This is a genomic window from Vibrio owensii (genome assembly GCF_002021755.1).
GTDB classification, from domain to species: Bacteria; Pseudomonadota; Gammaproteobacteria; order Enterobacterales; family Vibrionaceae; genus Vibrio; species Vibrio owensii.
This window is the reverse complement of the sequence record NZ_CP019959.1, coordinates 692,057-1,614,802: the sequence shown is the minus strand read 5'-3', so window position 1 is coordinate 1,614,802 and position 922,746 is coordinate 692,057. Positions and strand designations below refer to the sequence as shown.

The window sequence follows — 922,746 nt, the reverse complement described above, 5'->3', positions numbered from 1 at the left end:
AAAGCCTGGAAATACGGGCATTCAAAGGATCTTAAAAGCCAGCGTCTATTCACTTCAAGGTTTGAAGGCTGCAGTGAAACATGAAGCCGCGGTTCGACAAGAATTAGCTTTGCTGATGGCCGCTGTGTTGCTGCTCTGCTGGTTAGACGTTTCGCAAATACAACGTATCGTGATGCTCGGTACTGTTGTTTTGGTGTTGATTGTTGAACTGATTAATTCTGCGATTGAGGCGGTTGTGGATAGGATTGGTGTGGAAAAACACGAATTAAGCGGTCGAGCAAAAGATATTGGTTCTGCTGCTGTTTTTGTAGCATTACTATTTGCTGCCTTTACATGGTCTTATATTCTCTTTTTCTGAGGGGCGTGATGAAGCACTATCAAGAAAACAATACGCATTTATGGTACGACGAAAGCTTGATCACTGAGCCCATAGAGAGTTTGTTTGATATCAACTACTGGCGGAGTTGTAATGCCATCGTTGGCAGCGCTAGTGGGCGAGGCACTACGTGGTTTATCAAGCTTCAAAGTACGATTGCAGCGCTACGACACTACCACCGAGGTGGCTTGTTCGGAAAGATCGTCCGAGACCAATATTTGTTCCTAGGCTTAGAAAGAACTCGCAGTTACGCCGAGTTCACTCTGCTTCAAAAATTACGTGGCGCTGGCGTTAATGTTCCTCGTCCTATTGCCGCTAAAGTAGAACAAACAGGCTTGTTTTATCGAGCAGACTTATTGAGTGAAAAAATATCAGAGGCAAGCGATCTTGTTGATAAGCTACAGGTGGAACACTTATCTAATGAAGACTACAAAAAAATCGGCCTAGAAATCCGTAAAATGCACGATGTTGGTGTTAATCATACCGATCTGAATATTCATAACATCCTTTTAGATAGTGAAGGTAAGGTCTGGATTATCGATTTTGACAAGTGCAAGCAACAATCGGGTCAACAGTGGAAAGAAAGCAATTTGAACAGGCTCTTAAGGTCTTTTAATAAAGAGAAACTGAGAAATAACATCTACTGGAGTGAAGAAGAGTTTACTGCTCTTTTGAATGGATATTACGGTCATGAGTAAATCAAGGTAGTGCACATGGGATTAAAGAGAAAAATCAAAAAATGGCTTTATAAAAGGGCATTAAGAAAAGTTGGGAGTGTCGGAGATAATGTATTTGTGAATGGAAAATCTGCATTCACTAAAACTAGTCATATTGGATCAAATTGCCATTTTAATGGAATGATGATTCGAGGTAAGGGGAAAGTTGTGATTGGGGATAACTTTCACTCTGGTGTTGGTTGCCATATTATTTCTGAGATTCATAACTACCACGGAACCAACCTTCCATACGATGATACTTATATTGAAAAGCCAGTTTTTATAGGGAAAAACGTCTGGCTAGGGATTAATGTCATTGTGTTAGGTGGTGTGAGGATCGGCGATGGCGCTATCATTCAGGCAGGAAGTGTTGTTGTAAGTGATATCCCTCCAATGGCTATTGCTGGTGGCCACCCTGCAAAGGTTTTTTCATATAGAGATAAGGAGCACTATGACCGACTTGCTAATAATATATAAGACTTTGCTATGAATAGTTGAAGTCGTTAGCTTTCAACTATTCATACGCTTTATTATGGTTTAATTAGATCTATACCGCTTTGTTGATAAAAATTATATATGGTATGAGCTCTCTCGCGAGTCGTACCTTCTTTCATCTTGCTAAGAATATTGAAAGAAATGACACTTTCTAGTTCATATGCTTTTCCTATACTGTATATAACAGTACTCCAGCAGGCTGCAATATGGCTCGGAATTTTTTCTGTGTTACTAAAATATGTTTCAGCAGGGACACCAAGATCTTTTATTTTTATGTTTAAGTCTCTTATTATAGAAAGCTTTTCTTTGGATTCGTCTCTGTGTGGAATGTAAAAGAAATCAATATTTTTGTGTTGGTAATATTCATTTATTCGGCGTAAAGATTCTATTTCGTCTTCAAGAAGCATTATTCGGGATTCTGAGTACTTAGAGCCGAAGAAGAAGCAAGTGTTGTTGAGTTTTTCTTTGCTGATAAGTGGTTTGGGCTTTCTTAAGTTTTTTTGGCCAAGTCTCAGTAACCCCTCTCCTGCGAAAAACGAATACAAATTAGGGCACTTTAGCTCAGAATATTTGAAATTGAAAACAAAGTCATAAAAACGTTGGAATACCTTCTGACGTTTACTTCTTAGCTTTGGAGCATAAATCCCTTTTTGTATATAGTCCAGTTGGGTGACAATCGTAGCCGCACCATCGTCCATATAAACGCGCTCTTTGGCTCGATTAGCTAGAAACAAATTACAAGCAACTTTGCTACGGAAGTCACCAATAATAAATCGTTTTGATATCGGCATTCTTCTCATTTTTATCATAAAGAAAAATGAATATATATCGCTGATTAGAGAGTTTCTAAAGTGTTTGTACACTAGCTTTCTATTAGCTGGGATTTTCTCTAAAAGATTGAGCATTTGCTCTTTATTCTTGACTCTTTTTTTGTTGCCAAAGTTAACGATAAAAATAGGCTTTTCTTTGTATTCATTACAGTATTCAAGTGCAGATAAGATCTGTAATGGAGATTCAACATATATAATACTTTGATCAAAAGGTATGGTCATGATGCAAGGAGTCCTATCACTTTTTCTAAGCTGCCTTTACTTTGAAAGTTGCTTTTTTTATCTTCAGGCTTGGTCGGAGATTTGTAGTACTTTCGAATGTGTTCAGCAAGCTCTATACCGTCATTGACAACTGTGAGTTGAGAGCTGCCAATAAGTTCATGTGCAATCTCCTCGAAGTTAAAGTAGCTCGGACCAGTAATGGTTGGAACATCCAAAGCCGCTGGCTCCAAAACATTGTGCCCACCAACTTTATCACCAACTAAACTACCGCCCATAAAGCAGATATCCGCAGCGCCCATCAAGACCAACATTTCACCCATGGTGTCTCCAAGGTAAACTTGGGTCGACTCCGTTACTTCTGTTTGACTTGTGCGTCGAGCGGCTTCAAAACCTAGCTTTTGACATAGCTCAAATACATTATCGAATCGCTCCGGGTGGCGTGGAACAAGGATTAAAAGTGCGTTCGGGTGAGATTCTAAGATTTTCTTATGAGCTTCTAACACTTGCTCATCCTCACCTTTATGAGTACTGGCAGCAATCCAAATTGGTCGCTTTATCCCAAGTTCAGTCCGTAGCGCTTTTCCTTTCTCTTTTACTTCCTCGGATATCTGAATATCAAACTTTATCGAGCCAGTAACAAAAAGCTTTTTCTTTTCAATGCCTAAGCGTTCGAAACGTTCCGCATCAGACTCCGTCTGACAAAGTACTTTATCCAAGCAAGGAGCTAATAGGTCAAATAGAAGCTGCACTTTTGCGTAGTTCTTACATGACTTTTCAGAAAGGCGAGCGTTAACAATAGTAATCGGTATTTCTGAGTCATGGACAGTACGAAGAGTGTTTGGCCAAAGCTCAGTTTCTATGACCAACATTTGCTTTGGTCGTATTGCTTTAAGAAAGCCTTTCACCGCAAAGCCAAAATCGATAGGCATATAGCGGTGTTCAACTAACCCGCCTAACTTAGCAATTTGTTCCGCACCAGTGCTGGTTGTGGTGGTGACCAAAATAGGTAGAGCTGGGTTTTGCTTTTTCAACTCTTTAATTAGGGGGGTAGCGGCGATGCTTTCGCCTACTGAAACCGCATGAATCCAAATGGGGCGCTCAGTTGCCTCTAGCTTTGGTGTAACACCAAAATGCTCTCTCCATCGTTGACCAAACTTGGGCTTGTTTGGTTTGCTTTTATACAAACCAAACAATAGGAAAGGGGACGCAAGAGCGAGTAATAAAGTATAAAGAATACGAATTAGCATGAGTTTACAGTGATTGCTTCAAGTTTTTGAATGCTGTCTAGCACTTGCTTTGGGGATAGTTCAGTTAAACACTTGAGGTGCTTAAATTGACATTCACGTTTAAAGCAAGGGCGGCAGTCAATATCGGTGTGAACAATTTCTACCTTTTCCGCAAGCGGTGGTGTGTATTTTGGTGAGGTTGAACCGTAGACTGCAACAACATTGCAGCCAACAGATGCCGCTACGTGCATAAGACCAGAGTCATTGGCTACGACAGTTTGGCAGGCTGCCAGTAGATCTACTGCTTCAATCAAGCTGGTTTGACCTGCGAGAACGTGAATTCTCTGTTGAAGCTCAGCCGGCACGAGCTGCTTAATGTTATTACAGGTATCAAGGTCCTTCTGAGAACCAAATAGCCAGACTTGATGGCCGCCAGTCGCCATTTGAATAGCGACTTCTGCGTAATGTGTTTCTGGCCACTTTTTAGCAGGGCCAAATTCGGCACCTGGACACAGGCCCGTGACAGGAAGTGTTTGCTTGAGTGAGAATTTGTTAAGCGCCTCTTGTTGAGCCTTTTTATCGATAGACAAGCTAGGTCTAGGAAGTGTCTCTAAGCCTCCCAAGGAGGACGAATCCAACATTTCAACCTTTGGGTTGGCTAAAGCGACATAACGCTCTACCATGTATTGAAAAGACTTTTTGTTAGGGCGAAGGTCATTGAGTAGCCCATAACGCATTTCTCCTTTCCAGCCCGTACGCTGTGGGATGTTTGCAAACCAAGGTATCAAAGCAGACTTAGCTGAGTTTGGCAGTACGTAAGCATGATCGTATTGCTTTTCACGCAGTGACTTACCAATCTCTCTTCGGCCAAGAAGATTGAACTCACCATGGCCAAGAGGCATCTCAATTGCTTGATGGATTTCAGGCATACGCTCGAGGATCGGTTTACACCAGCCTGGAGCAATCACATCAATTTGGCTTTCTGGATGTTGTTGCTTTAAAACGATGTACAGTGATTGTGACATCACCATATCGCCAACCCAAGATGGGCCGATAATTAAGATCTTTTTCATTTTTCTACTTGCCAGTCAGTGTCATATCTCGGCTTGAAGATATTGTAATAGTTATTGCCATCTTCTTGAGAGTGTAATAGCTGTAACACCCACATATATTGCTCAGGCTTAGTGGAAACAAAGTACTCAATCGCTTCATTCGAAGTGCGTGCATCTTGCTCTTCACCTTTGTCTAGCTCAAATGCTGGCAAAATTTCGATATCGAACGACCCATCTTCTGTATTCATAGAAGCAAACATAGGGAGCACTTTAGAGCGTGATAGTTTTGCAATTTTTCCAAGGCCGGGAAGGGTTGCTTTTCGGGTGGCAAAAAAGTCCACGAACACACTGTGCTCTGGGCCGTGGTCTTGGTCTGGTAAGTAGTAACCAATATAGCCATCTCGAATAGACTTTAAGAAAGGCTTTATACCACCAGAGCGTTCATAAACTCGACCGCCATACTGAACTCTCTGCTTGTGCATCAACCAATCGCCGACTTCATTTTTCTGCTTTTTAGCCATTGCAGAAACCGGCATTCCCATAGAGGCCAACAAAATAGCTGGAATGTCGATCGCCCATGAGTGCGGTACCATCAAAATGACTTTTTCATCATTTTCGATATGCTTCTGCAAAATATCTAAACCGCGAATTTGGCAGCGTTGCTGCAACCACTTTGGAGGACGTAAGGTAAGTAGGCTAAAGCGGAAAAAGAATAAAGCGGCTGTGTAAAGCGTTTGTTCGATGAGCGCTTCACGCTCTTCAAAGGTTTTGTCTGGGAAACACAGCTCAAAGTTAACGCGAGCTCGGTGGGCTGGGCCTTTGTGTGATTTAGCCAATTTTTTTGCAATTGCTTTGGCTAGCCATTTTTGCACTCCTAGTGGAAGCAGTGCCAACGGCATCGATAGTAGAGCACCGAGCCAAGTTCCCCAATATTTAGGCGCAAGAAAGTGACGCTCAAATTCAGGGTTATAAGCTTTTGGGTCGAAATCATCACGTTGAACAGTCATGCGGTTGTAAGCACCTATTTTCGGAAGAGATAACTGGAGATGTTTAGAAATGATTCTCGTAAACGTATCAGAGTAAAGGTGGCAGAGACTTCACTACCACCTTTGACAGGTATTAACGATTCTGAATCGCAAGGTATTCAGCAACCCCCTCTGCTACCGTCTTGAATTCTACATCGCAGCCAGCAGCACGAAGCTTAGTAAGGTCAGCTTGAGTGAACTCTTGGTAAGCACCTTTTAGGTGTTCAGGAAATGGAATGGTTTGGATTTCCCCTTTGCTGTGATGTTTGATCACTGCTTTTGCCACTTCTTCGAATGATTCCGCATTGCCGGTGCCACAGTTAAAAATGCCTGAAACACCACTTTCTAAGAACCATAGGTTCACTTTGCTCACGTCACCAACGTAGATAAAGTCACGCTTGAAAGATTCACTACCAGCAAACAATTTAGGGTTTTCGCCAGCGTTGATCTGGTTGTTCAAATGAAACGCTACTGAAGCCATGCTGCCTTTATGGTCTTCGCGCGGGCCGTAAACATTGAAGTAACGGAAACCTGTGATCTGAGAAAGCTGTTCACCATGTTCTTCAGCGTCTTGCCATAGACGGCGTACATAGTTATCAAACTGCTGTTTTGAATAACCGTATACGTTTAGTGCTCCTTCGTATTCACGCTCTTCAACAAACGTTTCTGTCTCACCGTATGTCGCAGCTGATGACGCGTAAAGGAATGGAATTTCACGATCTAGACAGTAATGAAGTAATTCTTTTGAATACTCATAGTTATTTAGCATCATGTACTTGCCATCCCATTCAGTCGTAGCAGAACAAGCACCTTCATGGAAGATAGCTTCGATAGGGCCGAAGTCATCACCCGCCATGATTTGGGTCAGAAAGTCATCACGATCCATGTAGTCTGTGATATCAAGATCAACTAAGTTTTTAAACTTCTTGCCATTTTTTAGGTTGTCGACAACCAGAATATCGTTAATACCTGCTTCGTTCAGAGCTTTAACAATGTTGCTGCCGATCATGCCAGCACCACCAGTTACGATGATCATAAGACTTCCACCATAGATTAAAATGTTCTCGGGAAGTTTAGCAGAGTTAAGCGTTTAGGTGCTAGGGGGATAAGATATATAAAAAGGAGGCATGAGGCCTCCTTATCAATACGTTATTTTACCCCACTTGGGCGTTGGAACCAAGGGTAACGCCCATCGGTAACGCCAAATAAGTTGTATTTGCGATCTAATGTTTGTCCACCATCTCGTGTTAGTGGTTGCCAGCCAATAACAGCGTGGCTAGTGCTAGGCTTGACCGTCATGATGTCAAATGGTATCGAAATATAGAAACCTTTATTGTAGCTGCCTTCACCGTACTCTTCAGGAGTGAGATCTGTAAATGTGGCGTATGCACCAACCGTTACACCGGATTTGAATTGTTTTGCAAACTCAAATCTAGCACCAATATCGCCCGCTAAGAATTTACCTGCACTTACTTTGAGCAAAGAACCAGGTAGCCAATCCCACTCGGGCATGTAGTAGCCTGTCACTTGGCCTGTTGTGCCCTTATCTAACACGTAGGCTTGGCAAGATACTTTGCCTGGATTGCAGTTCGTAGAGTCGTAACCATCATAATAGAAGAACTCATCATCATAAGTTGCAAACCAGCTATCAGGATCCCTTTGACTAATCAAATTGAAGTCTGCCCCGATAGCCCAGTTGGAGCCAGTTGGTCTATACAGAACCTCAGAACCAACACCCGCGAACATCATTTCTAAGTAACCACCATATACTTGAGTGTATACGTCATTGAATGGTTGCTCGAACCAAGTTAATTGCAAATTATTCATACGCACAGGGTTGTCATGAATGTACGCACGGACCATGGTTCTAACGCGAGGTACTGCAAAGTTATTCACGTGTGGATCTTTCTCGATATAGTTAAACTTGTCGTAATTATCTGCAATATTGAAATAAATAGAGCCGCTTGCTTCTAAGTTGTTTGTCAACCAGTAATTTGCATGAGCACTTACACCAAAGTTAAAGAAGTAAAATGACTCTGGTCCACCGAGAGATTGTTTTAGCTCAGGAGCTAGACCGTAACGCAATCTATCATCTGATTCGGCAAGAGTCTTGCCACTCTCTTTTGACAGCGACTGCGCTGATAGTGCGTCAGTAACATCAGCACCAATGTATTCATTATTGGTTACCTTGATATACTTCTCCCTATCAATAACAGTTTCTGTAATGGGAACTCCTTTGAGTGTTTCTACAACTTTAAACTCGTTAATGTCATTTGGTGTGTTGTTGTTTAAGATTGCTGCCGTTCTGTCTAGCGCCTCTTCTCGATCTCTATATTTAGTTTGTTCACCTTGTACAATCAACACATCATTATTTACTGTGATCGAGTTTCTCTTATAGCCGGCGTTAGATTTCAGATCTTCTGACACTGAACTCCAGTCCGTATCATCAAGTTCTTTTGACGTCGGGCGATTGATAGGAGTTTGTTTAGGTTCGTCGCGCCATGTCGCCTTTAGCTCATTGAAGTTTGTATATAAGTTCATACCAAAGGTTAGCGTATCGCCTCTTTGGTAACTTAGTTTTAGGTCTCCCCAATTACCTAATTGATATAGTACACCGAAGTTCCATGGTGTATGTTGTGTCATATCCTTAGGGTTGGGGACTTTGGGGCTATCAGATGCAGGAAAGTCTTCACTGTAATCATTTGCATCGTACTCTAACTTTAGTCTTAAAGGTTGATAAGGAGTTTGATATTCGATGCCACCATACAACGCTGCAGGGCCTTTGAACCAACGCTCAAAATCAACCGCACCGCCTTCTCCCTTCCGAGGAGGTTCGCCATCTTCGTAATCGCCATAACGATCGCAAAACTTATCACTCACCTTGCAGAATGGGTTCGAAATGTTTCCGCTTTGTCCTATGTAACCCCAGCCAATACCAAGTGTGAGGTCAAAATTACCAAAGTTCTTTGTTGCTGCTAAAAATTCACCATCGAACTTACCACTGCCACCAAAATCGCGTATGCCGACAGAGGTTTCTGGTAGCCAGTAGCTCTCTTCAAGTAATCGAATTTTAAAATCGATGCCTTTGTCGGTATAAACGTTGTCGTTGCTGTAGTCAGGGTTGTCACTAAAAATAGTATCTGGCATACGGGTATAGCGAATAGTGGTTTCAAACCATGGTAATAGCTGTAAAGACGTGTAGTAATGATGGTATTCATTATTGATATTTACGCCAATGTTAAACTCTCCCTCAGGCGCCATGCGAGCAGTTGGCATTTGCATTAATCCAACTCCTCCGAAATCAGACTGGGAAGGGCGTAACGTAACAACTTGAAACTCTTCAGGAGATGCTGTAGCAGAAAAACTAAACGTGACCGAGCTAAGCGCCAACAAGGTGTAATTGATTGGTCGAATCTTACTATTCATATTTAACCTTTCTTAGAAATTAGCAAGGTTATAATTGCTTGCTCTAGCTTTATTGAATTTTCATTATCATCATCCAAACCGACGAAAATCGTTGAGCCAGGAGGAACTGTTGTATGCTCATTATTCCAGTAAGCGAAACCACTTTTTTTCACCTTGCCATCTGGGAAGATAACCCATGCAAAACTATTGTTACCTCCTTCACTGATCTTTGTTTGCTGTAGGTAATCAGATACTTCATAGAAAGGAGAGTGAAGAACATCAATCGGTTCAGTGACCAAACCCACTACAGATACTTTCGTAGGGCGTTTTGTTGCCACGATCTCAAATTTACCCTCAAGAAGGGGGTTGTTCTTGATATCTAGCCTGACTAAGTCTATGTCCAACGTATTCAATATACGAGTTTGATAGTGCAGCTCTTCTATCATGGTGATAAGTGTTTTGATATTCCCTAGATCACCGTTGATACTCTTTGATTTATTCAACTGAGCAATAACTTGTTCTTTTAACTTGTCTAAATTGCCATTGCCATTACGGTATAATTTTATCGTTAGAGGAGTGCTCTCTTTGGGAAGATAAATTGATGAGTCTGATAATACTTGCTGGAGACGCGTAGGCTCGTCATAGGTTAAATTAAAATTATCAACTAACACTTCTAGTTTATTTGACGCATGTAATTGAATAGAAATAAGAAAAAGGGGAAGTAATAAGATTACTCTCGAGAACAAAGACTTAGTCACAAGGGTTACTCCGAGAAAAATTTCAAGAATTGTATTTCTACTTTGGTCATATCTGGCCCAATGTACTGTATAGATTTGATTACTTGACCAGAATCGTTGACCCAAAATGTATTGTTGATGGCAGAGTTAATGCCGTCAAACTTTACATTTTCTTGCCAAATCGTCGTATGTTGATGCCATATTGGCGTTGTAATGGTTTCAGTACCAACTGCTTCAATGACGCCGTTAGCTTGAAACCCATAACGGTATTGTTCCTGCCAGTCATAGGTGGCTTGCCAAACACTAGGCATAAATCTTGGAAGCGTGTCAGCTTCAAAATTAACAGAAGCTAAGTTAGCCTCCGGTAGGTTAAGGGTTTTTACAACTCGTCCATTTATGGTGGCAATCATCGCATTGTCTGCAGAGATCCACTTCAATACAGGTTGTTTAAAAGAAGATTGATCCGCATAACCTAAAACCATAAAAATCTGCTGTCCGTCATTTATTCTTACATATGCGCTGGCATAGGGCAGGCGTTTGATTTCTTCTTTGCTCAGATTAACATCTTCAAACCCCCATATCGCTTCTTCTAGGGTGGCATTAATATTTTGGAAGCTTTGGGTGCAAGCCGTTGTTACCATAGTAAGCAAGAAAACTAGAGCATTTTTCATCATGAGAGTTTGGATTTCTTTGATAGGAAAAAATAACCCTTGGCATTAATGCCAAGGGTTATTATGTGGTTGCTGACAATTATTCAGCTGAACCAGAACCAGAACCACCAGTACCTGTAGAGCCAGTACCAGCATCGCTGTCGCTAGCTGCTACAGCTACTACTGTTACTGCTGCTGCTGCACCAACAGCTACCGCTGTAGTTGATGCTGTACCTGCTGCTGCGCCTGACGCGTTTGCACCGGCTTCAGCACCAGTATCTGCTGCAAATGCAGTTGATGCACTTAGAGCCATAAGAATAGCTAGAGCTGTGTTCTTCATTATTAATCCTTGTATTAACTAGTTAAAAACATCGATGTTTGAAACTCTATTTTAGGGTTTCAGCTCATATTCTAGTTAAAAGTTAGGCAGACTGTAAATAGTTTCTTATAAAGAGAGGTTTTGTTTCACTTTTGAAATTGTTGGTTTTTTTACAAAAAAATCACGTGTGCTTAATCAATTGGGAAATTTCAATTGTGTTACATCGAGTCTACTTCATCTGCAGGTGCAGACTTGCCTAAAGTGCGAGTTATCTTGTACCCTAGTACGCACAAAAAGGGGGGATTCACTTGATGGGAAAGGGCTTATAGTCTACCCAACACATAGAGTGCCCAAAGCATCTTATTTGCCAAGAATATATACGTGTTATGGATAACGTGTTTAACCATAGGGCGGTAGCGTGCATAAAATGAAAAAACATCTACTTTTCAGACATAAACATATTTTTATCTCTCTAGTATCTATTACAGTACTAAGTGCATGTGCAAGTGAACCTCGTCGCGTTAAGGCTGATCTTCCACTCGTTACGCAAGAGTCCTCTTCGATTGAAATGATGGAGGAAGTTCCTGAACAATATTGGGAGGATTTGAACAGACCCGAAGTGGTTTCCATATCGCATCCAAATTATTATGTTGCTGTTGGGCCGATTTACTTCTCTGCGTTAGGCCTATACTGTCGAGAAGTCAACATTGACTCCACTTCTAATGTAGTGTGCTCGATAAAGTCAGATAAGAGCAATACAAAAAATGTTTGGTATTGGGTCAATGGGCTTGTTAAAGATAAACTAGAGAAAAAGCTTTAAAAAATGATGAAGATGACAAATAAAGCAGCTCAATGGCTAGTTGCTGTTACGAGTTTTGCTTGTATCAATTCAGCTTTCGCACTTGATCGTAAGACTTTAGACCTCAATGCAGTTAATCCTCCATTTCCCTCCAATGGAACTTTAAACCAATCCCAAACACCTCCCAACGAAAAACTCTCTGCTGGTTCATTTAATAAAGAGAACAGAAATAACCTTCTTTTGCCTGGTGAAGTGGATGTAAGGCAGCTACTTCCTTCTTCTGGAGAAGAGTTACCTCCTCCTTATGCGGCAAATATTTTTGCTGGTGGATATGAGACAGAAAGAACAGATGGCTTGAGTGAAAATTACTTAATTGCAGCCGGAGATAAAATTAATATTTGGTTATGGGGCGCTGTGAGTTATTCAAATGTAGTAACAGTGGATAACCAAGGGAACATCTTCATACCAGAAGTTGGGCCTATTAACGTCTTAGGAGTTAAAGCTAGTCAGATCAATCAGCTTGTGACAAAAAAGATTAAGCAGGTATATACTGCCAACGTCAATGTGTACGTAAACCTTCTTACGGCTACTCCTGTGAGCGTATTTTTAAGTGGGCCTGTTATTCGACCTGGCCAATATGCAGGAATGGCTTCCGACTCTATTCTGTACTTTCTCAAACGTGCAGGAGGTATTGACTCTGAACGTGGCAGTTATCGTGAAATTCAAGTTCTTCGCAATGGTAAAACCATAGCGAACGTTGACCTTTATGATTTTATGCAATCCGGAGTTATGCCGAAGATTAGCTTTAAAGACGGTGATGTAATTTTAGTAGCACCACAAAAAGCCGCTATTACAGTTTCTGGCGGCGCTCGCAATCCATTTCGTTTCGAGTTAGAGAATTCCAGTGAGTTTGGAGAACAATTAGCAGCGTATGCAAAACCACTTGCTAAAGTATCTCATGTTGGAATTGTAGGGAATCGAGCTGACGGTCCTTTCTCTCGTTATATCACATATCAAGAATTTCAGAAGTTTGAGTTGCAAGATGGGGACAAAGTTATCTTTAATGATGACTTGCATGCGCAAGTTATAGATGTTCAGGTCTCCGGTAGTTACTTAGGTCCGTCTTATTTTGCTGTAACAAAAAGCACGAAATTACATGATCTGTTAAATAACATTCCAATCGATCCATTACTTGCTGATTATCAGTCAATTTATGTATTGCGAGATAGCGTAGCTAAGAAGCAAAAAGAAATGATTGACGAATCACTTGATCGCCTAGAGCGGAGTATTTTTACTGCACCCGCATCGTCAGATGGTGAGGCAGCGATAAGAGCAAAAGAAGCAGAAATGGTTCTCCAATTTACGGAAAGAGCTCGTAAAATTCAGCCTCTTGGTAAGGTTATTGTTTCTGACGACGGTCGAGTTGCAAATATCTTATTGGAGCAGGGAGATGAAGTCGTTATTCCAAATAAAACAGACTTGATCCAAATTGGTGGTGAAGTATTAATGCCGCAAGCTGTAGTTTACAATCCAAATGCAACGATTGATGATTATGTCGCCTGGGCTGGTGGATTTACAGACAGGGCTGAAGATGAACGTATTGCTATTGTTAGGGCAAATGGTTTAGTCGAATTTGATAGTTCAAAACCGATCCGAAAAGGGGACCAAATTTTGGTGCTGCCGAAAGTTGACACGAAAACCATGCAAGCAGTAAAAGATATTACACAAATCATCTACCAAATCGCTGTGGCAGCTAACGTAGTGATAGACTAAATGGAAAAAAGATATAACCTTTTATCCTTGGATCCAATGTACTCGCCACTTCACGAGAAAGTGGCGAGTCTCGTCGCAAGAAGGAAGTTTGCGATAACTTCGTGTTTATCGAAAAAAGTGTATTTACCCACCTTTAAGCTGAGTCTGGCAACATCTTTAATTGCATCTATCAAAGAGCCAATTGATAACGACTTGATCATGAAAATTAAGTCACTTTCCACCTATCACCACGCTTATGCAAAGAAGGTGGAGTTGAGAAGCTTGTCATTATCAGAACTTGAATACATGGCTAAGTTCTATATCGGGTTAAAGGGGTTTATCGCAGAAAAGAATATAGACCTAGTAATTTTGCACAATGATACCCGTTGGTATCATGCTATCGCGATACTGCTTTGTAATGAATTGAAAATACCTTACCTTGTGACAGAGCAAGGGCTATTGAGACCTTTTACTACAGTAATAGATAATAAAGGTGTAAATGCGAAAGCGAATATTAATTTGCTTAATAAAGAAATCGACACTGCCGACAATAATTCATTCTTGCCTAGAAATACCCATGATTCTTTGGTATCTATGATGTTTTTTGCCGTTTTTATTCTTTCTTTTTCGTTAGAAAGATGGTTTGGACGAAGAACAGTACTCCGTTATATGCATAACGGATATAGTGTGAGAAAGTACTATAAACGCTTGGTTAGAAAACTAAAAAATAATAATCAAAATAATAAAGCCATTGAGCGCCTTGAAGAAAATAGCGCATTGTTTCTACTACAACTTGAGCATGACTCACAATTTTTGATGTACAGTGATTTTTATTCAAATCAAGACGTAATTGATCGGGCTTGTGAAAAATGTCGCGAACTTGGGTTGAAACTTGCTATTAAAAAGCATCCCTTAGACTTTAATGATTATCTGCTCGGGAATAGTGCTTATTTTGTTGATGGTAATCTTGTTGACTTAATCAATGAGTCAAAATTAGTAATAACTATTAACTCTAGTGCAATCGTAACAGTCTTAAAATCTCAGACACCACTTTTCGTTATTGGTGAATCAATGTACAAATTTGGACTGGCTCTAGAAAATTGCCAAATAGAAATGATAAATCTTGAAAAAAAACAGTGTGATATTGAGCGTCAAAATTATTTAAAAAAGTTAAAAGATAACTACTTATTAATTGGTGCAGGTTATGACTATTGCCCATTATTGTTAAAAAATAAACTAAAGCAGTTGTTAGATTAATTATGGCATTAGTAAAAAAACGATCTACTTTATCTGTTTGGAAAGATGTAATATTTGCCATTTTTTTAAGGGAAATTCGTAGTAAATTTAACGACAAGCTTGGAATTAGTTGGTCAGTGGCGTCACCTCTTGCGTTTATTATGATATTGACACTAATGCGTAACAACGTTGATGGTGGTACAACTCACACAATGCCAACCTTTTTCTTTATGGTCTATGGTATACTGTTGACTCAGTTCTTTATTACTACAGTAAGCTCAGTAGCCGGTGCTATAAAAAGCAATAAAGCACTATTTGCTTTTCGTCAGGTTCAGCCAATAAGTGCAATTATCGCTGTTGCTGGTTTTGAGTTATTATCACGTTTCTTTGTTGCGATAGTGATTATAATCATTGCATATTTTATGAGGGTTGATTTAGCTGTACATAATCCCATCGGTATCTTGTTCACCTTTTTTCAAGTTTGGTTGTTAGGGACAAGTATAGGTATGTTATTTGCAATAACACGCTGTTATATCCCTGAGGTCGATAAGGTCAGAACCTTAGCTCTTAGGCCTCTGTTATTTATATCTGGTGCGTTTTTTAGTTTAAGAGACATTCCCCAAGAGGCGTGGAAGTATATGATATGGAATCCTCTTCTCCATGCTGTTGAATACACTAGGTATTATGCTTATCCAACTTACGGGACCGTAGGAGTTAATATTAACTACTTAGATATTTCTACTTTAGTAATTTTCTTCTTTTCACTTTGCTGTTATCACGCCTTGTGGAAATCAGCAATAAGTCGATAATAAAATGAAAGAACTGTTAAATAAAATAAAATCGAACCTATTCATTTCACTAGTCGTATTACCTGCGCTTATATTCTCTTTTTATCAAATAATCCTGGCTTCTCCCAGATATGAAAGCAAAACACAACTGATTGTGCAGCAACCCGATGGTATGGCTACTATGGATGCAAGCATGGCTTTGTTGAGTGGCTTAGGAGTTCCGACGGGAAATCAAGACACTCAATTAGTCAAAGCCTACATATTCTCAAATGACATGCTGACATATTTAGAGAAGAAGTTGTCCATTAAAGAGCACTATTCGAGCGCTAAGTACGATTTTTTCAGCCGACTTGCAAAAGATGCGTCTAATGAAGAGTTTCTCCGCTACTACAACAGTATGTTAAGGGTAGAAATCGATGAAAAATCTTCCGTCATTAGTGTTTTTGTTCAAGCGTATACTCCTCAAGCATCTTATGAAATTACACGCGCTATCGCTGAAAAAGCAGAGTGGTTCATTAATAATATAGGACATCAACTCGCGGAAGCTCAGTTAGATTTTATAAAAAAAGAACATAAAAGTGCTGAATTACGCTTGCAGAATACAAAAGCGAAGTTAATTGATTTTCAAACTAAACATCGTCTGTTAGACCCCGAAAAAGAAGGTTCGGCTTTGAGTCAAATTGCATATGGTATTGAAGGGCAAATCGCAATTAAAAATGCTGAATTGAAGGCTATGTTAGCTACGATGACCTCAGATGCCCCACAAGTATTAATGCTGAATAACGAAATTCAGGCATTAAAGTCACAGCTAGCGTTAGAAAAATCGAGATTAACAAATGGCACTGAGAGCAATTCAATAAATGAGGTATTGAGTCAATTTTCAGATTTAAAGATAGAGTTAGAAATGGCGCTATCTGCTTACACCTCTTCAACGATATCTTTAGAAAAATCAAGGATAGAAGCATATCGAAAACTTAAGTTTTTAGTTGTAGTCGAAGAGGTTAAACGACCTCAAGAAAGCAAGTATCCAGAAGTTTTCTACAACATATCTTTGTTCTCCTTATTGTTGGTGATTTTCTTTGGTATTATGAGAATCATCATTGCAACCGTACATGAACTTAAATAAAGAGATTTAATAATGAGCAACCCAGTATTTGAAATTGCCGGTCGTAAAGTAGGCTTAGATTACGATCCACTAGTTATTGCAGAAATCGGTATTAACCACGAAGGGTCATTAAAAGTCGCATTTGAAATGGTTGATGCAGCTATTGAAGGTGGCGCTGAAGTCATCAAGCATCAAACTCACGTAGTAGAAGACGAAATGAGTGGTGAAGCGAAAAATGTAATTCCTGGTAATGCAGATGTCTCGATTTATGAAATTATGGAGCGTTGCTCACTAAACGAAGAAGATGAAACTAAGCTTAAAGAGTACGTGGAGTCTAAAGGTGCCATCTTCATTAGTACGCCTTTTTCTCGTGCTGCTGCAGAACGTCTTGAGAGAATGAATGTGCCAGCTTACAAAATTGGCTCTGGTGAATGTAACAATTACCCTCTTCTTGATCTAATTGCAAGCTACGGAAAGCCTGTTATTCTGAGCACTGGTATGAATGACATTCCATCTATTCAAAAAGCCGTAGATATCTTCAGAAAGCATCAAACACCGTTCTGTTTGCTTCACACGACTAACCTATATCCTACACCAGATCACTTAATCCGCATTGGTGCAATGGAGCAGCTTCAGGAAGCTTTCTCTGATGCCGTTGTTGGTTTGTCTGACCACAGTATTGATAACCTAGCATGCTTAGGTGCTGTCGCCGCGGGTGCTTCTGTACTAGAGCGTCACTTCACAGATAGTAAAGATCGCCCTGGCCCAGATATCGTCTGTTCAATGGATGCAGCGGAGTGCGCGGAACTTATCGCTCAGTCTAAACGCATGGCAAAAATGCGTGGTGGTAAGAAAGAACCTGCAAAAGAAGAGCAAGTAACGATCGACTTCGCGTATGCGAGTGTTGTTACAATTGCAGAGATTGAAGCTGGAGAAGAATTCACTCGTGACAACCTTTGGGTTAAGCGTCCGGGAACAGGTGATTTTCTAGCCGATGATTATGAAAGCCTTCTTGGAAAGAAAGCTAAAGTAGATATTGTTGCAGATATCCAACTTAAAAAGTCGGATGTTCAATAATGAAGAAGATAGTTTTCTTAACAGGTACACGGGCAGATTACGGCAAACTCAAGTCTCTCATTACTATGGTAGAAACAGCGCCTGATTTTCAGGCGCATATTTTTGTTACCGGTATGCACATGCTTCATAAGTACGGCTTTACAGTACAAGAAGTTGAGAAATCGGGTTACAAAAATGTCTACAAATACATCAACCAGCACGCTGCGGACACCATGGACGTAATACTAGCGAAGACAATCACAGGACTGTCAGATTACGTTAAAGAAGTGCAGCCTGACATGATTGTTGTTCACGGTGATCGTGTCGAAGCCATGGCTGGTGCGATTGTAGGTAGTTTGAATAATATACTTGTTTCACATATCGAAGGTGGTGAAGTTTCTGGGACTATCGATGAGCTTATTCGCCATGCGGTAAGCAAGATGGCTCATTTACACTATGTTTCCAATGAAACAGCCAAGAAGCGGCTTCTTCAATTAGGTGAGACAGATAAGTCAATTAATGTAATTGGCTCTCCAGACTTAGACATTATGTCTTCGGGAAGTTTACCAACGTTGGAAGAAGCTTTGGATCGTTATGAGATCCCATTTAATGACTTTGGTGTTTTGATGTATCACCCTGTTACAACAGAATTAGATGCATTAGCTGAAAACATAAAATGTGTAGTCGATGCAGTCATAGCATCGAATAGAAATTTTGTGGTGATCTACCCGAACAACGATCACGGAACAGATGTCATTATTAATGAATATAAGCGTCTTGACGGGCGTGATAATATTCGAATTTTTCCAAGTGTACGTTTTGAGTGCTTCTTAACGCTCTTGAAATATTCAAAGGTTGTAATTGGTAACTCCAGTGCTGGTGTAAGAGAAGCTCCATTTTATGGAATACCATCATTGGATATAGGAACTAGGCAAAAAAACCGTGCAACTGCACGTTCGATTACTAACTTGCCAAATAATGCGGATGAGATACTTTCTTGCTTAAATAAGGAGTATGGCAAAAAATATGATGCATTCCATGAGTTTGGGAGCGGCGAAAGTGATAGCCTTTTCACTGCTTCACTATGCGATGATGCATTATGGGAAACTGAAAAGCAGAAAGTTTTTGTAGATTTTGAGAAGTAATAAATATGAAAAATGTTGTCGTATTGACTGGTAACCAATTAAGGCACCAGTATTTTAGAATTAAACTTGCTCAGATGCCTAATATTAATATTCTGTCTACTATTTGTGAGGATAATAACGTCCTTCAAAATAAAGTTACTTTAACAGGCTCAGACATAGAACAAGCACACTTAAAGTTCAGAGAACAAAGTGAAAAAGATTTTTTTGAAGATCTTGTGAATTATTCTGAAGACAAGAGCAACGCAGAGTTTGTAGAAAAAGGAGAAGTGAACTCCGAAAGAGTGATAAGCAAGATAATTGCTCTGAATCCTGATTGCATAGTCTCCTATGGTTCTTCAATCATCAAAGAACCTTTAATCAATGCATTCAAAGGAAGGTTTATTAATATTCATTTGGGACTTTCTCCTTATTACAAGGGGAGTGGAACAAACTTCTGGCCATTTATTAATAATGAGCCAGATTTATGTGGTGTCACTTTTATGCATATTGACACAGGTATCGATACGGGAAAAGTGATACACCAAATGCGAGCTTCTCATTTTGATGTAGATCACCCAGTTGTGGTCGGTAATCGACTTATTAAAAATATGGTACCAGTGTTAGCCAACATCGTATTAAAACTAGATTCTCTGGAAGAATTGGAACAAATCCCTTCTTCTCCTCAAGATTTAGTGTATAAAAACAAAGATTTCACGCACGAATCTACAATTGAATATTACAGAATGTTTACTAAAAGGATTGAGCACTTTATTGAGAATCCTCAAAACAACAATAGATGTCACTCTGATGATAAACCTATACTGGAGCAAAAGGGAATCTCATGAAATCAATAATGTATCACTATGTCAGAGATAAAAGTCCTAAGTTAAAAATTAGAAACTATTTAGATTTTGATGTCTTCTGTAAACAATTAGACTTCTTTGAAAAAGAGTATGGAATTTTCCGTATGGAAGACTTCCAAGAGCTTGCTTTGGGTAAGAAGCCTACTAAAAACAAAGTCATTTTAACGTTCGATGATGGCTTATCTGATCATTATGATTTTGTTCTTCCAGAATTGGTGAAAAGAAAGATTACAGGTATCTTTTATATATCATCTTACCCGTATGAACAAAAAAGACTTATTGATGTTCATCGAGTACATTACTTAATCGCAAATTTTGATTCTAAACTGTTGCTTGATGATATAATTAATCTGTGTGGCGGTATGAATATCAATGAAAATCATTTCTTAGATAAAACGTATTTAAAGCAAAATAATGACAGTAACATTACAGAAATAAAAAGAATTCTTAATTATTATATGTCTCCTATCGAGAAGACTGTATTATTAGACCGAATTTTCTCTCATTATTGTATTGATGAAAAAGAACTACTTTGGGATTTTTATATAAAAGAAGAGAACTTGAAAGAATTTATTGAAAGCGGACAGATCATCGGGAATCATACATTTTCTCACCAAGTTCTCTCTTCTCTAAGCGAGAGTTCTCAAACCGAAGAGATTTGTAAAACTCACCAATTTATTAGGTCATTAGGTAAGCAGGAGATTAATACATTCTGCTACCCTTATGGGGGAGATCATGTATTTAATGATTTTACACATAGGATTCTAAATGATATTGACACTGATTTTTCTTTTAGTGTCGAAAGTAGAGATATAACACAGAACGATCTTGATTGTAAGCGACTATCTTTACCTAGATATGACTGTAATGAGTTTATGAATATTTGAGTTTTATATGACATCACTTTTTTTTGTTACTACGTTAGGGCAAGCTCGTACTGCTGTGAGCGTAAGTTTAGTAAATAATTTAAATATCGAAATAGTAGTTTTATATTCAAGTAATGTTAAAGTTAGGGATGCAATACAAGACTACTTGACTGATAATAATATGAATTACTCTTTAGTTCAGCTTCCAAATCGAGTTACAATTCCCTCACCTAGAACCATTCGAAAGATGAAAAAGGTGTATAGTGGAATTCTTGAATCAAAAGAGTATGTGAAAGATGTTTGGGTTTCCAATCGAAATACACATTATCGATTATTAATAGACTTGTGTTACGAGAAAAATCTTCCTGTTTGTTTTTTCGAAGAGGGGGTTGGTACATATAAGTCAGAGTCTAATTTCTCTTGGCAATCTAATATTGTTAGCTTAAAAAATATATACAAACTAACTGATAAGTTCATTAACAATAGAAAGAAGAAGTTTAAGATATTTTATCTTGTTCAATGGATTTTAAATATTGTTATTTTCCCATTCCTTAGTGCTTACGGATTGTTTCTTTTATTTAAAAATACATATGTAGTTTTCTCAAATCAAGTTTTTTGTTCTACAATGTGGAAAAAATTTGGTGGAAAACTAAATAAACAAGTATCAAAGTATTATGATAACCACCAAGATTTTTCTGGTGCAGCTTTATCATTTCCAGAAAAAGTGCCTAACTTGGAATATAAAGATAGCTATAAGTTAGATTTATCTTGTACATTAAATGATAACTCGATAGAAAAATGTTTGTCGCTACTTTCTGACGTTAAGGCTACAGCAATTTTTGCTTCTCAAAAGTATTCAAAAGGCTCAGATTTATATTATGAATCAGTTGCCAGTTCTTTGATTTCATGGTGTGAAGATAATGGAAATGATGTCATAGCTATAAAGTTTCATCCTAAAGAAAGCCCTTCAAATATAGAGAAATTAATTTCATGCATTGAGATTAACTCGAATATTAATGTAGAAGTTTTTCGTGATGAAATTAATTCTTTTACGCTAGAAGAAGTTATAGCTACAAACAAGTTTAACAAGATTATAAGTATAACCAGTACCTCTTTAATATATGCAAGAATGTTTTCTTCATCAATTGATGTTATTAGTATATTTGACTCTATTAGTAACCGTATGGGTAGTAAACTTGATAGTAATATGGTAGCTGACTCTAAAGTTATTTCTAACTTTGAGCATGTTCGAGTTCTATAATGAAAACTAAGCCAAAACTAGACTCATACTCTCATGCAATATCTAGGTTAAAGTTATATGATAATAATGTGTTGAGTTTTGGAGGAAGGAGTCTCGTAAAAGAGTGTTTCACATCCCCTTTTCACTATAGCGCTATCTTTCCCGGCATCTTTTTTAAGGATGCCGTTCTATGTCTGCTATCTCGGAGTAATGCTAAGCGAATATATGTTTACAACAGATATTCATATCTTAAGTGTAAAGAAGTGTTAGACCTTTTTAACATAAAGAAAGAGATTGTGTTGTGTCCCTACCTTCTGAGTGAGTTTGGAACTGAAGCTGAACTTGAAAATAATGATCTTTCAGTTTTTTTTGAGCAATCTATTGTTCCATATGAAGAGATTGAAAGGCTCGATGTGATCAATAAGCTTGTTAAGTTTGCAAGAGAAAATCCCGAAAGGGAGATAGTTGTATGCTTGCGAGACTATAAAAATAGTCCACATAAGCCCAAAGCTACTTTTCAATATATTATAGAAAAGCATTGTATCTCTATTCCTAACAACATGAAGGTTGTCGTTGGTCGATCGGAATATTGGTTGCCGCGAGCAAAACATGTAATATCTATTACTTCTAGTGTTTTGTTGGATGCAATATATAACAATAAGGATATATCAATCTTAAAAATTCCCAAAAGTGATTTCTATGGTCAAGCTATTTTTGAAGGCTCCGGTGTGATCTGCGCTGACATTAAATTTCCGACAAATGAAGTTGATGCCAATTGGAAAGCTCTTCACATTAACCCTGAATATGAAAAAGAGTTTATTAATACTAATGGTAATGACTTTTTTGACTTTAAACTAGATGTCGGAAATATTAGTAGGATATTAAAAGCCAATTACATACATTTTGGCAGAATAAATAAAGATTTTATTCGCTATTCGATTAAAAACATGGTTTTCTTTCATAGGTATCATAAAATATACTTGGAACAACAGAGAAGTAACAACCGATGAACATCGCATTAATTACGGCACGAGGCGGATCTAAAGGTCTTCCTGGAAAAAATATTTACCCTTTATCTGGCAAACCGTTGATAGCTTGGAGTATTGATGCAGCAAAAGAAAGTGGATTATTTGAAGATGTTTACGTTTCTACTGACTGCTCTGACATAGCAAGTATTGCCGAAAAGTTTGGAGCAAAAGTCATTAAACGTCCTGCAGAACTTGCAACGGATAATGCCTCTTCCCATGTTGTAATATCACATGCAATTAAAGTTCTTAGTTTAGTAAGCACCGATAGTGTGATGTTATTACAACCAACGTCTCCACTCAGAAATGCCGCTGATATAGAGAAGTCGTTCGAAGTTTATGAACAAAATGATGCATGTAGCTGCGTTATTTCTGTGTATGAGCCGGACAACACTCCTGCAAAAGCTTATAAGATTTTAGAAAGTGGTGAGATTACAGGTTTAGTCAGTGCAGATGCTCCGTACACGCGTAGACAAGATTTACCGCGTTGCTTTCAGCCTAATGGGGCGATTTACCTATTTTCTGTCGAAGGTTTTACTCAGAGTCAATGTATTCCAAAATTTGGAGTATTTCCCTACGTGATGGAAGAAGAGCGCTCACTTGATGTTGATACATTAGCTGATATACAAAAAATCGAAGCCTATCTCAAACAGTAGTTATGAATAACATAGAGAAGACGCAAGTTAAGTGCTTTTCCAGAGGAATTAGGAAAATTCCGCACCTCGCTGCATTCATTCCTGAGCTTGGTATTGTATCTTCCTCAGAAGAAGCAGTTATTGGGTGGGGTTTTAAGGCGACAGCGAAGAAAGCTCGGGAGTATGCAAGTAAAAACAAGCTGCCATATATAGCACTAGAAGACGGTTTTCTACGTTCTGTAGGCCTTGGTGTTGAGGGAGCGAACGCTGCAAGTCTTGTTGTTGATACCTCAGGGATCTATTACGACTCTCGACAACCTTCAGACCTTGAGAAGCTGATTCTCAAAGCAAACCAGCTTACTGCCGAACAATTAACTCGCGCTCGAGCTTGTATTGGAGCGATTAAAGAAAAGCGCTTATCGAAGTACAATGTCAACCAATCCTCTAAGTTTGGAGCATCACCCAAGGTTGTAGTGATAGACCAAACTAAAGGAGACGCTTCTGTAGAAGGGGCAATGGCAGACGAAGCAAGATTCGTCACCATGTTAAAACAAGCTTTAGACGATCATCCGGATGACACTATCTGGCTGAAAGTGCATCCTGACGTATTATCGGGTAAAAAACAGGGCTTTTTATTCCCGTTGCCGGTCCAAAATGAACGAATCAAAATATGCTCAGATGCTGCAAATCCATGGGACTTTTTAGAGTCAGTCTCTGATCTTTATACTGTTTCTAGCCTCATGGGCTACGAAGGGTTAATGGGAGGGGTTAATGTCCATTGTTTTGGAATGCCATTTTATGCCGGGTGGGGGCTGACTCAAGATTATCTAGAATGTTCTCGTCGAAATGTCTCGCGTAGTTTAGAGCAAGTCTTTTACGCTGCTTATATACAATATGCACGATATGTTGACCCAATACTCGGTGAGAGCTGCGAGATTGAAGATATTATAAATTACTTCTCTGATATCTTGAGACAAAGCAACACAGAATTGCTACAGATTGACCTTTCTCAATTATCGAAAACACGAAAATATTTACTTTTCCATTATTTTCGAGCTTGGAAGTTCTCTCATAGAAAGCACGCTTCAGTGGCCGCGTTATGGGGACGAAAACAATCTATCCCTAAAACAATGTGGCGTATAGAAGACGGGTTTATTCGCTCGGTTGGTTTGGGAGTGCAACTCTCTAAACCTGCATCGTTGGTGCTCGATAAAACAGGTATCTATTTTGACGCTACCACCGAAAGCGACCTCGAAAAAAATTATCGCGAATTACTTTTGAGTGATTGGGATAAAGCGCGCACTCAAGCACTGATTGCTAGATTACAAAAAGCCAAAGTGACCAAGTACAATGTCGGAAAGAGTGAGGAGTTAACGCTGCCTTCTAATCAGCGAGTGATTCTTGTGCCTGGGCAAGTTGAAACTGATGCTTCCATACAGTTTGGCTCAGCAGAGCTCAAAACCAATAAGTCTTTGTTACAAGTTGTAAGGCGAAGGCACCCTCGGGCCTTCATCATCTATAAACCTCATCCAGATGTACTTGCTGGTGAGCGAGACCTAGGGTTAAACCCAGACGATGAATACCCAGAAGCAAATGTCATCGTAAAAGACATCAGTATGGATAGCCTGCTAGAGCGTGTTGATGAGGTGCACACCATGACATCCTTGACGGGCTTTGAGGCACTATTGAGAGGTAAAACGGTTTATACGTACGGAATGCCGTTCTATTCTGGTTGGGGCCTGACCACTGACCTCTTAACTTGTAGTCGCAGGAAACGTCGTTTAAGTTTACAGGAGCTGGTCTACGGAGCCTTGATACTATATCCGACCTATATTGACACCGAAACCAATCAGCTATGTACCGTAGAACAGAGCATTCAGCGCATAACTCAGCAAAAAGAAGGGCGTCTTAAAGGGAAGTTCAACTTAGCTTTGTTTACTTTGCTGCAAGCGAGGCGCATAAGAGATCGAGTTACATTATGATCAGATTAGAAAACCTAACAAAGTTCTATCCATCAAAGTTGGGTAATCAATACATATTTCAGGACATTAACTTTACCATTCCTGAAGGTCATAATATCGCCATATTGGGTTCGAACGGCGCAGGTAAGTCGACCCTTTTTCGTATACTGGCAGGTAGTGAATATCCAAACAAAGGAAAAGTCGTTACCGATAGAGAAATCTCTTGGCCGGTCGCGCTGGCTACTGGTATTCATCCTCAGATGACAGGTAGAGAGAATACACGCTTCATTGGGCGGGTAAATGGCGTAGCTGACCTTAAAGCGTACGAGGAAAAAGTAAAAAACTTTGCTGAGTTGGGGGTGAAATACGATTTACCAGTAAAAAGCTACTCGAGCGGTATGCGTTCCCGATTAGCGTTTGGTTGTTGTGTTGCGATTGACTTTGATATTTATCTTATTGACGAAGCAACGTCTGTCGGCGATCAAAAGTTCCGCAAAAAGGCGAAGGAAGCTCTCTTGGAGAAAAGCAAAGTGGCAAGTGTGATCATGGTCAGCCACGATATGAAAGAAATTCAAGAATTTTGTGACAGCGCCATTATTCTTCACAAAGGCGAACTTAAGTTTTATCCAGATCTAGAGCAAGCTCTTGAAGTTTATAAAAACCTTTAGTTATAAAACCCTATTGCCGGCTCAAAGCAAGTACACATGTACTTGCTTTTTTTTGCATAAAATCTAATTTAAGCTAACTTAATTGATATACAATTAGGGAGCGAGCATAGTCAATGCAGGGAGCGAGATTGACTATACCAAAACTAAAGTGCGAGCAAACCTACACTGGGTGTTGCTTAGCGCTCGCGTCATAACAATACACCTTATAACTATACTTATCATAACGGAATGTAGTTTGATTTCTCTCGTTTTACTAACAGTCAGTGTGTCTTTTATTAGCTTGTTTGCGTTCAGAAAGCTTGCGCTTATCCATGATTTTGTTGATAGGCCATCATGTCGTAAGAAACACACCGGAAACGTACCCGTGATAGGTGGACTTTCTCTGTTTGTTACTATTGCTATGGCAAGTATGTTTGAAGGGCAGCTATTACCAAACCAACAAGACTTTCTTGCATGTGGTTTGATTCTTACCATTATTGGCACAATCGATGATAAGTTAGACATTAGTGCATCCTTCCGCTTGTGTGTCATCATTGCCATATCTGTTTGGCTTACCATTAGTGAAGGAATTGCACTAACACAGCTGGGCAACTTATTTGGATTTGGGGTTCTCAACGTAGGTAGTGGGGATGTGCTGCTAACAACGTTCGCTATTATTGGTTGTATCACTGCATTCAATATGGTTGATGGTATTGACGGCTTGTTGGGTTCTCTAGCATCAGTCACATTCGCAGCCCTCGCCTTTATGTTTTATTATGTTGGTGACATTGAGCTTACGATATTCTGCTTTATTTTTGTTCTGGCCATGTTGCCCTACATATTATGCAACCTTGAACTTATACCAAAACGTTCATTTAAAGTCTTCATGGGGGACTCCGGTAGCTTTTTGATTGGTTTTACAATCGTTTGGCTTCTAATACACAGTTCGCAAAGTATTACGGACGAAGTGCAAACGGCCTTAATGAAACCAGTCACTGCCTTGTGGGTTATTGCTGTCCCTCTGATGGATATGGCGATGGTAATGCTTCGTCGTATGAGAAAAAAACAGTCTCCTTTCAAAGCTGACCGCTTGCACCTTCATCATATATGTATGCGATTGGGTTTATCTTCAAGACAAACCTTGGCGTTTATCACTTTCTGGGCGATGCTTTTTGCAACGCTTGGTATCCTAGGGCAAGTACTCGAGGTTCATGAACATATAATGCTGATGCTATTCCTATTTGTATTTACTTGTTATGTATTCATCATTAGCTATATTTGGCGCATTACCTGTTGGCTGAGGAAGCTATTTCGGATTGGTAAGACGCATGTGAAGGTCAATAGTTAATTGGTCGCCAAAGCTTATTTAACGATGGTGCCCACCTTAGTCTTTAAATTGGTATAAAGCTCCTTTTTTGCTTCCGTCTCGCCATGAATCAAATGGACTTCTTTAGGGGGAGGTATTATCCCTCCCACAAAATGAATCAGGTCAGTCTTGTCTGCATGAGCAGAATAACCTGACATCGTATGTACCTGAGCTTGCACAGTAATTCTCTCATCATCAATCACCACTTTTTTAGCTCCGCTCTGTATATCTCGACCTAACGTGCCGTCTGCTTGATAGCCTGCAAACAACACATCATTACGTTTATCTGGTAGCAAAGCTTTGAGGTAATTAACCACTCGGCCACCTTCACACATCCCAGAAGCTGCAACTACAATAGCCGGTTCCGAAGTACTGGCGAGGCGATTTACTAAGTGCAAATGTTCACTATGATTCTCAATAGTAATACATTGTTCAAACGCCAAAGGATGACGATGGTTATCCAAGCGCTGTTTTGCTTCTTTCCCCCAAAGCTTCTTAAATCGACGATAGGTCTTAGTGACCTTCTTTGCTAAAGGAGAGTCGAGAATAATCGGAAGTGAATCTTGTAAATCGTGCTGATGAATAAGCTGTTCAATATCAAACAGCAGCTCTTGCGTTCGACCTACGCTAAACGCCGGAATTATAATGACACCGCCATCTTTAAGGGCATGATGGATAATCGCCAGCAACCTTTGGCTTCTGCTTTCCACGCTTTCATGCTTTTTGTTACCGTAAGTGGATTCGATAAACAGATAATCTGCACGGGTAGGAGAGATAGGGTCTGGAAGAAGCGGCGTATTACTTGGCCCTAAGTCACCAGAAAACACCACCACCTCATTATTAGGAAGTTTAAACTCTACATAGGCAGAACCAAGAATGTGTCCCGCAGGCTGAAAGCGGAGATAGGCAAGTTCCTTAAGCGGTAACCACGTCTTGTAATCACAGGGTATTAAACGCTGTTTAATCACGTTGAGAACTTGTTCTCTTTGTATCTTGTTTAGCCCTAATTGAAGCTTCAACCCATCTTCCAGCATAAGCGGCACAAGCTCTGCCGTTGCATGAGTGCAGTAGATCTTGCCTTTATAACCCGCCGCCAATAACCAAGGTAAACGGCCAATATGATCGATATGAGCGTGAGTAAGCACCAAGGCCTTTATTCTGTGTACGGAAAACTCGATCTCTAATGATCGATTTCGCCCGCTGGTTAATGCATCCTTTCCTTGAAAAAGCCCACAATCAATCAAAACGCTGCCTTTAGGTAGCCTGAGTTCATGGCACGAGCCTGTGACAGTCTCTTTTCCTCCGTGGTGAATTACTTCCAATGTCTATCTCCCTAAACATTCTGCTTCAGCTGGCTTTTATATATGCAAAAGATATGAAACTAGATTTGCCAAATTGAGTACCTTTACAGCTCTGAAATTTGCGCCTCATAACGTAAGAGATCTTATCGATTTGTTAAACAGAAAAGAGTGAGATTGATACGATGGAGTTAGAGGTGTGTCATAAAATTGACATATAGAGCTTACAATATAATGAAATAAAACTCATATTTATGCACTTGTGTGCGCTTTGAAGTTTTGGCTCAATCTCACGTAATTGATTGCCTTTAGATATAATAAGTTGGTTGATTTATAATATTGACAGTTATTTATCTAGGATTTGTGGAAATTTGATTATCATTGTCAAAAAAAAGCCAATTTAGAGTAAAATTGCAGCTTTTCGTTGCAACTGGTTTGCTATACAATTTAGCGCGTTGGTTTTTAGAACAAAACCATAGACATTTTGGATGGGATGATTGCCTTTAGGAGCCAGACCTAAGGGCGGTAGCGTACAAAAATCGTCATCAAGTTGTGCGAGAAGCCCTAAAGCGACTCAAGCAAGGCGGAAAGTATAAATAATAATAAGCACCCAGGTGCACTTCTGGCAAGAAGATTCTTGAAAAAACGAGAACGATTACAAAATTGTGTATCCCCAGTCGTCGTGGGGGGGAACTCGACGCTGCCAAAGTGAAGAGTTTTAGTTGGTTAGGCATTGGTACAAATATCTGTTCACTAACTGAGAACTTAACATAGCTATTGAAGCATCCACGCACCAATAAATATGATTAGGGAATCAGCTCGCCTATAAACACAGGTTTACTGCATCAAGTTGGTAAACTTCGTGGTCACCATACTTCTATCTTTATTTCAGCAATTGCTGATGTGACATCGCATACATGTGATGTGGTTTTGTCACGCCCAAAATTTACCTGCTTACAGACCATCTTATGCGGTAAGGCTTAAACGTCGCGGTTTGTTAAGTACTCTCTAACCTGTGATGCAATACAGCCCAGTAGGGAAAGCGGTCGGATGCGTTATAGATTAACTTCAAATTAGTGAATAACACAGTTGGCTAACATGAATAGTGCATATCTATTTGTCTTTATCTTATCTTTTGTCTTGCTCTTTATCTTACGTAAAGTCGCAAAGCGTGTTGGTTTAGTGGATAAACCTAATGCGCGTAAGCTCCACCAAGGTGTCGTACCATTGGTTGGAGGTATTTCAATTTACCTTACCTTACTCGTCGGGTTTATTTTCTTTATCCCGATGAACGATAACCTGGCGCTTTACCTTGTGTGTTCAGCGATATTGATTGTATTGGGAGCCTTGGATGACTATTACGACGTCAGCTTCAAAATTCGTCTAGCCATTCAAGCGGGCATTTCTCTCGCGATGATCCACATTGGTGGCCATAGTTTGCATGATCTTGGCTATTTAATGGGAAGTGAGACCATCGCCCTTAGTGAATTCGCCGGTACCGTGATTACCGTTATTGCAGTGATTGGTGCAATTAACGCTTTTAACATGGTTGATGGTATTGACGGATTACTCGGCGGGCTTGCCTCTGTCACCTTTACTGCGCTTGGAATAGTATTCGCGTACAGTGGTAACGAATACCTAGCTACCATTTGCTTGCTCATCGTAACGGCGATGGTGCCATACATCCTTCTTAACCTTGGCTTCCCGCTTGGCCGCCGCTTCAAAATTTTTATGGGTGATGCGGGCAGTATGTTTATCGGCTTCTCAGTGGTGTGGATGCTTATTCGCGGAACGCAAGAGCCAGAAACCGTCGCCTTCAAACCAGTGACAGCGCTTTGGTTGATTGCAATCCCTTTAATGGACATGGCGACCATCATGATCCGCCGTATTCGCAAGGGCCAATCACCTTTCCAACCAGACAGAGAGCATTTGCATCATATTTGTCAGCGCTTGGGGCTATCTTCCCATTCCACTTTGATTGTAATTTGCTCTTTGGCTGCGACTAGTGCTGCTTTTGGTGTGGTTGCAGATCTATATAACGTACGCGAATCAGTAATGTTTATTACTTTTCTAGCTACATTTGCCATTTATTTCACCTTGATTAGCCATATCTGGAGGGTCTCTTCATGGTTGAAACGCTGGTTCAAGCAGGAAAATATAACAACAGAACGAATTTAAATTAAAGATTACTTTTATTTTGGCTAGGAAAAATTAACAGTGACTAAAAAAATACTGGCGGTTTTTGGCACTCGTCCAGAAGCAATTAAAATGGCGCCTCTTGTTCATGCATTAGCCGCTGATGAGAGATTCGAATCAAAATGTTGTGTAACCGCGCAACACCGTGAAATGTTAGATCAAGTTCTTGAACTGTTTGAAATCACGCCAGACTATGATTTAAATCTCATGAAAGCAGGCCAAACACTGAATGATGTAACGGCGCGCATTGTTCAAGAGCTTAAGCCTGTACTACAAGAGTTCAAACCTGATGTGGTATTAGTCCATGGCGATACCGCGACAACTTTTGCGGCTAGCTTGGCTGCCTACTATGAGCAAATAGAGGTTGGTCATGTTGAAGCGGGTCTGCGTACAGGTGACATATATTCACCATGGCCAGAGGAGGCGAACCGCCGACTCACTGGTGTCCTTACTACGTATCACTTTGCACCGACAGAAACATCTAAAGAAAATCTACTACGTGAAAACTTCGATCCAGCAGATATTTCCGTCACCGGTAATACAGTCATTGATGCATTACTCATGGTAAAGGAAAAGATCGAGTCAAATAGCGATTTGAACGCAACACTTGCCTCCTTATTCCCTTTCCTAGACGATGAAAAGAGACTCATTCTAGTTACGGGACACAGACGAGAGAGCTTTGGTGGTGGGTTTGAACGAATTTGTGAAGCTCTGGCGATAACGGCAAAAGCGCATCCTGATACACAAATTCTTTACCCAATGCATCTAAATCCAAATGTACGTGAGCCCGTCAATCGTATTTTATCAGGTATGGATAACATTCACTTAATAGAGCCTCAACAATACCTACCATTTATTTATTTGATGAGCCGTGCGCACATTATTCTTACTGATTCTGGTGGTATTCAAGAGGAAGCGCCTTCATTAGGTAAGCCAGTGCTAGTGATGCGTGATACCACAGAAAGGCCAGAGGCGGTTGAGGCGCGTACGGTCAAATTAGTAGGCACTGATGTAGATATGATTACTCAGAATTTAAATCATCTACTGACGGATGAAAGTGCGTATCAAGCGATGAGTTTTGCACACAACCCATATGGTGATGGTAAAGCTTGTCAAAGAATTTTAGACACGTTAGCAAAATAAAATTTAATATCGGAATAAATTATGTCTTTTGAAACAATTTCAGTCATCGGCCTAGGCTACATTGGACTACCGACAGCGGCGATGTTTGCATCACGCAAGAAGAAAGTGATTGGTGTGGATGTTAACCAGCATGCAGTGGATACCATTAACCGTGGTGAAATCCATATCGTTGAACCAGATCTAGATATGTTAGTAAGCGCGGCGGTGCAGCAAGAGTATTTGAAAGCAGTGACGACGCCTGAACCTGCAGATGCTTTCTTAATTGCGGTCCCTACACCTTTTAAAGCGTGCGAATCTGGAGATATACCAGAGCCTGACTTGACTTATATCGAGTCTGCAGCAAAAGCTATTGCCCCGGTCTTGAAGAAAGGTGATTTAGTTATTCTAGAGTCTACTTCTCCAGTTGGTGCTACGGAACAGCTTTCGGCATGGCTTGCAGAAGCTCGCCATGATTTAACCTTTCCGCAAACAGCCGGAGAATTTGCAGATATAAATGTAGCACACTGTCCCGAACGTGTATTGCCGGGTAAAGTGGTCACGGAGTTGGTTCAAAATGACCGAGTAATTGGTGGAATGAGCAAGCGTTGTTCTGAGCGCTGCGTTGAACTGTATAAGACGTTTGTGATGGGAGAGTGTGTTGTAACTAATGCTCGAACAGCGGAAATGGCTAAGCTAACAGAAAACTCTTCACGTGACGTCCAAATTGCTTTTGCTAACGAGCTTTCTATTATCTGTGATGAATTAGATATTAATGTATGGGAATTAATCGCACTAGCTAACCGCCATCCTCGCGTTAATATTTTACAACCAGGTCCTGGTGTTGGTGGGCATTGTATAGCGGTTGATCCGTGGTTTATTGTTTCGAAAACTCCTAAACGAGCTCAAATCATTCACACCGCTCGTAAAGTAAATGATTACAAACCAGAGTGGGTTATTGAAAAAGTGAAAATTGCGATTGCTGATTTTTTACAAGCTAATCCGAATAAGACTGCGAAAGATGTAACTATTACTTGCTATGGTTTAGCATTTAAACCAGATATTGATGATTTGCGTGAAAGCCCAGCATTATCTATCGCGAGGACGATTGCAATTCAGCATTCTACCGAAGTGCTAGCGGTTGAACCAAATATAAAACATTTAAACGAAGAAAACATACGTTTAGTTACAATTGATGAATCACTGACTAAAACGGATATCCACGTGATGTTAGTCGACCATCAACAATTCAAGAAAATTAAAATTAATGATGCTTTTATTATTGATACCAAAGGCATCTGGAAGAGCTAAATCATCATGAAGTTAACATTTATGAGAAATAAGGAAATAAAATCTTTATTTTTTGTGATGACATATAGATATAGCTACGCATTAATAAATGCCATTTTTTTTGTTCTCGTTACAAGATTTCTAGATTTAAATGATGTAGGGGTGCTAACTTACTCTCAAGCATTAGTGGCAATATTTAGTGTATTCGCATTACAATCATTTTCACCTAGAGTTATTGCGCAGTATCAGATAAAAAAAGATAGAGAGATATTGTGGGACTTTTTTATGGCTAGGTTATTGATGGCCACGATGATGTCTCTTGCAATATTCTTAATCCTATATATTAAATTTTCTTTCATAGTAGCATTAATAGCTAGTTCTTTAATAATTTTTTTAACTTATGATTCATTGTATATATACTTTGACTCCAGAGGGGAGCAGTATAACTATGCTAGAACACTACTTCCTTTAATATTGTTTACTACGGCAATGAAGATTTTAATCTTGCTTAAATTCAAAAGCCTAAACTTAGTATTGTTATCTATGGCAGTTGAACTATTTGCAATGTTGTTTATGATGTTAATTATTTTGAAGCTTCATGCTGGACCTATAATAATTAGTATTATAAGAGGTTGTCACTTCATAAGAGAAAATATTAAAGAAGCATTCCCCATTATTCTATCTGGCTTGATCTTCGTATTTTTCACAAAGTCAGATATTTTCATATTGGAAAAAATAGAAGGAACAGAGGCTGTTGCGCAGTTAGCATCTGCAACTAGAATATTTGAAGGATTAGCGTTGTCAACGTCTGTTTTGATAAATGTATTTTATTCAAAACTATCTTGTTCTTATACAAGTAAAATAGACTACAAAAAAGAAAAGAAGAAATTTTATATTAAGAATATAACAATTAGTACGTTAATATCGGTGTTGATGTTTGTTTTCTCAGATGTCATCAGTGAAATGTTATATAGCAATGAATATACTGACACAGCGATACTGCTAAAGATATATGCGTTTGTTTTGATTGGCTATTCAATAGCGCTTGCTATTGGACGAGTTTTTATCCTAGAAGGAAGGATTAAAGCTCTTCTTTATAGGAATGTATGCGCACTTTTGATAAATATTTCTCTTTGTATCTATCTGATAACTACTCATGGCGTGATAGGGGCCGGATATGCAGTGGCTATCTCTTGGTTTGCATCTACTGCAATAATGGTTTTTTTAGAGGTTTTCAAAAATAATGGAAAAAGTATCAATATTTGACGCCAGTGTACTCACTTTAAATGTTGGAGATGAGATAATTTATGACTCAGTAAGTCATGAGCTAAAAAATATTTTTTCAATGAGCCAGTTTTTTAAAGTCCCACTACATGATTATCCAAACAAGTATGGATTAAAAAGGCTTAAAGAGTCAGAGTTAGCCTTTGTTGGAGGAACAAACCTACTAACTAGTGATATTGTTAGAAAGAGACAGTGGAAATACACACGTCTTCATCACATACTTTCACACAACCCAGAATTGATCTTGTTAGGAACTGGCTGGCAAGATTATCAAAGTGCACCTAATTTATTAACTAGTATTTTTTATAGAAGTGTTCTATCTAAAAAATTTGTTCATTCGGTGAGAGATGAATATAGCAAAGATAAACTAAAATCCATTGGCGTTGAAAATGTTATAAATACTGGTTGTCCAACAACTTGGCGATTGACTCGGGAACATTGCTGTGCGATAACGCCAAAAAAAGCGAATAAAGTTGTATTTACATTGACTGATTACCGTCCTGATAAGGTTAAAGATGTAGAGTTTATTAATGTTCTTCTTAAAGAATATGAATCTGTAATATTTTGGCCGCAGGGTTCTAAAGATCTGGAATATATTAATAGTTTGAATGTGGATATATCATCTATCGAGACCATTGGCTCTAATCTAAGCAGTTTTGATGATGTGTTAAAAAGTAATAATATTGATTTTGTTGGGACAAGGCTTCATGCTGGAATTCGAGCATTGCAGCATAAAAAGCGAACGTTAATTATCGGTGTGGACAATAGAGCGATTGAAAAAAAGAAGGATCTTAATATACCAGTATTAGATCGAAGCGGATTGAGCTCTTTAGCCTCACTTTTGAACTCTAACCTTGTAATGGATATCACAATAAAAAGTGAACAGATCGAGCAGTGGAAGAGGCAATTCTGCTAATGCATGTTTGCCAAATCATACCTACTCTGTCCGCAGGCGGAGCAGAGAAACTATCAATAAATTTATCTAATGAATTAGCGAAGTCAAACATTAAGACAACATTAATTGTACTATATAAGTATCCCGGTAGTGATAAGCTTTTAAATATGGTTTCTAGTAGTGTTAATATAATACAACTGAACTATCCGTTAAATGAAAAGCTTAAAATGATGTTTTCATTAACTAAGAACATAATCAAGCTTAAACCTAATGTTGTACACTGTCATTTAAGAAGCATTTTCTTTGTTGCACCTTTTATTTTATTAAAGAATAGATTCAAACTATTCTTTACACTTCACTCCCGTGATGTAAATTATGAGTTTAATAAGTGGCAACGAAGGTACATTAAAATTCTTATTAATCAAGCTGGATTAAAAACGGTATTGATTAATAATTATCAAACACATAGTTTTATTAGATACTTTAATGAAAAATTCAAGATAATTAAAAATGCAATACCGTTAAGTTGCCAGTCCTACGACAATCACAGTAACTTATTTGACGGTATAAAAGTCGCACACGTTGGAAGATTAGACCCAGTAAAGAATCAAGTGGCGTTGATTAAAGCAGCTAAGTCTAAGAATATTTCATTAACATTGATTTGCCCGGAAAATCAAGAGTTTTATGAATATTCAAGAGAAGTAAAAAACGAAATCGATACAGATATTAAATTCATTTCTTTTTCAAATGATGTAATAAAAGACATTTCTAGTTGCGACTTCTTCTGTTTGTCGTCTTACAAAGAAGGTTTACCATTAAGTTTATTAGAATCAATGTCTATAGGTCTAATACCTATATTAACTCCTTTCGATGGACATGACACCATTCTAGACGGGCTTGAGTCGAAGTATATTACAGAGGGATTCAGCGCTAAAGATATCGAAAATGTTTTCAACGAAATTAAAAAAGTAAAAAAAGGAGATGTTGAAAGAATGAAGGCTGATGTCATTTCGTTCTTTAGACATAACTATTCTATGGAGAAGTGTATTGAAGAGCATATTTCATACTATAGAAGTTAATAAAGATATAGTAGATAGTCCAGTTAGAGTTGTTTTAATTCTCTATTGTTTGACTTTTTTGATATCGTTTAATTCACTTTTCGAACAGTTTTTTATAGTAGAGTGGGGTTTGTTAACTATAATATGTTTCTTTTTATTAAGTGTTCTTCCTATATTAGTGTTGGATGTTTCTTTTGTTTTTTTGGCGGCTATATTTGTAATTAAGTTGACTTATTTACCAGATATATATGAGCCATTTGTACTTCCGGATAGCGTGAAATATTTGAGGGAGTACGACAGATTTCATGATAATTTAGGGTTTGAAAAAAAAAGTGACAGTAGTTTAATAAGCTATATTGTAGAATCGACCTCTTATATATATATGCTAGTAACCAAGGCGTTTTATCCAATGGGGAGTAAATTTATGCTTGGTGCTAGTTATACACTATATTTTTATGCGATTTATTTCTTTTCACTACTTCTCGGCAAGAATTTTAAATTAAGGTTTGTTTTTTCAATATTATTGGCTTTATCTCCTCTTGTCTCACAATTTTCAACATGGATTTTAAAAGAGGTTCCCTATCTTTTTCTGTTATCTTTACAATTGCTTTTTATAACAAAGTATATAAGAAATAAAGGCAGTGTATGTCTTGTCTTATTGGTTTTATTTTCCTTAATTGGTACATTGGTAAGACCATATAATATTCTTCTACTATCATGTTACATTATTGTTTTGTCGAATGTTAGTTATCGAGTCGTTTTTATATTCATGACTTTATTGTTTGGTTGTTTGCTAACAAAATTGGGAGTGGGTAATGTAGTAATGCTTATAAAAAACTCTATCTTATCTACGGCGGCTCTTTTCTTTGCTCCTAATTTTCTTAGAGTTTCTAACTGGCAGAACATACCGTTTTTGACATTAGAGTCGATAGTTCTTTTCTTTGGTCTGGTTTCATTTTTCTTGGTCTCAAGTGATAATGAAATGAAAAAGCGACTTGTATGTGCATTTATCATATTTGGCTTGATCTTGGGCTATGTATCTTCTAGTCGAACATTACTTGCTTTTGATTTAGATTCAATAAGATTAGGGTCTTTGATAAATGAGGATGTAAGTAGAAAAATCATACCTTTATACCCTATGCTTATAAGTGTAGGTGTTATCGGGTATTTTAATTTAATGAAAAAATACTTATTAATTAAGAGAGTGGTATGAGTAGAAAATTAATTAAGATACTTCTTCATTTGAATAAGATCATTTGGCTTTTATCTCATAAAAAATATATGAAGATTCAGGTTTTTTTATTGGCAAAGTATGGCGTTCTCATACAAGGAAAACCGAAGTATATAGCAGCTACATCTACTTTTGATATAACTAGAAGATCATGTGTCACTATTGGAGATGAAGTTGTTATTTCTGGGGATGTTCGTATTTTGACTCATGATTTTTCTATATCAAGGGCTCTTATAGCTGAAGGAGTTTTGAAAGTAGAAGATGAGGAAATATGTACATTTAGAAATGTTACAGTTGAAGAGAACTGTTTTATTGGCGCAAGAACGACAATCCTTCCAGGGAGTTATATTGAAAAAAACTGTATTGTCGGTGCCGGAAGTGTCGTTAGGGGAAGGTTAGAATCTGGAGGTATATATATTGGCAATCCTGCAGTCCGAGTATCCTCTGTCAGTGAATATGTAGAAAAGTATAGGAGACAAAATGTTATTGTTTAATGCTAGTAATGTCTCCGTGGGAGGCGGAATTCAAGTTGCCTTATCCCTTGCCAATGAAATGTCAAAATTTTCGGAATCTATTTTCTTTTTGCTACCCAAAAAACTACAGGGTGAGGTTAAAGAGTCTACTGTACATACTTACAAGTATTTAGAGTATAATAACATTTTTGACCGTGCATCAAAGTTAACTAAAATAGTCAAAGATAATAATATTACTCATGTTTTTAGTGTTTTTGGTCCTATATATTGGATTCCACCTAAAAATGTGTTTCATCTTGAAGGTTTTGCACTTCCTTGGATCATATACACGGATTCTCCAATATATTCTAAGCTATCTGTGATTGAGCGGTTGAAGAAGAAGGTTTTTAACTGGTTGAGATTGATGGTGATTTCTGTAGAAAGTGACGCTATTTGGGTTGAAACTGAAGATGCTAAAAATCGCTTAGCAGATTACATTTGTAAGAATATATATGTGGCTTCAAATACTATATCTAGTTCATTTATTAATGGAGTTGATAAAGTTAAATTTCGAAAGGGAGACTTTAGATACGTACTATTTCTCTCTAATTGGTATCACCATAAAAACTTTGAACTGTTGTTTAATACGGATTTTGAAACCATAGGAAATATAAGATACATAGTCACATTGTCAGATAGTCAATATGAAAATATTCCAAATGAAATTAAGCACTATTTTATTAACATAGGTGTTCTTTCTCCGAGTGAATGTAAATACGCTTATGAAATTAGTGATATTGTAGTTCAGCCAAGCTTTCTTGAATGTTTTAGTGCTAACTACGTCGAAGCAATGTATTGTAAGAAGCCAATTATGTGTTCTAATCTTAGCTTCGCAAAAATTACATGCGATGATGTCGCGTTTTATTTTGATCCCGTTTCTTCTGATAGTTACAATGAGTGCTTGAAATCTGTTTTAGCTATGTCTCCAACGGAGTTGGCTAAAAAAACTGATAAAATGAAAAGTCAATTAGATACTTTTATGACAGCTAAAGAACGTGCGGACTTTTTATATTATTTGGCTTACCGTAGATGAATTAAAATAATTTTCTCATGTATATATTTTGTTCCTCTAGATTGTATCATTTTTTGAGTGATTTCTAATAGGCGTGAGTCAATTGATTTTTAAAATTCATCTCTAATATATGGTCGTTCCAGTTTTCACAAACGATTATTAAATGTGGTCGAATGTTTTACACTTACTCAAATGTGTTTCCTAGTCAAACGGTTTTCAGTAAAATTAATTTTAATTTATTTAATTATAAAACCAAAGGTAGGTTTATAGATGTTAGAGAGTATATACCTAAAGATGCCCACAAGCGTGCAGAATGAAATGCTAAGTTTTAAGGGGCATCTAATTAATAGGGAGCGATATTCTGAGTTATTTCAAGCAGCTCTTGCCGAATTAAAATCTAATTCTTTTAGTGATTTGGAATCTTTAAAGTCATATCAAGAAAAAAAATTCACTGGTTTACTTAACGCCGTAGCCAACAATACTTTGGGAAGAAAACGTTTTGAGCACTTATATGGTTCACTAGATAAATTTAGTACATTATCTGATCTTTCCGTTTTAGGTATTACAACCAAAGAAGATATTAAAGAAGCAATAAGGTTATATCCAGTTGAAAAGTGTAGCGGCCAGTTGATAAGCCATACTAGTGGCACCACAGGAAGCGGAATGATTTATTCTGTATCGAAACTTGCAGATGCTTATCAGTGGTCTGTTTGGTGGCGATATAGAATGTCACATGGAATCGATTTTGATACAAAATGCGGATACTTTGGGGGAAGGTCTATAGTCCCCCTGCGAGAAAAACGAGTTTTTTACCGATATAATAGAGCGGCTAAGCAAGTGATGTTTAGTGCTTATCACCTGAATAATAGTAGTGTGAATAATTATGCGAATGGAATAAAGAGTCACGGTATTCGATGGCTTCACGGTTATCCTTCTATTTTAAGTTGTTTTGCCTCGCTTTGTCTGGATGAAGGAATAGATTTATCAAGTCAAATTGATATTGTTACGATAGGTGCTGAGTCATTATTGCCCAATCAGAAATCCATTATTGAAAAAGCATTCTCCTGTAAAGTTGTTCAGCACTACGGACTTTCAGAAGGTGTGGTTAATATATCAGAAGATATCAGTCAGAACTTAGTTGTAGACGAAGATTTTTCACTGGTTGATTTTGTAGATGTTGGTGGTGGTTCGTATAAAGTTTTAGGTAGCAGCTTTTTTAACTCTGCTACGCCATTTATTAAGTACGACACTGGAGATATTGTTACAAAAAGCGATACACTTTCGGGCGCGTTTCGTGTTGTAAAAGATATTGATGGTAGGAAAGAAGACTTTATAACTTTAAAGAATGGCACTAAGTTAGGACGTCTGGATCATATATTTAAAGATATCTATCAAGTAAAAGAAGTTCAGTTAGTTCAGAATGATATAGATTCGCTAACCGTAAATTTGGTAAAGGGGTTTGATTTTACAAAAGATGTAGAGACTAAAATAGAAGAAGAGTTTTTTAAAAGAATTGGTAACCAAATAAATATTAAGTTTGAATATGTAAATTTTATTCCAAGGACAAAATCCGGAAAGCTGAGATTCGTAATTTCTAATTTAGAGCGCTAACATGAAACAAGTATTGCAAAATATATCTAATGGCGAAACTTCACTTGTTGAAGTGCCTTGTCCACAAGTTAAAAATGGTAACTTACTAATATCCACCTCTAAGACCCTTGTATCAGCAGGTACTGAACGTATGTTAATTGACTTTGGGAAAGCGAATTTTATAGATAAAGCACGGCAGCAACCTGATAAAGTCAAGATGGTTCTCGGGAAGATCAAAACAGATGGTTTGATGCCAACGATTGATGCGGTGCGCTCCAAGCTTGATCAGCCTCTTCCATTAGGTTATTGCAATGTCGGCACGGTGCTTGATAGCGGTGGAACAAAATTTGATGTGGGCACTCGTGTAGTTTCCAATGGAAATCATGCAGAAGTGGTTCGTGTACCTAAAAATCTGTGCGCTAAAGTGCCTGATAATGTGGATGATGAATCAGCAGCGTTTACGGTTTTAGGTGCTATCGGCCTTCAAGGCGTTCGCCTCATTAACCCTACCTTAGGTGAATGCGTAGTTGTCACTGGTCTCGGTTTAATTGGCCTTATTACCATTCAACTACTTCGAGCCAATGGTTGTCGTGTTTTAGGTATCGATTTTGACTCTTCCAAGTGTGAGCTTGCACGTCAACTTGGCGCCGATACTGTTGATCTTTCTAAAGGTGAAGATCCAATTAAGGCATCAGCGGCATTTTCAAGAGGACGTGGCGTTGATGGTGTTATCATCACCGCCTCTACAAAAAGTAGCGAGCCATTAAGTCAAGCTGCAACTATGTGTAGACAACGCGGCCGTATCGTTCTTGTTGGTGTTATCGGACAAGAAATTTCACGAGCAGACTTCTTTGCTAAAGAACTTACATTCCAAGTCTCTTGTTCTTATGGTCCAGGACGTTATGACACTGAATACGAAGAAAAAGGGAATGATTATCCTGTAGGTTTCGTTCGCTGGACTGAACAACGAAATTTTGAAGCTATCCTAGATATGATGGCTTCCGGCGCACTCAATGTTAAACCGCTCATTACTCATCGCTACACGATTGATGATGCGTTAGAAGCATACAAGTGCCTAGACGATAAATCATCTTTGGGTATCGTTCTTGATTATCCAAATAATGACACAGCAGTTTTAACCTCTCGTTCTGTTGCTTTACATTCTGAAATTGCTTCAGTGCCATCTTCTGCGTCTTGTGCATTCGTTGGTGCAGGGAATTATGCGTCACGTGTTTTGATGCCCGCTTTTAAAAATGCAGGTGCGGGATTAAATACAGTGGTGACTAGCGCAGGTATGAGCGCGGTTCATCATGGTAAAAAGCAAGGCTTTGCTAAAGCGTCAACTGACTACGCAGACGTTTTGGTAGATAAAGCTATCGACACAGTTGTTATTGCAACACAACATAATCTACATGCTCAGCAAACAATTGATGCAATTGTTGCTGAGAAGCATGTATTTGTTGAAAAGCCACTAGCGCTGCTTGCATCGGAAGTTGATCTCATCGAAACCGCCTATAACGAGAGTCAAACTAAGCCTAAAGTCATGGTCGGTTATAATCGTCGCTTTGCGCCTCATGTAGTGAAAATGAAAACGCTCTTGTCTTCTGTTAAAGGGCCTAAAACTTTTATCATGACAATGAACGCTGGTGATATTCCTTCTGATCACTGGACCCAAGATCCTTCAGTAGGTGGTGGACGAATTATCGGTGAGGCATGTCATTATATCGACCTAATGCGTCATTTAGCTGGATGCAAAATTACCGGCTTTAATGCGATGTGTATAGGCGATGCTCCCGGCGTTGCAATTCGTGAAGATAAAGCGAGCATCACATTGTCATTTGAAGACGGTTCAATCGGCACTATCCATTACTTTGCGAATGGCGGTAAAGAGTTCCCGAAAGAACGTATTGAAGTGTTCGCTAATGATGCCGTTCTGCAACTCGATAATTTCAGAAAACTCACTGGTTTTGGTTGGAAAGGTTTCAGCAGCATGAGATTGTCGAGCCAAGATAAAGGGCAGAATGATTGTTCTAAAGCCTTTATTGATAGTATCAAGCAAGGCTCTGCATCACCGATTAGCTTTGATGAAATCATCGAAGTTGCGCGGGTTTCATGCCAAGTGGCAGAGCAACTTAGAAAGTAAATCACCAGTAAAGGGTAGTAAGGGGCTAAGGCCCCTTTTTTGCGATATGCATAAAATTTTAAAGCTTTACCACACCCTCAAGTACTTAAAGCCAATTCAATTCAGTAACCGAATATCGAGACGATTCACTAAGGTGACATTTGCAAAACCAGAAGTCACCTTAGATGTGGTATTTGCAGTTGAGTGGCAAACATTTCCGATTTTAAAATCATGCTATAAAGGCAATGGTCAGTTCCAGTTTTTGAATGTTGTCGATACGGTTAGCGATTGGAATGATAAGAATAAAGCTAAACTTTGGCTTTATAATTTGCATTACTTTGATGATTTAAACCAGTCTGGGTGGAAAGACAGAATTGAAATTCATCATAGTCTTATTAATACCTGGATAGAACAAAATCCGAAGATGATGGGTAACGGATGGGAGCCTTATACCATCTCACTCAGATCAGTAAACTGGATCAAGTGGTTCTTGTCTGGTAATGAGCCCAAAGAAGAATGGTTGGCCAGTTTATCATTACAAGTTCAAGCGTTAGAACAGCAGTTAGAATATCATTTATTAGGCAATCATCTATTTACAAATGCGAAGGCTTTATTATTTTCAGGCTGCTACTTTAAGGGGGAGTTGGCTGATAAATGGTTAAAGCGCGGGTTTACAATTTTAGAAAAAGAAATCCCTGAGCAAATTCTGGCTGATGGTGGCAACTTTGAACTTACGCCGATGTATCACAATACCATCCTTGCCGACATGCTTGATTTGTATCAGTTAAGCCTTGTTTATCCAAATAAGATACCGAAAATCACAAGCCAATATTGGCGCGAACTCATTGGACGAATGTTGTCATGGGCAGAACACATGCAGCACCCCGATGGTGAAGTGTCCTTTTTTAACGACTCAGCAATGGGGATTGCTCCCAAACTATCCGATCTGCAACGCTATGCTGAAGGGATTGGGATAAAGGTACCTGATACCAATAAAGATCAAGTTACCCATCTAAAAGAAAGTGGTTATATCGTTATTCAGGACGATATTAATAAACTCTTGATTGATGTTGCTAAAGTGGGCCCCGATTACATCCCCGGTCATGCTCACGCCGATACGCTCTCATTTGAATTGAGCATTAATGGACAACGAGTATTTGTAAACAGTGGAACATCGGTTTATGGCCTAGGTGAAGAAAGACTAAGGCAGCGTAAAACCGAAACTCATAATACCGTGCTGGTCGATGGTATGGATTCATCTGAAGTGTGGAGTGGGTTCCGTGTAGCAAGGCGCGCGTACCCTAGCCCTCCCGTCATCACTGAACGTGAAGGCCATGTGAGTGTTGAATGTGCTCATGATGGTTATATGCGTTTGCCAGGTAAAGTGACGCATACTCGAAAGTGGATGGTCGAGCAAGGCAACTTGATTGTTTGTGACAGACTAACGGGTACCTATAACCACGCAGAAGCTCACTATCATCTTCATCCCGATGTTGTGGTTGATGAACTCAAAACTGGCAGTACAGTGGTGCTTCACTTGCCTTGTGGCTTTCAATATATGGTGAACGCTGAAGGCGCGGATATTAAGGTTATTGATACGACATGGCACCCAGAGTTTGGGTTAGCTGTAGCCAATAAAAAATTGGTACTAAATTTTAAACAGAATGAAGTGAAATTCATTCTAAAGCGAGCTTAGCAATGAATATTCTTTTTCTTACAGATAACTTTCCACCAGAGGGTAACGCGCCCGCAACACGTACCTATGAACATGCGATTCGTTGGGTGAGTAAAGGGCATAAAGTGACGGTGATTACATGTGCTCCTAACTTCCCTGAAGGTAAGGTATTCGATGGCTTTAAAAACAAGCTTTACGATGTATCTGAACTTGATGGAATACGTGTGGTTCGTGTAAAGACTTATATTACGGCTAACGAAGGATTTGTTAAACGAATTTTGGATTATATGTCTTTCATGGTAGCCGGTTTTTTTGCTGGCTTATTTCAAAAAAAAACTGACGTTATTGTGGCGACTTCTCCTCAATTTTTCTGTGCATGTGCAGGGTGGGCATTATCTGCGGTTAGAAGAAAACCATTTGTTTTTGAATTAAGAGATATTTGGCCAGCTTCTATTACTGCAGTGGGGGCAATGAAAGAAAACTTTGCCATCCGCATGCTCGAAAAAATAGAAATGTTTTTATATCGACGAGCAGATTCTATTGTTGCAGTGACGAATGCATTTAAGAAAGAGCTTGTTGAAAGAGGAGTTGATCCTCATAAAATTGATGTTGTTAGAAATGGTGTTGATTTAACAAAATATGAGCCAACAAACACCAAAGATGCGGAACTCGCAAAACAATATGGTCTAACCGGAAAATTTGTAGCGGGCTATGTTGGCACGCATGGTATGGCTCATGGTCTTGAGCGCATCGTTCAAGTTGCAGAAAAACTCAAACATAATGACAATATTAGATTTGTGTTTGCAGGTGGAGGTGCTGCAAGGCAAAAAGTGGTTGATTTGGTTAAGGAGAAGGATCTTTCCAACGTGATTCTTATTGATAGACAGCCGAAAGAAATGATGCCAAAGATTTGGTCTTTGTGCGATGTTTCGTTAGTTCCTTTAGTGAATAGTGAACTGTTTAGAACGGTTATTCCATCAAAAATTTTTGAATGCATGGGAATGGGTATCCCTACAATCATGAGTGTGCCTGAAGGTGAAGCAACGCAAATTATTAGAGAAACCAAGTCAGGTATTGTTGTAGAAAGTGAGAGTGTAGAGCAGATAACCCAAGCGATCGAACGTTTGCATACTGATGCCAAGTTGTACTCGGATATTCGATTTTCAAGTATATCTTCAGCACCTAGTTTCAGCCGCGATTTAATGGCCGTTAAAATGAGTCAAGTTTTCCTATCTCACGCTCCACAAAATGTGAAGAAAGAAGTTATTAACGATCAGTAGTGTTTTAAACCTAATTGTTAAGCCTCTTGAAGGTGACCCTTTTTTGTCGCTCATTTTTAATAAGCGGACGATAAATTGCGTTCATTCATGAATTATTTTTAGATACTAAATTAAACCTTGGTCGTAATGGGGCGACTCAGAGTATCAACACCAACAATGAGCAACTCACCTTTATTTTTAAAACTTCTAGATATTATCAGCCAAAAAGAGAAGAGTTAGACTTTTCTATTCCTCCTAGTGTAGATGTATTAAAAAATACTAACAATCTTACCATTGAGAGTGGCTTTGGTAAAAGAGTTAGGTTGGGAGCATGAAAACGTTTCTTTTGTTGCTATTTATATGGAAGCATCATATGAAGGTTTTGCTTACTTTGGGAAGATATCACCCACATTTAAATGAAACTTGGTGTATTTTTAAGTAAATGAAAATTTATCATTTAATAAATATGATAAAGTGCCTTATTTCGAATTTGAAACATCAGCAGTGGCATGACTAATGATAAAAACGATAAAAACGATAAAAACGGTAACTACGGGGGCCGTGGTTTGTTCATTGCCTTTTTATGTCGAGGCTACAAACGCAACTGAACAGTTAAAGCGCTTACCCTCTAATCAGAGTTTTACTGGCTTAATGTTTACCCCAAATGCTCAGTCATTAGAGTATGGTGACTTTTCATTCACTTTTGCACAGGGTTTACCTTGGCGTGAGCGGATCCAAGCTTTAGATTCACTTAAGTTCTCTTTTGGATTGTTAGAAGGTCTAGAGGCTACGGGGAGAGTTGTTACAGAAGATTACCACTCCAATTTGTTTGAAACGAGAGATGGTAGGATTCGCGATCTGTCGATGTCGTTCAAATATCAGTTACCAAACTTTTGGGGAAATGAGGCATTCAACGTTGCGATTGGTGCGCAAGATCTAGGAGGCGCGCTACAGCACTTTAGTACAAACTATGCTGTAGCGGATTACACTTTTGATTCGGTTCCTGTGCGAGTCTCGGCCGGTTATGGGCAATCAGACATTCCCCTCGGTGTGATGGACGGACCATTTGGTGGTATTGAATACCAACCGTTTGATTTTGTTCAGCTCATTGGTGAATACGATGCTGTCGAGTTTAACTCATCAGTGAAAGTGTTCACGCCTGAGGAACTGCTCCCTTACGACATGACGGCTTCTTTGAGTTACCAAATTTACTCTGGCCATGAAACGGATGAGCAGAATATGTGGAATGCTGCGCTATCCATCCCGCTCATTACTGATTACACCCGTTCTCGTGAGTATGCTCGTAGCAATGTGTCATTGATGGAAAAGCTCTCTCTAGAGCAAAGCAAAGCTAATAATGCGTCAATCTCTGCCTTGGTAAGCGCACTGCGCAACGAAGGTTTTGTCAATATTCAAGTTGGCACCTTAAACCAGTCGGTTGTCGTAGCTCTAGAGAACCGCCGTTACAATCACAACCAGATGGATGGTTTGGGTGTGGCGATGGGGATCATTTCAAGTCACTTCGGAGCGAACTCAGCACAAGAAGTGGGTTTAAGCTCTGATCGTGTAGAGTTAATGCTATTGGCAAACCAAAAACCGGTAGTGAGCGTGCAAACGGATGCGACTTGTTACCAGAGTTTTGTGAAGGGTTCTGCAGCATGTGATGACATTCAGTTCAGTACCAAAAATCTATCTGACAAGCTTGAGTTAGTCGAGTGGAAAACAGAGCGCGTAAATAGCGGAGCTTTAGACTCACAATTGGTGTTATCGCCAATGGTACGCCATGGTGTTGCGACTGAGTTTGGTGTTTATGATTACTCGTTTGCGATGTCGAGTAACCTATATACCTTCTTGTGGTCTGGTGCAGCTGTTGATATTCGCCATATCCTGCCATTAGCGGAAAGCGATGACTTTGAAGAGGGCGGTTACTTTGAAGATAGCGCCTACGAAAACGAAATTGACCGCGCCATGGTACATCAATTCTTCCGCTTGCCATATGTCGATGTTGTTAACCAAGTGTCGTTAGGTTTGGTGAAAACCGATTATGTCGGTGCTCGCAGTGAATCTGCTTGGTTCTCTCCATCTGGTGCTCATGCTCTTGGGCTAGAGATGAGTTATTTCCAGCACATGGATGAGAAAGACAACAATGGTTACGCGAACCCGGATCGCCAAACGTTTCTAACCCGTTATACCTTTAGTATGCCGGAATGGGATTGGCAGTTTAATGCGACCGCGGGTGAGTTTTGGAAAGGGGATGTCGGCGCGAAGTTCACTACCTCACATTGGTTTGAGGACATTGAAGTTTCTGCGAGCTACCAAGTGACGAAGTTTAATGATACCGATGAAGAGCAGTTCGTTACTGTTGCGGTGAAACTACCTCTGACACCTTGGCGTGATATGTCTCCAGGCTTACTTCAAGTTCGAGGTAATGAAGCATACGACTTTAATGTCTCGACGCGAGTTGGTAATGATGCGAACTACTTAAGCACAGGACAAGGTGATGAACTGGTGATGGATAACAGCATGCTACGCCGTTACTTTAACCGTGGCCGTTACGGTAGTGATTACTTCGAAGAGAACAAAATCCGTATGCGTAATGCTTACTTACGTTACTTAACGACTCAAATTGATTAGCCGCCCCTCTCTTAACTATCGCTCAGAAAGTTGATCTGGTAGTAAATGAGAGATTGAGTTCAGCGAGCGATGTATTCTGAAATAGTAAAAAGCGGTCGAAAAGCCGCTTTTTTGTTTTCTGTCATTCTATAAGATTAGATTGCAGAGTATTAAGCTATCTTGAATCTGAAACTATTGATATCCTACTATTAGAAATAAAACTCAGGGCATTAGAATGAAAATAGCGGTTGCCGGTACAGGTTATGTAGGGCTTTCTAACGCAATGTTATTAGCTCAAAACCACCAAGTTGTTGCACTAGATATTGTTGCTGAAAAGGTTGAATTGCTGAATAACAAGCAATCACCGATTGTGGATCGTGAAATAGAAGACTTTCTAGCGAATAAGACGCTGGATTTTGTTGCGACAACAGATAAGGTGTTGGCTTACGAAAACGCAGAGTTTGTCGTTATTGCAACGCCGACAGATTATGATCCAGTAACGAATTACTTCAACACGTCTTCCGTTGAGGCAGTTATTAGAGATGTGATGAGCATTAACCAAAATGCGGTGATGATCATCAAATCGACGGTACCTGTCGGTTATACCGCTCGCATCAAAGAGGAAATGAACTGTGAAAACATCATCTTCTCTCCAGAGTTTCTTCGTGAAGGTAAAGCGCTGTATGACAACCTTTATCCTTCTCGCATCATTGTTGGTGAGCAAAGTGAACGTGCGAAGGTGTTTGCTGATTTGCTAGTTGAGGGCGCTGAGAAGGAAAACATCGAAGTTCTTTTCACGGACTCAACGGAAGCAGAAGCAGTAAAGCTGTTCTCTAATACCTATCTTGCTATGCGCGTTGCTTACTTTAATGAGCTTGATTCTTACGCGGAAGCACATGGCCTTAACTCTCGCCAGATCATTGAGGGTGTTGGTTTAGACCCTCGTATTGGTAATCACTATAACAACCCTTCGTTTGGTTACGGTGGTTACTGTTTGCCAAAAGATACTAAGCAGCTACGCGCGAACTACCAAGATGTACCGAACGACATCATTGGTGCAATTGTAGAAGCAAACCGTACGCGCAAAGACTTTGTCGCGGAATCAGTCTTGAAGCGTGAACCTAAAGTTGTTGGTATCTATCGCCTTATCATGAAAGCGGGGTCTGATAACTTCCGTGCTTCTTCTATCCAAGGCATCATGAAGCGCATCAAAGCGAAAGGCGTTGAAGTTGTGGTTTATGAACCGGTGCTGCAAGAGGATGAGTTCTTCAACTCCCGTGTTCTTCGTGACTTAGAAGAGTTCAAACAAGTCTCTGATGTAATTGTGTCGAACCGCATGGTTGAAGACTTAGAAGACGTGGTTGATAAGGTTTACACTCGCGACTTGTTTGGTAGCGATTAAGCAATAGATATTCGTAAATGGGCTCCTTTTTAGGGGCCTTTTTTGACCGGGTGTTTGGTGAGTTTGGCTATGAGTGCGTAGTAACAAATTTCTGATGTCGCTTAGGCTCCTCGGAATGACAAGACTCATTAGATCGCAGGCAAACAAAAAGGGATGCGTGATGCATCCCTTTGTTATTTCTGCTTAATAAAAAGCGATATTAAGCTTTAGCTGCTGCCGCTGCTTTAGCGATAGCTACGAAGCTCTTAGCGTCTAGAGAAGCGCCGCCAACTAGAGCACCGTCGATGTCTGGTTGTGAGAAGTAAGCTTCTGCGTTTTCTGGTTTAACAGAACCGCCGTATTGGATGATTACTTGTGCTGCAACTGCTTCGTCTTTCGTTGCGATTAGTGCGCGGATAGAAGCGTGGATGCGTTGTGCATCTTCAGCTGTTGCTGCTTTACCAGTACCGATAGCCCAGATTGGTTCGTAAGCGATGATTGCGCCGCTCAGAGCTTCAACACCGTAAGTGTCGATAACTGCGTTGATTTGACGTGCACACACTGCTTCAGTTTCGCCAGCTTCGTTTTGAGCTTCAGATTCACCGATACAGAAAACAGGAGTTAGACCGTTTTCTTTTAGGAAGTTGAATTTCTTCGCGATGAACTCGTCAGATTCGTTGTGGTATTCACGACGCTCTGAGTGACCGATGATGATGTGAGAAGCACCGAAGTCTTTCAGCATTTCTGGAGACATGTCGCCAGTGAAAGCACCGCTGTTGTTTAGGTCAGTGTTTTGTGCACCTAGGATAACTTTGTTACCGCCTTCAGCGATTACGCGCTCTGCTAGATCGATGTAAAGAGCTGGTGGAGCTACTGCTACGTCTACACCTTCAACGCCTTCAAGCTCAGCGTTAATACCTGTTAGCAGCTCAGTTACCATTGCTTTGCTACCGTTTAGTTTCCAGTTACCCATCACTACAGGACGACGCATAGGAATATCTCCCTTATCTTTAATGTAAATAGTCTATTAATGTAAAAAATCTACGTAGGAATATAACAGAATAATGTGAACAGATCATGATTGGCGTCATGTCTTATTCGGCTTTCTTCATCTGGTCGGTGCTGCATTTGTTCTGTTATTTTTGTCAAAAGCAATCGATTGGTGATCGCGTAGACAGAATGATAGTCCATTCCTCGGAAATTGCCGCTTAGATTGGTATTACTACAGGTTAAAAGTTAGCCGTAATAAGAAAGGAATCAAAATGCCAAACTTAGTTTTAGAATATTCCAACTCAGTTGATGAGCGTGTGAATGTTCAAGGCCTATTAGAAGACTTACACAAAGTGACTTTAGACAGTGGTTTATTCGAGCTTGCTTCCGTCAAATCACGCGCACTTCGCTGCCACAATTGGCTGGTCGGGGAAGAGGGCGATAGTGTGGACTTTATTCACATCAACTTTGATTTGCTCGCAGGAAGAAGCCCTGAACAGAAGCGGGAATTATCAAGAGCACTTATGGTAGTACTGCAAGAACAAGCGAGCCATGTTCGCAGTTTGACCGTGAATGTTCGAGATATGGATATTGATTGCTTCCAGAAGGTGGTTAATTAATTGCTTGGCTTTTTTCTTTTACTGGATAAAGACAGAGTTCTTTCCGCACCTAGAGAGTTTTAGTTCTGCTAATCTATAGCAACAGCAGTATCTCCAAGGTCAAACCATGAAAATTTTGATAACAGGCGGTGCTGGGTTTATCGGCTCCGCTGTCATTCGTCATATCTTACTTAACACTTCAGATTCAATCGTAAATGTTGATGCATTAACTTATGCCGGTAACTTAGAGTCATTAGCGGATGTGCAAAATCATTCACGTTATAGTTTTGAGCATGTCGATATTTGCAGTTCATCTGAACTACAGCGAGTGTTTACTCAATATCAACCGGATGCGGTTATGCACTTAGCCGCGGAATCCCACGTAGACCGATCTATTGATGGCCCCGCAGCTTTCATCCAAACGAACTTGGTCGGTACTTTCAATCTATTGGAAGCCGTTCGGGAGTATTGGCTGACTCTAGATAACGATAAGAAAATGAATTTTCGTTTTCATCATATTTCAACAGACGAAGTATATGGAGATCTTGACGGCTCAGCTGCTCTCTTTACTGAGGAAAGCTTATATCAGCCAAGTAGTCCATATTCAGCAAGCAAAGCAGGGGCCGACCATCTAGTACGAGCTTGGGGGCGAACGTATGGTCTTCCGATCCTCGTAACTAATTGCTCAAACAACTATGGACCTTACCAGTTTCCAGAGAAGCTGATCCCTCATGTCATTCTCAAAGCGTTAGCTGGCAAAACGATTCCTATTTATGGTGATGGCAAACAAATACGTGATTGGCTGTATGTCGAAGATCACGCCATTGCTTTATATGACGTCATCACAAAGGGCTGTGTTGGGGAAACGTATAATGTAGGCGGTCAAAATGAAGTTCAGAATATAGATGTGGTCTTATCTATATGTGGTTTACTTGAAGAATTAGTACCTGATAAACCTAGAGGAGTGAGTCATTATCAGGACCTGATCACTTATGTCGCAAATCGTCCTGGGCACGATATACGTTATGCCATTGATGCATCAAAGATAGAGCGAACTATTGGTTGGAAACCAAAAGAGAGTTTCGAGTCCGGGTTGAGGAAAACGGTAGTTTGGTATTTACAGAATAAAACTTGGTGGCAGCGTGTACTGTCGAGAGATTACCAGTTAACAAGATTAGGTCGCGCTGAGTAGCTTCTAAGGTATTGGTGTCGCCACAAAGAGTTTGATATGTGGCTAATTGCCTTACTTTGTTGCTATTAACTTATTGGTTAAAGGGGGTAAAATGACCTTTTATATTTGGGATGATCAACGCGATGTCGATTAAAGAATTACTGTTTTCTTTCCAAGGTCGTATAGGCCGTAAAACTTACTGGATGTGGAATATCATCTACTACATCATGATCTTGGGCTTCGGTGCTGGCATCAGTAAGTTGTTCCCTGCGTTTTCTTATATTCTTCTACCTATCTTCTTGTTGATTCTTCTTATCCCAGACTTAGCGATCACCACTAAGCGCTGGCATGACCGTAATAAGTCGATTTACTGGTTGGCGTTAAATATCCCGTTGATCATTGGTCGAGTCGCAACACCGATGACGAATCCAGCAGCACAAGACCCATCAACACCGCAAATGATGATCGCTTCGATTTCTCTTATTTGTGGCCTATGGATTCTGGTGGAATGCGGTTTCTTGAAAGGTACGGCAGGCCAGAACAACTACGGCCCTGAGCCGAAGTAAGGTCCTTGGGTACCGAACTCGTTGGACGTAGATTCTTAGTCTCGCTGAGGCTCGCTAGAATGACGGATTTCTTTTATTTAATAGTAAGTTAAATTAACCGTCATTCTGAACAGCGAGGGACGAGCGTGATTCAGAATCTACTCACCGAGTGCTCCGAGTTTGAAGTAAGCTAACTTTGCTGGTGGGTCACAATAGGAAACTAACAATAAGTCATTAAGGAAAATGAACCATCGACAAAACACCTTGCGTTTACATCTTAACTTCAAAAAATAACTCTGTTCTCTATATTGGTGTTACCAGCCAACTAGCCCAAAGAATATGGCAGCATAAAAATGGCGTAGTCGAGGGCTTTACCAAGAAGTATCACGTTCATAAGCTCGTTTACTTTGAACTGTTCGAAGACATGGTTTTAGCCATAAACCGAGAAAAGCAGCTGAAACAATGGAAGCGTGAATGGAAGTTAGATTTAGTGAGAAAAACGAATCCTGACTTTCTCGATTTATCCAATGAGTTTTAGTAAAAATCATCCCTACCTTTAAACGCTCTCAACTCAACTACATCGGCTTTTTGAGTTGGTGTTGACTCCCCTTGTAATGCCTCTCTGAATTTCACGACCTGTTTTTGTAGCTCATTCATCAACACAACATTGGTGTGGTTGGGGTTTTTGCAGTTGTGGATGACTCTATCTATGTGGCTTTGCTGTGCCCATAACCTTGGTTGCATCTGCTCTGAGGCTCCTTCAATCATCTCTTTCGCCATATCATGACGAAACTGTTCAAAGGCTTCGGGATCGCGTTCCGCCATTTTTACCATTTCATCGAATGAGGGCAAAACTTGTGGTTTGTGGATGCTTGGCATGGCTATCTCCAAATCCATTGGATGTTGCTCCTAATTAATAAAAGCTTAATCCATCCAGAAACGGAGATAGAAAGAATTACAACATCGTCTCATTAATAAGAGCGTATGTTCATAATGAAGTGGAAGAGATTCGAGATATTAGGCTTGAATGCGGTACACGCAGCGACGTTGACCACTGATAATGTGCTCAGCTCGTTCTATTTTGGCGTCACTACCGAGAAGTGACTGGAAGACGTTGAGCTCAGATTGGCACAAACTTGGGCAGCGAGTCGCGGCTTTACAGATAGGGCAGTGGTTTTCGATGAGAATAAACCCATGCTCATCTTTCTCTAATTCTGCCATGTAGCCTTCTTGCTCACGCAGAGTAACCAGTGTCTTTAGTTTGCTCTCTAGAGAGTCACACTGCTCAAGATGTTGCTGGTAGTTTTGTAAGGTGAGTTTCTCACGCTCGGACGTGACTTTCTCCAATCCGTCTTTACCGAAGATGTGCTCTACCGCTTCAATAAACTGGATGGTCAGTTCGCCGTGACGATCTGCAAATTGCTCATGACCTTTTTGTGTCAGAGACCAATGACGAGTTGGGCGACCAACTTTGACTTTTACATCATGAATCGACAGGACGCCGTCATCTTCCAAACCTTGTAGATGCTGACGCGCACCCATGGTTGTCATACCCAGTTCAGAAGAGAGTTGTTTCGCGGTGACAGAGCCATCACGCTTAACGATTTGCAAAATCCTATCTACGGTTTTCATATACCCACCATTTATACGTCAGTACATATTATGCGCGATAGGGTTAGTAAAGAAAAGTGTTGACTTAATTTGTGTGTGGATTTGTTGAATCACAAACAAAAAGGGTTGGCACTTAGCCAACCCTTGCGAATCAATCTACGTCGAGATTAAAGAATAATATCGCGTACTTCAGGGTCTTTACGCTCTAGGTAGTGCGTAGACTTGATGCGACGAATAGTACGACAACGGCCACGGATCAACAGAGTTTCTGTTGTTGCGATATTGCCTTGGCGAGAGATGCCTTCTAGCAGGTCGCCTTTAGTGATGCCTGTTGCTGAGAAGACAACGTTGTCGCTGCGCGCCATGTCTTCCATCTTCAATACAACATTCGCTTTTACGCCCATCTCTTCACAGCGTTGTAGTTCAGCTGCGCCGTAGATGCGGTTTTCTTCCGTATCACCTTTTACTTCGTGACGAGGAAGAAGACGACCATGCATGTCACCGTCTAGTGCGCGAATCACCGCTGCTGATACTACGCCTTCTGGTGCGCCGCCGATGCAGTACATCATATCTACTTCGCTATCTGGCATACAAGTTAGGATTGAAGCAGCTACATCACCGTCTGGCACAGCGAATACGCGAACGCCCATTGCTTGCATCTCTGCGATCACTTTATCGTGACGAGGCTTCGCAAGAGTAATAACGACTAGCGTATCAAGAGGCTTGTTTAGTGCTTTTGCTACGTTTTCTAGGTTTTCTTTAAGTGGCTTACCTAGGTCGATAACGCCTTTTGCACCTGGACCAACAACCAGTTTTTCCATGTACATGTCTGGCGCTTTAAGGAAGCTGCCTTTCTCACCCGCTGCCAATACTGCTAGGGCGTTAGATTGGCCCATTGCGGTCATGCGTGTGCCTTCGATTGGGTCTACCGCGATATCGACTTCGTCGCCACCAATACCCACTTGCTCACCGATATACAGCATTGGTGCATCATCGATTTCACCTTCACCAATAACGATTTCACCACTGATGTCTGTTTTGTTCAGCAGGGTGCGCATCACTTCAACTGCAGCGCCGTCCGCTGCGTTTTTGTCGCCACGGCCAAGCCATTTGTAACCAGCCAAAGCGGCACCTTCAGTAACACGGGAAAATGCCATTGCTAAATCGCGTTTCATGATGTCTCCAAGTAACAAGAGGGAAGAATAATTTGCGCGGCGATTTTATCACATCGTCAGTTAAACGTTTGCCTTTTTGCTGAGCTTTTACTTTAACTAAGTTGAATTTGATCAATACTTGGGTGAGTTTATGGGGTAGTGATGGGAAAATACATTGCTCAAAAATGCTTCGAGGATAAGAAAAGTCAGCGTTTAGTGAGATTGCGCTGATTTTTTAACCGAATGATGCAAAATATCGAATATAGTAAGTGTTTCTCATCGCTACGCTGAGTAGAATGAACCTCATAGGTAAGGTGCAAGCGAACGCTCGCGCATCGTCCCACGGAATAACAATAGGTAGGCCAAGATGTCTTTTGAAGTACTAGAACAACTAGAAGCGAAAATTCAAACTGCAGTTGACACAATCACTCTTCTTCAGATGGAAGTTGAAGAGCTGAAAGAAGACAAAGTGAAATTAGAAGCTGAAGCTAACGAAATGCGTTCTCAACGTGAAGAGCTTGAGCAAAAATCTCAGCAAGCTCAACAAGAGCATGCTCAGTGGCAAGAGCGCATCCGTGCACTACTTGGCAAGATGGACGAAGTGGAGTAATCCACTTAAGTATCCAGAATCAAAAACACCCGCTTCGGCGGGTGTTTGCGTATTTGGCGATGTTTTTTTAGCGCTGGAGTTAGTCGCTACTCATGGAGTAAGGTTAGTTTAAACCTTCCTCACCGTCGTCGTCTTCTTCATCGAGCTCTAAGTCGACATTCAATGGCTCAGGAGAGAGAATGATGCCAGTGCTGTCTGCATAGATGTAATCTTCGGGTAGGAAGCTAACACCGCCGAAGTTAACCGGGACGTCGATTTCACCGATACCTTGGTTTGCTGCCCCTACAGGGATAGACGCGAGTGCTTGAATGCCAAGGTTCATGTCTTCTAGTTCGTCCACTTCACGGACGCACCCGTAAACGACAATTCCTTCCCATTCGTTTTCTTCTGCAAGCGTTGCGATTTCTGCATCGATTAAGGCTCTGCGTAGGGAACCGCCACCATCAATCAACAATACTCGTCCGATACCATCTTGTTCTAACGTTTCGCGGATCAGTGCGTTGTCTTCAAAGCACTTAACTGTCGTCACTTGCCCGGCAAACGACGCTCGACCGCCAAAGTTACTGAACATTGGTTCAACTACATCTACCTGATCAAGATAGATATCACAGAGTGCTGAGGTATTGTATTCCATAGCGTACCTTTCTAAACAGAAACTGTTGTCTTTGAGTATATCTAGGCATTAAGTCAATGCAATGACAATTCTTTTTTAACTCATCAGAGTTTGAGCTACCACAATTGTTGCAAATAAAACGTTAGTGACCAGTGAGCACTTCACAACAACTGGCATCATAGGTGCGATTTGCGCTGGCTTCTCGGTATCCCAAACCGCTTTACCGTGATGAGCCACCACGTAAATGCTGATCAAGAAGGGCAGGCTAATCCACACTGGCTTGTCTTGAATAAGCAGGTAAGCCGCGAAAGCCAATAGGGCACCACCAAGTAAAATGAAGTGGTATTGCTTTGCTTTGCGTTGGCCAAGTCGAACAGCCATGGTGCGCTTACCACATTCGCTGTCGTTCTCGATATCACGCATGTTGTTGATGTTCAGCACTGCTACCGCTAGCAAGCCACAGCCCAATGCAGGTAAGAACAATGTCGCATCCACATGACCGGTGTGCAGGAAGTAGGTACCAGACACACCAAGTAAACCAAAGAAGATGAAAACGGACAGGTCGCCTAAGCCGACGTAACCGTATGGCTTGCTACCCATGGTGTAAGCAATCGCCGCGATAATGGCAAGTATGCCTAAGCCGATAAAGGTAATGATGCTTTCAAAAGAACTCAGTGCGTAAAACACCAGGGTTAAGCCAGCAATTGCCGTCAGAATGATGTTGAAGATGATCGCGACTTTCATTTGCTGTGCTGTGACTGCGCCAGACTGCATTACGCGCTGAGGGCCTAAACGATTGTCGTTGTCCGTGCCTTGCACTGCATCGCCGTAGTCGTTCGCAAGGTTCGACAAAATTTGCAGTAGGGTCGCCGTGATAAACGCCATAATGGCAATCGTCAGCGAGAAGTGTCCCGCAGAGTAGGCGAGTACGCTACCGGTCAAAATAGACACCAGTGCGAGGGGTAATGTTTTTGGGCGAGCGGCTTCAAGCCAGATCTGCAATGATTGTTTCATGGATATTTCGTGCTAGTAACCAATGTGCCCAGTATAAGCACAAAGCGCTCAATACGCTATTGACCTGAAGCAAGTCAATTAAGAGTCAAAGGGTTACGGAGAAGGAACACAGTTTCCATATTTGAGGCAATAAAAAGGTGCTTTTTGGGGAAGGGTACGGCGCACGTTGTTATTAGATCCTTAGTCTCGCCTGAGCTCGCTAGGATGACGAACCCTTTCGACTTAGAGCTTCTAAAAGTCAACGTCATTCTGAACAACGAGGGACGAGGCGATTCAGAATCTATTGTCCGTTTGTGCAGTGGTTTAAGGTGAGTGGGGAAGAACTGGGGTTTGCTGTTATTAGATCCATAGTCTCGCTTGGGCTCGCTAGGATGACGAACTCTTTTGGTTTAGAACTTCTTAAAGTAAACCGTCATTCTGAACAACAAGGGACGAGGTGATTCAGAATCTATTGTCCGTTTGCGCTTTGATTTAAGGTCAATGCTGAAGAGTTGGAGTGCGTTGTTATTAGATCCTTAGTCTCGCTTGGGCTCGCTAGGATGACGAACTCTTTTGATTTAGAACTTCTTAAAGTCACCGTTATTCTGCACGAAAAAGCCCAGAAGCATCGTTCTGGGCTTTGGACTCTATAGAGCGTTATTAAAGAATAAAGCGGCTTAGATCTTCATCTTCAATCGTATCGCCTAGGCGGTCTTTCACGTATGCCGCGTTAATGACGAACTTCTCACCGGCTTTTTCAGTCGCGTCGTAAGAAATCTCATCCATCAGACGCTCCATCACTGTGTGTAGTCGACGCGCACCAATGTTTTCAGTGGTTTCGTTTACTGTCCATGCCGCTTCCGCGATTTGTGTGATGCCATCTTCAGTGAATTCTACATCTACGCTCTCTGTTTTCATCAGCGCAATGTACTGTTCTGTCAGAGACGCTTTTGGCTCGGTTAGGATGCGTTTGAAATCGTTGCTGCTCAGCGCTTCAAGTTCTACACGGATTGGTAGACGACCTTGTAGTTCTGGGATCAGATCAGAAGGTTTCGCTACTTGGAATGCGCCAGATGCCACAAATAGGATGTGGTCAGTTTTCACCATGCCGTGCTTCGTTGATACCGTGCTACCTTCGATTAGAGGTAGTAGGTCACGCTGAACACCTTCACGAGATACGTCTGGACCAGAGCTTTCACCACGCTTACAAATCTTGTCGATTTCGTCGATGAATACGATGCCGTTGTTCTCTACGTTGAAGATTGCAGACTCTTTCAGCTCTTCTTGGTTAACTAGTTTCGCAGCTTCTTCTTCTGCCAACGCTTTCATTGCGTCTTTGATTTTCAGCTTACGTTTCTTCTTGGTGTCACCGGCTAGGTTTTGGAACATGCCTTGTAGCTGGTTGGTCATTTCTTCCATACCAGGAGGCGCCATGATCTCAACACCCATTTGCGGTGCAGCTACATCGATCTCGATTTCTTTGTCGTCTAGCTGGCCTTCACGCAGTTTCTTGCGGAAGATTTGACGCGTGTTCGATGTATCTTCTTTTTGCTCAGATTGACCCCAAGCATCACGAGCTGGTGGCAGTAGGGCATCAAGAATACGTTCTTCCGCTTGTTCTTCAGCGCGGAATTTTACTTTTTCCATCGCTTGTTGGTGTGTCATCTTCACTGCAACGTCGGTAAGGTCGCGGATGATGGTTTCCACTTCTTTACCCACATAACCCACTTCCGTGAATTTGGTTGCTTCTACTTTAATGAATGGCGCGTTTGCCAGTTTAGCAAGACGACGTGCGATCTCAGTTTTACCTACGCCAGTAGGACCAATCATTAGAATGTTCTTTGGTGTGACTTCAACACGCAAGCTTTCTTCAAGCTGCATGCGACGCCAGCGGTTACGTAATGCAATCGCAACCGAACGTTTTGCTTTGTCTTGACCAATGATGTGGCGGTTCAGTTCATGAACGATTTCGCGAGGAGTCATTTCAGACATATTCTTTCCTTACTTCGTTACGATTGCTTTTAAGCCGTTGGCTTAGGAAGCTCTACTGTAGATTCTAGTTCTTCTACAGTATGGTGATGGTTGGTGAATACACAGATGTCGCCAGCAATGTTCAATGCTTTTTCCGCAATTTCACGCGCGTCTAGGTCTGTGTTTTCTAATAGGGCTGTTGCTGCAGCTTGTGCGTACGCGCCGCCAGAGCCAATAGCGATCAGATCGTTTTCTGGCTGCACCACATCACCGTTACCTGTGATGATCAAAGAAGCGGTTTCATCTGCTACTGCTAGTAGGGCTTCGAGTTTGCGAAGTGCGCGGTCGCTACGCCAATCTTTTGCCAGCTCCACCGCTGCCTTTGTTAAATGGCCTTGGTGCATTTGCAGCTTGCTTTCGAAGCGCTCGAATAAGGTGAAGGCATCTGCTGTACCGCCAGCGAAGCCTGCAAGGACTTGGTTGTTGTATAGGCGGCGAACTTTGCGCGCGTTGCCTTTCATTACGGTATTGCCTAGCGATACTTGGCCATCACCCGCGATGACGACTTTATTGTTTCGACGTACAGATACAATGGTAGTCACAGTCGACCTCTTAATTATTTCTCTTTGGATTTAATTAAGTATATGGGGCAAATGAATTGTGGATTCAAGGGGAAGTTGTTTTTCGATGATAGACAGAGTGTTTTGTCTTTCTGAACAAGAATGAGAGCGATGGCGTTGGGGGAGATAAGGTGTGCTGGTGACGTGTTATCTGTGTCACTCCCTACAGTGAAGCTAAACGAGTAGGGGATCTCGCTTTTCTGCCCTTTAGCTAAAAGAAAAGACCAATCGATCGCTCGGTTGGTCTCCGTATTTCATCGAACTGTGAGAATTATAGATTCTCTTTCCAAATAGCACATGGCTCGATCTTCGCGCGTTGCAGTTTGTGACGATCTTTTTCTGCATCTCGTTTGAACTTGTATGGACCAAGAACAACGCGATACCAAGAGCTGCCTTCTTTCTTAATGACTCGGCTCGTCATGCCTTGGAAGGCAATTGCTAGCTTACGCTCTTCGGCTTGGCTTTGCTTTTTGTAAGCGCCACACTGCATCACGTAAGGTACTTTGGATACTTGAATTTCTTTCGCAACGACTTCCACTTCACGCTGCGGTAAAGATTCCACGTACTCCCACTTTTCTTCTGGTGGAGGTGGGATGTCTTTCTTCGCCTTTGGTTTGCTGGTGGTGTTCGTTACGGGCTTTTCAACCACAACAGTTTGCTCAGGTTCTGGATCTGAGCTTAACAAATACAGTCCATAGCCAAAGCCGCCCACGAGCAAGATTGCCAGTAGACCACTACGCCAAGGTTTTTTTCTTGAAGGTTGTTTTTTTGTAGACTTTTTCGGAGCGCCGCGTCCGCGTCTTACATAATCTCTATTTGCCACGGTTACTTCAGGTCATCAAGGATTCTGGCAAATATGTTAATCCAGAACGCAATGAGAAAACACCCTATTCGAACATTCTTGTTAGCTACGTACAGGAAAGTAGGCATAAAAAAGCGATGCCGGAAGCATCGCTTTCATGTTTATTTACCGATTAACGCAATGGCGGTGGCGCAGCGCTGCCACGAACAACTAACTTAGTCTCTAGCAAGCGAGAGCCGGAATGAACGTCATGGCCTTTCAATAGTTCAAGCATCATCAACATTGCTTGACGACCGATCTCATAACGAGGTTGGGAGATAGTCGTTAACGGTGGATCGCAGTATTGTGCGAACTGAATGTCATCAAAGCCCACGATCGATAAATCTTGAGGAATACGTAAACCTAAACGTTTCGCTTCTTGAATCGCACCAATCGCCATGGTGTCACAGTGGCAGAAGAGTGCGGTTGGCGGTTCCGGTAATTCAAGGAGTTTACGGACTGCTTGCACGCCGCCTTCAAAAGAGAAGTCAGCGATTACGCTATATTGTTCTTCTTTATTAATGCCTGCGCGACGAAGTGCTTGCTGGTAACCCTGTTGGCGGAACTGACAAAGTACCGCAGTGTCTGGGCCAGAGATTTGAGCAATACGCTTATGGCCAAGTTGAGTCAGGTAATTTACAGCCTCGAACGCAGAAGTAAGGTTATCAATGTGTACCGTTGGCAATTCAAGTTCTGGTGCGAACTCACACGCCATCACCATAGGTGGTAGGTTTTTCTGTTCCGGTTTGCTGACATCAAAAGGCAGGTCGGTTCCGAGAAGCAGCATGCCATCAGCTTGCTTGGTGAAAACCAAGTTTACAAATGAGCTTTCACGCTTTTTCTGCTGACCGCTATCACCAAGTAGAACAAGGTAGCCGTGTTCCATTGCTGCGTCTTCAATGCCGCGAATAATCTCAGAGAAGTACGGGTCGCAAATGTCTGGGACGATAGTGACAATGGTCTTTGATTCATTTCTGCGTAAGTTACGAGCTAATGAATTCGGTGAATAACCAGCTTCTAGTACGGCATCTTCCACTCTCTTTCTTGTCGATGAAGAGACTTTTTCTGGATTCATCAATGCTCGCGATACCGTAGCAGTAGATACCCCTGCAAGCTGGGCAACATCCTTCATTGTCGCCATAGTTTTTACCCTCTTAAAATAATTGCCAAGATGACGTTCATCATTTTTCTAATTGAAGTCTATGTGACTGATCCACTTTAGACTTTACTAATTTGAATAGTCTATTCATTTCTAAAGGGAAAGTTACGGTCTGTTTAACAAAAATTGCAATCCTAATGAGAACTCCATCACATTAAAAGGTAATTCATTACATAGTTAAACGTTTGCTAGCTGAGATCCTGTGGTTCTATGTCTAAATTCCAGCGGACTTTCTTGGCATTTGGCAACAACTCAATAGCAGGTTTGGCACTGGTTAATAACTTTTGCATCAATGAGCGATGTTGAGTTTGCAGTAAAAGCTGCCAACGATACTTACCGGCACGTTTAGCCAAAGGTGATGGTGTTGGGCCTAATACCATACAAGAGTCATCGAATAACGGATGTGATTCCAGAGTAAAACGAACCTGACGCAAAAAGTCTTCAACTACTTCGCTTTGGTTGGCTTCCGCCTTAAACAAGGTTAAGAAACTATAGGGTGGAAGCTGAGCCAGTTTGCGCTCTTCCAACGCTGTCATAGCAAAGTGACGATAGTCTTTCTGAAGCAGGGCTTGCAGTAAGCTGTGTTCAGGGTGGTGAGTTTGAAGAATCACTTCGCCAGGCTTGCTTGCACGGCCTGCACGCCCCGCAACTTGAATAAATAGCTGAGCGAGCCTTTCGGAGGCGCGGAAGTCGCTACTATATAGAGAGCCATCGACATCCAATAGTGCAACAAGGGTGACATTAGGGAAGTGGTGGCCTTTCGCCAACATCTGGGTCCCTATCAGAATTTGGTATTCACCTTTACGAATGGACTCGAGCGCATCTTCCAAGCTGCCTTTACGGCGAGTGCTGTCTCTATCAATACGAATTGCTTTGTATTCAGGGAACAGATCTGCCAATTGCATTTCAAGCTGTTCAGTACCTACGCCAACCGTCACTAGCTGAGTAGAACCGCAGCCCTGACATTGATGAATTACCGGTTGTTGTGAGCCACAGTGATGGCAGCGAATCTCATTGCTGTATTGATGAAACGTATAATAAGCATCGCAACGCTTACATTCTGCAATCCAACCACACTCATGGCACATTAAGGCAGGGGAGAAGCCGCGACGGTTTAGGAACAACATCACTTGGTTGCCAGCTTTAAGGTGTCTACGCATTTCAGCAATCAAAGGCGCGGACAAACCACTGTCTAAATAAAGCCCTTTAACATCGAGTACTTTGTTGGTGGTAGGTACCGCAGAGCCAGCACGTTGAGTCAACGTTAAGTGATGGTATTTGCCCGAGAGCGCATTATGCAGCGTTTCTAAAGCTGGGGTCGCTGAGCCAAGAACAATAGGCACTTGTTCCTTGTGCGCGCGCATGACTGCGACATCACGGGCGTGGTAGCGCAAACTGTCTTGCTGCTTATATGAGGAGTCGTGTTCTTCATCGACAATAATAATGCCCAGCTCCGCAAAGGGAGTGAGTAGGGCAGAGCGGGTACCAATAATAATACCAGCTGCTTTATCTCGTGCTGATAGCCAAGCGTTTAGGCGCTCGGTGTCATTTAACCCAGAGTGGATGACATCAACAGGCACATTAAATCGATGTTTAAAGCGGTTGATGGTTTGTGGAGTTAAGCCAATTTCGGGTACTAAAACCAAAGCTTGTTTACCTTGCTCAAGAACTGGCTTGATTAGGTTCAAGTAAACTTCTGTTTTACCTGAACCTGTTACACCTTCTAATAAATAGCAGGCAAAACCTGTTTGGCTGTTTACGCTCGCAATAGCAAGCGCTTGCTCATGGTTGAGTTTTGGTTTTTCGACGTCACGTTCAACCTGAGTGTTCCACTTAGTTACCGTTGGCTTTTTCTCTATTCGTTCAACCCAGCCTTTCTCTTCCAAAGACTTAAGCACCGCAGAGCCTATCTCTGTATCAATAAACTCTTGGTGTGGGACGGCACCGTTGACCAACATCTGCAAAGCTCGTTGTTGTTTGACCGCACGCCCAAGTCCCTGCATTAGCTTGTCTTTACCTGATGTGGTGATTTGCCACTCTTGTAATGTGGCGAAATCCGCGGGCTTACCCTTTCGCAGAGCTGCCGGCATAGCATTGTGCAAAGTGTCCCCAAGAGGGTACTGATAAAATTGGCTACACCATATTAATAAAGAATAAAGTTTCTCTGGCCAAACCGGTTGTGCATCCAAGACGGCTTTAATTGGCTTCAGTTGTTCTTTAGGAAAATCTGAATGATTGACCATCGCTGTGACCACACCAACCAAGGTTTGTCGGCCGAAAGGAACAGAAACACGCCCTCCAATCACCGGAAACAGGTGCCCAGGAATGACATAGTCAAACTGCTTGTCTAGAGGGACCGGTAGTGCCACTCGGGCGATGGATGGACGCATAGAATCTTTACTATATAAAAGAGGGAAGAGAGGTATAGTCTATTAAAACGCAGTGAAGAATTCGAGAGCTATGCATTTTTGGGGAAGTGATCGCTCTCAGTACTAAAGTACTGGTGAAAAAAGTGGCGAAAAAGTTGCCAAATGTGTTGATCCCAGCTTAGCGATTCATTAGTATACTGCGCCTTGAGATATGGCTTCGGCAAATGGTCGATGCGGTATCGCATTTTATTATTAATTACGTGTGGTGTGCGGCTTAGATTCGTATAGCGACACGGCCTACAATTGAGGTTATCCCATGAAAGCTGGTATCCACCCAGAATACAAAGCAGTAACTGCTACTTGTTCTTGCGGCAACTCTTTCGAGTTCAACTCTACTCTAGGTAAAGATTCTATCCACCTAGACGTATGTGACAAGTGTCACCCATTCTACACTGGTAAGCAACGTATCGTTGATACAGGCGGCCGTGTTGATCGCTTCAACAAGCGTTTCGGTGCACTATCAAGCGGTAAGAAATAATAGCAGACGCTATTACGATTACAGTTTAAAAAAGGACGCTTCGGCGTCCTTTTTGTTTATGGCTCAATGAAGAATTCGCATGATTATTTTTGTTCGATTATTTTTCATCCAGGTCTTGCATCCTAAAGTGTGATCTGTATAATGCAGCGCACTGGTTAAGCCAGTTGTGAACCAATGAGCAGTGAGGAGCGAGTAAATCTTCGGATTTGCGAGGTAATGTAGACTCAGCTTATGTTCGCGGTTAATACAATTAGCTATCTTTTCTTCGGAAAAACTATCCCCAGACGTGACTCTGGCATATAGGGATAGTTAATCGAAAATTAACTGACAATGTGTCCTAATCTTGGACGCTACGGTTTCACATAAATCAATCGGCATTCTCTCGTCTTGACGAGTCTGAGTGGCGATATTGTTTGTGTAATTTTTAATATTGGAGCTCTGTCTCATGCAGAACCAACGTATCCGTATCCGCCTAAAAGCTTTCGATTACAAACTAATCGATGCTTCTACAGCGGAAATCGTTGAAACAGCTAAGCGCACTGGCGCACAGGTTCGTGGTCCAATCCCACTACCTACTCGTAAAGAGCGTTTCACAGTTCTTATCTCTCCACACGTTAACAAGAAAGCACGTGACCAGTACGAAATTCGTACTCACAAGCGTCTAATCGACATCGTTGAGCCAACAGACAAAACTGTTGATGCTCTAATGCGTCTAGACCTTGCTGCGGGCGTTGACGTTCAAATTAGCCTAGGTTAAGGGAGATTAGAAGAATGATTGGTCTAATCGGTCGTAAAGTGGGCATGACCCGCGTATTTACTGAAGACGGCGTTTCTATCCCAGTAACAGTTGTTGAAGTTGAAGCAAACCGTGTATCTCAAGTTAAAACTCTTGAGACAGATGGCTACGCTGCAATCCAGGTAACTGCTGGTTCTAAGAAAGCTAACCGCGTAAACAAAGCTGAAGCAGGTCACTTTGCTAAAGCTGGCGTTGAAGCTGGTCGTGGTCTTTGGGAATTCCGTTTGGAAAACGGTGAAGAGTTTGCAGTTGGCGCTGAGCTAACAGTTGAACTATTCAACGAAACTAAGAAAGTAGACGTTACTGGTACATCTAAAGGTAAAGGTTTCCAAGGCGCTGTTAAGCGTTGGAACTTCCGTACTCAAGATATGACTCACGGTAACTCATTGTCTCACCGTGCACCGGGTTCAATTGGCCAATGTCAAACTCCAGGTCGCGTATTTAAAGGCAAGAAAATGGCAGGTCACATGGGTGCTGAGCGTGTAACGACTCAAAACCTAGAGATCGTACGTGTTGACGCTGAGCGCAATCTGCTTCTTATCAAAGGTGCAGTACCAGGCTCAACAGGTGGCAACGTGATCGTTAAACCAGCTGTTAAAGCATAACGTCTCAGGAGTAAGTAATGGAACTAATGGTTAAAGGTGCTGATGCACTAACTGTTTCCGAAACTACTTTCGGACGTGAGTTTAACGAAGCTCTTGTACACCAAGTAGTTGTTGCATTTGCAGCAGGTGCTCGTCAAGGTACTCGTGCTCAAAAAACACGTTCAGAAGTTTCTGGCGGTGGCGCTAAGCCATGGCGTCAAAAAGGTACTGGCCGTGCGCGTGCTGGTACAATCCGTAGCCCAATCTGGCGTACAGGTGGTGTTACTTTTGCTGCGAAACCACAAGATCACAGCCAAAAAGTAAACAAAAAAATGTACCGCGGTGCTATGAAGAGCATTCTTTCTGAGCTAGTTCGTCAAGAGCGTCTAATCGTTGTTGATAACTTCTCAGTTGAAGCGCCAAAGACTAAAGAGCTAGTTGCTAAGCTTAAAGAGCTTGAGCTAACTGACGCTCTAATCGTGACTAGCGAAGTAGATGAGAATCTATTCCTAGCTGCTCGTAACCTATACAAAGTTGACGCACGTGACGTTGCTGGTATCGATCCAGTTTCACTAATCGCGTTCGACAAAGTTGTAATGACTGCAGAAGCAGTTAAGCAAGTTGAGGAGATGCTAGCATGATCACTGAAGAGCGTATCCTAAAAGTTCTACGTGCTCCGCATATCTCTGAAAAAGCAACTATGGCAGCTGAGAAAGCGAACACTATCGTTTTCAAAGTAGCTAAAGATGCAACTAAAAAAGAGATCAAAGCAGCTGTAGAAAAGCTTTTTGAAGTTGAAGTTAAGTCTGTAAATACTCTTATCACTAAGGGTAAGACCAAACGTCAAGGTCTACGCCAAGGTCGCCGCAGCGACGTTAAGAAAGCGTACGTTACTTTGAAAGAAGGTCAAGATCTTGACTTCGTTGGCGGCGCGGAATAACAGGAGTAGTTAAGAATGGCTATTGTTAAATGTAAGCCGACTTCCCCTGGTCGTCGTCACGTTGTTAAAGTTGTTAACGCTGACCTACACAAGGGCAAGCCATACGCACCTCTTCTAGAGAAAAACTCTAAGAACGGTGGTCGTAACAACAACGGTCGTATCACAGTACGTCACATCGGCGGTGGTCACAAGCACCACTACCGTGTAGTTGACTTCAAACGTACTAAAGATGGCATCCCAGCGAAAGTTGAGCGTCTAGAATACGATCCAAACCGTAGCGCAAACATTGCTCTAGTTCTTTACAAAGACGGTGAGCGTCGCTACATCCTAGCACCTAAAGGTGTTAACGCAGGTGATGTTATCCAATCTGGTGTTGATGCACCGATTAAAGCGGGTAACACTCTACCAATGCGTAACATCCCAGTAGGTTCAACTGTACACAACGTTGAACTAAAACCTGGTAAAGGTGGTCAGCTAGCTCGTTCGGCTGGTGCTTACGCTCAAATCGTTGCTCGCGACGGTGCGTACGTAACTATCCGTCTACGTTCTGGCGAAATGCGCAAAGTTCTTTCTGAAGGCCGTGCAACAATCGGTGAAGTTGGTAACTCTGAGCACATGCTACGTGAACTTGGTAAAGCTGGTGCTTCACGCTGGCGCGGCGTACGTCCAACCGTACGTGGTGTAGTAATGAACCCGGTTGACCACCCACACGGTGGTGGTGAAGGTCGTACTTCTGGTGGCCGTCACCCAGTATCTCCTTGGGGTATGCCTACTAAAGGCTTCAAGACTCGTAAGAACAAACGCACTGACAAGTACATCGTACGTCGTCGTAACAAGTAATCTATATAAAGAGGAATCGCCATGCCACGTTCTCTCAAGAAAGGTCCTTTTATTGACCTACACTTGCTGAAGAAGGTAGAGAAAGCGGTGGAAAGCGGAGACAAAAAGCCTATTAAGACTTGGTCCCGTCGTTCAATGATCATCCCTACGATGATCGGTTTGACCATCGCTGTCCATAATGGTCGTCAGCACGTACCAGTTTTCGTTACCGAAGAAATGATCGGTCACAAACTAGGTGAATTCGCACCAACACGTACTTACCGCGGTCACGCTGCGGATAAGAAAGCTAAGAAGCGTTAAGGAGTAAATAATGGAAGCTATTGCTAAACATAACTTTGCTCGCATTTCGCCTCAGAAAGCTCGCTTAGTTGCGGATCTAATTCGTGGTAAATCTGTTGACCAAGCTCTAGAAATTCTAACGTTCAGCAACAAAAAAGCTGCTGCTCTAGTTAAGAAAGTTCTAGAGTCTGCTATCGCTAACGCGGAGCACAACGAAGGTGCAGATATTGACGATCTGAATGTCGCAAAAATCTTTGTAGATGAAGGCCCAACCATGAAGCGTATTATGCCTCGTGCTAAAGGTCGTGCGGATCGTATCTTGAAGCGTTCAAGCCACATCACTGTTGTTGTAGCAGATCGCTAGAGACTAGGAGAGTAAGCAATGGGTCAAAAAGTACATCCTAATGGTATTCGTCTTGGCATCGTTAAGCCTTGGAATGCTACATGGTTTGCTAACACCAAAGATTTCGCTGACAACCTAGACGGCGACTTCAAGGTACGTCAGTTCCTAACGAAGGAACTACAAAAAGCATCTCTTTCACGTATCGTTATCGAGCGTCCTGCTAAGAGCATCCGTGTGACTATTCACACTGCTCGTCCAGGCGTTGTAATCGGTAAGAAAGGTGAAGACGTTGAGAAACTACGTGCAGCTGTAGCTAAAATTGCAGGTGTACCAGCTCAAATTAACATCGCTGAAGTACGCAAGCCTGAGCTTGATGCACAGCTTGTTGGTGACAGCATCGCGTCTCAACTAGAGCGTCGTGTTATGTTCCGTCGTGCTATGAAGCGCGCGGTACAAAACGCAATGCGTCTAGGTGCTAAAGGCATCAAAGTGGAAGTAAGCGGTCGTCTAGGCGGCGCTGAAATCGCACGTTCTGAGTGGTACCGTGAAGGTCGTGTACCTCTACACACTCTACGTGCAGACATTGATTACGCAACTTCTTCGGCTCACACTCAATACGGTGTGATCGGCATTAAAACTTGGATCTTCAAAGGTGAGATCCTAGGTGGTATGCCAGCAGCTAACGCTGTAGAGCCTAAAGGCGACAAGCCTAAGAAGCAGCGTAAAGGCCGTAAGTAAGGAGTCGACAGATGCTACAACCTAAACGTACTAAGTTCCGTAAGGTTCAGACAGGTCGTAACCGTGGTCTAGCTAAAGGTACTGATGTAAGCTTCGGCGAATTCGGTCTTAAAGCTGTTGGCCGTGGTCGTCTAACTGCTCGTCAAATTGAAGCGGCACGTCGTGCAATGACACGTCACGTTAAGCGTCAAGGTAAAATCTGGATCCGTGTGTTCCCAGACAAACCAATCACAGAAAAACCACTTGAAGTTCGTCAAGGTAAGGGTAAAGGTAACGTTGAGTACTGGGTAGCCCAAATCCAACCTGGTAAGGTTATGTACGAAATGGGTGGTGTACCTGAAGAATTGGCTCGTGAAGCGTTCCGCCTAGCGGCTCGTAAACTGCCATTCAAAACTACATTTGTAACTAAGCAGGTGATGTGATGAAAGCACAAGATCTACGCGAGAAAAGCGTTGAAGAGCTTAACGCTGAGCTATTGAATTTGCTACGCGAACAGTTCAACTTGCGCATGCAAGCTGCAACTGGTCAGCTACAGCAAACTCATACTCTGAAAGCTGTACGCCGTGATATCGCACGTGTGAAAACTGTTTTGACTGAGAAGGCAGGCGCATAATGAGCGAAGTAAAACGTACTCAACAAGGTCGTGTTGTTAGCGACAAGATGGACAAGTCTATCGTAGTTGCTATCGAGCGCATGGTTAAACACCCAATTTACGGTAAATTCGTAAAGCGCACGACTAAAGTACACGCACATGACGAGAACAACGAGTGTGGCCTAGGCGACACAGTTGAAATCGCTGAGTGTCGTCCACTGTCTAAGACTAAGTCTTGGACATTGGTAAAAGTCCTAGAAAAAGCGAAGATCTAATCTTCTCTATTCTATGATTAAAAACGGCTCCAAAAATAATTTTTGGAGCCGTTTATTTTTTGACTACCCAATCTGAAAAAAGGGTGGTACAATTCGCGTCCCTTTTAAAGAGGCAGCCCGACCCGAGAGGGTCTAGTTTTTTTATTATTTAGCGGAGCACTAACATGATCCAAATGCAAAGTATGCTGGACGCAGCTGATAACTCAGGCGCACGCAGCGTAATGTGTATTAAGGTTCTGGGTGGCTCTCACCGCCGTTATGCACATATCGGTGACGTTATCAAAGTTACTGTTAAGGAAGCAATTCCTCGCGGTAAAGTTAAAAAAGGTGACGTTCTGAAGGCGGTGGTAGTGCGCACCCGTAAAGGCGTACGTCGTCCTGACGGTTCTGTCATTCGCTTCGACCGAAATGCTTGTGTATTGTTGAACGACAACACTGAGCAACCAATCGGTACACGTATCTTTGGTCCTGTGACACGCGAACTTCGTGGCGATAAGTTCATGAAGATCGTTTCACTGGCTCCAGAAGTTCTGTAAGGAGCACGTAGAAATGGCAGCTAAAATCCGTCGTAATGACGAAGTAATCGTTCTTGCTGGTAAAGACAAAGGCAAGAAAGGTAAAGTAACTAAGGTCCTAGCAACTGGTAAAGTTATCGTTGAAGGTATCAACCTTGTTAAGAAACACCAGAAACCTGTTCCTGCACTAGGTATCCAAGGCGGTATCGTAGAGCAAGAAGCAGCTATCGATGTTTCTAACGTGGCGATCTTTAACGCAGCTACTGGTAAAGCTGACCGTATCGGTTTCCGTTTTGAAGATGGTAAGAAAGTTCGTTTCTTTAAGTCTAACAACGAAATCGTTTCTAACTAATAGAAGTAATTTGGAGTTCTACTATGGCGAAACTGCATGATTACTACAAGTCGTCTGTAGTCGCTGAACTGACCAAACAGTTTAGCTACACAAGCGTCATGCAAGTCCCTAGAATCGAGAAAATCACCCTAAACATGGGTGTTGGTGAAGCAATCAACGATAAGAAACTGCTAGAAAACGCAGCTGCTGATATGGCAACGATCTCTGGTCAAAAGCCACTTATCACTAAAGCTCGTAAATCTGTTGCAGGTTTCAAAATCCGTGAAGGCTACCCTATCGGTTGTAAAGTAACCTTGCGTGGCGAACGTATGTGGGATTTTCTTGAGCGTTTGATTAACATCGCTCTTCCACGAGTACGTGACTTCCGTGGTGTTAGCGCTAAGTCTTTTGACGGTCGCGGTAACTACAGCATGGGCGTTCGCGAGCAAATCATCTTCCCGGAAATCGACTTTGATAAAGTTGATCGAGTACGCGGTCTAGACATCACTATTACGACGTCTGCTGGTACTGATGAGGAAGGCCGTGCTCTGCTGGCTGCCTTTAACTTCCCATTCCGTAAGTAAGGTGAAGGGTTACTGTTATGGCTAAAAATTCAATGAAAGCACGTGAAGCAAAGCGTGCGAAGCTAGTAGCTAAGTTCGCTGAAAAGCGTGCAGCGCTAAAAGCTATCATCAGCGATGTAAACGCATCTGAAGAAGATCGTTGGAATGCGGTTCTTACACTGCAATCTCTTCCACGTGATTCAAGTGCATCACGTCAGCGCAACCGTTGTAACCAAACTGGTCGTCCACACGGTTACCTACGTAAGTTCGGTCTAAGCCGTATTAAGGTTCGTGAAGCTTGCATGAAAGGCGAGATTCCGGGTCTTCGTAAGGCTAGCTGGTAATTGCCACTTAATCATTTGGAGTAAATCATATGAGCATGCAAGATCCGATTTCGGATATGCTGACCCGTGTTCGTAACGGTCAGGCAGCAAACAAAGTTGCTGTTAAAATGCCTTCTTCAAAGCTTAAAGTTGCAATTGCTGCACTACTAAAAGCTGAAGGTTACATCGTTGACTTCGCTGTTGAAGGCGAAGCAAAACCTGAGCTAGAAGTTACACTTAAGTACTTCCAAGCTAAACCAGTAATCGAGCAACTTAAACGTGTTTCTCGTCCAGGTCTACGCGTTTACAAGAAGAAAGATGATCTTCCTTCTGTAATGGGTGGTCTTGGTATTGCTATCGTTTCTACTTCCAAGGGTCTTATGTCAGACCGCGCTGCACGTAAAGCAGGTCTTGGTGGTGAAATCATCTGCTACGTAGCTTAATAGGAGTAGAATATGTCTCGTGTTGCTAAAGCACCTGTCGCTATTCCAGCTGGCGTAGAGGTGAAACTAAACGGCCAAGAAATCACTGTAAAAGGTGCTAAGGGCGAACTATCACGCGTTCTTAACAGCGCTGTGGTTATCGCTCAGGAAGAAAACAACCTAACCTTCGGTCCTAAAGAAGGTGCTGCTAACGCATGGGCACAAGCTGGTACAGCTCGCGCTCTAGTTAACAACATGGTTGTTGGTGTTACTGAAGGCTTTACTAAGAAGCTAACTCTTAAAGGTGTTGGTTACCGTGCTGCTATCAAAGGCAACGCTGTAGGTCTAACACTAGGCTTCTCTCACCCAGTTGAGCACGAGTTGCCAGCGGGTATTAAAGCTGAATGTCCAAGCCAAACTGAAATCATCATCACTGGTTGTGATAAGCAACTAGTTGGTCAAGTTGCGGCTGACATTCGTTCTTACCGTCAACCTGAGCCTTACAAAGGTAAAGGTGTTCGTTACGCAGATGAAAATGTGCGTACTAAAGAAGCTAAGAAGAAGTAAGGTAACACTATGGATAAGAAAGCATCTCGCATCCGTCGTGCTACACGCGCACGTCGTAAGATTGCAGAACTGGGTGCGACTCGCCTAGTTGTACACCGTACTCCTCGTCACGTGTACGCACAGGTTATCGCGGCTAATGGCTCTGAGGTTATCGCAGCAGCTTCTACTGTAGAAAAAGCGATCCGTGAGCAAGTGAAATACACTGGTAACGTTGATGCAGCTAAAGCAGTAGGTAAAGCTGTTGCTGAGCGCGCTCTTGAAAAAGGCGTAACTGCAGTTGCATTTGATCGTTCTGGTTTCCAATACCACGGTCGAGTAGCGGCGCTAGCAGAATCTGCTCGCGAAGCTGGTCTGAAATTCTAAGGTAGGGTTGGAAGATGGCTAAAGAACAACAAGTTCAAGCGAATGATTTGCAAGAAAAGCTAATCGCAGTTAACCGTGTTTCTAAAACGGTTAAAGGCGGTCGAATCATGAGCTTCACTGCACTAACAGTAGTTGGTGACGGTAACGGTCGTGTAGGTTTCGGTTACGGCAAAGCTCGTGAAGTACCTGCAGCGATTCAAAAAGCAATGGAAAAAGCGCGTCGTAACATGACTACTATCGCGCTAAACGAAGGCACTCTTCACCACCCAGTGAAAGGTCGCCATTCGGGCTCTAAAGTTTACATGCAGCCTGCTGCAGAAGGTACTGGTGTTATCGCAGGTGGTGCGATGCGTGCAGTACTAGAAGTTGCTGGCGTACACAACGTACTATCTAAAGCATACGGTTCTACGAACCCTATCAACATCGTTCGTGCAACGATCGATGCACTAGGTAGCATGAAGTCGCCAGAAATGGTTGCTGCTAAACGTGGTCTAACTGTTGAAGCTATTTCGGAGTAAGAACACCATGGCAACTATTAAAGTAACTCAAACTAAAAGCTCAATTGGCCGCCTACCAAAGCATAAAGCTACTTTGCGTGGTCTAGGTCTTCGTAAAATCAACCACACAGTAGAACTTGAAGATACTCCGTGCGTACGCGGTATGATCAACAAGGTTTACTACATGGTTAAAGTTGAGGAGTAATCAGAAATGCGTTTGAATACTCTTGCACCGGCTGCTGGCTCTAAGCATGCTCCTAAGCGTGTAGGTCGTGGTATCGGTTCTGGCCTAGGTAAAACTGGTGGCCGTGGTCACAAAGGTCAAAAATCACGTTCTGGCGGTAAAGTTCGTCCAGGTTTCGAAGGCGGTCAGATGCCTCTGAAACAACGTCTACCAAAATTCGGTTTCACTTCTCGTAAGAGCCTAGTGTCTGCTGAAGTTCGTCTAGGTGAACTAGCGAAAGTTTCTGGTGACGTGGTTGATCTAAACAGCCTTAAAGCTGCTAACATCATCACTAAGAACATCGAATTCGTAAAAGTTGTTCTATCTGGTGAAATCGATAAAGCAGTGACTGTTAAAGGTCTACGTGTGACTAAAGGCGCTAAAGCTGCAATCGAAGCTGCAGGCGGTAAAATCGAGGAATAATCTCGAGGAACGAGGTACAGATGGCTAAGAAACCAGGACAAGATTTTCGTAGTGCTCAGAGCGGCTTAAGTGAACTAAAGTCGCGCTTGTTATTCGTAATTGGTGCACTTTTAGTATTCCGAGCCGGCTCATTTGTGCCGATTCCTGGTATTGACGCTGCTGTACTTGCCGATTTGTTCGAACAGCAAAAAGGTACCATCGTTGAAATGTTTAACATGTTCTCCGGTGGTGCTCTTGAGCGTGCATCTATATTAGCATTGGGCATCATGCCGTATATTTCGGCATCTATTGTTGTCCAATTGCTAACTGTAGTTCATCCAGCGTTAGCGGAACTCAAGAAAGAGGGTGAAGCAGGCCGTCGTAAGATCAGCCAATATACACGCTACGGCACGCTTGTACTTGCAACATTCCAAGCTATTGGTATTGCAACTGGCTTACCAAACATGGTCGACAATCTGGTTGTAATGAACCAAACCATGTTTACGCTAATTGCTACCGTAAGTTTAGTAACCGGTACCATGTTCCTAATGTGGTTAGGTGAACAAATTACAGAGCGAGGAATCGGTAATGGTATTTCCATTCTGATTTTTGCAGGTATTGTTGCTGGATTGCCTTCTGCAATCGGTCAAACAATCGAGCAAGCGCGTCAAGGTGAATTGCATGTACTTCTTCTGCTGTTAATCGCGGTATTAGCTTTCGCAGTAATTTACTTCGTTGTTTTCATGGAACGTGGTCAACGCCGAATCGTCGTTAACTACGCTAAGCGTCAACAAGGTCGTAAAGTATTTGCTGCACAAAGCTCGCATCTGCCACTTAAAATTAATATGGCAGGTGTTATTCCAGCGATTTTTGCATCAAGTATTATCCTGTTCCCAGGAACACTGGCTCAGTGGTTTGGTCAGAACGGTGAGAGCAGCGCGTTCGGTTGGTTAACTGACGTGTCTTTGGCTCTTAGCCCAGGTCAGCCTCTGTATGTAATGCTTTATGCAGCAGCGATTATCTTCTTCTGTTTCTTTTACACGGCGTTGGTTTTCAACCCGCGTGAAACAGCGGATAACTTGAAGAAGTCCGGTGCATTCGTACCCGGTATCCGCCCAGGTGAGCAGACAGCGAAGTACATCGATAAAGTAATGACACGTTTAACCCTTGCGGGCGCACTGTACATTACCTTTATCTGTCTGATTCCCGAGTTCATGATGGTCGCGTGGAACGTACGTTTCTACTTCGGCGGTACATCACTACTTATCGTAGTTGTTGTTATCATGGACTTTATGGCACAGGTACAGACTCATCTGATGTCTCAACAGTATGATTCTGTGTTGAAGAAAGCGAATCTGAAAGGCTACGGTCGTTAATACGGCGGTAGACTCAGTTTCAATTACGGAGTTTAGCAATGAAAGTTCGTGCTTCCGTTAAAAAAATCTGCCGTAACTGTAAAGTAATCAAGCGTAACGGTGTCGTTCGCGTGATTTGCAGTGAGCCAAAGCACAAACAGCGCCAAGGCTAATTAGCAGAAATTTTTACTTGAAAACGAAGGTTAGGTCGAGTATATTCCTCGGCCTACCTTTTGCGTGCAAAAGAAGTAGTACTCCGCAGCGTATCCATAACGGGCTTTGCTGCGGCTAATTCTTTTATAGAAACACTTAGGAGTGAATAATGGCCCGTATAGCAGGCATTAACATTCCTGATCAAAAACATGCTGTGATTGCACTTACGTCAATCTACGGCATCGGTAAAACTCGCTCTCAAGCTATCCTAGCTGAAGTGGGTATTGCTGAAGATGTTAAGATCAGTGAACTAACTGAAGAGCAGATCGATCAACTGCGTGATGGTGTAGCTAAGTACACTGTAGAAGGTGATCTACGTCGTGAAGTATCTATGAACATCAAGCGTCTTATGGACCTTGGCTGTTACCGTGGTCTTCGTCATCGTCGCAGTCTACCACTACGTGGACAGCGTACTAAAACCAATGCTCGCACCCGTAAGGGTCCGCGTAAGCCGATCAAGAAATAATCGGGAAGGTAGAGTACAATGGCTAAACAACCAACTCGCGCTCGTAAGCGCGTACGCAAGCAAGTTGCAGATGGCGTTGCGCACATCCATGCTTCTTTCAATAACACAATCGTAACCATTACTGACCGTCAAGGTAATGCTCTAGCTTGGGCTACTGCAGGTGGTTCTGGTTTCCGTGGTTCTCGTAAGTCTACTCCGTTCGCTGCACAGGTTGCTGCTGAGCGTTGTGCTGAAATGGCTAAAGAATACGGTCTAAAGAACTTGGAAGTTATGGTTAAGGGTCCAGGTCCAGGTCGTGAATCTACTGTTCGCGCACTGAACGCTGCTGGTTTCCGCATCACAAACATCGTTGATGCTACACCAATCCCTCATAACGGTTGTCGTCCACCTAAGAAACGTCGCGTATAACGTTTTTTAGATTACTGGAGAAAGATCATGGCAAGATATTTGGGTCCTAAGCTGAAGCTTAGCCGTCGTGAAGGCACTGACTTATTCCTTAAGTCTGGTGTTCGCGCGATCGATACCAAGTGTAAAATTGATAACGCACCAGGTGTACACGGCGCTCGTCGCGGTCGTCTATCTGAGTATGGCGTTCAGCTTCGTGAGAAGCAAAAAGTTCGTCGTATGTACGGCGTTCTAGAAAAACAATTCCGTAACTACTACAAAGAAGCTGCACGTCTTAAAGGCAACACAGGTGAGAACCTGCTTCAGCTTCTTGAAGGTCGTCTTGATAACGTAGTTTACCGCATGGGCTTTGGCGCAACTCGCGCAGAAGCACGTCAGCTAGTTAGCCACAAAGCTATCCTAGTTAACGGTAAAGTTGTAAACGTTCCTTCTTTCAAAGTAGCGGCTAATGACGTTGTTTCTATCCGCGAGAAAGCTAAACAGCAAGCTCGTATCAAAGCAGCTCTAGAAGTTGCTGAACAACGTGAAAAACCAACTTGGATTGAAGTAGATGGTGGCAAGATGGAAGGTACATTCAAGCGTATGCCTGAGCGTTCTGATCTATCAGCTGACATCAACGAACAATTGATCGTCGAGCTTTACTCTAAGTAAGGTTTAAACTAAAGAGAGGACACAATGCAGGGTTCTGTAACAGAATTTCTTAAGCCACGTCTAGTTGACATCGAACAAATCAGCTCGACTCACGCAAAAGTAACTCTTGAGCCATTAGAGCGTGGCTTTGGTCATACTCTGGGTAATGCACTTCGCCGCATCCTTCTATCTTCTATGCCAGGTTGTGCTGTAACAGAAGTAGAAATTGAAGGCGTACTTCATGAGTACAGCACGAAAGAAGGCGTTCAAGAAGATATTCTTGAGATTCTTCTAAACCTTAAAGGTTTGGCTGTGCGCGTTGCCGAAGGCAAAGATGAAGTGTTCATTACTTTGAACAAATCAGGCTCGGGCCCTGTGGTTGCAGGTGACATCACCCATGATGGTGATGTAGAGATCGCTAACCCTGAACACGTAATTTGTCACCTAACGGATGACAACGCTGAGATCGCAATGCGTATCAAAGTTGAACGTGGTCGTGGTTATGTTCCAGCTTCTGCGCGTATCCATAACGAAGAAGACGAGCGTCCAATCGGTCGCCTACTAGTAGATGCTACTTACAGCCCTGTAGACAAAATTGCCTACGCTGTAGAAGCCGCTCGTGTAGAACAGCGCACCGATCTAGACAAGCTTGTTATCGATATGGAAACAAACGGTACTCTAGAACCTGAGGAAGCAATCCGTCGTGCAGCTACTATCCTAGCTGAGCAATTGGATGCGTTCGTAGATCTTCGTGATGTACGTGTACCTGAGGAGAAGGAAGAGAAGCCAGAATTCGATCCGATCCTACTGCGTCCTGTAGACGATCTTGAACTAACAGTTCGCTCTGCTAACTGTCTGAAAGCAGAAGCGATTCACTACATCGGTGATCTAGTACAACGTACTGAGGTTGAGCTACTTAAAACGCCTAACCTTGGTAAAAAATCTCTTACTGAGATTAAAGACGTACTTGCGTCACGTGGTCTGTCTCTGGGCATGCGCCTAGAAAACTGGCCACCTGCATCAATCGCTGAAGATTAATCGATACTAGTTAGAAGGATTAGGTCATGCGCCATCGTAAGAGTGGTCGTCAACTCAACCGCAACAGCTCACATCGTAAAGCGATGTTCAGCAACATGGCTAGCTCTCTAGTACGTCATGAAGTTATCAAGACTACTTTGCCAAAAGCAAAAGAGCTACGTCGCGTAGTTGAGCCTTTGATTACACTAGCTAAGACTGACAGTGTTGCTAACCGTCGTCTAGCATTTGCACGTACTCGTGATAACGAAGTAGTTGCAAAACTGTTTAACGAACTAGGTCCACGTTTTGCTGCTCGTCAGGGCGGTTACACTCGTATCCTAAAAGCTGGCTTCCGTGCTGGTGATAAAGCTCCAATGGCTTACATTGAGCTTGTAGATCGCCCAGCTGCTGAAGAAGCTGCTGAGTAATCTCAGTTCGTAAGAACAAAAAAAGCCGAGCATTAGCTCGGCTTTTTTTGTGCCTGTTGTATTTGAAAGGGAAAACACATTCAGTTTTCCGTCTCCCCTCTCAAAGCTAATCTTCGATAATCGAATGTTGAGCCTTAATTTATGTTTAGGCGAAACGTCTAGCTGCCTGAGCCCCACAATCCGCTTAACGAATTCAGCAAGCCTTCACTTGCGCCTTGGTCACCTAGATAACCAAGTATCACCGGCGCAAACTGACTGATCATCGATGGGTCTAGTCCTAATTTATCAAAAGTACTTTGTACTGCACTTAAACTTTCAATATTACCTAATAAGCTTTGCGCACCATCTAGACTCGACATGCCTGGAATTAGTGATTTCAGCTCGCTGCTGTTTTGGTCTGATAACTGACTTTGTGCAAGTGCTAACAAGGCACCCGTACCACCTGCTGCTTGCTCGGTTGACACGGGCAATTGGCTAGTGAGTAAATCGGTGAGCGGAGATGATTCCGCCTTCATGCCTTGGCTGACCATGTCCATTAGACCTTCTTGGCTTTCTTTATCAGTTACAGCATCAAGAAAAGCGTGGGCTGTACCAATGCTCATTGAAAGCAGCGCTAAGGTGAGGAGTGTTTTACGCATAATACCTCCGTGTGGCTTGCGATTATTATTGTTTATTCACTACTTAAGATAACAGAGACATTAAGGTTGTTGAGCTTAAGCCTGTTTATTTTAGACAAAAAAAGCGGCGCTAGTGAGCGCCGCTTCGAATTTGTATTGAGGAGAGTCTCAATTACAGGATGTCTAGTAGTTCTACTTCGAATACTAGAGCAGCAAATGGAGGGATAGCAGCACCTGCGCCACGCTCACCGTATGCTAGATCTTGTGGGATGTATAGCTTCCACTTAGAACCAACAGGCATTAGTTGAAGAGCTTCAACCCAACCTTTGATTACGCCAGTTACTGGGAACTCAGCAGGTTGACCGCGAGATACAGAGCTGTCGAATACAGTGCCGTCAGTTAGCTCACCGTGGTAGTGAACACGTACTTGAGATGCTGCAGTTGGGATTTCACCAGTACCTTCAGTGATGATTTCGTACTGAAGACCAGATTCAAGAACGTTTACTTCTGGACGTAGAGCGTTGTCTTTTAGGAACGCTTCGCCGTCAGCCGCTGCAGCTTTAGCTGCTTCTTGACGAACTGCTTCTGCACGAGTGTGTAGCTCTTGCAGTGCGTTGTTGATTTCGTCGATTTCGATAGAAGGCATGTCACCAGTTAGTGCCGTTGCAATACCAGCAGCGATAGCGTCAACGCTAAGACCTTCTAGACCAGAACCAGCAAGTTGCTGACCCATTTGCAGACCAATACCGTAGCTTGCTTTTTGTTCTGCAGTTTCAAATTTAATTTCAGACATGAATGTCGCTCTTATTAGGAGTGATAAAGGCACAGGATATCAGGTTCGAGGCTAGGTTTAAATGATTGCGCTCGAATGTCTCTATGAGGAGTAGAGGGTGTGACTTATCTCTTACTCCAAGTGAAATTTCTGCTAATTTACGCCAAATTACATTTTACTTTGGTGAAAAACATATACTCTCCGCGTTGGTATTTTTATACTGACATCAGAAGTATTAAGGGACTCATCAGAATGAATCGTCGCAGAAAGAAAAAGCAGCAAGTCGACCATGTCGAATTGATGAAACAAAAGTTCGCTGCTATCGATTGGAAGCAGCCATTCAATAAAGAGAAGTGGCAGGAAAGATTACAGCCTGTGACTCAGTTTTGGCATCGTCTTCCAAAACTACATCAACGTGCACTGATGGTATTGGTACCAGTGGTGTTGGTGCTTTTGATCATCCCAGTACCAAAAGATACAGAAGTACTGCTTGAAGACACTCAAGTAGAGAATCAACGTGTTGCGATTCAGTTGAACGCGCAAAGCTTAAGTGAGCAGCGCTCTGCACAAAACTCAGAGCCTAAGTCTGAGCAGTGGAAAGAATACACGGTGAAGAATGGCGATACCTTGGCTCAAGTATTCCGCAGTAACCAACTACCGATGGCAGACTTAAACGCCCTAGTTAAAATTGAAGGTAGCGACAAGCCTTTGAGTCGAATTAAGCAAGGTCAATTGGTACGCTTTAAGCTTGCTGACGATGGCAAATTAGATATGCTTCAGCTAGAGAAAAGTGGTGAGTCGGTGATGTTCTTCCGTCTATCTGATGGCACATTTGGTCGCAATAAATAACGTTAAATAACCATTATTCTTAAGGCGCGATGATCCGCGCCTTTTTTATGGCTGTTGATCTGTTAACGTCTAATTTGTTTTCCTGCGAGTGGTTTTCTTTTATTCCATGGTAAGAGCGGTAATACGATCATTATTATCCCGATAGCAGTCAGCCAATCTGGAATTTCATCAAACCACCATATCCCAAAGAGCGTGACAAACACTAAGCCTGAGTATTCAGCTAAGGCTATCTCTCCCGCCGGCGCTTTTTGATAAGCCAATACTGCCAAACCGTTATAACTTAAGATGCAAACCGCACTCGCAACAACCAATGCCAGTTCTTGCCACGTTATAGGTTGCCAGTAAAACCCAGCCAGTACTGCAGAGATTGGTAACGAGAACAGCGTAGTCCACCAAAGTGTGGTAACGACAGATTGTTCGCTCGGTAGTTTTCTAACCAATATATTGAACATCGCCAGTGTGGTCGCCGTGCCGAGTGCAAATAGTGCTGCCCAATGAAAGTGATCCGGCCGTAATACCACTAAGACACCAAGGAACCCGAAGCAAGTTAGTAGAATTTTGCTCAGAGGTGGGTGCTCGTTAAGAAACAATATCGATAGTGGTAGCATTAGAATAGGGGCGGCGTAAAAAACCGCGTTGGCAGTTGCCAGAGGGAGGTGAGTCACCGCAACCATCATACAACCACTGCCAATCAATATCAGGTGCGCACGTAAAATCGTTATAGGCGCTTGCTTCAGGCTACGGTTATCCGGTTTTTGCTTGAGGTAAAAAGGTAAGATGAGCAGCAGTGAAGCCAGTTGGCGAACAAACATATATTGGAACGGGCTAATACCACCTTCAATCAGTTTAACGGCGACATCGGAGAGTGATGCCGCCAAATTTCCGATCACCAGTAAGAATAGTGCCAGGTGGTGAGGCGACATTTAGCTTACTCGGCGCATATCGACATGAGGGATGCCATCTTCAAGGTAGCTTTCAGAAATGACTTCAAAGCCATGGCTCGCATAGAAAGCCATCAGGTGTTCTTGTGCTCCGATATCGATCGTTTGGCCTGTCCAAAACTGTTGGCAATGTTGTAAAGCTTGCTCAAGCAGTTCATGCCCAAGACCACCACCGCGAGCGCTTTGTTTGGTTACCACACGACCGATGCTCACATTGTCGTAAGTGGTTCCAGCAGGCAATAATCGTGCGCAGGCAATCAGCTCATCGCCTTGATAGCCCAATAGGTGATACACGCCTTCTAGCGTATCTTTGCCGTCTAGCTCTGGATATGGACAGGTTTGTTCCACCACAAATACATCAACGCGCAGGCGCAGCATCTCGTAGAGTTGTGTTGTTGTCAGTTGAGAGAAAGGTAGGGCAGTCCAGTTGATCATTTCCAATATCCATTAATAAGCGAATGCAGCTGACTTTACGTCGTTTTCTGCTATTACTCATTAACAATGGTTAATTTTCACTGGTCTTCGTGAGAAATCTGGCGATAATGTGCCCTCTTTTTCATCCCACCTGAGGATATTTCCCTGTGAGCAAACAAACTTTTGACCAAGTAGGGCTTACTCCAGCGCTACTAGAGACGCTTGAATCATTGAACTATACCCATATGACGCCAATTCAAGCGTTGAGCTTACCTGCGATTTTGAATCAGCGTGATGTGATTGGTCAGGGTAAAACCGGCTCAGGTAAAACAGCAGCGTTTGGTCTTGGCGTACTATCCAACTTGAACGTAAAGCGCTTTCGCGTGCAATCTTTGGTGCTTTGTCCGACGCGTGAACTGGCTGATCAGGTGGCAAAAGAAATTCGTACTTTGGGCCGTAGTATTCACAACATTAAAGTACTGACATTGTGTGGTGGTATGCCAATGGGACCGCAAATCGGTTCACTAGAACATGGCGCTCACATTCTTGTTGGTACGCCAGGTCGTATCCTTGATCACCTAGAGAAAGGTCGCATTAACTTAGAAGAGCTAAACACACTAGTTCTGGATGAAGCGGACCGTATGCTAGATATGGGCTTCCAAGATGCACTCGATGCGATCATTGAAGCTGCACCAAAGCAGCGTCAAACTTTACTATTTAGTGCAACGTTCCCTGAAAAGATCGAACAGATTGCTCAACGTATTATGCAATCGCCAGAGATGATCAAAGTAGAATCCACTCACGATACGTCGAGCATTGCGCAGTACTTTTACAACGTAGAAGGTTCAGAAGCACGAGATGAAGCTCTGGCTAACCTACTACTGACACATCAACCAGAATCGGCTGTGGTGTTCTGTAATACGAAGAAAGAAGTACAGAATGTAGCAGATGAACTGCATCACAAAGGATTCAGTGTTATCGATCTTCATGGTGATCTAGAGCAACGCGAACGTGATCAAGCCTTGGTTCAGTTTGCTAACAAGAGTGTGTCAATCCTTGTTGCAACAGATGTGGCGGCACGCGGTTTGGACGTTGACAACCTAGATGCGGTATTTAACTTCGAATTGTCTCGAGACCCAGAGGTCCACGTTCACCGTATTGGTCGTACCGGTCGTGCTGGCAGCAAAGGCTTAGCATTTAGCTTCTTTGGTGAAAAAGACGGCCTACGTGTGGCTCGTATCGAAGAGTATTTAGATATGGACGTAGTACCGGCAACACTGCCAGCGAAATCAAATCAGCAGCCATATCAAGCGAAGATGGTGACGATTAACATTGATGGCGGTAAGAAGCAGAAAGTGCGCGCAGGCGACATTCTGGGTTGCTTAACGGGTAAAAATGGCATCACAGGCACGCAAGTGGGTAAGATTCACCTGTTCCCAATGCGTGCTTATGTTGCGGTAGAAAAGTCAGTGGCGAAGAAAGCGCTACAAACTATCAGTAACGGCAAGATGAAAGGTCGTCAGTTCCGTGCCCGTTTATTGAAGTAATATCAGCAATACAGCAAAAAACGGCTAACGATTTAGCCGTTTTTTTGTTTTTGTACACCGCTATAGCTTTAAGCCTTCCATAACAGCTGCAGGTAGCTGCTGTTTGAAGTCGTCGATCAGTGCGACTTTATCTTCTGATAGTTCGAGCAGTTCGCCACGAAGGTGGAACATGCAGGCGCTAAATTTCTCATTAAAGTTTGGCAGCATTGAGGTCACGCCTGACGAAGCCGCTTGAAGTGCAACGAGCGTCGGCTCAATCACTTGGCTCTGGTAGGTCTCATCTTCCATGATAACTGCCGGAGAGTAGCCTTGGATTTCTTCCATTACGGGTTCTACGTGTGTCGTTATGAGTGTTGCTGCTTTATTGTTTGCGGCATCACCAGCGGCGGCTTTCAGTTTTCCAAACATAATCTTTTCCCTTAACTCATGATGAAACACTCGCCCACAATGTGAGGCGAGTGATATGAAATTTGGCTATGCAGGGTGTGGTATATCCTTATGCATATCCAGATGGGATTTGAGATTTTTGCTTATACTTCAAACAAATAGCGTTAATTAATAATAAGAGTGTGACTACTGAAAGTGATTGTTTTTTGTCAATATTATTTTAGTTTTACTTTTCGTGATGCTGCTTCAAACGGGTTTTTATTCGACTTAAACTGATCGCGGTAATCCCCAAGTAAGCGGCAATCTGGCTATCGGTAATACGCTGTTCTAAGTCTGGGTAATACTGACAAAATAGTTGGTAACGCTCTTCTGGTGAGTAGAGCAACATAAAGCGTTCTTTGTTTTCTTTATGCATTAATTGCGCTTCGAGCAGCTTTAAGTAGATAGGATGCTTTTCTTCACGCCATTGGTGTAGTACTTCAATCGGCAAGCAAAACAGATGACAAGGTGTCAGCGTTTCTAATAAGTACGGCGAGGGCTGATTCTTAATAAGCCCTTCAAAGCCAATCACCCAATCCTTTTCCCAGTAGAACTCTTTACTGAACTCCTTCCCTTTATCGGTCAGATAACTGGCATGGCATAAACCTTCTAACACAAAGTAGATGTGCGAGCTGGATTCACCTTGATGATTGAGAATATGGCGTGTCGGCAACTCTAGCTGTTGCCCATGTTCAATTAGCTGATTCGCTTCATCTTCGAGGAAGCCATGATTGATTAAGTCAGAAAAAAGATCGCTGTGCATGTGATAACTCAGAAACGGTTTTTCTCATTCTAACGGTTTTTACTGACAACAAAAAAGCGGCTCATGAGAGCCGCTTGAAATCATTGCCAAACTTGTCTTACTTATTCAGGTCAATTTGGTAAATCGCGAAACCAACTTCGTCAGTTGCGACACGTTTCATCGGGTACTGTCCTTTCTCTTTGATGAACTGCGCAGCTTTATCACTTGGTGAGGTTTCAAAACGAACATCAAGTTTGTTATCCGATTTGATTGGTGCGAAAGACCAGTTGTTATCCGCGCTTGGTGTCACTTCGCCTTGTTCTTTGCTGATGCGAGAGATGTAAGCGGCAACTACTGAGCGGTTCTCATCTGGAGCATCAAACGCGATGAAGTCCGGACCAGTACCTGGGAAGGTTGCGCTGTAAGCACGGTAGTTGTTAGTAGCGATGATGAAGTCTTGTTTTGGATCAACTGGCTTACCGTTGTAAGTCAGGTTCACGATGCGCTGTGAATCTGGGTTGATCACTTTACAATCCGCATCGTACTTCGGTGGTTGAGTAACATCGATTTGGTAGTTCACACCATCAATCACGTCGAAATTGTAAGTACGGAAGCTATCCCAGTTGATCAAAGACTGAGGTTTGGTGCTGTTAACATCAATATGATTGAACTGACCTGCACTACACTCTAGCCATTCATGAACTTCTTTGCCCTTAACCTTCATCGCGACAAGCGTATTCGGGTATAGGTAAAGGTCTGCGGCATTACGGAAAGTCAGCTGACCTGATTCTACTTCGGTGAAACCATTTGGATCGTCTTTACGTCCGCCCACTTTAAATGGTGCAGCAGCGCTTAATACTGGAATGCCTTCAAGATCTGGGTCGCCTTGGATAAAGCGTTCCACGTAATCTTTCTGCGCTAGGTTTACGATTTGAATCGTTGGATCATCTTGTACAAGCGCTAGGAAGCTGTACATCACGTCATTTGCTTTGCCAATTGGTTGGTTGACGAACTCACGTGTGCCTTTATGGTCATCAACAAGCGCATCCACGATGCCTTTATCAGCTTCGGCCAAAGACTTCTTATTTGCTTTATCGAAGATAGGGCGCGCTTCAGATTGACCTTCAACCACTTGCCACTTGCCGTCTTTTTCTTTCAGCATTAAGTCCATTACGCCAACGTGGCTACCCCAACGCCCCGGCATCACTGCGGTTACACCATTAATTGTACCTTTTGCGTTGTCGACACCTTGCAGCTTGGCAAAGTCTTTACCCGGGAAAACAGCGTGAGAGTGACCAAATGCAATCGCATCAATACCTTCAACTTCTGTGAGGTAGTAAACCGAGTTTTCAGCGCCGAGCTTGTATGGATCAGTGGAAATGCCCGAGTGTGGAATCGCCACAATCACGTCTGCGCCTTCTTTCTTCATCTGAGGAACCAGCTTCTTCGCAGTCTCAGTGATGTCTTCAGCGAAGACTTTTCCTTCTAGATTCTTCTTATCCCATACCATGATTTGTGGCGGGACGAAGCCGATGTAACCCACTTTGATTTCGTGGCTTTGACCATCAGTGTCTTTGAACGTGTGCGTTTTAATTAGATAAGGTTTGAAGTAGTGCTCGCCTGTCTTCTTGTCGAAAACGTTAGCACTAACATAAGGGAAGTTCGCACCGTCGAGAGAGTTTTTCAGGAACTCAAGGCCGTAGTTGAATTCGTGGTTACCAATGTTACCCACATCGTAATCCAACTGGTTCATCGCTTTGTATACCGGGTGGATTTCGCCAGCGTTAATCCCTTTCGCTGCCATGTAATCGCCCATCGGGCTGCCTTGAATCAAGTCGCCATTGTCGACCAAAACACTGTTCACTGCTTCTTCACGAGCTTGCTTAACCAGTGTCGCCGCACGGCTAAGACCGATTTGCTGAGAAGGCTGATCTTTGTAGTAGTCGTAATCCATCACATTGGTGTGAATGTCGGTGGTTTCGATAATACGTAGCTTGATGGTGTCCGCCATCGCTGGGCCAGCAAGCGTCAACATACCGCTTAAAACTGCGACGGATACGGGATTAACTGCCATTTTCATGAGGTGCTCCAATTAAATGGGAAGAGGGGTCGTACAGCGTAATGTAACAAATATTAGTGCAAGCTCAGGCCAAGATGCAGAAAACTGTGAACATTAGGCAATTAAATGCGGAGGAAAGTGTCAAAGTGATGCCTTTTTCACCATTTTGAATGAGACCTAACAAAAGCTTCTTAGCAGTTTTTTGAATAAAAAATGAAATTTTAGAATTTCCGGTAATATAAACCCACCGCCATAATGCCATCCATAACGATATCAATGGATGATGAGCAAGCACATGGCAGTTAACGATTCAGTAACGAATTTCCCAATCAACAAGCCTCGGCTGGTTTCGGATAACCAAGCTGCCGATCTTCCACGTTTCAGCAAGCAGTCCCTTCAACCGGGGGAAGTCGCCCTTGTTGGTGCTGGTCCGGGTGACCCTGAGCTATTAACGCTGAAAGCACTCAACTGCCTACAACAAGCTGACGTCGTGCTTTACGACTACCTAGTGGCTGACGAGATCATGGCGTTAATCCCAAGCGAAACCATTTTGGTGTGCGTGGGTAAACGTGCCGGGCACCACAGTGTACCGCAAGAGAAGACCAACCAATTGCTGGTGGACTTTGCTAAGCAAGGTTACAAAGTGGTGCGTATTAAAGGTGGCGATCCATTTGTGTTTGGCCGCGGTGGTGAAGAACTGGAAGTTTTGGCTGATGCTGGTGTGCGTTTCCAAGTGGTTCCGGGTATCACAGCTGCTGCGGGGGCGACCGCTTATGCAGGTATCCCGCTGACGCACCGAGATTACGCGCAGTCAGCACTGTTTGTTACGGGTCATCTGAAAGAAGAAAGTGACGACATGGACTGGTCGACGCTCGCGCGTGGGAATCAGACTTTAGTGATCTACATGGGACTGATGAAATCACACTATATTCAGAATCAGCTCATCAAACATGGTAGGGCAGCCTCAACCCCTATCGCCATCATCGAGCGCGGTACGCAAATCCAGCAAAAAGTTTTCACCGGAGAACTTTCTCAACTATCTGAATTATCTAAAGAAGCTCAAGCTCCGTCTTTGATTGTTGTCGGCGAAGTTGTGCGTCTGTCTCAAAAGTTGGACTGGTTTTTGTCTAGTACTGAATTCAACAAAAGTGCTATTGCCAGCTCCATATAATTTCAGACCAAAGATTAGGGACGTAATGAGCCTTCAAGCTTAAAAAGGAAAGACAAAACATGGACCAACAACGTTTAACTCACCTTAAACAACTCGAAGCGGAGAGTATTCATATCATCCGCGAAGTTGCTGCTGAGTTCGATAACCCAGTCATGATGTATTCGATTGGTAAAGATTCATCAGTCATGTTGCATCTTGCGCGCAAAGCCTTCTACCCAGGCAAAATTCCATTCCCACTACTGCACGTAGACACGGATTGGAAATTCCGCGAGATGATCGAGTTTCGTGATCGTACCGCTGAGAAATACGGCTTTGAGCTTTTGGTTCATAAGAACCCAGAAGGTCTAGCAATGGGTTGTAGCCCATTTGTGCACGGCTCTTCAAAGCATACTGACATCATGAAGACTCAAGGTTTGAAGCAGGCTCTGAACAAGTACGGTTTTGATGCGGCATTCGGTGGTGCGCGTCGTGATGAAGAGAAGTCACGTGCAAAAGAGCGCGTTTACTCATTCCGCGATAAGAACCATACCTGGGATCCGAAAAACCAACGTCCGGAGCTTTGGAAAACATACAACGGTCAAGTAAACAAAGGGGAGAGCATTCGTGTGTTCCCACTTTCAAACTGGACTGAGCTGGATATCTGGCAATACATCTACCTAGAAAACATCGAGATCGTGCCTCTGTACCTTGCAGACAAGCGACCTGTTGTTGAGCGTGATGGCATGCTGATCATGGTAGATGACGACCGCATGAAGCTAGAACCAGGTGAAATGATTGAAGAGAAGAGTGTGCGTTTCCGTACTTTGGGTTGTTACCCGCTGACTGGCGCGATTGAGTCTGAAGCAAACACGCTAACAGGCATCATCGAAGAAATGCTGGTGGCAACCTCAAGTGAGCGCCAAGGTCGTGCGATCGACCACGATCAGTCAGGATCGATGGAACTTAAGAAACGTCAAGGTTACTTCTAAAGGATCTAAGGAAAGATAATGAACAGTGCAGTTGAAGCTCAATTAGCCGAGCTTGGTATTGAAGGCTATTTAAAACAACACCAGTACAAGTCGTTACTTAGATTCCTGACTTGTGGCTCGGTAGATGACGGTAAAAGTACCCTAATCGGTCGCTTGCTCCACGACTCAAAACAAATTTATGAAGATCAGCTAGCAGCAGTTCACTCGGATAGCCAACGCGTAGGCACCACGGGTGAAAAGCCAGATTTGGCATTGCTGGTAGATGGTCTACAAGCAGAACGCGAGCAAGGCATCACCATTGATGTGGCTTACCGTTACTTCTCGACGCAGAAACGTAAGTTCATCATTGCTGATACGCCAGGGCATGAGCAGTACACGCGTAACATGGCAACAGGTGCATCGACCTGTGATTTAGCTGTGATTTTGGTTGATGCACGTAAAGGTGTGTTGGACCAAACCCGTCGTCACTCATTCATTTCTAACCTATTGGGATTGAAACACTTCGTTGTTGCTATCAACAAAATGGACTTGGTGGATTACTCACAAGAACGTTTTGAAGAGATTCGCGATGAGTACCTGCAGTTCTCAGAAAACCTAGCGGGTGAGACGGATATCCAAATCATCCCGTTGTCAGCGCTAGAGGGCGACAACGTAGTAGAGAAAGGACAGAACCTAAGCTGGTTCGAGGGTCCATCTTTGCTTGAGCTACTTGAGACTGTGGATATTGACCATGAGAAAGGCGAAGGCGACTTCCGTTTCCCTGTTCAGTATGTAAACCGTCCTAACCTCGACTTCCGCGGCTTTGCTGGCACGATTTCATCGGGCTCGGTGAAAGTAGGCGATGCGATCAAGGCGCTGCCATCAGGCAAAACTTCAACCGTTGCACGTATCGTGACTTTTGATGGTGATGTACAGGAAGCACAAGCAGGTCTGGCTGTGACGCTGACATTGAATGATGAAATCGACATCAGTCGTGGTGATTTGCTGGTGCTGGAAAATGCACAAGTAGAGTCAACTAACCACTTGTTGGCTGACGTAGTGTGGATGACAGAGCAACCGCTACAACCGGGTCGTGATTACGACATTAAGATTGCTGGTAAGAAGACGGTTGGTCATGTTGAAGCCATTCGTCACCAATACGACATCAACAATCTTTCGACTCACGGTGCAGCCGAATTGCCGCTCAACGGCATTGGTTTGTGTGAGTGGTCGCTGAACGAATCTGTCGCGTTGGATAACTACCAAGATTGTGCCGATACCGGCGGCTTTATCATCATCGATCGTCTAACCAATGTAACGGTTGGTGCGGGCATGGTGAAAGAAAGCCTAGCGGCTGTTGAGCGTGGTCTTGCGGATGTTTCAGCGTTCGAGCTTGAACTCAATGCTTTGGTTCGTAAGCACTTCCCGCATTGGGAAGCTAAAGACCTGAGCCAGTTATTGAAGAAGTAATTGGTTCACCTAGCCTGACTGGATTGCGAAACCCGTCAGGCTGATTTCCCCCGAATCCAGAATGCTCCGGAAGCCCAAGAAACCGAGCATTCTGGCGTTCTTTTTCGCTTGCTTTGCTTTTTTGTCTGGTTACTCGTTTGTCACTCCGTGCAGCTAAGTTTGCACGAGTCGTTGTTGTGCCCGTATCGGGTTTATTGGTAAGGATTGGCTATGTGGGAACAAGGATTTGTATTAGCGATTTTGCTTGGCATTATCACTTGTTTACTCGTAACCAAAATTAAACCAAGTTACGTATTTGCTGGAGCTGCTTTCATCGCCTTTATGGCGGGCATGATTGAGCTCAATACCATTGCGGCAAACTTTACTAATTCTTCACTTCTGACCCTAGTGCTGCTGATCCTCGCATCGAGCGCATTAGAAAAAACCTTATTGATCAGCTGGGTCAGTCGCAGTATTTCTGAAGGCCATCTTGGTAGTGTGATTGCCAAGTTGGGCTTTTCTACCGCTTTACTTTCCTCTTTCACGAACAACACGGCGGTTGTGGTGTCGTTAATTGGCGCGATTAAACGCAACCAACAACATGCACCATCTAAGCTTTTGATTCCACTTTCTTATGCGGCGATTTTTGGTGGCACGTTGACGTTGATTGGTACCTCGACCAACTTAATCATCAACAGTTTTGTTGAAGATGCCGGCTTACCAAGCTTGAGCTTCTTTACTCCGACCATGATTGGCTTAGCGGTGTTGGTGGGCGGTGTGCTTATTCTCATCCCGCTGAGCTATCTATTACCTAATTACGATGACCAAAACCAAGAGGACTTACCTTACTTCTTAGAGTCTCGTGTTGAGCCCGGTTCACCTTTGGTCGGTCGTACCATTACCGAAAATAACCTACGTGCCCTGAGAAAATTGTTCCTTGCTGAAGTGATTCGCGATGGTGTGACGGTTTCTTCTGTTGGTCCTGATTTTGTTCTGAATGCTAAAGACCGATTGCTGTTTTGTGGTGATGTAGAAAGCGTGGCGACATTACAAGAGATTCCCGGGTTAACGCTGTTTGGTCATCAACATCTCAATGGTCAGAATTTCATTGAAGTGGTAGTCAGTTCATCAGCGACCTTCTGTCATAAAACCCTTAAAGAAAGCCGTTTCCGTGACCGATTTGATGCGGTAGTCGTAGCGATTCGTCGTGGTCATGAACGCCTTGAAGGTGGCTTAGGCAATATCACTTTAGCGGCGGGTGATACATTGGTTTTGGTTCCCGGCAAACGATTTGAGGCAGAGCGACGTGCGCACCGCAAAGAGTTTGTTTTAGTCAACGATCTGGATTCCAGCGCGCGCTTGGACTCGAATAAATCCGCTTTAGTGCTGTTTGGCTTTGCCGCTGTGATTGGCTGTGCGTTACTAGAGTTTGTCCCTATTATCAAAGGTCTGGCAGCTTATCTGATTGCGCTACTTGCTTTTGGCGTGATTCAGCTGTCTGAGCTTCGTCGTCGTTTCCCAATTGATATCGTGGTGATTGTCGGCTCAGCATTATCTATTGCACAGCTGATGATTTCATCCGGTTTATCGGTACGAATGGGCGATATGTTTATTGAGGCATTTAACGGGTGGGGTGTGTTTGGTGCGTTGGTTGCCACTTACATCATGACTCTGGTGTTAACCGAGCTTGTCACTAACAACGCTGCGGCAGCGCTGTCTTTCCCTATTGGCTATAGCATGGCGGTAGGTTATGGCGTTGATCCAATGCCTTTCATTATGGCGGTGCTGTTTGGCGCTAGCGCCAGTTTTATTTCTCCTTACGGGTACCAAACCAACCTATTGGTATACAGCGTAGGGAATTACAAATTGACCGATTATGTGCGAATTGGCGTGCCGATTTCTATCGTGTATTCAGTGCTAGTACTGACGCTGATTCCGGTCTTCTTTCCGTTTTAATCTGTAAATTTACAAGGATACGTTATGACTGCCGAAACTCCGGTAAAAGATGAAAACATCGTTTGGCATCAGCACTCGGTTGATAAACAGTTTCGTGCTGGATTAAAAAAACAGAAGCCTGCAGTACTTTGGTTTACTGGGCTGTCTGGCGCGGGCAAATCAACGGTGGCTGGTGCATTGGAAAATCGCTTAGCAGAACTGGGTTACCACACTTATTTGCTCGATGGCGACAATGTGCGTCATGGCTTGTGCAGCGACTTAGGCTTTTCTGAGCAAGACCGTCGCGAGAACATTCGTCGCATTGGTGAACTGGCGAAGCTGATGGCAGACGCGGGTTTGATTGTTCTGTCGGCATTTATTTCTCCTCATCGCGCAGAGCGTCAATTGGTGCGTGATCTACTGCCTGAGGGGGAGTTTATTGAAGTGTTCGTAAATGCGTCTTTAGAAGTGTGTGAAAACCGTGACCCGAAAGGCTTGTACAAGAAAGCACGCGCAGGAGAAATCCCGAATTTCACCGGTATTGACTCTGAATACCAAGCTCCAGCAAACCCAGAAATTGATTTGCCAGCGGGCGAAAAGAGTGTCGAAGAGCTGGTGGAGTTGTGTTTAATCGACCTTAAACAACGTGGTGTGATCCGATAAAAAAGCACTTGGATCATGGGTGGCCAAAAAGTCACTGAGCAGTTAAAAGAGCTTTTGGATCATAGGTGACCAAAAGCTCTTTTTTATGTACTAAACGGTGTGGTTTACTGTGGTTTTTGCTTCACTATGAACGCTAAACCTTTGATTTAGAAGCGCTAGCATCTGGTCATAGTATTGATTGTTAGGCTTGTTACCAAGCAGCTTACACAACTCATTACCTGTCGGAGTAAAGCGGTAGTAAAGCAGACGCACACCTTTTGTATTCACCTGTAAGGACAAATTCTTACCTTGGTAGCTGAGCATCAGAGGCGTTTCAATACCAATTTCGCCAGACTCTAATTCAGTACTGTGTAGCAGCCCCAATTCAATCAACACTAACAAACTTGAATAAGGAAGTTGGAAGCTACCCATGTTGAGATTGCTGGTGGTATCACGTTTGCCAAAACTGAATATTCCGCCATGCGCTTTGTAGCCAATCAACAGTTTTCTACTTGAATCACCACCAAAACTGCACGCTAACGTCGCGGCACGTTGCAGAGTTTGGGCTTCTCTCGGCGACATGTCTTTCAGTACTTTAAGTGCTTTCATCGAAGTTGAACCGGGGTTGGTGACTTCACGCTTCATGACTTGAGCCCAGAGTTTTTGCATCGAGCTGTTGTGGATGTCCTGAGCCATATCGAAAAAGCGATACAACCAGTCTTGATCAGGTTCACCAGCGGTCTCATCTCGACATGAACTGTGCGCCAGTTTGAGGATTTGCTCTAAGTTCTTTTGTCTTTGTTCTTGGCGACGTTGTTCTCTTAATTGAGCTCGCTCAAGTGCGGTTTTAGCTGGAGGATCACTTTGCAACAATGCGTCTAACCCGTAGATTTGGGCAATGCTTTGAACACGGCTCGCACTGTCTTTAATGTAACCAGACTTCTTTTCATGGTGAGTATGTTTTTGTTGTGTGGGTCCGTGTTCGATAACAACAGGTTGCTTTGTTGGTTCTGCCATTTCATTTCCTACCAAGACTGGCGATTAGCGCTTGCTTAAATTTACACCTTTCCTGTTTTCTCGACCAGAGAGGCATGTCTTGAAATTGACAGAATAAAGGCTATTCAAAATGATAATGAGTTGTTAAAATTGTTATCGTTATTTTGGAGGGGTGATGAAATATTCAGACGTAAGCAAACTGAGAAAGCACCTGTCGATAGCGCTACTTTTGGTTTTATATGTTGGTGTATTAGCGTATTTGTCGCGCTACATTGTTTAACTAACAGAAAGAAAAAAGGCGCCGAATCGACGCCTTGGTGTATTTACTTAATCAGCTATACGAGCTCATTGAGCTACAAACTACATGTCATCGTAGGCTTCAATTGCTGAGCCATCAATCACGTAGGCCGTTTCTGCCAGTTCATGTTCTATGGTCTCGGTCTTTAATGTCCCCACGACATAAATGACATCCCACAACTCTTGTACTGGCGCTCCTTTCGGAAACTTCACGTAGATGATCTGGTTTGGCGGCGGTGGTGGAACGTGGATACAAGCGCCAAAATATGGCACCAGCAAAAATTCCGTCACTGTATTCGCATCACCTTCTAATGGGATCACAAAGCCAGGGATTTTTACCTTGCTACCGTTCAGTTCTGGACGAACATTACCAATCTTTGACTGTAATGCCGCGCCACCGGTGTGGTCAGTCGCAGGCATGCCTACGCTGTCGAACATCTTGCGCTCATTCTCAGGGACTAGATCAATCCAGTCGAGTTTCAACGGTTCATCACTTGCCAATACTGGCGCAGTGAACGAAATCAGTAGCAAGCAGCTAGCGAGTATCTTTTTCCACATCTTTACTAAATCCTAATTGTCATTCCATCACTGAGCGATTGTCGGTAAGCACGGAATGCAGGGATGAAGCCAATCACAATGCCTGCGCACTGCACAAAGCCAAGCAACATCCATTCATACGGCGACAGTGCCGTTAATGTTAGGTGTATACCATAACTTTGTTGGATTATCGGTTGCAAGAGGGCAAGCATAGAATACAAACCCGCGACCCCAACAATTATACCTGCAAATGTCAGTAAGCTTGCTTCGCTGATCAGCAAAGAGAACACGTGTTTTGGTCTTGCCCCCATTGCTCGTAGGATGGCCATTTCTCGGCGACGTTCTTGTAAGCTAGTGAGTAGACTGCTCAGCATCCCCAATAAACCTGCGACCACGACAAACCCTGATACCGCCATTAGCGCTTGCTCAGCAATAGACATCATTCCCCACAATTCGTGTAGGGCGACACCCGGCATGATGGCGCTAAGCGGCTCTTGCGGATAGGTGTTGATTTGTCGTTGTAAGGCGAAGGTTTGAATGCGCGATTTCAAGCCGATCAACATCGCAGTAATTTGCTTAGGCTGGAAGTCTCTTGCCTTGAGCTCTTCTGCGCTCGGTGTTGGACCAAGACGAGCGCCACTTTCCCAACCGACATGTATCGCTTCAATTGCTTCTAATGAGACGTGGACGGTTTTGTCGACGGGTGTGCCTGTTGGTGCAAGAATACCGACGACTTTAAACGGCAAATTGTCATGGCGGCTAAAGCCAACATCGCTGATGCCATGGGCAATGATGATCTCACTACCGATTTTATAGCCCAGCTTTTTGGCGACATCAGAACCTAGAACCGTTTCGAATAAACCGTTGAATTCTCGACCTTCTGAGAAGGTTAGTGGTTGCTTACTTCCGTACTTGTAATGTTCGAAATAGCTGTGATTGGTCCCCATGACTCGGAAGCCTTTATGGGAATCACCCAATGAAATAGGAATCGCCCAGTCAACTGCTCGGTGATTGGCAAATTCTTCATAGCTTTTCCAGTCAATGTTGTTGGTTGCGTTGCCGATTCTGAAAACCGAGTACAGCAGCAGGTTTACCTGCCCTGAACGCCCGCCGACAATTAAATCAGTACCAGAAATGGTGTTGGCAAAACTGTCTTTGGCTTGAGTGCGAATTCGCTCTACGCCTAACAGAAGGACAACAGAAATCGCGACGGTCATGATGGTAAGAATCGCCGTCGCTTTGCGGTTCATCAGGCTTTTCCAAGCGAGCTTTACTACGGCACTCATGATGCGGCTCCTAGGGTTTGCGCTTGATTGATTTCAGGCAAGTTGAGTGTTCTGTGGAAGAGAGATTCCAGAGTTGGATCATGGCTAACAAAAACCAATGTAGCGTTGGCAAGATTGGCTTGTTCCATCAATAACTCAATAAACGCTTTGCGGTTGTCATGATCCAAGGCTGAAGTTGGCTCGTCAGCGATAACCAGTTCAGGTTGGCCGATCAGTGCGCGGGCAGCTGCAACGCGTTGTTGCTGGCCAATGCTCAGCTCAGAGACAGGCTTATGGTGCAGTGCTTTCGGAAGATGCAAACGTTCTAGCAGTGATGTTGCTTGCTCTTCAAGCGTTGCAGTCGAAGCGTTTGGTGCAACGCGATCTCGGCGAATTTTGCTGAATTGGCATGGGATTAGGACGTTTTCGATCACATTCAAGTAAGGCAACAAATTGAATTGTTGGAAGATATAGCCAATGTGATCGGCACGAAATTTGTCTCTTTGACTTGCTCTTAAGCTAGCAAGATCGGTATCAAGTACAGACAGAGAACCCGATGTAAGAGTATTGATTCCAGTCAGTAGGGCAAGCAGAGTCGATTTACCACAGCCGCTAGGGCCTTTGATAAAGACATGTTCACCTTGAGCGATGTGTAAGTGTGGAATATTAATGGTCGCGTTTTCAGAGCCGGGCCAGACAAACTGGGCATTAGCAAGCTCAACAACGTTTGACGTGGTTTCAGTCATAATAAATTACCAAAGCAATGGCGTGTGAGTAAGTACTCACACGCCATGTGAGTTATTTAATTGCGATCTTTGTGTTGCCTTTGTTCAACGTTGTCGCTGACTGAGTAGTGTCAGTGAATAGATTTGCGCTGATTGATTCTGTCGCTGGGAACTGCTTGAACCAAGTTGTATCAATGCTGTTTAGGTCTGCGACTGAATCACAGTGGTAACGGTATTCAACAGTAAACTCACCGTGGCCGCCGTGTTCATGATCGTGGCCTTCATGGTCGTGACCTTCGTGATCGTGGTGCTCATGGCCGTCATGGTCATCATGTGCATGCTCATCATGACCTTTGTGCTCGTGATCATGGTCGTGCTCATGTTTGTCATGATCGTGACCTTCGTGGTCATGCTTATCGTGGTCGTGGCCTTCATGATCATGGTGGTCATGACCTTCGTGAGAATCTTGGCCTAGCGTGTGAGATACATGAACATCTTCAATCACACATTTTGCTTGTTGGTTGATAGCAAATAGCTTGTCTGTATCTTTTAGCGCAGCAATCGCTTGTTTAAGTGCTTGCTCTTGCTCCGCATTTTCTGGTGCGTGTTCAAAGCCCACTACGTCAGCGCCTGGAGAAGTGATTTCAATCAATAGGTCTTTACCGTCTTGAGCAATATTGAATTCTACGTGACCGTGAACGTGCGCTTCGTGCTGACGATATTCTTCTGCGTGAGCAGTTGCTGTTAGTGATAGGCCGATAACAAGAGCTAGAGCGTGTTTAGATGGCATTTTCTTTTTCCTAATTTGCTTAATTATTTTGCTGTGGTTGCTGAATTAAATCATGAGGTTAGCAACCAGTTTTGTTTCTAGTATGGGGACTTCTTAAGTTTAAGCAAATATCGGCGGCGCACGTGCTGTGTAGCGCACATCACTGACATTTAAGTGCTTTTCGATAACGTCAGAATGCGTTGAACGTTGATACGTTGGAGCGAGAATTTCTGGTCGAGCCTTAACCAGACCATGATGAGCTCCTGCAAACATTTGGCAGTGATGGTGGCTGTGATGTTCTGGAATTAGGTCAAGTTCATGGGCAATGGTAGCGAAATTCCATACGATCAGTAACGCAACACTGAGCAAGACAACAGTGCGACGCCAATGATGTGTGGTTGCTAGCCAGCGATAGTGCATCTTAAAGCCCGAAATGATACTTGGTGTTATAATATAACATCCATTTTCGCTAAAAGTTCACTCTTTTGTTAGTGCAGAGCAAATTATCTTTGGTGAAAGAAGTGCTTATGAGAAGAGTAATCTGGGAGAGATAAGGAAGTCGCTCCCTGCCAAGTGTGGCAAGGAGCGTAAAACAGCTAGATGTTTTGTTTGATAAGTCCAAGTACTTGCGTGATTTCATCAGGAGTCAGTGCGCCTTCTTTGATGAACAACACTTTACCTTGTTTATCTTGCACAATTATTGCAGAGCTTTCTTCTTTTAGGGCCCAAGAGCTTGCTACTACACCGTTTTCATCCAGAACCATAGAAGACCAAGGAAATTCTTGTTTGCTGTCTTGTGCTGAAGACTTCACAAACGAGCCTGTTCCCCAAACTGCATCATCTTGATTGATGATGGTTGTGGTTTGGTAAGCGTCTGCTGGGAATTTTGCGTCAGTAAGTGCGACCATCAATGGTGCATTCATTTCTTTTGAGCTGCTGCGTCCTGCAATAGCCTGAATAACTCGGACCTTACCTAGCATCTGTTGAGTTGCCCAAGGTTGGTAAGCCACACCTTCACCTTGCAGTACGATTTCACCGTAAGCATCAACTTTTGCTGCGGGTACACTCTCTCCAAGAGACAGGTTGTGAGCAAGCGCTAGACCCGGAGTAAGAGCAAGGAAAAGAGGGAGGAGAGTCTTAGTTTTCATATTGTTATGTTCCATATGGGTTGTGAGACTTCCCAAGTATATACTTACAGTGCATAAAAATGTAGAACCGTTTATAACAATTCTTTAACGTATGATGTCTAATATTGTTGCGTTAACGTTGAAATTTGATAGAATGAACCACGTCGCAAATTGCGCATAAAAGGTTGCCAAGGAAAGAGCAATCAGTGTTTTCTCAAAAGGATGTTGAGGTTGGTTATGCTACGTGAGTTTGCTGTTTACCGTCCACGTCAGGTGGCGCGTTTCGTAAAGACTTTATTCAAAGGTCAGTTTTCAATTGCAGGTGTGGGTGAGTTCCGTTTTGATAACGGCAAAGTACTATTACCTGACGTTAAAAATCCCAAACAACTCTCTGTATTTAGAGAAGTAAACCAAGCGATATTATCGCTCCCGGTATAATGACAAGATTTGTAAAAGAGCGACTTTCGTCGCTCTTTTTCGTTTCGGATTAACCTTGAAGGCTCGGTGGGAAGCAAACGCCTGTGCCGCCCAATCCACAATAACCGTTTGGGTTTTTTGCTAGATATTGCTGGTGGTAGGTTTCTGCAAAGTAGTAAGGGCCCGCAGCTTGGATTTCTGTCGTGATTGCCGCTCGCTGATCTTCTTGCAACGCTTGTTGATATTGGATTTTTGATTTTTCTGCCACATCTTGTTGTTCTGGCGAGTAGGTATAAATCGCAGAACGGTACTGAGTTCCTAAATCGTTACCTTGGCGCATCCCTTGCGTAGGGTCGTGTCTTTCCCAAAACGTTGCCAGTAATTGCTCCAGAGAAATTATGCGCTCGTCGAATACGACGCGAACCACTTCGGTATGGCCAGTTTTGCCTGTACAAACTTCATCGTAAGTGGGATTTTGCGTGTAACCACCTGCGTAACCGACGGATGTTGATACGACGCCTTCAAGTTGCCAAAACAGGCGTTCAGCGCCCCAAAAGCAGCCCATTCCGAATAAAATTTGTTGTTGGTGAGATTGAGGCTGAGCCGTTAAACTCGATTGATTTACAAAATGAGTGTCATCGATTTGCATTGATGCCTCTCGACCAGGCAGTGCATCTTCTATACTGATCATTGTCTGTTTGTTGAGCATGGTATTTGTCCTTCAATACGTGTCTTAATTTTGCGAATTATTTTATTCAGTCTGAATATGATGTTGTGATGACATAGACCGTAGTAAACCTATTAATATTACAGACTTAGCCTTTAATTGGCGTTATTATTGTTTACGTTTATTTAACCTCGTCCAGCTAAAAAGCATGATAAGAAAAGCTACCCCGATAATTGCTAGCCTCCTTGCCTTTTCTCATAGCGCTTACGCCGATGTTTCCCTGACGATTAAGGGCATCGATGGCGCGCTAGAAGATAATGTGAACGCTTATTTGTCTTCAATTCCCGAAGACGACTACTCTACGTCTTTGCGCTTTCAGGCGCGATTGGAACAAAGTATCACTGAAGCGTTGAATGCGCTCGGCTATTATCATGCGAAAATTTCATACACTATTACGAAAGATAATGATGAACTGATCGTCAACGTCAAACCTGGCGAGCCGGTCAGAATAAAAAAGATGGACGTGGTGATTTCGGGTGAAGCCGAGAAAGATGAAGAGTTCACGAATCTCATCAATAAATCACGATTGAAAGAAGGTCGTATCCTCAATCAAGGGGAATATGACGCTTTGAAATCGGGAATTCGCAACTTAGCGCTGCAACGCGGTTACTTTAATGGCGACTTTAAACTGAGTCGTCTAGAAATTGTACCAGAGCTAAACGAAGCGAATGTCCGTCTGCACTATGACAGTGGTATTCGCTATCACTTTGGTACGGTTGAAATTCTGGGCAGTCAGATCTGGGAAGATCGCGTAGACTCTCTGCGTCCATTTAAAACTGGTGAGCCTTACTTGGTTTCCGAAGTTGGCGAATACAACCAAAATTTATCTAACACCGATTGGTTCTCTTCGGTGTTTGTCGAGCCGGACCTGAGTAAGTTGGATGATGGTCGTGACTTGCCGATCAAAGTCTCTCTTGCTCCTGCAGCGAAAAACCAATTAGAAACGGGTATTGGTTACTCTACCGATACCGGTGTGCGCGGTACGCTGAAATGGAAAAAGCCATGGGTAAGCGCTCGTGGCCACAGTTTTGATACCGCGCTTTCGCTATCGAAACCAGAACAAACCATTACCGCGGGCTACAAAATCCCACTCGATGATGTACTGCATGAGTACTACCAACTTCAGTTTGGTTTGAAGCACCTTGATAACCGCGATACGGAGAGTTTGGAATCGAATCTTGCGGTAGAGCGTCACTGGATCACCGATGGTGGTTGGCACAAGACTTTGTACGTTCGTCACTTGTACGAAAACTTCTCGCAAGGTTTGCAAGAAGATGGTGTGCAATTTGTTCTGCCGGGGGCGTCGTTCTCTCGTACACGAACTCGTGGCGGCAACATGCCAATGTGGGGTGATAAGCAGAGTGTGACCGTTGAATACGGCGACCCTGCATTGTTGTCTGAAACGCGCGTTCTTCGTCTTCTTGGACGTACGTCTTGGATTCGTGGGATTGGTCAGAACCATCGTGGCTTATTCCGCCTAGAAGGTGGTGCCAACATCACTGATGAATTTGAAAAGCTATCGCCATCGCTGCGTTTCTTCGCCGGTGGTGACAACAACATTCGTGGTTATGGTTATGAGTCTATCTCGCCAACAGATGCCAGTGGGGCATTGACTGGTGCGAAGTACATGGTGACCAGTACGCTCGAGTATCAATATCGCGTACATGGTAACTGGTGGGGCGCAGTCTTCTACGATATCGGTGACGCATTTAATGAAACCCCAGTCTGGAAATCAGGCGCGGGTGTGGGCATTCGCTGGGCATCTCCAGTTGGTCCGGTCAGCTTTGACTTCGCTTGGGGTCTAGACTCTGAGCCAGATCCAGAATTCCGCATCCACTTCTCATTGGGGCCTGAGCTATGATGAAAACAACCTTGAAGTGGACGAAATGGTTCTCAATCGGTCTGCTGAGTCTAATTCTTTTGCTGGCGATCTTCGTCGGCACCATTCTATTTACGCATCCAGGTTTAAAGCTGGCGCTTTGGGGCGCAGAGAAAGCTTTACCACAACTTAAAGTTGAGCAAATTCAAGGTTCATTGTTCCCTCGATTTGCTTTACGCAACGTCAGCTTTGTTGACGAGTCGCTAAATGTTGATGCAAAGGTTGAGAGCTTAACGCTCGCGATCAACTTCCGTTGTTTCTTTGATCCGAAAGTGTGTGTGGATGAGTTAGCTCTGCAAGGTGTGAACTTCCAAATGCCGGAACTGCCTCCTGCAAGTGAAGAGCCGGAAGAAGAAACCCCGCCGCTGCGTTCCATCAGCACTCCAGTGCCGATCTTCGTTAATAAAGTCAGCTTTAACGACATCAACCTCAACATCTTAGGAAACAAAATTGACTGGCAAGATTTCTCAACGGCGTTGTCGATGCAGGGTGATCGTTTAGTCATTGCACCAACGGCATTGAAAGCCATCAATGTGGCTCTTGCACCAAGCGAAGAGGCGACAGAAGAGCAATCTACACAAGCACCAGAGGCCAAAGCTGCAGACGAGAAAGGCGAGTCACAAACCAAGGTGGCTCAACAGTCAGCAAATACAGCATCTGAAGCGACAGAAAAAACGCAACCATCAGAACAAGCCTCAACTCAAGAGGTTGCTGCAAAACAACAAGATAAGGCACAGCCTCAAGCAACGGCAGAAGCTGAGCCTGAAGGTATTGTTTTACCAGAGGTATGGATTCCACTGACCATCGACGCGCAGCGTCTTGATATTCATGACTTTAAATTATCTGGTGACACGCCGGTTATCGTTCATCACTTAGGACTCGAAGCAACGGCGGGCGGTGATAAAGTCGATGTTAAAACGCTTGAGCTTGATATGCCGGAAGTAGAAGGTCAGCTAAGTACGCAAGTGACATTATCGGCTGATTACCCAATTCAAGCGCAGATTGATGCCTTGGTTAAACAAGCGGACGTGAAAGGCCAGAAGTTATCGTTATCTGCGTCTGGCTCTGTGGGTGATTTGTCATTACAAGCAACGCTTTCTGATCTGGTTAAAGCCAAGATTGAAGGTCAAGTACAACCGCTTAAACCTGAGTTGCCATTTGATATCAAACTGAAAGATGTCGAAGCACAATGGCCATTAAGTGGAAAAAGTGACTATCAAGTCTCTGTGCCGAGTTTAGAAACAAAAGGCTCACTAGATGGCTACACCGTTGCGCTAGAAACGAAGGCATCGGGTAAAGATATCCCAGCAGTCGATGTGGCGCTGAACGGCAAAGGTACGCTTGAACAGATTGATTTAGGCAGCATTGTAATCAAAACGCTAGGTGGTGAGTTAGCGGGTAAGGTCATGGCTAACTGGGCGGCGCCAATCAACTGGCAAGCCGATCTGAACCTGAAGAACATTCAACCAGGTTTACAGTGGCCAGAAGCCGAAGGATATATCAGCGGTAGTCTATCGACTTCAGGCTCATTAACCGATCAAGGTGGCTGGCAAGTGAGTCTGCCTAAACTGGACATCGACGGTATTCTACGTGGCTACCCATTAAATATTGAAGGCCAATTAGATGCCGCGGACAAGAATGGTAAAGGCGAAGACATTCAACTGAACACTCAAGGTTTAGCCTTGTCTCATGGCCCTAACTCATTGCGAGCGAAAGGTAAGATCGACAAGCAAATCTTAATGGATGTTGAGGTTAACTTCCCTGATTTCGCGAAAAGCGTGCCGGATCTTGGCGGTAATATGAATGGTAATATCGCACTTCGCGGTAGCCTGAAACAGCCAGATATCAACTTAGATCTCGCGCTTAACCAAGTGAATTGGCAACAACAAGCGAAGGTCGAGACGATTACCCTGAAGGGTGATGTGACACCTCTGCCTGCACCGAAAGCTGATGTGAGTTTGATTGCGAAAAACATCACTTACGATGACATCAAAATCGACAGCGCAGATCTTGAAGTGACGGGTGATGAGAAACTGCATCAACTGACATTGGATGTGGTATCAGACATCGTTTCAAGCAGCTTAGAAATTGAAGGTACGTTTAAGCAGAAACCAGAAATGATCTGGGATGGTGCATTGCGCCGACTCACGCTAAGCACACCACAAGGACCTTGGGCACTGCAGAAATCGACGGCAGTGAAAGTTAACATCGACAAACAAGTAGCTGATGTACAAGCGCACTGTTGGTTACAGTCTAAGTCGAGCGTGTGTTTGAGTGAGGACATCAGCGTTGGTAAGAGCGGCGAAGCGAAGTTAGCCATCACCAACTTTGACTTTGACCAAATCAAACAATTCTTACCGCCAGAAACCAAACTGCAAGGTTCGGTGAATGCGAACGCGTTTGCGAAATGGGCACCAGACATGAAACCGGAAGTCACGGTAAATGTGGATATGCCAAAAGGTCAGGTTGAGCAAACGCTAGAGCAACCAATCAAGGTCGGTTGGGAAAGCGTGAGCCTCAAAGCAAAATTAGCTCAGGATAAGTTAGATGCTGAGTGGCTACTTGACATCACAGACAACGGTGATTTATCCGGTAAGGTAGCGTTGAATGACGTTTCTTCAGAAAAGCCAACTATCGACGGTAAAGTGTCACTATCGACGTTCCATCTCGATTTCTTAGCCCCGCTGATTGGTGAATACAGCTTGTTCAAAGCGAACATGAATACGGATCTGGCTCTGTCGGGTGATGTGATGCACCCGAAGGTCAACGGCCAATTCTTGATTGACCAAATGAAGCTGCAGGGTGAAGTGACGCCAATCGATATCAACTCTGGCCAAGTCGCGATTAACTTTAAAGGTCACCAAGCGGATTTAGACGCTGGCATTATTACGCCGGATGGCAAGTTGGAGATTAACGGTGATGCAGATTGGCGCGATCTAGAAAACTGGCACACCAAAGCTCGTGTGTTTGCTAAAGAGCTGAAAGTCGATATGCCGCCAATGGTGCGAATCAAGGTCGAGCCAGATATGACCATTGATGTCACACCGAAACTTGCCAAGGTAGAAGGTAATATCAATTTACCGTGGGGACGTATCTTGGTGGATGAATTGCCGCCAAGCGCAGTTGGTGTCTCGAGCGATACTGTTATTTTGAACAAAGACATGCAGCCGGTCGATGGTGAGCCAGCGCTGCCGTTTAATGTCGAAACCGACATCAACATTAAGATTGGCGATGACTTCCAGTTATCTGCATTTGGCCTAAAAGGCGACTTGCAAGGTAACTTGAACGTGACGCAAAAAGACAAAGGTCCATTCATTGTCGGTGAAGTGAATATCGTCGACGGTTCTTACCGTTCATTCGGCCAAGACTTGGTGATTGAAGAAGGTAAGATCATGATGAATGGTCCAGCGGATCAGCCTTACGTATCGATTAAAGCGATTCGTAACCCAGACAACACGCAAGATGATGTGACGGCAGGTGTTCGAGTGACGGGCCCTGCGAGTGACCCAACAGTAGAAATCTTCTCGGATCCTGCTATGCCACAAGCAAACGCGCTGTCTTACCTATTGCGTGGTCAAGATATCGATGCGGAGTCGGGCGGTAACGCGATGACCACAACCTTGATCGGTCTCAGCTTGGCGAAGAGCGGTAAAGTCGTGGGTGAAATCGGTGAAGCCTTTGGTGTACAAGACCTGCAATTGGATACGGCAGGCTCTGGTGATGATTCTCAGGTGACGGTGAGTGGTTACATTCTGCCGGGTCTTCAAGTGAAATACGGCGTGGGTATCTTTACCTCTTTAGGCGAATTCACTGTTCGTTACCGTTTGATGAAAGATTTGTACTTAGAAGCGGTATCCGGTGTTGATAGTGCGGTTGATCTGCTTTACCAATTTGAATTCAACTAAGCTTAGCTTTTAAACATAACTAAGGAGTGGTTATGCAGCATTTGGTTTTTGTGTATGGCACCTTGCGCAAAGGAGAGCACAACCATCACTTTTTGAGTACTGCCGAATTTCTTGGGCATCATCAAACCGATGCCCAGTTCGCGCTTTATGACTTGGGGCCTTACCCCGCTTTGTCGATGGGGCAGCAAGTCATACAAGGCGAAGTGTACTTGATTGATAATGACACCTTGGTTGAGCTAGATAAGCTGGAAGATGTGCCGGTTGAGTATCGAAGAGAAATCATTGCGACGCCATTTGGCCAAGCTTGGATCTACTTATATCAAGACACAGAACAACTTACGGAAGAGATAGCATCTGGCGATTGGTGCCAACGCGTGTGAACTATACTTAGACCAGTAACGTATGCATTGACGATATATACAACAAAGACTTGGGAGGTCTGCGATGAAATATCTTTCACCAATCATACTGCTGCTACTGGTCGGTTGTTCAAATACCGCGCCACCTAGTGGCAACGACAGCATGGAATGGAAACAATATGGTATGCAGCGTGCAGAAGCGGGCGATACCAAACTGTCTATGCAAGAGTTCAATAAAGGCGATGAGCTATACATGGCTTACAGTAATGGTTACGAAAGTGGTCGAGCTAATTACTGCGCTCAAGACGCTTTTACACTCGGTGAAAGTAGGCGTTACTACCGTGGTATTTGTGATGACCTAGACGACCGATTCCGTCGTGAATACGAGTTGGGTCGCACAGCGAAGGGCAGTAAACGTTACTAGCAAGCAATCAGTAAGGAGTGATTATGAGATTATTCGTGGTCGGCGCTATGTTACTTTTCCTCAACGCTTGTGCTCAGACAACGTTACCAACCTCTGTGAGCGTGACAAACTGGCAGGCTTTCGGTAAGCAATCAGCGTTAGACGGAGCGATTGAATTATCGGAAGAGCGCATCGCCAAGTTAGATGACACTAATCGTGCTACTCCTGAACTCATCACGGCATACAAAACTGGCTATCAAGAAGGTAAACAAGAATACTGCGAGCAAAGTGCTTACATTCTTGGCGTACAGGGCGCGCCTTACTTTGGTATCTGCGATGACGTTGATCCATTTTTTCAAAACGATTATGAATCAGGTAGGCTATCGACGGCTGGTGGTTACTAACGATATATCGTGAAAACAAAAAAGAGCTGCCTGTGTGCAGCTCTTTCTCTTTTTAACGTTCGCGGTTATTTGCTTTGCGCACGCTCGTAAGATTCTAGGATTTCTGCTTTCGCTGCAGCCACATCTGCCCAGCCATCCACTTTCACCCATTTACCTGCTTCAAGCTCTTTGTAACGCTCAAAAAACTGTGTGATTTGGGCTTTGAGTAGTTCTGGAATATCGTCCACATCTTGAATGCCTTCGTACTCTTTCGAGATTTTAGAATGCGGCACAGCGAAGACTTTCGCATCTTCACCCGATTCATCCGTCATCTTCAATACGCCAACTGGGCGACAACGAATCACAGAACCTGGCATCAATGGGTAAGGAGTAGGAACCAGTACGTCAACTGGGTCACCATCTAGAGAAAGGGTCTCGTTCACGTAGCCGTAGTTACATGGGTAGAACATTGGCGCAGACATGAAACGGTCGACAAATACAGCACCAGTGTCTTTATCTACTTCGTATTTGATTGGATCCGCGTTAGCAGGGATTTCGATAACGACATAGATATCGTCAGGCAGTGATTTACCTGCTGGTACGTTGTTTAAGCTCATTTGAATATTCCTTTTCATTGAGGATTAAGCGTTTAGAGGCTTAATCTGGCTAACATTTACGCAGTTCACTTTAACGACAAAAACGCGGCAGGTAAACACCTGCCGCGTTGGACAAAGGTCTGAAATTAGTCTTCTTCGCGATTCAGCTCAAGAAACTCTTCGACTTTGTTGACCATGTTCTTTGAACCCACAAAGAAAGGCACACGCTGGTGCAGTTCGGTCGGTTTCAAATCCATAATGCGGTTTACACCGTCAGACGCCAGACCGCCAGCTTGCTCAATTAAGAATGCCATTGGGTTGCACTCGTACAACAGACGTAGTTTGCCTTGAGGGTGGCTTTGCGTGCTTGGGTACAAGTAAATGCCGCCTTTCAGCAGGTTACGATGGAAGTCCGCAACCAGTGAGCCGATGTAGCGAGAAGTGTATGGGCGACCATCTTCAGGCACATTCTCCTGACAGTACTTGATGTACTTCTTCACGCCTTGCGGGAAGCGGATGTAGTTACCTTCGTTGATCGAGTAGATTTTGCCGTCTTCTGGGATCATCATGTTTTCATGAGAAAGACAGAAGCTGCCAATCGATGGGTCGTAAGTGAAGCCGTTTACGCCATTACCCGTGGTGTAAACCAGCATAGTAGATGAGCCGTAAATCACGTAGCCAGCCGCCACTTGTTTGTGACCAGGCTGTAGGAAGTCTTCTTCTGTTGGCGGGGTACCAATAGGAGAAACTCGACGGTAAATAGAGAAAATCGTACCGACTGATACGTTCACATCGATGTTTGATGAGCCATCGAGTGGGTCCATTAGTACAACGTACTTTGCGTTTTGGTTGAGTTCTTTGTTGAACGCAACCGCTTCATCTTCTTCTTCACTTGCAACGCCACACACTTGGTCACGTGCTTCAAGTGCTGCTTTGAACTTGTCGTTCGCGTATACATCAAGCTTTTGCTGATCTTCGCCTTGTACGTTTTCCGTACCTACAGCGCCGGTGATATCACCAAGACCTGCCGCGTTGATTTCGCGGTTAACAATTTTGGCAGCTAAACGAATGGAAGCTAAGAGAGATGAAAGATCACCGCTAGCGTGGGGGAAATCCGCTTGTTTCTCAACAATGAATTCGCCTAGGGTGCGCAGTCCTGACATGGTTTATCCTTACATTTTTCATTTCGTTGGGGGTGTCGCGCAATGGGTCATCTCTTTATGGATGTTAAACGATTGCGCTAGATGTAAGTTTATGACGCGGATCTTATTAATGGTAATGAAGTAACCGACTGAGATCTCAATTTATTTGTCTTATTGCATAAGAAGTCTGTCACTTGGTTAATGCTTGGTCAGTCAGTACTAAGCCCTGTCAGATTTGTGAAAGAGACTGCACGAACAGGGCGAAAGGCACTCGCTTTTCTGGTGGTTATCACGATAATGAAAGGATTAAAGAAAGCATTACAAGGTTAAGTTTATGCACATTCATATCTTGGGTATCTGCGGCACGTTTATGGGCGGTGCGGCAATTTTAGCGCGTCAGCTAGGTCATAAAGTGACGGGTTCGGATGCCAACGTTTATCCACCAATGAGCACCCTGCTGGAGTCTCAAGGTATTGAAATTATTGAAGGCTTTGACCCTTCTCAGCTTGACCCTCAACCTGATCTTGTGGTGATTGGTAACGCAATGAGCCGTGGTAACCCATGTGTTGAGCATGTGTTGAATACCAATATGCGTTACACCTCTGGCCCACAATGGTTACAAGAGTTCTTATTGCACGATCGCTGGGTTCTGGCGGTATCGGGTACCCATGGCAAAACCACTACTTCAAGCATGCTGGCTTGGATCTTAGAAGACTGTGGCTACCAGCCGGGTTTCCTTGTCGGTGGTGTGTTGGGTAACTTTGGTGTGTCGGCACGCTTGGGTGAAAGTATGTTTTTCGTCGTTGAAGCGGACGAATACGACAGTGCTTTTTTCGATAAACGATCTAAGTTTGTTCACTACCACCCACGCACATTGATCATGAACAACCTTGAGTTTGATCATGCAGACATCTTCGACGATCTTGAAGCGATTAAACGTCAATTCCACCACTTAGTGCGCACTGTTTCGGGGAACGGTTTGATCCTTGCACCGAAGCAAGATCAGTCGTTGCAAGACGTGATCGAGCGCGGTTGTTGGACTGAAAAGCAGTTCTCTGGTGTGGATGGTGATTGGCAAGCACACAAACTGGTTGTTGATGGTTCTAAATTTGAAGTGTCACTGCAAGGTGAGAAATTGGGGGTCGTAGATTGGGACCTTGTTGGTGACCACAACGTGGATAACGCTCTTATGGCCATTGCAGCTGCACGTCATGTTGGTGTTGCGCCGGAACTGGCTTGTCAGGCTCTCGGTCGTTTTATCAATACCAAACGCCGCTTAGAGCTGAAAGGTGAAGAGCAGGGCGTGACGGTTTACGACGATTTTGCTCATCATCCAACGGCTATTGAACTGACATTGGGCGGTTTACGTAACAAAGTTGGCGAAAAACGTATTCTTGCCGTTTTGGAGCCACGCTCAGCGACGATGAAGCGCGGTGTTCATAAGAATACTTTAGCGGCTTCTCTGCACAGTGCTGATGAGGTGTTCCTCTTCCAACCAGACAACATTGATTGGTCGGTACAAGAGATTGCCGACCAGTGTAAACAACCTGCTTTTGTGGATGCAGAGATGGACAGCTTTGTCGCAAAAATCGTAGAACAAGCACAGCCGGGTGACCAAATCCTCGTAATGAGTAATGGTGGCTTTGGTGGTATCCACGGCAAGCTTCTAGAACAACTGAAACAAAAAGCTTAATGACATCTATGCAGCAAAAAGTAACCCCTAAAAAAGCCATCACATTAGCACTAACGGGCGCCTCTGGTGCCCCGTATGGGCTCCGTCTTCTTGAATGCTTGGTTGCCGCGAACTACCACGTGTATGTGCTGATCTCTTCGGCTGCGCGAGTGGTAATGGCGACCGAACATGACCTGAAACTACCAAGCGGCCCTGAAGCGGCGCAAAAGGCGTTAGTTGAGCATCTCAACTGTAATCCAGATAACATCACCGTTTGTGGTAAAGACGACTGGTTCTCGCCAGTGGCGTCTGGCTCAGCTGCACCAAAACAAATGGTGGTGTGTCCATGTTCCGCGGGCAGTGTCGCAGCCATTGCACATGGCATGTCAGATAACCTAATTGAACGTGCAGCAGACGTGGTGATGAAAGAACGCGGACAGTTATTACTTGTGGTGCGTGAAACGCCTTTCTCTACGCTGCATCTGGAAAACATGCACAAGCTCTCGCAAATGGGCGTCACCATTATGCCGGCAGCGCCAGGCTTCTATCATCAGCCTAAGAGCATTGAAGACTTGGTTGACTTTATGGTGGCAAGAATTCTCGATCACCTCGGTATTGAGCAAGGCTTGGTGCCACGTTGGGGTTATGACCAACGTTGATTGTGTAATCAATAAAAGACCTTTACAATCCATCCAACTCATCGGGGAGCAAACCCATCAGGTATTGATCTTATCAATACCAAGGGGCGCTGAGACCTAATTGTTTAACATTGTTGAGCAGACAGGGACCCGTATTACCTGAACCAGATAATGCTGGCGTAGGAATTGAGTCTGGATATTGGAAGTCCTAAATACCGCCTCAACCCTGTGCCGCTCAACTCATGTTAATAATGCAAATGGAGAGCGAGCAGTGAAAACCACTCTTAGTCTGATTGCCCTTGCAACCATCACTTCTACTTCAGCGTTTGCTGCTGAAAACACCCTAACAGTCTACACTTACGACTCTTTCGCTGCCGATTGGGGACCGGGTCCTAAAGTTGAAAAAGCGTTCGAAGCCAAATGCGGTTGCGACGTTAATTTCGTTGCTCTGGATGACGGTGTTTCAATCCTTAACCGCCTTCGCTTGGAAGGAAGCAACAGCAAAGCGGATATCGTGTTAGGTTTGGATAATAACCTGATGGCGGAAGCGAAAAAGACTGGGCTTCTGGCTGAGCACAACGTTGATACCTCAAAGACGACCTTGCCTAACGGTTGGAAAGACAAAACCTTCGTACCGTACGATTACGGCTACTTCGCGTTTGTGTACAACAAGGAGAAGTTGGCGAATCCTCCAAAGAGCATGAAAGAGCTGGTGGAAGAGCGTGATGATCTAAAAGTGATTTATCAAGACCCTCGCACTTCGACGCCGGGACAAGGTTTGATGTTGTGGATGAAGTCCATCTACGGCGATGATGTGACCCAAGCGTGGAAGCGACTGGCGACTAAAACCGTTACGGTTACAAAAGGTTGGTCAGAAGCTTACTCGATGTTCTTGAACGGTGAGTCAGATTTAGTGCTGTCTTACACGACCTCTCCCGCGTACCATTTGATTGCAGAAGATGACGCGAAATACGCAAGTGCAGATTTTGCCGAAGGGCACTACATGCAAGTGGAGGTGGCGGCTAAGGTGAAAGACTCAAAGAATGCGGAACTTGCGGATGAGTTTATGAATTTCATCTTGAGTGATGAGTTCCAATCGGCAATGCCAACAGGTAACTGGATGTACCCAGTGACTGACGTTGAATTACCAAAAGGCTTTGAAACTCTGAGCGTACCAAGCAAACCACTTAGCTTTAGTGCAGACGAAGTCGCGAAAATGCGCAAGACTTGGATTCGCGAGTGGCAAAGCGCATTGACGTTCTAATATAGGTTCTACTTTTGAATTCTGTTCCGAAAATAGGGTTAGGGGTCGCGATGATTATCGCGACCTTTGTTGTTTCTGCCTTAGGTGCTTTGATTGTTCAAGCGCCTTCACTCGATGTGTCTATGGTGTGGGGAGACCCATACTATCAACACGTCACCCAGTTCAGTTTCTACCAAGCTTTTCTTTCGACACTATTGAGTGTTGGCGTTGCTATTCCTGTTGCTCACGCACTTTCTCGACGTGAGTTCTTGGGGAAGTCTCTATTACTCAAGTTGTTTGCGTCTACCTTAGTTCTACCTGTGCTGGTCGGTGTATTTGGCTTATTGGCGATTTACGGTAACAGCGGCTTATTAGCGCAGTGGCTGAAAAGTATCGACGCTGAGCTGCCGTTTTCCATCTATGGCCTGAACGGTATTTTACTTGCGCACGTGTTCTTCAATATGCCTTATGCAGCGCGACTCCTTTTGCAGGCATTAGAATCGATCCCAGCAGAGCAACATAAACTGTGCGCACACCTTGGAATGAGCCATTGGGACAAGTTTCGTTGGGTGGAATGGCCACGCCTAAGGCAGCAATTGCCACACGTAAGCGGCTTGGTGTTTATGCTTTGCTTTACCAGTTTTGCCACCGTGATGGCATTAGGCGGCGGACCGAAATCGACCACCATTGAACTCGCCATTTATCAGGCTATTAAGTTCGATTTTGATCTGCAAGCTGGGGCGCTTTTGGCACTGTGGCAAATGCTACTATGTGGCTTGTTAGCAATTGGCGTACAGAAGTTGACGAGGCCAGTTTCAGTAAGCGCTGGCAGTACATCGGTACAGCAATATTTAACGAAGGATCATGGGTGGTCAAAAGCTTGGGATAGCTTTTGGATCATAGGTGCCTTTTTACTAGTCATACCGCCGCTTGTGATGGTGGTGTTCAGTGGTATCAATCAGCAAGTTTGGTCGGTACTGACCGATGAACGTTTTTGGTCAGCACTGCTTTATTCACTCAAAGTTGCGGTACTGGCGAGCTCTCTTGCCGTTGCAGCAGGCGTATCGATTTTGCTGACCAGTCGACGTTGGCGATTGCAGTATAAAAATACTCGCGCCGATCAAATTGAGCTTATCGGAACCATCATTTTAGTGACACCAGGTTTGGTGATTAGCACAGGACTGTTTTTACTGCTGCGTTCGTTTACTGATGTATTCAGCTTAGCGTTTTTTGTCGTGATTTTGGTTAATGGCTTGATGGCATTGCCTTACGTCATCAAGACTTTATCTCAACCTATGTTGCACATTGAGCAGCAATATCAGTACGTGTGTGCCAGCTTGGGCATGCGTGGTTGGCAACGATTTAAAGTCGTGGAGTGGCAAGCACTGCGTAAGCCGTTTGCACATGCTTTTGCTATTAGCTTTATGTTTGCGATTGGTGACTTAAGTGCGATCGCCTTATTTGGCGGACAAGAATTTAGAACCTTGCCGTTGTACCTATTCCAACTGCTCGGCAGTTATCAGATGGATGCAGCAGCGGTTGTATCGGTTACCTTGCTGTTACTCAGCGTAGGCTGTTTTGCTGTGATTGAAAAAGTATTAAAAACAAAGGGGAAAGCATAATGTTAGTGTTGGATGATGTTCATTACACCTATCAACGTGAGCTATTTCGCTTTAATTTAGAGATTAAGCGCGGACAAATCGTGTCGCTGATGGGACCGAGCGGTGCAGGTAAATCAACGTTGCTCGCTTTGGTCGCTGGATTCATTAATCCTGACCTAGGCGATATCTTGGTTGATGGCACATCTATCGTGAGTAAAGAGCCGTACCAGCGCCCGTTTTCAATGCTGTTCCAAGAACACAATCTGTTTGCCCATCTGTCAGTAAGGGACAACATTGGTTTAGGGTTGCATCCGGGGTTAAAGCTTACTGCAGACCAAAAGCTTCTTGTCGAGCAAGCAGCCAAGCAAGTCGGCGTTGCTGAGTATTTAGATCGCTTACCTGAACACCTTTCTGGTGGTCAGCGCCAGCGTGTGGCACTCGCACGTTGCTTTGTTCAGCCGCATCCGATGTGGCTACTCGATGAGCCTTTCTCTGCACTTGATCCCGTGCTGCGCGAAGAGATGCTGACACTGGTGAAACAGCTTGCGACTGATCGTGGTATTACCGTGTTAATGGTGACGCACCACTTGAGTGATGCAAGAGCGATTGCGAGTCATTTTGCTTTTGTCGCTGGTGGTCAGGTCGAAGCGTCAGGTGACATTGATGAATTGGCAGTATCGCACTCTAGCGATGTTTTAGCAGCGTTTGTGCGAGCGGCAGGGTAGAGCGCCGTTTATCTTGGATGAATAAGGCGAGAGAAAAACAAAAGGTTGATGCGAGCATCAACCTTTTTTAGTTTTGGGAGTTTGAATGAGTACGTTAGCCTTGTGGCTTCACTACCATCACATTGATTGGTGAGTTCTCTACCACTTTGCTCGCTACAGAGCCCAACATCACTTTGTTGATCTTTGAGCGTTTGTGGCTTGGCATTATGATAAGATCGGCACCTAAGCGCTCAGCGTAATCAAGGATGGTTGCATACGCTTTGCCTTCTGCAACGTGTACTTTGTAAATCACTTCATCATCGATGTGCTGGTCAGCAAACGTTTTGAGTTGTTGCTTCACGTCTTGCTTCATCTTCGCAGCCGCATCTTTTGGGAAGTAAGTTGCGACCATCGACATATGAATGCCAGGCAGTACAGTCAGTAAGTGAACTTCCGCGTTGGCTTGTTTTGCTTGCCAAACAGCCAGCTCAACAGCTCGGTCAGAGAAGCCTTGGTCATTTAGATCAACCGGAACAAGAATTTGTTTATACATTCAGTGTCTCTCATCATGGCCCCTTTGTCCTCGGGGCCTAATCGGTTATGCGCTCAACTGTTCCCTACGAGCACGACGTTTTTGGTTCATGGCAAGTACCAGCAAGATCATTAAGCAAGGCACAAATACCCATTCTTTCATTGGGCGCTCTGCGTCTTGAACAATCCATTTGATCTCCCAGTCGAAGTCGACGCCAGACGATTCTGCCGGACTACCAAACTCGACCATGTCTACGATCATTTTGCCGTCGTTCTCGGTTAGCATTAGGCCCATAGAAGAGATGCGCTCTTCTGCAGTTTTTGCTTTATCTTCGAACGGAAGACGTACCGTTTTCTCTACGTAGTCACCTTCTAGGTTTTCACCTGCGACTCGTAGCTCAATGGATTCTCCTACATTTAGCCCTTCCGTGATTTGAGCTATCTCAACCCCAGGGGAAAGAACTTTTGCAGGGTAGATCATGTCCCACCAGAATCCTGGACGGAAGAAAGAGAACGTCAGTACAAGCAACAAGATGGTTTCCCACCACTTGTTACGTGTAAACCACCAACCTTGCGTCGCTGCTGAGAAGATCAACATCGCAATGATTGAGGAGATTACGGTGAGAGCAAGGTGCCACCAAGTGTCGATACCCATCAACAAGAGTTGAGTGTTGAAGACGAACATGAATGGCAGAATTGCGGTTCGAATATCGTAGGTAAAGCCTTGAATACCCGTTCGAATCGGGTCGGACTTAGCAATAGCTGCCGCCGCAAAGGCTGCCAAACCTACCGGAGGCGTATCATCAGCTAGAATACCGAAATAGAATACGAACAAGTGCACCGCAATCAATGGGATGATCAAGCCATGAGCTGCACCCAGAGTTACGATAACGGGAGCCATCAGAGTTGATACCACGATGTAGTTTGCCGTCGTTGGCAGACCCATACCAAGGATCAAGCTGATCACTGCAGTAAACAACAACATTAGGATGATGCTGCCACCAGAGATGAACTCGACGAAGTCTGTCATCACCAGCCCAATACCGGTTAGTGTTACTACACCAACTACCGTACCGGCAGCAGCCGTTGCCACACCGATGCCGATCATGTTGCGCGCACCAGATACCAAGCTCTCTGCTAGGTCGACAAAGCCATCTTTCGTTTGCTCAACCAAGTCACCTTGTTTGGATAGCAAAGCAATCAATGGGCGTTGCGTCAGCAAGATAAAGATCATGAACACGGTTGCCCAGAATGCTGATAGGCCCGGAGAGAAGCGCTCTACGGTTAAACACCAAACCAGCACAACGATTGGTAGCAGATAGTGCAGGCCAGATTTAATCGTCGGACCTGGATCTGGAACCTCTGTGAGTTCTGCATCAATTTCAATTGCGCCATCTTTGGCGTGGTTTGCTGAGATTTTCACCAGTCCGATGTAAGCAATGAGTAGTGCTACGGTTACGATAGGTGTTGCTGCATCGCCGAAGACATCTTTCGTCCAACCCACACCGTAGTAAACCAAAGCACTAATCACGCACAAGCCGAGGATGGTGCCAGTGAATGACAACAGGCTTTGTAACATGGTTGGGTTATGGCGACGAGGAAGACCAGTCATACCTGCTTTACATGCTTCAAGGTGAACGATGTAAATCAGAGCGATGTATGAGATAAGTGCAGGAAGCAGGGCTGCTTTAATTACCTCTACGTAAGAGATACCAACGTATTCCACCATTAGGAAGGCCGCTGCACCCATAATAGGTGGTGTAAGCTGACCGTTAGTTGAGGCTGCAACTTCTACCGCACCGGCTTTTGTGCCAGGGAAACCAACTCGCTTCATCAGCGGAATCGTAAAGGTACCTGTAGTTACTACGTTGGCAATCGATGAGCCAGAAACCAAACCCGATAGACCAGACGCAACAACTGCGGCTTTTGCAGGGCCACCCTTCATATGACCAAGTAATGAGAAGGCTACTTTGATGAAGTAAGCGCCAGCGCCGGCACGTTCAAGCATCGCACCGAAGAGTACGAACAAGAATACGAAAGACGTAGATACGCCAAGTGCAACACCAAATACACCCTCAGTCGTTAACCATAGATGCGACATCGCTTTGTTTAAGCTAGCGCCTTTATGGGCAATGACGTCTGGCATGTATGGGCCAGCAAAGGTGTAAGTTAAGAATACCGCTGCAACCACCATGAGCGGTGGACCTAATGCACGGCGGGTTGCTTCAAGTAGCAAGACCATACCAGTAACCGAAACGACGATATCTACTGTTGTAGGTGCTCCGGAACGTCCTGCTAACTCGGTATAGAAAATATAAATGTAAGCCGCAGCAAAGCTACCCGCGAGTGCTAATACCCAGTCGATGAGTGGGATACGATCACGCGGAGAGTTCTTCATTGCTGGGTAAGCAGTGAAAGCGAGAAAAGTGGCAAAAGTTAGATGAATTGCTCGCGCTTCAGTGTCGTTGAGTACGCCAAAATTAAAAATAAATGGTAGCGGAGAGGCATACCATAATTGAAATAGCGACCAGCACAGCGGAACGAACCATAAGATTCGACCTTGCATGCCCATTGGGCTACGCGCACCTGTATCTGCCTGAGCCACCATCTCTTGCACATCTTGTGACGGAGTGTTGTTCGTCGCCATGTACTTTTTCCTTATTATTGATGGTCCTGTCTGTATTGCGTATCGAGAACCGCCTTCGCTATAACAGTGTAGTGAATAGAGCGAAGTTTGCTTTCGAGTGAATCGCTACAATCCTTCAACCCATTGATTCATAGGTATGGAAAAGTGCGTTTTCTTTTTCTTAGGTGTGTGAGCGCGACTTCCGGGAGAAATCGGCAAAATTGAACAAAGTATGCTGGTTGAAGGTGCTCGACCAGCATACTCAATCAGACAGAAAACCATCCTTTTCTGTCTGAGCTTGAAGTTAGTAGTTGCTTACTTAAGCAGGCCTACTTCTTTGTAGTATTTCTCTGCACCTGGGTGAAGAGGGATTGAAAGGCCAGCTTTCACCATGTCTTCTTTCTTCAGGTTTGCAAATGCAGGGTGTAGACGCTTGAACGTATCGAAGTTTTCGAATACCGCTTTTGCAACGTTGTAAGCTACGTCATCTGAAACATCAGAAGTCGTTACCATTGTTGCCGCAACACCAAAGCTGTTTACGTCTTTGTCTGTACCACGGTACATACCAGCAGGCACTGTGCTGAACGCGTAGTAAGGGTTATCAGCAACGATCTTCTCGATTTCTGGACCAGTTGCTGGAACTAGCTTCGCATCACAAGAGGTTGTTGCTTCTTTGATTGAACCGTTCGGGTGACCAACCATGTAGATAAACGCGTCGATCTTGTTATCACATAGTGCTTGAGAACGTTCTGAACCTTTTAGTTCTGATGCAAGTTTAAAGCTGTCGTTAGTCCAGCCCATTGCATCCATCACTACGCCCATTGTCGCGCGGTCACCAGAACCAGGGTTACCGATGTTTACACGCTTACCTTTAAGGTCTTGAACGTTTTCGATGCCAGAATCTGCACGTGCGATGATGTTAAAAGGTTCGGTATGAAGAGAGAACATTGCACGTAGTTTTTTGTACGGGCCTTGTTCAGCAAACTTACTCGTACCGTTGTAGCCATGGTACTGCCAATCCGATTGCACGATACCAAAGTCTAGCTCGCCAGCACGGATTGTGTTGACGTTGTAAATTGAGCCACCAGTCGATTCTACTGAACAACGGATGTTGTGATCTTTACGACCTTTGTTCACCAATTTACAAATAGCACCACCAGTAGGGTAGTAAACACCTGTAACAGAGCCAGTACCGATAGTAATAAACTCTTGAGCGTTAACTGCGCCTGCGCCCATAACTGCTGCAGCGATAGCGCCTACTTTAAGAAGTTTGTTAAATGCCATGAATTTCCCTTCCTTATATTCATTATTAACCCGGAAATAACCAAAAATTACTTCAGGAGTTTCCTATTTGGAAACGGCATCTTTTCCAATCCAATCGTTTGAAAAAGCGAGCGAATCATAACAAAAAATTGGCAGAAAATTATCCGATTGTTAAAAACTATAGCGAATAAGTCTAAAGTGTGCGTTGGTATGTGGGGATAAATTCGTAGACTAATTCCTTTTAGAACAATTACTTATCTTGCATGTTGGCGAGGGTATTAAAAAAACCAATAGCGTGATGTAAATCACAAATAGGATGGGTAAAAAATAAGCTAAAAAATCAAAAAATTTACATTTTTCATGGGCTACAAAACTCAACTAATTTCATAGCCCACAAACAGTTACTTAGCCTGTGTACTCGAAAAGCTCACACACTGATTTGAACAATTGTTCTGTAGAAACTGGCATTGTCGGGGTAATGAAGATGGTGTCATCACCAGCAACCACACCTAAGATGCCTTCTGATTTGCCTAGTGAGTCCAGTAGGCGAGCAATCAATTGAGCGGCACCTGGGCCAGTGTGGATAACGACAAGAGCTGCGTTATGGTCGATATCTAACACCAGTTCACGCAAAGAGCTGCTCACTGTTGGTACGCCTAACTCTGCTGGTAGGCAGTAAACCATTTCCATTTTTGCGTTACGTGTACGTACGGCACCAAACTTAGTCAACATGCGAGAAACTTTGGATTGGTTGATACTTTCAAAACCTTGTTGTTTTAGTGCATCAACGATCTCACCCTGTGAGCCAAAGCTCTCTTCTTTTAATAAGGCTTTAAAAGCGCGAACTAAGTTATCTTGTTTTTCTGAATTGCGCATAGTCGTTATGATTCTCTTATCAAGGGTCAGCAATTTTGCATATTCTCGCATAGATATTCATGCAGTGCCAAAAAGTCACGACATTATGTTAATTCCATCACTGTAAACCCTAAACAGGATAGGGTTCTTTAAGTATGAAATTGTTGACCTATTTATTGCACTGAATTTCTTGTCATTTCAACAGAATAAACGAATAATCAAGCCTTTGTTTGTAGCACGGTAACAGCGAGTTGCGCGAGGTCGCAAAGCTGGCGTTAATTGATTGTAATCAAGTTGTGATTCCGATAGCTTTATTTCAGCTGGTTACAAAATACCCTACGAATACGTTTATAAGAGAAATACTCTCAAGGAGAACTACATGAAAGTAGCCGTTATTGGTGCCGCTGGCGGCATCGGTCAAGCTCTGGCCCTTCTACTTAAGAACCGTCTTCCTGCAGGTTCAGATTTAGCCCTATACGATATTGCTCCAGTAACTCCTGGTGTGGCTGCAGATCTAAGCCACATCCCAACTCCGGTTTCTATTAAAGGTTACGCTGGCGAAGATCCAACACCTGCACTTGAAGGTGCGGATGTTGTTCTAATTTCAGCTGGTGTAGCTCGTAAACCTGGTATGGATCGCGCGGATCTGTTCAACGTAAACGCTGGCATCGTTAAGTCGCTAGCAGAAAAGATCGCAGTTGTATGTCCAACAGCATGTGTTGGTATCATCACTAACCCAGTGAATACAACTGTGCCAATCGCTGCTGAAGTGTTGAAAAAAGCAGGCGTTTACGACAAGCGCAAACTGTTTGGTGTTACAACGCTAGATGTTATCCGCTCAGAAACCTTCGTGGCTGAACTAAAAGACAAAGATCCAGGTGACGTTCGCGTTCCTGTTATCGGTGGTCACTCTGGTGTGACTATTCTTCCTCTTCTATCTCAAGTAGAAGGTGTTGAGTTTACTGCTGAAGAAGTTGAAGCGCTAACGAAACGTATCCAGAATGCGGGTACAGAAGTAGTAGAAGCGAAAGCGGGTGGCGGTAGTGCAACTCTGTCTATGGGCCAAGCTGCATGTCGCTTTGGCTTAGCGCTAGTACGTGCTCTTCAAGGTGAAGAAGGCGTAGTGGAGTGTGCTTATGTAGACGGTGGCAGCGAACATGCACCATACTTCGCACAGCCTGTGAAGCTAGGTAAAGACGGCGTAGAAGAAGTTCTAAGCTACGGTGCGCTAAGCGACTACGAGAAGTCAGCATTAGATGGCATGCTAGAAACACTAAATGGCGATATCAACATTGGTGTTGAATTTGCGAAATAAGCGTCTTTTTATACTCGTTATATAAAGAAGACAATTTAAATGAAAAGCCGATCTGATGATCGGCTTTTTTGATCCTTTCACCTTATCTCGCGTAACAGAGTCTGAATCAGGTAACTTTGTGAAGGAGAGGGTGATGGAAGCAAGTCGAATCCGTAAAGGTATGGTCGTTGAGTGTCAGCAAGGTGTTGGTACGATTTTAGTCATCGACCAAGAGGCAGAAACAGTGCTGCTCGCTAAGCAAGGTTCAGAAGAGCAACTTGCAGTTAGCTTCGATGAAATAGAAGACAATCCACAGCTTCACGACAGTTGTGACCGTTATTACTAACGACATATCGCTTGAGCGCCAAACATAATGAAAAGGAAGAGTATTACTCTTCCTTTTTTCATCAGGGTCTTTCGTTACTAGCTGGTACGCTTAACCGCCATGTGGGCTAGAGTAATCAGCGCTTGCTTGTAATCAGATTCAGGAAGGATTGCGAGTTCTGCAATTGCTTTATCTGCTTCATCCATCGCTTTTTGCGTGGTGTATTCCAGCGAGCCAGCTTCCTGCATTACCGCTAGAATGTCTTCTAGTCGATCCATGCCATTGGCCTTCTCAATCGCTTCACGAATCATCTGCGCATTCTCTGGCGTGGTATTGCGCATTGCATGAAGTAGAGGAAGCGTTGGTTTGCCTTCAGCCAAATCATCACCAACATTCTTACCCATATCCTCACCGTCAGACGTGTAATCCATCACGTCGTCGATCAGTTGGAATGCTGTGCCCAAATATTTACCGTAGTTCTGGAATGCCATTTCTACTTCTTCCGGCGCATCGTTAAGAATCGCACCAATCTGCGTAGCGGATTCAAACAAACGTGCGGTCTTAGAGTAGATGACCTGCATGTAGCTTTCTTCTGTCGTGTCAGGATCATTACAGTTCATCAACTGCTGAACCTCACCCTCTGCGATCACATTAACTGCGTCGCTCATCAGTTTAAGGATCTTCATTGATCCTAGCTCAGTCATCATTTGGAATGAGCGAGTATAAATAAAGTCCCCAACTAACACGCTAGCGGCATTACCAAACGCAGCGTTTGCTGTCGCTTTACCACGGCGCATGTCTGATTCGTCTACCACATCATCGTGCAACAAGGTTGCCGTATGGATGAACTCAATAAACGCAGCTGCCATTGTATGGCCGTTACCTTGGTAACCAAGAGCACGTGCTGACAATATCGCCAGAAGTGGTCTTAAGCGTTTGCCTCCACCACTCACGATATAGAAACCGAGTTGGTTGATTAAAGAGACATCAGAATTTAGTTGGGCTTGAATTGTTTCATTCACTTTTGCCATGTCATCGGCAGTAAGCGCTTGGATAGTTTTAAAATCCATCGTATATCCGGCTGAAGTTAGACCCTGCAAGGCTTATTCGATTTATATAATTGTCGAATAATACACTAAAAAACGTTGATTAATACATTACTAAAGGGCATGATTGCCGCACTTTTCTTTGGCGATTAGCTTTTCGCCAATTTTTTCAAAATATGGCTTGTCATAGGGGCATCTCTTCTGTAGAATCTGCGCCCTATTGATGATTAGTTTAGCGCACACCCTCATGAAAAGGCTGTGCGGAAAAAGCGGAGTAAAATATGTACGCTGTTTTCCAATCTGGTGGTAAACAACACCGTGTAAGCGAAGGTCAAACTCTTCGTTTAGAGAAATTAGACGTTGAAACGGGCGCAACTGTTGAATTTGATAAAGTTCTTCTTGTTGCTAACGGCGAAGAAATCCAAGTTGGCGCTCCTCTTGTAGAGGGCGGCAAAGTTGTTGCTGAAGTAGTACAACACGGTCGTGGCGATAAAGTTAAAATCGTTAAGTTCCGTCGTCGTAAGCACTCTCGTAAGCAACAGGGTCACCGTCAGTGGTTCACTGAAGTGAAGATCACTGGTATCAACGCTTAATCTATTAGGAGAGTTTAACAATGGCACACAAAAAAGCTGGTGGTTCTACTCGTAACGGCCGCGATTCAGAAAGCAAACGTCTAGGTGTTAAACGTTTCGGTGGTGAATCTGTTCTTGCAGGTAACATCATCGTTCGTCAACGTGGTACTAAGTTCCACGCTGGTAACAACGTAGGTATCGGTAAAGACCACACTCTATTCGCTCTTACTGAAGGTAAGGTGAAGTTCGAGGTTAAAGGTCCTAAGAACCGTAAGTTTGTAAGCATCGAAGCTGAGTAATTTTACCTTTTAGGTTAATTACTAAAGCTTTATAGCTGAATTCAAAAGCCCTGCCGATTCGGCGGGGTTTTTTATTTGTAGCAGTCGACATATTCAAGTTTCTCGTTTTATCCCTGAGCGGTTGGAATCTGGGAGCTTAGATCTGTCATCTGCTAAAATTGTTTGATGGCAAATCAGATTTAATCCACGCACGAAGTAGTCGGAGTAAAAGATGAAGTTCGTAGATGAAGCGGTAGTTAAAGTTCAGGCTGGTGACGGCGGTAGCGGCGTTGTAAGTTTCTGGCGTGAAAAATTCATCACTAAAGGTGGCCCAGATGGTGGCGACGGTGGTGATGGTGGTGATGTATACATCCAAGCCGATGAAAACCTAAATACCCTGATCGATTACCGTTTCCAACGCTTTTACGAAGCAGAACGCGGTGAAAACGGTCGCGGCGGTAACTGTACTGGTAAACGTGGTAAAGACATCACACTTCGCGTACCAGTAGGTACTCGCGCGGTTGATATCCACACTAACGAAATCGTTGCAGAAGTAGCAGAACACGGTAAGAAAGTGATGGTCGCGAAAGGCGGCTGGCACGGTCTTGGTAACACGCGTTTTAAATCTTCAGTAAACCGTGCGCCTCGTCAGAGAACGCTAGGTACTAAAGGTGAAATCCGTGAAATCCGTCTAGAGCTATTGCTATTGGCTGACGTTGGTATGCTTGGTCTACCTAACGCAGGTAAATCAACCTTTATCCGCGCAGTATCAGCAGCAAAACCAAAAGTAGCAGATTACCCATTTACAACGCTAATCCCAAGCTTGGGTGTGGTGAGTGTGGTTCCTGAGAAGAGCTTTGTGGTTGCAGACATCCCTGGTCTAATCGAAGGCGCAGCTGACGGTGCTGGTCTAGGTATTCGCTTCCTTAAGCACCTAGAGCGTTGCCGCGTACTGCTACACATGATTGATATCATGCCTATCGATCAGTCAGATCCAATTCAAAATGCCTTAACCATCATTGATGAACTAGAGCAGTACAGTGAGAAACTAGCAGGCAAACCTCGTTGGCTAGTCTTCAACAAAACGGATCTGATGCCAGAAGAAGAAGCGAATGAAAAGATCCAAGAGATCTTGGACGCGCTAGGTTGGGAAGACGAGTTCTTTAAGATCTCAGCGATCAACCGTAACGGTACAAAAGAGCTTTGCTACAAGCTAGCTGACTTTATGGAAAACCTACCTCGCGAAGAGGAAGAAGTTGCTGAAGAAGATAAAGTAAACTTCATGTGGGATGATTACCATAAAGACGCAATCGCTGGTAAAGACGTTATCACTGAAGAAGATGATGACGATTGGGATGATTGGGACGATGAAGAAGACGACGGTCACGTTGTTTACGTCCGCGACTAATCGCTAGCTAATTCATTAAGCCGCAATGTTTATTGCGGCTTTTTTTGTATCTAAATCATGTTTAGACGATGTGATTTGCGGCACAATAATGAGCTTAACGGATTTAGGAAGTATTTATGACATCGGAAGTTATACCGTCTTGTGCAACGACGGCATCCAACCAAAGGGCCATTTCTCGGCTCGTTGCCCAAGCAGGGCAAATGCTCTTAGCCCACGGGGCAGAGAGTACGCTTGTGAGTGACATCATGCAGCGCATCGGTATTGCCTGTGGTGTCAGCGAAGTGGCAGTGGCATTATCTGCGAATGCTTTGGTTGTCACGACAGTCAAAGACGATCATTGCATTACAACGACCAGAAGTTGTGCCGACCGCGGGATCAACATGCGAGTGATCACCCAGATCCAACGAATTTGTATCATGATGGAGCGGGGCTTGCTCGATGTGAGAATGGCGCAGAAGAAACTCAACACCATTAGTCCTGAGCGCTATAACCGTTGGTTGGTGGTGTTCATGATCGGCCTTTCTTGTGCGGCCTTCAGCCATTTAGCGGGTGGAGACTTAGGTGTATTTGTCATGACGTTTCTTGCTTCTGCTGGCGGCATGACCGTTCGACAAGAAATTGGCCACCGCCACTTTAATCCTCTTCTCAACTTCGCTGTCACGGCGTTTGTGACTACACTAATCTCTGCTCAAGCGGTGATTTTTGACATTGGTAATCTACCAACCGTTGCGATGGCATCATCGGTATTGATGCTAGTTCCCGGCTTCCCACTGATTAACTCGGTTGCCGATATGCTGAAAGGCCATATCAACATGGGCATTGCACGATTTACCATGGCGAGTTTATTAACCTTAGCGACTTGTCTCGGTATTGTTGCGGCAATGGAAGTAACGGGGATTTGGGGGTGGATGAGCTAATGAGCGTATTTGAACTCATCTTAGGGCTGTTGAACGATATGTTCTTCGCCGCTATTCCTGCCGTTGGTTTTGCTATGGTGTTTAATGTGCCGCAAAAAGCACTCAAGTACTGCGCGGTAGGTGGTGCGATTGGTCATGGCAGTCGCTACCTAATGATGCATTTTGGCTTGCCAATTGAATGGGCAACATTTTTTGCAGCGACGTTAGTCGGTTTGATCGGAGTGCATTGGTCCCATCGTTTTCTTGCTCACCCTAAAGTCTTCACTGTGGCTGCTTTGATTCCTATGGTTCCGGGTGTATTCGCATATAAGGCTATGATCGCCATGGTAGAGATAAACCACTTAGGTTACTCACCTGAGCTTATTGCGACGTGCATGGAAAACTTCCTTAAGGCGATGTTTATTATTGCTGGCTTAGCAGTTGGCTTGGCGGTTCCGGGGCTGTTATTCTATCGCCGCAGACCCATAGTATAAGGACCCAATATGATCATCAGCATGATTGCCGCGATGGCAGACAACCGAATCATCGGTAAAGACAACCAGATGCCTTGGCACCTTCCTGCCGATTTTGCATGGTTTAAGCGTTGCACCATGGGCAAGCCAGTTGTTATGGGGCGTAAGACCTATGAGTCTATTGGGCGTCCATTACCTGGTCGTTTGAACATTGTCATCAGCCGTGATGCTTCACTTTCCATTGAAGGTGTTACAACGGTCACGTCAATTGAGCAAGCACTTGAGGTTGCTGGTGAAGTGGAAGAAGTCATGATTATTGGTGGCGGAGCGATTTATGCCGCGTGCCTCCCCATGGCTAACAAGCTGTATGTTACTCATATTGAAGCTGAAATTGATGGAGATACTCAGTTCCCCGATTGGGGAACTGAGTTCAAAGAAACGTACTCTGAAGCGTACCAAGCGGATGAGAAAAACGCTTATAACATGCGTTTTACTGTCCTAGAGAAGTAATCGGATAGAATGAGAAAAGCACCGCAAATGCGGTGCTTTTTGTTTTCTCGTCAGGCAATCAGAGCCGTTAACTGAGTGCTTCTTGAGTGAAGACTTGCTTGTCTTCCCAACGAATCATGGTGAGTGAACCACCCCAAACGCAGCCAGTATCAAGACCAATGATGCTTTCATCTATATGACCTTGTAGTGCTGCCCAGTGCCCAAATAGCACTGCTTTTTCTAGCGGCACTCGCTGTGGAAGCTTAAACCAAGGCACGAGTTCATCTTCAGACACTTCTTGCGGTGGTAGTTTGCAATCCATATCCAAGCGACCATCAGTAAAGCAAAAACGCATGCGAGTAAACGCATTGATGGTGTAGCGATAAAGATCGAGACCCGACAAGGATTCATTCCAAAGATCGGGTTGGTTGCTGTACATGTTTTCTAGCAACCAAGGTAGCTTTTCACTTTGAATGATGCTTTCAACTTCACGTGCACACGCTCTTGCAGTATCAAGATCCCACAAGGGAGAGATACCAGCGTGACACATAACGAACTCGTCATGCTCGGCCATAAGAGGTTGCTGAGCCAACCAAGTAAGCAGCTCTTGTTTATCCGGAGCGGAAAAAATAGGTGCAGTCTTATCCTTGTCTTTGACTTTTTTCAGTCCGTGCGACACCGCCATTAGGTGTAGGTCATGATTACCAAGTACCACTTTGGCACTGTCACCCAGAGACTTAACAAAACGTAATGTTTCTAGAGATTTAGGTCCGCGAGCGACGAGATCTCCCGCTAGCCAAAGCTGGTCGTGTTGTGAAGAGAAACTAACCTGTTCCAGTAGCTGCTGAAGCTCATCAAAACAGCCCTGAATATCACCAACAATATAAGTCGCCACTGAATCTCCTGATTAATTTAAGACGTTTGGAACCGCTAAACGGAATGGATCAATCTCGGTGATAAATTGCTGTCCTTTTTCATCCAACAACATGTAGTGTCCTTGCATAACACCAACCGGTGTTTCAAGCGCTGTTCCGCTGCTGTAAGTGTATTCGTCGTTACCCGGAATAAAAGGCTGTTGACCAACAACGCCTTCACCTTCGACCGTCATTTGTTTACCGTTTGAATCGGTGATTAACCAGCGACGGCTAACTAATTGAACAGTTTGTTGGCTGAGGTTTTTTATTGTGATGATATAAGCGAAGACGTATCGCTGCAGTTCTGGGTTGGACTGTTCTTCAATGTATTTGGTATGAACTTGGATTTTGATGCAAGGTTGAATGACGTCCATGTGCACTCCTCGAGAAACGTTGTATCCCAATAATAATAAGCCAAACCGGCAAGGGTTTGGCTTATCGTTTGAGTTCTTATTGCTGCGGGTTGTCCGCGAGCCAGTTCGCCATGGCGACGAATTGTTGTAGTGTTAGGTTCTCTGGACGCATGCTAGGGTTGATACCCAGTTCTTCAAGTACTTCAGTACTTAGTAGCGACTTGTAGCAGTTACGTACAGTCTTACGGCGTTGGTTAAAACCTTCGCGACATACACGCTCCAACAAACGTAGGTCTTTTGCTGGGTGTGGCAGCTCTTCGTAAGGAACCAAGCGTACTACGGCTGAGTCTACTTTCGGTGGCGGAACAAATGCTGTTGGCGGTACTTCTAGTACTGGTACCACTTTACAGTAGTACTGTGCCATTACGGTTAGACGACCGTATGCTTTGCTACCAGGTCCTGCCGCTAAGCGATTTACCACTTCTTTTTGAAGCATAAAGTGCATGTCTTGAATGTCTTTATGGAATTCAAATAGGTGGAACATCAATGGTGTAGAGATGTTGTATGGCAAGTTACCGAAGATACGTAGCTTGTTGTTTGGCTTCACTAACTGCGTGAAGTCAAAGCGCATTGCATCGCCTTCATGAATCGTAAGTTTGTCTGCCAATTCAGGGTGGTTACGTAGACGTTCTGCTAGGTCACGGTCCAATTCGATAACCGTGAACTTGTCGACTTCGCGACCAACAGGTTCGGTGATTGCACCTAGACCAGGGCCGATTTCAACCAGGTTTTGCCCTGGTCTTGGGTTAATTGCTGATACGATGCCATCAATAATGTATGGGTCGTTCAGGAAGTTTTGACCAAAACGTTTACGCGCTTTGTGTCCTAAATGGACATCATTTCTCATTGTTTCTTCTCTACCAATTCTATCGCATGCGTGAGCGCTGTTCGGAAGCTCCCTGTATCCGCTTGACCTGTCCCTGCCAGTTCTAATGCAGTACCGTGATCCACCGATGTTCTAATAAAAGGTAGACCAAGAGTAATGTTTACTGAACGACCAAAGCCTTTGTATTTTAAAACTGGCAATACTTGATCGTGGTACATGCCTAAAACAGCATCAGCATCGTTTAAATACTTTTCATTGAAAATGGTGTCTGCCGGTAATGGACCGATCAGATTGATTCCTTTTTCTTGTCGAATCTTTTCCAATGTTGGAGTGATGGTCTCGATCTCTTCGCGACCCAAACAGCCATCTTCTCCCGCATGTGGATTTAGCCCGCAAACATAGATGTTTGGTTGGGAGATGGCAAATTTTTCTACAAGATCTTTATGAAGAATATCGATGATTTTTTCTAATCGCTCTTCCGTGACGGCTTTAGATACGTAAGCCAAAGGAATATGCGTTGTTACTAGAGCAACTCGCAGCCCTTCGGTGGCTAGCATCATCACGACCAACGGTGTGTTGGACTTCTCGGCGAAGAATTCAGTATGCCCACTGAACGCAACACCAGAGCGATTGATCACCCCCTTATGTACAGGGCCGGTGACAATAGCATCAAATTCATCATTCATACAGCCCAAAGCGGCTCTTTCTAGTGTTTTTAACACGTAGTGGCCGTTGGCTTCATTGAGTTGACCCGCGATGACATTTTCTGCCATTTCGATATGGTCAACGATCAAGGTGCCTGCTTTTTGTGCCTTTGGCGCTTCTTCTGGATTGTAATCAGTCAGTTGAACATCAATGCCAAGCAAGTTGGCACGTTCCAACAGCATATTTTTGTCTGCGCAGACAACGATTTGATGAGCCCAGTCTTCCTTAGACAGAGCCAGTACCAAATCCGGGCCGATACCCGCAGGTTCCCCTGCGGTCACGACGATTCTGCGAATCGAATTAGTTGCCATCATTGTCATCCACGATTTCAACGAATGCGCTTGCGCGTAGCTCTTGCATCCATGCGCCAGCTTCTTCATTAAACTTACGGTTAAATAGAATTCGGTAAGCTTTGTTCTTCATTGCTGAGTCTGTACGGTCAACTTGGCGACGGTCTAGAACTTCAACAATGTGCCAACCGTGTACCGTTTTGAAAGGTTCACTGATTGAGCCTACAGGTAGTGTTTCTACTTGGTGCTTAAATTCTGGTACGTATAAATCAGGTGTTTGGTAACCTAGCTCACCATTTTGAGCCGCTGAACCTGGATCTTGGCTGTACTGTGTTGCCAGTTGAGCAAAGGTTGCTTCACCTGCTTTGATGCGACGAATGAACTCGTTTAGCTCTTTCTGTGCACCTTCGTCACTCAAGATAACGGTTGGTTTGATCAGAATGTGGCGAGCATTTACCTCTGTTACTGCTACGGTCTCAAGACCTTTCACATCCTCTACTTTTAGGATGTGGAAGCCGATGCCGCTGCGGAATGGGCCAATAATGCTGCCTTTGTTTTGCATCTTGATTTGGTCTGCAAAGATGGTTGGCATTTCTTCTTTACGCATCCAACCCCAATCACCACCTTGTAGTGCTTTAGGACCTTTTGAGTAGGTGTATGCCATTTCAGAGAAGTCTGCACCGTCTTTTAGTTTCTTAACCAATGCATTGGCTTCTGCTTCGACTTCTGACTTGTCTTTATCGTCAGAGAAACGAAGTTGGATGTGGCCAATCTTGTATTGAACTGTAGCGTTAGTTTCGGTCGCTAATTGGTCGGCAAGGCTATCGACTTCAGCTGGCAAAATGTTGATACGACGACGAACCAGTGCATTACGAGCTTCAGATGCAGCAATCTCTTTACGAATCTGCTCACGGAATTCTGGGTAGCTGAGACCTTCTGCTTGAACAGACGCAGCTAACTGTTCCACGCTTTGATTGTTGTTGCGAGCAATTTCAGCGATCGCTTGGTTCAGGCGGTTGTCATCAATACGAACACCGATACGCTCCGCCTCTTGGCCTTGCAATGTGTCGATGATCAGCTTCTCTACCACTTGGTCTTTCAGCACACTTGCCGAAGGGAGGCTCTTGCCACTTTGGCGAGCATTAGCTTGCAGCGTTTTCATCGCGGTATTGATGTCGCTTTGTAGAATCACACCATCGTTAACGATGACTGCAACCTTATCAAGCTCTACTGGCGCTGCTGTTACACCACAAGATAGTAGGGTGGTGAATAAGAGTGATTTCCAAATTTTCATTAAAAATTCCGTCAGTAATGGTGTTTAAGCGTCTTGTTATAGGTAAGACGCTTAATTCAATTAATTGTTCAAATAGAATGGACGACCGTATTTAATCGCGTTGTCTGAGCCATCAAGTTCTTTCGCGGCCGAATCTGCGCGTTGGTTGGTTGCAAAGCCTTGAATACCGAAGTTCACACTGATGTTGTTTTCGTATTCTGGTGATGCACCATCACTGCCGATTGCTCTGTCATCCCAACCAAGTAGTTGGTTCGAGTAAGTCAGACCAAAGTACCAACAATCTGATTGGTAACGAACGCTAGCAAGCCATTCCATATCAATGTTTTCATTCAGATCGTAGTAGTACTGGCCACTTGCAGACCAGTTCGGGTTGAACTCGTATGCCGCCACGATACCTGCTTGTGAAATACCTTTACGAGTGATCGTATCTAGGTTTTCGACAATGATCGTATCTTCAATGTATTCACGCGTTACATAACGGTAGTTACCTTGAATAAAGCCACCATTAAATTGGTATTCCAACGTGCTGTTTGCAAGCTGCATCGAGCTCAAGTCGATGTCGTACTGGATACCACCGTGGTAGAACAGGTAATCGTTGTAGTTGAAGTCAGTCTCAACCGCCCAAGATGAGTAGTTTGATGTTTCATCTGGCAAGCTTGGGTTGTTGCTGATCTTAGTCTTCTTATCAAAGTAATAGATCTGACCAAACGAGACGTTCAAGCGCTCTTTGTAGTCATCATCGAAAAAGCGAGTACTTGCACCGTAGCTTAACTGGTTTGCTGAAGCAATTTTGTCGATGCCACTGTATTTGCGACTGCGGAATAGACCGTAATAGTCGGTTTGAAGCAAGGTGGTGTCGTAGTTGTAAATGTTGCTCTGATCTTCATCAGGTACATACAAGTACTGTAGTTGTGGCTCTAACGTCTGTGTGTAACCTTCGATCCAGCTAGTATCACGCTCTAAGTACATGCGAGCGTGCGTGCGGAACTCTGGGATCACACGTGACACGTTTTCATCCAGTGTGTTGCGCAATTCGGTATCAGTTAGCCCAGTAAGATCTTGAGAGTAGTAAGTCGATAATATACGTGCTTCAGTTGTCCAATCTGCCCACGAGTTTGACAGCGGGATGGTAATACCTGGCTCAACGTGAACACGAGTTGCGTTTGGTTTGGCTGCGTCATCGGTGTCGAAGCGGCTCACTTGGCTCTTCACATCGAAGTTAACGTAGTTACCCCAAAGCGGCGTGTAGTAGTTAAGGTCGAGCTGAGGAAGCAAGCGATATGGTTGGTTGTCTTCTTGGAGTAGGATTTGGAAATCACGTACTCGCAGTGACGCATCCCAGAAGTCAGAACGGTATTGAACTTCACCTTCTTGTAGCAATTGACCATCTTCGCGGTTACCAATATCAGAGTCGAGATCTCGGAAGTAGTCGATGTCACTTACCTTGGAGTAATCAAGGCTGACCACCCATTGTTTATTGATAATACCATCGTGTTTGAATTGGTAACCCCAGCGCGATTCGTCTTGGTAACGTTTATCGCTGCCCATGTATTCGCCTTTGACCTCACCGTCACCCCAGCCATTGGTTAGGTAGCGGAAGTCAGTATCTAGCTTAGTACCACGCTTTTGCATGTACAGAGGCGTAATTGTCATGTCGTATTGAGGGGCAATGTTCCAATAGAACGGAATTTCAACTTCCAGACCATCGCTTGAACCGTACGACATAGAGGGGAAGAGGAAACCTGTCTTACGTGTATCGCCGATTGGCATCGTCAAATAAGGCACGTAGAACACTGGTACATCCAACACCTCAAAACGAGGGTGGTGCAGGGTTGCGGTTTCTTCGTCTTGATCAACATCGATTCCTGATGCCACTAATCGCCAAGAGTTATCGCCTTGTGGGCAAGAGGTAATTGAACCATCTTCTAGTTCATAAACAGATTGGCCCGTGCGTGCAATGTACGCAGCTGTACCGCGACCTTGTTGGCAGAGGAATTGGTAATCGGTGTTTTCTAGCGAGAAAGTATCTTGATTAATGTCGTTGGTGACGCGATCTGAGCGTGCTTTTACTTTGCCATCGTTGAAGGTTACGTTACCTTCAGCGACAACGACATTGTCTTGTTGGTGAAGCGTTACGCTATCCGCGGTGATTTTCTTCGGACCTTGCGTGACTTCTACGTTGCCAGAGTACTGAGCTTTGTCACCATTGATGGCTTGTAAGCGGTCTGCTTGTACTACGACTTCGGAGTTAAGCGCGTCCTCCTCACCACTTGTTTCGACCAAACATTGATCTGTGGTGGGCATTTCCTGCACACTATCATTGATATTCGCTTCAGCTTGAGTGGTGGGTACAAACAAGGCGGTGCTGATAGAGGCCGCTAAACATGTGCGGGAGAAATGTTGCATTGAATTGAACTTTCCTGTGTCACTACTACTCGATGGCTATAGGGCTTGTTGTACCCTCGCTTTATAGCCAAATGAATCAACTATAGTTTGCAATTATCCCAGAGCATGGATTCGCTGTGGCATAATGCCGATATAAAATAGCTGCAAAGATAAGCAGGCGAAATAGCCTGATCATAAAAAAACTAATTCCATTATCATAAAGGAAATCGTTGCGTCCGGCACTATAAGACCGCCGTCGTCGATAAAAATTCATTGATAGAGAACACATAATGCATATTTTTGGCAAAATTTTGGGTGCCTTTTTTGGCTTGTTACTCGGTGGTCCATTCGGTTTGTTGTTTGGCCTATTTATCGGTCACCAATTCGATAAAGCACGTCGTTTAAGCCAAGCGGGGTTTTCTACCGGAGGCTTTGGTAAAGGTCCAAGCCAAGCCCAGCGCCAAGAAGAATTTTTTAAGGCTGCATTCGCAGTTATGGGACATGTGGCAAAAGCCAAAGGTCAAGTGACCAAAGAAGAGATTCAACTTGCGTCTGCAATGATGGACCGCATGAGTTTGCATGGCGATCAACGTCGTGCAGCACAAGAAGCGTTCCGTGATGGTAAAGAGAGTGATTTCCCACTTGAAGATGTATTGGTTCGTGTGAAAATCTCTTCAGCAGGGCGTTTTGACTTGTTGCAGTTCTTCTTGGAACTACAAATCTCAGCGGCGTTTGCTGATGGCTCAATCCACCCAAGTGAACGCAGTGTATTGCACAAAATTGCCCGTGGTTTAGGGTTCTCTTCGGAGCAATTAGAACGTCGCCTGAACATGCAAGAAGCCGCGTTTCGTTTTCAAAGCCAAGGTGGTTTCCATGGTCAGCAACAAGGGCAATATCAATCTTCAGGGGCAGGTTGGCAGCAAGCTTCGCAAGCGGATCAATTGGCGGATGCCTACAAAATCCTTGATGTCTCTTCAGATGCGGATGGCAAAACGGTCAAACGTGCTTACCGTAAATTGATGAATGAACATCACCCAGATAAATTGATGGCAAAAGGTTTGCCACCAGAGATGATGAACGTCGCGAAAGAGAAATCTCAAGAGATTCAAAATGCTTACGATCTGATTAAGAAAGTCAAAGGCTTTAAGTAGTCGGACGTTTTCTATCAAGTATTGGATTTAAAAAGGGCACTGAGTGCCCTTTTTTCATATCTTAGTCTTTGAGTTGCCGGTGTCTTTAGCTTTTGGCCTATCATGATCCTAATGCTAATTGACCTCAAATCCCCCAGTTTAATTGGCCTGATTCAAGTCCCAATCGTATTCGTATTTCACTTTGCCAGAGAAATTTTTGTATTGCGGTGCGTACTTTACGATGTGGTTGAAGATTTGTTTTTCTCCACCAAAGTCCGTTGCAAACCAATCATAAATAGAAGACAGCTGTGCCGTGTTACCTTGGATAGATACGCCTTTGCTGCTGTTAATAAATGTTTTAGCTGCACTATCCAGTAGAGCTTGTGTGTTGTCAGCAGTGAATGCTTGAGACTGCAGATTAGGGCATCCTAGGCTGGCACAGTTAACTGCGTAATGTGTTCTCGGGTCATTCCAAATTGGACGTAAAATGCGATGTTCAATATCGTTTAAAGTCAGATCTTTCCCGTTGACTACGACCACATCATCCCCCCAAGGGCCAAAGCTGAATAGCCCACCAAGTTTGGTAATCGATTCGACAGGATAGTTATCTAGGATTAAGTCTACAGTGATGGCGTTGTAAAGGTTTACCCAATAGGCGTATTGCTCCGCTCGGTTGTATTGTCGAGGGTCGAGTTTTGCCAAACGTTGGATGTATTGTTTCAGCTTAGTTTTATCGGCTGAGGTGACTTGGCTGTAACGAAACAAGGTATTCTCGCCTTGTTCAACTAAATAAGCATCGAGCAATTGCTGCCAATCTTGATGAGAGATTTGACTTTGATTAGCTTGATTCGATTGTTTCCAATACGGCCATAAGTCGGGTTTAGGTGCGGCAAATGTCGAGAAAGAAACGAGCGCACACAAGAGTAATAACAGACGCTTCATAGAGATACCTTTGGGTTAAACCTTATTGATATTGTAGACCTGCATAAGGCGAAGTTTCTTTCTTGAGGCAATGAAAATAAAAGAAAAAAGGCTGGCATAAGCCAACCTTTTATTTGTTTAAATTGCGATTTTAATTAGCTTAAGAAGCTTGGGATATTCGCCTCGTACTCGGCAATCTTATCTTCGTGTTGAAGGGTAAGACCGATATTGTCCAAACCGTTTAGCAGGCAGTGACGACGGAATGAGTCGATTTCAAAGCTGTACTCTTTGCCGTTGGCGCGAACCACATTCGCTTCTAGGTCGACCTCGATTTCTGCGCCTTCATTCGCCTCAACAAACTGGAAGATTTCATCCACTTCTTGCTCAGTCAAACGAACTGGCACCATTTGGTTGTTGATCGAGTTACCGTAAAAAATATCGGCAAAGCTTGGTGCGATCATCGCTTTGATGCCGTAATCCGCTAGTGCCCACGGTGCGTGCTCACGAGAAGAACCACAACCGAAGTTTTCACGCGCTAGCAGTATAGATGCACCTTGGTAGCGAGGAGCGTTCATCACGAACTCTGGGTTCGGTTGTTCGCCAGCATCATCTAGGAAGCGCCAGTCATGGAATAGGTGCTTACCAAACCCTAGGCGAGAGACCTTTTGTAGGAACTGCTTTGGAATGATGGCATCAGTATCTACGTTCGCTGCATCTAGAGGAACAACTAAGCCTGTGTGTTGTTTAAAGCCTGACATTGGTTTGCTCCTTAGTCCAGTTCACGAATATCTACAAAGTGACCAGCAATTGCTGCCGCCGCTGCCATCGCAGGGCTCACTAGGTGGGTACGGCCATCACGACCTTGGCGGCCTTCAAAGTTACGGTTTGAAGTAGACGCACAGCGCTCATGAGGACCCAAACGGTCGTTGTTCATTGCTAGACACATCGAACAACCTGGTAGGCGCCACTCAAAGCCCGCTTCTTTAAAGATAACGTCCAAACCTTCCGCTTCTGCCTGCGCTTTTACTTGCTCAGAGCCAGGAACGATTAGCGCTTGAACGTGAGACGCGACTTTGCGACCTTTCGCTACTTCAGCGGCTGCGCGCATGTCTTCGATACGTGAGTTAGTACAAGAACCAACGAAGACTTTATCGACGTTGTAATCAGAAAGTGCTTTGCCTGCTTCTAGACCCATGTAAGCCAACGCTTTTTCAGCAGAAGCTTTTTCTACTGGATCGGCAAAGCTTTCTGGTGCTGGGATCGGCTGGTCTACTGCGATAACTTGGCCTGGGTTAGTACCCCAAGTGACTTGTGGTTTAATGTCTGCTGCGTTTAGCGTCACAACCGCATCAAACTGAGCGTCATCGTCAGTTTTTAATGTCTTCCAGTATTCTACTGCTGCATCAAAATCGGCACCTTGAGGTGAGAATTTACGGCCTTTGATGTATTCGAATGTGGTTTCATCTGGTGCAATCAAACCGGCTTTCGCACCTAGCTCAATTGCCATGTTACATACGGTCATACGGCCTTCCATTGAAAGGTCGGTGATCGCCTCACCACAGAATTCAACCACGTAGCCTGTACCGCCAGCTGCTGTAGTTTCACCGATGATCGCTAGCACGATATCTTTCGCTGTGATCCCCGGCGCCACTTTGCCTTTCACTTCGATCTTCATCGTTTTAGCGCGCGCTTGTTTTAGCGTTTGAGTCGCTAATACGTGCTCAACTTCTGATGTACCAATACCAAAAGCTAGAGAGCCGAATGCGCCGTGTGTAGCCGTGTGCGAGTCACCACAAACGATGGTCATACCCGGTAGGGTAATACCAAGCTCTGGGCCCATAACGTGCACAATACCTTGGTATTTATGGTTGATGTCGTAAAGCGTAACGCCAAACTCTTCACAGTTTTTCGATAGCGTCTCCATCTGGATACGAGCCATCTCACCGGATGCGTTGATGTCTTTGGTGGTTGTCGAAACGTTGTGGTCCATGGTGGCAAAAGTTTTGCTGACCTGACGCACTTTGCGACCTTTTTCACGCAAGCCGTCAAATGCTTGCGGAGATGTCACTTCATGTACCAAGTGACGGTCGATGTACAAGATTGGGTTTTCCCCTTCTGCTGCGACGGCAACGTGTGCGTCGTAGACTTTTTCGTATAGTGTTTTGCCCATTGTTTGCTATCTCGTGTATAGCTCCCGACAACGGCTTATCAGGAGCAAATAATTATTATCAATTCGTGCGGTATTAAGAGTTTAAAATGTACGCAGCGATCTTATCGCCCATCTCAGACGTCGAAAGTGCTGGGTTGTCACCAGCAAGGTCACCCGTTAGCTCACCCGCTGATAGTGCTTTTGAAACTGCCGTTTCGATGTCTTGTGCCGCCGTTTCTTCACCTAGGCTGTAACGCAACATCAGTGCAGCAGATAAGATTTGTGCCACTGGGTTAGCGATGTTTTTACCTGCGATATCTGGTGCACTGCCGCCTGCTGGCTCGTACAGACCGAATTTGCTTTCGTTTAGGCTCGCTGAAGGCAGCATACCCATAGAGCCAGTGATCATCGCGCACTCATCAGAAATGATGTCGCCGAAGATGTTTGAACAAAGCATCACGTCGAACTGTGCTGGGTCTTTGATAAGCTGCATGGTTGCGTTATCAATGTACATGTGTGACAGCTCGACATCTGGGTAGTCTTTTGCGATTTCTTCGACCACTTCACGCCATAGGATAGAGCTTTGTAGAACGTTCGCTTTGTCGATAGAGCACACTTTCTTACGACGTAGGCGAGCAGACTCAAAAGCGATTTTTGCAATACGTTCGATTTCGTAACGGTGGTACACCTCAGTGTCGAACGCTTTCTCTGTTGGACCTTCACCTTCACGACCTTTTGGTTGGCCGAAGTAGATGCCGCCCGTCAGTTCACGAACAACAACGATATCAAAACCGCGACCTGAGATGTCTGCGCGTAGTGGTGAGAAAGCTTCAAGACCTGAGTGAATTTGTGCTGGGCGTAGATTACAGAACAGTTGGAAGTGCTTGCGTAGTGGTAGTAGGGCACCGCGTTCAGGTTGGTCATTTGGTGGCAAGTGTTCCCACTTAGGGCCGCCAACTGAACCGAATAGGACTGCATCAGACTCTTCACACGCTTTCACGGTGCTTTCTGGAAGTGGGCAACCGTGATTATCAATCGCAATGCCGCCCACATCATGCTCGTCACGCTCAAACGCAATGCCGTGTTTCTTCTCGATTGCATCTAGCACCTTGTGTGCTTGCGCCATTACTTCTGGGCCGATGCCGTCGCCTGGTAAAACGGCGATTTTGTATGATTTGTCTGTCATGGTAATCCTTTAAGTTTTCTAAATTTTTGAGCTTGTCTAAAACGAATTTGGTTGGAGCCTAAGTTGTGAGGCTCAAGCTCCATGAATTAATGATTAAACCGTCGCAATTCTCTTTTGCTTCATCTCTTCAATCTTATCGGCACGATGAATGCTGTTGATAACGTGTAATAGCGCTTGGCCAGATGCTTCTACGATATCGGTAGAAACGCCGGTACCGTGGTACTTACGGCCTTTATAGTTAGCGATGATGTCTGCTTGACCAAGGCCGTCTTCACCTTCGCCTTTTGCGGTTAGGTCAAACTTATCTAGGACGATCTCGTAACCTGTCACGCGGTAGATACATTGGTATAGCGCATCAACTGGACCATTACCGACAGCAGCTTCACACATTTCTTCATCGCCACATTGCATTTTGACGCTGGTGGTTGCCATTACGCTGCCAGATTGAACGCTTAGGTAGTTCAACTTGTAGAAGTCGTCTTCTTCGCGCAAGTTAGAGAAGTGCATTAGCGCTTCTAGATCGTAGTCGAACACCTGACCTTTGCGATCAGCAAGTTTCAAGAAGTCTTCGTACAACGCATCTAGGTTGTACTCTTCTTCTTTGTAGCCCATTGCGTCCATGTGGCTCTTAACCGCAGCACGGCCACTGCGACTGGTTAGGTTCAATGCTTGGTTCTTAAGACCAATCGACTCAGGCGTCATGATCTCGTAAGTGTTTTTGTTCTTTAGCATGCCATCTTGGTGAATACCTGAAGAGTGGCTGAACGCGTTAGCACCAACGATAGCTTTGTTGCTCTGGATTGGCATGTTACAAAGCTGGCTGACCAACTTGCTGGTACGGTGGATTTCGTCGTGTTTTAGACCGGTATGCACACCCATGAACTCTTGGCGTGTTTTTAGGATCATCGCGATTTCTTCAAGAGAACAGTTACCCGCACGCTCACCGATACCGTTGATGGTGCCTTCTACTTGTCGAGCGCCTGCTTGAACCGCTGCGATAGAGTTCGCAACAGACATGCCCAAGTCATCGTGACAGTGAACAGAGATGATCGCTTTGTCGATGTTTGGTACACGATTGAATAGGGTTTCAATGATGCCACCAAACTCGCTTGGTACGGTGTAGCCAACGGTGTCTGGAATATTGATGGTGCTTGCGCCAGCATCGATGGCCGCTTCAACCATGCGACATAGGTTGTCGATTGGCGTGCGACCAGCGTCTTCACAAGAAAACTCAACGTCGTCCGTGTAATTACGTGCGTGTCTTACGGCTTTCACGCCCATTTCTACAACATCGTCGTAGCTACGGCGCAATTTGTCTTGAACGTGGACGGTAGAGGTAGAAATGAAGGTGTGGATTCGGAATGCGTCTGCGACTTTTAGCGCTTCAGCTGCAGCATCGATATCTTTCGCAACGGCACGCGAAAGGGCACAAACTCGGCTGTTTTTAATGTGTTTTGCAATAGTTTGTACGGACTCGAAATCACCAGGAGAAGAAACCGGAAAACCCGCTTCTATAACATCAACGCCTAGCCTTTCCAGCGCATAGGCAATTTGCAGTTTTTCTTTAACCGTCAAGCTTGCTGACAACGCTTGTTCGCCATCACGCAATGTGGTGTCGAATATAATGACCTGATCGTTCATGTTTGCTTCCTTCATGATTTCTGCACTTTTCGTGCAATTTAATCGTTTACTTCCGGTATTTAGATATAAAAAAACCCGCATTTGCATGCGGGTTTCTTAGAAATTGGTGTGGTTATTTTTCTTCCACAGCCTACCCGCGCGAATTGGTCACGATCAGGAGGAGGCTAAGCAGGATAGAAAAACGTGCTGACATAGTTGTTAAGCATTCCACAAAATTAAGTTAACAAATTAGTACCGCACTCAATGGAACACGTCAACCCTAAAGTCGATTTTTTATTCATATCGGATGAGTGGATTTCTGTTAATGGCTTTTAGGGTGACACAGGCGTTGGCGGTTATTCGCAGCGTGAATCGTTTTTAGTTTGCTCAGTGGATGTGATTTCTCAGTCTCATAATAGCTTTTAAATGCAGGTGTTTATTGCGCTTTGATACTAAATGTAACCGTTTGTTTTGCTGCGTTTTAGTTACGGAATATTTCTTAATTGTTTTCGATCGATCTCTTGTTATTAGTTGGGTGAATGCCTTACGGCTAGCGGAGAGATATTTAAAATGGAGGGAAAATTAATCAAGGATGGTGAGTTATGTTTTATAAATCCCGAGTTGCATTGGCGATCAGTAGTGCTTTGGTTCTTTCTGCCTGTGGCGGTGACGATTCCAATCAGCCAACGGTTACCGACAATGTGTTAACCGTTAAGGTGATAGATGGCTACATTCAAAATGCAAAAGTATGGTTAGAAAGAAAAGACAGCGTTAACTACATTTTGGAAGACGGAGAGCTAAGTGGTACCACTGATGAAACTGGTGCGGTTTCTCTGGATTTGACTCAAATCGATGACATCAACGACTACCAACTCATCACCTTTGCTGAAGCAGGTATCGCGATCGACTTAGATCATGGTAAACCCATTGCTGAAGATCTGTTGATGGTCGCTTATCAGGGCAAGGTTGTTACGCCATTAACGACATTGGTTGAAGCTAAAATGCGCATGGGCGTTACCAATACTAGTGAAGCGGATGCTTATCAGCAGGCAGTAAGCGAGGTTGCACAAGCACTTGGGGTAAGTGAAGCGTCGGTGGTCTCTGACTATATTGCATCCCAAACAGAAGAGGCGAAGAAAGTACAAAAAAGTGCGGTCTCTTTAGTGGCTTCTGGCGCTATGCCTGCCTCCGTTCAAGAGCTTGAACAAGCCCAAAATATTATCGCAGATTCTGAGCAAGTGAACCTTTTGGTCGAGAATGCTAGTGATGATCATATCGTGATTAAAGATCCTGAAACGAATGAGCTGATGCTGGTTTCTACTCATGACAGCGATGGCGATCTTATTATTGATGCGCTTGATGCCTTCCCTAATGATGATACTGAATGGTACGACACCGACGGTGATAAAGTTGGGGATAATCAAGACGTTTTCCCTCTCGACCCAAGTGAGAGCAAAGATACGGATAAAGACGCTGTTGGCGATAATGCTGATGCTTTCCCTAACGATCCATCAGAAATGACAGACAGTGATAAAGATGGTGTCGGTGATAACAGCGATGCCTTCCCAAATGATGCCTCAGAGTCTAAAGACAGTGACACGGATGGTATTGGTGACAATAACGATGCGTTTCCAAATGATCCATTAGAGTCTAAAGACAGCGATAAAGATGGTGTTGGCGACAACAGTGATGTCTTCCCAAGTGATGCTACAGAGTCTAAAGACAGCGATAAAGACGGTGTAGGCAACAATAGTGATGCTTTCCCAACTGATGCATCAGAATCTAAAGACAGCGATAAAGACGGTGTAGGCAACAATAGTGATGCTTTCCCAACTGATGCATCAGAATCGAAAGACAGCGATAAAGATGGTGTTGGTGACAATAGCGATGTTTTCCCAGCTGATGCGACAGAATCAAAAGACAGCGATAAAGATGGCGTTGGCGACAACAGCGATGCTTTCCCAAATGATGCATCAGAATCGAAAGACAGTGATAAAGATGGTGTAGGCGACAATGCTGATGCTTTGCCAAACGACCCGACGGAAACACTCGATACCGATGGGGATGGAATAGGCAACAATGCTGACAGCGATGATGATGGTGACGGTTACTTAGATGCTGAAGATAACCAACCACTTGAAGCCCTGAACATACCGGATACGTTAGCGCAATGTGTTGCTTCTTTACCTGAGAATCAGTTCTCTACAGTAGGGATTGATGAAAGGCGAGACAGTAAGCTTTATTCCATTACGCGAGAAATGAACAATGGCGACACCCAACAGTTTTCTCAAACCGAAATCTTACTTGGTCAGCAATCAGGGTTACCTAATGGATTACTGTCGGAGCGAACTTTCCATGTTACCCAAGTGACACCAGATTTTGGTGGTGCTGTCAGCGAATGGGATCCGATTGCAGAGTTAGAGTATACCGACGCGGTAAGCGGTATGTATTACGGCTTCCATGATACCTACTACCGCTGGTGGGGTTTTGTCCCTACGATTCAGCAAGAGCATGACGTGGTACTCAATACTCCACTAGTTGTTGATTACACTCGCATCCATAAATGGAACACCGATGCCGAGTCTCCAACCTTTAATCAAGATGCCACCACTTTGTTCTACAAAGGAAAAGATATTTTAAATGTGGATGGCACTCTAGTTGAAGTGTGTATTTCAGGACATGAGGGCAACTATGCCTTTATAGACAACGATGGCAGCAACGAGCCTGCGCCAGTATATATTTTAGAGACAACGACAAACTACACCGCTGGCCAAAATCTTGTGGTGAAAAGTGAACGTTCATACATGGAGTATGCAGACGAGGAAAAAGTGACGCCTGTCTGGGGATGGAGTAACTACGTCAAGCAATTGGAAGGCTTTACCATCAATAATCAAGCTTATGGTAAAGACCCGATACTCTCTAAAGTCCCAGAAGGTGAGTTCGCGACTTTCGAGCAATGTTTGGCATCTCTAGAAGAGGGTGAATATGTCGCAGAGGTTGGCGATATCAACACCTACCGAATGCAGCGCTCTCGCTTCAATGAGTTTGATGAGTATGTTGAGCAGGAGGCGAATTACGAGTGGCACCTGTTAGTGAATGAAAACTATCAGTGGAATGACATGAATGTTCGTCTGGAGCAATTGTTTGCGACGTTACTCGATAGTTCTGCTTGGTTTAAAGAGCACTATCACACTAGTCAAAACGGAGATTGGCTGGGCGTAGAAGGGTATGAGCCGAATAGTGACGTTGATATTAAATGGGGCTCTCGAACGACTAAGCAATTAGCGTGGGGTGAAAATGCTTATTATCGAATTCCTAATGTCACGTACAGTCAATTCTCAATCCATGATCCTTCAACTCAGTATGGCGGCGATAGTGATGACGACCAGCTCGTCGATTGGCGCACTGGTACCGTGATGTACAGCCAAACCTACGCGGGCAAGAAAACGATTAATTACGATGTGGACGGCCAGCAATATCAGGCTGAGGTATGCCAACAGTTTAGCTACAGCACATCGGAATACTTCGATGAATCAGGCACAAAGTTAAACGATATGACCGAGTGGCAACGTCAGACCGATAGCTACGATAGCAAGGGTATCGTACAGCGAGAGCGAAGCAATAACATCTGGTCAACAGAAGTGTGGAATCGAACATCCACCAACCATTAATAAGTCTGAATGCGGTTACTTCGGTAGCCGCTTTTTTATAGAACGAGTTGTTTCTTGGGTGAACAAGAAAGCGGAACATGGGTGAGATGACTTTTTATACCGCACGCTTTGCGAGGTATCACACAAAGGGGTCAATTGGTTGGCATAATTCCATCAGAGCGTTTTATAGTAGAGCGGATGCATTTATAGAGTTTCAAAGTAAATAGGTCAGGGATTAATGGATTTAGCAAAACAATTTGGACGTTCTGCGCTGGCAATCGCTGTGGTTTCTTTATCTGGGTGCCAACTGTTGCAGTTTGGTTCTCAGCCCCATACGGTTTCTTCTGTGATGATGAATGATCATGCTGAAAGCGTTATGGTGATCAATCAACAGATGGATCAGTACCTGAGTGAAGATGGGCGAGCTTCATTTCTGAATCAGATGCTGGTGGCGTTGGAGTCTGACAACCGTAACAAGTTCAAAGGCAAAGACCCCGATACATATTCATGGTGGAAGATTCGAGTTCAGCCTAACCAATGGAAAGAGGCGGAAGTAAGTCGCCCAATCGTCGACGGAGTGGACACTTCCAAAACACTAGAGTTTATGGATGTGTCATACCGCTCTAAAGCCAACCTGAATTTACGCTCAAAGCCAAGCTTAGACGGAGAAAAGCTTGGGGAGCTAAATAAGGATGAAGAGTTTAATGCGATTGCAAAAGTTGAGGGTGAGCCTTGGCTGTTAGTCGAGCAAAAGGGCATGGTTCGAGGTTATGTTCATAAGGACTATGCGCGTATCAACGAGGTCAATCACGATATTCTCTCTATTAAGCCAAACCCTTTGTTATGTGGTGATGAGCCTGCGCCAGTAGAGCCGGCCGAAAGTGAGCTGTTCGGTAACTACACTTGCCGTGATTTGAGTTATGAGCTGACGAAAGACGGTCATATAACTGCGGGCTCACTCAGAGCGTGCCGTAAAAAAAGAAAAGTCTGGTATATCGATGTTCCGATGGCGAGCTCGAACCAATCTTAAGTCACCACCCCTCTCAATGATAAAGCTCGGTTGATAATGTATTTATCACCGAGCTTTTTAGTACCGTCTAATCATTGTTTATTTCTCTCTTTCTCCTAAGCCATCACGTGTCATTAATTGTCCAAATTCTCGTCATGTAGCTGTCACTTTCTGCGCCTACTTTTCATACAAGGGCGTTGTCAAAGTATAGGGAAGTCACATGCGATCTTTAGAGACAATTTCACAGCCAATGGCAAGCATCGCTAAATTTGATTTGGCGTTTTCTAGTGTGTGCTTACAGCACCGCTTTAACCAACAAGTCGCAAATATCAGTAAAGGCGTTTCCCACAGTGGGGATGGGCACCTTTACTTGGTGTTAGGTTTACTGGCCTGGTTCCTCGATAAGCAGCATGGGCAATGGTTTTTGCTCGCAGGGCTTACCGCATTTGCGTTTGAACTGCCGATCTATTGGATGCTTAAAAACAGTTTTAAGCGTCGTCGTCCTGAGGAATTGAGTGCACTTCTACCTGCATTTATCACGCCGTCTGATCGCTATAGCTTACCCTCTGGTCACACCGCTGCCGGTTTTGTTATGGCGACCATCATCAATCACTTTTACCCAGAGCTTGGAACTTTCGCCTTTGTATGGGCGAGCTTAATTGGCACGTCACGAATTTTACTCGGCGTGCATTTCTTTACGGACATCATTATTGGCGCCTTGTTGGGTAGCCTTTGTGGTTCTTTAGCAATTGCTATAGTAGGAGGCTAGTGGATGAAAATCCTTTACGGTGTTCAAGGTACGGGGAATGGTCACATCGCTCGGGCAAGAGCGATGAGTCAAGCATTCAAAGAGCACGATGTGCAGGTCGATTTTCTTTTTTCAGGACGTGAGCCAGAAAAGTACTTTTCTATGGAAGCATTTGGGGACTACCAAACGCGTCGCGGGTTCACCTTTGTGACGGAAAAAGGATCGGTGAACTACACCAAAACCGCTTTGAACAATAATCTCATTCAGTTTTTCAAAGAAGTGAAGCAGCTTGATCTTTCTTCTTATGATTTAGTTATCAATGACTTTGAACCCGTTTCGGCTTGGGCGGCTCGTAAGCAAAACAAACCTTGTATTGGTATCAGTCATCAAAATGCATTTCGCTATCCGGTTCCATTGAAAGGAGCGAGTTGGTTTGATAAATCGGTGATTGAACACTTTGCTCCTTCGCGACATCACCTAGGCTTGCATTGGTACCACTTTGATCAGCCCATCCTTCCTCCTATTGTTCATACACTTGACCATGCCTCAGGCAGTGAAGATTTTGTTCTGGTGTACCTGCCGTTTGAGTCCATTGAAGACATCAGTGATTTGCTGTTTCATCTTAATCAACAATCTTTCGTCTGCTACCACCCAAACGTGATTGAGTGTGAGCGTATCGAAAACATTGAATTGCGTCCGTTGTGTCACACCAATTTCCAATATCATTTGCAGCGTTGTAGTGGTGTGATTGCCAACGGTGGGTTTGAACTCCCTTCAGAGGCTCTGTCGCTTGGTAAGAAGTTACTGCTTAAACCACTTGCTGGACAATTTGAGCAACAGAGTAATGTCGCTACGTTAGAAGATCTTGGCTTGGCGACTTCTATGGATAATCTGGATATTTCGATCGTACGTCAATGGTTGAAGGAGCAACACGCCGAAAGCGTAAAGTATCCAGATGTAGCCAAAGCCATCGCAAGTTGGGTATTACAGGGTGCATGGGACGCGCCGGAGAAGCTTTCTGAACAACTTTGGGAACAAGTGGATTTTCCAAGTTATGTAGCCAATATTTAACTCTCACCCCATATTTATCTTGCAGTCATTCATGACCTGATTGGCTGCATTTTTATGCCCTCAAAATCATTTCTATTCACTGCGATTTTGCTGCCTCTTTAACTGATTTGTGTGTTTTGTGAACGGAACTATTGATGCTGGTTTTTGAAGTGAAATGGAAACAATAATTCCCGCAAATGGATTGTATAACCCCTGTAGATTGTCATTAACGTGCTAAATAGGTTGTCAGAAATCTCTGATTTAGTTGTTTTATACTTTTTTATGTTTTTCTTAACATTATGATAAATATCGATTAAATACCTAATTGGCTAAAATTTAATGATTAAATATCAATCTAGTTGCGAAACCTTGATTGATTAGTTGATAGTACAGTTCAAGCCGGAAACATCCGGACGATAAATATAATACAAATTCGGTTTTCTATTCCTTCAAAAATGATTTGAATCCAGCCACGGTCGTTTGTGCGCAAAGGGATTCTATTCGTTAAGAATTCATTGAACCAAGTTGACGATTACATAAGAGGCGCACTCCATGTTAGATAAAAAAGACGCGATGAGCGCAATTGCTAGCTACCGTATGGAAAGCACATTGCGTGGTGTAGATTTAAACCTATTGACTGTATTTGATGCTGTGATGCAAGAGCAAAATATCACTCGTGCAGCACACAACCTGGGCATGTCTCAACCAGCGGTAAGTAACGCGGTTGCTCGCCTAAAAGTAATGTTTAATGATGAGCTATTCATGCGTCAGGGTCGTGGTATTCAACCAACTCAACGCGCTCGTCAACTGTTTGGCCCAATCCGCCAAGCACTACAGCTTATTCGCAACGAACTACCAAGCTCAGTATTCCAACCTGAGTCTTCAACTCGTCTATTTAAGCTAGCGATTTGTAGCCCATGTGACATGCGTTTTGCACCTCGCATCATGGCTAACGTCAATGAGCAAGCGCCAAGCGTACAGCTTCACCTAGATGCGGAATTTGATCGTCTTCTTTCTGAGCGCATGCGCTACCAAGAAATCGACTTCGTAATCGACTACGCTCGTTTCGATGACCAAGGTTTCTCAAGCACTGAAATCTTCAAAGATGAGCTAGTTGTGATTGCATCTAAGACACACCCTCGCATCCAAGGTGGTGTATCTGCAGAGCAACTGATCAACGAGAAACACGCGAAACTATCACGTGTACATGGTCAACGTAGCTTCTCTGAGCAAGCTTACCGTGAACTTGATTGCCAAGCGGCATACGAAGGTTCAAGCCTAAGCAACCTACTATACGTAGTAAGCCAGTCTGAGCTTGTGACTATCGCACCACGTTGGATGGCTGAAAACGCAGTAAACAGCGATCAGCTACAAATTCTAGATTTCCCATTTGAAAACAAAGAAATCAGCGGTTACCTAAGCTGGCACGAATCAAGTGAGAAAGACAAAGGCCACATCTGGCTACGTGATCAACTAATGATCACTTGTGGTGAAGTTGTAGCGCTTAAATAAGCCTAACTTTTAGCCTGACTAACTGGTCAGACTGGATTTGTAATCATCAATTTTTACAATTCCTTGGCCCCGAGAGATTGCCGTCTCTCGGGGTCTTTTTATATCCGCTAAATAACAGCTGAAACAGCGACTTAAGTTGATTAAACCTTCATCAGTTAAACATGAGCTATGCTCTCATTAGTGATAGTGCTCTCTTAATAATGATAAGTTTGATAATGGTCAGTTGCGTTTTTAAGCGTCGAGGTTACACTTGTGCGCTCAAATAGCTTACGCCTGTAAGCCAAAAGGTAATGTAAAGAATGGCCAAGTTAGATTTTCATATCGTTAAACGTATTCGTGAACAAATTGCGAAGGGTGGTACTCGTGTTGCGCTTAAACATAAAGTAGGCGACGCATGGCAAGGTATTACTTGGGAGCAATTTGGTCAGCAAGTGGATGCTTTGTCGCTTGCACTTTTGGCTCAAGGATTGGGCGTTCAAGATAAGATCGGTATTTTCTCAAACAACATGCCGCAGTGGACTATCGCTGACTTTGCAGCGTTGCAGTTACGTGGTGTAACCGTTCCGATCTACCCAACCAATACAGCAGCACAGTCTGCTTACATCATCGATAATGCAGACGTAAAAGTGCTGTTTGTCGGTGAGCAACCTCAATTTGACGCAGCCGTTAGCATTTTTGACGAATGCCAGCAGCTAGAACTGATCGTTGCGATGTCCGATGACATTGAACTCGGCGAACACGCGTTTGCAATGAAGTGGGATGATTTCATTGCCAAAGGTGATGATAGTCAGCAGCTCGAGTTAACTTCTCGTTTAGATCAAGCGCAAGAAGAAGACCTTCTCACGTTGATTTATACCTCTGGTACAACTGGGCAGCCAAAAGGCGTTATGTTGGATTACGCGAACATTTCGGCTCAGCTTGAAGGCCACGATGAGCGTTTAAGTTTGACTGAAGATGACGTGTCTTTGTGTTTCCTTCCGTTATCACATGTGTTTGAGCGTGCTTGGACGTTCTACGTGCTCTACAAAGGCGCAACGAACTGCTATCTACAAGACACCATGCAAGTGCGTGATGCTCTGAGCGAAGTACGCCCTACGGTCATGAGTGCGGTCCCTCGTTTCTACGAGAAAATCTTCTCAGCAATTCATGAGAAAGTATCACGAGCACCTGTTCATCGTAAGATCATGTTCACTTGGGCCGTTAACATGGGCGCGAAGATGGCGGCTTGTCATCAAGAAGGTCGCAAACCATCGTTGATGCTGCGTAAGTCATACGCTCTAGCGGATAAGCTGGTTCTAAGCAAGCTACGTGCATTGCTGGGTGGCCGCATTAACTTCATGCCATGTGGTGGTGCGAAGTTGGATGAGACCATTGGTCGTTTCTTTCATGCGATTGGCATCAACGTGAAGCTTGGTTATGGCATGACGGAGACCACGGCAACGGTTTCTTGTTGGGATGACCAGTGTTTTGACCCAAGCTCTATCGGTATGGCGATGCCAGGTGCACAAGTTAAGATCGGCGAAAACAACGAGATCTTGGTGCGTGGCCCAATGGTGATGCGTGGCTACTACAAAATGCCAGAAGAAACCGAGAAGACATTCGACGAGCACGGCTTCTTGAAGACGGGCGATGCCGGTTACATTGATGAAAATGGCAACTTGTTCATTACTGACCGTATTAAAGAGCTGATGAAGACCTCAAACGGTAAGTACATTGCGCCTCAAGTTGTCGAAGGTGCGATCGGTAAAGACCATTTCATCGAGCAAATCGCGGTTATTGCCGATACTCGTAAGTTTGTATCAGCGCTTATTGTTCCGTGTTATGACTCGCTAGAAGAGTACGCGAAAGAGCTGAACATCAAGTATCACGATCGTGTGGAATTGATCAAACACCACCAAATCGTTGAGATGCTTGAAAAGCGCGTTAATGACCTGCAAAAAGAACTGGCTAAGTTTGAACAAGTTAAGAAATTCAAACTGTTACCAAAAGCGTTCTCGATGGATGATGGTGAGTTGACCCCAACGCAAAAACTTCGTCGTAAAGTCATTAATGACAAATACCAAGATGAAATCGAAGAAATGTACAACGAAAAGTCAGATAAAAAGTAACTTAAGCTGACTTAGATTTCAGATTGATGAAATTATCCCCAGTTGCCTAATATTGTGCTGCTGGGGATTTTTTATGACTGTCTTTCACACTTCTTTCCCCTTGATAAAGAGAAATAATCACTCGAAGTGGCTATTTTGAGTGAAATTATTCACTTTATTTTCTTCTTCTTTCTTTTATTGATTCCAAATTGAACGCGCTTGATAGCGTCAAACCCTACCTTTGTTCTGATTTACAGCATCTTGTTTAAAATTTGATTCAACTCTCATTAGACCCGTTGATAATAAAACGTTACATTTGTTGTGTTACCTTGCGTTTTGTTATGACAGACGCAAGACATAGCTGAAAAAGTGGAAGTATTTCTATTAGGCTACGAATAAGACCTAGACTATGTAAAACCAGACCAAACCGTTGGCCTTACGGTGAGGAAAACTGGTAAGGAGAGCAATTATGACAGCAATGTTGTCAGGCGCAGAGATGGTTGTGCAATCTCTGATCGAAGAGAGCGTAGAACAAATCTTTGGTTACCCAGGTGGTTCCGTTTTAGATATCTACGATGCCCTGCACGCCAAAACAGACCAAATCAAACACGTATTAGTAAGACACGAGCAAGCTGCTACGCATATGGCAGATGGTTATGCTCGAGCAACGGGTAAGCCGGGTGTAGTACTAGTATGTTCGGGTCCTGGTGCAACCAACACCATCACAGGTATTGCTACGGCGTACATGGACTCAATCCCAATGATCGTTATCTCTGGTAACGTACCAAACAATCTCATTGGTAATGATGCATTCCAAGAGTGTGACATCGTGGGTGTATCTCGCCCAGTGGTGAAACACAGCTTCTTAGTTAAGAAAGCGGAAGACATTCCAGAGACGATCAAAAAAGCGTTTTATATCTCAACGACTGGCCGACCAGGTCCGGTTGTGATTGATTTGCCAAAGGATATCCTTAACCCGCAAATCAAGCTCCCTTACGAGTATCCGGAAAGCATCTCCATGCGTTCCTACAAGCCAACCACGTCTGGCCACAAAGGCCAAATCAAGAAAGCACTTAAAGCCTTGCTTGAGGCGAAGAAGCCTGTTTTGTACATCGGTGGCGGTGCCGTTATTTCTGGTGCCCACGAGCATATTCAAGCATTGTCAGACGAATTGAATCTACCCGTTGTGAGCACTTTGATGGGCTTGGGGGCATTCCCGGGCACACACAAAAACTCTCTAGGTATGCTCGGGATGCACGGTACATATGAAGCCAATATGGCAATGCATGAAGCTGACCTTATCTTCGGTATTGGTGTTCGTTTTGATGACCGTACAACCAACAACCTTGAGAAGTACTGTCCTAACGCGAAAGTCATGCACATCGACATCGATCCATCTTCAATCTCTAAAAACGTGAAAGTGGATCTGCCTATTGTAGGTTCTGCCGATAAAGTGCTAGCGACCATGGTTGGCTTGCTGAACGAGCAGGGCAGCAACAATGACCAAGAAGCAATTGGTCAATGGTGGGATGAGATTCAAGTTTGGCGTGAACGTAACTGTCTTGCATACGAAACGTCGCCTGAACGTATCAAGCCTCAACAGGTTATTGAGACACTGCATAAACTGACTAACGGTGATGCTTATGTGGCGTCGGATGTAGGCCAGCATCAAATGTTCGCTGCGCTTTACTACCCATTTAATAAGCCACGCCGTTGGATTAACTCTGGTGGTCTAGGCACGATGGGCTTTGGTCTGCCTGCTGGTATGGGCGTGAAGTTCGCGATGCCAGAAGAAGAAGTGGTGGTTGTAACTGGTGACGGCAGTATTCAGATGAACATCCAAGAACTGTCGACAGCAATGCAATACGACATTCCAGTGAAGATCATCAACTTGAACAACCGATTCCTAGGCATGGTAAAACAATGGCAAGACATTATTTACCAAGGCCGTCACTCTAACTCATACATGAGTTCTGTTCCTGATTTTGCAGCGATTGCAGAAGCTTATGGTCACGTCGGTATTCGTATTGAAACGCCAGACCAGCTTGAAGCGGGTCTACAAAAAGCGTTAGACATGAAAGATCGTCTGGTGTTTGTTGACATCAATGTAGACGAAACCGAACACGTATACCCAATGCAGATCAAAGGCGAGGGTATGGACAAGATGTGGCTAAGCAAAACGGAGCGTACTTAATATGAGACACATTATTTCTTTGTTAATGGAAAACCAACCTGGTGCGTTGTCTCGAGTTGTTGGTCTGTTTTCTCAGCGTGGTTACAACATCGAGTCTCTGAATGTTTCACCAACCGATGATGAGACGCTATCGCGCTTAAACATCACGACGAACTCGGATGAAATGCAGCTTGAGCAGATCCAAAAGCAACTGCATAAACTGATTGATGTACTTAAAGTGCAAGAAGTGACAGAGTTTGATCACATCGAACGTGAGTTGATGATGGTGAAGGTTAAAGCGAGCGGTTTTGCGCGTGCAGAAGTAAAACGCACGGCGGATATCTTCCGTGGCCAGATTGTTGATGTCACGGCTGCTCAATATACGGTTCAACTTGCAGGTACGAGTGAAAAGCTGGATGCGTTTATCCAAGCTATCTCTGAAGTTACCGAAGTGGTCGAAGTCGCTCGAAGTGGTGTGGTCGGTGTGGCACGCGGAGAGCGTTGCCTCAAACCGTAATTACACTGAATGCATTTAAGAAAAGCCATCGTTCATCGATGGCTTTTTGTTTAGAAAATAACAATTAATGATATAATTGCTGCTTTCGTAAACAAATTGGGTAGTAGAACGCGTGAAAGTAAGGAAGTTGGTCAGCGCTTTGCTGGCAACCACGCTATTTTTTAGCGCGCTCATCTCTATCTACTACTACCAGAAATACCAGACTCTGTTAGCGGCTAATGTAGAAAATACGGCGAAAGAAGCCCTTCATCAACTGGCTTACTCAGAGCGTGAATACAATAACGTTCAAGACCAAATATCTTCCATCAGTGATCTGCTCGGCCATAGCCAAAGCCTTTACGACTACCTGCGCCACCCAAATCCCAAGAATCTCGCCATTTTAGAAGAGGTGTGGAGTTCTGTTGCGGTTAACCAGAAATGGTATCGACAGATTCGCTTCCTTAACGTCAATGGGCAAGAGAATGTCAGAATCAACTACGACTTCAAAACTGGCACTGCAGCTGCCGCTCGTACTCTGCAAGACAAATCTGATCGCGAGTATTTCCAATATGCTCAGAATTTAAAAAATGACCAAATAGGTTCTTGGGGAATTGAACTCGAGCAAGAGAACGGTAATCTCGTTTATCCGTACAGTCCTTCTGTTCGCATTATGATGCCAGTGGCTATGAATGACATTCGTGAAGGCTATTTGATCCTCAATATCGACGTAAAATACCTTTCTTCTCGTTTGAATTATTCCCCAGTCAGAGATTTCAACATCGAGCTGATAAACCAATCGGGTTATTACGCAGCAAGCTCTCACAGCGACAAGCTGTACGGCGATATTATCCCAGATCGTGCTCGATTTAACTTTGGTTTGCTCCATCCTGATATCTGGCAAAACATAGGCTCACAGAAGATGGGCTATAAGTATGATGGTAAACACCTGATTGCCTTCAATACGATTGAATTTGTGCCGGGTGAACCTCTTCACTTGCTCATTGACCTCTCTCAAGAGCAATTGTTGGAGCGAGCTGACCGAGATATCGATGACTTAGTCCAAGAAGCCTTCTTCGTGCTGAGTTTAATGTTGGTGTTTGCTCTGCCTATTACTTCGCTGGCACTGCATTATCGTCGTCATAGCATTGAATCTAAACTTGCCCGCGCCGCATTGGATGGCATGACGGCTGTGATGATTTCGGACACGTCACATCGAATCATGATGGTGAACCAAGAGTTTGAAAACATGATGGGCTATAGCTCTTCGCGATTGCGTGGTTGGAATGCACACAACCTAATCTTCATTCCTGAAGACATCGAAGAGATTCTGGCGATTTGGAATAAGCTTGGTATCGAGCAAGTGTGGGAAGGGGAAGTACGTTGTCGCACTAAGCTCAACCACGTGTTCACCGCTATCATGCGCATTCAGGCCATCATGGCGAAGTCTGGCAAAGTTAGCTACTACATTACTTCGCTGGTGGATATTTCTGAGCGTAAAGAGCTAGAAGAGAAACTGCGTAACTTGAGTGAGAAAGACGGCTTAACCAGCTTATGGAATCGTCGTAAGTTTGAAGAGCAGCTCGCGCAATATGCCAACATGGTTGAACGTTATCCGGATACGCCAACGACTTGCCTTGCGCTGTTTGATATCGACCATTTCAAACGTATCAATGACGAAATGGGCCATGATGAAGGTGATAAAGTGATTTGTGGTGTGGCAGATACGTTGTCGAATGGGGTAAGAAATACCGACTTTGTTGCTCGTGTCGGCGGAGAAGAATTTGCTGTGATCATGCCACATACGACGACGCAAGAAGCGGAAGTGGTATTGAATCGACTTCGAGTTGCCGTAGAGTTAAACAGTGAAAAAGCAGTGACGGTGAGTGTGGGTTACAGTGATCTCACTGGAGACCGAACACGCAGCTATAAGTGTGCGGATATCGCCCTGTACGAATCAAAGAGTGCAGGGCGTAACCGAGTGTCGATTTGTCACAGTTTCGATGACATTGCTTAGAAGCTGTTGTGGTAAACAGATAGGCAGAAGCTTTTCTACAAAACAAAAAATCGGGATAACCCCGATTTTTTTCTATTCGCTGCTGAACCGAATTAAGCGGTTTCTAGCTCTAACGCTGTTTCGATGCGTTGCATTGAGCTCAACAAGTGTTTATCAAGTAAGTCCATTGCTTCTTCGCTGTTCTTCGCAAGAACAAGCTTCATGATCATCTCATGCTCATCAATGTTGAACAGTGCGTCTTGTTCTGAGTTTAACGTTTGCATTGCAAAGTAACGGTAACGCTTGATCTGGTTAATCAGGTCACTAAAGAACTCAAACATGTTCTTTGAATCCGCGCCTTCAAGCAGAGAAACATGGAACTGGTGATGACGCTCTTCCCACTCTTGCCAGCAGAAAGTTTCATCAAAGTTCAGACGAGATAGCTTGTGGTAAGAAGTCAGTACATCCAACTCCCAGCTTTCATCACCCGCCAAGATTGCTTTCTTAAGCAATACAGAAGAAACCACACGAAGGCTTTCGTATAGATCGTTCAACTCTTTTTTGCACACGGGTGCAACCCAACAGCCTTTTTGTGGCTCAAGCTTTACATACTTGCTCCAAGACAGTTGCACAAGGGCTTCGCGGATAGGTGATGCACCAACGTTGTATTTCTCTTTCAGGTCAGCAACCACAAGCTTTTGGCCTGGTTTTAGAGCACCTGTCAGGATGTCCTGGCAGATCATTTTTGCAACTTTATCGGTTAGGGTAGGACTAGACACAAGCAACCTCATGAAATTTTATTATCGTGACGACAACTAAACAGTACGTAGTTCGGTTGTGGTTGATAATACAGCGTACTGATTATGAGGGCAAGATAAAATATATAAAAAAAGAGGGCCGAAGCCCTCTTTTTTATTGAACTGATGATTGAATACGTCAGTCTTATAGAACGTGTACAGAAGCAGTGTTCGTTGTACCTGAAGCTACTAGAGCACCAGAAACCATAACAACGATGTCGCCTTTGTTACCTAGACCAGATTCTAGAGCAAGTTCTTTACCTGCTACGTAGAACGCGTCTGTGTTCGCGATAGAGTCAACAACTACTGGAGTAACACCTTTAGTTAGAACTAGCTGTGCAGCAGTCTTAGTGTTAGTAGTTAGTGCTAGGATGTTTGCAGTTGGGAAGTACTTACGTACTGAACGTGCAGACTTACCACCTTCAGTTGCAACAACGATAAGTGGAGCAGCTAGTTTCTCAGCTGTGTCTACTGCGCCTTTACATACTGCTTCAGTGATGCGTAGACGTGGGCTGTCTAGACGAGAACCTAGCTCAGCTTTTAGAGCTGAATCAGTGCGGTTCGCGATTTGAGCCATGATAGTTACCGCTTCAACTGGGTACTTACCTTTAGCAGTTTCACCAGAAAGCATTACTGCGTCAGTACCGTCCATTACCGCGTTAGCAACGTCGCCTGCTTCCGCACGAGTAGGACGTGGGTTGTTGATCATAGAATCAAGCATTTGAGTTGCGGTGATAACCATCTTACGTGCACGGTTACACTTCTCGATCATCATTTTCTGAGCGAAGATTACTTCTTCAGCTGGGATTTCAACACCTAGGTCACCACGAGCAACCATGATGCCGTCAGAAAGCTCTAGGATCTCGTCGAAGTTATCAACACCTTCTTGGTTTTCGATCTTAGAGATGATGTGGATGTTCTCGCCGCCGTTTGCAGCAAGTACTTCACGGATTTCTTGAACGTCAGAAGCTTTACGGATGAAAGAAGCAGCTACGAAGTCAACGCCTTGCTCACAACCGAATTTAAGGTCGTTCTTATCTTTTTCAGATAGTGCAGGTAGGTTTACAGAAACGCCAGGAAGGTTAACACCTTTGTTTTCGCCTAGAGCACCGTTGTTAAGAACTTTACACTTAACTTCAGTTTCAGAAGTTGCAAGAACTTCCATTTCGATTAGACCGTCGTCTACTAGGATAGTGTCACCAACGTTTAGGTCGTTAGCAAAACCAGCGTAAGTTACTGCAACTTTGTCTTTGTTACCTACAACTGAGATGTCAGTTGTGAAAGTGAATTCTTGACCAGCTACTAGATCAACGTCGTTGCCGTCTTCTAGTTTGATAGTGCGGATTTCTGGACCTTTAGTGTCTAGAAGGATTGCAAGTTGTTTGCCTGTAGCTTCCATTACTTGGCGGAAGTTCGCGATACGAGTGCCGTGCTCTGCGTAGTCACCGTGAGAGAAGTTAAGACGCATAACGTTCATGCCAGCGTTTACTAGTTCAGTTAGCTTCTCTACAGATTCAGTTTTAGGGCCAATCGTACATACGATTTTGGTCTTTTTCATGGAAGATACTCTCCGGTAAGTATAGTTACAATTTGAAAGTCGGTTGTTTACTCTGAAGTTAGGGCGCTTTGATGACATTTAGTGCCTGCCACCCACCGATTTTCCGCCACATTATTGGAACTTCAGATTCTGAAAGTCTTTCACCAAGTTTAGTCATTTTATGACTAAAAGATCGGCGATTATGGTTACCTTTTTGTGACTAATCCCACTTTATATGCAGAAAGTTGCAAAAAAATAACCGTCAATTCTGTAATTTTTTTTCTTTTCGGTGGCGAATTCTACCACCGAATGAATCCAATATCACTGTTTAAGAATTGTCTTAGGACAAGGTTTTATCGAGAAATATTAATTTTTTGGATCGAAATAAATGGACTTAAAAGTTTCGTTTTGACTATAATAAATTTCAAACCGAAACTTAAAATCAAAATTTAAATGTCGAAACGAAACACTCAACTAAGAAGACACGCCATTTCTAACCTAGTAAATGAGCTTGGGGAAGTTAGCGTAGATGAGCTAGCACAGAAATTTGAAACCTCAGAGGTCACGATTAGAAAGGATTTAGCTTCTTTAGAGAAAAACGGACAACTTTTGCGCCGTTACGGTGGTGCAATTGCGATTCCAACGGAAGTTATCCATGAAGAAATGAGTCCGAATGTTTCGAGTCGAAAGTTAAGTCTGGCAAAAGCAGCGGCATCACTGATCCGAGAACATAACCGAATTGTGATCGACAGTGGCAGTACAACGGCTGCGCTGATTCAGCAATTAAACGACAAACGAGGCTTGGTTGTTATGACCAACTCGTTGCATGTCGCCAATGCACTTAACGAATTAGAGAGCGAACCAACCCTGTTAATGACAGGTGGAACCTGGGATACGCACTCAGAATCCTTCCAAGGCAAAGTAGCCGAATCTGTATTAAGAGCTTACGACTTTGACCAGCTATTTATCGGTGCCGATGGTATCGATCTAGAGCGCGGAACCACAACGTTTAATGAATTGGTTGGCTTAAGTAAAGTCATGGCGGAGGTGTCTCGTGAAGTCATCGTCATGATCGAGTCTGAGAAAGTGGGGCGCAAGATCCCGAACTTAGAACTCGCTTGGGACCAAATTAATGTGTTGGTTACTGATGCAGAGTTACAGCCAGAACACAAAATACAGATTGAACAACATGGCGTTAAAGTCATTTGCGCCTAATCTAATAATGTAAACAGTTTCATATTTCACTTCCCTCTGGATAAAGGCCTTTGCTTGCTGCCTCTATTTGAAATCATGGTCAGGGAAGAACAAAACTACAAACGGAGATAAACACATGTGTGGAATCGTAGGTGCAGTAGCACAACGAGATGTTGCAGAAATTTTAGTTGAAGGCCTACGTCGCTTGGAATACCGCGGTTACGACTCTGCGGGCGTTGCGATTGTTGATGGTGAGACAAACCTAACGCGTATTCGTCGTTTAGGTAAGGTACAAGAGCTGGCAGACGCAGTAGACGAAGCAAAGGTGATCGGTGGTACTGGTATTGCGCACACTCGTTGGGCAACACACGGTGAACCTTCAGAAGTGAACGCACACCCACACATGTCTGGTGACATCGCAGTGGTACACAATGGCATCATTGAAAACCACGAAGAGCTACGTGAACTGCTTCAATCTCGTGGTTACGTATTTGAATCTCAAACGGATACTGAAGTTATCGCTCACATGGTTGAGTGGGAACTTCGCACTTCAGAAACGCTACTAGAGGCGGTACAGAAGACAGCAAAACAACTGGATGGCGCATACGGCACGGTAGCGCTGGATCGTAAAGATCCTTCACGCATCGTCGTAGCACGCTCAGGCAGCCCAATCGTCATTGGTTTTGGTGTGGGGGAAAACTTCCTTGCTTCTGACCAACTTGCGCTGCTTAACGTGACACGTCGTTTCATGTACCTAGAAGAAGGTGACGTGGCAGAAATCACTCGTCGTGATGTGACGGTATTTGATGCAACAGGTGAGCGCGTAGAACGTGAAATCACAGAATCAAACGCGGAACACGACGCAGGCGATAAAGGCCAATACCGTCACTTCATGCAGAAAGAAATTTACGAGCAACCAACTGCGCTGATCAACACAATGGAAGGTCGTATCACGGCTGATTCTGTTGTCACTGAAGCAATCGGTGTAAACGCGGCAGAAATCCTAAGCAAAGTTGAGCACGTACAGATCGTTGCATGTGGTACGTCTTACAACGCAGGTATGACAGCACGTTACTGGTTCGAAGATATTGCTGGCGTAAGCTGTGACGTAGAAATCGCTTCTGAATTCCGTTACCGCAAGTTTGTGACGCGTCCAAACAGCCTATTGATCACGCTTTCTCAATCTGGTGAAACCGCCGATACGCTAGCAGCACTTCGCCTAGCAAAAGAGAAAGGTTACATGGCGGCAATGACCATCTGTAACGTAGCGGGTTCTTCTTTGGTTCGTGAGTCTGACTTTGCATTTATGACCCGTGCTGGTGTGGAAATTGGTGTTGCATCAACTAAAGCGTTCACGACTCAGCTTTCAGCACTACTGATGCTGGTAACTGCTCTTGGTAAGCAACAAAACCGCATCAGCAAAGAGAAAGAAAAAGAGATCGTAGAAGCGCTTCACGCTCTACCGAAGCAAATCAACGCAGCGCTGTCTTTCGAAAAAGAAATCGAAGCACTAGCACCAGACTTTGCTGATAAGCACCACACTCTATTCCTAGGTCGTGGCGAGTTCTACCCAATCGCGATGGAAGCGTCTCTAAAACTGAAAGAGATCTCTTACATTCACGCAGAAGCGTACGCAGCGGGTGAGCTGAAACACGGTCCTCTAGCGTTGATCGATGCAGATATGCCAGTTGTAGTTGTTGCACCAAGCAACGATCTTCTAGAGAAACTGAAATCAAACGTTGAAGAAGTACGTGCTCGTGGTGGTCTGCTTTACGTATTCGCAGATGCTGACGCAGGTTTCGAAGGCGATGAGACCATGAAGATCATCACTATGCCACACGTTAGTGAAATCACGGCGGCGATCTACTACACCATCCCAATGCAGCTACTGTCTTACTACGTAGCGTTGATCAAAGGTACGGACGTAGACCAACCTCGTAACCTAGCGAAAGCGGTAACGGTAGAGTAAGCAACGCAAGGTGTGATTAAGATTACACTTGTTTATGTTGCGCTATGTAAGTAGCGAGAACCTAAAGCGAAGTCACATGACTTCGCTTTTTTTATGTCTGTAGACATGGTTATGATGCGCAATACGTTGACATTCAATTGTTTACTTTCTGACACGCCGAGCGGTGAGCATCACTATCGTAAGCCCAACGGATGTGGTTTCCATTGAACTGAAAAGGTCATTATGAAAATCAAACTCTTGGCTTTATGTATCGCGTCCTCGCTTTACCATCCATCAGTGATGGCAGAGGAAGAAACACAAACAGAAGAGCGCAAAAGCCAAACAGTGTTCATCGATGAAAGCGATGACTGGTTACAACTCAAATCTGGTGAAGTGATCAAAGGGGAGCTGACTGGCACGATCAAGGAAGAAACCAACTCGTTCGATCAAGAAGTTGAATTCGATAGTGATGATCTTGGTGATCAAGAGATCGAACTGGAAGATATTGCGGTGCTAGAGACAGCAAGTTTCTTTACCATCCGAACTTCCAGTGGCGATATCTACGATGGCTATTTGTCGATCCGTGAAGACAAGTTATATCTCAGCAATAATGGTGAAGAGATCGCATTCCCCGTGACAGAGGTTGTGTCGATCTATCGTGGTTCAGAGACAGACTCAGACCACTGGACGACTGAGATCTTTTTGGGATTAGATATCAGCAAAGGCAACACTGATGAGTTCTCACTCCTTGGTGAAGTAGAAGCGGAAAGGAATACCGTTGGCTCGCGCACCAAGTTAAAAGCCAAACACGAAAACTCCAAGACCAATGATGAGACCACAGCGAACAACAGTTCGTTTGATGGCTCCTACGACATTTACCTAAGTAACCGACTCTTCTTTAGGCCACTTAAGCTCTCGCTGCTCAGGGATGAGTTCCAAAACATTGATTATCAAGTTAATGCCTCGATGCAGATGGGTTATTTCATCATTGCTAATTCACAGACAGAATGGGATGTCTCCATCGGTCCCGGTTACCAGTACACCGATTTTAAAACGGTAGAAGAAGGGGAATCTGGCGATGCGACCAGTAACACCTTAACCTTCGAATCCAACTTTGAGTATGAACTGACCGATGACATCGATTTCAGTCATACCTATAACCTCAACTGGGCGAGCAACGATGCTGGTGGTACTCGGCATACCAACGAGCTCGGTTTTGATATCGATCTTGTCGATGATCTTGATCTAAGCATTAAAGCGATTTGGGATCATGTTTCGGATACCAAAGCCGATGCGGAAGGTGTGGTGCCAGAGAAAGACGACTATAAGTTCCATTTTGGTCTGACTTACGAGCTGTAGTTTGAGCATTTATAGTTAATCAATCACTATTTTGGTTTATGACAAAAATGTCATCTTCGAGATAGGTTGGTGTCAGGTGTGTTGTTGAATAATGAAGCCATTGAAAACAAACACACTCAAAGGTCATCAACATGAAAGTACTGAAAACCGCTCTCCTTGTAACAACAATGGCAATCACTAGCGCATCAGCATTCGCTCAACCGACTTTCACTGGTGGAAAATACATTAGCCGTGAAGAAATGAAGACCATTTCTGTTGAGCCAACGGCAACCTCGGATGCGGCTTATCAACAAGCGTTAGCTGAACTAAACTCCTTAAAAGACATGTCGTCTCATGAGCTTAATAAAGAGTTGAACATCGTGACTTTCGATGTCGCGAGAAACAGCACGCACCTGCAGGACGGCGGTTTTGTTACGGTACAAGAGCGCATGAACGAACAGGGACAGTTGGAATATCTGGGTACTGTGAACGTGAAAGTGAACTACGCACAGCGCGACAGTAATCGATAAAAACATTGAATGAAAAGAGTATGATGCAATTTGTGTCGTACTCTTTTTGCGATCGTCAATGCTGAGCATATCCCGTTGAGATAGAGGGCTGAAATTGAAACTACTGATTGTAGAAGATGAAGTAAAAGCAGGGGAATACTTGCAAAAAGGGCTGGTGGAATCGGGCTACGTTGTTGATTGGGTTCGCGACGGTGTCGATGGCTTATATCACGCAACCAGTGAACCTTATGATCTTATTCTTCTCGATATCATGCTGCCCAAACTCGACGGTTGGCAAGTGCTCAACACGCTGCGCAGTAGTGACATTCACACCCCAGTTATCATGCTCACTGCCAAAGAACAGATAGAAGATCGCGTGCGTGGCTTTGAGTTAGGAGCCAACGACTACGTGGTAAAACCTTATGCGTTTGCTGAGTTGCTGGCACGTATCCAGAATGTCTTTCGTCATCATACTTCTTCTCGTGTACAGACCTCCTCTCAGACGCTGCAAATTGCTGATCTAGAGCTCGACATGATGAAGCGAGTGGCAACGCGAGGCGGGCAAAGTATTACGCTAACGGCAAAGGAGTACGCGCTGCTTGAGCTTTTGATGCGCAAAGAAGGTCAAGTGTTATCAAGGACCACCATTGCGTCATTGGTGTGGGACATGAACTTTGATAGCGATACGAACGTGATTGATGTCGCCATCAAACGACTGCGCAATAAAGTCGACAAGCCATTTGAAACGCCTCTGATTCATACCATTAGAGGGATGGGGTATAAGCTGGAAGCACCAAATGTTTAAACGCCCAGCCAACCTGTCTATGCAAAACAAACTCGTGCTGATGTTTGTCGGCACGACGCTGGTGGTGTACCTCTCTTTAGCCTTTATTCTCTATTACACCATCGAGCGCCATTTCTTTACTCAAGACTATAACGAAATGGTCAGCAAATATAATGCGATAGAGAAGACCATGATGGTTTCTCCTGAGTCGGCTTATCTGCTTATCGACAACAGCTCCGCTTACATGTGGGCGTTTGAGGAGGGAGAACAGACCTACAAAAACTCAACGCTTTCTATTCCTAACAAACTGTCTCTCACGCTGAGTTCGCCGCAGATTTTGAATCAAAACAACGCAATTGAGTGGCATGAAGATTCTTTGGATATTCGAGCCTTCGCCTTTAAAGCCAAAGATGTCACTGTGGTGATAGGCACCAGCATTAACCACCATATACTGTTCCTCAATAAACTGGGGTGGATTCTATTCTGGTCGTTGGGCTTTGCGTTTTTAGCTTCTGCTCTATATAGCCGAACCATTGTAAATCGAGGTTTGAGGCCGATTCTTACCTTAAACAAACACATCCAACATATTACCCCTGAACAATTAGATATTCGTATTGACCCTGAGACGTTGCCGATCGAGCTAAGAGAGTTAGCGATAAAGCACAATGCGATGTTGGATCGATTACAAACCGGCTTTCATCGTTTGAGTGAGTTCTCCTCTGATATTGCACATGAGCTTAAAACGCCGCTGACTAACATCACCACTCAAAACCAAGTAATCCTTGGTGCTGCACGCAGTTCTGAGGAGTATCAAGAAGCGATTGCTTCTACTTTGGAAGAGCTTGAACGGATAACCAAAACCATCAATGACTTACTGTATATCGCCAAAGCAGAGAACAAACTGATTCACCGACACAACGAGCGCTTCGCGGCTCATGAGCAAGTGGCTCATTTGATCGAGTACTTCGAAATACTGGCGGAAGATTCAGCGCTGGCCATTACCACTTCAGGTGAGGCGATGCTGTATATGGACCGAAACATGTTTGAGCGCGCAATCAGTAACTTATTGTCCAATGCGATTCGCCATGCGTATGACGAGACGACGATTTCGGTTGATATTGAGCAGGTTGGTGAACTTGTGAAGATAACCGTCAGCAACGTTGGTGAGGCGATCCCCAAGCAAAATCTGCCGTATTTGTTTGACCGCTTTTATCGGGTCGACAAGTCTCGTCAGCACTCGGGTAGTGTGGGAGCAGGGCTGGGTTTGTCGATCACGCAGTCGATTGTTCACGCCTATGATGGAAGCATTAGCGTTACTTCAGAAGATGGCCAAACCCAGTTTTGTTTGATACTACCAGCGGCTAAAGCTGACTCAGCAGTGGAATCACTTCCTCAAGAGACGCTTTAATGATGACTTTGTCTTCGAGCTCTGGCAGAGGTGGAAGTAAATCCGGAATCATTACAGCTTGGCATTTCGCAGCGAGTGCGGCTTTGATGCCGTTGTTCGAATCTTCCAATACTAAGCACTGCTTGGCGTCCACACCTAAGTGGCGATAAGCCATTTGATAGCAATCAGGGTTTGGTTTGCCACGTTCTACATCTTCGGCGGTAATCACTAAATCGAACTGTGCAAGGTACTTGCTGCCTGCGAAATTGTGCTTCACCTCTGGAAGGTGAGAAGAAGTGACAATCGCGGTTAATAAGCCATGTTGTTTGATGGCATAAAACAGTGCGTCGAATCCGGGGTTGAGCGCAATGCCTTGATTTCTTAGATTATGGAAGTGTTCATCTCGCACAGCTGTATAGCGCGGCATATCGATGGCGTCTTGAAAATGCTCAGAGAGTATTCTTTCACATTCAGGGTCTTGGACACCGATAAACTGTTGGTAGAAATCATCGGTGATGGTTAAGCCTTGCTCGGTAGCGGCGTATTGCCAACTTTGCTTGTAGATGGATTCGGTATCGAAAATCAGTCCATCCATATCAAAAAGTACAGCTTTTAACATTGGGTAGGGCTCCTACGTTTTTGGGTGTAGAGCGGCTGACATTGTTATTTTGTTATACCTAAGCAACCTCGAATCCTTTTGAAGGTAGCTTGGGTATAAAATGTGGCGTTAGAATGGGCTCTCTTTGCCGAGTTCATTGCAGATCTCGACAATCGCAAGCGAGAGCCCTGACTTAATGATTTGTTGTTGACGTTGCAGTTGTAGCTGATAAAACTCAAGGTCGATGTCGTCATCTGGTTCGTTGACTTCCAGTTGCACCATGCCCATCTTCTTCACCAAATGCAGCTTTTTGATTGGATCTAGAATATTAGGGTCCGTGAACTCGTAGTCAGAAGCGTCGCTATTGAGATGGTTTTTGAGCTTAATGATGTCTTCGATGTCGTGGTAAATATCATCGGGAAGCACACCCAAGCCAAACAATAACTTCAAACGAACAGACAGATCGCCCAGCGGCCCCGAGTCTTGTAACAGCGGACCGACAACCGATTGAACAGCGAAGTTATCTTTACGAAAAATTCGTTGCACTAACCCGTCGATCGAATCGTTAAAAACGTCGACTGCTGCAATGAAAAAGCCTCGTACCGATGGTGCGCTGTTTAATCGCTCAATGATCTCGGTTTCGTTGATGTTATCTGCCATATACTGAATACATTTCTAATTATTAGCTATCCCAACTCTTCAATGGAGATGGATATAGAAGGGGAGCCAAGCTCCCCTAGGTAAATCAAAGTTGGTTGTAAAGTGTCTCGATTTGAGTCACTTCAGCACTGTTTTCTGCAAGACCTGTGTATGTCGCTAGCGTCTTCTTCACACCCACTTCTTTTAATGAGTTTTGTAGCTCTACGGCTTGTGGGTCAGTGTCGTTAGTGTACTTCAACGCAGCGGCAATGCCTTTCAAAAGTGTTTTATTTTCAGTGCCATACTCAATTGTACCGAGTAAAGGCTTCACTAATCTATCGTTTGCACCTAATTTACGAATTGGTTGACGACCTACGCGATCAACCTCATCCACTAAGTATGGGTTGGCAAAGCGTCCTAGAATCTTCTCGATGTAAGCATTGTGCATGTCACGGTCGAAACCGTAACGTTTGATCAGCACTTCACCACTCTCTTGCATCGCCTGTTTTACTTCAGCATGAATGCTTGGGTCTTCAATCGCTTCACGAATGGTGCGATGGCCTTTCAAGCAACCTAGGTAAGCGGTAATGCAGTGACCTGTATTGAGAGTGAACAGCTTGCGTTCTACAAATGCCATTAGGTTGTTGGTTTTTTCCATGCCTGCGATATCAGGGATTTCGCCCTTGAATTGCTGTTCATCCACAATCCATTCGCTAAAGCTTTCTACCGTCACTTCTAGTGGGTCATCGTTCGCCGCTTCTGCTGGTGGCACGATGCGGTCTACCGCTGAATCGACAAAGCCAACCAACTCGTTTGCTTTTGAATGCAATGATTCATCTAAGTGTTTGTACACCTCACCTTTTAGGTGTGTGGTGCCACGAACCATGTTTTCACACGCGATGATGTTCAATGGTTTATCGTTACCTGCTGCAAAGCGTTTAGCAATGCCGGTGGCGATGGTTTTTGCAATGATGTCCAGTACGTTAGGGCCCACTGCTGTTGTTACCAAGTCGGTTTTTACAATGCGGTCGATGACATCTTCACTGGCTGAGTTAACCGCGGTAACGTGAGTTACTGTGTCGATTTGGCATTCAGTACCCACCACTTTTACTTTGTATTCTTGCTTGTGGCTCAGCTGATCGACGAGTGGTGCATCAACGTCTGCAAATGTCACCTCGACTTCTGCGTCTGCTAATAGTTTACCGATGAAGCCACGACCAATGTTACCTGCGCCAAAATGAACTGCGTTTTTCATAATTCTTACCTACCAATGTCTGAAATGTTGACTAAACGAATTTAGGGTGAGGCCAACCGCATAAGGGGTGACAGCTGACCTCGGTTTGCTCAGGAGCAAATAAAAGGGAGTGTTTAAGCCGCTTGCTGGCCGCCAAGGATGTTCAGAATCTCTTCCACATCGTTGGTGCTAGTTAGCTTCTCAATTGCCTCCGGCTCATCGAGCGCGTTTGTAATGGTGGTAATCACCTGGATGTGCTCATCGTTCTTAGCGGCAATGCCGATAACCAGTTTCGCTACATCATCGTCGTCTTCAGTAAATTGGATACCCGATGGGTATTGGCAGATTACAATGCCGGTTTTCTTCACGCGGTCTTTCGCTTCTACCGTACCGTGAGGTACTGCGATAGATTCGCCTAGGTAAGTTGGAACCAACGCTTCACGTTCAAACATCGCGTCTACGTATTCTGGTTCTGCGTAGCCAAGTTCAACCAATTTGTTGCCTGCAAAGCGAATGGCTTCTTCTTTGTTGGCTGCTTTCAAACCTAGGTGAATGTTCTCACGCTGGATTTGGAATACAGATGGCTGTTGTGGCTCAAAGCTGTCGTCGTTCGCCGCCATGACGGACACTTTTACCATCTGGTCGTCATTGGCTGCGGATTGGTTTTGTGCTGCTAGTAGTTTGGTGACTAGCTGGTTGTACATTTCGCTGTCTAGGAAGTTAGTCAATGAAATGTGGTGTGCGTTTGGAGCATGCTTACGTGCACGATCCGTTAAGTCTTTATGAGTAATCACGATATCTGCACTCTCTGGTAAGCTGTTAATGGCAAGGTTGGTTACGTGGATGTTCAGACCTGCGTCTTGAACCTTTTTGCGTAGCATGCTCGCGCCCATTGCACTCGAGCCCATGCCCGCATCACAAGCGACAATGATGCTTTGTACTGTCGCTAGGTCTACGTCACCTTTGCTTTGGCTGTTTACCACCGCATCGTTTTTAGATGCAGATTTCATGTCTTTCATTTGTGATGTTGCTTTCTCTAGTGCTGCTTCATCACCGTCTTCTTCTGTTGACGTTTGTGTCTTCATTAGCAGTGCTGCTACGGCGAATGACACGCCTGTTGCTGCAGCGATAGACGCTAGTACACCAACGATTGAGCCTTTCTGAGTCATCAACAAGATTGCAAAGATTGAACCTGGCGATGCTGGAGAAACGATACCTGCGTTAAAGATAGTTAGAACGAATACGCCAGTCATACCACCTGCGATAGCCGCTAGGATTAGGCGAGGGTTCATTAGGATGTATGGGAAGTAAATCTCGTGGATACCGCCGAAGAAGTGGATGATTGATGCACCACCTGCAGTTTGACGAGCCGTACCTTTACCAAACACCATGTAAGCCAGCAGGATACCTAGACCAGGACCTGGGTTTGCTTCGATTAGGAAGAAGATCGATTGACCTGTCTCAGACGCTTGTTGGATACCCAGTGGAGAGAAGATACCGTGGTTGATCGCGTTGTTTAGGAACAGGATCTTCGCAGGTTCAACGAAGATTGAAGTCAGTGGTAGTAGGTGAGCAGAAACTAGGAAGTTAACGCCTGCCGCCAAGCCACCAGAAAGAATTTTTACGAATGGGCCGATAAAGATGAAAGCAAGGATCGCACATAGCATGCCGATGATGCCCGCAGAGAAGTTGTTAACCAACATCTCGAAGCCACTTTTTACTTTACCATCGATGTAGTTATCGAATTTCTTGATAGCCCAGCCGCCCATTGGGCCGACCATCATTGCACCCATAAACATTGGGATGTCTGTGCCGACAATCACACCCATTGTTGTGATTGCACCGACTACCGCACCACGATCGCCACCAACTAATTTACCACCGGTGTAACCGATAAGTAGTGGCAGCAAGTAGGTAATCATTGGGCCAACCATAGAGGCTAACGTTTCGTTTGGTAGCCATCCAGTTGGGATAAATAGAGCAGTGATAAAGCCCCACGCGATAAACGCGCCGATGTTTGGCATTACCATGTTTGACAGAAAACGACCAAAATTTTGTATCTTGATCTTGGCATCTGGTGATATCATAACAATTCCCCGTTCGATGTTCTGATGAATCTTGTTGTAGTAAACGGTTCGCCAAAACCGTTTGTTTGATTGCTTAGTACCCAATCAATTTACCACACATTTTCCAATTGGAACTGACAACGGGTTTTTCGTGATCTACGCCCGCATTTCTTAGGCTGAGAAACGGTTTTTAAGTGACCAAGTTCAATTTATTAACTTGTAACTTAATAACAAAAAGCCACTTTCAAATCTGTCAATAAAAATCTTAGTGATCAATTCGATCTTCTGACAAATTTAAAATCAAAATACTTTGTGACTTTGATCACTTTTGATTTCTTTTGAAATTCAAATTAAATACCAGTAATGATCAATGTCACATTTTGTGTTGGTTTGGTCTGGATATAAAGTGTGATCTGAGTCGTTTTTGGTGTTTTGTGAAAGTTTGCGACGGGATTGGTGTGATCAATGTCATTGCGACTCTTCGATAGAATGTATTTATAAGAGTCTTTTCGGCGTGCTTCACGAAGTGCTCTTATCTAATTGATAGAAAAGTAAAAGAGAGTCGCTACACTGCTTTTTATTGACTCACAACTCCCTTCTTACTCACTGCCCTTACTTATGGTTGCTATTAGCATGGTAGGTGAGGTATTCATGAGTTTGCTCGCGTCCCATATACCTTGCCAACGTCTTTTCTTGAACATCGCGCAAATCCACCGTAATCAACCCATCTAGCGCGTTATTGAATGCAGGATCGACATTAAAGCACACCAGTTTGCCATTGAGGCTTAAGTACTGACGCAGTAAAACGGGGACACCTTTTCCTTCATCGATTCTGGCAATTACGCGTGATAGTAACTGTAAATCTCCCAGAGCAGTAAGCATGCTGGTGTTCCAGTCACGGTGGTGCTCGGGAAGTGGGTTAGAAGGCGTGACGTACTCTGCGCAATTGTTGTCGTAGTGGTGCAGTGTCATTGATTGAGCCAGCAATTGGCGTGCAGTATCGCTATAGTCGTTGCTAATGCTTACCGGACCAAATAGGTGAGTGTAATCTGGGTTTTGATGCACGAAGGTTGCGATGCCTTTCCACAGCAGCAGCAGCGCGCTCATGCTCTTTTGATATTGCTGCGCAATCACTGAGCGCCCCATTTCGATGGATTTACCCATTTGGTCGATAAAGCGTTGGTCATAGTTAAACAACGTTCGTGAATACAGACCTGCTACACCCCGCTTTTCAATCAGTTGATCAACCAGACCTAAACGATACGCGCCCACCAAGCATTGGTTTTCTCTGTCCCACACAAACAGATGCAGGTAATCATGATCGAAATGGTCAATGTCTATTGCTAGTCCCGTCCCTTCACCAACCTGTCGAAAATTGAGCTCACGTAGGCGACCAATTTCATGCAGTAGGGAAGGGATATTCTGCGACTTCGTGCAGTAGACATCGAACTCACCACTTGTTAGCAGCTTGGACTCTTTTGGTAAGCTGTTCAGCTCTTCAAGCAATTCGCCCACGGGTAACCCTGCCGCTATTGGAGAGAGCCGTTCTGATGAGGAAGAGGGCTTCACCGATTGGATTTCACGATTGAGTAAGTAAGTGTTGAGCCGCAAATAGTTCACCACTTGATCATCGCTAAGTGTGCTGAGCTCTTTGAATTTAATCGCTTGGCCAAAAGATAAATCGATGGTTTGCGCCTGTTTGTTCAGTAGCTCCCGCCCGAGCATTATGGTGCGCAGAAGTGGATGGATTTTCCCTGCCATATAGAAGCGTTTCGAGTTCTGACCACTGATGAACACTGGAACTGTCGTTGCTTTGTTTTTTCGGATTAGGCTGCTTACGCTTCGACTCCACGCTTTATCTTCCAAGCGTTGCTGTTTGGCATCGACTAACTGGGAAACCTCACCGGCAGGAAAGACAAGCAATAAGCCGCCACTTGCGAGGTGTTTATTGGCCGCTCTGAGCGCTTTCATATTCGATTTGACGGCGTCTTTACCTTCAAACACATCAACACCAATAAAGAGCTGATCTAACTCCGGCACGGTTTTAAGGTATTGATTGGCTAGGATTTGGATATCGTCTCTGACCATCAATAGCAGTTCAGCCAAGATCACGCCTTCCACACAACCAAGCGGGTGGTTCGCCACAATGACGGTAGCACCTTGTTTAGGTACTGAGTCGAGTGAACCATGAGCAATGCGATAGTCGATACCTAAGATATCCAGCGTGAAGCGGAGAAAAGTTTTGGTATCGGCATTAACAGGGCGTTGGGCGTAGAACTTATCAAGTTGGTTTAAACCGGTTGCCCATTCAGCAACGTTTTCACCAATGCCAAACGGCGTTTTACGTGGGAGACGAAAAGGGGTCGAACTATCCATATTTACCTCAGCGTACAAGTTGCTGATTGGATAGTAGAAATTACAGATGACAGTTAAGAGGCAAAAGCATGAGCCTTTGGTGACAAACCAATGAAGCTTTATTGACCAAAGGCGTTGAGGCGAGAGTTACTAATGGTAGCGTTAGGTTTTATCCCCTGCGAACATTAAGAAACTCAGCGAGTTCAGTGTTTCACCCAGGCTTTCGAGAGAGCTCAATACCTGTTTGGTTGGCTCGTTGTCTAACAGAATACGCCCATCAAAGCCCTTGCCTTCGCAATGCTCCTCAGTACAAGCAATCGCTGACTCGTCTAGAGCTGCGTTTTCGACAACTTGTTCTTCACTCATCTCTTCAGAGGCAATCTCGTCAGCACTCAAACAAGACGCGGAGACGAGTAGGCCACTGAGCAACACCATCAACTTTGTTTTTAACATGGTAATGAAACTCGAAAATAAAACACTGTTCGATTTTATGCTATTGCGCTTATCATTTCGAGCGATATGACAAAAACTTAGCTTTCAGTCGCTATTTTCCTGCGGTATCTGGGCTATGTTATCTAGATAACAAATTGATTGGTTTAACGAAATTAGGAGGATGAATGGAGCGGATTTCCAATAAGTCATCACTGTGGCTAGGGCTGTGCTTAATCATTGGGTTAGGTGTGTTGGGCTTTTTCATTCAACAGACCGCGGTAAAATACAAAGCCTATGAACGCGTCGTGACGGTAAAAGGCTTATCTGAGCGTGAGTACCCAGCGGATACGGTGATTTGGCCAATTCAGTTTACTGTTGCGAGTAATGATATGCCGACGATGTTTGATGAGATTGATCTGCAAACCAAATTGGTGCTCGACTTTCTGGCTGCTAAAGGGTTGGATGAATCAAACTTTTCTCTTTCCTCTCCTGCTGTAACAGACCGCAAAGCGCAGCAATACGGCAATGAACAGGACATTGAGTATCGTTACTTAGCCAATCGAACGGTGACGGTTTATAGCCAGAATATTGATGTCGTCAGAGCGGCGATCAATGAAATTGGTGAGCTAGGTAAACAGGGCGTTTTGCTTAACCAAGACCCTTATGCTAATCGTGTTGAGTACAGCTTTACTAAGCTCAATGACATCAAGCCAGATATGATTGAGGAAGCGACCAAGAACGCTCGTGAAGTGGCAGAGAAGTTCGCCAAAGATTCGCAAAGCTCGCTTGGTAAAATCAAGCGTGCGACACAAGGCCAGTTCTCTATTTACGATCGTGATAGCAACACGCCATATATTAAGAAAGTACGTGTTGTTTCAACCGTTCAGTATTACTTGTCAGATTAACTCTATTTATTGCTAACCCTGAATAACAGTAGAAGCCAGTCATTTGACTGGCTTTTTTAATGTTCAATTAATTGCATTTTAATTGCCGCTCTTTTTCTGATTTGTGCAAGTGATCTTTTATAAAACTAAGTTCTTATTTGTTTGGCGATGAAGTTGATAAAAGTCAATTCAGAGAAGGAGTTAGAGGCGTAATTTTGACCGCACTGATTAGCTAGAAGGAATTACTAGAATGGCATTTAAACATTACCTCAGAGAGTTACTGGGCTTGACCATCGTGGTCTCTGTGGTGTTCGGGGTTTTGAGTATCTTATTGGATTTCTGCGCCCTTGCGGCACTGTGCGAGCATCAAGAAAATATCGCGCATATCTTCTTCCACGAATCGTTTTACTTCGTCGCGTTTCTGATCCCGCCTTATTTCTTGTGGAAAGTCATTAATCGCCCTGACTTAGTCGCAGCGACAGAGGATTACCAAGTCAGCAAGCTTGAGTTAGAGCGCCCTTAGCTCTAAACAAACCTCAGTTCTAAACTACCTCTAAAGTTAGTGTTGAGTCGTATTGGATGGAATCTCTGTCTTCCAGATACAACAAAGGCCCGTAGATTTCTCTACGAGCCTTCTGAATTTGGTGGCCCCTCCCAGACTTGAACTGGGGACCAATCGATTATGAGTCGACTGCTCTAACCACTGAGCTAAGGGGCCTTAATAGGTCAACGATTATAGGGGAAGCGTTGCAAGGTGTCTAGCCACTAGGTAGGGCAATTGCGCTTAGTTTTTATTCACTTAGCTTCACGGATAATAAAAAAGGTGACCGTTGGTCACCTTTTTTGATTTTAATCGCTTCGATTACTCGTCTAGGAAGCTGCGCAGTGTTTCTGAGCGGCTTGGGTGACGTAGTTTACGTAGTGCTTTCGCTTCGATCTGACGGATACGTTCACGGGTAACGTCGAACTGCTTACCAACTTCTTCTAGAGTGTGGTCAGTGTTCATGTCGATACCAAAGCGCATACGAAGAACTTTTGCTTCACGTGGCGTTAGGCCTGCAAGTACGTCTTTTGTTGCCATTTTCAGGCTTGTCGCAGTTGCAGAATCTAGCGGTAGTTCTAGCGTAGTATCTTCGATGAAATCACCTAGATGCGAATCTTCGTCGTCACCGATTGGTGTCTCCATAGAGATTGGCTCTTTAGCGATTTTCAGTACTTTACGAATCTTGTCTTCTGGCATCTGCATGCGCTCTGCCAGTTCTTCCGGTAGCGGCTCACGACCCATCTCTTGCAGCATTTGGCGAGAGATACGGTTTAGCTTGTTGATCGTTTCGATCATGTGTACCGGAATACGAATTGTACGTGCTTGGTCCGCGATTGAACGAGTGATTGCCTGACGGATCCACCACGTTGCGTAAGTCGAGAACTTGTAACCACGACGGTATTCGAACTTATCTACCGCTTTCATCAGACCGATGTTACCTTCTTGGATTAGATCCAAGAACTGTAGACCACGGTTGGTGTATTTCTTCGCGATAGAAATTACTAGACGTAAGTTCGCTTCAACCATCTCTTTCTTCGCACGGCGAGCTTTTGCTTCACCGATAGACATGCGACGGCTGATGTCTTTAATGTTTTGAACGTTTAGAGAAGTCTCTTCTTCAATCATTTTTAGTTTAGTGATTGAACGACGGATTTCTTCTTCGCTACGTTTGATTTTTTCAGCGTATGGCTTGTCAGATGATAGGATTTCATCCAACCATGCTTCGCTTGATTCGTTGCCTGTGAACAGTGCAATGAATGATTTCTTCGGCATTTTGCCGTATTCAACAGCAGCTTTCATGATCAAACGTTCTTGAGTACGAACGCGATCCATCGCCGTGCGCAGTTCATTCACTAGGTGATCAAACTGTTTTGGCGTTAGACGGAATTCTTTGAATACGTCTAGCATCAACTCGTTAGCTACTGTTGCTTTCGGGCTCTCGTAACCGTGCTCGTTGATTGCAAGCTGAAGGTTTTGGTACGTGCTGCGTAGCTGGTTGAATTTCTCAAGCGCTAGCTCTGGGTCGATACCAACATCTTCTTCAGCATCATCTGAATCGTCATCGCTTTCTTCGTCTTCATCAACGTCTTCTTCGTCTTCTTCTTCTAGCTGAGATTCAGTCAGTTCAGAACCGATGTGCGTTGCTGTTGGTGCAGCTGTGTCGTCTGCATCAGGGTCAACAAATCCAGAGATTAGGTCTGTTAGACGAAGTTCTTCTGCTTGAACTTTGTCAAATTGCTCAAGAATGTATGGGATAGTGCCAGGGTATTCAGCAACAGACGATTGAACTTGGTTAATACCTTCTTCAATACGTTTTGCGATGTCGATTTCGCCTTCGCGAGTCAGCAGCTCTACAGTACCCATTTCACGCATGTACATACGTACTGGGTCTGTTGTACGACCAATTTCACTTTCTACGCTAGAAAGTGCTGCTGCTGCAGCTTCTGCTGCATCTTCATCGGTAATGTTTGTGTCATCGTTCAGTGCTAGATCATCGGCATCAGGGGCAGTTTCTACTACCTTGATACCCATATCGTTGATCATCTGAATGATGTCTTCTACCTGTTCTGAATCTACGATTTCAGCAGGCAGGTGGTCATTTACTTCGGCGTAGGTCAGATAGCCTTGTTCCTTGCCTTTGATAACAAGTAACTTTAGCTGTGACTGCGGATTTTGATCCATAGACGGTATCCAACTTCGTAATCTGGTGAAGGAATTAGTATGCGAAATGCAAACCACTTACTATAGCAAATTTAATTGTTGCTGACTAATTAATCAGGGTTACGCTTTTAAATCTAGCATTAAAGCTAGCAGCTCCCTTTTCTCTTCGGCTGATAAACCGACACTTCTTGCTTTGGCCTGCAGGTTTTCAATTTGCTTTTCTACGCACTGGGCAATAATTTTATCCAGTGAGTCTAAAAATATTTCTTCTAGGTTGTCTTCTACGAGGGGAATATCCCAGCTCGCTAGACGAGACAGAAGGGTCTCATTTTGGCTATTTCGCCAATGCTCTAATAATTGGCCTGTGTTGATATGGGGATGTGCCTGACATTTATCAAGTACATCAACAAATAAACTTAGTCCTGGTATTGATAAATCTCTTACCGAAGACAAATCAGGTACCATTTGAGCATAGCTCGGATTTTGAATAAGTAGAGCGATTACCTCGCGCATTGGAGTTCGTTTGATCTCTTTGTGCGGCTGAGGTCGAGTTTCGCTCGTCTTCTTACGCGGCTGGCGTAAGCGGTTATCAAAGCCCGTGCGTTCATCAAGCAGCTTTTCGAGTAACTCCTGAAAGTAGGGATCAGGTATTTTGTCGATTAAGGCACTCGCGTAGGCACGCAGTGCGGATTTACCTTCATTGTTGCCCAAGTTGATTTGGTGCAATTCAATCAGGTTATCGAAAAGATAGCTCGAAAGCGGTGTCGCTTGTTCAATTTGTTGTTCGAAGGCTTGTTTGCCGTATTTACGAACGTAGCTGTCCGGGTCTTCACCATCAGGCAAGAACAGGAACTTCAATGTGTTACCTGTTTTTAGGTATTGAAGTGCGTTCTCTAATGCGCGCCATGCGGCTTCTTTACCTGCTCGGTCGCCATCATAACAACACACTACGGTGTTGGTTTGTCGGAACAGCATTTGAATGTGGTCACCGGTCGTTGACGTGCCCAATGAAGCGACAGAGTAATCTACGCCATATTGCGCCAAAGCCACCACATCCATGTAACCTTCAACCACTAAAATTCGTGGTGGTTCACGATATGCTTGTAAAACTTCATAAAGGCCGTAAAGCTCTTTACCCTTATGGAAGATAGGCGTTTCTGGTGAGTTTAAGTATTTCGGAGTGCCGTCGCCAAGAACGCGACCACCAAATCCAATCACTCGACCACGACGATCACGAATCGGAAACATGATACGACCACGGAAGCGGTCATAGCGGTTACCTTTGTCGTTCTCGATCAACATGCCACCAGTTACAAGCATGTCTTGGTTGTCTTTGTTCTGGCCGAAGTTCTTACGGACTAAATCCCATTCATCTGCCACATAGCCAATGCCAAACTTCTGTACGATTTCGCCAGATAGACCGCGATCTTTCAGGTACTCAATCGCCACTTTGCTTGCTGGCTGCTTGAGTTGGTTACGATAGAACTGAGCAATGCTGCCCATCAAATCGTAAAGACTGCGTTTTTCACTGCTGCTTGCTTGAGGGCCAGATTTAAACTGACCACCGCCACCACTGCGCTGTTCGCGTGGAACATCCAAACCAAGGTAAGACGCCAGTTCTTCAATCGCTTCGACAAACTCTAAACGTTCGAACTCCATAATGAAGTCGATGGCATTGCCGTGCGCGCCACAACCAAAGCAGTGATAAAACTGTTTTTCTTGGCTAACACTGAAAGAAGGGGTCTTTTCGTTATGGAAAGGGCAGCAAGCACCGTAGTTTTTGCCTTTTTTCTTAAGTTTTACGCGCGCGTCGATGATATCGACAATATCGAGTCGAGCTAGGAGGTCATCAATAAAACTGCGAGGGATGTGTCCAGCCATAAAACCTAACAAAAAAAGAAAATCATGATTGGTGTGAATGGGTTACAGAGAAAAGCATGTGTACGGCTTTTTGTTATTCCATTCTGCCAGATACAAACAAGCCGTGCGTTCCAAAGGATAGCACGGCTTGCTGCAATTGGGTGGGGTATTAAGCCAATTTAGCGCGAACTAGACCGCTTACTTTACCCATATCTGCACGCCCTTGAATTTGCGGTTTCAGAACGCCCATTACTTTGCCCATGTCTTGCATGCCAGCTGCACCAGATTCCGCAATTGCATTCTCGATAAGAGTAGCAACTTCTTCGTCTGTCAGTGGTTGAGGCATAAAGTCCTCAAGAACCGTAATTTCAGCTTGTTCCGCATCAGCTAGATCTTGACGACCCGCTGCTTCAAATTGCGTTACAGAGTCGCGACGTTGTTTAACCATCTTAGTCAATACAGCAAGAATGTCGTCGTCGCCCAGAGTAATCTGTTCGTCAACTTCACGTTGCTTAATTGCTGATAGAGCTAAACGAATAGTACCAAGGCGCAATTTGTCCTTGGCTTTCATCGCTAATTTTTGCTCTTCTTTGAGTTTATCAATCAGAGCCATAACTAAATTCCTTTCCGGAGCTCAGTTATTAGTACAGGCGAACGCGACGAGCGTTTTCGCGAGCAAGCTTCTTAGCGTGACGCTTTTGAGCTGCTGCTTTAGCGCGTTTGCGAACTGTAGTTGGTTTTTCGTAGTGCTCACGACGACGCACTTCAGAAAGGATACCTGCTTTTTCGCAAGAGCGCTTGAAACGACGTAGAGCAACGTCGAACGGTTCGTTTTCACGTACTTTAACTACTGGCATATGCCTTTCACCTCAGGGGTTATTCGTTAACGCTGGATTTCAGTAAACCAAATCACAATTGTTTGGTCTATTACCAGCTTGATCAAAAATGGTGCGGAATTTTAATCCGATCACATAAGCTTTGTAAAGCCTTTTATCGCTTATTGTCTGTACAAAATTTGTTTGAAGCACCAAGGCAAGGTAATATGACGCCCAAATTTCCTCTATATAGAAAGCCCACTGAGAAAACCATGCGCATTATCGGTATTGAAACCTCATGTGACGAGACTGGCATCGCGATTTACGACGATGAAAAAGGTCTGCTATCACACCAGCTTTACAGCCAAGTAAAACTTCACGCGGATTACGGTGGCGTGGTGCCTGAGTTGGCTTCACGTGACCACGTTAAGAAAACCATTCCTCTCATTAAAGAGGCGTTAAAGGAAGCAAACCTAACCCCAAAAGACATTGATGGTGTGGCGTACACGGCAGGCCCTGGTCTTGTTGGTGCTTTGCTTGTTGGTGCAACGATTGGTCGCAGTATCGCTTACGCTTGGGGCGTACCTGCGGTACCTGTTCACCATATGGAAGGTCATCTTCTTGCGCCTATGTTGGAAGATAATCCACCACCGTTCCCGTTTGTTGCGGTATTGGTATCAGGTGGTCACTCAATGATGGTGGAAGTGAAAGGCATCGGCGAGTACAAAATCCTAGGCGAATCGATTGATGACGCAGCGGGTGAAGCGTTCGATAAAACCGCCAAGCTAATGGGCTTGGATTACCCAGGTGGTCCACTGCTGTCTAAACTGGCAGAAAAAGGCACACCGGGTCGCTTTAAGTTCCCACGTCCAATGACCAACGTGCCAGGTTTGGACATGAGCTTCTCTGGTCTAAAGACTTTTACTGCTAATACTATTGCGGCAAACGGTGATGACGAGCAAACACGTGCGGACATCGCTTTAGCATTCGAAGAAGCCGTGTGTGCAACACTCGCAATCAAATGTAAGCGTGCACTAGAGCAAACAGGCATGAAGCGCATCGTTATTGCTGGCGGTGTAAGTGCTAACCGTCGTCTGCGTGCTGAGCTTGAGAAGCTGGCGAAGAAAGTCGGTGGTGAAGTTTACTACCCACGCACGGAATTTTGTACCGACAACGGTGCGATGATCGCCTACGCTGGTATGCAGCGCCTGAAGAATGGCGAAGTGTCAGACATGGCCGTGGAAGCGCGCCCACGTTGGCCAATCGACCAACTGACGCCAATCGCGTAAGCAAACTTCTGCTGAAGGTTTGAAATAGATTCACGACAATAAAGGTCTCTGCTCATCAGAGGCCTTTATTTTTAGCTAACGAATTGAAAGGCTTCGTGTAATTAATGTGAAAGTCTGACTGATGCGAGCAGTTCTATATTGTTTTGGTGATAGGATGATGCGCAAGAATAAGAAATGGATATAACAATGAATAAGTTTGAAATTGAAGGCCAAGAACTTGCTTACTTAGATAAGGGCGAAGGTCCTGTGCTTCTGTTTGGTCACAGCTACCTTTGGGATTGCCAAATGTGGGCTCCACAAATTGAAGTGTTGAGCCAATCGTACCGTTGTATTGTGCCAGACCTTTGGGGGCATGGTGAGTCAGGTTCTGCGCCAGCTTCAACCCGTTCTTTGGTGGATTACGCTCAGCACATGCTGGCATTGATGGATCATTTGGAGATCGAACAATTCTCTATTGTTGGTTTGTCGGTCGGTGGCATGTGGGGGGCAGAGCTGACTTCTCAAGCGCCACAGCGTGTGAAGTCATTGGTGTTGATGGATACCTTCATTGGGCTCGAGCCTGAAGTGACGCACAAGAAGTACTTTGCGATGTTAGATACCATCAGCCAAGTGCAAGCCGTGCCCGCGCCAATTGTTGAGGCCGTCACTCCGCTGTTTTTTGCCAATAATGCTGAGCAAGTAAACCCTGAGTTAGTCGCTTCATTCAAACAAAGTCTGGAAGCTCTACAAGGTGAGCGTGCAGTCGAAGTTGCTCGCATTGGACGCATGGTGTTTGGCCGTCGTGATGTGATTGAAGATTCTGAGATGTTCGCACTGCCAACGTTGATTGCGGTTGGTCGTGAGGATAAGCCACGTCCAGTGTTTGAATCTTACTTAATGAATGATTGCATTACGGGCAGTGAGTTAGTTGAGATTCCTGAAGCGGGACATATCAGCTCTTTAGAACAGCCAGAGTTCGTTAACCAAATGCTGTTGAATTTCCTCAATAAAGCACATGCATAAAATCTTGTACAGCATGATTCAAATACAAAAAACTCGGCATCAAGCCGAGTTTTTTTCTATCAGTTTCTTCTCGCCAATCTTAGGCTCTTCACCAGACAGTAAGCGGCGGATGTTTTGATGGTGCTTAAATACGATTAAACAACACAACATGGCTACAGGCAGAGTGTATTGGGGTTTGAACATCCAAGTATAAAAAGGAGTAACTAGGACCGTCACCAATGCAGCCAAGGAAGAGTAGCGGAATAAAGCCGCAACAGAGAGCCAAGTGAGCATCACCAGTCCAGTTAAATCCAAACCAATAGGTGCAATTGCGCCCAGTGCCGTTGCAACACCTTTGCCACCTTTAAAGTGAAAGAAGATCGGATACATATGCCCAAGACAGGCCGCGATGGCGATAACACCAAGGATTATTGGGTCGATACCAAGGAAGTAGCCACCCCAAACTGGAATGGTGCCTTTGAGCATATCGCAAAGCAATACGGCAATCGCAGCCCCTTTACCACCAATACGTAATACATTGGTGGCGCCTGGATTATTCGAGCCAACTTTGCGTGGATCTGGCAATCTCAGCAAACGACAAATTAGAACCGCACTGGAGATCGAACCCAGCAAATAGGCGGCCATTGTCATTATTAGTGCCAGTGCGTCCATAGAAGTCCTTGATGGATTGGAATTTAATGCTCAGTTCCTGAGTAATTGCTATCATACCGCGATTCGGCTGTGAGCAAAAATACTCTCTGCGATAGAGCTTGCATTATGGGATTTCTTGTATATAAAGAGTCTTCGCAGTTTATACCCAAGCGACTTTTTGCCACCAATTGACGTGGTTAAAGGCCGTAGCAGGTTGCTTGGGTATAGAATAGTACGATCAAAATGCCCAAATCGGGTATCCGACCTCTGTAATAGAAGGACATAAGATGGCTCTGGATAAAGTTTTTATTGAACAGTTAGAAGTGATCACCACCATCGGCGTTTACGATTGGGAACAGCAAATCAAGCAGAAGCTGGTTCTGGACATCGAAATGGCGCACGACAACAAGCCGGCGGGCAAGAGTGATGATGTTCAAGATGCGTTGGATTACTCACAAGTGAGCGAAGCGGTGTTGAATCACATCGAAAATGGTCGCTTCTTGTTGGTCGAACGCGTGGCAGAAGAAGTCGCAGAGCTTATCATGCAACGTTTCTCTGTTCCTTGGGTGAAGATCCGTTTAGCAAAACCAGGTGCTGTACCTCAAGCACGCGCTGTTGGCGTTGTGATTGAGCGAGGTCAGGCATGATCAAAACGTATATCGGTGTAGGGACCAATATTGATCGAGAACATCACGCACTTGTGGCTTATCAAGAGCTGCAAAAGCTTGGATGTGATCTGAGTGTTTCGCCGATATACGAATGCGAGCCAATCGGCTTTAGCAGTCAAAACTTCTACAACTTCGTGATTAGTTTTTCCACGGAGTTATCACTCGAAGAGTTGAGTCACCGCTTACGCGAGATTGAATTTCAGTGGGGGCGTGAAGAAAACGCGCAGAAGTATCAGGATCGAACTTTAGATCTCGATATAGTCTTGTTTGGTGAGTGTATTTCGCAGCAAAAACCTGAGCTACCTCGCAGTGATATCTACAAATATCCTTTTGTAACAAAGCCCCTGTATGATCTCGAACCTCAATTGGTGATCCCCGGCGATGGAAGAACAATCGCAGATATTTGGCAGGTGATGCAGCCTGTCGATTCACTCAAACCAGTTTCTTTTTCACTTTGATCTGAGTTGTTTACATGAGTTACTTTGAAGCCTTTATTTTGGCTCTGATTCAGGGTCTGACAGAGTTTTTACCAATTTCCAGCTCTGCGCACTTGATCCTGCCTTCTGCCATTCTTGGTTGGGAAGACCAAGGTTTGGCCTTTGATGTTGCCGTTCACGTTGGTACGTTGATGGCGGTGGTGATCTACTTCCGTCAAGAAGTGATCACGCTTTTCCAAGCACTGTTTGCTTCGATCTTTAAAGGTGATCGCAGCAAAGAAGCCAAACTGGCATGGATGATCGTCATTGCAACGATCCCTGCCTGTGTGTTTGGCTTGTTGATGAAAGACATCATCGAGGTTTACCTACGTAGTGCCTACGTGATTGCAACCACAACTATCATTTTCGGCTTACTGCTTTGGTGGGTAGATAAAAATGCAGAGCTAGTGGCAGATGAATACCAAACGGGCTGGAAGAAGGCTCTGTTTATCGGTATTGCTCAAGCACTCGCGATGATTCCTGGTACTTCACGCTCTGGTGCGACAATCACGGCGGCACTTTACCTTGGCTTCACTCGTGAAGCGGCGGCACGTTTCTCATTCCTAATGTCTATCCCAATCATTACTTTGGCGGGTGGTTACCTAGGTATGAAGTTGGTGACAAGCGGTGAACCAGTACACGTTGGCTTCCTACTAACGGGTATTGTGACTTCGTTTATCAGTGCGTACATCTGTATTCACTTCTTCTTGAAGATGATTTCACGCATGGGCATGACACCATTCGTTATCTACCGTCTGATTCTAGGTTTTGGCTTGTTTGCTTTCTTGCTGACTGCTTAAACTCAATCCGAATGAAAACGCCCGCTTTCTACAGCGGGCGTTTTTGTTTGTCTGTTATGTACTTATCGGTTTATTTTCCTAGCGTGACTCTTACCGCTTCAACGCGACGCTTCTCTTGTTCATCGCGAATTGCTGGGCCTTTGAAGCCGTCTTTAATGATCGCTTGTACATCGACAGATGCCGCAGCTTGGTAAGCTTGCATAAACAGCTCTGCTTGCGGGTAAGGTTGGTCTTCTAGCCCCTTTCGACCAGCATGATCGGCTTGGCAACAGATTAAAATATCTTGTAAACGTTCTGATTTACGCCACACATCAAACTTGTTGAGGATCTTGATGATGGTTTGAGGCTTAAGCTCAGCTGCTCGATGGATGTTAGAGTGCTGCTCGCACACCATTAGTGCTAAGTCACGAAACTCATTTGGTACGCGTACACGGTCGCACAGTTTTTTAATCAGTTTTAATCCTGTATGACAGTGCATTTTATGACTTGGCCATTCGCTTTTTGGCGTGACGCCTTTCCCTAAATCATGTACTTGCGCAGCAAATCGAACGGGCAGTGAATCACTCAGCTTCGCAGCCTGCTGTGACACCATTAAGGTGTGAATGCCTGTGTCGATTTCCGGATGCCATTTTTCTGGTTGAGGTACACCAAACAGCGCGTCAATTTCTGGCAAGACAACGGCTAATGCTCCGCAATCTCTTAAAACGGATAAAAACACGTCAGGGCGGGAGGTAGAAAGCGACTTATGCCATTCCTGCCAAACACGTTCTGGCGTTAGCGTACTTAGCTCGCCTGATTCTGCCATATCGCGCATCAGCAGCATGGTTTCCTCTGCGACACTAAAACCCAAGTGCGCTAACTTAGCCGCGAAGCGAGCAACACGTAAAACACGCAAAGGGTCTTCAACAAAAGCCTGCGAGACATGACGAAGTACTTTTGCATCGATATCTTTTTGGCCGCCATATGGGTCATACAAGTTGCCATCTTCATCCATCGCCATAGCGTTGATAGTGAGGTCGCGACGGATGAGGTCTTCTTCTAGTGTGACGCTTTGATCAAAGAAACACTCAAAGCCAGTGTAACCCGCGCCAGATTTTCTTTCGGTTCGTGCAAGGGCGTGCTCTTCTTTAGTCTTGGGATGAAGAAACACAGGGAAGTCTTTTCCGACAGCCGTGTAGCCTTGGCTTTGCATCATTTCTGGTGTCGAGCCGACGACCACCCAATCTTTGTCATAACTGTCGATTCCGAGCAAATGATCTCGAACTGCACCACCAACTAAATAAACTTGCACGGATTACCTCTTAATTTATGGATATGACGTTGGACATTGTAGCAAGCAATGGTACTTTTCTTCACATCTAAAAGAACTTAGCGCTTTGTTTAAGTCTAATAAGGAATATCCCGATTTGATTGCGGGTGGGTTTTAGCTGGAGATCCTAATGTATAAGGACTTTTTCGGGTTTGTTGAACTGCCATTTTCGATTGTTCCAAACTCGCGTTATCTGTATCTGAGCCAACGTCATAAAGAGGCGATTACGCATCTTCAGGCGGGGTTAGGCGATGGTGGTGGTTTTGCCATGCTGACAGGCGAGGTAGGGACAGGTAAAACCACGGTCGCAAAAGCCATGTTGGCGAACTTAGATGAGAACACCAAAGCGGGGTTGATCCTCAATCCAACGTTCTCAAGTCGAGATTTGCTCGAAGCCGTTTGCGATGAATTCAAAGTTACCTATCCGCAAGATGCGACGCTAAAGCAGCTTAACCAAGTGATTCATGAATACTTATTGAATAACCACAAGTCAGGTTGGACAACCTTGTTGGTTATTGATGAAGCTCAGCACTTGGCAGCCGATGTGCTTGAGCAATTACGTCTGTTAACCAACTTAGAAACGGATACGCGTAAACTGCTTAAAGTGCTTTTGGTGGGGCAACCAGAATTACAGCGCTTGTTGCAAACTACGCAACTGCGTCAACTTGCTCAGCGCATTACTGGCCGTTATCACTTACTGCCATTGGATGAGAAAGAAACCGCAGATTACATCACGTTCCGTTTGCATACCGCTGGTGGTGATAAGCAGTTGTTTGACCGCAGTTCTACCAAATTTATTGCTAAATACAGTCACGGTATTCCGCGTCTGATTAACTTGATTTGCGATAAATCCCTGAACATGAGCTATTACAAAGGCAATGTGGTCGTGGATAAGCAAACTGTTCATCAAGCGTGTGAAGAGGTAATGCAGTTCCAAGCAGAGATTTATCAGCAAGACAAACCCATTCGCCGCAGTTTTGAGTGGCCGACATGGGGCTCGGCTGCTATCGGTGTTTGCGCTGCTGTCGGTATTGGTTGGGCTGTGATGCAGCAAATGCCTTTAAAGTCGACGGTAAGCACTGCGCCTGTTCAAGTCGTTCAAGCGACAGTCCCTCAAATTGCTGCGCCTGTGGTTAATGAGCAATTGACCAATGAGCAACGCAACATGTTGCTAGAACAAAAACAATCGAATCTAGCGGTGAATGAACTGTATAAGCTTTGGGGTTATCGTGCTTCGGTACGTGATAATTTATGTTTATCAGAGCCTCAGTCCACCATGCGATGCGAGCGTAAAATGGCGACATGGCCGTTGTTGGTGCAGCAAAATCGTCCGGTTATCTTAGAGCTCAACTATCAAGGCCAAGTCGGTTATGTTGTTTTGTATGCCATTGGTGATGACAAGGTCGAAGTGCTCAACGGCAGTCAGCGTTTGCGGCTCCCCGTTTCTTGGCTTAAACCATTGTGGCAAGGCAACATCATTGAGTTGTGGCAAGCGCCGCTCAAGGATACGTTGCGCTTAGATATGGAAGGACCAGCGATTGATGTTCTTGACCAACTCTTGGCACAGGCTGTGAATGAGCAACCGCTAGGTTCTGATATCTATGACGGCGCACTAAAAGAGCGTGTGGAGTTGTTCCAACGTTGGCAAGGCATTGGTGTTGATGGTATCGCAGGGCAACGTACATTGGAGCGATTGCAGCAGAGCGTACAAATGGATGCACCACAGCTAAAGCAAATTGATGAGGAGGACGCATAATGTCAGTCATGAAGCATGTTGGACTCTTTCTATTGCCAGTGAGCATTACGGCGGTTGGCGCGGCGTGGTATTTGGATCTCTTTGCCCAAGATGCCCCAGAGCCTGTTGTGGTTGAAAAAGCGCAGCCGATCGTTGAGCCAGTCAAACCAGTGATTAAGCCTAAGTTCGAAAGTTTGAGTTACCCCGAGGAGCCACAGCTGGCACAGTTGCAACGAGATTGGCCGACTGCCGAACTGTCACAAGAGTTTGGGACGTTCGTTGATCAAGGGTATGCCAATAATGATTCGGTTCCGGGTGAGCAAGACTTGTTAGAAGTGCCTCAGAAAACCGCGCCGACTAGTCCGAAAATGCAAAGCCATGATGATCTCGGCTTGTCACTTGATGATCTTGATTTGTCTTCTTTATCTCCAGACTTAGCATTGAAAGTAGAGAACGCGTTAGCAAATAATGATCAACCATCAGCGGATAATGCATCATCGGCTGATGATCTTGAGCGTGACGCTCGGCAATGGCATGGACGATTGCCTGCTATGAACTTGCAAACGCACATGTATTCGAGTGACGTGAATCGTCGTTGGGTGAAGATCAATAACGTTGAGTACCATCAAGGTGATGTGGTTGATGGGCAGATCACTTTGAAAGAGATCCAACCGCAAGCGGTGATCGTCGAATTCCAAGGAGAGAAAATCCGTATCCCAGCTCTCTATGAATGGAAAGGCTAAGCTTCAAACTAAAGCCGTCTTTTCTTTCAAATCAAATCTAGCCAGTGAGCTTTTGCTGCTGGCTTTTTTTACCTCTGTAGAGCGGTTCGTTTATCCATTTTAGTGATGCCAACTCAGGGTTCAAAGAAACAAAATATACCTTATGCCTGTCGTTTAAATGACTCCAATACGGCGTATTTATTGATAGGTATTTCCCAGTCAGTGTTGTGTAAAAAAACGCCATATTGACGAACTTCGCAATAAGCATTGAGTCCAACGTTAGACATCTTATAAATACAGGAGTCTATCCGGAACGTATGCGTATTCTTACTTTTTCTTTGAGCTTGATTGCCGCGGTGAGCCATGCCGCAAAGCCAGAACCTTTCCCAATTACGCCAGATAATACTGGTGAACATTTTATGGTGAGTGCAACCAACCCTTACGTCAGTAGTACGGGCTATTCCGTATTGAAGCAAGGTGGCAATGCGGTCGATGCCATGGTTGCGATGCAAATGGTGATGTCCGTTGTAGAGCCTGACATGACAGGTATCGGTGGCGGCACGTTCGCTCTGTTCTATCAGCACGATAAACAAAAGTTTCTCGCCTTGGATGGACGAGATGAAGCACCTTCTAGTGCAAACCCAGAGATGTTTGTGGAAAACGGAGAAGTGCTTAGCCGCAATGAGATACTTGGCCCTCGCTCTATTGCCGTGCCGGGAACGCTGCGCTTGCTTTACACCACTCACGAGCAATACGGAAAGCTGCCATGGTCAGAGCTCATTAAGCCTGCCATTGAACTGGCGAGCGAAGGATACGCGATGAACAGCTACACCTACGACATTGTTGTACGAGAACAAAGCCGGCTTGAGCAAGACCCGGAAGTCAAAGCCTTGTATTGGCAAGGAGACGAAATCAAGCCGACGGGAACTTTGATGAAGAATCCGAAGATGGCTGAGACATTGAGAAACATTGCTCAACAAGGTGATAGCTATTTGTATGGTGGTGAGTTTGGTAAGCATATCGTAGACACGGTCAATAGCCGCATTGATGACCAACATGAGAAGTTGTCACTAGACGACTTCAAAAACTATCAAGTAAAGCAACGTGAGGTTATTGAGAGCGATTACCGTGGGAATAAAATCGTTTCGTTCGGTTACCCTGCATCTGGTGGTCTGATGGTCTCTCAAAGCCTTGAGTTACTTGAGCCTTATGAACTCTCACAAATGGCGAAGACGGATGTTGAACCTTGGCGCTTAATGACTGAGGCGATGCGTATTGCTAAAGCTGACCGTATCGCGTATGCCGGCGACCCAGATTTTGTCGAAGCGCCAACGGGTGAATTGCTGTCCAAAGAGTACTTAGATGAGCGTCGTGGACTTATTCCAAGTAAAGGGGTAGCAAAAGAGAATCCAAAAGCAGGGCACGTCACCGCAACACAATATGCGCAGTACCAAGGTTTTGAGAGTAAAGATACCGGACACATCTCTATCGTCGATAGGGAAGGGAATGCTATTGCCATGACGAGCACAGTAGGCACCGGTATGGGTTCTGGCGTGATGGTTGATGGCGTTATTTTGAATGCGCAGATGGCCAACTTCTCACCTCAGCCAACGGTCAACGGTAAACCAACTCAGAACTCGATTGAAGCGGGCAAACGTCCACGTTCCGCCATTACGCCATTAATGGTGATGGACAGTGACGACAACCTGCGTTTGGTGGTTGGCTCTCCGGGCAGTTCGCAAATCCCGGGTTATGTGTTGAAAACCGTCGTTGGGGTGCTGGATTGGAACTTATCTGCGCAAGAGGCTATCGATCTGCCGAACATTCAGTACGGGACCAAAATAGACCGTACTAAGCCTTATGACCCAACAGGTTTGCTGGTGGAGAAGAAAACGTTCGCTGAAATGCTGGTACCGGAGTTTATGGAGCTTGGCTACCCAGTACACGTGATTCCAGTTGTGAGTGGTTTGAACGCCATTGAGCTAAAAGATGGCAAGATTTACGGGGCAACGGACAGACGCCGAGCATCCAGTTCAATGGGTGAGTAACAAGAATCCTACTTAACAAGCCAACAAAAATGTATGGTCCGCCCCGTTATTGCAACTACAATTAAGTCATAACGGAGTTGGTTTGCGCTAATGTATTCGGAGTCCTTGTTGGGAGCACTAGCTTCCCAGCTCCACGATGATATCTGCGCCAGATTATCCTTAAAAAGCCAAAAGCATTTAACGCTATTTTTTGTGTCAGGTTCTTAATCTGGTCGATTGACCGTTTTTGTCATCATTTTCATTGGCGTTGCAAACTTGGTTATAGCTATACAACCTTAAAAGCTTGGCGGTGGTACAACACCGCCCAAGCTATTCTTGCTAGCTTGTTGGCAAGTGCTACGACCACAACATTAAATGGCTTCGTCGCCCGAAGTTTGATGAGCCACTCACCAAACACTTTCCCTGTCGTTTCTAGCCTTGAGAGAACGGCTCTTGCTCCATGGATAAACAGAGTTCTGAGATGTTTATTGCCTCGTTTACTTATGCCAAGTAGCTTGGTCTTTCCTCCCGTAGAGAATTGTCTCGGTACAAGCCCTAACCAAGCTGCCATTTCCCGACCATTGGTGAAATTGTTTGGGGAGCTTACGTCAGCAACGCACAACGTTGAGGTAAGGTCTCCAACTCCAGGGATAGTTTTCAGCAATTGTGCACTTTCATTATTATTAACAATAACTTGAAGCTTACTGTCTTGAGCTTTGACCTTTTCATTAAGGTATTTGTAGTGTTCGTGGATAGACACTAATTCACACAGCAAGCTCTCCGGCAGTGCCATTTTTTGTGCTGCTAACCATTGGAAGAGAGACTTCATCTTTGCATGCCCCTTTGGAAAACTCAGGCCGAACTCAAGCAAGATAGCCCCAATTCGAGACATAGCCGCGGTTCTCTCCTTGATATAGCCATCTCTGACACGATGAATCGCTGCAATGACTTGGGCTTCTTCACTTTTTACCGCGACAAACCTCATTGTTGGTCGACCAGCCGCTTCTGCAATTGCTGATGCATCTATGAAATCATTTTTGTTGCCTTTGACATAAGGCTTAACGTACTGGGGAGGAATGAGTCGAACTTGATGGCCGTATTCACCACACTTACGAGCGAGCCAATGAGCACCGCCACAAGCTTCGAAAGCAATGGTTGTTGGTTCGATTTTACAAAGAAAATGTTGGAGTTGGTTTCGATTAAACTTACGACGCAATACTTCCGCACCAGAACGGTTATGAGCGATAGCGTGGAAACAGTGCTTGCCTAGGTCGATACCTAAAATGTGAATAGAAGACATATGGTTCACCTCATTCTGAGAGCCTACTCTAAGCTTAAGGGCTTGGAGAGTGGGGCGGACCATATAATTAAGCCAGTCGAGTACGACTGGCTTTTCTTTATCCATTCAGCTGAAGGCAATTATGCCCAACCTGCTGGCGATTTCTTTCTGCGAGGAATCAGGTGTGGCAGCACCAAACCAAATAGCAGACCAAGACCTGCAACACCACCACCGTAAGTGAAGTACTTCAGTAGCATGTCGTCTTTTTGTGTGTCTAGCTTAGCGCGAAGTTCGCGGTTTTCTGTTTCAACAGAAGTAAGCTGGTCGCTGATTTCAGAGTATTTCTTCTCTAGATCAGAAATCTGTTGGTTGCGTGTTTCTAGTGATGTCACTAGGCCCGCTTTTTCTGTGTCTGAGTTTTGGCGTGCGTTTGCAAGTTGAGATTTCACTTCTTTCAGCTCTTTCTCAATGCGAGGCATACGAATAGCCATGCTCTCTTGGTTTGTTACGAATTTGCTTTGCACCCAACCAGTACGGCCGCGTGAGTCACGAATCTGTGTGTAACCTGTGTCTTTGTTTGCTTGCAGCAGTTGTACTTTAGAGCCTGCGTTAACACTACCCATAATACGGTAAGTGTTGTTTGGACCAGAGTGCATAAAAGTGAATAGGTCATCAGAAATATAACGGTCTGCCGCTAGTGCCGCTGGCGCTGCTAGCAAAGTAAACAAAACCGTGATGAATAGTTTTTTCACAATAAATCCCTTAACGATTTTCTTGGATACAGCTTTGGCACCGAATGATTGGAGCCGGAAATAGACGAATATTATGCAGTTTCAAACTTCGGTGCAACAAAGAAGGGAGGCAAAGCCTCCCTTTCTGTGCGTTTGAGTCAATAATGACAAAGCGCTTACAATCTATTGACGGTCTGTCTTACGAGAACATCGCTTGGATGCCGTAGAAGAATACTACTGCCAATAGTGCGCCTGCTGGTAGCGTAACGATCCAAGATGCAACGATGTTACGAACCACGCCTAGGTTAAGTGCTGCGATACCGCGAGCGAAACCTACACCTAGAACCGCACCTACTAGAGTTTGAGTAGTAGAGATAGGTAGACCAGTACCTGATGCTAGAACTACTGTACATGCTGTTGCTAGCTGAGCTGCAAAGCCACGGCTTGGTGTTAGTTCAGTAATACCAGTACCAACGGTAGCCATAACTTTATGACCTAGCGTTGCTAGACCAACTACGATACCAAAACCACCTAGAGGAAGAATCCACCATGCGATTGTGCTTTTCGCTGTAACTTCACCCATGTGTTCAACCGTTGAAACAACGGCAGACAGTGGACCGATCGCGTTAGCTACGTCGTTTGAACCGTGTGCGAATGCCATTGCACACGCTGTGATAACCATTAGTACGCTGAAGATGCCTTCTACGCCAGCAAAGCTGCGGTCTTCTTCGCGGTTCGCGAATTTCTTCTGAATGTAGAAGTAACCACCTGCCATTACTGCAGCAGAGACGATTGCTGCCCACATCCACGCTTCACCATTACTTAGGTGAAGGCCAACGTGTTTCAGACCTTTCTTAATCGTTACAAGCGCAATCACCATAGTCGTGATGAACATGTACACTGGAACGAAACGTTTCGCGTTGAATAGTGGGTTCTCAGTATCAAAGATCAGACGCTGTGCGCTGACAAAGATAACGTAAGCAAAGAAGCCTGAGATAACCGGAGTAATAATCCAGCTACCGACAATCCCTTGAACACTGCTCCAGTCAACTGCTTCTGTACCTACAGACACACACGCAAAACCGATGATTGCACCGATGATTGAGTGAGTCGTTGATACAGGCCAGCCCATGTAAGAAGCAAGTAGAAGCCAAGTACCAGCCGCAAGAAGCGCTGACATCATGCCGTAGACAAGAATGTCAGGTTGGCTAGCGAATAGAGATGTTTCGATAACACCTTTACGGATAGTGTCGGTTACTTCACCGCCTGCAAGATATGCACCCGCAAATTCAAAGATCATTGCAATAATGATCGCTTGTTTAACGGTAAGCGCTTTTGAGCCAACAGATGTACCCATAGCATTAGCAACGTCGTTCGCGCCAATACCAATCGCCATCATGAAACCAAAAATCGCTGCAACAATAATCAGGACAGTGCCGTAGTTCGCAAGGATATCCATCGTAATACCTAGTTGTTTTATAACAAGCGGAGCAAAATTTTGCGCGCGTCAGCCCATAAGACGGTGAAAATAGTCATCGTCCATCTGACACGCGTTAGTAATGCTCTTCGTTATGTCGTTAACTTATGTTTTAAGATCGAGATAGCATGACTTCCAAACGAGCACCTACGCGCTGCGCTTGGTCGGCAATACCACCTACCCATTCAAGAATCTTGTACAAGAACATGACATCGATAGGATTCATGTCAGCTTCAATCGCCATTAGTTGTTGGCGAAGTTCAATCTGCATTGCATCGGTATCATCTTCAATAACGTCCAACTGATGAATCATTTCAGCAACGAGCGTTACTTCACGGCCTTTGAAGCCGGTCTCTAGAAGTTCATCAAGTTCGTTGATAACTTTTTGCGCCTGATCAGCCGCATCAAGACAACGTTGAACGTATGCGAGGAAGTTTGGTTGGAGAGCCTCAGGAATGACAAGTTGTCGACCATATACACGGCCAGCAATGTCTTTTGCCAGGTTAGCAAGTTTGTCTTGTTGAGTTAGAAGCTCAAGCATGTCAGTACGATCGACTGGCATAAACAAACCGCGAGGCAGTTTTAGACGGATTTCACGTTTCAGCACGTCCGCTTCTTTCTCTAGGTGAGAAATCTGAGCACGAATTTCAGCTGCTTTTTCCCAGTCACCCTTTGAAGAAACTTCAAAGAACTTAACCAGGTGTGAACAACATTCGTTGACACACACAACGTGGCGCTGCAAAGGCTTAATTGGGGACTTTGCAAATAACCCCATAATTGTATTTACTGGCATGGTCATTCAACCTAATAACTATAACCTTAAAAAAACATACACCATTTCTTGGCGAAATGTTGAACGATGGCTATAAAGGCGCGCATGTTAACGCATTAAATCGCTCATTAAAACTGTTTTAGATCATCATTCGGGTGATATTTCTTTCTTGCCGTGTGAGAAATTAGGCAATATCCTGTTTCTATCTGCTTTGAAAGGTATAGCTATGGAAACCGAGATAGAACTGAAGTTTTTTGTTTCTCCTGAATTTTCAGAAACTTTAAGAGCTAAAATTTCCGAAACAAAAGTACTTCAGCACAGTAGTCGTGACTTAGGTAACACCTACTTTGATACCGCTGATAAATGGTTAAGAAAGCACGACATTGGTTTAAGAATTCGCCGTTTTGATGATGTTTTTGTCCAGACTGTAAAAACAGCAGGACGCGTTGTTGCAGGCCTTCATCAAAGACCAGAATACAATGCCGAGCACACCAGTAATGAGCCGGACCTCACGCTTCATCCTTCTGATATCTGGCCAGCAGGTAAAGATATCGCAACACTGCAAGCGGAGCTGACGCCTCTATTCTCTACTAACTTCACTCGTGAACAGTGGCTGATTGGTATGCCTGATGGCAGCCAAATCGAAGTCGCGTTTGACCAAGGTGCCGTGATTGCCCAAGGTGAAGACGGAGACGAAAAACAAGACCCTATCTGTGAAGTGGAACTTGAACTCAAGTCTGGTCAAACAGATGCGCTATTTACCCTTGCTCGCAGCCTATGTGAAGCGGGCGGTATGCGTCTAGGAAACTTAAGCAAAGCGGCCAAAGGCTACCGTTTGGCAAGTGGCTACACGGGTGATGAAGTGAAACCGCTGGCATTGGTCGACAGCAGCAAAAACGACACCGTGGAATACTGCCTAATTAACTCATTAGAGCATGCATTAGCACACTGGCATTACCATGAGCAAATTTACGCAGAGCGTGATTGTGTCGAATCACTAAGAGAAATCGTCAACGCCATTCGCTTTATCCGCCAAACTTTCACTATCTTTGGCAGCATGGTACCGCGTCGAGCAAGCGCGATTCTGCGCCAAGAAATGAAATGGTTGGAAGAAGAGCTTGAGTGGCTCGATGAGCACGCGCATTTAGAAGAGCTACTGGACGATAAAGGCAACGTACTGCGCAAACTTGACGCACGTAAATTCCTTGTTTCTGAGCTAACTCAACAACTGGGCGAGCTACCAAGCCGTGAAGAAGTGTTAGAGCTGCTAAGTTCTGCTCGCTACACCGGTCTGCTATTGGATTTGAGCCGTTGGATCTTAACGCGTGGCTGGCAGCCATTCCTTGATGACAAAGCGCGTGAAAAGATGTCGAGTAACATCCAACCGTTCTCGGTGAAGCAACTGGATCGCACTTGGGCTGAGTTGATGGAAGCTTTCCCGGCTGAGCGTGATTTGTCAGCACAAGAATATGTCGATCAACGTTACCGTCTGTTGCGTAACCTCTACACTGGCATTGGCTTCGCGAGCTTGTATGATGCAGAAGAGCGTACCAGCTTCCGTCTACCTTGGGCGGACTTGGTACACGGCATTGACGACCTGCTCATGCTCAACCATTTGCTGCCATTAGTTGGCATGCTAGAAGGGGAAGAGCAAGAACAGTTAGAGCGTTGGCTGCACCGTCAAGAGCGCTCCATCTTGCACGCGATGGATCAGACTCGCGCTATCAGCGTGGAAGTAGAACCCTACTGGCAAGAATAAGATGACTACAAAGAATAGGACCTTCAAGGTCCTATTTTTTTGTCTGTTGTTTCTGTTTATTGAGTTCGTCTTCGATGGATTGGAGTCTATCTAGGATCTGTTCCTGCCTATCCAATACTTGTTCCAACAGCTTCTCTTTATTCTTCGAACGGTTATCTTGCTGACGAGTGGGAGCGGTCAGGAACGAGGTGATTAAACCTGAAATCATACCGAAGATACCAACACCGCAAATGATAATCAGCACAGCAAGCAGCTTGCCACCTGTCGTCACTGGATAATGGTCACCGTAGCCAACGGTCGAAATAGTAACAAAGGCCCACCACAATGCGTCTGTTCCTGTCTGAATGTTGGCATCAGGGTTTTGCCCTTCAATAAACAGCATCGCACTAGAACCTAAAGTAATCAGTACCACCATTAACAACAGAATGGACGCTAATGTGGTTTCACGACGGTTTTGCTTGAGCTGGAAAAGAATGAATTTGGAAGAGCGCAGTACCAGAATGACGCGCAAGATATGGAATAAGCGAGCGAAGCGCAAAGGCTCAATCATTGGGATGCTCGCCACAAAATCGATCCAGTGGTGCTTAAGAAACAACTTGCGATCTGTGGCTCGGATCAAATCTATAGTGAGCTGCAGTATAAAAATACTACAGATTATAAAATCCAGACCGATAAAGACTTGACGGGTTTCGTGATCAAGCGGGAAAAACAACAGGCCAGAGATCACAAATAGCGCCATGAAGGACAAGATTAGTGATAGCAACCCCATCGGTTTAGTGCTGTCTTTGATATCATAGTTTTTCATACGAAGCTCGAAATAAATCGCGCAACCAGAATCAAGCGCGAGCATAACTATAAGTAAGATAAAGACTATATAAGACTCGGTGGAGAACTGACAATGGAAAAGCTGGCATTTAAGCCGTGGGAAAGGGTGATATCCGACATCAAGCTCGTTCCGAAAATGGTCATGTTGATGGTATTCAGTACCATCCTGATTGTGGCAAAACAATTATGGGACGCGAGCACGTTCTATAACTCATTATTAGCGGCAACACAGAACGAGCAAGTTGCCCAACAACATTACGAAGCCTACCTAACGCAAGTGGCGTGGCAAACAGCGATACTCATTGCTGTGTTTGTGGTGCTATTGCTCGCCGCAGCTCGTGTCATGCTGCGTCAAACACAGTACTTGAATGATGCGATCAAGTTGATGGCAAGCAAAAATTTGTCGGTGCCATTTGGTATGGATTGTAAAGATGAATATGGTGATGTCGCGCGTGAGCTAGAGAAAACGCGTCGTCAGCTGCATGATGTGATTCAAATGCAGATCAATGCTTCTGATGAGCTTTCTACTCTGACCGAAGTGATGACGCTCAGCATGTCAGAAACCAAAGAATCAGCACAAGAAGAGTTCAACGAGATTGATCAGCTAGCAACCGCAATGAGCGAGATGTCATCTACGGTGCAAACGGTAGCAGAGCACGCTCAAACGGCATCTTCTCTTACCGAGCAAGCGTCGACTCAAGCTGTGACTGGTCAGCAGTTCTTACAGAAAACCGTGTCTAAGATGAGCGAACTGTCTTCTGATATCGCTTCTTCAGCAAGCGCGGTAAACCAAGTGGAAGAGCGTGTTGACGCAATCGGCAGCGTGGTTGGTACCATCCAAGGTATTTCTGAGCAAACCAACTTACTTGCTCTGAATGCGGCAATTGAAGCGGCGCGTGCGGGTGAAGCGGGTCGTGGCTTTGCAGTAGTAGCCGATGAAGTTCGTAACCTTGCTCAACGCACGCAGCAAGCAACGGTAGAAATCCAAGAGATGATCACTCAGCTTCAAGCGAGCGCAACCTCAGCGGTAGAGTTGATGGAGAAGAGTGTGGTTGAGGCGGCAGAAGGTGTTGAGCTGGTTTCAAATGCTGGCACTGAGCTTGACGGCATTGTTGGTCAAGTCACGCAAATTAACGACATGAACTTCCAGATTGCAACGGCATCAGGTCAGCAAAGCAGCGTCGCAGAAGAAATGAGCCAGAACTTAACCAATGTTCGTGAGCTTGTGGAAGCATCGGTCGTGGTGGTCAGCGAGTTGCTAGAGACCTCAGAGATGATGCAAAACAACGCAGAAGAGCTCGACAAGAAGATTAAATCTTTCGAAGTCTAGTTTCAGCAAGCTTTGATAAAGCGCCCACAAACCTTTTGTGGGCGTTTTTATTTGTGCCAACTCTGGTATAAAAGAGTGTATACCTCTCAAACCACAGTGCTTTTCACACAAGGAAGAAAAATGCAGCTGCCTTCGTCACTGATTTCTGTCGCGGATTCTGCGGTTCAAAACGCCGAGCAAGCGGGATACTTTCAACAATGGCCAACTGAGATTGCTGAGCAATTTCGTTTTGTGTCTGGGTTAAGTAAGTTCATAACCGAAGCGATTCATCGTGATGAGACACTCGCACAAAACTTACCAAGCATGCTGGCAGAAAGCAGTCGACAACAAGCTTATCGTGCACGCCTCGCCGATCTCTTAGCTGAATGCCAAGATGAAATGGCAGGCCACCGTGTGCTGCGTCAGTTCCGTAATCGCGAAATGGTCTATATTGCGTGGAAAGACTTTACCCACACTTGGACACTAGAAGAGTCGCTCAGCCATTTGTCTCAATTGGCCGAAGCGATGATCTTCGAAACCTATCAATGGCAATACAAGATTTGCTGCAATGAGTGGGGCACGCCAACCAATGCCGAGGGTGAAGCGCAACCTATGCTGATCATCGGCATGGGTAAGCTTGGCGGTGGTGAGCTTAACTTCTCTTCTGACATCGACTTGATTTTCACTTACCCAGAAAACGGTGAGACGCAAGGCGCGCGCCGCAGTATTGCTAACGCGCAATTCTTTACTCGTTTGGGTCAACGCATCATCAAGGCTCTCGACCAACAAACCTTTGATGGCTTCTGTTATCGCGTGGATATGCGTTTACGTCCATTTGGTGAAAGTGGTCCGTTGGTGATGAGCTATGCCGCGCTCGAAGATTACTACCAAGAACAAGGGCGGGATTGGGAACGCTACGCAATGATCAAAGCGCGCGTGATGGGCAGTGAAATGTATCCGCAATATCAAGAGTTGCGCCAGATGCTGCGTCCGTTTGTTTTCCGCCGTTATATCGACTTCAGTGCGATTCAATCTCTGCGCCGGATGAAATCCATGATCAGCAGTGAAGTGCGCCGTCGTGGTTTGAGCAATAACATCAAGTTGGGTGCGGGCGGCATTCGTGAGATTGAGTTTATCGCTCAAGTGTTCCAGTTAATCCGTGGTGGTCGTGAACCTTCTTTACGTGGTCGTGGTCTGCTAGAAACCTTGAATGCCATTGGTGAGCTAGGTCAGCTTACGCAACCAGAGGTCGATAACCTTGAAGCGGCTTATAAGTACCTGCGCCAGTTAGAAAACCTACTACAAGCGATGGCGGACAAGCAAACGCAAACCTTACCAGATTGCGAAGACGAGCAGCTAAAACTTGCTACTGCGATGCGCTTTGATAGTTGGGCTACGCTCATTGGTCAAACCCAGCAGCACATGGCAAATGTCCACAAGGTGTTTGAAAGTTTGATTGGTGATGATGAAGAGGACGAAGCGGAAGCCGTCGCTCGTCATTTCCACGAGTTGTGGGACATGGCGACCAAGCAAGACGTGCTCGAACACGTTCTACAAGAGGACATCAAAGCCGAGAATCCAGAACAGCTGGCGAAAACCATTATGCAGTTCAAAGCGGACTTGGCGAAGAAGACGCTTGGACCTCGTGGTCGAGAAGTGCTGACCAAGCTAATGCCTAAAGTGTTTGATGCGGTGTTTGCTCATCCGGATGCGCAGTTTGGCTTGCCGCGAGTTTTGCATTTACTCCATAACATCTGTACACGAACAACGTACCTTGAGCTGTTGGATGAGCATCCAGCGGCTTTAATACAATTGGTTCGCCTGTGTACCGCTAGCCCAATGATTTCTGAGCAGCTATCGCGTTATCCAATTTTGCTTGATGAGTTGATCGATCCTCAGCATCTGTACAACCCAATTCCACTTGATAGCTACCGAACAGAGCTACGTGATTTCCTTGCCCGCATCCCAGAAGATGATATGGAGCAACAGATGGAAGCGCTGCGCCAGTTCAAGCAGATCTGCATCTTGCGTATTGCCGCCGCGGACATTGCTGGTGTCCTTCCTGTGATGAAAGTGAGTGACCACTTAACCTACTTGGCAGAAGCAATTGTGGAAGCGGTAGTGAACCAAGCTTGGTTACAAGTGTCGGAAAAATATGGCGAACCAACGCATGTGAAAGATCGTGAAGGTAAAGGTTTCGCCGTGATTGGTTACGGCAAAGTTGGCGGTTGGGAGCTGGGTTATAACTCAGACCTTGATATCGTGTTCATGCACGATTGCCCAGTGAACGTCTACACCGATGGTAAGAAAGAAATCGATGGTCGCCAGTTCTATCTTCGTTTAGCGCAGCGCATCATCCATATTTTCTCGACCCGCACTGCATCAGGCATTCTGTACGAAGTGGATACTCGCTTACGTCCATCTGGCGCTTCGGGGTTATTGGTTAGTCCAACCGATGCTTTTGATGACTATCAACACAAAGACGCATGGACATGGGAGCATCAAGCCCTTGTTCGTGCGCGTATGATTTATGGTGATGAGCCTCTGGCTATCGCCTTCCACAACACCCGTCATGATGTGTTGTGTAAACAGCGTGACCAAGACGCGCTGAAGAAAGACGTGGTCTATATGCGTGAGAAAATGCGAGACCACTTGGGTGGGAAAAAATCGGGTCGTTTTATGCTTAAGCAAGACAACGGCGGTATTACCGATATTGAATTTCTCGCTCAATACCTTGTGCTCAACTACAGTCACAGTAAGCCGAAGCTGATTCGCTGGTGCGATAACGTGCGTATTTTTGAAACCCTGATTGCACAAGGTGTCATGGAAGAAGATCAAGCGATGCAACTGACGCGCGCATACACATCAATGCGCGATGAGATTCATCGTCGAAACTTGCTCAACTTGGATGCCGATGTGGCAGAAGAGAAATTTGATGCAGAGCGAGAGTGGGTGAAGCAAGCATGGAATCAATGGTTTGCCTAAGCAGAAGTAGTGCACAAGGTTCAGCCTAGAAAAAGGCTGTGTTAAACTCACCACGATTTAATTTTTGGAGACCAATAATGAAACCAATTCTACCTGATTACAACAGCGCTGGTGTGCTAATCATCGGTGATGTCATGCTAGATCGTTACTGGTATGGCCCGACTGGACGTATCTCTCCTGAAGCGCCAGTACCTGTTGTGAAAGTAGAAAACAATGAAGAGCGTCCGGGTGGTGCTGCGAATGTGGCAATGAACATTGCTTCACTTGGCGGTCACGCTCACATTGTTGGTCTAACGGGTATGGATGAGCCAGCGAAAGTACTGACGGAAACGCTGAACTCGCTAAAAGTGAAATGCGACTTTGTGGCGCTGCCAGAGTACCCAACCATCACCAAGCTTCGTGTGATGAGCCGTGGTCAGCAATTGATTCGTCTGGACTTCGAAGACAAGTTCGAGAACACAGACGCAGAACCTGTGCTGTCTCGTATGGAAACTGCGCTACCAAGTGTGAAAGCAGTGATCATGTCTGACTACGCGAAAGGCTCTCTAGAACACGTGCAGGCATACATCCAGAAAGCACGTGCAGCAAACATCCCTGTCTTCATTGACCCGAAAGGTGCGGATTTTGAACGCTACCGCGGCGCAACACTGCTTACTCCAAACATGAAAGAGTTTGAAGACGTAGTGGGCAAAGTGAAATCTGACCAAGAGTTAGTCGAGAAAGCGCTGGCTTTGGTTGAAGAGTTCGAATTTGAAGCGTTGTTGGTAACACGCAGCGAAAACGGTATGACCTTGATTCGCCGTGGCCAAGAGCCGTTCCATTTGCCGACCCAAGCGAAAGAAGTGTACGACGTGACAGGCGCTGGCGACACGGTTATCTCTGTTCTTGCGGCATCTGTTGCTGCGGGCAAATCATTTGAAGAAGCGTGTGCACTGGCAAACGCAGCAGCAGGTGTTGTAGTTGGTAAACTGGGTACATCAACGCTTTCTGAGATTGAGTTGGCAGAAGCGATTCACGGTAGCCAAGACACAGACTACGGTGTGATTTCAGAACAAGCACTGATTGAAGCAGTGAAGAAAGCACGTGCGAAAGGCGAGAAGGTTGTGATGACGAATGGTTGTTTTGACATTCTACACGCAGGCCATGTGTCTTACCTAAACCACGCTGCTGAGCTAGGCGATCGCCTAATCGTTGCCGTAAATACTGATGACTCCGTTAAGCGCCTAAAAGGCCCTGGCCGTCCAGTAAACCCAACCGATCGTCGTATGGCGGTATTGGCAGGTCTTGGCGCGGTAGATTGGGTAGTACCTTTCAGTGAAGACACTCCGCAACGTTTGATCTCTGAAGTGTTGCCAAGCTTGCTAGTAAAAGGTGGTGACTACAAACCAGAAGAGATCGCTGGTGGTAAAGAAGTGATTGCTGCAGGCGGTGAAGTTCGCGTACTGAACTTTGAAGACGGTTGTTCAACCAGCGAAATCATCAACGCTATCAAAGGTGGTAAAGGTTAATTCCTTTCTCACCAAACTGACTATTAAAGGCCGCTTTTGAGCGGCCTTTGTTGTTTTTGGAGGAGTGAGTCTAACCACAAACGCATTCCAGTTCTTCCCCTTTTCAAGGGGGAGTTAGAGGGGGTTAATGCTCGGTCTAATTGAAAACCAATGTAGTCAATTAGATCGAGAAGCAACCCCTCCCTTAGAAAGGTGAGGGGAGCTAAAGCGCACTTGGCTTGGTTATTGACCCCAACAAAAAAACGCCAGCTGAAAAATCAGCTGGCGTCTTATGTGTTACTTATCTATCGATGTTTATTTTACTGGCTTAAGGCCTGCATCAACATCTAGGATATCTTGCTCGCTCAGTGTACCTACCGCTTGACGTAGCTGAAGGCCAGCAAGAATGTAGTTGTAACGAGCGTCTGATAAGTTCTTGTTCGCATCGTATAGACGACGAGTTGCGTCTAGTACGTCAACGATAGTACGAGTACCTACATCGAAACCAGCTTCTGTTGCTTCAAGTGCAGACTGTGCTGACACTACAGATTGCTCGTACGCTTTTAGTGCGCCGATAGAAGCGTTGATGTTGTTGTTCTGTGCACGCACTTCTTTCACAACACTACGGTATTCTGCTTCTAGATCTTCACTCGCAGATACGTAACCGAATTCCGCTTGTTTCACTTCAGACGTTGTACGACCACCAGTGTATAGAGGCACTGCTAGGTTCACACCAACATTGAAGCCATCTGTCGTGTTATCCGCTGTGCTCTCTGCTGTGTCAGAGTAGTTGTAACCACCGTCAAGAGATAGCGTTGGTAGGTGACCAGAGCTTGCTAGCGAGATGTTGTCGCGAGCGATGTCTTGTGCGATACGTGCAGACAGTAGGCTCAGGTTAGTTGTTTTCGCTTCTTCAATCAGAACTTCTGCTGGCTCAGAAGAGCGGCTTGCAGAGAAACGAGCAGTGTCTAGAACGTTCAGGTTCTTGTGCTCTTGGCCTGTGATTTCACGTAGTGATTCGTAGCTGTTGATCAGATCGTTTTCCGCCAATACTTCATCGGCTAGTACTGCATCGTACTGTGCTTGTGCATCATGTACGTCAGTGATTGCCGATAGACCTACTTCAAAACGTTGCTTAGTTTGTTCTAGCTGACGGCCAACGGCTGCTTTTTCTGCACGAACGAACACAAGGTTGTCTTGTGCACGCAGTACTTCAAAGTAAGCTTGAGAAACACGAAGGATCAAACCTTGTTGTGTTGCTGCGTACGTTGCGTCTGCACGACGAGCTGTTTTCTCAGCCGTGTCTAGTGTGATCCATGATGCACGGTTGTACAACTCTTGCGAGAAGCCAACACCTGCAGACAACACGTTTTGGTCGTTATCACGATCTCGCAACGTTGCGGTGTTCTCGTTGTAGTCAGTCTCACCACGAGCGATGTCGTAACCCGCTGTTAGGTTGATTTGTGGTAGTAGGGCACTGCGGCTAGAGTTGATTGCTTCAAAAGCTTGATCACGCTGCGCTGCTACACTGAGCAATTGAGGGTCGTTTTGTTTTGCTAAGTCATAGATTTCAGCAAGAGAGTCTGCCCATGCAGATGTGCTCATACTGCCTAGCGCTGCACTGATAAATAGTGGAAGCAGTTTTTTCATTTTCCATTCCCGCGGTATATAGATTGGTTAATTCTCAGTAGTTTAACTCAATTTGGACGATATTTACTCGAAACTTTGCACTTTTTTACACGTAATTATCCACTTGTGCAATAAATAATTGGGAAACGTTTAAAATAATTTATAACTATTGTACAAAAAGTTGAGCCAAGTCCTTTGAGCAAGCGAATAACAATGAGTAAACTACAAGATTCACTCAGAGAGGTGTTGAATGCAACAGTGTGACAAGCAACAAAATGATTTTACTCCCCAAGATGTGGAAATAATCTCAAAAGAAACCGTGTTTAAAGGCTTCTTTAAAATGGTGAAATACCGTTTTAAGCATAGATTATTCGCAGGCGGATGGAGTGGGATTGTCGAACGAGAAATGTTCGAACGTGGTCATGCTGCTGCCATGCTCCCGTATGATCCTGTGACTGATCAGGTAGTGATCATTGAACAGATCCGCGTTGGCGCATTAGAACATTCGCATCCTTGGCAGCTAGAAATTGTCGCTGGCATGATTGATCGTGACGAATCATCAGAAGAAGTGATTCGTCGAGAAGCGGAAGAAGAAGCGGGTATCCAAGTCGGACGTGTGGCTTCGGTTACCTCTTATTATCCTTCTTCTGGTGGCTGTTCTGAAAAGCTTGATGTGTTCATCGGTGAAGTCGATGCCACTAAAGCGCATGGCATTCATGGTTTAGACTATGAAAATGAAGATATTCGAGTTCATGTGATCAGCCGTGAAACTGCGTACAAATGGGTGAAGGATGGAAAATTCGAAAATGGTGCCTCAATCATTGCACTTCAATGGTTACAATTGAATCACCAAGAATTGACATCACAATGGGGACAAACCTCAAAGGTGGAGAAATAATGATGGCGCAAGTAGCTGAAAAACAGCGATACCATGTTGACTTAGCGGGTCTGATGAGAACTTATGAGACCAACTACGCCAAGCTGAACGCTTTGCTGCCTGTCTCTGCCGAAGTTGGTGATGTTCGTTGCTATCAAGCGGCGAACATGGTTTACCAACTGACCGTGAATGAAATCACAAAATACACCACAGTTGTTGAGATATGTCAGAGTGATGAAACACCAGTGTTTCCTTTACCTACGATGTCTGTCAGGCTTTATCATGATGCGAGAGTCGCCGAAGTATGCTCAAGCGGAGAGTTTTCTCGCATCAAAGCTAAATATGATTATCCCAACGACCAGTTGATGCAGAAAGATGAAAAGCATCAGCTTAATACGTTCCTTGGTGAATGGCTGACGTTCTGTTTACGAAGTGGCATTAGTAGAACGCCACTTGCCTTCAATTGATTGTCACGTCGCTAAGGGAAAATAACAAAAAAACAATATAGTGGACGAATCAGGTTTTCATTTTGCAATCATCTAGTGACAGCATAAAGCTATTACAAATCACGGATACTCATCTGTTTGAAGCAGATGAGGGCAGCTTGCTGAGCGTAAGAACCGCCGACAGCTTTGCTGCTGTGATACAAGAGGTTCTTCATCGTCAGGTGCAGTTTGAATACATTTTGGCAACTGGCGATATTTCACAGGACCACAGTGCAGAGTCTTATCAGCGTTTTGCTGAAGGCATCGCGCCGCTGAAAAAAGATTGTTTCTGGCTTCCGGGTAACCACGACTACAAGCCAAACATGGGCAGTGTACTGCCATCTCCTCAAATTCAAGCCGTTGAGCATCTAATGCTTGGCGAGCATTGGCAGTTGATTCTATTGGATTCACAAGTGGTAGGCGTACCTCACGGGCGCTTAAGTGATCAGCAATTGTCTCTGTTGGAAGAAAAGCTAGCGGAAAACCCGCAAAGACACACTTTGGTGCTTTTACACCACCACCCGCTTTTAGTTGGTAGTGCGTGGCTTGACCAACACACGCTGAAAGATGCAGAAGCATTTTGGCAAGTCGTGGACCGTTTTGAGAACGTAAAAGGCATTTTATGTGGTCATGTGCACCAAGACATGAATGTTCTTTATAATGGCATCCGTGTGATGGCAACGCCGTCAACTTGTGTGCAGTTCAAACCGAATTCCGATGACTTCGCCTTGGATACTGAATCTCCAGGTTGGCGAGAACTTGAGTTGCACAGTAATGGCGACATTACGACTGAGGTCAACCGTTTACCAGATGGCCAATTCCAGCCAGACTTTACCTCAAACGGATACTAATCATTATCACGCCCGAACCTTATGTTCGGGCTTACTTTTTTAACTTGAGGTGATCATGAGTAAACCTTCTTTGTTGCTTTATATCCATGGCTTTAACAGTTCGCCGCTTTCGATGAAGGCGAATTTAATGAAAGCGTTCTGTGAGCAGCAACGACCGGACATCAAGGTTATCGTGCCTCAATTGCCGTGTTTCCCTCAATTGGCTGCTCAATGCCTATTGGATATCGTTGAGCAATACAAAGACGACTACAACATTGGTTTAGTGGGGAGTTCTTTGGGGGGCTACATGTCGACTTGGCTTAATGCAAAGTTTGGCTTTCCTGCTGTAGTTGTTAACCCAGCAGTGAAGCCTTATGAATTGCTGGTGGATTACCTCGGTGAACAAACTAACCCATATACGCACGAAACCTATACACTTGAGGCCTGTCATATTGACGAGCTAAAAGCACTTGATGTACAAAGCATCGCGTCGCCTGAGAGCTTCTGGCTTTTACAGCAAACGGAAGACGAGGTTTTAGACTACCGCCAAGCCGTAGAAAAGTTCGTAAACGCGAAACAAACGGTAGAAGAAGGCGGTGATCACAGTTTTGTAGGCTTTGAGCGTTATCCTGCTCAAATCATTGAATTCCTAAAACTGTAATACTAACGAGACGATTGGAATAGGCTCATAGTTTTCATTGCTATATCCAACCGTTTCTTGACATAGTTGGCAGGCTTTCCGACTATGTTTTGCCAAAAAGATCTTAAGGGTATGAAGCCCTGACTACTTTGTTATGCGTGACCTTATCTTTGATAAGCATGCAGACGAGGTAGCTTTTTCGTTTCTCGAGTATGGCTCGCACAATTGCGAGGCTCGGGTTACAAGTAAACTTTGAGAACAATTCCGTATTATGACTGAACAATATAATGCTGGTGCCATTGAAGTACTGAATGGCTTAGAGCCAGTACGTCGCCGACCAGGGATGTATACGGATACAGCGCGCCCAAACCACTTGGGCCAAGAAGTTATCGATAACAGTGTCGATGAAGCGCTAGCCGGACATGCCTCAAAAGTACAAGTCATCCTACATGCTGACCAATCACTAGAAGTGATCGATGATGGTCGAGGCATGCCTGTTGATATCCACCCAGAAGAAAAGGTATCAGGTGTTGAACTGATCCTATGTAAGCTTCACGCAGGTGGTAAATTCTCTAATAAGAACTACCAATTCTCTGGTGGTCTGCACGGTGTAGGTATCTCTGTTGTAAACGCGCTGTCTAAGCGTGTTGAAGTGACCGTTCGTCGTGATGGTCAGGTGTATGAGATTGCTTTTGAACACGGTGATAAAGTTTCTGACCTAACGGTTGTCGGCACATGTGGTCGTCGTAACCGTGGTACCAGTGTGCACTTCTGGCCAGACGCGAAGTACTTTGATTCTGCAAACTTCTCAGTAACTCGTCTGGTGAATAACCTACGAGCGAAAGCAGTTCTTTGTCCTGGCCTAGAAATTACTTTCACAGATAAAGTAAACAACAAAGACTACAAGTGGTTCTACGAAGATGGTTTGAAAGACTATCTAGCGGAAGGTGTAAAAGGTTATACCGTTCTGCCAGAAGAACCATTTACTGGTGAATTCTCAGCGGAAACCGAAGCGGCTAACTGGGCGGTGATCTGGCAACCAGAAGGCGGTGAGATGATCACGGAAAGTTACGTGAACCTTATCCCAACCGCACAGGGTGGTACGCACGTTAATGGCCTGCGCCAAGGTTTGCTCGATGCTATGCGTGAGTTCTGTGAATTCCGTAACTTGCTGCCTCGTGGCGTTAAGCTAACCGGTGATGACGTTTTCGACCGTTGTTCATACGTGCTATCGGTTAAGATTCAAGACCCTCAGTTTGCGGGTCAGACCAAAGAGCGTCTCTCTTCTCGTCAAACCGCTGCGTTTGTATCAGGTGTTGTGAAAGACTCATTCAGCCTTTGGTTGAACGAAAAACCACAACTTGCAGAGCAACTTGCCGAAGTTTGTATCGCGAATGCCCATCGCCGTATGCGTGCGAGCAAAAAGGTTGTGCGTAAGAAGGTGGCCTCAGGCCCAGCACTGCCGGGTAAGCTGACAGACTGTTCTGTGCAAGACCTTAACCGCACCGAAATCTTCTTCGTGGAGGGGGACTCGGCGGGCGGTTCAGCTAAACAAGCACGTGATCGTGAGTTCCAAGCGGTAATGCCACTGCGCGGTAAGATCCTAAACACGTGGGAAGTCTCTGCAGACCAAGTTTTGGCTTCTCAAGAAGTGCACGATATCTCAGTTGCTTTGGGTATCGACCCAGACAGCGACAACCTAGACAGCCTGCGTTACGGTAAGATCTGTATCCTTGCCGATGCGGACTCGGATGGTCTGCACATCGCAACGCTATTGTGTGCACTGTTCACACGTCACTTCCGTGCGCTGGTTGAAGCTGGTCATATCTACGTAGCGATGCCGCCTCTGTATCGTATCGACTGTGGTAAAGAAGTATTCTATGCCCTAGACGATGATGAAAAAGATGGCGTATTAGAGCGCTTGTCGAAGAAGAAAGCCAAAATCAATGTGCAACGATTCAAAGGTCTGGGTGAGATGAACCCACTTCAGTTGCGCGAAACAACCATGGATCCAAATACGCGTCGTCTGGTTCAGTTAACCATTGATGACTCAGCGGCGACCATGGAAATGATGGACATGTTGCTTGGTAAGAAACGAGCAGATGACCGTCGTTCTTGGCTACAAAGCAACGGCGATATGGCAGAGGTTTAACGGATGTCTACAGAAATTACTTATGATGGCGTTGAACAGTTGCCAATGCGCAAGTTCACTGAAGACGCTTATCTGAACTACTCGATGTACGTAATCATGGACCGCGCATTGCCATACATTGGCGATGGTTTGAAGCCGGTTCAACGACGCATCATTTACGCAATGTCGGAGCTTGGTCTTTCGGCATCAGCGAAATACAAAAAATCAGCACGTACCGTTGGTGACGTACTGGGTAAATACCACCCGCATGGTGACTCTGCGTGTTACGAAGCGATGGTACTCATGGCTCAGCCATTCTCTTACCGTTACCCATTGGTAGATGGTCAAGGTAACTGGGGTGCGCCAGATGATCCGAAATCATTCGCGGCAATGCGCTATACCGAAGCGAAACTGTCTAAGTTTGCTGAAGTACTGCTAGGTGAACTGGGTCAAGGCACGGTTGAATGGCAACCTAACTTTGATGGCACGATGAAAGAGCCACAAATGTTGCCTGCACGCCTGCCTCACATCCTGCTAAACGGTGTAACTGGTATCGCGGTTGGTATGGCGACGGATATTCCGCCTCACAACGTTCGTGAAGTGGCGGATGCAACCATCCACTTAATCGACAACCCGAAAGCAGAACTGCCTGATGTGATGCAGTTTGTGAAAGGTCCAGATTACCCAACAGAAGCTGAAATTACTTCACCACAAGCAGATATCGAGAAGATTTACCGTAACGGTCGCGGCAGCATCAAGATGCGTGCGGTATGGCACAAAGAAGGTTCTGACATCGTCATTACCTCTCTGCCACACCAAGTCTCGGGTGCGAAGTTACTAGAGCAAATCGCGAACCAAATGCGCGCGAAGAAACTACCAATGGTAGACGACCTTCGTGACGAATCGGATCACGAAAACCCAACACGTATCGTAGTGGTGCCAAAGTCAAACCGCGTTGACTGTGATTTGTTGATGAATCACTTGTTCGCTTCAACCGATCTTGAGCGTAGCTACCGTGTTAACTTGAACATGATTGGTTTGGATAACCGTCCTCAAGTTAAAGGTCTGGTACAAATTCTGTCTGAGTGGATTGAATTCCGTCGTACTACTGTACGCCGTCGTCTACAACACCGCCTAGACAAAGTAATGGCTCGTCTACACATCTTGGAAGGTTTGTTAGTTGCTTACCTAAACCTAGATGAAGTGATTGAGATCATTCGTACTGAAGACGATCCAAAAGCAGTGCTGATGGAGCGTTTTGGTATTACCGATATCCAAGCGGATGCAATTCTAGATACCAAACTTCGTCACCTAGCAAAACTAGAAGAGATGAAGATTCGTGGTGAACAAGACGAACTAGAAAAAGAACGTGAGAAGCTAGAGCAGCTATTGGGTTCTGAGCGTCGTCTAAACACACTACTAAAGAAAGAAATCAAAGCAGACGCAGAGAAATACGGTGATGACCGTCGTTCTCCATTGGTTGAGCGTGCAGAAGCAAAAGCGCTAACAGAACGCGACCTAGTACCAAGTGAGCCAATCACAGTGGTACTTTCAGAGAAAGGCTGGATTCGCCATGCGAAAGGTCACGATGTAGACGCAGAAGGCTTAAGCTATAAATCTGGTGATAACTACCTAGCGCATGCGCGTGGTAAGAGTAACCAGCAAGCGGTGTTCTTCGGTAGCGATGGTCGAAGCTACTCATTAGAGTCACATTCATTGCCGTCCGCTCGAAGCCAAGGCGAACCGATTACAGGTCGCTTGAATATCACAGCGGGTAGCAGCATTCGCCAAGTGATCATGGGTGAAGATGAGCAACTGTGGCTAGTTGGCTCTGACGCGGGTTACGGCTTTGTATGTAAAGGCTCTGAGCTACTGTCTAAGAACCGAAGCGGTAAAGCCTTGGTGACTCTACCGGCCAACTCTGAGGTGATGACACCGAAGACGATTGCTGATTTGGATTCTGATGAAATTCTCGCGATTACCAACCAAGGCCGCATGTTGTTGTTCCCAATTAAAGACCTGCCGCAATTGGCGAAAGGTAAGGGTAACAAGATCATCAACATTCCTGCAGCGAAAGCGAAAGAGCGTGAAGAGGTTCTGTCTCACTTGATGGCATTGCCACAAGGTGCTTCTCTAACGCTTTATGCGGGTAAGCGTAAGCTAGGTTTGAAACCAGCAGACTTAGAAAACTTCCGTGGTGAACGTGGACGTCGAGGTAGCTTACTACCACGCGGTCTACAGCGCGTAACACGAATTGAAATCGAGATGGGCGGAAGCTCAGAAGTTTCAGAAGAACCAAGCGACAGCGAATAACGCACAAACAAAAATCCCAGCCAATGGCTGGGATTTTTTTATGCTTCTTGCTTGTCTTCGGCGATGGTGACTTTTAAATTCATTTCTTTACCCTTGCGGATAATGCCAACATCGACGGAGGTGCCCGGACGTAGGTCAGTGACTATGTCCATCACGCTTTGGCGTCCTTGAACTTTAGTGCCGTTAATACTGATGATGATGTCTTGTTTCTCAAAACCAGCCGCACTTGCGGGACCATTTGGATCAATACCAAGAACCACAATACCACCAATGTGCTCGTTACCTAGCAAGCGAGCAGTTACCGCATTAATATCTTGTCCATCAATACCGATATAACCACGGATCACGCGACCATCAGCGATGATCTTCTGCATGATTTTGTTTGCTAGCGGTGCTGGAATTGCAAATGAGATACCGTAGGTCTCAAGATCTGTCGCTTGTTGGAATGACGCGGTATTGATACCGACCAGTTCACCTTGAGTATTCACCAATGCGCCACCGGAGTTACCTTCATTGATAGCGGCATCGGTTTGGATAAAGGCTTGGCGACCATCACTGATGGACGAGCGGCCTGTCGCAGAGATAATGCCGAAGGTAGTCGTCTGGCCTAAGTTGTATGGGTTACCAATGGCAAGCACCACATCACCCACTTGAGGTTTGTAGTCAGCATTTAATGGGATAACAGGCAGATTAGAGCCTTCAACACGTAAGATCGCAATGTCTGTACGCTTGTCTGTACCTACCAATTGAGCAGCAGCAACACGGCCATCTTGCAAGGCAACGACGATTTGGTCAGCTTGAGCGACAACGTGATAGTTGGTAATGATGTAACCTTTTTCGCTCACGATAACCCCAGAACCTAGTCCTTGAGTCGATAGCTTGCTGCGATCATTTTCCACATATTTGCGGCTGTAGATATTCACCACTGCAGGTGCTGCCTTTCTTACCGCTTGGTTAAAAGACACTTCTAGCGATGCGATATTGCTCGGTTGCGGGTCAACAAGGGCGGTTGGGATAACATTGCTGCGCAAAGATGGAACGGCGAGTAATACGATAACGGCAGTTGCTAAGCCTAAAAAGACAGAACGTAACAAAAAGCTAAGCATAACCTCTCCATGATTGAGCGCCCAATTGGCATAGAAAACTGAAGGATAGCATTACATTGAAAAATAACAAAAGGGCAAGACGCGATCGTCTTGCCCTTTTAAAAAACCATGACATAAGAAGGAAAGTATTTGAGCGCTATCACTGATAAATATGTTGCTAGCGCTCGTTTGCTTTCTGCTATGTGATTGTTGAATGATGTCTATTAACGGATAACTAAGTAAACCGTCCGATCACCACGTTGAACGTTTATCGCGAGTACACCTTTGTGTTTTTCAACAATCGCGCGCAGTTCTGCTAAATTCTTCACACGCTTACGGTTAACACCAATAATGATATCGTCTTGCTCAAGTTGGTATTGTGCCGCAGGAGAGTTTTCAGCCACACTGGTCACCTTAACACCTTGGATTTTATCGCTTGGCGTGGTGTTGCTGAGTTCTGCACCTTTAAGGCCTTCGTGAAGCGTTTCCGCTTTCGCTTTCACATTGGTCGATTCACCTAACGTCACATCGAAGGATTTCTTCTTACCATCACGAATCACACCCAATGTGATCTCTTTGCCCGCACCGAGCGTTGCGACTTTTGCGCGTAACTCGGAGAAGGTATCAATCGACTTACCGTTTACGGAAGTAATCACATCACCGGCTTTCAGGCCTGCTTTATCTGCAGCGCTATCAGGCACTACTTGGCTAACAAACGCACCTTTACTCGATTCATAACCTAATGCTTCTGCCAGTTCTGAAGTGACCTCGCCACCTTGTACGCCGAGCATGCCGCGTTTCACTTCACCAAACTCTAGAATTTGGTCAGTTAAGTTTTTCATCATGTTAGATGGAATCGCAAAACCGATACCAACATTACCGCCATTCGGACCAAGAATTGCTGTATTGATACCGATCAGTTCACCATTGAGGTTAACTAAAGCACCGCCTGAGTTACCGCTGTTGATGGCCGCATCTGTTTGGATGAAGTTCTCGAAGTTCTCCACATTCAAGCCGCTTCGACCCAGTGCCGAGACGATACCCGAAGTGACGGTTTGACCAAGGCCAAACGGGTTACCAATCGCAACCGTGAAATCACCAACGCGTAGCTTGTCTGAATCGGCGACTTTAATCTGAGTCAGATCTTTTGCTTTCTCTAGTTTGAGTAGAGCAATGTCTGACATTTCATCTCCACCCACTAATTCTGCATCGTACTCTCGACCATCGTACAAACGGACACGGATGTCATCAGCGCCTTTAATTACATGGTAGTTTGTGACGATTTGCCCTTTGTCGGCGTTAATAATAACGCCAGAGCCTAAGCCTCGGAATGGACGTTCGCGAGTTTGCTCTGTTGGAAACTCAGGCCCAAAGAAGAACTGAAACTGCTCTGGGATACGGCTGGTTTGAACTTGTTTACCTTCAACCGCAATACTCACAACCGCAGGGGTCACTTTTTCGAGCATCGGGGCAAGGCTAGGTAACTGCTCCCCATCCACACTTAACGGCAGCGCCGCAGTCGCAGTAATTGGGGTGATGATTGAACCCAAGCTTAAAGATAGAACGGTTAGCGCAAGCAATGGTTTTTTCATCCAATAACTCCTCTTGAAACAGGTCTGTCAAAAAGAAATATCCGAACCGTTAGTTCTATACGGTTATTTAGTTATATAGGGATTAATTCGGATAATCAAAAGGTGGCGACAGCACACAGGTTGTTAGAGATGAGTTGCTTAAGAAAAGTTCAAAAAGGGTCAATACAAATTGATAAGAAATGTGTATGTATTGACCCAGTTAGGTAGGAAAGGAGGGGTTAAGACGCTTTAGCAGTGACAGCTTCTGGTGCGTCGATGATTTCTTTTTCCTGATCCTTTAAAAGACCCGTTGCGCCGTTGGCGTAGTCTTTTGGTTGTTCGTTGACGTTAGATTGGTCTTCTTCAATCTGTTCAGTCGACATGGCAGTCTTCTTATCGAACGGATTGTCTTGCTCAGGCAAGTTAGGCAGAAGTTCTGAAGACGTCTTCGCCATGTGTTGGTACAGCTTGGTGTAGTCTTTACCTAAGGTATCCAACATTTCTGCAGTTTGTGCAAAGTGATCGACGAGCTCTTGACGTTGTTGCTCTAGCTCAAACTTGGCTGCTTCCAGCTCTTTTTGCACAGACTTTTGTTTTTTGTATTCGGGGGTGGTTAGTCTACTAATGACTACGCCTACGATTGTACCGACCAGCAAACCCACAATGGCATAAATCCAAGGCATAACTGCTCCTTATAGTTGTTTTAACAAGTCTTTTACTACTTAGTTACACGCGGTGCTAGTCCATGTTACTATGGCTTGAACAGCCGATAAAGAAAAATAGCGGTAAGTCTTCGGGGACTGATATCCATATCTCTCTATTCTAAAAGCTGACCCCGAGGTGACAATTTTTTCTGGACCTCTGATACGACTCAACGCCATGACACCATTACAACGATACCAACAAGACATAGCAGAGCATGGATTCCAGCGTGACGAAGCACAACATAATGCTGTCGTTGCTTTAGACAACCTTTACCATGCGATTGCAGAATTCCAGTCTGCGCCTATTCCTCAGCTTAGCACTTGGCAGAAATTACTGGGTAAAAAGCCTGAAATGCCAGAACCACCAAAAGGCCTGTACTTTTGGGGAGGAGTAGGGCGGGGCAAAACTTACCTCATGGATGCGTTTTTTGACGCCTTGCCGACAGAAAGAAAGATGCGCGTGCATTTTCACCGTTTTATGTATCGTGTGCATGATGAGCTCAAGCGTTTAGGTGAAGTGGAAAACCCGCTGTCAAAAGTGGCTGATTTATTCAAGAAAGAAGCGGATGTGGTCTGTTTTGATGAATTCTTCGTTTCCGATATCACAGATGCGATGATCTTAGCGACCTTGTTGCAAGAGATGTTTAAGCGACAAATGATTTTGGTCGCGACATCGAATATTGAGCCTGAGAACTTGTATCGTAATGGTTTACAACGGGCGCGCTTTTTACCAGCGATAGACATGATCATTCAGCGCTGTGATGTGCTTAATGTCGACAGTGGCGTGGATTACCGCCTAAGAACGCTGCAACAAGCCGAAATCTATCATTATCCGTTGGATGAGCAGGCGTCTATCAATCTTAATACGTATTACCAACAGTTGATTGGTGAAAGAAAAGTTGCGGCGCACAGCATTGAAATCAACCATCGAGAAGTGACGGTAATAGAAGCCAGTGATGGCGTGCTACATGCTTCTTTTGAACAACTGTGTCAAACTCCACGCAGTCAAAACGATTACATTGAATTATCGCGCATCTACCATACTGTCTTGCTGGCGGACGTGAAGCAAATGGATAGCAAGATAGATGATGCAGCGAGACGCTTTATTGCATTGGTCGATGAATTCTACGAACGTAACGTTAAGTTGATTATTTCTGCTGAAGTTGCAATGGAGTTCCTTTACACACAAGGACAGTTAGAGTTCGAATTTAAACGTTGCTTGTCTCGACTGACAGAAATGCAGAGTCACGAATACCTTGCTAGAGAGCATCTGGCGTAAAAAACAGCAACTCATCTTAAAAAAGTGAAGAAAAAATTAGTGATTTGGCGCAAAAAAAGGTGATTTTTTCTTCGCTCTTCTCTATAATCCTGCGACCCACCGTTACTGCAGACCTGAATATCGAAGTTATTTCGGCATAGAGGGTCGAGAGTACCAACGACTCGAAGGGGTGATGACTGGGCTCTTAGACAGTGTGGGAACACAATACTGTGTTCCTTTAAAGTTTAAAATTTAATTAACGGGTTATTATTAGCATGAAAACTTTCGTTGCTAAACCAGAAACTGTAAAACGCGACTGGTATGTTGTAGACGCAGAGGGTAAAACTCTTGGCCGTCTAGCAAGTGAAATTGCATCTCGCCTACGTGGCAAACATAAAGCTGAATACACTCCTCACGTTGACACTGGTGATTACATCATCGTTATCAACGCTGAGAAAGTTGCTGTAACTGGCAACAAAGCTAAAGGCAAAGTGTACTACCGTCACTCTGAATTCCCAGGTGGTCTAAAATCTATCACTTTTGAAAAGTTGATCGATCGTAAACCTGAGATGGTTCTTGAGCTAGCAGTTAAAGGCATGCTTCCACGTGGTCCTCTAGGCCGTGCTATGTACCGTAAGCTTAAAGTTTACGCGGGCGCTGAGCACAACCATGTTGCTCAACAACCACAAGTACTAGACATCTAATTGGGGATTTCGAAAATGGCAGAGAATCAATACTACGGCACTGGCCGTCGCAAAAGCTCAGCTGCACGTGTTTTCATCAAACCAGGCAGCGGCAACATCGTAATCAACAAGCGTAGCCTTGATGAGTACTTCGGTCGTCCAACTTCTCGCATGGTTGTTAAACAACCTCTTGAGCTAGTTGAACTAACTGAGAAGCTAGACCTATACGTTACTGTTAAAGGTGGCGGTATTTCTGGTCAAGCTGGTGCTATCCGTCACGGTATCACTCGCGCTCTTATGGAGTACGATGAGTCTCTACGTCCTACTCTACGTGCAGCTGGTTACGTTACTCGTGACGCTCGTTGCGTTGAACGTAAGAAAGTTGGTCTACGTAAAGCACGTCGTCGTCCACAGTTCTCTAAGCGTTAATTTCCTCTTATCGGAAATTTATGCTGTTCCAGAGTTACTTTGGAAACTGTGCATCAAAGCTCGGCTATATGCCGAGCTTTTTGTTTTTCTAAAGCCTGAAAAAGTCCGTTTTTCCTTTCGCATTTGTTTTCACATTCTTGCTTAATATCCTCGCAACATTTGATCGTTTTATCTGCAAGTTTTTTGGTTTTCTTCGTGCTACAAAGCTGAGATAACAAAAGTGGAGGACTCCTTCACATTCTTGAAAGATCTTTCTATCTAATTGGCTGAAAACAGCCGAAATACAAGGCTTTTTATCTCGTTTCTAGCCATTCTTCGTTTCGCTTTCTTGTTACAAATCACATCTATTTTTTATAATTTTGCCGCTTTTGTGACGGCGTGAGCGATTTGCCTCACAATTGTTACAAAAAGGTAGCTTTATCTTGTCAAAAAGTAGGGTTTTCTTTATCATTTCCCCCCAATAAATAGAACTAAATTCATTATTTGTTAGCCATGCTCTTATAAGCGGAATAATAACGATCCAAAGGGAGCAAATGGGAGAATGTTTGGATGAGCAACGCGCCTTTAAATAACGGTCGCAGGCGTTTTCTAACCGCTACAACGGCAGTTGTTGGTGGATTAGGGGCAGCTGCCGTCGCCGTGCCTTTTATCAAATCATGGAATCCGAGCGCCAAAGCAAAAGCTGCTGGTGCACCGGTGGAAGTGGATATCAGTAAAATCGAAGCCGGTCAGATGGTTCGTGTTGAGTGGCAAGGTAAGCCTGTATGGGTTGTACGTCGTACTCAAGAAGTGGTGGATAACCTAAAGAACATCGACGGACAGCTTCGTGACCCACAATCAGAAATGGAACAACAGCCAGTTTATGCTCAGAATGCGCATCGTTCGATCAAGCCTGAGTATTTCGTGGCAGTTGGCTTCTGTACTCACTTAGGTTGTTCACCGACCTATCTACCAGACACGTTCTCAGAGCAAGTCCAAGGCGTTAAGTCTGGCTTCTTCTGTCCATGTCATGGTTCTAAATTCGATATGGCTGGTCGAGTGTTCCAAGGTGTTCCTGCACCTCTGAACCTTGTGGTTCCTAAGCACATGTATTTGAGTGATACGAAGCTCATGATCGGTGTTGATGAGGGAGACGCATAATGCAAGCACTACTAGACTGGGTTGAAAAACGAATTCCCGCGATGAATGCTTATAAAAAGCATTTGTCTGAATACCCAATGCCTAAGAACTTCAACTTTTGGTACCTTTTCGGTTCTCTGGCAATGTTGGTACTGGTTAACCAAATCCTAACGGGTATCTGGTTAACAATGAACTACGTTCCATCTGGTGATGGTGCGTTTGCTTCTATCGAATACATCATGCGTGACGTTGATTACGGCTGGTTGCTGCGCTACATGCACTCAACTGGCGCATCAGCGTTTTTCGTTGTTGTTTACCTGCACATGTTCCGTGGTCTGATTTACGGTTCATACCAAAAACCTCGTGAGCTACTTTGGATCTTCGGTATGTTGATCTTCTTGGTTCTAATGGCAGAAGCCTTCATGGGCTACCTATTACCATGGGGTCAGATGTCATACTGGGGTGCTCAGGTAATCATTTCTCTGTTTGGTGCGATTCCTGTCATCGGTGACGATTTAACACTTTGGATCCGTGGTGACTACATCATCTCTGGTGCAACGCTGAACCGTTTCTTCGCACTACACGTTATTGCACTACCTATTGTTCTGCTTCTTCTTGTTGTATTGCACGTATTGGCACTGCACGAAGTTGGCTCTAACAACCCGGATGGTATCGAGACTAAGCTACCAAAAGGCTCAATGGGCGACGATTACGAAACACAGTTCAAGTTCCACGATTACTACACGAAGAAATACGACATCATCGATTCGATTCCTTTCCACCCGTACGGTACGGTTAAGGACTTGGTTGGTGTCGCTGGTTTCTTGTTCTTCTTCTGTTACGTGCTGTTCTTCAACCCAGAGATGGGTGGATACTTCCTTGAGCCGCCTAACTTTGAAGCTGCAAACCCACTGAAGACACCTGAGCACATCGCTCCTGTATGGTACTTCACTCCGTTCTACGCAATCTTGCGTGCGGTTCCAGACAAACTATTGGGTGTAATCCTAATGGGTGCGTCAATTGCAGTACTGTTTGTTCTACCTTGGTTGGACCGTTGTAAAGTTCGTTCATACCGTTACCGTAGCAAACTGCACCTGTTGAATATTGTTCAGTTCACTATCGCCTTTATCGCTCTGGGTATTTTGGGTGCACTGCCGGCAACGCCGCTGTACACAATTCTGTCTCAGATCTTTAGCTTGTGTTACTTCATGTTCTTTGTACTGCTGTTCTTCTACAGCAAAAATGAAGCAACCAAACCATTACCAGAGAGGGTGACATTCAAATGAAGAAGTGGATTGTAATTCTATTTGCTATGTTGCCATCTCTTGCGATGGCAGCGGGTGCCAACGTACCGCTAGACAAGGCGAACGTGGACCTATCGGATAAAGCTTCGCTGCAAAACGGCGCGAAGCTATTCATGAACTACTGTTTTGCTTGTCACTCAACGCAATACCAGCGTTACGAGCGAGTAGCGACAGACTTGGATATTCCTGCTGATCTAATGAAGGAAAACCTGATTTTTGATCCTGAAGCGAAAATCGGTGACCTAATGGTTAATGCGATGCCTGCGAAGCAAGCGGGTGACTGGTTTGGTGCGCCGCCACCGGATCTAACACTTGTTGCTCGAGTTCGTGGTGCAGACTGGCTGTACACTTACCTGCGCTCTTTCTATGTTGACCCATCTCGTCCATTCGGCGTGAACAACATTGTTTTCCCAAGTGTTGGTATGCCGCACGTTCTTGAAGAGCTTCAAGGTATCCCGACGCCAGTTTACGGCACAAAAGTTGTGGACGGTGAAGAAGTACAAGTGGTTGTTGGTACTGAAACTAACGGAACGGGTGAGCTAAGCTCTGGCGAGTATGATAAAGCAGTTGGCGACCTAGTGAACTTCCTAGTTTACTCTGGTGACCCAGTTCAGCTAGAGCGTCATGCGCTTGGTTGGTGGGTAATGGGCTTCCTAGTTCTACTAACAATTGTTGTCGTGATGCTCAAGAAAGAGTATTGGCGTGATGTGCATTAATTGTGCTATCATACCGTGCTAATTCCCAATTTTAATTGACGAATAATGGAGGCTTAGCCTCCATTATTTTTATTTGTAAGTGTGCTGGAGGGCTCCATGGCTGTAGCTGCCAATAAACGTTCTGTGATGACTCTTTTCTCAAGTGCATCAGATTTGTATAGCCATCAGGTTCGCATCGTATTAGCTGAAAAAGGCGTAAGTGTTGAAGTTGAGCTTGTTGATGAAGCTAACCTTCCTGCTGAGCTTGTGGAACTGAACCCATACAAGTCAGTACCAACTCTTGTGGACCGTGAGCTAGCTCTTTACGATTCAAAAATCATCATGGAGTACTTGGACGAGCGTTTCCCTCATCCACCTCTAATGCCTGTTTACCCAGTTGCTCGTGGTAACAGCCGTCTGATGATGTACCGTATTGAACGCAACTGGTACTCACTAGCTGAAAAGGTTGTTAAAGGTAACGCGGAAGAATCAGAAAAAGCACGTACTAAACTACGTAACGATCTTCTGACTCTTGCACCAATCTTTGCAGAATACGAATACTTCATGAGTGAAGAGTTCAGCCTAATCGATTGTTACCTGGCTCCACTATTGTGGCGTCTACCTCAACTAGGTATCGACCTTGTAGGCCCTGGTTCTAAAGAGATCAAAGTTTACATGAACCGCGTATTTGAACGTGATTCATTCCTTGCTTCTCTAACTGAAGCTGAACGTGAAATGCGTCTAGTTCGCTAAGCGATTTAGATAACACGTTATGGATATTGCAAAAATGACTGCTCGCCGTCCGTACATGCTTCGCGCATTCTACGAGTGGCTAGTAGACAATGACTTAACTCCACACTTGGTGGTTGATGCAACCATGCCAGGTGTACGTGTACCAGTTGAGTTTGTTCAAGATGGTCAAATCATCTTGAACATTGCTCCACGTGCTGTTGGTCAACTTGAGTTGGGTAATGATGCGATTACCTTCCACGCTCGTTTTAGTGGTCGTCCGCATTCGGTTATCGTGCCTGTTTACGCTGTACAAGCGATTTACGCACGTGAGAATGGTGCTGGCACCATGTTTGAACCAGAAGAAGCATACACCCATATTGAAGAGGAAGGGATTGTCGAAGAAGAGCAGTCTCCAACCTTCACCACGGTGAATGATAAACCTGAAATCGTGGACTCTGAGTCTGAAGAGGAAGAAACACCTCGCCCGAAAGGCAGACCAAGCTTACGAGTTATCAAATAAAAAAAGCAGCGTCGATACGCTGCTTTTTTCTTATCTAATTCAGCCTTTTTGATAACAGGCTTCGTAACTTATCCAAGCTCGTTTACCGGCGTCTCTTTTTCTGTCTCTGCCGGCACTGTGTTTGCCGCTTCTGGCTCTTCAACTTCTAGTGGTTTTTCATCACCATATTGGAAGCCTTTGATTACTTGTTTTACGCCTGAGATATTGCGTGTGATCTCTGTTGCTCTCTCACTTTGTTCTGGCGTTACATAACCAAATAAGAATACATCACTGTCTTCGGTGATGACTTTCACTTTCACGCCATTAAGCTCACTGTCGGTAAGCAGTGCTGATTTCACTTTAGTCGTGATCCAGCTGTCGTTACTGATTTGTGTCACGCTCAGAGGCTCTTTTTGCTTAATTTGGTTATGGATGTTCTTCACACCATTTACTTCACGAGCTTTGCTTTCAAACTCGTTGATGAGTTCTTGAGTTGGGGCTTGGCCCATTAATACGACAGTACCGTTGTATGAGCTTGCAACGACGCGTGCTTTGCCTTTGAAAGGGGCTTTATTGCCAATCGCAGCGACTTCGAATTCGATGTTGTTGTCTTGCCAAATTTCTTTGGTCGTGCGCGTATCTGTAACGAGATTGGCAGTGGTCGCTGCCCCTGCAATAAACAAACCTGCACAGCCGCTCATGCTCAGCGCTGCGCACAAAATGACAAGACTACGTATCATAATTCTAAACTCTCAATTCGGTTATTCTTCGTGAGCTGGGAAAAGTACTTGGTCGATTAGATCACACAGACAGTGAAGTGTCACCATGTGCACTTCATGAATGCGCGCTGTACGATGTGATGGGATGCGGATTTCAACATCATTCTCACCAAGCAGGCCTGCCATTTCACCACCGTCTTTACCCGTTAGGGCGATGATGGTCATATCGCGTGTTACAGCTGCTTCCATCGCTTTAAGTACGTTTTTGCTGTTACCACTGGTAGAAATGGCTAATAAAATGTCGCCAGGCTGACCAAAGGCGCGTACTTGCTTAGAGAAGATCTCTTGGTAGTGGTAATCGTTCGCTACAGCAGTCAATGTTGTGTTATCTGCAGTTAAAGCCATTGCTGGAAGGCTAGGGCGCTCAGTTTCGAATCGGTTCAAAAGGCAAGAGACAAACTGTTGCGAGTTCGATGCACTGCCACCGTTGCCACAGCATAGGATTTTGTTGCCATTAAGCAGGCTCGACACCATAGCTTGAGCGGCGTGAGTAATGGCATCTGGCAACGCTTCTGCTGCCGCAATTTGAATTTGAATACTTTCTGTAAAACTGTCTTTAATGCTGTCTAGCATCGTTTATCCTTCAGAGATTGCATTTTGTATCCAGTTAATGTCTCGACCATTGTCGTGAATGGCGACCACATCAAACCGATAATCGATATTGTACGCCGAGCGTTTTTGCTGGCTTAGCCAAATTTGGGCTGTTTTGACTAGTTTACGCATTTTTGCGCGGGTGACCATTTCTGCTGCTGAGCCAAAGCTATCATTCTTACGATATTTGACCTCAACAAAGACGATAGTTTCACCTTGTTGGAAGATTAAATCAATTTCACCGACTTTAGTCAGAAAATTTTGATCTAAAAAGCGCAAACCCTGGCGCTGCAAATACTGCTTCGCCAGGGTTTCATATTGGTTGCCGATTTGTCTCTTACTAAAGAGCCCCACGCTCAGCCCAGTCTAGCTCACGTTCTACAACACAGTTGTTGTCGATGCTAAGCACGCCCGTCTGACCGCTTACCGAGTAACCCGGCAGAAGCTTCATTTGTGGCAATTCGCCAATCAGTTTGTACGCGTCCATACCTAGCGCTTCCAAGCGTTTTTCCATGTTAGATTGATCTGCCCATAGCTCATTCATCTCTGCTTCGATGGTTGGATCTGGATTGATCAGCATTGGAATGTCACTGTAAGCCACGCCTGATAGATCTTCGTATGTCGCACCACCGCTGTTACTGCGTGAGTTTGAGAACAACTTAGGTGGTTTAGCGTCTGGGTTAATCGCCACTTCAATAAATGGCTTAATAAGAGTAAGTTCAGAGCTGCGAGCAACAATGTACACCGCGTCCACATCACGACGGCTGCGTGGTGGGCTCTCTAAAGAAATACGCATTAGAGACTGCATTTGTGCGATACGTTGTTGGCTTTCTTGTAGGCCAAATACGTTGTTAATGTTCTTCTGAAGCTGACGCTTGTCGCCAAAGTAGCTCGAAGCCACTTTATTTGAGCTGTACTTGCGCCATTCTTCATTAAACGCTTCAACCACACGCTGACCGTAAGCGCCATTCGGTGCCAAGATCATTGGGAATTGGTAACCTTGATTGAACAAGTATTTTGCCGCTTGCGCCACTTCTTGCTCCGGAGACAGTGCTAGGTAACACATGTCTGTACCTGGTTGAACATCTTCTGGAATGTTCAATGCTAGAGCTGGGATCTTCACGCCAGTTTCTGAACCATCCAAAGTAGCCTGAAGTTTCTCAACGTTTTCTTTTTGCAAAGGACCAACAACAAAGTCGATGTTCTCGTTGATTAGACGCTGTTTGATTTGATCCGCCGAATAAGCGTGAGTATCGATCACAGTTAGTGTCGCGCTTGGATCGCGCATGTCATCGTTCATCATTGCAAAGATGAAACCATCACGAATCAGCTGTGCTTGCGGAGCAAACTTGCCTGTAAGAGGCAGCAGTAGAGCCGTGTTGTTTGGCTTAACGATTTCTAAAGACAGAATGTTTTGAATTTCAACTGGTGTGTAAACCGCTGCTGGATGAGATGGGTTTTCACTTAGCCAACGTTCAAGCGTGTTCTTTAGTTGTGGAATGTTGCTTGAAAGGGTCTTTGAGTAGATTGCTAGTTGCAACCAGCCATCAAGTACATCTTCATTCGGTGCCGTTTGCAGTGCCGTTAGTTCACTTTCTGAATAGCTGGCAAAGTTCATCCAAATACGGCTAGAGATCTCACGTTGTTCTGCTGATGAAGCATATTGACCCTGCGCAACCAACTGGCGGTTTGCTTCGAACGGTTGATTCATGCTTTGGTAAGCATCTGCACGTAGTTCGTAGTAGTCTTTCCACTGCTCACTTGGCAGTTTCCAGTTAGGTTGGAAGTTCAGCGTTTGCAGCAATTGTGGGTAATTGCCTTTCTTTTGCTGTATGGTCGCACGGGCTAATTGCCACTCTGCTTGTTGAACTTCGGTCAATTGCTGACGAGAAAGACGCTTGATCAGCAACTCCGCTTGATCCAATTCGTTCGCTTGAATCGCCGCTTTGGTTGCCATGATCAACCAGTCGTTTTGTAAGCTACCTTCGGTGCTATCCGCTTGAATCATGTAGTTCTGAACAGACTGTGTCGGCTCAAGTGTAATATCAACGCTATCTGGTTGGCGCGGGCCTGAAGAACAGGCGGCGAGCGTAATTGCCAGTGCAACAGGAGTAAGTAAGCGTGGTACACTGAGTCTCTTATGGTTCATCATTGCCGTGAGTTCTCTATAATTTTGTACAAAATTGTCTCTATATTAATCGTTGAAGTGATGGTAAACAAATGACAGATAAAAATAAGTTGCCGAATGAGGGGCCAACTCTCTACATCGTACCGACTCCAATCGGAAATTTAGCGGATATCACACAACGTGCTATCGAAGTTCTGTCGAATGTGGACATCATTGCCGCTGAGGATACTCGACATACGGGCAAATTACTGTCTCACTTCAATATCCAAACCAAAACTTTCGCGTTGCACGATCATAACGAGCAGCAAAAAGCGCAAGTATTGGTTGAAAAGCTATTATCAGGTCAATCTATCGCATTGGTGTCTGATGCTGGTACGCCGCTAATAAGCGATCCAGGATACCATTTGGTGACAAAATGTCGTCAAGCGGGCGTTAGAGTTGTGCCTCTTCCTGGTGCGTGTGCGGTCATCACTGCGTTAAGTGCGTCGGGCTTGCCTTCTGATCGCTTTAGTTTCGAAGGCTTTCTACCACCGAAAAGCAAAGGCCGTAAAGACAAGTTCTTGGAAATTGCGTCAGTGGAACGCACTTGTATCTTCTATGAATCGCCGCATCGCATTTTAGACTCTCTACAAGATATGTTAGACGTTCTTGGCCCAGAACGAGAAGTTGTCTTGGCGCGAGAGTTAACTAAAACCTTTGAAACCATTCAAGGAATGCCTCTGGGTGAACTGATTGAGTGGGTAAAAAGCGACGATAACCAACAGCGCGGTGAGATGGTTCTGCTTATCCACGGACACCGTGACTCCACAGAAGACACTCTGCCAGATGAAGCAACCCGCACGCTGGGTATTTTGACTAAAGAGCTTCCATTGAAGAAAGCCGCGGCACTTGCTGCAGAAATCTACAGCCTAAAGAAAAACGCATTGTATAAGTGGGGCTTGGAGAATCTGGGCTAGAAGTTTGTAGAGCGCTGACGCTTCGGGAACGCTTCGCTTCGAGATGCGGGAATCGAGAAGTGCGCCTTGGTCGTTTAGTGCAAGAGCCGTTAGTTTACAGAGCTATTTAGATAAGACTAAGAAGGGGAGTCGTTAACGCGGCTCCCTTTTTGTTTGATGAGCTCTCGCGCTTTTAGAATGCTTCGCTTCGAGAGGTGCGCGTTGGTAGTTTCCTGTGTAAGGGCGGTTAGCTTTTAGATTTAAGATTTACATAGACATGGTTAAGAGAGTGCGTTGTTAATATGGCTGTGAATTTATTTTACAACTTTACTTTCAAAGCCTCTCTCAGAGCATAACGTTCTCGACTCTCGTCTCCCGAAGCGCAGCGTTCCTTTTTATCGCTGCCTTTTTGACCACTTAACCAACCGTTTTCAGCATTTCTGTGATCTCACTAGACTCTGGGAGGATAACTCTATACAATCCGCCCTCGGAGCTGACTGGGTAGTCGCTGCTTTGTTGATGTCCTTCGGGAGACTGACGTCGAAGTCCCTTTGGGAGACTGACGTTGACGTCCTTCGGGAGACTGACAAAGGGGAGGAAAGTCCGGGCTTCATAGAGCAAGGTGCCAGGTAACGCCTGGGGGGCGCAAGCCTACGACAAGTGCAGCAGAGAGAAGACCGCCGATGGCCCTAGGGCACAGGTAAGGGTGAAAGGGTGCGGTAAGAGCGCACCGGACGACTAGTAATAGTTCGTAGCAGGGTAAACTCCACCTGAAGCAAGACCAAATAGGCCTCCACATTGCGTTGCTCGCGTAAGGAGGCGGGTAGGTTGCTCGAGCCAGTGAGTGATTGCTGGCCTAGACGAATGGCTACCGCCGCGCAAGCGGAACAGAACCCGGCTTATGTGTCGGCTCCACCTATTCGAGACCCATCTCTACTTCGGTAGTGATGGGTTTTTTGCATTTAATTGACGCAAACTATGTCATTACCAATAAACTTGGCGCTGAATCACGTCTAACTTTAGACTTGAGGTGGCGATGATGTGGGAAATCAGTACACTAAAGAATCGCTTCAAGATCATTCAACGAGACAGCTATGACCGAAACATTTCAACATATCTCCGTGTTATTAAATGAATCCATTGATGGCTTGGCTATCAAACCCGATGGTATCTATATCGATGGAACATTTGGCCGTGGCGGTCACAGCCGAACTATCTTGTCGAAACTCGGTGAAAACGGCCGACTTTACAGCATCGACCGTGACCCACAGGCTATCGCAGAAGCCGCGAAAATCGACGATCCTCGCTTCACCATCATCCATGGCCCATTCTCAGGCATGGCGCAGTACGCAGAAGATTATGGTCTTGTTGGTAAAGTTGATGGTGTCTTGCTAGACCTTGGTGTGTCGTCTCCGCAACTTGATGACGCTGAACGTGGTTTTAGTTTTATGAAAGACGGCCCACTAGACATGCGTATGGACCCAACATCTGGTATCCCTGTGTCTCAATGGCTAATGGAAGCAGATCTTGATGATATCACTTGGGTGATTCGTGAGTTTGGTGAAGATAAGCATGCTCGCCGTATCGCAAAAGCTATTGTCGCTTATCGCGAAGATGAAGAAAATGAGCCTATGGTTCGTACTGGTCAACTAGCAAAACTGATCTCAGATGCGGCACCAAAGAGCTTTAAAGAGAAAAAACACCCAGCAACCCGTGCTTTTCAGGCTTTTCGCATTTACATCAACAGTGAATTAGAAGAAATTGATACAGCACTAAAAGGCGCGGCAAGCATTTTGGCTCCTGAAGGACGATTGTCTGTGATCAGTTTCCACTCGTTGGAAGATCGCATGGTGAAACGCTTCATTCGTAAAGAGAGCAAAGGCCCAGAAGTGCCACACGGTATTCCGATGACGGAAGAACAAATCCGAGCGCTTGGCAGTGCGAACATGAAGCCGATTGGTAAAGCGAACAAACCAACGAAACAAGAAATTGACATAAACCCGCGTTCTCGAAGCTCAGTGCTAAGAATTGCAGAAAAGCTTTAATTATTATGACGAAAACCACTCCTAATCTTGCTAAGTTGATTGCGACGGACTTGATTACCGTCGGTCGCTGGTCGTTATTGTTGATGATATTGATCTTCGCAACTGCAATGGGAGTGGTGTTTGCCACTCATCATGCGCGTCAAGCGATCACTGAAAAAGATCATACATTGGTTGAGCGAGAGCGATTGGACAGCGAATGGCGCAACCTAATGTTGGAAGAAACAGCCCTCGCGGAACACAGTCGCGTTCAAGACTTGGCAAAGAAGGACCTTGAAATGAAACGACCAGATGGCGATAAAGAAGTGGTTATCACGTTAAAATGATTGGAAAAAAAGCCAAATCTAAACAAGGAAATACGCGCAAGCCTGCTGCGAAAGAAAAAAAAGTAGCTGCGGCAAAACCGCAACCCACCAAAGAACCTAAAGAAGCAGAAGTCGTTGAAGAGCCCGAGTCGTTTTTGATTCGCTGGCGCTTTCAGTTACTGCTGTTTTTTGTCTTCTGTGCCTTTGCTCTTCTCGTTGGGCGAGTGGCCTATATTCAAATTATCGAGCCTGATAACCTGATCAAGCAAGGTGACCTTCGTTCTGTCCGCGTTAAAGCCATTCCTTCGGCGCGCGGTATTATCTCTGATCGTAACGGCGAGCCTCTCGCGGTGAGTGTTCCTGTTGAGGCTGTTTGGGCTGATCCTAAGACCATCTTCAAAGAAGGCGCTTTGCAGCAAACTAAGAGCTGGTACGCACTCGCTGATGTACTTGGTTTGGATCGTCAAGGCCTGATCAACAAAATCAAGAAAAACGAAAAGCGCCGCTTTATCTATCTACAACGCCAAGTTAGCCCAGCGATGGCGAACTACATTCGTGAACTCAAACTACCTGGTGTTGGCTTGAAGTCGGAATCTCGTCGTTATTACCCGGCCGGTGAGGTTAGTGCTCACTTAGTTGGTGTAACTGGCATTGATGGCCACGGCCTAGAAGGCGTGGAACGAAGCTACGACGAATGGTTAACGGGGGCAGCGGGCAAGAAAACCATCCGTAAAGACCGTTATGGGCGCGTGGTAGAAAACATTGCTCTTGAAGAGAAACAAGAAGGTAAACCACTGCAACTGACAATTGATCAGCGCATTCAAGCGGTGGCGTATCGTGCTATCAAGCAGGCTGTAGCCGATCACCGTGCAACATCTGGATCGGTTGTGATTCTTGATGTGAAAACGGGTGCGGTTCTCGCGATGGTGAATGCACCTTCTTACAACCCGAATAACCGCAGTGATTGGCAAAGTTACAAAATGCGTAACCGTGTGATTACTGACTCATTGGAACCTGGCTCAACCATTAAGCCTTTTGTTGTTTTGGCCGCATTAGAAAATGGGGTGGCAGACAAAGATACGATCGTTGATACGGGTAACGGTATTCTTCAACTCGGTGGTAGCCGCGTTCGTGATGCGCCAAAAGTCGGCAAAGCGAGCCTAACTACCATTCTAAAGAAATCGAGTAACATCGGTGTGACCAAGCTGGCGATGCAAATGCCGGTTGAAGCTTTACTTGGATTGTACAGTTCTGTTGGTCTTGGCGAGTTGTCAGGTTTGAACTTGGTTGGTGAAGTAGTTGGTATTTTCCCGAGCCGCTCGCGTTGGTCTCCAATTGAGCGCGCAACCATCTCGTTTGGTTATGGTTTGTCAGTTACGCCAATCCAGTTAGCGCATGCCTATGCGACGTTGGGTAACTTGGGTAAATATGAGCCGATTCATATCATCGAAAGTAACGACAATGATATGGCACGCCAAGTCGTGAGCAAAGAGAATGCTCGTCTCGTCTTAGACATGCTTGAAACGGTAACGCAAAAAGGCGGCTCTGCTCGTCGTGCTGCGGTTCCTGGTTACCGAGTCGGTGCCAAAACAGGTACTGCGCGTAAGGCAAGTGCAGGTGGCTATAGTGATGAGTACATCAACTATACGGCAGGTGTTGCGCCAGTAAGTGACCCACGTTTAGCGCTTGTGGTTGTGGTTAATGAACCACAAGGTGACGACTACTACGGTGGTTCGGTAGCCTCGCCGGTTTTCTCTGAAATCATGAAAGGCGCACTGCAAATTCTGAACGTTGCCCCTGACGAAAATAAATTCCAACAGTAGGCTTATTAGCGTACTGAGAAACAAAATGAAGAAAGCTGAGCTAATGCTCGGAGAATAAATATGACTAAAGCCATCAGTATGGACACGCTGCTTTCCACTTGGGTCGATTGCCCGAACTTGTCGTCCATTCTTGTTTCTGAATTAGAGCTCGACAGCCGACGAGTTCAGTCTGGAACAACCTTTGTAGCTATCATTGGCCATGTTGTGGATGGACGTAAATTTATCCCAACCGCGATTCAGCAAGGTGCGAATGCGGTGATTGCTCAAGCTTGTGAGCAAAAAGCGCATGGCACAATTGAGATTGTTGATGATGTTCCAGTGATTTACCTTGATGCACTGGATAAGTGCCTATCTGAAATTGCGGGTCATTTGTATACCTACCCGACGATGGATTTGATTGGTGTCACTGGTACCAACGGCAAAACCACCATCACTCAGCTTATTGCTCAATGGATTGATTTGGTCGGTTCAAAAGCAGCGGTCATGGGTACGACAGGGAATGGCTTTCTAGATAATCTACAAGAAGCCGCGAATACCACGGGTAATGCGGTTGAAATCCAAAAAACACTGTCTTCGCTCGCTGAGCAAAAAGCGCAATACACAGCACTTGAAGTGTCTTCTCATGGTTTGATTCAAGGTCGTGTTAAAGCGCTGTCTTTTGCCGCTGGCGTGTTCACGAACCTGAGCCGTGATCATCTTGATTACCATGGCACGATGGAAGAGTATGCCAACGCTAAGTTAACCCTGTTTACTGAGCATCAATGTGGTCACGCTGTTATCAATGTCGATGATACGGTGGGAGCATCGTGGGCCAAACAACTGACTAACGCGCTTGCTGTATCTCTCAAACCAAACACTGAATTTCCTCAAAGCGTATATGCAAACCACATCGCTTATGCTGAATCTGGTATCACGATTGAGTTTGATGGCAAGTTTGGTGAAGGTACTTTGCATGCGCCACTTATCGGTGAGTTCAATGCCGCGAACCTGATGTTGGCATTCACAACGTTACTTAGTCTAGGTTTCAGCAAGCAAGATTTGCTGACAACGGCAGGTCAATTGCAACCCGTTCTTGGTCGTATGGAGCTGTTCCAAGCTGACGACAATGCCAAAGTAGTGGTGGATTACGCTCACACGCCTGACGCGCTAGAAAAAGCCCTGCAAGCATTGCGTGTGCATTGCCAAGGTGAGCTTTGGGCTATTTTCGGTTGTGGTGGTGATCGTGATGCTGGTAAGCGTCCAATGATGGCGGAAATTGCCGAGCGTTTGGGTGACAAAGTGGTACTTACCGACGATAACCCTCGTAGCGAAGATCCAGCGCTGATCATGAAAGACATGTTGGCAGGTCTAACGAAACCAGCTGAGGCGATTGTGCAACATGACCGTTTTAAAGCGCTGTCTTACGCACTTGAGCATGCCTCTTCACAAGACATTATTCTTCTGGCGGGCAAAGGCCATGAGGACTACCAAATTTTAAATTCTGGAACCATCCATTACTCTGACCGCGAGTCAGCCATGACACTATTGGGGCTTTCATCATGATCACAGTAACGCTTTCTCAAATTGCCGATATCACTGGCGGTGAACTGGTTGGCAATGACCTCTCTATTGAATCTGTTTCGACCGACACTCGAGCAATCGAACAAGGTGCTCTGTTTGTTGCTTTGGTTGGAGAGCGTTTTGATGCTCACGATTTCTGCCAACAAGCGGTTGAGTCGGGAGCGGGTGCTTTATTGGTACAAAAAACGCTTAATGTGAATGTGCCTCAAGTCGTTGTTGCCGATAGTAAGGTAGCATTAGGTCAAGTGGCAGCTTGGATTCACCAAGCATGTCAAACGCCAACGGTCGCGATCACAGGTAGCTGCGGTAAAACCACCGTGAAAGAGATGGTTGCCAGTATTTTGCAGCTAAAAGGCAAAGTGCTATTTACTGCAGGTAACTTCAACAATGACATCGGCGTGCCACTGACGTTGCTGCGCTCCCAACAAGACGATGACTACGCAGTGATTGAGCTGGGTGCGAACCATGTTGGTGAAATTGAATACACGACTCAACTGGTTAAGCCTGACATCGCGATGGTAAACAACGTGGCGGCAGCGCACCTAGAAGGGTTTGGTTCTATTGATGGCGTTAAACAAGCTAAAGGTGAAATCTACCAAGGGCTAGCTGCTGGTGGCATTGCGATTGTTAACTTAGACAGCAATGGTGAAGCCAAGTGGGACCGAGTGTTAGCAGATAAGAAAGTCATTACTTTTTCACAAAATAATACTGACGCAGATTTCTACGCTTCTAACATCGTGTTGAACGCTGCAGGCGAAGCAAGCTTTGACTTACATATCGCAGCAACTTCACAAGAAATTGAACTGTCTCTGGGTATTATTGGTCAACACAACGTGGCGAATGCGATTGCTGCTTCTATCATCGCGTTGCAATTTGGCGCAACCTTAGAAGAAGTTCGAACGGGTCTGAAGCACCTAAACAAGGTCAAGGGCCGTGTTGAAGTGGAAGAGCTTAGCGATAACGTCAAATTGATTGATGATAGCTACAACGCGAGCGTTCCAGCAATGAAAGCGGCAGTAGATCTATTGTCGGCTTTTCAGGGACAGCGTTGGTTGATTTTAGGCAATATGGCGGAGTTGGGTGAGGAAAGTCTTGCACTTCATCGTCAAGTCGGGGAACATGCTGCCCCACAAAAATTTGAACATGTTCTCACGTATGGTGCAGATGCGAAGGTCATTAGCGAGCTTTGCGATGGCATCCATTTCGAGACACATCAAGAGATGATTGACTACATCAAGCAGCATCTAGACCAAGCGGGTCCTGAACACCACACAATGCTGGTGAAAGGCGCGAACGGTGCACGTATGTTTGAAGTCGCTGCTGCTTTGAAGGAGTATTATTAATGATTATTTGGCTTGCCGAGCTGCTACAGCCATACCTATCTTTTTTCCGATTGTTTGAATACCTGTCTTTTCGAGCAATCCTCAGCGTACTTACCGCTCTAGGTCTCTCTCTATGGATGGGACCTATCATGATCAAGCGTCTACAGATGCTCCAAATTGGTCAGGTTGTTCGTAACGAAGGTCCAGAATCCCACTTTAGCAAACGTGGTACCCCAACAATGGGCGGTATCATGATTTTGGCTGCTATCTCTATCACTATTCTTTTATGGACTGACCTATCGAACCCATACGTATGGGCGGTACTGACGGTGCTGCTTGGTTATGGTGCTATCGGCTTTGTCGATGACTATCGTAAGGTCGTGCGTAAGAACACTGACGGTCTGATTGCTCGTTGGAAGTATTTTTGGCAATCGTTAATTGCGTTTGTAGTGGCGTTTGCGTTGTACGCTTACGGCAAAGACACTGCCGCAACTCAACTTGTCGTGCCGTTCTTTAAAGACATCATGCCGCAACTTGGTTTGATGTACATTATCCTGACTTACTTTGTAATTGTGGGTACCAGCAACGCGGTAAACCTGACCGATGGTCTAGATGGTTTGGCAATCATGCCAACGGTTCTCGTTGCGGCTGGTTTTGCTGTGATTGCATGGGCGACGGGTAACGTTAACTTTTCTGAATACCTTCACATTCCTTACCTACCGCACGCTTCTGAGTTGGTTGTGGTATGTACAGCAATTGTTGGTGCAGGTCTTGGTTTCTTGTGGTTTAACACTTACCCAGCACAAGTGTTCATGGGCGATGTGGGCTCACTAGCACTTGGCGGTGCGCTTGGAACAATCGCAGTATTGGTTCGTCAAGAGCTAGTACTCGTGATTATGGGCGGTGTATTTGTAATGGAAACGCTATCGGTAATTCTACAGGTAGGTTCTTACAAACTGCGCGGTCAGCGTATTTTCCGCATGGCTCCGATTCACCACCACTACGAATTAAAAGGTTGGCCAGAGCCTCGCGTAATCGTGCGCTTCTGGATTATTTCTATGGTTCTTGTTCTGATTGGTCTAGCGACACTGAAAGTGCGTTAATCGCACTTTCCAAGAACAAGACAAATTGCGTGATCAAATATGGAACGTTGGCAAAACATACATAAGGTCGTCGTTGTAGGGCTCGGTATTACCGGGCTCTCTGTCGTTAAACACCTTGCAAAAAATCAGCCGCAACTGGCGGTTAAAGTCATCGATACGCGTGCGAATCCACCGGGTGCGGAGCGTTTACCTGAGCAGGTAGAGTTGCACAGCGGGAGTTGGAATACACAGTGGTTGGCAGATGCTGACCTAGTGGTGACTAACCCTGGCATCGCACTGGCAACGCCAGAGATTCAAACCATCATTGCTAAAGGTACACCCGTCGTAGGTGATATCGAACTTTTCGCGTGGGCCGTCGATAAGCCAGTTATTGCGATTACCGGATCTAATGGTAAAAGCACGGTCACAGACCTAACAGGCGTGCTAGCAAAAGCTGCCGGGTTAACGGTTGGTGTTGGTGGCAACATCGGGGTTCCTGCTCTCGATTTGCTAGAGCAAGACGCAGATTTGTATGTCCTTGAACTGTCTAGCTTCCAACTAGAAACCACATCAAGTTTGAAGCTTAAAGCCGCGGCGTTTCTAAACCTATCGGAAGACCACATGGACCGTTATGAGGGTATGGCGGACTACCGACAAGCTAAGCTGCGCATTTTTGATAACGCAGAACTGGCAGTGGTTAACCGTGATGACCGAGAAACCTTCCCTGAGACTGAAACACCGTTGGTGACGTTTGGTAGTGATGAACAAGCATACGGCCTTGAAGTTGACGGTAACCGTACTTGGCTGCTTGATCATGGCCAGCGTGTGATTGCCAGTGATGAATTGAAGTTGGTTGGTAAGCACAACCTTGCTAACGCACTTGTGGTGCTTGCTTTGCTTAAAGCGGCGGGTGTGGATTATCACAAATCATTGAATGCACTGAAAACTTACACGGGTTTGACACATCGATGCCAAGTGGTTGCGGATAATCGTGGCGTAAAATGGGTGAATGACTCAAAAGCAACCAATATTGCGAGCACTATGGCTGCGCTCTCTGGCCTTGAATCAACGGGTAAACTTTACTTACTCGTTGGTGGTGTCGGCAAAGGTGCGGACTTCACTCCATTAAAACCGATTTTTGCAACGCTGAACCTACAATTGTGCTGCTTCGGTGCAGATGGCGATGAATTTATGCCACTGCATGAATCAGCAACTCGTTTCGACACCATGGAAGATGTGATTCAACAGATATCTTCGCAGTTAAAAACGGGCGATATGGTGATGCTATCTCCGGCATGTGCTAGCTTTGATCAATTCGACAACTTTATGGCAAGAGGTGACGCATTTGCAGCTCTTGCTGAGAAATACGCATAATTAAAGGTCACACACTTCGTGGGTTTAGGTAACGTTAAACGCAGCATTGGCACTTGGCTTAAGCATCCTGCACCAGAGGCGCTCTTTGATCGTCAACTTGTCTGGATTGCGCTGGGTTTGATGTTAACTGGCTTGGTGATGGTGACGTCGGCATCATTCCCGATCAGCTCACGTTTAACGGATCAACCGTTTCACTTCATGTTCCGCCACGCCACTTTCTTGGTGCTGGCGATTGGTGTTTCCTCCGTTATCCTCCAAGTACCTCTAGAGCAATGGTTTAAGAGAAGTCACTACCTTCTATGGATAGCTTTTGGATTGCTCATCATCGTATTGGTGGCAGGTAAATCGGTAAACGGTGCATCCCGCTGGATACCGCTTGGCCTTTTCAACTTGCAGCCTGCCGAGGTGGCGAAGCTCTCCTTGTTTGTCTTTATGTCCGGTTATCTGGTGCGTAAGCAAGATGAAGTGCGTCAAACCTTCTTCGGCGGTTTCATGAAGCCGATTATGGTGTTCGCCTTCTTCGCCGTGTTGCTGCTAGGGCAGCCCGATTTAGGTACCGTCGTCGTAATGTTGGTGACCTTGTTCGGTATGCTATTCATCGCCGGCGCTAAACTGACGCAATTCTTAGCTCTGATGATTGCCGGTATCGGTGCCGTAGTTGGCCTCATCTTGGTAGAGCCATATCGTATTCGCCGTGTGACGTCATTCTTAGACCCTTGGGAAGACCCATTCGGCAGCGGTTATCAGCTCACTCAGTCACTCATGGCGTTTGGTCGAGGTGAGTGGTTTGGTCAAGGTCTCGGTAACTCAATTCAAAAACTCGAATATCTACCAGAAGCACACACTGACTTCGTATTTGCGGTGTTAGCAGAAGAGCTTGGCTTTGTAGGCGTAGTATTGGTGTTGATGCTGATCTTCAGCTTGGTACTTAAAGCCGTTTACATCGGCAAGCGCGCTTTTGATGAAGGCGAAATGTTTGGTGGTTACCTCGCATTTGGTATCGGCATTTGGTTTGCTTTTCAGACTTTGGTTAACGTCGGCGCGGCTGCTGGTATTGTTCCAACCAAAGGTCTTACTCTACCGCTGATCAGTTACGGTGGTTCGAGTCTTATTATCATGTCCGTGGCAGTATCTATCTTGCTGCGAATCGATCACGAGTGCCGCTTAAAGCGCGGTCAGAAAGAATCAGAACAACAAATCGATGAAGAAAAATAAACGTTTGATGGTGATGGCTGGTGGTACTGGCGGTCACGTGTTCCCAGGTCTTGCGGTAGCGAAACAGCTACAAGAGCAAGGTTGGGAGATTCGCTGGTTAGGCACCGCGGATAGAATGGAAGCTGATTTGGTGCCAAAACACGGTATTGAAATCGACTTTATCAAAGTAAAAGGTCTACGAGGTCAAGGCGTTAAGCGTCTTCTTGCGGCACCATTTCAAATTATCAATGCCATCATGCAGGCTCGTGCGCACATGAAACGCTGGCAGCCAGACGCAGTGCTTGGCATGGGCGGTTATGTGAGTGGCCCTGGTGGTATTGCCGCTTGGATGAGTGGCATTCCTGTAGTGCTGCACGAGCAAAATGCAGTAGCAGGTTTAACGAACCAATGGCTATCAAAAATCGCTAAGAAGGTTTTTCAGGCTTTCCCGGGCGCTTTTCCAAATGCTGAAGTGGTTGGTAACCCAGTTCGTGAAGACGTGACTCAATTAGCTGCGCCAAGCGAGCGTATGCAAGAACGCCAAGGTCCAATTCGCATTTTGGTGATGGGTGGCAGCCAAGGCGCACGTATTCTTAACCAAACTCTGCCAGAAGTGATGGCGAAATTGGGCGAAGATTACTGTATTCGTCATCAAGCGGGCAAAGGTGCCGCCGAAGAAGTGAACGCAGCATACCAAGCTAATGGTGTGGTAAATGCAGAAGTAACGGAGTTCATTGATGACGTGGCAGAAGCTTACGCATGGGCTGACCTTTTAGTTTGTCGCTCTGGAGCGTTAACCGTTTCTGAAGTATCAGCAGCAGGTGTAGGCGCTATTTTTGTTCCGTTTATGCATAAAGACCGCCAGCAGGCACTGAACGCTGACCACTTGGTGGATTGCGGCGCGGCGCAAATGATTGAACAACCAGATTTAACCGTTGAGTCACTGACTCAGCAGATCCAACAATTGGATCGACAAGCTTTACTTACAATGGCTGAGCAAGCGCGTGGCGCTGCAAAATTGAATGCTGACCGAGTTGTCGCACAAGCCATTGTCGCTTTGACCGAAAAGCGTTAACGAATTATTGAGAATAGAATTGATGACAATCCAACATACACAAGACTTAGCTCAGATTCGCGCAATGGTGCCAGAGATGCGCCGCGTGAAATCCATCCACTTCATCGGTATTGGTGGTGCGGGCATGAGCGGCATTGCAGAAGTGCTGTTGAACGAAGGCTACCAAATCACAGGTTCTGACCTATCAGAGAACCCAGTGACAGAGCGTTTGGTATCAAAAGGTGCAACCGTATTTATCGGCCACCAAGCGAGCAATGTAGAAAAAGCCAGTGTGGTTGTTGTGTCAACGGCGATCAACGAAGAAAACCCAGAAGTGATGGCGGCACGTGAATTACGTATCCCTATCGTACGCCGCGCAGAGATGTTGGCTGAATTGATGCGATTCCGTCACGGTATTGCTGTCGCAGGTACACACGGCAAAACGACGACGACCGCTCTTGTCACTCAGATCTATTCTGAAGCAGGCCTTGATCCAACGTTTGTAAACGGTGGTCTGGTAAAGAGCGCGGGTACAAATGCGCGCCTAGGTTCTAGCCGAATTTTGATTGCTGAAGCAGACGAAAGTGATGCTTCATTCTTGCACCTGCAACCTATGGTGAGCATCGTAACAAACATCGAAGCTGACCACATGGATACTTACGGTGGTGACTTTGAAACCTTGAAGCAAACCTTCATCGATTTCCTTCACAACCTACCGTTTTATGGTCAAGCGATTGTATGCATCGACGATCCTGTGATTCGTGAGCTGATTCCGCGTATTAGCCGCCAAGTGATTACTTACGGCTTCTCTGAGGATGCCGACGTACGTATCGAGAATTACCATCAAGAAGGCCAGCAAGGCAAATTCACCGTGGTACGCGAAGGTCGTGCGAATCTGGATATCACACTAAACATCCCTGGTCGTCACAATGCACTCAATGCATCAGCAGCGATTGCCGTAGCGACAGAAGACGACATCAGTGATGAAGCAATCCTAAAAGCAATGGCAGGTACTCAAGGTACAGGTCGTCGCTTTGATCATTTAGGCGAGTTTGATACTGGCAACGGCAATGCAATGCTTGTTGATGACTACGGTCACCACCCAACAGAAGTGGACGTAACAATTAATGCTGCGCGCAGTGGATGGCAAGACAAGCGTTTGGTGATGATTTTCCAACCGCACCGTTATAGCCGAACTCGTGATTTATACGATGACTTTGCGAATGTACTTGAGCAGGTTGACGTTCTCATCATGTTGGACGTTTACGCGGCTGGTGAAAAGCCAATTGCAGGTGCTGATGGCCGTGCTTTATGCCGAACTATCCGCAGTCGTGGGAAGGTGGATCCAATTTTTGTTCCTGAAATAGAGCAATTGCCTTCAGTTTTAGCTAACGTTATACAAGACGGCGACCTGATTTTGACGCAAGGCGCGGGTGATGTCGGTAAAGTAGCGAAGCAACTTGCAGCACTTGAATTAAACATTAACAAGATGCTCGGCTAACAGCGACGATTGACGCAAAGCACAGAGAAAGACCTAGATCTCGATTTTGCGTCAAGAACGTTGTGATTTATCGCTATCAGTGTTTGATAGTTTACAAGAGCTCAGTATAATCCCAAGGTTAAAGTCAATACTTTTGCCGATGTTAGCTAAATCGGTGAAAAGTACAGGACAAAAGTCAGGAAACGAAGACGTTGTTGAATATTGCACTGAATGAAGAGCGACTTAACACGGATAACAATCGTGGTCGCCAAGATAAAATTTTAGGTGCGCTATTTTTCGTTGTCGTGGTGACCTTAATTAGTTCTGTTTTGTACTCAGCGATCAGTTGGATGTGGGATGACCAAAGGTTACCTCTCTCCAAAATTGTGCTTCAAGGTAAATTGGAGTACGTCACTGCAGACGATGTTCAAGCGGCGTTTAGCCAGATTGATCATATCGGCACCTTCATGTCGCAAGACATTGATGTGCTGCAGCATAGTGTAGAAGCCATTCCTTGGGTTGCGCATGCCGCAATTCGCAAGCAGTGGCCGGACACGGTAAAAGTATTTTTGACAGAACATCGCCCTGTAGCCATCTGGAATGGCAACGAACTGTTAGACAATAATGGTTTGGTATTCGAAGGCGATGTCGGCCTGCTAAAGGAAGAGAAAGTTAAGTTATATGGACCCAATGAAACCGGGCCGGAAGTCTTGCAAACCTATCGCGAACTCCGACCTAAGTTCCAAACACTGGGTCTAGCTATATCGTCTCTAGTATTAAACGAGCGACGAGCTTGGCAAATCATCCTTGATAACGGTATTCGACTAGAGCTCGGTAAAGAGTCTCTGGATGAGCGTATAGAGCGTTTTTTCTCGCTTTATAACAAGCTTGGCAGTGATACTCAAAGAATCAGTTATATCGATCTTAGGTACGATACTGGAGCCGCCGTTGGGTGGTTTCCTGAACATGAGTTAGAACAAGAGAGTACGAATGACTAAGGCCGCTGATGACAACATTATTGTTGGTCTTGATATAGGCACTGCAACCGTATCAGCTCTAGTGGGTGAGATTCTACCGGATGGCCAAATAAATATTATTGGTGCGGGTAGCAGCCCTTCACGTGGCATGGATAAAGGCGGCGTGAATGATTTGGAGTCGGTTGTAAAATCAGTACAACGCGCAGTTGATCAAGCTGAGTTAATGGCGGAATGCCAAATCAGCCGAGTATTCATTTCGTTGTCTGGTAAGCATATCGCAAGCCGAATTGAAAAAGGCATGGGCACTATATCGGACGAGGAAGTTTCTCAAGAAGATATGGATCGCGCTATCCATACTGCAAAATCGATTAAAATCGGTGATGAACAGCGAATCCTTCACGTGATTCCGCAAGAGTTCACCATCGACTACCAAGAGGGCATTAAAAACCCGCTTGGTTTATCAGGAGTGAGAATGGAAGTGAGTGTCCATTTGATCTCATGCCATAATGATATGGCACGCAATATTATTAAGGCAGTAGAACGCTGCGGCCTTAAGGTAGAGCAACTTGTGTTTTCTGGGCTTGCTGCAAGTAATGCGGTAATTACCGAGGACGAAAGAGAGCTTGGGGTTTGTGTGGTCGATATCGGCGCTGGTACGATGGATGTTTCTATCTGGACCGGTGGTGCGTTACGTCACACTGAAGTATTTTCTTACGCAGGAAATGCGGTAACTAGCGATATTGCCTTTGCTTTTGGTACGCCAGTGAGCGATGCTGAAGAAATAAAAGTCAAATATGGCTGTGCCTTGAGTGAACTAGTCAGTAAGGATGACACGGTTAACGTTCCAAGCGTGGGTGGCCGACCTTCACGTAGTCTGCAACGTCAGACTTTGTCAGAAGTGATTGAGCCGCGATACTCAGAGCTTATGGGACTGGTTAACCAAACTATCGACTCTGTACAAGCGAAATTGCGCGAAGAGGGCATCAAGCACCATCTCGCCGCGGGTGTAGTTCTCACCGGCGGTGCTGCGCAAATCGAAGGAGTGGTAGAATGTGCGGAACGCGTATTCCGCAACCAAGTAAGGGTCGGCAAACCGCTCGAAGTCAGCGGCTTAACTGACTATGTAAAAGAGCCGTACCATTCTACGGCAGTTGGATTACTTCATTACGCAAGAGACATGCAGTCTAGCGACGATAGCGATTATAATGAACCTAAGCGCTCATCTGTTACTGGCTTTTTCGGTAAATTGCGTAATTGGATACAAAAAGAGTTTTAACCTGAGTTGCAGGATAAACGGAGACAACACATGTTTGAACCGATGATGGAAATGTCTGACGATGCAGTAATCAAGGTCGTTGGAGTTGGTGGCGGCGGTGGTAACGCTGTTGAACACATGGTGCGTGAATCCATCGAAGGTGTGGAATTCATCAGCGTCAACACTGATGCGCAAGCACTTCGTAAGACAAGCGTTGGCAATGTCATTCAGATTGGTGGTGATATCACTAAAGGTCTGGGTGCAGGTGCGAATCCACAGGTCGGCCGTGAGGCAGCTCTCGAAGACAGAGATCGAATTAAAGATTCCCTAACTGGTGCCGATATGGTGTTTATCGCAGCTGGTATGGGTGGCGGTACAGGTACTGGTGCAGCACCTGTTATTGCTGAAGTAGCTAAAGAGCTTGGCATTCTTACTGTTGCGGTAGTAACAAAACCGTTCAGCTTTGAAGGCAAAAAACGTTTGGCATTTGCTGAGCAAGGTATCGATGAGCTGTCTAAGCACGTTGACTCTTTGATCACGATTCCAAACGAGAAGCTACTTAAAGTACTTGGTCGTGGTGTAACGCTGCTAGAAGCATTTGCAAGCGCGAACGACGTTCTTAAGAACGCGGTTCAAGGTATTGCAGAGCTAATCACTCGTCCTGGCATGATCAACGTCGACTTCGCAGACGTACGTACTGTGATGTCAGAGATGGGTCATGCAATGATGGGTAGCGGCATCGCGAAAGGCGAAGATCGTGCGGAAGAAGCAGCAGAAATGGCAATTTCTAGCCCGCTTCTAGAAGATATCGATCTAGCAGGCGCTCGTGGTGTTCTTGTTAACATCACTGCTGGTTTGGATATGCGTCTGGACGAGTTTGAGACAGTGGGTAACACAGTGAAAGCATTTGCTTCTGACAATGCGACAGTGGTTATCGGTACTTCTCTAGACCCAGATATGACTGACGAAATCCGTGTAACAGTTGTTGCTACGGGTATCGGCAACGAGAAAAAACCAGACATCACGCTAGTTGCGGGTGGCAAAGCGAAAGTAGCTCCAACAGCTGCTCCGCAAACTCAACCACAACAGCAAGCTGCAGCGCCACAAGCTGAAGAGAAACCGGCACAGACCTTGCAAACTACTCCAGTGCAAGAGAAGCCACAGGTAACTCCTCAGCCGACAAACACAGTTTCATCTCCTGCTTCTTCTGCGAGCCAAAGCTCTGCAGCACCAAAGCAAGAGAAAGAAAGCGGTTATTTAGATATACCGGCATTTTTGCGTCGTCAGGCTGATTAATCTTTAACCCATAAATTTGACATAGCTCAAAATTATGGTAGCATTCACGGTCGACGTTACAGACGGCCGTGTTTTGTAGCATATTTTAGAGAGGCAAGCAGATGATCAGACAACGTACTCTGAAAGAAATAGTGAAAACAACTGGTGTGGGTCTCCACTCTGGTCGTAAAGTCACACTTACTCTGCGCCCAGCTGCTGCTAATACAGGTATCATTTACCGTCGTACAGATGTAAACCCACCTGTAGATTTCCCAGCTGATCCTGCGTCTGTTCGTGACACTATGCTATGTACAGCACTAGTGAACGACGAAGGCGTGCGTATTTCAACTGTTGAACACTTGAACGCGGCACTTGCTGGTATGGGCATCGACAACATTATTGTTGAAGTTGACGCACCTGAAATTCCAATCATGGATGGTAGCGCTAGCCCATTCGTATACTTGCTACAACAAGCAGGTATCGAAACGCAAAATGCACCTAAGCGTTTTATCCGTATTAAGAAACCAGTTCGTTTTGAAGATGGCGATAAGTGGGCAGAGTTTGTTCCATTTAACGGCTTCCGTATGGACTTCGAAATTGAATTCAACCACCCTGCGATCGAATCAGACGAGCAACGTCTTCTGTTTGATTTCTCATCTCAAGGTTTCGTTCGCGAGATCTCTCGTGCACGTACGTTTGGTTTCATGCGTGATATCGAATATCTACAATCCCAGAACCTAGTTCTTGGTGGTAGCTTCGATAACGCAATCGTACTGGATGATTACCGTATTCTTAATGAAGAAGGTCTACGCTTTGATAATGAGTTTGTTACTCATAAAGTATTGGACGCGATTGGTGACCTTTACATGTGTGGTCACGCAATTATCGGTGAATTCCGTGCGTTCAAATCAGGCCATGGTCTAAACAACCAACTTCTACGTGCTGTTCTTGCAGATCAAGAAGCATGGGAATGGACAACATTCGAAGAAGAAGAAGGTTCACCAGTTGCTTTTGCACAACCAAACATGGTTCTAGCGTAAAATACGCCAACGCAAACAAATTAATAAAGCCAGGCAATGCCTGGCTTTTTAGTATCTGAAGCTTTGTTATCTATTTTTCGCTATTCTTTTCTGCCATATCGGCAAGGCGTTTCAAACGTTCTTGGATCTTTGGTGGTGCCATATCCGCAATGATTAACAACGAGTTTGCCGCCGATTCAGTTAATGGTGGACGCTTAGGTTTGTTCTCTTGCTCAAACCGATTACGATATAAAGACGGATTAATCCGAACTTCCACACTCATCAATTTGGCAAAACCTTGCGTTCGCAATTTATTTAGGATCATTAGGCGATCGTAGTCGATCTTCATTTTGATCGCAGCACTCGATACATCAATCAATAAATGACCATTACGCACATTCGCTACTCGGCAATGATCTGCTGTTCCTTTTGGTAAGATCTCTTGAACTGCTTGATTCAGCTGTAGGATCTCTCCAGCATGTTCTTGAATCTGTTTAAACTGTGATTCAGCAATAAGATCGTCTGTTGAGGTTGGGCGATGATCACGCATAGGTAAAATCTAATTTTGTTGAGATATTGGTATTCTAGAGCAGCTTTCTGCTTAGGTATAGTTTACATTATGGCCTTTATTTTCAGTTCAGCCTGACAATTTGGGTTTAGCAAGTTAGGGCGGATTGTTTTGAAAATGCTGACTTTACGTCTTGAGCCTTATGCAATACTGGCTAATCCGCCATCAGTTTGTCTAAAAACTTACGAGTGCTTCAAACAAATACGTCTATTTATGGTTGTATCGATGAAAAATCCTTACACTAAGCCACATTGATTCAAAATTTAGCCTTGAAATATGGATGTTTGAACTCAATATCTTTGATAAATGATTTATCTCAGTATTCTTAGTTCCAAACTGGCAGAGACTGAAGGCATTACGAGTAGATCGGGAACGGTCTGATTAAAGAGAGATTCACGAAAAATGATAGCTAAGCTACTGACAAAAGTAATTGGCAGTCGCAACGACCGAACACTGCGCCGCCTTAGAAAAATTGTAAAAGAGATCAATAACTACGAACCAACGTTCGAAGCACTTTCAGATGAAGAGCTAAAAGCTAAAACTGTTGAGTTCCGTGAACGCCTAGAGCAAGGCGAAACTCTTGATAAGCTACTTCCAGAAGCTTTTGCTACTGTTCGTGAAGCATCTAAGCGTGTTTACGGTATGCGTCACTTCGACGTTCAGCTTATCGGTGGTATGGTACTGAACGGCGGCCAAATCGCGGAAATGCGTACTGGTGAAGGTAAAACTCTAACTGCAACCCTTCCAGCTTACCTAAACGCACTTCCAGGTAAAGGTGTACACGTAGTAACGGTGAACGATTACCTAGCAACACGTGATGCTGAGACAAACCGTCCACTATTTGAATTCTTAGGTATGACCGTTGGCGTGAACGTGCCAAACATGCCTCCTCAAGCGAAAAAAGAAGCGTACCAAGCTGATATCCTATACGGAACAAACAACGAGTTTGGCTTTGACTACTTGCGTGACAACATGGCTTTCCGCAATGAAGACCGTGTTCAACGTGAGCGTTTCTTCGCTGTAGTCGATGAGGTGGACTCAATCCTTATCGATGAAGCTCGTACTCCACTGATTATCTCTGGTCCTGCTGAAGACAGTTCAGAACTATATACTCGTATCAACCTACTTATTCCACATCTGCAAAAGCAAGATAAAGAAGACTCTGAAGAGTACCGCGGCGACGGTCACTACACAGTTGATGAGAAATCTAAGCAAGTTCACCTAACAGAAACGGGTCAAGAATTCGTTGAAGAACTAATGGTGAAAAATGGTCTGATGGAAGAGGGTGATACACTTTACTCTCCAACTAACATCAGCCTGCTGCACCACGTGAACGCAGCACTTCGTGCACACGTATTGTTCGAGCGCAACGTAGATTACATCGTCAATGATGACGGTGAAGTGGTTATCGTTGATGAACATACCGGTCGTACAATGGCTGGTCGTCGTTGGTCTGAAGGTCTTCACCAAGCGGTTGAAGCGAAAGAAGGCGTTAAGATTCAAAACGAAAACCAAACGCTGGCTTCGATTACTTTCCAGAACTACTTCCGTCTATACGAAAAACTGTCAGGCATGACAGGTACAGCAGATACAGAAGCATTCGAATTCCAATCGATTTACGGTCTAGAGACAGTGGTTATCCCAACCAACAAACCTATGATCCGTAACGATATGCCAGATGTGGTTTACCGTACTGAAGCTGAGAAATTTGCTGCAATCATCGAAGACATCAAAGAGCGCGTAGAGAAAGGTCAACCATCTCTAGTGGGTACGGTTTCTATCGAGAAATCAGAGCTTCTTTCTAATGCACTTAAGAAAGCAAAGATTAAGCACAACGTACTAAACGCTAAGTTCCACGAACGCGAAGCAGAGATCGTTGCAGAAGCAGGTACACCTGGTGCGGTAACCATCGCAACTAACATGGCTGGTCGTGGTACCGATATCGTGTTGGGTGGTAGCTGGCAAGCGAAAGTAGAAGCGCTTCAAGATCCAACCAAAGAACAGATCGATGCTATCAAAGCTGAGTGGAAACAAGTTCACGATCAAGTACTAGAAGCTGGTGGTCTACACATCATCGGTACTGAGCGTCACGAATCTCGTCGTATCGATAACCAGCTACGTGGTCGTTCTGGTCGTCAAGGTGACGCAGGTTCATCTCGTTTCTACCTATCAATGGAAGATTCACTACTGCGTATCTTTACTTCGGACCGTATGGCTAGCCTTATCCAAAGCGGTATGGAAGAAGGTGAAGCGATCGAATCTAAGATGCTGTCTCGTTCAATCGAAAAAGCACAGCGTAAAGTGGAAGGTCGTAACTTCGATATCCGTAAACAGCTTCTTGAATACGATGACGTAGCGAACGATCAACGTAAAGTGGTTTACGAATTGCGTGATGAGCTAATGAGTGTTGACGACATTAGCGACATGATCGAGCAAAACCGTGAAGATGTTGTTACTGCGATCATCGACGAATACATTCCACCACAATCTCTAGAAGATATGTGGGATGTAGAAGGTCTTCAAGAGCGCTTGAAAGCAGACTTCGATCTAGATGCGCCTATCAAGCAATGGCTTGAGGAAGACGACAAGCTATACGAAGAAGCGTTACGTGAGAAGATCATCAACCTAGCAGTTGAAGTCTACAAAGCGAAAGAAGAAGTTGTGGGTGCACAAGTGCTTCGTAACTTTGAGAAGTCAGTTATGCTTCAAACGCTAGACACACTTTGGAAAGAGCACCTAGCGGCAATGGATCACCTACGTCAAGGTATCCACCTACGTGGTTACGCGCAGAAGAACCCGAAACAAGAGTACAAGCGTGAATCGTTTGAACTGTTTGAAGGTTTACTAGAAGCGCTGAAAACAGACGTTATCACTGTTCTATCTCGTGTTCGAGTTCAACAACAAGAAGAAGTTGAGCGTATGGAAGAGCAACGTCGTGCACAAGCTGAAGAAGCAGCTCGTCGTGCACAAGCTCAACACGCGGCAGCACAGAACCCACTTTCGGAAGGTGAAGAATCGGAAGAAGGCTCTAACCAACCAATGGTTCGTGAAGAGCGTAAAGTGGGTCGTAATGAGCCTTGCCCATGTGGTAGCGGCAAAAAGTACAAACAATGCCACGGTAAAATTGACTAATACAGTCTGAAAACATAAATAAAGAGTCGCTTAGGCGGCTCTTTTTGTATCGATAGATCTAGGAACGAATCTAATGAAAAGAATTCACATTGTTGCGGCGATCATCTTTAACCAAGACAAGTCGCAAATCTTCATCACCAAACGCCCAAGCGACAAACACAAAGGTGGTTTTTGGGAATTCCCTGGCGGCAAAGTTGAGCAAGGTGAAAGTGTTGAGCAAGCGATGATTCGTGAGCTTGAGGAAGAGATTGGTATTACCGTCACTGAACAAGCTTTGTTTGAGCACTTGGAGTATGACTATCCAGACAAGTCTTTGAAGTTTGATTTTATGACCGTTTCACAATTCAAGAACCAACCGTATGGCCGTGAAGGTCAAGAAGGACGTTGGGTTGATATCAGTGCTCTGCCTGAATACGCCTTTCCTGAGGCGAACGTGCCGATTCTGGAGCGTGTGGTTAAAGAGTTTTCTTAACCTGCATCTAACTGTCTTGTGGTTAACACGGGATATTGTTAGTTTAAAAAGATACAGCGAAACGAGAGAAGGCGAGGTAAGCCTCGTTTATCCAGAGAAGGAGAGAAAGCGCAATGGTTCGTATTGCAATCGCAGGAGCTGCCGGCCGTATGGGTCGCAACCTAGTTAAAGCATCACATATCAATCCAGAAGCATCCGTTACTGCTGGTTCTGAACGTCCAGAATCGTCTCTAGTTGGTGTTGATGTAGGTGAACTGTGTGGTGAAGGTAAGTTTGATGTCTTTCTGACGGATGATTTAGCCAAGGAAGTCGACAACTTTGACGTTGTAATCGATTTTACTGCTCCAGTGAGCACGTTAGCGAATCTAGAGCTGTGTAAACAACATGGTAAGAGCATTGTCATCGGTACTACGGGCTTTAGTGAAGAAGAACGTGACCTGATTGATGAAGCCGCAAAGCAAATTCCTGTTGTTATGGCTCCGAACTACTCTGTAGGTGTGAACCTAGTCTTTAAGCTTCTTGAAAAAGCAGCCAAAGTGATGGGCGATTACTGTGATATAGAAATCGTAGAAGCGCATCACCGTCATAAAGTTGATGCTCCGTCTGGTACCGCGATTGGTATGGGTGAAGCCATTGCTGGCGCGATGGGTAACAAACTGAGTGACGTTGCGGTATATGCACGTGAAGGTATCACGGGCGAACGTACGAAAGATGAGATCGGTTTTGCGACTATTCGCGCTGGTGATATTGTCGGTGAGCATACTGCAATGTTTGCTGATATCGGTGAGCGTGTCGAAATTACCCACAAAGCAACGGATCGTATGACCTTTGCTAATGGTGCTGTAAAGGCCGCAGTTTGGTTACATTCTAAACCAGCTGGCTTCTACACCATGACCGATGTCCTCGGGCTAAATGAGCTTTAAATACATAATTATTCGCCGGCGTAAGCCGGCTTTTTTGTATTTGAAGGAGATTATGTAAATAAAATGAGCATGTCATAGGGAGTTAACATCGACACTTTGTTTGTTATTTTAGGTCTTTGGTGTGCTTATTTTGTTGTAACGCTCAAAAGTTAAGGTTGAATCTGCCGGATGAACGTTTGCGCAAAAATCTCGCAAAATTTTGTGATCTGCAATAAGTTCAAATTTGTAAAATTCACAAAAAGGTCATGGTAAGTGGCATGTCGATAGGTAAAACTTACTTTTTTAGGGCTTTTTCTGTTGAAATGCCCTTACTCGCTAGAAAGTAATAATTTATTTTTCAATGTGTGTTGACAGTTTCCAAGTCCGTCTTTAGAATACCGCCAATTTGTCAAAAATACCTGTTTATGTAAATAATCAAGGTAAAGGAAGGCAAATTTGCAGCTTAATTTATTTTTTATGCATTTTTATTCTGGAGGTTGTCTTGGGTAAATTAGCACTGTTAGTCCTAGAAGATGGGACAGTGTTCCGCGGTGTTTCCATTGGAGCAGATGGTATTTCCGTTGGTGAAGTTGTTTTTAATACCTCGATGACGGGGTACCAAGAAATTCTCACTGATCCTTCCTATTCTCAACAAATCGTTACTCTTACTTATCCTCACATTGGCAATACCGGAACCAATTCCGAAGACGAAGAATCTTCTTCAATCCACGCACAAGGCCTTGTGATTCGCGATCTCCCTCTTATCGCTTCTAACTTCCGTAATGAACAATCCCTTTCTGATTACCTCAAGTCGCAAAACATCGTCGGCATTGCAGATATCGACACGCGTAAGCTAACTCGTATCCTGCGTGAAAAAGGTGCTCAAAACGGTTGTATCGTAGCTGGTAACAACCTAGACGAAGCTTTGGCACTAGCGAAAGCAAAAGAATTCCCTGGTTTGAAAGGAATGGATCTTGCGAAAGAGGTTACAACAAAAGAAGCGTATCAATGGAAACAAGGTTCGTGGACGCTTGAGGGTGGACTTCCAGAAGCGAAAGACGACAGCGAATTGCCATATCACGTTGTTGCCTACGACTTCGGCGCAAAACGTAACATCCTGCGCATGTTGGTTGACCGAGGCTGCCGCCTAACGGTTGTTCCTGCTGAAACTTCAGCCGAAGAAGTTCTGGCTCTAAACCCAGATGGCGTTTTCCTATCAAACGGCCCTGGTGACCCAGAACCATGTACTTACGCGATTGAAGCGACAAAAGTATTCCTAGAAAAAGGCCTACCAATCTTTGGTATCTGTCTAGGCCACCAAATCCTTGCGCTAGCATCGGGTGCACAAACAGTGAAAATGAAGTTTGGTCACCACGGCGCAAACCACCCAGTAAAAGATTTGGAGCGTAATGTTGTGATGATTACGTCGCAGAACCACGGTTTTGCAGCAGACGAAGCAACACTACCTGAAAATCTACGTGCTACTCACGTATCGCTATTTGATGGCTCTCTACAAGGTATTCACCGCACAGACAAGCCAGCATTTAGCTTCCAAGGTCACCCTGAAGCGAGCCCAGGTCCACACGACGCGGCACCGCTATTTGACCACTTTATCGAACTAATCAAAAAACACAGCGCTTAATTCGGAGTAGTAGATAATGCCAAAACGTACTGACATTCAAAGTATTCTTATTCTTGGTGCTGGTCCGATTGTTATCGGTCAGGCATGTGAGTTTGACTACTCTGGCGCACAAGCGTGTAAAGCACTGCGTGAAGAGGGTTACCGAGTTATCCTAGTGAACTCTAACCCTGCAACCATCATGACTGACCCAGACATGGCGGATGCAACTTACATCGAGCCAATCCAATGGGAAGTGGTTCGCAACATCATCGCGAAAGAAAAGCCGGATGCAGTACTACCTACAATGGGTGGTCAAACTGCATTGAACTGTGCACTAGACCTAGAGAAGTACGGTGTTCTGGAAGAGTTCGGCGTGGAGATGATTGGTGCGACTGCTGACGCAATCGACAAAGCAGAAGACCGTTCTCGTTTCGATAAGGCGATGAAGTCTATCGGCCTTGAGTGTCCACGTGCTGATACTGCAAAAACGATGGAAGAAGCTTACGCTGTACTCGATATGGTTGGCTTCCCTTGTATCATCCGCCCATCATTCACTATGGGTGGTACTGGCGGTGGTATCGCGTACAACAAAGAAGAGTTCGAAGAGATCTGTCGTCGCGGTCTAGACCTGTCGCCAACTAACGAGCTTCTTATCGATGAATCGCTTATCGGTTGGAAAGAGTACGAGATGGAAGTGGTTCGTGACAAAGCGGACAACTGTATCATCGTATGTGCGATTGAAAACTTTGACCCAATGGGCATCCACACGGGTGACTCAATCACGGTTGCACCAGCGCAAACACTAACAGACAAAGAATACCAGCTAATGCGTAACGCATCTCTAGCAGTACTGCGTGAGATCGGCGTTGAAACTGGTGGTTCAAACGTACAGTTTGGTATCAACCCGAAAGATGGCCGTATGGTTATCATCGAGATGAACCCACGTGTATCTCGCTCTTCTGCTCTAGCTTCAAAAGCAACAGGTTTCCCAATCGCTAAGATTGCAGCGAAACTTGCAGTTGGCTTCACGCTAGACGAACTGATGAACGACATCACTGGCGGCGCTACACCAGCATCATTCGAACCAACCATCGACTACGTAGTAACTAAGATTCCTCGCTTTAACTTCGAGAAATTTGCAGGTGCTAACGACCGTCTAACGACGCAAATGAAGTCAGTTGGTGAGGTTATGGCAATTGGTCGTAACCAACAAGAGTCACTACAAAAAGCACTTCGCGGTCTAGAAGTTGGCGCGACAGGCTTTGACGAGATGGTTGACCTAGATGCACCAGACGCACTGACGAAAATCCGTCATGAGCTGAAAGAAGCAGGCGCAGAGCGTATTTGGTACATTGCGGATGCATTCCGTGCGGGTATGTCAGTAGATGGCGTATTCAACCTAACGCAAATCGACCGCTGGTTCCTAGTTCAAATCGAAGACATCGTGAAGCTTGAGCAAGAGCTAAAAGCAAAAGGTTTCGCTGGTCTAAACAAAGAAGAACTTAACAAGCTGAAGCGTAAAGGTTTTGCTGATGCGCGCCTATCTAAGATTCTAGGTGTTGCGGAAAGCGAAATCCGTCGTCTACGTGACCAGTACGACATTCACCCAGTGTACAAGCGCGTTGATACGTGTGCGGCTGAATTCTCTTCTGATACAGCTTACATGTACTCATCTTACGATGACGAGTGTGAAGCGAGCCCAACAGACAAAGACAAGATCATGATTCTAGGCGGCGGTCCAAACCGTATCGGCCAAGGTATCGAATTTGACTACTGTTGTGTACACGCATCGCTAGCACTGCGTGAAGATGGCTACGAAACTATCATGGTTAACTGTAACCCTGAGACTGTTTCTACGGACTACGACACGTCTGACCGTCTGTACTTCGAACCAGTAACACTGGAAGACGTACTAGCAATCGCTCGTGTTGAGAAGCCAAAAGGCGTTATCGTTCAATACGGTGGTCAAACACCACTGAAACTGGCTCGCGCACTTGAAGCGGCTGGCGTGCCAATCATCGGTACTAGCCCAGATGCAATCGACCGTGCAGAAGACCGTGAGCGTTTCCAAGTTGCTGTTGACCGCCTAGGTCTTCTACAGCCAGAAAACGCGACAGTAACGACGATGGAGCAAGCGGTAGAGAAATCTCGTGAAATCGGTTACCCACTGGTTGTACGTCCTTCTTACGTACTTGGTGGTCGTGCGATGGAAATCGTATACGATGAGCAAGACCTACGTCGCTACTTCAACGAAGCAGTAAGCGTATCAAACGAATCTCCAGTTCTACTAGATAGCTTCCTAGACGACGCAGTTGAAGTGGATATCGATGCTATCTGTGACGGTGAGCGTGTGGTTATCGGCGGTATCATGGAGCACATCGAACAAGCGGGTGTTCACTCAGGTGACTCAGCATGTTCTCTTCCTGCATACACGCTAAGCCAAGAAATCCAAGACGTAATGCGCGAGCAAGTTGAAAAGCTAGCGTTTGAGTTGGGTGTTCGTGGTCTGATGAACACGCAGTTTGCGGTTAAGAACAACCAAGTATACCTAATCGAGGTGAACCCTCGTGCAGCGCGTACAGTACCGTTCGTATCTAAAGCAACGGGTGCACCAATCGCTAAGATTGCTGCGCGTGTAATGGCGGGTCAATCGCTTGAAGCTCAAGGCTTTACGAAAGAAATCATTCCACCTTACTACTCAGTGAAAGAAGTTGTACTTCCATTCAACAAGTTCCCTGGTGTTGACCCACTGTTAGGTCCAGAAATGCGCTCTACTGGTGAGGTTATGGGTGTTGGTGCTACGTTTGCAGAAGCTTACGCGAAAGCAGAGTTGGGTTGTGGCAACATTTACCCAGAAGGTGGTCGTGCACTACTGTCTGTTCGTGCTGGTGACAAAGAGCGCGTTGTGGACCTAGCGTCTAAGCTGACAAAACTTGGTTACCAGTTGGATGCAACACACGGTACAGCTGTCATTCTTGGTGAAGCGGGTATTAACCCACGTCTAGTAAACAAAGTACACGAAGGTCGTCCTCACATTCTTGACCGTATCAAGAACAACGAGTACACCTACATCGTGAACACTGCAGCTGGCCGTCAAGCGATTGAAGACTCTAAAGTTCTGCGTCGCGGTGCACTGGCTGAGAAAGTGAACTACACGACAACGCTAAACGCTGCATTCGCAACTTGTATGGCACACACTGCAGACGCGAAGAGCACAGTAACTTCGGTTCAAGAGCTACACGCAAAAGTGAAAGCTAGCCTAGAAGCGTAATAGATAAAAATCAGTAAGCCTGAAAAATAGGGCTTATATGACAACCTCATTGCCCGCTCATTTGAGCGGGCTTTTTTGTTTAATTAAGCAACTTGTTCTACTTGTTGATATTTTTCATTAGTCTTCGGTGCTCTCTACTACTCTGAGCTAGTTCATAGTAAAAGGTCATGAAGCATTTGTAGGAAGGAGTATTCATCAAATAAAGAGCGAGAATAGGGAGAGCAAGGGCTACCAACCAGAATAGGTCTCCTAATTTTGCTTCTGAAACTCCAAAACATATCGCAATGAAAATCTGTATCGTGGCATTGAAAATATTGATTGGATTTAAGAACTTTAAACCATGAATAATGATCATCCCAAATGGAATCGTTACCAAAAGTGCACCAATACCCATCATTACTACCCAAAAGTAGAATGGACCGTAAGTGGTTGAAATATCGATTAGTTGATCCAGAAAGAAAATATTTAACCCTCCCCCCATTGTTAAAAGCATTATTGCACTTAAAGCTGTAGCGATGCTTTTAGCGGACGGAACGAAGGCTTCTTTTTCTTTACTATTCACAGGCACCTTTTAGTTGCAATTAGGTTATGCATATGACCGATAAAAATGTGTTGAACCTCTATATCAGGGTACTCTTAGAGCCTTCGTGCTTTTTGTAACTCGTAGTAAAACTCTACAAAATTTAAGTAAGCGTTTGTTTTTAAGAGAATGAAAGCTACTAATGGTAGTGTAAGTGCCATCAATGCTAGAGGCTCGTTAAAAGCTGTATTTATAATGCAGTAGCAAAGTGCTATTGATACTTGAAGTAATGCATTACAAGTATTTACTTTAGATAGGGACTTTGAGCCACGTATCGCAATCATTGTAAAGGGAAACCAAGTCAAAAGTGTTGCGATGCCAATCATTACAATCCAAAAGTAAAAGCTTCCATATCGACCAGATATATCGATCATTTGATCTAAGAAAAAAGAATTTAACCCGCCACCCGCGATTAAAGCCATTACTATAAAAAGGGCTGTAGTGAGACTTCTTACGCCAAGAACTAATGCTTCGCTTTGATGCTTACTCAAATTGCATTTCCTCGTATATGCCGATAGCAATAGATCTAACATTCCCAGATATAGCACTTCCTGTAAAACTCAATGTAGCGCCAATTGCATCTTTTAATTGAATCCTAATTGCATGATTGATTTCCGTTGGTGAATAACGTCTTTTAGCTTGCCCACTTTTAATTAGCCTTTTGTAGGCTTTTGAAGAGAGGTTTGGAATGTTTTGACGTGATATTTCTTTAGTTAGCCTTGCTCTTTCGTGACGATTCAACGTTTTCAATGCATCAATCGTACTTTTACCTGAGATTTTTTTTAAGTTTGAAAGTGCCTTTATAGTTGTCGAACCTGCCGCCCCAACACCAGCTAAAGATATGTAATCCAGTGCTTTGGAGGTTGTTTGGTACCATTCATTTGAATCGAATTCATCTAGTTTTTCTGGCGCGTATATTTCTGTGCCCACCCGTGCCAAACCTATACCACATTGAGCTGAAGACGCGAGTGCTGCAGAGGTTCCGAGGTATGTTACTGCAGCACTTGTTCCCCCAGAGAGGGGGATTGCAGCGGCGCCTCCAAATACAACTAGCCAGCCAAGTACGGCGGATGCACAGCTTAGAGTCATCCCGATAATCTCGCCAACTACCTTAGATTCTCTATGCGAAGACTTCAGTTCTTTAGCGTAGCTATCAGCAGACATAGGAGACGTCGGCTCTTTTAAAATAATGCTGATAGGGTTGACGCGACAACTGGAGTTGAACTTTCGAAGAGAGATTATCGTTGAATCACCCGCGATATAAATAACTCCAGCGCCCGAAGTTTCAGGCCTAGAATCTATGACTTTGAAAAGCTGTTTTAGATTTACGGTCTGTTCGATACGAGAGCGTAGCTGTTGCTCTTTTATTGATGGGCGAATCCCTAAAGCATCCATTGTTTTCACTTTCTATGAGATTGAATTTACCAAATTAGGCCAGTGTTTTTCTTTCCCATCAAAAAATTGAAATGCTCTTGAGAGTCAATTCTATTGGAAATGTAATTGATACATTTAACGTATCATTTCTTAGAACTTTCTAATTGATGAAAATATGGAATAGGTTGGTGTCTTGAGTTTCCTTTTGTGCGTTTGCGTGGCAGTGCTATCGTTGTTCCATCTTGGTTACAAATATTTACAAGGGCGCACAAGTGGAAGTTACGTTCGAAATCTTAATTGCATTGTTTTTTGTCGCATCCGCTGCGGGATTTATTGATGCTATGGCTGGTGGCGGTGGTCTCTTGACTCTACCTGCTTTGTTGGCTGCGGGGCTAAGCCCGACTCAAGCATTAGCGACCAACAAACTCCAAAGCTCTTTCGGAAGCTTTTCTGCCAGTTGGTACTTTGTGCGTAATGGCATTGTTAGCCTTAAAGAGATGCGCCTAGCGATTCTATGTACCTTTATTGGTTCTGCCATTGGTGCTGAGGCCGTACAGTTTATCGATGCCGGTGTACTCACCAGCCTTATCCCTGTATTGCTTATCGCGATTTCACTCTATTTTTTGCTCTCTTCAACTAATAAAACAGCTGAAGGAGAGCCAAAGCTCTCTGAAGCGATGTTTGCTTTATGTGTTGGTGGTGGCGTGGGCTTTTACGATGGCTTTTTTGGTCCAGGTACCGGCTCTATCTTTGCGCTTTGCTTTGTCGCACTTGGTCACTTCTCTTTGGTTGATGCGACCGCTCGTACTAAGATTCTCAACTTCACCTCAAATATCGCGGCTCTGCTGTTCTTTATTCTTGCCGGTTTGCCTGTGTGGGAAATCGGTCTGACCATGGCGGTAGGTGGCTTTATTGGTGCTCAACTTGGTGCCAAAGTTGTTGTCACTAAAGGTCAAAAATGGATTCGACCTTTAGTGATTACCATGTCTATGCTGATGGCGACAAAACTTCTTTGGCAACAACATCACCAATGGTTTCTATCACTGTTTTAACTCTTGGTGACTGGTACACGTTTTGCCTAACGCAGATATGAATCGGTCGAATTAAAGAGGTCAGTTGTTCGAACATAAAGCAGTTATGGTCAGGGATCTTTAACGCTCTAACGATCGATAACGGGATTAATGCTGGCGCAGCCCCTCCAAGTGCAAGTTGTGCAGCTGCAGTATAGGCATCCATTTCCATCAATGGTTTGATGCCGATTTTCTCTAATGCAGGCAGTTGGTAGCTATTTGAGGGGTTGGTTAAATCATTTGTGATGACTTTTTTCGGTAGTTCATTCAGTGGCTGATCACTAACGAGGAAAAAAGGTTCATCACATAAGTGGAAAGCCATCAAGCCATGATGTGGTGGCAATAGCCCAGCACAAAGCCCAATGGTCGCTTTACCGGATTGAACTCGCTCAACGATTCTAGGGCTGTGGTTGGTGGTTATGGTTAAGTACTGATCTTGCTTGAGGTAATCACCAATGGTTTTTCCAAGATAACCCGCAATAAGAGACTTTGAGCTATCGAGGGTGATTAATGATGTGTCCTCTAGCTCCTGCTGTTCATAGATAAGGCCACGTAACTCGTTAAAAGAGGGGCCAATATTCTCGATCAAAGCCATGCCATCAGGTGTGAGTCTAATGGTTCTCCCTGACGGTTCTACTAGCTTCTTTCCCAGTTTTTTCTCTAGGTTCGCGATACGTTTACTCACCGCAGATTGGCTGATATACAGTAAACTCCCAGTGCGACTCATCGTTTTCGCTTTACTTAAAACTAATAGTGTTTCGATGCCTTCCAGTAACATGTCTATCCATGAATGTTGGGAATAATAGGCCTAATATAGCCAAGCTTGAGATGAGAAGCGACAGGTGATTTTACAAACAAAAAGAGCCGACGTTTCAGTCAGCTCTTTTGCGTAAATTGATTCGTATCGATCAACGATTGATAGCAAAGGTTGGCAGTGACAAGTGCCAGCGAATCGCACCAAGGCGAATAATCAAAGTTGAGATGACACCTGCGAGTAGGGCGACTGAATGGTCGTGTCCCATACTCAATGCAGTTGTATGGAAAATTCCGCCAATGATACATGCGGTCGCATAGACTTCACTTCGCAGTACCATGGGTACCTCGCGAGCCAGCACATCACGGATAATGCCGCCACCGCAGCCAGTGATAACGCCCATGATCACCGCAACCATGCCCGAAGCATTGTAGGCGAGAGCTTTCTCGACACCGATACCGACGAATACCGCCAAACCAATGGCGTCACAGACAGGTAGAACCCACCAAGGCAAGCGCTTAGGGCGACGAATGAGAATCATCGTGAGTAAACAAGTGATGAAAATTACCCAAAGATAAGTGGTGTCAGTGATCCAGAAGACCGGGGTTGCGCCAAGCGCCATATCACGAATAGTGCCGCCGCCAATAGCTGTCACACTACCGAGTACGATCACACCGAAGGGATCCATCTTTAATCGGCCTGCGAGTAAAACGCCAGAAACCGCAAAGACAGCAGTACCGAATAAATCGATCATATAAAGCAGCATGGAGTCCATGTTACTTGGTACCTTTTAAACAAATTGTGGGGGAACAGAAATGGGACGGAAATTGTACGGGATTTCCAACGAAAACGTTAGCGTTTTTGCCGAACGGTTTCAAAGTGTTCACACACCTCTGTGATCGCGTTTAAGGTTCTTGGGGTTGGGCGGTTGATCCAATCGGAATTGAGTGACCAAACGTGGTCGTTTTTTAACGCAGGGATGTCGTTTTTCCACTCTGACCACATGCCATCATTACTCATGGCATGGCGAGAGGTAAACAGGACTTCGGGTTGGCGAGTAATCACTTGCTCGATGCTAACTTGTGGGTAGGGGGCACTGCCTTTGGCAAAGATATTCTCACCACCACAGAAGGTGAAGACTTCACTTGGCCAGTTCTTGCCCGCAACGGTGATGATCGGCTTCTCACTCAATTGATAGAAGTAACTGACTTTATCCTCGGTATTGTATTTCTCTTTTAATGCTTCTAACTGCGCGCGGAATTCTGCGGCAGCTTTTTGCCCAACTTCTGGCTTCTCACTGTACTGGCTAAGTTGCTCAATGTTCGTAGCGATGTCTTCTAACGTTCCAGTAGTTGAGTAGTAGATAGGAATGCCAAACTGCTTGAGCTTTTCAAGTTCTTTGGCTGGATTACCTGCCGGCCAAGCGATAACCAAATCGGGTTGAAGGGCAATGATGCGCTCTAACTTGATGCCTTGATAGTTTGATACTTTCTCTAAATCTTTAGCTTGCTCTGGGTAGTCACTCATCTCGCTGACCGCAATCAGTTTGTCACCAAGACCTGCAGCATAGGCGATTTCTGTTGAGTGTGGTGCCAGGCTGATGACGCGTTGAGCTGGTTCATTGGCAAAAGAAGCGGCAGAGAAGATAAGAGGAAGAGCAAAGCAAAGTTTGTTCATCATAGTCCTTGATAAATGAGTCCGAGAATCAGGCTTTGGATAACGATCCAAGCAAAAATACGCCATACAATGAGGGTTTGGATTTGTGCTAAATGAATAGCAGATGGTGCTATACGACCACCAATTTTCGCTCGTTCAGCTCTTTGACCTTGGTACAGCGCTGGGCCGCCAAGTGACAATTGAAGCTTGTTACCAATCGAGCACAACAACCAAGCTGGCCCTGGAAGTGGCCAAGACTTCGCTTGTTGAAACATGGCAGTCGAAACACTCGATAGGTTTTTACCCATGCTAATGAACACGGCAAACAAGCGTAAAGGAACAATCTCCAATGCAGCCGTTAGCTGAACAGCAGGCTTACCAAAAGGTGAATACTGACGGCGACTTGGGGACCAAGCACGAGCGAGCTCTGCCGTTAGGCGATACATTAACGCGCCAATTCCACCAGTCAATCCATACCAGAACAACACGCACACAACGTTACGTCCGTAACCCATGATGATGGTCTCTGCACCTGCTTTACCAATGCCAAGCAGTGACAAGCTCTCGGTATCTCGATTAAGGTAAGGCTTGAGTAACGCTCGGCACTGCACTTTGTTCTCATTCGACATCGCGGTGACGAGTTGTTTCGCAAGTGACTCGTTGTTTCGCCAGTCAAGAGCAATAAGCAGTAATGCCAGCTCAAATAAGGGCGCTTGCCAAACTAAAGGTTTCATCGCGAGCAGTAATATCAAGCAAGGTACAAGCATAAGAAGCAGTGCGAGCCCGCCAGAGAGAATGCTTTGTGAGTAGGCATGGTTGTTATTAACTTTGTTCGCCAGTTGTTCTGCGAATTTATGCCACAAAGTCACAGGATGAGCAGTGTGAGGAATAGGGATTAATAAGTGGAATAGTAATGCGCCCCACATGACGAGGAGCGCACCATTGGCATAGAGCTGTTGAAATATTTCTTCCATGAAATTCTGGGGACTTACTTAGTCAGTTCCAACATTTTGCATACCATTTCTGAAGAGCTTTTCGCTGCTAGCGGTAGGAACTCTTCGAAGCTCATTGGTGATTCTTTGTCTGCTACGTCAGAGATAGCACGAACAACAACAAACGGTGTGTTGAATTGGTGGCAAGTTTGAGCGATAGCAGATGCTTCCATTTCTACAGCGATAACTGAAGGGAAGTGTTTACGGATAAACTCTTGGCGTTCTGCTGTGCAAACAAAAGCATCACCAGTACAGATCAGGCCGCGAACGGCGTGAGTGTTTTCCATCTGATCCAGAGCTTTTTCAGCAAGGTCCATTAACTTCTCATCCGCTTTGAATGCCGCTGGTTGGCCTGCCATTTGACCCATTTCGTAGCCAAACGCAGTTACGTCTGCATCGTGGTGACGAACTTCTGTTGAGATTACAACGTCGCCTAGGTTTAGGCTTGAATCGAAGCCACCCGCAGAGCCAGTGTTGATAACCACATCTGGTTGGTACTCGTCTAGCAGAATAGTTGTACCTACTGCAGCCGCTACTTTACCGATGCCAGATTGAAGCAGTACCACATCAACGTCGTTAATCTGACCAGAGAAAAACGTACAACCTGCTTTGCTTACTGTTTGGCAGTTTGTCATTGCTTCTTTCAGGATGGTGACTTCTTGTTCCATCGCACCGATGATACCAACTTTCATAACACTCTCTTTCGATAAAAATTTAAGTTGGCGAGAGTATACCACTCTGCACCAATATGTGGTCGTTATTTGATTAACTCAGCATTCGCCAACAGTGAACGTAATTGTTCAGCACGCTTACGGTTCACGCCAAAGTCTGAATAGCCAACGCGAGATTCTGAACGAACAATAAGCTGGTCGCCTTCGATCTTAAGTTCTAAATCGTCCACAAAGCGCATTATTTTAGATGTGCATTCGATACGTAGGTAATTGCCTTCTTTGACGGCAGTCTTCGCGCCTGGCAGTTCAAGCGCCACTTGCTCAATTGCATCGATGTTGGTGGATTCGGTTAGGGTGAATGGTGTTAGGTTGTATTCTTCACGCGTGTCTTGGGTGGAGACACAGTTTGGTTTGTCACCACAAGGTGATTGAGAACGATCAGTCATGGTTGTGACTCCTTGGCTACAAGCGGTTAAGCCGAGCAAAGTAATGGAAAGGAGAGCGGCTTTTTTCATTGGTTTTATCCCTTATCTTAGGAATTTAATTATATGTAATAAAAGAAAAAAGGATCCAATAGTAGGATCCTTTTTGAGACGTTAACAGTGATTAAACTTCAAGGTAATCGAGAATACCTTCTGCGGCTTTTCGACCTTCATCAATCGCGGTCACGACCAGATCTGAGCCTCGTACCGCATCGCCACCAGCGAAGATCTTTTTGTTGCTGGTCTGGAATTGGAACTCTTGTTTCGCAGGAGCTTTGATACGACCCCATTGATCCAACTCGACATCAAACGGAGTTAGCCAGTCCATTTTGTGTGGCTGGAAACCAAACGCCATGATCACAACGTCTGCTGGTAGAACGTGCTCGCTGCCTTCTACTGGTTCTGGACGTCGGCGGCCTGCTTCATCAGGCTCACCAAGAGCAGTTTTCACCACTTTGACCCCTGAGACTTTGCCTGACGCATCGACTTCAATTCCTAAAGGCTGAAGGTTGAACATGAACTTCACGCCTTCTTCCTTGGCGTTTTTCACCTCACGGCGTGAGCCGGGCATATTGGCTTCATCACGACGGTAAGCACATACCACGTTTGATGCGCCTTGGCGGATAGAGGTACGAACACAGTCCATCGCGGTATCACCACCACCGAGTACCACTACGCGCTGCTTTGCCATGTCGATAAAAGGTTTGTCGTGCTCCAAGCCCATGACCTTGTAAGTATTTGAAATCAAGAATGGCAGAGCATCGTAAACGCCCGGCGCACCTTCATTTTCTAGTCCTGCACGCATGTACTTGTAAGTACCAACACCCAAAAAGACGGCATCGTACTCATCAAGTAGTTCTTGCATCTGCACATCTTTACCTACTTCGACATTCATCTGGAACTCTACGCCCATCTCGGTGAAGACGCGGCGGCGGTTTTCCATCACGCCTTTTTCAAGCTTGAATGAAGGGATACCGAAGGTCAGTAGGCCTCCAATTTCAGGATAGCGGTCAAATACCACAGGTTTCACGCCATTGCGTACTAGGATATCGGCAGCAGCCAAGCCTGCTGGACCTGCACCAATGATGGCAACCTTTTTATCGGTCCACTCCACCTTAGACATGTCAGGCTTCCAGCCCATTTCGAAGGCTTTGTCGGTAATGTATTTTTCAACGTTACCTATAGTGACAGCACCAAAGTCCTCATTGAGAGTACAAGAGCCCTCACATAGACGATCTTGTGGACATACTCGGCCACAAACTTCAGGCAAGCTGTTAGTTTGGTGCGACAATTCAACAGCTTCAAGGATACGACCTTCATTGGCTAACTTTAGCCATTGCGGGATGTAGTTGTGGACTGGGCACTTCCATTCACAATATGGGTTACCACAATCTAAGCAGCGATCCGCCTGCGCAGTCGCTTGTTGTTTGGTAAACGGTTCATAGATTTCAACGAACTCGATCTTACGAACTTTGATAGGCTTCTTCGCAGGATCTACGCGTTGAACATCGATAAATTGATAAACGTTCTGACTCATGATTCAAACATCCTCCATGATTACTGGGCTTGAACGCGCAGTTCTGCGGCACTGCGACTCTGGTGACCAAGTAGCGTGCGTAAGTCCGCCGCTTGTGGTTTAACCAAGTAGAACTTTGGAATCCATTCATCAAAGTTCGCCAAGATATCTTCTGCGTGGCTGGAGCCGGTTTCTTCAAGATGTTCGGCAATCAGACCACGTAAGTGCTCTTGATGGATGTAGAGATCCGACAGAGAAATCGCTTCAACAGACTCATTGTTCACGCGACCTTGGAAGTCTTGGTTCTCATCCAATACGTAAGCAAAACCGCCAGTCATGCCGGCGCCAAAGTTCACGCCTGTTGCGCCAAGAATGGCAACAATACCACCGGTCATGTACTCACAAGCGTTATCGCCAGCACCTTCAATAACGGCAATCGTACCTGAGTTACGTACGCCGAAACGCTCACCTGCTTTACCTGCCGCAAACAGCTTACCGCCGGTCGCGCCGTACAAACAGGTGTTACCAATGATGGTCGCTTCATTACACTTAAATGCAGTGCCAAGGTGAGGTTTGATAACCACCTTACCGCCAGCCATGCCTTTACCTACGTAGTCGTTGGCATCACCAGTGAGGTAAAGCTCTACGCCCCCCGCGTTCCAAACGCCAAATGACTGGCCTGCAGTGCCATCCAAGTGCAGTTTGATTGGCGTTGCCGCCATGCCTTGGTTGCCGTAACGCTGAGCGATTTCACCAGATAGGCGAGCACCCACAGAGCGGTCGGTGTTGATCACGTTGTAGAAGAAGCTGGCAGATTGACGTTTTTCAACCGCTTGCAGTGCGTCTTCGATGATCTTGTTGTTTAGCTCTGCTTTATCAAATGGTGTATTTGGCTGTGTCCAGTAAAGAGGGTGTCCTTCTGGAGAGACTGGTGCCTCGAGAATATTCGACAAATCCAGCTTGGTTTGTTTTGCTGTCATACCTTCAACGGTTTCCAATAAATCGGTACGACCAATCAAATCAGTCAGTTTTTCAACACCAAGTTCAGAGAGTAATCCGCGCACTTCGTCCGCCAGACCAATGAAGTAGTTCATCACCATTTCCGGTAGGCCTTTGAAGTACTCTTTACGCAATGTCTCGTCTTGAGTTGCAACCCCTGTGGCACAGTTGTTGAGGTGACAAATACGTAGGAACTTACAACCCATTGCCACCATTGGCGCAGTACCAAAACCGAAGCTTTCCGCACCGAGAATCGCCGCTTTCACCACGTCTAGACCAGTTTTTAGACCACCATCTACTTGCAGACGGATCTTATGGCGTAGACCATTGGCAACCAATGCTTGTTGTGTCTCTGCCAGTCCCAATTCCCAAGGGCTACCTGCGTATTTCACTGAGGTTAGCGGGCTTGCCGCGGTACCGCCGTCGTAACCCGAAATGGTAATGAGATCAGCGTAAGCTTTTGCGACACCTGTTGCGATGGTGCCGACACCAGGCTCAGATACTAATTTCACCGAAACTAGCGCATTTGGGTTGACCTGTTTTAGGTCGAAGATCAGCTGGGCTAAATCTTCAATCGAATAAATATCGTGGTGCGGAGGAGGGGAGATCAGAGTCACACCCTGTACCGAATAACGCAGTTTTGCGATTTCTGCGGTAACTTTGTGTCCCGGTAACTGACCACCTTCACCCGGCTTCGCACCCTGTGCGACTTTGATCTGCAGTACGTCTGCATTGGTTAGGTAGTGAGGCGTGACACCAAATCGCCCAGAAGCAATCTGTTTGATACGCGAGTTACGCTCGGTACCGAAGCGACGTGGATCTTCACCACCTTCACCCGAGTTGGAGTAACCACCAAGACGGTTCATCGCTGTTGCAAGTGCTTCGTGCGCTTCTGGGCTAAGTGCACCAATGGACATCGCTGCAGAATCAAAGCGTTTGAACAGTTCTGTACTTGGCTCGATTTGCTCAAGTGGTAGTGGAGAGTCTATTTTTTTCAGCGTCATTAAGTCACGCAGCATGGCAACAGGGCGTTGGTTTACTTGTTTAGCAAAGCTCTGATAATCGTTGCTTTCGCCTGATTTAACTGCAGTTTGCAGTGTGCCAACTACATCTGGGTTGTAGGCGTGATATTCACCACCGTGGACGTATTTCAATAAGCCGCCATGTTCGATAGCTTTACGTTTCGCCCAGGCTTTACGAGCAAGGTTGTACAAATCTTGTTGGAAGTCGTCGAAGTTCGCGCCTTCAATACGAGTCGTCACGCCTTTAAAGCACAAATCGACCACTTCTTGGCTCAAGCCAACCGCTTCAAACAGTTGCGAGCAACGGTAAGAGGCGATGGTAGAAATCCCCATTTTCGACATGATCTTGTACAGACCCTTGTTGATGCCGTATTGGTAGTTTTGCATCACATCGCGATAGTCTTTTTCTAGCGCTTTATCATCAATCAGCTTACCTAGTGCTTCATAAGCAAGGTATGGATAAACCGCAGTAGCACCAAAGCCAAGCAAGACAGCAAATTGGTGTGGGTCACGAGCTGTTGCGGTCTCAACAACAATGTTGGCATCACAACGTAAGTTGGCATCGATCAAGCGAGTTTGAACCGCACCGACCGCCATTGCTGCAGGAATTGGCAGCTTGCCTTTGACTAAAGCGCGATCTGAAAGCACGACTAGAACCGTGCCTTCACGTACGACCTGTTCTGCTTGTTCACACAGATCATCAATGGCTTGTTTGAGATCTTTCTGTTGTGGATCGTAGTTGATATCGAGAATGGTATTACGGTAGTGATCGTCACCAAGCTCAAGCAATTGCTGCATGTCTGAGTAAAGTAATACTGGCGAATCAAAGGTCACTCGGTAGGCGTGGCCATCGGTTTCACAGAAGACGTTCATCTCCTGACCGATACTGGTCGCCAGTGACATTACGTGTTTCTCACGCAATGGATCGATTGGCGGGTTGGTTACCTGAGCGAACTTCTGACGGAAGTAATCAGTCACCAAGCGCTCTTTCGACGAGAGAACGGCCATTGGGGTGTCATCACCCATAGAGCCGACCGCTTCTTGGCCCATATCGCCAAGAACACGCAGTACTTGATCTACCTCTTCATTGCTCATGGCAAATTGCTTTTGATAAGTCTTGAGTAAGTCTTCATCAAAGCTGCGCTCACCCACTTGATCTTCAGGTAGCTGAGCAAAAGGAGTGAGTTTGCGAACGTTGTTTTCCATCCATTCGCGGTAAGGGTGGCGGGATTTCAGATCGTTATCGATCTCGCTAGACTGCCAAAGCTTCCCTTTACGAGTATCGACAACCAGCAGTTCACCCGGACCAACACGGCCTTTCTCGGCAACTTCATCGGGAGCGTAATCCCAAATCCCTACCTCTGATGCTAGGGTGATAAATTTGTCTTTAGTAATCACATAACGTGCAGGGCGCAGACCATTTCGGTCTAGGTTACAGGCAGCGTAACGGCCGTCGGACAATACGATACCTGCCGGACCATCCCATGGCTCCATGTGCTTGGAGTTGAAGTCGTAAAACGCTCGCAGATCCGGGTCCATGTCTGGGTGGTTTTGCCATGCTGGTGGCACAAGCATGCGCATGGCACGGAAGATATCCATACCGCCAGAAAGGAATAGATCCAACATATTATCTAAGCTGGAAGAATCTGAACCTGTCTCGTTCACAAACGGTGCTGCGGTTTGTAGGTCTGGCAGCAGTGGTGACGAGAACTTGTAAGCTCGCGCTCGTGCCCATTGGCGGTTACCTTCAATGGTGTTGATCTCACCATTATGAGCAAGGTAACGGAACGGTTGAGCTAATGGCCAACGCGGTTGAGTGTTGGTAGAAAAACGCTGGTGGAAAAGGCAGATAGCAGATTCCATGCGTAGATCAGCAAGATCAAGATAGAAGCGCGGTAAGTCCGCAGGCATGCATAAGCCTTTATACACCAAAACTTGTGTCGACAAGCTACAGATGTAGAAATCAGGATCTTCGGTGATTTGTTTCTCGATACGACGGCGTGCGATGTAGAGACGACGCTCAATGTCACGCTCGCGCCAACCTGCCGGAGCAGAGATAAAGACTTGTTGAATGTCTGGAAGTGAATCGGCGGCGATTGGGCCGAGTACTTCTGAATTGGTTGGTACTTCACGCCACCCTGCTACCGTCAAAGTCTCTTGTGCGAGCTCTTTGTTGATGATGTCTTTGGCGAGTTGAGCTTTCACCGGGTCTTGGTTGAAGAAAATCATCCCTACGGCGTATTGCTTGCCAAGGTTGAAGCCATTTTCTTCAGCGATAAGGCGTAAATAGGAATCGGGCTTTTGTAGAAGAAGACCACAACCATCACCGGTTTTACCATCGGCGGCGATACCACCACGGTGGGTCATGCGGTCAAGTGCAGAAATTGCTGTACGTACCAGCTTGTGACTTTGCTCGCCTTCCATGTGCGCGATCAAGCCAAATCCACAGTTGTCTTTCTCAAGACTTGGATCATAAAGAGCCATTGCAATTCTCCCTTTGCTTATCTGTCATCCCGACAGATATATCAACACTGCTCAAGTTGATAATGATGACTAACTATGCGTCACTTTCTAAGTTTTATGTATATCTATTCAATAAAATTCGTCAAATATATTAACAAAAATTGTGTGTTTTATTTTCACCAACTTCACAAGCTATAGCTTATTGTAAAAAAGGTCAAGTTATTAGTGAATCATCGCGTGAATATGCGATTTACCATTTAATTGGCTGAAATAGTTCAATGAAAACAGTGAGATAGAAAAATGATTGTTACAAAAAAGTAACATTTGATTCTGGCGGGAATAAAAAAGACCAGCACAAAATGCTGGTCAAAATAAAAAGATTGGAAGGAACTGTTTTCTTTCCTGACGACCAGCCATCGATAGTACTGATGACTGGGTTTATGCCTCGAAAAGAGGAAGTGAGCGCACTCCCTTTAAGCAGAAAGCATCAGTGAATCTGCTTTTGCTTCTAGGTTTGTGCCACCCATTAGGTAATCATCGATAGCACGGGCACATTCGCGGCCTTCATTGATACAACGAACCACCAAAGATTGGCCTGTTCGCATATCACCAGCAGCAAATACACCTTCTTGGTTAGTAGCAAAACCTTGAGTTGCTACGTTACCGCGATCATCTAGTGCAATATCCAGTTGAGCAAGCACACCTGTTGGTTCTGGGTGCAGGAAGCCCATCGCTAAGAATGCCATATCACATGGAATCACACGTTCGCTGCCTTCTACTTCTTTGAAGCTTGGACGCTCGCCTGGTTTCGCATCTTGCCAAACGATATCAGCTAAACGAAGGCCTGTAACTTCACCTTTGTCATTGCCGATGAACTCTTTGGTTAGGATGTTCCAGTGACGATCAACACCTTCTTCATGAGACGTCGAAGTACGCAGGATCATTGGGTACTGTGGCCATGGCATATTGGCAGGGCGTTTCTCTGGTGGAATCGGCATGATTTCAACCTGAGTGATGCTTGCTGCGCCATGTCGGTTTGAGGTACCTACACAGTCAGAACCCGTATCACCACCACCGATAACGACAACATGTTTACCTGCGGCGTGAAGTTCTTCACCCTTAAGATCCATGTCGTTGGCTCGGCGGTTGTTTTGACCTAGGAATTCCATTGCGAAGTGAACGCCTTTTAGTTCACGACCCGGAACTGGCAAATCACGAGGAACGGTTGAACCACCCGTTAGTAGAACCACATCGAATTCTTGACGCAACTGCTGAGCATTCACATCAACACCAACGTGTTGGTTAACTTTGAATTCAATACCCGCTTCTGCCATCAGGTTGATCTTACGATCAATCACGTCCATACCCAGTTTGAAATCTGGGATACCAAAACGCAGCAGACCGCCTACTTTCTCGTCTCGCTCGAATACCGTCACAGTATGACCGGCACTGTTTAGCTGCTCAGCAGCCGCAAGGCCAGCAGGACCTGAACCGATGATCGCAACGGTTTTGCCAGTGCGAGAACGTGGTGTTTTTGGTTTGGCGTACCCTTCACGATACGCTGTTTCTACGATGGTTTTCTCGATATTACAGATAGTGATTGGGTCTTGGTTGATGCCAAGTACACAAGCACTTTCACACGGAGCAGGACAAACTCGACCAGTAAACTCAGGGAAGTTATTCGTCGAGCTTAGAATGTTCCATGCTTCTTCCCAGCTATCACGATAAACCGCATCGTTAAACTCTGGGATGATGTTACCGATAGGGCAGCCGTTATGACAAAACGGCACACCACAATCCATACAACGAGAAGCTTGAGTATTGATCTTGTCACCAAACTCCTCGTTCAGAACGAACTCTTTGTTGTTCTTGATACGTTCAGCTGGGTCGATCTTCTGTGGTAGTTCACGACCATGCTCTAAAAATCCAGTAGGCTTACCCATTATACGGCCTCCACTTGAGTTTCGTTTCCTTGAGACTGTGCTTCAGCTTTACGCTTTTGAAGAACCGCTTTGTAGTCACGCGGCATTACCTTAACCATAGAGGCTAGGCTAACTTCAAAGTTGTCTAGGAAAGACTGAGCGACTTCACTTCCTGTGAATTGAACATGCTTAGTTAGCATGTCGAGTAATAGATCTCTGTCTTCTTGCTCGATTGGATCTAGGTCTACTAGCTCTGGGTTCAGTTTTGACTCAAAGTCGCCTGATTTATCCCATACGTACGCCACGCCGCCACTCATACCTGCGGCAAAGTTACGACCTGTTGAACCAAGGATAATTGCTGCACCGCCCGTCATGTATTCACAACCGTGGTCACCGACGCCTTCTACTACTACTTTCGCACCTGAGTTACGAACACAGAAACGTTCACCAGCCATACCGCGAATGAAAGACTCACCCGAAGTTGCACCGTAGAAACACACGTTACCAACCACGATGTTGTCTTCCGCGACAATGCTTGATTTCGCATCTGGATAAAGTACTAAGGTACCGCCAGATAAGCCTTTACCCCAGTAGTCGTTCGCGTCGCCTTCTACTTCGAACTTCACGCCCTTAGCTAGGAATGCGCCGAATGACTGACCTGCAGAACCTTTGAACTTCACGTTCATTGGTTGAGGTAGACCCGCATCTTTGTACACTTTCGAGATTTCGTTCGACAACATGGTACCTGCAGAGCGATCCGTGTTGACGATAGGGAACTCGGCATTCACCGCTTCGCCTTTCTCGAGTGCAGGAATCGCCGCTTGAATCAGCTTGCGGTCTAGCACTTCTTCTAGGTTGTGGTTCTGCTGAGCTTGGTTGAATACACCATCAGCTTCACGTGGTTGCTCAACGTGGAGAACAGGAGACAGATCTAGGTTCTTGTATTTCCAGTGAGAAACGTCTTGGCGAATCTTCAGTTTCTGACCTTGACCGACCATCTCATCGATAGTGCGGAAGCCAAGTTCAGCCATGATTTCACGCAGACCTTGTGCCATGTATTGGAAGAAGGTTACGACGTCTTCTACGCGGCCATCAAAGCGCTCGCGAAGCGTCTTGTTCTGAGTTGCGATACCAACAGGACAGGTGTTCTTATGACACTTACGCATCATGATACAACCTTCAACCACCAAGGCTGCGGTTGCCACGCCCCATTCTTCTGCACCAAGTAGCGTTGCCACTGCAAGGTCACGAGGTGTCTTCATCTGACCATCTGCTTGAACCACGATACGGTTACGCAGACCGTTCTTCAGTAGCGTTTGGTGTGTTTCTGCCAAACCAAGTTCCCAAGGAAGACCGGTATGACGGATTGAAGACATTGGGGATGCACCAGTACCACCGTCAAAACCTGCGATAAGTACAACGTCCGCTTTCGCTTTCGCTACACCAGAAGCGATCGTACCTACGCCTGCTTCTGATACCAGCTTCACGTTTACACGGCCCGCGCGGTTCGCGTTCTTCAAGTCGTAGATCAGCTGAGCCAAATCTTCGATTGAGTAGATATCGTGGTGTGGCGGTGGTGAGATAAGGCCAACGCCCGGAGTCGAGTGACGTGTTGCACCGATCCAGTCATCTACTTTATCGCCTGGTAGCTGACCACCTTCACCTGGCTTCGCACCTTGAGCCATTTTGATTTGCAGCTCTTCAGCGTTAGTTAGGTAGTAAGAGGTTACGCCGAAACGACCTGAAGCCACCTGCTTGATTGCAGAGCGTTCCCAATCGCCGTTTTCTTTACGCTCGAAACGCATTGGGTCTTCACCACCTTCACCTGAGTTCGATTTCGCGCCAAGACGGTTCATCGCAACAGCTAGTGTGGAGTGTGCTTCGTAAGAAATAGAACCGAATGACATTGCACCCGTCGCGAAGCGTTTCACGATGCTTTCAATTGGCTCGACTTCGTCGATAGAGATAGAACCAGCAGGGTTCTTAATGAACTCAAGTTGACTACGCAGAGTTACCGCGTTGTCGCCTTGCTTATCTACGGCTGTCGCGTACTGCTTGAACTGATCGTAGTTCTTGTTGCGCGTAGACTCTTGCAGTAGAGAAATAGTCTCTGGGTTGAATAGGTGCTTCTCACCACGCTGTTTCCATTGGTAAACACCACCAACATCCAGCATTTGAATTGGGATTTCGCGTTGTGGGTAACCGATGCGATGACGGATCAGCACTTCTTTGGCGATATCATCAAGGGTTAGACCTTGGATACGAGAAACTGTACCTGTGAAGTATTTGTCGACCACTGACTTGTGGATGCCCAAGGCTTCGAAGATTTGCGCACCATGGTACGACTGTAGTGTTGAGATACCCATCTTCGAGAAGATCTTCAGGAGACCGCCATTGATCGCTTTACGGTAGTTGTTGAACAGGTCGCGAGGGTTCGCTTCTGGATCCAACTTCTTAGTACGTTGAAGCTCAATGATGGTTTCAATCACTAGGTAAGGGTTAACCGCATTCGCACCGTAACCAAGTAGCGTTGCAAAGTGGTGCGTTTCACGCGCGTCACCGGTTTCAACCACGATGTCACACTTCGCACGTAGACCTTTACGGATCAAGTGGTGGTGCACTGCGCCAACTGCCAGCATTGCTGGGATCGCCGCGTGGTTTGAGTTCACTGCACGGTCAGTTAGAAGGATGATTGAGTAACCATCGATAACCGCGTCTTCTGCGTATTGGCAGATACGTTTTAGTGCTCGCTCAAGCTTGCCTTGATCTTCATTAGCTTGGAATACGATATCCAGCGTCTTCGCTTGTAGGTGCTCGTTATCGATCGCACGCAGTTTTTCAAGCTCTGAGTTCGCCAGAACAGGTGATTCCAATTCTACTTTCTGACAGTGAAGTGGTGTTTCAGTCAGAAGGTTTTGGTCTTTACCCAAGTAAGTGTTCAGCGACATAACCATACGCTCACGGATCGGGTCGATCGGTGGGTTAGTTACCTGTGCAAACAGCTGCTTGAAGTAGTTTGAAAGGTGCTGAGATTGATGAGATAGAACCGCAAGAGGCCAGTCAGCACCCATTGCCGATAATGGCTCTTTCGCATCATTCGCCATTGGAACGATGATTTCGTTCACTTCTTCAGTGCTCACACCGAAAGCTTGCTGACGGTGCAACAAACGCTCTGGAGAAGGTTGGCTGAACTGGTTGCTCGCATCTGGTAGCTTCTTCAAGCTCAGCAGGTTTTCTTCTACCCACTTTTCGTAAGGCTGCGCCGTTGCGATGGTGTCTTTCACTTCTTCATCAGAGATGATGCGACCTTGCTCTAGGTCTGCAACGAAGATACGACCTGGTTGTAGACGACCGCGGAACTCTACGTTCTCTGGTTCAATATCCACAACACCAGATTCAGATGCCATCACTAGGAAGTTATCTTTGGTCACTGTGTAGCGAGAAGGGCGCAGACCGTTACGGTCTAGTGTCGCACCCACTTGAACACCATCAGTAAAACATACTGAAGCTGGACCATCCCATGGTTCCATGATGTTCGCGTGGTACTGATAGAACGCGCGACGTTTAGGATCCATGTTTTTGTTTTCTTGCCATGCTTCCGGGATCATCATCATCAATGCGTGTGGCAGGCTGCGACCAGAAAGAACTAGGAGCTCAAGTGCCATATCGAAGTTAGATGAATCCGAGCTGCCTTCCTGACAGATTGGAAGAAGCATGTCGATTTCAGCCTGAGTAAATAGGTCTGATTCTAGGATTGCTTCACGGGCTTTCATCCAGTTCAAGTTACCGCGAACTGTATTGATTTCACCGTTGTGGGCAATGTAACGGAAAGGCTGTGCAAGACGCCATTTCGGGAAGGTATTGGTAGAGAAACGAGAGTGTACAAGTGCTAGTGCAGTCACCATGGTCGGGTTTTGCAGATCAAGGAAGTACTGAGGTACTTGCTCGGTCGTTAACTGACCTTTGTACACTAATGTCTTGTAAGACATGGAGTTAATGTAGAAGTCGTCACCAATGTTCGAAACGCTTTCTAGGCAAACACGTACAGTGTAGTTACGAAGTACGTACAGTTTGCGCTCTAGCTCTTCAGGTGTGATGCCAGGGCCACCAGAGATAAACACATGCTCAAACTGAGGTTCTGTGCTTAGTGGGTCTGCACCGATCATTGAGTTGTCGGTTGGCAATACACGGTAGCCGATAACTTCAAGATCTAGACGCTGTGCGTTACGTTCTAGAATGTCACGGCATTGTTCGCGTTTGTATTCGTCTTTCGGGAAAAGAACGACACCAACACCATACTTTTCAAACGAAGGCAATTTAATGCCTAACTTAACGGCTTCTTCTAATAGGAATTCATGAGGTTTTTGTAGCAAGATACCCGCACCGTCACCGCTGCATGGGTCACAACCTTGACCACCACGGTGTTCCATGCGAGCCAGCATATCCAATGCTTGAGTCACTACTTCATGAGATTTACGGTTTTTAAGGTGAGCAACAAAACCGATACCACAAGCGTCATGCTCCAGCTCCGGAGTGTACAGACCCTGTGAATTTTGCTCTCTATCTACCATAGATACATCCTTCCAGTTCAATGTCGACGCAAGAATCCCGGACAGATCTCGACTGCCTTAGGTGCGCTCTTTGCGTCTTGTCCTTTATATTTATGATTCGCCACTGGCCGAGGTTGACCAGTCTTGATTCCTTTCCGTATCTCGCAGGAAAAATTTTGCGAGAAAAACAATCCTTGGTGATATCCCTTTATTTATTGCCACAATTTAGTGACTTATATAGGTGGGAGCGGGGTATCGCCGACAATTCCCGCAGTTGATGTTGTAATAAAAGTCACAAAAACGACGGGGTTGTGTAAGTATCCTACAATTTTGTGACTTGAGAATGCAACGAAAAGTCGCTTTTGTGACCCAATTTTTTCGTTTAAATATTCACTTTTTGTTTAACACTTGCGCAACATTGCAGGTTTTAAGTTGGTTTTATGCAGTTTTATTGATTTCACACCGCTACCTGTTTGTTTGAATTGACTAGAATTATTTGTTTTTTCTTGCAGGGATGTAATTTAGTTACATGAATCGTAGTGAGATTTATTACGGTTTACTATTGGTGAGAATCTATGCAGTTACATGAGTTGGTCAACACATTAGGCCAAGACCTTCAGCGTCGTTACGGCGAAAAAGTCCATAAGCTGACTTTACATGGTGGCTTTAGTTGCCCAAACCGCGACGGCACGATTGGCCGAGGTGGTTGTACATTCTGTAATGTGGCTTCGTTTGCTGACGAAGAAGTACAGATCAAAAGCATCCACGATCAACTGAAAGATCGCGCGGGAGAGATCCATCGAGCGAAGAAGTATCTGGCATATTTTCAGGCGTACACCAGTACCTATGCAGAAGTACAAGTCCTAAAAAACATGTACGAGGAAGCTCTGAAGGCGGCAGACATTGTTGGCCTTTGTGTGGGCACTCGTCCAGATTGCGTTCCTGATGCAGTATTAGATCTGTTGTCGGACTATGTGAATCAAGGTTATGAGATTTGGCTAGAGCTCGGTCTTCAAACTGCCAACAATGACACCCTCAAGCGTATCAACCGTGGTCATGATTTTGAGTGCTATGCAGAAATCACCAAACGCGCTCGTGCTTTGGGTATTAAAGTTTGTACCCATCTGATCGTTGGTTTACCGAAAGAAACTCGCGACGACAACATTGAAACGATGCGTAAAGTACTCGAAGTTGGCACCGATGGCATTAAGCTGCACGGTTTGCACATTGTCGAAGGGAGCACCATGGCAAAAGCATGGCGTGCCGGAAGGTTGGAAGCGCCAGAGTTGGAAACTTACGTCGCAACTGCCAGTGAATTGATCCGCATGACACCAAAAGAGGTGATCTACCACCGTGTTTCTTCTGCTGCGCGTCGTCCAACCTTATTATCACCATTATGGTGTGAGAACCGCTGGTTGGCGATGACTGAAATTGGCCGTGCATTAGATAAAGATGGCGCACAAGGTAGCTTAACCGGCGATGCTTTCATCTATAGCAAACCAGAATTAAAAGCGGAATGATCGATTAAGAACTGTTATATTTCTTCCGATTTGCTTTAAAGGTCGGAAAAATGGATCAGTTACTCAATTGGCTCTGGGATGGGCAGGGCGACTACGGATTTGTGGTCCTGCTCTCTGTGGTATGTGTAATCGCTGTCACACTGATCTATATACGCTTCCAGTCCGGCTTGAAACAGCTGGTTACTGACTCTCCTTATCCCGTACTAGTGATCGATGCTAGTCACGGACAGTTATTGCTTTCTAATGACTCAGCCATGCAATTACTTGGCATTCGTTCATTAGGTTCTGGCTTTCTTTATCCTGCTTCCTTTCATACTGAAGAACTGGTAACACTACTTGATAGCTTTTCTAGTCGACACTTCCGTCAACAATTGTTCGGCTGGCGATTGTCCGAGACAGAGAGCATCAAAGTTGAGTTGTCGGGTCGAAAGAGTTTGCTTCGCGGTCACCGAGTTTGGATTGTGTATGCTCAGCCACATCAAGTGACTCATACAGAACACCAGCAAGAGCTTGAACAACTGGGCATAGCTCGCTCTGCTATCGACTCTCTGTCTGAGCTGATCTGTTTGCAAGATCAACAAGGTAAAGTATTAACGACCAACCGCGCATTTGATCTGTTTTGGGAAGGGCGCAGAGAAGAGGCGTGTACGTCCAAAGCTCGCCCACTCGCGACTCGTAAAAGTGAACGCCGTTGGACAACCGATCCTCAGGGCCGAAGTTGTTTACTTGAAGTGAACCAAAGCTCGCTGGTTTCGCAAGCCGGTGAGATGATCGGCACGCTATCCATCAGCCATGACGTGACGGAATGGCACAAGATGCAACAAAACCTTCGTGATGAAATGGAGCGTCGTAAAGACACCGAGGTTGCATTGGCACAGCGTGATACGATCCTACAAACGATTCTAGACGCGAGTCCAGATTCAATCGGTATCTTCAATGAGAACATGGTTTATCAGGCATGCAACAAGCCATTTGTGAATGCACTCGGGATTCCTGATGTGAGCGACCTTATTGGTAAGCGCCTACAAGACGTTATTCCTGAAGATATCTACATCCGCTTAGAAGCAAGTGATTTGCAAGCTTTGAAGCAAACTCAGCCTATACGCTACATCGATAAAGTGAGCAGCAGCGATGGCTATTACACGTGGTTTGATGTGGTGAAGTCGCCGTTCAAAGATAAAGCGTCCGGCACTAATGGCGTGTTGATCATGGCTCGTGATATCTCAGAGCGTTATCTTGCTGAGCAAAAGCTCGAAGAGGCGAACCTTGAGCTAGAGAAACTGAGCTTCTCTGACAGTCTTACCAAAGTGGCCAACCGTCGTCGTTTTGATGAGCAGCTTCATACCCTTTGGTATCACCACATTCGTGAGAAGTTACCACTGACAATCATGTTGTGTGATATCGATTTCTTCAAAGATTACAACGACTGTTATGGTCACCAACAAGGTGATGAAGCCCTCGTCAAAGTGGCTGCGGTATTCCAACAAGTGGTGAGTCGATCTTCCGATTGTGTGGCTCGATACGGCGGAGAAGAGTTTGCATTTATCCTGCCAAATACAACAACTGAGGGGGCGCATAAAGTCGCCCAACGTATTCACGAGCAAATCCACGAGTTGGCAATTGAGCATGGTTGTTCGAATGTTTCAAATCGACTGACGGTCAGCATTGGCTTCGTTTCTTATGTCCCTCATCACGGTGATGAACCTGAAATGGGTGTCGCTATGGCTGACAGCGCGCTTTACCAAGCGAAGGCAGATGGTCGAGATCGAACTCATCTTCACCCAAGTTCTTACTAACGCTTTGTGACCGCTTGCTCTAAGTTGAGAGCAGGCGGTTTAAATCACCGTATTAAACACGCTAAACTGCAACTACATAGTATGAGGTGTTGAAGAGCCCTGAAGCATCGCTATTTCATCTGTGTGTATTTCAAACATTTAAACCGTAGAGACTCCGTTTCTTTGCGGTTTTACTTTTCCAATCATCAGGGCTCGGTATCTAGCTTGTTCCATGGAGTAGTGAATGAAGCCCATGAAAAATCTCGCCCAGTATTACGTTGACCTTTTGGTTAAGCTGGGGATTGTCCGTTTCTCGATATTACTGGCACTTGCGCTGGTCGCCTTAGCTGTCGTGGTGCAAGTGGGTATTACCCTCGCGCTCAAAGGTAATGTCGATGACATCGATATCGTTCGTTCGGTATTCTTTGGTCTTCTTATTACGCCGTGGGCCGTTTACTTCTTATCAGTGGTTGTCGATCAACTAGAAGAATCACGTCAAAGGTTGACGAAGTTAGTCTCCAAACTGAAAGACATGCGCTCGCGTGACCAAGAGTTGAACTTTCAACTGCAACAGAACATTGAAAAGCTCAACCAAGAGATTGAAGAGCGTATTAAAGCGGAAGAAGCTCGTGAAGAAGCGATGCAAGACCTCGAGAATGAAGTCTTTCAACGCGAACGCACTCAGCTAGAGCTTGCTGAGCGTACCGCACTATTACGTTCTTTTATTGATGCCTCTCCAGACCTTATTTACTACCGCAATGCCGATGGTGTTTTCTCTGGCTGTAACCGTGCGATGGAAGAGCTAACCGGTAAGAAAGAACATCAATTGGTGGGGTTAAGCCCGTGGGATGTCTACAGTAAAGAAGTAGCGGAGCATATCGTCGATACTGACCAAAAAGTCTTTGCCGACAATCAAGCGATTACTTACGAGCAATGGCTGGAATACCCAGATGGACGTAAGCATTACTTTGAACTGCGTAAGGTGCCGTTTTACAGCAAAGATGGCCGCCACCTTGGTCTAGTGGGCTTCGGTCGTGATATCACTGAGCGTAAACGCCATGAAGAGTCTCTAGAAAAAGCCAGCCGAGATAAAACCACGTTTATTTCTACAATCAGTCATGAGCTTCGTACGCCATTAAACGGCATCGTTGGTCTGAGCCGTATGTTGCTTGATAGCCAACTGACGGACGAGCAGCGCAAGCACATGCAAACTATCAACGTCAGTGCCATTACTTTGGGCAACATCTTCAACGACATCATCGATATGGACAAATTCGACCGTCGTAAATTGGAGCTGTTGCCTGCGCCGTTGAACTTTGAAGACTTCGTCGCTGAAATCGAAAGCATCTCAGCACTGATGGCAGAGCAAAAAGGGCTGCGCTTTGACCTAGAGCGTTTAAGTTCATTGCCTAAAGCGATTGAAGTCGATGCCACACGTCTGCGTCAGGTCATTTGGAACCTTGTCAGCAACGCCATGAAGTTCACCAAAGAAGGTGGTGTGGTGATGACGGTGAGCGCCGATGTTGAAGAAGATTACGCGACCATCATTATGGAAGTGGAAGACACCGGTATTGGTATTCCAGACGAAGAGCTCGATAAGATCTTTGCGATGTACTACCAAGTGAAATCAGGCAAAGACAACTTACATGCGGTTGGTACAGGCATTGGTTTAGCGGTATCTAAGCAACTGATCAATATGATGGATGGTGACATTACGGTAGCAAGTGAAGAAGGCTTTGGTAGTACCTTTACCGTATCGATTCATGTACCTATCGTTGAGTTAGAAGAGCCAATTATCGATGCTAAGCGCGATAAAGTGCACCTCAACATCTTTATGGTCGAAGACATCGAACTTAACGTGACTGTTGCTAAGTCCTTACTTGAGAGCTTAGGTCACACCGTTACCGTAGCAATGACCGGTGAAGAAGCACTAGTGAACTTTGTGCCTGATGAATATGACTTAGCACTGCTAGACATCCAATTGCCAGACATGACGGGCTTCGATGTGGCTAAGTACTACCGCGAACACTACGACAACTTACCACCGCTGGTGGCGCTCACTGCGAATGTGATGAAAGATCGTCGTGAGTACCTAGATAACGGCATGGACGATGCCATCAGCAAGCCACTTGCAGTTCAAGCAATGCAAGCCGTGATTGATAAGTTCTTTGTTGAACGTATTGAGAGTGAGCAGGAAGTGGTTGCAGAACCTGAGGTGATTGAAGAAGTCGCCCCAACGCCATCACCAGTGCTCAATACGCATTTACTCGATTTAGATATGCTCGAATCTTACGTGGATATCGTGGGTGTGAAGCCTGTTTACGATAGCATCAAGATGTTTGAAGACATGATGCCAGATTACATCGAAGTACTTGATTCAAATATGACGGCCAAAGACCAAGATGGCATTGTCTCTGAAGCACACAAAATCAAAGGTGCCGCAGGCTCAATTGGTCTTAAACACATTCAGAGCGTTGCACAGAAAGCGCAGTCTCCAGATATGCCCGCATGGTGGGAGAACATATCAGATTGGGTAGAAGAAATTAAAAACGAGTATCAAAACGATATACAAGTATTAAAAAGTTGGTTGGAACAGAGGAAATAACATGAAGAAATTTGCATCGGCAGCATTGGCAATTGCACTACTGGCAGGTTGTAGTTCTGCTCCTCAAGTGGATTGGCAAGAAGACAGTCAAATCACCATGAACAAGATGAATGTTGAGTTGAAAAGCAACTTATGGGTAAATCTGATGCCAACTATCGGTGAAGTTCAAGAGCAGAATGTGCATGGCGCATTGTACTTGAAGGCCGACAAAGAACTTCCAGCAAACTTGACCGTTGATTCGCTTATCGTTAAGCAGGGTGACTCTGAATGGGAAATCGATGGAGACTTGCTAGAGCTGCGCACGCACAGTGAGAATCAGTGGGAAGTGGCATTCGTATGGCAAATTGAAGCTGATATGGAAAAGCGCGTTGATTTAGCACTGCTGCTCGATGATGCAGGCAAGAAAGGTTGGCTGGTTGAGAAAGGCATTAAGATCGACAAAGTCTACTAACACAGCCAAACAGCAGATAGAAAAAGGGCTTGCTCATAGAGCAAGCCCTTATTGTTTATGCTAAGGGGGATTAGTCTTCTAGATCGCCACAGAAGCGGTAACCTTCACCGTGAATTGTCGCGATGATTTCAGGTGTACCTGATACAGATTCAAAGTGCTTACGAATACGACGAATCGTTACGTCTACAGTACGGTCGTGTGGCTTAAGCTCACGGCCAGTCATCTTCTTAAGAAGATCAGCACGAGTTTGAATCTTGCCTGGGTTCTCACAGAAGTGCAGTAGTGCACGGAACTCAGAGCGAGGCAGTTTGTAGCTATCACCAGCTGGGCTCACTAGAGAGCGGCTGTTGATGTCTAGAACCCAACCGTTGAATTCGTATTTTTCTACCGAGCGTTTCTCTTCTTGTACTGCGTTAGTGCTCATAGAGCGGCTTAGCAGGTTACGAGCACGGATAGTCAATTCACGTGGGTTGAATGGTTTAGTGATGTAGTCATCAGCACCGATTTCAAGACCTAGGATCTTGTCTACTTCATTGTCACGACCAGTTAGGAACATCAGAGCGATGTTCGCCTGTTCGCGAAGTTCACGTGCTAGAAGAAGACCATTCTTGCCTGGAAGATTAATGTCCATAATTACCAAGTTGATTGAATTTTCAGACAACACTTGGTGCATCTCTTCACCGTCACTGGCTTCAAAAACAGCGTATCCCTCTGCTTCAAAAATACTCTTAAGAGTGTTACGAGTTACTTGCTCATCTTCTACGATAAGAATCTGCGGGGTTTGCATTGGCGGTACCTAAATTTGTGACAAAATTGTGCTAATAGAATAAATTCTAGGCAAAAATATAACATACAGGTAATGTGATTTTGATAATAAATCAAGTTGATCAAAAAAACACTTCTTTCAGTTATCCGCCTTCCTTGGAATTTTGCCAACTCACCAGTATCCGATGGCGACGTTTATTCTATAGGGCTTGTTTACCTTTCGATTCCCTGTATTTACGGGGCCTGAAACGTAAACACCCTAAGATATGGAGCGGATTTTATATTGTTAACAGCATGCTAACAATGCTCAAATGTTAATTCCATTCACTTTGTTGATTTACATCAATTGATGAAATGTAACTGTTATTAATCGTTTAAGAGTTATGATAGAAAAAAGTAATACGAACATAGACGCATCGTTATGGAATGCTTATTCAGAATCTTTCTTTCGTTTTCATGCCGAATGGAAGGTTACCAGCTACGCAGTGATAACTGCTTGGAACCCTTACAGTAATTTACGGTCAAAAGAAGAGAATTGCATAAGTAATCATAAGCTCGAAAAACAATTAAACCACGTTAAATACGTGCCTGTCACGGTAGGCGATCAAGCTTTTGAATGGTTTGAGGAGAGTTACGCAGCGGAGCTCACTCCAAAAGCAGCGATAGCATTGGCGAATCAGTACCAGCAAAATGCCATCTATTACGTCATTGATGACGAACTTTACCTGATTGCTTGTGCTAACCCAGAGGTAATGCACAATCTAGGAGCGATAACATTGCGGCTCGTATAAAAGGATATTACTCACTTGAGCACCAGCTTGAGTGGGACAATTCACGGAGGAACTATGAGAGACATAACACCAGACATTTGTGACCAGTTTGAAGACCAAGTCACCTTGCTAAATTTACCGTTGCAGAACTTCGGTCAACGTACCGCTTTCCATGGCGAAATTGTGACTGTGCGCTGCTACCACGATAATTCAAAAGTGCGCGAAGTTCTCAGCGAAGACGGCACCGGAAAAGTGTTGATAGTGGATGGCCACGGCTCCTGCCAAAAAGCGCTGCTTGGCGACCAACTGGCAATTCTAGGGATTGAAAATGGCTGGGAAGGCATCATTGTTTACGGCGCAATTCGTGATGTGGCGCAGATGTCACAAATGGATATTGGTGTTCAAGCGTTAGGGACTTGTCCGTTTAAAACGGAGAAACGCGATGTGGGTGAAGTCAATGTGACCCTGACAATGCAGAACCAGATCGTCCAGCCTAAGCATTACGTGTATGCGGATTGGAATGGGGTGTTGATCTCGAAAGAGGCGCTGGATTTCTAGAAGCGGAAACCTAATCCAACTTCGAAGCCTTGTTGCCAATCTTGATAGTCGAGTGTGGCGTGAAGATCTAAATTTTCAGTGATTTTTACGCGGCTAGAGACTTCTGCAGCAAGGCTGCTTTCTTCTTCTCGGATGCCTTCTGTTGTTTCGCCTTTGTAAGAACGGACCGTACTCTTCACCGTTACACGATCATTAAAGTGGTAGCTGATACCACTAAGAAGACCACTTTGATTTTGAGTTGGTGAGTTATTAACGCGAGCACCCACATAAAGATCAACGGAATCAAACAGCTCGTATGCGTAGCCGCCATCGATATTCCAAACATCAAAACTGTCGGCTTGGTAGTTTTCACTAGAGATGAAAAGTTTGTGTGGGGACGAAGATGTTTTGCCCGGAAGAGGCGGAAGATCAGTCGCTAGACAAACGCTAGGCACGGCGAACAGTAACAGAAAAATCCATTTTTTCATGTTGACCACTCCTTGTGTCTAACTTTGTTATTAGTATGTGCTAAAAGCTTCTCACTATTAAAGCATAGAATATGAAAGCCAGCTCATTTATTTTCCTTTTAATTCGATCCTAGGAACATTGATCACAGTTAAGTGTTTGTTAATTAGCATCAGTAAAGATCGACACTTTGATCTTACGCGCAGCGTTCAAGATCAGATGAAAGATGGTTAGAAGACTCGGTTTTAAGTTAGATGAGTTGGTTGTAGAAAAAAGTCATCTCTAGTGTCATCTTGGTAAATCATTGTAATTACATTGAAATATCAATGACATTGCGTAGCATAAATCTCTACAAGGCCGGAAAATAAACAATTTTTTGTTGACTCTGTTTACGAAACTCGGTAAACGTAGAGTTAAGCAAACACATAATTATCGTTGAATATTTATTTATGACATCTCACAGCCAACTAGTAATGACCACAACCATTATTATTACCGACACGACCAATGTTGGGGCAGGCTGCTGAGCGAAAGAAATTCACAAAAAAGGCCTGTATCCAACAAGATACAGGCCTTTTTTTATGCTTTTTTATACAGAATTTAGACAGATCTAAGAAGATACATCGGAGGAAGGGATGCGAGTATTAAAGTTTGGCGGTTCATCATTAGCAGATGCAGATCGCTTTTTGAGAGCGGCGGATATCATCGCCAATAATGCGCAACAAGAAGAAGTCGCAGTCGTACTTTCTGCACCAGGTAAAACGACTAATAAGCTGGTTGCGGTGATTGAAGGTGCACTCCGTAATGGTGAAGCTGAGCTGCAAATCAATGAGCTAGAAGCTTCTTTTAAAGCTCTGTTTGGTGATATTCAAGCAGTGTTGCCGAACATTGATGGCGCAGCGTTTGACAACCAAGTTAAAACGTCGCTTTCTCAACTACGCCAGTTCGTTCATGGCATCAACCTTCTTGGCATGTGCCCAAATAACGTCAATGCACGCATCATCAGTAAAGGCGAACGCGTTTCGATTCAATTGATGAAGGCAGTGCTTGAAGCTAAAGGTCAGCCTGCGCATCTTATCGACCCAGTCGAGTACCTCTACGCTAAAGGCGATCACTTAGAAGCGATGGTCGATGTTGAAGTTTCGACTCAGAACTTCCGCCAAAATCCTCTTCCTCAAGGTCATGTGAACATCATGCCTGGTTTTACTGCCGGTAATGAGAAAGGTGAGTTAGTAACGCTTGGTCGTAATGGCTCTGACTACTCAGCGGCGGTTCTTGCGGCGTGTTTGCGCGCAGATTGCTGTGAGATCTGGACAGATGTAGATGGTGTGTACAACTGTGACCCTCGTTTAGTAGAAGATGCTCGCCTGCTTAAATCTCTTAGCTACCAAGAAGCGATGGAGCTTTCTTACTTCGGTGCTTCCGTTCTGCACCCGAAAACCATCGCTCCAATCGCACAATTCCATATCCCATGTCTGATCAAAAACAGCTTTAACCCGCAAGGTGCGGGTACGCTGATTGGTCAAGACACAGGCGAAGATAACCTAGCCATCAAAGGCATCACGACACTAAACGACCTGACAATGGTTAACGTGTCTGGCCCGGGTATGAAGGGCATGGTTGGCATGGCAAGCCGAGTATTCGGTGCAATGTCATCAGCGGGCGTGTCTATTGTACTTATCACTCAGTCTTCTTCTGAATACAGCATCAGTTTCTGTATCGAAGCTCAAGACAAGGCAAAAGCGCAGCAAGTGTTAGCGGATGCATTTGAGTTGGAACTGAAAGACGGCCTTCTTGAACCTGTCGATTTTATTGATGATGTTTCTATCGTGACGCTAGTGGGTGATGGTATGCGTACCTCTCGTGGTGTTGCATCTCGCTTCTTCTCATCTCTTGCTGAAGTGAACGTAAACATTGTCGCTATTGCTCAAGGCTCATCTGAGCGTGCTATCTCAGCTGTGATTCCTGAAGACAAAATCTCTGAAGCAATCAAAGCGTGTCACGAGAACCTATTCAACTCTAAGCACTTCCTAGATGTCTTCGTGGTTGGTATTGGTGGCGTTGGTGGTGAGCTTGTGGATCAGATCGAGCGTCAACAAGCGAAGCTTGCAGAGAAAGGCATCGTGATCCGCGTGTGTGGCTTGGCAAACAGCAAAGGTCTTCTGCTTGATAGTGAAGGTCTGCCGCTAGAGCATTGGCGTGACCGTATGTCGGCTTCAACTGAAGAATTCAGCCTAGCGCGCCTGATTTCACTGGTGCAACGTAATCACATCATTAACCCAGTGTTAGTTGACTGTACTTCAAGTGAGAGCATTGCGAATCAATACGCTGACTTCCTAGCTGCAGGCTTCCACGTCGTAACACCAAACAAGAAAGCAAACACAGCCAGCATGGCTTACTACCATCAACTTCGCGATGTAGCGCGCAGCTCTCGTCGTAAATTGATGTACGAAACAACCGTAGGCGCAGGTCTACCAGTTATCGAAAACCTACAAAACCTAATTTCAGCGGGTGATGAATTAGAGCGCTTCAGTGGCATCCTTTCAGGCTCTCTGTCATACATCTTCGGTAAGTTAGATGAAGGTATGAGCCTGAGTGAAGCGACAAACATCGCGAAACAAAACGGCTTTACGGAACCAGATCCGCGTGACGATCTATCGGGTATGGATGTGGCGCGTAAGCTTCTGATCCTTGCTCGTGAAGCTGGCATGTCTCTAGAACTAGAAGACGTTGTGGTTGATCAAGCTCTGCCACCAGGTTTTGATGACTCAGGCAGTGTTGAAGAATTCATGGAACGCCTGCCAGAGGCGGATGCATACTTTAAAGAGCTGTCAGCTAAAGCAGCGGAAGAAGGCAAAGTACTGCGCTACGTGGGTGAAATCGTTGACGGTAAATGCACAGTAAGCATTGCTGCAGTCGATGAAAACGACCCGATGTTTAAGATTAAAGACGGTGAAAACGCACTGGCATTCTACAGCCGCTACTACCAACCAATTCCACTGGTATTGCGTGGTTACGGTGCGGGTACAGAGGTTACGGCTGCTGGCGTATTCTCGGATGTGATGCGTACTTTAGGTTGGAAGCTAGGGGTATAACAACAATGAGTTCAAGTGATATGGATGTAGTGGTTTATGCTCCTGCGTCAATTGGTAATGTAAGCGTTGGTTTCGACGTTCTGGGGGCGGCGGTGTCCCCAGTTGATGGCACACTATTGGGCGACCGAGTATTGGTTAAGTCCGGAGCTGAGCCGTTCAGTCTAAAGACGGCGGGTGATTTTGTTGAGAAGCTGCCAACCGAGCCGAAAGAGAACATCGTTTACGATTGTTGGGTGGTGTTTGCTCGTGAGCTAGACAAAAAAGGCGTCGAGCTAAAACCACTTGAGATGACGCTAGAAAAGAACATGCCAATTGGCTCTGGTTTAGGCTCAAGTGCGTGTTCTATCGTTGCGGCATTAGATGCATTGAACCGATTCCATGGACAGCCACTTAACGAGACAGAGTTACTGGCACTGATGGGAGAAATGGAAGGCAAGATCTCTGGTGGTATTCACTACGACAACGTCGCACCATGTTACCTTGGCGGTGTGCAATTGATGCTTGAAGAGTTGGGTATCATCAGTCAAGAAGTGCCTTGCTTTGATGATTGGTACTGGGTGATGGCATATCCGGGTATCAAAGTATCCACAGCAGAAGCGCGTGAGATCCTACCATCTCAATACCGTCGACAAGATATCATTGCCCATGGTCGTCACCTTGCAGGCTTTATCCATGCGTGTCATTCTGGTCAGCCAGAACTTGCTGCAAAAATGATCAAAGACGTGATCGCAGAACCGTATCGTGAGAAACTGCTTCCGGGTTTTGCGAATGCACGTCAATATGCAGCGTCTGCGGGTGCATTGGCTACCGGTATTTCTGGCAGTGGGCCGACACTGTTCAGTATTTGCAAAGAGAAAGATGTCGCTGAGCGAGTTGCTCGCTGGTTAGAACAGAACTACGTACAAAACGAAGAAGGATTCGTCCACGTTTGTCGTCTAGATAAGCAGGGTTCGAAAGTAACAGGAAGTGAGCTATGAAGCTTTACAATATAAAAGAAAATGATGAACAAGTTTCCTTTGGCCAAGCCGTTCGCCAAGGGTTAGGTCGCAATCAAGGCCTATTTTTCCCATCGGAATTACCAAAATTTGAAGATATCGATGCGCTGCTTGCAGAAGACTTTGTCTCTCGTAGCACTAAGATTCTATCGGCATTAATTGGAGATGAACTTGCAGAAGAGCAAGTGAATGCTCTTGTTGATGCTGCGTTCCAATTCCCTGCGCCTATCAACCAAGTAAAAGACGGTGTCTATGCACTGGAGCTGTTCCATGGTCCAACGCTTGCGTTTAAAGACTTTGGTGGCCGCTTTATGGCGCAATCTCTTGCTGCGGTTTCGGATGGCGGCAAGATCACTATTCTGACTGCAACTTCTGGCGATACTGGCGCAGCCGTTGCGCATGCTTTCTACGGTATGGAAGACATCAACGTTGTGATTCTTTACCCGAAAGGCAAGATCAGCCCACTGCAAGAGAAGCTATTCTGTACGCTTGGCAAGAACATCCATACTGTCGCGATCGATGGTGACTTCGATGCGTGTCAGGCTCTGGTTAAGCAAGCTTTTGATGATTCTGCACTGCGTGAAGAGATCGGTCTGAACTCAGCAAACTCAATCAATATCAGCCGTTTGATGGCGCAAATCTGTTACTACTTTGAAGCAGCTGCGCAAATGAGCAAGCAAGAGCGTGAAAACCTAGTGGTATCAGTACCAAGTGGTAACTTTGGTAACCTAACTGCTGGTCTACTGGCAAAAGCGCTGGGCTTGCCTATCAAACGCTTTATCGCTGCAACGAATGCCAATGACACGGTTCCGCGCTACCTACAAACAGGTAAGTGGGAGCCAAAACCAACAGTTGCAACAACATCGAACGCGATGGACGTGAGCCAACCAAACAACTGGCCTCGTATAGAAGAGCTGTGTCGCGTTAAAGAGTGGGGCTTGGAGACGCTAGGTAAAGGTGCAGTATCTGATGAGCAAAGCGCACAGTCAGTAAAAGATCTATACGCCATGGGTTACCTGTGTGAACCGCACGGTGCTATTGCTTACCGAGTGCTTGAAGAACAACTGCAAGACGGTGAAACCGGTCTGTTCCTATGCACTGCTCACCCTGCGAAGTTCAAAGAAGTGGTGGATGATATTCTAGAATCAGATATCGACCTTCCTGCGCCACTAGCGAAGCACGCTGCGATGGAGCTGCTATCGGAAGATCTCGACGCAGACTTTGACGCACTGAAGCAAGTACTGCGCCGCGTGCAGTAAGCTAAAAAAGTACAGTCAGTATCAAAAACACAAATAACGAGAGGTGAATGAGCAATCATTCACCTTTTTTATTGCCGGTAAGTTTTAACTCTCTTTATGATTGAGAAACGAACTTAACTAAATGAGATGGAAAGAGAAGCATGCATTTTTTGATTTTTCTTGGCTCAGTGAGAGACAGCACGCCACCACGACCAGCCCGTTTAGGAATGCGAGTCAGTAGAGCGTGTGAAAAACTCATCGTGAGTCAGCATTCGCAACATACTGTCGAAATTATTGACCCATTGGACTATGACTTTGGCGATGTGTTTAAGCCCGAGTTTGCATATCACCGCTCTAAAGTGCCGGAGCACCTAAGTGAGCTGGCAGACAAAATTAAACATGCCGATGGTTATGTGATGGTTAGCCCGGAATACAACCATTCGATGAGTCCTGCCTTGGCAAACATGCTTAACCATTTTGGCAGTTCGCTGTTTTCCTATAAGCCAAGTGCTATCGTGACCTACTCTGCTGGGCAATGGGGTGGTGCTCGTGCTGCAGTGTCGATGCGTACTTTCTTATCCGAGTTGGGGTGCTTGCCTGTGTCGGCAATGATCCACATTCCGAAAGCGCAAGAAGTGTTTGATGAACAAGGCGTGGCTGCGGATGAGTCGGAGCAGGTGCAGTGGGACAGCTATATGAATCGCACTATGCATCAATTGATTTGGTGGGCAGAAGGGGCGTCACTGCAAAGAGATAGGCTTGATCCAACCTCGTTGGCACAAGCGTTTCAGAAAGATCCTTCGCAAAGAAATGCACCTTAGGACGAGTTGCTTTCTATTATCGGAAGGGTTTCGAAGGATCCAGAAACAAAAAAAGCTTGGTCATTGCTGACCAAGCTTTTTAAATTCTAGCAAGCTAGCTTACTGAGAGATTATAGAGACTCAGTAAAAGTACGAGCGATTACGTCACGTTGCTGTTCTGGAGTTAGCGAGTTGAAACGTACTGCGTAACCAGAAACACGGATAGTTAGCTGTGGGTAGTTCTCTGGGTGTGCAACTGCGTCTTCTAGAGTTTCACGCTTAAGAACGTTCACGTTTAGGTGTTGACCACCTTCGATGCGAGGAGCAGTTTCGATTGCTACTTCACGGCTTTCGTATTCACCTAGGTCGCTGATTGCGATAACTTGGTCAGCTTCGTAAGTTGATGCTGCTGCAACACAACGCGCTTCGTTCTTCTCGCTATCTAGTAGCCAGATTGAGTTTAGTAGTTCGTCGTTAGCTGCTTTAGTAATTTGGATACCTTGGATCATCACTATCTCCTAGACCACTTACGTGGTGATTATTGGTGTTAATTTTCGAATTTTTGTCGAGCTAAGTATTATATAGCCAATATCCATTATTTTAATATTGATTTAAGTCAAAAAACAACCAAAAACCTTAATTTTTTGAAGGTGATTTTCTTGAGTTAAATCAATAAAACGTTTGAAAACATACTATTTACAATTTATTTGATAATATAAAAAATATTTAAAAGTTAATTTTGTTGTAAATTTACTACAAAATGAGCTCAAAACTTAACCTTGTTTACGCAACTGCCTGTATTTAGGTAGTCATACTGAAAGTCTAAAGTGATTAAATGACAAACATGAAAAACAAGTTTGGAAACAAATTTATTGGTGCTCACGTATCTGCGGCTGGAGGGGTTGATCAAGCGCCTCTTCGTGCTCGTGAAATTGGTGCGAATGCGTTTGCTCTGTTTACTAAGAACCAACGTCAATGGGTTGCAAAACCACTCGAAGAAAAAACCATTAGTGCGTTCAAAGCAAACTGCAAAATGCTTGGTTTCGGCGCCGAACACATTCTTCCCCATGACTCTTATCTGATTAACTTGGGCGCTCCAGAAGAAGAAAAGCTGAATAAATCCCGCGCGGCATTTATTGATGAGATGGAGCGTTGTAACCAATTAGGTTTAACCTTGCTCAACTTCCACCCTGGTAGCCACTTAAAGAAAGTGTCGGAACAAGAGTGTTTGGCGACGATCGCCGAGTCGATCAACCTCGCGCACAAAGCAGTGCCGAATGTGATCGCTGTGATTGAGAATACGGCAGGTCAAGGCACTAACTTAGGTTGGAAGTTTGAGCATTTGGCTGAAATCATCGAGCAAGTAGAAGATAAAGAACGTGTTGGTGTGTGTCTCGATACTTGCCACACGTTTACCGCAGGTTACGATCTGCGTACTAAAGAGGATTGCGAGCATACCTTTGCTGAGTTCGACCGTATCGTAGGCATGCACTATTTAAGAGCAATGCATCTAAATGATTCAAAAGTCGAGTTCGCTAGCAAGGTTGACCGTCACCACTCATTAGGCAAAGGCGAGATCGGCTGGAGCTGTTTTGAGTACATCGCTAAAGATCCACGTTTTGATGGTATCCCTCTGATTTTAGAAACAATTGACCCAGATATTTGGCAGCAAGAAATCAACACCTTACGCCAATTCCACATGGAAGAAATGGTTAATTCCTAACGGGATGGCAAAGTTGGCATCCTTCTTTCTTAGCTAAGTACATTGAGCGGTTATGCGCTTGTTTTAAACGCCTGAACTCAACGTTGTAATTAGGCGAAGCTAGTTAGGAGGATGACAATATGTCTCGACCAGTTTCTTTTATCCCAGCGACACACTCTCGACGAGTATTACGTTTACCTACTCCAAACCGCCATATATCAGGACAAGGACACTTTCGAACGCCGCAGCGTAATTAGCGTCATCATTATTAGTATTGGTTACTTTGGTTTTAGCCAAACCAGCAAGGTCAATGCGGATTGTCTGTTCATCAGTTTTTGAGAAGCCGTCTCAAGCTGGTGGTAAGTTTTTGTTTGTTTGAGTTTCGCTCGTTAGAATAGAGGGAAATATTAGGACAGGAACTTTCCATGAATCAGTTACCCACGTGGCACGATGTGATCGGCGAAGAGAAAGAGCAGAGCTACTTTGTCGATACTTTGAATTTTGTTGAAGCAGAACGAGCGACAGGCAAAGCCATTTATCCGCCAGCGAAAGACGTATTTAATGCGTTTCGTTTTACCGAGTTCAAAGACGTTAAAGTAGTGATTCTGGGGCAAGACCCTTACCACGGTCCTAATCAAGCGCATGGTTTGTGTTTCTCTGTGCTGCCTGGCATTAAAACGCCACCATCTTTGGTGAATATGTACAAAGAACTGGCGCAGGATATTGAGGGTTTCCAAATTCCTCAACATGGCTTTCTACAAAGCTGGGCTGAACAAGGGGTGTTGCTACTCAATACCGTATTAACAGTAGAGCAGGGCAAAGCACACTCACATTCGAAAACCGGTTGGGAAACCTTTACTGACCGCGTTATTGAAGCCATTAACCAGCATCAAGAAGGTGTGGTGTTCCTGCTGTGGGGCTCACATGCGCAGAAGAAAGGTCGTTTTATCGATCGCAATAAACACCATGTCTTGGCAGCGCCGCATCCATCGCCGTTATCGGCGCATCGTGGATTCTTTGGTAGTAAGCCATTCTCGCAAGCGAACCAGATTCTGCTTCAGCAAGGTAAAGAAGCCATCAATTGGCATTTACCTATGACGGTGTAAAATTTCCTTCTTATATATATAGAAATAAATCAGTACAGCGATCGTGGGAAGACGATCGCTGTTTTTTTGAACACCGTCGAGTCAGGTATTGGGTTTCTCATATACACTTATAAAAAGTAGGTGTTAAGGAGAGACGCTATGATGATCGAAAGAATTCGACGCGAACACGGCTATATGGTCCGTCTGCTGGCGATATTGCGCCACAAATTAAATGAGATTAAACAAGAACGCGCCATCAACTATGCGTTGGTGAGTGAGATCGTGGATTACCTCTCTAACCATTCTGAAAAAATTCACCACCCTAAAGAAGATATCCTCTATCACTATTTCCTCGAACACTATGGTCAGCAAAAGACCATGGAAGACTTGGAGTTAGAACACCAAGTGCTGGCGAGCAAAACCAAAGAGTTCTCACTGTTGATAGAGATGATCTTGCAGGATGCGGTTGTCCCTCAAGAAATGTTCATAAACCAGCTAGAAGACTTTATTGTGACGCAAAAACGCCACCTTGAGTTGGAAGAGCGCCAGGTTTTACCTTTGATTGAAGAGTTATTTACTTCCCAAGATTGGCAATACGTTGAAAGCTTGTGGCATGAGAATGAAGATGACCCAGTCTTTGGTAACACCATCGCGGATCGATATAAACAACTTGCCGCTCGAGTGCATCAAAACGATGTTGAGTTCGTCTAAACCAGAAAAATGGCAAAGTAAACGATTGCGTTTGTGTGGTTTATTTTGCCGCTTTCTTATTTGGTGAGAATTGTTTGGAAATTACTTCGTTACAAATATGAGTGAAAACAGAGGGAAATTCTCAATAGGTAAGAATGGGTGACATGCTTATGAAACTCGCATAAAAGTCACCCAATTTTGCTGTATCTATAAAAGACAAAAGGCACCATTGAGGTGCCTTTTGCGCAAATTATAGTTTGATGTCATCCAGAGTGATGTCGTGACAGACGTCCAGTTCACGCAGCTCCTTGAGCAAGTTGCGTCTATCGTTCATTTCTTCAATTTCTCGCCACTTACGCTTCACTGGTTTCGCGCGAGATTTGCTTGTTGAGGTAGTATCCAGACCAAACAGGTCGTCGAGTTGAAAGCCTTCCATAAGCCACCTTTACCTTTTTCTATCTAAACTGTTGTAACCAGTCCTTGTGGAGCTTTTTTAGTACCACAATAGGCGTGAGGATAACCATGATATATTTCGCATTTGTGTCGGTAACATGACATTTTCGTGCAAAAATACTTACAGAATCACATTTTGCATGCGTTGAAAATGCACAAAAAATAAGCGAACGATCTCACGAAAACGATTAAATGAAGAGATTTGGTATGTTAATTCGAACGGCTTATTTTACTCAATTTTTGAATACTAAGGTTGCATAGCATCGCTTTGATGAAAATGTATCCAATGGTAACAAACCAACACAGGAAATTTTTATCAGATACCTTGTGATTACTAGCCTCATCAAAAATAAATGGTATGTCATTTTGTTAACGGTGTTGGTGCTTTTTATGTTAAGTTTTGATAAACAAGATGTTGCTGTTTGTGAGCGTTAAGTTTTCCTTTTATGTTAACTTTTGGTGACTTTATAGTGAAAAATAACAAGGTTATTTTACTGGTTGCATATTGATTTTTGCTTGTTGAGGCTGCATTATCCGCCCGTCAAAAAATACGCTGGTACGTAAAATGGATGCATGAAGCGACGTTTACGATTCTAGATTGCGCAATAAACATTATTCAAAAAGCTAAGCAGACTTTGACACTTAGCATGCAATCTGGTGGATGGCTCGGAAGCAAAGACCGGCGCAACTCACTTTGAGGTACACATGACAGACTTAATCAATTTGATGAACGACCTCCTTTGGGGCTCGATTCTTGTTTATCTTCTTGTTGGTGTAGGAATCTACTTCACCGTTCGATTGGGATTCATTCAATTCCGCCATTTTGGCCACATGTTCTCTGTTCTAAAGAACAGTCGTAAAGCAGACAAAGCTGGTATCTCTTCTTTCCAAGCGCTTTGTACTAGTCTTGCTGCACGTGTTGGTACGGGTAATATGGCGGGTGTTGCAGTTGCACTGACTGCGGGTGGCCCTGGTGCAATCTTCTGGATGTGGTTGATTGCGATGCTTGGTATGGCGACGTCGTTTGCAGAAAGCACACTGGCGCAGCTATACAAAACCAAAGATGATGATGGCAACTACCGCGGTGGTCCTGCTTACTACATGGAAAAAGGCTTGGGCATGCGCTGGATGGGCGTGTTGTTCTCGATTTTCCTAATCATCGCTTTTGGTTTGGTATTTAACGCCGTTCAAGCAAACTCTATCGCGAATGCAATGAGCAACGCATTTGGTTGGGATGACCTTTACGTAGGTATCGCAGTTGTTGCTTTGTCCGCTGTCGTAATCTTTGGTGGTATTAAGCGTATCGCGAAAGTTGCTGAGTTGGTTGTTCCTGTAATGGCTCTGGCTTACCTCGTTCTTGCGATGTTCGTGATGCTTTCTAACTTAGAGAAACTACCAGACGTTCTAATGCTTATCTTCAAGAGCGCATTCGGCCTGCAAGAAGCAGCTGCTGGTGGTCTTGGCTATGCCATCGCACAAGCGATGATCAACGGCATCAAACGTGGTCTATTCTCGAATGAAGCGGGTATGGGTTCTGCGCCAAACGCGGCAGCATCAGCAACGCCTTACCCACCACACCCTGCATCTCAAGGTTATGTACAGATGCTAGGCGTGTTCATGGATACGATCGTTATCTGTTCGGCGACAGTTGCTATCATCCTGATGTCAGGTGAGTACGTAGGTCAAGCAACAGAAGTGACGGGTATTGAGCTAACTCAGCGTGCATTGAGCTCGCAAGTGGGTGATTGGGGCGGCATCTTTGTTGCGGTTGCGATCTTCTTCTTCGCATTCACCTCAATCATTGCTAACTACTCGTACGCTGAAACAAACCTAATCTTCCTAGAGCACAACCACAAAGCGGGTCTAGGAATCTTCCGTATCGTTGTACTAGGTATGGTGATGTTTGGTGCGCTAGCTTCTCTACCTGTGGTTTGGTCGCTTGCTGACGTCTCTATGGGGCTGATGGCGATTGTGAACTTGGTGGCGATCATCTTGCTATCTGGCATCGTGATTAAACTGGCGAAAGACTACAACCGTCAGTTAAGCGAAGGCAAAGTACCAACGTTTGATCCGAATGATTTCCCTGAGCTGAAATCTCAGCTAGAGGAAGGTATCTGGGATAACAACAAGAAAGATAGCTAATTGATGTCCAATCATCGTTGAAAGCTATCAACACGATTCAAAAAGCCATGCAGACAATGCATGGCTTTTTTTGTACCCTAATGGAAAACAAAATTAGGGAAGTTAAAGTCATGCTTATCGTCGTTTCTCCAGCTAAAACGCTTGATTACGAGTCTCCACTTGCAACCGAGAAGTTTACTCAACCAGACTTGGTTAGCTATTCAAAAGAGCTGATCGAGGTATGCCGTAAATTAACACCTGCCGATGTTTCATCATTGATGAAAGTGAGCGATAAAATCGCTGATTTGAACGTTGGTCGTTTCCAAGAGTGGAGTGAAACCTTCACTACCGATAATGCGCGCCAAGCGATTCTTGCGTTTAAAGGTGATGTGTACACTGGTCTTGAAGCGGAAACTCTTTCTGATGCCGATTTCGATTACGCGCAAGATCATCTACGAATGCTATCTGGCCTTTACGGTCTGCTTAAGCCGCTTGATTTGATGCAGCCATACCGTCTTGAAATGGGCACTAAGCTAGCAAACGACAAGGGCACTAACCTTTACCAGTTCTGGGGTAATGTCATTACCGATAAGCTGAATGAAGCGATTGCTGCGCAAGGCGACAACGTACTGATCAACCTAGCATCGAACGAATACTTCAAAGCGGTGAAGCCAAAGAACTTGGATGCACAAGTGATCACGCCAATCTTCAAAGATTGTAAGAATGGTCAATACAAGGTGATCAGCTTCTACGCGAAGAAAGCGCGCGGCATGATGGCTCGCTACATCATCGAAAACCGTATCGAAAGCGTTGCTGACCTCACTAAGTTTGATGTTGCGGGTTACTACTTCGTTGAAGAAGAGTCGACCCCAACTGATTTGGTGTTCAAACGAGAAGAGCAAAACTGATTTAAGTAAGTTAATCGCGAGTGGATGACTCAGCGAAGTAAAGTACGCCAAAAAGCCGGATAGTTATCCGGCTTTTTTTATGCCTGTTCGATCTGATCTTAATCGAAGTTCTTACATAAAAAGTTTATATATTAAAAAATAGTTGAGTAATAAAGTTTAAAGTTGTATTTTAAATACGACTTTAAAAATAAAGGAGTTCTCCTATGTCAGACTTCAAGCTCACACATAAAAAAGCCTCTAAGTTATCGGAGTACATTGCACTGCGTATTACCAAGTTGCTGAAATTCACTCTGAACATCTTTTATGGCAAGAAATACGCGAAGCGCGCTGTGATTCTCGAAACGATCGCTGCTGTGCCAGGTATGGTGGCTGGGATGTTCAATCACCTTAAAGCGTTGCGTCGAATGAAAGACGATGAAGGTTGGATCCGAGAACTCCTCGATGAGGCCGAAAACGAGCGCATGCACCTAATGATTTTCCTCGATATTGCCAAGCCAAGTTTGGTCGAGCGTTTGTTGGTGTTGCTGGGACAAGGTGTTTTCATTGTTGTGTACAGCTTCATCTATCTGCTGTCTTCTAAAATCGCTCACCGTGTTGTTGGTTACTTCGAAGAAGAAGCGTGTAATAGCTACACTGAGTACCTAGAGAAAATTGATAGCGGGGAAGTGGAGAACGTACCAGCCCCGACTCTGGCGATTGATTACTACAAGCTGCCAACTGATGCGGTGCTAAGAGATGTGATTTTGCGTATTCGAGAGGATGAAGCGGGGCACCGTGACCGTAACCATGGCTTTGCTGATGCTTATGAAGACAAAACTCTTCCTGCCCACCAACTATAGATGAAAAACAAAAAGAGCCGCGATTGCGGCTCTTTTAGATTTGGAATCAATCAGACGTGATTACTTCTTCTTAGCGGTTTTCTTTTTCGCTACTTTCTTCTTGTCGTCTTTTTTCTTTTTCTTCTTAAACACTGGTTTTTTGTGTTTAGGGCGCATTTCTTTCACGAAACGCTCTTTGATGTCTTCTTTTACGTAACGTGCAACGCGATCCATCATTGGTTGGTCGTGCGCTTCTACGATTGAGATAGCATTACCTTTCTTACCTGCACGAGCCGTACGGCCGATACGGTGAAGGTACACGTCTGCCGTACGTGGCATGTCGTAGTTGATTACGTGTGATACGTCTGGAAGGTCGATACCACGTGCAGCTACGTCAGTCGCTAGTAGCACGTTTACAGTGCCTTCACGGAAACGAGCAATGGCGTTGTTACGGCGATCTTGAGGCATTTCACCTTGAATCCAAGAACATGGAATCTGTGCGCTTTCTAGTTGAGCACGAAGCTCTGCTAAACGCTCACGAGTTTTCAAGAACACGATAGTGCGTTCTGCTTGCTCTGTGATGATGTGTTTTAGCAGGGCAAGTTTATGCTCAGCGTCATCAGCACGGTGGTACCACTGTGCAATCTTTTTACGTTCACGCAGTGGTGATTTTGCGTCGATCTCTGCTGGTTCGTTCAGTAGGTCTGCTGTGAAACCTTCTACGCCTTTGCCTTCTAGTGTTGCAGAAAACAGAAGGGTTTGTTTACGCCAGCGACATTCGTTAGACAGACGGTCAACCGTTGGCGCAAAGCCCATGTCTAGCATGCGGTCTGCTTCATCAAGGATTAACCATTCAATCGCACGACAGTCAAAACGCTCTGCGTCAATGTATTCGCGTAGACGGCCTGGTGTTGCTACCACGATATCTTGTGTGGTTGCTAGGATGTCTGCGTGCTCTTGGTATTGAACGCCACCAGTGATGGTGAAGATGTTTAGCTTGGTGTTTTTCGCCAGAGCGCGAGCTTGATCCGCTACCTGCATCGCAAGTTCACGAGTTGGCGTTAGGATCAGAATACGTGCAGGCCCAGGTTTACGACGTGGGAAATCTTGCAGGTATTGCAGTGCTGGCAGGACGAACGCTGCCGTTTTACCAGTACCAGTTGGTGCTGACGCTAGAATGTCACGACCATCTAACGCTTGTGGAATCGCTTCTGCCTGAATTTTAGTTGGGCGTTCGTAGCCCATCTCTTCGATGGCTTCTAGTAGGTTTTGGTCTAGATCAAGTTCAGCAAAGGTTCTGATCACAATGAGTTCTCCACAAGCAAAGCTTGGTTAATGGTTCGCCACAGCAGCATAGAATATAAAAAGGTCGCACATTATAAAGTGATTGGTGACAAGGATCACATGTTATTTCACATCTTAAGATAAAACTCGCGAGTTAGCTGAGTAAAGTCGTCGCTATAACCCTCGCTTGAATGGATGATCAAATGCGTTTCCTGAGTATCACAAGCTTGTTTGGCTAATTCAAACAGTAAACGGTGCACGGGCTTTTTCTGTGATGGTTGCACGCGACAGATACGCGATAAGTGCCACCCTTGTTGTTGCGCCATGGCAATAAATTGTTCGCCCTCGGTAATTGGCAGAACAAAACTGGCGTTACCATCTTGTTCAAGTAGCTCATAACAACATTTGAGTAATGCGGCGTGTTGCAAGGTATCAGTGTGTCTTGCCGTTGCTCGTTGGCTTTGTTTCGATTGCTCGCCACTGTTGAAGTAGGGCGGGTTGCAGATGATGTGTTCAAAGCGTTGCTCTGATTCAAACTGCAATACATCGGTGTGGCGAACGCAGAGTCTGTCTGACCACGGAGATTGGGTGAAGTTTTTCTGTGCCGCTTCGATCGCCGAGATTTCAATATCAAGGGCAGTGATCTGTGCGTTAGGAAACCGCTGAGCGCACATTAATGCCAGCAACCCAGTGCCAGTGCCAATGTCCAAAATTTTACTCTGTGGTGAGCAATTTGCCCAAGCGCCGAGCATCACGCCATCGGTACTGACGGGCATGCCGCTCTCACCACCGTGAATGGAAAATTGCTTGAACTTGAAGCCCTTAGTCTGAAATCTTTCGCTCTTCATGATTGTTTTATATTTACTCAATAATGGAGATAAATGCTCTATTGTTTCTTAATTGTATAGATTGTTATCTTGTTGGTTATTAAATTGTATTCTCAATTGATCGAGACAAAGAACTAGTCATAAAACTCAAGGTAGTGATTTCCACTGCTTTTAAGTTGGTGAACTAAATTAATATGGTGTTTTTTTCTTAAAGGTTGCCAAATGATGGTTACTTCGTCATTATGCGGCGGAAATTTATAGATTGAACCACAGGTACTCATTAACTTTGGGTATACAAAAAGTGGTCGATGCATACACAACATTCATCAATTCAGAAAAAGGGTTATCTGTGAAGCAGACGTTAAAACTAACAGATATTATCGCAGTAGGCTTTATGCTATTTGCGTTCTTTTTGGGTGCCGGCAACATCATTTTTCCACCACTAGCGGGTCAGCTAGCGGGTGATCATCTGATGCCAGCAATGTTCGGTTTCTTGCTAACAGCGGTAGGTCTACCTCTTATTACTATTGTTGCTATTGCTGTAGCGGGCGGATCTTGGGATCACTTGACTCAAGATCTTCCTAAGAAAGCAGCGGTTCTGATGGCGGCGTTGATCTTCATCATCATCGGTCCTGCATTTGCTGCGCCTCGTACTGGCCTTGTGGCTTACGAGATGGCAGTGAAACCATTCTTCCTAGATGCTTCTCAAGCGCATCTGACGTCATTCTCAATCTTGTTCTTCGCGGTAGCAATGACTTTCGCTTGGTTCCAAGGTCGTTTGATTGACTTGATTGGTAAAGTGCTAACGCCTGTGCTTTTCCTTGGCCTTATCGTTCTAGCAATTGCGGTATTCGTTGACCCGCAAGGCGAGATGATGGGTGCGCACGGTGAGTACCTAACTCAGCCGCTGACCAAAGGCTTCCTTGAAGGCTACAACACCATGGATACGTTCGCATCGTTGATGTTCGGTATGCTAATGGTAGACGCACTTCGTAGCAAAGGCATCACTGAGCGTGCAGCAACGACAAAATACCTAATCTGCGCAGGTTGTATTGCAGCTGCAGGTCTTGCGTTCGTTTACATCTCATTGTTCTACCTAGGTGCGACGAGTGCAACTATCGCAGCAGGTGCAGACAACGGTGGTGCAGTACTAAGCCAGTACGTTCAAGCGCTATTTGGCCCTTACGGTCAGATTGTACTTTCAATCATCGTATTGCTTGCATGTTTGACTACGGCTATCGGCCTTATCTCTGCATGTTCAGATTTCTTCAGCTCTAAGACGAAACTGACATACAAGCAGTGGGTTATCATCAACGGTGCCGCTTGTGCACTGATTGCAAACGTAGGTCTGTCTCAGCTAATTTCACTATCAGTTCCTGTACTGTTTGCGTTGTACCCAGTTGCAGTAGCCTTGGTTGCGCTAACATTCGTACGCAGCAAGCTACCAAACCCGCGTGTAGCGTACCGCGCTGTATTGCTAGTATCACTGCTGTTTGCATTGATTGATGCAGCGAAAGTAGCAGGTCTCGACGTTTCAGCATTTAACATGCTGCCACTGTTCGAAGTGGGCATGGGTTGGGTTCTACCAACGTTTGCAGCGATTGTTTGCATGTTCTTTGTTGCTAAATCTTCTCAACCTGATTTGACAGAAGAAGCGGCATAATTGCTGACTCGCAAGATTAAAAAAGCCCGGTGAAGCGATTCACCGGGCTTTTTGTTTGTCTGTCGTTCAGTAAGTTGATACCGACTTATAGCGTGTCGTGAAACTCAACCAACACTTGCTCACACCATTTCTCGATGCGTTCGTCACTCAGTTCGTATTGGGAATCTTCATCCAGCGCTAAGCCGACAAATTGGCTGCCATCTTCTGTTAGTGCTTTCGATGCTTCGAACTCATAACCTTCATTTGGCCAGTAACCGATAAACTGCGCGCCCGTTGCTTTTAGCTCGTCATGCAGTAGGCCCATCGCATCAAGGTACCATTCGCCGTAGCCTTCTTGGTCACCTAAGCCAAACAGGGCTACCACTTTGCCTTTTAGTGGCGTGGTTGCAATGTTTTCCCAAATGGCACTCCAGTCTTCTTGGATTTCACCGAAGTCCCAAGTCGAGATACCAATCAGCAGTAAATCGTAGTCTGCCATCAGTGACAGCGGTGTCTCTTTCACGTTGTGAATGTCGACAAGGTCTTCACCAATGATATTGCGAATTTTCTCTGCTGCCATTTCTGTGTAGCAGGTTGTTGAGCCGTAAAAGAGTCCGATTTTCATTATATTCGTCGTTTTTTGTGTTGCTGTTGTGGCAGATTCTAACCATAAAACGGGGAAGATTGCAGCGAATATCCCGAGGGAGATGATTTTTTTATGGTATTGGTTGGGCACTTGCCTTACTCTCAATACTGTAAATATAAACAGATAAGGAAGCGTTCATGACGGCACAACAGCCTGTCAATCAACAAGATTTTGGTCTTGTTGAGCAATTCTTAGATGCGATGTGGATGGAGCGTGGTCTATCGGAGAACACGTTGGCTTCCTACCGAAATGATTTAATGAAACTGCTCACGTGGATGGAGCAACACAGCTACCGACTTGATTTCATCAGCCTGTCTGGCTTGCAAGAGTACCAAAGCTACCTAGTCGATTTAGATTACAAGCAGACATCCCGAGCGCGTATGCTGTCGGCGATTCGCCGTTTGTTCCAATACATTCACCGCGAAAAAGTACGCGCGGATGATCCGAGTGCATTGCTGGTAAGCCCAAAGTTGCCACAGCGCCTACCTAAAGACATCAGTGAAGAACAAGTGGACGCACTGCTCGATGCACCAGACCCAAATGACCCGGTCGAACTGCGTGATAAAGCCATGTTAGAGCTGCTTTATGCTACGGGTTTGCGTGTGACAGAGTTGGTCAGTCTGACAATGGAAAACGTCAGTTTACGCCAAGGGGTAGTGCGCGTGACCGGTAAAGGTGGTAAAGAACGCCTGGTTCCTATGGGAGAAAACGCGGTCGATTGGATTGAAACTTTTATCCAGCAAGGTCGGTCTGCTCTATTGGGAGAGACTACGTCGGATGTGGTATTCCCAAGCAAGCGTGCAAGACAAATGACTCGCCAAACCTTTTGGCACCGTATTAAGTACTACGCTGTGATTGCGGGTATTGATACTGACCAGTTGTCACCGCACGTATTGCGCCATGCTTTTGCAACGCACTTATTGAACTATGGCGCAGATCTCAGGGTCGTACAGATGCTGTTGGGGCATAGTGACTTATCGACCACGCAAATTTATACTCACGTGGCGACTGAGCGATTGAAACAGATCCACAGTCAACACCACCCAAGAGCATAATGATGGTTTGGTTCATCCATTATCTCATTGGATGAAAGGATTTTATTTTAAGGTGAATTTAATGAGCGTATTACGCCGACTAACTCTGCTGACTTTACCGTTTTTCGTTGCCGCTTGTGGTGCTGAAGAAAGTCAGGCAAAAACGGAAACTCCTGCACAACAAGTCGCGCCAGCGGCAAAACAGAACTTTGATGAAGCAGCGCTAAAAGCGAAGTTTTCTAAGTTGGGTGTGTCTATTCTTGATATCCAACCATCAGACGTTGCTGGTCTTTTAGAAATTCAAACTAATGGTGGTGTGCTGTTCGCATCAAACGATGGTAATCACTTTATTGCCGGTACACTTTACGCCATCGATGATAACGGCGGTTACAAAGATGTAATTGCTGAACGTCAAGCACCTTTGAATGCAGCAAAAATCGCGAAGTTCTCTGACAGCGTGATCGAATACAAAGCGGACAACGAGAAATACGTTGTGACGGTATTCACTGACATCACTTGTGGTTACTGTGTGCGCCTACACAGCCAAATGCAAGGTTACAATGACCTAGGTATTACGGTTCGTTACATGGCTTACCCTCGCCAAGGAGCAACAGGTCCGGTTGCTGAACAGATGGCGACAATTTGGTGTGCAGAAGATCCGAAATCAGCAATGCACAACGCAAAAGTAGATCGCACGTTTGATAATCCAGCGAAAGATCTTAAGCAGTGTAAAGAGACAATCCAAGCGCATTACAACCTAGGTCGTGAGCTTGGTATTTCTGGTACACCAGCGATCTTCCTACCAAACGGTGAGCTAGTAGGTGGTTACCTTCCACCGGCAGATCTGCTAAAACGTTTAGAGCAACAATAATCCTTTAAGGAGCAGAGCCAGTGATATTCGCTGGCTCTTTTCAAACATGATAGAAATTCAACGACGTCCCGAACCGGATCTTTCTCTTCTTCCCGATTCTATTCCTGCCATTCTTAAGCGTATTTACATCAACCGTGGTATTACGGATGTAGCACAGCTAGAGACCTCTGCGCGTGGCTTGCACTCTTACCAACAACTTGGCGGTATTGATAAAGCGGTCGAGCTCTTATTCCAAGCGATTGATAAGAAAAAACGCATTATTGTCGTAGGTGACTTTGACGCTGATGGCGCAACCAGCTCGGCTCTGTCTGTTCTCGCATTGCGTATGCTTGGCAGTAACAATGTCGATTACCTAGTGCCAAACCGTTTTGAAGATGGCTACGGCCTCAGTCCGGAAGTAGTAGATCAAGCGTTAGAGCTGGGTGCTGAGATGATCATGACGGTGGACAATGGTGTATCGTCAATTGAAGGTGTCCGCTACGCCAAAGAAAACGGCATTACTGTACTGGTGACTGACCACCACTTACCGGGGCAAGTGCTACCGGATGTGGATGCCATGGTGAACCCGAACCTCGACAGTTGTGCTTTCCCATCGAAAGCGTTGGCGGGGGTTGGCGTTGCTTTCTATCTGATGATGGCGCTGTGTGTGTACATGCGCAAACAGAATTGGTTCGAGCAGCAAGGCATGCAAGAGCCTAAATTGATGGAACTGATTGACCTTGTTGCACTTGGTACGGTCGCCGACGTTGTTCCACTTGATGAGAACAACCGCATTCTTGTACACCAAGGTTTGCAGCGCATCCGTGCAGGTAAAGCACGTCCGGGGATTCAAGCGTTGATTGAAGTGGCGAAGCGCGATGCTCGTCGTTTAGTTGCATCAGATTTTGGTTTTGCCTTAGGCCCGCGTATTAACGCCGCAGGTCGCCTTGATGACATGTCATTCGGTGTTGAACTGCTGATGTGTAACAACATCCATGCTGCTCGTCGCATGGCGAGTGAGTTAGACGGTTTGAACCAAACTCGCAAAGAGATTGAGGAAGGCATGAAGCAAGAAGCGATGGCTTTTTGTGAGCGTCTTCAGTTTGGTGAAAACAGTGAACTGCCTTACGGCTTAGCTTTATTCCAACGCGATTGGCACCAAGGTGTGATTGGTATTCTGGCTTCACGCATTAAAGAGAAGTTCCACCGTCCTGTTATTGCTTTTGCTGATGGTGGAGAAGGGACGATCAAAGGTTCTTGTCGTTCGATTCCTGGCTTACACATGCGTGATGCGTTGGACTTTATCGATACGCAAAACCCAGGTTTGATCATCAAATTTGGTGGTCACGCAATGGCGGCAGGTTTAACCATCAAAGAGCAAGACTTTGAGCGTTTCAGTCGTTTGTTTGATGACGTCGTGAAGAAAGAGTTGGATGAAGCAGCGCTAAAAGGCGTGATCATGTCCGATGGTGAGCTTAAGCCTGAAGAGTTTTCAATGCACGTTGCGGAGCAATTGCGCTCTGGTGGTCCTTTTGGTCAAGCGTTCCCAGAACCCATCTTTGATGGCGAATTTAAAGTGCTGCATCAAAAGCTCGTGGGTGAGAAGCATCTTAAGCTGATGCTAGAACCGCTTTACAAAGGTCATCCAACCAATGTGATGATTGATGGGATTGCGTTTAACGTTGATTTGCGTCGTTGGCCGGATGCATCGGTCAAAACAGTACGTCTCGCGTATAAGTTGGATGTGAATGAATTTCGTGGCAATCAATCATTACAGCTAATGATTGATCACATCGAAGCCAAGTAATACCGAGAAAATCACTTCTTATAGAGTACGGTCGCCTTTAAGTGGGGCAAAAATTTCATGACCGTGCTCTCTCTAATTGCAATCTGATTTCCCAGCCGAAATTTTCCTGTATCTCCGTCACATTTTTGAGTAGAATTTCTCGGTTAAATTCTATTCTAAAATGTTGAGCCAACATGTTTGAAATCAATCCAATTAAAAACCGTCTGCAGGACGTGTCTGAGCGCACGAATGTCCTGAGGGGGTATCTTTGACTATGACGCTAAGAAAGAGCGTCTAGAAGAAGTCAACGCAGAACTTGAACAGCCGGATGTATGGAACGAGCCAGAACGTGCACAAGCACTAGGCAAAGAGCGTGCATCACTAGAAGCGGTTGTTGAAACTATCGTTCAACTAGAACAAGGTGTAGAAGACGTTGATGGTCTTCTAGAGCTTGCGGTTGAAGAAGAAGATCAAGAAACGTTTGACGAAATCGAACCAGAACTTGCTGAGTTAGAACAGAAGCTAGAACAGCTTGAATTCCGTCGTATGTTCTCTGGTGACCACGACAGCTCTGATTGCTACATTGACTTGCAAGCAGGCTCAGGTGGTACCGAGGCACAAGACTGGACCAACATGATGCTACGTATGTACCTGCGTTGGGCTGAAGCAAAAGGCTTCAAGGCAGAGGTTATCGAAGTATCTGAAGGTGAAGTTGCCGGCCTTAAAGGCGCGACAGTTAAGATTTCTGGTGAGTACGCTTACGGTTGGCTACGTACAGAAACAGGCGTTCACCGCCTAGTACGTAAATCGCCATTCGATTCAGGCGGCCGTCGTCACACGTCATTTGCTTCTGCGTTTATCTACCCAGAGATTGATGAAAACATCGCTATCGACATTAACCCTTCTGACCTACGTATCGACGTTTACCGTGCGTCCGGTGCTGGTGGTCAGCACGTTAACACCACTGAATCTGCGGTACGTATTACGCACGTTCCAACGAATACAGTAGTGCAATGTCAGAACGACCGTTCTCAACATAAGAACAAAGATCAGGCAATGAAACAGCTTCGAGCGAAGCTATTTGAGCTTGAATTGCAAAAGCAAAACGCGGAAAAACAAGCTAATGAAGACGCTAAGTCTGACATTGGCTGGGGTAGCCAGATCCGTTCTTACGTATTGGATGACTCACGCATTAAAGACCTCCGTACGGGCGTTGAAAACCGCAATACTCAAGCGGTTCTTGATGGCGATCTGGACAAATTTATTGAAGCTAGCCTGAAATCAGGTCTATAAAGCTTTTCACCGACAAAAAACAGGATACATCGAAAATGACTGATGCTGTTCAAAACGAAACTGTACAAGAAGCCTCTGCACAAGAAGAGAACAAGCTAATTGCTGAACGCCGCGCTAAACTGGATGCAATCCGAAAGAGCTGCAAAGCGAACGGCCATCCAAACGACTTCCGTCGTGACGCACTAGCGGGCGACCTTCAGAAAGAGTTCGGTGAAAAGACGAAGGAAGAGCTAGAAGAGCTTAACCACGTAGTAGCAATCGCTGGCCGTATCATGGCTAAACGTGGTCCATTCTTGGTAATCCAAGAAACTTCTGGCCGTATCCAAGCTTACGCTGACAAAGCAGTACAAAAAGTACTGAAAGACCAATACCAAGGCCTAGATATCGGTGACATCATCGGTGTGAAAGGTGCACTTCACAAGTCTGGTAAAGGCGACCTATACGTGAACATGGAAGAGTACGAGTTGCTAACTAAAGCACTACGTCCACTTCCAGAGAAATTCCACGGTCTAACTGACCAAGAGATGCGTTACCGTCAACGTTACGTTGACCTAATCGTTAACGAAGATTCTCGTCAAGCGTTCGTAGTACGTTCTAAAGTAATGTCTGCAATCCGTAACTTCATGATCTCTAAACAGTTCATGGAAGTTGAAACGCCAATGATGCACGTTATCCCTGGCGGTGCGAGTGCGCGTCCATTCATCACGCACCACAACGCACTAGACATGCCAATGTACCTACGTATCGCGCCAGAGCTATACCTGAAGCGTCTAGTTGTTGGTGGTTTCGATCGCGTATTCGAAATCAACCGTAACTTCCGTAACGAAGGTCTTTCTCCACGTCACAACCCAGAATTCACAATGATGGAATTCTACATGGCGTACGCAGACTACAAAGATCTGATGGACCTAACTGAAGAACTACTAAGCTCTGTTGCTCTAGAAGTTCTAGGTTCAACGTCAATGCCTTACGGTGAAGACACGGTTGAGTTTGGTGGCACTTACACTCGTATGAGCATGTTCGAAGCAATCAAGCACTACAACCCAGACCACGCGCAAATCCAAGCGCTAACAGAAGAAGACATTCAAAACCGTGACCTAATGGTTTCTATCGCGAAATCTGTTCACGTTGAAGTAGAACCTTTCTGGACATGTGGTCAGCTTCTTGAAGAGATCTTTGGTGAAACAGCAGAACCTAAGCTAATGCAGCCAACGTTCATCACTGGCTACCCAGCAGATATCTCTCCACTGGCTCGTCGTAGCGATGACAACCCATTCTTCACAGACCGCTTTGAATTCTTCATCGGTGGCCGTGAAGTAGCGAACGGCTTCTCAGAGCTTAACGATGCAGAAGACCAAGATGCACGCTTTAAAGCACAGGTTGAAGCGAAAGAGTCTGGTGACGACGAAGCAATGTTCTACGATGCAGACTACATCACTGCTCTAGAGCACGGCCTACCGCCAACAGCAGGTCAAGGTATCGGTATCGACCGCCTAGTTATGCTGCTGACTAACACGCACACTATCCGTGACGTGATCCTATTCCCAGCGATGCGCCCACAAGCGTAATCTCCTCACTGAGTAATGAAAAAACCACCTTCGGGTGGTTTTTTTGTATCTTTAATTTGAACCAATTCAACTATTTGCATTTAAGTTTGGATAGGAAAGGTAAATAAGCATTCGCCAAATCTCAATCTGTTGCATAGTCTTAATATTGAGACAGACTTCGTAAGTCGTAGTCTCGATAATGTTACCCGTTCGCAAAGATGGGTTTGTGGAGCGAAATTTCTATCAACAATCAATAAGGGTTAGAGAATGGCTGGGCAGTTTAAGATGGATTCCATTCCGGGATCGCTAGTCGTAGTTGGCGGTACTTATGAACCTTGGTTATCAGTACTAGAACAAGTGGGATGGAAGTGTCACCAAGTGGGTGACTTACGTAAAGCCAACACATTGTTAGAAGATATTGGACCATGCATCGGTATAGTTGACCTCAGCCATGATGAGTTCAGCCTTAATGGTTTAGCAAATTTAGTGAGTTCTCATAAACACGTGCGCTGGTTAGCGTTCATCCGAGAATCTCAACTCGGAACTGATACCATCTGTCAGTTCATCGTGAACTTCTGTATCGACTTCTTTACTGCGCCAATCCCAGATGCGCAACTACTCAGCACCATTGGTCACCAATTGGGTATGCTGAAACTAGAGAAGAAAGTATGGCCGAGCTTTGGTAACAGCCTAGATATGGGGCTGATTGGCGAATCTATCCCAATGAAACGCCTGCGTGACCAAGTAAAGCGTATCGGTCCAACGGATGTGAGTATCCTTATCTATGGCGAGAGTGGCACAGGAAAAGAAGCTGTCGCTCGTGCAATTCACAAAGTGTCGTCACGTTCGCATAAGCCGTTCTTGTCAATCAACTGTCGTGCGCTTAATGAACAACGCTTCCAAGCGGAAGTGTTTGGTATTCAAGCCGATGAGGACATGGGCCAAAGCCTGCTTGAGCAAGCGGATGGCGGTACGGTTCTTTTCAATGACATCCTAACCATTTCAAAAGAACAGCAGATGAACCTGCTACGTTTCTTGCAAGAAGGCACAATTGAAACTCGTGATGGTGCGAAGAACGTTAATGTTCGTGTTCTTGCTGCTAACTCTTCAGACGTTGAAAAGGCGCTGATTGATGGTGACTTTAACGAAGAGCTTTACCATTACATCAATGTGCTGCGCATCAACGTACCGAGCCTAAAAGAAAGAGCAAGCGACATCGGCATGCTGGCACGTTTCTATCTTCAAGAGTTTTCAAAAGAGTACAACTCGCAAGCTAAGAGCTTTTCTGAAGACGCTTTGAAATCGCTGACTCGTTACTTCTGGCCAGGTAACGTACGAGAGTTGATGAACCAAGTGAAACGTGCGGTTTTGATGTCTGATAGCGTACTGATTGAAGAGCATCATTTAGATCTTCCTCAACGAAATGACTCGAAACGTAGCTTGAAGTCTATTCGTGAAAAGAGCGAAAGAGATGCGTTACTGGTGGTGTTAGAGTCGCACTCAGGTCAGGTCTCTAACGCAGCAAAAGAGCTCGGTGTATCACGTGCAACCATGTATCGACTGCTGAATAAACACAATTTGATTTCAGACCAAACGGTTTAATCGATAACAAGCTTAAGAGAAAGGGAGTGCTGATGCGCTCCTTTTTTGTACTCAACGACCTGATATTTATAAAACTCGATATTTTATATATTCCTTAGTTGAATATGTTATTCAAAAAACTATATGCAACCTAATTTTAGCCTATTGGTTTGTTTTTAATCGAAAGGATAAAAATTGTTTGATAAATATCCTCTGTTGCTTACAATTTAGCCGTAACTCAAAGAGTTATACCACATCAATCACGGATTAATTTTTAGCTAGGAGGCGCAAGATGAAACATTACGTTGCTAACACCACTGCTTGCGCTGATCGTATGTCTGATGCTCGCTCAACCTTTGATGCGACCAAACCAGATTTTACTGGCTCATTAGATTAAATTAATCCGTAACCTTTCTATTTTACTAGGCTGCGGAAAAGTAGCGGCTTAGTCTCAACAGAATCTCTCTGTTTAATTATCCCACTATTTTTCCCAGTCGATTATCTATCGCTATTTGGAGAAAAATTATGCGTCACTCTATCTATCTAAAACTGGCCACGGTGCTTTTGAAAGCCGATCTGAAACGTGAAGAAAAGCAATGGCAACGTATGGTTCGTCGTAGTTCTCATGATATTCCATGGACTAACGAGCACTTACTAAAAGACATTGGTCTGGATAAAGATGGCCGTTCAACACAAGCTAGCGTACCTGACGCGGTAAAAGTTGAACGTCGAGTTCGTCACCTTCGTCGTGTGTTAACTTCGCGAATACTGACGTAATCGAAAGCCCAAGTTGAAACTCCCACACACATTCGATTCAATTTGGGCTAAGAAAAAAGGCTGACCATCATGGTCAGCCTTTTTCGTTATTACGTTTGGTATTGTATTGTTTGCTCGGCGCTCACTATGGGCAAGGATTCGAGTAAGTCGTACCAATCGCTTGGATGTCATTAAGCAACTCTTCACTTAGATGAACATTGATGCTGTCGATATTGGACTTCAGCTGTTCTAGGTTAGTCGCACCAATGATGTTAGAGCCAACAAATGGACGCTGATTCACGAAGGCAAGCGCCATTTGCGAAGGGTCTAAACCGTGGTCACGAGCTAGGTTGACGTATGCTTCTGTCGCTTTAACGCCTTGTGGTGTGAAGTAGCGAGCAAAGCGTTCCCAAATCGTGCAACGCGCACCTTCTGGTTTTGCTCCGTTGAGGTATTTACCACTTAAGCAGCCAAATGCCAGCGGTGAGTATGCGAGTAGCTGAACGCCTTCGTAATGGCTAATTTCAGATAAGCCGACTTCGAAGCTGCGGTTTAATAAGTTATATGGGTTCTGAATGGAGACGATTCTCGGTAAATCATGTTTTTCTGCCAAACGTAGCAGTGACATCACGCCCCATGGCGTTTCGTTTGAAACACCGATGTAACGCACTTTACCTGCGTTGACTAACTCTGTGAGAGCTTCAAGGGTCTCGATCAGCGTGACCTCTTCTTGCTTATCTGGGTAAGGGTAGTTGAGCTGGCCAAAGCAGTTGGTCTGACGCTGCGGCCAATGCAATTGGTATAGATCGACATAATCGGTTTGCAGGCGTTTTAAGCTATCGTCGATCGCAGTGTGAATATGGCGACGGTTAAGGCTCATGTTTTCACGAATGTATGGGACGTTGCGCGGACCAGCGACTTTCGTTGCTAAAACCACTTTCTCGCGTTTACCGCTTTTCGCTAACCAATTGCCAATGTACTGCTCGGTGAGTCCTTGTGTTTCTGCTTTCGGTGGTACGGGATACATCTCGGCAGTATCGATGAAGTTCACCCCATGATCGAGGGCAAAGTCGAGCTGTTGAAAAGCTTCTTGTTCGGTATTTTGCTCACCAAACGTCATAGTGCCAAGGCAGATCTTACTGATCTCGAGTGATGAGTGCGGTAGTTTTGTATATTGCATTTCACATCCTTGAAGAGTTACCGACTGAATAAGTCATTCCAATATAGGGGATTTTTAGTTGCTGTCGCAAATGATTTAAGTTTCGCTTTGTAGTTAACTCGAAACTTATCAATACGGTAACTAGACTTAAAGGATCTTGTGAAGGAGGTGCATTATGCAGAAGCATCAACTCGACATGTGGTTGCATGGCCACCACAAAGACTCCTATAAAACTCCGAAGGTCTTTGTGATAGGTTGTTCTGATGTCTCTGACTATCTGTTAGCAGTGGAGTACAAACACCAACTAGAGCCAATCAAAGACGGCGAAGATCCGATTCATTTTGGATCGTTAGATTTGGTGAAAGAAGAGCTGCTGAGGTTGGGGATTGATAAAGCGTATTTGAGACTGCACAACGCATACGATGAGTTCGGTAGTGAGGGTACAGCCTCTTACTGCGATATTGAATTGTCACTCGTAACGCATTGATCACTCTGATTGAGCGTTGATGTAGTGCTTCAATAGTATCTGTTCGGTGAATTGTGTCCTGAGGTAGAAACCGCGGGGCAGGGTTTTTATCGGCTTGCCATTTGAACTGTAAGCTTCCGTCAGTGCTTTTGCGTTCGCGGCTTTAGGGCGCAGATGAAGCGCTTCTCCGTGTCTGGCGGAAATTTGATCAAACTTACCCAAAACGATCAATTCCATCAATTCTTCCCAGTCGTTTTTCAGAATTAACTCTTCTTCTTGATCCGGTGACCAAATCAAAGGGCTACCGACGCGGCGTTCAGCTAACGGAATCTCACGTTCTCCCTCCACTGGAACCCAAAGCACACGAGATAGCTTGTTACGCACGTGACTGGTTTCCCATGTTAAGCCTTGTACTCCTGTCAGTGGCGCAACAGAGACAAAGGTGGTTTCTAATGGTTTGCCAGAATAACTGATCGGAATGCTTTTTAGCTCGATCCCAAGCTTAGCGAAATCTTGTTGCGGTTTACTGCCAGCTGGCGCACCTAAGTGCCATTCCAGTAATTGCCCAACCCAGCCTTTATCGCGTTTTAAGTTTTCAGGAACAGTCATGCCTGCCTCTTCGGCAAGCTCTGTGAAGCTTAAGCCCGCAATGTCGTGCGCGCGTTCCATGAGTTCTGCTTCAGATTGTGGTTCTGGTTTCATAATGACAAGGTGGTGTTGGAAAACATCTAGTCTAACAAATTTGAATAAAATCCTCTGTCGAAGATTTCATCGAGCTGGATTAAGAATGATCAATCCATAACTTATCCACAGATTAGGAAGTGACCAATAGGATCTCTAGGTGGGCTGGATGAATAAACAGGGGTTTGATACGTGATTGAGACTTGATTTTATTAAGATATCATGAAGTCTTACCTGTCTAATGTGGATAAATAACCGATTGTGCGATCTTTGACCGATCTGTATTTGATGAAAAGATCATCAGGAAAAATAAGATCAATAAATCATCAGTTTTAGATTTAAATCTTTATTAATCATATTCTTATGTTTTTTGGTTTAAGTCTTTATAAATGTTGCCAATAATGGTTTTGAACAAAATTCTTTGTTGATAGCGTTTTCTTCACAAAGTTATTCACAGAAAAGGTGAATAAATGTGGGCTATGTCTCAGTCTTGTGTTGATAAAATAATATTTGTTCAAAAGATATCCAAAACTGGCCGAAAGGTAATAAATCTTGCTCATATCACATCAGTAAGTTTGCTAGTAATGGGGATATGTGGAAAAATCACGGTAATAAAAAATTATTCATAGAGGTTAGCCAGTGATAGATGGCGATGGTTACCGACTCAATGTTGGTATTGTGATATGTAATAACCATGGTCAGGTCTTCTGGGCTAAACGATACGGGCAACACTCATGGCAATTTCCACAAGGTGGGATTGACGAAGGTGAAACACCTGAACAAGCCATGTTCAGGGAGTTATATGAAGAAGTCGGTCTGACGAAAAAAGACGTTAAGATCATCGCAACAAGTCGTCATTGGTTAAGATATAAGCTACCAAAGCGATTGGTGCGTTGGGACTCCAAGCCTGTTTGTATCGGCCAAAAACAGAAATGGTTTCTGCTGCGATTGGAATGCGACGAATCCCGCATCAATATGCAGCGTGGGAAATCCCCTGAATTTGATGGTTGGCGCTGGGTAAGTTACTGGTATCCAGTTAGGCAAGTTGTTTCTTTCAAGCGAGATGTTTACCGTCGCGCAATGAAAGAGTTTGCATCTTTAGCCATGCCTTTTCGAGAGCGTAAGACGAAAGGGAAAAGAAAAAAGCAACGTAGATAGAGGATCAACATGCTCAGTCAGCTAAGGGAAATAGTTGAGAAAGTCTCCAGAGTCGATGACGTCCATCTGGCGCTCGACATATTAGTAAAAGAGACTTGCGCAGCCCTATGTACTGAATGTTGTACTATCTATCTTGCTAACGACGAAATGCAGCGCCTTGAGTTAATGGCAACTCAAGGCCTGATTTTTGAAGGCGATAGCATCCATATCAACTTCAATGAAGGCTTAGTCGGTTTGGTAAAGCGCAGTGCTGAGCCATTAAACCTTGCTGAGGCTTCTACTCACCCTGATTTTAAATTCTTCCCTCAGTTGGGTGAGCAGGTGTACCACTCCTTCCTAGGCACACCGATCATTCATCGTAAACAAGTGCTTGGCGTTTTGGTTATCCAGCAGAAAACCCCACGTTTGTTTAGTGAGATGGAAGAGTCTTTCCTTGTGACCTTGTCTGCGCAGCTTGCGGTGTTGATTGCACATGCCCAAAATTTAGGTCACTGGCAGCTTGCCTCTAAGCCCACTGTCATCAAGGGGCTTCCAGCTTCGACTGGTGTCGCAATCGGTGAGTTTTGGTTTGATGATACGCAGCCAAACCTAAACGACGTATTTCCAACATCGACATTAGATAAAGAACGTGAACATGAATTGCTTGCGGTTGCCGTCGAGCGAGCTTTGGGTGATTTCCGCCGTATGCGGAAGAAGTTCGATAGTGAAATTAACAAAGACGCGTTAGCGATCTTCGATCTCTTTACTCACTTGCTGAACGATCCTATGTTGCGTGGTGATCTTAAGAAGCAGATCGAGAAAGGTGATCGTGCGGACTGGGCACTGCGTCAGGTTGTCGAAACCTATTCCAACCGTTTTGCTCGAATGTCTGATGTTTACCTGCGTGAACGTGCGCAAGACATCCGTGAACTTGGGCAACGTCTGTTGTACTTCTTGCACAACAGTGAACAAGAACATGCTTCCATTGACCGTCCGGTTATCTTGGTTGCGAATGAACTCACCGCCACATTACTTGCTTCGATTCCAAAGCAGCATCTACTTGCTGTTGTCTCACTTGAAGGCGCAGCAAACTCTCACGCCGCGATTTTGTCTCGTGCGTTAGGTGTGCCTGCCATTATGGGCGCGAACATCAATACCAGCGTTGTCAATGGCAAGAAAGGGATTGTAGATGGCTACACTGGCGAGATTTATCTTGAGCCAAACAGACAGCTTCTGCGCGAGTATCGCAGCTTAGTTAGTGAAGAGTCCGAATTGTTCGCCATGGTGAACAAAGATTTGGCATTGCCAGCGATCACTCAAGATGATTGCCACATTGAAGTCATGCTCAACGCGGGCTTGAGTGCGGATAGCAATATCGCCATCAACTCTGGTGTGGATGGTGTGGGTTTGTACCGAACTGAAATCGCTTTTTTACTTCAGCATCACTTTCCATCAGAAGATGAGCAGTATCATCAGTATCAAGCCATCCTCAATAGCTACGCTAATCAGCGCGTGGTTATGCGTACTTTGGATATTGGCGGCGATAAACCATTACCGTATCTGCCAATTGATGAAGACAACCCATTCTTAGGCTGGCGTGGTATTCGCTTTACGTTGGATCATCCGGACATCTTTTTGATCCAATTGCGTGCGATGCTAAGGGCGAGTGCTGAAAGTGGCAATCTGAGTATTCTGTTGCCGATGGTGTCTGGTATTAAAGAACTCGATGATGCGATTACGCTTATCAATCAAGCCTACAGTGAAGTGGTACTGTTGGATGAACGCATTCAAGCGCCAAAAGTTGGGGTAATGATCGAAGTGCCTTCAATGGTGTACTTGCTACCTGCTATTGCGCATCGTGTCGACTTCGTTTCTGTCGGTACCAACGACTTAACGCAATATTTGTTGGCCGTCGATCGGAACAATTCCCGTGTTGCGGATGTCTATGAATCCATGCATCCTGCGGTGTTGTTGGCGTTAAAACAAATTCATGATGTCTGCCACCAGTATCAAGTACCTGTGTGTATTTGTGGTGAGCTAGCAGGTGACCCATTTGGTGCGCTCTTATTGTTGGGCTTAGGTTACAACAGTTTAAGTATGAACACCTCAAACGTAGCTAAGGTGAAATATTTGATTCGCCATAGCCAGAAAAAAGAATTAGAAAAACTCGTCGAAAAAGCCATGTCATGCTCTTACGGGCAAGAAATCCATCAAATGATGCATGATTTCTTTATTCAACAAGGTTTTGCCGGCTTTATTCGTGCAGGTAAGAAGTAGGTAATTGTGACCATCTCTTTATTCATATTATTGCTCGCGCTGGGCGCTTTTGTAGGCGTGATGGCTGGGCTTCTTGGTATCGGAGGCGGGCTAATTGTTGTACCTGCACTACTTTATCTTCTTCCTCTTGCTGGTATCTCTCCAGAGATGAGCATGCACATGGCGTTAGCAACGTCATTAGCGAGCATCATCGTCACTTCTGGCTCATCGGCGCTTAATCACCTCAAGCTTGGTAACGTCGATATGTTCGTCGTCAAATGGCTGATGCCTGGCGTGGTGATTGGCGGTTTTGTTGGTGCCAATATTGCCGAGTGGATCCCAACTCATTACTTGCCGAAAGTGTTCGGTGTGATTGTGTTGTGTTTGGCAATACAGATGTTTCGCTCCATTAAAACCAAAAGTGAGAAGCCAATGCCGAGTAGTCCGGTCACTGTAATGTACGGAACGGGAATTGGTGTGGTATCAAGTCTTGCTGGTATTGGCGGTGGTTCGCTGTCGGTGCCTTTCTTAAACAAGCATGGTATTGAAATGCGTAAAGCGGTTGGCTCCTCTTCGGTGTGCGGCTGCGTGATTGCCATTTCAGGCATGATTGGATTCATCTTACATGGCTACAAGGTAGAAGGGTTACCTGACTACAGTGTGGGTTATGTTTACCTGCCAGCTTTAGCGGCGATTGCTATGACGTCGATGCTCACGACGAAAGTCGGCGCGAAGATGGCAACCAACCTTCCAACAGCGGTCTTGAAGAAGATTTTTGCTGTGTTCTTGATGTTTGTTGCAGCGACCATGCTGCTGTAAAGTCCACCTGTTTTATTAGTAATAAGAAGAGAATGATTTATGTCTCAGGGATACTTTGAATTTCCCAATATTGATCCGGTTTTAGTCTCTATTGGTCCTGTTTCTGTTCGTTGGTACGGTTTGATGTACCTAGTCGGCTTCATGTTCGCACTATGGTTGGCAAATCGTCGTGCAGATAAGCCGGGTAGTGGTTGGACGCGTGAGCAAGTTTCTGACTTGTTGTTTGCGGGTTTCCTTGGGGTAGTGATTGGTGGCCGTGTTGGCTATGTGATTTTCTACAACTTTGATTTGTTCTTAGCAGACCCGTTATACCTATTCAAAGTTTGGACTGGTGGTATGTCATTCCACGGCGGTCTGTTAGGTGTTATCACTGCCATGTTCTGGTACGCACATAAGAATGGTCGCACTTTCTTTGGTGTAGCAGACTTTGTCGCGCCATTGGTTCCATTTGGCCTTGGCATGGGCCGTATGGGTAACTTCATGAACAGCGAACTTTGGGGACGCGTAACAGATGTGCCATGGGCGATCATCTTCCCGAATGGCGGTCCATTGCCTCGTCACCCATCTCAGCTTTATGAGATGTTCTTAGAGGGCATTGTGCTGTTCTTCATTCTGAACTGGTTCATCAAAAAGCCTCGTCCTTTAGGTGCGGTATCAGGGCTATTTTTAGCTGGATATGGTACATTCCGTTTCCTAGTTGAGTTTGTCCGCGAACCGGATGCACAGCTTGGTCTATTTGGTGGTTACATTTCGATGGGACAAATCCTATCCTCACCGATGATCATTCTGGGTGTTCTAATGATGGTTTGGGCGTACAAACGTGGTCTTTACCAAGACAAAGTCCAAGCAGAAACGAAGTAAGGAATTGGTGTGAAACAGTATTTAGATTTGTGTCAGCGTATCGTTGACCAAGGCACTTGGGTTGAAAACGAACGCACAGGCAAACGCTGCCTAACGGTGATCAACGCAGACTTGACCTACGATGTTGCTAACAACCAATTCCCATTAGTAACGACACGTAAGAGCTTTTGGAAAGCGGCAGTTGCTGAGCTACTTGGTTATATCCGTGGCTACGACAACGCTGAAGATTTCCGTAAGCTAGGTACGAAAACATGGGATGCGAACGCAAACCTAAATGAAGCATGGTTGAACAACCCATTCCGTAAGGGTGAAGACGACATGGGACGCGTATACGGCGTTCAAGGTCGTTCATGGGCGAAGCCAGATGGCGGTCATATCGACCAGCTGCGTAAGATTGTGGATGATTTGACGCGCGGTGTTGATGACCGTGGTGAAATCCTAAACTTCTACAACCCTGGCGAATTCCACATGGGCTGTTTGCGCCCGTGTATGTACAGCCACCACTTCTCACTGTTAGGTGACACGCTGTACCTAAACAGCACGCAGCGCTCTTGTGACGTTCCTCTGGGTCTGAACTTTAATATGGTTCAAGTGTATGTGTTCTTGGCAATCATGGCGCAAATCACGGGCAAGAAACCTGGTCAGGCGTACCACAAGATTGTTAACGCACATATCTACGAAGATCAGCTTGCACCAATGCGTGACATCCAGTTGAAGCGTGAGCCATTAAAAGCTGCAACTTTCCACATCAACCCAGAAATCAAATCGCTAGAAGATTTGGAAACATGGGTAACCCTAGATGACTTCTGGGTGGAAGGTTACGAGCATCACGACCCAATTCAGTACCCGTTCTCAGTTTAACGACTATATTGAATTTTCTAAGCCGCCTTTATGGGCGGCTTTTTTACGCCCGAAGGGTGGGGAAAGGAGGTGCGGGTTTCGCCCTTAGGAACGCTTCGCTCCGAGATGTGAGAGGGAATAAAAGATCCCCAACTCGCTCGTGCCTCGCTCTTGAGGATGACGTTCAGTCACTCTCAAATCAAACGGAGTCATTCCCGAAAGCGACGAAGGAGCGTCGTCGGGAATCTCTTTTACCACAGTTTACTGCGTGATTAAGAAATGAGAGCGCTTCGATCTAGGAGTCGAGAGGTGAATGCTGAAGGGTTCATGAAAGCCGTTTGGCTCCGAAGGTGTTGACGGGACTTGTCCCTAGAAAGACAAAATAAGCTCGCTTCTCGCTTCTCGCTTCTCGCTTCTCGCTTCTCGCTTCTCGCTTCTCGCTTCTCGCTTCTCGCTTCTCGCTTCTCGCTTCTCGCTTCTCGCTTCTCGCTTCCCCAAAACGAAAAAAGGCTCCACCGAAGTGGAGCCTAAATAAGCGATGGTAATCTTATTATTATGCTGTCAGAGCAAGGATAGAGCCTGGTAGCACGATGAACACTGCTAGTAGGTAACCTGCTACAACTGCTTTGTTCTTAATAGCCATTTCTGAAATCACTTCTGCACATTTCACTGGAATCTCACGTAGGAACGGGATACCGAAGATGAACAGTGTCGCCAGAATGTTGAACGTTAGGTGTACTAGTGCAATCTGTAGTGCGAATACTGCGAACTCGCCAGATACCGCTGTTGCTGCTAGTAGAGCCGTGATACATGTACCGATGTTTGCACCTAGAGTGAACGGGTAGATGTCACGTACTTTTAGAACACCTGAGCCTACTAGCGGAACCATTAGACTTGTTGTCGTAGATGAAGACTGAACAAGAACAGTCACTACAGAACCCGATACGATACCGTGAATAGGACCACGACCGATTGCGTTCTTAAGGATGTCACGAGCACGACCAACCATTAGGCTCTTCATTAGCTTACCCATAACAGTGATAGCTACGAAGATAGTACCGATACCTAGAGCGATCAGTGCTACACCACCCATGGTGTCACCAAATGTAGATAGAGGCTCTTTAATCGCGCTTACTACAGGTTTAGTGATTGGCTTGATGAAGTCAAAACCACCCATGCTCATATCACCTGTTTTTAGTAGAGGTGATACCAACCAGTGAGAAATTTTCTCTAGGATGCCGAACATCATTTCCAATGGTAGGAAGATCAGTACCGCAAGTAGGTTGAAGAAGTCGTGGATTGTTGCGCTAGCGAATGCACGTTTGAATTCTTCTTTACAACGTACGTGGCCAAGCGAAACAAGTGTGTTCGTTACGGTTGTACCGATGTTAGCACCCATTACCATAGGGATAGCGGTTTCTACAGGTAGACCACCTGCAACCAAACCTACAATAATAGAAGTTACGGTACTTGAAGATTGGATCAGTGCCGTAGCCACCAAACCGATCATTAGACCTGCGACTGGGTGAGACGCAAATTCAAAGAGTACTTTAGCTTGATCGCCAGTTGCCCATTTGAAGCCGCTACCAACCATAGATACTGCTAGAAGAAGCAGATACAACATGAATGCCAAGTTAGCCCAGCGTAACCAGCGAGTCGTGCTCGAGATTGGTGCTGCTGTAGAAGTAGCTTGGTTCATCATAATTTTCTCCGTGGACCTTTCAGTTCGTTTATTTGGTCTGTTGTTGAAACTGAGGGCGATGTTAGAGATGAAATATTTCAGTAATATTACAGTTCGGTTTCTATGGAGAATTTTTATTATTCTTTTTAATAGTTGTTCGTGAAGAAAAATTCACAAACAAATAAGCCATTGATTTTGTTTGTTTTTGTTTGGGTTTTGTTTTGTTAACGAGTTTTAAGAGAAGATTAAAAAAGTGCGTTTGGCTTCAAGTTTTATGACAGTGTGAAACTGATATATTCGGTAAAACTCTTTTAATTCGAGTTTTATGTAGGTTTTGTCGAACTTATTGTTTGTCGTTGTCACATTTGATATAAAAAGTGTCATCTTCTTTATAGGGCTTGGCTATGTCACATTTAAATTACAACCACCTTTATTACTTCTGGATGGTGTGCAAACAAGGGTCAGTAACAAAAGCAGCAGATGCATTATTTCTCACGCCGCAAACTGTTACAGGGCAAATTAAAGCACTTGAAGACCGTATGAAGGGGAAGTTGACCAAGCGGAACGGGCGAACGGTTGAGCCAACAGAGCTTGGACAATTGGTATTTAAATATGCGGATCGTATGTTTGGTTTGAGCTACGAGATGCTTGATATCGTCAACTATAGTCAGCATTCCAATATCCTATTTGAAGTCGGTGTCGCCGATGCATTGTCAAAGCGACTCGTTAGCAAAGTATTAATGACGACAGTTCCGGAAGATAACAGCATTCACTTACGCTGTTACGAGTCGACGCACGAACTACTACTAGAACGTTTGTCGCAACATAAGCTCGACATGATACTTTCCGATTGCCCGGTAGATTCGACACAAAGCCCTGGCTTGTACAGTAAAAAGCTTGGCGAAAGCAGTATGAGCTTTTTTGCTTCCTCTGAAATCGCCGATGTGAAGTTCCCTGAAATCCTTGAAAAGAAAAAACTGCTCATTCCTGCTAGCCGAACCGCAATGGGACGTAAAGTTCTTCAGTGGTTTGATCGCCAAGGATTGCAACCTGATGTCCTCGGTGAGTTTGATGACGTAGCGCTAATGAAAGCTTTTGCTCGTTACCGTGATGATGTGATTTTCTTGGCACCGACGGTTTATATGTCGGAGATCGAAGATGACCGTAATTTGCAGCTGATCGGTCATGTAGACGACCTTAAAGAAGAGTATTACGTCATCTTTGCTGAGCGAATGATCCAACACCCAGCAGTAAAGAACGTTTGCGATGCAGATTTTAGCCAAATGTTTGAATGAACACGTTCCGTTGCGCAAATAAATAGATTACTATCGACAAAATTATAACTCGAAATTATAAAATCTTTGTAACACAACAAACTGGCCAGGGTTGGGGAAAGTAAGTTGTAGCTAGAGGTCCTGCAGATGAATCTACAAGAAATGGAGAAAAACTCCGCTAAAGCTGTCGTGTTGCTCAAAGCAATGGCAAATGAGAGACGCCTACAAATCCTGTGCATGCTGCATAACCAAGAGCTTTCGGTTGGAGAACTTTGCGCAAAACTAGAGTTGAGCCAGTCGGCATTGTCTCAACACTTAGCTTGGCTTCGACGCGATGAATTGGTTGCGACACGAAAAGAAGCACAAACGGTGTACTACACATTAAAGAGTGATGAAGTGAAGGCATTAATCCAAACACTTCATGGCCTTTATTGTGCAGAAGCCATGTGATGACAGGTCACATACAAGAAAAGCTGGCATTGCCAGCTTTTTTATTGTCTTGAATTCGAGCTACACGAATTTTAGATATAAAAAAACCGGCAAGAGCCGGTTTTTTCTTCACTGTAAAATCAAGTTTCTATTAAAGAGCTTTGATTTGTGCAGCGAAACGAGACTTATGACGTGCTGCTTTGTTCTTATGAACAAGGCCTTTAGTCGCCATACGGTCTAGGATAGGTGTAACTGCAGCGAATGCAGCAGTTGCAGCTTCTTTGTCGCCTGCTTCGATAGCAGCAACAGTTTTCTTCATGTAAGTACGCATCATTGAGCGACGGCTAGCATTGTGCTGACGACGTTTCTCAGCTTGGATAGCGCGCTTCTTAGCAGATTTACTATTTGCCAAGGGTCTAACTCCCAAAAACTTATTTCTATGACAATTTAAGGGCGAGGACTATCCCTCATTTGCGCCTAAATGTCAAATGATTTGTGCAAAAACCAATCGAAACCAAAACAAATTTTGGTAACAAAGGTCATCGCGGTTAAGATGGCGGGGATTCTAACAGCATTTTTAGACCATTGCTAATAATTATCCGCCTAGATCTAACAATAAACGGATATATTTTTAACGCCCATTTGTAGCTTTCAAAGGCTTAGAGGAATAGGGTTGGCTATCTTTTGGTGATATTCCGAGGTTACAGTGAGTAAACGACTGCTCAAGTCTGGCATGATCGTCAGTGCCATGACATTAATTTCGCGCGTCCTAGGTTTAGTTCGTGATGTGGTAGTAGCAAACTTGATGGGTGCAGGCGCGAGTGCCGACGTCTTCTTCTTTGCCAATAAAATCCCTAACTTTTTACGCCGTCTGTTTGCTGAAGGCGCGTTTTCTCAAGCTTTTGTGCCAGTACTAACCGAAAGTCACGCACAAGGGGATATGGATAAAACCCGCGAGTTGATTGCTCGTGCGGCCGGTACGCTAGGCGTGATTGTTTCTATTGTTACCATACTCGGGGTTTTGGGTTCTGGTGTAGTAACGGCGCTGTTTGGTTTTGGTTGGTTCCTAGACTGGATGCATGGCGGCCCGGCAGCTGAGAAATTCGAACTTGCTAGCGTCATGCTCAAGATTACCTTTCCTTATTTATGGTTCATCACTTTTGTTGCGCTTTCTGGTGCGATTCTCAATACCTTAGGTAAGTTTGCAGTCTCTTCTTTTACGCCTGTCTTCCTCAACGTGATGATCATTTTGGCGGCGTGGTTTATTTCGCCTCAGATGTCGCAACCAGAAATCGGTCTTGCGATTGGCGTATTGCTAGGTGGCCTTGTTCAGTTTCTATTCCAGATTCCCTTCCTTATTAAAGCGGGAGTGATGGTTAAGCCTAAATGGGGCTGGCGCGATCCGGGTGTGGTGAAGATCCGTACCCTAATGATTCCTGCTCTGTTTGGTGTGTCGGTAAGCCAAATCAACTTACTGTTTGATACCTTTATTGCCAGTTTCCTACAAACCGGTTCGATCAGTTGGTTGTACTATTCCGATCGCTTATTGGAATTCCCATTAGGTTTGTTTGGTATCGCGATTGCCACGGTGATTCTTCCTGCATTGTCACGTAAACACGTAGACGCACATAGTGAAGGTTTTGCACACACCATGGATTGGGGCGTACGCATGGTTACCTTACTCGGTATTCCTGCAATGCTTGGTTTGATGGTACTAGCGAAGCCAATGTTGATGGTGCTATTCATGCGCGGTGAGTTTTCTCCGCAAGACGTACATCAAGCCTCTCTCTCTTTATTGGCGTATGCATCAGGTCTGCTTAACTTCATGCTGATTAAAGTGCTTGCGCCAGGTTACTACTCGCGTCAAGACACCAAAACCCCAGTGAAGTACGGCATCATTGCGATGGTGACGAATATGGTCTTCAACGCGATCTTTGCATACTTCTACGGTTACGTTGGTCTTGCTATCGCAACGGCGCTTTCTGCTTTTGTAAACATGGCGCTGCTATACCGCGGCTTGCACATTGCCGGTGTGTACCAAATCACTAAGCGAACTGTCTTCTTTATTATACGTTTGGTGATAGCTGGCGCAGCGATGGTTGCGGCTATCTTATGGCAACTTGAAGACATGTCTGTGTGGCTGGATTGGAGCTTTGCTCACCGTAGTGGCGTGCTAGGAATGTTGATTGGACTTGGTGCTGTCGTTTACCTAGCCGTTGTGTTTTTACTCGGCGTACGTTTAAAAGACCTAAAAGCTGGGACAGAATAAGGTTGATTGGTATATAATCCGTCAGTTTCACACAGTGCAAAGTAAAAACAGAGGCATAAAGCAGTATCCAATGGAACTGATCAGAGGCATTCACAATATCAAGTCGCGCCATCATGGTTGCGTGCTGACTATTGGCAATTTCGATGGCGTACATAGAGGCCATCAACAAGTATTGCAGCAAGTGTCTGAGCAAGCGGAGAAACTTTCGTTGCCTTCGGTTGTGATGACCTTTGAACCTCAGCCTATGGAGCTGTTTGCTCGAGATAAGGCACCTGCGAGGTTAACGCGACTGCGTGATAAGTTTGTTCAGCTGAGTAAGCTCGACATTGATCGCTTGCTTTGCGTTAACTTCAATCGTCATTTTGCTGACCTAACGGCGGAAGAGTTTATCCGTGACTTGTTGGTTGGTCGATTGGGTGTTAAGTTTCTTGTCATTGGCGATGATTTCTGTTTCGGCAAAGGTCGAACAGGTAATTTTGCAATGTTACAAGAAGCAGGGGAAAAATACGGCTTTGAAGTCGTAAGTACCCAAAGCTTTTGTTTACAGCAATTACGAGTGAGTAGCACTGCGATTCGCAAAGCGCTGGCTCGTGATGATCTGCATTCCGCACAAGAGATGCTGGGAAGAGATTACAGCATCAGCGGTCGTGTTTCACACGGAAGAAAGCTAGGTCGAACCATTGGGTTCCCAACGGCAAATATTCCGTTGAAGCGCTGTGTTTCTCCGGTTTCCGGAGTCTATGTTGTTCAAGCGCTTGGCTTAGGAGATAAGCCGATTGGTGGCGTTGCTAACATTGGTCAACGACCGACAGTTAATGGTGTTCGCCAACAGTTAGAAGTACACTTATTCGACTTTCATGCTGATTTATATGGTAAACAGCTAGAAGTGAAACTTTTGCATAAACTTAGAGACGAGCAAAAGTTTGAGTCGTTTGAAGCACTTAAACAACAAATCGTATTGGATGCTGAAGCAGCAAGGGTGTGGCTGCGTCAGCTTAAGCGTTGAGCGGTTTATTCCACCGTTCAACATAATGTCTAATTTTCGCCCAATATAACGGAATTAAGAATCGATGAGTGAGTATAAAGATACCCTGAACTTACCTGAAACAGGGTTTCCAATGCGCGGCAACCTGGCTAATCGTGAGCCAGAAATGCTTAAGCGTTGGTACAAAGAAGATCTTTACGGTGAAATCCGTAAAGCTAAAAAAGGCAAAAAGTCATTCGTACTGCACGATGGCCCTCCTTATGCGAACGGTGACATTCACATTGGTCACGCACTAAACAAGATTCTTAAAGACATTATTATTAAATCCAAAACACTTTCAGGTTTTGACGCACCTTACATCCCAGGCTGGGACTGCCACGGTCTACCAATCGAATTGATGGTAGAGAAGAAAGTCGGCAAACCAGGTCAAAAAGTGACAGCAGCTGAGTTCCGCGAGAAATGTCGTGAGTACGCTGCAGGTCAGGTTGAAGGTCAAAAAGAGAGCTTCAAGCGTCTTGGCATCATGGGTGAATGGGACAAGCCATACCGCACTATGGATTTCGCAACTGAAGCGAACATCATCCGTGCACTTGGTAAGATCGCAAGCAAAGGTCACCTACTGAAAGGTTTTAAACCAGTTCACTGGTGTACAGACTGTGGCTCAGCTCTTGCTGAAGCGGAAGTTGAGTACAAAGATAAAGTATCGCCATCTATCGACGTTCGTTTTAAAGCGGCTGACGAAGCGGCGCTGCTATCTAAGTTTGAACTGACAGAAGGTCATGAAGGTCACGGTGACGTATCTATCGTTATCTGGACAACAACACCTTGGACACTGCCAGCAAACCGCGCAGTATGTCTACGTGATGATCTAGAGTACGTACTTATCCAAACAGAAGGCGACAACGCTGAGCGTATCATCGTTGCTGCTGAGCTGGCGAAAGACGTAATGGACCGTGCAGGTATCGAGCACTTCCACAACCTTGGCTTTGCTAAAGGTGCGGATCTTGAGCTTTCTCAATTCCAACACCCATTCTACGATTTCACTGTACCGGCGATCCTTGGTGATCACGTTACGACTGATTCAGGTACTGGTGTTGTTCACACTGCACCTGGTCATGGTCAAGAAGACTTCGCGGTTGGTAATAAGTACAACCTAGAAGTAGCAAACCCAGTTGGCTCAAACGGCGTTTACCTACCAGATACAGAGCTATTTGCTGGTCAGCACGTATTTAAAGCGAACGATGCGGTAGTAGAAGTACTGAAAGAAAAAGGTGCACTACTACACCACCACGCTTACGAGCACAGCTACCCGCACTGTTGGCGTCATAAGACTCCAATCATCTTCCGTGCTACGCCTCAATGGTTCGTTTCTATGGACCAAGCTGGCCTACGTGCTAAAGCACTAGAGTCAATCAAGAACGTAGAGTGGATGCCTGAGTGGGGTCAAAGCCGCATCGAAGGTATGATCGAAGGTCGCCCTGAGTGGTGTATCTCTCGTCAACGTACTTGGGGTGTGCCAATTGCTCTGTTTGTTCATAAAGAAACAGCAGAACTTCATCCAAACACGCTAGAGCTGATCGAGAAAGTCGCTAAGCTGGTTGAAGAGAAAGGCATCCAAGCATGGTGGGATGTCGATGCAGCTGAACTACTAGGTGCAGACGCTGACCAATACGAAAAAGTACTAGATACGCTAGACGTATGGTTCGATTCAGGTGTGACTCACTTCTCTGTTGTTGATGCTCGTGAAGAGTACAACGGCAACAGTGCAGACCTATACTTAGAAGGTTCTGACCAACACCGTGGTTGGTTCCAGTCTTCTCTAATTTCATCTATCGCGATGAAAGACGAAGCGCCTTACAAACAAGTACTGACACACGGTTTCGTGGTTGACGGTCACGGTCGTAAGATGTCTAAATCTATCGGTAACGTGGTTGCGCCAAAAGACGTAACTAACAAGCTAGGTGCTGACATTCTTCGTCTATGGGTTGCTTCTACAGATTACACTGGTGAAGTTGCGGTTTCTGATGAAATCCTAAAACGTAGTGCAGATGCTTACCGTCGTATCCGTAACACAGCGCGTTTCTTCCTTGCTAACCTAAGCGGCTTCAACCCTGAAACAGACATCGTTCCTGTTGAAGAGATGGTTGCGCTAGACCGCTGGGCGGTTGGTCGTGCACTAGCAGCACAAGAAGAGATTGTTAAAGCATACGAAGAGTACAACACACACGGTGTAACTCAGCGTCTAATGCAATTCTGTTCAATCGAAATGGGCTCTTTCTACCTAGACGTAATTAAAGACCGTCAGTACACAGCAAAACGTGGCAGCAACGCTCAACGTAGCTGTCAGACAGCACTTTACTACATCGTAGAAGCGCTAGTTCGTTGGATGGCGCCAATCATGTCGTTCACAGCAGATGAAATCTGGAACGAAATGCCAGGTCAACGCGACAAGTTCGTATTCACTGGTGAGTGGTTCGACGGCTTATTCGGTCTTGCTGAAGGTGAAGAGCTGAACAACGAATTCTGGACTGAGATCCAAGCGGTTCGTGGTGCGGTTAACAAACTTCTAGAAGATGCGCGTAAAGAGAAAACCATTGGTGGTGCACTACAAGCTGAAGTGACTCTATTTGCTGATGACGCACTAGCGGCGAAGATCAACAAACTTGAAGATGAACTGCGCTTTGTTCTACTAACATCTGCTGCGAAAGTTAAGCCTCTAGGTGAGAAGACGGGTGCAGCACAAGCGACAGATATCGAAGGCTTGTTTGTTGAAGTAGCAGCTGCTGAAGGCGAGAAGTGTGACCGTTGTTGGCACCACACGCCAGACGTAGGCACAATCGAAGGTCACGAGAAGATCTGTGGTCGTTGTGTGTCTAACGTAGACGGCGAAGGTGAAGTACGTAAATTCGCGTAATTGCCTAGAACGACTGAACTTTTTTTTAAATTAACAGCCCCAGTATTTACTGGGGCTGTTTGTAGGTAAAGTAATGAGTGAAAAAGCACTGACGTTAAAGCAATCTGGAGTTCGCTGGCTGTGGTTAGCAATTCTGGTATTTATTGCAGATATTGGCATCAAATTGGTGGTGATGGACAACATGGGCTACGGATGGGCAAACCGAATTGAGGTGCTGCCATTCTTCAACCTACTTTATGTTCATAACTACGGTGCAGCATTCAGCTTCTTGAGCGATCAAGCAGGTTGGCAGCGCTGGTTGTTTACAGGTATCGCGTTTGTTGTGACAGGTCTTTTGACCTACTGGATGAGCAAGCTTCCAGCCAAAGAAAAGTGGAACAACATCGCTTACGCACTGATTATTGGTGGTGCAGTGGGCAACGTGTTTGACCGTGTTGTTCACGGCTTTGTTGTTGATTACCTAGACTTCTTCTGGGGTAACTACCACTGGCCAGCATTCAACCTTGCAGATACAACGATCTGTATTGGTGCGGCAATGATCATTCTTGATGGCTTCCGCAAAAAGGACGCTGACAAGTAATCTTTTGCGATATATCGAATAACCCTAAGCGTCGTCCGTTGATTCGGACGACGCTTTTTATTATGTTGGAGCCCAATCCGCGCATCTTCGTACAATAAAAAGCAATCACAGTACGTGATCAGATAGGGCGCAGGAAACCCAAGAACAAGGAAGCAGTAACGTGACAACAATAAATCAAGATTCAGCAGTAACGCTGCACTTCACCATCAAAATGCAAGATGGCTCTGTAGCGGACAGCACGCATAATATGGGCAAGCCTGCTAAGTTCATTATGGGCGATGGCAGCTTGAGTGAGAACTTTGAGCAATGCCTACTAGGCTTACAAGTAGGCGAGCAAAAGGCAATTGAACTAAAAGCGGCGGACGCTTTTGGTATGCCAAACCCAGACCATATCCACCATATGGACCGCACTAAATTTGTTGGCGAAGCGGAAGTTGAAGTCGGCACGATCATGGCATTTAGCGGTCCTGATGGAATGGAAATCCCGGGCATCATTACTGAGATTGCTGGCGACTCAGTAACTGTGGACTTCAACCATCCACTCGCGGGACAAGACGTGACTTTCGAAGTCGAAATTTTGTCAGTAGAATAGCGAACCAAATAAAAGATAACTTCCATGAGCAATGAAATGAAAATCCTGTTAGCTAACCCACGTGGTTTCTGTGCTGGTGTTGACCGCGCGATTAGCATCGTAGAGCGTGCGCTAGAGATGTACCAGCCACCTATCTATGTTCGACATGAAGTGGTGCATAACCGTTTTGTGGTTGAAGGTCTAAAACAGCGTGGTGCTATCTTCGTTGAAGAACTGCACGAAGTGCCAGACAACAACATTGTGATTTTCTCCGCTCATGGTGTATCCCAAGCTGTTCGTCAAGAAGCGAAGTCTCGTGACCTAACGGTATTCGATGCGACCTGTCCGCTGGTAACCAAAGTACATATGGAAGTAGCGCGTGCAAGCCGTCGCAATATGGAAGTGGTACTGATTGGTCACGCTGGTCACCCAGAAGTGGAAGGCACGATGGGTCAGTATTCAAGTGATACAGGCGGCATGTACCTTGTGGAAACGCCAGCCGATGTTGAGAAGCTAAAAGCGATCGTGAAAGATCCATCGGATCTGCACTACGTGAGCCAAACGACACTGTCTGTTGATGAAACTGCTGACGTAATTGAAGAGCTACGTCGCGTATTCCCAGACATCCAAGGTCCTCGTAAAGACGACATCTGCTACGCGACGCAAAACCGTCAAGATGCCGTGCGTGAGCTTTCTGCTGATGTTGATGTGATGGTTGTCGTGGGTTCTAAAAACTCATCGAACTCAACGCGCTTAAAAGAGCTGGCTGAAAAACTAGGCACACCAGGTTACCTAACAGACTGCCCAGAAGACATTATGCCTGAGTGGTTTGAGGGTAAGGTAAAAGTTGGCGTGACGGCGGGGGCATCTGCACCAGAAGAGTTGGTGAATCAAATCTTAGATCGCATTAAAGAGTTGGTTGGCGCAGAAGCGGTTGATGAAGTGCTTGGTCGTGAAGAGAACATGTTCTTCGAAGTACCAAAAGAACTGCAAATCAAGCAAGTCGATTAAGACGAGTCAAACACCAAAAAGGCGACCACAAGGTCGCCTTTTTCATTGGTAATTTCTACATGATTTCGCCAGAATTTGAGCTTAGTGACTGATACCTAATAGCTCTTTGAGCACCTTTAGGTAACGACGGCTCACCGGGATCTCAAAACCTGTTTTGGTAATGATTTCGGCCAATCCGTTTTCTAACAGCTTAATCTCGCTGATGGCTTTGATGCTAACCAGATACTGTCGATGACAACGCACCAATGGGGTTTTCTCTTCCAAGGTTTTTAGCGTGAGCTGTGTGCTGGCTGTTTGGCTGGTGGAACGTACATGTACTCCACTGATGTCACTGTAAGCACACTCAACCGTTTCGGTTGCCATGATCACAATGCGGTTGTGTCCAATGCAAGGAATCTGATCTAGGCTCTCTGGGGCGATGGCAGACAGTTGCTGAGTGAGCGCGGATTGACTCATGACTTTATTAAGGCGTTTTACTGTTTTCGTCAAACGACATGGATCGACGGGTTTCAGCAGGTAATCAAACGCATTGTCTTCGAAAGCTTGAATCGCATATTGGTCGTAAGCGGTCACAAATACCACGTAGGGCATGGTCTCTGGATCTAACATACCCAGTAGCTCGATGCCCGTCACCTGAGGCATTTGGATATCTAGGAAAACCACATCCGGTTTCAGCTCATTGATTTTCTTAAGCCCCATGATGGCGTTTGACGCATCGCCAATCACTTCTATGTGACCCGTTTCAGCCAATAGTTCTGCCAACTCTTCACGAGCAAACTGTTCATCATCAATGACGAGAGCGGTTAACATCCAAAATTACCTTTATGCGTTTTAACTGTGCTTATCGCGAGTGGGGAATGATAAAACTCATTTTAGTAAATTGGTGCTGCTGATAGGTAATTTTTAGCGCTGAATCACGCCCAAATTGATTCGATAAGCGCTTGTCGACAATTTCCATGCCTAAACCAGAATGATTCTCTTTTGGCGGCTGGTAGCTTCCTGCGTTGTCCTCAACCGTTATCAGTGCGCCTTGCGGGTGTGTTTGGCTGTAAATCTTTACTTTGCCACCTTCTAGCATATTGGAAATACCATGTTTGATGGCGTTCTCAACTAGCGGTTGAAGAGTAAAGCTCGGTAACTTGATATCGAGCAGTTCTGGTTCAATGTTGATCTCGACTTCCAATCGATCAGTAAAGCGCGCTTTCTCAATAGAAAGGTAAGAATCCACATGTGCTAACTCTTCTTTCAGCGTCACCGTATTGATGTTCTGTTTTAAGTTACTGCGGAAGAAGTGCGACAAGTTTTGGATCAGTTCTCGTGCTTTATCAGGGTTACGACGAGTAATGGCACTGATGGTATTAAGTGCATTGAACAAAAAGTGTGGGTTCACTTGAGCGTGCAGCAGTTTGATTTCTGCTTGAGCCAGTAGGGTTTGCTGCTGCTGATAATCGCCATACAAGATTTGGCTCGATAGAAGCTGAGCAATGCCTTCTGCCATTGACATGTTCGCAGTAGAGAACAGTTTGCGTTTTGGCTCATAGAGTTTGATAGTTCCCACTACCTCTTTACCTGCGCGCAAAGGAATGATCAGCGCAGAGCCCAACTTACAATCTTTCGCTAATGAGCATTGGTAAGGGCGCTCACTGCCATCAAGGTAGATAATGTCATTCTTCTCCATTGAATCGAGTGTGCTTTGCGATGAGATTGGAGTATTTGGCCTATGGTGATCATCACCGATGCCAACGAAAGCCAGAATCTTTTCTTGGTCAGTAATAGCGACCGCGCCTACTTTGGTTTCTTCATAAATGATGCGGGCGATCTTATCGGCATTTTCGCTGTTAAATCCGGTGCTGAGAATACCAACTGAGCGGTCGGCAATGCTTAATGCTCGGCGGGAAAAGGTCGCCGAATACTTTTCAAAAATGGTTTTACGATCTTGCAGAATACTCATAAACAGAGCAGCACCAACGGAGTTCGCGATGATCATTGGGGCTGCAATCGCTGAAACGAGTTCATAGGCTTGGTCGAATGGTTTTGCAACGGCAAGCAACAGAATCATCTGTACGATCTCTGCTACGAAGGTCACGCTGAATACCACGCTTGGATTAAACAGCATTGCGCCTTTGTTGCGCTTAATCAGGTAAACGTGCAATAAGCCGCCAATTAAGCCTTCAGCTGTGGTCGATATAGCACAGGCTAAGTCTGTAAACCCCCCTAATGTGTAGCGATGGATGCCGCCAGTAAAACCAACCGCAAAGCCGACAACCGGCCCGCCAAATAATCCGCCCATTACCGCACCAATAGCACGAGTGTTGGCGATGGCGTCGTTAATCTGTAAGCCGAAGTAGGTGCCTAGGATACAAAAGCCAGAAAAGAGCACATAACAAATGAGCCGATGGCTGAGGCGTGAAGAGATACTCAGCAGAGGCAAAATGATCGGCGTTTTACTCAGCATGTAAGCCAGCACTAAGTAAACACACATTTGTTGTAGAAGGGAGATGACCAGTTCCATAACGAACCTAACCTAAAAATGATGTTTTTATTGTAAGTGAATTAAATCTTCGAAGAGAAACAAAAAGAGCCTGCGAAGGGCAGGCTCTTGGTTTTATCCAGATATCGATAATGAATCGGTTAGCAAGCGAAGGTATTCATTATGCGGTTTCTGAGGCTGCTTGTGGCTTCTCGTCATCTGCTAGCTCAGTCTCACCTTTGCCTTTAGAAATCTTGATAACGTAAGCCGTTACCGCTAGTGAGAACACAATACCTACGATGGTTGAGATTTGCATTGGCAGACCAAAACCTAGCGTGCTGTTGTTTAGAATGAAAGTTACACACACGGTTGTCATGAATACTGCTGGGATAGTCGTAATCCAATGCAGTTTGTTGTGACGTAGTAGGTAAGCCGATGCAGTCCAAAGCATCATTACTGCTGTTGTTTGGTTTGCGAAGCCGAAGTAGCGCCAGATGATACCGAAGTCTACTTGAGTCAGAATGCCACCGATAACGAACAATGGTAGAGCCATTAGAAGACGGTTACGCAGTGTTTTCTGTTCCATACCGAAGTACTCAGCAAGAATCAGGCGGCTTGAGCGGAATGCTGTGTCACCTGATGTGATTGGCAGAATAACAACACCAAGGAAAGCAATCACACCACCGAATACACCCAGTAGACCGAATGAAGCGCTGTATACCACGTTACCAGGGCCACCGTTTTTCACTGCTTCTGCAAGACCGTCAAGTGTACCGAAGAAAGACAGAGCGATAGCACACCAGATTAGCGCGATAACGCCTTCACCAATCATTGCACCGTAGAATACGAAGCGACCGTTCTTCTCATTCTCCATACAACGCGCCATCAGTGGAGACTGAGTTGCGTGGAAGCCAGAGATAGCACCACATGCGATAGTGATAAATAGTGCAGGCCATAGAGGCATATCGTTCGGGTTCAAGTTAGTTAGCATGTCGCTTACTTGGAAGTCACCCATCACAGTGTGTTCGCTAGAGAAAGCAATAGCAGTCATTAAACCTACAGACATGAAGATCAGTAGCGCGCCAAACAATGGGTAGAAGCGACCGATGATTTTGTCTACAGGAACAATTGTCGCGATGATGTAGTAAGCGAAAATCAACACAACCATAGTTGTCATGCTTACGCTAAAGCTAGTTTGGTCGTTGATTAGGTTCGTGATCATGCCTGCTGGCGCTGATACGAATACCACACCAACAAGAAGCAATAGGACAATGGCAAAGATGTTCATAAAGTGTTTTGCGCCATTACCTAGGTAGCGACCCGTAATCGTTGGTACTGATGCACCGCCGTTACGAACAGAAAGCATGCCTGAGAAGTAATCGTGTACCGCACCTGCAAAGATACAGCCAACAACAATCCAAAGCATTGCAGCAGGACCGTATAGGGCACCCATGATTGGGCCAAAGATAGGACCAACACCTGCGATGTTCAGAAGCTGAACAAGGTAAACACGCTTGGTTGACATTGGAACGTAGTCAACGCCGTCCGTTTTAGTATGAGCTGGCGTTTGACGATTCTCATTGATGCCGAAAATCTTCTCAACGAAAGCACCGTAGATGAAGTATCCGCCGATGAGGGCTGCGACACAGGTTAGAAACCATATCATAGCAATTGTCCTTGGTTTGTTAGGTAGGGTAATTTTTTAAGCTCAGGATGTATGGTATTCATCTCTTTTGTTAAGTGCATTCGCTCTGTGGATGAGTGGTCGAATAGAGAAGCGAGTGGTCGATATAACGGTTAAGTGGTTTTATCGTTTGCCTAGTGGTCGTGCTCAGGACTGAGTGGTTCTATTAACCATTAAGCGGTGGCTATTAAGGGTGAGTGGCGAACTCAAGAGTTAAGTGGTGAAATCAACAGATAAGCGGCAAAGCACAGGCTTTAGTGGTAAGCTTGTTTTGAAAACAATTAGTTAAGGAAGAATGATGAAAAAGGCAACGTTAGGCTTGGCGCTGGCTTTACTAGCAGGGTGTGCTGCAACAACGGAAGAACTGGCGCAGTCCGGAGATTGGTACCAGATCGGTTATCAAGATGGTGTCGCTGGGCATACCTCTCGTACCATGAAAGAACTTCGCTCGTTAGGAAATGTAAAGCAAGGCGATTATGACCAAGGTTACCTTGAAGGGGTGACGGAATATTGTAATCCTGATTTTGCTTACCAAATGGGCTTATCTGGTCAGTATTATGAAGGTGTATGTGAGGGAACGCCTGGGGCACAAAAGTTCCGTATGGAATGGCAACGTGGCTGGAACGAATACAGCAACTAGATCTGTTTCATAATCAAGACTGTGGTTTTGCTTGTTGATCTTCTGACATTTGAATTTTATTGCTTTGCTGTACTTATGGCTTGAGATTCAATCAGAAGTGAAATGAAAACATGAAGAAGTATTTTTTGGTCGCATTAGCATTGTTGCCCTTAACGGTCGGTGCGACCAACGTGTTGAAAGAGTCGATTAAGATGAAGCGTAAATACGATCACGATAAGCATCGTATTACCAATACCATCAACAATACCAAGCGCAATATTAAAGAAGTCACTGACGGTACTTATGTCGAGAACCAAGTGAAGCGAGAAGTAAACCAAACCACTCGCAAGTACACCAATAAAGTAGAGAACGTTAAGAACATAACGAATCCTGATCACATCAAACGTAAAGCAAATGACAAGCTTAACCAAGAGTTTGATGAATGGTTGTATGAAGACTAAATCTTGATATCTAAAATAAAAAAGGAGACCACGAGGTCTCCTTTTTGTTTGTCTTGTATCTACAGGTTTGAGTTGCCGGACTCAAGATTTATTTCGGCTGGTGGTTTCCACTGCTTTGCGTAAGAAGCCGTCTTGGTGGTGTAGGTGGGCACGAGCAGAATCAATATCAAGATCGGTCAGGATCATTAAGATCGCCAGTTTCACCTCATAATCCGTCTGCTTAAGCACTTCGGTTGCTTGTTCTTTGCTGCAATCGGTCGCTTGCATCACAATTCGCGCTGCGCGTGCGACGAGTTTATTGTTGGTTGCTTTCACATCAACCATCAGGTTTTGATAGCTCTTGCCCAAACGGATCATGCTTGCGGTTGTTAGCATGTTTAGCACCAGTTTCTGCGCGGTACCTGATTTCAAACGTGTTGAGCCAGTCAATGCTTCAGGGCCTACAACAGGGCTAATTGCGACGTCGGCTATGTCGGCGATTGGCGAATCTGGATTACAAGATAGCGCAATCGTGGTTGCACCGATCTCGTTGGCGTACTCCAAACCACCAATAACATAAGGTGTTCGGCCACTTGCAGCGATACCGACGACAACATCGAGATTTGTGAATTTGATGTCTTTTAGGTCTTGCTCACCTAAAACCGGCGAATCTTCCGCACCTTCTTTTGCTTTTAGAATCGCCTCTGGACCACCCGCAATCAGACCAACCACCATCTTGTCAGATACGCCAAATGTTGGCGGACATTCCGATGCATCAAGTACACCTAAACGGCCGCTGGTGCCTGCGCCCATGTAAACTAGACGACCGCCGACTTTAAATGCGTCGGTGATCTTATCCACCGCGAGTGCGATTTCGGGTAAAACCTTCTCAACCGCAAGTGGTACGAGCTTATCTTGCTGATTAAGTCGCTGAACAATGTCCAGAGAGGGCAGTAAATCGATGTCCATCGTATCTGGGTTACGACCTTCTGATACTAGATGGGCAAGAGCAGCAATAAGCGCGTCATTTGTCATAGTGGTTTAAGCCTTTTGAATACTGATTTCGATTTGTTTTTTCGCTGTGGCTAGCACAACGTATTTAGTTTTTAGGATAGAGCACACCCAGCGAAGCAAGACGGCTCGCACCGGTTACTTCAGGTAAGTTGCTTGGTAGCCCGTCAATATGTCGCTGAGCAAGCCAAGCAAACGCCATGGCTTCCATGTAATCGCCATCGACACCTTTATCATCCGTTGTTGCGACTTGCCACTGCGGCAGAAGTTCCGCTAAACGTTGCATCAGTAGGGGGTTTCTCGCCCCACCTCCACACACCAACAGCTGTGGCTGCTGGCCATACGTGAATTTCTCCACTTCGTTTGCAATGGTCTTCGCCGAGTATTCACACAGCGTGCGTTGCACATCTTGTTTTGAGGTATTGTGGTCAGCTAACTGATGATGCAGCCAATCGATATTGAACAGCTCTCGGCCGGTGCTCTTAGGCGCCGACATAGCGAGGTAAGGTTCTGCTAAGAGTTGAGTTAGTAGTGCTGCATCGGTGTTGCCTTGTAGAGCAAATCGCGCGTCTTTGTCGAAGCCTCGTCCGGTGTGTTGTTCACACCATGCATCCATCAACATGTTGCCCGGACCCGTATCGTAGCCGATCACTGCTTGCTCAGGATGCAGTACCGAGATATTGGCAATTCCACCGATGTTAAGCACCACGGTGGTGGAATCTTGCATGGCAAAAATACTCTTATGGAAAGCAGGGACGAGAGGTGCACCTTGGCCACCTAACGCCATGTCTTTACGACGAAAATCTGCCACGGTATCAATGCCAGTTTTGACTGCAATGATGTTGGCATCACCCAGTTGGGTGGTGAAGGGCAGATTGCCTGTTGGCTGGTGGAACACGGTTTGACCATGATTGCCAATGGCTCGGATTTGCTCAGCGGAATAGCCGGATTTATCCAGTAGCTGTAAAACCGCATCGGCAAACAGATGCCCAAGTTGATGGTCGAGCTCACCAATGGCTTTTAGATTCGTGTCTTGCCCAGTGCAAACCGACAAAAGCGTCTGCTTAATATGAGCGGGCATTGGGTAATCATCGTGTGCGAGTAAGCGAACACGGTTATCTTCAATTTCAACCAGTGCGGTATCTACACCGTCCATACTGGTTCCAGACATCACACCGATATACAGTTTGTTAAGATTCACAGCCAATTCCGTCAATTCTTTGATTCACTTATTGTAAAGCAATTCTGAAGCGAATAACCTCATCGAATACGAGATATTCAGCCGATTTTGAGGAGAAAAAATGGGACCGTTATGGGTTGATGTTGCAGGCTATGAACTGACTGCAGAAGACAGAGAAATTTTGGAGCATCCAACGGTTGGTGGTTTGATTTTATTTACGCGTAACTACCACGATAGCAAGCAGCTTCAAGCTCTTACCCAATCTATCCGCAAAGCGGCGAAACGTCCGATTTTGATTGGTGTTGACCAAGAAGGCGGGCGCGTTCAGCGTTTCCGTGAAGGCTTTTCTCTGATTCCTGCGGCAGACGAATACGCAAAACACCAAAACAGTGAAGAGCTGGCTCGCTTGGGCGGTTGGTTGATGGCTGCTGAGTTGATTGCTCATGACATCGACCTAAGCTTCGCACCAGTTCTGGATAAAGGCCACCAGTGTAAAGCGATTGGCAGCCGTGCCTTTGGTGAGGATCTGGACACCATTTTACGTCACAGCAGCGCGTATATGCAGGGCATGAAGAGTGTCGGTATGGCAACAACAGGTAAGCACTTCCCGGGTCATGGTGGTGTGATTGCTGATTCACACTTAGAGACACCGTACGATGAGCGTAGCGATATCTTTGAGCAAGACATGGCTATCTTCAAAGCGCAAATCGATGCAGGAATCTTAGACGCGATGATGCCTGCTCACGTCATTTTCCCAAATTATGATGACCAGCCTGCTAGTGGCTCTGAGTATTGGCTTAAACAAATCCTGCGCCAGCAACTTGGTTTTAACGGTTTGATCTTCTCTGATGATTTGACCATGGAGGGAGCTGCGATCATGGGTGGTCCTGCTCAGCGTGGCGCACAAGCACTAAACGCTGGCTGCGATATGCTGCTGGTTTGCAACAAGCGCGATGCGCAAGTTGAGGTGCTTGATAATCTACCAATCACTTCTGTTCCTCGAGCAGATGCCTTGTTGAAAAAGCAAAGCTTTTCTCTAAGCGAGCTAAAACTTTCGCAAGAGTGGAAAGACGCATCTGAAGCGATGAAGCGATTGGTTGGCTAGCCATCTCACTCCTGAATAATGGTTCGTTCAGGGTGAGACGTAAACTTTCTAAAACATCCATTTAAAGCCGAAGTGCTCTGCATTTCGGCTTTTTCCTTTGGTGTAAACTTTAATTTACACTGAATGTTTTTTATTGTGTACGGTTGTAATTCTATTTTAGCCTGTTATCTTGTCGATAAAGCTTAGTTGTCTCACCAAGGAATTGGTTGGGTGTAAACAAAAATATACGGGTCAAAGTTATGCAAAGAAGTGAATTGAGCAACATCAACATCAGCGAAGAACAAGTTCTGATCACGCCAGAGGAGCTAAAAGTGAAGCTTCCTCTAAGTGAAAAAGCGCGTCGTTTTATTCAAGAGTCTCGTCAAACCATCGCTGACATCATTCACAAAAAAGATCATCGTCTACTCGTTGTATGTGGACCATGTTCTATCCATGACGTAGAAGCTGCGAAGGATTACGCTAAACGTCTCAAAGCTCTTTCTGAACAACTAAGCGACCAACTGTATATTGTAATGCGTGTTTACTTTGAGAAGCCTCGAACCACCGTTGGTTGGAAAGGCCTAATCAATGACCCACACCTAGACGGCAGCTTCGACATTGAACATGGTCTGCATGTTGGTCGTGAATTGCTGGTTGAATTGGCAGAGATGGAAATCCCACTGGCAACAGAAGCTCTTGACCCAATCAGCCCGCAATACCTTGCGGATACCTTTAGCTGGGCAGCGATCGGTGCTCGTACGACTGAGTCACAAACACACCGTGAGATGGCAAGTGGTCTTTCTATGCCTATCGGCTTTAAGAATGGTACGGATGGTAGCTTGGCTACTGCTGTTAACGCGATGCAAGCGGCTTCTTCTAGCCACCGTTTCATGGGTATTAACCGTGAAGGCCAAGTAGCGCTTCTGACTACGCAAGGTAACCCGAATGGTCACGTGATTCTGCGTGGCGGCAAGCAAACTAACTACGATTCAGTGTCTGTTAACGAGTGTGAGCAAGAGATGGCGAAGTCTGGTCTGGACGCTTCACTGATGGTGGATTGTAGCCATGCAAACTCACGTAAAGATTACCGTCGTCAGCCATTGGTCGCAGAAGACGTGATTCACCAAATCCGTGAAGGCAATAAGTCGATTATTGGCTTGATGATTGAGAGCCATATCAATGAAGGTAACCAATCTTCTGACCTAGCTCTTGAAGAGATGAAATACGGCGTATCTATCACCGACGCATGTATCAATTGGGATTCAACTGAGGCACTATTACGTCATGCACACGAAGAGCTGGTGCCTTTCTTAGAGAATCGTCTAAAAGGCTAACAACACGGGATTTAAGGAACATCAATGGCAGTTGAACTTAACGCATTACGCGATCAGATTGATGCAGTCGACAAGCAAATGCTAGAGCTACTTGCTCAGCGTTTAGCGCTAGTAGAGAAAGTGGGCGAAGTAAAAAGCGAACACGGTTTGCCAATTTATGCCCCAGATCGTGAAGCCGCAATGCTGGCATCACGACGAGCTGAAGCTGAAAAAATGGGAATTCCCCCACAGCTAATTGAAGACATTCTTCGTCGAACAATGCGTGAGTCTTATGCCAGCGAGAAAGATTCTGGTTTTAAGTGTTTGAACCCAGAACTGCGCTCAGTGGTCATTATTGGTGGTAATGGTCAATTAGGTGGTCTGTTTGGTCGAATGTTCAAACTATCTGGTTACCAAGTTAAAGTACTGGGCAGCAAAGACTGGGATCAGGCCGATGACATCCTAAAAGATGCGGGGTTAGTGGTAGTTACTGTGCCGATTCACCTAACAGAAGGTGTGATTGAGAAGCTCGGTAACCTGCCACAAGATTGCATTCTTTGTGACCTGACTTCGATTAAGTCTAAGCCGCTGCAAGCAATGTTGAATGTGCACCAAGGTCCGGTTGTTGGTTTGCACCCAATGTTTGGCCCAGATGTACCGAGCCTAGCGAAGCAGGTGATTGTCTACTGTGACGGCCGTGGTAGCGAGCAATACCAATGGCTATTGCAACAGTTTGGAATTTGGGGCGCAAGCTTGTGCCAAATCGATGCGCAAGAGCACGATCATGGCATGACTTTGATTCAGGCGCTGCGCCACTTCACTTCTTTCGCTTACGGTATGCACCTAAGCAAAGAGAATCCGAACATTGAACAACTATTAAAGCTGAGCTCGCCGATTTACCGTTTGGAACTAGCGATGGTAGGGCGTCTGTTTGGTCAAGACCCAAATCTATACGGTGACATCATTCTTTCATCACAAGAAAACATCGACATGATTAAGCGTTTCCACCAACGCTTTGGTGAAGCTTTGTCTGTTTTAGACAGTAAAGACAAGGCTGAGTTTGTCGAAAGCTTCGAGCAAGTGAGTGACTGGTTTGGTGATTACTCGCAGCAGTTTATGAACGAAAGTCAGAACTTGCTCAAACAGGCTAATGACAATATCCATCGTGGATAAAAACCGATTTTGAATGTAAAAAGAGCAGCTTATTCGCTGCTCTTTTTTATTCGTATGTTTCGTAATGATCAATTGGTTGATGTGGCACTGTTATCTTCACTCGATACTGTGCTGATGCTGGTATCACGGTATGGTGAGTTAGTAAGGTTGATTTGCAGGCGAACCACGTTATCGATCAACTGAACCAACGGACCCCACTTCACCTTCTTCTCTTTCTCGAACGCGTAGTTAAAGTTTTCTGGCGTCCAATCCATTAAGTATTGTGGGTTCAATGCTCGGCCTAAGAAGCGCACTTCATAGTGCAGATGCGGGCCGGTTGAGTTACCTGAGTTACCACACTTCGCAATCACATCGCCTTTACTGACGAACTCTCCGCTCTTCACGCTGAACTTGCTTAAGTGAGCAAAGGAGCTAGAAAAGCCAAACGAGTGACGCAGCGTGAGGTAGTTACCATACCCACGGTTACCTGGACGTACCGTTTCTACCACACCGTCTGCCGGTGCAAGGATCTGTTCTCCACGCTTACACGTTAGGTCGATCCCTGTATGAACATGACGTTTGCCCGTGATTGGATTGATACGACTGCCAAAAGGAGAGGAGATACGTTGATAAGTCATTGGGCTGTCGTTTGGAATCAAACGGAACATGGTCGCACGAACTGCAGAATCGATTGCCGCAGCATCAATACGTTCCTCTAGTGCGTGTTCATCGGTGCTCAGCTCTTCATCTGCTAAACCCAACACAGACTCAACATCAAATACACGCTTGCCTAGCAATTGAATCTGGTTGTTTTTATCGGTTAAGGACTGAGAAAGAGAGTGGTTGGTATCTAACTGCTCTTCGTACAACACGGAGATTTCAGCTTTCTCGCTCTCTAGCTTTGCGATGGTTTGATTGAGTGCTTGTGTGTCGTGAATCTGCTTTTGATGCAGGTACCAAGCACCACCAACAACAGCGGGTAGTGCAACGACTGACGCACAGATAGCTAGGATCGAAAGGCGACCCAAATGAAATTGCTGATTCCCGTCTTTCGTCGGGATCTGCATGATGATTTTTTTAGACATGGTTATTGTTACTAAAGTAGGCGTTCAATTTATTCTTCCCCTAAATCTGAAAGATGCTCTAACTCTCGATTCAGAAGCTCGTTATTGCCTACATTCAATTCTATAAATCGTTTTAGTTGGCTAATACTATCGATGTCTATGTTGTTGATCTTTAGCCTAATCTCGTTATCTATAATCGATATGATGTTGGCGGTTAGCTGCATCACTTGCTCTGATTGAGCAAACGAGAACGCAACATCTACCTTACGTGACGGTTCAAGTGAACTTGCATTTTCAGCTTTTAATAACAAGCCATGTAATGAGAGATCTTGAATCGTGGCTTGTAATGCCAAGTCACCTTGTTCCAATAAAGCTGAAACTTGATAGATAATGCGTGAAAAGCGTCGTCTCTCCGTCATAGAGCTTTCTCATTAAGTCGTCAAATCAGTCGAAGACTATATCAAATAGAACAAAAACTGTTCAATTTTTGTTCTTAAAATATCGAGCTAGCACAGAGTTACGATTGCTAAAGGTCAAGCTCTTAATTGAAAAAATGCCAATTTGAGCCATTTATGCAACACATACAACAAAGGCCGCTATGATAGCGACCTTTGTACGAATTACAAGCAAAGGTGAGTGTAAGGTGATATACCGCACACTCATCTTATAACCGAAATTATTTCGATACGCGCTTGTATTTGATGCGGTGTGGTTCAGCTGCTTCAGGACCAAGGGTCTTCTTCAGCCATTCCATGTACTCGTTGTAGTTACCTTCGTAGAAGTTAACTTGGCCTTCATCGCGGTAGTCGATGATGTGCGTTGCAATACGGTCTAGGAACCAACGGTCGTGCGAGATAACCATTGCACAGCCAGGGAACTCTAGTAGTGCTTCTTCTAGTGCACGCAGTGTTTCAACGTCAAGGTCGTTGGTTGGCTCATCGAGTAGCAGTACGTTACCGCCAGCTTTAAGCAGCTTAGCAAGGTGGACACGGTTACGCTCACCACCAGAAAGCTCGCCGATAACTTTCTGTTGATCAGAGCCTTTGAAGTTAAAGCGAGAACAGTAAGCACGAGCTGGGATTTCGAAGTTGTTGATCTTGATGATGTCAGCGCCTTCAGAAATCTCTTGGAATACCGTGTTCTTGTCGTTCATTGAGTCACGGAACTGCTCAACAGACGCTAATTTCACTGTTTCACCAAGCTCAATCGTACCTGAGTCTGGCTGCTCAGTGCCGCTCAGCATCTTGAATAGAGTCGATTTACCTGCACCGTTAGCACCGATGATACCTACGATTGCACCCTTAGGCATGCTGAACGATAGGTCATCGATAAGAACACGACCGTCGAATGACTTAGTCAGGTTGTTCACTTCGATAACTTTATCACCTAGACGCTCACCTGGCGGGATGAACAGTTCGTTGGTTTCGTTACGTTTTTGGTGGTCAGTGTTTTGTAGCTCTTCAAAGCGCGCCATACGTGCTTTAGATTTCGCCTGACGACCTTTAGGGTTTTGACGTACCCATTCAAGTTCTTTCTCGATGGTCTTTTGACGAGCTTTTTCTTGCGACGCTTCTTGTTGTAGACGTGCATCTTTTTGCTCTAGCCAAGACGTGTAGTTACCTTCCCATGGAATACCTTCACCACGGTCAAGTTCTAGGATCCAACCCGCAGCGTTATCTAGGAAGTAACGGTCGTGGGTAATCGCAACTACAGTACCAGTGTAATCAACTAGGAAGCGTTCTAGCCATGCAACAGACTCCGCATCCAAGTGGTTGGTTGGTTCGTCAAGTAGCAGCATGTCTGGCTTTTCAAGAAGAAGACGACAGATAGCAACACGGCGACGCTCACCACCTGATAAATGTTGGATCTTTTGATCCCATTCAGGAAGGCGAAGTGCATCAGCAGCACGTTCTAGCGCGTTATCTAGGTTGTGACCATCTTTCGCTTGGATTAGCGCTTCTAGTTCACCCTGTTCTTTTGCTAGTGCATCAAAATCGGCATCTGGTTCTGCATACGCAGCGTATACCGCATCCAAGCGCTTAAGTGCGCCAGCAACATCTGCAACGGCTTCTTCAACGATTTCACGAACGGTCTTTGACTCGTCCAGAACAGGTTCCTGTGGTAGGTAACCTACGTTTAGTCCCGGTTGTGGGCGCGCTTCACCATCGATATCAGTATCGATACCCGCCATGATACGTAGCAGCGTAGATTTACCTGCACCGTTCAGACCTAGAACACCGATTTTTGCACCTGGGAAGAAGCTTAGAGAGATGTCTTTAAGAATTTGACGCTTAGGTGGCACAATTTTGCTCACCCGCGACATGGTATATACGTATTCAGCCATTGCCGATCGTTCCTAAATTAACTGTCATTCAAAGGCTCTATTTTATACCAACTCCTTGAGTTTTGTTACCGGATTGCAAGAAATTAGCATCTTGTGTGATTTCTTCTTCATCGCTGACCGGAAACTCCCAACTTTAGGGTATACACTTTTCTTGTTCACCTTTAATTCAAATACCCACTCTTCATCGGGATGGATGAATTGTCGGGAATCTATTTGTCATGAAGGGTTCTAAAGTTTTACGAGTACAACATTTATTACATCAAGTCGCTTTACAATAAGAACTTAATACGGTGTAAATAGATGCATATGCTTTATGACTTACCGCGTCTTGTATTCACCAGTGGTAAGAAGTGAAGCGATAAACGTCTGGGGAAAATGACGCACATGAGATTCAACGTATCTGAATTGGCTAAAAGAGTATGCTACGCAGCCGCTTTATGTGCGGTAAGCGTATCAGCAAACGCTGCGCTGAGCCTTGAAAAACAGCGCCAAGTCTATGAGCAAGCTCAGGATTTATTAGATAAGAACGACATTGATGGTTACTTATCTATCCGTTCTAAAATCGCCGACTATCCACTGACACCTTATGTGGATTACCGGGTGTTTCTGAGGCAATTATCGAGTAAGTCTCCACAACAGGTAGACGAATTTATTAATGACCACGAGGCTTTTCCATTCTCACGTCGAATTCGCGCCCCTTACTTAGATAACCTTTATCGTCAGAAAGATTGGAAAACCATTACCGAGTTCCAAAAAGTGGAGCCAAGTGGTGAGCGTTACCAGTGTATTTTTTATGTCGCTCAATTAGAGCAGGGTAAACAAGTTGCTGCCTTTAAAGGCGCAGAGCACATGTGGCTGCGCGGCAAAAGCATCGCCGACGAGTGTGACCCATTGTTCTCTGCGTGGGACAAAGCGGGTGAGCGCACCGATGATCTGATTCTTCAGCGTATGTTGCTGGCGTTTGATGCTCGTAATGGTGGCTTGATGAGTTACCTGCAGAAACTGCCAGAATCAGCCAAAGCGAAGCAGCAAGCTAAAGCAATGAAAGCGCTGTTTGATAAACCAGAAACGGTCGCTGCATTTGCTAAGAAACAACCTGCTAATGATTTCAACCGCGCTCAGAGTGAATATGCGTTAGAGAAGTTGGCTCGTAAAAATACCAAGCAAGCGCAAGATGCGTATGCTGCGGTTGTGAAAGGCCAAAAGTTCTCCCCTGAGAAAGCGCAAGCTCTGGCTGACTACATTGCGATCCGTTTGATTCGTACTGAGTCGGACTCATTAGCAAATTGGCGTGATGATAAAACGAAGTCGAGTAAGAATTTACCCTTGATTGAAAGCCGCATTCGTTTGTCGATCCAAAACGGCGATTGGAAAGGCGTACAGAAGTGGATTGCGGTTTTAAATGACAAGGAACAGGCAACGCTTCGGTGGCAATACTGGCTAGGTCGTAGTGAAATCGCTTTGGGTGATGCTACTGCGGGCAAGCAACGTTTGTCGAAATTGGTCGGCCAACGTAACTTTTACAGCGTTGCTGCGGCCAATGCGATTGGTCAGTCAATTAAGTACCCATCAAGTTCCGTTAAGTTAGACAAGAAAGCCGTTCAGCCATACCAGAAATCTTTGGCACGTATTGAAGAGCTTATCGCGACCGACAAAATTGCTGCAGCGAAGAGTGAATGGACTCATTTGCTTCGTCGTGTGAGCAAAGAAGAGAAAACGCAACTTGCCGCTTATGCTGCTTCTAAGCGTTGGCACAATCTCACCGTGATTGCGAGTATTCAGGCGGAGATGTGGGATAACATCCCATTGCGTTTCCCCGTGGCGCATCGCTGGTGGTTTAACTTCTACGCTGAGAAACACAACATCGACCCGATTACGATGATGTCACTCGCTCGACAAGAAAGTGCGTTGGATTCGGAGGCGCGTTCGCCTGTAGGTGCTCGTGGCCTAATGCAAATTATGCCCGCGACGGCTAAGTACACGGCGAACAAGTACAAGCTCAAGTATCAAGGTACGCAAGACCTTTACAACGTGGGTAAGAACATCGAGATTGGCAGCCACTACTTACAAGGTTTGATGGAGGATTACGATAATAATCGTATTTTCGCGCTCGCTGCTTATAATGCAGGACCTAACCGAGTAAAAATGTGGCGAGATCGAACACAAGGAAAAGTCGACGCTTATTCCTTTATTGAAGCAATTTCATTTAAAGAGACGCGTGGTTATGTGCAGAACATTTTGATGTTTGAAACTTACTACCGCGACCTTTTAGGTGTAGATGGTTCGTTCTTGACCCCAAATGAGATCAATACCAAGTATTGAGTGAGGTAACTTGATGTCACACGAACCTGAGTACAAAGACTGGCAACAGATTGTCGAACTGATCCGTTCTAGCGTGGATAACCAGCAACACGAGATGTTGTTGACCATGTTAATGACTCCGGATGAAAGAGAATCGCTCACCGCACGCGTTAACATTCTGAATGAGTTGCTCAAAGGTGAGCTGTCTCAGCGTCAAATCAGTCAAATGCTTGGCGTGGGTATTGCCACCATCACTCGTGGTTCGAATGAGTTAAAGTCGAAATCTGATGTGGACAAAGACAAACTCAAGACATTGCTAGAGCAGGGGGCTCAATAATCTTTGAGTTGAACTCTCTGAGTTACAGGCAGCAAAAAGGGCGGAATCTCCGCCCTTTTTAATGTGTGCTATTCGCTGCTATGAGCTTTAAAGCTCGCAATAAGCCCCGCGCAGTTATAGATTCGCCGGGAAATGTTCAGGGTTGGAAAAAGGAATCAACGCCAGAATCAAAGCTTGATGGTAGACCGAACTACGCGTCAGTTGGTTTTGAGTCAGTAGACCAATTGCGCCACCTTTCTGTTTGATGTTGTCGGTACCAAATACATCATCCATCACATCGCCAAGCTCATTGGCATGTTCAAGTTTTTGGAGCACTTCTGGTGGTAGCATCAAGCTAGCAGAGCGAGACTCCCCACGATGCGTGTCAGACTCAATCACCATCCAAGCAAATGTTACTTTGCCTTCAATTCCAGCCTCTAAACCGACATAGAAATCCGCATTTGGCATTTCTGCTTTGGCGTTACGAACTCGGTTCAATGCGCCAAGATGCGTTTCATCGTTAGACATCGGTTGGTCTGCTACTTCACTTGGAACACTGACACCAACAAACTCAAAATCTTGTTCTGAGAAAGCGCTTTGAAAAGCACTCTCTACAGCCTTGATTTTCGCTGGGTTTAGGGACGCGATAACGACTTTTTGGGTTGCCATGATCTTTTTACCTACCATGTTCTTTTTACTTACAATAATCCCTTAGCTCAGTTTTACTTGAGTGGGTTTTACATTCTCGCTTGGGTAGCAACCTAATACTTTCAAGTGCTTAGTGATCTTAGTTAGCTCATCAATCGCTTGCTGCATCTCGTTAGAACCTAAGTGAGATTCAAGGTCTACGTAGAACATCTCTTCCCATGGGTTACCCATAATTGGACGTGATTCTAGTTTGGTCATGTTGATGTCGTAACGCTGAAGCACCAAGAGTGTCTGAACTAGAGAGCCAGCTTGTTGCGACGTTGACATGATCAATGTGGTCTTCGCTGGAATCTGCGTCGATACTTCTACAGGTTTACGCGCGACAACGATAAAGCGAGTGTGGTTTTCTGTTTGGTTTGCGATATTGCCTTGAATGGCTTGTAAGCCGTAAAGCTTACCGCTTGATGCATTGCCAATTGCCGCAACGTCATCACGGTTAAGCTCTTGTACCTTTTGCATTGCATCTGCAGTACTTGCGCAGGACTCTAGCTTCACGCCTTTCATGCGGCTTAAGAACTCGCTGCATTGCTGGTGTGGTTGCGGATGTGAGTAAAGTGTTTTGATGTTCTCAAGACGAATGTCTTTGGTCGCTACGAGGCAGTGCTCAATTGGTTGGGTTAGTTCACCAACAATGTACAGCGTTGTGTGTTGTAGCAGATCGTAAACTTCGTTGATCGAGCCAGAGCTAGTGTTTTCAATTGGAAGTACGCCGTAGTCTGCATGGCCAGATTCCACCGTTTGAGTCACTTCTTTGAAGTGTTCACAGTTGAGTTCAATCAGTTCTGTATTCTTACGGCTGAAGTATTCACGACTCGCAAGGTGAGAGTACGAGCCTTTTGCACCAAGGAAAGCAACGCGAGCAAGAGGCTTGCGACTTTGCTGCGGATTAACCAGGTTCTGCAAGTAGCTTTGCTGAAGAAGAACAGAATCTTCAATGATGGTATGGAAAAGTTTGGTGATGTACTGAGCGTCGAGTTCGTATTTATCACGGCCGTTGGTGATCAGTTTTACTAGAAGTTGTTGTTCACGGACTGCATCACGAACAGGCTTCGACGTTTGAACTTTGCTTTTAGCGACTTCAATACTGAGCTTTCGGCGTTCTGACAACAGGCTTAGTAGCTCGTCATCTAGCTCATTCAAACGTAAACGAATTTCTTCCAGGGAAATAGGTTGGTCAGTCATCAATTCTTTCCTTATAAAAAAAGCCCCCCGATTTGGGAGGCTTTCTGTTTGTTTTTGACTTTTCTTTCACAAACGAGTTAGCCCCTCCAACTATGGAAGGAAAAAGAAGTCAAAAAGAAACAGGTTTGTTGAATGCATAAATAGTGCTTAATTTGTGAGTGTTTAAACACAATAAGCAAGCAGGCGGGGAGCGTCAAGCAAAAAAATAGCGCCTTTCGGCGCTACTTCCTCAATCTGGACGGTTTACTCTTCTTCTTCCACTAGCTCTGGCTTATTCGCACGTCGAGCTTCAGGTTTGTGGGTCAGCTTATTCAGTTGTCGTTCTAGTTTTTGCTCCACTTCATTGATAGCTGCGTAAAGATCTTCGTGAGTTGCTGAGGCGATTAGCTGGCCTTTAGGAACTTTGATAACGGCTTCGAATTTCTTCTGTTTGTTTGGTTCCTCACTGAAAGTTGCTTGGCATCCAATGATGTCTACTTGCCATTTCTCCAGCTTTTTAAATTTGCTCTCAATATGAGCACGGATTGCAGAGGTGATTTCGATGTTTTTACCAGTGATGTTCATTGTCATAAATGTTTTTCCTCTGTTTCATCCCTCATGGGTTGAATTCAGATTACCGCTTTGAGGATAAAAGAGTGTGATCTCGATCACTATTTTGAGCGGCTTTTTGGAGATGGAAAATGAATGTGATCTCACTCAAGAACTGCTGAGATTTATGTGAAAATTGCTTGTTATCGGATTCGAAATCATTAGATTGGATAGAGTACTGAGCTGAAAACTAACCCGTTTTTAGGGGAGTTATACGGCCTGTAATTCTAGTTAGTTAAAAATTAACCAGAACAAAGATGTGAATCAGATCACTCTTAAAGTGCACAGTAAGTTAGATTCAAAAACGCCGCTTAATTCGTTGAGCGGCGTTTTTGGTTTTCTATTTAGAGTTTCTCTGTTTATGGGGTTTGACTGACTCTTCTCAGCGGCGTCATAAAAACGGGATCGTCTGGAACAAGTAAAACGTTATCCAGCGTTTTCGCGAGATCAAGGCTCTCTAGCTGCTTGTAGATCACGTAGTATCGATTCACATTGGTCACATATCTCACCGTTTCCCCCAAGCTCCTACGCGTCACCACCTCAACGTTGTTAAACCAAACATTGGGATCGTAGCCTTGTTGAGCCGCACGCTTACGCATTCTTTCAACGTTTCCTGGCCCGGCATTGTATGCCGCGAGTGTTAAGTAGAGTTTGTTCTCTTTGCTGATTGCTTCATCACTGAAGTAGTAGCGGCGCAGGAACGCCATGTATTTCACTCCTGCATGAACATTGTTTTCCAAGTTACGAATGTTTTTTATGTTTACGTTCGGGTCACTCGCTGTGCTTGGTAAGATTTGCATGATACCGACAGCGCCACGGCTAGACGCTAAGTTGTTATCGAACCCTGACTCTTGATAAGCCACTGCAGCGATCAGCAGATAATCAAAGTCGTACTTCTCCCCATATTTAGAAAACAGAGCAGAGAGCTTTTCAAGCTGAGCAATCTTTTTCGGGTTCAATGCCTTGTTCAGCCAATTGGTGTTGTCGATGTATTTACCGTAAATGACGTTCCCAAGTAAGGTGCCAGATTTGGCTGTGCGAATGAATTTGTTCACCACTTTCATTAGCTCAGGGCTGTCGTGACGCATTGCCCAGGCGATCTCACCGCCTTTGCGGATTGGGATTTTGGTATGAGCACGGATATCGTCCATAAAGCTCATCCACAACTTGGCTTTGTGGCTATCAAGAACGATGGCTTTGACATAGCCATTGTTGAGCATTCCTACCAGTTCGTAGTCTTGTAGTGTTTCTTCTATGAAATGCACAACAACAGGTGGTAAGCCTTTCTTATTAAGTTGTTTGTTTAATGCCTGAATGCTCTCGAAGTAACTTGAACTGGCACGTACCCATATTTCTTTGCCGCTTAGCTGATCAAGCTTGGTCATCACTGGTGTTTTCTTATTGGTGATTACCCATTCTTCAATTCCCGTGATGGCAGGATCACTAAAATCAACCAACTTCTTACGTGCGTCGGTAATGGTGAGATTCGCAACAACCAAATCTCCTAATCCTTGTTCAAGGGAGGGAAGTAGCTCATCACGAGATACGGGAATGATTTGAATATTGATCTTAGGTTTGAGTTTGCGTAAATCTTTCTCAAAATGCGCAAGCAACTCAGCGCCAATCCCTTTTGGCTCTCCTCCCTCTATGTAATAGAAACCCAAATCGGCTGATACCAACACGCGCAAGACGTTTTTCTCTTTGATGACATCGAGATCGCCCGTGTAAGGCGGCTGTCTAAGAGGAGATAGCTCGAGAGCAAAACTCGACGCGGAGAGTAGGATCAACAGTCCCGTCCATAACTTTGATAGTGTCACGTTCACATCCATGTTGATGGTGAAGGAGAACTTTAAGCATATGTGTGGCTTAAAAAATCATCAAGGAAGTGAATGTGATAACGAGAAAGGATAAAACAAAAATTAATGCGGAATAAAACAAAACCGCCACAGTTTAGGGCTGTGGCGGCTTAAGATTAGTTAACTGGGTTGAGCTTTATCAGCTCTTCAGTTCTGGCAACTGAATCATCCAGTTTCAACTGTTTGTAAGCTTCTAGCTGAATCTCAAGTGACTTACGAGCGGCTTCTGTGTCAGGAAACGCTTTTTGCAGTTCTTGTGCACGGTTGATTGCTGCAATCCATGCTTCACGACGTAAGTAGAAGTCTGCGGTTGCAAGATCGTAGTCAGCAAGACGGTTCTTCAATGCCACCATGCGTTTTTGCGAGTCTTCCGCATAAGGGCTATTCGGGTAACGATCGAGCAGCTTTTTGAAATCATCAAATGCTTTCTTTACTGGCTCTGGGTCACGGTCACTACGGTCTACGTTGAACAGGTCATGCATGAAGTTACGGTCTTGTGCCATGTGGCTCAAACCGCGCATGTATAAAACCCAGTCCATTTTTTCGTGAGTTGGGTTCAAACGCATAAAGCGAGAGATTGTTGCCAGACCTAGTGCTAGGTCATCGTTTTTGTAGTACGCGTAGATAAGGTCAAGTTGTACCTGCTCAGAGTAGGCACCAAACGGGTAACGCGAATCCAAAGCTTCTAATTTCTCGATGGCAGAAAGCCAGTTACCGCTTTGCAGAGAAGTTTGCGCGTCTGCATACAGTTCAGAAGGTGGCACATCAGGAACGATTTCTTCTTTGCTTGCACAGCCAAACAGAAGGGATACCGCTAAAAGGCCTGTTAAAGTCTGATGTTTCATATCAGGAGTCTGTTCCTTGAATCTAAATATTTCTTAAGCTGCCGTTACTTTCTTTCCAGTAACAGATACAATGACGTAATAGTCTATTTTTCCACAGTCGTGAGCATTAGTCTCACAGTTTTTAAAAAAGTTCGATATGGCTCAGCAGATTGTTTTAACCAACACCGTAAAAGATAGCCAATTAGGTCAACGTTTAGACCAAGCTATCGCCGAATTATTCGCGGACTTCTCTCGCTCTCGCTTGAAAGAGTGGTTGCTTGCAGGGAAAGTACAAGTGAATGGTGAAGTTGTCACTAAACCTCGCACCAAAGTAATGGGTGGCGAGGAAATTACCTTGCAAGCCGAGCTGGAAGATGAAGAACGCTGGGAAGCACAAGATATCCCTCTCGATATCGTCTACGAAGATGAAGACATCATCGTAATCAACAAGCCTCGTGATTTTGTAGTACACCCAGGTGCGGGTACGCCAGATGGCACTGTACTAAACGCATTGTTGCATCATTACCCAGACATCGCCGAAGTACCTCGTGCAGGTATTGTGCATCGTCTAGATAAAGATACAACAGGCCTAATGGTGGTAGCGAAAACCGTACCAGCACAAACTCGTCTAGTACGCGCTCTGCAAAAACGTAACATCACTCGTGAGTATGAAGCGATTGCAATCGGTCGTATGACGGCGGGCGGTAAAGTAGATAAGCCAATTGGTCGTCACTCTACTAAACGTACGCTAATGGCGGTTGCTCCAATGGGTAAACATGCTGTTACTCACTACCGTGTGGCAGAACATTTCCGTGAGCACACACGTATTCGCTTGCGTCTAGAAACGGGTCGTACACACCAAATTCGTGTGCACATGTCTTACTTACAGCATCCACTATTAGGTGATACTGCTTACGGTGGTCGTGCTCGTATCCCAACTGGCGCATCACAAGAGTTAACGGAAATGATCCGTGGCTTTGACCGCCAAGCTCTGCACGCGGTAATGCTTCGTTTTGAACACCCTGTTACTGGTGAAGAGCTAGAATTCCACGCTCCAGTGCCTGACGACATGGTAGAAATGACAGAAGCGCTGCGTAAAGATACAGAAGAGTTCGGTCTACCTGACGAGTTCTAATATGAAGACAATTATTCCTAACTGGCCAGCACCAAAAAACGTAAAAGCCTTCGCCTCTACCAGAGTCGGTGGTTTTTCGACGGCGCCTTATCAAGGGCTAAATTTGGGTGCGCATGTAGGGGATGACTTGTCCATCGTAGAAAAGAACCGTGACTGGTTGGCGCAACAAGCAAAGATGCCTAGTGCGCCAATCTGGTTGAACCAAACCCATTCTACAGTGGTAGCTCAAGCAAGCGCTCCTACAAAGCAAGTACTGAATGCGGATGGTGTGTTTACCTCTTCAAGTCAGGTTGTGTGCTCGGCCATGACAGCGGATTGTTTGCCTGTTCTATTAACCAATACGCAAGGTACCCAAGTGGCGGCTGTTCACGCTGGTTGGCGCGGCTTAGCAAATGGCATCGTTGAAAATGCACTAGAGTTGTTTTCTGGTGAGGTAATGGCGTGGCTTGGTCCTGCAATTGGCCCTCAAGCATTTGAAGTTGGTGAAGATGTTCTGCAAGCCTTTGTGGATTTTGATTCACAAGCTCATCAAGCCTTTACACCTCGTGATATTGAAGGGAAGTGGCTGGCGGATATGTCTAAGCTTGCAACTCAACGTCTCAACAAACTTGGTGTCACTCAAGTATTTGACTCTGGCCTGTGTACTTTCCAAGACAAAAATGACTTTTATTCCTACCGCCGTGATGGTGTGACAGGTCGACAAGCCACTTTTATTTGGATTGAGGACTGATCACTACAACGCAAAAGTGTTGAGATGCATAGCTTCATTTTTGCAAAGCTATCTTTATTAATTCACTCCCTTGAAATTCCCTCTCTGCGTATCCATCTTTCTAACTGTCAAAAGAAATTCCTTAAGTTGAGGTTAGGAAGAAAGATATGCGTCTTGATAGATTCACAAGTAAGTTTCAAATCGCTATCTCTGATGCTCAGTCACTAGCGTTAGGGCGCGATCATCAATATATCGAACCAGTGCACCTAATGGTGGCATTGCTTGATCAGAACGGTAGCCCAATCCGTCCACTACTAACCATGTTAGATGTCGACGTAACTCATCTACGCTCTAAATTGAGCGAAATGTTAGACCGACTGCCTAAAGTCAGTGGCATCGGCGGTGATGTTCAGCTGTCTAGCTCCATGGGTACACTTTTCAATTTGTGCGACAAAGTGGCTCAAAAGCGTCAGGACTCCTACATCTCTTCCGAAGTCTTTTTGCTTGCGGCATTAGAAGACCGTGGCCCACTTGGTCAGCTATTAAAAGAGATGGGCTTAACCGAGCAAAAAGTCAGCCAAGCGATCGAAAAGATCAGAGGTGGTCAAAAGGTTAATGACCCGAACGCGGAAGAACTACGCCAAGCATTGGAAAAGTTCACTATAGACCTTACCGAACGGGCAGAGCAGGGTAAGTTGGATCCGGTTATCGGCCGTGATGATGAAATCCGCCGCACCATCCAAGTATTGCAGCGCCGTACTAAAAACAACCCTGTGATCATTGGTGAACCCGGTGTGGGTAAAACCGCTATCGTTGAAGGTTTGGCTCAACGCATCATTAATAATGAAGTACCAGAGGGGCTACGTGGCCGCCGCGTACTTTCGTTAGATATGGGCGCACTTGTTGCAGGTGCAAAATACCGTGGTGAATTTGAAGAGCGTTTGAAGTCGGTATTGAATGAGCTAGCCAAAGAAGAAGGCAACGTTATTCTGTTTATTGATGAGCTTCATACCATGGTTGGCGCGGGTAAGGGCGAAGGCTCAATGGATGCTGGTAACATGCTAAAACCAGCATTGGCTCGTGGTGAGCTCCACTGTGTGGGTGCAACTACATTGGATGAATACCGCCAATATATAGAGAAAGATGCGGCACTTGAGCGTCGTTTCCAAAAAGTGCTGGTGGATGAACCAACGGTTGAAGACACGATTGCCATTCTTCGTGGTTTGAAAGAGCGTTATGAACTTCACCACCACGTAGAGATTACCGATCCAGCGATTGTGGCAGCGGCAAGTTTGTCGCATCGTTATGTTTCGGACCGTCAGTTGCCTGATAAAGCGATCGACCTTATTGATGAAGCCGCTTCTAGTATTCGTCTACAGATCGACTCTAAACCAGAATCGCTCGATAAACTCGAACGTAAAATCATTCAGCTTAAGATCGAACAGCAAGCACTGAGTAACGAGCATGATGAAGCAAGTGAAAAACGCTTGGACGTGCTTAACGACGAGTTGAACGAGAAAGAACGTGAATATGCAGAGCTAGAAGAAGTGTGGAATGCAGAAAAAGCCGCACTATCTGGCACTCAACATATTAAAAGTGAGTTAGAGCAAGCCCGAATGGATATGGATTTTGCACGCCGAGCCGGTGATCTAAACCGCATGTCGGAGCTGCAATATGGCCGTATTCCTGAGCTTGAAAAACAGCTCGATCTTGCTACTCAAGCTGAAATGCAAGAGATGACGCTGCTGCGTAACAAGGTGACGGACAATGAGATCGCAGAGGTACTCTCTAAGCAAACGGGTATCCCCGTTTCTAAAATGCTCGAAGCAGAAAAAGAAAAACTGCTCCGCATGGAAGAGGTATTGCACAAACGCGTGATTGGTCAGGCGGAGGCGGTTGAAGTGGTATCAAATGCGATCCGTCGAAGCCGAGCAGGATTGTCCGATCCAAACAAACCGATTGGTTCCTTCTTATTCTTAGGTCCAACAGGAGTGGGTAAAACGGAATTGTGTAAGACGCTCGCGAGCTTTATGTTCGATAGCGAAGACGCAATGGTACGCATTGATATGTCAGAGTTCATGGAGAAGCATTCTGTGGCAAGACTAGTTGGTGCGCCTCCGGGTTACGTTGGTTATGAAGAGGGCGGTTATCTAACAGAAGCAGTTCGCCGTAAACCTTATTCTGTCATCCTATTAGATGAAGTAGAGAAGGCACATCCAGATGTGTTCAATATTCTGCTGCAAGTATTGGATGATGGTCGACTAACTGATGGTCAGGGCAGAACGGTTGATTTCCGTAATACTGTAGTGATCATGACATCGAACTTAGGTTCAGCTCGCATCCAAGAGAACTTTGCTACTTTAGATTACCAAGGTATTAAGAATGAAGTGATGGATGTGGTCAGTAAACACTTCCGCCCAGAGTTTTTAAACCGTGTTGATGAAAGCGTGGTCTTCCATCCTCTTGGCCAAGAGCACATTAAGTCGATTGCTTCTATTCAGCTAGCGCGTCTAGCGAAACGCCTAGAAGAAAAAGGTTATCAGTTAGAGGTGTCCGAGAAAGCACTCGATTTAATTGCTCAAGTTGGTTTCGATCCTGTCTATGGTGCGCGTCCTTTAAAACGTGCCATTCAACAAAATGTCGAAAACCCATTAGCGAAATCAATCTTAGCCGGCCAAATATTGCCAGATAAGAAAGTACAGCTGATTGTGAACAATGACCAAATTATCGCTCACCAGTAATTTCACTAATGCAGTGAAAAGTGGGACGAAGTTCAAGGTTTAGGGGGCGATAGCCCCCTTTTTGATGCACTTTTATCGGGTTTTGATTGTTTTCTATACGAACGAACCAAAAAGATAAGTTTTTTTGAAAAATAGGGTTGTGTTCCTAAACGAACTCCCTATAATGCGCCTCCGTTGTCACGGGAAAGCAAACAAAGCGAAGCCGAGATAACAAGGTCAGTGAGTTAGAAAGTAACTCACAGAGAAATAACTTAAAAAAGTGTTTGACACGATAAGTTATCTCGCTAAAATGGCCGTCCACTTTGAAGAGAACTTCAGAGTGTGCTCTTTAAAAATAAGAACCTATCAATCTGTGTGGGCACTCGTTGATGATAATCCAATTAGATACTTCGGTATCAAATTAGGTTTCAATGAAACGAAGTGACCATTGAATCGAAAGATTCAGCACAGTCAATTCAAACATTACTTCTGCTATTTATTAGCGAAAGGAATGTTCAGTATTCATTGAGCCGAACAAAATCTTAAATTGAAGAGTTTGATCATGGCTCAGATTGAACGCTGGCGGCAGGCCTAACACATGCAAGTCGAGCGGAAACGAGTTATCTGAACCTTCGGGGAACGATAACGGCGTCGAGCGGCGGACGGGTGAGTAATGCCTAGGAAATTGCCCTGATGTGGGGGATAACCATTGGAAACGATGGCTAATACCGCATAATGCCTACGGGCCAAAGAGGGGGACCTTCGGGCCTCTCGCGTCAGGATATGCCTAGGTGGGATTAGCTAGTTGGTGAGGTAATGGCTCACCAAGGCGACGATCCCTAGCTGGTCTGAGAGGATGATCAGCCACACTGGAACTGAGACACGGTCCAGACTCCTACGGGAGGCAGCAGTGGGGAATATTGCACAATGGGCGCAAGCCTGATGCAGCCATGCCGCGTGTGTGAAGAAGGCCTTCGGGTTGTAAAGCACTTTCAGTCGTGAGGAAGGTGGTGTAGTTAATAGCTGCATTACTTGACGTTAGCGACAGAAGAAGCACCGGCTAACTCCGTGCCAGCAGCCGCGGTAATACGGAGGGTGCGAGCGTTAATCGGAATTACTGGGCGTAAAGCGCATGCAGGTGGTTTGTTAAGTCAGATGTGAAAGCCCGGGGCTCAACCTCGGAATAGCATTTGAAACTGGCAGACTAGAGTACTGTAGAGGGGGGTAGAATTTCAGGTGTAGCGGTGAAATGCGTAGAGATCTGAAGGAATACCGGTGGCGAAGGCGGCCCCCTGGACAGATACTGACACTCAGATGCGAAAGCGTGGGGAGCAAACAGGATTAGATACCCTGGTAGTCCACGCCGTAAACGATGTCTACTTGGAGGTTGTGGCCTTGAGCCGTGGCTTTCGGAGCTAACGCGTTAAGTAGACCGCCTGGGGAGTACGGTCGCAAGATTAAAACTCAAATGAATTGACGGGGGCCCGCACAAGCGGTGGAGCATGTGGTTTAATTCGATGCAACGCGAAGAACCTTACCTACTCTTGACATCCAGAGAACTTTCCAGAGATGGATTGGTGCCTTCGGGAACTCTGAGACAGGTGCTGCATGGCTGTCGTCAGCTCGTGTTGTGAAATGTTGGGTTAAGTCCCGCAACGAGCGCAACCCTTATCCTTGTTTGCCAGCGAATAATGTCGGGAACTCCAGGGAGACTGCCGGTGATAAACCGGAGGAAGGTGGGGACGACGTCAAGTCATCATGGCCCTTACGAGTAGGGCTACACACGTGCTACAATGGCGCATACAGAGGGCAGCAAGCTAGCGATAGTGAGCGAATCCCAAAAAGTGCGTCGTAGTCCGGATTGGAGTCTGCAACTCGACTCCATGAAGTCGGAATCGCTAGTAATCGTGGATCAGAATGCCACGGTGAATACGTTCCCGGGCCTTGTACACACCGCCCGTCACACCATGGGAGTGGGCTGCAAAAGAAGTAGGTAGTTTAACCTTCGGGAGGACGCTTACCACTTTGTGGTTCATGACTGGGGTGAAGTCGTAACAAGGTAGCGCTAGGGGAACCTGGCGCTGGATCACCTCCTTAAACGATGATTATTCACGATGAGTGTCCACACAGATTGATACGGTTTAGATTTCAGAGCAAAGATTGGTTCTGCATAAAATGCTGAAGCGATTTATGTGGGGCTATAGCTCAGCTGGGAGAGCGCTTCGCTGGCAGCGAAGAGGTCATCGGTTCGATCCCGATTAGCTCCACCACTAGCTACATTGTTTCTGCTTTTAGCAAAACAACCTACAGTGTCCCGTTCGTCTAGAGGCCTAGGACACCGCCCTTTCACGGCGGTAACAGGGGTTCGACTCCCCTACGGGATACCATCTTTAAACATTCTCTCTTGAGAGTTTTTAAAAATGGTTACTTCATAAGAAGTGATTAGCTCTTTAACAATTTGGAAAGCTGACAAATCAACAATTTATTGTTGATTGTAAAGTTCTCAATGTTTATCGAAAGATAAACACCAAAAAACACATTCAAGTGTTCTTGGGAATATCACTTTTAAGTGATTATTCGAAATTGAGTCCGGCAAAATCGAAATGTCTCTCGCTCATTCAAATAATGAGAGACAACTTTGGTGATTTGAACATCAACTCGAAACTCCTTCGGGTTGTATGGTTAAGTGACTAAGCGTACACGGTGGATGCCTTGGCAGTCAGAGGCGATGAAGGACGTATTAACTTGCGATAAGCCCAGATTAGGTAGTAAAAACCATTTGAGTCTGGGATTTCCGAATGGGGAAACCCACTTACATAAGTAAGTATCGCTGCGTGAATACATAGCGCAGCGAGGCGAACCGGGGGAACTGAAACATCTAAGTACCCCGAGGAAAAGAAATCAACCGAGATTCCGAAAGTAGCGGCGAGCGAAATTGGACTAGCCCTTAAGCTTTTTATGCGTCAGGTGAAACTTCTGGAAAGTTGTGCGATACAGGGTGATAGCCCCGTAACCGGCAACGCATATAAAGTGAAATCGAGTAGGGCGGGACACGTGATATCCTGTCTGAATATGGGGGGACCATCCTCCAAGGCTAAATACTACTGACTGACCGATAGTGAACCAGTACCGTGAGGGAAAGGCGAAAAGAACCCCTGTGAGGGGAGTGAAATAGAACCTGAAACCGTGTACGTACAAGCAGTAGGAGCACCTTCGTGGTGTGACTGCGTACCTTTTGTATAATGGGTCAGCGACTTATATTCAGTGGCAAGGTTAACCATCTAGGGGAGCCGTAGCGAAAGCGAGTGTTAACTGCGCGACTCAGTCGCTGGATATAGACCCGAAACCAGGTGATCTAGCCATGGGCAGGTTGAAGATTGAGTAACATCAATTGGAGGACCGAACCGACTAATGTTGAAAAATTAGCGGATGACTTGTGGCTAGGGGTGAAAGGCCAATCAAACCTGGAGATAGCTGGTTCTCCCCGAAAGCTATTTAGGTAGCGCCTCGGACGAATACTACTGGGGGTAGAGCACTGTTAAGGCTAGGGGGTCATCCCGACTTACCAACCCTTTGCAAACTCCGAATACCAGTAAGTACTATCCGGGAGACACACGGCGGGTGCTAACGTCCGTCGTGGAGAGGGAAACAACCCAGACCGCCAGCTAAGGTCCCAAATTACTACTAAGTGGGAAACGATGTGGGAAGGCTCAGACAGCCAGGATGTTGGCTTAGAAGCAGCCATCATTTAAAGAAAGCGTAATAGCTCACTGGTCGAGTCGGCCTGCGCGGAAGATGTAACGGGGCTAAGTAGTAAACCGAAGCTGCGGCAATGCACTTTAGTGCATTGGGTAGGGAGCGTTCTGTAAGCGGTTGAAGGTGTGTGGTAACGCATGCTGGACGTATCAGAAGTGCGAATGCTGACATGAGTAACGATAAAGGGGGTGAAAAACCTCCTCGCCGGAAGACCAAGGGTTCCTGTCCAACGTTAATCGGGGCAGGGTAAGTCGACCCTAAGGCGAGGCCGAAAGGCGTAGTCGATGGGAAACGGGTTAATATTCCCGTACTTCTTACAATTGCGATGGGGGACGGAGAAGGCTAGGTGGGCCTGGCGACGGTTGTCCAGGTTCAAGTGCGTAGGCTGAGAAATTAGGTAAATCCGGTTTCTCTTAAGGCTGAGACACGACGTCGAGCTACTACGGTAGTGAAGTCATTGATGCCATGCTTCCAGGAAAAGCCTCTAAGCTTCAGATTGTAAGGAATCGTACCCCAAACCGACACAGGTGGTCGGGTAGAGAATACCAAGGCGCTTGAGAGAACTCGGGTGAAGGAACTAGGCAAAATGGTACCGTAACTTCGGGAGAAGGTACGCTCTTGATGGTGAAGTCCCTCGCGGATGGAGCTGACGAGAGTCGCAGATACCAGGTGGCTGCAACTGTTTATTAAAAACACAGCACTGTGCAAAATCGTAAGATGACGTATACGGTGTGACGCCTGCCCGGTGCCGGAAGGTTAATTGATGGGGTTAGACTTCGGTCGAAGCTCTTGATCGAAGCCCCGGTAAACGGCGGCCGTAACTATAACGGTCCTAAGGTAGCGAAATTCCTTGTCGGGTAAGTTCCGACCTGCACGAATGGCGTAATGATGGCCACGCTGTCTCCACCCGAGACTCAGTGAAATTGAAATCGCTGTGAAGATGCAGTGTACCCGCGGCTAGACGGAAAGACCCCGTGAACCTTTACTACAGCTTGGCACTGAACATTGACCCTACATGTGTAGGATAGGTGGGAGGCTTTGAAGCAAGTACGCCAGTATTTGTGGAGCCGTCCTTGAAATACCACCCTTGTAGTGTTGATGTTCTAACGTTGACCCCTAATCGGGGTTGCGGACAGTGCCTGGTGGGTAGTTTGACTGGGGCGGTCTCCTCCCAAAGAGTAACGGAGGAGCACGAAGGTGGGCTAATCACGGTTGGACATCGTGAGGTTAGTGCAATGGCATAAGCCCGCTTGACTGCGAGAATGACAATTCGAGCAGGTGCGAAAGCAGGTCATAGTGATCCGGTGGTTCTGTATGGAAGGGCCATCGCTCAACGGATAAAAGGTACTCCGGGGATAACAGGCTGATACCGCCCAAGAGTTCATATCGACGGCGGTGTTTGGCACCTCGATGTCGGCTCATCACATCCTGGGGCTGAAGTCGGTCCCAAGGGTATGGCTGTTCGCCATTTAAAGTGGTACGCGAGCTGGGTTTAGAACGTCGTGAGACAGTTCGGTCCCTATCTGCCGTGGGCGTTGGAAGATTGAAGGGGGCTGCTCCTAGTACGAGAGGACCGGAGTGGACGAACCTCTGGTGTTCGGGTTGTGTCGCCAGACGCATTGCCCGGTAGCTAAGTTCGGAATCGATAACCGCTGAAAGCATCTAAGCGGGAAGCGAGCCCTGAGATGAGTCTTCCCTGATACTTTAAGTATCCTAAAGGGTTGTTCGAGACTAGAACGTTGATAGGCAGGGTGTGTAAGCGTTGTGAGGCGTTGAGCTAACCTGTACTAATTGCCCGTGAGGCTTAACCATACAACACCCAAGGGGTTTTGATGGACTCAATGTAAGAACATTGAATGTGTATAAATAGAACTTAAAACAGCTTTCCGAATTAAAGAATTTGCTTGGCGGCCATAGCGATTTGGACCCACCTGACTTCCATTCCGAACTCAGAAGTGAAACAAATTAGCGCCGATGGTAGTGTGGGGCTTCCCCATGTGAGAGTAGGACATCGCCAGGCTTTAAATTTAGACTTAAATGTCTAACCAGTGCGGAGCGGTAGTTCAGTTGGTTAGAATACCGGCCTGTCACGCCGGGGGTCGCGGGTTCGAGTCCCGTCCGCTCCGCCACTTATTCGAGAGTCGTCTCATTAAACACGAACAACAGGGGTGTAGCTCCAATTGGCAGAGCAGCGGATTCCAAATCCGCGTGTTGGGAGTTCGAATCTCTCCACCCCTGCCATATTCAAGGCTCTAGTCGAAAGACTAGAGCCTTTTTCGTATTTGTATCTCAAGACCAAAGCAACGGATCCCCTGATACTCAAAACAGCGCGTGTTGGGATCTGGGGTGCCAGCTCAGTCGAACCTCTGGATCGTCAGGTCCACCCCTGTCATATATTAAACTCAGACTACGCGTCCCGGCAGCAATGCTGGGGCTTTTTCGTTTCTGCGGCCTTTTCAAACTTCTCTCTGAGAGAAGGTATTTAAAGTATTTGAAGTGCAGGCTGCTCCGTAGGCCTATGAGTCATCTCTTCTCAAGTAACCTAGCAACAGTTGTGTGCCTTAAGGTATTTAGGCTTATGCATGCCTGCAAGCTCTCAGCGTGATAAGAGAGCGAGTTCCTGTTATTATCGGCGCTGAATTCTAATAATTAGGAAGCAAGTCTATGCCACATCTTCGATTTAGAGCTGTTGAACCTCAAACGGTTCAAGCGCTATCAAAACCTCTTACCGATGAACTGCAACCATTGATGGATTGCCCTCGTGAAGATTTCACTTTCGAATACATCTACAGTACATTTTTTAGCGAAGGTGAAGTAAGTGCTGCTTATCCTTTTGTTGAGGTGTTGTGGTTTGACCGTGGGCAAGAGACACAGAATAAAGTGGCTAAAGCGATTACTGAGCAAGTTCGTGGTATTGTCGGTGAAGATATCGATGTTGCGGTAATTTTCTCTGCACTCTCTCCTAAAGGCTACTATGATAATGGTGACCACTATTAAGGAATGAGCGTGATGAAGCTGAGTCTTTCTTTTTGTTTAAGTTTTCTATTCTCAGCTTCTCTTTATGCTACTCCGTGGGAGCAGGTCTCTGGTCCCACAAGTAACACATCCTCCTCTATCGGCAGTTATGCGAATGGCTGTTTAGATGGTGCTTCTCCTCTCCCGCTTGATGGTATTGGTTATCAGGTTTTACGCAGTAAAACGAAGCGTTACTATGGGCACCCTCACACGATAAGCTTTGTTGAAGAGTTAGCGAAAAAAGCCAATCAAGATCTCAACACAACGTTACTTATTGGGGACTTATCCTTAGCTCGCGGTGGACGTTTTTCTTCGGGCCACTCTAGTCATCAAACAGGCTTAGATATTGATATTTGGCTGCGCTTGGCTGATGAACCGCTTTCTTATAATGAGCTTCAACTTCCAAAACCCATGAGTGTCGTCGATCTTAAAAAATATAAGATTCTAGAGCACCGTTGGGAAGATAGGCACTTTGAACTGATTCGAAGTGCAGCGAAGAGTCAGGATGTTGCTCGTATTTTTGTTCACCCAGTGATTAAAGAGCAATTATGTAAGCAAGAAGGTGAGAAAGACCGAAACTGGTTACGTAAGGTTCGCCCTTGGTGGGGGCATCATTACCACTTCCACGTAAGATTAACTTGCCCTGAGTCGAGCTCTAATTGTGTTAACCAAGCGCCGCCACCTGCAGGAGATGGCTGTGGAGCAGAGTTAGCAAGTTGGAAGCCGAAAGCAACGCCTCCTCCTGTGACAAAAAAAACGAAGGTAACGCCTAAACCGAAGAAGAAAAAGATACTGCCAGCACAATGCCAGCCGCTTATTGCGCAGAAATAAGTGGCGAGTCCTACCAAGGAAATATCAAAGATGCTTTCTCTGGATCTCTATTATGAAACTGGAGAAAGATCATACTTTTGTCTACAGTGAATAATACCAGTACAAAAACTGACCTTTTGGGTTTTTGTGACATATTATAGAAATCTCATATAAACAAAGAGTTGCATGGTTTTTAAGTGTGGTAGCAATTCAATATTAAGAAAGATCTTTTCGTCGCGATTCTCTGATTTCTTAACAATATGTCTGTTGGTTGGTGAAGGACAAACGACAACGCAGACAAGTGTATTGAGATGGGTAAGGAGGCTTTTCCCCATCGAGAGTTAATCAAGGATAAAACCATGACTATGATTTGTGCAAAAGAGTTTGCAGAGTGGTTAAGACACAGATTTAGCAGTGATACTAAAGGAGTCTTTTTGACTCGAGAGGATGTTAATCACCTGACTGGGCGCCAACGCCTTGACCCAGGCTTTGTTAATGACGTGCATTACGAACTAATGCAATATGGAATGGCTTTCGTTACTGATACAAGTAGGGAGAACTTCTATCTGATCCCTGTCTCGCAAGCTGAAAATTGGCGTGAGAGGCTAGAGTATCACTTCGAGAAAGAGCTGTTTTGTAATATCTATCCTATCGAAAAATCGGGTTAAAAAAAGGTTCAACTTTGTCGGCAAAGTTGAACCTCTTTCGATTACGCTAACCCTTGAATAATCACAAACTTCTCTAGCAATTGCTCTTCAGTTTCGACATGATTTGGGTCGGTAATAATGCACTTCGTTATTGGGCACACCGACTGACATGTTGGTTTTTCGTAGTGACCTTTACACTCTGTACATAGAGCAGGGTCAATCTCGAAAATACTGTCACCCATAGTAATTGCACCGTTAGGGCATTCTGGGTCACACATGTCGCAGTTGATGCACTTATCGGTAATAAGTAGTGCCATGATTACTTACCAGTTGGGTTACGGGTGTCCTGACCTGCATTTAAGTTACGCATTAACAGACCGTATTCTAGATCCATATCTTCTGGAACTGGGATAAATACGAAGTGACCGTTACCTTTTGCGTCTTCAATTGATTCTGACTTACGGTTTTCCATTGCTTCTAGCGTGAAGATTACGTTGCCTTTTGGCGTCATTAGTTCAAGGCTGTCACCAACGATGAACTTGTTCTTCACTTCAACTTCAGCCATGTCACCACGACGTTTGCCAGTGAATTCACCAACGAACTGCTGAGCATCAGATACAGAGTAGCCGTAATCGTAGTTTTGGTAGCTGTCGTGAGTGTGACGACGTAGGAAACCTTCTGTGTAACCACGGTGAGCTAGGCTTTCTAGCGTACCCATTAGGCTTTCATCAAATGGACGACCAGCAACTGCGTCATCAATCGCCTTACGGTAAACCTGAGCTGTACGAGCACAGTAGTAGAAAGACTTAGTACGGCCTTCAATTTTAAGAGAGTGAACCCCCATCTTAGTTAGACGTTCTACGTGTTGGATTGCACGCAGGTCTTTCGAGTTCATGATGTAAGTGCCGTGCTCGTCTTCGAAAGCCGCCATTTTTTCTTCTGGACGGTGACTTTCAGAAAGTAATACCACTTCGTCAGTTGGTTTGCCGCGACCGATAGTGGTTTCAGGGCGTTCGTCAGCGACTTCGATTGCTTGAGCTTCGTTTGGATCGAATGCTTCAACAATTTGGCCAGCGTCGTTTTCTTTGCCTTCTTCTACTTTGTATTCCCAACGACATGCGTTAGTACATGTACCTTGGTTAGGGTCACGCTTGTTGATGTAACCAGACAGTAGGCAGCGACCAGAGTAAGCCATGCATAGAGCACCGTGAACGAAAACTTCTAGTTCAGTTTCAGGACAGTGCTCGCGAATTTCTTCGATTTCTTCTAGAGAAAGCTCACGAGAAACGATCACACGCTCAACACCGTTAGCAGCCCAGAACTTCACTGTTGCCCAGTTTACTGCGTTCGCCTGTACAGACAGGTGAATTGGCATTTCTGGGAAAGCTTCGCGAACCATCATGATAAGACCTGGATCAGACATGATAAGTGCGTCTGGGCCCATTTCTACCACTGGCTTAAGGTCACGGATGAAAGTTTTAAGCTTAGAGTTGTGCGGTTGGATGTTACATACCACGTAAAGCTTTTTGCCTAGGGCATGAGCTTCGTTGATACCGATTTGTAGGTTTTCGTGGTTGAACTCGTTGTTACGTACGCGAAGGCTGTAGCGAGGTTGGCCAGCGTATACTGCATCTGCGCCGTAGGCGAATGCGTAACGCATGTTTTTAAGGCTACCTGCTGGAGACAGTAGTTCTGGTACGAATGCTTTCTCTGTTGTCATTGCTCAATTCTCTTAGTATCTGATCACAAGTCAGGCCAATTCCACCTCATGGAAATGGGGCGCAAATTTTACGTCAAAATGTGACCTGTGACTAGGAGAATTATGGTTTGGATAAACAAACGCCCTCAAAAAAAGTGAGGGCGTTATGATTATTCTTTGTACGAAATTAAGCGTTAGGGTTTGGCAGACCGCCCAATGCTTCGTATAGATTTGGTAGGAAAGCGCTGAGTTCGCCACACATTAGAGAGAAGTCTGCGTCAAAGCGAGCGGCTTGATCTTCGCGTGGGATGTCATCGTTTTGGTCTTTTAGTTCATCAGAGAACTTCAGACGTTTGATGCCAGAATCTTCTGCCATGATGAATTCGATACGATCTTGCCAGTTCAGTGCTAGCTTAGTCACCACTTTGTCTGCAGCGATGTGGTTGCGGATTTCATCGGTTGTAAGCTCTTGCTTCTTACAACGAATCACGCCGCCTTCTTCTAGCACAGACTTAAGCTCAGCTTCGTCCATCATTGTGATGCCTTGTGGCGTTTCACCGGTTTTCACCCATTCAGTCAGAGTCGTTTCGATCGCAACTTCAGGGATTGCTGGTACAACAGGTAGGCTACCCATTGTTTTACGCAATAGTGCTAACACGTCTTCTGCTTTCTTGTAGCTGCTTGCATCAACAAGGATGAAGCCTTCTTTTGGCATGATAAGTACGTAAGTGTGGCTGCTGCGACTGAATGCACGTGGCAGTAGATCCATTACGATGTCATCTTTCAGGTTGTCTTTCTCTTTTTTCTTAAGAGGACGACCTTCTTGTGCTTCCATTGCTTCTACTTTTGCGTTTAGTGAATCTTTGATCACTGAAGCAGGCAGCATCTTCTCTTCTTTTTTAGCGCAAATCAGAATGCGGTTTTCAGAAACGTGCGTCATCATGTCGCCATTTCTACCCATCGCGCTAACCCAGCCAAACTTTTGTTTATCTTGGCTGCCACAAGGGGTGAATCGGAACTCGGCTAGTTGAGTTTCCAGTTGATCGGCGTTGAAGTTAACCTCGCGGTTAACGCGGTATACCAGACAGTTTTTAAACCACATAAATCTTCTCTAGGCTTGATGACAAGGGACTAATCATAGGGAATTTTCCCGGCGTTGTCCTAATTGAATTGAAAAAGATCATGATGAATCTCAAAAGAAAGTTATATGAAAATTTGTTTTCAAAGGTCACAAAAGTGTCATAATTGGTAGTAATAATGCTTATGCATAGAGGGGCGCTTTGTCCTTTAAATTCATTAGCTCAACTAACATAAGGTTATTCAATTATGTCTAGAAGGATTCTGGTTGTTGAAGACGAAGCTCCGATTCGTGAAATGCTATGCTTCGTGCTTGAACAGAAAGGTTATCAAGCAGTAGAAGCAGAAGATTACGACTCTGCGGTAACCAAACTGGCTGAACCCTTCCCGGATTTAGTGCTACTAGACTGGATGCTACCAGGTGGCAGTGGTATTAACTTCATCAAACACATGAAGCGCGAAGAGTTAACTCGCAACATTCCCGTTGTGATGCTGACAGCTCGTGGTGAAGAAGAAGACAAAGTGCGCGGCTTAGAAGTTGGCGCGGATGACTACATCACCAAACCTTTCTCACCAAAAGAGTTGGTTGCTCGCCTTAAGGCCGTTATTCGCCGCGTAACACCGACTGCGCTTGAAGATGTGATTGATGTACAAGGTCTGAAGTTGGACCCTGTTTCTCACCGCGTAACCGCAAATGATGAAGCGGTTGATATGGGACCAACAGAGTTCAAAATGCTGCACTTCTTTATGACGCACCAAGAGCGTGTTTACAGTCGTGAACAACTGCTAAACAACGTTTGGGGCACCAACGTGTATGTAGAAGACCGTACCGTTGACGTACATATTCGTCGTCTGCGTAAAGCGCTTGAGGCGGCAGGTCACGACAAACTCATCCAAACCGTTCGTGGCGCAGGATACCGTTTTTCGACGAAGGCATAACATCGCTAGCAGCTTATCAATACCATTTCTGGAGTAATGAGTGGTTGAAAGATTAACTTGGAAAAAGCTGGCCTGGGAGCTGGCTTTTTTTTACACCCCTTGGGTGATCATAGGTTGGATATTCGGTTATATGCCGTGGTTGCTTTTAGCGGCCACGGCTTTGCAGCTTGTATGGCATTTGCATAATCAGGTGCGCTTGTCGGCTTGGTTGTGGGATGAAAAGCGTCTTACGCCACCGTCAGGTAGTGGTAACTGGGAATCGTTATTCAACGGCTTATACCGATTGCAACAACGTCAGCGTCGTAAGCGTAAAGAGCTTACCAATTTGATTCGCCGTTTCCGTAATGGTGCTGAGTCGCTGCCGGATGCGGTGGTGGTGTTTCGTGCTGAAGGTAACATCGTATGGTGTAACAAGCTCGCACAACACCTTTTGGGTTTCCACTGGCCGGAAGATTCTGGGCAGCCTATTTCTAACCTTATTCGTACTCCAGATTTTATTAAGTACATCAACAAGCAAGACTTCTCAGAGCCGTTAGAAATGCGCTCACCATTGAATGTCGAGCGAATGTTGGAACTGCGTATCGTGCCATATACTGAAGGCGAACACCTGATGGTGGTGCGTGATGTGAGCCAACTTAAACAGCTTGAAGGTATGCGTCGTAACTTCTTCGCTAACGTATCTCATGAGCTTCGTACACCGATGACGGTACTGCAAGGCTATCTTGAGATGACGGAAGATCCAGACATGATTGTTGGCCCGATGTGGACGAAGGCACATGGGGTGATGACAGAGCAGCTCAACCGCATGAACAGTTTGGTGAATCAACTTCTGACGCTGTCTAAGATTGAAGCGGCACCAATGCATGAGTTGGAAGATGTGGTCAATGTCCCTAGCATGTTAGAAGTGCTAGAGAAGGAAGCGGTAAGCCTAAGTGGTGATGATCAGCATCAGTTGAAGTTCGACGTGGATTCTAGTCTGCGCGTGCTCGGAGATGATGACCAACTACGTAGTGCGATCTCTAACTTGGTGTACAACGCGGTAAAATACACACCACCTGGTGCACACATCAACGTTCGTTGGTATCAAACTGCACAAGGTGCTTGTCTAGAGGTTGAAGACAGCGGTGACGGTATTGAACCACAACACTTACACCGATTGACCGAGCGTTTCTATCGCGTCGATAAAGCCCGTTCACGTGATACTGGTGGCAGTGGTCTAGGCTTAGCCATCGTTAAGCACGCGTTGAGCCACCATGACTCTCATCTCGAAATTTACAGTGAAGTTGGCGTCGGCAGTAAGTTCTCCTTCATCCTACCAAGTCGTTTGGTGGTGAAGTGATGAGTGTCGTATCCAAAGCAATCAAGCAAATTGCTCTAGCTACGTTAGTGCTTTCCAGCGTGGCTGTTGCACAAGATAAACCGCTGCCGAATTATCAAAAGACGACTGGCATAGCCGGCAATTTATTGTCTGTCGGCTCGGATACGTTAGCAGGCATGACTACGCTTTGGGTGGAAGAGTTTAAATCTATCTATCCGAACATTAATGCTCAGGTACAAGCGTCTGGCTCATCGACTGCGCCTCCGGCGTTAACAGAACAAACTGCGCAATTCGGTCCAATGAGTCGCTCAATGCGTATGCGTGAGATCGAAGCGTTTGAGCGGGTGCATGGTTACAAGCCAACGGCGCTTCGTGTTGCGATTGATGCGATTGGCATCTTTGTGCATCAAGATAACCCAATCAAAGGGCTCAATTTCCATCAGTTGGATGCGATGTTCTCAGCGACTTTACGCTGCGGCGAAAGTGAGTTCATCACCAACTGGCGTGAGTTAGGCATCAAAGCCGAGTGGGCGAAACGTAACTTGCAGCTGTTTGGGCGTAACTCGGTATCGGGTACGTACGGTTATTTTAAAAGTAATGCCTTGTGTGGCGGCGATTTTAAAACTCGTGTGAACGAGCAACCGGGATCTGCCTCAGTGGTACAGTCTGTGGCCTCAACGATCAGTGGTGTAGGCTACTCAGGTGTGGGTTATCGCGTGGCGGGTGTTCGCTTAGTCCCAATTGCGAAAACAGGCACAGACTACGTTAGCCCTGTGCGTGAAAATATCATCTCAGGTAAGTACCCACTATCGCGTTACCTCTATGTATACGTGAATAAACATCCGGATTATCCGCTAAGCCCAATTGAAGCTGAGTTCATTCGCTTTATGTTCTCTGCCCAAGGGCAAGCGCTGGTTGCGAAAGACGGTTATGTTCCGATTACTGCTGATTTCGCTGCCGAGGAATTAAAAAAGGTCGGTTTATAAGCCGACCTTTTTCTTTATCTCATTGAGTTCATAGTTAGAAGCTCAATGTCCATCCTGCGCTTTCCCAGCGTTGCTGCTCTTCCTGCAAATCGGCATCGAGCAGTTTGTTATTCTCCAACCAATCTTCTTCTACGCAGGTAAGTACCCACTTATCTTCTTCTATCGATAATGTCAGCTCTGGTAGCGGGTCATCATTGCGTTGACCGTTGACCACAATGGCTAGACGCAGAATCTTAATTAAGTTGATGATGTCACTCTCTTTGTAGAGATTGAACTCTGGGAACTCATTCAGCTTGAGGGATTTACGTTGGAAGCGAGCTAAAGTCGCCAATACCAATTGCTGTTCGCGGTTAAAGCCGGGTAAGTTGGAGTGCAGCAGAATGTAGAATGAGTGACGATGGAAACCGCGCAGACTGATGCTCAAGCCGACTTCATGCAGCAAAGCAGCCCATTCTAGTAAATCAAACAACTCACTTTTCTTCTTGATACCAAGTTCAGAACGAACATTGCACAGCATCTCTCTTGCATGACCTTTTACGCGTGCAGCGTGTTCGATATCAACACGATGTTGTTTTGCTAGGTTTTCTGTGGTTCGCATACGAATATCAGAACGAGCGAAGCGTTCTTCCATCTCGTAAAGCAGACCTTCACGTAATGCGCCATCCGAGAAGAACATCTGGTTGATTTTTAGTGATTGGAAGATGGCAGACAAAATGGCCACACCAGCGGCAAAGACTGGCTTACGCTCGTCGGTCAGACCAACAAGATCAATATCATCAATGGACTCAAATTCGCACAATGTATCGATGAGCTTACCCAAACGCTTATTGGTGATCAGCCCGTCTTCATGACCTAAACCAATCAAGACTTCGCGAATCGCTTTAATCGTACCAGAAGATCCGAGGGCAATATCCCAACCTTTCTTACGATACTTTGCAGCAATGGACTCCATGCGCTGCTCTGCTGCGAGAATCGCTTTGCTGAAGTTCTTGCGCGACAGTTTGCCATTATTGAAGAACTGCTCGGTAAAACTCACACAGCCCATTTGCTTACTGTTGAGAAGCTCTGGCTCAAACTCTTGACCAATGATCATCTCGGTGCTGCCGCCACCGATATCGACGACCAGTTTGGAGTTAGACTCCGCTTGCGTATGCGCGACGCCGAGATAGATGAGGCGAGCTTCCTCTTCACCCGGGATTATTTCAATTGGGAAAGGCAGCACCTCTTTGGCGCGTTTGATAAAGAGGTGGGCGTTGTTGGCGCGCCTTAAAGTGTGGGTGGCTGCAATTCTTACGTTTGAAGCTTCAAAGCCTTGCAAGCGTTCGGCGAACATCGCGAGGCACTCAAGACCTCGCTCCATTGCAGCATGGCTAAGATTGAGCTCTGAATCGAGTCCGGCAGCTAAGCGCACTCGCTGTTTATGGCGGCTGACTAATTGCAGGTCACTTCCAACAACTTTCGCCACCACCATATGGAAGCTGTTCGACCCAAGGTCAATGGCTGCAATATGGCGTACATCTTGTTCAAGTATTTGAGGCATCTGCTTTTTGTTTTCTTGTTTGCTTCTCTATATTTTTAAGATAGTCGTAGATGGCAACTTGTGAGCGAACTTTTTTACGATTACCTCGCGGTACGTAGCTGTTGCTCATCTCTTTATCTATCAGACGAGCCTTTACTGTATCGGTAAAGTGAATGTTAGTTATATCAATAATTCGCTGTTTCAAACGTGGATCACGAACCGGAGCGGCAACTTCTATACGATGATCGATATTTCGCGTCATCCAGTCCGCCGATGAGATGTAAACTTGTGGGTCACCATCATTGTGAGTGATGACGACGCGAGGGTGTTCAAGGAATCGGTCAACAATACTGATGATGCGAATGTTCTCGCTCACGCCTTCAATACCCGGTACGAGTGAACACATACCGCGGATAATCATATTGATTTTCACCCCGGCATTGCTCGCACCATAAAGTTTATTGACGATGCCTTTGTCGACCAAGTTATTCACTTTGATCGTCAGTGCTGCTTTCTTGCCGGCTTTTGCGTTGGCAATCTCCCCATCAATCAGACGGTAGAGTTGTTTACGCGAATTGCGTGGTGAAACGATGAGGTGATTAAACCTGACTGGACGGTATGGGTTCTCGATATAGCCAAAGACGTTACGAACCTCATTGGTAATTTCTTGATCTGCAGTTAGCAACGCGAAGTCGGTGTAGATGCGTGCGGTTTTCTCGTGGAAGTTGCCTGTACCGATATGCGCATAACGTACTATTTCGCCTTCTTCGCGGCGGCTAATCAGGAGCAATTTTGAGTGAATTTTCAGACCTGGTGCACCAAAGATAACGTGCACGCCTGCATCGGTGAGAACCTTTGACCACTCGATATTGGCTTCTTCATCGAATCGGGCTTGCAGTTCCACCACCACAGTTACGCTTTTGCCATTGTGGACTGCATCGATCAGTGAGTTCATCAAGCGCGAATCTTTGGCAACGCGGTAGATATTAATCTTAATTGCCAATACTTTAGGATCGAAGGAAGCTTGGCGAACCAGTTCAGATATGTGATCAAAGGTGTGATAAGGGTAGTAGAGCAAAATGTCTTTGGCTTTGATCGCATCGAAACTGTTGGCGTAGCCTTCGAAGTCGGCACACTTCATCGGTGGCATGGGTTTGTTTTCTAGGTACTCACGACCGACATTTGGGAAGCCAATGAAGTCCTTAAAGTTGTGGTAACGACCACCTGGAATCAAACTGTCGTAGTTGGATATTTGCAGTTTGCTGCACAAGAAATCGAGCATCTCTTGCGGCATTTCACGCTCGTAAACAAAACGCACTGGCATGGCAGTTAAGCGTTGGTTCACCCCTTCAGACATCTGTTCAAGCAAGCTGTATTCGATCTCTAGGCGTAAATCGTATTCGGCATCGCGGGTCATCTTCATCGCGTAGCCATTTAGCTCGTCATAATCGAAGAAGCCTTTAAACAGCTCATCCAGACAGTAACGGATGATGTTGTCGAGCAGAATGATGGTCTTGCGACGTTTGCCTTTTTGCTCCGGAACCATAACGAAGCGGGGTAGGTGGTCAGTTGGGATTTCGAGTAAAGCGTATTGGGAATGATCGTCTTTGCGCAGATCAACGGTAATGTAGGCGTATTCGTCTTTAAGAAACTGCAACACATCGATGTCATCTTTAATCAATAGCGGAGTGATGTGTGGCATGACTTCTTTGCGAAAGTACTTGGTGATCCAGCGTTTTTGGGTGTCATCTAACTGGTTTTCGTTAACCAAGAAAATGCGGCGTCGCGCCATTTCTCGGATCAAGTCACCGTACAGTTCGTCAAATTGTTCGTTAAGCTTCAATGCTTTGGTTTGCATCTTAGTTAACAAGTGCTTAGAGTTATCGCTTCCACCTCGTTCTTGGCTGATCAAGATCCGACGTTTTACGTCTGCAAAGCGAACCTTGTAGAACTCATCTAAGTTATTGGAAAAGATCCCCAGAAAGCGAATACGTTCGATTAGAGGGACGGTTTTATCAGCGGCTTCTTGTAATACTCTCTCGTTAAAAGACAACCAACTAAGTTCTTTTTCTATATAGAGTTTTTCTGCGCTCATAACCTTACCTAGCCTAAAATGAAGTAAATCCGCACTCATCTGTGGGATAAAAAAGATGAGCCTGAACATTATGAGGTTTACGTTACAGATTTATTTCATAACACGGTCTGTATAAGAGTTGTATTCTTTTCAGTTGTTTAATGTGATCTGTAATATAATTGTCATCTTAACGACATATTCTAGTACTAAGTCAAAAAGGGTAGAGAGATCAATGGCACAAGCCGAGTTTTCATTGCAGGAAAAAGATAAAAAACGATTGATCAAAGATCGTTTGGTTCGATTTGCAGTGACATCCGGTGGTGTAGGCGTTCTTGCTGCTCTTGTGTTGATCTTTGTTTACCTTGCGATGGTGATCATTCCTCTGTTTTCTGATGCAGAGATCGAAACCAATTATGCCGCTCGTGCTACCCAAAGCGGGAAGCCACTCGCAATTTCCGTTGATGATTACTCTCAAATCGGTCTGGTGTTAACACAATCCGGTGAAGTGCGTTTTCTTCCTCTCGATGATTCCAGCAAGCCTGCGCTGTACACTCAGCAGATAGCCAACAACCCAGTGGCATTTTCTCAGTCTGCGCCAGGGTTAGGGTGGTATGGTTTGGTTGATGACCAAGGCAAAGCGCACATCTTCAAGCCAGAATTTAACGCAACGCTGCGCGAAAACACTCGCCCACCAGAAGTCGTGCCGTTTCGAACTTCAATGGACATGCAACTGACAGATGCATCCGATCCAGTTAAGAAGTTTGTTTTTAGTACTTCCACGCAAGCTCCAACCCTTGTTTGGCAAACACAAAGCGGCGTAATAAAAGCGCGTTGGCAGGTTCCTCAACTGTTAGATGCATCACCTGTTACCCATGATTACACCTTCTCTTCAGGTTTTGATGCGCCAGACCAAATGTTGCTGACGCCAGATGGCAATAACCTTTACTTGAGAAATGGATCAGAGCTGATTGTCTTGGTGAAAGGTGACAACAAGTTTTCAGTGCGTGAAGTGATCGATTTGACTCAGGGTGATAAAAAGCACTCAGTGAGAACGATGGATTTGTTGGCTGGGGCGTATTCCCTGCTTGTTACGCATAACGATGGGCGTGTATCGCAATGGTTTGATACGTTGCAGGGCGACCAGCGAACTTTGACTCACATTCGTGACTTTAAGTTGGCGTCTGAGCTGAAGTATTTACTTCCCGATTCACACCGTAAAGGTTTCTATAGTTTTTACACCAACGGTACGTTGCAAAGCCACTACACCACCAGTGAGAAATTGGTACTGTTTAAGCGTGCCTACAAACAAGCGCCAGTGATGGCAGGGATGTCGAATAACGAGCGCTACCTGATCACATGGCAAAACGACGAATTAAATGTTGCGTTTGTTGATAACCCGTACCCAGAAGTCTCTCTGTCTTCCTTATGGCAAAAGGTTTGGTATGAAGGTTACCCAGAGCCTGAATTTGTGTGGCAATCCACCTCAGCCAGTGATGACTTCGAGGCGAAATTCAGCTTAGTGCCAATTGCGTTTGGTACCATCAAGGCGGCGATGTTCGCAATGCTGTTCTCGGTACCACTGGCTGTACTGGGCGCAATTTATACCGCTTACTTTATGTCACCACGTATGCGTCGCGTGGTGAAGCCATCAATCGAGTTAATGGAAGCTTTGCCTACCGTTATCATCGGTTTCCTTGCCGGACTTTGGTTCGCCCCGATTGTGGAAGACCATTTGATTACCGTTGTGGTGATGTTGTTTGTTCTGCCTCTGAGCACCATGGTGATGGGCGGTCTATGGGCGCTGATCCCACAACCGATACGTAACCGCCTGCCAAACGGGTGGCATGCTTTGGTGTTAATGCCTTTGCTTCTGCTGTTGATCGGTTTGGGTGTGTGGGTATCACCAATGCTTGAACAAGCCTTCTTTGGCGGGGACATGCGTTTGTTCCTGACTGACCATGGCATTGGCTTTGACCAACGCAACGCGCTGGTGGTTGGCTTGGCGATGGGCTTTGCGGTTATTCCAACGATTTTCACCATTGCCGAAGATGCGATTTTCTCTGTACCTAAGCACTTATCGGATGGTTCATTAGCACTTGGCGCGACGCCATGGCAAACCCTGATTTATGTGGTTCTGCTGACAGCCAGTCCGGGGATCTTCTCGGCAATCATGATGGGACTTGGTCGCGCTGTGGGCGAAACCATGATTGTATTAATGGCGACGGGTAATACGCCATTAATGGATTGGAACGTACTAGAGGGCTTGCGTAGCTTGTCGGCGACCATTGCGGTTGAATTGCCAGAGTCGGAAGTAGGCAGTTCGCACTACCGATTGTTGTTCCTATCGGCATTAATTTTGTTTGTCTTCACCTTTGCGGTGAACGCCTTGGCGGAATGGGTTCGTCAAAGACTAAGAGATAAATATCGTGCGTTGTAATCAGTTAACGAAAGAGCGAGTAATAGCGTGTTAAATTGGATTCGTTCTGGCGCACCTTGGATTTGGTTAACTGGGGGAGCGGTAAGCATCAGTCTGCTTTCTGTCCTCGGGTTATTGCTATTGATTGGCTGGAAGGGGCTTACTTACTTCTGGCCTGCGCCACTTTATCAATGGAATGTTGCTGCACTGACACCGGTGCAGGGCGAAGTGCTGCATGAAAACTCGATTCTGGTTGGTCAGGTGTACGAACGCAGCTTCGTGCCAAGAAGTTACCTGCCAAAAGAAGCAGCAGATAAACTAGCAGAAGACGAAGAGTTTGCGACGCGCCTAAATATCAAAATTGCCAACCGTGAATTGTACCCAGCAGACTTTATTTCTGTGTTGAGAATGCAGTTGGATGACCCAACGACGCCGGGCGAATGGGCAGTGATTGAACGCAGTAGCGGTGGCTACTTCTTCGGTAAGTTTGTTGCCTTCCAAGATGGTAAAACGCGTTACGAAAACAACATTCAAAAGCTTTTGGATCAAAAACTCGAAGATGCCGAAACCTTGCATCATGAAATCGACATGCTGGTGGATGACCAAGTAAAAGACTTGGGATGGCAATTGGAGCAGCTTCGTTTAGACAAACGTAAGCATGAGCTTAACGACACCATCACTGAAGAACTTTTAGCAAACAACAGCAAGCGTAAGGCAGAAATTGAAGCTGAGTTAGCCAAGCTAGACATGCAACTTGACGGGCTGCGCTTGGGCTTCTCTGATTATGCGCTGATTGTCGAAGATATGACTGGGACTCAAGTTTCGATTCCATTAGAAGACATTTTGGACTACTGGTATCCAAACCAAATGTCACTACCTGAAAAAGTTACCCATTGGGGGAAACAGGTTTGGAAGTTCTTATCCGAAGACCCTCGTGAATCGAACTCAGAAGGTGGTGTTTTCCCCGCGATTTTCGGTACGGTTTTTTTGGTTATCATCATGTCGATCATCGTGATGCCATTGGGTGTGGTTGCGGCGATTTATTTGCATGAATACGCTAAAAACAATGCCCTAACTCGAGTGATCCGTATTGCGGTGATTAACCTTGCCGGTGTTCCTTCTATTGTTTACGGCGTATTTGGTTTGGGCTTTTTTGTTTACACCATTGGTGCCTCTATCGATAACCTGTTTTACGCTGAGAGATTACCCGCTCCAACCTTTGGTACGCCGGGTCTGTTGTGGTCAGCATTGACGCTAGCGGTCTTGACTCTACCAGTAGTAATTGTCACCACAGAAGAAGGTTTAACCCGTATTCCGAGTTCAGTTCGTCATGGCTCGTTAGCCTTGGGTGCAACACAGTTTGAGACCTTGTGGCGTGTGGTTTTGCCTATGGCAACCCCTGCGATAATCACTGGTTTGATTCTTGCGATTGCTCGCGCTGCGGGTGAGGTAGCACCATTGATGCTGGTGGGGGTCGTGAAATTAGCTTCGAGCTTGCCGGTGGATGGGCAATTCCCTTATGTGCATTTGGATAGAAAGTTCATGCACTTAGGCTTCCACATTTACGATGTTGGATTCCAGACCTCGAATATCGAAGCTGCGCGTCCGTTGGTTTACGCGACTTCCTTCTTACTCGTGACGGTTATTGTCGGACTAAACTTAACAGCAATCAGTATTCGTAATAATCTGCGAGAGAAATACCGAACTTTAGGACAAGATTAAGCATGTTTAACTTTGATAATACATTAGGTTATGAGCCGCCATTGGATGTGCACAACCTGACGGATGAACAAACGGCTATCTCGATTGAGAACCTTAATCTTTTCTATGGTCAGGCTCAGGCGCTGCACGACATTTCCATGCGTATTCCAAAGGGGCGCGTAACCGCATTCATCGGACCGTCCGGCTGTGGTAAATCCACATTGCTGCGCTGTATCAACCGAATGAACGATTTAGTCGAAGGTTGTAAGGTGACAGGAAAAGTACGTTTGCACGGTAAGAATGTGTATAACCCAAGTGTGGATGTTGCCACGCTGCGTCGCCGAGTAGGCATGGTATTCCAGCGCCCAAACCCATTCCCTAAGTCGATTTACGAAAACGTGGTTTACGGTCTTCGTTTACAAGGTGTGAAGAACAGTCGCATGTTGGACGATGCGGTCGAGCGTTCACTGCGTTCTGCGGCATTATGGGACGAAGTAAAAGATCGTCTACATGAAAATGCATTTGGACTTTCTGGCGGTCAGCAACAACGTTTAGTGATTGCTCGCGCCGTCGCGATTGAGCCAGAAGTACTATTATTGGATGAACCAACGTCGGCTTTGGATCCAATCTCAACTTTAACTATTGAAGAGCTTATCAACGAGCTCAAGACTCAATATACTGTGGTTATCGTTACCCATAACATGCAACAAGCGGCGCGCGTCAGTGACCACACTGCGTTCATTCATATGGGTAAGTTGATTGAATACTCGGATGCGGATTCGATCTTCACCTCTCCAATGAAGAAACAAACCGAAGATTACATTACTGGTCGTTACGGTTAAGCCGCGACCTTTCAAGGATTAAAAGGAAAGCCATGCACTTTGGACGTCACATCTCAGGACAATTTAACGTAGAGCTAGAATCGATTCGTACCCATGTACTTACCATGGGAGGCTTGGTAGAACAGCAGTTGTCGTATGCTATTCAAGCCTTGCATAAAGAAGACATCGAGCTGGCGCGTAAAGTTGTGCGTGATGATCACAAAGTTAATGCGATGGAAGTGTCGATTGATGACGCTTGTACTCGCATTATTGCCAAGCGTCAGCCTACGGCAAAAGACTTACGTTTGATCATGGCTATCATTAAGACCATCACAGATCTTGAGCGCATTGGTGATGTTGCAACGCGTATTGCCTACGTGGCGATTGAAAGCCCATCATCGAAAGAGCGCCAATTCCAAGTCTCGTTAGAGCCTTTATGCCGTCAAGCAATCCAAATGCTTCACCAAGTGCTCGATGCCTTTGCGCGTATGGATGTAGAAGCCGCTGCAGAAGTGCACAAGCTTGATGATAAGTTGGATGCGGAATACGAAGCGGTGATTCGTCAGCTGATGACTTACATGATGGAAGATCCGAAAAACATTCCACACATTCTGCAAGTGATGTGGTCTGCACGTGCCATTGAACGTGTAGGTGACCGTTGCCAGAACATCTGTGAATACATTATCTACTTCGTGAAAGGGAAAGATGTACGCCACCTAGGTGATCAAAGCATCGATGACGTGCTGAAATAACCTTATAACCGCAGACCAAAACCCACAGAGAAATTAATTGCCGTATCGGTAAACGTGTGGGTTTTGTCGTCTTTAAAGATATCCAAATCCGCTCCTGCCCTGACTGAGAGAATCGGATTCACCTGATACACATAAGCACCACCGATGCTCAGTCCTGTCGTATCTCTTCTTTCTTCTTTGTAAGTCCCATCATAACTGGCTATACCAAGGCTAGCTTGAAAGCCCATTTGTGGCTGGTGATCAAACATGTGTTGAAAACCAACGCGATAGGCATCGATGGTTTCATCAAAGTTTCCACCGGTGTAGGTCACTCGAGAGTAATCAAAATAGAGTGCATCAAAGCCTGCAATATCATTCGTTCCAAATTGAATACCAGCGCCACGAAACGAGCCAACTTTCACTTCTGGAGAAATAAATACACCAGAGGCTTGGGCTGAAAGCGGTGCGATAATTAGGGCAATAAGAGAAAGGGGGCGTTTCATAGTTCTACCTAAAAAGATGCCTTCCTTGGCAAATGGACTTACTGAATGAACGTGTGCTTACTTAAAGCTGATTTGGACACCAACGCCGCCAGCAACGTCAGATGAAGAATATTTGCCTGATGATTCGTAGTGGAAGGTACCTGATAAACTAACTTGGTCTGTTAGGCCGTAAGCACCGCCAACCGCGACCGCTTCTTTGCTACCTGAGAAGCCAACACCTGCACCGATGGCCAGTTCGCCATGAGTCGCATAAGGACGAGCGTTGGTGACAGCATGTAGACTTGCGCGAATACCATCCATTTGTTCTGCTTGTTGGTTTAGGCGGTAATCGTATTCTGCTGCTAAGCCTTCTAAATGGTTAAGACGATCATCCGTCGGATTATTTTCGATAGGGTTTGATGGCAGTTGTGGCATTGGGCGGTCTGGAACATGAGGTACGCCATTATCTACTTCTGGAAGCGTTGGATGTTCAGGTGCCGCTTCAATTGGTGGTGTTGGCGATAAATCTGGGCGTGGACGATCTGGCACACCAGGAACACCGTTATCAACTTCAGGCAAAACCGGTTGCTCTGGTACCCCTTGAATTGGGTTGGTTGGAGTGCCTGGGTTTGGGCGATCTGGAATGTGGCCTGCGAATGAGCTGAAAGAAGCAAGAAGGGCACTAGCAGCAGTAAGCTTTACAAGTTTATTTGTCATGTCTGAACTCTCAATAAGTAAACGAGGAACAGCATCCTTACTGTAAGCAATCGCTCTTTCTAAATTCCCTTTGAAGCAGGGCTATCTTATTGAGAAGTATTTTTTATGACTAAGTAGGTCTAATTATTTTGATGATAACAATTTCTTATCAGGTTAAGGCTTGTTAGCTTGTATTGTTAAACCTTGTTGGATAAGGCCAACGAGCCAACTGACGAGTGGATTATTGCGGTTTCTCACATGCATATGAGCGTGAATAGACTTCATTTGTGGTTGACCATCAATCGTGACATCAACGGCTCTTAATCCCGGAAATTGCTCAACCGGAAGTAAATTGGAGTGAGGTAAATACATGTCGGTGTGTTTGACGACATCAAGTATTGCAGAGACCATTTCTGAGCGAAAGCCAATGCTGTGTTCAACGCCCATTTCGGTAAGAAGCTCGGACGCGTAACTGAACTTGTCGTTCCACCCTGGGGAAATCAAAGAAGCGATTGGGTATCCGCCAAGATCATGAGGTTCAACATGAGGTTTGGTGATCGGGTGATCTTCACGGACAAAAATACGCCCTTTCAAATCCAGTAGCTTCGGCGTGTAGATCTCTTTGTTGGTTAGAAGTAACTCGTAATTTACTCCCATCAGTGTTTCACCTTTCAAGATCTCATCAACCGTACTGTTCGACCAACCAACTAATTCAAGTTGAGCGTTAGGGGCCAACGCTCTCATTTGTTCGAAGAGGAAACCGGGCAAGCAAGTCATTGTGATTGGTGCCAGTGCAATTCGAATTTTGTTGTCCACTTCGGCAGGATCAAACTGATGAGAGCGGTTAACTGCGGCAGCTAAACCATCGAGGTGCGGCGTAATATCGTTGGCGAGAGATTCGGCGAACGGTGTCGGTTCAAGACCTGTTTTTACTTTCACAAACAGCTCGTCATCGAAGTGATTACGTAGCTTTTGTAGCGCTTGACTGATGGCGGGCTGTGAGACGAACAAGCGCTGAGAGGCTTTACGCATGTTTTTCTCTTGCATCAAAATCATAAAGGTCTTGAGCAGATTCAGGTCAAGGGTGTGAAACAGGTCTTTCGCCATGGTACATCTCTAATATTTATCGGGTACGAAGGTTTGATCGTCGATAGGTGCACGAACATACCCTTCTTTGTTCAGTTCTGGCAGTTCAATCACCGGATGTTCGAGCTCTTCGTATTCTACTTGGCTGAGCAAGTGGCTGATACAATTCAAACGTGCTTTCTTTTTATCATCAGAAGGCACTACCCACCAAGGACAGTGTTTGGTGTCTGTGTAAGCAAACATTTTGTCTTTTGCCTCTGAATATTCTGCCCAGCGATTGCGCGATTCCAAATCCATCGGGCTGAACTTCCAGCGTTTGATTGGGGTATTGATACGTTCTAGAAAACGCTTTTCTTGCTCTTCATCGGAGACCGAAAACCAGTACTTAATTAAGATGATGCCAGAGCGTTGCAACATGCGTTCAAACTCCGGGCAAGAGCGGAGAAACTCTTCATATTGATCTGGGGTACAAAAGCCCATGACTTTCTCTACGCCAGCACGGTTGTACCAACTGCGGTCAAACAGCACGATTTCCCCAGCAGCAGGCAGGTGTGCTACATAGCGCTGGAAGTACCATTGTGTTTTTTCTTTTTCTGTTGGGGCGGGAAGGGCTGCGATACGGCAGACACGAGGGTTAAGTTTTTCAGTGATGCGCTTGATGGTGCCACCTTTGCCAGCGGCGTCGCGTCCTTCAAACAGTACCACGACTTTAAGCCCTTTGTGTTTGACCCACTCTTGGAGCTTAACCAACTCAATTTGCAGCTGTTCTAGTGCTTCTTCGTATTCCTTTTTCTTTAGTTTCGCCATGTTTCCTCCCGTCCTTAGTTATCAATATGTTAGCACTCAATAACTAAAGACGGGATTTGAAAGCGCTTAATTGAGAGCTGTTACCATGTTCGCGATAGCATCGGTGTTGGTGACTGGAATCGAAAAATCATCCACATCGGCAGCGCCCATTTTGCTTTGCTCGGCAATAAAGGTCATGTGACTAGGGCGAGTTGTCTTGCCCGATAAATGCACTTCGGTGACTTTGGCTTGCTCAACGATCTGGCCAACATTGTCCGAGTTCACACCGGCGCCTGCCATGATCGCAATGCGTCCTTGTGCTTGCTCAACTAAGGCTTTAAGCACATCGATCCCTTGCGGTGCAGAAGGCGCAAGGCCGGAAGTCAAAATACGCTCACAGCCTAAAGTGATCACTTCTTCTAACGCTTTTTCAGCGTCACGACACTGGTCAAAGGCACGATGAAAAGTCACGCCTAAGCCAAGCGCTTGAGCAAATTCACATAGTGCAGTTGCGTACGGCATATGAATGTCACCGTTTTGAGTGAGCACGCCGAGCACGACACCATTCAAGCCAGCTTGTTTAGCGGCTTCAATATCCCAACGCATCATTTCGATTTCTTCCTCACTGTAGAAGAAGTCACCTTGGCGAGGGCGAATCATCGCGTAAACCGGAATAGTAGAGTGTTTAGCGGCTTGCTGCATAAAGCCATAGCTTGGCGTTAAGCCACCCAAAGCAAGTGAAGAGCAGAGTTCGATGCGGGTTGCACCACCGGCAATCGCGTTGTGGAGAGATTCAATGTTATCAATACAGACTTCAAGTTGAGTGTTCACGAGGTTGTCCTGAATTATTGTAATTACAGCAAATACTAGCAGGACGAAAGGGGAGAATCTGTACTAAGACCGAGGGAAATAGAGGTAAACTTTTTACGTGATGCTTACCTCTTTTGCTTTTCCAAAGTGCAGATAAAAAGAAAGCCCAGAGCGAACTCTGGGCTTTTTTATGACTTTACTTAGACTGATTGGCGTTTGCGGTTTTTCCGCTATAGCTTTTTGCTTTATATATACATCCAACCAACACACCCATTGAGCTTGGGCGGCAGTGTCCATTACTTGCTTAGGTCGTCTGCGTGCTCAGATAGGAACGCTGCAACACCTTTTGGAGATGCGTCCATACCTGCTTTACCTTCTTCCCATTGTGCAGGACATACTTCGCCGTGCTTCTGGTGGAAGTTTAGTGCATCAACCATGCGTAGCATTTCGTCGATGTTACGACCTAGTGGTAGATCGTTAACTACTTGGTGACGTACAAGACCGTCTTCGTCGATTAGGAAAGAACCACGGAAAGCAACGCCTGCTTCTGGGTGCTCTACATCGTACGCTTTACAGATTTCGTGCTTAACGTCAGCAACTAGAGGGTATTTAACTTGACCGATACCGCCATCTTCGATAGCAGTGTTACGCCATGCGTTGTGAGAGAACTGAGAATCGATAGAAACACCGATTACTTCAACACCTTTAGCTTGGAAATCAGCTAGGCGGTTGTCGAATGCGATTAGCTCAGATGGGCAAACGAAAGTGAAATCTAGTGGGTAGAAGAATACTACTGCTTTCTTACCTTTAGTGAATTCTGCAAAGTTGAAGTTTTCAACGATTTCGCCGTTACCTAGAACAGCTGCTGCAGTAAAGTCAGGGGCTTGACGACCTACTAGTACCATTTTTTTGCTCCTAAAAATTTTGGTTTGCTCCAAACCTACATTCAGTTATTTAGGTTTGGTCCGTGTTTGTGCGAGACAAACTATAGTACAGATTGTAGTATTGAAAAAAGCGAAATAAATAGATTGAGTTCATCGAAAAAAGCGATAACACCGAAACTATTATCTCGATCACTGGAACAGCAATAGATACAAATAGAATTATGAATAAATGGCCTAGCTTGAAGCAGTTACACTATTTGGTCACTCTGCACGAAACTCGACATTTTAGTGATGCTGCTGAGCGTTGTTTTGTCAGTCAATCTACTTTAAGTAAAGGCATCCAAAACCTTGAAGAATTGATTGGTTGTCCGCTTTACGAAAAGAAAGATAAAAAAAGCCCATTGGTTTTCACCCAAGCTGGTGAGATGGTGGTGCAGCATGGTCGAGAACTTCTCGCTAAAGGGCAAGATCTTGTTGAGTTGGGACGTTTATGCCAAGGCGATGATATGGAAGGGCAGCTTAAAGTAGGCTGTATTCCGACCATTGCTCCTTTCTTATTGTGCGACCTTGTCCAAGAGGTGAACTACCGCTTCCCTCAATTAAACCTTCTATTAAGAGAAGATACGACGACTAACTTGCTACAAGCACTTCGCCATGGTGAGTTGGACGTATTGATTCTAGCTCTACCAGTAGAAATAGAGGGAATGGAAAGTCGAGTGGTGGGGCAAGACCCATTCCGCATGGTGATCAGCGCCAATCAAGCGGATTCCGTACCTGTGCCGATCCGTTATGCTGACTTGCCAGATGAATCTGTCTTCTTATTAGAGAAAGAGCACTGTCTTACAGAGCACGCGGTTTCAGCATGTAAGCTAACTGACAAAGAGAAGATCAACCCATTCACCGCAACCAGTCTTCATACATTGGTGCAAATGGTGGCGAATGGTCTGGGCACCACGTTCATTCCGCAAATGGCGATTGATCATGGTTTGCTACACAACCAGAACTTGGTGGTGATCGACCCTCCTGGTCAGCAAGCGTATCGCGATATTGGTTTGGTTTGGCGTCCGAGCTCGTCACGATCAAACACTTTCAATCAATTGGCAGAAGTCGTCTCTGAACTGCTTTAGCTATTAGTATTAGCCTGCTACTCCCGATCTAATATCAAAAAGCGCACTAGAAATAGTGTGCTTTTTAGCATTTTATTCTGCGCGTGAACTTTGACTTGTAAAATTTTACAGATGAACTTTCATGAAGCTTTCATAAAATAGTGAAATTTCACAATGTTAATTTTACACAACTGCCTGTGTAACGCGTTTAAGTCGTGTTTAATTTCCTCTTCCTAGCCCTTGTGAATACAAGGATTTTTCTCCTGCCTCACTATTCATACGCTTGTTTGAATTCAAAAATAACCTGTAAAATTTATGTAATTTAATTACGTAATAACTTACAAATTGGACTCAAAAATCAAACACTTGTTTGATACCGAATAAAACTTTGAATTTAACGTTTTGTTTACTTGAGGGGTTTCGCTTAAACCTTTGTTGGGTTAGCTTAATTAAAGGCTTGTAAGACTTATGTCTAGATTGAAAAAGCAATTCAGGTTGCGCAATGTATAGACACAACGAAGCGAAGTGAACACCAAATCGAAGGATGTAATTTGTTGTTCATAACTTACAAATGTAGCTTTAGGCTGACTGCCCAAGATGGATAAAGCACGTTAAGGATGAATGATTATGCTTGCTCAGACAGAACAAAAAACACAACAACTAAAGCAAACCCAAGGCATGCTTGAGGTGAATGGAGTCGTTGCTCCTGAACATCAAGCAATTTTCCCTGTTGAAGCCCAAACCTTTTTATCTCTATTGTGTGAAAAATTTGCCGGACGTGTTGAACAGTTGTTGGAAGCACGAGAAGAGAAGCAAGCACGTATCGACGCTGGTGAACTGCCAGACTTTCTACCAGAGACACAAGACATTCGTGAAGGAAGTTGGAAGATCCTTGGAATTCCGCAAGATCTGCAAGATCGCCGAGTGGAGATTACAGGACCGACTGATCGCAAGATGGTGATTAACGCACTGAATGCGAATGTAAAAGTGTTCATGGCAGACTTCGAAGATTCGATGTCCCCTGCGTGGAGTAAAGTTCTGGATGGTCAAATCAACCTGCACGATGCTGTTAATGGCACTATCAGCTACACCAACCCTGGCAATGACAAACACTATCAGCTGGCAGAAGACCCAGCGGTGTTGATCTGCCGTGTTCGCGGACTGCATTTAAAAGAAAAACACGTAACGTGGCACGGTCAGATCATTCCAGGTGCGCTATTTGATTTCGCTCTGTACTTCTACAACAACTACAAAGCGCTACTGAAAAAGGGAAGCGGTCCTTACTTCTACATTCCAAAACTGCAATCGCATCATGAAGCGAAGTGGTGGAGCGAAGTGTTCCATTTCACCGAAGAGTATTTCGGTTTGGATACTGGCACCATCAAAGCGACTGTACTGATTGAAACCTTACCAGCCGTATTCGAAATGGATGAGATTCTGTTCTCTCTGAAAGAGCACATCGTTGGTTTGAACTGTGGTCGCTGGGATTACATCTTTAGCTACATCAAAACACTGAAAAACCACCCAGATCGCGTACTTCCGGATCGCCAAGTGGTGACCATGGACAAGCCATTCCTCAACGCTTACTCAAGATTATTGGTGCGTACTTGTCACAAACGTGGCGCATTTGCGATGGGCGGCATGGCAGCCTTTATTCCGGCTAAAGACCCACAAGAAAACCAAAAAGTACTGGATAAGATCCACAACGATAAATCGCTAGAAGCTAACAATGGTCATGACGGTACTTGGGTTGCTCATCCGGGGTTGGCAGACACCGCAATGGAAGTGTTCAGTGCCACACTGGGGCAGCGCACCAACCAATTGGATGTGAGCCGCTCAGAAGACGCACCAATCACCGCCGCAGAGTTACTTGAACCGTGCGAGGGTGAACGCTCAGAAGAGGGTATGCGTCATAACATCCGCGTTGCGTTGCAATACATTGAAGCTTGGATCTCTGGCAACGGTTGTGTGCCGATTTACGGACTGATGGAAGACGCAGCAACGGCAGAAATCTCCCGTGCTTCTATCTGGCAATGGATTCAACACGGCAAGTCGCTCGACAACGGATTGAAGGTCACTAAAGAGCTGTTCGAACTCTATCTGAAAGAAGAGATTGAAGTCGTGAAGCAAGAAATTGGTGAGCAGCGTTACCAAGCAGGTCGATTTGAAGAAGCGGCAGACTTGATGGCAAGGCTCACCACGAGTGATGAACTGACCAACTTTTTAACCATTCCAGGTTACGACTACTTGGATTAACCCAAAGATTTAGAACACTAATTTATTTAACCAATACGTGAAGGATTCGAGGCAGATAAGGATGTACTGCCTGAGAACGGAAAACTCAACGCACATGCACAAGTGCACATTATAAGAGGGATAGACCAATGACTAACTTAACTCGCCGCCAACAAATTGAAGCTCTGGAAAAAGATTGGGCAACCAACCCACGCTGGAAAAACGTAAAGCGTACTTACACAGCAGAAGAAGTGGTAGAACTGCGTGGCTCTATGGTGCCTGCGAACACAATCGCACAACGTGGTGCTGACAAACTTTGGTCACTGGTCAACGGTAGTTCAAAGAAAGGTTACGTAAACTGTCTTGGTGCACTGACGGGTGGTCAAGCCGTACAGCAAGCAAAAGCAGGTATTGAAGCTATTTACCTATCAGGTTGGCAGGTAGCGGCGGACAACAATACGGCTTCGACGATGTACCCAGACCAATCTCTGTACCCAGTAGATTCTGTGCCGTCGGTAGTAAAACGCATCAATAACTCATTCCGTCGTGCAGACCAAATTCAGTGGTCAGCAGGCAAGTCACCAGAAGACGAAGGCGGTATTGATTACTTCCTACCAATCGTAGCGGATGCGGAAGCAGGCTTTGGTGGCGTACTGAACGCCTACGAGCTAATGAAATCGATGATCGACGCAGGTGCGGCAGGTGTTCACTTTGAAGACCAACTGGCATCCGTGAAGAAGTGTGGTCACATGGGCGGTAAAGTACTGGTTCCAACTCAAGAAGCAGTGCAAAAACTGGTAGCCGCTCGCCTAGCAGCAGACGTTGCTGGCACGACAACACTAGTAATCGCACGTACCGATGCAAACGCAGCAGACCTACTAACATCTGACTGTGACCCATACGATAAAGACTTCATCGAAGGTGAGCGTACTCAAGAAGGTTTCTACCGTGTACGTGCTGGTATCGACCAAGCTATCTCTCGTGGTCTAGCTTACGCGCCATATGCGGATCTAATCTGGTGTGAGACAGCAACGCCTTGTCTAGAAGAAGCACGCAAGTTTGCAGAAGCGATTCATGCAGAGTACCCAGACCAACTGTTGGCATACAACTGTTCGCCTTCATTCAACTGGGAGAAGAACCTAGACGCAGAAACCATTGCTAAGTTCCAACAAGAGCTGGCTAACATGGGCTACAAGTACCAGTTCATCACGCTAGCTGGTATTCACAACATGTGGTTCAACATGTTCGAACTGGCACACGCTTACGCACAAGGCGAAGGCATGCGTCATTACGTTGAGAAAGTTCAGCGTCCTGAGTTTGAAGCGGCAGAAAAAGGCTACACGTTCGTAGCGCACCAACAAGAGGTTGGTACGGGTTACTTCGATAGAATGACCAATACAATCCAAGGTGGTAACTCATCAGTGACAGCACTGACAGGTTCTACTGAAGAAGACCAATTCTAATCAGCATAGAGTCCACAATTACTACGTTAGTAATGACATCTTTGAGCGGCAATTGAGCCGCTCTTTTTTTTGCCTGTAATCTGGGCAACTAACGTTTCGTTGCTTATTACTCTGCTTCGATTTCTTCTGGTTCTGTTTCTTCTTGCAGCTCTAACAAGTTAATCGCAATGGTTACAAAGTCTGTATCGGTGATGATGCCCACCAAGTGACCTTTATTGACCACTGGCAAACAGCCGACTTTGTGCTTTTGCATATAGATTGCGCTTTCCTTTAAACCAGCTCTTGGTTCAGCGGTCATGATGTTGGTGTGCATCATTTGGTAAAGCGGCGTGTCGAGGGTAAAAGATTGTTCAGCCTCATCTGGGTGCAAGCAGGATTCTTGTGCGGCAAGAATATCGCGTTGAGTCACCAAGCCTTTTAGGTGTTTATTGGCATCAACAACCGGAATATGTCGAATATCAAGCGCTTCCATCATGCTTTTTGCGTCACGTAATGTGTGCTCACGCAGCAAGGTATGAGGGTTGCGAGTCATCATGTCTTCAACCTTGATCATAGAGACCTCCAGCGGCATTGTCCTTCTCTTAAATATAGAGAATATTTTGCTGTATATCTGGGAGCTAACTCGTTTTTCACTAATAAAATAAAACGATTAGATGGAGATCAATCAGAGGTGAAAATGAACTGGTGTTTTCCATAATTCCAGCTACTCATTTTGGGGAGTTGAGGATGTAAGCGCTATCATAAATAACCAAAGCTAAGGCGTTAAAACCTTAGCTTTGGTTACTCTTAACGTTGCTTAAAATGCACACAGATAAGACCATAAGCTTTCGCGTCTACACATCGGCCGATATAGCTTTTATCAGGAAGGTTGACCGCACATAAACGAGGGACCTGCTTTAAGTCACACGCTTGTTGCATCGCAGTGATTTTCTGGTGGTTAGAGTTTGCGAGTGTACCGGAAGAAAACACGAGTACGGCAGCACTTAACGCCATAGTTAACATCTTCATACTTACCTCAATAAATGTTCAAAGAGCAAATGCTCCCCTTCACTATAGTCTATGGTACTTGCTATTGATGAGTTTGTTTTTAGCGGAGGGCAAGAGAGCGTTGAGTTAGCTTTGGCTATATTTCTGACTGACCGAGTTGAATGCGTTGCACAAATTTGGACATTAAACTCCGCTACTTTTCTTATATGTATCGATTCAGCGCTTTTCACGTTTTATTACACTCTTAGTGAAAGCTTTTACAGTCAATCGAAGGGGATTTGCTTGCTATTGCAGCATGTAAACATATACTAGTCTGCTGCGAAAAACTCGTCGCAATTTTATCGTCGTCTTTGACGTGATTTGACCAATAGATAAGACAAGTAACATGCAAGTATCAGATTTCCATTTCGACCTTCCAGATGAACTCATCGCTCGCTACCCTCAACCAGAGCGTACCGCTAGCCGACTGCTGCAAATGGACGGCAATACTGGTGAACTTATTGATGGCACGTTTACCGATGTGCTGGAGCAAGTTCAAGCCGGTGACCTAGTGGTTTTCAACAATACTCGCGTTATTCCTGCGCGTTTGTTTGGTCGTAAAGAATCAGGCGGTAAGCTAGAAGTGCTGGTGGAGCGCATGCTCGACGAGAAAAGCATTCTGGCACACGTTCGTTGTTCTAAATCGCCAAAACCAGGCACAACGATCTTGGTTGGTGAAAACGATGAATACTCAGCGCAAATGGTCGCTCGTCACGACGCACTGTTTGAACTGAAATTTAATTCTGATAAGACGGTACTCGAGATTCTGGAAGAAATTGGTCACATGCCACTTCCTCCATACATCGACCGACCAGATGAAGACGCGGATAAAGAGCGTTACCAAACGGTTTATAACCAAAAGCCAGGTGCGGTTGCAGCACCAACGGCGGGCCTTCACTTTGATGATGTTCTACTTGAGAAAATCAAAGCGAAAGGTGCTGAGTTTGCGTACGTCACTCTGCACGTAGGTGCAGGTACGTTCCAACCAGTTAAAGTGGATGATATCAACGATCACCACATGCACGCAGAATACGTTGAAGTACCACAAGACGTAGTGGATGCGATTAACGCAACTAAGGCGCGCGGTGGTCGCATCATCGCTGTAGGTACAACGTCTGTTCGCTCACTAGAAAGTGCAGCGCAAGACGCGCTAAAGAAAGGCACAGAACTGGTTCCATTCTTTGGCGATACTGAAATCTTTATCTACCCTGGTTACGAGTATCAGCTGGTGGATTGCTTGATCACCAACTTCCACTTACCTGAATCAACACTGATTATGTTGGTAAGTGCGTTTGCAGGTTACGAGAACACCATGAATGCTTACAAGCACGCGGTGGAAAACAAATACCGCTTCTTCTCGTACGGTGATTCAATGTTTATTAAAAAGAAGACCGCATAATGTTTTACCCCCTCTCTAGCCCTCCTCTCAAAAAAGAGGGAGGCTAGGAGGGGGAGAAAACTAACGATTTACGAGTGCTAGCAGTAAGCTAGGAAATAAAGCGGAATCTCTGCTTTGTCTCTCGCACGGAAAAGCGACCGCTCCTTAAAATAGGGTTTACCACCCTGGATACATAGTCAGACTGTTTCTCTGACACCCGGAGGCATCGTGAAATTAAAATTCGATCTTAAGAAGAAAAACGGCAATGCGCGTCGTGGTCAACTGACCTTCGAACGTGGCACTGTTCAAACTCCTGCGTTCATGCCAGTAGGTACTTACGGTACTGTTAAAGGCATGACACCAGAAGAAGTGAAAGGTACTGGCGCAGAAATCTTGCTAGGTAACACTTTCCACCTATGGCTACGTCCAGGTCAAGAAGTGATGAAAATGCACGGTGACCTGCACGATTTCATGAACTGGCACGGTCCTATTCTTACCGATTCAGGCGGTTTCCAAGTATTCAGCCTAGGCAAAATGCGTAAGATCACTGAGAAAGGTGTTCACTTCCGTAGCCCTGTAAACGGCGACAAGATTTTCATGGACGCTGAAAAGTCGATGGAAATCCAAAAAGACCTTGGTTCTGACATCGTAATGATCTTCGACGAGTGTACGCCATACCCAGCGACACACAACGAAGCGAAAAAATCGATGGAAATGTCACTACGATGGGCACAACGCTCACGTGATCACTTCGATAAGCTAGAAAACCCGAACAACCTATTTGGTATCGTTCAAGGTGGTGTTTACGAAGATCTACGTGATGTGTCTATCAAAGGTCTGACAGAAATCGGCTTTGATGGTTATGCAGTTGGTGGTCTTGCAGTAGGCGAACCGAAAGAAGACATGCACCGTATTCTTGAGCACACATGCCCACAGCTTCCAGAAGACAAGCCTCGTTACCTAATGGGTGTAGGCAAACCGGAAGATTTGGTTGAAGGTGTTCGTCGTGGTATCGACATGTTTGACTGTGTAATGCCAACGCGTAACGCGCGTAATGGTCACCTGTTTGTGACTGGTGGTGTGATCAAGATCCGTAATGCGAAACATAAAACGGATACAACTCCGCTAGATCCGCATTGTGACTGTTACACTTGTCAGCACTACAGCAAATCGTACCTTCACCACCTAGAGCGTTGTAACGAAATCCTAGGTGCTCGTCTGAACACTATCCACAACCTGCGCTACTACCAGCGCCTGATGGAAAGCATTCGTAAGGCGATTGATGAAGATCGTTTCGATGAGTTCGTTACTGAGTTCTATGAGCGTCGTGGTCGTGAAGTACCACCGCTGGCAAAAGAGCAGTAATTGACAGATTAAAAGAATTAAAGCCTTTGGCATGTTGCCAGAGGCTTTTGCTAATAAAGTAGGCTAACGTACGTTATTTTTGAGAAGGTGATCTCTATTACTCACTCTCAAACTTGAATCTAAATTACGAAAGCCCAACTTGTTGGATTATCAATAAAATATAATGAGGATGTTTTAATGTTTATTTCTCAAGCTCACGCAGCAGCAGAAGGCGCACCAGCAGGCGGCGGTTTTGAAATGCTAATCATGCTAGGCATGTTCGCGGTGATCTTCTACTTCATGATCTACCGCCCACAATCTAAGCGTGTTAAAGAACACAAGAACCTAATGTCTTCTATGGGCAAAGGTGATGAAGTTCTAACAAGCGGCGGTCTAGTGGGTAAAATCACTAAGATTGCTGAAGACAACGATTTCATTTCAATTGAGCTAAACGCAAACAATGAAGTTGTAATCAAGAAAGACTTCGTAACTGCAGTGCTACCAAAAGGTACGCTGAAGTCTCTATAAAACAGCTAAAGGATCCTCGCTGTGCTAAACCGTTATCCATTATGGAAGTACTTGATGGTATTTTTTGCCATCATCACCGCTGCGTTGTACGCACTTCCAAATATCTACGGTGAAGATCCGGCTATTCAAGTTACAGGGGCGCGTGGCGCCTCTGTAGATATGTCAACGCTGGATGCTGTCACCAAAGCTCTTGATAAAGAGCAACTCTCTCATAAATCCATTGCTCTCGAGAATGGATCAATCCTTGTTCGTTTCAATGACACTGACACTCAAATCAGTGCCCGCGATATCATCAGCGAAGCGCTTGGCCAAGATAAAATTGTTGCACTAAACCTTGCTCCTGCTACGCCTGATTGGCTAGAAGCAATCGGTGCGTCGCCACTTAAACTGGGTCTTGACCTACGTGGTGGTGTTCACTTCCTAATGGAAGTCGACATGGACGCGGCGATGGAGAAGTTGGTTGGTCAACAAGAAGAAGCTTTCCGTAGCGAACTTCGTGAAGCTAAGATCCGTTACCGTGCAATCCGTCCTTCTGGTACAGAAGGTGTGGAAGTATTGCTACGTAATGAGGAGCAACTAGCGGAAGCGAAAGCAACGCTAGAAAAGAATCACCCAGACATGAACTTTGTCGACTCTGATTCTAATGGTCGTTACGCGTTGATTGCCACCTTTACCGAGCAACGTTTACAAGAGATACGTAACTACGCAGTTGAACAAAACATCACGATTCTTCGTAACCGTGTAAACGAACTGGGTGTTGCTGAGCCATTGGTTCAACGTCAAGGTGCTAGCCGCATCGTAGTTGAACTACCTGGTGTTCAAGACACAGCTCGTGCGAAGGAAATTCTAGGTGCTACGGCAACACTAGAGTTCCGCGAAGTTGACGATAAAGCTGACCTGTCAGCGGCGGCAAATGGTCGCGCGCCAGCAGGTAGCGAAATCAAGATGGACCGTGATGGTCGCCCAGTTGTGCTTAAGAAGCGCGTTATTCTTGGTGGTCAAAGCATCACGGATGCAAGCTCAAGTGTTGATGAATATGGTCGTCCACAAGTTAACATCTCGCTAGACAGCGAAGGTGGTAACAAAATGTCTGCGTTCTCTAAGAAGAACATCGGTAAGCTGATGGCTACCGTATTTGCAGAATTCAAAGACAGTGGTCGTCGTACGCCTGAAGGCAAAGTTATCCTTGATAAGCACGAAGAAGTCATCAACCAAGCAACGATTCAATCGGCTCTTGGTCGTAACTTCCGTATCACAGGTATCGACTCTGCTGCAGAAGCGCACAACCTAGCACTTCTACTACGTGCTGGTGCACTGATCGCACCTATCTCTATCGTTGAAGAACGTACCATTGGTCCATCAATGGGTCAGCAAAACATCGATATGGGTATCCAAGCGTGTATCTGGGGTATGGTTGCGGTAATGCTGTTTACGCTGCTTTACTACCGTGGCTTCGGTCTGATTGCAAATATCGCGTTGATGGCAAACTTGGTTCTTATCATTGGTGTTATGTCGATGATTCCAGGCGCTACCATGACGCTGCCAGGTATTGCCGGTATTGTATTAACCGTCGGTATGGCGGTCGATGCGAACGTGCTGATATTTGAGCGTATCCGTGAAGAACTTCGAGATGGACGCAGTCCACAGCAAGCGATTCACCAAGGTTACGCGAACGCATTCAGTACCATTGCCGATGCGAACATCACAACACTTATCACTGCAATCATTCTATTTGCAGTGGGTACAGGTGCGGTGAAAGGTTTCGCGGTAACACTATCTATCGGTATCTTAACTTCAATGTTCACCGCTATTGTGGGTACACGTTGTATCGTGAACCTGATTTACGGTGGCAAACGCGTTGATAAATTGTCGATCTAAGGCTGGGAATTAATATGTTTCAAATTCTAAAAGCAGAAAACACGATCGGCTTTATGCGTTGGTCGAAAGTCGCGTTCGTATTCTCTATCGTTATGATCGCTGCTTCTATCTTCACGCTATCAACCAAATGGTTGAACTGGGGCCTAGACTTTACTGGCGGTACGCTTATCGAGGTGGGTTTTGAACAACCAGCAAACCTTGAAGAGATTCGTGCAGCGCTAGATTCAAAAGGCTTCGGCGATGCGACGGTACAAAACTTTGGTAGTGCTCGCGATGTAATGGTTCGTCTTCGTCCTCGTGATGATATGTCTGGTGAAACACTAGGTAACCAAATCATTGGTGCAATCAAAGAAGGTACGGGCGAAAGCGTAGAAATGCGTCGTATTGAATTCGTAGGTCCAAACGTTGGTGATGAGCTAACAGAAGCGGGCGGTCTAGCGATTCTTGTATCGCTAATCTGTATCCTGATCTACGTATCGATGCGATTCGAATGGCGTCTAGCGGCTGGTGCGGTAATGGCACTAGCACACGATATCATCATCACGCTGGGTGTCTTCTCACTTATGCAAATCGAAGTTGACCTTACCATCGTAGCGGCGCTACTAACGGTAGTCGGTTACTCGCTCAACGATACCATCGTTGTATTCGACCGGATTCGTGAAAACTTCCGTAAGATGCGTAAGGGTGAACCTTCGGACATCATGGACGCTTCAATCACTCAAACATTGAGCCGTACATTGATTACGTCGGGTACAACCTTGTTCGTAGTAATTGCACTGTTCATGCAGGGTGGTGCGATGATTCACGGCTTCGCAACCGCACTTCTACTTGGTATCACTGTAGGTACTTACTCTTCTATCTACGTAGCATCAGCACTAGCGCTTAAACTGGGTATCCAGAAAGAGCACCTGATGCCACCTCAAGTAGAAAAAGAAGGTGCAGAGTTCGACGAGATGCCATAAGGCAGATTGAGAACCGAAAACAAAAACCGCTGAGCAGTCAGCGGTTTTTTTATGCCTGAAGAAACTTGCTTAAGTGCCGTTTGAACTGGTTAGTGAAATTCAGATATAAAAAAGCCCCGCTCAATGAGCGGGGCTATTCAAAAGTCATCAGCGTGACGGGCTTAGTATGACTTTAGAATCTTACTTAAGGATCGCGCTGTTGCCGTTTTCGCGAACGTGCTTAAGAAGAGATTTCACGCCACGAGCGCTAGAAGCAACAATGTTACCAGACTTCATGTAGTCAGTACCGCCGGCGAAGTCAGTTAGGATTGCGCCAGCTTCACGAGCGATAAGCTCGCCTGCAGCCATTTGCCAAGGTTTTAGACCTAGCTCGAAGTAACCATCTACACGGCCAGCAGCCACGTAACATAGGTCAAGAGCAGAACAACCGCTACGACGGAAGTCAGCACACTCAGTGAATAGAGAACCTACGATCTTGATGTAAGACTCAGAGTGTTGCTTCTGTTTGAATGGGAAACCAGTCGCTAGAACAGTACCGTGTAGGTCTTTAAGTTGAGTAACACGGATACGAGCGTTGTTTAGTTGAGCGCCAGCACCACGTTGTGCAGTGAATAGCTCGTTTTGCATTGGATCGTATACACACGCTACTTCAGTTTTACCCTTGAAGCGAACCGCGATAGATACTGCGAAAGTTGGATAACCTTTTACAAAGTTATTAGTGCCATCCATTGGGTCGATGATCCATTGTACGTCTTTATCTTTACCTTCGATAAGACCAGCTTCTTCAGAAACGATACAGTGCTCTGGGTAAGAGTGCTTGATAGTATCGATGATGATAGCTTCTGCTTCTTTGTCTACGTTAGTAACAAAGTCATTAGTGCCTTTTAGCGTAGATTCAATTTTATCTGTGTTTTCTAATGATTTAGCAATATGATTGCCTGCTTTTCGCGCAGCGCGAATAGCAATGTTTAGCATTGGATGCATACGAATTTCCCAACGGATGTTAAAGAACAATTTAAAGCGGCGGCGAGTATACCAGAGTCAAGGGAAAAGGGAAGTGGTTATTTTTTGTTCGCAAGAAGCGTTCGCCGTGATATCTCTCTCGCTAGAGAAGAAAACAATTGATGAGAATGCGAATAGAAACCTGCTTCACCCTAGGGTGTGTAAAAAAATTATGGTAACATCCTCCGGTTTTAATTTAGGTAGCAAATACAGATGTTGGATCAAGTAAAAATCGTACTCGTCGGAACTTCTCATTCAGGCAACATTGGCTCCGCTGCACGAGCAATGAAAGTTATGGGTTTAAGCCAACTTGTATTAGTTGATCCACAATGTGAAGTGGATGAGCAAACACTTGCTCTTGCCGCTGGAGCTGGTGACATTGCACAAAATGCAGCCGTAGTAAGTACGCTTGAAGAAGCCATTGAAGATTGCGGTCTTGTGGTCGGTTCAAGTGCTCGCTCACGCACACTTGAGTGGCCAATGCTTGAGCCTCGTGAATGTGGTGAAAAGTTCGCTATTGAAGGCCAAAAGCACCCTGTAGCGTTGGTATTTGGCCGTGAAAGAACTGGCCTAACTAACGATGAATTGCAGAAGTGCCACTACCATGTTTGTATCCCTGCTAACCCTGAATACAGCTCGCTAAACTTGGCGATGGCGGTTCAAACCTTGAGTTATGAAGTGCGCGTTGCACATCTCAACTTGGAGCAAAGCCAATACACACCAAGTGAGCCTGAAGAATATCCACGTCATAAAGAGCTAGAAATGTTCTTTGAACACCTTGAAAAGGTGATGGTGGAGACCCAATTTATTAACAAAGAACAGCCAGGTCAGGTGATGAACAAGCTACGCCGCTTGTACTCAAGAGCAAGACCAGAGGCGCAAGAGTTGAACATTTTACGCGGTGTTTTGACTGCGATTGAAAAGAAACTCTGAACAAATAATAACCACTTTAGGTGTAAGGATGAATACCTGACTAAATTAGTCAAATAAATACTTGACCAAAATAGTCAGGTATGGGAATATCCTTGTCATTACAAACCATGTGGATACGGTGTGGAATGAAACTTACATCTAAAGGAAGATATGCGGTGACAGCCATGCTGGACGTGGCACTGCACTCGCAACAAAACCCAGTCCCTCTAGCTGATATTTCAGAGCGTCAGGGTATCTCGCTCTCTTACTTAGAGCAGCTCTTTTCAAAACTGCGTAAAGCAGGTCTTGTAGCCAGCGTTCGTGGCCCAGGTGGTGGTTACCGCCTAGGAGCAGAGGCGCATAGTATCGCGATCGGCACAGTGATCGCAGCGGTTGATGAGTCAGTTGATGCAACTAAATGCCAAGGTAAAGGAGATTGCCAAGGCGGTACACGTTGCCTAACTCACACCCTATGGCGTGACCTAAGCTCTCGCATTAGTGACTTCTTGAATAACATTACGCTCGGTGAGCTAATGACAGACAACGAAGTCTTACAAATTTCTGATCGTCAGGACATTGATCTGGCGGTAACTCATGGGTTATCAAACAAAAATACAACCGCCGCGCCCATCGGTGTAAACGTCCGCTCTTAGCGGTCTGCATTTTACATTGGAGTAGAGAATGAAACTGCCGATTTATCTTGATTATTCCGCTACATGTCCAGTAGATCCACGTGTTGCTGAAAAAATGGTTCAGTACATGACAATGGATGGCACATTTGGCAACCCAGCTTCGCGTTCGCACCGTTACGGCTGGCAGGCAGAAGAAGCTGTAGATACTGCTCGTGAGCAAATTGCTGACCTTCTAAATGCAGATCCACGCGAAATCGTATTTACATCAGGTGCGACTGAGTCTGACAACCTTGCGATTAAAGGTGCTGCTCATTTTTACTCTAAGAAGGGTAAACACGTAATCACTTGTAAAACAGAGCACAAAGCCGTTCTTGACCCATGCCGCCAACTAGAGCGCGAAGGCTTTGAAGTGACTTACCTAGAGCCAGAATCAAACGGTCTGATTGACCTAAACAAACTTCAAGCAGCAATGCGTGAAGACACTGTTTTGGTTTCAATCATGCACGTTAACAACGAGATTGGTGTGATCCAAGACATCACCGCAATCGGCGAACTATGTCGCGAACGTAAGATTGTGTTCCATGTGGATGCTGCACAGTCTGCGGGCAAACTGCCAATCGACGTTCAAGAAATGAAAGTTGACCTTATTTCACTGTCTGCGCACAAAGCTTACGGCCCTAAAGGAATCGGTGCACTTTACGTTCGTCGTAAACCTCGTATCCGTCTTGAAGCGCAAATGCACGGTGGCGGTCATGAGCGTGGCTTCCGCTCTGGTACACTTCCAACTCACCAAATCGTGGGTATGGGTGAAGCGTTCCGTGTAGCAAAAGAAGACATGCAAAAAGATTACGATCACGCACTAGCACTTCGTAACCGTCTTCTAGATGGCGTTAAAGATCTTGAAGCAGTAACGGTAAACGGTGACCTAGAACAGCGTGTTCCACACAACCTAAACGTGAGCTTTGCATTCGTAGAAGGCGAATCTCTACTGATGTCACTAAAAGACCTAGCAGTATCTTCTGGTAGTGCTTGTACATCAGCGAGCCTAGAGCCATCTTACGTTCTTCGTGCACTTGGTCTAGACGACGAATTAGCACACAGCTCAGTACGTTTCTCATTTGGTCGTTTCACGACTGAAGCAGAAATTGATTACGCAATTGAACAAATCCGCGTTGCAGTGACTAAGCTACGCGACATGTCTCCTCTATGGGATATGTACAAGGAAGGGGTTGATCTGAGCACTGTTGAATGGGCTCACCATTAATCTCACGGACTGAATAGAGGATTCGAGGTAATTTATCATGGCATACAGCGAAAAAGTAATTGATCACTACGAGAACCCACGTAACGTTGGTTCGTTCGATAAAGAAGACCCATCAGTAGGCAGCGGCATGGTTGGCGCGCCAGCTTGTGGTGACGTTATGAAGCTTCAAATCAAAGTGACGCCAGAAGGCATCATTGAAGACGCGAAATTCAAAACATACGGTTGTGGTAGTGCAATCGCTTCAAGCTCACTCGTAACTGAGTGGGTAAAAGGCAAGTCTATTGACGAAGCGGCATCTATCAAAAACTCTGAGATTGCAGAAGAGCTAGAACTTCCACCAGTGAAAGTTCACTGCTCAATCCTAGCGGAAGACGCAATCAAAGCAGCGGTTGCTGACTACAAGAAAAAACACCAGGAATAAATATTCCGTATATAATGGGAGCCCTTAAACGCTCCCATTCCAAAACGTAATTTAGACAGACTAAGGTGCAGTATGGCCATCACAATGACAGAATCAGCGGCGAGTCGCGTAAAAGCATTCCTAGATAACCGAGGCAAAGGTATCGGTTTGCGTCTTGGAGTGAAGACGACAGGCTGTTCCGGCATGGCTTACGTTCTTGAGTTTGTGGATGATCTAAACGAAGAAGACGAAGTTTTTGAACTGTCTGAAGTGAAAATCATCATTGATAAGAAAAGCTTGGTATACCTTGATGGTACTGAGTTAGATTACGTTAAGGAAGGGTTGAATGAAGGTTTTGAATTCAACAACCCTAACGCAAAAAGTGAATGTGGTTGTGGTGAAAGCTTCAACGTCTAATTGACTGTCCTTCTGGGCAAACGAGTCCAGAAGGCTTTACTAGGACCCGATCTTAATGAATCACTTTGAATTATTTGGGCTACCAAGTCAGTTTCAGCTGGATGGTAGCCTTCTTTCTTCTCAGTTCCGAGAACTACAAAAACGCTTCCACCCAGATAACTTTGCTACTGCCTCAGAGCGCGACCGTTTGATGGCTGTTCAAAAAGCAGCGCAAATCAACGATGCATATCAAGTGCTTAAGCATCCTATCTCTCGCGCTGAATACATTCTGGCAGAAAACGGCACAGAAATTCGTGGTGAGCAACAAACCATGCAAGACCCAATGTTCCTAATGGAGCAAATGGAACTGCGTGAAGAACTGGAAGACATTGCTGGCAGCTCTGATCCTGAATCAGCGCTTTTTGACTTCGACTCTAAGGTCAGCAAAATGTACAAACAGCATTTGGCGAGTGTAGAGCAAGAACTTGACCAAGGTCTTTGGGCTGAAGCCGCTGACCGAGTTCGTAAACTCAAATTCATTGCCAAGCTAAAAAACGAAATTGAACTGGTTGAAGACAAGCTCCTCGGCTAGTTAGCGCGACAAGGACCCATCATGGCACTACTTCAAATCGCAGAACCGGGCCAAAGCTCGGCACCTCATGAGCATAAGCTAGCAGCGGGTATCGACTTAGGTACCACCAACTCTTTGGTTGCTTCTGTACGCAGTGGCGACGCGACCACGCTGAAAGACGAGCAAGGCCGTAGCATTTTGCCGTCAGTAGTGAACTACACGCAAGATTCAGCGTCAGTTGGTTACGATGCCAAAGCAAAAGCAGAGCTAGAACCAGCAAACACTATTATCTCGGTAAAACGTCTGATCGGCCGTTCACTGAAAGACATTCAAGCTCGCTACCCATCTTTGCCTTACCAATTTAAAGAAAGCGACAACGGTCTGCCTATTCTGCAAACCGCTCAAGGTGACAAAAACCCGATTGAAGTGTCTGCCGACATTCTTAAAGCGTTAGGTAAACGTGCTGAAGATACGCTAGGTGGTGAGTTAGCTGGCGTGGTTATCACCGTTCCTGCTTACTTTGATGACGCTCAACGTGCTGGTACAAAAGATGCAGCGAAATTGGCTGGTCTTCATGTACTGCGTCTGCTTAACGAACCGACAGCTGCAGCGATCGCTTACGGGCTAGACTCTGGTCAAGAGGGCGTGATTGCGGTTTATGATTTAGGTGGCGGTACGTTCGATATCTCTATCCTACGTTTGTCGAAAGGCGTATTTGAAGTATTAGCAACCGGTGGCGACTCTGCACTAGGCGGTGATGATTTTGACCACCTACTCGCAGATTACCTAATGGAGCAAGCGGGACTAGAAGCGCCGCTTTCTGCTGAGAAAAACCGCGCATTATTGAACATTGCAACGGCGACGAAGATTGCTTTCTCTGAGCAAGACAGTGTTGATGTGGATGTATTTGGCTGGAAAGGTTCAGTGACTCGCGAGCAGTTCGAAGATCTGATTCGTCCGCTAGTGAAGAAAACCCTGATGTCTTGCCGCCGTGCGCTGAAAGATGCGGATGTAGATGCGGAAGATGTACTTGAAGCGGTCATGGTTGGCGGTTCAACACGCACATTGCTTGTACGTGAAATGGTAGGTGAATTCTTCGGCCGTACACCACTGACAAGCATTAACCCAGATGAAGTTGTTGCAATCGGTGCGGGGATTCAAGCAGATATCCTAGCGGGTAACAAACCTGACTCGGAAATGCTGCTTCTTGACGTAATTCCACTGTCTCTTGGCATCGAAACCATGGGCGGCTTGGTTGAGAAGATTATTCCTCGCAACACCACGATCCCAGTGGCTCGCGCACAAGAATTTACGACGTTCAAAGATGGTCAAACAGCCATGAGCGTGCACACTGTACAAGGTGAGCGTGAAATGGTTGAAGACTGTCGTTCACTGGCTCGCTTCTCATTAAAAGGCATTCCTCCTATGGCTGCGGGTGCAGCACACATTCGTGTGACGTACCAAGTGGATGCCGACGGTCTATTGTCTGTTACGGCAATGGAAAAAAGCACTGGTGTTCAATCTGAGATTCAAGTGAAGCCATCTTACGGCCTAAGTGATGATGAAGTAGCAAATATGCTGCGTGATTCGATGACTTACGCGAAAGAAGACATGCAAGCTCGCGCTTTAGCTGAGCAGCGTGTAGAAGCGGATCGTGTAATTGAAGGTTTGATCGCAGCAATGCAAGCGGATGGCGATGAACTGCTGTCTGAGCAAGAAAAGCAAGATTTAATCAAAGTAATTGAAGCGCTGATTGAACTGCGTAATGGCGAAGATGCCGATGCCATCGAGCAAGGCATTAAAGATACCGACAAAGCAAGCCAAGATTTTGCGTCGCGCCGTATGGATAAATCAATTCGAGCTGCACTGTCAGGTCAGTCAGTTAATGATATATAAGAGATAAGTAGTTATGCCTAAGATTATTGTATTACCGCACGAAGATTTGTGCCCAGAAGGTGCAGTGTTGGAAGCAAACACTGGTGACACTGTTCTAGATGTTGCACTAAAAAACGGTATCGGTATTGAACATGCGTGTGAAAAGTCATGTGCATGTACAACTTGCCACGTGATCATTCGTGAAGGTTTTGACTCATTAGAAGAGAGTGAAGAGCTAGAAGATGACATGCTTGATAAAGCATGGGGTCTAGAGCCTGAGTCTCGTCTTGGTTGTCAGGCTAAAGTTGCAGACGAAGATTTGGTTGTAGAGATTCCAAAATACACACTAAACCACGCGTCAGAAGATCATTAATACTATCTCCCCAATATAGGGGCGAAGCATAAGGAAGATGAGCAATGAAATGGACAGATTCTCGCGACATCGCGATTGAGCTTTGTGACAAGTTTCCAGATGTCGATCCTAAAACCGTGCGTTTTACCGATCTCCACCAATGGATCATGGAATTAGATGAGTTTGACGATGAGCCAAACCGTTCTAATGAAAAGATTCTTGAGGCGGTCATACTGTGCTGGATGGACGAAGCGGATTAATGCTCGATTCGGCGGTAAAACGCAGCAGAGTTAACAATTCTCACTAAAAAAAGCGGACCTTTAGGTCCGTTTTTTTATCAAGTTGACATTTTTACCCTACATAATGCTAACATCCGTTAGTTATCAAAAAAGAAGAGGCGTAGGCAACGCCGTTATAAGACAAGGAGAAACCATGTCTACACAGATGTCTGTATTTCTTAGCCAAGAACCAGCGGCACCACATTGGGGCGACAAAGCACTGCTTTCTTTCGCTGAGAATGGCACAACCATTCACCTAGGTGAAGGTCACGATCTTGGTGCGATTCAACGTGCAGCGCGTCAACTCGATGGCCAAGGAATTCGTTCAATTTTACTTGCTGGTGACAACTGGGATTTGGAGAGCGTTTGGGCATTCCACCAAGGTTACCGCAACCCGAAAAAACACGGTACGCTAGAGTGGGTTGAGCTTTCTGAGCAAGACCAAGCAGAGCTACACGCTCGTATCACCTCTACGGACTTTACTCGCGATATCATCAACAAAACAGCTGAAGAAGTGGCGCCACGTCAATTGGCAACTATGGCGGCTGAATTCATCAAATCAATCGCACCACAAGGCACAGTAACGGCTCGTATCGTTAAAGATAAAGATCTGCTTTCAGAAGGTTGGGAAGGCATTTACGCAGTAGGTCGTGGCTCTGAGCGCACATCGGCGATGCTGCAACTTGATTACAACCCAACAGGTGATGAAAACGCACCAGTATTTGCGTGTCTTGTTGGTAAAGGCATTACCTTTGATTCAGGCGGTTACAGCCTTAAGCCATCAAACTTCATGACAGCAATGAAAGCGGATATGGGCGGTTCAGGTACGATTACTGGCGGTCTTGGTCTTGCTATTCTTCGTGGTCTTAATAAGCGTGTGAAGCTGATCCTTTGTTGTGCGGAGAACATGGTTTCTGGTCGTGCACTTAAACTTGGCGACATCATCACATACAAAAACGGAAAGACCGTTGAGATCATGAACACCGACGCAGAAGGCCGTTTGGTTCTTGCTGATGGTCTTATCTACGCAAGTGAACAAAACCCTGAGCTGATCATTGACTGTGCAACCCTAACGGGCGCAGCAAAGAATGCACTGGGTAATGACTACCATGCACTAATGAGCTTTGATGATGAGCTTTCACACCAAGCGCTAACGGCGGCGAATCAAGAGAAAGAAGGCCTATGGCCACTGCCTCTTGCTGATTTCCACCGTGGCATGCTGCCATCAAACTTTGCTGACCTATCTAACATCAGCTCTGGTGATTACTCGCCAGGCGCAAGTACAGCTGCGGCATTCTTGTCTTACTTCGTTGAAGACTACAAGAAAGGTTGGTTGCACTTCGATTGCGCAGGTACGTACCGTAAGTCAGCGTCTGATAAGTGGGCGGCAGGTGCGACAGGCATGGGTGTTCGCACACTTGCTCGTTTCCTGAACGAACAAGCCGCAAAATAAGACTTTTACCAGTGCAGACACCCTGTCTGTACTGGTATAACTAAGAGAGACGCAAGTCACTCATATAAAACTATTATTACAAGTACAAAAAGGAAACCTTATGGCTCTAGAAAGAACGTTTTCAATTGTTAAGCCTGACGCTGTAGAACGCAATCTGATTGGTGAAATTTACCACCGCATTGAGAAAGCAGGTCTACGTATCGTTGCTGCAAAAATGGTTCATCTGACAGAAGAACAGGCGAGCGGTTTTTACGCAGAACATGAAGGCAAACCTTTTTTCCCAGCACTGAAAGAGTTCATGACATCTGGTCCTATCATGGTTCAGGTTCTTGAAGGTGAAGATGCCATCGCTCGTTACCGTGAGCTTATGGGTAAAACAAACCCAGAAGAAGCGGCATGCGGTACAATCCGTGCGGATTACGCACTGAGCATGCGTCATAACTCTGTTCATGGTTCAGACAGCCCAGAATCAGCAGCTCGTGAAATCGAGTACTTTTTCCCAGAGTCAGAGATTTGCCCTCGCTAATCTTGTATTAATTTGATTTTTAAGCCTCGGACTTTTCCGGGGCTTTTTATTATCTGCTTGCCAGTGGGAAAGGGTGATAAATTGTTGGCTAAAATTTAATCATTAAGATTTTAATGCCTTAGCAAACTCAAGGTTTTAGAACCCTTGTTGTGACTGCGTAAAGGCTGTACAATTCGCGCCCTTATTCTTGTTTCAGTCATTGAGAGGCAACATGACCACTGAAAAAATCAATCTACTCGACTTTGATCGCAAAGGCATGCGTCAATTTTTCGCGGAAGAGCTAGGCGAAAAAGCGTTCCGTGCGGATCAGGTTATGAAGTGGATCTACCATTTCGGTGTTGATGACTTCGACAATATGACGAACATCAACAAGAAGCTACGTGAAAAACTGCAACACAAGTGTGAAATCAAAGCACCGACGGTAGCAGAAGCGCAACACTCTTCAGACGGCACGATTAAGTGGGCGATGAAAGTGGGCGATCAAGACGTAGAAACGGTCTACATCCCAGAAGATGATCGCGCGACATTGTGTGTGTCTTCTCAGGTAGGTTGTGCATTGGAATGTAAGTTCTGCTCAACTGCTCAACAAGGCTTCAACCGTAACCTAAAAGTATCTGAAATCATCGGTCAGGTATGGCGTGCTGCTCGTGAAATCGGTTTGCAAAAAGAAACCGGTCGCCGTCCAATCACTAACGTAGTGATGATGGGCATGGGTGAGCCACTTCTTAATATGAAGAACCTAATCCCTGCGCTTGAAATCATGCTTGATGATCTTGGTTTCGGTCTTTCTAAGCGTCGCGTTACTGTATCAACTTCAGGTGTGGTTTCTGGTCTTGATCAGATGACAGGTAAGATTGACGTCGCATTGGCGATCTCTCTACATGCGCCAAACGATAAGCTGCGTAGTGAAATCATGCCAATCAACGACCGTTGGGATATCCAAGATTTCCTAGCATCTGTACGTCGTTACATTGCGTCTTCAAATGCGAACCGCGGTAAAGTAACGGTTGAATACGTACTGCTTGATCATGTGAACGATGACATGGACCACGCACGTGAACTTGCGGAGCTAATGAAAGATACACCATGTAAGATCAACCTGATTCCGTTTAACCCGTATCCAGGTTCTCCTTACAAGAAACCAAGCAACTCACGTATTGACCGTTTCCAAAAAACATTGATGCAATATGACCACACCGTAACTGTTCGTAAAACACGTGGTGATGATATTGATGCTGCGTGTGGTCAGTTAGTCGGTGATGTTATTGACCGAACAAAACGTACAGCAGCGCTAAAAGCGGCTCGTGGTGCGGAAACCATTGACGTGAAAGCGGTGTAATTCACAGCGAATAGAAAAAATAGCCAGAGCCTTATGCTCTGGCTATTTTGTTTGTCACGTGCGAATTGTAATCCGATGGTTACAGACTTATTGGCGCTAATTTCGTTTTGTTGTGTCAATTTTTGGACAAAAGCTTGAGCTATCTGTTAATTTGAGAGCAAAGAGTTTTTGTCTTCGTTAAACATTCGCTTATCATGGTAAGTGAAATATAACTACGACACTGACAATTCTCAGTATTTTTTCCAATACGCTTTGCTGAACCATTGCAAAACGAGCATTCTTACTTTGTACACTGAGAATTTCTAAAAGATTATTTTGGTTAACACGTTTAGGCTAGCTATCTTTAAGTTAGGCTTGATTAGAACAAAAACGAAAATAAATAACCGTGTTAGCCACCAAACAGATTAAATACCGCCATTATGACAGAACACGAAAAAACCAATGAAGTGCCGCTTTCGATGGAAGCAGGCACGTTGCTAAAAAACAAACGCGAATCTCTAGGCATGACTCAGAAGCACGTTGCTGATCGCCTTAGACTTCGCGTTTCTGTTATTGAAGATATTGAAAACAATCGATTTGAGGAACAACAAGTCACCACGTTCACTCGTGGCTATTTGCGTTCATATGCAAAACTCGTTGGTCTCGATGAAAAGATTGTTTTGGCAGCTTTAGAGCAAACATCTGAAGTGCATGTTAAGCCACAAGAAACAGAAATGCAGAGCTTCTCTCGTAAAACTAAACACGAGAAACATAACAGCCGCATTATGCTGCTAACTTGGGCGATTGCGATCGTTATCACTGGTATTTCTGGTGCGTGGTGGTGGCAAAACCAACAAGAGAACAGTCTTGCTCAGTTAAGTACAGAGACCGCAGAAACAGAACAAGTTGCTGATGACGCTGACATCGATCAGATGAGCGCAGATGAACTTATCGCAAGCACGCCTGCAGAGATTGCACCTGTATCGGCTGCGCCAGCTGCGGTTTCTCAAGCGGATACGGCAATGAGCGCTGTAGGTGATGTAACTGAGCCTGTTGCTGCCGCGACAGAAGAAGTGACTGAGGAAGCGGCTCAAGAACCGGTAGCGGTGATTGAGGATGCACAAGAAACAGAAGAGCCTGCGGCTCCAGTTGTACCAGAAGGTATGACGCTGCTAACGATGAAGTTCAAAGCAGACTGTTGGATTCAAGTAAAAGATGCAAACGGCAAAACTCTGGTTAGCGGCACTCGTAAACCGGGTCAAGACGTAGAACTTGCCGGAAAAGCACCTTTTAAAGTGATATTAGGCGCACCTGAAGGCGTAACAATGACATTTGCAAGTGAACCTGTCGACCTTTCTGGGTATACTTCAGGCAAAGTAGCTAGATTCACTTTACCGTTATAAATATTATGCAACACGAATCTCCAATTATTCGTCGTAAATCGACGCGTATTTATGTGGGTGATGTGCCAATTGGTGATGGTGCACCAATTGCTGTACAGTCAATGACAAATACTCGCACGACTGATGTGGAAGCCACAGTCGCACAAATCCGAGCATTAGAAAAAGTGGGTGCAGACATTGTACGTGTTTCTGTCCCTACCATGGATGCTGCGGAAGCCTTTAAGCTCATCAAACAGCAAGTGTCTGTTCCTCTAGTGGCGGACATCCACTTTGACTACCGTATTGCCCTGAAAGTGGCAGAGTACGGTGTCGACTGTTTGCGCATTAACCCAGGCAACATCGGTAACGAAGAGCGTATTCGCTCGGTTGTTGATTGTGCCCGTGATAAAAACATCCCAATCCGTATTGGTGTTAACGGCGGCTCTTTGGAAAAAGATCTGCAGATGAAATACGGTGAGCCAACGCCAGAAGCATTGGTAGAGTCGGCGATGCGTCACGTGGATCATCTAGACCGTCTTAACTTTGACCAGTTCAAAGTCAGTGTGAAAGCGTCGGATGTATTCCTTGCGGTGGATTCATACCGCCTATTGGCAAAACAGATTGACCAGCCACTACACCTTGGTATCACCGAGGCGGGTGGTGCTCGCGCTGGTGCAGTGAAATCATCGGTTGGTCTTGGTATGCTTTTGGCTGAAGGTATCGGTGATACGCTGCGTATCTCGTTGGCGGCAGATCCGGTAGAAGAGATCAAAGTTGGCTTTGATATTCTCAAGTCTCTGCGTATTCGCTCACGTGGTATCAACTTTATTGCTTGTCCAAGCTGTTCACGTCAGGAATTCGACGTGATTAACACAGTAAACGCACTGGAAGAGCGCCTAGAAGACATCATCACACCTATGGATGTGTCTATCATCGGCTGTGTCGTAAACGGCCCTGGTGAAGCTGAGGTTTCACACCTAGGTCTAGCAGGCAGCAATAAGAAGAGCGCATTCTACGAAGACGGCAAACGTCAGAAAGAGCGTTTCGACAACGATGACCTAGTGAACCAGCTAGAAGCGAAAATCCGTGCGAAAGCGTCTGTATTAGACCAAGCTAACCGCATCGATATCAAACAAGAAGATTAATCTCATAGCTTGAGCACGCTAAGTGTGCTCGGGTTACTAAGCGACGGTAATAATTGTGGCAAAGAAAATCCAAGCAATCCGAGGCATGAACGATTGCCTTCCAACTCAGTCTCCGCTGTGGCAGAAACTTGAAAACGCAGTAAAAAGTACTGTGAGCGCATACGGCTACAACGAAGTGCGCATGCCAATCGTTGAAGAAACAAACCTATTCAGCCGCGCGGTTGGTGAAGAGACTGACGTTGTTTCAAAAGAAATGTACACCTTTGATGATCGTAACGGAGACAGCCTAACACTTCGCCCTGAAGGTACGGCGGGTTGTGTACGTGCATGTATTCAAAACAGCCTGATTAACCGTGACGAACAACGTCTATGGTACATGGGCCCTATGTTCCGCCACGAGCGTCCGCAGAAAGGTCGTTACCGTCAATTCCACCAGTGTGGTGTTGAGGTGTTCGGTCTAAATGGTCCAGATGTTGATGCTGAGCTTATCATGATGACAGCACGTCTATGGCGTGAGCTGGGAATCAATGAACATGTTCGTCTTGAGCTTAACTCAATCGGTTCTCAAGAAGATCGTGCAGACTACCGCACGGCACTGGTTGCATTCCTTGAGCAACATATCGATGTGCTAGATGAAGATTGCAAGCGTCGCATGCACACGAACCCACTGCGAGTTCTGGATACGAAGAACCCTGACGTTCAGGCTATTTTAGGTGATGCACCTCGTCTTTCTGAGTACTTAGGTGAAGAATCTAAAGCACACTTCGCAGGTCTATGTGAACTTTTAGACGCTGCAGGTATCGAATACACAGTTAACGAGCGTCTAGTTCGTGGTCTGGATTACTACAACCGCACAGTATTTGAGTGGATCACTGAGAGCCTAGGTGCTCAAGGCACAGTATGTGGCGGTGGTCGTTACGACGGTCTTGTAGAACAATTGGGTGGTAGTGCAACACCAGCAGTTGGCTTTGCTATGGGTCTAGAGCGTCTTGTTCTGATGCTAGAAACACTAGAGCTAACAGACGTTCGTCGCAGTGTAGATGTTTACGTTGTGACAGCAGGCGAAGGCACAATGATGGTTGGTATGAAGCTAGCAGAACAGCTTCGTGAAGCTATTCCAGGCGTTCGTGTTATGAGTCACTTCGGTGGCGGTAACTTCAAGAAACAGTTTAAGCGCGCAGATAAAGTTGGTGCTGTAGTAGCATTGGTTCTGGGCGAAAATGAAGTTGCAGAAAACACCGTAGTACTAAAAGACTTGGTGGGTGGTGAGCAAGAGACTTACAACCAAGCAGAAGTTGCTGAGAAGATCTCAGCACTGATTTAAGTCTTTTAATAAGCTAAAGATTAAATCCTAATTCGTAATACCAAGGCTCCCAAGATAGGAGCCTTTCGACGAAATAGGGACAATGGCAGCCTCGCTGCCATTTACATGTTTTAAGAGGACAGGAAGTGGAACTTTACGATACTGAAGAACAACAAGTTGAAGCCATTAAAGACTGGTGGAAGGAAAACGGTAAAGCCGTCATCATCGGTGCGGTTGTTGGTTTAGGTGGTCTATTTGGCTGGCGTTACTACCAGAATTCTGTGATTCAGGCGAGTGAAGCAGCTTCTCAAAGCTACACTACAGTAATGAACGCTCTGCAAACCAAAGGTGCAGATGCACAAGCGGACATTCAAGCGTTCATCGACTCAAACGAAGTTAAAGAGTACTCAGTACTTGCAGCACTTCAGCTAGCGAAAGTACAAGTGGATGCGAAAGATCTTTCAGCAGCACTTGAGCAGCTGAAGTGGGCTCAAAGCAACACCAAAGATGCTGCGCTATCTCCACTTATTAGCTACCGTATTGCGCGCATTGAAGCTGAAATGGGTAACTTTGACGCAGCAAACGCAGAACTAGATAAAGTGACGGATGCGGCATGGACTGGTCGTATTGCTGAACAGCGTGGTGATATCGCTCTTCGTCAAGGTGACAAAGAAGCAGCATATGCGGCGTACACTGAAGCTCAGCAAGCTGCAGATGCTAGCCCAACGCTACAAATGAAATTGGACGACCTGGCGAAATAAGGACCGCATTGGATGAAAAGAGTCTTTAAGAAAGCCTTATTAGGGGCATTGACGGTGGGAATTCTAGCTGGTTGTGCTAGCGAAGAAGATACTATCGTTATGGCTCCACTACCTCAGGTAGACAGTGAGTTTACGCCAAGTGCGAAATGGACAGCATCGATTGGTGATGGTGTAGGTCATTACTTCTCAAAACTGTCGCCTGTTGTAGCAAATGATACCTTGTTCGTTGCAAGCCGTGATGGTCTAGTGAAAGCGCTGGATCCAGAAGATGGCAAGCAAAAGTGGCAAACCGATCTAGAAGAAGATGTGATTGCGCGTCTTTCTGGTGGTATTACTGCTGCTTACGGTAACCTGTACATCGGCTCTGAAAATGGCGAAGTGATTGCACTTGACCAAGAAACAGGTGAAATCAACTGGCGTATTGAAGTCGGTGGTGAAGTGCTGGCGAGACCAGTCGCTGACTCAGGCATGATCATCGTGAACACCAGTCGCGGTATGTTGATTGCACTGGATGAAGCATCAGGTGAACAGCGCTGGGCATTGAGCACAGAAGTTCCAAACCTAACGTTGCGCGGTGATAGCACTCCGACAGCGATTGGTGGTGGTGTTTTCTGGGGTACGGCAAATGGCCGACTAGCGGCGGCGATTGTTGAACGTGGTCAATTGATTTGGCAACAACCGGTAGGTACACCAAAAGGTGCGACCGAAATTGATCGCCTTGTCGACGTAGACTCTTCACCGATTGTACTGGGCGGCACTCTTTTCACCGTGGGTTATAACGGTCAGCTTATCGCTATCGATTTGCGCAGCGCAAACCCAATCTGGAAGCGTAACTACTCATCTGCGAACGATATCGCGACAGATGGCAGCCGTATCTTCGTGATCACCGAGAAAGATCACGTCGTGGCAGTCGATGCTCGTAGTGGTACAGAGTTGTGGGAAAACAGCAAGTTGGAATACCGCCAGCTTACAGCGCCAGTCATCGTTGATAACTACCTAGTGGTAGGTGATACATTGGGTTACCTACACTGGATCGATCGCTCAACGGGCGAATTCGTTGCACAACAATATGTCGATGACAGCGGCTTTGCTGTTGGTCCTACATTGTTGTCTGATGGTTACGTGATTACTACTCGCAATGGCGATGTAAAGAAACTAACCATTAACGAATAATATCGTGATATAATTCACATTCGGCTCCTGGCTGGTAACAGTTAGGAGCCGTTTTGTTGTTTGAAATTATTATTTATTAACCGTTATTCCTGACGTGGTTATAGGTAAAAAGCTGGTTTGATTTGGCATCGAGCAAGTCGTTACCTATAACTACAGAAGAAAGATTATTGTAGAGGTTGTTATGGTACCTGTTGTTGCTCTAGTAGGGCGTCCGAACGTAGGTAAATCTACACTATTTAACCGATTGACACGCACACGTGACGCGTTGGTTGCGGACTTCCCTGGCCTAACGCGAGACCGTAAATATGGCCAAGCTCGTCTTGGTGAAGAACACGAATTTATCGTTATTGATACCGGTGGTATTGATGGCACAGAAGAAGGCGTAGAAACAAAAATGGCACAGCAATCGTTAGCAGCGATTGATGAAGCTGATGTTGTGCTATTCCTTGTTGATGGTCGTGCTGGATTAACGCCATCGGATGAAGCGATTGCAGCGCACCTGCGCAAAATCGAAAAGCCAGCAATGCTGGTGGTAAACAAGATTGATGGTATTGATGCTGACGCCGCTTGTGCCGATTTCTGGCAGCTTGGTGTTGACGACATGTACCAAATCGCAGCAGCACACGGTCGTGGTGTAACTGCGCTACTTGAGCGTGCTCTAGCGCCATTCTTTGATGATCTACTGGCAAGTGAATCTGAAGAAGGTGAGATTGAAGATCTGACTGAATTTGAAGATGAAGAGCTAGCGGTTGAAGACTACACCGAAGAAGACGCAGAAGCTGAGTTCAAGCGTTTGCAAGACCAGCCAATCAAACTGGCTATTATCGGTCGTCCAAACGTTGGTAAATCAACACTGACTAACCGTATCCTTGGTGAAGAACGCGTTGTGGTATACGACATGCCAGGCACTACGCGTGACTCAATCTATATCCCAATGGAACGTGATGGTCGTGAGTATGTTCTCATCGATACTGCGGGTGTTCGTCGCCGTGGTCGTATCAATGAAACAGTAGAGAAATTCTCTGTTGTTAAAACGCTGAAAGCCGTAGAAGACGCAAACGTGGTTCTATTGGTTATCGACGCACGTGAAAACATTTCTGACCAAGATTTAAGCCTACTTGGCTTCGCATTGAACGCTGGTCGCTCAATCGTACTAGCGGTAAACAAGTGGGATGGTCTGGATAACGATGTAAAAGAGAACGTGAAGAAAGAACTCGACCGCCGTTTAGGTTTCGTTGATTTTGCACGTATTCACTTTATCTCTGCGCTTCACGGTACTGGCGTTGGTCACTTGTTCGAATCGATTCAAGAAGCGTACAAGTCGGCAACGACACGTGTAGGTACATCTGTTCTTACTCGCATCATGAAGATGGCAACAGACGACCACCAACCGCCTATGGTTCGTGGCCGTCGTATTAAGCTTAAATACGCACACGCGGGTGGTTACAACCCACCAATCGTGGTTGTTCACGGTAACATGGTTCGCGATCTACCTGATTCGTACAAACGTTACTTGATGAACTACTTCCGTAAGTCTCTGGAAATCATGGGTACACCAATCCGTATTAACTTCCAGAACAGCGATAACCCGTACGAAAACCGTGGTGGCAAGCTGACTCTTTCTCAAGAGCGTAAGCGCAAACGTATGATGTCTGCAGTGAAAAACCGCAACAAGTAATCGCCTAAGATTTTATGAATACCCAAGTTTCGACTTGGGTATTTTTTTATTCAAAGCTTTCATAAGAAGTAATCAACACATGACAATCACAGCAACCAAGACGCGTTTCTGTCATCAAACTTGGCAGTTAGAGGCGCACGTACAAATTGTTCTATCTACATCAGAAGCTACTTACGTTGTTACTGATGTCACGCCTTTTCATCCCGTTAGCCATATTTGGCCTGATCATCCAGCAGATAAAGGCACGATGACGGTGAATGGTAAGAGCTTTGATGTGGTTGACTGCCAAGTGGGTGCTGTAGAACTAGCAAGCGGAGAGTTATATGTTGGCCAAGCTATTCCGGTAAAACGTGATACGGAAGGGTGGGCGTTTGTTGTCGTGCATGTCTTGCCATTCACCGATACGTTTGATGCTGGTGATATTGCGTTGCTGGAAGTGGATAAAGAATACCAACTCTCTCTAAGTCGCGGTCATAGCGCAGGGCACATCGCATACCTTGCACTCAATAAGGTGCTGGCGCAGAACTATTGGCGTAAAGATGCCGACCGTAAAGACCCGCATGGTAACTACGATTTCAACAGCTATGCGCAAGAAACCAGTTTTGTTACCCCAGATAAATGTCTGGATACCTACCGTTTAGGTAAAACACTCCGCAAAAGAGGGTTAAACAGTGCAGATATGCTGTCTGACCTAAAAAGCATCGAACAACAGGTGAATGTTCTGTTGGGGGATTGGCTAAAAAGAGACGTTGCGATCACTGTCGATTGCCATGGGGAACACCTCACGGATTCACGTTATTGGCAATGTGATTTAGGTGAAGGTGAAATCGCTGTCATCCCTTGTGGGGGAACGCATGCGAGCCATTTGAGTGACTTCGGTTCTATCCATGTCACACTAGTGGAAATAGACTCACAAACTATCGAAATGCACACCGATGTAAGACGCTAAATTTGGATTCTGATCTTTTTATTAAATCCTGTTTGAGTGGTTTATTGTTCGAAAGTGTAGTTTTTAGTTCTAATTAAAATTGAGAGACAGAATATGTAACTTATGCTTTCGGTATGTGGTTATATAAATATTCTTTTAAGGGGTGATCGCTGATCAAAAGGGAAATATCCGAAGATCAGCATTCGATCTTTTATAGTGCCGCGTGCGCATAATGTGAGTTAGTTACCTGTGTCATATTAATAGATTTATTATATTTCAGGCTAATTAACATAATAACGATATGAATACGCCACAATGGACAAAGATAGACTGTTAGATGCTCACCGAGCAGTCAATCGTCTTTTAGGTAAGCTTGCTCTGGGAATGGAACGCGATAGCCTCAACCATGAGGTTATCAAGTTAAGTGAACACCTATTTGGGAAGAGGCAAGCTTCCATTTTACGATTGCACCCCGATACCAACACACTGCATTTGGAGTTTGCCCCACACTTACCTGATTTCTACAATCAAGCGATTGAAGGCGTCCCTATTGGACCTGATATTGGCTCATGTGGCGCTGCTGCATTTTTAAAGCAAACCGTGGTCGTTAGTGATATTGATCATCACGTTAACTGGGCCGCTTTCCTTGAGCTGACTCAACAAGCCCAACTCCGTGCATGCTGGTCTGTGCCTATTATTGCTTCGGATGGTCACGTGCTTGGGACATTTGCCATCTACAGCAATACACCTTCTGAACCTCATCCTTATGAACTCGAAGTTCTCGAAATGCTAGCCGCTTTGTATGCGGTAGCCTTAGAGAAGTATCGCCTAGAAGAACAACTTCATTTTCATGCTAGTCGAGATCCACTGACGCACTGCTTTAACCGCCGTGCGCTTTTGACCGAAGTCGATCGCAAGATCAACCACAAATGTGCACGCAGCGCTGTAGTGGGATGCTTTTTCGTTGATATCGATGAGTTTAAGTACATTAATGATCGCTTTGGGCATGAGACCGGAGACCAAGTTTTGGTGCTGGTGGCTGAGCATTTAAAGCAAGCGTTCCGTTCATGTTCAGTGATAGGGCGTTATGGTGGCGATGAGTTTGTGGGTTTCAGCTGCTTTCATGATTTGGATACATACCAAAACTTTACAACCCGTCTAGTTCAAGAGCTTAACCAAGTATGCCAGTTAGAGGAATACAAAGTAAAAGCCAGTATAGGTGCCGCTTGGAGTACCATGAGTGAGCGCGCTGTGTTACAAGAGCTTATTCAAAAAGCAGATGTGGCGATGTATCAAAACAAGCGTGCTAAACGCGCGTGATTAAGATCAAAGCACAAGATTGCCGTATGATTAGACTGTGAGTCAGTAAATAGTAGTTTTTAGGGGTAACCATGCAACCAAATATTTGCCCAACATGCGATATTGAGCTGGAGTGGACAGGTCAATACCACTGTAATCAATGTGAGTCGGATTATAAGAAAGTGGGTTTTTGTCCAGATTGCGATGCTGAACTAGAAAAGCTACAGGCTTGTGGTGCGGCGAACTATTTCTGCAATAGTTGTAATGAACTCAAATCGAAATCACGTGTTCGATTTGAGTTTCAAAAAGTCAGTTAATTAACTGTTGAGCGAAGCTCGCCATCAGATAAGCGGGTGACTAAAACGTCGCCCGTTTTTACATCTTTCGCCTGGGTAACAACTTGACCTTGCTCAGTTTGGGTAATCGAGTAGCCACGTTTTAGTGTTGCCAGTGGGCTTACTGTATCTAGCTTCTCCGCCGCTATTGCCAGCTGATGGCGCATGGTCAGTAACTTACGGTCCATCGCATCCAACAATTTTTGCTCAACTCTATCAAGCTTCGACTTCTGCTCAGCCAAGCGCTTTACTGGTGAGTTCAGTTGTAGACGATGATGCTTACGCTCAACAGCTTGTTGGCGCGTTGTGATGAATCGTTGCATTGCGCGTTGTAGGCGCATGTCCAACTCATCAAGTTGTTGCGTCTGGCGCTGCAATTGATAGCTTGGATGCTGGCGCTCTAAGCGGTGCATCAGTTGAGCCGATTGCTGTTTTTGTTGCGTTAGGTAGTAACGCATTGCACTGGCTAGCTTATGTTGGCGAGTCACCAAAGCTTGATCTTTGTGGCTGTTATCGCGGCTTACTAATTCAGCCGCCGCTGATGGCGTCGGCGCTCGCATGTCCGCAACAAAGTCGGCAATTGTCACATCAACCTCATGACCAACGGCACTGATGATCGGAATTTGGCTTGCAGCAATAGTGCGAGCAAGGATTTCGTTGTTAAAGCACCAAAGGTCTTCTAACGAACCGCCACCACGACCAACAATCAATACATCACATTCGTCACGACTGTTTGCACGGCCGATTGCCTGCGCAATTTGAATGGCCGCTTCTTCACCTTGCACCATGGTTGGGTAAACCACCACGGGTAGGGAAGGATCACGACGTTTCAATACGTCTAAGATGTCGTACAGTGCTGCACCGGTTTTTGAGGTGATCACACCAACGCGTTTTGGGTGCTCAGGTAAAGGCTGCTTATTGGTTTGAGCAAACAAACCTTCTGCTGCCAGTTTCATCTTAAGTGCCTCGAACTCTTGTTGCAGACGACCATCACCTTCTGGCTGCATGCTTTCAATGATCAACTGATAGTCACCACGAGGCTCGTACAGAGACAGACGTGCTTTAACTAATACTTGATTGCCGTTAGCAGGTTTGAAAGTGACGCGACGATTGTTACCACGGAACATGGCACATTTAACTTGAGCGCAAGAATCTTTAAGAGTGAGGTACCAGTGACCAGAGACGGGAGCTGAAAAGTTGGATATCTCTCCGACAAGCCAGACGATCCCCATTTCGTTTTCGAGCAGCAGACGCACTTCGGCATTGAGACGAGAAACAGTGAAGATGTTTTGATTGGTCTGGGAGAGCACAGCTAATTCCGTAGACGTGAGTATGGAAATTAGCGGCAATATAATACATATCAAGGGGGTAATTGCAAGAAAAAAATTAAAAAATTTGTGGTCAAGCGATTGCGTTAACCGTATAATCCCTCCGCAATATCTAATCCAAATGTAGCCAACAACCTAAAACTGGTTACCCTCATTATGCGAAACGATGAGATTGGATTGTCTTTTTACTCCTCTAATTGTGAGATATTGCAAATGCTAAGAATTGCCAAAGAAGCGCTGACATTCGATGACGTACTACTCGTGCCAGCTCACTCCACCGTTCTCCCAAACACAGCTGATCTTCGCACTCAGTTGACTAAGAACATCACCCTAAACATCCCAATGATTTCAGCGTCTATGGACACTGTTACAGAAGCTCGTCTAGCTATCGCGCTAGCGCAAGAGGGTGGCATTGGCTTTATCCACAAAAACATGTCTATTGAGCAGCAAGCTGCTGAAGTTCGTAAAGTTAAGAAGTTTGAAGCTGGTGTCGTTTCTGATCCAGTAACTGTTAGCCCTGAAGCGACTATCGCTGACGTGGTTGCACTGACTGAAAAACACGGCTTCGCTGGTTTCCCTGTAATCACAGAGAACAACGAGCTTGTAGGCATTATCACTGGTCGTGATGTGCGCTTTGTTACTGACCTTTCTAAGAAAGTGTCTTCAGTAATGACAGCAAAAGAAAACCTTGCAGCAGTAAAAGAAGGTGCAACACGTGAAGAAGTGCAAGAGAAGATGCACGAAGCACGCGTTGAGAAAGTATTGGTTGTGAACGATGAGTTCCAACTAACCGGTATGATCACTGCGAAAGACTTCCACAAAGCAGAACGTAAACCAAACGCATGTAAAGATGAGCGCGGTCGTCTACGTGTTGGCGCAGCCGTTGGTGCTGGCGCTGGTAACGAAGAGCGTGTTGCTGCTCTAGTTGAAGCGGGCGTTGACGTTCTACTTATCGACTCTTCACACGGTCACTCTGAAGGTGTACTAAACCGTATCCGCGAAACTCGCGCAGCTTACCCAGATCTAGACATCATCGGCGGTAACGTTGCGACAGGTGCTGGTGCTAAAGCACTTATCGAAGCGGGCGTTAGCGCTGTGAAAGTGGGTATCGGTCCTGGTTCAATCTGTACTACTCGTATCGTAACGGGCGTTGGTGTTCCTCAAGTAACAGCAATCGCAGACGCAGCAGAAGTGGCTAACTCATTCGGTATCCCAGTTATCGCTGACGGCGGTATCCGTTTCTCTGGTGACATCTGTAAAGCAATCGTAGCTGGCGCATCATGTGTGATGGTTGGTTCAATGTTCGCAGGTACAGAAGAAGCACCGGGTGAAGTGATTCTTTACAACGGTCGTTCTTACAAGTCTTACCGTGGTATGGGCTCTCTTGGTGCGATGTCTCAAGGTTCATCTGACCGTTACTTCCAGTCTGATAATGCAGCAGACAAGCTAGTACCAGAAGGTATCGAAGGTCGTATCGCATACAAAGGTCGCCTAAAAGAAATCGTACACCAACAAATGGGCGGTCTACGTTCAAGCATGGGTCTTACTGGCTCTGCAACGATTGAAGATATGCGTACTAAAGCTGAATTTGTTCGTATCTCAGGTGCGGGCATGGCTGAATCACACGTACACGACGTTCAAATCACTAAGGAAGCTCCAAACTACCGTCGCGGTTAATTTTTACTGTTGTAAAAATAAAACCTATACACTCGACGTAAACGTTTGCTTTTTTCCTTGAAGCATTAATAAGAGGCGAGTACACTCGCCTCCGTTTTAATAACCTAGCTTATAAGACTGCTCAAAATGACTAAAAATATTCATGACCAACGTATTCTGATCTTGGACTTCGGTTCTCAGTACACTCAGCTAGTAGCGCGCCGTGTACGTGAAATCGGTGTTTACTGTGAACTGTGGAGCTGGGACGTTGAAGAAGCGGATATTCGTGAATTCAATCCAGACGGTATTATCCTCTCTGGTGGTCCAGAAAGCGTAACGGAAGATAACTCTCCACGCGCTCCTCAATATGTATTTGACTCTGGTGTGCCAGTATTAGGTGTATGTTACGGCATGCAAACTATGGCTGAGCAGCTAGGTGGTAAAGTAGCGGGTTCTACAGAACGTGAATTTGGCTACGCACAAGTTAAAGTTTCTGGTGAATCTGCACTATTTAAAGATCTTGAGCTAACTCAAGACGTGTGGATGAGCCACGGTGACAAAGTAGTAGAAATTCCTGCTGACTTCGTGAAAGTTGGTGAGACAGACACATGCCCGTACGCTGCGATGGCGAACGAAGAGAAGAAGTACTACGGCGTTCAGTTCCACCCAGAAGTAACGCACACGAAAGGCGGTCTACAAATGCTAGAGAACTTTGTTCTTGGCGTATGTGGCTGTGAGCGTCTATGGACTTCTGAATCTATCATCGAAGACGCGGTTGCTCGTATTAAAGAGCAAGTGGGTGACGACGAAGTTATCCTAGGTCTATCTGGTGGTGTTGATTCATCGGTAGTAGCGATGCTAGTTCACCGTGCAATCGGCGACAAGCTAACGTGTGTATTCGTAGATAACGGTCTTCTTCGTCTAAACGAAGGTCAACAAGTAATGGATATGTTCGGCGACCAATTTGGTTTGAACATCATCAAAGTTGACGCTGAAGAACGTTTCCTAAAAGCACTTGAAGGCAAATCGGATCCAGAAGAGAAGCGTAAGACAATCGGTCACGTATTCGTAGACGTATTTGATGAAGAGTCTAAGAAGCTGAAAAACGCGAAATGGCTAGCTCAAGGTACGATTTACCCAGACGTTATCGAATCTGCTGCATCTAAGACTGGTAAAGCGCACGTGATCAAATCACATCACAACGTGGGCGGTCTTCCAGATGACATGGAAATGGGTCTTGTTGAGCCACTACGTGAGCTGTTTAAAGATGAAGTTCGTAAGATCGGTCTAGAGCTTGGTCTTCCGTACAACATGCTTTACCGCCACCCATTCCCGGGTCCTGGTCTAGGTGTTCGTGTTCTTGGTGAAATCAAGAAAGAGTACTGTGACTTGCTACGTCGTGCAGACGCTATCTTCATTGAAGAGCTGCACGCTGCAGACCTATACAACAAAGTATCTCAAGCGTTCACGGTATTCTTACCAGTTCGCTCTGTAGGTGTAATGGGTGATGGTCGTAAGTACGATTGGGTTGTATCTCTACGTGCGGTAGAAACTATCGACTTTATGACTGCACATTGGGCACACCTACCATACGACTTCCTAGGTAAGGTTTCTAACCGTATCATCAACGAAGTTGACGGTATTTCTCGCGTGGTTTACGACATTTCTGGTAAGCCACCAGCGACAATCGAATGGGAATAATTTCCTGTTAGATATACCAAATTAAAAACCAGCCTTCGGGCTGGTTTTTTTATGCCTGAAAAGTGTGAACGCAGGTCTCAACTTTTTTATTAGAAAATATATACATGCGAGATTGTTGAATGTATATTCATTTTTAGTATTTAAATATTAAAGTTGGTATTGCTATGGAACAGGCAGAAGTTACCTCCCTCATCCCCATCATTATTACGTTAGTCCTCGCGCTAACTACAAGAAACGTTGTTGTCGGTCTTTTTGCTGGCGTTGTTAGCGGTGTGGCTATGTTAGAAGGCACATTCGTTGACAAAGGTCCGCTCGATTCGTTTAGCGCACTGATGAAAAGTTACCTGTTGCCGCAACTGACTGACAGTTACAACGCAGGTGTCATCCTTCTTTTGGTTTTCATTGGTGGTTTTGTTGCCTTGATGGAGAAATCTGGCGGTGGCGTGGCGTTCGCTAAAAAGGTCACTCAGTGGGTTGCAAGCAAATGCCAAGCACAGCTTTCTGCTTGGTTTGGCGGCGTTGTTATTTTCTTTTCAGACCTTGGTACACCGTTAATTGTTGGCCCTGTCTTTCGTCCTCTTTTTGATAAACTGAAAGTCTCTCGCCAGAAACTAGCCTTTATCATCGATTCAACTTCATCCCCAGTGGCGATCCTCATCCCTTTCATCGGTTGGGGCGTTTACATCATGAGCCTGATTCAAAAAGAGTTTGCTGCGCTGGATGTGGGTATCAGTGATTGGGATGCCTTTATTGGCGCGATTCCTTACCAGTTTTATGCCTTTTTAGCGATCGCGATTGTGCCGATTGTCTCTTTCTTCAAACTGGATTTTGGACCAATGGCGAAAGCCGAACAGCTTGCAGAGCAGGGTTCTGATTTTGGAAAAGTGCAAGATTCATTGAATGTGTTTGAGCATAAAAATGCAAAAACAAGTTTTGTGTGGGCACCGCTGATCGTCATGCTCGTGGTGCTTTGTTCAATATTGGTTCCTCATGGTTTTCCATTTCAGAAAGTAGCAGGCTCAACTTTCCGTGCTGCACTGTCGTCGGCGTATTTCTTTGCTGCAATTACTTTGATTAGCCTGATGGCGTTTTATGGCGTGAGAAAACTCTCTGATGGCATTCAGGTTTACCTAAAAGGGATGTCAAACATGATGTCCGTTGCGGTGATTCTAGTTCTCGCTTGGTCACTGAGTTCTGTTGGTAAAGAGCTTGGCGCTGCGGCCTACATTGCAGAACAAGCGCAGGCTGGTTTCCCTTATTGGTTATTGCCAGCGGTGGCATTTTTGTTAGCTGGTATTATTTCGTTCGCAACAGGATCGTCATGGGGGACATTCGCTATTATGATGCCGTTGGTTATCCCAACTGCAGTTGCGATTGATGCACCATTGTTGGTGTGTATTGGTGCGGTGCTATCTGGTGGCTTATTTGGTGATCACTGTTCGCCAATCTCGGAAACCACCATCTTGTCCTCTACGGGGGCTGGTTGTGAGCAGTATGAGCACTTTAGAACCCAGTTGCCTTATGCGGTGCTTAATGGTGCTATCGCCCTGACAAGTTTCCTCGTCGCCGGAGTAATGGCTTCTCCTGTAATTGTGCTGGTGGCAATAGTCGCGCAGTTTGCCATTTACTTGGTGCTCTCTAAGCAGCAATCTTCTCCGACGTTAGAGCAAGCAACAGCAGAGCAATAGCAATAAATGCGAGCGGGGGATTATCCCCCGTTTTCTTTTGAGTCGAGGTAACAGTTTTTGTGATACCCGCTGTGTAACAGTATTTATTTATGAAATTTGCGTCGCAGAATTAATTCACTTCACTCGGCGTTTTTTCTACATGATCCACTATGTGTCTAGTTATTCCTTGTATATTGTATTGTTAAATACGGAGATTAGACATGTTTGCACTCAAACATCTGCCTCTCGCATTGGGTTGTGTACTCGCTGCACAAGCTCATGCCAGCATGAATATCCAACCTGATCCACAAAATCCAAATGGTTACGTGATTGCTCGTGGCGACATCCAAGCTATGGAGCAAAGTAAAACTTCTGACCCTATGTATGCTATTTGGTCACAAGCGCTAGAGACTCGTCCAAATACGGTTGTTGAAGCGATTGTTCCAGGAGCAGCAAGCAATCCGGAAAACGTTAAGCGAGTTGAACGTGTCTTCCCTGAGAGCGAGTGGAACTTCCTTACTCAGATGGCGGCACCAGAGTATACGTACACACGTTTCTTGCGTGCGATCGGTAAGTTCCCTGCATTCTGTAGTGAGTACACAGACGGGCGTGATTCAGACGCGATTTGTGAGAAATCTATCGTGACAGCATTCGCACACTTTGCTCAGGAAACCGGTGGTCACATTGCGGTTGATAACGTATCTGACAACCCGCTTGCACTTGAAGAGTGGCAACAAGCATTGGTTCATGTGCGTGAAATGGGATGGTCTGAAGGTCAAGAAGGTTACACCACAGGCTGTGGTCAGAACGATTGGCAAAATAAGCGTTGGCCTTGTGAACCTGGTCAGGGGTATTTCGGTCGTGGTGCAAAACAGCTTTCTTACCACTTTAACTACGGCGCGTTCTCTGAAGTGATGTTCGATGGCGATGCATCGGTATTACTGAAAAATCCGGGTTTAGTCGCTGATTCATGGTTGAACTTAGCTTCTGCAATTTGGTTCTTCTTAACGCCTCAAGCGCCAAAACCTGCAATGCTACACGTGATTGATCGTACTTGGGTACCATCTCAGCGTGAAATTGATGCGGGCATTGGCTACGGCTTTGGTACCACCATCAACGTCATCAACGGCGGTATTGAATGTGGTGAGCAAAACAAAGACAAAGGTCAGCCAGTTAACCGCATTCGCTACTGGGAAGGTCTAGCGGCGCACTATCAGATTCCTATCGAAGCTGATGAAACCAATACCTGTTGGCAACAAACGCCTTACGGTAGCTTAAACCTTAACGGTGCCACTGACGTGCTTTACACCAACTGGGACGGCAACTGGAAGTACTACTCAGATCGCCCAGGCGGTCACTCATTTGAATGTGAGTTGGTTGGCTTCCAAACCGCGTATTCCGCGCTGGTTGCTGGTGATTACGAGAAGTGTGTTACTAACTTCTACCAATCTCATGCAGGTTGGCCTGAAGTTCGCGTTGTCGATAAATTAGACCCAGTCGATCCGGTTGACCCTCCTGTAGGCGGTGTAGCTGCATGGGATGCAGGCAAGGTTTATAACACGGGCGACCAAGTCTCTTACAAGGGGGCTGTATATGAAGCGAAGTGGTGGTCACAAGGTAATGAGCCTACTAAAGGTGACCCTTGGAACTTGGTCTCAGGTACGCCAACAGAGCCACCAGCGACTGAACCGCCAACGACTGAGCCTCCTGTAACAGAACCACCTGTCACCGAGCCGCCAGTGACAGAGCCTCCGGTTACTGAACCACCAGTATCGGGTGACTTTATTGCATGGGAACCAGGTGTGACTCAAGTGGCTAATGGCGACAAAGTGACTTATCAAGGCAAATGCTTTATCGCGAAAAATGGGCCGGGTGTATGGGAATCACCGACACAGAGCAATTGGTTCTGGGATGAGATCTCTTGCCAGTAATTGAACAATAAATAGTCTAACTATCTATAAAGACTCTGCTTTTTAGCAGGGTCTTTTTTTATTCGCTTGGTTGCTTATTTGTGCAATCTAAGTTTTCAATAACGTCTTTTCTCTTTTGTTTTTGAGTCCATTAAAATTCGCGCGCAATTTTTATCAACATTTTTGAAAAGGTAATGTACATGTCTACAAAACTGGCTAACCCAGCGCCACTAGGTCTAATGGGTTTTGGTATGACTACCATCCTGCTAAACATCCACAACGCAGGTTTCTTCCCAATGGATTCTATGATTCTGGCTATGGGCATCTTTTACGGTGGTCTAAGCCAAGTACTTGTTGGCATGATGTGCTTCAAGCGTGGTGACACGTTCGGTACGACTGCATTTACTTCTTACGGTCTATTCTGGCTAACACTAGTTGGTCTAATCGTAATGCCTTACATGGGTCTTCCAGCAAGCCCTGCACACTTCATGGGTTGGTACCTACTACTATGGGGTATCTTCACTGGCTTCATGTTTATTGGTTCTCTATGCTACCCAGTAGCGAAGCAAGTAGTATTCGGTTCTCTTACTATCCTGTTCTTCCTACTAGCGGCACGTGACTTCACTGGTAGCGAGCTGATCGGTACTATCGCTGGCTTCGAAGGTATCTTCTGTGGCGCGAGCGCAATCTACTTTGCAATGGCTCAAGTACTAAACAACGAATACGGCCGTACCGTACTTCCTGTTGGTGAAAAGCAAAAGCCACAAGTTGCTACGCAAGAAATCGCTGCATAATCGCTCCGAATTGAATGCAAAAGAAAAGGGTTAGCCACTGGCTAACCCTTTTTTAATGTCCGTTGTTCGGACCACTGCTTTTTCTTATATACCTGCCAACCCATTGGGGGAGGATTCTAAGTGAAGCATTAGGTAGATGGTTGCTCTACCGTTTCTGTTGTATCGCTGTCTGCGGTTGGTGCTTTACCTGTTTTGCGCTTGTACTTCTCTTCCCAGTAAGTCGCACCTTTAATACCAAGTGCTACTGGGTTGAACGTAAACTCAGTCACACCGCGTTTCTGTTGTTCTTCGTAGTCAGCTAGCGCTTTTAGTGCAGGCTTCGACATGAAGAAGATGATCAGAATGCCGACAATGTTCAGCCATGCCATTAGGCCTACGCCCACATCACCCATTGCCCATGCAAGATTCGCCGTCTTAACCGTACCGTAGAATACCGCTGAGATAAGAATGACCTTCAAGATAAACATCAGACCGTTTACTTTCACAGTGCGGCGGATGTACGCGATGTTGGTTTCTGCGATGTAGTAGTAAGCCAGAATTGTTGTGAAGGCGAAGAAGAATAGCGCAATTGCGATGAATGGCTTACCAACGCCTGGTAGGGCACTCTCAATCGCCATTTGCGTAAATACAGGGCCATTCGCACCGATATCCGCTGGAAGGTTCTGTACTAGGAACGCGCCTTCTACTGCACCGTGAACGTTGTATGCGCCAGTGATAAGAATCATAAACGCCGTTGCTGAACACACTAGCAGTGTATCGATGTAGATTGAGAATGACTGAACAAGACCTTGCTGTGCTGGGTGATCAACGCTTGCTGCTGCTGCTGCGTGAGGACCAGTACCTTGACCTGCTTCGTTAGAGTAAACACCACGTTTTACACCCCAACCTATCGCAGCGCCAATACCTGCCATTGGTGTAAATGCATCACCAATGATCATGCCAACGATGCGTGGAATCTCACCGATGTTAAGTAGGATGATAACGAAAGCGGTGATGATGTAAGCCAGCGCCATGAAAGGAACCACAATTTGAGTGAAGTTCGCGATGCGCTTTACGCCACCAAAAATGATGAAGGCAAGAATGACACAGACAACCGTACCAGTGAAAATTTTAGCGAAACTGAAGGTACCAATAGCGGTTTCAATCATGTCACCTGAGCCAAATGCTGCTTCTACTGCGTTACCAATGCTGTTCGATTGAACGCCAGGAAGTAGAACACCACATGCAAAGATGGTTGCGATAGCGAAGATCCATGCGTACCACTTCTGACCCATTGCTTTTTCGATGTAGTAAGCTGGACCGCCGCGGAATTCGCCTTCGTCTTCTTCTTTATAAATCTGTGCGAGTGTTGATTCTGCGTATGCCGTTGCTGCACCAAAGAAGGCAACAACCCACATCCAGAATACTGCACCTGGGCCACCAAAGCCGATAGCGGCAGCAACACCTGCAATGTTACCTGTACCTACACGGCCAGATAGTGAAACGGCCAAAGCCTGAAATGATGAAATCCCCTTGGTTGAACTCTTACCATTAAGTAGCAAGCGCCACATTTCAAAGAAGTGACGAATCTGCACAAAGCGCGTCATGATCGAGTAGAACAAACCAGCGCCAAGACACAGATAGATCAGTGCCGGGCTCCAGATAATTCCATTCAGAAAATCAACTAATGACTGCATGAGTATTTTCCCTGTTTGTTATGGTTGTGGTTGTTTTTCGTACAACACATTACCCTTTTTTGTAATGCAATTGTTAATCTTTTTGACTAAAAATCCCTTGTAGCGTGATGGTGGGCACAGAATGGTTAAATATTGTTAAAAATTGGTTCTTGTTATGTATCTGTGTGGTTTTTATTGGAAATAACAATGAATTGATTGAATATGCAGCACATTGTCATGAAAATGTGCTGCGAGAGATGAAAGTCATATATTCTGAATGCTATTCAACTTGTGGAGTAATACACTGCTTGAAATGGTTTGCAGGTGTTTAGGCGTAACGACTCAGGTTCAATTCTGAGTGATTTGTCACTTTGGGAACGGCGTTCATGATGACGTCTGTCAGTATCTGAGCTGAGCCACAAGCCATAGTCCAACCGAGCGTGCCATGCCCTGTGTTCGTAAATAAATTCTCGTAAGGTGTTGTGCCAATAATAGGCGTACCATCGGGTGTCATAGGGCGAAATCCACTCCAAAACTCAGCTTGAGTAAAATCGGCGCTTTGCGGAAACAGATCTCGAATCACCATTTCAATCGTATTTTTGCGTTTTTGCGGTAACGAAGGATCAAAGCCAGCAAGCTCTGCGGTTCCTGCGACGCGAATGCGGTCATCAAAACGCGTCATTGCGACCTTATAGGTTTCATCCATGACGGTAGAACGAGGCGCAAATTGCTCACATTCAATTGGCACCGTCAGTGAATATCCTTTGACGGGATAAACAGGAATGTCGATCTCAAGCTGTTTGAGTAACGCTGTGGAATAGCTGCCAGAGGCAAGGACAAACAGGTCTGCTTTAAACAAACCACGGTCCGTTTGGACACCCATGATCTTTTTGCCTACAGTAACCCAATTACTCACCTCCGTATTGAATTCAAACCTTACGCCACGGGCTTTTGCTAGCTCTGTTAACTGCTGGCAGAACTGAAAACAATCACCCGTTTCGTCATCAGGCAGATATAACCCACCGACCAATTTTTCTTTTACTAATGCCAATCCTGGCTCTTGCTTGATGCACTGTTCGATGTCCATTAACTGAAAGCGTGTACCGCTTTGCTCTAACAACTCAAGGTCTTTCTCTATGGCATCGAGCTGCTGTTGAGAGCGAAATACTTGCAAGGTGCCTAACTGCCGCCCTTGGTATTCAATCGCATGGTCACGGCGCAACTGCTCCAAACACGCACGGCTATGATTGGCGATAGAGAGCATTCGGGCTTTGTTGATTTGATAACGGGATAAAGTGCAGTTCGATACCATTTGCGTTGCCCAACGGATAAGCTCCGGGCTGAGAGATGGTTTTATTTTGAGTGGTGCATGTTCTTCAGTGAGCCACTTTATGGCTTTGAGTGGAATCCCCGGCGCAGCCCATGGTGAAGAGTAACCATAAGAGATTTGTCCGGCGTTAGCGAAGCTGGTTTCCATCGCACTGCTTGGTTGGCGATCGATCACGGTAACCTGACAGCCTGCCTGAGATAAATACCAAGCCGAGGTTAAGCCGATAACACCACTGCCTATTACGATGACTTCCATTGATGCGCTCCACACATTTTCGATGTTGCGCAGTTTCTCTTCTTTACCTTTTGTTAACAATCGATATAAATTACATTCAGCGTTTAGGAAAACTATAGGCTTAAGAATGAAAAGTAGTGTCGTTAGCGGATTGTGGTTATTCAGCCAAGTGGCGGAACATAGCAGCTTTACCAGTGCTGCAAAGGTATTGCACCTAACGACAGGGGCGATCAGCCAGAAAATCATTCAGTTAGAAGAACAGCTCGGTTTTAATTTGTTTGAACGCCACTCGCGCGGAATTCGACTGACGCCTAAAGGATTACAGCTGTATCAATCTTCACAATTTCACTTCTCCGAACTAGGAAAGGCACTTAAAGAGCTGCAAATTGAAAAGCCCCACAATGAGATTCGCCTCAAGCTGACGCCTTCTTTTGCGTTTAAATGGTTAGTTCCACGCCTTGAAAGCTTTCATCTAGAAAACCCCGATCTCCAAGTGCAGATTTTTGCAGAAGGAGCACTAGTGAATAGTGAGCTAAAGGACTATGACGTTGCGATAGACTATGGTTCTCATCCCTATCGAGATAAAAGCGCAGAGCGGATTCTCAATGAGCAACTTCTACCGGTGATGAGCCCAAAATACCTTGAGGATCATAGGTGGCTAAAAACTCTCAAAGCGTCACCAGAACAATGGCGAGACGCGACATTACTGCATGATGCTATGCCATGGGATAAGGCTCCGCGTGACTATGAATGGCTGTACTGGGCATCAAGCATGGGGTTCGATTTCAAAACAGAGGTAGGGCACTTCTTTAATCGTACGGATATGGCAATGTCTGCCGCCGAAGCTGGAGTGGGGATCGCAATGGCACGTATGGCGCTGGTGGAAGATGAACTTGAAAGCGGTCGCTTAGTCTCGCCATTTGAACCTGTGGATGCTAACGCAGGCTACTACCTGATCATTAATACCAAAAGTGAGCCTACAGCACGATTTAGACGTTGGCTTTTACAGCAAGTCCAATCATCAATGTAGAGAGATAATTGGCACAAGTGTTTAAGAAATAATAAAAATAAATTTCTTAATTACATGATACTTCGAATTGCTTCCCACAAATTACCTTCCGTTTATTAACTCCTCTCACTCTGTCTTCTTTTTCCATATCATCCAAAAATTAATCAATGGATGAGAAAGACTATGGCTAAAAGAATCTCTCTTATGTTGGCCCTAGCTCTATTTTCGGTAGGAGCAAGTGCAATGTTTTGGCCGTTTAAAAAATACGATGTGGAAATGTCTCCAGACGTGCGTGGTGTTATCAAGCTTGATGGCGTGCCGCAGGCGGGGTTAACGGTTCATCGAGAGCTTTATTATGAAGGGTACAAAAAAGGCAAAACCTTATCAGATGAGGTTCAGACCAATGAACTAGGAGAGTTCTCTTTCGAACGGCTCGTTGTTCGTTCTAGTGCTCCCGGAGATATTTTTGGAGGAAGCTTAAGGGTTCATCAAAAGATTTCGCTCACTTATAACGGTGAACAAAAGAAGCTTTGGGGAGTTTGGTCTCCTACAGATGGGCGGAAGCCTTTGGTATCAATGCTCTCTAATATCGATTGTGAGTTAACCAATATTGAACGTATTCATGAAGTAGAGATCGCGCCGGAAAAAGGTGCACCAATTTCGGTTTACTCGGTTTGCGACTGGAATCACGACAGGGTAACCACCTATCTGTATGACGAAGACACTGATACATACATTGCAAAAAAGGATATGGCTAAATAATTATGAGTGATATTTCCCCAAAGCAAGCCAGTTACTTGGCATCCGCAGCTTATGCCATCAAAAACAACTTAGAAGACTTGGAGGTTCCTCTTTCTCTTCGCAATGATTTTTCTTTCAAAAACATGGTTACAGGAACTAGTGGTGGTTTTTTCTTTCGCCCTGAAACTGGATTTGCTTTATTGGGAAAAGGAAAAAGTCAGCGTCACAAGAACGACTTAGTCCTAGCTTTTAGAGGTACCGCAGGGTTAGCAGATGGAATCACCGACTTAACTTGTAGTGGAAAAGGAACGGGGACAGGAGAGATCGTTCACTCTGGATTTCAAACGACTTTTTATTCTATGAAAAAAGGCCTAACTCGTTTTCTGCGTGATAATCCGGTTATGGGTAATGGCACTATTCATTGTGTCGGACACAGTTTAGGCGGCGCATTAGCGACTTTGGCTGCGAACTGGATATCGGCTTCCCCTGAGTTTAAAGGAAAAGTGAATTTGTATACCTTTGGCTCACCAAGAGTGGGAATGAAGTCGTTTTCTGTTAACTCATCTTCGCGTATATCGTCCCATTTTCGTTGTGTGAATGGTGCAGACCCCGTGACCAAAGCGCCAGTGTGGCCTTTTTATCATGTGCCTTATGATGGTTCAGAATACATATTAAATCGTGCTCAGGGACTGCTTCCTAGCGCGCATTTTATGTCGGAATATAGCTCTTACACACAATCAGCAACGTGGGAGAGCTTGGGGCTTCAAAAAGCGAATTCAGCTTTTAAGCGTGTTGTTCTGAATTACGAGAATCGATTGCAAGCGAAACCTTCTGCTGATTGGGCAGATAAGATTTCAGCGGCAATCCTGACACTGTTGATTGATGGTGGCTTTGCGGCAACAGTTTTTGCATTACAAAGTGGCGGTGCTGCAATTGCAACTATCTACGATGCGATGGCGCGTTCAATAGTAAAAATCTCAGAGCTTTCTAGTGAATTTGCCTCTCGCGTAAAAGGCTTACTTGGTCATATGTTGGTGTTTGCAGGTAAGGTTGCCCAAATTGCGATTAAATTCACTTTCCCCTTTATCCGTTGGGTATTCGAACTGGTTTTAGGTAAATTAAATAAAGCAGTAAAAGCCGCACTAAAAACTAGCTTTTAGTCTTCAATAAAAAACCGCCTCATTCGAGGCGGTTTTGTTTTGTGTTATTCATATCTGAATAAGTTCTTTCTAAAACCAATCTTCTCCCTGTGACTTGAGCTACTTTTCTTTGCTGAAAAAATCGGCAATATAAAAGAATAACCATTCACTCAATAGTTCAGGGAAGATGCATGAAAGACGAAACACTCTCGATCCATTTTGGCTACGAAACCGACCCAACCACCAAATCAGTTGCGACACCGATTTACCAGACGGTCGCGTATGAGTTTGATAATGCTCAACATGGCGCAGACCTGTTTAACCTCGAAGTTCCGGGAAACATTTACACCCGCATTATGAACCCAACCAATGACGTGTTGGAAAAACGTATGGCAGCACTAGAAGGTGGTATTGCTGGTTTGGTTGTCAGTGCAGGCAGTGCGGCAATTAACTATGCCATTCTTACGCTTGCACAAGCCGGTGATAACATCGTTTCTACTCCTCAGCTATACGGCGGCACTTACACTTTATTTGCGCATATGTTGCCGAACCAAGGTATTGAGGTGCGTTTTGCCAAGGATGACAAACCTGAAAGTCTAGCGGAGCTTATCGATGAGAATACCAAAGCGGTTTACTGTGAAAGCATTGGTAATCCGGCTGGCAATATCATCGACCTTGAACGTGTTGCTGAGCTGGCTCACGCACAGGGCGTGCCTGTGATTGTAGACAATACAGTCGCAACTCCAGTGCTATGTAAGCCAATCGAATTTGGTGCTGATATCGTGGTGCATTCGCTGACTAAGTATGTGGGTGGTCACGGTACGACATTAGGTGGCATCATCATTGATTCGGGCAAGTTTCCTTGGGCACAGCACAAAGATCGTTTCCCAGTATTTAATCAGCCTGAACCTTCTTACCACGGTGTGGTTTACACCGAGGCATTTGGAGAGGCAGCGTTTATTGGCCGTGCTCGCACCGTTCCTTTGCGTAATACTGGTTCTGCTTTGTCACCGATGAATGCGTTTATGTTGATGCAGGGGCTGGAAACGCTGTCGCTGCGTATGGAGAGACACACTGAAAACGCACTCAAAGTTGCGGAATACTTAAGCCAGCACGATAAAGTGAGTTGGGTAAGTTACGCAGGTTTGCCAGATTCTGAGTTCTATCCATTGGCAGAGAAGTACATGCAAGGTAAGCCGTCGGCGATTTTGTCGTTTGGATTAAAAGACGGTTACGAGGCGGGTGTACGTTTTTACGATGCGCTTAAGATCTTCAAGCGACTGGTGAACATTGGTGATGCGAAGTCGCTTGCTTGTCATCCTGCATCAACTACGCACCGTCAATTGAGTGAGGCGGAGCAAAAGCAAGCGGGCGTTTCTCCAGAGATGATTCGTTTGTCTGTCGGCATTGAACATATCGATGATATTCTGGCTGATTTAGAACAAGCGCTGAACGCGTAATTATACTTTCCAACAGAGCTTTGGGTTACCCATAGGCCAGTCTTTCCAAAAGCTGGCCTTATTTCTATAAGGTACTTATTTATAATGATTTTTGAGTATTTGGGTTACGGTATTCCAAATGCTCATGATGGTGTACTTTTCTTACCTTGCGTATAAGTCTCATCTTACTGACTATGCTTAGAAAATAGTCACTAGGAAGGGACGCTCATGTCTTACGTGTTTCACCGTCATTGCCACGTCAAATTGCCCACTATCGCCAGAGGGGAAGGGGTTTACCTGTTCGATAATCAAGGCAACCAATACCTCGATGCTTGCGGTGGTGCTGCCGTATCAAACCTTGGGCACAGCCACCAAGCTGTTAAACAAGCCATGCTCGACCAAATCAAAAAAGTGCCTTTTGCTCATACTGGCTTTTTTACTAGTGAAGTAAGTGAGCAGTTGGCTGAGTTGATTTGCCAGCAAATGCCATCGCAATTCAATCACGTCTACTTAGTCAGTGGGGGCTCTGAAGCGGTTGAATCTGCACTAAAGATGGCAAGACAATACTTTGTGGAATGTGGTAAGCCAGAGAAAAAGCAGTTTATTGCTCGCCAGCAAAGCTATCACGGGAATACGCTTGGTGCGTTGGCTGTTGGTGGCAATGAATGGCGGCGTGAGCCTTTTAAACCCATTTTGCACCCAAGCCATCACATTGCGCCGTGCTATGCCTATCGTCATCAAAGAGAAGATGAGTCAGAACTCGATTATTCACTGAGAGCCGCCAATGAGCTTGAAGCTAAGATTTTAGAACTGGGCGCGGATAACGTCATGGCGTTTGTTGCAGAGCCGATAGTTGGCGCAACAGCGGGCGCAGTACCTGCCACTCAAGGTTACTTCAAACGAATACGAGAGATTTGCGATCGCTATGATGTGTTGCTGATCATGGATGAGGTGATGTGTGGCGTTGGACGCAGCGGTAGTTTTTTTGCTTTTGAACAAGAGCAAACCGTCCCAGATTTAGTCTGTATGGCGAAAGGGTTAGGGGCGGGTTATCAACCTATCGGTGCCGTTGTTGCCAATGACAAAGTCTATCAAGCAATCGCGTCTGGTAGTGGATTCTTTCAACATGGGCATACTTTTATGGCGCATCCCGTCGCATGCGCAGCCGCCGTTGCAACCATTCAAACCATCGGTGACCAAAAGCTCCTGCAAGCCGTCAATCAACAAGGGGCGATGTTAAAAAGAGAGCTCGAATCGGCGCTTTCAAACTTCCCATATATTGGGGATATTCGTGGTAAAGGGCTGTTTCTTGGCATTGAGCTTGTAGCAGACAAAGTAAGTAAAATCCCGCTGCCTAATTCAACTTTGGCAGACAAAAAGATCAAGCAACAAGCGATGAAAAATGGACTGATGTGCTACCCAATGGGCGGCACGATTGATGGTGTAAATGGGCATCATATCCTTCTTGCACCGCCTTTTATCATCGAACGAAGCCACATTGACGAGCTGGTGGAAAAGCTCACTCGTACACTTAAAGAGGTGTCGCAGAAATGGCAGTGAACTCCCAAACTAAAAGAGCTCGAATCGCGATTATTGTTGCGCCCAATGGGGCGAGAAAAACTAAGCAAGACCATGATCAATTGCCGATGACTATTGAAGAAATGGTTGCCGAGGCGAAAGCATGTCAAACGGCAGGGGCTACCATGATCCATTTGCACGCGAGGGATACGCAAGGCAGGCATTCTCTAGAGGTTGATGACAATTTAGAAATCTACCACGCGGTGAAAGCTGCGGTGGGGGATTCGATGATTGTTCAGCTCACGACTGAGGCTGTTGGGATGTATTCGCCACAACAGCAAATGGCGCTGATCAAAGCGGTTAAACCAGAAGCTGCTTCCTTTGCTTTGCGTGAACTGATTCCTGATGAGCAGAGTGAGGAGCAAGGTTTTGCCTTTTTTGATTGGGTCGCTGCTCAGGGCATTCTCAGCCAAATCATTTTGTATGATCAGGCAGACATCGAACGCTATTTCTCCTTCCGAGAGCGAGGCGTTTTACCAAAGCACAACCAACACGCGTTAGTGGTACTTGGTCGATATCATGAGGCTCAACAATCTTCGCCATGGGATTTACGGGCATTGCATTTGGAGCGCTTTATCGAAGAGAACGTTAGATGTGCCGTGTGCGCGTTTGGCGCGAGAGAGCAAGATTGTTTAACCCATGCAATGCTTCTGGGATTGGATGTTCGGGTAGGCTTTGAGAACAACCACTTAAGTGCAGATGGTCAACCAGCGAATTGTAATGCGGAGCAAGTTCAACGACTAAAAGAGGTCAGTAAATTGCTCGATGTGCCCCTGCATGATGCAGAAAGTTTTCGAGAGTCCATTTAGTCACGCATACAAAAAAGGCTCCAATAGGAGCCTTCTTCAAATTTATTTTTAGCTTTCAGTCTGAGGAACAGGCTGACGTGCCGGATGCTTGATAAACACCGCTACGATTGCCGCAATTGCAAGTGCGAAACAGTAGTAAGAGTTCGCGACAACTTCTAGTGGAGAAAGGTTAAATACCGAACCCAATAGCAGAACTTGCGCACCGTATGGCAATACACCTTGGATAACACATGAGAAGATATCCAACAAACTTGCAGAACGACGCGGTGAAACGTTGTTCTCTTCTGCCAGCTGACGAGCCACGCTACCTGATACGATGATGGCAACGGTGTTGTTAGCGGTACAGGTATTTACCATTGATACTAGACCAGCAATACCGAGTTCACTTGCACGGCCATTTGCTTCTTTCGAGTGGTTAGAACCAAACGTACGGATGATGCCGCTCACTAGATTAGTCAGGAACGCTAGACCACCTTGGCGACGCATAAGCTCACTCAAGCCACCAATCAGCATAGATAGCAAGAAGATCTCTTGCATGTTGCCAAAGCCTGAGTAGATGTCTTGTGCGAAGTTGGTTAGACCGTAATCATCGATAGAAGACAAGCTCACGCCACCCGCTAAAACGATACCAATAGTAAGCACGACAAACACATTCATGCCTGATACAGCAAGGATAAGAATCGTCACATATGGCAGCACTTTCAGCCATTCAATAGGACCAGTTTCTGGTACTTGAGTTGCTGTGCTGTTGAAGGCAAAGATCACAAGCGCCACCAGTGCTGCTGGTAGTGCGATACGGATGTTCTCTTTGAACTTGTCCTTCATCTCACAGCCTTGAGAGCGTGTTGCCGCAATGGTGGTGTCTGAGATGATCGAAAGGTTATCACCAAACATTGCGCCGCTAAGTACTACACCAGCAGTCAATGGAAGGCTCATACCTGCTGATTGAGCAATGCCCAGAGCAACTGGCGCAACTGCTGCGATGGTGCCCATTGAGGTGCCCATTGCCGTCGCGATAAACGCAGAAATCAGGAAGATACCCGGCAAGATCATGCTAGTTGGAATCGCAGATAGACCAAGGTTAACTGTCGCATCTACGCCGCCAGACGCTTTTGCTACCGCAGCAAAGGCACCAGCAAGCAGGTAGATCATACACATCGCGATGATGTCTTGATGACCAACGCCACGCATAAAGTGTTCGATAGAACGATTGAGTTTGTCTTTGCTTAAGATGAGCGCAAGGATCACCGCAGGCAATACCGCGATAGGCGCTGGCAATTGGTAGAACGCGAAATCAACGCCTTGCAAAGATAAGTAAGTGCCCACGCCAATAAACAGCGCAAGGAATAGCACTAAAGGTAAAAGTGCGACCGCTGATGGTGCGATTGCTTTATTAGAATTTTTAGAACCAGACATGTGAACGACAACATAATCAATAAATAAGGCGAGCAGACTAATCTGACATCAAAGACTTGTCAACGTCTAGACGTCTAAATGGCTGGTTATTTTTAATCGAAAAGACCAATAAAAAAGGCTCACATAACATATCTTATTGATACCGTGAGCCTTTGTGGAATTATATTGCTTTAGAGCATTTACGCTTTTTTTCGTTTGAGAAGCGCGAAGATCATCAGTGAGAACAGCAGTGCTGCGCTAGACCAAACCACGTAGCGATGATCGGTATAGAACTGGCTAAGGACGCTCAAATGCTCAAACGCGAAGTTGGTGAGCAAACTGAACACGGCAACCCAAATGGTGGTTGCAAGCGCGTTGCCTAATAAGAACTCTTTGCGCGGCATCTTAGCAATACCGCAAGCAAGCGGCATAAACTGCTTCATTCCTTCCACGAAGCGGCTAACAACCAAACAAGCAGGACCATACTTCTGAATCGTACTTTGTAGCTTCTGCATTTTGGGGCCAGAAATATAGCCTTTCTTATCTAACCAACCTTCAAAGTAATAGCCAATCAGGTAGCCGCACGTGTTGCCAAAAAAGCAACTCAACCAAGAGACTATCATCACTAGGCTAAGGTTCATGACATGCTCAGATGAGATGATAGACGCCGCAATCATCAGCGATTGCCCCGGCATCGGAATACCAATGCCTTCAAGAAAGATGCTGACGATAAGGGCGAGATAGCCATATTGCTCAAGCAGTGGCTTCATCGCCATCAATAGTTCATTTATGTGTTCCAAACGCTTTCCTCTAACAAAAGTGGAACGAAGCTGGAGTGATACTCCTGTTAGTTAGCTTGGTCAATCGACGTTGTTCTCAGTCAATAAAATCTGACACGCCGTTGATAATAGTGATGCGTATTTAGTCTTTTAGGTTACGCCTTACTAAGTCGTGCATTTGCTTAATCGTCATCAATGCTAACCAGATGATCTCTTCGACAGACCGTTGACCAGCTGTTGAGGAGGGGTGATCGGCATCGGTTTTATTGCTCAGCACTGGCAGCTCATGCACGCGATTGTCACGAATCGTACCGATCAACGCATCCATCGCATCATGAATCAGACGTTCGACTTGGAGTGAGCCTTGGTAGTGGGTGCCCGTTCTCACTAGAGGGATAAGCAAGCAGAGGTAGTGACTCAACAAGCGATAATGGCTCAACATATCTTCGTAATAATGCGGATCAGCGCGAGTGTGCCTTGGCTCTTGCTGCATCTCATTGTAAATCAGTTCAAGGTCGCTTTCAGCAGTGAGCATAGCGGCACGTTGCTTAGTGAGCGCCATATGATCACGTTGCTCTGTGTCGACTTGTAACTGCTCATAGCAATACACAAATAAGCTTTTTGAACTATCGAGTGCTTTTAATGCTTGGGTATGAATCTCCTTACCTCGCCACTGCGGCCACAATAAGCCATAACCGAGCAAGACAATTGCGCCACCGACGACATTGTCGATCAGGCGTGGTGCGGCAAAGTCGAGCCCTTGGTGTGCCATGGTCTGATAAACCAAAATTAACAGTGCGGTAATACAGCCAATCGCCAGCGAGTAATGACGCATAATATTGAGCATTGCGACAGGTAATAGAACTGCGATCAATGCAAGCAGAATGGTCGTCGGAACACCAAGGTGGATCAATGAGGTGGCGAACAGTACCCCAAGCGCTGTACCTAAACAGCGTTGCCAAGTTTTACTTCGGGTTGCCAAGAAACTTGGCTGGATCACCATTAACATGGAAATCAACACCCAATCCGGGCGAATCAATTCAAAGTATTCAGCAATCCCAGCGCCAAGCGCAAACATCAAACCAACGCGCGTCACGTGGCGCCAAATCGGGTTGCCTCGACTTGGTAAACGGAAAGACAGTTCGAATGGTTGCACATCAAAGGAACGTTCATAAGCGGGTTCATTGAGCTCAATACGACGAGAAATATGCTTGACCGCGTATGCCCAGTAGCGAAAGCGAGGTTGGTCTTCTAACTTCACCGCCTCAATCAAATCATGAGCTTCCTGTTCTAGTGAGCTCAAGTGTTCCATCTCTTCATGCGTGTTATGCAAAAGCTGCTTGGCTTTTTGCCTTAATCTCTGCTGACAGTGTTGGCTCCAAACCAAGAGCAGATCTCGTTTCGGTTTACTGGATTGAAATTGCTTGAGCAGATCAGGGTTGCTTGTATGGCTGCTCAAGATGACTTCAAATGTATCGAGCGCCAAAAACAAAGCCTGACGTAATGAGTTGGCCTCTTCATGTTTCGAGCGAAAAGATTCCGATTGCAGCGCTTGTTGGAATAGTTCAATCAACTGATATTTGATGCGTCGTTTCGGGGCATCGTTTTCGCTTCCAAGTAAGAAAGCTTGGCGATATTGAATATAGTCCGCCAGCGTCTCGTAAATCGCAGAAAGACAAACACGCAGCGCGTAATGCTTCCATAAGGCAAACCAAAGCCAACTGAACAGCGCAAAAGTGAGTGGTCCCAACACCAACATAGGATAGAGACCAAGTACCGCGCTGGAATTATGTAGCGACAAGCTCACGACCGCGATCAGTAAGCTCGACATGCCAAGACGTCCCCAAAACGGACCATTCACTGCTGTACTGGCCAATACTGCTCCCATCGCGCCGTAAGTCAGCCACAGTGGTAAGCCCATATTCAGCAGGGCATAACTGATGATGAGCGTAATGCTCCACGTGAAAGCGGTAATCGCAAAGCGTGTCCAGCGTCTAGGGCCTGCAGTGTCTAAACCGCTGATCAATGCTGCAGGCATGGTCATTAAAGCTGTCATGGCGAGATTGATTTGGTTGAATAGCACACCCAATCCCATGAACAGGACAATCGCGCTGGTGGCACGCAGACCAAGGTTGACAGAAGGGGAGTACCAGATTTTACGCAGAAAGGCAGGAGATAACGTCATAAACCCTCATTACAGTTGGCAACCCCTTCAGTGTAACGCGAATATCTTTCGATGTGCTGGCTTCAACCACAGTTTGAAAAATTGAAGCGGAAGCGTTATCTAATCGCCTCCTCCAAGCTGAGTAAATAACCAATCATTGAACAGCGAGACTTTTCGCGCCGCTAGACGGTAGTTCGGCACAAATACGTAATAGCCATAATGGCTCAGCATACTCAGCTGTTGAATGTGGTGGACCTCATCTCTCGACATCGCCTGTTGCACCATAAAATCAGGTAGAAGAGCAAGCCCTTTGCCAAGCTTTACCGCTTCATAAGAAAGATAGAAATGCTCATGACCGACGGGGTGATAATGAATCGCGCTTTGCAGAGATTGTTCTAGTTTGAACTGCTCCCACAACTGAGGGCGTGTCGTTTGAGGAATAAATGCGAAATCCGCAATGGACTGTTTGTCGTTACATGTTGAAGAACTTGATGAGCCCGTTAGCAGTAGCGTTTCTTGACGCAACAATCGACCATGTTCGTAGTGACTAGAAAGAGGAAGGCAACGGATGGTGATGTCGCTGTCTACGTCTAGCTGATTTACTGGACCATCACTGGTGCGAACTTTAACGCGGATATCAGGATGGATTTGATGGAATGCATCAATGTTTGGCACCAACCACAAACTGGCGAAAGAAGGCGTAACATCGACTACCAATAATTCTTGCTCTGTGTCGGTTTGGATCAAGCTTGCCGTCGCATGTTGGATGATCTCCAACGCTTCAGTTACCTTGGGTAAGTAACGTTTTCCTTCTTCGGTGAGCTCAATACCGTTGATACCACGTTGAATCAAAGGCAGCCCAACCAGTTGCTCTAACGTCGCAATTTGTTTACTCACGGCACCTTGAGTTACGCACAAACTCTCTGCCGCTTTAGAAAAACTCAGTTGATTAGCAACCGCAACAAAGGTCCGAAGTGCACGAATAGAAGGGTATTCACTGCCTTTTAGCATGATCTCATGTCCATTGATGAATGCTTAACCACAGACTAAGAGATTTTTGCGACGAATCAAAGCGATGAGTTGAGGGGGAGATACAAATTGCAGATACAAAAAGGGCCAACCCTTTCGAGTTGGCCCTTTCCAAACGTTTGGTGGAGCTGGCGGGAGTTGAACCCGCGTCCGAAAACCTTTCATCATTGGTACTACATGCTTAGTCGATCTTTAAATTCACCATCCACCTGCGAACCGACACGCTAGTAAATGACTATCCTGAATTAAAATTCGCCGTTCATCTCTCAGGCGGGAGAATCCGGGCTAGCGCGTTTGGGTTTGATCCCTCGTTGGTCCCCGTCTTACGTGCGGAAGCTAGGGCGAGAGAGCTCTGAGCAGGTTATTAAGCTGCTAGTGCGTAGTTTTCGTCGTTTGCGACTATTTTTTTGCGGTTTGTTAACGAGGCCTACCGCACCTCGGCATGCACCTCAGACTTCTGAATTCCCGTCGAATCCTAAATCAGCCCCAGAGGTAATATCGGCATAGTAACAGAAAAGCCTAGGCTGTCCAGTACTATGCGTCTAAGTGGTCAAGTTTAACGCAGTGAACTCTTCATCACGCGTGCTTTTTCACGAGCCCAATCTTTTTCTTTAAGATCGGTACGTTTGTCGTGAAGCTTCTTACCTTTCGCTACACCGATCTTGATCTTCACCCAAGAGCGAGACCAGTACAATGACAACGCGGCTAGTGTCATACCTTCACGGTTGATGCGACCAAGAAGGTTGTCGAGTTCACGACGACTCATTAGTAGTTTGCGCACACGTGTAGGGTTTGCGACAACGTGAGTTGATGCTTGATTAAGAGGAGTGATGGTCATTCCGCTGACAAAAGCCTCTCCGTCACGCATGAAAACGTAGCTTTCAGCGATATTGGCTTTACCTTGGCGAAGCGCTTTCACTTCCCAGCCTTGTAGCTCCAAGCCTGCTTCAATTTCATCGTCAATGAAGTATTCGTGGCGAGCTTTTTTATTAAGCGCGATAGTGTTGCTACCCGCTTTTTGTTTTGATTTTTTCTTTACCATAATGGCCTCATTATACGGGTTGGGTATACGTTAGGAAATCCTTTTATTTGCGCTATCGTCGAATAAAAGTAAAATTGGCACAAGTCTTAAACTTGTACGCGTATCGATAGGAGTGTGTATGAAGCAAATCAGCCGTTCTGCTTTGGTGTCTTTTAGTGCAGAGCAGATGTTCGATCTGGTCAATGATGTTTCGAAGTATCCTGAGTTTCTACCTGGTTGTTCAGGTTCACGAATCATTGAGTCTTCGGGCGAAGGTATGGTGGCTTCTGTCGACGTGGCGAAAGCAGGTATCAGCAAGACGTTTACAACTTCTAATGAACTTATTCCTGGCCAAGCGATCATGATGAATCTGGTGGATGGTCCTTTTAAGACCCTTCGTGGTGGATGGATCTTTACCGCACTTGATGAGCAGGCTTGTAAAGTTGAGCTGAAACTTGAGTTTGAATTCTCAAGCAAAATGATTGAGATGGCTTTTGGCAAAATCTTTAATGAGCTAACCAGCAACATGGTAAACGCTTTTACTAAACGTGCGAAACAGGTGTACGAGTGCTATGAGTATTGAGTCGGATATGATTCATGTTGAGGTGGTGTATGCACTTCCTCAGGAGCAGCGTGTGTTCAATTTGGTTGTGAACAACCAAGCAACGGTTGAAGAGATTATTCGTCAGTCTGGTGTACTTGAATTGTACCCAGAGATTGATTTGAAGAAGAATAAAGTCGGCGTTTACAGCCGCAACGTTCGACTAGATGCGACGGTTCGAGACAAAGACCGACTCGAAATCTACCGTCCACTACTGGCGGATCCAAAAGAGATTCGCCGTAAACGAGCTGAGCAAGCAAAAGTGGCAGGCAATGCAGACCCTGTGACGGGCGGTAAGCCAAACACCTTGAGAAAATCTGCAGAATAACGCTTGAAGATATAAAACAAAACCTCCCAACTGGGAGGTTTTGTCGTTTCTGGCGTTTATCTTGGCGAGTCTATCGAACTCGGAGTTTCTGTTCTGGTGTAGATAATTCCTTCCGCTAGGTCGTTGGCGTAGCTTAGAGGTTGATAAATGATGCTATCTGGGTGTTTTAACCCGGCAATATCTTCCATTTTAATAAAGGCATTTTCGACGCCATTTTGTGCCAAGAGTTTCTCCACACTTCCCATCTCACGAGTTGAAAAATGAGGAATTGCCCGTAGCTCTGGATCGGATTCCATTGGAGTGATGTATCCATCTTCGAAGGTATGAATCAAGCTGTACACTTCATTTGGGTCTACTTGTTGGCGCAGATGCCAGAACGCACCGGTGCTGTCATGCCATGCACCGACATAGTTGCTTATGTGGACGTTGTGGCCCCAAGCGAGAATGCTTTTACCTGGTAACCACTCTTTCTGTAGCCATCGCAAGTTGTCGGCTTGCATGATTTCATCTGGGTTGTAGGTATCAAACCAGCGACTTTGCACATGCGCTTGCATACTTTTGACTATCTGCAACCAGAAGGTGGCGTATTCGCGAAAATCTTGCCTTTGCTCCAATGGAGGTAGGAGTTGTTCGGCTTTCATTTGAGACATCACAGAGTTAAGAGACGCAAGTTGATTGATAAATGCTTGCTTCGCGCTGTGGTCTGGCTCGGCAAAATACCAAGGGCACATCATTGCCTCGCCGTTGGTGATAAAGCTTGCCCAATCTAGGTTGATCAGTTGGTGCTTCTCTGCGAATGTTTGCATTTCTGGCAGCATGGTACTGCAAGCGGGGTCACTGCTGTGCCTGCCATCAAATGCGACATAATACAAAGGCTTGTCAGTAAACGCTTGTTGCTCAACGTACTCGTATAGTGGGTAGATTTCTGGAGTTTCTGAGTAGAGGAACATGAAAGAGTAGAGCATGGCGTCTCGTACATCGGTGATTTCTCCATCCATCAAGCGTTGCCACAAGCGAAGTCCGTCATACAGGCCACTCTCCATTGCAAGAACGTCGATTTCACCAGATTGATGCAAGTATTTGGTAATACGAGATTTTAACTTGTAGCCTTGTGCGCCACCGTGAGTCGCTTCACCGAGACCAATAAATGATTTACCCGCTACAGCTTGCCTGATGGGCTCGAGGTCTGAGTCATCCGCATGATTAAACTCTAAACTGTTGATATGGGAAGTGATAGCGATTTGTTCTTTCGAATCGTCATCATCACAGCCAAGCAAAAGGAGTGAAGAGATGGCGAGTAGACCATAAGACATTGCTTTCATTTTTGTGTTCCTTGCATGAACCATTACTCCATTCAGACTAAATGTGAGTGGTTGCATAAAAAATGCTCAGCAAGAGGATTTGCGAGTCCATTCAAACAAAGCGATGAAGGGAGAGTAAGAGGGAAAATAAAGCTGTGAATTAGGGAGTTAGAGTGAGTGACAAGCAATAAAAAAGCCTCCATGAGGAGGCTTTAGGAATACTGCGAAAATAAAGGTTGTTTACTGAATCTTCTCGTAAAACGCATCGCTTTTCGGGTAGTCGCCGGTTAGATCAGCAAGCGTACCTTGATCGTTAAATTGAACGATCAGATCTTTCTGCACGGAATCACCGTGACCTGGTGTGTGATGGTAAATGTAGTACCACGTGTTCGGGTAGCCATTTTCAACCAACATAGGTGAACCAAGAACGTAGCGAACCTGTGCTTTAGTCATCCCAAACTTTAATTTATCAACCGCACTTTGTTCTACATAGTTGCCTTGGTTGATATCAATACGATAAACCAGTCTTTCCAATACCGAACATCCTGTCAGCAATGTCATTGCTAATGGTACGGCAACTAACCACTTCTTTAATTGCATAATAATTTCTTAGTAACCTTTAAAATACTGCGCTGATAATAAACAAGCTCGACGCAGATGTAAAAAGCTATGCGTCGTATGGTAGGAAATCTGACAACGAATTTTGAGTTGAGTTGCATTTATTCGCTGATATTGCACGCTAAATGACAGAACATGACTCACAAATTCGCTTAAACCGAGAACTGAACAGTTTGTCACGCACAATAATGGCATTTTTGTCCGGCCAATGAAGGAGAAAATTCAGCGATTATTTGGCTTGAGAAAACTCAAGTAGAGTATCGCCGGAAAAGCGATAGTACTCTTTCTCGTTGACTCGCTCAGCACCAATCGATTGGTAAAACCGACCTGCAGTAGGATTTGTGCTTTCTGCTGTCCAATCTAATCGATGACAACCATGATTGATAGCAAGAGACGCGAGATATTTCATCAACTTTAGTCCTACGCCTTTTCCTCGCGCAGAAGAGGACACGAATAGGTCCTTCAAATACATTTGCCCGGAGAGTTTCGGTGCAGGAAACATCACGGTGTAGGTCGCAAATCCCATTATGGTATCGTTATTGTATGCAGCAATAACTTTGACGCCTGAGTACTCTGAAAAGACTTTGTACTTGAGATAATGTGCCAACTCTTTCTCAGTGGCTGCTTGTTCTTTGAAGTAGTACTGCTCTAATTCGGTAAAAATGGGGATGAGATCTAAACAGCTTTCATGGTCGACTGTCCTGATATCCATATTTCATCCCCTTTCTAAGGCTAAGTCGTTAAGCTGCAATAAGCAGTTCTTTTGCGTTTGCCAGTGTAGAGTCAGTGATTTGGCTGCCTCCAAGTAAGCGAGCGAGTTCTGCCACACGTTGCTCTTCATCCAGTGAGCGCATTTGTGTTTCAGTTTGGCCGCTTTTGGTGTGTTTTGCGACAAACATCTGCTGGTGGCCACAACCAGCAACTTGCGGCAAGTGGGTCACACACATGACTTGGGTCGATTCACCTAGTTTGCGTAGCATCTTGCCAACTACGGCCGCTGTTGGGCCACTGATACCTACGTCCACTTCATCGAAGATCAAGCTTGGTGTGTCGACTTTCTGAGCAGTGATCACTTGGATAGCCAAGGAGATACGCGATAGCTCACCACCAGACGCGACTTTAGCGATTGGTTGTAATGGCTGTCCTGGGTTGGTTGAAACCAAGAAGCATACGCTATCCATGCCTAGTGGAGATGGATGCGCGTTTTCGTTGTTCACTTCGATGCTGAACACGGCTTTTTCCATGCTCAACTCGTGCATGCTTTGCGTGATCAGCTTGTTCAATTCTTTAGCATAACGGCTGCGTGATTTGTGCAGTTTTTCTGCTTGAGTTAAGAAGCTTTGGTATTTCTGTTCCACTTCTTGTGCTAATTCATCCAAGCGTTCATCAGAGCAATCTAGTGCTTCAATTTGTGCTAGCAGATCTTGGTGGTGTTGGTAGAGCTCATCAGGCATCACATGGTGTTTGCGAGCCATCGACATCACTTTAGAAAAACGTTCTTCGACATAAGCCATGCGACCTGGGTCGACATCGATGCCGTCAAGGTAGCTGCGAAGTTCGTTTTTGGTTTCTTCTAGCTGGATCATTGCCTCTGACAGCATGTTTGGTAGTTCAGCTAATTTCTCATCTAATTCCGCTAATTGGATTAGGGAGTGATTGGCCGATTGCAAAATACCAAGCGCATTGACTTCTTCACCTTCGTAAATAAGTTCGATGGCTTGCTGGCAGGTAGCGGCAAGTTCACCGCTGTTGGACAGTCGTTTGTGCTCTTGCTCGAGCTCTGCGAATTCTTCTTCACCTAGCGATAACTCATTCAGTTCTTTGATTTGGTATTCAAGCAACTGTTTTTGTGCCTGGTTTTGCTGGCTGTTCTCTTTTAGTTGCTTAAGGTTATTGTCTGCCTGGCGCCAATGCTGGTAAGCACTGCGTGTGCTTTTTAATAAGTTTAAATGTCCTGCATATTGGTCAAGCATGGCCATTTGATGCTCGCTTTTCATCAGTTGATGATGAGCATGCTGTCCATGGATGTTGATCAACAACTGCCCAAGAGATTTGAGTTGTGAAAGTGGGACTGGGCTGCCGTTGATGAAGGCTCTAGAGCGGCCTTCTTTAGTTATGATGCGACGCAAGATACATTCGCTGCCATCCAGCAGGTCGTTATCTTCTAGCCAACGCGTTGCGTGTAGATTGTTGTCCAGTAAAAAGGCTGCGCTGACTTCTGTTTTTTCTTCGCCTTGTCGCACCATGCCTGCATCGGCACGTCCGCCTAAACAAAGACCTAATGCATCAATTGCAATAGATTTACCTGCGCCTGTTTCACCAGTGATGGTGGTCATGCCCTTTGAAAGCTCGAGCTGTAAAGATTTAACAATCGCAAAATTATTAACACTTAGATGAGCCAGCATTTTTATTTACCTGTATAACCGAACAATACTGTATAAGAAAACAGTATATACTGTTTCTTTATACAGTAAAGGTGGGTTAGGTATTTTTTCTCAAAGAAGCGATTTTTTGTGAGGGAGAAGGGAAAAATAGGTCGCAGAAAATGCAACGACCTATTTAAATTGAACAAGTTACGGGCGAGTTGGGTTAATTGTGAGCGGCTCTAAAGTAACCACTGCGTTGACGCCGGCACCTGGATGGTCGACATAAGAAGTGTCTTGCATCAGCGTGTAGTAAACATCGACAAAATCATCATCGTTGGTGAGTGCCCCATCAGGTATCGCATCAATAATTTTGTTCGTGATTTGAGGAATGATGGCGTATGCCTGTACTTCTGGATCTGGAATTGCCTTCAGGACTTCTTCTGCAACCTGAACAAGCAGCTTGGCTAACTGTTTGTAATCGGTGCCATCATCTTGCTCCATTAAGACGATATCCGCCGCCCCCCAACGGTAACGAGACCAGTGAATGATGATTTGGTTCGGATAGTAATCTTGATTGTCGTAATCCAAATATGGAAGTTCGACCAAATCTAACGCTGGCTCGTCACGGCTTGGATTGACGCCAGTAACGATGGCGTAGATTTCTGCTTTGCCCGAGATCCAAGGTTCTTGATCATCTGAAAGACGAATCTTCTTAAGTTGCGTGGTTTGAATTGGTTGAGTGGAGCTTGCTGCACTGGCCAGAAGAGGGGCATTAGCTCGCTGGTTATCGGATAAATATGGCTGGACCATGGTTGCTTGACCTAAGCTTTTCATCTCTGCTTGCATGGCTTGCAGGCCAGCTTTGAGTTCTGCTGAGCTATTGTTATCAATAACCAAAACCGGTACGTCAGGAAGTTGATAAACGTCTAACTGGTGGATTTGACCATAGACATCGTACGCTTCGATGTATTGCCATTGCTCATCATCGCCACTTGGCTCAAAAGCAAATAGGGGGCTAATTTTGCCTTCTTGCCATACATCTAGCATCGCTTCATTTGCAAGGCGAACTTCGAGAAGCTGTTCTGAGTATTCTGAAATGCCTTTCCATGAGCGAATTTGTGTATCGGCTTGTACAAGTTGTTTACTGAAAGCCGATAGGGGAGTTTGTTCAACAAAAGAAGAAACAGGGACATTGATGTGTTCTGCGGTGATGTCTCGGCGCAGCATCGGTTCTATGTCGGTGTAGCTCTCACTGAGTTGTTGTGCCAACGCTCGTTTGGTGTTGGTGATGTCCTCGGCTTTTGCGTTTGAAATATCGGTAACCTTTGCCTCCTCAGATTGGCAGCCCATAAGCGCTAACGTACTGAGAGCGGACAATATAATTGTTTTTTTCATAATGCGTCCTTTGAGATAACTGGTATGAAATAGAGTTTATATTCTATTCATGGCGAGAATATCATCGGACATCGAGCATTCAATTCGAGCGTTAAGGTTTGTATAAAATTTGCACACAAGATCTAAATTTATAAAATTAATTTTAACGTTGCTTGATTGAATGTCGTTTGGCTTTTACAAGAGGCTTTTATGGCAGAGAAGAAAAAAGGTTGATGCTTTCACACCAACCTTTATTGCTAAAACAGTTTGCTTGACCAACCAAGCTTATTTCTTAGTACGTGATAGTAGCTGTAGTCCTTCGGATGGATCAGCTTGAGAACGTTCGGGCTCTGATAGATATGGATTTCATCGCCTGGAGACACTGGTAGGGAGACTTGCCCGTCACAGCTCACTTCTTGCGTGCCGCGGTTTTCTGGAGAAACGACCAGTTTGATACGACGTTTTCCATCCACAACTAGCGGTCGACTAGACAATGTATGCGGGAACATTGGCACCAGAGAAATCGCGTTTAGGCTTGGTGACAAAATTGGGCCGCCACCTGACAAAGAGTAAGCTGTAGAGCCCGTAGGAGTGGAAACAATTAACCCATCGGCACGCAGTGAGAACGCGAAGCTGTTATCAATATAGACTTCGAATTCAATCATGTGCGCGACTTGGCCAGGGTGCAAGACCGCTTCGTTCAATGCTGCGTTGTGGCTCTTGATTTGACCGTGACGATGGATTTCTGCTTCCAATAAAAAGCGTTCTTCCTCAATGTATTCACCTTTTAATACGGCTTTCAATGCTTCTTTAAAGTCATCAGGATCTAGGTCAGTCAGGAAGCCCAAGTTTCCTCGGTTTACCCCAATGACAGCCACATCAAAACGAGACAAGATGCGAGCTGCGCCTAACATGTTACCATCACCGCCAACGACAATAGCGAGATCGGCGTTTTTACCCAGTTCAACAAGGTTAGCAAACTGGTTTTGCGGGATTTCGTCTAAAATTGCAGCAAGGCGATCATCGATAAAGACTTGGTAACCTTCAGAGGTCAGCCATTCGTATAACTCTCTATGAGTTTGAATTGCCTGCTGATCTCGTGGTTTTCCGATAATCGCGATCACGTTACATGGGTTTTTCATAGCATTTCCGCATTAAAGAGGCTTGAATCAGGAATCTTCATCCCCATAATAATGGCAAGTTACCTAAATATGCGAATTTTTATGTGGTTAAAGCCCACAAAACGTGAGTGGCTTTAAGGACATTAAGTTGAATTCTGGAGATATCATGAGCAACGAAGAAAACAAAGTTACAGAAGAAGAGCTTGATCAAATCATCGAAGAAGCTGAGAAAGTAGAAGCGGCAGCGCAAGAAGCTGAAGCAGAACTTGAAGACATTGGTGATGAGAAAGACGCTAAGATTGCTCAACTAGAAGCAGCACTACTGTCTAGCGAGACAAAAGTGAAAGACCAGCAAGATGCGGTTCTTCGCTCTAAAGCTGAAGTAGAAAACATGCGTCGTCGTACTGAGCAAGAAATCGATAAAGCTCGTAAGTACGCTCTGAACAAATTCGCTGAAGAACTACTTCCAGTTATCGATAACCTAGAGCGTGCTATCCAAGCTGTGGATGCAGAGCACGAAGTGGTTAAGCCAATTCTTGAAGGTGTTGAGCTAACACACAAGACATTTGTAGACGCAGTATCGAAATTCGGTTTGAAAGAGATCAACCCAGAAGGTGAAGCATTCAACCCTGAATTCCACCAAGCGATGTCTATTCAAGAAAGCCCTGACCATGAATCAAATACAGTAATGTTTGTGATGCAAAAAGGTTACGAGCTAAACGGCCGAGTTATTCGTCCTGCAATGGTTATGGTTGCTAAGTAATCAGTTAACTCATTGATATAAATATATTAAAACGCCCGCTCTTAAACAGCGGGCGTTTTTGTTTCAAACATCCCTTCAAACATATTCACCCCTCTGAATATGCGATGAATTTGAAAGTTGATCCCCTTCAAATTTTTTCTTATTGGGAAATAATTTTCCTATAGGGGATATCCTTTCTTTATCTTGCGTACTTATGGAATGCTGTGTCTATAAGTGTCTGTTATGACTTGCCTTCAAAATTAAATTCTGAATATGAATGTGAATCTGGTGGTTTACTTTTAATGTTATTTATTAACATTCTTGTAAAGAAAGTCTTTATTTTGTAACTCTGATGTGTATTATTCGCGAGGTCTGCCGTAAAAATCAGCAGATGTAACTATAAAAATATAAATAGCAAACACAACATTTCGGAGATTTATGATGGATAAATCGCTTTCTAGTAAGATTTTTATCGGCTTGTTCGCCGGCCTCGTGCTGGGTACAGCTATTCAGTACTTATTTAGCGGTATTGCGATTTTTGATACCTATATCTTAGGTACAGCAGAAGGCGCGGGCGGCATGTTCGTTTCGCTGATTAAACTTCTGGTTGTTCCTCTGGTTTATGTATCAATTGTATGTGGCATCGTGGAGCTTAAAGACATTCGTTCTTTTGGTCGCTTAGGTGGTAAAACCTTTACTCTTTACATTTTAAATACCGTCGTCGCGATCGTTGCTGCTCTTACTGTTGCTATGATTGTTCAGCCTGGTGCGGGTGCAAACCTTGCAGGTACGATCTCTGACTCTGTGGCACTTAAGTCAACAGAAACGCCAGACATCTTCTCTATGGTTGTGAACATTGTCCCAAGCAACCCAGTTCAGGCGTTTGCAAATGGTGACATGCTACAAATTATCTTTATGGCAATTCTGACAGGTCTTGCAATTCAAGCGCTTGATTCAAAAGGCGGCCCAGCGGTTCGTACTTTTAAGATGGCGAACGAAATTATGATGAAGCTGATTGGCCTAGTGATGAGCCTAGCGCCATACGGTGTGTTTGCTCTGATGATTCAACTTGGCGCAACCTTGGATGCCGGCACGCTTGCATCGGTAGCTGGTTATGTTGCTCTTGTGGTTTCAATGCTAGTGCTTTGGATCTTCGTGGTTTACCCATTAGCGGTTCAAATGTTCACGGGTATTTCTGCACGTGAGTTCTCTCGCAAGACGCGTGAGCAAGTGCTGTTCTCTCTATCTACCGCAAGTTCAAATGCGACGATTCCGGTAACGATGCGCACTCTTACTGACAAGATTGGTGTGTCTAAGTCGGTCGCCGGTTTTGGTGTACCACTAGGTGCAACTATGAACATGGCGGGTGCTTCTATCTACATCGCAATCGCAGCGGTATTCTGTGCAAACGCGTTTGGTCAGCCTATCGCAGTATCTGACCTAGTGACTCTAGGCTTCACGGTTCTGTTACTGTCTATCGGTGCAGGCGGTGTTCCTGGCGGTGGTGTAGTAATGGTTGGTGTTATCCTTCACCAATTGGGTCTACCACCAGAAGGTCTAGCAATCGTTGCAGCGGTTGACCGTATTAACGATATGTTCTGTACATCATCTAACGTAGTCGGCGATACAGCAGTAAACACGATTGTTGCTAAGTCTGAAGGCGAGATTGGTAAAGAAGAAATCGTAGATGCTGAGCCAGCACAAGCAAGTGCGTAATTCATAACTACACATTTAACTGAATTCAAAGCGAGGTCTTAGGGCCTCGCTTTTTCTTTTTAGAAACGCTTTGCTTCGGGAACGGACTTCCTCCTATGGAACGCTGCGCTCCGAGATTCGAGAATCCCGCCTCCACCTTTTGCGCAACTTTTTTCAATTTTTTTTACTCTCTCCCTTGAAAAGCTATTTGCAGCCCTTATCTATTGGGCATAAGAGAAGCAAACAACATTATTTTTGTTTGTGAGCAAGGGTTGAAACCCGATTCTACGTCCCCACATAGGGGATATAGCAAAACGAAAATAGAATTTATTCGGAGATAGCCTGATGGGTAAAATCATTGGTATTGACTTAGGTACTACTAACTCTTGTGTTGCTGTTCTAGACGGTGACAAGCCACGCGTAATTGAAAACGCAGAAGGCGAGCGTACAACCGCATCTGTTGTTGCATACACAGACGGTGAAACGCTAGTAGGCCAACCTGCTAAACGTCAAGCAGTAACAAACCCAACTAACACGCTATTTGCAATTAAGCGTCTAATTGGTCGTCGTTTTGAAGACGAAGAAGTTCAACGTGACATCGAAATCATGCCTTACAAAATCGTTAAGGCTGACAACGGTGATGCTTGGGTAGAAGCGCAAGGCCAAAAAATGGCTGCTCCTCAAGTTTCAGCTGAAATTCTGAAGAAAATGAAGAAAACTGCTGAAGACTTCCTAGGTGAGGAAGTAACTGGCGCAGTTATCACAGTTCCTGCTTACTTTAACGATGCTCAACGTCAAGCTACAAAAGACGCTGGCCGTATCGCAGGTCTAGAAGTTAAACGTATCATCAACGAACCAACTGCGGCTGCTCTAGCATACGGTCTAGACAAGTCAGGCGGCGACCGCACTATCGCGGTATACGACCTTGGTGGTGGTACATTCGATATCTCTATCATCGAAATCGATGAAGTTGAAGGCGAGAAAACGTTCGAAGTTCTAGCAACTAACGGTGATACTCACCTTGGTGGTGAAGACTTCGATACACGTCTAATCAACTACCTAGTAGACGAGTTCAACAAAGAGCAAGGTATCAACCTTAAGAACGATCCACTAGCGATGCAACGTGTTAAAGAAGCAGCAGAAAAAGCGAAAATCGAGCTTTCTTCTACTTCTCAAACTGACGTAAACCTACCTTACGTGACTGCAGACGCGACTGGTCCTAAGCACATGAACGTGAAAGTGACTCGTGCGAAACTAGAATCTCTAGTTGAAGACCTAGTACAACGCTCTCTTGAGCCACTAAAAGTTGCTCTAGCTGACGCTGACCTATCTGTAAACGACATCACTGACGTAATCCTAGTTGGTGGTCAGACTCGTATGCCTATGGTTCAAGCGAAAGTTGCTGAGTTCTTCGGTAAAGAAGCTCGCCGCGACGTAAACCCTGATGAAGCAGTAGCAATGGGTGCTGCAGTTCAAGGTGGTGTACTTGCTGGTGACGTTAAAGACGTACTTCTACTAGACGTTACTCCACTGTCTCTAGGTATCGAGACAATGGGCGGCGTAATGACTAAGCTAGTTGAGAAAAACACAACTATCCCAACTAAAGCGAACCAAGTTTTCTCTACAGCAGAAGACAACCAGAGCGCGGTAACTATCCACGTTCTTCAAGGTGAGCGTAAGCAAGCGTCTTTCAACAAATCTCTAGGTCAATTCAACCTAGAAGGTATCCAAGCTGCACCACGTGGTATGCCACAAATCGAAGTTACTTTCGACCTAGATGCGGATGGTATCCTACACGTTTCAGCGAAAGACAAGCAGACTGGTAAAGAGCAGAAGATCACTATCCAAGCTTCTGGCGGTCTAAGCGACGAAGACATCGAGAAAATGGTTCAAGAAGCAGAAGCTAACAAAGAAGCGGACAAGAAGTTCGAAGAGCTAGCGACTGCACGTAACCAAGCTGACCAAATGATTCACGGTACTCGTAAGCAAGTAGAAGAAGCTGGTGAAGCGCTACCTGCAGAAGAGAAAGAGAAGATTGAAGCAGCTATCTCTGAGCTAGAAACTGCACGTAAAGGCGATGACAAAGAAGCGATCGACGCTAAAGTTCAAGCGCTAATGACGGCAGCTCAAAAGCTAATGGAAATCGCTCAACAACAAGCTCAAGCGCAACAAGCACAAGGTGCTGACGCTGACGCTCAACAGTCTAAAGAAGACGACGTAGTTGATGCTGAGTTCGAAGAAGTTAAAGACGACAAGAAATAATATTATTTCTAACTAGGCGGCCTATGGTCGCCTAGAGTCGATAAGACTTTTGTGCGCGGGCGTTTGGGGTAACTCTTACGCCCGTCTGTTTGTCAAAGCTGTCTTTCTAGTTAAGTATTTTGCAATGAGTGCACTTACCTAGAACGATACAAACACCAAGCGGTAAATCATGCCGTTTGCAGTAATTAATTGGTGACGAAGAACATGTCAAAACGTGATTTTTACGAAGTATTAGGCGTAGGCCGTGATGCCTCTGAGCGCGATATCAAAAAGGCGTACAAGCGTCTAGCGATGAAATTCCACCCAGACCGTAACCAGGGTGATGAGTCTGCTGCGGACAAGTTTAAAGAAGTAAAAGAAGCGTACGAAATTCTCACTGACCCTCAAAAGAAAGCGGCGTACGATCAGTACGGCCATGCAGCTTTTGAACAAGGCGGTGGCGGCTTCGGCGGCGGCGGTTTTGGTGGCGGTGGCGCTGACTTCGGCGACATCTTTGGCGATGTGTTCGGTGATATCTTTGGTGGCGGCCGTCGTGGCGGTGGTCAGCAACGCGCGCAACGTGGCGCAGACCTGCGTTACAACATGGAACTGTCGCTAGAAGAGGCGGTTCGTGGCGTATCAAAAGAGATCGAAGTACCTACGCTTGTTCACTGTGATACTTGTGATGGTAGCGGCGCGAAGAAAGGCTCGTCAGCTGAAACGTGTGGTACCTGTCATGGTCACGGTCAAGTTCAGATGCGTCAAGGCTTCTTTGCAGTACAACAGACCTGTCCTACCTGTCACGGTAAAGGCAAGATCATCAAAGACCCATGTAATGAATGTCATGGTCAAGGCCGTAAGCAGAAAACTAAGACACTTAACGTTAAGATCCCAGCTGGTGTTGATACTGGCGATCGTATTCGTCTATCTGGCGAAGGTGAAGCGGGAGAGATGGGTGCACCAGCAGGTGACCTATACGTGCAAGTTCACGTGAGAGAGCATCATATCTTTGAACGTGAAGGCAACAACCTATACTGTGAAGTGCCAGTAAGCTTTGCTATGGCAGCTCTAGGTGGTGAAGTTGAAGTTCCGACGCTCGATGGCCGTGTGAACCTTAAAGTACCTACAGAAACGCAAACAGGTCGTATGTTCCGTATGCGTGGTAAAGGTGTGAAAGGCGTTCGTGGCGGCGGTGTGGGTGACCTAATCGTTAAGCTAGTCGTTGAGACACCAGTTAACCTAAGTTCTCGTCAAAAAGAATTGCTGAAAGAGTTTGATGAGTCTTGTGGTGGCGATGCTGCAACTAAGCACAAGCCAAAATCTGAAGGCTTCTTCAACGGTGTGAAAAAATTCTTTGATGACCTAACTAGCTAATAACAGAGTTAGATGAATCTAATAAAAAGCCTGCAGTGATGCAGGCTTTTTTGTGCCTGTTAATAGGTGATGAGTTATCCGTGAACGGAGTTTTCCCTAATCCCAACAAGCGCTTGGTGATTCAATATTTGTCGAAGTTAAGGTTATTTTTTTTTCTTGGTCGCTAGCGAAGCAGCTGTCGTTATCTTGCCCTAGAGTGCTTAATGCACTCGCTTCAATCTTATAGGCAAAGCTTGCTGAACTAACAATATCAAAAGAGAAGCGGTCTGCGTCCGAATCACAAATCGTACAACTACCCCCAGATATAATCCCGCTCCAGTCATAGCCACCGTTGTAAGTAGTCTCGAGTTCTAACTGAATACGACTGATGTCACTCAACGCAACAGTGCGATGTGCAGTGATCGCGTGGTTGGAATAAGACGGATAGGCGATAGCTGCAATGATTCCTACAATCACTACAGCAATCAGTAATTCGACCAATGTCATCCCTCTTAATCGTCTGTTGTATCCGTTGCAGCGAGAAATTCGAATCATGACGAGTAGTTTCCTTTTCACTTTTCCGCCTATTTTTCTCAGGTGATAGCATCTGCGCAAGATGAATTACGGCGCTTTTGCCGTTTGCATAGGAATTTGGGAAATGCCTCGCGGGTTTACGTTGTTGGAGCTTCTGATCACCATCGCAGTAATGAGTGTTTTACTGGCAGCGGCAGCACCATCTTTCCAAAATGTTTTTGAAACCAACAAAATGCAGCGCCTAGCCGATGAACTGCATGGTTTTGTTATTCAAGGAAAATCAGAAGCTGTTTTACGCCGAGAGAGGCTGTGGGCGCACTTTATCATGTCCGGTAGTTCATCTAATGATGGTCACTGGCGCATCGATCTTACTGATAACGGAACTGAGGGGGCTGGGACGGTTTTGTTCTCTTTTTCAGGGGCGCCTTATGAAGGGATCGTCGTTACACCTAATTACGCTTCCGACCAAATCAGTTTCGACGACGTTCATGGTCGCCCTTCTTCCGGCAATATCAAATTCTATCCGGTAGGAGAATCTACAAAAGCACTCAAACTCATCTCCCACACGCTTTCTGCTCGCGTTCGTGTATGCAGCGATAGCAACAATGCCGAGTTCTTCGGTTACTCAACGTGTTCTTAAGAGGTGAATATGTTTAACCAAAAAGGTGCCAGCCTGGTTGAGTTCATGATTGCTTCTTCTTTAGGGCTGATTTCTTTGGGTATCGTCGGCTCGCTTTATATCAGTGGTCAGAAGGTAGCGATGGAACGCTCAAAGGAGCTGATGCTATTGCAAAATACGGCCAGTGTTTTACAGATGATGAAAAGTGATATTCAGCGCGCTGGGTTTGATGGCAGCGATGAGAATTCGGTCAAGATCTCTGGTGCTAGCAACACGCTTTACACCATTAGTGGTGCTGATTCTGCGCTTGTTGCATACGTTTATAACGTGGGGGTTTCTGGTGCCACGTCTCTTTATAAAAACGTGGTGTATGAACAGCGAGATGGTACGCCAGAGTCGCTCTTTGTGTGTGAAAAGAAGCAAGCCACTATCTGGGATATCAATGATGTGGCTAACCTCTCCGGTACAGGGACGTGTAACACACTCTTCGACAAAAAAGCGATTCATGTTAATCGGTTTGACCTTGTGAGTGAGGTATTAGAAAACACGGATGCTAAGAGTGCTCTGGTGACGGTTACATTGGGGACAGAGTTAAAAGATGCGACGGGTACTCGTACCGAGCAGTCCTTTACGGTGAAACAAAGGAACTGGCAATAATGAATAAACAACAAGGTGCAGCAGCGTTACTGGTTGTCAGTGTATTACTTGTCGCAGCGTTAATGATGTCGCTTGGTAGCTACAAGTCTCTTTTTTATCAGATCAAACGTGCCAATAACCAAATTGAAGCGCGGCAAGAGCATTGGCGTGCTGAGGGGGGATTGGAGTGTTTCTATTCTTTAGTTCAAAGTACAGGTGATGTTTCTTCTGCAACGTCACTAATTTCAAACAGATGTGAAACACCGTTAGACCTGTATCAACTAACTTTAGAACCCGACAACAAGGTGCTAAGTCAGCCCGTTGCGAGTTCTAGCCGAACCATTGAAAAGCAACTAGTTCTATCTCGTGGAAGAGCTTCTGGAGCACTAAAAAGTAGCACTGATTTATATGTGAATGGCAGCTCTGCTTTTTCGACACCAGATCCTGGAGAGTTAGTCGGTAGTGGGTGGGAATGTGTGGCTATTCGCTATAAAAATGCTTTCCATTCTCGAGCTGGGGCGACTAATCAAGGGGTTATCCATGGCTCAGCGCCTTATGCAGATTTTGTTCACAACAACATAGATTGTAAAGCAGAGCATAAGAGTGTCACTGCTTCTGACTCTGGCTATGGTGAGGACTTTATTCAAGATGCAGACCTCGAGCCATTTTTCGACATTTTTAGAGAGCAGCGTAGTAATTGGGATTCTGTGAAATCTGACTGGGGTTTTACTGCGATTGATTACGATGATTCAACCAATCAAATCGTTACCGATTGTGGAAAGAAAGTTGGGGAGCAAATTTCAGCAGGTAAAACTCATATTTGGGTGACTGGGTCCTGTGAGTTTACTTCCTCGAAAAAGAATAGCTCTGGAGGTTATGAGAATGATTCTGATGGTGTACCAATCAAAGGTGGCATTGATTATCTCAACGAAGCCTTTGATGCAACAGGAGAAGCTCCAATATTACTCTTGGTTCAAGATGGTATCTTCGCTGTACATGGCTCTATGACTTTCCCCGGTATGCTTTATCAACTCACAACCAACCCACTTACAGGGTTAGATACACATTGGGATTTATTCGAGGCCAAAGATCACTTTGGAGATGCGGCTAACTTTCCCACGCTTGCTCTAGATAAAGTCGTTTACCTCCAACGCGGTTCCTTTAGTTTTTCGGGTGGACAAGTGTTAGATAGCCCAGGTTATAGTGCTTATTTTGTGAACTCTCTAAATTTTGCATACAACCGAGATAACATAGATGAGGTGGTCGATCCGATTATTAAATTCAAGTGGAAAAAGGGCTCTTGGAATGATCTCTAAACAACAAGGTTTTAGTTTAATTGAGGTGCTCATTTCATTTTTGCTACTCGGCATTGGAGCACTTGGCCTGACAAAGCTGCAAATCTACATGGAACGCAAATCAGAATATGCGATTTATAGTATTGAGGCGCTACGCTTAGCGGAAAATCAACTCGAGTGGTTTCGAACTCGTGGCGCTTCGGATGCGCTTTCTACGATTTCTAGCGCCTCTTTTGCTTCGATCATGACAGGATCTTCTACTGCGGGAGCTTACATTGTGGAATGGGAAGTTCCAGCGGCAACAGTCTCTGGTTCACTCAAAACCATTACCATTACTTCTAGCTGGCAAGACCGGATGGGGGAAACACAATCTGTTGAATTGAAAACTATGATTTCGCAGTACAGTGAGTTCGAAAACTGAGGTGTTTTCTATTCCGTTTATAATTACTTTTATCGTTAATATTGACGCTTTTTATTGCTAATTTCGGTGGTTAACAGGTGGTTTTGCAACTGTTAACGCGAATGGTGTGCTACTGTTTTTTTTATGTTTAATTGATATGGCTTTTTTGCAAAATATGTCTCCAAATATGGAAAAAAACGTAGAACCTTGTGCTTTCTTAATCACTATTTAATAGAATGCTCGGTTGAAAATAGGCCGTTATAATTATTCAAATAGGCCATGGCACCAACATCATTCATATGGAGTTACCATGAGTAACCAAGCAGTAAATAAAGCACCGTCACCGAAGCCGAGCGGTATGGATCGCTTTCTGAACTTTATCGAGCGAGCGGGTAACAAAATTCCTGATCCAGCGATTCTGTTCTTCTGGGCACTAATCATTACTTGGGCTGCGTCTGCACTTTTGTCGAATGTTTCTTTCGACCTTCTAAACCCTCGAACTGGCGAAGCTCTTACTATTACTAACCTTCTAACAGGTGAAGCACTAGCAAGTTTCCTTGCTAACATGGTGACAACGTTCACTGGCTTTGCGCCACTTGGTATCGTTCTTGTAGCGATGTTGGGTGTAGGTGTTGCAGATTCTTCTGGCTTCATCACAACTGGTCTTAAGAAGATGCTGAACTTCACGCCAGCGAAACTTCTTACTCCAATGCTAATTCTTGTGGCAATCGTATCGCACACTGCGGCGGATGCGGGCTACGTTCTCGTTATTCCTCTTGGTGGTATCATCTTCCACGCAGCTGGTCGTCACCCTCTAGCGGGTATCGCGGCAGCGTTCGCAGGTGTATCAGGTGGTTTCTCTGCAAACTTCATCCCTTCAGGTATCGACCCTCTACTAGCTGGCTTTACGCAAACCGCGGCACAGGTTCTAGACCCTGAATACGTAGTAAACCCTCTAGCGAACATCTTCTTTACTGGTCTATCTTCAGTAATCATCGTTGCTATTGGTTGGTACGTAACTGAGAAAATCATCGAACCTCGCCTAGCGAACACGCCTGTTGATGAAGATGCAGAAAAAGCACCAGATCTTGGTTCTTTCACTGAAACTGAATCAAAAGCGTTCCGTTACGCTGGTTGGGCTATGATGGCAGGTATCGCACTTCTTGTTGTGGCGCTTATCCCAGAAAACTCTGCACTGCGTTCACCTGAAGGTGAAATCACAGCGTTCTCTGCGCCAATCATGAAGTCTATCGTTCCGTTGATCTTCATCCTGTTTATCATTCCGGGTTACGTTTACGGTCGCGTTTCTGGCACGTTCAAGACAAGTAACGACATCATCAAAGCGATGGCGGATACGATGTCTACGATGGGCGCATACATTGTAATGTCGTTCTTCTGTGCGCAGTTCCTATCTGCATTTGCGCAATCAAACATCGGTACGATGCTAGCGCTATACGGTGCGGAAGGTCTTAAAGCGATGAACCTACCAGGTGAAGCAACTATCATCGGTATGATTCTTCTAACGGCTTCTGTAAACCTTCTAATCGGTTCTGCATCAGCGAAGTGGGCTCTTATCGGTCCAATCCTAGTGCCTATGCTAATGGCTGTTGGTATCTCACCTGAGCTATCTCAAGCGGCTTACCGTGTAGGTGACTCTGTATCGAACATCATTTCACCTCTGATGGTATTCTTCCCTCTAGTAGTGGTTTACTGTCAACGTTACGTGAAGTCGACAGGTATCGGTACGCTAGCGTCTCTAATGATGCCATTCTCGATTGCTATGCTAATCGGTTGGTCTATCTTCCTAGTTGCTTACTGGATGCTCGGTATTCCTCTAGGTATCCAAGCGCCATACACTTACACAATGTAAGAACGCTGAAGTTACTAAGTAAATTTAAAAAGCGCTGGTCGAGAGACTGGCGCTTTTTGTTTTCGGAAATCGAAGAACGGACTTTGTCCTACAGGATGTTGCGCTTCGAGAGTCGGGAACGCTTCGATCTAGGAATCGAGAGGTATTCGTTGGAAGATTATTAGCTCTAAAAGGAGTTGACGGAATTTGTCCCTCGAAAGATAAAATAAGAGCGTCTCTCGTCTCTCGTCTCTCGTCTCTCGTCTCTCTCTCGTCTCTCGTCTCTCGTCTCTCGTCTCTCGTCTCTCGTCTCTCGTCTCTCGTCTCTCGTCTCTCGTCTCTCGTCTCTCGTCTCTCGTCTCTCGTCTCTCGTCTCTCGTCTCTCGTCTCTCGTCTCTCGTCTCTCGTCTCTCGTCTCTCGTCTCTCGTCTCTCGTCTCTCGTCTCTCGTCTCTCGTCTCTTTCCCTTCCCCTCTTTGAAGGTTAAAATCCACTTTCAATAACGATCTATCCCCAATACCGGAGCCTCCTTTTGTCAGATTCTCAGTTTTCCCCTCAAGACGAACTATTTATGCGCCGTGCGATGGAGCTTGCAGAGCAAGCAGAAGCAGAAGGGGAAGTGCCGGTTGGTGCTGTTTTAGTGAAAGACGGAGAGATCATTGCGGAAGGTTGGAACCGCTCTATTTGTGCTCATGATGCGACTGCTCATGCCGAGATCCAGACGTTACGCAAAGCAGGAGAGGCTTTAGAAAACTATCGACTGCTTGATACGACTTTGTATGTCACGCTGGAGCCTTGCCCAATGTGTGCTGGTGCGCTGTTACACAGCCGAGTGAAACGAGTCGTTTACGGTGCGCCTGATTTAAAAGCCGGTGCGGCAGGGACGGTATTGAACTTGTTCGAAAGCCAAGCGGCATATCATTACGCGACAGTCGAAAGTGGGTTGCTAGAGGATGAATGTCGCTCGCAGTTACAAGCGTTTTTCAAACGTCGTCGCAAAGAGATTAAAGCGAAGAAGCAAGCGCAAAAAGCGAACGATGATGGACAGGAAACAAAGGGCGAATAGTTTAAGGAAAAGAACTTCTTATAGGTGGGGAACTTGGCCTTTGATCATTAGTTGCCTTTAGCAAACACCTACTTTGCAGTAGATGTTTGCTTTAAGTTCTCAGTGATTCACTAGGTGAACGAAAACACGGTTACGTGCACTGACTTTCTTTTTCATACACGTAAGCTTGCGCTTACGGCGGTTAGCAGCCACTGTCTTATTCAAACGTTTTGACTGCACTCTGCGTTTTCTCATTATCAGAACCTCTTGCAGACAACGAACACACTCTCCGACACTCGCATGGCAAAGTGTCTGATTTATTATCAATCGATGACATTCTGATGAGGCACGCTTACGGACGAAGGTGGCATCAGTTCGAGGAGAGGTGACCAAAAGAGCCTCTCTGTTATGCGAGCCCAATCTTGGTAAGGCACCAAGGAGCAGCACAAGCTAGATTAGCCCGAAAGAAAGGATTCTAGATAACTTTATCTGTTGACTCAATAAAAAAATAGCGAGCTGTGAGCTCGCTATTTTCGAAAGGTTTATTCCGCTTTTGGTTCGGGTGTTTGCTCTGCCTCTTGAGGTGAACTTTCCTCAGTGTTGGAGATCGTTCCCACTGCCCCAGAAGTCTGCTCCGCCAAGGTTTCCACTGCTCCAGAAATTAACAAATCTGGACTGAGTGGCGGGATCACTTGTAGATCTTCTGTGTCTTCATCAATCGCTGGTTTCTGACTGACGTGACCAATGATCGATTGGTAGTAACGGCGAATGTTTTCGACGTAGTTACGAGCTTCATCACCACGAGCATAACCATAACGAGTTTGGCTGTAGAAGCGTTTCTGACGCAGCAATGGTAGGCGCTCTTTCACATCTGCCCATGCATTTGGATCGCCACCTTGCGCTTTCGTTAAGCGTCTTGCATCCATCATATGGCCATAACCCACGTTATAAGAGGCCAGTGCAAACCAAATCTTCTCATGCTCATTGATTGAGTCTGGCACTCGAGCCACGATACGGCGAAGGTATTCCACACCACCACGCACAGACTGCTCTGGATCTAGGCGATCTGTTACCCCAACGCTCTTCGCTGTTGGCAGCGTTAGCATCATCATTCCGCGCACGCCTGTTGGCGATTTCGCTTTTGGTTTCCAGTGAGACTCTTGGTATGCCAAGGCTGCAATCAAGCGCCAGTCGAACTCTTCACTGTATTTTTGGAACAGTGGTGACCATTTCGGCAAGGTGTTATCCAAGGCGCGAATAAAGGCACGAGTGTCTACGTAGTCGAAAGCTTCAATGTGGCCGATGTATTTCTCTTCGAGCGTCGCGAGTTCACCAGACTGCTTAATGTTGCCAAAGAACTCGATCAACATGGCATACAAGCTTTCATCTTCAGAACGACGAGTGAACCAAGAAACGGGTTGGTCTTCGGTTAGCTCAAAGGCTAAAGCTAGATCTGGGTATAGGCGCTGAGCCAAAGACAGTTCCACAGAGTCTGTAACGGTAAAACGCAGTTCACCTGTTGACACGTGTTTCAGTAAATCTCGAGTATCCGCATCACCCACAATTTCAAATTGCAGTTCTGGGTGCTCTTTTTGTAATGCCGTTAGTGTTGGAACAAATTGAGACTGTTCTACGATTTGTAGCGTCTCTGCTCCAGCGTTCGTGCCTTCATCGCCCGCTTTCTCATCTTTCGACTCTTGGTAGTTGATGAGTTGGTTGATATCACGAGGACGAAGTTGGCCTTTTTTGTACACCACTTGCTGGCTTACATAGTAGTAAGCAGGCCCAGGACGGAAGCGTTGCACCGCTTGAGAGGTTTGATTTAGACCGGTTGCGATAATATCGATATCGCCTTTTTTAAGGGCTGGGAATAACTCTGCCTGACGAAAAGCGGGTCTGATCTCGAGCTTAACGCCGAGCTGTTCTGCAAATTTACGCGCCAGTTCATAATCCAAGCCAGCAGGCCCATCAGGACCGATGTAGTAGGAGAGTTGATTGTTAAGCGTGCCAACACGTAGGACACCGCGCTCTTGGATTTGCTCGAATTCACTTTTGGGTTCCGACTCAATCTGACAGGCAGAAAGTAAAAGCACAGAAGCGAAAAGTAGGGCGCTGCGCTTGAGTCGGTTGAACTGACTTATTTGCATTAATTCGGTACGTCTCGATAAATTTCTAGTTGCCTTTATATCAAAGCGAGCAGGTGGGGCAAAGTGAATCAGACAGATAGAGTGCGACATTGTGTGATTTATCGACATTTTAGTCGTAATTCAAATTTGGCAAAAAAAATGACGCAAACGGTTGCTTTTGGTGTTACATCACAAAAACAATTGCTATATAATGCGCTCGCAACGAAGAGGTGGCATCGGCATAGGTTTGAAAAACCTTCGGGAATAGCTTCGAAGAAAACAGTATAACCCACTGAATTTATTCCAATATCACCTTAATCACTTGCAATAAGAGACCTAAGCACATGAGAATTTTGCGTGGCTCCCCAGCTCTTTCTGAGTTTCGTGTTAATAAACTACTGGAACTTTGTCGTGAACAAGATCTGCCTGTCACTGGCATTTACGCTGAGTTCATGCACTTTGCGGATCTAAAGTCTGACCTTGATGCTCAAGAGTTGGAAAAACTGGAAAAATTGCTGACTTACGGTCCAACGATCGAAGAGCATGAGCCAGAAGGTCTTCTACTTCTTGTTACGCCTCGTCCGGGCACTATTTCGCCTTGGTCTTCTAAATCTACTGATATCGCAATCAACTGTGGTCTAGACAAAGTAAAACGTCTTGAACGCGGCACTGCATACTACGTAGAGACATCGACTCCTCTTAACGATGCTCAAATTGCTGATGTAAAAGCACTCATCCATGATCGCATGATGGAAGTGACATTTACTGAGTTTGATGCAGCAAATGCGTTATTCCAAGCGGCGGAACCTGCTCCTGTAGCAGATGTTGATCTATTAAAAGGCGGTCGTGCTGCGCTTGAAAACGCAAACGTTACCCTAGGTCTTGCACTTGCAGATGATGAAATCGAATACCTTTACGATGCGTTTGTAAATAAGCTAGAGCGCAATCCGACTGACATTGAGCTAATGATGTTTGCACAGGCGAACTCAGAGCACTGTCGTCACAAGATCTTCAATGCAGACTGGACTATCGACGGCGTTAAGCAAGAGAAGTCTCTGTTCAAGATGATCAAGAACACATTCGAAACCACGCCAGAAAACGTGCTGTCTGCATACAAAGATAACGCAGCGGTAATGGTAGGTTCGGATGTGGGTCGCTTCTTCCCGAACCCAGAAACTCGCCAATACGGTTACAATCAAGAGAAAGCACATATCCTAATGAAGGTGGAAACGCACAACCACCCAACAGCTATTTCTCCTTGGCCGGGTGCTTCTACAGGTTCAGGCGGTGAAATCCGCGACGAAGGCGCGACTGGTATTGGTGGTAAGCCAAAAGCAGGTCTTGTTGGTTTCACAACATCTAACCTACGTATTCCTGGTTTTGAACAGCCATGGGAAACAGATTTCGGTAAGCCAGGTCGCATCGTTAACGCTCTAGACATCATGCTAGAAGGTCCACTTGGTGGCGCTGCGTTCAACAACGAATTTGGTCGTCCAAACCTACTTGGTTACTTCCGTACTTACGAAGAGAAAGTTAACTCACACGCAGGTGAAGAGGTTCGTGGTTACCACAAGCCAATCATGATTGCTGGTGGTATGGGTAACATTCGTGACGAGCACGTTCAGAAGAAAGAGATCCCAGTAGGTGCAAGCCTAATCGTACTTGGTGGTCCTGCAATGAACATCGGCCTTGGTGGCGGTGCTGCATCTTCAATGGCATCTGGTCAATCAGCAGAAGACCTAGATTTCGCTTCAGTACAGCGTGAAAACCCAGAGATGGAGCGTCGCTGTCAGGAAGTGATCGACCGTTGTTGGCAACTTGGTGATGCTAACCCTATCGCATTTATCCACGATGTGGGTGCGGGCGGTATCTCTAACGCACTTCCAGAGCTTGTAGACGATGGCGAGCGTGGTGGTATCTTCCAACTGCGTGACGTACCAAATGACGAGCCGGGCATGAGCCCACTTGAGATCTGGTGTAACGAATCTCAAGAGCGTTACGTAATGGCAGTTGCGCCAGAGAACATGGAAGTATTCGATGCGATCTGTAAGCGTGAACGTGCACCATACGCAGTTGTTGGTATCGCAACAGAAGAGCGTGAGCTTAAACTTGAAGATTCACATTTCGAGAACACGCCAATTGACATGCCAATGGATGTGCTTCTTGGTAAGACACCTAAGATGCACCGTGATGCGAAAACGCTAAAAGCGAACAACCCAGCGGTTAACCGTGATGGTATCGAGCTAAACGAAGCAGTGGATCGCGTTCTACGTCTTCCAACGGTTGCAGAAAAAACATTCCTAATCACTATCGGTGACCGCACGGTGACTGGTCTTGTTGCGCGTGACCAAATGGTTGGCCCTTGGCAGGTTCCAGTAGCAAACTGCGCGGTAACCGCAGCAAGCTACGACACTTACCACGGCGAAGCAATGTCGATGGGTGAGCGTACGCCAGTTGCTCTACTAGACTTCGGTGCTTCGGCTCGTCTAGCGGTTGGTGAAGCAATCACAAACATCGCTGCGACAAACATCGGTGATATCAAACACATTAAACTGTCTGCAAACTGGATGTCTCCAGCTGGCCACCCGGGCGAAGACGCAGGTCTTTACGAAGCGGTTAAAGCGGTGGGTGAAGAGCTATGTCCAGCACTTGGTCTGACTATCCCTGTGGGTAAAGACTCAATGTCGATGAAGACTAAGTGGGAAGAGAATGGCGAGCAGAAAGAAGTAACGTCTCCGCTATCTCTAATCATCACTGCGTTTGCTCGTGTTGAAGATGTTCGTAAAACAATCACACCTCAGCTTCGCACAGATAAAGGCAATACTAGCCTTGTCCTAATCGACCTAGGTAACGGTCAAAACCGTCTAGGTGCAACGGCTCTAGCACAGGTTTACAAGCAGCTTGGTGATAAGCCAGCAGACGTAGATAACTCAGCACAGCTAAAAGGTTTCTACGAAGGCGTTCAAACTCTAGTTGCGAACGATCAAGTTGTGGCTTACCACGATAAAGGTGATGGCGGTCTATTCGTTACTTTAGCTGAGATGGCATTCGCAGGTCACTGTGGCGTTAAAGCTGACATCGCTGACCTAGGTGATGATGCTCTAGCAGCACTATTCAACGAAGAGCTAGGTGCGGTACTTCAGGTTAAGAACGAAGATTTAGACGCTGTACTTTCAACGCTAGCAGCAAACGGCCTTGAAGCATGTTCGCACGTTATCGGCTCTGTAGAAGCATCTGATGAGCTAGTGATTACTTCTGGTGAGACAGTAGTTCTTGAGCGTAACCGCACTGAACTACGTACTATCTGGGCTGAGACAACGCATAAGATGCAAGGTCTACGTGATAACCCAGCATGTGCTGACCAAGAGCATGAAGCGAAGAAAGACAATTCTGACCCAGGTCTGAACGTTAAGCTAAGCTTCGATGTAAATGAAGACATCGCAGCGCCATATATCGCGAAAGGCGCTAAGCCTAAGATGGCAATTCTGCGTGAGCAGGGCGTTAACTCTCACGTTGAGATGGCCGCAGCCTTTGACCGTGCAGGCTTTGAAGCAACAGATATCCACATGAGCGACATCCTAACCGGTCAAGCGGTTCTAGAAGAGTACCAGGGCTTAGTTGCTTGTGGTGGCTTCTCTTACGGTGACGTACTTGGTGCGGGTGAAGGTTGGGCTAAGTCTATCCTGTTCAATGAGCAAGCTCGCAACCAGTTTGAAGGTTTCTTCCAGCGTGAAGATACGTTCTCTCTAGGTGTATGTAACGGCTGTCAGATGCTATCGAACCTGAAAGAGCTAATCCCAGGTGCAGACCTGTGGCCACGCTTCGTTCGTAACGAATCTGAGCGTTTCGAAGCTCGTTTCAGCCTAGTTGAAGTTCAGAAGTCTGACTCTGTATTCTTCGACGGCATGGCAGGTTCTCGTATGCCTATCGCAGTGTCTCACGGTGAAGGTCGCGTAGAAGTACGTGATGCTGACCACCTAGCGGCGATTGAAGCTTCAGGTACGGTTGCCGTTCGCTACGTGGATAACCACGGTAACCCAACGCAGCAATATCCGAACAACCCGAACGGTTCGCCAAACGCAATCACGGGTCTAACGACTCAAGATGGCCGCGTAACTATCATGATGCCGCACCCAGAGCGTGTATTCCGTACAGTTGCGAACTCATGGTCTCCAGAAGGTTGGGGTGAGAATGGCGCTTGGATGCGTATGTTCCAAAACGCACGTAAGAACATCGGCTAATCACGGCATAGTTCGCCTACATTAACGAAATTGATAAGCGCTGGTTGAGAGACTGGCGCTTTCTTTATTTAGGAGTACCGAGAACGGACTTCATCCTATAGGACGGCGCGTTTCGAGGGTCGGGAAAAATAGCGGCGTCATTTCCTAGACTGACGAAGGAAGGAGTAGGAAATCTCTTTTGAACAATGAATAGGGAGAGATCCCCAACTCACTCGTGCCTTGTTTTTGAGGATGACGATTAAATTGCGTTGGACTCATAAGGTGTTGACAGTATTAACCCCTAAATAGACAAAATGAAATCGTCTCCCGTCTCCCGTCTCCCGTCTCCCGTCTCCCGTCTCCCGTCTCCCGTCTCCCGTCTCCCGTCTCCCGTCTCCCGTCTCCCGTCTCCCGTCTCCCGTCTCCCGTCTCCCGTCTCCCGTCTCCCGTCTCCCGTCTCCCGTCTCCCGTCTCCCGTCTCCCGTCTCCCGTCTCCAGTCTCCCGTAAAAAACTTGCAGCGTTTCGGTAACTTTTATGCTCTAATACCGCGCTTACCAAGGGATGGTGTTAAACAGCTCAGCTTAGATGGAGTTATCAAGTTGACCGAATCCCTGATTAATCCCTTAGGAAATGAAAGAAATGGCTAAAAATCCAAAATTTGCTATCCGCGTAACTGAAAAACGTAACGGTTGGAGCGCAGAGATCACTCGTCAGGTGACTTCTCGTAAAGTAGTGGTATCAAAACGTGAAACAGGTTTTGACAGCGAAGAGAAAGCACAAGCTTGGGCTGAGCAGGAACTAGCGGGTTTTGTACAAAACCAAGTAGTTCGTAACGAGCGTAAAGCAGTACAACGTCAAGAGCGTGAAGCAGAGCAACTAGCGGCAAAAGTTCGCAAAGAAGAAGCTCGTCAAGCTCGTGAAGCAGACGCTGACGAAGAATAATCGCAGTGTGCTTGATGGTTGAATACCATCGACTATGAATTTGAAAATGCCCCGAGGTTATCTCGGGGCATTTTTATTTGCGTCGTTATAAGCAGTCAGAAGAAACTGAGAACTTCACTGAACTGCCCGATGACGCGGTATTGTAGATATGATCTTTGCGCAGCTTTTTCGGCGTGTGAACAGGCTGTAAATCAATGTGGTGTAACCCGTCTGATAGATTGTTTGCCACACCGTAGTCGTAATCTTTTGCTTCGGTAACCTCTCCTTTGGCGTACTGACAATCTCTAGATGTTTGGTCGTCTTTCCACACAATTGTGTCTGCTTTAGCATCAAGATCTAAGTTCTTCGCAACGGGAGCTGAGTAATGATCTTCTTGCGATAAATTATTGCTTTGTTGTTCTAAATATTGAGTGAGGTTCTGTTGTGCTAGACAGGGCGTAACAACGCAGGACAGGCTTATTGCAACAAGCGTTGTTTTTGCTTTTGGTGTTCTTGTCATATTTTTCATCGGCGAACGTACTAAAAATGGCTTTGAGTAAAAATAAAAACTCGGAGCAAGCGGTTACTCCGAGTTTGGCTAGATTGCTATTGGTTGGTGAGTATCGAATTAGTACTGGTAAGTCAGATTCAATTTCACTTCTCGGCCAGGAGAAGGCACACCATTCGACAAGTAAGCTTCGTAATAACGATCAGTTAGGTTGTTGATGACTGCTCCGACACTTAGACCTTTAACTTGTTGTACGTCCCAGACAACGTAAGCATTTTGTAATGTGTACTGCTCGCTTGGTGATTTGACTTTTAGGTTGTCACCTTCCGCTTTGGTTTTCGTTTGTGCATCGTACCAACGGACTTCCCAACCTGTTCTCAGCCCCGGAATCCACTCGTAGCCCAACCCAAGGTTAATATTCAGAGGTGGTACATCTGGGTAGTCATCATCAGAGCCCGTAGAGTCTGATAGGCTGCCTTTGTTTTTACCGCGAATGTAACTTGCTGAGAAATCAGAATAGAAATCTGCGATGCGGTATTGCGAAATCAACTCGAAGCCGTAGTTTTTGAAGCCATCCAGGTTTGTGCTCCAACTTTGAATATCACCGCTGTCTTTATCTAAGTTTTCACCAGTTCGGATATCAACAGTGTCACTCACATCGTTGTAGAACAATGTCAGTTCTGTTGCGAGGTTGTCGCGCTCGCTAACCAATCCTTTGGTCAAATTAATCACACTGGCTTGATAAGCATGAATACGAGAAACATCGAGATCGCGTGCCGTAGCTGTGGCTGTTGCTCGAGCATATTGCACAGAGTAAATGTTATCGACGGTTGGAGCTTTTAAGGCGTAGGCATAAGAGAAGTTCAAACGAGTATTGTTGGTCGCGTCAAAATCGACATCCAAACGTGGACTAAAGCCGTTATGGCTTGTTTCACTGTAATCATGGCCTGCTGTTGGATCATTGTAATCTGGCGCCGCGTTACCTTTACCTTCGCTCGTGATGTACTCATAACGCAGAGAAGGGGTAATCGTCAGGCGGTCGGTTGCTTGATAGTGGTCAGCAATGTAGGCCGCATAAATAGACTGAGTGCCCGATGGTTCGTAGTACGGAGTATACCAACCGTAGTTTTTTGCTTCTTTATCATCATAAGAAGCGTTAAATACCAAGGAGTCGCGATCCGTTTTTTGGTACTGAAGTCCTGTAACTAGTGTGTGGTCACCAAGTTGAGCTTGGTTGAATACGTCGATGTAATCTCGTTGATAGCTCAACCAAGATTCGTGGCCGTAGCTGCCAACTGAGACGAACATTTTCTCGAAAGCGATATCAGGACGAACCCAGTGGCGGTCATTCTCCGAGCGAGCCAATTTGATATTGAAATCAATATAAGGGTTGGTTGGCATGTAATGGTAGGAGATAGTTGTCGTATTGTCTTTGTATTCGTTGTAGACCGTGTAAGCGTATTGCGCTTTTTCTAACGAGCCATATTTTTTGATGTTGTAATCCGAAATGGTTGGCATTTGACCACGACGGTTAGCCCATGGTTTACGACCTTCATCTTGGTAGCGTGTATGGCTGATTTCAAATTCGTGGTCATCATTTTCATAGCCAACTTTTACGAGCATGTTCTCTTGCTCGTAACCCGAGTAATCCAGAGTCTCACCGCCGCCGACTTTAATATCGTCGGAATCTTTTACTGAGCCGTTAGCTAGGAAGTAGAAGCCAGCATCATTTTTGCCATAAAGGGAGAGTGTGTATGAGTTCTCATCGCCATTGTTGTTATAACCCGTTGACGCACGAACGCCGAAGTTGCGATCGCCGTCGAGCAAGTCATCAACGCTTTTGGTTTTGATTCGGATAGACCCACCAAATTTGCCGTTTAGCGCGCGGTAGTCGTGCGCACCTTTGATGATTTTCGCTTCACCAATCAAGAAGGGGTCAAAGAAGAAGGTGCCGTAACGGTATTGTTGGAAACCTATTGGAGCGCCATCAACGAATACGGCGATGTCACTAGGGTCGTCAAAACCACGAATGTTAATACGCTCACCACCAGAACGAGCACCTCCGTCAAGCGTGGCACCAGGTACGGCGTCAATCATTGCTGCAAAGTTAGAGTATTGCTGCTCTTCGATTTGGGTCCAATCAATGATGGTTTCAGCAGGTTCTGCGACGGTAATCGGTTTGGCGTAGTGGACACCAATGACTTCGAGTTCTTCGTCGGCGTTTTCCGCTGCATGGAGAGAAAGTGAGTTGAGCACTGCGAGCGAGACAAGGCTTACTTTTAAGCGATGGGTCGATAATCGTTTCATATTCATTTGTTATAGTAATTTGAGAGGCGAGGATTATATGAATGCTGAAAAGATTAATAAATGATAATGAGATTAATTATCAATGATGAAATTTGGTCTTCCTGTAAACTTTTATACCCACTATTTGACGGTAAATTGGATTGTTGTTTGGTTTTTGGTCTGCTGGATAGTGAGAGTGTCTATTTTTACGACAAAAGAAAGCCCAGAGATGAAATCTGGGCTTGGAAGTTGGTTTCTGCTAGTTCGCAATTATTGTTGCGTTTCTAGTGGGATTTGCCCCGTCGTCACTTGGTCGACATCGAACTCAGTTAGCTCTTCAATATAGCTTTCTACCGTTTGCTCAACCATGTCATCATCTTGCTTGAAGTAAGCGATGTGGAAGATTGCATCACCTTCGTTAACCAGTGGCAGTGTTTGCTGGCCAATAACGATACCGCCTTTTGGTGCCAACAGCTCTAGTTCGTCATGACCTAAAGGCGAGCTGATGTAAGCGAGAGTCTCGCCTTCTTCTACTTTATCACCCAAGTTCACAACCGTACGTAGGATACCGTTGCCCGATGCTCGAACCCAGCTGGTGGATTTTGCGATGATTGGCTCTGGTAGTTTTTTGCGGCTCGCGCGTAGCATGCCGATAGCCTGCATTACACGTTGCACACCTAGTACACCTGCACTGATCGACAATGGGTCAAAGCGCAGAGCTTCACCCGCTTCGTAAGTCAGTACTGGGATATCGCACTTTTCCGCTTCACTACGAAGAGAGCCGTCACGTAGAGCTGAGTCTACGATCACTGGTGTCGCAAATGCTTTTGCAATGCGTAGTGTTTCTGGGTTGCTCAAGTTCGCACGGATCTGAGGTAGGTTAGTACGGTGAATCGCACCCGTGTGAAGATCCAAAATATAGTCACAACGCTTGGCGATGTTATTGAAGAAGCCATGCGCCATGCGTGATGCCAATGCGCCTTTCTCACTGCCCGGGAAGCAGCGGTTTAGGTCGCGACGGTCTGGAAGGTAGCGCGACTTATGGATAAAGCCAAACACGTTGACGATAGGAACCGCAATCACCGTGCCTTTTAGTTTGGCTGGATCCAATTGGTTGATCATCTGACGAACGATCTCTACGCCATTAAGCTCATCACCATGGATCGCTGCATTTACCATTAAAACAGGGCCTTCCTGTTTACCGTGGATAATTTCCACAGGAATAGAAAGAGGCGAGTGCGTGTAAAGCTGTGCCGCTTCAAATTCGGTTTCTAGTCGTTGTCCTGGTTGTACTTGGTGCCCGAGCAGCTCAAATACTTTGCTTTTTTTACTTCTGGCCATAAACCATCTCTGTCAAATACGTTAGCAACAATGTAACAACTGGTTCAAAATCACACTAATCATTCTTCTTGATGTGACGAACAATAATTTTTATTGAAAAGATCAAAAATTCACCGAATGTATGGCTTGTGTAAGTTTATTGGGTGAAATCTAGTATCGATTGAGTAGCCTTGCCTTGGTTTTTGATGCGTTACATTCATAAAAAAAATAAGGCTGTGTTAAATTTAATACTAATATTTTTTTGGCGAAAAACTGTCTTTTACCTCTTGTTTTTATCCGCTACTATCCCCGCCGAATTTTTGACCTAATACTATTTAACTAGAGGTTTTAATGAAAAAGGCGATCGCTAAAATTGGCGCACTGACTGCAGTAGCAGTTTCTCTTTCTGGCTGTGTAGGCAGCAACGCAGTAACGGGTTACGTTATGGGCTTCAACTTGAAAGCCGTTGATAACCGTTACGCTCGTGGTGGTCTAAACATGCTAATGGCGCCAGTTTACGGTGTTGCGATTGCGGCTGACTACATTGTGTTCAACTCGCTAGAGTTCTGGACTGGTAAAAACCCGCTAAACGGTAAGCCACACATCTTTGACAAGAAGATGGATACTTACATCGACGTAAACCACCAGTTAGATAAGTCTCTAACGACAGCTCCTGTTGGTCCTATTACGAATAACCGTGTTATCGAACAAGGTCAAATGCAACAGATCGACGAAAACACAGTTCAAATGGACATCACTTACAACAACGGTGAAAAAGCGACACTAATGGGTGTTCGTGAAGGTGAGTTTGTTACTTACTACATCGATGGTGAAGTTGTTGCTAAGACTTCTATGGATGAGCTAGCGTCATACGCGCAAACTCGTGCATAAGTTGCGACTTTTCTGAGCTCGCAATAAAAAAGGGTGCCTCGGCACCCTTTTTCGTATTTATCGTATCTGGTTAGGATTACGCTTTTTCTGGAATTGCTTCTAGAAGTGCAACCATTTGATCCCAGAACAGCTGAACGGTATCAATCTTCACTTTCTCATCTGGAGAGTGCGGGAACTTGATGGTTGGACCGAAAGAAACCATATCCATGTTTGGGTAAGGTTCTTTGAATAGACCACACTCAAGACCTGCGTGAATAACCATGATGTTTGGTTTGTGACCGTAGATGCCTTCGTACATATCACGGAAGATAGCCATGATTTCAGAATCCGCATCTGGTTTCCAACCTGGGTAAGCACCAGAGAATTCGATTTGTGCGCCTGCAAGTTCAGCTACAGACTGAAGCATGCCTTCAACTTGACTACGACCTGAGTCGATCAGTGAGCGAATTAGGCAAAGTACGGTTACTTTGTTCTCTTCTGTTGTGATAACACCAACGTTAAGTGACGTTTCAACCACACCTTCAACTTCGTCACTCATGCGCATTACGCCGTTTGGACACGCGTTAAGCGCCGCGATGAAACGTTGTTGATCTGCAACTGCAAATACTTGTGCGTCAGTCGCGAACTCTTCATTGAAAGTCATAATGTCAGTTTCAACTTTACCAAGCTCAGTTTTTAGTAGCTCAGTGTAGTAGTTGAACAATTCCGCTAACTTATCTTGGTTTTCTGCTGGTAGAGCAACCGTAACGAATGCTTCACGAGGAATAGCGTTACGTAGGCTGCCACCACGGAACTCAACAAGACGAAGATCCAACTCTTGTGCGTGACCAGCAAGGAAACGACCAATCAGTTTGTTTGCGTTGCCACGACCTGTGTGGATATCACAGCCAGAGTGACCACCTTTAAGGCCTTTTAGTGTTAGCTGACGAGTAACAAAGCCTGCTGGAGTGGCATCGCGAGTGATGTCGAATGTCATTGCGCCGTCGATACCGCCAGCACAACCCATGTAGACTTCGCCTTCTTGCTCTGAGTCCGTGTTTAGAAGGATATCGCCTTCTAGCCAACCTTCTTCAAGGCCAAATGCGCCAGTCATGCCTGCTTCTTCATCAATCGTTAGCAGCACTTCGATAGGGCCGTGTTTGATTTCAGTAGAAGCAAGAACCGCAAGACAAGAAGCCATACCGATGCCGTTGTCTGCACCAAGTGTTGTGCCTTTTGCGGTTACCCATTCGCCATCGATGTATGGCTGGATAGGATCTTTTGTGAAGTCGTGATCAGTATCTTCATTCTTTTGCGGCACCATGTCGATGTGCGCTTGAAGAACCACGCCTTTCTTGTTTTCCATGCCAGGAGTAGCAGGCTTCTTAATGAACACGTTGCCAGTTGGATCGCGGCGTACGTCAAAACCTTGCTCTGTTGCCCAAGTAACAATGTACTGAGCTAGCGCCTCTTCATGTTTTGAAGGGTGAGGAATTGAACAAATCTTATCGAAAAACTGCCAGAGTGGAGTAGGTGATAAGGTACTGATTTCAGAATGGAATTCAGACACGGAAGACTCCTTTTGATGTGCTTTGCCAAATTTAAACCGTAAATTTAATGAGTGTTTAGCAGTAAATGCTAATCGGTATTGGCTTGAAATTGCCATCAGCATACCACCACAAAAGCCGTTCTAGTAGTTGTGGTGAAAAGGATTTGCCCTAGAACTGTCACAGATTATGAACACAATGCAATACACTAATGCAACGCACTTAGTATGAATTGAAAGTTTGGCTATTTTTTAATTTACTAAACTGTAATTTAATTACAGTTAATTCTTGATGAAGATCAATTTATCAATGTTTTGTGATTTTGGTCACTAAAATGCTTGTAATTAAATTTCTTGGTGGTATATTTGTAACCAGCTTCTGAGAGAAGAATGAAATGCTCAAAGGATGAGTCCGTTTATCGCCTCCAAGGAACCGAGAAATCAACCAAATTAACAGTATTAATTGATTTAGAAGGTGATATTTATGAAAGGTTTACCAAGTGCAATGTTCTGGAACAGCAAATCTGTTTACACCGGTAACTTTGTATACCCAACAAGCTTTGGTTACTAATTGAAGCCAACGCATGTGACTCGAACAAATTTGTTCACCCCTATAAATTGGAATTTTTTTTCAGTGCATAGTGCTGACATGATTCACCGCCACTCAAATTGAGTGGCGTTTTTTTATCTGCAATTCCAAACTTCGGCTACTTTCTCGCCACCAAGCTCGCATTCTACTACTGCTTCTTCCACATATTTCATTTCCTGACCAATTCTGTGGGTGTTTTACGTCCAAAACCTCGGGTTTGCGTTTGAAAGTTTAATACATTGTTCAGTTTGTACACGTTGGACTGCACAGAACATAACTCTGTTAGTCGTTGTTTTCTAAGGCCTAAATTTTTAGCCTGTTTAAAACACTAGCGGATAGGTTTCATATCCGAAGAAAAAAATCCTATTAGAGTGAAAATTCTATCTGGAATTTGTTATTTGATAACTTTATAATTCGAGCCAATCGATTACGCAACCGTTTACTTTTTACCTTTTACAGGATTCGATCATGCTCGAAAGGCTCTTTAAACTTAGTGAAAATGGCACCAACGTGCGCACTGAGATCATCGCAGGTATCACTACCTTCCTAACTATGGCTTACATCATCTTTGTAAACCCAGCTATCCTTGCAGATACTGGTATGGATCGTGGTGCCGTGTTCGTTGCGACGTGTCTTGCTGCAGCTATTGGCTGTTTCATCATGGGCTTAGTAGCAAACTACCCAATCGCTCAGGCGCCTGGTATGGGCCTAAACGCGTTCTTTACCTACTCTGTTGTGTTGGGTATGGGTTACACGTGGCAAGTAGCGCTAGCAGCAGTATTTGTTTCTGGTCTGTTATTCATTGTCTTGAGTGTGTTCAAGATCCGTGAGTGGATCATCAACTCAATTCCACTTTCTCTTCGTACAGGTATCTCTGCAGGTATCGGTCTTTTCCTTGCGTTCATCGCACTGAAAAACGCAGGCATCGTAGTAGATAACCCAGCAACGCTAGTTTCAATGGGTAACATCACTTCGCTACCATCTGTACTTGCGGCTATTGGCTTCTTTATGACTATCGCGCTGGTTCACCGTGGTGTGAAAGGTGCGGTTATGATTGCCATTTTGGGTGTGACAATTCTTGGTCTTATCTTTGGTGACGTTCAATGGGGCGGCATCATGTCTACACCACCAAGCATTGCACCAACCTTCATGCAGCTAGACTTCTCTGGTCTGTTCGAAGTTGGCATGATCTCGGTAGTATTTGCTTTCCTATTCGTTGACTTGTTCGACACTGCAGGCACGCTAGTTGGCGTTTCACAAAAAGCAGGTCTAACTGACGAGAACGGTAACATTCCACGTCTAAACAAAGCGCTACTTGCTGACTCAACAGCAACATCAGTAGGTGCTCTACTAGGTACATCTAACACGACGTCATACATTGAGAGTGTTTCTGGTGTAGCAGCAGGCGGTCGTACTGGTCTAACAGCTGTGGTTGTTGGCGTATTGTTCCTTCTAGCTCTGTTGTTCTCGCCACTAGCAGGTATGATTCCAGCTTACGCAACATCTGGTGCGCTGTTCTACGTAGCGATCCTAATGCTTTCTGGTCTTGTTGGTATCGACTGGCGTGACCTAACAGAAGCTGCACCAGTTGTGGTTACTTGTTTGGTAATGCCTCTTACTTTCTCGATTGCAGAAGGTATCACGCTAGGTTTCATCGCTTACGCTGCTATCAAACTGTTCAGTGGCAAAGGCCGTGAAGTATCGATGAGTGTGTGGGTGATGTCTGCTATCTTCATCGTGAAATACATGGTCGGTTAATTCCAACGATTGAAAAAAGCCAGTGCGAGCTTGAGTTCGCACTGGCTTTTTGTTTGTGGGGGATTTGTATTCAAATTCATCCACTTTTCGAATTTGTATTGTTCACCGAACTCGGTTTTTCTGCGGAATTGGCGGAGAATTTTGATATCAGCGTTGGTATTAGCCATGGGTTTCGGTAGAATAATCGTTTGCGCAGCTTGAAACCCCCATTTCCTCTGGTGTGGAAAGTTTAGTTTGTTGAGTCCAATTCAGCGCCAACAGCTAGATAGAGGGATGCATATTTTGAAATTATTAGGTTATTACAATGAGTAAAAAATTCATTATCACTTGGGATGCGATGCAGTCTTACTGCCGTGAACTGGCTGAGAAACAAATGCCAGCTGAGCAATGGAAAGGTATTTGGGCGGTAAGCCGTGGTGGTCTAGTTCCTGGTGCAATCCTAGCGCGTGAACTGGGTATTCGTCACGTTGATACTATTTGTATCTCTAGCTACGACCACGATCACCAGCGTGATATGACAGTAGTTAAAGCACCAGAAGGTGACGGCGAAGGTTTCCTAATCGTTGAAGACCTAGTAGATAGCGGTGACACAGCACGCAAGCTACGTGAAATGTACCCGAAAGCGAAACTTATCGCAGTATGTGCTAAGCCTGCAGGTGTTGAGCTACTAGATGATTACGTAGTAGACATCGCTCAAGACACTTGGATCGAGCAACCTTGGGATATGTCTATCCAGTTTGCTGAGCCAGTGAACCGTAAGCAAAAATAAGTTTGCACTAAGAATATTGAGAAATGCCCCTTTATAGGGGCATTTTTTTTATTATTATTACGCTATCGCAACCAGCCTAGAGTTCTTCCTATGCCAGAAGACGTCAGTAAAAACCTCTCCGAAACTTTGTTTGTAAAACACAAGCAAGCGAAAGAAACTTCCGCACTTACTCAGTACATGCCGACCAGTCAAAAGATTCTTGATGAGCGAGAAGAGCATGGCGACCGTGCTTGGTATCGCCACTTAAGACGCCTTCAATGGGCGTGGCAAGGTTTGTCACCAATCGAAATGGAAAGTGTTCTGTCTAAGATTGCGTCGTCCAAGCATTCGCGTACCGAAGACCAGTGGCTCGACACTGTCATGGGCTACCACAGCGGCAACTGGACGTTTGAATGGATCAAACTGGGCATGGAACACCAGCGTCGTGCGGGTGAAATGAAGGGAGAAGAGGCTGCTGATGAACTGTTTACGGCATCACTGTGCTTCAGTATTGCGGGCTACCCACATTTAAAGAACGACAACTTAGCGGCTCAAGCTCAAGTGTTGGCAAACAAAGCTTATACCGAAGGTTCTGAGAAAACTCAGTACGTTATTAAGCAGATTGAAGTGCCTTACCAAAAGCGTAAGATCATCGCGAACTTACACCTGCCACGCACAGATAAACAACTTCCTGTTGTCATGGTCAGTGCGGGACTGGATAGCTTGCAAACCGACATGTGGCGTTTGTTCCGTAATCACCTTGCGCCAAAAGACATTGCGATGTTGACCATTGATATGCCATCGGTCGGTCACAGCTCGCATTGGCCTTTAACGGAAGACTCAAGCTGTCTGCACCAAGCAGTACTCAATGAGCTGTTCTCTTTACCTTGGGTTGATCATCATAAGGTGGGTTTGATTGGTTTCCGCTTCGGCGGCAATGCGATGATTCGTCTTTCTTTCGTTGAGCAAGAGAAGATCAAAGCGTGTGTAGCATTGGGTGCGCCGGTGCATGATCTGTTTACCTCGCCGAAGAAACTGCAGCAGATGCCGAAGATGTACCTAGATCTACTGGCGTCTCGTTTGGGTAAGAGCGCCGTGGACATCAATAGCATGGCAGGCCAGATGATGGCGTGGTCGTTGAAGGTACAAGGCTTTTTGAGCAGCCGCAAAACGAAGGTGCCAATTCTTGCGCTCAGCTTGGAAGGCGACCCTGTTTCACCGCATAGCGACAACCAGTTGGTTGCGCTGTTTAGCCAGTACGGACAAGCCAAGAAAATCAGTTCCAAGACAATTACAAAAGGTTATGAGCAATCCCTCGATTTAGCCATAAAGTGGTTGGAGGAGGAATTATTAAGATGACAAATCTCCTAATTTAGTTAAGAGTGATATAGATGAGCAAAAAATAAGCTCATGATAATTAAAAATAATAATCATTCTTGGATAGCTCAATATCCTTACTATGGAAACGGAGATTCTTATGTCAGAGACGACTCAAGGGCCGACTCACTTTCGCTTGATGTCAAAGTTGAAGGCGATAGGTCCTTACCTGCGCGAACCACAATCACAAGAAGGGCATTACTATTTTGACTGCCTATCTGTCTGTGTTGACGATAAAAAGTCACCAGAAAAACGTGAATTTTGGGGCTGGTGGATGGACTTGGAGTCCATTGAAGGTGGCTTTACGGCAAAATACCACATCGGTAAATACAACAAAGAAGGGGATTGGACCTCAGAACCATTGCCAGATAAGGTGACAGAAGAAGTGTACCTCACTCAGAGTACCTTCCATCAAAAGCTTATCGATACAGTGGCTGAGCATTTCAAACTGGAAGTGGAATATCACACAGAATCGTTTGATTTCGCCTAATTTGGCTGTTTTCTTCCTCTATAAGACAAAAAGGTGCGTTTTCGCACCTTTTCTGCTTGTTAAATCCCCATTTGATTGCTAAAACGTTCACTCTTTATTTGTTTTTCATTTCAGAAGACATCATGACAACGAATCAACAGAATGCAGTTATTTCACAACCACAAACCGTCGTTGTGAAACTGGGTACAAGTGTGCTGACAGGCGGCACTTTGGCGTTAGACCGTGCTCATATGGTAGAGCTGGCTCGTCAATGTGCTGAACTAAAGAAACAAGGCCATTCAGTAGTAATGGTTTCGTCTGGTGCAATTGCAGCAGGCCGTGAGCATCTTGGATACCCCGCACTGCCCAACGCGATGGCGAGCAAACAGTTGCTTGCAGCCGTTGGTCAAAGCCGCTTGATTCAAACATGGGAGTCTTTGTTTGGCATTTATGGCATCAAAATTGGTCAGATGTTGTTAACTCGTGCTGACTTGGATGATCGTGAGCGTTTCCTAAACGCACGTGACACCATCAATGCTCTGGTTGCAAACGACATTATTCCGATCGTGAACGAAAACGACGCAGTTGCGACAAACGAAATCAAGGTTGGTGACAACGATAACTTGTCTGCTTTGGTGGGGATTTTGTGTGGTGCAGACAAATTACTGCTTCTGACTGACCAAAAGGGCTTGTTTACCGCAGACCCGCGCAAAGATCCGAATGCTGAGCTGATCAAAGAAGTGAAAACCATCGATGATACTTTGCGTAAAATTGCAGGTGGTAGTGGCACCACGCTAGGTACAGGCGGTATGGCAACCAAACTTCAAGCGGCAGATATTGCTCGTCGTGCAGGTATTGAGGTCATTATCGCTGCGGGTAGTGCGCCAAATGTTATCTTCGATTCATTGAGTTCGGAGCCACAAGGCACACGTTTCTTACCTTGTTCAGAAGCACTAGAAAACCGTAAACGTTGGATCTTAGCTGGTCCTGCGGCATCGGGCGACATCATTATCGATGATGGTGCAGTGAACGCCGTTGTGGGTAAGGGCAGCAGCCTACTTGCAAAAGGCGTTGTAAAAGTCAGTGGTGATTTTGCTCGTGGTGAAGTTGCACGTGTGACAAACGCACAGGGTAAATTGGTTGCTCGTGGTATTAGCGCCTACTCAAGTGAAGACCTAGCCAAAATTGCCGGTAAGCACAGTAAAGACATCATCTCTATTTTGGGTCATGACTACGGCTCAGAAGTGATTCATCGCGATGATCTTGTCGTCATTCAAGAATAGATTGAGGGAAGCAAAGTGGATTTAACGAATATGGGTAAAGCTGCCAAAGATGCAGCTTTCGAATTGGCGACAGCGTCAACCGCACAAAAGAACCAAGCACTAGCGATCATCGCTGATGAGCTAGAAGCAAATGCAGCAACCATTTTGGCTGCAAATGCAAAAGACATAGAACTCGGCCGTGAAGCGGGCCTAACCGATGCGCTACTAGACCGTCTTCTACTTAACGAAGAGCGTTTAACAGGCATTGCTAATGACGTTCGTAACGTGATCAGCCTAAACGATCCTGTGGGCAGCGAGATCGACAGTAAAGTGCTAGAAAACGGCATGTCTCTGTCTCGTCGTCGCGTACCACTGGGTGTGGTTGGTGTGATTTACGAAGCGCGTCCGAACGTAACCATCGATATCGCAGCACTGTGTCTAAAAACGGGCAATGCAAGCATCCTACGTGGTGGTAAAGAGACGTTCTTCTCTAACATGGAGTTGGTGAAAGTTATCCAATCAGCATTGGCTAAAGCGAACTTGCCAGCAGCTTCTGTGCAGTACATTGAAAAGCCAGACCGTGAGTTGGTTTCTCAACTGCTTAAGCTTGATGATTACGTTGATATGATCATTCCACGCGGTGGTGCTGGTCTGCACAAAATGTGTAAAGAGAACAGCACAATTCCGGTGATCATTGGTGGTTTTGGTATCAGCCATATCTTCGTTGATGAATCTGCGGATTTAGAGAAATCTTTGAACGTAGTTGAAAACTCGAAAGTTCAACGCCCATCGGCATGTAACTCGCTAGACACTTTGCTTGTACATGAAGATGTTGCGGCGCAATTCCTACCAATGATCGTAGAGCGCATGAACGATAAAGTGACCTTCGTGGCAGAACCAAAGGCAAAAGCACTGATGGCTCAAGCAACACAAATTCGTGATGCAGCGGAAGGTGACTTTGATACGGAATGGCTAAGCTACACGCTTGGCGTGAAAGTGGTTGTGGACGTGAAAGAAGCGATCGACCACATGCGTGTTCATAACGCGAGCCACTCTGATGCGATCATGACCAACAGCTTGGTGAACTCAGAATTGTTTATCAATTCTGTCGGTTCTGCAGCGGTTTATGTAAACGCAGCTACACGCTTCACTGACGGTGCGCAGTTTGGTTTGGGGGCTGAAGTAGCGGTATCAACTCAGAAACTGCACGCACGTGGTCCAATGGGTTTAGAAGAACTAACCAGCTACAAATGGATTGGTAAAGCAAACTACCTAGCACGCAGTTAACAGAAACTGTCTGTTATTGATTGAAAAGGGGCTGAGATGCCCCTTTTTGTTTTCTCTAACATAGCAATTCCGCTACACTAGTCTTGCTTTTGGGACTACCCCAATCGCATGCTATTTGGAGGTGATATGCATTGTCCTTTTTGTTCTGAGAACGATACAAAAGTAATTGATTCCCGCTTAGTTGCGGACGGCCATCAGGTTCGTCGCCGTCGCCAATGTTTGGCGTGTAGCGAACGTTTTACCACGTTTGAAACGGCCGAATTGGTGATGCCGAAAGTGATTAAGTCTAACGGCAACCGTGAACCGTTCGACGAAGATAAAATGGTTGGTGGTATTCAACGCGCACTAGAAAAGCGCCCGGTTAGTGCCGATTCAATCGAGCTCGCGATCAGCATGATTAAGTCTCAGTTGCGTGCAACGGGTGAACGTGAAGTACCAAGTGAGATGATTGGTAATTTAGTCATGGATCAATTGAAAGAACTGGATAAGGTCGCTTACATCCGTTTCGCATCGGTTTACCGCAGCTTTGAAGACATCCGTGAATTCGGCGAAGAAATTGCTCGCCTAGAAGACTGATTGAATCATGGCTCAACAATCTCTCTCTTCAGAATTTACCCCTCAAGATTTCGAAATGATGTCGCGTGCGCTCAAATTGGCGAAACGCGGCATTTACACCACAGCACCTAACCCTAACGTAGGCTGTGTTATTGTCCGTGACGGTGAGATAGTTGGCGAAGGTCATCATCACCGAGCGGGTGAACCTCATGCTGAAGTCCATGCAATGCGTATGGCGGGTGATAAAGCCGAAGGTGCAACGGCTTATGTGACATTGGAGCCTTGCTCTCACTATGGTCGCACACCGCCTTGCGCTGAAGGGTTAATCAAAGCCAAAGTGGCTCGTGTTGTCTGTGCGATGGAAGACCCAAATCCGAAAGTTGCAGGGCGTGGTTTCCAAATGCTGCGTGATGCTGGGGTAGAAGTTCAGGTTGGCTTGTTAGAAAACGAAGCCATTGAATTGAACAAAGGCTTCATCAAATTTATGCAAACGGGCATGCCATACGTTCAGTTAAAAATGGCGGCCAGTTTAGACGGACAAAGTGCGCTCAGTAATGGCCAGAGCCAATGGATCACCTCCCCAAAGGCTCGCCAAGATGTGCAGCGTTACCGTGCATTGAGTGGCGGTATTCTCTCAACCAGTAAAACAGTGATTGATGACAATGCATCACTGAACGTGCGTTGGGACGACCTGCCTAACAGTGTAAAAGCGCACTACCCACAAGATGAAGTTCGCCAGCCTCCTCGTGTTATTTTGGATCGTCAGTCTCAACTTAGCGATGATCTAAAGCTATTCAATACCGATGGTGAGCGTATTATTGTTAGCCAAGGTGGCGATATTGCGCCTGAGCTAGATAAAAACGGCCAAGTCGACTTGGCGGCAATACTTAAAGCGGTCGCAAGCGGAACTCATATTAATCATTTGTGGGTTGAAGCAGGGGCGACACTCGCGAGCTCACTAATCAAAGCTAACCTTGTAGATGAACTGATCGTTTATCTTGCGCCTAAGTTGATGGGCAGCGATGGACGAGGTTTGATTGGCGCACTTGGCCTGACTGAGATGGCGCACGTTATCGACTTAACTATTACTGACGTTCGAATGGTGGGTGTGGATATTCGCATCACCGCAACCGTCAAACGCAACCAAAGCTAGAAAGAAGCATTATGTTTACAGGAATTGTAGAAGCAGTTGGCAAACTAACTGCGATTACGCCAAAAGGCGAAGACATCACCGTAACGGTAGAAGTTGGTAAGTTGGATATGGCTGACGTGAAGTTAGGCGACAGTATCGCAACTAATGGTGTCTGCTTGACGGTCGTAGACTTCGGTAGCAACTATTACAGTGCTGACTTATCACTGGAAACGCTGAACAAAACAGGTTTTGCTGCGTATCAAGTTGGCGATAAAGTGAACCTAGAAAAGGCCATGTTGCCGACGACACGTTTTGGTGGTCACATTGTTTCTGGCCATGTTGATGGCGTGGGTGTGATTGTTGAACGTAACCAAGTTGGTCGTGCGATTGAGTTCTGGGTAGAGATGCCTGCTGAAATCACTAAGTATGTTGCAGAGAAAGGTTCCATCACGGTAGACGGTATTAGTCTGACGGTGAATGACCTACGTAAGAATGGTTTTAAGCTGACGATTGTTCCTCACACCAGTGAAGAAACGACCATCGATCAGTTCCAAGTTGGCCGTAAAGTGAACCTGGAAGTGGACGTATTAGCTCGCTACATGGAACGCTTGTTACAAGGCCAAAAGGAAGAGACGCAAGAATCTCGCATTACGATGGAATTCTTGCAGCAAAATGGTTTTGCTTAAGCGAAGCAGACCATAATCACAGAACGTTATCAGGTTAATTGACTTAATAAAGGTTAGGTTCAAACTCGTTGCTAACTAAAGCCAGCATCCATGCCTAACCAAGACGTTAAACACATTGCTGCTGCAATAATAAATTTTTGAATAACGGGAAACAGAATATGCCTATCAGCACGCCACAAGAAATTATTGATGATATTCGCGCGGGCAAAATGGTCATCCTAATGGATGATGAAGATCGTGAGAACGAAGGTGATTTGATCATGGCTGCCGAGCACATCACGCCGGAAGCTATCAACTTTATGGCTACGCATGGTCGTGGCTTGATCTGTCTTACTATGACAAAAGCTCGTTGTGAAAGCCTAGGTCTTCCGCCGATGGTGCAAGACAACAACGCGCAATACACCACGAACTTTACCGTTTCTATTGAAGCGGCTGAAGGTGTAACAACGGGCATTTCTGCTGCTGACCGTGCTCGCACTGTTCAAGCTGCGGTTGCGCCAAACGCGAAAGCGGCTGACCTAGTGCAGCCGGGTCATATTTTCCCTCTTGCTGCCCAAGATGGTGGCGTTCTAACTCGTGCTGGTCATACAGAGGCGGGTTGTGATTTGGCTCGTCTTGCTGGATTTGAGCCTGCATCGGTTATCGTAGAAATTCTAAATGACGATGGCACGATGGCACGCCGCCCAGACCTAGAAGTGTTTGCAGAAAAGCACGATCTTAAGCTAGGCACCATTGCGGATCTTATTGAATACCGCAATAACACAGAAACAACGATTGAACGCGTTGCTGAGTGTGCACTACCAACGGAATTTGGCGAATTCACGCTTGTGACTTACAAAGACACGATCGACAACCAAGTACACTACGCAATGTGTAAAGGTGATTTAGCGTCTGAAGCGCCGTTGGTTCGTGTTCACCTACAAGACGTATTTACGGATGTGCTTCGCAGCGACCGTAATGCAGAGCGCAGCTGGACTCTTGAGAAGGCAATGAAACGCATCGGCGAAGAAGGTGGTGTATTGGTTGTCCTTGGCAACGAAGAGTCAACAGACCTGCTTATCCATCGTGTGAAAATGTTTGAAGCACAAGACAAAGGCGAAGCGCCAACGTTAGCGAAGAAGCAAGGTACATCTCGCCGTGTTGGTGTTGGTTCGCAAATCCTTGCTGATCTAGGCATCCACGACATGCGTCTGCTTTCTTCTACTAACAAGAAATACCACGCACTTGGCGGATTTGGTCTCAACGTCGTTGAGTACATCTGCGAATAATTACCAAGCGATCCGTTCCTAGTCGTCAGCTCACTTAGCATAGCGGTGACTAGGAACTCGTGATTCGTCTCCAATTTCCATTAGATATTGCTCACAAATTTGTGATAGAATCCGGCGATTCTCACTTGATGAACAATTTTCACTTATAAATAGAGTTAAAGGAAAGCTTATGAAAGTGATCGAGGGTGGCTTCCCAGCGCCAAATGCAAAAATTGCTATCGTTATTTCTCGTTTCAACAGTTTTATTAACGAAAGCCTACTTTCTGGTGCGATCGATACACTAAAGCGTCACGGACAAGTAAGCGAAGACAACATCACTGTTGTTCGTTGTCCAGGTGCCGTAGAACTACCTCTAGTAGCTCAACGTGTTGCTAAAACTGGTAAGTACGATGCTATCGTATCTCTAGGTACAGTAATCCGTGGCGGTACTCCACACTTTGATTATGTTTGTAGTGAATGTAACAAGGGTCTTGCACAAGTTTCTCTGGAATACAGCCTTCCAGTAGCATTTGGCGTACTGACTGTTGATACTATCGATCAAGCGATTGAACGCGCAGGAACCAAGGCTGGTAATAAAGGTGCAGAGGCTGCACTAAGCGCACTTGAAATGATTAATGTACTATCTGAAATTGATTCCTAATGGGGGCCAGTGTGAAACCAGCCGCACGTCGTAACGCACGTCAATTCGCGCTACAAGCGATCTATTCATGGCAAATTACTAAAGACAATGTTGCCACGATCGAAGAACAGTTTTTGTCTGGCGACAAATACGATGAAGAAGAACTTCACGCATCTGAGCCTGCACTAGCTGCTCCAGAAACAGACGTAGCTTACTTCCGTGAACTATTAAGCGGTGTTGTACTTAGCCACTCTGAGCTAGATAGCAAAATCCGTCCATACGTGTCTCGTCCAATGCAGGACCTAGACATGATGGAACTTGCTCTTCTTCGCCTTGCTATGTACGAGATGACTCGTCGCGAAGATGTTCCTTACAAAGTGGTAATCAACGAAGCGATTGAACTTGCTAAAGTATTCGCGGCAGAAGACAGCCACAAATTTGTGAATGGTGTGCTAGATAAAGCGGCGCCACACGTACGTAAGAAATAACGATTTCTTCATTAAAAAGGTCAGCACATGCTGACCTTTTTTGTATCAAAAACTTTTACATCAAAAAGTCAGTGAACAATGTCTGGTGAATTCAGTTTAATCGATAAGTATTTTGTTGGGCGTCAAAGCCAGCGTAAAGACGTACACCTCGCTGCGGGTGACGATTGTGCGTTAGTAAAGGCGCCTGCGAGTGTGCAGATAGCTATTAGTACCGATACGCTGGTGGCGGGGACTCATTTTCTCGCGGAGGCGAATCCTGCTTGGGTCGCTCACAAAGCGCTTGCCTCTAACATCAGTGATTTAGCAGCAATGGGAGCAACGCCGGCTTGGGTCAGTTTTGCATTGACGATGCCAGAGCCTGACGAAGCATGGTTAGCGCCATTCTGTGATGCGTTTTTTGACCTAGCAGATTACTTCGGGATTCAGTTAATCGGCGGTGACACGACAAAGGGGCCATTAAGCCTAACCTTAACAGTGCAAGGTTTTGTACCTGAGGGTAAAGCATTGACTCGCTCAGGGGCAAAAGTCGGAGATTGGGTTTACGTGACAGGTAACCTTGGCGATGCGAAAGCGGGGCTCGATGTTGTGCTCGACAACACATTACGCACTCGAGTTGCTGCGCCAGAGTTAGAGAAGGCACATTATCTCAGTACGCCTCGAGTTTTAGTAGGGCAAGCGTTAGTTGGACTCGCGTCGTCGGCGATTGATATCTCTGATGGTTTGATTTCTGATATTAAACACATTCTTAAGCGCTCTGAGGTTGGAGTCAGTTTGGATGTTTCCCAACTGCCAATATCTTCAGAATTGGTTCAGTTTTTAGATGATAAGGTGAGCGCGCAGCAGTATGCTTTATCCAGTGGTGAAGAATACGAACTGTGCTTTACCGTGCCAGAGCAAAACCATGGCTCACTACAAAGTGCTTTGTCGCACACTGGGTGTAAAGTAACGTGCATTGGCCAGATACGACCAAAAGGTACGTTTGAGCTGCATGATAACAATCAACCTCTTGATTGGGATCTCAGTGGCTTTGACCACTTCAAATGATCTGAGCTAGGCTCTAGCCTAAGATTGAAACCAAACTCGCAGTATAGGTTTAAAGGAAATGACCAACCCTCTCTCTCTGATTTCATTAAAGAACCCGTGGCACTTATTAGCGACAGGTTTTGGTAGTGGCTTATCGCCTGTTGTTCCCGGCACGATGGGGACGCTTGCGGCGGTTCCATTGTTCTTGTTGCTTGCTCAATTGCCTTTCCCTATTTATGTGGTTGTTGTGCTTATCTCTTGTTTGGTTGGCATTAAAATTTGTCAGGTGACATCCGATGATATGGGTGTGCACGACCATGGTTCGATCGTGTGGGATGAATTTGCAGGTTTTTGGATCACCATGAGTTTAGTACCTGCATTGAATATTCCGCTAACAGAGTGGAAATGGTTACTCACCGGTTTCATCTTGTTCCGCTTCTTTGACATGGTAAAACCGTGGCCAATCGGTTGGTTAGATAAACGTGTTCACGGCGGCTTAGGTATCATGATTGATGATATCGTGGCGGGCATTATGGCGGGTATCGCACTGTTCTTAGTGGCGAAATACGCAGGTTGGATGTAATACCTATCTTTAAGCTCTAAATCGACAGACAAACAAAAGGGATGCCACGGCATCCCTTTTCTGTATTTACTTCGTTGTATTACGTTGTATTACGTTGGCTTACTTGGCCAAGTAATCGTTGATCGACTTCTCGATGCCTTTCGAATCTAAGCCAAGCTCTTCGTGTAGCTCGTCTTGTGTGCCTTGAGGAACGAAGCGATCTGGCAAGCCAAGGTTGAGTACAGGCTTGATGATCTTATCTTTCATCATAAACTCAATCACACCCGCGCCAGCACCACCTGCAATCGCGTTTTCTTCTAGTGTAACTAGAACATCATGCTCTGCGGCTAGTTGACGAATCAAGGCTTCATCAAGTGGCTTCACAAAGCGCATGTCTGCTACCGTTGCGTTTAGGTTTTCAGCCGCTTCTAACGCGTTACCTAAGAAGGTACCGAAGCTGAGAATTGCCACTTTTTCACCTTTACGAACGATACGACCTTTACCGATTTCAAGTGCAGTGAAGTCTTTTTTGATTTCTGTGCCCATACCGCTACCGCGTGGGTAACGAACGGCACTTGGACCTGTGTGCTTATGACCTGTGTACAGCATTTGACGGCATTCGTTTTCGTCACTTGGTGCCATGATCACCATGTTCGGAATACAACGCATAAAGCTTAAGTCGAACGCACCTTGGTGAGTTTGACCATCTGCACCAACCAGACCAGCGCGGTCGATAGCGAACATCACCGGCAAGTCCATAATCGCAACGTCGTGGATCAGTTGATCATAACCACGCTGTAGGAAGGTTGAGTAGATCGCAACGATTGGGCTATCACCTGCAATCGCCATACCGGTAGCAAGCGTCACAGCGTGTTGCTCTGCAATGGCAACATCGAAGTATTGGCTTGGGTACTCTTTCGAGAAACGCACCATACCTGAACCTTCACGCATCGCTGGCGTGATTGCCATTAGCTTAGGATCTTGAGCGGCCATGTCACATAGGAAATCACCAAAGATCTTAGAGAAGGTCGGCTTACCGCCACTGCTCTTAGGTAGGCTGCTGTGTGATGGGTCAAATTTTGGTACGCCGTGGTAGCCGATCGGATCCTTCTCTGCTGGCTCATAACCTTTACCTTTCTTGGTCATGATGTGCAGGAATTGAGGACCTTTTAGCTCACGCATGTTTTTCAGCGTTTTGACGAGCTCATTCACATCGTGGCCGTCGATTGGGCCGATGTAGTTAAAGCCAAGCTCTTCAAACAGAGTTCCTGGAACTACCATGCCTTTTAGATGCTCTTCAGTACGACGCACCAACTCTTTAATTGGTGGAACGCCAGACAGCACTTTCTTACCGCCTTCACGGATAGAAGTGTACAAGCTGCCAGAAAGCACTTTAGCAAGATGGTTGTTCAGTGCGCCGACGTTTTCTGAGATCGACATTTCGTTGTCGTTCAGAATCACTAGCATGTCCGGATGAACGTCACCAGCATGGTTCATGGCTTCAAATGCCATACCTGCTGTGATCGCACCATCACCAATCACACTGACGACTTTACGACCTTCACCTTCTTTTTGTGCACTGATGGCCATGCCAAGACCAGCACTGATAGAAGTAGAGGAGTGACCAACAGAAAGGGTGTCGTATTCGCTCTCCTCACGCCATGGGAATGGGTGAAGACCGTCTTTCTGACGGATAGTTGGCATCTGATCACGACGGCCAGTGAGAATCTTGTGTGGGTAAGCCTGATGGCCCACGTCCCAGATCAACTGGTCAACCGGGGTGTTGTAAACATAATGCAGAGCTACAGTTAGCTCTACGGTGCCTAAGCCAGACGCTAAATGTCCGCTAGACTGACTCACTGAATTTAGCAGATACGTGCGTAGTTCATCGCACAAAGTTGGCAATGTTTCTTTCGGAAGAAGACGCAACTCCTCCGGTGTATTTGCTAACGCCAGTGTTGGGTACTTTGAAATATCAAGAGTCATATAAATGCGCGCTTATAGTGTTAGTTCTTGCGCTCGATGACATATCGGGCGAACTCTTCGAGTAACTGAGTATTGTATGGGATTGCTTCCAATGCTTGAAGCGCTTCCTGTAGCAGAGTGTGAGCTTTCTCCATTGCTCCCTCCAAACCCAGCAACGATGGATAAGTGCTCTTGTTCAGCTCTTGGTCTGAACCTTGAGGCTTACCCAGTGTTTCAGTGTCACTGATGATATCAAGAATATCGTCTTGAACCTGAAACGCCAGACCGATCGCTTTTGAATAACGTTCTAAGTGTGGCAAAACTTCTAGGCCTTTTTCACCAGCGGCTAAAGCACCTAATTTTACCGCACAGTTAATCAGCGCTCCGGTTTTATTGCGATGAATTTCTTCCAAATCTGCGAGAGAAACACGACGATTTTCTGCACCTAAATCCAACGCTTGTCCAAGACACATGCCGCTCGCGCCAGACGCTTGCGCCAGTGCCTGTACCATTTTTATACGCTGGCTTTCAGCGTTCGGATTCAGTTCACCTTCTGCAAGGATAGTAAAGGCAAGAGTTTGGAGTGCGTCGCCAGTGAGAATCGCTGTCGCTTCATCAAATTTGATGTGGCAAGTAGGTTGTCCACGGCGCAGTTCATCATCATCCATCGCAGGCAGGTCATCATGGATAAGAGAGTAGGCGTGAATACACTCAACCGCAGAAGCGGGAGTGTCGAGATCTTCTGGCTTACAACCCAGCATTTGACCTGTGATGTAAACAAGAAATGGACGAACACGTTTTCCGCCTAGCAACAGGCCGTATTTCATCGCTTGAATCAGCGGCTGTTCTTGATGAGGCAGTTGCTCCAGCCACAGGTTTAATTGTTGGTTATTTCTTTGTTGATAAGACGTCAATGTCTCTTGCATCACATTGCTCACTACTGATTATTATTCTGACTCAGGGTTGAAGTCACTCAGTGGTGCTTCATCATCTTCGCTAAGAAGAATGCTTACGCGCTGTTCGGCGTCGCTCAGTTTAGTTTGACCAGCACGAGCCAGTGCAATGCCACGTTCAAATTTACGTAGAGCATCATCTAGGGCAAGATCGCCATTCTCTAGTTGATCAACCAAGCTATCTAGCTCTTCAATGGTCGCTTCGAAGGTCATGTTTTCTGGTTTCTTGACCGCCATCTTTTATCTGCCTTAATCAAGCCTCTAATAGAATGCACGCAAGTTACCTTAGCCTACTAAGTTGGTCAAATTTAACCTTACATAATTGTCACAAAATTAGCGCTCAACGGGTCTGATAAGACAATCTCGATCATTTAGTTCGAGCCTAAACGATCATTTTGTGATGTATTGACCAAGATTTTTCTAAAAAAACTGTTCTAGTTGTCGATACAAGTAATAATTCGCCTGACTAGGCAATATTTGAGTATAGCGAGAGGAGTGCTTTGTGGATTTAGCAACCCTAATAGGTTTGATTGGTGGTTTTGCATTCGTCATCATGGCGATGGTGCTAGGTGGCAGCATCAGCATGTTCATCGACGTCACCTCAATCCTAATCGTCGTTGGTGGTTCAACGTTTGTAGTATTGATGAAGTTCACCATAGGGCAGTTCTTCGGCGCAACCAAAATTGCGGGCAAAGCATTCATGTTTAAAGCGGACGAGCCGGAAGACTTGATCGCGAAGATTGTAGAAATGGCAGACGCAGCACGTAAAGGCGGCTTCCTTGCTTTAGAAGAGATGGAAATCAACAACAGCTTTATGCAAAAAGGCATCGATTTGTTGGTGGATGGCCATGATGCAGACGTGGTGCGTGCCGCGCTACAAAAAGACATTGCGCTAACTGACGAGCGTCACACCCAAGGTACTGGTGTATTTCGCGCATTTGGTGACGTAGCGCCTGCGATGGGTATGATTGGTACGTTAGTTGGTCTGGTTGCCATGCTTTCGAATATGGATGACCCAAAAGCGATCGGTCCTGCGATGGCGGTTGCCTTGTTGACCACGCTTTACGGTGCGGTGCTTTCTAACATGCTGTTTTTCCCGATTGCGGACAAATTGTCACTACGACGTGATCAAGAAACATTGAACCGTCGTTTGATCATGGATGGAGTGCTTGCCATTCAAGATGGTCAAAACCCGCGAGTTATCGATAGTTACCTGAAGAACTACCTCAACGAGGGCAAACGTGCTCTTGAGATTGACGACTAATCTGGAGGTCATCTGATGGATGAAGATAATAAATGTGATTGTCCGCCACCCGGTCTCCCCCAGTGGATGGGGACATTCGCTGACTTGATGTCATTGCTGATGTGTTTCTTCGTGCTGCTGCTTTCGTTTTCGGAAATGGACGTACTGAAGTTCAAACAGATCGCAGGTTCGATGAAGTTTGCTTTTGGTGTTCAGAACCAACTTGAAGTGAAAGACATCCCAAAAGGCACCAGCATCATTGCCCAAGAGTTTAGACCGGGTCGTCCGGAACCAACGCCAATTGATGTCATCATGCAACAAACCATGGACATCACCCAGCAGACGTTAGAATTTCACGAGGGAGAATCTGACCGAGCGGGTGGCACTAAGCGCGACCAAGGTAAGCTAACGGGTGGTCAATCACCTGAAACGTCAACGCAAAACAACCAATCGGCGGAATCAGACATGCAACAGCAGCAGTCTGAGCAAACCTCGCAAGAGATGGACACCTTGATGGAAAGCATCAAGAAAGCGTTGGAGCGTGAGATTGAGCAAGGGGCTATAGAAGTCGAAAACCTTGGTCAACAGATCGTGATTCGAATGCGTGAGAAAGGCGCTTTCCCTGAAGGCTCTGCGTTCTTACAACCGAAGTTTAGACCTTTAGTGCGTCAAATCGCGGAATTGGTCAAAGACGTACCGGGTATTGTTCGAGTATCCGGTCATACGGATAACCAACCGCTGGATTCTGAACTGTACCGCTCTAATTGGGATCTGTCATCGCAGCGTGCGGTGTCGGTTGCCCAAGAAATGGAGAAGGTTAGGGGATTCTCGCATCAACGCTTACGTGTGCGTGGCATGGCAGATACTGAGCCGTTGGCTCCAAATGATTCGGATGCAAACCGAGCGCTAAACCGCCGCGTTGAAATCAGCATTATGCAAGGTGAGCCACTCTACAGTGAAGAAGTGCCAGTAATTCAATAACCGAACATTTGTTCTTATACTAAAAGCGAGCGTTGGCTCGCTTTTTTTGTCTTTCCATTTCGCTTGGGTGTATAATCTTGCGCCTTTAAAAGTGAGCTCACAGAGCTGGGTGTGAACAACACATGATGTTGTTGCGTATGAACACCTAGTGCGGAGTTATCACTCATTGTTGATTGCGAACCTAACCTGCGAACTAGACTATGAAATTTATTGTAAAGCCCCATCCAGAAATTTTTGTAAAAAGTGAATCTGTGCGTAAGCGCTTCACAAAGATTTTAGAGTGCAACATTCGTAACATCGTTAAGAGCCGTACGGAATCTGTCGCGGTATTCAACCGTCGTGATCACATTGAAGTGACCTCTGAGAGTGACGAGTTTCACGCTGAAGTTTTAGAAATCCTGACGCACACGCCAGGTATTCACCACATTCTTGAAGTAAAACAAACCGAATTCAAAGACTTGCACGACATCTTCGAGCAAGTGTTGGAGCTAAGTGGTTCACTGATCGAAGGTAAAACTTTCGTTGTGCGTGCTAAGCGTCGCGGTAAGCACGATTTTACTTCTATTGAACTAGAGCGTTACGTAGGTGGCGGTCTTAACCAAGCGGTAGAAAGCGCTCGAGTTAAGCTAAGCAAGCCAGACGTAACGATCAACGTTGAAGTGACTAACGACAAGCTAAACCAAGTGTTGGCGCGTCATAAAGGTCTAGGTGGTTTCCCACTAGGTACACAAGAAGACGTACTAAGCCTGATCTCAGGTGGTTTCGACTCTGGTGTTTCAAGCTACCTGCACATCAAACGTGGTTCAAAAGTACATTACTGTTTCTTTAACCTAGGTGGTCCAGCACACGAGATCGGCGTTAAGCAGGTTTCTCACTACCTATGGAATAAATACGGTTCTTCAGCAAAAGTACGTTTCATCTCGGTTGATTTCGAGCCAGTAGTTGCAGAAATCCTAGAGAAAGTTGATGACGGCCAAATGGGCGTGATTCTGAAGCGTATGTTCATGCGTGCTGCTGGCATGATCGCTCAGAAGATGAAGATCGAAGCATTGGTAACCGGTGAAGCGCTAGGTCAGGTATCAAGCCAGACGCTAACGAACCTACGCCACATCGACAACGTGACAGACACGCTGATTCTTCGTCCGCTAATCAACTGGGACAAAGAAGACATCATCAACCTAGCGCGTGAAATCGGTACAGAAGACTTTGCGAAGACAATGCCAGAATACTGTGGTGTTATCTCTAAAAAGCCAACTGTGAAAGCGGTGAAAGGCAAGCTAGAAGCAGAAGAAGAGAAATTCGACTTCAGCATCCTTGAGCAAGTGGTTCAAGAAGCTCGCATGATGGACATCCGTGACATCGCGAAAGAATCTGAGCAAGCGGCACCAGAAGTTGAGCAAGTACAAGCAGTAGAAGGTGATGCAATCGTATTGGATATTCGTAGCCCTGAAGAGGAAGACGATAGCCCACTAGAAATCGATGGCGTTGATGTGAAACACATTCCATTCTACAAGCTGGGTACTCAGTTTGGTGATCTAGACCAAGCTAAGACATACCTACTGTACTGTGACCGTGGTGTGATGAGCCGTCTGCAAGCGCTTTACTTGCAAGAACAAGGCTTCAACAACGTGAAGGTTTACCGCCCATAATCGTGTTGTAAAACAGACAGTCACAAAAGCGCAAATTGAGAAATCAGTTTGCGCTTTTTTCGTTCTAGCGCACGCAAAATTATTCTTTGTGAAGTGATAAGATTGACCTCAATCGCACGCTTCGGAATTTGTATTGATATAACGATAATTAATCCGAAATGAGAACGGAAAAGTGATGCTAATGCCATTTTCTGAAGGAAGAAGAAGGTGAGATTTTTCAGATAAAAAAACACCGCCTAATAAGGCGGTGCAAGAAATTTGACAGACAGGTCAAAATAAATACAGGAAGTATCTGTTTTGTCACAGGGAGTGTGGACAAAACATATGGTAGAAATCTACCTAACTCGAAATACGAGTTTGCAAACACAACATCGCAACAACGAAGCCAATTGATTCACAAATGGAATCAAGCCGTTCAGGCTCGTGTTGCGGGATGAAATATAGAATTTATCTGGCTGTTCGGCAACGGACATTTTATAATGTTTCAGATAAAAAAAACTAATCCTACTTGAGGTCCCATAATGTCTCGCAGATTGCCTCCGTTGAATTCGCTTCGCGTTTTTGAAGCGGCTGCTCGTCATCTCAGTTTTACCCGTGCTGCTGAAGAGCTATTCGTTACCCAAGCGGCAGTAAGTCACCAAATAAAAGCGTTAGAAGAGTTCTTATCTTTGAAGCTTTTCCGTCGCCGAAATCGCTCTCTCTTGCTTACCGAAGAAGGGCAAAGTTACTTCCTAGACATTAAAGATATCTTCACTTCGATTGCAGAAGCGACCGATAAGGTATTGGAACGTAGTGAAAAAGGTGCATTGACCATCAGTTTGCCACCAAGCTTTGCTATTCAGTGGTTGGTTCCGCGCTTGGCTGATTTTAACGCGCAAGAACCGGACATTGATGTACGTATTAAAGCGGTAGATATGGACGAAGGTTCACTGACCGATGATGTCGATGTTGCTATCTATTATGGTCGCGGTAATTGGCCTGGTTTGCGTGCCGATAAACTCTACCAAGAGTTTTTGATCCCACTTTGTTCACCTTCGTTACTTTTAGGTAACAAACCATTAGAATCTCTAAGTGACCTTAAATTGCATACCTTGTTACATGACACCTCTCGTAAAGATTGGAAGCAGTTTGCTCGTCAGCACAATATTGAAGGTATCAATGTAAATCATGGTCCTATTTTCAGCCACTCGACCATGGTGCTTCAAGCGGCTGCGCACGGACAAGGTGTCGCACTTGGAAACAACGTATTAGCCAAACCTGAAATGGAAGCGGGACGCTTAATTGCGCCATTTGATGAGGTGTTGGTGTCGAAGAATGCCTTCTATGTAGTGTGCCACGAACAGCAAGCGGACATGGGACGTATCGCAACGTTTAGGGATTGGATGTTGGCCACTGCAAGAAAAGAACAAGAGGAAGTATTGGATGAGCCATTGGATAGTTGAGGGACCTGAAAACGGACCGCTATTTGTTTTTGCTCACGGCGCTGGTGCGGGCATGGAACACGATTTCATGTCTGCCGTTGCCAAAGGATTAGTTGAGCAAGGCATACGCGTGGTGCGTTTTAATTTTCCTTACATGGTTAAGCGATCGGAAGATGGCAAGAAGCGCCCGCCTGATCGTGCACCAAAGCTTCTGGAAGCTTATGAAGAAGTGATCGCTCACTTTACTTCTCAACCTATTGTTATTGGTGGCAAATCGATGGGTGGTCGCATGTCGAGTTTGCTTGCTGATAATGAGCTGGTGGCGGGCATTGCCTGTTTAGGTTTTCCTTTTCACCCTCCAGGCAAGCCAGAGAAATATAAAGGCGAGCATCTGGCCTACATTGAAAAGCCAACCTTAATTCTACAAGGTGAGCGCGATACATTCGGCAAGCGCGAAGAATTCGATGGCTTTGCGTTGTCAGAACAAGTGCAAGTGCGCTTTTTGCCAGATGGTGACCACAGCTTTAAGCCACGTAAGAGCTCTGGTTACACAGAAGCAGGCAACATTGCCTCGACGGTAGAGCAGTTAGCGGCATTTATTAAAGAGGTGTACCGTGAAAAGTAAGTGGTTACTCTCGTTTACTGGTCTTTCTGGCTTAACCTCGGTGGCGTTAGGTGCATTTGCAGCGCACGGTTTGAAAGCGAAGTTATCCCCTTATTTATTGGGTGTGTTTGAAACCGGCGTTTTGTACCAATTCATCCATACTTTAGCTATCGCATTGTGTGCCATCTTACTGCTGTTGAATTTGGGACAAAAAGCACAAAAGTATTTTTTCATCGCCGCGATTTGCTTTATCATCGGCATCTTTTGTTTTAGCGGCAGTCTTTACGCGCTGGCGCTGACGGGCATTAAGTGGTTTGGACCCATCACTCCTATGGGAGGATTTTTGTTCATGATCGGTTGGTGTCTGTTCTTTTTTGCTGCGTTTAATATCAAAGAGGTCTCCAAGTGAAACAACTAATGCTCTATTGCCGTTCTGGCTTTGAGAAAGAGTGTGCTGGTGAAATTCAGGACAAAGCGACACAGTTGGAAGTGTATGGCTTCCCTCGTGTGAAGAAAAACTCAGGTTATGTTGTCTTCGAGTGTTACCAAGATGGAGACGCAGACAAGCTTGCTAAAGGTTTGGACTTTAGCGCCCTGATTTTTGCACGTCAGATGTTTGCTGTGGCGGCTGAGTTTGAAGCGCTACCAAGCGACGACCGCATCAGCCCAATTCTTGCTGAACTGTCAGAAATCGAAGCATTCCCACGTTGTGGCGATCTGCGCATTGAAACCCCAGACACTAACGAAGCAAAAGAGCTATTGAAGTTCTGCCGTAAGTTCACGGTACCAATGCGTCAAGCGATGCGTGGTAAAGGTCTGATGTGGAACAAAGACAACGCGAAGAAGCCTGTGCTGCACATCTGCTTTGTGGCTCCGGGTCATTGTTACGTCGGTTACTCATACCCGGGCAACAACTCGCAGTTCTTTATGGGGATTCCTCGCCTTAAATTCCCAGCAGACGCGCCAAGCCGTTCTACTTTGAAATTAGAAGAAGCATTCCACGTCTTCATTCCTCGTGAAGAGTGGGATGAGCGTTTAGCGCCAGGTATGTGGGGTGTTGACCTAGGTGCATGTCCGGGTGGTTGGACTTACCAACTAGTAAAACGTTCGATGTTTGTTCACTGTGTGGACAACGGCATGATGGCGGATAGCCTGATGGAAACGGGTCAAATCAAGCACCACATGGTGGATGGCTTTAAGTTTGAACCAGACCGTAAGAACGTTACTTGGATTGTGTGTGACATGGTTGAGAAGCCAGCACGCGTTGCGCACCTTATGGGCCAATGGCTGCTAAAGGGTTGGGCGAAAGAAGCGATCTTCAACCTTAAGCTTCCAATGAAAGGCCGTTACGACGAAGTGCTGCAAGATCTTGAAAACCTAAAAATGTTCCTAATTGAGAACAAGGTGAAATTCAAGCTGCAAGCTAAGCACTTGTACCATGACCGTGAAGAGATCACGATTCACATTCAATGCCTGTCTAACATCTCTCCGCACTAATCTAAGCATTAATATGCGATAGAGTAGAAGCAAAAAAGCGCCTGCAATAGGCGCTTTTTTAATGTCTGAAGTTGGCTGCTATTGCGCTTTATTTGGTCCGGTAAAGCGAATGTCTTGTAGGTTAAAGCCGAGTTCGATATCGCATTTCAACGCCGCGACTTTTTTACATAAGCGGGCTGACTCAATATGTTCATCAAACTTCTTACGATATTTCGGTACCAGTTCTTCGCTCGCGTAAGCGGCTTCAATGTCTTCGAACTGAGTTAAGATCTCTTTAGCTGCTTTAGGGCCAACACCCGGAATGCCCGGGACTTGGCTTGAGCTGATTCCTGTCAAACCCCAATAATCCGCAAGCTGAGATGGTTTTACGCCAAACTCTTTTTCGATAAACGGCTCATCTAGCCAGCGGTGCTGGAAGTAATCTCGGATCTGCAGAGTCGGGGAGAGCAGTTGGCAGTAGCCTTTGTCGGTTGAGACTATTGTGACTTTTTCGCCGTGGCTCGCGACCTTGGTTGCGAGGGTTGCAACGAGGTCGTCTGCTTCATCACCTTCAGACAGCAGTGAATCAATGCCTTGTTCCCACCACGCTTGTTGAATCGCGTCTAAGCCTTGCATCAATGGTTCAGGCATAGGTTTGCGGTTTTGTTTGTAGTCTGGAAGGATCTCTGCACGCCAGCCGCGGTCTTGTTCGTGATGATCGAATACCGCGATGATATGCGTCGGCTGCGCTTCAGACAGAATGCGAGTCAGGGTTCTACCTGTAGTGGTGATGGTTCTTGCTATGTCAGTTGGATCAGGTTGCGCTGAGTGCACGCGGCGAATCAGGTTTAGGGCATCAATGATAACAAGATGAATAGACATAATGACTTAGCAATAAAAAAGGGGCGTAATGCCCCTAGTGTAACCAAAGCTGAGTTATCTATCGACCACCATTTTCCTTATGGGCAATACGGTAACATGGCTCGTAAGCGGTACCGCCGGGTAGCTTCATGCGGTGTTGCTCTACGAAATCTTTCAATAGCTTGTCGAGTTTGGTCATCAGTACCGGGTCGCCGTTGATGGTGAATGGACCTTTGCGTTCGATCTCTCGAATCCCTTCCGCTTTGACGTTACCCGCAACGATGCCAGAGAAGGCTTGGCGAAGACTTGCAGCCAGTACTTGCGGTTGTTGGTTCAAATGGAGATCTAGACTTGCCATTGCCTCATGAGTTGGTTCGAATGGTAGCTGGAACTCAGGCTCGATTTTCAACGACCAGTTAAAGCTGTATGCGTCGCCTTTCTCTTTACGATGTTGGCGAACATCATCCATCGAACGTTTCATGATGCGTGCCACTTCCGCTGGGTCATCAATCACGATTTGATAATGTTTCTGACCTTCTTCACCCAATGTATCGGCAATAAACGCATCGATAGAGCGGAAGTAAGCTTCACTCTCTTTCGGGCCGGTTAAGACGATCGGCATAGGTTGGTCAGCATTTTCTGGGTGCATCATGATACCCAAGATGTACAGCAGCTCTTCGGCAGTACCAGGGCCTCCCGGGAAGATCACGATGCCGTGCGCCATACGAACGAAGGCTTCGAGGCGTTTCTCGATGTCTGGCATGATCACCAGTTCGTTCACGATTGGGTTTGGTGGCTCAGCCGCAATGATTGAAGGCTCTGTTAGGCCGAGGTAGCGCTGTTCTGTGTAACGCTGTTTAGCGTGACCAATTGCCGCACCCTTCATTGGGCCTTCCATCGCACCCGGACCACAGCCAGTACAGATGTTCAGTTCACGTAGGCCAAGCTCGTTACCCACTTCGCGTGTGTATTGGTATTCGGTCGCGTTGATCGAGTGACCACCCCAACACACCACTAGGTTCGGTTCAATGCCCGGCGTTAGTGCTCCAGCATTACGCAAAATACCGAACACGAGGTTGGTAATGTGAGTGGCATTGGTGAGGTTCAGACGCTGGTTATCCGCGAGGTGCATGTTGACATACACGATGTCACGGAGAACCGAGAACAAGTGCTCTTGAATGCCTTTGATGATCTCACCATCGACAAATGCGTGCTCAGGTGGGTTGGCTAGTTCAAGTTTGATACCGCGCTCACGACGTACGACGTTAACATCGAACGAAAGGTATTTGTCTAATAGCTCTTTTGAGTTATCGGTGTGACTGCCGGAGTTGAGGACCGCAAGTGTACAGTTACGGTAGAGCAGATAAAGCTCACTTGATGCGGTTTTTTTAAGACGTTCAACTTCCAGTTGTGATAGCAGATCCATGCTACCTGCGGGGCTTATATGGGTAATCATAAGGCCTCCTTGCTAATGCGTTCTTTTGAGGGAATAAACCAACTCACCTACTTAGCTTGTACGTATCGTTCTACTCAGTGGTTGGCAGACTTTGTTTTATAGCGTTTAAACAGCTTAGCAGACTAAAAGAGGAGAAACGTGATAACCCGTTGAAAATTTGAGGCAATATGACAGAACAAGACGTTAAAAGCGTTTGCTTGGTTGTTTTTTAAACGCTTTTTAGCCCCAGTTCACCTGATTACCGCCGCGCTGCTTGGCGTCTTTGAGCATATTGGCAAGGCGATCTAATACGTATTCAGGGTTGTCCGCCTCTTTAAAGCAAGTAGAGACGGCCGTTAGGGTGATCATGATGTTCTGTTCACGGAACTTAAATGGCAGTTTACTGATGTCGCGCTGGATGTTTTTCATCAGCTCAAGAGTGTACTCTTCCGTTTGCTCTGGGATGAGTAAGATAAACTCTTCACCACCGAAACGAGCCACGGTTTCCGTATCAGCGACGCGTTTGCTCATGGTGCGAGCAATGATCTTGAGTGCTTTATCGCCAGCAGTGTAGCCATAGCTGTCGTTAACCGCTTTAAAGTTATCAACATCAAACAGAACTACGCGAAGATTTTGCTGTGAACGAATCCAACGACGGTATTCCAACTCTAAGCGATCATTGAAGGCGGCACGGTTGTATACCTTCGTCAAAGGGTCTAGCAGCATACGTTGTGCTTGGTCTTCCAAGCGGCGACGGTAGTCTTGAGTCGTTTCAAATACGGCTTCGAGCTGATTCTTGCTGTAGCTTAAGCGTTCTTGAAGGGCTTGTTCGCGCTCTTCGGTCATTCTTAAGCGCTCAGTCAAAGAGGCCATCTTGGCCAGCAATGGTGATACTTCACCTTTCAACTCTTCGAGATCTTGTGCGTGTTCCAGAGATTCTTGGCTGCGTTCAACCAAAGTGGTCATCTCTGAGTTCAGCTCTTGGCGATGTTCAAAGTAGGTTTGATGCTGGTCGACGTTCTGATGAACCGTCTTTAGATTGCTAGACAGTGAGGTATTCAACTGCTCTAAGAACTGCTCTGATGATTTGCGCTCGTACTTAGTCGCTTCTACGACCAATTTGAGGGTATTTAAAGTCAGTTCGATCAGAGATTCTGCGTTAACCCCTAAAAGCAACTTAGCTCGGATATCCAACAGTTGGTCGCCAGACTCACCTTCAAAATCGAGTTCGGTGATGGTGTGCTGCAAGTCGCTCGCAAGACACTCTAGTTGGGACTTATCTGGGCCGTGTTCTAATTCACCAAGGTTAAGGCGAGAATTGGAAGTGATGATCTTGAGCGCGCGCTCGTAGATGCTCAGTAGCTTGGTGGCTTGGTCAACTTTCTTACCTGCGTGAACTTCAGAAAAGCTCATCAGATTGCGCAATTCACGTTTTAGCTGCGCAGGCAATCCGGTGATACGTTGAAGCGTTTCACCACTGTGTTTGATTTGTTCGTCGAGATAACCGTTTTGTTTTTCCATCGCCTTAGACTGCTGTTTGAGCATTCTTTCTAGCACTGCTAAGCGAGGTATCAGCGTACTGACATCTTTTTGATGTTCCAGTTCTTGCTGAATTTCGCGCAGGTAGTTAGTTACTTGAGAGTTTGAACCCTGACAAGCAGAAGACAATGATGCCACAACTCGCTTAAGAACTTGCTGCTCACGTTGAAATTTGAGCGAAGTATCACGATGAGTCAGCCTGAGTTGGTCAAGTTGACAACTCAGCTGATGAAGCTGCGACTGAATATCGGATTCCAAGATTCCCATGAAGTGACTACGGTTAAGTCCATGTACTACTGACGATTATTTGATAATAACAAAAAACTTTATAGCGTCATCACTGATCACGCTCAACCGTTGGTTAATTATCCGTTTTTTAATATTTTTTTGATGTCGTCCTCATTCTTGTACGAAGAATGAATTTTAATTAGCCCTTGGTTGATGGCGTGTTGGCACGCAGTCCTTATGTCACCGGTTGCAAAGCTCGCTGCCGGAGCATTATCAATGGCCTTCAAGAACACCCAATGACTGTGTTTATCTTTTAAGCTGACTTCACGCGCAATGTGTGTGGCGAGCAGCAATAGATCGAGTAATTCTTCATCGTTAATTGCCGTGTATGCACGTGGTAAGAATGGGTAGTCACTGATGCCCATGCGGATGATGCGGTTGACGTTGTGCTTGGCCGCGAACTCATCCACCCAGCTTTGGAATTTTTCGAACGTTGCTTCTGCTGATGCGTCACGATCGGCATTTGGCTCGATGTACAACAAGTTTGCATCGGAGAAATGGTACAAACGTGTCGGTTTCTGGATACGTTCTGCTAGGAACTCACCGAAAGCACGCTCTAGCTCTAAACCGGCTTTGTAACCATGCTGAACGTACATGCTGCGCAGGAACGGCAGATCGATCATCACGAAGCGCAAACGGTCGTTCAAAGGTTCGTGAATCAATTCACCCATTTGCCACTGCTCGAAGGTGTCGCTCGATTTCTTCAATGAGCGAGATAACTTCACATTCAACATGCGTAGGTTACGCAGACGAGAACGGGAGTGGGTAAACAGGTCATTACGCAGTTTTTCAATCTCAGCGGTTTGGCGTTGATTGATGACGCCACGGCGCATGATGAACAGGAACATGACCAAGACAGTAATGAACAAGGCAAACGAGATTTTTTGGAATTTGCGATGCTCCATTTCGACTTGTGCCAATTTCTCAGCTTGGCCTACGTGATGAATACTTTGCTCGGCAAATTCTTTTTGTTGGCGGAACGCATCTTCACTGATTTGGTTAAGCTGCTTTTGTTCTAGGCGCACTAGGCTGGCGTATTTCTTATACGCTTGTAATGACAGTTGGTACTCGCCAGCTTGTTCATAGCCTAGACCTAATAAGCGGTAAGATTGTTGTTTGATAAAGCCTGTATCATCTGGGGCTTTTTCAATTAAATCGAGCGCTCGTTTAGCGTTTTCAATGACGTCTTTACTGTCGTTTTGGTGGTACGCCAAGCCAGACTGCAACAAGGCAGCTTTGGCTTCCAGTTGAGGCAAGTCTGCGTACTCCAACAGATCGGTTGAGCGGTCTAGGTACTGTTCTGCTAATGCATAGTTGTAGAGCTGTAAGTAAGTGGCCGCTAAGCTCAGACGAATCTTAATGATGCGGTTGATGTTTTTACTGGTGCTGTCATGGTCCAGTACGTTGAAGTAGTGCACCAAAGCCAGATTAAACTTGCCTTGGTAGAAATAGATGTCGCCCATTTGCTCTAGCACGTCGGCCAAAATCGGTGAGCTTGGGTAGCTGTCGTAATAATCAGCCGCCTGAGAGAGGTATTCAATCGCTTTGTCATAGACTCGGCGCTCTTGGAACAGGCGAGCCAGTAAGCGATTGACTTTCGCAAGGCGGGCGCCGCTATCGCTTTCAATGGATTGCCAGTAACCATAGAGCAGCTCTGAAAGGGCAAGGTTGTATTTCTTGTCGTTCAGATAAAACTCGCCAACAGCGGTATGGTAATCAATCAGAGTCAGGTCAGAACGGTTGTCTTCCAGCATGGTTTTCGCTTTTGTGTATAAGCGATCGGCATTAACGCTATCACCACTGTTGGCTGCTAATAGTGCTCGTTGCATGACCAAGCGATAACGAACACTGTCGGTGCGTTGTAATACTGGATTGGCTTCTTCAATCTGCTTTTCGATTTGGTCGAGCTTTTCTTCTGCGGCTGCATAGTTTTTGTCGTACATCCAAATCATTTGGTTGCGCATCAGTTGCACATCAAGATTCATGTACGGCAATTGATATTCGTTGGCGAGGCGTTCTGCTTCATCAAGGTTATTGATGGCAGAGCGAATGTTGCCCATTGTGTAGTCGGCTTGCGCGATGATTTTGTGTGCTTCAATCGTGCTGCTTGGCGTGCGGATGCTTCGGTCGGTCTCTTCGCGAGACATTGAAGAAGGGCTGCCGTTATCTTGGCGCTCTGTCAGTTCGCGTTGCAAAAGGTAGTTTTTGGCCGCTTGCTTTGCCTGTACAGGGTCGATCTCAGCCAGTTGCTGAGCTTCATTAAGCAAAGCGGAAGATAAAATGGTCGCGTGAAGTGGCTGTGCTAACAATAAGCAAAGAAAGCCAATCAGCCTAAATAGACGCGAACTGTCCCAAAACATCCTTTTCGTTCCCTCGAACTGTGTCGTAATTTACGTGTTTTTGAATAAACAATAGTAGAGAAAAACGCCCAGCAATCCAACAGATAGCTGAGCGTTTTTGAGTATTTAAGCAATTAGTTTTTGAGTGTGGAACTCAAGCTCTTTTGATTCTTAACTCAGATTACTGACGCGCCATGCGGTTATTGTGCGCGGGCTTGTCTTGTTCCGTTGAGCGGTAAGGGTTGATATCCAAACCACCACGACGTGTGTAACGTGCAAATACCGTCAGTTTCGTTGGCTGGCAGTACTTTATCAGGTCAGTGAAAATACGCTCCACACATTGCTCGTGGAACTCGTTGTGCTCACGGAATGAAACGAGGTAACGAAGCAACTTCTCACGATCAAGCTTAGCGCCTTGGTAACGAATTTCTACGCTGCCCCAGTCTGGTTGGTTGGTGATCAGACAGTTAGATTTCAGTAGATGGCTGTGAAGAATTTCTTCTACTTGCTCATCACCAGCCGCACCCTCAAGCAGTGCGGCGTCAAAATCGTAGCTGGTGATTTCGATGTCTTGATCGTCAATACACTCACCTTCCATCGTCACGATAGGTTGGTTGGTGTAATGCGTTACTGGGTTTACTTCCACAAGTACTTGCTCACCTGCGCATGCCGATAGGTCTTGCGTCAAACGCTCAGTCACTTCTTCCCAAGTAGCGAAACGCGTTTGGTTGTAGCTGTTTAAGTACAGTTTGAACGACTTAGACTCAATCAAGTTAGCGCTGGTTGCTGGGATGTACACTTCGCCAACCGCAACTTGAGGCAAGCCTTTGCTGTTTAGCCAAGATAGCTCGTACAGCGTCCAAATGTCGTGGCCCATAAACGGCAGGCTGTCGCCAAGTTCAAGGTCATCACGGTTTAGGCTGCGAGGTACTGGTTGCAGCAAGCTCGCGTCGTATTGGTTTGCGTACTCGGTCTTTTTACCCAGAGTCAGGCCAGCAAGCTCTTTAGCGTCAGAATATTTGCTCATACTTTGTGGTCATTTTCGATTAGAATGGCGAGAATTTTACTGAATCCGCTGATTAATTGCCATCCGGCAGATACCGCAACCTGATAAAAACAAACCAGGAGACCTTCATGACCCAAACCGTTCCTCAGGCTCTACAGGGCTTTAGCCTGCGCTACCAACAAGCCTGGCAAGACAAACACAACGAACTGCCACGCAGTGAAGAGCTTGCTGATCTTGTTTCTCCATGCGTAGAAGAGAAACGCGATGAGGTCGTTTTGTGGAAATCGGTTCCACGTGAAGAGATGGCAGATTTCACCAACGTTGAGAACGCAATTGAATTGACGTTGCATGAAGACATTAAGCTTTTCTATGGTTCGCAATACAGCGCAGATATGGATGCGACTTGGCAAGGCAATGAGCTGACACTGCTGCAAGTATGGAGTGACGATGACTTTACTCGTCTGCAAGAGAACATTCTTGGCCACCTTGTGACTCAGCGTCGTCTAAAACTAAAGCCGACGGTATTTATTGCAGCGACCGATGCCGAGCTGGATGTGATTTCAATCTGTAACTTAACCGGTAATGTCATTCTTGAGCGCTTGGGTTCAGATAAACGTGACGTATTGGCTGAAACACTGACCGAGTTTCTAAGCAAACTTGAGGCTGCGGTGTAAGCATGTACGTTGTTGAGTTGCAGTTTGAGTGTTTTGATAACACCACCGTAAGCGCGGTTGATAAAGCGATTAATGGTCTGATGGACGCATTGCGCTACAACGGTCAGGTGCTTGGTCGTGAATTTCCTATCGTAATGGGTGATGGCGAGTTTTATGTTCGCGTCGTTTGCCCAGAGCAAGACAGTTTGCACCCTCGCTACCATTCTGACTTCGTCAAAGTGTGCATGAATCGTTTGTCGGAAGCGTCGCTGCTTGCGCCGAAAATGCGCATGTTGGGTCGTGATTTGAACTCAGAAGAAGCTGCGGAAGAAGAAACACCAAGCTGGCAAGTGCTCTACACCACGTACGTTCATACTTGTTCTCCACTGCGCAGTGGCGAGACACTGTTGCCAATTCCACTTTACCGCAATGGTGCAACACTGAATGGTGACCACAAAGCGGTGGTGAAATGGCAAACCGAATGGCAAGCGTGTGATGAAATCCAAATGGCTGGTGGCTGCCGTGCAGAACATGCGGCATTGCACGAAATTTGCGATGCTGACAGTGTGCTGTTCCGCCGAGGTTGGGATTTGCGAGGTCGTATTGAATACCTCACTAAGATCCCGACGTATTACTACCAATACCGAGTTGGTGGTGAGTCACTTGAAGCTGAAAAAGCGCGCAAGTGTCCAAAGTGTGGTGGTGAGTGGTTACTCGATGAACCGCTGCACGACATCTTCTACTTTAAGTGCGACGATTGCCGAATCGTTTCCAACATCTCTTGGGACCACATCAAGTAGTCTATTTTCTAAAGCTGGCGTCTATGCCAGCTTTTTTCTATCGCGATAAATGGATCGAAGCCGCGTAGTCAAATTATCTATTATTGATTTTGTCAATATATTGATTCAAAAAGCATTTTCACTGACCATTCCTCTCATCCCCTTGATTGTGATCTTTGTTCATATTTAAAGAAAAATGTAACTCAGTTGCATGGTTTATAAGCATTGAAACGTTTGCTTCTCAAAAATTTCAAATAATATCCATATCCTTTTTGAGGTTTTGGGAAGAGGGCCCCTTCCGAAAATATATATAAAAAAATAATCTGGAAGGAATTGAGATGACTTTATTTAAACGAAGCCTAGTCTGCATTGCTGTTGTCGGCTTAATGGCTGGTTGTAACGATGATGACACCAAGTACGTAGAAGTACCGTCGGATTACAGCCCTGTAGTCGCAGAAGGTAAAACACTAACCAACACGCCAGATGTGGTTGTGAAAGGTGAAGCAACACAAGCGGATGAAGTAACCATTGCTATCGCAGCAACATCGGATCTACACGGTCGCTTGTTTGGTTTTGACTACGCGCTGAACGCAGAAGACGATGACGCGGGTATTACTCGTGTGGCCACTTTGCTTGCTGACCAAAAAGCAGCACATCCAAACATGATCCTGATTGATATCGGTGATACGGTTCAAGGCAACTCCGCGCAGCTATTCAACGATGATCCAACTCACCCAGTGGTTGAGAGCATGAACTCTCTTGGCTTTGACGTTTGGGTACCAGGCAACCATGAATTCAACTTTGAGCGTTCGTTTGTCGATCGCAACCTCGATCATTTTAATGGTGCGGTACTGTCTTCAAACATCAAGTGGGAAAGCAACGATGTGAACTACATTCGTGCGTTCCAAATGTTTGAAGTGGAAGGCGTGAAAGTGGCGATCGTTGGCCTGACGCCATCGAACGTGCCGAACTGGGAAGCGTCTGCACCGGATCACTTCAAAGGTTTGAAGTTTGAAAACGAATTGGATGCAACCAAAGAAGCGGTTGATCAACTGGTGTCTAAGTACAATCCAGATGTGATTGTGGGTGCGCTTCACCTTGGCCGCCAAGAAGACGGTGGTGTGGGTGTTTACGAAATCGCGTCTGCAATGGCGGATAAATTCGACGTCATCTTAGCGGGTCACGAACACGCCAACTACATCGAACAAGTGAATGCAGATGGCACTGTTACATCAATCAGCAAATCCACATCAGAAATTGGCGGTGAAAATACGCTGATTGAAGATAAAGCGAAGTCTGGCGAATACAACCAAGACAATCGCGCGCAAAGCGTGAAAATCATTGAACCAGGCAAGTGGGGTGCTTACCTAGCGAAAGCTGAAATTCAATTGAAGAAAGTCGATGGCAAGTGGACGATGGAAGACACCACATTGACCAACATTGGCACGAAGAAAGTGGAAGAAGAGCAAGCGCTGCAAGCGAAATTCCAGTACGTGCACGATATCTCGGTTGAAGACGCCACTCGCGAGCTTGGCCGTGTCACGGGTAACTTCACACCAAGCACAACGGGTTACCCTGATGAAGCGACTGCGACGGATTACAACTACACGGCAGAACGTTTGTACTCGACGATTCACCTTGCGAAAGTGGTTGATACGCCATTAATGGACGTGATTAACCAAATCCAAATGCAGAAAATCGAAGATGCGGTCGGTAAAGGTAATGGTGCGGTTGTGTCTGCTGCGTCGCTGTTCTCTGATCAATCCAACCTTATCGATGGTGAAGTGTACACCAAAGGTAAATCGACCAACTTGTACAAGTACGATAACACTTTGCTTGGCGTTGAGATGACAGGTGCGAACCTAAAACGCTTCATTGAGTGGTCATACTCTTACTTCAACCAGTATCAACCGGGTGACATTACGGTGTCGTTTAAGAAAGGCGCGCCAGCTTACCTGTACGATCAATTCGATGGTGACATCGAGTTCACTGTGGATCTAAGTAAACCGTCTCTAGAGTTGGATGAAAACAACACGGTGACAAATGAAGGTAGCCGCGTAAACATCACCAGCATTGGTGGCGAGCAGTTCGATCCAAACGCGACTTACAAAGTAGCGATGAACAGCTACCGCTTTGGTTCGCAAATCCAGAAGTTTGGTTGGGCTAGCAAAGACGACGTGTTCTATGACTCAGTGAATGAACAAGTTTACGCAATTCGCGACATGCTGACGGCGTATGTTGAAGAGAACAAAGGTATCAACGTGGCAGATTTCAGTGGCAGCGTTGGTAACTGGTCATTCACTCAATACCTACCAAGCGGTGATATCACGACACTGCGTGAGGGCGAAGGCAAAGCGCTTTGGGATCAATTGAAGAACATGGAAATCTGTGTCTCGATTGACTTGGAAAACCCGAAATACCCAGCGATTGTTAAGTCTGTGAACATCAATGATTCGTCTAGCTACTTTGTTAACCCTAACAAAGACGCGGCGACCCTTGATGAGAAAGTCGCAGGTTGTAACCCAACTCATTAATCCTGCATGTGGGCGCGGTAATCTTTACCGCGCCTAATTTTACTCACCAGAGGCAAAGCCGTTTAGTGAGTGATGTAGAAGAGTGCTTCATGATCAAAAGAATCTATAACCGATGGGGTTTCACCCTACTGATTACCCTTATCTCCACGCTTATCTTTCAGTTTTCTTCTTCGTGGAGTGAAGATTTCCGTCCTAAATCTCGCCAACAACAAGAGTTTGTTGAAGCGACCGTCACACGTTCGATTTCCAACCATGTTGCGCCAGATCCGCTCGTGCCAGATGTGATGACAGGCAAACAAGTTTTCATGGCAAAAATCCTTGAGGGAGAGAGCGAAGGCTTAGAGGTGGAAGTCACCAACCCTCTTAGTCGTCAGCACAACGTGTATGTCAGTGAAGGCGATACTTTCATTATGATGATCCGCGAAACCACCAATGGCACCGTTTATTGGGCGTATAACCACAAACGATCAGACGCTATTTACCTGATGCTTGCACTGTTTTGCGCGCTGTTGTTGAGTTTTGGCAAGAAAGAGGGCATCAACTCGATGGTCGCGCTCTATTTTACAGCGGCCTTGATCGTTGGCGTATTGGTGCCGAGTATTTTTGCGGGTTGGAATCCGATGTTGGTCAGCATCTTATTGATGGTGGTGATCATCGTGGTCAGCTTTATTCTCGTTTCTGGCTATAACCGCAAGAGTTTATGCGCCATGGGCGGCACGTTACTTGGCGTAATCGCTGCGGGTGTCATGGCGCAGTGGTTTGGCGAAATGGCACACTTGTCGGGCATTTACCTCGACAAAGGCGAAGACGTGATTTACCTAACGTCGGTGAAGATGGGCATCCGTTGGTTGATGTTCGTGACGATTGTCGTTGCGGCACTTGGCGCTGTTATGGACGTTGCGATTTCGATTGCATCTGCGTACGCGGAGCTGCAACAAACCGACCCGAAACTCAAACCAAAGCAGTTGGTTAGAGCGTCGATGAACATTGGTCGAGATATCATGGGTACCATGACTAACACCTTGATCTTGGCGTTTGCTGGTGGCTCATTGACGACCATCATGATGGTGTGGGGACTTAACATGCCAGCAAGCCAGTTTATGAACATGCCGTTGGTAGGACTCGCAGTGGTGAATGCGTTAGCGGGCAGTGTAGGCATTGTGCTTACTATCCCTTTTACTGCGTTTTTAGCGCCTTATGTGTTTAAACATCCGCAAGTGGATACGCAGCTAGAACAGGAGCAAAAGAAGGTTGAGCAAGACGAAGTTCAGCTGTTCTAGCGATATAAAACCGCAATGAAAACAAATGCAAAAAGGGCGCTCTGATGAGCGCCCTTTTTAAGTTTCAAGTGTTGTAGAAAGAGGGGATTACCAACCTTTAACTACGCCACCTTTGAAGATGTCTTTCGCTGCTTCGTAAACTTCATCAGTTTGGTATGCTTTCACGAAGTTTTGTACGTTAGCTGCTTGAACGTTGTCTTCACGAGCAACGATAAGGTTTACGTATGGAGACTCTTTGTCTTCTACGAAGATACCGTCACGCTCAGGTGTTAGGTCGATTGAGCTTGCGTAAGTCGTGTTGATGATAGAAACCGCTACGTCATCAAGAGAACGTGGAAGTTGTGCTGCATCTAGCTCCACGATAGTGATGTTTTTCGGGTTACCAACGATGTCACGTACTGTTGCTTGTAGACCAACGCCATCACGCAGTTCGATAAGGCCCTGTTGCTCAAGAAGTAGAAGTGAACGACCAAGGTTGGTTGGATCGTTTGGTACTGCGATACGAGCGCCATCTTCGATCTCATCCACTGATTTTACTTGCTTAGAGTAACCAGCAATTGGGTATACGAAAGAGTTACCAGCCGTTACTAGCTTGTAGCCACGGTCAGTTACTTGCTGGTCTAGGTATGGCTTGTGTTGGAACGCGTTTGCGTCGATTGAGCCATCATCTAGCGCTGCGTTTGGTGTTACGTAATCAGTAAAGGTAACTAGCTCAACGTCCAGATTGTATTTCTCTTTAGCAACTTTTGCTGCAACTTCAGCAACTTGTGCTTCCGCACCTGCCATAACGCCAACTTTTACTTTGTTCACGTCAACTTCTTTCTCGCCACAACCAGCAAGAACCAGTGCAGAAGCGGCAGTTGCAACAGTCAAAAGACTCTTAAGGCTAAATTTCATCTTTATCTCCTTATAATTGGTATTTTCAATTCTTATCTGTGGTCTACGCGGCGAACGATTGCATCACCGATAGACTGAATAATTTGTACTAGAACAATTAGCATCACGACGGTCACGGCCATGATGACTACATCATAACGGTGGAAGCCATAACGGATAGCTACGTCACCAAGACCGCCGCCGCCTACTGTCCCCGCCATTGCTGAATAGCTTACTAGTGTTACTAGGGTAATCGTCACTGAGTTAACAATAGTCGGCATTGCTTCAGGAAGCAGAACTTTTGTGATGATTTGTGTTGGTGTCGCACCCATAGATTGCGCAGCTTCAACCAAGCCTGATGGAACTTCCAGTAGTGCGCCTTCGATTAGACGCGCCACAAATGGGATAGCACCTATGGTCAAAGGTACGATTGCTGCTGTTGTACCGATAAAGGTACCAACCAACAGTTTGGTTACTGGGATAATCGCAACCATCAATACTAGGAAAGGAACCGAGCGGCCCACGTTGACGATCGCGCCAAGAATGCCGTTGAGTTTGGTGTTTTCCAGCAGGCCACCTTTTTTAGTGGTATGCAGAATCACACCAAGAGGAATACCAACTGCGAAACCAACGATGCCCGCAACCGCCACCATGTAAAAGGTTTCCCACGTTGCGCCTAAAAGTAGGTTGCTGTTTAAGCTCAGCCATTCAGAAATCGTATTAAAGGACATAGCCAAGTACCTCTACTTTCACGTTGTGCTCACGCAGGAATTCAATCGCTGCGTTATCGTCTTCTTCACTACCAAACAGCTCAGCGACCATCATGCCGAACTTCACGCCGCCAGCGTAATCGAGATCAGAACTTAGGATGCTCACGTCGATGTTGTACTTACGAGCGATTTGCGTCATCAGAGGGGCATCCACGGTAGCGCCAGTAAACTCTAGGCGAACCAATGGGTAGCTGTTTTCTACGCGCGTGGTTTGTAAGCGTGCTTGGTAATCTTCTGGGATAGAAAGGTCTAAAGTAGAGCGAATGAACTCGTGTGCCAGTGCTGTCTTCGGATGCGCGAAGATTTCACCAACGGTGCCTTTTTCTACTAGCTCACCATCACCGATGATCGCCACTTCGTGACAGATGCTCTTAACCACTTCCATTTCGTGAGTGATCAGAAGAATGGTGATTTCTAGCTTGCGGTTGATTTCTTTGAGTAGTTCTAAGATGGACTGAGTCGTTGCTGGATCCAGCGCGCTGGTTGCTTCGTCACACAGCAGAACGCTAGGGTCTGATGCCAGTGCACGTGCAATTGCCACACGTTGCTTTTGACCACCACTTAGGTTTGCTGGGTAGCTTTCATGCTTGTCTGAAAGACCAACAAGCTTAAGTAGCTCAGTCACTTTTGTTGTGATTTGCGATTTGTCTTTGCCTGCTAGCTCAAGAGGGAGTGCGACATTGTCGAAAACGGTGCGAGACGACAGCAGGTTAAAGTGTTGGAAGATCATCCCGATATTACGGCGAGTTTCTCCCAATTGCTTTTTGCTTAATTTGGTTAGATCAACGCCATCTACGATGATGGAACCCGATGTTGGGGCTTCCAGCATGTTTACACAGCGGATTAGGGTACTTTTACCCGCGCCCGATGAGCCGATAACACCAAAGATGGTGCCCTTCGCGATATCTAGATTAATGTCCTTAAGGGCAAGAATTTCCTTACTGCCTTGGTAGAACACTTTATTGACGTTTTTTATTTCTATCATGTTTCAACCTGCACAGAGATACTGGGAACTTCGCTGTTAAAAACGGCTTTTAACAGGAGTAAATTTTGAACTCTATCTCAATTCTCAGTTGATGCTATGGGTTAAGCAGTAGTAAGTCAATAGATATTTTTACGTCTAGACGTCTAAATGTATGGATGTTCTGTTGGGGAAATAAAACAGAGGATGTTTGGCGGAAAGGAATCTAAAAGAGGGATATTCAAGATTTACCGATTCTCGGGCGACAAATCAACTGTTTTGTCGCTCACTCACGCCAATTAGATAGTGTGAGTGCTTATAAGGTATGTAATAATCTGATGAAACCGAGTAAATAGAGAAATACGTTTTGGCAAAACCTGCTGTTTTTATCGATCGTGACGGCGTGATCAACGTTGACCACGGCTACGTTCATGACGAACATGATTTTGAGTACATTGACGGTGTCTTTGAAGCGACAAAAGCGCTGAAAGATAAAGGCTACCTGTTGGTGCTTGTGACCAATCAATCTGGCATTGCACGTGGTAAATTCAGCGAAGACCGTTTCTTATCTCTGACTCAGTGGATGGACTGGAACTTCGCTGATAATGGCGTTGAGTTCGACGGCATCTACTACTGCCCACACCATCCAGAACATGGCATTGGTGAGTACAAGCAAGATTGTGAGTGCCGTAAGCCAAAACCAGGCATGTTCATTTCTGCACGTGACTTCTTGAAGATCGACATGGAGAAATCTGTGATGATCGGCGACAAAGCCGAAGATATGATGGCAGCAGAAGCAGCAGGCGTTGGCACTAAAATTTTGGTTCGTACTGGTAAGCCAGTGACAGAACAAGGCGAAGCCATTGCAACGGTAGTATTAGATAGCATTGCAGACGTGCCTGCGTACCTAAACAAGTAATCTTCATTACTGACTGAGATAAGGGAAGCCGCTGCTTCCCTTTTGTTTGATTCCTTCTTTTAGTCTGAACACTTATGAGCAAAAAACTCACCATTCTTGATATCGCGAAATTGGCTGGCGTGGGCAAATCGACGGTCAGCCGTGTGCTTACCAATGATCCCAAGGTAAAACCGCAAACGCGTGAGAAGGTAGAGCAAATCATTCGTGAATCAGGCTACGTCCCATCAAAGTCTGCGCAGTCGATGCGTGGTGGCAGTCAAAAGGTGATCGGCGTGATCATCTCTCGTTTGGATTCACCATCAGAAAACCGCGCTGTTGGGACCATGCTCAACGCTTTGTACTCAGCAGGGTACGATGTCGTGATCATGGAGAGCCAATTCGATCGCGATAAAACCAATGAGCATTTGGATGTCCTTAAACGTCGCAATGTCGACGGGGTGATTGTGTTTGGTTTTACTGGATGTGATGAACAAGCTTTGGCGGAGTGGGGCAATCGCATAGTCGTGATCGCGATGGACACGCAAATGGTTTCCTCGATCAACTACGATAACCAAGGCGTTATCGATATGGCGCTCTCTCATCTGGAACAACAGTCTATTTCTCGTATTGCCTACATTGGTGTTGACCCAGAAGACCGCACCACCGGTCTTGCTCGCCTTAATGCTTACCAAGCTTGGTGTGAGCAAAAGCGCATCGAACCTTGCTTTCAAACCGGTAAGCTCAACCACGAAAGTGCTTATCAGCTGGTGGATCAAGTCCTTCAATCCGATACGCAAGCCATCGCTTGTGCCAGTGACACTATCGCTCTCGGTGTAATTAAACGTCTGCAAGAAGTGGGACGTGAAGATGTGGTGGTTACCGGTGTCGGTGGTAACGAATTACTTTCTTTTCTCTTCCCTAATGTTTTCAGCGTGGACCCAGGCTACTCTCATGCCGGTGAAAAAGCTGCTAACATGCTGATTAATCAATTAAATGGTGATGAGTCTGTGGTGCATTTTACCCAGCAGCCTATCCGTCATTAATCCACCTTTCGATGATCTGCTCTAAAATTATACTGTGATCATTCTCAATTAATGGGACTGTTCCCATTTTGTTTTTGAATGCGAAATGGCACTATTAAAATCATCAAATGGGAATGTTCCCATTATAAAAATAAAACGATGAATTGAATGTATCCAATACAGGGTGGACAAAGTTATGAGTAAGATTGCGCGTCAAGATGTACAGCGTCTTATTGAGCTGGTCGGGGGATCGGACAATATTGCCAGTGTAAGCCACTGCTTAACTCGCTTACGTTTCGTGTTGAATGACACTGATAAAGCCGATACAAAACAGTTAGATGCACTGCCTATGGTGAAGGGCTGCTTTACCAACGCAGGTCAATTTCAGGTCGTCATCGGCACAGAAGTTGATGAGGTTTACAAAGTACTGATCGAGCTTAGCGGCAAAAGTGAATCGAGCAAAGATGAATCTAAGAACGCTGCTCGTCAAAACATGAATATCGTTGAGCGTGGTATTTCCCACCTTGCTGAAATCTTTGTACCACTGCTACCAGCGATCATTACCGGTGGTCTGATTCTTGGCTTCCGTAACGTGATTGGCGACATCAAGATGTTTGATGGTCAAACGCTAACGGAAATCAGCCAGTTTTGGGCTACGGTACACTCTTTCTTATGGCTGATTGGTGAGGCAATTTTCTTCTTCCTACCGGTTGGTGTGTGTTGGTCGACAGTGAAAAAACTCGGCGGTACTCCAATTCTGGGTATCACATTGGGTGTCACGTTGGTTTCGCCACAATTAATGAACGCCTACCTAATTGGTAAGCAAGTGCCTGAAGTATGGGACTTTGGCTTATTTGCCATCGAGAAAGTAGGCTACCAAGCACAAGTGATTCCGGCAATGCTCGCTGGTATGGCACTGGCGTTTATTGAAACCAACTTAAAACGCATCATTCCGTCTTACCTTTACTTAGTGGTCGTGCCGTTTGTTTCTATCATTGTGTCTGTGATTCTTGCGCACTCTATTATTGGCCCATTCGGTCGTATGTTGGGTGACGGCGTTGCTTTCGCAGCAAAAGCAGCCATGACAGGTGACTTCGCAATGATTGGTTCAACCATCTTCGGCTTCCTATACGCGCCATTGGTAATTACCGGTATTCACCACACCACCAACGCGGTTGACCTTCAACTGATGCAAGAGCTAGGTGGTACGCCAATTTGGCCTCTGATTGCACTTTCAAACATTGCTCAAGCGTCTGCAGTAGTTGGCATCATTATCATCAGTAAAAAACATGGCGAGCGTGATATCTCAGTACCTGCGGCTATCTCAGCTTACCTTGGTGTGACTGAGCCAGCGATGTACGGCATCAACTTGAAATACAAATTCCCAATGTTAAGCGCGATGATCGGTAGTGCGATTGCCGCTGCTATCTGTGGCAGCGCAGGTGTGATGGCTAACGGTATCGGTGTGGGCGGTTTGCCGGGCATCTTGTCTATCCAACCGCAGTTCTGGGGCGTATTTGCTCTGGCGATGTTGGTGGCGATTGTGGTTCCAGTAGCGCTGACGCTCGTGTTGTATAAGCGTGCACAGATGAAAGGCGAGTTAGAAACCGCTAACGCGTAATTCAAACTGAGGCAGTGATTTGGCTGCCTCGTTTATCTCCTCTAATTTTTAAGATTTTTAAGTTTCCGTTTAATGGTAAGTGAGCGTTAGAAATGGCAATGACCAAGCATGATGAGAGCTGGTGGAAAACCGCAACCATCTACCAAATTTACCCAAAAAGCTTTTGTGACAGTGGAAGTAAAGGCACGGGCGATATTAAAGGGATCATTTCTAAACTGGATTATCTAAAACACCTTGGTGTGGATGCGATTTGGCTGACGCCGGTTTATCAATCGCCAATGATCGACAATGGTTATGACATTTCCGATTACTACGCGATCAACCCAGATTTCGGCACCATGCAAGATTTCGATACCTTGTTGGCTGAGGCTCACCAGCTGGGTATTCGAATCATCATGGATATCGTGGTCAACCATACTTCGACAGAACACAAGTGGTTCCAATCAGCACTGGGTGATAAAAACAGCCCGTACCGTGATTACTACATCTGGAAAGATCCGGTTGATGGCGCAGAGCCAAACAACTGGCAATCTAAGTTTGGTGGTAACGCTTGGGCACTGGATGAAAAAACGGGTCAGTACTATTTGCACCTTTTTGCTAAAGAGCAAGCGGACTTAAACTGGGAAAATCCAGTAGTGCGTGAAGAAGTGAAAGAAGTCATCAGCTTCTGGGCAGAGAAAGGTGTCGATGGTTTCCGTCTTGACGTGATCAACCTGATTTCAAAGCAGCAAGATTTCCCAAGTGACGATATTGGTGATGGTCGCCGTTTCTACACGGATGGTCCACGTGTGCACGAATACCTTCAAGAGATCAGTGAAGCCGTGTTCCAAAAATATGGCAGTGTGACGGTGGGTGAAATGTCGTCCACCACGCTAGAGCATTGCCAGCAGTATTCAGCGCAAGATGGCAAAGAGCTGTCGATGGTGTTCAATTTCCACCATCTTAAAGTCGATTACCCGAATGGTGATAAGTGGACAAAAGCACCGTTTGATTTCATTCAACTGAAACAGATCTTCAACCATTGGCAAACCGGCTTAAATGGCAAAGGGTGGGGCGCGCTATTTTGGTGTAACCATGACCAACCACGCGTTGTGAGCCGATTAGGTAACGACGAACAATACCGTGTTGAATCAGCCAAAATGCTTGCGGCATCGGTGCACATGATGCAAGGCACGCCTTATGTTTATCAAGGTGAAGAGATCGGCATGACCAACCCGGGCTACACCGAAATCAGCCAATATCGCGATGTTGAAAGCACGAACATGTACGACATCATGGTCAATCGCGATGACGTATCTCACGACGATATGATGGCGATTTTGGCACAGAAGTCGCGTGATAACTCACGTACGCCAATGCAATGGAACAGCGCGAAACACGCGGGCTTTACTGAGGGCACGCCATGGTTAGAAGTGGCTCAGAACTATTCTGAGATCAACGCGGAAGCCGCAATTGCCGATTTGAACTCGGTGTTCTACTTCTACAAGCGCTTGATTGAGCTGCGTAAACAGGTTCCGGTGATCACTGATGGTCGTTATGAGGACTTGCTGCCAGAGCACAAACGTATTTTTGCTTACGCTCGTCAGAACGACAAGCAAACGCTGCTGTGCATTAACAACTACTACGGCGAAGAAGTGGAGTGTGTGTTACCAGAGCGCTTTGACATGAGCAAAGCCAAGAATCTGCTTTCCAACTATCAGAATGCGACCAGCGCAATTGCTTCCAATCATCAAGTTCTGCGTCCTTACGAAACACGCATTTTGCTGATTGAATCTTAAAGGCAAATAAAAGTACCCCTAAGGATTTCGATCCTAAACAAAAGGCTTTGGAGTGCTCCCCAAAGCCTTTTTTCTATGAGATAAGATTGCGGCTTATGCTTTCTCGATCTTGCTCAGTGTTGCTTTCTCTTCACTGATTTGAGTCTGTTCGGCTTTCAATAGTTCAACTTGCTCAATCAAGCCTAGTGCAGGGTTAAACCAACGCTCTGCTGATGTTTCAAATTCCATTGAATCCATACCATCACATCTTAGGTTGTAGGTGTTCTTCTCGGTTAGGTATGCCGCTTCAATCGATTTGCCAGATACAGTGAAGGTTTTACGTGCACCTGTCTCAGTGATTTGTTGGCTCCACCAAGCTTTGCAATCTGCGTTATCTGGCAGCTGTTCTACCCATTCGTGATCTTCAAAATCATTCAAAAGGTTAGCCACTTGTTCACCATTCAGCGATAAATCAATAGAGATGGTGTTTACGCTAATATCAATGTTCGGATCTTTCTCCTTAACCGTCGAACCTTCCACGCGAAACACAGGGCTGCTATCCATAAGCATTGCGATAGAGATACGGTTAACAAGGTAAGCATCGGTAATTTCGTGTAGTGCGCCATCGGTGCCGGTAAAGTAGATCGACTTATCGTCTTCGCCGTTCTCTTCAACTTGCTCAGACAGATAAAATTGAGTGATACCGTTGTTAACCAGATCGTGGATGATTTGAATCACAGGTGCCGATTGTGGAACGTTAGACAAAGCATCAATAAGCTCCTGACTGCTCATCGCTTCAAAGTCCATCGTCACTGTACCGATTTGCTGTTCATCAGAAGCAATGTCGTAGCGCAATTTTGTACTTGATACAGGTGCAAAAGATGAGTTTGAAATCGGGTAATCAAAGCTGTTTTGTGGACCTTTATTGCCGCTTGAAGAGCCAGAAGAAGAACCGCCGCCACAGCCGTAAAGTGCGATCGTAGCTGCTGCGATAAGCGTCATTTTTTTAAGCATGAGTTTACATTCCTAATTTTAGAAGGCTGATAAATCGAGCCGTTATTTGAATGCCGCCATGCTAAGTTTTGTGGCAGAAAAAGGGCAAAAAACAAAAGCTAACAGAGTTTAATGAAAGCTTAATTTTATATTTAGGTCTTTGTTTTATCTGGAGTAATTTCAGCGTCGATATTCGTGCAGTATTCTTCGATTAGCGCCTTCCAACGCATCACAATTTCTTTCTCTTTAATGCTGACACGCAGTTTTGTCCAAGGTTGTAAACAGGTCTCTTTTGATTCTGGTTGTGACAAGCGACTGAATAATTCTTCAGAAGGCATGACGCGCAGTAGAGCCACCAAAGACTCCATGTAATTGAGACGGAATTGGTCGAGCTTATTCTGCTTGTAAGCGATATGAGAAACGAAGGTGTACACCAAGGCGTTTTGAATTCGTGAGTCGCCAGCTGGTGTCGTCAGTAACGCTTTGGCTTTATCGAGGTTACCTAACTTGTAGTGCAAGATACCAAGCCACAAACTCAGCTCGTCGGGGAGGACATCAAATTCCGATTGAGCCTGAGTGAGGTATTCCTCTAGCTTGGTTTTATCTTGTTCGTACAGCGCAAGATGACGAGCGATGGTGATAGCAGTGAACTCGTCCATGTGCTCAATTGGTGCGTTGGAAAACTGCTCGTCGAGCAACATCTTTTCGTGTGTGTCAGTAAAGTGCCAAGTGCTTTTTGAAGGTTCTGGCAGATTGAAGTACTGAGCAATGTCGCTGTGTAAGCGGAATAAATCTGATTGCAGGTGGTCGATACGTAGGACGTACTGATTTCGAAACGCTAATTTTCCTGTCGCTGGGTAAATCAGGTTCATCTGCGCTTTTATCATGCCCTCTGTCGGGCTGTCTTTGAGTTCGATATTGAGCTGATAATCACTGGTCTGCATGTTGCGGGCGCCGGGGAAATAAGGCGTCTCGTTGATTGGATCGAGAAAGTAGCTCGGAGCATCTTGGTTAGCAATATCAGTATAAGGGTATTCGACTTGCTGTTGGAGCAAAATGGCTTTCACCACGGTACGATACTCACGTGCCGCAGTGCCTATCGCATCGACGCGATTTAGGAGAAGCTCGACTTTCGGGATCAGCAGTTGGTTACGCGTTTGCTGAGTGGAAATGCCTTGTTGTTGCCAGAGAGCCACACTCAGCCCAATACTGGTCAGCGCGAATAAAGCACATAAGCTATAAACAACCCTGAGTTTGCGTGAAGAGGGCGCTTTACCCTCATTGGCGAGTTTGGCTTTGCGCTTGCTCGACTTTGCTGGTGGCAATAGTTGAACGTTCGCTGGATTGAGGAAGTAGCCTTTACGCGGGTAGGTCACCAATAGCTTAGCGGCATCGTGTTCTGGTAAGTACTCTTGAAGCAAAGCTCTGAGTGTACTGATTCGGTTGGTTAGGACATTCTTTGAAATGAACTTACTTTGCCAAATGGTCTCTATGATAGTTTCAGCAGAGAGTGGGTGTCCAACACTGGTGAGTAACAGTTCCAGTAACTCGACGGTACGCGGCTCAAGATCGATACTGACTGCTTGTTTATGCAGAGTTTGAGTCTCTGGATTGTAGATAAGCTCGCCAATAGCAATCTGACTTTTGGTTTGTTTGGCTTGTTGTAGGAAGTCGCGCATACCATCATGAGTGATTAGGAAATGGCGAGATATTATATAGGCATTGGAGCGCAAAATCTTATAAATTGCGCTCGAATTATTACAGAAAGGTTATGAACCGTAGCTCACAGAATAGCGGTGTGGTTTGTGGTTCATCGCAAGCACTAGGTTTAGTGCGAATGCCCCAAGAATCGATAGGCCGATAACCCAAGGTGTGACGAAGAAGAAAGACGCAAATAAGATACAAGCATCAATCGCCATTTGAGATTTCCCTACTGAGATACCGAACTTATCTTGAATGAATAAGCACAACACGTTGAAGCCACCCAGACTTGAGCGGTGACGAAATAGGATCAGCATACCCAAGCCCATAAGCAAGCCACCTGCCACGGCACAATAAATCTCGTTAATTGACTCGAGTGAAATCAGTAAATACAGATTATCCGCAAAGATAGAAACCAAAGCGCCAGAAATTGCACTATTAATCGCAAAACGACGGCCAAAGCGTTTCCATGCGAGCAAGTAAAATGGACAGTTGGCTAAAAAGTAAAGCACACCAAACGTAAAAGGTGTAAATTGGCTAATAAGCAGAGCCAATCCTGTTGTGCCTCCAGTTAAGAGGTCTGCGGATTGGAGAAAGAAAACGCCTTGAGCTACCAAAAAGGTACCTGTAAGAATTGCCATCCAGTCTTCTTTTCTTGAGTGTTTTTCCATCTAATATGTAGTCGTTAATGATAAATAGGGCGTGCATAGTAGTAAAAAGATGATCTTTTCGGTAGCTAGAGGGTAAAATTTGCGGTAAACCTATGTAATTGTTGTTTTACAGGGTGTAAAGCACAAATTTGACAGTTAGTGGATCTTGGTTAAACGATTGCAACATCGCCATGATAATACTTACTTGTCATCATGAAAAAACTGCATGAGAAAAATTGTAAATTTCTCTTTATGACCTAGATCAAATTATGTAGAATGCGCGCCATTACGGTGACGAAAACGTTTGCGTTAGGTCATTCGTCGGTTTTTTTGCAACTTTCAGTACTAATCTGAGTCAGGAGATACAGATGCTTAAGCGTGATATGAACATCGCAGATTACGATGCGGAACTGTTCGCAGCTATCCAGGAAGAAACACTTCGCCAGGAAGAACACATTGAACTTATCGCTTCTGAAAACTACACAAGTCCACGTGTAATGGAAGCACAAGGTTCTCAGCTAACGAATAAATACGCTGAAGGCTACCCAGGCAAGCGTTACTACGGCGGTTGTGAGTACGTAGATAAAGCTGAAGCACTAGCAATTGATCGTGCATGCCAACTATTCGGCTGTGAGTACGCGAACGTACAGCCTCACTCAGGTTCTCAAGCAAACAGCGCCGTTTACATGGCGCTTCTAAACCCAGGCGACACAGTTCTAGGTATGAGCCTAGCGCACGGTGGTCACCTAACTCACGGTTCACCAGTAAACTTCTCTGGTAAGCACTACAACGTTATTCCTTACGGTATCGACGAAGCAGGTCAAATCAACTACGACGAGATGGAACAGCTAGCGCTTGAGCACAAGCCTAAGATGATCATCGGTGGTTTCTCTGCTTACTCACAAATCGTTGATTGGAAACGCATGCGTGAAATCGCAGACAAAGTTGACGCTTACCTATTCGTAGACATGGCACACGTTGCTGGTCTAATTGCAGCAGGCGAGTACCCAACACCAGTTCCACACGCTCACGTAGTAACAACGACTACACACAAAACGCTAGCGGGTCCTCGTGGCGGTCTTATCCTTTCTAATGAAGGTGAAGAGCTGTACAAGAAGCTGAACTCAGCAGTATTCCCTGGCGGTCAAGGTGGTCCTCTAATGCACGTTATCGCTGGTAAAGCTGTAGCGTTCAAAGAAGCGATGGAGCCTGAATTCAAAGCTTACCAAGCTAACGTAGTTAAAAACGCGAAAGCAATGGTTGGTCAATTCCAAGAGCGTGGCTACAAGATCGTTTCTAACGGTACTGAGAACCACCTATTCCTAGTTGACCTAATCGACAAAGACATCACTGGTAAAGATGCAGATGCAGCACTAGGTGCAGCAAACATCACAGTAAACAAGAACTCTGTTCCAAACGACCCACGCAGCCCATTCGTAACGTCTGGTATCCGTGTTGGTACACCAGCAATTACTCGCCGTGGCTTCACTGAAGATGACGCGAAAGAGCTAGCAAACTGGATGTGTGACGTTCTAGATAACATCGGCAACGAAGAAGTTATCGAAGCGACAAAACAGAAAGTTCTAGAAATCTGTAAGCGTCTACCAGTTTACGCGTAACGTTTATTGAAAATAACTCAGGCGGACTCGTTCTATTTCTGCGATTCGGTTTGATTATTTGATTGATGAAAGGTCCTCATTTGAGGGCCTTTTTGTTTTTCTAGCGTATGGAAATATCAGCTTAGAGTGTGTCTAAACGAGATTCCTGATATCGCCTAGGCTCTTCGGAATGGCGAGCTTTGGTTTCTGAGAGACAAGTTGTTATATGTGGACGCTTGAGAGTATTTGAGTGGAAAACGAAAGAGGTTATTAGGCTCTGAATATACTTTTGATTTGCTCAGGAGCCCAACGTCGTCATTCCCTGCAAGCGAGGGACGAGCGGGATAGGGAATCTCTTGTTGTCACTGTTGTTTAGAGTGCGCTGAAATCAGATTCCTGATATCGCTTAGGCTCTTCGGAATGACGAGCTTTTGGTTTTGGGAGGCTGGTTCGTTATCGGAATAAAAGTGGTTTAGACTCACCAAATACGAAAAAGGTTGGCACTAAGCCAACCTTTCTTTTCAAAACAAGCGAGTGCTTATTTAATCTCAATACCTTGAGCCTGCATATCGGCATGGTAAGAAGAGCGAACAAATGGACCGCACGCCGCGTGGGTGAAGCCAAGTTCTAGTGCGATTTCTTTTAGCTCGTCAAACTCTGAAGGTGGAACGTAACGTTCTACTGGCAAGTGGTGACGGCTTGGTGCTAGGTACTGACCAAGAGTCAGCATAGTTACGCCATGTGCACGAAGGTCTTTCAGTACTTCGATAATCTCTTCTTTGGTTTCACCAAGACCCATCATTAGACCTGATTTCGTCGGTACATTTGGATGCTGCTCTTTGAATTTTTGCAGCAATTGAAGTGACCACTTGTAGTTCGCGCCTGGGCGAGCTTTACGATACAGACGAGGTGCCGTTTCTAGGTTGTGGTTGAAGACATCTGGCGGGTTGTCTTTCATTAGATCAAGTGCTACATCCATACGACCACGGAAGTCAGGAACCAGCGTTTCAATCTTGATGTGCGGGTTCAGTTCGCGGATTTCGCGGTTACAGTTAGCAAAGTGCTCCGCACCGCCGTCACGCAAATCATCACGGTCAACTGAAGTGATTACAACGTACTTCAACTTCATGTCTGCGATGGTTTTCGCTAGTTTCTTCGGCTCTTCAGCTTCAACAGCAAGCGGACGACCATGGGCAACGTCACAGAATGGACAGCGGCGAGTACAGATCGCGCCTAGGATCATGAAAGTGGCCGTACCGTGGTTAAAACACTCAGCTAGGTTAGGGCAAGATGCTTCTTCACATACTGAGTGAAGGTTGTTCTTACGCATCGCTGATTTAATGTCTTGAATACGTTGGCTGTCGGCTGGTAGCTTGATTTTCATCCAATCAGGCTTACGTAGCACTTCTTTCTGCTCTGTAGGCATGTTCTTTACGGGAATCAATGCCATCTTGTCGGCGTCGCGGTATTTAACGCCTTTTTCCATCTGGATTGGTTTGCTCATGCTTTGTTACCTTGAGAAGGTGCTTCTGTGCTGAATTCTACTTGCTCGTAATCAAGCAAAGTAACGAGTTCTTGTATTAGTTGTTTTTCCACGGCTTCAATGTCTTCTGGCCCACCAACTTGGCTAACCTGAACCATCTCCATTCCTTCATAGCCACATGGGTTTATACGTAAAAACGGACCTAAGTCCATATTGACGTTCAACGCTAGACCATGGAATGAGCATCCTTTTCGAATGCGAAGTCCGAGAGAACATATTTTTTTACCGTCGACATAAACGCCCGGAGCGTCAGGTCGCGCAGCAGAGTCGATATTGTATGCCTTAAGAGTGTTAATAACGAGGTTCTCGATGTGCGTAACGAGATCTCGCACTCCTAATTTCTTGCGACGTAGGTTGATCAAGAAGTACGCGACTAATTGACCCGGGCCATGATAAGTCACCTGACCACCACGATCGCTTTGAACAACAGGAATGTCACCCGTATTGATTAGGTGCTCGGCTTTACCCGCCTGACCTTGTGTGAATACTGGGTTGTGCTCTACCAACCAAACTTCATCAGGCGTGTCGTCTGTGCGTTGGTCAGTGAACTCATGCATCGCCTTCCATACAGGCTCATAATCTTGGCGTCCAAGTCGTTTCACAACAAGTTGGTGTTGCATGGGAATTCCTGTCGCTAATAAATAAAGTTTTTGGATTATAAACCGGATGAACCCGATGCTCTACAGCTGAGTAACAGATTTTTAACTGAAAGATATGTTGGTTTGCATTATCTATATGATAAATAAAAAGAAAGCAGCCGAAGCTGCTTTCAAAAAAAATTTAATTTATCAAAAAATTATAGAACCATGCGTACGATGTCGATTTCACCCAGTTCTTTGTAAAGGGTTTCAACCTGCTCGATAGACGTTGCAGTGATGTTGATAGACACCGAGTGGTAGTTGCCCTTAGCACTTGGTTTTACTGTTGGGCTGTAGTCACCTGGAGCATGGCGCTGGATAACTTCTAGAACTAGCTCTGGAAGCTCAGGCTTTGCATGACCCATTACCTTGTATGTAAATGAACAAGGGAACTCAAGCAGGTCTTTCAATTTTGCATCAGAGTTGATGGTTAGCATATCGGTAACTCCAGTTGGTATTCGTTGCGGTGCGAAATAGTACAGTCAAATTAGGGTGAACTCAAGATTAACAAAGCCGCCCTAGTTGGCGGCTTTGCAGACTTGTTTGTTGGTCAGAAGCGACTGTTAGAAGAAGCTCTTAAACAACAATACGATGTAGTCCCACATGCGGCTAAATAGGCTGCCTTGGTCTACTGTTTCCAGTGCCATTAGTGGGTACTCAGCAATATCTTCACCATCAATCTGATAGTATAGCTTACCAACTACATCACCTTTCTTAATTGGGGCTTCTAGCTCTTTTTCAAGTACGAAGCTTGCTTTTAGGTTCTTCGCTTCGCCGCGAGGTAGCGTCACGTAAGTATCTTGGTCAAGACCCAGTGCTACTGTGTCTTTGTTGCCCATCCATACTTTTTCTTCTACGAAGGTTTCACCCGCTTTGTGTGGTGCCACTGTTTCGAAGAAGCGGAAACCGTAGCTCAGTAGCTTTTTGCTTTCAGATTTACGTGCGTTTGCATCTTTTGTACCCATAACAACAGCAACCAGACGCATCTGACCTTCTGTTGCAGAACTTACTAGGCTGTAACCTGCATTGCTCGTGTGACCCGTTTTGATACCGTCAACGTTCATGCTCTTATCCCACAGTAGACCGTTACGGTTGTACTGAGTGATGCCGTTGTAAGTGAATTTCTTATCAGAGTAGATACGGTACTCGTCTGGCACGTCACGGATCAGTGCTTTACCAAGTAGCGCCATATCGTAAGGCGTTGAGTATAGGTTCGGGTTGTCTAGACCGTGAACGTTCGCGAAGTGCGTGTTCTTCATGCCTAGTGTGTTTGCCCATGCGTTCATTAGATCAACGAATGCGTCTTCTGAGCCAGCAATGTGTTCTGCCATTGCTACACAAGCATCGTTACCCGATTGGATGATGATGCCGCGGTTTAGGTCGTGAACCTTAACCGTTGTGCCTACTTCGATGAACATTTTTGAAGAATCAGGGAAGTTTTTCGCCCAAGCATTCTTACTGATGGTCACATCATCGTCTTCTGAAATATTACCACGCGCTAGCTCTTGGCCAATTACGTAGCTGGTCATCATTTTTGTCAGACTAGCAGGAGACAATTTTGTGTTCATCTCTTTCTCAGCCAGAACTTTACCTGAGTTGTAATCCATAAGGACATAGCCTTTAGCTGCGATTTGAGGCGCATCTGGGACAACAACTGGTGAAGCAAAAGCAGATTGAGCGATGGTTGCAGATAGGGCAACCGAAGAAACGAGAATAGATTTCACAAACTTATTTTTATTCATGGTAATTCAAATTTTTTGGTTAACTGTCGACATCTTACCAGAATCCCCACTTATGTAAGAGGGGCTCTGCATAGAAAATCATGACACCAAGGTCATTTGCCAGTTTTGTGTTTTTTAATAAATGCGGACGAATAGCCGAGCAACTTTACTTTATCCAGAGTGGCTTGCGTCAGGGAATAGTCAGTATATGGCCCCAACAACAAGCGATACGTATCTTTCGTTGATTCCAAGAAAGTTTCCGTATCCAGCTTTTGACCAAGCTCTTGGCCTAAAGTTCGCGCTCGATCTTCATATTTTGAAGAAGCAACTTGGATGACATATCTCGGGTGCGCAGCGAGTGACTTTTCATCGGTTGGTTTGTCTACCGTGATAACTTCAATCTCTACGTTCGCAGTACCGGTTTTTACTACATCTAGCTTATGTGCCGCGGCGTAGCTCAAATCAATGATGCGACCTTCGTGGAAAGGGCCACGGTCATTAACACGTACAACGGTTGATTTGCCATTGTCGGTATTGGTTACTTTCACGTAGCTTGGCAGTGGCAGCGTTTTGTGCGCCGCTGTCATCGAATACATGTCGTAGATTTCACCGTTCGATGTTAAGTGGCCTTGGAATTTCTTGCCGTACCATGAGGCACGGCCTTTTTCTGTAAAGCCTTTCGCATCACGAACGATTTTGTAATCCGAACCGCGTAGGTTGTAATCGCTGTTACCGCCTAAGCTGTACGGCTCATATTTAGGATGCGCATCCTCAATGTGCTCGACCGAAAGTGGTTTGTCAGGAGCCACGTCGGATTCAAGTTCATAACGGCCGTCTTGCTTTTTTTGGTCGGTAGAAGAACAGCCGGCCAAAATCACAGCAGAGAAGACTAAGGAATATAAAGCGCGTTTTTGCATGGTCTAGGTTGCCTTAGAGAATGCTTTTCGATGCGTATGGATCGACATTAGAATGCCAAAACCAGCCATAAGCGTCACCATCGAGGTACCACCATAACTGATCAACGGTAAAGGTACGCCTACTACAGGTAGGATGCCACTCACCATGCCGATATTTACAAAAATATACACAAAGAAGCTGAGTACAATACTGCCTGCCATCATTCGACCAAACGCAGTTTGCGCTTGGCTAGCGAGGTAGAGACCTCGGCCAATAATAAATAGATAGATGGTTAGTAGGCAAAGAAATCCAATCATACCCCATTCTTCTGCAATTACTGCAAAGATAAAGTCAGTGTGTCGCTCTGGAAGGAATTCCAGTTGTGATTGAGTACCTTGCAACCAACCTTTGCCTGAAATACCACCAGAGCCAATCGCGATTTTACTTTGGATAATGTGGTAGCCCGCACCAAGCGGATCTGATTCTGGGTTAAACAGAGTACGTACGCGAACTTTTTGGTATTCGCGCATCAAGAAGAACCACAGAATAGGAATGAAACCACCGAGCGCGATTGCGGCACCCGCAATGATTTTCCAGCTGATACCTGCCAAGAAGATAACGAAAATACCGGAAGCGGCAATCAGAATCGACGTACCTAAATCAGGCTGTTTTGCGATAAGAATGGTCGGTAAACACACCATAATTAGCGCGACGATGAGTGTTTTGAATGTCGGCGGAAGTGGTTGGCGGCCGATGTAACGCGCGACCATTAACGGCACCGCGAGTTTGAGAAGCTCTGAAGGTTGGAATCGAACGAAGCCAAGGTTTAGCCAGCGCTGAGCACCTTTGGAAGCTTCACCAAAGAACAGCACACCAAACAGCAGCACCACACCACCAACAAACATCAATGGGGCGAGGCTTTCATAGGTTCTGGGTGAAATTTGCGCCAGAACGATCATCACAACCAAAGACAGCACCATACGCATCGCTTGGCGATCCATCATCGCCAAGCTTTGACCACTTGCGCTGTACATAATAACTAGGCCAAAGCCCATCAATGCAAAGATGCCGAGCAATAACGGCAAGTCGATATGGAAGCGTTCAAACAGGGCGCGGTTTTTACCTGTAGAGGGATCCATTTTCATTACTGCGTTACCTCTTCTTTCGCGTTGTTTTGCTCTTCATCAGGTTCTATTTTTTCAGGGCCGATAATGACTCGGTCGAAGATCTTTCTCGCGACTGGTGCACCGTTACTGGAACCACCACCGGCGTTTTCTAGTACGACTGATACCACAACTTCAGGGTCTTCAAATGGGGCAAAGCCAGTGAACAAGGCATGGTCGCGTAAGTGTTCGGCGACCTCATCGGCGTTGTACTCTTCGTCTTCGCCAAGGCCAAATACCTGAGCCGTACCAGACTTACCTGCGGTTTGGTAATCCATGTTGTAGAAAGAGCGACGAGCGGTGCCTTTCGTGCCATGGTTTACTAAACGCATGCCTTCTTTCGCCATATTCCAGTACTTGTCTGGCACATTTTGAATCGGTGGGTAGGTGACGTATTCTGAATTTTCTTGCTCTTCGAAATCACCGCCGTTATCGATGGTGGCTTTCAATAAGTGAGGAGCGGTCACAGCACCTTCGTTGACCAGTACTGAGGTTGCTTTGGCAATCTGCATAGGCGTTGCTGTCCAGTAACCCTGACCGATACCAACCGGAATCGTGTCACCCTTGTACCAAGGCGTTTTATGACGAGCCATCTTCCACTCACGAGTCGGCATGTTGGCCTTACTTTCTTCGTAAATATCGATGCCCGTGTAGTCACCAAAACCAAACATCATCATCCAATTCGAGATGCGGTCGATACCCATGTCATAAGCCACTTGGTAGAAGAAGGTATCGACGGACTCTTCAATCGATTTAATGATATCAACGCGGCCATGGCCCCAACGTAACCAGTCACGGAATGGACGAGTGTCTGAATTTGGAATGCGCCAGTAACCCGGGTCATTACGCGTTGTTTTTGGTGTGATAACCCCTTCTTCCAGAGCGGCTACCGCCATAAATGGCTTGATGGTTGAGGCGGGTGGATAGATACCTAGCGTAGTTCGGTTTACCAACGGGCGATTCTTATCGTTCAGTAGAGCGCGGTATGCTTTGCCAGAAATACCGTGAACGAACGCGTTCGGGTCGTAACTTGGGCTCGATACCATCGCAAGTACGCCGTTGTCTCTTGGATCAAGTACGACAGCACTGCCACGTCGACCATCAAGCAGTTGGTGTACGTAGAGCTGTAGGTTGATATCAAGGTTCAATACGATGTCTTTACCTGGGATCGGTGGTACGTACTTTAAGGTGCGGATCACGCGGCCACGACTGTTGACTTCAACTTCTTGATAGCCCGCGGTTCCGTGCAATAAATCCTCGTAGTACTTTTCAATACCTAACTTACCGATGTCACGAGTCGCTTGGTAGTTGGCATCTTTCTCTTCACGGATCAGACGTTGCATATCACGATCGTTAATGCGCGATACGTAGCCGATAACGTGGGTAAGAACTTCACTGAATGGATAGTAGCGTTTCAGTGTTGCGCTGATTTCCACACCTGGGAATCGGTATTGATTTACCGAGAAGATAGCCACTTGGCTTTCATCTAATTGAGTCAGCAATGGTACCGATTTGAAGCGGCGAGTACGCTTGCGTTCACGATGGAAACGCTCGACCTGTTCTGGTGTGATCTCAAGGATGGTTTGTAGCTCTTTGATCGTACCGTCAATGTCTTTGATTTTTTCTGGAGTCAGTTCCAAGTTGAAGACAGGGCGGTTTTCAGCGAGCAAAATACCGTTGCGGTCATAGATAAGACCACGGTTAGGTGCAATTGGCACCACTTTGATGCGGTTGTCGTTAGAACGGGTTTGGTAGTCTTGGAACTGGTTCACCTGAATGTTGTACATGTTGGCGACCAGCAAGCCCATCAAAATGACGATACCCAGAAAAGCAAAAATAGCGCGACTAGAAAATAGGCGTGCTTCTGCTTGGTAATCTCGAATTTGACTGCGGCGTTTACGAATCATTAACGCTTGTCTCTACAGCTTAGTAGCGATTATTCGCGGTGGTAAGGGTGGTTAGCAGTGATGCTCCACGCTCGGTATAAACTTTCCGCCATCACGATACGCACAAGTGGGTGCGGTAGCGTCAGGGCTGACAGTGACCAACTTTGGTCTGCTGCGGCTTTACATGCTGGAGCTAAACCTTCAGGGCCACCGATCAGAATCGATACGTCACGTCCATCGAGTTTCCACGCTTCCAATTGCTCTGCCAGTTGTGGGGTGTCCCACTTTTTGCCCGGGATATCTAGGGTGACGATACGCGCACCTTTCGGTACGGCTGCCAACATCGCTTCGCCTTCTTTTTGCAAGATACGCGCGATGTCTGCATTTTTGCCGCGTTTGCCCGCAGGGATTTCAACCAACTCGAGTGGCATATCGTGTGGGAAACGACGACGGTATTCTTGAAAACCTTCTTCGACCCATTTTGGCATTTTTGTGCCGACGGCAATTAGTTGAATTTTCAAACGATTAACCCCAGAGTTTTTCTAGTTGGTATAGCTCGCGGTGCTCTTCTTGCATCACGTGAAGCATTGCGTCACCCATATCTAGGACAACCCATTCGCCTTCATTTTCGCCTTCCATACCTAGCGGCTCTAGACCTGCTTTCTTCACTTCAGATGCGACGTGATCAGCGATAGATGAAACGTGACGCTTAGACGTACCAGTACAAATGATCATGTAATCTGTCACGCTTGATTTGCCTTCTACATCTAGAATAACAATCTCTTCCGCTTTCATGTCGTCGGCTTTATCGGCTAAAAAGTCTTTAAGTTCTTCGCGAAGCACTCGGTTTTCCTCGGTATTTTCTTTTCTGTCTGTGGGCGTTTTGAATAATGGTTATCAAAACTGGTCGCGCACTATATCACGCTTTGAATTTTAAATTGCCAGCTTAATATCAGGAGAGCAGGTTTCTAAGCTCAACTGGTGGATCGTTGGCCACACAGATTCATCATATTGGGTTTTGGCTTTTATCTCGGTGTGCGCCAAAAGAGACAAAAGTGCACAAATTCGTGAGGCTGACAGACGAGTCAGCGCAGCATTGTAGAGTGGGCGTTTGTTTTGCCACACTCGATGCTTTTCAAACACCTGACTCATGCCCATTTGGGTTAAGTCACGGTGCATATTCAGTAGTTGGTTGAACTCTTTTTGGATGCTACGGATCAGAATAACGGTTTCTACGCCTTCTGCTTCCAGTTGGCGCAGAATGCGTTGGGCACGGTTGCCTTTGCCAGCAAGCAGAGCATCAATCCAGTGGAACGTTGTAAAGTGGTTATGGCGACTTAGTGCCTCTTCTAAGCGTACAACGGTCAGTTCACCATCAGGATAGAGTAGAGCAAGTTTCTCTAAACTTTGCGATAGCGCGAACAAATTACCTTCGTGCCACTGTGCCAACATTTGCAGTGATTGTTGATCAGCTTTTAGCCCTAAAGCTCGGCATCGTGCTTGGACGAACATTGGTAGACGCTGTAAATCTGGCGTTAAACAGCTTACCCAATCGCCTTTGCCGTTCAGAGCTTTAAACCACTTTGCGTTCTCTTGCGCTTTGGTCAGCTTGCTACCTACAACCACAAGCATGATGTCGTCGTGCAGCATTTCGCATAGGTTGACCAGCTCTTTACTGATCGCTGCGTTAGCTCCTGCCTCTGGCAGCTCCAGCTCAATGAGCTGACGGCTAGAGAATAGGCTTAGCGCCTGGAAGCAATCGTATACTTGATTCCAATCTAAGCTGGCATCGACAGCAAAACGGTGTCTTTCTTCAAAGCCTTGTTGGCGAGCCATGTTTTGGATCGTTTGACGGCTTTCTTGAATCAACAGGGGTTCATTACCAAAGATCAGGTAAACCTGCTTGATGTGTTTCGCTAGATGGTCAGCCAGCTTGTCGGCAAAAATTCGCATTCTGATTAAGAGTTTGTGTTCGTAGAGTTAGCGTTTGTCGCTTCTGGAGTAACGTGGCCTTGTTCGTATTCCGCTCGAACGCGACCAAGCTGACGCATCATTTGGCTCGCCGCTTGTTGACGCATTTCGTCTTCGATAACGTCACGTTCTACCGATTTTGCTAGTGCAGTTAGCGGGTTGTCTAGGTAGTTACGGTTTACCGTTGTCGTAAAGTCTTTTGCGCCGAAGCCTGGAATGGTCACTCGGTATTTCACTACGTAAGTCAGTTCTTTTTCTGCAGCACGGCTGTTTTGGTACAGGGATAGCGTGCGCTCGTCGATGGTTGCTTCAATGAGATGCAGGTTTGGTGTGTTCGAAGATGGTTGAACCAAGTCGACTTTATTCAATTCAAGTTGATCGCGGATGTAGCGCGTAAGAGGGCTGTATTCGTCGTAGCTTGTGAAAGACATTGTGTGCAGTTCTTCCGGAACGGAGTACTCACCACGAAGGTGAAAACCACAGGCAGAAAGAAGCCCCGCTAATACCAATACCACTGGTAGTTTAATCAAAGAGAAAAAGCGCATTGATTGTATTCATCCTAAATTGAAGGGGTTATTTACCTTAAACCACTCGACGTGAATGGTTTGAGGTAAATAAACAGGGTGATGACTCACCCTGTTAAAAGACTCATGCCGAACGAATAAGTTCGCTCGGCGTTGAGTTTTTGCAAGCTGCGTTTCGTTAATAGCGAGAGGCTAGTTTGCAACGATGTTCAATAGTTTACCTGGTACGTAAATGACTTTACGGATAGTTAGGCCATCTAGGAACTTCTTCGCGTTCTCATCGTTTAGACCAAGCTCACGAACTTGCTCTTCTGAAGCGTCAGCAGCAACAATTAGTTTCGCACGTAGCTTACCGTTGATCATTACAACGATAGTCTTCTCGTCTTCAACCAGTGCTTTCTCGTCAAACGTTGGCCAAACTGCGTTATCGATGTCTGATTCACCTAGCGCAGTCCATAGCTCGTATGAGATGTGCGGAGTGATTGGGTAAAGCATTGCAACTACGGCTTTAAGTGCTTCATCAAGGATCGCACGATCTTGTGCTGACTCTTGAGGCGCTTTCGCAAGCTTGTTCATCAGTTCCATGATAGCGGCAATCGCAGTGTTGAATGTTTGACGACGAGCGATATCGTCAGTCACTTTTGCGATTGTCTTGTGAACGTCGCGACGTAGCGCTTTTTGGTCACCAGAAAGTGCAGCTGTATCAACAGACTCAGCAGCGCCTTTTGAAGCGTGAGTGTGAACCAGTTTCCAAACACGTTTCAGGAAGCGGTTAGCACCTTCTACGCCCGACTCTTGCCACTCAAGTGTCATGTCTGCTGGTGAAGCAAACATCATGAATAGACGTACTGTGTCAGCACCGTACTTGTCTACCATCTCTTGTGGGTCGATGCCGTTGTTCTTCGACTTAGACATCTTGATCATGCCTGAGTGTTCAACGTTGCGACCTTCGTTGTCCGTAGCAGAAGTGATGCGACCTTTACCGTCACGCTCAACTTTAACGTCAGTTGGAGCAACCCACTCTTTACCGCCTTTCTCGTTCTCAAAGTAGAACGCGTCTGCTAGTACCATGCCTTGACACAGTAGTTGCTTGAACGGTTCGTCAGACGTTACGTAGCCCGCATCACGTAGCAGTTTGTGGAAGAAGCGAGAGTACAATAGGTGCATACAAGCGTGCTCGATACCACCGATGTACTGGTCTACTGGTAGCCAGTAGTTTGCTTTTTCTGGATCTAGAATGTCGTCAGCTTGTGGTGAACAGTAACGTGCGTAGTACCAAGAAGACTCCATGAACGTATCGAACGTGTCAGTCTCACGTAGAGCAGGTTCGCCGTTGAAGGTTGTCTTCGCCCATTCTTTGTCTGCTTTGATTGGGCTTGTTACGCCGTCCATTACCACGTCTTCTGGAAGAATAACAGGTAGTTGGTCAGCTGGTACTGGGTGAACTTCACCGTCTTCAGTGGTTACCATTGGGATTGGCGCACCCCAGTAACGTTGACGAGATACACCCCAGTCACGTAGACGGAAGTTAACAGTCTTCGTGCCTTTGCCTTCAGCTTCTAGCTTCGCTGCGATTGCATCGAATGCTGCTTGGAATTCTAGACCGTCAAATTCACCTGAATCGAACAGTACACCTTTCTCTGTGTATGCCGCTTCAGAAACGTCTAGCTCGCTGCCATCAACTGGCTTGATAACAGGCACGATATCTAGACCGTACTTAGTTGCGAATTCGAAGTCACGTTGGTCGTGTGCAGGTACTGCCATTACAGCGCCTGTACCGTAGTCCATCAATACGAAGTTTGCTACGTAAACAGGAACTTCACGGCCGTTCAATGGGTGAATAGCAGTAAGGCCTGTTGCCATACCTTTCTTCTCCATTGTAGCCAATTCAGCTTCTGCTACTTTAGTGTTCTTACACTCTTCGATGAACGCTGCTAGTTCTGGGTTGTTCTCTGCTGCGATAGTCGCTAGAGGGTGACCTGCTGCGATACCAACGTAAGTCACACCCATTAGTGTGTCTGGACGTGTTGTGTAAACTTCTAGGTCTTGTTGACCCTTAACTTCAAACTTAAGCTCAACACCTTCAGAACGACCGATCCAGTTGCGCTGCATGGTTTTAACCATTTCTGGCCAACCTTCAAGTTTGTCTAGATCGTCTAGCAACTCTTGAGCGTATTCTGTGATCTTGATGAACCACTGAGGAATTTCTTTTTGCTCTACTGGAGTGTCACAACGCCAGCAGCAGCCGTCTTCAACCTGCTCGTTTGCAAGAACAGTTTGGTCGTTTGGACACCAGTTAACAGAAGAAGTCTTTTTGTAAACCAGACCTTTCTCGTAAAGCTTAGTGAAGAACTCTTGTTCCCAACGGTAGTACTCAGGTGTACATGTTGCGAATTCACGGTTCCAATCGTAACCAAAGCCAAGAAGCTTAAGTTGGTTCTTCATGTATTCGATGTTTTCGTAAGTCCAAGGTGCAGGCGCGGTGTTGTTTTTAACCGCTGCGTTTTCTGCAGGTAGACCAAACGCATCCCAACCGATTGGTTGCATTACGTTTTTGCCTTGTAGGCGTTGGAAACGAGATACTACGTCACCGATGGTGTAGTTGCGCACGTGACCCATGTGCAGTCGGCCACTTGGGTATGGGAACATGGATAGACAGTAGAATTTTTCTTTGTTTGGGTCTTCACTTACAACAAAGGTCTTGTTGTCATCCCAGTGCTTTTGAACTTTCTGTTCAAGGTCTTGTGGATTGTATTGTTCTTGCATCGATGGTATCCGGTTATCTTGGAATTTGTGAGTTCGGTTAGAACAGACTTAAATAGATCGTCATAGAATACCTAAAGCTAGGGATCACAACAATAGCCAATCTATACCCATGCGCCTTGAAGTGACGCTTGGTAGTGGAAAGATGGAGGTCAGTTATGCCTAAACGTAAAGCAGGTTATGAGGAAATGCTCGAGGATGTGATTGAAACCTTGAAGCACAGTCCGGATGAAGTTAACAAAGTATTCGAAACGTCGGGCAAAGTGGTGGATGCTGCCAACGACATGACCAAAGACGAACTCTCACTGATATCCGCCTATGTAAAAGCCGATTTAAAAGAGTTTTCCGACAACTATGAAGAAGGTAAGAGTGGGCCTTTCTATCTCACGATTGCTGATTCAATTTGGCAAGGTCTGCTCGATATTACCGATCGAACCAAAGTGGAATGGGTCGAGCTATTTGATGATTTGGAACATCAAGGGCTTTATGAGGCGGGTGAGGTGATTGGCCTTGGTACTTTAGTCTGTGACGAGTGTGGTCATAAGACGACGTATAATCATCCGACCGTGATCATTCCATGTATCAAGTGCAATCATACTGGCTTTAGTCGTCAGTCACTCAAGCCATAACGTTTGTAGTCGAAAGAACAAAGAATAAAAAAGAGGCCCTAGAGCCTCTTTTTTGCGTTTATGACTTTTTCTTTCTTGGTAACCACCAAGCAAGTAGCAAGCTCAGCGCCGACCAAATGTACAGCGGCCAAGTGCCTACGACGCGGTATGGTGTTTGTCCATCAGTTGGAACAAGTTCTGCACGAAGTACGGCGGTTTCAAACTGAGGGATCTGTTCAATCACTTTGCCTTTGTGGTCTGTTACTGCGGTTACGCCATTGTTGGTAGAGCGAATAAGCGGCTTACCAAGTTCAAGGGCACGCATACGCGCGATTTCCATGTGTTGCAGTGGACCAATCGAATGACCAAACCACGCGTCGTTGGACAGCGTTAGAATGAAATCAGTATCGTCAGTGACGTTTTGGCGTACTTGTTCGCTGAAGATGATCTCGTAGCACAGTGCTGGGTCCATGTGCTTACCGTTCGCCACGATATTTGGCTGAACAAAGTCACCACGACTGAACGATGACATCGGTAAGTTGAAGAATGGTGCTAGTGGACGCAGTACATCTTCAAACGGAACAAACTCACCAAATGGTAATAGGTGGTGTTTGTGGTAGCGCTTATCCATATCAAAGCTGTAGTCGCCGTATGGATTCACACCAAGCGATAGAATGCTGTTGTAGAACTGGCCGTCTTCACCTTGGTTCACGACACCGGTAATGATGGCACTGTTGTTCATCTTCGCGGCGGCATCGATGTTTCTTAGGAAAGATGGTACTTCGATTTCAAACGCAGGAATGGCAGCCTCTGGCCAGACAATGATGTCCGCATCCCAGTTTTCACGAGTTAGATCTGCGTACTTCATGATGGTTGGCCAACGTTGGCTCGGTAACCATTTTAGATTTTGGTCAACGTTACCTTGGATCAGCGCCACTTTGGTGGTGTCTTCAACACGAGGGGTTACCCAGTCGTATTGGCGAATACCAAAGCCCGCACTTAATAGCACCACAGGGATGACGATCATCAACCACTGTTTGTGAACCCAAGCGTAAGCGAGCGCACCGGCGCTGATCATAATGAATAGCGTTAGAAGCTCTACGCCACCAATAGGGGCGAAGCTTGCGAAAGGCGCGTCGATTTGGCTGTAGCCAAGCCATAGCCAAGGGAATCCTGTCATCACCCAACCACGCAGCCAATCAGTAACTAGCCATAACGCTGGAGCTGCCAGGAGGGCTTTGCTTATCGTGAATTCAGGGAAGAACTTATTGCTGAGCCAAGCAAACAAGCCGGTGTAAACCGACAGGTAAGCGATCAGTAGGCCCATTAGGAAGACGTTTGCAATCAGCGGCATACCGCCAAAGCCAGCAATGCTGACGTAAACCCAACTTACACCCGTAGCGAATTGTCCTAAACCCCATGCATAACCGATCCAAAGCGCACGCTTAGGTGACTGGTTTGCAAGAAGAATAAGTAGGATAGCAGGGCTGAGTATGGCGATTGGCCATAACTGGTAAGGGGCAAATGCTAGGGTAGTGGAGGCGCCAACAAAAGCGGCCACTAAGGGCCGCTTGAGGCGATGAAAGAGTACATTCATCATTATATTTTTCTGATATTCCCGTTGTTAGGGTATCGCGTTACTCTTGAGTGGCTTCAACCAGCGTTTCTTCGTCTGGAATCGTCACTTGTAGTTGAATGACACGACGGTTGTCGGCAGCCGTTACTTTGAAGCTGTAAGCATCAATTTCTACGACTTCGCCACGCGATGGTAGGTGACCAAAAGCAGTCATTACCATGCCGCCAACGGTATCCACTTCTTCATCGCTGAAGTTGGTACCGAATGTCTCATTAAACTCTTCAATGGTTGTCAGAGCTCTGACAGCAAACGTGTGTTTGCTTAGCTTACGGATATCGGTTTCTTCATCGTCATCGAACTCATCTTCAATATCCCCTACGATTTCTTCAAGGATATCTTCGATAGTCACTAGACCTGAAACGCCACCGAATTCATCGACTACAATCGCCATGTGATAACGTTCTTCACGGAACTCTTTTAACAGACGGTCGACACGTTTACTTTCCGGTACAACCACTGCTTGTCGAATTACTTCTTCGATATCAAATGGGTTACTGCCTGAGCCCAAGTATTTGAGTAAGTCCTTCGCTAGTAGAATGCCTTCCACATGGTCTTTATCTTCGCTGATCACAGGGTAGCGAGAGTGTTGAGCATCAGTAATTAGCGCGATCAAAGTATCAAGATCGTCTGTGCGCTCAACGGTAACCATTTGCGAACGCGGGATCATGATGTCACGCACGCGCATTTCGGAGATTTCCATAACACCTTCAAGCATGTCTCGGGTGTCGTGGTCAATCAGGTCATTAATTTCAGAGTCGCGGATTACATCTACAAGCTCTTGGCGGTCTTTTGGTTCGCCTTGAAATAGTTGACCTAGACGTTCAAAGAAGGACTTTCTACTCGGACCTTCTGCCTTTTCTTTCTTGCCTTCATTAGAAGAGGGAGAATTATCTTCGTTCATTGTTTCTCAATTAAGTAACGCTATCAGATGTGTGATAGCTCACATAGAAAGACGAGCACGAGATGGTTATCTGGGTGGTTCGTCTTTCCCTGTCGAGCAACCAAAGTTACTCTTTTTCAGCAATATACGGGTCTTCGTAACCCATACCTTGCATGATTTCTGTCTCGAGGGATTCCATCTCTTCAGCTTCATCATCCTCGATATGGTCATAACCTAGCAGATGCAAGCTGCCATGTACAACCATATGCGCCCAATGTGCTAGTAGGGGCTTGTTCTGCTCTACTGCCTCTTTTTCAACAACTTGGCGACAGATAATCAAATCGCCCAGTAGATCCATCTCCATACCTGGTGGTACTTCGAATGGGAAAGATAGCACGTTGGTCGGCTTGTCTTTACCACGGTATTCGTGGTTTAGCTCGTGACTTTCTTGCTCGTCGACAATACGAATCGTCAGTTCCGCTTGTGGTTGGAAAAGAGGAATAGTCTTATCTAGCCACAATTGGAAATCTTGTTCAGAAGGTAAGCCTTCTTCATTTTCGACTGCCAGTTGCAAATCAAGTTCAATTGCCATGGTTATTCCTTAGTTGCCGCGACTTGTGCGCTAAGCTCTGCTTTGGCTGCTTCTAGCAGTTTGGCATCACGTTCTTCACGACGGCGTTTTTCAAACTCTTTACGTTCTTTCTGGTCTTGCGCTTCCCACTTCTCGTAAGCGTTAACGATACGAGCAACCACAGGGTGGCGCACTACGTCGTCAGCTTGGAAGAAGTTAAAGCTGATGTCATCAACTTCGCTCAGTACTTCAATTGCATGACGAAGACCCGATTTTGCACCACGAGGCAAGTCAATCTGAGTGACGTCACCAGTGATAACTGCGCGAGAGTTGAAGCCGATACGCGTTAGGAACATCTTCATCTGCTCGACGGTGGTGTTTTGGCTCTCATCAAGAATGATGAAGGCGTCGTTTAGAGTACGACCACGCATGTAAGCTAGAGGTGCTACCTCAATTACGTTACGTTCAATCAGCTTTTCTACGCGCTCAAAGCCCAGCATTTCAAATAGGGCATCGTACAGAGGACGTAAGTAAGGGTCGACTTTCTGGCTCAAATCACCAGGTAGGAAGCCCAGTTTCTCACCCGCTTCAACCGCAGGACGAGTAAGTAGAATACGACGGATCTCTTGGCGCTCTAGTGCGTCAACGGCTGCTGCAACCGCTAGGTAAGTTTTACCTGTACCTGCAGGACCGATACCGAAAGTGATATCGTGCGTCACCATGTTCATCAGGTATTGACCCTGATTTGGTGTACGAGGCTTGATCACGCCTTTCTTAGTTTTTACGAAGACTTCTTTACCGTGTTCGATGTTCGACTCGGTATTTTGCTCCAACACACCTGATTCTTTGATCGCCAGATGGATCTGCTCTGGTTCGATATCAGGCGTTTCGCCGCGGACAGGAGCGGTGTCTACATAAAGAGTTTTCAGAATATCCAGCGCAGCAGCTGCGGTATGAGGTTTACCGACAATGGTGAAAAGTTCGCTACGGTGGTTAATTTCAACGCCTAGGCGACGTTCTAAATGCTTGATGTTGTCATCGAATGGACCGCACAGGCTTGCTAGTCGGCGGTTGTCTGAAGGTTCTAGATTGATTTCTAGCGTTACGATTTTATTGCTCAATGTTGCCTCTCATTTTATGCCACTTAACGAGAGCCTGATAACGACCAGGCTCTCAATGGCTATTTGTACGAGCTTATGGCGTAAAAGTAGCTACACCTAGCTCATCTTCGCGACGTGTTTTCGCCATCATTTGTGTTGGTGAAATCACGCTACGAAGGTCCATGTCTTTTTCTGTACGTACTAGCTCACCACGCAGTGAGTTAGCAAATACATCCGTAATCTTCACGTCAACGAACTGACCGATCAGGTCTGCGCTACCTTCAAAGTTTACTACACGGTTGTTTTCTGTACGAGCACGAAGCTCCATTAGGTTCTTCTTAGAAGGACCTTCAACCAGAACGCGTTGCTCAGTGCCTAGCATTAGGCGAGAGTAGCGCATTGCTTGTGCGTTTACGGTTTGTTGTAGCTCGTATAGACGCTCTTTCTTCACTTGCTCTGATAGGTCACAAGGGTAATCTGCCGCTGGCGTACCTGGACGTGGAGAGAAGATGAAGCTGAAGCTCATGTCAAAGTCCACGTCTTTGATTAGCTTCATTGTGTCTTGGAAATCTTTGTCTGTTTCACCAGGGAAACCAACGATAAAGTCTGAACTGATTTGGATATCAGGACGTGCTTTACGCAGTTTACGGATGATCGACTTGTATTCAATCCCAGTGTGAGGACGTTTCATCATAGTCAGCACTCGGTCACTACCACTTTGCACTGGTAGGTGAAGGAAGCTCACTAGCTCAGGTGTGTCTTCGTATACTGCGATGATGTCATCAGTAAACTCTAATGGGTGGCTTGTTGTAAAGCGGATACGATCAATACCATCGATAGACGCAACCAAACGAAGCAGTTCTGCAAATGAACAGATTTCACCGTCGTGCATAGGACCACGGTACGCGTTTACGTTTTGACCTAGTAGGTTTACTTCACGTACGCCTTGATCTGCTAGCTGTGCGATTTCGAACAGTACGTCATCCATTGGACGGCTTACTTCTTCACCACGAGTGTACGGTACTACACAGTAAGTACAGTACTTAGAACAGCCTTCCATGATAGAAACGAATGCCGTTGCACCTTCAGCACGAGGCTCAGGTAGACGGTCAAATTTTTCGATTTCTGGGAATGAAATGTCCATTACTGGTGCTTCATCCGATTGAGATTGTTTGATCATCTCTGGAAGACGGTGAAGAGTTTGTGGACCAAAAATTACATCAACGTATGGAGCACGTTGACGGATGTGGTCACCTTCTTGAGTTGCTACACAACCACCTACGCCGATAACTACGCCAGGCTTTTTATCTTTTAGTGTCTTCCAACGGCCAAGCTGGTGGAAAACTTTCTCTTGCGCTTTTTCACGGATCGAACAGGTGTTAAGTAGAAGTACGTCTGCTTCCTCTGGCTCTTCGGTCAGCTCATAGCCGTTTGCAGCATTAAGCAGGTCGGCCATTTTTGATGAATCGTATTCGTTCATCTGGCAGCCCCAGGTTTTAATTAGCAGTTTCTTACTCATCTCACTTTCGCTCGTTCAGTTGTTCTTAAATCGGAGAGCTATTGCTCAAATTATAGCCGCCATCTCGGCGGTAAGCGGCGTATTGTACTGCTTTAAAAAGCACCTGACTAGTGATCTGACAAATTCTCTGCAAACCCTGATGAAATCTAGTTTTTTGCCCTATATACAGCAAGGTTTTTTGTTAAACAATTTTGTAAAAATAGCCACGGAACGTACAATTAAAAAACGCCAATTAATCAATATGATGAAGAGCAAAAAATGAACAAGTATGACATCGCCGTAATCGGTGGCGGCATGGTCGGGGCAGCGGTGGCTGTTGGCTTTGCCAAGCAAGGTAGAAGCGTTGTAGTGGTAGAAGGCGCAGAGCCAAAGGCGTTTGAGGCTTCTCAAGCGTTGGATATTCGCGTTTCTGCGATTTCTCATCAGTCAGTGAAGCTACTTGATTCATTAGGTGCATGGTCAGTAATTGAGAGCATGCGAGTGTGTCCTTATCGCCGCTTGGAAACGTGGGAACACCCAGAGTGCCGTACTCGTTTTCACTCTGATGAACTGTCATTGGAGCAGTTAGGATACATTGTTGAAAACCGTCTAATCCAACTAGGCCTTTGGCAAACTTTCGCACAATACGACAACTTAACGGTGATGTGCCCAGAGCGATTGAAAGACATCGAATTTGCCGAGGTAAATTGTGTAACGCTAGAAAGCGGCGAGCAGTTTGAAGCGAGTTGGGTGATTGGTGCCGATGGCGCGAACTCAAAAGTTCGTCAATTGGCGGGTATTGGCGTAACCGCATGGGATTACCGTCAACACTGCATGCTGATCAACGTGAAAACCGAACTTCCTCAGCAAGACATCACTTGGCAGCAATTTACTCCGTCAGGTCCACGCTCGTTCTTGCCACTATGCTCGTTAACTGAAGATGGAAAAGAAGTAGGGCAGGGCTCGCTGGTGTGGTATGACTCGCCAAAACGCATTAAGCAATTGTGCGCGATGACCAAACCTCAGTTAAAAGAAGAGATCCTACGTCATTTCCCTGCAGAATTGGGTGATATCGACGTTTTACAGTTTGGCTCATTCCCATTGACTCGCCGTCATGCTCAAAGTTATTCAAACAAGCATTGCGTGTTAGTGGGCGATTCTGCTCATACAATTAATCCACTTGCTGGGCAAGGCGTGAATCTTGGCTTCAAGGATGTTGATGTCCTGCTTTCAGTGACGGATCAGCAAGAGCAACTTAATGATTCATTACTCGCCAAGTATGAGCGCGCGCGTCGACCAGATAACTTGCTAATGCAAACGGGCATGGATGTGTTCTACAAAGGCTTTAGTAATGATTTAGGGCCACTGAAGTTCGCTCGTAATGCGGCATTAAAGTTGGCGGAAAACTCAGGGCCGATTAAAGCACAAGTATTGAAGTACGCATTGGGTATGTAAGTCTGGATACCCTTAAGCGTCAGGTAGAAAAGCAATAGATAGAAAAAAAGCGAGCCATGAGCTCGCTTTTTTAATTCGATAAATCAGAGATCTACCGAGTCCAGAATCGGAAAAAAGAAAAAACCCAGCAAATTAATGCTGGGTTTTTCAATCATGGTGCGGTCGGAGAGACTTGAACTCTCACACCTTGCGGCGCCAGAACCTAAATCTGGTGCGTCTACCAATTCCGCCACGACCGCATCGTATTTTTTAGTCACTAAGGTAATTGGTATAACCTTAACAACGTTTTGTAATGGCAGGGCTACCTGGATTCGAACCAGGGAATGGCGGCATCAAAAGCCGCTGCCTTACCGCTTGGCGATAGCCCTACAGGTCTTAGTCTTTCAACTAAGTGCTTTCCATTTAAGGAAAGTATGGTGCGGTCGGAGAGACTTGAACTCTCACACCTTGCGGCGCCAGAACCTAAATCTGGTGCGTCTACCAATTCCGCCACGACCGCACCGTGTTTTTTAGTTACTAAGGTGATTGGTATAACCTTAACAACGTTTTGTAATGGCAGGGCTACCTGGATTCGAACCAGGGAATGGCGGCATCAAAAGCCGCTGCCTTACCGCTTGGCGATAGCCCTACAGGTCTTAGTCTTTCAGCTAAGTGCTTTCCGTTTAAGGAAAGTTATGGTGCGGTCGGAGAGACTTGAACTCTCACACCTTGCGGCGCCAGAACCTAAATCTGGTGCGTCTACCAATTCCGCCACGACCGCGCTTTAACGCTTCTGAACAATAGTCTTAAGTATAAACTATTTATCGGAATAAATGGTGGCTACGACGGGATTCGAACCTGTGACCCCATCATTATGAGTGATGTGCTCTAACCAGCTGAGCTACGTAGCCAACAATATGTTTTTAATTAAGATGGTGCGGTCGGAGAGACTTGAACTCTCACACCTCGCGGCGCCAGAACCTAAATCTGGTGCGTCTACCAATTCCGCCACGACCGCATCTTAATTGTTGTTATCGAGAGAATTGGTAAACCTCAATAACGTCCCTTTAAAGGGAGAATAATGGCAGGTCTACCTGGATTCGAACCAGGGAATGGCGGCATCAAAAGCCGCTGCCTTACCGCTTGGCGATAGACCTACGGGCGATAGTCAAAAGACATATCAAATTAGAAAAGTATGGTGCGGTCGGAGAGACTTGAACTCTCACACCTTACGGCGCCAGAACCTAAATCTGGTGCGTCTACCAATTCCGCCACGACCGCGACTTTTCTAAATCATCTAGGAAGTTGGTAAAACCTAGACAATAAAATAAATGGTGGCTACGACGGGATTCGAACCTGTGACCCCATCATTATGAGTGATGTGCTCTAACCAGCTGAGCTACGTAGCCAACAATATGTTTTAACAACATATGTATTCTTTTAATTAAGATGGTGCGGTCGGAGAGACTTGAACTCTCACACCTTGCGGCGCCAGAACCTAAATCTGGTGCGTCTACCAATTCCGCCACGACCGCGTCTTAATTGTTGTTATCGAGAGAATTGCTAAAACCTCAATAACGTCCCTTTAAAGGGAAAATATGGCAGGGCTACCTGGATTCGAACCAGGGAATGGCGGCATCAAAAGCCGCTGCCTTACCGCTTGGCGATAGCCCTACATTGCTCTAATAAAAGAGACTTTAATTATGGTGCGGTCGGAGAGACTTGAACTCTCACACCTTGCGGCGCCAGAACCTAAATCTGGTGCGTCTACCAATTCCGCCACGACCGCATAACTACTGAGTAAACTCAATAATTAAAATAGTGGCAGGTCTACCTGGATTCGAACCAGGGAATGGCGGCATCAAAAGCCGCTGCCTTACCGCTTGGCGATAGACCTGCAGGCAATAAATATATGGTGCGGTCGGAGAGACTTGAACTCTCACACCTTGCGGCGCCAGAACCTAAATCTGGTGCGTCTACCAATTCCGCCACGACCGCATATATTTATTTAGTTTCGATTCAAGATGGTGCGGTCGGAGAGACTTGAACTCTCACACCTTGCGGCGCCAGAACCTAAATCTGGTGCGTCTACCAATTCCGCCACGACCGCATCTTGAAATCTATTAACCATTAGTTAATTGGTAAAAACTAATCGTTGAATTTTCTCTTTCATTAAAGAAAGAATGGTGGCTACGACGGGATTCGAACCTGTGACCCCATCATTATGAGTGATGTGCTCTAACCAGCTGAGCTACGTAGCCATCTTTTTGAGCGAGACAATATAAACCTTCACGCTCTAAGTGACAACCCTTTTTCTTAAAGGAATCTCACTTTGGAAAAATGGCAGGTCTACCTGGATTCGAACCAGGGAATGGCGGCATCAAAAGCCGCTGCCTTACCGCTTGGCGATAGACCTGCAGGCAGTAGTATTTCTACTACTTAAAACATGGTGCGGTCGGAGAGACTTGAACTCTCACACCTTGCGGCGCCAGAACCTAAATCTGGTGCGTCTACCAATTCCGCCACGACCGCATCTATTCCTAACTATTCTAATAAAAGAATGTTTAGGAATGGTGGCTACGACGGGATTCGAACCTGTGACCCCATCATTATGAGTGATGTGCTCTAACCAGCTGAGCTACGTAGCCAATACCATGTTTTTCGTTCTCGTCGCTAAGTTGCCTTGTTGTCGGGAACGGCGCGCATTATGCGAAGTTGAGTGAGATCCGTCAACAGTTTTTTTCAATAAATCCCGCAAAATCCATCGTTCGCTTCCTTTTTAAACAAAGAGGCGCGTTTATGATCTAAAACTGGAAATAAATTGGCTTGGAGCGAGGGAGTTTATTTTCTGTTGTTTATGAAAGGTATAAAAAAAGCCAGCACTATGGCTGGCTTTTTATGTAAATGAAGTGTTTAAAATTCATTCACTTAATTATACGTTGAAGCGGAAGTGTACAACATCACCATCTTTAACGATGTATTCTTTACCTTCTAGACGCCATTTACCTGCATCTTTCGCACCGCTTTCACCGTTGCATTGGATGAAATCGTCGTAACCAACAACTTCTGCACGGATGAAGCCTTTTTCAAAGTCAGTGTGGATCTTCGCTGCTGCTTTTGGCGCGGTTGCACCAACAGGGATTGTCCATGCACGAACTTCTTTCACGCCAGCTGTGAAGTAAGTTTGTAGGTTTAGCAGTTCGTAACCCGCGCGGATAACACGGTTTAGACCTGGTTCTTCGATACCAAGGTCAGCTAGGAACTCTTCACGCTCGTCGTCTTCTAGTTCAGCCATCTCTGATTCGATCGCTGCACATACAGGAACAACAACGTTGTTTTCTTTTGCTGCAAACTCACGTACTGCGTCTAGGTACGCGTTGTCTTCAAAACCATCTTCGTTCACGTTAGCGATGTACATAGTTGGTTTTAGCGTCAGGAAGTTTAGGTAGCCAATTGCTGCTAGTTCTTCTTTCGTAAGCTCAACAGTACGCGCCATGCCACCTTCCGTTAGGATAGGAAGCAGTTTTTCTAGAACAGTTAGTTCGAATTTTGCGTCTTTATCGCCGCCTTTTGCTTTCTTAGCGTTACGCTGAATCGCGCGCTCACAAGAATCAAGGTCAGCCATTGCTAGCTCAAGGTTGATAACTTCAATATCTTCGATTGGAGACACTTTACCTGCAACGTGAACGATGTTGTCGTTTTCGAAACAACGTACAACGTGGCCGATTGCGTCAGTTTCACGGATGTTCGCTAGGAATTTGTTACCTAGACCTTCACCGCGAGATGCACCTGCAACTAGACCAGCGATGTCTACGAATTCCATTGTAGTAGGCAGAACTTTCTGTGGGTTAACGATCTTTGCTAGAGCATCTAGACGTAGATCTGGCACAGGAACCACACCAGTGTTTGGTTCAATGGTACAGAACGGGAAGTTTGCTGCTTCAATACCCGCTTTAGTTAGTGCGTTAAACAGAGTTGATTTACCAACGTTAGGAAGACCAACGATGCCACATTTAAAACCCATGATAGTAACCTTATTCAGCTTTGAACGTGTGGAGGCGATTTTGTGCTTTTGATAGACCATCCTTAATTAGGATATCTAGACAGCGCACTGATTCGTCAGCTGCGGCGTCTAGTAGCTCTTGCTCTTTTGCTGGAGCTTTGCCTAGTACAAAACCTGCCACTTTATCTTTGTGTCCCGGATGGCCGATGCCGATACGAAGACGATAAAAATCTTTGTTATTGCCCAGTTTGCTAATCGTGTCACGCAGACCATTATGGCCACCGTGACCGCCACCTTTCTTAAACTTAGCGACACCTGGCGGTAAGTCTAGCTCGTCATGAGCAACCATGATCTCTTCTGGCTTAATTTGGTAAAACTTCGCGAGTGCTGCGATCGCCTTGCCAGATAGGTTCATGAAGGTGGTTGGGATTAGCAAACGGAGATCCTGGCCATTGACCATAATGCGTCCTGTTAGGCCAAAGAACTTTGGTTCGTTCTTCAGGGTAACGTTGTGAACGCGAGCTAATTCTTCTACAACCCAAGCGCCCGCATTGTGGCGAGTTTTGGCGTATTCTGGTCCCGGATTAGCAAGACCAACAAGAAGTTTGATTGGTTGAGTCAAGGTTAGGATCTCTCTGGAATCTCAAAAAGCGCAGTATGATAGCACAGAATTCTCACAGTGGGCGACCAAGGGATTTTCTGCCTATCGATACAAATAAAAAAACACCCCAAAGAGGGGTGCTTTTAAAATCAGTCTAACTGAAATGTTCGTATTAGTTGAACATTGCAGAGATTGACTCTTCGTTGCTGATACGACGAATCGCTTCAGCTAGCATGCGAGATAGGCTTAGTGTAGTTACTTTGCCAGTTGCAGCCATCTCTTTAGATAGAGAGATAGAGTCAGTTACGATAACTTGGTCAAGAACTGAGTTCTTGATGTTGTCTGCAGCGTTACCAGAGAAAACAGCGTGAGTTGCGTAAGCGAATACACGCTTAGCACCGCGCTCTTTTAGCGCTTCAGCTGCTTTACATAGTGTGCCACCTGTATCGATCATGTCATCAACGATCACACAGTCACGACCTTCAACGTCACCGATTAGGTTCATTACTTCAGAAACGTTTGCACGTGGACGACGCTTGTCAACGATAGCGATGTCGATATCGCCTAGCGCTTTTGCTGTTGCACGAGCACGAACAACGCCACCTAGGTCAGGAGAAACCACTACTGGGTTTTCTAGACCACGAGATTGCATGTCTTCTAGAAGTACTGGCGTACCGAAGATGTTATCAACTGGTACATCGAAGAAGCCTTGGATTTGCTCTGCGTGTAGGTCGATAGTCAGAACGCGGTCAACACCAACGTTAGATAGGAAATCAGCAACAACTTTTGCAGTAATTGGCACACGAGAAGAACGTACACGACGATCTTGGCGAGCGTAGCCGAAGTAAGGAATAACTGCAGTGATACGGCCTGCTGAAGCACGGCGCATTGCATCAATCATAACAACCAGTTCCATTAGGTTGTCGTTAGTCGGTGCACAAGTGGATTGAATGATAAAAACATCGCTACCACGAACATTCTCGTTGATTTGAACTGCAACTTCGCCATCAGAAAAGCGAGAAACAGATGCATCACCTAGAGAGATGTAAAGACGATCAGCAATACGTTGGGCTAGTTCAGGTGTTGCGTTACCAGCAAATAGCTTCATATCAGGCACGGTGGAAACCTCGGGTTTGCGTCCAGTTTTAAATAGGTCGGTGTGAGGCTGATTGGTATTCAGCCAAAGTCTCTTTCAGTGGCGAAACATTGCGCCCTTGAGCGACAAATGCCGAGACTTTATCAGAGAGTTGTGCAAGGATAGTTTCCGCTTCGGTTTTGCTCGAAAATTCAGCAAAAACGCAAGATCCTGTCCCCGTCAATCTTGACGGCGCGTATTGTAGCAGCCATGAAAGTTGCTTATCAACCTCTGGGTAGAGCATTCGTACAATTTTTTCGCAATCGTTTACGCTTGGCGCGTTTAAAAGCGTTTCTAAATCGCGTTTTGGCGTATTTCGGGTCAGATCTGGATGACCGAATATGTCGGCGGTTGCAATGGAAACATTTGGGCGAACAACCAAATACCATTTCTCATCTGGATGAGCCGGAGAAAGTTTCTCACCAACACCTTCCGCAAACGCAGCAAAGCCGCGAACAAAAACGGGTACATCAGCACCAAGCGCAAGGCCTATTTCGGCTAATTCATCATCACTTAAGTGGGTTTGCCATAGGTAGTTCAGTGCAACCAGCGCTGTTGCCGCATTTGAAGAACCGCCACCAATGCCACCGCCCATCGGTAAGATCTTATGAAGATCAATATGGGCACCGTATGAGCAATTTGTGTAGCGTTGCAACGCCGTGGCAGCTTTCCAGATCAAGTTGTCTTTTAGAGGAACACCTTCAATCTCAGGTGAAATGGTGATCTCACCAGAGTTGTTCGCTTGAATGGTGAGTTCATCGCCGTGATCGACGAATTGGAATAGTGTTTGTAGCTCGTGGTAGCCGTTTTCAGTGCGGCCATTGATATAAAGAAAGAGATTCAATTTCGCCGGAGATGGCCAGCGGGTTGAAATATCGATCATTGGGTGATGTTCCATTTTGTGATCACTAAATTAATTTTTACGTCTGCTGTGCTCAGCTTTAACTTGCTTGGTAGAGGCAATGTCTGTTGATGCCATTCAATGTCACCATAGCGTTGATACGCGATGTTCCAATCATTCGGGCCGATCTGTTTATCGAGGGCTTGCAATGTATTGGTTGGTGAAAGCTGGAAAGAGTCTGCATCAGTTGGTAAACCGAGTAGCCAGTCTGGCATGTGGTCGACTGGCATCATCAAACCGGTCAAACGGAAAATGAGTTGGTTAGCATCACGAGCAGAGAGTACTTGATCATCGTACGTTTCGACCGTCGCGCCTTGCGGGGTAATCGTGAGCTTTAATGCGGTTTGACCAAGCAGAGTGGTTAAGCGCAATTGGCTTAAGGCGGAAGAGTGCTTCCAGAAAAAGTTCAGGCTTTGTCTTTGATCAGGGCCAATGTAGCCAAGTTTGCCTGTAGCTTGAAAGTTATCAATGGTTTCCAGTCGCTGTTCGTGCGCTTGCCACTCTACGCTGGTGACACTTTCAGGAACAGAACTACAACCCGCGAGTACTAGGCTCGATAAGAGCAAGATGAGAAAGGAGCGTAAGGTCATGTTTGATGGCTTATTAATCAGTTTCATCGGTAATCGCTCACAACTATAGCATTGAAAAGCCGAGCGAAGGAAAACAAATCCGGCTTACCCTTTCAATAAATGTGTGCTTACAGTAAAATTCTGAACCTATTTTATAACCGATCTCAGAGATACCACGTTAGATGTCCTTGCTTGCTATTGGAATCAATCACAATACAGCGTCTGTTGACTTGCGAGAGAAAGTGGCGTTCGGACCCGATAAATTGGGCCCAGCACTTGAGCAACTCAGAGACCATGAAGCCGTAAATGGCAGTGTGATTGTTTCTACCTGTAACCGTACCGAAGTGTACTGCGACGTGAAGCAAGGAGCGCGAAATAAGCTTATCGACTGGCTAGCCCAGTTCCATCAAGTTAATCAAGAAGACTTGATGCCCAGCCTTTATGTCCATGAAGAGCAAGCGGCGATTAAGCACTTGATGCGTGTTTCTTGCGGCCTTGATTCACTGGTACTAGGTGAGCCTCAGATTTTGGGTCAGGTAAAACAAGCGTTTTCTGATTCCCGAGATCATCAGGCGGTGGATGCGTCGATTGATAAGTTGTTCCAAAAGACTTTCTCAGTCGCAAAACGTGTTCGAACAGAAACTGATATTGGTGGTAACGCCGTGTCGGTGGCTTATGCTGCATGTACACTGGCGAAACACATCTTTGAATCACTGTCTGACTCAACAGTATTGTTGGTTGGCGCAGGTGAAACCATCGAATTGGTGGCGAAGCACTTGGCGTCGAACGGCTGTACTAAGATGATTGTTGCAAACCGTACTCGAGAGCGTGCTCTTGTGTTAGCGGAGCAATTTGGGGCAGAAGTGATCAGCTTGAATGAAATTCCGGACCATTTATCAAGAGCTGACATCGTGATTAGCTCAACGGCGAGCCCACTGCCTATTATTGGTAAGGGGATGGTTGAGACTGCGTTGAAGAAACGTCGTCACCAGCCGATGCTCTTGGTGGATATTGCGGTACCACGTGATGTGGAAGCGCAGGTCAGTGAATTGAATGATGCTTACTTGTATTCGGTGGATGACTTGCAGTCGATCATCGATAGCAACATTGAACAACGTAAAGTAGAAGCGATTCAAGCAGAAGCGATCGTCAGCGAAGAAAGCGCGGCATTTATGACGTGGCTACGTTCACTCCAAGCGGTGGACAGTATTCGTGATTATCGTAAATCGGCCAACGAAATTCGTGAAGATTTGCTAAGTAAGAGCCTACAATCATTGGCAACGGGCGCAGACCCAGAAAAAGTGCTGCGCGAGCTTAGTAATAAACTCACCAACAAACTGATTCACGCTCCAACTCGTGCGCTGCAAAGTGCGGCCGAGCAGGGCGAACCAGCAAAATTAACGGTTATCCGCCAGACCCTTGGTTTGGATGATCTGTAACTCACGCTTTTTATTAAGAAAACGACACTATGAAAGCCTCTATTCTGACTAAGCTAGAAACGCTAGTAGAACGTTACGAAGAAGTTCAACATCTTCTTGGTGATCCTGATGTAATTGGAAATCAGGATAAATTCCGCGCTCTATCAAAAGAGTACTCTCAGCTAGAAGAAGTTACTAATTGCTTCCAAGCGTATCAACAAGCGCAAGATGATCTCATCGCTGCTGAAGATATGGCTAACGAAGACGACGAAGAAATGCGTGAAATGGCGCAGGAAGAAATCAAAGAAGCAAAAGATGCGATCGAGCGTCTGACTGATGAGCTACAAATTCTTCTTCTTCCAAAAGATCCAAACGATGACCGTAACTGTTTCCTTGAAATCCGTGCTGGTGCAGGCGGTGATGAAGCAGGCATCTTCGCGGGTGACTTGTTCCGCATGTACAGCAAATACGCAGAGAAGCGTGGTTGGCGCATCGAAGTGATGTCTTCTAACGAAGCAGAACACGGCGGTTACAAAGAGATGATCGCGAAAGTGAGCGGCGACGGTGCATACGGCGTATTGAAGTTTGAGTCAGGCGGTCACCGTGTACAACGTGTTCCTGCTACAGAATCTCAAGGTCGTGTTCATACTTCTGCGTGTACCGTAGCGGTTATGGCGGAAATCCCAGAAGCGGATCTGCCAGAAATCAAAGCTGCAGACCTGAAAATCGATACTTTCCGTGCATCTGGCGCGGGTGGACAGCACGTTAACACCACGGATTCTGCAATCCGTATTACTCACTTACCAACTGGTACAGTAGTAGAGTGTCAGGACGAGCGCTCACAGCATAAGAACAAAGCGAAAGCGATGGCAGTACTTGCTGCTCGTATCGTTCAAGCGGAGCAAGAGCGTCGTGCGGCAGAAGTGTCTGACACACGTCGTAACCTACTAGGTTCTGGTGACCGTAGTGACCGCATCCGTACTTACAACTACCCACAAGGTCGTGTTTCTGATCACCGTATCAACCTAACCATCTACCGTTTGAACGAAGTGATGGAAGGTGATCTACAAAGCCTGATCGATCCAGTAGTTCAAGAACACCAAGCAGATCAACTAGCGGCGCTAGCTGAGAACGGCTAATCGATGAGCCAAGTTCAATCTATTGAGCAAGCACTGAAAAGTGCGACGGCAATTCTGACAGAAGGCGGCAAAGAGTCGCCTTCTCTCGATGCAGCTGTCCTTCTTTGCCATGTCCTTGGCAAACCAAGAACCTACCTACTGACCTGGCCAGAAAGAGCATTAGAAACCGAGCAACAAGCTCAGTTTGATGCACTATTGGCACGACGCATCGCTGGTGAGCCCGTGGCTTACATTATTGGTGAACGTGAGTTTTGGTCGTTACCTCTTAAAGTCTCGCCATCCACATTGATCCCAAGACCAGATACTGAACGTTTGGTTGAAGTCGCATTAGATAAGACTTTCGGACAAACGGGATCGATCTTAGACCTTGGCACAGGAACTGGCGCGATAGCTTTAGCATTGGCGTCTGAAATGCCAAATCGCCAAGTGATGGGTATCGATCTTAAGCAAGAGGCGAAAGAGCTGGCTGAGCACAATGCGTCGCGATTAAACATCAAAAATGTGACGTTTGATCAAGGTAGTTGGTTCGAACCTATTGCCAGCGGAACAAAGTTTGCTTTAATTGTCTCCAACCCACCGTACATCGACGAAAAAGACCCACACCTCTCTCAAGGAGATGTGCGTTTCGAACCAAAATCGGCGTTGGTTGCCGATGAGAATGGTCTAGCGGATATTCGTCATATCTCTGATCTTGCGCGTCAATATTTGCAAGAGGGTGGGTGGCTCGCTTTCGAACATGGTTATGATCAGGGCGAAGCCGTTCGTGAGATCATGACGCACTTTGGTTTTGAACAAGTCGTTACGGAAAAAGACTATGGTGATAACGATCGAGTGACGCTCGGTTGTTACAAACCGCAATAATAACGAGCAAGTCAGCAGTAACTTATAAAAGAGAAAGAAAATGTACGTAGCTCTAAAACATATTCACTTAGTAACGATCGCATTGAGCGCGACGCTACTATCGATCCGATTTGTATTGTTGATGATGGATTCTCCAAAGCGCAACAATCGCTTCTTGAAAGTTTTCCCACACATTGTTGATACGGCGCTATTGCTGTCAGGTATCGGCCTAATTATGGTGACTGGCTTCATTCCATTTACGGATGCTGCTCCTTGGCTAACCAACAAAATCACTTGTGTGCTTGCGTACATCGCTCTTGGTTTCTTCGCTCTGAAAATGGCGAAAAACAAGTTGCTGAGAATTTTTGCCTTCTTTGGCGCTCTGGGCTGGTTAGTTATGGCCGCCAATATTGCAGTATCTAAAAATCCAAACCTATTTGGGTAATCTTCATGCTTGAGTTTTTTGACGAAGATTTTGACAACATGGCGTTGGTGGAAGGCGCGTTAGAGCTAAACCACTCCATCAACCCAGACACCAATGTCCATTGGGCAAAACTGGAACTAGAACGTCTTTATAAAGAAGCGGAAGCTACCTTGGTTCACGAGACGGATGAAGAACAACGTTTCGAATCGTTTCTGCGCTTATTCTTTTATGAGTGGGGCTTTAAAGGCGACGAGCAAGAGTATTTTATCTCTGACAACAGCTTTATCGACAAGGTGTTGGAGCGTAAAAAAGGTATCCCAGTGAGCCTAGGTGCCATCTTGCTGTACTTGGGTAACCGTCTTGGCTTTCCAATGAAAGGTGTCACCTTTCCGACTCAATTCTTGATCAAAGTGGATTGGATGCACAAAACACCAGACTACATTAACCCGTTTAACGGTGAGTATGTCGGTGAGAAAATCCTCCAAGCTTGGTTGATTGGTCAAGAAGGTCCACTGGCAACATTAAAGCCAGAACACTTTGAAGAAGCGGACAACCCGACTGTGATTGGCCGTTGGTTGGCGTTGATCAAGAGCGCGATGTTACGTGAAGAGCGTTATACATTGGCGCTGCGCTGCACCAATCTTGCGTTGACGTTTGTACCTGATGACCCATACGAAATTCGTGACCGTGGTTTTATCTTCCAGCAGTTGGATTGCCATCAGGTAGCAGTGTCTGATTTTCAGTACTTTATTGACCAATGCCCAGACGATCCGGCATCAGAGCTACTAAAATCACAAGTTAACGCTATGAGCGAAAAGCACGTTACGCTTCACTAATTTTATCGGCATGCTCAAACGTCATGTCGAAGACAGATAAAAGAGAATCAAAATGGAACAGAAAATCGTTAATATTGGCGACATTCAAGTTGCTAACGACAAGCCATTCACCCTATTTGCAGGTATGAACGTTCTTGAGTCTCGTGATCTTGCTATGCAGATCTGTGAGCACTACGTAAAAGTAACGGACAAGCTTGGCATCCCTTACGTGTTTAAGGCGTCGTTCGACAAAGCAAACCGCAGTTCTGTTCACTCATACCGTGGCCCAGGTCTAGAAGAAGGCATGAAAATCTTCCAAGAACTGAAAGACACGTTCGGCGTGAAGATCATCACTGATGTTCACACTGAAGCGCAAGCTCAACCAGTGGCTGACGTGGTTGACGTTATCCAGCTTCCTGCATTCCTTGCTCGTCAAACTGACCTTGTTGAAGCAATGGCAAAAACAGGTGCGGTGATCAACGTGAAGAAACCTCAGTTCATGAGCCCTGGTCAAGTGGGTAACATCGTTGAGAAGTTTGCAGAGTGTGGTAACGAAAACATCATCCTTTGTGAGCGCGGTTCTTGCCACGGTTACGACAACCTAGTGGTTGATATGCTTGGTTTTGGTGTGATGAAAAACGCATCGAAAGGCAGCCCAATCATATTTGACGTAACGCACTCACTACAAATGCGTGACCCGTCGGGCGCGGCATCTGGCGGTCGTCGTGAGCAGACTGTTGAACTGGCGAAAGCCGGTCTAGCAACAGGTATTGCAGGTCTATTTATTGAAGCGCATCCGAACCCAGATCAAGCACGTTGTGATGGCCCATCTGCGCTGCCGCTAGACAAACTTGAGCCGTTCCTAGCGCAAATGAAATCGCTAGACGATCTAATCAAGAGTTTTGCAGACATCGATATCAAATAATCGATTGTTGTGAATGTTAAAATGAAATGGTCAGCCTATGTGCTGGCCATTTTTGTATCGACACATTGATTCTGCCCCACTATCCTTTTCTCGCTTCTCGCTTCTCGCTTCTCGCTTCTCGCTTCTCGCTTCTCGCTTCTCGCTTCCTTACACCACTTTGATTATGTCTATAATTTGCTTAGATTTGCGGCGAATTGGTTTGCTATGAGTAAAGTGCGTCGCAGAAACATGAAATCAATACCTTAGTGATTTACACTAGCGCCAAGTTTGCGCGTTTTAGCACAATGAGATCCCTGTTTCTTGGTTGCTGAGCGCGTAATGCAGTGGACCCCAGACGATAAAAAGGTAAAACAATGAAGCAACGCCTGATTGTAAAAACCGCTTTGAGCGCAGCTATCTTGGCAACTCTTGCCGGATGTGCCACGCAACCAGCACACGAATGGAATGAAGACACAACTTACAAACTGACCGTACTGCACACCAATGACCACCACGGTCGTTTTTGGCAAAACAAGTACGGTGAGTACGGCATGGCGGCACGTAAAACGCTGATTGATGAACTGCGTGCAGAGATTCAAGCCGAAGGCGGTAGCGTGCTTCTACTATCAGGTGGTGATATCAACACTGGTGTTCCTGAGTCTGACTTACAAGATGCTGAGCCTGACTTCAAAGGCATGAGTAAGATTGGTTACGACGCAATGGCGCTGGGGAACCACGAGTTCGATAACCCACTGGAAGTACTGTTCAAACAGCAAGAGTGGGCAAACTTCCCAATGCTGTCTGCCAATATTTACGACAAAGAAACCGGCGAGCGATTGTTCCAACCTTATGCCATGTTCAACAAGCAAGGCATCAAGATTGCGGTGATTGGCCTAACGACAGAAGACACGGCAAAACTGGGTAACCCAGAATACATCGGCGAGGTTGATTTCCGCGACCCGAAAGAAGAAGCGAAAAAGCTGATTGCTGAACTAAAGCAAACTGAAAAGCCAGATCTTATCTTCGCAGTGACACACATGGGTCACTACGAAAACGGCAACCGTGGTGTGAATGCTCCCGGTGACGTGGCCTTGGCTCGCTACCTAAATGAAGGTGATTTGGACATGATTGTGGGTGGTCACTCACAAGAGCCAGTTTGTATGGAAGGCCCTAACGTCATTAAGAAGAACTTTAAGCCGGGTGACGAATGTAAGCCAGATGAGCAAAACGGTACTTACATTGTGCAAGCGTACGAGTGGGGTAAGTACGTTGGTCGTGCTGATTACGAGTTCCGCAACGGCGAATTGTCGATGGTGAGCTACGATCTGATTCCGGTTAACTTGAAGAAGAAAATCAAAGTGAACGGTGAGTCTCAACGTGTCTTGGTTCAAGATGAAATCGCACAAGACTCAGCAATGTTGGATTTCCTTCGCCCTTACCAAGAAAAAGGTCAGGGTCAGTTGAATGTGAAAATTGCCGAATCTAACGGCAAATTGGAAGGTGACCGCAACGTTGTTCGTTTCCAACAAACTAACCTTGGTCGTTTGATTGCAACAGCTCACATGGAGCGCGCTAAAGCGGATTTTGCTGTGATGAACTCAGGCGGTGTTCGTGATTCGATTGAAGCAGGCGACATCACCTACAAAGACGTGCTGACGGTTCAGCCATTTGGCAACATGGTGTCTTACGTCGATATGTCGGGTAAAGAAGTGCTCGATTACTTAAACGTCGTAGCGACAAAGCCTGTTGACTCTGGTGCTTACGCTCAGTTTGCTGGCATTACCATGACGGTTGAAAATGGCAAAGTATCGAATGTTTTTATCGGTGAAAAACAGCTTCGCCTAGATGGTCAATACCGCTTTACCGTACCAAGCTACAACGCGTCAGGTGGTGATGGTTACCCGAAAGTGAATACTCATCCGGGTTACGTCAACACGGGCTTTACGGATGCTGAAGTACTGAAAGAATTCTTGGAATCACACAGTCCAATTGATGTAAATGAGTACGCGCCTTCTGGTGACATCGTTTACAAGTAAAAAGCGATTGACTCAAAGTCGCTGATACCATTAACTTAAAGCGCTGCTCCTCACTAGGTGCAGCGTTTTTTGTTTTATAAGGAGAATCTTGATGACTCCGGCCATTAATCTTGCGAAAAAGAAAAAAGTTACACACACCATTCACCAATACGAGCACGATCCAAGAGCAGACAGCTATGGACTAGAAGCGGCTGAGGTATTGGGACAAGATCCAAAGAAAGTATTCAAAACCTTGTTGTTCTGTTTGAATGGTGAGCCAAAGAACCTTGCAGTTGCGATTATCCCTGTTGATCAAAAGCTGAACCTAAAACTGGCGGCGAAAGCAGCGAAGGGCAAAAAGGCTGATATGGCCGATCCCGAAATCGCGCAAAAGACCACAGGTTATGTTGTTGGTGGGATTAGCCCACTGGGGCAGAAGAAAGCACTACCGACTTTTTTGCACGAAAGCGCAACAGAGCAAGACACAATCTGTGTGAGCGCAGGTAAACGTGGTTTAGAAATCGAGTTAGCACCGAAAGATTTACTGAGCTTAACTCGCGGGCAGTTTGCCCCTCTTTGCCTGTAAATACATGACAAATAAAAAGGACGCCCATGAGCGTCCTTTTTTGATTTATCCAGTCAGTGAAGCGTTACTTCTTCAGACTCAATGTACCACCAGTGCGTTTAGCTGGTTTGCTTGGCTTCGCGGCATTTGGGTTCATGTAATGCTGCTTCGGCTTACTCGGTGATTGAGGTTTGTTTGCTGAGTGCGTATTGCTCGATGCATCTGGTTTACGGTGCGATTTACCATGCTCGCCTTGCGGTCTGCTGCGTTCACCTTGTGGTTTCGCTTTGTAATGCTCTTTTGCTGGGCGTCCATCTTCATCATCACGCTGACGGCGCTGTTGGCCTTTTTTCGAGTTCGGGGCATGACGGAATTCATCCGCGTTGTTACCACGGAACGTGCGTGTTTTTTGGTTGCGGCGCGCCGTTGAACCTTGGTTCTCTTCACGGCTATCAAATAGCTTCGCGTCGGTCGCTTTACGGATGTTGCGGCCTCTAGAATCTGTTTTTGATGCTTCTTCTGTACCCACAGAGCCCTCACACATTGCTAGGATCTCTGCCACTTCGTCGTCACTCAGGTAACGCCATTTACCGTTAGGAATGCCATCAAGTGAGATGTTCATAATACGTACGCGACGCAGCTTGAATACTTCGTAGCCTAGCGCTTCACACATACGACGGATCTGACGGTTCAAACCTTGAGTCAGTACGATACGGAAAGAGAATTTGGTCTCTTTCTCTACTTTACAAGGCAGAGTAACCGTATCGAGGATCTTCACACCGCTCGACATCTGCTTGAGGAATTCACCCGTGATTGGTTTGTCGACACGTACTACGTATTCTTTCTCGTGGTTGTTACCCGCACGCAGAATCTTGTTTACGATGTCGCCATCGTTAGTAAGGAAGATCAAACCATCGGAAGGTTTATCCAGACGACCGATAGGGAAGATACGCTTTTTGTGGCCGATGAAATCAACGATGTTACCCGGAATATCACGCTCAGTAGTACAAGTGATACCGGTTGGTTTGTTCAACGCGATGTAAATTGGTTTTTCTTTCGCTGCAACAGGGTTGCCATCAACACAAACATCATCGCCTGGCAGTACTTTTGTGCCCATCTCTGGTTGTTGACCATTAATAGTGACACGGCCTTGCTCGATAAGACGGTCTGCTTCACGACGCGAGCAAAAGCCCGTTTCGCTGATGTATTTGTTTAAGCGTTTTGCGTTGTCTTGTGACATGTGAGTCTCCTAACGTTTCACAACGGCGGTTAATAGAAGTACCTGCTGCTAATTAAAGCAGCAAGGTGAGATAAGGTCGGGCATTCTAGCACCGAGATTCCGGTTAGCCTAAACGTTTTTGATGACGTTCACGCGTCTCCATTTTCTTTTCAGCACTCTTTCTTAATAGAACGTACACAGCACCGCTGCCACCGTGGAATCGTTGTGCACTGTGAACACATTGCACTTCTCGGATTTGTTGTAGCCAACTCGCGACAAAACTCTTCATTAGTGCTGGTGGATTTGAACGTTCGCCACGACCATGTACGATCACCACGGTACGGATATCCATCTCAATACATTGTTTGAGGAATTTAACGACTTCGTCGCGCGCTTCTTTTAGCGTTTTACGGTGCAGGTCAAGTCGAGCTTGGATGGGGTACTTACCAAGGCGCAGTTTTCTGTATACGCCATCTTGTACACCATCGCGTTTGAACTCGATAAAGTCATCGGGTTTGAGCATTTCTGCATGGTCAATCGACAAGTATTCAGGATCATCTTCAGTGAGCCAAATCGCGGCTTCGCGCTTCGCCAATTGAGCATCTGTCACGTGATGCACTTTTTTATGGTTAGCGGTGTCTTGGTCGATAGGCTTTACATCGCCCATCATCTGTTGGAACAGATCAAAATCGTCGTCTTGAGACATAACGGCAATCTCATAAAGAACAGGGTAGGAATAGTAAGATTATATCAATGAGTGGTGTATTGGGATCAAATAAAAAACCGGAGTGGGCAAGTAACCAACTCCGGTGCAAAGCGTTTCTAGAGCTAAGCGAGATCTAGTGAGGAGATTTGTCGTTCATAACCTTGTACACGAAGAAACCGCCGTAAAACAGCATTAGACCAATTGCCCCAAAGATTACAATCATTGACGATAGTCCCACCGCATTACCAAATAGGAGATCAAGCCAAAAGTCCATATGTTTCCTCCAAGATATTTCCGACATGGATAACGTTAATGGGTGGTGTTTTTTTGCACACTGATCTGGATCAATTATGTTGCCGAGGTTAATAATCTGTATTTTATTGTGGGTTCTTAGTCACATTTTACGTGCTAGTGTTCAGTAAATCGTCAATCGAATTAAGACATTAGGTTTTTTTGTAAAAAGCGCTTGCGTCTCTCTAAAGAATCCGTAATATACGCATCCGTTGACGGGGATAAGTCCTCAGTTAAACATCTCGGTGAATAGCGCAGCTTGGTAGCGCATCTGGTTTGGGACCAGAGGGTCGGGGGTTCGAATCCCTCTTCACCGACCACTTTTAGAAAAGCCGCAACAGAAATGTTGCGGCTTTTTGCGTTTTACGGCTTTTCGAATCGAGAACGCTTCGCTTCGGGAACGGACTTCGTCCTTCGAGATGCGAGATAGGGAAAGCTACGCTCCGAGAGTCGGGAGCGCTTCGCTTTGGGAATCGAGGGGGACTCTTTGAGAATAAAGATAAAAAGTATCTTTATTAAGAAGGGGGTTGACGGGACTTGTTCCCGAATCCCGCATATAAAAAGCTATTGATTAGATATCGCAGTCTGCCTTACGTGTATTGCCAAGTGGTTCAATCGTAAAGCCGCGTTTTTCGAGCAAGTCAATCAGGTTGTCTTTACCGACCAAGTGCAAGCTGCCGACAACAATTGTGTATTGGCCTGACTTCTTCGGTAGCACGCTGCCAGAATCTAATTTCTCAGCCCAATCTCGGTTGCGGTCATACAAGAAAGCTTCGCTGAACTCATCGCTCGATTGTTCACTCATGGATGCTTCTTCTAATGTGCTGCCGTCTCCGCTTTTCCAGCTGTCGATTAAGCACTGCACCAATTTTTCACCGCCATCGTATTCTTCAATCGAAGAAAGCAGTAGCTCTTTACCACCATCTTTTTGTCCCGCGATTAAATCCAACTGAAACTGCACACTTTCCAAAGGCAGCACCGGCACTTGCTTTTTATCGGCTAGGTTAATCAAGTGCATGTCGACGCCTTGGTCGGATGCATAACCCAGTTTGTTTACCAACATCAATTGAATGGTTAAAGCCGCAGACCATGGCGGCACATTGAGCAACTGTGCTTCTTGTAGGCCTAAGTCATTGGCTATCTCGGCAAGGTGTTTGCGCTGGGTTCTATCTAAAACATCTTTGGCAAGAAAGTCGGTTTTTGGGTACGTCACGCCTTCGGTATTTCGAACGTCGGCTTCGATGATTAAGCCATCACTGTTTTTGAGGAACTGAGTGACGGCTTTTGGCAGTGGGTACATGGTTTTGTCACCCACATGGACGGAGCCAATAATCATGTATTCCATGTCGCCTTTCTTTGCTAGCCAATGCTGTGGCTCGGCTTGAACTGAATAAGAAGTAAAAAAGACGATCAGAGATGACATTACGGACAAAAGTCGAAACATATTTTGCTCCTCGAATTCAATATGCATCTTATCTATAACACGGTTCGGCAAAATCGTCATTTTTAAAAATATTGACGAGTTTTAACGGCGGAGAAATGAGAGCTAATTCACGAAAGCGTTTCAATTGAGTTTGTTGTTAATGGTTCACTTAATAACCAATAGTGATCAAAATCCTATAAAACCAGTCGAACCCCATCAATATTCGTGATTGAGATCGCAACAAACTCGTCAAAAAAAGTTGGTCGTTTTTAACGTTTTAATTAAGTGATTGAAATTAATATGTTTATATTTTTCTGCTTGAAGCTGAATTTGAGCTGGATCACTTCTTAGTTCCATTAATTTTACGCTTAGAAATAACTGCTTGTATGTTGAATGCAACTGTTAAGCGCCTCGCATTTAGGTGCTCACCATTTTTGATAAATGTCGTTTTGAACCACTGACTTTTTGGGGAAAGTAAGATGTTGAAACATAGTCTGATTGCTGCTTCTGTTATCGCTACATTGGCAGGTTGCTCTTCACTACAGAACTCTGAGCAACAAGTTGTAAACTCATTGGCTGACAACCTTGATATTCAATATGAAGTGTTGACTAACCACGGCGCAAATGAAGGTCTTGCATGTCAAGACATGGGTGCTGAGTGGGCGTCTTGTAACAAAGTAAACATGACGCTAGTTAACCAAGGTGAAGCGGTTGACTCTAAAGATTGGGCTATTTACTTCCACAGCATTCGTCTGATTCTGGATGTTGAAAACGAACAGTTCAAAATCTCTCGCGTAACGGGTGACCTACACAAACTAGAACCGACAGATAAGTTTGATGGTTTTGCTGCGGGTGAAGAGGTTGTGCTTCCTCTTGTTGCTGAATACTGGCAGCTATTTGAAACTGACTTCATGCCAGGCGCGTTTGTTGCTGCACCAAATGCAGAGCCTAAGATGATCGCTTCTCTTAACACAGAAGACGTTGCATCTTTCGTTACTGGCCTTGAGGGCAACAACCTTAAACGTACGCCAGATGACAACAACGTATTTGCAAACGCTGTGTCTCGTTTCGAGAAGAACGAAGACCTAGCAAAACAAGACGTATCAACCACGTTACTACCAACGCCAATGTCTGTTGAAGCAGGTAAAGGTACGGTAGATATCGCGGCGGGTATTGCGCTGCCTAAAGACGCATTCGATGCGACTCAATACGCAGCAATTCAAGATCGTGCAGAAGTGGTAGGTGTGGATGTTCGTGGTGATCTTCCTGTAAGCATCACTGTTGTTCCTGCAGACTTCACCGGTGAATTAGCAAAATCTGGTGCTTACGAAATGAGCATCAAAGGCGACGGTATTGCGATTAAAGCGTTTGACCAAGCAGGTGCTTTCTACGCAGTACAATCTATCTTTGGCCTGGTAGATAGCCAAAATGCTGATTCTCTACCACAACTGTCTATTAAAGATGCGCCGCGTTTTGATTACCGTGGTGTGATGGTGGACGTGGCTCGTAACTTCCACTCTAAAGACGCAATTCTTGCAACGCTTGACCAAATGGCAGCGTACAAGATGAACAAATTACACCTTCACCTAACGGATGATGAAGGCTGGCGTTTAGAAATCCCGGGTCTGCCTGAGCTGACTGAAGTGGGTGCTAACCGTTGTTTCGATTTGGAAGAGAAAAGCTGTTTACTGCCTCAGCTTGGCTCGGGTGCAACGACAGACAACTTTGGTTCTGGCTTCTTCAGCAAAGCAGACTACGTGGAGATCTTGAAGTACGCGAAAGCGCGTAACATCGAAGTGATTCCTGAAATTGATATGCCAGCGCACGCTCGTGCAGCAGTGGTATCAATGGAAGCACGTTACGACCGCCTAATGGAAGAAGGTAAAGAAGCAGAAGCGAACGAGTACCGCCTGATGGATCCTCAAGATACATCAAACGTAACGACGGTTCAGTTCTACAATAAGCAAAGCTTCATCAACCCATGTATGGAATCTTCGACTCGCTTTGTTGATAAAGTGATTTCAGAAGTAGCAGCAATGCACCAAGAAGCGGGCACGCCGCTAACAACATGGCACTTTGGTGGTGACGAAGCGAAGAACATCAAACTAGGTGCTGGTTTCCAAGATGTGAACGCTGAAGACAAAGTAAGCTGGAAAGGTACGATTGACCTGTCTAAACAAGACAAGCCATTCGCACAATCTCCACAATGTCAGACGCTAATTGCAGACGGTACGGTAAGCGACTTTGCTCATCTACCAAGCCACTTTGCAGAAGAAGTGTCTAAGATTGTGGCAGAGAAGGGCATTCCAAACTTCCAAGCTTGGCAAGATGGTCTTAAATACAGTGAAGGCGAGAAAGCGTTCGCAACAGAAAACACACGTGTTAACTTCTGGGACGTTCTTTACTGGGGTGGCACATCATCAGTGTACGAGTGGTCTAAGAAAGGTTACGACGTGATCGTTTCTAACCCAGACTACGTGTACATGGACATGCCATACGAAGTTGACCCAAAAGAGCGTGGTTACTACTGGGCAACACGTGCAACAGATACTCGTAAGATGTTTGGTTTTGCACCAGAGAACATGCCTCAGAACGCAGAAACCTCTGTAGACCGTGATGGCAATGGCTTCACTGGTAAAGGTGAAATCGAAGCGAAACCTTTCTACGGTCTATCAGCACAGCTTTGGTCAGAGACAGTACGTAACGACGAGCAATACGAGTACATGGTATTCCCTCGCGTACTAGCAGCCGCTGAGCGTGCATGGCACCGTGCTGATTGGGAAAACGACTACAAAGTGGGTGTTGAATACTCGCAAAACTCTAACTTAGTAGACAAAGCTGCGCTAAACCAAGACTACAACCGCTTTGCGAACGTACTTGGCCAACGTGAACTGGCTAAGCTAGAGAAATCAGGTATCGACTACCGCCTACCTGTACCAGGTGCGAAAGTAGAAGATGGCAAGCTAGCAATGAACGTTCAGTTCCCAGGTGTGAAGCTTCAATACTCTCTAGATGGCAAGAACTGGCTAACTTACGCAGACAATGCTCGTCCAAATGTGAAAGGTGAAGTGTTTATTCGCTCTGTATCTGCAACAGGCGAGAAGACAAGCCGCGTGACTAGCGTGAAGTAATTCTGCTAATCATTCACTAAAATCATTGTTCCTTACTCAAAGCCCTCAACTTATGTTGAGGGCTTTGTTTATTTTTCTGCGGAAAATAAGCGTGATCAATGTCTGATTATTTTTTACTGATAATTAAGTTCGTAATTTAGAAAGAAAAGAATAGTGTGATCTTGATGCTTGTTTAGTGCTTGATTTGAGAGTGTAACTAGCCTGACTTCACACTTTATTTTTTTGACGAATTTTTAGGTTTTATAGCAAGATTCTGTATTTAATAAACTTTTTTGGATTTCGAAAATGTTGATTTGAATTGGATCACTGTTTTAAACGATTTATTTTTCAATGCGAATTAAATTGCGCAGTATTGCTGTCGCCAGGGAGGCACATCCCAATGTTTGCGATGAAGGGCAAGTGATAGCCGGACATCTCATCGCATAACGTGAACAAATAAAGGCAGTAATTATGAAAAACGTTTTTGCACTAAGTGCACTTTCTCTTGTTTTCGCATCAAGCGCTTTCGCAGGCTCATCTTACGTAACGGGTAACATCCAATTCCACGATGATGGCCGAATTCACGGTTCGGACATGACATCAACGCTAGAAGCAGGCCACACTTTCGATAACCAATTCGGCGGCTTCACGGTTTACACTGAGTTTGACGGCATTCAACTAGGTAAACTAGAAACTGAAAACGGCGGCGCAGGTAACACAACACCAGCAATCACTGTGGGTGGTGAGCAAGCATTTAACATCACTGATCACCTATGGGTTGCAGCAGGATACCAACACCTATTCTCTGCGGGTGAGAGCATCCAATACCGTCCTTTGGTTAAAATCGGCTACAACTTCGATAACGGTATCTCGCTAAGCAACCGTACTCGTGCACACATTGATGCAACAGACGCTGATGCAGATACAGATTACCGCATGGATAACCGCATTGGTTACGCGATGAATGAAGACGTGACCTTCAGCTACAACAACGTTTACATGATTGAAGCAGAGACCATGGACCACGAGTTGCGTGCAACATGGACTCGTAAAGGCGTACAGCCATACTTTGAGTTCCGTAGCCAAGCTCACGGTGCAGAAAACTCAGCGGGTGACAGCCTAGTGAACAACGCGTTCGTGTTCGGTGCGTCTTACGGCTTCTAATTAAAAAGTTTGTCTTAACTGTCCATTAAGAAAAAGCCCAACGGTTTGAATCGCTGGGCTTTGTTTTTATTGGTCGTTACCTTTGTGGTAGCGGTATTCGTAAACCTGACCTTTCTCGTTGTAGGCGTAAACAGCGTAGCTGTCTTTCTTATCGCCGTACTCCATGCCCGGTGAGCCCATTGGCATACCCGGTACAGTCAGGCCTTTTGCATTTCGAGGTGGGTTTTCCAAAAACGCTTTAATGTCGTCTGCAGGAATATGACCTTCAAATACGTAGCCATCGATCTCTGCGGTGTGGCAAGAGTAAAGCTGTTCGTTCTTGATGCCCAAATCGCGTTTGATCGCATTCATGTCATCATGCAGCTTCTCTTCCACAGTAAAGCCGTTCTCTTCCATGTGTTTTGTCCATTCGCCACAGCAGCCACAGTATGGCGATTTGTGGTTGATGACATCAGCGGCTAATACGTTCGCCGATGTGACAGCAAGCATTGTAAAGGTCAATAGTTTCAACTTCATAATATCCTCGAGAAGAAGTGTCGCTTACTTAATGGTAAACAGTCGTAGTCGATTTGCATTACTGACGACCGTGATTGAAGACAGTGCCATCGCTGCACCAGCAACGACAGGACTGAGCAAAAATCCAAACGCTGGGTAAAGTACGCCTGCGGCGATAGGGATACCCAACGAGTTATAAACAAAGGCGCCGAACAAGTTTTGTTTCATGTTCTTAAGTGTCGCGCGCGAAAGTTCAATCGCATGCACAACGGCCATTGGTGATGTATTGAGAATGGTCATTTGTGAGCTTTCGATTGCAACGTCACTGCCACTTCCCATTGCGACACCAAGATCCGCCAGCGCAAGGGCTGGCGCGTCATTGATGCCATCACCGATCATCGCCACTGTGCGGCCTTGAGATTGCAGCAGTTTAATATGTTGTGCTTTCTCGTCGGGCATCACTTGAGCGATGACTTCATCCATGCCGAGCTCTTTACCGATAGCATTGGCTACGTGTTGGTTGTCGCCTGTGAGCATGACGGTTTTTATGCCCTGCGATTTTAATGCAGACACCGCTTGCTTGGCATCAGATTTAATCGGGTCAGCGATGGCAATTAAACCAATCAGTTCATTGTTCAGAGCCACAGCCACTGGTGTCCATGCGTTGTTTGCACAATCTTCAATCGCTTGCTTCATTGAGCTGGTATCAATCTGCTCGGTTTGCATAAATTGCAATGAGCCAATGAGTAGCGGTTGTGCTTGGTAAGTCGCGGTGATGCCACGGCCACGAATGTTCTCGAATGCGCTCAATTCAACACTTTCAGTCTTGTGCTTTCTCGCGTAATCACACACGGCTTTTGCCAATGGGTGCTCCGATTGACGCTCTGCCGCGAATGCCAGAGCAAGCATGTGCTCTTGGCTGGTGGCGTGAGTAAACACTTGCTGCACACTCGGTTTACCTTGAGTAAGCGTGCCAGTTTTATCGAATACGACCGTGTCGATTTTGCTCGCCAACTGCAGTGCGTCAGCGTCTTTGATCAGAATGCCGAGCTCTGCGGCTTTACCGACACCAACGGTGACCGACAATGGCGTTGCTAAGCCTAGCGCACAAGGGCAGGCGATGATCAGTACGGTGGTCGTTACCACAAGCATGTAGCTGGCTTTAGGTTCTGGACCTACGGCAAACCAAACCAAAGCAGCAAGGATTGCGATGCCGACCACGACCGGAACAAATACCGATGAAATCTGGTCTGCTAATTTGGCAATGGCAGGCTTACTGCTTTGCGCTGTGCGTACCATGCGAATGATTCGAGCCAGCATGGTGTTCGCGCCGATGCCCGTTGCTTCAATGACTAATCCACCATCGGTATTTAATGTACCGGCAGACACTTGTGCATCTTGCGCTTTTAACACTGGTACGGGTTCACCGGTTAGCATCGATTCATCAATGTACGATTCACCCTGTATCACAACGCCATCTACTGGCACCTTCTCGCCCGGTTTGATGCGCAGTTTCATGCCTAGCGTGATTTGCTCAACTGCGATCTGCTGGTCACCTTGTTCTGTAATCGCAGTCGCTTGCTGAGGTTGCAGGTTAATCAGAGCCTGCAATGAGCGTGTTGTGTTGGCTTTGGCTTTTGCTTCTATATAGTGACCAAGAGAAATTAAGCCGATGATCATTGCGCTCGCTTCAAAGTACACGTGGCGTGAAGCAAGAGGGAACCAGTCTGGGAAAATCACCACAAGCATTGAATAGAACCACGCCGCACCAGTACCTAGCGCTACTAAGGTGTCCATGGTGGCGCGTTTGTGAGTGGCTGCTAACCATGCGTTAGTAAAGAAGTGCTTACCCGCGGTTGCAAGCAGTAAGAGACACAGAATACCAATCGCGCCCCAAGCTAGCTGGTCGTTCGTATTGCGAATCACCATGTTGCCGCCAAACACTCCCCACAACATCAGTGGCGCACCGACAACTAAGCCAGCAATAGCATCTAGCTTGAAGCGTTTTTGTTGGGCAAGTTGTTGAGCTGCTTGCTTTTCTTGTTGGGTTGCTGCGTCTTGCAAGATCTCTGCTTGGTAACCGGCCTGTTTTACGGATTCAACGATCGCTTGGTGAATGGCTTCTGTATCTTGAGTGGCGAACACTAATGCACTTTGCTCAGCAAGGTTTACTTGTGCTTTCTCAATGTCTTCTACTTTAGTAAGTGCTTTTTCTACTGAAGAGACGCAACTCGCACAAGTCATGCCTTGAATCAGCATTTGCAATTGAATACTCGCTGGTGGCACCTGTACATCTTTAATATTGCTTTGCTTTTCTGCCTGTTTAATCTCTGGTGAGCTTTCTTCTTCTACTTCAATAGAATCAAGGCTAGCGGTATAGCCAAGAGTTGCCACAAGATCGATCACTTGCTGCTCTGAGAGTAGGGTTGTGATATCGAGTTGGGTTGTCGATGCTTGAAACGCAATGACGTCTTGATTCGCTTCTAATAAAGAAGAGAGCTTCTTCACGCAGCCGCCGCAGCTCAATCCAGCTAGGTGGAACTGATATTGATGTCCTGCGTGATAACCCAGCGATTCTATGGATTCAACAATAGAAGAAAGAGGGGACTCGGTTTTCACCTCAACCATGGTCGGGGACAAATTGATGATCTCAACACTGTGATTGGTATGTAAAGCTTTCTCAACTTTTCTCGCACAGCCCATGCAGTTGAGCCCTGACATAGGTACAACGAACTGATACATAATTTGTCCTCAATAATAGTAATGAGCAGAGCATAAACCTTCCTGCAAGGGGAAGGTCAAGTTTTTCGACGCGAAACAAATTCGTCAAAATCGACGTTATTGCACAGCCTTTGTGCAGGGATTGTTGCGAGTTATCTCAAAGTTTTTTCTCTCTGAATATAAAGTTCCGTTAAAACGCCTAAAAGTTGAGTGAAGGCGCTCACGATTTTTGAGCTTTTTATATAAAAACAGAGAGAGATTGAGTGGTTTTGACGTTTTTATATTTTTATTTTCCACTATAAGTTATTGTTAATTATTGGTTTATATTGCTTTTGATCTTCTGATTTTGAACTTGCTCAGATTGCGGTTTGGAAAGTTTTTTACTGCGAAAAAAGTTTGTCATATTTGCCCCGTCCACACATTGTTTCAAGTTCCTGCAATGTCCTAGTTAGCGAATTTGAAAATGGAAAAAACTAAAAATATAGGGGTTAAAAATGTCTTACCTAAAGAAAAGCCTACTTGCTACTGCAATCACAGGCATGATGTTCAGTGGTTCAGCTTTTGCTGATGGTGCAAACAGTGATGCAGCGAAAGAGTACCTAACTAAAGACTCTTTCTCTTACGAAGTTTACGGCATTATCGCGATGCAGGCCGCGTACCGCGATTACGATTCTGGTAGCAAAGCAACTGACGACGATTTGGGCGGCATGCAGCTAAACAACGAATCACGTATCGGCTTCCGTGGTAAAAAGCAATTCGCTAACTTTGAACCAACGTTCATTTGGCAAATCGAAGGTGGCTACGTAGACCCAAGCTTCGGTGGTGAAGGTGCAGGTCTTGGTGAGCGTGACACATTCGTAGGTTTTGAAAGCGCGTCTTGGGGTCAAGTTCGTCTAGGTCGTGTTCTTACTCCAATGTACGAGTTGGTTGACTGGCCAGCATCTAACCCAGGTCTAGGCGATGTTTACGACTGGGGTGGTGCGATCGGTGGTGCTAAGTACCAAGACCGTCAATCAAACACAATCCGTTGGGACTCTCCAATGTTTGCTGACAAATTCTCTCTAGATATCGCAGCGGGTGCAGGTGACAAAGCTGGTCTAGGTGAAGGCGACGATTACTGGGGCGGCATCGCGGCTCACTACAAGTTAGGTCCACTACAATTGGATGCTGCGTACGAAGGTAACCGCAACATCGAAGGTGAAGGTCAAACTTGGGAAAACAACACGTACCTAGTAGGTGTTCAAGGTTGGTTTGAAAACGGTATCTCTTTCTTCGCTCAATACAAATACATGGAAGCTGACGCAAGCAACGGTGTAAACGAGAAGCAAGATGCAATGTCTGCAGGTCTGATGTACACAACAGGTGACTGGCAGTACAAACTGGGTTACGCAGCAAACTTTGACCTAGAACGTGACGGTAAGACAATCGACAACACAGCAGATGATGTACTATCTGCACAGATCATGTACTTCGTAGACCCATCTGCAGTACTTTACGCTCGTGCACGTACTCTAGACTTCGGTGACGGTGCGTCTCAACTAGACGATAACACTAAAGCACGTTGGAAGTCAGCTGACTACGACGAGTTCTCTGTAGGTGTTGAATACTACTTCTAATATAGAAGCAGCTAAAAGGGCGGAAACGCCCTTTTTGTCTTGATACTTATTCACATAAGCCATTGGAATGACCGGCCTGTTAGTTTCAGTGGCTTATCTAAATTGGTATAAGACGAGAAAACCATGATGAAAAAAACAACCACACTATTAGGACTTTGCGCAATCCTTTCTGCGCCTGCATTTGCTGCTCAACTGACTCTGCAAGCGGAATTGGTTCCTCGCGTTCTCAACAGTGAGTTCGTCTACCCTGAGTGGATCTCTGATAACAACAGCATCAAAGTTGAAGATGGTGCAAACCAACTTGCTGTGAATGTTGGTCAAATTGTATTTGAAGATGGCAAGCGTCGTAAATTCGATTCACAGCCGCTTCTACTTGAGTTCGATGCACCGAAAGATGCAGAGCTCACGCTGACATACAATAAGTTCCGCACTATTGAAGAAGCCAAAGCATTTGAAATGGATCCGAAACTGACGCTTAAAGATGCAAGTGGCAAAGATGTTGAGTTTTCAATGGTTCAACTTCGCAAAGGTGGCCTACAAGGGTTCCGCGACTATGAACGTGAAGTGGCTGATTACAACAAAGCAATGAACAAGCAATCGACGAAAGCAAGCATCGCGGCGTCTCCGGCAGTCACTAAGACATTAAAAGAGTCCTTCAGTGATCTAAGCCGTCAAGAGCAACAAGAATTTATGCAGTGGGCGATGCAGAACCTGAAATAATCGGCATTCGTAACTTTCTTTTGCGATAGCTTTTCTGTTGTTCTAAGTATTTTGTCGCTATAAATAAGAGGGCAGTACCTTAATCGGTGCTGCCCTGTTTGTATTTCTGGCGTTAAACCACACGGAAGGATTGTAGAATCGACTTACGGTGGTAAAATGTCGCCACTTTTATCCTTGATATTACAACGAGAGCCCTCTCGTTGCTCATTACCCCTAAGGAACTCTGATGACGGTTAAAACTCGTTTTGCTCCTAGCCCAACTGGCTACCTACACGTTGGTGGTGCGCGTACTGCACTTTACTCTTGGCTATACGCTAAAAACCAAGGTGGTGAATTCGTTCTACGTATCGAAGATACTGACCTTGAGCGTAACTCTCAGGAAGCGGTTGATGCGATCCTAGAGGGCATGGAATGGCTAGGTCTTGAGTGGAACGAAGGTCCTTACTTCCAGACTCAACGTTTTGATCGTTACAACGAGATGGTTGATAAGCTTCTAGAAGAAGACAAAGCATACAAATGTTACGCATCTAAAGAGCTGCTAGACGAAGTTCGTGCAGAGCAAGAAGCAAACAAAGAAATGCCTCGTTACGATGCTAACCATCCAAAGATCAAAGCGGCAAACGAAGCGGCAAAAGATGGCGATCCATGTGTTATCCGTTTCCGTAACCCGAAAGAAGGCAGCGTAGTATTTGATGACCAAATCCGTGGCCGTATCGAAATCAGCAACACACAAATGGATGATCTGATCATCCGTCGTACTGACGGTTCGCCAACGTACAACTTCTGTGTAGTGGTTGACGACTGGGATATGGGCATCACTCACGTAGTGCGCGGTGAAGACCACATCAACAACACGCCTCGTCAGATCAACATCTACGAAGCACTAGGTGCGCCAGTACCAACATTCGCACACTGTGCAATGATCCTAGGTGATGACGGTGCGAAACTGTCTAAGCGTCACGGCGCTGTATCAGTAATGCAATACCGCGATATGGGTTACCTACCAGCAGCACTAAACAACTACCTAGTGCGTCTTGGTTGGTCTCATGGTGATCAAGAGATCTTCACTCAAGAAGAGATGATCAACCTGTTTAGCCTAAACGCAGTATCTAAGTCAGCGTCAGCATTTAACACTGACAAACTGCAATGGTTGAACAACCACTACATTAAGAACTCAGATCCAGCGTACGTTGCAGAGCACCTACAATGGCACCTAGATCAACAAAAACTAGACGTTACAAACGGCCCAGCTATCACTGAAGTGATCAAACTAGTGGGTGAGCGTTGCAACACGCTAGTTGAGCTAGCTGAGCAAATCCGTTACTTCTACGAAGACTTCGCTGAGTTTGAAGCGGGCGCAGCGAAGAAACACCTACGCGGCGTTGCTAAAGAGCCTCTAGAGCTTGCTCTAGCGAAAGCAGAAGCACTGACTGAGTGGACGACAGCGAACATCAAAGATGGCGTTATCGCAGCAGTATGTGAAGAGCTAGAAATCGGCATGGGCAAAATCGGTATGCCACTGCGCGTAGCAGTAACAGGTGGCGGTCAGTCTCCTTCTGTAGACGCAGTAATGGAACTGATTGGCAAAGAGCGCTGTGTTGCTCGCATCAAGATGGCGCTTGAGTTCATCGCTGAGCGTGAAGCAAACGCATAATTGCCTGAATAAATAGTCAAAAGCCGCGATAAACTTCGCGGCTTTTTTGTATCTTCTGCTAGGAAAACGGCCTAATTTCACCAAGGTCGGTTGTCCTTTATGTATCTTTTATCATCAAGTTGCTCAAAAATTGATAAGTTTTACTTATCCAAATATAACCTTTGCAAATGCGTATTTGCTTGTTTCATACGAAATATCTCTCTGAATTAAAAACACAATCCATAAAGTTCCCCATTTATCGTCTCATTAATGAGAAGTTAATTTGCTTTACCTATTCTTTTTCGAAATATCGCGCAAACGTTTGCTTCATTGTCGCAGCTCGCTTTAGAGTGCTCTAGATCACATTAAGTCATGCTTTTCGATGACATTAAATTGACAGTTTTGGGATTTGTCTCGGGATTTCTTGGAGTTATAGTGCTCGCCGTCAGTGAGGGAGCGATATGCACCACTGACCAGGAGGTATACCCAAGTGACTTTTATGCAAACAGTCGGAAGTTACTTCGGTATCAAACTCAAAGGAACTGAATAAAAGAATTGAAATACAACGTCAGTCAGGCGGCGCATTTCGTTACGAACAAGAGAACTTCTTTTAGAGGAATCAATAATGAAAAAACTAGCAGCGGTAATTTCAGCTTCTTTACTTATGGCTTCAGCAGCACACGCAGAAGTATACGTGGGCGGTAAGATGGGTAAGTCTTGGATGGAAGACGCTTGTGTAGCTGGTCAAGCTTGTGACAAAGATGGCTCTACTCTAGGTGCTTTTGTTGGTTACGAAATGAATGACTACTTCTCAGTAGAAGCTGGTTTCGACAACCTAGGTGACTTCGACCAAACTTCTTTCGGTGGTCACGTAGAAGCAATCACTCTTGCTCCTAAGTTCAGCCTACCAATCACAGAAGACATCGCACTTTACGGTAAAGTGGGTGGTGCTTACCTAATGATGAACGATGGTAAAGATGACTACTCTTACCTAGGTGCAGCTGGTCTTGAATTCAACATCAGCGAAAACGTAACAGCACGTGCGGAATACCAAACAATCACAGACATCAACAACGATTCAGTGAAAGCAATGGGCAACTCTGCAACTCTAGGCGTTGCATTCAAGTTCGGCGGTAACGACGAAGTTGTTGTAGAAGAAGAGCCAGTAGTTGAAGAAGTGGTTGTAGAAGAAGTTGCTCCAGTAGTAGTAACTAAGACTTTCGAAACTCAAACAATCGGTACTGGTAGCTTCGCGCTAAACAGCACTACTCTTAAACCAGAGAGCGCTGCGAAACTAGACGACCTAGTAGCATTCCTAAACGAGTACCCACAAGCGAACGTTGACGTAATTGGTTACACAGATACTTCAGGCCCAGCAGCTTACAACCAAAAAGTTTCTGAGAAGCGTGCTGAATCTGTAGCTAACGCTCTTGTAGAAAAAGGCATCGACGCAGATCGCATTCACGCTCGTGGCGAAGGTGAAAACAACCCAATCGCTTCAAACGAGACTCGTGAAGGCCGTGAACAAAACCGTCGCGTAGAAGTTGTTGTTCCTGAGTTCGAATACCAAGTTCAGCAATAAGCTCCTATCTGACCGTTAGAAGCCTTAAGCGCTGAATGCCCCAAAGAGTTCGCTCTTTGGGGCTTTTTTACATCTGAATTTAGATGTTTCAAAAAAGAATCAACACTGATGCTATTTACAGTTTTGTATTTTATTACTTTAATTATCTATGAGTTTTGCTTACCCTTTTAGCTATTAATAGAATTATTAGTTAGCACTATGTCTAAGAGCAATTTAATTACAAATACTGGACACCGCTTCATTTCAAAAGGCAAGACAGCCTTTAAGATTCATATCCACACACCGGAAGATACTGTTTTGCATCGTTCCGTCGGATTCGTGCGCATTGGAGAAAAGAGAGGTCTTAAGAAGGCCATCAAACTGCGTAATGAGCTCGGGCGTGAGATGTGGGGGAAGTTTTGGCGGAGACTATTGAAAGACCCGTACTTAATGACGCGGTTGCCACACAGTGTGGAGCCTAAGATAGTCCACAAACCAAACCCGACGCTGGATGACCCAGACAACCGTGACACTTGTTATATTGCAAAGTGGCGTGAGTTTAATGACGCTGGCGAATACAAGTACAAAACGGTCGTGCGGTCTATCAACAAGTACGGCAAGCTTGCGGCTTATATGCAAACCAAAAAAGCCTTGCTTGATGCACACAAAGACAACCTCGAAATCTTGACCTTTATGGGGCGTCTCAACAGCATCGACCTCAAATAGCGATGCGGTTCGCTTCTCTTGTTTTCCTTTCTCTGAGCAGTAGACATAAAAAAGCCTTAGCTTAAATAAACTAAGCTAAGGCGATGAATGGCGCCCCCAGTAGGATTCGAACCTACGACCTGTCCCTTAGGAGGGGACTGCGCTATCCAGCTGTGCCATGGGGGCGTAATCAAATAAGATGCGTTGCCTATGATATTCAAAAGCAAGCATATCGCAAAGCTTTATACGCGTTGCTAAAGCATCTTGTTCATTACGTCGCCAATTTGCACACTAGAGGCAAGGTTTGGCTGCTCAATAGTCAGTTCCGCTTCGTGTTCGTAAACACGAGTTACTCTTAGGGTAATATCGCTCTGAGAGACCTTATTACGCGGTAAGCCGTTTTGGTCGATGAAAGACGCTGTGTGCCACAATTGCAGCTGGTCACCCTCTTGTACGCCGTGCATGCGGCCAAGATCCATGGTTACAGTATTGCCAAATACAGCAACGACCTCTGGCAGTGTGATTTTACAAGACAGCTCTGATTCCAAATCCAACATAATGTTGCGGCTAACGCGCAGCATCATCTCACCGTAAGTCGATGCCCAGAAACGAGCACTGCGAGTATCGACTTGGCTGGTTTTAGCAAATGGCCATCGCGCCACTTCGCGGTAGTTCTTGTGGTAAACCTCGTGGCCTGTTTTTCCGTCGAAGACTTTCATCTCCATCGCAAACTGGCGGTTGATCACGTCGTCTTTAAGCAACTTGGCATCGATCGTAGCGGTCAAGTCGGTAATGACCCCGCCGATGATGTATTGCGCGCCATTGTCTTGCGCGATCATCTTAGTGCGCTCTGGGTAATTAGCACTGATGGAGTAATCGGTAGTACCAACAGACACAAAACTGCGTGAGGTTTGATCAAGCTGACGATTGACCACGTGGCTAAAATCATCACCAACATTGTAAATTTGGCCCATGACCGCTTGTTGAGGAGAAGCGACATCGATGTTGCCGACTAAGATCGTCTTCTTGTATTGATCCACGTGGCAACCCGTTGCCGATGGATAAATATCCACTCGGATCCTCATTTCCACCTTGCCGCTGCGTTTACGCTCTGACTCGACCAGGATGTAACGTACTTCATGGTTGGTGAATTGGTACTCTTTGCGGTTTTCTTCCAGCAATGGCATCAAGTTACTGATACTGCCAATGTCTGCGCCCGAAAAGTTGACAGCCTTGAAGAGCGCATCTTCCAACGCATGCAGCCTTGCCGCTTCTTCAGAAGAAACGATAGTGGCAACGCCTGTCACTTCATACCAAGATGCCGCCGCACGAAATGGCGTCATCAATATGAAAGTGATTGATATTAGGCTAAAAAATAATTTTTTCATTGTTAGTAACCGTTCGGGTATAAATATTGCTTTACCAATTTCAGTGAAGTTTGGTGGGCTTTTCTTTCGTTCGACAAACAGAAGAAAAGCAAAGACTGTTCCAAGATTACGTTTTATTGAAATGAAGTCTAAAAAGAGCAGTAACACCTAAGATTATCTGGAGAATCAAACCATGAAAAGATGGCTTGTTGCCGCATCGATGATGACGCTTTTAACATCGTGCGCGTACTCACCAATTTACAATGGTAAAGAACCGTATTCTGGCAGCCAATTCATGCTGATGGACAGTCCGCGTCATACGATGGACTATTTCATTGAGAGCATGACGGAAGAGCTGATGGTTTCGAACGTTGCAGTATCGTCGCGTACACCGATTGCGATTACTTCTTTTGTCGATCTGCAAAACATGGATGCAACCAACTGGCTTGGTAACTCGGTATCGGAAGGGTTTATTCATCAATTCCAACGCCGAGGTTTTAAAGTCGTGGATTTCAAAACCACAGGTTCAATCCAAGTGACTCAGCAAGGCGATTTCGCACTGAGCCGTGATTGGCAAGATTTGGCACAAGAGCAAGAGATCCAGTACGTGCTGACAGGCACTATGCTTCGCCAAGAAGGTGGTGTGTTAGTGAATGCTCGTGTTGTAGGCATGCAGAGCCGCATCGTGGTTGCAACGGCGCAAGGTTTCTTACCTGCGGATCGTATTGGCCGTGATTTGGATACGCTGAACAGCATCCGCACCCAAGATGGCGTGCTTATTCGTTCTGACCCTACTATTCGTCAGCCATACACTGTGATTCTCCGCCCGTAGGAAACTAGCATGAAGAAGTTATTATTTATTATCACAACATTGGTGCTGGTGGGATGTCAGCCTCTACAACAGATGCGCCAAGATGAGATTTTGTTGGCGGTGGGTTATGCAAGCGTGAGTGAGCAAACTGGCCGTACTGTCGAAGAGAAACGTGTTCGTGCGATGCGTGCGTCTAAGATTGATGCCTACCGTGAACTTGCTGAGCAAGTGTATGGTATGAGAGTGAGTGGGCGTGCAGAGCTTGCTGATCAACGTCTAGGCATTGAAAGCACATCGGGCGCGGTAGATGGCGTTATTCGAGGTGCAGAAGTGGTACGTAGTTACTTAGTGGAAGACAGCTATGTGACAGAGTTGCGTTTGGATATCCGTAAGATGGATAAACTGCGTGACTACGGTGAAGTACAACAGGTGCCTGAGAAGCGTCAGCAGACCTTGTTCTAACACAACTTCACAAACAGATAATCTATTTGAGCGACGGGTTGGCAACAATCGGTCGCTTTTTTATACGTATGAGCTTTGTACGCGAGAGTTTTATGCGCGTTGGTTTATGAACGTTAGGTTTGGGTTACGTTTTGGCTATGTTTTGGGGAATAGAGTCACTGGCTAAAAGACAACGTCGATAGAGTAGTCGTGGGATGAGCTCAAAGAGAGTTAGGCTTTAATGTTAGTGCCTAGAGTCGAAATGGTGTGCGTTTTGCCGCCGGCGTTGTAGGTCATACCGACCTTACCGTGGGTACGCTGAAGCATGTTGTTAAGTTTATTGAAACTGGATTGAGCACGATTGAGCGATTCACCGTTCATTTGGTTTACTTGCTGACAATCGAGAATGATAGATTGGATCTGTGCGACAACCTGACTTAGGTTTGCATCTTCGGTAAGTTGATTGACGTGCGGGTGAGAGGCGATTCGCTGGTCAGTTGTTCTTAATTGACCAATGAGTGTCATCTTTTCTTTGGCAAGTTTCTCGATCTCAGTAGACACACGTGCGCTGATCGCCTGTGTTTCTTGACGTAACACACCAGAAAGTGCTTTTGCATTTTCTAGCTGGAAGTTAACAAGATCGACTAATGCTGCCATGAATTCTTACCTTGGGCCTAAGTCAGTTAGCTTTTGCCTTGCAATTCGTTTTCAAACTTGATCATGTTGTCCGCCAGTTTCTCTGGGTCAACTTTGTATGAACCGTTTGCAATTGCTTCTTTGATTGCCGCCACTTTTGCGCTGTCATAAGCCGGAGAAGCTGCCATATCCTTCTGGAGTTTGCTGACTGCTTTGCCTTGTTGGCTTAGTGATACCGCGTCTTGTTGTGCTGGCGCTTTTTTCGATTCTGTAGTGCTGGTTGCACTAGAATCCGTTCGTGCAGGTGCGCGACTTGTCGTCGTCATCATCTGACCTGAACGTATATTATCTATACCTGCCATGTTTCAACCTTAAACTCGTATCGTAATACTGGTATCCAGACTATCGACCAAGGGCAAAATAACTTTAGTGATTTTTTGCATTTTTATTGATCGATTTGCCGTACACCAACCAACCCTAGAAGGTGATGGTGATTTCCGCAATGCCTGTCACAATTCCTTCTATTATACGTTGGGACTTATCATTTTTCACTCTTACTTGATCTCCAGCGGATCCATCCTGTAATGCCGTGCCCTGCGTGGTGATCGTCATACCCGATTTTACTGCTTTGATCGTGACTTTCTCATTGCGGCATACCACGCAGACATCATTGCGTTCTACAACATCACCAAGGCGAACGTTACGTTTTAGCTTTGAACCGATCACTTGATCAATATTGCTAAAACCATCTTTACGAAAACGCTGTAATTCGATCATTGAAGTCGTCACATCAGAAGCACTGATGATCTCACCACGGCCGAGTTGACGTGTTGAAACGATCATCGGAACCGATGCTGAGATCCTCACAGGAACATAAACCTTCCAGTCATCGACGGGGCATTCAACCAATACGTTGATGTTACTGCGTGTGCTACTGGTTGAAGATGCAGATGTATCAAGGGGCTCTGGGCAATCGGTGGCTTTGATACGTGGATCAATATTTGCCGCATTGACGGACAAATTTCCTCCCGCTGGTTGCTCTACCGTGCTAAGAATGTGCTGCTCGGCGGCGGTTCGGATTTGCTCGATCTGACTTTCCGTTGCTGAATGAACAAAAAAGCTAAACATACTGAGCAAAATGCCGATAGACTTAGCGTACTTTGTAAATAACGCTCTACATATTGTCATAGTAAATGGTGTTGAATTCATATTATGATACGCCATACTGTTTCTCTGGTATTATGCCTGCCAGTCGTAGAGTATCATTTAAAAACAAAAAGTTTGAGATGGAGATGAGCATATGACGGGGATTCTTGACTCGGTGAATCAGCGTACGCAACTCGTCGGCCAAAACCGATTGGAACTACTCACTTTTCGGTTGATGGGACGACAGCGCTACGGCATTAACGTATTCAAAGTAAAAGAAGTACTACAGTGCCCTAAGCTGACTTCGATGCCAAACCTACACCCGCTAGTGAAAGGTGTCGCTCATATCCGTGGCCATACCGTGTCAGTGATTGACTTAAGTTTGGCAATTGGTGGCCGTCCAACGACAGATATCGATAAATGTTTTGTTGTGATTGCTGAATTCAACCGTACTATCCAAGCGTTCTTGGTGTCTTCGGTTGAGCGCATTATTAACATGCACTGGGAAGCGATTTTGCCGCCGCCTGATGGTGCTGGTAAAGCGCACTACCTAACAGCGGTAACAAACATCGACAACGAGCTAGTAGAAATTCTGGACGTTGAGAAAATCTTGGCAGAGATTGCACCAGTAGACGAAACCATGGATTCAAGCATCGGCGAAGAGATCGCAGTTGCTGAACAAGAGAAGCCAATCGTGCGTCGCGTATTGATCGCAGATGACTCGACGGTGGCGCGTAAACAGGTTGAGCGTGCAATTACTTCAATCGGTTTTGAAGTTGTCTCTGTGAAAGATGGTAAAGAAGCGTACAATAAGCTGCTTGAAATGGCACAAGAAGGTAGCATCTACGATCAGATCTCTTTGGTCATTTCAGATATCGAAATGCCAGAGATGGATGGCTACACACTAACGGCCGAAATTCGCCGAAATGCAGATTTGAAGAACCTTTATGTTATCCTGCACTCCTCATTGAGTGGCGTCTTCAACCAAGCGATGGTTGAGCGCGTAGGTGCTAACACCTTCATTGCGAAATTTAACCCAGATGAATTGGGTAACGCGGTTAAATCTGCATTAACACAATAAAAGAGACATTAATGACTGCTATTACAATCAGTGATCAAGAGTATCGTGACTTTAGCCGTTTTCTAGAATCACAATGTGGCATCGTATTAGGTGACAGTAAGCAATACCTAGTGCGCAGCCGACTGAGCCCGCTTGTGACAAAATTCAAGCTGGCGTCGCTGTCGGATTTGCTACGTGATGTCGTGACTGGCCGCAATCGTGAACTACGCATTGCCGCTGTTGATGCGATGACGACTAACGAAACATTGTGGTTCCGAGATACTTATCCGTTCACGGTATTAGCTGACAAACTGTTGCCGGAGATGGCGGCAAACAAGCGACCAATCAAAATTTGGTCGGCTGCGAGCTCTTCAGGCCAAGAACCTTACTCAATGGCAATGACGATTCTGGAAACGCAGCAGCGTAAGCCGGGTTTATTGCCAAGCGTGTCGATCACCGCGACGGATATTTCAGCAAGTATGTTGGATATGTGCCGTGCGGGTGTTTACGATAATCTTGCCTTAGGTCGTGGTCTTTCGCCTGAGCGTCGTCGCACCTTCTTTGAAGATGCAGGCGATGGCCGCATGAAAGTCAAAGACAACGTAAAACGCCTAGTGAACTTCCGTCCACAAAACTTGATGGAGAGCTACGCGTTAATGGGTAAGTTCGACATCATTTTCTGTCGTAACGTACTGATTTATTTCTCACCAGAGATGAAGTCGAAAGTACTGAACCAAATGGCAAACAGCCTAAACCCGGGCGGTTACCTACTGCTGGGTGCGTCAGAATCACTGACGGGTTTGACAGACAAATTTGAGATGGTGCGCTGCAACCCAGGTATTATTTACAAGTTAAAGTAGCGACAAGCTAAAATAGCGGACTCTTTTAACCACTTCAAAAGCCTGACCTTTGTGTCAGGCTTTTCTTTTTTCTCCCACTTTTCTCGTTTCATTCTTGCTTCCTTTTTCCCCTCTCTGCTGTAAAAGCCAGCGTCATTTTTGCCTATGGGCAGGCATCGGGTGTATATTTTTTAGTGAGCCGAGCTGATTACTTGGCTCGATATGACATTTCATCAATCACTTTGGCTTGCTTATTGCAATCCATTACCTCGATAACTGAAGCGGCAAAACGGCATGTTCTATTTTTGGCACGCTAATTGCTTTTTAGTTATTAATAACGGTCAGTTCTTAATGTAGAGGCAAACATGGCTATATCTTTTGACAACGCACTAGGCATCCACCAGTACACGGTGGGCGTACGTGAGCGCAATGCGGAGGTGATTTCCACCAACATCGCGCAAGCTAACACGCCTGGCTACAAATCAAGAGGTTTAGATTTTGCTAAGGAATTGCAGGCGGCAACATCTGGGGCAAGCATTGGTCTTAGCCGCACAGATGGTCGGCACATTCCTGCCACTACGACGTTGGTCGGGGACAAACTATATCGTCTTCCTACGCAACCAGATACGGGCGATGGCAACACGGTAGATTTGGATTTAGAGCGTAACTTATTTATGCAAAACCAAATCAGACACCAAGCATCACTCGACTTTCTAGGCAGCAAATTCAAGAACTTAACCAAAGCAATCAAAGGGGAATAATTTAGATGAGCTTATTTAACGTTTTCAATGTGACAGGTTCCGCAATGAGCGCTGAATCCGTTCGTCTGAATACTACCTCAAGCAACTTGGCGAACGCCGACAGTGTCAGCAGCTCTGCGAAAGACACTTACAAAGCGCGTCATGCTGTATTTGGTGCAGAGTTAAGTAACGCCATGCGTGGCGGTGATACGGTGCCAGTGAAAGTGATGGGTATTGTAGAAAGCGATAAACCGCTGAATGCGGAGTACAACCCAGACCATCCCCTTGCAAACGACGAAGGCTACATCTACAAGCCTAACGTCAATGTAATGGAAGAAATGGCAAACATGATTTCGGCTTCTCGCGCATACCAAACCAATGTGCAAGTAGCGGATTCTAGTAAACAAATGCTGCTGCGTACGCTGCAGATGGGTCAATAAGGATAAGGAGGTAGCGTATGGCCGGAATTAACAACGTTGGTCAAAGCGGCTTGTCCTATATCGACCAGCTTAAGAGCCTACAAGAGAACAAGAAGACTGAAGAGAGCACAGGTAAGCAGGACCTGAAACAGGAAGACTTCCTATCTTTGCTCACTAAGCAATTGTCTCAACAGGACCCTTTTAAGCCGGTAGGTAATGACCAGATGATTGCGCAAATGGCGTCATTTGCGACCGTAGATGGCATCGGCAAGATGAACTCTCAGTTCGAGAGTTTGAACTCGTCAATGACATCAAACCAAGCGTTACAAGCTTCCTCTTTGGTTGGTCGTGACGTATTGGTCCCAGGTGCGGCGGGTGTAAAGCAAGACAATGCAACAATGGCGGCAATGGTTAAGCTTGCACAACCTCTCGACAACCTGTTTGTTCGAGTGGAAAACGAAGCGGGCCAATTGGTGCGTACTTTTGAGGTAGGTGCGAAACCAGCCGGCGACACTCGTGTGCTTTGGGACGGTAATGATGAAAACGGAAATCCAATGCCTGCTGGCAAATACAATGTGAAAGCGTCTGGCTTGGTAGATGGGGAGTCGCAAGAGTTCCCAGTGTCTACTTACGCCAACGTGAACAGTGTATTGCTAGGTAAGGGCGACGGAAACGTATTACTCAATCTGGCAGGTTTTGAATCGCCAGTTCGACTTGCAGAAGTATTGGAAGTCGGCAAAGCGTAATTCAATAGCACGTCAGGTTAGGAGATTTTGGAATGTCATATGTATCTTTAAGCGGTTTGTCCTCCGCTCAACTGGATTTGAACACCACCAGTAACAACATTGCGAACGCCAACACGTACGGCTTTAAAGAGTCTCGTGCGGAATTCAGCGATGTGTACTCAAACTCTTTGTTCACTAACGCAAAAACCACTCCAGGTGGCGGTGCGCAAGCTAACCAAGTGGCGCAACAGTTCCACGAAGGTTCAAGCATTTACACCAACAATCCAATGGATTTGCGTGTGTCGGGTACGGGTTTCTTCGCGGTAGCGAAAGATCGCCTTATCCCACAGCAAAATGAAATGACACGTAATGGTGCGTTCCATTTGAACAAAGACAACTACATGGTAACAGCGAACGATGAGTTCCTACTTGGTTACCAAGTAAACCCTGAGTCTGGTGAGGTATCGTCTTACGAGCCACAACCAATCAATATTCCTGCAGAATTTGGTAAGCCAAAGCAAACAGCGAACATTGAAGTGGGTGTGAACTTACCGGCTAATGGTGATTTGAAAGATCCGACTCAGTTTGATTTCTCAGATCCAGATACATACAACCGTTCGACTTCTTCAACGATTTATGACTCGATGGGTCAGTCTTACAAGTTAACGACTTACTACTTGAAAGACCAAACTCAGCCGAACACGTGGCAAACTTACTACACAGTGACAGACAAAGGCGGTGAGAAGCCATTGAACGTTGCTAACGGTGATGCTGCAACGCCAACGGGTCACGTTGGTCACACGATGAAGTTCAACAACGATGGTACGTTGGCAAGCCTAAACAACGGTCAGCCAATCACATCGGTAGCGTTGGGCGATCCTGCGACAAACACTAACCCAGTGGATTTAAACGGTGCGGATCCTGCGCAAACACTTAACTTTGGTTTAGGCTCAGCGACTCAGTTTGCTGCACCATTTGAACTGACTAAGTTCGATGAAGATGGCGCGACAACGGGTTTCCTGACCAAAGTAGACTTTGATGAAAACGGTAGCGTATTGGGTACTTACTCAAACGGTGAAAACGTAACATTGGGTCGTGTGGCGCTAGTGCGTGTTCCAAACGAGCAAGGTCTGGATAAGAAAGGCGGCACTCAATGGGATTCAACTCAGTTCTCTGGTGACAAGATCTGGGGTGAATCAAACAAAGGCTCTTTCGGTACTATCAACAACGGTATGCTAGAGCAATCAAACATTGATATGACTCAGGAGCTGGTGGATCTGATCTCTGCTCAGCGTAACTTCCAAGCGAACTCACGTGCGCTAGAAGTACACAACCAGCTACAACAAAATATCCTGCAGATCCGTTAGAGCACTCGTTAGTTAGCTCTATCATCTGCTTAATCAAACACTGCGTGCACTTGCCGTATCGTTTGATGACATCATGACATTCATCTGGTGCTCAACCTGAAAATACCTCAGTTCAGGTTGGGCATGCTTTGATCTCTGACTTGCCGCTGTTGCCGCTAGACGGATCAAAACATTGCCTCTCTCTTGGTTGATTCATCCTGAATTGCCATCTGAAAACTCTCAATTTATATTCAAGCTTTTGATTAATAACATTATTTTAATGTTGGCATAACTATTGCTTTTACTCCCTTGTACAGAGAACTTTTGGAGTAATTTATGGATCGCGCACTGTTTCTCGCAATGAGCGGCGCCAAGCAAAATATGCAGGCCCTGCAATTGCGTGCCAACAACCTGGCAAACGTGAGTACAACTGGCTTCCGTGCTGACTTAGCACAAGCTCGCTCTATGCAAGCTTATGGTGAAGGTTTGCCTTCACGTGTATTCAGCATGACGGAACGTCCAGGACACAACTTTGCGCAAGGCAGTGTGATCACAACCGGTCGTGACCTCGATATTACGGTAGAAGGCAGCGGCTGGATTTCTGTTATGGACCAAACTGGCAAAGAAGGTTTGACGCGTAACGGTAACCTAAAAGTGGATCAAAACGGCTTGCTAACGAATGCAAGCGGTCATGTGGTGTTGGGCGAAAATGATGCGCCAATCACCTTGCCAATCCCAGTCTCCAAAATCGAAATCGGTCGTGACGGCACCATCTCTGTACTGCCTCAAGGTGCGCCGGCTGAAGAATTAGAAGTGGTTGATCGTATCAAGCTTGTACGCACAGACGATCAAAACTTGTTTAAAGATACCAATGGCTTATTCCGCCATAAAACTCCAAACCAGCCTTACGAAGCAGACGGCTCTATCAGCATCCAAACCGGTGCGATTGAAGGTAGTAACGTGAATGCCGTAGGTGAAATGACCGCTCTGATTGACCTTCAACGTCAGTTTGAAATGCAGGTCAAAATGATGAGCACCGCTGAAGAGATGGATAAGTCTTCAGATTCATTGCTTCGTATGAGTTAACAGAGTTAGAGGTTCACAATGCATCCAGCACTATGGGTAAGTAAAACAGGTTTAGACGCCCAACAGACCAACATCGCAACGATTTCGAACAACTTGGCGAACGCCTCAACCGTAGGTTACAAAAAGAGCCGCGCGGTATTTGAAGATTTGTTCTACCAAAACATCAACCAGCCCGGCGGTCAGTCTTCTCAGAACACGGAACTGCCAAGTGGTTTGATGCTAGGTGCCGGCTCTAAAGTGGTTGCGACGCAAAAAGTGCACACGCACGGTAACGCGCAAACCACCACTAACGCACTCGATATGATGGTGGAAGGCGATGGCTTCTTCCAAGTGACTTTGCCAGACGGCAACATCGGTTACACCCGTAATGGTCAGTTCACGTTGGATGGTGAAGGTACGTTAGTGACTTCTGGCTCTGGATACCCAGTAGAGCCGGAAATTGTGATTCCAGAAGATGCAATCTCTATCACGGTTGGTACAGACGGTGAAGTCTCTGTGCGTATTCGTGGTGAGCAAAACAACGTTGTAGTTGGTCAGCTAACCATTACTGATTTTGTAAACCCTGGTGGTCTTGAGCCAATCGGTCAGAACCTTTACCTACCAACTGGCGCAAGCGGTGACCCACAAGAAGGTGTCCCTGGTCTTGATGGTTTGGGCGAAATTCGTCAATCCATGCTGGAAGCATCTAACGTGAACGTAACGGAAGAGCTGGTCAACATGATCGAAGCTCAGCGCGTGTACGAAATGAACTCAAAAGTAATCTCATCGGTCGACAAGATGATGAGCTTCGTTAACCAGCAGTTGTAATCACTAAGATCGGGATTTAGGGAGCCAATGATGAAACGTATTTGTCTACTTGCACTTATCACGACCATGTCTGGTTGTGCGATGCTAGAACCGATTGAAACCGACGAAGTCAGCCAAGCGACAACGGTGGTGGATGCGGTTGAAGGCGATAAGTCGAAAGAAGAGAGCAGCGGCATCATTGATACTTTGCGCGGCAGAACCGATCCGGTGGCAGGCGATCCGGCATGGGCACCGATTCACCCTAAACAAAAACCGGAGCACTATGCGGCAGCAACGGGCTCTTTGTTTAGCACCGAGCACATTACCGACTTATACGACGATTCTAAGCCACGTGGCATCGGTGACATCATTACCGTAACACTCGACGAAACCACTCGTGCGACTAAGAGTGCCAACGCCGATCTATCAAAAACTAACGATGCGAAGATGGAGCCTTTGTCTGTCGGTGGTCAAGAGCTGCAAATTGGCGGCAAATACAACTTCTCGTACGATCTGAACAACACTAACACCTTTGCAGGCGACTCTTCGGCTAAGCAAAGCAACAGCATCAGCGGTTACATCACGGTAGAAGTGATTGAGGTGCTGGCAAACGGCAACCTAGTGATCCGCGGTGAGAAGTGGATGACGCTGAACACGGGTGATGAGTACATTCGTCTAAGCGGCACAATTCGCCCTGATGACATCAATTTTGACAATACTATTGCGTCAAATCGCGTATCTAACGCAAGAATCCAATACTCTGGCACAGGCTCACCACAAGATATGCAAGAGCCTGGTTTCTTGGCACGATTCTTTAATGTAGCCCTGTAAGACGTCGAAATGACGGCAAATTGACTGCAAGAGATTGAGTAAGCATGAAAAGAATCCTATTAGCACTGTTGAGCGTTGCGCTATTTGCAACCACAGCCCAAGCCGCACGTATTAAAGACGTCGCGCAAGTGGCAGGTGTGCGTAGCAACCAACTTGTGGGTTATGGCTTGGTTTCAGGCTTACCGGGTACGGGTGAATCAAACCCGTTTACAGAACAAAGCTTCGCGGCAATGCTGCAAAACTTCGGCATTCAAATGCCGCCGGGTACCAAACCAAAAATTAAGAACGTTGCCGCGGTTATGGTGACGGCAACTTTGCCGCCATTTTCAAAACCGGGTCAGCAAGTAGACGTTACGGTCTCTTCGATCGGCAGTGCAAAAAGCTTGCGTGGTGGCACCTTGCTACAAACCTTCCTAAAAGGTCTAGACGGCCAAGTGTATGCCGTCGCACAAGGTAACTTAGTCGTGAGTGGTTTCAGTGCAGAAGGTGCTGATGGCTCTAAAATCGTCGGCAACAACCCAACGGTTGGTCTTATTTCAAGCGGTGCAACCGTAGAGCGTGAAATTCCAAACCCATTCGGACGTGGTGACTACATCACATTCAACCTGCTTGATTCTGACTTTACCACTGCACAGCGTATGGCGGATGCGGTAAACAACTTCCTTGGTCCTCAAATGGCTAGTGCGGTTGACGCGACGTCTGTTCGTGTCCGTGCTCCACGCGATGTGAGCCAACGTGTTGCCTTCTTATCGGCAATCGAAAACCTAGAGTTTGACCCTGCGGATGGCGCGGCGAAAATCATTGTGAACTCTCGTACCGGTACGATTGTGGTCGGCAAGCATGTTCGTCTGAAACCTGCGGCAGTGACCCACGGTGGCATGACGGTAGCAATCAAAGAAAACCTCAATGTAAGCCAACCAAACGGCTTCTCTGGTGGTCAAACTGTGGTTGTGCCGGACTCTGATATCGAAGTGAATGAAGAGAAAGGCAAGATGTTCAAGTTCGAACCGGGTTTGACGCTAGATGACCTCGTCCGTGCGGTGAATGAAGTCGGTGCTGCACCGTCGGATTTGATGGCGATTCTGCAAGCATTGAAACAAGCTGGTGCCATTGAAGGCCAGCTGATCATCATCTAATCGATTAGGAGAGACATCATGGTTAACAATCCTAACGATATCGGCTTTATTCATGACATCAGTTCCCTTGATACCCTTCGTCAGAAAGCGGTGAAAGAGGGCAAAGATGGTGAGCATGAAGCATTGCAAGCGGCCGCTCGCCAGTTTGAATCGATCTTTACTTCGATGATGTTGAAGTCGATGCGCGAAGCGAACGAAGGCTTTGAGTCAAACTTAATGAACAGCCAAAACGAAAAGTTCTACCGTCAAATGCTGGATGAGCAAATGGCGAGTAACTTGAGTGCATCGGGTTCGATGGGCTTGGCTGACATGATTGTTAAGCAGTTGACGGTTGGGCAAGGCGACGATAAGGCTGAAACAGCCATGCGCGATGCAGCAAACAATGCTGTGGAATACCGTCGTGTGGATCCGAAGAAAGCTCGTGAAATCGAGCAGCGCTTGATTGAATCTGGTCAGCTATCACGACCGGGTTCAGAGCCTTCGCGTTTTGATTCGCCAGAGTCTTTTGTTAATTCAATGAAGCCATACGCAGACCGTGCAGCAAAAGCTTTGGGTGTTGAGCCTTCACTGCTATTGGCTCAAGCCGCGCTAGAAACAGGCTGGGGGCAAAAAGTCGTTAAGAACGCACGTGGCAGCAGTAACAACCTGTTTAACATTAAAGCTGACCGTAGCTGGCAGGGGGATAAAGTGACGACTCAAACGCTAGAGTTCCACGATAACACGCCTGTGAAAGAGACGGCGGCATTCCGTTCTTACTCGAACTACCAAGATAGCTTTAACGACTACGTTCGCTTCTTGAATGAGAACCCGCGCTACGAGACTGCCCTTCAGCAAGGCGGTGATTCTGAATCCTTCATTCGTGGAATTCACAGCGCAGGGTACGCAACTGACCCAAGCTACGCAGACAAAGTGCTGCAGGTAAAACAAAAAATCGAGAGTATGTAATTCAATCCGATTACGAATGTTTGATGTACATTTTGAGAAGGCTTGCCACAGTGCAAGCCTTTCTTTTTTCGTGCTTTCTCTTTCTTTCCTAAACTGGCACACCTTTTGCTAATTGCTAACTAGGTGATCGGTCAATACCGATTTTATTTCGTTTTTGGGGGCATGTATGGCGTCAGATTTGTTGAATGTAGGTACACAAAGTGTGCTTACCGCTCAGCGACAGTTGAATACGACTGGTCATAACATTTCTAATGCGAATACAGAGGGTTACAGTCGTCAGTCTGTTATCCAAGGCACCAATGATCCGCGTCAATTTGGTGGGTCAACTTACGGCATGGGCGTGCATGTGGAAAATGTTCGCCGCTCTTGGGATGAGTTTGCCGTTAAAGAGCTAAACCTTTCCACTACGAATTACGCTAGCAAGCTTGATAACGAGAAGAACCTCGATCTGCTCTCAAGCATGCTGTCTTCGGTGGCATCGAAAAAAATCCCAGAAAACATGAACGAATGGTTTGATGCGGTAAAAACCATGGCGGATACCCCAAATGACATGGGGGCGCGCAAAGTCGTGTTGGAAAAAGCCAAATTACTCAGCGATACCCTAAACGAATTCCATGAAACTGTGCGTCAGCAGTCCGATGTGGCCAATAAATCACTGGATATGGGCATTGAACGCGTGAACCAACTTGCTGTTGAGATCCGCGATGTTCATCGATTGATGATGCGTACTCCTGGTCCTCATAACGACTTGATGGACCAACATGAAAAACTGATCAAAGAACTTTCTGAATACACCAAGGTGACGGTAACGCCACGTAAAAATTCGGAAGGTTTTAATGTCCATATCGGTAATGGACACACCCTTGTTTCGGGAACAGAAGCCAGCCAATTGAAGATGATTGATGGCTCACCAGATGTTCATCAACGTCGCCTTGCTATGGTTGAAGGTGGTGGCATTAAAGCCATCAAATCAGACGATATTGACGGCAAAATTGGCGCGTTACTTAAGATGCGTGACGAGCACATTCCACAAATGATGGATGAGCTTGGCCGCTTAGCGACTGCGTTTTCTAGCGAAGTAAACCACCTGCAATCGCAAGGTTTGGATCACTACGGTAATGTGGGTGACCCATTGTTTACCGATGTGAACTCAGAGCGACTAGCAAAATCTCGTGTCGTTGCAGGCCCTCAATCGACGGCTGATATGGCGGTTTACATCAATGATATCAGCGCGCTAAAAGGTGGCGAGTACTCATTACGCTATGATGGCGACAGCTACGCCGTGACTAAGCCAAATGGTGAAACCGTTAAGCTTAATACTGATGCAGGCAATGCGCTTTACATCGACGGAATGCGGGTTGAAGTTCGTAACGAGCCTAAAGTCGGTGAGCATGTGTTGCTCCGTCCTACCCGTAGCAGCGCAGCGCAAATGAAAGTTGAAACCACTGATCCAAAAACGATTGCTGCACAAAGTTATGAAGCGTCGACGACCTTTGCTCAAGGTAATGCCAAATTTGAAATCGTTGATGCGGGTGACTTACGTGAATTTGAAGTGGTTGTCTCTCCAACCGGAGACCAATTTGCGGTAACCGATACCAAAGGCAACGTGATCATGGCGCCCCAGCCATATCCACCGACCGGACCGGTTTCAGTCAGTTTGCCAAGCAATCATCCCGCTTATAAAAACGGCGGGGCGACAGTATTTGAGTTAAGTGCGGGCGCATTAGCGAACGATAAATTTACCGCGAACCTAGTGCCATCTGAAGGTGATAACGGCAACTTGCGTAAGATGCAAAACATCCAAACCGACAAGAAGATGAACGGCAATGAATCGACGATCATGAGCTTGTACTTCAACTTGAACACCGATGTGGGTTTGAAAACGTCAACCGCAAGTCGACTCGCCGATGTTGCTCAGTTAGAGAGTGAGGCGGCACAAGAGCGCGTGGCGTCGATATCGGGGGTAAACCTCGATGAAGAAGCGGCAAACATGATGAAGTTCCAACAGGCGTATATGGCCTCTTCTCGTGTGATGCAGGCGGCCAATGACACCTTCAACACCATCTTGCAGTTGCGATAAAGGAGGCCTTAGATGTTAACGCGAATTTCTAGCTTCCATAACTACCAGTCAGTGCAGAACGATCTGCGCCGTCAGGAAAACAAAGTTCACCATAATCAGGAGCAATTGGCTTCTGGTAAACAGTTGACCAAGCCGAGTGATGATCCACTTGCGACGCACTATATTCAGAGTATTGGTCAACAAGAAGAGCAGTTAAAACAATACCTTGATGCAATTGTTCTGGTTCGTAACCGACTAGAAAACCAAGAAGTGGTGATTGCCAACGCTGAGCAATTTACTGATGAGTCGAAACGCATCTCGATGGAAATGATCAACGGTGCGTTTTCTCCGGAAGACCGCGCAGCGAAAAAGCGCGAACTGGAAGAGATTGCAAACAACTTCTTGGCGTTAGTGAATACTCAAGACGAATCAGGCAACTACGTTTTTGCTGGTACGAAACCAAAATCGCAGCCTTTCTTTCGTGATTACGATGGTAGCGTGGTTTATACCGGTGACGATTACCAACGCAAGATGAAGATCGCCAGCAACATTGAGCTCGGCATTAACTATCCGGGTAATCATCTGTTTTCGGAGATCCCAAACCCGTTTGGTGATTTCGAGCCGCAATACGATTTACAAGAAGGTTCTGAGCTGTTGCTTGGTCAAGCAACGAGTGCGTCAGAAGATAACTCAAACTACAAAGTGACCTTTGTGGACATGAGTAACGGCAAGTTTGGTTACCAATTGGAAAAAGATGGCAGCATCGTCCAAGTCGATGACTACTCGCCAATTGACGGCATCCAGTACGAAGGCATCAATATTCAACTGAAAGGGCAGGTTTCCGCAGGGGATAGCATTACGCTAGAGCCGCGCCAAACCTTCAGTGTTTTTGATGCATTCAAAGAAACCATGCAGTGGTCGGAAAGCTCAGTATCTGACGCGTCGGCGACAGCAAAGCTGCATCAAATGACGGAAGAATTCCAAGCGGCGTTTGTTCACATGAACAAAGTCAGAACCGACTTGGGTGCTAAGTTGAGCACGCTCGATATTCAAGAGCAAAACCACGAAGATTTTAATTTGTCTCTGGCGAAAGCGAAGAGCAATTTTGAGGACTTGGATTACTCCAAGGCAGTGATTGAGTTCAGTGAGAACTCACGTGCGTTGCAAGCCTCACAACAGGCATTTGGTAAAACCAAAGACCTGACGTTGTTTAACTATATTTGATGCGCCTACCGTTTATGCGGTGAGCTCGGTATTTCAACCGTTCGATTTTAATGCCTTATGTGCCAAGCCTTAAGTGCGAGAAATCAACGAAAAATACCGAGTAATGCGATCCAAGCGGCATGATTTGACCGAAAGCGGCAATCAGACCAACGGTAATCTAGGCGGCAATAAAGAAACAGCGATTCGGCAACACAACAAAATATGAGTAAGGCAAGGCTCTTACCCCGTATGCCCTATAACTTGTTGTTTATTTGTTCATTATTAAAAGAACAAATAGTTTGAAACAAGTTGGCACACAAATTGTATTGATGTTGTCAGAACAGACTTACGAGATTCTAAACCCTGCCATAGGGCAGATTTAGCAAGTAATTTTTTACGGTCAGTGCTTATCCAAATGAGAGTAAAGCTGGCCGCTTCGCAAAAGCTTGCGAACTCAACAGGAGAGCAAAATGGCTGTAACAGTTAGTACTAACGTCTCCGCGATGACCGCGCAGCGTTATTTAAACAAGGCGACCAACGAGCTAAACACCTCAATGGAACGTCTATCATCTGGTCACAAGATTAACAGTGCAAAAGACGATGCGGCAGGTCTACAGATCTCTAACCGTCTAACGGCACAGTCTCGTGGTCTTGATGTGGCAATGCGCAACGCAAACGACGGTATCTCGATTGCCCAAACGGCAGAAGGGGCGATGAACGAAGCGACGTCAGTCATGCAACGTATGCGTGACTTGGCGATCCAATCTTCAAACGGTACTAACTCTCCAGCAGAGCGCCAAGCGATAAACGAAGAATCATCGGCATTGATTGACGAACTAAATCGTATCGCAGAAACGACATCATTTGGTGGCCGTCGTCTATTGAACGGTTCGTTCGGTGAAGCGGCATTCCAAATCGGTTCAAGCTCTGGTGAAGCGATGATCATGGCACTAACCAGCATCCGTGCGGATGACCAGCGTATGGGCGGTGTGACTTTCTTCTCTGAGAATGGCAAAGACAAAGATTGGGGCGTGGATCCAACTAAAGCGGATCTAAAAATCACGCTTCCAGGCATGGGTGAAGACGAAGACGGCAACCCAGACGATCTAGAAATCAGCATCAATGCGAAAGCAGGTGATGATATTGAAGAGTTGGCAACGTACATCAACGGCCAATCTGATATGATCAATGCGTCGGTAAGTGAAGACGGCAAACTACAAGTGTTTGTTGCGCACCCGAACGTTCAAGGCGAGATTTCAATCTCTGGTGGCCTAGCATCGGATCTAGGTCTAAGTGATGAAGCGGTACGCACATCAGTGCAAGATATCGACATGACAACCGTGCAAGGTTCTCAGAACGCGATTTCTGTACTGGATTCAGCGCTTAAGTATGTTGATTCACAACGTGCTGACCTTGGTGCGAAACAGAACCGTCTAAGCCACAGCATCAATAACTTGGCAAACATCCAAGAAAACGTTGATGCATCGAACAGTCGAATTAAAGATACGGACTTTGCGAAAGAAACAACGCAAATGACCAAAGCTCAAATTTTGCAACAAGCAGGTACTTCGATTCTTGCTCAAGCGAAACAGTTGCCAAACTCTGCGATGTCACTATTGCAGTAGTTTACCTAGCCTGTATTCAATACATTCAGACGTGGATGGGAATGCAGGCTTATGGCAAGCAACTTTATAATAGAATGTGCGGCTCTCTCATCTCTCACCTGCCAATCATTTTCAATGTAAAGTTGCACCCGGTGTGCCGGTTATGTGTTCATTTCTCTTGATCTCCACATAGGCTCTGGCTACCAACCTAGCCCCAGTTCTCTCAAAGGAAAAGGGGCTTTTTCTTTTCTATCTCCCAGATAAAACATTCCTTTCTTTCATCTAACTCACTGCTTTCTAGATATTTTTGGTTATTCTTTGCTCAATTTAGAGCGCTCGGCTTAAGCTGCAGAAACTTGAGGCTTTTTTTCTACTTTTCTTCAACTTTTCTAGCCAAATCTCGCAAATTCACTTTTTTTGATTTTTTTCTAAAGCTTCTGAAATCCGAGTCGTTAATAGAAGTAACTTTGAGAGAACTACTTGGTTTTCCGAGACGTCGGAAACCGCTACATCGGAAAATCAATTGGAGAAATCACCATGGCAGTGAATGTAAACACAAACGTATCAGCGATGACCGCTCAGCGTTACCTAAACAACGCAAACTCAGCACAACAAACCTCTATGGAGCGTTTGTCTTCAGGTTTCAAAATCAATAGCGCGAAAGACGACGCTGCGGGTCTTCAAATCTCGAACCGCTTGAACGTACAAAGCCGTGGCCTGGATGTGGCTGTTCGTAACGCGAACGACGGTATCTCTATTGCACAAACTGCTGAAGGTGCAATGAACGAGACAACTAACATCCTGCAACGCATGCGTGACCTATCTCTTCAATCTGCGAACGGCTCTAACTCAAAATCTGAGCGTGTTGCGATTCAAGAAGAAGTAACGGCACTAAACGACGAACTAAACCGTATCGCTGAAACGACATCTTTCGGTGGTAACCGTCTACTTAACGGTACTTACGGCACTCAGTCTTTCCAAATCGGTGCGGACAACGGTGAAGCAGTAATGCTTAACCTAAAAGACATGCGCTCTGATAACAAAATGATGGGCGGCGTGAGCTACCAAGCTGACAACGGTAAAGACAAAAACTGGAACGTTGAAGCGGGCAAAAACGACCTGAAAATCAGTCTGACTGACAGCTTTGGTCAAGAGCAAGAAATCAACATCAGCGCGAAAGCGGGTGACGATATCGAAGAACTAGCGACGTACATCAACGGTCAAACTGACCTAGTAAAAGCGTCAGTAGATCAAGACGGTAAACTGCAAGTTTTCGCTGGTAACAACAAAGTAGAAGGCGACGTGGAATTCTCTGGCGGCCTATCTGGTGAGCTAGGTCTAAACGACGGCAAGAAAGTAACGGTTGATACTATCGACGTAACATCAGTAGGTGGCGCACAAGAATCTGTGGCTATCATTGATGCGGCATTGAAATACGTAGACAGCCACCGTGCAGAGCTAGGTGCTTTCCAAAACCGTTTCAACCACGCAATCAGCAACTTGGATAACATCAACGAGAACGTGAACGCGTCGAAGAGCCGTATCAAAGATACAGACTTCGCGAAAGAAACGACTCAAATGACCAAGTCACAGATTCTATCGCAAGCGTCAAGCTCAATCCTTGCGCAAGCGAAACAAGCGCCTAACTCAGCGCTAAGCCTACTAGGTTAATCAACCTAATACGACGCGATACAAAAGCCAGGCTCACCCCTGGCTTTTTGCTTATTCAAATCACGCATTAGGTACACCGAATAGGGCAGGTGACAAGGAGTTCGTATCGATTAGATGGTCTCTTTAAATACCAATGTCACTGCGATGATGACGCAGCGGCACCTCAGTCATGCGGCTGAGCAAAACATAGAGTCTCAGCGAAACCTTACCTCGGGTTATCGGATTAATTCCGCCAGTGATGATGCTGCAGGTCTGCAAATCTCTAATACTCTTAATGTTCAAACAAGAGGGCTTGATGTCGCCTTGAGAAATGCGCACGACGCGTATTCGGTGGCACAAACTGCAGAAGGCGCTTTGCATGAGAGTAGCGATATATTGCAACGCTTACGCTCTCTGGGGCTTCAAGCTGCAAACGGCAGTAATGACTCAAGTGATCGGCAAAGTATTCAATACGAGGTCGTAGCGCTGCAAGATGAGCTTGATCGTGTCGCGATCACGACGACATTTGCAGATAAAAACCTGTTTGATGGTTCTTACGGCTCGCAAAGCTTCCATATTGGTGCGAATGCCAATTCTATCTCTCTGACACTGCGAAATATGCGCAGTCACATCCCGGAGATGGGAGGGCAGCATTATGTTGGTGATGCGGTCGATAAAGATTGGCGAGTCACTAAAGATAATCAAACCCTTAAATTTGAATACCAAGACAGTAAAGGGCAAACCCAAACAGAATCTATTGGGCTCAAGCTAGGAGATCGCATCGAGCAAGTTGCCACTTACATCAACGCACAGCAATCGATAGTGAGTGCTTCAGTGACTGAAAACAATGAGCTGCAATTCTTTGCCTCGACGCTGAATGCACCTGAAGGTGTAACGTTAGAGGGTAGCTTGGCGGATGAGCTTGATGTTAGTGCTGGTGGTTTAGTCACAATGGACGACATCGATATGTCGACAGTTGGTGGGGCGCAGCTTTCAATTGGAGTGATTGACGCGGCAATTAAGTATGTTGATTCGCATCGAAGTGAAATAGGCGGCTTCCAAAACCGGGTGAGTGGCACGATGGATAACCTTAATACGGTGAACCGAAGTGTGACTGAATCAAAAGGGCGGATACGAGATACGGATTTTGCTCGAGAATCGACGGAGATGGTGCGCTCACAAGTGCTACAAGATGCGACTACCGCATTGTTAGCTCAAGCGAAGCAGAGACCGAGCTCGGCACTTGGCTTGCTCAGTTAAAAGGGTTGCAGCGATGAACATCGCTCAGGAACAAAAGTTTCAGGTAATAAAAAACGCTGCCAAAGGCAGCGTTTTTTTCGTGTTGGGCTAAGTAAAAATTACTTAGTTACACGTAGAACTGGAGTTTCACCAACAGTAACAGAACCAGAAAGCTTGTTCAGCTCTTTGATTTCGTCCATGTTAGAGATAACAACTGGAGTTAGCGTTGATTTCGCTTTCTCTTCTAGAAGAGCTAGGTCGAATTCAATTACAGTGTCGCCAGCTTTAACAGTTTGACCTTCTTCAGCGATACGCTTGAAGCCTTCGCCTTTAAGTTCAACAGTATCGATACCGAAGTGAACGAAAAGCTCAACACCGTCGTCAGACTCGATAGAGAACGCGTGGTTCGTTTCGAAGATCTTACCGATAGTACCGTTTACAGGAGCTACCATTTTGTTACCAGCAGGTTTGATAGCAATACCATCACCAACGATTTTCTCAGCGAAAACAACATCTGGCACATCTTCGATGTTCACGATCTCACCAGAAAGTGGTGCGATGATTTCGATTGCACCTGCGTCAGCGCTGTCGTCAGATACTAGCTTCTTAAGTTTGTCAAACAGACCCATTGTGTCATGCTCCTAACGTTTTATTTAATTCTGTCGAATTATAGTATACCAATCTTTCGAGATAGACGACTTTTTTTAACCGCCTATCTCATTGGAATTAGTTGATTATTGAGTTTTCTCTGCAATGAACTTTTCTACAACTGCTTCGATTTCTGCTGCTGTTGGTAGAGAAAGTGCTTCTTCAGCCATTGCTTTCACTTCTGCGAAGTTAGAGTTACGGATAACTTTCTTCACTTTAGGGATAGAGATACCGCTCATTGAGAACTCGTCTAGACCCATACCTAGAAGTAGAAGTGTTGCACGCTCATCACCTGCTAGCTCACCACACATACCAGTCCACTTACCTTCAGCGTGAGAAGCGTCGATAACTTGCTTGATCACAGTAAGTACAGCTGGTGATAGTGGGTTGTAAAGGTGAGAAATCATCTCGTTACCACGGTCAACCGCTAGTGTGTACTGAGTTAGGTCGTTTGTACCGATAGAGAAGAAAGCAACTTCCTTCGCTAGGTGGTGTGCGATAGCTGCTGCAGCTGGAGTCTCAACCATTACACCGATTTCGATGTTTTCGTCGAATGCATGACCTTCAGCGCGTAGTTCTGCTTTGTACTCTTCGATCGCTTTCTTAAGCTCACGGATTTCTTCAACAGAGATGATCATTGGGAACATGATACGTAGTTTACCGTGTGCAGATGCACGTAGGATACCACGTAGCTGGTCACGTAGGATTTCACGACGATCCAAGCTGATACGTACTGCACGCCAGCCTAGGAACGGGTTCATCTCTTTTGGAAGATCCATGTATGGAAGATCTTTGTCGCCGCCGATGTCCATAGTACGGATGATTACAGACTCACCATTCATTGCTTCCGCAACTTCTTTGTAAGCTTGGTATTGCTCTTCTTCAGTTGGAAGTGCGTCACGGTCCATGAATAGGAATTCAGTACGGTACAGACCAACACCTTCACCACCGTTACGGATGATACCGTCACAGTCTTTAACAGTACCGATGTTACCGCAAACTTCTACGCGGTGACCGTCAGTTGTTTCTGCGTGTAGGTCTTTTAGCTTAGCTAGCTCTTCTTTTTCAGCAAGGAATGCAGCTTTAACTGCTTTTGCTTCTTCTAGCTCAGCGTCAGATGGGTTGATAACGATCTTGTTGTTCATCGCATCAAGAATCAGCATGTCGCCGTTCTTAACTTGCTTAGTGATGTCGTTAGTACCAACGATAGCTGGAAGCTCAAGAGAGCGAGCCATGATTGAAGTGTGAGAAGTGCGACCACCGATGTCACAAGCAAAACCAAGAACGTAGTCTAGGTTGATCTGCGCAGTTTCAGATGGCGTTAGGTCGTAAGCTACTAGGATAACTTCTTGATCAATATCGCTTAGAGAAACGATGTTGATACCTAGAGCGTTCTTAACGAAACGAGAACCGATATCACGGATGTCAGTTGCACGTTCTTTCAGGTATTCGTCGTCTAGAGACTCAAGAGCCGTTGCTTGCTCTTCGATCACAGAGTAGATCGCGTGGTCAGCAGACATTTTGTCGTTTTTGATAAGTGCTAGGATTTCTTCTTCTAGCTCTTCGTCTTCAAGAAGCATGATGTGACCTTCAAAGATCGCTTCTTTTTCTTCGCCAAACGTTTCAAGCGCTTTTTGCTTGATAGTTTCTAGTTGAGCAGAAGATTTGTTACGAGCGTCAAAGAAACGTGCAACTTCTGCTTCTACTTGATCATCAGAAATAGTGTTTGTGTTTAGGACAATTTCATCTTCTTGAAGTAGTAGTGCTTTACCGATTGCAATACCTGGAGATGCTAGGATGCCTGAAATCATAGCCTTACCTTAAGTTGGTCAACTTTATAAAACGGGAGAATAATGGGTGCGCTAACGAATAGTATTAGCTTAGTTTTGAGCCTATTTCCAACGAAGCCATTTTGCTTTCACAAAATGGCTTCTGAAATAGGAGACCGAATTAGTGTAGTTGGTCCATTAGAGCAACTAGGTGGTCAACTGCTTGCTGAGCTTGTGGGCCTTCAGCTGAGATAGTAACTAGAGTACCTTTTACTAGGCCTAGTGTTTGTAGCTTGAATAGGCTCTTAGCGCTAGCGCTTTTACCGTTAGAAGTCACAGTGATGTCCGCGTCGAATGCTTTAGCTTCTTTAACGAACTGTGCAGCTGGACGAGTGTGAAGACCGTTTTCTGCTGTGATTTCTACTTGCTTCTCGTACATGTGATATACCCCAATAAATGTATTTTTTTGTTAGTTTGTGACTGAGTTTTAGCTTAACTGCTTTACACCTTGTGCGCTAGCACGGGAGAGTTCAAAGCGTGTCAGAACTGATACTAGTCAAAAGTTTGGTGATTGCGCAACTGTTTGCGTGCGTAATCACTCTGAAACCTTTTTGGTTTAGATTCTTTATTTTGAACCTAAAAATAAAACACCCTGATATTACCAAAGGTGGGGCAGGGATCAACAAAAAAGCCCCTGAACGGGGCTTTTTTAAACGAAAAATTGATTTGACCACATATTACTGTTGGTTCTCTTTCTCGGTAAAGATGCCGGCAAATAGTGCCGTACTTAGGTAACGTTCACCAGAGCTTGGAAGAACAGTTACAATCGTTTTTCCTTCAAATTCAGGTAGTTCTGCAAGGCGGTTTGCCGCAACGACTGCTGCACCTGAAGAAATACCCGCTAGGATACCTTCTTCTTCCATTAGGCGACGAGCCATCTCAATCGCTTCTTCAGACGTTACTTGCTCAACACGGTCTAGAAGTTCTAAATCTAAGTTACCAGGGATGAAACCAGCGCCGATACCTTGGATTTTGTGAGGAGCCGGTTGGATTTCTTCGCCTGCTAGCGCTTGTGCAATCACTGGTGATTCAGCTGGCTCTACTGCCACAGAAGTGATGGCTTTGCCTTTTTCACCTTTGATGTAACGGCTTGTACCAGTGATAGTACCGCCCGTACCAACACCTGCTACGAATACGTCGATTTCACCGTCTGTTGCTTCCCAAATTTCAGGACCCGTTGTCTTCTCATGAATCTCTGGGTTTGCAGGGTTGTTGAACTGTTGTAGAAGCAGGTATTTGTCTGGATTGCTTGCTACGATTTCTTCTGCTTTCGCAATCGCGCCTTTCATGCCTTTTGCTGCTTCTGTTAATTCTAAGTTTGCACCTAGCGCTTTAAGAAGTTTACGACGCTCAAGGCTCATTGATTCAGGCATCGTTAGTGTTAGCTTGTAACCGCGAGCTGCTGCTACGAATGCAAGTGCAACACCTGTGTTACCACTGGTTGGCTCTACTAGCTCAACACCTGGCTTGAGCGTACCTGCTTTTTCAGCTTCCCAAATCATGTTTGCACCAATACGGCACTTAACGCTGAAGCTTGGGTTGCGCGCTTCGATTTTCGCTAGAACTTTACCCTTGCTCACTTTGTTTAGGCGAACTAGAGGAGTATTACCAATGGTAAGAGAGTTGTCTTCGTAGATCTTGCTCATAGTGATGTTCCTTCATTACACGTTTTGTGAATATGGATAGAAGAATATGCGGTATAAAAAAAAGGGAAAAGGATTAAAAAGTTATATCTTATGAGGTTGGTCAAGAAATCCACAAAATAACTGAGGAGGCACATTCGTCCTCCTCAATTGGTTTAAAAAGCCACCTATTATTGATGCTTAAATTCGGTTACCCACATCGCGGTTGCGCCACAGACTGCAACAGGCATAACGATAAGATTGAGAATTGGGATAGTCGTGAATACAGAAACCAACACACCAAACCCATATGCCTTACCTTGCTTTTGTTTCAATTTGTAACGCATGTCGTTGAAAGGGACTTTGTGGTTATCAAATGGATAGTCACAATATTGAATCGCTAACATCCATGCGGTGAAAATAAACCACAGAAAAGGTCCAACGGTTTGACCTAATGCTGGGATGAGCAAGAGTAGAAACAAGCCTATCGCTTTTGGTAACACGTAAAGTAGTTTGCGCCATTCACGGGCCATCACGCGAGGTACATCCTTAATGAGTGCCGCAAAGCCGTCGTCATTGACCTTTTGTCCTGTGAGAGACTCTTCGACTTTCTCTGCCAACAACCCATTAAAAGGCGCGGCGATGAAGTTAGCTAATGTACTAAAGAAGTAGGAAAACGTGGCCAGAATGGTCAACACCAATATCGGCCATAAGATGTAGGTAAGCCAAGAGAGGAACTCTGGCAGCTTACCAATCCAACTCTCGATCCAAACATCGAGATGGGAAAATAAATAGAAGATAGCGCCCCCAACAAGCAAAATGTTGGCAAGCAGCGGCAAGACGACAAAACGTCGGATCTCTGGGGAGAGAGCTATTTGAATTCCGTATAGGAAGTAACCGAATCCGGTTCTAGGCTGATTATTCGACTTCATATCCATTTTGTTTCTTGTAAGTGAAAACTCATTGTACCTGTGGATGCTTTTCTTTCAATGCCCTAACAATTTGGGTCTTGTAAAGTGGAATCGTGGCAAGAATCACAACAAAAAGCGGAACTTCTTGCATTAAGTTGTTCTAAACCTACATATAGTTTTGGTAAAGTAAAAGCATCATTCGGATTTATTGCACTTGGGTTACTGCTCAAGGATGTGCGAGTAGTAAGAACAAGTAGATTGAGAGTAAATAATGCAGGAATTGCGATTCGTACTCATTGTTGTTGGCGCATTAGCCATCGCCGCATTGCTATTTCATGGTTTGTGGACAAGCAAAAAAGAAGGCAAAGCGAAATTTGGTAACAAGCCGCTTGGTAAGTTGGACGTTGACCAAGAGGATAAAGACTCCTTAGATCAAGAGCGTGAAATTGCTCCTGCTCCAGAAGACGATTTCGAAATCATCCGCAAAGATCGTAAAGAGCCTGACTTTGGGATGGAAAGTTCTTTCGACAACAAATTTGCCTCTGATCCGCTGATCGATGATGTTCTTGATGTTAGAGAAAAAGAACACAAAGAAGAGCGCGAAATCCCTGCTTTTGTCGCAACGAAGAAAACCGAAGACGAATTAGAACCTGTTCTGCAAGAGCCAGTACAGTCGTCGGTTGTTGAAGAAGAAATTATTGAACCAGTCTTTGAAGCTCCTGAAGTATCAGAAGCGCCAGTTATGCCAGAAGTCGAGGCGACACCGGTAATGGCTGAAGAAGTGATTGAAGAGCCAAAACCAGAACCTGAAATGCAAGTGATTGTGTTGAATGTTCATTGCGCTGGCGATGAGCCTTTCATCGGCACTAAGCTGTTCGATAGCATGCAGCAAAATGGATTGATTTACGGTGAGATGAATATCTTCCATCGTCATGTTGATTTATCAGGCAATGGCAAAGTGCTATTTAGCGTGGCCAACATGATGCACCCAGGTACGCTAGAACACGGTGACCCAGCTGAATTCAGTACTAAAGGTATTTCGTTCTTTATGACGCTACCTTGCTATGGTGAAGCAGACCAAAACTTTAACCTTATGCTACGTATTGCACAGCAAATCGCTGACGATATGGGCGGTAACGTTTTGGATGATCAACGTAACTTGATGACACCAGATCGATTGGCCTCATATCGACGTCAAATAGTTGAGTTTAATGCTGCTAGCGCATAACCTTAACAACAAATAATGATAGGGCTCCGTTAGGAGCCCTTTTTCTTAGATTCCCAACCTCATTGAACAATATACACGGGGCTTTAATATGTCTGAATCAGTACTTCAGCGACTAGAAGAATTAAAAGAGTCGTTGCATTACCACGCTGTTCGTTACTACGTGGAAGATAACCCAGAGATTCCAGACGCAGAATACGACCGTATGATGCGTGAACTATTGGATATTGAAGCCGAGCACCCAGAGTTGGTGACTGTAGACTCTCCAAGCCAACGTGTTGGTGGTCAGCCTCTGTCTGAATTCAGCCAAGTCACTCACGAAGTGCCAATGCTGTCTTTGGACAACGCGTTTGATGATGCTGAACTGGATGGTTTTCACAAACGTGCTCAAGACCGTGTCGTTGGCCATACCATTAAACAATACTGCTGCGAGCCTAAGCTTGATGGCTTAGCTGTGAGCCTGCTGTATGAAAATGGCGTTTTGGTGCAAGCGGCAACGCGTGGTGACGGTACAACGGGTGAGAACATCACTGAAAACGTACGTACTATCAGCGCTATTCCATTAAAGTTACAAGGCAAAGACTGGCCGACACGTCTAGAAGTGCGCGGTGAAGTGTTTATGCCAAAAGCGGGATTTGACAAACTTAACGAGAACGCACGAAAAAAAGGCGAGAAAGTTTTTGTTAACCCACGTAACGCGGCAGCAGGTAGCTTACGCCAATTAGATTCCCGTATCACGGCATCACGTCCTCTAAGCTTTTACGCATACAGTGTTGGCGTTGTGGAGGGGGCATCCCTTGCTAACAGTCACTACGAACGATTCTTACAAATCAAATCGTGGGGCTTGCCAATGTGTCCAGAAACCAAGCGTGTCGATAGCTTGGAAGAGGTTAAAGCGTACTACCAAGATATTCTTACTCGTCGTGAAGCTTTGGCTTACGAAATTGACGGTGTCGTTATCAAAGTGGATGACATTGCGATTCAAGAGCGTTTAGGTTTTGTTGCTCGTGCTCCTCGTTGGGCTATTGCCTACAAATTCCCGGCTCAGGAAGAAATCACTACACTGAATGAAGTTGAGTTCCAAGTTGGTCGTACTGGCGCGATTACTCCAGTAGCCAAACTTGAACCAGTATTTGTTGGTGGTGTAACAGTCTCTAACGCTACGCTTCATAACGCAGACGAGATTGAGCGTTTGCAAGTGATGGTCGGTGACCAAGTCGTGATTCGTCGTGCTGGTGACGTGATTCCACAAGTGGTGTCTGTTATCAAAGAGCGTCGCCCTGAAACGGCTCGTGAAATCCTTTTCCCAGATGCTTGTCCGGTATGTGGCTCTCACGTTGAGCGTATCGAAGGTGAAGCGGTAACACGTTGTACTGGTGGCTTAGTATGTCAGGCGCAACGTAAAGAAGCGTTAAAGCATTTTGTTTCCCGCAAAGCGTTAGACGTAGACGGCCTGGGTGACAAGGTGATTGAGCAGCTAGTGGATCGTGAGATGGTGGAAACACCAGCTGATCTATTTAAGCTTTCAGCGGGTGTCTTAACCGTACTAGAGCGTATGGGGCCGAAATCGGCAACCAACGTTGTTAATGCGCTTGAGAAATCAAAACTCACTACATTGCCACGCTTTTTGTACTCACTCGGCATTCGTGAAGTAGGGGAGGCAACAGCAGCCAACCTAGCACAACACTTCAAGAGTCTGGATGCGATTCAGCAAGCGACAGAAGAGCAATTGATTGAAGTTCAGGACATTGGTGTGATCGTGGCAAAACACATTACGACTTTCTTTGGCGAAGAGAAAAACCAAGCTGTTGTTCGTGACTTGCTAGAACAAGGCATCAACTGGCCAGAGATTGCAGTACCACAAGAAGGTGTTGAATTACCATTGGAAGGCAAGACGGTCGTATTAACTGGCACGCTTTCTCAACTAGGTCGCTCAGAAGCGAAAGAAGCATTACAGAATCTAGGCGCGAAAGTAACGGGTAGTGTATCCAAGAAAACAGACATTCTGTTTGCTGGTGAGAACGCGGGTTCTAAGCTTGCAAAAGCGCAAGAGCTCGGTATTGAGATTCAAACTGAGCAAGACTTACTCAACTTGATGAATTAACTTCTATCAAAAAAGCTAAAAAATACCTAAAAGCCCCAATTGCCAGTCAGTTGGGGCTTTTTCTTTGCAATTAAAAAGTCACTCAATAACCTCCGAATTCCGCTGTTTAGTGATTTCAGTGATCAGGATCGACCCTTCAACGATTCATCTCCTATAGACCAAAGTCTGCGATCAACTTCAAATTGAGCTTTGTTGTTTTTACTTAAGTGTTTGTATTTTAAGTGCTTAATTGCTTGTTGTGTCTTTGGTGTTAAAAATAAGATCTGGATCAACAACTTATATGGAACTTTGGCGTTGGTCATATTTTTTTAGAAAAAAAATAAGTTCCATTTGGATGTTTTTAGATGCGAAGTTAGTCTTAGAAGCGTGGATACACGGTGTGTATGCAGGAACTAAAAAGAACCAATTTAGAAATATTGAGGTTCACTCAGGAATTTACTTCTCTCCTTCGGCGGCCAACTTAAGGTGAGATAGAAAAATACAGCTATATCCATTTTTAGGAGTTTTTTCCATGGACAAATTTTTTAAAGTATCTGCCCTTTCTGCGGCAATGATGGGTGCAGTAGTTGCTGCTCCAGCAATGGCTGAAGATCCATTAGGTCCAGAGTACGCTGGCGCAGTTTCAGAGTTTTTCTCTGAGTCGACTATCAGCGGTAACCTTAACTTTTGGATGCGTGCTCGTGACCGTGGCAATGTAGATGCAAATGGTAACGACACTAAAAAGGTAACGAACCTAGACCACGGTTCTATCTTTGCAAACCTAGGCTTCAACTCTGGCTATGTTGGCGGTGTTGCTGGTCTTGATGTTGTTATCTACAGCACATTCGACATGTGGCAAAACGGTGGTGCAGACCACGAAATGAACTTCTGGGGTGTAAACAACCCATACGATAAAGAAGCGAAAGACAGCGCATGTTCTGATGTATGGACTGACTGTACAGACAACGGCGTTTCATTTGCTACTGCGGCAGCGAAGTTCAAACTAGGTGATTCTGCTACTGCGAAACTTGGTTACTTCCAACCATCTGTACCTAGCTCTCTAGGTGTTAACTGGTCATTCGCTCCTGGTACTTACCTAGGTGGTGAAGTTGGCGGAAAAATCGGTGGTTTTGACCTAGGTTTGGTTGTTGCGACTGAATACAAAGCACCGTGGTTCAAAGAAACTTACGAATTCAGAACAACTAAGGGTGAAGACGCAGGTACACTTTACTCTGTAGGTGGTCGTTACACTCTAGACAACGGTATCTCTCTAGATGCGGCATACGGTGGTCTATCTGATGGTGACCGTTGGAACGCACACTTTAAAGTGAAAGGTACAACAGAAGGCGGTCTATACTGGTCTCCTCAACTATACATCGTTGATGATAGCGAACAGTACGACAGCACTGCATACCAGCTAGCACTTTTGACAAGCTTCTCTTCTGGTCAGTACTCATACCGTGCTGAAGCGACATACACTGGCGCAGATTCTGGTGACCCAGCAAACGTTGGTAACATGTCTTACCGTCTAACTAGCCAATACGGTGGTTCAAACGGTGCTTACGAAATCTGGTGGAACAACCGTTCTGACTTTAACCACGATGAAGAGCTAGCGGTATTTGGTTCTGTGTCTCGTGACTTCTCTGATATCGGTGGTAAAGGCTTTAGTGCTGGTCTAAGTGGTGCATACGGCTTCGGTTCATCTGCTCAAGGTTACGATGACCTTAGCGAGTATGCATACAGCGTCTTTGCAAACTACGCAATCCAAGCTGGCGCACTTAAAGATGCTCACATCAGCTTCTACTACACTAACTACTACAATGATACAAACGCTCCGAACTGGACAGGTTACACTAACTTGTTCCAAGATGAGGAAGATTTCAAGCTAGTACTAGCAATTCCGTTCTCAGTTAAATAAGCGAACTGAATACACCATATAGTGTCTAAAAAGCTGAGCATACGCTCAGCTTTTTTTGTCTCAGAGACCAAGGAGCTAACCATGAAGAAAGCACTGATCATTCCATTTGTATTATTCTCCCTTCAAGCTTGTAGCACTGCCCCTAAAACTCCAGCCGAGTATTGGTATGGGCAAGGTGAACGTTTTGGCTCAAATGGCTACCGCTACGACAACGATGTTTTAGCGAACTTAAAAAAGAGTGTTTCTTTTGACGAAGCATCCTACAAGGCGGGCTATGAAGCAGGTAAAGTAGAGTACTGTGATCCTTTCAAAGCATTTGAAAAAGGTATCCAAGGTATTCGTTATACTGACCAATGTGCAGGTCAACCTCAAGAAGTCATGATCAAAGCGGAATGGCAAAGAGGGTGGGATGCATTTATCGGTTCTGACTTCTACAAGTTCTAAGTTTTTTCATTTAATGGCCAACGAAGTTTATCCCCGTAGAATAGATAAACTTCGTTAAAACCATTGATAATGTTACTTATTTAAATGTACCACCGTACATTGTGCATAATTCACGTGGTAAGTGTTTTACTGTACCATCACTAAATGTGCAATCTACGCCAGCACCAAATGCATGCCCCGCTGAGTTTTGTGCTAAAGAAATTGGAGATGCAAAAATAAAGCACGCGATAAATAAAGCAGCAATCTTTTTCATGGTGAATCCTCTCACTCATTAAATTTCCAGCTTAGGCTGAATAATTAATTGATCTTTCAATTTAAAGTTAGAATTATTTTATTTCTTTATCGTACCATTTTGATGTTGGCATAAGACGATTGGCATATAATCGCTAGTCCCGTCTGGTAGATAGCATTGCACGTTAGGCCCTGTAGCACTGTTACCGTTTGAGCCTGTGTAGGCAAACACGCTTGATGAGAACAACACCACAGCGAACAACATCATTGTCTTTTTCATAGTACTTCCTCTTACTTACCTTAAAAAATATAAGCACCTAATTGACATGCTTATGCGTTAAGTATGTATAGAGACCTAGAAAGATCAAAATTAAATTCAACAGTGTTTTATTTTTTAAAATAAATTTAGATTTCGAAAAAGGAGTTATATTTTTCTATGTGTCTGAATTATTTAATTTGAATAATTGAGTAAGAGTAGGAAAAGAGAGTATGCTGATAATATTTATATCACTTAATTTTTGTGGTTAATTTAAATAAGTGAATGAAATAAAAGAAGTAGTTTGAATAGATATGAAATAGGGTGCTTTGCACCCTATTATTTTGACACAAGTCAGCGAGAAACCGGTTTAATCTTAAGAATAATACCGTCAACGGCGATAATTTCGACTCGAGTTCCGGCTGGTAAATCGTGCTCTGATTCAGCAGACCAAGTAGTATCTGCCACTCGTAAGCGGTTCATCCCCACAGTGAAGTCTTCATCTAATGTCACGATACTACCGACTAATTGCTTCTGCTTTTGGTTAAGATCGCGCGCGCTGTCGCTCTTACGATCTTTCGACCATTGCTTTCTCCACCACAGCCACGTTGTCATCAAGCTGAAAGCGGCAAAAGCTAACCATTGCATCTGCCAACTGATGGGCAAGAAGGACAAAATGGTTCCGACGATAAGCGCCGATATGCCAAGCCATAAGAAATAGCCAGCAGTGCCGAGTAGCTCGATCGCTAGCAAAGCAAAACCAAACGCAATCCAATGCCAGAACGTAACGCCTTCCAATAGGCTAAATAAATCCATAAGTAGACCTTAGTCTTTACTTTGTTTGAACATCTCTGCGATACCAGCAACGGAGCCCATGAGTCCAGTTGCTTCAATCGGTAACATGATAATCTTACCATTTTCTGCTTGGCCGATACTCTTCAATGCTTCAGTGTAGCCCTGAGCAATAAAGTAGTTCACTGCTTTGACGTCACCTTTAGCAATGGCTTCTGACACCATGTAAGTTGCTTTTGCTTCCGCTTGCGCAGCACGTTCGCGAGCTTCTGCATGTAAGATCGCAGATTGCTTTTCACCTTCCGCTTTTAAGATCTCTGATTGTTTTTGACCTTCAGCGCGTAAGATTTCTGCTTGGCGCACACCTTCAGCTTCTAAGATTTCTGCACGTTTATTACGTTCTGCTTTCATCTGGGCATTCATCGCAGCTGTCAGGTCCGCGGGTGGTTGAACGTCTTTAATCTCAATACGTGTCACTTTAACACCCCAAGGGTTAGTCGCTTGGTCAACAATAGAGAGAAGCTTGGTGTTGATCATGTCACGTTGGCTGAGCATTTCGTCCAGTTCCATTGAACCAAGTACGGTACGGATATTAGTCAACGTAAGGTTACGGATTGCATGCTCTAGGTCGTTTACTTCATAGGCTGCTTTGGCCGCGTCGATAACTTGAACAAAGCCGACTGCGTCGATAACGACATTCGCATTATCTTTAGAAATGACTTCTTGAGCTGGAATGTCGAGAACTCGCTCCATCATATTGATCTTCTGACCGATTCTATCGACAAACGGAATGATTAAGTTCAAACCTGGTTTAAGAGTGTGGGTGTAGCGCCCAAAGCGTTCAACTGTCCAGTTGTTGCCTTGAGGAACGGTTTTAATCGCAGACGCGAGGAGGATGATGGCTAGAGCAACGAAAATACCGATGGTGATCAATGAGTCAATTGGCATGTGCTATTCCCTTAAGTGCATATTATTGATTCATTTTTACTCATTTGGGCCTATGAAACAATCGTAGAAATGAGAGGTTTGATAAATTCCAGACAAAATAAAGGCCGGAAACTCCCAGCCTTTATTCACTTTAATTTCAGATTGTTACTCTACGTCGAGCTTTTACTTAGGATATTCAATCCAACTTGAGCCATCTAACGAGACGTAGTACTTACCATTTACTTCAATCACCGTTGAGCCAGAGTTCTGCGCGACCACTTGTGTTTCTGGTAGGTTTCCTGCTAACTCATCCGGACTAAAGGATTTCTTCTCATAAATGTTTTGCTCAAGAATATTCGATACCAATTGCGATAGCGCTAAATAGCTTGATGGCGCTTTTACGTGCTTAGTATCGCCTTGGCGTTGGATACCTTCGCCGAAGACTTTAATTCCGACAGGAGTGTGAACGATCGTTGGTGCCGGAATCTCACGCATGCCTGAAATCTGCATTCTATCTCCTCGCATACCGGCGCCATGTTCTGGCACTAAAGCAACAACGATATTTCGTTTAGAGGCTTTAAGCTCTTGGAAGAACGAATAAAGATCATCAAGAAGGTTCTTTAGACGTTTCTTGTAACTCACCATAGACGTTGTCGAATTGGCATTGATGATGCGGTTACCATCATGCAATGAAATGGTGTTATACAACGCAACTACTTTCTCATCATCGCTTTTGATTCGTTGTTGCCACCAGTCATCAAGCACCTGTTTGTCACGGAAGATAGAAGAGCCATCGAATGATTTTTGATAAGGCTTGAATCCTTCTTGAGACATCAGGTTCGTTTTGAGATCGCCATCTTTTTTGATCAGTTCTAAGAAGCTATCGAACACACCGTTGTGGTTCATCAACAGATTTTCTTTGAAGCCGAGATCTTTCAGGTTATCGAACAAGTAACATTGCTTTGGAGCAGGCTCGAACAATTTACTGTGTTCTTGTTGACCACAGCTCGCTCTCAGCAGTCTAACAACGGCAGGCCCGCTGTAGGATGTCGCCGCGCTGAAGTTATCAAACATGACATCAAACTCTTTGAACAACGGGTGATCAGCCATACCAGCAATCTCAATGTCATCCCAAGCGACGGAACAGATGCTCAAGAACAGCAAATCAAACGGAGCATCTTGTGCACTATTAGGGCTGAACGAGACACGTCGTGATGCTTCTTTCGCGAAGAAATCTGCTGTCATGCTGTTGAGCGACTCATCGTTGATTTCTGTGACTTGAGGCTGTGTCGTTTCCGCCACTTCCGTAGTTGCTGGTGGCGCAGGCTGAGTTGTCTCAACGGTGACTGAACTCTGTGGTGTTTTTGGAATGCTGACGTAAATCATCGCGATGACAACGAATACAGAAACGCGTAAAAACTTACTCAGAATGAAATACGCTGCACACAAAGCAAACAACCCAAGCAATGCTTGCACAGAGATGAAACGTCCCATGAGTTCGACAAGATAGCTAAACTCAAACTGCATCAACTGACCCGCCTGAGCCCATAATCGCTCTAACGGAGGTAAGAAAGAGTCATAATGCAGTAGCCATGCAGCGATGATCACTGCGATAACATGCCGCAGGACATTCAATGCTCTTACTGACACAGGTAACAGAATAAAGAGCAAGAGCGCAAAGTTTTCTAGCGGATGGAAATCGATGATCCCTTGGAGGAAGAGGGCAACTTTGGCAATAAAATAAATGTTCCACCAACCCAATCCAATTGTGAACTGAGCGGGCTGTTTAGAGTGTGAAGTCATCACTTAAGCTTCTTGTTTTTGTTTACAGAAAGATCTTGTTCAAAGTACTGCGCGCGTTTTAAGTACCTATCGTAGAGCCGCTTTATCGCGCTTACTGCATCACGCAGAAAATAGCCAAGGACTAATCCTATGCAAAGGCTAATGCCTACGGTGAGCATAAAGTCATCAATGTTCATTCCTGCTCCTTAATGTTGATGGCTTTTTTAACTGCGAACAAAGCAGGTACCTCGATCATAGGCTTTTTCGTTACCGCGAAAATCTGTTTCTCCGTGGTCAAGCTTGATACCTCCTCGGAGATGCTGACTTCATCCTCTAGGATGTATTTTAGTTCAGCTTCGATGTCGTAATGGGTATCGAAGGTGCGCGTTGAGTGAAACAAATCCCGAGGTGGAAACTCGAAAATATTGTTGAGTGCAACATCAATGTCGTTATGACGGATAGCACTGAACAAAACATACAGTGCTTTGTTACACGCGGTGACGACATCACCATCTCGTCGGATGTGGCACAGACGAAGGCATTCTTCAGGGCTCATTCCTGGCAGCAAATTCAACTTAATCAGAGCAAAGTTGACATTAGAACGGCTCGAACTGGCGATCACATCCGTACAGTATTGACTGAAGTCTCTGTTATGCAGGTAGCCTTTGCTGCCAAATTTAACGTCGTACTTTAGTAAGGCCTCTAAGCTTTGAGGCAATGCACGTGTCAGCATTTGTCCTTGTATAGCTTCCACCTGAGTCATAAAGCGCATCTGAGGAACTTGCACTGGTGAAATCAGATTTACACCAGCACGAAGCAAAAATTTTTCATCCGCATATCGTAAACATTGGTGTGTTTCTCTGATCACGAGCTTGAGTTGTCTGCCCGCTTTTGTGCGCAGTCGGTAGCAATCCAATGCCAACTGTTGCACTTCGCTCTGGCTTGAACAGTTGAATACAATGGTTGAGGCTCTAGGGCTGTCTAACATCTCCAATAGCTGTTGGTTATTTTCTGCTAGGTGCATTCCTCTTGGCACTTTTGTGCTGTCACCCAAGGCTTCTTTCGTAATGTAAAGTCGTTCGCTATCGGCTTTGTCTTCTGTAATTTCGTTCGTTTGCAACTTTTCATATGGTGTCGCGAGCAAGTGACCGTTCTTATCAAAAGATAGGATGTATTCCTCTTCTGATTTCACCCCATGTTTGCTGGACCAAAAGTCGACAAAGTAACTGTATCGTGTTTCATCTAGTGCGCTCATCGTCGCCAAACCAGCAAGGTATTGATTATTCGTCAACAACTTAGGCTTAAGTATCGATGTCGCCAAATGACCATAGATACATATATTGATAATGAGCGATTTTTTATGGGCGAATTCATTTATTGTTCTTAGAAATATGCCTACATCTTTGTCGCTGCAGTGAGATAAAATCGAGTCGGGAATAAACAAAATATAGTTAGAGTTCTTACTAATATTTATTTTGTGAATGTCTTTAGCAAGATTAATTGGGTCTAACTTCTTTTTTTGACTTTTATTACTTATGAAGTAGATCTTATCAAGATAACTATCAGATAAGTCATTGAATTTTTGTGATGCTTCGCGGTTTAGACCGGAAAGGAAAGTTTCTTTATTGGTGAAACTTGTAAGTGAAGTGTTGTAATTTTGGCTTGATGCACTAATTAAGAAATCAATTGTCATGTGTTTGTGAGAAAATAAATTGACGTATACAGATCGATTTTCTCGTTCACTGGTAATTGCGGATAGACCGTTTATTAATGACATCAAAATAGCCTTTTAATCAGTTGGTTATGTTCATCTTTCTTTGTCTTTAAGCTGTCGCTGTATGTAAAACGTTACAGAAAAAAGTGCCAATGTGACAATAAAATGACGCAAAGATATTAAACGAAATTGATCAAAAATAAAATTAGATATAGCATTATCTGCCTTGATGTTTATAAGTTTAAAATTATGCATTTGCAAACTAATATGTTTATAGTTTGACTATAATTTTGGCTTATATGTCGTAAACGGATAATTACAACTCATCTTCATAATCTCAGTTTCTGAAGCCAAACATCATTTAGGAATTTAATAATCATGTGATCAATGACTTAGGTTGTTCACATTTTTTCTCATTCTATAAATATGTGATGCACGGGTTAGGTGCGTCAAATTTTCAGCATCGTATTTGATAAAAATTTAAGCAAGATAGGAGTGTCTTAGCGCTTTATCAGATGCGTGGATAACGTGGAAAGATGTCGTGACAGAGCCAGCAAAAGACATTAATTCGATCTACTCTTCATATGACTTAACTCAGCATCAATATGTTGAGACGACAGAAAACGAGTCGTATCTCAATGTGAAAAGTAAATGGTTGGTTTTTCAATCTCAACCGACCAAAGACAGTGGAACTGGGATCAAAAACAAACAAGCAGGTCTTGAAACGGAAGCGATATGAAGCGCCTTCTTTTTGTTAGCCTGAGGGGCGGGTGTGGAGCAACCACGGTAACCGCAAACTTGGCTCAAGCTTTAGTCAAAATTAACAAGCAGGTTCTTGCGATCGACGCAGTGCCTGAGAATCTGTTACGCCTTCACCTTGGTCTTCCTTATGAAGAGCGAGACGGGTGGGCTGCACGTGTGTTGTCTGGCGATGCTTGGGTAGAGGCCGGGTATCAAAGCCCGCAAGGCGCTCTGTTGTTGCCATTTGGCGAATTGGATGCCGATCAAAAGGGGCAGTTCGCTCAATCTTATCAATTCCTTCAAGCGCTTGGTCGTTCAACCTTGCAAGTCACAGATGCAGAGCAATGGCAGTTGTTCCACGGTGATATGTCTTACCTCATGACTCCAGAAATGAACGCGTTTGTTGAGTCGATGGACATGGTGTTTGTGGTTATTAACGCTGATGCAATGAACTACGCAGCGTTACAAACGGCGCTTAGACACTCCTCTCAAATCAGCAACCTAATCGAGTCTGGTAAGCTGCGTTACATTCTTAATCAATATCAGCCTGAGACTGAGATTGGTCGAGATTTCATGCTGGTGTTTAAGAAGGAACTGCAAGCGTCGTTAGTGCCTGTTCTCATGCATCGTGATACGGCATTGGCTGAATGCGCCGCCAACTTGACGACCGTACAGCATTACTCTCCGACGAGCCAAGCAGCGAAAGATTACCAGTCTTTGGCATTTTGGTGCGTTTCTACGCTTGCTGCTGCAACTTCTCAGGGCTAATGCATGCGTAGTCTCAACCTTATCTTCCAAAGCTGGATAGTCGATCAATTTCAGTCGCACAAGCAGGCGTATGAGCAAGCTTGGGAGTGCAAAACCAATTGGTTGGGCAACATTGTGCTTTCTGTTTGGTTTTCATTGAGCTTTGTTTTCCTAAAACCTGTGATTTCTGGTGTTCCCTCTTGGAAGCTGCCTCTGGTCTATTTCCCACAAGTTAACTATGCCGCTCCTCGCTTGTTTGACCCGATTCGATTTGTTGTCCAGAGCGTTTGGTTACTGTGTTTTAAGCAAAGTGTGGCGTCTGCTTGGTCTCATCAAGCCAGTGGTGTCGTGATGCATCTTGCTGAGAAAATCCGCAATGCTTTTTACTTGCCGTTTGAACTGGTGGCGAAAAGTGTTCGTTGGTTAGAGCAAACGGCCAACCAAGTTAAAGATCCTGAAGTTCGTGAACGCATGAAAGCCAGCAAGTCTGCGATGGTATTGAACTATGCATTGCTGTTCCTCGTGGTGTTGCTCGCGTTGCTCTGTTTTACCGTGCCATTCGGTTATCAGGCACAGACTGTATTTGTGCTTTTATTGTGGGCACTTGCCATGATGGTGCGTCGCATGCCGGGGCGCTTTCCGACCATGTTGCTCATCATTCTTTCGGTGACAGCATCATGTCGTTATCTCTGGTGGCGTTACTCATCAACCTTAAACTGGGATGATCCTATTGCACTGATCTTAGGGGGTATTTTGCTTTTGGCAGAAACCTACTCTTGGATCGTGTTGATGCTGGGTTACTTCCAGAATATTTGGCCGCTTAACCGTAAGCCGGTTTCGATGCCACAAGATCAATCGACTTGGCCAACCATCGACTTGATGATTCCGACTTACAACGAAGATCTCGATGTGGTTAAAGCGACGGTGTACGCCTCAATGGGTGTGGACTGGCCAAAAGATAAATTGAAAATTCACATTCTCGATGATGGTAAACGAGACAGCTTCCGTGACTTCGCAAAGAGTGTAGGGGTTAACTACATTCGCAGGCCAACTAACGAGCACGCCAAAGCCGGTAACATCAACTATGCGTTAAAGCAGACGGGTGGTGAGTTTGTGGCGATCTTCGACTGTGACCACATTCCAACTCGAGCATTCTTCCAGCTCACCATGGGCATGTTCCTCAAAGATCCGAAGCTGGCGCTGATTCAAACTCCGCACCACTTCTTCTCCCCGGATCCGTTTGAACGTAACTTATCTAACTTCCGCAATGTGCCTAACGAAGGCAACTTGTTTTATGGGTTAATTCAAGATGGTAACGATTTATGGGACGCGACTTTCTTCTGTGGATCGTGCGCCATTTTGCGCCGTGAACCGCTTGAAGAAGTGGGTGGTATTGCAGTTGAAACCGTAACGGAAGACGCACATACGTCACTGCGCATGCACCGATTGGGCTATCGCTCTGCTTACCTTAAGCAGCCGATATCAGCGGGTTTAGCGACAGAAACCTTATCGGCACATGTAGGGCAACGTATTCGCTGGGCGAGGGGCATGGCGCAGATCTTCAGGGTCGACAACCCGCTCACCGGTAAAGGGCTGAAGTTGTCGCAGCGGCTTTGTTACGTCAATGCCATGTTGCATTTCTTATCCGGTATACCGCGTATTGTGTTTTTGATTGCACCTTTGGCGTTTTTGTTGCTGCACTCTTACGTCATTTACGCACCAGCATTGGCGATCATCCTGTACGTTTTGCCGCACATGATCCACGCCAGTATGACCAACTCACGCATGCAGGGTGACTATCGTTACTCCTTCTGGGGGGAAGTGTATGAAACCGTGCTGGCTTGGTACATCGCAAGACCAACCACCGTCGCTTTGTTTGCGCCTCATAAAGGGACATTCAATGTAACGGCGAAAGGGGGCTTAGTTGAAAAATCGCATTACGACTGGGTGATCTCTCGACCGTATTTGGTGCTTGTAGCACTGAATATTCTTGGTTTTGCCGTGGGCCTGTATCGAATGGGGTGGGGGCCCCAGGATGAGGTCGGCACTGTCATCGTGAACTTAGTATGGACGATGTACAACTTGCTGATCTTAGGTGCAGCGGTCGCGGTTGCGGTAGAAGCGAAACAGGTACGAAAAGATCACCGCGTAGAGGTGGCAATTCCTGTTGCGGTGAGATTGCACTCTGGGCATTTGATTCAAGCTCAGATGAAAGACTTTTCATTGGGTGGCGTCCGCATAGAAATCGATGGCGTTGACGAACAAACTTGCCAGTACTTACTCGGTCAGTCACTCGAAGTGATTCTGAATCGTGGTGGACAAGAATTCGTGTTCCCGATGACGGTTGCCTATGCTCATAAAGGCATGTTCGGTATGCAACTCAATGAATTGTCGCATCAACAACAAATCCAATACGTCCAATGTACATTTGCACGAGCAGATACATGGGCGAAATGGCAACAAGGCTATCAAGCAGATAAGCCACTATCGAGTATGCAAGCCGTTCTACAAGTCGGCTTTAATGGATACAAGCGCTTGCTACAACACTGCCCGAAATTTGTCGTGGTCAGTGTGGATGCACTTTTATTTTGTATCGAATTTATTTGGTCACTTCGACCTCGCTATGTCCCAATCAGGACCACAAGTCATGCTAAATAATAAAAAACTAACAGCGTTGACGACGGCAATCACTCTGATGTGTATGTCGGGCAGTCTCGCGGCACAAGAAGTAAAACAGCAATTGTCGGAACCTCAAGCTCAGCAACAAGACGCGGAAAATGCCACCGTCTTTAAGCGAGTCGTTCCATTTACTCAATTGGGCTACAGCGGCTCAATTGCGATTCAAGGCAGTGAAGCGAACGCTTATGTCGGCTTTGGCTCTCGCCTTGATGAGGTGGTTTCAAAAGCCACGTTGTACTTTGATATTACGCCTTCGCCAGCGTTACTTGCTTTGGTTTCACACGTCAAAGTGTACTTGAACAACGAGTTGATGGGCGTGGCGTCTATCGTTGATGGCCAGCAGGGTAAAAAGCTCAGTCTTTCTATGCCGCTGGATACGCGTTACTTCAGTAACTACAACCAAATTCGTTTTGAGCTGATTGGCAATACTCAAAAAGACTGTGCCAACCCGAATGATTCCAGTATTTGGGCCGAGATCAGCCAAAGTAGCCGCATCGAAATGTTTGTGCAAAAAACGCAGCTAGAAAGCGATTTGAGCTTACTGCCAGCGCCTTTCTTTGATGTTCGTGACTTTAGCCAACTTAATTTGCCTGTTGTGATGGGCGATAAATATGACTTAGACGAAGTGAAAGCCGCGGGTGTTTTGAGTTCCTACTTCGGTTCTTTAGCGGCTTGGCGTGGTGCGCAGTTCCCTCTGAGTTTCGACACTTTGCCAGAGCGCAACGCCGTGGTGTTTATCACCAACGACAACAAACCTGAATTCCTAAAAGACTTCCCAGATACGGATGGCCCGCGTGTCCAGGTGATTACCCACCCAACCGACCCATACGTGAAGCTATTGCTGGTGATTGGTCGTGATAGTGCTGACCTAAACACCGCAGTACGTGGCTTGGCATTGGGTAACCAGATTCTTACCGGCCCAATAGCCAAGATCAACGAGGTGAAGCAAATCAAACCTCGCGTACCTTACGATGCGCCAAACTGGGTGAGCACAGATCGCCCGGTTGCGTTGTCTGAATTGGTTGAGCAAAAGAGCATGCTGCAAGTAGAAGGTCGCACACCACCGCCTATCAGCGTGAGCCTACGTTTGCCACCAGATCTGTTTACTTGGCAGAGCCGTGGTATTCCAATGGATCTGAACTACCGTTACTCACCGCCGACGGAAGACCATTCTGGCTCCCGTCTGACATTGAGCATTAACGACCAGTTCATCGAAGCCTTTAACCTGACCACTGCTGGCCAAGGTGGCGACTCTAACCGCGTCCGTGTGCCATTGCTGGATGACAGCATTCTGAGCAGCGACGACCGTGTACGTATTCCTGCATTCAAAGTGGGCAGCAAAAACCAGATCGATTTTGAATTTGGCTTTGCCTCTGTCACTGATGGCTTGTGTCAGGTGACTCAACCAAGCAAGCAATATGCAGTGGTTGATGGCGACTCGACGATCGACTTTAGCGGCTTCCCGCATTACATCGAAATGCCAAACATGCGTGCGTTTGCAACGTCTGGTTTCCCGTACACACGCATGGCGGATCTGTCTGAAACCGCTGTTGTGGTGCCCAAAAATGCACCAAGAGAAGCCCTGCAAACCTTCTTGAATGTGATGGGCTCTTTGGGGGGCGATTCTGGCTACCCAGGCATCCAAGTATTGTTGACCGATAATTGGGATGCACAAGCGCTAAAAGACAAAGATATTTTGAGCATTGGTGTGGTGCGTTCATTAGAAGAAGCGGCGAATGACCCAGACCAAGTGAATCTGGTGGTTGAAGCAGGCGAGCGCCAAATTCGTCTACCGAGCAAGAATGAACAGCAGCTTGGTATGAACTGGATGAACCCAAGCGATGCTAACCAAGTGCCAGCTGATTATGTTTCAGTGGAAGCAGGCGGCTCCTTTGCTGCGATTTATGGTATGGAATCACCTTACACAAATAATCGCAGTTTAGTGTCTATCATGGCTGCTCATCCTGCTGATTTTGCTACGGTTGATGAAGCTCTCGCAGATTCGGGCAAAGTGGAGCATATGTTTGGCTCTGTAGTGACGCTAAGAAACGATGAAGTCGCGAGCTATAACGTTGGTTCTCACTACTTTGTGGGTGAGCTGCCAGTGTGGCAATTAGTTTGGTTCCACTTCTCAAATCATCCAATCATCGTGGCATGCTTTGCTGCGCTATTGATGGTGATCGTGACTATTGTGCTTTGGCGTGTTCTGCGTCAGGTTGCTGCAAAACGTCTAGAGAAAACTGAGGAGGAAGAGGAATGAAAAAGCTGATTGCACTTATCATGCTACTGGCTTCTCCTCAGCTGTGGGCAAACACCTGTGACTGGCCACAATGGGACACATTTAAGTCGGTTTACATCGAACAAGGTCGAGTCGTGGATGGCAGCGATGAACGCATAATCACCACATCGGAAGGCCAGTCCTATGCGCTGTTTTTTGCTTTGGTTGCCAATGATCAAAAAGCGTTTGCCGAAGTATTAAACTGGACTCAAGTGCATTTAGCTGGTGGAGACCTTACGGCAAGATTGCCAGCTTGGTTATGGGGCAGAAAAGCGAACGGCAGTTTTGGTGTGTTAGATACCAATGCAGCATCGGATTCCGATCTTTGGATTGCTTACGCTTTAGTGGAAGCGGGTCGACTGTGGGATAACTATTACTACCAATCGCTTGGTCATCTGCTTGCTAGTCGTATTCTACGAGAAGAGACTGTAACTATTGACGGTGTGGGCACCGTGTTACTGCCTGCTCCAACAGGGTTTGAGTTTGGTGATCGCTACCGTGTGAACCCGAGCTATGTGCCGTTACAGCTGATTGCCCGAATGGAAGCCCTGTATCCGCAGTATTCATGGGATGGCATGTATAAAGTAAGCACGCAAATGCTAACGCAAACCATGCCAAAAGGTTTCAGCCCTGATTGGGCAACGCTCAGCCAAGGCCAGTACAGTGCCGATTCGGTGACTGGGCCAATTGGCAGCTACAACGCTATTCGTACTTACTTATGGGCGGGTATGCTTGATGACCAAGTCACAGAAAAAGCTCAGCTGATTCAGCAAATGCAGCCTTTTGTTGCAGCGACTAAATCGCTGGGCGCACCACCACGAGAAGTGAATACAGAAACGGGTGAATACACTCAAGTTGGCAGTGCAGGATTTTCTGCCGCTGCATTGCCTTTGTTGGCGGCGTCTGGTGAGTCTGAGCTGCTCAAAGCACAAGCAAGCCGAGCGCAGCAAGAGCTTATCTCGGACAGAAACGATCACTACTACGACAATGTTTTGAGCTTGTTTGGCCTAGGCTGGCATCAGGCACGCTACCGCTTTGGCAAACAAGGTGAACTGTTGCCTGCATGGAGCGAGCAATGCCAATAGCAAGACGTGCTTCGTGGTTGATCTCGCTGGCTATGATGGCGAGCGGGATTGCTCCTGTTTATGCACAAAGTTTTAGCTCAAAGCCGCTTAGCAAAGCGCAGTTAGCCGCGGTATACCAACCTGTTGAAACGGTTCAGTTCTCGACGTCTCTTGCTCGGGTAAACTCGGTGGAGTGGCTGGTTGAACAGCTGAAACTGGCGGATGCAATAGGACGCGACGACATTGTTGAAAGTACGTTAGAGCGTTTGTTTGCGATTGAGGAAGGCAACCCGATTGGCTTGTATTACCAAGCCAATATGTACTTAAAGCGTAAGCAACCTGAGCTGGCGAAGCAGACGTTTCAGCGTTTAACCAAACAATCGCCAAATTCTCCACAAGCCAAAGACTTGGCTGCCATCATGTCTCTTCAAGGAGATAAGAAAGGCGATTACCAACGAGCTAAGCTGCTTGCTAAATCTGGCCGTTACGAAGAAGCCATCCAAGCATATAAAGTCATTTTTCCAAACGGCATGCCTTCTGCTGCATTGCAGTTAGAGTTTCTTCAGCTGCAAAGCAATCTTGATGGAAGTTGGCAGGCGGTAAAACAAGGTTTAGAGCGCTTAAATGCAGATTACCCGGGTGTGCCTCAGTTTCAACTCGCATTGGCGAATCATATCCGCAAAGAGAATCCAGCTGACCCATGGATTTTGGATACCTACAAAAAGCTCGCTTTAGCGCCAGTGATTGGCAGCAGCGCAGCGACATCTTGGCTGCGTGCCCTCGATCAACTGCCGATTTCAGAACAAGTAGTTCAACAATACGCGATTCTAGCGAGTTACTATCCATCAGATCTTGAGATTCAACGCGCCAACCAAGGCGCGAAGAAGCGCTGGGAAACCGAGCAAGACCTGCGTAAGGACCCAACCTATCTTGCTAAATTGAAAGGCCTCAAACTGCTGGATGAAGACAAAACCTTGCAAGCCGAGAAGCAGTTGCGATATGCGATGACGACGCGTCCGAACGACCCAGAAATATTGGGTGGTATGGGCAAGGTCTATCTGCGTAAAGGTCAGCAACAAAAGGCGCTTGAGTACTTTGAACGTGCACAGCAGCTAGATAAAGACCCAGATAGTGCTTCTAAATGGGCCACTTTGATTGAAACCTCGCAATATTGGGCTTTTTTGGATCAAGGTGATGCACTGGCTGAGAAAGGGCAGTTTAAACAAGCTGAAAGCCTTTACCGTAAAGCCATTCAGTCTGATAAAACACAGCCTTATGCTTTTACCTCTTTAGGGGCGCTTTACTTAGCACAAAAGAACTATGCCGCAGCAGATACAGCCTATATCCAAGCACTGAAGCTTGAAGCGCTGAACGGATCTGCCTTACGTGGACGACTCGATGTTCGTATTGAGCAGCAGGATTGGGCGGGTGCGGCTTCACTTGCACAGCGTTTTTCTCCAGCACAAAAACAGGTGGTGTCTGAGAAAATCAATGGCATTCAATCTGAGATCATTCTGGCGAGATTGCGCATTGCGATAGCGAAAGATGACCAAGCAGGTATGCAATCTGCAGTGGAAGAATTGATTGAGCTAAAACCAACATCGCCGTGGTTGAGACTGGATATTGCTGATGTTGTTCGCTCTATGGGGGATAAACGTCGTGCCGACAAACTGATGTCTGAATGGGCGACGAACAGCACTGATCCGGAAATGAAGTTCGCTTATGCCTTGTATCTTGCTCAAGATTTTAAAGTAGATGCGGCGATTTCTGAGTTAGAGAGTGTGCCGAAGCGCGAAGTTACCCCTGCCATGGAGCGTAACCTCACACGCTTAAAGCTCAATGCTGATTTACAAGATTTACCCGCGCGTTATCAGGCCTCACCGAAGGCTGTCACTACCATGTTGACGTCGCTTGAGTCTCAATATGCTGGGCAAGTTCAACCTCTAGCAAGGCTTGTGAGTGCTTGGGTAGAGATTGAAAAGGTCGATGAAGCGCAGCGTATTTATCAAAGTATTCGCCCCTTAAGCAAATGGACTACCGACGAAAAACTCGCTTACGGCAGTATGATGGTGAGCTTGAATCAATTTGACGATTTCGACCAATGGTACGAAGGCTTGGCGTTGAGTAAAGACCAGCAAGCAGTCAGTGCATCTGAAGCGCTGCAATTTGATGAACTCAAAACACGTCGTACTTTAGCGCAAGCGGATTTGTTACTCGCGAATCAACAACCAGAGCAAGCAATGGCTTTGTATGAACTTATCTCATCAAAACCTGAACCATTCAAGACGCAAGCTCAGGTGGGGTTGTTGCAAGCCAGCGCACAGAGTGGAGATGAGGCAACCTATCACGACTTGCATCTGATCTTGAATAAGAAGCGTGACACGCTGAATGCTGCTCAGTTGATGACGGTTGCTTCGGTATTCAATCAACTTGGTTACCGCAATGATGCGAACACCCTGAACCGCTTGCTCGATGATACACAGGACGCTGACGCTCTGGCGTATCGAAACAGCATGTCTATTGCGATGGACAATCAGCAATGGACGTTAGCGGAAGAGCGCGGACGTCAGGCACTGAACAGTGATCGAATTGAAAAAAGTGAAAAACCAGATGAAGCAAGTCTAGAGACGCTTACTTTGCGTGAGTTGTATGACACAGCAGATGACTACTGGCTAACGCGCAATGTTAAGTCGGACATCGATACGCTCCATGACCGCAGTGATGGTCATGTACTTATTGGTTGGGATTACAGTGCCCGTGATGGACGTAACTCATCTAACCAAGTGCCAATCGAAGCACGTATTCCGATTGAATCACTCGACGGGCATCTGCTGCTGAGAGCGGATTACGTGTCTATCGATTCCGGCGAGCTAGATTACTACGAGAAGGAACCTGAAAAATTCCCAACCACAACAACGGTTCAAAATGATGCATCGGGTATGGCACTGGGTGTGGGTTGGCAAGCCAAAGATTGGCAAGTGGATATCGGCACTACACCGATTGGTTTTGACCATACTACTTGGGTAGGCGGGGTCAGTGTGGATGGTGATCTCGGGGATTTCGGATGGACAGCAGAAGCATCTCGCCGACCTGAAACCAGCAGCACACTTTCTTACGCTGGAATGACAGTGCCGAGTGGAACCAGTGATCCTCAAGGCAAAAAATGGGGTGGTGTAGTTCGAACAGGCGTTAAGCTCAATTCGAGCTGGGATATAGGTGGCCCTTACGGTTTTTGGAGCAGCCTGCAATACCATGCACTGACGGGTGAAAACGTTGAAGATAACACTCGCCTCGGTGTGCTTGGTGGGGCTTACTACAAACTGATCGCAACGGATGAGCAGCGCCTGAGCATTGGCACTAACTTGATGTACCTCGACTATGACAAGAACTTGGGTGAATACACACTTGGTCATGGTGGCTACTACAGCCCGCAAAGCTATTTCTCTGTGTCATTGCCAGTCAACTATTACGGTCGATACGACAGCACATGGTCGTATCAATTGAGTGCATCCATTTCTAATTCATGGACAGAAGAAGATGCGCCTTATCTATCTTCTGGTGATAGTTCTGAGCGAGGTGGCGGTTTTGGTGCTTCGCTGCAAGCCGCCGTTGAGAAACGAGTGAGTAAACGTTGGTATATCGGTGCGCTGGTGGATCTACAGCGTTCAGAGTTTTATACGCCAAACCATTTCATGCTGTACGGAAAATACACCTTCAATGACCGCTGGCAGCCGATTGAATACCCACCTGCGGTACCTAGGCTGTACAGTGATTTTTAGTACCAGCCTCTCTCGCGACGAGTATTTTAGGAATGGTAGAAACAACAAAGGCCGGAGTTTTCCGGCCTTTTCTATTTGAGCTGTCCTGCTTTAAATCGATTCGCTTAGTACAAAATCGAGTAAAGTTGACGGCGGTACTTACTTGCCAGAGCGTTGCCTTGGCCAAGTGCGCTCAAGATATCCATAAAGACTTTCTTCACTTCACCATCTTGTGCGCCTAGGTTGGTCTTAAGAATGTTCCAAAGTAGCTCTAACGCTTCTTCATCGCGACCCACTTGGTTGTACTGAACTGCAAGTTCACACGCCAGTTCAATGTTATCAGGGTTTGCTGCTAGTTCTTGTTCAAGACGTTGAAGCTCTGGGCTTTCTGCTGCTTGAAGATGCAGGTCTAACTTCGCGATCAAACCTTTGTAGTAGTTGTCTTGATATTCCAGTGGAATCGCGCTTAACAGCGTTTGTGCCAATTCAAACTGTTTGGTTTCCAGCAAGCAATCTGCCATCGCGAGTTTCACGTCGCCACGGTTTTGAAGTTCTTCCGATAGCGTTTGAAGAATCGCTAACGCCTGAGCATGTTCACCTTGTTGGAGCAATTCACTTGCTTGCTTCAACTGCATCTCATCTTGGCTTGGTAGATGCTTTTGCAGCATTGCGGTAATCGCATCAATAGGCTGAGGACCACCCATACCATCGACGGCTTGGCCGTTCATGAATAATGCGATGGTTGGTAGCACTTGCACGCCAAATTGAGAAGCAAGAGCAGGTTGCTGTTCACAGTTCAATAGAGCAAGGGTAAATGCGCCGTTGTATTGCTGAGTCAGCATTTGTAGATCAGGAATCACTTGTGCGCTTTCTGGTTGAGCGCCCGCCCAAAAGTGAATCAATACAGGCGTGTTCATTGATCCTTCAAGCGTTTCACGGAAATTTTGTTCTGTTAACTCAACGATAAATGGGGATTGCATCAGAGTATCCTTGCTTTTTGTTTCTTGTCGTTGATTGTAGATATGGAGTTGATATTTGGGAAATTCAAGCGGTAGAAAGGAAAAACGCTGCCGAAGCAGCGTATTCCTGATAGCAAGCGAAAGTGCTATTAAATTTGGCTAGTCCAGCACGGTTTAGAGAGTCTTGTTAGACGTTATAGTAGTGTGCTGGGTGTGGTATCAAAATAGGATGAACATGGTCAACACTACACCCACACTAAGCCAGTTAAGCTGATTTAATGTCATTATTGTCTCGCGAAAATACAAAACAGAAAGGGTGGCGATACCAAATCTATAGTGAGTATCCACATCACGTTCAGGCACGATGGATGAAGAGACTGACTTAGAAGTTGATTCGAACATTGAGGTTTTCTTAACCTACATGCTCATAATGACATCACATTGTTACGGTAAAATTACATCGTGATAAAAATTTTTTATGCTGCTTGTCGCAAAATCTTATCAAGAATACGAGTTGGTAACAGGCGCTTTAATACTGCAAATACTTTGGTCGGTGTGGTGATCCGGTAGCGAATTTTGGGTCTATCACTGGTGAGTGCGTGAAGCACTGGCTCAATACAAGACTCAGCTGGAAGGACAAATTTGTTGTTCGACTTGTCGTTATCCAAACGCTGCTTTTGCCCTTCGTAAGCTGCTCTGTGGGCGCTATTTTCCACATCAATCCACTGCTCAAACGCTTTTAAGGCATTTTGTCTAAACTGGGTTTCTATCGGGCCGGGTTCGATCAGCGCAACTTTGATGTTGGTGTCCATCAATTCTAAACGTAGCGTGTCTGTCCAGCCTTCAAGTGCGAATTTAGAGGCGTTATAGGCACCACGATATTTCATCGCCGCAAACCCTAGCACAGAGCTGTTTTGGATGATTCTTCCTTCATCCTGTTTGCGCATGTGTGGCAACACTTCTCTTACGAGTTGGTGCCAGCCAAAAAAGTTGGTCTGAAATTGTGCTTGAAGTGCTTCTGTCGGTAGATCTTCTAATGCGCCAGGCTGTCCGTAAGCGCCATTATTAAATACGGCATAGAGTTTTCCCTCAGTCAGTTCCAGAGCTGTTGAAACTCCAGCAGAAATACTTTGAGGATCATTAAGATCTAACTGAATGCAGGTTAAGCCTTCACTGGTTAAGCGTTGAACGTCTTGCTCGTTGCGACAAGAGGCAATAACGTGAAAGCCCTCTTTTTGTAAAGCATGGGCACATACGTATCCGATGCCTGTGGAGCATCCGGTGATCAGAACTGACTTTTTCATATTAGGGCTCACAAAAGGCGGTAGTGAGCCTTATGATTCAACAACTTCTGTCTTGAAGCAAGTTCTTGAGTGCTGGCTCGACGCGAGAATAACTGAACTTGAAGCCAAGCTCGGTGAGCTTTTTAGGTTTGGCTCGAACGCTATCAAACAGCAAACAAGACGATTCGCCCATTGCCATGTTCATGACCCATTTAGGGGTAAACAGGATATGTGGTCGTTTGAGAGTTTTCGCCAATGTGCCGCTGAAGATTCGGTTGCTGACAGGGTGCGGGGCACACAAGTTGAACTCGCCATGAGCATGCGGTGTTTCGAGTAAGTACATAATGGCTCGAACCATATCCAAAATATGAATCCAAGGCATGTACTGTTTACCGCTTCCTAGTGGGCCACCTAAACCGAGCTTATAGGGGAGAAGCATTTTGGCAAGTGCTCCACCATTTTGTCCAAGCACTAAGCCCGTTCGAAGTATGCACACTCGAGTTTGTTCGGATTCTGCACGCTTGGCAATTTGTTCCCAACGAGCACAAACATAGTGCGCAAACGCCTCACTATTTACGTGTAAGCATTCGTCAAAAGGGTGGTCTTGTTGATCGCCGTAATAGCCAACCGCAGAGCCGCTAATAAATACCGCTGGTGGCTCGGTACTGGCGTGAATCAATTCAACGATCCGCTCGGTCACTTTCCAACGACTGTTACAAATGACCTCTTTCTGCTCCTTGCTCCAGCGTTTATCTGCAATCGGTTCGCCTGCAAGGTTAATCACCGCATCGACGTCATTGAGATCTTCAATCGAATCTAGGGAGTCTAGATATTGAATGTTACCGACATCGGCATGCTGTAATCGCTGTTTTGCCTGCGCAGGGTTACGCGTCAACAAAATAACTTGGTGCGTAGTCAGGAGCTTAAGGAGCTCTGAACCAATAAAGCCCGTACCGCCAGTCAGTAATATCTTCATGTCATCCCTTTGATTGTAAAACCATTCAAACATTATAGTCGTTAACCGCCTTGCATGATCATTTCAATGACTTGCGATGTCGATTTTATTATTAGTTCCTAATGGTTTAGTAGCGATTTCTTACCAAGCGATGCAAAGCTCACAGTTTGAGTAAATGTAACAGAATGTTATCAAGCATTGAGCGTTGCTCACACTTAGCTTCAACAAACTGTGTCATGCTGAATTTAGAAAGGATGAAGCGTTGCTAGGAGGGGAATATGGAAGCATTTGTTGCTCTGTTTCGAGCCTTGCTAAGTAGCGCCCGTGATTTGCTGCCGATTGTCCTTGTTATTACCTTCTTCCAACTTGTGGTGCTTCAAGAGCCACTTCCTAATCTGGTCTCGATTTTATTTGGCCTCTTACTGGTTATTCTGGGTTTAACCTTTTTTATTTTTGGCTTAGAGCTGGGCTTATTCCCGATTGGCGAAAACATGGCGCAAGCTTTTGCCAACAAAGGTAGCGTGTTTTGGCTGCTGATTTTCGCATTCTGTTTAGGCTTCGGGACAACCATTGCTGAACCGGCCTTAACGGCTGTAGCGGAAGAGGCTTCAGAGGTAGCGGCCGAGGGAGGGATGATCGCCAATACTGAGCAATCAATGGAGGAATACGCAGATGGCTTGCGCTTAACGGTTGCTTTATCGGTGGGCGTGGCGATTGTATTAGGCGTGCTTCGGATTCTTAAAGGTTGGCCGATTCAATATATGATCATCGGAGGCTACATCGGCGTTGTGATCCTGACGGGGTTTGCGCCGGAATCCATCATCGGCGTGGCTTACGATTCTGGCGGTGTGACTACTTCTACCATCACGGTGCCATTGGTGACTGCGCTTGGGGTTGGACTGGCTTCGGCGATTAAAGGTCGAAATCCTATGATTGATGGGTTTGGACTTATCGCTTTTGCCTCTTTGTTACCGATGATGTTTGTCATGGTTTACGGGATGGTGGTGGCATGATTTCCTTTGCGCATTTCATCGATACTTTTATCTCAACCATCAGTGATGTGGTTCCTATCGCGACCATTATTTTTGGTTTTCAGTTGGCAGTGCTGCGCCGTCCCGTTTCAAACTTACCCAAAGTAATACTTGGCTTTGGTTACGTTATTTTAGGGTTATCGTTGTTTTTGCTTGGTTTGGAGATGGCGCTGTTTCCACTTGGTGAAACCATGGCGACGCAACTAACTGCTCCTGATTTCCTTCGGGAGTTTAAAGTTTCAATTGGCCAAGCTTTAAGTTGGGTTGATTACTACTGGGTGTACATTTTCGCTTTCTTTATTGGCTTTAGCACTACCATCGCGGAGCCTTCTCTCATCGCGGTCGCCATCAAGGCCAATCAAGTGTCTGGTGGCAGTATTAGTGTGAATGGGTTACGTGTTGCCGTCGCATTAGGTGTTGCGGTGGGTATTGCACTTGGAAGCTACCGGATTGTGGTGGGCGACCCGATTCATTACTACATCATCGTGGGTTACATCGTGGTGGTGATTCAAACCTTTTACGCACCAAAGTTGATTGTGCCTTTGGCCTACGATTCCGGTGGTGTGACGACGTCGACGGTGACCGTACCCTTGGTGACTGCACTTGGCTTGGGGTTGGCGTCAACGGTTCCGGGACGAAACCCAATGATTGATGGCTTTGGTTTGATCGCCTTTGCCAGTTTATTCCCAATGATTTCCGTCATGGGCTATGCCCAAACCACCCAGTGGTTGAACAAAGAGACCGCGGAGGAGAAAGAAAATGCGCTTTAAATTGATTCTGGCCTTTGTTGAAGACAGCAAAACCGACAAAGTGCTCGATGCTGCTCGCGATGCAGGTGCGACAGGGGCAACCGTAATCAACAATGCTCGGGGGCAAGGTTTAAACCAAAAAAGGACCTTCTTTGGTCTGACTCTAGAAGTACAAAAAGACGTGTTGTTGTTTGTGGTGGAAGAGCATTTATCGAGGCACATTTTGGAGACCATCAGTGAGGTCGGGGAGTTTGATCAAGAGTCTGGTCAAGGCATCGCGGTGCAGATTGATGTGGAAGATGCAGTGGGCGTCGCACACCAAGTAGAGAAACTGACCAAAGTAGTAGAGGACGAGTTATGAGCCATCATGAGTTGATTCGAGTTAGAGACGTAATGGCAGCGACCTACATCATTGTTGATGGGTTAATTACGGTCCATGAAGGGATAACCTTAGCAAGAAAGAGTGAAGTGAAAGCGCTTGTAGTGAAAAAACGCGATGAGGATGATGAATACGGAATTGTGTTAATGAACGATATCGCGAAAAAAGTATTAGCGAAAAACCGCTCGCCACAACGAACCAATCTTTATGAAATCATGACCAAGCCAGCGCTCTCTGTCGATCCTAATATGAACGTGAAATATTGCGCGCGTTTATTTGAGCGCTTCGGTATTAGTCGTGCACCCGTGATTGAAAACGGTGAGGTTATTGGCATGGTGAGTTACAACAATATCGTGATTAATGGCATGGCACGAGAAGAGTTATAGGCGTGTTTGTTGTTAGGCTCACCCATAATTAGGGCAAGAAGGTTTCTCAGGTGAGCGACATTTAGCAAACCCTATTCGAATTGCTTATCTGTGCCATTGCATATCCGCAATCTGAGGCTTATTCTTTGAGAATTAAAGAAATAATTGAGGATGTCATGTCATGCCGCTAGTCGCTTGTCCTGTATGTGAGAAACAAATTTCAAAACGAGCTCATACCTGTCCGGGGTGCGGAGAACCCGACCCATTAAATCATTTAGCTAAGTCTAAGTTCCTATCGATGATCTTTTGGGCGGTGGTCTTGGTCGGTGCCGGCTACTTTGCATGGTTCTATTTGGTGCCAATGTTGGTTGAAATGCTTCGTAACCACTAGTTTCTCACTTCGGTTGAGCTTCTATAAGAATGCCGTAGAATACCCTCATTACTTTTGAGGAGACGATGTCGTGAAATTATTTTTTGCCTCAGACTTGCACGGCTCTTTGCCAGCAACCGAAGAAACCATTCAGCTTTACTTAGCCTCTGGTGCCGATCATCTTATCTTGTTGGGTGATACGCTCAACCATGGGCCAAGAAACCCGGTTCCAGAAGGTTACAATCCTCCACAAGTCGCGGAGTTGCTTAACCAGTACAGTGAGCAGATCATTTCGGTGCGTGGTAACTGTGACAGCGAAGTAGACCAAATGCTGCTGAACTTTCCAATGATGACAGACTACGCTTGGCTGCTATTAGAATCAGGCAAGCGAGTGTTCCTCACTCATGGTCACTTGTACAACAGCGCGAAACGTCCACCACTGCGTGAAGGCGATATCATTGCTCATGGCCATACTCATGTCCCAGTGGCAGAGATGCAAGAAGGGGCGGTGATTTTCAATCCTGGTTCTATGACCTTCCCAAGAAACGGATTACCACGCAGTTATGGTTTGATGGAAGGCAATACGCTGACAGTGCAAACACCTGAAGGTGAAGTGCTGGCTCAGACTACGATTTAATGATCGAGTTATCGAATAAATCGTGAATTGGATAAAGAAGCAAGGGAGCCAATTGGCTCCCTATTTTGTATCTGAATGACCTAAATCGCGCTCTGGATCGATGATGTCTCTTACACGTTGCTTTAGAATTTTGGCTTCAGGGAAACCTCCGTCTTTTTTACGTTCCCAAATCTGGACGCCATTGCAAAAAATCTCAAAACGGCCACCCGTATCAGGATGTAAGCTGATGGTTTCAATCTCTTCACTGAACGTGTGAAGCAATTCTTGTGATAGCCAAGTTGAACGCAACATCCAATTGCACTGACGACAGTAGTGAATGTCTATGATGGCTTTATCCATTTCTTATTTCCTTTATTTAAACACTAGAGCAGTAGCTTTATTCCCACCGCAAAGGTGAGGATTTCAAACGCGATTTTGATAACTCGATTGCTGTACTTTGTCGCCGCCCATGCACCTAAGCTGCCGCCTAAAAATGAACTCAATAACAGCACGGGTAGCCATGCCCAATGAATCGGAGCGCCTGCTTGTACGACGGCAACACCACCAATACCATTCCAAAACAGACCGACACAGATCATGGTGTAAGCCACTGCTTGTTTGTAATCGTAACCAAACCAGCGCACGAGGAACAGCGTCACGAGGAGACCTGAACCTGCAGTTAGCGAACCATTCACGACGCCTATCAGCATCAATCCTAATCCGCCGATTATCCAACCCAATGTGTCTCGATGGATCGCAAGCTCGACTTGGCCAAGTTCTTTTTTAAAGCGGGAATAGATGCCAAGAGCAAGGATCATCGCGCCGAGCATTTTCTCTGCGATATCGTCAGATATTTGGACAATCAGATTTGCACCAATCACGACACCAATACTGCCGACTAGAATCAGGTAAAGCGCGATCTTCGGTTTTATTGTGCCGGCTTTGAGGTGCGTGCTTGCAGCGCCAAGCCCCAGCGCGACGGAAGCCACTTTGTGTGTTCCAAGAGCGACAGAAAAGGGTAAGCCGAGAAAGATCAATAATGGAAATTGCAATAATCCTGCACCGCCGCCAGAGAGAGAAGCGAGTGTATTTGCAACGAGGGAACCGAAGAAGAGAGTGAGAGTATCTAGCCAATCCATGCGAAAAATAAAGGGGCCATCTTGGCCCCTTATCATTGAATCAAAATCAGTTTCTAAACAGTACCGTAGAACCGTGGTTCAGGCTAGTCAGTAGTAACGTTTTTTCGTTCACTACGTCAATGCGACGGCTTTGCTCTGCATCCAACTTAAAGATTTGTGTGATGAGACGAAGTTGTGACTCAGAGAAATCTTTAGATTGAGAAGCTGAAATATCTTTGAATTCAGCTGGTGAGACAAGCAAGTAGTTGTCACTCACTTCCCAACGGCCTTTTTCAGAAATATTGATCGTGGATTCTGTATTAGAACCTTGAGCAAACAGGCGAATGTTTGCCACGCGGATGTAATCGCCATTAGGCAAGTACTTCACATTCGATTCCACATTGACTTTACGTAGAGGACCAACCGTATCGTCTGGCAAGTTATCGGTGATCAGTGTCACCATAGTCGATTGCCATTCGTTTGATGTGAGAACCTGTTCTATCTTCAGGTCACTTCCCCAGTATAACCAACCACTAAAAAGGATTGATACGGCCAAAACCGCAGATGCTATCTTAATCTTCATTTCAGCCTCCTTTAATTGCAGATGTCTGTTGGGTCATTACGACCAGCGAAAATACGCAACGTCACGTTCTCGTAGGAATGCTCGCTGTCGTGAATGTAGTTCAGTATCAGTTGGTTGTTTTGACCACCAGTTGCGATCACTTCTACCGGAGATGACTCTTCTGCGTGGTGTTCCACGTAGCGTTTGATGCATTGCTCAATCGAAGGCATCCAATCATTTAACTGTGGGTGGTTAACTGGTGTCATTACCGGAACGTTGTGGTATTCACCAATTTGACGGAATTGAGATTCCGCAGGGTTAGTCAGCATCAGTACACAAACAGGGAGTAACACTGCAACCACAACTAAAATACGAAACAGCCAGTTTGCGTTCTTTTGTGATGGGGCTGTTTTAGGTTTTTCAACCGTCACTTCAGCTTCTGTTGTCTTGTCTACCGGAGTCTCAACCGCAGATTCAGCAAATTGCTCTAGGTCGACAACAGGTGCTTCGTTCTCTTCTTCTTGTTCATCAAGTTCAGAGATTGAATCAGAAGAAAGCGGGCTTAAGCGCTCAACAGTACTGATAAGTTGGTAGCCGCGTTTTGGCACGGTTTTTACGAATTCTGGTGATTTTGTTGAGTCCTTCAACATTTTACGCAGCGTCGAGATAGCCTGAGTTAGGCTTGAATCATCCACCTCAAAGCCTTGCTCACGCCAAACGAACTCGTGCAGCTCGTTACGCGTTATCACTTCGTTAGGTCTCTCTGCCAACATGAGGAGAATACGGCTTTCGTTGCTTCCTAATCGTACAACTTCGTTGCCATTTTGTTGGTCAGCGAGCGAATTACTATTTGGGTCAAAGACAAATCTTTGAGCAAGCAGAAATTTGGTGCCTATGTTAGTCATTTAGTTCTTCTTAGATGGATGATTCTGTAATTATAGTGATTTGCGTCACATAACAAGGCGTGCGCAAAAAGACATGTGCTACGTTTTAGATGCTTTTAGGGACGTAGGATAATTAAAATTTTCTAAAAAAACACCGTTTTTAGCAATATTGACCTTGAATTTACATTTGTCAGCCACATGTTAAATGACATCTTAGTAATGTCGCTTTTATGAGGCGGCGGTTAGGGCTTTGTCATTAAAAGTCTATTTAGTTTAGATGTTATGGAGCAAACATGAGCGAAACCGTATCTCAAAACAAAGAAACTCGTGGCTTTCAATCAGAAGTAAAACAACTACTTCACCTGATGATTCACTCTCTTTATTCCAACAAAGAGATTTTCCTACGTGAGTTGATCTCAAACGCGTCTGACGCATCAGATAAGCTTCGTTTCAAAGCGCTATCTACTCCAGATTTATACGAGGGTAATGCTGACCTTGGCGTTAAGCTAGCGTTTGATGAAAATGCTAACACATTAACCATCTCTGATAACGGCATCGGTATGAGCCGTGATGATGTGATTGAACATTTAGGTACGATCGCAAAATCAGGGACAGCAGAATTTTTCTCAAAGCTGTCGGATGAGCAGAGCAAAGACTCTCAACTTATCGGTCAGTTCGGTGTGGGTTTCTACTCTGCATTCATCGTTGCGGATGCCGTAACGGTTCGCACTCGTGCGGCTGGTCTTCCTGCTGAAGAAGCCGTTCAGTGGCACTCAGCTGGCGAAGGTGACTACACCATCGAGACTATCACAAAAGACTCTCGTGGTACTGACATCGTGCTTCACATGCGTGAAGAGGGCAAAGAGTTTCTAAACGAATGGCGTCTACGTGATGTGATCAGCAAATACTCTGACCATATTGGTATCCCTGTTTCTATCCAAACTGCGGTTCGCGATGACGAAGGCAAAGAAACGGGTGAGAAGAAGTGGGAGCAAATCAACAAAGCTCAAGCACTTTGGACACGCAATAAATCCGATATCTCGGATGAAGAGTACCAAGAGTTCTACAAACACGTTTCTCATGATTTCGCTGATCCTCTTACTTGGAGTCACAACCGTGTAGAAGGTAAGAACGATTATACGAGCTTGCTTTACATCCCTGCGAAAGCACCATGGGACATGATGAACCGCGATCATAAATCAGGCCTAAAACTGTATGTACAACGCGTATTCATCATGGATGACGCTGAGCAGTTTATGCCTTCTTACTTGCGCTTTATTCGTGGTTTGATTGATTCAAACGATCTGCCTTTGAACGTATCACGCGAAATTCTGCAAGATAACAAGGTCACTCAGTCACTTCGCAACGCATGTACCAAGCGTGTACTTACTATGCTTGAGCGTATGGCGAAGAATGATGAAGAGAAATACCAATCATTCTGGAAAGAGTTCGGCCTTGTCATGAAGGAAGGCGTTGCAGAAGACATGGCAAATAAAGAGAAAGTTGCTGGTCTATTGCGCTTTGCGTCTACTGAAGTGGACTCTGCTGAACAAACCGTTGGTTTGGCTTCTTACATTGAACGCATGAAAGAAGGCCAAGATAAGATCTACTACCTAACGGCAGACAGCTACGCAGCCGCGAAGAACAGCCCACACCTAGAGCAGTTCAAAGCAAAAGGCATCGAAGTTATCTTGATGTTTGACCGCATTGATGAGTGGTTGATGAACTACCTGACTGAGTTTGATGGTAAGCAGTTCCAATCGATCACTAAAGCAGGCTTAGACCTAAGTAAGTTTGAAGACGAAGCGGAAAAAGAAAAGCAGAAAGAAACAGAAGAAGAGTTCAAATCTGTTGTTGAGCGCACCCAGTCTTACCTGGGTGACCGAGTAAAAGAGGTTCGTACGACGTTCAAACTTGCGACTACGCCAGCCGTTGTCGTGACGGATGATTTCGAAATGGGCACGCAGATGGCGAAGCTTCTTGAGGCCGCTGGTCAAGCGGTACCAGAAGTGAAATACATCTTTGAAATCAACCCAGAGCATGAGCTAGTGAAGCGCATGGCGGACGAAGCGGATGAAGAAGCATTCGGACGTTGGGTTGAAGTGCTACTAGGTCAAGCGATGTTAGCAGAGCGCGGTTCGATGGAAGATCCAACGCAATTTGTTGGTGCCATCAACAAGCTTTTGACTAAGGTTTAATAACCAAACATCAACAAAAAGCTCGCGAAATGCGAGCTTTTTGTTTGTAAACGCATAGATTCACACTTTGAGTGTTGAGTTAGTAATCAATAAAGCTCGAAAGCAGGCATCGCTAACATTCTTTAGTCTTAATCTGCTCATTGCGCAGTGAACCTGTGTTAGAATCGCAACACTTGAATGTGAGTAATAAGGCGTGTATTTTGGCTCGCCTAAACGTTATACCGAAACTTATCGTTGTGAGCACTTCGTAGGGTTAATGACCTAGAAGTCCAGTTATTGTGAGCTTCGGTATAAATCTTAAATATTAAAGAGGATAAATCATGCGCATCATTCTTCTAGGTGCTCCAGGTGCAGGTAAAGGCACACAAGCAAACTTCATCATGGATAAATACGGTATTCCACAAATCTCTACTGGTGATATGCTTCGTGCTGCTATCAAAGCAGGTACAGAACTTGGCAAACAAGCTAAAGCTGTTATCGACGCTGGTCAGCTAGTTTCTGATGAAATCATCCTTGGCCTAATCAAAGAGCGTATCGCTCAAGACGATTGCGAAAAAGGTTTCTTACTAGATGGTTTCCCACGCACTATCCCTCAGGCTGATGGCCTAAAAGAAATGGGCGTTGACGTAGATTACGTTATCGAATTCGACGTAGCTGACGACGTGATCGTTGAGCGTATGGCGGGTCGTCGTGCTCACCTTCCTTCAGGTCGTACTTACCACGTTGTTTACAACCCACCTAAAGTGGAAGGTAAAGATGACGTTACTGGTGAAGACCTTGTTGTTCGTGATGACGACAAAGAAGAAACTGTACGTGCACGTCTAGGTGTTTACCACGAGCAAACTGCTCCGCTTATCAACTACTACGGTAAAGAAGCTGAAGCAGGCAACACTAAGTACCTTAAATTCGACGGTACTAAGCAGGTTGCAGAAGTAAGCGCAGATATTGAGAAAGCGCTAGCATAATTTGCTAACGGCAAAATTTAATATTTTGATATATTTAAAAGCGACCCTCGGGTCGCTTTTTTATTTAGCCTGAAAGTACGCTGAACCATTTGGTTCGATGCGCCGTACAAACCAAGCCGTTTACCATGAATAGGATGTTATGAAAAACAACAATAATAAACAGGGCGTGTTACTGGTTAACTTAGGTACGCCTGATGAGCCAACCGCACCGGCCGTTAAACGCTTTCTAAGTCAGTTTCTTCATGATCACCGTGTCGTTGATATGACGCGTTGGCTTTGGTGTCCGATTCTTCACGGTGTCATTCTACCAATCCGCTCTCCAAAAGTAGCCAAGCTTTATCAATCGGTATGGATGGAAGAGGGCTCACCTTTGATGGTGTACTCAAAACGACAAGCTCAGAAGCTTGCTGCGGCACTTGATATGCCTGTTGAGTTAGGCATGACTTATGGCAACCCAAGTCTGCAATCAGGCTTTGAAGCGTTGCAAGCTCAAGGCGTAGAAGAAGTGATTGTATTGCCGCTTTATCCGCAATACTCAGGTACTACGACCGCGGCTGTTTCTGATGGCATGACGAAAGCATTCAAAAAGATACCAGTAATGCCAGAGTTTAGCTTTATCCGCGACTACCACAATCATCCTAAGTACATCGCTGCACTCGCTCAATCAGTTCGTGATCATTGGGCAGAGCATGGTCAAGGTGATTACCTGCTTTGTTCTTACCATGGTATCCCTAAGCGCTATGCAGACAACGGAGATATCTATCCTAAGCATTGTGCAGAGACAACACGCTTGCTTGGAGAAGCGCTAGGTTTGAGTGACGACCAGATCGGCATGACTTACCAGTCTCGCTTTGGTCGAGAAGAGTGGCTACAACCATACACGGACAAGACACTAGAAGTGCTACCAAGTCAGGGTAAGAAGAAGCTCAACGTGCTGACTCCTGCGTTCTCTGCAGACTGTTTAGAAACGCTAGAAGAGATCTCAGAGGAGTGCCGAGAGATTTACCTAGAAGCAGGGGGCGAGAGCTTCAGCTACATTCCATGTCTGAATGATAACGATGACCACATCGAGATGATGGTAGAGTTAGTTCGCTCTAAGCTGTAACCGTTGATTCGAACGCGTCTTCAAGTGGCGCGGATAAAAGACAACAAAAAGGGTCGCGATTGCGACCCTTTGTTTTTATTTGCACTTTATATTAAGCGATTTGAGTTTGTTGCTCTTCAATTTGTTCCGCTGTGCTGTGCGTATTTTCAGCGCCATGCATCCAACGAACGAGTGTGTTAGAGAACAACAATAGAATCACACCAGATACAGTCGCTGTTACTGCGATACCGCTGAAGATTGCTAGTGCGCCTAGTTCACCTACGTGAGAACCAACATAACCAGCAACGTAGTTTGCGATTGCGTTACAACCGAACCATGCACCCATCATTAGTGATGCAAGACGTAGCGGAGCTAGCTTAGTTACTAGAGATAGACCAATAGGAGATAGGCACAGTTCACCCAACGTATGGAAGAAGAACGCACCTACTAGCCATAGCATTGATGTTTTAACCGCAGTATCACCACCTTGCTCCATAACAGCACCAACCATACATAGGAAGCCCAGTGCTAGGAAGAACATCGCAAAAGCGAACTTCATTGGTGAGTTAGGTTCACGCTTACCCAGTTTCACCCATAGAACGGCTAATACAGGTGCAAGAGTAATAATGAAGAATGGGTTTAGTGATTGGAACCACGCAGCAGGAACTTCAAAGCCACCGATCATACGATCTGTGTATTGTTGCGTGTAGATGTTCATTAGACCGCCAGCCTGCTCGAAGCCTGCCCAGAAAACGATAGTAAATAGGCTCATCACAAGGATAACCTTGATACGGTCGACTTCTTCTTTCGTTAGAGGCTCTTTTTTCGCAGATTTCTTAATTGCTAAGTCACGTTTAGCTGCAGGTACGCGGCCAATGTCACCTAACCAAGATTGCGCCATAGTCATTTGCATCACAAGGCTGATAATCATACCAACACCAGCGGCAATGAAACCTGCTTTCCAACCAAATTCATTGGTTACTGAACCTGAAACGACACCAGCAAGTAGCGCACCTAGGTTAATACCCATATAGAAGATAGTGAACGCGCCATCACGACGGTTATCGCCTTCGTTGTAAAGGTCACCAACCATGGTTGAAATGTTTGGCTTAAATAGGCCGTTACCGCAGATAAGCAGAGCAAGACCTAGGTAGAAAGTGTGTAGAGAGCCAAGACCTAGTGCATCTGCTGGCATTGCTAGTGTGAACTGGCCAATAGCCATTAACGCACCACCAATCAGGATTGAACGGCGTTGACCCAAATAGTTATCCGCAAGGTAACCACCGATAAGAGGCGTGATGTAGACAAGTCCAGTATAGATGCCGTAAAGGTCTAGGGCATCTTTAGTCGACCAGCCAAGACCACCATTCATTGTTGTGTCAGTTAAATACAGTACTAGAATGGCGCGCATTGCGTAGTAAGAAAAGCGTTCCCATAGTTCTGTACCGAACAGAAGGAACAAGCCACGTGGGTGACCAAAGTATTGATGTTGGTTTGACATAAGCTCTTCTAATAGTAGTTATTACATTTTTTAACGAAATCTACGTATACATGTCATTTTGATGACTTACAAACAATAAAATTTTATGTGACGATTCGTTTGCCTTATTAAATGATGGTTCCACGTTGATTTAGTGGGCTTTTCGTCGGTGAATTGGTCGTGTTACAAACTTACTTTTCATTTTTGTCTATAGACTTATTTTCTTAACCTTATGAAAAGGTGTAAGTTGTATGTGCAATATAAAGTGGCTTATTGATAGGTTGCTTGAATATCCATGACTCATCTTGGCCTTAATGCTAGGATGAAACAAAAACATAATTGGCTAGTAATAAAATGAAACGTTGGTATTTATTGTATTGTAAACGAGGAGAGCAAGTTAGGGCTAAGCAACACCTTGAAAACCAAGGCGTAGAGTGCTTTTACCCAACTTTTGAGGTCGAAAAGATCTTACGAGGTAAGCGACAGAAAGTCGAAGAACCTTTGTTCCCTTGTTATGTTTTTGCCCGATTTGACTACGAACAGGGCCCAAATTTTACTTCAGTTCGCTCTACGCGAGGTGTAGTAGACTTTGTTCGTTTTGGCGCTCAGCCTAAAGAGATACAGGGCGATTTGGTGTATGAACTCAAACAGCTTGATAAATGCGTAGACGAGCAGGCAAGTGATGAATGCATGCCTCAACCTGGCGATCAGGTTCGTGTGAAGAGCGGACAGTTTGCGGGTATTGATGCCATCTTCCAAGAACAAGATGGTGAGAAACGTTCAATTATGCTGGTTCAGATGATCACCAAACGTGTACCTGTCAGCATAGACAACAGCGATTTAGATTTAAAATAATCTAATTCCATCAAACACAAAAAAGAGGTGCGAAAGCACCTCTTTTTGATCGTATCTATTATGCATGTCATAAAGGGCTGGTGGAGCCAACCCTTTATGATATCGCGCAAAGCTAGTATGAATCGTTGTGAACGGTCTGTACTGCGCGGCCTGATGGGTCAACACAGTTTTGGAACGACTCATCCCATTCAATCGCTTTCGCTGAAGAACACGCTACTGAAGGGCCGCCAGGAACACACTCTGCCGCAGATGGCAGCGGGAACAATTCTTCAAAGATTTCGCGGTATACATAACCTTCTTTTGTTGTTGGTGTGTTGTAAGGGAAACGGTATTGTGCTGTTTCCATTTGCTGGTCAGTCACTTTCTGTTCTGCTACTTCTTTCAATGTATCGATCCAGCTGTAGCCTACGCCATCAGAGAACTGCTCTTTTTGACGCCATGCGATCGATTCTGGTAGGTAGTGCTCGAAACACTCACGAAGAATGTGTTTCTCCATCTTGCCGTTGCCACACATCTTGTCGGCTGGGTTCAAGCGCATTGCTACATCAATGAACTCTTTATCTAGGAAAGGTACACGACCTTCTACACCCCAAGCCGCTAGTGATTTGTTAGCACGTGCGCAGTCAAACATGTTCAGAGCTAGAAGCTTGCGTACAGTCTCTTCGTGGAATTCTTGAGCGTTTGGTGCTTTGTGGAAGTACAAGTAACCACCAAAGATTTCATCGGCGCCTTCGCCAGACAGTACCATCTTGATGCCCATCGCTTTGATCTTACGACCCATTAGGAACATTGGTGTTGAAGCTCGAATCGTTGTTACATCATAAGTTTCAATGTGGTAAATCACATCACGAATCGCGTCCAAACCTTCTTGGATGGTGTACGTCATTTCGTGGTGAACCGTACCAATTTGGTCGGCAACTTCACGAGCCGCTTTCAGATCAGGGGCGCCTTCTAGACCAACAGCAAAAGAGTGCAATTGTGGCCACCAAGCTTCAGACTTCTCATCATCTTCAATACGCATCGCTGCAAAGCGTTTTGCTACCGCAGATGTAATAGAAGAATCTAGACCGCCTGAAAGAAGTACACCGTAAGGCACGTCAGTCATCAGTTGGCGCTTGACCGCTGCTTCTAGCGCTTCAGTCAATTCTTCTTTGCTAGTGCTGTTGCCTTGTACTGCTGCATACTCATTCCAGTCGCGGATGTAGTAGCGTTGAGGCTCTGCATCTGCACTGCCGTAGTGACAACCTGGAGGGAACTCGCTCACGGTCTTACATACTGGTACTAGCGCTTTCATTTCTGAAGCAACGTAGTAGTTGCCGTGCTCGTCGTAACCTTGGTAAAGCGGAATGATACCGATGTGGTCACGACCTACTAAGTATTCATCTTTTTCTTCATCGTAAAGTACGAATGCAAAAATACCGTTTAGTTCTTCAAGAAGGTCTGCGCCCATGTCTTGGTATAGCGCTAGGATAACTTCACAATCTGAATCGGTTTGGAACTCGTATTTGCCTTCGTAGCGAGCACGAATCTCTTTGTGGTTGTAGATTTCACCGTTTACAGCAAGGATGAGTTTTTTATCAGGGCTGTATAGTGGTTGCGCACCACTATTTAGGCCAACGATCGCTAGACGTTCATGCGCTAGAATTGCGCGCTCTGATGAGTAAATACCAGACCAGTCTGGACCGCGGTGACGAAGCTTTTTCGACATCTCAAGGGCGATAGGGCGCAATGCTGCTGCATCGCTCTTAATGTCTAAAATGCCAAATACTGAACACATACAACATCCTTTTTAAACTAAACAATTTTTAATCGGTATGGGTTCAATTTGCCATTCTGAGTAAAAAAAGCAACGTTTGATGATTAAAAAAATGATAAAAAGGCTTGATGATTAGATAGTGTTTAAAAATAACTTTAATTTGGTGAATGAGATCAAGGTTTGGTTTAAAAAATGCACAAAAAAGCCCTCTTATTAGAAGAGGGCTCAATAAAGCTGGTTGCGTTTTATGCTTATTTCATCGGTGTAAATTGAGGTTGAAGTTGCTCGCAAACATGACGCGCGAAACCACTACCAGCTTCGCTGTAGATGTTGAATGCGGCATCGACTCCCGTCTCTAATAAACCTTCTAGTTGATCTGGATACTCGGCAATCGCTGCAATCTGCCCTTTGTAGTTTCGGCTTTGAAGCTGTTCAAGTGCCGTTTGGTTACCTTGGTGATGTGGCATTGCCAGAAGCACCATTTTCACGTTAGCCGTATCCAAAATGCGTTCCCAGAAATCCGGGTCAGTTGCATCTCCCGAGATCACGTTACGACCTTCCGAGCGATGTTTATGCGCAGCTTCTTCACGAACCTCCACACCAAGTGAAATCTTACCGTATCGAGAACGCAGTTCATCGTATGCACCGGTACCAATTCTACCCATACCGAGGATCAGTACTTGGGCATGACCTGGGTTGATGAGCTGATCGCGTTGGTTCAGTTTCTCTGCTGCGGTTTCTTGCAGCCATTTACCTGAATGTTGGTAAATCTGATGGCCCAAACGGTTAAGTGGTGCTGAGATGATAAATGAGATAGAAACGGCAACGGCAATCGCTGCCAGCATGTCACTTGGCATCCATCCCATCTTATAAGCTAGACCACCAACAATCAGACCGAACTCACTGTAGTTGAAAAGTGATAGCGACGTCAGCAATGAAGTGCGCACACGGAACTTAAAGTGGTTGATGGTTAGGAAGTACAGCAGCCCCTTGATTGGCAATAACAAGATAAATAGTAGAGCTAGACCAACCCCCGTAAAGCTCAAGGATGCTGATAAACCGATATTGAGGAAGAAACAAACTAAGAATAGCTCTTTCATATTAAAGAGCGATTTTGATAGCTCGGACGCTTTGCGGTGGCCAGCTAGAAGCATGCCTAAAATCAGCGCGCCTAAATCTGGCTTCATGCCCACCAGTTCAAACAAGCCTGCGCCAACTACTAATGCGAAGAAAATGCCGAACAGCACCAGCATTTCCCCGTGGCCTACTTTATCCAACAATTTGTAGAACAGAGGTCGAGCGAGTGGTAGGGCAAACAATCCAATGGCGTACCACTCTGGAATTTTACCGGTTGAAGCAGTAAGGAATACTACGGCAAAGATATCCTGCATAACCAGAATACCGATTGCTAGTGTGCCGTAAGTCGCGTTCATTTCCCCTTTTTCTTGCAGCGTCTTAACCGCAAATACTGTGCTGGAGAAGGAGAGAGCGAAGGCGAGAAGCAGAATCTGGCTGTGATCCATCGTGGAGAGTGATGACAACCCTAGCAGTTTTAGACCAACGAGAACCAGCGCAAAGAAAAGGGTAGAAAGAATATTGTGCGCGGTAGCGCCGCCCCAAATTTCTTTAGAAAGCAGCGTTTTTACATCCAGCTTTAAACCAATGGTGAAAAGCAGCAAGGTCACACCAAGGTCAGCAAGCGTGACAATAACGTCATTACTTTGGTAGCCAAACGCGTGAAGGCCGAAACCAGCGAGTAGGAAACCGACCAAAGGGGGCAGGTTACATTTTAGAGCGATGAAGCCGGCGAGGAACGCCGTTGTAATTAGAATAATTTCCATACTGTTGAGCTATATTCCTGATATACAAAAACGGGCTGTGAAACCACAGCCCGAGATTGTAACTCAATTGGTTGTATAAACTTAGTCTTCTAGTAACTTTTGTAACAAAACTCCGTTCAACATAGCGCGTTTGATCATCGCAAACGCGCCCATCGTTGGTTGCTTATCAATGTGAGAGGCAACAATTGGAAGCTCGTTATGGAAAGTTTTCAGAGATTGGTTTTCCACATTGCGTTGAATTGCAGGAAACACAATTTCTTCAGCGGCAGTAATGTCACCGGCAATGACGATCTTTTGAGGGTTGAACAAGTTGATTGTAATCGCGATAGCTTTACCAAGTTGGTTACCTACGCGTACAAGGCTTTGCTTCGCCAGCTCGTCACCGTTCATCGCGTGCGTACAAACGTCATCAATGGTGATGTGCTCAAGTTGAGTCAGGCTTGATTCGTAGCCTTGAGCAATCAGTTTTTTAACGCGTTGTACGATGGCAGGGTTTGCTGCAACAGTTTCTAGACAGCCGAAGTTACCACACTGACATTGCTCGCCAAGTGGGTCAATTTGGATATGACCGATTTCACCTACGTTGCGGTTAAAGCCAAGGAATACCTGACCATTCACGATGATGCCCGCACCAGTACCACGGTGAACACTAACCAGAATCGAATCTTGGCAGTCTTGGCTCGCGCCAAAGTAGTGTTCAGCCAGTGCCATACCACGAACGTCGTTACCAACAAAACACGCTGTGTTGAACTTCTCGCGAATAATTTCGCCCAGCGCTAAGTTATCGATGTCGGTATTCGGCATGTATTCAACGACACCAGTGGTTGGGTTTACCAAACCAGGCAGCGTGATACCAATAGCGATAAGTTGGTCGATTTTGTCCTGGCAGCGATTCACAAAGTCTTTCAATAAATCAATCAAACCGGCGATCAAGTCAGCTTGGTTGGTGTAGTGAAGCTCGTGTTGGTCTTCTGCTAGTGCTGTGCCGCCTAGGTCATACAAGCAGAATTGCACGTAGTCACGACCTAATCGAACAGCGATAGAGTGGAAAGGTTTTACTTCAGTGGTCAGCGAGATAGCTCGACGACCACCGGTAGAAGCTTGTTGCGCGACTTCTTTGATTAAGCCGCGCTCTAAAAGTTGGCGGGTTATTTTGGTAACACTCGCTGGGGCGAGCTGACTAACATCCGCTACCTGAATACGGGAGATTGGACCTTGTTGGTCAATCAGCCTGTATACCGCAGCGCTGTTAAGCTGTTTTACTAAATCTACATTACCAATCTGTCCGCCATTCATGCTTAATTTTGCTCGTATTGTCCGTTAACAACCGTCGCTTTTACATTGAAGTCACGATCGAAAATAGTCAGGTTAGCTACCATTCCTTTTCGAACTCGGCCTAGTTGTTCCTCAACACCAATTGCGGTTGCTGGGTACAGTGTCGCCATTCGTAGAGCTTCGTCTAAAGCGATGCCTGCGTGCTCAACTGTGTTCTGAACTGCTTCGATCATAGTCAGAGCTGAGCCGCCTAGTGTGCCGTTTTCATCAACACACTTACCATCTCGGTAATATACTTTCTTACCGACAAAAATAAAGTGATCAATGTTAGCACCTGCTGGAGCTGTGGCATCCGTCACCAAAACAAGCTTTTCACCTTTGATTTTATGAGCAATTCGGATGTTTGCGTAGTCTACGTGGAAACCATCAGCAATGATGCCTGCATAAACTTCTGGTGTATCGTAAATAGCACCAACTACACCTGGTTCACGACCAACCATTGGTGTCATCGCGTTGAATAGGTGAGTCGCAAATGAGATACCTGCTTCAAAGCCTTGGCGTGCTTCTGCGTATGTTGCATTGGTGTGACCGATAGAAACCACAATGCCAGCTGCTTTCAAACGAGAGATGTGCTCAGGGTCATTTTGTTCTGGTGCAAGTGTAACTTTTGCGATGATGTCAGCGTTCGCGCAGATCAAGTCAATCATGCCGTCGTCAGAAGGGCGGATGAAGTCAACGCTGTGAATACCTTTTTTCGCTACGTTAAGGTACGGACCTTCAAGATGCAGACCTAGCGATTGATTTTGGTATTTGTTGTGGTACTCGCGAGCCGCTGAGATTGCAGCGCGCATGTCTTCGTCTGAAGAAGTGATAAGAGTTGGTAGGAAGCTTGTACAACCCGATTTTAGGTTAGCTTCGTGCATGATCTGCATTGTTTCTGGTGTGATTTCGTCGTTAAGCATCACACCGCCACAGCCGTTTAGCTGTAGGTCGATAAAACCAGGGCTTAGGTTAGCACCGTCCAGATCTTTAACTTCAATACCTTCTGGTAATTGAGTTACTGGCACAACTGATTGAATCTGGTCATTGTCGATGATGACAGCATGATCGGTAAGAACATCACTACCGGTATAGATTTTACAGTTACTTAGCGCGTACATAGTCAGCTAGTCCTTATAGATGAGAATTCATTTTCTGTTCCGTTATCTAACTGGTGACTCTGTGAGTCGGGCTGGTACTTAGTTTGTATCACTGAATTAGATAACGAGTCACATACAGCAAGTCGCGTTTTATCGATGTCATTATCAGAGTAACTAACTGAAAAATAATAAATGAATTAGTTTTTATGATTGTTTTCCAGAGCAAAGTTACTACGAATCATCTGTAGAGATACCAAAATAACACTGATTCTGTCTTGCATAAAGTACGAGAATCTTATCTCTAAAACGCCATTTTTTCGTATAATAAAATAAGTTTTATGATCTCGCTAGCAAAAACCTTCTGAATGACCAATTTCTGGTGATTATGATCACAAACAATGAGGTTTTAATTTGCGGAGCAAAATTAATATCATAAACTGGTAGCGACTAAATTGAACGACTGAAATAAGTTATTCAACAAAACATAAAATCCTATAGGGGGAACTTAAGGTGAATATTCTTGGATACGCGCAGAAGTTAGGTAAAGCTCTTATGCTTCCTATCGCAACGCTTCCAGTTGCAGCGCTTTTACTACGTTTGGGTCAGCCTGACCTTTTAGATATCGCGTTTATGGCATCTGCTGGTAACGCAATCTTTAGTCAACTACCACTACTATTCGGTCTAGGTATCGCGATCGGTCTTTCTAAAGACGGTCAAGGTGCTGCTGGTCTAGCTGGTGCAGTTGCTTACTTCGTTCTTACTGCAACAGCAGCAACAATCGATGCAAGCGTTAACATGTCATTCTTCGGCGGTATCATTGCTGGTATCATCGCTGGTCACTCTTACAACGCTTTCCACGCTACTCGTCTTCCTGAGTGGTTGGCATTCTTCTCTGGCAAACGTCTAGTACCAATCATGGCGGGTCTATTCTCGCTAGTTGCAGGTGCAATTGCTGGTGTTGTATGGCCAACAATCCAAGGTGGTCTTGACGCGCTAGCGCACGCAGTTTCTACTTCTGGTGCTATCGGTCAGTTCGTATACGGTACTCTTAACCGTGCACTTATCCCTGTAGGTCTACACCACGTACTAAACTCATACTTCTGGTTCGGTATGGGCACGTGTCAAGAAGTTCTAGTGTCTGGCGCAACTGCTGCTGGTCAAGCGCTTCCTGCTCTACAACAGCTTTGTGTTGACCCAGCTCTAGCTAAGACTCTTGTTGCTGGTCAAACTCACACATTCGAATTCGCTAACTCTGTAACTCCAGAAATCACAGCAACAGTTAAAGAAGTAACTGAAACTCTGAAATCTGGTGACCTACACCGCTTCTTCGGCGGCGATAAGAGCGCTGGTGTATTCATGAACGGTTTCTTCCCTGTAATGATGTTCGGTCTACCAGGTGCGGCACTTGCAATGTACCTAGCAGCACCAGTTGAGAAACGTAGCCAAGTTGGTGGCGCACTATTCTCAGTAGCATTCTGTTCATTCCTAACAGGTATCACTGAGCCTCTAGAGTTCATGTTCGTATTCCTAGCACCTGCTCTATACGCAATCCATGCTGTATTTACAGGTCTGTCTCTAGTACTTGCAAACATGCTTGGCACACTACACGGCTTTGGTTTCTCTGCAGGTCTAATCGACTTCGTACTGAACTACGGTCTAGCAACTAAGCCTCTAGTGCTTCTTGCTCTAGGTCTAAGCTTCGGTGCTCTATACTTCTTCACATTCAGCTTCGCAATCCGTGCTTTCAACCTGAAATCACCAGGTCGTGAAGATGACGACGAAGAAGCGTCTGCAGCTCCAGCTGGTGATGCAGCAAAAGGTGACCTAGCTCGTCAATACCTAAAAGCGCTAGGTGGTCACGATAACCTAACTTCAATCGACGCGTGTATCACTCGTCTACGTCTAACACTTAAAGACCGCTCTGTTGCTGACGAAGCTGTTCTTAAGAAACTAGGCGCGAAAGGTGTGGTTAAGCTTGGCGAAAACAACCTTCAAGTTATCCTTGGTCCTCTTGCAGAAATCGTTGCTGGTGAAATGAAAGCAATCGGTGCAGGTGAAGACCTATCAGATGTAAAACTTCCTTAATTACATCTTACTGACTCTCTATAAAGACCTCCCTCGGGAGGTCTTTTTTTGTTTGTGCGGATTTAATATGCTGCGCTTTCAAGCGAAGAAGAGAAATATTGTCGTTTTAACGACGGTTCTTGTTGTCTAATCGCTAAGAATTGTGGATCATTAGGAACAATGCACTCTGTAAACCGAGTAAGGCTACGGAGTACTGTTTTCTCTGACAATACTAATATTTTTGAGGTGCTATAGATGAGTGAAGCTGATGCTCGTCCATCAAACTTTATTCGCCAGATCATTGATAAAGATCTAGCGGATGGTAAACACACTAGCGTGCATACTCGATTCCCGCCGGAGCCGAATGGCTACCTGCACATCGGTCATGCTAAGTCTATCTGTTTGAACTTCGGTATTGCTCAGGACTACCAGGGCCAATGTAACTTACGTTTCGACGATACAAACCCTGAAAAAGAAGACATCGAATACGTTGAGTCTATCAAGAAAGATGTAAACTGGTTGGGCTTTGAGTGGGATGGTGAAGTATGTTACTCATCAAACTACTTCGACAAGCTTTACGAATATGCAATTGAATTGATTAATAAAGGCTTAGCGTACGTTGATGAGCTAAGTCCTGAGCAGATTCGTGAATACCGCGGTACGCTAACGGCTCCGGGTAAACCAAGCCCATACCGTGACCGTCCAGTAGAAGAAAACCTAGCGCTATTTGAAAAAATGCGTGCAGGTGAATTCGAAGAAGGCAAAGCGTGTCTACGTGCGAAGATCGACATGGGTTCTTCATTCATGGTAATGCGTGACCCAGTTATCTATCGTGTACGTTTTGCGACTCACCACCAGACTGGTGATAAGTGGTGCATTTACCCAATGTACGACTTCACACACTGTATCTCTGATGCGCTAGAGGGCATTACGCACTCTATCTGTACTCTAGAGTTCATGGATAACCGTCGTCTGTACGACTGGGTTCTAGACAACATCACGATTGATTGTCGTCCACACCAGTACGAATTCAGCCGCCTAAACCTTGAATACACAGTGATGTCTAAGCGTAAGCTAAACCAACTAGTGACTGAGAAATTGGTTGATGGTTGGGATGACCCACGTATGCCAACAGTCTCTGGTCTGCGTCGTCGTGGCTTCACATCCGCATCTATTCGTGAATTCTGTAAGCGTATTGGCGTAACGAAGCAAGAGAACATGATTGAGTTCGGTTCACTAGAATCTTGTATTCGTGATGATCTAAACGAAAACGCACCACGTGCGATGGCTGTTTTAGATCCAGTTAAGATCGTTATCGAGAACTTCGAAGAAGGCGCGGTAGAGACGCTGACTGTTGCTAACCATCCAAACAAACCTGAGATGGGTGAGCGTGAAGTGCCATTCACTCGTGAAGTTTGGATCGAGCGCGAAGACTTCCGTGAAGAAGCAAACAAGAAATACAAACGTCTTGTTCTAGGTAAAGAAGTACGTCTACGTGGCGCATATGTGATCAAGGCTGAGCGCATCGAGAAAGACGCGGAAGGCAACATCACAACAATCTTCTGTACTTACGATGCTGAAACGCTAGGTAAGAACCCAGCAGATGGCCGTAAAGTGAAAGGCGTAATTCACTGGGTATCAGCAGACAAAGCATTGCCTGCTGAAATCCGCATGTACGATCGTTTGTTCACAGTACCAAACCCAGCAGCTGCGGATGACTTTGCTGCGACAATCAACCCTGAATCACTAGTGGTTCTAAACGGTTTTGTTGAGCCAAGCCTAGCAACTGCAGAAGCGGAAACAGGTTACCAGTTTGAGCGTATGGGTTACTTCTGTGCAGATTCAAAAGATTCTTCAGCAGATAACCTAGTATTCAACCGTACGGTTGGTCTACGTGATACTTGGGCGAAAATCGAGAACCAATAATCTCTATTCTTCGCTAATAAAAATGCCAGCATCATTGCTGGCATTTTTTATGTCTTAATTTGGTTCAAATGTTGTCACTGAACCATTTCTAGAGTTATACCAATAGACAATCTCGGCATTGTCAGGGTTGCTGTTGTAACCTTGTTTGGTATAGATAAAGTAGCAGAGGGCTAGCTTTCTTTGAACTACGCCGTTTGCATCTTGAAACGTTAAATTTCTACGCTTTGTAATAAAGTCGACGGAATCTGATTCTGCTGCGTTACTTGAAAACGTATAGTCAGTATTAACTATCGCGGTAAACAGTTCATAACAACCTTGGTCTCCTTGGCCTATGTTATGGGGTTGTCCCATCGGCTCACCCTTGTTGATACCAAGTGGGTAGCCTACGTCATTCATGTCCAACATGTAATTGCCATTATTGTCCGTTGGACCATATCCTGGCATGTTGTTCATTCCTGCGGAGCCGCCGCCATTGATTTGCCATTTTGAATGTGCGTATTTAAGAGCGCTTTCAAAGGCTCCAAAAGTTTCCGCAATTTTTGCTTCGCGAGCATCGTCTTGTAAGTTTAAAAAACGTGGGGCCACAAATACGGCAAGTATCCCAAGAATAACAATGGCAATAATCAGCTCAAGTAGGGTAAAGCCTTTAGAATTCCTTTTCTTCATCGTTTTTCTCCATAAAAAAACGCCAGCCTTAGCTGACGTTTTACTATGTTTATGAGTAAAAAGAAATACTTCTTACTTTGTTGGCTTGTGCGCGTTTGGATTGTCTTTACAAGAACTGTCCGTGCATTTGCCGTATAGGTACAAGCTGTGGTTAGTCAACGTCACGTTGTACTTAGCTGCGATTTCTTTTTGACGCTGTTCAATCACATCGTCAGAGAATTCAATCACTTCACCACAGTCTAGACACACTAGGTGATCGTGGTGGTGTTGAGTAGACAGTTCAAATACTGACTTACCACCTTCGAAGTGGTGGCGAGTTACAATACCAGCATCATCGAACTGGTTTAGTACACGATAAACGGTTGCTAGACCGATCTCTTCACCTAGATCAATCAGCTTTTTGTACAAATCTTCAGCACTGATGTGCTGGCAGTCTGGCTGCTGAAGTACTTCTAGAATTTTTAGCCTTGGAAGGGTTACTTTTAAGCCCGCATCCTTCAGCGCCTGATTATTATCTGACATATACTTTCCCGTTGGATCATCTGCAGCGATTTAACAGAATTCAATATTCCTACCATTATAGGCGAAGCGTACTGAACATTAAACCACGAACTTCAAAGGGTTAATAGATTCTTTTTGTAAATTGGAAACAGGTCGATTATATTACAGATCAGACCAGTTACAAATTGATAACATTGGAACGCAAAGACTACGGATAGTTATGAATAAGCGACTTGCTAAGATATATAAACCGGGATTTGTGAAGTTTGCGCTCAATATTTGGCCGCCATTTTGGGGCGCAGGTATCAAAATCTTACATATTTCTGAAGATTTTCGAACGGTTAAAGTCCGCTTGAAGCTTCGCTGGTGGAACAAAAACGCCAATCGAACCCAATATGGTGGCAGCATTTTCTCGTTGACCGATCCGATCTATTCGCTGATGTTGATGGGTATTCTGCGTGAGGAATATTACGTCTGGGACAAAGAAGCCAGCATCAATTTCATTATACCTGGACAGAGTGATTTGTTTGCCGAGTTTGAAGTAACCGAAGGCATGTTAGACGATATTTACCAAATGACTCGTAATGGCGAAAAGTGCTTTCCGGAATTTATTACCCATGTGAAAGACAAAGACGGTAATGTTGTATCCGAAGTGCAGCGCAAGTTGTATGTGAGGAAGAAACCTCAATACAGAGAGGAAGAGGTAGCTACGGAAGCTTCTTGATAGCCAGATACAAAAAGACCTCCAACAGGAGGTCTTTTTTAACGAATGCGTTATTAGCCTTCAAGCTCAGCTAGGCACATCTCTTCGTAGATTTGCTTAACCCAGTTTTCAACGCGCTCGTCAGTCAATTCTGGTTGACGGTCTTCGTCGATACATAGACCAACAAACTGGCTATCATCACCTTCTACGAGTGCTTTAGACGCTTCGAACTCGTAACCTTCAGTTGAAGTGTGGCCCAAGATAGTGCCGCCTTTTGCTTCAACGATGTCACGTACTGTGCCCATTGCATCACAGAAGTACTCTGCGTAATCTTCTTGGTCACCACAACCGAAGATAGCAACAAGCTTCGTAGAGAAGTCTACTTGCTCAAGCTCTGGGAAGAAATCGTCCCAATCACATTGTGCTTCACCGTAGTACCAAGTTGGGATACCTAGAAGTAGAAGATCAAAGTTATCAATGTCTTCTTTGCTGCTTTTTGCGATGTCTTGAACGTGAACTAGTTGTTTACCTAGTTGCTTTTGAATCATCTTTGCAACGGCTTCAGTATTACCTGTGTCGCTACCGAAGAAGATACCTACACTTGCCATAGAGTCTATACCTTTACATTGTTTGTTACTGGCGATGGGGAGAGGGGCTTAACCTAGCCCTGTGCCTTCCCAGCTGAGCTGAATCAGGCCTTTAGCGATGAAACCAGCGCAGCCTAGGAAAAGAACCAACCATACAATACGACGACCAAAAACAGGTACATTGCCTTGCTTTAGTACATCTTTTATCGCCATCCCGATGAAAAAGAAGATAGCAGCAAAAAGAAGATCGAGCCCGATCGACTCGAGCATGTCCATATAGTCGTATAGCATTGTCGTCCTTCATGCCAAAAATTCTTGGGCGCACTATACCACTGTTAAACGGTAAAGTTAATGCACAACAAGAAGGGTTATTTCAATAATCTGGCGTTGTTTTTCGAATTTGTTAACTCGAAATATATTTCCTGATCACCCGCATGACTTCTGCTGGTTTTTCAGCGTGTAGCCAGTGTCCTGTATTAGCAATAATGTGCGCTTTTGCATTGTTAAACTGTCGCTTAACGGCTGACTGGTGCTCAGGCATCAAGTAATCAGAATCACCACCTTTGACAAATAAAGTTGGGATGTCTGTTGGTGTGATTTCTTGCCAACCAATGATGTTGTCGTAGTTGTTGAGCAAGCTAGCAACGTTGAAGCGCCAATCCATTTTATCGCCGTTTTTGTATAACGATTTCGATAAGAATTGTCTTACACCATCCATTTCAATATGTTGAGCAAGAATGTCCATGGTTTGTTGGCGGTTAGTTGGTTGTTCTTTTACTACGGCTTGCAGACCATTAAACACGTTATCATGGCGATTAGTCTGGTAAGCCACTGGCGCCATATCTAAGACAATAAGTTGTTTTACGAATTCAGGAGCGATATCTGCCAGTTTCATCGCAACTTTTCCACCCATAGAGTGGCCGATGACAAGTGCTGGTTCGATGCTTAAATGGCGAAGCAAATCAGCAACATCTTGTGCCATCACTTCGTAATTGTGTGTGTCTGAATGGAAAGAGAGGCCATGATTTCGTAGATCAATACTGATCACACAGTGATCTTGAACGAGGTCGCGAGCCAGTAAACCTAGATTACTGAAACTGCCAAACAATCCATGAATCAAAACAACCGTTTGGCCTTGTCCTTCCTGCTTATAGTTGAGTAATGCTGACATTTTATCTTATTCGTGATGGGTTTAACGTGGAGTATCCGCGAGGATCTCGTTATAATCCCCCAGAGTTTAAACATTGAGAATGTGAAAAGCGAATGAAAACAATTGAGGTTGATGAGGATCTATACCGTTACATTGCGGGTCAAACCAAGCATATCGGTGAAAGTGCCTCGGATATTTTACGACGCCTTTTGAACCTTGATGGCCAGTTGCAGGAAGCAGTTGTTGCACCTGTAGTAGAACAGCCACAAGGGATTGTAGTAAGTAAAGATGCTGGCAAAGCAGAATCAGTAGATATCGTAAAAGAGATGCGTTCTCTACTTATCTCTGATGAGTTTGCTGGTCTTAAGAAAGCGATTGATCGCTTCATGTTGGTATTATCAACCTTACACAAACTGAATCCAGAGAGTTTCTCTCAAGCGACAAAAGTGAAAGGACGCAAACGCGTTTACTTTGCTGATAACGAAGAGACTCTGCTAGCAAACGGTAACACTACCAAACCTAAAGCAATTCCTGGCACGCCATTCTGGGTAATCACCAACAACAACACCAGTCGTAAGCGACAAATGGTGGAGCAGGTGATGACTCACATGGAATTCCAGCCTGACTTAATAGAGAAAGTAACAGGTTCAATCTAAGAAACCTGATAGAAGCCTCATAATGTGTAGCGTTTAGCGGATATTATGAGGCTTTTTTGATTTTATTTGTTTTTAAAGAAAGGATGTCAAACATGGCTATGCACCCTCGTGCTGGGCAAAAAGCGCAGCAGGAAGATCTTCACAATATCCCAGCACTCGTTGCTAACTACTTCTTACTTCAACCAGACGCAGCAAACGCAGAACACAAAGTTCAATTTGGTACTTCTGGCCACCGCGGTACTGCAGACAAGCACACTTTTAACGAAAACCACATTTTAGCGATCGCTCAAGCGGTAGCAGAAGTTCGTGCTGAGCAAGGTACAACAGGTCCATTGTTTGTGGGCAAAGACACGCACGCGCTATCTGAACCAGCGTTTTCAAGTGTGATTGAAGTATTGATTGCAAACGGTGTGAAAGTGATTGTCCAACAAGACAACGGTTACACGCCAACACCAGGTATTTCACACGCGATTCTGACTTACAACATCAAGCACGATGATAAGGCAGATGGCATTGTGATTACCCCATCTCATAACCCACCACAAGACGGCGGTATTAAATACAACCCGACTCACGGTGGTCCTGCAGAAGCTGAACTGACTCAAGCGATCGAAGATCGTGCGAACGCTCTGATTGCTGAAGGTTTACAAGGTGTTAAACGCCTACCGCTAGCAGAAGCTAAAGCATCGGATCTGTTTGTTGAGATGGACTTGGTGAAACCATACATCGATGATCTAGTGAACGTTATCGATATGGAAGCAATCCAAAAAGCAAACCTGAAGATTGGTGTAGATCCACTGGGTGGCAGCGGCATCGATTACTGGCGTCAAATTGGTCAGGCATACAACCTAGACCTAACGCTAGTAAGTGAAGCGATTGACCCTTCTTTCCAATTCATGTCATTAGATAAAGATGGCGTTGTACGTATGGACTGCTCTTCTCCTTATGCAATGGCAGGTCTATTGGCACTGAAAGACGAGTACGACCTAGCATTTGGTAACGACCCTGACTACGACCGTCACGGTATCGTTACGCCAAAAGGTTTGATGAACCCGAACCACTTCTTAGCGGTATGTATCGACTACCTATACCGTCATCGTGACGCGTGGGGTAAAGATGTCGCTGTTGGTAAAACGCTAGTTTCGAGCGCCCTGATTGACCGTGTTGTTGCGGACCTTGGTCGAGAGCTATGTGAAGTACCTGTTGGCTTTAAGTGGTTTGTGGACGGTCTGTACACTGGTAAGTTTGGTTTCGGCGGTGAAGAAAGTGCAGGTGCGTCTTTCCTTCGTAAAGATGGTACGCCTTGGTCAACAGACAAAGATGGCATCTTGCTATGTCTTCTAGCTGCAGAGATCACTGCGGTAACGGGTAAGAACCCTCAAGATTACTATGAAGAGCTAGCGGCGAAGCATGGTGAGTCTAAGTACAACCGCATTCAAGCTGTCGCAAATGGCCCACAAAAAGACGTACTGAAGAAGTTGTCACCAGAAATGGTTGCGGCTGAAACTCTAGCTGGTGATGTAATCACTGCTCGTCTGACGCACGCTCCTGGTAATGGTGCTGCGATTGGTGGCCTTAAAGTAACGACAGCGAATGGTTGGTTCGCTGCACGTCCATCAGGCACTGAAGACATCTACAAGATCTACTGTGAAAGCTTCAAAGGTGAAGAGCACCTAAAACAAATCGAAGCTGAAGCACAAGAAATCGTTAATCAAGTATTTGCAGCCGCTGGTTTGTAATTCAAACGATTAAAGTTCGAAAGGGTCGACATTGCGTCGGCCCTTTTTTTGTGAAGAGGAAGCGCTGTACTTCGAGAGTCGGGAGCGCTTCGCTTTAGGAATCGAGAGATACTCGTTGAGAGTATAGAGAAAGAGTATTTTGATTAAGAAGGTGTTGACGGAACTTGTTTCCAGAAGAGCAAAATAAAATCGTTTCCCGTTTCCCGTTTCCCGTTTCCCGTTTCCCGTTTCCCGTTTCCCGTTTCCCGTTTCCCGTTTCCCGTTTCCCGTTTCCCGTTTCCCGTTTCCCGTTTTAGTTCGGCCAAGTATCTGGTACAACAAACCAAAATTGACCGCTCTTTGTTTGAGCGTGAACAAACCTATCTGATGGTTTATCGATAGGCTCTAAGAACTCCTCATTACCGATTGCCCACAGTGGTTTGGAAAGAGCATATAAAGGTTCATTAATTTCTTCCCATTGACTTTGATAGCACCAGTAACCGGAAATTTGGCTTTGGTTTAGTTCGTAACTTAAACAGGTTGTGGGGATTGGTTCGGCCGCGAACGGATTTACATAGAGGCGACCTTGCATCAGCAAGTGTTCACTCGGTGTGGCGTCTAACGGTAACTGTTGGTGGAACTCTTCTCTCTGGCTCATTTTTAGTTGGTGAGTGAGCATACGATCGAGTTTTTTGTGCAGTTGGTCGTGTGCATTCGGGCCATACCAAATGCCTTCGTGGAGTAAGTAGAATTTAATGGCGACTTCCCAATGCTCGTGTTGGTTTGTTTCCTGATTTTCGAGGATCAAATCGACGGCGCCAATTGTGCGCCCAGTAGTGTCATTAAGTTGGATTTCTTCGGCAATAAGTTCATATCGTGAAGAGCAAGTCAGCAACTTGGTACAAAGGTGTTGATAGAGGAATCCGAGTCGAGGGTTGCCATCATAGTCTTCGTTGTCCGATAGAGGTAAGGTCGGAATATCTTCAACAGTGACGAAAGGTTCCTTAAGTTTGAAAAGAGGTGGTGTGTTAGCAATCCATTGATGGAAACGTTGTAATGAATTCATCCATTATCCTTGTTGTCACGGGTAAAGCCTTTCTATTGTATCGAAATTTATTCTGGTTGGGGATGCCACAACTAGCATCCTGATCGCGGTTCGATATACACTTTGTTCAAGCCACAAGTATTGGAAGTAACAATGAATAATTTACAGCTGGAAAAGATCCTTAACGAGAAATTATCGCCGCAACTTATTAAAGACTACGCACCGAATGGAATGCAAGTTGAAGGCAAATCAGAAATCAAACGCATCGTGACAGGCGTAACGGCCTCACAAGCATTAATCGATAAAGCGATCGAATTAGAGGCTGATGCATTGCTTGTTCACCACGGCTACTTTTGGAAAGGTGAACCAGAGCCAATTCGTGGTATGAAAGGAAAGCGTATCCGCAGTTTGATCAAAAGTGACATCAACCTTTACGGCTACCATTTACCGCTAGATATTCATCCTGAGTTGGGTAACAACGCAGAGTTGGCACGCTTGCTAGACATAGAAGTGGAAGGTGGTTTAGAAGGGCACCCTCAATCTGTCGCTCTGTTTGGCCGCTTGAAACAAGCAATGACTGGCGCTGACTTCGCAAACAAAATCAATCACGTATTAAACCGTGAACCTTTGCATATCGCGCCTGACAATGCAGAAAAAATGATTGAGACAGTTGGTTGGTGTACCGGCGGTGGTCAAGACTTCATTGAGCTTGCTGCTCAGCATGGATTAGATGCGTTTATTTCGGGCGAGATCTCAGAACGTACGACTTACACGGCTCGTGAATTGGATATCCATTACTTCTCTGCAGGTCATCACGCAACTGAACGTTACGGCATTAAAGCGTTGGGTGAATGGTTAGCGCAAGAGCACGGTTTGGACGTTACGTTTATTGATATTGATAACCCAGTATAGAAGGGGCGGGCTTTGTCCTTTGAGATGCGAAAGTGTTACGTAATTATCTCTCGCATCTCGAGGCGAAGTGTTCCATAGAGCGCAGTTCGTTCTCATCTCTTCAAAATAGAAAGGGTTGACGCTTTCGCGTCAACCCTCATATATATTCGATTCTCGATTCTCGATTCTCGATTCTCGATTCTCGATTCTCGATTCTCGATTCTAACGCTTACTCGCGCTCATGCAGTGGAGAAAACTCACGTTGAGTTTCACCAGTGTATAGCTGACGAGGACGACCGATTCGGTTTAGCGGATCGCTGTGCATTTCGTTCCAGTGAGCAATCCAACCGATAGTACGAGAAATCGCGAAGATTACCGTAAACATCGATACAGGAATACCGATTGCTTTTAGGATGATGCCTGAGTAGAAGTCTACGTTCGGGTATAGCTTCTTAGACACGAAGTATTCATCAGAAAGCGCAATACGCTCAAGTTCCATCGCTACGTCTAGTAGTGGATCTTTGATGTTTAGCTCTTTTAGAACCTCGTGACATGTTTCACGCATTACCGTTGCACGTGGGTCGTAGTTTTTGTAAACGCGGTGACCGAAGCCCATTAGACGGAATGGGTCATCTTTGTCTTTTGCACGCTCTACGTACTCAGGAATGTTGTCTACGCTGCCGATCTCTTCAAGCATCTTCAGACATGCTTCGTTTGCACCACCGTGTGCAGGACCCCATAGAGAAGCAATACCTGCGGCAATACATGCGAATGGGTTCGCACCAGAAGAACCAGATAGACGAACCGTCGACGTTGATGCGTTTTGTTCGTGATCTGCGTGAAGCGTGAAGATCTTATCCATCGCACGCGCAACAACAGGGTTTACTTCGTATTCTTCACATGGGTTTGCGTACATCATGTGTAGGAAGTTTTCTGCGTAGCTTAGGTCGTTACGAGGGTAGATAAATGGCTGGCCGATTGAGTATTTGTAACACATCGCCGCCAAAGTAGGCATTTTCGATAGTAGACGGTACGCCGCGATTTCACGGTGTTCGTCGTTGTTGATATCTAGTGAATCGTGGTAGAAGGCCGCTAGTGCACCAACCACACCACACATTACTGCCATTGGGTGAGCGTCGCGTCGGAAGCCGTGGAAGAAGCTTGCGATTTGCTCGTGCACCATAGTATGGCGAGTAACCGTTGTTTTGAATTGCTCGTATTGCTCACGGGTAGGGGCTTCACCATAAAGCAGGATGTAACATACTTCCAAGTAATCTGCGTTATTGGCTAATTGATCAATCGGGTAACCGCGGTGCAAAAGAATACCTTTGCCGCCATCGATGTACGTGATTGATGATTCACAAGATGCAGTGGCAAGAAAACCTGGGTCAAAAGTAAAGTAACCATTGGCTCCCAGTTTACGAACATCAATCACAGGTGTACCTAGCGTACCGTCCATAATTGGCAGTTCGATTGGCGCATGACCTTCGATGTGAAGGGTAGCTTTCTTATCCGCCATAACAATCTCCTTTGTTTATTATTTAATCCGTCCAGGATGTTTATGTGCCATTTTTGTACTGTTGTTAAAGCTTAAAGTCAATTTTTCTCCATTTTTGTGTGCACTTGTTATGATTTTTCTCATGAAAATCGTTAAAAATCTGTTCTATGTAGCATAATTTGTTACATCTATTGTATTAGAATGTTGCTGGCCGTATATTGGCACAGAAAATTTTAGTTAAATCCTTATAAATTCGGGGCTAGAAACAAAAGTGAGGTTTGTTTGTGGACTCCGTTTGTTAACAAAGTGTTTACAATTATCTCCGAGCTTATTGCGAGTATTTGTTAATCAAATGTTAACTTTTGTACGTTTGGAAGCTGAAATTGGTTATAACAATAAATGCTCAATGGAGCTGAGTGAGCAAGCCCGTGAAAGAAAGAAAGTCAAGACCTGTTAATTTAGATTTACAGACCATCCGCTTTCCCATCACAGCAATCGCGTCAATCCTGCACCGTGTGTCGGGTGTGATTACGTTTGTTGCGGTGGGTATATTACTTTGGTTACTGTCCATTTCTCTGTCATCCCCGATGGGTTTTATGGAAGCCGCTGACATCGTCGATAGCTTCTTCGTGAAATTCATTTTGTGGGGCATTCTAACTGCACTTGCCTACCACATTGCTGGTGGTGTTCGTCACTTACTGATGGACCTAGGCCACTTTGAAGAACTAGATTCAGGCGCGATGAGCGCTAAAGTCGCGTTTGGTGCTACTGCAGTGTTATCACTATTGGCGGGGATCTTGGTATGGTAAAACACGTTTCTTCATTCGGTCGTAATGGTGTTCACGATTTCTTATTGATTCGTGCGTCCGCCATCATTATGACTCTATACACGATTTATCTGGTGAGCTTCTGTGCTTTCTCAGACATCTCTTACGCATCTTGGACCCAGTTCTTTGGTGGCACGTTCACTAAAGTCTTCACCATGTTGGCACTTGTTTCTATTTTGATCCACGCGTGGATCGGCTTATGGCAAGTTTTAACGGATTACATTAAGTGCGCGAAACTTCGTGGTGCACTTCAACTTGGTGTTATTGCCGTGCTATTCGGCTATGTCTTCTCTGGTCTATTTATTCTGTGGGGTGCGTAAGTGTCTATTCCAGTTCGTGAGTTTGACGCCGTAGTAATCGGCGCTGGTGGTGCGGGCATGCGCGCTGCACTACAAATTTCGGAGCAAGGCCTTTCTTGTGCGTTGCTATCTAAAGTTTTCCCAACACGTTCACACACTGTTTCTGCTCAAGGTGGTATTACGGTTGCGCTAGGTAATGCGCACGAAGACCATTGGGAACAGCACATGTACGATACGGTTAAAGGTTCTGACTATATCGGTGACCAAGACGCAATCGAGTACATGTGTAAGAACGGTCCTGAATCTGTTATCGAGCTAGAGAAAATGGGTCTTCCTTTCTCTCGTTTTGATAACGGCACTATTTACCAACGCCCGTTTGGTGGCCAGTCAAAGAACTTTGGTGGTGAGCAAGCGGCACGTACCGCGGCAGCGGCTGACCGTACTGGTCACGCACTTCTGCACACGCTTTACCAACAAAACATCAAGCACAAAACAACGGTATTCTCTGAGTGGTATGCTCTTGATATCGTTAAAAATGAAGATGGTGTTGTTCTAGGCTGTACTGCGCTATGCATGGAAACGGGTGAAGTGTGCTACTTCAAATCGAAAGCAACGATCTTAGCAACTGGTGGTGCAGGTCGTATCTACGCATCAACAACTAACGCGCACATCAATACTGGTGATGGTGTTGGTATGGCACTTCGTGCGGGCGTTCCGATGCAAGATATGGAAATGTGGCAGTTCCACCCAACGGGTATCGCTGGCGCAGGTGTGCTTGTAACCGAAGGTTGTCGTGGTGAGGGTGGTTACCTTCTAAACAAAGATGGTGAACGCTTCATGGAGCGCTACGCACCAAACGCGAAAGACCTTGCTGGTCGTGACGTGGTTGCTCGTTCAATGATGATTGAAATCCGTGAAGGCCGCGGCTGTGATGGTCCTTGGGGTCCACACATTAAACTGAAACTTGATCACCTAGGTAAAGATACTCTGGAGTCTCGTCTACCGGGTGTTTGTGAGTTGTCTCGTACATTTGCGCACGTTGATCCGGTCAAAGAGCCAATCCCTGTAATTCCTACGTGTCACTATATGATGGGTGGTATCCCTACTCAGGTATCAGGCCAAGCGATTCGCCAAGATGAGAATGGCGCTGACGTTGAAGTTCAAGGTCTATTTGCTTGTGGTGAGATTGCTTCTGTATCGGTACACGGTGCAAACCGTCTAGGTGGTAACTCACTGCTTGACCTTGTGGTATTTGGTCGTGCGACGGGCCTTCATCTGGGTGAAACACTGCTTAAACAAGCTGACGCGAAACCTGCGACAGAAGCTGATATTGAACGTTCACTAGAGCGTTACAACCGTTGGGAAAATAGCACTGACGGTGAAGATCCAGCGCAAATTCGTAAAGACCTACAACAGTGTATGCAAAACAACTTCTCGGTATTCCGTGAAGGTGATGCAATGGCAAAAGGTCTGGTAGAGCTGAAAGCTATCCGTGAACGTCTGAAAAACGCTCACCTTGCTGATAAGTCGACTGAGTTCAACACACAACGCATTGAGTGTCTTGAACTAGAAAACTTGATGGAAACTGCTTATGCAACGGCGGTTGCGGCTAACTACCGTACAGAAAGCCGTGGTGCGCATGCTCGCTTTGACTTCCCTGACCGTGATGATGAGCAGTGGCTATGTCACTCTATCTACAACCCGGAAACGGAAGCAATGACGAAACGTGGTGTAAACATGGAGCCAATCCATCGTGAAGCATTTCCGCCAAAAGCACGTACGTACTAAGGAAAGGAGGGTAATATTATGAAACTGAATTTCTCTTTGTACCGCTACAATCCGGATGTCGACCAAAAGCCGTACATGAAAGACTACACGCTTGAGGTGGAAGAAGGATCAGACATGATGCTTCTGGATGCATTGATCCTTTTGAAGGAGCAAGACCCTAGCATTGCATTCCGTCGTTCATGCCGCGAAGGGGTATGCGGCTCTGACGGCCTAAACATGAATGGCAAGAATGGTCTAGCGTGTATTACACCGCTATCTGCACTGCAAGGTGACAAGATTGTCATTCGTCCTCTACCGGGCCTACCAGTAGTGCGTGATCTTATCGTTGACATGACACAGTTCTACGATAACTATGCGAAAGTTAAGCCTTTCTTGATTGATGATGGTGCTCTACCTCCATCTCGCGAGAACTTACAAACGCCTGATGAGCGTGCGCATTTAGATGGGCTGTACGAATGTATTATGTGTGCATGTTGTACAACTTCTTGTCCATCATTCTGGTGGAACCCAGATAAATTTATCGGCCCTGCTGGTCTTCTAGCAGCTTACCGTTGGCTAATTGATAGCCGAGATACGGCAACTGATGAACGTTTGTCCGATCTTGATGATGCATTTAGCGTTTTTCGTTGCCATGGCATCATGAATTGTGTAAGTGTTTGTCCTAAGGGGCTAAATCCAACGAAAGCTATCGGTCACATCAAGTCGATGCTAGTCAATCGTTCGATTTAATTAACAACAAAAATTGCCGACCCAAATGGGTCGGCTCTTAATAGCTCGGCGCAGACCGAAGCAAACGTGAAAACTACTGGTTAAGGGAAAATATGCACAACGGCGTGATGAAGGCATGGCTCGAGTCTTCACACTTGGCTGGCGCCAATGCAACGTATGTAGAGGACCTCTACGAACTGTATCTAAGTGACCCCGATCTGGTAAGTGAGGAGTGGAAACGCGTATTTGATGAGCTGCCTAAAAGCTCAGAAGAAGTGGCTGAACAGCCGCATTCGCGTGTCCGTGACTACTTCCGACGACTCGCTCAAGAAACAAAGCATTACAGTGTCCAAGTTAGTGATCCAGATGTCGACGCTAAGCAAGTAAAAGTTCTCCAGCTTATCAACGCATACCGCTTCCGCGGTCATGAAGCTGCAGAGCTCGATCCTCTAGGTCTATGGCAACGCCCACCTGTGGCGGAGCTAGACCCTGCATTCCACAATCTCACCGAAGATGACTTCGCAGAAACTTTCAACGTAGGTTCTTTTGCCATTGGCCAAGAGACGATGCAGTTGAAAGACATCTACTCGGCACTAAAGAAAACCTACTGTGGTTCTATTGGTGCAGAATACATGCACATGACAGATACAGAGCAAAAGCGTTGGATCCAGCAACGTTTAGAGTCTGTGGTTGGTCAGCCATCTTTCGATAAAGACGAAAAACGTACATTCCTTGAGGAGCTTACGGCTGCTGAAGGTCTCGAGCGTTACTTGGGTGCTAAGTTCCCAGGAGCAAAACGTTTCTCGTTAGAAGGTGGTGATGCACTGATTCCGATGACAAAAGAACTGATTCGTCATGCTGGTACCAGCGGCATGCGTGAAGTGGTTATCGGTATGGCTCACCGTGGACGTTTGAACATGTTGGTCAACGTTCTTGGTAAGAAGCCTCAAGATTTGTTTGATGAGTTTGCGGGTAAACACGACGAAACATGGGGTACAGGTGATGTTAAGTACCACCAAGGTTTCTCGGCAGACTTTGCAACGCCTGGTGGTGATGTTCACCTAGCGCTCGCATTTAACCCATCTCACCTTGAGATTGTAAACCCAGTAGTTATCGGTTCAGTTCGTGCACGTCAAGATCGCCTTGGTGACTTTGATGGCAGCCGCGTACTACCAATCACTATTCACGGTGACTCTGCGATTGCGGGTCAGGGTGTTGTAGCTGAGACGTTCAACATGTCTCTTGCTCGTGGTTTCTGTGTCGGTGGTACAGTGCGTATTGTTGTGAACAACCAAGTTGGTTTCACAACCTCTAACCCTCGTGATACGCGTTCTACGATGTACTGTACTGATATCGCTAAGATGGTACAGGCTCCGATTTTCCACGTTAACGCTGACGATCCAGAAGCGGTTGCTTTCGTAACGCGTATTGCATTGGATTACCGCAACGAGTTCAAACGTGATGTTGTCATTGATTTGGTTTGTTACCGTCGTCATGGTCACAACGAAGCGGATGAGCCAAATGCAACTCAGCCGTTGATGTACCAAAAAATCAAGAAACACCCAACGCCTCGTAAGCTGTACGCTGATGTGTTGATTGATAAAAATGAATCAGACATCGAAGTTGCAACTCAGCTTGTGAATGAGTACCGCGACGCACTGGATAAAGGTGAAGTTGTGGTGAAAGAGTGGCGTCCAATGGCACTTCACTCTGTTGACTGGTCTCCATACTTAGGTCATGACTGGGATGTTGAGTGGGACAACAAGTTTGATGCAACTCGCTTGAAAGAGCTTGGTCAACGTCTAATCCAATACCCAGACAGCCATAAGCTACAAAGCCGTGTAAACAAGCTATACAACGACCGCTCTGCAATGATCAGCGGTGAGAAGCCTCTTGATTGGGGTATGGCTGAAACACTGGCGTACGCAACCTTAGTTGATGATGGTAAGCGTATTCGTATCTCTGGTCAGGACTCAGGTCGTGGTACTTTCTTCCACCGCCACTCTGTTCTGCATAACCAAAATGATGCGAGCACTTACATCCCGCTAGCGAATATTCATGACAAACAAGGGCCATTCCAAGTGTTTGACTCAGTGTTGTCAGAAGAGGCGGTATTGGCATTTGAGTACGGTTATGCAACGGCAGAGCCAAGCGGCTTGACCATTTGGGAAGCACAGTTTGGTGACTTCGCAAACGGCGCACAAGTTGTGATTGACCAATTTATCTCGTCAGGTGAGCAAAAGTGGGCTCGTCTGTGTGGCCTGACTATGCTGTTGCCACACGGTTATGAAGGCCAAGGCCCAGAGCACTCATCAGCGCGTCTAGAGCGTTACTTACAATTGTGTGCTGAACAAAACATGCAAGTTGTAGTGCCATCTACACCTGCGCAGGTTTATCACATGATCCGTCGTCAGGTGGTGCGTCCTATGCGTCGTCCACTGATTGTTATGTCACCTAAGTCGCTACTGCGTCATCCACTTTGTACGTCTTCATTAGAAGATCTTTCTGAAGGCACATTCCAGCCAGCGATCCCAGAGATTGATAATCTGGAGCCAAGCAAAGTGAAACGTGTTGTGTTCTGTTCAGGTAAGGTTTATTTCGACCTTCTAGAACAGCGTCGCAATAACGAACAAGATGATGTTGCTATTGTGCGTATCGAGCAACTGTACCCATTCCCTCTGGATGAAGTACAAGCGGCGATTGCGCAATACACGAATGTTGAAGATTTCGTTTGGTGTCAGGAAGAGCCTCAAAACCAGGGAGCTTGGTACTGTAGCCAACACAACTTCCGTGCTGCTATTCCAGCAGGTGCAGATCTTAAATACGCAGGTCGCCCAGCTTCTGCTTCGCCAGCAGTAGGCTACATGTCGGTGCACTTGAAACAACAAAAAGCGTTGGTTGAAGACGCTCTGAACGTGAACTCAAAAACTTCGAATTAAGAACTAGAAGTTAAAGGAAGAAACAGATATGACAATTGAAATTCTGGTTCCAGATTTACCTGAATCAGTTGCTGACGCAACCGTAGCGACATGGCACAAACAACCAGGCGACGTAGTCGAGCGTGATGAAGTTCTGGTTGATATCGAAACCGATAAAGTAGTGCTTGAAGTACCTGCTCCGGAAGCCGGCGTTTTAGAAGCCATTATTGAAGAAGAAGGTGCAACAGTACTTTCTAAGCAGTTGATCGCGAAGCTTAAGCCTGGTGCTGTAGCGGGCGAACCAACAACAGATTCAACCGAAGACAAAGAAGCGTCTCCTGATAAGCGTCATAAAGCTGCGCTTACAGAAGAAAGCAACGATGCGCTAAGTCCAGCGGTTCGTCGTCTTCTAGCTGAACACGGCCTAGAAGCGAGCCAAGTGAAAGGCTCTGGTGTGGGCGGTCGTATTACTCGCGAAGATATCGAAGCTCACCTTGCAAATGCTAAAGCTGCGCCAAAAGCAGAAGCTTCAGCAGCAGTTGAAGCACCTGCAGCCGCACGCAGCCAAAAACGTGTTCCTATGACGCGTCTACGTAAGACAGTAGCAAACCGTCTTCTAGAAGCGAAGAACAACACGGCAATGCTAACTACGTTTAACGAAGTAAACATGAAGCCAATCATGGACCTTCGTAAGCAGTACAAAGACCAGTTCGAAGAGCGTCACGGTATTCGTCTAGGCTTCATGTCTTTCTACGTGAAAGCTGTAACAGAAGCACTAAAACGTTACCCAGAAGTGAATGCATCTATCGATGGTGATGACATTGTTTACCACAACTACTTCGATATCAGCATGGCGGTTTCTACGCCACGTGGTCTAGTGACGCCAGTACTTAAAGACTGTGACACACTAGGTTTTGCAGATGTTGAAAAGGGCATTAAAGAGTTAGCAATTAAAGGTCGTGATGGCAAGCTAACCGTTGATGAGCTAATGGGTGGTAACTTCACTATCACTAACGGTGGTGTATTTGGTTCACTGATGTCTACTCCGATTATCAACCCACCACAATCAGCAATCTTGGGCATGCACAAAATCCAAGAGCGCCCAATGGCGGTTGATGGCAAAGTAGAAATCTTGCCAATGATGTACCTAGCACTATCTTACGACCACCGTTTGATCGATGGCCGTGAGTCAGTGGGCTTCCTAGTAACGATTAAAGAGCTACTAGAAGATCCAGCGCGTCTGCTATTAGACGTTTAATATCGCTAAAACGTCGAGTTGTCCCTGATAGCTCGACGTCTACAGCATCCAAGGCTAGACTGGCTCAGCGTCTGGCCTTCACTTGAACTGCCCCCGATATATCTATAAGCAGTTGATTTGAGAAGACCCTACAGACGTACCGCATCAAGCGGCGTTATGGAAATAATAAATCCCTTAAGGGATAAACAAACGGAATATCAAAATGAATTTGCATGAATACCAAGCCAAACAGCTGTTTGCAGAATTCGGTTTGCCTGTACCGGAAGGCTACGCATGTGATACGCCACAAGAAGCTTTTGAAGCTGCGGGTCGCATCACTACTGAAAAGAAAGTTGTAAAGTGTCAGGTTCACGCTGGTGGCCGCGGTAAAGCGGGCGGTGTTGAGCTACACGATACAAAAGACGGCGTAAAAGAATTCGCACAAAAATGGCTAGGTAAGAACTTGGTGACTTACCAAACAGACGCAAATGGTCAGCCTGTTACTAAAATCCTCGTAGAAGAAGCGTCTAACATCGCTAACGAACTTTACCTTGGTGCGGTTGTAGACCGTGCGACTCGTAAGATCGTTTTCATGGCTTCTACTGAAGGTGGTGTGGAAATCGAAAAAGTTGCGGAAGAAACGCCGGAGCTAATCCACAAAGCGGCAATCGATCCACTAGTAGGCCCTCAAGCTTACCAAGGTCGCGAGCTAGCGTTCAAACTTGGTCTTGAAGGTGACCAAATCAAACAATTCGTTAAGATCTTTATGGGTCTTGGCACTATGTTCTCTCAGTACGACCTAGCGCTACTAGAGATCAACCCATTGGTTATTACTGGTGAAGGCAACCTGCTATGTCTTGACGGTAAGATCAACATCGATTCAAACGCGCTATACCGTCAGCCTAAGCTTCGTGAAATGCACGATCCTTCTCAAGAAGACGAGCGTGAAGCACACGCAGCTCAGTGGGAACTGAACTATGTAGCACTAGATGGCAACGTTGGCTGTATGGTTAACGGTGCGGGTCTAGCGATGGGTACAATGGACATCGTAAACCTACACGGTGGCAAGCCTGCGAACTTCCTAGACGTAGGTGGCGGCGCAACCAAAGAACGTGTAGCAGAAGCATTCAAGATCATCCTATCTGATGACAACGTGAAAGCAGTTCTAGTAAATATCTTCGGCGGCATCGTACGTTGTGACATGATCGCTGAAGGCATCATCGGTGCAGTGAAAGAAGTTGGTGTAACGGTACCTGTTGTTGTTCGTCTAGAAGGTACTAACGCAGAGCTAGGTCGCGAAGTTCTTGCTAATTCTGATGTTGATATCATTGCTGCTGAGTCGCTAACAGATGCTGCTCAGAAAGTTGTTGCTGCTGCGGAGGCGAAATAATGTCTGTACTAATTAACAAAGACACTAAAGTAATCTGTCAGGGCTTCACTGGTGGTCAAGGTACTTTCCACTCAGAGCAGGCAATTGCTTACGGTACACAAATGGTTGGTGGTGTATCTCCAGGTAAAGGTGGTCAAACTCACCTTGGTCTTCCTGTATTCAACACGGTACGTGAAGCTGTAGAAGTGACTGGCGCAACAGCAACAGTTATCTACGTTCCAGCACCATTCTGTAAAGATGCAATCCTAGAAGCAATCGACGCAGGCATCGAGCTTATCGTAACGATCACTGAAGGCATCCCGACAACAGATATGATCGACGTTAAAGTGAAGCTAGAAGAAACTGGCGTTCGCATGATCGGTCCTAACTGTCCGGGTGTTATCACGCCTGATGAGTGTAAGATCGGCATCATGCCTGGCCACATCCACAAGAAAGGTAAAGTGGGCATCGTTTCACGTTCAGGTACACTAACGTATGAAGCGGTTAAGCAAACGACTGACGAAGGCTTTGGCCAGTCAACATGTGTTGGTATCGGTGGCGACCCAATCCCAGGTTCAAACTTCATCGACATCCTGAAGCTTTTCCAAGAAGACCCAGAAACTGAAGCAATCGTAATGATTGGTGAAATCGGTGGTACTGCGGAAGAAGAAGCGGCGGCTTACATCAAAGAAAACGTAACTAAGCCAGTGGTTTCTTACATTGCTGGTGTTACTGCTCCTCCAGGTAAACGTATGGGTCACGCAGGCGCAATCATCTCTGGTGGTAAAGGTACTGCAGAAGACAAATTCGCAGCACTAGAAGCGGCTGGCGTTAAGACTGTGAAATCTCTAGCTGAGATTGGTAAAGGTCTACGTGAAGTGACAGGTTGGTAATCAACCAAACCATTGTATAAGCATTAAAAAGCCTGCGATTTCGCAGGCTTTTCTTTTTCTGTTTCACAATGGTTTGTGTTTAATCTTTAACGCGATTGAGCGATTTAGTTATTCGGTTACTAGGCTTTGCGTTTAATCAGCTGGCTAAGCATAAACAGGAAGGTTGCGCTAATCACAACCGAAGGGCCAGCTGGTGTATCGAAATGCCAAGACAGGCTTAGGCCCATCAACACTGCGATAGAGCCAATAATTGAAGCAAACAAAGCCATCTGCTCTGGTGAAGATGACACTTTACGTGCAGTTGCTGCTGGGATAATCAATAGAGAAGTCATGATCAGCGCACCCACAAACTTCATACCGACAGCGATAACCACACCGACCATGAGCATTAGCACTAAGCGCACTAAATCGGTATTCACGCCCTCAACGGCAGCTAGCTCCTCACTTACAGTGCTTGATAAAAGCGGACGCCAGAATGCATACAAACAAGCACTGACACCGATCACTCCAGCGTAGATGAACATTAGATCTTGAGGTGAAACTGCAAGCAAATCACCAAACAGGTAGCTCATCAAATCCACGCGAACGTTCTCTAGGAAACTGACCGATACCAAGCCAATCGATAAGGCGCTGTGAGCCAGAATACCTAGTAGCGTGTCGGTAGCGACAAGCTGTTGTTTTTGCAAAGTAACCAGCAGTACAGCAAGTGCCAAGCAACAAACCAACAATGCAAGGTAAAGGTTTATGTTGAGCAAGAAGCCTAGTGCCAAGCCCATTAAAGAGGCATGGGCGAGCGTATCGCCAAAGTAAGCCATTTTTCGCCAAACCACGAAAGAGCCAAGTGGGCCGGCAATGATTGCGATACCGATACCGGCTAAAATTGAAGGCAATAAAAACTCAATCATGATGATGGTGTCCGTGAGAGTGGTTAGAACATGATGTCGCGTCACCCGTCACTGGAGAGCCTGCTAAATCGTGGTGATGATGGTCGTGGTCATGGTGATAGAATGCCAATGACTCACGAGTCGCATTGCCAAACAACGCGATATAAGACGGGTGCTGAGTAATGGTCGCCGGTGATCCAGAGCAGCATACGTGATGATGTAAGCAGATCACATCATCGGTTTTTGCCATAACCAAATGCAGATCATGCGATACCATAAACACGCCACAATCGAATCGATGACGAATGCTCTCAATTAGATCGTATAAATCGATTTGACCTTGAACATCAACACCTTGAGCTGGTTCATCTAGCACGAGCAATTCAGGACGTTGAAGTAAGGCGCGAGCAAGCAGTACACGTTGGTTTTCACCACCTGAAAGACGGTGCATGTTACTTTTGATGAGGTGTTCAGCGCCAACAAGACGTAACGCGTCGAGGCATTCCTGCTTGCTATACTTGCCAGCAAGGTTTAGGAAACGAATGACATTCAATGGAAGAGAATCGTTGAGTTTCAGTTTCTGAGGAACATAACCAATTTTCAGTTTACGTTGCTTCGTTAACTTACCGCTGGTCGGTTTTTGGAGACCTAGAATGACTTTGACTAACGTCGATTTTCCCGCTCCGTTGGGACCAATTAGGGTAGTGATCTTGCCCTTTTCTAATTCCATTGTGACATTGTCGAGAACTCTGCGTTCGTCAAACTCGACGCATAGTTGCTCAAGACGGACTAGTGAAGACATGAATGAAACTCATTTGCAAATTGTTAATGTTATAATGTAACATTATCTCACTTTCCACGCTATACCCCAAGTAAAACTATGAAAAGAGCTATAATTCTTGCTGTTTCAGCAATGTTAACCTTACCTGCTCATGCGGTAACCGTGTTGACTAGTATTAAACCTATTCAAATGATCACAACCGAGCTGACGGAAGGCGTTACGAAGCCAGACGTTCTGCTACAAAACAATGCTTCGCCACACGATTACGCTTTGCGCCCATCGGATGTGAAGAAGGTAGCTGCTGCCGATCTTGTTATTTGGTACGGCCATGATCTCGAACCTTTCCTAGAGAAAGTGGTGACGGATAAAGGTAACACGCTAACTGTTAGCGAAATTCCGGGCCTATCGTTACGTGCATTTAGTGGTGAGCATGATCACCATGATGGTCACGATCACGGCACACATGATCCACATTTCTGGTTGGGTGTTGAAACCGTAAAACAAGTTGCCAACGCTATCGCTCACAAACTTGCAGAAATCGATCCTACGAATGCAGACACTTACGCAGCAAACTTGAAGAAGTTCGAAGCGGAGTTAAAAGCAACGGATGCGGAGATTAAGCAACAACTGACGCCAGTGCAAGACAAAGGTTATTTTGTTTTCCACGATGCTTACGGCTATTTTGAATCACGTTACAACCTAAATCAACTCGGGCACTTTACGGTTTCTCCAGATCGTAAGCCGGGAGCAAAAACATTGATTCATATCCGTAAAACATTGGGCACGGGTGATGTCGCTTGTGTGTTCTCAGAACCACAATTCACCCCTGCTGTGGTTGAAAGTGTGATGCGTGGCAGCGATGTTAATGCCGGCGTTCTTGACCCATTGGGTAGCAGTGTTGATGTTAAATCAGGTAGTTACTTTGTATTCTTGAAAGGAATTTCAAACAGCTTTAGTCAGTGTTTGAGCGAAAAGTAACAATTGTGTTGTTGTTCTCTATACAGAACACGCGTTTAACGTGATCTGGCAGTAAGAATTACAAACCTTTGGCGCAGTGAGTCTTTTCTATCAATGGAATTGAGATATCATTATCAATAATTAGCGGCTCAAAATAACCATATACGCACTCAGCTATGGAAGGTATGAGTAAACCATGAGTCGCACGTATTGATACATGTAAGGATTTTATCTTGCTGCGCCAACTAGCCCTATTTTTTTGGGCTTTTATCCTCTCATTTCAAGCGTTTGCTTCAAGTGAAGCGAATGCGATCTTCTACCCTTTGCCAAATCAGGTTAAGGGCACTTTTATTGCAGCGAAAAAATTGTTTCCTGGCGAGCACGGTGGGCTTTGGATCCATGATGTTCATGGCCGAGTGCTGTTCTACAATGGGCAGACAACCTTGCCTAAATCAGGAAGTTTTCTGCAAACAAAAGCCGAGCAACTGGCCTACCATAAAGGCTCATTCTGGACGTTTGTCGAAAATGAAGTGTACCAAACTTACCCTAACCAAGAGCGTCGCTTGGTTTTTAGCCTCAATCCTGGCTCGCAGATTCGAAAGATTGGTTCATCGGGTAACTTTATTTGGGTGAGCGATGGTGCGCATTTCTATACCTACAATATTGAAACCAGCGAACTGAACTCTTTCTCTTTGCTTCAGCTCTATCAGCACAGCAACAACAGCTACGTCTATATCAATGACGCTATTTTTGTAGAGACAAAATGGGCATTAGCGACCACGTCAGGCGTTTATTTATCTGAAGGAAGTAAATTCAACCACGTGGTTTCTTCTGGTAAGCATTACATTGAAAAAGTGTATTACTCCCATACAAGGCGAGAGATTTTAGTTGGCACGCTTAAAGGGGCGCTGATCTTCAATATCTATGAGCCAAATAAACCGGTCATTAGAATCGGTGCCTCGCATGTGCTGACTTTTGCGGAAACCAACCAAGAATACTGGGTAGGAACGGAGCAGGGGCTCTACTTGTATTCTTTCTTGAGTGGAGAGGTGACTCAAGTAACCCCAGCAAGCTTCCTTGAGTTGGAATTAGCGAGCACTAAAATCTACTCGTTATTGAACGACAATATGGGTGGTATGTGGATTGCGACCAACCAAGGTATTCGCTATTACTCATTGTTCAGTAAAAAGTTTGAGCGGATAACCTTCAGTAGTTATGACCAACAAACACTGACCGGACGTATTCGACAAACGTTAACAGGGCCAGATGGCGCATTATGGTTTGCTGATGACCACAAGTTGTATCGTTCAGGAAGTTCAAAGATTACTGAAGTCTTACATCTGCCATCCCAGATAAATGAATTTGCTTTTCAAGGTGAAAAACTCTGGATAGCCACGTCTTCCGGTTTAAAGATTTACAACCTAAATAACTTACAGCGTGTGACGTTTCCATACCTTCGTGTCATTGCTGGAAGGGGAATTGATCATATCGTCTCTGATGGAACTGACCGACTTTGGGTTTCCAGCGGCTATCAACTATTTAATATCGATGCTGCGAGTCAGCAGATGAGAAACTTTGGCAGCGATTGGTTAGTCAGTCAGTTTTTGCCTGCGAAAATCACCCGTTTATATGACAAAAAAGATTTGCTTTTGATTGGTACTGACCACGGCGTCTATGAATACGATGGTGAGCGAATTCGATTTAACCGTTTCTCAGAAAAGTACGGTGAGTCACTCGATATCATTACCGCGATTGATGGTTCTCATTGGTTTGCTTCTGCTTATGGTGTTTTCAAAACGGTACCGGGTAGCGATGCAAAAGAAGTGATGGAAATGAGCGTATCAAACTCTCGTCCGGCCTGTTTACTCAGTGACTCAGAAGGTGTGTGGCTTGCTTCATCAGTGGGGCTCAGCTATTACCATCTCTCAGGGCAGTTGATGAAGCATTATTCTTCTGCATCCGGCCTCATCAATAATGAATTTCTTCCGGGTGTTTGTAATGTTATTCGTCGCTCTGAAGTTAGTGACCGCCAACTTATCTTTGGCTCTCAATATGGTTTAGTCAAAGCTGACTCGTCAAAGTTGCTCGTATCCAACACACCAGAATCCCAACTGATCGTTAGTCAAGTCATGCTAGAAAATGAGGTGGTTCAAGTTGGTAGTGCTGACCTAGAAAGTATGAAGCTACCTTATGGCTCTTCGTTAAGCTTTCTTTTTGGGGTGATGCCGAAACCAGATAACCAAAACCTCTATTATCGCTTGAACGAGAGCGACCAGTGGCAATCGCTTGAAGGTGGTCAATTAACACTAGAACACCTCAACTCAGGTGATTATCACTTGCAGGTGAGTAATGATTCGCAGCTCGCGTCTGGCTTAATCGGTTTGGAATCAAAATTCACGGTATTAAAACCTTGGTATTTGTCCAAGCTGGCGATCTCTGGATTTACTTTGGTTACCATCGCCATTATCGCTCTTTTGATGTATTGGCGTTCACGGTATGTGTTGCAAGCGAACCGTGACTTGGCAGCACAAGTGACGTTAAAAACCAACCAGCTTCGCCATCAAAGTCGAGTTTTATTGACCAGTAATCAGCAACTAAGAAAGCAGATTCAAGTGAGAAACTTGCTGGTGGACCATGTTGCACAGTCAATTAAGTCGAGCGTTGACTCGATAGCGCACAAGTTACCTGTTGATTTAGATTCAGTGACTCAAGATCATCTATCGAAAACGTACTGGCAGTTGAACGAATTAAAGAGCTCTCCGGGAGACACCAGTAACGGAAGTCAAAACTATAACCTGAGTCAGATAACGCAATCTGTTGTGGATGTTTGGCGTGAGGACTTTTCTAAAGCCGGTATCAGTGTTGAGCTGCAAGACAATCACAAAGCAAGCCGTATTTCATTAGAAAGTTTTAACCTTGATGTCATATTCAACAGTATTTTCGCCAATATCATCAAACGCTCTTTCCGAGGACAGTCGGTTAAATTGGTATTGGACGAGGCTAATGACATCGTCTCATTGAGTTTTATTGACTACGGAACGCAATTACCAAGTAAAGCGGCAGTAATGCGCCCAACCAATGCCAGTAATGTAGATTTGAGTATGGATAACTTACCTCAACTTGTTGCCGCAAGTGGAGGGCATTTATCTATGTTTGCTTCTGATGCTCAAAATAAAATAGAGATTACTTGGCCATGTGCTCAAGAACCGAGCCATGTTGAAGAAGTATTGCCCGAGTTTACGGAAGTTGAACCACAGCAGCAAACTACCTCACCAGAGCAAGAGTGGTTGATGAAAGTTTACCAACTGGTTGCTGAGCATTATCACGATCCGGAGTTTGGTACGGCCTCTGCTGCGAAGATGCTTTATATGTCTGAGCGAAGCCTACAGCGGCGCTTTAAGTCGGCTTCGTCAAGAACGCTAAAAGACTACGTGACAGAAGTAAGATTAGAAACAGCCTGTGAACAGCTACTCGCAGGAGAGAAAATCAGTGAGGTCGCATTTAACTGTGGCTTTAATGACCCATCGTACTTTAGTCAGAAGTTCAAGTTGCACTTTGGCTTACCTCCCTCCAAGTTTGCCATGACTCAAGATAGCCAGACGAGCATTTAGCTCTTAATTTGACATTAGCTAGCCCAGCATTAGTGCTGGGCTTTTTTATGCCTGTGAGACGAACGGTGTCGTAAAGAACGTCATATAGATATTGGACAGAAGGGCATGACATTTAACCTTGCAGGATAAGGGATAAGGGATAAGGGATAAGGGATAAGGGATAAGGGATAAGGGATAAGGGATAAGGGATAAGGGATAAGGGATAAGGCGCACAAACCATCTTATGAATAACATGTGCAGTAAAACGGTTATGAAAGATGGTGACAGATAATAGAGATAATTGGGCTTTGTTTGAGAAGAAGGTTGAGAAATTATAGGGAGTTAATTGAGAAGCGAATGAAGAAAGAGAAGAAAAAAAATATCGTGGTATAGCCGGGGGGACTATACCACGGGTGTCAATGACACCTTCGCTTGCTGCCGGAGTGACATGTTGCCATGCCACCTCTGGAATTCTTTTGAGAGGCTGTTGTCTCTCGATGGGTTAACTATACGAGACCTTACTTATTTTTCTTATAAAAATAACGACAGCTTTATGTGAGAAAAGCGACAAGTTGTATTTTTATTTATAACTAACTGTATTTAATGTGATTTTTGCTGTTGATGAGTTTAAATGTTACGTTTGTGTTAATCTGCATTTGGCTGAAAATATTCGATTTTGACGAAAATGACGTGAGATTAATTAACGGAGTTGACGTTTCATTTCGCCAAAAGCATTAATGAAATCTTTGATTTCACACAATGAATGAGAGGGTATAGAAGAGTAACATTAGCGCCCTATACTATTAATAATAATATTTATCATTTGCACTACTCTTAAGGGCCACTATGAAGCTATCAGAAATTAAACCTGGCGAAACAGTGACAATTCGGTTGTTAGAAGGACTTACGTCGGACGTCAGAAAAAAGCTAATGGTAATGGGATTACTTCCAAATACTGAGGTTAAAGTTATTCGACGTGCTCCAATGGGCGACCCACTGCAAGTTGAAGTTCGTGGTGTTTCTGTTGCATTGCGAGAGGCCATTGCGCAGAACATTGAAGTGGAGCGAGCATAATGCAATACCAAATTCTTACGGTCGGTAACCCAAACAGCGGTAAAACGACACTTTTTAATGGCCTTACTGGTGCAAAACAACAAGTCGGCAACTGGGCTGGTGTAACGGTTGAAAAGAAAACTGGCCAGTTCAAACACGCTGGCGATGAATTTCTGCTGACAGACCTTCCGGGTATCTACTCTCTAGATAGTGGTAATGACAGTAATAGTATCGATGAGTCTATCGCGTCTCGTGCGGTTCTGACGCACCCTGCTGATCTGATCATCAACGTAGTCGATGCAACAAGTCTTGAACGTAGCTTATATATGACACTGCAGCTGCGCGAGCTTGGTCGTCCGATGATTGTTGTATTAAACAAAATGGACGCACTTAAGCGTGAACGCCAAATCATCAATGTTGCAGAACTCGAAAAAACGTTGGGTTGCCCGGTAGTTAGCCTGTCAGCGACAAACAAAGCACAAGTAGCCGAATTTAAAGAGAAGCTGCACAAGTCTGTGGTTCAAGGTGTCGCGTTAAAAGAAGTCGCTTTGAATTACGGCGAACAAATGGAAGTGGCGATCGGCAAAGTTTCGGCTCTTTTCAATGATCAAACCGTTTCTCACCGAGCATTGGCGATTCGCGCACTAGAAAAAGATGCACTAGTTCTTAACAGCATGTCAGATGCAGACCGCAATAGTGTTGAAAATACGATTGCCGAGCTAGATCTTGATGTTGACCTTCATGTGGCTGACACCAAATACACACATCTTCATGAAGAGTGTAAGAAAGTACGTCGTAGCGAAGGCAAGCTAAGCCGCAGCGTGACTGAAAAACTAGACCAATTCATTTTGAACAAGTGGGTGGGCATCCCATTCTTCTTCGTTGTGATGTACCTAATGTTCATGTTCTCTATCAACATTGGTAGTGCATTCATCGACTTCTTCGATATCGGTGTTGGTGCTCTGTTGGTTGATGGTGGTCACCACTTGTTAGACGGTCATTTGCCTGTGTGGTTAGTGACGGTTCTTGCTAATGGTATCGGTGGTGGTATCCAGACGGTTGCAACCTTCATTCCGGTTATCGCGTGTTTATATCTGTTCCTAGCGGTACTTGAGAGCTCAGGTTACATGGCTCGTGCAGCATTCGTACTAGACAAAGTGATGCAGAAAATCGGTCTACCGGGCAAAGCATTTGTACCGTTGGTTCTTGGTTTTGGCTGTAACGTTCCGTCAATCATGGCAACTCGTACTCTAGACCAAGAGCGTGAGCGTAAACTGGCTGCATCTATGGCGCCATTTATGTCATGTGGTGCTCGTCTGCCTGTATACGCACTATTCGCTGCGGCATTCTTCCCGGGCTCAGGTCAGAACATTGTATTCGCACTTTACCTACTTGGTATTGTGGCAGCGATCTTCACAGGTCTTTTCCTTAAGCACACGCTTTACCCAGGTAGCAGCGACAGCCTAGTGATGGAAATGCCAGATTACGAGCTTCCGACGCTACAAAACGTGGTGATCAAAACTTGGCAAAAGCTAAAGCGCTTTGTACTTGGTGCAGGTAAAACCATCGTTATCGTTGTTGCTATTCTGAGTTTCTTCAACTCATTGGGTACTGATGGCAGTTTTGGTAACGAAGACAGTGAAAACTCTGTGCTTTCTAAAGCGGCGCAAGTTGTGACTCCAGTATTTTCACCAATCGGTGTTCAAGAAGACAACTGGCCTGCGACGGTCGGTATCATTACTGGTATCTTCGCAAAAGAGGCGGTAGTTGGTACGCTGAACAGTCTATACACGACGCCAAGCGACGGTGAAGACGCAGAATTTGATCTAATGGGCAGCCTAGAAGAGGCAGTAATGAGTATCCCAGAAAACCTAGCTGGTTTGAGCTACTCAGATCCACTAGGTATTGAAGTAGGTGACTTAACTGACTCAAATGCCGTTGCAGAAGAACAAGAAGTCGATGCTTCTATCTTCGGTAACATCAAATCGCAGTTTGCTTCTGGTAATGCCGCATTTGCTTACCTAATCTTTATCCTACTGTACACACCTTGTGTGGCGGCGATGGGTGCTTACGTACGTGAGTTTGGTCATAAGTTCGCACGCTTTATCGCGGTTTGGACAATGGGCTTGGCTTACCTATGTGCGACGTTCTACAACCAATTGACGCATTTCGCAGATAGCCCAGTGACAAGTGGCATTTGGATGGCAGTGATCGTAGCTATCTTCTTTGGGACATACCGTGTGTTCAAACGAGTTGGCAAGAAGCAAAACGGTGCATTAGAGGCGCAAGTAGCATGATTTTAAAAGAGCTTTATCAATACATTGCAGACAAAGGAACCGTCTCCCAGTCAGATCTGGCTAAGCAGTTTGGGATGAGTGAAGATGGTGCTGACGCGATGTTAAGCGTGTGGATTAAGAAGGGTAAAATTAGCCGCTTAGTTGACACCAATAAAGCTCATGACGTGACTCGAGTTCGCTACTCAGTGACTAAACAAGATGGTTTGTCTCTGACAGTCACCATGTAGCGATTATCAAAATTAGTTATCTAAAAATTATCACGTAAAAACGACAAAGCCGCATCAGCAATGATGCGGCTTTTTTCAACTTATAAGCTCAGATTTTGCAAAGTTTCCCTGTTAAGCTTTTTGGAAAATAGAGCTCAGTGACAGCACATTTTTAATGCGACCAAGTAATTCGTTTTGCTCTTCTTCTGTACGGAATTCACCTTTGGTGTTACCCCAAACTGGTCCCGGCCATGCTACGTCATCTTTGAAGCGAGCAATATGGTGAATGTGTAGCTGAGGCACCATGTTACCTAGTGCGCCTAGGTTTAACTTGTCTGGACGGAATATTGCTTCCAGTGCTTGGCTTACTGCCTGAGACTCTAGCAAAAACTGTTGCTGTTCTTTCATCGGCAAGTGGTGAAGCTCTTTTAGGTTTGCACGTTTTGGTACCAAGATAACCCATGGCACTGCATTGTCTTTATGTAGAAGTGCTACGCACAGTGGGAAGTGACCGATAACGGTGGTGTCTTTTGCCAATTGAGGGTGCAGTTCAAAACTCATTATATTATCCGATTTGAATTGAATGACATCAGTATACGCCAGATAAAACAAAAGGTTGACGCTTTCACGCCAACCTTTCTAAATCGTCTCGATTCTCGATTCTCGATTCTCGATTCTCGATTCTCGATTCTCGATTCTCGATTCTCGATTCTCGATTCGCTTACATACGCTCTAGAGTATCAATACCTAGTAGAGACAGACCTTGCTTGATGGTCTTCGCTGTTAGGGCTGCTAGTTTCAGACGGCTTTGTTTCACTGTTTCGTCTTCAGCAACTAGGATAGGGCATGCTTCATAGAAGCTAGAGAACTGACCTGCTAGTTCGAATAGGTAGCTACACATGATGTGTGGCTGACCTTCGCGAGCAACAGATTGAACCGCTTCTTCGAACTGCATAAGTTTTGCGATAAGCGCTTTTTCTTTCTCGTCAGTGATCTTAATTTCACCTTGTAGATCATCCATAGAAACGCCAGCTTTAGCGAATACAGATGCTACGCGAGTGTAAGCGTATTGCATGTACGGTGCAGTGTTACCTTCGAACGCTAGCATGTTGTCCCAATCGAACACGTAGTCCGTAGTACGGTGCTTAGAAAGGTCTGCGTATTTAACCGCTGCCATTGCAACTGTGTTCGCGATCGCTTTCTTCTCGTCTTCTGCTAGTTCTGGGTTCTTAGATTCGATCAGCTGTGCTGCACGAACTTCTGCTTCATCAAGAAGATCAGCAAGACGAACCGTACCGCCTGCACGAGTCTTGAATGGTTTACCATCTTTACCTAGCATCATACCAAACGCGTGGTGCTCAAGAGATACTGATTCTGGCACGTAACCCGCTTTACGAACGATAGTCCAAGCTTGCATTAGGTGTTGGTGTTGACGAGAGTCGATGAAGTAAAGTACGCGGTCCGCACCTAGTTCTTCGTAACGGTATTTCGCACATGCGATATCCGTTGTTGTGTATAGGAAGCCGCCGTCACGTTTCTGAACGATAACGCCCATCGCTTCGCCGTCTTTGTTCTTGAATTCTTCAAGGAACACAACTTGTGCGCCATCATCTTCAACCGCAAGGCCTTGTGCTTTAAGGTCTGCTACGATCTTAGGTAGCATGTCGTTGTACATGCTTTCGCCCATTACGTCATCACGAGTTAGAGATACGTTTAGACGATCGTAGTTGCGTTGGTTTTGGATCATGGTTACGTCAACCAGCTTCTTCCACATTTCTGCGCAGAACTTGTCGCCGCTTTGCAGTTTCACAACGTAGTTACGTGCTTTAACTGCGAATTCTTCGTCTTCGTCGTACAGTTTCTTAGACTCACGGTAGAAGCCTTCAAGGTCAGCCAGTTCCATAGAAACTTCGCCAGACTCTTGTTGTACACGCTCAAGGTTTGCGATAAGCATACCGAACTGAGTACCCCAGTCACCGATGTGGTTCGCACGGATCACTTTGTGACCTAGGAACTCAAGAGTACGTACTACCGCATCACCGATGATGGTTGAACGTAGGTGACCAACGTGCATTTCTTTAGCAACGTTTGGTGCAGAGTAGTCAGCAACGATAGTTTGAGCTTCGTCTGCTGCAACGCCAAGACGTGAGTCAGCCAGTGCTGCTTCCGCTTGTTTTGCTAGGAACTCTTCGCTTAGGAAAATGTTGATGAAACCAGGACCTGCGATTTCTGTCTTGCTCGCAATACCGTCTAGGTCTAGAACATCCAGTACTTTCTGTGCAAATTCTCGTGGGTTAGTACCCAGTTTTTTAGCAACGCCCATTACGCCGTTTGCTTGGTAGTCACCAAATTGTGGCTTTGCTGATTGGCGTACTGCCGCAGGACTGCCTGCAGGTGCGCCAGCGGCTTCTAGAGCCTGAGATACTTTGTCATTAATAAGTGCTTGGATATTCACACGCGTTTCCTTCAATTCAAGGACGAAGAACTCGGCGAAGTAAGTGCCGAGTTCTGTTGGAGTTCACAAAAATGGGGCTAATGATAACAACTTTATTGCTTTTCATACAGAGAGGAATTGGGGAAATTTATACTTTTTCGATTGAATGGAAATGTGGCTTGGTTTGCGTTTACTATTGCGCTCAGAGTAATGAGATAAATCGCCCCATAAGAGAGCCACAATGACGACTCAACTAGTTGAAAAACGCCTAGCGCCTGAATTGATGATCCAAGATCTGGATGCATTTATGGCAAAGATTGAAGAGCTTGCATCCCTGTTAAAACTGGATCTGAGCTTTGCTCAAGCTGACCATATTGCGCTGCGTATTAATGATACTGAAACAGCGAAAGCCGCACATGAAGCATGGAATCAATACGGTAAGGTGATTTCACAAGCGAAAATCAACGGTCGCCCAATTATTGTTATCGAATTCGACAAAGCGTTGGAAAGCCGTGGTTGGAAGATTGAGTGTCTTGAGCTGCCATACCCAGCAGAAGGCAAAATCTACCCAACTGAAAGCTGGGAACATGTGGAGTTCGTGATTCCATCTCATGCCGAAACCGCAGATGAGTTTCTTGCTGATTTGAAACACACTTACCCAGCGTTTGGCGCGCGTTTTGACGAGTTGGAAGAGCTAGGTGTGAAGATCAAACTATCGAGTCCTAAAGGGGAAGGTGAACGCTTGAACAACCCAACGGTGGCGTTTAAGTATCAAGGCATTTGTATCAAACTGCACCCACATTCACTAAAGCGTATTGTGGAGTCTGAGCAGGCTGAATAAGTTGGCTCTGAATAACTATAAAGAAGAAAGAGTTGCTAAATGAGCAACCCTTTCTTTTTTCAAATGCGGTGAACTTAAAGAATAACTGTCTTATTGCCGTAAACAAAAACGTGGTCATTGATCACTTTATTCAAAGCTTTGCTCAATACGTTCTTCTCTACATCACGACCTGCTTGCGCCATATCTTGTGCGCTGAACGTGTGATCCACTGGAATAACGTCTTGCTTGATGATTGGACCTTCATCCAAGTCATTTGTCACGAAATGCGCCGTAGCACCGATGATCTTCACACCGCGGTCATAAGCTTGTTGGTATGGCTTAGCACCGATAAACGCGGGTAAGAAACTGTGGTGGATGTTGATGATCTTGTGACGGTATTTCTCTACGAAAGTCGGAGTGAGAACACGCATGTACTTCGCTAGTACAAGATAATCGGCATCGTATTGATCAATCACTTCAAGCATCTTCTGCTCGTGCTCTTCACGGCTAAGATCTTCGTGAGTAACGTGATGGTAAGGAATATCAAAACGCTCCGTGAGTGTTTGCAGTTTGTCGTAGTTACCAACTACAGCAGCAATTTCAACATCTAAGCTGCCATCGTAAGTCTTCATCAGAATATCACCCAGACAGTGCGCTTCTTTGGTTACTAGAATGACGATGCGTTTGCGGCGAGAGCTGATAAGTTTGCGTTTTGCACCTTGTGGCAGTGCTTGGTCTAAATCGGCGAGTAGCGTTTGATCGTTGAAGTAACCCTCCAACTCGGTTCTCATGAAAAAGTGCCCACTGGTGTTATCAACAAACTCGTTATTATGAACGATATTCAGCTGATGCTTATAACAGATATTGGTGATTTTTGAGATCAAACCCGGTGCGTCAGAACAGTGGGTTAACAGTGTTTTCTTTTCCATAAATCAGATACTTCCATGCATTATTTTTCTAGCGTACGAATAAAAGGGTCACGTCAGAAGCGTGAATCGTACTGCAATCTGACTTCATAAATAATCTATTCTCGGCGCGGTTTCAACAAATTATCCGCGCGATGCTAAAACCTAGTGCTTTTGTTGGCTGATGTTTACGCTCAACTCCTGATATACTCACGGCAATTTTTCTAACCAGATGTCAGGCATGATCGCAAAAACATTCTCCTCTGAGGGCGCGTTAGGCAAAGCCATTCCGGGCTTTCAAGCTCGCCAGCCACAAATTGATATGGCAGAAGCTGTCAGCAGTGCGATCAAAGACCAAACTCAACTGGTGGTTGAAGCCGGAACGGGAACGGGTAAAACCTTTGCTTACCTTGTACCCGCGCTATTAAGCGGCAAAAAAGTCATCATCAGTACGGGGTCGAAGAGCCTGCAAGAGCAGTTGTATCACCGTGACCTGCCGTTGATGGTCAGTGCTTTAGGCTTTTATGGACAAGTCGCGCTACTAAAAGGTCGCTCCAACTACCTTTGTTTGGATCGTCTAAGCCGACAAATGGTCGAGAGCCATACTAATGAAGCTGATCCAACACTGTTGACTCAATTGGTTAAAGTCCGTACTTGGTCGTCTGAAACCAAAACGGGCGATTTAGGGGATTGTGAGGATCTGCCAGAAGACAGCATGATCATCCCGACCATAACCTCCACCAACGATAACTGTTTGGGTAAAGAGTGTCCGAGCTACACCGATTGTTTCGTCTTAAAAGCACGCAAACGCGCAATGGATTCAGACATTGTTGTCGTTAACCACCACTTGTTCCTTGCAGACCTTGCGATCAAAGAAACCGGTTTCGGTGAATTGATCCCAGAAGCTGACGTATTCATTTTCGACGAAGCCCACCAGCTTCCTGACATTGCCAGCGAATACTTCGGGCAATCGATCTCTAGCCGTCAGATCCAAGAGCTCGCTAAGGACATTGAGATTGCCTACCGTACTGAAGCAAAAGACATGCGCCAGCTACAAAAAGTGGGCGATAAGCTGATGCAAAGTGCGATGGATATGCGCATCGTGTTGGGTGAACCGGGCTTTCGTGGTAACTGGCGTGAAGCTTTGCAATCGGAATCGATCAAACGTGAATTAGTGCGTTTAACCGATAGCTTAGATCTGGCGATTGATGTGTTGAAACTGGCACTAGGTCGAAGCCAATTGCTGGACACCGCCTTTGAGCGTGCCAACCTGATCAAAGGACGCATTGACCGCGTTTGTGATGTCGATATTACCGGTTACTCATACTGGTACGACACATCTCCCCGCCATTTTGCTCTGCACATTACGCCGCTATCGGTGGCGGATAAATTCCATGAGCAAATCGAAATCAAACAAGGCGCGTGGATTTTCACTTCTGCAACCCTAGCGGTATCGGGTGACTTTAAACACTTTACCGACCGTCTTGGATTGAAGCCGAAGCAGCAGTTTTCGTTGCCATCTCCGTTCGATTATGAGAAGCAAGCGCGCTTGTGTGTGCCTCGTTATTTACCAGAGCCAAACAGCCCAGGCTTAGCCGACAAACTGGTGCGAATGCTTGCGCCTGTGATTGAAGAGAACGACGGGCGTTGTTTCTTTCTTTGTACTTCGCACAGCATGATGCGTGAGCTTGGTGAACGCTTCCGTGAAGTGCTGGATCTGCCTGTGCTAATGCAAGGTGAGATGAGCAAACAAAAGACCCTTGCCGAGTTTATGGAGCTAGGTAATGCATTGCTGGTGGCGACGGGTGCATTCTGGGAAGGGATCGATGTTAGAGGTGATGCGCTGAGCTGTGTTATCATCGACAAATTACCGTTTACTGCCCCTGATGATCCTCTACTCAAAGCCCGAATCGAAGATTGTCGATTACGTGGTGGTGAGCCGTTTGCAGAAGTGCAAATCCCAGACGCGGTTATCACGTTAAAGCAGGGCGTAGGACGTTTGATTCGAGACCAAAAAGACCATGGGGCTTTAATCATTTGCGACAACCGTTTGGTAACGCGTGATTATGGTGGCATCTTCCTCGGCAGTTTACCGCCCATCCCAAGAACACGGGATTTGGAACGAATCAAAACATTCCTAAAAACAGAACAACCTGCCGCAGACTAAAGCGCTGTGGCATCAATAAATTAAAGAAGAATTGTAGAGAGTTACATGAGCGCAAAAATTCTTGCTATCGATACGGCAACTGAGAACTGTTCAGTTGCGCTACTGGTTAATGACCGAGTGATTTCACGCAGTGAAGTAGCTCCTCGTGACCACACTAAGAAAGTACTGCCTATGGTGGACGAAGTACTGAAAGAAGCGGGGCTGACTCTACAAGATCTAGACGCATTGGCGTTTGGTCGTGGTCCGGGCAGCTTTACTGGCGTTCGTATCGGTATTGGTATCGCACAAGGTTTGGCGTTCGGTGCTGACTTACCAATGATCGGCGTTTCAACGCTGGCTGCTATGGCACAAGCAAGCTACCGTCTACACGGTGCTACAAATGCCGCTGTTGCGATTGATGCTCGCATGGGTGAAGTTTACTGGGCACGTTACATTCGCCAAGAAAACGGTGAGTGGGCAGGTGTGGATGCAGAATGTGTTATTCCACCAGCGCGTCTAGCGGAACAAGCACAAGCAGACGACAAAACGTGGACTAAAGCGGGTACTGGTTGGGATGCTTACCAAGAAGATCTTGGCAAACTGCCATTCAACGTCACGAGTGGAGATGTTCTTTACCCTGATTCGCAAGACATTGTGATTCTTGCTGAGCAGGAACTTAAGAAAGGCAACACAGTCCCAGTAGAAGAATCGAGCCCGGTTTATCTGCGTGATAATGTGACGTGGAAGAAACTTCCGGGTCGCGAATAATCGGACTTTCAATGACATGACAAAGTGCAGGGCGTTTGCCCTGTATTTTTATGGAGCGTTATGGCGTCTATCAATGGTTTACCTCCTGCGTTAATACCGGGTGCAAATCGCACCAATAAAGTCGGTAAAAAAGGGCAGGTAAAGAAAGCTCAAGATAAGCAGCCCGTTGGTCAACCTTCTAAGGTGGCGAACGCTGTCGCGCATTCCATTAAGCAAGTGGATGAGTCTCAGATTCATCGCGCTCAAGTGCAATATGATTTGCCCGAGGGTCATGCTCGCAAAGCAATGGAACAGTATATGGACGTTATGAATCGAGCGAAGAAAGAGGAACTTGCTCAGTTACTTGGTGTCGATATCTATGTGTAAAACAACGAATTTATAGTGGGGGTTTATGAAACTTTCTGGACGTATTTTTCTGGTTATTATCGCAGCATTCGGGCTTTCTGCCTGTAGTTCTCTTCCTGAAGAGCTGAATGCAAGCACCGAGCAGGTTTTGACGGATTACAAAACCTTTGCTGAAGACCAAGGACAGGCTGCTAATGATGTCCGTCTTGGTGGTGTTATCGCGAAAGTGGATAACTTGAAAGACCAAACGCGTCTGGAGATCGTAAATCTGCCAATCAGCAAATCAGGCAAGCCGGACATCGATCAAGAACCAACGGGTCGCTTCGCGGTTTATTTTGATGGTTACTTAGAGCCAGTTGCTTTCAGTAAAGGTCGAATCATTACCGTGGTGGGTAAAGGTGCGGGCGAAGAAGAAGGCAAAATTGGCGAGCACCAATACATCTTCCCTGTCATCAAAGGCGATGGTTACCGCTTATGGAAGATTGAAGAGCGCGTACGTATGTACGACACGCCAACCTATTACTACCCTTGTTACTCCATTAACTGTCGCATGTGGCGAAATGATTTCCCTCAAGACGGCAAGGTGATCAAGAAGGTTAAATAATCTGTGATGAATGAGCGCCGTTTCGAACTCCCAAACGGGAGCATGGCAGCCTTAGAAATCGGAAACGAAAAAACGACTGCTTGTTCAGTCGTTTTTCTTCATGGGTGGATGGATAACGCAGGCAGCTTTAAAACCTTGATGAACGCCATCCATCAGCACAACCCTGATCTTCATTTACTAGCAATTGACCTATTTGGTCATGGCTTATCCAGTCATAAATCCTCAGACAATTACTACCCCTTCCACGACTACATTGCTGATTTACACCAATTATTGGATGAATTATCGCCAAACAGACTGGTGTTAGTAGGGCATTCACTAGGCGCTTTAATCGCAAGTTGCTATAGTGCTGCCTTTCCTGAACAGGTCGAAGCGTTAGTGCAAATTGAAGGAGCGGGTCCACTCGCAGAACAGCCTTCCAATAGCGTAAAACGACTGCGTGATGGTGTCCTTAGCCGGCAACGTCAACGCAACAAACCGGAGCGAGCTATCGCTTCTTTCGATCTGGCGTTAAAGCTACGCATGCAAGCGAATCACCTGACCGCCGAGCAGTTGATGCCAATCGTAGAGCGCGGAACTGAATGTCGTGATAACCAATGGTTTTGGCGACACGATGCCAAATTAAAATGCGATTCTCTTTATCGCATGGCACAGGATCACGCGAACTCGATCACCAGCCAAATACGCTGTCCGCACCTAATCATATTGGGTGACAAAGGATTTCAGCATTTACAGTCTAACCAAGTCGATTGGGGCGAAAATCCACCGAAAGTGGTTTCTGTCGCGGGTGGGCATCATTGCCATTTAGAGCAAACACTCGAGGTCGGAAAGCGAATACTTGGTGTAGTTAACAAAATTTAAACAAGTGTTTGAGAGTTACGTGCTCAAGCACGTTTGCTGTGCTGTAATAGTGCTCAAAATAAAAAGGACGCTATTTTTTAGCCAGTTATAAACGAGGAGTAACATCGTGGATAAACCATGGCTTTCACGTTATCCAAGTGACGTACCTGAAACCATTAATCCAGAGCAATATGAGTCTTTGGTAGAAATGTTCGAGCAGTCTGTTCAAAAATACGCAGACCAACCGGCATTCATGAACATGGGCTCGGTCATGACCTTCCGCAAATTGGAAGAGCGTAGCCGCGCATTCGCCGCATACCTACAAAACGAACTTAAGCTGAAGAAGGGCGACCGCGTTGCTCTTATGATGCCAAACCTGCTTCAATATCCTGTCGCGCTATTCGGTATTTTGCGTGCAGGCTGTATTGCTGTGAACGTGAACCCACTTTACACTCCTCGTGAGCTTGAGCACCAGCTAAACGATGCTGGTGCAACGGCGATCGTTATCGTTTCTAATTTCGCGAACACACTAGAGCAAATCGTAGAAAACACGCCAGTGAAACACGTGGTTTTGACCAGCCTTGGTCAAATGTTGCCACGTGCGAAAGGTACGCTTGTCGACTTCGTGGTTAAATACGTGAAGGGCATGGTGCCTAAGTACGATCTACCGGGTGCAATCTCAATGCGTAAAGCGCTGCACAAAGGTCGTCGTCTTCAGTACGTGAAACCATTTATGTCTGGCGATGATATTGCGTTCCTACAGTACACTGGTGGTACAACGGGCGTAGCGAAAGGCGCAATCCTGACGCACCGCAACATGATCGCTAACGTAATGCAGGCGAAAGGCGCGTACGGTCCAGTATTGTCTCCAGGTCGCGAGCTTGTTGTTACGGCACTGCCGCTTTACCACGTATTCGCACTGACGGTGAACTGTCTACTTTTCGTTGAGATGGGTGGTAACAACCTGCTTATCACTAACCCGCGTGATATTCCGGGCTTTGTGAAAGAGCTGCAAAAATACCAGTTCACAGCGATTACCGGTGTAAATACGCTGTTTAACGCGCTAGTGAACAACGAAGATTTCCATGAGCTAGATTTCAGCAACCTTCGCCTAGCGGTAGGTGGTGGTATGGCCGTGCAACGTGCAGTGGCTGAAAAATGGCAAAAGACCACAGGCTGTTACCTACTAGAAGGTTACGGTCTAACAGAATGTTCTCCATTGGTGGCGGCTTACCCGCACGACCTAGTGGAATACAACGGTTCTATCGGTCTGCCTGTACCATCAACTGAAGTACGTATTGTTGATGAAGAAGGTAACCCACTAGCAAACACAGAGACAGGTGAGCTTCAAGTTCGCGGTCCTCAAGTGATGCAAGGTTACTGGCAGCGCCCAGAAGCGACCAAAGAAGTGATCAACGAAGACGGTTGGCTATCGACGGGTGACATCGTTAAGTTTGATGATGAAGGTTTCCTACACATTGTTGATCGTAAGAAAGACATGATTCTTGTGTCTGGTTTTAACGTTTACCCGAACGAAATCGAAGACGTGGTTGCTCTACACGGAAAAGTGCTAGAAGTCGCGGCAATCGGTCAGCCTCACGAAGTGTCTGGCGAGTTGGTGAAGATCTACGTTGTAAAACGCGATCCGAGCCTAACCAAAGACGAAGTGATTGCACACTGTCGCCAACACCTAACTGGCTACAAAGTGCCTAAGTTGGTTGAGTTCCGTGAAGACTTACCGAAGACCAACGTAGGTAAGATCCTTCGTCGCGTACTGCGTGAAGAGAACGACGCAGAGTTAGCGAAGAAGAGCGCATAAGCGGATTTCTTTGTGCAACAATCATTTATTGCCAAATAGTGTTAGAATGCCAGCGTTTTGCTGGCATTTTTTTATAGCGAGAAGCATGTGAACTATCAGATCATTACGAAAAACAAAGACCTAGAAGAAGTCTGCGCTCTAGCAAGAGAAGCCGACGTAGTTATGCTGGATACCGAATTCGTGCGAATCAGGACTTACTATCCGCAACTAGGTTTGATTCAGCTTTTCGATGGCAAACAACTTTCCCTTATCGACCCGACTGAACTGACTGACATGACGTCGTTCGTCGAGTTGCTAAAAGACACCTCAGTACTAAAAGTACTGCACGCGTGTGGTGAAGATTTAGAAGTCTTCCAAAATGCTTTTGGCTGCACACCATTCCCAATGGTGGATACGCAGTTGATGGCAGCTTTCCTAGGTCACGGCCTGTCGACAGGCTTTGCTACGCTGGTGGAAGAATACCTAGGTGTAGAGCTAGACAAGAGCGAATCTCGCACCGACTGGATGGCGCGTCCACTGACTCAAAAGCAGCTTGATTACGCCGCGGCTGACGTACACTACCTAATGCCTCTTTACGAGAAGCTACTAGATAAAGTGAACGAAGCAGGCTGGTGGGAAGCGGTTCAACAAGAGAGCGACCTACTGGTATCAAAGCGTATTCGTAACTTAAATGAAGAAACCGTCTACCTAGATATCAAAGGTGCATGGCAGCTAAGACCGGCTGAACTTGCGATTCTTAAGCCTTTAGCGACTTGGCGTTACCGTGAGGCGATCAAGCGCGACCTTGCGTTGAACTTCATTTTCAAAGAAGGCGACTTGCTGACGGTGGCTCGCCTTGGGCTGACAAACTTTAAGAAGATGGAAGCGGAAGGCATCGACATTCGTGCGATTAACCGCCACGGCGCACGAATTGCGGCTATTGTGAAAAGTGCAAAGCAAACACCTGCCGATGATTACCCAGCGAAAATTGAACGTTTGATGGATTACCCAGGCTACAAGCAAATCTTCAAGAACATGAAGGATGTGGTGAAGGTAGCATCGCAAAAATCAGGCTTGGCGACCGAGTTCTTGGCTTCTAAAAAGCAGATCAACCAAATCATCAGTTGGGTATGGAAGAAAGACCGCGACCCAGCGCGCCTGCCGGATGTGATGCAAGGCTGGCGTCTTGAGTTACTCGGCGAGAAGATGAATAAGGTGCTGAAGTAAGTACCAAATAAAAAAGGTTGGCATTATCGCCAACCTTTTTTGTAACACGCATTTGTCTTTTGTTTTGAGTGCTCAAGTGTCTAGAGCGCTCAAGCAAAGTCGAAAAGTAATTACTTCTCGTCTTCTGGCAACTTCACGTTTAGCTCAAGAACCGAAATATCATCGTCCTTATGTTCAAACGTCAAATCCACCATGTTTGGATCAATCGCAACGTATTTGCTGATTACCTTCAAGATGTCCTCTTTCAATTGAGGCAAGTAAGAAGGCGCAGGATCGTTCTGGCTACGACGCTCAGCAACGATGATCTGCAAACGCTCTTTGGCTAGATTCGCAGAAGTTTTCTTTTGAGGGCGGAAAAATTCTAGTAGTGACATGTCTAGCCTCCGAATAGTCGTTTAAAGAGTCCTTTCTTCTCCTCAGTAAGGAAACGAAATTCAACCTGGTTGCCCAGTAGGCGGTCTACCGTATCAGAGTAAGCCATGCCTGCGTCTGTGTTCTCGTCAAAGATCACTGGCACACCTTTGTTTGATGCGTTTAGAACTGCTTGGCTCTCTGGAATCACGCCCAGTAGAGAAATGTGTAGGATCTCTTCTACGTCTTCAACGCTTAGCATCTCACCTTGTGTTACGCGAGAAGGGTTGTAACGGGTCAGTAGTAGGTGTTGCTTAACTGGCTCAAGACCTTGCTCAGCTCGTAGCGACTTAGAATCCAAAATACCTAGAATGCGGTCAGAGTCACGCACCGAAGACACTTCAGGGTTTGTCGTTACAATCGCTTCATCTGCGTAGTACAGCGCCATCAGAGCACCTTGTTCGATACCTGCTGGAGAGTCACAGATGATGAAGTCGAAGCCCATTTCATCCAACTCAGTGAACACACGTTGCACGCCATCTTTGGTTAGCGCGTCTTTATCACGTGTTTGAGAAGCTGGAAGAATGAATAGGTTATCTGTGCGCTTGTCTTTGATCATCGCTTGGTTAAGCGTTGCTTCACCGTTGATGACGTTAACAAAGTCATACACCACGCGGCGTTCACAGCCCATGATAAGATCGAGGTTACGCAAGCCGATATCAAAATCGATCACCGCAGTCTTTTTGCCCTTTAGAGCCAGACCAGAGGCGATGGCTGCGCTTGAAGTGGTTTTACCAACGCCACCTTTACCAGACGTTACTACAATAATGCGTGCCATTTTATTTCCTTTTTAGACTAAATCGTGAGTGTTTCTAGATGTAATGATTCTTCGGCTTTACTGATCATTACTTTCTTTTGCCAATACTCACTCTCAATTTGATCGCTCAACCAGTAATCTCCTGCAATGGAAACCAGTTCAGCTTGTAAATCGTGACAAATAATTCGTGCTTCTTGTTGGCCGCTCGCCCCAGCAATGGCGCGTCCGCGTAGGGTGCCATGAATGTGGATAGAGCCATCAGCAATCACTTCTGCACCAGCGCTTACGTGTGCCAGTACAACCAAGTCACCGTCTTTGGCGTAAATCTGCTGACCAGAACGTACAGGTGTACGAACGATTTTGGTCGGCGCCATTTTTGCTGGTGCTTGAGTTGGAGATTTGCTCGCAGACATGATGGCGAAGCCCGCTTCTGAGGCAAGGTTTTGAACACGCTTATCTTTACAGCCAGTCACACCAACCGGAATAAACCCTGCATCGGCGATGCCTTGTTTAAGTGCGGTGAAATCAATATCGCCTTCTACTTTTGCTATATTGATAACCAGAGGTGCGGATGCGAAGAAAGAGGGTGCTTGAGAAACCTTTTCTTGCAAAAATTCGACAGTCTTAGCGATCTCGTTGTCAGAAAGGTGTAAAACTGACAATGTAAAACTGCTACCTTTAAGGTCAGGTGAATGGGTCATCGTGGACTTCTTGCCTTTATTGAAAGAGCGTTGCCTTAAACTAGGTCTGTCATGTTATATTTCATCCTTTAGCGCAGCAAGTTCTCAAGCGGGCAAATAAGTGAATTAATCTCAAATTTGCTATCAAGTTTGCGAGAATTTTACGTTTTCAACAAAATCCGCATTCAAAGCGGGTAAATCAGCACAAAAGGCTCGTCATGCTTTGTTCTATTTATAAAAGTTCCAGAAAAGAAGGCACTTATCTCTATATTCCGAAAAAGGATGATTTCTCACAGGTTCCTGACACGCTAATGCAGATGTTCGGTAAGCCTATGCCGGTAATGACAATCAAACTTGATGGTCGTACTTTGGCACAAGTTGATGTCGAGAAAGTGAAAGCGTCATTAATTAATGATGGTTTCTTCCTACAGGTTCCGCCTCCGCCGGAAAACCTACTAGAAAAATACAAAGAACAAAAAGCCCAGCAGAAAGGCGAATAACGTCACCGCTTTTCATCTGGGAATTCTGCCTCGCTCAAGGAGGGCGATATGAAAAAGATACTGGCAGCAATGCTCAGCGTTGGTATGTGCACTTCAGCCTTTGCAAGTAGCGATGGCTTTGATGAATACCTAAATAAATTGCGTGCAGAAGCACGTGATAAAGGCATTTCCGAACAGGTGATCAGTGCCGCTTTTGCTGATGTGGAATACAAACCACGTGCAGTCAAAGCCGACCGTAACCAACCTGAGAAGAAACTGACGTTAGACGAATACATTCCGCGCGCGGTACCTGAGTGGAAGGTAAAACAAGCGAAGCAACTGTATAAAGAACACTACGCTGAACTTAAACGCATTGGTGATGAGTTTGGCGTGCAGCCACGCTTTATCGTTGCACTTTGGGGCGTGGAAAGTAACTTCGGTAAGTTCACTGGTAACTTCCGTGTGATCGACGCGTTGTCGACCATGGCGTTTGAAGGTCGTCGTGAAGAGTTCTTCCGTAAAGAAACCATGGCGGCACTACAAATCCTAGATGAAGGTCATATCGAGCTAGAGAACTTCAAAGGTTCTTGGGCAGGCGCGATGGGTCAATGTCAGTTTATGCCAAGCTCATTCCTACGCTTTGCTGCGGATGGTAACAGCGATGGCAAGAAGGACATCTGGCAATCAGAAGCGGACGTGTTTGCTTCTACTGCGAACTATCTAAGCAAATCTGGCTGGGATGATAAATTCACTTGGGGTCGTCAGGTTAAGGTGCCACACGGCATCGACCATAACCTGCAAGGTCGCGAGGCGGAAAAAGGTAAGTACCTTCAAGAGTGGAGCAAGCTTGGCATCACCAAATACGATGGCAGCCCACTTCCTAAGCTGGACGAAGACATCAAAGCTTGGTTGATCATGCCAGACGATGAGAACGGCCGTACTTACTTGGTGTACAACAACTACAATGTGTTGATGAAGTGGAACCGTTCTTACTACTTCGCACTGGCGGTAAGTCACTTAGCTGACCGCATCACATTCTAGATTGAATGTATAAACGAATAAAAAGGGGCTCTTCGGAGCCCTTTGTTTTCTCTATTTGAAACGAGGTTTGCGTGTTATCTGAACGTGCTGCACAAATGGTGATCTTCTCAGCGTTGATCAAACATAAGAACTTTACCGCCGCGGCAAAGAGCCTAGGCGTGTCCGTTTCTCATGTCAGTAAACAGCTCAGCCAGTTGGAAGCCTCACTAGGCATCAAGCTTGTGCAACGCACCACGCGCAGTTTCACGCCAACGGAAGCGGGGCAAACCTTCTATCACCATTGTGAGCAAGTGGTGCAAGCCGTTAGCAGCGCAACGTTAGAGATGGAAAGCCAACGCGATGAAGTCGCCGGCTTGGTTCGTCTTGGTTTGTCGCAATCTTTTGGCACGCTGCACATCATTCCTGCCATTCAAGAACTTCGTGAGAAATACCCGCAACTGCAAGTCGAAGTGCACTTGTTCGATTACAAAGTCGATATGCTCGAAGAAGGTTTGGATTTGTGGATCACCAACAATGAACACCTACCAGAAGGCTACATTGCTCAGCGCTTAGCAGATTGCCAATTTGTGGTTGCTGCATCGCCGGATTACCTACTTAAGCATGATACGCCAACCGAACCGAATGACTTGTCGCAGCACAACTGCCTTATTTACCGCAGTTGGGAGCGTGACTACACCAGTTGGGCGTTCACCAATCGTGAGCAAGAGCTCAACGTGAAAGTCTCTGGCAACTACTCGGTCGATTTAGCAGAAGCGGTGCGTGATGCCGCAATCGCAGGGTGGGGGATTGCTTACTTAGCCACTTATTTGCTGGGGGATGAATTCCGCTCAGGTAAACTTATCCAGCTTCTACCTGATTGGAAAGCCAGCCAATCCATGCCGTTTTATGCGGTGTACCCAAGCCGCCAACATATGCCGAAAAAGATCTCTGCGGTGATCGAATTCACCAAACAGAAGATCGGATCGCCTTGCCATTGGGATCAGCGATTAGCGCCGTATATTTCGATTCCGAAGTAGGGAATACATAAGGTGATTTGAGTCACAAAATTTTTCCAAATCCAGAAACATCTTTTCCATTTGGAAATAATAACTTTAGGCAAACGTTTATCTTTATTTAATTCAACGAGTTATTTTGCTGGTTAAATGGTGAGCAGGCGAGATTCTCAGCCTGTTAACATCCCCAACTTGCAGCATTTTTTACGCTCTATACAATCCGACGCCTTTCCTGTTCCCCCTTTTGTCGGATTCATTTTATGAACTCAATTCTTGGTATCGTAGCCATCCTTTTCGTAGCATGGCTGCTTTCGACTAACCGTAAGAACATTCGTCTACGAACGGTGTCTTTGGCTTTTGCTCTGCAAGTAATCTTCGCGCTATTGGTACTGTATGTACCAGCGGGTAAAGAAGCACTTAACGCAGTAACTGGCGCGGTTTCTAACCTAATCAACTACGGTCAAGAGGGCATCGCGTTCCTATTCGGCAACCTAGCAACAGGTGGCTTTACCTTCGCGATCAACGTACTTGGTATCATCATCTTCTTCTCGGCGTTGATTTCTGGTTTGTACCACATCGGCCTAATGCCAAAAGTGATCAACCTAATCGGTGGTGGTCTACAGCGTTTGCTAGGTACAGGTCGTGCAGAATCGCTATCCGCAACAGCAAACATCTTCGTTGGTATGATTGAAGCGCCGCTAGTAGTAAAGCCATACCTAAAACACATGAGCGATTCTCAGTTCTTCGCAGTAATGACAGGTGGTTTGGCATCGGTTGCTGGTGGCACGCTAGTGGGTTACGCATCACTGGGTGTGGATCTTAACTTCCTAATCGCGGCGGCATTCATGTCTGCGCCTGCGGGTCTTCTGATGGCAAAAATCATGATGCCAGAGACAGACACCACAACACCAGATATCGACCTAGACCAAGTAGAAATGCCACGCGCAACCAACGTGGTTGAAGCAATGGCAGACGGCGCAATGTCTGGTCTACGTATCGCAGTTGCGGTAGGTGCAACCCTATTGGCGTTCGTAAGTGTTATCGCGATGCTAAACGGCATTTTAGGCTGGTTCGGCGGTTTGTTCGGTATGGAACTGAGCTTCGAGCTAGTACTTGGCTACCTATTCGCACCAATCGCATGGTTGCTAGGTATTCCTTGGAATGAAGCTATCGTAGCTGGTTCTCTGATCGGTAACAAGATTGTGGTAAACGAGTTCGTAGCCTTCATTCAACTGATGGAAGTGAAGTCTCAGCTAAGCGCACACTCACAAGCTATCGTAACCTTCGCACTGTGTGGTTTCGCAAACATCTCAACCATGGCAATGCTGATTGGCGGCCTAGGTTCACTAGTACCAGAGAAGCGTTCATTCATCTCTAAATACGGTTTCCGTGCAATTGCAGCAGGTGTAATGGCGAACCTGATGAGCGCATCAATCGCTGGCGTGATTTTGAGTTTGTAACCTATTAGAGCGCTGCGCTTCTGGAATCGGGAACGCTTCGCTTCGAGAGAGTAGAGGAGGGATCTTTGGCTCAAGCACTTCCTCTTACTCCCTCAAAAAGCAAAAGGGTTGACGTTTATGGTCAACCCTTTTCATTTCTTCGTATCTCGAACCTACTTCTTCGTGTGGAACTGCTCGCAAGCCAGCATTGTGTTCTCAATTAGGCTTGCTACTGTCATTGGGCCAACACCACCCGGAACAGGAGTAATGAAGCTCGCATTCTCACGTGCTTTATCGTATTCCACGTCACCCACTAGCTTGCCAGATTCAAGACGGTTGATACCCACATCGACTACAACAGCGCCTTTCTTAATCCACTCACCAGGAATGAAGTTCGGCTTACCAACCGCAACCACAACAAGGTCTGCTTGGCGAACGTGACCTTCTAGATCTTTAGTAAAGCGGTGGCAAGTTGTTGTTGTACATCCAGCCAGAAGCAGTTCAAGTGTCATTGGGCGACCAACAATGTTTGATGCACCAACCACAACTGCATGCTTACCGCGTAGCTCGATGTTGTAACGGTCAAGAAGCGTAATGATGCCTTTTGGTGTACAAGAACGAAGCTTAGGAATACGCTGCGCTAGACGACCAACGTTGTAAGGGTGGAAGCCATCTACGTCTTTCTCTGGGTGAATACGCTCAAGAACGTGCGTCGCATCAATGCCAGCAGGAAGTGGCAACTGAACAAGAATACCGTCGATTTCTGCGTCGTTGTTTAACTCATCGATAAGTGCCAATAACTCTCCTTCCGACGTTGTCACAGGAAGGTCAAAAGACTTAGAGACAAAGCCAACTTCTTCACACGCGCGGCGCTTACTGCCAACGTAAACTTGAGAAGCTGGATCTTCACCAACTAGAACAACTGCAAGACCAGGAGCACGAAGGCCAACCTTAATGCGAGCTTTTACACGCGCTGCAACTTCGGATCGAACAGTTTGGGAAATGAGAGTTCCATCTATATTTTGAGCAGTCATGACTTTCCTTTTTTAATTGAGAAGGCAAATTATTTGCGGCGCATTGTCGCAGAAAACCTATTTAACATCCATACGCAAACGTTTGCCATTGTGGTGTTTTTAAACATTTATCGTTTTGGTGCCCTTTTTTTAGGCATTCAGATCAGAATGTTATGAAAACCCGTTGATTTAAGCGCTTGAACTCGTATAATCCTGTCCCTGTAGCGCGCCCTTAGCTCAGCTGGATAGAGCACGTCCCTTCTAAGGATGTGGTCATAGGTTCGAATCCTATAGGGCGTGCCATTTATTTAAAAGCCCCGATAGCTCCTCGAGTTATCGGGGTTTTGTCGTTTTAGGTGACAGTACTTCTAAGGTAACGTTTCCTACAACTTTTGCACTACCTTCTAGTCTTTGCAATCAATAGCACTTACTATGTGTTCAGTTCAATTGCAGCCTTATCTTTATGTCTTCTACCTCCAATTTCTATAACCAAAATGCGACCTCATTAGCGGAGCAATATAACTCGACGACGTTTGAGGACGTTCACGCGGGCTGGCAGGCTTTTTGGCCTCATGCTGGCGATCGCGTATTGGATGTGGGAGCAGGGTCTGGGCGAGATGCAAAATGGATGATGGAACAAGGCTGTGAGGTGATTGCTCTTGAGCCTGCTGCATCTCTACTAGAGCTTGGGAAAGTTAAGACAGGTGATTCGGTTACTTGGCTTGACGATGCCTTGCCTGCGCTTGAGAAAACCACCAACTTAGGGCTTCGCTTTGATCTTATTTTAGTGAGTGCGGTATGGATGCACCTTGCGACGTCTCATCGTGAGCGTGCCTTCCGCAAGCTCTCTAATCTGCTGGCACCAAATGGTCGATTGGTTATAAGCCTTCGCCATGGTGAGTTCACCGATGGACGCAAAGCTTATCCTGTCTCTGTTCAAGAGTTAGAACAGCTGGCAAAAAATAGTGCGCTTATGGTTAGGCATGTCTCCGACAGTGACGACCAACTCAAGCGTGATGACGTTCATTGGCAGACGGTTGTCATGTCACTTCCCGATGATGGCTCCGGTGATCTCAATAAGGTTCGTCATATCATCGTAAACGACTCTAAATCGGCGACTTACAAACTTGCATTGCTACGAACCTTATTGCGAATTGCAGATGCACATTCTGGAGCCGTTATTGATCGTACAGACGGCAAAGTCGCGATCCCTCTTGGTTTAGTTGGCCTGTATTGGATTCGTCAGTTCAAACGCCTTATCGATAAAGAAAACATCCAGCAGAACTCTAATGTATCAAAAGGGCTCGGCTTCATTAAGCCTGATGGCTGGGACAAACTTTCTCATTTAAGCCCTGATGATTTAGCGATTGGTACCATGTTTATTGGTGATGATGCGGTTGCTTTAGATAAAGCGATTAAAGACAGTTTGAAAACCATCAAAGATGGCCCAGTTACCTACACATACCAAGGTGACAAATCGAATCCATATTTTGAAATGGTACGTTCATCGAAAAAGCATAAAGGCACTATTGTTGTTGATGGAGCATTCCTTGAAAGCTATGGCCAATTTATTCTGGATGAGAGTTTGTGGGACTGCTTTAGGCTTTATCACTCTTGGATTGAACCTCTGGTGGTAAACCAATGGATTCTTGAAATGCAGCGGTTTAGCTCAAACCAAGAACGAGGCATCGCGCTACAGACATACCACGATTGTTTAGTTTGGATTGATAAAGACCACGACACTCGCGCGGTACGCAAGCGGGTAGAGCAGTTGCGTTCGAATCACTCAGAGATCATCAGTGTTTGGAGTGGGAGCAAGCTTCGCAACGAGTACCATGTTGACCATTGCTTGCCGTTCGCCTACTGGCCGAACAACGATAAATGGAATCTGCTGCCAACATCTAAAACCGAAAACTCAAATAAGCGCGATCGACTGCCTGCGGTTTATCGATTAAATGCATCAAAACAACGTATTTTGGATTGGTGGGAATTGGCGTGGGGAGAGTCAGAAACACTCAGCCAATCATTCTTTACAGAAGCGTCGTTGTCTTTACCGAATATTCCTGCTTCCTGCCAAGACTTTGAGCATGTATTTGAGGCGATGGGATTGCAGATTCGTGGTGTGAAAAGCCGTCTTTGCATTGCAGAGTGGTGATTTCAAACTGAACGTTGTTCTGAAAGCGCAGCGAATACTTTTCCAACAACTCCATTTATTGATGTGATATTTTCTATAAAGCTCATAGATCTATCTCACACTTTTGCGCTTCACAATTGATACTGATATTAAAAAAGTAAGAAATGGATTACAGTTTGGGAAATGTTTTCCAAATGTGGTTGTATCGTGAAAACGGTTTCTAAGCGCTTGTATAAGCTACTAAAAATAACAAAGCTTAAGCACAAAAAAGATAAGGTTTTTTCCTTTCCTAACAGCCTGATACGTAAGAATCAGAAATTCCTGAAAATTTTCTCACCTTCGTCTTTATCCCTTAAGAAAAGTGATGTTTCTCATGCATCTTTTTCGCCCTCTTCTGTCGATGCTCTCGCTTGGGGAAATCGCGTTTCGTCTGAGTTCAAAAGTAAAGTGAATGACATTTCTCAAGAGCTCAATATTGATCCAAACCACTTGATGGCTTGCATGGCGTTTGAAACGGCAGAGACGTTTAGTCCGAGCATCAAAAATGGTTCTGGGAGTGGGGCAACAGGGCTTATTCAGTTTATGCCATCGACGGCAGAGGCACTGGGAACCAGCACAAAGAAACTGGCCAAAATGAGTGCTATTGAACAGCTCGATTATGTCAAAGCGTACTTTATGCCTTACCGAAATCGTATGGCTTGTTTAGAGGATGTTTATATGGCGATCCTCTATCCGGCGGCAATTGGAAAGCCATCTTCGCATGTATTGTTCAAACAAGGGTCGATCGCCTATCGACAGAACGCGGGGATCGACCGTAAGAAGACAGGCAGGATTACCTTGGGTGATGTCTCTTACAAGGTGCGACGCAAACTAGAGAAAGGCATGCACCCTAACTTTCATGGTTAATCCTTTCATTTTATGGCGGAGGCTCAGAATGTAGCTCCGCCATCCACTCTCAAATCATGCATGGTGATATGGCCTGATTTGTCACTCAGCAAAAATTCAATCGCGTTAGTGATGTCTTTGGTTTCGGCAATCTTGTTTAACGGAATACCGATGCGATGGGATGCTAAGTTGCCCTGAATCGTTTCTCGCTCGCCATAAGATTCATTCCACATTTGCTCTTGCATTGGCGTTCTGGTCGAGCCGGGGCTAACGATGTTGCAGCGAATGCCATGCTCTGCCAGTTCTAATCCCAAACATTGCATCCACATGTGCAGGCCAGCTTTGGAGGTGCAGTAGGCGGACATCTTCACGCGTGGTGTATCGGCCGCATTGGAGCCGACCGCCACTATTGCGCCTTGCTTATTGTGTTTCACCAGCATTTTTGCCAGTTGTTGGGTAAGCAGCATCGTGCCTTTTAAATTGACGTCCAAAGTTTTGTTTAGTGCCTCTAAAGGCAGATCTAAAACGGATTCAAGGTGCAAAGTGCCGGCACAAGTGACGATGTAATCGGGGATCAGTTGGTCTTGCTCTAGCTTTCGACAAGCATTTTGAATAGCAGTGGAATCGGCCAAATTGAAAGGGAGCAATGTGGTTCGCTGTTGTTGATCGCTTGGCAAAGATTGTTGCAACGCATCGAGTGCCTTTTGGGTCACATCGCAAGCGATGACACGTGCGTTTTGAGCTAATAAGCTTTTGGCACATGCTAGGCCAATCCCTTGCCCCGCACCCGTGACGAGACACAATTTGCTGTCGAATTCTGAGCAGTTTTCGCTCATCTCCATCTCCTTTCGCGATACAAATATCAAATCAAAGTTGGCTAGATGATAATGATTTTTGTTATCGTTGTCATGATATTAACAAGGAGGTCATGAAATTGATGAATAAATTAGGCTGGAAAATCAAGCCATTGCTTCTGGCTGTGGGGCTCGTTGGAATGGCAGGGTGTGAATATTTACCACACTTTGCTGAGGTGGATTTGCCAGAGCAAAAAATCGAACAAGTGGTTGCGCAAGCTAAGCCTGCTGATGTGGCCATTCTTGACGCATTTAAGCAACACAATTTTGTTGGGATAGGTGATTATCACTGGAATGATGCTTTTCTGCGTTACGCCACGGAATTGGTTTCTAGCGAGGCGTTCTCTGACCAAGTGACACACATCGTAGTGGAATTTGGCAACGCAAAATACCAGTCTGTATTAGATGATTATCTCGCAGGAGGCGATGTCAGTGAGGTGCAGTTGAATCAAGTGTTGCGCGGTTCGATCTATTTTATGGCTTGGATGCCAGACGCTTACATTAATTTCTTCAAAACGATCAGAGTGCGTAACGAAGCATTACCAGAAGGGAAAAAGATTCAGGTGCATTTAGCGGAAGCAGCATTTGATTGGCAAGTTGTCCAAGACGAGAAAGTGTGGAAGCAGGCAGCAAAAAATAAGACCGATCATTTCTATCAAATTGCGGCGGAGCGGATGGCGAAAAAAGAAAAAGCGTTGTTGATTTTTGGTGCTTTTCATCTGGTGAATGCACCGAAAGACTATGTTGCTAAAACGCAGGACAGTGCTTGGCCACTCGCGACGCGTTTGGAGCAAGCGTATCCAGACAGCACGTATTTAATTTGGCCAATGACTGAACCGGAAGTCGTGGAAACTTTTCACAGTGTGCAGGCTCCAGCTTTGCTTGAAGTCGCGCAGAGCCCGATCGCTGAGTTAAGGTTTATCGATCTTCTACCAAAAGCACGATACAAGCTTGCGGCGATGGACAAGATGGATGCTCAGGTGGGGGAGTTATTTGATGCGTTTCTTTACCTTGGAGACAACCAACGCACAACGGTATTTCCTCGTGACGTGATGGCAGACCGAGATTGGGTGAATGAGATGCAAAGGCGCGTCGATTTGATTGGTGGCAAGATGCAAGATCGTTTTAACGAAATCCGATCTCAGAGTGACGAAAAGTACGGCTTCAACGACAACAGCTAAACTCTGCTTTGTTGTGCTGTTAGATTGATGATAAGAATGAATTATGGCTGACCCTACAAGGGGTTGGCCATTTTTTGTTCACCAAATTTTACGATGAATTTAACGCTAACTATAAGTAATTATTTGCTTTTTACCGTATTAATACTAAGGAGTTAATTTATAAAATTATAAATAATACGAATGATAATTATTATCAAAAGTGTTTGATAAATTAAATCTGTATGTGTAGTCTCACTTTTCAAATGAGAAGGAATCTCATTTGGAACGCTATGTTTAATACAGTTTGAGAGATGATTATGCTTCGTAACTCAATGGGAAGCGGCGCTATGCTCACAGAGTTTCTTAACGCTCATACGGATGATGCTTCGTTCTTCTTTAGCTCACCCACTGTGACGTTGCTTACTCAAGGCATTGCTGCAGAATTTACCCAACAAGTCAGATTCTCAGAGTTAGATACTCACATCAGCCAATTACTTGAATCGGCGAAGGAAGAGGGGAATGAGAACCCGATTGCCGTTGGTGTGATCCCATTTTCTGAACACAATCCGGTGCACTTTATTGTCCCAGAACGCCTTATCACGACGTCACCGATCAGGCCGGATAAAATCTCTGATGTCGATGGCTTTGCCGATTGTCCTCCATCATCCATCCAACCGATTCCAGACCCAAGCGAGTATAAACGTAGTGTCGAACTGGCAGCAAAGCAATGCCAACGAGAAGACGCTGAACTCGACAAAGTGGTGTTATCACGCACCATGCAAGTGGATACGGAAGAAGAGATTGACCGCGCGCGCTTTTTGAAAACCTTACTGAAGCAGAATCCGGGTGGTTACACGTTTTCAACCCGCATTGGTGGAAGTCAGTCTGACGCTTACTTGATGGGATCGAGCCCTGAGCTTCTTGTCTCTCGCAAGGGGCCACATGTTTGCTCTAATCCTTTGGCGGGGTCTCGCCGACGCAGCGAAAATGCTTCAATGAATCAACAGCAAGGCGAGCTGATGATGGAGAGTGCCAAAGATCTTCATGAGCACGCTGTGGTGGTGGATGCCGTCGAAAAAGCGCTACAACCTTGGTGTCATAACTTGTACGTGCCAATGGTGCCGTCAGTGATTGAAACCAAAGCCATGTTGCACTTATCAACCCGAATCGAAGGCACAGTGTCTGATGCCAACACTAGTGTGCTGAAGTTGGCAAGTGCACTGCACCCAACCCCCGCCGTGTGCGGCTATCCTACTGCTCAAGCTTACGATTTCATCAGTAATGTTGAGCCCTTTGACCGAGGTTACTTCACCGGACTTGTCGGTTGGGTCGATGCTCGCGGTAATGGCGAATGGGTAGTGGTTATCCGTTGCGCCGAGGTAGAGAAAAAACGTCTCCGAGTTTATGCCGGAGCAGGCATTGTTGCCGGGTCTGAGCCGCAAAGTGAGCTTGAAGAAACGGGTAACAAGATGCGTACTGTACTTAATGCATTAGGTATTGAGATCCGTGAAAACATGGAGGTGGTGCAATGAGCCGCCAAGCCATGAAAGCGTCAGGGTTTACACCTTGGCCAGAAGCGCGAGCAGAGCAATATCGTCAAGCCGGCTTTTGGACAGATCAAACTATCCCACAAATGTTGCAAGCGAGTGCAAACCAATTTCCAAATCAGACTGCGTTAGTCGAAGGTGAGCATCAGTGGACGTATCAATCCCTAGTGGAACAAGTCGATCAGCTTGCTGCAGGATTCCAATCCAACCTAAATCTCAAGTCAGGTGACAAAGCAGTATTGCATTTACCCAATATCGGCGAATTCTATCTGAGTTTTTTCGCCTTACTCAAAATTGGTGTTCAGCCGATTCTGGCGCTACCCGCGCACCGCTACTCGGAGATTCGATACTTTTGTCATTTTACTGAGGCAAAAGCGCTGATTACCGCTCCTCAAATGGGAGTCAATACCGCAGAGATTGCTCAGAAAGTTGCGGCTGAGCTACCGAGCTTAAAGCATATCGTTTGGACGGGTGAGACGAGCTTAATGCCTATCGGTGGTCGAGAGCTAAAAAGCTTGTTTTTAACGGATGTAGAGCTGTGCGAGAAGCAGGATGAAGACTTCGCGTTTTTCCAACTATCAGGTGGAACGACGGGAACGCCAAAACTGATCCCTCGCACTCACACCGATTACCTCTACAGCGTTCGCGCCAGTAACGAGGTTTGTCAGTTCTCTGATCAAACTCGGTATCTTTGTGTCTTGCCCGCTGCGCATAATTTTCCGCTTAGTTCGCCAGGCGCGCTAGGTTGCTTGATGGCTGGTGGCACAGTGGTTCTCGCGCCAGACGCCACACCTCAAACCGCGTTTGCTTTGATTGAGAAACATCAAATCACTGTAGCGGCTTTAGTCCCACCGTTAGCTTTATTGTGGCTTGATGTAGCGGGTCGCACTCAGCATGACATTCGTTCGCTGGAAGTTTTGCAAGTGGGCGGGGCGCGCTTTAGTGAAGAGGCCGCAAAACGCGTCAAACCGGAACTTGGTTGTACGTTGCAGCAAGTGTTTGGCATGGCAGAAGGGCTAGTGAACTACACCCGTTTAGATGATCCAGAGTCTGAAATCATTTCTACTCAAGGCCGTCCGATGTCTTCTGCGGACGAGTTGTTAATCCTTGATGAAGTGGGCAATCCAGTTCCACAAGGAACAGAAGGCATCTTGTTTGTTCGAGGGCCTTACACCATTCAAGGTTATTACCAAGCACCAGAACACAATCAACGTTCATTCAACGAGCAAGGTTACTACCGCACTGGCGATATTGTTGTGCTGACAGAACTGGGCAACTTACAGGTGGTTGGGCGCGACAAAGACCAGATCAATCGTGGTGGAGAAAAGATTGCTGCTGAAGAGGTAGAGAACCACTTACTCGCACACGATTCGGTGCACGATGCCGCGGTGATTGCGATTCCCGATGATTACCTTGGTGAGCGAAGCTGTGCAGCCTTGGTTTGCCCAGAACAAAACCCTAAGCCGATTGAAATCAAACGCTTTTTAAGAGGCCGCGGGCTTGCCGATTTCAAGATTCCCGATCGGGTGATTTTTGTTGATGTGTTGCCTAAAACGCCGGTTGGCAAAATCAATAAAAACAAACTTCTAGAACTTGTTTAACTGACTCTGCGTCGCCAACAACGTTTTGGCGTGCCGAGCTATTTTTGAATATTTTGGAGAGAAGCCCAATGGCCATTCCATCTATCTCTGGTTATCCGTTATCCAAAGCGATTCCAGAAAACCGCGTTAACTGGTCTGTAGAACCACAACGCGCTGTGTTGTTGATTCATGACATGCAGCAATACTTCCTTAACTTCTACGATGTGGAAAGCGAGCTGATCCAAACGCTTACTCGCAACATTCAAACCATCAAACAGACGTGTATTGATGCTGGTATTCCTGTGGTTTATACCGCGCAGCCAGGTGACCAAAAACAAGAAGATCGCGCGTTATTGACCGACTTCTGGGGACCTGGTTTAAAAGCGGATGACAACATTACACGCATCTTTCCCGCACTTGCACCAACCGAGCAAGACATTGTTTACACCAAGTGGCGCTACAGTGCATTCCAGCGCACCCCACTCAAAGCCATGATGGATGAAACAGGTCGCGATCAGCTGATCATCGTTGGTATTTACGCGCACATTGGCTGCTTGCAAACCGCAGCAGAAGCCTTCATGACTGATATCCAAGCCTTCATGGTGTCTGATGCGGTGGCGGATTTCTCTGAAAGCGACCACGAAATGGCACTCAACTACGTTGCAGGTCGATGTGGTTATGTTCTGGATAAGCAGCAATTGCTTTCTCAAGTCGAGAGCGCCAACGAATTCGCCGCTGGTGATTACAGCATTCCTCAATCTCAACAGCACCTTACCCAGCAATTGGCCGCGCTACTGGAAGTTCCGGTTGATGAAATGACGCCTGATGACAGCTTGCTCGATTTTGGTTTGGATTCGGTGCGCATGATGTCGCTGGTGGGCGATTGGCAACAAGCAGGACTGGATGTGAGTTTTATGGAACTTGCCGCCAAACCCAGTTTGCAAGATTGGTGGCAACTGATCGAGAAGAAGCTGACTTAACAGCCCAAGAGGAAGAGTGACAAAGGAATGAACATGTACGATTTACCTTATACAGCGGAGCAATTGCTGCCGTTGACGGATGCCCAAGCAGGGATTTGGTTTGCCCAACTGCGTGACCCAGAAAACCCAATTTACAAGACAGGCGAATACCTAGTGATTGATGGCAAGGTAGACGAACCTTGCTTTGTTGAAGCCGTAAAAACCGCCATTGATGAAGTTGACTCATTACACGCTAAGTTTGTTACCACCACCGAAGGTCCTCGCATGGTGATTGATAGACAAAACTGGCATGTAGAACGAGTCGATTTCTCGAATCACGATGCACCGCTAGATGCAGCTGTAGAATGGATGAAAGCAGAGCTAAAACAACCGGTTGATTTAGAGCAAGGCCCGTTGTTCATCATGGCTTTACTTAAGCTTTCAGAAGACCAGTTTATCTGGTTTTTATCACTCCATCACATCGCTATTGATGGCTATAGCATGTCGCTAGTCGCAGGACGTGTGGCACATATCTACGGCCAACTTACAAAGGGCGAGCACTTCGACAAGATCGAATTTGTCGACCAACAAGCCTTACTGAAGGAAGACGATGACTACAAAGCGTCTGAAAAATACCAAAAAGACCGCGCGTTCTATCTGCAACGTTACGCCGATCACTCAGACACGGTGAATCTCGCAGGCAAACCGACCGTCACATCTGATCATTTCTTGCGCTTAAAAGGTGCGATGGAAGTGAGTGATTTCCAACGAATGGAATCACTGGCAAAACAGTGTCGTACCCACTGGTACAGCGTGCTTATCGCATCCATTGCAGCTTATGTTCACCGCATGACTCGTTCTAATGAAGTAGTACTTGGTGTGCCGTTGATGGGGCGCTTGGGTTCTGTGGCGATTCAAACCCCAGCGATGCGCGTAAACATCTTGCCTGTACGTGTGAGCTTTGAACAAGGATTGGATATCAAGACGCTGGTGAAACAGGTTAACCAAGAGTTCTCCTCAGTACGTCGCCATCAGAGCTACCGTTATGAAGAACTGCACCGTGAGCTCAACTTGGTAAAAGACAACCGAAACCTTTTCGGTCCGCTGGTCAACATTATGCCGTTTGAGTATGAGCATAAATTTGGCGAGCTAACGTCAAAGGCGCACAACTTGTCGGCAGGTCCGGTAGATGATATTTCGTTCTACTGCTATGAACTCGGTGGCCAACTTCATATCGATATGGATGCCAATCCGGAGCTGTATTCCGAGAAAGACATTCACGAGCATCAACAGCGCTTGTTCCATTTTATGAGCGACTTCTTTGCAAGCGCGCAAGATCAAGACCCATCCTTATGCCAAATCAGTGACGTGAATATTCTTCTCTCTGGGGAAAAAGAAAAGGTCATCGAAACTTGGAATGATACTGCGCACGACGTCCCTGAAACGACGCTAGCGGCACTGATGGCGAGACAGCGAATTCTTACCCCTCATTCACCTGCGTTGATTTTTGAAGGTCAAACGCTGAGCTATGAGCAGTTAGCAAAGAAAGTCTACTCGTTGACGAACTGGCTGACAGCGCAAGGCGTTGAATTGGGTGATCGCATTGCGGTGTGTGTACCAAGAAGTGAAGAGCTGATCGTGGTTCAACAGGCCATTTTGGCCGCAGGTGCGGTTTATGTGCCAGTCGATCCAGATTATCCAGAAGGCCGTATCCACTACATGTTGGCGTCTTCTGCACCTAAGTTCGTCTTTTCTACCACGGCACTGCAAGGCAAGTTGCCAGAAGACGTTGAGGTGAAGATAGTCGATGATGAAACGCTGCCTACCATTTACAAAGTAGTGGAGCCATTACCGCCCCAAGTTCAGCCAGAGCCTCACTCTCCGGCTTATATGATTTACACCTCTGGCTCCACTGGTAAACCAAAAGGGGTTGTGGTTACTCATGACGCTATCGTCAACCGACTGTTGTGGATGCATGACCAATACCCAATTGATGGAAAAGACCGAGTCTTGCAGAAAACGCCAGCAGGCTTTGATGTGTCTGTGTGGGAGTTCTTCTGGCCGATGATCGTTGGTTCATGTTTAGTGGTTGCCAAACCAGATGGGCATAAAGATCCAATTTATCTACAAGATCTTATCCAACGCGAGAAGATCACCACGCTGCACTTTGTTCCGTCTATGCTGCAAATCTTTGTTCAGCAAGCAGACGCCAATTTGTGCCAAAGTTTGCGCCAAGTGTTCTGTAGTGGTGAAGCATTGCCTATTGAGTTAGTGAACCACTATTACCAAGAATTCAACGCTCCGCTACATAACCTGTATGGTCCAACAGAAGCCGCCGTTGATGTGACTTACTGGCCGAGTGAAGCCAATACCGAAGGTAACTCGATACCTATCGGTCGTCCGGTGTGGAACACACAAATCTATATTCTTGATGATGCGCTTAACCCAGTACCGCCGGGTGTGGTAGGGCACCTATACATTGCGGGTCGACAGTTAGCACAAGGCTACCACGGACAAGAAGCGCTAACGGTAGAGCGCTTTATCGACAATCCATTTGGTCCGCAAGGTAGTCGTATGTATCTATCGGGTGATTTGGCTCGTTGGCGCGAAGATGGGGCGATTGAATACTGCGGTCGAAGCGATTTTCAGGTCAAGATCCGAGGTTTCCGGATTGAGTTGGAAGAGATCGAGAACGCCTTAGCTAATCATCCAAGTGTTGCCCAAGTGGCCGTGCTGGCTCAGGAATACAATGAGGGCGACAAGCGTCTGGTCGCTTACGTTACCGCAGAGGATACAGAGCAGGGAATCGATAGTAACGCTCTACAAAAATACCTTGCGGAACCGCTGCCAGAGTACATGGTGCCGAGTTACTTTGTTGAGCTTGAAACCTTCCCGCTTACGCCGAACGGCAAGCTGGATCGTAATGCGCTGCCTAAGCCTGATTTATCTGGTCAAGTTGGTACGAAAGGACCAAGTAACTTGGTGGAAGAGCGCTTATGTAAGCTGTTCTGTCAGTTGTTGGATCTGCCTGCTGTTGGTGTAGAAGACAACTTCTTTGAACTCGGCGGCCATTCATTATTAGCCGCTCAGTTGATTGCGCATGTGAAAGAGATCATGGGTGTTGAACTGTCACTGGCTGCTGTGTTTGAGTCGCCAACCGTTTCTGGCATTGCTGCCAAGTTAAACGGCAGTGAGAGTGATGATGCGCTGAGCATTCTGTTACCGCTGCGCAAGCGTGAAGGTAAAGCGGCGATCTTCTGTGTTCACCCTGCTGGTGGTCTAAGTTGGTGTTATGCGGCGCTGACGCCAATCATCCCATCCAATGTTCCGCTTTATGGCGTGCAGGCTCGTAATCTTGGCGACCCTTCTGCACCACTGCCGAAGAGCATGAAAGAAATGGCAGAAGATTACGTGGCCGCCATTCGTGAAGAGCAACCTTTCGGTCCTTACCATCTTCTGGGTTGGTCGATCGGCGGCATGATTGTTCACTTGATGGCGGGTATCTTACAAGAGCAAGGCCAAGAAGTAGGTCTAGTAACGCTGCTGGATTCTTACCCAGCTGAGCAGTGGCAAACCATCCATCCACCAGGAGAAGAGCAAGCGCTCGGAGCACTGATCCGTATGGCCGGTGTTGAGTTTGATGAAGCGGCGCATTCAAGCATCACCAAACCAGAAGTTATAGATATCCTGCAAGATGCGGGTTCGTCCATGGCGCACCTGAGTACCGAGACCATCACGGCTATGATCGAGGTTGTGATCAACAACAACCAGCGTGTGCGCGATGCTGTGGATTACCAATACCAAGGTGACGTGTTGTTCTTCAATGCAGAGAAGCCGCCGGAAGAGGCCTTCCTTGACCGCAATGGTTGGTTCAAATACATGGATGGCGATCTCAAAGTAGTGGATGTGGCCTGTATTCACCGCGACATGATGCGCCCGGATATGCTCCGACTGATTGGTACTCACATGGTTGAAGAGTTGAGAGAGAGATTCGATGTTTGATTCATCCACTCAAGCTAAATCGAACGCTCAGTTGGAGGGGATGATTTCCCCTCTGACTTTCCTTAAAACCAAACTGGCCTCTGGCTGCGTTGTAGCGATTGGTGAGGCGCATTGGTACGCCGAGCTGTTCGAACAAATGACCAACACTCTGCTCAATCCAGAGTTAGACGGAGTCTTCTCCCACTTATTCATTGAGTTTGGCAATGCGAAGCATCAGGCATTACTCAACAATTATTTGATGGGGGAGGCGGTGACCGACGCTGAGTTGGCCGCTGTCTGGCTGGATTCTGTTGCGTTCCCTGCTTGGATGCATCCTTGTTACGGTGATTTCTTCAAACGGTTAAGAGTGGCGAACGCACAACGTAAAGTCTCGATCAAAGTCGTGTTGACGGAGCCTTCTTTCCACTGGCAAGACATTACCCACGCCGGAGAGTTGGTCAAGCTCAATGCACAGCGTGATCAGGCGCTAGTCGAAGGGGTCGAAAAGCAGTTTGCTAAGAACGAGCAGGGAGTTGTGGTTTTAGTTGGTGCGAGACACATCCTAAAGCGTTCTCCTACGTTAGGTTTTATGTCCAAACACAAGACATTTGGCGATCTGGCGAAACAGAAGTTCACTGATCGCTACGTGTCCGTTTGGCCACACATTTTACCGACTGACCTCAATGAGACGCAGCATGGAATCTATGCCACCACTCAACCGCAACTGAGTAAAAAATCGTTCCTTGATTTGATTCCTAAGAAGCCACCAGTCAATCCTTACGCGTTTATTTCACTGGATAAACTGGTGGATGCTTATTGGTATTTAGGACCACAAAGCCGTCAGCTCGATGCACAAGGTGTGAGTGTGCCGCAAATGTGGAAATCACGTTTGGAGCAGCGACTGCCGCTGGTCAACGAGCGGCAGCAGATGGTGATCAAAAAGGTCATCGAACAAAAAACATAAACAGATTCATCAGGAAAAGTAGCACAGCGAGAAAACGTACTGCTGGTCAAAGCTGTAGTAACCATGAAACCCGAGATTCGGTAATTTTTCGCGTAATGCGGCTTGGTTGCGGCCAATCAGCTCAAAACCAAATTGCCCCGAATATTCGGTTGCTGGCTCTAACGTAATTTGTGCATCAAGAAAGTCGAAGTACACCTGAACAAAAGGAAAGCAGCACTTAAAAAGGCTTTCTTTGATGCTGAAGATAAGCGTATCGGGAATATTGCCCGTGCTTGCAAGCAATTGCTGCTCATCACGGGTGTAGACCGTTGCAAAGAGGTGAGAGGCAAGCGGCTTGTTGGTTTCAATATCGATGCCCAAGCTCGCGATGTTGCTTTTTAGCGCGCAAGTCGCAAGGCAAATGTTATCCGTGTGGCTGATGCTACCACTGATGGTCGCGGGAAATAGAGGCTCTCTGGCATTGCCAGACAAAATCGGCACATTCGCATCATTGCTGGTTGATGGTATGAGTTTCTCGATCGCGGAGCGGGCAGCGTGGCGACCTGCTCTGAATTCTTGTTGGCGTTTCGTTACCGCCTTTTGGATGAGTTTTTCTTCCTCGGGAAAGCCGTTTTGGCAATACATGTCCGCAGTGGCTTTCACGATGTAAACCTTTGGACTTAGACCTTCTAAGTGAAGACAGACAGGGGGAAGGGAATTACCTAGCTCTTTGTTTTTCAATGGCGTCACTTTGCAATGAGTTGCAGTTCAAAAATATAACTTAGCTCAAAATTGAATGTTAATGCGAATAATAATAATTGTTATTTATACATTCGTTCTTTACAGTTTGCGAGCTCAAATTATTTATAAAATAGATATAAGGAAATGCAGTGAAAAGTTTAGTTAACAAGCCCACGTTTATGCCCTCTGTGCTGACAGGTGCACTTTTGACAGCGCTTAGCGGTCAGGCAATTGCAGACGACAAAGAAGAAGTCGTAGCAATGGAGCGCATGGTGGTAACCGCGTCTCTTACTCAACACTCGGAGTTGACTGCACCCGCATCGGTGTCGGTCATTACCGCAGAAGATATTGCGAAGATGCCGGTGAAAGACATCTCAGAAGCGGTACGTAGTGCGACGGGTGTCAGTGTACTGAGCAGCACCGCTTATGGTCGTAACACTATTCGTATTCGTGGTCTGGATTCTAAGCACACCTTGGTTCTCATTAATGGTCGCCGTATCAACTCTCAAGATGCGCTGATCCGAGGTAACGATTTCGATCTATCGAGTATTCCTCTTACCGCGATTCAACGTATTGAAGTCGTGCGTGGCCCAGTATCGTCTCTGTATGGTTCAGAAGCTATGGGTGGCGTGGTGAACGTGATCTTGAAGTCACCGACCGAAGAGCTATCTGGCTCGGTTGGTCTTGAATACGAAAGCATTCTTGAAGGTGATGGCGGTGATGGTTTGAAAGGTCACGCTTACGCAAGTGGCACGCTGACGGAAAATGTTGAAGGTAGCATTATTGTTGAAAGCTCTACACGTGACCCATGGCGTACCGATACTAACCCAGATTTCGATGCATTAGAGCAGAAAGACACCACCAATGTTTTTGGTGAGCTTGCTTGGCAACTGACAGAAGAACAACGCTTGATCGCGGATGTTATTTACACCAACGATGAGCGTGAAGCGGATTGGGTTCACCCTCGTTCAGGTCCACAAACGAACACTCAAGATTCAACCCGTTGGAATTACGGCCTGACCCATGAAGGTGCTTGGGATACCGTTGATTCACAAGTGCGTTTGTACGGCGAAAACATGCAGCTGGATGACGCAAGTACGGCGTATACCAATGGTGCAGCAGATGTTGAGCTACAAAACAACACACTTGATTTTAAACTCTCTGGTTTGTGGCGTGACTCGCACGAGTGGGTATTCGGCGGTGAATACCGTACTTCCGAGCTGAAAAACAGTCGTGACGTGCCTTCTGGTGACATCGATAACTACCAAGGAGCGGTGTTCGTTCAAGGGGAGTTTGACCTAGATAAGTTGGCGTTGACACTGGGTGGTCGTCAAGACTTCCATGAAGTGTATGGTAGCCACTTCAGTCCACGTGCTTACGCGGTTTACAGCTTCACTGATGAGTTTGTATTGAAAGGCGGCGCTGGTGGCGGTTTCCGTGCTCCGGGCATGATGGAAAGCAGTGACCAAGTTCGCGTGATCAGCTGTGGTAACCGTTGTTGGCTCACTGGTAACGAAGATTTGAAACCGGAAGAGTCAGAAAGCTACGAAGCTGGCCTAGCGTACGAATCGACGTCTATGGGCTTGGGTTTGATGTACTACTACACAGACCTGAAAAACAAGATCGAACGTGACTTAACTCAGGTTGTTGGTATGGATGGTCCAATGCCTATCTTCACTTACCAAAACATCGGTAAAGCAGAAATCAAAGGTATCGAGCTAGAAGGTTGGTACGACATTACCGACAGCATCAATCTTAAAGGTAACTACACCTACACGGATGCAAAAGACAAGAGCACGGGTGATACGCTAACACAAACTCCAGAGCATTTGGCGAATCTTGATGTTAACTGGGAAGTGTTTGATTCATTCACTACCTTCGCTCGCGTTAACTACATTGGCGAACAGGTGATCACGAACCAAAGCCGTGAAAACGTAACAGTCGATGGTTACACGCTGGTTGGTCTGGGTGTGGCTTATGACTTCCAGCAGCTAAACCTGAAAGCGGGTTTGAACAATATCTTTGATGTTGAGTTGGATGACGAAGACGATTACTACGGATACTCAGAGAAAGGTCGCAGCGCTTACGTAAGTGCGACGTACCTTTTCTAACTGAGCTTTTAAATGTAGTGAGTTAAAAATAGCCTCCGTATAGAGGCTATTTTTTCATTTCTAGCAAATGATCTTTAGCATTCAGCTTCGAGTGCCGTGGCTGTTTCGGTTACTTTGACCTGAACGATACGATTGCTCTTAACATGCAATATTTCGAATCGCCAATGCTGATACTCAACGGTTTCACCTTGAGTTGGCACCCGTCCGATTAACCACGTCAAAAAGCCGTTTAAGGTTTGAAAACCTTCGCTCTCTTCTCCTTCAATGGTATTGAGCTCAAGCTTGTATTTCAGCTCGTTAAGCGGGATAAGCGCATCCATCAACCAACTGTCATCTTTTTGCTTTTTCGCCCAGACATGCTGAGGGGCCATACCTAATTCACCGGCGATGGATTTGAGTAAATCGTGGTGAGTCACCAAGCCTTGTACATCACCATATTCATCGACAATGAAGACCATCTCTGTACTGGTTTGCTGCATGTAATTGAGCAGCGGTAAGCCTTTCATCGACTCTGGTACAAAGCGTGAACGTTTGAGCAACTTGGCCAAGCGAGAAATCGACAGCTCGTCATATTCATCCAACAAGACCTTGGAAGAAATCGTACCTATGATGTTATCCAGCCCGCCTTTACACACTGGCCAAACGGAATGCTGCGTTTGGCGCAAGTTTCTGAGCGTTTCTTCAAGGGGTAAATCGAGGTCGAGGTAATGCATATCGCAGCGAGGTGTCATTAGCGAGAGTGCAAGGCGATCATTAAGGTGCAGTAAATTGCGAATCATCAGTTGTTCTTGCGGTTCGATAGCGCCGCATTCGGATCCTTCGCTCATCACGGCAAAAATGTCTTCCTCTGTGACGACTTCCCCTGTGTTGTTCTGACGCAATAGCTTGAGTAAAGCATCGGTCGATAAGGTCAGCAATAGAACAAACGGCGTGGTCAGTTTGGCTAACCAATGAATAGGGTAGGCAACGATAACGGCAATGCGCTCGGCATTATTTTGAGCAAAGCGTTTTGGAACCAATTCGCCTATCACAATGGCGAAGTAGGTGATGACGACAACGACAATCGCGGTGGCTAGTACAGTGGCAACTTCGCGCTCAATACCTTGAGTCACGAGCCAGTGTTCAAACGGAACCGAAAGCGTAGCTTCACCAAAGATACCGCTAAGGATACCGATCACTGTGATGCCGATTTGAATAGTTGAGAGGAATTGCGTGGGATTATTTTTCAGTTGTAGAGCGAGGCGGGCAGAAGCGCTATGTTCGGCAAACTTTTTCAGTCGGCCGCTTTTGGCGGTGACTAACGCAATCTCAGACATGGCAAACACGCCATTGAGAGCGATTAATCCAACCAGTAATAAAATGTCCATGAAGTTTTCCAGTGATGCACACGCTAGCAGCATAACGAGCTTTGCAGGAGAGAAACGTGAAGTGGCGAATAATTCATCACGCTGTAACAATGAAATGCGTGATGAAAAGGATAGAATTTGATTATCGAACCTGCTGTTGCTCGCACGATGATTGATTCTGTTACTTAGGGCGGATTCTGATACACTACGCGCCCATTTCTTCGTTGAGACGTTTCTATGCCATTTTCTAAGCTTGGTTTAAGCGCTCCTATCACAGATGCTGTGAAGGCGCTGGGTTATGAAAAACCGACTTCTATCCAACAAAAAGCCATTCCAATTGTTCTGCGTGGTAGCAACCTAATTGCCGCAGCACAAACCGGTACGGGTAAAACTGCCAGCTTTGTATTGCCAATCTTAGAAAAACTGAGCCAAGGTGAAACGCAACGTAAAAAGCGTGCACGTGCGATCATCTTAACGCCAACGCGCGAGCTTGCACTTCAAGTACACCAAAGCATTGAAGCTTACGGTAGGAACTTGCCTTTGCGTTCAATGGCGATGTTTGGTGGTGTGGATTACGCACCGCAAAAACAAGCGCTGATTGAAGGTGTCGACATTGTGGTGAGCACGCCGGGACGTTTGATTGACCTATACGGCCAACGCGCGATCCATTTTGATGAAGTAGAAATGCTGGTTCTGGACGAAGCCGACAAGATGTTGGACATGGGCTTCATCGATTCAATCGATAAGATCGTCGATTGCATGCCAGAAGACATTCAAAGCTTGTTGTTCTCTGCGACGCTATCTAACCCAGTGCGTGACTTAGCGAAGAACGCGATTGTCGACCCTGAAGAAATTTCGATTGCGAAACACAGCGCGTCGAAATCAAACATCAAGCAGTGGATCACTACAGTCGATAAAGACATGAAGTCTTCACTATTAAGCCACATGCTGAACGAGAACGACTGGTCACAAGTATTAGTATTCATCGAAACTAAGCACGGCGCAGCGAAACTGGTAACTCAGTTAGAGAAGCGCGGCATTGTGGCAGAAGCGTTCCACAGTGGTCGTAACCAACGCGTTCGCCAAGAGCTGATTGAACAGTTTAAAGCGGGTGAAATTCAATACTTGGTTGCAACGGGTGTTGCGGCACGCGGTATCGATATCGACAACTTGCCAGTGGTGATCAACTACGATTTGCCGTTCCCAGCAGATGAATACGTACACCGCATTGGTCGTACTGGCCGTGCTGGTGCTCAGGGTGAAGCGATCTCTTTGGTATCGAAAGATGACTTCAAAAACCTGTGCATGATTGAAAGCCGTCTTGGTCATTTGCTAGAGCGTGTAGAAATTGAAGGTTTTGCACCAAGAAAACCAGTGCCGATTTCTATCTTGAACTACGTGCCGAAGAACAAGCGTAAACCGCAAGATCAGCGTCCTCGTCGTGACAACGGTGATAAGCGCAACGCGAAGTAATTACGCTTGAACCCAAGCTTATAAACTTGAATAAAAAAGAAGCCGCATTTGAATGCGGCTTCTTTGTTTTTCGCTTTAGTATTTAGTGCGGTTCAGTTCAACTCGCCTTAGCTTTGGCTAAACGTTGCTGAACATATTGAGGCTCAGTGCGCATGCCCATTACCAAACTCACACACATCACTAATAGAATGATGGTGAAAGGTAAGCCGGTTGAAATCGTACCTGCTTGCAGAGCTTGAATCGCTTCTGTCCCGCCAATCCAGAGTAGAACCGCTGCAATTGCACCTTCTACGCTCGCCCAGAAAATACGTTGTGGAACGGGCGCATCGACTTTACCGCCAGCGGTAATGCTATCAACAACCAGTGATGCTGAATCTGAAGACGTGATAAAGAACACCATGATCAAAACGATAGAGATAACCGATAGCACAGTGCTCATTGGCATCGCTTCGTATGCGTAGAACAGAGATAGCGTAATGTCTGTTAGGCCGTTTGTGCCTAGCTCACCGACTTTATTCATGACTTGCTCAATCGCGATGCCGCCAAATGCTGACATCCAAATCAGAGTAATAGTGGTTGGAATCAAGATAACTGCGGTAATGAACTCGCGTACGGTACGACCTTTAGAGACGCGCGCAATAAACATACCGACACATGGTGACCATGAAATCCACCACGCCCAGTAGAATACCGTCCAGCCGTGCATCCAAGCTTCGTCTTCACGACCGTAAGGGTTGCTCAGTGGAAGAATGTTTTCTACGTATCCCATCAATGTGGTTGGGATCGTGCTCAACGCTGCGGCAAGGCCAGCCAGAATCACGAACACAAGCAGAGCAAATGCAACAGTGAGGTTGATGTTACTCAATACCTTCACGCCGCCATCAATTCCGCGCACAACAGAGAAAATTGCCAGAGTGGTTACGAAGGCAATGACCGCCAACTGCATACCCAAGCCACTTTCGATACCAAATACATGACCTAAGCCACTTGCCGCTTGCTGTGCACCCAGACCAAGAGAAGTCGCGAGACCAAACAAGGTTGCCAGTACAGCCAACACATCGATCACGTGACCAAACCAACCCCAAGTGCGATCGCCTAAAATAGGGTAGAACACAGAGCGAATAGACAGTGGCAAACCTTTGTTAAAGGCGAAGAAGGCCATAGAAAGTGCAACTACTGCGTAAATTGCCCAAGGGTGTAGACCCCAGTGGAACATGGTTGCGCCTAACGCGACTTGTTTGGCTTCTTCGGTAAATGGCGTTACACCAAGTGGCGTTTCATACCAGCCAGTGAAGTAGGCTACGGGCTCTGCGACGCCCCAAAACATCAAACCGATCCCCATGCCCGCGGCAAACAACATCGCAATCCACGAGATGTTCGAGTGCTCAGGTTTGGCATCTTCACCGCCAATACGGATCTTACCAAAAGGAGAAAAAACAAGGCCGATACAGAAGATCAGAAAGATATTGCCAGCCCACATGAAGAGATCATCAAAAGAACCGATGATCTGCCATTTGACGCCATCAAGAGCGGCTTTTGCTGTGGCAGGATCGACTAAAAGAAGTGCGATTAAAAAAACGATGATCAGACCCGCGCTAGTACCAAAAACAGGGTTGTGAACATCAAATCCCCATTTTTGTACGTTGTCTTGGCCGACCGTATAGTCAGTATTCTCGATACTGTACTTATCCTTAGTTGTAGACATCATCCCTCTCAAACTACTTAGAGTACAAACTAATTTGTCGGCGCGCACTATAACAAAACTCAGATTAAATGGCTAATTTGCTGATTAATAGATCAGTAACGTCAGTTTTTATGCATATAAAAAGCAAAGAACACGAAATAATTTTTGGTGTGGATAAGCAAGTGATGCAAATCATTTGTCAAAAAAATGCATCGATAAATTTGTCGATAAGTGAAGTGTGAAGTCCGTGGCTATTCTTTTGATTTAATTGCCAATAATCAGGAAAACTTGAGAGATGTGTCTTACGCTTTACACAGATCGTACGCGAAGGTTTGAGTTAGGGTTTTGTCAATTTTTTGTCGTCTTGTTTGCAGATGATGAGGAATAGGCGCAGACTTTCGCGCCTGCTATTCAACGCATAAATGAGGCACGAATGAAAACTGGTGATAAGCAATTTGCTGTAATTGGCTTGGGTCGTTTTGGCTTAGCCGTTTGTAAAGAACTGCAGGATTCCGGTTCACAAGTTTTGGCGGTAGACGTTAATGAAGACCGTGTGAAAGAAGCGGCAGGATTTGTTAGCCAAGCCATCGTGGCGAACTGTACTCAAGAAGATACGGTAGCTGAATTAAAACTCGACGATTATGACATGGTCATGATCGCCATTGGTGCCGATGTGAATGCCAGCATCCTAGCAACGCTGATCGCAAAAGAGGCGGGTGTGAAATCGGTTTGGGTAAAAGCGAACGATCGCTTCCAAGCCCGAGTGCTGCAAAAAATCGGCGCAGACCACATCATCATGCCTGAGCGCGATATGGGTATTCGTGTTGCACGTAAGATGCTCGATAAACGTGTTCTTGAGTTTCACCCACTAGGCAGCGGCTTGGCGATGACAGAGTTTGTTATCGGTTCTCGTTGGATGGGGAAAACCTTGGGCGATTTGGCTTTGTGTAAAGTCGAAGGCGTACAGGTACTTGGCTTTAAGCGCGGCCCAGAAATCACTAAAGCACCTGATCTCAATTCAACGCTAGAAATCGGCGACCTCATCATTGTCGTTGGTCCTCAAGACAAACTTGCGAGCAAGTTGAAATCACTATGAAGCAATTTCATCAGAGAGGCGTTTTTTACGTCCCAGATGGCAAACGAGATAAAGCGAAAGGTGGTGAGCCGCGCATTATATTGCTGAGCTTTCTCGGTGTGTTATTGCCTTCTGCTGTACTGCTTACTTTGCCTGTATTTTCTGTTACCGGCTTATCACTGACGGATGCGTTGTTTACTGCAACGTCTGCCATCAGTGTGACGGGGCTTGGCGTGGTAGACACGGGCCAACACTTCACATTGGCGGGTAAAATCCTGTTGATGTTTTTGATGCAAGTGGGTGGGTTAGGGCAAATGACCCTTTCTGCCGTTTTGCTATATATGTTTGGGGTGAGGTTAAGTCTGCGCCAACAAGCACTCGCGAAGGATGCATTAGGCCAAGATCGACAAGTGAACCTGCGTAAGTTGGTGAAGAAAATTGTCATCTTCGCCCTGATTGCAGAGGCCATTGGCTTTATCTTCCTATCATTCCGTTGGGTTCCTGAAATGGGTTGGCAAACAGGCATGTTCTATGCGCTGTTCCACTCTATCTCGGCCTTCAACAACGCGGGTTTTGCGCTCTTCTCCGATAGTATGATGAGCTTTGTGAATGACCCTGTGGTTATTTTTACGCTGGCAGGCTTGTTCATCTTCGGCGGTTTGGGTTTTACGGTCATCGGTGATTTGTGGCTGCATTGGCGCAGAGGTTTCCACTTCTTGCACCTGCATACCAAAATCATGCTGATTGCCACACCAGCATTACTCGCTGTGGGTACAATCATGTTCTGGTTATTGGAAAGACATAATCCGAATACGATGGAGTCTCTACCGGTCGCGGGGCAGTGGCTCGCCGCCTTCTTCCAATCAGCCAGTGCGCGTACTGCGGGTTTCAACAGTGTCGATTTGGCGCAGTTCACTCAACCAGCGTTACTGGTGATGATTGTATTGATGCTTATCGGTGCGGGTTCTACCTCAACCGGTGGTGGTATTAAGGTATCGACCTTTGCTGTGGCATTCATGGCAACATGGGCGTTCTTGCGTCAGAAGAAACATGTGGTGATCTTCAAACGCACTGTGAACTGGCAGACGGTGACTAAATCGTTGGCGATCATTGTGGTCAGTGGCGCTATCTTAACGACCGCGATGTTCTTACTGATGATCACTGAGAAAGCGGCCTTTGATAAGGTGATGTTTGAAACCATCTCTGCTTTTGCAACTGTAGGCTTGACTGCGGGTCTGACGGCAGAACTGTCTGAGCCGGGTAAATACATCATGATTGTGGTGATGATCATCGGACGTATCGGGCCTTTGACGTTGGCGTATATGCTAGCGCGTCCTGAACCAACGTTGATCAAGTACCCAGAAGACAATGTCTTAACTGGCTAATAATAGAACTATTATCAGCAAACGATTACGCGAGTATGACGGTTAAACCGCTGCTCGCGTTTTTTATAAATACATCAGCAAAATGAGAATAATTTCGATTTATTTGCGATCGCAGTATTTCAATCTTTAACGATTTCTGTACTATCTCATAGTTCTTTCATATACAACTTGTTGTTTTTATTTGCGTATGGAATGCGTAATCGCGCATCGAGCTCATGGAGCCGTAGTTTGAAGTTCAAGACTCTAGCACTCACCATGCTGGCCACTGTCATCTCTGGTCAAAGCATGGCAACCACACCCCCATCTCCTGTTTGGCAACCCGTTACCCTCAGCGATGGAACATCCAGTGATATTATTTTACGCGGAACCGCTGCGTTTCACTGGCATGAAGACAAGCAAGGCAATGCCCTGATCAAAAAAGATGGACATTGGTTCTTTGCAGAGATTAAACGTGAATCCGATTCTCCAATTTTGGTTTCAACGGGTGTAGAGAAAACACAATCAACGTCAGCACCAGAAGCTTCACAGCTTCGTCCGAGTGTGTTGGTTAAGCCTGCTTTGTCTTCGTTAAGAGCGATTGAGCCAAGAGCGCGCGCAAACCTGATGCGTCAACAAGCCCAAGGTTATCAAGCAATGAGCTCGTCAGGCGTGACAGAGCAACCTTTGCTGGTGGTGGAAGTCTCTTTCAATGACCAGAAAATGGTGCATGATTTTCAACAGCTAGTGTTTGGTGAAAACCGTCAAAGTGTCGTGGATTTCTACGATAAAAACTCAAAAGGTCAGTATCGAGTTGTACCAGCTAACGAAAACTATGGTACGACAAATGATGGTGTGATTAGCGTTACTGTGAATCAAAACCACCCGGACTGTAACAGTAATAGTCGTGGTGATGCGTGTGACGTAAAAACCAACGCAGTTTTTGCCGAGGCATATCAAAAGCTCGATCAATACATCAACTTGGCGCAATACGACACGAACAACAGCGGCAGTGTTGATCCAACAGAGCTGTCAGTGATGTTTATTTTTGCAGGTGGTGATTTAGCCGCTAACCAAGTCGATCGTCCTTCTATTTGGCCGCATAAGTTTTCCCATGATGACGTCACGATTGATGGCACTGTCATCAGAGACTACTGCGTATTTGCTGATTTTCAGCTAACGCACCAATCGACACTGGGTGTGATAGTGCACGAGCTTGGTCACCTAATGCTAGGACTTCCTGACTTGTATTCATACAGTGGCTCAGGCTCTATTGGCGAATGGGGTGTCATGGGCGGCGGTTCATGGGCAATGAAGCCTGGTGATAGCTATGCGGGTGATACGCCTGTAAACATGAGTGCTTGGAGCAAACATGCGGCTGGCTTTGTTGTCCCTCAGGTTGCTCATGGTAACGAACCTTTTTCATCGATTAAAAATGGCGAAGTGAAGCTGGTTTATCTCGACCCATATTTAAAAGAGCACGGCCCTAGAGTTTATCTTGAGAACCGAACTTATTCTGGTTACGACCGAGCGCTTGCTGGCGAAGGTATGTTGGTTACATCTGTCAACATCATGAACCGCTTCAATGACACAGGCGAGATGCAGGTTCAGATCATGCAGGCAGATGGCTATGGTGAGCTAGAAAGCCGTTGGGGAACCAGTGATAGTGGTGACTTGTATCCGAACGGAGGCATGTTCATTACAGACAGCACTAATCCGGGTTTTTATGACATTGCTGGTTTCAATACTGATGTAGCCATTTTGAACTTTGTCAGTAATGCCACCGATGCGGCTTTTTCATTAGAGATGCCAAGCGAGCCAAATAAATCGGCATGGAAGAACTCATTTTACCGTGGTTTTATCTACCCAGGCTCTGATGATGCATTAGCGATTACTGTCGACCTTGGCGTTGACTCAGAACTGGATGGTTTACAGCTGTTTGCTTCAACTAATATTTGGAGCAACACGATGAGCTACAAAGTATGGCGTTTCCCTGCGCCTGCATTTGAAAATTACAGCTTGTCGTTACAAGAAAGCGACGCTCAATTGCTGCAAGAGGGGACGTTCGATTCGTCTTCACGCATTATCTTTGATCAGCCAAGTCAGTTAAGTGCGGGTAAACACCTTCTTCTCGTTGAAATTGAGGGCGGTATCTTCGAGACCAACTTCAACTTTGACAGTGAGCTAGCGACGGAGATTTCACCTCTGCCAACCATGTGGGCGGGCAGCAGCAGTGATATTTACTCTTCAGGCTTATCACGACAAGAGTTCTCTTTTGTTCCTTTCGCGGCACTGTTTGATGTCGATGCCAGCAGCATTGTTGAAGCGAAATCGGATGCGATTGAAACCGACAAGAACGTGGCTGCCGAACTCAACCTGATGTCCAACGATTTTATCGCACCAGGCTATCAGTTTAGCGTTGAGTACACGCAACAACCGACACATGGCACCATCAATGATGATCAATATGTGCCCAAAACTAACTTCGTAGGCAGTGATAGCTTCCAGTATCGTTTGGTGTCTTCGGATAGCTCTCTCTCGTCTCAACCTGTTACGGTTCAAGTTACGGTTAATGGACAAAACGACGCACCAACTGCAAGTGTGGAAGCTGACACGAGCAGCATGAGTACCAATGGCCAAGGAAGCCTGTCTGCGGCATCAAGCACTGACCCTGATGGTGATGCGCTTGAATACGCTTGGCAGCAAACCGCAGGTACGGATGCGATGCTTTCTGACGCAAACACGGCAGAGGCGAGCTTTACGGTTGCACAGGGCACCAAAGTCGGTGAGGTTCTGACATTCCAAGTCACGGTCAAAGACCCAAGCGGCTTGTCTTCAACCGCCAATGTGGACGTCGAAGTGGTCAACACTGCTCCAATCACCACTCAAGATGTGACAAGTGTGGAGGAAGGTAAGAGCATCACCATTGATGTGTTATCGAATGATTATGACTTCAACAACGACTCTCTAACACTTCAGTCGGTGAACAATCCATCTGGTGTGGGTACTGCCAGTGTGGTTAACGGCAAGGTTCTTTACCAAGCCCCTGAAGAGGGTGTGACAAATGTACAACTGCAGTACACCGTGTCTGACGGTAATGGTGGCACTGCGACAGGGTCAGTGAATGTCTCGGTGGTTGCTTCAGTTAACAGTGTGAGCTTCGAAAGCTCTGATAGCGGCGGTAGTGTCTCTTACTGGGCGCTCATGTTATTGGCACTGTTAGGTTGGCGTCGTCGCGCTTAAGCTTTAATTTCTAATATTGTTAAGCCACTCATTTGAGTGGCTTTTTCTTTGGCTTATTCAAACCTCAATAATTCACCCATTAATCTTTTTGTTATGAGATGAGTTTCACTTTTATTTTTGTACGCTTTGTGCTTTTGAGGCGTAGTCTATGGCTAAATCATTTATAAAAAGTAAGGATATTTTTATGTCTGATAATTCGTTTTCTGTTGCTGCTATTTGCCAAGAGGCAGTGGGCATGGTCAGGGCAAACTTACTCGCGATTGTAATAGCGTGTATTCCTTTGATCGTGGTTCACACGATATTTATTACTCAATACCAAGGAGCCTTGGTTCAAGGAGCGCAAGAACCTGACTTTTCCAATGTTGGTGCCGGCTTCTTTGTGACGACTTTTCTGCTGTATCCACTGGTCGCGGCAATGGCGGTAGTACGCATCCATCGTATCTACCTTGCACATGAGTACATGCATTCTGCTTTAGATGTAATGCGATTGTCGATGCGTGAGCTGCGCTTTATTGGCTGGTGGATTTTGTTTGGTTTGTCGATGATGTTTACATTGGCGCTTCCTATATTCATCGTCACCTTTTTGTATGCGGCAGAAGGTGGAGAAGCGAGTGAGTTAACTTTCACTATCATTACCTTACTTGCCAGTATCCCGGGTCATTGGATCCTTTCGCGTTGGTCGTTAGTTTTGCCAGCGACGGCGCTAGATCGTGAACCTAGAAGCCTTGGCGACGCATGGAGACAGAGTAAGCCTTATAACAAACAGATATTTGTCTTGATGGGGCTCATTCCTCTGTTCGTTGGCGCTGTTAACCAGTTCATTTTTGCCGAGTTTAATCACATATTGGCATTTGTTGTGTCTGGTGTGATCTTCGGTATTTTTGGCGCTTACCAAATAGCACTTTTGTCTTTAAGCTACCGAACGATCCTGAACATTGAGCGTGCTAAATTTAAAGGTGTGCCTGACTCTCAAAGCGACGCTTGTGAGTTTCGTGGTTAATTGAACCTCATACTTGCCCCATGATTACTGATGGTTCGTGGGGCATGCTTCCAACTTCTTTTTCTCTCCTAATAACCCAAACCTCTTCGTAAACCGTAAATACCCATGAATAATTCGTGGCTGAAGGTGACCTTGCACACAGCTTATACTGTTGGTTAGGAAGTCGTTTATTAAGGAACCGCTATGTCCGTTTGGGAAGGTGTGAATTTTACCCATCGATTCAGTGAACTGCCGTCGGCATTTTTTACCTATGTTACGCCGCAGCTTTTAGATAACACTCGCTGGGTGGTGTGGAATGGTGAGTTCGCGCAGCAATTTGGTTTACCTACAATCGAAAACGAAGAGTTGTTGAATGTGTTTGCAGGACAAAAAGAATTTGCGCCATTTGCTCCTCTGGCAATGAAGTACGCGGGTCATCAATTTGGTGTGTACAACCCGGACTTGGGTGATGGTCGTGGCTTGCTGCTCGCTGAAATGCAACACCAAGATGGCACTTGGTTCGACATTCACCTCAAAGGGGCCGGCCTTACACCTTATTCTCGAATGGGTGATGGCCGAGCGGTATTACGTTCTACGATACGCGAATATCTGTGCAGTGAAGCCATGGCAGGGCTTGGCATTCCCACTACCAGAGCGTTGGGTATGATGGACAGTGATACACCCGTTTATCGCGAGAAGATGGAATATGGCGCACTACTGATTCGTGTTGCAGAAACCCACATCCGTTTTGGTCACTTCGAGCACTTCTTCTACACCAACCAACTTGCGGAGCAAAAGCTGCTCGCTGACAAAGTGATTGAGTGGCATTTCCCTGAGTGCTCCCAAGCGGAAAAGCCATACGCAGCCATGTTTGAGTCCGTTGTGGAGAAAACCGCAGAGATGATTGCGTACTGGCAAGCTTATGGTTTTGCCCATGGCGTAATGAATACCGACAACATGTCGATTCTGGGGCAAACCTTTGATTACGGGCCGTTTGGCTTCCTCGATGACTACGATCCTAATTACATCTGCAACCACTCGGATTACCAAGGTCGTTACGCCTTTGAACAGCAACCGCGTATTGCACTGTGGAATCTCTCTGCTTTGGCGCACTCCTTGTCGCCTCTTGTACAGAGAGAAGATCTTGAGGGCACCTTAGGGAAATTTGAAGTGCGTCTGAGTCAAAAATTCAGTGAGTTGATGCGTGCCAAACTCGGTCTTCACACTAAGGTGGACGAAGACGGCCGCTTGTTCGAAGCCATGTTTGAATTGTTGAACCAAAATAAAGCTGACTACACTCGCTTCTTCCGTGAGTTATCTAACCTCGACATGAAGTTGCCTCAAGCTGTGATTGATTTGTTTATTGATCGAGAAGCGGCAAGTGCATGGGTAGACTTATATCTCGCTCGTTGTGAATTAGAAGTGGACGAGCACGGTGAGCACGTATCAGCACAAACTCGCTGTGAAAAGATGCGTCGAACGAATCCGAAATACATCCTACGTAACTACCTAGCTCAACTTGCCATTGATAAGGCAGAGGAAGGGGACTTCAGTGAAGTAAAACGACTGGCTGAGCTATTAAAGCGCCCTTATGATGAACAGCCCGAGTTTGATGATTATGCCAAGTTGCCTCCCGAGTGGGGCAAGAAGATGGAAATCAGCTGCTCTTCTTAATGTGTCATTTTCCACCCATCTCGTTGGCTCGTGTGGGTGGATTTGACCCCTTATCTTCATCCATGATTTCTCATTGTTATTTAAGTGGCTGACTAATAAAGAATAATTAACTTGGTCTGCAACTTGCTCTTTGTTGAACATCCGTACCCATTACCCTCTACCGATTTAGGTACTCATGGAAAGGATGGGATGTGATTCAACAAGGAGAATAATAATGTTTAAGCCTCTAACCCTATTGTCTGTTTCTGCTCTGGCTATCACTAGCTTTAACGCTGCCGCAAACTGCGATCCTGGTGAAACCGTGATCAAGTTCAGTCACGTAACCAACACAGATAAGCACCCAAAAGGCATTGCTGCTTCGTTACTGGAAAAGCGCGTGAACGAAGAGATGAATGGCAAAGTCTGTATGCAGGTTTTCCCTAACTCGACACTGTACGATGATAACAAGGTGCTTGAAGCGCTACTTAATGGTGATGTTCAACTCGCTGCCCCTTCTCTTTCAAAGTTTGAGAAATTCACCAAGAAGTACCGCATCTTTGACCTTCCTTTCCTATTCGAGGATGTGGCGGCTGTTGACCGTTTCCAAAACTCGGAATCGGGTGAAAAGCTGAAAAACGCAATGAAACGACGTGGTCTACAAGGTTTGGCTTTCTGGCATAACGGTATGAAGCAAATGTCTGCCAACAAGCCACTGATGGTGCCAAGCGATGCAGAAGGCTTGAAGTTCCGTGTACAAGCTTCAGACGTACTGGTGGCTCAGTTCGAACAGCTTGGTGCAAACCCACAAAAGATGTCTTTCAAAGAAGTGTACGGTGGCCTTCAAACTAAGGTTATCGATGGTCAAGAAAATACATGGTCGAACATTTACGGTAAGAAATTCTTCGAGGTACAAGATGGCATTACCGAAACCAACCACGGCATTCTGGACTACCTAGTGGTGACATCGAACGACTTCTGGAAAAACCTGCCAGACGATCAGCGTGAACAGCTAAACACCATCATTCAAGAAGTGACGGCTCAACGTAACGCTGAGTCAACCAAAGTGAACCTAGCAAACAAGAACAACATCATCGAAGCGGGTGGTGTGGTACGCACCCTAACGCCAGAACAGCGCCAAGAGTGGGTAACTGCACTGCAACCTGTGTGGAAGAAGTTCGAGAAAGACATTGGTTCAGACCTTATCGATGCAGCACTCGCATCCAACCAATAATCCGCTCGCCCAAGCTCTTTGGGTGAACAAATAAAAATACAAAGCACTACGATTGGCCCTCGTGTACTCATTCATGGGGAAGAGGGCCCTTTTCTCCCAATAATGACGTGATGTAATTATGGAACAGACTTTTTTTGCCAAGGCAGGGCGAATCACTGACGCCATTGAAGAGACGCTAATCGCGTTCTTTCTTGGCGCGATGACATTGCTGACATTTGCCAATGTGATTTTTCGCTATGTCTTCAACGACAATATTCTTTGGGCGCTGGAACTGACGGTGTTCATGTTCGCATGGATGGTGTTGGTAGGCGCATCTTATGGTGTGAAGAAGCATTTTCACATCGGTGTCGATGTCATTATCAATATGGTGTCTGAGCCGAAACGAAAAATCCTCGCACTGCTCGCAGCCGCTGGTTGCCTAGCGTTTTCTATTCTGCTTTTGGTTGGCTCCTGGAATTACTGGTATCCGTTTGTCACTGAGCGAGCGTGGTATGAAACCGACGATATTCCGATGCCAGAGATGTTTCAGTTTCTCGCCGACTGGCTCAATGAAGGTGAGCGCTACGAGAAGCTGCCTCGCTTTATTCCCTATTTTGCTTTGCCCCTTGGTATGGCGCTACTCACTTTCCGTTTTGTACAAATCACTTGGCAGATCGCAACAGGCAAACTGGATCGCTTGATTGCAGGCCATGAAGCAGAGGAAGAGTTAGAAGCGTTAAAAGAAGAACTCAGTGAAGCCGCAGATGCGATTCCGAATGGTTCTTCATCATCAGATCGCAAGGAGCAATAAATCATGGATATTCTGTTTTTATTCTTGATGGTGATTGGCTTCATGCTGATCGGTGTGCCAATTGCTGTCTCGCTGGGTCTTTCCAGTATTCTTTTCTTACTAATGCACTCGGATGCGTCTTTGGCTTCCGTTGCCCAAACACTGTTTAACGCGTTTGCTGGCCACTACACTTTGTTAGCGATTCCTTTCTTTATTTTGGCCTCAAGCTTTATGTCTACCGGCGGCGTTGCTAAGCGCATTATCCGCTTTGCAATTGCTATTGTCGGCTGGTTTCGCGGCGGCTTAGCCATGGCATCGGTCGTGGCATGTATGATGTTTGCTGCGCTATCGGGCTCGTCTCCTGCAACGGTAGTGGCGATTGGTAGCATCGTTATCGCTGGTATGATCAAGAATGGTTACTCGAAAGAGTTTGCGGCGGGTGTTATCTGTAATGCGGGTACGCTAGGCATTTTGATCCCACCTTCGATCGTGATGGTGGTGTATGCTGCCGCAACGGATGTGTCGGTTGGGCGTATGTTCCTCGGTGGTGTTATTCCAGGCTTGCTCGCGGGTGTGATGTTGATGATCGCTATTTATATTGCCGCGAGAATCAAGAACCTGCCAAAACAGCCTTTCGTCGGTTGGAAAGAAACCTTCGATGCCGCCAAAGACGCAAGCTGGGGTTTATTGCTGGTGGTTATCATCCTTGGTGGTATCTACGGCGGTATCTTTACGCCAACAGAAGCTGCTGCGGTCGCTGCAGTGTATTCATTCTTCATTGCTAACTTTGTCTACAAAGACATGGGGCCATTTGCCGACAAGCAGAATACCAAGCCTGCATTGGTTAAGATCTTCCAAACTTTTGTTCATAAAGATACCAAGCATACGCTTTATGAAGCCGGCAAACTGACCATCATGCTGTTGTTCATCATTGCTAATGCCTTGATTCTTAAACACGTGCTTACCGAAGAACGCATCCCGCAAATGATCACCGAATCTATGCTGTCAGCGGGTCTTGGGCCGATAACCTTCCTAATTGTGGTCAACGTGTTGCTGCTGATTGGCGGTCAGTTCATGGAACCGTCTGGCTTGCTCATCATCGTCGCACCGTTGGTGTTCCCAATCGCGATTGCACTGGGTATTGACCCGATCCACCTTGGCATCATGATGGTGGTGAACATGGAGATAGGCATGATAACGCCACCGGTAGGGCTCAACTTGTTTGTGACGGCTGGGGTAGCGAAGATGTCGATGATGAATGTGGTGAAAGCGGCACTGCCATGGGTGGCGGTGATGTTCCTCTTCCTCATTATCGTAACGTACGTGCCTTGGGTATCCACTTGGCTACCAACGACGTTGATGGGACCAGAAATCATCACCAAGTAGCGACATAGAAAGTAAACCTAATTCGCTGTTGATGAAAACCAAAAGAGGTGTGACTACTCACACCTCTTCGTCTATTGATTTGTAGGTAGGTCTGCGCGGGTCAGGCTTTACCCGACGCTCGTAACCATGCCACTTCTTTTTGTTCTTACGCCGGTCTTCTCCCGAACGCCTCTCTTCTTGATAATGCCCATCGATCATCACGGTATCGGTGATAACGGGGATTCTAATTTTCTCTGTCATATCCGTATGAACCATCAATCCGTTGTTACAAAAAGTATGATTCAAGTTGGATATAACGACAAACCGTAAACGGCGTTTTATTTATATAGATCCTTATCTATCTGATAGCGTTGCATTTTGTCGTACAGGGTTTTTCGAGGCACATTCAATTGTTCCATGGTTTGTTTGATACTGCCGCTGTTCTCTAGTAATGCGCTTTCTATCGCGGCTTTTTCAAATTCTGCCACTTGTTCAGCAAGGCTAGATGAAGATGAAGATGAAGATGGAGAGGTCGAGGCGGTATCTCCCAATTGGATTAATTTACCCAGTAGGACAAACCGTTCAGCCGCATTTCGTAGTTCGCGCACATTACCCGGCCAATCATGCGCCATTAATTGAGCCAAATCTTGTGAGGAGAGGCTAGGAGAGGTTTTGCCGTAACGAGACGCGGCAACCAATAAAAAGTGATGGAACAGCGCAGGAATGTCCTCTTTACGCTGGCGCATTGGTGGTAGATCGAGCGTGACCACATTAAGGCGATAATAGAGATCCTGACGAAATGCACCTTCCTCTGCGGCTTGTTTTAAGTCGACCTTGGTTGCGGCAATCACGCGAATATCCAACGGCAGCAATTCGTTAGAGCCAACACGCTCAATCACTCTTTCTTGAAGCACTCGTAGCAAACGGATTTGTGCCTGAATCGGCATCGATTCGATTTCATCCAAAAACAGTGTGCCGCCCTGAGCAAATTCAAACTTACCAATTCGACGGCTTTCTGCTCCGGTAAACGCACCTTTCTCGTGCCCGTACAACTCGCTCTCAATCAGGTTTTCCGGTACGGCGCCGCAGTTTACGGCGACAAAGTTATGGTTGCGACGAGCGCTTTGTTCGTGCAATGAACGGGCTATGAGCTCTTTACCTGTGCCCGTTTCTCCAAACAGCAAGATATCCGCATCGGTATCGGCAATGTGAGTGATAGTTTCACGCAGCATTTGTATACTTGCGGTTTCGCCAATGATTCGCGGACCAAGGGTTTTACTGGCTTTGAGTGACTGGCGCAGTTTTTCGTTTTCATTGGTTAGCTTGCGCTTCTCGATTGCCCGCTTAACGGTTTCTACCAAATGTTCTGGCGCAAAAGGTTTCTCAATAAAGTCGTAAGCGCCTTGATGGAGGGCTTGCACTGCCATAGAAATATCACCATGTCCGGTGATCATGATGACGGGTAGGTTGGAGTCGCGCTGAGTGATTGTGGTCAGCAAATCCATACCAGAAATGCCCGGCAAACAGATATCGGTGACCACGACGCCAACTTCTTCGCCTTGCTGCATGGCAATTAAAGCCGATTCTGCATCCGGGAAAAACTTGGCATCGATGTCCGCCAGTTCAAAGGTTTGCTCGATGGCGAGTCTGAGATCGGCTTCGTCGTCAATAAAAAACACCTGACACATGCTCTCATCCTTCTGGTTGTGCGGCGATTGGTGAAACAATAGGTAAGCAGAGTGAGAATCGAGCACCGCCTTGTTCTCGATTCTGAGCGCTTAGTTTGCCGTTCATTCCGGCTAAGATTTGTTGTGAGATAGAAAGCCCCAACCCCAAGCCATTTTGTTTGTTGGTGAGGAAAGGTTCACACAGTTCTGAAAGGGTAAAATCGCCAAGTCCTGTGCCGTTGTCATCCACATGAATCCAGACGAGTTTGGCCTCTCTGTCTTGCTCTACAGAGAGCACAACTTGTTTGTCGTCATGCTCCTTAAGCGCCTCTATCGCATTGGTGAGCAAGTTTACTAACACTTGTTCTAACTGGATGGTATTGATCTGCACCTCTACATCCTGCTCTAGCAAATTCGTATCCAAGGTTACGCGAGCTGATTTTAGTGCTGGCTTCATCAACTCTTTTACTGAAGCGATAACCGGCAATAGATGAGTGCGTACCAATTCATTGCCACTGGTTTTCTTCGCGAATGAGCGCAACTGCTGACTGATGTTCGCCATCCGTTCGGTAAGGGCAGAAATGCGAGTGAGGTTGTCCTCGACACGTTCGAACTTTTCCTTCTTTAGGAACAATTTTCCGTTCTCAGCAAAACTGCGAATGGCTGCTAATGGGTTGTTGAGCTCATGGCTGATGCTGGCTGACATTTGCCCCAACACCGCCAGTTTCGCTGCTTGCATCAATTCATCTTGGGTTAGACGAAGGGTTTGTTCGGTTTCAATGCGTTGAGCAATCTCTGCTTGCAACTCGGCCGTTCGTGCCATCACTTGATATTCCAGCTTTTGATTGGCTTCTTGTTGAATCCGTTCCAGTTGAAGGTGACGCTGTTGGCGGTGATAGACAAGTTGACCAACCAAAAACAACACAGTGAAGACCAGCGTCAAGACGAGCAAATAGCCCATCGTTATCCATACCACGGACTGCTTTGGAGACAATACTCGAATCGTGAGTTTGAGATCTTTCAAAGGAAGAGAAGAGATCACTAAGGTGCCTTTATTGTATGGGTAGCCTTGCTTCGCCTCTGTGTGGGTTAACCCCATGTCGCCAACAAAACCTAGAGATTCAATCGTGGTATCTAAATACTGGCGACTGGCCCAAACTTCAGCAGCTTTTGGTTCGTCGAGTGGTTGTAAGCTTTTGAATAGCCAATCACTACGACTGCTCATAAAAATAATGCCGTTTGGGTCACTCGCAACAAAGATGCTTTTCGGCTGCTGCCAATTGTCTTCTATCTTGCTTAAATCCATTTTGACTACAACGACGCCTAAAACGCCTCCTGCATACACAAGAGGATAGGAATAGTAATAGCCTCGCTTTCCTGAGGTAGAACCCAGAGCATAGTATTCCGCTCGCTGACCAATGATCGCCTGTTTGAAGTAAGGACGGAAAGCGAAGTTGCGGCCAATAAACGAACGCTCCTTACGCCAGTTACTGGCTGCGATCGTTGTGCCCCATTTGTCGATCAAATAAGTGTCCGCCGCAGCAATAACATCATTGACGGACTCTAAGTACCGATTAGTGATTTCTAGCTGTGCGCTGTTGTTCGGATTGAGCAGTGCTTCAACCAAAGGTTCGTCTTTTGAAAGTAGGTGAGGGATGTGGGCGTACTTGTCTAACTTATTTTGAATGTGGCTAGAAAAACGTTCCAATTGGGATTGGTGTTTATCGAGCAAGGACTGGTAGCTGGCATTCCAAACCCAATGTCCGCCGGCGAACGCGCAAAGGAAATAGAAGGCGAAAAAAATCAGTAGAATACGGTTTCTTTGCGACATCTTTACGCTCCTTGCTACCTTCCCTTTTACCACATAAGAAAATGTTAATGGTTTGTAGGAATGAATAGGGATTTAGTTTCCAACTCTGTGGAGTAAAACAAGAGCAAGATCTCTTTTTAGGCTTTTCAATAAAAAAAGCTGTCGATTCTCTTGAAAAAGTCGCTATTGTCCCCATTCTAGATATGCTGGCAGCGTTGAAGCGGTATTCAAATCGCATTTTTCGCTATTTTTTGAGTCGGTATTCGAGAATTTAGCGCAGACAATGTCCACATAGTGGCTATTGGCTCGACAGGGTTGCGACAGATCGCTAGAATGTCGCGTCTAAAAATTCTGTCCTGAGGCTAATAGGAGATACCTTTGGTGATGACGCCGAAGATATCACTGATTAGTCCGGTGTTGAGATTCAGCATCGATACTCGATTTTAAATTAGGTGTTCGGACAGGACACTACACAAGGATGAAGCGTGAACTCAAAGAGTCTCGCTCATACGCTCGGGAAGACCGGGCCACTTTAGAGGTTTATATATAATGCAAGTTACTGTTGAAACGCTAGAAGGCCTAGAGCGCCGTCTAAACATTACTGTTCCAGCTGCAAACATCGAAGACGCTGTAACAGCTGAACTACGCAACATCGCTAAAAACCGTCGTTTCGATGGTTTCCGTAAGGGTAAAGTGCCTCTAAAAATGGTTGCTAAGATGTACGGCAAAGCAGTACGTCAAGACGTTCTTGGTGAAGTTATGCAACGTCACTTCATCGAAGCGATCGTAAAAGAGAAAATCAACCCAGCTGGCGCTCCAACTTTCGCTCCAGTTGAAAACAACGAAGGCGCAGATCTAGTATTCACTGCAACTTTCGAAGTTTACCCAGAAGTTGAACTAAAAGGCCTAGAAAGCATCACTGTTGAAAAACCAACAACAGAAGTTAACGATGCAGACGTAGAAGAGATGATCGAAACTCTACGTAAGCAACAAGCTACTTGGGCAGAAGTTGAAGAAGCTGCAGAAGCTGGTAAGCGCGTAAGCATCGACTTCGTTGGTTCTATCGACGGTGAAGAGTTTGAAGGCGGTAAAGCTGAGAACTTCCCACTAGAAATGGGCGCTGGTCGCATGATCCCAGGTTTCGAAGACGGTATCGAAGGTAAAACTAAAGGTATGGAATTCGAAATCGACGTAAACTTCCCAGAAGATTACCACGCTGAGAACCTAAAAGGTAAAGCAGCTAAGTTCGCAATCAAAGTGAACAAAGTTGAAGCTCGTGAACTACCAGAACTAAACGACGAGTTCGTTTCTAAGTTCGGTGTTGCTGAAGGCGGCGTTGAAGCACTTAAAGCTGAAGTTCGTAAGAACATGGAGCGCGAACTTAAGCAAGCTGTTAAGAACCGCATCAAAGAGCAAGCTATCGACGGTCTAGTTGAGCAAAACGAAATCGACGTACCAGCTGCACTTATCGACCAAGAAATCCAAGTTCTTCGTCAACAAGCTTCTCAACGCTTCGGTGGCAACCCAGAAGCAGCTGCACAGCTTCCACGTGAACTGTTCGAAGAGCAAGCTAAACGTCGCGTTGTAGTTGGTCTTCTTCTAGGTGAAGTAATCAAGTCTGAAGAGCTAAAAGCTGACGACGAGAAAGTAAAAGCGCTAATCGAAGAGATGGCAACAGCTTACGAAGATCCATCAGAAGTTATTGCTTACTACGAGCAAAACGAGCAAATGATGAACAACATGCGTAACGTTGCTCTAGAAGAGCAAGCAATCGACGCGATCATCGCTAAAGCACAGGTTACTGAGAAAGAAGTAAGCTTCAACGAGCTACTTAACCAACAACCTGCTGCTTAATAAGCAATATCTTGCGTAGAAGGTTGACTTAACGTCGACTATTCTGCTAACAATGGTCCGTATGATACACATCATCCGGGCCATTTATTTTAGGGACATAAGAATATGAGCTACCAAGAAAAAAATGCAATGTCGCCAATTATTGACGCGCTAGTGCCAATGGTGGTTGAACAAACTTCCCGCGGCGAACGCTCTTACGACATTTACTCACGCTTGCTTAAAGAGCGCGTGATCTTTTTAACCGGTCAAGTGGAAGACCACATGGCAAACCTTGTCGTGGCTCAGCTACTTTTCCTAGAATCTGAAAATCCAGATAAAGATATTTTCCTATACATCAACTCACCAGGCGGCAGCGTAACTGCAGGTATGTCTATTTACGACACAATGCAGTTCATCAAGCCAAATGTGAGCACAGTATGTATGGGTCAAGCTTGCTCAATGGGTGCGTTCCTGCTTGCAGGTGGTGCGCCGGGTAAGCGTTACGTTCTGCCTAACTCACGTGTGATGATCCACCAACCACTTGGTGGCTTCCAAGGTCAAGCTTCTGATATCCAAATCCATGCTCAGGAAATCCTGACCATCAAGCAGAAGCTAAACAACCTATTGGCAGAGCATACAGGCCAGCCTCTTGAAGTGATTGAACGCGATACTGATCGTGATAACTTCATGTCGGCAGATCAGGCTGTAGAATACGGTATTGTGGATGCAGTGTTGAGCCACCGCGGCGAGTAATTTAGCCAGCGCATTTTGGCTAAATTTGATATACACTCATTCATAAAGAGTAAAGGCTAAGAGGTTAGCGAATGACAGATAAAAGCAAAGAAAGCGGCAGCGGCAAATTGCTGTACTGCTCTTTCTGTGGCAAAAGTCAGCACGAAGTTCGCAAGCTAATCGCAGGTCCGTCAGTTTACATTTGCGACGAGTGTGTCGACTTATGTAACGATATCATTCGCGAAGAAATCAAGGATGTTCTCCCTAAGAAAGAATCTGAAGCGTTACCAACGCCAAAACAGATCCGTGAACACCTTGATGACTATGTGATCGGACAAGATTACGCGAAAAAAGTGCTCGCAGTTGCGGTATATAACCACTACAAGCGTTTACGCAATGGTGATACAACGAGCGAAGGTGTGGAGCTTGGTAAGAGTAACATCCTTCTAATTGGTCCAACGGGTAGTGGTAAAACTCTGCTTGCTGAGACGCTAGCTCGATTCTTGGATGTGCCATTTACAATGGCCGACGCTACCACACTAACCGAAGCTGGTTACGTAGGTGAAGACGTTGAAAACATCATCCAGAAGCTTCTGCAAAAATGTGATTACGATGTAGCGAAGGCTGAACGCGGCATTGTATACATTGACGAAATTGACAAGATTTCTCGTAAAGCTGAAAACCCATCTATTACGCGCGACGTATCTGGTGAAGGTGTTCAGCAGGCGCTACTAAAACTTATCGAAGGTACGGTTGCATCGGTTCCACCACAAGGTGGTCGTAAGCATCCACAGCAAGAATTCCTACAAGTGGACACGTCTAAGATCCTGTTCATCTGTGGTGGTGCATTTGCTGGCCTAGATAAAGTGATTGAACAGCGTGTAGCGACAGGCACAGGTATTGGTTTTGGCGCAGAAGTGCGCTCTAAGAACGAAACCAAAACAGTCGGTGAACTATTTACTCAGGTAGAGCCTGAAGATCTAGTGAAATACGGCCTGATTCCTGAGTTTATCGGTCGTCTACCAGTAACAACAACACTGACAGAGCTTGATGAAGAAGCGCTAATTCAGATCCTATGTGAACCGAAGAACGCACTGACCAAGCAATACGCAGCATTGTTCGAACTAGAAGACGCTGAACTTGAGTTCCGTGAAGACGCACTACGTGCTATCGCTAAGAAAGCAATGGAGCGTAAAACGGGTGCTCGTGGTCTACGCTCAATCTTAGAAAGCGTTCTGCTAGAAACCATGTATGAACTGCCATCAGCGACGGACGTAAGTAAAGTCGTGATTGATGAATCAGTGATTAACGGTGAATCAGAACCATTGCTCATTTACAGCAACGCCGACAATCAGGCCGCTGGAGCAGAATAAATTCAGCCATGAATAGAAAGGAGGTAAGTAATTACCTCCTTTTTTTATTTCTCTTATTGAATCCAAATAATTAGACCCCATATACTGCCTTAAGTAATACGTTAAACGTGAAAGCGGAAGAGAGAATTATATGAACTTGGAACGTTCCGAGCGTATCGAGATCCCGGTATTACCTCTACGTGACGTAGTGGTCTACCCACACATGGTTATTCCATTGTTTGTTGGTCGTGAAAAATCGATTAGCTGTCTAGAAACAGCGATGGAAACAAACAAACAAGTTCTGCTTGTGGCACAAAAGCAAGCGGACACTGATGAGCCGACGGTTGACGACCTATTTGAAGTAGGTACGGTTGCAACCATCCTCCAACTTCTTAAGCTACCTGACGGCACGGTTAAAGTGCTGGTGGAAGGTCAGCAACGCGCGAAGATCAACCACTTTAAAGAAAGCGAATTCTTCCTTGCTGAGGCAGAGTTTGTGGTAACGCCTGAACTTGAAGAGCGTGAGCAAGAAGTGATTGTTCGCAGCGCTATCAACCAATTTGAAGGCTTCATCAAGCTAAACAAAAAGATCCCGCCAGAAGTGCTCACTTCGCTAAGCGGTATTGACGAAGCGGCGCGCCTAGCAGATACCATTGCAGCGCACATGCCTCTTAAGCTTGTAGACAAACAACAAGTACTTGAAATCATCGATGTAACTGAGCGTCTAGAGTTCCTTATGGGCCAGATGGAATCAGAAATCGATCTTCTTCAAGTTGAGAAACGCATCCGCGGTCGTGTTAAGAAGCAGATGGAAAAATCTCAGCGCGAGTACTACCTGAATGAGCAAATGAAAGCGATTCAGAAAGAACTTGGCGAGATGGAAGATGCTCCTGACGAGTTCGAGACACTGAAGCAAAAGATTGAAGAATCGAAAATGCCTCAGGACGCGCGTGAAAAGACAGAACAAGAGCTGCAAAAGCTTAAGATGATGTCTCCAATGTCTGCAGAAGCGACAGTGGTACGCAGCTACATCGATTGGATGGTGAGCGTGCCTTGGAACAAGCGTTCTAAAGTGAAGAAGAACCTTGCGAAAGCAGAAGAGATTCTGAACGAAGACCACTATGGCCTAGAGCGCGTTAAAGAACGTATTCTTGAGTACTTGGCGGTACAAAACCGTATCAACAAACTGAAAGGTCCAATCCTTTGTCTTGTTGGTCCTCCTGGTGTTGGTAAAACATCGCTAGGTCGTTCTATTGCAGCGGCAACGGGTCGTAAGTACACACGTATGGCACTAGGTGGTGTACGTGATGAAGCTGAAATCCGCGGTCACCGTCGTACATACATTGGTTCGCTACCAGGCAAACTTATTCAGAAGATGTCGAAAGTAGGCGTGAAAAACCCACTGTTCCTTCTGGATGAAATCGACAAGATGTCTTCAGACATGCGTGGCGATCCATCTTCAGCACTGCTTGAAGTTCTAGACCCAGAACAAAACAACGCGTTTAACGACCATTACCTAGAGGTAGATTACGATCTATCTGACGTTATGTTCGTTGCGACGTCTAACTCGATGGATATTCCTGGTCCTCTACTAGACCGTATGGAAGTGATTCGTCTGTCTGGTTACACAGAAGACGAGAAACTAAACATCGCAAAACGTCACCTTGTTGATAAACAAGTTAAGCGTAATGGTCTGAAACCAAACGAAATTACCATCGAAGATTCTGCAATCATCGGTATCATTCGTTACTACACGCGTGAAGCGGGTGTACGTAGCCTAGAGCGCGAGATTTCTAAGATCTGTCGTAAAGCAGTGAAAAACATCCTGCTGGATACGAGCTTGAAGTCAGTGACAGTTACGATGGAAAACCTAAAAGAATACTTAGGTGTTCAACGTCATGATTTCGGTAAAGCGGATGACAGCAACCGTATCGGTCAAGTAACTGGTCTAGCTTGGACACAAGTGGGCGGTGACCTTCTTACGATCGAAACGGAAGCGATGCCGGGTAAAGGTAAGCTAACGCAAACCGGTTCTCTTGGCGATGTTATGAAAGAGTCGATCCAAGCAGCAATGACGGTTGTTCGTTCACGTGCCGAGAAACTGGGTATCAACTCAGACTTCTACGAGAAACGTGATATCCACGTACACGTACCGGAAGGTGCGACACCAAAAGACGGCCCAAGTGCGGGTATCGCAATGTGTACAGCACTAGTTTCTAGCTTGACGGGTAACCCTGTAAAAGCAGAAGTGGGTATGACAGGTGAGATTACGCTACGTGGTGAAGTTCTACCTATCGGTGGTCTAAAAGAGAAGTTACTTGCGGCACACCGTGGTGGCATCAAAACTGTACTGATTCCGAAGGACAATGAGCGCGATTTGGAAGAGATTCCAGAAAATGTTATCGCGGATCTGCAGGTTATCCCAGTACAGTGGATCGACGAAGTTCTTAAAGTTGCACTAGAGCGAGACCCGACAGGCGTTGAGTTTGAGTCTCAAAAATAGTGATGTGCAGCAAAAATAAGTAAAACTTTACGCTGATAGGCCTAAAAAGGCTTGTCAGCGTTTTTTTTGGACGCTAAGTTAAGTTCGATAGCTTCCAGCCCTTGAAGAATAAGGGGTGGAGCATATTTTCTTAATTATGGAACGAACGTCATCACAAAAATAATCACAGATGACACAAAGGGGAAATCACAGTGAATAAAACTCAACTAGTAGAACAAATCGCAGAAAACGCAGACATCTCTAAAGCATCAGCTGGTCGCGCTCTAGACGCATTCATCGAAGCAGTAAGTGGTACGCTTCAGTCTGGTGATCAAGTTGCTCTTGTTGGCTTCGGTACGTTCAGCGTACGTACTCGTGCAGCACGCACAGGTCGTAACCCAAAAACTGGTGAAGAAATCCAAATCGCAGAAGCTAAAGTACCTTCTTTCAAAGCTGGTAAAGCTCTAAAAGACGCTTGTAACTAATTCTTTGTGTCACTGACACAAAGCTAGTTCTGCTGACGGCCATTGCATAACTTTTGCTCAAATACTCAAATTTGAACAAAAATTTACAAACTAAGAGCCGAACTTTTTTAAATTATGCGCATCCTACTGATGCGCATTTCTTTTTCTGATATTATCGCGACATTACATTTTCTATTAGAAGCAGTCGGCTTCAATTGTGGAGAGCAGTTAAATTATGATGGATCGACTACGCGAAGGCGTGAACAGCATCGCGGTCAAAATTATCCTTGGACTTATCATCCTATCTTTCGTATTTGCAGGTGTAGGTAGCTACATCGTTGGTGGCAACAACAACTCAGCAGCGAAAGTAGGTAACACCGAGATTGCTCGTGGTGAGTTCGAGATGGCATACCAAAATGAGCGCAACCGCATGCAAGCTCAATTGGGTGATTACTTCTCTCAAATGCTGGCTGACCCTGCATACGTTGAATCTTTCCGCAAATCTGTTCTAGATCGCATGATCAACGACGTGCTGCTTGACCAACAAGCAGAAGCGCTTGGTCTACGCATTAGCGATGCACAAGTACGTAGCATGATTCTAGACATGCCTCAGTTCCAATCTAACGGTCAATTTGATCAAGACATTTACCAAGCGTCTCTGCGTCGTGCTGGTTTCTCTCCAGACTCATTTGCAGAGTACATGCGCCGTGAATTGGTTCGTGAGCAACTATTGAACGCACTTCAAACGAGTGAATTCACACTACCTGGCGAAGTTCAGGCAGAAGGTAAACTGTTCACTCAAACTCGTGACGTTCGCACAATCACTATCGATTTGAATGAGTTTGCTAAGAAAGTAGATTTGACTGATCAAGAAATTCAAGATTACTACAAAGCAAACCCAGACATGTTCACTCGTCCTGAGCAAGTTAAAGTTGCTTACATTGAGCTTTCAGCTGAAGAGCTTAAGAAGCAAGTTCAAGTTTCTGACGAAGACGTTAAGAAATACTACGACGAGCACCTAGACAAGTACTCTACAGAAGAGCAACGTCGCGTAGCGCACATCTTAGTTGAGGGTGATGACGAAGCGAAAGCACAAGCGATTCTTGACGAGCTAAACGCAGGCGCTGACTTCGCAACAGTAGCGAAAGAAAAATCAGACGACTTTGGTAGCGCAGAAAACGGCGGCGACCTAGGTTGGATTGAGCGCGATGTAATGGACCCAGCATTTGAAGAAGCGGCATTTGCTCTTAAGAATCCAGGCGATATGACTGGTCTAGTGAAGTCTGACTTCGGTTACCACATCATCAAGCTTGAAGAGCTAAAAGGTGCGGTTGCTAAGCCTTACTCAGAAGTTGCGGCTGAAATCAAACAAGAGATGATTGACCAGAAAGCGGTTGATCAATTCTACGAACTACAAAACGAACTTGAAAAAGTGGCGTTTGAGTTCCCTGATTCTCTAGATGACGCATCTAAAGCTGTTGGCCAAAAAGTGAAGACAACAGACTTCATCTCTCAAGCTGACGCTCCAGAAGTGCTGAAGAACCAAGCGGTAATGCAAGCAATTCTAAGCCCTGAAGTGAAAGAAGATGGCCTAAACTCTGAAGCAATCGAAGTTGCACCAGAGCACATCATCGTTGTTCGCGTTGAAGATGCTCGTGATGAGACTGTACTTCCTCTAAACGAAGTGAAAGACCAAGTGGTTGCTGAGCTATCTCGCGTTAAAGGTGAGCAAGGCGCAATCGAACTAGGTACTAAAGTCGTTGCGGCTCTGAAAGAAGGTAACAAAGACATTCTTGCTGAAAACAACCTAGCGTTTGGTGAGCAAGAGTCTGTAGACCGTCGTTCTCCGCTAGCATCAACAGTATTTGCGATGGCGAAACCAGTCGATGGTAAGCCTGTTTACGGTCAATCTAAAGACCTAGAAGGTAACATCGTGGTTGTTGAGCTAGACGCGGTTCACGCAGAGCTAGACAGCGCTCTAGAAGAGCAAGTGGCGACACAAATGCAACGTGCGTCTTCTCAGCTAGACCTTTCTTCAGTAATCGCGGTACTGCGCGCAAACACTGACATTGAATACTTTGTTGTGAGCAACTAAGCATTACTGATGTAATTTGCATGTTAACTAAAACGGGTCGCATTAGCGGCCCGTTTTATTTTTGTCTGAACCAACTTCTATGACAGCAACACTTTTCCTAGAGTGATCCTCGTTTTTGATAATTCGATTTAAGGGAGGATACTCAGGTGAAATGGATGTTAACACTGTGCTTGCTGCTATTGGCGCCAATGAGCTGGGCGGAAGAAAGCAAGTCAGCAACGACAAAAACGGCCAAGTATGAAGGCATTGAAATTACCGTTAATGTGAATACGGCTACCGCGGAAGAAATTGCGACACTATTGAATGGTATTGGAACGAAAAAGGCGCAAGACATTGTTGAGTACCGCAACGAACATGGCCCATTTAAAACCGCAGCGGACTTAAGCAAAGTGAAAGGCATTGGTGAAGCGACGGTGAAAAAGAACCAAGATCGCATCTTACTTTGATTCACGCTTTGAGTTGAAAAGCGAAGTTCTGTTTCCTATTACTGCTTTCCCGAACCAAAGCGTTTTTCTGGTTCGGGATTTTTTGTTTTATCGAGGTTTGTGCTCACTCAGATTGAAGCGTATTAACCGAATATACGACGATGCGTTAGTTTTTCTAGCCAAGCCATGCCCATACCCCCGATAGCACCAAATAGGTGAGCATCAACAGCGACGCGAGCACCAATCATTGCCGCCGTGCTTGTTGAAGGGCCGTAGAACTGCTCCCAAGCGACTTTTGCAATTAAACCGCCTACCAGTACTAAACTGCTTCTTCTACCGTCGAAAACCTCTGCCAGAGCCCAGAAACCAAACAATCCGTGTAGAACTCCAGACAATCCAACGTAAACCGACATATTGGTGAATAAGTTCATTGCACCGACGAAGGTACATAGAACAAGAAAGACGATAGAGAAGTTACGCACCGAAGGGTGAAAGATGAATCCAATTACCCATAAGCCCGCTAAATTCATCCCTAGGTGAGCAAAGTTGGTATGCGTCAGATTTCCTGTTACGATTCGCCACCATTCGCCATGGCGTATGTTGTAAGCGTGCCATTCGGTTAGGCTTGCCATTGGTTCGAATTGCAGTATTAAACAGATAACGCTGATGATGCTCAGCAATGTATAAAGGTTCACTCTATGTCTCGTTATTGTTCTCAGTGTGGAAAGTCGCGCAAAGCTTGTATTTGCCAATGGATTGTACCGCTAGCAAACGAGGTTGAACTTATCATCCTTCAGCATACGAGTGAAGAACATCGTCCTCTTGGTACGGCACGGATTCTCAATTTGAGCCTAAATCATTGTACTTGCCTGATTGGAGAAGACTTTTCTGACAATGCAGCGTTGAACGCGTTGCTTGAGGACGACGCCTACCAATATTTCATTCTTTACCCTTCAGAACAATCGTTGTGCCTTTCAGAGTTGGCGACGGTTGGAGCGACGGCAGATAAGAAAATACGTTTGATTTTACTCGATGGTACTTGGAAGAAAGCTTACAAGATGTGGCAACTTTCGACCAACTTGCATGCCATCCCAACGGTTAAACTGCCAGAGGATCTGCAAGGTCATTACACCATTCGTAAGGCTCCTTCGAACAACAGCTTATCAACAGTGGAAGCAGGCTTTCATGCTCTGAGCTTGTTGGAGTCTGGGAAAGATTTCACGCCTTTGCTAACGGCGTTTGAGAAGATGATTGAATTTCAAATCGCCCAGATGCCTCCGGGCGTATTTGAAAAGAACTATCTGAAAGACGAGTAGCGAAGCGATAGAGTACTTCTCTAAAGGACTATTGAAGAGAACAACTGTCGATGCAGCTTTTGTGCGTGGCCATCGGTCATTGCTGAGATGTAATCTGCAATCACGCGCATCTTTGTACTTTCGCAGCTTGCTTCTTGCCATAGTGAGCGAGTGTGCGGTGGTAGCAGACGCTCAGGGTCCGCACTTAGAGCTTCAAACAAATCCATGATGATCTGCTGGCCTTTGTACTCTACGATCTGCACTTGATGCACTTGAATCACATATTGGCTCACGAAGTGTTTGAGTACTTCTAGTGCTTTGGCCATGTGTGGCTCTAAACAGGCATTCCAAGCTAAGAGCGGGTTATTGAACGGTTCATCCACCACTTTGATTGAGATACTGGTCAACAGCGCATTCACCATGCCACCAATCGCATCTTTACGCTCATGATGTTTACCACTAAACAGCATTTGGCCGATAGAACCAATGTGCTCCTCAAACCACGGGTCACCACAATCCGCTAATTGACTGGCTGCGCCTTCTTGCCATTGCTGACGAGTGACCATGCCAAGCACTATCGCATCTTCCAAATCATGCACGCCGTAAGCGATATCGTCCGCAAGTTCCATGATCGAGCAGTCGAGCGATTTAAAGCGAGTTTTACAGTGTTCTAAGTCTGATTCCGGACGACAGCGCATTTGACTCAACAGGGCTTTGTCATTGTCCGTCAGTGGTGCAATGACCCAATCAAACAAGTCTTTATCACAGTCATAAAGGCCTTTTGCGGGGCTCCAGTCTTTGGCTTTGAGTTTGCGTTGATGCTCGACAGGCTCGGGCGTGCAAAGTGCTCTTGTTTGACTCAGCAGTGCAGGGTATTTAATCAAACCGAGTAAGGCGCGGCGTGACAAGTTCATGCCAAAGTGTTCGGTGTAAGGTTCTAGCTTGGTGACAATACGAAACGTCTGGGCATTGCCTTCAAAGCCGCCATGTTCACGCATCATGTAGTTCAGCGCGACTTCGCCACCGTGACCATAAGGCGGATGACCGATATCGTGTGCCAAACAGAGCGAATCAATCAAACTGTCTGAAGGCAGCAAATCTCGGAATTCTGGTTGTTTCTTTTTCAGTTGAGCCACAATGCCCGTACCCAATTGTGCTGCTTCAAGAGAGTGAGTCAGGCGAGTACGGTGAAAGTCTTCTAAGCTGTTGCCGTGGACTTGAGTTTTCGCTTGTAGGCGACGAAATGCCGCAGAGTGCAGTATACGAGCGCGATCTCGCTGATAAGGACTACGATGATCGTCACGGCGGATTTTATGTTCATCATCATGGCGTTCTTGCCACAAGGCATCTAATTCAAACGACACTTTTCTCTCCATCAACTAACTGATTTCATCCAGCGATAATTCAAAACTTGGGGCAAAGGTATGAAGGAAGAATTCCATTTCTGGTGTTTTGCGTTCTTGCAGTGTGATGTCTAGGCGCTTTTTAGCCAAGGCAAACTCGTGGTTACCTGCGCTCAGTTCTTCGAGGCATTTTAAGTACGCACAGATGGAGTCGGCTTGCTTAACGATCAAGGCATCTTCTTCATGTGCCGAGTGTGAAAGCAGATACGGTGCAAAATCGTCTTGGAATTCTTCTGGCAGCATGGATAGTAGCTTTTGCTCGGCTGCTGCTTCTATCTTTTTATATTCTTTAGAAATTTCTGGGTTGTAATACTTAACTGGGGTTGGAAGGTCACCCGTTAATACTTCACTGGAGTCATGGTACATCGCAAGAATAGCAATGCGTTCGGGATTCAGTTTACCGCCAAACTTTTTGTTTTTGATTAGGGCAAGGGCATGAGCAACAAACGCGACTTGCAAGCTGTGTTCAGAAACGTTTTCTGGTGATACTGAGCGCATTAAGGGCCAGCGTTGGATTAGCTTCATTCGTGCCAAGTGGGCGAAAAAATGGCTTTCTTTCATTGCTGTCTCCAATTTTGATTCTGATACAAAAAAAGGAGCTCACTAGGAGCTCCTCTAAGCATATGAGAGATCAGCAGTAATTACTACTGGCTATACGTTGATAGGAAACGCTCAAAGCGGCCAATCGCGGTTTCAAGATCTTCTACGTGCGGCAGGGTAACGATACGGAAGTGATCCGGTTTCGGCCAGTTAAAGCCTGAGCCCTGTACGAGTAGCACTTTTTCTTGCTTCAAGAAATCGAGCACCATCTGCTGGTCATTCTTAATGTTGTACATTTTGGTGTCGATTTTCGGGAACAAGTACATAGCACCTTTCGGTTTCACACAAGAAACCCCAGGGATCTGGTTGATCAGCTCGTAAGCACGGTTACGTTGTTCAAGCAAACGACCACCCGGCAAGATCAGCTCATTAATACTTTGGTAGCCACCCAATGCGGTTTGAATCGCGTGTTGCATCGGTACGTTGGCGCACAAACGCATTGACGAAAGAAGCTCAAGACCATTGATGTAACCTTGCGCCAGATGTTTAGGGCCGGTTAGGAACATCCAGCCGCCACGGAAGCCACAAACACGGTATGCTTTTGATAAACCGTTGAAGGTCATCACTAGCACATCTTCTGTTAGGGTCGCGACTGAGGTGTGTGTTGCTCCGTCGTAAAGCACTTTGTCGTAGATCTCGTCAGCGAAGATGATCAGGTTGTGTTGGCGGGCAATCTCGATAACTTCTAGTAGAAAATCACGACTGTATACCGCACCCGTTGGGTTGTTTGGGTTGATCAGAACAATACCACGCGTTTTTGGGGTGATTTTCTTTTTGATGTCTTCTAGATCAGGATACCAGTCTGCGCCTTCATCACAGATGTAATGCACAGGTTTACCACCAGACAGAGCAACAGATGCGGTCCACAGTGGGTAGTCTGGTGCTGGGATCAGCATTTCATCGCCATTGTTCAATAGCGCTTGCATTGCCATCACGATTAGCTCTGAAACGCCGTTACCTACGTATACATCTTCAACATCTAGTGAGCGGATGCCTTTACGTTGGTAATGTTGTACAACGGCTTTACGCGCAGAGTAGATGCCTTTGGAATCACAGTAGCCTTGAGAAGTTGGTAGATTGCGGATTACATCTACTAAAATCTCATCAGGGGCGTCAAAACCAAATGGGGCGGGGTTACCAATGTTTAGCTTTAGGATTTTATGCCCTTCTTCCTCCATGCGCTTAGCATGTTTGAGTACAGGACCCCTAATGTCGTAGCAGACATTGTCGAGTTTTGACGACATCCCGATATTTTGCATTGTATAATTCCTAAAAAATCGTTAATTTCTTTATTAAAGTACAATAATTTGTTTTTTATTAGAATAAAAATCTGTAAATTATCCGTTTAGTGGCTAACTTTTGTCCTGTTGGTATCACAGGATTTTGCAAAAGATCGCATACGACCTTGATTTGCTTTGGGTCTAAACTTAGAGTAGCCGTCAGTTATCCCTTATCCTCATAGACTTCGAGGTTGATTTGTCACAGTTCCATCAAGCCGTAAAGAGAATTATCGAGCGAGTTCAGCAAACGGAAGGCAATCAAACACGTTTAGTCGAGCCACTCAGCGAGAAACCCAATTTCGCGTTTATTGACTGGCTTGAAGCACAACCACTTTTTCCCAAGTTTTACTGGCAGTCCCGTGATACTCGTGAAGAAGTTGTTGCCCTAGGTCAGCTCCATTCATTTGTTGAGCCAGGACCTGCCTATACGATCCTTGGCGAAGGCCAACGCGTATGGGGTGGGCGTTCATTCGATGGTCAGCACGAGAAAAATCGCCGCTGCATGCCGTCTTTCTTCTTTCTACCGCAAATCGAGTTGATTCGCTTCGATCAGCAATGGTCGCTTGCAGTGAATATCTCAGAAGATAAGACCCGTACATTAGCAGGCTTGAAAAAGCTGGTTTGTGATGTGCCTATGCTTGCGCCAATTTCTTCTCATATTCGTTCTATTGATCATGCGCCAACAGAGCCTCAATGGAATGATTTGGTAGAGAAAGTACTGACAGGCATTGAGAACGACGATTTCAAAAAAGTCGTTTTAGCTCGCAAATCAACAGTTCGCTTAGATTCGACACTTTCTGCTGCGCAGCTCCTGAAAGCGAGTTACCTAAATAACCACCATAGTTTCCATTTCCTACTGAGCTTAGACAGCAAACACAGTTTTATGGGCTCTACTCCTGAGCGCCTGTATTCACGTGTTGGGCATGAACTCCACACTGAAGCATTGGCAGGCACGATTGGTCGTGGTGACAATGCAACGCAAGATATGGAGCTAGCAAACTGGTTATCTCAAGATTCAAAGAACCTGAACGAAAACCAGTATGTGGTGGATGATATTGTTGATCGCTTGTCGCCACATTCAGAGAGCGTTGAAGTAGAAAAAGAGCCTCGACTTGTTCGTCTAAGAAAAGTCCAACACCTTAAGCGTAATATTCATGCGGATCTGAAAGCAGGCATCAACGGTGTTCAATTGCTTTCAGCTTTACAGCCAACCGCCGCGGTAGCCGGTTTACCGCGTAAAGAGTCGATGCAATTTATTTTGGATAATGAGCCGTTTGCACGCGGCTGGTATGCAGGCTCTATGGGTTACATTAGCCATGAGCGTGCAGAGTTTTGTGTCGCAATCAGAAGCGCTTTGATCTTAGGCGATCAAGTCCAATTGTTTGCTGGCGCGGGTATTGTTCCGGGCTCCATTGCAGAACATGAATGGGCCGAGTTAGATAAAAAAATGTCGACGTTACTATCTCTTATTTCAGACCACCCACCGCTTGGGGTTGCATCATGAAGGCAGATCAAGCTGTATTGAATCGCATCTGGTCTGAAACCATCCTGACAGAATTGAACCGCTTTGGTGTGAACCACGTTTGTATCGCACCCGGTTCCCGCTCTACACCTTTAACGGTAGAGGTGGCAGATAGCCCAAATTTTACTATTCACACGCACTTTGATGAGCGTGGCTTAGGCTTTATGGCTCTTGGGCTTGCGAAGGCAAGTAAACAGCCGGTTGCGTTGATCGTGACCTCTGGTACCGCTGTCGCTAACCTTTTACCTGCTATTGCTGAAGCAAAACTGACGGGTGAAAAGCTGGTGGTGCTAACGGCAGACCGTCCGGTTGAACTGGTAGGTTGCGGTGCAAACCAAGCTATTAATCAATTGGGTATTTTTTCAGGACATGTCTCTGACAGCCTTAACCTGCCGAGTCCTACGCTATCAACTCCGTTGAACTGGTTGCTTACTTCTGTTGATGAGGTGATGTTTACTCAGCGCCTAAGAGGCAGCGCGGTTCACATTAACTGTGCGTTCCCAGAACCTTTGTACTCCAATACAGAAAAGAGCACCTATCAGGACTACCTTGATACCGTTGCCGGTTGGCGAGATAGCAAGGTGACGTATTGCCAGCGCTTTAACCCGAAAACCAGCAGTGCAATTCCAAGCTGTGGGGATAACAAAGGTGTGGTGGTCATTGGTAGTTTGCCACTGGTTCAGGCGCAAGCCGCACAAGCGTTTGCAGAGCAAATGGGCTGGCCAGTCCTTGCCGATCCGCAAAGCGGTGTGAGCTCGGATTGGGCGCACTTTGATTTATGGTTACAGAATCCGAAATTGGCAAGCCAACTGGATTGCTGTGACTTAATCGTGCAGTTCGGTAGTCGAATCATTTCTAAACGTTTTAATCACTGGTTAGAAAAACACGTAGCGCGCAATCAGCAAGGTGGTGACATTCAATATTGGTACGTATCGCCTCGATTAGAGCGAGATAACCAAAGTCACTTACCGCAATGGCACTGGGCAGAGCAGCCAAGCTCATGGGTTGAACGTACGACGGAGTTTTCATCAGAACACGCTGGTTGGGCAAATGAACTTGCCGCGGATATCAAACAGGTCACGCAACACGCGAAAGGCTTGTTTGCATCTGACCCTAAGAGTGAGTTGAGCGAGATTGCGTTAGCGATTGATGTGGCTGAGCGTGCTCAAGGTGTGGATCTGTTTGTTGGCAACAGTCTGTTTGTTCGATTGATCGACATGTTCGGCAAGCTTGATAACACAGAGGTTTTCACTAACCGTGGTGCGTCTGGCATTGATGGCCTGTTTGCAACGGCAAGCGGGGTACAACGCGCGCGCCAAAACCCGATGTTAATGTTTATTGGCGATACTTCTGCCTTATATGGGCTGAACTCATTGGCACTGTTTACGCACAACAAGTTGCCTTCGGTGTTGGTGATCACTAACAACGATGGTGGTGCGATTTTTGACTTACTGCCTGTACCGCAAGAGCATCGCGAGTCGTTCTATCAAATGCCTCATGGCTATGAATTTGAACATGCAGCGAAACAGTTTGGTTTACAGTATCGCAAACCGAACACGCTTGCTGAGTATCAATCTATAGTCTCTGAGCATTTTGCTAGCGGCGAAGGGGCGTTAGTGGTTGAAGTTCAAACGCCATCGAACCAAGCGGTAGAGCAGCTAAAATCCTTCAACAAGAATTTGCATGCTCTATTCTAAACGCTTCCCAGCAACGGAAAAGCACCAAAGTAGTACTTTGCCTACTCTGGTGTTTTTGCATGGCTTGCTTGGTAGCGGTGAAGATTGGCAAGCGTGTATCAACGCGTTACCCGAGTATGAACGTGTTACGGTTGACCTCCCTGGTCATGGGCACAGCCAATTTATTTCTTGCAGCGATCTGAATGATTGCTGCAAATTACTCAATTCCGCACTATCTTTATTATTTCCTTCGCAACAACCGCTTATCCTGATTGGTTACTCAATGGGTGGACGCATTGCTATGCATGGCCTTGCTCACCAATGTTTTCCAGATCTCAATATTTGTGGAAGCATTGTTGAAGGAGGAAACTTCGGGCTTCAAAGTGAGTCAGATAGACAGGCTCGATTCGAAAACGATTCGCGCTGGGCAAAGCGTTTCAAAACTGAGCCTCTTGCCTGTGTTTTGAACGATTGGTACCAACAGTTGGTCTTTTCTTCACTAAACCATGAGCAAAGACAAACATTGATTGCGAAACGAAGTGCTAATCTTGGTTCCGCGGTAGCGGACATGCTGATTGCAACGTCATTAGCGAAGCAATCTTATTTGCTCCCAGCTCTGCAACAGCAAGCGGTTCCACTGCATTATATCTGCGGCGAAAAAGACAAAAAATTTAGCCAACTGGCTGAGACAAGCGGGTTGGCGTATCGACAAATCGAAGGTGCTGGACATAACGTCCACCAAGAGCAACCACAGCGATTTGCGAGGCAAGTTAATCAAATAATTCATTCTCACTTTGAGTGAGAGCAACGAGAACAATGGGAATCACCATGGCTAAAACAGTAGGCATTTCTGAAGAAGAACTTTACGCTCCGGTTCAATGGAAAGATTGCAGCGAGAAATACGAGGACATTCATTACCATAAGTCTGTAGATGGTATCGCGAAAATCACTATTGCACGTCCTCAAGTGCGTAACGCGTTTCGTCCTCAAACGGTAAAAGAGATGATTGATGCGTTGGCAGATGCACGCTACGACTCTGGTGTTGGCGTGATCATTCTGACAGGTCTAGGTGAAGACGCATTCTGTTCTGGTGGTGACCAGAAGATCCGTGGCGACTACGGCGGTTACAAAGACGACCAAGGTACGCACCACCTAAACGTATTGGACTTCCAACGTGATATTCGCACTTGTCCAAAACCAGTGATCGCATCGGTAGCAGGTTGGGCTGTGGGCGGTGGTCACGTACTGCACATGATGTGTGACCTAACGATTGCGGCTGACAACGCTCAATTTGGTCAAACAGGCCCTAAAGTGGGTTCATTTGACGGCGGTTGGGGCGCATCTTACATGGCTCGTATCGTAGGCCAAAAGAAAGCTCGCGAAATCTGGTTCCTATGTCGTTTCTACAACGCTCAAGAAGCAGTAGACATGGGCCTAGTAAACACAGTAGTGCCACTAGCGGATCTAGAGACAGAAACCGTTCGTTGGTGTCGTGAAGTACTACAGCACAGCCCAATGGCACTGCGTTGCTTGAAAGCTGCGTTGAACGCGGACTGTGATGGCCAAGCGGGTCTGCAAGAACTGGCGGGTAACGCGACTATGATGTTCTACATGACAGATGAAGGCCAAGAAGGTCGTAACGCATTCAACGAGAAACGTCGCCCAGACTTCGACAAGTTCCCTCGTAACCCATAATCCGTATAGAAGAGGAGCCTTTGTGCTCCTCTGTTTCGTTTTTCGTCCTGAGCGTCTCGCCCTCTGGGAGACTAGCGAGTTCTCTCGTTAAAAAAGCTCAGAATATACGGCATTACATAGGATTCGAATTATGCGTAAAGCGAAGATTTACCGTTACTGTCTACCAATGGACAGTGGCGTAATACTACGTGATAACAAGCTGACGGAACGCAAAGGTTATATCCTTGAATTAACAGACGGTGACAAGGTTGGTCGCGGTGAAGTTGCCCCTTTGGTTGGCTTCAGTCTAGAAGGCACTGAAGAAGCGGGCATTCAGCTGCAAGCACAAGCAGAACGCTGGGTGGCAAACTTGCCTTTAGATTACAACCACATGTATCCATCGGTTGCATTTGGTCTGTCTATGGCTCAGCTGGAACTTGAAGGCGGTTTACCTGCGCAAGGTAAGTACCAAGTCGCCCCTCTGTGTAACGGTGATCCAGACGATCTGATTCCGAAACTGAACGAAATGGAAGGCGAAAAAGTCGCGAAAGTAAAAGTGGGTTTGTACGAACCTATTCGTGACGGCATGCTAGTGAACTTGTTCCTTGAGTCGATTCCACAGCTGACGCTTCGTCTTGATGCAAACCGTGCTTGGACGCCAGAAAAAGCCCAGCAGTTTGCTAAATACATTGCGCCATCATTACGCCAGCGTATTACCTTCTTGGAAGAGCCATGCCGCTCTCCGGGTGATAGCCTGTCTTTCGCAATCAATACGGGTATTGCAATCGCGTGGGATGAAACACTGCAAGATGCGGTTCGCCGTGAAGATTTCAGCTTAGAAGATCTCACTGGCGTAAAAACCATCATCATCAAGCCAACGCTGATCGGCTCAGTTGATTTTTGTATTAAGCTGATTGAAAAGGCGAAGACATTAGGTATTAAAGCCGTGATCAGCTCAAGCATTGAATCAAGCCTTGGCCTGAACCAACTTGCTCGTTTAGCACAATGGCAACTACCTAATGAGATCCCAGGTTTGGATACCATTGGTTTGTTTAAAGCGCAGCTAGAGCAAGGTTGGCCGAAGTGTGAGCTTCCAGTTCTTCCGCTATCTGAGCAGGAGTTAGTGTGGTATTCAGCATAGATACTATTGCGATTGCACCATGGAAATATTGGGCTCAAGTGAGCCCTTTTTCTATTGCGCTTGAGACGACCAAAGAGCAAGTTAACTGGCAGCAATTGACTGCTCGTGTCGACTTGTACGCTCGCTACCTTCAGCAACAGGGTGTGGCGAGTGGAGACGTGGTGACGTTAGTCGGTAAGAACCAAGTTGAAACCCTGTGGTTTTATCTTGCTGCGCAGCAGATAGGCGCAATTGCTGCGTTGACCATGCCGCAGCCTTTTGAAGCGCTTTCAGGTAAGCTAACGACGCTATATAAGCCAACCCAACAACGTTTTGTGTGGTTTGCTGATGGTGTTGCCAGTGGTTACTCCGAACAGCAGTTATCGCAACTATGTATCATCCAACTTTCGACTCTGGATAGCGAATCGCAATGTGGCACTGGCAGTTCAAGTGAAGGCTACGCACATGATGCTTTAGCGTCTATTGTGTTTACCTCTGGCTCAACAGGCACCCCTAAAGCCGTGGTACATACTCATCGTCAGCACCTTTCTTCAGCTCAAGGTTTGTTGGCTGAGTTCCGATTCAACCATGAAGATAGCTGGCTGCTTTCTTTGCCGCTTTACCACGTGTCAGGCTTGGCAATTGTCTACCGTTGGTTGTTTGCAGGCGCAACGCTCAAAGTAGGAAACGGAAATCTTGCTGATGATATTCTTGGTGTCTCTCATGCCTCTCTAGTCGCGACACAGCTTAAGCGTTTACTGGATGAACAAGTCGCATTGTCTCTCACGCATGTCTTACTTGGCGGCAGTCATGTTGCTCATGAGTTGGCACTGCGAGCAACACAGCAAGGCATTGAAACTTGGCTGGGTTATGGCATGACAGAAGCGGCCTCTACCGTAACTGCAAAGCAAATCGATAGCATCAGTAACGCGGGTCACCTATTGCAAAATCGCGATATTAAGCTGGTGGAAGAGCGTATTTATATCGGCGGGCAAACACTAGCAGCAGGCTATTTCAAGCAAGGCTCAGTTACCTCACTTCTGAATGAAAACGGTTGGTTCGACAGTAAGGATCTCGGAGAGTGGCAAGGCGATGAACTTAAGATCATTGGCCGAGCAGACAACCAATTCATTTCTGGCGGTGAGAATGTTCACTGCGAAGAAATTGAAGCGGTACTGAACCAAATCGAGGGTATTTCGCAAAGCATTGTTGTGCCAGTAGAAGATGTTGAATTTGGCCACCGACCAGTAGCTGTGATTCAGACAGAGTTATTAATGGACAAAGCTCAATACGAGCAACATCTGCAAACTAAGCTAGAAAAATTCAAATGGCCAATAGCGTATTACGCAATGCCTCAAACCCTGTTGGGTGGGGGAATCAAAATCTCGCGTAAAGCGGTGAAAGACTGGTTAAAAAATGAAGTGCAAAACGGTGACTAAGCGTTATTGCACTTCAGGGGGATGTGGTGATGGTGAGTCACCACAATTCTTTAGTTAGCGAGCGCGAGTTTCATCTGCTCAGCTACCTTATCTACTTTTCCTAGACCGATAATCACTTGTAAGCCGCCTTTACCAATCATCACTACGCCAGCAGCACCCAACTGTTTAAGCTTAGCTTCGTCAGCTAGGGATGAATCTTTCACGGTTAAACGAAGTCGAGTAATACAGTTGTCCACTTCTAGGATGTTGTCTGCACCGCCAATTGCGGCGATGTAATCTTTCGCTAGCTCACCAATATTCTCAGTGACTTCTTTTTCCATGTCCTCACCACGACCCGGCGTACGTAAGTTGAACTTGATGATCGCGAAGCGGAATACGCTGTAGTAAATCGCAAAGAAGACTAAGCCTTGTGGGATCAGCATGTACCATTTGGTTGCCAATGGGTTTTGGCTTGACAGTACGAAGTCAACAAAACCAGCTGAGAAACCAAAGCCCGCCATCCACTGCATGCTTGCTGCAATGTACATTGAGATACCAGTCAGCACAGCGTGAATCAGGTACAGCACTGGCGCTAGGAACATAAAGCTGAACTCTAGAGGCTCTGTAATACCAGTGAAGAAAGACGCCATCGCAGCAGCCAACATGATTGAGAACACTTTGGTTTTGTTTTGCTTATCAGCACAGTGATAAATCGCAAGAGCAGCGCCCGGTAGACCAAACATCATGATTGGGAAGAAGCCTGCTTGGTACATACCCGTTTGGCCGACTACAGCTGTGCCGTTAGCAATAGATTGTGCGCCGCCTAAGAAGTTTGGAATGTCGTTGATGCCAACCACATCAAACCAGAAGACAGGGTAAAGCGCATGGTGCATACCGATTGTTAGCATTAGACGGTTAAAGAAACCAAATAAACCCGCGCCAACCGCATCCATGGATTCAAGTTTGGTTCCGAAAATAATTAATGCATCGTAAATCACAGGCCATACGTAAAGCAGAACAAACGCCAGCGCCATACCTGCGATAGAGGTGAGAATAGGTACTAGGCGTTTGCCGCTAAAGAACGCCAGTGCTTTTGGTAGTTCGACACCTGAGTAACGGTTGTAGATTTCAGCGGAGATAATACCTACCAAAATACCGATGAACTGGTTGTTGATCTTATTGAATGCATCCGGCACTTCATCCGCAGCGACGTCCATTAATTGTGTGACGGCACCTGGCGCCAATAGCGTCGTCAGTACCATAAAACAGATAAACCCAGACAGTGCTGCTGAGCCGTTTTTGTCTTTGCTTAATCCGAAAGCGACACCAACGGCGAACAGTACCGCCATGTTGTCGATGATTGCGCCGCCTGATTTAATGAGGAATGCTGCTAAGACACTTTCAGAACCCCAGCCGACCGGATCTATCCAGTAGCCAATCCCCATCAAGATTGCCGCAGCAGGTAGGGTTGCTACGGGTACCATTAATGCCTTACCGACTTTTTGCATGTAGCCGAGTATATTCATATTTGCCCCTATAATTTTAATACCACCTAAAACATGATCTATGTTTGAAAGTGGCGTTTTTATTAAGTTTCTAAGGGCTATTTGAAACTTAATTATCGACGCAAACAAACGAATTCACTACTATCATGAATTAATATTTTTAATGCATGGTCGATCATGGCAAATCAACAGTTACTGCTTCGAAACCTTCATACCTTTAGTATCGCAGCGAAGCATCTCAGCTTTACGCAGGCGGCAAAAGAGCTGCACTTGACTCAAGGCGCCGTGAGCCATCGCATCAAAGTGCTAGAACAGGAGTTGGGTTTCTCTCTGTTTGTTCGAGGCACTCGAAAGCTTGAACTGACATCAGAAGGGCATCGATTTCAAAAAACGTTGTCGACGTCACTCAGTACCATTTTTAATGAGATTGAAGAGATCAAGTCGACGGACTTGGTGGGTGAACTCAACATTGCTGCGTCCCCTGGGTTTTTGAATGGGTGGTTGATGCCTCGCATTGCGGATTTCCAACGCCATTTCCCAGGTTTTAACCTCAACCTTTTCGCCCAAGAAAACCAACTCGATTTGGTGACCAATCAGATTGATGTGGCGATTTTCTACGATACGGATCATATGGTTGACGTGTACCGTCAGCGGTTATTTGGCGAAAAATACATTCCGGTCTGTACGCCTCAGTACATGAAGGAACTGAATATCTTAGAAGACGGCACTGAGTCTCTCAATCGCATCAACTTTATTCACGCTCTTGGTTCTGATGTTTGGCAGCGCTGGGTTGCTTATATGGGACTGGACGTGGATGTTTTTCAGCATTTTTACTGTGTGAGCCATCGTGATATGGCAGTGCTAGCAGCAAGAAATAACGTTGGCGTTGCGATGGGGCGATATCGATTCGTCAAAGATCTCTTAGACAAAGGCGAGCTAGTTAGTCCTTACCCAGTGATGGATACCCAGTTAGGATACGATTTGATTTGTCCGTCTGGCTACGAACACCGACCTAAAGTGAAAACCTTTATCTCGTGGGTAGAAAGCCAACTTAGTTGATTTCGCAATGTATTAGTCGAAAAGGGAATTTCGCATCCTTATAACTCTGAATCATAATCATGCTCAAAGATTAAGGAATAAAGCATAAGGTTCAGGATGATCAAGTTAGTGTTAGCGGCAGCGGTGTTGTTACAAATTGGCGTGGCGATGAGTACGCAGGGGTTAACGCGCTCATTGGCTGAGTTAACTGCTTTTCTGGTTGCGATCGCATTAGTGTTGGTACACAAAAGCCAAAGCACGCGAAAAGTCGAGTCAACCCAGCCTCAGAAAATCACTCAAGGTTTAGCTGAGAAGTAACCAGCCTAAAGACGTAGTAGAAATCAGTACCCACAGTGTGACGCCAAATAACAATGGCTTAGCGCCTGCCGACTTCAGCTTCGATACTGAAATGCTGCAACCAATCAAGAACAGACACACCACAAGCGCTTGCTTAGCAATAGCAAAGATGCCTTGATACACCACTTCAAATTGCGGGAAGAAATCGCTGAATGCAATCGCAGCGCAGTACCAGAAAATGAAGTAAGGAATCACTAACTTACTCTTGCCTTCCTCTCCATTACCGCGAGAAAAAATCACAGCACTCACTAGTGCGACAGGAATGATCCACAATGCGCGAGCAAGCTTCAATGTTGTTGCGGTAGTCAATGCTTCTTCACCGTAGGCAGATGCCGCACCCACAACGGAAGAGGTATCGTGAATTGCAATCGCAGCCCACGTTCCGAACGTGTGTTGATCCAAGCCAATAGCGTGACCAATAACAGGGAAGATGAACAGCGCCAGTGAGTTCAGAACGAAAACCGTTGCAAGTGCAAGACCGATTTGTTCGTCCTTTGCTTTAATCGCTGGAGCGACCGCAGCAATCGCGCTACCACCACAAATGGCGGTACCAGAAGCAATCAGATACGCCGTTGTGCGTTCGAGTTTTATTGCTTTGGCGATCATCATGCCGATCACAAGCGTGCCAAGGATGGTTGCGATGATCAGACCAATGCCGTCAGAAGTGACCGCGAGTGCTTGGTCAAAGTGAATCCCAAAGCCCAAACCAATAATGGAATAAGAAAGCAGCTTCTTGGTAAATGAAGCAATAGGAAGCTCTGTCGGTACTAGGCTAAAACTCGCCAAAAGAAAACCGATCACAAGCGCGATAGGAGAGGACACAAAAGGGGTTAAACAAAACAGCAGTGCCAATCCAAAGGGGATATTCTTTGTATTCAAGGGTGTCGTTCGTTGTTATGAGTTAAAGCGTGGAGTATACAGTAACGCTTTTGGTCAGAAAGTCTTAATGAATTGAACATGCGTTCAGTAAAACTAAACGCATGTTCAACATTCTCAAATTAACTGGTTTGAGTTTAGCGCCAGTCGCCACGCAGTGCTTTTACTTTTTCAAACATCACTTGTGAGGTTGCTTGCTTTGGATCGACAGGCGTTCCAGCTTCAATTTCTAGTTTAGACCAGAAGCGAGTTGGTAACCCTTTACAAGCACGCCCTTTTGCTCGGCTGAAATAGCTGCCCCACAAGCCTTTTAGGGCGATTGGAATCACTGGAACAGGGCTGCGACGAAGTATGATGTCGATACCACGCATAAACTCGTTCATTTCACCATCTGACGTTAAACGCCCTTCCGGGAAGATGCACACGATATGGCCTTCACTCAGTGCTTTTTCAACATCATTAAATGCACGACGAATAGACGTTCGATTACTTGCCGAAATAGGGATTACTCCTGCTCTACGAAGGAAACGTCTCAGAGGAGGAAGGTTTGCGTAGTCTTCTTCCATCACAAATCGAATCAGGCGAGGACAGACCGCACTTAACAGTAGCGAGTCCATATAGCTGACATGGTTGCAGACGATCAACGCACCACCGTGTTCTGGAAGGTGATGTAGGTTCTTATGTTTGACACGGTAAATGGTGTGAGTGACCACCCACATCGCAAAGCGCACCACAAAGATGGGGATCTGCAGGAAGATGTATGCGGCAACCAAGAAGTTCAGGATAGCCAAAAGAGCGAACAATTGAGGGATGCTCATCTCAAGCACACTCAAACAAACAATGCCTAATACAGCACTGCCTACCATGAACAGAGAGTTAAAGATGTTCAAGCCAGCAATCACTTGTGCACGTTCCGTTTCTTTCGCTCTGTGTTGCATTAAGGCGTAAAGGGGAACGATAAACAAACCACCCGAAATACCAATCATCAATAGATAGAAGAACAGTGGCCAGAAAGCGTCATAGCTGACGAACTCCGCGAAAGTGTGGAATCGAGGTAAGTCCGTTGGAATCGATGTCGCCATCAAGAAGCCGAAAATGGTTATCCCTAAAGCGCCAATCGGTACGATACCCACTTCAATACGATGATTGGACAGCCAGTTACATGCCATTGAGCCGACCGCAATCCCCACAGAGAAGAGCGCTAACAGGAAGGAAACTGCGCTTTCGGTGCCATTCAAATAAACCTTGGTGAAGTTAGGGAACTGAGTCAGGTATGCTGCGCCCAAGAACCAGAACCAACTGATCGCCATGATGCATTGAAAAACGATGCGGTCAGACTTGGCAATAGAAAGTGTGTGTTTGGTTTGCTTGTAAGGCTGCCATTTGAATTGAATGTTCGGTGCGCTTGCTGATGCAAATGGAATAAAACGACTCGACAAGTAACCAAGAACAGCAAAGATAACGACGCAGAAAGCAGCAAGATATTTCGCATTGTCGGCCGAAGCAATAAGCCCCGCGCCAAGCGTACCAACCAGAATTGCAATAAAAGTACCGGCTTCGACCAATGCGTTGCCAGGAACCAACTCTTTTTCATTGAGTTGTTGAGGAAGTAAAGCGTATTTGACGGGGCCAAAGAACGCGGATTGCGTTCCCATCAAGAAGAGCAGTAAGAGCAATACGCCGTAGCTTTCGGTAATAAAGCCAATCGCTCCTAAAAGCATGATGCCGATTTCGAAAAGCTTTACCTTACGAATAAACCAAGACTTCTCGTATTTATCAGCCAATACCCCCGCAGACGCCGAGAACAAGAAGAAAGGCAGAATAAATAAACCAGCAGCCAAGTTAATAAACAGGTTACTAGAAATCGGTAACGCGCTAGATCCTGCAAAGGCCACAAACAGCAGCAGTACGTTTTTGAATATGTTGTCGTTGAAAGCTCCGAAAAACTGGGTGACAAAATAGGGGAGGAACTTTCGCTGCCTAAGCAAAGACGACTGGCTGTCTGATGACATGAATAATCCTTTATTACCAGCTGATCAGATAGTTTGAAATCAGGTTATCAATAAGCTCTTTACCATCAATAGGTTCACTAGAGAAAAACTTATCATCAACGCTAAGAAGCGTGATTCCATGTACACCTGACCACAATACGCGACTCGCTTGCAGTACTTCAGATTCAGTACGATGCGGTGCGATTTGAGCAAGTAAGGATTCTAGCATGCCAGTCATACCGTCGATGCGTTTTGCGTGCCACTCTGGTAGCTCGGCACCATTCATGTTGTGCTCGAACACAAGTTGCCAGCGGTATGGGTGTTTTTGCGCGAAGTCGTGGTAGCAGTATGCCAGTTCAAAAAGTGATTGATGAGCATCCTTACTGTTTTTCGTCGCGGCTACGGCTTCTTGTTGCAACTCATCCAATGTCTGTGCAACGGCATGTAAAAGCAGTAGGTTGTAGTTACCAAAGATATTAACTAGCGTACTTGGCACGTAACCTATCATGTTAGCGATCTTGCGAAGGCTAAGGTCGTGGTAAGAGTTTTCGTCTAAAAAGTCTTTGACTGTGGAAAGAGTCAAGTTGACCAACTCTTCTCTGGTGTGATCGTTTCTGCGCGCCATAATTTAAAACTACTTATTGAACAACGTTCAATATGATAGTCAGCTACCGATTGACCGTCAATAACGCAAACAAGTCATAAACCTATTGCTTGGCAATATTCTGATACATGTCTTCTATTGTGGAATGTTTCATTGTTGAATCTGACGGAGTATGATGGTCACATCTCATATTTAGCGTGCTACTGATATTGGATGCTTGTTCATCTTGTTATCTGGCAGCATGATTAAGTACTTATCGTCAATTTTAAGGATAACGATGAAACGTTTATTTTCGATTGTCGCCCTACTGATGTTTACCGTTGCTGTAACGCCTATCGCGGAAGCGAAGAAGTTTGGTGGTGGTAAGTCGTTCGGTAAGAGCTATAAAACGGCTCCTGCTCCTAAACAGCAGCAACAAAACACAAACACCATTGGTAAAGAACAAGGTGCTAAATCTTCAAGCAAGAAAGGCTTGATGGGCGGCTTACTTGGTGGTCTTCTTGCTGGTGGTCTATTGGCAGCATTCTTTGGTGGTGCATTCGAAGGTATCCAGTTTATGGATATCCTGATCATTGGTTTGATTGCGTTTGTTATCTTCAAGCTGATGCGCGGCATGCTTGGTGCTAAGCAGGGCAGTATGAATCAGCATCGTCAGCAGCCAGCATTTGGTGGTAACGCTTCTAAGTTCGAGCAACCAAACATGCAGAACTTTGAACAGCAGCCTAACAACACAAATGCAGGTGGTTTTGGCGGTTTCGGTGCACAAACTGATATCCCGCATAACTACCCACCGGGTTTTGACCAAGCGGCATTCATCAACGGCTCTCGTGAGCACTACCGAATCCTGCAAGGCGCGTGGAACCACAACCAACTTCATACAATTGAAGAGTACGTTTCACCAAGCCTATTCGAAGACTTGAAAGCAGAACGTGCGAAGCTAGATGGCGAGCAACATACTGATGTGATGTATGTAGATGCGGAAATTGTTCGTGCTGACTACGATGCGAACAAAGCACAGCTTAGCCTGCAATTTAGCGGTCGTTACCGTGATGCAGAAGAAGGTATCGAAGAAGACATCGAAGATATCTGGCACTTAGAACGTGACCTAACGGTACCAAACGCACCTTGGTTGATTGTTGGTATTCAAGGTTAATCACCAACAGAGTTCAATTTAGTCTCAGTGAAATCCCGCTCTCGAGCGGGATTTTTTATGCCCTTAGATCAGAGAATCTAAACGTATCACGCTAATGGTGAGTGATTGAAGTCGAACTAAATAGGGTTGGTATAGGGGAAACGATGAGCGGGACAGTAGGGAATAGTGAAGATAGAACTGACGGAGGTGATCAATGGCTTGATTCCATTGACCTAAATAAACCAACTGACACTTGGATTCCCTCTCAAGCAGATCTAGTTAAAAGCACCTAGGTGTCGTACTACTTAACGAAAGACCGCTAAGAATCGCGCTGTGAGTGAGGCTAGATTTATCCAGAGAGTTGGGTAAGCCATTGAAAACGGTAGTTATAGAACGAAAAAAGCCAGCTCAATGAGCTGGCTTTTCAATATGGTGGAGGGGGACGGATTCGAACCATCGAAGGCAGTGCCGGCAGATTTACAGTCTGCTCCCTTTGGCCACTCGGGAACCCCTCCAGGGTGTTTTATACTTGAAAATTAGTTTCCCAACCTAGCTTCCAAGTTGTTCTCATGTTTAAAGGAAAAACATAAGAAAGAATATGGTGGAGGGGGACGGATTCGAACCATCGAAGGCAGTGCCGGCAGATTTACAGTCTGCTCCCTTTGGCCACTCGGGAACCCCTCCAGGGTGTTTTATACTTGAAAATTAGTTTCCCAACCTAGCTTCCAAGTTGTTCTTATGTTTAAAGGAAAAACATAAGAAAGAATATGGTGGAGGGGGACGGATTCGAACCATCGAAGGCAGTGCCGGCAGATTTACAGTCTGCTCCCTTTGGCCACTCGGGAACCCCTCCAGGGTGTTTTATACTTGAAAATTAGTTTCCCAACCTAGCTTCCAAGTTGTTCTCATGTTTAAAGGAAAAACATAAGAAAGAATATGGTGGAGGGGACGGATTCGAACCATCGAAGGCAGTGCCGGCAGATTTACAGTCTGCTCCCTTTGGCCACTCGGGAACCCCTCCAGGGTGTTTTATACTTAAAAGTTAGTTTCCCAACCTAGCTTCCAAGTTGTTCTTATGTTTAAAGGAAAAACATAAGAAAGAATATGGTGGAGGGGGACGGATTCGAACCATCGAAGGCAGTGCCGGCAGATTTACAGTCTGCTCCCTTTGGCCACTCGGGAACCCCTCCAGGGTGTTTTATACTTGAATGTTAGTTTCCCAACCTAGCTTCCAAGTTGTTCTCATGTTCAAAGGAAAAACATAAGAAAGAATATGGTGGAGGGGGACGGATTCGAACCATCGAAGGCAGTGCCGGCAGATTTACAGTCTGCTCCCTTTGGCCACTCGGGAACCCCTCCAGGGTATTTTTATACTTAAGATTGTTTTCCCAACACATCTCTCAAGTGCGGAGCGCATCATAGCAAACTCGCTCAGGCTGTAAAGCGTTTTTCTTACGTTTTTACGTTGAATGCTGCCTTTTTGGGCAAAGATGGTAGAAAGTCAGCGTTTTGTATGTCGTTTATACAAAAGAAAAACTGACTTTTTACTTGAATTTACACTACTTGACGTTAGGCGTCGTATCAACTGATAAACTGTATTCAGTTTAATGACATAAGTTTATCTGATTAGTAGTCAAAATTATGAGTATGAGAGCCACTTTATCTGTTTTAACGCTTTCTATTTTAATGGCATCACCAGCCGCTTTTGCAGCCAAACGTGGTCCATCAACAGTTACGGTGGTAACTGAGCAAGTAGAGACGCATCAAATCAACCAGTCTTTGTCACTGATCGGCAAGCTTGAAGCTGCCCAATCGGTTGTTGTTGCTTCTGAGGTTGCTGGCAAGGTGAAAGAGATCGCCGTAAAAGCCAACCAAAACGTTCAACAAGACCAACTTCTTATTCTATTAAATGACGATAAAGCGCAAGCGGCTTTAGTAGAGGCAAAAGCTTACCTAAAAGATGAGCAACGTAAGTTAAAAGAGTTTCAGCGTTTGGTTAAACGTAACGCCATCACTCAAACAGAAATCGATGCACAAAAAGCGAGCGTAGAGATTGCCGAAGCACGTCTTGATGCATCAAAAGCCAACTTAGCGGACCTAAATATCAGTGCACCTTTTGCCGGCACCGTTGGTTTCATCGATTTCAGCCGAGGAAAAATGGTGAGCGCAGGTTCTGAGCTACTGACTCTGGACGACCTTTCTGTTATGGAGTTGGATCTGCAAGTACCAGAGCGTTACCTGTCGATGCTGTCTGTCGGTATGGAAGTTCACGCGACGACCAGTGCTTGGAACGGTGTTGATTTCGTCGGAAAAGTAACGGGTATCGATACTCGCATCAGTGCAGAGACTTTGAATCTACGTATTCGTATTGAATTTGACAATCCAGAAAACCATCTCAAGCCGGGCATGCTGATGAATGCTTCTTTGGCGTTTCCTGCAATTGAAGCGCCTATTATCCCAGTTCAAGCGCTGGAATACTCAGGTACTAAGCGTTTCGTGTACGTTATTGATGAAGACAACAAAGCGAAGCGTCAAGAAGTGTTCTTGGGTGCTCGTGTTGATAATGAAGTAGTGATTGAATCTGGCGTAGAGATCGGAGACAAGATCGTCGTGCAAGGCATTGTGAACATGCGTGATGGTGTTGAAGTCAAAGAGATCGTCGCTCCAGGAAAAGCGAAAACCGCTAAGGCAAGTGGTGAGCAGGGCACGCAAGACGAAGCGGCTAAGGAAGCGAACTAATGTTACTTTCTGACGTTTCCGTAAAGCGCCCCGTTGCGGCGTTGGTATTAAGCATGCTGCTGTGTGTATTCGGCTTTGTGTCGTTTACTAAGCTAGCAGTACGCGAAATGCCAGACATCGAAAGCCCAGTTGTATCGATCAGCACTCGTTACGAAGGCGCTTCTGCAACCATCATTGAAAGCCAAATTACTTCAGTACTGGAAGACCAACTTTCGGGCATCAGTGGTATTGATGAAATCAGTTCCACCACTCGAAACAGTATGTCGCGTATCACCATCACCTTTGAATTGGGTTATGACCTTAATACGGGCGTAAGTGACGTTCGTGATGCGGTGGCTCGTGCTCAACGTTCATTACCGGACGAAGCCGACGATCCTGTGGTCTTTAAGAACAACGGTTCGGGTGAAGCTTCCCTCTATATTAACCTTAGCTCGTCTGAGATGGACCGAACCCAGCTAACAGACTATGCCGAACGTGTTCTGATGGACCGTTTCAGTCTGATATCTGGTGTAAGTTCTATCGATCTGTCTGGTGGCTTGTACAAAGTAATGTATGTGAAGCTTAAACCAGACCTGATGGCGGGTCGCTCGGTTACAGCATCTGACATTACAGCCGCTCTACGAAGTGAAAACTTAGAAAGCCCGGGTGGTGAAGTACGTAACGACTCAACCGTGATGTCGGTGAGAACCGCGCGTACGTACAACACGCCAGAAGACTTCCAATACCTTGTCGTGAAACGCGCAAGTGATAACACGCCTATCTATCTAAAAGATGTGGCGGATGTCTTCATCGGCGCAGAAAACGAAAACTCGACCTTTAAGAGTGATGGTGTGGTTAACATCAGCTTAGGTGTGGTGCCTCAGTCTGATGCAAACCCGCTAGAAGTGGCACAAGCTGTTCGCTCCGAAGTGGATAAGATTCAGAAGTTCCTGCCTGATGGGACTCGTCTAGCGATCGATTATGACGCGACCGTTTTTATCGAGCGTTCTATTGACGAGGTTTACAGCACCCTCTTTATTACTGGTGGTTTGGTAATTCTGGTTCTGTACATCTTTATCGGTCAGGCGCGTGCGACCCTTATCCCAGCGGTGACCGTACCAGTTTCACTGATTTCTTCGTTCATTGCCGCTTACTACTTTGGTTTCTCTATCAACCTGATTACTTTGATGGCACTGATCTTGTCTATCGGTCTGGTTGTGGACGATGCCATCGTAGTAGTAGAGAACATCTTCCACCATATTGAGCGTGGTGAATCACCATTATTGGCCGCTTACAAAGGTACGCGAGAAGTAGGCTTCGCGGTTATCGCAACAACACTTGTTCTTGTGATGGTCTTCCTACCGATTTCCTTCATGGATGGCATGGTAGGCTTGCTGTTTACCGAGTTCTCCGTATTGCTGGCAATGTCGGTGATCTTCTCTTCATTGATTGCTCTGACACTGACTCCTGTTCTAGGCAGTCAGATTCTAAAAGCGAATGTTAAACCAAATCGATTTAATCGAGCGGTTGATAAATTGTTCGCCAAGTTAGAAGCGGGTTACCGTAAAGCGCTACGCGGCGCGTTGAAAGTTCGCTGGGCGGCACCTTTGGTTATCCTTGCGTGTATGGGCGGCAGCTATGGCTTGATGAATCAAGTACCTGCACAGTTAACTCCGCAAGAAGACCGTGGTGTTATCTTTGCCTTTGTTCGTGGTGCAGATGCAACGTCATACAACCGTATGTCGGCAAACATGGACATCGTAGAAGATCGTTTAATGCCGTTGTTGGGCCAAGGCTTTTTGAAGTCGTTCAGTATCCAAACACCAGCATTCGGTGGTCAAGCGGGTGACCAAACGGGTTTCGTTATCATGATTTTGGACGATTGGAACGAACGTGACGTCACCGCGCAAGAAGCGTTGAATGAAGTGCGTAAGTCACTGGCCGGTATTCCTGACGTTCGTGTCTTCCCATTCATGCCAGGTTTCCGTGGTGGATCGAGTGAGCCAGTTCAGTTCGTGCTTGGCGGGTCGGACTATGATGAGCTTTTGGTCTGGGCAGAGATGCTCAAAAACAAGGCCGAAGAATCACCAATGATGGAAGGCGCGGAGATCGATTACTCCGAGAAAACACCTGAGCTGTTAGTGTCCGTAGACAAGCGCCGTGCAGCTGAACTCGGCGTGAGTGTACAAGACATCTCTGAAACACTGGAAATCATGCTTGGCGGTAAGAGTGAAACGACTTACATCGACCGCGGTGAAGAATATGACGTTTACTTACGTGGTGATGAAAACAGCTTCAATAACGCGGCAGACCTAAGCCAAATTTACTTGCGAACTACAAGTGGTGAGTTGGTGACCTTGGACACAGTTACCAAGATTGAAGAAGTCGCGGCATCGATTCGTTTGTCTCACTATAACAAGCAAAAGTCGATCACCATTACGGCGAACTTATCTGAAGGTTATACCTTAGGGGATGCACTCGATTTCTTAGATCAAGAAGCGATTGATAGCCTACCGGGTGATATTTCAGTGAGCTACTCCGGTGAGTCGAAAGACTTTAAAGAGAACCAAGCTAGCGTAGCGGTCGTGTTCGCATTAGCTCTTTTGGTGGCGTACTTAGTACTCGCAGCGCAGTTCGAAAGCTTCGTTAACCCGCTAGTGGTGATGTTCACCGTACCGATGGGCGTATTTGGTGGCTTCCTTGGTTTGGTTGTGATGAGCCAAGGGATGAACATCTACAGCCAGATCGGCATGATCATGTTGATCGGTATGGTAACCAAGAACGGTATCTTGATCGTTGAGTTTGCTAACCAGCTACGTGACCGTGGCATCGAGTTTGAAAAAGCGATCACTGATGCGGCAGCACGTCGTCTACGCCCAATCATGATGACGGCATTCACTACGCTTGCGGGTGCGATTCCGTTGATCATGTCTACAGGTGCGGGCTATGAAAGCCGTGTGGCAGTAGGTACGGTCATCTTCTTCGGTATGGGTTTTGCGACATTAGTTACACTATTCGTTATTCCTGCGATGTACCGTTTGATTTCTGCGAAGACGCGTTCACCTGGTCATGTTGAGGCTGAGCTGAACAAAGCGCTTAGCCATGACACTAAGGGACGTATCGCACACCCTTAATCGAACTCTAAAACACAAAAGCCGAGGCAATGACCTCGGCTTTTCTTTGTCTTCAATTCTGGGTTTTAAAGCCAGCTTAGAAGCGCTCGATTAGAAGCGTTTACCCAAGCTCACTTGCACGCCTTCATAACTGTCGTAGAAGTCATCAAAACCCATGTCGGCGACGTTGTAAATGTATTCAGCACGTAGCCAGATATCTTTACTCATATCCCAATGGACACCCGCGCCGATGTTGAATAGTGCGCCAGAATCGTCTGTGACTTTTTGCTCATTCGGTACGTACATTTCAGCTTGAGTGCCAAGCGCAGTTACGCGACCAAACAGTGACAGTGGCGTATCACCTAAGTTATCACTCGTTACAACCGCAGACATACCTGCTTGGTAATAGTGAAGGTCTAAGTCAGTTTTTAGAGCATCATTCTTAAGTTCATTTTGTGAATAACGCAGTACCCCTTCAAATGCGAGGTATTGGTTTACATGGTAACCCCAGCCAACCGTAATGTGAGGTGTCGACCAACCACTGTCACGATCAGAACCAAAATTCGGAGTGTCAAAGCCCACATTACCTGTACCTAGGTATAAATAAGATTGGTGGGTTTGCTCTTGAGCGGCGAAAGTTGGCAGACTCATGGTCAATGCAGATAATAATAGGATGGCGTTTTTCATAACTTGGCGATAACCTTTGTGAAAGACCGTTTTTAGAATTAGTATTAATTTAATCAATAAGATAACTGGCAGTTATCATATCAGTCTTTTGGGTGAGTGCGTGGTTTTAGAGGGAAATTTGTTGTAATGGCGCAAATTTTAGACTCATCAGGCTCACTCATTTCTATGCTATGAGCTGCGAGATAAATAAAAGGAAAGTAAAGTGGCTGAATTCAAATACAAAAATCTATCCCAAGAAGAGCAAGACAAACTGGACGCAGCGACGTTTCGCCGTCTATTAGCGCATTTGGATGCAAACAAAGACGTGCAAAACATTGATCTTATGATCCTTGCTGGTTTCTGTCGTAATTGTTTCAGCAAATGGTACAAGGCAGAAGCGGAAGACCTTGGTGTGGATATCGACATCGATGATGCTCGTGAGCGTGTTTACGGCATGACTTACGATGAGTGGAAACAAAACCACCAACCAAAAGCGACACCAGAACAACTGGCAGCATTTGAAGCGCGTCAGAAAAAGTAACTCTCTTATATTAAGCAGATAAAAAAAACAGCCTGCTGATTGAGCAGGCTGTTTTTTAATAAAGTATCTGTCTTACTCGGTGATTGGGCCGCAACATGCTGGCTCAACACAACCTTTTGCTTGGATGATTTCAAGCTGAGCTAGGTAAGGTTGAATGTCACCAATGTTTTCTTTTACCCACTCAGTGTTGTAGTAAGTATCTAGGTAACGTTCACCTGAATCACAAAGCAGTGTCACGATAGAACCAGTCTCACCACGTTGTTTCATTTCACACGCAAGCTCAAGTACGCCGTATAGGTTAGTACCTGTCGATGCGCCAACTTTACGACCAATCAAACCAGACAACCAATGTGCCGTTGCAACACTCGCAGCATCAGGGATCTTGCGCATTTCGTCAACAACACCAGCAATGAAGCTTGGCTCAACACGTGGGCGGCCGATGCCTTCGATCTTGCTGCCGTTTTCGCCCTTGATATCTGCATTGCCAGATTGGAAGTAGTCGTAAAATACTGAGTTGTCAGGATCAACCACACACAGTTTTGTGTCGTATTTTTGGTAACGGATAAAGCGACCAATCGTTGCAGATGTACCGCCAGTACCTGGGCTCATCACAACCCAACTTGGGATTGAGTGATCTTCTAGTTCCATTTGGCTAAAGATAGAGTTCGCAATGTTGTTGTTACCACGCCAGTCTGTTGCGCGCTCTGCGTAAGTAAATTGGTCCATGTAGTGACCGTTTAGCTCTTTCGCTAGGCGACGAGACTCGTCATAAATTTGGTCTGAACGGTCAACAAGGTGCGCTTTACCGCCGTAGAATTCGATTTGTTCAATTTTCTTGCGTGCTGTGGTTTTTGGCATTACTGCGATAAACGGTAAGCCAAGTAGACGCGCGAAGTACGCTTCAGAAACCGCTGTACTGCCTGATGATGCTTCGATCACCGTGGTTTCTGGACCAACCCAACCATTACAAATCGCGTAAAGGAAAAGCGAACGTGCTAAACGGTGCTTCAATGAGCCCGTTGGATGCGTGCTTTCATCTTTTAGGTAGATGTCGATGCCTTCTAAAGAAGGTAGGTCTAATTTGAATAGGTGAGTATCTGCCGAACGTTGAAAGTCTGCTTCGATTTTGCGTACAGCATTGTTGATCCAGTTGTGGTCGGTACACATAACGTGACTCCTCGAAAATCTGTAGGGTAGTTGTTTTTGTCTATAGGGATAATCTACCTATAACCTTAGAGAAAAACTTTGCTATTATTGTTCTGTTATTCACCAGTGGTAGAAAAATTTTCTCTAAATTAGGAAAATGCTAGGTATGAGCTTAGATAAAATCGACAGGCAGTTACTTTCTTTCCTCCAAAACGACGGAACCTTGTCTCTAAATGATTTGGCCGAGCGAGTGAACCTGACTACTACGCCTTGCTGGAAGCGTTTAAAAAAGCTGGAAGATGAAGGCTATATCGAAAAGCGCGTGGCGTTGTTGAGCGCAGAAAAGCTCGATTTGTCGTTTATTGCGTTTGTGCAACTTAAGACCAGTGACCATTCAGAAGGTTGGTATCACCACTTTGTGACCACGGTAAGTGATTTTCCTGAAGTGATGGAGTTCTATCGCATGGCGGGGGAGTACGACTACATGATGAAGGTTGTGGTCAAAGACATGAAGTGCTTTGACGAGTTCTACAAGCGATTGGTGAACAGTGTAAGAGGGCTATCCAACGTTACTTCGACCTTTGCGATGGAGCCAATCAAGTATACGACTGAGTTGCCTATTTACGGTGTCTAAATTCCTACCTAAATAAGATATGAAGTCACTCTGCCGACTTCATATTTCCTCAATATCCACACCACACGCCAGCTAAAGTGTGATCGACTGTTTATATTTTAATCTATTGAAAACCCTAATTTAATCATCGCTAATTTAATGCGAAGTCGGATCGTAAACGGTTGTTCGTCGCATTAGCGAGCTTGTTTTAGAAAATTGACGGCATTTTATTGATTTAGCGAATGGTAATGTAGTTTATCGATAATCTTATTAATCAAAAAAGGGGCTGGTGATGAATAAAACATCGTATTATTATCGCCGCCACTTATAAGATGTAAGAAATTATTACAAAAAATGAAAAGATATTATTTTCTCCTTTTGCTTGCTGCAGTAATCGCTGGCTGTGGTGGTGGGGGCGGCGATTCCAAGCCGCGTAATTCGGGATCTTCAACTCAAACAACAAAACAAAGTCGACCTCAACTTAAAGTCGAAGACGCAATACTCACATTTGATGGCATTGGAAGTGTCGCAAATACGACAATGAGTAACGTACAAGGCACGATCACATACCAAGTTTTATCTTCAACTCCTTCTGATGTGGTTCAAATCGACGATGGTCAGTTACAAATCCTTCGTCCAGGTACGGCGTCAATTAAAGTGACGGACAGCAGTCCGACTTACGAAACGTCAGAGGCCACGTTTACGATTACCGTAGACAAAGGCAACAATGCCGATCTGGCTGCAAACGATGTCAGTCTTAATGCGTCGGAAACTGAAGGGCAATCTTTGGTTGTACGAGGGCAGAAAGGCTTTCTGAGCTATGCCGTAGAAAGTGGTTCTGAACACTTGATTCAGGTTAATACCGACGGTCGAGTGTTCGCCATCGGGAAATCTGGAACGGCGCAAGTACGTGTTCATGACTCGGGCGACGATTATTACCAAGCTCGTGATTTACTCGTCAATATTCACCTTTATCAAGTTGGTGCTGAGCAACTGCAATTTGCTCCTCTAACGGGTGAGTTTCGCGAAGGTCTGACGTTGACACCAGTGAGACTGGATAGTACAGAAACCAAAAGCATTCGCTACGAGATCATCAATAGCACCCCTGATGACAAAGTCGCTGATGTATTGAATCCAGATACTGGTTTACTTTTGATTCATAACACTGGGCAAGTAACGGTTGAAGCAACGGCAACGTACAGTGAAGGTTTTGTTGAGCAGACGCAAACTGCTCGATTTAACGTTGCAATTGACAAGGGAACGCGACAAAACATCAGTGCTTCAAACATCTCGGCAAGTTATCAAGCGCTTGTTCCGTTGTACCCTCAAGTTAAGGGAGCACTGGGAGATTATCGCTTTGACGTGGTATCAGGCCAAGACGTGGTGCGTGTTTCTGACGACGGCAACGCTCTGTTGATTCAAGGTGTTGGTCGTGCTGAGGTTGATGTGATTGAGGGCGATTTGCGTAATTTCCCTTCTACGAAAGCGCGTTTTAATATCGATATTTCTCCAGCAGTACACCCTGTTATCAAAGACATTGATATGCCCTTTACCTATCAGAAAGGTCTATCGATTCCGCTCGCGTTTTCGGGGCAAAAGGGTGATGTCACACTGATTGGGGATTTACCGGAGGGACTGAGAATGTCCTCAGATACGCTATATCTCGAAACGGCGGGTAATTACACGTTAACGTTCGAAGATGATGGCGGAGAGTTCTATCAGTCAATTCAGTTCAAAGTGAACCTTGATATCGCTAAAGCGCAAGGAAAGCCGCTTGCGACTCGTGATTATGAAGAGGTTTACAGTAAGGATCACCAATTCAATCTGCTAAAAGATTTTGACGAGCTTAGCTCCGGTGATGTGATTGAGATGACCGACAATACACACCCAGACGTAGCAAACATGATCGCTAATGGGATTGTACATGTCTACAAAGCGGGTGAAACCACACTGACTTTGCGTCGTAAGGAAAGCGACAATTACAGTGCAGGGCCTGAGCATAAAGTGACTTTCAATATTTTAAGTGCCCCGAGCCGCATTCAAATTTCATCAGATGTTGAAGATAATTGGAATGCACTCAAACCTTTGGCAAGCAAACCGACTATTAGCGGAACGGTTGGGCAGATGACTTACCAATTTGCAGATGGCTCACCGACCGATGTGGTGTCTCTAGATAGCGACACAGGGGAAATGCGCGTTCTTAATGTTGGCAGTACACGCATCGTGGTTTCTGACTCTGGTGATGATAAGTTCACGCCGGGTCAAGCAAGCTTCAATGTAACCATCAAGCCAATTGAAAGTCGCGTGACGGTCCAATACCCAAGTGTAACCTTTGGTTCAGATAAGACGCTAACGCCAGTAGTCTCAGATAGCGATACCACTGCCTCCTATCGTTTGATTAACCAAGCGTCACCAACGGTAAAAATGGCATCGTCTGATACGGGGGTATTAGATGTGCTTCATGCTGGCGATTACTCCTTGGAAGTCACGTTAACAAGCCGCAATTATCTGACGAAGACGATCACCGTTAATGGCTCGATTGCAAAAGCGGAACATCCGGGATTAAGCGCGACTCGTCAAACGGTGGCATTTGAACCGTTTAAGCGTGTGGAGCTAGAGATTGGTACGGCGATTGGTACGCGTAGCTATGAGTTTGCTACCTCAGTTAGTGAAGAAATAGCGACTCTGGATCGTGCGAATGGAAGCATCACCCTCACAGGTTATGAGTTTGGGCACTCGGTTCAACTGAACGTTTCTGAGGCGGAAACGCAAGACTATAAAGCGCTGAACAGTACATTGGTGACGGTTTTTCTTGATCTTGCCGAATCTGGTGACGCCGATAAATACACTCAACTGGATAGCGAACAAACGGTAGTGATTAGCACGTTAAGTGGCCCTGAGTTTGCCAATCTTCAAGAGAGTGAGTTTGGTGTCATGGGCGCTCGAAGTGTACGAGAGCCGACAGACACAGAGCTCGCGCTTTATGGCAAAGGCAAAGTGGTGTTTTTAAACATGAAGCCAGTTGGCAATGATGATCCGGCTAAAACTCGTGGTCTGTGGATGCACGTTGCCCGTTTCGATGGTTGTCGTTCGCAACTCAGTGAAAATGACACGAAACCTTTCCTTGCTGTCGATTATTCAGATGCGGGATATTGCGAAAACGGTAGCAGTATTCGAATGACGCGTTTTTTGGTGATTGATGACCGAGCGTTAGATGCAAATATTGCTTACGAATCGATGAGCCCTTTGATTCATTACCGCAAAGGTACGCGAGAGTTCTTGGCAAGTGATGCGGGGGGCTTCTATGCTGAACCGGATACTATTTACGGTGAAGGGAAGTACGGTTACCCGAAATCACTTTATGAGTGGGCTGTCGTGAGTCTAAATTACCAAAAGAACTAAATACAAAAAGGAGTGCATCGGCACTCCTTTTTTGATTGAACATCGTGATGGTTTATTTGGTAAAGCGCATCACGCCCTCTTGAACTGCGGTAGCAACAAGGTGGCCTTGCTGGTTGTAGATCTCACCACGAACCAAACCACGCGTATTGCTTGCTGTTGGGCTTTCGATGGCATACAGCAACCATTCATCCATCTTAAATGGACGGTGGAACCAGATAGAGTGGTCGATGGTTGCCACTTGGAAGTTTGGTGTCATCAAAGACACTTCATGTGGGTGTAATGCGGTGATCAGAAAGCCCCAGTCCGACGCATAAGCGAGTAGGTATTGGTGAATCAACTGATTGTCTGGCATTTCACCGTTGGCACGAATCCACAAATATTGTTTCGCTTCGGTTTTCTTTGGCTTCAGTGGGTTAACGATGTTCACCGGACGCGTTTCAATTGGCTTTTCGCCACAGAACGTTTTGCGTAGTCTTTCCGGCAAGAACTCTGCAATATGGCTTGCTAGTTCTGTCTCAGAAGGGAAATTCTCTGGCCCAGGAATGTCTGGCATGGTGTTTTGGTGGTCAAAGCCAGGAGCATCACCATGATAAGAAGCGGTCAGGTAGAAAATCGGACGACCGTTCTGAATTGCCTTTACGCGGCGAGTACTAAAGCTACGACCATCACGCAGGTTTTCGACATCGTAAATGATCGGCTTTTCAGGATCGCCAGGGTATAGGAAGTAACTGTGGAATGAATGCACGGTACGTGCGTCTTCTACCGTGTATCGCGCGGCAGATAGCGCTTGTCCAATAACCTGACCACCATAAACTTGAGGTAAACCTAGGTTCTCGCTTTGTCCGCGGAACAAGCCTTCTTCTAGTTTTTCGAGTTGTAGTAGGCTGAGCAATTCTCTTAATGGTTTACTCATGATGTCTCCTCACCTTATTTTTATTGCTGCTTCAATTATGAAACAAAATCAACTGTTTGGTAATTTCTAACTTAGTCAAACTATTGTCAAATCGCTAAACGTACAGCAGACAGTTTAATAATCTCCCTCTATACTTAGCGCGAAATGATACACCCGTTGAGGAAACTATGAAAAAAACACTACTACTTGTTACTTCTTTACTATTCGGTGCTGCACTAGTGGGTTGCCAAACTTCTCAAAACACAGAAATGGAATCGGCTGAGGCGTCTATGAAGACAATTACAGGTACAGTGGCTTACCGTGAGCGTATCGCACTGCCTCCACACGCAGTAGTAACGGTTGCACTTGAAGACGTTTCTCTGGCGGATGCCCCAGCTAAAGTTCTTGCTAAACAAACATTCGAAACTGAAGGTAAGCAAGTACCTTTGGCATTTGAACTTAGCTACAACAGCAACGACATTAAACCTAACCATCGTTACAGCCTGCGTGCTCGTATCGAAGTAGATGGTAAGTTGCGTTTTATCAATGATACTAGCATCCCAGTGATTACGGACGCAGAGCAAACACACGAAGCAAACATTCGTCTAGTTGGCACGCGTTAATTGCTATCGGCAATGTAAACCTATTAAAAATGGCAGCTCAAGGCTGCCATTTGTATTTTCTGAGTGAGACTTTTCCGATCTCAGACACTTCAACCCCTTCTGCTTCCAGCTTTTGCTTTTGTCTTTCTAAATCTCGACCTTTTAATGAAATCTTGCCTTGACTGTTAATGACTCGAAACCAAGGCAGTTTACTGCCCTCCGGCAGATTACCTAGCGCTTTACCTACGTGCCTTGCGTAACCAGGGTAGCCCGCCATTTTTGCTATTTCACCATACGTAGAAACCCGCCCTGTGGGAATTTGGTGAATTACAGCAAAGATTTGCATCAAAAATTGGTCCATACTGAAAGTGTCCACTGTTGTTTACCAAGGAATGGTAATACACAAGACTTGTACTTCGCTATCAGTTCTTGCTCCTTAACATCATTTGCCGCTCGTCCGTACCTACCATTTTTCCGTGTTCCTTTTTTGAGCTGTAATTGATTACCAGAGTAAGTTGGAAATACAAAAACAGGCTTATGCTTAGTTTATAAATAGACCCGCTCAACGACTTTTAATGCCCAGTTTGACATGCCGTTGAGTTACCAAGTTGGTTGGGGAAGCCAGGAGGCGCTATGATTTTTTCGACACTTCAATTTCTTGTTACGACTCTTCTTGCCGTGGTGTGCGCTCGTGCCATCAGTTTGAGCGAAGGAGAGATTCCGGTTCTCGCCTTAATGATTCCCGCATTGTGGATACTGCCACAAGGTGGCCTTGCAGGTCTGATTCTGCTCGGTGCCATGACCGTTTATGGCGTCACCTTATCGATGCAGCCGATTGCGCTGTCTGTCGGTATCCTGATCCTTTTCCCGTTACTCATGGTGGTGTTCTCTCGTCGGAGTTCAATGGGCGTGTTGCTGACTGCGGGCCTGATTGTTCTCACGTTACAAGTAGGCATTATGGTCACGCAGGAGGGGGGTAAGCTAGGTGGCTCTGCTTGGTTAACCGCTGTGCAAACCTTATCTGTGATTGTGATGTGGTGGTCTGCCAATCATTGGAAACCATCGGAAAAGCACGCTTGGTGGTCTTTGTTGTTATTACTGCCTTTATGGCTAGCGGATTTGCCGTATGCGGTGCTTGTAGCATTAAGCATCACAGGTATTTTGGCATCGATGGAAGCGCTGACGAAGATTAAAAATTCATTGCGCTGGGGGAAATTGCTTTGTTGGACCTTACCAACCGTTGGCTTTGCCGCTTTGGTCGTTAGCCCCAATATCGAAGTTCCTAACCCTGTTTTTGTTGTGTGGATATGCTTGTTAGGAACGGCTTGGATGACGGACTACATCTTACGTAGTAGTGATGAGCAAGCCGAGTTATAAAATAGTTGTAGCTGCACTGAGTAAATAGTGACCCGTGCGGCAGACTATTGATTTGTTTATGAAATAATAGGCCGGATGTTATATGTTCGGCCTTTCATATTTATTGTGCATTTAATAATAAAAATTCAATCTTAGCCCCTATATAAAGTGGGCCTTTTTAGAAACGTTAGTCATGGTTAAAGTAGTTCAAAGGCTGTTGGTTTTTGCTTGCTTTCTATTGAGTCTGAGTCTCAAAGCAGAACCAGAACAAGTCTCTCATTATAAGGTGGCGACAGAGGCGGATGATGTCGTTACGCGTGTCCTGTTTGATGCGGTGGCAGAGAACTTTGGTGTCTCAATTCAGTATGTTAATTACTCGAGTTTTGATGCGATTTTAGATTCTGTAGCCCATGGTAAAAGTGATTTTGCCGCCAATATCACCTACACCCCAGAAAGGGCGAAGCTGTTTAGCTACTCGCGTCCCACCAACATTGAATACACCTACCTGTATGGTTTAAGTGATACGATTTTGAGTGATGCGACCGTCGTTGGTGTCCCACAAGACACCATCTACGAAGCGCTACTTGAACAATATTATCCTGAGTTGATTCAGGTGCCTTACCAAGGGCATGAAGAGGCGGTATCGCTGTTACGTTCTAGACAAGTAGACGGCGTTGTCGATGCCATCAATCAACTCAAACCAATGTTACTTGAAGGCTTTGATGCCAAGCTGCTTAATGACCACATCTCAATAAAGCCAGTATCGATTGTTAGCCAAAAGGGAACCCACCTTGAGGAACTGTCTCGATTTGCTGATTTTATCCATAGCGAAGCAGTGCAGAAATTGCTTCGAGAGAAGGTGGCTTTGTACCAATTTGAGTTGAGACAAACCGCATTGCGTGAGTCTATCAAGCAACTTCCTATCGATTTAGAAAAGCCGTTTACCATCAAGTTTGAATCTATCTTTCCTTATGTGGTGTACAAAGAAGATGGTTCTGTTGAAGGAATGACGGCAGATATCGTCTTGAAGAGTTGCGAGATTTTGGCATTGAATTGCCAAGTGATCAGCAAACCAAACGAGAGCTGGGAATCTATGTATAACCAGTTTATCCAAGGTGAGTTCGATATGCTTGCTCCTTTAACGATTAGCCGCGAGCGACGTACGTTTAGCCACTTCCCTCAGCCTCATTACTACCCAACCTCCGTCATGGTTAAGCGCCTTGGCTACAAACCAAACGTGTATTCTCATGTCTCTCAGCTGATTTCTGAGCGTATTGGTGTGGTGAAAGATGACTTCTTCGACCAAATGCTCACACAAATGCTGCCATTAAAGGAACTCAATCGTTTTGATTCGCAGCAGTTGATGTTGGATGCCTTATTGGCGAGAGAGATTGATTACATTGCGATGGATACTGCAATGCTCAATCACTTCTTACGTTTGAGTGAGCTAATTCCCATCGAGCAAGACGATGCCATTGGAGAGTTTTACGAATCAGAACTGTCGGTTGGCTTAGCAACTAGCCAGCGCGGTGAGATGCTCGCTCCTTACTTTAGCCGTGCGATATCCATGCTGGACTTGGAGAAGATTGTTGCCCATTACGATTTGAGACCGGATTGGCGCACTGCGTTGGAATATGAAGTGCGCTTAGCAACTCAGACGCAAGCGGTGTTTATTTTTGTGTTGGTGTTTGCGCTTGGTGTGACGTTATATCTGTATCGCCAATCGAATACCGACAACTTAACCGGATTAAGAAATCGTCGCTCGCTGCAAGTGAAGTATCGACAAGGCGTGCCAAAAGACTTGGCTATCTTGTACCTCGACATCAATAAGTTTAAGCAAATCAACGATACCTATGGGCACAGAGCAGGGGATAAAGTGCTGCAATTGCTTTCGCTAAAGATACATCGCGTATGGGCAGGTAGAAGTTATCGTATTGGTGGTGATGAGTTCATCCTGCTGGGTTACCCAACAGAAACACAGTTAATAAGAGCGATTGAAGAGCTAAGCGCCCTTGATGTCAAAGGTGAACATTTTGGTGATTTGAATCAGGTAACGATTTCTGTCGGCGTGTCGACTAAGCGCGAGCGCAGCGTTAGCTTAGAGCAAGCATTGCATTTAGCGGATGAGAACATGTACTCAAGTAAGCAAGCCTCTCGCACAAGCGTTGAGCCAAACCCTTGCATGAGTTGACTTTAAAACGCTGAATTGACCGAGTTTTGTTCAAACAGAAATGAAATGGGCAAAATCGTCGCTTTAGCCCTTGCAATCCGAGAGGCGATGCTGAATAATCCTCACATCATTTGAGACGCGCTCTCAAAAACAGAATTATGGGGCTCTGGTCCTCTCGCAACAATAGCTCGTGAACTCGGTCAGGTCCGGAAGGAAGCAGCCGCAGCGGGTGACTTGTGTGCCGGGATGTGGCTGGGGTCCCACCCTTTAAAAGCCTCGCTTATACAGCGAGGCTTTTTCGTTTCTGCGCTGTAAAATACTCTCTCAAACCTTTTCCCTTTCTCTCAACTGGCTATTCGTCTGGCTGGTGGTTTCTCATTACTCATAACCAAATTTGTATGCAGTGTTCAGCCGTGTCTCTTGTGATTTCTTCTTTGTTTTTGAGTGAATAAATATGCTGATTGTATAACTCGAAAATGATGCATTTCGGCTAGCAAGATTTAGTCATTCTTTATTAGCAATTTTTCTACCCTCCCTTGCAAATCTTTTCGGATAGTTTGCACTTTTGTCATGCTTGTTAGCCACTCTTAATAAAATCATCTTGTAGAAAAATTACACTTTTCGGGAAAAATGAAGTGTTTTTTCAGTCTAATCGGGGTCTTATTCATGTTCATTTACACTTAATTGATCTTTTGTATGACAAAATAAAATCGAGATTGATTGGGGTCAAAGATTCGTCCGCATTCGCTATCCGCCTATCTGAAAGTTAATTACAAGTATTCATCGGTTCGGGTAGGTTATTTTTACTCGCTGGCATAACACTGAATAGATTCTTGATAAATATTCAAAATGAAAATAAACGGTGCGACGGTGACTAGCGAGGCGATTTAACTCAATTCTATTCAGCGAATGCTTTTTATCAGTTTGAAATTGTACTGATGTCGCTTGAATGCTTTTTGGAGACCCCCATGACTAAAAAGTGGTTTACTGAGTCGGTTGAAGAAACACTGACTCAATTTAATGTATCAACTGAGCAAGGTTTGACTTCGGAAGAAGTAGAGCAGCGTCAGGCTGAACACGGCAAAAACGAGCTACAAGAGCAAGAAGGCAAATCTGCCCTTGAGCTATTCCTACACCAATTTAAGAACCCATTGATCTTCATTCTGGGTATTGGTGCGATTGTTTCCTTCTTTACTGGTCACCTTGTGGATGCGATTGCCATCACTGTGATCATCTTCATCAATGCCATCATCGCATTTTGGCAAGAGTTTAAAGCTCAGAAGGGCATGGAAGCGCTGCGCGAAATGGCAGCGCCAACCGCACAAGTTCGTCGCAATGGCGAGTGGGTTGATGTGTTGGCACGTGACATTGTGCCGGGTGACATTTTAAAAATTAATACGGGTGACATCCTTGCTGCGGATGTGCGCATCATTGAAGCGAACCGTCTTGCAGTAGATGAAGCCGCGCTTACTGGTGAGTCTGAGCCGGTTGATAAAATCGTTAAGGTGATTGAAGACGAAACCGTCGGCCTTGGTGATCAGCGTAATATGGGCTTTATGACCACGATTGTGACCACTGGTACAGGCTTGGGTGTGGTTGTCAGCACCGGCATGAAGACGGAAGTTGGCCACATCGCGGACATGATGGCAAACACCGAAGAAACTAAAACACCAATGCAAGAGCGTATGGATACCATCGCGAAAACCTTGATGATCGCGGCTTTGGGTGTAGTGGCTGTGGTTTGTGGTATCGGTCTTTACCATGGTATGCCTTGGCTGGAAATTCTGAACACGGGTATTTCGTTGTCGGTAGCGGCGATTCCAGAAGGTCTGCCAACAGTTATCTCAATTGTTTTGACGATGGGCTCAACGCGCATGGTGAAGAACAACGCATTGGCGAAACAGCTTTCTGCGATTGAGACGCTGGGTTCCACCACGGTTATCTGTTCAGATAAAACCGGTACGCTGACACAGAACCAAATGCAGGTAATGAAAGCTTACGATGCAAGTGGTCGTTACTGGGAAGTGTCGGGCAAAGGCTTTAGCCCTGAGGGTGAATTTAAGCCGCTAGGCCACACGGTTGATGCAAAGCAAAGCCCAGAGATGATGAAAGGCTTAGTGGTTGCGACCCTGTGTAATGATGCGGAATACATCAAAAATGGCGATAACTCGTCTGTGCGTGGTAACCCAACCGAAGGCGCATTGATTGTTGCAGCGGCAAAAGCGGGTCTGGAGCAATCAGACATGCTATCGACAGGCGGCTACTCTATCGTTGAGAAGTTCCCGTTTGATTCTGCTCGTAAGATGGCGTCAGTGATTGTCAAAGGACCGGATGGTAAGCACTTCCTTGCTATTAAGGGCGCGCCAGATGTGGTGTTGCGCAATGCCTCTGGCTTTATGGTCGATGGTGGTGAGCTACCTACAGCACCAACGATGTCCACAGGCAGCTTAGCGTTAGCAGCAAGCCCAGCAGAAGAGGTGATTGCGAACTACGAAGCGGCAATTCAGGACTTTGCAGAGCAAGCGCTTCGCACTTTGGCAGTAGGTTATAAAGAGCTGACAGAAGAGGATCTCAAGCGTGATCCTGCTGAGCTAGAGAAAGATGTGACCGTGCTTGGTTTGTACGGAATCATGGATCCTCCACGTCCAGAAGTTCGCGACGCAGTAGAAAGCTGTTACAACGCAGGCGTTCGCACGGTGATGATCACTGGTGACCACGCACTTACTGCAGCGGCAATTGCACGTGAAATCGGCATTATCCGCAGTGAAAAAGACTTGGTCATTACGGGTGCACAACTGGATGAAATGGATGATGAAGCGCTACGTAAAATCTGTCCGGAAGTTGCCGTCTTTGCTCGTGTAACACCAGAACACAAGCTGCGCATTGTTCAAGCTCAGCAACACAATAATGAAGTGGCAGCGATGACAGGTGACGGCGTGAACGATGCGCCAGCTCTTCGCCGTGCGGACATCGGTGTCGCAATGGGTATCACCGGTACATCGGTAGCCAAAGACTCGGGCGATTTGATTCTACTGGATGACAACTTTAGTACGATCGTGAAAGCCGTGCGCCAAGGTCGTCAGATCTTCGATAACTTGCGTAAGTTCATTCGCCAAGCATTGACGGCAAACGTGGGTGAAGTATCGGTTATCTTGTTCGCCTTCTTGATGATGGGACCAGAAGCGATTCTGCCACTTACGCCACTGATGATTCTATGGATTAACTTAGTTTCTGACGGCTTGCCAGCATTGGCATTAGGTGTAGAACCTGAAGAGAAAGATCTGATGGAGCGTAAGCCGCGTAAGCGTAACGAAAGCTTCTTCAGCGACCATTTAGGTACACGTATTGTGACACGCGGTTTGGCATTGGGTGGTATGAGCTACTTGGCGTTCAACTGGGCACTGAGCAGTGGTCAAAGCGCTCAATATGCACAGACAATGGCTTTCGCAATGCTGATTTTTGCTCAGCTATGGCACTTGTTTGACTCGCGTACGTTTAATTCACTATACCGCAAGAATCCATTCACCAACAAATACCTGTTGGGTGCTGTAGCGGTCTCGGCAACGCTGTCCCTTGGTGTGATTTACACCAGTCTTGGTCAGTTGATCTTTAACACAGAGGCACTAAGTGCTGGTCACCTATTTGGTGTGATTCTTGTGTCTTCACTGCCGACATTCATTTTGTCTGGCATTAAAGAGATGACGAAAACCAAAGTCGTTTAAGAATGGTGATGTCGATTCTTTCAGCATAGGGAAGCGACAGATACCTAAAGCCCGCCGAGAGTGATAGCTTGGCGGGCTTTTCTTTTCTCTCAAGCAAGGCATCTCTTTAGCTGTGCGAAGGTTTACTCTATAATCCCCCCGTTTTCATCTGGTACTTCACCAACTTTCATCTGGGATATTTTCATGATTTCAAAAAACCAACTAAAACTGCTGCGTGCTTTAGGTCAAAAGAAGCAGCGTAAAGCGCACGGCTTATTTCTGGTTCAAGGTGAAAAGAACGTACTGGAGTTAGCGAACAGTTCGCTCACGGTAAAGCAGATTTTTGCGACGGCTGAGTTTCTAGAGCAGCACAACCAAGAACTAAATGGCTTCGAGTGTATTGAAGCGTCACTAGATGACTTAACTAAAGCAAGTACGTTGGTGAGCAACAATGCAGCCATTGCTGTGGTTGAAATTCCAAACGTAACAGTGCCTCAGGCAAAAGGCTTGATGATCGCATTGGATGGCGTTTCTGATCCGGGCAACCTAGGTACGATCATTCGCGTAGCGGATTGGTACGGTATCAAGCACATCATCGCGAGCACAGATTGTGCCGATCCATACAATCCAAAAACCATCAGTGCAACCATGGGCAGCTTTGGTCGCGTGCAAGTGAGCCTAGTGGATCTACCAAGTTACTTGGAAGATGCAAACTTGCCAGTGTATGGCGCTTTCCTTGAAGGCGAGAGTGTGCACAAGACCGAATTCTCAGCAGAAGGTATTTTGTTGATGGGCAGTGAATCTCATGGTGTGCGTGAAGCGGCATCGAAGTTTGTGACCGACAAGATTACCATTCCAGCGTTTGGCGGAGCAGAGTCTCTAAACGTGGCAATGGCGACAGGTATTATTCTGGACAACATGCGTCGTCAACACAGCTAATCGCAGCAGCAAATCTTAGATACAAAAAAAGCGTAACGAGCCAGACTTTTTCAAGTTGAGGTTCATTACGCTTTTTTCGTTTTAAAGCGCTTATTTTGCTAGCATGTCCAATTTGTTTGGCACGCCGTTCCATTTTTCCGCTTCATCCATTGCTGGCTTCACTTCGGTTTGTACCGGCCAGATTTCTGCAAGTTCTGCGTTGAGCTCTTTGTAGATCACTTGATCTTCTGGAAGCTCGTCTTCTTGGAAGATGGCGGCTGCGGCACATTCGTCCACGCACAAACCACAGTCGATGCACTCAATCGGGTTGATTACCATAAAGTTTGGGCCTTCGTGGAAGGCATCAGCAGGGCATACCGCGACACAGTCAGTGTATTTACATTGGATACAGTTATCGGTTACGACAAACGCCATGATAATCAGCTCTTAAGTTAGTCAAAATTGAAGAATGGGGATAATACTCATCCCAAGGCAAAATTCAACATTCGCTACGTTAATTCCGCCGCGCAGCTTGGATTTAGTATGACAGACAAATCAATTTCTCGTAAAATGCGCGCCATTGTGAGCTGACTGCTTTTTCACCCTTGGTATTAACAAGGAGAAAATAGCAGTTCTGGCTAAGACACCTACCATAACGAGACATCACATGATTCGTATTAATGAAATTAAACTTCCTCTAGATCATGAGGAAGGCGCGCTATTGGACGCGATTACTAAAAAGCTTGGCATTGCTGCTGAGAAAGTTATCTCTTTTAATGTCTTTAGACGCGGCTACGATGCTCGTAAGAAAACCAATATTCATCTTATTTACACGCTAGACATCATCGTTGAAGGTGATGAAGAGGCGCTGCTAGCGAAATTCGAAAAAGATCCGCACGTTCGCCAAACACCAGATATGGAATACAAGTTTGTAGCGAAGGCACCTGAGAACCTAACTGAGCGCCCAGTGGTGATCGGTTTTGGTCCTTGTGGTCTATTTGCGGGCTTGGTTTTGGCTCAAATGGGCTTTAACCCAATCATCGTTGAGCGCGGCAAAGAAGTACGTGAGCGTACTAAAGACACGTTCGGCTTTTGGCGTAAGCGCACACTAAACCCAGAATCGAACGTACAGTTTGGTGAGGGCGGCGCGGGTACTTTCTCTGATGGTAAGCTTTACAGCCAAGTGAAAGATCCAAACTTCTACGGTCGTAAAGTGATCACTGAGTTTGTAGCAGCAGGCGCACCAGAAGAAATTCTATACGTAAGTAAGCCGCACATCGGTACCTTTAAACTGGTTACCATGATCGAGAAGATGCGCGCGAAAATCATCGAGCTAGGTGGTGAGATCCGCTTTAGCACTCGTGTTGACGATCTGCATATGGAAGATGGCCAAATCACAGGCGTAACGCTATCAAACGGTGAAGAGATCAAATCTCGTCACGTGGTGCTAGCGGTAGGTCACAGTGCTCGTGATACCTTTGAAATGCTGCACGACCGTGGCGTTTACATGGAAGCGAAGCCGTTTTCTGTTGGTTTCCGTATCGAGCACAAACAATCGATGATCGACGAAGCACGCTTTGGTCCAAACGCAGGCCACCCAATTCTTGGTGCGGCAGATTACAAACTGGTTCACCACTGTAAGAATGGCCGTACGGTTTACAGCTTCTGTATGTGTCCTGGTGGTACTGTTGTTGCGGCAACTTCTGAAGAAGGTCGCGTAGTAACCAACGGTATGAGCCAATACTCTCGTGCAGAACGTAACGCGAACAGCGCAATCGTAGTGGGCATCTCACCAGAAGTTGATTACCCAGGTGACCCTCTAGCGGGTATCCGTTTCCAACGTGAACTAGAATCGGGCGCTTACACACTCGGTGGTGAGAACTACGACGCACCAGCACAGAAAATCGGTGACTTCCTGAAAGGTCGCGATCCAAGTGCACTAGGTGATGTTGAACCATCATTCACTCCGGGCATCAAACTGACTGACCTGTCGAAAGCGCTACCTGCATTTGCTATCGAAGCGATTCGTGAAGCAATCCCAGCATTCGATCGTAAGATCAAAGGCTTTGCGTCAGAAGATGGTCTACTGACGGGTGTTGAGACGCGTACGTCTTCTCCAGTTTGTATCAAGCGTGGTAAAGACTTCCAGAGCATCAACTTGAAAGGTTTCTTCCCTGCGGGTGAAGGTGCAGGCTACGCGGGTGGTATCCTTTCTGCGGGTATCGATGGCATTAAGGTGGCAGAAGCGGTAGCTCGTGACATCGTCGCTTCAATGGAAAACGCATAATTTAATCGCGTGATATAACATCGAAAGCCAGCCTAAATCTAAGGCTGGCTTTTTTGTTTCTGCTGCATAGCTAGTTATTTCTTTTCGCCCTTCTTATATTGACTCACTCCTGACTCGAATCACGTCCAAGCTTTGTATATTCTTTGCTCACAGCCAAGCAGATGGTCGATGTAACTTTAAATAAATATGCAACTTAGTATTCATTGCTTTGTGTTATGTATCAATTCAGATAAAGATCAATAGACTACACCTATAAATAAAATTGCTAATTTCCATTTAGTAAAATCAAGAAATTAGACGACACTTATCTTAAAGGCAGCAAAAACGTGCCGCTAAGGAGATAAGAATGCATTCACTTAAAGTTAAAGATTACATGACGTTACAGGCAGTGACTTTCACCAAGAACATGTCGTTGACGGCGGCTTTGGACAAGGTGATGCAAAGTGTTACTCTAGGTGGACCTGTTATCGACGAAAACGAGAAAGTCATCGGATTCCTTTCTGAACAAGACCTTTTAGACAAACTCGTTAAAGCCAGTTATCACTGTCAGGATACACACACAGTAGAAGAGTGCATGCACTTAGACGCGCTATCGGTATCACCTGAAATGTCGATCATCGAATTGGCTGACATGATGAAAGTCGGTAAACCTAAGATGTATCCGGTGGTGGATGACAAAGATAAGCTCGTTGGTGTGATCACAAGACGCGATGTTTTAAGAGCCATCGGCAAAACACTGAACGAATGTTTCAAACATCCCGTTTAAGAACAAAACAATAAGTATTAAGACGAAAGACGCCTCGGCGTCTTTTTGTCGTTGAGGTAGAATATGTCCACGCAAGACGCGAAGTTTGTCCAAGGTTCTACCATGCGCCACATCTTAGTGATGTCTGGCGCAGGCTCTGTCGGTTTGATGGCACTGTTTGTCGTCGATCTGCTCGATATGTTATTCATCAGTATGCTAGGGCAGGTAGAGCTTGCTGCGGCTGTCGGTTTTGCTGGAACGCTGATTTTCTTCTCAACCTCAGCATCCATCGGTACTTCGATTGCTATGGGGGCTTTGGTCTCTAAAGCGATTGGCGCAAAGGATTTTGAACGAGCAAGGTTGATGAGTGGCAGTATCATGCTGGTGGCCTTTATGATCAGCTTGGTCATTACCATTAGTATGTTCATCCACATTCCTGAATTACTCGCAGCCATAGGTGCTGAAGGGGTCGCTGCCGAGCGTGCAGAAGCTTATCTCAATATTCTATTACCAAGTGCACCGATACTTGCGTTAGGTATGTCTGCCGGTGCAGGACTGCGTGCCGCTGGAGATGCAAAGCGATCTATGTGGGCGACTTTAGCGGGCGGTATTGTTAACGCGATTCTTGATCCGCTGTTTATCTTCGTCTTCAAATGGAACGTAGAAGGAGCAGCGGCGGCGTCTGTTATTGCGCGTTTCACGGTATTGGCTTTCTCCCTTTACCCACTAGTAAAAGTGCACAAGCTGGTTTCATTCCCTAATCTCGATATCGTTAAAATTAACCTTAAACCGATTTTGGCGATTGCCGTGCCCGCCATTATTACCAACACTGCTACGCCGATTGGTAATGCGATTGTGACCACTCACATTGCCCAATTTGGTGAGGATTTTGTGGCAGGTTTTGCCGTGATAGGGCGTTTAACTCCAGTGTGTTTTGCGGTGATTTTTGCTTTGTCTGGTGCGGTCGGCCCAATCATTGGTCAGAACTTTGGTGCGGAGCGGATGGATCGCGTGAAGCGAACTCTGACCGACTCTTTGTTGGTGACTACCATTTATACTCTCGCCGTATGTGCTCTGCTTTACGTTCTGCAAGATTACATTGTTGCCATGTTCAGCCTGACGGGTGACGCTGCGATTATTGTTGCTGCTTTCTGTACCTATGTGGCGATTACGTTTGTGTTCAATGGTACTTTGTTTGTCGCCAACACCTCCTTCAATAACCTTGGTAAACCGCTGTACTCAACGGCGTTGAATTTGGGCAAAGCGACCATCGGCACGTTGCCTTTCGTTTACTTCGGTTCTCAGTGGTATGGCGCGCTTGGTGTGCTTTACGGCCAAGCATTAGGTACGATTGTGTTTGGTCTACTGGCGCTAGTTGTGCTGAATAAACACATCAAAGACCTGATGCAAAACTTTGGTGAAGACTTGGTGGAAGACGATCCCGCCATCACTTGCGTTAATACCCAGCCTTTCTGTTCTCACGATGCGGTATTGATTGACGAGGTCGCCACCGCTCTGGAAGAGGAAAAAGCGTAAATTTTCCTAATTTCACATAAATACGCTTGACCTTGGAGTTAGCTCTAAGGTTTATTCTTAGCGGTAGATAGAGACTTATCACCAATAAGGAAAGTGAATTATGTGTACGAAACATCAAGGTTGCCAATCAGGCAAAATCAACTCTGCGGTGGCGTTAGGTGCAAACGACTCTTGCTGCGCACCGGCAAAACCTGCTCTTAATATTACGCAAGCAAGCGTGATCACTTCAGAGGATTCTTGTTGCAGCGGCGGAAGCTGCAGCTCGGATTCTCTTGAAGATGAAGGCCCTGCCGAACCCCTTGAATCCTCCATTCGCCATAGCTGGTTAGTGTCAGGCATGGATTGTCCTGCTTGTGCTCAAAAACTTGAAAAAGCCATTTCTTCTGTTGAAGGTGTCACCAACGCCAAAGTTCTGTTCGCGACTGAAAAACTGGTGGTGGATTTTGATAACCGTGCACTTGCGCCTGTCATTGAGCAAGTTTCTCAACAAACCGGTTTCCCACTGACTTCGACAGATGCGCCAAAACCAAAAGCCGAGAAAAAAGGCTGGTTAGGCGTTATGAAAGACAATGTTCAAATCCTTTCTATCGCAGGTGCGATGGCGTTAGCCGGTCTTATCTCTGATTTACACCCAACCTTCAGCACGTGGCTCTTCACGTTGACGTGTTTGCTTGGCTTGTATCCAGTTGCGATGAAAGCGGTCAAGTTGGCTCGCAGTGGTACGCCATTTGCGATTGAAACGCTGATGAGTGTCGCGGCGCTGGGGGCTCTATACCTTGGTGAAACCGCTGAAGCGGCGATGGTGCTATTGCTTTTCCTTATTGGTGAAAAGTTAGAAGCATACGCATCATCTCGTGCGCGTAGCGGCGTTCAAGCATTGATGGATCTCGTTCCAGAGAACACCACTCTTATTGTGGATGGCGAACGTCAGGAAGTGCCAGCGTCACAACTACAGCCGGGTGACGTGATTGAAGTAGCGCCGGGTGGTCGTATGCCAGCTGATGGCGTACTGATGACTCAAGCGGCAAGCTTCGATGAAAGTGCGTTAACGGGTGAGTCTGTGCCTGTAGAGCACAACGAAGGCGGTAAAATCATGGCAGGTGCCGTGGTTGTCGACAAAGTCGTGCAGGTGAAAGTAACGTCTCGCCAAGGTGAGAACGCGATTGACCGTATCCTACATTTGATTGAAGAAGCGGAATCACGCAAAGCACCACTTGAACGTTTCCTAGATAAGTTCAGCCGTTGGTACACACCATTGATGATGCTTGTCTCTCTATTAGTCATCATCACACCGCCATTGTTGTTTGCTCAACCTTGGGAAACGTGGGTGTACCGTGGTCTAGCATTGCTGTTGATCGCATGTCCATGTGCACTCGTCATCTCTACGCCAGCAGCGATCACTTCTGGTTTGGCGGCAGCGGCAAAACGAGGCGCACTGATCAAAGGTGGTGCAGCGCTTGAGCTACTGGGTCGTGTGGAATCTGTAGCATTCGATAAAACGGGCACACTGACACAAGGCAAACCGCAAGTAACTGATGTGGTTCCATTCGATGTAACAGAAGAGCAGCTATTAAGCTTAACTGCGTCGATTGAGATTGGCTCAAGCCACCCGCTAGCAATTTCTTTGGTGAACAAAGCACAAGAGCAAGGCATCAACATTCCTGAAGCTGCAGACAAAACGGCGCAGGTTGGTTCTGGTGTGACAGGGCTTGTTGAAGGCAAATTGGTTCAAGTGATTGCGCCATCGAAAGCCGATTTTGCCATCGCGTCTGACATCGAACAGCAAGTCGTGGCGTTGGAAGACCAAGGTAAGACGGTGGTTATCGCTCGTCACGATGAACAAGTGATTGGCTTGATAGCGTGGCAAGACACACTTCGCCAAGACGCTCAACAAGCGGTTGCTGCACTGAAAAAACTGGGTATTTCATCAGTGATGTTAACTGGCGATAACCCTCGCAGTGCCGAAGCTATTGCGAATCAAATTGGCCTTGATTACAAAGCAAGCTTGCTACCAGCAGACAAAGTGCACTACGTGGAAGAGATTTCAGCACAGCACACTGTCGCGATGGTGGGTGACGGCATTAATGATGCGCCAGCAATGAAAGCTTCAAGCATTGGTATTGCGATGGGCGGTGGTACTGACGTTGCACTTGAAACGGCTGACGCTGCACTGACTCACAACCGTTTGATCGAGCTAGCAGGTATGATCGAGCTATCACGTGCGACGCTGAATAACATCCGTCAGAACGTGGCGCTTGCGCTGGGTCTAAAAGGTGTGTTCTTGGTAACGAGCTTACTGGGCATTACCGGCTTGTGGGTTGCGGTACTTGCCGACAGTGGTGCAACGGCATTAGTTACACTGAATGCTCTGCGTCTGCTTCGCTTTGAATCAAAACAAGTGAAATAAATCAGTTAACAGCTGAGCGATGAATAAGAAGCCCAAGGCAATCCTGTCTTGGGCTTAATTATATGGTCCGCCCCACTCTCCAAGCCCTTAAGCCTCAGAATGAGGTGAACCATATGTCTTCTATTCACATTTTAGGTATCGACCTAGGCAAGCACTGTTTCCACGCTATCGCTCATAACCGTTCTGGTGCGGAAGTATTGCGTCGTAAGTTTAATCGAAACCAACTCCAACATTTTCTTTGTAAAATCGAACCAACAACCATTGCTTTCGAAGCTTGTGGCGGTGCTCATTGGCTCGCTCGTAAGTGTGGTGAATACGGCCATCAAGTTCGACTCATTCCTCCCCAGTACGTTAAGCCTTATGTCAAAGGCAACAAAAATGATTTCATAGATGCATCAGCAATTGCAGAAGCGGCTGGTCGACCAACAATGAGGTTTGTCGCGGTAAAAAGTGAAGAAGCCCAAGTCATTGCAGCGATTCATCGTGTCAGAGATGGCTATATCAAGGAGAGAACCGCGGCTATGTCTCGAATTGGGGCTATCTTGCTTGAGTTCGGCCTGAGTTTTCCAAAGGGGCATGCAAAGATGAAGTCTCTCTTCCAATGGTTAGCAGCACAAAAAATGGCACTGCCGGAGAGCTTGCTGTGTGAATTAGTGTCTATCCACGAACACTACAAATACCTTAATGAAAAGGTCAAAGCTCAAGACAGTAAGCTTCAAGTTATTGTTAATAATAATGAAAGTGCACAATTGCTGAAAACTATCCCTGGAGTTGGAGACCTTACCTCAACGTTGTGCGTTGCTGACGTAAGCTCCCCAAACAATTTCACCAATGGTCGGGAAATGGCAGCTTGGTTAGGGCTTGTACCGAGACAATTCTCTACGGGAGGAAAGACCAAGCTACTTGGCATAAGTAAACGAGGCAATAAACATCTCAGAACTCTGTTTATCCATGGAGCAAGAGCCGTTCTCTCAAGGCTAGAAACGACAGGGAAAGTGTTTGGTGAGTGGCTCATCAAACTTCGGGCGACGAAGCCATTTAATGTTGTGGTCGTAGCACTTGCCAACAAGCTAGCAAGAATAGCTTGGGCGGTGTTGTACCACCGCCAAGCTTTTAAGGTTGTATAGCTATAACCAAGTTTGCAACGCCAATGAAAATGATGACAAAAACGGTCAATCGACCAGATTAAGAACCTGACACAAAAAATAGCGTTAAATGCTTTTGGCTTTTTAAGGATAATCTGGCGCAGATATCATCGTGGAGCTGGGAAGCTAGTGCTCCCAACAAGGACTCCGAATACATTAGCGCAAACCAACTCCGTTATGACTTAATTGTAGTTGCAATAACGGGGCGGACCATACATTTTTGTGTCCATAAAACGGTAATCACTATGCTGAATAATTCGTTTGGCAAATCACTCATTCGTATGCAACGAAATGATCTTTTGGCTCTTAAAATGTGATCCAAACCGTTTTTATTTGAAAGTATAGATTTATTACATTGTTTCATTGTGACTGTGATCACTCAATGTTGGTGAAAGGTTCGCTACAGTGCATCTGTACCCAACAACTTATTAATGAGCTTATTGTTTACAAAATAAGCCACAACAAGGAGCGACTTATGTCTCAAGCTGTATTCCATTTAGGTGTTACTGAAGCGGATCTTAATGGTGCTACTCTAGCAATCATTCCAGGCGATCCAGCGCGCGTACAAAAAATCGCAGAAGAAATGGAAAACCCAGTATTTCTAGCAAGTCACCGTGAATACACGCTATACCGTGCAGAGCTAGACGGTAAACCTGTTGTGGTTTGTTCTACAGGTATCGGCGGTCCATCTACATCTATCGCAGTAGAAGAACTAGCGCAGCTTGGCGTTCGCACTTTCCTACGTGTTGGTACTACTGGCGCAATCCAGCCACACGTAAACGTAGGTGACATGATCGTTACTACAGGTTCTGTTCGTCTAGACGGCGCGAGCCTACACTTTGCTCCAATGGAGTTCCCAGCAGTAGCAGACTTCGAAATCGCAACAGCAATGAAAGCAGCTGTTGAAGAGTCTGGTGCAACTGTTCATATGGGTGTGACTGCTTCAAGTGACACTTTCTACCCAGGTCAAGAGCGTTACGACACATTCTCTGGTCGTGTTGTTAAGCGTTTCCAAGGTTCTATGCAAGAGTGGCAAGACATGGGCGTTCTGAACTTCGAAATGGAGTCAGCAACACTGCTAACCATGTGTGCAAGCTCTGGCCTGAAAGCAGGTTGTGTGGCGGGTGTAATCATCAACCGTACACAAAAAGAGATTCCAGATCATTCAACGCTGAAAGAAACGGAAGCTCGCTCAATTAAAGTTGTAGTAGAAGCAGCGCGTAAGATGCTTTAAGCACAACATTTAGTTGGCATTTAAACAAACGGGAAAAACCAGAGGTTCGCCTCTGGTTTTTTCTATCTGGCAGTTTTGTCTGAGTATTAAAACAACAAATCTGACGCAATAAAAAAGCAGCTCGAGGCTGCTTTTTTTTGATTTTTGAACGATATCGACGATTAGATTTCGTCAGAACCACCAGCGGCTTCAAACCAAGCGCTTAGGTGAGTTTTGAGATCTTTCAGCTCGTCTGGGCCAATAAGTGCTAAACCTAAGTCTTCAGCACGTGTGATGTCGTTATGACGCAGTGGACGGAAGCTGACCAGCATGGCACGAGCTTGTAGGCCACCTAACAGATCACGCAAAGATTCAAGCTTGTACAAGGTGTCATCGCCATCATCGCGCATGCCTTTGGTCTTACATTCGATGATGTGAAGTTTGTTGTTCACCACTGTTGCGACATCAAGTTCATTGCGAACTTCGCTTTCACCGAGTTTGCGATAAACCTGCACGTTCAAGGAACGGTCTTGGATCGTCGGCATGGTGTCTTGAATCTGCTTCACAGTGCTGTGCACTAGCGTTTCTAACCATTCACCGTTAGAGAAACGACGAGCGTCTTCATCTGCAAACGTCAGCACGCCATTTTCGTATGTCGCGATTTGTGCCTCGACCAAATCGGTCAGCAGCATGTTCAGTTCGCGGTAGCCTTGTTGTTTCTCAGAAAGCTCAACATCCAGCTTCTGCTCTTTACGACAAGTGGTTGCAAGGTAGTTTAGTGTCGCAAGACCAGGGCCAAGCTCAAGTGCGTTAGATGCCCAGCGTTCGCCCAATTCGTAAAGCTTTTGGTCAAGTTGAGGAGGAAGGTCTACGTGGTGGAACTCACCGCGTGCGCCGAAAATAGTGAGGTAATCAGAGATGGTAATGTGGTCTTCTACTTGTGTATCTTCTTTGCCATCTGGGTAAAGCCAGCACAGTTTGTCGCTGTTCGGTTCTACTACGAAGATAGGCCAACGGTAAGTACGGAAGACTTCGTACACGGAAAGCAGGCGGTGACGTAGGCCACAACTTGCATTGAGTTTAACTTCTTCACCTCTGTCGTGGAGGTCTTTTGCCAATTTGTGGACAGATTGTTTGATCAGAGAAGTGTTTACTGCAGAAGGAATTTCAAAGAATTCAGACGTAATTTCTCGCTGCTCTAATACTGCGCTCAGTCGCTCGTACATATCGGATTGGCTCTTGTCGCCGATGAAGACGATATGTGTACTTACAGTGCGATTATCCAAAAGAGGAGTGACTAATCTCACTGGATCTTGGTCGATAATACCAACATGAACAGCCATAGGTTTTCCTTCTTATTTGGCTTGCTCGAAAAGAGAAAAGAAAAGGGATGAGCAAGCCATATAAACCATATGTAGACACAGCTCATAAAAAACAAGGGCGACTTCAATAAAAAGTCACCCTTATACAGTTGGTTGCAATAAATCCGTTAAATTTGGCGGCGGATTTTATAGCTTAAATCGATGAACCAGTTCGTTTTGCTGATGCGCTAATTGCGTCAAAGATTCGCTAGTTTGAGCAATACTCGACATCGCGTGGTAGCTTTGATCGGCAATGCTATTGATGTCTTCAATGCTGCGCGCGATATCCGCTGAAGTCTCGCTCTGCTCTGCTGCCGCTTGAGATATGTGGGTACTCATCTGGCTGATTTCGATAATAAGCGCTTGGATTTCTTCCATAGAGCTATTCGCTTTTGAAGCTTGCTCAACGGACATTTCCATATCACTCATACAGCTCTGAATAACTTGGCTAGCAGATTGCGAACTCGATTGAAGGTTACTGATCATTGCTTCAATCTCAGTTGTCGATTGTGTGGTCTTGGAGGCCAGCACGCGAACTTCATCCGCTACAACCGCAAACCCGCGACCTTGTTCTCCCGCACGAGCGGCTTCGATGGCAGCGTTGAGTGCCAACAAGTTCGTTTGTTCAGCGATGTTACGAATCACGTCGAGAATTGAACCAATTTGGCCGCTCATTCTTTGTAGCTCAGAGACGGCAGACACAGACTCATTCAAACGCGTTTCCAACTGGTTAATGGTCGAGATGTTACTGTTCATAACGTTGCGACCTTGGTCAGAAGCGGTTTCTACACGCTGAACCATTTCTAGCGAGCCTTGTGCACTTTGTGCGACTTCTTGAACCGAGTGAGACATCTCTGTCATCGCAGTCGCCACATTTGCGGTTTGCTCACGCTGTGAGTTCAATTGACCTTGCGCTTGAGAAGAGGTTTGCTCATTCGTTGAAGCGGTCGAAGCAAGGTTTTCTGAAGCGTCGTTAAGCTTCACAAGAATGTTGTGCAAACTGTCCGCAAGGGTATTGATGTGTCCACTTACGCGGCTAAATTCGTTGTTGTGACGGTTTTCAATACGCTGTGTCATGTCGCCTTCTGTCAGGCTTTCTAACACTTTCAAGATGCGTGTTAGTGGTTCACGGACACTTTGTGCGATGTGGTAACCGATGGCAGTTGCAAACAGAACAACAATCACTGCAATCACAATCGCTTTCGTCACGCCTGCTGAGTAAATGTCTCCTGCATCAGCTAAAGATTCGTTTAGTTTGTCTGTTGCGGTTGTTGTGAATTGCTCAAGAATCGACATGCTTGAGTCAACTTTGGTAGCAAGGTTCGCAATGTTGTTGTAAAGCGCCGCACGAGCCGAAAGGTAGTTGTTGTGTTGGTCTAACACACCGCCACGCATACCGACGTCACGTGTGAATTGTTCTACTGATTCACCAAAAGCTTTTTGAAGTTCAGGAAGTTGAGTTACCAAACCACGGAATGCGTAGTTGAGGTGTGTGACTGCCTTGCGGTTTTTCGCTACGGCTTCAGTTACAAACTCAGGGTTCGAGCTTGCTAAGGCGTCGGACGTAATGACTTCAGCATCTTTCAATTTGATGAAGTAGCTCTTTGCCATCACTTTTACAGAGATACTGCTTTGGTCAGCCACGTACTCTTTCAGGCCAACAGAAAGCTCAGTGTTGAGTTGTTGGAAGCGACGAGAAGACTTTTGCACTTCTTCTTGCGCAGCGAACATGGCTTCGTAGTTATCCATGGCTTCTTTTGCTTCAGTAAAATAGCTCTGCTCAAGTTCTTTAAGCTGAGAAAAAGGTTCGGCAAGAGAAGGGTAGATTTGGCTCGCGACTTCAAGTTGGATCAAGGTCGCTTCAAAGGTTTGTTGAGATTTGGCAAATTCCTGACGCATCTCGTCCATGCGTTGTTTATTCTCTGTGGTCAGGAAGTCTTTAAAAGATTTGTCTGCAGAAAGCAGTTCAACACTGGTTTGGTTAGATAATGAAACAAGTGGTAATGAAGACTTAGATACCGTCTCAAACTTACCGTGAATATCATTCATGCCCCCCATCATAATGGCAATCGTGACAGCAAACAGGACGATGATCAGTGCGAAGCCTGCATACATCCGTTTAATAACTGAACCTCGCATAAGTGAGCTTCCTCTCCCAAAAATAGACAATATAAATAAGAATTGTCTTAAAAAAGTAACAAAATTCACTGGATTGTATTGAGTTTGCGACGCACGTTTTATGACGCACACGACAAAAAAAGCTTCAACGTCACGACTTATATTGATAATGTTAAGTGAACACTGTTTTTTATTGAGCTCGCTTTTGGCTTAGCGCATACTAAATAGGTTACACACCTTATAAAATGGAGTACCCATGGCGGAAGAAACCATCTTTAGCAAAATTATTCGCAAAGAAATCCCAGCAGATGTCCTTTACCAAGATGACTTAGTAACGGCATTTCGTGACATCAATCCGCGTGCGCCAAGCCATATCCTTATCATTCCAAATAAGCTGATCCCGACAGTAAATGACGTGGAAGCGGAAGACGAAGCGATGATGGGACGTATGTTCACGGTAGCGAAGAAGCTTGCTAAAGAAGAAGGCATTGCAGAAGACGGTTACCGTTTGATCGTAAACTGTAACTCACATGGCGGTCAGGAAGTCTATCATATTCATATGCACCTAGTGGGCGGTCGTCCTTTAGGTCCTATGGTATTGAGCTAATCTATTAGAAGTGGGTGAAGCGATTCATCCACTTCTTTATTCCTGACGAACAACACATTTGTGGAGATAAATGTGAAACATGGTGTGAAGCTATTCGGATTAATGAGCTGGGTCCTGCTTGCTACAGGATGTGCAAACTTGTCCGCTGGCAATCTCTTCAGTCATTACAGCGACCAAAATAAACAAGTCTATCAGGCGGTGGTTGCGGGTGAATATGCCAAAGCTGAGCAACTGCAATCGAGTGATGTTGGTGGCGATATACTTGGCAACTTTGAGCAAGGTCGAATCTCGTTTCTTGCCCAAGACTACCCCAAAAGCCTGAGTTCACTTGAGGACAGCGATCGTGCAGTGCGTAAACAACAAGATCGCGCAACCATTTCTGTAACGGAAACGGCGACCAGTGTTGGTTCTCTTGCCGTTAACGACAACCTAAACGAATACCAACCTGCCGACTATGAACTCGGCTTTTTGCATTTGTACCTCGGTCTGAACTACCTACAAAAGAATGACCTTGAAGGGGCACTGGTTGAAATGCGTCGTGCAAACCAAGTGCAAGAAGCGGCAAAGAAAGCACGTGAGAAGGAACTAAAGCAGGCAGAGAAGGATCTTAAGAAGCAAGGCATGTCAGCGAACCTAGGTAGCGTGTTAGCCAACTACCCAGACGCAGGCAAGAAGCTTAGCTCAGTGCAAAACGGTTACTTGTTCTACCTTTCTGGTTTGCTTTATGAAGCGTCACGAGATTTGAACAGTGCGTATGTAGACTATCGTCGCGCGCTCGCTGTGATGCCAGATAACAAGCAAGTGATTGAAAGTACAATGTATGCCGCGAAAAAACTCGGTATGCGTCAAGATCTTCGTATGCTGGAAAAACGTTACGGCAAAGCGCCTTCAGGACTGAGTAAGTCACAAGGGCGCGTGATCGTGATAGACGAGCAAGGCGTGGTGGAAGCGCTGCAAGGTTGGCGCATTGATTTGCCGATTTATGACAGCCGAGGCGACGGTGCGATTTATTCGCTTGCGCTGCCTTACTACCCGAAACGTGGAACACAACGTTTTGGAGATGTTGCGCTAAATGGCAACAAGCTACCTTCAAGCACATTGGCCGATGTGAACGCGATGGCGCAAAACGATTTGCACGAACGTTTGACCACGATTGTGATTCGCCAAGCGATTCGTGTTTGGGCAAAAGACAGAATCCGAAAAGAAGCGGCAAAAGGCGATGATGTCGGCAACATTCTTTTCAATGTGTGGAATACATTAACCGAACAACCTGATACCAGAAGTTGGCAGACACTACCAGGTACGGTGAAAACGGCTTCGAAAGTCGTGAAATCGGGGCAGCAAAGCTTAAACGTTGGCGATCAGGTGTATCAATTCGAAGTGCCAGCACAGCAAACAACGTTGGTTTGGGTATCTCGTCAGGGATCGCATTCCACAGTTTGGCATAAACAACTAGGGAGGTTGTAATGAGAGCATGGCTTATTGGCTTGGCAGTGATCATTGGTTTAGCGGGTTGTGCTGACAACACCGCTGGTATCCGAATCGATGGCCAAACCCAAAAGGTTTTCTTCCACGATAACGTCATGGGTAGTCGCCTGTTGGTGGACAACATTACCACGACTTATGTGGATGACCGTCCGCGTGGCGTTGTGCAGTTGAGCAGTAACTATAAAGGTGACCAAGAGATCCTTTACCGCTTTTACTGGTACGACAACACTGGCCTTGAGGTGAACACCAAACCGGGTCCATGGCGCAAAATGATCGTGCGTGGATTTGAACAAGTGACTTTGTCTGAAGTGACGGTGAATCCTAACGGGACTCAATTCCGCGTACAAATTCGCGAAGCTCAAGATAACTAACTCGTTTCGAGTAACACAATTTCGGCGGCTATGCTGCTTTGCCAAGGTGGAGACGCCTTGGGATGAAACACAAACTAAGGAACTCTCATGAAAAAAAGTATTATTGCTCTTTTAGGTCTTGCCGTCATTCTGGGTGGTTGTTCAAACAAAGTCTCTTACGGTGATGCGCAAGCGACAGAAACCACAACGATCGACTTCGGCTCGACGGATCTACAAAAAATTGCTGGCGAAATGGTAGACAGCATGATGATGTCAGGTTCAGTGGCAGCAATTACTCGTGACCAACGTCCTATCGTGTTTGTTGAGCGCATCAAGAACAAGACAAGCGAACACATCGATACGGAGTCTATCACTGACACTATTTCTACTAAGATGCTGAACTCTGGTAAGTTCCGTTTCGTAGACATGGATCGTGTTGAGTCTGTTCGTGAGCAACTTAACTTCCAAAACACTGATGAGCTAGTAAACCAAAGCACGGCAATCCAATTCGGTAAAATGGTCGGTGCGCAATATATGCTTTACGGTAACCTTTCTAGCATCGTGAAAAACGCAGGTAGTGACAAAGACGTTTACTACAAAATGACTATGCGCCTAATGGACCTAGAAACGGGTCTGATCGAATGGGCGGATGAAACGGAAATCCGTAAAGAACAATCTAAGAGCCTATTTGGTCTTTAATTGATTCGGTTTGGTCTTATGACCTAAGTGGAGAAGTCATTCATGGCGTGGTTTTCTTGGCAACAAGCGAAACAATTAGACCCGAGTTTAAATGCGCTTGATGGCTTCTTTGCATCACCGCCGGTGAAGGTTCAAACCGTCACTGGTGGGCTTACCAATCGCTGCTGGCGGTTGGAATCCTCAGAAGGTCTTGCTTACGTCTGGCGACCGACCAGTAACGTGTGCAAAGCCTTTGCTATTTCTCGTCACAACGAATATCAAGTACTCAATGCGATTACCCCTCTCAACCTAGGTCCAAAGCCCGTCTTTGTACATGAGCAAGGTTTGTTAGTGGAGTGGGTGCCGGGTGAAACGCTGACGAAGCCAGGTATTGATATTGAAGAGCTATTACCGATTGCTGCTAGGGTTCATGAATATCCTGCAACGGCGGTTCCTTTAGTTCCGTTCTCGTATCTTTCGCGCATCGATCATTATTGGTTGGAACTGGCTGGCAAGTACGTCGGCACTGAGTACGAAGCGCTTTATCAAAAGTGGCGTTCTGAGCCAAGCGTGGCGCAAGTTCCTGCAGCGCTGTGTCATTTTGATCTTGGGTGTTACAACTTAGTTCGTGGCGAAGAGGGCGTGAAAGTGATCGATTGGGAGTACGCTGGTTTAGCTGACCCAAGACTCGACTTGACGCTGATTCTGCAACTCGCCGATGTGCCTATTGAACGGGGTGTAGAACAATATTGTCGGATTCGTGGCATTGAAGACGTCGCTTTATGGTTGGAAGGCGTGAGAGCGTGGATGCCAAGAACTCGAATGATGGCGATGCTTTGGTATTTATTGGCCTACAAATTGTGGGATGATGAACAATACTTAGACAGTGCTCATGAGTTTAAAGACTTATTATGTATGGAAGATCACTGTTTTGATAACTCATGACTTTTTCCTCTTTAACCATAAAGAAATAGTGGTAGTTTAAAGTGAAGTACCAGCAAGTCACAGGGAGAGGTACACATGATTATTTACTTGCACGGCTTTGATAGTACAAGCCCGGGTAACCACGAAAAAGTTCTTCAATTGCAATTCATCGATGATGACGTTCGTTTCATCAACTACAGCACACTTCATCCTAAGCATGACATGCAGCACTTATTGAAAGAAGTGTCTAAGGTCATTGACCAAGCGGACGATCCAAACCCACTGATTTGTGGTGTTGGCCTTGGCGCATACTGGTCAGAGCGAATCGGTTTTCTTTGCGGCATTAAGCAAGTGATGTTCAACCCGAACTTGCATCCAGAGAAGACGATGGCAGGGCGTATTGACCGTCCAGAAGAGTACGAAGATATTGCGACCAAATGTGTGGAGCAATTCCGTGCGAAAAACAAAGAGCGCTGTTTGGTGATTTTGTCGAAAGAAGATGAAATCCACGACAACTCAAAAACCGCAGCAGAACTGGATAAACACTACGAAATCATTTGGGATGAAACCCAAACTCATAAGTTCAAGAAAATTTCTCATCATCTTCAAGCGATGAAGGCATTCAAAAGCGCCTAACTTGTCTTAGCGCGAACAAACTTATTTTGTTTAAACAGCACTTTTCGAAGTGCTGTTTTTGTTTCTACTAGTGCTCAAACGAGCGGCACTGATTCCGCAAAATTTTACATTTTGTATCGATTTATCGGCTTGATTTATCGATTTAACCTTTTGTGGCACGAAAACGTTACCGTCAAACAGACGAAAATTAGCCAATCCGTATCTCGAGTAAGGATTTTTGTTGCCATCAAAAGATTGCCCTATATAATGAACTCAGTAAAAATAATTTGATAAATATCAAAAAAAATTGAGAGCGAGTAAGAAACTTGCTCATTTTTTGTCTGAGATCGTGTATTTCAGATCAAGAAACCGATGCACATCAATAAGCTAATAAGAACAAGCAAAAAATAAGATGGTATCGGTGTTTATCCAAAAGTGAGCTCACCTCTAGAGACCAAAGAATTCATCGGTTGGATGTATGACCGCAGATTACTGTGAGTCAGCATCGAGCTGAACCCATATATTCATTTTTGTAGAGGATAACATTGTGACACGCATTATCGTTGTAGGCGGCGGTGCTGGTGGCCTTGAGTTGGCAACCAAACTGGGCCGCACTCTGGGTCGTAAGAACCGTGCGCAAATTACACTGGTAGACCGTAAAGCGAGCCACTTGTGGAAACCGCTATTGCACGAAGTGGCAACAGGTTCATTGGATGAAGGTGTGGATGCACTGAGCTACCGTGCTCATGCGAAAAACCACAGCTTTGACTTCCAAATGGGCAGCCTTCAAGACATCGACCGTGAGCGTAAAGTGATCATTCTTAGTGAGCTTAAAGACGATCACGGCGAACTTCTTATGCCAAGCCGCGAACTAGAATACGACATTCTAGTGATGGCAATTGGTTCTACATCTAACGACTTCAACACTCCTGGTGTTCGTGAAAACTGTATCTTCCTAGATAGCCCAGAACAGGCACACCGTTTCCGTAGTGAAATGAACAACGAGTTCCTAAAGCTACACGCGAAAAACGGTAACGGCACAGTCGATATCGCGATTGTTGGTGCGGGTGCAACGGGTGTTGAGCTATCTGCTGAGCTTCACAACGCGGTGAAAGAGTTACGTACATACGGTTTTGGCGACCTAGATTCTAGCAAGCTAAACGTAAACCTTGTTGAAGCGGGTGAGCGTATTCTTCCTGCACTTCCACCACGTATCTCTTCTGCGGCACACCAAGAGTTGGTTAAGCTAGGTGTAAACGTACGCACAGCGACGATGGTGACACAAGCAGATAAAGATGGTCTGACAACGAAAGACGGCGAGAAGATCCCAGCTCAAATCATGGTATGGGCAGCGGGCATCAAGGCTCCAGATTTCATCAAAGACATCGCAGGTCTGGAAACGAACCGTATCAACCAGCTTGTTGTGAAAAACACGCTACAAACCACTCGTGACGACGACATCTTTGTTATCGGTGATTTGGCTCAATGTACTCAACCAGATGGTTCATTTGTACCGCCACGTGCTCAAGCTGCGCACCAAATGGCGAGCCAAGCGTTCACTAACATCGTTGCTAAGCTTAACGGCCGTGAGCTAAAAGAGTACGAATACAAAGACCACGGTTCTTTGGTTTCTCTAAGCCGCTTCTCTACAGTAGGTAGCTTGATGGGTAACCTAACTAAAGGCTCCATGATGGTTGAAGGTCGTATTGCTCGCGTGGTTTACATCTCGCTATACCGCATGCACCAAATGGCGCTGCACGGTGTGATTAAGACTGGCCTGATGATGCTGGTTGGCCGTATCAACCGCGTACTACGTCCAAACTTGAAGCTGCACTAATTTGAAGATTGAGTTCTGTGTCGAGTGTTCGATGAAAGAACCCAATGATAAATAAAACAAAAGCCACCGCATGTCGGTGGCTTTTTCTATTCTAAGTCGCTAGGAAGCAGCGAATACACTACGCCGTCTTTTGGCTTTCCGTGAAAGATAAAGCGATTTCTCGCAATGGTCTCTTTTTGGGCTCCGACCGACTCAATTAACGCCTGACTTGCTGTGTTGTCTAAATCGCAGACGATCTCTACACGCGTTAAATTCAGTTTTGCAAAGCAGAACTCTGCCAGTGCTCTAATTGCCTCGTGAGCATAACCATTGCGCTGATAGCGATCAGCAATCCAATAACCAATGCTCGCCATGTTGAAGGTGTGGTATAGCTCATTCACGGCTGCCATTCCAACAAGGTTGTTGTGTTCTCGTTCATAAACCCCAAAGCCGAAAGCTTCAGTTTTTACCCAGTTTAAGCGGGTTGCCAATAGAAAATCTTGAGCATCTTTTAGAGAGACGTCCTCGTTACACCAATCTAACCATTGGTGTAGGGAAGGGGATTCAACAACTAAACGTTGCAATGAGTGTGCTTGCTCTGATGGAATCAGTTTGAGCGCTAAGCGTGGTGTTATGATTTCAAAATCTGGTGCCATGAATCGATACAACTTCCATGTGAGATTCTAGATAAAACAAAGCGCAGCCAGTGCTGCGCTTTTCTGTTTAATTCGTGACTTATTGAACGCGACGAACTTGAATGATCATCCCCATCAGTGGGTTGTCTAAGTAGTGCGTTTCACTACTGCGCATACGACGCTTTTGATCCATTCGGAAGCTCTTCAAGAATTTCTCTTCGGTCACTGTTGGCGACACTTCTGCCAAGTTACCGACTTGTACATTACCGTCTACTTCACCCAACTCATTTGTTAGCTGATCTGATGGCTGTGATTCGATGTGGATTTCACGAACGCTCGGTTCACGTAAATCCATGGTCGTTTCAGCGAACAAGTAGTGCTGGACGTAAATTTGTAGCTTGCCGTCGAGCTCATAAAGTGGACCGCTCACGTTCTCTTCGCTGTAACCATCGCTTGTTAGCGAAGAGCTACTACCGATTGGGCTACCATCAGCGTTGTAAGAGCCAGAGAAATCACGACCACCAACGATGCGGAAAATAGGAGCGCTTGCTTTACCTCGGTCACCTTGACGCCATGCCACGTGCTTAAGCACTTTGAAACCAGCATGATTATTTAATGCGGATTCTTGGGCGTTCAAACGGAAAGAAGAACGTGGTAGTAAGGTTACGCCTTTTGAACGGCGGTAAGATTCGCTGTCTAAACTGCCGACATTGCTCATTTCGATCTTAGGCAGTTCATTTGGCCATGATTCACTGGTGCTTTCAGCGTCGACTGCTCGCTTGAAAATAATTACTTCAATATCAAATTGACGCGCAGCCCAAGATGGCATTGAGACACAAAGAAGCAATAATGGGATCAGTATTCTCATTCGACTATTAGCTCGTTGGTAATAAATTCTGTTTAAAATCATTCAGTAAGTCTTGAACAAACTGAATGCGTTTACGTCGGTCCGTTAATGGTACGCTAAACTTGAACTTAGTTGGACCTTCCATTGCAAATTTTTGCGGCTGTGATTGCAGGAGTTTAACCAAATACGCTGGGTTTATGTCAGCATCAGGGTAAAACTCAATGAATCCGCCCTTGTCATGCGCCTCAATCTTCTTCGCTTTGAGACTTCCTGCCCCAATTTTCAGCTCTGAGACAGATAGGAGATTCTTCGTTGCATCTGGTAACAGACCAAATCGGTCAATCAGTTCAACCTTAAGCTCGGATAAGCCCTCATTGTCGCTCACACTTGCAATACGTTTGTACATCGATAAACGCGTGTTCACATCCGGGATGTAATCATCCGGCAGTAGGGCAGGAATACGCATCTCGATTTCGGTTTGCTCGCGAAGTAGGTCATCCAGCGATGGCTCTTTACCTTCTTTCAATGCTTCAACCGCTTGTTCAAGCATCTCCATATACAGTGTAAAACCAACCGATTGAATTTGACCACTTTGTTCGTCACCTAATAACTCACCCGCACCACGAATTTCGAGGTCGTGCGTTGCAAGGGTGAAGCCTGCGCCTAGATCTTCCAGAGAGGCAATTGCATCAAGACGTTTGATGGCATCTTTTGTTATCGCTTTCGGATGTGGCGTTAACAAGTAAGCGTATGCTTGGTGATGAGAACGACCAACACGGCCACGTAATTGGTGCAGCTGTGCAAGACCAAGGTTATCTGCTCGGTCCATGATAATGGTGTTGGCGGTCGGAACGTCGATACCGGTTTCTATGATGGTGGTACACACTAAAAGGTTAAAACGCTGATGATAGAAGTCATTCATGATGCGTTCTAGCTCGCGCTCACGCATCTGGCCATGGGCAACGGTTACACGCGCTTCTGGGATGAGCTTCTGCAGATCTTCGGCTGTTTTCTCGATGGTTTCGACTTGGTTATGTAGGAAGTAAACCTGACCACCACGCATGATTTCACGCAATGCAGCTTCACGAACCACGGAGTCTTCACGTTGACGCACAAATGTTTTGATTGCCAAACGGCGTGCTGGCGGAGTTGCGATGATCGACAAGTCGCGCATGCCACTCATTGCCATGTTCAACGTTCGCGGAATTGGTGTCGCGGTAAGCGTTAAGATGTCGACATCCGCACGCATCGCTTTCACTTTCTCTTTCTGGCGCACGCCAAAGCGATGCTCTTCATCGACGATCAATAAACCAAGGTCTTTGAATTTGATGTCGCTTGAGAGCAGTTTGTGAGTGCCTACTACGATGTCGACTTTTCCATCGGCAACATCTTGGAGAATCACTTTCTGTTCTTTTGCCGATTTAAAGCGAGAAAGCACTTCTACGCGAATTGGTAAGTTTGCAAATCGGTCACGGAAGTTTTCAAAGTGCTGTTGTGCAAGTAGGGTCGTCGGAACTAAGACCGCCACTTGTTTGCTATTGTCTGTAGCAACAAATGCCGCGCGCATCGCGACTTCTGTTTTACCAAAGCCCACATCACCACACACAAGGCGGTCCATGGCTTTTGCTTGGCACATATCGGACAGAACGGCATTGATGGCCATTGATTGGTCATCGGTCTCTTCAAATGGGAAAGTCGCTTTGAAAGTCGCGTATTGACCACGGTCTAGCTCAAACTTGTAGCCCGGTTTCAATTCTCGTTTCGCATAAACATCCAGAAGCTCAGCGGCAACATCACGAACTTTCTCTGCAGCTTTACGACGAGCTTTCGCCCATGCTTCACCACCCAGCTTGTGCAGCGGCGCGCTCTCTTCAGCGCCACCCGAATAGCGACTGATTAAGTTTAATGAAGACACTGGTACGTAAAGTTTGGCATCGTTTTGATACTCAAGAGTCACGTACTCTGTTTTCATTCCGCCAGCTTCAAGCGTTTGCAAGCCAATGTAGCGGCCGATACCGTGATCGATGTGTACAACAGGCTGACCCGGTTTAAGCTCCGCTAGGTGACGAATAACAGTGTCACTGTTAACGGTTTTTTTGTCTTTACGGCGGCGTTGGATAACGCGATCGCCCAACAAGTCGCTTTCGCAAATCAGTGCAAAGTTGAGCTCATCATGGATAAAGCCGTGTTCTGCAGCACCGAGAATCAAGCTGAAGCGATCGTCAGAATCGAGCGCTTGATAGAGTGAACTATGTACGACAGGGCGAACTTTGATGCCTTGGAGAAGCTCGGTTAGTGCTTCACGGCGGCCTTCTGATTCGACTGAGAAGACGATTTTGCCTACGAACTGCTCACTGAATTGACGTAAACGTGCTAGTGGCTCTTTGTTCTGCTGTTGAACACCAAGTTCCGCAAGAGATTGCACCGCGAGGTTTTGGCGACCTGCACGCTTAACGATTTTCTCTAAGCTTAACTGTGCTTGCGGCAGTTGTTTAAACTGGGCAAAGAGTTCGTCTTTCTTGAGCCACAATTCGTGTGGCGCTAACAGCGGACGCAGTGGATCGATTTTCTTTTGATCATAGCGGTAGTCAACGTCATTTAAGAAGGTATCAACCGCAGCTTCAATATCACCGACGATGATCAGTTGCGAATCTTCAGGTAAATAGTCAAATAACGTTTCTGTATGATCGAAGAACAGTGGTTGCCAGTACTCGATACCTGCTGGCCACGTGCCTTTGGTGACTTGCATGTAAATCGATTCAGGTTCGCGTCGCGCTTCGAACTGAGAGCGCCAACGAGTACGAAAATCTTCAATGGCTGCTTTTGTGGTCGGGAACTCGTGAGCAGGTAATAACTGGATTTGCTGAATGTCTTCGATAGAACGTTGGTTCTCTGGATCAAACGTTCGGATCGTGTCGATCTCATCATCGAAGAAATCAATACGGTATGGATCCGAACTGCCCATCGGGAACAAATCAAGGATCGAACCACGGCTCGCGTACTCACCAGGACCAAACACTTGATCGACATGGCGATAACCTGAGTTTTCAAGTTGAACGCGAAGCTTCTCTAGCGAGAACTGATCGCCCGTTTTTACCATCAAGGTGTGTTGCAACAAGAAGTCACGTGGAGACTGGCGCTGTAATACGGTGCTTACTGGCACAATCGTTACGCCACCGGCTTGGTTTGGTAGCTGGTATAAACGTGCAATACGGTCTGAGATGATTTCTTGGTGCGGAGAGAAGTTATCGTAAGGCAGTGTTTCCCAATCAGGGAATAGACTGACCGATTGATCAGTAAACTGCTCTATTTCTGCTTGGAGCTTAAGCGCCATTTGCGGATCGGGAACCACAAGCAGAGAGTGGCTTGAATGCTGTTTAGCCAGTTCTGCAATCGCCATTGGCAGTGCGGCACCAGGTAGGTTGCCAAGCTGTTTTTTGTCGCCACGCTCAGACGGATTCGTGACGGAGAGAATCGTTGCTTTTGTCATGGTAATTATTTGTTATCTCGCTCTAGTGAGCGCTGACGGAGTAATTTTTGCTGTTGGTATAGCGCGGCTTTGATTAATAAATCTTGGTCAGCTTCCCTAAGTAATTTGTACTTAAGTGTGATCACATAGCCTTGCTCGGCAGATTCGCATTCTACTATCTGAGCGTAGCAGTAAATTGCTGCAGCTGGATGATCTAAGAAGAGTTTTACGCGAACCAGTTTTCCTGTTTCTACTTCTGAATCACTGCGATAGCTCAACTGGCTAGCGCCGAATTGAGTTGTTTGAAAACGTAATTTGACATCATCTTGTTGAGAAAGCATAAAACTCAGTAGCAGGTTTAATTTTGAGTTCTGTGTATCCAGCAAATAGATGACGTGTTTGAGCTCTTTGCTTTGCAGCTCTAGTCTTGCGTTATCAGCCAGCATATCGAGATGACTGAATTCACTCGCAACAATGAAAGGCGCTGGGATTTCTGATACAAAAGTCTCTTCATCTGGCAGAGCAAAGCCCGTCTCTAACGTTTCGACGTTGATCGTCAGATTGTGGTGTACGGTGAAGTATTCTTGCTCTGTCATAATTTGTCCTTTTCTGCCAACGAGCGCTCTCATTTCATTGAAGAATGAGTAGGATAGGGCAATGATTATCGCTAATCAGTTTAAGTTATCAAGTTTACCTGTTTTTCTGGCTGAACTTTTTGTTGTAAATAGGGACTTATTGCATGTCGTTGACAAATTTGGCGATTATCTTGTCTTCTTCATAGTAAGAGTAAGGTAAGATAACGAATATTAATTAGCTAAGTAATAGCTCCATTATTAAAAAACCAGTTGGTTTGCCTTATATGTATCATCCTATCTCTCTGTTTATCGGTTTGAGGTATCTTCGGGGACGCTCCGGAGATAGGTTCAGTCGATTTGTTTCTTATATGTCGACAGCGGGTATCACGATCGGTGTGATGGCGTTAGTGACCGTACTTTCCGTTATGAATGGCTTTGAAGCCCAGCTTAAAGAACGGATTTTAGGTGTGCTTCCTCATGCGGTCGTTTCGCAACATGATGGTAAAACACCGATCAGTGAAAATGCCCCTCAGTTTATTCAAGATATGTCGACAAGCGCGAAACCGGAACCTATCGTTCGTGGTGAAGCGGTGATCCAAAGCTCTGCTCAGCTGACGGCTGGCTACCTAATTGGTATCGAACCTAAATTGGGCGATCCTATCTCTAATCACCTTATTGCTGGCCGCTTATCGTCACTAAAAGCGGGTGAGTATAAAGTTTTTCTTGGTCACAGCTTAGCGCGCTCCCTGAAAGTTTCTATGGGTGACAAAGTGCGTTTGATGGTGACCAATGCCACTCAATTTACGCCTCTAGGACGTATTCCAAGCCAACGTAACTTTACTGTTGCGGGCATTTTTAATACCGGCTCTGATGTCGACGGTCAGCTTATGATCGTTAACATGACGGATGCTTCAAAGCTGATGCGTTTGCCGAAAGACACCGTCTCGGGTTGGCGCGTGTATTTCTCTGACCCGTTTATGGTGACTGAATTTGCAGATAAACCATTGCCGGACGATTGGAAATGGAGTGATTGGCGTGAGCAACGTGGTGAGCTTTTCCAAGCAGTAAAAATGGAAAAGAACATGATGGGCTTGATGCTTGGCCTGATTGTTGGCGTTGCGGCGTTTAACATCATTTCTGCTCTGATCATGGTGGTGATGGAGAAGCAATCAGAAGTCGCGATTCTCAAAACCCAAGGGATGAAGCAATCTCAAGTGATGGCGATTTTCATGGTGCAAGGCGCAAGTAGCGGTGTGATTGGTGCGATTGTTGGCGGTGCTGTCGGCGTGGCTTTATCGCTCAATCTCAATGCGATTTTGGAAGCCGCAGGCGTTGCCTTGTTCAGCTTCGGTGGCCATCTGCCAATCGTGATTGATTCATTCCAAATTTTATTAGTGGTAGTGCTGGCGATTGCTCTGAGTCTAGCTGCAACTGTTTACCCGTCTTACCGAGCATCTTCTGTTAAACCTGCTGAGGCACTTCGCTATGAATAAGCTATTAGAATGTCGTGATATTCGTAAAGTCTACCGAGAAGGCTCGCTAGATACTGAAGTGCTGAAAGGCGTGAGTTTTGATATCGACAAAGGGGAATTGGTTTCTATTGTTGGTTCTTCAGGCTCAGGTAAAAGTACGTTACTTCATATTCTTGGCGCATTGGATGATGCGACCGAAGGTGAAGTCGATTTTCTAGGGCAGGACTTGTCGGCGTTAAGCTCGAATAAGCAAGCGGCATTGCGTAATAAGCACCTTGGTTTTGTGTATCAGTTCCACCATTTGCTGGCTGACTTCACTGCGGTAGAAAACGTGGCAATGCCTTTGTTGATCGGCGGAACAAAGGTCTCTGAAGCGAAAGAAGCCGCACAAGCATTGCTGGAAAAAGTGGGTTTAGGTCATCGTATGGATCACCGTCCATCTGAACTGTCTGGTGGTGAGCGCCAACGTGTTGCTATTGCAAGAGCATTGGTTAATAAGCCTGATCTGGTATTAGCAGATGAACCAACGGGTAACCTCGACCATAACACTGCTCTGGCAATTTATGATTTGATGCGTGAGTTAAACCAAGAGTCGAACATTGCCTTTTTAGTCGTGACTCATGATAACGAGTTAGCCGCGAAAATGGACCGTCAAATGCATATGCAAGATGGCTTGCTGGTGGATCGCTTTATCACTGAAACAGCGGTTGCGGAGGGCTAATTTTGTTTTCATCTTTAGCATTGATGATCGGTGGCCGTTTTAGTCGCGCTAAAAAGCGTAACAAGATGGTGTCGTTCATTTCACTTTCTTCAACCATCGGTATTGCGGTTGGCGTCGCAGTGATCATCATTGGCCTTTCTGCTATGAACGGCTTCGAGCGTGAGTTGCAATCGCGCGTGCTGTCGGTTATTCCGCACGGTGAATTGGAAGGAGTGAATGGCCCGCTGCACAATTACACCAAAACCATGAATCAAGCGCTAAACCACGAACACGTTGTCGCGGCAGCGCCTTATGTTCGGTTTACGGGTTTGGCCGAAAAAGGCACCAAGTTAAAAGCGATAGAGGTTCGCGGTGTCGACCCTGCTTTTGAACAGGCGGTTTCGAGCATGTCTGAATTCATTGACCCAGAAGCTTGGCAAAACTTCTATCCGGGTCAAAAACAAGTTATTTTGGGTCGTGGTGTTGCGAATGAACTGAGCGTCGATGTGGGTGACTACATTACGTTGATGATTCCACAAACAGGCAGCACCAACAAAGTTCAAGCACCGAAGCGTGTTCGAGTTAAGGTCGCAGGCTTTTTAACACTAAATGGCCAAATCGATCATTCGCTCGCTCTAGTCCCATTGAAGGATGCTCAAGCGTATGCGCGCTTGGGTGATGGTGTCACCGGGATTTCCCTTAAAACAGATGATGTGCTGAACGCTCCTTCAATTGTAAGGGAAGTTGGCAATCTGATAGATGTGTATGTGTATCTAAAAAGCTGGCAACAACAGTTTGGCTTTTTATATCGCGATATCCAGTTAGTCCGCACGATTATGTACTTGGTGATGGTGTTGGTGATTGGTGTAGCGAGCTTTAATATTGTCTCGACATTGATGATGGCAGTAAAAGACCGCGCCGCAGAAATCGCGATTCTTCGAACTATGGGTGCGAAAGATGGGCTGATTAAGCGCATCTTCGTTTGGCAAGGTGTGTTCTCAGGGGTATTCGGCAGTATTGCTGGCAGTATCGTCGGTGTGTTTGTCGCATTAAACTTAACACCAATCATCAAAGCCTTAGAGAGCTTGATAGGGCACCAGTTCTTGTCAGGGGACATTTACTTTGTCGACTTCTTGCCATCACAGCTGCATTGGCCAGATGTTGTTTTGGTATCAAGCACGGCGATTATTTTGAGTTTGCTTGCGACTTGGTACCCAGCTTCTAGAGCTGCGAAGCTGAATCCCGCTGCGGTTTTGAGCTCGAAATAACACGTCAAATAAACGAAACACAAAAAAATAAAGGACCGAATTTCGGTCCTTTATTTTTAAGTCTGTACTGGCTCAGTATTTTTCATACCTAGGCTACATCTTCTTTCATTTCAAACGTTAACTCTTTTCCAATCAACGCGTTGTAGCCTGCCATTTTTTCAATAAGTACTTATCGTATTTTGCGTTTTTGCCAGCTTCGCACTACTGAATAGCGCCAGAGTCCGCGAATACCGAAGTAGCCAATGATTGCCGAAGCGACACCACAAATCGCGCAGCCTAACAAGAACGGAGGCCCAATGGTGTTCATTTGTTGCATGATGAATTCCCACGACAACTCAAAGTGGAAAGGTTGTGGGGGGACATGCATCACGAGTGCGCCAAGTTTGTACGCAAAGTAGAACAACACTGGCATCGTGATTGGGTTACTGATCCAAACAAGGGCAACAGAGAGAGGCAAGTTTACGCCAAGCATGATGGCAAGACCTGCAGCCATGATCATCTGACTCGGAAGCGGAACAAACGCCATAAACAGACCAACAGCAAAAGCACCAGATGCAGAGCGACGATTTAAACACCACAGATTCGGGTTGTATAAAACGTTGCCGAAGACCTTCAGTGCTTTTTGGCGTTTGATCATTTCATGATCTGGCATGAAGCGTTTAATCAGCTTTCTAGGCATAGGACGACATGACTCTCTTAGAAAAAAGTTTGACCTTGGCGTTATTTGTAGCAAGCGTTATCTCGTCTGCGTGGTGGCCGACGATGCCAGATTGGCGATGGTTGCTGCTGGGAATAATTGCCATTGGCTCGATAATCAAATTACGACGCGGCTTATTGAGCATAGGCGCAATTTGGGGCTTTATGGTTGTCATTATCCACGGCAATGTTATGGAGCATCAAAGACAAGCCCTGTTTCAAGCAGGGGTGAATATTACCATAAATGGTAAAGTTGACAGCCCTTTTACGCAAATAAGTCACGGATATGAAGGAATTGCGCGGATTGATCAGGTTAATTCTCAAAAGCTGTTACCTTTTCTTAAACCAAAAATCCGATTGATAACCGCATTCCCTCTGACTGTTAACAGTGAATTCACCACTCAAGTCACGATGAAACCCATTTTGGGTCTGAAGAATGAAGCTGGGTACGATGCAGAAAAACAAGCCACTGGAAAAGGTATCGTTGCAAGAGCGGTAGTCATTTCTGATGCGACGTGGGTAATTCGCACACAAACTTCTATACGTCAGCAAATCATCGCGACCACCAAAGAACATATCTCAGAGCTTGATCATTTTCCTTTGATCAGTGCGCTTGCTTTTAGTGACCGCTCATTGCTTACTCAATCCGATTGGGGGGCTCTGAGAGACAGCGGCTTACTGCATTTGGTCTCGATATCGGGTTTGCACATAGGCATGGCTTTTGCGTTTGGAATGAGTGTCGGCTTTGCTGTTAGGTATGGGCTGCCCAGCTACGCCTTCCTCCCGCCGTTATTTGGACTGATCACTGCTCTTGCTTATGCATGGTTAGCCAATTTCTCTTTACCTACAACTCGTGCGTTTTCTGTCTGCGCCATTTATTTGTTGCTGAAATTTAGCTTGGTTTATTGGAGCCCATGGCGTGTGCTTCTACTTGCGGTTTCAATACAGCTTTGCTTAGAGCCATTTGCACCTTTAAATATAAGCTTTTGGTTGTCTTACCTTTCTGTTGTCGCGGTATTGTTAGCCGTTAATGTTGTACAACAGGCTCAAGGCCATTGGATTGCTAAGTTAACAGCAATACTGAAAGTACAGTTAGTGCTTACTATGTTGATTGTTCCCATCAGTGGTGTGTTTTTCTCGGGAACCAGTTTGTCCTCCATCGTTTATAACCTCATTTTTATTCCCTGGTTTGGTTTCATTGTTGTCCCTTTGATGTTTATTGCGCTCATCGCTACTCCGTTGTCTGACTATATCGCTGCTCTGCTATGGCAATGTTTAGATTGGATGCTTTGGCCTCTTAGTTGGTCATTGCAGTTCGCTGAAGGCAGTTGGTATTCCATGAGTATTGAGATGACGCTACTGGTTATTGCGATAACTTGCGCTTTCATCGGGGCGAGATTTCTAACCAAAGGGGCGATGGCTATTTTGCTGCTTGCTATTGTTTCTGTCGCTCTATTTCATGAACGTCAATTTGGACGTTGGCGTATCGATGTGTTGGATGTAGGGCATGGCTTGGCCGTTTTGATAGAGAAAGAGGGGGAGGTTTTTCTTTATGATACTGGGAAAGCGTGGAACACGGGCAGTATCGCTCAGCAGGTTGTTTCGCCCGTTTTGCATCGCAGAGGCTTTCGTTCTGTCGATGTATTGATTGTGAGTCACGCAGACTCAGACCATGCTGGTGGTCGAGACTACATAGAGGAACATTTTTCTCCAAAAACAAAATTCAGCAGTCAGCATTACTTTGATTACCGATCATGTATTGCAGGAGAGAAATGGACTTGGCAGGCGCTTAAATTTGAAGTGCTGTGGCCGCCTAAGCAGGTAAACCGTGCTTACAATCCTCATTCGTGTGTTATTCGAGTCGTCGATACAGAATCTGATTTTAAATTGCTTCTAACGGGGGACATCGAAGCCATCAGCGAGTGGATACTGGTTCGTGAACCCGACAAGCTAGAGAGTGATGTGATGCTTGTGCCTCATCATGGCAGCAAAAGTTCATCCAACCCTAAGTTTGTGGAAGCAGTTTCTCCCCAACTTGCAATCGCGTCTTTAGCTAAAGCCAATCAATGGGAAATGCCTGCAGACAAGGTTATTCATGCTTATGAGAAGGCAAACGCACACTGGTTGGATACGGGGACAAGCGGTCAAGTGTCGGTGTTCATAGATCAAGACAATTGGCATTTTGAAACCAAACGTAGCGAGACAATTGAGCCTTGGTATAGGCAGATGCTGCGTAAGGGAGTAGAATAAGAGTCTTAATGTAAGAAAATAAAGCACTTCTATGTCGATAAATACTGATGAAACGACCTGGCAGACGTTTAAGCGTCTATGGCAATTTATTCGCCTTTATAAGTCGGGCATTATCGTTGCCGTCATTGCGTTAGTCATTAATGCACTTTCAGATACCTATATGATTTCTTTGCTAAAACCGCTTCTTGATGAAGGTTTTGGTAATGCGGAATCTGATTTTCTACGCACGCTTCCATTGATTGTTTTCGCCATGATGTTTATTCGTGGTGTGAGCGGATTTGTTTCCACTTACTGCTTAAGCTGGGTATCCGGCAATGTGGTAATGCAAATTCGTAGAATGGTGTTCAACCACTTTATGCACATGCCTGTGTCTTACTTTGACAAAGAAAAAACAGGTAACTTGCTATCCCGTATTACTTACGATTCAGAACAAGTCTCTGCCGCAACAAGCCAAGCATTGGTTAGCATTGTACGTGAAGGTGCGAGCATCATCGGTCTTCTTGTGTTGATGTTCTACAACAGCTGGCAGCTTTCTTTGGTTCTATTTGCTGTTGCTCCAGTTGTTGCATGGGGTATTGGTATCGTTTCTAAGCGATTCCGTAAGATCTCTAAGAACATGCAAACCATGATGGGCCATGTGACGGCGTCTGCTGAGCAAATGCTGAAAGGTCACAAAGTCGTACTAAGCTACGGTGGTCAAGATATCGAAGGCAAACGCTTCGAAAAAGTCAGCAACCAAATGCGTCAACAAAGCATGAAGTTGGTGACAGCTCAAGCGGCAGCAAACCCAATCATTCAAATGATCGCGTCTATCGCGATTGTTGTTGTGCTTTACCTAGCAAGTATCGACTCAATCAAAGATCAATTAACGCCGGGTACATTTACCGTTGTGTTCTCTGCAATGTTTGGTTTGATGCGTCCGCTTAAAGCGCTGACCAACGTAACGTCACAGTTCCAACGTGGTATGGCAGCAAGCCAAACCTTGTTCGCACTGGTAGATCTAGAGCCAGAGAAGAATGAAGGTAAGTTCACTGTAGAACGTGCAAATGGTGATGTTTCAGTGAAGGAAGTTAGCTTTACCTACGAAGGTGCAGAGAAACCAGCACTTGAGAACGTGAGCTTTGATATTCCAAAAGGCAAGACGGTGGCTCTTGTTGGTCGTTCAGGCTCAGGTAAGAGTACCATCGCGAACTTATTCAACCGCTTCTACGACGTAAGCAGCGGTTCGATTACGCTAGATGGTCACGATATTCGAGATTACGAACTTAAAAATCTTCGAGAGCAGTTCGCGCTTGTTTCGCAAAACGTGCATTTGTTTAATGACACGATTGCAAACAACATTGCTTACGCGACAGAAGATCAATACACACGTGAAGACATCGAACGTGCCGCTAAACTTGCTCACGTCACTGAGTTCGTCAGCAAAATGGAAGACGGCCTTGATACGATGATTGGTGAGAATGGCGCGAGTCTATCTGGCGGTCAACGTCAGCGTGTAGCCATTGCTCGTGCACTTCTTCGTGATGCCCCTGTTTTGGTTCTTGATGAAGCAACATCAGCTCTGGACACGGAATCTGAGCGTGCTATTCAATCGGCACTGGATGAACTGCAAAAAGATAAGACGGTACTAGTGATCGCTCACCGACTATCGACTATCGAGAATGCAGATGAAATTCTAGTGGTAGATGAAGGCTCGATCGTTGAACGTGGTAACCACGCTGAGCTGATTGCCAAGAAAGATGGCGCATACGCTCAACTTCATCGAATCCAATTTGGTGCCTAAGAACTGTGGTTGAAAAAATCTGGTTCGAAAACCATCCTCTCAAATATCTGCTGTGGCCGCTTTTGTGGCCACTGAGTTTGTTGTTTGGTGCGATCAGTAAATCTAAGCGTCAACAATATCAATCAGGTAAAAAACAAGCTTACAAAGCGCCAGTGCCTGTAGTTGTGGTGGGCAACATTACGGCTGGGGGCAATGGTAAAACACCGGTTGTTGTGTGGCTGGTGGAGCAATTACAGCAGCGTGGTTACAAACCAGGCGTTGTGTCTCGTGGCTATGGGGCGAAAGCGCCTCAGTATCCGCTTGTTTTGGATGACAATACACCAGCGAAACACTGTGGTGACGAGCCGAAACTGATTTATCGCCGTACTGGCGCGCCTGTCGCTGTAGATCCGGTTCGTGCCAATGCGGTGAAAGCATTGCTTGAAACTGGCGTTGACATCATTATTACTGACGATGGCCTCCAGCATTATGCTTTAGAGCGAGATATCGAGTTTGTTATCGTGGATGGTAATCGCCGCTTTGGCAATGAAAGCCTTATTCCACTTGGCCCGCTACGTGAAGGGGTAGAGCGTCTTGCTGAAGTCGACTTTATCATCACTAATGGTGGTCAAGCTCAGCATGGCGAAATGCCAATGTCTTTAGCGCCATCAAAGGCGATCAACCTGAAGACCAAGCAACAGGTCGAGGTCAGTGAATTACGTGATCTCGTTGCGTTTGCGGGGATTGGGCATCCACCACGATTTTTTAATACACTTAACGCAATGAATGCGGATGTCAAAGTGACGAAAGGCTTTGCCGATCATCAAGACTTTGATCAGCAAGAATTACAAGCATTGGCTCAACAAGGGGCGAATGTGATTATGACAGAAAAGGATGCCGTCAAATGCGACAGTTATGCGCAAGATAATTGGTGGTATCTGCCTGTTTCTGCTCAGTTTGAATCAAACGACGCAGAGCGAATTTTAAATCGAATTAAAGAGGTTAAAGCGACTTATGGATCACCGTCTGCTTGAGATTGTAGCTTGCCCTGTGTGCAAAGGTAAGCTGACGTACGATAAAGATAATCAAGAGTTGATCTGCAAACTGGATCGCCTTGCTTACCCAATCAAAGAGGGTATTCCTGTTCTGCTTGAGCCAGAAGCACGAACCATGAGCATGGACGAGGGACGCTAATGTCTTTTACGGTTGTCATTCCTGCACGCTACGCGTCGAGCCGCTTACCGGGTAAACCGTTGGCAGACATTGGTGGTAAACCAATGATCCAATGGGTTTATGAGCAAGCGTTACAAGCGGGAGCTGAAGACGTGATTATCGCAACTGACGATGAGCGCGTATCGGCGGCGGCAGAGCAGTTTGGTGGCAAGGTTTGTATGACCTCGCCAAACCACGAGTCTGGCACTGAGCGACTAGCAGAAGTGGTAGAAAAAATGGCAATCCCTGCAGACCACATCGTGGTGAACGTTCAGGGTGATGAACCATTGATTCCGCCGTCTATTATTCGCCAAGTCGCTGACAACCTAGCAGGTTGCGATGCACCAATGGCAACGCTTGCGGTTGAGATTGAATCGGAAGAAGAAGTCTTCAACCCGAATGCGGTGAAAGTGGTTGCGGACGAGCGTGGTTACGCTATGTACTTTAGTCGTGCAACGATCCCTTGGGATCGTGACAACTTTGCCAAGCAAGACAGAACCATCGCGAATCCATTGATGCGTCACATCGGCATCTACGCTTACCGTGCTGGTTTTATCAATACTTATGTGAATTGGCAGCCAAGCGTACTTGAGCAAATCGAGTGTCTAGAGCAACTTCGCGTGCTTTGGTACGGTGAAAAAATTCATGTTGAAGTGGCAAAAGAAGCCCCAGCAGCTGGTGTTGATACGCCAGAAGATTTAGAAGCAGTACGAGCTATTGTCGCTAGCCAAGCACAATAAGTGAGTATTGATTTTAGAATTAGAAAGGCTCCTCATTGAGGTAATGCCGTTCGGATAAGCATTAATGCTTATATCTAAATGGATATTTTGTAGGGACAAAAAGGACTGAACGTGGATACGTTCGGTCCTTTCTTTTATCCGGTAAAATGAAGTGACTTATGCTCTCCCTCATTTGCTTGAGTTTGCTCGGTAGAGTTCCATCAGGACTAAGTGCCAACCAACGTAACTGGGTATCTATTAAGTTTATTGCCGCTGTAAAGCTGACTCTAGTTGGGCTTACATCGGCGTCTTGAGCAATATGAATCATCTCTAAGCGCACCAAATTGTACGCTAGCAGTATTCCCCAAAGCTCTTGTCTAACACCAACAGCAAAACGACTTCTCAAGGTAACCTCGCTTTGTAGCTGAGTTTGCTTTATCTCACCGTAACCTTCTTCTATTTCCCAGCGTTGCCAATAGACAGCTAATAAATCTTCTAATGAGTATTTCTCAGGGTCAACAAGGGAAGTTATAAAGCCTTCAATTTCACCTTTTGGGTCTTTATAGAGGATGAGGCGTGCCTGCCAATGAGTCGGTAAATTAGGGTTATTACGCTGAGCTTGTGGTGAGATAGGCATAGAAATAAGCATGTCGTTTTCAGCAAAGTGCTCTACGACTTCATATCTTAATTTCCGTTTTAAGGGGGTTAGCCAGTGACTATTGGAGGCTGCTGCATTCCACGATATCAACAGGTCGGCGGAAAAGTAGCAACGATCAAACAATGTTAGCGAGTTGGCTGGCACGTCTGCTAATAATCTGCGAGCTAACGTTGCCTCGCCAACCTGACAAGCATCGAATGCAGCCCCCATCATAAAGCGAGTCTCGGTCGCCATTAGGCCGACCAAGCGAAGTTGAGGATAAGGTTTATGTTTTTGAGAGATGAATCCAAATGCTAGCGCATTGTCTTCTGAATCTTGACAACGAAAAGTTGTACCATCCACGGCCATGATGCTTAGCCCTAGCACCTTATCTTTTACTAGTGCGTCGCTCTCCCAAGCCGCCACAGAGGTTTTAAACAAAGCGGCAAGAGGAGCCTCATCTAAACGTCGCCTAGAGTCAGTTAGCACACTAGGTGCAACACGAGACCATGTATTCTGAGGTTCGGGTTGAAGAGCTAAGTCAAGAGAACTACACACTTCCTTAATTGATTTATTCCGTTGCAGTCCCATCCAAATAACAAGCCAAACCGCTTGTTGCGCTGGTAGACGTCGTCTCCTAATACTTGCTTTAGATGTATCAAGCAAAGCTTGCTCTATCCATTCAAGTTGAATGGCATTAACTACAGACTCGTAGTTTTTACCATCCTCTATCGTTTCATGAGCCAAAACCAACTCTTGAGCAAACATAAAAAATCCCCACTAACGTTGTTAGTGAGGATTATCATATGATCCCAAGATCATTCAAGTCTCTAAACCGATCGGCATTACCTCATTGAGGAGCCTTTTTGTATCTAAGATAGATCGGACGCTGTATCGGTTAGATATTGGTGTCGTACTGATTGCGTTTCGGACATGTTGAGAGAATTTCTCTGTGGCCGGTGTCTTTCACTTCTTCAAGAATCACATCAAAGCCCCATAGGCGGTAAACGTGTTTCAAGACTTCTTCATAACTATTATCCAAAGGAATGCGATTATGAGGAACATACTGAAGCGTTAGAGAGCGGTCGCCTCGCACATCCACGTTAAAGACTTGAATGTTCGGCTCTAGATTCGCCAAGTTATATTGCGCAGCTAACGTTTCACGAATACGTCGGTAACCCATTTCATCATGAATGGCTGCAACTTCGACGAAGTTCTTACGATCATCATCGTTGATGGCAAACAACTTGAAATCACGCATGAGCTTCGGTGACAAGTATTGGCTAATAAAGCTCTCGTCTTTGAAGTTATGCATGGCAAAGTGAACCGCATCTAGCCAGTCTGTTCCTGCTAACTCAGGGAACCACTCTTTATCCTCATCGGTTGGCTCTTCACAGATGCGTTTGATATCGCGGAACATCGCAAAGCCAAGCGCATATGGATTAATGCCGCTAAAGTAAGGGCTGTTGTAAGGGGGTTGTGCAACCACGCTCGTGTGACTGTGCAGAAACTCGAGAATGAACTTTTCAGACACTAAACCTTCATCGTAAAGGTGATTAAGGATGGTGTAGTGCCAGAAGGTTGCCCAGCCTTCGTTCATGACTTGAGTCTGCTTCTGTGGATAGAAGTATTGGCTTACCTTACGCACGATACGCACAATCTCGCGCTGCCAAGGTTCAAGCAATGGTGCGTGTTTTTCAAAGAAGTAGAGCAGGTTCTCTTGTGGCTCGCTCGGGAAGCGCACTTTGATGTCTTCTTCTTTGGTTTTCGATTGTGGAACGGTTCGCCATAGTTCGTTCACTTGCGATTGCAGGTAAGCTTCACGCTCTTCCTGGCGGGCTTTTTCCTCGTTAATGGAAATCTTCTCAGGGCGCTTGTAACGGTCCACACCGAAGTTCATTAAGGCATGGCAAGAGTCGAGTAGTTGTTCGACTTCGTGTACGCCATAGCGCTCCTCACATTCCGCAATGTAGTTCTTCGCAAACAAGAGATAGTCAATGATTGAGCTAGCATCAGTCCAAGTTTGGAACAGATAATTGCCCTTGAAGAACGAGTTATGTCCATAACAAGCGTGAGCAATAACCAGCGCTTGCATAGTGATGGTGTTCTCTTCCATCAGGTAAGCGATACATGGGTTTGAGTTGATCACGATTTCGTAAGCCAAGCCCATTTGACCATGCTTATAGTTCTGCTCCGTTTGGATGAACTTTTTACCAAATGACCAGTGGTTGTAGTTGATGGGCATACCGATGCTTGAGTATGCATCCATCATTTGTTCTGAGGTAATGACCTCAATTTGGTTAGGGTAGGTGTCGAGACGATAATGCTCCGCCACACGCTTGATTTCTTTGTGGTAACGCTCCAGCAATTCAAATGTCCAATCTGGACCGTCTGGAAGCATATTTTCTCTGCGCTTCTTCGAGGCTTCCCCCGAAAGGTTTGTCGTTGCGGTATTCATCGCTAGCCTCCTTACGCCGTTTCTTTTTGGAATAGTTCACGGAAGACTGGGAAGATATCCTCCACGGAGCGGATGTTTTTCATGGCGAAGTTTGGAAACGATTCGCTAAGTTTCTCATACTCGTGCCACAGTGTTTGGTGTGAGCGACGCGTGATCTCAATGTATGAATAGTACTGGCAATTAGGCAGTAGTTTATTGACGAGTAACTCACGACAGCGAGGCGAGTCGTCAGCCCAGTTGTCACCATCGGATGCCTGTGCTGCGTAGATGTTCCATTGACCCACCGGGTAGCGGTCTTGGACGATTTCGTTCATCAGCTTAAGTGCGCTCGATACAATCGTGCCACCCGTTTCTTGCGAATAGAAGAACTCATGTTCATCCACTTCTTTCGCTTGGGTATGGTGACGAATAAAGACCACTTCCACATTCTCGTAGGTACGCGTTAAGAACAGATAAAGCAGTACATAGAAGCGTTTTGCGATGTCTTTGGTGGCTTGATCCATAGAACCAGATACATCCATCAGACAAAACATAACCGCTTGGCTTGAAGGCACTGGGCGCTTCTCATAGTTCTTGAAACGTAAGTCGAAAGTATCAATAAAGGGTACGCTCTCAATTTTCTTGCGTAGCTCTTCTATTTCCTTCTTCAGACGATTTTCTTCGAGCTGTTGAGCGGGCTCGATGTTTTTGATGCGAGTAAGTTCGTCCTCTAACTCGTTTAGAAGACGTTTCTTACCTGCTGTCATTGCGGTGCGTCGTGCCAAAGATTGTTGTAGTGAACGAACGACAGCAATGTTGGATGGAATACCTGCGGTTTGATACCCCGCACGGTGAGTTTTCCACTCTGTGATTTTGGCAATTTGGTTCTTCTCAAGATTCGGTAACTCTAAATCTTCAAACAAGATATCGAGGTACTCATCTTTTGAAATTTGGAAAACGAACTCGTCTTGGCCTTCACCGTCAGGGCTCGCATTGCCTTCACCAGCACCTCCGCCTTGGCCGCCACCTTTCGGGCGTTCGATCTTATCACCAGTGATAAATTGGTCGTTGCCAGGATGCACGCGGTCACGCACGCCCCCTTTACCCTGATGAAACATAGGTTCGTTAATGTCTTTGTGCGGTATAGCGACGTCTTCGCCCGTTTCCGTGTTCGTGATCGAGCGTCGATTCACTGCGTCAGCTACCGACTCTTTAATCTGCTCTTTATGGCGTTTCAAGAAGCGCTGTCGATTAACAGCGCTCTTGTTTTTGCCATTGAGCCTTCGGTCTATAAATTGCGCCATGAAATAGCCCTCTTCATGTTTCACAAGCGACCTAACTCAAACTGGTTAGGATGACTTACGTACTCGTAGGTACCACTCAGAAAGTAGGCGAACCTGTTTCTCGGTATAGCCTTTTTCCATCATGCGAGCGACAAAGTCGTCGTGTTTCTTCTGATCTTCAGAAGAGGTTTTCGCATTGAACGAGATAACCGGAAGCAGCTCTTCGGTATTGGAGAACATTTTCTTCTCGATTACCGTGCGCAGTTTTTCGTAGCTGGTCCAAACTGGGTTCTGACCATTGTTATTGGCTTTCGCACGAAGCACAAAGTTGACGATTTCGTTTCGGAAATCTTTCGGGTTAGAGATGCCTGCTGTTTTCTCGATCTTTTCTAGCTCTGCGTTGAGAGAAGCGCGGTCGAATAGCTGACCAGTTTCTGGGTCACGATACTCTTGGTCTTGAATCCAGAAGTCTGCGTATGTGACGTAGCGGTCGAAGATGTTTTGACCGTACTCAGAGTAAGACTCTAGGTAAGCAGTCTGAACTTCTTTACCAATGAACTCGACATAACGAGGCACTAGGTAACCTTTCAAGAACTCAAGGTATTTTTCTGCCACTTCAGAAGGGAACTGTTCACGTTCCACTTGCTGTTCAATCACATAGAACAGGTGAACTGGGTTTGCAGCCACTTCTGTTTGGTCGAAGTTGAATACGCGAGACAGGATCTTGAACGCAAAACGTGTTGATAGGCCGTTCATGCCTTCATCAACGCCAGCGTAATCGCGGTACTCTTGGTAACTCTTCGCTTTCGGATCGGTGTCTTTCAGGGTTTCACCGTCATACACGCGCATCTTCGAGAAAATGGACGAGTTTTCAGGCTCTTTGAGTCGCGAAAGAATACTGAATTGAGCCAGAGTTTCGAGTGTACTAGGTGAACAAGGCGCTTTAGACAGCTCACTGTTTTCAAGCAGTTTCTGGTAGATCTTCACTTCTTCCGATACGCGCAGACAGTAAGGCACTTTCACGATGTAAACACGGTCCAAGAACGCTTCGTTGTTCTTGTTGTTACGGAAGGTTTGCCACTCGGATTCGTTCGAGTGAGCCAAAATCATACCGTCGAATGGAATCGCCGATAGACCTTCAGTACCGTTAAAGTTACCTTCTTGAGTTGCCGTTAAGAGTGGGTGTAGCACCTTGATTGGCGCTTTAAACATCTCAACGAATTCCATCAAGCCTTGGTTCGCTTTACACAGTGCACCAGAGTAGCTGTAGGCATCTGGGTCGTCTTGTGAGAAATGCTCAAGTTGGCGGATATCGACTTTACCAACCAGCGATGAAATATCTTGGTTGTTTTCATCACCTGGTTCAGTTTTCGCGATACCTACTTGGTCGAGGATAGATGGGCGAACTTTCAGCACTTTAAATTTGGTAATATCACCGCCAAACTCGTGCAGGCGCTTCGCAGCCCACGGTGACATGATTGAGCGTAGGTAACGATGCTCAATACCATACTCTTTCTTCAAGATCTCACCGTCTTCTGTCGGATTGAATAGACAGAATGGATGGTCATTTACTGGGCTTCGTTCACCGTTTGCGCTCAATACATAAACGGGCATTTTTTCCATCAGTGCTTTTAATTTCTCGGCAAGCGATGATTTACCACCACCCACAGGGCCGAGTAAGTACAGAATTTGTTTGCGCTCTTCCAAACCTTGCGCAGCATGCTTGAGGTAAGAAACAATCTGTTCGATTGCATCTTCCATGCCATAGAAGTCTTTGAAGGTTTCATAACGAGAGATAACTCGGTTTGAGAAGATGCGGCTCAATCTTGGGTCTTGAGCAGTATCAATGACTTCCGGCTCTCCGATAGCCATCAGTAGTCGTTCTGCCGCGTTGGCATAAGCGCTTTTGTCATCCTTACACAGGGCCAAAAACTCCTGTAACGACATCTCTTCATCTTTTGCAGCTTCATATCTTGATTGATAGTGGTCGAAAATACTCATGTCGCTTTCCCCTTTAACTAGTCAGTCTACCGACGAACGTTGACGCAGGCTTATCCATCCTTGATATGCCCTTCGTTGTATGAACTTATACGTCCTGTTATCTCGTTTGGTTTGTACTGAATGCAAGCTAGACAACACCAAAGACTTTGCTTTATGGACATTTTTCACTGCAACGGAGAACGATGGATAGGTACCTTTCAATCACTCCCTTTCTCATTCTAAGCCTAGTCGGGGATTTCCAATTTTGCTTAACAATTATGAATTTATTGCAAAAGTGACATTTGAATCACTGTTTGAAGAGAGAAAAATTTGTGCTGTGAATAGGAGGTTGAGAAATCAGATATTTGGCTTTGAATCACGGGAATGAGTGATTCGTACGTAAGCAAGGGGAAAGATAGGCAAAAGTGCGTTGGTAGGAATGAGGTTAATTGTGACAGGGCAAAAGAAAAAAGGAGAGCCTTTGCTCTCCTTTTCAAATACTTGCTGTGTTATGCACTAAAGATTTGCGCTAACTCGTTCGCACATAGATGGTACTGACGAGGGCAGTTGCGCCACGTTTTTAGCATGCGACGGTATTTCTCTAGCGTTGGCATTTGGCTGTTGAAGTGGTGGTCTGCTTTATCAAATTGAGGGTAAAGACCTTCTGAATCCACTAGGAAGCGCACGTAATGCACTTGCTGTGCTTCTGTTGCGATGTCGAAGCCAAGGAACTGAAGGCGACGCTGATCAACTTTGCTACGCTCTTCATCATCCAGCATTTTGTTGGATTCTTGCATTGCATGGTACATCTCCATGATATCGATAATTTCACGACATTCTGTTTCAGTGATGCAGCCAAAATCTTTGTTCAACTCACGCATTTGCAACTCATAGCCACGTTCTACGATAGTTTGTAGACGCTTGTATTTTGCCGCATTGTTAGGGTCAAGTTGAGACATTAGGTTGTACTGGTTTGATAGGATCAAACGTTGAGCGTTTGACATTTCCATGATGACCTCACTAAATAATCTAATACATTTTTAATGTGCTTAGGTTAACGTTTCGGACGAAGGTGAAACATGATCTCAACACATATTTAATATGAAAAATGGCAAGAATTGTCGAATTTAGCCAGTTTACAAACACCGTGTTAATGGGTGATGACAGCTTATTTATGGTAGTGATTGTATATATAGTCTCGGTCTGAAAATACTCGCAACCATTCTGGTTTGAATACGGTCAATACGGCCAGAGACATCCCGTTGAGTAGGCCTTCAGGGAAGGCGAGTAGCGGAACGAAAACAAAGTAATTGTGTTGGATAGTTTGCCAGTCGTAGTGACCCACAGAAAGATGATAAAACGAGTTGATGAGTAAATGCAGGCTGCCGGTGAGTGCTCCATTGAAGAACCCGGCCACAAAAATGAAAACAAAAATGTTACGTGGAAGGTAACGGTAGCTGAGCAAAAAAATTAGATAGCTGATGAGTATCGGCACTAGTGCTGAAAGAACCCATGCTGAAGGCAACATAGACAGTGGAATACCATGCAGCAAATGGTTGACGAGCATGGCAGGGATACTAAGTAGAAACGCGATTCGCCAGCCATACATCATGGTCAATGTTGTTAGCGCTAGAAAGTGAATCTGAAGGCCATCCTTCACACCAGCCTGCGCAGACCACAAAATACACAGCAGAAACAGTGTGGCGAAGACCAAGTGTTGGAAAGGTTTCTCATGTGTCATCTTAGGCCAAACGGCGTTGCGCCAATCTGGCAAGCAATAAGCTATAAAAACCCAACCAACAATGATGATCGAGACAAAATTAAACCAATCCATGTGTACTATCCCAACTCTGATTCCTGCGAGTTTACTTCTTGTTTACTACCTTGATATACGTCCGATACGGCTTTAACAGGGCATCGAAAGTGGTAGTTTGTTTGATGTATTAGGCAACGTATAGACAAAAAAATACCAGCGAGCTGCTGGTATCTTCAAAATATTCAATAGCCTAGCGAGGCTTAGTATTTCACATTTGAGTGGTATTTAGAAAGGATCGATTGGATTTCGTCCATGGTCTCTTTTGACGGAGGGTTAACGCCATCAAGCGGGTACTCAAGACCCAGAGCCTCCCACTTGTGTGCACCAAGTTTGTGGTAAGGAAGGAGCTCTACCTTCTCAATGTTGTCCATATCTTTGATGAACTCACCAAGCATGTGTGCAGCCTCTGGTTCATCAGTGTAACCAGGTACTACCACGTAACGAATCCAAGTCTTTTGACCGATCTTATGTAGGTAACGAGCAAAGTCTAAAACACGACGGTTAGACACACCAATGAAGTCTTGGTGGATTTCGTCTTTCATGTGTTTTAAGTCAAGCATGACTAGGTCAGTCGCATCCAACACTTCATCGATCACGTCAGTGTGTTTACGGATGTAGCCATTGGTATCCAGACAAGTGTGAATGCCTTCTGCTTGAGCAGCGCGGAAGAAGTCACGAACGAACTCAGGTTGAAGCATTGCTTCACCGCCAGAACACGTGACACCACCGCCAGATGCATTCATAAAGTGACGGTAAGTTTTTGCTTCTGCAATAATCTCTTCAACCGTAACTTCTTTGCCATCATGCGTGTCCCAAGTATCACGGTTATGGCAATACTTACAACGCATTAGGCAACCTTGCAAGAAGACGATAAAACGGATACCAGGTCCGTCTACGGTACCACATGACTCAAATGAGTGAATACGACCAGTTGTTGACATCTTTTGCTCTCATTTTTTAATAAATTCTGACCGTTATTTTATTACAAATTGCAGGGTTAAAACAGTCTAAGAGGGCTTTCGTTGGTGAGATAGTGAGCAAAGAAAGCGGCGAATGAAAACTCACACGCCGCATAGGGGCATTTAATTAGAAGAAGGCGAAGAAAGAAAGAGAGCCAGTGCCGTAAACATCGGTTTGTGCCTCTTTATAGTCCGGTGTTTTTACCGTGAAGGTTAAGCTTGCGCCATAATTTTGGTTGTACCAAGTCGCACCAGCAACCGCACTTGCTTGCCAGTTTTGTAGCGTCACATCGTATTGATCTGATGGCTCAGGAAGACCAGAACGATCGCCTTCGATAGTGATGTCGTTAAAGCGGTAACGCCCCTCGAATCCGGTAAACAAGAACCAACTCGAAGTGCTTTTAGCCAGCATACTCGCGTGGAATGGACTCTCGACGCTGATGTTTGCCGCGCCAATACTGTTTGCTAAGTTGGTACCCCAACGGAACATCACGCCTTGTGAAACGTCACTACGGAAGTTACCTGCGTTGATGTCGTTTACGTTGGTGATTTCCCACTGTGTACTTTCGCCTTCGCTGCGCATCAGTTTGTTGAATGCACGGTAACCTACGCTGAATGCGATCTCATCATCAATTTGGTAGTCCCAGCCTTGAGGATCGGTTGAACCCGTAATGCTATGAACTAATTCCTGTGCTTTTTCTGACAGCGAGCTCTCACCAGTCGCACCGATGGTGAAGTTGTAACGTACTGCTTGGTCAGGCGTCAGTGAGATGTAGTTGATTTCGGTATGAAGGTAGCCGGCATAAGGGCGGTCATTAACAAGAGGGTAGTCGGCTTCAATGTCACTAGGTGTGTACATCTTATGGCCCAGGACCAACTCAATTTTATCTACGTTGCTTTGGCCGTTGCCGTTTAAGGTAAACCATTTCCACTCAGAGTCTTCACGCAATTTGTCGGTTGCGTAAGAAAGGAAAATACCGTTGGTGTAATCTTGGTCTACGCCAAAGATGCCATCGTTATCTAAAGTGAAAGAGACTGTGGATTTTGTGGTTGCAAGTGCCGCTGGAGACACCAAGGCAAGGACGATTAATTTACTAAGTTTCATATAGGATGTTTGCAAGCTTTTTGCGCATCATACGGAAGATCGAGAACAAAATCTTAGGCAATGTCACAACTTTAGTTCAAGACACAAAAAAAGGCCGACGCTATACAGCATCGGCCTCTGTTCTATCACTCAAAGTGCTAATTCAATCAGTCTTATAGAGACTCAGTGAATGTACGTGCGATTACGTCAGCTTGTTGCTCTGCAGTTAGAGAGTTGAAGCGTACAGCGTAACCAGATACACGGATTGTTAGCTGAGGGTATTTCTCTGGGTGCTTAACAGCGTCTTCTAGAGTTTCGCGGTTAAGAACGTTCACGTTTAGGTGTTGACCACCTTCAACGCCAGCTTCGTGGTGGAAGTAACCATCCATTAGACCAGCAAGGTTAGCACGTTGTGAACCTTCATCTTTACCTAGAGCGTTAGGTACGATAGAGAACGTGTAAGAGATACCATCTTTAGCGTGAGCAAACGGTAGTTTACCTACAGACGTTAGAGACGCTACAGCACCTTTTTCGTCACGGCCGTGCATTGGGTTAGCACCTGGTGCGAAAGGAGCACCTGCGCGACGACCGTCAGGCGTGTTACCAGTCTTCTTACCGTATACCACGTTTGAAGTGATAGTTAGGATAGACTGAGTAGGGATTGCGTCACGGTAAGTCTTAAGCTGACGAATCTTGTTCATGAATACTTCAACAAGTTCACAAGCGATGTCATCTACGCGAGCATCGTTGTTACCGAATTTAGGGTAGTCGCCTTCGATTTCGAAGTCGATTGCTACGCCATCTTCGTCACGAACTGGTTTAACTTTCGCGAATTTGATTGCAGATAGTGAGTCAGCTGCAACAGATAGACCAGCAATACCACAAGCCATAGTACGACGAACGTCACGGTCATGTAGAGCCATTAGTGCAGCTTCGTAGCTGTACTTGTCATGCATGAAGTGGATGCTGTTTAGTGCAGTCACGTACTGCTTAGCTAGCCAATCCATGAAGTGGTCTAGTTTGCCCCATACATCGTCGAAGTCTAGAACTTCGTCAGTGATCTTAGGCATTTGAGGACCAACTTGGATCTTCAGTTTCTCATCCACACCGCCGTTGATAACGTATAGAAGAGTCTTAGCTAGGTTAGCGCGAGCGCCGAAGAACTGCATGTGTTTACCAATGATCATTGGAGATACACAACATGCGATTGCGTAGTCATCAGACTCGAAGTCTGGACGCATTAGGTCATCGTTCTCGTACTGGATTGATGAAGTATCGATAGATACTTTCGCACAGAACTTCTTGAAGCCTTCAGGTAGTTGCTCAGACCAAAGAACAGTGATGTTTGGCTCTGGAGAAGGACCCATTGTGTATAGAGAGTTTAGGAAACGGAAGTTTGAACGCGTAACTAGCGTACGACCGTCAAGACCCATACCACCCATAGACTCTGTTGCCCAGATTGGGTCGCCAGAGAATAGATCATCGTACTCAGGAGTACGTAGGAAACGAACCATACGTAGTTTCATTACGAAGTGGTCGATCATTTCCTGTGCGTCAACTTCAGTGATCTTACCTTCAGCGATATCACGCTCGATGTAGATATCTAGGAAAGTAGAAGTACGACCTAGAGACATAGCTGCGCCGTTTTGAGATTTAACAGCTGCTAGGTAACCGAAGTAAGTCCATTGGATTGCTTCTTGTGCAGTTTCAGCTGGACGAGAGATGTCACAGCCGTATTTCGCAGCCATAACTTTCATTTGACCAAGTGCACGGTGCTGCTCAGCGATCTCTTCGCGAAGCTGCATAGTCATCTGTAGATCTTCACCGTTCTCAAAACGCTCTTGTAGAGACTTGAATTGAGCTAGCTTGTCTTGCATTAGACGGTCGATACCGTATAGAGCAACACGACGGTAGTCACCGATGATACGACCACGGCCGTAAGCATCTGGAAGACCAGTTAGAACGCCTGATTTACGACATGCTAGGATATCTGGAGTGTAGATATCGAATACGCCAGCGTTGTGCGTTTTACGGTATTCTGTGAAGATTTTCTTAACTTGTGGATCAAGCTCGCGATCGTAAGCTTTGCAAGAACCTTCAACCATACGGATACCACCGTTAGGGATGATTGCACGCTTAAGAGGAGCTTCAGTTTGTAGACCTACGATAGTTTCTAGGTCTTTTTCGATGTAGCCTGCATCGTGAGCAGTGATGGTAGAGATAACTGAAGTATCGAAATCAACAGGAGCGTGAGTCGCGTTCTCTTGTTTGATACCTTCCATTACCTTAGCCCAAAGCTTGTTAGTCGCTTCAGTACCTTCAGAAACTAGGAAAGATTCGTCGCCTTCGTACGGAGTGTAGTTCTTCTGAATGAAATCACGAACGTTTACTTCGTTTTGCCAGTCGCCTGCAGCAAAACCTTCCCAAGCTTTAGCAAATTGCTCTGCCATGACATACCTACCTTTGTAGTAGAAAAAAATACGTACTGGTTCGCCGTTGAGCCAGCTATCTCCACTTTCAAATGGAGAACAGTACACTCTTAATGAATAACAATATTTATAGTCTTAAATAAGAAAGTTTGGTTCATAAAACTATAAATATTGTCACTGCTAACAATGTGGGTTCTTCCCAACCACAATTCAAGGCTACACTAAAAAAATTTTGCAAACCTTAAACTAAATCAATAAATACTAAAAAAACTCAATAAAAATTGGGTAGCGACAAGCGCTACCCACACAATTTTTGAACGAATGTCATTATAGCCAAGCTTTAATGCCATATTGTCCTTCTAGCATACCTACTGCAAGCATAGCGACTAAACAGATAACAAGTACACCTACAGGGATCACAATCTTGTCTACAAATGATAGGCGAGATGCACGCTCTTTATCACCAATTAGACCGTTGTTGTCTAGAAGCATCGTCAGTGCCCAAGCAAGTACCGGGTTAACAACTGCTGAACCAAAGATACAGATACCTGCTGCTTGAGAATCTTTCGAGTCTTTCACCATTTGCATACCCGCTTCAAGTAGAGGTAGAGATACACCTACAAGAAGAGCAACACGCATTACTGGTGGCCATACCGCGATATCCATTGGGAAACCAAGGATTGCGATGATCATTACTAAAAGACCTAGAAGGATAGCACCACCAGGGATAGGGCGTTTCGCGATCGCTGCTGGGATCATGTAAGTACCCCAAGATGAAGTGATGTTACCACCACCCACCGCTGTACCTACCATCTGACGGATAGAACACATAGTCATTGTGTCATCAACGTCCATTAGTACTTTTTCAGTTTTTCTAGGGTAGTTCAGTTCTTGGAAGATACGGTGGCCAAGGAAATCAGGAGACCACATTGCTACTGCTAGGATTGCAAACGGTAGTGATGCGATGAAGTGTTCCATATTAGGAAGACCTAGCATCCAACCTTCTTCTGTGCTGCCCCACCAGTAAACTGGGTTTAGGTTAGGAAGACCTGTTTCAGTTACGAATTTAATATCGAAACCTGCACCTAGTACAAGCGCGATTGCAAGGCCTGTGAAAGCACATACTGGAATTGCTAGCCAACGCTTGTTCACTTTTGCAAGGAACGCGTATAGCGCGATAGTCACTGCTAGTACGATAAGACCAACGTAACCCATGCTGCCCGCTTCAACAGTAGAAGATTGTAGACCAACCGCCCATTCTTGAATCGAAGTAATTTGGCTCATGGTACCTGTTAAGCCCAAGAAGATAAGCAAGCCACCGGCTGTACCTTCTGAGGTGAGGTTCACCAGTTTGGAGCCGCCTTTCAAGGCACTTAGTAGAAGGCCGAATACACCGATTAGAATTGCCAATGCAAGAGGGTGGGCACCAGCTAGAGCGATGGTACCAATAAGAGGGATCATTGGACCGTGGTTACCTGCAAGGTTGGCTTTAGGGTTAACAAAACCAGAAGCAAGTACACAGAAAAGGAGTGCAGGGATAAGCATTTCTACACGAGCAACTTCGATAGCAAAATCTTTGCCTAAGTTAACGTGGTCCCATGCTGCAGTAAGACCTTCAGCCCAAGACATCATTACCGCAGAGTACATTGCGATAATACCGATAGTACCAGCAAGTGCTGGAACAAGGTCTTCAAGCTCAAAGCGGAAGTCACGACCTGGTAAGTTCAAACCATAGCGACGTGGCTTCATGATTTGTAGTTCGTGGTCTAGGTAGTCTGAACGGCTTGCGAACTCAGATGATGGACGGTGAAGCTCGCGGTAGCTTTTAGTCTCGATATCCGAATCAGAGTGCGCTTTATTCACTGCGTCTGACATAGATTCCTCATATATTTAAAAGTTATGAATTCTAAATTGAATTGTGTTTTTCCGCTTCCTGCGGCACTTCCTATGCTAGCTATTATTAGATTTTGTTGCACGAACAACTCGTGCCTAAGCATAGCTAATAACTTGTTGTGTTGAGGCACAAAAAATTCCTCATCATTGGGGCGGAGTCTAGCAAGATAGCCCTTTGGGGTGATTGATTTAGATCACTTTAAGAATAGATGTGAAAGAAAACTACAGAAAGTGTCTGGCATGCGAACAACATGGTTATTTCGTGTGTAATTCGATTACACAAGTTGCATAAAATTAGACTTTGTTTTGCAGAAATAGTGCTCAATAATATTTATTGATGTCATTCATAGGTTGTATAAAAAGCTGGCTTCATTCTTGCTTAGTACCAAGCAGAGACGATTTTTTGGCTAATCATTGCCGCTCAGTTTAGGAAGAAGACATGAAACAGCTTAAAGTACTGCCGCTAGTGGCAATTATTTCGGGATTAATGGTCGGTTGTGGCGGCGGCGGTGGCGGCGGTGGCGGTGCACCTCAAACTCCTTTTAACTTCACCTTTGTTGCAGCAAAAACTCAAGCGTTGGCAAGTAATGGTTCATGTACGATTTATGATCGTTTTGACTTGAATAATGAAGAGCAAGTGTTGAACTACCATCGTCTAGGTGGCGTTCTTGATACTCAACTAACGGCTTACTACTCTGATGCGTCAGGAAACCGTGAAGGTGACTTAGTAACAGCGAACAACGATAAACTGACTATCATTCTACAGTCGATTCCTGATGGCGGCAGCGTGACGGTGCAAGAAGTAAATGGCACTATCATTAATGCCATCACATTCTCAAAAGATCTGTTGGAAGCCGACTCTTCGCTACGAAATGTATACCTTTCAGCCGATGCTAATGTGAGTAATACTACCTGTCTAACAGGAAACAACGACTCGATCGTTAATAAAACAAACCTCGATTACAAAGCGGCAGAAGATGCCGTAGGTAACCCATATTCAACGTTCTACTTTGATTCTCAGCTAGAGACGGTAACGGCAAACGAATCACGCTTTACTAAAGGCGAAGTGTTGCCAGCAGTGAGCACTGAAATAACAATGGTTGCTCAGTACCGAACAGATGCTCGTTCTTCTCTATACCAATATGGTTTTGAGGATTGGGCGGACGATCGCATGGTATTTGCTGGTACACCTTCTACTCCAATGGTGAGTTCTTCTGGTATCAATTTTTCTACTATTGATATTGATACGATTTATAAAAACTTTGCTTATCGTCTAGCTGAAGTGCCTAAGACGAGTGCTTTTTATCACCCTGATGCTTTAAAAGGCGATGTGTGGACATTCAGTGTTGATGGCACAATCTCAACTCCGGGATGGGAAGCAGCATATACGGACAAAGTTTCTGACAACTTTAGTATCGTAGTTGATGATGCTTCACTGTTTGCTGTAAACAACACTCAGAATACAAAACCAGGTGTGTCAAATAGCGTTGTTGATCTATCAGATAGTATCGGTCTGGGTAACGAAAACGGACTGCAGCGCGTAAGCTACCAAGAAGGTACAACTGTAGGGTCTACGCCATATGTGGTAAGGCACTCTGTTTACTCACTGATTGAACGTAGTATTGTTGTACCAGATTTGGATTACTCAAGTGTACCTGCTGGTGCTGAAGATGATCTTGTGATCTCTAATAGCTCTCAGATCACACAAAGCTATGTTTTCACCGAAGACGAAGGTGATGTACAAGCAGCAGACTTCTTAACAGCTTTTGCTAACGGTAATGGTACAGACACTAAAGAAGATGTGCTTGGTATTGTTATGAATGAGAAACAAGTTCGTGATATGGCAAACCGAGTGGCACAAACTAAAACTCTGCTTTTAGAGAGAACTAATTAACAGTTTTGTATCTTATTTAGCCCCTCTCTTGAGGGGCTTTTTTATGTCAATTATTCAACAATAAAAGAATATAACGCTAAATATTGCATATTCATTTGATTGTTGTATCTATCTATTCGAATTATTTAGGTTAATAATTTGTTGCAACTTCTCTAGGGTGGTGATAGTTTGTTCCAATTCAAAGAGGGCGGAGTCCCTTATTGCAGTGATTAAAACACAGGGAGTAAGGCGCAATGAATGACGTACCAGCGCTAGATATCAAAGACCTGCACAAAACATTTGGACAGAATGAAGTTCTTAAAGGCATTTCACTTGCCGCTCATAAAGGAGATGTTATCTCCATCATTGGCTCTTCCGGTTCTGGTAAGAGTACCTTCCTAAGATGTATTAACCTTCTTGAGACCCCAACTGCCGGCGAAATTTGGGTAAACGGTGAGCTTATCCAAATGAAAAATAACCGAGCAGGGGAGTCCGTTCCTGCCAACGAAAAGCAAGTACAGCGTATTCGCTCTCGTTTAGCCATGGTATTTCAAGGCTTTAACCTTTGGTCACATCTAACCGTTCTAGAAAACGTGATTGAAGCACCGGTTCATGTTCTTGGCGTGCCGAAAGCACAAGCGATTGAAAACGCAGAGCTGCTTTTGAAAAAAGTTGGACTATATGAACGCAAAGATTACTACCCAGGGCACCTTTCTGGTGGTCAGCAGCAACGTGCCGCTATTGCTCGTGCGCTTGCAGTAGACCCTGAAGTGATGTTGTTCGATGAGCCAACCTCCGCACTCGATCCTGAGCTAGTTGGTGAAGTTTTGGGGGTAATGCGAGACTTGGCTGATGAAGGCCGAACCATGTTAGTTGTGACGCATGAAATGGCTTTTGCGCGTGACGTATCTAACCATGTGATGTTTTTGCATCAAGGCTTAGTGGAAGAACAGGGAGATCCAGCTAAGCTATTTACAAACCCAGATTCGGAACGATTACAGCAATTTATCTCATCAATCTACTAATATTTCTTGGGTGGCAGTCTTTTGCCACCTATTAAGCACAACAATCAAAACCAAATAAAAGCAATCACAGGAGTATGGAAATGAAAAAGTGGTTATTAGCAGCAACGCTTGCTGCGACGGCAGTGTCTGGTATGGCTCAAGCGAAAGAATGGAAAACCGTTCGCTTTGGTATTGAGGGCGCTTACCCTCCGTTTAGCTGGACAGAAACCGATGGCTCAATCAAAGGCTTTGACGTAGATATGGCAAATGCACTTTGTGAAGAGATGCAAGTGAAGTGTCAGATCGTTGCTCAGGATTGGGATGGCATCATTCCTTCTCTACTTGCCCGTAAATACGATGCGATCATTGCGGCAATGTCTATCACTGAAGAACGCAAAAAGAAAGTCGACTTCACTGGTAAGTACGCTCAAATTCCAAACAAATTCATCGCTAAGAAAGGCGCAGGTTTAGATTTTGATAATCTTAAAGATGTGAAAGTTGGTGTTCAACGTGCGACGACACACGACAAGTACTTGACGGATAACTACGGTGACGATGTCGAAATCGTTCGCTACGGTTCATTCGACGAAGCGTACCTAGATCTTGCTAACGGTCGTATCGCTGCTGTATTGGGTGATGCATCTGCCCTTGAAGAAGGCGTACTAAACAAAGCGGGCGGTGAAGCGTATGAATTTGTTGGTCCTTCTTTAACTGACCCTAAATGGTTTGGTGAAGGTATGGGGATTGCCGTTCGTAAACAAGATAAAGATTTGACGAAGAAGCTAGACGCAGCGATTAACGCGCTACGTGAAAAAGGTGTTTACCAAGAAATCGCGGGTAAATACTTCAACTACGATGTTTACGGCGACTAAGCCGTAGCTAAGCGACCGTTAGCTTGTTCCTAGAAGTCGCTAACGGTCGATTTTTGAGTTTTAGGGATTAGGAACTCACCTATGCTGGATCTACAAGGATATGAAGCCTCGATTTTAAAAGGGGCGCTAGTAACCATCGAAGTCGCCGTACTTTCTCTGATTTTAGCCGTTGTTCTTGGCATGCTTGGTGCCTTAGCAAAGCTTGCTCCTTACAAGTGGGCGAGGGCAATAGCGACGCTATACACCACCATCATTCGCGGTATCCCAGATTTGGTTCTGATGATGTTGATCTTCTTTGGTGGTCAAATTCTATTGAACAACAGCCTTTACTCTATCAACGAGACGCTTAATGAATGGTTTACCTCAAGTAACCCTGATCATGAGTGGACGTCTTACTTGCCAGATTACATTGATGTCAGCCCGTTTATTGCCGGTGTATTGACCATTGGCTTTATCTTTGGCGCTTATATGGCGGAGACATTCCGCGGAGCAATCATGGCGGTAGACAAAGGCGAGTTGGAGGCGGCAAAAGCTTATGGCATGAGCCCCGTAATGTCTTTTCGAAGAATCCTCTTACCACAAATGATTCGTCATGCCTTACCCGGCTTTGGTAACAACTGGTTAGTGTTGCTCAAGACGACGGCTTTAGTTTCCATCATCGGTTTGGAAGACATGGTTCGTATGAGCTCATTAGCAGCAGGTACAACCAAAATGCCGTTCACCTTCTATATGGCCGTCGCGATCATCTTTTTGTTCTTTACCAGCGTTTCGACCGGTTTGCTTAAGCTGGTGGAACGTAAATTCAGTATTCACGCGAGGTAAGCCATGGATTTTTCATTGATAATTGAAAGTTTCCCGGTCTACCTAGATGGATTGTGGACGACAGTATGGTTAGTTGCTTTAGCGCTTGTGATTGGTCTATGTGTATCAATTCCATTAGCTATCGCACGTAACAGCACGAATTACGCGTTAAGTTTGCCATCATGGGCGTTTATTTACTTTTTCCGCGGGACGCCATTGCTGGTGCAGCTTTATCTCATTTACTACGGTATGGACCAATTCTTCCCAGTGAAAGACACGCTTTGGGAGCATGCTTGGTTCTGTGCCTTGGTGGCTTTCGTTCTTAACACTTCGGCTTACACGGCGGAAATCATTCGTGGTGCGATCAATGGTTTGCCAAAGGGCGAAGTAGAAGCCGCAAAAGCATACGGCATGAGCAAGTTTATGACTTACCGTCGTATCATCTTGCCAAGTGCGCTTCGCAGAGCGTTACCTGCTTATTCGAACGAAGTCATCTTTATGCTTCACGGCAGTGCGGTTGCAGGTATCATCACCATCATGGACCTAACTGGTGCCGCACGATTGGTGAACTCAAGATACTACGCTCCGTTTGAGTCCTTCTTGACGGCAGGCCTGTTCTATATGGCGTTGACATTTATTATTCTTTGGTGCTTTAAAATTGCCGAGAAACGTTTCTTGGCGTATCTAAGACCATTGAGCTAGTACATGCCTATTGTTCGGATACGTAAAGAAAGAGCGCCAATTGGCGCTCTTTTTAGGTAGATGAAGGGCGAGTGAGTTTACCTATACAAATTGGAAATCACCGTCAAAGGCTGCGTCGGTATAAATGACGACTTCTTTACCACCTTTGGTAAAGGTGTAGGCTGTTAATACATCTGAGCCTGATAGGCCTAAGGAATCAATCATGCCTTGGTCTAGCTTGTAATCTGATGACGCCATAAGGTCCGCCACCGTCATAGTAACACCATCATCGGGATCGCCTTGAGTATCGCTTTCTAGGCTCCAACCATTGCTTTCATCGAGCTTGATATCTTCTACACCAAGTGCAAAGAATTCTGATTGGCCATCGTCTTTACTCTTGGTGTTATCGCTAGCTCCACCTTGGTGGTACGCCTTGCCAAGGGTCAAGGTAACAGAGTCTTCGTCACTACTAGTACCTATTACCGCTTCAATACCTTTGATGTTGTCTGCATCTTGACCTTTCGACATATCGATATCGATAGGGCCATCTTTATCGTTGGCGACAAGAACGTCGAATCCTTTACCACCTCGGATTAACGTATCGTCCGCATCGTAAGCAATAGTATCGTTGCCTTTGCCACCACGAACTTCGTCAGCACCACTACCGCCAATGATCACGTCATCGCCTTTGCCGCCTTTAAGTACATCGACACCTGCACCGCCATCTAGCCAGTCGTCACCTCGGCCACCTTTCAGTAGTTCCGGTTCCGCAACTGTCGTGACATTATGCTCAACATCATTAAAGTCGTTGTCATTACCTGATAAGTCAGTATTGTCGTTCCATTGGAACAAGGATGTTCCTTCACCGTTCGGAGATACTTGCGCATGAATCGGTAGACCCAGTTCGAACGCTACTTCATTAAGAGTCTGTAGATTTAGATCGAAGTCAGTTAGTTCGACAACGCCATCAACAATACCTTTATCTGCACCGTCTGGAACAATGAAGAAGCCCAACTTACAGGCTTCGCCGCCCATCATTTCTTTTGAAATAGACGTCGATGAGCTTTCGACGTTCTTAACGTCAGACCACAAGATGCCTACATTTACTACATCCCCATTGGAATCTGCAGTATAGAACCCAAGAGAATTGTTGAATCCAGCGTCTGATCCTATGAGTTCGACATCAAAAGTGCCATTAAACTCGCTGATGTCATACATGCCGTTTTCTGGCGTAGGCAAGGTTTCTTGGTTATCACCACCAAGTAGAACATCATCACCGCGTCCACCGTGTAACTTATCTGTACCATCACCAGTGAGACCAACCGCTTCTACCGATGTAACAAAGAAATCACTCGCGTCCTGCCCATTGCCTTTGTCAAATTCAGGTCCAACAGCAGAAAACTGAATTTCATCAAAAGCTTTGAAGCCCGTGTCTTCAGGTGTTATTTCTAAGTAGCCGCTGTGGTTGTTGCCATCTTTCAAATCAGCAGCCGTGAAGTCTCCTTCAGCGACAAGAATACCTTCTCGGTAAGCTGCCCAATGACCAGTTTCATCAACGCCATCATTACCTTCATCGAGGTAGAGATTCGAAATGCCCACTTTGGCTGCCATTGTATGTTCTTCTAGACATACAGACAGAATCTCTGACCCTATTGTGTCTGGTCCAGCACCGTCACTGTCGATGTACGAGTAGCCGATCTGTGAGTTAACACCGCTTTCCGAGTTGCCTTTTACACCGTATCCGGTTTCACCGTTCGCTGCTCCTTTGGTGACAAGCATGCCCTCTGAACCATCAGGATTGTAAGCTGTCGCGTTATCAAGACCCAAACCGTCACCCTCTGGTGCCTCAGCGGAGTCTAAATCTAACTCAAACTTACCAGACTGCTCATTGAAAGAAAGGGCATCAAAATTGTCACCAATGAGTACGTCTGCGCCTTTGTTACCTCGGATTAAGTCATCACCGGGTTTCGAGCTTTCATCGATATTGTCTCCGTCTCTAGGAGTGCCATCACCAATCAATACATCGTTAGCTTGGTATTGGTGAAGAGCGACATTATCGAGTAGGGAACCAAGCGAATCTTCGTTACCATCGGCCATAAATGAAATGGTATGTTCGCCAGCGCCTAGATCTAGATCTAGATTGACCGTTTCCCAGCCATAGTTGTTGTATGTTCCGACAACTTCGCCATCAATGAGAACCTTCAGACCGTTTGTGTCTGCATTAGAGGTGCGGTTGGTGTGATCAAATGAGAGTTTGAATGTGCCTGCGGTATCAACCGTGAAGGTTTGACTGACGGTTGAGTTGGTTACGGTATTATCGCCATCTTTATGAGAATCAAGTTCTAATACGTTTTCTCTTGCTGGATCTTTGTTAGACCCATAACCGCCATCGTTTTGGATTTCGATTAAACCTTCGGTTGCTTCCCATCCACCATAACTAGAGTAGGTTTGCCAGCCGCCATGATCGACAACAGGAGTATCGCCTACGCTATCATCAAAATCACCATTGGCTAGTAAGTTATTGTCATCCGTTTTAGCTCGACGATCACCATAAATAATGTCGTTGTTACCACCGCCTTCGACATAGTCGTTGCCAGAGCCAGCAACAATGATGTCATCGACACACCCCACATGCTCTACGTCTTTATCACGAGCTAAGTCGATGTTGGGATTTACGCCAGCTTCGTCTTTTGCATCAATACTGTGGTTCCATGATTCGATAACATCGTTACCGTCTCCGGATTTAATTGCTTCAGATCCTCGACCTCCGGCAATAAAATCATCACCATCGCCTGTCTTAACGATATCGTCACCTTTACCAGCGCGAACTTCTAGATCTGCGCCTGAATTGTCTTCAAGGTGATTATCTACATCCCTTGACACTCCATCTTGAGTTGGCCCGTCTACTAGATTGCCAACTTTTGCATTGGTGTCTGTTACAGAAACTTCTTCCGCCATTGCTTTGTCCTCATATATCGCAAGATACATAGAGGCAGCTCAGCCATCTCAATGCCATTTGAGATCTGTAGCTTTCCGTCCCCACCTCGCAGTGGGTTTGGCTTTATCATCCTTTTGTTTATCAGTTAATTAGCCAGTAACGTCGAGGGATTATGATTTTTTGAATAAGTCTTACATCTCTCGCATCGCTTTATATGAAGCGACGGCGAGAGGGTTGAGCAAATAGTCCAACGGGGTTTGATCTTCTATCAGGATCATGACCTCTGCGGGCATTCCGGGGTATAAAGAGACCGACTCTCCGAGTTGATTTAACATGTTGGCATCGAGTGACACTCGCGCTAGATAAGCGGAGGATCCTGTTGCTTGATCGCTAATGCGGTCGGCAGAAACGTGAATCAACTTCCCCTCAATTGGCGGTGTTTTCCTAAAACTAAAGGCCGTAAGTCGTACTTGTGTTGCCTGTCCGATATGAAGAACCTCGATATCTTCTGGTTTTACAAGCGCTTCCACAATAAGCTCATCTTCTTGGGGTACGATTTCCATTAATGTGTCGCCAGGGGCGATAATCGCATGCTCACCCACAACATTAAGTCCAACAACGACACCACCTTGGGGCGCTCTGATCTCGACACGTTCTAAGACATCACTCGCATTCACCATCGCTTCTCGAGTCTCGTTTAGTTTACGTTCAAGTTCTTGAACTTCTTCACCGAGTGTCTTCGCGTAGTTAAAATCTGCGTTTGCGAGCTCCATTTTTGCCTCGGCAACAAAGCCTTTGGCTCGACCTATCTGAGCGCTAAGATCAGCAATTTGGCCTTCTAATTGAGAATGTTCGCGTTGTAAATCTAAGTACCGAGACTTAGATGTGTTGCCCGATGTCAGCAGCTTTTTGTGCATGGCAACTTGTTCAGAAAGATAACGAATACTCTCTTTTCCTGCTTGGTAGCGTTTTTGTAAACCCACCATATCGAGGCGAGCTTGCTCTATCTTCTCAATTAAAATATTGCTCTCACCAACGCGTAGTGAGCGTCGTTTTTCATATAAAGCTTGTTGTGTGCGAATGATGGATTGAATATCGGCAGAGTCACTTCGAGAGAGCAGACGGCTATCGAATTGAATTTCAGGATGATCGGCAAGTTCTGATTGCAAGCGATTTAAACGTGCCAAATCGCTCTGCCATTGTGCTCTCAGTCGGTTTAGGTTGGCCTGAGCTTGAGTCGCACTTAACGTTATGAGCAAATCATCTTTGGTTACCCAATCCCCATCTTTGACGTGCACTTTCTCAATAATTCCGCCTTCTAAGTGTTGGACTGGTTTTCGCTTGGATTCCACAATCACCACTCCGGGGGCAATAGCGGCCGAGCTAAGAGGAGAGAGGCTAGCCCAGGTCATAAATCCACCCACCATGATAAATAGAACCAGCATCGAGATGAGAACCACGGGTTTGGTAGTGAAAGAGAGCTTACGTCCATCTTCGAATTCAATGCCGGAGCGTTGTAATGTCGTTTTACTCATTCGAAGCCTCCGACTTTGGTTGTGTTCGAGAACGTTCATCCATCATGGATCGTAAAACTTTGCTTGCTTCACCCGCTTTGGTGATTTGGCCTTGGTTGATTTCGACTACCCAATCGACATGGCGTAGTAGGTGAGGTTGGTGCGTAATCATGACGACGGATGTGCCTTCTTCGCGGCAAGAAGCCAATAATGAGGTGAGGTATTCTTCTCCCTCTTTGTCCATGTGCGAGTTGGGCTCGTCTAAGACCAGCAATTTGGGTTTGAAACAAATTGCTCTTGCCAGAGCAAGTTTTTGTGCTTGCCCGCCAGATAGCTGGTGGCCGCCATCTCCGATGATGGTCTCGTAACTATTTGGTAATTGAAGAATGGTTTCATGGACACCAGCACGCATGGCTGCTCTGATGATTTGCGAGTCGGTTACTTCTATATCGAAGTGAGCGATATTCTCTTTAACGGAGCCTTGTAAGAACTGGATGTTTTGCGGCAGATAACCGACCGTGTGTTTGAACTGGTCTCGATCCCAGTGGGTAACGTCTAAACCATCAATGCACACTTTGCCCGAGGTTGGTTTATGTATGCCAGTAACGAGTTTACATAAGCTGGTTTTTCCTGAACCACTGGCCCCAATGATTGCAACACGATTTCCTGCCTCTAACCTGAGTTTGAGCTGTTTAAGAACAGGTTCACCTTTATGGTGCTCTGGCGACCAAACCACTTGATCAAAACGAAGCTCTCCTGAAACTTCTGGTAACGTGATTCGTTCAGGTTCAGTTTGGCTTTTATTGACGACTCGCTTGATGCGGTCGGCTGCGGCAAGTCCCGTTTTCCAGCCTTGAAATCCTGCGGTCAGTTGTTCAATCGGTTGAAGCGCGCGAGCCATTAGAATCGAGCCGGCGATCATGCCACCTGCACTCATTGCGTTCTCGATAACCAGAAAAGCCCCAGTGCCCATAATGCCAATTTGCAGGGTCATGCGAACGAGTTTCGCCAGCGAAGTTAGGTTGATAGATGCTAGGTCAATTTTGTTTCTGAACCAAAGTTTCTCAGCTAGTACCGATTGAAACTTATCAAATGTTCCCTTGTAAGCTTGTTGAGAAAGCAGGGTTTCTTGTTTGTTGAACAACTCATCGACTTTTCTGTTTGTGGCTATTTGAGTCGCATAAGTCGCTTCAAAAGATTTCTTCTTGGCATAGAAGGAAACTAGCGCAACAAACAGCACGCAAATCACAGCAATCAAACCGACTAACCCAATGATAGGGTGGAGCATAAACATGACGAGTAAAAAAAGGGGAGTCCAAGGAAGGTCGAAGGCAACAAAAAAGCTCGGAGAGGTGAGGAGCGAGCGGATCTCGTTAATATCATTAAAAACATATCTCGCTTTTGCTTCTGACCTCGTCCCACAAATCTGATAGAGCCACTGTGAACTTTCCGACTCGAATTGAAGTGCTTTTCGTTGGGTGTACTTTTGTCTCAGAGTGTCGAGTAAGGCCTGTGAGATGAGCAAGAAAAGCGCGATTGCTGTGAGTAGGAACAGCGTGTCTGTACTTCTGCTCGATAACACGCGGTCGAAAAGTTGGAGGCTGTATATTGGAACCACTAACATTAGCGCATTAATCGCCGCGCTGACTAATGTCATGGGACCTAATGCTTTAAATGTAAAAGGTGACAAGCTGTTCCAACTATTTTGAACCATACTTCCCTCTCTCCATGAACTAAAGAAGTAGTAATCAGTATAGAAAGTGAAAGCTTAAGAAGTGCCTCAAAAATGAGACGTGGAGGGAAAGCGAGGTTTCGTTTTTGAGAGAGGAAGAGTAGAGCTAATCGCGGAGTAAATGTGCTGCGATTAGCTCTTGTCATTATCTATTTGAAAGTAGACCAAATAGGGGCGTGATCCGACGGTTTTTCGATCCCACGTAGTTCGTAATCAATATCTGATTCAATACATTTTTTTGCTAACGATGGCGTTGCTAAAATCACATCAATACGAAGGCCACGGTTGTCATCGAAGCCGCGAGAGCGGTAATCAAACCACGAAAAACGATCGTCGACTTCTGGGTGCAAGTTACGGAAAGTATCTTCGAAGCCCCAATCTAGAAGGGTTTGCAACCATTCGCGCTCTTCTGGTTGGAATGAACATTTGCCTGTTTTCAACCAGCGCTTACGGTTTGGTTCGCCAATGCCGATATCTGCGTCAATTGGACTGATGTTAATGTCGCCCATGACAATCAATTGTTCATCGTTAGAGTGGTGATCGTTCAAATAAGTCATCAAATCTTTGTAGAACTGACGTTTGTATGGGTACTTGGTTTCGTGAGCAATGTTGTCACCTTGAGGGAAGTAACCATTTAGAACCGTTACCTTCTCTCCGTTCTCATCTTCAAACGTCGCCATGATCATGCGCTTTTGATGTTCTTCATTGTCGGTTGGAAAACCTTTTTGAACGCTGATTGGCTCTTGTTTACATAGCATAGCCACGCCGTAGTGCGCTTTCTGGCCGTGAAAATAAACTTTGTAACCCATCGCTTCGACATCTTCGATTGGAAAAGCTTCGTCGTGTACTTTGATTTCTTGAAGGCCAATAACGTCTGGCTGGTGCTTGTCGATAAGCGCTTGTAGTTGATGCAGACGCGCACGAAGTCCATTGATGTTAAAGCTAATTACTTTCATTTTTTATCCTTCTGAGAGGGCGTGTTTGAGCATGATGTTACCATCGCAAAGGCGAGCTGAAAACGGTTCTCATGTAATCAAATGGAGTTTAAAGAATTGTTAAATATGTAATTGCTATTGTGCCTGCGTATGGTTTAATGAGTCTCAAAAATGAGTTTGCTTGAATAAGGATGTTGTATGCGAACCCTATCTGTGCAGTGGAAAATTACGTTACTTTCCGGGCTTTGCCTGCTTGTTACTTCTTTATCTTTAATTGGCTTTTCAGTTTACAACGCGCTCGGCAACCAAAAATTGTTGCAACAAGAGAGCAGTGCGTCTGTTGTTGAAAAGTCGGAACAACTTTTACAAACCCGCGCGCTATTAAATGCAACGGAAGTGTCTGAGTACCTCAACGAAGCGACATATAGAGCCGAAATGTTGGCTGCGAACGCGTTATTCTTCAAATCTAACTCAGAGGAGAATTTTGGTGCGAGTGAAGATCTTCGGTCTGCTTTGAATGAAATGATTCGACAAGCAGTTTTGCGTTTTGATGCGATACAAGCTGCGTACTTGGTGTTTAATCCGGACATGCTAGATAGTGAAGACTCAAACTACAAAAGTGCCGACTATGTGGGTTCTAATGAAGCGGGTCGATTCGCAACTTATTGGTCAAAGGCAAACAACGGCGAAAATGTACTCGCCAAAACTCTCAGTGAGAAAGTGCTGAATCAGAATGAGAACGCTGAACGTTTTTATTGTCCTATCTCTTCTGGTCAAACGTGTATTGCTTCACCTCGATTGAACAGCAATGACACTGGCAGTTTCCTCACGACTTCCATTTCTATTCCTTTAATTGTGGAAGGCGTTCCTATCGGCTTCTTAGGGATCGAACTTCGTTTGGATCAGTTGGCGAAGATTGCGCTCAATTCTGACCAAAGTTTGTTTGCAGGAGCCGGAAGCGTATCAATGATCAGCCTTGATGGCACGTTACTCGCGTCGGATGATTCAGCGAATACCATTGGTCAACCTTTTGTCAGTTCAAACCTGTCCAACGATAAGCTAACCGATTTCTTGTTTGGGGGAGAAGCGGCAGTAGAGTGGAACGCTTCAGGTGAGTGGATGACGGTTTTCTCTCCTATTCAGGTTGCCAACCAGACTTGGGGGGTGATCTTTGAAATGCCGCGTTCCGCCGTATTGGCTGATGCAGACACGCTAGATGCCTTGATCACGACGAACATGGAAGAGGGCATCATCATCGAGGTTAGTGTCGGTGTTGTTCTAGTGCTAATTGGGTTAGCCACGACAGCGTTATTGGCAAAAACCATTGTAAGGCCAATTCGAGAGGTCGTACTTCGCTTGGAAGACATTGCAACGGGAGAAGGGGATCTAACCCAACGTTTGGATGTGAAATCACAGGATGAAATTGGCCAGTTATCAAACGCATTTAACCAATTTTTAGCGCGATTACAGAGCACGATAAAAGAAGTGGTGGACACGTCACGACAAATGGCGGACAAAACCGAACATGAGAAGCTGGTGGTTGCGGCGACAAGAAGCAGTAGTGATGCACAATTCAAAGAAGTTGATCTCGTTGCCACTGCCGCTGAAGAGATGACGCAAACCGCAGCGCTGGTGGTGCAAAATGCGGAGGTCGCGGTGAATGCAGCTTCAGCAGCGAGCAAATCAGCCGAGAAAGGGCAGCAAGTGATTCAAGCGTCTGAGCAACAAATGCAAGCGCTTCTTTCTACTATGATGAAAGCCGTTCCTGTGGTTGAAGAGTTGGCAAATAACAATGCAAGCATTACAGAAATTCTGACAGTCATTGAGGGCATCTCTGAGCAAACGAACTTATTAGCGCTTAATGCTGCGATCGAAGCAGCCCGAGCTGGTGAGCAAGGTCGTGGTTTTGCTGTGGTTGCGGATGAGGTTCGAAATTTAGCAAGTCGAACTCAAAGCTCTGTAGGGGAAATACGGGATGTGATCGCTAGTGTTCAAACTGGCACACAGGCGGTAGTGGGAGCTATTACAGAAGGTAACCAAAAAGCACAATCTTCAGCTGAACAAGTCAATATGGCCGTAGAAGAGTTGCAAAGTATTTTTGAGTCTATTGCTGCGATCAATGACATGAACAGTCAGATCGTCAGAGCGGCCGAAGAGCAGCAATCGGTATCAAATGAAGTGAATCAAAGTGTGGCGAATATCCGAGATCTTAGTAGCGAGATCCTCAATCAAGCTCAATCATCAGAGAGTGCTGGTTCAGAGATGGAATTGTTATCTGACCAACAACAAGCGTTGATGGCGCAGTTCAAAGTCTAATAGCTTTTGAGCCACTCTTGTCCACGCAATATAAAGGGGAGCATTGATGCTCCCCTTTATGGTGTTTTAGTGTTTGTTTCCAGATAACGCTTTATTCAGCTTTAAGCTTATTTTCCAGATCGCTTTGCACAATCTTAATCGCTTTCAACGCTGTTTCTGGGTCGATCTCATTGGTTTCTAGTAAGTAAATCAAATCCACAGCAAGTTTGATCTCTGCTGGCGCGTCATCTAAAGGAGAGTTTTGCTGTTCTGACATTACTGGTTCTTTTCCCTATGAGTAATTTGGTTTTCTAACTTCAGTAAAGCGGCTTCACAACGTTCTAGTCGTTGCTCTGTTGCCAACAGTACTTTTTGCGCTTCTGCGCGCGTAAAGCTCGGAGCCATCTCGACCGCTCTTTGCTTCTCTAATACCATTTCACGTAGGCGGCGCGCCCATTCTTGGTGCTGCGCTAACTCTTGATACATTACGTTGATCGGCTTTCTAAAGTGGCTGCTGTGCTTGATTTCACCCTTACGAATCTTCGTAGTGGATATCTCACGTTGAATTGCTGTGATTTGTGCCACTAGCCTTTCAGTTAAATACTCTGCACGTAAAGCGGTAAGTTTGTCTTCGTTTTGCTCACGTATGATTGCATCAAGTGTGGCTTTGGCTTCTTTTACACATGGCGTCAGTAAACGTGAGCGACAGTGAAATAAACGTTCATCAAATAGGTGGACATGGTGTTCACCACGTTGACGATCAAGCATCGCGGCTTGTTTCGACATCTGCTCTAAGTTTTCAGAAAGTTGCTTAATGTTCATGTTAATCCCACAAACCACGCGTCATAAGCAAGCTTAATTGCTAGCACGCTCACGACCGTTACAAACACAGGGCGAATAAATTTAGAGCCAAATCGAATCGCAGAATGGGCTCCGACAAAGGCTCCTGCCATTAAACAAACCCCCATGGTTAAGCCTAGCACCCAGTTGATATGACCTAAAACAGCAAAAGTGATAAGAGAAGTGAAGTTGCTGGTGAAGTTCATGGCTTTGGCTAAGCCCGACGCCAATAAGATGTTGAGTCGATAAAGAGCCATCGAGCTTACTGTCCAAAACGCCCCTGTCCCGGGGCCAGCCAGTCCATCATAGAAGCCGATGGTAAAACCTTGCATGTATTGCTTTTTGTTGAGCATTGGACAGGGTTCAGGGGTAGGGCTCTGATGCGTTGACTGAGGCGTTTTGTGGAACACTGTGTACATTGCAGCAGCAAGAATAATCAGAGGTAATACTTTTTCTAACCACTGTGTGCTGATGGCATCGACAAACAATGTTCCTAGTGTTGCGCCAATTAGGGTTGCAACAAATGCTCTCCCCCAACATTGAGGTTTAAATAGGCGCTTTTTGTAGTAGGTAAATGCCGCAGTAGAAGAAGCAAAAGAGGCAGCAAGTTTGTTTGTGCCCAATGCAATATGCGGTGGAAGCCCTAACGACAACAGTGCAGGCACGGTTAGCATGCCCCCGCCACCGGCAACGGCATCAATGAATCCAGCAACAAAAGCGACTAGCGCCAACACCAACAGCATGGTTGGCTCAATCATTTCCATAAATAGTTATTCTTCTAATATTCGATCTTGCGTTTAAACGGAGGAAGCGAATCAATTAATGATTGCCCGTAGCGTTTTGTTACCAAACGTCTATCAAGGATGGTCACTCTACCAGAATCCCGCTCTTTGCGCAGTAAACGACCGACACTTTGGATGAGCTTTTTACTCGCATCTGGCACAGTAATCTGCATAAACGGATTGCCACCTTTTTTCTCAATGTACTCTGAATGCGCTTGCTCTACTGGAGAGGTTGGCACACCAAATGGAATCTTGGTGATGACAAGGTTTTCTAGCAGCTCTCCTGGCAAATCAAGGCCTTCAGAGAAACTTCCTGTACCAAAAAGAACGCTGGTTTTTTGTTGATCTACGAGCTTTTTATGTTTTTTTAGAATTTCTGCGCGTGAACTTTCGCCTTGTACCTGCAGTGCCCAGCCTCGTTTGATGAAATCTGAGCTTAATGCATCCGCCACTTGGTTCATTTGCCAATAAGAGGAGAATAATACCAAGTTCGCTTTGTTGTCTTCTAAATACTTAGGCAAAATTTCAATAAGATATTCGGTAAACTGCGGCGCTTGGGGTTCGTACTTCATTGCTGGGATTAAAAGCTCTGCTTGATTCTGATAGTCAAACGGAGAAGCCAAAGCCAAAAATTGAGTGCCGGACTCCGGTTTTGCATCGACCCCAACTTGGTGGCAGAAGTAGGTGAACGAGTTTAGCGCGCGCATCGTCGCAGAAACTAACACCGCTCCAATGCATCGGCTCCAGATCTGTTGGTCGAGTTGCCACCCAATTTCTAACGGTGAAACACTGACGATGTAATCGCCTTCTCGATCTGGGTGTTTCTCTAACCATCGAGCTAAAGGTGCACCTTTGTCACGAGTAGGCTCTGCCATTAAGTTCCATACTTGCGCTAGGTTTTCCAAGCGCTGAATGTAAAAGCCTAATTCAGCTAAAGCAGGCTCCGCTAATCTTGACGATAATTCACCATCTTTAACGCGTTCAGCAATCAAATCGGCGATCTTAGTCACACTTTGATTCGCTTTCTTACTCAGTTGTTTTAGATCTTTAGACTGGTTTTCTAACCAAGTTGGTAGCTCGCCATGTTCAAAACGATAAACGTTCTCTTCAAACTGCGCAGGGTCAAACTGCTTGGTTAATTGGTTTAACGCAGGGATCAGTTCCTGTACCGACTCTTGTAGATCATTACGGAATCGGCCAACACGTTTTTCATCGGTTAATGAAGAAAACTTAGTGATGGATTGGTTGAGCTTTTCTAGCCATGCCGCAGCCCCTTTCAAGCTTGCTGAAGCAGAAGCATGGTCTCGCGCAACATGAGGCAGGTGATGAGCTTCATCAAATACGTAAATCGTGTTTTCAGGTTCTGGGAGAATGACTCCGCCACCTAAATCGGCATCCGCCATAACCAATGAGTGATTCGCAATGATGACATCATTTTTATCTAGCTCTGCACGGGCTTTTTGGAAAGGGCAGTTGCGGTGAGCGGGTAAGCTATTGTTACAGCTGTGCTTATCGCTGACTATCAATTGCCAAATGTGGTCATCGATCGGTTTTGGCCATGAATCTCTGTCTCCATCCCATTTACCTTGAGCAAGAGAGCGGTACATGGTTTCCAGAAGCTCGATGTCTTTCTTCTTTGGTTTAGTCTCGAACATGGCGAGTTGGCCACCATCAACGCCACTCGCTGTTGCAAGTTTCTCTGCGCAGCAGTAGCGCTGACGACCTTTCGCCAGAATAAAAGAGAACTCTCGATCCGTAATTCGGCGGAAAAGAGGGAGGTCTTTATTCACTAACTGTTCTTGCAATGCCACGGTGGCCGTTGAAATCACCACTTTGCGATTGTTGTAAACCGCCACAGGAATCGCGGCCATCAGATAAGAGAGTGATTTACCGATGCCAGTACCTGCTTCGGCAACCAGCATACGATTTGATTTGTGGTATTGCCCGCATAGCGTTTTAGCGATCTCGGCGACGAGGTAGTTTTGTGCTCGTCTCGGAACAAAGTTATCCAGTTGAGCTTGCAAGTTTTGATAACTGGTTCGAATCGATTTTTGGATGTTACTGGTTAGCATACGGGCCTCAAATGCGTTGGTGGCGCATAGTAGCACACATCACTAGTTCTACAGTAGTTCACAAAACGGAATGCTTTTGTGCGGAATGTAGATCTTGTTCACAAAAAAATATTGAACCTAAACTAAATGAAAATAATTTCACTAGGTGAAAAATATAAAACTTCAAAAATGCCATTTAAGTAGTTTTTTGTTCTGCCTGAATTCTTTTTTAAGTAATTGAATGGTGTTTTCTATTTGTTATTAATGAATCACTAAATTACGAAAAATCAAGTTTCTAGTTTAGAACTTCATCGAATAATTTAAATATAAAATCTCAAGTGTATGTATTTTAAGGTTATTTTTATTTTTTGATGTTGTGGTTTAGAAAATTTGACAGGCAGAATAATCTTTTGCACTCTAGTGCCCAGATTTTGCAGACCAATCATTGTTACGTTTCGATAACAAGCGGTTTCAAAAATATAAAAAAAGGGAATCGGACAAGGATATCCCGAACTAAGAAAAGGCAGTGGATTAATTATGAAAAAGACTCTATTAGCACTAGCAGTTGCTGCAACAGCAACTACTGTGAATGCAGCTGAAGTATTCAAATCAGACGAAGGTTCTGTAGATTTCTACGGTCAGCTACGTCCAACTCTTCTATTCCTAGACAACACAGACCACACTGCAGAGCTAAACACCAGCTCTTCTCGTATGGGTGTAAACGGTGTTTACGTTGTAAACGATAGCCTAAAAGTTCTAGGTGAAGTTGAAATCGGTGTAGCTCTAGGTGATAACTACGGCGCTGGTGCTGATTCAAGTGAGCGTACTGACGACACTGTATTCGTTCGTCGCCACATCTTCGGTTTCGACATGGGCGAAATGGGTACTATCCGCTTCGGTAAAGAAGGTACTTTCGCTGATGACGTTTACGGTGCGGATTACTCATACTTCTTCGGTGGTTCTGCACTTCTTTACGGACACGAGTGGAACAACGACTCTCAAATCAAATACGCATTCGAAAACGACGCATTCTGGCTAAAAGCGGGTTACGCTCTAGGCGAGAAAGACAAGAACGAAGAAATTCGTGAAGTATTCGTAGGTAAGTCTTTCGGTGACCTATCTATGCACGCTGGTATCCTTTCTTCTGTAAACAAGATTGCAGTAAACAACGTTGCTCACGATACTGAAAACCTATCTTTTGAAGTAACTGCTGAGTACGCTCTAGGCGAACACACTCTAGGTGCTACTTACTACTACAACGAGAACGATGACAAAGCTGCAAGCGAAACAATCGACTCTCACGCTCTTTCTCTAGCGGGTATGTTCTTAGTAGCTCCTAAAACAACTCTTTACTCTGGTTACGAGCTAGTAGCATCTTCTTCTGACAAAGCAGGTAAGAAAGATGGTGACCAATCTAAGTTCTACGCTGGTGTTGAATACAAGTTCTCTAAATGGGCTCGCGTATTCGCTGAAGCTGGTTACAACTTCGATGGTGATAAGCTAGAAGCAGGTAAAGCTACAGTGGCAACAGACTCTAAGACTGACTTCGGTGTTGGTGCACGTTTCTACTGGTAATCAAAACCCAGTTTGATATTGTAAGACCCAGCTATATGCTGGGTCTTTTACTATTGGAGATAAGGATTTAATTTCTATGCAGTTATCATTAAAAGTGGCAATCACACTTTCTGTTCTAGCCAGTACAAACTTATATGCTGCAACGACCTTGGTGATTCCTGAAGACGTAAAACTACTTGCGGTAAATATGGAAAAGCCAAAGTTGGAGGGTGGTTTGTTTTCAGATGAGAAAACAATAGAGATTCCTGACGGTACCAACCAAATTGTCTTCAAATACCAACCAGAATTTGAAATTGGCGATGATATCAAAGGGGTTTATGGCGACGCTATTATTGCTAAGTTCGATGTAAAGAATGAAGAACTAAAATTCGAGCTGCCAGAATTCAAAACTTACCGCCAAGCGCAAACAAACATTTCCCCTCTAGAGTGGCAATTGCTTGATTCTAAAGGTCAGCCTATCGATCTTGTTGAAGACGTACTTGAGTCCGATGGCGTTCAAATTGGTCGTAACTACGCTCAGGAAGCTCGTAACTATAATATTGCTGGTGGGGTAGCTGGAGTTGCTGTGACAGTTGTGACAGTAAACCAACACAGCCAAGCGGTTACTGGCGTCGAGCCTAAAGTAGTTGTTACAACTGATGCACAGTCATCAACAGTACAAGACAGCCAAATGGTTGATCTACTTAAGACGATGTACCAAAAAGCGACACCACAAGAAAAAGAAACCTTTAAGAAGTGGGTTGCTCAACAATAATCGTTATTAGTGACGACAAAAACTAAAAAAGCAGGTCCAGACCTGCTTTTTATATTTTTTGAGGTGAGCATCTTTTGATGTTTAAAACGAGAGTTTGATTTCTCGCCACTCTCCCGGCTTTAAATTGTCAAGCACAATACCGCCCATCGAGTAGCGAACCAAACGCAATGTTGGGAAGCCGATGTGTGCGGTCATGCGTCTTACCTGACGGTTTCTTCCCTCTATAATAGTGATTGCCAACCAAGTTGTTGGAATGTTAGCTCGAAAGCGAACTGGTGGGGTTCTATCCCAGATCTCTGGCTCTGGCATTACTTCGACTTTTGCAGGTAATGTCATGCCATCTTTCAATTCAACGCCTTTACGTAGCTTCTCTAAGTCTTCTTCAGTCGGAGCACCGTCAACCTGTACCCAGTAAGTCTTCGGTGACTTTGATTGGGGCTGCGTTAACTTTGCCTGCAAGATGCCATCATTTGTTAGCAACATTAGACCTTCGCTGTCTCTATCTAATCGACCTGCTGCGTATACGTCTTTTACTGGGATGTAGTCAGCAAGTGTTTTACGGCCATCGCCATCGGTAAATTGGCTTAACGTGTCATAAGGCTTATTAAAAATGATCACTTTACGATCTTCTGGTGCAATGCGAGGCTTAGTTGGCTTTGAAGAGCGAGTAGGGCGACTAGGTCGATTTTTCGCCTGGCCATTTGAATGGTTTGGCTTACCGGAGCGTTTAAAATAGCTTGGTTTTGATTGGTTACTACGGCGACCTTTTTCATGACCCGTGCGAGATGACATGTTAACTACCTTGCAAAAATGTAAATGAACTGTGTTTGAAAGTTTTATGTTTTCTTCTAATCGGCTATCATTTGCGCGCCTAAAACTAACAAAAGCGCACAGAATAATAGACTATTTCGTGTTATTTGTTTAATGATATAGCCAAGTTGCTTCTAGTGCGGTGTTTTTGCAAAAGAACCACATGAAAGCAAACTTGGCACAAAGTGCACTCATGGATAGAGAGCCTAAGAGCTCCAAACTATAAGAAAGAGTGCAAACCGCATGTCGCGTTGGTGAGGAGGAATGCACTACTAACGTTAAGCAATGCGTAAATTCAACGAACTCAGTTGCTGAGTTGTTCAGCTTAGTTGAGTAAAAAATAGGGAAATTTCATGCCTACAGAAAAACCTACAATTATCTACACCATCACTGATGAAGCCCCGGCGTTAGCAACCTATTCATTACTACCAATCATTCAATCGTTTACTGCATCGTCTGGCATTAATGTAGATACACGTGATATTTCGTTAGCGGGTCGAATCATCGCTAACTTCCCAGAGCATTTAAAAGAAGAGCAGCGTATCGGTGACGCGCTAACAGAGTTAGGTGAATTGGCTAAGACGCCTGAAGCGAACATCATCAAGCTTCCTAATATTTCAGCGTCAATCCCGCAGCTAAAAGCAGCAATCAAAGAGCTACAAGCAAAAGGTTACGAGCTACCAAACTACCCAGAAGAGCCAAGCACTTACGAAGAAGAAGCGATCAAAGCGACTTACGACAAAATCAAAGGTAGTGCGGTTAACCCAGTTCTGCGTGAGGGTAACTCAGACCGTCGTGCACCACTTTCAGTGAAGAACTACGCGAAGAAAAATCCACACTCGATGGGTGCGTGGTCGGCAGATTCTCAATCTCATGTTTCAAGCATGGCCGACAATGATTTCTTCGGTAGTGAAAAATCGACAACCGTGTCCGGTGCAACCGAGGTTAAAATCGAATTCGCTGCGGCAGATGGTTCAGTGAAAGAGCTTAAAGCGGCATTCCCTCTACAAGACAAAGAAGTGATCGATTGTTCAGTAATGAACAAGAAGGCGCTAGTTGAGTTCTTCGAGCAAGAAATTGCAGAAGCAAAACAACAAGACGTACTGCTTTCTCTACATATGAAAGCGACCATGATGAAGGTATCGGACCCAGTTATCTTCGGTCACGCCGTTAAGGTTTACTACAAAGACGTATTTGCGAAATACGGCAAGCTGTTTGAAGAGCTAGGCGTTGACGTAAACAACGGTATCGGTGATGTATATGCGAAGATTGAAGCGCTACCTGCAGAACAAAAAGCAGAAATCGAAGCAGCTATTCTTGCGGTATACGAAACACAGCCAGCACTAGCTATGGTTGATTCTGATCGTGGTATTACTAACCTACATGTACCAAGTGACATCATCGTTGATGCTTCGATGCCGGCAATGCTGCGTGCTTCTGGCCAAATGTGGGGACCTGATGGCAAGCAGAAAGATACCAAAGCAATGATCCCAGATCGTAGCTATGCAGGTATTTACCAAGCGGTTATCGACTTCTGTAAAGAACATGGTGCATTTGATCCAACAACAATGGGTAGTGTGCCGAACGTGGGTCTAATGGCTCAAAAAGCGGAAGAGTATGGTTCGCACGACAAGACGTTCATCCTAGATAAAGCGGGTACTGTGCGTGTTGTAGATGCTTCTGGTGCGGTGCTTCTAGAGCAAGCAGTAGAAGAAGGCGATATCTTCCGTATGTGTCAGGTGAAAGACGCGCCAATCCAAGATTGGGTGAAACTTGCGGTTACTCGTGCTCGTGCGACAGGCGCTCCAGCCGTATTCTGGCTAGATGAAGCTCGTGCTCATGACGCAGAACTGATCAAGAAAGTTAACGCATACTTACCAGAGCATGATACGTCAGGCTTAGAGATTAAGATTCTTGCACCAATCGATGCATGTAAGTTCTCTCTAGAGCGTATTAAAGAAGGTCTAGATACCATTTCAGTAACTGGTAACGTACTTCGTGACTACCTAACTGACCTGTTCCCAATCCTAGAACTTGGTACTTCTGCGAAGATGCTATCTATTGTTCCACTAATGAACGGTGGTGGTCTATTTGAGACAGGTGCAGGTGGTTCAGCACCTAAACACGTTCAACAGGTAGAAAAAGAAAACCACCTGCGTTGGGATTCTTTGGGTGAGTTCCTTGCACTAGCGGCATCGCTTGAGCACCTAAGCACCGTTGCTGGCAATGCAAAAGCACAAGTGCTTGCTGACGCACTTGATAAAGCGACGGGTGAGTTCTTAGACAACAACAAGTCGCCATCGCGAAAAGTTGGTGAATTGGATAACCGCGGTAGTCACTACTACCTAGCATCTTACTGGGCAAAAGCGCTAGCAGAGCAAACGGTAGATGCTGACCTAGCGGCTGAGTTTGCACCAGTGGCAAAAGCATTGGCAGAGCAAGAAGAGGCGATCGTTTCTGAGCTGAATTCTGCGCAAGGTGTGAAAGGGGAGCTAGGTGGTTACTACTCGCTGGATGATGCGCTAGCGTCTACATTGATGCGCCCAAGTGCGACGTTGAACACCATTATTAATAAGTAACATATAGATGGTTCTCGCGCTACTTCAGTGGCGCGAATCTAAAACCGATAAAAACAATAAACCCGCTTTTTGGCGGGTTTATTTTTCTCTTTATAAAAGCAGACCTAAGTGGTGCTTCTACAAGAGCAAATGTTTTGTCTTTCCGACAGCGCTCTAGTTATTTGGCTTGGCCTTCTACTGGCACGACGCTACTTGCGTGTGAACCTTTTGGACCTTTTTCAACCTCGTATGAGACTTGTTGGCCTGCTTTCAGTGTACGATAACCGTCCATTTGGATAGTTGAGTAGTGGGCGAAAATATCTCCTTCTTCTTCATCTGAACAGATAAACCCAAATCCTTTGGCATTGTTAAACCACTTTACTGTACCTGTAGCCATGCTTTTACATCCCTCATGCATTTTTTACTGATGTTGTTACTTCACCCAAGCTATACCTTTAACTTGGTCTCATTGTTAGCCGTTACTATTTTCGCGATTGCTAACACACGTCGAGTGAGCATATCCATATTCACCAGAATGTTAGAAAACCAACAAACCCAGAATGAGGATTTATGCATCAACACTTTCCACTGTAGTCAATGAATCTCGACAGTCAATAGTGAAAGTCAACAATCAGAAACATATTTGAAAACAAATCACTTTTGAGATTAACATTTTTGCAAACTGTTTCTGGCGCATGCGATGGCTTTTAGTCAAAAGGACTGCAAGGGTTTGATATCAAGGGAAGGGATACTAACCAAATTGCCTACATTAGAAGATTCTACTAAATGAATAAAAAGTGATGTTTTCGTGATATTTAGCTCTTTTTCCTCTGTAAGTGTGATCTTGGTGGGTTTGATGATTGTAATAACAAGGGGGAAACAGAGAGTATTTAAATTGATAGTTCTAACAGCAAAAAAATCGGTTCTAAGTGATAAAAATCTTTTATTTGCGCGCCTGACAGAGGTGCATTAGTCTCTATGTAAGGAAGCAAAATTTATCTATCAAATTCGAATTAGGTGCCACATCTCACTACACCGCATGGCATGCTTATGGTAGATTGTTTTTATAGGTCGAAAACATCAACCCTTTGATACGATATCTTTGAATTGCCATGAGTAAAAATTTTGAATGGGTGACTCCAGACTCTGATCTTCTGGAGCGCGAAAGTACAAAAGTTCAGCCACCAAAGCTATACAACGTTGTACTCAACAATGATGACTATACACCTATGGATTTCGTCATAGAGGTGCTTGAGCGATTTTTTTCACATGATATTGATAAAGCAACGCAAATCATGCTCAAGATCCACTATGAAGGAAAGGCAATTTGTGGCACTTACAGTGCAGAAATTGCTGAAACAAAAGTAGCGCAAGTGACGATGTACTCAAGGGAAAATGAGCATCCGCTACTATGTACTATGGAGCAAGCGTAATAAGAAGACTTGCTCGAGCAACCAAAGTTGTTCTTTCGGGAGGTACTTATGCTAAATAAAGAACTAGAGTCAAGCCTTAACGGTGCATTCGCTCGTGCACGTGATAAACGCCACGAGTTCATGACTGTCGAACACCTCCTACTTGCATTATTGGAGAATGATGCAGCTAAGGAAGCCCTTCTAGCCTGCAAAGCGGACCTTGATGCTTTGCGTAACGAACTCGATATTTTTATCGACCAAACAACGCCGCTCATTCCTGAAAGCGATGAGACGCGCGAAACCCAGCCGACATTGAGTTTCCAGCGCGTATTACAACGCGCCGTCTTCCATGTTCAGTCGTCTGGTCGCAGTGAAGTGACTGGGGCAAATGTCCTTGTTGCGATTTTCAGCGAACAAGAATCTCACGCTGCTTACCTACTCAAGAAGAACGATATCTCTCGTTTGGACATCGTTAACTTTATCTCTCACGGCATTACTAAAGCCTCTGGCTCGAATGAAGACTCTTCTTCATCAGACTCTTTCGGTTCAGAAGCGCCAGAAGAAACCAATCCAGAAGAACGTTTGGAAAGCTTTGCAACCAATCTAAACCAAGTTGCAAAAGCGGGTAACATCGACCCACTTATTGGTCGTGACAAAGAACTAGAGCGTACAATCCAAGTACTTTGTCGTCGCCGTAAAAACAACCCGTTGCTTGTAGGTGAAGCGGGCGTTGGTAAAACCGCTATCGCTGAGGGTTTAGCTTGGAGAATCGTTGAAGGTCAAGTACCAGAAGTGATTCAAAACAGTGTGATTTACTCACTGGATATTGGCTCTCTACTCGCAGGTACTAAATACCGTGGTGACTTCGAGAAGCGTTTCAAATCGGTTCTGAAGCAGCTTGAGAAAGAAGAAGACGCAATCCTATTTATCGATGAGATTCACACCATCATCGGTGCGGGTGCGGCTTCTGGTGGTCAAGTCGATGCGGCAAACCTGATTAAGCCTCTACTAAGTAGCGGTAAGTTGCGCTGTATTGGTTCGACAACGTACCAAGAGTACAGCAACATCTTTGAGAAAGAGCGCGCTCTATCTCGCCGTTTCCAAAAAATCGATGTAGTAGAACCGTCTCTCGACGATACGACTAAGATTTTGATTGGTCTGAAACCTAAGTACGAAGCTCACCACGAAGTGCGTTACACCAACAAAGCATTGCGTGCGGCAGTAGAGCTATCGGCGAAATACATCAATGAGCGTCACTTGCCAGATAAAGCGATCGACGTTATTGATGAAGCGGGTGCACGTAGCCGCTTAGCACCAGCAAGTCGTCGTAAGAAAACCGTTGGTGTTGCAGACATCGAAGCGATGGTCGCTAAGATGGCACGTATTCCAGAGAAATCAGTGTCTTCTTCAGACAAAGACATTCTGAAGAATCTTGATGACAAGATGAAGATGCTGGTCTTCGGTCAAGACAATGCGATTGACGCGCTGTCAGAGGCAATAAAACTGTCTCGTGCAGGTCTGGGTGTAGATAACAAGCCTGTTGGTTCATTCCTGTTTGCTGGCCCTACAGGGGTAGGTAAAACAGAGGTGACTGTTCAGCTTTCGAAACTACTTGGCATTGAGCTTCTTCGTTTCGATATGTCTGAGTATGGTGAGCGTCACTCGGTGAGCCGTTTGATTGGTGCGCCTCCAGGTTATGTTGGTTACGATCAAGGTGGCTTACTAACCGACGCCGTGCTGAAACACCCTCACTCAGTGGTTCTGCTTGATGAAATCGAGAAAGCACACCCAGATATCTTTAACTTGCTACTACAGGTGATGGATAACGGTACGCTGACGGACAACAATGGACGCAAAGCCGACTTCCGTAACGTGATCCTTGTGATGACAACCAACGCAGGTGTTGCTGAGACTGAGAAGAAATCGATCGGTCTTATCCAACAAGATAATAGTCATGATGCGATGGCGGAAATCAAGAAAGTGTTCACACCAGAGTTCCGTAACCGTCTAGACAATATCATTTGGTTCAACAGCCTAGATGAAGCGGTGATCCACCAAGTGGTTGATAAGTTCATCGTGGAATTACAAGTTCAACTGGACGCTCGTGGCGTATCAATGGAAGTATCACAAGATGCGCGTCATTGGTTAGCTCACAAAGGCTACGACAAAGCGATGGGTGCACGTCCTATGGGACGAGTGATTCAAGAGCAGCTCAAGAAACCTTTGGCGAATGAACTTCTATTCGGCTCTTTGGTAGATGGTGGTACTGTGAAAGTGACGCTAGTGAAAGACGAACTTAAGTTCGAATACCTAAGCGAGAAAGAAGCAGCACTTCACTAATTCTTTGTTGAAATCTACTTTAAAAGCGTGCGCCTAGGCGTGCGCTTTTTTGTGTCTGCAAGAATGGAACAAGTCTGTGGAGTGTATTGAAACTCGCAAAAGCAAGCTTGGTATTGAGAGCAAAAGACAGGCAATAAAAAACGAAGCCATAAGCTTCGTTTTTTATTGTATTCGAAAATCAGAGATTAACGAGCACGGAAGACGATGCGGCCTTTAGATAGGTCGTATGGAGTCATCTCTACAGTTACTTTATCACCAGTAAGAATACGGATGTAGTTCTTACGCATCTTGCCAGAGATGTGTGCAGTCACAACGTGACCGTTTTCAAGTTCAACGCGGAACATAGTGTTTGGTAGAGTGTCAAGCACAGTGCCTTGCATCTCAATTACGTCTTCTTTAGCCATTTAATCCTCTTTAGAAATTAGGCGGTATTAGCGCGCTTATTTTGCCGCTAAACAGTAATTATGTAAAGTTGGGGCGTATTCTACCCTTGCCAACGCTGATTTACTAGCCTTTGGTGTCGTTGAAAGCGAGTTTTGTAGTTCATCGCTGGACATTCATCGATCTGATAGCCCAAATATAGCCAATGTTTGCCGTTCTGTTGGCAATATTCAAGTTGGAAAAGAACCCCTAAAGTCCCAAGAGATAAAGGGTAATCGGGATCAAAGAAGGTATAAAAAGCACTCGCGCTGTTATCCATGATATCCGTAACCGCAACTGCGAGAAGTCGATCATTTTCATCATAGACATGCAGAAATCCGGTTGTTAACCATGTTGTTTGAGCAAATCGAGCGAACTCATCCTCACGAGGAGGGTACATGGTGCCATTTTTGTGCCGCGCAGTTATGTACCTGCTGTAAAGCTGGAACCAATCTTGGTCTAGCTCAGGCTTGAGCGTCCAACTCAGAGAATTGGCTTTATTCAACAGACGCTTTTGACTCTTGGATGGACGAAAGTCTGGCACCGCAATGCGGATTGGCTGACATGCATTGCACTGTTCACAATGAGGTTTATAGATGGTGTCGCCACTGCGACGAAAACCATTCGCCATCAATACTTGATAGTTTTGTTCTGTGTGCAAGTTGGCATCGAGAGCCACAGCCACTCGCTCTTCACGTTCAGGCAAATAACTGCATGGATGGTTATTGGTCAAGCCGATACGGATGTGTTGGAGATCTGTGCTCATGATACCGCGTCCTGCAAAATCTGTGGTTCAAACGTGCCCAAATCGGTGTTCTTACCTCTTAAAGATAGTAGTTTTTGTACGAAGTCGTCACGTTCAAGTTCAAATGCGCCGAGTGAAGCTAGGTGCGGGTTCATTACCTGACAATCGATTAATTGACCGTGGTTTGACGCCAAATGGTCGCAGAGATACCACAATGCAATCTTAGATGCGTTGTCTTTAAGGCTAAACATCGACTCACCACAAAAAAGTTGGCCAACACTGATGCCGTATAAACCGCCAACGAGTTGATCCTCGTGCCATACTTCTACTGAGTGGCAGTGACCGCGTTTGGCGAGTTCAATATAGGATGTTTGCATATCCTCATTGAGCCAAGTTTCTTCTGCAGGACGAGTTGAAGAACATAATTGAATTACGCGTTCGGTTGCATTGTTTAGCGTTACTTTATACTGTTGTTTACGCTGAAACTTTTTTAGGCTTTTTGAAGGCTTAAATGATAAAGGATCAAAAACGGCTCTTGGAGAAGGACTCCACCAAAGAATGGGCTCACCAGGGCCATACCATGGAAAAATACCTTGGTGATAGCCGTTAAGAATGCGTTCTGGGTTGAGATCCCCACCAAAGGCCAGCAAACCGTTTGGGTCGCTCAGAGCTTCGTACGGCGATGGAAACGAATGCGAGTCATCAAGTTCAGTTAAATAGATTGTCATAAAGAAAACTTTACCAACATCAGAGCCTATAGGAGCTTATTATGAGCGGAGTAAGACTTAATATAAAACGATGGGCATGGATCATACTGTTTTTGCCATTTTTCGCCAATGCAGCCTATGAAAGAAATGTAGCAAAACCTGTAAATCAAGTGGTGTATGGCAAAGTCGATTCTGTGCGATACATTACGCAACAAGAAGTGAAACAATCACAAAGCAATGGCTGGGAAACACTCCTAGGGGCGACCATCGGCGGTTTAGTGGGTAACCAATTTGGTGGTGGTACAGGTAAAGAAGTCGCGACCGCAGTTGGGGCGCTCGCTGGCGCAGCCGTAGTGAGAAACCGTAGCAACTACGAATACACGGTGGAATACAAGCTTGTTGAACTTTTGGTTAAAGTCGATGGCAACAAACTTATTAACGTAATTCAAGACGTTGACAATAGCATGCTGTTTAAGCGTGGAGACGATGTTCGCATCCTCTATTTTGATGACGGCGTTCGAGTGGATATCGCTTACTAAGCCAACGTTTGCACAGTAAAATCTAAGCTGACTAATTATTCAAAAATTAGCATGGATTTACTCTGGTTTTGTGATGGTTTTTTCGTTAGTCTGAATCCACGAAGAATTGTTTAGCTCTCAAAAAACGTGAAGTGAGAGCACAAAGGATTATCAACTTTTAATGGAAAGCCTAACGTTACAACCCATCAATAAAATTCACGGGGAAGTGAACCTTCCTGGATCAAAAAGCGTTTCCAACCGAGCTCTATTGCTTGCTGCTTTAGCAAAAGGCACCACTCGTTTGACAAACCTTCTCGACAGCGATGACATTCGTCATATGTTGAATGCACTGACAAAGCTTGGCGTTCAATATCAATTGTCTGAAGATAAAACCGAGTGTGTCGTAGAAGGTCTCGGTCGTCCATTTTCTGTCTCTGAGCCTGTAGAGCTATTTTTAGGTAATGCCGGCACCGCAATGCGTCCACTCGCTGCTGCACTTTGCTTAGGTGAAGGTGAATACGTGTTGACTGGCGAACCTCGTATGAAAGAGCGTCCGATCGGTCACCTAGTGACAGCCCTTCAAGCGGCTGGTGCAGACGTTACTTACCTAGAAAACGAAAACTACCCACCACTGAAAATCGTCGGTACAGGTCTTAAATCTGGTTCTGTATCGATTGATGGTTCTATTTCTAGCCAGTTTTTAACGGCATTTTTAATGTCAGCGCCTTTGGCTGAGGGCGAAATTCGCATCAATATTGAAGGCGAGCTGGTTTCAAAGCCTTACATCGACATCACTCTGCATATCATGAAGCAGTTTGGTGTAGAAGTGGTCAATAACGACTACCAAGAGTTTGTTATCCCTGCTGGCCAGCATTACATCGCTCCGGGTGATTTTTTGGTCGAAGGTGATGCGTCTTCAGCTTCTTACTTCTTGGCGGCGGCGGCCATCAAAGGTGGTGAAGTGAAAGTCACAGGTATTGGTAAAAATAGTATTCAGGGTGATATCCAATTCGCTGATGCACTTGAGAAAATGGGTGCAGAAATCGAATGGGGCGATGACTACGTGATTTCACGTGTTGGTCAGCTGAAAGGTATCGACATGGATTACAACCATATTCCAGATGCGGCAATGACCATCGCAACGACAGCTCTGTTTGCAGAAGGCACAACAGCGATTCGTAATGTGTACAACTGGCGCGTGAAAGAGACTGACCGTCTGTCTGCAATGGCGACTGAGCTTCGTAAAGTCGGCGCAGAAGTGGAAGAGGGTGAGGATTACATCATCGTTAAGCCTGTACCACAGCTTACGCACGCTGCGATTGATACTTATGATGATCACCGTATGGCGATGTGTTTCTCTTTGGTGGCGTTAAGCGATACACCTGTGACGATTAACGATCCTAAGTGTACATCAAAGACATTCCCAGACTACTTCGATAAACTGAAAGCATTGAGCTGCTAATTCAGTTTATTGAAGCGAAAAAGCCAGAGTTGAGACTCTGGCTTTTTTATTGAATTTTGAAGCGCTTATTTGTTCAGCGTGAACTCTTTTGACAGGTGGTGCGCAAGGTACTTAAACATATTGAATACAGCTGTAGTATTGGTGGTCGGCAGACCTTTTTCATCTAAGAAGTACTCGCCTTTAAATACCAATACATCGTCTTTTTCTACTACGCTCGTTGCACGCATACCTTCAATGTAGTCATCGTGTTCTTGGATGATTTGGTTAGCGATCAAAAGAAGGTCGAACTCTTCAATGTGTTTTCTATCAGACATAACGTTCTCGTCATTCAATAAATCTTAAGTGGCAGCAGTATACCCACAAACATCATGGGTTTGCATACCTAAATCTCTGATTACGTGTTTTACCAGTATTGTTCCATGAGGTTTTACTTCTTTATATAGAAGCAACATGGTAAGTGATTCTTATATGCAAATCGTCGCTATTTCAGCGTCGTAATCTAAGGTTAGGCTCTGATCGTGAAAGAAAAAATATTTTGTGATGAGAGACAAAATTTATTGAATTCGACTAGCGGGAGGAATCTTTGCCTGCTTAGTATATGCCGCTCAAGACCTTTTGCAGAACCCTGCCTCGTCAAATTAGAAAGGCGATGAATTGTCAACCAATCGGATCTGAATTTCAAAAAAGCAGTTGATCTTCTTTTCATCTCGCACAATAGTAAAAAAAGAAGCAATGAAATAGAACATTATGCGGGTAGCTTCCTTAGGGGGCAGTTACCCGCATTATTATGAAGGACGTTAGAGTCAGTTATGGGTAAATCGCTCGTTATAGTGGAGTCACCAGCCAAGGCTAAGACGATAAATAAATACCTTGGTAAAGACTTTATTGTTAAGTCTAGTGTTGGTCACGTGCGTGATCTGCCTACGGCCGGTCAAAGCACTGGTGAGAAAAAAGCCGCTGCCATTTCTACTAAAGGAATGAGCCCGGAAGAGAAAGCGCGTGTCAAAAAAGAAAAAGACCGTAAAGCTCTAATCAAAAAAATGGGGATTAACCCATATCATGACTGGGATGCGAATTACCAAATCCTTCCAGGCAAAGAAAAAGTAGTTAGTGAACTGCAAAAATTAGCCAAAGACGCTGATTTCGTTTATCTCGCAACCGATTTGGACCGCGAGGGAGAAGCTATCGCATGGCACCTTCGTGAGATCATCGGTGGCGATGAAGAGCGATACAAACGTGTAGTTTTTAACGAGATTACTAAGAATGCAATCCAACAAGCTTTCCAGACGCCTGGTGAGTTGAATATGGATGGTGTTAACGCACAGCAAGCACGTCGATTCATGGACCGCGTAGTAGGTTTCATGGTTTCTCCATTGCTATGGAAGAAAGTTGCACGTGGCTTGTCTGCGGGTCGTGTACAGTCAGTAGCGGTAAAACTATTGGTTGAGCGTGAGCGTGAAATCAACGCTTTCATTCCAGAAGAATTCTGGGACATCAACGCAAATACACACACCAAAGATAAGACGGCATTCAAACTGCTTGTTGCGCAAAAAGATGGCGTTGCGTTTAAGCCTGTCAACGAGACAGAGACCAAAGCAGCGCTTTCGGTACTGGAAAAAGCAAGCTACGAAGTTTGTAAGCGCGAAGACCGCCCAACGAAGAGTAAGCCGTCTGCTCCATACATTACCTCAACACTTCAGCAAGCGGCGAGTACTCGCCTAGGCTACGGTGTTAAGAAGACCATGATGCTGGCTCAGCGTCTGTATGAAGCGGGTTACATCACGTATATGCGTACTGACTCAACCAATTTGAGTGCAGAAGCGGTAGATGCAGTTCGTGGCTTCATCGGCTCAGAGTATGGCGATAAATACCTTCCTGCTAACCCGTTAAGATACGGTAGCAAAGAAGGCGCACAAGAAGCGCACGAAGCGATTCGTCCTTCTGATGTAGCGGTGAAAGCAGAAGACCTACAAGGTGTTGATGCTGACGCTCACAAGCTTTACTCATTGATTTGGAATCAATTCGTTGCATGTCAAATGACACCAGCAGAATACGATTCAACCACTATCAGCGTTAAAGCTGCGGAATACACGCTGAAAGCGAAAGGCCGTATCCTTAAGTTTGATGGTTGGACTCGCGTGCAACGCCCAATGGGTAAAAACGAAGACACGATTCTTCCAGCAGTTCAGTTGGGCGATAAGCTAGACCTAGAATCGCTTGAGCCTAAGCAGCACTTTACTAAGCCACCAGCGCGCTTTACAGAGGCGGCATTGGTTAAAGAACTTGAGAAGCGTGGTATTGGCCGTCCTTCTACATACGCATCTATCATCTCTACGATCCAAGATCGTGGCTACGTGAAAGTAGACCAGCGCCGTTTCTACGCAGAGAAGATGGGTGAGATTGTTACTGACCGTCTAGATGACAGCTTTAACGATCTGATGAACTACGACTTCACGGCTCGTATGGAGCAGAAGCTTGACCAAATCGCCGAGGGTGACGTGATGTGGAAAGATGTCCTAGACAACTTCTTCACAGACTTTACGGGCGATCTTGAGAAAGCGGAACAAGACGAAAACGAAGGCGGCATGAAACTGAATCACATTGTGATGACAGATATCGAGTGTCCAACTTGTGGTCGTCCAATGGGTATTCGTACCGCGTCTACCGGTGTGTTCCTTGGCTGTTCTGGTTACGCATTGCCACCTAAAGAGCGTTGTAAGACAACCATCAACCTAGGTGACGAAGAAGGCATCATCAACGTTCTAGAAGAAGACGTGGAAACCGCGGCACTACGTGCTAAGAAGCGTTGTCCTATCTGTGAAACAGCGATGGATGCGTACCTGATTGACGATAAACGCAAGATGCACGTTTGTGGTAACAACCCGAACTGTGAAGGCTACATCGTTGAGTATGGCGAGTTCAAAGTGAAAGGCTACGATGGTCCAGTTGTTGAGTGTGACAAGTGTGGCTCTGACATGGTTCTTAAGAACGGTCGCTTCGGTAAATACATGGATTGTACGAGTGAAACGTGTAAGAACACTCGTAAGATTCTGAAGAATGGCGAAGTTGCGCCTCCGAAGGAAGACCCAGTTCATTTCCCTGAACTACCATGTGAAAACTCAGACGCTTACTTTGTTCTTCGTGATGGTGCTTCTGGCCTATTCATGGCGGCAAGTAACTTCCCTAAATCACGTGAGACGCGTGCGCCATTGGTTTCTGAACTGGCTCGATTTGAAGAGCGTCTTCCAGAGAAGTTCAAATACCTAACGACAGCACCAGCGGCGGATCCAGATGGTCGCCCAGCAGTGGTTCGTTTTAGCCGTAAGAGCAAAGAGAACTACGTGCGTACTGAAGATGATGGCAAACCAAGTGGTTGGACTGCGCTATTCATTGACGGTAAGTGGGAAATCACAGACAAGCGCAAGAAACCGAAAGCGAAAGCTTAAGTGATAAATTAGAACGAATAAGGCAGCGAATACGCTGCCTTATTTTTTGCTTGTTATTCTATAAATTATTCACTTCGTCTATTGTTTACCATTCAAATTTTCTCCATTCTGTTTTCATAGAACGGTCATAGTTTCATCGTATCCTGTCGCAAAACTGCGCTTGTGTAGTTAATCGGTTTGTAAATTGTTTTCACAATGTAATCGTTTGTGTCTCATAGTGTGACCAAGATACCGTATTGAGTAAGCAACATCTGTATACAACACGGAATGGCATATTTTAAATTGTAATTTAGTTCCAGTTCGATAACTTATTACACAAATAATGCAACTGTATGCGTTTATTTAGCACCAAAAATAAAAAACAACGAAGGTGCGTGCGTACGAGGATGTGCAATAGCTTTTTTAGTTCGCGCTGTGAGGGTTCAAAGAAACTTATCAGTGCGGATGCAATAATGTATTCGCTTGACTCCCCGAGTTCTGCTCATTTCAAGTGAATACCAGTTCCAAGCTATAACTATATATGGAGAACAACGAATGGCTGGTGTTTTGGGAATGATTCTTGCTGGCGGTGAAGGCTCTCGCTTGAGACCTTTAACGGAATCCCGCAGTAAACCTTCGGTCCCTTTCGGCGGAAGTTACCGACTTATTGATTTCGCTCTGAATAACTTTGTAAATGCGGACTTAATGCGTATTTACGTCCTTACTCAATTCAAATCTCAATCTCTATTCCATCACTTGAAAAAGGGTTGGAACATCAATGGCATTACAGACCGTTTTATCGACCCAATTCCTGCGCAAATGCGTACGGGTAAGCGTTGGTATGAAGGTACTGCCGATGCTATCTACCAAAATTTACGTTTTATGGAATTGGCGGAACCGGATCAAGTATGTATCTTTGGTTCAGACCATATCTATAAAATGGACATTAAACAGATGCTTGCTTTCCACCAAGAAAAAGAAGCATCTTTGACTGTTTCGGCACTGCGCATGCCGCTATCGGAAGCCTCTCAATTTGGTGTTATCGAAGTGGACAGTGAAGGTCGAATGATTGGCTTTGAAGAAAAGCCTGCAAATCCAAAATCGATTCCTGGTGACCCAGAGCATGCGCTTGTCTCTATGGGCAACTACATCTTTGAAGCTCAAACGCTGTTCTCAGAATTGATTGAAGACGCTGATAATGAAGCCTCTACCCACGACTTTGGTAAAGACATCATTCCTAAGATGTTCCCTCGTGGTGATGTGTTTGTCTATGACTTCAGCATGAACCGTATTACAGGTGAGAAAGAAGAAGTTTACTGGCGTGATGTAGGTACAATCGATGCGTACTGGCAAGCACATATGGATCTGCTTGAGAAAGACGCACCATTCTCTCTCTACAACCGCAAATGGCCACTGCATACTTACTACCCACCATTGCCACCTGCAACCTTTACTGACTCTGTAAATGGTCGAGTTCAGATCATCGACAGCCTAGTATGTAACGGCAGCTACGTGCGCGGTTCTCGTATTGAAAAATCAGTACTTGGTTTCCGCAGTAACATTGCTTCAGCGTGTGACATCAGCCAGTGTATTTTGCTCGGTGATGTGAAGGTCGGGGAAGGTTGTGTGCTTCGTCGCGTGATTGTAGATAAAGACGCAGATATTGCGCCGGGTACGCAAATTGGTGTAAATCTACAAGAAGATAAAAAACACTATCATGTGTCAGATGATGGCATTGTCGTAATTCCAAAAGGAGCACGTGTTGGCTACTAACAATTTGTCTGTTCTGTTTGTAGCGTCTGAAGTCGAAGGACTGATCAAAAGTGGTGGCTTGGCTGATGTAGCCAAGGCACTGCCGGAAGCCCTTCAAAACCTTCAGCAAGATGTACGAATTTCTATTCCTGCCTACACTGGTATTGAACAGTTGTCTGAAGCGGAAACGGTTCTGGAAACAGAGCTAACAAGTTGGCCTCATACTGCTTACCGTGTCCTTAAGTTAACGCTTGGGGATAATCCGGTTTATTTGATTGATTGCCCTCCTTATTTCAATCGTCCGTCTATGTACGCGGAAAACAACCAAGCCTACACGGATAACGGCGAGCGTTTCGCGTTTTTCAGTGCGGCTTGCTTAGACATGCTGCCAAAGCTTGGCTTCCAGCCCGATATTGTTCATGCCAATGACTGGCACACAGGCTTAGTTCCCTTCCTGCTAAAACATCGTTACGGCCACGACGCTTTCTTTGCTAACACTCGCAGTGTTATTTCAATCCATAATGCGGTGTTTAAAGGCGTGTTTAGCTATGACGATGTTCAATGTCTGCCAGAATTCCATAGCCGAAAGGTGCCAGATGCTGCAGTAAGTGCAACGCACATTACTATGCTGAAAGCAGGGGTAATGAACGCAGATAAAATCAATGCTGTTAGCCCGACTTATGCCGAAGAGCTGAAAACTGAGCTTGGAAGCCACGGTATGGCGTGGGAGTTTCAGCAACGTGCTAATGATTTGGTAGGCATCCTTAATGGATGTGATTACAGTGCGTGGAATCCAGAAACCGATTCAAACTTGCCGCTTAACTATAAAGCCAATCGTCAAAGTATGGTTCGTGGTAAGAACGCATGTAAAAAAGCAATGCAAGAAAAGCTGGGACTTGAAGCATCAGATTGCGCCATGTTTGGTATGGTGTGCCGCCTAACACAGCAAAAAGGTGTGCACTATCTATTGCCTGCGTTGGCAGACTTTCTAAAACACGATGTTCAACTAGTTGTGGTTGGCACGGGCGATCCTATTCTCGCGGCGCAGTTACGAGATGTAGCGGCGCAATTTGCGGATAAGTTTGTCTTCGTTGAAGCGTACGATAACGAATTAGCACACTTGGTTGAGGCGGGATCGGATTTCTTCCTGATGCCTTCTGAATTCGAACCTTGTGGTTTGAACCAAATCTACAGCATGGCTTACGGTACTTTGCCAATCGTTCGTGGAGTCGGTGGCTTGAAAGACAGCGTGAATGACTACGATGTGAATCCAGCCGATGCTACGGGATTCGTTTTCTATGAACCAACGCCGCAAGGTCTATTACTGACAATGTTGAGAGCACTTCTGCTTTACGCACAAAATGTGACAGAAGTGAGACGTGTACAACTTCATGCTATGCAAAAAGACTTTTGTTGGCGAAAAGCGGCAGAAGAGTATTTGCAACTGTATAGAGCTGCGTTAAATTGACGCAAAATCTTTAAAAAGTGTAACGAAAGGCACCGAATGAGGTGCCTTTATTATCTTACCCTTATGGAGTGTGGTAGCATTTATCCATTCCCTTTCACAAAAAGTGTTTTTCGTACTGATACATGACTCAGCCACTTCTTTTCCACAAAACCTATTTGCACCCTACCAGTAATGAGTGGGTTGTTTTCGTACATGGTGCTGGTGGGAGTTCTTCGATCTGGTTTAAGCAAATCAAAGCGTATAAGCAGCATTTCAATTTGTTGCTCATCGATCTTCGAGGTCACGGAAAGTCCAATCAACTGTTGAAAGAGCTGATTACTAGTCGCTATACCTTTACCGCCGTAACTCAGGATATCTTAAAAGTGTTGGATCACCTTAAGATCCAATCAGCACACTTTGTTGGTATGTCCTTGGGTACTATTATTGTGCGTAACTTGGCAGAACTGGCTTCAGACCGTGTTCGCTCAATGGTGCTGGGTGGCGCAGTCACTCGTTTAAATACTCGCTCACAGATACTGGTGAAATTGGGGAACCTTGGTAAACACATTCTTCCTTACATGTGGTTGTACAAGTTGTTTGCTTATATCGTTATGCCGCAGAAGAACCAGCGTGAATCAAGGCACTTGTTTATTCGCGAAGCCAAGAAGCTATGCCAAAAAGAATTTAAGCGTTGGTTTACTTTGGCTGCAGATGTGAACCCATTGATGAGATATTTCAAAGATCGTGAACTACCGATTCCGACGCTGTATTTGATGGGGGACCGAGACTACATGTTCATCAAGCCAGTGAAAGAAATGGTCGCGGTGCATAAGTTGAGCGTACTGAGAGAAATACCAGATTGTGGCCATGTGTGTAATGTAGAAAGGCCCGATGACTTTAACCAACATTCCATCGAGTTCATTAAGCAGCAGAGTCTAGCGGCTTAACGCATTTATTGAAGATTTCAAAAGAGTAGGGGAGCCGTTATGGCTCCCCTATTTGATATCCACATTGCCAACACGCACCAAACTGGCCTTCGTTTTGTTCTGAACACTGCGGGCACTGCCAGTCTTGATAAGTCAATTCCGCTTGTTGGAGATAATCTTCAACAATGGTAGATGCTTTTAGTTTCTGCTCCGGATGTAAAAGCCAAACATACGGGTCTGTATCATCGCTAAATGGCAACTCACCTTTTAAGGCGAACATTCCCTCACCTCTTACTTCACAAGCTATCTGTTCGGTTTTGAGAAGCTCACAGACGATATGAGCTTCTGCAGGATTTTTAGCGATGTATATCTTCATTAAGCATTTCCGTTTTGAACTTGGGCTGGACGAACTTTATTCATAACCCATTTTGCGATGATTGGGAACAAGCCGAGCAGAGCAAACGACGCTAATACGGTTGGTGACACAATTCCTGAAAGACTGTCGATAGTGGCGAGCTGTGTACCTGCATTTAGGTAGACGGCAGTACCTGGCAACATACCGATTTGGCTGGTTAGGTAGAATCGTGCGACTGACATTGGTGTTAGCCCCATCAGCAAGTTGATCAAGAAAAACGGAAATACCGGAATTAAACGTAGAGAGAAAAGGTAAAAAGCGCCGTCTTTTTCTACACCTTGGTTAATGGCATTTAACTTATTACCGAACTTGCTTTGTACCCATTCACGCAACAGGTAACGGCTGCTTAAAAACGCAATGGTTGCACCGATTGTGCTGGCAAAAGACACTAAAAGTAAACTCGTCCAAAAACCAAACAAGGCGGCACCCAAAAGCGTTACAACCGCAGCTCCAGGAATAGAAAAGGCGGTGATAGCAATATAAGCAAAGAAATAGGTAGCGGCGGCAAACACGAAGTTTTGGTCAATGAAACTGTTTAACGCTTGTTGCTGTGCTTTTGCGTTTTCTAGCGTTAAATATTGACCGAAGTTGACACCTAAAAAGATGATGGTCGCGAGTAGGATCAGTCCTAAAATCAGTTTCTTATTCATATCAATGGCTCCGTTTGGCTTCTTAAATAATAAGACAGAATGGAGTAAGAAAAAATTTCAAAAAAAAACCGCAGTGTGAAAACTGCGGTTTTTACTCAATGTCATGCTGAAATGATTGCTCTACGAGAGAGCACTCATCAACTCTTCCCGGCGAGACTGAGGTACGACGCTCCAATGTGTTCCGTTGATAGCGCCTTCAAGCGCCCACAACAATTCAAGGCTTACCGTAGAGGCATGCGTATCTTGGATTGCTTTATAAGCGTTTAGGGCACCTTCTTCTTCTAGTTGCTCGACAGAGTCAATGCCTGCTTTCTTCAGCATACGTTCAGTTGCAAGGCGTAGATTAGGAAGGTCTTTCAATCGGTTAGGTTTGGTGCTCGCTTGCTGTTTTTTCTCTTGCTTAGCAGTCTCTAGAGATTGCTTTGCAACTTCAATCAAGCGATCGGTCGAATCCCATAGATCATCAGAAATAGCGTAGTATTTCGTAACAACTGGGAAACCACGTTTCTTGTAGACGTACGGTTTTAATCCTTGAGTCTCGAAGTCAGATGAAGTTTGTTGGTCAGCTCGTATATGAAGTTGATTGTTCACAACTAGTGCAAACATCGTTTCATCGGCGAAGAGCCCAAAGCCGCCAAACATTGAGCGCGACTTGATATTACCAAGTGCCTCAAACAGCTTCATTGAGTCTTTGAGTATCGGTTTATCCATGATGTGTTATCTCGGTGTAATTAATATTACGCCACCAAAAATCAGGTCCGAGAGATTAGCAAATGCATGCAGACACAATGTCATTAAAGGGTAAACTCACTTAATGCATATTTGCCATCGGTAACCCCGCTACCTTCCATCTAATAAGATGGTTCAGGCCGGAGGCTTTGCGTCCCACCCTTTCGAATGGTTTGCCCTGTGCGTGACTCTTTGAGAATACTTCGTATATTGAATTAACATCACGTTTCAAATATAAAAGTGTGATCTTGGTTCAGTTAATAGCGTTAAATTGATGTGTTTTGTTTCATATTGCTGAGCATCTACTTGTCATACAAAAGCTTGATGTAGGAAATGGACTACACCTTAATTAAAACAGCAACTTATCGAAGTTTAAGGTTGTATTCTTGAACTGAAATATTAAGGGAAAGTTATTTTTAGGCATTAAAAAAGCGCCCATAAGAGCGCTTTGTAAAATGAGTTCGCAGATGAGGTTAGTTTAGTTTCTTAACCGTGTTGCGAACAACGATCTCTGGTTGCATCTCGAACACACGTTTCTCGTGTTCTTTGTCTTTGATGCGCTCCAAAAGGATCTCAAATGCGTTTTTACCCACACGACGTTTTGGTTGGTGGATAGTCGTTAGCGGTGGAGAAAAGTATTCTGCAAGCTCAATGTTGTCGTAACCGATCACGGATACATCATCCGGTACTTTGATACCGTTTTGCTGCAAGCGGCTCATTAAGCCTAGCGCCATTGTGTCGTTAAAGCAGAAGACAGCCGTTGGGCGTTTTTCCATTGCAGTGATGTTATCTGCCGCCAGTACAGCAGTATCACACTCAAAGTTACCTTCAAGAACCCAATCTTCGTTAACCGTTAGGTTTGCTTCCGCCATCGCTCGGCGGTAACCAGCGATACGCTCTTGGCACGCCGCTTTTTCAAAATGACCGCTCAAACATGCGATGTCAGTGTGACCGTTATCGATCAGGTATTTCGTCGCGATGTAGCCGCCTTCTTCCGAGTTATCGATGATCTTATCTGCCTGTGAGCTCTCAGGGCCCCAGTCCATCACAACTTTTGGAATGTCAGAATGGCGGTCTAGCATCTCTTTTAGCTCTTCCGTCAAGTCAGAACACATTACTAGGATGCCATCTACGCGTTTCTCAGCTAGCATGCGGATGTAGTCACGTTGCTTCTCGTAGATACCGCCCGTGTTACAAAGAATTAGAGTGTAACCTTGACGGTAACAGTAACTCTCAACACCATCGATGACTTCAGAGAAGAATAGGTTGGTTGATTGAGTAACTAACATACCGATAGTACGAGTAGAGTTGCACTTCAAGCTACGAGCAACGGCGCTTGGCGCGTAATTTAGTTCATCAACCGCTTTCATTACTTTTTCTTGGGTTGCTTCTGCAACAAAGCGAGTTTTGTTAATTACGTGCGAAACCGTTGTGGTAGAAACGCCGGCTAAGCGAGCAACGTCTTTAATAGTGGCCATAAATGATGTCCTGTATCGAGCTACTGAATACCGTGAGTGAAGACAACCATACGCTTAGGGTCTTGCACAAACCGAGCAACTGCAAGAAAGGGCATTGCTGAGATATTTGGCAGTGGTTGTTCCGAATCGGTATAAAAAGATTTGTAGCAACATTTGTTGCTGAGACTCATATTCCCTTCTTTTATAAGTGAGGAATTAGTCAGCAATCATGTTAAGAAAACACAAAAACCGCTATATTTCAGCGGTTTACATATAAATCATATTTAATCGTTTGCGCTCACATTTTAGACTGATGTGGGCAGGCTGGCAATATTTTCAGCGGTTGTTTTGTGCCCTTGAGGTCACATTTTCACGGCTAAATTGGTTGGGTTTCTTTAAGCCAGATTAAAACTAAACGAATAAAATAGGGAGCCTAAATAGCAGGCTCCCTAAAATAGGCGGCAATTATTCACCAAGAAGGTAGGTGCTGTCCAGTTTACAAAATGCAATTAATAGTTGCGCAACGCTAACATAGAAGCCAAATTCGTCGAACTGCTTACATTTAGCGGCAAACTGAGGTAGCCAAGTCAAAAGATGCTGTTGGATGAAATCGTTCTGCTTTTCGAACGCTTCTTCCATATGCTTTTCTTGCTCTAGTTCGTTAGAGCGAATAATCATATTACCCAAGAAATCCAACTCTACCGCTAGGTGGTCAGCTGGCTCTTTCAGGTTTTCATCAACTTGCACGCCAAACTCTGCCATCAGTTTTTCCATCTCTTCTGCTGGCTTGTCGTTTAGCAGACCAGATTGGCCGATGTACATAGAGGCATAAGGCAGCGCACCGTGCTTTTCTGTCTTAAGGAAAAGCTCACAAAAGTCTGCAGCCAACTCAAGTTGCGCGTCTTCACGATCTTGTAGGCGGTTAAGTGCATCAACAAGGGTATCCACAGCTGGTTTTAATGACTCATTTTCACCAAGGCCAGCCAAAAAGCTTCGAATTTCAACACTGTGGTAGCTTTCTAGTTCTTTCTCTGTCAGTTCTTTTGCGAACAGGCTAGAAAACCACCAATAGATTTCTGCGCGTTTCTCGTTAAAAGCTTTCACTTCTTGCATTTTTTTGCTCCTAAATGGTTATCCCCTAAGTGTAAACAATTAAGATGAATAGCAGTAACTATAATTGTTATCCATTATGGGAAAATATGCGCGTTTATGAATGGCTGTAAATAAGCTTGCTTTGAATCAATAAAAACGCAAAATCTTGCTTTTTAATGTATCTATGACTAGAAATGTTACTAGTTATGAATAGAATACGTCTTGGAAAATAAAAAAGACAGAAAGTGGTGTAAATGAGCTATCACGTATTAGTCGTAGAAGATGATGTAGTAACTCGTAGTAAGCTTGCGGGCTATTTCCAAAATGAAGGCTACAAAGTTAGTGAAGCAGAGAGCGGGGCAGAAATGCGCGAAGTGCTTCAAAGTGGCGATGTAGACCTGATCATGTTGGATATTAATTTGCCTGGCGAAGATGGCCTTATGCTTACGCGTGAATTACGCAGCCAATCAGATATCGGCATCATATTAGTGACAGGACGCACGGATAGCATTGACAAAATCGTTGGCCTAGAAATGGGCGCAGACGATTATGTGACAAAGCCTTTTGAACTAAGGGAATTATTGGTTCGCGTTAAGAACTTGCTGTGGCGCATTTCGGCGGCACGTAGCGGTTCGCAAAAAACAGCGAACGACACTAATGAAGAACACATTGTGCGCTTCGGTGAGTGGACGTTTGATATTCAACGTCGTGCTCTGAGCCGTAACGGTGAGCCAGTGAAACTAACCAAAGCGGAATATGAGCTATTGGTGGCACTGTCTTCGTACCCGAATCAGGTACTAAGCCGCGAGCGTATTTTGAATATGATCAGCCACCGAGTGGATGCGCCAAACGATCGTACTATCGATGTACTGATTCGACGCATGCGCGCTAAGATGGAGTTTGATCCAAAGAACCCACAAATCTTTGTGACCGTTCACGGTGAAGGCTACATGTTTGCAGGTGACTAAATCATCGCAATAAAGAAAAAGGAGAGCATCGGCTCTCCTTTTTTGTGTCTGTGATTTCAGTTAAGACAATCTAACGATAAGTTTTATCAGCGACAACGTTCTTGCTAGGCAGCAATTAAGGTTGTGCGACTTCAGGCTCTTCTATTTCAACCATTGGCGTTTGTCCTACGTTGTCACGCAGTTTCTGCCATAACCCACCAAGATACTCATGCCAGTACAGTTCGGTTTGCTCTAAGTAACGAGCTTTCGGTGCGTACTTTTGCCATGGCTGCTCGATGTCATCAATCGCCATAAAGTTCGTTGGTGCAGGGATGGGTTTAATACCCGCAGCGTTGAACTCATACAAAGCACGTTTCATGTGGCTCGCCGAAGTTACGAGCACGATGTCTTTTTGCTTAACAAACGCGGCTGCTTGGCGAGCTTCTTCCCACGTATCTTTGGCGTCTTCCAATAAAATAATATCGGATTTAGCAACGCCAAGAGAAAGCGCGACGTTTGCCATCATACGAGCATGGCTAATTTCAGAACCACCTGCATAACCAGACAGGATTAACTTCGCACCTGGGTACATGCGCAAAATACGAATGCCCTCGGTGAGTCGCATCAGTGCTGTGCGACTTAATTGAGAGGTCGGTGGGATCTCATCGTCCACCACATGGCCATTACCAAGAACCATGACATAGTCGACGGTACCAGAAACGGGTAAAAACGCTTTGTACTCGCGCTCTAGCGGCATCAGTAGCTTAGTTGAAACAGGTTGGAAGGCAACGAGAAAAATGCCGACAAAAGAGAATAGAACAACAAAGCAGCCAGTTTTACGTTTGGTGGTAAAACTAATGAGAGCAAGACCTAACAAGCCTATGATTAGCAATGCCGGAAGAGGCATCAACAAGGCTGACATAACTTTTTTCAGCTCAAACATACATAAATAGTCCGAAAAAACATCAATTGATAATAAAAATGAGGATAACCCTCTTTATTCCTGCTTTCCTTGTGACAGAATAGCGGCACAATCCGTTATGATAACTCAGCAGAAGTGACAGAAGACCGCAATTTCGACGATATCGCCCACAAATTTGCAAAAAATATTTACGGCTCCGATAAAGGGGAGATCCGCCAAATCATTGTGTGGGAAGATTTTCTACAGATTCTAAGTGAATTAGACGCCGACCATCAAGCCCTGCAAGTCCTTGATGCGGGTGGTGGGTTAGCACAATTGTCGCAAAAGCTTGCTAAGCTCGGACATCATGTCGCTTTATGTGATCTATCTTCGGAAATGCTGCAACTAGCAAAGCAGGATATTGAAAAAAACGGTTTGCTTGAGCAGTATCGCCTGATTCATTCACCTGTCCAATCCATTGGTGACCATATGGAAACGCAGGTGGACCTTGTCATGTTTCATGCCGTCATGGAGTGGTTGGTCGACCCGAAAACCGCACTCGAGACCGTTTTGGAACAGGTCAAGCCGGGGGGCATTGCTTCGGTTATGTTCTATAACCACCACGGCTTAGTCTATAAAAATGTGGTTTGTGGCAACATTCCTCATATTTTAGACGGCATGCCTCACCGGAAAAGATTTAAACTACAGCCACAGAAAGGCCTAAAACCCGAAGAGGTCTATCAATGGATAGAAGATTCTGGTTTTAGTATTTGTGGCAAATCTGGTATTCGTTCCTTCAGTGATTACATAGGTAATATGCAATACATGGGCGATTACGAGTTTGAAGATGTGTTGGCGCTAGAAAAACAACTTTGTCGACAAGAGCCATACCTCTCATTAGGCCGCTACATACACGTGTGGGCTAAGAAGAACGATAAACAGGAATAACGATGAGTGAGATGACTCTCAATGCTGCAGAGCAACCAATCGATGAGTTGGTTGGCTGGGTTAAGCAGCACGATTTCTCGTTGAACCTGACCACTGAGCGATTGGCATTTTTGATTGCCATCGCTGTACTAAGTAATGAAAGGTTCGATGAAGAATTGGGTGAAGGTGAACTGCACGACGCATTTGCCATCGTCACTCGACTTTTTGATGAGACCGGCGAAGCTTCGGCTTTCCGTGCGAACAATGCCATCAACGAGATGGTTAAGCAGCGTCTTATGAGCCGTTTTGTCAGTGAGATTACTGACGGAGCGAGCATTTACCGCTTGTCGCCATTAGCGATAGGAATTACCGACTACTACGTGCGTCATCGCGAGTTCTCGAAACTGCGTCTTTCTATCCAGCTATCGATGGTAGCGGATGAAATGGCAAAAGCGATTGAAGCGGCACAAAAGGGTGGCACTCCGGGCCACTGGAAGAAAAACGTTTACGGAATTTTGAAATATTCTGTAGGCGAGATCTTCGATCAAATCGACCTTAACCAACGTGTGATGGATGAGCAGCAACAGTCTGTAAAACAACAGATTGCTGATCTACTTAATAAAGACTGGCGTGAAGCGATCAACAACTGTGAAGCGCTACTGTCAGAAACATCAAGCACGTTGCGTGAACTTCAAGATACGCTGCAAGCTGCCAGTGATGAGCTGCAAACTCAGATCCTAGATATTCAAGAAATTGTTTACGGTGATCCTGAGCTTGAGTTTATCGAAGAAGCCTTGTTTGGTCTACAAATGAAGCTGGACCGAATCACAAGCTGGGGCCAGCAAGCGATCGACCTCTGGATTGGTTACGACCGACACGTACACAAGTTTATCCGTACTGCCATTGATATGGATAAGAACCGTGCGTTTAGCTCGCGTCTGCGTCAATCCGTCAAAGATTACTTCGATGCGCCTTGGTATCTGACTTATGCAGATGCGGAAAGGCTTTCTGACCTTCGTGATGAAGCCCTAGTACTGCGTGATGACGAGGTAACGGGTCAAGTTCCGATGGAAGTAGAATACGAAGAGTTTCAACAAGTCAATGATGAGTTGGCAGAGCGAATTGGTGACATGCTGAAAGCGCATAAAGATCAAGGCACACCAATCGATTTGAGCGTGGTTCTGCGAGATTACCTTGCACAGCACCCATACACTCATCACTTTGATTTAGCTCGCATTGTCGTTGATCAGGCGGTACGTCTGGGTTACTCAGAATCCGACTACCAAGCTGTTCAGCCAGACTGGAAAGCAATCAACGAATTTGGGGCAAAGGTACAAGCGAATGTCATCGACCGATACTAATGAATACATGTCAGAGAATCTGGCAAAAGCAATTTCTAACCCTCTGTTCCCAGCGCTAGACAGCATGCTTCGAGCAGGGCGTCATATCTCCAGTGAAGATCTAGACAACCACGCGTTGTTGTCGGATTTCGAACTTGAGCTTTCTTCTTTCTACCAACGCTACAACACCGAATTGGTGAAAGCGCCAGAAGGTTTCTTCTACCTTCGTCCACGTTCAACATCTCTGATTGGCCGTAGTGTTCTTTCTGAACTGGACATGCTGGTGGGCAAGGTTCTGTGTTTCCTTTACCTAAGCCCAGAGCGTCTTGCGCACGAAGGCATCTTCACTAACCAAGAGCTGTACGACGAACTGCTTGCTCTAGCAGATGAAAACAAGCTGATGAAGCTAGTGACGAACCGTGCGACTGGTTCTGACCTTGATAAAGAAAAGCTGTTTGAAAAAGTACGTACGTCACTTCGTCGTCTGCGCCGTCTAGGCATGATCATCAACATCGGTGAAACCGGTAAATTCAGCATCAGTGAAGCGGTATTCCGCTTTGGTGCCGATGTACGTATTGGCGATGACATGCGTGAAGCGCAACTGCGTCTGATCCGTGATGGTGAAGCGGTAGTGCACACCAAAGAACCAAGCCAAGGCAGCCTATTGTCTGAAGAAGATCAAGACGACCAAGCCCAAGAAGAAACAACAGAAGAGGGTGAAGCATGAGCATGATTGAACGCGGTAAATACCAATCGCTGACCATGGTCAACTGGAACGGCTTCTTTGCCCGTACGTTTGACATCGATGGTCTGGTCACCACGCTCTCAGGAGGTAACGGTGCAGGTAAATCAACCACAATGGCGGCGTTCATCACCGCATTGATTCCTGACCAAACGCTACTGCACTTCCGTAACACGACAGAAGCAGGCAGCAGCCAGTCGTCTCGCGACAAAGGTTTGTACGGTAAGCTACAGCCGGGCGCATGTTATGCGGCGCTAGACGTGGTGAACTCACGTAACCAACGCCTATTGTTCGCAGTAAAACTGCAGCAAGTTGCGGGTCGTGATAAGAAAGTAGACATCAAACCGTTTGTTATCCAAGGTCTTCCAAGCCATGTGAAACCAACGGATATCTTGATTGAAAGCGTATCAGCGACTCAAGCTCGTGTACGTCAAATCAACGAAGTAAAAGAATCGATCGCAGAATTTGAAGGCGTTCAATTTAAAGCCTTCTCTTCTATCGTGGATTACCACGCGCAAATGTTTGAATTCGGTGTTATTCCGAAGAAACTGCGTAACTCTGGTGACCGTTCTAAATTCTACCGCCTGATCGAAGCATCGCTTTACGGCGGTATCTCAAGTGCAATTACACGCTCGCTACGTGACTACCTTCTGCCACAAAACGGCGGCGTGAAGAAAGCGTTCCAAGATATGGAATCGGCGCTGCGTGAAAACCGCATGACGCTAGAAGCGATCAAAACCACGCAAGCAGACCGTGACTTGTTCAAACACTTGATCACAGAGTCGACTAACTACGTGGCGGCGGACTACATGCGCCACGCGAATGATCGTCGTAACAAGCTGGATAAAACGCTGTCATTGCGTACAGAGCTATTTGGTTCTCGTGAAACTCTCGTTGAGCAAAACAACCTGCTTAACCGCGTTCAAGAAGAGTTAGAACTGTTGATCGAGTCGGAATCTGCGCTAGAGCAAGATTACCAAGCGGCTTCTGACCACTTGCAGCTGGTGCAAAACGCACTGCGTCAGCAAGAGAAGATCGAACGCTACCAAGAAGATCTTGAAGAGCTAAGTGAGCGCCTTGAAGAACAGATGATGGTCGTGGAAGAAGCGCAAGAACGCGTGATGATGGTGGAAGAGCAAGCGACCGTTGCGGAAGAAGAGGTGGATAGCCTTAAGACGCAGCTGGCTGACTACCAACAAGCACTCGACGTTCAACAAACTCGTGCACTTCAATACCAACAAGCGGTTCAAGCGCTGGAAAAAGCGAAGCAACTACTTGGCGATGACAGCCTAACGGCAGAATCGGCACAAGCCCTTGTCTCTGAACTTAAGAGCAAAGAATCAGAAAGCACAAACGCGTTGCTATCGGTTAAGCACAAACTGGACATGTCTTCTGCAGCAGCAGAGCAGTTCGAAACGGCGCTTAACCTGGTACAAAGCATCGTTGGTCAAGTTGAGCGTAAAGACGCGTCTGAACATGCGAAAACCGCAATTGCGAAAGCGCGTGAATCTCAGCAAGTCGCGCAAAACGAACAACAATGGCGTGCACAGCATCGTGACCTTGAGCGTAGCCTTAACCAGCAACGTCAAGCGCGTGAGCTAGTCAACGAATACCAAAAGCAGTTCCATGTTGAACTGACTGACGAAATCACGTTTGAACAAGAACGTGAGCGTCACGCGATGCAAATCGATTCGCTAGAAATGACGCAGGAAGACGTGCGTGAGCAACGCAGCGGACAGCGTCGTCTAGAGCAAGATGCAGCAGCGGAAATCAACAAGCTAGAAGCCATTGCTCCAACATGGATTGCGGCGAACGATGCGCTAGAAAAACTGCGTGAGCAAAGTGGCGCTGAGCTAGAAGATAGCCAGTCAGTCATGAGCCAAATGCAAGTGGTGCTTGAGCAAGAGAAGACCCTTTCTCTGGCAAAAGATAAACTGGCAGAGCGTCGCAGCCAACTTGACTCTGAGATTGAGCGTCTTGCTTCTCCTGGTGGTTCAAACGACCCTCGCCTGAAAGGTTTGGCTGATACTCTAGGCGGCGTATTGCTGTCTGAGATCTACGATGACATCACGATTGATGACGCGCCTTACTTTAGTGCGATGTACGGCCCGGCTCGTCACGCTATCGTTGTTTCTGACCTATCTGGTATCGAAGAGAAACTGGTAGAGCTAGACGATTGTCCAGAAGACTTGTACATCATTGAAGGCGACATCGATGCCTTTGATGACAGCTCATTCGACGCAGAAGAGCTAGAAGGCGCGGTTTGCGTTCGTATGAACGATCGCCAAATGCGTTACTCTCGCTTGCCTGAAATCCCATTGTTTGGCCGTGCAGCACGTGAGCAACGTTTAGAGCTACTGCGCAACGAACGTGAAGAAGTGGTTGAGAAGCACGCGAAAGCGGCATTCGATTCGCAAAAGATGCAGCGTCTGTATCAAGCGTTTAACCAGTTTGTGGCAAGCCACATTCAAGTCGCATTCGAAGCTGACCCAGAGCAAGCACTGGCGACCATTCGTGACAAGCGTAACCAAATCGCTCGCGTACTGGCTGATCTGGATGCGAAAGAGCAACAACAACGTTCTCAGCTTCAAACCAGCAAGCAAGCGTTGTCTTCTCTAGACAAGCTAGCACCAAACATGGCGCTGATTGAAGATGAGTCGCTGCAAGCACGCTTTGATGAGTTGGAAGAGAAAATCGCCCAGCTTTCAGAAGCAAAAGCTTTCCTAAATAACCACGCGAAAGCGGTGGCGGAACTGGAAAAAGTCGCAGTTGCCCTAGATGCCGATCCAGAGCAATTCGATGCGCTAGAAGCAGAATACAAAGCGGCAGACGAACAGCTACAAGATCTTAAGAAGCAAATATTTGCACTTTCAGATCTCGTTGAGCGTCGCCACTACTTCGCTTACTCAGATTCAGTAGACCTACTGAACAAGAGCAGCGAATTGAGCGAGCAGCTAAAAGCGAAATTGGTTCAAGCTGAACAAATGCGTACTCGCTCTCGTGAAGAGCTAAAGCAATCACAAGGTCAAATGAACCAATACAACCAAGTATTGGCGTCATTGAAGAGTTCACACCAAGCAAAACTGGAAACAGTCCAAGAGTTCAAACAAGAACTTCAAGAGTTTGGCGTTAATGCGGACGAAGGTGCAGAAGAACGTGCAATGCGTCGTCGTGATGAATTGCATGAGCGTCTACACACGTCTCGCAGCCGTAAGAGCGAATACGAGCGTACGATCACCTCTACTGAGCTAGAGATGAAAGGTTTGGCGAAACGTCTGAAGAAAGTTCAGAAAGAATACGTTGAGCTGCGTACGTTCGTGGTTGCTGCTAAAGCTGGCTGGTGTTCAGTACTTCGTTTGGCGCGTGAGAACGATGTTGAGCGTCGTCTACACAAGCGTGAACTGGCTTACATGTCAGCGGATGAACTGCGTTCAATGTCGGATAAATCATTGGGTGCGCTGCGTCTAGCGGTTGCAAACAATGACGACCTACGTGATGCACTGCGTCTATCAGAAGACAACGCACGTCCAGAGCGCAAAGTTCTGTTCTACATTGCGGTATACCAACACCTTCGTGAGCGCATTCGTCAGGATATCATCCGTACTGATGATCCAGTTGAAGCAATCGAAGAGATGGAAGTGGAGCTAGCGCGTCTAACGGAAGAGCTAACGCAACGTGAAAACCGCCTAGCGATCAGCTCTGAGTCAGTAGCGAGTATCATCAAGAAGACGATTCAGCGTGAGCAAAACCGTATTCGTATGCTGAACCAAGGCCTGTCGAACATTTCGTTTGGTCAGGTGAAGGGCGTACGTCTAAACGTGAAGATCCGCGAAAGTCACGAAGTGCTACTGAACGGTCTAGCGACACAACAAGAGCAGCATAAAGATCTGTTTGAATCGACTCGCTTTACCTTCTCTGAAGCAATGGCGAAGCTGTTCCAACGTGTGAACCCGCATATCGATATGGGTCAACGTTCTCCTCAGGTTCTGGGTGAAGAGCTACTGGATTACCGTAACTACCTAGAGCTAAGTGTAGAAGTGAACCGTGGTACAGATGGTTGGCTACAGGCTGAGTCTGGCGCGCTATCAACAGGTGAGGCGATCGGTACTGGTCAGTCAATCCTACTGATGGTTGTTCAAAGCTGGGAAGAAGAGTCTCGTCGTCTACGCAGCAAAGACATTGTACCTTGTCGTCTGCTCTTCTTGGATGAAGCAGCGCGTCTGGATGCTAAGTCTATCGCGACGTTGTTCGAATTGTGTGACCGCCTGGATATGCAGCTTCTTATCGCGGCACCAGAAAACATCAGCCCAGAGAAAGGTACGACCTACAAACTGGTGCGTAAGGTGTTCAAAGACCACGAGCATGTACACGTAGTTGGTCTGCGTGGTTTTGGTCAAACGGATAAGCCTAAGACCGAAGCGCAAGAGATGATTGAAGAGTTTGAATCGTAAACTCCGAATCTAATAAAACGCCCGCAATGAATGCGGGCGTTTTTGTATCTGTTGCATCAAAGCTTAAGTCGCAAGATTGGCTTCTTGACGATATTGTTTTGGTGAGTTGCCGCTCCATTTACGAAAAGCATGACGGAAGTTCGCACTGTCTGAGAAACCAATGCGTTCCGAGATCTCTTCGACGCTCATTTGTGTTGATGCAAGGTAATGACGAGCCAAGTGGAAGCGAACATGATCAAGGATTTGCTGATAGCTGGTTTCTTCCGATTTGAGATGACGTCGCAATGTTCTTGAGGACATACCTAGCTCAGCAGATAGGGCTTCTATTGAAGGGTAGCTGCCTGGTCTTTCGACGAACATCTGGGTGATCTTTTCTTTCAAACTAGCATTGCCACTCACTTTTGCTAGCATTTCATCGCATGACTTTAAGCACATCTGCAATGTCATGGTATTGGCTGCGGGCAACGGTTCAAACAAGCTGGTGGCATCGAACTGCCATTCTAATTGATTACTGTTGAACTCAATTTTGCAGTGAAACACTTGTTCATACAGCTCGCTGTACTCAGGTTCTGGATAAGGGAAACGGATAACAGTTGAAGGGAAGGGCTTCTGCATGACTTCTTCACAAAGATTCTGAATGGCCGCAAACCAGTATTCACAACAAAACGGTAAGAGCGATTGTAGGTCTATCAGTTGCTCTGCGCGAAAGTAACCAGAATTATCTTCCACCCACATCTTCTTCTTTAGCACAGGGCCAGCAAGTCTTAGGTACTTAAACCCCATCATGAGGGCATCGAGTAGGGTATTGCTACTGAACACCGCATAACCTAGCACCCCAAAGTCACTGAACCTTGCTTGCTGTCCCACTTTTAACCCAAGTCCGGGCTCGTCTGATTGAGCCAAAGCATTGCTAAATACTGCCAGTTTTTGCGCGAGGGTAATGTGGGTATCGGGAGCGTAAAGCTGAGGCGCATTGATGCCACTGCCTGCGAGTAAGGCCTCAATACTCACACTCGGCTCTAGATAGCGATTGAGTAATTGCAAATCCAAAACACCACAAGCTTGGGTATCTGGCTCATAAACAGCGGTGTATTCCATCGTTGCCCCCTTTACATTTGGATCAATCCTAGCGGGTATTGGGATGTTATTCAGTCATGTTTGTCGCAAAGCTGTCCGAATATCACCGTTTATTGTCTTTTTGTAACCTGTGCGACATGTTATCAAAATGTTGTAATTGAATAAATTGCACAGTTGGAGAGAAACATGAATGTACTGGCAAAGCAAGATAAGGAAGTGCTACGCGATCAAGGAATGATAGCGACTAATTACCCAGCAGTGAGCGAACTCGAAAAGTGGTTCGATGAATTGAAATCAGCATATCAAGCTGAGCCTTTATCGAGTTACACGGTGAGAAAGCATCGTTTATTAGCCTTAAAAAAGCAGCTTTCCCGATATCAAGATGTACTAGCAGAGGCCATGAGCCAAGACTTTGGGGGGCGAAGCCATACCGAATCTATCATGGCAGATGTATTGGCTCCGATTCTCGATATTAACCATGTAGTCAAACACCTAAAAGGTTGGATGAAACCAAGCCGTAGACCTACTGAATGGTTGTTCAAAGGCAATAAGCTGGAAGTGCGTTATCAACCTAAAGGGGTGGTAGGCATCATTTGTCCTTGGAACTTCCCTTTGTATCTTTCTATTGGTCCTATGATCACCGCACTAGCCGCAGGCAACCGCTGCATGATCAAGATGCCTCCAAATTGCCCAGAAACCACCCGTCAACTGCGCCGTATGCTCGGAGAAATTTATCCAGAGAACTTAGTGCGTATTGTCGAAGGCAATCATCCTGAAGCGATGGAAATCTCTCATCTACCTTTTGATCATTTGGTGTTCACCGGATCGCCAGCAAGCGGAAAGATCATCATGGCAAATGCGGCTGCGAACCTTACGCCTGTGACCCTCGAATTAGGGGGGAAATCACCTGTGGTGGTGTTTGACGATTACGATGTCACCAAAGCAGCAGAACGTATTGCTCATGGTAAGGGCTTTAACTCTGGCCAAATCTGTATCGCGCCCGATTACGCCTTTGTACCAGAAGGTAAGCAAGAGGCTTTTGTAGAGGCGTTAAAGCTTGCTCATCAAACTATGTATGGCGAAATCAAAGCCAATCAGGATTACACCGCACTGGTGGATGAGGCACAGCACAAACGCTTCCATGACTTACTCAATGATGCACGCGAGAAAGGGGCTACCATTACCCAATGTCTTGATTATGGCGAAGGGCGAAAAACACCGTTGTACGTCGCTACCAACCTGACACCCGAAATGCGTATCTGCCAAGAAGAGATCTTTGGGCCTCTTTTGCCAGTGCATACCTATCGTTCAATCGACGAAGTGATTCAGTACATCGTCCAAAGACCTCGACCACTGGCTTGCTACCTGTTTAGCAACAACTTAGAACAACGTGAAACCTTGCTTACTCAAACCCACAGCGGTGGCGTCACCATTAACGACTGGGGTTGGCATGTGCTTAATCATTCGGTGCCTTTTGGCGGAGTAGGGAATTCCGGTATTGGTAATTACCACGGCGAAGAAGGTTTCCGTGAACTCAGCCATGCACGCACGGTACTTAAAATGCGCGATTGGTTCCCAATTCAGTTGTTTGCACCGCCATACGGAAACGTGGTGCAAAAACTGGTGTTACGTGTGTTCGCGGGCAAACCCGACCCAGATTTAAACAAGCACTCGTAACTCTCAATTCTTACCTCTCTACATAAAGAATCTTCGGCAGTCGACACTTGCTCACCGCCTTTCGAAACAAAGGAGATCATGGATGCACAACCTTGCTGTCAATCTGGAGCGCAGTGCTGCGCTCTTTCCTTCTAAATCGGCGCTCAGGATGGGCGATGATGAAATCAGTTACGCACTACTCGATAAATTCGCAGGTAACATCGCTGCCAACTTGAAGCGACTGGGACTTGAAGCCGGAGATAAAGTCGCGCTGTCTTGTCCAAACATCACTTATTTCCCCATGGTGTATTACGGCATTTTAAAAGCAGGTTGTGTGGTAGTACCTTTGAATGTGTTGTTTAAAGGGCGAGAGATCGCTTATCACCTTACTGATTCTGATGCTAAAGCGTATTTCTGTTTTGAAGGAAGCGAAGAACTGCCAATGGGAAGCTATGGCAGACAAGGTTTTTCTCAGGCCGAGCAGTGCGAATATTTTATCTCGCTCTCTGCTCAAGGTGAGGAAGGGGAGCATGCAATAGACGCTTGGCTTGCCGAAGAACTCGAGTCTTTTGAATCGGTGACAAGACACGGCGACGACACCGCGGTGATTCTTTATACCTCAGGTACAACAGGGCAGCCAAAAGGAGCGGAATTGTCCCACACGAATATGCTGACCAATGCCATGTCCTCTCAATATCTGATGCGCTTGGAATACAGTGACACGACCATGGCAACCTTGCCGTTGTTCCACAGTTTTGGTCAAACCGTCATGATGAATGCCAGCGTGTTGACAGGCTCTACCATAGTGTTGATCCCACGCTTTGAACCGAAGTTCGTCATTGAACAAATCATCCAACATAAAGTCAGCGTATTTGCTGGTGTGCCAACCATGTATATCGCACTGCTTAGAGCGGGCGAACAATCTCCAGAGCATTCTGAACTGGTGAAACATAGCCTTCGGTTAGGAGTTTCTGGTGGTGCCTCTATGCCGGTAGAAGTGATTCGCCAGTTTGAGCACCGCTTTGAGCTTCCAGTACTGGAAGGTTATGGACTATCAGAAACCGCACCAGTGGCCACGTTTAATCATATTGATGGCGACAGATTGCCTGGCAGTGTCGGGCAACCATTGTGCGGCTACGTGATTAAGATCGCCGATGTAAAAGGTCACGCCCGACCAATCGGGGAGTTAGGTGAAGTCTGTATAAAAAGCCCGAGTGTAATGAAAGGTTATTATGGACGACCAGAAGCAACCCGTGATGCGTTACGTGATGGTTGGTTCTTAACTGGCGATATTGGACGTGTGGATGAGCACGGCAATTTGTTTATCGTCGATCGCGTGAAAGACATGATTATCCGCGGTGGCTACAACGTGTATCCACGAGAGATTGAAGAAGTCTTGATGTGCCACCCCGATGTAGAGATGGTGGCTGTCGTTGGAGAGCATGATGACCGTCTAGGTGAAGAAGTACATGCCCATGTCGTGCTTCACCAAGATGCGCATTGTAGTCCCGACACTTTAATCGCTTGGTGCCGTGAACAACTTGCTGACTACAAATACCCACGCCGTGTTTTCATTCGTAAAGCACTGCCTATGACCGCCACAGGCAAGATTTTAAAGCGAGAGCTTCACCCTTTAGATGTCGCGGAGGTAGATGATGGACAGTTATGATTTTATTGTTGTGGGCGGTGGTTCAGCCGGATGTGTTTTAGCGTCTCGACTCACTGAGGATCCTAATGTCACCGTATGCTTGTTGGAAGCGGGCGGGCCGGATTCAAGCCCATTTATTCATACGCCAGTTGGTGTGGTAGCGATGATGCCAACCAAAATAAACAACTGGGGTTTTGAAACCAGTCCTCAATCGGGCTTGAATGGTCGTAAGGGTTATCAACCAAGGGGCAAGACGTTAGGTGGCTCGAGTTCTATCAATGCGATGATGTATGCCAGAGGGCACCGATACGACTACGATCTCTGGGCAAGCCTTGGCAATGAAGGGTGGAGCTATCAAGATTGCCTGCCGTACTTCAAGAAAGCAGAAAATAACGAAGTCCATCATGATGAATTTCATGGGCAATGTGGGCCACTTAATGTTGCTAATCTGCGTTCACCGAGTGGCGTTGTAGAGCGCTTCTTAGATGCGTGTGAATCGATCGGTGTACCTCGTAATCCAGATATAAATGGCGCAGATCAGCTGGGCGCCATGCAAACGCAAGTCACGCAAATCAATGGTGAGCGATGCAGTGCCGCCAAAGCTTATCTGACTCCTAATTTACACCGGCCGAATCTGACCGTTATCACTAAGGCGACTACGCACAAAGTGTTGTTTGAAGGCAAACGAGCGGTTGGCGTGGAATATGGCTTGAAAGGGCATAGCTTTCAGATCAAGTGCAACAAAGAGGTGATTCTCTCTGCGGGAGCATTCGGCTCGCCACAAATCCTGATGCTTTCTGGTGTTGGGGCCAAACAAGATTTACAAGCGCACGGGATAGAACAAGTTCATGAACTGCCGGGCGTTGGCGAAAACTTACAAGACCACATTGACCTAGTGCATACCTATCGATGCACAGCGAAGCGCGATACCTTCGGTGTTTCGCTGCAAATGGCAACAGAGATGATCAAAGCTTTGCCACAATGGATGAAAGCACGCAGTGGAAAAATGAGCAGTAACTTTGCCGAGGGCATTGGATTTCTTTGCTCCGATGACGAGGTAAAAGTGCCGGATTTGGAATTCGTCTTCGTTGTTGCGGTTGTCGATGACCATGCGCGCAAAATGCACATGAGCCATGGCTTTAGTTCTCACGTCACTTTACTAAGACCAAAGAGCATTGGCACCGTTAAACTCAATAGCACCAACCCTTACGATGTACCGCGTATCGACCCTGCGTTTTTTAGTCACCCAGAAGATATGGAAATCATGATCAAAGGCTGGAAGAAGCAGCACCAGATGCTAGAGAGTGAGGCGTTCGCGGATATTCGCGGCGAAAACTTCTATCCGGTCGATGCTTGCGATGACAAAGCGATAGAACAGGACATTCGTAATCGAGCTGACACCCAATATCATCCAATCGGCACTTGTAAAATGGGGGCTAAGAGCGACCCTCTAGCGGTGGTTGATAACGAGCTTAAGGTTTATGGTTTGGAGGCATTGAGAGTTGTCGATGCCTCTATTATGCCGACGCTGGTGGGCGGGAATACCAATGCGCCAACCATCATGATTGCAGAGAAAGTGGCGGATACCATCAAAGCAAATTATCGTCTAGGTGAGAGCATTGAAAAGCCAGCTACTACTTTGATATAAACAACCCCCCTTCAAAAATGAAATAAGCCGAGCTGTAGGGCAACAGTCTCGGCTTTTTTAGCAGGCGCTTAAATGTGAAAAGGTAAGTCCTATTCTTCTGAAAGGTCGTTTCCTTTTTCGATCATTTCAGCAAGCTCATCAAGTGCTTGGACAGAGATTTCCGACAAACGTTGTAAGTGCTGGTCAAAGTTCTCTTGTTCAACAAGCGGAGTATCATTGTTATTAGTTTCTTTTGTTAGCATCGCCCAACCTCTTGAGTTGAGTAAGGGGGAGAAAATATAAAATCAAAAATCAGCAGAAAAAAGAAACGATCGATGTGTATTTTGTTAGCTGGATCATCGATTGCAGTGATAAAAACGATGAATTACTTAAGAAGAGAGCGATAGTGCTCAAATATGAAAAGAAAGCTAGCAACCACGAGAATGGCTGCTAGCTAGGAGATTAGAACTGAGATTTAGAGCCAAACTGTTCAGCGGCGTAGGCTACGCGCTCTTTCGGTTTTGGATACTCGGCAGGCATACCAAGGTTTTCTATGTGTTTTAAACGAGGCAGCAAACCTGCGCCGTTAGCGATCTGAATCGCTAGGCCAGGACGTGCATTCAGTTCAAGCACCATTGGACCTTCTTCTTTGTCCAATACCATGTCGGTGCCCATGTAACCTAGACCTGTCATTTCCCAAGCACTGGACGCAAGCTCTAACAAGCGCTCCCAATGAGGCACTTGCAGTGTCGACAGGTCTTTACCCGTATCTGGGTGATGAGTCACTGGTTGGTCAAATTGCACCGCGCGAATGGCTTTACCAGTAGCAATGTCGATACCGACACCTACCGCGCCTTGGTGAAGGTTAGCCTTACCATCCGATGCTGCTGTAGAGCAACGCATCATCGCCATAACAGGGTAGCCCTTAAATACGATAATACGTACGTCTGGCACACCTTCGTAACTGAAGCCGTCGAAGCAGTCATCAAACTTAATTAAGTTCTCAACCACAGCAACATCGTTCTTACCACCAAGGGAGAAAAGACCCGCGAGTGCGTTACTGATGTGACGCTCAACTTCTTCTTTATTACAAGTTGCACCCGAGGGCTTAGTGTAGACACCGTCTTTGTGCGAAGTGATAACCAAGATACCTTTACCGCCACTTCCTTGTGCTGGTTTAATCACAAAACCTGGCCACTTTTCGACCATCTTGTGAATCTTTTTCACTTCAGCTTGGCTAGCAATCACGCCGATAAGAGCAGGCACAGTTGCGCCTGCTGCTTCAGCAATGATTTTGGTTTTTAGCTTGTCATCCACCAAAGGGTATTTGGAGCGATCATTGTAGCGACCAATGTAGCTATGGTTACGCTTGTTCATGCCCATAATGCCTTTATGGCGAAGTTTTGCAGGCGAAGTAAAACGTTCAAACATCGTTTAGTCCTCCGCTAGTGGTTTAAAGCGACGTAGCTCAGTTAGACGGTAACCCGTGTATGTACCTAGTAGTAGAATACCTGCCAGTACAATGAGCTGTAGGCCGATAAAGTTAAACGTTAGGTGCTGGATGTAGGTGTTAGTCATTGCTAAGTAAACCAGTACCGCTGTCAGTAGTGAACCACCACCTTGAAGCGCAACTTCTTTCGCGCCTTCTTCTTCCCATAGAATCGACATACGTTCGATAGTCCATGACAAGATGATCATTGGGAAGAAGGTAATCGTTAGACCTTCAGTCAGACCAATCTTGAATGCCACAACGGTGAACACAGAGATGATCATGATTACGGTGATGATAACCGCGGATATCCTCGCGACCAGAAGTAAGTTAAGCCTCGAGAGGTAACTTCGAATTATCAGACCTGTACCGACAATCAATAGGAAGCCCACAATACCCGTAACAAGCTGGGTTTGAACAAAGGCAACCGCAATCAGAACTGGCATGAAGGTACCGGACGTTTTAAGACCGATAATCACGCGCAAGAACACAACAATCAGAGCACCAATAGGGATCAGCATGATGGTTTTGAACATCGCTTGCTCTTCAAGAGGCAGGCTATGAATCGAAAGGTTTAATAGACCGTCCGCTTCAACTTTATTGTCCGTTGCTTCTTGTGGTGTCAGCTCTTGCTTAATCATCGAGAAGTGGACTTGGCTGTTCTTACCGCCCACTAGGTCAAGTAGAGAGACGTTGGATTCATCCCAAACCAGAAGGTTAGGCTGTGCAGCTGCTTGCTCTGAATTAGGAGAGAAGAGAACCCATTTATCACCAGACCAAACTTGAACCATTGGTTGAATCGTTTGACGGCGGCGGCCATCTTCTAATTCGATAACCCCAACTGTTTTGCTCTGCACACCCGCAGTAAGCAGGATCTTTTGCAATGCATCAGTACGGTCAAAGTCGTTCAAGATAAGCGCTGCGTTTTGGCTGTCTGGATCGTTAAGCGTTTTGATCAGCTCACGGGCAAACGTCTCGTTGTCTGCCGAACGGCTCATTGCGCGTTCAATCAGAGCATTTGCTGCCGCTTGTTGTGGTGCCGATAGGGTAGGCTTGGTGATTTCGCCTGTTGGTGGTTGTTCATCCACTTTTGCTTGTGGATCAACCAAGAATTGGGCTTTGTAGTAAATGGTTTGTGCGCCAGTTGCTTGGCGGATAGACCATTCAGCACGACGACCTGAATCAGAGTTTACGTAAGAAACACCGTAACCTGGAGAGGACGCAGACTCACCAATCAAGGTGTAGCCTTTTTGCGTGTGAGGAGCGGCTAAAGAAGCTTTTACTTCACCGCCATTCGCATTGAATTCAATACGGGCTTCAACATCCCAAACCTGACGCGTTTCACCTGGAGTCCATGGAACGCCGTAATTCTGATGTCTGAAAACACTCAAAGCGATGCCTGCAACCACCAAAAGGATGATTGACAGGTAAAACGGTATTCTTGACGTCATAATCTACCTTATTATTTTTTCTCTTCTTCCGTTTGAATATATTTACGGCTCACATCGACGAGTGCGATGTCGCGCATAAATTCTCTTCCTAGTAAAACAGGATGGTTCATTTGAGAGCGATCTGCCAACGTAAATTGCGCTTTTTCATGAATTTTTCCAACGCGCACCCAAAGTTCGACTACAGCGCGACGCTCTAATTCTTCATTGGTTGCTTGGCGGATTTTCACATAGCGAATGATTGGCGCTTCAATCCAAATGTCTTTCTCTTCATCTGACTTGGTATTGTCAGCAAGGTGGAAACGCACCCAGTTTTTGCCATTTCTTTCGAATTCTTCAATATCGACTGCGTTTAGTGAAGAAGTTGCAGCGCCAGTATCTACGCGAGCGTCGAAAGTTTGTTTAATGGAATCGATTGTCACACGCTCAATTGAGCCAAGGACAATGTCATGAGTAGGAGTTGCTTGAACGGGAGCAGGAGCTTGAACGATGATAGGTTCTTTTGGCTTTCTCACTTCATCCATTGCTTCTTTGCGGAAAGTATTGAGTTCGCCGTTTAACTTATCCACTTGGCCTTCCAGACTTTCGATGTAATCCGACTGGTTACTAAGTTGAAGCTCTAAGTTGGTAACGCGAGTATTGAAATTCGTTTCTGAAGCCTGAATAGCAGCTAACGTTTCTTGGTGGTACTGTTCGCCTTTGGTTAAAGTACAACCAGATAGTAAGGCGATGGCAACAACCGGAGTCAATCGTATAAACATTGAAAACCTTGGGATTGGATTAAGTTGTTTGTTTTTTAGGAGTTTAGCGTTATCGACAAGCCCTCACAAGCAAGAATCTGCGACAGTCTCTTACAGAATGAGGAATAGTGACGAAACGCCAAAAAATTAAGGACGCAAAATGCATCCTTAATTAGATTCGAAGAGAGGTTAATGTCTTAAAGGCGGGAGTGAGTTAAGACAATGTCAGAAATCTCAGTTAATTATGGCTTAGTCGCCACAAGTATCGCGCGACGTGGAGCAGGATAGCCTTCAACCGTTTTGCTTGGGTCGTTTGGATCAAGGTAATCTGGTAGAGAGTTATGTGTCATCCAGTCTGTGGTGCGTTGCTCTCCAACAGAAGTCACGTTTTCATCTACGATACGAACATCTTTAAAACCAACCAACTCCAACCATACTTTCAGTGCTTTCGCTGATGGGAAGAAGTACACGTTACGCATTTGCGCGTAGCGAGACGTCGGAACCAATACCGCGTTCTCATCGCCCTCGATGACGAGTGTCTCCAGAACAAGCTCGCCGCCTGATACCAACTGGTCTTTTAGTTGCACCAAGTGATCCAGTGGAGAACGACGGTGGTATAGCACGCCCATACTAAATACAGTGTCGAACGCTTCTAACTTTGGTAGTTGTTCAATACCTAATGGGAGAAGGTGAGCGCGTTGATCATCGCCCATTAACTTACGAATCGCTTCGAACTGAATTAGGAACAGATGAGAAGGGTCGATACCAACCGTTAGACGTGCACCTTCACCCAGCATGCGCCACATGTGGTAGCCGTTACCACAACCAACATCGAGCACGCTGCGGTTTTTTAGTGGCGAGATGTGCGGAAGAACGCGATCCCATTTCCAGTCGCTGCGCCATTCAGTATCAATATGAATACCGTGCACTGTGTATGGACCTTTGCGCCATGGGTGGAATGTACGCAGTAGGCTTTCTAGCTTTTTCAGCTCACCTTCATGAAAAGGCGTATCGTTGCTGATGGTTACTGAGTTTTTGATGTCCACTTGGTTTGGTGCGCCTTGTGGGATCTTGTTCAGCGCTTTCAGCCAGCGACCAAAGTCACCGTGCTCAGCGTTTTGCCAATCTGTTAACTGTTGAGGTAATACGTTTAGCCACGGCTGAAGACGAGTGTCTTGAGCGATTAACTGATAAAAATTAGCAAAATTAAACATAGTTTTTCACTGAGTAATAAATTAAAAAATTGACACTAAATGCGAAACGTTAAGACTTTCTCGCTTCTCGCTTCTCGCTTCTCGCTTCTCGCTTCTCGCTTCTCGCTTCTCGCTTCTCGCTTCTCGCTTCTCGCTATTTAATCGCAAACATCGAACCGAAGTTAAAGCACTGGAACCAAACGTCGTAGCTTGAGAAACCAATTTCTGCGAAACGCTCTTTATGATCTTTTTTGGAATCAGGGCGCATCACGTTTTCAATCGCGCTGCGTTTTTGGCTGATTTCTAGTTCGCTGTAGCCATTTGCACGTTTAAAGTCGTGGTGAAGGTCAATCAACAACTCGTTAGACACTTCATCTTCAAACACGAACTTTTCAGACAGAATCAAAATGCCGCCTGGGCGCAGACCTGCGTAGATTTTCTCTAGTAGAGCATAGCGATCTTTTGGAGAAAGGAATTGCAGTGTGAAGTTCAATACCACTACAGATGCGTTTTCGATTTCGATATTACGAATGTCCGCTTCGACGACATCAACTGGTGTATCACTGCGGTACGCGTTGACGTGAAGCTTACAGCGTTCAACCATCGCAGGAGAGTTGTCCACTGCAATGATTTGGCAACCTTCTTGTTTGATATGACGACGCATAGACAGCGTAGCAGCACCCAAAGAACAACCTAGGTCGTAGATGTTTGAGTGAGGCTTAACAAAACGCTCTGCCAGCATACCAATTGCAGAAATGATGTTGCTGTAACCCGGCACCGATCGCTGAATCATGTCAGGGAAAACTTCCGCTACGCGTTCATCGAACGTGAAATCCCCAATTTTATCGATTGGAGCCGAAAAAATAGTATCTGGATTGCTCTTAGGGTTCATAACCAAATCTCTGCATACAAGCCGCCTGAAATGTCAGGCATCAAAAAAGGCGCGTATTTTATGGGAAATTCGCGCCTCTGTCATTTGCTTAATTATAAGCTTGTCTAAAACATTTGTATTTGCGAGTTGCCATCGTTGGCAGGAAATACAGACAAGTTTGGTAATGAGAGCTTAAGTTGTAGCTGCTTATATAGCTTTTCAGCCAGTTCTGGTGCTAAGACGTTATCTGGCGTGTGAATCATCAAGTACGGTTGAATGCCTTGTTCAATCCACATCGGCAGCTTGTTCAACCAAGGTTCGAAAAAGCGCAGGTTGTCGTCCATATCGGGATGGCCGATAAAACGAATCATCGGGTGCTTGGCGGTTGCGATTGCATGAACAGGAACGCGAGGCTTTTTCTGGTGGGCATCGATTACCGCTTCAGTCGTAGGCTGCGCGGCGAATACAGGGCGGCTGTCCATAATAATGCGGTCGATGCCGCTCTCTAACAGCCACTGATTCAGCGCACGTTCCTCTTCACCTTTGGAGAAAAACGCCATATGACGAACTTCTACCCCAAGGGGGAAATTCGGTGGAAAGCTGGCACAGAATTTCTTCAATCTATCGAGGTGTTCTGGACCAAATGCAGCAGGAAGCTGAATCGTCCATTGCCCAACACGCTCATGAAGTGGTTCCATGATCGTCATAAAGTCACGTAACTGCTCATCGCAACCTCTGAGCATCTGTTCGTGAGTAATGGCTTTTGGCAACTTAAAGGTGAATTTGAAATCGTCGTGAGTCGCGGCTTTCCAGTTTTGCACCGTGTTGAGCGTCGGTGTGGCGTAAAAGGTGGTGTTGCCTTCTACGGTGTGGAACACCTGCGCGTACTTTTCGAGTCGCTCTGCTGGTTTTGTGCCACTGCCATAAAAGCTTTGCTGCCACTGGTTGTGCGACCACATGGTCAATCCAAGTCGAAGGGGTAAATTATCCATATATCTGCTTTACGTTTTTTCCTGAGCCCACTTTACGAGAGTTTTGCTGAAATGGGTAATTTCACGCTATAATCCCCACCAATTTTTTCGCTTTGGTGTGCTTTTGAACATTTGTTGTACTAAAAACCACCAATGAATGATAAAACACACTTAATTGTATGTTGAGTAGTCGATTTTCATAGGCTTTCAGCGTATAAATGGATCTTTACTCTGCTCGGCAATGAGGCTGACAGAGCGTAGTTAACAATATTTGAGAGATTGGGAATTTCATTATGCGTACCCATTACTGTGGTCACCTGAACAAGTCCCTTGCAGGACAAACTGTAGAACTTTGCGGCTGGGTTAACCGTCGTCGTGATTTAGGCGGTCTTATTTTTATCGATATGCGAGATCGCGAAGGTATCGTTCAGGTAGTTGTTGATCCAGATATGGCAGATGCGTATGAAGTGGCTAACACACTTCGTAATGAATTCTGTATCAAGCTAACTGGTGAAGTTCGCGTTCGTCCAGAAAGCCAAGTAAACAAAGACATGGCAACAGGTGAAGTTGAGATCCTTGCGAAAGGTCTTGAAATCATCAACCGTTCTGATGTTCTGCCTCTAGACTTCAACCAAAAGAACTCTGAAGAGCAACGTCTGAAGTACCGTTACCTAGACCTACGTCGTCCAGAAATGAGCGACCGCATCAAGCTACGTGCTAAAGCGTCTAGCTTTGTTCGTCGTTTCCTAGATGACAACGGCTTCCTAGACATCGAAACACCAGTACTAACAAAAGCGACACCAGAAGGCGCTCGTGACTACCTAGTACCTAGCCGTGTTCACAAAGGCAGCTTCTACGCGCTTCCTCAGTCTCCACAGCTATTCAAACAGCTTCTAATGATGTCTGGTTTTGACCGTTACTACCAAATCGTTAAGTGTTTCCGTGATGAAGACTTGCGTGCTGACCGTCAACCAGAATTCACTCAAATCGATATCGAAACGTCATTCATGACGGCTGATCAAGTTCGTGCAACGACTGAGAAAATGGTTCGTGAAATGTGGCAAGAGCTACTGAACGTTGACCTAGGTGAATTCCCAGTAATGCCGTTCAGCGAAGCGATTCGTCGTTTCGGTTCTGACAAGCCAGACCTACGTAACCCACTAGAACTAGTAGATGTTGCTGACCTGGTGAAAGACGTTGAGTTCAAAGTATTCTCTGGTCCAGCAAACGACGAGAAAGGTCGCGTTGCAGTTATCCGTGTACCAGGTGGTGCTGAGCTTACTCGTAAGCAAATCGACGGCTACGCAGAATTCGTAGGTATCTATGGTGCGAAAGGTCTAGCATGGATGAAGGTTAACGACCGTGCAGCAGGCATGGAAGGTATCCAATCTCCTGTAGCTAAATTCCTAAGCGAAGACGTGATCAACGGTATTCTAGATCGCACTCAAGCGGAATCTGGCGACATCATCCTATTTGGCGCAGATAAAGCTAACATCGTTGCTGAAGCACTAGGTGCACTTCGTCTTAAACTTGGTAAAGACCTAGGTCTAACTAAAGAAGGCACTTGGGCTCCACTATGGGTTGTTGACTTCCCAATGTTCGAAGAAGACGACGAAGGCAACCTACACGCAATGCACCACCCATTCACATCACCTCTAGGTGTGACTGCGGAAGAGCTAAAAGCGAACCCAGCCGTAGCGAACTCAAACGCATACGACATGGTTCTAAACGGCTACGAAGTGGGCGGTGGTTCTGTACGTATCCACAACGCAGAAATGCAAGCAGCGGTATTCGATATCCTAGGTATCGATGCAGAAGAGCAACAACTGAAATTCGGCTTCCTACTGGACGCTCTAAAATTCGGTACGCCTCCACACGCAGGTCTTGCATTCGGTCTAGACCGTCTAGTAATGCTACTATGTGGTACAGAGAACATCCGTGACGTTATCGCGTTCCCTAAAACAACTGCGGCGGCGTGTCTACTAACAGACGCTCCAAGCCTTGCAAACCCAGCAGCTCTAGAAGAGCTAGCGATTGCAGTGACAGTTGCGAAAGAAAAAGACGCAGAATAAGCGCACAACAATTAAAGAAAAAACTCCCGCAACTGCGGGAGTTTTTGTTTTAATGACATATATTCTAATACTTACAGTGAGTTATTGATTAGGACTCTTCATGTCAATTATTTTGGGCATTGACCCAGGCTCTCGTATTACCGGTTATGGCGTGATTCGCCAGCAAGGTCGTCATTTGCAATATCTAGGCAGCGGATGTATTCGCACTTCAGAAAAAGAGCTGCCAGGTCGTCTCAAGCAAATCTACGCAGGCGTGACGGAAATCATCACCCAGTTTCAACCGGATGTATTTGCCATCGAACAAGTGTTTATGGCGAAGAATGCCGATTCTGCACTAAAGCTAGGGCAGGCGCGTGGTAGCGCAATTGTGGCGGCTGTGAATGCGGATCTTCCGGTGCATGAATACGCGGCTCGTCTTATTAAACAAGCGGTAACGGGCACAGGTGGTGCAGACAAAGTTCAGGTTCAACATATGGTTCAACACATGCTTAAATTGCCAGCTAAGCCTCAAGCCGATGCTGCCGATGCGTTGGGTGTTGCTATTTGTCACGCTAACACCAATAAGACGCTGGTGGCGCTCGCAGGCAAAGCAACCAGTGCAAGAAAAGGTCGTTACCGTTAGGCGTGTTCTCGTATTAAAAATGAGACATCTCAGACAGATTTAAGGATTAAATTTGTTGAGAAAATGTTACAAAACTATAGTGGTCAGAGGTCTAATAAGAAATCAATCAAGGAAGATTGAACATGAATCCAGCCACGCTGTGGCGCAGTGCATTTATGCCGCGCCAAACTCAATGGACAAGAACTCAACAACGTCAAGCAGACATCCTCTCTCTATTTACCTTCATCGCTTTCCTCGTCGGGATCTACAGCCTGATAAAATGGTCCAAACATGGGCATGAAAGTTTAATCTTCACCTCAGTACTCTTAATCGCACTCGAACTGATATCCGCCTTAAGCCTGAGGTGGTTCAAACAACCAGCGTTGTCGCTCAATCTGGGGTTTGTAGGCATGTCAGTGCATGCACTCAACATTATTTATCAAAGTGGTGGCGTGGTCGATTCAACCCAAACTTATTGGGTACCTTTATTGGTCGTCGCTTTCTTCTTATCTGGCACTCGCATCATGGCAATCTCATGGAGCGCATTAGTAATAGTGCTTTCCGCAGTGATGACGTATCAGCATGTGTCTGGTTTTGGTTTTCCCCAACTCGTGTTGTCTGAATCTGCGCAGCGTGTAGAGATATGGTCAGGCACTGTGTTACCGCTGGTGGTGATTTGTATTGCACAAGCTTTTACCGCCAAGCAGCGAGACATCGCGATTGAAAGTGCAGAGCAAGCCAAAGCTGAGAGTGAGTTGGTGGCACAAAAGGCGACAGAGGGGGAGCTGCATTTGGCGGAGGTACTAGAGCAAGCTAATCAAAACTCAAGTGAGTTGAAACAAGTCTCGCAAGTGCTGGATGAGCAATCATCGCAATTGGATGCTCAGGTGAATGCCCTTAATGTAAACAGTGAATCTCAAGCCAGCGCAGCCGAGCAAATGAGTCAGCAAGTGCATCACATGGCGACGGGGATTGAAGAGTCCAGCAAGTTTGTCGAAGAGCTGCGTGAGAAGAGTGAAGACGTTCATCAACAAGCTGAGAAAAGCTCGGAATTATTGGAAGACTCTACCCAAGCGATCAGCCAGATCATTACCAGCCATGAAGACATCATGAAAGTGGCGGACTTGATTACGTCGGTTGCGGAACAAACCAACTTGCTCGCACTGAATGCTGCTATTGAAGCGGCGAGAGCGGGTGAGCAGGGCAGAGGTTTTGCGGTCGTTGCGGACCAAGTTCGAGAGCTTTCGGCTAAGAGTAGTCAGTCGGCAGTGGAAATTCGTAACTTGCTTGATCGCAGTGAGCAAGAAGTGAAGCATGGTCAAAGCGTTGTTACGTCAAGTACAGAGCGAATGAACACCATTATTCAGCAAGTCACTACCATCTCTCATGATGTGCAGAGTCTGTCTGGCATCATGGCAACACAAATGACGGCTTTAAAAGAGTTAGATGAAGCCAGCAGTGAAGTTGCTAACGGCGTAGTGAACACTAAAACCATTGCCGAAACTGTCGCGCAATACGGCAACGAGCTGAACGGGCAAGTGGTCGCGGTGCGCAATCTGACTCAACAGCTTGATCAAGTTGTCTCAAAAATCTAACCCCACCGAATAAAGGACTGGATGTCTATCCAGTTCTTTATTATCCTGTCGCAAATTCATTTCCAAAGAGTATTTATAGTGATTGGACGTCTTCGCGGCACTCTGCTTGAAAAGCAACCACCTGAAGTTTTAATTGAAGTTAATGGCATTGGTTATGAAGTTCAGATGCCAATGAGCTGTTTCTACGAACTGCCAAATGTCGGCGAAGAAGCCATTATTTATACTCACTTTGTTGTGCGTGAAGACGCGCAATTGCTTTACGGTTTCAACACAGTAAAAGAGCGTGCACTTTTCCGTGAAGTGATTAAAGCGAACGGCGTTGGTCCTAAGCTAGGTCTGGGTATCCTTTCTGGTATGACAGCGAGCCAATTCGTTTCTTGCGTTGAGCGTGAAGACATTTCAACCCTTGTGAAGCTACCGGGTGTAGGTAAGAAGACAGCTGAACGCCTAGTCGTTGAAATGAAAGACCGTCTGAAAGGTTGGGGTGCTGGCGATCTATTTACGCCGTTTACCGATGCTGCTCCTGCGGATTCTGGTGCGACATCCAGCAACGCTGAAGAAGAGGCAATCAGTGCGCTTCTAGCTCTAGGTTACAAGCCGACTCAAGCGTCGAAAGTGGTTTCTCAGATCGCTAAACCGGATATGACCAGTGAGCAACTGATCCGTGAAGCACTAAAATCAATGGTGTAACGGAAAGCCCAAGGGAACAATATGATTGAAGCCGATCGTTTAATCGCGCCAGAGAATCCTTCGTTTCGTGATGAAGATGTTATTGACCGTGCGATTCGTCCTAAGAAACTGGCGGATTACCAAGGTCAGGATCACGTGCGTGATCAGATGGAGATTTTCATCAAAGCCGCTCAATTGCGAAATGAAGCGCTCGACCACCTTTTGATATTTGGTCCTCCAGGCTTGGGTAAAACCACGCTTGCGAACATCGTTGCCAATGAGATGGAAGTGAACATTCGCACCACTTCAGGCCCGGTGCTGGAGAAAGCAGGGGACTTGGCGGCGCTGCTGACTAACTTAGAAGAAAACGATGTGCTGTTCATTGACGAGATTCACCGCTTAAGCCCGATGGTTGAAGAGGTGTTGTATCCAGCGATGGAAGACTACCAATTGGACATCATGATTGGTGAAGGCCCAGCAGCTCGCTCTATCAAGATTGATCTGCCTCCTTTTACTCTGATCGGTGCAACAACGCGTGCAGGCTCTTTGACTTCGCCACTTCGTGACCGTTTCGGTATTACGCAGCGTCTTGAATACTACAAAGTGAAAGACCTACAAGACATCGTTCAGCGCAGTGCAGATTGCTTGGGCTTGTCGATGGAAGCGGAAGGCGCATTAGAAGTTGCTCGCCGTGCCCGTGGTACGCCGCGTATTGCTAACCGACTGCTACGCCGTGTTCGTGACTATGCCGAAGTAAAGGGTAATGGACACATCTGCGCAGAAGTAGCAGACAAAGCGTTGAATATGCTCGATGTCGATGCTAAAGGTTTTGATTACATGGACCGCAAACTGCTTCTTGCGATTATGGAGAAGTTTGGTGGCGGCCCGGTAGGGTTAGACAACATGGCAGCGGCGATTGGTGAAGAGAAAGACACTATTGAAGATGTCCTTGAACCATATCTTATCCAACAAGGCTATTTACAGCGCACGCCTCGTGGTAGAATTGCCACTGATCGCGCTTATTTGCATTTCGGAATTGAAAAGTAAGATTCCATCGCTGAGCGCTCGGCGCTCAGCGTTTCCCCAATGTTGACCAACCTCTCATTTATTTAATTTGCTCTAATACTAAATAGGTAAGAAAAACTTATAGATTGTTAACTCTATGTTCCTGCCTAACTGATTATTTTCTCTCCTGATTACTCTCTCTTAACATACTCTTCCAATATCGATTGATCTGGATCAATGTGATGGATTTTTGTTCAAATTCAGCGCACAAACATTGATATACATCAAAGCGGTTTCCCGCCATAAACCTTTTGAAACAAACTGTTTTTAGCAGTAATATTAGGCCCAGCTATATTAGCTGATGCTTAACAATTAACTAACCAATGAAGCACATTTTTGCAACAAAGAGTTGTGATAATTCAACATTTTTCAAGTGTAAATAACACTTGTGTATGGATTGCAATATGTAGAGAGTGTCATTCAGCCGACACATAGGAGTTACCATGATTGACGTAGTTGATCTGTCGCGGTTGCAGTTTGCACTGACAGCGATGTATCACTTCCTATTCGTACCATTGACCCTTGGTATGGCCTTCCTTTTGGCCATTATGGAATCGATGTACGTAATGACGAACAAGCAAATCTACAAGGACATGACCAAGTTCTGGGGTAAGCTGTTCGGTATTAACTTTGCACTTGGTGTGGCTACCGGCCTTACCATGGAGTTCCAGTTTGGTACGAACTGGTCTTACTACTCCCACTATGTAGGTGACATCTTCGGTGCACCACTGGCGATCGAAGCACTGGTTGCTTTCTTCCTGGAGTCAACTTTTGTTGGTCTATTCTTCTTCGGGTGGGATCGTCTATCAAAACGTCAACACTTAGCGGTAACCTGGTTGGTTGCTCTGGGGTCTAACTTCTCTGCACTTTGGATTCTTATCGCGAACGGCTGGATGCAAAACCCAGTTGGCGCTGAATTCAACTTCGAAACCATGCGTATGGAAATGGTGAGCTTCGCAGACGTTGTACTAAACCCTGTAGCGCAAGTTAAATTTGTACACACAGTAGCATCTGGTTACACGTGTGGTGCAATGTTCGTTCTAGGCATCAGTTCTTACTACCTATTGAAAGGTCGTGATGTGGCGTTCGCTCGTCGTTCGTTTGCTATCGCAGCTTCTTTCGGTATGGCAGCAATCCTGTCTACAATCGTGCTAGGTGATGAATCTGGTTACGAGCTTGGTGAAGTTCAAAAAGTGAAGCTAGCAGCGGTAGAAGCTGAATGGCACACAGAACCAGCACCAGCGGCGTTCACACTGTTCGGTTTACCAAACCAAGAAACAATGAACACCGATTACGCAATCAAGATCCCTTACGTTATGGGTATCATCGCGACACGTTCATTTGACGAGCAAGTAACAGGTCTACACGATCTACGTGAAGAGCACGTTGACCGTATCCGTACTGGTATGTACGCGTACGAATTGCTTGAAAAACTGCGTGCAGGCGACAAGTCTGAAGCAAACATGACTGCGTTTGATGAAGTGAAAGGTGACCTAGGTTACGGCCTACTTCTAAAACGTTACACAGACAACGTTGTTGATGCGACTGAAGACCAAATCCAAGCTGCTGCGGATGACTCAATCCCAACAGTATGGCCGCTATTCTGGTCGTTCCGTATCATGGTTGCGTGTGGCTTCATCATGCTATTCGTATTTGGTGCGTCATTCATCCAAACATGTCGTCAGAAGATCGAACAGAAACCTTGGATTCTTAAAGCTGCACTATTCAGCATTCCACTTCCATGGATTGCGATCGAAGCAGGTTGGTTCGTTGCTGAATACGGTCGTCAACCGTGGGCTGTAGGTGAAATCCTACCGGTACACGTTGCTGCATCAGCACTAACAGCAGGTGAAATCTGGACTTCACTATTTGCAATCCTAGCGCTATACACTGCATTCCTAATTGCAGAAGTATACCTAATGGTGAAATTCGCTCGTAAAGGTCCAAGCAGCCTGAAAACTGGTCGCTACCACTTCGAGCAAAACGCTGACTCTGTTGAAGACAAAGTTAGTCGCCAAGTAGAAGCGTAAGACAAGGAGACAACAAGATGTTTGATTACGAAATCTTGCGATTCATCTGGTGGGTACTGATCGGTGTTCTACTAGTTGGTTTTGCAATTACAGACGGTTTCGATATGGGTGTGGGCGCGCTTGTACCTATTATCGGTAAAAACGACACGCAACGTCGTGTGATGATTAACTCGATCGCACCTCACTGGGATGGTAACCAAGTATGGCTTATCACTGCTGGTGGTGCATTGTTCGCAGCATGGCCTTTGGTTTACGCGACATCGTTCTCTGGTTTCTACCTAGCGATGATCCTAACCCTAGCGGCACTTTGGCTACGTCCAATCGGTCTTGATTACCGTTCAAAGATTGAAGATAAAAAATGGCGTAACACTTGGGATATCTGTATCTCAATCAGTGGCTTCGTTCCACCAATCATCTTTGGTGTAGCGTTTGGTAACCTTCTACAAGGTGTTCCATTCCAATTGAACGAATTCCTAATGCCAACGTACCACGGTTCATTCTTTGGTCTACTAAACCCATTTGCTCTGCTATGTGGTCTAGTAAGCTTGTTCATGATCCTGATGCAAGGTGCAACATGGCTTCAAATGAAGACAACTGGCGAAGTACATACTCGTGCTCGTAACGTAGCTCAGCTTACTGGTCTACTAACAGTGGTTGCATTTGTGCTTGCTGGTTTCTGGATCCAAAGCATCGAAGGTTACGTTATCGTAGGTGGTATCGACACTGCAGCGGCTTCTAACCCTCTAAACAAAGAGGTTATCCGTGAAGCTGGTGCGTGGATGAACAACTTCGAAGCTTACCCACTACTATGGGCTGCACCTGTACTGGGTGTTGCTATGCCGCTTCTAGCTGTATTGGCATCTCGTCTTGAGAAGTGTGGTATCGCGTTCCTAACGTCAAGCCTAGGTAATGCTGGTGTTATCTTTACTGCTGGTATTGCAATGTTCCCATTCGTAATGCCTTCAGACCTAATGCCAAGCCAAAGTCTGACAATGTGGGATGCAACTTCATCTGAGCTGACTCTGAACCTAATGACAGGCGTAGCGTTTGTTATGGTTCCCATCATCCTTGCTTACACGTCTTGGACTTACTACAAGATGTTTGGCCGCTTGGATGACCAGTTCATCGAAGAAAACAAAAACTCACTATACTAAGGAGCTATTACTATGTGGTATTTCGCATGGATTCTAGGTGTACTACTTGCTTGTGCATTCGGTATCATCAACGCTCTTTGGTTAGAGCACTCAGAAATGATGGATAAAGACAGTGAGTAATCTCGCTGACAAGGTAGCGAAACTTCACGCACCAATGGACAAGACTCTACTAAGAGTCTTGGCCTTAATCCTTGGCTTTATGCATGTAGGGTTGGTGATGTGGGATCCGAACGCATACCATCGAGAAATTGGTGGCTTTAATGCGTTTATCGCACCAGCGCTGATTTGGGCAGTGTGCTCAAGCATGGTATATGGTGTGGGCTTCAAGCCAAGAAATTGGTACTGGCAGGTGTTGTTCAGTCCTTATTTCTCGCTCGCTATCTTAATTTATCTAACTGCACTGTATTTCATGTAAGCGTTACACTCTGAAATAAAGTCGGTTACTAAATCATCGAATAAAAGCCAGACGTCTTGTCTGGCTTTTATTTTTTCTACAAATTTCAAAAATATTCCCTTACCTCAGTACCAATTACTGCCGCTTCAGTTATAGTAATTGCTTTAAAGAATTGAATATATTGGTACTCCCTTGCAAGGCACATCAAATCCCTTTCGCTGGCCGATCACTGTGTATTACGAAGACACAGATGCGGGTGGCGTTGTATATCACTCAAATTATTTAAAATTCTTTGAACGCGCGCGCACTGAGATGTTGCGTGCAAAAGGCGTTTCTCAACACGTGTTACTGGAACAAAACATTGGCTTTGTTGTCCGACACATGGATATCGATTTCAACCAAGGGGCAAGGCTGGACGAGCATTTGACCGTTCTAACCCGAGTGTCAGAAATAAAACGTGCTTCTTTGCAATTCTGTCAAGAGTTAGTCAATGATGAAGGCGGAACATTGTGCAAGGCAATGGTTAAGGTAGCATGTATCGATAATAAGAAAATGAAGCCAATTGCGATTCCATCATTTATCAATTCGGAGCTAACAAATAGTGACTGCTGATATTTCCATTTTAGATCTCTTTCTTCAGGCCAGTCTGTTGGTAAAGCTTGTGATGTTGACACTGCTCGGCATGTCAATCGCATCATGGGCTATGATCATTAAGCGCAGCAAAGTCTTATCTCAAGCATCAAAAGATGCGGAATCATTTGAAGACAAATTCTGGTCGGGTACTGATCTTTCTCAGCTTTACCAGAAAGTGAAAGGTCGTAAAGACGACATCACAGGTACAGAAGAAATCTTCTACGCAGGTTTTACCGAGTTTGCTCGCCTACGTAAGAGCAATGCGAACTCGCCAGCTTACATCATGGAAGGCACTGGCCGTGCAATGCGCGTTGCTGTTGCTCGTGAAGTTGATGAACTGGAAACCAGCTTACCATTCCTTGCAACGGTCGGTTCTATCAGCCCATACATTGGTCTGTTTGGTACGGTTTGGGGCATCATGCATGCGTTCATCGCTTTAGGTGAAGTAAAGCAAGCAACGCTTTCAATGGTAGCGCCAGGTATCGCAGAAGCCCTGATTGCAACTGCAATGGGTCTATTTGCTGCAATTCCTGCAGTAATGGCATACAACCGTCTTAGCAACAAAGTAAGTAAGCTAGAGCACACTTACGCGACTTTCTCTGAAGAATTCCACAGCATCCTGCACCGTCAAGCGATGGCGGGTCGAGACAGCGCAAGTAAGGAATAGAGCATGGCGGGTTACCAACCTAAAAAGCGTAAAATGACTGCAGAGATCAACGTCGTACCATACATCGACGTGATGCTCGTTCTGCTGATCATTTTTATGGCGACCGCTCCATTTGTCACTCAAGGTGTGGATGTGGATCTTCCGCAGACATCAACGGCTGAATCTATGCAAGACTTGGCTGGTGATACAGACAGCAGCTTCATCATCATTGAAATCGATCGTGACGGCAATTTAGGCTTAAGCGTGAATGATGAAGAGGTTCAACGCGGTCTATCACTACAAGACGTGATTGTGCGCGTGAAAGCCGAGCGTGAGATTAAACCTGATTCACCTGTTGCGGTAGGTGGTGATGCAGCAACGCCATACGCCGACGTTGTACTTTTGCTTGACGAGTTAAGTCGTGCAGGCATCCCAAAAGTGGGTCTGATGACCGATATCAGGGAATAGACATCGAACATCTATGAAAGATAACAAGAAAAAATCCAAAGAATACACCAAGCCGATAGCAATATCGGTTGGTTTGCACGCGCTATTAGTCGTGGCTCTACTTTGGGGGACGGACTTCACTATGTCGAAACCAGAGCCGACAGGCCAGATGGTTCAGGCTGTGGTGATTGATCCAAAACTTGTTCAGAAACAAGCGAACGAGATTCGTCAGCAACGCGAAAAAGCCGCGAAGAAAGAGCAAGATCGTCTAGATAAATTGAGACGTGAAGCTGAGCAGCTTGAGAAAAACCGCAAAGCTGAAGAAGAACAGATTCGTAAGCTAAAAGAGCAGCAGGCAAAAGACGCCAAAGCCGCTCGTGAAGCCGAAGCTGCTCGCAAGAAGAAAGAACAAGAACGCAAAGTTGAGGAAGAGCGTGTTCGCAAAGAGAAAGAGCGAGCAGCGAAAGCTGAACAAGAGCGTAAAGCCAAAGAAGAAGCGGCCGCAAAAGCGGAACAAGAACGCGTAGCGCGAGAGAAAGCAGCGAAAGAAGCTGAAGAAAAAGCGAAACGTGAACGTGAAGCAGCTGCGAAAGCGGAGCAAGAACGCATCGCGAAAGAAAAGGCAGCGAAAGAGGCCGCAGAAAAGGCACGCCAAGAGAAAGAGCGTCTTGAGCGATTAGAGCGTGAGCGTAAAGAGCAAGAAGCTGCACTGGATGATATTTTTGCAGGCCTTGAAAGTGAGGCAAGCCAAAACAGTGCGGCTCGTAACCAATTCATTGACGATGAACTTTCTCGTATGTCATCCATCTATACTCAGAACATTCAGCAAAGGCTGATTAAGGATGATTACTTGCTGGGAAAGGAGTGTAGGGTAAACATCAAACTGATCCCAACAGGGACAGACATGATGGTTGCTGGCGTGACCATATTAGACGGAGACGCCCGAGTATGTGCTGCTGCGAAGAGTGCGATTGCGCAGGTAGGGACTTTCCCTAAATCGTCAGAAGAAGCGGTAAACGAAAAATTGAAAGACATCAACTTAACTGTTGCTTTGGACTAAAAGGAACTGAGACGTGATTAAACGCCTTTTACTAGGAATGTTTGTACTGCTTGGCAGTCTGACAAGTGTGGCTCACGCTGCATTAGAGCTAGTCATTACCGATGGTATTGACTCAGCACGACCAATTGCTGTTGTTCCATTTAAATGGGAAGGCAGTGAACCTCTTCCAACTGACATCTCTGCTGTGATTGCTTCAGACTTGCAACGCAGTGGTAAGTTCAGCCCGGTACCGACCAGCAAGATGCCACAAACACCATTCAACGAATCAGAGGTTAACTTTGATGCGTGGACAGGCCTTGGGGTTGATGCGCTGCTTACTGGTTCAATCAAAAAGAACGAACAGGGCAACTATGTTGTGAACTACCAATTGGTTGACGTTGTTCGTGGTCAATTGACTGGCGGCAATAGCAAAGCACTTGGTGGCGACGGCGAGCTGGTACTTTCTAAAGATCATGTTCTGTTCAACAAAGTGGCTACGGTTGAAGGCCCACGCATGCGTGAGTACGCGCACCGTATCTCTGACCTTGTCTACGAGCAATTAACGGGTGAGCGTGGTGCGTTTATGACACGTATCGCTTACGTGGTGGTGAACGATAAAGATAACTTCCCTTACCAACTTCGCGTTGCGGATTATGATGGCTACAACGAGCGCCTAGTGCTTCAGTCTAAGCAACCGCTTATGTCTCCGGCATGGTCTCCAGATGGTCAGAAACTGGCTTACGTAAGTTTCCAGAATGGTCAGGCTGAGATCTTCATCATGAACATCTACACCGGTGAACGCGAGAAGGTAACGTCATACCCTCGTCACAATGGTGCGCCAAGATTCTCGCCGGACGGCAGCCAGTTAGCCCTTGTGCTTTCTAAGACTGGTTCGCTTCAGGTTTACACTTTGGATCTAAAAACACGCAAATTGACACAAATTACGCGTGGCAGATCAAATAATACAGAACCATACTGGCACCCTGATGGCAAATCGCTGATTTTCACATCTGACAGGGGTGGTAAACCTCAGATTTATAAAGTAGATTTGGGCAGCGGTTCGACTAATCGCTTGACTTGGCAAGGCAGTCAAAACTTGGGTGGTCAAATCACTCCTGACGGCCGATTCCTAGTCATGGTGAATCGCAGTGATTCGGGTTTCAACTTGGCCAAACAAGATTTGGAAACAGGTGCTCTTCAGGTGCTAACAAAAACGTTGCTTGATGAGTCTCCGAGCATTGCCCCAAATGGTGGCATGGTTATCTATAGCTCGATTTACAACAAGAAAAACGTACTATCGATGGTGTCAATTGATGGTCGATTTAAAGCTAGATTACCGGCAACTAATGGGCGTGTAAGAGCTCCCGCGTGGTCACCGTTTTTGTAGTAAGAAAAATTGATTAATAAAGGAAAATAAGATGCAACTGAACAAGGTTCTAAAAGGGCTACTAATCGCGATTCCTGTGATGGCTATGACAGCATGTAGCTCAAGCGATGACGCTGCTTCTAACACGGGTGCTGAGACAAACACTGGTGCTGCAGAAACAACAGTCGTTACTCCGATCGATCCAAACAGCCAGCTAACAGAGCAAGAGCTAAAAGAGCAAGCGCTACGTGAAACTCAAACAATCTACTTCGCATTTGATAACTCAACAATTGCTGGTGATTACGAAGAGATGCTAGCAGCTCACGCTTCTTACCTAAGCAAGAACCCTGCTCTTAAAGTAACGATCGAAGGTCACGCAGATGAGCGCGGTACTCCTGAGTACAACATCGCTCTGGGTGAGCGTCGTGCAGAAGCAGTATCAAACTACCTACAAGCACTAGGTGTTCAAGCTGATCAAATCTCTATCGTTAGCTACGGTGAAGAGAAGCCGCTTCTTCTAGGTCAATCTGAAGATGTTTACGCTAAGAACCGTCGTGCGGTTCTAGTATACTAATTCGAGGTAAACCTCATGTTCAGTAACACTAAGCGCGCTGTTACGCTTACGTTACTGGCAAGTGCAGCGAACTTCGCGTTCGCTGCACCAGCTCCAGTATCAGATCTCAACAGCACATCATCAGTATCTACTCGATCTTCTTCCGAAAGCGACATCGAGCGTTTAGAGCGCTTGTTGCAAAACCGCAACCGCGTTCAGCTTCAAATGCAAGAGCAAGTTGACCAAATGGCACAAGAGATCAGTGATCTACGTGGTCAATTAGAGCGCAACAACTACGAGATGCAGCAAATGCTTAAGCGTCAACGCGAGTTGTTTGTGGAGCTTGATCGAGTGCGTGGCGAAATGAAAGCTGCACCTGTTAAAGAAACCAAACCAGCGGAAACTGGCGGTAAGTACACATCGAATGCCGATGAACAAACCGCTTACCAAGACGCGGTGGATTTAATCCTTAAAAAACGCGACTACACTGGTGCGATTGCTGCGTTCCAACAGTTCCAAAAGGACTATCCTGATTCAACATATTCAGCGAACTCACATTACTGGCTAGGTCAGTTGTACTTCGCGAAGAAACAGGACAAAGATGCCGTGAAGAGCTTTGCTGCCGTGGTTTCTTACAAAGATTCCAACAAGCGTGCAGATGCGTTGGTTAAATTAGGTGATATCGCTGAGCGTAACAACAACGACGCACAAGCGAAGAAATACTATCAGCAAGTGGTAGACGAGTACCCAGGCAGCGCCTCGGCGAAAGTTGCAAGCTCTAAGCTGAAGTAACGACGCCTAAGCAATATTAAGATGATTAAAAAGGGAGCCTCGGTTCCCTTTTTCTTTGCATTGGCTTTACGACTTTAAAAGAAGAATGATTCATGCAACGAATGTTCATGAGTAACAATTAGAATTGTTACTTACAACAAAGATATACGGCTAGACTGCTATAAATTCCGGTTACGGGTTGGTTTTTGAAAATCAACAAGGTTACAATACTCGGATTAAAGGAAGTTGCGTAGAGCAAGAGCAATGAGCCACATATTAGATAAAATCGACACAGTTTACCCATTCCCACCAAAACCAATCCCATTAAGCCAAGAAGAAAAAGCCGATTACATCGAGCGAATCAAAAAGCTGCTTAAAGAAAAAGACGCGGTACTTATCGCCCACTACTATACCGATCCTGAGATCCAAGCTTTGGCTGAAGAGACCGGCGGTTTTGTTGGTGATTCGCTAGAAATGGCAAAGTTTGGTAACCGTCATCCAGCAAGTACGCTGATCATTGGTGGTGTTCGCTTTATGGGTGAGTCTGCGAAGATCCTGACACCAGAAAAGCGCATTCTAATGCCAACGCTAGAAGCAGAATGTTCACTTGATCTTGGTTGTCCTGCGGATAAGTTCAGCGAGTTCTGTGATGCGCACCCAGACCACACGGTTGTGGTTTACGCAAACACATCTGCAGCGGTAAAAGCACGCGCTGATTGGGTGGTGACTTCTAGCATCGCTCTAGAGATTGTTGAACACCTGGACGCAGAAGATAAGCCAATCATCTGGGGCCCTGACCGTCACTTAGGTTCTTACATTGCAAACAAAACTGGCGCTGACATGTTGCTATGGCAAGGTGAATGTGTTGTTCACGATGAGTTCTCTGCAGATGCGCTACGCAAGATGAAGAGTGTTTACCCAGACGCGGCAATCCTAGTGCACCCAGAGTCTCCAGCGAGTGTGGTTGAACTAGCCGATGCGGTTGGTTCTACAAGTCAGCTAATCAAGGCTGCGAAAGAGCTTCCTCATCAACAAATGATCGTTGCGACTGACAAAGGCATCTTCTTCAAGATGCAGCAGCTAGTGCCAGAGAAAGAATTGATTGAAGCACCAACGGCAGGCGCGGGCGCGACATGTCGCAGTTGTGCACACTGTCCTTGGATGGCGATGAACGGTCTTAAAGCGATTGAAAAAGCATTGAATGAAGGTGGCGCAGAGCACGAAATCTTCGTTGATGAAGCGCTACGTGTGAAATCACTTATCCCGCTGAACCGCATGTTAGATTTTGCTGAGCAGTTGAACATGCAAGTGAAAGGTAACGCTTAATCTTTCCGTTATTTAGACTGCGGTTTGTTAAGACAAATCTCAAAAACCAGCCGAATATGGCTGGTTTTTTTGTTTCTTACAATCAATAGGTTAGTATTTAGTTATAGCAATCAGAAAGGAATCGGACACTTATGGCTGTATGGCTAGTACTGAAAAAGTGGTTTAGTGCTCACCTTTTCAAACTGAGCAACCGAAACCTACTCGTCATTAGTGGCGCATACATTGCCATCTCATGGTCGTTGCTGACTCTCGCCGGAGAGCATGCTCTGACCGATAACTTCTCAAACTTCATTTACTACCTCATGGTGACCGCTTCAACGGTTGGTTATGGCGACTTATCACCCTCAAG

General features: G+C 45.6%; 800 protein-coding genes, 34 tRNA genes, 3 rRNA genes, 3 other RNA genes, 3 pseudogenes, 2 riboswitches and 2 other annotated features (2 of these 847 only partly in view). Of the genes and pseudogenes, 509 read left to right on the top strand and 334 right to left on the bottom strand.

All coding sequences use genetic code 11. The annotated features are described in order from the left end of the window. The 3 genes in view from A9237_RS07240 to A9237_RS07230 are tightly spaced (at most 15 nt apart) and all read left to right on the top strand, a layout consistent with a single transcriptional unit that may run on beyond the window. Positions 1-358: the 3' portion of a diacylglycerol kinase gene (locus tag A9237_RS07240; protein ID WP_061007867.1), read on the top strand. 38 nt of this gene lie to the left of the window's left edge; the window shows 358 of its 396 coding nt (coding positions 39-396); its start codon lies beyond the left edge, outside the window; it ends in the stop codon at positions 356-358. Between the two features lie 8 nt (positions 359-366). Beyond that, entirely contained in the window at positions 367-1,074 is a 708-nt protein-coding gene (locus A9237_RS07235; protein WP_078607951.1) for a 3-deoxy-D-manno-octulosonic acid kinase, read from the top strand. 15 nt (positions 1,075-1,089) lie between these two features. Continuing rightward, positions 1,090-1,569: an acyltransferase gene (locus tag A9237_RS07230; RefSeq protein ID WP_078607950.1), complete on the top strand. Its 480-nt coding sequence runs from the start codon at positions 1,090-1,092 to the stop codon at positions 1,567-1,569. Between the two features lie 53 nt (positions 1,570-1,622). Here the strand turns inward: A9237_RS07230 and A9237_RS07225 are convergent, their stop codons facing one another. From A9237_RS07225 to A9237_RS07185, 9 genes are all read right to left on the bottom strand, one after another. Beyond that, positions 1,623-2,639 (bottom strand): polysialyltransferase family glycosyltransferase, encoded by a 1,017-nt coding sequence (locus tag A9237_RS07225; protein WP_078607949.1) that lies wholly within the window; start codon positions 2,637-2,639, stop codon positions 1,623-1,625. Then, positions 2,636-3,886, bottom strand: a complete 1,251-nt coding sequence (gene waaA, locus A9237_RS07220; RefSeq protein WP_078607948.1) for a lipid IV(A) 3-deoxy-D-manno-octulosonic acid transferase — start codon at positions 3,884-3,886, stop codon at positions 2,636-2,638. Before waaA ends, A9237_RS07225 begins: the two co-directional genes overlap by 4 nt. Beyond that, positions 3,880-4,938, bottom strand: coding sequence for a lipopolysaccharide heptosyltransferase II (gene waaF / locus A9237_RS07215; protein WP_078607947.1), 1,059 nt, complete (start codon positions 4,936-4,938; stop codon positions 3,880-3,882). The genes waaA and waaF overlap by 7 nt, the downstream gene beginning before the upstream one ends. Then, on the bottom strand, positions 4,935-5,924 hold the full coding sequence (gene lpxM, locus A9237_RS07210; RefSeq protein ID WP_078607946.1) for a lauroyl-Kdo(2)-lipid IV(A) myristoyltransferase: 990 nt from the start codon (positions 5,922-5,924) through the stop codon (positions 4,935-4,937). Before lpxM ends, waaF begins: the two co-directional genes overlap by 4 nt. A 112-nt stretch (positions 5,925-6,036) precedes the next feature. Beyond that, complete coding sequence (gene rfaD / locus A9237_RS07205; protein WP_078607945.1) at positions 6,037-6,978, bottom strand: ADP-glyceromanno-heptose 6-epimerase; 942 nt, start codon at positions 6,976-6,978, stop codon at positions 6,037-6,039. Positions 6,979-7,091: 113 nt separating this feature from the next. Then, positions 7,092-9,368, bottom strand: coding sequence for a YjbH domain-containing protein (locus A9237_RS07200; RefSeq protein ID WP_078607944.1), 2,277 nt, complete (start codon positions 9,366-9,368; stop codon positions 7,092-7,094). Between the two features lie 2 nt (positions 9,369-9,370). Continuing rightward, positions 9,371-10,105 carry a capsule biosynthesis GfcC family protein gene (locus A9237_RS07195; RefSeq protein ID WP_167371681.1) on the bottom strand — a complete coding sequence of 245 codons (735 nt, stop codon included), beginning with the start codon at positions 10,103-10,105 and terminating at the stop codon, positions 9,371-9,373. 5 nt (positions 10,106-10,110) lie between these two features. Beyond that, positions 10,111-10,758, bottom strand: a complete 648-nt coding sequence (locus A9237_RS07190; protein ID WP_078607942.1) for a YjbF family lipoprotein — start codon at positions 10,756-10,758, stop codon at positions 10,111-10,113. A gap of 76 nt (positions 10,759-10,834) precedes the next feature. Further along, positions 10,835-11,074, bottom strand: a complete 240-nt coding sequence (locus A9237_RS07185; RefSeq protein ID WP_078607941.1) for a hypothetical protein — start codon at positions 11,072-11,074, stop codon at positions 10,835-10,837. 406 nt (positions 11,075-11,480) lie between these two features. Between A9237_RS07185 and A9237_RS07180 the strand changes: the two genes are divergently transcribed. The 15 genes from A9237_RS07180 (at position 11,481) to wecA (A9237_RS07110) (ending at position 27,498) form a co-directional block, all read left to right on the top strand. After that, on the top strand, positions 11,481-11,873 hold the full coding sequence (locus A9237_RS07180; protein ID WP_078607940.1) for a hypothetical protein: 393 nt from the start codon (positions 11,481-11,483) through the stop codon (positions 11,871-11,873). 3 nt (positions 11,874-11,876) lie between these two features. Further along, on the top strand, positions 11,877-13,625 hold the full coding sequence (locus A9237_RS07175) for a polysaccharide biosynthesis/export family protein (RefSeq protein WP_078607939.1): 1,749 nt from the start codon (positions 11,877-11,879) through the stop codon (positions 13,623-13,625). Next, positions 13,626-14,861: a capsular polysaccharide export protein, LipB/KpsS family gene (locus tag A9237_RS07170; RefSeq protein ID WP_078607938.1), complete on the top strand. Its 1,236-nt coding sequence runs from the start codon at positions 13,626-13,628 to the stop codon at positions 14,859-14,861. Between the two features lie 2 nt (positions 14,862-14,863). Further along, positions 14,864-15,649 carry an ABC transporter permease gene (locus tag A9237_RS07165; protein WP_078607937.1) on the top strand — a complete coding sequence of 262 codons (786 nt, stop codon included), beginning with the start codon at positions 14,864-14,866 and terminating at the stop codon, positions 15,647-15,649. A gap of 4 nt (positions 15,650-15,653) precedes the next feature. Next, positions 15,654-16,754: a KpsE/RkpR family capsule polysaccharide export protein gene (locus A9237_RS07160; RefSeq protein WP_078607936.1), complete on the top strand. Its 1,101-nt coding sequence runs from the start codon at positions 15,654-15,656 to the stop codon at positions 16,752-16,754. Positions 16,755-16,766: 12 nt separating this feature from the next. Then, positions 16,767-17,810, top strand: coding sequence for an N-acetylneuraminate synthase family protein (locus A9237_RS07155; RefSeq protein WP_078607935.1), 1,044 nt, complete (start codon positions 16,767-16,769; stop codon positions 17,808-17,810). Next, positions 17,810-18,934, top strand: coding sequence for a UDP-N-acetylglucosamine 2-epimerase (neuC, locus tag A9237_RS07150; protein ID WP_153303213.1), 1,125 nt, complete (start codon positions 17,810-17,812; stop codon positions 18,932-18,934). The genes A9237_RS07155 and neuC overlap by 1 nt, the downstream gene beginning before the upstream one ends. A gap of 5 nt (positions 18,935-18,939) precedes the next feature. Continuing rightward, complete coding sequence (locus A9237_RS07145; RefSeq protein ID WP_078607933.1) at positions 18,940-19,758, top strand: formyltransferase family protein; 819 nt, start codon at positions 18,940-18,942, stop codon at positions 19,756-19,758. Next, positions 19,755-20,663 (top strand): polysaccharide deacetylase family protein, encoded by a 909-nt coding sequence (locus A9237_RS07140; RefSeq protein WP_078607932.1) that lies wholly within the window; start codon positions 19,755-19,757, stop codon positions 20,661-20,663. The genes A9237_RS07145 and A9237_RS07140 overlap by 4 nt, the downstream gene beginning before the upstream one ends. A 7-nt stretch (positions 20,664-20,670) precedes the next feature. Continuing rightward, the gene (locus A9237_RS07135; RefSeq protein WP_078607931.1) at positions 20,671-21,903 is read left to right on the top strand and encodes a polysialyltransferase family glycosyltransferase; all 1,233 of its coding nucleotides are present in this window, start codon (positions 20,671-20,673) and stop codon (positions 21,901-21,903) included. Then, on the top strand, positions 21,903-22,892 hold the full coding sequence (locus tag A9237_RS07130) for a DUF6716 putative glycosyltransferase (protein WP_078607930.1): 990 nt from the start codon (positions 21,903-21,905) through the stop codon (positions 22,890-22,892). Before A9237_RS07135 ends, A9237_RS07130 begins: the two co-directional genes overlap by 1 nt. Continuing rightward, on the top strand, positions 22,889-23,563 hold the full coding sequence (locus tag A9237_RS07125; protein ID WP_078607929.1) for an acylneuraminate cytidylyltransferase family protein: 675 nt from the start codon (positions 22,889-22,891) through the stop codon (positions 23,561-23,563). Before A9237_RS07130 ends, A9237_RS07125 begins: the two co-directional genes overlap by 4 nt. A gap of 2 nt (positions 23,564-23,565) precedes the next feature. Further along, a complete protein-coding gene (locus A9237_RS07120) occupies positions 23,566-25,524 on the top strand; it encodes a capsular polysaccharide biosynthesis protein (RefSeq protein WP_078607928.1) in 1,959 nt (652 codons plus the stop codon). Next, positions 25,521-26,171 (top strand): ABC transporter ATP-binding protein, encoded by a 651-nt coding sequence (locus A9237_RS07115; protein WP_078607927.1) that lies wholly within the window; start codon positions 25,521-25,523, stop codon positions 26,169-26,171. The genes A9237_RS07120 and A9237_RS07115 overlap by 4 nt, the downstream gene beginning before the upstream one ends. 235 nt (positions 26,172-26,406) lie before the next feature. After that, positions 26,407-27,498, top strand: a complete 1,092-nt coding sequence (wecA, locus tag A9237_RS07110; RefSeq protein ID WP_237358428.1) for a UDP-N-acetylglucosamine--undecaprenyl-phosphate N-acetylglucosaminephosphotransferase — start codon at positions 26,407-26,409, stop codon at positions 27,496-27,498. A gap of 14 nt (positions 27,499-27,512) precedes the next feature. Here wecA (A9237_RS07110) and A9237_RS07105 read toward each other — a convergent pair whose 3' ends face one another. Further along, positions 27,513-28,838, bottom strand: a complete 1,326-nt coding sequence (locus A9237_RS07105; protein ID WP_078607926.1) for an MBL fold metallo-hydrolase — start codon at positions 28,836-28,838, stop codon at positions 27,513-27,515. Positions 28,839-29,912: 1,074 nt separating this feature from the next. Here A9237_RS07105 and wecA (A9237_RS07100) point away from each other — a divergent pair. The 15 genes from wecA (A9237_RS07100) to A9237_RS07030 all read left to right on the top strand — a co-directional run bounded on the left by wecA (A9237_RS07100) (position 29,913) and on the right by A9237_RS07030 (position 50,072). Then, on the top strand, positions 29,913-30,992 hold the full coding sequence (gene wecA, locus A9237_RS07100) for a UDP-N-acetylglucosamine--undecaprenyl-phosphate N-acetylglucosaminephosphotransferase (RefSeq protein WP_078607925.1): 1,080 nt from the start codon (positions 29,913-29,915) through the stop codon (positions 30,990-30,992). Positions 30,993-31,082: 90 nt separating this feature from the next. Continuing rightward, on the top strand, positions 31,083-32,153 hold the full coding sequence (gene wecB, locus A9237_RS07095; RefSeq protein WP_078608707.1) for a non-hydrolyzing UDP-N-acetylglucosamine 2-epimerase: 1,071 nt from the start codon (positions 31,083-31,085) through the stop codon (positions 32,151-32,153). A gap of 21 nt (positions 32,154-32,174) precedes the next feature. After that, positions 32,175-33,440, top strand: coding sequence for a UDP-N-acetyl-D-mannosamine dehydrogenase (wecC, locus tag A9237_RS07090; RefSeq protein ID WP_078607924.1), 1,266 nt, complete (start codon positions 32,175-32,177; stop codon positions 33,438-33,440). Between the two features lie 6 nt (positions 33,441-33,446). Continuing rightward, positions 33,447-34,685, top strand: coding sequence for an oligosaccharide flippase family protein (locus A9237_RS07085; RefSeq protein WP_078607923.1), 1,239 nt, complete (start codon positions 33,447-33,449; stop codon positions 34,683-34,685). Beyond that, on the top strand, positions 34,663-35,619 hold the full coding sequence (locus A9237_RS07080) for a polysaccharide pyruvyl transferase family protein (protein ID WP_078607922.1): 957 nt from the start codon (positions 34,663-34,665) through the stop codon (positions 35,617-35,619). The genes A9237_RS07085 and A9237_RS07080 overlap by 23 nt, the downstream gene beginning before the upstream one ends. Continuing rightward, the gene (locus tag A9237_RS07075) at positions 35,598-36,677 is read left to right on the top strand and encodes a glycosyltransferase (protein WP_153303211.1); all 1,080 of its coding nucleotides are present in this window, start codon (positions 35,598-35,600) and stop codon (positions 36,675-36,677) included. The genes A9237_RS07080 and A9237_RS07075 overlap by 22 nt, the downstream gene beginning before the upstream one ends. Next, entirely contained in the window at positions 36,646-37,869 is a 1,224-nt protein-coding gene (locus A9237_RS07070; RefSeq protein ID WP_078607920.1) for a hypothetical protein, read from the top strand. The genes A9237_RS07075 and A9237_RS07070 overlap by 32 nt, the downstream gene beginning before the upstream one ends. Next, positions 37,866-38,381, top strand: a complete 516-nt coding sequence (locus tag A9237_RS07065; RefSeq protein WP_078607919.1) for an acyltransferase — start codon at positions 37,866-37,868, stop codon at positions 38,379-38,381. The genes A9237_RS07070 and A9237_RS07065 overlap by 4 nt, the downstream gene beginning before the upstream one ends. Next, positions 38,368-39,432, top strand: coding sequence for a glycosyltransferase (locus A9237_RS07060; protein ID WP_078607918.1), 1,065 nt, complete (start codon positions 38,368-38,370; stop codon positions 39,430-39,432). The genes A9237_RS07065 and A9237_RS07060 overlap by 14 nt, the downstream gene beginning before the upstream one ends. Before the next feature lie 297 nt (positions 39,433-39,729). Continuing rightward, positions 39,730-41,022 carry a phenylacetate--CoA ligase family protein gene (locus tag A9237_RS07055; protein ID WP_153303210.1) on the top strand — a complete coding sequence of 431 codons (1,293 nt, stop codon included), beginning with the start codon at positions 39,730-39,732 and terminating at the stop codon, positions 41,020-41,022. 1 nt (position 41,023) lies between these two features. Then, the gene (locus A9237_RS07050) at positions 41,024-43,144 is read left to right on the top strand and encodes a bi-domain-containing oxidoreductase (protein ID WP_078607916.1); all 2,121 of its coding nucleotides are present in this window, start codon (positions 41,024-41,026) and stop codon (positions 43,142-43,144) included. A gap of 133 nt (positions 43,145-43,277) precedes the next feature. Next, complete coding sequence (locus A9237_RS07045; RefSeq protein ID WP_418386430.1) at positions 43,278-44,819, top strand: heparinase II/III family protein; 1,542 nt, start codon at positions 43,278-43,280, stop codon at positions 44,817-44,819. 2 nt (positions 44,820-44,821) lie between these two features. Further along, a complete protein-coding gene (locus A9237_RS07040; protein WP_078607914.1) occupies positions 44,822-46,078 on the top strand; it encodes a glycosyltransferase family 4 protein in 1,257 nt (418 codons plus the stop codon). Between the two features lie 630 nt (positions 46,079-46,708). Further along, positions 46,709-48,691: a YjbH domain-containing protein gene (locus A9237_RS07035; RefSeq protein WP_167371680.1), complete on the top strand. Its 1,983-nt coding sequence runs from the start codon at positions 46,709-46,711 to the stop codon at positions 48,689-48,691. Between the two features lie 214 nt (positions 48,692-48,905). Continuing rightward, positions 48,906-50,072, top strand: a complete 1,167-nt coding sequence (locus A9237_RS07030; protein WP_078607912.1) for a nucleotide sugar dehydrogenase — start codon at positions 48,906-48,908, stop codon at positions 50,070-50,072. Between the two features lie 199 nt (positions 50,073-50,271). Here the strand turns inward: A9237_RS07030 and tpiA are convergent, their stop codons facing one another. Further along, complete coding sequence (gene tpiA / locus A9237_RS07025; RefSeq protein ID WP_078607911.1) at positions 50,272-51,042, bottom strand: triose-phosphate isomerase; 771 nt, start codon at positions 51,040-51,042, stop codon at positions 50,272-50,274. Between the two features lie 271 nt (positions 51,043-51,313). Between tpiA and A9237_RS07020 the strand changes: the two genes are divergently transcribed. The 4 genes from A9237_RS07020 to A9237_RS07005 all read left to right on the top strand — a co-directional run bounded on the left by A9237_RS07020 (position 51,314) and on the right by A9237_RS07005 (position 53,894). Next, on the top strand, positions 51,314-51,661 hold the full coding sequence (locus A9237_RS07020) for a 5-carboxymethyl-2-hydroxymuconate Delta-isomerase (protein WP_005428160.1): 348 nt from the start codon (positions 51,314-51,316) through the stop codon (positions 51,659-51,661). A 106-nt stretch (positions 51,662-51,767) separates the two neighbouring features. Then, the gene (gene rfbB / locus A9237_RS07015) at positions 51,768-52,832 is read left to right on the top strand and encodes a dTDP-glucose 4,6-dehydratase (RefSeq protein WP_078607910.1); all 1,065 of its coding nucleotides are present in this window, start codon (positions 51,768-51,770) and stop codon (positions 52,830-52,832) included. Between the two features lie 122 nt (positions 52,833-52,954). Further along, positions 52,955-53,377: a DUF805 domain-containing protein gene (locus tag A9237_RS07010; protein WP_005442827.1), complete on the top strand. Its 423-nt coding sequence runs from the start codon at positions 52,955-52,957 to the stop codon at positions 53,375-53,377. A gap of 229 nt (positions 53,378-53,606) precedes the next feature. Next, positions 53,607-53,894 (top strand): GIY-YIG nuclease family protein, encoded by a 288-nt coding sequence (locus A9237_RS07005; protein ID WP_078607909.1) that lies wholly within the window; start codon positions 53,607-53,609, stop codon positions 53,892-53,894. Here the strand turns inward: A9237_RS07005 and A9237_RS07000 are convergent. From A9237_RS07000 to glpX, 3 genes are all read right to left on the bottom strand, one after another. After that, positions 53,891-54,253, bottom strand: a complete 363-nt coding sequence (locus A9237_RS07000; protein ID WP_174574990.1) for a DUF3135 domain-containing protein — start codon at positions 54,251-54,253, stop codon at positions 53,891-53,893. The genes A9237_RS07005 and A9237_RS07000 overlap by 4 nt on opposite strands. A gap of 120 nt (positions 54,254-54,373) precedes the next feature. After that, positions 54,374-54,988 carry a helix-turn-helix transcriptional regulator gene (locus tag A9237_RS06995; RefSeq protein WP_078607908.1) on the bottom strand — a complete coding sequence of 205 codons (615 nt, stop codon included), beginning with the start codon at positions 54,986-54,988 and terminating at the stop codon, positions 54,374-54,376. A gap of 146 nt (positions 54,989-55,134) precedes the next feature. Continuing rightward, positions 55,135-56,142: a class II fructose-bisphosphatase gene (gene glpX, locus A9237_RS06990; RefSeq protein ID WP_005435030.1), complete on the bottom strand. Its 1,008-nt coding sequence runs from the start codon at positions 56,140-56,142 to the stop codon at positions 55,135-55,137. 346 nt (positions 56,143-56,488) lie between these two features. Between glpX and zapB the strand changes: the two genes are divergently transcribed. Then, complete coding sequence (zapB, locus tag A9237_RS06985) at positions 56,489-56,731, top strand: cell division protein ZapB (protein ID WP_005435037.1); 243 nt, start codon at positions 56,489-56,491, stop codon at positions 56,729-56,731. A gap of 103 nt (positions 56,732-56,834) precedes the next feature. On the opposite strand, the gene rraA is transcribed toward zapB, so the two are convergent. The 7 genes from rraA to priA all read right to left on the bottom strand — a co-directional run bounded on the left by rraA (position 56,835) and on the right by priA (position 65,318). Beyond that, on the bottom strand, positions 56,835-57,365 hold the full coding sequence (rraA, locus tag A9237_RS06980) for a ribonuclease E activity regulator RraA (RefSeq protein ID WP_078607907.1): 531 nt from the start codon (positions 57,363-57,365) through the stop codon (positions 56,835-56,837). Between the two features lie 75 nt (positions 57,366-57,440). Next, positions 57,441-58,358, bottom strand: coding sequence for a 1,4-dihydroxy-2-naphthoate polyprenyltransferase (locus A9237_RS06975; RefSeq protein ID WP_078607906.1), 918 nt, complete (start codon positions 58,356-58,358; stop codon positions 57,441-57,443). A 639-nt stretch (positions 58,359-58,997) separates the two neighbouring features. Then, positions 58,998-60,329 carry an HslU--HslV peptidase ATPase subunit gene (hslU, locus tag A9237_RS06970; RefSeq protein WP_009707838.1) on the bottom strand — a complete coding sequence of 444 codons (1,332 nt, stop codon included), beginning with the start codon at positions 60,327-60,329 and terminating at the stop codon, positions 58,998-59,000. A gap of 29 nt (positions 60,330-60,358) precedes the next feature. Beyond that, positions 60,359-60,910: an ATP-dependent protease subunit HslV gene (hslV, locus tag A9237_RS06965; protein WP_005435051.1), complete on the bottom strand. Its 552-nt coding sequence runs from the start codon at positions 60,908-60,910 to the stop codon at positions 60,359-60,361. A gap of 289 nt (positions 60,911-61,199) precedes the next feature. Further along, positions 61,200-61,751, bottom strand: a complete 552-nt coding sequence (locus A9237_RS06960) for an SPOR domain-containing protein (protein ID WP_020196517.1) — start codon at positions 61,749-61,751, stop codon at positions 61,200-61,202. 151 nt (positions 61,752-61,902) lie between these two features. Beyond that, positions 61,903-62,910, bottom strand: a complete 1,008-nt coding sequence (cytR, locus tag A9237_RS06955) for a DNA-binding transcriptional regulator CytR (protein ID WP_009707836.1) — start codon at positions 62,908-62,910, stop codon at positions 61,903-61,905. A gap of 206 nt (positions 62,911-63,116) precedes the next feature. Then, entirely contained in the window at positions 63,117-65,318 is a 2,202-nt protein-coding gene (gene priA, locus A9237_RS06950; protein ID WP_078607905.1) for a primosomal protein N', read from the bottom strand. A 295-nt stretch (positions 65,319-65,613) separates the two neighbouring features. On the opposite strand from priA, the gene rpmE reads away from it, so the two are divergent. The 29 genes from rpmE (at position 65,614) to rplQ (ending at position 79,942) form a co-directional block, all read left to right on the top strand. Then, positions 65,614-65,835: a 50S ribosomal protein L31 gene (gene rpmE / locus A9237_RS06945; protein ID WP_005435070.1), complete on the top strand. Its 222-nt coding sequence runs from the start codon at positions 65,614-65,616 to the stop codon at positions 65,833-65,835. 445 nt (positions 65,836-66,280) lie between these two features. After that, positions 66,281-66,592 carry a 30S ribosomal protein S10 gene (rpsJ, locus tag A9237_RS06940; RefSeq protein WP_004410492.1) on the top strand — a complete coding sequence of 104 codons (312 nt, stop codon included), beginning with the start codon at positions 66,281-66,283 and terminating at the stop codon, positions 66,590-66,592. 14 nt (positions 66,593-66,606) lie between these two features. After that, a complete protein-coding gene (gene rplC / locus A9237_RS06935; protein ID WP_005435072.1) occupies positions 66,607-67,236 on the top strand; it encodes a 50S ribosomal protein L3 in 630 nt (209 codons plus the stop codon). 17 nt (positions 67,237-67,253) lie between these two features. Further along, positions 67,254-67,856 carry a 50S ribosomal protein L4 gene (gene rplD / locus A9237_RS06930; RefSeq protein ID WP_005435074.1) on the top strand — a complete coding sequence of 201 codons (603 nt, stop codon included), beginning with the start codon at positions 67,254-67,256 and terminating at the stop codon, positions 67,854-67,856. Next, complete coding sequence (gene rplW / locus A9237_RS06925) at positions 67,853-68,155, top strand: 50S ribosomal protein L23 (RefSeq protein WP_004398471.1); 303 nt, start codon at positions 67,853-67,855, stop codon at positions 68,153-68,155. The genes rplD and rplW overlap by 4 nt, the downstream gene beginning before the upstream one ends. Before the next feature lie 15 nt (positions 68,156-68,170). Further along, complete coding sequence (rplB, locus tag A9237_RS06920; RefSeq protein WP_005435076.1) at positions 68,171-68,995, top strand: 50S ribosomal protein L2; 825 nt, start codon at positions 68,171-68,173, stop codon at positions 68,993-68,995. 21 nt (positions 68,996-69,016) lie between these two features. Further along, on the top strand, positions 69,017-69,295 hold the full coding sequence (gene rpsS / locus A9237_RS06915; RefSeq protein ID WP_005435078.1) for a 30S ribosomal protein S19: 279 nt from the start codon (positions 69,017-69,019) through the stop codon (positions 69,293-69,295). A 10-nt stretch (positions 69,296-69,305) separates the two neighbouring features. After that, positions 69,306-69,638 (top strand): 50S ribosomal protein L22, encoded by a 333-nt coding sequence (gene rplV, locus A9237_RS06910; protein ID WP_005383164.1) that lies wholly within the window; start codon positions 69,306-69,308, stop codon positions 69,636-69,638. A gap of 18 nt (positions 69,639-69,656) precedes the next feature. After that, entirely contained in the window at positions 69,657-70,355 is a 699-nt protein-coding gene (gene rpsC, locus A9237_RS06905) for a 30S ribosomal protein S3 (RefSeq protein WP_005435080.1), read from the top strand. Positions 70,356-70,366: 11 nt separating this feature from the next. Further along, entirely contained in the window at positions 70,367-70,777 is a 411-nt protein-coding gene (rplP, locus tag A9237_RS06900; RefSeq protein WP_005379577.1) for a 50S ribosomal protein L16, read from the top strand. Then, entirely contained in the window at positions 70,777-70,968 is a 192-nt protein-coding gene (rpmC, locus tag A9237_RS06895) for a 50S ribosomal protein L29 (RefSeq protein ID WP_004410456.1), read from the top strand. Before rplP ends, rpmC begins: the two co-directional genes overlap by 1 nt. Next, entirely contained in the window at positions 70,968-71,222 is a 255-nt protein-coding gene (gene rpsQ, locus A9237_RS06890; RefSeq protein ID WP_005435082.1) for a 30S ribosomal protein S17, read from the top strand. The genes rpmC and rpsQ overlap by 1 nt, the downstream gene beginning before the upstream one ends. 164 nt (positions 71,223-71,386) lie before the next feature. Beyond that, the gene (gene rplN, locus A9237_RS06885) at positions 71,387-71,758 is read left to right on the top strand and encodes a 50S ribosomal protein L14 (RefSeq protein WP_004410450.1); all 372 of its coding nucleotides are present in this window, start codon (positions 71,387-71,389) and stop codon (positions 71,756-71,758) included. A 13-nt stretch (positions 71,759-71,771) separates the two neighbouring features. Further along, complete coding sequence (gene rplX / locus A9237_RS06880) at positions 71,772-72,089, top strand: 50S ribosomal protein L24 (protein WP_005435084.1); 318 nt, start codon at positions 71,772-71,774, stop codon at positions 72,087-72,089. Positions 72,090-72,112: 23 nt separating this feature from the next. Then, positions 72,113-72,652, top strand: a complete 540-nt coding sequence (gene rplE / locus A9237_RS06875; RefSeq protein ID WP_004745887.1) for a 50S ribosomal protein L5 — start codon at positions 72,113-72,115, stop codon at positions 72,650-72,652. Between the two features lie 17 nt (positions 72,653-72,669). Continuing rightward, positions 72,670-72,975, top strand: a complete 306-nt coding sequence (rpsN, locus tag A9237_RS06870; protein WP_004410442.1) for a 30S ribosomal protein S14 — start codon at positions 72,670-72,672, stop codon at positions 72,973-72,975. 29 nt (positions 72,976-73,004) lie between these two features. After that, positions 73,005-73,397, top strand: coding sequence for a 30S ribosomal protein S8 (gene rpsH / locus A9237_RS06865; RefSeq protein ID WP_009707834.1), 393 nt, complete (start codon positions 73,005-73,007; stop codon positions 73,395-73,397). Between the two features lie 12 nt (positions 73,398-73,409). Further along, the gene (rplF, locus tag A9237_RS06860; protein ID WP_005435087.1) at positions 73,410-73,943 is read left to right on the top strand and encodes a 50S ribosomal protein L6; all 534 of its coding nucleotides are present in this window, start codon (positions 73,410-73,412) and stop codon (positions 73,941-73,943) included. 9 nt (positions 73,944-73,952) lie between these two features. Then, complete coding sequence (rplR, locus tag A9237_RS06855) at positions 73,953-74,306, top strand: 50S ribosomal protein L18 (protein WP_005435088.1); 354 nt, start codon at positions 73,953-73,955, stop codon at positions 74,304-74,306. A 14-nt stretch (positions 74,307-74,320) separates the two neighbouring features. After that, positions 74,321-74,824, top strand: a complete 504-nt coding sequence (gene rpsE, locus A9237_RS06850) for a 30S ribosomal protein S5 (protein ID WP_005435090.1) — start codon at positions 74,321-74,323, stop codon at positions 74,822-74,824. A gap of 7 nt (positions 74,825-74,831) precedes the next feature. Continuing rightward, entirely contained in the window at positions 74,832-75,008 is a 177-nt protein-coding gene (rpmD, locus tag A9237_RS06845) for a 50S ribosomal protein L30 (RefSeq protein WP_000201159.1), read from the top strand. A gap of 6 nt (positions 75,009-75,014) precedes the next feature. Beyond that, complete coding sequence (rplO, locus tag A9237_RS06840; protein WP_005435092.1) at positions 75,015-75,449, top strand: 50S ribosomal protein L15; 435 nt, start codon at positions 75,015-75,017, stop codon at positions 75,447-75,449. Positions 75,450-75,469: 20 nt separating this feature from the next. After that, the gene (gene secY, locus A9237_RS06835; RefSeq protein WP_005435093.1) at positions 75,470-76,804 is read left to right on the top strand and encodes a preprotein translocase subunit SecY; all 1,335 of its coding nucleotides are present in this window, start codon (positions 75,470-75,472) and stop codon (positions 76,802-76,804) included. Between the two features lie 38 nt (positions 76,805-76,842). After that, complete coding sequence (gene rpmJ, locus A9237_RS06830; RefSeq protein WP_000868186.1) at positions 76,843-76,956, top strand: 50S ribosomal protein L36; 114 nt, start codon at positions 76,843-76,845, stop codon at positions 76,954-76,956. Between the two features lie 149 nt (positions 76,957-77,105). Then, entirely contained in the window at positions 77,106-77,462 is a 357-nt protein-coding gene (rpsM, locus tag A9237_RS06825) for a 30S ribosomal protein S13 (RefSeq protein WP_005435100.1), read from the top strand. An 18-nt stretch (positions 77,463-77,480) separates the two neighbouring features. Then, on the top strand, positions 77,481-77,870 hold the full coding sequence (gene rpsK / locus A9237_RS06820; protein ID WP_001118870.1) for a 30S ribosomal protein S11: 390 nt from the start codon (positions 77,481-77,483) through the stop codon (positions 77,868-77,870). A 27-nt stretch (positions 77,871-77,897) separates the two neighbouring features. Beyond that, on the top strand, positions 77,898-78,518 hold the full coding sequence (gene rpsD, locus A9237_RS06815) for a 30S ribosomal protein S4 (RefSeq protein WP_005383146.1): 621 nt from the start codon (positions 77,898-77,900) through the stop codon (positions 78,516-78,518). A 24-nt stretch (positions 78,519-78,542) separates the two neighbouring features. Next, the gene (locus A9237_RS06810) at positions 78,543-79,535 is read left to right on the top strand and encodes a DNA-directed RNA polymerase subunit alpha (RefSeq protein WP_005383143.1); all 993 of its coding nucleotides are present in this window, start codon (positions 78,543-78,545) and stop codon (positions 79,533-79,535) included. A gap of 26 nt (positions 79,536-79,561) precedes the next feature. Beyond that, on the top strand, positions 79,562-79,942 hold the full coding sequence (gene rplQ, locus A9237_RS06805; protein ID WP_005383141.1) for a 50S ribosomal protein L17: 381 nt from the start codon (positions 79,562-79,564) through the stop codon (positions 79,940-79,942). 158 nt (positions 79,943-80,100) lie between these two features. Here the strand turns inward: rplQ and A9237_RS06800 are convergent, their stop codons facing one another. Continuing rightward, positions 80,101-80,580 carry a DUF2780 domain-containing protein gene (locus A9237_RS06800; RefSeq protein ID WP_078607904.1) on the bottom strand — a complete coding sequence of 160 codons (480 nt, stop codon included), beginning with the start codon at positions 80,578-80,580 and terminating at the stop codon, positions 80,101-80,103. A gap of 151 nt (positions 80,581-80,731) precedes the next feature. Then, on the bottom strand, positions 80,732-81,352 hold the full coding sequence (locus tag A9237_RS06795; RefSeq protein ID WP_005437303.1) for an FKBP-type peptidyl-prolyl cis-trans isomerase: 621 nt from the start codon (positions 81,350-81,352) through the stop codon (positions 80,732-80,734). 231 nt (positions 81,353-81,583) lie between these two features. Here A9237_RS06795 and A9237_RS06790 point away from each other — a divergent pair, with 231 nt between their 5' ends. Then, positions 81,584-82,180, top strand: a complete 597-nt coding sequence (locus A9237_RS06790) for a LysM-like peptidoglycan-binding domain-containing protein (protein WP_033005517.1) — start codon at positions 81,584-81,586, stop codon at positions 82,178-82,180. Between the two features lie 62 nt (positions 82,181-82,242). On the opposite strand, the gene A9237_RS06785 is transcribed toward A9237_RS06790, so the two are convergent. Together A9237_RS06785 and A9237_RS06780 are read right to left on the bottom strand one after the other, a co-directional pair. After that, positions 82,243-83,103 carry a DMT family transporter gene (locus tag A9237_RS06785; RefSeq protein ID WP_020196523.1) on the bottom strand — a complete coding sequence of 287 codons (861 nt, stop codon included), beginning with the start codon at positions 83,101-83,103 and terminating at the stop codon, positions 82,243-82,245. Beyond that, positions 83,104-83,556 carry a GNAT family N-acetyltransferase gene (locus A9237_RS06780; RefSeq protein ID WP_045415387.1) on the bottom strand — a complete coding sequence of 151 codons (453 nt, stop codon included), beginning with the start codon at positions 83,554-83,556 and terminating at the stop codon, positions 83,104-83,106. 146 nt (positions 83,557-83,702) lie between these two features. On the opposite strand from A9237_RS06780, the gene dbpA reads away from it, so the two are divergent. After that, a complete protein-coding gene (dbpA, locus tag A9237_RS06775) occupies positions 83,703-85,082 on the top strand; it encodes an ATP-dependent RNA helicase DbpA (RefSeq protein ID WP_078607903.1) in 1,380 nt (459 codons plus the stop codon). A gap of 60 nt (positions 85,083-85,142) precedes the next feature. Here the strand turns inward: dbpA and A9237_RS06770 are convergent, their stop codons facing one another. The 3 genes from A9237_RS06770 to cpdB all read right to left on the bottom strand — a co-directional run bounded on the left by A9237_RS06770 (position 85,143) and on the right by cpdB (position 88,330). Further along, the gene (locus A9237_RS06770; protein ID WP_009707828.1) at positions 85,143-85,490 is read right to left on the bottom strand and encodes a hypothetical protein; all 348 of its coding nucleotides are present in this window, start codon (positions 85,488-85,490) and stop codon (positions 85,143-85,145) included. 205 nt (positions 85,491-85,695) lie between these two features. Next, positions 85,696-86,271, bottom strand: coding sequence for a Crp/Fnr family transcriptional regulator (locus A9237_RS06765; RefSeq protein WP_020196526.1), 576 nt, complete (start codon positions 86,269-86,271; stop codon positions 85,696-85,698). Positions 86,272-86,368: 97 nt separating this feature from the next. After that, on the bottom strand, positions 86,369-88,330 hold the full coding sequence (gene cpdB / locus A9237_RS06760; RefSeq protein ID WP_078607902.1) for a 2',3'-cyclic-nucleotide 2'-phosphodiesterase: 1,962 nt from the start codon (positions 88,328-88,330) through the stop codon (positions 86,369-86,371). 274 nt (positions 88,331-88,604) lie between these two features. Here cpdB and cobA point away from each other — a divergent pair, with 274 nt between their 5' ends. From cobA to cysC, 5 genes are all read left to right on the top strand, one after another. Beyond that, positions 88,605-89,480, top strand: coding sequence for a uroporphyrinogen-III C-methyltransferase (gene cobA / locus A9237_RS06755; protein ID WP_167371679.1), 876 nt, complete (start codon positions 88,605-88,607; stop codon positions 89,478-89,480). Between the two features lie 59 nt (positions 89,481-89,539). After that, on the top strand, positions 89,540-90,448 hold the full coding sequence (cysD, locus tag A9237_RS06750; protein ID WP_078607900.1) for a sulfate adenylyltransferase subunit CysD: 909 nt from the start codon (positions 89,540-89,542) through the stop codon (positions 90,446-90,448). 18 nt (positions 90,449-90,466) lie between these two features. Then, positions 90,467-91,897 carry a sulfate adenylyltransferase subunit CysN gene (cysN, locus tag A9237_RS06745; protein ID WP_078607899.1) on the top strand — a complete coding sequence of 477 codons (1,431 nt, stop codon included), beginning with the start codon at positions 90,467-90,469 and terminating at the stop codon, positions 91,895-91,897. Positions 91,898-92,107: 210 nt separating this feature from the next. After that, complete coding sequence (locus A9237_RS06740) at positions 92,108-93,832, top strand: SLC13 family permease (RefSeq protein WP_078607898.1); 1,725 nt, start codon at positions 92,108-92,110, stop codon at positions 93,830-93,832. 24 nt (positions 93,833-93,856) lie between these two features. Continuing rightward, complete coding sequence (cysC, locus tag A9237_RS06735) at positions 93,857-94,474, top strand: adenylyl-sulfate kinase (RefSeq protein ID WP_061007821.1); 618 nt, start codon at positions 93,857-93,859, stop codon at positions 94,472-94,474. 90 nt (positions 94,475-94,564) lie between these two features. On the opposite strand, the gene A9237_RS06730 is transcribed toward cysC, so the two are convergent. From A9237_RS06730 to A9237_RS06700, 7 genes are all read right to left on the bottom strand, one after another. Then, positions 94,565-95,470 carry a TIGR03899 family protein gene (locus A9237_RS06730; protein WP_078607897.1) on the bottom strand — a complete coding sequence of 302 codons (906 nt, stop codon included), beginning with the start codon at positions 95,468-95,470 and terminating at the stop codon, positions 94,565-94,567. Positions 95,471-95,809: 339 nt separating this feature from the next. After that, complete coding sequence (locus A9237_RS06725) at positions 95,810-96,304, bottom strand: DUF3299 domain-containing protein (RefSeq protein ID WP_009707821.1); 495 nt, start codon at positions 96,302-96,304, stop codon at positions 95,810-95,812. 5 nt (positions 96,305-96,309) lie between these two features. Further along, positions 96,310-97,569, bottom strand: coding sequence for an ABC transporter permease (locus A9237_RS06720; protein WP_005437344.1), 1,260 nt, complete (start codon positions 97,567-97,569; stop codon positions 96,310-96,312). Further along, entirely contained in the window at positions 97,566-98,294 is a 729-nt protein-coding gene (locus tag A9237_RS06715) for an ABC transporter ATP-binding protein (RefSeq protein ID WP_078607896.1), read from the bottom strand. The genes A9237_RS06720 and A9237_RS06715 overlap by 4 nt, the downstream gene beginning before the upstream one ends. A gap of 52 nt (positions 98,295-98,346) precedes the next feature. Further along, positions 98,347-99,063 carry a zinc uptake protein ZrgA gene (zrgA, locus tag A9237_RS06710; RefSeq protein WP_078607895.1) on the bottom strand — a complete coding sequence of 239 codons (717 nt, stop codon included), beginning with the start codon at positions 99,061-99,063 and terminating at the stop codon, positions 98,347-98,349. Positions 99,064-99,162: 99 nt separating this feature from the next. Beyond that, entirely contained in the window at positions 99,163-99,462 is a 300-nt protein-coding gene (locus tag A9237_RS06705; RefSeq protein WP_078607894.1) for a DUF2607 family protein, read from the bottom strand. A gap of 176 nt (positions 99,463-99,638) precedes the next feature. After that, the gene (locus A9237_RS06700) at positions 99,639-100,190 is read right to left on the bottom strand and encodes a YtfJ family protein (protein WP_009707817.1); all 552 of its coding nucleotides are present in this window, start codon (positions 100,188-100,190) and stop codon (positions 99,639-99,641) included. A gap of 216 nt (positions 100,191-100,406) precedes the next feature. Here A9237_RS06700 and A9237_RS06695 point away from each other — a divergent pair, with 216 nt between their 5' ends. Beyond that, on the top strand, positions 100,407-100,607 hold the full coding sequence (locus tag A9237_RS06695; RefSeq protein ID WP_009707816.1) for a DUF1107 domain-containing protein: 201 nt from the start codon (positions 100,407-100,409) through the stop codon (positions 100,605-100,607). 49 nt (positions 100,608-100,656) lie between these two features. Here the strand turns inward: A9237_RS06695 and msrA are convergent, their stop codons facing one another. Then, the gene (gene msrA, locus A9237_RS06690; RefSeq protein WP_078607893.1) at positions 100,657-101,295 is read right to left on the bottom strand and encodes a peptide-methionine (S)-S-oxide reductase MsrA; all 639 of its coding nucleotides are present in this window, start codon (positions 101,293-101,295) and stop codon (positions 100,657-100,659) included. Positions 101,296-101,461: 166 nt separating this feature from the next. Between msrA and tamA the strand changes: the two genes are divergently transcribed. From tamA to A9237_RS06665, 5 genes are all read left to right on the top strand, one after another. Then, complete coding sequence (gene tamA, locus A9237_RS06685) at positions 101,462-103,174, top strand: autotransporter assembly complex protein TamA (protein ID WP_041057517.1); 1,713 nt, start codon at positions 101,462-101,464, stop codon at positions 103,172-103,174. Next, positions 103,171-107,097 (top strand): autotransporter assembly complex protein TamB, encoded by a 3,927-nt coding sequence (gene tamB, locus A9237_RS06680; RefSeq protein WP_078607892.1) that lies wholly within the window; start codon positions 103,171-103,173, stop codon positions 107,095-107,097. Before tamA ends, tamB begins: the two co-directional genes overlap by 4 nt. A gap of 32 nt (positions 107,098-107,129) precedes the next feature. Further along, positions 107,130-107,477 (top strand): gamma-glutamylcyclotransferase family protein, encoded by a 348-nt coding sequence (locus A9237_RS06675; RefSeq protein WP_078607891.1) that lies wholly within the window; start codon positions 107,130-107,132, stop codon positions 107,475-107,477. 64 nt (positions 107,478-107,541) lie between these two features. Next, positions 107,542-107,880, top strand: coding sequence for a DUF2799 domain-containing protein (locus A9237_RS06670; RefSeq protein ID WP_078607890.1), 339 nt, complete (start codon positions 107,542-107,544; stop codon positions 107,878-107,880). A gap of 23 nt (positions 107,881-107,903) precedes the next feature. After that, positions 107,904-108,263, top strand: a complete 360-nt coding sequence (locus A9237_RS06665) for a DUF2799 domain-containing protein (protein WP_078607889.1) — start codon at positions 107,904-107,906, stop codon at positions 108,261-108,263. A gap of 65 nt (positions 108,264-108,328) precedes the next feature. Here A9237_RS06665 and ppa read toward each other — a convergent pair whose 3' ends face one another. Together ppa and fbp are read right to left on the bottom strand one after the other, a co-directional pair. Continuing rightward, positions 108,329-108,859 (bottom strand): inorganic diphosphatase, encoded by a 531-nt coding sequence (gene ppa, locus A9237_RS06660; protein ID WP_078607888.1) that lies wholly within the window; start codon positions 108,857-108,859, stop codon positions 108,329-108,331. A 125-nt stretch (positions 108,860-108,984) separates the two neighbouring features. Then, positions 108,985-110,001: a class 1 fructose-bisphosphatase gene (fbp, locus tag A9237_RS06655; RefSeq protein WP_005430527.1), complete on the bottom strand. Its 1,017-nt coding sequence runs from the start codon at positions 109,999-110,001 to the stop codon at positions 108,985-108,987. A gap of 313 nt (positions 110,002-110,314) precedes the next feature. Here fbp and mpl point away from each other — a divergent pair, with 313 nt between their 5' ends. The 5 genes from mpl (at position 110,315) to thiQ (ending at position 115,859) form a co-directional block, all read left to right on the top strand. After that, positions 110,315-111,673, top strand: a complete 1,359-nt coding sequence (mpl, locus tag A9237_RS06650; protein ID WP_078607887.1) for a UDP-N-acetylmuramate:L-alanyl-gamma-D-glutamyl-meso-diaminopimelate ligase — start codon at positions 110,315-110,317, stop codon at positions 111,671-111,673. After that, a complete protein-coding gene (locus tag A9237_RS06645) occupies positions 111,673-112,311 on the top strand; it encodes a flavin prenyltransferase UbiX (protein WP_078607886.1) in 639 nt (212 codons plus the stop codon). Before mpl ends, A9237_RS06645 begins: the two co-directional genes overlap by 1 nt. 250 nt (positions 112,312-112,561) lie before the next feature. Continuing rightward, positions 112,562-113,554, top strand: a complete 993-nt coding sequence (thiB, locus tag A9237_RS06640; protein WP_078607885.1) for a thiamine ABC transporter substrate binding subunit — start codon at positions 112,562-112,564, stop codon at positions 113,552-113,554. Between the two features lie 14 nt (positions 113,555-113,568). Continuing rightward, entirely contained in the window at positions 113,569-115,155 is a 1,587-nt protein-coding gene (thiP, locus tag A9237_RS06635; protein WP_078607884.1) for a thiamine/thiamine pyrophosphate ABC transporter permease ThiP, read from the top strand. After that, a complete protein-coding gene (gene thiQ, locus A9237_RS06630) occupies positions 115,155-115,859 on the top strand; it encodes a thiamine ABC transporter ATP-binding protein (RefSeq protein ID WP_078607883.1) in 705 nt (234 codons plus the stop codon). Before thiP ends, thiQ begins: the two co-directional genes overlap by 1 nt. A 94-nt stretch (positions 115,860-115,953) precedes the next feature. Here the strand turns inward: thiQ and A9237_RS06625 are convergent, their stop codons facing one another. The 4 genes from A9237_RS06625 to argR form a co-directional block, all read right to left on the bottom strand. After that, positions 115,954-116,391 carry a universal stress protein gene (locus tag A9237_RS06625; protein WP_005437370.1) on the bottom strand — a complete coding sequence of 146 codons (438 nt, stop codon included), beginning with the start codon at positions 116,389-116,391 and terminating at the stop codon, positions 115,954-115,956. 45 nt (positions 116,392-116,436) lie between these two features. After that, positions 116,437-119,016 (bottom strand): TRAP transporter permease, encoded by a 2,580-nt coding sequence (locus tag A9237_RS06620; RefSeq protein ID WP_078607882.1) that lies wholly within the window; start codon positions 119,014-119,016, stop codon positions 116,437-116,439. Between the two features lie 294 nt (positions 119,017-119,310). Continuing rightward, entirely contained in the window at positions 119,311-120,279 is a 969-nt protein-coding gene (locus A9237_RS06615) for a TAXI family TRAP transporter solute-binding subunit (RefSeq protein ID WP_005437372.1), read from the bottom strand. A gap of 384 nt (positions 120,280-120,663) precedes the next feature. Further along, positions 120,664-121,134, bottom strand: a complete 471-nt coding sequence (gene argR, locus A9237_RS06610; RefSeq protein WP_005430583.1) for a transcriptional regulator ArgR — start codon at positions 121,132-121,134, stop codon at positions 120,664-120,666. 358 nt (positions 121,135-121,492) lie between these two features. On the opposite strand from argR, the gene mdh reads away from it, so the two are divergent. After that, complete coding sequence (gene mdh, locus A9237_RS06605; protein ID WP_020196545.1) at positions 121,493-122,428, top strand: malate dehydrogenase; 936 nt, start codon at positions 121,493-121,495, stop codon at positions 122,426-122,428. 133 nt (positions 122,429-122,561) lie between these two features. Continuing rightward, complete coding sequence (locus tag A9237_RS06600) at positions 122,562-122,753, top strand: hypothetical protein (RefSeq protein ID WP_039841444.1); 192 nt, start codon at positions 122,562-122,564, stop codon at positions 122,751-122,753. A gap of 77 nt (positions 122,754-122,830) precedes the next feature. On the opposite strand, the gene ispB is transcribed toward A9237_RS06600, so the two are convergent. Next, positions 122,831-123,802, bottom strand: a complete 972-nt coding sequence (gene ispB, locus A9237_RS06595) for an octaprenyl diphosphate synthase (RefSeq protein WP_078607881.1) — start codon at positions 123,800-123,802, stop codon at positions 122,831-122,833. A gap of 257 nt (positions 123,803-124,059) precedes the next feature. Between ispB and rplU the strand changes: the two genes are divergently transcribed. The 6 genes from rplU (at position 124,060) to folA (ending at position 127,915) form a co-directional block, all read left to right on the top strand. Beyond that, positions 124,060-124,371, top strand: coding sequence for a 50S ribosomal protein L21 (gene rplU / locus A9237_RS06590; protein WP_005437376.1), 312 nt, complete (start codon positions 124,060-124,062; stop codon positions 124,369-124,371). Between the two features lie 20 nt (positions 124,372-124,391). Next, entirely contained in the window at positions 124,392-124,649 is a 258-nt protein-coding gene (gene rpmA, locus A9237_RS06585; protein WP_005383095.1) for a 50S ribosomal protein L27, read from the top strand. Between the two features lie 211 nt (positions 124,650-124,860). Further along, positions 124,861-126,036 (top strand): Obg family GTPase CgtA, encoded by a 1,176-nt coding sequence (gene cgtA / locus A9237_RS06580; RefSeq protein WP_005437377.1) that lies wholly within the window; start codon positions 124,861-124,863, stop codon positions 126,034-126,036. Between the two features lie 116 nt (positions 126,037-126,152). Continuing rightward, the gene (locus A9237_RS06575; RefSeq protein ID WP_005437378.1) at positions 126,153-126,953 is read left to right on the top strand and encodes a threonine/serine exporter family protein; all 801 of its coding nucleotides are present in this window, start codon (positions 126,153-126,155) and stop codon (positions 126,951-126,953) included. After that, on the top strand, positions 126,953-127,426 hold the full coding sequence (locus A9237_RS06570) for a threonine/serine exporter family protein (protein WP_005437379.1): 474 nt from the start codon (positions 126,953-126,955) through the stop codon (positions 127,424-127,426). The genes A9237_RS06575 and A9237_RS06570 overlap by 1 nt, the downstream gene beginning before the upstream one ends. A gap of 9 nt (positions 127,427-127,435) precedes the next feature. After that, positions 127,436-127,915, top strand: a complete 480-nt coding sequence (folA, locus tag A9237_RS06565) for a type 3 dihydrofolate reductase (protein ID WP_009707799.1) — start codon at positions 127,436-127,438, stop codon at positions 127,913-127,915. 67 nt (positions 127,916-127,982) lie between these two features. On the opposite strand, the gene apaH is transcribed toward folA, so the two are convergent. The 6 genes from apaH to lptD form a co-directional block, all read right to left on the bottom strand. Beyond that, complete coding sequence (gene apaH / locus A9237_RS06560; RefSeq protein ID WP_045416473.1) at positions 127,983-128,789, bottom strand: bis(5'-nucleosyl)-tetraphosphatase (symmetrical) ApaH; 807 nt, start codon at positions 128,787-128,789, stop codon at positions 127,983-127,985. 12 nt (positions 128,790-128,801) lie between these two features. Then, positions 128,802-129,182: a Co2+/Mg2+ efflux protein ApaG gene (apaG, locus tag A9237_RS06555; protein WP_005437382.1), complete on the bottom strand. Its 381-nt coding sequence runs from the start codon at positions 129,180-129,182 to the stop codon at positions 128,802-128,804. Positions 129,183-129,258: 76 nt separating this feature from the next. Continuing rightward, positions 129,259-130,068, bottom strand: coding sequence for a 16S rRNA (adenine(1518)-N(6)/adenine(1519)-N(6))-dimethyltransferase RsmA (rsmA, locus tag A9237_RS06550; RefSeq protein WP_009707797.1), 810 nt, complete (start codon positions 130,066-130,068; stop codon positions 129,259-129,261). Next, entirely contained in the window at positions 130,065-131,063 is a 999-nt protein-coding gene (gene pdxA / locus A9237_RS06545) for a 4-hydroxythreonine-4-phosphate dehydrogenase PdxA (protein WP_039841404.1), read from the bottom strand. The genes rsmA and pdxA overlap by 4 nt, the downstream gene beginning before the upstream one ends. Continuing rightward, positions 131,053-132,336 (bottom strand): peptidylprolyl isomerase SurA, encoded by a 1,284-nt coding sequence (surA, locus tag A9237_RS06540; protein ID WP_005437385.1) that lies wholly within the window; start codon positions 132,334-132,336, stop codon positions 131,053-131,055. Before surA ends, pdxA begins: the two co-directional genes overlap by 11 nt. A gap of 60 nt (positions 132,337-132,396) precedes the next feature. Then, entirely contained in the window at positions 132,397-134,742 is a 2,346-nt protein-coding gene (lptD, locus tag A9237_RS06535; RefSeq protein WP_078607880.1) for an LPS assembly protein LptD, read from the bottom strand. 269 nt (positions 134,743-135,011) lie between these two features. Between lptD and djlA the strand changes: the two genes are divergently transcribed. Then, the gene (djlA, locus tag A9237_RS06530; RefSeq protein ID WP_009707793.1) at positions 135,012-135,872 is read left to right on the top strand and encodes a co-chaperone DjlA; all 861 of its coding nucleotides are present in this window, start codon (positions 135,012-135,014) and stop codon (positions 135,870-135,872) included. A 138-nt stretch (positions 135,873-136,010) separates the two neighbouring features. On the opposite strand, the gene A9237_RS06525 is transcribed toward djlA, so the two are convergent. From A9237_RS06525 to leuA, 5 genes are all read right to left on the bottom strand, one after another. Next, positions 136,011-136,793: a DUF547 domain-containing protein gene (locus tag A9237_RS06525; protein WP_078607879.1), complete on the bottom strand. Its 783-nt coding sequence runs from the start codon at positions 136,791-136,793 to the stop codon at positions 136,011-136,013. A 134-nt stretch (positions 136,794-136,927) separates the two neighbouring features. Continuing rightward, entirely contained in the window at positions 136,928-137,530 is a 603-nt protein-coding gene (gene leuD, locus A9237_RS06520) for a 3-isopropylmalate dehydratase small subunit (RefSeq protein ID WP_045379478.1), read from the bottom strand. Between the two features lie 11 nt (positions 137,531-137,541). Further along, positions 137,542-138,942, bottom strand: a complete 1,401-nt coding sequence (gene leuC, locus A9237_RS06515; RefSeq protein WP_038893917.1) for a 3-isopropylmalate dehydratase large subunit — start codon at positions 138,940-138,942, stop codon at positions 137,542-137,544. A gap of 73 nt (positions 138,943-139,015) precedes the next feature. Further along, entirely contained in the window at positions 139,016-140,107 is a 1,092-nt protein-coding gene (leuB, locus tag A9237_RS06510) for a 3-isopropylmalate dehydrogenase (RefSeq protein ID WP_078607878.1), read from the bottom strand. A gap of 93 nt (positions 140,108-140,200) precedes the next feature. Then, a complete protein-coding gene (leuA, locus tag A9237_RS06505) occupies positions 140,201-141,748 on the bottom strand; it encodes a 2-isopropylmalate synthase (protein WP_005437391.1) in 1,548 nt (515 codons plus the stop codon). Positions 141,749-142,329: 581 nt separating this feature from the next. On the opposite strand from leuA, the gene A9237_RS06500 reads away from it, so the two are divergent. The 9 genes from A9237_RS06500 (at position 142,330) to A9237_RS06465 (ending at position 156,466) form a co-directional block, all read left to right on the top strand. Next, a complete protein-coding gene (locus A9237_RS06500) occupies positions 142,330-145,398 on the top strand; it encodes a thrombospondin type 3 repeat-containing protein (protein ID WP_078607877.1) in 3,069 nt (1,022 codons plus the stop codon). 217 nt (positions 145,399-145,615) lie between these two features. After that, positions 145,616-146,407, top strand: a complete 792-nt coding sequence (locus A9237_RS06495) for an SH3 domain-containing protein (RefSeq protein ID WP_078607876.1) — start codon at positions 145,616-145,618, stop codon at positions 146,405-146,407. A 199-nt stretch (positions 146,408-146,606) separates the two neighbouring features. Then, positions 146,607-147,155, top strand: a complete 549-nt coding sequence (locus A9237_RS27445; RefSeq protein WP_153303207.1) for a phosphatase PAP2 family protein — start codon at positions 146,607-146,609, stop codon at positions 147,153-147,155. 3 nt (positions 147,156-147,158) lie between these two features. Further along, a complete protein-coding gene (locus tag A9237_RS06490) occupies positions 147,159-148,205 on the top strand; it encodes an MJ1255/VC2487 family glycosyltransferase (RefSeq protein ID WP_153303206.1) in 1,047 nt (348 codons plus the stop codon). Between the two features lie 531 nt (positions 148,206-148,736). Next, the gene (gene calR, locus A9237_RS06485; RefSeq protein WP_005437396.1) at positions 148,737-149,696 is read left to right on the top strand and encodes a LysR family transcriptional regulator CalR; all 960 of its coding nucleotides are present in this window, start codon (positions 148,737-148,739) and stop codon (positions 149,694-149,696) included. 299 nt (positions 149,697-149,995) lie between these two features. After that, positions 149,996-151,804, top strand: coding sequence for an AMP-dependent synthetase/ligase (locus A9237_RS06480; protein WP_078607875.1), 1,809 nt, complete (start codon positions 149,996-149,998; stop codon positions 151,802-151,804). Between the two features lie 448 nt (positions 151,805-152,252). Next, positions 152,253-153,977, top strand: a complete 1,725-nt coding sequence (locus A9237_RS06475; RefSeq protein WP_078607874.1) for an acetolactate synthase 3 large subunit — start codon at positions 152,253-152,255, stop codon at positions 153,975-153,977. 1 nt (position 153,978) lies between these two features. Next, the gene (ilvN, locus tag A9237_RS06470; RefSeq protein WP_009707783.1) at positions 153,979-154,473 is read left to right on the top strand and encodes an acetolactate synthase small subunit; all 495 of its coding nucleotides are present in this window, start codon (positions 153,979-153,981) and stop codon (positions 154,471-154,473) included. Positions 154,474-154,585: 112 nt separating this feature from the next. Continuing rightward, positions 154,586-156,466, top strand: coding sequence for a sensor domain-containing diguanylate cyclase (locus A9237_RS06465; protein WP_032803104.1), 1,881 nt, complete (start codon positions 154,586-154,588; stop codon positions 156,464-156,466). Between the two features lie 92 nt (positions 156,467-156,558). On the opposite strand, the gene A9237_RS06460 is transcribed toward A9237_RS06465, so the two are convergent. After that, a complete protein-coding gene (locus tag A9237_RS06460; RefSeq protein ID WP_027726531.1) occupies positions 156,559-157,236 on the bottom strand; it encodes a GntR family transcriptional regulator in 678 nt (225 codons plus the stop codon). A 151-nt stretch (positions 157,237-157,387) separates the two neighbouring features. Beyond that, positions 157,388-158,800, bottom strand: a complete 1,413-nt coding sequence (pykF, locus tag A9237_RS06455) for a pyruvate kinase PykF (protein WP_078607873.1) — start codon at positions 158,798-158,800, stop codon at positions 157,388-157,390. Between the two features lie 432 nt (positions 158,801-159,232). On the opposite strand from pykF, the gene A9237_RS06450 reads away from it, so the two are divergent. The 6 genes from A9237_RS06450 to A9237_RS06425 all read left to right on the top strand — a co-directional run bounded on the left by A9237_RS06450 (position 159,233) and on the right by A9237_RS06425 (position 165,960). Then, positions 159,233-159,994, top strand: a complete 762-nt coding sequence (locus A9237_RS06450) for a DeoR/GlpR family DNA-binding transcription regulator (protein WP_005437403.1) — start codon at positions 159,233-159,235, stop codon at positions 159,992-159,994. Positions 159,995-160,109: 115 nt separating this feature from the next. Next, entirely contained in the window at positions 160,110-161,942 is a 1,833-nt protein-coding gene (gene glmS, locus A9237_RS06445) for a glutamine--fructose-6-phosphate transaminase (isomerizing) (protein ID WP_005437406.1), read from the top strand. Positions 161,943-162,164: 222 nt separating this feature from the next. Next, entirely contained in the window at positions 162,165-163,280 is a 1,116-nt protein-coding gene (locus A9237_RS06440; RefSeq protein ID WP_078607872.1) for a DUF481 domain-containing protein, read from the top strand. Between the two features lie 131 nt (positions 163,281-163,411). Next, complete coding sequence (locus A9237_RS06435; RefSeq protein WP_009707777.1) at positions 163,412-163,789, top strand: DUF3316 domain-containing protein; 378 nt, start codon at positions 163,412-163,414, stop codon at positions 163,787-163,789. A 94-nt stretch (positions 163,790-163,883) separates the two neighbouring features. Then, positions 163,884-164,573, top strand: a complete 690-nt coding sequence (locus A9237_RS06430) for a heavy metal response regulator transcription factor (protein ID WP_078607871.1) — start codon at positions 163,884-163,886, stop codon at positions 164,571-164,573. After that, positions 164,566-165,960 carry a heavy metal sensor histidine kinase gene (locus A9237_RS06425; RefSeq protein WP_078607870.1) on the top strand — a complete coding sequence of 465 codons (1,395 nt, stop codon included), beginning with the start codon at positions 164,566-164,568 and terminating at the stop codon, positions 165,958-165,960. The genes A9237_RS06430 and A9237_RS06425 overlap by 8 nt, the downstream gene beginning before the upstream one ends. On the opposite strand, the gene A9237_RS06420 is transcribed toward A9237_RS06425, so the two are convergent. The 6 genes from A9237_RS06420 to A9237_RS06395 all read right to left on the bottom strand — a co-directional run bounded on the left by A9237_RS06420 (position 165,914) and on the right by A9237_RS06395 (position 173,284). Further along, positions 165,914-166,558, bottom strand: coding sequence for an HAD family hydrolase (locus A9237_RS06420; RefSeq protein ID WP_078607869.1), 645 nt, complete (start codon positions 166,556-166,558; stop codon positions 165,914-165,916). The two genes, A9237_RS06425 and A9237_RS06420, sit on opposite strands and share 47 nt — an antisense overlap. Before the next feature lie 108 nt (positions 166,559-166,666). Further along, entirely contained in the window at positions 166,667-167,197 is a 531-nt protein-coding gene (locus tag A9237_RS06415; protein ID WP_005437418.1) for an MltR family transcriptional regulator, read from the bottom strand. Between the two features lie 85 nt (positions 167,198-167,282). Next, complete coding sequence (locus A9237_RS06410) at positions 167,283-168,431, bottom strand: mannitol-1-phosphate 5-dehydrogenase (protein ID WP_078607868.1); 1,149 nt, start codon at positions 168,429-168,431, stop codon at positions 167,283-167,285. 113 nt (positions 168,432-168,544) lie between these two features. Next, positions 168,545-170,497: a PTS mannitol transporter subunit IICBA gene (locus A9237_RS06405; protein WP_045416427.1), complete on the bottom strand. Its 1,953-nt coding sequence runs from the start codon at positions 170,495-170,497 to the stop codon at positions 168,545-168,547. Positions 170,498-171,088: 591 nt separating this feature from the next. Further along, positions 171,089-172,852, bottom strand: a complete 1,764-nt coding sequence (locus A9237_RS06400) for a lysophospholipid acyltransferase family protein (RefSeq protein WP_078607867.1) — start codon at positions 172,850-172,852, stop codon at positions 171,089-171,091. Positions 172,853-172,993: 141 nt separating this feature from the next. Beyond that, positions 172,994-173,284: a hypothetical protein gene (locus A9237_RS06395; protein WP_078607866.1), complete on the bottom strand. Its 291-nt coding sequence runs from the start codon at positions 173,282-173,284 to the stop codon at positions 172,994-172,996. A gap of 164 nt (positions 173,285-173,448) precedes the next feature. On the opposite strand from A9237_RS06395, the gene A9237_RS06390 reads away from it, so the two are divergent. Then, a complete protein-coding gene (locus A9237_RS06390; protein WP_078607865.1) occupies positions 173,449-174,168 on the top strand; it encodes an SIMPL domain-containing protein in 720 nt (239 codons plus the stop codon). 229 nt (positions 174,169-174,397) lie between these two features. Next, positions 174,398-174,670: a hypothetical protein gene (locus A9237_RS06385; RefSeq protein ID WP_005436028.1), complete on the top strand. Its 273-nt coding sequence runs from the start codon at positions 174,398-174,400 to the stop codon at positions 174,668-174,670. 119 nt (positions 174,671-174,789) lie between these two features. Here A9237_RS06385 and A9237_RS06380 read toward each other — a convergent pair. The 5 genes from A9237_RS06380 to rpsU all read right to left on the bottom strand — a co-directional run bounded on the left by A9237_RS06380 (position 174,790) and on the right by rpsU (position 179,568). Beyond that, positions 174,790-174,865 (bottom strand) — tRNA-Ile (locus tag A9237_RS06380). Between the two features lie 144 nt (positions 174,866-175,009). After that, complete coding sequence (gene rpoD, locus A9237_RS06375; protein ID WP_041057641.1) at positions 175,010-176,872, bottom strand: RNA polymerase sigma factor RpoD; 1,863 nt, start codon at positions 176,870-176,872, stop codon at positions 175,010-175,012. 99 nt (positions 176,873-176,971) lie between these two features. Further along, positions 176,972-178,732: a DNA primase gene (dnaG, locus tag A9237_RS06370; RefSeq protein WP_005436030.1), complete on the bottom strand. Its 1,761-nt coding sequence runs from the start codon at positions 178,730-178,732 to the stop codon at positions 176,972-176,974. Between the two features lie 148 nt (positions 178,733-178,880). Next, positions 178,881-179,324 (bottom strand): GatB/YqeY domain-containing protein, encoded by a 444-nt coding sequence (locus A9237_RS06365; RefSeq protein ID WP_005436031.1) that lies wholly within the window; start codon positions 179,322-179,324, stop codon positions 178,881-178,883. A 28-nt stretch (positions 179,325-179,352) separates the two neighbouring features. After that, positions 179,353-179,568, bottom strand: a complete 216-nt coding sequence (gene rpsU / locus A9237_RS06360; RefSeq protein WP_001145625.1) for a 30S ribosomal protein S21 — start codon at positions 179,566-179,568, stop codon at positions 179,353-179,355. Positions 179,569-179,798: 230 nt separating this feature from the next. Here rpsU and tsaD point away from each other — a divergent pair, with 230 nt between their 5' ends. Further along, entirely contained in the window at positions 179,799-180,815 is a 1,017-nt protein-coding gene (tsaD, locus tag A9237_RS06355) for a tRNA (adenosine(37)-N6)-threonylcarbamoyltransferase complex transferase subunit TsaD (protein ID WP_009707767.1), read from the top strand. 186 nt (positions 180,816-181,001) lie between these two features. Continuing rightward, entirely contained in the window at positions 181,002-181,817 is an 816-nt protein-coding gene (locus tag A9237_RS06350) for an alpha/beta fold hydrolase (RefSeq protein WP_078607864.1), read from the top strand. A gap of 39 nt (positions 181,818-181,856) precedes the next feature. On the opposite strand, the gene plsY is transcribed toward A9237_RS06350, so the two are convergent. Continuing rightward, complete coding sequence (gene plsY, locus A9237_RS06345) at positions 181,857-182,468, bottom strand: glycerol-3-phosphate 1-O-acyltransferase PlsY (RefSeq protein WP_009707765.1); 612 nt, start codon at positions 182,466-182,468, stop codon at positions 181,857-181,859. A gap of 266 nt (positions 182,469-182,734) precedes the next feature. Here plsY and folB point away from each other — a divergent pair, with 266 nt between their 5' ends. The 3 genes from folB to A9237_RS06330 are packed head-to-tail and all read left to right on the top strand — an operon-like array spanning position 182,735 to position 184,391. After that, a complete protein-coding gene (gene folB / locus A9237_RS06340) occupies positions 182,735-183,094 on the top strand; it encodes a bifunctional dihydroneopterin aldolase/7,8-dihydroneopterin epimerase (RefSeq protein WP_005436044.1) in 360 nt (119 codons plus the stop codon). Then, entirely contained in the window at positions 183,091-183,573 is a 483-nt protein-coding gene (gene folK / locus A9237_RS06335; protein ID WP_039841437.1) for a 2-amino-4-hydroxy-6-hydroxymethyldihydropteridine diphosphokinase, read from the top strand. Before folB ends, folK begins: the two co-directional genes overlap by 4 nt. 14 nt (positions 183,574-183,587) lie before the next feature. Further along, positions 183,588-184,391 (top strand): undecaprenyl-diphosphate phosphatase, encoded by an 804-nt coding sequence (locus A9237_RS06330; protein WP_005436046.1) that lies wholly within the window; start codon positions 183,588-183,590, stop codon positions 184,389-184,391. Positions 184,392-184,461: 70 nt separating this feature from the next. Here the strand turns inward: A9237_RS06330 and A9237_RS06325 are convergent, their stop codons facing one another. Next, entirely contained in the window at positions 184,462-185,682 is a 1,221-nt protein-coding gene (locus A9237_RS06325) for a multifunctional CCA addition/repair protein (protein ID WP_078607863.1), read from the bottom strand. 148 nt (positions 185,683-185,830) lie between these two features. On the opposite strand from A9237_RS06325, the gene A9237_RS06320 reads away from it, so the two are divergent. The 3 genes from A9237_RS06320 to ggt all read left to right on the top strand — a co-directional run bounded on the left by A9237_RS06320 (position 185,831) and on the right by ggt (position 190,205). Then, complete coding sequence (locus A9237_RS06320) at positions 185,831-187,456, top strand: ExeA family protein (RefSeq protein WP_078607862.1); 1,626 nt, start codon at positions 185,831-185,833, stop codon at positions 187,454-187,456. Further along, entirely contained in the window at positions 187,456-188,178 is a 723-nt protein-coding gene (locus tag A9237_RS06315; RefSeq protein ID WP_045482209.1) for a general secretion pathway protein GspB, read from the top strand. The genes A9237_RS06320 and A9237_RS06315 overlap by 1 nt, the downstream gene beginning before the upstream one ends. Positions 188,179-188,474: 296 nt before the next feature. Continuing rightward, a complete protein-coding gene (ggt, locus tag A9237_RS06305) occupies positions 188,475-190,205 on the top strand; it encodes a gamma-glutamyltransferase (protein WP_078607861.1) in 1,731 nt (576 codons plus the stop codon). 265 nt (positions 190,206-190,470) lie between these two features. On the opposite strand, the gene A9237_RS06300 is transcribed toward ggt, so the two are convergent. The 4 genes from A9237_RS06300 to A9237_RS06285 form a co-directional block, all read right to left on the bottom strand. Continuing rightward, a complete protein-coding gene (locus tag A9237_RS06300; RefSeq protein ID WP_078607610.1) occupies positions 190,471-191,484 on the bottom strand; it encodes an IS110 family RNA-guided transposase in 1,014 nt (337 codons plus the stop codon). Positions 191,485-191,603: 119 nt separating this feature from the next. Further along, positions 191,604-192,215 carry a TIGR04211 family SH3 domain-containing protein gene (locus A9237_RS06295; protein ID WP_005436055.1) on the bottom strand — a complete coding sequence of 204 codons (612 nt, stop codon included), beginning with the start codon at positions 192,213-192,215 and terminating at the stop codon, positions 191,604-191,606. Between the two features lie 178 nt (positions 192,216-192,393). Beyond that, positions 192,394-193,653 carry an inorganic phosphate transporter gene (locus A9237_RS06290; protein WP_005431976.1) on the bottom strand — a complete coding sequence of 420 codons (1,260 nt, stop codon included), beginning with the start codon at positions 193,651-193,653 and terminating at the stop codon, positions 192,394-192,396. A gap of 130 nt (positions 193,654-193,783) precedes the next feature. Then, positions 193,784-194,464 carry a TIGR00153 family protein gene (locus A9237_RS06285; protein WP_005431974.1) on the bottom strand — a complete coding sequence of 227 codons (681 nt, stop codon included), beginning with the start codon at positions 194,462-194,464 and terminating at the stop codon, positions 193,784-193,786. Positions 194,465-194,669: 205 nt separating this feature from the next. Here A9237_RS06285 and A9237_RS06280 point away from each other — a divergent pair, with 205 nt between their 5' ends. Further along, positions 194,670-196,202, top strand: coding sequence for a CYTH and CHAD domain-containing protein (locus A9237_RS06280; RefSeq protein WP_078607860.1), 1,533 nt, complete (start codon positions 194,670-194,672; stop codon positions 196,200-196,202). A 31-nt stretch (positions 196,203-196,233) separates the two neighbouring features. Here the strand turns inward: A9237_RS06280 and A9237_RS06275 are convergent, their stop codons facing one another. Next, positions 196,234-197,052, bottom strand: a complete 819-nt coding sequence (locus A9237_RS06275) for a potassium channel family protein (RefSeq protein WP_041057661.1) — start codon at positions 197,050-197,052, stop codon at positions 196,234-196,236. Between the two features lie 48 nt (positions 197,053-197,100). On the opposite strand from A9237_RS06275, the gene A9237_RS06270 reads away from it, so the two are divergent. From A9237_RS06270 to hldE, 3 genes are all read left to right on the top strand, one after another. Beyond that, the gene (locus A9237_RS06270) at positions 197,101-198,357 is read left to right on the top strand and encodes a methyl-accepting chemotaxis protein (protein WP_009707755.1); all 1,257 of its coding nucleotides are present in this window, start codon (positions 197,101-197,103) and stop codon (positions 198,355-198,357) included. Between the two features lie 120 nt (positions 198,358-198,477). Further along, on the top strand, positions 198,478-201,321 hold the full coding sequence (gene glnE, locus A9237_RS06265) for a bifunctional [glutamate--ammonia ligase]-adenylyl-L-tyrosine phosphorylase/[glutamate--ammonia-ligase] adenylyltransferase (RefSeq protein ID WP_078607859.1): 2,844 nt from the start codon (positions 198,478-198,480) through the stop codon (positions 201,319-201,321). Positions 201,322-201,398: 77 nt separating this feature from the next. Further along, positions 201,399-202,829, top strand: coding sequence for a bifunctional D-glycero-beta-D-manno-heptose-7-phosphate kinase/D-glycero-beta-D-manno-heptose 1-phosphate adenylyltransferase HldE (hldE, locus tag A9237_RS06260; RefSeq protein ID WP_005436078.1), 1,431 nt, complete (start codon positions 201,399-201,401; stop codon positions 202,827-202,829). Between the two features lie 294 nt (positions 202,830-203,123). Here the strand turns inward: hldE and tolC are convergent, their stop codons facing one another. Continuing rightward, positions 203,124-204,458: an outer membrane channel protein TolC gene (gene tolC, locus A9237_RS06255; RefSeq protein WP_078607858.1), complete on the bottom strand. Its 1,335-nt coding sequence runs from the start codon at positions 204,456-204,458 to the stop codon at positions 203,124-203,126. A gap of 229 nt (positions 204,459-204,687) precedes the next feature. On the opposite strand from tolC, the gene nudF reads away from it, so the two are divergent. The 6 genes from nudF (at position 204,688) to parC (ending at position 211,713) form a co-directional block, all read left to right on the top strand. Further along, positions 204,688-205,335 carry an ADP-ribose diphosphatase gene (gene nudF, locus A9237_RS06250; RefSeq protein WP_078607857.1) on the top strand — a complete coding sequence of 216 codons (648 nt, stop codon included), beginning with the start codon at positions 204,688-204,690 and terminating at the stop codon, positions 205,333-205,335. 2 nt (positions 205,336-205,337) lie between these two features. After that, positions 205,338-205,781 (top strand): DUF1249 family protein, encoded by a 444-nt coding sequence (locus A9237_RS06245; protein WP_009707750.1) that lies wholly within the window; start codon positions 205,338-205,340, stop codon positions 205,779-205,781. A 62-nt stretch (positions 205,782-205,843) separates the two neighbouring features. After that, positions 205,844-206,650, top strand: a complete 807-nt coding sequence (gene cpdA / locus A9237_RS06240; RefSeq protein WP_039842404.1) for a 3',5'-cyclic-AMP phosphodiesterase — start codon at positions 205,844-205,846, stop codon at positions 206,648-206,650. Positions 206,651-206,705: 55 nt separating this feature from the next. After that, positions 206,706-207,290: an esterase YqiA gene (yqiA, locus tag A9237_RS06235; protein ID WP_078607856.1), complete on the top strand. Its 585-nt coding sequence runs from the start codon at positions 206,706-206,708 to the stop codon at positions 207,288-207,290. Between the two features lie 250 nt (positions 207,291-207,540). Continuing rightward, on the top strand, positions 207,541-209,421 hold the full coding sequence (gene parE, locus A9237_RS06230) for a DNA topoisomerase IV subunit B (protein WP_005436086.1): 1,881 nt from the start codon (positions 207,541-207,543) through the stop codon (positions 209,419-209,421). A gap of 3 nt (positions 209,422-209,424) precedes the next feature. Beyond that, entirely contained in the window at positions 209,425-211,713 is a 2,289-nt protein-coding gene (gene parC, locus A9237_RS06225; RefSeq protein WP_009707747.1) for a DNA topoisomerase IV subunit A, read from the top strand. 38 nt (positions 211,714-211,751) lie between these two features. Here parC and degS read toward each other — a convergent pair whose 3' ends face one another. From degS to zapG, 3 genes are all read right to left on the bottom strand, one after another. Continuing rightward, positions 211,752-212,819, bottom strand: a complete 1,068-nt coding sequence (gene degS, locus A9237_RS06220) for an outer membrane-stress sensor serine endopeptidase DegS (RefSeq protein ID WP_005436089.1) — start codon at positions 212,817-212,819, stop codon at positions 211,752-211,754. Between the two features lie 203 nt (positions 212,820-213,022). Beyond that, entirely contained in the window at positions 213,023-214,390 is a 1,368-nt protein-coding gene (locus A9237_RS06215) for a Do family serine endopeptidase (RefSeq protein ID WP_009707746.1), read from the bottom strand. Between the two features lie 218 nt (positions 214,391-214,608). Next, on the bottom strand, positions 214,609-215,052 hold the full coding sequence (gene zapG / locus A9237_RS06210) for a Z-ring associated protein ZapG (protein WP_005436091.1): 444 nt from the start codon (positions 215,050-215,052) through the stop codon (positions 214,609-214,611). Positions 215,053-215,248: 196 nt separating this feature from the next. On the opposite strand from zapG, the gene zapE reads away from it, so the two are divergent. The 8 genes from zapE (at position 215,249) to sspB (ending at position 221,813) form a co-directional block, all read left to right on the top strand. After that, positions 215,249-216,352: a cell division protein ZapE gene (gene zapE / locus A9237_RS06205; RefSeq protein WP_078607855.1), complete on the top strand. Its 1,104-nt coding sequence runs from the start codon at positions 215,249-215,251 to the stop codon at positions 216,350-216,352. Between the two features lie 254 nt (positions 216,353-216,606). Next, positions 216,607-217,035: a 50S ribosomal protein L13 gene (gene rplM, locus A9237_RS06195; protein ID WP_005436093.1), complete on the top strand. Its 429-nt coding sequence runs from the start codon at positions 216,607-216,609 to the stop codon at positions 217,033-217,035. Between the two features lie 15 nt (positions 217,036-217,050). Continuing rightward, positions 217,051-217,443, top strand: coding sequence for a 30S ribosomal protein S9 (gene rpsI, locus A9237_RS06190; RefSeq protein WP_005436094.1), 393 nt, complete (start codon positions 217,051-217,053; stop codon positions 217,441-217,443). Positions 217,444-217,992: 549 nt separating this feature from the next. Further along, on the top strand, positions 217,993-218,583 hold the full coding sequence (gene petA, locus A9237_RS06185) for a ubiquinol-cytochrome c reductase iron-sulfur subunit (RefSeq protein WP_005436095.1): 591 nt from the start codon (positions 217,993-217,995) through the stop codon (positions 218,581-218,583). Continuing rightward, entirely contained in the window at positions 218,583-219,848 is a 1,266-nt protein-coding gene (locus A9237_RS06180) for a cytochrome b (RefSeq protein WP_005436097.1), read from the top strand. Before petA ends, A9237_RS06180 begins: the two co-directional genes overlap by 1 nt. Continuing rightward, positions 219,845-220,582: a cytochrome c1 gene (locus tag A9237_RS06175; protein ID WP_005436103.1), complete on the top strand. Its 738-nt coding sequence runs from the start codon at positions 219,845-219,847 to the stop codon at positions 220,580-220,582. The genes A9237_RS06180 and A9237_RS06175 overlap by 4 nt, the downstream gene beginning before the upstream one ends. A 96-nt stretch (positions 220,583-220,678) precedes the next feature. Next, positions 220,679-221,314, top strand: a complete 636-nt coding sequence (gene sspA, locus A9237_RS06170) for a stringent starvation protein SspA (protein WP_005436105.1) — start codon at positions 220,679-220,681, stop codon at positions 221,312-221,314. A 19-nt stretch (positions 221,315-221,333) separates the two neighbouring features. After that, positions 221,334-221,813 carry a ClpXP protease specificity-enhancing factor gene (sspB, locus tag A9237_RS06165; protein ID WP_078607853.1) on the top strand — a complete coding sequence of 160 codons (480 nt, stop codon included), beginning with the start codon at positions 221,334-221,336 and terminating at the stop codon, positions 221,811-221,813. A gap of 68 nt (positions 221,814-221,881) precedes the next feature. On the opposite strand, the gene A9237_RS06160 is transcribed toward sspB, so the two are convergent. Genes A9237_RS06160 through A9237_RS06145 form a run of 4 tightly spaced genes read right to left on the bottom strand, consistent with a single transcriptional unit; the run spans position 221,882 to position 225,314 of the window. Further along, complete coding sequence (locus A9237_RS06160) at positions 221,882-222,532, bottom strand: BON domain-containing protein (RefSeq protein ID WP_005436110.1); 651 nt, start codon at positions 222,530-222,532, stop codon at positions 221,882-221,884. 21 nt (positions 222,533-222,553) lie between these two features. Then, positions 222,554-223,144 (bottom strand): phosphoheptose isomerase, encoded by a 591-nt coding sequence (locus A9237_RS06155; RefSeq protein ID WP_005436112.1) that lies wholly within the window; start codon positions 223,142-223,144, stop codon positions 222,554-222,556. A gap of 3 nt (positions 223,145-223,147) precedes the next feature. After that, positions 223,148-223,516, bottom strand: a complete 369-nt coding sequence (locus A9237_RS06150) for a YraN family protein (RefSeq protein ID WP_038893956.1) — start codon at positions 223,514-223,516, stop codon at positions 223,148-223,150. Beyond that, positions 223,503-225,314, bottom strand: coding sequence for a penicillin-binding protein activator (locus A9237_RS06145; protein ID WP_078607852.1), 1,812 nt, complete (start codon positions 225,312-225,314; stop codon positions 223,503-223,505). The genes A9237_RS06150 and A9237_RS06145 overlap by 14 nt, the downstream gene beginning before the upstream one ends. Positions 225,315-225,382: 68 nt before the next feature. Here A9237_RS06145 and rsmI point away from each other — a divergent pair, with 68 nt between their 5' ends. The 16 genes from rsmI to lpxC all read left to right on the top strand — a co-directional run bounded on the left by rsmI (position 225,383) and on the right by lpxC (position 244,008). Then, positions 225,383-226,246 carry a 16S rRNA (cytidine(1402)-2'-O)-methyltransferase gene (rsmI, locus tag A9237_RS06140; protein WP_005428578.1) on the top strand — a complete coding sequence of 288 codons (864 nt, stop codon included), beginning with the start codon at positions 225,383-225,385 and terminating at the stop codon, positions 226,244-226,246. 468 nt (positions 226,247-226,714) lie between these two features. Beyond that, positions 226,715-227,143: RNase P RNA component class A (gene rnpB, locus A9237_RS06135), an RNA gene on the top strand. Positions 227,144-227,319: 176 nt separating this feature from the next. After that, the gene (gene rsmH, locus A9237_RS06130; RefSeq protein ID WP_078607851.1) at positions 227,320-228,270 is read left to right on the top strand and encodes a 16S rRNA (cytosine(1402)-N(4))-methyltransferase RsmH; all 951 of its coding nucleotides are present in this window, start codon (positions 227,320-227,322) and stop codon (positions 228,268-228,270) included. Positions 228,271-228,275: 5 nt separating this feature from the next. Further along, the gene (gene ftsL, locus A9237_RS06125; RefSeq protein ID WP_005428577.1) at positions 228,276-228,593 is read left to right on the top strand and encodes a cell division protein FtsL; all 318 of its coding nucleotides are present in this window, start codon (positions 228,276-228,278) and stop codon (positions 228,591-228,593) included. Next, complete coding sequence (locus tag A9237_RS06120) at positions 228,590-230,395, top strand: peptidoglycan glycosyltransferase FtsI (RefSeq protein ID WP_020194004.1); 1,806 nt, start codon at positions 228,590-228,592, stop codon at positions 230,393-230,395. Before ftsL ends, A9237_RS06120 begins: the two co-directional genes overlap by 4 nt. Before the next feature lie 60 nt (positions 230,396-230,455). Then, positions 230,456-231,937, top strand: coding sequence for a UDP-N-acetylmuramoyl-L-alanyl-D-glutamate--2,6-diaminopimelate ligase (gene murE, locus A9237_RS06115; RefSeq protein WP_078607850.1), 1,482 nt, complete (start codon positions 230,456-230,458; stop codon positions 231,935-231,937). Beyond that, the gene (locus A9237_RS06110; protein ID WP_078607849.1) at positions 231,934-233,298 is read left to right on the top strand and encodes a UDP-N-acetylmuramoyl-tripeptide--D-alanyl-D-alanine ligase; all 1,365 of its coding nucleotides are present in this window, start codon (positions 231,934-231,936) and stop codon (positions 233,296-233,298) included. Before murE ends, A9237_RS06110 begins: the two co-directional genes overlap by 4 nt. After that, a complete protein-coding gene (gene mraY, locus A9237_RS06105) occupies positions 233,298-234,380 on the top strand; it encodes a phospho-N-acetylmuramoyl-pentapeptide-transferase (RefSeq protein ID WP_005428568.1) in 1,083 nt (360 codons plus the stop codon). The genes A9237_RS06110 and mraY overlap by 1 nt, the downstream gene beginning before the upstream one ends. A gap of 39 nt (positions 234,381-234,419) precedes the next feature. Continuing rightward, complete coding sequence (gene murD, locus A9237_RS06100) at positions 234,420-235,733, top strand: UDP-N-acetylmuramoyl-L-alanine--D-glutamate ligase (RefSeq protein WP_078607848.1); 1,314 nt, start codon at positions 234,420-234,422, stop codon at positions 235,731-235,733. Between the two features lie 18 nt (positions 235,734-235,751). Continuing rightward, positions 235,752-236,948, top strand: coding sequence for a cell division protein FtsW (gene ftsW, locus A9237_RS06095; protein WP_005436129.1), 1,197 nt, complete (start codon positions 235,752-235,754; stop codon positions 236,946-236,948). Continuing rightward, positions 236,935-238,002, top strand: coding sequence for an undecaprenyldiphospho-muramoylpentapeptide beta-N-acetylglucosaminyltransferase (murG, locus tag A9237_RS06090; RefSeq protein WP_078607847.1), 1,068 nt, complete (start codon positions 236,935-236,937; stop codon positions 238,000-238,002). The genes ftsW and murG overlap by 14 nt, the downstream gene beginning before the upstream one ends. A 22-nt stretch (positions 238,003-238,024) precedes the next feature. After that, on the top strand, positions 238,025-239,482 hold the full coding sequence (gene murC, locus A9237_RS06085) for a UDP-N-acetylmuramate--L-alanine ligase (RefSeq protein WP_038893967.1): 1,458 nt from the start codon (positions 238,025-238,027) through the stop codon (positions 239,480-239,482). 191 nt (positions 239,483-239,673) lie between these two features. Then, positions 239,674-240,459, top strand: coding sequence for a cell division protein FtsQ/DivIB (locus A9237_RS06080; protein ID WP_005436132.1), 786 nt, complete (start codon positions 239,674-239,676; stop codon positions 240,457-240,459). Beyond that, a complete protein-coding gene (ftsA, locus tag A9237_RS06075) occupies positions 240,452-241,714 on the top strand; it encodes a cell division protein FtsA (protein ID WP_005436133.1) in 1,263 nt (420 codons plus the stop codon). Before A9237_RS06080 ends, ftsA begins: the two co-directional genes overlap by 8 nt. A 30-nt stretch (positions 241,715-241,744) precedes the next feature. Further along, positions 241,745-242,989 carry a cell division protein FtsZ gene (gene ftsZ / locus A9237_RS06070; protein ID WP_005436149.1) on the top strand — a complete coding sequence of 415 codons (1,245 nt, stop codon included), beginning with the start codon at positions 241,745-241,747 and terminating at the stop codon, positions 242,987-242,989. A 101-nt stretch (positions 242,990-243,090) separates the two neighbouring features. Beyond that, the gene (lpxC, locus tag A9237_RS06065; protein WP_005436150.1) at positions 243,091-244,008 is read left to right on the top strand and encodes a UDP-3-O-acyl-N-acetylglucosamine deacetylase; all 918 of its coding nucleotides are present in this window, start codon (positions 243,091-243,093) and stop codon (positions 244,006-244,008) included. A 70-nt stretch (positions 244,009-244,078) separates the two neighbouring features. On the opposite strand, the gene A9237_RS06060 is transcribed toward lpxC, so the two are convergent. Continuing rightward, positions 244,079-244,537 carry a DUF721 domain-containing protein gene (locus A9237_RS06060; RefSeq protein WP_005436153.1) on the bottom strand — a complete coding sequence of 153 codons (459 nt, stop codon included), beginning with the start codon at positions 244,535-244,537 and terminating at the stop codon, positions 244,079-244,081. 420 nt (positions 244,538-244,957) lie between these two features. On the opposite strand from A9237_RS06060, the gene secA reads away from it, so the two are divergent. From secA to carB, 5 genes are all read left to right on the top strand, one after another. Then, entirely contained in the window at positions 244,958-247,687 is a 2,730-nt protein-coding gene (secA, locus tag A9237_RS06055) for a preprotein translocase subunit SecA (RefSeq protein ID WP_020194009.1), read from the top strand. Positions 247,688-247,760: 73 nt separating this feature from the next. Further along, positions 247,761-248,159, top strand: coding sequence for an 8-oxo-dGTP diphosphatase MutT (gene mutT, locus A9237_RS06050; RefSeq protein WP_039842384.1), 399 nt, complete (start codon positions 247,761-247,763; stop codon positions 248,157-248,159). Positions 248,160-248,272: 113 nt separating this feature from the next. Continuing rightward, a complete protein-coding gene (gene dapB / locus A9237_RS06045) occupies positions 248,273-249,082 on the top strand; it encodes a 4-hydroxy-tetrahydrodipicolinate reductase (RefSeq protein WP_005425407.1) in 810 nt (269 codons plus the stop codon). A 481-nt stretch (positions 249,083-249,563) separates the two neighbouring features. Next, positions 249,564-250,703, top strand: coding sequence for a glutamine-hydrolyzing carbamoyl-phosphate synthase small subunit (carA, locus tag A9237_RS06040; RefSeq protein WP_010445883.1), 1,140 nt, complete (start codon positions 249,564-249,566; stop codon positions 250,701-250,703). 16 nt (positions 250,704-250,719) lie between these two features. Continuing rightward, complete coding sequence (gene carB / locus A9237_RS06035; RefSeq protein ID WP_078607846.1) at positions 250,720-253,953, top strand: carbamoyl-phosphate synthase large subunit; 3,234 nt, start codon at positions 250,720-250,722, stop codon at positions 253,951-253,953. Positions 253,954-254,050: 97 nt separating this feature from the next. Here carB and A9237_RS06030 read toward each other — a convergent pair whose 3' ends face one another. The 3 genes from A9237_RS06030 to A9237_RS06020 all read right to left on the bottom strand — a co-directional run bounded on the left by A9237_RS06030 (position 254,051) and on the right by A9237_RS06020 (position 255,928). After that, positions 254,051-254,515 carry a hypothetical protein gene (locus A9237_RS06030; protein WP_078607845.1) on the bottom strand — a complete coding sequence of 155 codons (465 nt, stop codon included), beginning with the start codon at positions 254,513-254,515 and terminating at the stop codon, positions 254,051-254,053. A 74-nt stretch (positions 254,516-254,589) separates the two neighbouring features. Further along, positions 254,590-255,024, bottom strand: a complete 435-nt coding sequence (locus tag A9237_RS06025) for a hypothetical protein (RefSeq protein ID WP_078607844.1) — start codon at positions 255,022-255,024, stop codon at positions 254,590-254,592. After that, positions 255,017-255,928, bottom strand: a complete 912-nt coding sequence (locus A9237_RS06020) for a hypothetical protein (RefSeq protein WP_078607843.1) — start codon at positions 255,926-255,928, stop codon at positions 255,017-255,019. Before A9237_RS06020 ends, A9237_RS06025 begins: the two co-directional genes overlap by 8 nt. Positions 255,929-256,179: 251 nt before the next feature. On the opposite strand from A9237_RS06020, the gene A9237_RS06015 reads away from it, so the two are divergent. Then, a complete protein-coding gene (locus A9237_RS06015; RefSeq protein WP_005436167.1) occupies positions 256,180-256,959 on the top strand; it encodes a TSUP family transporter in 780 nt (259 codons plus the stop codon). Here the strand turns inward: A9237_RS06015 and A9237_RS06010 are convergent. The 10 genes from A9237_RS06010 to gltB (A9237_RS05965) form a co-directional block, all read right to left on the bottom strand. Next, complete coding sequence (locus A9237_RS06010) at positions 256,895-257,755, bottom strand: LysR family transcriptional regulator (RefSeq protein WP_041057696.1); 861 nt, start codon at positions 257,753-257,755, stop codon at positions 256,895-256,897. The genes A9237_RS06015 and A9237_RS06010 overlap by 65 nt on opposite strands. Positions 257,756-257,885: 130 nt before the next feature. Next, positions 257,886-258,506, bottom strand: coding sequence for a TRIC cation channel family protein (locus A9237_RS06005; RefSeq protein ID WP_005425397.1), 621 nt, complete (start codon positions 258,504-258,506; stop codon positions 257,886-257,888). Between the two features lie 77 nt (positions 258,507-258,583). After that, positions 258,584-259,408 (bottom strand): vitamin B12 ABC transporter substrate-binding protein BtuF, encoded by an 825-nt coding sequence (gene btuF / locus A9237_RS06000; protein ID WP_078607842.1) that lies wholly within the window; start codon positions 259,406-259,408, stop codon positions 258,584-258,586. Then, positions 259,408-260,361, bottom strand: coding sequence for a cobalamin biosynthesis family protein (locus tag A9237_RS05995; RefSeq protein ID WP_078607841.1), 954 nt, complete (start codon positions 260,359-260,361; stop codon positions 259,408-259,410). The genes btuF and A9237_RS05995 overlap by 1 nt, the downstream gene beginning before the upstream one ends. Before the next feature lie 14 nt (positions 260,362-260,375). After that, the gene (mtnN, locus tag A9237_RS05990) at positions 260,376-261,071 is read right to left on the bottom strand and encodes a 5'-methylthioadenosine/S-adenosylhomocysteine nucleosidase (protein ID WP_078607840.1); all 696 of its coding nucleotides are present in this window, start codon (positions 261,069-261,071) and stop codon (positions 260,376-260,378) included. Between the two features lie 65 nt (positions 261,072-261,136). After that, positions 261,137-261,565, bottom strand: coding sequence for a DUF1499 domain-containing protein (locus tag A9237_RS05985; RefSeq protein WP_038878196.1), 429 nt, complete (start codon positions 261,563-261,565; stop codon positions 261,137-261,139). A 91-nt stretch (positions 261,566-261,656) separates the two neighbouring features. Then, positions 261,657-263,069 (bottom strand): FAD-dependent oxidoreductase, encoded by a 1,413-nt coding sequence (locus tag A9237_RS05980; RefSeq protein WP_078607839.1) that lies wholly within the window; start codon positions 263,067-263,069, stop codon positions 261,657-261,659. Between the two features lie 20 nt (positions 263,070-263,089). Next, positions 263,090-267,553, bottom strand: coding sequence for a glutamate synthase large subunit (gene gltB / locus A9237_RS05975; RefSeq protein WP_078607838.1), 4,464 nt, complete (start codon positions 267,551-267,553; stop codon positions 263,090-263,092). Between the two features lie 452 nt (positions 267,554-268,005). Then, on the bottom strand, positions 268,006-269,475 hold the full coding sequence (locus A9237_RS05970) for a glutamate synthase subunit beta (RefSeq protein ID WP_009703022.1): 1,470 nt from the start codon (positions 269,473-269,475) through the stop codon (positions 268,006-268,008). After that, on the bottom strand, positions 269,475-274,025 hold the full coding sequence (gene gltB, locus A9237_RS05965; RefSeq protein ID WP_041057710.1) for a glutamate synthase large subunit: 4,551 nt from the start codon (positions 274,023-274,025) through the stop codon (positions 269,475-269,477). The genes A9237_RS05970 and gltB (A9237_RS05965) overlap by 1 nt, the downstream gene beginning before the upstream one ends. A gap of 554 nt (positions 274,026-274,579) precedes the next feature. Between gltB (A9237_RS05965) and mnmL the strand changes: the two genes are divergently transcribed. The 4 genes from mnmL (at position 274,580) to A9237_RS05945 (ending at position 280,355) form a co-directional block, all read left to right on the top strand. Further along, positions 274,580-275,524 carry a tRNA modification radical SAM protein MnmL/YtqA gene (gene mnmL, locus A9237_RS05960; RefSeq protein ID WP_005436190.1) on the top strand — a complete coding sequence of 315 codons (945 nt, stop codon included), beginning with the start codon at positions 274,580-274,582 and terminating at the stop codon, positions 275,522-275,524. Positions 275,525-275,574: 50 nt separating this feature from the next. Then, the gene (locus A9237_RS05955; protein ID WP_078607837.1) at positions 275,575-277,320 is read left to right on the top strand and encodes a sensor domain-containing diguanylate cyclase; all 1,746 of its coding nucleotides are present in this window, start codon (positions 275,575-275,577) and stop codon (positions 277,318-277,320) included. A 223-nt stretch (positions 277,321-277,543) separates the two neighbouring features. Further along, entirely contained in the window at positions 277,544-279,904 is a 2,361-nt protein-coding gene (arcB, locus tag A9237_RS05950; RefSeq protein ID WP_005436192.1) for an aerobic respiration two-component sensor histidine kinase ArcB, read from the top strand. Position 279,905: 1 nt separating this feature from the next. Then, complete coding sequence (locus A9237_RS05945) at positions 279,906-280,355, top strand: hypothetical protein (RefSeq protein WP_009707716.1); 450 nt, start codon at positions 279,906-279,908, stop codon at positions 280,353-280,355. A gap of 70 nt (positions 280,356-280,425) precedes the next feature. Here A9237_RS05945 and arcA read toward each other — a convergent pair whose 3' ends face one another. Beyond that, the gene (gene arcA / locus A9237_RS05940; RefSeq protein WP_005436194.1) at positions 280,426-281,142 is read right to left on the bottom strand and encodes a two-component system response regulator ArcA; all 717 of its coding nucleotides are present in this window, start codon (positions 281,140-281,142) and stop codon (positions 280,426-280,428) included. Positions 281,143-281,503: 361 nt separating this feature from the next. Here arcA and A9237_RS05935 point away from each other — a divergent pair, with 361 nt between their 5' ends. Both A9237_RS05935 and A9237_RS05930 read left to right on the top strand, forming a co-directional pair. After that, positions 281,504-281,911: a DUF3293 domain-containing protein gene (locus A9237_RS05935; RefSeq protein WP_078607836.1), complete on the top strand. Its 408-nt coding sequence runs from the start codon at positions 281,504-281,506 to the stop codon at positions 281,909-281,911. 54 nt (positions 281,912-281,965) lie between these two features. Next, positions 281,966-282,448 (top strand): putative 4-hydroxy-4-methyl-2-oxoglutarate aldolase, encoded by a 483-nt coding sequence (locus A9237_RS05930; RefSeq protein ID WP_005436195.1) that lies wholly within the window; start codon positions 281,966-281,968, stop codon positions 282,446-282,448. Here the strand turns inward: A9237_RS05930 and A9237_RS05925 are convergent. Then, positions 282,445-282,915: a hypothetical protein gene (locus tag A9237_RS05925; RefSeq protein WP_009707713.1), complete on the bottom strand. Its 471-nt coding sequence runs from the start codon at positions 282,913-282,915 to the stop codon at positions 282,445-282,447. The two genes, A9237_RS05930 and A9237_RS05925, sit on opposite strands and share 4 nt — an antisense overlap. A gap of 439 nt (positions 282,916-283,354) precedes the next feature. After that, positions 283,355-283,474: a sequence feature (Thr leader region), on the top strand. A 53-nt stretch (positions 283,475-283,527) separates the two neighbouring features. Between A9237_RS05925 and thrA the strand changes: the two genes are divergently transcribed. From thrA to A9237_RS05905, 4 genes are all read left to right on the top strand, one after another. Continuing rightward, positions 283,528-285,987 (top strand): bifunctional aspartate kinase/homoserine dehydrogenase I, encoded by a 2,460-nt coding sequence (gene thrA / locus A9237_RS05920; protein ID WP_078607835.1) that lies wholly within the window; start codon positions 283,528-283,530, stop codon positions 285,985-285,987. Positions 285,988-286,007: 20 nt separating this feature from the next. Next, positions 286,008-286,964, top strand: a complete 957-nt coding sequence (thrB, locus tag A9237_RS05915; protein WP_010445935.1) for a homoserine kinase — start codon at positions 286,008-286,010, stop codon at positions 286,962-286,964. After that, positions 286,961-288,241, top strand: coding sequence for a threonine synthase (thrC, locus tag A9237_RS05910; protein ID WP_041057731.1), 1,281 nt, complete (start codon positions 286,961-286,963; stop codon positions 288,239-288,241). The genes thrB and thrC overlap by 4 nt, the downstream gene beginning before the upstream one ends. Positions 288,242-288,381: 140 nt before the next feature. Next, positions 288,382-289,041: an NADPH-dependent FMN reductase gene (locus tag A9237_RS05905; RefSeq protein ID WP_078607834.1), complete on the top strand. Its 660-nt coding sequence runs from the start codon at positions 288,382-288,384 to the stop codon at positions 289,039-289,041. 110 nt (positions 289,042-289,151) lie between these two features. Here the strand turns inward: A9237_RS05905 and grcA are convergent, their stop codons facing one another. Further along, positions 289,152-289,529, bottom strand: a complete 378-nt coding sequence (gene grcA, locus A9237_RS05900; RefSeq protein WP_005434930.1) for an autonomous glycyl radical cofactor GrcA — start codon at positions 289,527-289,529, stop codon at positions 289,152-289,154. Between the two features lie 326 nt (positions 289,530-289,855). Between grcA and nfo the strand changes: the two genes are divergently transcribed. From nfo to A9237_RS05885, 3 genes are all read left to right on the top strand, one after another. Next, positions 289,856-290,743 (top strand): deoxyribonuclease IV, encoded by an 888-nt coding sequence (gene nfo, locus A9237_RS05895; protein WP_054822992.1) that lies wholly within the window; start codon positions 289,856-289,858, stop codon positions 290,741-290,743. Between the two features lie 404 nt (positions 290,744-291,147). Continuing rightward, entirely contained in the window at positions 291,148-291,828 is a 681-nt protein-coding gene (gene ung / locus A9237_RS05890) for a uracil-DNA glycosylase (RefSeq protein ID WP_039842359.1), read from the top strand. Positions 291,829-291,966: 138 nt separating this feature from the next. Beyond that, a complete protein-coding gene (locus A9237_RS05885) occupies positions 291,967-292,518 on the top strand; it encodes a hemerythrin domain-containing protein (RefSeq protein WP_041057741.1) in 552 nt (183 codons plus the stop codon). A gap of 229 nt (positions 292,519-292,747) precedes the next feature. On the opposite strand, the gene A9237_RS05880 is transcribed toward A9237_RS05885, so the two are convergent. Further along, complete coding sequence (locus A9237_RS05880; RefSeq protein ID WP_009707706.1) at positions 292,748-292,933, bottom strand: DUF3545 family protein; 186 nt, start codon at positions 292,931-292,933, stop codon at positions 292,748-292,750. A gap of 722 nt (positions 292,934-293,655) precedes the next feature. Between A9237_RS05880 and A9237_RS05875 the strand changes: the two genes are divergently transcribed. The 3 genes from A9237_RS05875 to A9237_RS05865 all read left to right on the top strand — a co-directional run bounded on the left by A9237_RS05875 (position 293,656) and on the right by A9237_RS05865 (position 296,818). Then, a complete protein-coding gene (locus A9237_RS05875) occupies positions 293,656-295,092 on the top strand; it encodes an alanine/glycine:cation symporter family protein (protein ID WP_009707705.1) in 1,437 nt (478 codons plus the stop codon). Positions 295,093-295,202: 110 nt separating this feature from the next. Continuing rightward, complete coding sequence (gene yaaA, locus A9237_RS05870; protein WP_009707704.1) at positions 295,203-295,979, top strand: peroxide stress protein YaaA; 777 nt, start codon at positions 295,203-295,205, stop codon at positions 295,977-295,979. 203 nt (positions 295,980-296,182) lie between these two features. Further along, positions 296,183-296,818 carry an alternative oxidase gene (locus tag A9237_RS05865; protein ID WP_078607833.1) on the top strand — a complete coding sequence of 212 codons (636 nt, stop codon included), beginning with the start codon at positions 296,183-296,185 and terminating at the stop codon, positions 296,816-296,818. 60 nt (positions 296,819-296,878) lie between these two features. Here the strand turns inward: A9237_RS05865 and srmB are convergent, their stop codons facing one another. Beyond that, a complete protein-coding gene (srmB, locus tag A9237_RS05860; RefSeq protein ID WP_005434916.1) occupies positions 296,879-298,102 on the bottom strand; it encodes an ATP-dependent RNA helicase SrmB in 1,224 nt (407 codons plus the stop codon). A 107-nt stretch (positions 298,103-298,209) separates the two neighbouring features. Beyond that, complete coding sequence (locus A9237_RS05855; RefSeq protein ID WP_078607832.1) at positions 298,210-298,929, bottom strand: tRNA1(Val) (adenine(37)-N6)-methyltransferase; 720 nt, start codon at positions 298,927-298,929, stop codon at positions 298,210-298,212. Positions 298,930-299,257: 328 nt separating this feature from the next. On the opposite strand from A9237_RS05855, the gene brnQ reads away from it, so the two are divergent. Next, positions 299,258-300,571: a branched-chain amino acid transport system II carrier protein gene (gene brnQ / locus A9237_RS05850; protein WP_078608705.1), complete on the top strand. Its 1,314-nt coding sequence runs from the start codon at positions 299,258-299,260 to the stop codon at positions 300,569-300,571. A gap of 85 nt (positions 300,572-300,656) precedes the next feature. Here brnQ and fldB read toward each other — a convergent pair whose 3' ends face one another. After that, entirely contained in the window at positions 300,657-301,175 is a 519-nt protein-coding gene (fldB, locus tag A9237_RS05845) for a flavodoxin FldB (protein ID WP_033004989.1), read from the bottom strand. Positions 301,176-301,333: 158 nt separating this feature from the next. On the opposite strand from fldB, the gene xerD reads away from it, so the two are divergent. From xerD to A9237_RS05810, 7 genes are all read left to right on the top strand, one after another. After that, positions 301,334-302,251 (top strand): site-specific tyrosine recombinase XerD, encoded by a 918-nt coding sequence (gene xerD / locus A9237_RS05840; RefSeq protein WP_078607831.1) that lies wholly within the window; start codon positions 301,334-301,336, stop codon positions 302,249-302,251. 61 nt (positions 302,252-302,312) lie between these two features. Continuing rightward, on the top strand, positions 302,313-303,101 hold the full coding sequence (gene dsbC / locus A9237_RS05835; RefSeq protein ID WP_009707701.1) for a bifunctional protein-disulfide isomerase/oxidoreductase DsbC: 789 nt from the start codon (positions 302,313-302,315) through the stop codon (positions 303,099-303,101). 46 nt (positions 303,102-303,147) lie between these two features. Then, complete coding sequence (gene recJ, locus A9237_RS05830; RefSeq protein WP_078607830.1) at positions 303,148-304,887, top strand: single-stranded-DNA-specific exonuclease RecJ; 1,740 nt, start codon at positions 303,148-303,150, stop codon at positions 304,885-304,887. A gap of 173 nt (positions 304,888-305,060) precedes the next feature. Next, positions 305,061-306,159, top strand: a protein-coding gene (gene prfB / locus A9237_RS05825) for a peptide chain release factor 2 (RefSeq protein WP_096030938.1) whose coding sequence is annotated in 2 segments (ribosomal slippage) — positions 305,061-305,135 and positions 305,137-306,159 — 1,098 coding nt in all. Because the reading frame shifts where the segments join, the coding sequence is not laid out codon by codon here. Between the two features lie 35 nt (positions 306,160-306,194). Further along, positions 306,195-307,727, top strand: coding sequence for a lysine--tRNA ligase (lysS, locus tag A9237_RS05820; protein ID WP_005434906.1), 1,533 nt, complete (start codon positions 306,195-306,197; stop codon positions 307,725-307,727). A gap of 246 nt (positions 307,728-307,973) precedes the next feature. Beyond that, positions 307,974-309,308 carry a cyclic-di-GMP-binding transcriptional regulator VpsR gene (vpsR, locus tag A9237_RS05815; RefSeq protein ID WP_005434905.1) on the top strand — a complete coding sequence of 445 codons (1,335 nt, stop codon included), beginning with the start codon at positions 307,974-307,976 and terminating at the stop codon, positions 309,306-309,308. A gap of 504 nt (positions 309,309-309,812) precedes the next feature. Then, positions 309,813-310,064: a hypothetical protein gene (locus A9237_RS05810; RefSeq protein WP_005434903.1), complete on the top strand. Its 252-nt coding sequence runs from the start codon at positions 309,813-309,815 to the stop codon at positions 310,062-310,064. 124 nt (positions 310,065-310,188) lie between these two features. On the opposite strand, the gene A9237_RS05805 is transcribed toward A9237_RS05810, so the two are convergent. Next, complete coding sequence (locus tag A9237_RS05805; protein WP_009707698.1) at positions 310,189-311,223, bottom strand: NADP(H)-dependent aldo-keto reductase; 1,035 nt, start codon at positions 311,221-311,223, stop codon at positions 310,189-310,191. Between the two features lie 154 nt (positions 311,224-311,377). Between A9237_RS05805 and A9237_RS05800 the strand changes: the two genes are divergently transcribed. After that, a complete protein-coding gene (locus tag A9237_RS05800) occupies positions 311,378-311,689 on the top strand; it encodes a DUF6482 family protein (RefSeq protein WP_005434899.1) in 312 nt (103 codons plus the stop codon). On the opposite strand, the gene mutH is transcribed toward A9237_RS05800, so the two are convergent. After that, entirely contained in the window at positions 311,690-312,370 is a 681-nt protein-coding gene (mutH, locus tag A9237_RS05795; RefSeq protein WP_020196724.1) for a DNA mismatch repair endonuclease MutH, read from the bottom strand. It lies immediately after the preceding gene. A gap of 618 nt (positions 312,371-312,988) precedes the next feature. Between mutH and rppH the strand changes: the two genes are divergently transcribed. Genes rppH through A9237_RS05770 form a run of 5 tightly spaced genes read left to right on the top strand, consistent with a single transcriptional unit; the run spans position 312,989 to position 318,283 of the window. Beyond that, positions 312,989-313,507 carry an RNA pyrophosphohydrolase gene (rppH, locus tag A9237_RS05790; protein WP_005434895.1) on the top strand — a complete coding sequence of 173 codons (519 nt, stop codon included), beginning with the start codon at positions 312,989-312,991 and terminating at the stop codon, positions 313,505-313,507. Between the two features lie 9 nt (positions 313,508-313,516). Then, the gene (gene ptsP, locus A9237_RS05785; protein ID WP_027726738.1) at positions 313,517-315,763 is read left to right on the top strand and encodes a phosphoenolpyruvate--protein phosphotransferase; all 2,247 of its coding nucleotides are present in this window, start codon (positions 313,517-313,519) and stop codon (positions 315,761-315,763) included. A gap of 6 nt (positions 315,764-315,769) precedes the next feature. Beyond that, a complete protein-coding gene (locus tag A9237_RS05780) occupies positions 315,770-316,561 on the top strand; it encodes a sulfite exporter TauE/SafE family protein (RefSeq protein ID WP_005434891.1) in 792 nt (263 codons plus the stop codon). A gap of 39 nt (positions 316,562-316,600) precedes the next feature. Further along, a complete protein-coding gene (lgt, locus tag A9237_RS05775) occupies positions 316,601-317,422 on the top strand; it encodes a prolipoprotein diacylglyceryl transferase (RefSeq protein WP_005434890.1) in 822 nt (273 codons plus the stop codon). A gap of 9 nt (positions 317,423-317,431) precedes the next feature. Then, positions 317,432-318,283, top strand: coding sequence for a thymidylate synthase (locus A9237_RS05770; RefSeq protein ID WP_005434888.1), 852 nt, complete (start codon positions 317,432-317,434; stop codon positions 318,281-318,283). A 532-nt stretch (positions 318,284-318,815) separates the two neighbouring features. On the opposite strand, the gene A9237_RS05765 is transcribed toward A9237_RS05770, so the two are convergent. Further along, the gene (locus A9237_RS05765; RefSeq protein ID WP_027726695.1) at positions 318,816-319,961 is read right to left on the bottom strand and encodes a Na/Pi symporter; all 1,146 of its coding nucleotides are present in this window, start codon (positions 319,959-319,961) and stop codon (positions 318,816-318,818) included. 386 nt (positions 319,962-320,347) lie between these two features. Here A9237_RS05765 and nhaR point away from each other — a divergent pair, with 386 nt between their 5' ends. Both nhaR and A9237_RS05755 read left to right on the top strand, forming a co-directional pair. Beyond that, a complete protein-coding gene (gene nhaR, locus A9237_RS05760; protein WP_009707695.1) occupies positions 320,348-321,238 on the top strand; it encodes a transcriptional activator NhaR in 891 nt (296 codons plus the stop codon). Between the two features lie 126 nt (positions 321,239-321,364). Further along, on the top strand, positions 321,365-321,667 hold the full coding sequence (locus A9237_RS05755) for an ArsR/SmtB family transcription factor (protein WP_005440568.1): 303 nt from the start codon (positions 321,365-321,367) through the stop codon (positions 321,665-321,667). A gap of 130 nt (positions 321,668-321,797) precedes the next feature. Here the strand turns inward: A9237_RS05755 and rpsT are convergent, their stop codons facing one another. Beyond that, positions 321,798-322,058, bottom strand: a complete 261-nt coding sequence (rpsT, locus tag A9237_RS05750) for a 30S ribosomal protein S20 (protein ID WP_005440571.1) — start codon at positions 322,056-322,058, stop codon at positions 321,798-321,800. Positions 322,059-322,352: 294 nt separating this feature from the next. Here rpsT and murJ point away from each other — a divergent pair, with 294 nt between their 5' ends. The 6 genes from murJ to ispH all read left to right on the top strand — a co-directional run bounded on the left by murJ (position 322,353) and on the right by ispH (position 329,976). Continuing rightward, positions 322,353-323,915: a murein biosynthesis integral membrane protein MurJ gene (gene murJ / locus A9237_RS05745; RefSeq protein ID WP_009707694.1), complete on the top strand. Its 1,563-nt coding sequence runs from the start codon at positions 322,353-322,355 to the stop codon at positions 323,913-323,915. Between the two features lie 70 nt (positions 323,916-323,985). Then, on the top strand, positions 323,986-324,921 hold the full coding sequence (ribF, locus tag A9237_RS05740) for a bifunctional riboflavin kinase/FAD synthetase (RefSeq protein WP_033006234.1): 936 nt from the start codon (positions 323,986-323,988) through the stop codon (positions 324,919-324,921). Positions 324,922-324,985: 64 nt separating this feature from the next. Next, positions 324,986-327,814 (top strand): isoleucine--tRNA ligase, encoded by a 2,829-nt coding sequence (ileS, locus tag A9237_RS05735; RefSeq protein ID WP_078607829.1) that lies wholly within the window; start codon positions 324,986-324,988, stop codon positions 327,812-327,814. A gap of 73 nt (positions 327,815-327,887) precedes the next feature. After that, on the top strand, positions 327,888-328,394 hold the full coding sequence (lspA, locus tag A9237_RS05730) for a signal peptidase II (protein WP_005440576.1): 507 nt from the start codon (positions 327,888-327,890) through the stop codon (positions 328,392-328,394). Positions 328,395-328,554: 160 nt separating this feature from the next. Further along, a complete protein-coding gene (gene fkpB, locus A9237_RS05725) occupies positions 328,555-328,986 on the top strand; it encodes an FKBP-type peptidyl-prolyl cis-trans isomerase (RefSeq protein WP_009707691.1) in 432 nt (143 codons plus the stop codon). Positions 328,987-329,010: 24 nt separating this feature from the next. Further along, entirely contained in the window at positions 329,011-329,976 is a 966-nt protein-coding gene (ispH, locus tag A9237_RS05720) for a 4-hydroxy-3-methylbut-2-enyl diphosphate reductase (protein ID WP_005440578.1), read from the top strand. 81 nt (positions 329,977-330,057) lie between these two features. On the opposite strand, the gene btsR is transcribed toward ispH, so the two are convergent. The 3 genes from btsR to A9237_RS05705 all read right to left on the bottom strand — a co-directional run bounded on the left by btsR (position 330,058) and on the right by A9237_RS05705 (position 334,112). Then, the gene (btsR, locus tag A9237_RS05715; protein ID WP_005440579.1) at positions 330,058-330,786 is read right to left on the bottom strand and encodes a two-component system response regulator BtsR; all 729 of its coding nucleotides are present in this window, start codon (positions 330,784-330,786) and stop codon (positions 330,058-330,060) included. Between the two features lie 31 nt (positions 330,787-330,817). Next, positions 330,818-332,488, bottom strand: a complete 1,671-nt coding sequence (locus tag A9237_RS05710) for a sensor histidine kinase (protein WP_078607828.1) — start codon at positions 332,486-332,488, stop codon at positions 330,818-330,820. A gap of 139 nt (positions 332,489-332,627) precedes the next feature. Then, complete coding sequence (locus A9237_RS05705; RefSeq protein ID WP_078607827.1) at positions 332,628-334,112, bottom strand: carbon starvation CstA family protein; 1,485 nt, start codon at positions 334,110-334,112, stop codon at positions 332,628-332,630. 316 nt (positions 334,113-334,428) lie between these two features. On the opposite strand from A9237_RS05705, the gene A9237_RS05700 reads away from it, so the two are divergent. Next, entirely contained in the window at positions 334,429-334,770 is a 342-nt protein-coding gene (locus A9237_RS05700) for a DUF2799 domain-containing protein (RefSeq protein WP_009707688.1), read from the top strand. A 110-nt stretch (positions 334,771-334,880) separates the two neighbouring features. Further along, positions 334,881-335,210, top strand: coding sequence for a hypothetical protein (locus A9237_RS05695; protein ID WP_005440588.1), 330 nt, complete (start codon positions 334,881-334,883; stop codon positions 335,208-335,210). A gap of 81 nt (positions 335,211-335,291) precedes the next feature. On the opposite strand, the gene murQ is transcribed toward A9237_RS05695, so the two are convergent. Continuing rightward, complete coding sequence (murQ, locus tag A9237_RS05690) at positions 335,292-336,224, bottom strand: N-acetylmuramic acid 6-phosphate etherase (protein WP_078607826.1); 933 nt, start codon at positions 336,222-336,224, stop codon at positions 335,292-335,294. A gap of 64 nt (positions 336,225-336,288) precedes the next feature. Continuing rightward, positions 336,289-337,401 (bottom strand): anhydro-N-acetylmuramic acid kinase, encoded by a 1,113-nt coding sequence (locus A9237_RS05685; protein WP_078607825.1) that lies wholly within the window; start codon positions 337,399-337,401, stop codon positions 336,289-336,291. A gap of 100 nt (positions 337,402-337,501) precedes the next feature. Here A9237_RS05685 and nagZ point away from each other — a divergent pair, with 100 nt between their 5' ends. The 3 genes from nagZ (at position 337,502) to tyrA (ending at position 340,950) form a co-directional block, all read left to right on the top strand. Then, a complete protein-coding gene (nagZ, locus tag A9237_RS05680; RefSeq protein WP_078607824.1) occupies positions 337,502-338,485 on the top strand; it encodes a beta-N-acetylhexosaminidase in 984 nt (327 codons plus the stop codon). A gap of 239 nt (positions 338,486-338,724) precedes the next feature. Next, complete coding sequence (locus tag A9237_RS05675; protein WP_005425327.1) at positions 338,725-339,798, top strand: 3-deoxy-7-phosphoheptulonate synthase; 1,074 nt, start codon at positions 338,725-338,727, stop codon at positions 339,796-339,798. A 24-nt stretch (positions 339,799-339,822) separates the two neighbouring features. Continuing rightward, positions 339,823-340,950: a bifunctional chorismate mutase/prephenate dehydrogenase gene (tyrA, locus tag A9237_RS05670; RefSeq protein WP_005440595.1), complete on the top strand. Its 1,128-nt coding sequence runs from the start codon at positions 339,823-339,825 to the stop codon at positions 340,948-340,950. Positions 340,951-341,018: 68 nt separating this feature from the next. On the opposite strand, the gene A9237_RS05665 is transcribed toward tyrA, so the two are convergent. From A9237_RS05665 to ettA, 3 genes are all read right to left on the bottom strand, one after another. Beyond that, the gene (locus A9237_RS05665) at positions 341,019-342,014 is read right to left on the bottom strand and encodes a M23 family metallopeptidase (RefSeq protein ID WP_020197983.1); all 996 of its coding nucleotides are present in this window, start codon (positions 342,012-342,014) and stop codon (positions 341,019-341,021) included. 29 nt (positions 342,015-342,043) lie between these two features. Continuing rightward, on the bottom strand, positions 342,044-342,412 hold the full coding sequence (locus A9237_RS05660; RefSeq protein ID WP_009707682.1) for a PilZ domain-containing protein: 369 nt from the start codon (positions 342,410-342,412) through the stop codon (positions 342,044-342,046). 257 nt (positions 342,413-342,669) lie between these two features. Next, the gene (ettA, locus tag A9237_RS05655; protein WP_005425335.1) at positions 342,670-344,337 is read right to left on the bottom strand and encodes an energy-dependent translational throttle protein EttA; all 1,668 of its coding nucleotides are present in this window, start codon (positions 344,335-344,337) and stop codon (positions 342,670-342,672) included. A gap of 375 nt (positions 344,338-344,712) precedes the next feature. Between ettA and A9237_RS05650 the strand changes: the two genes are divergently transcribed. Then, positions 344,713-346,659 carry a transglycosylase SLT domain-containing protein gene (locus tag A9237_RS05650; protein ID WP_005440602.1) on the top strand — a complete coding sequence of 649 codons (1,947 nt, stop codon included), beginning with the start codon at positions 344,713-344,715 and terminating at the stop codon, positions 346,657-346,659. Between the two features lie 13 nt (positions 346,660-346,672). Beyond that, on the top strand, positions 346,673-346,975 hold the full coding sequence (gene trpR / locus A9237_RS05645) for a trp operon repressor (RefSeq protein ID WP_038866424.1): 303 nt from the start codon (positions 346,673-346,675) through the stop codon (positions 346,973-346,975). Between the two features lie 114 nt (positions 346,976-347,089). Here the strand turns inward: trpR and yjjX are convergent, their stop codons facing one another. The 5 genes from yjjX to A9237_RS05620 all read right to left on the bottom strand — a co-directional run bounded on the left by yjjX (position 347,090) and on the right by A9237_RS05620 (position 352,133). Further along, positions 347,090-347,623, bottom strand: coding sequence for an inosine/xanthosine triphosphatase (gene yjjX, locus A9237_RS05640; protein WP_078608704.1), 534 nt, complete (start codon positions 347,621-347,623; stop codon positions 347,090-347,092). Between the two features lie 42 nt (positions 347,624-347,665). Further along, on the bottom strand, positions 347,666-348,844 hold the full coding sequence (gene pheA / locus A9237_RS05635; RefSeq protein WP_005440607.1) for a prephenate dehydratase: 1,179 nt from the start codon (positions 348,842-348,844) through the stop codon (positions 347,666-347,668). Between the two features lie 13 nt (positions 348,845-348,857). Next, positions 348,858-348,979, bottom strand: a sequence feature (Phe leader region). Between the two features lie 108 nt (positions 348,980-349,087). After that, a complete protein-coding gene (gene hpf / locus A9237_RS05630) occupies positions 349,088-349,414 on the bottom strand; it encodes a ribosome hibernation-promoting factor, HPF/YfiA family (RefSeq protein ID WP_005447957.1) in 327 nt (108 codons plus the stop codon). 377 nt (positions 349,415-349,791) lie between these two features. Next, entirely contained in the window at positions 349,792-351,261 is a 1,470-nt protein-coding gene (locus A9237_RS05625) for an MltF family protein (RefSeq protein ID WP_078607823.1), read from the bottom strand. A 143-nt stretch (positions 351,262-351,404) separates the two neighbouring features. Continuing rightward, on the bottom strand, positions 351,405-352,133 hold the full coding sequence (locus tag A9237_RS05620) for an outer membrane protein assembly factor BamD (protein ID WP_009707676.1): 729 nt from the start codon (positions 352,131-352,133) through the stop codon (positions 351,405-351,407). A gap of 136 nt (positions 352,134-352,269) precedes the next feature. On the opposite strand from A9237_RS05620, the gene rluD reads away from it, so the two are divergent. From rluD to A9237_RS05555, 13 genes are all read left to right on the top strand, one after another. After that, positions 352,270-353,247 carry a 23S rRNA pseudouridine(1911/1915/1917) synthase RluD gene (gene rluD / locus A9237_RS05615; RefSeq protein ID WP_005440614.1) on the top strand — a complete coding sequence of 326 codons (978 nt, stop codon included), beginning with the start codon at positions 352,270-352,272 and terminating at the stop codon, positions 353,245-353,247. Position 353,248: 1 nt separating this feature from the next. Continuing rightward, the gene (pgeF, locus tag A9237_RS05610) at positions 353,249-353,977 is read left to right on the top strand and encodes a peptidoglycan editing factor PgeF (RefSeq protein ID WP_078607822.1); all 729 of its coding nucleotides are present in this window, start codon (positions 353,249-353,251) and stop codon (positions 353,975-353,977) included. Positions 353,978-354,123: 146 nt separating this feature from the next. Beyond that, positions 354,124-356,697, top strand: a complete 2,574-nt coding sequence (gene clpB, locus A9237_RS05605) for an ATP-dependent chaperone ClpB (RefSeq protein WP_041057786.1) — start codon at positions 354,124-354,126, stop codon at positions 356,695-356,697. A gap of 523 nt (positions 356,698-357,220) precedes the next feature. Beyond that, positions 357,221-358,773 (top strand): 16S ribosomal RNA (locus tag A9237_RS05600). Positions 358,774-358,870: 97 nt separating this feature from the next. After that, a tRNA-Ala gene (locus A9237_RS05595) sits at positions 358,871-358,946 on the top strand. Positions 358,947-358,987: 41 nt separating this feature from the next. Continuing rightward, positions 358,988-359,063 (top strand) — tRNA-Glu (locus A9237_RS05590). Between the two features lie 293 nt (positions 359,064-359,356). Beyond that, positions 359,357-362,244, top strand: a 23S ribosomal RNA gene (locus A9237_RS05585). 91 nt (positions 362,245-362,335) lie between these two features. Then, positions 362,336-362,452, top strand: a 5S ribosomal RNA gene (gene rrf, locus A9237_RS05580). Together the 16S, 23S and 5S rRNA genes with 4 tRNA genes alongside form the textbook arrangement of a ribosomal RNA operon. A 32-nt stretch (positions 362,453-362,484) precedes the next feature. Next, positions 362,485-362,561, top strand: a tRNA-Asp gene (locus tag A9237_RS05575). A gap of 35 nt (positions 362,562-362,596) precedes the next feature. Continuing rightward, a tRNA-Trp gene (locus A9237_RS05570) sits at positions 362,597-362,673 on the top strand. A gap of 423 nt (positions 362,674-363,096) precedes the next feature. Beyond that, complete coding sequence (locus A9237_RS05565; protein ID WP_009705549.1) at positions 363,097-363,429, top strand: DUF1904 domain-containing protein; 333 nt, start codon at positions 363,097-363,099, stop codon at positions 363,427-363,429. 12 nt (positions 363,430-363,441) lie between these two features. Continuing rightward, positions 363,442-364,278: a penicillin-insensitive murein endopeptidase gene (mepA, locus tag A9237_RS05560; protein ID WP_078607821.1), complete on the top strand. Its 837-nt coding sequence runs from the start codon at positions 363,442-363,444 to the stop codon at positions 364,276-364,278. 338 nt (positions 364,279-364,616) lie between these two features. Further along, complete coding sequence (locus A9237_RS05555) at positions 364,617-364,925, top strand: hypothetical protein (protein ID WP_009705551.1); 309 nt, start codon at positions 364,617-364,619, stop codon at positions 364,923-364,925. 41 nt (positions 364,926-364,966) lie between these two features. Here A9237_RS05555 and A9237_RS05550 read toward each other — a convergent pair whose 3' ends face one another. The 3 genes from A9237_RS05550 to rdgC form a co-directional block, all read right to left on the bottom strand. Next, positions 364,967-365,221 carry a YfhL family 4Fe-4S dicluster ferredoxin gene (locus A9237_RS05550; protein WP_005445273.1) on the bottom strand — a complete coding sequence of 85 codons (255 nt, stop codon included), beginning with the start codon at positions 365,219-365,221 and terminating at the stop codon, positions 364,967-364,969. A 2-nt stretch (positions 365,222-365,223) separates the two neighbouring features. Beyond that, a complete protein-coding gene (gene trhP, locus A9237_RS05545; RefSeq protein WP_005440369.1) occupies positions 365,224-366,624 on the bottom strand; it encodes a prephenate-dependent tRNA uridine(34) hydroxylase TrhP in 1,401 nt (466 codons plus the stop codon). Positions 366,625-366,790: 166 nt separating this feature from the next. Beyond that, positions 366,791-367,705, bottom strand: coding sequence for a recombination-associated protein RdgC (gene rdgC / locus A9237_RS05540; protein WP_078607820.1), 915 nt, complete (start codon positions 367,703-367,705; stop codon positions 366,791-366,793). A 224-nt stretch (positions 367,706-367,929) separates the two neighbouring features. Between rdgC and phoB the strand changes: the two genes are divergently transcribed. From phoB to A9237_RS05525, 3 genes are read left to right on the top strand one after another with little or no spacing between them, the layout of a single operon-like run. Beyond that, positions 367,930-368,619: a phosphate regulon transcriptional regulator PhoB gene (gene phoB, locus A9237_RS05535; protein WP_005424836.1), complete on the top strand. Its 690-nt coding sequence runs from the start codon at positions 367,930-367,932 to the stop codon at positions 368,617-368,619. A 40-nt stretch (positions 368,620-368,659) separates the two neighbouring features. Continuing rightward, positions 368,660-369,958, top strand: a complete 1,299-nt coding sequence (gene phoR / locus A9237_RS05530) for a phosphate regulon sensor histidine kinase PhoR (protein WP_005445279.1) — start codon at positions 368,660-368,662, stop codon at positions 369,956-369,958. Further along, positions 369,958-370,923, top strand: a complete 966-nt coding sequence (locus A9237_RS05525) for a PstS family phosphate ABC transporter substrate-binding protein (protein ID WP_051118845.1) — start codon at positions 369,958-369,960, stop codon at positions 370,921-370,923. Before phoR ends, A9237_RS05525 begins: the two co-directional genes overlap by 1 nt. Positions 370,924-370,957: 34 nt before the next feature. Here the strand turns inward: A9237_RS05525 and ppx are convergent, their stop codons facing one another. Both ppx and ppk1 read right to left on the bottom strand, forming a co-directional pair. Then, positions 370,958-372,463, bottom strand: a complete 1,506-nt coding sequence (ppx, locus tag A9237_RS05520; RefSeq protein ID WP_078607819.1) for an exopolyphosphatase — start codon at positions 372,461-372,463, stop codon at positions 370,958-370,960. Beyond that, the gene (gene ppk1 / locus A9237_RS05515) at positions 372,447-374,537 is read right to left on the bottom strand and encodes a polyphosphate kinase 1 (RefSeq protein WP_039841922.1); all 2,091 of its coding nucleotides are present in this window, start codon (positions 374,535-374,537) and stop codon (positions 372,447-372,449) included. Before ppk1 ends, ppx begins: the two co-directional genes overlap by 17 nt. 211 nt (positions 374,538-374,748) lie before the next feature. On the opposite strand from ppk1, the gene A9237_RS05510 reads away from it, so the two are divergent. The 5 genes and pseudogenes from A9237_RS05510 (at position 374,749) to phoU (ending at position 380,206) form a co-directional block, all read left to right on the top strand. Beyond that, positions 374,749-376,953 (top strand): ABC transporter permease subunit, encoded by a 2,205-nt coding sequence (locus A9237_RS05510; protein ID WP_017188513.1) that lies wholly within the window; start codon positions 374,749-374,751, stop codon positions 376,951-376,953. A 27-nt stretch (positions 376,954-376,980) separates the two neighbouring features. After that, positions 376,981-377,212: pseudogene (locus A9237_RS27650) on the top strand (phosphate ABC transporter permease PstA); the annotation flags it as partial. A 509-nt stretch (positions 377,213-377,721) separates the two neighbouring features. Then, positions 377,722-378,654: pseudogene (gene pstA / locus A9237_RS27645) on the top strand (phosphate ABC transporter permease PstA); the annotation flags it as partial. Between the two features lie 2 nt (positions 378,655-378,656). Further along, positions 378,657-379,475, top strand: a complete 819-nt coding sequence (gene pstB, locus A9237_RS05500; protein ID WP_005424834.1) for a phosphate ABC transporter ATP-binding protein PstB — start codon at positions 378,657-378,659, stop codon at positions 379,473-379,475. A 32-nt stretch (positions 379,476-379,507) separates the two neighbouring features. Further along, positions 379,508-380,206: a phosphate signaling complex protein PhoU gene (gene phoU, locus A9237_RS05495; RefSeq protein ID WP_005440349.1), complete on the top strand. Its 699-nt coding sequence runs from the start codon at positions 379,508-379,510 to the stop codon at positions 380,204-380,206. 2 nt (positions 380,207-380,208) lie between these two features. On the opposite strand, the gene A9237_RS05490 is transcribed toward phoU, so the two are convergent. The 6 genes from A9237_RS05490 to A9237_RS05460 all read right to left on the bottom strand — a co-directional run bounded on the left by A9237_RS05490 (position 380,209) and on the right by A9237_RS05460 (position 384,950). Beyond that, a complete protein-coding gene (locus A9237_RS05490; protein ID WP_078607817.1) occupies positions 380,209-380,688 on the bottom strand; it encodes a hypothetical protein in 480 nt (159 codons plus the stop codon). A gap of 57 nt (positions 380,689-380,745) precedes the next feature. After that, positions 380,746-381,384 carry a YadA C-terminal domain-containing protein gene (locus A9237_RS05485; protein ID WP_078607816.1) on the bottom strand — a complete coding sequence of 213 codons (639 nt, stop codon included), beginning with the start codon at positions 381,382-381,384 and terminating at the stop codon, positions 380,746-380,748. A 153-nt stretch (positions 381,385-381,537) separates the two neighbouring features. After that, positions 381,538-382,470, bottom strand: coding sequence for a LysR family transcriptional regulator (locus A9237_RS05480; RefSeq protein WP_045415754.1), 933 nt, complete (start codon positions 382,468-382,470; stop codon positions 381,538-381,540). Between the two features lie 9 nt (positions 382,471-382,479). Further along, positions 382,480-383,256: a polyphosphate kinase 2 gene (gene ppk2 / locus A9237_RS05475; RefSeq protein ID WP_020194977.1), complete on the bottom strand. Its 777-nt coding sequence runs from the start codon at positions 383,254-383,256 to the stop codon at positions 382,480-382,482. A gap of 66 nt (positions 383,257-383,322) precedes the next feature. Beyond that, positions 383,323-384,066 carry a copper homeostasis protein CutC gene (locus A9237_RS05470; RefSeq protein ID WP_078607815.1) on the bottom strand — a complete coding sequence of 248 codons (744 nt, stop codon included), beginning with the start codon at positions 384,064-384,066 and terminating at the stop codon, positions 383,323-383,325. 275 nt (positions 384,067-384,341) lie between these two features. Continuing rightward, positions 384,342-384,950 (bottom strand): peroxiredoxin C, encoded by a 609-nt coding sequence (locus A9237_RS05460; RefSeq protein ID WP_005424820.1) that lies wholly within the window; start codon positions 384,948-384,950, stop codon positions 384,342-384,344. A 200-nt stretch (positions 384,951-385,150) separates the two neighbouring features. On the opposite strand from A9237_RS05460, the gene A9237_RS05455 reads away from it, so the two are divergent. From A9237_RS05455 to aceA, 3 genes are all read left to right on the top strand, one after another. Continuing rightward, positions 385,151-386,056 carry a hydrogen peroxide-inducible genes activator gene (locus A9237_RS05455; protein ID WP_005440336.1) on the top strand — a complete coding sequence of 302 codons (906 nt, stop codon included), beginning with the start codon at positions 385,151-385,153 and terminating at the stop codon, positions 386,054-386,056. 606 nt (positions 386,057-386,662) lie between these two features. Then, the gene (gene aceB / locus A9237_RS05450; protein ID WP_078607813.1) at positions 386,663-388,291 is read left to right on the top strand and encodes a malate synthase A; all 1,629 of its coding nucleotides are present in this window, start codon (positions 386,663-386,665) and stop codon (positions 388,289-388,291) included. Positions 388,292-388,419: 128 nt separating this feature from the next. Continuing rightward, positions 388,420-389,733: an isocitrate lyase gene (aceA, locus tag A9237_RS05445; protein ID WP_005440333.1), complete on the top strand. Its 1,314-nt coding sequence runs from the start codon at positions 388,420-388,422 to the stop codon at positions 389,731-389,733. 106 nt (positions 389,734-389,839) lie between these two features. Here the strand turns inward: aceA and A9237_RS05440 are convergent, their stop codons facing one another. Together A9237_RS05440 and A9237_RS05435 are read right to left on the bottom strand one after the other, a co-directional pair. Further along, positions 389,840-390,286: a CBS domain-containing protein gene (locus tag A9237_RS05440; protein ID WP_009705566.1), complete on the bottom strand. Its 447-nt coding sequence runs from the start codon at positions 390,284-390,286 to the stop codon at positions 389,840-389,842. A 233-nt stretch (positions 390,287-390,519) separates the two neighbouring features. Then, positions 390,520-390,741, bottom strand: coding sequence for a hypothetical protein (locus A9237_RS05435; protein WP_032802582.1), 222 nt, complete (start codon positions 390,739-390,741; stop codon positions 390,520-390,522). Between the two features lie 364 nt (positions 390,742-391,105). Here A9237_RS05435 and queA point away from each other — a divergent pair, with 364 nt between their 5' ends. From queA to secF, 5 genes are all read left to right on the top strand, one after another. Beyond that, the gene (queA, locus tag A9237_RS05425) at positions 391,106-392,158 is read left to right on the top strand and encodes a tRNA preQ1(34) S-adenosylmethionine ribosyltransferase-isomerase QueA (protein ID WP_078607812.1); all 1,053 of its coding nucleotides are present in this window, start codon (positions 391,106-391,108) and stop codon (positions 392,156-392,158) included. A 207-nt stretch (positions 392,159-392,365) separates the two neighbouring features. Next, entirely contained in the window at positions 392,366-393,502 is a 1,137-nt protein-coding gene (gene tgt, locus A9237_RS05420) for a tRNA guanosine(34) transglycosylase Tgt (protein ID WP_009705571.1), read from the top strand. 177 nt (positions 393,503-393,679) lie between these two features. Next, entirely contained in the window at positions 393,680-394,009 is a 330-nt protein-coding gene (gene yajC, locus A9237_RS05415) for a preprotein translocase subunit YajC (protein ID WP_005424903.1), read from the top strand. Positions 394,010-394,030: 21 nt separating this feature from the next. Continuing rightward, the gene (secD, locus tag A9237_RS05410; RefSeq protein ID WP_078607811.1) at positions 394,031-395,887 is read left to right on the top strand and encodes a protein translocase subunit SecD; all 1,857 of its coding nucleotides are present in this window, start codon (positions 394,031-394,033) and stop codon (positions 395,885-395,887) included. A gap of 14 nt (positions 395,888-395,901) precedes the next feature. Further along, on the top strand, positions 395,902-396,849 hold the full coding sequence (gene secF / locus A9237_RS05405; RefSeq protein WP_005440322.1) for a protein translocase subunit SecF: 948 nt from the start codon (positions 395,902-395,904) through the stop codon (positions 396,847-396,849). Between the two features lie 180 nt (positions 396,850-397,029). On the opposite strand, the gene suhB is transcribed toward secF, so the two are convergent. Continuing rightward, positions 397,030-397,833: an inositol-1-monophosphatase gene (gene suhB, locus A9237_RS05400; protein ID WP_005440321.1), complete on the bottom strand. Its 804-nt coding sequence runs from the start codon at positions 397,831-397,833 to the stop codon at positions 397,030-397,032. A 231-nt stretch (positions 397,834-398,064) separates the two neighbouring features. Here suhB and trmJ point away from each other — a divergent pair, with 231 nt between their 5' ends. From trmJ to A9237_RS05295, 21 genes are all read left to right on the top strand, one after another. After that, positions 398,065-398,784, top strand: a complete 720-nt coding sequence (gene trmJ, locus A9237_RS05395; RefSeq protein WP_009705573.1) for a tRNA (cytosine(32)/uridine(32)-2'-O)-methyltransferase TrmJ — start codon at positions 398,065-398,067, stop codon at positions 398,782-398,784. Positions 398,785-398,909: 125 nt separating this feature from the next. Next, positions 398,910-399,416: a Fe-S cluster assembly transcriptional regulator IscR gene (gene iscR, locus A9237_RS05390; RefSeq protein WP_027726597.1), complete on the top strand. Its 507-nt coding sequence runs from the start codon at positions 398,910-398,912 to the stop codon at positions 399,414-399,416. 28 nt (positions 399,417-399,444) lie between these two features. Continuing rightward, complete coding sequence (locus A9237_RS05385) at positions 399,445-400,659, top strand: IscS subfamily cysteine desulfurase (protein ID WP_009705575.1); 1,215 nt, start codon at positions 399,445-399,447, stop codon at positions 400,657-400,659. A 37-nt stretch (positions 400,660-400,696) separates the two neighbouring features. Beyond that, positions 400,697-401,080 (top strand): Fe-S cluster assembly scaffold IscU, encoded by a 384-nt coding sequence (gene iscU, locus A9237_RS05380; RefSeq protein ID WP_005424883.1) that lies wholly within the window; start codon positions 400,697-400,699, stop codon positions 401,078-401,080. Between the two features lie 72 nt (positions 401,081-401,152). Next, positions 401,153-401,476, top strand: coding sequence for an iron-sulfur cluster assembly protein IscA (gene iscA, locus A9237_RS05375; protein ID WP_005440317.1), 324 nt, complete (start codon positions 401,153-401,155; stop codon positions 401,474-401,476). Positions 401,477-401,531: 55 nt separating this feature from the next. After that, the gene (gene hscB, locus A9237_RS05370; RefSeq protein ID WP_009705577.1) at positions 401,532-402,047 is read left to right on the top strand and encodes a co-chaperone HscB; all 516 of its coding nucleotides are present in this window, start codon (positions 401,532-401,534) and stop codon (positions 402,045-402,047) included. Between the two features lie 21 nt (positions 402,048-402,068). Further along, positions 402,069-403,922, top strand: a complete 1,854-nt coding sequence (gene hscA / locus A9237_RS05365) for a Fe-S protein assembly chaperone HscA (RefSeq protein WP_005440313.1) — start codon at positions 402,069-402,071, stop codon at positions 403,920-403,922. 13 nt (positions 403,923-403,935) lie between these two features. Next, positions 403,936-404,274, top strand: coding sequence for an ISC system 2Fe-2S type ferredoxin (gene fdx / locus A9237_RS05360; RefSeq protein ID WP_005424889.1), 339 nt, complete (start codon positions 403,936-403,938; stop codon positions 404,272-404,274). 44 nt (positions 404,275-404,318) lie between these two features. After that, on the top strand, positions 404,319-404,513 hold the full coding sequence (iscX, locus tag A9237_RS05355; RefSeq protein ID WP_009705578.1) for a Fe-S cluster assembly protein IscX: 195 nt from the start codon (positions 404,319-404,321) through the stop codon (positions 404,511-404,513). A 172-nt stretch (positions 404,514-404,685) separates the two neighbouring features. Beyond that, entirely contained in the window at positions 404,686-405,984 is a 1,299-nt protein-coding gene (gene pepB / locus A9237_RS05350; RefSeq protein WP_009705579.1) for an aminopeptidase PepB, read from the top strand. A gap of 100 nt (positions 405,985-406,084) precedes the next feature. After that, entirely contained in the window at positions 406,085-406,510 is a 426-nt protein-coding gene (ndk, locus tag A9237_RS05345) for a nucleoside-diphosphate kinase (protein WP_005440311.1), read from the top strand. 211 nt (positions 406,511-406,721) lie between these two features. Then, complete coding sequence (gene rlmN / locus A9237_RS05340) at positions 406,722-407,849, top strand: dual-specificity RNA methyltransferase RlmN (RefSeq protein WP_009697672.1); 1,128 nt, start codon at positions 406,722-406,724, stop codon at positions 407,847-407,849. 419 nt (positions 407,850-408,268) lie between these two features. Beyond that, complete coding sequence (gene rodZ / locus A9237_RS05335) at positions 408,269-409,231, top strand: cytoskeleton protein RodZ (protein ID WP_078607810.1); 963 nt, start codon at positions 408,269-408,271, stop codon at positions 409,229-409,231. A 5-nt stretch (positions 409,232-409,236) separates the two neighbouring features. Further along, positions 409,237-410,355 (top strand): flavodoxin-dependent (E)-4-hydroxy-3-methylbut-2-enyl-diphosphate synthase, encoded by a 1,119-nt coding sequence (ispG, locus tag A9237_RS05330; RefSeq protein WP_005424674.1) that lies wholly within the window; start codon positions 409,237-409,239, stop codon positions 410,353-410,355. 55 nt (positions 410,356-410,410) lie between these two features. After that, entirely contained in the window at positions 410,411-411,679 is a 1,269-nt protein-coding gene (hisS, locus tag A9237_RS05325) for a histidine--tRNA ligase (protein ID WP_078607809.1), read from the top strand. 125 nt (positions 411,680-411,804) lie between these two features. Further along, on the top strand, positions 411,805-412,419 hold the full coding sequence (locus tag A9237_RS05320) for a YfgM family protein (RefSeq protein WP_078607808.1): 615 nt from the start codon (positions 411,805-411,807) through the stop codon (positions 412,417-412,419). A 12-nt stretch (positions 412,420-412,431) separates the two neighbouring features. Beyond that, a complete protein-coding gene (gene bamB / locus A9237_RS05315) occupies positions 412,432-413,592 on the top strand; it encodes an outer membrane protein assembly factor BamB (RefSeq protein ID WP_009705582.1) in 1,161 nt (386 codons plus the stop codon). Between the two features lie 181 nt (positions 413,593-413,773). After that, the gene (gene der / locus A9237_RS05310; RefSeq protein WP_005440296.1) at positions 413,774-415,270 is read left to right on the top strand and encodes a ribosome biogenesis GTPase Der; all 1,497 of its coding nucleotides are present in this window, start codon (positions 413,774-413,776) and stop codon (positions 415,268-415,270) included. A gap of 79 nt (positions 415,271-415,349) precedes the next feature. Beyond that, complete coding sequence (locus A9237_RS05305) at positions 415,350-416,219, top strand: alanyl-tRNA editing protein (RefSeq protein ID WP_078607807.1); 870 nt, start codon at positions 415,350-415,352, stop codon at positions 416,217-416,219. Positions 416,220-416,513: 294 nt separating this feature from the next. Beyond that, positions 416,514-417,518: a GGDEF domain-containing protein gene (locus tag A9237_RS05300; RefSeq protein ID WP_061010838.1), complete on the top strand. Its 1,005-nt coding sequence runs from the start codon at positions 416,514-416,516 to the stop codon at positions 417,516-417,518. Positions 417,519-417,589: 71 nt separating this feature from the next. Beyond that, a complete protein-coding gene (locus tag A9237_RS05295) occupies positions 417,590-417,814 on the top strand; it encodes a zinc ribbon domain-containing protein (protein WP_033006191.1) in 225 nt (74 codons plus the stop codon). Here A9237_RS05295 and xseA read toward each other — a convergent pair. Beyond that, a complete protein-coding gene (xseA, locus tag A9237_RS05290) occupies positions 417,811-419,142 on the bottom strand; it encodes an exodeoxyribonuclease VII large subunit (RefSeq protein ID WP_078607806.1) in 1,332 nt (443 codons plus the stop codon). The genes A9237_RS05295 and xseA overlap by 4 nt on opposite strands. Positions 419,143-419,373: 231 nt before the next feature. Between xseA and guaB the strand changes: the two genes are divergently transcribed. From guaB to A9237_RS05265, 5 genes are all read left to right on the top strand, one after another. Further along, positions 419,374-420,837: an IMP dehydrogenase gene (guaB, locus tag A9237_RS05285; RefSeq protein WP_005447694.1), complete on the top strand. Its 1,464-nt coding sequence runs from the start codon at positions 419,374-419,376 to the stop codon at positions 420,835-420,837. Between the two features lie 126 nt (positions 420,838-420,963). Next, positions 420,964-422,517, top strand: a complete 1,554-nt coding sequence (gene guaA / locus A9237_RS05280; RefSeq protein ID WP_005447693.1) for a glutamine-hydrolyzing GMP synthase — start codon at positions 420,964-420,966, stop codon at positions 422,515-422,517. A 164-nt stretch (positions 422,518-422,681) separates the two neighbouring features. After that, positions 422,682-424,205 (top strand): Na+/H+ antiporter NhaC family protein, encoded by a 1,524-nt coding sequence (locus tag A9237_RS05275; RefSeq protein ID WP_078607805.1) that lies wholly within the window; start codon positions 422,682-422,684, stop codon positions 424,203-424,205. A gap of 200 nt (positions 424,206-424,405) precedes the next feature. Beyond that, a complete protein-coding gene (locus A9237_RS05270) occupies positions 424,406-426,115 on the top strand; it encodes a glycoside hydrolase family 19 protein (RefSeq protein WP_078607804.1) in 1,710 nt (569 codons plus the stop codon). A gap of 179 nt (positions 426,116-426,294) precedes the next feature. Further along, entirely contained in the window at positions 426,295-426,888 is a 594-nt protein-coding gene (locus A9237_RS05265) for an acetate uptake transporter (RefSeq protein WP_009705589.1), read from the top strand. 128 nt (positions 426,889-427,016) lie between these two features. Here the strand turns inward: A9237_RS05265 and A9237_RS05260 are convergent, their stop codons facing one another. Both A9237_RS05260 and A9237_RS05255 read right to left on the bottom strand, forming a co-directional pair. Next, positions 427,017-428,564 carry an alanine/glycine:cation symporter family protein gene (locus A9237_RS05260; RefSeq protein WP_005440270.1) on the bottom strand — a complete coding sequence of 516 codons (1,548 nt, stop codon included), beginning with the start codon at positions 428,562-428,564 and terminating at the stop codon, positions 427,017-427,019. Positions 428,565-428,871: 307 nt separating this feature from the next. Continuing rightward, the gene (locus tag A9237_RS05255; protein WP_078607803.1) at positions 428,872-430,128 is read right to left on the bottom strand and encodes a D-amino acid dehydrogenase; all 1,257 of its coding nucleotides are present in this window, start codon (positions 430,126-430,128) and stop codon (positions 428,872-428,874) included. A gap of 106 nt (positions 430,129-430,234) precedes the next feature. On the opposite strand from A9237_RS05255, the gene A9237_RS05250 reads away from it, so the two are divergent. From A9237_RS05250 to A9237_RS05225, 6 genes are all read left to right on the top strand, one after another. Further along, on the top strand, positions 430,235-431,137 hold the full coding sequence (locus A9237_RS05250; protein WP_078607802.1) for a LysR substrate-binding domain-containing protein: 903 nt from the start codon (positions 430,235-430,237) through the stop codon (positions 431,135-431,137). A gap of 162 nt (positions 431,138-431,299) precedes the next feature. Next, the gene (locus A9237_RS05245) at positions 431,300-431,878 is read left to right on the top strand and encodes a DUF6795 domain-containing protein (protein ID WP_041060441.1); all 579 of its coding nucleotides are present in this window, start codon (positions 431,300-431,302) and stop codon (positions 431,876-431,878) included. Between the two features lie 2 nt (positions 431,879-431,880). Further along, on the top strand, positions 431,881-433,017 hold the full coding sequence (locus A9237_RS05240; RefSeq protein WP_078607801.1) for a lipase family protein: 1,137 nt from the start codon (positions 431,881-431,883) through the stop codon (positions 433,015-433,017). Positions 433,018-433,187: 170 nt separating this feature from the next. Then, complete coding sequence (locus tag A9237_RS05235) at positions 433,188-434,456, top strand: O-acetylhomoserine aminocarboxypropyltransferase/cysteine synthase family protein (RefSeq protein WP_005440265.1); 1,269 nt, start codon at positions 433,188-433,190, stop codon at positions 434,454-434,456. Positions 434,457-434,663: 207 nt separating this feature from the next. After that, the gene (locus A9237_RS05230) at positions 434,664-435,995 is read left to right on the top strand and encodes an aspartate aminotransferase family protein (protein WP_078607800.1); all 1,332 of its coding nucleotides are present in this window, start codon (positions 434,664-434,666) and stop codon (positions 435,993-435,995) included. Further along, the gene (locus A9237_RS05225) at positions 435,986-436,822 is read left to right on the top strand and encodes a beta-keto acid cleavage family enzyme (protein ID WP_078607799.1); all 837 of its coding nucleotides are present in this window, start codon (positions 435,986-435,988) and stop codon (positions 436,820-436,822) included. The genes A9237_RS05230 and A9237_RS05225 overlap by 10 nt, the downstream gene beginning before the upstream one ends. 48 nt (positions 436,823-436,870) lie before the next feature. Here the strand turns inward: A9237_RS05225 and A9237_RS05220 are convergent, their stop codons facing one another. The 6 genes from A9237_RS05220 to smpB form a co-directional block, all read right to left on the bottom strand. After that, positions 436,871-438,238: a Na+/H+ antiporter NhaC family protein gene (locus A9237_RS05220; RefSeq protein ID WP_045415715.1), complete on the bottom strand. Its 1,368-nt coding sequence runs from the start codon at positions 438,236-438,238 to the stop codon at positions 436,871-436,873. 179 nt (positions 438,239-438,417) lie between these two features. Next, positions 438,418-438,993 (bottom strand): DedA family protein, encoded by a 576-nt coding sequence (locus A9237_RS05215; RefSeq protein ID WP_005440257.1) that lies wholly within the window; start codon positions 438,991-438,993, stop codon positions 438,418-438,420. Between the two features lie 145 nt (positions 438,994-439,138). Continuing rightward, entirely contained in the window at positions 439,139-441,181 is a 2,043-nt protein-coding gene (locus tag A9237_RS05210) for an FUSC family protein (protein ID WP_078607798.1), read from the bottom strand. Positions 441,182-441,280: 99 nt separating this feature from the next. After that, complete coding sequence (locus A9237_RS05205; RefSeq protein ID WP_078607797.1) at positions 441,281-442,171, bottom strand: LysR family transcriptional regulator; 891 nt, start codon at positions 442,169-442,171, stop codon at positions 441,281-441,283. A 138-nt stretch (positions 442,172-442,309) separates the two neighbouring features. Further along, positions 442,310-442,677: a transfer-messenger RNA gene (ssrA, locus tag A9237_RS05200) on the bottom strand. Between the two features lie 68 nt (positions 442,678-442,745). Further along, complete coding sequence (gene smpB, locus A9237_RS05195) at positions 442,746-443,231, bottom strand: SsrA-binding protein SmpB (protein ID WP_005440253.1); 486 nt, start codon at positions 443,229-443,231, stop codon at positions 442,746-442,748. A gap of 118 nt (positions 443,232-443,349) precedes the next feature. Here smpB and A9237_RS05190 point away from each other — a divergent pair, with 118 nt between their 5' ends. After that, positions 443,350-443,793: an SRPBCC family protein gene (locus A9237_RS05190; protein WP_005424743.1), complete on the top strand. Its 444-nt coding sequence runs from the start codon at positions 443,350-443,352 to the stop codon at positions 443,791-443,793. Next, a complete protein-coding gene (locus A9237_RS05185) occupies positions 443,783-444,139 on the top strand; it encodes an RnfH family protein (RefSeq protein ID WP_078607796.1) in 357 nt (118 codons plus the stop codon). The genes A9237_RS05190 and A9237_RS05185 overlap by 11 nt, the downstream gene beginning before the upstream one ends. Before the next feature lie 56 nt (positions 444,140-444,195). On the opposite strand, the gene A9237_RS05180 is transcribed toward A9237_RS05185, so the two are convergent. From A9237_RS05180 to nadK, 6 genes are all read right to left on the bottom strand, one after another. After that, on the bottom strand, positions 444,196-445,461 hold the full coding sequence (locus A9237_RS05180; protein ID WP_045415706.1) for an erythromycin esterase family protein: 1,266 nt from the start codon (positions 445,459-445,461) through the stop codon (positions 444,196-444,198). 219 nt (positions 445,462-445,680) lie between these two features. Beyond that, complete coding sequence (gene bamE / locus A9237_RS05175) at positions 445,681-446,040, bottom strand: outer membrane protein assembly factor BamE (RefSeq protein WP_005440242.1); 360 nt, start codon at positions 446,038-446,040, stop codon at positions 445,681-445,683. Positions 446,041-446,287: 247 nt separating this feature from the next. Beyond that, on the bottom strand, positions 446,288-446,770 hold the full coding sequence (locus tag A9237_RS05170) for a GNAT family N-acetyltransferase (protein ID WP_078607795.1): 483 nt from the start codon (positions 446,768-446,770) through the stop codon (positions 446,288-446,290). A gap of 28 nt (positions 446,771-446,798) precedes the next feature. After that, a complete protein-coding gene (recN, locus tag A9237_RS05165; RefSeq protein ID WP_009705604.1) occupies positions 446,799-448,463 on the bottom strand; it encodes a DNA repair protein RecN in 1,665 nt (554 codons plus the stop codon). 168 nt (positions 448,464-448,631) lie between these two features. After that, on the bottom strand, positions 448,632-449,819 hold the full coding sequence (locus A9237_RS05160) for a DUF3103 domain-containing protein (RefSeq protein WP_041060392.1): 1,188 nt from the start codon (positions 449,817-449,819) through the stop codon (positions 448,632-448,634). A 236-nt stretch (positions 449,820-450,055) separates the two neighbouring features. Next, positions 450,056-450,940, bottom strand: coding sequence for an NAD(+) kinase (nadK, locus tag A9237_RS05155; protein WP_078607794.1), 885 nt, complete (start codon positions 450,938-450,940; stop codon positions 450,056-450,058). A gap of 145 nt (positions 450,941-451,085) precedes the next feature. Between nadK and grpE the strand changes: the two genes are divergently transcribed. The 4 genes from grpE (at position 451,086) to dnaJ (ending at position 456,971) form a co-directional block, all read left to right on the top strand. After that, positions 451,086-451,682 (top strand): nucleotide exchange factor GrpE, encoded by a 597-nt coding sequence (gene grpE / locus A9237_RS05150; RefSeq protein WP_039841837.1) that lies wholly within the window; start codon positions 451,086-451,088, stop codon positions 451,680-451,682. 420 nt (positions 451,683-452,102) lie between these two features. Continuing rightward, entirely contained in the window at positions 452,103-453,377 is a 1,275-nt protein-coding gene (locus A9237_RS05145) for a dicarboxylate/amino acid:cation symporter (protein ID WP_009705607.1), read from the top strand. Between the two features lie 324 nt (positions 453,378-453,701). Continuing rightward, positions 453,702-455,618, top strand: coding sequence for a molecular chaperone DnaK (dnaK, locus tag A9237_RS05140; RefSeq protein WP_005440231.1), 1,917 nt, complete (start codon positions 453,702-453,704; stop codon positions 455,616-455,618). 204 nt (positions 455,619-455,822) lie between these two features. After that, entirely contained in the window at positions 455,823-456,971 is a 1,149-nt protein-coding gene (gene dnaJ, locus A9237_RS05135; protein ID WP_005440230.1) for a molecular chaperone DnaJ, read from the top strand. Between the two features lie 96 nt (positions 456,972-457,067). Here the strand turns inward: dnaJ and A9237_RS05130 are convergent, their stop codons facing one another. Next, complete coding sequence (locus A9237_RS05130) at positions 457,068-457,505, bottom strand: type IV pilin protein (RefSeq protein ID WP_078607793.1); 438 nt, start codon at positions 457,503-457,505, stop codon at positions 457,068-457,070. Positions 457,506-457,608: 103 nt separating this feature from the next. On the opposite strand from A9237_RS05130, the gene A9237_RS05125 reads away from it, so the two are divergent. The 6 genes from A9237_RS05125 (at position 457,609) to tadA (ending at position 463,348) form a co-directional block, all read left to right on the top strand. Then, on the top strand, positions 457,609-458,124 hold the full coding sequence (locus tag A9237_RS05125) for a GspH/FimT family pseudopilin (protein ID WP_078607792.1): 516 nt from the start codon (positions 457,609-457,611) through the stop codon (positions 458,122-458,124). Between the two features lie 9 nt (positions 458,125-458,133). Continuing rightward, on the top strand, positions 458,134-458,760 hold the full coding sequence (locus A9237_RS05120) for a PilW family protein (protein WP_078607791.1): 627 nt from the start codon (positions 458,134-458,136) through the stop codon (positions 458,758-458,760). Beyond that, positions 458,760-460,055 carry a hypothetical protein gene (locus A9237_RS05115; protein ID WP_078607790.1) on the top strand — a complete coding sequence of 432 codons (1,296 nt, stop codon included), beginning with the start codon at positions 458,760-458,762 and terminating at the stop codon, positions 460,053-460,055. Before A9237_RS05120 ends, A9237_RS05115 begins: the two co-directional genes overlap by 1 nt. Next, positions 460,045-460,455 carry a type IV pilus modification PilV family protein gene (locus tag A9237_RS05110; RefSeq protein WP_078607789.1) on the top strand — a complete coding sequence of 137 codons (411 nt, stop codon included), beginning with the start codon at positions 460,045-460,047 and terminating at the stop codon, positions 460,453-460,455. Before A9237_RS05115 ends, A9237_RS05110 begins: the two co-directional genes overlap by 11 nt. 289 nt (positions 460,456-460,744) lie before the next feature. Next, on the top strand, positions 460,745-462,304 hold the full coding sequence (locus A9237_RS05105) for an AbgT family transporter (protein WP_005440222.1): 1,560 nt from the start codon (positions 460,745-460,747) through the stop codon (positions 462,302-462,304). Between the two features lie 510 nt (positions 462,305-462,814). Next, on the top strand, positions 462,815-463,348 hold the full coding sequence (gene tadA / locus A9237_RS05095) for a tRNA adenosine(34) deaminase TadA (RefSeq protein ID WP_078607787.1): 534 nt from the start codon (positions 462,815-462,817) through the stop codon (positions 463,346-463,348). A gap of 521 nt (positions 463,349-463,869) precedes the next feature. On the opposite strand, the gene mltF is transcribed toward tadA, so the two are convergent. Further along, positions 463,870-465,474 carry a membrane-bound lytic murein transglycosylase MltF gene (gene mltF, locus A9237_RS05090; protein ID WP_078607786.1) on the bottom strand — a complete coding sequence of 535 codons (1,605 nt, stop codon included), beginning with the start codon at positions 465,472-465,474 and terminating at the stop codon, positions 463,870-463,872. A 323-nt stretch (positions 465,475-465,797) separates the two neighbouring features. On the opposite strand from mltF, the gene purL reads away from it, so the two are divergent. After that, entirely contained in the window at positions 465,798-469,694 is a 3,897-nt protein-coding gene (gene purL, locus A9237_RS05085; protein ID WP_078607785.1) for a phosphoribosylformylglycinamidine synthase, read from the top strand. A 619-nt stretch (positions 469,695-470,313) separates the two neighbouring features. After that, the gene (locus tag A9237_RS05075; protein ID WP_009705616.1) at positions 470,314-470,616 is read left to right on the top strand and encodes a DUF3622 domain-containing protein; all 303 of its coding nucleotides are present in this window, start codon (positions 470,314-470,316) and stop codon (positions 470,614-470,616) included. A gap of 85 nt (positions 470,617-470,701) precedes the next feature. On the opposite strand, the gene A9237_RS05070 is transcribed toward A9237_RS05075, so the two are convergent. The 3 genes from A9237_RS05070 to A9237_RS05060 all read right to left on the bottom strand — a co-directional run bounded on the left by A9237_RS05070 (position 470,702) and on the right by A9237_RS05060 (position 474,730). Then, on the bottom strand, positions 470,702-471,115 hold the full coding sequence (locus tag A9237_RS05070) for a hypothetical protein (RefSeq protein ID WP_078607784.1): 414 nt from the start codon (positions 471,113-471,115) through the stop codon (positions 470,702-470,704). Between the two features lie 108 nt (positions 471,116-471,223). Then, the gene (locus tag A9237_RS05065; RefSeq protein WP_078607783.1) at positions 471,224-473,410 is read right to left on the bottom strand and encodes a TonB-dependent receptor domain-containing protein; all 2,187 of its coding nucleotides are present in this window, start codon (positions 473,408-473,410) and stop codon (positions 471,224-471,226) included. A 249-nt stretch (positions 473,411-473,659) separates the two neighbouring features. Then, positions 473,660-474,730 (bottom strand): succinylglutamate desuccinylase/aspartoacylase family protein, encoded by a 1,071-nt coding sequence (locus A9237_RS05060; protein ID WP_005440211.1) that lies wholly within the window; start codon positions 474,728-474,730, stop codon positions 473,660-473,662. 330 nt (positions 474,731-475,060) lie between these two features. On the opposite strand from A9237_RS05060, the gene A9237_RS05055 reads away from it, so the two are divergent. Next, a complete protein-coding gene (locus tag A9237_RS05055) occupies positions 475,061-475,600 on the top strand; it encodes a DUF3332 domain-containing protein (protein ID WP_005440209.1) in 540 nt (179 codons plus the stop codon). A gap of 76 nt (positions 475,601-475,676) precedes the next feature. On the opposite strand, the gene A9237_RS05050 is transcribed toward A9237_RS05055, so the two are convergent. Further along, a complete protein-coding gene (locus A9237_RS05050; protein ID WP_078607782.1) occupies positions 475,677-477,149 on the bottom strand; it encodes an aminoacyl-histidine dipeptidase in 1,473 nt (490 codons plus the stop codon). Between the two features lie 1,033 nt (positions 477,150-478,182). Between A9237_RS05050 and A9237_RS05045 the strand changes: the two genes are divergently transcribed. The 14 genes from A9237_RS05045 (at position 478,183) to pgpA (ending at position 490,969) form a co-directional block, all read left to right on the top strand. Next, on the top strand, positions 478,183-479,472 hold the full coding sequence (locus A9237_RS05045; protein WP_005440204.1) for an NCS2 family permease: 1,290 nt from the start codon (positions 478,183-478,185) through the stop codon (positions 479,470-479,472). 304 nt (positions 479,473-479,776) lie between these two features. Beyond that, positions 479,777-480,241 carry a xanthine phosphoribosyltransferase gene (gpt, locus tag A9237_RS05040; protein WP_005440202.1) on the top strand — a complete coding sequence of 155 codons (465 nt, stop codon included), beginning with the start codon at positions 479,777-479,779 and terminating at the stop codon, positions 480,239-480,241. 90 nt (positions 480,242-480,331) lie between these two features. Further along, complete coding sequence (frsA, locus tag A9237_RS05035; protein ID WP_041060356.1) at positions 480,332-481,579, top strand: esterase FrsA; 1,248 nt, start codon at positions 480,332-480,334, stop codon at positions 481,577-481,579. Between the two features lie 118 nt (positions 481,580-481,697). After that, positions 481,698-482,087 carry a sigma factor-binding protein Crl gene (gene crl / locus A9237_RS05030; protein ID WP_009705620.1) on the top strand — a complete coding sequence of 130 codons (390 nt, stop codon included), beginning with the start codon at positions 481,698-481,700 and terminating at the stop codon, positions 482,085-482,087. Positions 482,088-482,209: 122 nt separating this feature from the next. Continuing rightward, positions 482,210-483,349: a glutamate 5-kinase gene (gene proB, locus A9237_RS05025; protein ID WP_005440196.1), complete on the top strand. Its 1,140-nt coding sequence runs from the start codon at positions 482,210-482,212 to the stop codon at positions 483,347-483,349. Between the two features lie 15 nt (positions 483,350-483,364). Next, positions 483,365-484,615, top strand: coding sequence for a glutamate-5-semialdehyde dehydrogenase (locus A9237_RS05020; protein ID WP_078607781.1), 1,251 nt, complete (start codon positions 483,365-483,367; stop codon positions 484,613-484,615). A gap of 126 nt (positions 484,616-484,741) precedes the next feature. After that, on the top strand, positions 484,742-485,191 hold the full coding sequence (gene nrdR / locus A9237_RS05015; protein WP_005424846.1) for a transcriptional regulator NrdR: 450 nt from the start codon (positions 484,742-484,744) through the stop codon (positions 485,189-485,191). A 7-nt stretch (positions 485,192-485,198) separates the two neighbouring features. Beyond that, positions 485,199-486,323 carry a bifunctional diaminohydroxyphosphoribosylaminopyrimidine deaminase/5-amino-6-(5-phosphoribosylamino)uracil reductase RibD gene (gene ribD / locus A9237_RS05010; protein ID WP_078607780.1) on the top strand — a complete coding sequence of 375 codons (1,125 nt, stop codon included), beginning with the start codon at positions 485,199-485,201 and terminating at the stop codon, positions 486,321-486,323. 11 nt (positions 486,324-486,334) lie between these two features. Continuing rightward, positions 486,335-486,988: a riboflavin synthase gene (locus A9237_RS05005; protein ID WP_005440188.1), complete on the top strand. Its 654-nt coding sequence runs from the start codon at positions 486,335-486,337 to the stop codon at positions 486,986-486,988. Between the two features lie 158 nt (positions 486,989-487,146). Continuing rightward, positions 487,147-488,256 (top strand): bifunctional 3,4-dihydroxy-2-butanone-4-phosphate synthase/GTP cyclohydrolase II, encoded by a 1,110-nt coding sequence (gene ribBA, locus A9237_RS05000; RefSeq protein ID WP_005440186.1) that lies wholly within the window; start codon positions 487,147-487,149, stop codon positions 488,254-488,256. A 169-nt stretch (positions 488,257-488,425) separates the two neighbouring features. Continuing rightward, the gene (gene ribH / locus A9237_RS04995) at positions 488,426-488,896 is read left to right on the top strand and encodes a 6,7-dimethyl-8-ribityllumazine synthase (protein WP_005440184.1); all 471 of its coding nucleotides are present in this window, start codon (positions 488,426-488,428) and stop codon (positions 488,894-488,896) included. Further along, positions 488,896-489,363 carry a transcription antitermination factor NusB gene (gene nusB, locus A9237_RS04990; protein ID WP_005440182.1) on the top strand — a complete coding sequence of 156 codons (468 nt, stop codon included), beginning with the start codon at positions 488,896-488,898 and terminating at the stop codon, positions 489,361-489,363. Before ribH ends, nusB begins: the two co-directional genes overlap by 1 nt. A gap of 78 nt (positions 489,364-489,441) precedes the next feature. Continuing rightward, entirely contained in the window at positions 489,442-490,407 is a 966-nt protein-coding gene (gene thiL, locus A9237_RS04985; RefSeq protein WP_078607779.1) for a thiamine-phosphate kinase, read from the top strand. A 58-nt stretch (positions 490,408-490,465) separates the two neighbouring features. Continuing rightward, entirely contained in the window at positions 490,466-490,969 is a 504-nt protein-coding gene (gene pgpA, locus A9237_RS04980; protein WP_005440178.1) for a phosphatidylglycerophosphatase A, read from the top strand. A 99-nt stretch (positions 490,970-491,068) separates the two neighbouring features. Here pgpA and dxs read toward each other — a convergent pair whose 3' ends face one another. From dxs to xseB, 3 genes are read right to left on the bottom strand one after another with little or no spacing between them, the layout of a single operon-like run. Continuing rightward, a complete protein-coding gene (dxs, locus tag A9237_RS04975; protein WP_078607778.1) occupies positions 491,069-492,934 on the bottom strand; it encodes a 1-deoxy-D-xylulose-5-phosphate synthase in 1,866 nt (621 codons plus the stop codon). Positions 492,935-492,954: 20 nt separating this feature from the next. Beyond that, positions 492,955-493,839: a (2E,6E)-farnesyl diphosphate synthase gene (gene ispA / locus A9237_RS04970; protein WP_005440174.1), complete on the bottom strand. Its 885-nt coding sequence runs from the start codon at positions 493,837-493,839 to the stop codon at positions 492,955-492,957. A 21-nt stretch (positions 493,840-493,860) separates the two neighbouring features. Next, positions 493,861-494,103: an exodeoxyribonuclease VII small subunit gene (gene xseB / locus A9237_RS04965; RefSeq protein WP_005427560.1), complete on the bottom strand. Its 243-nt coding sequence runs from the start codon at positions 494,101-494,103 to the stop codon at positions 493,861-493,863. Between the two features lie 265 nt (positions 494,104-494,368). Here xseB and pomA point away from each other — a divergent pair, with 265 nt between their 5' ends. The 7 genes from pomA to rlmM all read left to right on the top strand — a co-directional run bounded on the left by pomA (position 494,369) and on the right by rlmM (position 501,261). Then, positions 494,369-495,130, top strand: a complete 762-nt coding sequence (gene pomA, locus A9237_RS04960) for a flagellar motor protein PomA (protein ID WP_005440154.1) — start codon at positions 494,369-494,371, stop codon at positions 495,128-495,130. A gap of 15 nt (positions 495,131-495,145) precedes the next feature. Further along, complete coding sequence (locus tag A9237_RS04955; RefSeq protein WP_005440148.1) at positions 495,146-496,090, top strand: flagellar motor protein MotB; 945 nt, start codon at positions 495,146-495,148, stop codon at positions 496,088-496,090. A gap of 200 nt (positions 496,091-496,290) precedes the next feature. Beyond that, the gene (gene thiI / locus A9237_RS04950) at positions 496,291-497,739 is read left to right on the top strand and encodes a tRNA uracil 4-sulfurtransferase ThiI (protein ID WP_032802606.1); all 1,449 of its coding nucleotides are present in this window, start codon (positions 496,291-496,293) and stop codon (positions 497,737-497,739) included. 521 nt (positions 497,740-498,260) lie between these two features. After that, positions 498,261-499,181, top strand: a complete 921-nt coding sequence (locus A9237_RS04945) for a transcriptional regulator GcvA (protein WP_009705628.1) — start codon at positions 498,261-498,263, stop codon at positions 499,179-499,181. Then, entirely contained in the window at positions 499,162-499,785 is a 624-nt protein-coding gene (locus A9237_RS04940) for an alpha/beta fold hydrolase (RefSeq protein WP_078607777.1), read from the top strand. The genes A9237_RS04945 and A9237_RS04940 overlap by 20 nt, the downstream gene beginning before the upstream one ends. Further along, entirely contained in the window at positions 499,775-500,173 is a 399-nt protein-coding gene (locus A9237_RS04935) for a DUF423 domain-containing protein (protein ID WP_005440144.1), read from the top strand. The genes A9237_RS04940 and A9237_RS04935 overlap by 11 nt, the downstream gene beginning before the upstream one ends. Beyond that, on the top strand, positions 500,170-501,261 hold the full coding sequence (gene rlmM / locus A9237_RS04930; RefSeq protein ID WP_017188443.1) for a 23S rRNA (cytidine(2498)-2'-O)-methyltransferase RlmM: 1,092 nt from the start codon (positions 500,170-500,172) through the stop codon (positions 501,259-501,261). Before A9237_RS04935 ends, rlmM begins: the two co-directional genes overlap by 4 nt. Positions 501,262-501,339: 78 nt before the next feature. On the opposite strand, the gene xni is transcribed toward rlmM, so the two are convergent. From xni to queF, 5 genes are all read right to left on the bottom strand, one after another. After that, a complete protein-coding gene (gene xni, locus A9237_RS04925) occupies positions 501,340-502,122 on the bottom strand; it encodes a flap endonuclease Xni (protein ID WP_020196462.1) in 783 nt (260 codons plus the stop codon). A gap of 58 nt (positions 502,123-502,180) precedes the next feature. Continuing rightward, positions 502,181-503,557 carry a nucleotide 5'-monophosphate nucleosidase PpnN gene (ppnN, locus tag A9237_RS04920; RefSeq protein ID WP_005440141.1) on the bottom strand — a complete coding sequence of 459 codons (1,377 nt, stop codon included), beginning with the start codon at positions 503,555-503,557 and terminating at the stop codon, positions 502,181-502,183. 219 nt (positions 503,558-503,776) lie between these two features. Then, positions 503,777-505,342, bottom strand: a complete 1,566-nt coding sequence (locus A9237_RS04915; protein WP_009705632.1) for a GGDEF domain-containing protein — start codon at positions 505,340-505,342, stop codon at positions 503,777-503,779. Positions 505,343-505,440: 98 nt separating this feature from the next. Then, entirely contained in the window at positions 505,441-507,723 is a 2,283-nt protein-coding gene (locus A9237_RS04910; RefSeq protein ID WP_005440131.1) for a tetratricopeptide repeat protein, read from the bottom strand. A gap of 160 nt (positions 507,724-507,883) precedes the next feature. After that, entirely contained in the window at positions 507,884-508,729 is an 846-nt protein-coding gene (gene queF, locus A9237_RS04905; protein ID WP_078607776.1) for an NADPH-dependent 7-cyano-7-deazaguanine reductase QueF, read from the bottom strand. Between the two features lie 107 nt (positions 508,730-508,836). Here queF and syd point away from each other — a divergent pair, with 107 nt between their 5' ends. The 4 genes from syd (at position 508,837) to A9237_RS04885 (ending at position 513,954) form a co-directional block, all read left to right on the top strand. Next, complete coding sequence (gene syd, locus A9237_RS04900) at positions 508,837-509,382, top strand: SecY-interacting protein (RefSeq protein WP_078607775.1); 546 nt, start codon at positions 508,837-508,839, stop codon at positions 509,380-509,382. A 2-nt stretch (positions 509,383-509,384) separates the two neighbouring features. Next, positions 509,385-510,161, top strand: coding sequence for a Zn-ribbon-containing protein (locus A9237_RS04895; RefSeq protein ID WP_005440128.1), 777 nt, complete (start codon positions 509,385-509,387; stop codon positions 510,159-510,161). 317 nt (positions 510,162-510,478) lie between these two features. Next, positions 510,479-512,674, top strand: a complete 2,196-nt coding sequence (locus tag A9237_RS04890) for a bifunctional metallophosphatase/5'-nucleotidase (protein ID WP_078607774.1) — start codon at positions 510,479-510,481, stop codon at positions 512,672-512,674. 89 nt (positions 512,675-512,763) lie between these two features. Continuing rightward, positions 512,764-513,954 (top strand): YibE/F family protein, encoded by a 1,191-nt coding sequence (locus tag A9237_RS04885; protein WP_041060313.1) that lies wholly within the window; start codon positions 512,764-512,766, stop codon positions 513,952-513,954. 87 nt (positions 513,955-514,041) lie between these two features. On the opposite strand, the gene A9237_RS04880 is transcribed toward A9237_RS04885, so the two are convergent. From A9237_RS04880 to metN, 3 genes are read right to left on the bottom strand one after another with little or no spacing between them, the layout of a single operon-like run. Beyond that, a complete protein-coding gene (locus tag A9237_RS04880) occupies positions 514,042-514,851 on the bottom strand; it encodes a MetQ/NlpA family lipoprotein (protein ID WP_005440125.1) in 810 nt (269 codons plus the stop codon). A 32-nt stretch (positions 514,852-514,883) separates the two neighbouring features. Further along, positions 514,884-515,561, bottom strand: a complete 678-nt coding sequence (locus A9237_RS04875) for a methionine ABC transporter permease (RefSeq protein WP_009705638.1) — start codon at positions 515,559-515,561, stop codon at positions 514,884-514,886. Then, a complete protein-coding gene (gene metN, locus A9237_RS04870) occupies positions 515,551-516,585 on the bottom strand; it encodes a methionine ABC transporter ATP-binding protein MetN (protein ID WP_005440122.1) in 1,035 nt (344 codons plus the stop codon). Before metN ends, A9237_RS04875 begins: the two co-directional genes overlap by 11 nt. Positions 516,586-516,928: 343 nt before the next feature. Here metN and gmhB point away from each other — a divergent pair, with 343 nt between their 5' ends. The 4 genes from gmhB (at position 516,929) to treC (ending at position 521,880) form a co-directional block, all read left to right on the top strand. Then, positions 516,929-517,480: a D-glycero-beta-D-manno-heptose 1,7-bisphosphate 7-phosphatase gene (gene gmhB / locus A9237_RS04865; protein ID WP_005381961.1), complete on the top strand. Its 552-nt coding sequence runs from the start codon at positions 516,929-516,931 to the stop codon at positions 517,478-517,480. Between the two features lie 74 nt (positions 517,481-517,554). After that, entirely contained in the window at positions 517,555-518,502 is a 948-nt protein-coding gene (gene treR, locus A9237_RS04860) for a trehalose operon repressor TreR (protein ID WP_078607773.1), read from the top strand. A 175-nt stretch (positions 518,503-518,677) separates the two neighbouring features. Next, a complete protein-coding gene (gene treB, locus A9237_RS04855; RefSeq protein WP_005440120.1) occupies positions 518,678-520,102 on the top strand; it encodes a PTS trehalose transporter subunit IIBC in 1,425 nt (474 codons plus the stop codon). 92 nt (positions 520,103-520,194) lie between these two features. Beyond that, on the top strand, positions 520,195-521,880 hold the full coding sequence (treC, locus tag A9237_RS04850; protein WP_078607772.1) for an alpha,alpha-phosphotrehalase: 1,686 nt from the start codon (positions 520,195-520,197) through the stop codon (positions 521,878-521,880). A 93-nt stretch (positions 521,881-521,973) separates the two neighbouring features. Here the strand turns inward: treC and A9237_RS04845 are convergent, their stop codons facing one another. The 3 genes from A9237_RS04845 to A9237_RS04835 all read right to left on the bottom strand — a co-directional run bounded on the left by A9237_RS04845 (position 521,974) and on the right by A9237_RS04835 (position 525,224). Next, positions 521,974-522,873, bottom strand: coding sequence for a hypothetical protein (locus tag A9237_RS04845; RefSeq protein ID WP_078607771.1), 900 nt, complete (start codon positions 522,871-522,873; stop codon positions 521,974-521,976). A gap of 131 nt (positions 522,874-523,004) precedes the next feature. Then, entirely contained in the window at positions 523,005-524,531 is a 1,527-nt protein-coding gene (locus A9237_RS04840; protein ID WP_078607770.1) for a winged helix-turn-helix domain-containing protein, read from the bottom strand. Positions 524,532-524,621: 90 nt separating this feature from the next. After that, the gene (locus A9237_RS04835) at positions 524,622-525,224 is read right to left on the bottom strand and encodes a YitT family protein (RefSeq protein WP_009705643.1); all 603 of its coding nucleotides are present in this window, start codon (positions 525,222-525,224) and stop codon (positions 524,622-524,624) included. 347 nt (positions 525,225-525,571) lie between these two features. On the opposite strand from A9237_RS04835, the gene glyA reads away from it, so the two are divergent. Continuing rightward, entirely contained in the window at positions 525,572-526,822 is a 1,251-nt protein-coding gene (glyA, locus tag A9237_RS04830) for a serine hydroxymethyltransferase (protein ID WP_005440106.1), read from the top strand. Positions 526,823-527,339: 517 nt separating this feature from the next. Here the strand turns inward: glyA and lipA are convergent. The 12 genes from lipA to leuS all read right to left on the bottom strand — a co-directional run bounded on the left by lipA (position 527,340) and on the right by leuS (position 539,910). Beyond that, positions 527,340-528,305, bottom strand: a complete 966-nt coding sequence (gene lipA / locus A9237_RS04825; protein WP_009705644.1) for a lipoyl synthase — start codon at positions 528,303-528,305, stop codon at positions 527,340-527,342. Beyond that, positions 528,302-528,964 (bottom strand): lipoyl(octanoyl) transferase LipB, encoded by a 663-nt coding sequence (gene lipB, locus A9237_RS04820; protein WP_005438575.1) that lies wholly within the window; start codon positions 528,962-528,964, stop codon positions 528,302-528,304. The genes lipA and lipB overlap by 4 nt, the downstream gene beginning before the upstream one ends. A 176-nt stretch (positions 528,965-529,140) precedes the next feature. Next, the gene (ybeD, locus tag A9237_RS04815; RefSeq protein ID WP_005384135.1) at positions 529,141-529,419 is read right to left on the bottom strand and encodes a DUF493 family protein YbeD; all 279 of its coding nucleotides are present in this window, start codon (positions 529,417-529,419) and stop codon (positions 529,141-529,143) included. A gap of 126 nt (positions 529,420-529,545) precedes the next feature. Further along, a complete protein-coding gene (locus A9237_RS04810) occupies positions 529,546-530,724 on the bottom strand; it encodes a serine hydrolase (RefSeq protein WP_005438576.1) in 1,179 nt (392 codons plus the stop codon). A gap of 92 nt (positions 530,725-530,816) precedes the next feature. Then, positions 530,817-531,620, bottom strand: a complete 804-nt coding sequence (locus tag A9237_RS04805) for a septal ring lytic transglycosylase RlpA family protein (protein WP_009705646.1) — start codon at positions 531,618-531,620, stop codon at positions 530,817-530,819. A gap of 3 nt (positions 531,621-531,623) precedes the next feature. Continuing rightward, a complete protein-coding gene (gene rodA, locus A9237_RS04800; RefSeq protein ID WP_020196475.1) occupies positions 531,624-532,745 on the bottom strand; it encodes a rod shape-determining protein RodA in 1,122 nt (373 codons plus the stop codon). Beyond that, on the bottom strand, positions 532,745-534,670 hold the full coding sequence (mrdA, locus tag A9237_RS04795; RefSeq protein ID WP_020196476.1) for a penicillin-binding protein 2: 1,926 nt from the start codon (positions 534,668-534,670) through the stop codon (positions 532,745-532,747). Before mrdA ends, rodA begins: the two co-directional genes overlap by 1 nt. 29 nt (positions 534,671-534,699) lie before the next feature. Next, positions 534,700-535,170, bottom strand: coding sequence for a 23S rRNA (pseudouridine(1915)-N(3))-methyltransferase RlmH (gene rlmH / locus A9237_RS04790; RefSeq protein WP_005447517.1), 471 nt, complete (start codon positions 535,168-535,170; stop codon positions 534,700-534,702). A gap of 4 nt (positions 535,171-535,174) precedes the next feature. Continuing rightward, the gene (gene rsfS / locus A9237_RS04785) at positions 535,175-535,492 is read right to left on the bottom strand and encodes a ribosome silencing factor (protein WP_005425840.1); all 318 of its coding nucleotides are present in this window, start codon (positions 535,490-535,492) and stop codon (positions 535,175-535,177) included. Positions 535,493-535,582: 90 nt separating this feature from the next. Then, a complete protein-coding gene (gene holA, locus A9237_RS04780; RefSeq protein WP_078607769.1) occupies positions 535,583-536,602 on the bottom strand; it encodes a DNA polymerase III subunit delta in 1,020 nt (339 codons plus the stop codon). A 5-nt stretch (positions 536,603-536,607) separates the two neighbouring features. Continuing rightward, positions 536,608-537,165 (bottom strand): LPS-assembly lipoprotein LptE, encoded by a 558-nt coding sequence (locus tag A9237_RS04775; RefSeq protein WP_078607768.1) that lies wholly within the window; start codon positions 537,163-537,165, stop codon positions 536,608-536,610. A gap of 171 nt (positions 537,166-537,336) precedes the next feature. After that, complete coding sequence (gene leuS, locus A9237_RS04770) at positions 537,337-539,910, bottom strand: leucine--tRNA ligase (RefSeq protein ID WP_078607767.1); 2,574 nt, start codon at positions 539,908-539,910, stop codon at positions 537,337-537,339. 155 nt (positions 539,911-540,065) lie between these two features. Between leuS and A9237_RS04765 the strand changes: the two genes are divergently transcribed. Further along, entirely contained in the window at positions 540,066-540,536 is a 471-nt protein-coding gene (locus tag A9237_RS04765) for a zinc ribbon-containing protein (RefSeq protein WP_005438586.1), read from the top strand. Between the two features lie 58 nt (positions 540,537-540,594). On the opposite strand, the gene lnt is transcribed toward A9237_RS04765, so the two are convergent. The 5 genes from lnt to miaB form a co-directional block, all read right to left on the bottom strand. After that, positions 540,595-542,115: an apolipoprotein N-acyltransferase gene (gene lnt / locus A9237_RS04760; RefSeq protein WP_027726720.1), complete on the bottom strand. Its 1,521-nt coding sequence runs from the start codon at positions 542,113-542,115 to the stop codon at positions 540,595-540,597. A gap of 37 nt (positions 542,116-542,152) precedes the next feature. Continuing rightward, positions 542,153-543,052: a CNNM family magnesium/cobalt transport protein CorC gene (gene corC / locus A9237_RS04755; RefSeq protein ID WP_005438590.1), complete on the bottom strand. Its 900-nt coding sequence runs from the start codon at positions 543,050-543,052 to the stop codon at positions 542,153-542,155. Between the two features lie 106 nt (positions 543,053-543,158). Continuing rightward, on the bottom strand, positions 543,159-543,623 hold the full coding sequence (ybeY, locus tag A9237_RS04750; RefSeq protein ID WP_005425552.1) for an rRNA maturation RNase YbeY: 465 nt from the start codon (positions 543,621-543,623) through the stop codon (positions 543,159-543,161). 2 nt (positions 543,624-543,625) lie between these two features. Next, a complete protein-coding gene (locus A9237_RS04745) occupies positions 543,626-544,723 on the bottom strand; it encodes a PhoH family protein (protein ID WP_078607766.1) in 1,098 nt (365 codons plus the stop codon). A 73-nt stretch (positions 544,724-544,796) separates the two neighbouring features. After that, complete coding sequence (gene miaB / locus A9237_RS04740; RefSeq protein WP_005438595.1) at positions 544,797-546,221, bottom strand: tRNA (N6-isopentenyl adenosine(37)-C2)-methylthiotransferase MiaB; 1,425 nt, start codon at positions 546,219-546,221, stop codon at positions 544,797-544,799. A 258-nt stretch (positions 546,222-546,479) separates the two neighbouring features. On the opposite strand from miaB, the gene A9237_RS04735 reads away from it, so the two are divergent. Then, entirely contained in the window at positions 546,480-547,655 is a 1,176-nt protein-coding gene (locus A9237_RS04735; RefSeq protein ID WP_078607765.1) for a 2-octaprenyl-3-methyl-6-methoxy-1,4-benzoquinol hydroxylase, read from the top strand. Positions 547,656-547,809: 154 nt separating this feature from the next. Here the strand turns inward: A9237_RS04735 and A9237_RS04730 are convergent. The 25 genes from A9237_RS04730 to lolB all read right to left on the bottom strand — a co-directional run bounded on the left by A9237_RS04730 (position 547,810) and on the right by lolB (position 554,891). Beyond that, a tRNA-Leu gene (locus A9237_RS04730) sits at positions 547,810-547,894 on the bottom strand. A gap of 54 nt (positions 547,895-547,948) precedes the next feature. After that, positions 547,949-548,023: transfer RNA gene (locus A9237_RS04725), tRNA-Gln, on the bottom strand. Positions 548,024-548,069: 46 nt separating this feature from the next. Beyond that, positions 548,070-548,154 (bottom strand) — tRNA-Leu (locus A9237_RS04720). A 54-nt stretch (positions 548,155-548,208) separates the two neighbouring features. Next, positions 548,209-548,283 (bottom strand) — tRNA-Gln (locus A9237_RS04715). Between the two features lie 47 nt (positions 548,284-548,330). Next, a tRNA-Leu gene (locus A9237_RS04710) sits at positions 548,331-548,415 on the bottom strand. A gap of 53 nt (positions 548,416-548,468) precedes the next feature. Next, positions 548,469-548,545, bottom strand: a tRNA-Met gene (locus A9237_RS04705). Positions 548,546-548,567: 22 nt separating this feature from the next. Next, positions 548,568-548,652: transfer RNA gene (locus A9237_RS04700), tRNA-Leu, on the bottom strand. 64 nt (positions 548,653-548,716) lie between these two features. Next, positions 548,717-548,791 (bottom strand) — tRNA-Gln (locus tag A9237_RS04695). A gap of 39 nt (positions 548,792-548,830) precedes the next feature. Then, positions 548,831-548,915, bottom strand: a tRNA-Leu gene (locus A9237_RS04690). Positions 548,916-548,966: 51 nt separating this feature from the next. Beyond that, positions 548,967-549,043 (bottom strand) — tRNA-Met (locus A9237_RS04685). A 41-nt stretch (positions 549,044-549,084) separates the two neighbouring features. Beyond that, positions 549,085-549,169: transfer RNA gene (locus A9237_RS04680), tRNA-Leu, on the bottom strand. Positions 549,170-549,233: 64 nt separating this feature from the next. Next, positions 549,234-549,308: transfer RNA gene (locus A9237_RS04675), tRNA-Gln, on the bottom strand. Between the two features lie 30 nt (positions 549,309-549,338). Continuing rightward, positions 549,339-549,423, bottom strand: a tRNA-Leu gene (locus A9237_RS04670). 33 nt (positions 549,424-549,456) lie between these two features. Further along, positions 549,457-549,531, bottom strand: a tRNA-Gln gene (locus A9237_RS04665). Between the two features lie 16 nt (positions 549,532-549,547). Then, positions 549,548-549,632: transfer RNA gene (locus tag A9237_RS04660), tRNA-Leu, on the bottom strand. Between the two features lie 27 nt (positions 549,633-549,659). Next, positions 549,660-549,744: transfer RNA gene (locus tag A9237_RS04655), tRNA-Leu, on the bottom strand. Between the two features lie 74 nt (positions 549,745-549,818). Beyond that, positions 549,819-549,895: transfer RNA gene (locus tag A9237_RS04650), tRNA-Met, on the bottom strand. Between the two features lie 80 nt (positions 549,896-549,975). Next, positions 549,976-550,050 (bottom strand) — tRNA-Gln (locus A9237_RS04645). A gap of 31 nt (positions 550,051-550,081) precedes the next feature. Further along, positions 550,082-550,166 (bottom strand) — tRNA-Leu (locus A9237_RS04640). 39 nt (positions 550,167-550,205) lie between these two features. Beyond that, positions 550,206-550,282: transfer RNA gene (locus tag A9237_RS04635), tRNA-Met, on the bottom strand. A 284-nt stretch (positions 550,283-550,566) separates the two neighbouring features. Beyond that, positions 550,567-551,658, bottom strand: coding sequence for a redox-regulated ATPase YchF (gene ychF, locus A9237_RS04625; protein WP_009705656.1), 1,092 nt, complete (start codon positions 551,656-551,658; stop codon positions 550,567-550,569). Positions 551,659-551,668: 10 nt separating this feature from the next. Further along, entirely contained in the window at positions 551,669-552,259 is a 591-nt protein-coding gene (pth, locus tag A9237_RS04620) for an aminoacyl-tRNA hydrolase (protein WP_005438598.1), read from the bottom strand. A 151-nt stretch (positions 552,260-552,410) separates the two neighbouring features. After that, on the bottom strand, positions 552,411-553,355 hold the full coding sequence (locus tag A9237_RS04615) for a ribose-phosphate pyrophosphokinase (RefSeq protein WP_010446481.1): 945 nt from the start codon (positions 553,353-553,355) through the stop codon (positions 552,411-552,413). Between the two features lie 28 nt (positions 553,356-553,383). Next, positions 553,384-554,256 carry a 4-(cytidine 5'-diphospho)-2-C-methyl-D-erythritol kinase gene (ispE, locus tag A9237_RS04610; RefSeq protein ID WP_078607764.1) on the bottom strand — a complete coding sequence of 291 codons (873 nt, stop codon included), beginning with the start codon at positions 554,254-554,256 and terminating at the stop codon, positions 553,384-553,386. Continuing rightward, on the bottom strand, positions 554,253-554,891 hold the full coding sequence (gene lolB / locus A9237_RS04605) for a lipoprotein insertase outer membrane protein LolB (protein ID WP_005438601.1): 639 nt from the start codon (positions 554,889-554,891) through the stop codon (positions 554,253-554,255). The genes ispE and lolB overlap by 4 nt, the downstream gene beginning before the upstream one ends. Before the next feature lie 134 nt (positions 554,892-555,025). Between lolB and hemA the strand changes: the two genes are divergently transcribed. The 8 genes from hemA (at position 555,026) to ybaK (ending at position 562,984) form a co-directional block, all read left to right on the top strand. Next, positions 555,026-556,282 (top strand): glutamyl-tRNA reductase, encoded by a 1,257-nt coding sequence (gene hemA / locus A9237_RS04600; protein WP_009705659.1) that lies wholly within the window; start codon positions 555,026-555,028, stop codon positions 556,280-556,282. A gap of 29 nt (positions 556,283-556,311) precedes the next feature. Then, entirely contained in the window at positions 556,312-557,400 is a 1,089-nt protein-coding gene (gene prfA, locus A9237_RS04595) for a peptide chain release factor 1 (protein WP_005438604.1), read from the top strand. A gap of 3 nt (positions 557,401-557,403) precedes the next feature. Beyond that, on the top strand, positions 557,404-558,261 hold the full coding sequence (gene prmC / locus A9237_RS04590) for a peptide chain release factor N(5)-glutamine methyltransferase (RefSeq protein WP_078607763.1): 858 nt from the start codon (positions 557,404-557,406) through the stop codon (positions 558,259-558,261). A gap of 40 nt (positions 558,262-558,301) precedes the next feature. Beyond that, complete coding sequence (locus A9237_RS04585) at positions 558,302-558,685, top strand: SirB2 family protein (RefSeq protein WP_005449241.1); 384 nt, start codon at positions 558,302-558,304, stop codon at positions 558,683-558,685. Positions 558,686-558,690: 5 nt separating this feature from the next. Next, a complete protein-coding gene (locus tag A9237_RS04580) occupies positions 558,691-559,500 on the top strand; it encodes a SirB1 family protein (RefSeq protein ID WP_020198208.1) in 810 nt (269 codons plus the stop codon). A 52-nt stretch (positions 559,501-559,552) separates the two neighbouring features. Then, on the top strand, positions 559,553-560,404 hold the full coding sequence (kdsA, locus tag A9237_RS04575; protein WP_005438608.1) for a 3-deoxy-8-phosphooctulonate synthase: 852 nt from the start codon (positions 559,553-559,555) through the stop codon (positions 560,402-560,404). Positions 560,405-560,757: 353 nt separating this feature from the next. Then, entirely contained in the window at positions 560,758-562,419 is a 1,662-nt protein-coding gene (ushA, locus tag A9237_RS04570; RefSeq protein WP_009705661.1) for a bifunctional UDP-sugar hydrolase/5'-nucleotidase UshA, read from the top strand. Between the two features lie 91 nt (positions 562,420-562,510). Next, positions 562,511-562,984 (top strand): Cys-tRNA(Pro) deacylase, encoded by a 474-nt coding sequence (gene ybaK, locus A9237_RS04565; RefSeq protein ID WP_005438610.1) that lies wholly within the window; start codon positions 562,511-562,513, stop codon positions 562,982-562,984. A 64-nt stretch (positions 562,985-563,048) separates the two neighbouring features. Here ybaK and rluF read toward each other — a convergent pair whose 3' ends face one another. The 3 genes from rluF to A9237_RS04550 all read right to left on the bottom strand — a co-directional run bounded on the left by rluF (position 563,049) and on the right by A9237_RS04550 (position 565,162). Then, complete coding sequence (rluF, locus tag A9237_RS04560; protein WP_078607762.1) at positions 563,049-564,203, bottom strand: 23S rRNA pseudouridine(2604) synthase RluF; 1,155 nt, start codon at positions 564,201-564,203, stop codon at positions 563,049-563,051. Positions 564,204-564,306: 103 nt separating this feature from the next. After that, a complete protein-coding gene (gene smrA, locus A9237_RS04555) occupies positions 564,307-564,888 on the bottom strand; it encodes a DNA endonuclease SmrA (protein ID WP_038891618.1) in 582 nt (193 codons plus the stop codon). Between the two features lie 133 nt (positions 564,889-565,021). Next, positions 565,022-565,162, bottom strand: a complete 141-nt coding sequence (locus A9237_RS04550) for a DUF3149 domain-containing protein (RefSeq protein WP_010650907.1) — start codon at positions 565,160-565,162, stop codon at positions 565,022-565,024. 260 nt (positions 565,163-565,422) lie between these two features. On the opposite strand from A9237_RS04550, the gene A9237_RS04545 reads away from it, so the two are divergent. Continuing rightward, a tRNA-Pro gene (locus A9237_RS04545) sits at positions 565,423-565,499 on the top strand. A 251-nt stretch (positions 565,500-565,750) separates the two neighbouring features. Here the strand turns inward: A9237_RS04545 and A9237_RS04540 are convergent. Continuing rightward, entirely contained in the window at positions 565,751-566,623 is an 873-nt protein-coding gene (locus A9237_RS04540; RefSeq protein WP_078607761.1) for a TraB/GumN family protein, read from the bottom strand. A 458-nt stretch (positions 566,624-567,081) separates the two neighbouring features. Between A9237_RS04540 and A9237_RS04535 the strand changes: the two genes are divergently transcribed. Next, positions 567,082-569,733 (top strand): beta-N-acetylhexosaminidase, encoded by a 2,652-nt coding sequence (locus tag A9237_RS04535; RefSeq protein WP_038896406.1) that lies wholly within the window; start codon positions 567,082-567,084, stop codon positions 569,731-569,733. Positions 569,734-570,183: 450 nt separating this feature from the next. Next, the gene (locus A9237_RS04530) at positions 570,184-570,876 is read left to right on the top strand and encodes an oligogalacturonate-specific porin KdgM family protein (protein WP_005438618.1); all 693 of its coding nucleotides are present in this window, start codon (positions 570,184-570,186) and stop codon (positions 570,874-570,876) included. A gap of 66 nt (positions 570,877-570,942) precedes the next feature. Here the strand turns inward: A9237_RS04530 and A9237_RS04525 are convergent, their stop codons facing one another. Further along, complete coding sequence (locus A9237_RS04525; protein ID WP_009705665.1) at positions 570,943-571,392, bottom strand: DUF411 domain-containing protein; 450 nt, start codon at positions 571,390-571,392, stop codon at positions 570,943-570,945. Positions 571,393-571,416: 24 nt separating this feature from the next. Next, positions 571,417-574,113, bottom strand: coding sequence for a heavy metal translocating P-type ATPase (locus tag A9237_RS04520; RefSeq protein WP_078607760.1), 2,697 nt, complete (start codon positions 574,111-574,113; stop codon positions 571,417-571,419). A gap of 473 nt (positions 574,114-574,586) precedes the next feature. On the opposite strand from A9237_RS04520, the gene chiP reads away from it, so the two are divergent. The 5 genes from chiP (at position 574,587) to A9237_RS04495 (ending at position 580,348) form a co-directional block, all read left to right on the top strand. Next, complete coding sequence (chiP, locus tag A9237_RS04515; RefSeq protein WP_005438625.1) at positions 574,587-575,708, top strand: chitoporin; 1,122 nt, start codon at positions 574,587-574,589, stop codon at positions 575,706-575,708. 123 nt (positions 575,709-575,831) lie between these two features. Continuing rightward, positions 575,832-576,428: a YccT family protein gene (locus tag A9237_RS04510; protein WP_038896402.1), complete on the top strand. Its 597-nt coding sequence runs from the start codon at positions 575,832-575,834 to the stop codon at positions 576,426-576,428. A gap of 226 nt (positions 576,429-576,654) precedes the next feature. Beyond that, on the top strand, positions 576,655-578,082 hold the full coding sequence (gene gltX / locus A9237_RS04505) for a glutamate--tRNA ligase (RefSeq protein ID WP_020196224.1): 1,428 nt from the start codon (positions 576,655-576,657) through the stop codon (positions 578,080-578,082). Positions 578,083-578,686: 604 nt separating this feature from the next. Next, positions 578,687-579,643 carry an OmpA family protein gene (locus A9237_RS04500; RefSeq protein WP_020196223.1) on the top strand — a complete coding sequence of 319 codons (957 nt, stop codon included), beginning with the start codon at positions 578,687-578,689 and terminating at the stop codon, positions 579,641-579,643. 198 nt (positions 579,644-579,841) lie between these two features. Then, the gene (locus A9237_RS04495; protein ID WP_027726697.1) at positions 579,842-580,348 is read left to right on the top strand and encodes a hypothetical protein; all 507 of its coding nucleotides are present in this window, start codon (positions 579,842-579,844) and stop codon (positions 580,346-580,348) included. An 88-nt stretch (positions 580,349-580,436) separates the two neighbouring features. On the opposite strand, the gene A9237_RS04490 is transcribed toward A9237_RS04495, so the two are convergent. Both A9237_RS04490 and A9237_RS04485 read right to left on the bottom strand, forming a co-directional pair. Beyond that, positions 580,437-580,513, bottom strand: a tRNA-Arg gene (locus A9237_RS04490). A gap of 68 nt (positions 580,514-580,581) precedes the next feature. Beyond that, on the bottom strand, positions 580,582-581,715 hold the full coding sequence (locus tag A9237_RS04485) for a flagellar assembly protein FlgT (protein ID WP_032802617.1): 1,134 nt from the start codon (positions 581,713-581,715) through the stop codon (positions 580,582-580,584). Positions 581,716-581,887: 172 nt separating this feature from the next. On the opposite strand from A9237_RS04485, the gene A9237_RS04480 reads away from it, so the two are divergent. Continuing rightward, positions 581,888-582,526, top strand: a complete 639-nt coding sequence (locus tag A9237_RS04480) for a FlgO family outer membrane protein (RefSeq protein ID WP_005425606.1) — start codon at positions 581,888-581,890, stop codon at positions 582,524-582,526. A 9-nt stretch (positions 582,527-582,535) separates the two neighbouring features. Further along, on the top strand, positions 582,536-582,967 hold the full coding sequence (gene flgP, locus A9237_RS04475) for a flagellar assembly lipoprotein FlgP (protein WP_078607759.1): 432 nt from the start codon (positions 582,536-582,538) through the stop codon (positions 582,965-582,967). 210 nt (positions 582,968-583,177) lie between these two features. Here the strand turns inward: flgP and A9237_RS04470 are convergent, their stop codons facing one another. From A9237_RS04470 to flgA, 3 genes are all read right to left on the bottom strand, one after another. Continuing rightward, the gene (locus A9237_RS04470) at positions 583,178-583,603 is read right to left on the bottom strand and encodes a flagella synthesis protein FlgN (RefSeq protein WP_005438640.1); all 426 of its coding nucleotides are present in this window, start codon (positions 583,601-583,603) and stop codon (positions 583,178-583,180) included. A 26-nt stretch (positions 583,604-583,629) separates the two neighbouring features. After that, positions 583,630-583,944, bottom strand: coding sequence for a flagellar biosynthesis anti-sigma factor FlgM (flgM, locus tag A9237_RS04465; protein WP_005425628.1), 315 nt, complete (start codon positions 583,942-583,944; stop codon positions 583,630-583,632). Between the two features lie 115 nt (positions 583,945-584,059). Continuing rightward, positions 584,060-584,806 carry a flagellar basal body P-ring formation chaperone FlgA gene (gene flgA / locus A9237_RS04460; protein ID WP_078607758.1) on the bottom strand — a complete coding sequence of 249 codons (747 nt, stop codon included), beginning with the start codon at positions 584,804-584,806 and terminating at the stop codon, positions 584,060-584,062. 76 nt (positions 584,807-584,882) lie between these two features. Here flgA and A9237_RS04455 point away from each other — a divergent pair, with 76 nt between their 5' ends. From A9237_RS04455 to A9237_RS04375, 16 genes are all read left to right on the top strand, one after another. After that, complete coding sequence (locus tag A9237_RS04455; protein WP_005425637.1) at positions 584,883-585,809, top strand: chemotaxis protein CheV; 927 nt, start codon at positions 584,883-584,885, stop codon at positions 585,807-585,809. An 11-nt stretch (positions 585,810-585,820) separates the two neighbouring features. Then, on the top strand, positions 585,821-586,648 hold the full coding sequence (locus tag A9237_RS04450) for a protein-glutamate O-methyltransferase (RefSeq protein WP_005438646.1): 828 nt from the start codon (positions 585,821-585,823) through the stop codon (positions 586,646-586,648). A 344-nt stretch (positions 586,649-586,992) separates the two neighbouring features. After that, positions 586,993-587,388 carry a flagellar basal body rod protein FlgB gene (gene flgB / locus A9237_RS04445; RefSeq protein WP_005425594.1) on the top strand — a complete coding sequence of 132 codons (396 nt, stop codon included), beginning with the start codon at positions 586,993-586,995 and terminating at the stop codon, positions 587,386-587,388. 5 nt (positions 587,389-587,393) lie between these two features. Then, complete coding sequence (gene flgC / locus A9237_RS04440) at positions 587,394-587,807, top strand: flagellar basal body rod protein FlgC (protein ID WP_005425613.1); 414 nt, start codon at positions 587,394-587,396, stop codon at positions 587,805-587,807. Between the two features lie 17 nt (positions 587,808-587,824). Then, positions 587,825-588,532 carry a flagellar hook assembly protein FlgD gene (gene flgD, locus A9237_RS04435; protein WP_005425626.1) on the top strand — a complete coding sequence of 236 codons (708 nt, stop codon included), beginning with the start codon at positions 587,825-587,827 and terminating at the stop codon, positions 588,530-588,532. A 32-nt stretch (positions 588,533-588,564) separates the two neighbouring features. Beyond that, positions 588,565-589,878 carry a flagellar hook protein FlgE gene (gene flgE / locus A9237_RS04430; protein ID WP_005425641.1) on the top strand — a complete coding sequence of 438 codons (1,314 nt, stop codon included), beginning with the start codon at positions 588,565-588,567 and terminating at the stop codon, positions 589,876-589,878. Between the two features lie 315 nt (positions 589,879-590,193). Next, a complete protein-coding gene (locus A9237_RS04425) occupies positions 590,194-590,943 on the top strand; it encodes a flagellar basal body rod protein FlgF (protein ID WP_005425588.1) in 750 nt (249 codons plus the stop codon). A gap of 18 nt (positions 590,944-590,961) precedes the next feature. Next, positions 590,962-591,750 carry a flagellar basal-body rod protein FlgG gene (gene flgG / locus A9237_RS04420; RefSeq protein ID WP_005425600.1) on the top strand — a complete coding sequence of 263 codons (789 nt, stop codon included), beginning with the start codon at positions 590,962-590,964 and terminating at the stop codon, positions 591,748-591,750. 30 nt (positions 591,751-591,780) lie between these two features. After that, positions 591,781-592,560 carry a flagellar basal body L-ring protein FlgH gene (gene flgH / locus A9237_RS04415; protein WP_005425645.1) on the top strand — a complete coding sequence of 260 codons (780 nt, stop codon included), beginning with the start codon at positions 591,781-591,783 and terminating at the stop codon, positions 592,558-592,560. 44 nt (positions 592,561-592,604) lie between these two features. Continuing rightward, entirely contained in the window at positions 592,605-593,696 is a 1,092-nt protein-coding gene (locus A9237_RS04410) for a flagellar basal body P-ring protein FlgI (RefSeq protein WP_005425633.1), read from the top strand. A gap of 18 nt (positions 593,697-593,714) precedes the next feature. After that, positions 593,715-594,641, top strand: coding sequence for a flagellar assembly peptidoglycan hydrolase FlgJ (flgJ, locus tag A9237_RS04405; RefSeq protein ID WP_005438655.1), 927 nt, complete (start codon positions 593,715-593,717; stop codon positions 594,639-594,641). A 166-nt stretch (positions 594,642-594,807) separates the two neighbouring features. Continuing rightward, positions 594,808-596,721: a flagellar hook-associated protein FlgK gene (gene flgK, locus A9237_RS04400; RefSeq protein ID WP_078607757.1), complete on the top strand. Its 1,914-nt coding sequence runs from the start codon at positions 594,808-594,810 to the stop codon at positions 596,719-596,721. A gap of 12 nt (positions 596,722-596,733) precedes the next feature. Further along, the gene (gene flgL, locus A9237_RS04395) at positions 596,734-597,924 is read left to right on the top strand and encodes a flagellar hook-associated protein FlgL (protein WP_005438657.1); all 1,191 of its coding nucleotides are present in this window, start codon (positions 596,734-596,736) and stop codon (positions 597,922-597,924) included. A 449-nt stretch (positions 597,925-598,373) separates the two neighbouring features. Beyond that, a complete protein-coding gene (locus A9237_RS04390; RefSeq protein ID WP_009705676.1) occupies positions 598,374-599,528 on the top strand; it encodes a flagellin in 1,155 nt (384 codons plus the stop codon). Positions 599,529-600,044: 516 nt separating this feature from the next. Next, complete coding sequence (locus A9237_RS04380; protein WP_045481549.1) at positions 600,045-601,178, top strand: flagellin; 1,134 nt, start codon at positions 600,045-600,047, stop codon at positions 601,176-601,178. Between the two features lie 114 nt (positions 601,179-601,292). Next, positions 601,293-602,417 carry a flagellin gene (locus A9237_RS04375; protein ID WP_078607756.1) on the top strand — a complete coding sequence of 375 codons (1,125 nt, stop codon included), beginning with the start codon at positions 601,293-601,295 and terminating at the stop codon, positions 602,415-602,417. 98 nt (positions 602,418-602,515) lie between these two features. Here A9237_RS04375 and crr read toward each other — a convergent pair whose 3' ends face one another. The 5 genes from crr to cysZ form a co-directional block, all read right to left on the bottom strand. After that, positions 602,516-603,025 carry a PTS glucose transporter subunit IIA gene (gene crr / locus A9237_RS04370; RefSeq protein WP_005425608.1) on the bottom strand — a complete coding sequence of 170 codons (510 nt, stop codon included), beginning with the start codon at positions 603,023-603,025 and terminating at the stop codon, positions 602,516-602,518. Positions 603,026-603,130: 105 nt separating this feature from the next. Continuing rightward, a complete protein-coding gene (ptsI, locus tag A9237_RS04365) occupies positions 603,131-604,855 on the bottom strand; it encodes a phosphoenolpyruvate-protein phosphotransferase PtsI (RefSeq protein WP_078607755.1) in 1,725 nt (574 codons plus the stop codon). A gap of 139 nt (positions 604,856-604,994) precedes the next feature. Next, on the bottom strand, positions 604,995-605,252 hold the full coding sequence (locus A9237_RS04360; protein ID WP_005436894.1) for an HPr family phosphocarrier protein: 258 nt from the start codon (positions 605,250-605,252) through the stop codon (positions 604,995-604,997). Between the two features lie 298 nt (positions 605,253-605,550). Further along, positions 605,551-606,519 carry a cysteine synthase A gene (cysK, locus tag A9237_RS04350; RefSeq protein WP_005436896.1) on the bottom strand — a complete coding sequence of 323 codons (969 nt, stop codon included), beginning with the start codon at positions 606,517-606,519 and terminating at the stop codon, positions 605,551-605,553. A 167-nt stretch (positions 606,520-606,686) separates the two neighbouring features. Further along, entirely contained in the window at positions 606,687-607,427 is a 741-nt protein-coding gene (gene cysZ / locus A9237_RS04345; RefSeq protein ID WP_045455421.1) for a sulfate transporter CysZ, read from the bottom strand. 250 nt (positions 607,428-607,677) lie between these two features. Here cysZ and zipA point away from each other — a divergent pair, with 250 nt between their 5' ends. From zipA to A9237_RS04320, 4 genes are all read left to right on the top strand, one after another. Next, positions 607,678-608,634: a cell division protein ZipA gene (zipA, locus tag A9237_RS04340; protein WP_039842881.1), complete on the top strand. Its 957-nt coding sequence runs from the start codon at positions 607,678-607,680 to the stop codon at positions 608,632-608,634. Positions 608,635-608,722: 88 nt separating this feature from the next. Then, on the top strand, positions 608,723-610,735 hold the full coding sequence (ligA, locus tag A9237_RS04335) for an NAD-dependent DNA ligase LigA (RefSeq protein ID WP_078607754.1): 2,013 nt from the start codon (positions 608,723-608,725) through the stop codon (positions 610,733-610,735). Between the two features lie 511 nt (positions 610,736-611,246). Then, positions 611,247-612,632, top strand: a complete 1,386-nt coding sequence (locus A9237_RS04325) for a hypothetical protein (RefSeq protein WP_005436905.1) — start codon at positions 611,247-611,249, stop codon at positions 612,630-612,632. Positions 612,633-612,713: 81 nt separating this feature from the next. Further along, positions 612,714-613,076 carry a DUF2799 domain-containing protein gene (locus A9237_RS04320; protein ID WP_078607752.1) on the top strand — a complete coding sequence of 121 codons (363 nt, stop codon included), beginning with the start codon at positions 612,714-612,716 and terminating at the stop codon, positions 613,074-613,076. Between the two features lie 76 nt (positions 613,077-613,152). On the opposite strand, the gene A9237_RS27335 is transcribed toward A9237_RS04320, so the two are convergent. From A9237_RS27335 to bcsE, 7 genes are all read right to left on the bottom strand, one after another. After that, positions 613,153-613,329 (bottom strand): hypothetical protein, encoded by a 177-nt coding sequence (locus tag A9237_RS27335; protein ID WP_020197694.1) that lies wholly within the window; start codon positions 613,327-613,329, stop codon positions 613,153-613,155. A gap of 78 nt (positions 613,330-613,407) precedes the next feature. Beyond that, the gene (locus A9237_RS04315; protein ID WP_078607751.1) at positions 613,408-613,587 is read right to left on the bottom strand and encodes a hypothetical protein; all 180 of its coding nucleotides are present in this window, start codon (positions 613,585-613,587) and stop codon (positions 613,408-613,410) included. Between the two features lie 330 nt (positions 613,588-613,917). Continuing rightward, positions 613,918-614,379 (bottom strand): NfeD family protein, encoded by a 462-nt coding sequence (locus tag A9237_RS04310; protein ID WP_005436909.1) that lies wholly within the window; start codon positions 614,377-614,379, stop codon positions 613,918-613,920. Positions 614,380-614,388: 9 nt separating this feature from the next. After that, positions 614,389-615,303: an SPFH domain-containing protein gene (locus A9237_RS04305; protein WP_005436910.1), complete on the bottom strand. Its 915-nt coding sequence runs from the start codon at positions 615,301-615,303 to the stop codon at positions 614,389-614,391. Between the two features lie 162 nt (positions 615,304-615,465). After that, complete coding sequence (bcsG, locus tag A9237_RS04300) at positions 615,466-617,085, bottom strand: cellulose biosynthesis protein BcsG (protein WP_078607750.1); 1,620 nt, start codon at positions 617,083-617,085, stop codon at positions 615,466-615,468. Beyond that, the gene (locus tag A9237_RS27330) at positions 617,085-617,261 is read right to left on the bottom strand and encodes a hypothetical protein (protein ID WP_167371678.1); all 177 of its coding nucleotides are present in this window, start codon (positions 617,259-617,261) and stop codon (positions 617,085-617,087) included. Before A9237_RS27330 ends, bcsG begins: the two co-directional genes overlap by 1 nt. After that, positions 617,258-618,841 carry a cellulose biosynthesis protein BcsE gene (gene bcsE, locus A9237_RS04295; RefSeq protein ID WP_078607749.1) on the bottom strand — a complete coding sequence of 528 codons (1,584 nt, stop codon included), beginning with the start codon at positions 618,839-618,841 and terminating at the stop codon, positions 617,258-617,260. The genes A9237_RS27330 and bcsE overlap by 4 nt, the downstream gene beginning before the upstream one ends. 478 nt (positions 618,842-619,319) lie before the next feature. Here bcsE and A9237_RS04290 point away from each other — a divergent pair, with 478 nt between their 5' ends. Genes A9237_RS04290 through A9237_RS04265 form a run of 6 tightly spaced genes read left to right on the top strand, consistent with a single transcriptional unit; the run spans position 619,320 to position 630,066 of the window. Further along, positions 619,320-619,517, top strand: a complete 198-nt coding sequence (locus tag A9237_RS04290; RefSeq protein WP_039985971.1) for a hypothetical protein — start codon at positions 619,320-619,322, stop codon at positions 619,515-619,517. Next, positions 619,514-620,287, top strand: a complete 774-nt coding sequence (gene bcsQ, locus A9237_RS04285; protein WP_052470666.1) for a cellulose biosynthesis protein BcsQ — start codon at positions 619,514-619,516, stop codon at positions 620,285-620,287. Before A9237_RS04290 ends, bcsQ begins: the two co-directional genes overlap by 4 nt. 3 nt (positions 620,288-620,290) lie before the next feature. Beyond that, positions 620,291-622,924 (top strand): UDP-forming cellulose synthase catalytic subunit, encoded by a 2,634-nt coding sequence (gene bcsA, locus A9237_RS04280; RefSeq protein ID WP_041054747.1) that lies wholly within the window; start codon positions 620,291-620,293, stop codon positions 622,922-622,924. Then, positions 622,914-625,205 carry a cellulose biosynthesis cyclic di-GMP-binding regulatory protein BcsB gene (bcsB, locus tag A9237_RS04275; protein ID WP_045479187.1) on the top strand — a complete coding sequence of 764 codons (2,292 nt, stop codon included), beginning with the start codon at positions 622,914-622,916 and terminating at the stop codon, positions 625,203-625,205. Before bcsA ends, bcsB begins: the two co-directional genes overlap by 11 nt. Continuing rightward, the gene (gene bcsZ / locus A9237_RS04270; RefSeq protein ID WP_078607748.1) at positions 625,202-626,308 is read left to right on the top strand and encodes a cellulose synthase complex periplasmic endoglucanase BcsZ; all 1,107 of its coding nucleotides are present in this window, start codon (positions 625,202-625,204) and stop codon (positions 626,306-626,308) included. Before bcsB ends, bcsZ begins: the two co-directional genes overlap by 4 nt. Then, positions 626,299-630,066 carry a cellulose synthase subunit BcsC-related outer membrane protein gene (locus A9237_RS04265; protein WP_078607747.1) on the top strand — a complete coding sequence of 1,256 codons (3,768 nt, stop codon included), beginning with the start codon at positions 626,299-626,301 and terminating at the stop codon, positions 630,064-630,066. Before bcsZ ends, A9237_RS04265 begins: the two co-directional genes overlap by 10 nt. 104 nt (positions 630,067-630,170) lie before the next feature. On the opposite strand, the gene A9237_RS04260 is transcribed toward A9237_RS04265, so the two are convergent. The 4 genes from A9237_RS04260 to A9237_RS04245 form a co-directional block, all read right to left on the bottom strand. Then, positions 630,171-631,025, bottom strand: a complete 855-nt coding sequence (locus A9237_RS04260; RefSeq protein ID WP_005436922.1) for a thioredoxin family protein — start codon at positions 631,023-631,025, stop codon at positions 630,171-630,173. 198 nt (positions 631,026-631,223) lie between these two features. Then, positions 631,224-631,406 carry a hypothetical protein gene (locus tag A9237_RS27450; RefSeq protein ID WP_078607746.1) on the bottom strand — a complete coding sequence of 61 codons (183 nt, stop codon included), beginning with the start codon at positions 631,404-631,406 and terminating at the stop codon, positions 631,224-631,226. Positions 631,407-631,480: 74 nt separating this feature from the next. Continuing rightward, positions 631,481-632,308, bottom strand: a complete 828-nt coding sequence (locus A9237_RS04250; protein ID WP_078607745.1) for an SDR family oxidoreductase — start codon at positions 632,306-632,308, stop codon at positions 631,481-631,483. A gap of 37 nt (positions 632,309-632,345) precedes the next feature. Continuing rightward, on the bottom strand, positions 632,346-633,263 hold the full coding sequence (locus A9237_RS04245) for a TIGR01777 family oxidoreductase (protein ID WP_027726824.1): 918 nt from the start codon (positions 633,261-633,263) through the stop codon (positions 632,346-632,348). Positions 633,264-633,520: 257 nt separating this feature from the next. Here A9237_RS04245 and A9237_RS04240 point away from each other — a divergent pair, with 257 nt between their 5' ends. From A9237_RS04240 to yfcE, 6 genes are all read left to right on the top strand, one after another. Continuing rightward, positions 633,521-634,255, top strand: a complete 735-nt coding sequence (locus A9237_RS04240) for a DUF1538 domain-containing protein (RefSeq protein WP_005436927.1) — start codon at positions 633,521-633,523, stop codon at positions 634,253-634,255. Then, on the top strand, positions 634,252-635,043 hold the full coding sequence (locus tag A9237_RS04235; protein WP_078607744.1) for a DUF1538 domain-containing protein: 792 nt from the start codon (positions 634,252-634,254) through the stop codon (positions 635,041-635,043). Before A9237_RS04240 ends, A9237_RS04235 begins: the two co-directional genes overlap by 4 nt. Beyond that, a complete protein-coding gene (locus tag A9237_RS04230) occupies positions 635,033-635,383 on the top strand; it encodes a P-II family nitrogen regulator (protein ID WP_005436932.1) in 351 nt (116 codons plus the stop codon). Before A9237_RS04235 ends, A9237_RS04230 begins: the two co-directional genes overlap by 11 nt. After that, positions 635,380-635,787 carry a CBS domain-containing protein gene (locus A9237_RS04225; protein WP_009707230.1) on the top strand — a complete coding sequence of 136 codons (408 nt, stop codon included), beginning with the start codon at positions 635,380-635,382 and terminating at the stop codon, positions 635,785-635,787. Before A9237_RS04230 ends, A9237_RS04225 begins: the two co-directional genes overlap by 4 nt. Before the next feature lie 160 nt (positions 635,788-635,947). Continuing rightward, positions 635,948-636,157 (top strand): hypothetical protein, encoded by a 210-nt coding sequence (locus A9237_RS04220; RefSeq protein ID WP_009707229.1) that lies wholly within the window; start codon positions 635,948-635,950, stop codon positions 636,155-636,157. A gap of 70 nt (positions 636,158-636,227) precedes the next feature. Continuing rightward, positions 636,228-636,773, top strand: coding sequence for a phosphodiesterase (gene yfcE / locus A9237_RS04215; RefSeq protein ID WP_005436936.1), 546 nt, complete (start codon positions 636,228-636,230; stop codon positions 636,771-636,773). Between the two features lie 60 nt (positions 636,774-636,833). On the opposite strand, the gene A9237_RS04210 is transcribed toward yfcE, so the two are convergent. From A9237_RS04210 to A9237_RS04195, 4 genes are read right to left on the bottom strand one after another with little or no spacing between them, the layout of a single operon-like run. Then, a complete protein-coding gene (locus tag A9237_RS04210; RefSeq protein ID WP_078607743.1) occupies positions 636,834-637,112 on the bottom strand; it encodes an Rdx family protein in 279 nt (92 codons plus the stop codon). 23 nt (positions 637,113-637,135) lie between these two features. Then, positions 637,136-637,891: a sulfite exporter TauE/SafE family protein gene (locus tag A9237_RS04205; protein WP_078607742.1), complete on the bottom strand. Its 756-nt coding sequence runs from the start codon at positions 637,889-637,891 to the stop codon at positions 637,136-637,138. Between the two features lie 46 nt (positions 637,892-637,937). Beyond that, positions 637,938-638,453, bottom strand: a complete 516-nt coding sequence (gene toxS / locus A9237_RS04200) for a transmembrane regulator ToxS (protein ID WP_009707226.1) — start codon at positions 638,451-638,453, stop codon at positions 637,938-637,940. Positions 638,454-638,464: 11 nt separating this feature from the next. Continuing rightward, positions 638,465-639,337 carry a winged helix-turn-helix domain-containing protein gene (locus tag A9237_RS04195; RefSeq protein ID WP_005436944.1) on the bottom strand — a complete coding sequence of 291 codons (873 nt, stop codon included), beginning with the start codon at positions 639,335-639,337 and terminating at the stop codon, positions 638,465-638,467. 272 nt (positions 639,338-639,609) lie between these two features. Here A9237_RS04195 and htpG point away from each other — a divergent pair, with 272 nt between their 5' ends. The 3 genes from htpG (at position 639,610) to hemH (ending at position 643,584) form a co-directional block, all read left to right on the top strand. Next, positions 639,610-641,514, top strand: coding sequence for a molecular chaperone HtpG (htpG, locus tag A9237_RS04190; protein ID WP_039842860.1), 1,905 nt, complete (start codon positions 639,610-639,612; stop codon positions 641,512-641,514). A 320-nt stretch (positions 641,515-641,834) separates the two neighbouring features. Beyond that, complete coding sequence (gene adk / locus A9237_RS04185) at positions 641,835-642,479, top strand: adenylate kinase (protein ID WP_005425498.1); 645 nt, start codon at positions 641,835-641,837, stop codon at positions 642,477-642,479. A 139-nt stretch (positions 642,480-642,618) separates the two neighbouring features. Continuing rightward, positions 642,619-643,584, top strand: coding sequence for a ferrochelatase (gene hemH, locus A9237_RS04180; RefSeq protein ID WP_078607741.1), 966 nt, complete (start codon positions 642,619-642,621; stop codon positions 643,582-643,584). Between the two features lie 91 nt (positions 643,585-643,675). Here hemH and A9237_RS04175 read toward each other — a convergent pair whose 3' ends face one another. Further along, complete coding sequence (locus tag A9237_RS04175; RefSeq protein ID WP_009707222.1) at positions 643,676-645,064, bottom strand: peptide MFS transporter; 1,389 nt, start codon at positions 645,062-645,064, stop codon at positions 643,676-643,678. Positions 645,065-645,397: 333 nt separating this feature from the next. Here A9237_RS04175 and rfaH point away from each other — a divergent pair, with 333 nt between their 5' ends. Further along, entirely contained in the window at positions 645,398-645,898 is a 501-nt protein-coding gene (rfaH, locus tag A9237_RS04170; RefSeq protein WP_005436951.1) for a transcription/translation regulatory transformer protein RfaH, read from the top strand. A gap of 112 nt (positions 645,899-646,010) precedes the next feature. Here the strand turns inward: rfaH and asnB are convergent, their stop codons facing one another. The 4 genes from asnB to nagA all read right to left on the bottom strand — a co-directional run bounded on the left by asnB (position 646,011) and on the right by nagA (position 651,930). Beyond that, positions 646,011-647,675, bottom strand: a complete 1,665-nt coding sequence (gene asnB / locus A9237_RS04165; RefSeq protein WP_009707221.1) for an asparagine synthase B — start codon at positions 647,673-647,675, stop codon at positions 646,011-646,013. 230 nt (positions 647,676-647,905) lie between these two features. Continuing rightward, positions 647,906-649,495 carry a cation:proton antiporter family protein gene (locus A9237_RS04160; protein WP_009707220.1) on the bottom strand — a complete coding sequence of 530 codons (1,590 nt, stop codon included), beginning with the start codon at positions 649,493-649,495 and terminating at the stop codon, positions 647,906-647,908. 81 nt (positions 649,496-649,576) lie between these two features. Beyond that, positions 649,577-650,791: a DNA-binding transcriptional regulator NagC gene (nagC, locus tag A9237_RS04155; protein WP_005436955.1), complete on the bottom strand. Its 1,215-nt coding sequence runs from the start codon at positions 650,789-650,791 to the stop codon at positions 649,577-649,579. A 2-nt stretch (positions 650,792-650,793) separates the two neighbouring features. After that, entirely contained in the window at positions 650,794-651,930 is a 1,137-nt protein-coding gene (gene nagA, locus A9237_RS04150) for an N-acetylglucosamine-6-phosphate deacetylase (protein ID WP_009707219.1), read from the bottom strand. 489 nt (positions 651,931-652,419) lie between these two features. Here nagA and nagE (A9237_RS04145) point away from each other — a divergent pair, with 489 nt between their 5' ends. Together nagE (A9237_RS04145) and glnS are read left to right on the top strand one after the other, a co-directional pair. After that, positions 652,420-653,994: an N-acetylglucosamine-specific PTS transporter subunit IIBC gene (nagE, locus tag A9237_RS04145; protein ID WP_009707218.1), complete on the top strand. Its 1,575-nt coding sequence runs from the start codon at positions 652,420-652,422 to the stop codon at positions 653,992-653,994. Positions 653,995-654,228: 234 nt separating this feature from the next. After that, positions 654,229-655,899 (top strand): glutamine--tRNA ligase, encoded by a 1,671-nt coding sequence (gene glnS / locus A9237_RS04140; protein ID WP_041054764.1) that lies wholly within the window; start codon positions 654,229-654,231, stop codon positions 655,897-655,899. 54 nt (positions 655,900-655,953) lie between these two features. Here the strand turns inward: glnS and A9237_RS04135 are convergent, their stop codons facing one another. After that, positions 655,954-656,565: a type II secretion system protein gene (locus tag A9237_RS04135; RefSeq protein WP_078607740.1), complete on the bottom strand. Its 612-nt coding sequence runs from the start codon at positions 656,563-656,565 to the stop codon at positions 655,954-655,956. 72 nt (positions 656,566-656,637) lie between these two features. Continuing rightward, positions 656,638-657,087, bottom strand: coding sequence for a ferric iron uptake transcriptional regulator FcrX (gene fcrX, locus A9237_RS04130; protein ID WP_005436964.1), 450 nt, complete (start codon positions 657,085-657,087; stop codon positions 656,638-656,640). Between the two features lie 199 nt (positions 657,088-657,286). On the opposite strand from fcrX, the gene A9237_RS04125 reads away from it, so the two are divergent. Then, positions 657,287-657,790 (top strand): DUF4442 domain-containing protein, encoded by a 504-nt coding sequence (locus A9237_RS04125; RefSeq protein WP_078607739.1) that lies wholly within the window; start codon positions 657,287-657,289, stop codon positions 657,788-657,790. A gap of 53 nt (positions 657,791-657,843) precedes the next feature. On the opposite strand, the gene fldA is transcribed toward A9237_RS04125, so the two are convergent. The 3 genes from fldA to A9237_RS04110 all read right to left on the bottom strand — a co-directional run bounded on the left by fldA (position 657,844) and on the right by A9237_RS04110 (position 659,527). Further along, the gene (fldA, locus tag A9237_RS04120) at positions 657,844-658,377 is read right to left on the bottom strand and encodes a flavodoxin FldA (RefSeq protein ID WP_005436966.1); all 534 of its coding nucleotides are present in this window, start codon (positions 658,375-658,377) and stop codon (positions 657,844-657,846) included. Positions 658,378-658,425: 48 nt separating this feature from the next. Continuing rightward, entirely contained in the window at positions 658,426-658,647 is a 222-nt protein-coding gene (locus A9237_RS04115) for a DUF2788 domain-containing protein (protein ID WP_005446406.1), read from the bottom strand. Positions 658,648-658,759: 112 nt separating this feature from the next. After that, positions 658,760-659,527, bottom strand: a complete 768-nt coding sequence (locus A9237_RS04110; RefSeq protein ID WP_078607738.1) for an alpha/beta fold hydrolase — start codon at positions 659,525-659,527, stop codon at positions 658,760-658,762. Positions 659,528-659,619: 92 nt separating this feature from the next. On the opposite strand from A9237_RS04110, the gene seqA reads away from it, so the two are divergent. Both seqA and pgm read left to right on the top strand, forming a co-directional pair. After that, positions 659,620-660,162, top strand: a complete 543-nt coding sequence (seqA, locus tag A9237_RS04105; protein ID WP_005436968.1) for a replication initiation negative regulator SeqA — start codon at positions 659,620-659,622, stop codon at positions 660,160-660,162. Positions 660,163-660,254: 92 nt separating this feature from the next. Continuing rightward, entirely contained in the window at positions 660,255-661,901 is a 1,647-nt protein-coding gene (gene pgm, locus A9237_RS04100; RefSeq protein WP_078607737.1) for a phosphoglucomutase (alpha-D-glucose-1,6-bisphosphate-dependent), read from the top strand. Between the two features lie 292 nt (positions 661,902-662,193). Here the strand turns inward: pgm and A9237_RS04090 are convergent, their stop codons facing one another. Beyond that, positions 662,194-662,946 (bottom strand): DUF1853 family protein, encoded by a 753-nt coding sequence (locus A9237_RS04090; protein WP_078607736.1) that lies wholly within the window; start codon positions 662,944-662,946, stop codon positions 662,194-662,196. A 132-nt stretch (positions 662,947-663,078) separates the two neighbouring features. Between A9237_RS04090 and A9237_RS04085 the strand changes: the two genes are divergently transcribed. After that, on the top strand, positions 663,079-663,837 hold the full coding sequence (locus A9237_RS04085; protein ID WP_038893270.1) for a Nif3-like dinuclear metal center hexameric protein: 759 nt from the start codon (positions 663,079-663,081) through the stop codon (positions 663,835-663,837). Positions 663,838-664,045: 208 nt separating this feature from the next. Here A9237_RS04085 and A9237_RS04080 read toward each other — a convergent pair whose 3' ends face one another. After that, the gene (locus A9237_RS04080) at positions 664,046-665,335 is read right to left on the bottom strand and encodes a citrate synthase (RefSeq protein ID WP_005436975.1); all 1,290 of its coding nucleotides are present in this window, start codon (positions 665,333-665,335) and stop codon (positions 664,046-664,048) included. A gap of 395 nt (positions 665,336-665,730) precedes the next feature. Between A9237_RS04080 and sdhC the strand changes: the two genes are divergently transcribed. From sdhC to sucD, 8 genes are all read left to right on the top strand, one after another. Further along, entirely contained in the window at positions 665,731-666,123 is a 393-nt protein-coding gene (sdhC, locus tag A9237_RS04075) for a succinate dehydrogenase cytochrome b556 subunit (protein ID WP_005446421.1), read from the top strand. Then, complete coding sequence (gene sdhD, locus A9237_RS04070; protein WP_005426689.1) at positions 666,117-666,461, top strand: succinate dehydrogenase, hydrophobic membrane anchor protein; 345 nt, start codon at positions 666,117-666,119, stop codon at positions 666,459-666,461. Before sdhC ends, sdhD begins: the two co-directional genes overlap by 7 nt. Continuing rightward, a complete protein-coding gene (sdhA, locus tag A9237_RS04065) occupies positions 666,462-668,228 on the top strand; it encodes a succinate dehydrogenase flavoprotein subunit (RefSeq protein ID WP_005436979.1) in 1,767 nt (588 codons plus the stop codon). Between the two features lie 18 nt (positions 668,229-668,246). Then, positions 668,247-668,957, top strand: a complete 711-nt coding sequence (locus A9237_RS04060; protein WP_005436982.1) for a succinate dehydrogenase iron-sulfur subunit — start codon at positions 668,247-668,249, stop codon at positions 668,955-668,957. A gap of 92 nt (positions 668,958-669,049) precedes the next feature. Beyond that, positions 669,050-671,875 (top strand): 2-oxoglutarate dehydrogenase E1 component, encoded by a 2,826-nt coding sequence (gene sucA, locus A9237_RS04055; RefSeq protein WP_078607735.1) that lies wholly within the window; start codon positions 669,050-669,052, stop codon positions 671,873-671,875. A gap of 28 nt (positions 671,876-671,903) precedes the next feature. Further along, positions 671,904-673,112 (top strand): 2-oxoglutarate dehydrogenase complex dihydrolipoyllysine-residue succinyltransferase, encoded by a 1,209-nt coding sequence (odhB, locus tag A9237_RS04050; protein WP_039842846.1) that lies wholly within the window; start codon positions 671,904-671,906, stop codon positions 673,110-673,112. Positions 673,113-673,314: 202 nt separating this feature from the next. After that, on the top strand, positions 673,315-674,481 hold the full coding sequence (gene sucC / locus A9237_RS04045) for an ADP-forming succinate--CoA ligase subunit beta (RefSeq protein WP_078607734.1): 1,167 nt from the start codon (positions 673,315-673,317) through the stop codon (positions 674,479-674,481). Next, positions 674,481-675,353, top strand: coding sequence for a succinate--CoA ligase subunit alpha (sucD, locus tag A9237_RS04040; RefSeq protein WP_005436989.1), 873 nt, complete (start codon positions 674,481-674,483; stop codon positions 675,351-675,353). Before sucC ends, sucD begins: the two co-directional genes overlap by 1 nt. A gap of 119 nt (positions 675,354-675,472) precedes the next feature. On the opposite strand, the gene znuB is transcribed toward sucD, so the two are convergent. Further along, the gene (gene znuB, locus A9237_RS04035; RefSeq protein WP_005436990.1) at positions 675,473-676,258 is read right to left on the bottom strand and encodes a zinc ABC transporter permease subunit ZnuB; all 786 of its coding nucleotides are present in this window, start codon (positions 676,256-676,258) and stop codon (positions 675,473-675,475) included. After that, a complete protein-coding gene (gene znuC, locus A9237_RS04030) occupies positions 676,251-677,039 on the bottom strand; it encodes a zinc ABC transporter ATP-binding protein ZnuC (protein ID WP_005436991.1) in 789 nt (262 codons plus the stop codon). The genes znuB and znuC overlap by 8 nt, the downstream gene beginning before the upstream one ends. 78 nt (positions 677,040-677,117) lie before the next feature. Here znuC and znuA point away from each other — a divergent pair, with 78 nt between their 5' ends. The 5 genes from znuA (at position 677,118) to A9237_RS04005 (ending at position 685,142) form a co-directional block, all read left to right on the top strand. Beyond that, positions 677,118-677,996, top strand: a complete 879-nt coding sequence (gene znuA, locus A9237_RS04025) for a zinc ABC transporter substrate-binding protein ZnuA (protein WP_027726682.1) — start codon at positions 677,118-677,120, stop codon at positions 677,994-677,996. A 212-nt stretch (positions 677,997-678,208) separates the two neighbouring features. Beyond that, positions 678,209-681,586 carry an AraC family transcriptional regulator gene (locus A9237_RS04020; protein WP_078607733.1) on the top strand — a complete coding sequence of 1,126 codons (3,378 nt, stop codon included), beginning with the start codon at positions 678,209-678,211 and terminating at the stop codon, positions 681,584-681,586. A gap of 825 nt (positions 681,587-682,411) precedes the next feature. After that, positions 682,412-682,639 carry a FeoA family protein gene (locus A9237_RS04015; protein WP_033005426.1) on the top strand — a complete coding sequence of 76 codons (228 nt, stop codon included), beginning with the start codon at positions 682,412-682,414 and terminating at the stop codon, positions 682,637-682,639. Next, positions 682,639-684,915, top strand: coding sequence for a Fe(2+) transporter permease subunit FeoB (feoB, locus tag A9237_RS04010; protein WP_078607732.1), 2,277 nt, complete (start codon positions 682,639-682,641; stop codon positions 684,913-684,915). The genes A9237_RS04015 and feoB overlap by 1 nt, the downstream gene beginning before the upstream one ends. Beyond that, positions 684,912-685,142, top strand: coding sequence for a FeoC-like transcriptional regulator (locus tag A9237_RS04005; RefSeq protein ID WP_005426709.1), 231 nt, complete (start codon positions 684,912-684,914; stop codon positions 685,140-685,142). The genes feoB and A9237_RS04005 overlap by 4 nt, the downstream gene beginning before the upstream one ends. 111 nt (positions 685,143-685,253) lie before the next feature. On the opposite strand, the gene A9237_RS04000 is transcribed toward A9237_RS04005, so the two are convergent. Beyond that, complete coding sequence (locus A9237_RS04000; protein ID WP_078607731.1) at positions 685,254-685,682, bottom strand: HIT family protein; 429 nt, start codon at positions 685,680-685,682, stop codon at positions 685,254-685,256. Positions 685,683-685,842: 160 nt separating this feature from the next. After that, a complete protein-coding gene (gene argS, locus A9237_RS03995) occupies positions 685,843-687,576 on the bottom strand; it encodes an arginine--tRNA ligase (RefSeq protein ID WP_078607730.1) in 1,734 nt (577 codons plus the stop codon). A 220-nt stretch (positions 687,577-687,796) separates the two neighbouring features. On the opposite strand from argS, the gene A9237_RS03990 reads away from it, so the two are divergent. Further along, positions 687,797-688,396 carry a VOC family protein gene (locus A9237_RS03990; RefSeq protein ID WP_078607729.1) on the top strand — a complete coding sequence of 200 codons (600 nt, stop codon included), beginning with the start codon at positions 687,797-687,799 and terminating at the stop codon, positions 688,394-688,396. A 74-nt stretch (positions 688,397-688,470) separates the two neighbouring features. On the opposite strand, the gene purU is transcribed toward A9237_RS03990, so the two are convergent. Then, a complete protein-coding gene (purU, locus tag A9237_RS03985; RefSeq protein ID WP_005428723.1) occupies positions 688,471-689,304 on the bottom strand; it encodes a formyltetrahydrofolate deformylase in 834 nt (277 codons plus the stop codon). Positions 689,305-689,521: 217 nt separating this feature from the next. Between purU and A9237_RS03980 the strand changes: the two genes are divergently transcribed. The 7 genes from A9237_RS03980 (at position 689,522) to rnd (ending at position 697,008) form a co-directional block, all read left to right on the top strand. Continuing rightward, complete coding sequence (locus A9237_RS03980) at positions 689,522-691,447, top strand: ATP-dependent DNA helicase (protein ID WP_078608703.1); 1,926 nt, start codon at positions 689,522-689,524, stop codon at positions 691,445-691,447. Between the two features lie 45 nt (positions 691,448-691,492). Further along, positions 691,493-692,194 carry a tRNA (adenosine(37)-N6)-threonylcarbamoyltransferase complex dimerization subunit type 1 TsaB gene (tsaB, locus tag A9237_RS03975; RefSeq protein ID WP_078607728.1) on the top strand — a complete coding sequence of 234 codons (702 nt, stop codon included), beginning with the start codon at positions 691,493-691,495 and terminating at the stop codon, positions 692,192-692,194. A 60-nt stretch (positions 692,195-692,254) separates the two neighbouring features. Next, positions 692,255-692,560 (top strand): hypothetical protein, encoded by a 306-nt coding sequence (locus tag A9237_RS03970; RefSeq protein ID WP_005437006.1) that lies wholly within the window; start codon positions 692,255-692,257, stop codon positions 692,558-692,560. Positions 692,561-692,585: 25 nt separating this feature from the next. Continuing rightward, the gene (locus A9237_RS03965; protein ID WP_078607727.1) at positions 692,586-693,143 is read left to right on the top strand and encodes a Slp family lipoprotein; all 558 of its coding nucleotides are present in this window, start codon (positions 692,586-692,588) and stop codon (positions 693,141-693,143) included. Positions 693,144-693,149: 6 nt separating this feature from the next. Then, positions 693,150-694,004, top strand: coding sequence for an alpha/beta fold hydrolase (locus A9237_RS03960; protein ID WP_078607726.1), 855 nt, complete (start codon positions 693,150-693,152; stop codon positions 694,002-694,004). A 106-nt stretch (positions 694,005-694,110) separates the two neighbouring features. Next, positions 694,111-695,802 (top strand): long-chain-fatty-acid--CoA ligase FadD, encoded by a 1,692-nt coding sequence (gene fadD / locus A9237_RS03955; protein WP_005437015.1) that lies wholly within the window; start codon positions 694,111-694,113, stop codon positions 695,800-695,802. A gap of 87 nt (positions 695,803-695,889) precedes the next feature. Next, positions 695,890-697,008: a ribonuclease D gene (rnd, locus tag A9237_RS03950; protein WP_005437016.1), complete on the top strand. Its 1,119-nt coding sequence runs from the start codon at positions 695,890-695,892 to the stop codon at positions 697,006-697,008. Positions 697,009-697,118: 110 nt separating this feature from the next. Here rnd and minE read toward each other — a convergent pair whose 3' ends face one another. Genes minE through minC form a run of 3 tightly spaced genes read right to left on the bottom strand, consistent with a single transcriptional unit; the run spans position 697,119 to position 698,877 of the window. Further along, positions 697,119-697,382 carry a cell division topological specificity factor MinE gene (gene minE / locus A9237_RS03945; RefSeq protein ID WP_005437690.1) on the bottom strand — a complete coding sequence of 88 codons (264 nt, stop codon included), beginning with the start codon at positions 697,380-697,382 and terminating at the stop codon, positions 697,119-697,121. 2 nt (positions 697,383-697,384) lie between these two features. Continuing rightward, entirely contained in the window at positions 697,385-698,197 is an 813-nt protein-coding gene (minD, locus tag A9237_RS03940; protein ID WP_005437688.1) for a septum site-determining protein MinD, read from the bottom strand. A 17-nt stretch (positions 698,198-698,214) separates the two neighbouring features. Continuing rightward, on the bottom strand, positions 698,215-698,877 hold the full coding sequence (gene minC / locus A9237_RS03935; RefSeq protein ID WP_005437686.1) for a septum site-determining protein MinC: 663 nt from the start codon (positions 698,875-698,877) through the stop codon (positions 698,215-698,217). Between the two features lie 197 nt (positions 698,878-699,074). Between minC and A9237_RS03930 the strand changes: the two genes are divergently transcribed. The 4 genes from A9237_RS03930 (at position 699,075) to A9237_RS03915 (ending at position 702,828) form a co-directional block, all read left to right on the top strand. Next, positions 699,075-699,356 carry a YcgL domain-containing protein gene (locus A9237_RS03930; RefSeq protein WP_012127285.1) on the top strand — a complete coding sequence of 94 codons (282 nt, stop codon included), beginning with the start codon at positions 699,075-699,077 and terminating at the stop codon, positions 699,354-699,356. A 48-nt stretch (positions 699,357-699,404) separates the two neighbouring features. Beyond that, a complete protein-coding gene (locus tag A9237_RS03925) occupies positions 699,405-700,376 on the top strand; it encodes a lytic murein transglycosylase (protein WP_078607725.1) in 972 nt (323 codons plus the stop codon). 71 nt (positions 700,377-700,447) lie between these two features. Continuing rightward, the gene (locus A9237_RS03920; RefSeq protein ID WP_078607724.1) at positions 700,448-701,392 is read left to right on the top strand and encodes a LysR family transcriptional regulator; all 945 of its coding nucleotides are present in this window, start codon (positions 700,448-700,450) and stop codon (positions 701,390-701,392) included. A 236-nt stretch (positions 701,393-701,628) separates the two neighbouring features. Next, positions 701,629-702,828: a NupC/NupG family nucleoside CNT transporter gene (locus tag A9237_RS03915; protein ID WP_009707195.1), complete on the top strand. Its 1,200-nt coding sequence runs from the start codon at positions 701,629-701,631 to the stop codon at positions 702,826-702,828. A gap of 152 nt (positions 702,829-702,980) precedes the next feature. Here the strand turns inward: A9237_RS03915 and folD are convergent, their stop codons facing one another. Next, a complete protein-coding gene (folD, locus tag A9237_RS03910) occupies positions 702,981-703,841 on the bottom strand; it encodes a bifunctional methylenetetrahydrofolate dehydrogenase/methenyltetrahydrofolate cyclohydrolase FolD (protein WP_078607723.1) in 861 nt (286 codons plus the stop codon). A 205-nt stretch (positions 703,842-704,046) separates the two neighbouring features. Here folD and A9237_RS03905 point away from each other — a divergent pair. From A9237_RS03905 to A9237_RS03895, 3 genes are all read left to right on the top strand, one after another. Continuing rightward, positions 704,047-704,123, top strand: a tRNA-Arg gene (locus A9237_RS03905). A gap of 160 nt (positions 704,124-704,283) precedes the next feature. Beyond that, positions 704,284-705,975, top strand: a complete 1,692-nt coding sequence (locus A9237_RS03900) for a class I SAM-dependent methyltransferase (protein ID WP_078607722.1) — start codon at positions 704,284-704,286, stop codon at positions 705,973-705,975. 162 nt (positions 705,976-706,137) lie between these two features. Beyond that, positions 706,138-706,860, top strand: coding sequence for a transglycosylase SLT domain-containing protein (locus A9237_RS03895; protein WP_078607721.1), 723 nt, complete (start codon positions 706,138-706,140; stop codon positions 706,858-706,860). 23 nt (positions 706,861-706,883) lie between these two features. Here A9237_RS03895 and A9237_RS03890 read toward each other — a convergent pair whose 3' ends face one another. After that, entirely contained in the window at positions 706,884-707,675 is a 792-nt protein-coding gene (locus A9237_RS03890) for a 2,3-dihydro-2,3-dihydroxybenzoate dehydrogenase (RefSeq protein ID WP_078607720.1), read from the bottom strand. A 92-nt stretch (positions 707,676-707,767) separates the two neighbouring features. Here A9237_RS03890 and A9237_RS03885 point away from each other — a divergent pair, with 92 nt between their 5' ends. From A9237_RS03885 to A9237_RS03860, 6 genes are all read left to right on the top strand, one after another. Further along, positions 707,768-708,874, top strand: a complete 1,107-nt coding sequence (locus A9237_RS03885) for a hypothetical protein (protein ID WP_078607719.1) — start codon at positions 707,768-707,770, stop codon at positions 708,872-708,874. Between the two features lie 290 nt (positions 708,875-709,164). Beyond that, positions 709,165-710,385: an isochorismate synthase gene (locus A9237_RS03880; protein ID WP_050567625.1), complete on the top strand. Its 1,221-nt coding sequence runs from the start codon at positions 709,165-709,167 to the stop codon at positions 710,383-710,385. Continuing rightward, positions 710,382-712,001, top strand: a complete 1,620-nt coding sequence (locus A9237_RS03875) for a (2,3-dihydroxybenzoyl)adenylate synthase (RefSeq protein WP_078607718.1) — start codon at positions 710,382-710,384, stop codon at positions 711,999-712,001. Before A9237_RS03880 ends, A9237_RS03875 begins: the two co-directional genes overlap by 4 nt. Before the next feature lie 68 nt (positions 712,002-712,069). Continuing rightward, complete coding sequence (locus tag A9237_RS03870; RefSeq protein ID WP_078607717.1) at positions 712,070-712,960, top strand: isochorismatase; 891 nt, start codon at positions 712,070-712,072, stop codon at positions 712,958-712,960. A 33-nt stretch (positions 712,961-712,993) separates the two neighbouring features. Beyond that, entirely contained in the window at positions 712,994-716,941 is a 3,948-nt protein-coding gene (locus tag A9237_RS03865) for an enterobactin synthase subunit F (RefSeq protein ID WP_078607716.1), read from the top strand. Next, complete coding sequence (locus A9237_RS03860) at positions 716,934-717,884, top strand: hypothetical protein (RefSeq protein ID WP_078607715.1); 951 nt, start codon at positions 716,934-716,936, stop codon at positions 717,882-717,884. The genes A9237_RS03865 and A9237_RS03860 overlap by 8 nt, the downstream gene beginning before the upstream one ends. Before the next feature lie 9 nt (positions 717,885-717,893). Here A9237_RS03860 and A9237_RS03855 read toward each other — a convergent pair whose 3' ends face one another. Then, positions 717,894-718,526, bottom strand: coding sequence for a 4'-phosphopantetheinyl transferase family protein (locus tag A9237_RS03855; RefSeq protein ID WP_078607714.1), 633 nt, complete (start codon positions 718,524-718,526; stop codon positions 717,894-717,896). A gap of 227 nt (positions 718,527-718,753) precedes the next feature. Here A9237_RS03855 and A9237_RS03850 point away from each other — a divergent pair, with 227 nt between their 5' ends. Next, complete coding sequence (locus A9237_RS03850) at positions 718,754-720,715, top strand: TonB-dependent receptor plug domain-containing protein (RefSeq protein ID WP_078607713.1); 1,962 nt, start codon at positions 718,754-718,756, stop codon at positions 720,713-720,715. A 74-nt stretch (positions 720,716-720,789) separates the two neighbouring features. On the opposite strand, the gene A9237_RS03845 is transcribed toward A9237_RS03850, so the two are convergent. Further along, positions 720,790-722,115 carry a hemolysin family protein gene (locus A9237_RS03845; protein WP_078607712.1) on the bottom strand — a complete coding sequence of 442 codons (1,326 nt, stop codon included), beginning with the start codon at positions 722,113-722,115 and terminating at the stop codon, positions 720,790-720,792. Positions 722,116-722,298: 183 nt separating this feature from the next. Between A9237_RS03845 and A9237_RS03840 the strand changes: the two genes are divergently transcribed. Beyond that, entirely contained in the window at positions 722,299-723,534 is a 1,236-nt protein-coding gene (locus A9237_RS03840; RefSeq protein ID WP_078607711.1) for a DEAD/DEAH box helicase, read from the top strand. A gap of 97 nt (positions 723,535-723,631) precedes the next feature. Here A9237_RS03840 and A9237_RS03835 read toward each other — a convergent pair whose 3' ends face one another. Continuing rightward, on the bottom strand, positions 723,632-725,239 hold the full coding sequence (locus A9237_RS03835) for a BCCT family transporter (protein ID WP_009707179.1): 1,608 nt from the start codon (positions 725,237-725,239) through the stop codon (positions 723,632-723,634). 412 nt (positions 725,240-725,651) lie between these two features. Between A9237_RS03835 and A9237_RS03830 the strand changes: the two genes are divergently transcribed. From A9237_RS03830 to A9237_RS03795, 8 genes are all read left to right on the top strand, one after another. Continuing rightward, complete coding sequence (locus A9237_RS03830; protein ID WP_005437626.1) at positions 725,652-726,314, top strand: potassium channel family protein; 663 nt, start codon at positions 725,652-725,654, stop codon at positions 726,312-726,314. Beyond that, a complete protein-coding gene (locus tag A9237_RS03825) occupies positions 726,311-727,678 on the top strand; it encodes a TrkH family potassium uptake protein (RefSeq protein WP_005437625.1) in 1,368 nt (455 codons plus the stop codon). Before A9237_RS03830 ends, A9237_RS03825 begins: the two co-directional genes overlap by 4 nt. A gap of 228 nt (positions 727,679-727,906) precedes the next feature. After that, positions 727,907-730,897, top strand: coding sequence for a M6 family metalloprotease domain-containing protein (locus A9237_RS03820; RefSeq protein ID WP_078607710.1), 2,991 nt, complete (start codon positions 727,907-727,909; stop codon positions 730,895-730,897). Positions 730,898-731,081: 184 nt separating this feature from the next. Continuing rightward, on the top strand, positions 731,082-731,897 hold the full coding sequence (locus tag A9237_RS03815; protein WP_078607709.1) for a sugar transporter: 816 nt from the start codon (positions 731,082-731,084) through the stop codon (positions 731,895-731,897). Positions 731,898-732,080: 183 nt separating this feature from the next. After that, a complete protein-coding gene (locus tag A9237_RS03810; protein WP_078607708.1) occupies positions 732,081-733,550 on the top strand; it encodes a protein adenylyltransferase SelO in 1,470 nt (489 codons plus the stop codon). A 214-nt stretch (positions 733,551-733,764) separates the two neighbouring features. After that, on the top strand, positions 733,765-734,760 hold the full coding sequence (locus tag A9237_RS03805; RefSeq protein WP_020196010.1) for a TRAP transporter substrate-binding protein: 996 nt from the start codon (positions 733,765-733,767) through the stop codon (positions 734,758-734,760). A 118-nt stretch (positions 734,761-734,878) separates the two neighbouring features. Next, positions 734,879-735,550, top strand: coding sequence for a TRAP transporter small permease (locus A9237_RS03800; protein WP_039841497.1), 672 nt, complete (start codon positions 734,879-734,881; stop codon positions 735,548-735,550). Between the two features lie 3 nt (positions 735,551-735,553). After that, positions 735,554-736,915 carry a TRAP transporter large permease gene (locus A9237_RS03795; RefSeq protein WP_005437607.1) on the top strand — a complete coding sequence of 454 codons (1,362 nt, stop codon included), beginning with the start codon at positions 735,554-735,556 and terminating at the stop codon, positions 736,913-736,915. A 57-nt stretch (positions 736,916-736,972) separates the two neighbouring features. Here the strand turns inward: A9237_RS03795 and A9237_RS27475 are convergent, their stop codons facing one another. From A9237_RS27475 to A9237_RS03780, 3 genes are all read right to left on the bottom strand, one after another. Next, positions 736,973-737,155: a hypothetical protein gene (locus A9237_RS27475; protein WP_020196008.1), complete on the bottom strand. Its 183-nt coding sequence runs from the start codon at positions 737,153-737,155 to the stop codon at positions 736,973-736,975. A 77-nt stretch (positions 737,156-737,232) separates the two neighbouring features. Next, complete coding sequence (locus tag A9237_RS03785; protein WP_078607707.1) at positions 737,233-738,582, bottom strand: sigma-54-dependent transcriptional regulator; 1,350 nt, start codon at positions 738,580-738,582, stop codon at positions 737,233-737,235. A 4-nt stretch (positions 738,583-738,586) separates the two neighbouring features. Further along, on the bottom strand, positions 738,587-740,392 hold the full coding sequence (locus A9237_RS03780) for a sensor histidine kinase (RefSeq protein WP_078607706.1): 1,806 nt from the start codon (positions 740,390-740,392) through the stop codon (positions 738,587-738,589). 41 nt (positions 740,393-740,433) lie between these two features. On the opposite strand from A9237_RS03780, the pseudogene A9237_RS27625 reads away from it, so the two are divergent. The 8 genes and pseudogenes from A9237_RS27625 (at position 740,434) to A9237_RS03740 (ending at position 749,775) form a co-directional block, all read left to right on the top strand. Beyond that, a pseudogene (locus A9237_RS27625) lies at positions 740,434-740,646 on the top strand (hypothetical protein). A gap of 274 nt (positions 740,647-740,920) precedes the next feature. After that, a complete protein-coding gene (gene tig, locus A9237_RS03770) occupies positions 740,921-742,225 on the top strand; it encodes a trigger factor (RefSeq protein WP_005437602.1) in 1,305 nt (434 codons plus the stop codon). Between the two features lie 105 nt (positions 742,226-742,330). Then, a complete protein-coding gene (gene clpP / locus A9237_RS03765) occupies positions 742,331-742,957 on the top strand; it encodes an ATP-dependent Clp endopeptidase proteolytic subunit ClpP (RefSeq protein WP_005430931.1) in 627 nt (208 codons plus the stop codon). Between the two features lie 71 nt (positions 742,958-743,028). Next, a complete protein-coding gene (clpX, locus tag A9237_RS03760; protein ID WP_005430932.1) occupies positions 743,029-744,309 on the top strand; it encodes an ATP-dependent protease ATP-binding subunit ClpX in 1,281 nt (426 codons plus the stop codon). Positions 744,310-744,439: 130 nt separating this feature from the next. Further along, positions 744,440-746,791 carry an endopeptidase La gene (gene lon, locus A9237_RS03755; protein WP_005437599.1) on the top strand — a complete coding sequence of 784 codons (2,352 nt, stop codon included), beginning with the start codon at positions 744,440-744,442 and terminating at the stop codon, positions 746,789-746,791. A gap of 191 nt (positions 746,792-746,982) precedes the next feature. After that, entirely contained in the window at positions 746,983-747,255 is a 273-nt protein-coding gene (locus A9237_RS03750; protein WP_005430934.1) for an HU family DNA-binding protein, read from the top strand. Positions 747,256-747,469: 214 nt separating this feature from the next. Then, on the top strand, positions 747,470-749,329 hold the full coding sequence (gene ppiD / locus A9237_RS03745; RefSeq protein ID WP_078607705.1) for a peptidylprolyl isomerase: 1,860 nt from the start codon (positions 747,470-747,472) through the stop codon (positions 749,327-749,329). A 146-nt stretch (positions 749,330-749,475) separates the two neighbouring features. Further along, entirely contained in the window at positions 749,476-749,775 is a 300-nt protein-coding gene (locus tag A9237_RS03740; protein ID WP_078607704.1) for a ComEA family DNA-binding protein, read from the top strand. A gap of 122 nt (positions 749,776-749,897) precedes the next feature. Here the strand turns inward: A9237_RS03740 and rrtA are convergent, their stop codons facing one another. Further along, positions 749,898-750,449 carry a rhombosortase gene (gene rrtA, locus A9237_RS03735; protein WP_078607703.1) on the bottom strand — a complete coding sequence of 184 codons (552 nt, stop codon included), beginning with the start codon at positions 750,447-750,449 and terminating at the stop codon, positions 749,898-749,900. 3 nt (positions 750,450-750,452) lie between these two features. Here rrtA and A9237_RS03730 point away from each other — a divergent pair, with 3 nt between their 5' ends. Then, the gene (locus A9237_RS03730; protein WP_078607702.1) at positions 750,453-751,070 is read left to right on the top strand and encodes a tRNA-uridine aminocarboxypropyltransferase; all 618 of its coding nucleotides are present in this window, start codon (positions 750,453-750,455) and stop codon (positions 751,068-751,070) included. 20 nt (positions 751,071-751,090) lie between these two features. Here the strand turns inward: A9237_RS03730 and A9237_RS03725 are convergent, their stop codons facing one another. From A9237_RS03725 to A9237_RS03715, 3 genes are all read right to left on the bottom strand, one after another. Further along, positions 751,091-752,425 carry an anti-phage deoxyguanosine triphosphatase gene (locus tag A9237_RS03725; RefSeq protein ID WP_174575000.1) on the bottom strand — a complete coding sequence of 445 codons (1,335 nt, stop codon included), beginning with the start codon at positions 752,423-752,425 and terminating at the stop codon, positions 751,091-751,093. Positions 752,426-752,428: 3 nt separating this feature from the next. Further along, the gene (gene yfbR / locus A9237_RS03720; protein WP_078607700.1) at positions 752,429-753,013 is read right to left on the bottom strand and encodes a 5'-deoxynucleotidase; all 585 of its coding nucleotides are present in this window, start codon (positions 753,011-753,013) and stop codon (positions 752,429-752,431) included. Positions 753,014-753,096: 83 nt separating this feature from the next. Beyond that, positions 753,097-754,311 (bottom strand): pyridoxal phosphate-dependent aminotransferase, encoded by a 1,215-nt coding sequence (locus tag A9237_RS03715; protein WP_005437583.1) that lies wholly within the window; start codon positions 754,309-754,311, stop codon positions 753,097-753,099. Between the two features lie 217 nt (positions 754,312-754,528). On the opposite strand from A9237_RS03715, the gene A9237_RS03710 reads away from it, so the two are divergent. The 6 genes from A9237_RS03710 (at position 754,529) to menE (ending at position 761,763) form a co-directional block, all read left to right on the top strand. Beyond that, a complete protein-coding gene (locus A9237_RS03710; protein WP_005437582.1) occupies positions 754,529-755,836 on the top strand; it encodes an isochorismate synthase in 1,308 nt (435 codons plus the stop codon). Continuing rightward, entirely contained in the window at positions 755,833-757,551 is a 1,719-nt protein-coding gene (menD, locus tag A9237_RS03705; protein ID WP_078607699.1) for a 2-succinyl-5-enolpyruvyl-6-hydroxy-3-cyclohexene-1-carboxylic-acid synthase, read from the top strand. The genes A9237_RS03710 and menD overlap by 4 nt, the downstream gene beginning before the upstream one ends. After that, entirely contained in the window at positions 757,538-758,332 is a 795-nt protein-coding gene (menH, locus tag A9237_RS03700; RefSeq protein ID WP_078607698.1) for a 2-succinyl-6-hydroxy-2,4-cyclohexadiene-1-carboxylate synthase, read from the top strand. The genes menD and menH overlap by 14 nt, the downstream gene beginning before the upstream one ends. A 26-nt stretch (positions 758,333-758,358) precedes the next feature. Further along, positions 758,359-759,225, top strand: a complete 867-nt coding sequence (gene menB, locus A9237_RS03695; protein ID WP_078607697.1) for a 1,4-dihydroxy-2-naphthoyl-CoA synthase — start codon at positions 758,359-758,361, stop codon at positions 759,223-759,225. Between the two features lie 130 nt (positions 759,226-759,355). Beyond that, on the top strand, positions 759,356-760,345 hold the full coding sequence (menC, locus tag A9237_RS03690; protein ID WP_078607696.1) for an o-succinylbenzoate synthase: 990 nt from the start codon (positions 759,356-759,358) through the stop codon (positions 760,343-760,345). Next, a complete protein-coding gene (gene menE / locus A9237_RS03685) occupies positions 760,330-761,763 on the top strand; it encodes an o-succinylbenzoate--CoA ligase (RefSeq protein WP_078607695.1) in 1,434 nt (477 codons plus the stop codon). The genes menC and menE overlap by 16 nt, the downstream gene beginning before the upstream one ends. Positions 761,764-761,813: 50 nt before the next feature. Here menE and nagE (A9237_RS03680) read toward each other — a convergent pair whose 3' ends face one another. Then, positions 761,814-763,268, bottom strand: coding sequence for an N-acetylglucosamine-specific PTS transporter subunit IIBC (nagE, locus tag A9237_RS03680; RefSeq protein WP_078607694.1), 1,455 nt, complete (start codon positions 763,266-763,268; stop codon positions 761,814-761,816). Positions 763,269-763,424: 156 nt separating this feature from the next. Here nagE (A9237_RS03680) and A9237_RS03675 point away from each other — a divergent pair, with 156 nt between their 5' ends. Both A9237_RS03675 and A9237_RS03670 read left to right on the top strand, forming a co-directional pair. After that, the gene (locus A9237_RS03675; RefSeq protein WP_078607693.1) at positions 763,425-764,306 is read left to right on the top strand and encodes a LysR substrate-binding domain-containing protein; all 882 of its coding nucleotides are present in this window, start codon (positions 763,425-763,427) and stop codon (positions 764,304-764,306) included. Between the two features lie 96 nt (positions 764,307-764,402). Then, complete coding sequence (locus A9237_RS03670) at positions 764,403-764,603, top strand: hypothetical protein (RefSeq protein WP_078607692.1); 201 nt, start codon at positions 764,403-764,405, stop codon at positions 764,601-764,603. On the opposite strand, the gene A9237_RS03665 is transcribed toward A9237_RS03670, so the two are convergent. The 3 genes from A9237_RS03665 to A9237_RS03655 all read right to left on the bottom strand — a co-directional run bounded on the left by A9237_RS03665 (position 764,589) and on the right by A9237_RS03655 (position 768,134). Further along, positions 764,589-765,494, bottom strand: coding sequence for a YeiH family protein (locus A9237_RS03665; protein ID WP_038893312.1), 906 nt, complete (start codon positions 765,492-765,494; stop codon positions 764,589-764,591). The two genes, A9237_RS03670 and A9237_RS03665, sit on opposite strands and share 15 nt — an antisense overlap. 161 nt (positions 765,495-765,655) lie before the next feature. Continuing rightward, on the bottom strand, positions 765,656-767,530 hold the full coding sequence (locus tag A9237_RS03660) for an MFS transporter (protein ID WP_078607691.1): 1,875 nt from the start codon (positions 767,528-767,530) through the stop codon (positions 765,656-765,658). 13 nt (positions 767,531-767,543) lie between these two features. Then, entirely contained in the window at positions 767,544-768,134 is a 591-nt protein-coding gene (locus tag A9237_RS03655; protein ID WP_005437561.1) for a TetR/AcrR family transcriptional regulator, read from the bottom strand. 256 nt (positions 768,135-768,390) lie between these two features. Here A9237_RS03655 and A9237_RS03650 point away from each other — a divergent pair, with 256 nt between their 5' ends. After that, positions 768,391-769,266: a Tim44 domain-containing protein gene (locus A9237_RS03650; protein ID WP_009707155.1), complete on the top strand. Its 876-nt coding sequence runs from the start codon at positions 768,391-768,393 to the stop codon at positions 769,264-769,266. 409 nt (positions 769,267-769,675) lie between these two features. Here A9237_RS03650 and A9237_RS03645 read toward each other — a convergent pair. The 6 genes from A9237_RS03645 to A9237_RS03620 form a co-directional block, all read right to left on the bottom strand. Further along, positions 769,676-769,760, bottom strand: a tRNA-Tyr gene (locus A9237_RS03645). An 84-nt stretch (positions 769,761-769,844) separates the two neighbouring features. After that, positions 769,845-769,929: transfer RNA gene (locus A9237_RS03640), tRNA-Tyr, on the bottom strand. An 84-nt stretch (positions 769,930-770,013) separates the two neighbouring features. Continuing rightward, positions 770,014-770,098, bottom strand: a tRNA-Tyr gene (locus tag A9237_RS03635). Between the two features lie 84 nt (positions 770,099-770,182). Further along, a tRNA-Tyr gene (locus tag A9237_RS03630) sits at positions 770,183-770,266 on the bottom strand. Positions 770,267-770,350: 84 nt separating this feature from the next. Further along, positions 770,351-770,435 (bottom strand) — tRNA-Tyr (locus tag A9237_RS03625). An 84-nt stretch (positions 770,436-770,519) separates the two neighbouring features. Continuing rightward, positions 770,520-770,604 (bottom strand) — tRNA-Tyr (locus A9237_RS03620). A 282-nt stretch (positions 770,605-770,886) separates the two neighbouring features. Here A9237_RS03620 and A9237_RS03615 point away from each other — a divergent pair. Next, on the top strand, positions 770,887-771,984 hold the full coding sequence (locus tag A9237_RS03615; RefSeq protein WP_027726604.1) for an efflux RND transporter periplasmic adaptor subunit: 1,098 nt from the start codon (positions 770,887-770,889) through the stop codon (positions 771,982-771,984). Beyond that, the gene (vmeF, locus tag A9237_RS03610; protein ID WP_041054832.1) at positions 771,984-775,097 is read left to right on the top strand and encodes a multidrug efflux RND transporter permease subunit VmeF; all 3,114 of its coding nucleotides are present in this window, start codon (positions 771,984-771,986) and stop codon (positions 775,095-775,097) included. Before A9237_RS03615 ends, vmeF begins: the two co-directional genes overlap by 1 nt. Positions 775,098-775,187: 90 nt before the next feature. Here the strand turns inward: vmeF and A9237_RS03605 are convergent, their stop codons facing one another. Continuing rightward, positions 775,188-775,763 carry a porin family protein gene (locus A9237_RS03605; RefSeq protein ID WP_009707148.1) on the bottom strand — a complete coding sequence of 192 codons (576 nt, stop codon included), beginning with the start codon at positions 775,761-775,763 and terminating at the stop codon, positions 775,188-775,190. 202 nt (positions 775,764-775,965) lie between these two features. Between A9237_RS03605 and A9237_RS03600 the strand changes: the two genes are divergently transcribed. Beyond that, a complete protein-coding gene (locus tag A9237_RS03600) occupies positions 775,966-776,283 on the top strand; it encodes a DUF1244 domain-containing protein (protein WP_039841519.1) in 318 nt (105 codons plus the stop codon). Between the two features lie 72 nt (positions 776,284-776,355). Here the strand turns inward: A9237_RS03600 and A9237_RS03595 are convergent, their stop codons facing one another. Continuing rightward, positions 776,356-777,450, bottom strand: a complete 1,095-nt coding sequence (locus tag A9237_RS03595) for a PLP-dependent cysteine synthase family protein (RefSeq protein WP_078607690.1) — start codon at positions 777,448-777,450, stop codon at positions 776,356-776,358. A 145-nt stretch (positions 777,451-777,595) separates the two neighbouring features. Here A9237_RS03595 and A9237_RS03590 point away from each other — a divergent pair, with 145 nt between their 5' ends. Together A9237_RS03590 and A9237_RS03585 are read left to right on the top strand one after the other, a co-directional pair. Beyond that, complete coding sequence (locus tag A9237_RS03590) at positions 777,596-778,063, top strand: Lrp/AsnC family transcriptional regulator (protein WP_009707147.1); 468 nt, start codon at positions 777,596-777,598, stop codon at positions 778,061-778,063. Positions 778,064-778,396: 333 nt separating this feature from the next. Further along, positions 778,397-781,444 carry a D-Tyr-tRNAtyr deacylase gene (locus A9237_RS03585; protein WP_078607689.1) on the top strand — a complete coding sequence of 1,016 codons (3,048 nt, stop codon included), beginning with the start codon at positions 778,397-778,399 and terminating at the stop codon, positions 781,442-781,444. Between the two features lie 52 nt (positions 781,445-781,496). On the opposite strand, the gene tesB is transcribed toward A9237_RS03585, so the two are convergent. Further along, on the bottom strand, positions 781,497-782,357 hold the full coding sequence (gene tesB, locus A9237_RS03580) for an acyl-CoA thioesterase II (protein WP_005437547.1): 861 nt from the start codon (positions 782,355-782,357) through the stop codon (positions 781,497-781,499). A 167-nt stretch (positions 782,358-782,524) separates the two neighbouring features. Here tesB and A9237_RS03575 point away from each other — a divergent pair, with 167 nt between their 5' ends. Next, positions 782,525-782,959, top strand: coding sequence for a YbaY family lipoprotein (locus tag A9237_RS03575; protein ID WP_005437540.1), 435 nt, complete (start codon positions 782,525-782,527; stop codon positions 782,957-782,959). Between the two features lie 37 nt (positions 782,960-782,996). Here A9237_RS03575 and A9237_RS03570 read toward each other — a convergent pair whose 3' ends face one another. Then, the gene (locus A9237_RS03570) at positions 782,997-783,299 is read right to left on the bottom strand and encodes a DNA base-flipping protein (protein WP_078608702.1); all 303 of its coding nucleotides are present in this window, start codon (positions 783,297-783,299) and stop codon (positions 782,997-782,999) included. Positions 783,300-783,571: 272 nt separating this feature from the next. On the opposite strand from A9237_RS03570, the gene A9237_RS03565 reads away from it, so the two are divergent. From A9237_RS03565 to A9237_RS03545, 5 genes are all read left to right on the top strand, one after another. Continuing rightward, positions 783,572-784,315: a VP0952 family biofilm-associated protein gene (locus tag A9237_RS03565; protein WP_078607688.1), complete on the top strand. Its 744-nt coding sequence runs from the start codon at positions 783,572-783,574 to the stop codon at positions 784,313-784,315. Between the two features lie 172 nt (positions 784,316-784,487). After that, positions 784,488-786,485: a GGDEF domain-containing protein gene (locus A9237_RS03560; protein ID WP_078607687.1), complete on the top strand. Its 1,998-nt coding sequence runs from the start codon at positions 784,488-784,490 to the stop codon at positions 786,483-786,485. 143 nt (positions 786,486-786,628) lie between these two features. Further along, an RNA gene (gene ffs / locus A9237_RS03555) (signal recognition particle sRNA small type) lies at positions 786,629-786,725 on the top strand. A 707-nt stretch (positions 786,726-787,432) separates the two neighbouring features. Further along, positions 787,433-790,186 (top strand): cation-translocating P-type ATPase, encoded by a 2,754-nt coding sequence (locus A9237_RS03550; protein ID WP_078607686.1) that lies wholly within the window; start codon positions 787,433-787,435, stop codon positions 790,184-790,186. A 183-nt stretch (positions 790,187-790,369) separates the two neighbouring features. Continuing rightward, complete coding sequence (locus tag A9237_RS03545; protein ID WP_033005562.1) at positions 790,370-791,104, top strand: RNA methyltransferase; 735 nt, start codon at positions 790,370-790,372, stop codon at positions 791,102-791,104. Positions 791,105-791,194: 90 nt separating this feature from the next. Here the strand turns inward: A9237_RS03545 and fdxA are convergent, their stop codons facing one another. Next, entirely contained in the window at positions 791,195-791,518 is a 324-nt protein-coding gene (gene fdxA / locus A9237_RS03540; protein ID WP_078607685.1) for a ferredoxin FdxA, read from the bottom strand. A gap of 232 nt (positions 791,519-791,750) precedes the next feature. On the opposite strand from fdxA, the gene A9237_RS03535 reads away from it, so the two are divergent. From A9237_RS03535 to udp, 6 genes are all read left to right on the top strand, one after another. After that, positions 791,751-793,370 (top strand): NAD(P)/FAD-dependent oxidoreductase, encoded by a 1,620-nt coding sequence (locus tag A9237_RS03535; RefSeq protein WP_009707141.1) that lies wholly within the window; start codon positions 791,751-791,753, stop codon positions 793,368-793,370. Positions 793,371-793,716: 346 nt separating this feature from the next. Beyond that, positions 793,717-794,136 carry a CBS domain-containing protein gene (locus tag A9237_RS03530; RefSeq protein ID WP_005437523.1) on the top strand — a complete coding sequence of 140 codons (420 nt, stop codon included), beginning with the start codon at positions 793,717-793,719 and terminating at the stop codon, positions 794,134-794,136. Positions 794,137-794,199: 63 nt separating this feature from the next. Then, positions 794,200-795,651: an MATE family efflux transporter gene (locus tag A9237_RS03525; protein ID WP_078607684.1), complete on the top strand. Its 1,452-nt coding sequence runs from the start codon at positions 794,200-794,202 to the stop codon at positions 795,649-795,651. A 100-nt stretch (positions 795,652-795,751) separates the two neighbouring features. Then, a complete protein-coding gene (locus A9237_RS03520) occupies positions 795,752-798,058 on the top strand; it encodes a zinc/cadmium/mercury/lead-transporting ATPase (RefSeq protein WP_078607683.1) in 2,307 nt (768 codons plus the stop codon). A gap of 113 nt (positions 798,059-798,171) precedes the next feature. After that, positions 798,172-799,185, top strand: a complete 1,014-nt coding sequence (locus A9237_RS03515; protein ID WP_078607610.1) for an IS110 family RNA-guided transposase — start codon at positions 798,172-798,174, stop codon at positions 799,183-799,185. A 493-nt stretch (positions 799,186-799,678) separates the two neighbouring features. Continuing rightward, positions 799,679-800,437, top strand: coding sequence for a uridine phosphorylase (udp, locus tag A9237_RS03510; RefSeq protein ID WP_005437517.1), 759 nt, complete (start codon positions 799,679-799,681; stop codon positions 800,435-800,437). Between the two features lie 161 nt (positions 800,438-800,598). Here the strand turns inward: udp and A9237_RS03505 are convergent, their stop codons facing one another. Beyond that, positions 800,599-801,759, bottom strand: a complete 1,161-nt coding sequence (locus tag A9237_RS03505; RefSeq protein ID WP_005437515.1) for a DUF1887 family protein — start codon at positions 801,757-801,759, stop codon at positions 800,599-800,601. A 165-nt stretch (positions 801,760-801,924) separates the two neighbouring features. Further along, positions 801,925-803,916: a methyl-accepting chemotaxis protein gene (locus A9237_RS03500; RefSeq protein WP_078607682.1), complete on the bottom strand. Its 1,992-nt coding sequence runs from the start codon at positions 803,914-803,916 to the stop codon at positions 801,925-801,927. 235 nt (positions 803,917-804,151) lie between these two features. Between A9237_RS03500 and hinT the strand changes: the two genes are divergently transcribed. The 7 genes from hinT to A9237_RS03465 all read left to right on the top strand — a co-directional run bounded on the left by hinT (position 804,152) and on the right by A9237_RS03465 (position 810,394). Further along, positions 804,152-804,502 carry a purine nucleoside phosphoramidase gene (gene hinT, locus A9237_RS03495; protein ID WP_005437511.1) on the top strand — a complete coding sequence of 117 codons (351 nt, stop codon included), beginning with the start codon at positions 804,152-804,154 and terminating at the stop codon, positions 804,500-804,502. A gap of 72 nt (positions 804,503-804,574) precedes the next feature. After that, positions 804,575-805,969: a COG3014 family protein gene (locus tag A9237_RS03490; RefSeq protein WP_078607681.1), complete on the top strand. Its 1,395-nt coding sequence runs from the start codon at positions 804,575-804,577 to the stop codon at positions 805,967-805,969. Next, complete coding sequence (locus tag A9237_RS03485; protein ID WP_005437509.1) at positions 805,969-806,361, top strand: YcfL family putative periplasmic lipoprotein; 393 nt, start codon at positions 805,969-805,971, stop codon at positions 806,359-806,361. Before A9237_RS03490 ends, A9237_RS03485 begins: the two co-directional genes overlap by 1 nt. An 87-nt stretch (positions 806,362-806,448) precedes the next feature. Continuing rightward, positions 806,449-807,039 carry a penicillin-binding protein activator LpoB gene (gene lpoB, locus A9237_RS03480; RefSeq protein ID WP_005431666.1) on the top strand — a complete coding sequence of 197 codons (591 nt, stop codon included), beginning with the start codon at positions 806,449-806,451 and terminating at the stop codon, positions 807,037-807,039. A 42-nt stretch (positions 807,040-807,081) separates the two neighbouring features. Further along, positions 807,082-807,963: a thiamine kinase gene (gene thiK, locus A9237_RS03475; protein WP_078607680.1), complete on the top strand. Its 882-nt coding sequence runs from the start codon at positions 807,082-807,084 to the stop codon at positions 807,961-807,963. Between the two features lie 75 nt (positions 807,964-808,038). Then, positions 808,039-808,578 carry an alpha/beta hydrolase YcfP gene (gene ycfP, locus A9237_RS03470; RefSeq protein ID WP_005437506.1) on the top strand — a complete coding sequence of 180 codons (540 nt, stop codon included), beginning with the start codon at positions 808,039-808,041 and terminating at the stop codon, positions 808,576-808,578. Positions 808,579-809,104: 526 nt separating this feature from the next. Beyond that, positions 809,105-810,394 carry an NAD(P)/FAD-dependent oxidoreductase gene (locus A9237_RS03465; protein WP_038896278.1) on the top strand — a complete coding sequence of 430 codons (1,290 nt, stop codon included), beginning with the start codon at positions 809,105-809,107 and terminating at the stop codon, positions 810,392-810,394. An 86-nt stretch (positions 810,395-810,480) separates the two neighbouring features. Here A9237_RS03465 and A9237_RS03460 read toward each other — a convergent pair whose 3' ends face one another. The 4 genes from A9237_RS03460 to A9237_RS03445 form a co-directional block, all read right to left on the bottom strand. Beyond that, positions 810,481-811,029 carry a GNAT family N-acetyltransferase gene (locus A9237_RS03460; RefSeq protein WP_078607679.1) on the bottom strand — a complete coding sequence of 183 codons (549 nt, stop codon included), beginning with the start codon at positions 811,027-811,029 and terminating at the stop codon, positions 810,481-810,483. 79 nt (positions 811,030-811,108) lie between these two features. Then, positions 811,109-811,876, bottom strand: a complete 768-nt coding sequence (locus A9237_RS03455) for a peptidoglycan binding protein CsiV (RefSeq protein ID WP_005437502.1) — start codon at positions 811,874-811,876, stop codon at positions 811,109-811,111. A gap of 7 nt (positions 811,877-811,883) precedes the next feature. Next, entirely contained in the window at positions 811,884-815,345 is a 3,462-nt protein-coding gene (mfd, locus tag A9237_RS03450; protein WP_078607678.1) for a transcription-repair coupling factor, read from the bottom strand. A 5-nt stretch (positions 815,346-815,350) separates the two neighbouring features. Continuing rightward, complete coding sequence (locus A9237_RS03445; RefSeq protein WP_078607677.1) at positions 815,351-815,920, bottom strand: PilZ domain-containing protein; 570 nt, start codon at positions 815,918-815,920, stop codon at positions 815,351-815,353. Positions 815,921-816,183: 263 nt separating this feature from the next. Here A9237_RS03445 and lolC point away from each other — a divergent pair, with 263 nt between their 5' ends. From lolC to lolE, 3 genes are read left to right on the top strand one after another with little or no spacing between them, the layout of a single operon-like run. Continuing rightward, complete coding sequence (gene lolC / locus A9237_RS03440; protein WP_032802943.1) at positions 816,184-817,392, top strand: lipoprotein-releasing ABC transporter permease subunit LolC; 1,209 nt, start codon at positions 816,184-816,186, stop codon at positions 817,390-817,392. After that, positions 817,385-818,092, top strand: a complete 708-nt coding sequence (lolD, locus tag A9237_RS03435) for a lipoprotein-releasing ABC transporter ATP-binding protein LolD (RefSeq protein ID WP_005437497.1) — start codon at positions 817,385-817,387, stop codon at positions 818,090-818,092. The genes lolC and lolD overlap by 8 nt, the downstream gene beginning before the upstream one ends. A gap of 2 nt (positions 818,093-818,094) precedes the next feature. Continuing rightward, positions 818,095-819,339, top strand: a complete 1,245-nt coding sequence (gene lolE / locus A9237_RS03430; protein ID WP_078607676.1) for a lipoprotein-releasing ABC transporter permease subunit LolE — start codon at positions 818,095-818,097, stop codon at positions 819,337-819,339. Positions 819,340-819,508: 169 nt separating this feature from the next. Here the strand turns inward: lolE and A9237_RS03425 are convergent, their stop codons facing one another. Further along, positions 819,509-820,018 carry a DUF2062 domain-containing protein gene (locus A9237_RS03425; protein ID WP_009707126.1) on the bottom strand — a complete coding sequence of 170 codons (510 nt, stop codon included), beginning with the start codon at positions 820,016-820,018 and terminating at the stop codon, positions 819,509-819,511. Positions 820,019-820,026: 8 nt separating this feature from the next. Between A9237_RS03425 and A9237_RS03420 the strand changes: the two genes are divergently transcribed. Genes A9237_RS03420 through kdsB form a run of 5 tightly spaced genes read left to right on the top strand, consistent with a single transcriptional unit; the run spans position 820,027 to position 825,999 of the window. Further along, positions 820,027-822,285, top strand: coding sequence for a DNA internalization-related competence protein ComEC/Rec2 (locus A9237_RS03420; protein ID WP_078607675.1), 2,259 nt, complete (start codon positions 820,027-820,029; stop codon positions 822,283-822,285). A 31-nt stretch (positions 822,286-822,316) separates the two neighbouring features. Next, a complete protein-coding gene (gene msbA / locus A9237_RS03415) occupies positions 822,317-824,068 on the top strand; it encodes a lipid A ABC transporter ATP-binding protein/permease MsbA (RefSeq protein ID WP_041054851.1) in 1,752 nt (583 codons plus the stop codon). A gap of 5 nt (positions 824,069-824,073) precedes the next feature. Further along, positions 824,074-825,081, top strand: a complete 1,008-nt coding sequence (gene lpxK / locus A9237_RS03410) for a tetraacyldisaccharide 4'-kinase (protein WP_078607674.1) — start codon at positions 824,074-824,076, stop codon at positions 825,079-825,081. Continuing rightward, a complete protein-coding gene (locus tag A9237_RS03405) occupies positions 825,062-825,241 on the top strand; it encodes a Trm112 family protein (RefSeq protein WP_005378451.1) in 180 nt (59 codons plus the stop codon). Before lpxK ends, A9237_RS03405 begins: the two co-directional genes overlap by 20 nt. Continuing rightward, positions 825,241-825,999 carry a 3-deoxy-manno-octulosonate cytidylyltransferase gene (gene kdsB / locus A9237_RS03400; RefSeq protein ID WP_078607673.1) on the top strand — a complete coding sequence of 253 codons (759 nt, stop codon included), beginning with the start codon at positions 825,241-825,243 and terminating at the stop codon, positions 825,997-825,999. Before A9237_RS03405 ends, kdsB begins: the two co-directional genes overlap by 1 nt. A gap of 61 nt (positions 826,000-826,060) precedes the next feature. Here kdsB and A9237_RS03395 read toward each other — a convergent pair whose 3' ends face one another. From A9237_RS03395 to A9237_RS03350, 10 genes are all read right to left on the bottom strand, one after another. Continuing rightward, the gene (locus tag A9237_RS03395) at positions 826,061-827,383 is read right to left on the bottom strand and encodes an IS4 family transposase (protein ID WP_078607672.1); all 1,323 of its coding nucleotides are present in this window, start codon (positions 827,381-827,383) and stop codon (positions 826,061-826,063) included. Between the two features lie 130 nt (positions 827,384-827,513). Continuing rightward, entirely contained in the window at positions 827,514-829,073 is a 1,560-nt protein-coding gene (locus tag A9237_RS03390; RefSeq protein WP_005437485.1) for a SpoVR family protein, read from the bottom strand. An 11-nt stretch (positions 829,074-829,084) separates the two neighbouring features. Continuing rightward, positions 829,085-830,356, bottom strand: coding sequence for a YeaH/YhbH family protein (locus A9237_RS03385; RefSeq protein ID WP_009707120.1), 1,272 nt, complete (start codon positions 830,354-830,356; stop codon positions 829,085-829,087). A gap of 45 nt (positions 830,357-830,401) precedes the next feature. After that, entirely contained in the window at positions 830,402-832,336 is a 1,935-nt protein-coding gene (locus A9237_RS03380; RefSeq protein ID WP_005437480.1) for a PrkA family serine protein kinase, read from the bottom strand. Positions 832,337-832,824: 488 nt separating this feature from the next. Further along, complete coding sequence (locus tag A9237_RS03375; protein WP_020195025.1) at positions 832,825-833,325, bottom strand: YfbU family protein; 501 nt, start codon at positions 833,323-833,325, stop codon at positions 832,825-832,827. Positions 833,326-833,483: 158 nt separating this feature from the next. Next, positions 833,484-834,149, bottom strand: coding sequence for an energy-coupling factor ABC transporter permease (locus A9237_RS03370; protein ID WP_078607671.1), 666 nt, complete (start codon positions 834,147-834,149; stop codon positions 833,484-833,486). Positions 834,150-834,331: 182 nt separating this feature from the next. Next, positions 834,332-835,072, bottom strand: a complete 741-nt coding sequence (gene pflA / locus A9237_RS03365; RefSeq protein ID WP_078607670.1) for a pyruvate formate lyase 1-activating protein — start codon at positions 835,070-835,072, stop codon at positions 834,332-834,334. Between the two features lie 145 nt (positions 835,073-835,217). Further along, complete coding sequence (locus tag A9237_RS03360; protein ID WP_005437468.1) at positions 835,218-836,195, bottom strand: lipid A deacylase LpxR family protein; 978 nt, start codon at positions 836,193-836,195, stop codon at positions 835,218-835,220. A gap of 152 nt (positions 836,196-836,347) precedes the next feature. Next, positions 836,348-838,624 carry a formate C-acetyltransferase gene (gene pflB / locus A9237_RS03355; RefSeq protein ID WP_009707116.1) on the bottom strand — a complete coding sequence of 759 codons (2,277 nt, stop codon included), beginning with the start codon at positions 838,622-838,624 and terminating at the stop codon, positions 836,348-836,350. Between the two features lie 306 nt (positions 838,625-838,930). Beyond that, a complete protein-coding gene (locus A9237_RS03350) occupies positions 838,931-840,478 on the bottom strand; it encodes a DUF3360 family protein (RefSeq protein ID WP_005437465.1) in 1,548 nt (515 codons plus the stop codon). A gap of 457 nt (positions 840,479-840,935) precedes the next feature. Here A9237_RS03350 and A9237_RS03345 point away from each other — a divergent pair, with 457 nt between their 5' ends. The 5 genes from A9237_RS03345 (at position 840,936) to A9237_RS03325 (ending at position 845,748) form a co-directional block, all read left to right on the top strand. After that, complete coding sequence (locus tag A9237_RS03345) at positions 840,936-842,390, top strand: flagellar sheath protein A (RefSeq protein ID WP_078607669.1); 1,455 nt, start codon at positions 840,936-840,938, stop codon at positions 842,388-842,390. A gap of 233 nt (positions 842,391-842,623) precedes the next feature. Next, a complete protein-coding gene (locus A9237_RS03340) occupies positions 842,624-843,394 on the top strand; it encodes an ABC transporter ATP-binding protein (protein ID WP_005446708.1) in 771 nt (256 codons plus the stop codon). 80 nt (positions 843,395-843,474) lie between these two features. Next, positions 843,475-844,245, top strand: coding sequence for an ABC transporter substrate-binding protein (locus tag A9237_RS03335; protein ID WP_009707114.1), 771 nt, complete (start codon positions 843,475-843,477; stop codon positions 844,243-844,245). Positions 844,246-844,326: 81 nt separating this feature from the next. Next, entirely contained in the window at positions 844,327-845,067 is a 741-nt protein-coding gene (locus A9237_RS03330; protein ID WP_005437461.1) for an ABC transporter permease, read from the top strand. A 3-nt stretch (positions 845,068-845,070) separates the two neighbouring features. Beyond that, a complete protein-coding gene (locus A9237_RS03325; protein WP_005437460.1) occupies positions 845,071-845,748 on the top strand; it encodes an ABC transporter permease in 678 nt (225 codons plus the stop codon). A gap of 81 nt (positions 845,749-845,829) precedes the next feature. On the opposite strand, the gene A9237_RS03320 is transcribed toward A9237_RS03325, so the two are convergent. The 4 genes from A9237_RS03320 to xthA all read right to left on the bottom strand — a co-directional run bounded on the left by A9237_RS03320 (position 845,830) and on the right by xthA (position 852,867). Then, positions 845,830-848,685 (bottom strand): calcium-binding protein, encoded by a 2,856-nt coding sequence (locus tag A9237_RS03320; protein ID WP_078607668.1) that lies wholly within the window; start codon positions 848,683-848,685, stop codon positions 845,830-845,832. A gap of 30 nt (positions 848,686-848,715) precedes the next feature. Continuing rightward, positions 848,716-848,797: riboswitch (cyclic di-GMP riboswitch) on the bottom strand. Between the two features lie 59 nt (positions 848,798-848,856). Then, positions 848,857-850,200, bottom strand: coding sequence for an HlyD family type I secretion periplasmic adaptor subunit (locus A9237_RS03315; RefSeq protein WP_078607667.1), 1,344 nt, complete (start codon positions 850,198-850,200; stop codon positions 848,857-848,859). Then, on the bottom strand, positions 850,193-851,803 hold the full coding sequence (locus A9237_RS03310; RefSeq protein ID WP_237358429.1) for a type I secretion system permease/ATPase: 1,611 nt from the start codon (positions 851,801-851,803) through the stop codon (positions 850,193-850,195). The genes A9237_RS03315 and A9237_RS03310 overlap by 8 nt, the downstream gene beginning before the upstream one ends. Positions 851,804-852,060: 257 nt before the next feature. Beyond that, positions 852,061-852,867 carry an exodeoxyribonuclease III gene (gene xthA, locus A9237_RS03305; protein WP_020195019.1) on the bottom strand — a complete coding sequence of 269 codons (807 nt, stop codon included), beginning with the start codon at positions 852,865-852,867 and terminating at the stop codon, positions 852,061-852,063. A gap of 177 nt (positions 852,868-853,044) precedes the next feature. On the opposite strand from xthA, the gene A9237_RS03300 reads away from it, so the two are divergent. Then, positions 853,045-855,162, top strand: coding sequence for a methyl-accepting chemotaxis protein (locus A9237_RS03300; protein WP_078607665.1), 2,118 nt, complete (start codon positions 853,045-853,047; stop codon positions 855,160-855,162). A gap of 91 nt (positions 855,163-855,253) precedes the next feature. Here the strand turns inward: A9237_RS03300 and rsmS are convergent, their stop codons facing one another. Genes rsmS through dinG form a run of 4 tightly spaced genes read right to left on the bottom strand, consistent with a single transcriptional unit; the run spans position 855,254 to position 858,835 of the window. Further along, a complete protein-coding gene (gene rsmS / locus A9237_RS03295) occupies positions 855,254-855,418 on the bottom strand; it encodes a pleiotropic regulatory protein RsmS (RefSeq protein WP_009707110.1) in 165 nt (54 codons plus the stop codon). Next, on the bottom strand, positions 855,418-855,963 hold the full coding sequence (locus A9237_RS03290) for a primosomal replication protein (protein WP_039841563.1): 546 nt from the start codon (positions 855,961-855,963) through the stop codon (positions 855,418-855,420). Before A9237_RS03290 ends, rsmS begins: the two co-directional genes overlap by 1 nt. Further along, positions 855,960-856,745 carry a sulfite exporter TauE/SafE family protein gene (locus A9237_RS03285; protein ID WP_005437454.1) on the bottom strand — a complete coding sequence of 262 codons (786 nt, stop codon included), beginning with the start codon at positions 856,743-856,745 and terminating at the stop codon, positions 855,960-855,962. Before A9237_RS03285 ends, A9237_RS03290 begins: the two co-directional genes overlap by 4 nt. Positions 856,746-856,759: 14 nt before the next feature. After that, positions 856,760-858,835, bottom strand: a complete 2,076-nt coding sequence (dinG, locus tag A9237_RS03280; protein WP_078607664.1) for an ATP-dependent DNA helicase DinG — start codon at positions 858,833-858,835, stop codon at positions 856,760-856,762. 516 nt (positions 858,836-859,351) lie between these two features. Between dinG and A9237_RS03275 the strand changes: the two genes are divergently transcribed. After that, entirely contained in the window at positions 859,352-860,389 is a 1,038-nt protein-coding gene (locus A9237_RS03275; RefSeq protein WP_078607663.1) for a porin, read from the top strand. 76 nt (positions 860,390-860,465) lie between these two features. Continuing rightward, positions 860,466-861,143, top strand: coding sequence for a DUF2057 family protein (locus A9237_RS03270; protein WP_078607662.1), 678 nt, complete (start codon positions 860,466-860,468; stop codon positions 861,141-861,143). A gap of 81 nt (positions 861,144-861,224) precedes the next feature. Here A9237_RS03270 and A9237_RS03265 read toward each other — a convergent pair whose 3' ends face one another. Further along, positions 861,225-861,935 carry a pseudouridine synthase gene (locus tag A9237_RS03265; protein WP_078607661.1) on the bottom strand — a complete coding sequence of 237 codons (711 nt, stop codon included), beginning with the start codon at positions 861,933-861,935 and terminating at the stop codon, positions 861,225-861,227. A 371-nt stretch (positions 861,936-862,306) separates the two neighbouring features. Here A9237_RS03265 and A9237_RS03260 point away from each other — a divergent pair, with 371 nt between their 5' ends. Then, complete coding sequence (locus A9237_RS03260) at positions 862,307-864,532, top strand: NADP-dependent isocitrate dehydrogenase (protein WP_020195012.1); 2,226 nt, start codon at positions 862,307-862,309, stop codon at positions 864,530-864,532. Between the two features lie 157 nt (positions 864,533-864,689). Here the strand turns inward: A9237_RS03260 and cspD are convergent, their stop codons facing one another. Beyond that, a complete protein-coding gene (gene cspD / locus A9237_RS03255; protein ID WP_005437446.1) occupies positions 864,690-864,908 on the bottom strand; it encodes a cold shock domain-containing protein CspD in 219 nt (72 codons plus the stop codon). Between the two features lie 715 nt (positions 864,909-865,623). Between cspD and clpS the strand changes: the two genes are divergently transcribed. Both clpS and clpA read left to right on the top strand, forming a co-directional pair. Beyond that, positions 865,624-865,944 (top strand): ATP-dependent Clp protease adapter ClpS, encoded by a 321-nt coding sequence (clpS, locus tag A9237_RS03250; RefSeq protein WP_005427554.1) that lies wholly within the window; start codon positions 865,624-865,626, stop codon positions 865,942-865,944. Between the two features lie 48 nt (positions 865,945-865,992). After that, positions 865,993-868,263, top strand: a complete 2,271-nt coding sequence (clpA, locus tag A9237_RS03245; protein WP_005437445.1) for an ATP-dependent Clp protease ATP-binding subunit ClpA — start codon at positions 865,993-865,995, stop codon at positions 868,261-868,263. Positions 868,264-868,448: 185 nt separating this feature from the next. Here clpA and infA read toward each other — a convergent pair whose 3' ends face one another. The 3 genes from infA to aat all read right to left on the bottom strand — a co-directional run bounded on the left by infA (position 868,449) and on the right by aat (position 870,156). Beyond that, on the bottom strand, positions 868,449-868,667 hold the full coding sequence (gene infA, locus A9237_RS03240; RefSeq protein WP_001040192.1) for a translation initiation factor IF-1: 219 nt from the start codon (positions 868,665-868,667) through the stop codon (positions 868,449-868,451). A gap of 80 nt (positions 868,668-868,747) precedes the next feature. Further along, positions 868,748-869,449 carry an arginyltransferase gene (locus tag A9237_RS03235; RefSeq protein WP_078607660.1) on the bottom strand — a complete coding sequence of 234 codons (702 nt, stop codon included), beginning with the start codon at positions 869,447-869,449 and terminating at the stop codon, positions 868,748-868,750. Beyond that, positions 869,446-870,156 carry a leucyl/phenylalanyl-tRNA--protein transferase gene (aat, locus tag A9237_RS03230; protein WP_038896307.1) on the bottom strand — a complete coding sequence of 237 codons (711 nt, stop codon included), beginning with the start codon at positions 870,154-870,156 and terminating at the stop codon, positions 869,446-869,448. Before aat ends, A9237_RS03235 begins: the two co-directional genes overlap by 4 nt. A 41-nt stretch (positions 870,157-870,197) precedes the next feature. Between aat and A9237_RS03225 the strand changes: the two genes are divergently transcribed. Next, a complete protein-coding gene (locus tag A9237_RS03225) occupies positions 870,198-870,674 on the top strand; it encodes an outer membrane lipoprotein (RefSeq protein WP_020195009.1) in 477 nt (158 codons plus the stop codon). A 160-nt stretch (positions 870,675-870,834) separates the two neighbouring features. Then, the gene (gene aroA, locus A9237_RS03220) at positions 870,835-872,115 is read left to right on the top strand and encodes a 3-phosphoshikimate 1-carboxyvinyltransferase (protein ID WP_005441645.1); all 1,281 of its coding nucleotides are present in this window, start codon (positions 870,835-870,837) and stop codon (positions 872,113-872,115) included. A 65-nt stretch (positions 872,116-872,180) separates the two neighbouring features. Here the strand turns inward: aroA and A9237_RS03215 are convergent, their stop codons facing one another. Further along, positions 872,181-872,429 carry a YciN family protein gene (locus A9237_RS03215; RefSeq protein WP_005441647.1) on the bottom strand — a complete coding sequence of 83 codons (249 nt, stop codon included), beginning with the start codon at positions 872,427-872,429 and terminating at the stop codon, positions 872,181-872,183. Positions 872,430-872,924: 495 nt separating this feature from the next. Between A9237_RS03215 and topA the strand changes: the two genes are divergently transcribed. The 4 genes from topA to A9237_RS03195 all read left to right on the top strand — a co-directional run bounded on the left by topA (position 872,925) and on the right by A9237_RS03195 (position 879,686). Then, positions 872,925-875,561: a type I DNA topoisomerase gene (topA, locus tag A9237_RS03210; RefSeq protein WP_009707099.1), complete on the top strand. Its 2,637-nt coding sequence runs from the start codon at positions 872,925-872,927 to the stop codon at positions 875,559-875,561. A 534-nt stretch (positions 875,562-876,095) separates the two neighbouring features. Then, positions 876,096-877,313, top strand: a complete 1,218-nt coding sequence (gene glgC / locus A9237_RS03205) for a glucose-1-phosphate adenylyltransferase (protein ID WP_005441655.1) — start codon at positions 876,096-876,098, stop codon at positions 877,311-877,313. Beyond that, positions 877,303-878,760: a glycogen synthase GlgA gene (gene glgA / locus A9237_RS03200; RefSeq protein ID WP_078607659.1), complete on the top strand. Its 1,458-nt coding sequence runs from the start codon at positions 877,303-877,305 to the stop codon at positions 878,758-878,760. Before glgC ends, glgA begins: the two co-directional genes overlap by 11 nt. Before the next feature lie 122 nt (positions 878,761-878,882). After that, the gene (locus A9237_RS03195; RefSeq protein ID WP_005441659.1) at positions 878,883-879,686 is read left to right on the top strand and encodes an alpha/beta fold hydrolase; all 804 of its coding nucleotides are present in this window, start codon (positions 878,883-878,885) and stop codon (positions 879,684-879,686) included. Positions 879,687-879,723: 37 nt separating this feature from the next. Here the strand turns inward: A9237_RS03195 and A9237_RS03190 are convergent, their stop codons facing one another. From A9237_RS03190 to torD, 5 genes are all read right to left on the bottom strand, one after another. After that, positions 879,724-880,041: a putative signal transducing protein gene (locus tag A9237_RS03190; protein ID WP_078607658.1), complete on the bottom strand. Its 318-nt coding sequence runs from the start codon at positions 880,039-880,041 to the stop codon at positions 879,724-879,726. Beyond that, a complete protein-coding gene (locus A9237_RS03185) occupies positions 880,041-880,730 on the bottom strand; it encodes a TVP38/TMEM64 family protein (protein ID WP_005441662.1) in 690 nt (229 codons plus the stop codon). The genes A9237_RS03190 and A9237_RS03185 overlap by 1 nt, the downstream gene beginning before the upstream one ends. Positions 880,731-880,850: 120 nt before the next feature. After that, entirely contained in the window at positions 880,851-881,441 is a 591-nt protein-coding gene (locus A9237_RS03180) for a TfoX/Sxy family DNA transformation protein (RefSeq protein ID WP_005441664.1), read from the bottom strand. Positions 881,442-881,557: 116 nt separating this feature from the next. Further along, positions 881,558-881,647, bottom strand: a riboswitch (cyclic di-GMP riboswitch). Positions 881,648-881,932: 285 nt separating this feature from the next. After that, on the bottom strand, positions 881,933-882,937 hold the full coding sequence (gene purR, locus A9237_RS03175) for an HTH-type transcriptional repressor PurR (RefSeq protein ID WP_005441667.1): 1,005 nt from the start codon (positions 882,935-882,937) through the stop codon (positions 881,933-881,935). Positions 882,938-883,381: 444 nt separating this feature from the next. Continuing rightward, positions 883,382-884,029 (bottom strand): molecular chaperone TorD, encoded by a 648-nt coding sequence (torD, locus tag A9237_RS03170; protein WP_009707097.1) that lies wholly within the window; start codon positions 884,027-884,029, stop codon positions 883,382-883,384. A gap of 233 nt (positions 884,030-884,262) precedes the next feature. Here torD and torR point away from each other — a divergent pair, with 233 nt between their 5' ends. Then, positions 884,263-884,976: a two-component system response regulator TorR gene (gene torR / locus A9237_RS03165; protein WP_009707096.1), complete on the top strand. Its 714-nt coding sequence runs from the start codon at positions 884,263-884,265 to the stop codon at positions 884,974-884,976. A 115-nt stretch (positions 884,977-885,091) separates the two neighbouring features. Here torR and elyC read toward each other — a convergent pair whose 3' ends face one another. Continuing rightward, positions 885,092-885,898 carry an envelope biogenesis factor ElyC gene (gene elyC, locus A9237_RS03160; RefSeq protein WP_038896317.1) on the bottom strand — a complete coding sequence of 269 codons (807 nt, stop codon included), beginning with the start codon at positions 885,896-885,898 and terminating at the stop codon, positions 885,092-885,094. A 114-nt stretch (positions 885,899-886,012) separates the two neighbouring features. Here elyC and cmoM point away from each other — a divergent pair, with 114 nt between their 5' ends. Genes cmoM through mukB form a run of 4 tightly spaced genes read left to right on the top strand, consistent with a single transcriptional unit; the run spans position 886,013 to position 893,316 of the window. Further along, the gene (cmoM, locus tag A9237_RS03155) at positions 886,013-886,804 is read left to right on the top strand and encodes a tRNA uridine 5-oxyacetic acid(34) methyltransferase CmoM (RefSeq protein WP_005441671.1); all 792 of its coding nucleotides are present in this window, start codon (positions 886,013-886,015) and stop codon (positions 886,802-886,804) included. A 2-nt stretch (positions 886,805-886,806) separates the two neighbouring features. After that, positions 886,807-888,144: a chromosome partition protein MukF gene (mukF, locus tag A9237_RS03150; RefSeq protein WP_009707095.1), complete on the top strand. Its 1,338-nt coding sequence runs from the start codon at positions 886,807-886,809 to the stop codon at positions 888,142-888,144. Beyond that, positions 888,125-888,850, top strand: a complete 726-nt coding sequence (mukE, locus tag A9237_RS03145; protein WP_005378379.1) for a chromosome partition protein MukE — start codon at positions 888,125-888,127, stop codon at positions 888,848-888,850. Before mukF ends, mukE begins: the two co-directional genes overlap by 20 nt. 2 nt (positions 888,851-888,852) lie before the next feature. Then, positions 888,853-893,316: a chromosome partition protein MukB gene (gene mukB / locus A9237_RS03140; RefSeq protein ID WP_078608701.1), complete on the top strand. Its 4,464-nt coding sequence runs from the start codon at positions 888,853-888,855 to the stop codon at positions 893,314-893,316. Between the two features lie 63 nt (positions 893,317-893,379). Here the strand turns inward: mukB and A9237_RS03135 are convergent, their stop codons facing one another. Further along, the gene (locus A9237_RS03135; RefSeq protein ID WP_078607657.1) at positions 893,380-894,414 is read right to left on the bottom strand and encodes an AraC family transcriptional regulator; all 1,035 of its coding nucleotides are present in this window, start codon (positions 894,412-894,414) and stop codon (positions 893,380-893,382) included. Positions 894,415-894,579: 165 nt separating this feature from the next. On the opposite strand from A9237_RS03135, the gene A9237_RS03130 reads away from it, so the two are divergent. The 3 genes from A9237_RS03130 to A9237_RS03120 all read left to right on the top strand — a co-directional run bounded on the left by A9237_RS03130 (position 894,580) and on the right by A9237_RS03120 (position 899,345). After that, a complete protein-coding gene (locus tag A9237_RS03130; protein WP_078607656.1) occupies positions 894,580-896,070 on the top strand; it encodes a coniferyl aldehyde dehydrogenase in 1,491 nt (496 codons plus the stop codon). A gap of 82 nt (positions 896,071-896,152) precedes the next feature. Beyond that, positions 896,153-897,718: a long-chain-fatty-acid--CoA ligase gene (locus A9237_RS03125; protein ID WP_078607655.1), complete on the top strand. Its 1,566-nt coding sequence runs from the start codon at positions 896,153-896,155 to the stop codon at positions 897,716-897,718. After that, entirely contained in the window at positions 897,705-899,345 is a 1,641-nt protein-coding gene (locus A9237_RS03120) for a GMC family oxidoreductase (RefSeq protein ID WP_078607654.1), read from the top strand. The genes A9237_RS03125 and A9237_RS03120 overlap by 14 nt, the downstream gene beginning before the upstream one ends. An 89-nt stretch (positions 899,346-899,434) precedes the next feature. On the opposite strand, the gene A9237_RS26935 is transcribed toward A9237_RS03120, so the two are convergent. The 7 genes from A9237_RS26935 to A9237_RS03090 all read right to left on the bottom strand — a co-directional run bounded on the left by A9237_RS26935 (position 899,435) and on the right by A9237_RS03090 (position 906,057). Next, on the bottom strand, positions 899,435-899,587 hold the full coding sequence (locus A9237_RS26935) for a hypothetical protein (protein ID WP_009707089.1): 153 nt from the start codon (positions 899,585-899,587) through the stop codon (positions 899,435-899,437). A 199-nt stretch (positions 899,588-899,786) separates the two neighbouring features. Beyond that, on the bottom strand, positions 899,787-900,755 hold the full coding sequence (locus tag A9237_RS03115) for an alpha-L-glutamate ligase-like protein (RefSeq protein WP_038896324.1): 969 nt from the start codon (positions 900,753-900,755) through the stop codon (positions 899,787-899,789). A 3-nt stretch (positions 900,756-900,758) separates the two neighbouring features. Continuing rightward, positions 900,759-902,264 carry an inactive transglutaminase family protein gene (locus tag A9237_RS03110; RefSeq protein ID WP_005441683.1) on the bottom strand — a complete coding sequence of 502 codons (1,506 nt, stop codon included), beginning with the start codon at positions 902,262-902,264 and terminating at the stop codon, positions 900,759-900,761. An 11-nt stretch (positions 902,265-902,275) separates the two neighbouring features. After that, on the bottom strand, positions 902,276-903,022 hold the full coding sequence (locus A9237_RS03105) for an ATP-dependent zinc protease family protein (protein ID WP_005441684.1): 747 nt from the start codon (positions 903,020-903,022) through the stop codon (positions 902,276-902,278). 221 nt (positions 903,023-903,243) lie between these two features. Further along, the gene (gene cmoB / locus A9237_RS03100; protein ID WP_009707086.1) at positions 903,244-904,215 is read right to left on the bottom strand and encodes a tRNA 5-methoxyuridine(34)/uridine 5-oxyacetic acid(34) synthase CmoB; all 972 of its coding nucleotides are present in this window, start codon (positions 904,213-904,215) and stop codon (positions 903,244-903,246) included. 133 nt (positions 904,216-904,348) lie between these two features. Beyond that, the gene (cmoA, locus tag A9237_RS03095) at positions 904,349-905,086 is read right to left on the bottom strand and encodes a carboxy-S-adenosyl-L-methionine synthase CmoA (protein WP_078607653.1); all 738 of its coding nucleotides are present in this window, start codon (positions 905,084-905,086) and stop codon (positions 904,349-904,351) included. A 104-nt stretch (positions 905,087-905,190) separates the two neighbouring features. Further along, positions 905,191-906,057 carry a DUF72 domain-containing protein gene (locus tag A9237_RS03090; protein WP_005441687.1) on the bottom strand — a complete coding sequence of 289 codons (867 nt, stop codon included), beginning with the start codon at positions 906,055-906,057 and terminating at the stop codon, positions 905,191-905,193. A 272-nt stretch (positions 906,058-906,329) separates the two neighbouring features. Between A9237_RS03090 and aspS the strand changes: the two genes are divergently transcribed. From aspS to A9237_RS03000, 18 genes are all read left to right on the top strand, one after another. Further along, positions 906,330-908,108 (top strand): aspartate--tRNA ligase, encoded by a 1,779-nt coding sequence (aspS, locus tag A9237_RS03085; protein ID WP_078607652.1) that lies wholly within the window; start codon positions 906,330-906,332, stop codon positions 908,106-908,108. A 100-nt stretch (positions 908,109-908,208) separates the two neighbouring features. Further along, the gene (gene ruvC, locus A9237_RS03080; protein WP_005426231.1) at positions 908,209-908,730 is read left to right on the top strand and encodes a crossover junction endodeoxyribonuclease RuvC; all 522 of its coding nucleotides are present in this window, start codon (positions 908,209-908,211) and stop codon (positions 908,728-908,730) included. 122 nt (positions 908,731-908,852) lie between these two features. Next, positions 908,853-910,304: a methyl-accepting chemotaxis protein gene (locus A9237_RS03075; RefSeq protein WP_078607651.1), complete on the top strand. Its 1,452-nt coding sequence runs from the start codon at positions 908,853-908,855 to the stop codon at positions 910,302-910,304. Positions 910,305-910,382: 78 nt separating this feature from the next. Next, on the top strand, positions 910,383-910,994 hold the full coding sequence (ruvA, locus tag A9237_RS03070; RefSeq protein ID WP_042605428.1) for a Holliday junction branch migration protein RuvA: 612 nt from the start codon (positions 910,383-910,385) through the stop codon (positions 910,992-910,994). Positions 910,995-911,015: 21 nt separating this feature from the next. Further along, positions 911,016-912,020: a Holliday junction branch migration DNA helicase RuvB gene (gene ruvB, locus A9237_RS03065; RefSeq protein WP_005441695.1), complete on the top strand. Its 1,005-nt coding sequence runs from the start codon at positions 911,016-911,018 to the stop codon at positions 912,018-912,020. Between the two features lie 461 nt (positions 912,021-912,481). Next, a complete protein-coding gene (cydA, locus tag A9237_RS03060) occupies positions 912,482-914,068 on the top strand; it encodes a cytochrome ubiquinol oxidase subunit I (protein ID WP_005441697.1) in 1,587 nt (528 codons plus the stop codon). Positions 914,069-914,085: 17 nt separating this feature from the next. Beyond that, a complete protein-coding gene (gene cydB / locus A9237_RS03055) occupies positions 914,086-915,222 on the top strand; it encodes a cytochrome d ubiquinol oxidase subunit II (RefSeq protein ID WP_039986504.1) in 1,137 nt (378 codons plus the stop codon). A gap of 12 nt (positions 915,223-915,234) precedes the next feature. Beyond that, positions 915,235-915,342 (top strand): cytochrome bd-I oxidase subunit CydX, encoded by a 108-nt coding sequence (gene cydX, locus A9237_RS03050; protein ID WP_000270284.1) that lies wholly within the window; start codon positions 915,235-915,237, stop codon positions 915,340-915,342. Continuing rightward, entirely contained in the window at positions 915,335-915,637 is a 303-nt protein-coding gene (ybgE, locus tag A9237_RS03045; protein ID WP_017188312.1) for a cyd operon protein YbgE, read from the top strand. Before cydX ends, ybgE begins: the two co-directional genes overlap by 8 nt. A gap of 171 nt (positions 915,638-915,808) precedes the next feature. After that, positions 915,809-916,228, top strand: coding sequence for a tol-pal system-associated acyl-CoA thioesterase (gene ybgC, locus A9237_RS03040; RefSeq protein WP_078607650.1), 420 nt, complete (start codon positions 915,809-915,811; stop codon positions 916,226-916,228). Then, positions 916,218-916,916 (top strand): protein TolQ, encoded by a 699-nt coding sequence (tolQ, locus tag A9237_RS03035; protein WP_005426224.1) that lies wholly within the window; start codon positions 916,218-916,220, stop codon positions 916,914-916,916. Before ybgC ends, tolQ begins: the two co-directional genes overlap by 11 nt. Before the next feature lie 3 nt (positions 916,917-916,919). After that, the gene (tolR, locus tag A9237_RS03030) at positions 916,920-917,363 is read left to right on the top strand and encodes a protein TolR (protein ID WP_005441707.1); all 444 of its coding nucleotides are present in this window, start codon (positions 916,920-916,922) and stop codon (positions 917,361-917,363) included. A 13-nt stretch (positions 917,364-917,376) separates the two neighbouring features. Next, positions 917,377-918,402 carry a cell envelope integrity protein TolA gene (gene tolA / locus A9237_RS03025; RefSeq protein WP_038896330.1) on the top strand — a complete coding sequence of 342 codons (1,026 nt, stop codon included), beginning with the start codon at positions 917,377-917,379 and terminating at the stop codon, positions 918,400-918,402. 13 nt (positions 918,403-918,415) lie between these two features. Continuing rightward, positions 918,416-919,768 carry a Tol-Pal system beta propeller repeat protein TolB gene (tolB, locus tag A9237_RS03020; RefSeq protein WP_005441711.1) on the top strand — a complete coding sequence of 451 codons (1,353 nt, stop codon included), beginning with the start codon at positions 918,416-918,418 and terminating at the stop codon, positions 919,766-919,768. Between the two features lie 31 nt (positions 919,769-919,799). Then, positions 919,800-920,321, top strand: coding sequence for a peptidoglycan-associated lipoprotein Pal (gene pal / locus A9237_RS03015; protein WP_005441714.1), 522 nt, complete (start codon positions 919,800-919,802; stop codon positions 920,319-920,321). A 15-nt stretch (positions 920,322-920,336) separates the two neighbouring features. Further along, positions 920,337-921,092, top strand: a complete 756-nt coding sequence (gene ybgF / locus A9237_RS03010; RefSeq protein ID WP_020195628.1) for a tol-pal system protein YbgF — start codon at positions 920,337-920,339, stop codon at positions 921,090-921,092. Positions 921,093-921,335: 243 nt separating this feature from the next. After that, positions 921,336-922,397 (top strand): quinolinate synthase NadA, encoded by a 1,062-nt coding sequence (gene nadA, locus A9237_RS03005; protein WP_005441719.1) that lies wholly within the window; start codon positions 921,336-921,338, stop codon positions 922,395-922,397. Positions 922,398-922,528: 131 nt separating this feature from the next. Further along, positions 922,529-922,746 carry the start of a potassium channel family protein gene (locus A9237_RS03000; RefSeq protein ID WP_039841586.1) on the top strand. It continues 826 nt past the right edge of the window, so 218 of the gene's 1,044 nt are visible here — the first part of the coding sequence; its start codon is at positions 922,529-922,531; its stop codon lies off the right edge, out of view.

Coding starts and splice junctions, on each gene's coding strand:
- A9237_RS07235 (WP_078607951.1), top strand. CDS start 367: ATGAAGCACTATCAAGAAAACAATACGCATTTATGGTACGACGAAAGC.
- A9237_RS07230 (WP_078607950.1), top strand. CDS start 1,090: ATGGGATTAAAGAGAAAAATCAAAAAATGGCTTTATAAAAGGGCATTA.
- A9237_RS07225 (WP_078607949.1), bottom strand. CDS start 2,639: ATGACCATACCTTTTGATCAAAGTATTATATATGTTGAATCTCCATTA.
- waaA (WP_078607948.1), bottom strand. CDS start 3,886: ATGCTAATTCGTATTCTTTATACTTTATTACTCGCTCTTGCGTCCCCT.
- waaF (WP_078607947.1), bottom strand. CDS start 4,938: ATGAAAAAGATCTTAATTATCGGCCCATCTTGGGTTGGCGATATGGTG.
- lpxM (WP_078607946.1), bottom strand. CDS start 5,924: ATGACTGTTCAACGTGATGATTTCGACCCAAAAGCTTATAACCCTGAA.
- rfaD (WP_078607945.1), bottom strand. CDS start 6,978: ATGATCATCGTAACTGGTGGTGCTGGCATGATCGGCAGCAACATTGTT.
- A9237_RS07200 (WP_078607944.1), bottom strand. CDS start 9,368: ATGAATAGTAAGATTCGACCAATCAATTACACCTTGTTGGCGCTTAGC.
- A9237_RS07190 (WP_078607942.1), bottom strand. CDS start 10,758: ATGATGAAAAATGCTCTAGTTTTCTTGCTTACTATGGTAACAACGGCT.
- A9237_RS07185 (WP_078607941.1), bottom strand. CDS start 11,074: ATGAAGAACACAGCTCTAGCTATTCTTATGGCTCTAAGTGCATCAACT.
- A9237_RS07180 (WP_078607940.1), top strand. CDS start 11,481: ATGAAAAAACATCTACTTTTCAGACATAAACATATTTTTATCTCTCTA.
- A9237_RS07175 (WP_078607939.1), top strand. CDS start 11,877: ATGATGAAGATGACAAATAAAGCAGCTCAATGGCTAGTTGCTGTTACG.
- A9237_RS07170 (WP_078607938.1), top strand. CDS start 13,626: ATGGAAAAAAGATATAACCTTTTATCCTTGGATCCAATGTACTCGCCA.
- A9237_RS07165 (WP_078607937.1), top strand. CDS start 14,864: ATGGCATTAGTAAAAAAACGATCTACTTTATCTGTTTGGAAAGATGTA.
- A9237_RS07160 (WP_078607936.1), top strand. CDS start 15,654: ATGAAAGAACTGTTAAATAAAATAAAATCGAACCTATTCATTTCACTA.
- A9237_RS07155 (WP_078607935.1), top strand. CDS start 16,767: ATGAGCAACCCAGTATTTGAAATTGCCGGTCGTAAAGTAGGCTTAGAT.
- neuC (WP_153303213.1), top strand. CDS start 17,810: ATGAAGAAGATAGTTTTCTTAACAGGTACACGGGCAGATTACGGCAAA.
- A9237_RS07145 (WP_078607933.1), top strand. CDS start 18,940: ATGAAAAATGTTGTCGTATTGACTGGTAACCAATTAAGGCACCAGTAT.
- A9237_RS07140 (WP_078607932.1), top strand. CDS start 19,755: ATGAAATCAATAATGTATCACTATGTCAGAGATAAAAGTCCTAAGTTA.
- A9237_RS07135 (WP_078607931.1), top strand. CDS start 20,671: ATGACATCACTTTTTTTTGTTACTACGTTAGGGCAAGCTCGTACTGCT.
- A9237_RS07130 (WP_078607930.1), top strand. CDS start 21,903: ATGAAAACTAAGCCAAAACTAGACTCATACTCTCATGCAATATCTAGG.
- A9237_RS07125 (WP_078607929.1), top strand. CDS start 22,889: ATGAACATCGCATTAATTACGGCACGAGGCGGATCTAAAGGTCTTCCT.
- A9237_RS07120 (WP_078607928.1), top strand. CDS start 23,566: ATGAATAACATAGAGAAGACGCAAGTTAAGTGCTTTTCCAGAGGAATT.
- A9237_RS07115 (WP_078607927.1), top strand. CDS start 25,521: ATGATCAGATTAGAAAACCTAACAAAGTTCTATCCATCAAAGTTGGGT.
- wecA (WP_078607925.1), top strand. CDS start 29,913: ATGAATAGTGCATATCTATTTGTCTTTATCTTATCTTTTGTCTTGCTC.
- wecB (WP_078608707.1), top strand. CDS start 31,083: ATGGCGCCTCTTGTTCATGCATTAGCCGCTGATGAGAGATTCGAATCA.
- wecC (WP_078607924.1), top strand. CDS start 32,175: ATGTCTTTTGAAACAATTTCAGTCATCGGCCTAGGCTACATTGGACTA.
- A9237_RS07085 (WP_078607923.1), top strand. CDS start 33,447: ATGAAGTTAACATTTATGAGAAATAAGGAAATAAAATCTTTATTTTTT.
- A9237_RS07080 (WP_078607922.1), top strand. CDS start 34,663: ATGGAAAAAGTATCAATATTTGACGCCAGTGTACTCACTTTAAATGTT.
- A9237_RS07065 (WP_078607919.1), top strand. CDS start 37,866: ATGAGTAGAAAATTAATTAAGATACTTCTTCATTTGAATAAGATCATT.
- A9237_RS07060 (WP_078607918.1), top strand. CDS start 38,368: ATGTTATTGTTTAATGCTAGTAATGTCTCCGTGGGAGGCGGAATTCAA.
- A9237_RS07055 (WP_153303210.1), top strand. CDS start 39,730: ATGCTAAGTTTTAAGGGGCATCTAATTAATAGGGAGCGATATTCTGAG.
- A9237_RS07050 (WP_078607916.1), top strand. CDS start 41,024: ATGAAACAAGTATTGCAAAATATATCTAATGGCGAAACTTCACTTGTT.
- A9237_RS07040 (WP_078607914.1), top strand. CDS start 44,822: ATGAATATTCTTTTTCTTACAGATAACTTTCCACCAGAGGGTAACGCG.
- A9237_RS07035 (WP_167371680.1), top strand. CDS start 46,709: ATGTTTACCCCAAATGCTCAGTCATTAGAGTATGGTGACTTTTCATTC.
- A9237_RS07030 (WP_078607912.1), top strand. CDS start 48,906: ATGAAAATAGCGGTTGCCGGTACAGGTTATGTAGGGCTTTCTAACGCA.
- tpiA (WP_078607911.1), bottom strand. CDS start 51,042: ATGCGTCGTCCTGTAGTGATGGGTAACTGGAAACTAAACGGTAGCAAA.
- A9237_RS07020 (WP_005428160.1), top strand. CDS start 51,314: ATGCCAAACTTAGTTTTAGAATATTCCAACTCAGTTGATGAGCGTGTG.
- rfbB (WP_078607910.1), top strand. CDS start 51,768: ATGAAAATTTTGATAACAGGCGGTGCTGGGTTTATCGGCTCCGCTGTC.
- A9237_RS07010 (WP_005442827.1), top strand. CDS start 52,955: ATGTCGATTAAAGAATTACTGTTTTCTTTCCAAGGTCGTATAGGCCGT.
- A9237_RS07000 (WP_174574990.1), bottom strand. CDS start 54,253: ATGGATTTGGAGATAGCCATGCCAAGCATCCACAAACCACAAGTTTTG.
- A9237_RS06995 (WP_078607908.1), bottom strand. CDS start 54,988: ATGAAAACCGTAGATAGGATTTTGCAAATCGTTAAGCGTGATGGCTCT.
- glpX (WP_005435030.1), bottom strand. CDS start 56,142: ATGAAACGCGATTTAGCAATGGCATTTTCCCGTGTTACTGAAGGTGCC.
- zapB (WP_005435037.1), top strand. CDS start 56,489: ATGTCTTTTGAAGTACTAGAACAACTAGAAGCGAAAATTCAAACTGCA.
- rraA (WP_078607907.1), bottom strand. CDS start 57,365: ATGGAATACAATACCTCAGCACTCTGTGATATCTATCTTGATCAGGTA.
- A9237_RS06975 (WP_078607906.1), bottom strand. CDS start 58,358: ATGAAACAATCATTGCAGATCTGGCTTGAAGCCGCTCGCCCAAAAACA.
- hslU (WP_009707838.1), bottom strand. CDS start 60,329: ATGTCTGAAATGACTCCTCGCGAAATCGTTCATGAACTGAACCGCCAC.
- cytR (WP_009707836.1), bottom strand. CDS start 62,910: ATGGCGACAATGAAGGATGTTGCCCAGCTTGCAGGGGTATCTACTGCT.
- priA (WP_078607905.1), bottom strand. CDS start 65,318: ATGCGTCCATCCATCGCCCGAGTGGCACTACCGGTCCCTCTAGACAAG.
- rpmE (WP_005435070.1), top strand. CDS start 65,614: ATGAAAGCTGGTATCCACCCAGAATACAAAGCAGTAACTGCTACTTGT.
- rpsJ (WP_004410492.1), top strand. CDS start 66,281: ATGCAGAACCAACGTATCCGTATCCGCCTAAAAGCTTTCGATTACAAA.
- rplC (WP_005435072.1), top strand. CDS start 66,607: ATGATTGGTCTAATCGGTCGTAAAGTGGGCATGACCCGCGTATTTACT.
- rplD (WP_005435074.1), top strand. CDS start 67,254: ATGGAACTAATGGTTAAAGGTGCTGATGCACTAACTGTTTCCGAAACT.
- rplW (WP_004398471.1), top strand. CDS start 67,853: ATGATCACTGAAGAGCGTATCCTAAAAGTTCTACGTGCTCCGCATATC.
- rplB (WP_005435076.1), top strand. CDS start 68,171: ATGGCTATTGTTAAATGTAAGCCGACTTCCCCTGGTCGTCGTCACGTT.
- rpsS (WP_005435078.1), top strand. CDS start 69,017: ATGCCACGTTCTCTCAAGAAAGGTCCTTTTATTGACCTACACTTGCTG.
- rplV (WP_005383164.1), top strand. CDS start 69,306: ATGGAAGCTATTGCTAAACATAACTTTGCTCGCATTTCGCCTCAGAAA.
- rpsC (WP_005435080.1), top strand. CDS start 69,657: ATGGGTCAAAAAGTACATCCTAATGGTATTCGTCTTGGCATCGTTAAG.
- rplP (WP_005379577.1), top strand. CDS start 70,367: ATGCTACAACCTAAACGTACTAAGTTCCGTAAGGTTCAGACAGGTCGT.
- rpmC (WP_004410456.1), top strand. CDS start 70,777: ATGAAAGCACAAGATCTACGCGAGAAAAGCGTTGAAGAGCTTAACGCT.
- rpsQ (WP_005435082.1), top strand. CDS start 70,968: ATGAGCGAAGTAAAACGTACTCAACAAGGTCGTGTTGTTAGCGACAAG.
- rplN (WP_004410450.1), top strand. CDS start 71,387: ATGATCCAAATGCAAAGTATGCTGGACGCAGCTGATAACTCAGGCGCA.
- rplX (WP_005435084.1), top strand. CDS start 71,772: ATGGCAGCTAAAATCCGTCGTAATGACGAAGTAATCGTTCTTGCTGGT.
- rplE (WP_004745887.1), top strand. CDS start 72,113: ATGGCGAAACTGCATGATTACTACAAGTCGTCTGTAGTCGCTGAACTG.
- rpsN (WP_004410442.1), top strand. CDS start 72,670: ATGGCTAAAAATTCAATGAAAGCACGTGAAGCAAAGCGTGCGAAGCTA.
- rpsH (WP_009707834.1), top strand. CDS start 73,005: ATGAGCATGCAAGATCCGATTTCGGATATGCTGACCCGTGTTCGTAAC.
- rplF (WP_005435087.1), top strand. CDS start 73,410: ATGTCTCGTGTTGCTAAAGCACCTGTCGCTATTCCAGCTGGCGTAGAG.
- rplR (WP_005435088.1), top strand. CDS start 73,953: ATGGATAAGAAAGCATCTCGCATCCGTCGTGCTACACGCGCACGTCGT.
- rpsE (WP_005435090.1), top strand. CDS start 74,321: ATGGCTAAAGAACAACAAGTTCAAGCGAATGATTTGCAAGAAAAGCTA.
- rpmD (WP_000201159.1), top strand. CDS start 74,832: ATGGCAACTATTAAAGTAACTCAAACTAAAAGCTCAATTGGCCGCCTA.
- rplO (WP_005435092.1), top strand. CDS start 75,015: ATGCGTTTGAATACTCTTGCACCGGCTGCTGGCTCTAAGCATGCTCCT.
- secY (WP_005435093.1), top strand. CDS start 75,470: ATGGCTAAGAAACCAGGACAAGATTTTCGTAGTGCTCAGAGCGGCTTA.
- rpmJ (WP_000868186.1), top strand. CDS start 76,843: ATGAAAGTTCGTGCTTCCGTTAAAAAAATCTGCCGTAACTGTAAAGTA.
- rpsM (WP_005435100.1), top strand. CDS start 77,106: ATGGCCCGTATAGCAGGCATTAACATTCCTGATCAAAAACATGCTGTG.
- rpsK (WP_001118870.1), top strand. CDS start 77,481: ATGGCTAAACAACCAACTCGCGCTCGTAAGCGCGTACGCAAGCAAGTT.
- rpsD (WP_005383146.1), top strand. CDS start 77,898: ATGGCAAGATATTTGGGTCCTAAGCTGAAGCTTAGCCGTCGTGAAGGC.
- A9237_RS06810 (WP_005383143.1), top strand. CDS start 78,543: ATGCAGGGTTCTGTAACAGAATTTCTTAAGCCACGTCTAGTTGACATC.
- rplQ (WP_005383141.1), top strand. CDS start 79,562: ATGCGCCATCGTAAGAGTGGTCGTCAACTCAACCGCAACAGCTCACAT.
- A9237_RS06800 (WP_078607904.1), bottom strand. CDS start 80,580: ATGCGTAAAACACTCCTCACCTTAGCGCTGCTTTCAATGAGCATTGGT.
- A9237_RS06795 (WP_005437303.1), bottom strand. CDS start 81,352: ATGTCTGAAATTAAATTTGAAACTGCAGAACAAAAAGCAAGCTACGGT.
- A9237_RS06790 (WP_033005517.1), top strand. CDS start 81,584: ATGAATCGTCGCAGAAAGAAAAAGCAGCAAGTCGACCATGTCGAATTG.
- A9237_RS06785 (WP_020196523.1), bottom strand. CDS start 83,103: ATGTCGCCTCACCACCTGGCACTATTCTTACTGGTGATCGGAAATTTG.
- A9237_RS06780 (WP_045415387.1), bottom strand. CDS start 83,556: ATGATCAACTGGACTGCCCTACCTTTCTCTCAACTGACAACAACACAA.
- A9237_RS06770 (WP_009707828.1), bottom strand. CDS start 85,490: ATGTTTGGAAAACTGAAAGCCGCCGCTGGTGATGCCGCAAACAATAAA.
- A9237_RS06765 (WP_020196526.1), bottom strand. CDS start 86,271: ATGCACAGCGATCTTTTTTCTGACTTAATCAATCATGGCTTCCTCGAA.
- cpdB (WP_078607902.1), bottom strand. CDS start 88,330: ATGAAAATGGCAGTTAATCCCGTATCCGTCGCAGTTTTAAGCGGTATG.
- cobA (WP_167371679.1), top strand. CDS start 88,605: ATGGCAGTTAACGATTCAGTAACGAATTTCCCAATCAACAAGCCTCGG.
- cysD (WP_078607900.1), top strand. CDS start 89,540: ATGGACCAACAACGTTTAACTCACCTTAAACAACTCGAAGCGGAGAGT.
- cysN (WP_078607899.1), top strand. CDS start 90,467: ATGAACAGTGCAGTTGAAGCTCAATTAGCCGAGCTTGGTATTGAAGGC.
- A9237_RS06740 (WP_078607898.1), top strand. CDS start 92,108: ATGTGGGAACAAGGATTTGTATTAGCGATTTTGCTTGGCATTATCACT.
- cysC (WP_061007821.1), top strand. CDS start 93,857: ATGACTGCCGAAACTCCGGTAAAAGATGAAAACATCGTTTGGCATCAG.
- A9237_RS06730 (WP_078607897.1), bottom strand. CDS start 95,470: ATGGCAGAACCAACAAAGCAACCTGTTGTTATCGAACACGGACCCACA.
- A9237_RS06725 (WP_009707821.1), bottom strand. CDS start 96,304: ATGTGGAAAAAGATACTCGCTAGCTGCTTGCTACTGATTTCGTTCACT.
- A9237_RS06720 (WP_005437344.1), bottom strand. CDS start 97,569: ATGAGTGCCGTAGTAAAGCTCGCTTGGAAAAGCCTGATGAACCGCAAA.
- A9237_RS06715 (WP_078607896.1), bottom strand. CDS start 98,294: ATGACTGAAACCACGTCAAACGTTGTTGAGCTTGCTAATGCCCAGTTT.
- zrgA (WP_078607895.1), bottom strand. CDS start 99,063: ATGCCATCTAAACACGCTCTAGCTCTTGTTATCGGCCTATCACTAACA.
- A9237_RS06705 (WP_078607894.1), bottom strand. CDS start 99,462: ATGCACTATCGCTGGCTAGCAACCACACATCATTGGCGTCGCACTGTT.
- A9237_RS06700 (WP_009707817.1), bottom strand. CDS start 100,190: ATGAAAACTAAGACTCTCCTCCCTCTTTTCCTTGCTCTTACTCCGGGT.
- A9237_RS06695 (WP_009707816.1), top strand. CDS start 100,407: ATGCTACGTGAGTTTGCTGTTTACCGTCCACGTCAGGTGGCGCGTTTC.
- msrA (WP_078607893.1), bottom strand. CDS start 101,295: ATGCTCAACAAACAGACAATGATCAGTATAGAAGATGCACTGCCTGGT.
- tamA (WP_041057517.1), top strand. CDS start 101,462: ATGATAAGAAAAGCTACCCCGATAATTGCTAGCCTCCTTGCCTTTTCT.
- tamB (WP_078607892.1), top strand. CDS start 103,171: ATGATGAAAACAACCTTGAAGTGGACGAAATGGTTCTCAATCGGTCTG.
- A9237_RS06675 (WP_078607891.1), top strand. CDS start 107,130: ATGCAGCATTTGGTTTTTGTGTATGGCACCTTGCGCAAAGGAGAGCAC.
- A9237_RS06670 (WP_078607890.1), top strand. CDS start 107,542: ATGAAATATCTTTCACCAATCATACTGCTGCTACTGGTCGGTTGTTCA.
- A9237_RS06665 (WP_078607889.1), top strand. CDS start 107,904: ATGAGATTATTCGTGGTCGGCGCTATGTTACTTTTCCTCAACGCTTGT.
- ppa (WP_078607888.1), bottom strand. CDS start 108,859: ATGAGCTTAAACAACGTACCAGCAGGTAAATCACTGCCTGACGATATC.
- fbp (WP_005430527.1), bottom strand. CDS start 110,001: ATGTCAGGACTGCGCACCCTAGGCGAATTCATTGTTGAGAAACAAGCG.
- mpl (WP_078607887.1), top strand. CDS start 110,315: ATGCACATTCATATCTTGGGTATCTGCGGCACGTTTATGGGCGGTGCG.
- A9237_RS06645 (WP_078607886.1), top strand. CDS start 111,673: ATGACATCTATGCAGCAAAAAGTAACCCCTAAAAAAGCCATCACATTA.
- thiQ (WP_078607883.1), top strand. CDS start 115,155: ATGTTAGTGTTGGATGATGTTCATTACACCTATCAACGTGAGCTATTT.
- A9237_RS06625 (WP_005437370.1), bottom strand. CDS start 116,391: ATGTATAAACAAATTCTTGTTCCGGTTGATCTAAATGACCAAGGCTTC.
- A9237_RS06620 (WP_078607882.1), bottom strand. CDS start 119,016: ATGGCGACGAACAACACTCCGTCACAAGATGTGCAAGAGATGGTGGCT.
- A9237_RS06615 (WP_005437372.1), bottom strand. CDS start 120,279: ATGGCATTTAACAAACTTCTTAAAGTAGGCGCTATCGCTGCAGCAGTT.
- argR (WP_005430583.1), bottom strand. CDS start 121,134: ATGCGCAATTCAGAAAAACAAGATAACTTAGTTCGCGCTTTTAAAGCC.
- mdh (WP_020196545.1), top strand. CDS start 121,493: ATGAAAGTAGCCGTTATTGGTGCCGCTGGCGGCATCGGTCAAGCTCTG.
- A9237_RS06600 (WP_039841444.1), top strand. CDS start 122,562: ATGGAAGCAAGTCGAATCCGTAAAGGTATGGTCGTTGAGTGTCAGCAA.
- ispB (WP_078607881.1), bottom strand. CDS start 123,802: ATGGATTTTAAAACTATCCAAGCGCTTACTGCCGATGACATGGCAAAA.
- rplU (WP_005437376.1), top strand. CDS start 124,060: ATGTACGCTGTTTTCCAATCTGGTGGTAAACAACACCGTGTAAGCGAA.
- rpmA (WP_005383095.1), top strand. CDS start 124,392: ATGGCACACAAAAAAGCTGGTGGTTCTACTCGTAACGGCCGCGATTCA.
- cgtA (WP_005437377.1), top strand. CDS start 124,861: ATGAAGTTCGTAGATGAAGCGGTAGTTAAAGTTCAGGCTGGTGACGGC.
- A9237_RS06575 (WP_005437378.1), top strand. CDS start 126,153: ATGACATCGGAAGTTATACCGTCTTGTGCAACGACGGCATCCAACCAA.
- A9237_RS06570 (WP_005437379.1), top strand. CDS start 126,953: ATGAGCGTATTTGAACTCATCTTAGGGCTGTTGAACGATATGTTCTTC.
- folA (WP_009707799.1), top strand. CDS start 127,436: ATGATCATCAGCATGATTGCCGCGATGGCAGACAACCGAATCATCGGT.
- apaG (WP_005437382.1), bottom strand. CDS start 129,182: ATGGACGTCATTCAACCTTGCATCAAAATCCAAGTTCATACCAAATAC.
- rsmA (WP_009707797.1), bottom strand. CDS start 130,068: ATGAGAAATGATGTCCATTTAGGACACAAAGCGCGTAAACGTTTTGGT.
- pdxA (WP_039841404.1), bottom strand. CDS start 131,063: ATGGCAACTAATTCGATTCGCAGAATCGTCGTGACCGCAGGGGAACCT.
- surA (WP_005437385.1), bottom strand. CDS start 132,336: ATGAAAATTTGGAAATCACTCTTATTCACCACCCTACTATCTTGTGGT.
- lptD (WP_078607880.1), bottom strand. CDS start 134,742: ATGCAACATTTCTCCCGCACATGTTTAGCGGCCTCTATCAGCACCGCC.
- djlA (WP_009707793.1), top strand. CDS start 135,012: ATGCATATTTTTGGCAAAATTTTGGGTGCCTTTTTTGGCTTGTTACTC.
- A9237_RS06525 (WP_078607879.1), bottom strand. CDS start 136,793: ATGAAGCGTCTGTTATTACTCTTGTGTGCGCTCGTTTCTTTCTCGACA.
- leuD (WP_045379478.1), bottom strand. CDS start 137,530: ATGTCAGGCTTTAAACAACACACAGGCTTAGTTGTTCCTCTAGATGCA.
- leuC (WP_038893917.1), bottom strand. CDS start 138,942: ATGGGCAAAACACTATACGAAAAAGTCTACGACGCACACGTTGCCGTC.
- leuB (WP_078607878.1), bottom strand. CDS start 140,107: ATGACAGACAAATCATACAAAATCGCCGTTTTACCAGGCGACGGCATC.
- leuA (WP_005437391.1), bottom strand. CDS start 141,748: ATGAACGATCAGGTCATTATATTCGACACCACATTGCGTGATGGCGAA.
- A9237_RS06500 (WP_078607877.1), top strand. CDS start 142,330: ATGTTTTATAAATCCCGAGTTGCATTGGCGATCAGTAGTGCTTTGGTT.
- A9237_RS06495 (WP_078607876.1), top strand. CDS start 145,616: ATGGATTTAGCAAAACAATTTGGACGTTCTGCGCTGGCAATCGCTGTG.
- A9237_RS27445 (WP_153303207.1), top strand. CDS start 146,607: ATGCGATCTTTAGAGACAATTTCACAGCCAATGGCAAGCATCGCTAAA.
- A9237_RS06490 (WP_153303206.1), top strand. CDS start 147,159: ATGAAAATCCTTTACGGTGTTCAAGGTACGGGGAATGGTCACATCGCT.
- calR (WP_005437396.1), top strand. CDS start 148,737: ATGTTAGATAAAAAAGACGCGATGAGCGCAATTGCTAGCTACCGTATG.
- A9237_RS06480 (WP_078607875.1), top strand. CDS start 149,996: ATGGCCAAGTTAGATTTTCATATCGTTAAACGTATTCGTGAACAAATT.
- A9237_RS06475 (WP_078607874.1), top strand. CDS start 152,253: ATGACAGCAATGTTGTCAGGCGCAGAGATGGTTGTGCAATCTCTGATC.
- ilvN (WP_009707783.1), top strand. CDS start 153,979: ATGAGACACATTATTTCTTTGTTAATGGAAAACCAACCTGGTGCGTTG.
- A9237_RS06460 (WP_027726531.1), bottom strand. CDS start 157,236: ATGAGGTTGCTTGTGTCTAGTCCTACCCTAACCGATAAAGTTGCAAAA.
- pykF (WP_078607873.1), bottom strand. CDS start 158,800: ATGAAAAAGACCAAAATCGTATGTACGATTGGCCCTAAAACTGAATCT.
- A9237_RS06450 (WP_005437403.1), top strand. CDS start 159,233: ATGTCGAAACGAAACACTCAACTAAGAAGACACGCCATTTCTAACCTA.
- glmS (WP_005437406.1), top strand. CDS start 160,110: ATGTGTGGAATCGTAGGTGCAGTAGCACAACGAGATGTTGCAGAAATT.
- A9237_RS06440 (WP_078607872.1), top strand. CDS start 162,165: ATGAAAATCAAACTCTTGGCTTTATGTATCGCGTCCTCGCTTTACCAT.
- A9237_RS06435 (WP_009707777.1), top strand. CDS start 163,412: ATGAAAGTACTGAAAACCGCTCTCCTTGTAACAACAATGGCAATCACT.
- A9237_RS06425 (WP_078607870.1), top strand. CDS start 164,566: ATGTTTAAACGCCCAGCCAACCTGTCTATGCAAAACAAACTCGTGCTG.
- A9237_RS06420 (WP_078607869.1), bottom strand. CDS start 166,558: ATGTTAAAAGCTGTACTTTTTGATATGGATGGACTGATTTTCGATACC.
- A9237_RS06415 (WP_005437418.1), bottom strand. CDS start 167,197: ATGGCAGATAACATCAACGAAACCGAGATCATTGAGCGATTAAACAGC.
- A9237_RS06410 (WP_078607868.1), bottom strand. CDS start 168,431: ATGAAAAACGCAGTTCATTTTGGCGCAGGTAACATTGGTCGTGGCTTC.
- A9237_RS06405 (WP_045416427.1), bottom strand. CDS start 170,497: ATGATATCACCAGATGCCAAGATCAAGATACAAAATTTTGGTCGTTTT.
- A9237_RS06400 (WP_078607867.1), bottom strand. CDS start 172,852: ATGGATAGTTCGACCCCTTTTCGTCTCCCACGTAAAACGCCGTTTGGC.
- A9237_RS06395 (WP_078607866.1), bottom strand. CDS start 173,284: ATGTTAAAAACAAAGTTGATGGTGTTGCTCAGTGGCCTACTCGTCTCC.
- A9237_RS06390 (WP_078607865.1), top strand. CDS start 173,449: ATGGAGCGGATTTCCAATAAGTCATCACTGTGGCTAGGGCTGTGCTTA.
- A9237_RS06385 (WP_005436028.1), top strand. CDS start 174,398: ATGGCATTTAAACATTACCTCAGAGAGTTACTGGGCTTGACCATCGTG.
- rpoD (WP_041057641.1), bottom strand. CDS start 176,872: ATGGATCAAAATCCGCAGTCACAGCTAAAGTTACTTGTTATCAAAGGC.
- dnaG (WP_005436030.1), bottom strand. CDS start 178,732: ATGGCTGGACACATCCCTCGCAGTTTTATTGATGACCTCCTAGCTCGA.
- A9237_RS06365 (WP_005436031.1), bottom strand. CDS start 179,324: ATGGCTCTGATTGATAAACTCAAAGAAGAGCAAAAATTAGCGATGAAA.
- rpsU (WP_001145625.1), bottom strand. CDS start 179,568: ATGCCAGTAGTTAAAGTACGTGAAAACGAACCGTTCGACGTTGCTCTA.
- tsaD (WP_009707767.1), top strand. CDS start 179,799: ATGCGCATTATCGGTATTGAAACCTCATGTGACGAGACTGGCATCGCG.
- A9237_RS06350 (WP_078607864.1), top strand. CDS start 181,002: ATGAATAAGTTTGAAATTGAAGGCCAAGAACTTGCTTACTTAGATAAG.
- plsY (WP_009707765.1), bottom strand. CDS start 182,468: ATGGACGCACTGGCACTAATAATGACAATGGCCGCCTATTTGCTGGGT.
- folB (WP_005436044.1), top strand. CDS start 182,735: ATGGCTCTGGATAAAGTTTTTATTGAACAGTTAGAAGTGATCACCACC.
- folK (WP_039841437.1), top strand. CDS start 183,091: ATGATCAAAACGTATATCGGTGTAGGGACCAATATTGATCGAGAACAT.
- A9237_RS06330 (WP_005436046.1), top strand. CDS start 183,588: ATGAGTTACTTTGAAGCCTTTATTTTGGCTCTGATTCAGGGTCTGACA.
- A9237_RS06320 (WP_078607862.1), top strand. CDS start 185,831: ATGTATAAGGACTTTTTCGGGTTTGTTGAACTGCCATTTTCGATTGTT.
- A9237_RS06315 (WP_045482209.1), top strand. CDS start 187,456: ATGTCAGTCATGAAGCATGTTGGACTCTTTCTATTGCCAGTGAGCATT.
- ggt (WP_078607861.1), top strand. CDS start 188,475: ATGCGTATTCTTACTTTTTCTTTGAGCTTGATTGCCGCGGTGAGCCAT.
- A9237_RS06300 (WP_078607610.1), bottom strand. CDS start 191,484: ATGTCTTCTATTCACATTTTAGGTATCGACCTAGGCAAGCACTGTTTC.
- A9237_RS06290 (WP_005431976.1), bottom strand. CDS start 193,653: ATGGATATCCTTGCGAACTACGGCACTGTCCTGATTATTGTTGCAGCG.
- A9237_RS06285 (WP_005431974.1), bottom strand. CDS start 194,464: ATGCCAGTAAATACAATTATGGGGTTATTTGCAAAGTCCCCAATTAAG.
- A9237_RS06280 (WP_078607860.1), top strand. CDS start 194,670: ATGGAAACCGAGATAGAACTGAAGTTTTTTGTTTCTCCTGAATTTTCA.
- A9237_RS06275 (WP_041057661.1), bottom strand. CDS start 197,052: ATGCTCGCGCTTGATTCTGGTTGCGCGATTTATTTCGAGCTTCGTATG.
- A9237_RS06270 (WP_009707755.1), top strand. CDS start 197,101: ATGGAAAAGCTGGCATTTAAGCCGTGGGAAAGGGTGATATCCGACATC.
- glnE (WP_078607859.1), top strand. CDS start 198,478: ATGCAGCTGCCTTCGTCACTGATTTCTGTCGCGGATTCTGCGGTTCAA.
- hldE (WP_005436078.1), top strand. CDS start 201,399: ATGAAACCAATTCTACCTGATTACAACAGCGCTGGTGTGCTAATCATC.
- tolC (WP_078607858.1), bottom strand. CDS start 204,458: ATGAAAAAACTGCTTCCACTATTTATCAGTGCAGCGCTAGGCAGTATG.
- nudF (WP_078607857.1), top strand. CDS start 204,688: ATGCAACAGTGTGACAAGCAACAAAATGATTTTACTCCCCAAGATGTG.
- A9237_RS06245 (WP_009707750.1), top strand. CDS start 205,338: ATGGCGCAAGTAGCTGAAAAACAGCGATACCATGTTGACTTAGCGGGT.
- yqiA (WP_078607856.1), top strand. CDS start 206,706: ATGAGTAAACCTTCTTTGTTGCTTTATATCCATGGCTTTAACAGTTCG.
- parE (WP_005436086.1), top strand. CDS start 207,541: ATGACTGAACAATATAATGCTGGTGCCATTGAAGTACTGAATGGCTTA.
- parC (WP_009707747.1), top strand. CDS start 209,425: ATGTCTACAGAAATTACTTATGATGGCGTTGAACAGTTGCCAATGCGC.
- degS (WP_005436089.1), bottom strand. CDS start 212,819: ATGCTTAGCTTTTTGTTACGTTCTGTCTTTTTAGGCTTAGCAACTGCC.
- A9237_RS06215 (WP_009707746.1), bottom strand. CDS start 214,390: ATGAAAAAACCATTGCTTGCGCTAACCGTTCTATCTTTAAGCTTGGGT.
- zapG (WP_005436091.1), bottom strand. CDS start 215,052: ATGCCTTGGATTTATGCCATTGTGGGTTTGCTGGTCGGTACAATCGTA.
- zapE (WP_078607855.1), top strand. CDS start 215,249: ATGACACCATTACAACGATACCAACAAGACATAGCAGAGCATGGATTC.
- rplM (WP_005436093.1), top strand. CDS start 216,607: ATGAAAACTTTCGTTGCTAAACCAGAAACTGTAAAACGCGACTGGTAT.
- rpsI (WP_005436094.1), top strand. CDS start 217,051: ATGGCAGAGAATCAATACTACGGCACTGGCCGTCGCAAAAGCTCAGCT.
- petA (WP_005436095.1), top strand. CDS start 217,993: ATGAGCAACGCGCCTTTAAATAACGGTCGCAGGCGTTTTCTAACCGCT.
- A9237_RS06180 (WP_005436097.1), top strand. CDS start 218,583: ATGCAAGCACTACTAGACTGGGTTGAAAAACGAATTCCCGCGATGAAT.
- A9237_RS06175 (WP_005436103.1), top strand. CDS start 219,845: ATGAAGAAGTGGATTGTAATTCTATTTGCTATGTTGCCATCTCTTGCG.
- sspA (WP_005436105.1), top strand. CDS start 220,679: ATGGCTGTAGCTGCCAATAAACGTTCTGTGATGACTCTTTTCTCAAGT.
- sspB (WP_078607853.1), top strand. CDS start 221,334: ATGGATATTGCAAAAATGACTGCTCGCCGTCCGTACATGCTTCGCGCA.
- A9237_RS06160 (WP_005436110.1), bottom strand. CDS start 222,532: ATGATACGTAGTCTTGTCATTTTGTGCGCAGCGCTGAGCATGAGCGGC.
- A9237_RS06155 (WP_005436112.1), bottom strand. CDS start 223,144: ATGCTAGACAGCATTAAAGACAGTTTTACAGAAAGTATTCAAATTCAA.
- A9237_RS06145 (WP_078607852.1), bottom strand. CDS start 225,314: ATGATGAACCATAAGAGACTCAGTGTACCACGCTTACTTACTCCTGTT.
- rsmI (WP_005428578.1), top strand. CDS start 225,383: ATGACAGATAAAAATAAGTTGCCGAATGAGGGGCCAACTCTCTACATC.
- rsmH (WP_078607851.1), top strand. CDS start 227,320: ATGACCGAAACATTTCAACATATCTCCGTGTTATTAAATGAATCCATT.
- ftsL (WP_005428577.1), top strand. CDS start 228,276: ATGACGAAAACCACTCCTAATCTTGCTAAGTTGATTGCGACGGACTTG.
- A9237_RS06120 (WP_020194004.1), top strand. CDS start 228,590: ATGATTGGAAAAAAAGCCAAATCTAAACAAGGAAATACGCGCAAGCCT.
- murE (WP_078607850.1), top strand. CDS start 230,456: ATGACTAAAGCCATCAGTATGGACACGCTGCTTTCCACTTGGGTCGAT.
- A9237_RS06110 (WP_078607849.1), top strand. CDS start 231,934: ATGATCACAGTAACGCTTTCTCAAATTGCCGATATCACTGGCGGTGAA.
- mraY (WP_005428568.1), top strand. CDS start 233,298: ATGATTATTTGGCTTGCCGAGCTGCTACAGCCATACCTATCTTTTTTC.
- murD (WP_078607848.1), top strand. CDS start 234,420: ATGGAACGTTGGCAAAACATACATAAGGTCGTCGTTGTAGGGCTCGGT.
- murG (WP_078607847.1), top strand. CDS start 236,935: ATGAAGAAAAATAAACGTTTGATGGTGATGGCTGGTGGTACTGGCGGT.
- murC (WP_038893967.1), top strand. CDS start 238,025: ATGACAATCCAACATACACAAGACTTAGCTCAGATTCGCGCAATGGTG.
- ftsA (WP_005436133.1), top strand. CDS start 240,452: ATGACTAAGGCCGCTGATGACAACATTATTGTTGGTCTTGATATAGGC.
- ftsZ (WP_005436149.1), top strand. CDS start 241,745: ATGTTTGAACCGATGATGGAAATGTCTGACGATGCAGTAATCAAGGTC.
- lpxC (WP_005436150.1), top strand. CDS start 243,091: ATGATCAGACAACGTACTCTGAAAGAAATAGTGAAAACAACTGGTGTG.
- A9237_RS06060 (WP_005436153.1), bottom strand. CDS start 244,537: ATGCGTGATCATCGCCCAACCTCAACAGACGATCTTATTGCTGAATCA.
- secA (WP_020194009.1), top strand. CDS start 244,958: ATGATAGCTAAGCTACTGACAAAAGTAATTGGCAGTCGCAACGACCGA.
- mutT (WP_039842384.1), top strand. CDS start 247,761: ATGAAAAGAATTCACATTGTTGCGGCGATCATCTTTAACCAAGACAAG.
- dapB (WP_005425407.1), top strand. CDS start 248,273: ATGGTTCGTATTGCAATCGCAGGAGCTGCCGGCCGTATGGGTCGCAAC.
- carB (WP_078607846.1), top strand. CDS start 250,720: ATGCCAAAACGTACTGACATTCAAAGTATTCTTATTCTTGGTGCTGGT.
- A9237_RS06020 (WP_078607843.1), bottom strand. CDS start 255,928: ATGGATGCTTTAGGGATTCGCCCATCAATAAAAGAGCAACAGCTACGC.
- A9237_RS06010 (WP_041057696.1), bottom strand. CDS start 257,755: ATGTTACTGGAAGGCATCGAAACACTATTAGTTTTAAGTAAAGCGAAA.
- A9237_RS06005 (WP_005425397.1), bottom strand. CDS start 258,506: ATGGACTCCATGCTGCTTTATATGATCGATTTATTCGGTACTGCTGTC.
- btuF (WP_078607842.1), bottom strand. CDS start 259,408: ATGAACAAACTTTGCTTTGCTCTTCCTCTTATCTTCTCTGCCGCTTCT.
- A9237_RS05995 (WP_078607841.1), bottom strand. CDS start 260,361: ATGGAAGAAATATTTCAACAGCTCTATGCCAATGGTGCGCTCCTCGTC.
- mtnN (WP_078607840.1), bottom strand. CDS start 261,071: ATGAAAGTTGGTATCATCGGTGCGATGGAACAAGAAGTCACCATCCTG.
- A9237_RS05985 (WP_038878196.1), bottom strand. CDS start 261,565: ATGAAAAAAGCCGCTCTCCTTTCCATTACTTTGCTCGGCTTAACCGCT.
- A9237_RS05980 (WP_078607839.1), bottom strand. CDS start 263,069: ATGAGTCAGAACGTTTATCAATTTATCGATGTTCAACGCGTAGATCCT.
- gltB (WP_078607838.1), bottom strand. CDS start 267,553: ATGGCTCTTTATGATCCAAGTCTTGAGAAAGACAACTGTGGATTTGGC.
- A9237_RS05970 (WP_009703022.1), bottom strand. CDS start 269,475: ATGGGTAAGCCTACTGGATTTTTAGAGCATGGTCGTGAACTACCACAG.
- gltB (WP_041057710.1), bottom strand. CDS start 274,025: ATGGTAGATAGAGAGCAAAATTCACAGGGTCTGTACACTCCGGAGCTG.
- mnmL (WP_005436190.1), top strand. CDS start 274,580: ATGCAGTTACATGAGTTGGTCAACACATTAGGCCAAGACCTTCAGCGT.
- A9237_RS05955 (WP_078607837.1), top strand. CDS start 275,575: ATGGATCAGTTACTCAATTGGCTCTGGGATGGGCAGGGCGACTACGGA.
- arcB (WP_005436192.1), top strand. CDS start 277,544: ATGAAGCCCATGAAAAATCTCGCCCAGTATTACGTTGACCTTTTGGTT.
- A9237_RS05945 (WP_009707716.1), top strand. CDS start 279,906: ATGAAGAAATTTGCATCGGCAGCATTGGCAATTGCACTACTGGCAGGT.
- arcA (WP_005436194.1), bottom strand. CDS start 281,142: ATGCAAACCCCGCAGATTCTTATCGTAGAAGATGAGCAAGTAACTCGT.
- A9237_RS05935 (WP_078607836.1), top strand. CDS start 281,504: ATGATAGAAAAAAGTAATACGAACATAGACGCATCGTTATGGAATGCT.
- A9237_RS05930 (WP_005436195.1), top strand. CDS start 281,966: ATGAGAGACATAACACCAGACATTTGTGACCAGTTTGAAGACCAAGTC.
- A9237_RS05925 (WP_009707713.1), bottom strand. CDS start 282,915: ATGAAAAAATGGATTTTTCTGTTACTGTTCGCCGTGCCTAGCGTTTGT.
- thrA (WP_078607835.1), top strand. CDS start 283,528: ATGCGAGTATTAAAGTTTGGCGGTTCATCATTAGCAGATGCAGATCGC.
- thrB (WP_010445935.1), top strand. CDS start 286,008: ATGGATGTAGTGGTTTATGCTCCTGCGTCAATTGGTAATGTAAGCGTT.
- thrC (WP_041057731.1), top strand. CDS start 286,961: ATGAAGCTTTACAATATAAAAGAAAATGATGAACAAGTTTCCTTTGGC.
- A9237_RS05905 (WP_078607834.1), top strand. CDS start 288,382: ATGCATTTTTTGATTTTTCTTGGCTCAGTGAGAGACAGCACGCCACCA.
- grcA (WP_005434930.1), bottom strand. CDS start 289,529: ATGATCCAAGGTATCCAAATTACTAAAGCAGCTAACGACGAACTACTA.
- nfo (WP_054822992.1), top strand. CDS start 289,856: ATGACAAACATGAAAAACAAGTTTGGAAACAAATTTATTGGTGCTCAC.
- ung (WP_039842359.1), top strand. CDS start 291,148: ATGAATCAGTTACCCACGTGGCACGATGTGATCGGCGAAGAGAAAGAG.
- A9237_RS05885 (WP_041057741.1), top strand. CDS start 291,967: ATGATGATCGAAAGAATTCGACGCGAACACGGCTATATGGTCCGTCTG.
- A9237_RS05880 (WP_009707706.1), bottom strand. CDS start 292,933: ATGGAAGGCTTTCAACTCGACGACCTGTTTGGTCTGGATACTACCTCA.
- A9237_RS05875 (WP_009707705.1), top strand. CDS start 293,656: ATGACAGACTTAATCAATTTGATGAACGACCTCCTTTGGGGCTCGATT.
- yaaA (WP_009707704.1), top strand. CDS start 295,203: ATGCTTATCGTCGTTTCTCCAGCTAAAACGCTTGATTACGAGTCTCCA.
- A9237_RS05865 (WP_078607833.1), top strand. CDS start 296,183: ATGTCAGACTTCAAGCTCACACATAAAAAAGCCTCTAAGTTATCGGAG.
- A9237_RS05855 (WP_078607832.1), bottom strand. CDS start 298,929: ATGAAGAGCGAAAGATTTCAGACTAAGGGCTTCAAGTTCAAGCAATTT.
- fldB (WP_033004989.1), bottom strand. CDS start 301,175: ATGAAAATCGGACTCTTTTACGGCTCAACAACCTGCTACACAGAAATG.
- xerD (WP_078607831.1), top strand. CDS start 301,334: ATGACGGCACAACAGCCTGTCAATCAACAAGATTTTGGTCTTGTTGAG.
- dsbC (WP_009707701.1), top strand. CDS start 302,313: ATGAGCGTATTACGCCGACTAACTCTGCTGACTTTACCGTTTTTCGTT.
- recJ (WP_078607830.1), top strand. CDS start 303,148: ATGATAGAAATTCAACGACGTCCCGAACCGGATCTTTCTCTTCTTCCC.
- lysS (WP_005434906.1), top strand. CDS start 306,195: ATGACTGATGCTGTTCAAAACGAAACTGTACAAGAAGCCTCTGCACAA.
- vpsR (WP_005434905.1), top strand. CDS start 307,974: ATGGCTGGGCAGTTTAAGATGGATTCCATTCCGGGATCGCTAGTCGTA.
- A9237_RS05810 (WP_005434903.1), top strand. CDS start 309,813: ATGCGTCACTCTATCTATCTAAAACTGGCCACGGTGCTTTTGAAAGCC.
- A9237_RS05805 (WP_009707698.1), bottom strand. CDS start 311,223: ATGCAATATACAAAACTACCGCACTCATCACTCGAGATCAGTAAGATC.
- A9237_RS05800 (WP_005434899.1), top strand. CDS start 311,378: ATGCAGAAGCATCAACTCGACATGTGGTTGCATGGCCACCACAAAGAC.
- mutH (WP_020196724.1), bottom strand. CDS start 312,370: ATGAAACCAGAACCACAATCTGAAGCAGAACTCATGGAACGCGCGCAC.
- ptsP (WP_027726738.1), top strand. CDS start 313,517: ATGCTCAGTCAGCTAAGGGAAATAGTTGAGAAAGTCTCCAGAGTCGAT.
- lgt (WP_005434890.1), top strand. CDS start 316,601: ATGTCTCAGGGATACTTTGAATTTCCCAATATTGATCCGGTTTTAGTC.
- A9237_RS05765 (WP_027726695.1), bottom strand. CDS start 319,961: ATGAACCAAGCTACTTCTACAGCAGCACCAATCTCGAGCACGACTCGC.
- nhaR (WP_009707695.1), top strand. CDS start 320,348: ATGTCACATTTAAATTACAACCACCTTTATTACTTCTGGATGGTGTGC.
- A9237_RS05755 (WP_005440568.1), top strand. CDS start 321,365: ATGAATCTACAAGAAATGGAGAAAAACTCCGCTAAAGCTGTCGTGTTG.
- ribF (WP_033006234.1), top strand. CDS start 323,986: ATGGAACTGATCAGAGGCATTCACAATATCAAGTCGCGCCATCATGGT.
- ileS (WP_078607829.1), top strand. CDS start 324,986: ATGAGTGAGTATAAAGATACCCTGAACTTACCTGAAACAGGGTTTCCA.
- lspA (WP_005440576.1), top strand. CDS start 327,888: ATGAGTGAAAAAGCACTGACGTTAAAGCAATCTGGAGTTCGCTGGCTG.
- ispH (WP_005440578.1), top strand. CDS start 329,011: ATGAGCAATGAAATGAAAATCCTGTTAGCTAACCCACGTGGTTTCTGT.
- btsR (WP_005440579.1), bottom strand. CDS start 330,786: ATGTTAACCGCTCTCGTCATTGATGATGAACAGTTTGCTCGTGAAGAG.
- A9237_RS05710 (WP_078607828.1), bottom strand. CDS start 332,488: ATGGAACTGGTCATCTCCCTTCTACAACAAATGTGTGTTTACTTAGTG.
- A9237_RS05705 (WP_078607827.1), bottom strand. CDS start 334,112: ATGATATGGTTTCTAACCTGTGTCGCAGCCCTCATCGGCGGATACTTC.
- A9237_RS05700 (WP_009707688.1), top strand. CDS start 334,429: ATGAAAAAGGCAACGTTAGGCTTGGCGCTGGCTTTACTAGCAGGGTGT.
- A9237_RS05695 (WP_005440588.1), top strand. CDS start 334,881: ATGAAGAAGTATTTTTTGGTCGCATTAGCATTGTTGCCCTTAACGGTC.
- murQ (WP_078607826.1), bottom strand. CDS start 336,224: ATGACAAATGACGCGCTTATTGCTGCTCTTGCCCATCTAGTATCAGAA.
- nagZ (WP_078607824.1), top strand. CDS start 337,502: ATGGGACCGTTATGGGTTGATGTTGCAGGCTATGAACTGACTGCAGAA.
- A9237_RS05675 (WP_005425327.1), top strand. CDS start 338,725: ATGCAAAGAAGTGAATTGAGCAACATCAACATCAGCGAAGAACAAGTT.
- tyrA (WP_005440595.1), top strand. CDS start 339,823: ATGGCAGTTGAACTTAACGCATTACGCGATCAGATTGATGCAGTCGAC.
- A9237_RS05665 (WP_020197983.1), bottom strand. CDS start 342,014: ATGTCTAAAAAAATCATCATGCAGATCCCGACGAAAGACGGGAATCAG.
- A9237_RS05660 (WP_009707682.1), bottom strand. CDS start 342,412: ATGACGGAGAGACGACGCTTTTCACGCATTATCTATCAAGTTTCAGCT.
- ettA (WP_005425335.1), bottom strand. CDS start 344,337: ATGGCTGAATACGTATATACCATGTCGCGGGTGAGCAAAATTGTGCCA.
- A9237_RS05650 (WP_005440602.1), top strand. CDS start 344,713: ATGACGCACATGAGATTCAACGTATCTGAATTGGCTAAAAGAGTATGC.
- trpR (WP_038866424.1), top strand. CDS start 346,673: ATGTCACACGAACCTGAGTACAAAGACTGGCAACAGATTGTCGAACTG.
- yjjX (WP_078608704.1), bottom strand. CDS start 347,623: ATGGCAACCCAAAAAGTCGTTATCGCGTCCCTAAACCCAGCGAAAATC.
- pheA (WP_005440607.1), bottom strand. CDS start 348,844: ATGACTGACCAACCTATTTCCCTGGAAGAAATTCGTTTACGTTTGAAT.
- hpf (WP_005447957.1), bottom strand. CDS start 349,414: ATGACAATGAACATCACTGGTAAAAACATCGAAATCACCTCTGCAATC.
- A9237_RS05625 (WP_078607823.1), bottom strand. CDS start 351,261: ATGGATGTGAACGTGACACTATCAAAGTTATGGACGGGACTGTTGATC.
- A9237_RS05620 (WP_009707676.1), bottom strand. CDS start 352,133: ATGAAACATCAGACTTTAACAGGCCTTTTAGCGGTATCCCTTCTGTTT.
- rluD (WP_005440614.1), top strand. CDS start 352,270: ATGGCTCAGCAGATTGTTTTAACCAACACCGTAAAAGATAGCCAATTA.
- pgeF (WP_078607822.1), top strand. CDS start 353,249: ATGAAGACAATTATTCCTAACTGGCCAGCACCAAAAAACGTAAAAGCC.
- clpB (WP_041057786.1), top strand. CDS start 354,124: ATGCGTCTTGATAGATTCACAAGTAAGTTTCAAATCGCTATCTCTGAT.
- A9237_RS05565 (WP_009705549.1), top strand. CDS start 363,097: ATGCCACATCTTCGATTTAGAGCTGTTGAACCTCAAACGGTTCAAGCG.
- mepA (WP_078607821.1), top strand. CDS start 363,442: ATGAAGCTGAGTCTTTCTTTTTGTTTAAGTTTTCTATTCTCAGCTTCT.
- A9237_RS05555 (WP_009705551.1), top strand. CDS start 364,617: ATGACTATGATTTGTGCAAAAGAGTTTGCAGAGTGGTTAAGACACAGA.
- A9237_RS05550 (WP_005445273.1), bottom strand. CDS start 365,221: ATGGCACTACTTATTACCGATAAGTGCATCAACTGCGACATGTGTGAC.
- trhP (WP_005440369.1), bottom strand. CDS start 366,624: ATGACAACAGAGAAAGCATTCGTACCAGAACTACTGTCTCCAGCAGGT.
- rdgC (WP_078607820.1), bottom strand. CDS start 367,705: ATGTGGTTTAAAAACTGTCTGGTATACCGCGTTAACCGCGAGGTTAAC.
- phoB (WP_005424836.1), top strand. CDS start 367,930: ATGTCTAGAAGGATTCTGGTTGTTGAAGACGAAGCTCCGATTCGTGAA.
- A9237_RS05525 (WP_051118845.1), top strand. CDS start 369,958: ATGAGTGTCGTATCCAAAGCAATCAAGCAAATTGCTCTAGCTACGTTA.
- ppx (WP_078607819.1), bottom strand. CDS start 372,463: ATGCCTCAAATACTTGAACAAGATGTACGCCATATTGCAGCCATTGAC.
- ppk1 (WP_039841922.1), bottom strand. CDS start 374,537: ATGAGCGCAGAAAAACTCTATATAGAAAAAGAACTTAGTTGGTTGTCT.
- A9237_RS05510 (WP_017188513.1), top strand. CDS start 374,749: ATGGCACAAGCCGAGTTTTCATTGCAGGAAAAAGATAAAAAACGATTG.
- pstB (WP_005424834.1), top strand. CDS start 378,657: ATGTTTAACTTTGATAATACATTAGGTTATGAGCCGCCATTGGATGTG.
- phoU (WP_005440349.1), top strand. CDS start 379,508: ATGCACTTTGGACGTCACATCTCAGGACAATTTAACGTAGAGCTAGAA.
- A9237_RS05490 (WP_078607817.1), bottom strand. CDS start 380,688: ATGAAACGCCCCCTTTCTCTTATTGCCCTAATTATCGCACCGCTTTCA.
- A9237_RS05485 (WP_078607816.1), bottom strand. CDS start 381,384: ATGACAAATAAACTTGTAAAGCTTACTGCTGCTAGTGCCCTTCTTGCT.
- A9237_RS05480 (WP_045415754.1), bottom strand. CDS start 382,470: ATGGCGAAAGACCTGTTTCACACCCTTGACCTGAATCTGCTCAAGACC.
- ppk2 (WP_020194977.1), bottom strand. CDS start 383,256: ATGGCGAAACTAAAGAAAAAGGAATACGAAGAAGCACTAGAACAGCTG.
- A9237_RS05460 (WP_005424820.1), bottom strand. CDS start 384,950: ATGGTACTAGTAGGTCGTCAAGCCCCTGACTTTACTGCAGCAGCTGTT.
- A9237_RS05455 (WP_005440336.1), top strand. CDS start 385,151: ATGAATAAATGGCCTAGCTTGAAGCAGTTACACTATTTGGTCACTCTG.
- aceB (WP_078607813.1), top strand. CDS start 386,663: ATGCTTGCTCAGACAGAACAAAAAACACAACAACTAAAGCAAACCCAA.
- aceA (WP_005440333.1), top strand. CDS start 388,420: ATGACTAACTTAACTCGCCGCCAACAAATTGAAGCTCTGGAAAAAGAT.
- A9237_RS05440 (WP_009705566.1), bottom strand. CDS start 390,286: ATGATCAAGGTTGAAGACATGATGACTCGCAACCCTCATACCTTGCTG.
- A9237_RS05435 (WP_032802582.1), bottom strand. CDS start 390,741: ATGAAGATGTTAACTATGGCGTTAAGTGCTGCCGTACTCGTGTTTTCT.
- queA (WP_078607812.1), top strand. CDS start 391,106: ATGCAAGTATCAGATTTCCATTTCGACCTTCCAGATGAACTCATCGCT.
- yajC (WP_005424903.1), top strand. CDS start 393,680: ATGTTTATTTCTCAAGCTCACGCAGCAGCAGAAGGCGCACCAGCAGGC.
- secF (WP_005440322.1), top strand. CDS start 395,902: ATGTTTCAAATTCTAAAAGCAGAAAACACGATCGGCTTTATGCGTTGG.
- suhB (WP_005440321.1), bottom strand. CDS start 397,833: ATGCATCCAATGCTAAACATTGCTATTCGCGCTGCGCGAAAAGCAGGC.
- trmJ (WP_009705573.1), top strand. CDS start 398,065: ATGTTGGATCAAGTAAAAATCGTACTCGTCGGAACTTCTCATTCAGGC.
- iscR (WP_027726597.1), top strand. CDS start 398,910: ATGAAACTTACATCTAAAGGAAGATATGCGGTGACAGCCATGCTGGAC.
- A9237_RS05385 (WP_009705575.1), top strand. CDS start 399,445: ATGAAACTGCCGATTTATCTTGATTATTCCGCTACATGTCCAGTAGAT.
- iscU (WP_005424883.1), top strand. CDS start 400,697: ATGGCATACAGCGAAAAAGTAATTGATCACTACGAGAACCCACGTAAC.
- iscA (WP_005440317.1), top strand. CDS start 401,153: ATGGCCATCACAATGACAGAATCAGCGGCGAGTCGCGTAAAAGCATTC.
- hscB (WP_009705577.1), top strand. CDS start 401,532: ATGAATCACTTTGAATTATTTGGGCTACCAAGTCAGTTTCAGCTGGAT.
- hscA (WP_005440313.1), top strand. CDS start 402,069: ATGGCACTACTTCAAATCGCAGAACCGGGCCAAAGCTCGGCACCTCAT.
- fdx (WP_005424889.1), top strand. CDS start 403,936: ATGCCTAAGATTATTGTATTACCGCACGAAGATTTGTGCCCAGAAGGT.
- iscX (WP_009705578.1), top strand. CDS start 404,319: ATGAAATGGACAGATTCTCGCGACATCGCGATTGAGCTTTGTGACAAG.
- pepB (WP_009705579.1), top strand. CDS start 404,686: ATGTCTACACAGATGTCTGTATTTCTTAGCCAAGAACCAGCGGCACCA.
- ndk (WP_005440311.1), top strand. CDS start 406,085: ATGGCTCTAGAAAGAACGTTTTCAATTGTTAAGCCTGACGCTGTAGAA.
- rlmN (WP_009697672.1), top strand. CDS start 406,722: ATGACCACTGAAAAAATCAATCTACTCGACTTTGATCGCAAAGGCATG.
- rodZ (WP_078607810.1), top strand. CDS start 408,269: ATGACAGAACACGAAAAAACCAATGAAGTGCCGCTTTCGATGGAAGCA.
- ispG (WP_005424674.1), top strand. CDS start 409,237: ATGCAACACGAATCTCCAATTATTCGTCGTAAATCGACGCGTATTTAT.
- bamB (WP_009705582.1), top strand. CDS start 412,432: ATGAAAAGAGTCTTTAAGAAAGCCTTATTAGGGGCATTGACGGTGGGA.
- der (WP_005440296.1), top strand. CDS start 413,774: ATGGTACCTGTTGTTGCTCTAGTAGGGCGTCCGAACGTAGGTAAATCT.
- A9237_RS05305 (WP_078607807.1), top strand. CDS start 415,350: ATGACAATCACAGCAACCAAGACGCGTTTCTGTCATCAAACTTGGCAG.
- A9237_RS05300 (WP_061010838.1), top strand. CDS start 416,514: ATGGACAAAGATAGACTGTTAGATGCTCACCGAGCAGTCAATCGTCTT.
- A9237_RS05295 (WP_033006191.1), top strand. CDS start 417,590: ATGCAACCAAATATTTGCCCAACATGCGATATTGAGCTGGAGTGGACA.
- guaB (WP_005447694.1), top strand. CDS start 419,374: ATGCTAAGAATTGCCAAAGAAGCGCTGACATTCGATGACGTACTACTC.
- guaA (WP_005447693.1), top strand. CDS start 420,964: ATGACTAAAAATATTCATGACCAACGTATTCTGATCTTGGACTTCGGT.
- A9237_RS05275 (WP_078607805.1), top strand. CDS start 422,682: ATGGAACAGGCAGAAGTTACCTCCCTCATCCCCATCATTATTACGTTA.
- A9237_RS05270 (WP_078607804.1), top strand. CDS start 424,406: ATGTTTGCACTCAAACATCTGCCTCTCGCATTGGGTTGTGTACTCGCT.
- A9237_RS05265 (WP_009705589.1), top strand. CDS start 426,295: ATGTCTACAAAACTGGCTAACCCAGCGCCACTAGGTCTAATGGGTTTT.
- A9237_RS05260 (WP_005440270.1), bottom strand. CDS start 428,564: ATGCAGTCATTAGTTGATTTTCTGAATGGAATTATCTGGAGCCCGGCA.
- A9237_RS05255 (WP_078607803.1), bottom strand. CDS start 430,128: ATGGAAGTCATCGTAATAGGCAGTGGTGTTATCGGCTTAACCTCGGCT.
- A9237_RS05250 (WP_078607802.1), top strand. CDS start 430,235: ATGAAAAGTAGTGTCGTTAGCGGATTGTGGTTATTCAGCCAAGTGGCG.
- A9237_RS05245 (WP_041060441.1), top strand. CDS start 431,300: ATGGCTAAAAGAATCTCTCTTATGTTGGCCCTAGCTCTATTTTCGGTA.
- A9237_RS05240 (WP_078607801.1), top strand. CDS start 431,881: ATGAGTGATATTTCCCCAAAGCAAGCCAGTTACTTGGCATCCGCAGCT.
- A9237_RS05235 (WP_005440265.1), top strand. CDS start 433,188: ATGAAAGACGAAACACTCTCGATCCATTTTGGCTACGAAACCGACCCA.
- A9237_RS05230 (WP_078607800.1), top strand. CDS start 434,664: ATGTCTTACGTGTTTCACCGTCATTGCCACGTCAAATTGCCCACTATC.
- A9237_RS05225 (WP_078607799.1), top strand. CDS start 435,986: ATGGCAGTGAACTCCCAAACTAAAAGAGCTCGAATCGCGATTATTGTT.
- A9237_RS05220 (WP_045415715.1), bottom strand. CDS start 438,238: ATGTCTGGTTCTAAAAATTCTAATAAAGCAATCGCACCATCAGCGGTC.
- A9237_RS05215 (WP_005440257.1), bottom strand. CDS start 438,993: ATGGCGATGAAGCCACTGCTTGAGCAATATGGCTATCTCGCCCTTATC.
- A9237_RS05210 (WP_078607798.1), bottom strand. CDS start 441,181: ATGACGTTATCTCCTGCCTTTCTGCGTAAAATCTGGTACTCCCCTTCT.
- A9237_RS05205 (WP_078607797.1), bottom strand. CDS start 442,171: ATGCTAAAAGGCAGTGAATACCCTTCTATTCGTGCACTTCGGACCTTT.
- smpB (WP_005440253.1), bottom strand. CDS start 443,231: ATGGTAAAGAAAAAATCAAAACAAAAAGCGGGTAGCAACACTATCGCG.
- A9237_RS05190 (WP_005424743.1), top strand. CDS start 443,350: ATGAAGCAAATCAGCCGTTCTGCTTTGGTGTCTTTTAGTGCAGAGCAG.
- A9237_RS05185 (WP_078607796.1), top strand. CDS start 443,783: ATGAGTATTGAGTCGGATATGATTCATGTTGAGGTGGTGTATGCACTT.
- A9237_RS05180 (WP_045415706.1), bottom strand. CDS start 445,461: ATGAAAGCAATGTCTTATGGTCTACTCGCCATCTCTTCACTCCTTTTG.
- bamE (WP_005440242.1), bottom strand. CDS start 446,040: ATGCAATTAAAGAAGTGGTTAGTTGCCGTACCATTAGCAATGACATTG.
- A9237_RS05170 (WP_078607795.1), bottom strand. CDS start 446,770: ATGGATATCAGGACAGTCGACCATGAAAGCTGTTTAGATCTCATCCCC.
- recN (WP_009705604.1), bottom strand. CDS start 448,463: ATGCTGGCTCATCTAAGTGTTAATAATTTTGCGATTGTTAAATCTTTA.
- A9237_RS05160 (WP_041060392.1), bottom strand. CDS start 449,819: ATGAAAAAAACAATTATATTGTCCGCTCTCAGTACGTTAGCGCTTATG.
- nadK (WP_078607794.1), bottom strand. CDS start 450,940: ATGAAAAACCCATGTAACGTGATCGCGATTATCGGAAAACCACGAGAT.
- grpE (WP_039841837.1), top strand. CDS start 451,086: ATGAGCAACGAAGAAAACAAAGTTACAGAAGAAGAGCTTGATCAAATC.
- A9237_RS05145 (WP_009705607.1), top strand. CDS start 452,103: ATGGATAAATCGCTTTCTAGTAAGATTTTTATCGGCTTGTTCGCCGGC.
- dnaK (WP_005440231.1), top strand. CDS start 453,702: ATGGGTAAAATCATTGGTATTGACTTAGGTACTACTAACTCTTGTGTT.
- dnaJ (WP_005440230.1), top strand. CDS start 455,823: ATGTCAAAACGTGATTTTTACGAAGTATTAGGCGTAGGCCGTGATGCC.
- A9237_RS05130 (WP_078607793.1), bottom strand. CDS start 457,505: ATGATTCGAATTTCTCGCTGCAACGGATACAACAGACGATTAAGAGGG.
- A9237_RS05125 (WP_078607792.1), top strand. CDS start 457,609: ATGCCTCGCGGGTTTACGTTGTTGGAGCTTCTGATCACCATCGCAGTA.
- A9237_RS05120 (WP_078607791.1), top strand. CDS start 458,134: ATGTTTAACCAAAAAGGTGCCAGCCTGGTTGAGTTCATGATTGCTTCT.
- A9237_RS05115 (WP_078607790.1), top strand. CDS start 458,760: ATGAATAAACAACAAGGTGCAGCAGCGTTACTGGTTGTCAGTGTATTA.
- A9237_RS05110 (WP_078607789.1), top strand. CDS start 460,045: ATGATCTCTAAACAACAAGGTTTTAGTTTAATTGAGGTGCTCATTTCA.
- A9237_RS05105 (WP_005440222.1), top strand. CDS start 460,745: ATGAGTAACCAAGCAGTAAATAAAGCACCGTCACCGAAGCCGAGCGGT.
- mltF (WP_078607786.1), bottom strand. CDS start 465,474: ATGCAAATAAGTCAGTTCAACCGACTCAAGCGCAGCGCCCTACTTTTC.
- purL (WP_078607785.1), top strand. CDS start 465,798: ATGAGAATTTTGCGTGGCTCCCCAGCTCTTTCTGAGTTTCGTGTTAAT.
- A9237_RS05075 (WP_009705616.1), top strand. CDS start 470,314: ATGGCTAAAAATCCAAAATTTGCTATCCGCGTAACTGAAAAACGTAAC.
- A9237_RS05070 (WP_078607784.1), bottom strand. CDS start 471,115: ATGACAAGAACACCAAAAGCAAAAACAACGCTTGTTGCAATAAGCCTG.
- A9237_RS05065 (WP_078607783.1), bottom strand. CDS start 473,410: ATGAAACGATTATCGACCCATCGCTTAAAAGTAAGCCTTGTCTCGCTC.
- A9237_RS05060 (WP_005440211.1), bottom strand. CDS start 474,730: ATGGCCAGAAGTAAAAAAAGCAAAGTATTTGAGCTGCTCGGGCACCAA.
- A9237_RS05055 (WP_005440209.1), top strand. CDS start 475,061: ATGAAAAAGGCGATCGCTAAAATTGGCGCACTGACTGCAGTAGCAGTT.
- A9237_RS05045 (WP_005440204.1), top strand. CDS start 478,183: ATGCTCGAAAGGCTCTTTAAACTTAGTGAAAATGGCACCAACGTGCGC.
- gpt (WP_005440202.1), top strand. CDS start 479,777: ATGAGTAAAAAATTCATTATCACTTGGGATGCGATGCAGTCTTACTGC.
- frsA (WP_041060356.1), top strand. CDS start 480,332: ATGCCAGAAGACGTCAGTAAAAACCTCTCCGAAACTTTGTTTGTAAAA.
- crl (WP_009705620.1), top strand. CDS start 481,698: ATGTCAGAGACGACTCAAGGGCCGACTCACTTTCGCTTGATGTCAAAG.
- proB (WP_005440196.1), top strand. CDS start 482,210: ATGACAACGAATCAACAGAATGCAGTTATTTCACAACCACAAACCGTC.
- nrdR (WP_005424846.1), top strand. CDS start 484,742: ATGCATTGTCCTTTTTGTTCTGAGAACGATACAAAAGTAATTGATTCC.
- ribD (WP_078607780.1), top strand. CDS start 485,199: ATGGCTCAACAATCTCTCTCTTCAGAATTTACCCCTCAAGATTTCGAA.
- A9237_RS05005 (WP_005440188.1), top strand. CDS start 486,335: ATGTTTACAGGAATTGTAGAAGCAGTTGGCAAACTAACTGCGATTACG.
- ribBA (WP_005440186.1), top strand. CDS start 487,147: ATGCCTATCAGCACGCCACAAGAAATTATTGATGATATTCGCGCGGGC.
- ribH (WP_005440184.1), top strand. CDS start 488,426: ATGAAAGTGATCGAGGGTGGCTTCCCAGCGCCAAATGCAAAAATTGCT.
- nusB (WP_005440182.1), top strand. CDS start 488,896: ATGGGGGCCAGTGTGAAACCAGCCGCACGTCGTAACGCACGTCAATTC.
- thiL (WP_078607779.1), top strand. CDS start 489,442: ATGTCTGGTGAATTCAGTTTAATCGATAAGTATTTTGTTGGGCGTCAA.
- pgpA (WP_005440178.1), top strand. CDS start 490,466: ATGACCAACCCTCTCTCTCTGATTTCATTAAAGAACCCGTGGCACTTA.
- dxs (WP_078607778.1), bottom strand. CDS start 492,934: ATGACTCTTGATATTTCAAAGTACCCAACACTGGCGTTAGCAAATACA.
- ispA (WP_005440174.1), bottom strand. CDS start 493,839: ATGCAAGAGACATTGACGTCTTATCAACAAAGAAATAACCAACAATTA.
- xseB (WP_005427560.1), bottom strand. CDS start 494,103: ATGGCGGTCAAGAAACCAGAAAACATGACCTTCGAAGCGACCATTGAA.
- A9237_RS04955 (WP_005440148.1), top strand. CDS start 495,146: ATGGATGAAGATAATAAATGTGATTGTCCGCCACCCGGTCTCCCCCAG.
- thiI (WP_032802606.1), top strand. CDS start 496,291: ATGAAATTTATTGTAAAGCCCCATCCAGAAATTTTTGTAAAAAGTGAA.
- A9237_RS04945 (WP_009705628.1), top strand. CDS start 498,261: ATGTCTCGCAGATTGCCTCCGTTGAATTCGCTTCGCGTTTTTGAAGCG.
- A9237_RS04940 (WP_078607777.1), top strand. CDS start 499,162: ATGAGCCATTGGATAGTTGAGGGACCTGAAAACGGACCGCTATTTGTT.
- xni (WP_020196462.1), bottom strand. CDS start 502,122: ATGTCTATTCATCTTGTTATCATTGATGCCCTAAACCTGATTCGCCGC.
- ppnN (WP_005440141.1), bottom strand. CDS start 503,557: ATGATTACCCATATAAGCCCCGCAGGTAGCATGGATCTGCTATCACAA.
- A9237_RS04915 (WP_009705632.1), bottom strand. CDS start 505,342: ATGGGAATCTTGGAATCCGATATTCAGTCGCAGCTTCATCAGCTGAGT.
- A9237_RS04910 (WP_005440131.1), bottom strand. CDS start 507,723: ATGTTTTGGGACAGTTCGCGTCTATTTAGGCTGATTGGCTTTCTTTGC.
- queF (WP_078607776.1), bottom strand. CDS start 508,729: ATGAGCAAATATTCTGACGCTAAAGAGCTTGCTGGCCTGACTCTGGGT.
- syd (WP_078607775.1), top strand. CDS start 508,837: ATGACCCAAACCGTTCCTCAGGCTCTACAGGGCTTTAGCCTGCGCTAC.
- A9237_RS04895 (WP_005440128.1), top strand. CDS start 509,385: ATGTACGTTGTTGAGTTGCAGTTTGAGTGTTTTGATAACACCACCGTA.
- A9237_RS04890 (WP_078607774.1), top strand. CDS start 510,479: ATGACTTTATTTAAACGAAGCCTAGTCTGCATTGCTGTTGTCGGCTTA.
- A9237_RS04885 (WP_041060313.1), top strand. CDS start 512,764: ATGATCAAAAGAATCTATAACCGATGGGGTTTCACCCTACTGATTACC.
- A9237_RS04880 (WP_005440125.1), bottom strand. CDS start 514,851: ATGAAATTTAGCCTTAAGAGTCTTTTGACTGTTGCAACTGCCGCTTCT.
- A9237_RS04875 (WP_009705638.1), bottom strand. CDS start 515,561: ATGTCCTTTAATACGATTTCTGAATGGCTGAGCTTAAACAGCAACCTA.
- metN (WP_005440122.1), bottom strand. CDS start 516,585: ATGATAGAAATAAAAAACGTCAATAAAGTGTTCTACCAAGGCAGTAAG.
- treR (WP_078607773.1), top strand. CDS start 517,555: ATGAGCAAAAAACTCACCATTCTTGATATCGCGAAATTGGCTGGCGTG.
- treB (WP_005440120.1), top strand. CDS start 518,678: ATGAGTAAGATTGCGCGTCAAGATGTACAGCGTCTTATTGAGCTGGTC.
- treC (WP_078607772.1), top strand. CDS start 520,195: ATGGCAATGACCAAGCATGATGAGAGCTGGTGGAAAACCGCAACCATC.
- A9237_RS04845 (WP_078607771.1), bottom strand. CDS start 522,873: ATGCTTAAAAAAATGACGCTTATCGCAGCAGCTACGATCGCACTTTAC.
- A9237_RS04840 (WP_078607770.1), bottom strand. CDS start 524,531: ATGCGCGACTTCCTACAACAAGCCAAACAAACCAAAAGTCAGATTGCT.
- A9237_RS04835 (WP_009705643.1), bottom strand. CDS start 525,224: ATGGAAAAACACTCAAGAAAAGAAGACTGGATGGCAATTCTTACAGGT.
- glyA (WP_005440106.1), top strand. CDS start 525,572: ATGCTTAAGCGTGATATGAACATCGCAGATTACGATGCGGAACTGTTC.
- lipA (WP_009705644.1), bottom strand. CDS start 528,305: ATGAGCAAACCAATCCAGATGGAAAAAGGCGTTAAATACCGCGACGCC.
- lipB (WP_005438575.1), bottom strand. CDS start 528,964: ATGCAACACCAACTTGTTGTGAAACGACTTGGACGCCAAGATTATGAG.
- ybeD (WP_005384135.1), bottom strand. CDS start 529,419: ATGCTAACCATCAACTCTGATGCAAAATTGAAAGACCTGCTTGAGTTC.
- A9237_RS04810 (WP_005438576.1), bottom strand. CDS start 530,724: ATGAATAAAAATAAGTTTGTGAAATCTATTCTCGTTTCTTCGGTTGCC.
- A9237_RS04805 (WP_009705646.1), bottom strand. CDS start 531,620: ATGCAAAAACGCGCTTTATATTCCTTAGTCTTCTCTGCTGTGATTTTG.
- rodA (WP_020196475.1), bottom strand. CDS start 532,745: ATGAAAATGGATCCCTCTACAGGTAAAAACCGCGCCCTGTTTGAACGC.
- mrdA (WP_020196476.1), bottom strand. CDS start 534,670: ATGATTCGTAAACGCCGCAGTCAAATTCGAGATTACCAAGCAGAAGCA.
- holA (WP_078607769.1), bottom strand. CDS start 536,602: ATGCGAATTTTTGCCGACAAGCTGGCTGACCATCTAGCGAAACACATC.
- A9237_RS04775 (WP_078607768.1), bottom strand. CDS start 537,165: ATGCGCTTTTTCTCTTTGATTAAACTACCAGTGGTATTGGTATTAGCG.
- leuS (WP_078607767.1), bottom strand. CDS start 539,910: ATGCAAGAACAATACAATCCACAAGACCTTGAACAGAAAGTTCAAAAG.
- A9237_RS04765 (WP_005438586.1), top strand. CDS start 540,066: ATGCCTAAACGTAAAGCAGGTTATGAGGAAATGCTCGAGGATGTGATT.
- lnt (WP_027726720.1), bottom strand. CDS start 542,115: ATGATGAATGTACTCTTTCATCGCCTCAAGCGGCCCTTAGTGGCCGCT.
- corC (WP_005438590.1), bottom strand. CDS start 543,052: ATGAACGAAGATAATTCTCCCTCTTCTAATGAAGGCAAGAAAGAAAAG.
- ybeY (WP_005425552.1), bottom strand. CDS start 543,623: ATGGCAATTGAACTTGATTTGCAACTGGCAGTCGAAAATGAAGAAGGC.
- miaB (WP_005438595.1), bottom strand. CDS start 546,221: ATGAGTAAGAAACTGCTAATTAAAACCTGGGGCTGCCAGATGAACGAA.
- A9237_RS04735 (WP_078607765.1), top strand. CDS start 546,480: ATGAACAAGTATGACATCGCCGTAATCGGTGGCGGCATGGTCGGGGCA.
- ychF (WP_009705656.1), bottom strand. CDS start 551,658: ATGGGTTTTAAATGTGGCATCGTTGGTCTTCCTAACGTTGGTAAATCA.
- ispE (WP_078607764.1), bottom strand. CDS start 554,256: ATGATCGATATTTCAACCCGCTGGCCATCTCCGGCGAAATTGAATCTC.
- lolB (WP_005438601.1), bottom strand. CDS start 554,891: ATGAAACTGATTAATAAGCCATCAAACATGACCTTACGCTCCTTTCTC.
- hemA (WP_009705659.1), top strand. CDS start 555,026: ATGTCCTTGCTTGCTATTGGAATCAATCACAATACAGCGTCTGTTGAC.
- prfA (WP_005438604.1), top strand. CDS start 556,312: ATGAAAGCCTCTATTCTGACTAAGCTAGAAACGCTAGTAGAACGTTAC.
- prmC (WP_078607763.1), top strand. CDS start 557,404: ATGAGCCAAGTTCAATCTATTGAGCAAGCACTGAAAAGTGCGACGGCA.
- A9237_RS04585 (WP_005449241.1), top strand. CDS start 558,302: ATGTACGTAGCTCTAAAACATATTCACTTAGTAACGATCGCATTGAGC.
- A9237_RS04580 (WP_020198208.1), top strand. CDS start 558,691: ATGCTTGAGTTTTTTGACGAAGATTTTGACAACATGGCGTTGGTGGAA.
- kdsA (WP_005438608.1), top strand. CDS start 559,553: ATGGAACAGAAAATCGTTAATATTGGCGACATTCAAGTTGCTAACGAC.
- ushA (WP_009705661.1), top strand. CDS start 560,758: ATGAAGCAACGCCTGATTGTAAAAACCGCTTTGAGCGCAGCTATCTTG.
- ybaK (WP_005438610.1), top strand. CDS start 562,511: ATGACTCCGGCCATTAATCTTGCGAAAAAGAAAAAAGTTACACACACC.
- rluF (WP_078607762.1), bottom strand. CDS start 564,203: ATGTCACAAGACAACGCAAAACGCTTAAACAAATACATCAGCGAAACG.
- smrA (WP_038891618.1), bottom strand. CDS start 564,888: ATGTCTCAAGACGACGATTTTGATCTGTTCCAACAGATGATGGGCGAT.
- A9237_RS04550 (WP_010650907.1), bottom strand. CDS start 565,162: ATGGACTTTTGGCTTGATCTCCTATTTGGTAATGCGGTGGGACTATCG.
- A9237_RS04540 (WP_078607761.1), bottom strand. CDS start 566,623: ATGTTTCGACTTTTGTCCGTAATGTCATCTCTGATCGTCTTTTTTACT.
- A9237_RS04535 (WP_038896406.1), top strand. CDS start 567,082: ATGTTGAAACATAGTCTGATTGCTGCTTCTGTTATCGCTACATTGGCA.
- A9237_RS04530 (WP_005438618.1), top strand. CDS start 570,184: ATGAAAAACGTTTTTGCACTAAGTGCACTTTCTCTTGTTTTCGCATCA.
- A9237_RS04525 (WP_009705665.1), bottom strand. CDS start 571,392: ATGAAGTTGAAACTATTGACCTTTACAATGCTTGCTGTCACATCGGCG.
- A9237_RS04520 (WP_078607760.1), bottom strand. CDS start 574,113: ATGTATCAGTTCGTTGTACCTATGTCAGGGCTCAACTGCATGGGCTGT.
- chiP (WP_005438625.1), top strand. CDS start 574,587: ATGTCTTACCTAAAGAAAAGCCTACTTGCTACTGCAATCACAGGCATG.
- A9237_RS04510 (WP_038896402.1), top strand. CDS start 575,832: ATGATGAAAAAAACAACCACACTATTAGGACTTTGCGCAATCCTTTCT.
- gltX (WP_020196224.1), top strand. CDS start 576,655: ATGACGGTTAAAACTCGTTTTGCTCCTAGCCCAACTGGCTACCTACAC.
- A9237_RS04500 (WP_020196223.1), top strand. CDS start 578,687: ATGAAAAAACTAGCAGCGGTAATTTCAGCTTCTTTACTTATGGCTTCA.
- A9237_RS04495 (WP_027726697.1), top strand. CDS start 579,842: ATGTCTAAGAGCAATTTAATTACAAATACTGGACACCGCTTCATTTCA.
- A9237_RS04485 (WP_032802617.1), bottom strand. CDS start 581,715: ATGAAAAAATTATTTTTTAGCCTAATATCAATCACTTTCATATTGATG.
- A9237_RS04480 (WP_005425606.1), top strand. CDS start 581,888: ATGAAAAGATGGCTTGTTGCCGCATCGATGATGACGCTTTTAACATCG.
- flgP (WP_078607759.1), top strand. CDS start 582,536: ATGAAGAAGTTATTATTTATTATCACAACATTGGTGCTGGTGGGATGT.
- A9237_RS04470 (WP_005438640.1), bottom strand. CDS start 583,603: ATGGCAGCATTAGTCGATCTTGTTAACTTCCAGCTAGAAAATGCAAAA.
- flgM (WP_005425628.1), bottom strand. CDS start 583,944: ATGGCAGGTATAGATAATATACGTTCAGGTCAGATGATGACGACGACA.
- flgA (WP_078607758.1), bottom strand. CDS start 584,806: ATGGCGTATCATAATATGAATTCAACACCATTTACTATGACAATATGT.
- A9237_RS04455 (WP_005425637.1), top strand. CDS start 584,883: ATGACGGGGATTCTTGACTCGGTGAATCAGCGTACGCAACTCGTCGGC.
- A9237_RS04450 (WP_005438646.1), top strand. CDS start 585,821: ATGACTGCTATTACAATCAGTGATCAAGAGTATCGTGACTTTAGCCGT.
- flgB (WP_005425594.1), top strand. CDS start 586,993: ATGGCTATATCTTTTGACAACGCACTAGGCATCCACCAGTACACGGTG.
- flgC (WP_005425613.1), top strand. CDS start 587,394: ATGAGCTTATTTAACGTTTTCAATGTGACAGGTTCCGCAATGAGCGCT.
- flgD (WP_005425626.1), top strand. CDS start 587,825: ATGGCCGGAATTAACAACGTTGGTCAAAGCGGCTTGTCCTATATCGAC.
- flgE (WP_005425641.1), top strand. CDS start 588,565: ATGTCATATGTATCTTTAAGCGGTTTGTCCTCCGCTCAACTGGATTTG.
- A9237_RS04425 (WP_005425588.1), top strand. CDS start 590,194: ATGGATCGCGCACTGTTTCTCGCAATGAGCGGCGCCAAGCAAAATATG.
- flgG (WP_005425600.1), top strand. CDS start 590,962: ATGCATCCAGCACTATGGGTAAGTAAAACAGGTTTAGACGCCCAACAG.
- flgH (WP_005425645.1), top strand. CDS start 591,781: ATGAAACGTATTTGTCTACTTGCACTTATCACGACCATGTCTGGTTGT.
- A9237_RS04410 (WP_005425633.1), top strand. CDS start 592,605: ATGAAAAGAATCCTATTAGCACTGTTGAGCGTTGCGCTATTTGCAACC.
- flgJ (WP_005438655.1), top strand. CDS start 593,715: ATGGTTAACAATCCTAACGATATCGGCTTTATTCATGACATCAGTTCC.
- flgK (WP_078607757.1), top strand. CDS start 594,808: ATGGCGTCAGATTTGTTGAATGTAGGTACACAAAGTGTGCTTACCGCT.
- flgL (WP_005438657.1), top strand. CDS start 596,734: ATGTTAACGCGAATTTCTAGCTTCCATAACTACCAGTCAGTGCAGAAC.
- A9237_RS04390 (WP_009705676.1), top strand. CDS start 598,374: ATGGCTGTAACAGTTAGTACTAACGTCTCCGCGATGACCGCGCAGCGT.
- A9237_RS04380 (WP_045481549.1), top strand. CDS start 600,045: ATGGCAGTGAATGTAAACACAAACGTATCAGCGATGACCGCTCAGCGT.
- A9237_RS04375 (WP_078607756.1), top strand. CDS start 601,293: ATGGTCTCTTTAAATACCAATGTCACTGCGATGATGACGCAGCGGCAC.
- crr (WP_005425608.1), bottom strand. CDS start 603,025: ATGGGTCTGTTTGACAAACTTAAGAAGCTAGTATCTGACGACAGCGCT.
- ptsI (WP_078607755.1), bottom strand. CDS start 604,855: ATGATTTCAGGCATCCTAGCATCTCCAGGTATTGCAATCGGTAAAGCA.
- A9237_RS04360 (WP_005436894.1), bottom strand. CDS start 605,252: ATGTACGAGAAGCAAGTAGAAATCACAGCAGAAAACGGTCTTCACACT.
- cysK (WP_005436896.1), bottom strand. CDS start 606,519: ATGAGCAAGATCTACGAAGACAACTCTCTTACCATTGGTAATACTCCT.
- cysZ (WP_045455421.1), bottom strand. CDS start 607,427: ATGAAGTCGAATAATCAGCCTAGAACCGGATTCGGTTACTTCCTATAC.
- zipA (WP_039842881.1), top strand. CDS start 607,678: ATGCAGGAATTGCGATTCGTACTCATTGTTGTTGGCGCATTAGCCATC.
- ligA (WP_078607754.1), top strand. CDS start 608,723: ATGTCTGAATCAGTACTTCAGCGACTAGAAGAATTAAAAGAGTCGTTG.
- A9237_RS04325 (WP_005436905.1), top strand. CDS start 611,247: ATGGACAAATTTTTTAAAGTATCTGCCCTTTCTGCGGCAATGATGGGT.
- A9237_RS04320 (WP_078607752.1), top strand. CDS start 612,714: ATGAAGAAAGCACTGATCATTCCATTTGTATTATTCTCCCTTCAAGCT.
- A9237_RS27335 (WP_020197694.1), bottom strand. CDS start 613,329: ATGAAAAAGATTGCTGCTTTATTTATCGCGTGCTTTATTTTTGCATCT.
- A9237_RS04315 (WP_078607751.1), bottom strand. CDS start 613,587: ATGAAAAAGACAATGATGTTGTTCGCTGTGGTGTTGTTCTCATCAAGC.
- A9237_RS04310 (WP_005436909.1), bottom strand. CDS start 614,379: ATGGATTTATTTAGCCTATTGGAAGGCGTTACGTTCTGGCATTGGATT.
- A9237_RS04305 (WP_005436910.1), bottom strand. CDS start 615,303: ATGCCAATTGACTCATTGATCACCATCGGTATTTTCGTTGCTCTAGCC.
- bcsG (WP_078607750.1), bottom strand. CDS start 617,085: ATGACTTCACACTCTAAACAGCCCGCTCAGTTCACAATTGGATTGGGT.
- A9237_RS27330 (WP_167371678.1), bottom strand. CDS start 617,261: ATGAACATTGATGACTTTATGCTCACCGTAGGCATTAGCCTTTGCATA.
- bcsE (WP_078607749.1), bottom strand. CDS start 618,841: ATGTCATTAATAAACGGTCTATCCGCAATTACCAGTGAACGAGAAAAT.
- bcsQ (WP_052470666.1), top strand. CDS start 619,514: ATGAAGCGCCTTCTTTTTGTTAGCCTGAGGGGCGGGTGTGGAGCAACC.
- bcsA (WP_041054747.1), top strand. CDS start 620,291: ATGCGTAGTCTCAACCTTATCTTCCAAAGCTGGATAGTCGATCAATTT.
- bcsB (WP_045479187.1), top strand. CDS start 622,914: ATGCTAAATAATAAAAAACTAACAGCGTTGACGACGGCAATCACTCTG.
- bcsZ (WP_078607748.1), top strand. CDS start 625,202: ATGAAAAAGCTGATTGCACTTATCATGCTACTGGCTTCTCCTCAGCTG.
- A9237_RS04265 (WP_078607747.1), top strand. CDS start 626,299: ATGCCAATAGCAAGACGTGCTTCGTGGTTGATCTCGCTGGCTATGATG.
- A9237_RS04260 (WP_005436922.1), bottom strand. CDS start 631,025: ATGCAATCCCCATTTATCGTTGAGTTAACAGAACAAAATTTCCGTGAA.
- A9237_RS27450 (WP_078607746.1), bottom strand. CDS start 631,406: ATGTTCGAATCAACTTCTAAGTCAGTCTCTTCATCCATCGTGCCTGAA.
- A9237_RS04250 (WP_078607745.1), bottom strand. CDS start 632,308: ATGAAAAAGTCAGTTCTGATCACCGGATGCTCCACAGGCATCGGATAC.
- A9237_RS04245 (WP_027726824.1), bottom strand. CDS start 633,263: ATGAAGATATTACTGACTGGCGGTACGGGCTTTATTGGTTCAGAGCTC.
- A9237_RS04240 (WP_005436927.1), top strand. CDS start 633,521: ATGGAAGCATTTGTTGCTCTGTTTCGAGCCTTGCTAAGTAGCGCCCGT.
- A9237_RS04235 (WP_078607744.1), top strand. CDS start 634,252: ATGATTTCCTTTGCGCATTTCATCGATACTTTTATCTCAACCATCAGT.
- A9237_RS04230 (WP_005436932.1), top strand. CDS start 635,033: ATGCGCTTTAAATTGATTCTGGCCTTTGTTGAAGACAGCAAAACCGAC.
- A9237_RS04225 (WP_009707230.1), top strand. CDS start 635,380: ATGAGCCATCATGAGTTGATTCGAGTTAGAGACGTAATGGCAGCGACC.
- A9237_RS04220 (WP_009707229.1), top strand. CDS start 635,948: ATGCCGCTAGTCGCTTGTCCTGTATGTGAGAAACAAATTTCAAAACGA.
- A9237_RS04210 (WP_078607743.1), bottom strand. CDS start 637,112: ATGGATAAAGCCATCATAGACATTCACTACTGTCGTCAGTGCAATTGG.
- A9237_RS04205 (WP_078607742.1), bottom strand. CDS start 637,891: ATGGATTGGCTAGATACTCTCACTCTCTTCTTCGGTTCCCTCGTTGCA.
- toxS (WP_009707226.1), bottom strand. CDS start 638,453: ATGAAGATTAAGATAGCATCTGCGGTTTTGGCCGTATCAATCCTTTTT.
- A9237_RS04195 (WP_005436944.1), bottom strand. CDS start 639,337: ATGACTAACATAGGCACCAAATTTCTGCTTGCTCAAAGATTTGTCTTT.
- htpG (WP_039842860.1), top strand. CDS start 639,610: ATGAGCGAAACCGTATCTCAAAACAAAGAAACTCGTGGCTTTCAATCA.
- adk (WP_005425498.1), top strand. CDS start 641,835: ATGCGCATCATTCTTCTAGGTGCTCCAGGTGCAGGTAAAGGCACACAA.
- hemH (WP_078607741.1), top strand. CDS start 642,619: ATGAAAAACAACAATAATAAACAGGGCGTGTTACTGGTTAACTTAGGT.
- A9237_RS04175 (WP_009707222.1), bottom strand. CDS start 645,064: ATGTCAAACCAACATCAATACTTTGGTCACCCACGTGGCTTGTTCCTT.
- rfaH (WP_005436951.1), top strand. CDS start 645,398: ATGAAACGTTGGTATTTATTGTATTGTAAACGAGGAGAGCAAGTTAGG.
- asnB (WP_009707221.1), bottom strand. CDS start 647,675: ATGTGTTCAGTATTTGGCATTTTAGACATTAAGAGCGATGCAGCAGCA.
- A9237_RS04160 (WP_009707220.1), bottom strand. CDS start 649,495: ATGGAAATTATTCTAATTACAACGGCGTTCCTCGCCGGCTTCATCGCT.
- nagC (WP_005436955.1), bottom strand. CDS start 650,791: ATGAATGGCGGACAGATTGGTAATGTAGATTTAGTAAAACAGCTTAAC.
- nagA (WP_009707219.1), bottom strand. CDS start 651,930: ATGTACGCGCTAAGTAACTGTAAAATCTATACCGGTAGTGATGTTCTT.
- glnS (WP_041054764.1), top strand. CDS start 654,229: ATGAGTGAAGCTGATGCTCGTCCATCAAACTTTATTCGCCAGATCATT.
- A9237_RS04135 (WP_078607740.1), bottom strand. CDS start 656,565: ATGAAGAAAAGGAATTCTAAAGGCTTTACCCTACTTGAGCTGATTATT.
- fcrX (WP_005436964.1), bottom strand. CDS start 657,087: ATGTCAGATAATAATCAGGCGCTGAAGGATGCGGGCTTAAAAGTAACC.
- A9237_RS04125 (WP_078607739.1), top strand. CDS start 657,287: ATGAATAAGCGACTTGCTAAGATATATAAACCGGGATTTGTGAAGTTT.
- fldA (WP_005436966.1), bottom strand. CDS start 658,377: ATGGCAAGTGTAGGTATCTTCTTCGGTAGCGACACAGGTAATACTGAA.
- A9237_RS04115 (WP_005446406.1), bottom strand. CDS start 658,647: ATGCTATACGACTATATGGACATGCTCGAGTCGATCGGGCTCGATCTT.
- A9237_RS04110 (WP_078607738.1), bottom strand. CDS start 659,527: ATGTCAGCATTACTCAACTATAAGCAGGAAGGACAAGGCCAAACGGTT.
- seqA (WP_005436968.1), top strand. CDS start 659,620: ATGAAAACAATTGAGGTTGATGAGGATCTATACCGTTACATTGCGGGT.
- pgm (WP_078607737.1), top strand. CDS start 660,255: ATGGCTATGCACCCTCGTGCTGGGCAAAAAGCGCAGCAGGAAGATCTT.
- A9237_RS04090 (WP_078607736.1), bottom strand. CDS start 662,946: ATGAATTCATTACAACGTTTCCATCAATGGATTGCTAACACACCACCT.
- A9237_RS04085 (WP_038893270.1), top strand. CDS start 663,079: ATGAATAATTTACAGCTGGAAAAGATCCTTAACGAGAAATTATCGCCG.
- A9237_RS04080 (WP_005436975.1), bottom strand. CDS start 665,335: ATGGCGGATAAGAAAGCTACCCTTCACATCGAAGGTCATGCGCCAATC.
- sdhD (WP_005426689.1), top strand. CDS start 666,117: ATGGTAAAACACGTTTCTTCATTCGGTCGTAATGGTGTTCACGATTTC.
- A9237_RS04060 (WP_005436982.1), top strand. CDS start 668,247: ATGAAACTGAATTTCTCTTTGTACCGCTACAATCCGGATGTCGACCAA.
- sucA (WP_078607735.1), top strand. CDS start 669,050: ATGCACAACGGCGTGATGAAGGCATGGCTCGAGTCTTCACACTTGGCT.
- odhB (WP_039842846.1), top strand. CDS start 671,904: ATGACAATTGAAATTCTGGTTCCAGATTTACCTGAATCAGTTGCTGAC.
- sucC (WP_078607734.1), top strand. CDS start 673,315: ATGAATTTGCATGAATACCAAGCCAAACAGCTGTTTGCAGAATTCGGT.
- sucD (WP_005436989.1), top strand. CDS start 674,481: ATGTCTGTACTAATTAACAAAGACACTAAAGTAATCTGTCAGGGCTTC.
- znuB (WP_005436990.1), bottom strand. CDS start 676,258: ATGATTGAGTTTTTATTGCCTTCAATTTTAGCCGGTATCGGTATCGCA.
- znuC (WP_005436991.1), bottom strand. CDS start 677,039: ATGTCTTCACTAGTCCGTCTTGAGCAACTATGCGTCGAGTTTGACGAA.
- znuA (WP_027726682.1), top strand. CDS start 677,118: ATGAAAAGAGCTATAATTCTTGCTGTTTCAGCAATGTTAACCTTACCT.
- A9237_RS04015 (WP_033005426.1), top strand. CDS start 682,412: ATGAAGCTATCAGAAATTAAACCTGGCGAAACAGTGACAATTCGGTTG.
- feoB (WP_078607732.1), top strand. CDS start 682,639: ATGCAATACCAAATTCTTACGGTCGGTAACCCAAACAGCGGTAAAACG.
- A9237_RS04005 (WP_005426709.1), top strand. CDS start 684,912: ATGATTTTAAAAGAGCTTTATCAATACATTGCAGACAAAGGAACCGTC.
- A9237_RS04000 (WP_078607731.1), bottom strand. CDS start 685,682: ATGAGTTTTGAACTGCACCCTCAATTGGCAAAAGACACCACCGTTATC.
- A9237_RS03990 (WP_078607729.1), top strand. CDS start 687,797: ATGACGACTCAACTAGTTGAAAAACGCCTAGCGCCTGAATTGATGATC.
- purU (WP_005428723.1), bottom strand. CDS start 689,304: ATGGAAAAGAAAACACTGTTAACCCACTGTTCTGACGCACCGGGTTTG.
- A9237_RS03980 (WP_078608703.1), top strand. CDS start 689,522: ATGATCGCAAAAACATTCTCCTCTGAGGGCGCGTTAGGCAAAGCCATT.
- tsaB (WP_078607728.1), top strand. CDS start 691,493: ATGAGCGCAAAAATTCTTGCTATCGATACGGCAACTGAGAACTGTTCA.
- A9237_RS03970 (WP_005437006.1), top strand. CDS start 692,255: ATGGCGTCTATCAATGGTTTACCTCCTGCGTTAATACCGGGTGCAAAT.
- A9237_RS03965 (WP_078607727.1), top strand. CDS start 692,586: ATGAAACTTTCTGGACGTATTTTTCTGGTTATTATCGCAGCATTCGGG.
- A9237_RS03960 (WP_078607726.1), top strand. CDS start 693,150: ATGAATGAGCGCCGTTTCGAACTCCCAAACGGGAGCATGGCAGCCTTA.
- minE (WP_005437690.1), bottom strand. CDS start 697,382: ATGTCACTACTAGAATTTTTCCGCCCTCAAAAGAAAACTTCTGCGAAT.
- minD (WP_005437688.1), bottom strand. CDS start 698,197: ATGGCACGCATTATTGTAGTAACGTCTGGTAAAGGTGGCGTTGGTAAA.
- minC (WP_005437686.1), bottom strand. CDS start 698,877: ATGACCCATTCACCTGACCTTAAAGGTAGCAGTTTTACATTGTCAGTT.
- A9237_RS03930 (WP_012127285.1), top strand. CDS start 699,075: ATGCTTTGTTCTATTTATAAAAGTTCCAGAAAAGAAGGCACTTATCTC.
- A9237_RS03925 (WP_078607725.1), top strand. CDS start 699,405: ATGAAAAAGATACTGGCAGCAATGCTCAGCGTTGGTATGTGCACTTCA.
- A9237_RS03915 (WP_009707195.1), top strand. CDS start 701,629: ATGAACTCAATTCTTGGTATCGTAGCCATCCTTTTCGTAGCATGGCTG.
- folD (WP_078607723.1), bottom strand. CDS start 703,841: ATGACTGCTCAAAATATAGATGGAACTCTCATTTCCCAAACTGTTCGA.
- A9237_RS03900 (WP_078607722.1), top strand. CDS start 704,284: ATGTCTTCTACCTCCAATTTCTATAACCAAAATGCGACCTCATTAGCG.
- A9237_RS03895 (WP_078607721.1), top strand. CDS start 706,138: ATGTTTTCCAAATGTGGTTGTATCGTGAAAACGGTTTCTAAGCGCTTG.
- A9237_RS03890 (WP_078607720.1), bottom strand. CDS start 707,675: ATGAGCGAAAACTGCTCAGAATTCGACAGCAAATTGTGTCTCGTCACG.
- A9237_RS03885 (WP_078607719.1), top strand. CDS start 707,768: ATGAAATTGATGAATAAATTAGGCTGGAAAATCAAGCCATTGCTTCTG.
- A9237_RS03880 (WP_050567625.1), top strand. CDS start 709,165: ATGATTATGCTTCGTAACTCAATGGGAAGCGGCGCTATGCTCACAGAG.
- A9237_RS03875 (WP_078607718.1), top strand. CDS start 710,382: ATGAGCCGCCAAGCCATGAAAGCGTCAGGGTTTACACCTTGGCCAGAA.
- A9237_RS03870 (WP_078607717.1), top strand. CDS start 712,070: ATGGCCATTCCATCTATCTCTGGTTATCCGTTATCCAAAGCGATTCCA.
- A9237_RS03865 (WP_078607716.1), top strand. CDS start 712,994: ATGTACGATTTACCTTATACAGCGGAGCAATTGCTGCCGTTGACGGAT.
- A9237_RS03860 (WP_078607715.1), top strand. CDS start 716,934: ATGTTTGATTCATCCACTCAAGCTAAATCGAACGCTCAGTTGGAGGGG.
- A9237_RS03845 (WP_078607712.1), bottom strand. CDS start 722,115: ATGCTGCTAGCGTGTGCATCACTGGAAAACTTCATGGACATTTTATTA.
- A9237_RS03840 (WP_078607711.1), top strand. CDS start 722,299: ATGCCATTTTCTAAGCTTGGTTTAAGCGCTCCTATCACAGATGCTGTG.
- A9237_RS03835 (WP_009707179.1), bottom strand. CDS start 725,239: ATGTCTACAACTAAGGATAAGTACAGTATCGAGAATACTGACTATACG.
- A9237_RS03830 (WP_005437626.1), top strand. CDS start 725,652: ATGAAAACTGGTGATAAGCAATTTGCTGTAATTGGCTTGGGTCGTTTT.
- A9237_RS03825 (WP_005437625.1), top strand. CDS start 726,311: ATGAAGCAATTTCATCAGAGAGGCGTTTTTTACGTCCCAGATGGCAAA.
- A9237_RS03815 (WP_078607709.1), top strand. CDS start 731,082: ATGTCTGATAATTCGTTTTCTGTTGCTGCTATTTGCCAAGAGGCAGTG.
- A9237_RS03810 (WP_078607708.1), top strand. CDS start 732,081: ATGTCCGTTTGGGAAGGTGTGAATTTTACCCATCGATTCAGTGAACTG.
- A9237_RS03805 (WP_020196010.1), top strand. CDS start 733,765: ATGTTTAAGCCTCTAACCCTATTGTCTGTTTCTGCTCTGGCTATCACT.
- A9237_RS03800 (WP_039841497.1), top strand. CDS start 734,879: ATGGAACAGACTTTTTTTGCCAAGGCAGGGCGAATCACTGACGCCATT.
- A9237_RS03795 (WP_005437607.1), top strand. CDS start 735,554: ATGGATATTCTGTTTTTATTCTTGATGGTGATTGGCTTCATGCTGATC.
- A9237_RS27475 (WP_020196008.1), bottom strand. CDS start 737,155: ATGACAGAGAAAATTAGAATCCCCGTTATCACCGATACCGTGATGATC.
- A9237_RS03785 (WP_078607707.1), bottom strand. CDS start 738,582: ATGTGTCAGGTGTTTTTTATTGACGACGAAGCCGATCTCAGACTCGCC.
- A9237_RS03780 (WP_078607706.1), bottom strand. CDS start 740,392: ATGTCGCAAAGAAACCGTATTCTACTGATTTTTTTCGCCTTCTATTTC.
- tig (WP_005437602.1), top strand. CDS start 740,921: ATGCAAGTTACTGTTGAAACGCTAGAAGGCCTAGAGCGCCGTCTAAAC.
- clpP (WP_005430931.1), top strand. CDS start 742,331: ATGAGCTACCAAGAAAAAAATGCAATGTCGCCAATTATTGACGCGCTA.
- clpX (WP_005430932.1), top strand. CDS start 743,029: ATGACAGATAAAAGCAAAGAAAGCGGCAGCGGCAAATTGCTGTACTGC.
- lon (WP_005437599.1), top strand. CDS start 744,440: ATGAACTTGGAACGTTCCGAGCGTATCGAGATCCCGGTATTACCTCTA.
- ppiD (WP_078607705.1), top strand. CDS start 747,470: ATGATGGATCGACTACGCGAAGGCGTGAACAGCATCGCGGTCAAAATT.
- A9237_RS03730 (WP_078607702.1), top strand. CDS start 750,453: ATGTCTCGTTATTGTTCTCAGTGTGGAAAGTCGCGCAAAGCTTGTATT.
- A9237_RS03725 (WP_174575000.1), bottom strand. CDS start 752,425: ATGGAGAGAAAAGTGTCGTTTGAATTAGATGCCTTGTGGCAAGAACGC.
- yfbR (WP_078607700.1), bottom strand. CDS start 753,013: ATGAAAGAAAGCCATTTTTTCGCCCACTTGGCACGAATGAAGCTAATC.
- A9237_RS03715 (WP_005437583.1), bottom strand. CDS start 754,311: ATGCAAAATATCGGGATGTCGTCAAAACTCGACAATGTCTGCTACGAC.
- menD (WP_078607699.1), top strand. CDS start 755,833: ATGAAGGCAGATCAAGCTGTATTGAATCGCATCTGGTCTGAAACCATC.
- menH (WP_078607698.1), top strand. CDS start 757,538: ATGCTCTATTCTAAACGCTTCCCAGCAACGGAAAAGCACCAAAGTAGT.
- menB (WP_078607697.1), top strand. CDS start 758,359: ATGGCTAAAACAGTAGGCATTTCTGAAGAAGAACTTTACGCTCCGGTT.
- menC (WP_078607696.1), top strand. CDS start 759,356: ATGCGTAAAGCGAAGATTTACCGTTACTGTCTACCAATGGACAGTGGC.
- nagE (WP_078607694.1), bottom strand. CDS start 763,268: ATGAATATACTCGGCTACATGCAAAAAGTCGGTAAGGCATTAATGGTA.
- A9237_RS03675 (WP_078607693.1), top strand. CDS start 763,425: ATGGCAAATCAACAGTTACTGCTTCGAAACCTTCATACCTTTAGTATC.
- A9237_RS03670 (WP_078607692.1), top strand. CDS start 764,403: ATGATCAAGTTAGTGTTAGCGGCAGCGGTGTTGTTACAAATTGGCGTG.
- A9237_RS03660 (WP_078607691.1), bottom strand. CDS start 767,530: ATGTCATCAGACAGCCAGTCGTCTTTGCTTAGGCAGCGAAAGTTCCTC.
- A9237_RS03655 (WP_005437561.1), bottom strand. CDS start 768,134: ATGGCGCGCAGAAACGATCACACCAGAGAAGAGTTGGTCAACTTGACT.
- A9237_RS03650 (WP_009707155.1), top strand. CDS start 768,391: ATGAAACGTTTATTTTCGATTGTCGCCCTACTGATGTTTACCGTTGCT.
- A9237_RS03615 (WP_027726604.1), top strand. CDS start 770,887: ATGAGTATGAGAGCCACTTTATCTGTTTTAACGCTTTCTATTTTAATG.
- vmeF (WP_041054832.1), top strand. CDS start 771,984: ATGTTACTTTCTGACGTTTCCGTAAAGCGCCCCGTTGCGGCGTTGGTA.
- A9237_RS03605 (WP_009707148.1), bottom strand. CDS start 775,763: ATGAAAAACGCCATCCTATTATTATCTGCATTGACCATGAGTCTGCCA.
- A9237_RS03595 (WP_078607690.1), bottom strand. CDS start 777,450: ATGTGTACCGACCACAACTGGATCAACAATGCTGTACGCAAAATCGAA.
- A9237_RS03590 (WP_009707147.1), top strand. CDS start 777,596: ATGAGCTTAGATAAAATCGACAGGCAGTTACTTTCTTTCCTCCAAAAC.
- A9237_RS03585 (WP_078607689.1), top strand. CDS start 778,397: ATGAAAAGATATTATTTTCTCCTTTTGCTTGCTGCAGTAATCGCTGGC.
- tesB (WP_005437547.1), bottom strand. CDS start 782,357: ATGAGTAAACCATTAAGAGAATTGCTCAGCCTACTACAACTCGAAAAA.
- A9237_RS03575 (WP_005437540.1), top strand. CDS start 782,525: ATGAAAAAAACACTACTACTTGTTACTTCTTTACTATTCGGTGCTGCA.
- A9237_RS03570 (WP_078608702.1), bottom strand. CDS start 783,299: ATGGACCAATTTTTGATGCAAATCTTTGCTGTAATTCACCAAATTCCC.
- A9237_RS03565 (WP_078607688.1), top strand. CDS start 783,572: ATGATTTTTTCGACACTTCAATTTCTTGTTACGACTCTTCTTGCCGTG.
- A9237_RS03560 (WP_078607687.1), top strand. CDS start 784,488: ATGGTTAAAGTAGTTCAAAGGCTGTTGGTTTTTGCTTGCTTTCTATTG.
- A9237_RS03550 (WP_078607686.1), top strand. CDS start 787,433: ATGACTAAAAAGTGGTTTACTGAGTCGGTTGAAGAAACACTGACTCAA.
- A9237_RS03545 (WP_033005562.1), top strand. CDS start 790,370: ATGATTTCAAAAAACCAACTAAAACTGCTGCGTGCTTTAGGTCAAAAG.
- fdxA (WP_078607685.1), bottom strand. CDS start 791,518: ATGGCGTTTGTCGTAACCGATAACTGTATCCAATGTAAATACACTGAC.
- A9237_RS03535 (WP_009707141.1), top strand. CDS start 791,751: ATGATTCGTATTAATGAAATTAAACTTCCTCTAGATCATGAGGAAGGC.
- A9237_RS03530 (WP_005437523.1), top strand. CDS start 793,717: ATGCATTCACTTAAAGTTAAAGATTACATGACGTTACAGGCAGTGACT.
- A9237_RS03525 (WP_078607684.1), top strand. CDS start 794,200: ATGTCCACGCAAGACGCGAAGTTTGTCCAAGGTTCTACCATGCGCCAC.
- A9237_RS03520 (WP_078607683.1), top strand. CDS start 795,752: ATGTGTACGAAACATCAAGGTTGCCAATCAGGCAAAATCAACTCTGCG.
- A9237_RS03515 (WP_078607610.1), top strand. CDS start 798,172: ATGTCTTCTATTCACATTTTAGGTATCGACCTAGGCAAGCACTGTTTC.
- udp (WP_005437517.1), top strand. CDS start 799,679: ATGTCTCAAGCTGTATTCCATTTAGGTGTTACTGAAGCGGATCTTAAT.
- A9237_RS03505 (WP_005437515.1), bottom strand. CDS start 801,759: ATGGCTGTTCATGTTGGTATTATCGACCAAGATCCAGTGAGATTAGTC.
- A9237_RS03500 (WP_078607682.1), bottom strand. CDS start 803,916: ATGCGAGGTTCAGTTATTAAACGGATGTATGCAGGCTTCGCACTGATC.
- hinT (WP_005437511.1), top strand. CDS start 804,152: ATGGCGGAAGAAACCATCTTTAGCAAAATTATTCGCAAAGAAATCCCA.
- A9237_RS03485 (WP_005437509.1), top strand. CDS start 805,969: ATGAGAGCATGGCTTATTGGCTTGGCAGTGATCATTGGTTTAGCGGGT.
- lpoB (WP_005431666.1), top strand. CDS start 806,449: ATGAAAAAAAGTATTATTGCTCTTTTAGGTCTTGCCGTCATTCTGGGT.
- thiK (WP_078607680.1), top strand. CDS start 807,082: ATGGCGTGGTTTTCTTGGCAACAAGCGAAACAATTAGACCCGAGTTTA.
- ycfP (WP_005437506.1), top strand. CDS start 808,039: ATGATTATTTACTTGCACGGCTTTGATAGTACAAGCCCGGGTAACCAC.
- A9237_RS03460 (WP_078607679.1), bottom strand. CDS start 811,029: ATGGCACCAGATTTTGAAATCATAACACCACGCTTAGCGCTCAAACTG.
- A9237_RS03455 (WP_005437502.1), bottom strand. CDS start 811,876: ATGAGAATACTGATCCCATTATTGCTTCTTTGTGTCTCAATGCCATCT.
- mfd (WP_078607678.1), bottom strand. CDS start 815,345: ATGACAAAAGCAACGATTCTCTCCGTCACGAATCCGTCTGAGCGTGGC.
- A9237_RS03445 (WP_078607677.1), bottom strand. CDS start 815,920: ATGACAGAGCAAGAATACTTCACCGTACACCACAATCTGACGATCAAC.
- lolC (WP_032802943.1), top strand. CDS start 816,184: ATGTATCATCCTATCTCTCTGTTTATCGGTTTGAGGTATCTTCGGGGA.
- lolD (WP_005437497.1), top strand. CDS start 817,385: ATGAATAAGCTATTAGAATGTCGTGATATTCGTAAAGTCTACCGAGAA.
- A9237_RS03425 (WP_009707126.1), bottom strand. CDS start 820,018: ATGCCTAGAAAGCTGATTAAACGCTTCATGCCAGATCATGAAATGATC.
- A9237_RS03420 (WP_078607675.1), top strand. CDS start 820,027: ATGACTCTCTTAGAAAAAAGTTTGACCTTGGCGTTATTTGTAGCAAGC.
- msbA (WP_041054851.1), top strand. CDS start 822,317: ATGTCGATAAATACTGATGAAACGACCTGGCAGACGTTTAAGCGTCTA.
- A9237_RS03405 (WP_005378451.1), top strand. CDS start 825,062: ATGGATCACCGTCTGCTTGAGATTGTAGCTTGCCCTGTGTGCAAAGGT.
- kdsB (WP_078607673.1), top strand. CDS start 825,241: ATGTCTTTTACGGTTGTCATTCCTGCACGCTACGCGTCGAGCCGCTTA.
- A9237_RS03395 (WP_078607672.1), bottom strand. CDS start 827,383: ATGTTTGCTCAAGAGTTGGTTTTGGCTCATGAAACGATAGAGGATGGT.
- A9237_RS03390 (WP_005437485.1), bottom strand. CDS start 829,073: ATGAATACCGCAACGACAAACCTTTCGGGGGAAGCCTCGAAGAAGCGC.
- A9237_RS03385 (WP_009707120.1), bottom strand. CDS start 830,356: ATGGCGCAATTTATAGACCGAAGGCTCAATGGCAAAAACAAGAGCGCT.
- A9237_RS03380 (WP_005437480.1), bottom strand. CDS start 832,336: ATGAGTATTTTCGACCACTATCAATCAAGATATGAAGCTGCAAAAGAT.
- A9237_RS03375 (WP_020195025.1), bottom strand. CDS start 833,325: ATGGAAATGTCAAACGCTCAACGTTTGATCCTATCAAACCAGTACAAC.
- A9237_RS03370 (WP_078607671.1), bottom strand. CDS start 834,149: ATGGATTGGTTTAATTTTGTCTCGATCATCATTGTTGGTTGGGTTTTT.
- pflA (WP_078607670.1), bottom strand. CDS start 835,072: ATGTCAACAACTGGTCGTATTCACTCATTTGAGTCATGTGGTACCGTA.
- A9237_RS03360 (WP_005437468.1), bottom strand. CDS start 836,195: ATGAAACTTAGTAAATTAATCGTCCTTGCCTTGGTGTCTCCAGCGGCA.
- pflB (WP_009707116.1), bottom strand. CDS start 838,624: ATGGCAGAGCAATTTGCTAAAGCTTGGGAAGGTTTTGCTGCAGGCGAC.
- A9237_RS03350 (WP_005437465.1), bottom strand. CDS start 840,478: ATGTCAGACGCAGTGAATAAAGCGCACTCTGATTCGGATATCGAGACT.
- A9237_RS03345 (WP_078607669.1), top strand. CDS start 840,936: ATGAAACAGCTTAAAGTACTGCCGCTAGTGGCAATTATTTCGGGATTA.
- A9237_RS03340 (WP_005446708.1), top strand. CDS start 842,624: ATGAATGACGTACCAGCGCTAGATATCAAAGACCTGCACAAAACATTT.
- A9237_RS03335 (WP_009707114.1), top strand. CDS start 843,475: ATGAAAAAGTGGTTATTAGCAGCAACGCTTGCTGCGACGGCAGTGTCT.
- A9237_RS03330 (WP_005437461.1), top strand. CDS start 844,327: ATGCTGGATCTACAAGGATATGAAGCCTCGATTTTAAAAGGGGCGCTA.
- A9237_RS03325 (WP_005437460.1), top strand. CDS start 845,071: ATGGATTTTTCATTGATAATTGAAAGTTTCCCGGTCTACCTAGATGGA.
- A9237_RS03320 (WP_078607668.1), bottom strand. CDS start 848,685: ATGGCGGAAGAAGTTTCTGTAACAGACACCAATGCAAAAGTTGGCAAT.
- A9237_RS03315 (WP_078607667.1), bottom strand. CDS start 850,200: ATGAGTAAAACGACATTACAACGCTCCGGCATTGAATTCGAAGATGGA.
- A9237_RS03310 (WP_237358429.1), bottom strand. CDS start 851,803: ATGTTAGTGGTTCCAATATACAGCCTCCAACTTTTCGACCGCGTGTTA.
- xthA (WP_020195019.1), bottom strand. CDS start 852,867: ATGAAAGTAATTAGCTTTAACATCAATGGACTTCGTGCGCGTCTGCAT.
- A9237_RS03300 (WP_078607665.1), top strand. CDS start 853,045: ATGCGAACCCTATCTGTGCAGTGGAAAATTACGTTACTTTCCGGGCTT.
- rsmS (WP_009707110.1), bottom strand. CDS start 855,418: ATGTCAGAACAGCAAAACTCTCCTTTAGATGACGCGCCAGCAGAGATC.
- A9237_RS03290 (WP_039841563.1), bottom strand. CDS start 855,963: ATGAACATTAAGCAACTTTCTGAAAACTTAGAGCAGATGTCGAAACAA.
- A9237_RS03285 (WP_005437454.1), bottom strand. CDS start 856,745: ATGGAAATGATTGAGCCAACCATGCTGTTGGTGTTGGCGCTAGTCGCT.
- dinG (WP_078607664.1), bottom strand. CDS start 858,835: ATGCTAACCAGTAACATCCAAAAATCGATTCGAACCAGTTATCAAAAC.
- A9237_RS03275 (WP_078607663.1), top strand. CDS start 859,352: ATGAAAAAGACTCTATTAGCACTAGCAGTTGCTGCAACAGCAACTACT.
- A9237_RS03270 (WP_078607662.1), top strand. CDS start 860,466: ATGCAGTTATCATTAAAAGTGGCAATCACACTTTCTGTTCTAGCCAGT.
- A9237_RS03265 (WP_078607661.1), bottom strand. CDS start 861,935: ATGTCATCTCGCACGGGTCATGAAAAAGGTCGCCGTAGTAACCAATCA.
- A9237_RS03260 (WP_020195012.1), top strand. CDS start 862,307: ATGCCTACAGAAAAACCTACAATTATCTACACCATCACTGATGAAGCC.
- cspD (WP_005437446.1), bottom strand. CDS start 864,908: ATGGCTACAGGTACAGTAAAGTGGTTTAACAATGCCAAAGGATTTGGG.
- clpS (WP_005427554.1), top strand. CDS start 865,624: ATGAGTAAAAATTTTGAATGGGTGACTCCAGACTCTGATCTTCTGGAG.
- clpA (WP_005437445.1), top strand. CDS start 865,993: ATGCTAAATAAAGAACTAGAGTCAAGCCTTAACGGTGCATTCGCTCGT.
- infA (WP_001040192.1), bottom strand. CDS start 868,667: ATGGCTAAAGAAGACGTAATTGAGATGCAAGGCACTGTGCTTGACACT.
- A9237_RS03235 (WP_078607660.1), bottom strand. CDS start 869,449: ATGAGCACAGATCTCCAACACATCCGTATCGGCTTGACCAATAACCAT.
- aat (WP_038896307.1), bottom strand. CDS start 870,156: ATGACAATCTATTTAACTGAACTTGATGACTCGCATTCGTTTCCATCG.
- A9237_RS03225 (WP_020195009.1), top strand. CDS start 870,198: ATGAGCGGAGTAAGACTTAATATAAAACGATGGGCATGGATCATACTG.
- aroA (WP_005441645.1), top strand. CDS start 870,835: ATGGAAAGCCTAACGTTACAACCCATCAATAAAATTCACGGGGAAGTG.
- A9237_RS03215 (WP_005441647.1), bottom strand. CDS start 872,429: ATGTCTGATAGAAAACACATTGAAGAGTTCGACCTTCTTTTGATCGCT.
- topA (WP_009707099.1), top strand. CDS start 872,925: ATGGGTAAATCGCTCGTTATAGTGGAGTCACCAGCCAAGGCTAAGACG.
- glgC (WP_005441655.1), top strand. CDS start 876,096: ATGGCTGGTGTTTTGGGAATGATTCTTGCTGGCGGTGAAGGCTCTCGC.
- A9237_RS03195 (WP_005441659.1), top strand. CDS start 878,883: ATGACTCAGCCACTTCTTTTCCACAAAACCTATTTGCACCCTACCAGT.
- A9237_RS03190 (WP_078607658.1), bottom strand. CDS start 880,041: ATGAAGATATACATCGCTAAAAATCCTGCAGAAGCTCATATCGTCTGT.
- A9237_RS03185 (WP_005441662.1), bottom strand. CDS start 880,730: ATGAATAAGAAACTGATTTTAGGACTGATCCTACTCGCGACCATCATC.
- A9237_RS03180 (WP_005441664.1), bottom strand. CDS start 881,441: ATGGATAAACCGATACTCAAAGACTCAATGAAGCTGTTTGAGGCACTT.
- purR (WP_005441667.1), bottom strand. CDS start 882,937: ATGGCCACTATTAAAGACGTTGCTCGCTTAGCCGGCGTTTCTACCACA.
- torD (WP_009707097.1), bottom strand. CDS start 884,029: ATGCAAGAAGTGAAAGCTTTTAACGAGAAACGCGCAGAAATCTATTGG.
- torR (WP_009707096.1), top strand. CDS start 884,263: ATGAGCTATCACGTATTAGTCGTAGAAGATGATGTAGTAACTCGTAGT.
- elyC (WP_038896317.1), bottom strand. CDS start 885,898: ATGTTTGAGCTGAAAAAAGTTATGTCAGCCTTGTTGATGCCTCTTCCG.
- mukF (WP_009707095.1), top strand. CDS start 886,807: ATGAGTGAGATGACTCTCAATGCTGCAGAGCAACCAATCGATGAGTTG.
- mukE (WP_005378379.1), top strand. CDS start 888,125: ATGTCATCGACCGATACTAATGAATACATGTCAGAGAATCTGGCAAAA.
- mukB (WP_078608701.1), top strand. CDS start 888,853: ATGATTGAACGCGGTAAATACCAATCGCTGACCATGGTCAACTGGAAC.
- A9237_RS03135 (WP_078607657.1), bottom strand. CDS start 894,414: ATGGAATACACCGCTGTTTATGAGCCAGATACCCAAGCTTGTGGTGTT.
- A9237_RS03130 (WP_078607656.1), top strand. CDS start 894,580: ATGAATGTACTGGCAAAGCAAGATAAGGAAGTGCTACGCGATCAAGGA.
- A9237_RS03125 (WP_078607655.1), top strand. CDS start 896,153: ATGCACAACCTTGCTGTCAATCTGGAGCGCAGTGCTGCGCTCTTTCCT.
- A9237_RS03120 (WP_078607654.1), top strand. CDS start 897,705: ATGGACAGTTATGATTTTATTGTTGTGGGCGGTGGTTCAGCCGGATGT.
- A9237_RS26935 (WP_009707089.1), bottom strand. CDS start 899,587: ATGCTAACAAAAGAAACTAATAACAATGATACTCCGCTTGTTGAACAA.
- A9237_RS03115 (WP_038896324.1), bottom strand. CDS start 900,755: ATGTTTGAACGTTTTACTTCGCCTGCAAAACTTCGCCATAAAGGCATT.
- A9237_RS03110 (WP_005441683.1), bottom strand. CDS start 902,264: ATGACGTCAAGAATACCGTTTTACCTGTCAATCATCCTTTTGGTGGTT.
- A9237_RS03105 (WP_005441684.1), bottom strand. CDS start 903,022: ATGTTTATACGATTGACTCCGGTTGTTGCCATCGCCTTACTATCTGGT.
- cmoB (WP_009707086.1), bottom strand. CDS start 904,215: ATGTTTAATTTTGCTAATTTTTATCAGTTAATCGCTCAAGACACTCGT.
- cmoA (WP_078607653.1), bottom strand. CDS start 905,086: ATGAACCCTAAGAGCAATCCAGATACTATTTTTTCGGCTCCAATCGAT.
- A9237_RS03090 (WP_005441687.1), bottom strand. CDS start 906,057: ATGGATAATTTACCCCTTCGACTTGGATTGACCATGTGGTCGCACAAC.
- aspS (WP_078607652.1), top strand. CDS start 906,330: ATGCGTACCCATTACTGTGGTCACCTGAACAAGTCCCTTGCAGGACAA.
- ruvC (WP_005426231.1), top strand. CDS start 908,209: ATGTCAATTATTTTGGGCATTGACCCAGGCTCTCGTATTACCGGTTAT.
- A9237_RS03075 (WP_078607651.1), top strand. CDS start 908,853: ATGAATCCAGCCACGCTGTGGCGCAGTGCATTTATGCCGCGCCAAACT.
- ruvB (WP_005441695.1), top strand. CDS start 911,016: ATGATTGAAGCCGATCGTTTAATCGCGCCAGAGAATCCTTCGTTTCGT.
- cydA (WP_005441697.1), top strand. CDS start 912,482: ATGATTGACGTAGTTGATCTGTCGCGGTTGCAGTTTGCACTGACAGCG.
- cydB (WP_039986504.1), top strand. CDS start 914,086: ATGTTTGATTACGAAATCTTGCGATTCATCTGGTGGGTACTGATCGGT.
- cydX (WP_000270284.1), top strand. CDS start 915,235: ATGTGGTATTTCGCATGGATTCTAGGTGTACTACTTGCTTGTGCATTC.
- tolR (WP_005441707.1), top strand. CDS start 916,920: ATGGCGGGTTACCAACCTAAAAAGCGTAAAATGACTGCAGAGATCAAC.
- tolA (WP_038896330.1), top strand. CDS start 917,377: ATGAAAGATAACAAGAAAAAATCCAAAGAATACACCAAGCCGATAGCA.
- pal (WP_005441714.1), top strand. CDS start 919,800: ATGCAACTGAACAAGGTTCTAAAAGGGCTACTAATCGCGATTCCTGTG.
- ybgF (WP_020195628.1), top strand. CDS start 920,337: ATGTTCAGTAACACTAAGCGCGCTGTTACGCTTACGTTACTGGCAAGT.
- nadA (WP_005441719.1), top strand. CDS start 921,336: ATGAGCCACATATTAGATAAAATCGACACAGTTTACCCATTCCCACCA.